Annotated in this window: 726 protein-coding genes, 10 tRNA genes, 2 rRNA genes, 26 pseudogenes, 3 riboswitches and 2 other annotated features (2 of these 769 running past the window's edge); of the genes and pseudogenes, 435 read left to right on the top strand and 329 right to left on the bottom strand. The window is 66.2% G+C overall.

What is annotated here, in order from left to right; all coding sequences use genetic code 11:
• The 3 genes from B5V46_RS16910 to B5V46_RS16900 form a co-directional block, all read left to right on the top strand.
• A 23S ribosomal RNA gene (locus tag B5V46_RS16910) occupies positions 1-2,014 on the top strand; it begins 846 nt to the left of the window's first position.
• A gap of 79 nt (positions 2,015-2,093) precedes the next feature.
• Positions 2,094-2,208: ribosomal RNA gene (gene rrf / locus B5V46_RS16905) — 5S ribosomal RNA — on the top strand.
• 96 nt (positions 2,209-2,304) lie between these two features.
• Positions 2,305-2,381: transfer RNA gene (locus B5V46_RS16900), tRNA-Met, on the top strand.
• Here B5V46_RS16900 and B5V46_RS20935 read toward each other — a convergent pair.
• A complete protein-coding gene (locus B5V46_RS20935) occupies positions 2,338-3,027 on the bottom strand; it encodes a hypothetical protein (protein ID WP_369822844.1) in 690 nt (229 codons plus the stop codon). The two genes, B5V46_RS16900 and B5V46_RS20935, sit on opposite strands and share 44 nt — an antisense overlap.
• Positions 3,028-3,268: 241 nt before the next feature.
• On the opposite strand from B5V46_RS20935, the gene B5V46_RS16890 reads away from it, so the two are divergent.
• Positions 3,269-4,315 carry an IS481 family transposase gene (locus tag B5V46_RS16890; protein WP_080617679.1) on the top strand — a complete coding sequence of 349 codons (1,047 nt, stop codon included), beginning with the start codon at positions 3,269-3,271 and terminating at the stop codon, positions 4,313-4,315.
• A 453-nt stretch (positions 4,316-4,768) separates the two neighbouring features.
• On the opposite strand, the gene B5V46_RS19995 is transcribed toward B5V46_RS16890, so the two are convergent.
• On the bottom strand, positions 4,769-4,993 hold the full coding sequence (locus B5V46_RS19995) for a hypothetical protein (protein ID WP_155774108.1): 225 nt from the start codon (positions 4,991-4,993) through the stop codon (positions 4,769-4,771).
• A gap of 589 nt (positions 4,994-5,582) precedes the next feature.
• Between B5V46_RS19995 and B5V46_RS16885 the strand changes: the two genes are divergently transcribed.
• The 4 genes and pseudogenes from B5V46_RS16885 (at position 5,583) to B5V46_RS19990 (ending at position 9,520) form a co-directional block, all read left to right on the top strand.
• A complete protein-coding gene (locus B5V46_RS16885; RefSeq protein WP_231119163.1) occupies positions 5,583-7,097 on the top strand; it encodes a type VI secretion system Vgr family protein in 1,515 nt (504 codons plus the stop codon).
• A 76-nt stretch (positions 7,098-7,173) separates the two neighbouring features.
• Positions 7,174-7,653 carry a hypothetical protein gene (locus B5V46_RS20285; RefSeq protein ID WP_196774280.1) on the top strand — a complete coding sequence of 160 codons (480 nt, stop codon included), beginning with the start codon at positions 7,174-7,176 and terminating at the stop codon, positions 7,651-7,653.
• A 29-nt stretch (positions 7,654-7,682) separates the two neighbouring features.
• A complete protein-coding gene (locus B5V46_RS16875) occupies positions 7,683-8,165 on the top strand; it encodes a hypothetical protein (protein WP_080617676.1) in 483 nt (160 codons plus the stop codon).
• A 201-nt stretch (positions 8,166-8,366) separates the two neighbouring features.
• Positions 8,367-9,520, top strand: a pseudogene (locus B5V46_RS19990) (IS3 family transposase).
• A gap of 115 nt (positions 9,521-9,635) precedes the next feature.
• On the opposite strand, the gene B5V46_RS16860 reads toward B5V46_RS19990, so the two are convergent.
• Complete coding sequence (locus B5V46_RS16860; RefSeq protein ID WP_196774279.1) at positions 9,636-11,747, bottom strand: methyl-accepting chemotaxis protein; 2,112 nt, start codon at positions 11,745-11,747, stop codon at positions 9,636-9,638.
• Between the two features lie 424 nt (positions 11,748-12,171).
• On the opposite strand from B5V46_RS16860, the pseudogene B5V46_RS20930 reads away from it, so the two are divergent.
• Positions 12,172-12,528, top strand: a pseudogene (locus B5V46_RS20930) (transposase); the annotation flags it as partial.
• Between the two features lie 123 nt (positions 12,529-12,651).
• Here the strand turns inward: B5V46_RS20930 and B5V46_RS16855 are convergent.
• Positions 12,652-13,464, bottom strand: a complete 813-nt coding sequence (locus B5V46_RS16855; protein WP_080617674.1) for a VWA domain-containing protein — start codon at positions 13,462-13,464, stop codon at positions 12,652-12,654.
• Between the two features lie 331 nt (positions 13,465-13,795).
• Between B5V46_RS16855 and B5V46_RS16850 the strand changes: the two genes are divergently transcribed.
• Positions 13,796-14,296 carry an Lrp/AsnC family transcriptional regulator gene (locus tag B5V46_RS16850; RefSeq protein ID WP_080617673.1) on the top strand — a complete coding sequence of 167 codons (501 nt, stop codon included), beginning with the start codon at positions 13,796-13,798 and terminating at the stop codon, positions 14,294-14,296.
• A gap of 24 nt (positions 14,297-14,320) precedes the next feature.
• Here B5V46_RS16850 and B5V46_RS16845 read toward each other — a convergent pair whose 3' ends face one another.
• Positions 14,321-15,085 carry a Hint domain-containing protein gene (locus B5V46_RS16845; RefSeq protein WP_080617672.1) on the bottom strand — a complete coding sequence of 255 codons (765 nt, stop codon included), beginning with the start codon at positions 15,083-15,085 and terminating at the stop codon, positions 14,321-14,323.
• A 181-nt stretch (positions 15,086-15,266) separates the two neighbouring features.
• Complete coding sequence (locus tag B5V46_RS16840) at positions 15,267-15,944, bottom strand: hypothetical protein (protein WP_080617671.1); 678 nt, start codon at positions 15,942-15,944, stop codon at positions 15,267-15,269.
• 289 nt (positions 15,945-16,233) lie between these two features.
• Here B5V46_RS16840 and parA point away from each other — a divergent pair, with 289 nt between their 5' ends.
• Together parA and B5V46_RS16830 are read left to right on the top strand one after the other, a co-directional pair.
• Positions 16,234-16,869 carry a ParA family partition ATPase gene (gene parA / locus B5V46_RS16835; protein ID WP_080617670.1) on the top strand — a complete coding sequence of 212 codons (636 nt, stop codon included), beginning with the start codon at positions 16,234-16,236 and terminating at the stop codon, positions 16,867-16,869.
• 582 nt (positions 16,870-17,451) lie between these two features.
• Positions 17,452-17,922, top strand: a complete 471-nt coding sequence (locus tag B5V46_RS16830) for a YdcF family protein (RefSeq protein ID WP_196774278.1) — start codon at positions 17,452-17,454, stop codon at positions 17,920-17,922.
• Between the two features lie 326 nt (positions 17,923-18,248).
• Here the strand turns inward: B5V46_RS16830 and B5V46_RS16825 are convergent, their stop codons facing one another.
• Complete coding sequence (locus B5V46_RS16825) at positions 18,249-18,650, bottom strand: MarR family winged helix-turn-helix transcriptional regulator (protein ID WP_231119162.1); 402 nt, start codon at positions 18,648-18,650, stop codon at positions 18,249-18,251.
• A 151-nt stretch (positions 18,651-18,801) separates the two neighbouring features.
• On the opposite strand from B5V46_RS16825, the gene B5V46_RS16820 reads away from it, so the two are divergent.
• Entirely contained in the window at positions 18,802-19,131 is a 330-nt protein-coding gene (locus B5V46_RS16820; protein WP_231119161.1) for a DnaJ family domain-containing protein, read from the top strand.
• A gap of 237 nt (positions 19,132-19,368) precedes the next feature.
• Here B5V46_RS16820 and B5V46_RS16815 read toward each other — a convergent pair whose 3' ends face one another.
• The 3 genes from B5V46_RS16815 to B5V46_RS16805 all read right to left on the bottom strand — a co-directional run bounded on the left by B5V46_RS16815 (position 19,369) and on the right by B5V46_RS16805 (position 21,177).
• Positions 19,369-19,689, bottom strand: coding sequence for an antibiotic biosynthesis monooxygenase (locus B5V46_RS16815; RefSeq protein ID WP_080617667.1), 321 nt, complete (start codon positions 19,687-19,689; stop codon positions 19,369-19,371).
• A 33-nt stretch (positions 19,690-19,722) separates the two neighbouring features.
• A complete protein-coding gene (locus B5V46_RS16810; RefSeq protein WP_080618092.1) occupies positions 19,723-20,130 on the bottom strand; it encodes a universal stress protein in 408 nt (135 codons plus the stop codon).
• A 144-nt stretch (positions 20,131-20,274) separates the two neighbouring features.
• Positions 20,275-21,177 carry a LysR family transcriptional regulator gene (locus tag B5V46_RS16805; protein WP_080617666.1) on the bottom strand — a complete coding sequence of 301 codons (903 nt, stop codon included), beginning with the start codon at positions 21,175-21,177 and terminating at the stop codon, positions 20,275-20,277.
• A gap of 135 nt (positions 21,178-21,312) precedes the next feature.
• Between B5V46_RS16805 and B5V46_RS16800 the strand changes: the two genes are divergently transcribed.
• The 19 genes from B5V46_RS16800 to B5V46_RS16710 all read left to right on the top strand — a co-directional run bounded on the left by B5V46_RS16800 (position 21,313) and on the right by B5V46_RS16710 (position 42,790).
• Complete coding sequence (locus tag B5V46_RS16800; protein ID WP_080617665.1) at positions 21,313-22,863, top strand: ABC transporter substrate-binding protein; 1,551 nt, start codon at positions 21,313-21,315, stop codon at positions 22,861-22,863.
• Positions 22,860-23,759: a dihydrodipicolinate synthase family protein gene (locus B5V46_RS16795; protein ID WP_080617664.1), complete on the top strand. Its 900-nt coding sequence runs from the start codon at positions 22,860-22,862 to the stop codon at positions 23,757-23,759. The genes B5V46_RS16800 and B5V46_RS16795 overlap by 4 nt, the downstream gene beginning before the upstream one ends.
• Positions 23,760-23,793: 34 nt before the next feature.
• The gene (locus B5V46_RS16790) at positions 23,794-24,759 is read left to right on the top strand and encodes a nucleoside hydrolase (RefSeq protein WP_080617663.1); all 966 of its coding nucleotides are present in this window, start codon (positions 23,794-23,796) and stop codon (positions 24,757-24,759) included.
• Positions 24,756-25,724 (top strand): nucleoside hydrolase, encoded by a 969-nt coding sequence (locus B5V46_RS16785; protein ID WP_080617662.1) that lies wholly within the window; start codon positions 24,756-24,758, stop codon positions 25,722-25,724. Before B5V46_RS16790 ends, B5V46_RS16785 begins: the two co-directional genes overlap by 4 nt.
• The gene (locus B5V46_RS16780; protein ID WP_080617661.1) at positions 25,721-26,692 is read left to right on the top strand and encodes an ABC transporter permease; all 972 of its coding nucleotides are present in this window, start codon (positions 25,721-25,723) and stop codon (positions 26,690-26,692) included. The genes B5V46_RS16785 and B5V46_RS16780 overlap by 4 nt, the downstream gene beginning before the upstream one ends.
• 1 nt (position 26,693) lies before the next feature.
• Positions 26,694-27,632 carry an ABC transporter permease gene (locus B5V46_RS16775; RefSeq protein ID WP_080617660.1) on the top strand — a complete coding sequence of 313 codons (939 nt, stop codon included), beginning with the start codon at positions 26,694-26,696 and terminating at the stop codon, positions 27,630-27,632.
• Positions 27,633-27,635: 3 nt separating this feature from the next.
• Entirely contained in the window at positions 27,636-29,459 is a 1,824-nt protein-coding gene (locus tag B5V46_RS16770; protein ID WP_080617659.1) for an ABC transporter ATP-binding protein, read from the top strand.
• Positions 29,456-30,346 (top strand): ribokinase, encoded by an 891-nt coding sequence (locus tag B5V46_RS16765; protein ID WP_080617658.1) that lies wholly within the window; start codon positions 29,456-29,458, stop codon positions 30,344-30,346. The genes B5V46_RS16770 and B5V46_RS16765 overlap by 4 nt, the downstream gene beginning before the upstream one ends.
• A 528-nt stretch (positions 30,347-30,874) precedes the next feature.
• Complete coding sequence (locus B5V46_RS16760) at positions 30,875-31,879, top strand: DctP family TRAP transporter solute-binding subunit (protein ID WP_080617657.1); 1,005 nt, start codon at positions 30,875-30,877, stop codon at positions 31,877-31,879.
• A gap of 83 nt (positions 31,880-31,962) precedes the next feature.
• Positions 31,963-32,457: a TRAP transporter small permease gene (locus B5V46_RS16755; protein ID WP_080617656.1), complete on the top strand. Its 495-nt coding sequence runs from the start codon at positions 31,963-31,965 to the stop codon at positions 32,455-32,457.
• Positions 32,450-33,778, top strand: coding sequence for a TRAP transporter large permease (locus B5V46_RS16750; RefSeq protein ID WP_080617655.1), 1,329 nt, complete (start codon positions 32,450-32,452; stop codon positions 33,776-33,778). The genes B5V46_RS16755 and B5V46_RS16750 overlap by 8 nt, the downstream gene beginning before the upstream one ends.
• Before the next feature lie 768 nt (positions 33,779-34,546).
• Positions 34,547-36,178, top strand: coding sequence for a sigma 54-interacting transcriptional regulator (locus tag B5V46_RS16745; protein WP_080617654.1), 1,632 nt, complete (start codon positions 34,547-34,549; stop codon positions 36,176-36,178).
• A gap of 350 nt (positions 36,179-36,528) precedes the next feature.
• Entirely contained in the window at positions 36,529-37,356 is an 828-nt protein-coding gene (gene nifH / locus B5V46_RS16740; RefSeq protein WP_080617653.1) for a nitrogenase iron protein, read from the top strand.
• A 114-nt stretch (positions 37,357-37,470) separates the two neighbouring features.
• The gene (gene anfD / locus B5V46_RS16735) at positions 37,471-39,051 is read left to right on the top strand and encodes a nitrogenase iron-iron protein, alpha chain (RefSeq protein ID WP_080617652.1); all 1,581 of its coding nucleotides are present in this window, start codon (positions 37,471-37,473) and stop codon (positions 39,049-39,051) included.
• Positions 39,052-39,062: 11 nt separating this feature from the next.
• Complete coding sequence (gene anfG, locus B5V46_RS16730) at positions 39,063-39,410, top strand: Fe-only nitrogenase subunit delta (RefSeq protein ID WP_080617651.1); 348 nt, start codon at positions 39,063-39,065, stop codon at positions 39,408-39,410.
• A gap of 13 nt (positions 39,411-39,423) precedes the next feature.
• Positions 39,424-40,809 carry a Fe-only nitrogenase subunit beta gene (anfK, locus tag B5V46_RS16725; RefSeq protein ID WP_080617650.1) on the top strand — a complete coding sequence of 462 codons (1,386 nt, stop codon included), beginning with the start codon at positions 39,424-39,426 and terminating at the stop codon, positions 40,807-40,809.
• 69 nt (positions 40,810-40,878) lie between these two features.
• On the top strand, positions 40,879-41,559 hold the full coding sequence (gene anfO, locus B5V46_RS16720) for a Fe-only nitrogenase accessory protein AnfO (protein ID WP_080617649.1): 681 nt from the start codon (positions 40,879-40,881) through the stop codon (positions 41,557-41,559).
• Positions 41,560-41,603: 44 nt separating this feature from the next.
• Complete coding sequence (locus B5V46_RS16715; RefSeq protein WP_231119159.1) at positions 41,604-42,119, top strand: gamma-glutamylcyclotransferase family protein; 516 nt, start codon at positions 41,604-41,606, stop codon at positions 42,117-42,119.
• A gap of 23 nt (positions 42,120-42,142) precedes the next feature.
• Positions 42,143-42,790 (top strand): pyridoxamine 5'-phosphate oxidase family protein, encoded by a 648-nt coding sequence (locus B5V46_RS16710; RefSeq protein WP_080617647.1) that lies wholly within the window; start codon positions 42,143-42,145, stop codon positions 42,788-42,790.
• A gap of 14 nt (positions 42,791-42,804) precedes the next feature.
• On the opposite strand, the gene B5V46_RS16705 is transcribed toward B5V46_RS16710, so the two are convergent.
• A complete protein-coding gene (locus tag B5V46_RS16705; protein ID WP_080617646.1) occupies positions 42,805-43,533 on the bottom strand; it encodes a type 1 glutamine amidotransferase in 729 nt (242 codons plus the stop codon).
• A gap of 396 nt (positions 43,534-43,929) precedes the next feature.
• Entirely contained in the window at positions 43,930-44,130 is a 201-nt protein-coding gene (locus B5V46_RS19980; protein ID WP_155774106.1) for a hypothetical protein, read from the bottom strand.
• A gap of 299 nt (positions 44,131-44,429) precedes the next feature.
• On the opposite strand from B5V46_RS19980, the gene B5V46_RS20280 reads away from it, so the two are divergent.
• Positions 44,430-44,594, top strand: a complete 165-nt coding sequence (locus B5V46_RS20280; protein WP_196774277.1) for a hypothetical protein — start codon at positions 44,430-44,432, stop codon at positions 44,592-44,594.
• 245 nt (positions 44,595-44,839) lie between these two features.
• On the opposite strand, the gene B5V46_RS16700 is transcribed toward B5V46_RS20280, so the two are convergent.
• Positions 44,840-45,676, bottom strand: coding sequence for a helix-turn-helix domain-containing protein (locus tag B5V46_RS16700; RefSeq protein WP_080617645.1), 837 nt, complete (start codon positions 45,674-45,676; stop codon positions 44,840-44,842).
• 203 nt (positions 45,677-45,879) lie between these two features.
• Between B5V46_RS16700 and B5V46_RS16695 the strand changes: the two genes are divergently transcribed.
• Genes B5V46_RS16695 through B5V46_RS16680 form a run of 4 tightly spaced genes read left to right on the top strand, consistent with a single transcriptional unit; the run spans position 45,880 to position 51,017 of the window.
• Complete coding sequence (locus tag B5V46_RS16695; RefSeq protein ID WP_196774276.1) at positions 45,880-48,006, top strand: TonB-dependent siderophore receptor; 2,127 nt, start codon at positions 45,880-45,882, stop codon at positions 48,004-48,006.
• A 22-nt stretch (positions 48,007-48,028) separates the two neighbouring features.
• Positions 48,029-49,141, top strand: a complete 1,113-nt coding sequence (locus B5V46_RS16690) for an ABC transporter substrate-binding protein (RefSeq protein ID WP_080617643.1) — start codon at positions 48,029-48,031, stop codon at positions 49,139-49,141.
• A complete protein-coding gene (locus B5V46_RS16685; protein ID WP_080617642.1) occupies positions 49,138-50,208 on the top strand; it encodes an iron ABC transporter permease in 1,071 nt (356 codons plus the stop codon). The genes B5V46_RS16690 and B5V46_RS16685 overlap by 4 nt, the downstream gene beginning before the upstream one ends.
• A complete protein-coding gene (locus B5V46_RS16680) occupies positions 50,208-51,017 on the top strand; it encodes an ABC transporter ATP-binding protein (protein WP_080617641.1) in 810 nt (269 codons plus the stop codon). The genes B5V46_RS16685 and B5V46_RS16680 overlap by 1 nt, the downstream gene beginning before the upstream one ends.
• Positions 51,018-51,915: 898 nt before the next feature.
• Here B5V46_RS16680 and putP read toward each other — a convergent pair.
• Together putP and B5V46_RS20925 are read right to left on the bottom strand one after the other, a co-directional pair.
• Positions 51,916-53,385 (bottom strand): sodium/proline symporter PutP, encoded by a 1,470-nt coding sequence (gene putP / locus B5V46_RS16675; RefSeq protein WP_080617640.1) that lies wholly within the window; start codon positions 53,383-53,385, stop codon positions 51,916-51,918.
• A gap of 101 nt (positions 53,386-53,486) precedes the next feature.
• A pseudogene (locus B5V46_RS20925) lies at positions 53,487-53,672 on the bottom strand (IS3 family transposase); the annotation flags it as partial.
• Between the two features lie 38 nt (positions 53,673-53,710).
• Here B5V46_RS20925 and B5V46_RS16670 point away from each other — a divergent pair.
• The 7 genes and pseudogenes from B5V46_RS16670 to ggpS all read left to right on the top strand — a co-directional run bounded on the left by B5V46_RS16670 (position 53,711) and on the right by ggpS (position 59,425).
• On the top strand, positions 53,711-54,046 hold the full coding sequence (locus tag B5V46_RS16670) for a hypothetical protein (protein ID WP_080617639.1): 336 nt from the start codon (positions 53,711-53,713) through the stop codon (positions 54,044-54,046).
• Positions 54,001-54,117, top strand: a sequence feature (AL1L pseudoknot). It overlaps the preceding gene by 46 nt.
• Positions 54,043-54,582, top strand: coding sequence for an IS3 family transposase (locus B5V46_RS16665; RefSeq protein WP_080617638.1), 540 nt, complete (start codon positions 54,043-54,045; stop codon positions 54,580-54,582). Its footprint overlaps the feature before it by 75 nt. The genes B5V46_RS16670 and B5V46_RS16665 overlap by 4 nt, the downstream gene beginning before the upstream one ends.
• Positions 54,510-54,680: pseudogene (locus B5V46_RS20920) on the top strand (helix-turn-helix domain-containing protein); the annotation flags it as partial. The gene B5V46_RS16665 and the pseudogene B5V46_RS20920, both read left to right, overlap by 73 nt.
• Before the next feature lie 434 nt (positions 54,681-55,114).
• On the top strand, positions 55,115-55,498 hold the full coding sequence (locus tag B5V46_RS16660; RefSeq protein WP_080617637.1) for an IS3 family transposase: 384 nt from the start codon (positions 55,115-55,117) through the stop codon (positions 55,496-55,498).
• Between the two features lie 517 nt (positions 55,499-56,015).
• Positions 56,016-57,140 carry an NAD(P)H-dependent glycerol-3-phosphate dehydrogenase gene (locus B5V46_RS16655; protein ID WP_080617636.1) on the top strand — a complete coding sequence of 375 codons (1,125 nt, stop codon included), beginning with the start codon at positions 56,016-56,018 and terminating at the stop codon, positions 57,138-57,140.
• Positions 57,137-57,919 carry an HAD-IIB family hydrolase gene (locus B5V46_RS16650; protein ID WP_080617635.1) on the top strand — a complete coding sequence of 261 codons (783 nt, stop codon included), beginning with the start codon at positions 57,137-57,139 and terminating at the stop codon, positions 57,917-57,919. The genes B5V46_RS16655 and B5V46_RS16650 overlap by 4 nt, the downstream gene beginning before the upstream one ends.
• A 3-nt stretch (positions 57,920-57,922) precedes the next feature.
• Positions 57,923-59,425: a glucosylglycerol-phosphate synthase gene (ggpS, locus tag B5V46_RS16645; protein ID WP_080617634.1), complete on the top strand. Its 1,503-nt coding sequence runs from the start codon at positions 57,923-57,925 to the stop codon at positions 59,423-59,425.
• Positions 59,426-59,656: 231 nt separating this feature from the next.
• On the opposite strand, the gene gyrB is transcribed toward ggpS, so the two are convergent.
• From gyrB to mutM, 8 genes are all read right to left on the bottom strand, one after another.
• Complete coding sequence (gene gyrB / locus B5V46_RS16640; protein ID WP_080617633.1) at positions 59,657-62,074, bottom strand: DNA topoisomerase (ATP-hydrolyzing) subunit B; 2,418 nt, start codon at positions 62,072-62,074, stop codon at positions 59,657-59,659.
• A 78-nt stretch (positions 62,075-62,152) separates the two neighbouring features.
• The gene (locus B5V46_RS19970; RefSeq protein ID WP_155774105.1) at positions 62,153-62,308 is read right to left on the bottom strand and encodes a hypothetical protein; all 156 of its coding nucleotides are present in this window, start codon (positions 62,306-62,308) and stop codon (positions 62,153-62,155) included.
• 366 nt (positions 62,309-62,674) lie between these two features.
• Positions 62,675-63,802: a DNA replication/repair protein RecF gene (gene recF / locus B5V46_RS16635; protein ID WP_080617632.1), complete on the bottom strand. Its 1,128-nt coding sequence runs from the start codon at positions 63,800-63,802 to the stop codon at positions 62,675-62,677.
• Between the two features lie 79 nt (positions 63,803-63,881).
• Positions 63,882-65,000 (bottom strand): DNA polymerase III subunit beta, encoded by a 1,119-nt coding sequence (gene dnaN / locus B5V46_RS16630; RefSeq protein WP_080617631.1) that lies wholly within the window; start codon positions 64,998-65,000, stop codon positions 63,882-63,884.
• A 123-nt stretch (positions 65,001-65,123) separates the two neighbouring features.
• On the bottom strand, positions 65,124-66,494 hold the full coding sequence (dnaA, locus tag B5V46_RS16625) for a chromosomal replication initiator protein DnaA (RefSeq protein WP_080617630.1): 1,371 nt from the start codon (positions 66,492-66,494) through the stop codon (positions 65,124-65,126).
• A 588-nt stretch (positions 66,495-67,082) separates the two neighbouring features.
• Positions 67,083-67,349, bottom strand: coding sequence for a 30S ribosomal protein S20 (gene rpsT, locus B5V46_RS16620; protein ID WP_080617629.1), 267 nt, complete (start codon positions 67,347-67,349; stop codon positions 67,083-67,085).
• Between the two features lie 185 nt (positions 67,350-67,534).
• On the bottom strand, positions 67,535-68,311 hold the full coding sequence (locus B5V46_RS16615; protein WP_042457055.1) for an enoyl-CoA hydratase: 777 nt from the start codon (positions 68,309-68,311) through the stop codon (positions 67,535-67,537).
• Positions 68,312-68,373: 62 nt separating this feature from the next.
• Complete coding sequence (gene mutM, locus B5V46_RS16610; RefSeq protein ID WP_080617628.1) at positions 68,374-69,225, bottom strand: bifunctional DNA-formamidopyrimidine glycosylase/DNA-(apurinic or apyrimidinic site) lyase; 852 nt, start codon at positions 69,223-69,225, stop codon at positions 68,374-68,376.
• A gap of 87 nt (positions 69,226-69,312) precedes the next feature.
• Here mutM and ubiE point away from each other — a divergent pair, with 87 nt between their 5' ends.
• The gene (gene ubiE, locus B5V46_RS16605) at positions 69,313-70,065 is read left to right on the top strand and encodes a bifunctional demethylmenaquinone methyltransferase/2-methoxy-6-polyprenyl-1,4-benzoquinol methylase UbiE (protein WP_080617627.1); all 753 of its coding nucleotides are present in this window, start codon (positions 69,313-69,315) and stop codon (positions 70,063-70,065) included.
• Positions 70,066-71,598: a 2-polyprenylphenol 6-hydroxylase gene (gene ubiB, locus B5V46_RS16600; RefSeq protein ID WP_080617626.1), complete on the top strand. Its 1,533-nt coding sequence runs from the start codon at positions 70,066-70,068 to the stop codon at positions 71,596-71,598. It begins immediately after the preceding gene.
• Positions 71,599-71,637: 39 nt separating this feature from the next.
• On the opposite strand, the gene B5V46_RS16595 is transcribed toward ubiB, so the two are convergent.
• Both B5V46_RS16595 and B5V46_RS19965 read right to left on the bottom strand, forming a co-directional pair.
• A complete protein-coding gene (locus B5V46_RS16595; RefSeq protein ID WP_080617625.1) occupies positions 71,638-72,300 on the bottom strand; it encodes a flagellar hook capping FlgD N-terminal domain-containing protein in 663 nt (220 codons plus the stop codon).
• A gap of 12 nt (positions 72,301-72,312) precedes the next feature.
• Entirely contained in the window at positions 72,313-74,025 is a 1,713-nt protein-coding gene (locus B5V46_RS19965; RefSeq protein ID WP_155774104.1) for a flagellar hook-length control protein FliK, read from the bottom strand.
• A gap of 117 nt (positions 74,026-74,142) precedes the next feature.
• Here B5V46_RS19965 and B5V46_RS16585 point away from each other — a divergent pair, with 117 nt between their 5' ends.
• The 6 genes from B5V46_RS16585 (at position 74,143) to B5V46_RS16560 (ending at position 78,348) form a co-directional block, all read left to right on the top strand.
• Positions 74,143-74,451, top strand: coding sequence for a rod-binding protein (locus B5V46_RS16585; RefSeq protein WP_080617623.1), 309 nt, complete (start codon positions 74,143-74,145; stop codon positions 74,449-74,451).
• Positions 74,438-74,776: a hypothetical protein gene (locus B5V46_RS16580; protein ID WP_080617622.1), complete on the top strand. Its 339-nt coding sequence runs from the start codon at positions 74,438-74,440 to the stop codon at positions 74,774-74,776. Before B5V46_RS16585 ends, B5V46_RS16580 begins: the two co-directional genes overlap by 14 nt.
• Before the next feature lie 209 nt (positions 74,777-74,985).
• On the top strand, positions 74,986-76,185 hold the full coding sequence (locus B5V46_RS16575) for a flagellin (protein WP_080617621.1): 1,200 nt from the start codon (positions 74,986-74,988) through the stop codon (positions 76,183-76,185).
• An 80-nt stretch (positions 76,186-76,265) separates the two neighbouring features.
• Positions 76,266-76,646 carry a flagellar biosynthesis regulator FlaF gene (flaF, locus tag B5V46_RS16570; RefSeq protein ID WP_080618091.1) on the top strand — a complete coding sequence of 127 codons (381 nt, stop codon included), beginning with the start codon at positions 76,266-76,268 and terminating at the stop codon, positions 76,644-76,646.
• Positions 76,643-77,053, top strand: coding sequence for a flagellar biosynthesis repressor FlbT (gene flbT / locus B5V46_RS16565; protein ID WP_080617620.1), 411 nt, complete (start codon positions 76,643-76,645; stop codon positions 77,051-77,053). The genes flaF and flbT overlap by 4 nt, the downstream gene beginning before the upstream one ends.
• A 20-nt stretch (positions 77,054-77,073) precedes the next feature.
• Entirely contained in the window at positions 77,074-78,348 is a 1,275-nt protein-coding gene (locus tag B5V46_RS16560) for a DUF1217 domain-containing protein (RefSeq protein WP_196774274.1), read from the top strand.
• Between the two features lie 43 nt (positions 78,349-78,391).
• Here B5V46_RS16560 and B5V46_RS16555 read toward each other — a convergent pair whose 3' ends face one another.
• Entirely contained in the window at positions 78,392-79,744 is a 1,353-nt protein-coding gene (locus B5V46_RS16555; RefSeq protein WP_080617618.1) for a FliI/YscN family ATPase, read from the bottom strand.
• A gap of 84 nt (positions 79,745-79,828) precedes the next feature.
• Between B5V46_RS16555 and B5V46_RS16550 the strand changes: the two genes are divergently transcribed.
• The 9 genes from B5V46_RS16550 to B5V46_RS16510 are packed head-to-tail and all read left to right on the top strand — an operon-like array spanning position 79,829 to position 84,469.
• Positions 79,829-80,218 (top strand): FlgB family protein, encoded by a 390-nt coding sequence (locus tag B5V46_RS16550; RefSeq protein WP_080617617.1) that lies wholly within the window; start codon positions 79,829-79,831, stop codon positions 80,216-80,218.
• Positions 80,219-80,239: 21 nt separating this feature from the next.
• Complete coding sequence (gene flgC / locus B5V46_RS16545) at positions 80,240-80,632, top strand: flagellar basal body rod protein FlgC (protein ID WP_080617616.1); 393 nt, start codon at positions 80,240-80,242, stop codon at positions 80,630-80,632.
• Between the two features lie 12 nt (positions 80,633-80,644).
• Positions 80,645-80,935, top strand: a complete 291-nt coding sequence (fliE, locus tag B5V46_RS16540; RefSeq protein ID WP_080617615.1) for a flagellar hook-basal body complex protein FliE — start codon at positions 80,645-80,647, stop codon at positions 80,933-80,935.
• Positions 80,936-80,939: 4 nt separating this feature from the next.
• Positions 80,940-81,206, top strand: a complete 267-nt coding sequence (locus B5V46_RS16535; RefSeq protein WP_080617614.1) for a flagellar biosynthetic protein FliQ — start codon at positions 80,940-80,942, stop codon at positions 81,204-81,206.
• Between the two features lie 3 nt (positions 81,207-81,209).
• Positions 81,210-81,932 (top strand): flagellar hook-basal body complex protein, encoded by a 723-nt coding sequence (locus tag B5V46_RS16530; RefSeq protein WP_080617613.1) that lies wholly within the window; start codon positions 81,210-81,212, stop codon positions 81,930-81,932.
• Between the two features lie 19 nt (positions 81,933-81,951).
• Positions 81,952-82,737, top strand: coding sequence for a flagellar basal-body rod protein FlgG (flgG, locus tag B5V46_RS16525; protein ID WP_080617612.1), 786 nt, complete (start codon positions 81,952-81,954; stop codon positions 82,735-82,737).
• Positions 82,737-83,174, top strand: a complete 438-nt coding sequence (flgA, locus tag B5V46_RS16520) for a flagellar basal body P-ring formation chaperone FlgA (protein WP_080617611.1) — start codon at positions 82,737-82,739, stop codon at positions 83,172-83,174. Before flgG ends, flgA begins: the two co-directional genes overlap by 1 nt.
• Before the next feature lie 15 nt (positions 83,175-83,189).
• Positions 83,190-83,927, top strand: a complete 738-nt coding sequence (gene flgH / locus B5V46_RS16515; RefSeq protein WP_080617610.1) for a flagellar basal body L-ring protein FlgH — start codon at positions 83,190-83,192, stop codon at positions 83,925-83,927.
• Positions 83,928-83,935: 8 nt separating this feature from the next.
• The gene (locus B5V46_RS16510; protein WP_080617609.1) at positions 83,936-84,469 is read left to right on the top strand and encodes a flagellar basal body-associated FliL family protein; all 534 of its coding nucleotides are present in this window, start codon (positions 83,936-83,938) and stop codon (positions 84,467-84,469) included.
• Positions 84,470-84,576: 107 nt separating this feature from the next.
• Here the strand turns inward: B5V46_RS16510 and B5V46_RS20590 are convergent.
• The 10 genes and pseudogenes from B5V46_RS20590 to fliL form a co-directional block, all read right to left on the bottom strand.
• Positions 84,577-84,714, bottom strand: a pseudogene (locus tag B5V46_RS20590) (IS481 family transposase); the annotation flags it as partial.
• A gap of 71 nt (positions 84,715-84,785) precedes the next feature.
• Entirely contained in the window at positions 84,786-85,130 is a 345-nt protein-coding gene (locus B5V46_RS16505) for a hypothetical protein (protein ID WP_080617608.1), read from the bottom strand.
• Positions 85,130-86,209, bottom strand: coding sequence for a flagellar biosynthesis protein FlhB (locus tag B5V46_RS16500; protein WP_080617607.1), 1,080 nt, complete (start codon positions 86,207-86,209; stop codon positions 85,130-85,132). The genes B5V46_RS16505 and B5V46_RS16500 overlap by 1 nt, the downstream gene beginning before the upstream one ends.
• Positions 86,206-86,976 carry a flagellar biosynthetic protein FliR gene (locus B5V46_RS16495; RefSeq protein WP_080617606.1) on the bottom strand — a complete coding sequence of 257 codons (771 nt, stop codon included), beginning with the start codon at positions 86,974-86,976 and terminating at the stop codon, positions 86,206-86,208. Before B5V46_RS16495 ends, B5V46_RS16500 begins: the two co-directional genes overlap by 4 nt.
• The gene (gene flhA / locus B5V46_RS16490; protein ID WP_080617605.1) at positions 86,973-89,060 is read right to left on the bottom strand and encodes a flagellar biosynthesis protein FlhA; all 2,088 of its coding nucleotides are present in this window, start codon (positions 89,058-89,060) and stop codon (positions 86,973-86,975) included. Before flhA ends, B5V46_RS16495 begins: the two co-directional genes overlap by 4 nt.
• 340 nt (positions 89,061-89,400) lie before the next feature.
• Positions 89,401-91,791 carry a hypothetical protein gene (locus B5V46_RS16485; protein ID WP_080617604.1) on the bottom strand — a complete coding sequence of 797 codons (2,391 nt, stop codon included), beginning with the start codon at positions 91,789-91,791 and terminating at the stop codon, positions 89,401-89,403.
• Positions 91,788-92,657 (bottom strand): flagellar motor stator protein MotA, encoded by an 870-nt coding sequence (motA, locus tag B5V46_RS16480; protein WP_080617603.1) that lies wholly within the window; start codon positions 92,655-92,657, stop codon positions 91,788-91,790. The genes B5V46_RS16485 and motA overlap by 4 nt, the downstream gene beginning before the upstream one ends.
• 64 nt (positions 92,658-92,721) lie before the next feature.
• Positions 92,722-93,201 carry a MotE family protein gene (locus tag B5V46_RS16475; RefSeq protein WP_231119158.1) on the bottom strand — a complete coding sequence of 160 codons (480 nt, stop codon included), beginning with the start codon at positions 93,199-93,201 and terminating at the stop codon, positions 92,722-92,724.
• A 128-nt stretch (positions 93,202-93,329) separates the two neighbouring features.
• A complete protein-coding gene (locus B5V46_RS16470; protein WP_080617601.1) occupies positions 93,330-93,764 on the bottom strand; it encodes a hypothetical protein in 435 nt (144 codons plus the stop codon).
• Positions 93,765-93,774: 10 nt separating this feature from the next.
• Complete coding sequence (gene fliL, locus B5V46_RS16465) at positions 93,775-94,281, bottom strand: flagellar basal body-associated protein FliL (RefSeq protein WP_231119157.1); 507 nt, start codon at positions 94,279-94,281, stop codon at positions 93,775-93,777.
• A gap of 143 nt (positions 94,282-94,424) precedes the next feature.
• On the opposite strand from fliL, the gene fliF reads away from it, so the two are divergent.
• The 4 genes from fliF to fliP are packed head-to-tail and all read left to right on the top strand — an operon-like array spanning position 94,425 to position 97,672.
• Positions 94,425-96,047, top strand: coding sequence for a flagellar basal-body MS-ring/collar protein FliF (gene fliF / locus B5V46_RS16460; RefSeq protein WP_231119320.1), 1,623 nt, complete (start codon positions 94,425-94,427; stop codon positions 96,045-96,047).
• Entirely contained in the window at positions 96,047-96,643 is a 597-nt protein-coding gene (locus B5V46_RS16455) for a hypothetical protein (protein ID WP_080617599.1), read from the top strand. Before fliF ends, B5V46_RS16455 begins: the two co-directional genes overlap by 1 nt.
• A complete protein-coding gene (locus B5V46_RS16450; RefSeq protein WP_080617598.1) occupies positions 96,636-96,929 on the top strand; it encodes a FliM/FliN family flagellar motor switch protein in 294 nt (97 codons plus the stop codon). The genes B5V46_RS16455 and B5V46_RS16450 overlap by 8 nt, the downstream gene beginning before the upstream one ends.
• Positions 96,930-96,934: 5 nt before the next feature.
• Positions 96,935-97,672: a flagellar type III secretion system pore protein FliP gene (gene fliP, locus B5V46_RS16445; RefSeq protein ID WP_080617597.1), complete on the top strand. Its 738-nt coding sequence runs from the start codon at positions 96,935-96,937 to the stop codon at positions 97,670-97,672.
• A 330-nt stretch (positions 97,673-98,002) separates the two neighbouring features.
• Here the strand turns inward: fliP and B5V46_RS19955 are convergent.
• Positions 98,003-98,134 (bottom strand): annotated as a pseudogene (locus B5V46_RS19955) (IS3 family transposase); the annotation flags it as partial.
• Positions 98,135-98,257: 123 nt separating this feature from the next.
• On the opposite strand from B5V46_RS19955, the gene B5V46_RS16440 reads away from it, so the two are divergent.
• The 8 genes from B5V46_RS16440 (at position 98,258) to B5V46_RS16395 (ending at position 106,511) form a co-directional block, all read left to right on the top strand.
• Positions 98,258-99,370: an S-(hydroxymethyl)glutathione dehydrogenase/class III alcohol dehydrogenase gene (locus B5V46_RS16440; RefSeq protein WP_080617596.1), complete on the top strand. Its 1,113-nt coding sequence runs from the start codon at positions 98,258-98,260 to the stop codon at positions 99,368-99,370.
• Positions 99,371-100,304: 934 nt separating this feature from the next.
• Positions 100,305-101,105 (top strand): S49 family peptidase, encoded by an 801-nt coding sequence (locus tag B5V46_RS16430; protein ID WP_080617594.1) that lies wholly within the window; start codon positions 100,305-100,307, stop codon positions 101,103-101,105.
• Between the two features lie 189 nt (positions 101,106-101,294).
• Positions 101,295-102,278: a calcium/sodium antiporter gene (locus B5V46_RS16420; RefSeq protein ID WP_080617592.1), complete on the top strand. Its 984-nt coding sequence runs from the start codon at positions 101,295-101,297 to the stop codon at positions 102,276-102,278.
• A complete protein-coding gene (locus B5V46_RS16415) occupies positions 102,275-103,057 on the top strand; it encodes an SDR family oxidoreductase (protein WP_080617591.1) in 783 nt (260 codons plus the stop codon). Before B5V46_RS16420 ends, B5V46_RS16415 begins: the two co-directional genes overlap by 4 nt.
• Positions 103,058-103,356: 299 nt before the next feature.
• Complete coding sequence (gene uvrC, locus B5V46_RS16410; protein WP_080617590.1) at positions 103,357-105,234, top strand: excinuclease ABC subunit UvrC; 1,878 nt, start codon at positions 103,357-103,359, stop codon at positions 105,232-105,234.
• Between the two features lie 17 nt (positions 105,235-105,251).
• Positions 105,252-105,818, top strand: a complete 567-nt coding sequence (gene pgsA / locus B5V46_RS16405) for a CDP-diacylglycerol--glycerol-3-phosphate 3-phosphatidyltransferase (protein WP_080617589.1) — start codon at positions 105,252-105,254, stop codon at positions 105,816-105,818.
• Positions 105,815-106,063, top strand: coding sequence for a molybdopterin converting factor subunit 1 (gene moaD / locus B5V46_RS16400; RefSeq protein WP_080617588.1), 249 nt, complete (start codon positions 105,815-105,817; stop codon positions 106,061-106,063). The genes pgsA and moaD overlap by 4 nt, the downstream gene beginning before the upstream one ends.
• Before the next feature lies 1 nt (position 106,064).
• The gene (locus B5V46_RS16395) at positions 106,065-106,511 is read left to right on the top strand and encodes a molybdenum cofactor biosynthesis protein MoaE (RefSeq protein WP_080617587.1); all 447 of its coding nucleotides are present in this window, start codon (positions 106,065-106,067) and stop codon (positions 106,509-106,511) included.
• A 108-nt stretch (positions 106,512-106,619) separates the two neighbouring features.
• Here B5V46_RS16395 and B5V46_RS16390 read toward each other — a convergent pair whose 3' ends face one another.
• Positions 106,620-108,218, bottom strand: a complete 1,599-nt coding sequence (locus tag B5V46_RS16390) for a phosphoenolpyruvate carboxykinase (RefSeq protein ID WP_080617586.1) — start codon at positions 108,216-108,218, stop codon at positions 106,620-106,622.
• A gap of 333 nt (positions 108,219-108,551) precedes the next feature.
• Here B5V46_RS16390 and B5V46_RS16385 point away from each other — a divergent pair, with 333 nt between their 5' ends.
• From B5V46_RS16385 to B5V46_RS16355, 7 genes are read left to right on the top strand one after another with little or no spacing between them, the layout of a single operon-like run.
• Positions 108,552-109,253 (top strand): response regulator transcription factor, encoded by a 702-nt coding sequence (locus B5V46_RS16385; RefSeq protein WP_080617585.1) that lies wholly within the window; start codon positions 108,552-108,554, stop codon positions 109,251-109,253.
• 24 nt (positions 109,254-109,277) lie between these two features.
• Complete coding sequence (locus B5V46_RS16380) at positions 109,278-110,975, top strand: sensor histidine kinase (protein ID WP_080617584.1); 1,698 nt, start codon at positions 109,278-109,280, stop codon at positions 110,973-110,975.
• A 34-nt stretch (positions 110,976-111,009) separates the two neighbouring features.
• Positions 111,010-111,438: an HPr kinase/phosphorylase gene (locus B5V46_RS16375; RefSeq protein WP_080617583.1), complete on the top strand. Its 429-nt coding sequence runs from the start codon at positions 111,010-111,012 to the stop codon at positions 111,436-111,438.
• Complete coding sequence (gene rapZ / locus B5V46_RS16370; RefSeq protein WP_080617582.1) at positions 111,438-112,364, top strand: RNase adapter RapZ; 927 nt, start codon at positions 111,438-111,440, stop codon at positions 112,362-112,364. Before B5V46_RS16375 ends, rapZ begins: the two co-directional genes overlap by 1 nt.
• Entirely contained in the window at positions 112,361-112,753 is a 393-nt protein-coding gene (locus B5V46_RS16365) for a PTS sugar transporter subunit IIA (protein WP_080617581.1), read from the top strand. The genes rapZ and B5V46_RS16365 overlap by 4 nt, the downstream gene beginning before the upstream one ends.
• A 22-nt stretch (positions 112,754-112,775) precedes the next feature.
• A complete protein-coding gene (locus tag B5V46_RS16360; RefSeq protein ID WP_369822796.1) occupies positions 112,776-113,042 on the top strand; it encodes an HPr family phosphocarrier protein in 267 nt (88 codons plus the stop codon).
• A 12-nt stretch (positions 113,043-113,054) separates the two neighbouring features.
• Positions 113,055-113,894, top strand: a complete 840-nt coding sequence (locus tag B5V46_RS16355; RefSeq protein WP_080617579.1) for a lysophospholipid acyltransferase family protein — start codon at positions 113,055-113,057, stop codon at positions 113,892-113,894.
• An 85-nt stretch (positions 113,895-113,979) separates the two neighbouring features.
• Here the strand turns inward: B5V46_RS16355 and B5V46_RS16350 are convergent, their stop codons facing one another.
• Positions 113,980-114,855: a 3-hydroxybutyryl-CoA dehydrogenase gene (locus tag B5V46_RS16350; RefSeq protein ID WP_080617578.1), complete on the bottom strand. Its 876-nt coding sequence runs from the start codon at positions 114,853-114,855 to the stop codon at positions 113,980-113,982.
• Between the two features lie 150 nt (positions 114,856-115,005).
• Here B5V46_RS16350 and B5V46_RS16345 point away from each other — a divergent pair, with 150 nt between their 5' ends.
• Positions 115,006-115,839 (top strand): DUF6473 family protein, encoded by an 834-nt coding sequence (locus B5V46_RS16345; RefSeq protein ID WP_080617577.1) that lies wholly within the window; start codon positions 115,006-115,008, stop codon positions 115,837-115,839.
• A 79-nt stretch (positions 115,840-115,918) separates the two neighbouring features.
• On the opposite strand, the gene B5V46_RS16340 is transcribed toward B5V46_RS16345, so the two are convergent.
• The 3 genes from B5V46_RS16340 to B5V46_RS16330 form a co-directional block, all read right to left on the bottom strand.
• Positions 115,919-116,845, bottom strand: coding sequence for an electron transfer flavoprotein subunit alpha/FixB family protein (locus B5V46_RS16340; protein WP_080617576.1), 927 nt, complete (start codon positions 116,843-116,845; stop codon positions 115,919-115,921).
• A gap of 1 nt (position 116,846) precedes the next feature.
• Positions 116,847-117,608, bottom strand: coding sequence for an electron transfer flavoprotein subunit beta/FixA family protein (locus B5V46_RS16335; protein ID WP_080617575.1), 762 nt, complete (start codon positions 117,606-117,608; stop codon positions 116,847-116,849).
• A 199-nt stretch (positions 117,609-117,807) separates the two neighbouring features.
• On the bottom strand, positions 117,808-118,638 hold the full coding sequence (locus B5V46_RS16330) for an SDR family NAD(P)-dependent oxidoreductase (RefSeq protein WP_080617574.1): 831 nt from the start codon (positions 118,636-118,638) through the stop codon (positions 117,808-117,810).
• Positions 118,639-118,691: 53 nt separating this feature from the next.
• Between B5V46_RS16330 and B5V46_RS16325 the strand changes: the two genes are divergently transcribed.
• The 43 genes from B5V46_RS16325 to rplQ all read left to right on the top strand — a co-directional run bounded on the left by B5V46_RS16325 (position 118,692) and on the right by rplQ (position 155,987).
• Positions 118,692-120,995, top strand: a complete 2,304-nt coding sequence (locus B5V46_RS16325; protein WP_080617573.1) for a DNA topoisomerase IV subunit A — start codon at positions 118,692-118,694, stop codon at positions 120,993-120,995.
• Positions 120,996-121,063: 68 nt separating this feature from the next.
• Positions 121,064-121,777 (top strand): hypothetical protein, encoded by a 714-nt coding sequence (locus tag B5V46_RS16320; RefSeq protein WP_231119155.1) that lies wholly within the window; start codon positions 121,064-121,066, stop codon positions 121,775-121,777.
• Positions 121,778-121,865: 88 nt separating this feature from the next.
• Positions 121,866-123,041, top strand: coding sequence for an elongation factor Tu (gene tuf / locus B5V46_RS16315; protein ID WP_080617572.1), 1,176 nt, complete (start codon positions 121,866-121,868; stop codon positions 123,039-123,041).
• A 385-nt stretch (positions 123,042-123,426) separates the two neighbouring features.
• Positions 123,427-123,502, top strand: a tRNA-Trp gene (locus tag B5V46_RS16310).
• 303 nt (positions 123,503-123,805) lie between these two features.
• Positions 123,806-123,997, top strand: a complete 192-nt coding sequence (gene secE, locus B5V46_RS16305; protein WP_080617571.1) for a preprotein translocase subunit SecE — start codon at positions 123,806-123,808, stop codon at positions 123,995-123,997.
• Between the two features lie 173 nt (positions 123,998-124,170).
• Positions 124,171-124,707, top strand: coding sequence for a transcription termination/antitermination protein NusG (gene nusG, locus B5V46_RS16300; RefSeq protein ID WP_080617570.1), 537 nt, complete (start codon positions 124,171-124,173; stop codon positions 124,705-124,707).
• A gap of 106 nt (positions 124,708-124,813) precedes the next feature.
• Positions 124,814-125,266 (top strand): 50S ribosomal protein L11, encoded by a 453-nt coding sequence (gene rplK / locus B5V46_RS16295; RefSeq protein ID WP_080617569.1) that lies wholly within the window; start codon positions 124,814-124,816, stop codon positions 125,264-125,266.
• 5 nt (positions 125,267-125,271) lie between these two features.
• Complete coding sequence (rplA, locus tag B5V46_RS16290; protein ID WP_080617568.1) at positions 125,272-125,970, top strand: 50S ribosomal protein L1; 699 nt, start codon at positions 125,272-125,274, stop codon at positions 125,968-125,970.
• A gap of 265 nt (positions 125,971-126,235) precedes the next feature.
• Positions 126,236-126,754 (top strand): 50S ribosomal protein L10, encoded by a 519-nt coding sequence (rplJ, locus tag B5V46_RS16285; protein ID WP_080617567.1) that lies wholly within the window; start codon positions 126,236-126,238, stop codon positions 126,752-126,754.
• Positions 126,755-126,825: 71 nt separating this feature from the next.
• Positions 126,826-127,206, top strand: a complete 381-nt coding sequence (gene rplL / locus B5V46_RS16280; protein ID WP_042456871.1) for a 50S ribosomal protein L7/L12 — start codon at positions 126,826-126,828, stop codon at positions 127,204-127,206.
• 249 nt (positions 127,207-127,455) lie between these two features.
• Positions 127,456-131,592 carry a DNA-directed RNA polymerase subunit beta gene (rpoB, locus tag B5V46_RS16275; protein WP_080617566.1) on the top strand — a complete coding sequence of 1,379 codons (4,137 nt, stop codon included), beginning with the start codon at positions 127,456-127,458 and terminating at the stop codon, positions 131,590-131,592.
• Positions 131,593-131,686: 94 nt separating this feature from the next.
• Positions 131,687-135,931 (top strand): DNA-directed RNA polymerase subunit beta', encoded by a 4,245-nt coding sequence (rpoC, locus tag B5V46_RS16270; protein WP_080617565.1) that lies wholly within the window; start codon positions 131,687-131,689, stop codon positions 135,929-135,931.
• A gap of 953 nt (positions 135,932-136,884) precedes the next feature.
• Positions 136,885-137,256 (top strand): 30S ribosomal protein S12, encoded by a 372-nt coding sequence (rpsL, locus tag B5V46_RS16265; protein ID WP_042456862.1) that lies wholly within the window; start codon positions 136,885-136,887, stop codon positions 137,254-137,256.
• A gap of 12 nt (positions 137,257-137,268) precedes the next feature.
• On the top strand, positions 137,269-137,739 hold the full coding sequence (rpsG, locus tag B5V46_RS16260; RefSeq protein WP_080617564.1) for a 30S ribosomal protein S7: 471 nt from the start codon (positions 137,269-137,271) through the stop codon (positions 137,737-137,739).
• Between the two features lie 27 nt (positions 137,740-137,766).
• The gene (gene fusA, locus B5V46_RS16255) at positions 137,767-139,890 is read left to right on the top strand and encodes an elongation factor G (protein WP_080617563.1); all 2,124 of its coding nucleotides are present in this window, start codon (positions 137,767-137,769) and stop codon (positions 139,888-139,890) included.
• A gap of 66 nt (positions 139,891-139,956) precedes the next feature.
• Positions 139,957-141,132, top strand: a complete 1,176-nt coding sequence (tuf, locus tag B5V46_RS16250; RefSeq protein WP_080617562.1) for an elongation factor Tu — start codon at positions 139,957-139,959, stop codon at positions 141,130-141,132.
• Between the two features lie 55 nt (positions 141,133-141,187).
• Positions 141,188-141,496: a 30S ribosomal protein S10 gene (gene rpsJ, locus B5V46_RS16245; RefSeq protein ID WP_042456850.1), complete on the top strand. Its 309-nt coding sequence runs from the start codon at positions 141,188-141,190 to the stop codon at positions 141,494-141,496.
• Positions 141,497-141,510: 14 nt separating this feature from the next.
• A complete protein-coding gene (gene rplC / locus B5V46_RS16240) occupies positions 141,511-142,236 on the top strand; it encodes a 50S ribosomal protein L3 (protein WP_080617561.1) in 726 nt (241 codons plus the stop codon).
• Positions 142,233-142,853: a 50S ribosomal protein L4 gene (gene rplD, locus B5V46_RS16235; RefSeq protein WP_080617560.1), complete on the top strand. Its 621-nt coding sequence runs from the start codon at positions 142,233-142,235 to the stop codon at positions 142,851-142,853. Before rplC ends, rplD begins: the two co-directional genes overlap by 4 nt.
• A complete protein-coding gene (locus tag B5V46_RS16230; RefSeq protein WP_080617559.1) occupies positions 142,850-143,146 on the top strand; it encodes a 50S ribosomal protein L23 in 297 nt (98 codons plus the stop codon). Before rplD ends, B5V46_RS16230 begins: the two co-directional genes overlap by 4 nt.
• 125 nt (positions 143,147-143,271) lie before the next feature.
• Positions 143,272-144,111: a 50S ribosomal protein L2 gene (gene rplB, locus B5V46_RS16225; protein ID WP_080617558.1), complete on the top strand. Its 840-nt coding sequence runs from the start codon at positions 143,272-143,274 to the stop codon at positions 144,109-144,111.
• A gap of 3 nt (positions 144,112-144,114) precedes the next feature.
• On the top strand, positions 144,115-144,393 hold the full coding sequence (gene rpsS / locus B5V46_RS16220) for a 30S ribosomal protein S19 (RefSeq protein ID WP_080617557.1): 279 nt from the start codon (positions 144,115-144,117) through the stop codon (positions 144,391-144,393).
• Positions 144,394-144,398: 5 nt separating this feature from the next.
• Positions 144,399-144,779: a 50S ribosomal protein L22 gene (rplV, locus tag B5V46_RS16215; RefSeq protein WP_080617556.1), complete on the top strand. Its 381-nt coding sequence runs from the start codon at positions 144,399-144,401 to the stop codon at positions 144,777-144,779.
• Positions 144,779-145,483, top strand: a complete 705-nt coding sequence (rpsC, locus tag B5V46_RS16210; protein ID WP_080617555.1) for a 30S ribosomal protein S3 — start codon at positions 144,779-144,781, stop codon at positions 145,481-145,483. The genes rplV and rpsC overlap by 1 nt, the downstream gene beginning before the upstream one ends.
• A 19-nt stretch (positions 145,484-145,502) precedes the next feature.
• On the top strand, positions 145,503-145,916 hold the full coding sequence (rplP, locus tag B5V46_RS16205; RefSeq protein ID WP_075784666.1) for a 50S ribosomal protein L16: 414 nt from the start codon (positions 145,503-145,505) through the stop codon (positions 145,914-145,916).
• Positions 145,917-146,139: 223 nt separating this feature from the next.
• On the top strand, positions 146,140-146,340 hold the full coding sequence (gene rpmC / locus B5V46_RS16200; protein WP_080617554.1) for a 50S ribosomal protein L29: 201 nt from the start codon (positions 146,140-146,142) through the stop codon (positions 146,338-146,340).
• Positions 146,341-146,354: 14 nt separating this feature from the next.
• The gene (gene rpsQ, locus B5V46_RS16195; protein ID WP_042456821.1) at positions 146,355-146,585 is read left to right on the top strand and encodes a 30S ribosomal protein S17; all 231 of its coding nucleotides are present in this window, start codon (positions 146,355-146,357) and stop codon (positions 146,583-146,585) included.
• A 64-nt stretch (positions 146,586-146,649) separates the two neighbouring features.
• Positions 146,650-147,018, top strand: coding sequence for a 50S ribosomal protein L14 (rplN, locus tag B5V46_RS16190; RefSeq protein WP_042456818.1), 369 nt, complete (start codon positions 146,650-146,652; stop codon positions 147,016-147,018).
• Positions 147,018-147,332 (top strand): 50S ribosomal protein L24, encoded by a 315-nt coding sequence (gene rplX / locus B5V46_RS16185; RefSeq protein WP_080617553.1) that lies wholly within the window; start codon positions 147,018-147,020, stop codon positions 147,330-147,332. The genes rplN and rplX overlap by 1 nt, the downstream gene beginning before the upstream one ends.
• On the top strand, positions 147,325-147,888 hold the full coding sequence (gene rplE / locus B5V46_RS16180; RefSeq protein ID WP_080617552.1) for a 50S ribosomal protein L5: 564 nt from the start codon (positions 147,325-147,327) through the stop codon (positions 147,886-147,888). The genes rplX and rplE overlap by 8 nt, the downstream gene beginning before the upstream one ends.
• A 21-nt stretch (positions 147,889-147,909) precedes the next feature.
• Complete coding sequence (gene rpsN, locus B5V46_RS16175; protein WP_075784671.1) at positions 147,910-148,215, top strand: 30S ribosomal protein S14; 306 nt, start codon at positions 147,910-147,912, stop codon at positions 148,213-148,215.
• A 12-nt stretch (positions 148,216-148,227) separates the two neighbouring features.
• On the top strand, positions 148,228-148,626 hold the full coding sequence (gene rpsH, locus B5V46_RS16170) for a 30S ribosomal protein S8 (RefSeq protein WP_155774103.1): 399 nt from the start codon (positions 148,228-148,230) through the stop codon (positions 148,624-148,626).
• A gap of 11 nt (positions 148,627-148,637) precedes the next feature.
• Positions 148,638-149,171, top strand: coding sequence for a 50S ribosomal protein L6 (gene rplF, locus B5V46_RS16165; RefSeq protein WP_080617551.1), 534 nt, complete (start codon positions 148,638-148,640; stop codon positions 149,169-149,171).
• Between the two features lie 11 nt (positions 149,172-149,182).
• The gene (gene rplR, locus B5V46_RS16160) at positions 149,183-149,542 is read left to right on the top strand and encodes a 50S ribosomal protein L18 (RefSeq protein ID WP_080617550.1); all 360 of its coding nucleotides are present in this window, start codon (positions 149,183-149,185) and stop codon (positions 149,540-149,542) included.
• Positions 149,543-149,553: 11 nt separating this feature from the next.
• Complete coding sequence (gene rpsE / locus B5V46_RS16155; RefSeq protein ID WP_080617549.1) at positions 149,554-150,117, top strand: 30S ribosomal protein S5; 564 nt, start codon at positions 149,554-149,556, stop codon at positions 150,115-150,117.
• A 12-nt stretch (positions 150,118-150,129) separates the two neighbouring features.
• Positions 150,130-150,318 (top strand): 50S ribosomal protein L30, encoded by a 189-nt coding sequence (gene rpmD, locus B5V46_RS16150; RefSeq protein WP_080617548.1) that lies wholly within the window; start codon positions 150,130-150,132, stop codon positions 150,316-150,318.
• 222 nt (positions 150,319-150,540) lie between these two features.
• Positions 150,541-151,017 (top strand): 50S ribosomal protein L15, encoded by a 477-nt coding sequence (gene rplO / locus B5V46_RS16145; protein ID WP_080617547.1) that lies wholly within the window; start codon positions 150,541-150,543, stop codon positions 151,015-151,017.
• A gap of 118 nt (positions 151,018-151,135) precedes the next feature.
• Positions 151,136-152,494 carry a preprotein translocase subunit SecY gene (gene secY / locus B5V46_RS16140; RefSeq protein ID WP_080617546.1) on the top strand — a complete coding sequence of 453 codons (1,359 nt, stop codon included), beginning with the start codon at positions 151,136-151,138 and terminating at the stop codon, positions 152,492-152,494.
• Positions 152,491-153,135 carry an adenylate kinase gene (locus B5V46_RS16135; protein ID WP_080617545.1) on the top strand — a complete coding sequence of 215 codons (645 nt, stop codon included), beginning with the start codon at positions 152,491-152,493 and terminating at the stop codon, positions 153,133-153,135. Before secY ends, B5V46_RS16135 begins: the two co-directional genes overlap by 4 nt.
• 404 nt (positions 153,136-153,539) lie before the next feature.
• A complete protein-coding gene (rpsM, locus tag B5V46_RS16130; protein WP_080617544.1) occupies positions 153,540-153,908 on the top strand; it encodes a 30S ribosomal protein S13 in 369 nt (122 codons plus the stop codon).
• A 15-nt stretch (positions 153,909-153,923) separates the two neighbouring features.
• A complete protein-coding gene (gene rpsK / locus B5V46_RS16125; RefSeq protein WP_042456782.1) occupies positions 153,924-154,313 on the top strand; it encodes a 30S ribosomal protein S11 in 390 nt (129 codons plus the stop codon).
• A 116-nt stretch (positions 154,314-154,429) separates the two neighbouring features.
• Positions 154,430-155,446 (top strand): DNA-directed RNA polymerase subunit alpha, encoded by a 1,017-nt coding sequence (locus tag B5V46_RS16120; RefSeq protein ID WP_080617543.1) that lies wholly within the window; start codon positions 154,430-154,432, stop codon positions 155,444-155,446.
• 121 nt (positions 155,447-155,567) lie between these two features.
• Positions 155,568-155,987: a 50S ribosomal protein L17 gene (rplQ, locus tag B5V46_RS16115; RefSeq protein ID WP_080617542.1), complete on the top strand. Its 420-nt coding sequence runs from the start codon at positions 155,568-155,570 to the stop codon at positions 155,985-155,987.
• Positions 155,988-156,086: 99 nt separating this feature from the next.
• Here rplQ and B5V46_RS19950 read toward each other — a convergent pair whose 3' ends face one another.
• Positions 156,087-156,290 (bottom strand): hypothetical protein, encoded by a 204-nt coding sequence (locus B5V46_RS19950; RefSeq protein WP_196774273.1) that lies wholly within the window; start codon positions 156,288-156,290, stop codon positions 156,087-156,089.
• 89 nt (positions 156,291-156,379) lie between these two features.
• Between B5V46_RS19950 and B5V46_RS16110 the strand changes: the two genes are divergently transcribed.
• From B5V46_RS16110 to B5V46_RS16055, 12 genes are all read left to right on the top strand, one after another.
• Entirely contained in the window at positions 156,380-156,991 is a 612-nt protein-coding gene (locus tag B5V46_RS16110; protein ID WP_080617541.1) for an autoinducer binding domain-containing protein, read from the top strand.
• Positions 156,992-157,046: 55 nt separating this feature from the next.
• On the top strand, positions 157,047-157,637 hold the full coding sequence (locus B5V46_RS16105) for an acyl-homoserine-lactone synthase (RefSeq protein WP_080617540.1): 591 nt from the start codon (positions 157,047-157,049) through the stop codon (positions 157,635-157,637).
• A gap of 136 nt (positions 157,638-157,773) precedes the next feature.
• Positions 157,774-159,162, top strand: a complete 1,389-nt coding sequence (locus B5V46_RS16100; protein ID WP_080617539.1) for a trypsin-like peptidase domain-containing protein — start codon at positions 157,774-157,776, stop codon at positions 159,160-159,162.
• 23 nt (positions 159,163-159,185) lie between these two features.
• Positions 159,186-160,502 (top strand): replication-associated recombination protein A, encoded by a 1,317-nt coding sequence (locus tag B5V46_RS16095; protein WP_080617538.1) that lies wholly within the window; start codon positions 159,186-159,188, stop codon positions 160,500-160,502.
• 31 nt (positions 160,503-160,533) lie between these two features.
• Positions 160,534-160,914 (top strand): fluoride efflux transporter CrcB, encoded by a 381-nt coding sequence (gene crcB / locus B5V46_RS16090; protein WP_080617537.1) that lies wholly within the window; start codon positions 160,534-160,536, stop codon positions 160,912-160,914.
• On the top strand, positions 160,911-161,954 hold the full coding sequence (locus B5V46_RS16085) for an RluA family pseudouridine synthase (protein WP_080617536.1): 1,044 nt from the start codon (positions 160,911-160,913) through the stop codon (positions 161,952-161,954). The genes crcB and B5V46_RS16085 overlap by 4 nt, the downstream gene beginning before the upstream one ends.
• Entirely contained in the window at positions 161,951-162,622 is a 672-nt protein-coding gene (locus B5V46_RS16080; protein WP_080617535.1) for an HAD-IA family hydrolase, read from the top strand. Before B5V46_RS16085 ends, B5V46_RS16080 begins: the two co-directional genes overlap by 4 nt.
• Entirely contained in the window at positions 162,619-163,335 is a 717-nt protein-coding gene (locus tag B5V46_RS16075) for an ATP12 family chaperone protein (protein WP_080617534.1), read from the top strand. Before B5V46_RS16080 ends, B5V46_RS16075 begins: the two co-directional genes overlap by 4 nt.
• A 222-nt stretch (positions 163,336-163,557) precedes the next feature.
• Positions 163,558-164,577, top strand: a complete 1,020-nt coding sequence (locus tag B5V46_RS16070) for an amino acid ABC transporter substrate-binding protein (protein ID WP_080617533.1) — start codon at positions 163,558-163,560, stop codon at positions 164,575-164,577.
• Between the two features lie 138 nt (positions 164,578-164,715).
• Positions 164,716-165,972 (top strand): amino acid ABC transporter permease, encoded by a 1,257-nt coding sequence (locus tag B5V46_RS16065; RefSeq protein ID WP_080617532.1) that lies wholly within the window; start codon positions 164,716-164,718, stop codon positions 165,970-165,972.
• A 1-nt stretch (position 165,973) separates the two neighbouring features.
• Positions 165,974-167,290 (top strand): amino acid ABC transporter permease, encoded by a 1,317-nt coding sequence (locus B5V46_RS16060; RefSeq protein ID WP_155774101.1) that lies wholly within the window; start codon positions 165,974-165,976, stop codon positions 167,288-167,290.
• 12 nt (positions 167,291-167,302) lie between these two features.
• Positions 167,303-168,094: an amino acid ABC transporter ATP-binding protein gene (locus B5V46_RS16055; protein WP_080617530.1), complete on the top strand. Its 792-nt coding sequence runs from the start codon at positions 167,303-167,305 to the stop codon at positions 168,092-168,094.
• 48 nt (positions 168,095-168,142) lie between these two features.
• Here the strand turns inward: B5V46_RS16055 and B5V46_RS16050 are convergent, their stop codons facing one another.
• Positions 168,143-168,592, bottom strand: a complete 450-nt coding sequence (locus B5V46_RS16050) for a GNAT family N-acetyltransferase (protein ID WP_080617529.1) — start codon at positions 168,590-168,592, stop codon at positions 168,143-168,145.
• Between the two features lie 351 nt (positions 168,593-168,943).
• Between B5V46_RS16050 and B5V46_RS16045 the strand changes: the two genes are divergently transcribed.
• Complete coding sequence (locus B5V46_RS16045; protein WP_080617528.1) at positions 168,944-169,315, top strand: 2Fe-2S iron-sulfur cluster binding domain-containing protein; 372 nt, start codon at positions 168,944-168,946, stop codon at positions 169,313-169,315.
• A 45-nt stretch (positions 169,316-169,360) separates the two neighbouring features.
• Here B5V46_RS16045 and B5V46_RS16040 read toward each other — a convergent pair whose 3' ends face one another.
• Positions 169,361-169,903: a histidine phosphatase family protein gene (locus B5V46_RS16040; protein WP_369822793.1), complete on the bottom strand. Its 543-nt coding sequence runs from the start codon at positions 169,901-169,903 to the stop codon at positions 169,361-169,363.
• A 39-nt stretch (positions 169,904-169,942) separates the two neighbouring features.
• Positions 169,943-170,815 carry an acetylglutamate kinase gene (gene argB / locus B5V46_RS16035; RefSeq protein ID WP_231119154.1) on the bottom strand — a complete coding sequence of 291 codons (873 nt, stop codon included), beginning with the start codon at positions 170,813-170,815 and terminating at the stop codon, positions 169,943-169,945.
• A gap of 115 nt (positions 170,816-170,930) precedes the next feature.
• Between argB and B5V46_RS16030 the strand changes: the two genes are divergently transcribed.
• Positions 170,931-171,662: an SDR family NAD(P)-dependent oxidoreductase gene (locus B5V46_RS16030; RefSeq protein ID WP_080617526.1), complete on the top strand. Its 732-nt coding sequence runs from the start codon at positions 170,931-170,933 to the stop codon at positions 171,660-171,662.
• 66 nt (positions 171,663-171,728) lie between these two features.
• Here B5V46_RS16030 and yihA read toward each other — a convergent pair whose 3' ends face one another.
• The 4 genes from yihA to ttcA all read right to left on the bottom strand — a co-directional run bounded on the left by yihA (position 171,729) and on the right by ttcA (position 176,104).
• Positions 171,729-172,382: a ribosome biogenesis GTP-binding protein YihA/YsxC gene (gene yihA, locus B5V46_RS16025; protein WP_080617525.1), complete on the bottom strand. Its 654-nt coding sequence runs from the start codon at positions 172,380-172,382 to the stop codon at positions 171,729-171,731.
• A complete protein-coding gene (locus B5V46_RS16020; RefSeq protein WP_080617524.1) occupies positions 172,379-173,125 on the bottom strand; it encodes an MOSC domain-containing protein in 747 nt (248 codons plus the stop codon). Before B5V46_RS16020 ends, yihA begins: the two co-directional genes overlap by 4 nt.
• Positions 173,122-174,978 (bottom strand): membrane protein insertase YidC, encoded by a 1,857-nt coding sequence (gene yidC / locus B5V46_RS16015; RefSeq protein ID WP_080617523.1) that lies wholly within the window; start codon positions 174,976-174,978, stop codon positions 173,122-173,124. The genes B5V46_RS16020 and yidC overlap by 4 nt, the downstream gene beginning before the upstream one ends.
• A gap of 256 nt (positions 174,979-175,234) precedes the next feature.
• The gene (gene ttcA / locus B5V46_RS16010; protein ID WP_080617522.1) at positions 175,235-176,104 is read right to left on the bottom strand and encodes a tRNA 2-thiocytidine(32) synthetase TtcA; all 870 of its coding nucleotides are present in this window, start codon (positions 176,102-176,104) and stop codon (positions 175,235-175,237) included.
• A 2-nt stretch (positions 176,105-176,106) separates the two neighbouring features.
• Between ttcA and B5V46_RS20915 the strand changes: the two genes are divergently transcribed.
• Entirely contained in the window at positions 176,107-176,451 is a 345-nt protein-coding gene (locus tag B5V46_RS20915; protein ID WP_080617521.1) for a leucine zipper domain-containing protein, read from the top strand.
• Between the two features lie 606 nt (positions 176,452-177,057).
• Here B5V46_RS20915 and yidD read toward each other — a convergent pair.
• From yidD to rpmH, 3 genes are read right to left on the bottom strand one after another with little or no spacing between them, the layout of a single operon-like run.
• Complete coding sequence (yidD, locus tag B5V46_RS16000; protein WP_080617520.1) at positions 177,058-177,297, bottom strand: membrane protein insertion efficiency factor YidD; 240 nt, start codon at positions 177,295-177,297, stop codon at positions 177,058-177,060.
• Positions 177,294-177,707 (bottom strand): ribonuclease P protein component, encoded by a 414-nt coding sequence (gene rnpA / locus B5V46_RS15995; RefSeq protein ID WP_231119317.1) that lies wholly within the window; start codon positions 177,705-177,707, stop codon positions 177,294-177,296. Before rnpA ends, yidD begins: the two co-directional genes overlap by 4 nt.
• 28 nt (positions 177,708-177,735) lie before the next feature.
• Positions 177,736-177,870: a 50S ribosomal protein L34 gene (rpmH, locus tag B5V46_RS15990; RefSeq protein ID WP_042456712.1), complete on the bottom strand. Its 135-nt coding sequence runs from the start codon at positions 177,868-177,870 to the stop codon at positions 177,736-177,738.
• A gap of 323 nt (positions 177,871-178,193) precedes the next feature.
• On the opposite strand from rpmH, the gene B5V46_RS15985 reads away from it, so the two are divergent.
• The 4 genes from B5V46_RS15985 (at position 178,194) to B5V46_RS15970 (ending at position 181,955) form a co-directional block, all read left to right on the top strand.
• Positions 178,194-178,925, top strand: coding sequence for a TVP38/TMEM64 family protein (locus B5V46_RS15985; protein ID WP_080618087.1), 732 nt, complete (start codon positions 178,194-178,196; stop codon positions 178,923-178,925).
• A gap of 4 nt (positions 178,926-178,929) precedes the next feature.
• Positions 178,930-180,342, top strand: coding sequence for an NAD(P)/FAD-dependent oxidoreductase (locus B5V46_RS15980; RefSeq protein ID WP_080617518.1), 1,413 nt, complete (start codon positions 178,930-178,932; stop codon positions 180,340-180,342).
• A 30-nt stretch (positions 180,343-180,372) separates the two neighbouring features.
• Complete coding sequence (locus tag B5V46_RS15975; RefSeq protein ID WP_080617517.1) at positions 180,373-181,788, top strand: sensor histidine kinase; 1,416 nt, start codon at positions 180,373-180,375, stop codon at positions 181,786-181,788.
• A 90-nt stretch (positions 181,789-181,878) separates the two neighbouring features.
• Positions 181,879-181,955: transfer RNA gene (locus tag B5V46_RS15970), tRNA-Arg, on the top strand.
• 24 nt (positions 181,956-181,979) lie between these two features.
• On the opposite strand, the gene B5V46_RS15965 is transcribed toward B5V46_RS15970, so the two are convergent.
• The 6 genes from B5V46_RS15965 to B5V46_RS15940 all read right to left on the bottom strand — a co-directional run bounded on the left by B5V46_RS15965 (position 181,980) and on the right by B5V46_RS15940 (position 186,380).
• Positions 181,980-183,062: a tyrosine-type recombinase/integrase gene (locus tag B5V46_RS15965; RefSeq protein WP_231119152.1), complete on the bottom strand. Its 1,083-nt coding sequence runs from the start codon at positions 183,060-183,062 to the stop codon at positions 181,980-181,982.
• Positions 183,059-183,250: a hypothetical protein gene (locus B5V46_RS15960; protein WP_042456697.1), complete on the bottom strand. Its 192-nt coding sequence runs from the start codon at positions 183,248-183,250 to the stop codon at positions 183,059-183,061. The genes B5V46_RS15965 and B5V46_RS15960 overlap by 4 nt, the downstream gene beginning before the upstream one ends.
• 102 nt (positions 183,251-183,352) lie before the next feature.
• Entirely contained in the window at positions 183,353-185,467 is a 2,115-nt protein-coding gene (locus B5V46_RS15955) for a DNA cytosine methyltransferase (protein WP_080617515.1), read from the bottom strand.
• 3 nt (positions 185,468-185,470) lie between these two features.
• On the bottom strand, positions 185,471-185,734 hold the full coding sequence (locus B5V46_RS15950) for a DUF2312 domain-containing protein (RefSeq protein ID WP_080617514.1): 264 nt from the start codon (positions 185,732-185,734) through the stop codon (positions 185,471-185,473).
• Positions 185,731-186,087 carry a hypothetical protein gene (locus tag B5V46_RS15945; RefSeq protein WP_080617513.1) on the bottom strand — a complete coding sequence of 119 codons (357 nt, stop codon included), beginning with the start codon at positions 186,085-186,087 and terminating at the stop codon, positions 185,731-185,733. Before B5V46_RS15945 ends, B5V46_RS15950 begins: the two co-directional genes overlap by 4 nt.
• On the bottom strand, positions 186,084-186,380 hold the full coding sequence (locus B5V46_RS15940; RefSeq protein ID WP_155774100.1) for a hypothetical protein: 297 nt from the start codon (positions 186,378-186,380) through the stop codon (positions 186,084-186,086). Before B5V46_RS15940 ends, B5V46_RS15945 begins: the two co-directional genes overlap by 4 nt.
• Here B5V46_RS15940 and B5V46_RS19945 point away from each other — a divergent pair.
• From B5V46_RS19945 to B5V46_RS15920, 5 genes are read left to right on the top strand one after another with little or no spacing between them, the layout of a single operon-like run.
• Positions 186,379-186,540 (top strand): hypothetical protein, encoded by a 162-nt coding sequence (locus B5V46_RS19945; RefSeq protein WP_155774099.1) that lies wholly within the window; start codon positions 186,379-186,381, stop codon positions 186,538-186,540. The genes B5V46_RS15940 and B5V46_RS19945 overlap by 2 nt on opposite strands.
• Positions 186,541-186,559: 19 nt before the next feature.
• The gene (locus B5V46_RS15935) at positions 186,560-187,108 is read left to right on the top strand and encodes a hypothetical protein (protein ID WP_080617511.1); all 549 of its coding nucleotides are present in this window, start codon (positions 186,560-186,562) and stop codon (positions 187,106-187,108) included.
• Positions 187,108-187,581: a single-stranded DNA-binding protein gene (gene ssb / locus B5V46_RS15930; RefSeq protein WP_080617510.1), complete on the top strand. Its 474-nt coding sequence runs from the start codon at positions 187,108-187,110 to the stop codon at positions 187,579-187,581. Before B5V46_RS15935 ends, ssb begins: the two co-directional genes overlap by 1 nt.
• A gap of 10 nt (positions 187,582-187,591) precedes the next feature.
• On the top strand, positions 187,592-188,236 hold the full coding sequence (locus B5V46_RS15925) for a hypothetical protein (RefSeq protein WP_080617509.1): 645 nt from the start codon (positions 187,592-187,594) through the stop codon (positions 188,234-188,236).
• Between the two features lie 10 nt (positions 188,237-188,246).
• Positions 188,247-188,885: a hypothetical protein gene (locus tag B5V46_RS15920; RefSeq protein WP_080617508.1), complete on the top strand. Its 639-nt coding sequence runs from the start codon at positions 188,247-188,249 to the stop codon at positions 188,883-188,885.
• Between the two features lie 12 nt (positions 188,886-188,897).
• Here B5V46_RS15920 and B5V46_RS15915 read toward each other — a convergent pair whose 3' ends face one another.
• The 4 genes from B5V46_RS15915 to B5V46_RS15900 all read right to left on the bottom strand — a co-directional run bounded on the left by B5V46_RS15915 (position 188,898) and on the right by B5V46_RS15900 (position 190,106).
• On the bottom strand, positions 188,898-189,119 hold the full coding sequence (locus tag B5V46_RS15915; RefSeq protein ID WP_155774098.1) for a BrnA antitoxin family protein: 222 nt from the start codon (positions 189,117-189,119) through the stop codon (positions 188,898-188,900).
• Positions 189,100-189,372 (bottom strand): BrnT family toxin, encoded by a 273-nt coding sequence (locus B5V46_RS15910; protein ID WP_080617506.1) that lies wholly within the window; start codon positions 189,370-189,372, stop codon positions 189,100-189,102. The genes B5V46_RS15915 and B5V46_RS15910 overlap by 20 nt, the downstream gene beginning before the upstream one ends.
• Before the next feature lie 146 nt (positions 189,373-189,518).
• Positions 189,519-189,806 (bottom strand): addiction module antidote protein, encoded by a 288-nt coding sequence (locus B5V46_RS15905; protein ID WP_080617505.1) that lies wholly within the window; start codon positions 189,804-189,806, stop codon positions 189,519-189,521.
• A 9-nt stretch (positions 189,807-189,815) separates the two neighbouring features.
• The gene (locus tag B5V46_RS15900) at positions 189,816-190,106 is read right to left on the bottom strand and encodes a type II toxin-antitoxin system RelE/ParE family toxin (RefSeq protein ID WP_080617504.1); all 291 of its coding nucleotides are present in this window, start codon (positions 190,104-190,106) and stop codon (positions 189,816-189,818) included.
• Between the two features lie 477 nt (positions 190,107-190,583).
• On the opposite strand from B5V46_RS15900, the gene B5V46_RS15895 reads away from it, so the two are divergent.
• From B5V46_RS15895 to B5V46_RS20905, 6 genes and pseudogenes are all read left to right on the top strand, one after another.
• Positions 190,584-191,093, top strand: a complete 510-nt coding sequence (locus tag B5V46_RS15895; protein WP_060836213.1) for a terminase small subunit — start codon at positions 190,584-190,586, stop codon at positions 191,091-191,093.
• Between the two features lie 95 nt (positions 191,094-191,188).
• Complete coding sequence (locus B5V46_RS15890; protein ID WP_196774272.1) at positions 191,189-192,445, top strand: phage terminase large subunit; 1,257 nt, start codon at positions 191,189-191,191, stop codon at positions 192,443-192,445.
• Complete coding sequence (locus B5V46_RS15885; protein ID WP_080617503.1) at positions 192,445-192,678, top strand: hypothetical protein; 234 nt, start codon at positions 192,445-192,447, stop codon at positions 192,676-192,678. Before B5V46_RS15890 ends, B5V46_RS15885 begins: the two co-directional genes overlap by 1 nt.
• A 4-nt stretch (positions 192,679-192,682) precedes the next feature.
• Positions 192,683-193,438 (top strand): anti-CBASS protein Acb1 family protein, encoded by a 756-nt coding sequence (locus B5V46_RS15880; RefSeq protein ID WP_196774271.1) that lies wholly within the window; start codon positions 192,683-192,685, stop codon positions 193,436-193,438.
• Positions 193,431-194,252 (top strand): annotated as a pseudogene (locus tag B5V46_RS20910) (minor capsid protein); the annotation flags it as partial. The gene B5V46_RS15880 and the pseudogene B5V46_RS20910, both read left to right, overlap by 8 nt.
• A 943-nt stretch (positions 194,253-195,195) precedes the next feature.
• Positions 195,196-195,525: a bacteriophage spanin2 family protein gene (locus B5V46_RS20905; protein WP_369822843.1), complete on the top strand. Its 330-nt coding sequence runs from the start codon at positions 195,196-195,198 to the stop codon at positions 195,523-195,525.
• A gap of 160 nt (positions 195,526-195,685) precedes the next feature.
• Here B5V46_RS20905 and B5V46_RS19940 read toward each other — a convergent pair whose 3' ends face one another.
• The gene (locus B5V46_RS19940) at positions 195,686-196,360 is read right to left on the bottom strand and encodes a hypothetical protein (RefSeq protein ID WP_155774097.1); all 675 of its coding nucleotides are present in this window, start codon (positions 196,358-196,360) and stop codon (positions 195,686-195,688) included.
• A 34-nt stretch (positions 196,361-196,394) separates the two neighbouring features.
• On the opposite strand from B5V46_RS19940, the gene B5V46_RS15870 reads away from it, so the two are divergent.
• From B5V46_RS15870 to B5V46_RS15855, 5 genes are all read left to right on the top strand, one after another.
• Positions 196,395-197,063, top strand: coding sequence for an outer membrane lipoprotein carrier protein LolA (locus B5V46_RS15870; protein ID WP_080617500.1), 669 nt, complete (start codon positions 196,395-196,397; stop codon positions 197,061-197,063).
• A gap of 599 nt (positions 197,064-197,662) precedes the next feature.
• Positions 197,663-198,073, top strand: coding sequence for an MbcA/ParS/Xre antitoxin family protein (locus B5V46_RS19935; RefSeq protein ID WP_155774095.1), 411 nt, complete (start codon positions 197,663-197,665; stop codon positions 198,071-198,073).
• Positions 198,070-198,780: an RES family NAD+ phosphorylase gene (locus B5V46_RS15865; RefSeq protein ID WP_155774094.1), complete on the top strand. Its 711-nt coding sequence runs from the start codon at positions 198,070-198,072 to the stop codon at positions 198,778-198,780. The genes B5V46_RS19935 and B5V46_RS15865 overlap by 4 nt, the downstream gene beginning before the upstream one ends.
• Before the next feature lie 719 nt (positions 198,781-199,499).
• Positions 199,500-199,733: a glycoside hydrolase family protein gene (locus B5V46_RS19930; protein WP_231119151.1), complete on the top strand. Its 234-nt coding sequence runs from the start codon at positions 199,500-199,502 to the stop codon at positions 199,731-199,733.
• Entirely contained in the window at positions 199,730-200,068 is a 339-nt protein-coding gene (locus B5V46_RS15855; RefSeq protein WP_080617498.1) for a bacteriophage spanin2 family protein, read from the top strand. Before B5V46_RS19930 ends, B5V46_RS15855 begins: the two co-directional genes overlap by 4 nt.
• A gap of 334 nt (positions 200,069-200,402) precedes the next feature.
• Here the strand turns inward: B5V46_RS15855 and B5V46_RS15850 are convergent, their stop codons facing one another.
• The 4 genes and pseudogenes from B5V46_RS15850 to B5V46_RS19920 form a co-directional block, all read right to left on the bottom strand.
• A complete protein-coding gene (locus tag B5V46_RS15850) occupies positions 200,403-201,371 on the bottom strand; it encodes an IS5 family transposase (protein ID WP_080617497.1) in 969 nt (322 codons plus the stop codon).
• A gap of 147 nt (positions 201,372-201,518) precedes the next feature.
• Positions 201,519-202,814 (bottom strand): methyl-accepting chemotaxis protein, encoded by a 1,296-nt coding sequence (locus tag B5V46_RS15845; protein ID WP_080617496.1) that lies wholly within the window; start codon positions 202,812-202,814, stop codon positions 201,519-201,521.
• 24 nt (positions 202,815-202,838) lie between these two features.
• Positions 202,839-203,992: pseudogene (locus B5V46_RS19925) on the bottom strand (IS3 family transposase).
• Between the two features lie 374 nt (positions 203,993-204,366).
• Positions 204,367-204,510, bottom strand: a pseudogene (locus B5V46_RS19920) (IS5/IS1182 family transposase); the annotation flags it as partial.
• Positions 204,511-204,842: 332 nt separating this feature from the next.
• On the opposite strand from B5V46_RS19920, the pseudogene B5V46_RS15830 reads away from it, so the two are divergent.
• Positions 204,843-205,046: pseudogene (locus tag B5V46_RS15830) on the top strand (integrase core domain-containing protein); the annotation flags it as partial.
• Positions 205,047-205,053: 7 nt separating this feature from the next.
• A pseudogene (locus B5V46_RS15825) lies at positions 205,054-205,368 on the top strand (transposase); the annotation flags it as partial.
• A 178-nt stretch (positions 205,369-205,546) separates the two neighbouring features.
• Here B5V46_RS15825 and B5V46_RS19915 read toward each other — a convergent pair.
• Positions 205,547-205,630 (bottom strand) — tRNA-Tyr (locus B5V46_RS19915).
• 109 nt (positions 205,631-205,739) lie between these two features.
• On the opposite strand from B5V46_RS19915, the gene rlmB reads away from it, so the two are divergent.
• Complete coding sequence (gene rlmB, locus B5V46_RS15820; protein WP_080617494.1) at positions 205,740-206,543, top strand: 23S rRNA (guanosine(2251)-2'-O)-methyltransferase RlmB; 804 nt, start codon at positions 205,740-205,742, stop codon at positions 206,541-206,543.
• A 229-nt stretch (positions 206,544-206,772) separates the two neighbouring features.
• On the opposite strand, the gene B5V46_RS15815 is transcribed toward rlmB, so the two are convergent.
• From B5V46_RS15815 to B5V46_RS15745, 15 genes are all read right to left on the bottom strand, one after another.
• Positions 206,773-207,987, bottom strand: a complete 1,215-nt coding sequence (locus B5V46_RS15815) for a DegT/DnrJ/EryC1/StrS aminotransferase family protein (protein ID WP_080617493.1) — start codon at positions 207,985-207,987, stop codon at positions 206,773-206,775.
• Positions 207,988-208,075: 88 nt separating this feature from the next.
• Positions 208,076-209,374, bottom strand: coding sequence for an FAD-binding oxidoreductase (locus tag B5V46_RS15810; protein ID WP_080617492.1), 1,299 nt, complete (start codon positions 209,372-209,374; stop codon positions 208,076-208,078).
• Positions 209,371-210,726, bottom strand: coding sequence for a glutamine synthetase family protein (locus B5V46_RS15805; RefSeq protein ID WP_080617491.1), 1,356 nt, complete (start codon positions 210,724-210,726; stop codon positions 209,371-209,373). Before B5V46_RS15805 ends, B5V46_RS15810 begins: the two co-directional genes overlap by 4 nt.
• Positions 210,727-210,729: 3 nt before the next feature.
• The gene (locus B5V46_RS15800) at positions 210,730-211,407 is read right to left on the bottom strand and encodes a type 1 glutamine amidotransferase (RefSeq protein WP_080617490.1); all 678 of its coding nucleotides are present in this window, start codon (positions 211,405-211,407) and stop codon (positions 210,730-210,732) included.
• An 85-nt stretch (positions 211,408-211,492) separates the two neighbouring features.
• Positions 211,493-212,824, bottom strand: coding sequence for a glutamine synthetase family protein (locus tag B5V46_RS15795; protein ID WP_080617489.1), 1,332 nt, complete (start codon positions 212,822-212,824; stop codon positions 211,493-211,495).
• Positions 212,821-213,660, bottom strand: a complete 840-nt coding sequence (locus B5V46_RS15790) for an ABC transporter permease (RefSeq protein WP_080617488.1) — start codon at positions 213,658-213,660, stop codon at positions 212,821-212,823. The genes B5V46_RS15795 and B5V46_RS15790 overlap by 4 nt, the downstream gene beginning before the upstream one ends.
• Positions 213,657-214,538 carry an ABC transporter permease gene (locus B5V46_RS15785; protein ID WP_080617487.1) on the bottom strand — a complete coding sequence of 294 codons (882 nt, stop codon included), beginning with the start codon at positions 214,536-214,538 and terminating at the stop codon, positions 213,657-213,659. Before B5V46_RS15785 ends, B5V46_RS15790 begins: the two co-directional genes overlap by 4 nt.
• Before the next feature lie 51 nt (positions 214,539-214,589).
• Positions 214,590-215,309 (bottom strand): transporter substrate-binding domain-containing protein, encoded by a 720-nt coding sequence (locus B5V46_RS15780; protein ID WP_080617486.1) that lies wholly within the window; start codon positions 215,307-215,309, stop codon positions 214,590-214,592.
• Positions 215,310-215,341: 32 nt separating this feature from the next.
• Complete coding sequence (locus B5V46_RS15775; RefSeq protein WP_080617485.1) at positions 215,342-216,118, bottom strand: ABC transporter ATP-binding protein; 777 nt, start codon at positions 216,116-216,118, stop codon at positions 215,342-215,344.
• Between the two features lie 252 nt (positions 216,119-216,370).
• The gene (locus B5V46_RS15770; protein ID WP_080617484.1) at positions 216,371-216,817 is read right to left on the bottom strand and encodes a TerB family tellurite resistance protein; all 447 of its coding nucleotides are present in this window, start codon (positions 216,815-216,817) and stop codon (positions 216,371-216,373) included.
• Between the two features lie 55 nt (positions 216,818-216,872).
• Positions 216,873-217,664: a 23S rRNA (adenine(2030)-N(6))-methyltransferase RlmJ gene (rlmJ, locus tag B5V46_RS15765; protein ID WP_080617483.1), complete on the bottom strand. Its 792-nt coding sequence runs from the start codon at positions 217,662-217,664 to the stop codon at positions 216,873-216,875.
• A gap of 25 nt (positions 217,665-217,689) precedes the next feature.
• Positions 217,690-219,333: a CTP synthase gene (locus B5V46_RS15760; RefSeq protein ID WP_080617482.1), complete on the bottom strand. Its 1,644-nt coding sequence runs from the start codon at positions 219,331-219,333 to the stop codon at positions 217,690-217,692.
• A gap of 225 nt (positions 219,334-219,558) precedes the next feature.
• Positions 219,559-219,933: a preprotein translocase subunit SecG gene (gene secG, locus B5V46_RS15755; protein ID WP_080617481.1), complete on the bottom strand. Its 375-nt coding sequence runs from the start codon at positions 219,931-219,933 to the stop codon at positions 219,559-219,561.
• A gap of 63 nt (positions 219,934-219,996) precedes the next feature.
• Positions 219,997-220,416, bottom strand: coding sequence for a DUF6524 family protein (locus B5V46_RS15750; RefSeq protein WP_080617480.1), 420 nt, complete (start codon positions 220,414-220,416; stop codon positions 219,997-219,999).
• A 153-nt stretch (positions 220,417-220,569) separates the two neighbouring features.
• On the bottom strand, positions 220,570-220,968 hold the full coding sequence (locus tag B5V46_RS15745; RefSeq protein WP_080617479.1) for a DUF6524 family protein: 399 nt from the start codon (positions 220,966-220,968) through the stop codon (positions 220,570-220,572).
• 161 nt (positions 220,969-221,129) lie between these two features.
• Here B5V46_RS15745 and B5V46_RS15740 point away from each other — a divergent pair, with 161 nt between their 5' ends.
• Together B5V46_RS15740 and B5V46_RS15735 are read left to right on the top strand one after the other, a co-directional pair.
• A complete protein-coding gene (locus B5V46_RS15740) occupies positions 221,130-222,422 on the top strand; it encodes an adenylosuccinate synthase (protein ID WP_080617478.1) in 1,293 nt (430 codons plus the stop codon).
• On the top strand, positions 222,422-222,664 hold the full coding sequence (locus B5V46_RS15735; protein WP_080617477.1) for a DUF2842 domain-containing protein: 243 nt from the start codon (positions 222,422-222,424) through the stop codon (positions 222,662-222,664). The genes B5V46_RS15740 and B5V46_RS15735 overlap by 1 nt, the downstream gene beginning before the upstream one ends.
• Positions 222,665-222,683: 19 nt before the next feature.
• On the opposite strand, the gene B5V46_RS15730 is transcribed toward B5V46_RS15735, so the two are convergent.
• A complete protein-coding gene (locus B5V46_RS15730) occupies positions 222,684-224,207 on the bottom strand; it encodes a hypothetical protein (protein ID WP_080617476.1) in 1,524 nt (507 codons plus the stop codon).
• Between the two features lie 140 nt (positions 224,208-224,347).
• Between B5V46_RS15730 and B5V46_RS15725 the strand changes: the two genes are divergently transcribed.
• The gene (locus B5V46_RS15725) at positions 224,348-225,073 is read left to right on the top strand and encodes a thiamine diphosphokinase (RefSeq protein WP_080617475.1); all 726 of its coding nucleotides are present in this window, start codon (positions 224,348-224,350) and stop codon (positions 225,071-225,073) included.
• An 849-nt stretch (positions 225,074-225,922) separates the two neighbouring features.
• Here the strand turns inward: B5V46_RS15725 and B5V46_RS15720 are convergent.
• Positions 225,923-226,465, bottom strand: coding sequence for a hypothetical protein (locus B5V46_RS15720; protein WP_080617474.1), 543 nt, complete (start codon positions 226,463-226,465; stop codon positions 225,923-225,925).
• Positions 226,466-226,625: 160 nt separating this feature from the next.
• Positions 226,626-227,483, bottom strand: a complete 858-nt coding sequence (locus B5V46_RS15715) for a PRC-barrel domain-containing protein (RefSeq protein WP_080617473.1) — start codon at positions 227,481-227,483, stop codon at positions 226,626-226,628.
• A 443-nt stretch (positions 227,484-227,926) separates the two neighbouring features.
• Here B5V46_RS15715 and B5V46_RS15710 point away from each other — a divergent pair, with 443 nt between their 5' ends.
• Positions 227,927-228,112, top strand: coding sequence for a PLDc N-terminal domain-containing protein (locus B5V46_RS15710; RefSeq protein WP_080617472.1), 186 nt, complete (start codon positions 227,927-227,929; stop codon positions 228,110-228,112).
• A 31-nt stretch (positions 228,113-228,143) separates the two neighbouring features.
• Positions 228,144-229,736: a phospholipase D family protein gene (locus B5V46_RS15705; protein WP_080617471.1), complete on the top strand. Its 1,593-nt coding sequence runs from the start codon at positions 228,144-228,146 to the stop codon at positions 229,734-229,736.
• 199 nt (positions 229,737-229,935) lie between these two features.
• Here B5V46_RS15705 and B5V46_RS15700 read toward each other — a convergent pair whose 3' ends face one another.
• Positions 229,936-231,021 (bottom strand): AI-2E family transporter, encoded by a 1,086-nt coding sequence (locus tag B5V46_RS15700; RefSeq protein ID WP_080617470.1) that lies wholly within the window; start codon positions 231,019-231,021, stop codon positions 229,936-229,938.
• A 165-nt stretch (positions 231,022-231,186) separates the two neighbouring features.
• Between B5V46_RS15700 and B5V46_RS15695 the strand changes: the two genes are divergently transcribed.
• Complete coding sequence (locus B5V46_RS15695; protein WP_080617469.1) at positions 231,187-231,387, top strand: PqqD family peptide modification chaperone; 201 nt, start codon at positions 231,187-231,189, stop codon at positions 231,385-231,387.
• A gap of 260 nt (positions 231,388-231,647) precedes the next feature.
• Positions 231,648-232,025, top strand: a complete 378-nt coding sequence (locus B5V46_RS15690) for a hypothetical protein (protein ID WP_155774092.1) — start codon at positions 231,648-231,650, stop codon at positions 232,023-232,025.
• Between the two features lie 71 nt (positions 232,026-232,096).
• On the opposite strand, the gene B5V46_RS15685 is transcribed toward B5V46_RS15690, so the two are convergent.
• A complete protein-coding gene (locus tag B5V46_RS15685; RefSeq protein ID WP_080617467.1) occupies positions 232,097-233,341 on the bottom strand; it encodes a hypothetical protein in 1,245 nt (414 codons plus the stop codon).
• Between the two features lie 124 nt (positions 233,342-233,465).
• Positions 233,466-235,865: a Tex family protein gene (locus B5V46_RS15680; RefSeq protein WP_080617466.1), complete on the bottom strand. Its 2,400-nt coding sequence runs from the start codon at positions 235,863-235,865 to the stop codon at positions 233,466-233,468.
• 155 nt (positions 235,866-236,020) lie between these two features.
• On the opposite strand from B5V46_RS15680, the gene B5V46_RS15675 reads away from it, so the two are divergent.
• Positions 236,021-238,858, top strand: a complete 2,838-nt coding sequence (locus B5V46_RS15675; RefSeq protein ID WP_231119315.1) for a DUF2339 domain-containing protein — start codon at positions 236,021-236,023, stop codon at positions 238,856-238,858.
• 309 nt (positions 238,859-239,167) lie between these two features.
• Here the strand turns inward: B5V46_RS15675 and B5V46_RS15670 are convergent, their stop codons facing one another.
• Positions 239,168-239,926, bottom strand: a complete 759-nt coding sequence (locus B5V46_RS15670) for a FadR/GntR family transcriptional regulator (protein ID WP_080617464.1) — start codon at positions 239,924-239,926, stop codon at positions 239,168-239,170.
• A gap of 582 nt (positions 239,927-240,508) precedes the next feature.
• On the bottom strand, positions 240,509-241,087 hold the full coding sequence (locus B5V46_RS15665) for a helix-turn-helix domain-containing protein (RefSeq protein WP_080618085.1): 579 nt from the start codon (positions 241,085-241,087) through the stop codon (positions 240,509-240,511).
• Positions 241,088-241,195: 108 nt separating this feature from the next.
• Here B5V46_RS15665 and B5V46_RS15660 point away from each other — a divergent pair, with 108 nt between their 5' ends.
• From B5V46_RS15660 to B5V46_RS15625, 8 genes and pseudogenes are all read left to right on the top strand, one after another.
• Positions 241,196-242,383, top strand: a complete 1,188-nt coding sequence (locus B5V46_RS15660) for a benzoate/H(+) symporter BenE family transporter (RefSeq protein WP_080617463.1) — start codon at positions 241,196-241,198, stop codon at positions 242,381-242,383.
• Between the two features lie 346 nt (positions 242,384-242,729).
• The gene (locus tag B5V46_RS15655) at positions 242,730-243,824 is read left to right on the top strand and encodes an ABC transporter ATP-binding protein (RefSeq protein ID WP_155774091.1); all 1,095 of its coding nucleotides are present in this window, start codon (positions 242,730-242,732) and stop codon (positions 243,822-243,824) included.
• 77 nt (positions 243,825-243,901) lie between these two features.
• Positions 243,902-245,029, top strand: coding sequence for an extracellular solute-binding protein (locus tag B5V46_RS15650; RefSeq protein WP_080617461.1), 1,128 nt, complete (start codon positions 243,902-243,904; stop codon positions 245,027-245,029).
• A 130-nt stretch (positions 245,030-245,159) separates the two neighbouring features.
• Positions 245,160-245,450, top strand: a complete 291-nt coding sequence (locus tag B5V46_RS15645) for a DUF1330 domain-containing protein (RefSeq protein ID WP_080617460.1) — start codon at positions 245,160-245,162, stop codon at positions 245,448-245,450.
• On the top strand, positions 245,447-247,129 hold the full coding sequence (locus B5V46_RS15640) for an ABC transporter permease (RefSeq protein ID WP_080617459.1): 1,683 nt from the start codon (positions 245,447-245,449) through the stop codon (positions 247,127-247,129). Before B5V46_RS15645 ends, B5V46_RS15640 begins: the two co-directional genes overlap by 4 nt.
• Positions 247,130-247,143: 14 nt before the next feature.
• Positions 247,144-247,995, top strand: a pseudogene (locus B5V46_RS15635) (ABC transporter permease); the annotation flags it as partial.
• Between the two features lie 103 nt (positions 247,996-248,098).
• Positions 248,099-248,533, top strand: a complete 435-nt coding sequence (locus tag B5V46_RS15630; RefSeq protein WP_080617457.1) for a host attachment protein — start codon at positions 248,099-248,101, stop codon at positions 248,531-248,533.
• Between the two features lie 51 nt (positions 248,534-248,584).
• Positions 248,585-248,887 (top strand): DUF4389 domain-containing protein, encoded by a 303-nt coding sequence (locus tag B5V46_RS15625; RefSeq protein ID WP_080617456.1) that lies wholly within the window; start codon positions 248,585-248,587, stop codon positions 248,885-248,887.
• A 64-nt stretch (positions 248,888-248,951) separates the two neighbouring features.
• On the opposite strand, the gene B5V46_RS15620 is transcribed toward B5V46_RS15625, so the two are convergent.
• The 3 genes from B5V46_RS15620 to B5V46_RS15610 are packed head-to-tail and all read right to left on the bottom strand — an operon-like array spanning position 248,952 to position 253,474.
• Positions 248,952-250,781 carry a M3 family oligoendopeptidase gene (locus tag B5V46_RS15620; RefSeq protein ID WP_080617455.1) on the bottom strand — a complete coding sequence of 610 codons (1,830 nt, stop codon included), beginning with the start codon at positions 250,779-250,781 and terminating at the stop codon, positions 248,952-248,954.
• Between the two features lie 9 nt (positions 250,782-250,790).
• A complete protein-coding gene (locus tag B5V46_RS15615; RefSeq protein ID WP_080617454.1) occupies positions 250,791-252,464 on the bottom strand; it encodes an ATP-dependent DNA ligase in 1,674 nt (557 codons plus the stop codon).
• Positions 252,461-253,474, bottom strand: a complete 1,014-nt coding sequence (locus tag B5V46_RS15610; protein ID WP_080617453.1) for a ligase-associated DNA damage response exonuclease — start codon at positions 253,472-253,474, stop codon at positions 252,461-252,463. The genes B5V46_RS15615 and B5V46_RS15610 overlap by 4 nt, the downstream gene beginning before the upstream one ends.
• 69 nt (positions 253,475-253,543) lie before the next feature.
• Here B5V46_RS15610 and B5V46_RS15605 point away from each other — a divergent pair, with 69 nt between their 5' ends.
• The 6 genes from B5V46_RS15605 (at position 253,544) to B5V46_RS15580 (ending at position 258,934) form a co-directional block, all read left to right on the top strand.
• Positions 253,544-254,440: a D-isomer specific 2-hydroxyacid dehydrogenase family protein gene (locus tag B5V46_RS15605; RefSeq protein ID WP_080617452.1), complete on the top strand. Its 897-nt coding sequence runs from the start codon at positions 253,544-253,546 to the stop codon at positions 254,438-254,440.
• 179 nt (positions 254,441-254,619) lie between these two features.
• The gene (gene rpsD / locus B5V46_RS15600; RefSeq protein WP_080617451.1) at positions 254,620-255,240 is read left to right on the top strand and encodes a 30S ribosomal protein S4; all 621 of its coding nucleotides are present in this window, start codon (positions 254,620-254,622) and stop codon (positions 255,238-255,240) included.
• A gap of 197 nt (positions 255,241-255,437) precedes the next feature.
• The gene (locus tag B5V46_RS15595; RefSeq protein ID WP_080617450.1) at positions 255,438-255,974 is read left to right on the top strand and encodes a TIGR00645 family protein; all 537 of its coding nucleotides are present in this window, start codon (positions 255,438-255,440) and stop codon (positions 255,972-255,974) included.
• Between the two features lie 103 nt (positions 255,975-256,077).
• On the top strand, positions 256,078-257,163 hold the full coding sequence (hisC, locus tag B5V46_RS15590) for a histidinol-phosphate transaminase (protein ID WP_080617449.1): 1,086 nt from the start codon (positions 256,078-256,080) through the stop codon (positions 257,161-257,163).
• Positions 257,160-258,086: a prephenate/arogenate dehydrogenase family protein gene (locus B5V46_RS15585; protein WP_080617448.1), complete on the top strand. Its 927-nt coding sequence runs from the start codon at positions 257,160-257,162 to the stop codon at positions 258,084-258,086. The genes hisC and B5V46_RS15585 overlap by 4 nt, the downstream gene beginning before the upstream one ends.
• Positions 258,086-258,934, top strand: a complete 849-nt coding sequence (locus tag B5V46_RS15580) for an extensin family protein (protein ID WP_080617447.1) — start codon at positions 258,086-258,088, stop codon at positions 258,932-258,934. Before B5V46_RS15585 ends, B5V46_RS15580 begins: the two co-directional genes overlap by 1 nt.
• Before the next feature lie 50 nt (positions 258,935-258,984).
• Here the strand turns inward: B5V46_RS15580 and B5V46_RS15575 are convergent, their stop codons facing one another.
• On the bottom strand, positions 258,985-259,986 hold the full coding sequence (locus B5V46_RS15575) for a DUF2125 domain-containing protein (protein ID WP_080617446.1): 1,002 nt from the start codon (positions 259,984-259,986) through the stop codon (positions 258,985-258,987).
• A gap of 65 nt (positions 259,987-260,051) precedes the next feature.
• Between B5V46_RS15575 and B5V46_RS15570 the strand changes: the two genes are divergently transcribed.
• The 3 genes from B5V46_RS15570 (at position 260,052) to B5V46_RS15560 (ending at position 263,530) form a co-directional block, all read left to right on the top strand.
• Complete coding sequence (locus tag B5V46_RS15570; protein ID WP_080617445.1) at positions 260,052-260,591, top strand: gamma-glutamylcyclotransferase; 540 nt, start codon at positions 260,052-260,054, stop codon at positions 260,589-260,591.
• 67 nt (positions 260,592-260,658) lie between these two features.
• Positions 260,659-261,864: a biopolymer transporter ExbB gene (locus B5V46_RS15565; protein WP_080617444.1), complete on the top strand. Its 1,206-nt coding sequence runs from the start codon at positions 260,659-260,661 to the stop codon at positions 261,862-261,864.
• 1 nt (position 261,865) lies between these two features.
• Entirely contained in the window at positions 261,866-263,530 is a 1,665-nt protein-coding gene (locus B5V46_RS15560) for a peptidoglycan -binding protein (RefSeq protein WP_080617443.1), read from the top strand.
• A 50-nt stretch (positions 263,531-263,580) separates the two neighbouring features.
• Here B5V46_RS15560 and rimK read toward each other — a convergent pair whose 3' ends face one another.
• A complete protein-coding gene (gene rimK, locus B5V46_RS15555; protein WP_080617442.1) occupies positions 263,581-264,993 on the bottom strand; it encodes a 30S ribosomal protein S6--L-glutamate ligase in 1,413 nt (470 codons plus the stop codon).
• 191 nt (positions 264,994-265,184) lie between these two features.
• Here rimK and tgt point away from each other — a divergent pair, with 191 nt between their 5' ends.
• The 4 genes and pseudogenes from tgt to B5V46_RS15535 form a co-directional block, all read left to right on the top strand.
• Positions 265,185-266,312 carry a tRNA guanosine(34) transglycosylase Tgt gene (gene tgt, locus B5V46_RS15550; protein WP_080618084.1) on the top strand — a complete coding sequence of 376 codons (1,128 nt, stop codon included), beginning with the start codon at positions 265,185-265,187 and terminating at the stop codon, positions 266,310-266,312.
• 224 nt (positions 266,313-266,536) lie between these two features.
• Positions 266,537-268,948 carry an endopeptidase La gene (gene lon / locus B5V46_RS15545; protein ID WP_080617441.1) on the top strand — a complete coding sequence of 804 codons (2,412 nt, stop codon included), beginning with the start codon at positions 266,537-266,539 and terminating at the stop codon, positions 268,946-268,948.
• A gap of 182 nt (positions 268,949-269,130) precedes the next feature.
• Positions 269,131-269,205: transfer RNA gene (locus B5V46_RS15540), tRNA-Val, on the top strand.
• 346 nt (positions 269,206-269,551) lie between these two features.
• Positions 269,552-270,195: pseudogene (locus B5V46_RS15535) on the top strand (transposase); the annotation flags it as partial.
• Between the two features lie 488 nt (positions 270,196-270,683).
• On the opposite strand, the pseudogene B5V46_RS19910 reads toward B5V46_RS15535, so the two are convergent.
• The 20 genes and pseudogenes from B5V46_RS19910 to B5V46_RS15435 form a co-directional block, all read right to left on the bottom strand.
• Positions 270,684-270,926, bottom strand: a pseudogene (locus tag B5V46_RS19910) (N-acetyltransferase); the annotation flags it as partial.
• A pseudogene (locus tag B5V46_RS15525) lies at positions 270,835-272,027 on the bottom strand (transposase); the annotation flags it as partial. The pseudogenes B5V46_RS19910 and B5V46_RS15525, both read right to left, overlap by 92 nt.
• Positions 272,028-272,142: 115 nt before the next feature.
• Positions 272,143-272,751, bottom strand: coding sequence for a cysteine hydrolase family protein (locus tag B5V46_RS15520; protein ID WP_196774269.1), 609 nt, complete (start codon positions 272,749-272,751; stop codon positions 272,143-272,145).
• Between the two features lie 69 nt (positions 272,752-272,820).
• A complete protein-coding gene (locus tag B5V46_RS15515) occupies positions 272,821-273,387 on the bottom strand; it encodes a hypothetical protein (protein WP_080617438.1) in 567 nt (188 codons plus the stop codon).
• Positions 273,384-274,004, bottom strand: a complete 621-nt coding sequence (locus B5V46_RS15510; RefSeq protein ID WP_080617437.1) for a hypothetical protein — start codon at positions 274,002-274,004, stop codon at positions 273,384-273,386. Before B5V46_RS15510 ends, B5V46_RS15515 begins: the two co-directional genes overlap by 4 nt.
• Before the next feature lie 24 nt (positions 274,005-274,028).
• Entirely contained in the window at positions 274,029-274,835 is an 807-nt protein-coding gene (locus B5V46_RS15505; protein ID WP_080617436.1) for a hypothetical protein, read from the bottom strand.
• A gap of 13 nt (positions 274,836-274,848) precedes the next feature.
• On the bottom strand, positions 274,849-275,289 hold the full coding sequence (locus B5V46_RS15500; protein WP_080617435.1) for a hypothetical protein: 441 nt from the start codon (positions 275,287-275,289) through the stop codon (positions 274,849-274,851).
• Between the two features lie 10 nt (positions 275,290-275,299).
• Complete coding sequence (locus B5V46_RS15495; RefSeq protein ID WP_080617434.1) at positions 275,300-276,841, bottom strand: hypothetical protein; 1,542 nt, start codon at positions 276,839-276,841, stop codon at positions 275,300-275,302.
• On the bottom strand, positions 276,838-278,448 hold the full coding sequence (locus B5V46_RS15490) for a pyridoxal-dependent decarboxylase (RefSeq protein WP_155774089.1): 1,611 nt from the start codon (positions 278,446-278,448) through the stop codon (positions 276,838-276,840). Before B5V46_RS15490 ends, B5V46_RS15495 begins: the two co-directional genes overlap by 4 nt.
• Before the next feature lie 725 nt (positions 278,449-279,173).
• Positions 279,174-280,352, bottom strand: coding sequence for a class II aldolase/adducin family protein (locus B5V46_RS15485; RefSeq protein WP_080617432.1), 1,179 nt, complete (start codon positions 280,350-280,352; stop codon positions 279,174-279,176).
• Positions 280,349-281,236: a 3-hydroxy-5-phosphonooxypentane-2,4-dione thiolase gene (lsrF, locus tag B5V46_RS15480; RefSeq protein ID WP_080617431.1), complete on the bottom strand. Its 888-nt coding sequence runs from the start codon at positions 281,234-281,236 to the stop codon at positions 280,349-280,351. The genes B5V46_RS15485 and lsrF overlap by 4 nt, the downstream gene beginning before the upstream one ends.
• Positions 281,229-282,767 (bottom strand): FGGY-family carbohydrate kinase, encoded by a 1,539-nt coding sequence (locus B5V46_RS15475; protein WP_080617430.1) that lies wholly within the window; start codon positions 282,765-282,767, stop codon positions 281,229-281,231. Before B5V46_RS15475 ends, lsrF begins: the two co-directional genes overlap by 8 nt.
• Positions 282,764-284,482, bottom strand: coding sequence for a glycerol-3-phosphate dehydrogenase/oxidase (locus B5V46_RS15470; RefSeq protein WP_231119149.1), 1,719 nt, complete (start codon positions 284,480-284,482; stop codon positions 282,764-282,766). The genes B5V46_RS15475 and B5V46_RS15470 overlap by 4 nt, the downstream gene beginning before the upstream one ends.
• Positions 284,479-285,450: a sugar-binding transcriptional regulator gene (locus B5V46_RS15465; RefSeq protein ID WP_080617429.1), complete on the bottom strand. Its 972-nt coding sequence runs from the start codon at positions 285,448-285,450 to the stop codon at positions 284,479-284,481. The genes B5V46_RS15470 and B5V46_RS15465 overlap by 4 nt, the downstream gene beginning before the upstream one ends.
• A gap of 2 nt (positions 285,451-285,452) precedes the next feature.
• Positions 285,453-286,457 carry an ABC transporter permease gene (locus tag B5V46_RS15460; protein ID WP_080617428.1) on the bottom strand — a complete coding sequence of 335 codons (1,005 nt, stop codon included), beginning with the start codon at positions 286,455-286,457 and terminating at the stop codon, positions 285,453-285,455.
• Positions 286,454-287,950 carry a sugar ABC transporter ATP-binding protein gene (locus B5V46_RS15455; RefSeq protein WP_080617427.1) on the bottom strand — a complete coding sequence of 499 codons (1,497 nt, stop codon included), beginning with the start codon at positions 287,948-287,950 and terminating at the stop codon, positions 286,454-286,456. Before B5V46_RS15455 ends, B5V46_RS15460 begins: the two co-directional genes overlap by 4 nt.
• Before the next feature lie 126 nt (positions 287,951-288,076).
• On the bottom strand, positions 288,077-289,120 hold the full coding sequence (locus tag B5V46_RS15450; protein ID WP_080617426.1) for a substrate-binding domain-containing protein: 1,044 nt from the start codon (positions 289,118-289,120) through the stop codon (positions 288,077-288,079).
• A gap of 548 nt (positions 289,121-289,668) precedes the next feature.
• Complete coding sequence (locus tag B5V46_RS20575) at positions 289,669-290,022, bottom strand: DUF2268 domain-containing putative Zn-dependent protease (protein WP_231119148.1); 354 nt, start codon at positions 290,020-290,022, stop codon at positions 289,669-289,671.
• Between the two features lie 246 nt (positions 290,023-290,268).
• A complete protein-coding gene (locus tag B5V46_RS15440) occupies positions 290,269-291,636 on the bottom strand; it encodes an NCS1 family transporter (RefSeq protein WP_080617424.1) in 1,368 nt (455 codons plus the stop codon).
• Between the two features lie 28 nt (positions 291,637-291,664).
• Positions 291,665-292,363 carry an aspartate/glutamate racemase family protein gene (locus B5V46_RS15435; RefSeq protein WP_080617423.1) on the bottom strand — a complete coding sequence of 233 codons (699 nt, stop codon included), beginning with the start codon at positions 292,361-292,363 and terminating at the stop codon, positions 291,665-291,667.
• 132 nt (positions 292,364-292,495) lie between these two features.
• Here B5V46_RS15435 and B5V46_RS15430 point away from each other — a divergent pair, with 132 nt between their 5' ends.
• Positions 292,496-293,182: a GntR family transcriptional regulator gene (locus tag B5V46_RS15430; RefSeq protein ID WP_080617422.1), complete on the top strand. Its 687-nt coding sequence runs from the start codon at positions 292,496-292,498 to the stop codon at positions 293,180-293,182.
• Positions 293,183-293,235: 53 nt separating this feature from the next.
• A riboswitch (TPP riboswitch) is annotated at positions 293,236-293,356 on the top strand.
• Positions 293,357-293,474: 118 nt separating this feature from the next.
• Positions 293,475-295,229, top strand: a complete 1,755-nt coding sequence (gene thiC / locus B5V46_RS15425; protein WP_080617421.1) for a phosphomethylpyrimidine synthase ThiC — start codon at positions 293,475-293,477, stop codon at positions 295,227-295,229.
• Between the two features lie 65 nt (positions 295,230-295,294).
• Here the strand turns inward: thiC and B5V46_RS15420 are convergent, their stop codons facing one another.
• Complete coding sequence (locus tag B5V46_RS15420) at positions 295,295-296,317, bottom strand: aldo/keto reductase (protein WP_080617420.1); 1,023 nt, start codon at positions 296,315-296,317, stop codon at positions 295,295-295,297.
• 182 nt (positions 296,318-296,499) lie between these two features.
• On the opposite strand from B5V46_RS15420, the gene B5V46_RS15415 reads away from it, so the two are divergent.
• Positions 296,500-297,393 (top strand): AraC family transcriptional regulator, encoded by an 894-nt coding sequence (locus B5V46_RS15415; RefSeq protein WP_080617419.1) that lies wholly within the window; start codon positions 296,500-296,502, stop codon positions 297,391-297,393.
• Positions 297,394-297,413: 20 nt separating this feature from the next.
• Here the strand turns inward: B5V46_RS15415 and B5V46_RS15410 are convergent, their stop codons facing one another.
• Complete coding sequence (locus tag B5V46_RS15410; RefSeq protein ID WP_080617418.1) at positions 297,414-297,890, bottom strand: Lrp/AsnC family transcriptional regulator; 477 nt, start codon at positions 297,888-297,890, stop codon at positions 297,414-297,416.
• Between the two features lie 160 nt (positions 297,891-298,050).
• On the opposite strand from B5V46_RS15410, the gene B5V46_RS15405 reads away from it, so the two are divergent.
• On the top strand, positions 298,051-301,647 hold the full coding sequence (locus B5V46_RS15405; protein ID WP_080618082.1) for a hydantoinase B/oxoprolinase family protein: 3,597 nt from the start codon (positions 298,051-298,053) through the stop codon (positions 301,645-301,647).
• A gap of 56 nt (positions 301,648-301,703) precedes the next feature.
• Here the strand turns inward: B5V46_RS15405 and bhcR are convergent, their stop codons facing one another.
• Positions 301,704-302,531 (bottom strand): HTH-type transcriptional regulator BhcR, encoded by an 828-nt coding sequence (bhcR, locus tag B5V46_RS15400; RefSeq protein WP_080617417.1) that lies wholly within the window; start codon positions 302,529-302,531, stop codon positions 301,704-301,706.
• Between the two features lie 178 nt (positions 302,532-302,709).
• On the opposite strand from bhcR, the gene bhcA reads away from it, so the two are divergent.
• The 4 genes from bhcA (at position 302,710) to bhcD (ending at position 307,148) form a co-directional block, all read left to right on the top strand.
• Entirely contained in the window at positions 302,710-303,888 is a 1,179-nt protein-coding gene (gene bhcA, locus B5V46_RS15395) for an L-aspartate--glyoxylate aminotransferase BhcA (RefSeq protein WP_080617416.1), read from the top strand.
• A gap of 7 nt (positions 303,889-303,895) precedes the next feature.
• Complete coding sequence (gene bhcB, locus B5V46_RS15390; RefSeq protein WP_080617415.1) at positions 303,896-304,864, top strand: beta-hydroxyaspartate dehydratase BhcB; 969 nt, start codon at positions 303,896-303,898, stop codon at positions 304,862-304,864.
• Between the two features lie 95 nt (positions 304,865-304,959).
• Entirely contained in the window at positions 304,960-306,123 is a 1,164-nt protein-coding gene (gene bhcC, locus B5V46_RS15385; RefSeq protein ID WP_080617414.1) for a 3-hydroxy-D-aspartate aldolase BhcC, read from the top strand.
• A gap of 59 nt (positions 306,124-306,182) precedes the next feature.
• Positions 306,183-307,148 carry an iminosuccinate reductase BhcD gene (bhcD, locus tag B5V46_RS15380; protein WP_080617413.1) on the top strand — a complete coding sequence of 322 codons (966 nt, stop codon included), beginning with the start codon at positions 306,183-306,185 and terminating at the stop codon, positions 307,146-307,148.
• Between the two features lie 24 nt (positions 307,149-307,172).
• Here bhcD and B5V46_RS15375 read toward each other — a convergent pair whose 3' ends face one another.
• Positions 307,173-308,156: a zinc ABC transporter substrate-binding protein gene (locus B5V46_RS15375; protein ID WP_080617412.1), complete on the bottom strand. Its 984-nt coding sequence runs from the start codon at positions 308,154-308,156 to the stop codon at positions 307,173-307,175.
• 81 nt (positions 308,157-308,237) lie between these two features.
• Here B5V46_RS15375 and B5V46_RS15370 point away from each other — a divergent pair, with 81 nt between their 5' ends.
• From B5V46_RS15370 to B5V46_RS15360, 3 genes are read left to right on the top strand one after another with little or no spacing between them, the layout of a single operon-like run.
• Complete coding sequence (locus tag B5V46_RS15370) at positions 308,238-308,726, top strand: Fur family transcriptional regulator (protein WP_080617411.1); 489 nt, start codon at positions 308,238-308,240, stop codon at positions 308,724-308,726.
• Positions 308,723-309,514 carry a metal ABC transporter ATP-binding protein gene (locus B5V46_RS15365; protein ID WP_080617410.1) on the top strand — a complete coding sequence of 264 codons (792 nt, stop codon included), beginning with the start codon at positions 308,723-308,725 and terminating at the stop codon, positions 309,512-309,514. Before B5V46_RS15370 ends, B5V46_RS15365 begins: the two co-directional genes overlap by 4 nt.
• Positions 309,507-310,292 (top strand): metal ABC transporter permease, encoded by a 786-nt coding sequence (locus B5V46_RS15360; protein WP_080617409.1) that lies wholly within the window; start codon positions 309,507-309,509, stop codon positions 310,290-310,292. The genes B5V46_RS15365 and B5V46_RS15360 overlap by 8 nt, the downstream gene beginning before the upstream one ends.
• Positions 310,293-310,320: 28 nt before the next feature.
• Here B5V46_RS15360 and B5V46_RS15355 read toward each other — a convergent pair whose 3' ends face one another.
• The 6 genes from B5V46_RS15355 to cydD form a co-directional block, all read right to left on the bottom strand.
• Entirely contained in the window at positions 310,321-311,307 is a 987-nt protein-coding gene (locus tag B5V46_RS15355; RefSeq protein ID WP_080617408.1) for an SLAC1 anion channel family protein, read from the bottom strand.
• 220 nt (positions 311,308-311,527) lie between these two features.
• Complete coding sequence (cydX, locus tag B5V46_RS15350; protein WP_080617407.1) at positions 311,528-311,653, bottom strand: cytochrome bd-I oxidase subunit CydX; 126 nt, start codon at positions 311,651-311,653, stop codon at positions 311,528-311,530.
• A gap of 15 nt (positions 311,654-311,668) precedes the next feature.
• Positions 311,669-312,820, bottom strand: a complete 1,152-nt coding sequence (cydB, locus tag B5V46_RS15345; RefSeq protein WP_080617406.1) for a cytochrome d ubiquinol oxidase subunit II — start codon at positions 312,818-312,820, stop codon at positions 311,669-311,671.
• 6 nt (positions 312,821-312,826) lie between these two features.
• Positions 312,827-314,425, bottom strand: a complete 1,599-nt coding sequence (locus tag B5V46_RS15340; protein ID WP_080617405.1) for a cytochrome ubiquinol oxidase subunit I — start codon at positions 314,423-314,425, stop codon at positions 312,827-312,829.
• Positions 314,426-314,719: 294 nt separating this feature from the next.
• On the bottom strand, positions 314,720-316,387 hold the full coding sequence (locus B5V46_RS15335; RefSeq protein ID WP_080617404.1) for an amino acid ABC transporter ATP-binding/permease protein: 1,668 nt from the start codon (positions 316,385-316,387) through the stop codon (positions 314,720-314,722).
• Positions 316,384-318,087 carry a thiol reductant ABC exporter subunit CydD gene (gene cydD / locus B5V46_RS15330; RefSeq protein WP_231119147.1) on the bottom strand — a complete coding sequence of 568 codons (1,704 nt, stop codon included), beginning with the start codon at positions 318,085-318,087 and terminating at the stop codon, positions 316,384-316,386. The genes B5V46_RS15335 and cydD overlap by 4 nt, the downstream gene beginning before the upstream one ends.
• Positions 318,088-318,230: 143 nt before the next feature.
• On the opposite strand from cydD, the gene B5V46_RS15325 reads away from it, so the two are divergent.
• The 3 genes from B5V46_RS15325 to B5V46_RS15315 all read left to right on the top strand — a co-directional run bounded on the left by B5V46_RS15325 (position 318,231) and on the right by B5V46_RS15315 (position 321,945).
• Positions 318,231-318,668 (top strand): Rrf2 family transcriptional regulator, encoded by a 438-nt coding sequence (locus B5V46_RS15325; RefSeq protein WP_080617402.1) that lies wholly within the window; start codon positions 318,231-318,233, stop codon positions 318,666-318,668.
• 76 nt (positions 318,669-318,744) lie between these two features.
• The gene (locus tag B5V46_RS15320) at positions 318,745-320,055 is read left to right on the top strand and encodes a glycerate kinase (RefSeq protein ID WP_080617401.1); all 1,311 of its coding nucleotides are present in this window, start codon (positions 318,745-318,747) and stop codon (positions 320,053-320,055) included.
• Positions 320,056-320,178: 123 nt separating this feature from the next.
• Positions 320,179-321,945, top strand: a complete 1,767-nt coding sequence (locus tag B5V46_RS15315) for a sugar phosphorylase (protein ID WP_080617400.1) — start codon at positions 320,179-320,181, stop codon at positions 321,943-321,945.
• Between the two features lie 76 nt (positions 321,946-322,021).
• Here the strand turns inward: B5V46_RS15315 and B5V46_RS15310 are convergent, their stop codons facing one another.
• Together B5V46_RS15310 and B5V46_RS15305 are read right to left on the bottom strand one after the other, a co-directional pair.
• The gene (locus tag B5V46_RS15310) at positions 322,022-323,254 is read right to left on the bottom strand and encodes a glycosyl transferase (RefSeq protein ID WP_080617399.1); all 1,233 of its coding nucleotides are present in this window, start codon (positions 323,252-323,254) and stop codon (positions 322,022-322,024) included.
• An 86-nt stretch (positions 323,255-323,340) separates the two neighbouring features.
• On the bottom strand, positions 323,341-324,120 hold the full coding sequence (locus tag B5V46_RS15305; RefSeq protein ID WP_080617398.1) for a mannosyl-3-phosphoglycerate phosphatase: 780 nt from the start codon (positions 324,118-324,120) through the stop codon (positions 323,341-323,343).
• Positions 324,121-324,336: 216 nt separating this feature from the next.
• Between B5V46_RS15305 and B5V46_RS15300 the strand changes: the two genes are divergently transcribed.
• On the top strand, positions 324,337-325,110 hold the full coding sequence (locus tag B5V46_RS15300) for a phosphoadenylyl-sulfate reductase (RefSeq protein ID WP_196774268.1): 774 nt from the start codon (positions 324,337-324,339) through the stop codon (positions 325,108-325,110).
• Positions 325,111-326,313: 1,203 nt separating this feature from the next.
• On the opposite strand, the gene B5V46_RS20570 is transcribed toward B5V46_RS15300, so the two are convergent.
• From B5V46_RS20570 to B5V46_RS15270, 7 genes and pseudogenes are all read right to left on the bottom strand, one after another.
• The gene (locus tag B5V46_RS20570) at positions 326,314-326,487 is read right to left on the bottom strand and encodes a transposase (protein WP_231119146.1); all 174 of its coding nucleotides are present in this window, start codon (positions 326,485-326,487) and stop codon (positions 326,314-326,316) included.
• Between the two features lie 337 nt (positions 326,488-326,824).
• Positions 326,825-327,262: a hypothetical protein gene (locus tag B5V46_RS20565; RefSeq protein ID WP_231119145.1), complete on the bottom strand. Its 438-nt coding sequence runs from the start codon at positions 327,260-327,262 to the stop codon at positions 326,825-326,827.
• A gap of 80 nt (positions 327,263-327,342) precedes the next feature.
• Positions 327,343-328,803: a cobyric acid synthase gene (locus B5V46_RS15290; RefSeq protein WP_080617397.1), complete on the bottom strand. Its 1,461-nt coding sequence runs from the start codon at positions 328,801-328,803 to the stop codon at positions 327,343-327,345.
• 89 nt (positions 328,804-328,892) lie between these two features.
• Positions 328,893-329,756 (bottom strand): ABC transporter substrate-binding protein, encoded by an 864-nt coding sequence (locus tag B5V46_RS15285; RefSeq protein ID WP_080617396.1) that lies wholly within the window; start codon positions 329,754-329,756, stop codon positions 328,893-328,895.
• Positions 329,731-331,539 (bottom strand): TonB-dependent siderophore receptor, encoded by a 1,809-nt coding sequence (locus B5V46_RS15280; protein WP_080617395.1) that lies wholly within the window; start codon positions 331,537-331,539, stop codon positions 329,731-329,733. The genes B5V46_RS15285 and B5V46_RS15280 overlap by 26 nt, the downstream gene beginning before the upstream one ends.
• A 130-nt stretch (positions 331,540-331,669) precedes the next feature.
• Positions 331,670-331,873: riboswitch (cobalamin riboswitch) on the bottom strand.
• Between the two features lie 803 nt (positions 331,874-332,676).
• Positions 332,677-332,898 carry a hypothetical protein gene (locus B5V46_RS19900; RefSeq protein WP_155774087.1) on the bottom strand — a complete coding sequence of 74 codons (222 nt, stop codon included), beginning with the start codon at positions 332,896-332,898 and terminating at the stop codon, positions 332,677-332,679.
• Positions 332,899-333,731: 833 nt separating this feature from the next.
• Positions 333,732-334,867 (bottom strand): annotated as a pseudogene (locus B5V46_RS15270) (IS5 family transposase).
• Between the two features lie 618 nt (positions 334,868-335,485).
• Between B5V46_RS15270 and B5V46_RS15260 the strand changes: the two are divergent.
• Positions 335,486-336,286 carry a pyridoxal kinase gene (locus B5V46_RS15260; RefSeq protein ID WP_080617392.1) on the top strand — a complete coding sequence of 267 codons (801 nt, stop codon included), beginning with the start codon at positions 335,486-335,488 and terminating at the stop codon, positions 336,284-336,286.
• A 45-nt stretch (positions 336,287-336,331) separates the two neighbouring features.
• On the opposite strand, the gene B5V46_RS15255 is transcribed toward B5V46_RS15260, so the two are convergent.
• Positions 336,332-337,825 (bottom strand): AAA family ATPase, encoded by a 1,494-nt coding sequence (locus B5V46_RS15255; RefSeq protein ID WP_080617391.1) that lies wholly within the window; start codon positions 337,823-337,825, stop codon positions 336,332-336,334.
• 184 nt (positions 337,826-338,009) lie between these two features.
• On the opposite strand from B5V46_RS15255, the gene B5V46_RS15250 reads away from it, so the two are divergent.
• On the top strand, positions 338,010-338,873 hold the full coding sequence (locus tag B5V46_RS15250; RefSeq protein ID WP_080617390.1) for a formate/nitrite transporter family protein: 864 nt from the start codon (positions 338,010-338,012) through the stop codon (positions 338,871-338,873).
• A 182-nt stretch (positions 338,874-339,055) separates the two neighbouring features.
• Positions 339,056-340,375 (top strand): acetamidase/formamidase family protein, encoded by a 1,320-nt coding sequence (locus B5V46_RS15245; RefSeq protein ID WP_080617389.1) that lies wholly within the window; start codon positions 339,056-339,058, stop codon positions 340,373-340,375.
• 649 nt (positions 340,376-341,024) lie between these two features.
• Here B5V46_RS15245 and B5V46_RS15240 read toward each other — a convergent pair.
• From B5V46_RS15240 to B5V46_RS15160, 17 genes and pseudogenes are all read right to left on the bottom strand, one after another.
• Positions 341,025-342,110 carry a response regulator gene (locus tag B5V46_RS15240; protein WP_080617388.1) on the bottom strand — a complete coding sequence of 362 codons (1,086 nt, stop codon included), beginning with the start codon at positions 342,108-342,110 and terminating at the stop codon, positions 341,025-341,027.
• A gap of 12 nt (positions 342,111-342,122) precedes the next feature.
• A complete protein-coding gene (locus tag B5V46_RS15235; protein ID WP_080617387.1) occupies positions 342,123-343,364 on the bottom strand; it encodes a PocR ligand-binding domain-containing protein in 1,242 nt (413 codons plus the stop codon).
• Positions 343,365-343,471: 107 nt separating this feature from the next.
• Complete coding sequence (gene metK / locus B5V46_RS15230; RefSeq protein ID WP_080617386.1) at positions 343,472-344,617, bottom strand: methionine adenosyltransferase; 1,146 nt, start codon at positions 344,615-344,617, stop codon at positions 343,472-343,474.
• A gap of 44 nt (positions 344,618-344,661) precedes the next feature.
• Positions 344,662-345,579: a glycyl-radical enzyme activating protein gene (locus B5V46_RS15225; protein WP_080617385.1), complete on the bottom strand. Its 918-nt coding sequence runs from the start codon at positions 345,577-345,579 to the stop codon at positions 344,662-344,664.
• Between the two features lie 46 nt (positions 345,580-345,625).
• Positions 345,626-345,889 carry a BMC domain-containing protein gene (locus tag B5V46_RS15220; RefSeq protein WP_231119143.1) on the bottom strand — a complete coding sequence of 88 codons (264 nt, stop codon included), beginning with the start codon at positions 345,887-345,889 and terminating at the stop codon, positions 345,626-345,628.
• A gap of 92 nt (positions 345,890-345,981) precedes the next feature.
• Entirely contained in the window at positions 345,982-347,667 is a 1,686-nt protein-coding gene (locus B5V46_RS15215; RefSeq protein WP_080617383.1) for an aldehyde dehydrogenase family protein, read from the bottom strand.
• Positions 347,664-348,188, bottom strand: a complete 525-nt coding sequence (locus tag B5V46_RS15210; protein ID WP_080617382.1) for a heme-binding protein — start codon at positions 348,186-348,188, stop codon at positions 347,664-347,666. Before B5V46_RS15210 ends, B5V46_RS15215 begins: the two co-directional genes overlap by 4 nt.
• A 13-nt stretch (positions 348,189-348,201) precedes the next feature.
• Positions 348,202-348,468 (bottom strand): EutN/CcmL family microcompartment protein, encoded by a 267-nt coding sequence (locus tag B5V46_RS15205; protein ID WP_080617381.1) that lies wholly within the window; start codon positions 348,466-348,468, stop codon positions 348,202-348,204.
• A 10-nt stretch (positions 348,469-348,478) separates the two neighbouring features.
• Positions 348,479-349,273: a hypothetical protein gene (locus B5V46_RS15200; protein ID WP_155774086.1), complete on the bottom strand. Its 795-nt coding sequence runs from the start codon at positions 349,271-349,273 to the stop codon at positions 348,479-348,481.
• Positions 349,270-350,109 (bottom strand): ethanolamine utilization protein EutJ, encoded by an 840-nt coding sequence (gene eutJ / locus B5V46_RS15195; RefSeq protein ID WP_080617379.1) that lies wholly within the window; start codon positions 350,107-350,109, stop codon positions 349,270-349,272. Before eutJ ends, B5V46_RS15200 begins: the two co-directional genes overlap by 4 nt.
• A gap of 49 nt (positions 350,110-350,158) precedes the next feature.
• A complete protein-coding gene (locus B5V46_RS15190; protein ID WP_080617378.1) occupies positions 350,159-350,833 on the bottom strand; it encodes a phosphate propanoyltransferase in 675 nt (224 codons plus the stop codon).
• 632 nt (positions 350,834-351,465) lie between these two features.
• A pseudogene (locus tag B5V46_RS20900) lies at positions 351,466-351,732 on the bottom strand (BMC domain-containing protein); the annotation flags it as partial.
• Positions 351,733-351,753: 21 nt separating this feature from the next.
• Positions 351,754-352,572 (bottom strand): propanediol utilization microcompartment protein PduB, encoded by an 819-nt coding sequence (gene pduB / locus B5V46_RS15180; RefSeq protein ID WP_080617377.1) that lies wholly within the window; start codon positions 352,570-352,572, stop codon positions 351,754-351,756.
• Between the two features lie 29 nt (positions 352,573-352,601).
• A complete protein-coding gene (gene pduA / locus B5V46_RS15175; RefSeq protein WP_080617376.1) occupies positions 352,602-352,892 on the bottom strand; it encodes a propanediol utilization microcompartment protein PduA in 291 nt (96 codons plus the stop codon).
• 87 nt (positions 352,893-352,979) lie between these two features.
• Positions 352,980-354,098 carry an iron-containing alcohol dehydrogenase gene (locus B5V46_RS15170; protein WP_080617375.1) on the bottom strand — a complete coding sequence of 373 codons (1,119 nt, stop codon included), beginning with the start codon at positions 354,096-354,098 and terminating at the stop codon, positions 352,980-352,982.
• A 145-nt stretch (positions 354,099-354,243) separates the two neighbouring features.
• Positions 354,244-356,742, bottom strand: a complete 2,499-nt coding sequence (locus tag B5V46_RS15165; protein ID WP_304442523.1) for a glycyl radical protein — start codon at positions 356,740-356,742, stop codon at positions 354,244-354,246.
• Positions 356,743-356,844: 102 nt separating this feature from the next.
• Entirely contained in the window at positions 356,845-357,567 is a 723-nt protein-coding gene (locus tag B5V46_RS15160; RefSeq protein WP_231119142.1) for a DJ-1/PfpI family protein, read from the bottom strand.
• 594 nt (positions 357,568-358,161) lie between these two features.
• Here B5V46_RS15160 and B5V46_RS15155 point away from each other — a divergent pair.
• Both B5V46_RS15155 and B5V46_RS15150 read left to right on the top strand, forming a co-directional pair.
• Entirely contained in the window at positions 358,162-359,073 is a 912-nt protein-coding gene (locus B5V46_RS15155; RefSeq protein WP_080617372.1) for a permease, read from the top strand.
• Between the two features lie 114 nt (positions 359,074-359,187).
• Positions 359,188-360,441, top strand: coding sequence for an acetate/propionate family kinase (locus B5V46_RS15150; RefSeq protein WP_080617371.1), 1,254 nt, complete (start codon positions 359,188-359,190; stop codon positions 360,439-360,441).
• 486 nt (positions 360,442-360,927) lie between these two features.
• Here B5V46_RS15150 and B5V46_RS15145 read toward each other — a convergent pair whose 3' ends face one another.
• From B5V46_RS15145 to B5V46_RS15135, 3 genes are read right to left on the bottom strand one after another with little or no spacing between them, the layout of a single operon-like run.
• On the bottom strand, positions 360,928-361,434 hold the full coding sequence (locus B5V46_RS15145) for an Hsp20/alpha crystallin family protein (protein WP_080617370.1): 507 nt from the start codon (positions 361,432-361,434) through the stop codon (positions 360,928-360,930).
• A gap of 30 nt (positions 361,435-361,464) precedes the next feature.
• Complete coding sequence (locus B5V46_RS15140; RefSeq protein WP_080617369.1) at positions 361,465-361,860, bottom strand: Hsp20/alpha crystallin family protein; 396 nt, start codon at positions 361,858-361,860, stop codon at positions 361,465-361,467.
• A gap of 14 nt (positions 361,861-361,874) precedes the next feature.
• Complete coding sequence (locus tag B5V46_RS15135; RefSeq protein ID WP_080617368.1) at positions 361,875-362,306, bottom strand: Hsp20/alpha crystallin family protein; 432 nt, start codon at positions 362,304-362,306, stop codon at positions 361,875-361,877.
• 647 nt (positions 362,307-362,953) lie between these two features.
• On the opposite strand from B5V46_RS15135, the gene B5V46_RS15130 reads away from it, so the two are divergent.
• Entirely contained in the window at positions 362,954-363,481 is a 528-nt protein-coding gene (locus B5V46_RS15130) for a hypothetical protein (RefSeq protein ID WP_196774267.1), read from the top strand.
• 134 nt (positions 363,482-363,615) lie between these two features.
• Here the strand turns inward: B5V46_RS15130 and B5V46_RS15125 are convergent, their stop codons facing one another.
• From B5V46_RS15125 to hutW, 4 genes are all read right to left on the bottom strand, one after another.
• Positions 363,616-364,089, bottom strand: coding sequence for a hypothetical protein (locus tag B5V46_RS15125; protein ID WP_080617367.1), 474 nt, complete (start codon positions 364,087-364,089; stop codon positions 363,616-363,618).
• Positions 364,086-364,241, bottom strand: coding sequence for a hemin uptake protein HemP (hemP, locus tag B5V46_RS15120; RefSeq protein ID WP_080617366.1), 156 nt, complete (start codon positions 364,239-364,241; stop codon positions 364,086-364,088). The genes B5V46_RS15125 and hemP overlap by 4 nt, the downstream gene beginning before the upstream one ends.
• A gap of 103 nt (positions 364,242-364,344) precedes the next feature.
• Positions 364,345-365,316: an NAD-dependent epimerase/dehydratase family protein gene (locus B5V46_RS15115; RefSeq protein WP_080617365.1), complete on the bottom strand. Its 972-nt coding sequence runs from the start codon at positions 365,314-365,316 to the stop codon at positions 364,345-364,347.
• Positions 365,313-366,722, bottom strand: a complete 1,410-nt coding sequence (gene hutW / locus B5V46_RS15110) for a heme anaerobic degradation radical SAM methyltransferase ChuW/HutW (RefSeq protein ID WP_080617364.1) — start codon at positions 366,720-366,722, stop codon at positions 365,313-365,315. Before hutW ends, B5V46_RS15115 begins: the two co-directional genes overlap by 4 nt.
• Before the next feature lie 380 nt (positions 366,723-367,102).
• Between hutW and B5V46_RS15105 the strand changes: the two genes are divergently transcribed.
• Entirely contained in the window at positions 367,103-367,294 is a 192-nt protein-coding gene (locus B5V46_RS15105) for a hypothetical protein (RefSeq protein ID WP_080617363.1), read from the top strand.
• Between the two features lie 166 nt (positions 367,295-367,460).
• On the opposite strand, the gene B5V46_RS15100 is transcribed toward B5V46_RS15105, so the two are convergent.
• Entirely contained in the window at positions 367,461-369,554 is a 2,094-nt protein-coding gene (locus B5V46_RS15100) for a bifunctional diguanylate cyclase/phosphodiesterase (RefSeq protein WP_196774266.1), read from the bottom strand.
• Between the two features lie 317 nt (positions 369,555-369,871).
• Positions 369,872-372,904 (bottom strand): CheR family methyltransferase, encoded by a 3,033-nt coding sequence (locus B5V46_RS15095; protein WP_080617361.1) that lies wholly within the window; start codon positions 372,902-372,904, stop codon positions 369,872-369,874.
• Between B5V46_RS15095 and B5V46_RS15090 the strand changes: the two genes are divergently transcribed.
• Positions 372,897-373,172 (top strand): hypothetical protein, encoded by a 276-nt coding sequence (locus B5V46_RS15090; protein ID WP_080617360.1) that lies wholly within the window; start codon positions 372,897-372,899, stop codon positions 373,170-373,172. The two genes, B5V46_RS15095 and B5V46_RS15090, sit on opposite strands and share 8 nt — an antisense overlap.
• Before the next feature lie 78 nt (positions 373,173-373,250).
• Here B5V46_RS15090 and B5V46_RS15085 read toward each other — a convergent pair whose 3' ends face one another.
• From B5V46_RS15085 to B5V46_RS15065, 5 genes are all read right to left on the bottom strand, one after another.
• Positions 373,251-373,760 (bottom strand): CarD family transcriptional regulator, encoded by a 510-nt coding sequence (locus tag B5V46_RS15085; protein WP_080617359.1) that lies wholly within the window; start codon positions 373,758-373,760, stop codon positions 373,251-373,253.
• A gap of 290 nt (positions 373,761-374,050) precedes the next feature.
• On the bottom strand, positions 374,051-374,389 hold the full coding sequence (fdxA, locus tag B5V46_RS15080; RefSeq protein ID WP_042459571.1) for a ferredoxin FdxA: 339 nt from the start codon (positions 374,387-374,389) through the stop codon (positions 374,051-374,053).
• Between the two features lie 51 nt (positions 374,390-374,440).
• Positions 374,441-374,821 carry an RNA-binding S4 domain-containing protein gene (locus B5V46_RS15075; RefSeq protein WP_080617358.1) on the bottom strand — a complete coding sequence of 127 codons (381 nt, stop codon included), beginning with the start codon at positions 374,819-374,821 and terminating at the stop codon, positions 374,441-374,443.
• A gap of 7 nt (positions 374,822-374,828) precedes the next feature.
• On the bottom strand, positions 374,829-377,816 hold the full coding sequence (locus B5V46_RS15070) for a helicase-related protein (protein WP_080617357.1): 2,988 nt from the start codon (positions 377,814-377,816) through the stop codon (positions 374,829-374,831).
• Positions 377,817-377,839: 23 nt separating this feature from the next.
• Positions 377,840-378,313 carry a tetratricopeptide repeat protein gene (locus B5V46_RS15065; RefSeq protein WP_080618079.1) on the bottom strand — a complete coding sequence of 158 codons (474 nt, stop codon included), beginning with the start codon at positions 378,311-378,313 and terminating at the stop codon, positions 377,840-377,842.
• A gap of 177 nt (positions 378,314-378,490) precedes the next feature.
• Between B5V46_RS15065 and B5V46_RS15060 the strand changes: the two genes are divergently transcribed.
• On the top strand, positions 378,491-378,778 hold the full coding sequence (locus B5V46_RS15060; protein WP_080617356.1) for an SCP2 sterol-binding domain-containing protein: 288 nt from the start codon (positions 378,491-378,493) through the stop codon (positions 378,776-378,778).
• 5 nt (positions 378,779-378,783) lie between these two features.
• Complete coding sequence (locus B5V46_RS15055) at positions 378,784-379,710, top strand: alpha/beta fold hydrolase (RefSeq protein ID WP_080617355.1); 927 nt, start codon at positions 378,784-378,786, stop codon at positions 379,708-379,710.
• 63 nt (positions 379,711-379,773) lie between these two features.
• Here the strand turns inward: B5V46_RS15055 and B5V46_RS15050 are convergent, their stop codons facing one another.
• Both B5V46_RS15050 and B5V46_RS15045 read right to left on the bottom strand, forming a co-directional pair.
• The gene (locus tag B5V46_RS15050; RefSeq protein WP_080617354.1) at positions 379,774-380,001 is read right to left on the bottom strand and encodes a DUF1150 family protein; all 228 of its coding nucleotides are present in this window, start codon (positions 379,999-380,001) and stop codon (positions 379,774-379,776) included.
• A gap of 11 nt (positions 380,002-380,012) precedes the next feature.
• Positions 380,013-380,426 carry an Hsp20 family protein gene (locus B5V46_RS15045; protein ID WP_080617353.1) on the bottom strand — a complete coding sequence of 138 codons (414 nt, stop codon included), beginning with the start codon at positions 380,424-380,426 and terminating at the stop codon, positions 380,013-380,015.
• Between the two features lie 156 nt (positions 380,427-380,582).
• Here B5V46_RS15045 and B5V46_RS15040 point away from each other — a divergent pair, with 156 nt between their 5' ends.
• The 3 genes from B5V46_RS15040 to B5V46_RS15030 are packed head-to-tail and all read left to right on the top strand — an operon-like array spanning position 380,583 to position 382,429.
• Positions 380,583-380,801, top strand: coding sequence for a YdcH family protein (locus B5V46_RS15040; protein WP_080617352.1), 219 nt, complete (start codon positions 380,583-380,585; stop codon positions 380,799-380,801).
• Positions 380,802-380,853: 52 nt separating this feature from the next.
• On the top strand, positions 380,854-381,342 hold the full coding sequence (gene purE / locus B5V46_RS15035; protein ID WP_080617351.1) for a 5-(carboxyamino)imidazole ribonucleotide mutase: 489 nt from the start codon (positions 380,854-380,856) through the stop codon (positions 381,340-381,342).
• Positions 381,335-382,429 (top strand): 5-(carboxyamino)imidazole ribonucleotide synthase, encoded by a 1,095-nt coding sequence (locus B5V46_RS15030; RefSeq protein ID WP_080617350.1) that lies wholly within the window; start codon positions 381,335-381,337, stop codon positions 382,427-382,429. Before purE ends, B5V46_RS15030 begins: the two co-directional genes overlap by 8 nt.
• 34 nt (positions 382,430-382,463) lie before the next feature.
• Here B5V46_RS15030 and B5V46_RS15025 read toward each other — a convergent pair whose 3' ends face one another.
• Positions 382,464-382,826, bottom strand: coding sequence for a hypothetical protein (locus B5V46_RS15025; protein ID WP_080617349.1), 363 nt, complete (start codon positions 382,824-382,826; stop codon positions 382,464-382,466).
• Positions 382,826-383,155: a YqjD family protein gene (locus tag B5V46_RS15020; RefSeq protein WP_080617348.1), complete on the bottom strand. Its 330-nt coding sequence runs from the start codon at positions 383,153-383,155 to the stop codon at positions 382,826-382,828. The genes B5V46_RS15025 and B5V46_RS15020 overlap by 1 nt, the downstream gene beginning before the upstream one ends.
• A gap of 201 nt (positions 383,156-383,356) precedes the next feature.
• Between B5V46_RS15020 and B5V46_RS15015 the strand changes: the two genes are divergently transcribed.
• Complete coding sequence (locus B5V46_RS15015; RefSeq protein ID WP_080617347.1) at positions 383,357-383,527, top strand: DUF1328 domain-containing protein; 171 nt, start codon at positions 383,357-383,359, stop codon at positions 383,525-383,527.
• A 128-nt stretch (positions 383,528-383,655) separates the two neighbouring features.
• On the opposite strand, the gene B5V46_RS15010 is transcribed toward B5V46_RS15015, so the two are convergent.
• Positions 383,656-384,474, bottom strand: a complete 819-nt coding sequence (locus B5V46_RS15010) for a response regulator (protein WP_080617346.1) — start codon at positions 384,472-384,474, stop codon at positions 383,656-383,658.
• Between the two features lie 119 nt (positions 384,475-384,593).
• On the opposite strand from B5V46_RS15010, the gene B5V46_RS15005 reads away from it, so the two are divergent.
• The 4 genes from B5V46_RS15005 to B5V46_RS14990 are packed head-to-tail and all read left to right on the top strand — an operon-like array spanning position 384,594 to position 387,306.
• Entirely contained in the window at positions 384,594-384,746 is a 153-nt protein-coding gene (locus B5V46_RS15005; protein ID WP_231119141.1) for a NepR family anti-sigma factor, read from the top strand.
• A 2-nt stretch (positions 384,747-384,748) separates the two neighbouring features.
• Positions 384,749-385,297 (top strand): RNA polymerase sigma factor, encoded by a 549-nt coding sequence (locus B5V46_RS15000; RefSeq protein WP_080618078.1) that lies wholly within the window; start codon positions 384,749-384,751, stop codon positions 385,295-385,297.
• Entirely contained in the window at positions 385,294-387,120 is a 1,827-nt protein-coding gene (locus B5V46_RS14995; protein ID WP_080617344.1) for a sensor histidine kinase, read from the top strand. Before B5V46_RS15000 ends, B5V46_RS14995 begins: the two co-directional genes overlap by 4 nt.
• Positions 387,121-387,165: 45 nt before the next feature.
• A complete protein-coding gene (locus B5V46_RS14990) occupies positions 387,166-387,306 on the top strand; it encodes an entericidin A/B family lipoprotein (protein ID WP_075783052.1) in 141 nt (46 codons plus the stop codon).
• A 115-nt stretch (positions 387,307-387,421) separates the two neighbouring features.
• Here B5V46_RS14990 and B5V46_RS14985 read toward each other — a convergent pair whose 3' ends face one another.
• The gene (locus B5V46_RS14985; RefSeq protein WP_231119140.1) at positions 387,422-388,045 is read right to left on the bottom strand and encodes an exopolysaccharide biosynthesis protein; all 624 of its coding nucleotides are present in this window, start codon (positions 388,043-388,045) and stop codon (positions 387,422-387,424) included.
• Between the two features lie 348 nt (positions 388,046-388,393).
• Between B5V46_RS14985 and B5V46_RS14980 the strand changes: the two genes are divergently transcribed.
• Genes B5V46_RS14980 through B5V46_RS14970 form a run of 3 tightly spaced genes read left to right on the top strand, consistent with a single transcriptional unit; the run spans position 388,394 to position 396,804 of the window.
• Positions 388,394-389,491 (top strand): TRAP transporter substrate-binding protein, encoded by a 1,098-nt coding sequence (locus B5V46_RS14980; protein ID WP_196774265.1) that lies wholly within the window; start codon positions 388,394-388,396, stop codon positions 389,489-389,491.
• Positions 389,492-392,059 carry an EAL domain-containing protein gene (locus B5V46_RS14975; RefSeq protein WP_080617342.1) on the top strand — a complete coding sequence of 856 codons (2,568 nt, stop codon included), beginning with the start codon at positions 389,492-389,494 and terminating at the stop codon, positions 392,057-392,059.
• Entirely contained in the window at positions 392,056-396,804 is a 4,749-nt protein-coding gene (locus tag B5V46_RS14970) for a PAS domain-containing protein (protein ID WP_080617341.1), read from the top strand. The genes B5V46_RS14975 and B5V46_RS14970 overlap by 4 nt, the downstream gene beginning before the upstream one ends.
• A 75-nt stretch (positions 396,805-396,879) precedes the next feature.
• Here the strand turns inward: B5V46_RS14970 and B5V46_RS14965 are convergent, their stop codons facing one another.
• Positions 396,880-398,055: a capsule biosynthesis protein gene (locus tag B5V46_RS14965; RefSeq protein WP_080617340.1), complete on the bottom strand. Its 1,176-nt coding sequence runs from the start codon at positions 398,053-398,055 to the stop codon at positions 396,880-396,882.
• Positions 398,056-398,075: 20 nt separating this feature from the next.
• Between B5V46_RS14965 and B5V46_RS14960 the strand changes: the two genes are divergently transcribed.
• Both B5V46_RS14960 and B5V46_RS14955 read left to right on the top strand, forming a co-directional pair.
• A complete protein-coding gene (locus tag B5V46_RS14960; RefSeq protein ID WP_080617339.1) occupies positions 398,076-399,395 on the top strand; it encodes a capsule biosynthesis protein in 1,320 nt (439 codons plus the stop codon).
• Complete coding sequence (locus B5V46_RS14955; protein ID WP_080617338.1) at positions 399,392-400,186, top strand: SDR family oxidoreductase; 795 nt, start codon at positions 399,392-399,394, stop codon at positions 400,184-400,186. Before B5V46_RS14960 ends, B5V46_RS14955 begins: the two co-directional genes overlap by 4 nt.
• A gap of 7 nt (positions 400,187-400,193) precedes the next feature.
• On the opposite strand, the gene B5V46_RS14950 is transcribed toward B5V46_RS14955, so the two are convergent.
• Together B5V46_RS14950 and B5V46_RS14945 are read right to left on the bottom strand one after the other, a co-directional pair.
• Positions 400,194-401,504: an aminotransferase class I/II-fold pyridoxal phosphate-dependent enzyme gene (locus B5V46_RS14950; RefSeq protein WP_080617337.1), complete on the bottom strand. Its 1,311-nt coding sequence runs from the start codon at positions 401,502-401,504 to the stop codon at positions 400,194-400,196.
• Position 401,505: 1 nt separating this feature from the next.
• Positions 401,506-408,453: a type I polyketide synthase gene (locus tag B5V46_RS14945; protein WP_196774263.1), complete on the bottom strand. Its 6,948-nt coding sequence runs from the start codon at positions 408,451-408,453 to the stop codon at positions 401,506-401,508.
• Positions 408,454-409,034: 581 nt separating this feature from the next.
• Between B5V46_RS14945 and B5V46_RS19895 the strand changes: the two genes are divergently transcribed.
• Positions 409,035-409,292 carry a hypothetical protein gene (locus B5V46_RS19895; RefSeq protein WP_155774082.1) on the top strand — a complete coding sequence of 86 codons (258 nt, stop codon included), beginning with the start codon at positions 409,035-409,037 and terminating at the stop codon, positions 409,290-409,292.
• 366 nt (positions 409,293-409,658) lie between these two features.
• On the opposite strand, the gene B5V46_RS14940 is transcribed toward B5V46_RS19895, so the two are convergent.
• The gene (locus B5V46_RS14940; RefSeq protein WP_080617335.1) at positions 409,659-410,576 is read right to left on the bottom strand and encodes a LysR family transcriptional regulator; all 918 of its coding nucleotides are present in this window, start codon (positions 410,574-410,576) and stop codon (positions 409,659-409,661) included.
• An 84-nt stretch (positions 410,577-410,660) separates the two neighbouring features.
• Here B5V46_RS14940 and B5V46_RS14935 point away from each other — a divergent pair, with 84 nt between their 5' ends.
• Both B5V46_RS14935 and catB read left to right on the top strand, forming a co-directional pair.
• On the top strand, positions 410,661-411,119 hold the full coding sequence (locus B5V46_RS14935; RefSeq protein ID WP_080617334.1) for a DMT family transporter: 459 nt from the start codon (positions 410,661-410,663) through the stop codon (positions 411,117-411,119).
• Positions 411,120-411,338: 219 nt separating this feature from the next.
• Positions 411,339-411,974: a type B chloramphenicol O-acetyltransferase gene (catB, locus tag B5V46_RS14930; protein ID WP_080617333.1), complete on the top strand. Its 636-nt coding sequence runs from the start codon at positions 411,339-411,341 to the stop codon at positions 411,972-411,974.
• 399 nt (positions 411,975-412,373) lie between these two features.
• On the opposite strand, the gene B5V46_RS14925 is transcribed toward catB, so the two are convergent.
• From B5V46_RS14925 to B5V46_RS14900, 6 genes are read right to left on the bottom strand one after another with little or no spacing between them, the layout of a single operon-like run.
• Positions 412,374-413,339, bottom strand: coding sequence for a siderophore ABC transporter substrate-binding protein (locus B5V46_RS14925; protein ID WP_196774262.1), 966 nt, complete (start codon positions 413,337-413,339; stop codon positions 412,374-412,376).
• A gap of 2 nt (positions 413,340-413,341) precedes the next feature.
• Positions 413,342-414,115: an ABC transporter ATP-binding protein gene (locus B5V46_RS14920; RefSeq protein WP_080617331.1), complete on the bottom strand. Its 774-nt coding sequence runs from the start codon at positions 414,113-414,115 to the stop codon at positions 413,342-413,344.
• The gene (locus tag B5V46_RS14915) at positions 414,112-415,053 is read right to left on the bottom strand and encodes an iron chelate uptake ABC transporter family permease subunit (RefSeq protein WP_080617330.1); all 942 of its coding nucleotides are present in this window, start codon (positions 415,051-415,053) and stop codon (positions 414,112-414,114) included. The genes B5V46_RS14920 and B5V46_RS14915 overlap by 4 nt, the downstream gene beginning before the upstream one ends.
• Positions 415,050-416,024 carry an ABC transporter permease gene (locus B5V46_RS14910; protein ID WP_080617329.1) on the bottom strand — a complete coding sequence of 325 codons (975 nt, stop codon included), beginning with the start codon at positions 416,022-416,024 and terminating at the stop codon, positions 415,050-415,052. Before B5V46_RS14910 ends, B5V46_RS14915 begins: the two co-directional genes overlap by 4 nt.
• Positions 416,024-417,775: an ABC transporter ATP-binding protein gene (locus B5V46_RS14905; protein ID WP_080617328.1), complete on the bottom strand. Its 1,752-nt coding sequence runs from the start codon at positions 417,773-417,775 to the stop codon at positions 416,024-416,026. Before B5V46_RS14905 ends, B5V46_RS14910 begins: the two co-directional genes overlap by 1 nt.
• Positions 417,772-419,568 carry an ABC transporter ATP-binding protein gene (locus tag B5V46_RS14900; protein ID WP_080617327.1) on the bottom strand — a complete coding sequence of 599 codons (1,797 nt, stop codon included), beginning with the start codon at positions 419,566-419,568 and terminating at the stop codon, positions 417,772-417,774. The genes B5V46_RS14905 and B5V46_RS14900 overlap by 4 nt, the downstream gene beginning before the upstream one ends.
• 186 nt (positions 419,569-419,754) lie before the next feature.
• On the opposite strand from B5V46_RS14900, the gene B5V46_RS14895 reads away from it, so the two are divergent.
• The 3 genes from B5V46_RS14895 (at position 419,755) to B5V46_RS20895 (ending at position 423,572) form a co-directional block, all read left to right on the top strand.
• Entirely contained in the window at positions 419,755-420,327 is a 573-nt protein-coding gene (locus tag B5V46_RS14895; RefSeq protein ID WP_080617326.1) for a TetR/AcrR family transcriptional regulator, read from the top strand.
• A 452-nt stretch (positions 420,328-420,779) separates the two neighbouring features.
• Positions 420,780-422,873 (top strand): TonB-dependent receptor, encoded by a 2,094-nt coding sequence (locus B5V46_RS14890; RefSeq protein ID WP_080617325.1) that lies wholly within the window; start codon positions 420,780-420,782, stop codon positions 422,871-422,873.
• Positions 422,874-423,152: 279 nt separating this feature from the next.
• Positions 423,153-423,572, top strand: a complete 420-nt coding sequence (locus B5V46_RS20895; protein WP_196774261.1) for an integrase core domain-containing protein — start codon at positions 423,153-423,155, stop codon at positions 423,570-423,572.
• Between the two features lie 414 nt (positions 423,573-423,986).
• Here the strand turns inward: B5V46_RS20895 and B5V46_RS14880 are convergent, their stop codons facing one another.
• The 10 genes from B5V46_RS14880 to B5V46_RS14835 form a co-directional block, all read right to left on the bottom strand.
• Entirely contained in the window at positions 423,987-424,169 is a 183-nt protein-coding gene (locus B5V46_RS14880) for a hypothetical protein (protein ID WP_080617323.1), read from the bottom strand.
• A gap of 69 nt (positions 424,170-424,238) precedes the next feature.
• The gene (locus tag B5V46_RS14875; RefSeq protein WP_080617322.1) at positions 424,239-425,741 is read right to left on the bottom strand and encodes an amidase; all 1,503 of its coding nucleotides are present in this window, start codon (positions 425,739-425,741) and stop codon (positions 424,239-424,241) included.
• A 26-nt stretch (positions 425,742-425,767) separates the two neighbouring features.
• Complete coding sequence (locus B5V46_RS14870) at positions 425,768-427,333, bottom strand: gamma-glutamyltransferase (protein ID WP_080617321.1); 1,566 nt, start codon at positions 427,331-427,333, stop codon at positions 425,768-425,770.
• Positions 427,333-428,472 (bottom strand): M20/M25/M40 family metallo-hydrolase, encoded by a 1,140-nt coding sequence (locus B5V46_RS14865; protein WP_080617320.1) that lies wholly within the window; start codon positions 428,470-428,472, stop codon positions 427,333-427,335. The genes B5V46_RS14870 and B5V46_RS14865 overlap by 1 nt, the downstream gene beginning before the upstream one ends.
• A 94-nt stretch (positions 428,473-428,566) precedes the next feature.
• A complete protein-coding gene (locus B5V46_RS14860) occupies positions 428,567-429,736 on the bottom strand; it encodes a M20 aminoacylase family protein (protein WP_080617319.1) in 1,170 nt (389 codons plus the stop codon).
• Positions 429,733-431,421 carry an ABC transporter ATP-binding protein gene (locus tag B5V46_RS14855; RefSeq protein ID WP_080617318.1) on the bottom strand — a complete coding sequence of 563 codons (1,689 nt, stop codon included), beginning with the start codon at positions 431,419-431,421 and terminating at the stop codon, positions 429,733-429,735. Before B5V46_RS14855 ends, B5V46_RS14860 begins: the two co-directional genes overlap by 4 nt.
• A 1-nt stretch (position 431,422) precedes the next feature.
• Positions 431,423-432,310, bottom strand: coding sequence for an ABC transporter permease (locus tag B5V46_RS14850; protein ID WP_080617317.1), 888 nt, complete (start codon positions 432,308-432,310; stop codon positions 431,423-431,425).
• 1 nt (position 432,311) lies between these two features.
• Positions 432,312-433,253 carry an ABC transporter permease gene (locus B5V46_RS14845; protein ID WP_080617316.1) on the bottom strand — a complete coding sequence of 314 codons (942 nt, stop codon included), beginning with the start codon at positions 433,251-433,253 and terminating at the stop codon, positions 432,312-432,314.
• 117 nt (positions 433,254-433,370) lie between these two features.
• Positions 433,371-434,972 (bottom strand): ABC transporter substrate-binding protein, encoded by a 1,602-nt coding sequence (locus B5V46_RS14840; RefSeq protein ID WP_080617315.1) that lies wholly within the window; start codon positions 434,970-434,972, stop codon positions 433,371-433,373.
• Positions 434,973-434,997: 25 nt separating this feature from the next.
• Complete coding sequence (locus B5V46_RS14835) at positions 434,998-436,557, bottom strand: M81 family metallopeptidase (RefSeq protein ID WP_080617314.1); 1,560 nt, start codon at positions 436,555-436,557, stop codon at positions 434,998-435,000.
• 165 nt (positions 436,558-436,722) lie between these two features.
• Between B5V46_RS14835 and B5V46_RS14830 the strand changes: the two genes are divergently transcribed.
• Positions 436,723-437,502 carry an IclR family transcriptional regulator gene (locus B5V46_RS14830; protein WP_231119138.1) on the top strand — a complete coding sequence of 260 codons (780 nt, stop codon included), beginning with the start codon at positions 436,723-436,725 and terminating at the stop codon, positions 437,500-437,502.
• Positions 437,503-437,716: 214 nt separating this feature from the next.
• Here the strand turns inward: B5V46_RS14830 and B5V46_RS14825 are convergent.
• The 6 genes and pseudogenes from B5V46_RS14825 to B5V46_RS14800 all read right to left on the bottom strand — a co-directional run bounded on the left by B5V46_RS14825 (position 437,717) and on the right by B5V46_RS14800 (position 444,788).
• Positions 437,717-438,877, bottom strand: a pseudogene (locus B5V46_RS14825) (integrase core domain-containing protein).
• A 52-nt stretch (positions 438,878-438,929) separates the two neighbouring features.
• Positions 438,930-439,658, bottom strand: coding sequence for a FadR/GntR family transcriptional regulator (locus B5V46_RS14820; RefSeq protein WP_080617312.1), 729 nt, complete (start codon positions 439,656-439,658; stop codon positions 438,930-438,932).
• The gene (locus B5V46_RS14815; RefSeq protein ID WP_080617311.1) at positions 439,655-440,728 is read right to left on the bottom strand and encodes a four-carbon acid sugar kinase family protein; all 1,074 of its coding nucleotides are present in this window, start codon (positions 440,726-440,728) and stop codon (positions 439,655-439,657) included. The genes B5V46_RS14820 and B5V46_RS14815 overlap by 4 nt, the downstream gene beginning before the upstream one ends.
• On the bottom strand, positions 440,725-441,837 hold the full coding sequence (locus B5V46_RS14810; protein WP_080617310.1) for an exo-alpha-sialidase: 1,113 nt from the start codon (positions 441,835-441,837) through the stop codon (positions 440,725-440,727). Before B5V46_RS14810 ends, B5V46_RS14815 begins: the two co-directional genes overlap by 4 nt.
• 11 nt (positions 441,838-441,848) lie before the next feature.
• Positions 441,849-443,726, bottom strand: coding sequence for a TRAP transporter fused permease subunit (locus B5V46_RS14805; protein ID WP_080617309.1), 1,878 nt, complete (start codon positions 443,724-443,726; stop codon positions 441,849-441,851).
• Between the two features lie 63 nt (positions 443,727-443,789).
• Complete coding sequence (locus tag B5V46_RS14800; protein ID WP_196774260.1) at positions 443,790-444,788, bottom strand: TAXI family TRAP transporter solute-binding subunit; 999 nt, start codon at positions 444,786-444,788, stop codon at positions 443,790-443,792.
• A gap of 273 nt (positions 444,789-445,061) precedes the next feature.
• Here B5V46_RS14800 and B5V46_RS14795 point away from each other — a divergent pair, with 273 nt between their 5' ends.
• The 4 genes from B5V46_RS14795 to B5V46_RS14780 are packed head-to-tail and all read left to right on the top strand — an operon-like array spanning position 445,062 to position 448,753.
• Positions 445,062-446,171: an iron-containing alcohol dehydrogenase family protein gene (locus tag B5V46_RS14795; RefSeq protein ID WP_080617307.1), complete on the top strand. Its 1,110-nt coding sequence runs from the start codon at positions 445,062-445,064 to the stop codon at positions 446,169-446,171.
• 16 nt (positions 446,172-446,187) lie between these two features.
• Positions 446,188-447,090, top strand: a complete 903-nt coding sequence (locus B5V46_RS14790) for a dihydrodipicolinate synthase family protein (protein ID WP_080617306.1) — start codon at positions 446,188-446,190, stop codon at positions 447,088-447,090.
• Positions 447,091-447,102: 12 nt separating this feature from the next.
• Entirely contained in the window at positions 447,103-448,074 is a 972-nt protein-coding gene (gene pdxA, locus B5V46_RS14785) for a 4-hydroxythreonine-4-phosphate dehydrogenase PdxA (RefSeq protein WP_080617305.1), read from the top strand.
• Entirely contained in the window at positions 448,067-448,753 is a 687-nt protein-coding gene (locus B5V46_RS14780; protein WP_080617304.1) for an SDR family NAD(P)-dependent oxidoreductase, read from the top strand. Before pdxA ends, B5V46_RS14780 begins: the two co-directional genes overlap by 8 nt.
• A gap of 8 nt (positions 448,754-448,761) precedes the next feature.
• Here the strand turns inward: B5V46_RS14780 and B5V46_RS14775 are convergent, their stop codons facing one another.
• Complete coding sequence (locus B5V46_RS14775; protein ID WP_231119137.1) at positions 448,762-449,400, bottom strand: DMT family transporter; 639 nt, start codon at positions 449,398-449,400, stop codon at positions 448,762-448,764.
• 91 nt (positions 449,401-449,491) lie between these two features.
• Between B5V46_RS14775 and B5V46_RS20690 the strand changes: the two genes are divergently transcribed.
• Genes B5V46_RS20690 through B5V46_RS14765 form a run of 3 tightly spaced genes read left to right on the top strand, consistent with a single transcriptional unit; the run spans position 449,492 to position 450,333 of the window.
• On the top strand, positions 449,492-449,623 hold the full coding sequence (locus B5V46_RS20690) for a hypothetical protein (RefSeq protein WP_255377926.1): 132 nt from the start codon (positions 449,492-449,494) through the stop codon (positions 449,621-449,623).
• Between the two features lie 9 nt (positions 449,624-449,632).
• Complete coding sequence (locus B5V46_RS14770; RefSeq protein ID WP_231119136.1) at positions 449,633-450,088, top strand: LysE family translocator; 456 nt, start codon at positions 449,633-449,635, stop codon at positions 450,086-450,088.
• Positions 450,089-450,117: 29 nt separating this feature from the next.
• Positions 450,118-450,333 (top strand): hypothetical protein, encoded by a 216-nt coding sequence (locus tag B5V46_RS14765; RefSeq protein ID WP_080617303.1) that lies wholly within the window; start codon positions 450,118-450,120, stop codon positions 450,331-450,333.
• A gap of 257 nt (positions 450,334-450,590) precedes the next feature.
• Here the strand turns inward: B5V46_RS14765 and B5V46_RS14760 are convergent, their stop codons facing one another.
• Positions 450,591-451,787, bottom strand: coding sequence for an AAA family ATPase (locus B5V46_RS14760; RefSeq protein WP_080617302.1), 1,197 nt, complete (start codon positions 451,785-451,787; stop codon positions 450,591-450,593).
• Positions 451,788-451,888: 101 nt separating this feature from the next.
• Between B5V46_RS14760 and B5V46_RS14755 the strand changes: the two genes are divergently transcribed.
• Entirely contained in the window at positions 451,889-452,476 is a 588-nt protein-coding gene (locus tag B5V46_RS14755; RefSeq protein ID WP_155774079.1) for a hypothetical protein, read from the top strand.
• A 151-nt stretch (positions 452,477-452,627) separates the two neighbouring features.
• Here B5V46_RS14755 and B5V46_RS14750 read toward each other — a convergent pair.
• A tRNA-Arg gene (locus tag B5V46_RS14750) sits at positions 452,628-452,701 on the bottom strand.
• Between the two features lie 61 nt (positions 452,702-452,762).
• Between B5V46_RS14750 and B5V46_RS19890 the strand changes: the two genes are divergently transcribed.
• Positions 452,763-453,134 (top strand): hypothetical protein, encoded by a 372-nt coding sequence (locus B5V46_RS19890; protein WP_155774078.1) that lies wholly within the window; start codon positions 452,763-452,765, stop codon positions 453,132-453,134.
• 22 nt (positions 453,135-453,156) lie between these two features.
• Here the strand turns inward: B5V46_RS19890 and B5V46_RS14745 are convergent, their stop codons facing one another.
• Entirely contained in the window at positions 453,157-453,390 is a 234-nt protein-coding gene (locus B5V46_RS14745; protein WP_080617300.1) for a hypothetical protein, read from the bottom strand.
• Between the two features lie 98 nt (positions 453,391-453,488).
• Here B5V46_RS14745 and B5V46_RS19885 point away from each other — a divergent pair.
• Positions 453,489-454,642 (top strand): annotated as a pseudogene (locus B5V46_RS19885) (IS3 family transposase).
• An 800-nt stretch (positions 454,643-455,442) separates the two neighbouring features.
• Here B5V46_RS19885 and B5V46_RS14725 read toward each other — a convergent pair.
• Positions 455,443-456,165: a hypothetical protein gene (locus B5V46_RS14725; protein WP_080617298.1), complete on the bottom strand. Its 723-nt coding sequence runs from the start codon at positions 456,163-456,165 to the stop codon at positions 455,443-455,445.
• 315 nt (positions 456,166-456,480) lie between these two features.
• Between B5V46_RS14725 and B5V46_RS14720 the strand changes: the two genes are divergently transcribed.
• The 3 genes from B5V46_RS14720 to B5V46_RS14715 all read left to right on the top strand — a co-directional run bounded on the left by B5V46_RS14720 (position 456,481) and on the right by B5V46_RS14715 (position 460,797).
• The gene (locus B5V46_RS14720; RefSeq protein ID WP_080617297.1) at positions 456,481-457,062 is read left to right on the top strand and encodes a recombinase family protein; all 582 of its coding nucleotides are present in this window, start codon (positions 456,481-456,483) and stop codon (positions 457,060-457,062) included.
• A gap of 253 nt (positions 457,063-457,315) precedes the next feature.
• Positions 457,316-459,004 carry a hypothetical protein gene (locus tag B5V46_RS19880; RefSeq protein WP_155774076.1) on the top strand — a complete coding sequence of 563 codons (1,689 nt, stop codon included), beginning with the start codon at positions 457,316-457,318 and terminating at the stop codon, positions 459,002-459,004.
• Between the two features lie 23 nt (positions 459,005-459,027).
• Positions 459,028-460,797: a hypothetical protein gene (locus tag B5V46_RS14715; protein ID WP_080617296.1), complete on the top strand. Its 1,770-nt coding sequence runs from the start codon at positions 459,028-459,030 to the stop codon at positions 460,795-460,797.
• 1,038 nt (positions 460,798-461,835) lie between these two features.
• Here the strand turns inward: B5V46_RS14715 and B5V46_RS14710 are convergent.
• The 6 genes from B5V46_RS14710 to B5V46_RS14685 form a co-directional block, all read right to left on the bottom strand.
• Positions 461,836-462,375 carry an AAA family ATPase gene (locus B5V46_RS14710; RefSeq protein ID WP_080617295.1) on the bottom strand — a complete coding sequence of 180 codons (540 nt, stop codon included), beginning with the start codon at positions 462,373-462,375 and terminating at the stop codon, positions 461,836-461,838.
• Positions 462,376-462,787: 412 nt separating this feature from the next.
• Positions 462,788-464,593: a TniQ family protein gene (locus B5V46_RS14705; protein WP_080617294.1), complete on the bottom strand. Its 1,806-nt coding sequence runs from the start codon at positions 464,591-464,593 to the stop codon at positions 462,788-462,790.
• Positions 464,590-465,543, bottom strand: coding sequence for an ATP-binding protein (locus B5V46_RS14700; RefSeq protein WP_080617293.1), 954 nt, complete (start codon positions 465,541-465,543; stop codon positions 464,590-464,592). Before B5V46_RS14700 ends, B5V46_RS14705 begins: the two co-directional genes overlap by 4 nt.
• Complete coding sequence (locus tag B5V46_RS14695) at positions 465,533-467,677, bottom strand: DDE-type integrase/transposase/recombinase (RefSeq protein WP_080617292.1); 2,145 nt, start codon at positions 467,675-467,677, stop codon at positions 465,533-465,535. Before B5V46_RS14695 ends, B5V46_RS14700 begins: the two co-directional genes overlap by 11 nt.
• Positions 467,674-468,174 (bottom strand): Tn7 transposase TnsA N-terminal domain-containing protein, encoded by a 501-nt coding sequence (locus B5V46_RS14690; RefSeq protein ID WP_231119135.1) that lies wholly within the window; start codon positions 468,172-468,174, stop codon positions 467,674-467,676. Before B5V46_RS14690 ends, B5V46_RS14695 begins: the two co-directional genes overlap by 4 nt.
• Before the next feature lie 222 nt (positions 468,175-468,396).
• Positions 468,397-468,603, bottom strand: a complete 207-nt coding sequence (locus B5V46_RS14685) for a helix-turn-helix domain-containing protein (RefSeq protein ID WP_231119134.1) — start codon at positions 468,601-468,603, stop codon at positions 468,397-468,399.
• A gap of 206 nt (positions 468,604-468,809) precedes the next feature.
• On the opposite strand from B5V46_RS14685, the gene B5V46_RS14680 reads away from it, so the two are divergent.
• Together B5V46_RS14680 and B5V46_RS14675 are read left to right on the top strand one after the other, a co-directional pair.
• Positions 468,810-469,421, top strand: coding sequence for a hypothetical protein (locus B5V46_RS14680; RefSeq protein WP_080617289.1), 612 nt, complete (start codon positions 468,810-468,812; stop codon positions 469,419-469,421).
• A 323-nt stretch (positions 469,422-469,744) separates the two neighbouring features.
• The gene (locus B5V46_RS14675; RefSeq protein WP_155774075.1) at positions 469,745-470,884 is read left to right on the top strand and encodes a hypothetical protein; all 1,140 of its coding nucleotides are present in this window, start codon (positions 469,745-469,747) and stop codon (positions 470,882-470,884) included.
• Between the two features lie 257 nt (positions 470,885-471,141).
• Here the strand turns inward: B5V46_RS14675 and B5V46_RS14670 are convergent, their stop codons facing one another.
• A complete protein-coding gene (locus tag B5V46_RS14670; RefSeq protein WP_155774074.1) occupies positions 471,142-474,285 on the bottom strand; it encodes an RNA-directed DNA polymerase in 3,144 nt (1,047 codons plus the stop codon).
• A gap of 1,154 nt (positions 474,286-475,439) precedes the next feature.
• On the opposite strand from B5V46_RS14670, the gene B5V46_RS14665 reads away from it, so the two are divergent.
• From B5V46_RS14665 to B5V46_RS14650, 4 genes are all read left to right on the top strand, one after another.
• Positions 475,440-476,027, top strand: a complete 588-nt coding sequence (locus B5V46_RS14665) for a tyrosine-type recombinase/integrase (RefSeq protein ID WP_080617286.1) — start codon at positions 475,440-475,442, stop codon at positions 476,025-476,027.
• A 271-nt stretch (positions 476,028-476,298) separates the two neighbouring features.
• Positions 476,299-476,733, top strand: coding sequence for a hypothetical protein (locus B5V46_RS14660; protein ID WP_155774073.1), 435 nt, complete (start codon positions 476,299-476,301; stop codon positions 476,731-476,733).
• A 12-nt stretch (positions 476,734-476,745) separates the two neighbouring features.
• Complete coding sequence (locus tag B5V46_RS14655; protein ID WP_080617284.1) at positions 476,746-477,321, top strand: SIR2 family protein; 576 nt, start codon at positions 476,746-476,748, stop codon at positions 477,319-477,321.
• A 9-nt stretch (positions 477,322-477,330) separates the two neighbouring features.
• On the top strand, positions 477,331-479,073 hold the full coding sequence (locus tag B5V46_RS14650; RefSeq protein ID WP_080617283.1) for an ATP-binding protein: 1,743 nt from the start codon (positions 477,331-477,333) through the stop codon (positions 479,071-479,073).
• 284 nt (positions 479,074-479,357) lie between these two features.
• Here the strand turns inward: B5V46_RS14650 and B5V46_RS14645 are convergent, their stop codons facing one another.
• On the bottom strand, positions 479,358-479,795 hold the full coding sequence (locus B5V46_RS14645; RefSeq protein WP_080617282.1) for a hypothetical protein: 438 nt from the start codon (positions 479,793-479,795) through the stop codon (positions 479,358-479,360).
• Between the two features lie 249 nt (positions 479,796-480,044).
• Here B5V46_RS14645 and B5V46_RS14640 point away from each other — a divergent pair.
• A protein-coding gene (locus B5V46_RS14640) for an IS5 family transposase (RefSeq protein ID WP_155774072.1) occupies positions 480,045-480,802 on the top strand; the annotation gives its coding sequence in 2 pieces (ribosomal slippage) (positions 480,045-480,369 and positions 480,369-480,802; 759 coding nt in all).
• Between the two features lie 272 nt (positions 480,803-481,074).
• Positions 481,075-482,228, top strand: a protein-coding gene (locus B5V46_RS14630) for an IS3 family transposase (protein WP_231119223.1) whose coding sequence is annotated in 2 segments (ribosomal slippage) — positions 481,075-481,327 and positions 481,327-482,228 — 1,155 coding nt in all. Because the reading frame shifts where the segments join, the coding sequence is not laid out codon by codon here.
• Positions 482,229-482,296: 68 nt separating this feature from the next.
• Here the strand turns inward: B5V46_RS14630 and B5V46_RS20890 are convergent.
• The 4 genes from B5V46_RS20890 to B5V46_RS14615 form a co-directional block, all read right to left on the bottom strand.
• Positions 482,297-482,551, bottom strand: a complete 255-nt coding sequence (locus tag B5V46_RS20890; RefSeq protein ID WP_369822842.1) for an AAA family ATPase — start codon at positions 482,549-482,551, stop codon at positions 482,297-482,299.
• A complete protein-coding gene (locus tag B5V46_RS14625) occupies positions 482,479-482,835 on the bottom strand; it encodes an AAA family ATPase (RefSeq protein ID WP_369822788.1) in 357 nt (118 codons plus the stop codon). Before B5V46_RS14625 ends, B5V46_RS20890 begins: the two co-directional genes overlap by 73 nt.
• A 170-nt stretch (positions 482,836-483,005) precedes the next feature.
• Positions 483,006-483,081 (bottom strand) — tRNA-Ala (locus B5V46_RS14620).
• A gap of 303 nt (positions 483,082-483,384) precedes the next feature.
• The gene (locus B5V46_RS14615; RefSeq protein ID WP_080617281.1) at positions 483,385-483,723 is read right to left on the bottom strand and encodes a TIGR02300 family protein; all 339 of its coding nucleotides are present in this window, start codon (positions 483,721-483,723) and stop codon (positions 483,385-483,387) included.
• Between the two features lie 113 nt (positions 483,724-483,836).
• On the opposite strand from B5V46_RS14615, the gene B5V46_RS14610 reads away from it, so the two are divergent.
• Both B5V46_RS14610 and B5V46_RS14605 read left to right on the top strand, forming a co-directional pair.
• Positions 483,837-484,529, top strand: a complete 693-nt coding sequence (locus tag B5V46_RS14610) for a M48 family metallopeptidase (RefSeq protein WP_080617280.1) — start codon at positions 483,837-483,839, stop codon at positions 484,527-484,529.
• Between the two features lie 33 nt (positions 484,530-484,562).
• On the top strand, positions 484,563-485,213 hold the full coding sequence (locus tag B5V46_RS14605) for a GntR family transcriptional regulator (RefSeq protein WP_080617279.1): 651 nt from the start codon (positions 484,563-484,565) through the stop codon (positions 485,211-485,213).
• A gap of 237 nt (positions 485,214-485,450) precedes the next feature.
• Here the strand turns inward: B5V46_RS14605 and lpdA are convergent, their stop codons facing one another.
• From lpdA to sucC, 9 genes are all read right to left on the bottom strand, one after another.
• On the bottom strand, positions 485,451-486,839 hold the full coding sequence (gene lpdA / locus B5V46_RS14600; protein WP_080617278.1) for a dihydrolipoyl dehydrogenase: 1,389 nt from the start codon (positions 486,837-486,839) through the stop codon (positions 485,451-485,453).
• Positions 486,840-486,953: 114 nt separating this feature from the next.
• Positions 486,954-487,349, bottom strand: a complete 396-nt coding sequence (locus B5V46_RS14595; RefSeq protein ID WP_080617277.1) for an MAPEG family protein — start codon at positions 487,347-487,349, stop codon at positions 486,954-486,956.
• 7 nt (positions 487,350-487,356) lie between these two features.
• On the bottom strand, positions 487,357-487,749 hold the full coding sequence (locus B5V46_RS14590; RefSeq protein ID WP_080617276.1) for an MAPEG family protein: 393 nt from the start codon (positions 487,747-487,749) through the stop codon (positions 487,357-487,359).
• The gene (locus B5V46_RS14585) at positions 487,749-488,150 is read right to left on the bottom strand and encodes a hypothetical protein (RefSeq protein WP_155774070.1); all 402 of its coding nucleotides are present in this window, start codon (positions 488,148-488,150) and stop codon (positions 487,749-487,751) included. The genes B5V46_RS14590 and B5V46_RS14585 overlap by 1 nt, the downstream gene beginning before the upstream one ends.
• An 11-nt stretch (positions 488,151-488,161) precedes the next feature.
• Positions 488,162-489,691, bottom strand: coding sequence for a 2-oxoglutarate dehydrogenase complex dihydrolipoyllysine-residue succinyltransferase (odhB, locus tag B5V46_RS14580; RefSeq protein ID WP_080617274.1), 1,530 nt, complete (start codon positions 489,689-489,691; stop codon positions 488,162-488,164).
• A 5-nt stretch (positions 489,692-489,696) separates the two neighbouring features.
• Positions 489,697-492,669 (bottom strand): 2-oxoglutarate dehydrogenase E1 component, encoded by a 2,973-nt coding sequence (locus B5V46_RS14575; RefSeq protein ID WP_080617273.1) that lies wholly within the window; start codon positions 492,667-492,669, stop codon positions 489,697-489,699.
• On the bottom strand, positions 492,666-493,193 hold the full coding sequence (locus B5V46_RS14570) for a DUF805 domain-containing protein (protein ID WP_080617272.1): 528 nt from the start codon (positions 493,191-493,193) through the stop codon (positions 492,666-492,668). The genes B5V46_RS14575 and B5V46_RS14570 overlap by 4 nt, the downstream gene beginning before the upstream one ends.
• A 22-nt stretch (positions 493,194-493,215) precedes the next feature.
• Entirely contained in the window at positions 493,216-494,097 is an 882-nt protein-coding gene (gene sucD, locus B5V46_RS14565) for a succinate--CoA ligase subunit alpha (RefSeq protein WP_080617271.1), read from the bottom strand.
• Between the two features lie 5 nt (positions 494,098-494,102).
• The gene (sucC, locus tag B5V46_RS14560; RefSeq protein ID WP_080617270.1) at positions 494,103-495,296 is read right to left on the bottom strand and encodes an ADP-forming succinate--CoA ligase subunit beta; all 1,194 of its coding nucleotides are present in this window, start codon (positions 495,294-495,296) and stop codon (positions 494,103-494,105) included.
• 329 nt (positions 495,297-495,625) lie between these two features.
• On the opposite strand from sucC, the gene B5V46_RS14555 reads away from it, so the two are divergent.
• On the top strand, positions 495,626-497,653 hold the full coding sequence (locus B5V46_RS14555; RefSeq protein ID WP_080617269.1) for a M3 family metallopeptidase: 2,028 nt from the start codon (positions 495,626-495,628) through the stop codon (positions 497,651-497,653).
• A 105-nt stretch (positions 497,654-497,758) separates the two neighbouring features.
• On the opposite strand, the gene B5V46_RS14550 is transcribed toward B5V46_RS14555, so the two are convergent.
• From B5V46_RS14550 to B5V46_RS14540, 3 genes are all read right to left on the bottom strand, one after another.
• Positions 497,759-499,012, bottom strand: a complete 1,254-nt coding sequence (locus B5V46_RS14550; protein WP_231119133.1) for a DEAD/DEAH box helicase — start codon at positions 499,010-499,012, stop codon at positions 497,759-497,761.
• Between the two features lie 265 nt (positions 499,013-499,277).
• On the bottom strand, positions 499,278-499,547 hold the full coding sequence (locus B5V46_RS14545) for a DksA/TraR family C4-type zinc finger protein (protein ID WP_080617267.1): 270 nt from the start codon (positions 499,545-499,547) through the stop codon (positions 499,278-499,280).
• A 60-nt stretch (positions 499,548-499,607) separates the two neighbouring features.
• Entirely contained in the window at positions 499,608-500,864 is a 1,257-nt protein-coding gene (locus B5V46_RS14540) for an MFS transporter (protein ID WP_080617266.1), read from the bottom strand.
• 251 nt (positions 500,865-501,115) lie between these two features.
• Here B5V46_RS14540 and B5V46_RS14535 point away from each other — a divergent pair, with 251 nt between their 5' ends.
• Together B5V46_RS14535 and B5V46_RS14530 are read left to right on the top strand one after the other, a co-directional pair.
• Positions 501,116-502,072: a zinc-dependent alcohol dehydrogenase family protein gene (locus B5V46_RS14535; protein ID WP_080617265.1), complete on the top strand. Its 957-nt coding sequence runs from the start codon at positions 501,116-501,118 to the stop codon at positions 502,070-502,072.
• Between the two features lie 154 nt (positions 502,073-502,226).
• The gene (locus B5V46_RS14530) at positions 502,227-502,829 is read left to right on the top strand and encodes a nitroreductase family protein (protein ID WP_080617264.1); all 603 of its coding nucleotides are present in this window, start codon (positions 502,227-502,229) and stop codon (positions 502,827-502,829) included.
• Positions 502,830-502,993: 164 nt separating this feature from the next.
• Here B5V46_RS14530 and B5V46_RS14525 read toward each other — a convergent pair whose 3' ends face one another.
• The 5 genes from B5V46_RS14525 to B5V46_RS14505 form a co-directional block, all read right to left on the bottom strand.
• Positions 502,994-504,625, bottom strand: coding sequence for an alpha-D-glucose phosphate-specific phosphoglucomutase (locus B5V46_RS14525; protein WP_080618076.1), 1,632 nt, complete (start codon positions 504,623-504,625; stop codon positions 502,994-502,996).
• Positions 504,626-504,983: 358 nt separating this feature from the next.
• A complete protein-coding gene (locus B5V46_RS14520; RefSeq protein WP_080617263.1) occupies positions 504,984-505,703 on the bottom strand; it encodes a sulfate/molybdate ABC transporter ATP-binding protein in 720 nt (239 codons plus the stop codon).
• A 12-nt stretch (positions 505,704-505,715) separates the two neighbouring features.
• Positions 505,716-506,579, bottom strand: coding sequence for a sulfate ABC transporter permease subunit CysW (cysW, locus tag B5V46_RS14515; protein ID WP_080617262.1), 864 nt, complete (start codon positions 506,577-506,579; stop codon positions 505,716-505,718).
• Entirely contained in the window at positions 506,572-507,411 is an 840-nt protein-coding gene (gene cysT, locus B5V46_RS14510; protein WP_080617261.1) for a sulfate ABC transporter permease subunit CysT, read from the bottom strand. Before cysT ends, cysW begins: the two co-directional genes overlap by 8 nt.
• 3 nt (positions 507,412-507,414) lie before the next feature.
• Positions 507,415-508,380, bottom strand: coding sequence for a sulfate ABC transporter substrate-binding protein (locus B5V46_RS14505; RefSeq protein ID WP_231119310.1), 966 nt, complete (start codon positions 508,378-508,380; stop codon positions 507,415-507,417).
• A gap of 591 nt (positions 508,381-508,971) precedes the next feature.
• On the opposite strand from B5V46_RS14505, the gene B5V46_RS14500 reads away from it, so the two are divergent.
• On the top strand, positions 508,972-509,442 hold the full coding sequence (locus B5V46_RS14500; protein WP_080617259.1) for an Lrp/AsnC family transcriptional regulator: 471 nt from the start codon (positions 508,972-508,974) through the stop codon (positions 509,440-509,442).
• 259 nt (positions 509,443-509,701) lie between these two features.
• Here the strand turns inward: B5V46_RS14500 and B5V46_RS14495 are convergent, their stop codons facing one another.
• On the bottom strand, positions 509,702-511,021 hold the full coding sequence (locus B5V46_RS14495) for an ATP-binding protein (protein WP_080617258.1): 1,320 nt from the start codon (positions 511,019-511,021) through the stop codon (positions 509,702-509,704).
• A gap of 43 nt (positions 511,022-511,064) precedes the next feature.
• Between B5V46_RS14495 and B5V46_RS14490 the strand changes: the two genes are divergently transcribed.
• Both B5V46_RS14490 and B5V46_RS14485 read left to right on the top strand, forming a co-directional pair.
• Positions 511,065-511,985, top strand: a complete 921-nt coding sequence (locus B5V46_RS14490; protein WP_080617257.1) for an MBL fold metallo-hydrolase — start codon at positions 511,065-511,067, stop codon at positions 511,983-511,985.
• Positions 511,986-512,054: 69 nt separating this feature from the next.
• Positions 512,055-512,129, top strand: a tRNA-Asn gene (locus B5V46_RS14485).
• 153 nt (positions 512,130-512,282) lie between these two features.
• Here B5V46_RS14485 and B5V46_RS14480 read toward each other — a convergent pair.
• Positions 512,283-512,600 (bottom strand): hypothetical protein, encoded by a 318-nt coding sequence (locus tag B5V46_RS14480; protein WP_080617256.1) that lies wholly within the window; start codon positions 512,598-512,600, stop codon positions 512,283-512,285.
• A 223-nt stretch (positions 512,601-512,823) separates the two neighbouring features.
• Between B5V46_RS14480 and B5V46_RS14475 the strand changes: the two genes are divergently transcribed.
• Genes B5V46_RS14475 through B5V46_RS14465 form a run of 3 tightly spaced genes read left to right on the top strand, consistent with a single transcriptional unit; the run spans position 512,824 to position 516,598 of the window.
• The gene (locus B5V46_RS14475; RefSeq protein WP_080617255.1) at positions 512,824-514,224 is read left to right on the top strand and encodes a 3'-5' exonuclease; all 1,401 of its coding nucleotides are present in this window, start codon (positions 512,824-512,826) and stop codon (positions 514,222-514,224) included.
• The gene (locus tag B5V46_RS14470; protein ID WP_080617254.1) at positions 514,221-514,898 is read left to right on the top strand and encodes a DarT ssDNA thymidine ADP-ribosyltransferase family protein; all 678 of its coding nucleotides are present in this window, start codon (positions 514,221-514,223) and stop codon (positions 514,896-514,898) included. The genes B5V46_RS14475 and B5V46_RS14470 overlap by 4 nt, the downstream gene beginning before the upstream one ends.
• Positions 514,895-516,598 (top strand): ADP-ribosylglycohydrolase family protein, encoded by a 1,704-nt coding sequence (locus B5V46_RS14465; RefSeq protein WP_080617253.1) that lies wholly within the window; start codon positions 514,895-514,897, stop codon positions 516,596-516,598. Before B5V46_RS14470 ends, B5V46_RS14465 begins: the two co-directional genes overlap by 4 nt.
• Positions 516,599-516,781: 183 nt before the next feature.
• Here the strand turns inward: B5V46_RS14465 and B5V46_RS14460 are convergent, their stop codons facing one another.
• The 6 genes and pseudogenes from B5V46_RS14460 to B5V46_RS14430 all read right to left on the bottom strand — a co-directional run bounded on the left by B5V46_RS14460 (position 516,782) and on the right by B5V46_RS14430 (position 522,287).
• Positions 516,782-517,498 (bottom strand): hypothetical protein, encoded by a 717-nt coding sequence (locus tag B5V46_RS14460; protein ID WP_080617252.1) that lies wholly within the window; start codon positions 517,496-517,498, stop codon positions 516,782-516,784.
• Positions 517,499-517,617: 119 nt separating this feature from the next.
• Positions 517,618-518,771: pseudogene (locus tag B5V46_RS19875) on the bottom strand (IS3 family transposase).
• Between the two features lie 867 nt (positions 518,772-519,638).
• Positions 519,639-519,712, bottom strand: a tRNA-Gly gene (locus B5V46_RS14445).
• Positions 519,713-519,863: 151 nt separating this feature from the next.
• Complete coding sequence (locus B5V46_RS20275) at positions 519,864-520,079, bottom strand: DUF1127 domain-containing protein (protein ID WP_196774259.1); 216 nt, start codon at positions 520,077-520,079, stop codon at positions 519,864-519,866.
• A 385-nt stretch (positions 520,080-520,464) separates the two neighbouring features.
• Positions 520,465-520,896: a glyoxalase superfamily protein gene (locus tag B5V46_RS14435; RefSeq protein WP_080617250.1), complete on the bottom strand. Its 432-nt coding sequence runs from the start codon at positions 520,894-520,896 to the stop codon at positions 520,465-520,467.
• Positions 520,893-522,287 (bottom strand): MATE family efflux transporter, encoded by a 1,395-nt coding sequence (locus B5V46_RS14430; protein WP_080617249.1) that lies wholly within the window; start codon positions 522,285-522,287, stop codon positions 520,893-520,895. The genes B5V46_RS14435 and B5V46_RS14430 overlap by 4 nt, the downstream gene beginning before the upstream one ends.
• Positions 522,288-523,131: 844 nt before the next feature.
• On the opposite strand from B5V46_RS14430, the gene B5V46_RS14425 reads away from it, so the two are divergent.
• The 26 genes from B5V46_RS14425 to B5V46_RS14300 all read left to right on the top strand — a co-directional run bounded on the left by B5V46_RS14425 (position 523,132) and on the right by B5V46_RS14300 (position 549,371).
• Positions 523,132-524,160 (top strand): BMP family protein, encoded by a 1,029-nt coding sequence (locus tag B5V46_RS14425; RefSeq protein ID WP_080617248.1) that lies wholly within the window; start codon positions 523,132-523,134, stop codon positions 524,158-524,160.
• A complete protein-coding gene (locus B5V46_RS14420; RefSeq protein WP_080617247.1) occupies positions 524,160-525,689 on the top strand; it encodes an ABC transporter ATP-binding protein in 1,530 nt (509 codons plus the stop codon). Before B5V46_RS14425 ends, B5V46_RS14420 begins: the two co-directional genes overlap by 1 nt.
• Positions 525,679-526,725 (top strand): ABC transporter permease, encoded by a 1,047-nt coding sequence (locus tag B5V46_RS14415; protein ID WP_080617246.1) that lies wholly within the window; start codon positions 525,679-525,681, stop codon positions 526,723-526,725. The genes B5V46_RS14420 and B5V46_RS14415 overlap by 11 nt, the downstream gene beginning before the upstream one ends.
• On the top strand, positions 526,725-527,669 hold the full coding sequence (locus tag B5V46_RS14410) for an ABC transporter permease (RefSeq protein ID WP_080617245.1): 945 nt from the start codon (positions 526,725-526,727) through the stop codon (positions 527,667-527,669). The genes B5V46_RS14415 and B5V46_RS14410 overlap by 1 nt, the downstream gene beginning before the upstream one ends.
• Before the next feature lies 1 nt (position 527,670).
• Positions 527,671-528,954 carry an amidohydrolase family protein gene (locus B5V46_RS14405; protein ID WP_080617244.1) on the top strand — a complete coding sequence of 428 codons (1,284 nt, stop codon included), beginning with the start codon at positions 527,671-527,673 and terminating at the stop codon, positions 528,952-528,954.
• A gap of 47 nt (positions 528,955-529,001) precedes the next feature.
• Positions 529,002-530,327, top strand: coding sequence for a sensor histidine kinase (locus B5V46_RS14400; protein ID WP_080617243.1), 1,326 nt, complete (start codon positions 529,002-529,004; stop codon positions 530,325-530,327).
• On the top strand, positions 530,324-531,316 hold the full coding sequence (locus B5V46_RS14395) for a HupU protein (protein WP_080617242.1): 993 nt from the start codon (positions 530,324-530,326) through the stop codon (positions 531,314-531,316). Before B5V46_RS14400 ends, B5V46_RS14395 begins: the two co-directional genes overlap by 4 nt.
• Positions 531,313-532,737 carry a nickel-dependent hydrogenase large subunit gene (locus B5V46_RS14390; protein ID WP_080617241.1) on the top strand — a complete coding sequence of 475 codons (1,425 nt, stop codon included), beginning with the start codon at positions 531,313-531,315 and terminating at the stop codon, positions 532,735-532,737. Before B5V46_RS14395 ends, B5V46_RS14390 begins: the two co-directional genes overlap by 4 nt.
• A gap of 1 nt (position 532,738) precedes the next feature.
• The gene (gene hypF / locus B5V46_RS14385) at positions 532,739-534,985 is read left to right on the top strand and encodes a carbamoyltransferase HypF (protein ID WP_231119132.1); all 2,247 of its coding nucleotides are present in this window, start codon (positions 532,739-532,741) and stop codon (positions 534,983-534,985) included.
• A gap of 215 nt (positions 534,986-535,200) precedes the next feature.
• Entirely contained in the window at positions 535,201-536,295 is a 1,095-nt protein-coding gene (locus B5V46_RS14380) for a hydrogenase small subunit (protein ID WP_080617240.1), read from the top strand.
• A gap of 3 nt (positions 536,296-536,298) precedes the next feature.
• Positions 536,299-538,089 (top strand): nickel-dependent hydrogenase large subunit, encoded by a 1,791-nt coding sequence (locus B5V46_RS14375; protein WP_080617239.1) that lies wholly within the window; start codon positions 536,299-536,301, stop codon positions 538,087-538,089.
• Between the two features lie 14 nt (positions 538,090-538,103).
• On the top strand, positions 538,104-538,685 hold the full coding sequence (locus tag B5V46_RS14370; protein ID WP_080617238.1) for a HupE/UreJ family protein: 582 nt from the start codon (positions 538,104-538,106) through the stop codon (positions 538,683-538,685).
• 10 nt (positions 538,686-538,695) lie between these two features.
• Entirely contained in the window at positions 538,696-539,490 is a 795-nt protein-coding gene (cybH, locus tag B5V46_RS14365) for a Ni/Fe-hydrogenase, b-type cytochrome subunit (protein ID WP_080617237.1), read from the top strand.
• Positions 539,491-539,702: 212 nt separating this feature from the next.
• Positions 539,703-540,341 (top strand): HyaD/HybD family hydrogenase maturation endopeptidase, encoded by a 639-nt coding sequence (locus B5V46_RS14360; RefSeq protein WP_080617236.1) that lies wholly within the window; start codon positions 539,703-539,705, stop codon positions 540,339-540,341.
• Complete coding sequence (locus B5V46_RS14355; RefSeq protein ID WP_080617235.1) at positions 540,341-540,652, top strand: HypC/HybG/HupF family hydrogenase formation chaperone; 312 nt, start codon at positions 540,341-540,343, stop codon at positions 540,650-540,652. Before B5V46_RS14360 ends, B5V46_RS14355 begins: the two co-directional genes overlap by 1 nt.
• A gap of 5 nt (positions 540,653-540,657) precedes the next feature.
• Positions 540,658-541,035, top strand: coding sequence for a hydrogenase accessory protein (locus B5V46_RS14350; protein WP_080618074.1), 378 nt, complete (start codon positions 540,658-540,660; stop codon positions 541,033-541,035).
• A gap of 10 nt (positions 541,036-541,045) precedes the next feature.
• Positions 541,046-541,873: a hydrogenase expression/formation protein gene (locus tag B5V46_RS14345; RefSeq protein WP_080617234.1), complete on the top strand. Its 828-nt coding sequence runs from the start codon at positions 541,046-541,048 to the stop codon at positions 541,871-541,873.
• A gap of 68 nt (positions 541,874-541,941) precedes the next feature.
• Complete coding sequence (hybE, locus tag B5V46_RS14340) at positions 541,942-542,679, top strand: [NiFe]-hydrogenase assembly chaperone HybE (protein WP_080618073.1); 738 nt, start codon at positions 541,942-541,944, stop codon at positions 542,677-542,679.
• 44 nt (positions 542,680-542,723) lie between these two features.
• Positions 542,724-543,566, top strand: a complete 843-nt coding sequence (locus B5V46_RS14335) for a hypothetical protein (protein ID WP_231119131.1) — start codon at positions 542,724-542,726, stop codon at positions 543,564-543,566.
• Positions 543,559-543,900 carry a hydrogenase maturation nickel metallochaperone HypA gene (gene hypA / locus B5V46_RS14330; protein WP_080617232.1) on the top strand — a complete coding sequence of 114 codons (342 nt, stop codon included), beginning with the start codon at positions 543,559-543,561 and terminating at the stop codon, positions 543,898-543,900. The genes B5V46_RS14335 and hypA overlap by 8 nt, the downstream gene beginning before the upstream one ends.
• Entirely contained in the window at positions 543,900-544,781 is an 882-nt protein-coding gene (hypB, locus tag B5V46_RS14325; RefSeq protein WP_080617231.1) for a hydrogenase nickel incorporation protein HypB, read from the top strand. Before hypA ends, hypB begins: the two co-directional genes overlap by 1 nt.
• Positions 544,781-546,265: a sigma-54 dependent transcriptional regulator gene (locus B5V46_RS14320; protein WP_155774067.1), complete on the top strand. Its 1,485-nt coding sequence runs from the start codon at positions 544,781-544,783 to the stop codon at positions 546,263-546,265. Before hypB ends, B5V46_RS14320 begins: the two co-directional genes overlap by 1 nt.
• 1 nt (position 546,266) lies before the next feature.
• Positions 546,267-546,557 (top strand): HypC/HybG/HupF family hydrogenase formation chaperone, encoded by a 291-nt coding sequence (gene hypC / locus B5V46_RS14315; RefSeq protein WP_080617229.1) that lies wholly within the window; start codon positions 546,267-546,269, stop codon positions 546,555-546,557.
• A complete protein-coding gene (gene hypD, locus B5V46_RS14310) occupies positions 546,554-547,696 on the top strand; it encodes a hydrogenase formation protein HypD (protein WP_080617228.1) in 1,143 nt (380 codons plus the stop codon). Before hypC ends, hypD begins: the two co-directional genes overlap by 4 nt.
• Complete coding sequence (gene hypE, locus B5V46_RS14305; protein WP_080617227.1) at positions 547,693-548,733, top strand: hydrogenase expression/formation protein HypE; 1,041 nt, start codon at positions 547,693-547,695, stop codon at positions 548,731-548,733. The genes hypD and hypE overlap by 4 nt, the downstream gene beginning before the upstream one ends.
• 62 nt (positions 548,734-548,795) lie before the next feature.
• The gene (locus B5V46_RS14300; RefSeq protein WP_080617226.1) at positions 548,796-549,371 is read left to right on the top strand and encodes a hypothetical protein; all 576 of its coding nucleotides are present in this window, start codon (positions 548,796-548,798) and stop codon (positions 549,369-549,371) included.
• 438 nt (positions 549,372-549,809) lie between these two features.
• Here B5V46_RS14300 and B5V46_RS14290 read toward each other — a convergent pair whose 3' ends face one another.
• Together B5V46_RS14290 and B5V46_RS14285 are read right to left on the bottom strand one after the other, a co-directional pair.
• A complete protein-coding gene (locus B5V46_RS14290; RefSeq protein WP_080617224.1) occupies positions 549,810-550,589 on the bottom strand; it encodes a Bax inhibitor-1/YccA family protein in 780 nt (259 codons plus the stop codon).
• A 140-nt stretch (positions 550,590-550,729) separates the two neighbouring features.
• Positions 550,730-550,945 (bottom strand): DUF1127 domain-containing protein, encoded by a 216-nt coding sequence (locus B5V46_RS14285; RefSeq protein ID WP_080617223.1) that lies wholly within the window; start codon positions 550,943-550,945, stop codon positions 550,730-550,732.
• Between the two features lie 126 nt (positions 550,946-551,071).
• Between B5V46_RS14285 and B5V46_RS14280 the strand changes: the two genes are divergently transcribed.
• Positions 551,072-551,923, top strand: coding sequence for a LysR family transcriptional regulator (locus B5V46_RS14280; protein WP_080617222.1), 852 nt, complete (start codon positions 551,072-551,074; stop codon positions 551,921-551,923).
• Positions 551,924-551,932: 9 nt separating this feature from the next.
• Here B5V46_RS14280 and B5V46_RS14275 read toward each other — a convergent pair whose 3' ends face one another.
• A complete protein-coding gene (locus B5V46_RS14275; protein WP_080617221.1) occupies positions 551,933-552,895 on the bottom strand; it encodes an NADPH:quinone oxidoreductase family protein in 963 nt (320 codons plus the stop codon).
• 334 nt (positions 552,896-553,229) lie between these two features.
• Between B5V46_RS14275 and B5V46_RS14270 the strand changes: the two genes are divergently transcribed.
• From B5V46_RS14270 to B5V46_RS14240, 7 genes are all read left to right on the top strand, one after another.
• A complete protein-coding gene (locus tag B5V46_RS14270; protein WP_080617220.1) occupies positions 553,230-553,598 on the top strand; it encodes a helix-turn-helix domain-containing protein in 369 nt (122 codons plus the stop codon).
• A gap of 86 nt (positions 553,599-553,684) precedes the next feature.
• Positions 553,685-554,482, top strand: a complete 798-nt coding sequence (hisN, locus tag B5V46_RS14265; protein ID WP_080617219.1) for a histidinol-phosphatase — start codon at positions 553,685-553,687, stop codon at positions 554,480-554,482.
• Positions 554,483-554,485: 3 nt separating this feature from the next.
• On the top strand, positions 554,486-555,826 hold the full coding sequence (locus B5V46_RS14260; protein WP_080617218.1) for an 8-oxoguanine deaminase: 1,341 nt from the start codon (positions 554,486-554,488) through the stop codon (positions 555,824-555,826).
• 98 nt (positions 555,827-555,924) lie between these two features.
• Positions 555,925-557,310, top strand: a complete 1,386-nt coding sequence (mgtE, locus tag B5V46_RS14255; RefSeq protein WP_080617217.1) for a magnesium transporter — start codon at positions 555,925-555,927, stop codon at positions 557,308-557,310.
• Entirely contained in the window at positions 557,307-557,861 is a 555-nt protein-coding gene (locus B5V46_RS14250) for a 5-formyltetrahydrofolate cyclo-ligase (RefSeq protein WP_080617216.1), read from the top strand. The genes mgtE and B5V46_RS14250 overlap by 4 nt, the downstream gene beginning before the upstream one ends.
• 42 nt (positions 557,862-557,903) lie before the next feature.
• Positions 557,904-558,716 (top strand): TIGR00282 family metallophosphoesterase, encoded by an 813-nt coding sequence (locus tag B5V46_RS14245; protein WP_080617215.1) that lies wholly within the window; start codon positions 557,904-557,906, stop codon positions 558,714-558,716.
• Between the two features lie 187 nt (positions 558,717-558,903).
• Positions 558,904-560,652 (top strand): SLC13 family permease, encoded by a 1,749-nt coding sequence (locus B5V46_RS14240; protein ID WP_369822787.1) that lies wholly within the window; start codon positions 558,904-558,906, stop codon positions 560,650-560,652.
• A gap of 16 nt (positions 560,653-560,668) precedes the next feature.
• On the opposite strand, the gene B5V46_RS19870 is transcribed toward B5V46_RS14240, so the two are convergent.
• Positions 560,669-560,839, bottom strand: a complete 171-nt coding sequence (locus B5V46_RS19870) for a hypothetical protein (protein WP_155774065.1) — start codon at positions 560,837-560,839, stop codon at positions 560,669-560,671.
• Between the two features lie 54 nt (positions 560,840-560,893).
• Positions 560,894-562,000, bottom strand: coding sequence for a pyridoxal phosphate-dependent aminotransferase (locus B5V46_RS14235; RefSeq protein ID WP_080617213.1), 1,107 nt, complete (start codon positions 561,998-562,000; stop codon positions 560,894-560,896).
• Positions 562,001-562,126: 126 nt separating this feature from the next.
• On the opposite strand from B5V46_RS14235, the gene B5V46_RS14230 reads away from it, so the two are divergent.
• On the top strand, positions 562,127-562,870 hold the full coding sequence (locus B5V46_RS14230; protein WP_080617212.1) for a carboxylesterase: 744 nt from the start codon (positions 562,127-562,129) through the stop codon (positions 562,868-562,870).
• A gap of 95 nt (positions 562,871-562,965) precedes the next feature.
• Here the strand turns inward: B5V46_RS14230 and phaZ are convergent, their stop codons facing one another.
• Positions 562,966-564,234: a polyhydroxyalkanoate depolymerase gene (phaZ, locus tag B5V46_RS14225; RefSeq protein ID WP_080617211.1), complete on the bottom strand. Its 1,269-nt coding sequence runs from the start codon at positions 564,232-564,234 to the stop codon at positions 562,966-562,968.
• Positions 564,235-564,332: 98 nt separating this feature from the next.
• On the opposite strand from phaZ, the gene B5V46_RS14220 reads away from it, so the two are divergent.
• The 3 genes from B5V46_RS14220 to phaR all read left to right on the top strand — a co-directional run bounded on the left by B5V46_RS14220 (position 564,333) and on the right by phaR (position 567,435).
• On the top strand, positions 564,333-566,132 hold the full coding sequence (locus B5V46_RS14220) for an alpha/beta hydrolase (RefSeq protein ID WP_231119130.1): 1,800 nt from the start codon (positions 564,333-564,335) through the stop codon (positions 566,130-566,132).
• A 129-nt stretch (positions 566,133-566,261) separates the two neighbouring features.
• Positions 566,262-566,720: a Phasin gene (locus tag B5V46_RS14215; protein ID WP_080617210.1), complete on the top strand. Its 459-nt coding sequence runs from the start codon at positions 566,262-566,264 to the stop codon at positions 566,718-566,720.
• A gap of 169 nt (positions 566,721-566,889) precedes the next feature.
• Positions 566,890-567,435 (top strand): polyhydroxyalkanoate synthesis repressor PhaR, encoded by a 546-nt coding sequence (gene phaR / locus B5V46_RS14210; protein ID WP_080617209.1) that lies wholly within the window; start codon positions 566,890-566,892, stop codon positions 567,433-567,435.
• A 115-nt stretch (positions 567,436-567,550) separates the two neighbouring features.
• Here phaR and B5V46_RS14205 read toward each other — a convergent pair whose 3' ends face one another.
• The gene (locus tag B5V46_RS14205; protein ID WP_080617208.1) at positions 567,551-568,927 is read right to left on the bottom strand and encodes an L-serine ammonia-lyase; all 1,377 of its coding nucleotides are present in this window, start codon (positions 568,925-568,927) and stop codon (positions 567,551-567,553) included.
• A 74-nt stretch (positions 568,928-569,001) separates the two neighbouring features.
• The gene (locus B5V46_RS14200; RefSeq protein ID WP_080617207.1) at positions 569,002-569,472 is read right to left on the bottom strand and encodes a hypothetical protein; all 471 of its coding nucleotides are present in this window, start codon (positions 569,470-569,472) and stop codon (positions 569,002-569,004) included.
• Positions 569,473-569,531: 59 nt separating this feature from the next.
• Between B5V46_RS14200 and B5V46_RS14195 the strand changes: the two genes are divergently transcribed.
• From B5V46_RS14195 to B5V46_RS14165, 7 genes are all read left to right on the top strand, one after another.
• Entirely contained in the window at positions 569,532-569,981 is a 450-nt protein-coding gene (locus B5V46_RS14195; protein WP_231119129.1) for a MarR family winged helix-turn-helix transcriptional regulator, read from the top strand.
• A 193-nt stretch (positions 569,982-570,174) separates the two neighbouring features.
• Positions 570,175-570,951, top strand: a complete 777-nt coding sequence (gene rpiA / locus B5V46_RS14190; RefSeq protein WP_080617205.1) for a ribose-5-phosphate isomerase RpiA — start codon at positions 570,175-570,177, stop codon at positions 570,949-570,951.
• Positions 570,952-570,962: 11 nt separating this feature from the next.
• Positions 570,963-572,321 (top strand): glutathione-disulfide reductase, encoded by a 1,359-nt coding sequence (gene gor, locus B5V46_RS14185; protein WP_080617204.1) that lies wholly within the window; start codon positions 570,963-570,965, stop codon positions 572,319-572,321.
• Positions 572,322-572,404: 83 nt separating this feature from the next.
• Positions 572,405-573,517, top strand: a complete 1,113-nt coding sequence (gene hflK, locus B5V46_RS14180) for an FtsH protease activity modulator HflK (protein ID WP_080617203.1) — start codon at positions 572,405-572,407, stop codon at positions 573,515-573,517.
• A gap of 3 nt (positions 573,518-573,520) precedes the next feature.
• The gene (hflC, locus tag B5V46_RS14175) at positions 573,521-574,450 is read left to right on the top strand and encodes a protease modulator HflC (protein ID WP_080617202.1); all 930 of its coding nucleotides are present in this window, start codon (positions 573,521-573,523) and stop codon (positions 574,448-574,450) included.
• Positions 574,451-574,454: 4 nt separating this feature from the next.
• On the top strand, positions 574,455-574,649 hold the full coding sequence (locus tag B5V46_RS14170; RefSeq protein ID WP_080617201.1) for a DUF2065 domain-containing protein: 195 nt from the start codon (positions 574,455-574,457) through the stop codon (positions 574,647-574,649).
• A gap of 147 nt (positions 574,650-574,796) precedes the next feature.
• Positions 574,797-576,281 carry a DegQ family serine endoprotease gene (locus B5V46_RS14165; protein WP_369822786.1) on the top strand — a complete coding sequence of 495 codons (1,485 nt, stop codon included), beginning with the start codon at positions 574,797-574,799 and terminating at the stop codon, positions 576,279-576,281.
• A gap of 252 nt (positions 576,282-576,533) precedes the next feature.
• Here B5V46_RS14165 and B5V46_RS14160 read toward each other — a convergent pair whose 3' ends face one another.
• From B5V46_RS14160 to B5V46_RS14140, 5 genes are all read right to left on the bottom strand, one after another.
• Positions 576,534-576,764: a ribbon-helix-helix domain-containing protein gene (locus tag B5V46_RS14160; protein WP_080617200.1), complete on the bottom strand. Its 231-nt coding sequence runs from the start codon at positions 576,762-576,764 to the stop codon at positions 576,534-576,536.
• Complete coding sequence (locus tag B5V46_RS14155; protein WP_080617199.1) at positions 576,761-576,952, bottom strand: DUF4169 family protein; 192 nt, start codon at positions 576,950-576,952, stop codon at positions 576,761-576,763. Before B5V46_RS14155 ends, B5V46_RS14160 begins: the two co-directional genes overlap by 4 nt.
• Entirely contained in the window at positions 576,952-578,346 is a 1,395-nt protein-coding gene (gene fumC / locus B5V46_RS14150) for a class II fumarate hydratase (protein ID WP_080617198.1), read from the bottom strand. Before fumC ends, B5V46_RS14155 begins: the two co-directional genes overlap by 1 nt.
• An 82-nt stretch (positions 578,347-578,428) precedes the next feature.
• On the bottom strand, positions 578,429-578,902 hold the full coding sequence (locus B5V46_RS14145; protein ID WP_080617197.1) for an SspB family protein: 474 nt from the start codon (positions 578,900-578,902) through the stop codon (positions 578,429-578,431).
• A 709-nt stretch (positions 578,903-579,611) separates the two neighbouring features.
• Complete coding sequence (locus tag B5V46_RS14140) at positions 579,612-579,935, bottom strand: metalloregulator ArsR/SmtB family transcription factor (RefSeq protein WP_080617196.1); 324 nt, start codon at positions 579,933-579,935, stop codon at positions 579,612-579,614.
• Between the two features lie 196 nt (positions 579,936-580,131).
• Between B5V46_RS14140 and B5V46_RS14135 the strand changes: the two genes are divergently transcribed.
• The 6 genes from B5V46_RS14135 (at position 580,132) to B5V46_RS14110 (ending at position 583,840) form a co-directional block, all read left to right on the top strand.
• Complete coding sequence (locus B5V46_RS14135) at positions 580,132-580,467, top strand: AtpZ/AtpI family protein (protein WP_080617195.1); 336 nt, start codon at positions 580,132-580,134, stop codon at positions 580,465-580,467.
• A 2-nt stretch (positions 580,468-580,469) separates the two neighbouring features.
• Positions 580,470-581,222: a F0F1 ATP synthase subunit A gene (locus tag B5V46_RS14130; protein WP_042456524.1), complete on the top strand. Its 753-nt coding sequence runs from the start codon at positions 580,470-580,472 to the stop codon at positions 581,220-581,222.
• A gap of 57 nt (positions 581,223-581,279) precedes the next feature.
• Complete coding sequence (locus B5V46_RS14125; protein ID WP_042456520.1) at positions 581,280-581,516, top strand: F0F1 ATP synthase subunit C; 237 nt, start codon at positions 581,280-581,282, stop codon at positions 581,514-581,516.
• Positions 581,517-581,601: 85 nt separating this feature from the next.
• Positions 581,602-582,141: a F0F1 ATP synthase subunit B' gene (locus tag B5V46_RS14120; RefSeq protein WP_080617194.1), complete on the top strand. Its 540-nt coding sequence runs from the start codon at positions 581,602-581,604 to the stop codon at positions 582,139-582,141.
• 5 nt (positions 582,142-582,146) lie between these two features.
• Positions 582,147-582,707, top strand: coding sequence for a F0F1 ATP synthase subunit B (locus tag B5V46_RS14115; RefSeq protein WP_080617193.1), 561 nt, complete (start codon positions 582,147-582,149; stop codon positions 582,705-582,707).
• 644 nt (positions 582,708-583,351) lie between these two features.
• On the top strand, positions 583,352-583,840 hold the full coding sequence (locus tag B5V46_RS14110; protein ID WP_080617192.1) for a hypothetical protein: 489 nt from the start codon (positions 583,352-583,354) through the stop codon (positions 583,838-583,840).
• 41 nt (positions 583,841-583,881) lie between these two features.
• On the opposite strand, the gene B5V46_RS14105 is transcribed toward B5V46_RS14110, so the two are convergent.
• From B5V46_RS14105 to B5V46_RS14095, 3 genes are all read right to left on the bottom strand, one after another.
• Positions 583,882-584,652: an FCD domain-containing protein gene (locus tag B5V46_RS14105; RefSeq protein WP_080617191.1), complete on the bottom strand. Its 771-nt coding sequence runs from the start codon at positions 584,650-584,652 to the stop codon at positions 583,882-583,884.
• Positions 584,653-584,759: 107 nt separating this feature from the next.
• Positions 584,760-585,425, bottom strand: a complete 666-nt coding sequence (locus tag B5V46_RS14100) for an OmpA family protein (RefSeq protein ID WP_080617190.1) — start codon at positions 585,423-585,425, stop codon at positions 584,760-584,762.
• 191 nt (positions 585,426-585,616) lie between these two features.
• The gene (locus B5V46_RS14095; RefSeq protein ID WP_080617189.1) at positions 585,617-586,579 is read right to left on the bottom strand and encodes a bifunctional helix-turn-helix domain-containing protein/methylated-DNA--[protein]-cysteine S-methyltransferase; all 963 of its coding nucleotides are present in this window, start codon (positions 586,577-586,579) and stop codon (positions 585,617-585,619) included.
• Positions 586,580-586,708: 129 nt separating this feature from the next.
• Here B5V46_RS14095 and nth point away from each other — a divergent pair, with 129 nt between their 5' ends.
• From nth to B5V46_RS14070, 4 genes are all read left to right on the top strand, one after another.
• Entirely contained in the window at positions 586,709-587,353 is a 645-nt protein-coding gene (nth, locus tag B5V46_RS14090) for an endonuclease III (protein ID WP_080617188.1), read from the top strand.
• Positions 587,350-588,345: an adenosine kinase gene (locus tag B5V46_RS14085; RefSeq protein WP_080617187.1), complete on the top strand. Its 996-nt coding sequence runs from the start codon at positions 587,350-587,352 to the stop codon at positions 588,343-588,345. Before nth ends, B5V46_RS14085 begins: the two co-directional genes overlap by 4 nt.
• Positions 588,346-589,218: 873 nt before the next feature.
• Complete coding sequence (locus B5V46_RS14075; RefSeq protein WP_080617185.1) at positions 589,219-590,799, top strand: DUF5928 domain-containing protein; 1,581 nt, start codon at positions 589,219-589,221, stop codon at positions 590,797-590,799.
• A gap of 57 nt (positions 590,800-590,856) precedes the next feature.
• Positions 590,857-591,225: an HIT domain-containing protein gene (locus tag B5V46_RS14070; RefSeq protein ID WP_080617184.1), complete on the top strand. Its 369-nt coding sequence runs from the start codon at positions 590,857-590,859 to the stop codon at positions 591,223-591,225.
• A gap of 448 nt (positions 591,226-591,673) precedes the next feature.
• On the opposite strand, the gene B5V46_RS14065 is transcribed toward B5V46_RS14070, so the two are convergent.
• Together B5V46_RS14065 and B5V46_RS14060 are read right to left on the bottom strand one after the other, a co-directional pair.
• On the bottom strand, positions 591,674-592,222 hold the full coding sequence (locus tag B5V46_RS14065) for a pseudouridine synthase (protein ID WP_080617183.1): 549 nt from the start codon (positions 592,220-592,222) through the stop codon (positions 591,674-591,676).
• The gene (locus B5V46_RS14060; protein ID WP_080617182.1) at positions 592,219-593,163 is read right to left on the bottom strand and encodes an ABC transporter ATP-binding protein; all 945 of its coding nucleotides are present in this window, start codon (positions 593,161-593,163) and stop codon (positions 592,219-592,221) included. Before B5V46_RS14060 ends, B5V46_RS14065 begins: the two co-directional genes overlap by 4 nt.
• Positions 593,164-593,262: 99 nt before the next feature.
• Here B5V46_RS14060 and B5V46_RS14055 point away from each other — a divergent pair, with 99 nt between their 5' ends.
• From B5V46_RS14055 to polA, 3 genes are all read left to right on the top strand, one after another.
• Positions 593,263-593,475 carry a zinc-finger domain-containing protein gene (locus tag B5V46_RS14055; RefSeq protein ID WP_080617181.1) on the top strand — a complete coding sequence of 71 codons (213 nt, stop codon included), beginning with the start codon at positions 593,263-593,265 and terminating at the stop codon, positions 593,473-593,475.
• A gap of 19 nt (positions 593,476-593,494) precedes the next feature.
• The gene (locus B5V46_RS14050; protein ID WP_080617180.1) at positions 593,495-594,292 is read left to right on the top strand and encodes a DsbA family protein; all 798 of its coding nucleotides are present in this window, start codon (positions 593,495-593,497) and stop codon (positions 594,290-594,292) included.
• A gap of 90 nt (positions 594,293-594,382) precedes the next feature.
• A complete protein-coding gene (polA, locus tag B5V46_RS14045) occupies positions 594,383-597,193 on the top strand; it encodes a DNA polymerase I (RefSeq protein ID WP_080617179.1) in 2,811 nt (936 codons plus the stop codon).
• A 151-nt stretch (positions 597,194-597,344) separates the two neighbouring features.
• Here the strand turns inward: polA and B5V46_RS14040 are convergent, their stop codons facing one another.
• Complete coding sequence (locus tag B5V46_RS14040) at positions 597,345-597,920, bottom strand: DUF1285 domain-containing protein (RefSeq protein WP_231119128.1); 576 nt, start codon at positions 597,918-597,920, stop codon at positions 597,345-597,347.
• 82 nt (positions 597,921-598,002) lie between these two features.
• Here B5V46_RS14040 and B5V46_RS14035 point away from each other — a divergent pair, with 82 nt between their 5' ends.
• The 10 genes from B5V46_RS14035 to B5V46_RS13990 all read left to right on the top strand — a co-directional run bounded on the left by B5V46_RS14035 (position 598,003) and on the right by B5V46_RS13990 (position 610,857).
• Positions 598,003-599,010, top strand: coding sequence for a MoxR family ATPase (locus B5V46_RS14035; RefSeq protein ID WP_080617177.1), 1,008 nt, complete (start codon positions 598,003-598,005; stop codon positions 599,008-599,010).
• Positions 599,007-599,882, top strand: a complete 876-nt coding sequence (locus B5V46_RS14030) for a DUF58 domain-containing protein (protein ID WP_080617176.1) — start codon at positions 599,007-599,009, stop codon at positions 599,880-599,882. The genes B5V46_RS14035 and B5V46_RS14030 overlap by 4 nt, the downstream gene beginning before the upstream one ends.
• The gene (locus B5V46_RS14025; protein ID WP_080617175.1) at positions 599,882-602,671 is read left to right on the top strand and encodes a DUF4159 domain-containing protein; all 2,790 of its coding nucleotides are present in this window, start codon (positions 599,882-599,884) and stop codon (positions 602,669-602,671) included. The genes B5V46_RS14030 and B5V46_RS14025 overlap by 1 nt, the downstream gene beginning before the upstream one ends.
• The gene (locus B5V46_RS14020) at positions 602,668-604,719 is read left to right on the top strand and encodes a glutamine amidotransferase (protein ID WP_080617174.1); all 2,052 of its coding nucleotides are present in this window, start codon (positions 602,668-602,670) and stop codon (positions 604,717-604,719) included. Before B5V46_RS14025 ends, B5V46_RS14020 begins: the two co-directional genes overlap by 4 nt.
• An 81-nt stretch (positions 604,720-604,800) precedes the next feature.
• Positions 604,801-606,234, top strand: coding sequence for an FAD-linked oxidase C-terminal domain-containing protein (locus B5V46_RS14015; RefSeq protein ID WP_080617173.1), 1,434 nt, complete (start codon positions 604,801-604,803; stop codon positions 606,232-606,234).
• 73 nt (positions 606,235-606,307) lie between these two features.
• Positions 606,308-607,399, top strand: a complete 1,092-nt coding sequence (locus tag B5V46_RS14010) for an FAD-binding protein (protein WP_080617172.1) — start codon at positions 606,308-606,310, stop codon at positions 607,397-607,399.
• Between the two features lie 4 nt (positions 607,400-607,403).
• On the top strand, positions 607,404-608,690 hold the full coding sequence (glcF, locus tag B5V46_RS14005; RefSeq protein WP_080617171.1) for a glycolate oxidase subunit GlcF: 1,287 nt from the start codon (positions 607,404-607,406) through the stop codon (positions 608,688-608,690).
• Positions 608,691-608,848: 158 nt separating this feature from the next.
• Entirely contained in the window at positions 608,849-609,676 is an 828-nt protein-coding gene (locus B5V46_RS14000) for a serine protease (RefSeq protein WP_196774258.1), read from the top strand.
• Positions 609,677-609,881: 205 nt separating this feature from the next.
• Positions 609,882-610,364 carry an Hsp20 family protein gene (locus tag B5V46_RS13995; RefSeq protein ID WP_080617170.1) on the top strand — a complete coding sequence of 161 codons (483 nt, stop codon included), beginning with the start codon at positions 609,882-609,884 and terminating at the stop codon, positions 610,362-610,364.
• A gap of 226 nt (positions 610,365-610,590) precedes the next feature.
• Positions 610,591-610,857, top strand: coding sequence for a hypothetical protein (locus B5V46_RS13990; RefSeq protein ID WP_080617169.1), 267 nt, complete (start codon positions 610,591-610,593; stop codon positions 610,855-610,857).
• A 130-nt stretch (positions 610,858-610,987) separates the two neighbouring features.
• On the opposite strand, the gene B5V46_RS13985 is transcribed toward B5V46_RS13990, so the two are convergent.
• The gene (locus tag B5V46_RS13985) at positions 610,988-612,922 is read right to left on the bottom strand and encodes an elongation factor G (RefSeq protein WP_080617168.1); all 1,935 of its coding nucleotides are present in this window, start codon (positions 612,920-612,922) and stop codon (positions 610,988-610,990) included.
• A 261-nt stretch (positions 612,923-613,183) separates the two neighbouring features.
• Positions 613,184-614,656: an NAD-dependent succinate-semialdehyde dehydrogenase gene (locus B5V46_RS13980; RefSeq protein WP_080617167.1), complete on the bottom strand. Its 1,473-nt coding sequence runs from the start codon at positions 614,654-614,656 to the stop codon at positions 613,184-613,186.
• Positions 614,657-614,712: 56 nt separating this feature from the next.
• Between B5V46_RS13980 and B5V46_RS13975 the strand changes: the two genes are divergently transcribed.
• Entirely contained in the window at positions 614,713-615,528 is an 816-nt protein-coding gene (locus B5V46_RS13975; protein WP_080618069.1) for an alpha/beta hydrolase, read from the top strand.
• Positions 615,529-616,203: 675 nt separating this feature from the next.
• Here B5V46_RS13975 and B5V46_RS13965 read toward each other — a convergent pair.
• The 6 genes from B5V46_RS13965 to B5V46_RS13940 all read right to left on the bottom strand — a co-directional run bounded on the left by B5V46_RS13965 (position 616,204) and on the right by B5V46_RS13940 (position 623,158).
• Entirely contained in the window at positions 616,204-617,193 is a 990-nt protein-coding gene (locus tag B5V46_RS13965; protein WP_080617165.1) for a P1 family peptidase, read from the bottom strand.
• A 65-nt stretch (positions 617,194-617,258) separates the two neighbouring features.
• On the bottom strand, positions 617,259-618,380 hold the full coding sequence (locus B5V46_RS13960; protein ID WP_080617164.1) for a hypothetical protein: 1,122 nt from the start codon (positions 618,378-618,380) through the stop codon (positions 617,259-617,261).
• Positions 618,373-619,821, bottom strand: coding sequence for an aldehyde dehydrogenase family protein (locus B5V46_RS13955; protein ID WP_080617163.1), 1,449 nt, complete (start codon positions 619,819-619,821; stop codon positions 618,373-618,375). The genes B5V46_RS13960 and B5V46_RS13955 overlap by 8 nt, the downstream gene beginning before the upstream one ends.
• 6 nt (positions 619,822-619,827) lie before the next feature.
• Positions 619,828-621,399, bottom strand: coding sequence for an ABC transporter ATP-binding protein (locus tag B5V46_RS13950; RefSeq protein WP_080617162.1), 1,572 nt, complete (start codon positions 621,397-621,399; stop codon positions 619,828-619,830).
• Positions 621,396-622,217: an ABC transporter permease gene (locus B5V46_RS13945; protein WP_080617161.1), complete on the bottom strand. Its 822-nt coding sequence runs from the start codon at positions 622,215-622,217 to the stop codon at positions 621,396-621,398. Before B5V46_RS13945 ends, B5V46_RS13950 begins: the two co-directional genes overlap by 4 nt.
• Positions 622,214-623,158 carry an ABC transporter permease gene (locus B5V46_RS13940; protein ID WP_080617160.1) on the bottom strand — a complete coding sequence of 315 codons (945 nt, stop codon included), beginning with the start codon at positions 623,156-623,158 and terminating at the stop codon, positions 622,214-622,216. The genes B5V46_RS13945 and B5V46_RS13940 overlap by 4 nt, the downstream gene beginning before the upstream one ends.
• A 241-nt stretch (positions 623,159-623,399) precedes the next feature.
• On the opposite strand from B5V46_RS13940, the gene B5V46_RS13935 reads away from it, so the two are divergent.
• Complete coding sequence (locus tag B5V46_RS13935) at positions 623,400-624,617, top strand: aminopeptidase P family protein (protein WP_080617159.1); 1,218 nt, start codon at positions 623,400-623,402, stop codon at positions 624,615-624,617.
• 153 nt (positions 624,618-624,770) lie between these two features.
• On the opposite strand, the gene B5V46_RS13930 is transcribed toward B5V46_RS13935, so the two are convergent.
• Positions 624,771-626,267, bottom strand: coding sequence for an ABC transporter substrate-binding protein (locus tag B5V46_RS13930; RefSeq protein ID WP_080617158.1), 1,497 nt, complete (start codon positions 626,265-626,267; stop codon positions 624,771-624,773).
• Between the two features lie 137 nt (positions 626,268-626,404).
• Between B5V46_RS13930 and panB the strand changes: the two genes are divergently transcribed.
• Entirely contained in the window at positions 626,405-627,235 is an 831-nt protein-coding gene (gene panB, locus B5V46_RS13925; RefSeq protein WP_080617157.1) for a 3-methyl-2-oxobutanoate hydroxymethyltransferase, read from the top strand.
• Positions 627,232-628,083, top strand: coding sequence for a pantoate--beta-alanine ligase (gene panC / locus B5V46_RS13920; protein WP_080617156.1), 852 nt, complete (start codon positions 627,232-627,234; stop codon positions 628,081-628,083). Before panB ends, panC begins: the two co-directional genes overlap by 4 nt.
• A 7-nt stretch (positions 628,084-628,090) precedes the next feature.
• Here panC and B5V46_RS13915 read toward each other — a convergent pair whose 3' ends face one another.
• The gene (locus B5V46_RS13915; RefSeq protein WP_080617155.1) at positions 628,091-629,377 is read right to left on the bottom strand and encodes an acetylornithine deacetylase/succinyl-diaminopimelate desuccinylase family protein; all 1,287 of its coding nucleotides are present in this window, start codon (positions 629,375-629,377) and stop codon (positions 628,091-628,093) included.
• 140 nt (positions 629,378-629,517) lie between these two features.
• Between B5V46_RS13915 and B5V46_RS13910 the strand changes: the two genes are divergently transcribed.
• Together B5V46_RS13910 and B5V46_RS13905 are read left to right on the top strand one after the other, a co-directional pair.
• Positions 629,518-629,784 (top strand): hypothetical protein, encoded by a 267-nt coding sequence (locus B5V46_RS13910; RefSeq protein WP_080617154.1) that lies wholly within the window; start codon positions 629,518-629,520, stop codon positions 629,782-629,784.
• 7 nt (positions 629,785-629,791) lie between these two features.
• Positions 629,792-630,415 carry a DUF1523 family protein gene (locus B5V46_RS13905; protein ID WP_080617153.1) on the top strand — a complete coding sequence of 208 codons (624 nt, stop codon included), beginning with the start codon at positions 629,792-629,794 and terminating at the stop codon, positions 630,413-630,415.
• A 17-nt stretch (positions 630,416-630,432) separates the two neighbouring features.
• Here B5V46_RS13905 and B5V46_RS13900 read toward each other — a convergent pair whose 3' ends face one another.
• From B5V46_RS13900 to B5V46_RS13890, 3 genes are all read right to left on the bottom strand, one after another.
• Positions 630,433-632,457, bottom strand: a complete 2,025-nt coding sequence (locus B5V46_RS13900) for an aldehyde dehydrogenase family protein (protein WP_196774257.1) — start codon at positions 632,455-632,457, stop codon at positions 630,433-630,435.
• Between the two features lie 4 nt (positions 632,458-632,461).
• Positions 632,462-633,478: a deoxyribose-phosphate aldolase gene (gene deoC / locus B5V46_RS13895; RefSeq protein ID WP_080617151.1), complete on the bottom strand. Its 1,017-nt coding sequence runs from the start codon at positions 633,476-633,478 to the stop codon at positions 632,462-632,464.
• 66 nt (positions 633,479-633,544) lie between these two features.
• On the bottom strand, positions 633,545-633,907 hold the full coding sequence (locus B5V46_RS13890; protein ID WP_155774063.1) for a hypothetical protein: 363 nt from the start codon (positions 633,905-633,907) through the stop codon (positions 633,545-633,547).
• Positions 633,908-634,438: 531 nt separating this feature from the next.
• On the opposite strand from B5V46_RS13890, the gene B5V46_RS13885 reads away from it, so the two are divergent.
• Positions 634,439-635,410, top strand: coding sequence for an efflux RND transporter periplasmic adaptor subunit (locus tag B5V46_RS13885; protein WP_080617149.1), 972 nt, complete (start codon positions 634,439-634,441; stop codon positions 635,408-635,410).
• Positions 635,403-638,630 carry an efflux RND transporter permease subunit gene (locus tag B5V46_RS13880; RefSeq protein WP_080617148.1) on the top strand — a complete coding sequence of 1,076 codons (3,228 nt, stop codon included), beginning with the start codon at positions 635,403-635,405 and terminating at the stop codon, positions 638,628-638,630. Before B5V46_RS13885 ends, B5V46_RS13880 begins: the two co-directional genes overlap by 8 nt.
• Here B5V46_RS13880 and B5V46_RS13875 read toward each other — a convergent pair.
• The gene (locus tag B5V46_RS13875) at positions 638,609-639,247 is read right to left on the bottom strand and encodes a nitrogen fixation protein NifQ (RefSeq protein WP_080617147.1); all 639 of its coding nucleotides are present in this window, start codon (positions 639,245-639,247) and stop codon (positions 638,609-638,611) included. The two genes, B5V46_RS13880 and B5V46_RS13875, sit on opposite strands and share 22 nt — an antisense overlap.
• Positions 639,248-639,393: 146 nt before the next feature.
• Positions 639,394-639,867 carry an NUDIX hydrolase gene (locus B5V46_RS13870; RefSeq protein WP_231119127.1) on the bottom strand — a complete coding sequence of 158 codons (474 nt, stop codon included), beginning with the start codon at positions 639,865-639,867 and terminating at the stop codon, positions 639,394-639,396.
• A gap of 471 nt (positions 639,868-640,338) precedes the next feature.
• Here B5V46_RS13870 and B5V46_RS13865 point away from each other — a divergent pair, with 471 nt between their 5' ends.
• Positions 640,339-641,817 carry an inorganic phosphate transporter gene (locus B5V46_RS13865; RefSeq protein ID WP_080617146.1) on the top strand — a complete coding sequence of 493 codons (1,479 nt, stop codon included), beginning with the start codon at positions 640,339-640,341 and terminating at the stop codon, positions 641,815-641,817.
• Between the two features lie 18 nt (positions 641,818-641,835).
• On the opposite strand, the gene B5V46_RS13860 is transcribed toward B5V46_RS13865, so the two are convergent.
• Both B5V46_RS13860 and B5V46_RS13855 read right to left on the bottom strand, forming a co-directional pair.
• Entirely contained in the window at positions 641,836-643,347 is a 1,512-nt protein-coding gene (locus B5V46_RS13860) for a malonyl-CoA synthase (protein ID WP_080617145.1), read from the bottom strand.
• 179 nt (positions 643,348-643,526) lie between these two features.
• On the bottom strand, positions 643,527-645,458 hold the full coding sequence (locus B5V46_RS13855; RefSeq protein ID WP_080617144.1) for a monovalent cation:proton antiporter-2 (CPA2) family protein: 1,932 nt from the start codon (positions 645,456-645,458) through the stop codon (positions 643,527-643,529).
• 1,721 nt (positions 645,459-647,179) lie between these two features.
• On the opposite strand from B5V46_RS13855, the gene B5V46_RS13850 reads away from it, so the two are divergent.
• From B5V46_RS13850 to B5V46_RS13835, 4 genes are all read left to right on the top strand, one after another.
• Positions 647,180-648,049 (top strand): GAF domain-containing protein, encoded by an 870-nt coding sequence (locus B5V46_RS13850; RefSeq protein WP_231119126.1) that lies wholly within the window; start codon positions 647,180-647,182, stop codon positions 648,047-648,049.
• Between the two features lie 94 nt (positions 648,050-648,143).
• Positions 648,144-649,664: an aldehyde dehydrogenase gene (gene adh / locus B5V46_RS13845; protein WP_080617142.1), complete on the top strand. Its 1,521-nt coding sequence runs from the start codon at positions 648,144-648,146 to the stop codon at positions 649,662-649,664.
• A 77-nt stretch (positions 649,665-649,741) separates the two neighbouring features.
• Entirely contained in the window at positions 649,742-650,773 is a 1,032-nt protein-coding gene (gene adhP / locus B5V46_RS13840) for an alcohol dehydrogenase AdhP (protein WP_080617141.1), read from the top strand.
• 355 nt (positions 650,774-651,128) lie between these two features.
• Entirely contained in the window at positions 651,129-652,046 is a 918-nt protein-coding gene (locus tag B5V46_RS13835; RefSeq protein WP_196774255.1) for a DUF4123 domain-containing protein, read from the top strand.
• A 2-nt stretch (positions 652,047-652,048) separates the two neighbouring features.
• Here B5V46_RS13835 and B5V46_RS13830 read toward each other — a convergent pair whose 3' ends face one another.
• From B5V46_RS13830 to B5V46_RS13815, 4 genes and pseudogenes are all read right to left on the bottom strand, one after another.
• Positions 652,049-653,464: a phospholipase effector Tle1 domain-containing protein gene (locus B5V46_RS13830; RefSeq protein WP_080617139.1), complete on the bottom strand. Its 1,416-nt coding sequence runs from the start codon at positions 653,462-653,464 to the stop codon at positions 652,049-652,051.
• A gap of 1 nt (position 653,465) precedes the next feature.
• Positions 653,466-654,068, bottom strand: a complete 603-nt coding sequence (locus B5V46_RS13825; protein ID WP_155774062.1) for a hypothetical protein — start codon at positions 654,066-654,068, stop codon at positions 653,466-653,468.
• A gap of 8 nt (positions 654,069-654,076) precedes the next feature.
• Positions 654,077-654,778: a GAD-like domain-containing protein gene (locus tag B5V46_RS13820; RefSeq protein ID WP_080617137.1), complete on the bottom strand. Its 702-nt coding sequence runs from the start codon at positions 654,776-654,778 to the stop codon at positions 654,077-654,079.
• Positions 654,779-655,100: 322 nt separating this feature from the next.
• Positions 655,101-655,825: pseudogene (locus tag B5V46_RS13815) on the bottom strand (IS5 family transposase); the annotation flags it as partial.
• A 449-nt stretch (positions 655,826-656,274) separates the two neighbouring features.
• Between B5V46_RS13815 and B5V46_RS20550 the strand changes: the two are divergent.
• Together B5V46_RS20550 and B5V46_RS13800 are read left to right on the top strand one after the other, a co-directional pair.
• Positions 656,275-657,019 (top strand): annotated as a pseudogene (locus tag B5V46_RS20550) (IS5/IS1182 family transposase).
• Positions 657,020-657,241: 222 nt separating this feature from the next.
• Positions 657,242-658,987, top strand: coding sequence for an OFA family MFS transporter (locus B5V46_RS13800; protein ID WP_080618067.1), 1,746 nt, complete (start codon positions 657,242-657,244; stop codon positions 658,985-658,987).
• Between the two features lie 610 nt (positions 658,988-659,597).
• Here the strand turns inward: B5V46_RS13800 and B5V46_RS20740 are convergent.
• The 3 genes and pseudogenes from B5V46_RS20740 to B5V46_RS13785 all read right to left on the bottom strand — a co-directional run bounded on the left by B5V46_RS20740 (position 659,598) and on the right by B5V46_RS13785 (position 667,797).
• Positions 659,598-661,211, bottom strand: a complete 1,614-nt coding sequence (locus tag B5V46_RS20740) for a sulfotransferase (protein WP_080617135.1) — start codon at positions 661,209-661,211, stop codon at positions 659,598-659,600.
• The gene (locus tag B5V46_RS13790) at positions 661,208-665,140 is read right to left on the bottom strand and encodes a glycosyltransferase (RefSeq protein ID WP_080617134.1); all 3,933 of its coding nucleotides are present in this window, start codon (positions 665,138-665,140) and stop codon (positions 661,208-661,210) included. The genes B5V46_RS20740 and B5V46_RS13790 overlap by 4 nt, the downstream gene beginning before the upstream one ends.
• Before the next feature lie 1,385 nt (positions 665,141-666,525).
• Positions 666,526-667,797, bottom strand: a pseudogene (locus B5V46_RS13785) (IS256 family transposase).
• On the opposite strand from B5V46_RS13785, the pseudogene B5V46_RS20885 reads away from it, so the two are divergent.
• The 3 pseudogenes from B5V46_RS20885 to B5V46_RS20265 all read left to right on the top strand — a co-directional run.
• A pseudogene (locus tag B5V46_RS20885) lies at positions 667,784-668,146 on the top strand (hypothetical protein); the annotation flags it as partial. The pseudogenes B5V46_RS13785 and B5V46_RS20885 sit on opposite strands and share 14 nt — an antisense overlap.
• An 80-nt stretch (positions 668,147-668,226) precedes the next feature.
• Positions 668,227-668,343 (top strand) — a sequence feature (AL1L pseudoknot).
• Positions 668,269-668,511 (top strand): annotated as a pseudogene (locus B5V46_RS20880) (IS3 family transposase); the annotation flags it as partial. It overlaps the preceding feature by 75 nt.
• Positions 668,512-668,727: 216 nt before the next feature.
• Positions 668,728-669,168, top strand: a pseudogene (locus B5V46_RS20265) (DDE-type integrase/transposase/recombinase); the annotation flags it as partial.
• 86 nt (positions 669,169-669,254) lie between these two features.
• On the opposite strand, the gene B5V46_RS13770 reads toward B5V46_RS20265, so the two are convergent.
• Positions 669,255-670,427: an OpgC family protein gene (locus B5V46_RS13770; RefSeq protein WP_080617131.1), complete on the bottom strand. Its 1,173-nt coding sequence runs from the start codon at positions 670,425-670,427 to the stop codon at positions 669,255-669,257.
• 141 nt (positions 670,428-670,568) lie between these two features.
• A complete protein-coding gene (ilvC, locus tag B5V46_RS13765; protein WP_080617130.1) occupies positions 670,569-671,591 on the bottom strand; it encodes a ketol-acid reductoisomerase in 1,023 nt (340 codons plus the stop codon).
• A gap of 126 nt (positions 671,592-671,717) precedes the next feature.
• Between ilvC and B5V46_RS13760 the strand changes: the two genes are divergently transcribed.
• Both B5V46_RS13760 and B5V46_RS13755 read left to right on the top strand, forming a co-directional pair.
• On the top strand, positions 671,718-672,182 hold the full coding sequence (locus B5V46_RS13760; protein WP_080617129.1) for an Lrp/AsnC family transcriptional regulator: 465 nt from the start codon (positions 671,718-671,720) through the stop codon (positions 672,180-672,182).
• Positions 672,179-672,637: an Lrp/AsnC family transcriptional regulator gene (locus B5V46_RS13755; protein WP_080617128.1), complete on the top strand. Its 459-nt coding sequence runs from the start codon at positions 672,179-672,181 to the stop codon at positions 672,635-672,637. The genes B5V46_RS13760 and B5V46_RS13755 overlap by 4 nt, the downstream gene beginning before the upstream one ends.
• 48 nt (positions 672,638-672,685) lie before the next feature.
• On the opposite strand, the gene B5V46_RS13750 is transcribed toward B5V46_RS13755, so the two are convergent.
• The 3 genes from B5V46_RS13750 to B5V46_RS13740 form a co-directional block, all read right to left on the bottom strand.
• Complete coding sequence (locus B5V46_RS13750; protein WP_080617127.1) at positions 672,686-673,888, bottom strand: UbiH/UbiF family hydroxylase; 1,203 nt, start codon at positions 673,886-673,888, stop codon at positions 672,686-672,688.
• A gap of 58 nt (positions 673,889-673,946) precedes the next feature.
• The gene (locus B5V46_RS13745; RefSeq protein ID WP_080617126.1) at positions 673,947-674,204 is read right to left on the bottom strand and encodes a hypothetical protein; all 258 of its coding nucleotides are present in this window, start codon (positions 674,202-674,204) and stop codon (positions 673,947-673,949) included.
• A gap of 94 nt (positions 674,205-674,298) precedes the next feature.
• Complete coding sequence (locus B5V46_RS13740; RefSeq protein WP_080617125.1) at positions 674,299-674,949, bottom strand: pyrimidine 5'-nucleotidase; 651 nt, start codon at positions 674,947-674,949, stop codon at positions 674,299-674,301.
• A 102-nt stretch (positions 674,950-675,051) separates the two neighbouring features.
• Here B5V46_RS13740 and B5V46_RS13735 point away from each other — a divergent pair, with 102 nt between their 5' ends.
• Positions 675,052-675,705 (top strand): GntR family transcriptional regulator, encoded by a 654-nt coding sequence (locus B5V46_RS13735; protein ID WP_080617124.1) that lies wholly within the window; start codon positions 675,052-675,054, stop codon positions 675,703-675,705.
• Here B5V46_RS13735 and B5V46_RS13730 read toward each other — a convergent pair.
• From B5V46_RS13730 to B5V46_RS13720, 3 genes are all read right to left on the bottom strand, one after another.
• Positions 675,672-677,768 (bottom strand): glycosyltransferase family 2 protein, encoded by a 2,097-nt coding sequence (locus B5V46_RS13730; RefSeq protein ID WP_080617123.1) that lies wholly within the window; start codon positions 677,766-677,768, stop codon positions 675,672-675,674. The two genes, B5V46_RS13735 and B5V46_RS13730, sit on opposite strands and share 34 nt — an antisense overlap.
• A gap of 233 nt (positions 677,769-678,001) precedes the next feature.
• Positions 678,002-679,288: a homoserine dehydrogenase gene (locus B5V46_RS13725; RefSeq protein WP_080617122.1), complete on the bottom strand. Its 1,287-nt coding sequence runs from the start codon at positions 679,286-679,288 to the stop codon at positions 678,002-678,004.
• Positions 679,289-679,456: 168 nt separating this feature from the next.
• Entirely contained in the window at positions 679,457-679,708 is a 252-nt protein-coding gene (locus B5V46_RS13720; RefSeq protein ID WP_080617121.1) for a hypothetical protein, read from the bottom strand.
• Between the two features lie 143 nt (positions 679,709-679,851).
• On the opposite strand from B5V46_RS13720, the gene B5V46_RS13715 reads away from it, so the two are divergent.
• A complete protein-coding gene (locus B5V46_RS13715) occupies positions 679,852-680,439 on the top strand; it encodes a TetR/AcrR family transcriptional regulator (protein ID WP_080618066.1) in 588 nt (195 codons plus the stop codon).
• 100 nt (positions 680,440-680,539) lie between these two features.
• Here B5V46_RS13715 and B5V46_RS13710 read toward each other — a convergent pair whose 3' ends face one another.
• Complete coding sequence (locus tag B5V46_RS13710; protein ID WP_155774061.1) at positions 680,540-680,902, bottom strand: hypothetical protein; 363 nt, start codon at positions 680,900-680,902, stop codon at positions 680,540-680,542.
• A gap of 241 nt (positions 680,903-681,143) precedes the next feature.
• On the opposite strand from B5V46_RS13710, the gene B5V46_RS13705 reads away from it, so the two are divergent.
• From B5V46_RS13705 to B5V46_RS13650, 12 genes are all read left to right on the top strand, one after another.
• Complete coding sequence (locus tag B5V46_RS13705; protein WP_080617119.1) at positions 681,144-681,623, top strand: hypothetical protein; 480 nt, start codon at positions 681,144-681,146, stop codon at positions 681,621-681,623.
• Between the two features lie 177 nt (positions 681,624-681,800).
• The gene (dnaG, locus tag B5V46_RS13700) at positions 681,801-683,759 is read left to right on the top strand and encodes a DNA primase (RefSeq protein WP_080618065.1); all 1,959 of its coding nucleotides are present in this window, start codon (positions 681,801-681,803) and stop codon (positions 683,757-683,759) included.
• Between the two features lie 130 nt (positions 683,760-683,889).
• Positions 683,890-685,884: an RNA polymerase sigma factor RpoD gene (gene rpoD, locus B5V46_RS13695; protein WP_080617118.1), complete on the top strand. Its 1,995-nt coding sequence runs from the start codon at positions 683,890-683,892 to the stop codon at positions 685,882-685,884.
• Between the two features lie 25 nt (positions 685,885-685,909).
• Complete coding sequence (locus tag B5V46_RS13690) at positions 685,910-686,410, top strand: mismatch-specific DNA-glycosylase (protein WP_155774060.1); 501 nt, start codon at positions 685,910-685,912, stop codon at positions 686,408-686,410.
• A gap of 158 nt (positions 686,411-686,568) precedes the next feature.
• Entirely contained in the window at positions 686,569-687,009 is a 441-nt protein-coding gene (locus B5V46_RS13685; protein WP_080617117.1) for a hypothetical protein, read from the top strand.
• A gap of 165 nt (positions 687,010-687,174) precedes the next feature.
• Positions 687,175-687,714, top strand: a complete 540-nt coding sequence (locus B5V46_RS13680) for an SCP2 domain-containing protein (RefSeq protein ID WP_231119124.1) — start codon at positions 687,175-687,177, stop codon at positions 687,712-687,714.
• Entirely contained in the window at positions 687,711-688,709 is a 999-nt protein-coding gene (locus B5V46_RS13675) for a peptidase U32 family protein (RefSeq protein ID WP_080617116.1), read from the top strand. Before B5V46_RS13680 ends, B5V46_RS13675 begins: the two co-directional genes overlap by 4 nt.
• 5 nt (positions 688,710-688,714) lie before the next feature.
• Positions 688,715-689,638 (top strand): U32 family peptidase, encoded by a 924-nt coding sequence (locus B5V46_RS13670; protein WP_231119123.1) that lies wholly within the window; start codon positions 688,715-688,717, stop codon positions 689,636-689,638.
• A gap of 409 nt (positions 689,639-690,047) precedes the next feature.
• Positions 690,048-691,385 (top strand): sodium:alanine symporter family protein, encoded by a 1,338-nt coding sequence (locus B5V46_RS13665; RefSeq protein ID WP_080617114.1) that lies wholly within the window; start codon positions 690,048-690,050, stop codon positions 691,383-691,385.
• A gap of 162 nt (positions 691,386-691,547) precedes the next feature.
• Positions 691,548-693,722 carry a peptidase domain-containing ABC transporter gene (locus B5V46_RS13660; RefSeq protein WP_080617113.1) on the top strand — a complete coding sequence of 725 codons (2,175 nt, stop codon included), beginning with the start codon at positions 691,548-691,550 and terminating at the stop codon, positions 693,720-693,722.
• Positions 693,723-693,732: 10 nt separating this feature from the next.
• Positions 693,733-695,031, top strand: a complete 1,299-nt coding sequence (locus tag B5V46_RS13655) for an HlyD family type I secretion periplasmic adaptor subunit (RefSeq protein ID WP_080617112.1) — start codon at positions 693,733-693,735, stop codon at positions 695,029-695,031.
• A 39-nt stretch (positions 695,032-695,070) separates the two neighbouring features.
• Positions 695,071-695,664: a methyltransferase domain-containing protein gene (locus B5V46_RS13650; protein WP_080617111.1), complete on the top strand. Its 594-nt coding sequence runs from the start codon at positions 695,071-695,073 to the stop codon at positions 695,662-695,664.
• Between the two features lie 141 nt (positions 695,665-695,805).
• On the opposite strand, the gene B5V46_RS13645 is transcribed toward B5V46_RS13650, so the two are convergent.
• Positions 695,806-697,677, bottom strand: coding sequence for an acetylglucosamine transferase (locus tag B5V46_RS13645; RefSeq protein ID WP_231119122.1), 1,872 nt, complete (start codon positions 697,675-697,677; stop codon positions 695,806-695,808).
• A gap of 239 nt (positions 697,678-697,916) precedes the next feature.
• Here B5V46_RS13645 and B5V46_RS13640 point away from each other — a divergent pair, with 239 nt between their 5' ends.
• From B5V46_RS13640 to mvaD, 8 genes are all read left to right on the top strand, one after another.
• On the top strand, positions 697,917-701,498 hold the full coding sequence (locus B5V46_RS13640) for an S-layer family protein (protein WP_080617110.1): 3,582 nt from the start codon (positions 697,917-697,919) through the stop codon (positions 701,496-701,498).
• A gap of 484 nt (positions 701,499-701,982) precedes the next feature.
• Entirely contained in the window at positions 701,983-703,287 is a 1,305-nt protein-coding gene (locus B5V46_RS13635) for a hydroxymethylglutaryl-CoA reductase, degradative (RefSeq protein WP_080618061.1), read from the top strand.
• 25 nt (positions 703,288-703,312) lie between these two features.
• Positions 703,313-704,347, top strand: coding sequence for a TRAP transporter substrate-binding protein DctP (dctP, locus tag B5V46_RS13630; RefSeq protein WP_080617109.1), 1,035 nt, complete (start codon positions 703,313-703,315; stop codon positions 704,345-704,347).
• 59 nt (positions 704,348-704,406) lie between these two features.
• The gene (locus B5V46_RS13625; RefSeq protein WP_080617108.1) at positions 704,407-704,898 is read left to right on the top strand and encodes a TRAP transporter small permease subunit; all 492 of its coding nucleotides are present in this window, start codon (positions 704,407-704,409) and stop codon (positions 704,896-704,898) included.
• On the top strand, positions 704,895-706,220 hold the full coding sequence (locus tag B5V46_RS13620; protein WP_231119121.1) for a TRAP transporter large permease subunit: 1,326 nt from the start codon (positions 704,895-704,897) through the stop codon (positions 706,218-706,220). The genes B5V46_RS13625 and B5V46_RS13620 overlap by 4 nt, the downstream gene beginning before the upstream one ends.
• 241 nt (positions 706,221-706,461) lie before the next feature.
• A complete protein-coding gene (locus tag B5V46_RS13615) occupies positions 706,462-707,568 on the top strand; it encodes a mevalonate kinase (RefSeq protein ID WP_080617107.1) in 1,107 nt (368 codons plus the stop codon).
• A complete protein-coding gene (locus B5V46_RS13610) occupies positions 707,565-708,497 on the top strand; it encodes a mevalonate kinase (RefSeq protein WP_080617106.1) in 933 nt (310 codons plus the stop codon). The genes B5V46_RS13615 and B5V46_RS13610 overlap by 4 nt, the downstream gene beginning before the upstream one ends.
• Positions 708,490-709,500, top strand: coding sequence for a diphosphomevalonate decarboxylase (gene mvaD / locus B5V46_RS13605; protein WP_080617105.1), 1,011 nt, complete (start codon positions 708,490-708,492; stop codon positions 709,498-709,500). Before B5V46_RS13610 ends, mvaD begins: the two co-directional genes overlap by 8 nt.
• Before the next feature lie 348 nt (positions 709,501-709,848).
• Here mvaD and B5V46_RS13600 read toward each other — a convergent pair whose 3' ends face one another.
• Positions 709,849-711,531: an acyl-CoA dehydrogenase family protein gene (locus tag B5V46_RS13600; protein ID WP_080617104.1), complete on the bottom strand. Its 1,683-nt coding sequence runs from the start codon at positions 711,529-711,531 to the stop codon at positions 709,849-709,851.
• Between the two features lie 160 nt (positions 711,532-711,691).
• On the opposite strand from B5V46_RS13600, the gene B5V46_RS13595 reads away from it, so the two are divergent.
• Positions 711,692-712,453, top strand: coding sequence for a sulfite exporter TauE/SafE family protein (locus tag B5V46_RS13595; protein ID WP_080617103.1), 762 nt, complete (start codon positions 711,692-711,694; stop codon positions 712,451-712,453).
• A 52-nt stretch (positions 712,454-712,505) separates the two neighbouring features.
• Here B5V46_RS13595 and B5V46_RS13590 read toward each other — a convergent pair whose 3' ends face one another.
• The 3 genes from B5V46_RS13590 to ubiA form a co-directional block, all read right to left on the bottom strand.
• Positions 712,506-712,832 carry a hypothetical protein gene (locus B5V46_RS13590; RefSeq protein WP_080617102.1) on the bottom strand — a complete coding sequence of 109 codons (327 nt, stop codon included), beginning with the start codon at positions 712,830-712,832 and terminating at the stop codon, positions 712,506-712,508.
• Entirely contained in the window at positions 712,819-714,834 is a 2,016-nt protein-coding gene (locus B5V46_RS13585; protein ID WP_080617101.1) for an OmpA family protein, read from the bottom strand. The genes B5V46_RS13590 and B5V46_RS13585 overlap by 14 nt, the downstream gene beginning before the upstream one ends.
• 63 nt (positions 714,835-714,897) lie before the next feature.
• Positions 714,898-715,887 carry a 4-hydroxybenzoate octaprenyltransferase gene (ubiA, locus tag B5V46_RS13580; RefSeq protein WP_080617100.1) on the bottom strand — a complete coding sequence of 330 codons (990 nt, stop codon included), beginning with the start codon at positions 715,885-715,887 and terminating at the stop codon, positions 714,898-714,900.
• A gap of 13 nt (positions 715,888-715,900) precedes the next feature.
• Here ubiA and B5V46_RS13575 point away from each other — a divergent pair, with 13 nt between their 5' ends.
• From B5V46_RS13575 to B5V46_RS13550, 6 genes are all read left to right on the top strand, one after another.
• A complete protein-coding gene (locus tag B5V46_RS13575) occupies positions 715,901-716,635 on the top strand; it encodes a 16S rRNA (uracil(1498)-N(3))-methyltransferase (RefSeq protein WP_080617099.1) in 735 nt (244 codons plus the stop codon).
• Positions 716,632-717,153 (top strand): hypothetical protein, encoded by a 522-nt coding sequence (locus B5V46_RS13570; protein WP_042463615.1) that lies wholly within the window; start codon positions 716,632-716,634, stop codon positions 717,151-717,153. Before B5V46_RS13575 ends, B5V46_RS13570 begins: the two co-directional genes overlap by 4 nt.
• A gap of 60 nt (positions 717,154-717,213) precedes the next feature.
• The gene (locus tag B5V46_RS13565; RefSeq protein ID WP_080617098.1) at positions 717,214-718,584 is read left to right on the top strand and encodes a glutamate--cysteine ligase; all 1,371 of its coding nucleotides are present in this window, start codon (positions 717,214-717,216) and stop codon (positions 718,582-718,584) included.
• Positions 718,585-718,755: 171 nt separating this feature from the next.
• On the top strand, positions 718,756-719,775 hold the full coding sequence (locus B5V46_RS13560) for a siderophore-interacting protein (RefSeq protein ID WP_231119120.1): 1,020 nt from the start codon (positions 718,756-718,758) through the stop codon (positions 719,773-719,775).
• Between the two features lie 122 nt (positions 719,776-719,897).
• Positions 719,898-720,599, top strand: a complete 702-nt coding sequence (locus B5V46_RS13555) for a tellurite resistance TerB family protein (RefSeq protein ID WP_080617097.1) — start codon at positions 719,898-719,900, stop codon at positions 720,597-720,599.
• 104 nt (positions 720,600-720,703) lie between these two features.
• Positions 720,704-722,017, top strand: a complete 1,314-nt coding sequence (locus B5V46_RS13550) for a short-chain fatty acid transporter (protein ID WP_231119119.1) — start codon at positions 720,704-720,706, stop codon at positions 722,015-722,017.
• Here the strand turns inward: B5V46_RS13550 and B5V46_RS13545 are convergent.
• Together B5V46_RS13545 and B5V46_RS13540 are read right to left on the bottom strand one after the other, a co-directional pair.
• The gene (locus B5V46_RS13545; protein ID WP_080617095.1) at positions 721,989-723,380 is read right to left on the bottom strand and encodes a HAMP domain-containing sensor histidine kinase; all 1,392 of its coding nucleotides are present in this window, start codon (positions 723,378-723,380) and stop codon (positions 721,989-721,991) included. The genes B5V46_RS13550 and B5V46_RS13545 overlap by 29 nt on opposite strands.
• Before the next feature lies 1 nt (position 723,381).
• On the bottom strand, positions 723,382-724,053 hold the full coding sequence (locus B5V46_RS13540; RefSeq protein WP_080617094.1) for a response regulator transcription factor: 672 nt from the start codon (positions 724,051-724,053) through the stop codon (positions 723,382-723,384).
• A 232-nt stretch (positions 724,054-724,285) separates the two neighbouring features.
• Between B5V46_RS13540 and B5V46_RS13535 the strand changes: the two genes are divergently transcribed.
• Positions 724,286-725,428, top strand: a complete 1,143-nt coding sequence (locus tag B5V46_RS13535; protein WP_080617093.1) for a Do family serine endopeptidase — start codon at positions 724,286-724,288, stop codon at positions 725,426-725,428.
• A 304-nt stretch (positions 725,429-725,732) separates the two neighbouring features.
• On the opposite strand, the gene B5V46_RS13530 is transcribed toward B5V46_RS13535, so the two are convergent.
• The 10 genes from B5V46_RS13530 to B5V46_RS13485 all read right to left on the bottom strand — a co-directional run bounded on the left by B5V46_RS13530 (position 725,733) and on the right by B5V46_RS13485 (position 739,116).
• On the bottom strand, positions 725,733-727,265 hold the full coding sequence (locus B5V46_RS13530) for an acetyl-CoA hydrolase/transferase family protein (protein WP_080617092.1): 1,533 nt from the start codon (positions 727,263-727,265) through the stop codon (positions 725,733-725,735).
• Positions 727,266-727,794: 529 nt separating this feature from the next.
• Entirely contained in the window at positions 727,795-730,854 is a 3,060-nt protein-coding gene (locus B5V46_RS13525) for an efflux RND transporter permease subunit (RefSeq protein WP_080617091.1), read from the bottom strand.
• Positions 730,851-731,921 carry an efflux RND transporter periplasmic adaptor subunit gene (locus B5V46_RS13520; RefSeq protein ID WP_080617090.1) on the bottom strand — a complete coding sequence of 357 codons (1,071 nt, stop codon included), beginning with the start codon at positions 731,919-731,921 and terminating at the stop codon, positions 730,851-730,853. Before B5V46_RS13520 ends, B5V46_RS13525 begins: the two co-directional genes overlap by 4 nt.
• The gene (locus B5V46_RS13515) at positions 731,918-732,988 is read right to left on the bottom strand and encodes an efflux RND transporter periplasmic adaptor subunit (protein ID WP_080617089.1); all 1,071 of its coding nucleotides are present in this window, start codon (positions 732,986-732,988) and stop codon (positions 731,918-731,920) included. The genes B5V46_RS13520 and B5V46_RS13515 overlap by 4 nt, the downstream gene beginning before the upstream one ends.
• Positions 732,989-733,097: 109 nt before the next feature.
• A complete protein-coding gene (locus B5V46_RS13510; protein ID WP_080617088.1) occupies positions 733,098-734,339 on the bottom strand; it encodes a TCR/Tet family MFS transporter in 1,242 nt (413 codons plus the stop codon).
• Between the two features lie 54 nt (positions 734,340-734,393).
• Positions 734,394-735,239, bottom strand: coding sequence for a 3-keto-5-aminohexanoate cleavage protein (locus B5V46_RS13505; protein ID WP_080617087.1), 846 nt, complete (start codon positions 735,237-735,239; stop codon positions 734,394-734,396).
• Positions 735,236-735,949 carry an alpha/beta fold hydrolase gene (locus B5V46_RS13500; protein WP_080617086.1) on the bottom strand — a complete coding sequence of 238 codons (714 nt, stop codon included), beginning with the start codon at positions 735,947-735,949 and terminating at the stop codon, positions 735,236-735,238. The genes B5V46_RS13505 and B5V46_RS13500 overlap by 4 nt, the downstream gene beginning before the upstream one ends.
• Positions 735,950-736,068: 119 nt before the next feature.
• Positions 736,069-736,863, bottom strand: coding sequence for a 3-oxoadipate enol-lactonase (pcaD, locus tag B5V46_RS13495; RefSeq protein WP_080617085.1), 795 nt, complete (start codon positions 736,861-736,863; stop codon positions 736,069-736,071).
• A 442-nt stretch (positions 736,864-737,305) separates the two neighbouring features.
• Positions 737,306-738,286, bottom strand: coding sequence for a threonine/serine dehydratase (locus B5V46_RS13490; RefSeq protein WP_080617084.1), 981 nt, complete (start codon positions 738,284-738,286; stop codon positions 737,306-737,308).
• Positions 738,283-739,116 (bottom strand): alpha/beta fold hydrolase, encoded by an 834-nt coding sequence (locus B5V46_RS13485; RefSeq protein WP_080617083.1) that lies wholly within the window; start codon positions 739,114-739,116, stop codon positions 738,283-738,285. Before B5V46_RS13485 ends, B5V46_RS13490 begins: the two co-directional genes overlap by 4 nt.
• A 628-nt stretch (positions 739,117-739,744) precedes the next feature.
• On the opposite strand from B5V46_RS13485, the gene B5V46_RS13480 reads away from it, so the two are divergent.
• A complete protein-coding gene (locus B5V46_RS13480; RefSeq protein ID WP_080617082.1) occupies positions 739,745-740,173 on the top strand; it encodes a peptidylprolyl isomerase in 429 nt (142 codons plus the stop codon).
• Between the two features lie 84 nt (positions 740,174-740,257).
• Here the strand turns inward: B5V46_RS13480 and B5V46_RS13475 are convergent, their stop codons facing one another.
• The 3 genes from B5V46_RS13475 to fabA are packed head-to-tail and all read right to left on the bottom strand — an operon-like array spanning position 740,258 to position 742,816.
• Positions 740,258-741,046 (bottom strand): enoyl-ACP reductase, encoded by a 789-nt coding sequence (locus B5V46_RS13475; protein WP_080617081.1) that lies wholly within the window; start codon positions 741,044-741,046, stop codon positions 740,258-740,260.
• Positions 741,047-741,052: 6 nt separating this feature from the next.
• Positions 741,053-742,282 (bottom strand): beta-ketoacyl-ACP synthase I, encoded by a 1,230-nt coding sequence (gene fabB / locus B5V46_RS13470; RefSeq protein ID WP_080617080.1) that lies wholly within the window; start codon positions 742,280-742,282, stop codon positions 741,053-741,055.
• Between the two features lie 24 nt (positions 742,283-742,306).
• The gene (fabA, locus tag B5V46_RS13465) at positions 742,307-742,816 is read right to left on the bottom strand and encodes a bifunctional 3-hydroxydecanoyl-ACP dehydratase/trans-2-decenoyl-ACP isomerase (protein WP_042463552.1); all 510 of its coding nucleotides are present in this window, start codon (positions 742,814-742,816) and stop codon (positions 742,307-742,309) included.
• 156 nt (positions 742,817-742,972) lie between these two features.
• On the opposite strand from fabA, the gene irr reads away from it, so the two are divergent.
• The gene (gene irr, locus B5V46_RS13460) at positions 742,973-743,413 is read left to right on the top strand and encodes a Fur family transcriptional regulator Irr (protein WP_080617079.1); all 441 of its coding nucleotides are present in this window, start codon (positions 742,973-742,975) and stop codon (positions 743,411-743,413) included.
• A 145-nt stretch (positions 743,414-743,558) separates the two neighbouring features.
• Here the strand turns inward: irr and B5V46_RS13455 are convergent, their stop codons facing one another.
• Positions 743,559-744,431, bottom strand: a complete 873-nt coding sequence (locus B5V46_RS13455) for a hypothetical protein (protein WP_080617078.1) — start codon at positions 744,429-744,431, stop codon at positions 743,559-743,561.
• A gap of 149 nt (positions 744,432-744,580) precedes the next feature.
• On the opposite strand from B5V46_RS13455, the gene miaB reads away from it, so the two are divergent.
• A complete protein-coding gene (miaB, locus tag B5V46_RS13450) occupies positions 744,581-745,930 on the top strand; it encodes a tRNA (N6-isopentenyl adenosine(37)-C2)-methylthiotransferase MiaB (RefSeq protein WP_080617077.1) in 1,350 nt (449 codons plus the stop codon).
• 89 nt (positions 745,931-746,019) lie between these two features.
• Here miaB and B5V46_RS13445 read toward each other — a convergent pair whose 3' ends face one another.
• Positions 746,020-746,385, bottom strand: coding sequence for a hypothetical protein (locus tag B5V46_RS13445; protein ID WP_080617076.1), 366 nt, complete (start codon positions 746,383-746,385; stop codon positions 746,020-746,022).
• Positions 746,386-746,797: 412 nt separating this feature from the next.
• Here B5V46_RS13445 and B5V46_RS13440 point away from each other — a divergent pair, with 412 nt between their 5' ends.
• The 17 genes from B5V46_RS13440 (at position 746,798) to trpB (ending at position 762,588) form a co-directional block, all read left to right on the top strand.
• Positions 746,798-747,811 (top strand): PhoH family protein, encoded by a 1,014-nt coding sequence (locus B5V46_RS13440; protein WP_196774251.1) that lies wholly within the window; start codon positions 746,798-746,800, stop codon positions 747,809-747,811.
• A 90-nt stretch (positions 747,812-747,901) separates the two neighbouring features.
• Positions 747,902-748,402 (top strand): rRNA maturation RNase YbeY, encoded by a 501-nt coding sequence (gene ybeY, locus B5V46_RS13435; RefSeq protein WP_080617075.1) that lies wholly within the window; start codon positions 747,902-747,904, stop codon positions 748,400-748,402.
• A gap of 37 nt (positions 748,403-748,439) precedes the next feature.
• Positions 748,440-749,342: a hemolysin family protein gene (locus tag B5V46_RS13430; protein ID WP_080617074.1), complete on the top strand. Its 903-nt coding sequence runs from the start codon at positions 748,440-748,442 to the stop codon at positions 749,340-749,342.
• Positions 749,343-749,347: 5 nt separating this feature from the next.
• Positions 749,348-750,856: an apolipoprotein N-acyltransferase gene (gene lnt, locus B5V46_RS13425; protein ID WP_080617073.1), complete on the top strand. Its 1,509-nt coding sequence runs from the start codon at positions 749,348-749,350 to the stop codon at positions 750,854-750,856.
• Positions 750,857-750,897: 41 nt separating this feature from the next.
• Positions 750,898-750,947: riboswitch (SAM-SAH riboswitch) on the top strand.
• 7 nt (positions 750,948-750,954) lie between these two features.
• Positions 750,955-752,121 carry a methionine adenosyltransferase gene (gene metK, locus B5V46_RS13420; RefSeq protein WP_080617072.1) on the top strand — a complete coding sequence of 389 codons (1,167 nt, stop codon included), beginning with the start codon at positions 750,955-750,957 and terminating at the stop codon, positions 752,119-752,121.
• Between the two features lie 121 nt (positions 752,122-752,242).
• Positions 752,243-752,992 (top strand): tRNA (guanosine(46)-N(7))-methyltransferase TrmB, encoded by a 750-nt coding sequence (locus B5V46_RS13415; RefSeq protein ID WP_080617071.1) that lies wholly within the window; start codon positions 752,243-752,245, stop codon positions 752,990-752,992.
• A gap of 146 nt (positions 752,993-753,138) precedes the next feature.
• The gene (locus tag B5V46_RS13410; RefSeq protein ID WP_196774250.1) at positions 753,139-754,209 is read left to right on the top strand and encodes an amidohydrolase family protein; all 1,071 of its coding nucleotides are present in this window, start codon (positions 753,139-753,141) and stop codon (positions 754,207-754,209) included.
• A 73-nt stretch (positions 754,210-754,282) separates the two neighbouring features.
• On the top strand, positions 754,283-755,635 hold the full coding sequence (gene aroA, locus B5V46_RS13405) for a 3-phosphoshikimate 1-carboxyvinyltransferase (RefSeq protein ID WP_080617069.1): 1,353 nt from the start codon (positions 754,283-754,285) through the stop codon (positions 755,633-755,635).
• The gene (locus B5V46_RS13400) at positions 755,632-756,024 is read left to right on the top strand and encodes a GFA family protein (RefSeq protein WP_080617068.1); all 393 of its coding nucleotides are present in this window, start codon (positions 755,632-755,634) and stop codon (positions 756,022-756,024) included. The genes aroA and B5V46_RS13400 overlap by 4 nt, the downstream gene beginning before the upstream one ends.
• On the top strand, positions 756,021-756,632 hold the full coding sequence (cmk, locus tag B5V46_RS13395; RefSeq protein WP_080617067.1) for a (d)CMP kinase: 612 nt from the start codon (positions 756,021-756,023) through the stop codon (positions 756,630-756,632). Before B5V46_RS13400 ends, cmk begins: the two co-directional genes overlap by 4 nt.
• 336 nt (positions 756,633-756,968) lie before the next feature.
• Positions 756,969-757,337, top strand: a complete 369-nt coding sequence (locus tag B5V46_RS19860) for a hypothetical protein (RefSeq protein WP_155774058.1) — start codon at positions 756,969-756,971, stop codon at positions 757,335-757,337.
• A 314-nt stretch (positions 757,338-757,651) separates the two neighbouring features.
• A complete protein-coding gene (gene rpsA, locus B5V46_RS13385) occupies positions 757,652-759,334 on the top strand; it encodes a 30S ribosomal protein S1 (protein ID WP_080617065.1) in 1,683 nt (560 codons plus the stop codon).
• A gap of 284 nt (positions 759,335-759,618) precedes the next feature.
• On the top strand, positions 759,619-759,900 hold the full coding sequence (gene ihfB / locus B5V46_RS13380; protein ID WP_080617064.1) for an integration host factor subunit beta: 282 nt from the start codon (positions 759,619-759,621) through the stop codon (positions 759,898-759,900).
• Between the two features lie 16 nt (positions 759,901-759,916).
• Complete coding sequence (locus tag B5V46_RS13375; protein ID WP_080617063.1) at positions 759,917-760,282, top strand: lipopolysaccharide assembly protein LapA domain-containing protein; 366 nt, start codon at positions 759,917-759,919, stop codon at positions 760,280-760,282.
• Between the two features lie 10 nt (positions 760,283-760,292).
• On the top strand, positions 760,293-760,949 hold the full coding sequence (locus tag B5V46_RS13370) for a phosphoribosylanthranilate isomerase (protein ID WP_080617062.1): 657 nt from the start codon (positions 760,293-760,295) through the stop codon (positions 760,947-760,949).
• The gene (locus B5V46_RS13365) at positions 760,946-761,296 is read left to right on the top strand and encodes a hypothetical protein (RefSeq protein ID WP_080617061.1); all 351 of its coding nucleotides are present in this window, start codon (positions 760,946-760,948) and stop codon (positions 761,294-761,296) included. Before B5V46_RS13370 ends, B5V46_RS13365 begins: the two co-directional genes overlap by 4 nt.
• A gap of 62 nt (positions 761,297-761,358) precedes the next feature.
• Complete coding sequence (gene trpB, locus B5V46_RS13360) at positions 761,359-762,588, top strand: tryptophan synthase subunit beta (protein WP_080617060.1); 1,230 nt, start codon at positions 761,359-761,361, stop codon at positions 762,586-762,588.
• 3 nt (positions 762,589-762,591) lie between these two features.
• On the opposite strand, the gene B5V46_RS13355 is transcribed toward trpB, so the two are convergent.
• Entirely contained in the window at positions 762,592-762,972 is a 381-nt protein-coding gene (locus B5V46_RS13355) for a DUF2237 family protein (RefSeq protein ID WP_080617059.1), read from the bottom strand.
• 25 nt (positions 762,973-762,997) lie between these two features.
• Positions 762,998-763,702 (bottom strand): aminoacyl-tRNA hydrolase, encoded by a 705-nt coding sequence (pth, locus tag B5V46_RS13350; RefSeq protein WP_080617058.1) that lies wholly within the window; start codon positions 763,700-763,702, stop codon positions 762,998-763,000.
• 94 nt (positions 763,703-763,796) lie between these two features.
• Between pth and B5V46_RS13345 the strand changes: the two genes are divergently transcribed.
• Positions 763,797-764,108, top strand: coding sequence for an antibiotic biosynthesis monooxygenase (locus B5V46_RS13345; protein ID WP_080617057.1), 312 nt, complete (start codon positions 763,797-763,799; stop codon positions 764,106-764,108).
• Positions 764,109-764,332: 224 nt separating this feature from the next.
• Complete coding sequence (locus B5V46_RS13340) at positions 764,333-764,872, top strand: hypothetical protein (RefSeq protein WP_080617056.1); 540 nt, start codon at positions 764,333-764,335, stop codon at positions 764,870-764,872.
• Between the two features lie 58 nt (positions 764,873-764,930).
• Here the strand turns inward: B5V46_RS13340 and B5V46_RS13335 are convergent, their stop codons facing one another.
• From B5V46_RS13335 to B5V46_RS13320, 4 genes are all read right to left on the bottom strand, one after another.
• Complete coding sequence (locus tag B5V46_RS13335) at positions 764,931-765,554, bottom strand: 50S ribosomal protein L25/general stress protein Ctc (RefSeq protein WP_080617055.1); 624 nt, start codon at positions 765,552-765,554, stop codon at positions 764,931-764,933.
• A 127-nt stretch (positions 765,555-765,681) separates the two neighbouring features.
• Positions 765,682-766,845, bottom strand: coding sequence for an alpha-hydroxy acid oxidase (locus B5V46_RS13330; RefSeq protein ID WP_080617054.1), 1,164 nt, complete (start codon positions 766,843-766,845; stop codon positions 765,682-765,684).
• A 101-nt stretch (positions 766,846-766,946) separates the two neighbouring features.
• Positions 766,947-767,651: an EI24 domain-containing protein gene (locus B5V46_RS13325; RefSeq protein WP_155774057.1), complete on the bottom strand. Its 705-nt coding sequence runs from the start codon at positions 767,649-767,651 to the stop codon at positions 766,947-766,949.
• Positions 767,648-768,238, bottom strand: coding sequence for a nitroreductase (locus B5V46_RS13320; RefSeq protein WP_080617052.1), 591 nt, complete (start codon positions 768,236-768,238; stop codon positions 767,648-767,650). The genes B5V46_RS13325 and B5V46_RS13320 overlap by 4 nt, the downstream gene beginning before the upstream one ends.
• Positions 768,239-768,346: 108 nt before the next feature.
• Between B5V46_RS13320 and B5V46_RS13315 the strand changes: the two genes are divergently transcribed.
• The 3 genes from B5V46_RS13315 to ribD all read left to right on the top strand — a co-directional run bounded on the left by B5V46_RS13315 (position 768,347) and on the right by ribD (position 770,326).
• Positions 768,347-768,595 carry a DUF167 domain-containing protein gene (locus B5V46_RS13315; protein WP_080617051.1) on the top strand — a complete coding sequence of 83 codons (249 nt, stop codon included), beginning with the start codon at positions 768,347-768,349 and terminating at the stop codon, positions 768,593-768,595.
• Between the two features lie 166 nt (positions 768,596-768,761).
• On the top strand, positions 768,762-769,229 hold the full coding sequence (nrdR, locus tag B5V46_RS13310) for a transcriptional regulator NrdR (protein WP_080617050.1): 468 nt from the start codon (positions 768,762-768,764) through the stop codon (positions 769,227-769,229).
• A 23-nt stretch (positions 769,230-769,252) separates the two neighbouring features.
• Positions 769,253-770,326 (top strand): bifunctional diaminohydroxyphosphoribosylaminopyrimidine deaminase/5-amino-6-(5-phosphoribosylamino)uracil reductase RibD, encoded by a 1,074-nt coding sequence (ribD, locus tag B5V46_RS13305; RefSeq protein WP_080618057.1) that lies wholly within the window; start codon positions 769,253-769,255, stop codon positions 770,324-770,326.
• Between the two features lie 81 nt (positions 770,327-770,407).
• Here ribD and B5V46_RS13300 read toward each other — a convergent pair whose 3' ends face one another.
• Entirely contained in the window at positions 770,408-771,538 is a 1,131-nt protein-coding gene (locus B5V46_RS13300; protein WP_231119117.1) for a polysaccharide biosynthesis/export family protein, read from the bottom strand.
• 452 nt (positions 771,539-771,990) lie between these two features.
• Between B5V46_RS13300 and B5V46_RS13295 the strand changes: the two genes are divergently transcribed.
• The 6 genes from B5V46_RS13295 (at position 771,991) to B5V46_RS13270 (ending at position 776,722) form a co-directional block, all read left to right on the top strand.
• Positions 771,991-772,596 (top strand): riboflavin synthase, encoded by a 606-nt coding sequence (locus tag B5V46_RS13295; protein ID WP_080617048.1) that lies wholly within the window; start codon positions 771,991-771,993, stop codon positions 772,594-772,596.
• A 463-nt stretch (positions 772,597-773,059) separates the two neighbouring features.
• Positions 773,060-774,169 carry a 3,4-dihydroxy-2-butanone-4-phosphate synthase gene (gene ribB, locus B5V46_RS13290; RefSeq protein WP_080617047.1) on the top strand — a complete coding sequence of 370 codons (1,110 nt, stop codon included), beginning with the start codon at positions 773,060-773,062 and terminating at the stop codon, positions 774,167-774,169.
• Between the two features lie 3 nt (positions 774,170-774,172).
• The gene (locus tag B5V46_RS13285) at positions 774,173-774,712 is read left to right on the top strand and encodes a 6,7-dimethyl-8-ribityllumazine synthase (RefSeq protein ID WP_080617046.1); all 540 of its coding nucleotides are present in this window, start codon (positions 774,173-774,175) and stop codon (positions 774,710-774,712) included.
• Positions 774,709-775,182: a transcription antitermination factor NusB gene (nusB, locus tag B5V46_RS13280; RefSeq protein WP_080617045.1), complete on the top strand. Its 474-nt coding sequence runs from the start codon at positions 774,709-774,711 to the stop codon at positions 775,180-775,182. Before B5V46_RS13285 ends, nusB begins: the two co-directional genes overlap by 4 nt.
• Positions 775,183-775,496: 314 nt before the next feature.
• Positions 775,497-775,826 carry a hypothetical protein gene (locus B5V46_RS13275; protein WP_080617044.1) on the top strand — a complete coding sequence of 110 codons (330 nt, stop codon included), beginning with the start codon at positions 775,497-775,499 and terminating at the stop codon, positions 775,824-775,826.
• A 395-nt stretch (positions 775,827-776,221) separates the two neighbouring features.
• Complete coding sequence (locus tag B5V46_RS13270; RefSeq protein ID WP_080617043.1) at positions 776,222-776,722, top strand: MmcB family DNA repair protein; 501 nt, start codon at positions 776,222-776,224, stop codon at positions 776,720-776,722.
• Here the strand turns inward: B5V46_RS13270 and B5V46_RS13265 are convergent.
• Positions 776,679-776,900, bottom strand: coding sequence for a DUF6324 family protein (locus tag B5V46_RS13265; RefSeq protein ID WP_080617042.1), 222 nt, complete (start codon positions 776,898-776,900; stop codon positions 776,679-776,681). The two genes, B5V46_RS13270 and B5V46_RS13265, sit on opposite strands and share 44 nt — an antisense overlap.
• A 168-nt stretch (positions 776,901-777,068) precedes the next feature.
• Between B5V46_RS13265 and B5V46_RS13260 the strand changes: the two genes are divergently transcribed.
• The 10 genes from B5V46_RS13260 to B5V46_RS13215 all read left to right on the top strand — a co-directional run bounded on the left by B5V46_RS13260 (position 777,069) and on the right by B5V46_RS13215 (position 784,830).
• A tRNA-His gene (locus B5V46_RS13260) sits at positions 777,069-777,145 on the top strand.
• Positions 777,146-777,744: 599 nt separating this feature from the next.
• Positions 777,745-778,500, top strand: coding sequence for an IclR family transcriptional regulator (locus tag B5V46_RS13255; RefSeq protein WP_080617041.1), 756 nt, complete (start codon positions 777,745-777,747; stop codon positions 778,498-778,500).
• On the top strand, positions 778,497-779,006 hold the full coding sequence (locus tag B5V46_RS13250; RefSeq protein ID WP_080617040.1) for a TRAP transporter small permease: 510 nt from the start codon (positions 778,497-778,499) through the stop codon (positions 779,004-779,006). The genes B5V46_RS13255 and B5V46_RS13250 overlap by 4 nt, the downstream gene beginning before the upstream one ends.
• Positions 779,003-780,289, top strand: coding sequence for a TRAP transporter large permease (locus B5V46_RS13245; protein ID WP_080617039.1), 1,287 nt, complete (start codon positions 779,003-779,005; stop codon positions 780,287-780,289). The genes B5V46_RS13250 and B5V46_RS13245 overlap by 4 nt, the downstream gene beginning before the upstream one ends.
• A gap of 18 nt (positions 780,290-780,307) precedes the next feature.
• On the top strand, positions 780,308-780,703 hold the full coding sequence (locus tag B5V46_RS13240; RefSeq protein WP_080617038.1) for a cupin domain-containing protein: 396 nt from the start codon (positions 780,308-780,310) through the stop codon (positions 780,701-780,703).
• A gap of 47 nt (positions 780,704-780,750) precedes the next feature.
• Positions 780,751-781,788: a TRAP transporter substrate-binding protein DctP gene (gene dctP / locus B5V46_RS13235; RefSeq protein ID WP_196774249.1), complete on the top strand. Its 1,038-nt coding sequence runs from the start codon at positions 780,751-780,753 to the stop codon at positions 781,786-781,788.
• 55 nt (positions 781,789-781,843) lie between these two features.
• Positions 781,844-783,055, top strand: coding sequence for a CaiB/BaiF CoA-transferase family protein (locus tag B5V46_RS13230; protein ID WP_196774248.1), 1,212 nt, complete (start codon positions 781,844-781,846; stop codon positions 783,053-783,055).
• Between the two features lies 1 nt (position 783,056).
• A complete protein-coding gene (locus tag B5V46_RS13225) occupies positions 783,057-783,521 on the top strand; it encodes a MaoC family dehydratase (RefSeq protein ID WP_080617035.1) in 465 nt (154 codons plus the stop codon).
• Entirely contained in the window at positions 783,521-784,369 is an 849-nt protein-coding gene (locus tag B5V46_RS13220; protein ID WP_080617034.1) for a CoA ester lyase, read from the top strand. The genes B5V46_RS13225 and B5V46_RS13220 overlap by 1 nt, the downstream gene beginning before the upstream one ends.
• Positions 784,366-784,830: a MaoC family dehydratase N-terminal domain-containing protein gene (locus B5V46_RS13215; RefSeq protein WP_080617033.1), complete on the top strand. Its 465-nt coding sequence runs from the start codon at positions 784,366-784,368 to the stop codon at positions 784,828-784,830. Before B5V46_RS13220 ends, B5V46_RS13215 begins: the two co-directional genes overlap by 4 nt.
• 208 nt (positions 784,831-785,038) lie before the next feature.
• Here the strand turns inward: B5V46_RS13215 and B5V46_RS13210 are convergent, their stop codons facing one another.
• Positions 785,039-786,010 carry a LysR family transcriptional regulator gene (locus tag B5V46_RS13210; RefSeq protein ID WP_080617032.1) on the bottom strand — a complete coding sequence of 324 codons (972 nt, stop codon included), beginning with the start codon at positions 786,008-786,010 and terminating at the stop codon, positions 785,039-785,041.
• A gap of 223 nt (positions 786,011-786,233) precedes the next feature.
• Here B5V46_RS13210 and B5V46_RS13205 point away from each other — a divergent pair, with 223 nt between their 5' ends.
• The 4 genes from B5V46_RS13205 to B5V46_RS13190 all read left to right on the top strand — a co-directional run bounded on the left by B5V46_RS13205 (position 786,234) and on the right by B5V46_RS13190 (position 790,821).
• On the top strand, positions 786,234-787,724 hold the full coding sequence (locus tag B5V46_RS13205) for a DASS family sodium-coupled anion symporter (RefSeq protein ID WP_080617031.1): 1,491 nt from the start codon (positions 786,234-786,236) through the stop codon (positions 787,722-787,724).
• Positions 787,725-787,771: 47 nt separating this feature from the next.
• A complete protein-coding gene (locus tag B5V46_RS13200) occupies positions 787,772-788,380 on the top strand; it encodes a histidine phosphatase family protein (protein WP_080617030.1) in 609 nt (202 codons plus the stop codon).
• 430 nt (positions 788,381-788,810) lie between these two features.
• Positions 788,811-789,479: a TrkA family potassium uptake protein gene (locus tag B5V46_RS13195; protein ID WP_369822785.1), complete on the top strand. Its 669-nt coding sequence runs from the start codon at positions 788,811-788,813 to the stop codon at positions 789,477-789,479.
• Between the two features lie 61 nt (positions 789,480-789,540).
• Complete coding sequence (locus tag B5V46_RS13190) at positions 789,541-790,821, top strand: TrkH family potassium uptake protein (protein WP_080618056.1); 1,281 nt, start codon at positions 789,541-789,543, stop codon at positions 790,819-790,821.
• A 1,173-nt stretch (positions 790,822-791,994) separates the two neighbouring features.
• Here B5V46_RS13190 and B5V46_RS13185 read toward each other — a convergent pair.
• The 3 genes from B5V46_RS13185 to truA form a co-directional block, all read right to left on the bottom strand.
• Positions 791,995-794,211, bottom strand: a complete 2,217-nt coding sequence (locus B5V46_RS13185; RefSeq protein ID WP_231119116.1) for a methyl-accepting chemotaxis protein — start codon at positions 794,209-794,211, stop codon at positions 791,995-791,997.
• 109 nt (positions 794,212-794,320) lie between these two features.
• Positions 794,321-795,505, bottom strand: coding sequence for a glycosyltransferase 87 family protein (locus B5V46_RS13180; protein ID WP_196774247.1), 1,185 nt, complete (start codon positions 795,503-795,505; stop codon positions 794,321-794,323).
• Positions 795,506-796,320: 815 nt separating this feature from the next.
• The gene (gene truA / locus B5V46_RS13175) at positions 796,321-797,091 is read right to left on the bottom strand and encodes a tRNA pseudouridine(38-40) synthase TruA (RefSeq protein WP_080617026.1); all 771 of its coding nucleotides are present in this window, start codon (positions 797,089-797,091) and stop codon (positions 796,321-796,323) included.
• A 128-nt stretch (positions 797,092-797,219) separates the two neighbouring features.
• Here truA and B5V46_RS13170 point away from each other — a divergent pair, with 128 nt between their 5' ends.
• Positions 797,220-798,650 carry a YcjX family protein gene (locus tag B5V46_RS13170; RefSeq protein ID WP_080617025.1) on the top strand — a complete coding sequence of 477 codons (1,431 nt, stop codon included), beginning with the start codon at positions 797,220-797,222 and terminating at the stop codon, positions 798,648-798,650.
• On the top strand, positions 798,647-799,717 hold the full coding sequence (locus tag B5V46_RS13165) for a YcjF family protein (protein ID WP_080617024.1): 1,071 nt from the start codon (positions 798,647-798,649) through the stop codon (positions 799,715-799,717). The genes B5V46_RS13170 and B5V46_RS13165 overlap by 4 nt, the downstream gene beginning before the upstream one ends.
• Before the next feature lie 45 nt (positions 799,718-799,762).
• Here B5V46_RS13165 and B5V46_RS13160 read toward each other — a convergent pair whose 3' ends face one another.
• On the bottom strand, positions 799,763-800,182 hold the full coding sequence (locus B5V46_RS13160; RefSeq protein WP_080617023.1) for a hypothetical protein: 420 nt from the start codon (positions 800,180-800,182) through the stop codon (positions 799,763-799,765).
• A gap of 74 nt (positions 800,183-800,256) precedes the next feature.
• Here B5V46_RS13160 and B5V46_RS13155 point away from each other — a divergent pair, with 74 nt between their 5' ends.
• Complete coding sequence (locus tag B5V46_RS13155; RefSeq protein WP_080617022.1) at positions 800,257-800,577, top strand: VPLPA-CTERM sorting domain-containing protein; 321 nt, start codon at positions 800,257-800,259, stop codon at positions 800,575-800,577.
• A 188-nt stretch (positions 800,578-800,765) separates the two neighbouring features.
• Positions 800,766-802,960 carry the 5' portion of an isoleucine--tRNA ligase gene (ileS, locus tag B5V46_RS13150; protein WP_080617021.1) on the top strand. It continues 709 nt past the right edge of the window, so only the first 2,195 of its 2,904 coding nucleotides appear in the window; the start codon lies at positions 800,766-800,768; its stop codon lies off the right edge, out of view.

The raw sequence follows: 802,960 nt of genomic DNA, 5'->3' as shown, positions 1-802,960 counted from the left end.
ATTTAGGTAGCGCGTCATCCGAATACCCCGGGGGGTAGAGCACTGGATGGGTAATGGGGCCCCACAGGCTTACTGATCCTAACCAAACTCCGAATACCCGGGAGTACTAGATGGCAGACACACGGCGGGTGCTAACGTCCGTCGTGGAGAGGGAAACAACCCTGACCTACAGCTAAGGCCCCCAATTCGTGGCTAAGTGGGAAAGCAGGTGGGACGACCAAAACAACCAGGAGGTTGGCTTAGAAGCAGCCATCCTTTAAAGATAGCGTAACAGCTCACTGGTCTAAATAAGTTGTCCTGCGGCGAAGATGTAACGGGGCTCAAGCCACGAGCCGAAGCTTAGGACTGCATATGCAGTGGTAGCGGAGCGTAGTGTGAAAAAACACCTGTCCTCTTCTATCGCATCCCTGAACGGACGCCTATGGCGTCAAGTAGCGAAGCGATAGCGCAGGATAAGGTGTTTGCTGTGAAGCCGGGCTGTGAGGCACCGGTGGAGCGATCACTAGCGAGAATGATGACATGAGTAGCGACAAGGAGGGTGAGAGACCCTCCCGCCGAAAGTCCAAGGGTTCCTGCTTAAAGCTAATCTGAGCAGGGTAAGCCGGCCCCTAAGGCGAGGCTGAAAAGCGTAGCCGATGGGAACCACGTTAATATTCGTGGGCCAGGAGGATGTGACGGATCGCAGGTGTGGTGAGACCTTATCGGATTGGTCTTGCCGCTGAGCGGTTCCTGGAAATAGCCCTCCATCAGACCGTACCCTAAACCGACACAGGTGGACTGGTAGAGAATACCAAGGCGCTTGAGAGAACGATGTTGAAGGAACTCGGCAAAATGCCTCCGTAAGTTCGCGAGAAGGAGGCCCGGTTCGTGGGCAACCATGGGCCGGGGGCACAAACTAGGGGGTGGCGACTGTTTACTAAAAACACAGGGCTCTGCGAAGTCGCAAGACGACGTATAGGGTCTGACGCCTGCCCGGTGCCGGAAGGTTAAAAGGAGGGGTGCAAGCTCCGAATTGAAGCCCCGGTAAACGGCGGCCGTAACTATAACGGTCCTAAGGTAGCGAAATTCCTTGTCGGGTAAGTTCCGACCTGCACGAATGGCGTAACGACTTCCCCGCTGTCTCCAACATCGACTCAGCGAAATTGAATTGCCTGTCAAGATGCAGGCTTCCCGCGGTTAGACGGAAAGACCCCGTGCACCTTCACTACAGCTTCACACTGGCATCAGGCATGCGATGTGCAGGATAGGTGGTAGGCTTTGAAACCAGGACGCCAGTTCTGGTGGAGCCTCCCTTGAGATACCACCCTTCTCCTGCTTGATGTCTAACCGCGGTCCGTTATCCGGATCCGGGACCCTGTGTGGCGGGTAGTTTGACTGGGGCGGTCGCCTCCCAAATAGTAACGGAGGCGCGCGAAGGTTGGCTCAGAGCGGTCGGAAATCGCTCGTTGAGTGCAATGGCAGAAGCCAGCCTGACTGCAAGACTGACAAGTCGAGCAGAGACGAAAGTCGGCCATAGTGATCCGGTGGTCCCGAGTGGAAGGGCCATCGCTCAACGGATAAAAGGTACGCCGGGGATAACAGGCTGATACTGCCCAAGAGTCCATATCGACGGCAGTGTTTGGCACCTCGATGTCGGCTCATCTCATCCTGGGGCTGGAGCAGGTCCCAAGGGTACGGCTGTTCGCCGTTTAAAGAGGTACGTGAGCTGGGTTTAGAACGTCGTGAGACAGTTCGGTCCCTATCTTCCGTGGGTGTAGGATACTTGAGAGGAGTTGCCCCTAGTACGAGAGGACCGGGGTGAACGATCCACTGGTGGACCTGTTGTCGTGCCAACGGCAGTGCAGGGTAGCTATGATCGGACAGGATAACCGCTGAAGGCATCTAAGCGGGAAGCCCCCCTCAAAACAAGGTATCCCTTGAGGACCGTGGTAGACCACCACGTCGATAGGCCGGAGATGTAAGCGCAGCAATGCGTTCAGTTGACCGGTACTAATTGTCCGATAGGCTTGATTTGATCCAGTAATAGCCAAGCTATACTGCTCAAAAGCAACACATCCCCAGTGTACGCGACTTGGAATATGGCTCTTCCTCGGTTTGGTGGTCATAGCACGAGCAAAACACCCGGCTCCATTCCGAACCCGGCCGTTAAGTGCCGTCGCGCCGATGGTACTGCGTCTCAAGACGTGGGAGAGTAGGTCGCCGCCAAACCTAGAAAGAGCCATGTAACTCTCAATACGATATCTCGTCCCAATACCGATAAACCAATGGGACGAAACCCCTGTGCACTCAAAAGCACAGTATTGGCGCGGGGTGGAGCAGCCCGGTAGCTCGTCAGGCTCATAACCTGAAGGTCGTAGGTTCAAATCCTACCCCCGCAACCATAGTCACTTGCCTCACGCCCGCGCTAACACCGCGGGCGTTGGCATTTTGACACATCCCATTGCCGCACAACGACAAAATCGACCCAAGCTCCCCATACAGCTCAATCACATGCCCGTTCGCGGCATCCGCGTCGGGGCTCAGCACGATCTTCTCGATCAGACCGCGCAGGATCTCCACCGCCTCGGGGCGGCTTTCCGGATCGTTCAGCGCAGCCGCCAGATCCGAAACCTTCGCCGCGTAAACATCCGCCAGCCCCGGGTGCAGGACCACCGGGCTCCGCGCGGGCAGGGCGGTCAGTTTTGCCTCAAGCTGACCCTTCTGAGCCTCGAGCGCATCCATTTTCGCCTTCATACTCGGATGAAACATGCCTTCCGTGATCGCCGTGACGATGTTGTCGATCTCCTTTGTTACCTTCGACAGCGCACGCTCCGCCTCGACCCGTCCGGCCTCGGCCTCGAGCCGATCCTTCTCCATCTCCCGGTGAAACTCCGCGATGAACTCCGCCACCAGGTCAGGATGCATCAGCTGTGTCTTCAGCCCGTCAAGTACACGCGCTTCCACATCGAGCCGCTTGATGGTCTTGCGATTGGTGCAGGTCCCGGAGTTCCGGGCCGCGGCACAGCCCAGGCGGCTGTCACTGATCATGATATAGCCCGAGCCGCAGCAGCCGCAGGTCAGAAGCCCCGACAGCAGATAGCGCGGGCGATGGCCGCGCTCGATTTGGGGGGCGTCGGGATCGGCGGCCCGTTCGCTCAGGATATCTTCGCGGATTGCGCCCTGACGCTGTTTGACCCGAGACCAGAGGTCGTCTGCGATGATGCGCAAGGCCGGGGGTGTGTCCACTTAACCTTCTTTCCATGCTATTTTGGGGAAGGAGGACTCCGCCATGGATGGAACACCGAAAGCGACGAAACCCAAGGCTCGTGATGCGAAGACCAAGATCGCGCAAAACCGCATGAGCGTTCTGGAACTGGCGAAAGAACTCGGCAACGTGGCCGAGGCCTGCCGCCAGCGCGGCATGGACCGCACCAGCTTCTACGAGTGGAAACGTCGGTTTCAGACCCACGGCTTCGAGGGGCTGAAGGACCTGCCGCCGATCCACAAGACCCACCCTCAAACGACCTCGCCGGAGACGGTCGAGCGGATCAAGGCGCTGGCGCTCGAACATCCGGCCTATGGCTGCAACCGCTTCGAGGCGATGCTGGCGCTCGAGGGCGTGCGGGTCTCCTCGATCACCATCCAGAAGATCCTGAACGAAAACCGCCTGGGCACGCGCTACGACCGCTGGCTGGCGCTCGAGGACGCCCATGCGGGCCAGACCATCGAGATCACTGCCGAACAGGCCGCCTTCCTCGAGAAGCAGAACCCGTGCTTTCGGGAACGACACGTGGAATCAGGCACTCCCGGCGAGCTGCTCTCGGCCGACACGTTCTTCGTCGGCACGCTGAAAGGGATCGGCAAGGTCTATCTGCACGCGGTCGTCGACACCTTCGGCAGCTACGCCTTCGGCTTCCTGCACGTTTCTAAGCAGCCCGAGGCGGCGGTCGCAGTCCTGCACAACGACGTGCTGCCCTTCTACCGCGCCCTGGACCTGCCGGTGAAGGCGGTGCTGACCGATAACGGTCGCGAATTCTGCGGCACCGAAAAGCACCCCTACGAGCTCTATCTCGACCTCAACGCCATCGAGCATCGCCGCACCAAGGTCCGCACGCCGAAAACCAACGGCTTCGTCGAGCGGTTCAACGGCACGGTGCTGGAGGAGTTCTTCCGCGTGAAGATGCGCGAGACCTTCTACGAGACCGTCGAGGCGCTCCAGGCCGATCTCGACGCCTGGCTCGTCCACTACAACACCGAGCGCCCGCATCTGGGTTACCGAAACATGGGCCGCAGCCCCATCGAAACCGTCATGTCATTCGTTAGCCAAGAAGGTTAAGTGGACAATTTTTATGGTATGGGCTGCAACAGCCTTAGCAGGCCGCTCGTGTCCGAGCCGCCAACGGCGCTAGGCGGTTCAGAGTGGCCTCGCTTGTCCGCAAATGGGCTGGCACCAAGCGCCACCTGCGCGTAGCGGAACCGACTGCTATGGGGCTGCCTGCGGCCGTCAGCCATGCCCGGGACGAACGGCGGATGACGGCAGGGAGCGCCGGAGTGGGCGGCCCCAGGCACTCAAAGGTCATGCCGCACCGCCGCAAGTCCACTCCGATTCCCGGCGTGTCGATTGCCGCATTTCGCGTGAATTTATGCGTTTTCGCAATCAGCGCGCACTTCCGCTCGTCAGATCAGATCGCAATTAAGCGCTCGCGGATTGAAGATCGCACCGGAGGCAATTCGCACGCTAATTCCCGTTGGAATCACCTGATAAAAACAGCGCCAAAGCGCATTTCGCCTAGAGCGGCGCTCGCTCCTCATCATTATCTTCAACCAAGTCGAAGAACGCCCAGAGGATTATTACTGACCCAAAAGGCGACCACATAACTGCGAGTATCCACCATGGCCACGGGCTATGACCTCGGTCTTTTGCCATATCGCCAACTAGAGCGAAAAACTGCCAAACAATGATTGCCATCAAGGCAAATACAAAAACTCCGCACAGCACTGCAAGCCAATCCATTCCAGTGGATGTCCTTTATTAACACGCGCCTCGTTCGACCACCTGCGGTGGCGACATTTCCTCAACGGCCCCGATGGTTCGCGCCCTGCGGTTGAAGCGGAGGCATTTCAGGTCAGCACAGCCAAATGCCCAGAGAAAGGCATAGTGTTGCGAACATCTCGAAAGCCGATATCGCTTTCCGAGATGCGAAAGCTCACTTTGTCCCGCAAAAAGGGGGGGCGCTCATGCCTTGGCTTCGCAACCCCGGCATGTGGCCGGTCTGATGAAGCTGCACCACTGGTTGAGAGTTGTTCCATGCGCCAAGCGGATGTCCGCTTCTGCGATTCGTCAACGGGCAACGGCAGGGGGCGTCGAACGGCCGCTATCGGCAGAAACCAGTCCTGGCAGCCGAGCTCTCCCCGACATGCAAAGAACGTTATCTTGCTGTCCTTCCAGCTCTGTGCATGGCGTCATGTGTCTGCGGCGGTGCTATGCCGCCCATCGGTACGATGCCGCCAATTACCGTGCGCTCTCGAACGCAGACGGCAGCCTGGAGTTGCCAGGGCAGGGCCCAACTCACTACCCTGGCGGGAATTCGAGAGGGTATTTCATGAGTGGCTTCTTCCGTCAGGACGCCCGCATGGGCCGGATTTCCACGGTTCTGGGGCAGGATGTCCTGGTGCTCCGCCGGTTCGAGGGCGTCGATCATCTGAACGCGCTGTTCGACTATTCGGCCGACTGCCTCGCCGCCTCGGCCGACATCGATTTCGACCGGTTGATCGGGACCCATGCCACCGTCACCCTCACCACGAAGGAAGGCGAACGCCCTTTCGACGGCATCGTCACCGAGGCGCGCTGGCTGGGCTCGGGCGACAATGGCCACCGCTACCGGCTGCGCCTGCGGCCCTGGGCCTTCCTCGCCAGCCTCCGCCGTAACCAGCGGATCTTCCACAACAAGACCGTGGTCGAGATCCTGACAGAGCTGCTCTCGGCCTATGCGGATGCGGGCGCGCTGACGGTGGAGCTCGCGAACGATTACCCCGAGCTCGAATATACCGTGCAGTACCGCGAGAGCGACCTGGCCTTCGCCTGCCGGATGATGGAGCGGCACGGGATCAGCTACCATTTCCGCCACGCGGACGGCGCCCATGAGATGGTGCTGACCGACCAGGTCGAGGCCCATGACAGCATCGGCGCGCGGCCCTTCCGGCCGGCCGAGGGCCACCACCAGGAGGAGGTCTCGCATTTCCGCGCCTGGCGGCCCGCGCGGCGGATCACGACCGGCGCCATCCGGCTGACGGACTACAACTTCAAGACCCCGGTGGCGGCGATGGAAACCGACCACCTGGGCGACGCCGCCTACGAACAGGGCCAGATCGAAAGCTTCGACTGGCCGGGCGATTACCTCGATCAGGGCCGGGGCCGGGTGGTGGCCGAGCTGCGCGCTGCGGGCGAACGCGGCCAGGACCGGCGTTACGAGGCCGAGGGCGATATCGTCGCGCTTGGCGCGGGCCTCCGGGTGACGCTGTCAGGCGATCCGGTGCCCGGGACCGGCGGCGAGTACATGTGCCTGAGCGCCCGGCACTCCTACACCGCCGACAACTATGGCTCGGGCGGGTCGGACGATGGCGACGGCCGCGCCTATGACGGGCAATATGTCCTGATGCCGGTCGAAGCTCCGCTTCTGCCCGAACAGAAGACCGCGCGGGCCGATGTGCGGGGCCCGCAGACGGCGACGGTGGTCGGCGAAGGCGAGATCGACTGCGACGAATACGGGCGGATCCTGGTGCGGTTCCACTGGGACCTGGACGAGGCCTGGTCGATGCGCTGCCGGGTGTCGCAAAGCTGGGCCGGTGCGGGCTGGGGCGGGATGGTGATCCCGCGGATCGGCATGGAGGTGGTGGTCGAGTTCCTCGACGGCGACCCCGACAAGCCGCTGGTCACGGGGTGCGTCTATAACGGCCGGAACCCGGTGCCCTATGATCTGCCCGCCAACAAGACGCGATCTACCTTCCGCACCGATAGCCATCAGAGCGGACGAGCGCGAGCGCGAAGAGATCTTCATTCACGCCCAAAAGGACCGCAACGAAAAGACCAACAACAACCACACCGAGCGCGTCGATAACAACTGGGTGCAAAGCATCGGCCAGCACAAGGCCATTGAGGTAGACGGCAACCACAGCGAGTCCGTGCATGGCTCAATGACGCTGCATGTCGGTCCGAGCGGGGTTGGGCGTGTGCTCAACGACCAGTTCTGCAAGCTGGTCGAGGGAATTTCTTCTATCGCGGTGAAGATGCCTATACCAGGCATTAACCAGCTCGGTCGCGGCGTATACTCCCTGTTCGCGGACCAGGTGATCAATGAAGCCACCGCAGGAGTGAAGGCGCAGACCATCGGCGTGACGAAGACCGTGAATGTCGGGCGGTCGATCTTCGAGAATGCGGGGCATTCGATCCAGCTCGTTGCGGGATCGCAAGCGACTATCGAGGCTGGTGACGTGGCTAGCATTGTCTCGAATGGCGAGCTTGAACTGCGTGTCGGAAAGGCGGAGTTGCGTATGACATCCGACGGTTATGTCCGGCTGCGAGGAGACACGCTGTTCATGGAATTAGAAAACGGCATTGGAATGGTCGGTGGAAGCGAAATCACAGCGAATGCGCCGAAAATCAGCCTGAACTGATCGGCCATCCCTTGCGCACGGAGAGAAAGATGAAACGCAAGATCCTGATTGCCGTCGCGCTGATCGTGACCGTGGTCGCGCTGCTACTCGCAGCCTTTTCTGTGTGGCGGATGAAGATGCTCTTGCCCGAGGGCGAGGTCACGCTAGCGGGTCATGAGGGGGGGATGGTGTGCTCGAGCGATGCCTACAACGCCTTCGTGCCGCTGATGTCGCAGGCGGGTGAGATGGGCCTGAGTCAGATGCCGTTCGAGGGAACGGCAGCCGAACAGCGGGCGATTCTTGACCGTTATGCCGCCCTTGGCCTGACTGGTCCGGAAACTGTGGTGACAAGCGTCAATCTCGATGACGGTCAGGTCTATGCCAATACCTGCGCCGCCGAGAGATGTACGATGGCAGAGATGGCCGCCGCCGAAGCTATGTGCTGGCAGGACACCCGGAATTGCACCTATCTTGCGATACGCTTCCGCGGCCAGGATCACTGCGTGCTCGCTCCCGCGAAAGATGCGCCATGAGCGATGCGGTCTTTCCCTTTGGCAATGACCCGATGCACCCCGAGGCATGGGTGGGCCGTATGGATACTAGGTGTTCAGTCCCGGCATCTGGTGGATCGGGTCAGCCATTCGTGCCGGACCGTGAGCTACCCCCCGAAATTCGGACAGTGACGTAAGCTACGATTTGCAGTCTGCTGATCTTCGACGAGAAGGAGATCAGAGATGTCGAAACGCAAGCAGCACGCGCCTGAGTTCAAGGCGAAGGTCGCGCTGGAAGCCCTGAAGGGTGAAGAGACGGCGGCCGAGCTGGCGAGCCGGTTCGGAGTGCATCCGACGATGATCCATCAATGGAAGCGCGCCCTGCTCGAAGGCGCGTCCGGCGTGTTCGAGCGCGGTGGCCGCAAGAGACCCGAGATCGACGAGGAGCAGGTGAAGGAGCTCCACGCCAAGATCGGGGAGCTGGCGGTGGCCAACTCTTTTTTGGAACGAAAGCTGAAGCCCTGGGGCGGGAAGTGAGGCGCGGTATGATCGAGCCTGACCATCCTCAGCTGTCCATCGGTCAGCAGTGCAGGCTGCTGTCGATTGCGCGCTCGTCCTATTACTACGAGCCGAAGGGAGAGACCGCACAGAACCTCGGCCTGATGCGGCAGATCGACGAGCAGTTCCTGTAGACGCCGTTCTTCGGTGTCCGCCAGATGACCTGGCACCTGCGCAATGACGGGCATCTCGTGAACGAGAAGCGAATACGCCGGCTAATGCGCCTCATGGGGCTGATGCCGATTTACCAGAAGCCCAACACGAGCAGGCCGGCGAAAGGACACAAGACCTATCCTTACCTTCTGAAAGGGCTGCACGTGGATCGTCCGAACCAGGTCTGGTGCTCGGACATCACCTACCTGCCCATGCGCCGCGGGTTCCTATACCTCATAGCGATCATGGACTGGCACACGCGCAAGGTTCTATCCTGGCGGATCTCGAACACCCTGGAGGCCGACTTCTGCGTCGAAGCACTGAGCGAGGCCATCCACAAGTTCGGCCCGCCCGAGATCATGAACACGGATCAGGGCAGCCAGTTCACGTCCTGCGCCTGGACCGACCGGCTCCGCCGATCCGGTGTGCGCATCTCGATGGATGGGAAAGGCCGATTCCTCGACAACATCTTCATCGAGCGGCTGTGGCGAACCCTGAAATACGAATGCGTCTACCTGCATGCCTGGGAGACCGGATCAGAGACGAAAGGGGCTATCCGGAAATGGATGACCTTCTACAACCACCAGCGTCCTCACTCAGCCCTCGGCGGCAAGCCACCGGCGCTGGTTTATTGGCAGAGAAATGATATCAACAAACCCGATCAGCAGGTGCAAAGAGTAGCTTAAATTACGCCAGATACTGTCCAACCGATGGGGAGTAGCTCAGGTGTGGCGAAGTGAAGGCGGCGCGGAGAACATTTCAATGGCCCAGAACGGGCGGTTGCGATCCAATCCAAGCCGATCACTCCGCAGCAAAAGGGTGCATACCGGAGCGCTCTTGGGCAGGCAGCTTGAACTTCCGCACTAACTCAACCAGAGTGTCTGCCTCAGTGGTCAATTCTTGGCCTGCCGTAGCTGTTTCATCCAGAATGGCCGCATTCTTCTGCACATCATGATCGAGGCTTCCGACCGCGGTGTTGATCTCGGTTATGCTGGTCGCCTGTTCGACTGCCGTTGCAGATATTTCGGTGACCTTGTCGTATACGTGGACAACAGCGTCTTGAATGGACGACAGGGCATCGACCGTCTCAGAGACGTGCCTCACGCCATCGACGACATGCCCTTCGCTGCTCCGGATAAGGCTGTTGATCTCTCCCGCAGCTTCGGTCGCGCGCTGTGCAAGGGCACGCACCTCGGAGGCAACGACTGCAAAGCCCCGCCCGGCCTCGCCCGCTCGGGCGGCCTCTACTCCAGCATTGAGAGCCAGAAGATTGGTCTGGAACGCCACATCTTCGATCATGTCAGTGATTCGCCCGATCGATTGCGAGGATTGCTCGATCTTGCGGATCGAATCCACAGCGCTGTCCGCAACGGAACGGGTGGCCTCGGCCCGTTCCCGTGCGGTCGTCACATGGCGTTCGGCGCTCTTAGCGTTCTCGGTTGCGCCGCGGACATTGTGTTCGAGAGTCTGCAGCGCCGCTGCGGTTTCTTCAAGCGAGGCCGCCGAATTCTGACCGCGTTGCGAAGCGTCGTCCGCACTGTCAGCAATTTTCCGGGCCGTACGATTCAGCGTTTCGCTGCTCCTCGAAAGGTGGAGTACGATACCGGCGAGATTGGAGACAACGCTCTCGAGCGCACGGGAAATATCCAAGAAAACGCCCTGATGTCCGGGCGGCATAGCGACGCTCAGGTCCCCCGACGAAAGAGTATCGAGTGCGGTCAAAACGTCGCCTAGGCCCTTCTGTGCTGAATCGCCAATGGCATTTACGCCGCGGATGATATCGGCGGAGCTGCTGTTCGCACCGGGATCCGGCAAACGCCTGGAGAAATCGCCTGCCGCGCAAGCGTCGATAACGCTTGAAATGTCGCGCGACAGCTGTTCCTTCTCGGCAAGGTCGCTGCGAAAGACCTCGACCGCGGTGGAAATCGCGTTTGCCTCCGCGATCCAAGACGGCCTGAGTGCATGGCTAAAATCGCCATCCATGATCTTGCGCAAAGCGGCACTTACTGTCCTCAAGGGTCTCGAGATCGCCATCGAGACCGAGAGGGCGAGCAGCACGAAAACAACGAGCCCCGCAGCGCTCAGAGTCAGTACGCGTTCATGCGCCGATGCCGTTGCCACGGTTGCCGCGTAAAATACCTCATTCTTCCGTTTTCGAGAGACTTCATGCAACCGGGAAACCAATGGCTCGACTTCGGAAAATGCCGCCGAGAGGTCCTGTTGCAGCCGCTGTTCTCGAAGTGTTTCCTCGACGAGGGCATTGAATGATTTCTGGTACTTTTCCAGAAGGTTATCGATTCTGAGACGCCGGGATTCGTCGGCATAGTAGTCTGCAGGGAAGGCGCGAAACTCTTCAACTCTTGCGTTGAGCCGATCCCGGTACTTTGGATCGGCACGCATTATGAAGTCCTTTTCATGGCGCCTCATCATCAGCATCTTTACCTGCATCTCAGGATTGCTGGCCTCCTTGAGGACCATCTCGATTTCATGAACCGCTGCCCTCAATGCACCCTGCAAGCCGTCGTCTTCGTTGAAACCGAGGAGGCGATGGCTTTCTACAAGAGACGCGAATCCGGTCGCATAGGCTTTGATGAGCCTGTCAACGCCATCCAGCAGCCCGGCAACCTCTCCCCCGGTATCCGGGGTCAGGATGCGAGCATGTGCCGACCGCTCGTTCAGAAGGGTCATGGCTTCGGCGTGACGAGCAATACTTCCCACGTCTTGTCTAAGCAGAAAATCCTTCTCGGCGCGCCTCGCGTTGAGAAAACTCATCTCAAGCTCGTCAAGGGTTTGCACCAGTTCCTCGAAGCGTCGAACATCTTCGTCGAAGCTGTCCCGCATGCGGTCCCCTTGCAGGAACAGAAGGATGATCCCCACCATGATCGCCGCAGCTAACAGGATGATGGTTAACATCGCCGACTGTATCGAGATCCTTAGACGCATGTAAATTCCCGCACTTGAGCCACGTGGCGGGATACTGCCGAGACAATGTGAAGTTTCCGTTTGGAGAGCTTCAGTCGCCAGAAAATTAAGTGAAGAGTTTTAGACGTTTCAGTGCAGTCAGCTTTTTGCGCATTGCGGTAGCGCTGTTGGGAAAATCAGCTGACGGCTGCACCCGCTTCTCGCCCTCGGCCTAATCCTTCGCATCCATCTCCGCTCCCTTCTTCTCAGCCTCGCCCCGCTTACCTGCCGCAAGCCCCCGTCCGGGGCCGCGCGACCGGGTTGTCTCTTTTCGTCTCTTCTCGTTTTCTCTCCTTTCAGCGGTGACGGAATGTCACGGATCGACCCTGACCGGCTCATCGGCCCATCTCCTCCGTTGAAGAACAGATTACCTCACAGCGGGAACATTTCAGGGGAGCATGTGGGCGCACGGTCGTCATGCGGCTCTCGGCGGGATGTCGACTGGCTGATAGCAGACCGGAGATAAGACCAGACCGGTTTCGGGAAGCCTTGCAGGACAAGGGGATACGCCGTTCCGGACTGATCTGATCCACCGGATCAAATCTTGGCGCCCCTCTCTCCCGGAGGGAAGTCTCGCGGCAAAATCGTCCGGTACGACAAGCGCCGCGACAAACGCCGTAACCGCATCTAGATCATGTTCGGCCACCTTAAGGACTGGCGCCGGATCGTAACCCGCAACGACCGCTGCCCGAAGATGTTCCTTTCCGCCATATCTCTCGCCGCAGCCGTCATCTGTCTGGCTTTGACCTGGAATGAGGCTGGAGCCTGTACGAAAAAGTCGGGGCCCGCGTTTCTGCGCGGCCCCTCATGTCTTTTGCATCCGCGACCGCCTCGGGGGATCCGGATGGCCTCGGTCTCAGGTCGTCGTCTGACGGCGCCGGACGAAACCGAAGACGCCCAGACCGGCCAGCAGCATCGGCATCGCCGCCGGCAGCGGAACCACCCCGGTATTGCCGCCGGTATCGTCGATCACCTGGCCGATCTTCGCCTCGATCGCCGCGCCATAGGCGTCGAAATCGGCGACCGGGATCACGAAGCCCGTCTCGGTCGCGTTCGGCAGGTTGTCGAGATCGGCCGCGATGACCCCGTCATCGGCATCGCCGCTGGTGCCGAGCCCCGCGATCCGGGCCATGTTCGACAGCGCATAGGGGCTGCTGACCCCGCTGCCGACCGCCTCGAGGCTGATCCCGTCGACCCCGGCCGTATTCGCGGCCAGCGCCGCGCTTTCGGTCAGATATTGCGAATTCGGCGAGCCGTCGGTGGTGATGTTGATGAGGGTTGTATCCCCCAGCCCCTCATCGAGGAAAAGATCGGTGATATAGGTGATGGCCCCGGCGGTGTCGGTCCCGCCGTCGTCCTTGTAGGCGGTCAGCACGGCGGACTGGATCGAGGCGATGTTGGCGGCGGTCACGACGGTTGGCGGGACCACCGTGTAGCTGGAGTAACCGTAAGAGGTCACCGCCACCCGGTATTGATTGTCGCCGCTGGTCGGGATCTGCGACAGGGCAGCCGAGAGCGCTGCTGTCGCGCTGTCGAAGTCATATGAGCTCACGCTGCCAGAGCCGTCCAGTACGAAGCCGAGATCGATGACCGCAGCACTGGCCGTTCCCGCGCCGAAAAGTATGGAAATCGCCGCCGTCGCGGCCCGCAGGGTCTTATTCCTTGTCATACTGACATTCCTTCCTGAAAAAATGGAAGGGGCAGGAAAAAATGCACTTTTCGAAAACGAGTTTGGATTCCCCCAAGCCTACCCCGGGCGAAATGTCACCGAACAACCGTTCTGCGGCAACTGATTCGAACCGCTCCTCCGGGGTTTTCGGTATTGCCGCCCGGACCGGCTGGCGCTACGGGTGCCGGTGCGTTTCCGCTGGTCCGCAGGTCGCGACTCCCGTTGCCGTCAGGTTGGTGGAAATTTAAAGATCTTGCGCGGACGAGAAATATTATTGCGTATGGGCGCGCGCAGACATATGATCCGCGAAAAAAGAACCGAAGGAGCAGCCATGCCGGGCAGCCGACTTGACGCCATCGACCGCAAGATCCTCGCCGAGTTGCAAGCCGACGGTCGCATGACCAATGTCGAACTGGCGCGCCGGGTGGGGATCTCGGCTCCGCCTTGCCTGCGCCGCGTCCGTACGCTCGAAGAGGCGGGCTTCATCCGCGGCTATCATGCCGATATCAACACCCGCGAGCTGGGCTTCGAGGTTCAGGTCTTTGCCATGGTCGGGCTGCAGAGCCAGGCCGAGGCCGACCTGTCGCGGTTCGAGGCCCGTTGCCGGGCCTGGCCGCTGGTGCGCGAATGCCATATGCTGAACGGCGAGGTCGATTTCATCCTGAAATGCGTGGCGCCCGATCTGTCGACCTTCCAGAGCTTCCTGACTGAAGAGCTGACCGCCGCCGATAACGTGGCCAGCGTCAAGACCTCTCTGGTGATCCGCGGCGCCAAGGACGAGCCCGGCGTGCCCTTCGAGGTGCTTGAGGCGCGGCTGAGCAAGAGCGCCTGATCGGGCCCGCCCGCGCGGCGCCGGTCAGGCCGCGTTCAGCTTCTCCATCTCGAAGGCGGTCAGCCTCGGCACCTGCATCGGGCCGAAGCCGCCGAAACCGCTGACATGCGGAAACAGCGACAGGAACCGCAGGCGGTTGGCCTTGTCGATGAGAAGGCTGGCATTCTCGCCCGGGTGATAGCTTTCCACCTCGACCCCGTTGGCCAGAAGCACCTGCTGTCCGTGCAGGGCCAGATGATAGACCCGGGTCGGGCGTAGCACGCGCAGCGCGATCAGCGCGGTGCCGTCGACGAAGCCGGTGGCGGGGGCGAAGGCCGTCTCGGCGCCGGTCAGGGCGCGGCAGCGGGGATGGCGCATCAGCAATCGCGCGCGCGGCCCCAGTACCAGGTCGGGCATCGGCCGGCCGAGGCCGAGGCTGTCGGCGGTGAGCCGGGTGAGCGTGACGGTCTCGCGGCCTCGTCCGGCAGGCGGCACCAGCATGGTCGAGCCGACCCAGAGCAGCGGCTGCGCTCCGGCTCCGGCGGTGTCGATCTCCATCCCGGGTAGCAGGTCCTCGACCGCCACCGGTCCTTGCGGAGTGGCGATCAGGGTTCCATGCGCGAAGGCGCAGAAGGCTTCGTCGACATGCGGATCGGCGGGCATGGCGCGGGCGACGTCATGCGGCCTGCCGTCGGGGGTCATGCCCCGGACCTCGTAGCGGCGCATCGCCGGCTGCGGCCCGGTCATCCCGGAGGCGGGCCGGGCCTGCTGCGGGAAAAAGCCCGAGGCGCCACGAAAATGGGTTGCCATGCGATCGTTCCTTCCGGTCAGGTCCGGTCACATCTGCCACGGCCCCCACCAGGACGCAGAGAGACGTCAGGACTCTGCCAGAGCCGCGGGCTTTCGTCAAAACGCCGGGCTTTCAGCACCGGCATTCCGGCTGAACTTCGAGACAATTTCGCGTCTGAAACGGCTTTGATGCCGGATCAGGTTAGAATTCGATCCGGCTGCCGATCACCAGCCCGATCGACCGGTCGTTATGGATCCCAACGATTCCCCCAATCCGCAGCCAGGTGTCCTTTCCGATCCGGCGCGAGACGGCGGGCGACAGCTTCACCGTCCGTGGTTCGGTGGCGGCCTCCTCGCCCCATATTTCCAGCGTCAGCTGGGTGCGCGGGTTGGGCATGACGCCCAGCGTGATGTCGAGCTTGTAGTCGACCATGGCGCTTTGCGGACGGCTATCGGTGCGCGCGTCCAGACTGATCCAGCCGCTGCCGTCGGGGGTCGTGAAACCGGTGCCCCAGCTCAGGCCTGCCCGGATCACCGGCTCGGTCATCCCGCCCGGCGCGCCCGCTGCCCCGGCGCCGAATTCCGTCGCCAGTCGCCCGGGCAGCCAGTCGATCTCGGATCCGAACCGCAGGAAGGCGATGGCCTTCCAGTCATCGGGGGCCTCGCCCTTGCCCGCGTCGAGCCCGAGCGTCAGCTTCGGCGTCATGCCGTATTCGCCATAGACCGAGCTGTAGCCCCAGCGGCTGCCCCAGGTCCGGTCGCGATTGGCCTCGTGCGAGAAGGCCAGAAGCCCGGATCCCTTCTCCTGCAACCAGGCCCCGGCCAGTGCCGCAGGGGCCGCGCCCAGCGTCGCAGCCAGCACCGTCAGGGTCAGGACCATAGGGCGGGCCCCAGCGCGCAGCGTTGCGACGGCATCCGGGATGCCGGGCGCGGCCGGCGCAGGGGGGGCACCTGGGCGCATGGGGCGCTCCTTTCTCCGCGAGTTTCCGTCTGACGTGGTTAACTCAACGTTAACCCCGGGGCTCGGATAGCGGGGGGCAGGGTTCTGGCGCCGGATCGGTGCGGGCGGTCATGGCGTCCGGAGGCGATGCGAGCGGCTGCGGCGGATTGGGGCTGTGCAACCACGCCGGCTGCGGTATTCTGCGCTGCGGCATGGCAGGGGGGATCACATGGCTGGCACGATCATCACCATCGCGCAGCAGAAGGGCGGCTCGGGCAAGACCACGCTTGCGGCCAATCTGGCCGTGGCCTTCCGGCGCCGCGGCATGGCTGTCGCGCTGATCGACACCGATCCGCAGGGCAGTCTCGGCCGCTGGTTCATGACCCGGATCGTGGGGCGCGAGGCGCCCGACATGGAATTCTCGACAGCCTCGGCCTGGGGGGTCGGCTACGAGACCGCCAAGCTGGCGCGCGACCATGACGTGGTGCTGATCGACACCCCGCCCAAGGCCGACAGCGATCTCAGGCCCGCTCTGCGCGCCGCCGATCTGGTGCTGGTGCCGGTTGCGGCCTCGCATGTCGATCTGTGGGCGACCGAGGGGGTGCTGGATCTTGCCCGGCGCGAGGACAAGCCGGCGATGGTGGTCCTGAACCGGCTGAAGGCCAAGACCCGGCTTGCCGCCGAGGTGGCCGAGATCGCGGGGGGGATGGAGGCGGGGCTGGCGACGGTCCGGCTTGCCAACCGCGTCAGCTATGCCGAGACGCTGGGGCGCGGGCTGGGCGTGCAGGAAGCCGGGCGCCGGGGACCGGGGGCGGATGAGATCGAGGCGCTGGCCCAGGAGGTGCTGGCCGCGCTGGCCGATTGACGGCCTTCATCTGCCGGACTGCCCTTGACGAGACCGCTTCGGGGCGGCCTCACCCGTCCGCCAAGAAAACCGCACGCTCTGGGCATCGCGACCGCCCCGCCGAGCCGGCAGGCATCGACTTGCCCGGCAGGGACGGCGAGAAGGCCCGCGAGGACAGCGGAGGCCGTTTGCGGGGCCGTGCTTCAGGTTTTCCTGGGCCCTGCGCCCTGCGCCCTGCGCCCTGCTGCCGTGAGGGCGACATGGGCGGCCATGTCTTGGCATTGGCAAGAACGCGGCCCCGTGCCCGGCGGCAGCACTCCGGGCGCCACGTCCTCGGGCCGGAAGCAACAGCTTGGGGCATGATCGGAGGCGCAGCGCAGGCCGCGCCGGGTCCGGGCCACGGAGCCGTCCGGCAAGGACGGCTTGGATCGCTGCGCCTTCGGGCCGGAGCGCGGGCGGGTGCGATGATCTTCGGGCGGCAGAGGGTCACGCGCGTCGGAGCGCCCGGCCCGCAGGCAAGCGCCGATGGCGCGTGCGATTGAGGGCGGGTGGCTTGAGGATGATGCGATTGACGGGGCGGCCCGGGCGCGGCAGGCTCGGGTGATGGACAGGGCTCTTCTCGTTCTCGGTGCGGCGATGCGGGGTGTGGGGCAGCCCGGACCCGCGCTGATCCGCCGGGCGGAACATGCGGCGCTGCTGTGGCGCGCCGCGCCCGAAATGCTGGTCGTGACCTCGGGGGCGGGCGGTGAGGCCGAGGCGGCGGCCGCGATCTGCCGGGCCGCCGGGGTCCCGCCCGAGCGTCTGATCTGCGAAAGCGCCGCGCGCAGCACCGCCGAGAACATCGCCTTCTGCCGACCGATCCTTGCCCGGGAGGGGATCGGCAGGGTGACGCTTGTCACCGATGGCTATCACGCGCCCCGGGCACTTTTCCTGGCGCGGCGGGCGGGGCTTGAGGCCGATGCGAACTGCCCGCCCCGCCCGCCGGGGGCGCAGGCTCGCCTTGCTCTTGCGCTCCTGCGAGAAGCGGCGGCGATCGCAAAGGCTCTGGCGCTTGGCCCGACACGCCGCCCGTGAACCGGATTCGTGAACCGGATTGCCGGGGCCGGTCCGGGACCCGCGCCCTCATGCGGGTATTGTCCGTCTTCACGTCGCGGACTGCGTTAGGGGCGATAGCGCGGCGGTGTCCGAAACGATGGAGCGGTCCCCGGGTCATGAACCGAAGCCCTGGCGGCGGCCCTATGGCCTTGTCTCTCCTGCGCCATTGGCCTGCCCGAAGGCGTCGGCCGAAGCTTGCCTCTGGTCCCCGACCGCTGTCGGGCGAAACCTCGTTTCAGGTTGCCGGCCCGGATCGTAGATCCTGAAAGAGAACGGCCTTTCCCGCGCGCTGGCGCGCCCTGTGCCTATCTCCGCGCGCCGTCTCTCCGTTGCGCATCGAGATTTTCCTCGGTCAGCATGTTGGCGTAGAGCGCTTCCATGATCTTGCGGAATGCCAACAGCTCGTCTTCGGTGAACTGATCCGAAAACGCGGCAAAACTCCGGATTTCCCGCTCGCGGATTGCGCCGATCAGCTCTGAACTTTCAGGAGTCAGACGATAGAGGAACGATCTTGCGCGATCCGGGTTCGGCGTCTTCTCGATCATTCCCGCTTCCAGCAGGGCCTTGAGCTCGCGGGCCACGAACTGCCGCTTCATGTCGAGCCAGTCCGTCAGCATCGGCGCTGTCGCGCTCTTCGCTTCGCTCAGCGCCTCGAGGATTGCCCTCTGGCCGACGGTAATGCCGGTTCCTTGCAAATCGCGTTCCACGCGCGCGGTTATGCGACGCAGAAGCGGGCGTATGAGGCGGACACCGCCGTAAAGAGTGTCTCCGGGGGGCAAGCGCGCGTCCTCATTCTTGTCAACTGAGTTGACGTTTTGTCGGGTCTCCAGTAGGGTGCAGATTATAGAGACGGCTCAAATGGGGCAGCAAGCAATGTCGTTCGATAAACTTGCGGAAAGGCAAATCCTCAAGGCGCAGGCCGAAGGCTCGCTGGATCATCTCGAAGGCGAAGGAAAGCCGTTATCGGTTCGTCCGCACGAAGATGCCGTTGGCATCGGCATGCGGATCATGGCGGAAGCCGGCACGCTTCCGCGCGAATTCGAGTTGAAAAAGGCCGTGGACCAGCAGCTCCTGGTCTTGCAGGCGATCACCGGCGCCTTGGAGCGAAAGGCCGAAATGAAGAAGCTGGCCGATCTCACGTTGCAGCTGGAAATCGAACGAGAGGCACGGCGCAGCTTTTTCAAATGATGGCGACCTTGCAAGACGAGGTCATGCGCCCGGAGCTGCGCCGCCACCGTCTCGCCGCCAGTAAACGTGGAACGAGTAAACGGGGAGGCGGAGGTCGTGTCACGGCGCCGGATGTCCGCATTCCTGCCTCTCTTCGGACCCGCGCCCTGCTTCGAGAGGCCGGTTCGGGGAAATGCCTGAGGACCGGGCCAGGATTGCCTGACACGGCTCAGGGCAGAATCCGGGGCGCCCGGTGCCTCAGTCGTAACTGGCGGCGACCTCGTACATCACCGGCTCGAAGCTCTTGCAGAGCTCGGCGAAGCGGCGGGTATGGCCGCGCATCTCGTCGCTGCGCAGCATCGCCTGGAAATCCTCGCGCCGCCGCCATTGCGAATAGTTCGCGATCCGGGTCTGGGCGTCGTTCACATGCAGCGCCGCACCGATGAAGCCGGGCTGCTTCGAGATGAACGCGGCGAAGGTGTTCTGCAACTCGTCGAGCAGGTCCTGGCAGGTGCCAGGGGTCACATCGAAGGTGGTGATCACGGTCTGCAGGTCGGCCTGGGGAGTGATCTGGGGCATGTCTGTCTCCGATCTTCCTGGGGTGGGTGACGCTCAGCGTACGACGTGAACGGCGCAGGGGGCGTGACGCACCACGCGGGCGGCCGTCGAGCCGAGGAAATAATCCGTCAGGTCGGGGCGGTGCGAATGCATCACGATGAGATCGACGCCGTGGCGTTCGGCATAATCGACGATGGTAATCCCGGCATGCCCGGTGACCACGCGGATCTCGATATCGGACACGCCGGCCAGCGCGCCGGCCAGTTCCTGCCGGATCGTCGCGCGGGTCGCTTCCTCCTGCCCCTCGGGCAGATACTGCGCCACATAGGGCGGGATTGCTTCGGCAACGGTCAGCACCGTGATCGTGCCGCTCTCGCTGCGCAGCCGGCGCGCGATTGTCAGCACATCGCCCAGATCGGGCGCGTGATCGACCGCCACCGGCACAAGAATATTCGCATACATGGTCTCGGACCCTCCGGTTCTGCCGCCGAGCATCGCATCGCCGCGCGGCGCGATCCTTGACGTAAATCATGCCCTTGGACCCTAGAGAGGTCGCGCGGTGCTGGGAACCGGTTTTCCGTGCGGGCAGCACCGGCACATCCGCTTTCAGACCTGTGCCGGCGCATTCAGCTGGGCCTCGAGATGCGCCACGACGGCATCGAGAATGGCGATCCGATGCGCGCCGGGGGGCCGGATCGCGTAATAGCCGACGCCGATCTCGGGCCGGAACGGGATCGCGACCAGCGCCGCCCCGGCATTCTCGCGGGCCGCGCGGATCGAGATCTCGTCGACGATGGCCACGCCCATGCCGTCGGCCGCGAAATGGCAGCAGTTCAGCATCGAACTTTCCATCAGGCTGGCCGGAGCGGCGGCGGCCTGGGCCAGCGCGCTGTCCAGCGCCAGCCGCGCCGGCGAGTTCCGTCCCGGGATCAGCAGCCGCTCGCCCGCCAGATCGTCCGGGGTGCAGACCGCGCGCGCGGCCAGCGGATGCCTGGGCGGAACCGCGGCGACTGCGGCCATCTGGCGCAGCGGCCGGGCGCGCTCGTCCATGCGCTGGCGACCATAGACGAAGCCGATATCATATTGCGCGTTCTCGACCATCTCCCAGACATGGCGGCTGTTCTCGACATCGATCACCAGGGGCACGTCGCGGCGCTCGCCGATCACATCGCGGATGGCACGCTGCAGATAGGGCCGCACCAGCGAGGTGACGGTGCCGATCCGGATCACGATATTCTTGTGGTCGCGGATGTCCTCGGCGGCCTGGGCGATCTGGTCGAGCCCGAGATAAAGCCGCTCGACCTCGCGATAAAGCAGCGACGCTTCCGGCGTCGGGTCGAGCCGGGCGCCGCGGCGCTGGAAGAGCGACAGCCCGATCGTCTCCTCCAGATCGCGGATCAGCCGGCTGACCGCCGGTTGTGTCACATGCATGGCAGCTGCGGCCGAGGTGATGCCGCCGGTCATCATCACGCTTCGGAACGCTTCGACCTGTCTTTGTCGCAACCGCATGATCTTCCAATCCTATAACATCGAGGCATGATGAGCACACCAAATACAATTTCATGCCCATTCACAAAATGGGTAATTTTCTGTCGGCCCGGAGCGAGGATGCGGGTCGCCATTGGTATACGGAGGACTATCCGGATGAAACGTTTTGCCTCGGCGGCACTACTCGCAGCCAGTGTCGCGGTCTTGCCCGCGCTCGTTTCGGCAGAGGCGCTGACCATCGGTCTCGCGGCCTCGACCACCTCGATGGATCCGCAATTCTATGTCGTCGGTCCGAACAGCGCCATGGCGCGCAACATCTTCGACGGGCTGGTCAACCAGGACGACAAGCAGCAGATCCAGCCTGCGCTGGCGGTCTCCTGGCGCGTGATCGACGACACCACCTGGGAATTCAGGCTGCGCGAGGGCGTGACCTTCCACGATGGCAGCGATTTCACCGCCGAGGATGTGGTGGCCAGCCTCAACCGGGTGCCGAAGGCCTCGAAGAACAGCCCGAGTTCCTTCATGCCCTATGTGAAGGCGATCACCTCGGTCGAGGCGGTCGACCCGATGACGGTGCGTATCACCACCGCCGCGCCGACGCCGCTTTTGCCGAACGATCTCAGCCGGATCGCGATCCTGCCCGCCGAGGATGCGGATGTGACGACCGAAGAGATGAATGCGGGCAAGGGGGTGATCGGCACCGGGCCGTTCAAATTCGTGTCCTGGGTGCCCGACAGCGAGGTCAGGGTCGCCCGCAACGATGCGTACTGGGCCGGCCCCGCCGCCTGGGAAGACGTGACCTTCAAGGTCTACAAGAACAACAGTGCCCGGGTCGCGGCGATGCTGTCGGGCGATGTCGACATGATCGAGAGCATCCCGACGGCCGATACCCGCCGCCTGAAATCCGCCGACGATCTCAAGGTCGTGTCGGTCGCGGGCAACCGGGTGATGTATCTGCACATGGATCAGGGCCGCGAGGTCTCGCCCTTCGCCAAGGGGCCCGACGGCAAGAACCCGCTGCGCGATGCGCGTGTGCGCCGGGCGCTGTCGCTGTCCCTAAACCGCGAGGCCATCGTCGACCGGATCATGGACGGCCAGGGCGTGCCCGCGGGCCAGCTCGTGCCCGAGGGCTATTTCGGCTTCGACCCCACGATCGAGGTCGATCCCTACGACCCGGCGAAGGCCAAGGCGCTGCTGGCCGAGGCCGGTTATCCCGACGGCTTCAAGCTGACCTTCCACGCCTCGAACGACCGCTATCCCAATGACAGCCGCGTGGCCCAGGCCATCGGTCAGTTCTTCAGCCGGATCGGCATCGACACCTCGGTCGAGACCCTGCCCGCCAGCGTCTACTTCTCGCGCGCCTCGAACCTCGAATTCAGCTTCATCATGGGCGGGGCCGCGGTCGAGACCGGCGAGGCCTCGGGCGTCCTGGGGCCGCTTCTGGAGACCTATGGCGACAGCGCCGGGCGCGGCAACCGGGGCCGCTATTCGAACCCCGATTTCGACGCGACGCTGCAGCTGGCGCGCCAGACCCTCGATGACGCGACCCGCCGCGAGCTGCTGCGGAAGGCGACCCGCATCGCGATGACCGATCTCGGGGTGATTCCGGTCTTCTACCTTGCCAATACCTGGGCGCTGGAGGACGGGCTGAGCTATCCGGGCCGCTCCGACGGCTACACCCTCGCCTATGAGGTCACGGCCGAATGAGCGCGCCGAGGGAGCCGGGCTTTCACGGCGTCTTCCCTTATCTGGTCTCCCCGCTCGACGCCTCGGGCGGGGTCCGCGAGGACGTTCTGGCGGCTCTGGTCGAGCGGCTGATCGGGGCAGGGGTGCACGGGCTCGCGCCGCTGGGCAGCACCGGCGAATTCGCCTATCTCTCTAACGATCAGCGCCTTGCGGTCGCCCGGGCGGTGATCGGCGCGGCCAGGGGACGGGTGCCGGTGGTGCCGGGCGTGGCCTCCACCTCGACCGCCGATGCGGTGGCGCAGACCCGCGCCCTGGTCGCGGCCGGGGCCGATGGCATCCTTGCCATTCTCGAGGCCTATTTCCCGATCGGCGAGGCGGGCGTCGAGGCGTATTTCACCGCCATCGCCGAGGCCGCCGAGGGCCTGCCGGTGGTGCTGTACACCAATCCGAATTTCCAGCGTTCCGACCTGACGCTGCCGGTGATCGACCGGCTCAGCCGGGTGCCGAACATCCGCTACATCAAGGATGCCTCCTCGAATACCGGGCGGCTGTTGTCGATCCTCAACCGCTGCGGCGGCCGGATCGAGGTCTTTGCCGCCTCGGCCCATATCCCGGCCTGCGTGATGATGATCGGCGGCGTCGGCTGGATGGCGGGCCCGGCCTGCATCGTGCCCGAGCAGAGCATCGCGCTTTACGAGGCCGCCCGGGCGGGCGACTGGGAGCGCGCTATGGACCTGCAGCGCTCGCTCTGGCGCATCAACGAGCTGTTCGCGCGCTATTCGCTGGCGGCCTGCATCAAGGCCGCGCTCGAGCTGCAGGGCTTCGAGGTCGGCAATCCCGTCGCGCCGCAGGCCCCGCTCGATGCGGCGGCGCGGGTCGAGCTGGCCGAGGCGCTGGGCGCCATCGGCGCGCTCTGAGCGGCCGGGCGGTTCTCCTGTGAAGAACGGTTCCATGACAGCACCCCTTCCCGTGATTTTCGACTGCGATCCCGGCATTGACGATGCCATCGCGCTGCTTGGGGCCTTCGCGGCGCCCGAACTCGATATCCGCGCGATCCTCGCGGTCTGCGGCAACCAGCCGCTCGAACGCACGCTGCGCAATGCGCTGCAGATCTGCGAACTGGGCGGGCGCGAGGATATTCCCGTCCATGCCGGCGCCCATCGCCCGCTTTGCCGCGAGCCGATCCATGGCAAGTTTCATGGCGAGAGCGGGCTGGGCGACACGCTGCTGCCCGACCCGCTGAAGCGGCCCGAGCCGGTCGGTGCGGTCGAGGCGCTGATCGACCATCTGGGCCGCGCGGTGCGGGGCGAGGGGCCGAAGATCACGCTGTGCTGCCTCGGGCCGCTGACCGATCTGGCGCTGGCCCTCAGGCTGGCCCCCGACATCGCCGCGGGCATCGAACGGGTGGTGATGATGGGCGGCGCCTTCCGCGAGCCGGGCAACCGCTCGCTGACCTCCGAATTCAACATGCTGGCCGATCCCCATGCCGCCGCCATCGTGTTCGCGGCCGGGCTGCCGATGACCGTGCTCGGGCTTGACGCCACCCATCAGGTGATGCTGAGGCCCGATCATGTGACCCGCTTCGCCGAGGTCAGCGGCCGGATCTCGCGCAGCGTGGCCGGGCTGATGGCGTTCTGGGACCGCAACGACCCGCAGCGCTACGGCTCGCGCGGGGGGCCGCTGCACGACCCGCTGGTGACCGCCTTCCTGCTGGCGCCCGAGCTGTTCGAGACGCGTCCGGCCCGGGTCTTCGTCGAGACCGAGAGCCCGCTCTGCCTCGGCCAGACGGTGGCCGACTGGTTCGGCAAGACCGGCGGTCCCGCCAATGCCGATATCGCGATCGGGGTCGATGCCGGTGGCGTGATCGATCTCTATCTCGGGCTGATGGCGCGTTATGGCGCCGGCGCCGCGGCATGAACCGGATACCGGTCATCATCGATACCGATCCAGGCGTCGATGACGCGGCCGCGATCCTGATGGCACTGGGCTCGCCCGAACTCGACGTGCTGGGGATCTCGGCCGTCGCTGGCAATGTGACGCTTTCGGCCGCGCTGACCAATGCCTGCCGGATCGTGGGGCTGACCGGGCGGACCGACCTGCCGGTCATGGCAGGCGCACGCGCGCCGCTGTTGCGCGATCAGGTCTTCGGCAAATATGCCGCGATCGGCGCCTTTCCCGCGCCGCTGATCGGCGCGGCTCCGGTCGCGCCCGCCACCGAGAACGCCGTGCGCTTCATCGCCCGCAAGACCCGCGCCGCCGCCAGGGCGGGCGAGCCGCTGACGATCTGTGCCATCGGGCCCCTGACCAATATCGCGCTGGCGCTCCGGATGCATCCGGAGGTGGGGCGCGGCATCCGGCGGATCGTTTGCATGGGCGGCGCCATCGCCATGCCCGGCCACCGCACCCCCTGGGCCGAGTTCAACATCCATGCCGACCCGCATGCCGCCGAGATCGTCTTCGGTTCGGGCGTGCCGCTGGTGCTGTTCCCGCTCGACGTGACGACGCAGGCGCTGTTCACCGACACGCATATCGCGGAGTTCCGTGCCCGGGGCGGGGCGGCCGGGCGGGCGCTGGCCAATCTGCTGACCCAATACGACCGCAGCGCCCCCGAGCGCTACGGCCGTCCGGGCGGGCCGCTGCATGACCCGATGACCATTGCCTGGCTGGTGCAGCCGGATCTGTTCAAGGGGCGCAGCGCCCGGATCGGGGTTCAGGTCGGCGGCGCGACCAGCGGCCATACATTTGCCGATTTCAACGCGCCCTCGCCGCATATGGCGGTGATGACCGGGGTCGACGAGGCCGCCTATATCGCGCTGGTCCTCGATCGCATCGCGGCCCATGGTGAGAGGCGTGGAACGACGCCGCAGAAGGAAACGGAATGAGCGGGTATCTCTTCAGCCGGTTGCTGCAGACCGTGGTGACGCTGTTCGTCATGTCGGTTCTGGTCTTCGGCGGGCTGCACATGGTCGGCAATCCGGTCGACGTTCTGCTGAGCCCGACCGCGACGCCCGCCGAGCGGCTGGAGGTGATCCGGTCCTTCGGGCTCGATCAGCCGGTCTGGGTGCAATACGGGATCTTCCTCAAGAACGCGCTGTCGGGCGATCTGGGCAATTCCTTCGTCTACAACCAGCCCGCGCTGCATCTGATCCTGCAGCGCATGCCCGCGACGCTGGAACTGGCCGCCGCGGCGCTGGTCATGGCGCTGGCGATCGGGCTGCCGCTCGGGGTCTATGCCGGGCTCAGGCCGAACGGGGGGCTCGCGAAGTCGATCATGGCCTTCTCGATCCTCGGTTTCTCGCTGCCGACCTTCTGGATCGGGCTGGTGATGATCATGGTCTTCGCGGTCCAGCTGGGCTGGCTGCCCTCGTCGGGACGCGGCGACACTGTCGATGTCTTCGGCGTGCCGCTGAGCCTGTTCACCCTCGACGGTCTGGCACATATCGCGCTGCCGGCCTTCAACCTCGCGCTGTTCAAGATCTCGCTGGTGATCCGCATCACCCGGGCGGGCGTGCTCGAGACCATGCAGCTCGACTTCGTGCGCTTCGCCCGCGCCAAGGGCCTGCCCGAGGGACGCATCGTCCGCATCCATGTGCTGAAGAACACGCTCATTCCGCTGATCACCGTGATCGGGCTGGAACTCGGCTCGCTGATCGCCTTCGCGGTGGTGACCGAGACGATCTTCGCCTGGCCCGGCATGGGCAAGCTGATCATCGATTCGATCGCCGTGCTCGACCGGCCGGTGATCCTGGCCTACCTGATGATCACGGTGGTCATGTTCAGCCTCATAAACCTCACCGTCGACATTCTGTATTCGCTTGTCGATCCGCGTGTCCGGCTGGAGGGCAACTGAGATGACCGCCCCGTCCGATACCCCCCGGTCCGTCCATGCCGCTGCCACGGCGGCCGTGCCGCCCGCCTCGGCCTCGCCGTTTCGCCAGACCATGGCCAGGCTTCTGCGCGACCCGCTGGCGCTGACCGGGCTCGTGATCCTCACGCTGCTGGTGATCGGGGCGGTCTTCGCGCCGCTGATCGCGCCGCAGGACCCCTATGATCTCGCCCAGCTCGACATCATGGATGGCCGCCTCGGCCCGGGCTCGCAAAGCATGACCGGCATGACCTATCTGCTCGGCACCGACGATCAGGGCCGCGATCTGTTCAGCGCGATCCTGTTCGGGCTCCGGACCAGCATTCTCGTCGGTCTGGCCAGTGCGGCCATCGCGCTGGTGATCGGCGCCTCGGTGGGGCTGTTCAGCGCCTATGCGGGCGGGCGGACCGACGCCTTCCTGATGCGGATCGTCGATATCCAGCTCAGCTTTCCGGCGATCCTGATCGCGCTGATCTTCCTCGCGATCCTCGGGCAGGGGGTCGACAAGATCATCCTCGCGCTCGTCGTCACCCAATGGGCCTATTACGCGCGCACGATCCGCGGCTCGGCCCTGGTCGAGCGCAAGCGCGCCTATGTCGATGCCGCGCGCTCGATGGCGCTGCCCGACCGGCGGATCCTGTTCCGCCACATCCTGCCGAACTGCCTGCCGCCGCTGATCGTCGTCGCCACCATGCGCGTGGCCTATGCGATCATGCTGGAAGCCACGCTGAGCTTTCTCGGCATCGGCCTGCCGGTGACCGAGCCCTCGCTGGGGCTGCTGGTCTCGAACGGCTATGAATACCTGCTGTCGGGCGATTACTGGATCAGCTTCTTCCCCGGTCTCGCGCTGTTGGTGCTGATCGTCTCGATCAACCTGATCGGCGACTCGCTGCGAGACATCCTGAACCCCCGCAGGGAGGGCTGAGCGATGGAGACCCCCGTTCTTTCCGTCGAGGCGCTGAGCGCGGCCTTCCGTGTCGAGGGCCAGTGGCGCAATGTCGTCGAGGGCGTCAGCTTCGATATCGGCCCGCAGGAGACGGTGGCCGTGGTGGGCGAGTCGGGTTCTGGCAAGAGCGTGACCGCTATGTCGATCATGCGACTGCTGTCGCCCGCCAATTCCCGCACCGAAGGCCGGATCGTCTTCGAGGGGCAGGACCTGCTGGCGATGCCGCTCGATCACATGCAGGCGATCCGGGGCAACCGGATCGGCATGATCTTCCAGGAACCGATGACCTCGCTGAACCCGGTGCTGAGGATCGGCGATCAGATCACCGAGGTACTGCGCCGGCATCGCGGGCTGGACGGCGCCGCGGCCGAGGCCGAGGCGGTGCGGCTTCTGGACCGGGTGCGCATCCCCTCGGCGGCGGCGCGGCTGGGCGAGTATCCGATGAATTTCTCGGGCGGCATGCGCCAGCGCGTGGTGATCGCCATCGCACTGGCCTGTTCGCCCCGGCTCCTGATCGCCGACGAGCCGACCACCGCGCTCGACGTCACGATCCAGGCCCAGATCCTCGAGCTGATCAAGACCCTGCAGGAGGAAGAGGGCATGTCGGTCCTCTTCATCACCCATGACATGGGCGTGGTGGCCGAGATCTCGGACCGGACCGTCGTGATGTATCGCGGCGAGGTGGTCGAGAAGGCCACGACCGAGGCGATCTTCCGCGAGGCGAAGCACCCTTATTCCCGCGCGCTCCTGTCCGCCGTGCCGCAGCTTGGCGCCATGGCGGGCCAGGACCGGCCGCTGCGCTTTCCGCGGGTCGACATGGCGACGGGCGAGATCGCGCCGCCGCCGCCCACCGCCGATACCGTGCGCGTGAATGAACCGCCGGTGCTGAAGGTCGACAATCTCGTGACCCGCTTCCCGGTCCGCAAGGGGATCCTGCGCCGGGTCGTCGGCCGGATCCACGCCGTCGAGGACATCTCGTTCGCGCTGCGTCAGGGCGAGACCCTGTCTCTGGTGGGCGAAAGCGGCTGCGGCAAGTCGACCACCGGCCGGTCGCTGATCCGGCTCGAGGACCCCTCGGGCGGCAGCATCGCGATGGACGGGCATGACGTGCGCGGGGCCGGGCATTCGGAGCTGACGAAGATCCGCCGCGACGTGCAGATGATCTTTCAGGACCCGTTCGAAAGCCTCAATCCGCGCATCCGCATCGGCGAGGCCATTGCCGAACCGATGATCGTGCACGGGCTCGTCTCGCGCCGCGAGGCGCCGGCGCGGGTGGCCGACCTGCTGGAGCGGGTCGGGCTGTCGGGCGAGATGCTGCAACGCTTCCCGCATGAATTCTCGGGCGGCCAGCGTCAGCGGATCTGCATCGCCCGGGCGCTGGCGCTGGAACCGAAACTGATCGTCGCCGATGAATCCGTCTCGGCGCTGGACGTGTCGGTGAAGGCGCAGGTCATCAACCTGATGCTCGATCTGCAGGAGCGCTACGGGCTCGGCTATCTCTTCATCAGCCATGACATGGCGGTGGTCGAGCGCATCAGCCACCGGGTCGCGGTGATGTACCTGGGCGAGATCGTCGAGATCGGCCCGCGTGCGGCTGTCTTCGAGACCCCGCAGCACCCCTATACCCGCAAGCTGATCGCCGCGGTGCCGGTGGCCGACCCGTCGCGCCGCAGCCGCCGGGTAGTGGCGGGCGACGAGATCCGGAGCCCCTATCGCCCGGCCGGTTACGTGGCGCCGAAACGGCTTTACCGCGAGGTCGGAGAGGGGCATTTCGTTCAGATCCATGAAAGCGAGGCCGTCGCATGATCGTCACCTTCGGTTCTCTGAATGCCGACCTGATCTTTGCGGTCGAGACGCTGCCGCAGCCCGGCCAGACCCTGATGGCGAAGAGCTTCACCACCGAGGCGGGCGGCAAGGGTGCCAATCAGGCGCTGGCGGCCGCGCTTGACGGCGCCGAGGTGGCGATGGCTGGGGCGGTCGGACAGGACGCGCTGGCCGAGGTCGCGCTGGAGGGGCTGAAGGGCCGGGTCGATCTGACGCGCGTGGCCCGGCTTGAGGCGCCCACCGGCTGCGCCGCGATCCACCGCGATGCCTGTGGCCGGAACGAGATCGTGGTGGCGGGCGGCGCCAATCTGGCAGCCTCTGCCGACAGCGTCGAGGACGCGCTTCTGGACCGGGCCTCGGTCCTGCTTTTGCAGATGGAGAACGACCCGGCCGAGATCGCCCGGCTGATCCGGCGCTGCCGGAGCACCGACGCACTCTGTATCCTGAACCTCGCCCCGGCCGGTCGCCTCGACGCCGAGCTGCTGGGGCTTTGCGATCTGATCGTCGTCAACGAGGACGAAGCCGAGGCGATGGCGGGCTGGCTGGGCTGCGCGCCCGATCCGCGCGCTCTGGCCGCCGCCTCGGGCGCCGGCATCCTGCGCACGCTGGGCGGCGAGGGGGCCGAACTGTGCTGGCAGGGGCAGGAGATTTCGATCCCGGCGATGCCCTGCACACCGAAGGACACGACCGCCGCCGGGGACTGTTTCGTGGGCGTCTTCGCGGCGGCTCTGGATCGCGGCGAGACGCCCGGAGCAGCGCTGCGCCGGGCGGCGGCGGCGGCGGCCATCGCCTGCACCCGGATCGGCAGCCAGTCGAGCCTTCCCGAAGCCCGCGACACCGACGCCGTGCTGGCCGCTGCGGCGGGCTGACCGGCGGGAAGGGCGGTTTCAGACCCTCGGTGCCGCCCCGAGGGCCCGGATCATCACAAGGGTGGAATTTCCGTCCGGCCGCTGGGCGGTCTCCTGTGCCCCGGCAGTTTCGTCGGCAGTCGGGGTCGGGGGCGAGTGGTGTTGCGGCGACCGGCCTCGGGCCCGATCTCCTGCCCTTCGCCGGACGCGCGCTTCCTGCCTCAGGGCCACGTTCTGCCGCTATCCGGAGGGACCGGCGGGATGCGGTCGCGGGATCTTCTGCCCTTGTGGCCTCGGCGGCGCATCGCGGCGCCGGTCGGGGCCGTGCCGCGATCACGGGGGGCGAGAGAAAGCGATCCTTGCGTCGTGAGGTTGTGGTTGCGCAGTATTGTTTCGTCGGGTGGGTGTCTTCGGGCGATCTTGTTGCCGGGCAGGGGGCTTCTCGGCTTGTGCCGGGCGCCCGGTTCTGGTCTTGATATGGCCCGCGGGCAAGACCGGTCCGCCAAGGGACACTGCCCCGGACGGGCGGGCGAAAGACGGAGGAAACGGATGAAAGCGGTTCGACTGGGAGGCGGCGCGCTGGCCGCGCTGATCGCGGGGGCGATGATGCTGGGGACGGCCTCTGCCGAGACCCTGCGGCTGTCGCATAATGTCGGCGACACCACGACCTGGCACAAGGGCGCCGAGAAATTCGGCGAACTGCTGGCCGAGGCGACCGATGGCGATCTGAAGGTCCGGGTCTTCCCCAATGCCCAGCTTGCGGGCGGCGACCAGATGAAGATGACCGAGATGGTGGGCCGCGGCGCGCTGGATCTTGTCGTCACCTCGGCGATCAACGTCACGCCACTGGTGCCCGAGATGGCGGTCTTCTCGCTGCCCTATCTCTACAGCTCCTATGACGAGGTCGATGCCACCACCCAGGGCGCGCCCGGCGAGATGATGTCGAAGATCCTCCTGGACAAGGGCATCGTGGTGCTGGCCTGGGGCGAGAACGGCTTCCGCGAGCTGACCAACAGCGTGCGCCCGGTGAAAGCCCCCGAGGACATGCAGGGCCTCAACATGCGGGTGTCGGGGCCGATGTATATCGACGTTATGAATGCGCTCGGCGCCAACCCGACCCAGATGCAATGGTCCGAGACCCTGACCGCGCTGCAACAGGGCGTGGTCGACGGCCAGGAAAACCCGATCGGCGCGGTGATCATCCCGCAGCAGGTCTACGAGATGCAGAAATACCTGACCGCCTGGCATTATTCCTATGATCCGGTCTTCCTCGGCGTCTCGCAGTCGAAATGGGACAGCCTCGATGCCGAGACCCAGGAGAAGATGCGCAAGGCTGCGGTCGAGGCGATGGCCTGGCAACGCCAGATCTCGCGCGAGGCGACCGCCGCAGGCATCGACTTCCTGCGCGAGGCGGGCATGGAGGTCTATGAGCCAACCCCCGAAGAGCTTGCGGCCTTCCGTGCCGCGACCAGGCCCGCCTTCGACAAATGGTCCGAGAAGGTCGGCCCCGAGATCGTCGAGGCCTTCCAGTCGGCCATCGCCGGCACCAACTGACCCCTGGCGCGCCGGGCCGGGCCGCCCGAGGGCAGGCTCCGGCCCGGCGCCTGCCCCCTGCAAAAGAGCCGGTAGGCCCGCCCATGCGCTTCCTTCTTCGAGAGGCCGAGAAGATCGTCTGTGCCCTGCTGTTCCTCGGCATGACCGCGATCGGCTTTGCCAATGTGGTGGTGCGCTACGGCACCAATTACTCGCTGGCCGCCAGCGAAGAGCTGCTGACCAACGGCTTTCTTCTGCTGACCGTCTTCGGCGCGGCCATCGCCGCGCGGCGGGGCGAGCATCTGGCGGTCACGCTGGTCCAGGACCTGCTGCCGCGCCCGCTGCGCAAGCCGCTTTTCGGGCTGGCAGCAGGGCTGTCGGCGCTGCTGCTGGGGCTTTCGGCCTGGGTGTCCTGGGATGTGCTGGTCACGCTTCGGGGCAACGGGATGCGCTCCTATGCGCTGGGCATCCCGGCCTGGTATTATCAGGCGGCGGTGCCCTTCGGCTTCGGTCTGATCCTGATCCGCTATCTGCAACATGTCCGCGAGGTGCTGGGCCGCGCCCCGGCCGATCCGCCGCCGGAGGCGCCCCATGCCTGATCTGATCCCCGGCCTCGGCGCGGGCACCGAAATGGTGATCCTGTTCTTCCTGCTGATGGCGCTTCGGGTGCCGGTGGCCTTCGCGCTGGGGCTCTCGGCCTTCTATGCGATGGGACAGATCGGTTTCGGCTTCGATCTCGCGGGCGATCTGATCGTGGCGGGGGTGACCAAGTTCTCGCTGCTGGCGATCCCGTTCTTCATCCTCGCGGGCACGCTGATGGGCACGCTGGGCATTGCTGAGCGGATGATCCGCTTCTTCCGGGTGCTGATCGGCTCGATGCCGGGCGGCATGGGCGTGGTGGGCACCGTGGTCTGCCTGTTCTGGGGCGCGGTCAGCGGCTCGGGCCCGGCCTCGGTCGCGGCCATCGGGCCGATGATCGTCAAGGGCATGGAGGAAGACGGCTATTCCCGCGCCTCTGCGGCGGGGCTGGTCTGCACCGGGGCCGCGCTGTCCATCGTCATTCCGCCCTCGATCGGGCTCGTGATCTATGGCGTGATCGCCGAGACCTCGATCTCGCAGCTTTTCCTCGCGGCCGTGGTGCCGGGGCTGTTCATGGGGCTGGTGATGCTGGCGACGCTGCCCTTCGCCGCGCGGCGTGGCGCCGGGCGGGCGGCGCTTGACGCGCTGAGCCCCGCACCGCATGCGGATCTGCCCTATTGGACGCGGCTGGCGGCGGCGTTCCGCGAGGCGTTCTGGGGGCTGCTGACGCCTCTGGTCATTCTGGGCGGCATCTATTCGGGGATCTTCACACCGACCGAGGCCGCCCTTGTCGCTACGGTCTATGCGCTTGGGGTGGGGGCCTTCGCCTACGGGACCCTCACGCTCCGGGGGCTGTACGAGGCGCTTTCCGATGCCGCGGCCTCCTCGGCGGTGGTGATGCTGGTCGTGGCCTATGCCGGGATCTTCGGCTGGGTGGTGACGGTCGAGGATCTGGTCGGAACCTATTCCGGCGCGCTGCTGGGGCTGAGCGACAACCAATGGGTGATCCTGCTGGCGATCATGGTGATCCTGCTGGTCGCGGGCATGTTCATGGATGCGATCACGGTGATGTTCATCTCGCTGCCGATCTTCCTGCCGGTGATGCGTGAGATGGGCTGGGACCCGGTCTGGTTCGGCGTGGTGGTGATGGTCAACCTCGCCATCGGGCTGTTTACTCCGCCGGTCGGCATCAATCTCTATGTGGCGGCCAATGTGACAAAGCTCTCGATCGAGCAGATCGCCCGCGGCGCGGCGCCCTTCCTGCTGACCAGCCTGCTGGGGCTCGCGGCGGTCGCGGCCTTTCCGGACCTGTCGCTGAAGCTGCTTGAACTGCTGCGCTGACGCGTTCCGACATTGCAACCTTATCCGGGCGCTGAAGACCCCTGTCCGATAGGTCTGACTTCCTGGCGCGGCCCCAATCCGGCGTTGGAGCCGCGCGGTAACCCCCTTCAGCGCTTTCCGGAACAAGCCCTGGCTGCGGCGCCCCTTCGGGGCGGCGGATTTCCCGTGCTGGGACTGGCGGGCCAGCCTCTCACTGGCGCAATAGGAGAAGTTTCATCGAATGGGGCATCATTATCGGCAAGATTTTTCCGTATTCATGGGTTTCGCCGAGAGGGGCAGAGAAAGCGGATGAATGCGCAAACGAAAGCACGGGTCTGCGCAAGGGCTGTCAGGAGGCAGAGGGTTCGCCTGATGCTTCTGGGCTGATCTCTGACAGACGTTGCGGACGGCAGTACGTGGATGACGGCATTCGCCTGATCTCCTCCTTGGTGAGGTCTTGGTCACGCAGCGTCTTGAACGTCCGGAACGGATCGAGGTGGTGCTGCGCGGCGCGATGGGCATTCTCGGCCAGCGCGTCCCCCTCCGCCGAGATGTCGATCCCGGCCTCGCGGACCTCCGCTGATCTGCACTGCGCGGCCGTGCTCCTGGCATGATGCCGCGCGTCGACCCTTCCCGGATGGCTTCCGCCGCGGGCGCCGCTGCGCTTTGGGTGCGTAATTCCTGTGCGGGCAGCGTCTTCTGCGGACCGATCCCGCGTTCCCGGCCGATTTCCGGCGCAAGGGAGCCCGGATATCGTTATGTGCATAATATACATAACGAGGCGCGCGGATGCCTGGCGAGGATGCGGAAAACCTGTTCGATCTGGGGGCGGTGAGCCCGGACGAGGAATTCACCCAGTGCCATTCGGGGGAATGCCGGGTCAACCTGTTGCCGACGCTCTACCGGCTCAACCACGCCATCTCGAACGCCACCGATCTTTCGGCGCCGCTGGGCATGATCCTCGACGTCATGCGGACCGGGATGCGGATGGACCGGGGCGCCGTCTCGTTGCTCGACCGCCGCCGGGGGCGGGTGTTCATCCATGACAGCTTCGGCCTGACCGATGAGGAGGAACGCCGGGGCGTCTATGCGCTGGGCGAGGGCATCACCGGCAAGGTGGTGGAAAGCGGCAAGGTCATCATTGCCCCGCGCCTGCATGAGAGCCCCGATTTCCTCGACCGGACCGGCGCTCATGCGGGCGAGACCCGGCGCAAGTCGGCCTTCGTCTGCGTGCCGATCATGCTGGGCCGCAAGGTCCTGGGCGCGATTGCGGGCGAGCGGTGCTATGTCAGCCGGCGCCTGCTGAAACAGGACGCCGAATTCCTGGCCGCCATCGCGCTGATGATCGCGCCCGCGGTCGAACTTCACCTGATTGCCAATGTCGAGCGGCTGGAGCTGGAACGTCAGAACCGCGAGCTGAAGGACGCGTTGAAAGAGCGCTTCCGGCCAACGAACATCATCGGCAATTCGAAGGCGATGATGGCCGATGTCTATGCGTTGATCGGCAAGGTCTCGAAGACGCGCGCGACCGTGCTGATCCTGGGCGAAAGCGGCGTCGGCAAGGAACTGGTCGCAAGCGCCATCCATTATTCCTCGGACCGCGCCGAAGGACCCTTCCTCCGCTTCAACTGTGCCGCGATCCCCGAGGCGCTGGCCGAGAGCCAGCTTTTCGGCCATGAGAAGGGCGCCTTCACTGGCGCCACCGCCCAGCGCAAGGGCAGTTTCGAACGTGCCGATGGCGGCACGATCTTTCTCGACGAACTGGGCGAGCTGAGTCCTGCGGTGCAGGCCAAGCTGTTGCGGGTGCTGCAGGACCGGATGGTCGAGCGCGTCGGCAGCAGCCGGGCGGTCGAGGTCGATGTCCGGATCATCGCGGCGACCAATCGCGATCTGCCGCAGATGGTGGCGGAGGGGCTCTTCCGCGAAGACCTGTTCTACCGGCTGAACGTGGTGCCCGTCACCGTGCCGCCGCTGCGCGAACGCGGCAGCGACGTGATCCTGCTGGCCGATCATTTCGTCGCCCGGGCATGTGCCGCGATGGGCAAGAGCGTCAAGCGCATCTCGACGCCCGCACTGAACATGCTGATGAGCTATCACTGGCCCGGCAATGTGCGCGAGCTGGAGAACGCGATCGAACGGGCGGTGATCCTGTCGGATGACGAGGTGATCCATGCCTGGAACCTGCCGCCCTCGCTCCAGACGCCGTCGGAAAGCGGCACCCGGCTGGGGGTAGGGCTCGATGACAGGGTGCGGACGGTCGAACACGAGATGATCGTCGAGGCGATGAAGACGACCGAAGGCAATATCGGCCGCGCCGCCGGGCTTCTGCAGATCAGTCGCCGGATGCTGGGCACGCGGATGGAGCGGCACGGCATCGACGCCAGGGCCTTCCGCCCCCGGGCCCTGCCGCCCCGCAGCTGACACCGACATCTGTCGATCCCGCGCCGCCCTCCCCGGGCGGCTTTTGCCGTTCCGGTACCCCTTCGACCCTACCGGGCGGGGCGACAGCGCGCAGCCGTTCGGCAGATGATTTACATATCGGTGCGCGTTTACCGATCGGTGCGCGGAACGGACCGCAGTCCGGGCGCTCCGAGCGCCTGCGAAGCTGCCACCGCACCTGAGAAAACCATTTTGTTACAAGGCACAAGGCAGCCGATCCCGATGAAATCCGGGGGCATTCCGGGCTTGGCACGGGACCTGCTGTAGATCCGGCAAGGGGGCACGAGACCCAGCCCCTTCCCGATCTGGACCCCGAAACGAAGGAGCATTCCATGACCCGCAAGATCGCCATCTATGGCAAGGGCGGCATCGGCAAGTCGACGACCACCCAGAACACGGCGGCCGCGCTGGCCTATTTCCACGACCAGAACGTCTTCATCCATGGCTGCGACCCCAAGGCCGACTCGACCCGGCTGATCCTCGGCGGGCTGCCGCAGCAGACGGTGATGGACACGCTGCGCATCGAGGGCGCCGAGAAGGTGACCGTCGACAAGGTGGTCAAGACCGGCTTCAAGGACATCCGCTGCGTCGAATCCGGCGGCCCCGAGCCGGGCGTCGGCTGTGCCGGGCGCGGCGTCATCACCGCAATCGACCTGATGGAAGAGAACGAGGCCTATTCCGAGGATCTGGATTTCGTCTTCTTCGACGTGCTTGGCGACGTGGTCTGCGGCGGCTTCGCCATGCCGATCCGGGACGGCAAGGCCGAAGAGGTCTATATCGTGGCCTCGGGCGAGATGATGGCGATCTATGCCGCCAACAACATCTGCAAGGGCCTGACCAAATATGCCCGCCAGTCGGGCGTGCGCCTCGGCGGCATCATCTGCAACAGTCGCAACGTGGATGGCGAGAAGGAATTCCTGGCCGAGTTCACCGAGGCCATCGGCACCAGGATGATCCATTTCGTGCCGCGCGACAACATCGTGCAGAAGGCCGAGTTCAACAAGCAGACCGTCACCGAGTTCCAGCCCGAGGCCAACCAGGCCCAGGAATACAAGACGCTCGGCGCGAAGATCCTCGAGAACGACGACTTCGTGATCCCGAAGCCGCTGGCGATGGACGAGCTCGAGGCGATGGTCGTGAAATACGGCCTCGTCGACTGAGCCGGAGCCTCCCGGAGCGCCCCGGACCCGCGCAGGCCCCGTGGCCCGCGCGGCCCGCCCCGAGCCCCCGCGCCGTCCCGCGACCGGCGCCCCCACCCCCATGGAGACCGGCCAATGCCCTATCATGAATTCGAAGTCAGCAAGTGCATCCCCGAGCGCAGGCAGCATGCCGTCGTCAAGGCCCCGGGCGAGGATCTGACCTCCTGCCTGCCCAAGGGCTATCTGAACACCATCCCCGGCACGATTTCCGAACGCGGCTGTGCCTATTGCGGCGCCAAGCACGTGATCGGCACGCCGATGAAGGACGTGATCCATCTCAGCCACGGCCCTGTCGGCTGCACCTACGATACCTGGCAGACCAAGCGCTATATCTCGGACAACGACAACTTTCAGCTGAAATACACCTTCGCCACCGATGTGAAGGAAAAGCACGTCGTCTTCGGCGCCGAGGGGCTTCTGAAGACATCGATGCACGAGGCCTTCGACGCCTTCCCGGCGATCAAGCGCATGACGATCTACCAGACCTGCGCCACCGCGCTGATCGGCGACGATATCGACGCCATCGCCAAGGAGGTGATGGACGAGCGCGGCGATGTCGACATCTTCGTCTGCAACTCGCCGGGCTTTGCCGGTCCGTCGCAATCGGGCGGTCACCACAAGATCAACATCGCCTGGCTGAACCAGAAGGTCGGCACCCTCGAGCCCGAGCATCTGGGCGAGCATGTCATCAATTATGTGGGCGAATACAACATCCAGGGCGACCAGGAAGTCATGATCGACTTCTTCAACCGGATGGGCATCCAGGTGCTGTCGACCTTCACCGGCAACGGCACCTATGACGGGCTTCGGATGATGCACCGGGCGCATCTGAACGTGCTCGAATGCGCGCGGTCGGCCGAATATATCTGCGACGAGCTGCGCGTGCGCTACGGCATCCCCCGGCTCGACATCGACGGGTTCGGCTTTGGCCCGCTGTCGGATTCGCTGCGCAAGATCGGGCTGTTCTTCGGTATCGAGGACCGCGCCGAGAAGATCATCGGGGAAGAATACGCCAGGTGGAAACCCCAGCTCGACTGGTACCGTGAGCGGTTGGCAGGCAAGAAGGTCTGCCTCTGGCCCGGCGGCTCCAAGCTCTGGCACTGGGCGCATGTGATCGAGGAGGAAATGGGCCTTCAGGTCGTCTCGGTCTACACCAAGTTCGGGCATCAGGGCGATATGGAGAAGGGCGTCTCGCGCTGTTCCGAGGGGGCGCTGGCCATCGACGATCCGAACGAGCTGGAATCGGTCGAGGCGATCCGGATGCTGCAACCCGACATCATCCTCACCGGCAAGCGGCCCGGCGAATTCGTCAAGAAACAGGGCGTGCCGTATCTGAACGCCCATGCCTATCACAACGGGCCCTGGAAAGGCTACGAGGGCTGGGTGCGCTTCGCCCGCGACATCTATAACGCGATCTATTCGCCGATGCGTCAGCTGGCCCGGCTGGATATCTCGGCCCCTGATGCCGCGATCGCCCCGGGTTTCCGCACCGCCACCATGCTGTCGGATCCGGACCTGCCGGAGGCGGTGAGACAGGACACCCGCCTGCACCAATATACCGGCAAATACGACATGATCGCCGATATCCGGGCCCGCAATCAGGCCCATGCCGCCGAGCAGGCCGCGCAGCGCGCCGCCGCGACCCCGGCCGAGTGAGGACCCCCGAAATGGAGACGCTGAACGAACGCCTCGACCCCTTGGTCGATTACATCATGAAGACCTGCCTGTGGCAGTTCAACTCGCGCGGCTGGGACCGGCTCAGGCAAAGCGCGGGCATCCTCGGCCAGACCTGCCAGATCCTCTGCGGCGAGGAGCCGGTGCACGAGACCGCGCTCGACCGCTGTTACTGGGTCGACGCGGTGATGCTGGCCCGCGCTTTCCGCACCCGCTTTCCCTGGATCGACGATCTGTCCAAGGACGAGATCCGCACCCTGATGACGGCGCTGCACGAAAAGATCGACCACCTCACCGTTCACGGCTCGCTCAACGAAGAGCTGACCGTTCCCCATTACTGAAAGGATCACTCCCATGACATGTCAGATCGTTCAGAAGGAGCGGGACGGGGTCATCAACCCGATCTTCACCTGCCAGCCCGCCGGTGCCCAGTTCGCCGCGATCGGGATCAGGGACTGCATCGGCATCGTCCATGGCGGCCAGGGCTGCGTGATGTTCGTCCGGCTGCTGATCTCGCAGCATCTCAAGGAGAGCTTCGAGATCGCGTCCTCGTCGGTCCATGAGGACGGCGCGGTCTTCGGCGCGCTCGACCGGGTGGAAACCGCGGTAGAGGTGCTGCTGACGCGCTATCCCGAGGTGAAGGTGGTGCCGATCATCACCACCTGCTCGACCGAGGTGATCGGCGACGATGTCGACGGGCTGCTTTACAAGCTCGAGGAGGAATTGCTGCCCGAGAAGTTCCCCGGCCGCGAGGTGCATCTGCTGACGATCCATTGCCCGAGCTTCGTGGGCTCGATGATCACCGGCTACGACCGCGCGGTCCACGACTTCGTCAAGCGCTTCGCCGAGAAGGGCGCGCCCTCGGACAGGATCAACCTGCTGACCGGCTGGGTGAACCCCGGCGATGTCACGGCGCTCAAGCATCTGCTGGCCGAGATGGAGGTCGAGGCCAATGTCCTGTTCGAGATCGAGAGCTTCGACAGCCCGCTGATGCCGGACCTGAGCCGCCAGTCCCATGGCAACACCACCGTCGAGACGCTGCGCGACACCGCCAATGCCAAGGCCACCCTCGCGCTTAACCGCTACGAGGGGGCGAAGGCTGCCGACTATCTGAGGAAGAAGTTCAAGGTGCCTTCGGTGATCGGCCCGACGCCCGTCGGCATTCGCAACACCGACGCCTTCCTGAAATCGGTCAGCGAGGTGACCGGCAAGCCGATCCCGCAAAGCCTGGTGGAGGAACGCGGCATCGCGCTCGATGCCATCGCCGATCTGGGACACATGTTCCTCGCCGACAAGCGGGTCGCGATCTATGCCAATCCCGATCTGGCCATCGGCCTGACCGAGTTCTGTCTCGATCTCGGGATGACGCCGCGGCTTCTGCTGCTGGGCGACGACAATTCGGGCTATGTGAAGGATCCGCGGGTGCTGGCGCTGCAGGAAAGCGCGCCCGATCTGGAAATCGTCACCAATGCCGATTTCTGGGATCTCGAGGACCGGATCAGGAACAGGGGGCTCGGGCTCGACCTGATCCTCGGCCATTCCAAGGGCCGCTTCATCTCGATCGACCATGGCATTCCAATGGTCCGCGTGGGCTTCCCCACCTATGACCGCGCCGGCATGTATCGCCATCCGGTGCTGGGCTATGCGGGCGCCACCTTCCTGGCCGAGCAGATTGCCAACACGCTCTTCGCCGACATGGAGGTGAAGAAGCGCAAGGAATGGATCCTCAACGTGTGGTGAGCAGCGACCGCACGTCCCCTGCCGGGGCGCTCCTGCGGCCCGGCGCCCCCCCCCAACAGGAGAGATCCCATGCAGATTGCCGTTCATGTCGATGACAGTGGCCGGCCCCTCGGCCTGCACGAGCCCGGGTGCCTCCGGATCTATCAGGGCACCGGCACCGGCTGGGCGCTGAGCAGCGAGTTCCCGTTCCGCCTGCCCCGCGAAGAGGGCGTGGCGGGTCTGCGCTGGGCGCTTGGCAGGCTGGCCGAGGAAATCGCGCCCTGTCGGGTGCTGCTGTCGGCCGAGGTGCGCGGCTTTGCCTATTCCTATCTCCAGGACCAGCTGGGCTTTCACGTCTGGAAGTCAGAGGGGCCGCTCGACGGCCAGCTTGCCGCGGTGGCCGAGGGCGAGGACCGGATCGCAACCGAGACCTGCGCCTGTGACAGCGTTCCGGCCGGGGGCTGCGGCAGTTGCGGCCCGGGCAGCGTCCCCGACGCGGCCCCGCCCCCTGTCCCGGTCCAGGACCGCGCCGACGGCACCCGGTTTCTCGACCTCGCCGCAGCGCTGGCCGAGGACCGGCGGCGCAACTCGATGACCGTGCTCGGACCCTTGCTGGCCGAGGCACCGTTCCGCCCGCTCGTGGTCCGGATGGATCATCTGCCGCGCTGGTTCCGGCGCAGTCTGGCCGAGCGCGACCTTGTCTGCGCCGAAGAGCCCCGCGAGGGCGCGCTTTTCGTGACCGTCACCCCCAGGGACAGCCCCGCGCCATGATCCAGCTCCCCAAACCCGCCAAACGCCCCGGACGGAGCGTTCACGTGCTGCACTTCGCCTATGGCATCGAGCTTCATCCCGATGAGATCGCCCGGATGTGCCCCGGCGCCGAGCTTGTCGCCCGCGCCAGCCTGCCCGGTTCCCGGATCGGCTTTTTCGGCCATTCCCGCGTCTGGGACGGGGCCGAGGAGGCGGCGGTGGCCGACCCCGGCGCCGCGCTGCCGGGTGTTCTTTACCGAATGTCCCCGCGCGACGCGGATGCGCTGGAGGCCGCGCGGGGTGTCAGGCTGAACGGCACCGGCATCTACTTCCACCACCCGGCCGAGGTGCTCGCCGAAGATGGCAGCCGGGTCGCGGCGGTGATGCTGATGAAGACCGAACGCCGCGCACCCCGGCCGCCCAGCCGCGAATATCTCGGCCGGATCGCCGACGGCGCCGCATTGCGCGGCCTGCCCGCCGTCCATGTGGCGGCCTTGCGCGCGGTGGCATCGGTGCCCGCGTCGTACCCGGTGCCGCGCCTGGCCGAACTGCCCTTCTCCCTGGCCTGCCAGGATTGCTGACCCTGTTTATCGAAGGATCCGACATGCCCGAAACCGCCCCCAGCGACCGCACCCGCGTCAAACGCTATCACTGGCTTGCGCGCTACGACCGCGAGACCATAGACGCCATCATCGACGCCGCCCTCGTCGCCCATGTCGGCTATCTGATCGACGGCGCGCCGGTGGTCACGCCCACCTGCCCCTGGCGCATCGGCGATCATGTCTACTGGCACGGCTCGGCCGCCAGCCGGATGCTGCGGGCTCAGGCCTCGGGCGTTCCGGTCTGCCTGACCGTGACCCATCTCGACGGCGTCGCCTTCTCGCGCGCGGCCTTCAACCACAACCTGCTCTTCCGCTCGGTGATGGCCTTCGGCAGCACCGAAGCCGTGGAGGGCGAGGACAAGCGCGTGGCGCTGAAAGCCTTCATCGACAAGCTGGCGCCCGGCCTCTGGGACCATGCCCGTCCGCCGACCGAGCAGGAATGGAAGGCTTCGAAGGTGATCCGGATGCGGCTCGACGAGGTCTCGGCCAAGGTCGCTGCCGCCCGGCCTGACGAGGATGCCGGGGATCTGGCAACCGAGCGCTGGGCCGGGCATGTGCCGCTGAGCCTGCAGGCGGGGCCCCCCGTTCCCGACCCGAAGCTGCCCGACGGGATCGCGGTGCCGGGCTTCGTCGCGAGTTTCCGGCTGTAACGGCCCTCCGCACGTCAGTCGCGCGACGTCGCGGCAAGGACCGACAGGAGGTTGTCGTTCAGCTGCCTCGCCGTGGCGCGGAAGGCCCCCAGATGGGGGGCCACCTCCGCCCCGAGGCCCCCGGCGCGCTCGGGCCCCAGCGCCGCCCGGAGGCTGGCCGCATATTCGGGGATCGCCTGCCAGTCGGCGACCGTCGTTTCGGTGATCTCGACATGGTATTGCAGGCCCCAGGCGTGCCGGCCCCAGCGGATCGCCTGGGTCGGACAGGCGGCATTCGAGGCCAGGACCACCGCGCCCTCGGGCAGGGTCCCGATCTCGGCGCCATGCCACTGAAAGCTCTGCATCCGCCGCGGAAGCCCGGCCAGCAGCGGGTCGGCAACGCCTTCGGCGGTCCGGATCACATCGGCCAGGCCGACCTCGGGGTGCGTCATCGGGACGACCTTGCCGCCCAGGGCCTCGGCCAGCAACTGATGCCCGAGGCAGATCCCGAGATACGGTCGCCCCCAATCGACGACCCAGGTGCGGATCGCGTCAAGCTCGGCCCGCATCCAGGGCAGCTCATCCTTCTGCCAGAGATCCTGCGGCCCGCCCATCGCGACCAGCAGATCGAAGGGCGCCATGTCGGGGATCGGATCGCCCGCATCGAGTTCGACGGCATGCCAGCCATGTCCCGCCTCTGTCCAGACATCCCAGAACGCGCCGGGGTGTTCGACATCGAGATGCTGAAAGACGAGGATGTTCATCGGGGCTCCTGAGGCTGACGCTCGACATGGCGGGCAGCAATGCCCGCCACTCCTGGGCGGTTCAGATCTTGGGCGGTCGGATCATCGGGCAAAACGGCGCGCCACCTTTCCGAAATGCGTTATAAAGTAGATGCATATATCTCTTGTCACCCTAGGCGTGGGTGCCGGATTTGCAACCGGCGGATACTGTTGAAAAACTCACTGGAGCATCCAAGGAGTGCCATTTCATGGGAAACGGTTCTGCTTGCGCGTGACCCTGACTTGTAAAAAGTCATTTTCGGCCCGGGTGCAGAACAACGTTCCAACCCAAGATGGCTTCTCGGGCGCAGCGGGTGTTTTTCAACAATATCGGCGGATAGCGGTCCCCGGCCCCGCATCCGCTGGAGACCGGTTTTCTCATCGGTTCGACTGGCGCGTGCCCGGATCTGCAGCGGTGAGAGCTGTCAAGCCGATCTTGACGATCGAGAGTTGACAGGCCAGCTTTCGATCAAGCGCTGAACGGCCGCTATCGGCAGGTCTTGTCGACGAAAAGCGGGCAACCAGCCGCGCGGTGCAAGCTCCGAGCCCCTTGCCGCCATGGCGATCATCGACGGTCAATTCCCGGAGACGCCCTGCTACGGGTAGTGTCGGATGGCCCTCCACATGCAGGGTGAAGGGCGCAACTGCGGGCGTCATCGCGTCAGGCGGCTGATGAAGCCGGTGGTGCAGGGGGGCGGGGCAAGACCCCTGGGCACAAGATATACTCATGTCTTTTGATAGACGTGTCCATCGCGCGGCCCAATCGGGTCTGGTCTGCCGGCATCAGTTGCATCCCGATGCGTCGTGGATTTCTCTCCCTCATGGCCGTCATGGACTGACGTGGCGGGAAACGGTCGAACTGACGGTTGTCGAACACGATGGATGCGCTGGCGAAATACGGCAGGCCGGACATATCAACGCTGATCGGGTCTCACTTCACCGGCATCGCCGTCTCCGGCATGCTGCAAAACGCGAAGGGGAAGGTCGCGATGGACGGGCCCGGCCGCCGGACGAGGCCTGGGGCAGCCGGACACCGCCCCTGAAGATCGCCGTTTGGCATGCAACGGATGGCATAGCCCGGCCCGGCCGCAAAAGGTCGAAAGACCGGACCCACCTCTGCTCGCACCGCGTGTCGGTCATGCCCGGTGCAGCACGAGGCATGGTCAAGGCGTGTAGGGCTGGCCAGCCACTCCTGCGAACAGATCGCAGCATCAAAACCCGGGATCAGACACCTGGCCAGCCAGTTCTTCCCGACACAGGACGTTGTCGGGGCGGATGCCGCCATGCCTCAGCAGCGCATCTCTTTGGGAGAAATACCGAAGCGCTTGCGAAATGCCACCGAAAGATGGGCCGGCGTGTAGCCGACATTATAGGCGACCTGTGCCACCTGCAGGTTCCCGGTCTCGAGCATCTGATAGGCGCGATCCAGTCGCAAAGCCGCGATATATTCGGAAAAGTTCTGTCCGAACATCCGTTGAAAGCCCGATGACAGCTTCCGCCGGTTGAGCCCGACACGAAGCGCCATTTCCGCCAGGCCGGGGGGTGCGGCGAGTTCCTGCTCCAGCAGCTCAGCGGCCCGCTGCACGGCCGCATCCTCGTGCCTTTGCCGGCGCGGCAGTCCCGGGGGTCCGACACGCTCTTGCAGGATGCACAGGGCGCTGGCGGCAAATTCCAGCGCCTGGCTGCACAGAAAGAGGCTTCGCTCCGGCCCTGTGAGATCGCAGTGCCGCAGACGGTTTGCCAGCGAAAGGATGCCCGGCGAGGGAGGCAGCGATTGCAGGCCCGGACCGTTGCCGGGCTGCTGCAGCTGATCCGGAATGTCCCGGCCCGAAAAGGTATCGGGCGGAAGCGCGACCTGGATGTGTCGGATCTCTGTGCCGGGCACGAAGCGTTGCAGCCCCTCATGCGGTTCCCGGTTCCAGATCAGGCACAGACAGGGCACGTCAAAGCGGAGCTGCCGCTGCGCGGGCAGCTTGCAATGAATCTCTCCGCTTTGCAGCAGGATGACCTTCAGGCCCTGGTGAAGCCGTTCGGTTTCCCAACCGGCATCGGCGGCGGGGCGCAGGGTGCCGTGGGCGAGATCGATATCGGACAGGCGGCGGAAGGTCTGGGGGCTGGCAGGCATGTCGCAACTCGGAGCCCGTGGCGGCGGCGAGGGCGGTTTCGGGGTCAGGATCGAAAGAAACAGTCACGCCAGCGAAAGTGCAGGGCGTTGTGACCGGGTCTTGCCCATGGGAGTAGCTAAACTGAGTAAAATTATCAACTAAGGTTGGGTTGGAAATGGTGCGTCCGTTCCTTGAGCGTATCCGGGGGAAATCCGGGGTATATGTGACGACGATTGCGGCGCTGTCCGCACCGGTGCTTGCCCCGGTGCTCGCCACGGCCGGGACGCCCCGAGATGGCGATGCCGTCATCCTCGATCCGATCCTGCTTTTTGCGGAACGCGAGGATGGGCCGGTCACCGGATATGTCGCCCAGAGCAGCAGCACCGGCGGCAAGACCGGGACGCCGATCCTCGAGACCGCACAGACCGTTCACGTGGCCGGACGACAGGAGACGGAGGATCGCGGGGTCGAGACGGTCACGGATGTGCTGGGCTACATGCCCGGTGTCTTCGCGTCCAACGGCGCGGCGTCGCAGCGCTTCGACTATTTCAGCCAGCGCGGGTTTGCGGTCGGACCGACCGGCACATTGCTGGATGGGCTGAGGTCCACGACCCAGCAGTCCTTTATCCGCTATCAGCCGTTCGGGCTGGAGCGGGTGGAGACGCTGCAGGGCCCCGCCTCGGTGCTTTACGGCGCCAATTCGCCCGGCGGGGTGATGAACGCGATCAGCAAGCGCCCCACCTCCGAGCTGCGGCGGGAAGTCGGCCTGTCCTTCGGAAGCTTCGACAAGACGGAGGCCCGGCTGGATGTTTCGGGGCCGCTCGATGCCGAGAACACGCTGCGGGGCCGGCTGGTTGCGCTGCGTCGCGACAGCGGCACCCAATATGATCAGGTGCCGGACGATACCACCTATCTCGCGCCGTCGCTGACATGGGCTCCGAGTGACGATACCAGCCTGACATTTCTCGGGTCCTATTCGAAGGACAAGATCGGGCCGCCGCGCACCTTCCTGCCGATCCAGGGGACGCTCCTGGACAATCCCAATGGCGATATTGCCCGGAATACCTATCTTGACGGTGTCGGGCTCGAGAACACCAACGAGCAGACCAATCTCGGCCTCGAATTCAGCCATCGCTTCACGGATGTCTGGAGCCTCGAGGCCCGCGCGCGCTACACCCGCAACGAGCTGATGACCCGGACCTTTTCCGGGATGTCGCTGGCTTCCGACATGCGCAGTCTGAACCGGACCGCCTATGAGTTCGGCATCGATGGCGATGTCTTCGCCAGCGACATCAACCTGCGCGCGGATTGGGGGCAGGGGCGCGTGACCGGCACCTCCGTCATCGGCCTGTCCTATCGCAAGACGGAGGAGGACTATTACCTCAACTATGGCAGCGCCGCAGATATCGACATCTACGATCCGGTTCATTCGGCGCCCTTCTCCGCGACGACGCCCTTTGCGAGTACCGACCAGACCGGCGAGGATATCGGGATTTATGCGCAAAGCACGATCACCCTGGATGACAGGTTGGTGCTTGATTTCGGTGCCCGGCAGGACTGGTCCGACATCGATACCGACAATCGCCTGACCGGAACCTCCACGCATCAGGAGGACGACGCCTTTACCTACCGCATCGGCGCGACCTGGCTGGCGGGTAACAGGCTGGCCCCCTATGCCAGCTACAGCACCTCGTTCCAGCCCGTGGCCGGAACGGATTTCTATGGCAATGCCTACAAGCCGACCGAAGGCAAGCAGGCCGAGATCGGCATCAAATACGCACCCGAGGGGATGGATGCGCTCTTTTCGGCCGCGCTTTATCATCTCAGGCAGACCAATGTGCAGACCGCCGATCCCGACCAGCCGCTGAACCGCATCCAGACCGGAGAGGTGACCTCGCGCGGGCTCGAGCTGTCGGCCAGTGCCAATATCTCGCCCGCGTTCCGGCTGACGGCGAGCTACAGCGCCAACGATCTCGAAGTCACCGGCAGTACGGATCCCGTTGCGCGCGGGAACCGGCCGACCGGCAGCCCGGAACATCTGGCCTCGCTCTGGGGGCATTACGAGGTCCGGCAGGGGCCGCTGCAGGGCGCGTCCGTCGGGGCGGGGCTGCGCTATGTCGGCGAGACCTATGCCGATGCGGCGAACACGATCACCGTGCCCGATTTCACCCTGGTCGACCTTGCCCTGAGCTATGATTTCGGCGCCCGCGATCCGCGGTTCGATGGCGTTGGGCTCCAGCTGCGTGTCAGCAACCTGTTCGACAAGGAATACTATTCCGGCTGTTCGGCCAGAAGCTGCACCGAAGGCTTCGAGCGCCGCGTCAGCGCCGCGCTGACCTATCAGTGGTAACTCCCCAAAGAAAGAGTGTGACATGACCCCTCTGTCCATGCCGCAAGGGCTGCGGCTTCTTCTTCTCATGCTGATCGTGGCGGTGCCCCTCGGGGCCCGGGCCGAGCCGATCACGGTCACCGACATGACCGGGCGCGAGATCACCCTTCAGGCCCCTGCGCAGCGGATCGTTCTGGCCGAAGGGCGCCATGTTCTGACCCTGGCCCTGGTCGCTCCCGATCCGGTCGGGCGGCTGGTCGGCTGGGGCAACGATCTCAAGCGGTATTCGCCCGAGACCTATGATGCGCTGCGCGACGCCGTGCCTGCCATCGAGGATGTCACCGATCTGGGCGAGCCCATGGCCGGAAACTTCCCCATGGAAACCGTCATCGCGCAGCGCCCGGATCTGGTCATCCTGACCCTTTACGGGCCGCCTCCGGAGGGGCTGGAAAAGCTCGACGCGGCCGGTGTGCCCTATGTCTTTGTCGATTTCTTCCAGAAGCCGCTGGAGCGCACGGTGCCCAGCCTGCGCATCCTCGGTGCGCTGTTGGGAGAGCAGGACCGCACCGAGCGGTTCATCCGGTTCTACGAGGCACATATGGACCGCATTTCCGAGCGGCTTGCCGGGCTTGAGACCTATCCCGAGGTCTTCTTCCATCTTAATCCCGGCGGCGGCGCCTGCTGCTATACCTCCGGCCCCGGAAACATGAGCGATTTCATCGCGGCCGCGGGCGGACGCAATATCGGCGCCGATGTGGTGCCCGGCGCGATCGGACAGATGAATCCCGAGGCCGTCATCGCCGCCGATCCCGATATCTACCTGGCCGGGGGCGGCTCGACCGTCGCGCCCGACGGTCTTCTGATCGGGCCGGGGGTGCCTGACGAGACGGCCCGCCGGACACTTGGGCATGTCTTGCAGGCGCCCGCCCTGTCGCATCTGCGATCGGTGCGGGACGGGCGTGCCTCGGGTATCTGGCTCTTCTTCTTCGACAATCCGCTCTTCGTTCTGGGGGTCGAGGAAATGGCAAAGGCATTCCATCCGGATCTGTTCGCGGATCTCGACCCCAAAGCCTCGCTGGACGAGATCAACCGGACGTTCCTGCCCTTCGATCTGAGCGGCAGCTTCGCGGTCACGCCAACGGGCCAGGGGCAATGAACACGGATGCCGTCAGCGGGTCGGTCGCGCCGCCGGGCGGTCTCTTCGCGGCCCATGACAGCGCGGTCCGGCGCCGCTGCCTGCGGCTGGTTCTGTTTGCGCTCCTGCTGGTCGCGGGGGTGCTGGCGGATGTGCTGACCGGCCCCTCGGGCCTTGCGGTGCGCGATGTGCTGGCCGCCCTGATCGGGCAGGGGCAGGCCGATGCGTCGGTCGGGGTCATCGTCTGGCAGGTGCGCCTGCCGACGGCGATCCTGGCCGTTCTGGTGGGGGCGAGCCTCAGCCTGGCGGGGGCCGAGATGCAGACGATCCTGCGCAATCCGCTGGCCAGCCCGTTCACGCTTGGCCTGTCCTCGGCCGCCTCCTTCGGCGCGGCGCTCGTGATCGTGCTCGGGGTGGCATTGCCCCATGTGCCTGATCGGTTTGCGGTGCCCGCCATGGCCTTTGCCTTCGCCTTTGGCACGGTCTTGCTGATTCAGTTCGTCGGCAACCGGCGCAGCGTGCCCCCCGGCGTCCTGATCCTTTTCGGGATCGCCATGGTCTTCGGGTTCAACGCCCTGGTCGCGGTGATCCAGTTCGTCGCCCCGGCCGATGCCTTGCAGCAACTGGTGTTCTGGACGATGGGCAGCCTCGGACGGGCCGATACGTGGAGCAATCTGCTGTTGGGCGGGGTGTTGCTGGCGGTCATGCCCTTCTCGTTTCGGGCGGCCCGCGCGCTGACGGTGCTCGAACTGGGCCGGGAGCGGGCCGAGAGCCTTGGCGTGTCCTTTGGGCTGCTGCGCTTCGGCAGCCTGCTCCGGGCCAGCCTGCTGGCTGCCACGGCCGTCGCCTTCTCCGGAACGATCGGCTTCGTCGGGCTTGTCGGTCCGCATGTCGCGCGATTGCTGGTCGGGGATCATCACCGGTTTCTGCTGCCCGCCTCGATCCTTTGCGGGGCGGCGGTCATGTCCTTTGCAAGCATCGCGGCGAAACTGATCCTGCCGGGGGTCCTGCTGCCGATCGGGATCGTCACGACACTGGTCGGGTTGCCGGTCTTCCTGCTGTTGCTGCTGCGCCAGTGGAGCCGTTGATGCACGGGCCTGTCGACGGGAAAGGTTCGCCCCTGCAACTCGAGGTTTCGGGCGTGTCGGTCAGGTTCGGCCGCCGCACCATCTTGCGCGACGTCTCGCTTCCTGCCTTGCGCGCGGCAGAGATCACGGCCTTCGTCGGGCCGAACGGTACCGGGAAATCGACCCTGCTCAAGGCAATCGCCGGCGTGGTGCCGGCCGAAGGCAATATGCGCCTGGATGGCGACGACCTGCATGCCCTGTCGCCCGCCAGGCGGATGCGTCGCGTCGGATACATGCCGCAATCGCAAGATACCCGGACGGGGCTTTCGGTCCTCGAAGCGGTTCTCGCCGGGCTCGATCTTCTGATGCCCGGGCTTTCGCGCGCTGAGCGGCGGGCGCGGGCCGCAGGGGCGCTTGTCCGGCTGGGGCTGGAGCCGCTTGCCGGGACCTCCCTGTGCGATCTTTCGGGCGGCCAGCGCCAGCTTGCCGTTCTGGCGCAATCGTTGTCCCACGATCCCGTCGCCCTGTTGCTTGACGAGCCGACCGCCGCGCTCGATATCCGGCACCAGTTCGAGGTGATGGAGGCCTTGCGCGGGATTGCGGCCGGCGGCCGGATCGTTGCGCTTGTCCTGCATGATCTGGCGCTTGCGGCGCAATGGGCCGACCGGATTGTCTTCGTGAAAGATGGCGGCGTCTATGCCAGCGGCAGGACAAGGGACTGCCTGACAGCCGAGAACATCCGCAATGTCTTCGAGGTTGAGGCGGAGGTCCTGCGCGATGCCGGTCATGGCCTTCATATAAACGTGCTCGGACGGCCCGGCGCGGCCTGACGGGGCGGCGGGCTATCATGCGCCGGTGACAGCTTTCACTGCCTGCAAAGGCCAGACTGGAGAAGCCGGACCCCGCGTCGCTCCCTCAAGCCGGCTGGACAACGACACGGGGAAGAGCTGTCGAGAGCGCTATCTTCCATGCGATGGTGACGCCATCGCGGAACACCTGAGGGATTTTCCCGGCGTTATCAGCAGGGTCGGTTTCGAGGACGGCACCATGGCCAGCACCGGTTCTTCGGCCCGCAGGCATGCGACCGTGATATCGTCTGCATGAAGGCCCGGCAGCTCGAGGCAGTGCTCTCGGCGATGCGGAGCAAGACGGATCGGAACGATGCGCGTGGCATGACACAGGTGCGAGAACCGGGCCGTGCTGTCCAGTCCGTATGAAAATCTGGCAGCGCATGGCCTGTGCGCCCTGCAGAGCGCCGGAAAAGCATGGCTTGCAAGGACCACAGACCCATCGAACGAGCTGCGCGCTCGGCTGAAGGCCTGCGGGATCCGGCTGCCGTCCAGCCTTGCCCATGGCTGCGTCGAAAAGGTTGTCAGGCCCCTTGTGATCGCGAGATGATGTCCTGACGAAAGCCCCGGTTCCCCTGCTCGATGCGCGTGCGGCTATCGGCAATATGGCCGCTGAACCCATTATCGGCATTGCGAACCTCTCGCCGCGAGCGTGACTGGATCGAAGGCTGGCAGAAGGCCTATAGCCGGTTCCCGCAAAAAACGTTTTCGACGTGATTTGACGGCGACCGTACCGGAACGGGAAAACTGTCCGACGTCGAAAAGCGAACAACCGCCTCCCTGTCCGGAAACGGCAGCACCAGCATCCAGGCGGCTTGCCGACCGCCAAAAGTCGCTGGTCCAAAGGCAGAGGCCGACTTTCGGCCTCTGCCTGCAGGTCTCATTCAGCCGGTGCAGATACCATCGACCGGAACTCTCCCCGATCCCTGGTCGCGAGACTGACGACGAAGATCGCGAGACATGCGAGCACAAAGCCGGGGATTATCTCGTATACGCCGGTGGCCTCTTTCAGACCGGTGAAGATCCAGAGCCCGACGGTTGCGGCGCCCACCACCAGGCCCGCCACGGCACCGGCACCATTCATGCGCGGCCAGGTCAGGGACAGGATGACCAACGGACCGAATGCCGCTCCGAAGCCCGCCCAGGCATTGGCGACAAGGTCCAGCACCTCGCTATCCGGATCGCCTGCAATCAGCGCGGCGACGGCGCCGACTGCAATCACGGAAATGCGTCCGATGGTCACGAGGGTCTTCTCGGAGGCGCCCCTGTTGAGCACGAGCTTGTAGAAATCCTCGGCCAGGGAAGAGGACGAGACCAGAAGCTGGCTCGAGACCGTCGACATGATCGCGGCCAGAAGGGCTGCCAGAAAGAAGCCCGTGATCAGCCCGGGAAACAGGTTGTCGGCGAGATAGATGAAAATCGTCTCGCTATCCTCGATCACCACGCCGTTGCGCTCCACATAGGCGCGACCGAAGATGCCGACGCCCACCGCACCGACGAGGGCGATGCCCATCCAAGCCATGCCGATATTGCGCGCGGTCGCGACTGCGGCGACGCTCTTCACCGCCATGAAGCGGACGATGATATGCGGCTGGCCGAAATAGCCAAGACCCCAGGCGAGCAGCGAGACGAACCCGATGAGCGTCATGTCGGGGGACCAGAGCTTCAAGGTGAACCCCTCGACCCCGGAGAGCGTCTCCCGGGCCTGGGCGAAGCCGGCGCCCTTCCCGGAATAGAGCACGATCGCGGGCATGATGATCAGCGCCAGCATCATGATCAGACCCTGGCAGAAATCCGTGAGAGACACGGCCAAAAAGCCGCCGACCACCGTGTAGGCCAGCACGACGCCGAGGGTCAGCCAGACGCCGAACTGGTAGCTGCCGTCGAAGGCGCTCTGGAAGAGCTTGCCTCCTGCGACGAGGCCCGAGGCCGTGTAGACGGCAAAGAAGACCACGATGATCACCGCTGAAACCATGCGCAGCGTGGCACCCCGCGACGGGAAGCGATTGGCCAGGAAGGCCGGGATCGTCAGCGCGTTGTCATAGCGTTCGGTCTGTTCTCTCAGGCGCGGCGCCACGACGATCCAGTTGACGAGCGCCCCCAGGAAGAGGCCGATGCCGATCCAGGCTTCGACGAGACCCGAGGCATAGAGGGCTCCGGGCAAGCCCAGCAGCAGCCAGCCGGACATGTCGGATGCCCCGGCGGAGAGTGCGGCGACGGCGGGAGGAAGATTTCGTCCGCCAAGGATATAGTCCTCGGATGTCGCTGTCGATTTTCTATAGGCGTAAATCCCGATCCCGATCATCAGGATGAAATAAGTCGCCAGACTAATGATAGCTCCTATAGACACGTGTTCTCCGATCCCTGTTTATACAATCTTGGGGCCCTATCCGATGCCGCCACGCATAAACAATACGGATCATGGCTTCCGACTGACCTGCCCCTGAACGTTCATCCAGCCGCGATTTGAGCCCGGTTGGTATTTTCGTCGATCGGCGCGGCGAGAGCAATCGCCTGAGCTGCGGCGCTTTCATCTCGTGCAGCGGGGCAGGCGATTTCGGAGATCGGGACCCGCGCGTGATCCGCGGGGGCTGGTCGTCCAAGGCGGAGGGGGCGTTCGGTATTGAACCGCGCCGCCTTGCCCGGAGGGCCAAACCCTCAAAGGATGCCGTCGCATGGACAGGAAGAAGAACACGACGAGCCCGTATCCGGCCGAGTTCCGCGAACGGGCGGTGCAGATGGTCATCGACCCTCTCGACAGCTATGCGTCTTTGACAGGCGCGGTGCGCGACATCGCCGGCAAGCTGGGTTGCTCGCCAGACAGCCTGCGGGTCTTGTACAAGCAGGCTCGGCGTGACAGCGGCAAGGAAGCGGGCCCGACCAGTGCCGAGAAGGCCCGCATCAGGGAACTCGAGCGCGGGAACCGCGAGTTGTGGCAAGCGAACGAGATCCTGAAGAAGGCCAGCGCTTGTTTTGCCCGGGCGGAGCTCGACCGCCCGTTCCGCAAATGACTGGCTTCATTGATGAATTCCGGGAGGAATTCGGGGTCGAGCCGATCTGCCGCGTGCCGCCGGTCGCCTCGTCAACATACCATGCACGGAAGGCCGCCGCACGGGACCCATCGCGGGCATCGCCACGGATGCGGCGCGATGCCGGGTTGAAGGACAAGATCCGGAAGATCTGGTCTGACAACCGCAAACTCTACGGCGTGCGGAAAGTCTGGCATGCCCTGAAGCGGGACAATGTTGCTGCGGCACGCTGCACCGTGGAGCGCCTGATGCGCGCGATGGGCCTGCAGGGCGTCATCCGTGGCAAGAAGGTGATCACCACAAACCCCGACACCACGCGCCCATGTCCGGATGGCAAGGTGAACCGGGAATTCCGTGCCGAGCGGCCGAACCAGCTCTGGGTGTCAGACTTTATCTTTCTACTTAACCTTCTTTCCATGCTATTTTGGGAAAGGAGGAGCCCGCCATGGATGGAACACCGAAAGCGACGAAACCCAAGGCTCGTGACGCGAAGACCAAGATCGCGCAAACCCGCATGAGCGTTCTGGAACTGGCGAAAGAACTCGGCAACGTGGCCGAGGCCTGTCGCCAGCGCGGCATGGACCGCACCAGCTTCTACGAGTGGAAACGTCGGTTTTGGGTTTGAGGGACCGTGGCGCCGGTGGCGCCGCTGCCCCCGAACGGGCGGCGCGCCAGACACGGCGGGACGCTCTGGCACCACGGATCCGGGAAATCTCCGATGCGAGCCACCAGCGATACGGCGCGCCACGCAGTTGCCATTGACGCGCCACTGGTCCGAGCGGCAATGGCGACGCCGAACTTCACGATCAAGGCATCCGGGTGGCCAGGAAGACGGTGGCCAGGCTCATGAAAGATCACGATATCCCTCCGCCGGGCCGCGCCGGGGCCGCCGCGTTCCGCGGACGACCGACAACCGGCACAATCTCGGCATTGCGCCAAACCTGCTGCGGCGGAATTTCCGCGCCGCGGAGCCGGACAGCATCTGCCCGCCTACATCAGCTACGTGCCCACTGACGAGGGCTGGCTTTACCTTGCGGCGGTGAGAAAGACATGGCGACCATGGAGATCGTGGGGTGGTCGATGTCGGACCGCCTGAAAAGCAGCCTCGCGGTCGACACGATGCGCATGGCGCTACAGAACCGGCGGCCGGTCCGGGACTGGTTTGTCACTCCGATCGTGGAGTTCAATACGCCAGCGGATCGAACGGTCCGGGGGGACCGTTCGAAGGCGCAGAACGCGCCGATGGAGAGCTTCTTCGGCTCGCTCAAGAACGAACCGGTCCACCGCACCAGGTTCCGGTCGCGCCAAGAGGCGAAGGCCGCGCCGTTCGAGTACATCGCGATTTTCTACAACCGCCGGCGCCGCCATTCGAGCATCGGTTCCCGCACGCCCGAACAGGCAAGGATCGACATGGCCGCCCTGATGGCCGCATAGTGAACATCACCCCCATCCCGGGATCCGGGGACAAGCTCACGTCCATGCGCGCGCAAGATATGGACTGATTTCGGCTGCCAGCCACCGTTATTCTTCGTGTAACGAACTAGATTACGTGAAACCCGATCTCGGAGGTTCGCCCCTGCTTGGCCTTGCCGCCCGGGGGCGCCTTGTTCCGAGAGGTGGCGGAGTCTGTTGGCTGGCATGCAAGCAGGCCGAGCCGGCCTTGACGGGTCGAAAACTCCGTTCCTGACATGAGATCGCACAAGAAATGCGCTTCCAGTTGATTTGATATGCAGTTCGAGAATGGGGCGCGCGGTTTTGATCCGGCTTTGGGGACGCCTTGTGACATATACTTGATTTGACGAAGTATACCTATAGGTTTGTCGGGTAACCCCGCCGGATCTGTTGCCTCGGCCCCTCCGGATCCGGTGGCGCCAGAGCTTGTTGCGCAACGGCACGTCGCTTCAGCGGCGGGGCAGGCTCTGAGATAGCGGCCAAGGAGACACGAACCGACATGAAAGACATCGCAGCCCCGGACCGGCAGTCCGCCCCCTTTGCCACGGTCGCGGTCCTTGGCGCAGGGTCCTGGGGGACGGCGCTGGCCAGGGTTCTGGTGCGCAACGGCCGCCAGGTCCGGCTTTGGGCGCGTCGCCCTGCGCTGGCCCAGGAGATCGCCGCCACCGGGCGGAATTCGCAATATCTTCCCGATATCGAGCTTGGCGAGACGCTGCGCGCGACCGCCTCGCTGACCGAGGCGCTGGAGGGGGCCGAGGCGGTGCTGATCGTGACGCCCTCGGCCACGCTGCGCGAGATGTGCCGCGCCGCCGCGCCGCACATGCCCGCCGGTATCCCTATCGCGCTTTGTGCCAAGGGGATCGAGCTTGGCTCGGGGCTTCTCTTGTCCGAAGTCGCGGCCGAGGAGCTGCCCGGCCATCCGATCGGCGCGATCTCGGGGCCGACCTTCGCCCGCGAGACCGCGCTTGGCCATCCGACCGCGGCGACCGTGGCCTTTCCCTTCACCTATGCCGACCGGCTGGCGCCCTATTCCAGCCCCGCGGCGCGGATGGCGATGTCGGTGGGCGGGCATGGCTTCCGGCCCTATGTCTCGGACGATCTCGTCGGCGTCGAGGTCGGCGGCGCGGTGAAGAACGTGATCGCCATCGCCTGCGGGATGATGTCGGGCGCGGGCTTTGCCGAGAATACCCGTGCAGCCCTGATCGCCCGCGGCGTCGACGAGATGAAGGTGCTGGCCGAGACGCTGGGCGGGCAGCGTGAGACCGTGACCGGGCTTTCGGGCGCGGGCGACCTGACGCTGACCTGTTCCTCGACCACCTCGCGCAACATGGCGCTCGGCACCCAGCTCGGCCAGGGCATCGCGCGCGCCGACTGTTTCGGCGGCCGCCCGGTCGTGGTCGAGGGCGAGGTCAATGCCCGCTCGGTCGTCGATCTGGCCCGCCGGATCGGGGTGTCGATGCCGATCTGCGAGACCGTCAATGCGGTGCTGCACGAGGGCGCCGATCTCGAACGCAGCTTCTCGGATCTCTGGACCCGGCCGATCGAGGCCGAGCCGCGTGCCCTCACGCTGTCGCTCGACCATCCCGCACCGACCGTTCCCCTGCCTTTCGGAGTGTCCTCATGAACCTTGCCACCGCCCCCCATCCGCCGCTTTCGGATCGCCGCTTCGTGCTGGCAACCGATCTCGACGGCACCTTTCTGGGGGGGAGCGAAGTCGAACGGCGGTGCCTTTACGACTGGATCGAGGCCAACCGCGCCAGCGTGGGGCTGATCTTCGTCACCGGGCGCGACCCGGATTTCATCATGGAGATGTGTGCCGAAAACGGTCTGCCCTGGCCGGAATACGTGGTCGGCGATGTCGGCACCTCGATTGCCGAGGTCCATCCCGGCGAGGCGATCCGGCCGATCCCGGCGCTGGAAGAGGATATCTCGCGGCGCTGGGGCGACAGTGGCGCGCGAGTGCGGGCGGCGCTTGACGGTCATCCGGGGCTGAAGATGCAACCCACCGAGTTCCGCTACCGCGTCAGCTTCGACATGGATGCCGGGGCCTACGACCCGTCGGCCGAGGCGAAGGTCGAGGCCATGGGGCTCGACTGGCTGATCTCGGCCGATCGCTATTTCGACGTGCTGCCGAAGGGGGTGTCCAAGGGCCCGTCATTACGCCGGCTGGTCGCTCATCTGAACATCCCCGAGGGCCGCGTGCTCGCCGCGGGCGACACGCTGAACGATTTGTCGATGCTGGAATGCGGTCTCAACGCCGTTGCCGTCGGCAATTCCGAGCCCGCCCTGATCGAGCGGGTCCGCGATCTCGACCATCTGCACATCGCCCGGGCGCATGGCGCCGCGGGCATCATGGAGGCCATCGCCGCTTTCGATCTTCATGCCATTTCAACAGGAGCCTGACACATGCCTTCGGATCTTGTCATCGTCTATCACCGCCAGCCCTATGAGGAGGTGGAGGAAGACGGAAAGATCGTCCTGCGAGAGAACAAGAGCCCGAACGGCATCGTGCCGACCCTGAAAAGCTTCTTCGGCCGGTTCGACAAGGGCGCCTGGATCGCCTGGAAACAGGCCGAGGACCCGGCCAATCCCGATTTCGAGCGGGTGATCGAGGTCGACGATGCCTTTGGTCAGTATACGGTCTCGCGGCTGCCGCTGACCGCGGAACAGGTCAGCAGCTTCTATCACGTCACCTCGAAAGAGGCGTTCTGGCCGATCCTGCATTCCTTCAAGGAACGCTACAATTACGACCCTGTCGACTGGCCGACCTTCCGCGAGGTGAACTGGATCTTTGCCGAGGCCGCCGCCGCCGAGGCCGCGCCGGGGGCCGTGGTCTGGATCCACGACTACAATCTGTGGCTGGTGCCGGGATATCTGCGCAAGTTGCGCCCCGATGTGAAGATCAGCTTCTTTCACCACACGCCCTTCCCCTCGGCCGACATGTTCAACGTCCTGCCCTGGCGCAAGGAGATCCTGCAAAGCCTGCTGGCCTGCGACGTGGTCGGGTTCCACATCCCGCGCTATGTGTCGAATTTCGTCTCGGCCGCGCGCAGTCTTCTCGATGTAGAGGTGACGGGACGCCAGAAGGTCGAGCCTGAATTCGCGGCCGAGGTGACAGCCCTGTCAGAGCGCAGCGTGCCGACGGAGCTGGAATACGAAGATCGTCGGATCACGGTGCAGGCCTCGCCGGTGGGGGTCGATGCCGATTACATCGATGCGGTCGCCCGGCGCGAGGAAACCGCCAAGCGGGCCGAAGAGATCCGAACGGAAATGGGCGGCGCCAAGCTTCTGCTGTCCGTCGGGCGGACCGATTACACCAAGGGCGGGATCGACCAGCTTCTGAGCTATGAGCGGTTGCTAGAGGCGCAGCCCGAGCTGCGCGGCCAGGTCCGGCTGATGCATGTCTCGGTGCCCGCCAATCGCAACATGACGGTCTACGAGAATATCCAGAACGATCTGGAGCAGATGGCCGGCCGCATCAACGGCCGTTTCGGCAGTCTCGACTGGCAGCCCATCGTGTTGATTTCGCGGGCGATCCCCTTCGAGGATCTGGTGGCCTATTACCGGGCCGCCGATGTCGCCTGGATCACGCCGCTCGCGGACGGCATGAACCTCGTCTGCAAGGAATTCTGCGCCGCGCGGGTCGATGGCGACGGGGTGCTGGTCTTGTCGGAATTCGCGGGCGCGGCGGTCGAGATGGGCGCGGCGCTGCTGACCAACCCGTTCTCGCACCGTTCCATGGACAGCGCCATTGCCCAGGCGCTGGAAATGCCGAAGGCGGAACGGCGCGATCGCATGGCCGCGCTTCGCGACGTTGTCCATCGCCACGACGTGCGCTTCTGGGCCAATCATCAGATGGAGGCGCTGGCCGGCTCGGCGCCCGGGGCGGCTGCCATGCCTGCGGCCTGATCTTGTCCGGGCGGGGCGTCACCCTTGCGGGGCGGCGGCCCCCCCGCCGCGCGCGGGCCGGGTTCTGTATGGAAAGTGCCGCGATAGGCCCGGGAAGGTCGTCCCTGGCCTCAGCTTCCCGATTGCGAACCGCGAGACATGATCTCGCGATAGCCAGGCCCCCGGGCGAGGCCACAAACCGATGGGGATCGCGCAGCGTCACACGCGATCCCAGGCCCGGGTCAACATCGTTCAGAAATCGAGATTGGCCACGCTCAATGCGTTTTGCTGGATGAACTCACGCCGGGGCTCGACCACGTCGCCCATCAGCTTGGTGAAGATGTTGTCGGCCTCGGCCACATCCTCGACCCGCACCTGCAGAAGCGTCCGCGCCTCGGGGTCGAGCGTGGTTTCCCAGAGCTGTTCGGGGTTCATCTCGCCCAGCCCCTTGTAGCGCTGAAGCGTCAGGCCCTTCTCGCCCTCGGACAGGATCGCCTGCAAGAGTTCGGAAGGGGCGTGGATCGGCTGATCGCGATCCTTGCGGATCAGTCTGGCCGGGTGCTGGTAGATTTCCTGCAGCTTGTCCGTGAAGGTCCCGAGCCGGGCAGCCTCGGCCGAACGCAGGACCTGGCCGTCGAGCACTCGCACCTCTTCGACGCCGCGCACCACGCGCGAAAAGCGCATGCCCTTGTCCTGGGTAGGCCGGCCGATCCAGCCGCGTTCATATTCAAGCGCGATCAGATCGAGCCGCCGGGCCACCGCATCGGCGGTGCCCTGCAGGTCGGCGTCGATCTGGCCGGGCCGGAACGCCCCGGCAATGGCGGCCTGCTCAAGGATATGGGCAGGGTAATGGGTCGGGAAAGCCTGCAGGATGCGGCGCAGATGACGCGCCTCCTCGACCACCCGGGCAAGGTCCTTGGCGACGATTTCCTCGCCATCGCCAAGCCGCAGCACCGCCCCGTCGATGCCCATCTCGACAAGGTAATCCTCCAGCGCGGCCTGGTCCTTCAGATAGACTTCGGACTTGCCGCGCGCGACCTTGTAAAGCGGCGGCTGCGCGATGTAGAGGAAGCCGCCCTCGATCACCTCGGGCATCTGCCGGAAGAAGAAGGTCAGCAGAAGCGTCCGGATATGCGCGCCGTCGACATCGGCGTCGGTCATGATGACGATCTTGTGGTAGCGCAGCTTCGAGATGTCGAACTCGTCCCGCCCGATGCCGGTGCCGAGTGCGGTGATCAGCGTTCCGATCTCCTGGCTCGACAGCATCCGGTCGAAGCGGGCACGCTCGACGTTGAGGATCTTGCCCCGAAGCGGCAGAACCGCCTGATTGGCCCGGGCCCGACCCTGCTTGGCCGAGCCGCCGGCGCTGTCGCCCTCGACGAGGAAGATCTCGGACTTGGAGGGATCGCGTTCCTGGCAATCGGCGAGCTTGCCCGGAAGCGAGGCCACATCCATCGCCGTCTTGCGCCGGGTCAGTTCGCGGGCCTTGCGCGCCGCCTCGCGGGCCAGCGCGGCCTCGACGATCTTGCCGACGATGCTGCGGGCCTCCTGCGGATGTTCCTCGAACCATTCGGCAAGCTTTTCGTTCACCAGGCTCTCGACTGCGGGCCGCACCTCGGAGCTGACAAGCTTGTCCTTGGTCTGGCTCGAGAATTTGGGGTCGGGCACCTTCACCGACAAGACGCAGGTCAGCCCCTCGCGGGCATCGTCGCCGGTGAAATTCACCTTCTCGCGCTTGGCGATGCCGCTCGACATCGCGTAATTGTTGATGGTCCGGGTCAGCGCCCCGCGGAACCCCGCCATGTGGGTGCCGCCGTCGCGCTGCGGAATGTTGTTGGTGAAGGGCAGGACGGTCTCGTGATAGCCGTCGTTCCACCACATCGCGACCTCGACACCGATCCCGTCGCGTTCACCGGTCATGAAGATCGGTTCGGCCATCACGGGCGTTTTCAGCTTGTCGATGTAGCGGACGAATTCGCGGACGCCGCCCTCGTAGCACAGCTCGACGCGCTGAGGCTCGGCCCCGCGCTCGTCCTCGAGCACGATGCGCACGCCGGAATTGAGGAAGGCCAGTTCGCGCAGCCGGTTCTCGAGCGTCTTGAAGGAATAGTCGAGATTCGAGAAGGTCTCGGTCGAGGCCATGAAGCGGACCTCGGTTCCGCTGCGCCCCCCGGACGGGCCGACCACGCTCAGATGCTCGGTGGTATCGCCATGTTCGAACCGGGCGACATGTTCATGCCCCTCGCGCCAGATCCGCAGCTCCAGCCAGTCCGACAGCGCGTTCACCACCGAAACGCCCACGCCGTGCAGGCCGCCCGAGACCTTGTACGAGTTCTGGTCGAATTTGCCCCCGGCGTGAAGCTGGGTCATGATGACCTCGGCCGCCGAGACACCCTCTCCCTCGTGGATGCCGACCGGAATGCCCCGCCCGTTATCGCTGACCGAGACGCTTGAATCGGCGTGGATTTTCACGGTGACGGCGTCGGCATGGCCCGCAAGCGCCTCGTCGATGCCGTTATCGACCACCTCGTAAACCATGTGATGCAGGCCCGAGCCGTCGTCGGTATCGCCGATATACATGCCGGGCCGTTTACGGACCGCTTCCAGGCCTTTGAGAACCTTGATGGAATCGGCGCCGTACTCTTCGGCAGCCCGTGCGTTGTCGACCATGTGCAGGATCCTTTGTTCGTCACGGGTTTTATAAGGTGTCGTGGTGGGATTGTCACGCAGCGGCCACAAGATTTGGTGTCATGCGACGGGAAACATCCGCCCGACCGCGATCGGCATCGTGCCCGCGCCGCGATTGACCCGGCGCAGCGCCCGGGCACGGGGTGAAGCGCGCAGCACGGCGATGCAAAGCGCGAGAACGAGGCTGGAAAATCGGGGCAGCAAGAGGGCCAGCACCGCGCTTGGGAAAAGCGCGCCAGATCAGCCGGGCCCTCCCGTGCTTGTGATGGGGAAGCAGGCGGGGGCGGGTGGCGCCGGGGACGCAGGCCCGGAAGGAATATCGGTCGGGGCCGGAGTTTCCTGTCGGCTGGCATGACCCGCAATCTCCTCAAGGGGCCGGTGCGCAGAGGGCCGCCCCCGCCCCCAAGGTGCGACTGCCCCGGGGCGGCTCCCTGGCCCGACAGGCGCCACTGTCGCCCCGGCGTGCGGGGCTTCGTCGGGCCGAGGTCCGGTCCCGGTCGTCGCAATGCCATGTCGATGGCCGGAAGCGGGCAGAAGCAGGCCGGGCAGGGGCAAGATCGCTGCTGCCCAGAGCGTCGGAGGTCACGCGTTGCCGGGGCCCGGGCCGTCCCGCCTCTCGATCCGACTGGTGCCGCCGGTCTCGTGCACTTCAAGATATTGCGCCCGTTCGCCCAGAGCGGCGAACAGTTCGGCTCCGGTTCCGGTCATCCAGGCCTGCGCTCCCAGCGCCGAGATCTCGTCGTAAAGCGCCGCCCGGCGGCTGGCATCGAGATGCGCCGCCACCTCGTCCAGAAGCAGTAGCGGCGGTGCCCCGAAATCCTGTGCCAGCGCCCGCGCATTGGCAAGAATCAGCGCGATCAGAAGCGCCTTCTGCTCGCCGGTCGAGCAATACCGCGCTTCGATTCCCTTGGCGTCGAAGATGGCGGCCAGATCGGCCCGGTGCGGCCCGGCCAGCGTCCGCCCCGCTGCCATGTCGCGCGCCCGTCCGGCGGCCAGCGTCCCGGCCAGCACCCCGGCATCCTCCGGATCGGACCCTTCGGGCCCTGCCATAGCCAGCGTCGCGCGCGGAAAGGCGGTCTCGGCTTCGGCCTGCGCTGTCTCGAGGCGCATCAGCGCGGCGCGCCGGTTTGCGCCCAGCGCCGCCCCGGCCTCGGCCATACGTGCCTCGAGCGCCGCGAACCAGTGCGGGTCGCGCACCTCGTCCTTCAACAGGCGGTTGCGCTCGCGCATGGCCTTTTCATAGGCCAGCGTCGCTTCGGCATGGCCGGGTTCGAAACTCAGCGCGATCCGGTCCAGAAACCTCCGCCGCCCCTCGGCGCCATCGATCCAGAGCCGGTCCATCGATGGCACCAGCCACAGCACCCGCGCGATCCGCGCCAGCGCCACCTGCGCAGCGGCCTTGCCGTCAAGCCGAACCTGCCGGTTGCCGCCCGGCAAGGCCCAGGTTTCGACCTCATGCCCGGAACCCGGCCCGCTCAGCACCGCCGCGACCTTCCAGCCCAGCTGCCCCGGCACCCGCGCCAGGTCCTCGGCTCCGGCCCGGCGCAGACCCCGGCCGGGCGAGATCAGCGACACCGCCTCCAGCAGATTGGTCTTGCCCGCTCCGTTCGGTCCGAAGACAGCGACCGGGCGCGCGTCAAGCGAAAGCCGCGCCCGGTCGTGCGACCGGAATTGCGAAAGCGTCAGTTCTGTCAGCAGAAGCCCGGGCACGGCCTGCCCTTCTTCTTGGCGAAAATACCCGCGCCGCAGGCGCCCGGCATCAGCCGGGCCCCGCAAGGCTTGCCAGGGCTCAGACCCGCATCGGCATCACGACATAGACTGCCGAGGCATCGTCGCCCTCGCGCATCAGGGTCGGATCGCCGGATGAGTTGAACAGGAAGACGGCATTCTCGCGATCGACCTGACCGGCAATCTCCAGCAGGTATTTCGCGTTGAACCCGATCTCGAGCCGCTCGTCTCCATAGGCCACGGCCAGCTCTTCCTCGGCCGCGCCGCTGTCGGGCGACGTGACGGACAGCGTCAGCCGGTCTTCCTCGAGCGCCAGCTTGACGGCGCGCGAGCGTTCCGAACTCACCGTGGCCACGCGGTCGACCGCTTTGGCGAATTCGGCGGCATCGACTTCGAGCCGCCGGGTGTTGTTCATCGGGATCACCCGCGAATAATCCGGGAAGGTGCCGTCGATGACCTTCGAGGTCAGGGTGATTTCGGGCGTGGCGAAACGCACCTTGGTCTCGCTGACCGACACTGCGATCTCGATCTCGTCATCCTCGAGCAGCTTGCGCAGCTCTCCGACCGTCTTGCGCGGCACGATCACGCCGGGCATGGTCTCGGCCCCTGCGGGCAGGGTTGCGTCGATCCGGGCCAGGCGATGACCGTCGGTCGCGACGCAGCGCAGCACCTGGCCGTCCTCGCCGGTCGCCACATGCATGTAGACGCCGTTCAGGTAATAGCGGGTCTCCTCGGTCGAAATCGCGAATTTCGACTTGTCGAAGAGCCGCCGCAGGACCGGTGCCTTGGCGATGAAGTTGGAGGTGTATTCCGATGACGCCATCACCGGGAAGTCCTCGCGCGGCAGCGTTGCCAGCGTGAAATGCGACCGCCCGGCCACGACCGTCAGCCGCCCCGAGGCGCCGTCATCCGACAGCTCGACCAGCGCGCCGTCGGGCAGCTTGCGCACGATCTCGTGCAGCGTCACCGCCGGAACCGTCGTCGCGCCAGCGCGCTCGACCGTCGCGGGTGCCTTGTCGACGACCTCGATATCGAGATCGGTCGCGCGGAAGCTTACCGTCGCGTCCTCTGCCTCGATCAGGAGGTTGGCGAGGATCGGTATGGTGTTGCGTCGCTCGACCACCGATTGCGCCTGGCCCACCGCCTTCAGGAGTGCGCCGCGTTCGATGCTGAATTTCATGCCCCTCGCTCCTCTTGCGCCCGGGAGGCGAACCCTAACGGTTTCGCTTCCCTGCTCAAGCGTTTTGTTGGACTGTCCGAGACTTTGACAAGGGCGTCAAGGGTTGCCCGGATATGCGGCCGGTCAGGCTTCGAGCATGCGGCGCAAAAGTTCCAGATCCTCGTCGATCTGGCTGTCCTTGCTGCGCAGGTCCTCGATCCGCTTGACCGCATGCATGACCGTGGTGTGATCGCGCCCGCCGAAGCGGCGGCCGATCTCTGGCAGGCTGCGCTGGGTCAGCTGCTTGGAGAGATACATCGCGATCTGGCGCGGCCGGGCGATGGTGCGGTGCCGCTTGGGCCCGATCATGTCGCTCAGGCGCATGTTGAAATGCTCGCTCACCTTGCGCTGGATCTCCTCGATCGTGACCTTGCGGTCCGAGGCGCGCAGGATGTCGGCAAGACAGTCTTGGGCCAGGTCCAGCGTGATCTCCTTGCCGACCAGAGAGGCGAAGGCAAAGAGCCGGGTCAGCGCCCCTTCGAGCACACGGACATTGGTGGTGATCCGGTAGGCGAGGAATTCCAGCACCCCGTCGGCGATCACGAGCCCCGGATACTGCATCCGGTACAGCTCGACCTTCTGTTGCAGGATGCCCAGGCGCAGTTCGTAATCCGTCGGATGCAGGTCGACCACGAGCCCGCATTGCAGGCGGCTGCGGATCCTGTCCTCGAGATCCTTGATCTCGCCCGGCGCGCGGTCGGCGGAAATCACGATCTGCTTGTTCTGATCCACGAGCGCGTTGAAGGTGTGGAAGAACTCTTCCTGGGTGCTGTCCTTGCCGGCGATGAACTGGACGTCATCGACCATCAGCACGTCGACGGAACGGAACAGCGACTTGAAGCCCATCATGTCGCGTTCGCGCAGCGCCTGCACGAAGCGGTACATGAACTGTTCGGCAGAGAGATAGACGACCTTCTTTTCCGGCGCCCGGTGCAGCAGATCCCAGGCGATGGCATGCATCAGGTGGGTCTTGCCGAGGCCGACGCCGCCATAAAGGAACAGCGGGTTGAACGCGACGGGACCGCCTTCGCCGACGCGGCGCGCGGCGGCATGGGCCAGCTCGTTCGGCTTGCCGGTGACGAAGCTGTCGAAGGTGAAGCGTGCATCGAGCGGCGCGCCCGGCATGTCGCCCTCGTCGCGCGGCTCGGCCGCGGCGCGGCGGGCCGGCGCGGCCGCAGTGTCGGCTGCGGCAACGGCAGGGGCGACCCGCTTCGGTGCGGCGACGGAGAATTCGAGCCGGTCGACCTCGACGCCGCTACGGGTGAGGTGTTCGAGAATCTTGTCGCCGAAATTGCGGTTGACCCAGTCGCCGACAAAGCTGGTGGGAACACCGAACCGCGCAACCCCGTCTTCCAGGGCGCGGAATTCCAAAGGGGCAATCCAGGTTACGAAGTTGTTCTTGCCGATCGATTTCTCCAAGTCATCTCGAATGCGTCCCCAGGTGTCGTCTGTCATCTTCTTTGCCCGCTCTTAGCCGATCCAGCAAAACCGGAATCCCTGCCCGACGCCCCGTCATGGAGCGGCCGTCAGACCCCCGGTGCGCACCGACATGGAAGAGCCGACCCTTGCGCAAAACCGACACTCCCCGGCCGGGAACCGCCATCGCGGCGCCCGGATCTGCTCCAGTCGCTTTTGCCTTTCACGGTCCTTTTGGACATGAGGTACAACCCGCGGACGAGACTAGGCCCGTCTGGCTTGCGGCAGCTTTCGGTCAGAACGGTTTCCCTGAATACACGCTCTGTCCGGCAAGCCCCTCCTCGATCTTCTCCCTTGCCGGTCTCGGCCGGCTCAAAAGCAGATCGTGGCGCGGGTTGTTCCGCGTCATGCCCCCCCAAGTCGATGTGAATCGCCTAGAGACGGTAGACCGGTGGTCGTGAGGGGTGCAACCGAACTTCGACCTTGACGACGCGCCTGTGCGGAACGAATCCGGAGTGTGTTGCCGCAGGCCCATCCGGGCCGGGGAACCTGTCTCGAAAACGAAGGGCGCGACCCTTCGGCCGCGCCCTTCCGAGCTCTTGTTTTCAGGGCGCAAACGGCCTCGGATCAGGCGTTCAGCGCCTTCACGCGCGCGGCGAGTCGCGACATTTTCCGGGATGCGGTATTCTTGTGCAGGACGCCTTTGGTGACCCCGCGCATCAACTCGGGCTGGGCCTCGCGCAGAGCGGTCGCAGCGGCCGCCTGATCGCCCGAAGCGATCGCTTCCTCGACCTTCCGGAGGAAGGTGCGGATGCGCGAACGACGCGCCTTGTTGACGGCATAGCGGCGCTCGTTCTGGCGGGCGCGCTTCTTGGCTTGGGGCGAATTGGCCATGTGGTCCTTTTCCCTTTTCCGGGTCTCGTGGTCAAAATCTCTCGCGCAACGAGGCCCCGGCCGGGTTTTCCTGCCACCGGCTGATTCCGGCCAAAGCGGGCCTCACGCGCATATAAGGCGCGGCTTATAGTGGAGCTTGTCGCGAAAGGGAAGCAGAAAAGGCGCCCCCCCCCCTGCGACGCGCCTCACTTGTCGCGGAATTGCGGCTCGCGCTTTTCGACGAAGGCCTGCATGCCCTCGGCCCGGTCCTCGGTCGCGAACATCATGTGGAACATGCGCCGCTCGAACAGCAGCCCCTCGCGCAGCGTGGTCTCGAAGCTGCGGTTGACGCATTCCTTGACCGCCATCGTGGTCAGCGCCGATTTCTCGGCGATCTTCTGCGCCGCGGCCATCGCCTCTTCGATCAGCTTCTTGGCTGGGACGACGCGGCTGACGAGCCCGGCGCGCTCGGCCTCCTCGGCATCCATGAAGCGGCCCGTGAGGTGCATGTCCATTGCCTTGGACTTGCCGACCGCGCGGGTCAGGCGCTGGGTGCCCCCGATCCCGGCGACGACGCCCAGATTGATCTCGGGCTGGCCGAATTTCGCGGTGTCGGCGGCAATGATGAAGTCGCACATCATCGCCAGTTCGCAGCCGCCGCCCAGCGCATACCCCGCCACTGCCGCGATGATCGGCTTGCGGCAGGCCAGAAGGCGTTCGGTCTCTGGCGTGAACAGATCGCCCGCGAAGACGTCGACGAAGCTCTTCTCGCTCATCTCGCGGACATCCGCCCCGGCGGCGAACGCCTTTTCCGTCCCGGTCAGGACGATGCAGCGCACCTTCTCATTGGCGTTGGCCTCGCTCACGGCCTCTGCCAGTTCGCCCATCAACTCGCCGTTCAGCGCGTTCAGCGCCTCGGGCCGGTTCAGGCGGACCAGCGCCACGTGGTCCTCTATCTCGACGATCAGCGTCTTGTAAGCCATGGACTGACGGCCTCCGTTCGGTTCGAACCCGACTCCTTAACAGTCTCGGCCCCGCGATCAAGCTATCTTTGGCATTGCGGACAGTAGAAACTCGACCGGCCGGACTGCACGACCCGCAGGATACGGCCTGTGCATCCGGGAGAGGGGCAGGGCGCGCCTTCCCGGCCATAGGTGCGGAAATTGTGCTGGAAATAGCCAAGCTCGCCATCGGCCTGGCGGAAGTCCTTCAGGCTCGAGCCGCCGGCCTCGATCGCCTCGGAGAGGACCGTGCGGATCGCCGGAACCAGGGTCGCGACGCGGGCCGCGGCAATCCGGCCCGCCTTGCGAAGTGGGGAAATCCCGGCCCGGTGCAGCGCCTCGCAGACATAGATATTGCCGAGCCCCGCGACCAGATGCTGGTCGAGCAGCGCGGCCTTGATCGGGGTCTGCCGCCCCTTCAGCCGGCCCACAAGGTAGGTCTCGTCGAAGCCGTTGCCGAGCGGCTCGGGGCCGAGCCCGGCCAGCAGGCGGTGGTTCTCGACCGTCCCGGTCGGGGTCAGGTCCATCGCACCGAAACGGCGGGGGTCGTTGAAGGTCACGCGCGCGCCGCCCTCGAGCTCGATCACCACATGGTCGTGTTTCTGCGGTGCCGGATGCGGATGCACGAACTGCCCCAGCGCCACGCCCGAGACCAGCATCCGCCCGGACATGCCCAGATGCAGGATCAGCGTCTCGCCTGTCGAAAGATCGACGAGAATGTATTTCGACCGGCGCCCCAGCCGCAGCACTTGGGCGCCGGTCAGCCGCTCGGACATCCGCTCGGGCAGGGGCCAGCGAAGGTCGGGGCGATTCACCCTGGTCGCGACGATCCTGCGGCCTTCCATCGCAGGCGTCAGCCCGCGACGCACTGTCTCTACCTCTGGCAATTCCGGCATAGGCCCCTTCCTTCCAGCGGGGAACTCGTTGTAGTCCCCGCAGAGCGCCCTATAAGAAGGGCCGTGAAAACGAACGGCAAGGCCCCCATGACCGAGAGTGCCCAGAAGACCACCCATTTCGGGTTCCAGACCGTCGCCGAAGAGGAGAAGGCCGGACTCGTCCACGGGGTATTCACCCGCGTCGCCTCGCGTTACGACCTGATGAACGACCTGATGTCGGGCGGTGTTCACCGGGTCTGGAAGGACGCGATGATGGACTGGCTCGCCCCGCAGCCGCATCAGCGTCTTCTGGACGTTGCTGGCGGTACCGGTGACATCGCCTTCCGCTTTCTGGGGCGCGCGCCGGGTGCGACGGCGGTGGTCTGCGACATGACGGAATCGATGCTGGTCGAGGGCCGCAAGCGGGCCGAGGCCGACAACCTCGCCGCCAGTCTCGACTGGGTCGTGGGTGACGGCATGGCGCTGCCCTTCGCCGATAACAGCTTCGATGTCTTCACGAATTCCTTCGGTACCCGGAATATCACCCGGATCCAGGACGCGCTGAACGAGGCCTACCGTGTGCTGAAACCCGGCGGGCGGATGATGATCCTCGAATTCAGCCAGATGCCCAACCCGCTTCTGCAATGGGCCTATGACCGCTATTCCTTCAACGTGATCCCGCCGCTGGGGCAGTTCGTCGTCAACGACCGCGACAGTTACCAGTATCTGGTGGAATCGATCCGCAAGTTCCCCGACCAGGAGACCTTCGCGGCCATGATCCGTGAGGCCGGTTTCGAACAGGTGAAGTATCGCAACCTGTCTATGGGCATCGCGGCGCTGCATTCAGGGTGGAAAATCTAGGTGCGCGGTCCTCACAACATCTGGAGGCTGGTGCAGACGCTGGCCACCATGGAGCGTACCGGCGCGAACCGTTTCGTGCTGGAACAGCTGGGCGCGCCCGCCAGCGTCCGGGCCGCGGCCCGGGTCATGGGCTGGCCGTTCAAATGGCTCGGCGAGAACGGCGACGAGGCACTGCCGCCGGCGACCCGCGCAATCACCGCGCTGGGACCAGCCTATATCAAATTCGGCCAGATCCTCTCGACCCGGCCCGACGTGGTCGGCGACGAGCTGGCAGTGCAGCTGCGGGTTCTGCAGGACAAGCTGCCGCCCTTCCCGACCGCAATTGCCAAGGAGACCGTCGCCCAGGAGCTGGGTCAGCCCGCCGACGAGCTGTTCTCGGAATTCTCCGAGCCGATCGCGGCCGCCTCCATCGCCCAGGTGCATCGCGCCCGCATCGCTCGGACCGGCGAGCTGGTCGCGGTCAAGGTGCTGCGCCCCGGGGTCGAGCGCAATTTCCGCAAGGATATCGATGCCTTCTACTTCGCCGCCTCGACCATCGAGCTGTTGGCACCGTTCTCGCGCCGGCTGCGGCCGACCGATGTCATCGCTCATTTCGACGGGGTGGTGACGGGCGAGCTGGACCTGCGGATCGAGACCGCACAGGCGGCCGAATTCGCCGCCAATACCGAGGGCGACGCAGGTTTCGTGGTTCCGCGGGTGATCTGGCCGCTATCGTCCAAGCGGGTCATGACCATGTCCTGGTGCGAGGGCGTACCGATCGGCGATAATGCGGCGCTCGATGCCGCAGGCCATGACCGCCGCGCGATCGGCGAGCGGGTGTTGTCGATGTTCCTGCGCCACGCCCTGCGCGACGGCTATTTCCACGCCGACATGCATCAGGGCAACATGAAAGTCGGCGCCAGCGGCGAAATCCAGTGTTTCGATTTCGGCATCATGGGCCGGATCGACGAATATACCCGCAGGGTCTATGCCGAGATCCTGTACGGTTTCATCCGCCGCGACTACCGCCGGGTGGCCGAGGTGCATTTCGAGGCGGGCTATGTACCGGCCGACCGCGAGATCGACGAATTCGCCCAGGCCCTGCGCTCGGTCGGCGAGCCGATCTTCGGGATGGACGCGACCCATATCTCGATGGCGAAGCTCTTGGCTTATCTCTTCGAGGTGACCGAACGCTTTGGTATGGCGACCCGGACTGAGCTGATCCTGCTGCAGCGGACCATGGTCGTGGTCGAAGGCGTGGCACGCTCGCTCAACCCGTCGATCAACATCTGGGAGGTCGCGCGGCCGATCGTTGAGGAATACATCAAGGAAAACATCGGGCCTAAGGCGGTGGTTCGCGATCTCAGCCGCACCGTGCGGGTGTTGTCGCGCTTCGGGCCTCGGCTGCCGGAGCTGGCCGAGGCTGCGCTGATTCGTCAGTCGAAGGCCGAGCCTGCGCGGCCTCTACGCCCCTGGCTGCAGCCGCTCTTGTGGATGAGCGCTGGCGCGGCGCTGACCTGGATCGGCGCCGGACTGGCCTTGCTGCTGTCCTGAAGCCGGTCAGGCGGCCCGTCGGGGCCGCCTTGGCGACGATCAGACCGGATCGCGCAGTGCCGAGACCTCTGTCGCCTTCACGATGGTGCCGCTGTCGAAGACGATGCTGATCTCACCCCCTTCGGTGCGGACTTCCGCGATCTGGGCATAGATCCGGGCCTGGGCCTCCGACAGTTTGCTGCCATCCTCGGCATAGCTTTCCACGATGAAATCGTAGAGCCCGGCCTCGTGGTCCTCGCCGCCGGACCAGAGTATGGTCTTGGTGTCGGGGGGGATGGGCTCGGACTGCACGATGGCGCCGGTGTCATCGCGCACCACAAGCTTGGCAGTCGAAGCGTCCTTGTCGACCTCCGGGAAAACCGTGACTGGCGTCACTCCGTCATAGTTCGCTGGGACAGCGGCCTGGCCTTCCATTCCGACCCAGGACCCGTATTGGGACAGGCCGCCGCCGCCCAGATTGGCCGAGAGGGCCTTGAGCAGCTCGTTGGTCTGCACCTGCTGTTCGACCCCGGAGAACGTCGCGATCTGTAGAGCATAATCCGACGATTCCATCGGGTTCAGGGGGTCCTGATTCGCGAGCTGGGTGGTCAGCATGCGCAGAAATGTTTCGAAGTCGCTGCTGATGAGCGCCTTCGAATTTCCGCTGCTCGAGGCAGAGGCGGTCTTCGTGGCGGCGGTTACGGCGGTCACGCTGTCGGTCATGGTATCTGTTCCTCAAAGCCGGAGATCGAGGCCGCCGCCCGCTGTTCCGGGCGAGGTCCTGGTCGTGGAAGAGAGGCCCATCTCGGTGCTCTCCTCGCTCGGGGCCGCCGCCCCGGCAGCAAAGCCGCGGCCCTGTCCCGATGAATCGTTCTGGCGACCGGCGAAGTCGAGAACCACCTCGCCGTAGCCGAGGTCGCGCATCGCATTCGTCAGCATGTCTCCATGGCGCCTCATCAGCTCGAGCGTATCGATGCGGTCGGCGGAGATGTTGACGGTGATGCCGTGATCGCCGGGTGTCAGAGACAGACGCACCCGACCGAGTTCTTCCGGGCTGAGGGTGAGGTGGACAGACCCGTCCGAAGCCCGGTGGAGTGATTCGGCAATCTGCCGCATGGCGGTTCGCGGTGTATCGGCAAGGGTGGGCGTCGCTGTGTGCCGGGCGTTTTCGGAGGCCCGGATCTGGTCTGAGCCGCTGCGTTCGGATGCCCCCGAATCGACTGCAGTCGTTGCATCGGCGCGTGACGCATCCAGCGAGGCCTGGTTATCGATGGCAGCTCCGGCGATGGGTTGCGCGGTCGTGATCGTATCTGGCTGCGCGGCCGTTGCATGCCAGATTGCAGGTGCAGTCGGTGTTGTCGATGTGTTTTCCCGTCGTATCGATGCATGGCCCGTACGGTCGCCTTTGTGCTCTGAATCCGGGTCGCCCGAGGTGATCGCTCGTGCCGCTGCCACGACCGTCTGGCTTTGTGCGGCTTCGCGGCCGGGTTGCATGCCGTCGCCCTGCCGGAGGGTGGTCGGCCCATTGGAAACCTCCTTCGACGCGGCGGTTTCCGTAACGTTATCGGCTATTTCCGCAACGGAGCGGTTGGTCGTCCCATCCCTTGGAACAGCCAAGCTCATCGCGGCGCGCGCCTCGGTGCCGGTCGAGAGTGGTTCGGGTTTGGTCCCCGGCAGGGGGAGGGCGGCGGTTGCCTGAGCCGCGGCGGCGGAGGGTAATGAGGCGACCGCCTTTGCATCTTTCGAGGCAGATGGGCCTCTGTCAGAGCGGAGGGCGGTGTCTTCCGCTTGCGGTGTTTCGGCAGGTTGGGCTGCCGTGCCGCCGGTCGTGATCGTCGGGCGCGTGTCAAGCGGTGTGGAGGATGCGGGCAGGGAGGCGTTGGGCACAGAGCCTGCCGGCTGTTGTCTGGGACCGGCTACCGGCGGCATAAGTGGTGTTTCGGTCATGTCGCTGTCGGCGGGCTTGGCGGTCGTGCCCGCCACCGCTGCCACAGCCTCTGTCGGAACGGTCTGCGTCACGGAAGACGCTGTTGTCCTGGGCGGCGGTGGCACAGTCGCGGGCGTGGTTGCTGTGGATAATCCCGTTATGGCCAGGAGATCCGCCTCCGTGTCGATCGCGGAGGCTGGATCGTTTTTCACCGTGTCGCCGCTGGTCTTTGTGGCGGCCGTTTCATCGACCTCCTCGACGCTGCCCTCACCGTTTTTTCCGGTGCCGCGCGAAGCGGATGAGGCAGGCTCTTCGGTGCGGTGGGGTGCGGCAGATGCCTTGGAAATGTCCCGCTGCGGGGCTTCGCGGTCTGTTTCGTTCGTGGCAGGAGGTGTTGTCTCGTCGAAGGCCGCGCGGAAATCCGAGCGTTCCGTGTCCGCCGCACCGTCGGCGGAAGGCGGCCTGTCGCGCCTTGACGACGCGGCGGCGCCGGGCGTGTCGATGGCAAAGGGAACCTGCATGCGTTTGACCAGACTTCTGTATGAGCTGGCGGCAGATTGACCCGAGATCGGTTACCGGTCCTTTACCGGAATCCCCCAATAACGAAAAAAACGACTCGCAGTTTAGGAGTTCATGCCATGCTGCCTTCATCCCCCACGCCGATCGGGTCGACATTGTCGACGGATCGCGACGCCAGGCTCGCGCGGCTGCGCGAAGCCGCCGAGGAGCTGGAGGCCAGGTTTCTCTCTGAAATGCTCGCTTCGGCGGGGCTGGGCAACGTTTCGGGCGAGCTGTCCAGCGGCGCGTTCGGCGGCGGTATCGGAGAAACCCAGTTCACGTCTTTCCTGCGCGACGCCCAGGCCACGGAAATGGCTCACGCAGGAGGTATCGGCCTTGCCGAAAGCATCTTCGAATCACTCAAGGAGCGGATGGATGACCTCGATTGACATGATCGCCGACCTGCTCGAGCGCGAATACCAGGCGCTCCGGCACAGCGACTTTGCAGTGTTGCGCGCATTGACGGACGAGAAAGAGCAACTGGTCGCGCGGCTGCAGAGACCGTCCGAAGCCGACCGCGAGGCGCTGGATCGGCTTCGCAGCAAAGCACAGCGTAACGACCGTCTGCTGGCAGCCGTCGAAAAGGGGCTCGAGTCGGCCCGGGTCTCGCTGAAGCGGCTGCGCGAACCTGCCGCTGCGCTCGATACCTATACCCAGCGTGGCGAGCGCACTCGCATCGGCGCCACGCCATCGGCTCTGACACGCCGCGCCTGAGCCCTATTTTAGCCAAATCCGACGTTTAGAGATGCCCTCGATTAGTCGTCCCTTAACCCCGGGCTGGAAAGTTCGGGGCGCGCCCTGAGACGGGTGGCACGGCACGGGGAAACTCCGCAGCCGTATGGGTCAGAAAGCCTTCAATTGCCGCTTATCCGCGGCTCAACCCCTTGGGCGTAAAGCGCCTTGTACTTGGAAGGATCATACCCATGTCCAGCATCCTGACGAACTCCAGCGCGATGGTCGCGCTCCAGACCCTCAAAGGCATCAACTCCAACCTCGAAAAGACCCAATCGGAGATTTCCACTGGCAAGTCCGTCGGCTCGGCCAAGGACAACTCGGCTGTCTGGGCCATCTCGAAGGTCATGGAAAGCGACGTGTCGGGCTTCGACGCCGTCTCCGACAGCCTCGCCACCGGCCAGGCGATGATCGGCGTGGCGCGGACCGCCACCGAAACGATCACCGACCTGCTGAAGGACATCAAGACCAAGGTCGTTGCCGCCCGTGACGCGACCGCCGACACCACCAAGTTGCAGAACGAAACCGACGAGCTGATCAGCCTGGTGGAAGCCACCATCGGTGCTGCCCAGTTCAACGGCGTCAACCTGATCGACACCGGTACCGGGACGTCGGTGGTCGGGTCGATCGACCGCAGCGGTGGCACTGTTACCGCGAACTCGATCACGATCGATGCCCAGAACCTGAACACTGCGGCTGCCGCCACCGCTGCCGGCCAGCTGGCCGCCGGCACCGCAGGTGGTAACCTTGTCGTCGCAGGCAACAACAACGACGGTGCCGTTGCAATCGGCTCCGGTGATCAGGAAGCCTTTGCCCTGTCGGCTGTGGCTCAGGGCGAAACCATAACCGTCACGCTGGGCGATCAGAACTTCAGCTATACTGTGACTGCCGATGATGTGGCTACCGGCAACGACGCGAACGAAATCGCGCTGTCCAACCTGCGCGATCTGATCAACGCGGCTGGCATCACCGGTGTCACCGCACTCTACGATCCGGTGGGCGCCGCCGGAGAACTCACCATCGACAACCAGGGCACCGACGATATCAACATGGCGGTGCGTGCGCGGGCCGATGGTGCGGGTGCTCTGGCTGGGCTGAACGGCTTCAGCATCACCGGCGGGACCGCGCTGGCGGATATCGAGACGATGATCAACTCTTCGATCGACGCGGCTGCGGCCTTTGGTGCGGCGGAATCCCGTCTGGAAACCCAGTCGAACTTCCTCTCGAAGCTGACCGATGCGCTGAAAACCGGTATCGGCGCTCTTGTCGATGCCGATATGGAGGAAGCCTCGGCCCGCCTCCAGGCGCTTCAGGTGCAGCAGCAGCTTGGCACCCAGGCTCTGGCGATTGCCAACCAGTCGCCGCAGAACCTTCTGTCGCTCTTCCGTTAAGGACGGCAGGCCGGGGCCAAAGCGCCCCGGCCTTCTCCGCCTGAGAGCTGAAAGCTATGTTAGGAATGGAAGGACAGAACGTGAACGCACTCCAGATGGCCCAATCGGCCTATTCCGCCCCGAACCAGAACAAGACCCGCAGCCCCCGTGCCACCGAATACGCTGCTTTCGTTCGTATCACGTCGCAGATCAAGCAGGCTCAAGATGCCGGGCGGCGCGCGTTTCCCGCCCTTGCCGCCGCGCTGCATAAGAACCGCAAGCTCTGGCGTACTCTGGCAATCGACGTTGCCGACAAGGACAATGTCTTGCCTGCCGAGCTGAGGGCGCGCATCTTCTACCTTTATGAATTTACCGATCACCATACCGATGAGGTTCTCGCCGGTCGCGCCAAGCCGACTGCTCTGATTGAGATCAACACCGCCATCATGCGCGGGCTCGCCGAGCGGGAGCGCGTGTCATGAGTGGGGGGTTGGTTCTAAAGCTCGGTCCCAAGGAGCGTGTTCTGGTGAATGGTGCGGTGATCGAAAATGGCGATCGCCGTACGCGGTTGTCAATCAAGACGCCGAATGCAAACATCTTGCGCTTGCGCGACGCGATCCATCCTGAAGACGTCAACACGCCGGTTCGCCGGGTCTGTTATGTGGCGCAGCTCGTCCTGTCCGGAGACACGACTCCGACCGAGGCGCGTCCGCAATTGCTGCGCGGGATCGAGCAACTCAGTCAGGCGCTGACCGACCCGGATAGCCGGGCTCAGCTTGCGGCCGCCACAGATGCGGTCCTGCAGGACCAGTATTATCAGGCACTCAAGGCGTTGCGTGGGCTCCTTCCGCGCGAAGAACGTTTGCTTACGGGGCTCCGGGACCAATGAGTTTCCAACCGGTTCTCCCTTTGACGGGCTATGCCGGTTGGCGTTTCCTCGAGCGCACGATGGAGCGTCAGCAGGAGGCCTTCAACAATAGTCCAGCGACACGGAAGGAACTGGACTATTTTGCCAGCAATATCGGGAAGGTAACATCGGCTGACGAGTTGGCCTCGGACTATCGTCTGCTGAAAGTTGCTTTGGGGGCCTTTGGCCTGCAGGACGAAATCGGCAACAAGTATTTCATAAAGAAGGTCCTCACCGAGGGCGTCGACGATAAGGGCGCGCTGGCCAACAAGCTGGCCGACAAGAGCTATTACAAGCTCGCAGAGGCCTTCAGATTCATTTCCTCAGGGGGCTCCGCTGCGGCGATCGAGAAGGATTTCGCGAGTGAGTTGAGCCTCAAAATCGAGGGGGCCGGCTACCTCGCGGTGACGACGTCGACCGGCGACGTCGCTTATACCCGTGACGCCAGCCTGAAGCGTGGCGCAGATGGTCAGATCGTCACTGCCGAGGGTTATACAGTTGCCTCTGTTACCGATGCCAGTGACGAAAAGATCGCCTTTTCAGGGGTCACCATTCCTGACTTGGCAAAGTCTGTCAGCATCAATGACAAAGGGCAGGTCTACGGCTATTTCGAAGAAGGTGGACAAGGCCTTCTGCTTGGCAGACTCGCTCTGAGCAGTTTCGCCGACGAAGAAAGCCTTGCCGTGCTCGGCGCCGACCAAACGACCGAGGAGGCGGACGCGACGCCCGTGGATCGGGAGCAGGCGTACTTCGTTGCCACCGAAGAGTCGGGCAAACCAATCGCGGGCCGCGCACTTCAGGATGGGTTCGGGAGTTTCGTGCGTGGCGAGGCCGTCGAGGCTGTCGAAGCCCAGCAGGCTTTCGATACCGAGACGATTGCCGCAGCCTTTCTGACCCGCAGCTTCGAAGTGGCTGTCGGCGAACAGGACGACAGCATGCGACTTGCGCTCAATATCGACCGGGAACTGGCGACGCTTTCCGCTGGCGACATGTCGGAGGATGCCAAGTGGTTTTCCATTATGGGATCCGAACCGATGCGCGCGGTTTTCGACACGGCCTTTGGCTTGCCCAACTCCTTCGCGTCGCTTGATCTCGACCGGCAACTCGATGTCTACAAGGCTAGGGCCAAGGCCATGTTCGGGGAAGCCAGTGTCGTGCAATTCTCCGATGATGGCATGCGCGACAAACTGATCAAGTTGTACATGGTTCGGACCGAGACCAATACCGGCGCCGGCTATAGTTCTGGTCAGATTGCTCTGAGACTTCTGGGCGGATGATCGGATGACCGATCCTCATGCCCTGTGTCGGCTCGGTATAAGCTCAACCTTTGATCGTGCGTAGTTCCGGCTTGATCGGCGCGCTGTCGAGAATCGCGGCTAGGCGCGCGAAGCTCTCGGCGACGCCGCCTGGTGCGTCTTCCGACAGGAACGCGTCGAGTCTTGGCCAGACGGCGATTGCCGCGTCGATTTCGGGGTCGGAGCCGGCCGCATAAAGCCCCGCCTGGATCATCATTTCCGCTCGGTCATAAGCTCCAAGCAAACGGCGGGCCTGGGCGATGATCGCGTTTTCCTCCCCTGTGGCCGCGCGGGGCAGGCTGCGTGAGACCGAACGTAGCAGGTCGACCGCCGGAAACCGTCCGCGTTCGGCGATGCGGCGGTCAAGGACGATATGCCCGTCGAGCACTCCGCGCAGGATGTCGGCGACCGGTTCTTCCATGTCGGAGCCAGCGACCAGCACCGAGAAAACGGCCGTGATGTCGCCGCTATCGGCCACGCCCGGACCTGCGCGTTCGGCCAGCGTCATGATCGCCTGTGCCGTCGAAGGGGGATAGCCGCGCAGTGCCGCAGGCTCGTCGGCCGCCAGGGCGAGTTCGCGATGCGCCTCGGCGAAGCGCGTTACGGAATCGGCGAGAAAGAGAACATGATTGCCCTGGTCACGGAAATGCTCGGCCACTGCCATGGCGGCCCAGGCCGCGCGGCGACGCACCATTGGCGACTGATCCGAGGTTGCGGCAATGACAACGGCGCGCGCCATGCCTTCGGGGCCAAGCACCTGGCTCACGAACTCTCCCACTTCGCGTCCGCGTTCGCCGACCAGTGCGATCACGGTCATGTCGGCCTCGACCCCGCGTGCGAATTTCGACAGGAGCGACGACTTTCCGACACCCGAGCCTGCGAATAGCCCGATTCTCTGGCCCCGCACGATCGGAAGCACCGTGTCGAAGGCGGCCAGTCCGGTGGCCAGGCGTTTGCCAAGCGGGCGCCGCGCGGTGGCGGGCGGAGGGGAGGAACGGAGCGGGCGCGACACCGCACCCGGCATCAGCGGCCGTCCGTCGAGCGGTTGTCCGAACGGGTCGACCACCCGGCCGAGCCAGGAACTATGCGGGGCAATCTCTCCCGGACCCAGCAGGACCGCCCGATCTCCGACCGACAGCCCCTCGGGCGTGCCATCGGGGAGCACCGTCACCGTGCCTTGGGCCAGGGCCAGAACCTCGCCACGCCGCCTTGTGCCACGGCTATGTCTGAACTCGACGAGATCGCCCAATCCGGCGCTTTCCGAGAGTCCCGCCACGGTGACGGTGCCGCTGCCCGCGGCCACGACCCGACCCATGGTTCGCACCGGGGTCAGGGCGGAAATTCGGGCGATAAGCGATGAAAACGGGTTTTGTGGCATCAGGATTCTCCCGAAACGATCATGACTTACGGTTTCTAAAGGAATCAAGCTTAAGCATCGTCTGAGACCGAGGGAGAAACCCCGATGTTCGATAAGCTTGAAATTTTCCGGATGGCGTCGGGGCTGGCCAAACATGCCGGCACACGCCAGGCCGTCCTTGCGCGAAACATCGCGAATTCCGACACGCCTGGCTATCGGGCGCAGGATGTCGCGGATTTTGACAGGACCTATCGCGGGTCCGACACGGGCACCCAGATGCGTGCAACACGGTCCGGCCATATGGCCGGGCGCGAGATGGCCCATGCCGCTCAGAACACCGACAGGGCCGATCCGGAAGAGCCGAATGGCAATACCGTTTCGGTCGAGGATCAGATGCTTAAGGCGGTCGAGACAAAGCGGCAGCACGACCTTGCGCTGGCCGTTTACCGAAGCTCGCTCGGGATCCTGAGGACCAGCCTCGGGCGGCAGAGATAACCAGAATGGTAGGAGCGTGAGATGAACGATCTTAGCCAGAGTTTCGGGCTGTCGGCCAGCGGCCTGAAGGCCCAAGCAACCCGGCTGCGGCTGGTGTCCGAGAATATCGCCAATACCGATACGCCCGGATATCGACGCAAGCTGACCACCTTCGAGACCGAGCTGACTTCGCATGGTGCGACCGGGGAAGTCCGGACCGGCCGGGTGTCGCTCGATCAGTCGGATCTGACCAAGGTGCACGATCCGTCACATCCGCTGGCGGATGAAACAGGCAATTACGACGGCTCCAACGTGGATCTTGTCATCGAGATCGCTGACGCGCGCGAGGCACAACGCAGCTACGAGGCAAACCTCAAGATGTTCGACCAGGCGCGGCAGATGTCGCGCGGCCTGCTCGATCTGCTGCGTCGATAAGGAGAGACGGAGATGGACCTTAAATCCAATGTCGCCGCCCTTGGATATACCACGGCGCGCCCGGCGACCCAGCCCCAACCCGGAGAGGACGGCGTCGAGAAGACTTTCGCCGCCGCTGCCCAGGGCCTGTCGGATACGATCCGGAATGCCGAGCAGACCGCGATGTCGAGCATGACCGGCGGCGCCGATCCGCATGCCTTGGTGCAGGCGCTGGCCCAGACCGAACTTGCGGTCGAGACCGCGGTCACGATCCGCGACAAGGTGGTCGAGGCCTATCAGGAAATCCTGAGGATGCCGGTCTAGCGCCATGAATGAGCTCATCTTCTACGACACTCTGCGGCAGGGCCTCTGGATTTCGGTCGTGATCTCGATGCCGATTCTGACGGCTGCGCTGGTGACCGGCGTGGCGATCGGATTGTTTCAGGCCCTGACCTCGGTACAGGAGATGACGCTCACCTTCGTACCCAAACTTGCGGCGATCCTGGTCGTGTTCTGGATCTCGATGGCGTTCATGACCGAAACGCTGGTCGGGTTCTTCACCGGACGGATCGTTCCCATGATCGCGGGGATCTGACGGATGCAAACCACCGGCTACACCACGCTCACCCGGCAATCGGGCCTGATGCGCGAGATGCAGAGCATCGCCAACAATATCGCCAACAGTTCGACCATCGGCTATCGCCGAGAAGGGCTGATCTTTTCGGAATATATCTTCGATGTCGACGGGCCGGGCGGATCCTTGTCGATGGCCGAGGCCAATGTGCGCAATACCGATTTCAGCCAGGCGCCGCTGACACAGACCAAGGGAACCTTCGATTTCGCCATCGAAGGCGAAGGATTCTTCCTGCTCAATACCCCGCAGGGCCAGCGTCTGACCCGGGCCGGCAGCTTCACGCCCGATGCGGCCGGCAATCTGGTTTCGCCCGACGGCTATCAGCTACTCGATGCCGGCGGCGCGCCGGTCTTTGCCCCGCCCGATGCCGCCTCCTTGGCGGTCTCCGCCGATGGCACGATCAGTGCCGATGGTCGGCCGCTGACCCAGATCGGGGTCTATCTTCCCGCGGATCCGAAGGCGATGACCCATGTTGCGGGCACGCTGTTCGATCCGGGCGGCGCCACCCAGCCGGTGCTTGACAGCAGTATCCTGCAGGGGTTCGTCGAGCAGTCGAATGTCGAGCCGGTGACCGAAATCTCCCGGATGATCGAGGTTCAGCATGCCTATGAACTCGGCCAGAAGTTTCTCGAACGCGAGGATGAGCGCATCCGCGATGTGATCCGGACCCTCGGGTCCAGCAGCTGATTCAGAAAGGACGAATTCCATGCGCGCTCTTCAGATCGCCGCGACCGGCATGTCGGCCCAGCAGATGCGGGTCGAAGTCATCTCGAACAACCTCGCGAACATGAGCACCACGGGCTACAATGCCCGCCGCGCCGATTTCGCCGACCTACATTATCAGCAGGTCGCACGGCCCGGAACCATCAATGCCAATGACGGCACGGTTTTGCCGACCGGTGTGCAGCTGGGGCTGGGCGTGCGACCGGCCGCGGTGTCGGTGGTGCTGGCCCAGGGGTCGCTGTCGCAGACCAATGGCGACCTCGACGTTGCCATCGACGGCCGCGGCTATCTGGAGGTGACGCTGCCCTCGGGCCAAGCCGCCTATACCCGCGACGGAGCGTTGAAACGCACCGGAGACGGGCTCATCGTCACCTCCGACGGCTATACCGTGAGTCCGGGCATCACCATTCCCGACGATGTTCGCAGCCTCTCTGTCAACTCCGAAGGCGAGGTCTATGCGTATTTCGACGGTGAGGTCCAGGCTCAGCTGCTGGGTCAATTCAACCTCACAATGTTCAGCAATGACAAGGGGCTCGAAGCGATCGGTTCGAACCTCTTCGTCGAGACCGAGGCGTCGGGCGCGGCACTTGTCGGCACGCCCGGCGTCGATGGTTTCGGCACGTTGAGGCAGGGCTATCTCGAAGACAGTTCTGTCGATGCGGTGCGCGAGATCACGGATTTGATCGAAGCGCAGCGCGGTTACGAACTGAATGCCAAGGTCATCACCGCCGCAGACCAGATGATGAGTGCGACGACACAGGTGCGTTGATGCGACTGCTTGTCCTCCTTGCCGTTCTAGGCGCTGTATTGCCGGTCGTCGCCGATGCCGACATTCTTGTTGCGACCCGGTCGGTGCGGGGACAGACGATCCTTGGCCCCGGCGATGTGGCAGTGGTTGCCGGAGAGGCGGTCGGCACCCTGACCTCCCCCGAGGAGGCCATCGGTCAGGAGGCGCGGGTCAATCTCTATGCCGGTCGTCCGATCCGGATCAGCGATGTCGGTCCGCCAGCGATCATCGAACGCAACCAGATTGTCACCCTGCGTTATCAGAGCCGCGGCCTCAGCATCGCCGCCGATGCCCGTGCGCTCGACCGGGCCGGTGTCGGCGATGCCCTGCGCGTGATGAATCTTGCCTCCCGCAACACCGTCACCGGATTTGTCGCGCCCGACGGCAGCGTGGTCGTCGGCGCCAGCCTGAAACCCTGAGGAGCCCCTCCGTCCATGAGACCCCTTGTCCTTGTTTTCTGCGCCACGGCGCTGCTCGTTCCGGCGGCCTGCGACCGGCTGAAAGAGGTCGGCCGGCCCCCGTCCTTCAAACCCGTAGAAGGGTCCAACTCCTATTACGCGATGACGGACAGCACGACATTGCCTATGGAGGTCGAGCGTCGCAGCCCGCTCGACAATTCCTCGCTCTGGGCCCATGGGCGCCAGTCGCTTCTGGGCGATCATCGAGCCGGACGCCGTGGCGACATCCTGACCGTGGTGATCGAGATCGACGAAAAGGCTGAAATCTCGAATACGACCGCGCGGAGCCGGAGCGGCGCCACTTCGATGGGCGTCCCACAGCTCTTGGGTATTCCGCAACGGATCAACAAGGCTCTGCCCGATGGAGTGACGATGGACAATGCCGTCGATGCAGATTCAAGTTCGAGCCATAGCGGTAATGGGTCGGTAAAACGCAAGGAGAAGTTGACGCTTCGGATCGCGGCCACTGTCACCGACGTCCTGAATAATGGCGTCATGAAGATTGAAGGCTCGCAAGAGGTTCGGGTCAATTATGAGATGCGCGAACTTCTGGTTAGCGGTTATGTCCGTCCCGAAGACATCTCGCGTCAGAACGAGATCACCTATGACAAGATTGCGGCAGCCCGCATCTCTTATGGCGGTCGCGGCCAAATCATGGACGTTCAACAGCCACGGATCGGCCATCAGATTGCCGATATCATCCTGCCATTCTGATAACCGAAATGGGCAAGCTCTTACCTGTCATTATTGCGCTCGTCGGCCTTGCGCTCGGCGGCGGTGCGGGGTTCCTTCTGAAACCTGCCCCGCCCCCGCCTGAGTCGATCGATCAAGGCACTCCCCAAGGTCAGGCCGAAGACGGCGGGCATGTGGCGGCCAATGGCCAGGCTGCGGGACCGCCGCCTGCCGCCGGGCATGGCGGCGACCTCTCAGGCAGTTCTGAGTATGTGAAGCTCAACAACCAGTTTGTCGTACCGGTCATCCACGCCGGTAGGGTCGTTGCCCTGGTAGTCATGTCGATCAGTCTTGAGACCCCCACAGGCAGCAGCGAATTGGTCTTCGAACGCGAACCCCGGCTGCGCGATGCCTTCCTGCAGGTCCTTTTCGACCATGCCAATGCGGGCGGCTTCGACGGAGCCTTTACCGAAAGCGGCAACCTGACGCTGCTGCGGCGAGCATTGCTGGAGGCATCGCAAAGCGTGCTGGGTCCGATTGTGTCGGACATCCTCATCACTGACCTCGTTCGGCAAGACGCATAGCAGTTTCTTGCCGAGCCTGCATCTGTCCGGATCGGAGGTCTGGAGACGCGATACACGCGCAAAGCCAGAAATTTCCGTTCTTTTCGGGACAGACCATCGACCGTCGCTCGCTTGCGCCACTTTGCAACCGTTTTGGGATTGATGCGCATCTCCCGGCTCAACGTCGCGAGCGAAGCTTGCGATCGTTGTATTGCTGCTCTGACAGCGTGCGTGGTCGTGGCGCTCCCGTGACGAACCTGGCCCATAATGCTTCCTTCCATTCCTGAGAAAGGATCACACCATCAAACCGTGGGATCAAACACCTAAGGCAGCCCGTTCAACGCTGTGTCCGGTTGAACAGTCCCCGGATCGCTTCGTCACGACCGAAAGCCCGGGCTGCGTCTCGCATCAAGAGAGCCTCTTCTGCCCGAGCCCGGGCCAGTTCGGCATTCAGCGCGGTGCGACGTTGACTGTGTCGGAGCGTTCGGCTGCGGTCAAAGACCGCGCGCATGGCGATATCGTCGTCGGCGGCCGCCCGCAGGGCCTCGTCGTCGAGTTCCGCGATGGCGGCTTCGATCCGGCGGCACTCCTGCGCCGCTCGTCGCAGACGGTTCAGCGCGGCATCTTTAAGGACCGAGCCTATGCGGACGAGGCGTTCCGGCCTGTCATCGCGGTTGTCCATCACAGCACTTTCGCCCTGGACCGCATTTCTTCTGCAAAGCGGATCGCGGCAGCCACGGCCTTGTAATGCTCTGGTTTGATTTCGTCGCCAATCTCGACGCTTCCATATATCGCCCGCGCTGTCGGTGGGTCGCTGCGCATCGGCACGCCGGCCTCGGCCGCGACCTCTCGGATCCGCGCCGCAACCTCGTCCATTCCTTTGGCCAGGCAGAACGGGGCGCCGCGGCTGGCGCGGTCCCATTTCAGCGCGACGGCATAATGCGTCGGGTTGACGATCACCACATCGGCATCGGGCACATCTCGCAACATTCGGTTGGTCGCGATATCCATGCCGCGCTGCCGTCGTTGTTGCTTGATATGAGGATCCCCTTCGGACTGCTTGAGTTCCTCCTTGAGTTCCTCGAGCGACATCCGATGGCGCCTGCGATGTTCGGCGATCTGCCACAGGTAATCGACCGCACCGATCGAGGCGGCAATAGCGACAACCACTGTCAGGAACTCGGCCGACATTCGCACCAGCTTGGCCGCAGCCATCGCGGGTGACAGATACATCGTGCCAAGCATTTCTTCGAAATGATGGCTGAGATAGAGAGCAAGCAGGATGGTGTAGAGCGCGAGCTTGACGGTACTTTTGGTGAACTCGAACAGCCCGGAACGGCCGAACTTGTTCTTCGCGGTTTCGATCGGATTGATCCGCGACAGCTTGGGCATCAGCTTTTCCGGTGCGACGACCAGACTGCGCTGCGCCAAAACCGAAGCAAGGGCGGCAAGGGCGGGAATTGCAAGCCAGGGCAGCACGACAAGGCCAAACCGCGCCATCAGGCCTCCTGTCGGGGCGCTGCCATGCCCCTCCAGAAGCAGAGGTGCCAGCCGGTCGGCCTGACCGATCATACCTGCGCCGAGCTCGCCCATCTTGATCAGGCTGCTGCCGCCGAGTGCCATCGCAGTCAGCGCGAACCCGGCATAAACTGCGGCCGTATTGATATCGGTAGATCGGGCGATTTCGCCCTTTCTCCTTGCATCATCGAGCTTTTTCTGTGTCGGCTCGAACTGCTTGTCGCCGGGATCCTCGTCGCTCATCCGCCCGCTCCGAACGGGGCCGCGAAAAGCGACAGGAGTTTGTCCTGCCAGAATGTCAGCATCGGCGGCAACGACAGAAACAGAATGATCAGTCCACCCGCCGTAATGGCCGGGGCGCCGACAAAGGCCACCATCAGCTGCGGCATCGCCTTGTTGATGACGCCAAGTGCAACATTATAAATCAATGAGGCGATCACGAAGGGCATTGCCAGGGTCGCGGCGAGGGCAAAACCTTTGGCGATGCTGCCGACTCCCCAATCGGCCAGATCGCCAGCATGGGGAAACTGGCCCGCAGGCAACAGGTCGTAGGACAGGATCATCGCCTCTGCCGCACGTACATGCAGCCCTGACATTACGGCCAGCGCCAGTCCGGCCATCAGCATGAGCCGCCCCATCGCCGGTTGCGGGTCCATCGAAGCCGCGCCGAGAATCTGAGCCAGAGAGGTGGCCTGCGCTGCGATTTCGCCCGCCATTTGCAAGGCAAGGATCATAAGCCGGAGGACCAGCCCGAGGGCGAGACCGATCACGGTTTCGGTCGCGAAGGCCAGCGTCAGTGAGGGCGGGGTCTCTATGAGGCCTGGGGACACGGCCGGAGACACGACCGCAGTGAAGGCAAGTGCGAGGCCAAGCCGAACCCTCATGGGGACCGCGCGTTCGCCGAAGGCCGGCAACATCGCCATGATCGCACCGACCCGCAGGAAGACGAGGAAAGCCGCCCAGATCAGGGGACGCCAGAACTCAAACGCCGGGGCGAGTTCGAGCGTCATGCCGCGACCATGCCCACCAAGGCGGGGCGCGTGTTGGTTCCGATCTCCTCGAAAGACAGCACCGGAGCGGCGATGCCCTTGGCCGAAAGCGCCATCTGGAGGAAACGGCGGCGTCGGCCCGATGTCGCGATCACCGGGAATATTCCATTCTCGCCGGCCTTGGCCAGCTTTTCGGACACGGCGCTGGCCAGACGATTGAATTCTTCCGGCGGCAGCGCGACGTCCGAGACACCGGCCTCGCCTCCGACCTGATAGGTCGAGAACCGCGTTTCCCACTCCGGCGACAGCTGTAATAGCGGCAGAGTGCCGTCTTCGCGGCGATGATCTGCGACGAGTTGGAAGCCGAGGCGCCGACGGACATGTTCGCAGATCGCCTCCGCACCCGCATGGCTCGGTCTGGCTTCGGCGATGGCTTCGAGAATCAGCGGCATGTTTCGAATAGAGACACGCTCCTCCAGCAGGAGCCTGAGTACGGCGAGAAGAAGGTCCGGCGGCACCTTTTCCGGGACAAGATCGTCGATCATCCGGCGATTGGCCTGGGCACGGGACTGATCCGACAGGTTCTTCAGCTCGTCGAAGATCTGCCGCAGGGCCTTGTTGGTCAGAAGTCGTGCGAAGTTTTTCTTGATAACCTCAAGCAGATGCGTCGCGAGCACTTCGGAAGCGTTGACCACGGTGACGCCCTGTAAAGCCAGTTCTTCGCGCCGGTCCGCCGAGACCCAGCGGGCGGGCGCGCCGTAGACGGGCTCGCGCACATCCTCGCCGGGGGGGAGGAGCGCGATATCGCCGGCCTGAAGGGCCAGCACCCGGTCGGGCCGAAGCCGGTCGCGTGCCTGTTCCACGCCCTGGATGCGTACGACATATGTGCCCGGCGTCAGGGCTCCATTATCGGTCAGCCGCATCTCGGGGAGGATCAGGCCGAAACTCTCTGCCACATGACGGCGCATGGACACGATGCGGGCTTCGATCCCGGTGGAAGGATCGAGCACCATCCCGACCAGGTCGGGCGCAAATTCCAGATGGATGTCGTCGAGATCGAGCAGATCGCCCATGCGGTTGGCGGGCTCGGCCTTTTCCGCGGCTTCGGGTTGGGCTGCTTGTTCGGCCTCGCGCTGAATGCTGCGCCACCGATTGAACGCCGCGATCCCCAGCACCAGGCTGCCGACGATGAAGGGCAGGAATGGCAGTCCAGGGACCAGCGCGAAAAGGCCGAGTAGAACCGATACAGTTCCAAGGGCGGCCGGATGCTTGCCGAGTTGATTGAAAACCGCGAAATCCGTTGTGCCGGTCGTGCCGCCCCGCGACAGCAGAAGTGCGGCTGCGATCGAAATGATGACGGCTGGGATCTGGCTGACAAGGCCGTCGCCGACGGTCAGGATCGCATAGGTCTCGAACGCACCTTTTAGCGGCATGCCATGCATGATCACGCCGATGGCAAGCCCCATAAGCAGGTTCAAAAGCGTTATCAGCAGACCCGCCACCGCGTCGCCCTTGACGAATTTCGAAGCCCCGTCGAGCGAACCGAAGAAGGTCGTTTCGGCTTGTTCACGTTCGCGCCGCGTCTTTGCTTCTGTATGATCGATGGCCCCGGCCGCCATGTCGCTGTCGATTGCGAGCTGTTTGCCCGGCATTCCATCAAGGGCGAAGCGCGCACCGACCTCGGCCATCCGTCCCGCGCCCTTGGTGATGACGATGAAGTTGACGATCATCAGCACGCCGAACACGACCAGACCGAGGAAGACGTTCCCCCCCATGACGAACATCGCAAAACCTTCGATAACATTGCCGGCTGCCCCCGTCCCGGTATGACCCTGGCCGATGATGAGCTTTGTCGAGGACACATTGAGCGACAGCCGGAGCATCAACGATGCCAGCAGGATGGTCGGGAAGGATGAGAAATCGAGCGGTCGTTCGATGAAGAGCGTTACCGTGAAGATAAGGATTGCGATGGCGAAAGAGGCGGCCAGACCAATGTCGAGGACCCAGGCAGGCATCGGCAGCACCATCATGACGATGATTGCCATGAGCGCGAGCGCCATCAGAATTGTGGGACGGAACAGTTCGGAAACCGAGAAGCCGGGCATGAGTCAGGTTCCTTGGAGCCGGAATGACAAGAAAAAGCAACGTTCGGTCTGGATGTTCGGACGGCTCCGTCCGGTTTGCACCTTCGGGATACTGGGACGTGCTCTTTGGTATGCGTTCGGGGGAGGGTTGCAACTAACCGATTTTCGACGCGGACGGGGAGACGGGATGGTGGCTCCGAATTCCGCGCGTCCTGCCCTGATGGAGCCGGAAAGCGTTGGTGCAAGACGGTAGGGGCGTCCATGCAGGAGAGAGGGATGTGCCATTCTGGCCCGCTCAATTCGATCTAACTTGTCGGGAGCTTAGGTCGCATGGATTGACAAAGGCTGAACGAGAGCCGGATCAGGGCTGGGTGCTGGGCTGATCGAGCAGGGCCTTCAGCCTTTCACGCATGATCTCGCTGGATCCGAGGGCGTCGCGTGCCACAGCCAGGCTGGGTTCCATCGTGAGATCAGCAGGTTCCCGGTCGCGCCTCGTCTGAACGAAGGCGCGCTGGTTCGGTTTGCCCAAGGATTCGACGTCGTTCCAGTCGCGGGCACGCCAAGCCATTGCAGATTGCGCCGCGGCATCGCCAACCGCGCCGAGATAATCGGCAGCCGACTTCAGGTCACCTTGCCTTTGGGCGATCAAGGCGCGCAGCGCGTCAGCTTCGGGGGTGTCGAGCCCAGCGATATATTGCTGGGCTTCCCCGGCACTTCCCTGTGCCAGGGCGAGCCGGGCGCGGACCAGTCGTTCGCGGGGTGTGCCCTGGGGCGCCAGTGGCTGGAGAACTTTTGCACCGCGATCCTGGAAGCCCATGGCTGTCAGCCGGTCCGCGACGGCCAGGCGCGCTTCGGCATCGAAGGATATGTCGGGAAGTGTCAGCGCGCCGAGATAAACCTCGCGCATGAATTCCTCGTCCGATCCGCGCCGCGCGAGCTCTCTCAGCAGTTCGGAGGACAACTCTGTTTGCCCTTCCAGTCCATGATGGGCCAGCATCGCGAAGGCCGTCTCGAAATCTGCACGGGCGCCGTGGCCGCGGATTGCGAGCGTAAGGAGCCGGGTGCCGCTGGCCGTTCCACGGCGTTCGAAGGCGAGCGACTCGGCAAGGGCCAGCGAATCCTCCGACGGCATCTGATCGCGACTGAGAGCCGTTTCGATCCGAAGTGCGAGTGCGTCGGCCGTGCCCGTTCCGCCAGAGGAAATTACCTCTTCGATTTTCCGGTCGGCCCGAGCGACGGAACCGCGGGCCAGTTCGATTTGTGCCTCGATGAGCGTCAGGTCTGTGGTCTGACCCTTCACGCCAGTGCGTGCGACGGCATTGCGGATTTGAAGGGCAGTTGCCTGATCGCCGGCGGCAAGGAACCGTTCGGCCAGTTTCGGACCGAGATGACGTCGCAAATGGATCGGAAGCTCGGAAAAGCTCTGCAGAAGGGCGGTGCGGTTGAAGTCTGACAGATCCCGAAGCTCGGGTCGGGCCAGTGCGGCCCAAAGCGCTGCGCGGGTCGGGCAGGATATCTGGGAATCGAACAACTCAGGATGATTGGCCTGGCCAGTGTCGACGATGGCGGCCATCTCGCGCAGCAATGGCACAACGGGCGTTTCCGTCGCGGTGGCGGCGAGAACGGCGCGCGCCTCGGCGCCGAAACCCATCGCGATATAGGCGCGAGCGAGGCCGATGACGCCGGAAGGGTCGGTGGTGTCTCGCATGTCGAGAAGTGCGCTCCGCTTCTCGGCGAGCAGGTCGCCGGGGTCACGCTCTCCTCCCCAGCCGATCACATCGAAATTGTCGTCCGAGAGGCATCGGGTCCCATCTGCCGCCAGGGCGCCATCCCCGGAAACGATGTCAAGCCCGCGATCCATGCTGGTTTCGACCCTCATGTTGCGCCAGTCAGGCGGGGTATCATCTTCCGCGACCGGCGTTTCTGCCTGGTCGCTCTCTTCCGTACGCTGGCCAGGGTCCGGTAGCGCGTCCCGGGCGGTCGGAGCCGCTTTTGCCTGGGTTGGATCGGGTTGAGCCGGCAGGTCCAGTGCTGGTTCAAGCAGGCCCTGTGCGGTGGCGCGGCCGATCTGTTTCATGAGTTCGGAGCGCATCGCCGCCACTCTCGGGTCGGTTTCTGCCGAGGAAATCTCAGGCTCCAGCATCTTTTCCACCATTGCGACCGGAGGTTTCATTCCTGCGGAAGGGGTGAGGGTGGAGGTCAGGCCTACATCGATAGGAAGACGAACCGCCGGGGTTTCAGGGATCGGGGTGGGGGGCTGGGCGGCGATATCGACGGCCCGAGGGGGAGCAGGGTCGGGGCGGACCGGTTCGGCACGCGTGGGAAGAGCCTCTTCCTCAGCGGAAATGCCTGCATCAGATTGCAGGGCAGTTTCGAAAGGAGAATTCTCCGGCGCGGGGCCGGTACGAAAATCCAGAACGAGAAGACCGGGGCGCAATTCGAAGGCTTCGACATGCGCGTTCGGGCCGATGCGCAGGGAAACCAGTCCCGGCGCCACCAGCGCGGCATCAGTCAGGCGGCGGCGCGGTATCCTGTCGAAGACATCGCCCAGATCGAGGCGAAGTGCGCGGTTGTCAAATCGGAGCAAATAGCCGTCCGGACCGCGGCCGAGCGTCCACGCCTGCGGCGTTTCGGTCTCGAAGACCAGTCGCGAATAGTCAGGATGCTCGCCCGAGCGGATCTCGACCTGTTGGGCGAGCGTCGGCTGGCCCACAAAAAGGGCCAGCGCCAGAAAGATGTGGCGCGCGTTCATGCGGCCTCCTGTTTCGACGCTTTCAGCGCCTCTTCCAGTTCGGAGAAGCTCGGCCGGCTGCCGCCAGGCGTGTTTTGCCGTCCGACTTCGATGCAGATCGCTGGCGGGTGGTTATGAAGATTGGCGACCAAGACCTCGCGGATCAGCAGGTAGAAATGCGCATCCTCCTCGACGACGACCTTCAGCTTCGAGGCGAAGGGCCCCATGAAGCCGTAGGCGAGAAACACCCCCAGAAAAGTCCCGACGAGGGCGCCGCCGATCATCTTGCCCAAAACCTCGGGCGGTTGGTCGATCGAGCCCATGGTCTTGATCACCCCCAGCACGGCAGCGACGATGCCGAGGGCCGGCAGAGCGTCGGCCACCGATTGTAACGCGTGACTCGAATGCATGGAATGGTGCAGATGCGCCTCGAGCCGCTTTTCCAGGACTTCCTCCACTTGATGGGGGTCGTCATAATTCATCCCGGCGGCGCGGAGCGTGTCGCAGATCAGATCGACGGCCTCGTGATCTGCCACGATCTTGGGGTAACGGCCGAAGATGACGGAATCGCCCGGAGCCTCGATATGGGTTTCCAGTTCCAGCGGGTTCTGGCGCGCAACGCGAATCAGCTCGAACAACAGGCAAAGCAGATCCCGGTAGTCCTCGGGCTTCCAGTGCGGGCCTTTGAAAACCTTGGCGATATCCTTGAGCGTGTGCTTGATGGCGGCCATGTCGTTGCTGATGACGAAGGCTCCGGTAGCGGCCCCGCCGATCATTGCGAATTCGAAGGGCAGCGAATGCAGGATGATCCCCATCTTGCCGCCAGCCATAACGTAGCCGCCGAACACCATCACGAAGATGAGAATGATCCCGACGATACCAATCATGGATAGTGCTCCGCTACTCTGACCTTGTCGGGGACAGTCTCAGACCCGGGTTAACAAGGTGTGTTCACTCTTTTGGAGCCCGGGCGTTTCGTCCTGCCAGGATCACGCTGATCGAATAGGCGACGTTCGGTTCGAGCCCCGACATCACCGCAGCGGCCAGATCGGGCCGCATGCGTCCGAGGAAACCGGCCGCGAACTCCGGATCCATCTGGGCAAACAGGGCAGAGGCCTCTTCGGGTTTCATGCTCTCGTAGACGGCCGTCAGCCGCGCGACATCGTTCTCGGCGGCCTGATCTGCCAGGGCCAGGGTCGATTTCAATGAATCTTCGGCCGCCTGCAGAGCTGCCATCTGCCGTGAGATCTCTTCCCCGGCGATATCGAGCGTTGCTGCCCTGTCTTCCAACGCCGCTTCGCGTGCGTCCAAATCAGCGGCGCGGGTTTTCAGTGCCTCAAGCAGATCGGCGATATCGGCGGGAGGCGGGCAGGGATCTGACGCGCTGTCATGCCCGCCGTCGGGGCCACCGTTTGAGGTGGGTGCGGTCATTTCCTGCAATTCCTGGGCCAGGGCCTGGGCAGTGCCATCGCCGAAGCGGATCAGGCCGGATGCGAGAAATAGCCCCGCGATGACCGGAAGGACGGCGCCGCTGGCCCGTTTCGAACGCGAGGGTCCTTTCATTCCGCCGCCTCCCGGGCAGTGCGGCGGAACAGAACCGTGGGTTCGCCATCCGCCGTGCCGGTCGGGGCCGGCGCGGCCGGGGTCGTTTCCGGAGCTGCGGGGGCCGCAGGTTTCTGGCTGTGGGCGGCTGCCGTCTGAACCGTGTCCTCTGGCAGATCATGCATGGCGGCCACCAGCAGTTCGAGACGTCGTGCGACATCCTCTGCGCGGCCGGTCAGGCTTTCGAGGCTGTCGGTCGAGCTTTTCGCCGAGAACTGGGCGCCCTTGAGGGCCTTTGTCATGTCGTCGACCTGGGCCGAAAGCACGGCGATCGCACCCCCCATGCCCTTTTCCAGGTCGTTGAAGCGCCGCAGTCGCCTCGCCAGAACATAGCAGTAGAGCGTGGCTCCGAGTGCTCCGGCAATGAGCAGAATGTCCGAGATCAGCGCCATGGGATTCTCCTCAGTTCAGCACGAATTCGGTAATGAGCAGATCGCGCACCCGGCCGTTTCCGGTGACGAGCTGCACCCGGCGCAGCATTTGCGCGCGGAGGGTGATGAGCGTGGTCGGGTCCTCGAGCTCGGCTATGTCGACCGCCCGCAGATAGCTGTTCAGCACGTCGAGGACGCGCGGCATCAGCAGCGTGACGTCTTCCTTGTAAGCGGGCGTCACCTCGAGCTGGGCCTCGAAACGCAGATGACGGCTCGCGGCTTCGGGACCGAGCGAGATGATCATCTTTTCGATCGGAACGAAGGCAACATCGAGCGGCCCCGATTCGGCCGCTTTTTCGTCCCCGCCGTGAGCGCCCGCTGCGGTTTCCTGTGCCGGGTCGCCGCCGAGAATCAGTCCGGAATAAAGCGCAAAAAAAGCCCCGCCGCCCAGGACAAGCGCGAGCGCCACTCCGATGATGAGGGGTTTCTTCGAGGATTTCGCGGGTTCTTCCGCGCCGGCCATATCGGTCGCAGCCATGTCCTAGGCTCCTTCTGTGTTGGCTCCTCTATAGCCGGATGAGGGCTAACCGATTGTTAAGCCGGGCCTGCGAAGGATGTGAGGCAGAAACGGGGCAGAAGTCCCCCCGGAACGGGAGAAGTCTCTTGCAGCAGCTGTTGTCCATGTGGACCGGGCTGAGCCCACGCAGAAGAGTGGTCGTGGCCGTCGCAACTGTCGCCATGTTCGCGGCTGTGCTCGCACTGTCGCGGGTGGCCACATCGCCGCGCATGGCGCTGCTTTATTCCGGTCTCGATACCGCGGCCGCAGGAGATGTGATCCGCGCGCTGGACCAGGCGGGTGTGGCCTATGAGGTGAAAGGTCCCGCAATCTATGTAGATTCCAGCCAGCGCGACTCGCTGCGGATGACACTGGCCAGCGACGGACTGCCCGCGATCGGGGCGGCGGGGTACGAATTGCTCGACGGCCTGTCGGGGTTCGGCACGACATCGCAGATGTTCGACGCGGCTTACTGGCGCGCCAAGGAAGGCGAACTGGCCCGCACGATTGCCGGCAATTCCCAGTTCCGCACTGCGCGGGTGCATATTGCCACGCCGAGTGCCCGGCCCTTTGCCCGCGACGTGCCGCCTTCTGCGGCGGTGACGGTGGCTGCTGCGGGCGGATCGGTCTCGGGCGCCCAGGCCAAGGCGCTCCGCTATCTGGTCGCGGCGAGCGTGTCGGGGATGAAGCCCGAGGATGTCTCGGTGATCGATGCCAATAGCGGTACGGTCGTGGCGGATGACTCGAGCCCCTCGGCGGCTGGTGACGACCGTGCCGAGGTCCTGAAGGGACGCCTCGAGCGACTGCTTTCGGCCCGGCTGGGGCCCGGGCGCTCGATTGTCGAGGTCAGTGTCGATACCGAGACGCAGCGCGAGTCGATCCGAGAGCGGATCATCGATCCCGAGGGCCGGGTCGCGATCAGCGAGAACAACCAGCAGCGGCAATCGAGCTCCAGCGATACCAATGGCGGTTCGGTCACGGTGGCCAGCAACCTGCCGAATGGCGACGGTGCTTCCGATCGTTCGTCGCAACACAAGGAGAGCGAGACCCAGGAAGTGGTCAATTACGAGGTTTCGCAGACAGAGCGCGAGATCCTGCGCGCGCCGGGCGCGGTCAAGCGGCTCAGCATTGCCGTTCTCGTCGAAGGCGTGACCTCGACCGCCGCGGATGGCACCGAAACCTGGCAACCGCTGCCCGATGCCGAGCTCGAGTCGCTGCGCGAACTGATCGCTTCGGCGGCTGGTTTCGATGCAGAGCGTGGCGATGCGCTGACCATCAAGTCGATGCGTTTCGAGCCGCTCGATGCGGCTGGAAGCGGACCGCAAGGCAGCCTCTTCGGCGAGTTCACGCTCGATCCGCTGACACTCATCCAACTGGCGGTTCTGTCGGTGGTCGCCTTGATCCTCGGCCTGTTCGTCGTCCGTCCGATCCTTGCCGGTCAGGGCAAGGCCGCGGTCGCGGGGCTGCCTGCGCCGGCTGGCAGCGGTCAGGACCAGACCTGGCTCAATGGCGAGATCGATCCGGCCGATGGCCCGCAGAACGGGATGGATGGCGATCTTGGCCTCCCCGCCATGACCATGGCCGCGATCGACCCCGCCGATTTCACGGATCAGCCGCTTGGCATGGATGGCTTCGGTGGCGGCAGCGACAGCCCGGTTGACCGCCTGCGCGACCTGATTGAAAGCCGCCGCGAGGAATCGATCGCGATCTTGCGCGGCTGGATGGAAGACCGGCAGGAGAAAGCCTGATGTCCCGGTTGATGCTTGAGGATTTCTCCGATCAGGGGGCCTGTCCTCAGTCCGAACCCGACCCGCCCGCAATTGATGCCCAGGAGATCCGGCTGAATGCCTATGAGGAGGGCTATCGCGCCGGCTGGGACGATGCCAGCGCGGCCGAAGCCGAGGCGCGCACAAGGATCGGCGCCGATTTCGAGAAGACCCTGCAGGAACTGTCATTCGGCTATCACGAGGCCCGGGTCCATGTTCTGGAGGCTTTGGAGCCGCTGCTTTGCGTCATGGTCGAGCGCGTTCTGCCGGAGCTCGCGCGGGGAGGGCTGGCCCGGAAGGTGGTCGAGATCACCCGCGAGATGGCTGAAACAGAGGCCAACCGACCGCTGCAGGTGCAGGTCTGTCCCGAGAATCGCGAAGCTCTCGAAGAGCTTGTCGGGGATGATCCCGGGCTGCCGCTGCGCATTGTCGATGATCCCACACTCGGACCCGGCCAGGCTGTGCTGCGCGGCAGCGCGGCAGAGCGAGAAATAGACATCGACGGCATGCTGGCGGCGATCCGCGGCGCGCTGAATGACTTCATGACCACCGAAGAGGAGGCACGCCGCCATGGCTGAAACATCTTCCGACGCGCCGGGCGAAGGTCTCGGCGCCAAGTTTCTCGATCAGGTTCCGATCGAGATCACCGTTTCGGTCGGCAAGGCCCGTCCGCTGCTGCGCGACCTGCTGCAGATCGACCGTGGCGGGGTTCTGCCTCTCGATCGCCGGATCGACGACCCCGTCGAACTCTATATCGGGGACCGTCTGATCGCGCGTGGCGAATTGCAGGAGGTCGAAGGCGCCCAGGCCGGTCAGATCGCGGTCCGCCTGACCGAGATCATCGACACCGTTTCAGGGGCCTGAACGACATGTTCCTGCGCCTTGTTCCGGCCGTCCTGTTCCTGCTTTTCCTGGCCTTGCCCGCCCAGGCGCAGGAAATCTCGATCTCGCTCGGAGAGGGCGGGTCGCTGGCCGGGCGCGGGGTCCAGATGATCCTTCTGGTGACGGTCCTCAGCCTGGCCCCCGGTCTGGCGATCATGTTGACCTGTTTTCCGTTCATCGTGACCGTCCTGTCGCTCCTGCGTCAGGCGATCGGGCTGCAGCAATCGCCACCCAACATGCTGATCGTCAGTCTGGCGCTGTTTCTGACCTATTTCGTGATGGAGCCGACCTTCACCCAGGCATGGCAGGCGGGGGTGGTGCCGATGATGAACGAGACGCTGCCGATCGGCGAGGCCCTGCCGCGCATTCTTGACCCGTTCCGCAACTTCATGGCCGGGCGCGCCGATGCCGAAACCTTCGAACGTCTGCTGTCGCTCCGCCCGCAGGCCGATCCCTCTGCCGCGATTGCCGATGCGCCGCTCTCGCTCCTGGTGCCGTCGTTCCTGCTCAGCGAAATCCAGCGTGCCTTCGAGATCGGCTTCCTGATCTTCCTGCCGTTTCTGATCATCGACCTCGTTGTGGCCGCCATTCTGATGTCGATGGGAATGATGATGGTGCCGCCCGCCGTGGTGGCGATGCCCTTCAAGCTGGCCTTCTTCGTTGTTGCCGACGGCTGGAGCCTGATTTCCGAAGCTCTCGTGCGCGGCTACTTCCCAGGGGGGTGAAGGCGGGGCGTGCATGTCGGATCGTGTCCCGCCCGATTGCGGCCCGTGCCCTCGGCTCTCTGTTGCGGAGAAGGCGGGACCGCGCCGGTGACCAAGGTCACGCGTTTTCGGATCACCGGCGTTATTTCGCTGAAACGAGGCAGCAGGCCGCGTCGGGCGATTTTGCCCCGGGGGGCCCGGGGCTATGCCGAACCACCCGATGGAACAGCCCATCCGTGCCCTGTCCTGCAACGGGTTCGCCTAACGAGATCCAGCGCATGAACCGCTGCCCGGTTCAAGGACAGGCATAAAACGACGCCATGGCGTGAGTGACCTGCCGCTGAGCCTTCTTCCGGCGGCGAGCGGAGCCCGGTTGGTGTCTAAGCTGGTCGGCGCGGGTTGAGCAATCGCTCGGCGCGCGGAGCTTTCATCTCGCGCAGTGGCGCGGGCGAATTCGGTGGTTGGGGGCGGCGCGTAGTCGGCCGTGGCGGAGCGGGCATTCTGTCGGTCGGGATGCCAGACAATGCCGCATTTGTCGGTGGCAGAGAGTGCTTTCATACTCTTAAGGTATAACATCTATAAATCTGTCTCCGGAGGGAATATTCCATGAGAACCCGTGCCGCTGTGGCGTTTCAGGCGGGTAAGCCGCTTGAGGTGACCGAGGTCGAGCTGGACGGTCCGCGCGAGGGCGAAGTCCTGGTCGAGATCAAGGCGACCGGCATCTGCCATACCGACGAATTCACCCTCTCGGGGGCCGATCCCGAGGGACTTTTCCCCGCCATTCTGGGCCATGAGGGCGCGGGCGTGGTGGTCGATGTGGGTCCTGGGGTGAAAAGCGTGAAGAAGGGCGATCACGTGATCCCGCTCTACACGCCCGAATGCCGGGAATGCGATTACTGCCTGAACCCCAAGACCAATCTCTGCCAGTCGATCCGCACCACCCAGGGCCAGGGGCTCATGCCCGACGGCACCTCGCGCTTCCACACGCTCGATGGCGACCCGATCCTGCATTACATGGGCTGTTCGACCTTCTCGAACTACACGGTCCTGCCCGAGATCGCGGTTGCCAAGATCCGCGAAGACGCGCCTTTCGACAAGGTCTGCTATATCGGCTGTGGCGTGACCACAGGGGTCGGTGCGGTCGTCAACACCGCCAAGGCGGAACCGGGCTGCCGGGCCGTGGTCTTCGGACTGGGCGGCATCGGGCTCAACGTGATCCAGGGGCTGCGGATGATCGGGGCCGACCAGATCGTGGGGGTCGATCTGAACCCGGCCAAGAAAGCCATGGCCGAACGCTTCGGGATGACCGATTTCGTCAATCCCTCCGAGATTGAGGGCGATCTGGTGCCCTATCTGGTGGATCTGACCAAGGGCGGTGCCGATTACAGCTTCGACTGCACCGGCAATGTCAATGTGATGCGTACCGCCTTGGAATGCGCCCACAAGGGCTGGGGCGAGTCGATCATAATCGGGGTAGCGCCCGCAGGCGCCGAGATTTCGACCCGGCCGTTCCAGCTGGTTACCGGGCGGACCTGGAAGGGCACGGCCTTCGGCGGCGCCCGCGGCCGGACCGACGTGCCGAAGATCGTCGAGTGGTACATGCAGGGCAAGATCGAGATCGATCCGCTGATCACCCACACCCTGAGCCTCGACGAGATCAACAAGGGCTTCGATCTGATGCATTCGGGCGAGAGCATCCGCAGCGTCGTTCTCTACTGAGGCGGCGCGGCACGGAAGCGGAGGGCCAGAACAGGGACGTCGGCGGAAGGGAAGGCGGGGCCGGTGGGCAGGTCGTCGGCGACCTTTACGGGGCGCTGCAGCCTGCCTGCCATTCCGGAGCGGCCCCTGACGGGTTCTGGTGCCGCCGCGCCTGACGGGGCTTGGCTCTCCGCATGATATCGCGATGATCGGGGGCGGGTTTCAGCAGTATGCCGTCCCCGGACTGGAGGCCGGCCTTGCCCGCTTCCTGCCAATGGCGCGTCGCAGAAAAAGGCGCCGGGCACGAGCCCTGCGGGCAGGGTATGGGGTGAAGCATGGGGCCGGTCATGGCCGACGGGGGCAGGATCGCGGGGCGGGCAGCCATGTGCACCCCAGCAGGTCTGTGGCGTCATCGGCTCCCCCCGTCCAATGATGCGCCGCGGCGCAGGATCGACGCCTCGCCGCACTGGGCGATGTCGCCGGCCGGAAGGTGCTGGGCGTCCCTATCCGTAATCTGCCCGGCGCCGATCTGATCATGCTGAAGCGGAACTATGCCCTGCGGCAGGCGCGGGCATCCCGAGGCTTTCTCCGCGTTGAGCGCCGAAGGTCGGGCCCGGGAACGGCGGACTGTCCGTGTCGCGGGGCATTGCGAGGTGGACGGCGCCCGCGAGGAGAGGGCGTTCTCCGGTCGCGGCCTTGGATTGCAGGGCGCGTCGATCGGCCACGACGCCAGTGTTTTCAGGGTGGCATGGCTCGTTTCCGTCGCGACTGCGACGTGATCCGCCGATCCTGACCCGCCCGTTTCAGAGCCTGGGTGAGGGCCGGTCTGACGGCGTGGCGAGGACAGGCGCAGCCGCTGCACGCGCAAAGGGAAGGACAGGTCGCGGTGTCGCAATCGGTATGGTTTCGCAGCGATACCTTGTTCGCCGCTTGCTGCCACTCTACATCCGGTGACATGAAACGCTGGCTTCCCTTCGTCAAATCGGACCCGCTCGTCTCTGTTGTCCGCCTTTCGGGCAGGATTGCCGCCTCGTCCCGCGGCAGCGCGCTGTCGGATGCCGGGCTCGCACCGGTGATTGAGCGCGCCTTCAAGAAGGGCAAGCCCGACGCGGTCGCGCTGATCGTCAATTCGCCGGGCGGCTCGCCGGCCCAGAGCGCGCTGATCGCGGCCCGGATCCGGCGGCTTGCGGACGAGCATCAGACGCCGGTCTACAGTTTCGTCGAGGATGTCGCCGCCTCGGGTGGCTACTGGCTTGCCTGTGCGGGCGACGAGATCTGGGCCGATGCCTCGTCGATCCTGGGCTCGATCGGGGTGATCTATGCGGGCTTCGGCTTTCAGGACCTGATCGCGCGCCATGGCGTCGAGCGCCGAGTCCATGCCGCGGGCGAAAGCAAGAGCTTTCTCGATCCGTTCAAGCCCGAGAAACCCGAGGATGTGGCGCGGCTGATGCAGCTGCAGGAGCCGATCCACGCCGCGTTCAAGGCGCATGTGCGGGAAAGACGCGGCGCCCGGCTTGCGGCCGACCGCGATCTTTTCACTGGCGATGTCTGGGTCGGCGCGCAGGCGGTCGAGGTCGGGCTGGCCGACGGGCTCGGGCATCTTGTGCCGAAGATGAAGGAACGCTTCGGCGACAAGGTCCGCTTTTCGCTGCATGCGCCGCGGCGCGGGCTCTGGTCGCGGCTCGGGGCGCCGGGGGTTGCCGGGATTGCCGACGAGCTCGAGGCGCGGCTTCTCTGGTCGCGATATGGTCTTTAGCCGATGCTGCTGAAGGTCGCGCTTCTGTTTCTCATCGGCATGGCCGCGCTCGGCATGTTCGGAAAATTGCGCCTGCCGCGCCCGCGCGGCGGCTTGCTTCCCGGGCGACGCAAGCCCGCAAAATGCCCGCATTGCGGGCGGTTCAGGATCGGCAGCGGGCCATGCCCCTGCGGCAAGGGGTAGGGCCGGATGGCAAGCGATCTGCTGCATGCGGGGCTGGGGCTGGCGCTTTTGCTGCTGGCCGGCGACAGTCTGGTCAAGGGGGCGGTCAACCTGTCGCTGCGTCTCGGGGTTCCGGCGCTGATCGTCAGCCTCACGATCGTGGCCTTCGGCACCTCGGCGCCCGAGTTGCTGATCTCGATCAAGGCGGTGCTCGACAACTCGCCCGGGATCGCGATGGGGAATGTCGTCGGGTCGAACATCGCCAATGTGCTGCTGGTGCTGGGAATCCCCGCGCTGATGACGGGCATTCGCACCGATGAATGCGACACCCGGCGCACTTACGCGCTGATGGTCGGATCGACGCTTTTCTTCCTGTTCGTCTGCATGATCGGGCCGATCACTTGGATTCACGGCATCGGGCTGATGCTGGCGCTGGGCTTCGTGCTGGTCGATGCATTCCTCTCGGCGCGCAACCATCGCCGCGAGGCCGTAGTGGCCGCAGAGGCCGCCAGATGCGCCGCTTCGGATGAGACCGAGGAAGAGGTCGAAGGCGCCGACCCTTCGCTCGGCTGGTTCAAGATCGGCATGTTTCTGGTGCTGGGTCTTCTGGGGCTGCCGCTGGGGGCCGACCTGCTGGTCGATGCGTCGATCAGCATCGCGCATGAAATCGGCGTGTCCGACACGGTGATCGGCCTGACGCTGGTCGCGGTCGGAACCTCGCTGCCCGAGCTGGCCACCACGGTGATGGCGGCATTGCGGCGTCAGGCCGATGTCGCGATGGGCAACGTGATCGGGTCGAACATGTTCAACCTGCTGGCCATCATCGGCATGGCAAGCTTTTTCGGCGATATCGCCGTGCCGCCCGAAATGCTGCGCTTCGATCTCTGGGTGATGCTTGGCGCCGCCTTGTTGCTGACGCCCTTCGTCGTCTGGCGGCTCGCGCTGGGCCGGGTCTGGGGGGCGGTGTTCTTCCTGCTCTACGCGGCCTATGCCGGGGTGCTTCTGCTGTGAGCGGGCGGGCCCTTGTCACGGGTGCCGCACAGCGGCTGGGCCGGGCGATGGCGCTGCATCTGGCCCGTCGCGGTCATGACGTGGCCGTGCATTATGCGGGCAGCGCCGATGCCGCCGCCGAGACCGTGGCCGAGATCCGGGCGCTGGGCCGGAGGGCGGTGGCGCTCCGGGCCGATCTGCTGGACGAGGACGAGACCCAGGCGCTGGTGCCGCGCGCGGCCGAGGCGCTGGGCGGACCGCTGACGGTTCTGGTCAACAACGCCTCGATCTTCGAATATGACACCCTTCGCACGGCCACCCGCGAAAGCTGGGACCGTCATCTCGGGTCGAACCTGCGGGCGCCCTTCGTGCTGATGCAGTGCTTTGCCGCCGGTGTGACCGAACCCGCGCGCGATGCGGCGGGCGAAGCGCTGGCAACCGGGCTGGTGGTGAATGTGATCGATCAGCGGGTGCTGAAGCCGACACCCGAATTCATGACCTATACGCTGGCCAAGATGGGGCTCTGGGCGCTGACCCGCACCGCCGCGCAGGCATTGGCCCCGGCGATCCGGGTCAATGCCATCGGCCCGGGACCGACCCTGAAGGGGGCGCGCCAGTCCGAGGATCACTTCGCCCGGCAGCGCGCCAGCACCGTGCTCGAACGCGGTGCGGATCCCGGGGACATCTGCGCAGCGCTCGACTATCTGCTGAGTGCGCGTGCGGTCACGGGGCAGCTGATCTGCGTCGATGGCGGCCAGCATCTGGGCTGGCGGACACCCGATGTGCTGGGCGTCGAATAGCGCACGGGGCCACTGCCGGCTCGGTTTTTCCACGGGGTCACGGGGACGTCACAGTTTGGTAATGATTTCTTAAACAATATCAAGCTTTTGTCACAGTCCGAAAAAATAATGCCGAAAATCAGCCAGTTGCGAGTGCGCCTAAAATTTGGGCGAACCAAGGAATGAGGCGGAAAACAATGGAAATTTGCAGGTGCCCGCAGGTTATGCTCAAATTTATCCACAGAAGTCGTGGATTTGTTTTCCCTTGCCTCTGCCGGGGGGCCGTTGCAGTGCACCGTCGGAATCACGGAGTCTGAGCGATGACCCCGACCGAGGATAGCGACGCCGCCCGGCGCCCCCGCGGCCATGCCTGCATCCAGTCCTATCTGGCCACGCTCGACAGCTCGCCGGGCGTCTACCGGATGCTCGATGCAGAAAGCCGGGTGCTATACGTCGGCAAGGCGCGCAATCTGCGCCGGCGGGTTTCGAACTATGCCAAGCCGTCGGGGCATAGCGCCCGGATCGCCCGGATGATCTCGGAAACCGCGTCGATGATGTTTCTCACGACGCGCACCGAGACCGAGGCGCTGCTGCTCGAGCAGAACCTGATCAAGCAGCTCAAGCCGCGCTACAACGTGCTGTTGCGCGACGACAAGAGCTTTCCGAACATTCTGGTCGCCAAGGACCATCGTTTTCCGCAGATCCGCAAGCATCGCGGTGCCAAGACCGTGAAGGGGGCCTATTTCGGCCCCTTCGCCAGCGCCGGTGCGGTGAACCGGACCCTGAACCAGCTGCAGAAGGCGTTTCTGCTGCGCAACTGTTCGGATTCGATGTTCGAAAGCCGCACCCGACCCTGCCTGCTTTACCAGATCAAGCGTTGCAGCGGGCCTTGTGTCGGGCGCATCTCCGAGGCCGGCTATGCGGCCGCGGTGCGCGATGCCGAGGATTTCCTGAAGGGCAAGTCCTCGGGGCTGCAGGAGGCGCTGGCGACCGAGATGCAGGCGGCCTCGGAGGCGATGGAATTCGAGCGCGCCGCGGGGCTGCGCGACCGGATCCGGGCGCTGACCCAGGTGCAGTCGGTGCAGGGGATCAACCCACGCGGCGTGCCCGAGGCCGATGTGGTCGCGCTGCATATGGAAGGCGGGCAGGCCTGCGTGCAGGTCTTCTTCATCCGCGCACATCAGAACTGGGGCAACCGCGACTATTATCCCAAGACGGGCAGTGGCGCCGAGGCCCCCGAATTGCTGCAGGGCTTCCTCGGTCAGTTCTACGACAACAAGGAACCGCCCCGGCTGGTCCTTCTGTCCCATGACATCGAGGATCGCGACCTTATGGCCGAGGCGCTGTCCCAGAAGGCCGGACGCAAGGTCGAACTCGCGGTGCCCCAGAGGGGCGAGAAGGCCGAGCTGATCGAGAACGCCGCCCGCAATGCGCGCGAGAGCCTCGGACGGCGGATGGCGGAAAGTGCGGCCCAGGGCAAGCTTCTGGCCGGCCTTGCCGAGGCCTTCGGGCTGGAGGCGTCGCCGAAGCGGATCGAGATCTACGACAACTCGCATATCCAGGGCACGAATGCGGTTGGCGCCATGGTCGTGGCCGGTCCCGAGGGCTTCGTCAAGGGCCAGTACCGCAAGTTCAACATCCGCGGCGACGACCTGACGCCGGGCGACGATTTCGGCATGATGAAGGAGGTCCTGACCCGCCGCTTCCAGCGCCTGTTGAAGGAAGATCCCGACCGGGCAGGCGAGACCTGGCCTGATCTGCTGCTGATCGATGGCGGCGCGGGACAGGTCGGAGCGGTGGCCGAGATCATGGGCGATCTGGGCGTGGAGGATCTGCCGGTCGTGGGCGTGGCCAAGGGCATCGACCGCGATGCCGGCAAGGAAGAGTTTCACCGTCCCGGCGAACGTCCCTTCGCACTGAGGCATAACGATCCGGTGCTTTACTTCGTGCAGCGCCTGCGCGACGAGGCGCACCGCTTTGCCATCGGCACCCATCGCGCGAAACGGGCGAAAGCCATGGGGGCGACGCCCCTCGACGAGATCCCCGGCGTCGGCGCCACCCGCAAACGCGCGCTCCTGACCCATTTCGGCAGTGCCAAGGCGGTCAGCCGGGCCGGGCTCGCCGATCTGAAGGCGGTCGAGGGAATTTCCGACAGTCTCGCCGAAACCATCTACGGCTTCTTCCATGAGCGGGGCTGACGCGCTATGACCCGGCCATGAGATGGACTCTCCCCAATATCCTGTCGGTGCTGCGACTCGCGGCGGCACCGCTGTTCCCGCTGGTCTATTTCCTCTGGGACAGCCCCGTCGCCGACTGGGTTGCGCTGGTGCTCTTCATCGGCGCCTCGATCACCGACTGGGTCGACGGCTATGTCGCCCGGCGCTGGCATCTGACCAGCCGCTTCGGTGCGATGATCGACCCGATTGCGGACAAGGCGATGGTGCTGGCCGCGCTGCTGGTCATGGTGGCTAAGTTCGGCATGCCGACCTGGCTGACGCTTGCGGCCTCGGTGATCGTCTTCCGCGAGGTGTTCGTCTCGGGCCTGCGCGAATTTCTCGGCGCCCAGGCCGGGCGGCTCAAGGTCACCAAACTCGCCAAATGGAAGACCACGGTGCAGATGGTCGCGATCTCGGTGCTGATCGCCCATGGCATCCTGCCCCATGCCGCCATCGAGGGGCTCGGCACCGCGCTGCTGCTGGCGGCGTCGGCGCTGACCCTGATCACCGGGGCCGATTATTTCGCCAAGTCCTGGCCCTATCTCAAGGAGGAGAAGGTGCCATGATCGACGTGCTCTATTTTGCCTGGGTCCGGGAACGGATCGGCCTGCCGAAAGAGCGGATCGAGACCGGGGCCCCGACCGTCGCCGCCCTGGTCGAGGAACTCGCCGCCCGCGAAGAGCGCTATGCCGCCGCCTTCGCCGATCTCTCGGCGCTGCGGGTCGCGCTCGATCAGGAGCTTGCCGATTTCGATGCGCCGCTTGCGGGCGTGCGCGAGGTTGCCTTCTTCCCGCCGATGACCGGCGGCTGAGATGCGCATCGGCGTCCAGTCCGGCCCGTTCGATTTCGGCGCCGAATGCGCTGCCTTTGCCAGCGGGTGCGGCAATGCCGGTGCGGTCGTGACCTTCGCCGGTCTGGTCCGCGACGATGGCGGGCTCGCCCGGATGGAGCTTGAACACTATCCCGGCATGACCGAGCGCGCGCTCGAGGCCATCGCTGCCGAGGCGATGACGCGTTTCCGGCTTCTCGACTGTCTCGTGATCCACCGCCATGGCAGCCTTACCCCTGGCGAGACCATCATGATGGTCGCGACTGCCGCTCCGCACCGTGCCGATGCCTTTGCCGCGGCCGAATTCCTGATGGATTACCTGAAATCCCGTGCCCCGTTCTGGAAGAAGGAATTCGGCACCGATGGCGCGGCCTGGGTTGCGGCCCGCGATGCCGATGAGGCCGCGCTCGCCCGCTGGTCGGACAGCTGACCCCTCCTTCTTCTTGGTGGAAATACCCAGTCCGGGCCGCAAGGCGGCCCTCTGAAACGAAATAGGCCCGGTCGCGAGACCGGGCCTATTCAATGCCGAGCCGACGGATCAGCCGATCGCGGCTTCCTTCACGTCGTCGTCGATGAAGGGCAGGTATTGGGCGAAGTTCTCCGAGAACATCCGGACCAGCTTCTGCGCCTGGGCGTCATATTCCGTCGGATCGGCCCAGGTGCGACGCGGGTCCAGCAATTCCTCGGAAACGCCATGCAGCGCGAGCGGCACCTCGAAGCCGAAATTGGGATCCTTGCGGAATTCGGCATCGTTCAGCGAGCCGTCGAGTGCTGCGGTCAGCAGCGCGCGGGTTGCCTTGATCGGCATCCGCGAGCCGGTGCCGTAGGCCCCGCCGGTCCAGCCGGTATTGACCAGCCAGCAGGTCGCGCCATGCTTGGCGATCTTGTCGCGCAGGAGGTTGCCATAGGCCTCGGGACGGCGCGGCATGAAGGGGGCGCCGAAGCAGGTCGAGAAGGTGGGCTCGGGCTCGGTCACGCCCTTTTCGGTCCCGGCGACCTTCGAGGTGAAGCCCGACAGGAAGTGATACATTGCCTGGGCCGGGGTCAGCCGTGCGATCGGGGGCAGCACGCCGAAGGCGTCGCAGGTCAGCATGATGATATTCTTCGGATGCCCGCCCAGAGAGGTCTCGGAGGCATTCGAGATGTAGTGCAGCGGATAGGCGCAACGCATGTTGGCCGTCAGGCTGTCATCCTCGAAATCGAGCTCCTTGGTATGCGGATCGAACACCATGTTCTCGATCACGGTCGAGAATTTCGAGGTCGTGGCATAGATCTCGGGCTCGGCTTCGGGGTTCAGGCTGATGGTCTTGGCATAGCAGCCGCCTTCGAAGTTGAAGGTGCCGTTATCCGACCAGCCATGTTCGTCATCGCCGATCAGGGTCCGCGACGGGTCCGCCGAAAGCGTGGTCTTGCCGGTGCCCGACAGGCCGAAGAAGATCGCGGTGTCGACCGGGTTGTCCTTGGCGTGGTTGGCCGAGCAGTGCATCGCCATGATGCCCTTGCCGGGCAGGATGTAGTTCATCAGGGTGAAGACCGACTTCTTGATCTCGCCGGCATATTCGGTGTCGCCGATCAGGATCAGCTTCTTGGCGAAGTTCAGCGCGACCACGGTCTTGGAGCGGCAGCCATGGCGTTCGGGATCGGCCTTGAAGCTCGGGCAGTTGATGATGGTGAATTCGGGCACGAAGCTGTCGAGCTGTTCCAGCGCGGGGCGGCGCAGCAGGTGGCGCGCGAACAGGCCATGCCAGGCCATCTCGGTGACGACCCGCACGTCGAGCCGGTTGTCGGCATCGGCACCGGCATACAGATCCTCGACGAAGACCTCGCGGCCCTTGAGATGTGCCAGCATGTCGGCATGCAGCCGGTCGAAGGCCTCGGGCTCCATCGGGCGGTTGTTCTCCCACCAGATATGCTCGACCACCTCCGGCGTGCGCACGACGTGCTTGTCCTTCGGAGACCGGCCGGTATGGACGCCCGTGGTCACGAGGAGGCTTCCCCCCTTGCCGAGGGTCCCTTCGTCGCGCTTGAGCGCTTCTTCGACCAGCGCGGGTTCAAAGAGGTTGTAATAGACCTTTCCCAGCCCTTCGATGCCCTGTGCCTCAAGGCGCTGATTGGGGTTCACGCGTCCGAATTCCATGGTCTAATGCTCCTTGCCACCGCATCTCGGTCCGCGCGGCTATAGCATGACGTTTCCATGAAACAACAGGGACCGACAGGGCGTTAGCGCAATCATAGTTTGATTTTTTCTCTGGTAGCGCAATCATTTTGCGCCTTTGGGTAAAAAAATCTGCGCAATTTGCATCGGCCCGGCGGCAGAGCGCTGTTAGCGGTTAGGTAAACGTTTTCCGGCTTCAATGTGCCTTAATGTGGTGCCGCGATTCGCATCGGGTCGGCGATTTGCGCTGTGACGTGAGTAAATGTCGCGTAAAATCATATGGTTCCGCTTGCGGACAGGATAAGGAAATCTTCCATGTCTAGGATTGCGCTCGTCGACGATGACCGGAATATCCTCACTTCCGTTTCCATGACGCTCGAGGCTGAAGGTTTCGAGGTGGAAACCTATAATGACGGTCAGGCGGCGCTGGACGCTTTCAACAAGCGCATGCCCGACATGGCCGTTTTCGACATCAAGATGCCCCGAATGGATGGCATGGATCTGCTGCAACGGGTGCGCCGCAAAAGCACGATGCCGGTGATCTTTCTCACCTCCAAGGATGATGAGATCGACGAGGTCCTGGGGCTCAGGATGGGGGCCGACGATTATGTCAAGAAGCCTTTCTCGCAACGGCTTCTGGTCGAACGCATCCGCGCCTTGCTGCGCCGGCAGGAGGTGATCGCCGCCGATGCCGGCCCGTCGCCCGAGGAAAGCAAGACCATGGTGCGCGGACAGCTCACGATGGATCCGCTGCGCCATTCGGTGACCTGGAAGGGGCTTGATGTGTCGCTGACGGTGACCGAGTTCCTGCTGCTGCAGGCGCTCGCGCAGCGCCCCGGTTTCGTGAAAAGCCGCGATCAGCTGATGGATGTGGCCTATGACGATCAGGTCTATGTCGACGATCGCACCATCGACAGTCATATCAAGCGGTTGCGCAAGAAGATGCGTCAGGTCGATACGGAATTCTCGGCGATCGAGACGCTGTACGGTATCGGCTATCGCTATAACGAGGAGTGAGGCGGATTTCCGGGGGCAGAGCCGGTGCGGGACAGCAAGCGGAGTGCCGATCAGGGGGCCGGGCCCGGGGACGCCCCCGGGCGCAGGGCGGCTGAAGCCGACCGTCGGTGCCGTGGCCCGCGGTGTGGCTTCGTTTCGCTGAAGCGCTCGCCGCTGGCGCGGCGGATCATTGCCGCCAACCTTATCGCGCAGATCCTGCTCATCTCTGGCGTGCTGTATCTCAACCCCGCGCGCGACAGCCTGCTCAGCCTGCGCGAAAGCGGCATGGTGGCCGAGACCAATCTGGTAGCTGATGTGTTCGAGACGCAGGCCCGGTTCGATGACCGGCCCGCCGCCCTTTCGGGCAACGGCCTCGATGTCGATGCTCTACTGACCGGTCTCGAACTTGCGCAGGGAGCCGAGGTCTTCGTGTTCGACAGGGAGCTGAACCTGGTCGGACGTGCCCGCGGCTCTGCCGGGACAGACTGGCCGGTCGGGGAATATGGGGATGACGGTTGGATCACCGTGATCACCGATGCGCTGTATCGTGCCTGGCTTGGCGGACTGTCGCTTTTCGGGCTGGAAAAGGGCGGCGATGCCGAGGGCGATCCTCAGCTGCGGCTGACCGATCAGGTCGCAACCACCCTGATTGACGGGCTGCAGGTCGAGACCGGGGTCGACTCTTCGGGCCGTACGACATTCACCGTCACCGCACAGATCCTTCAGGAGCGGCGGGTGATCGGGGTCGTGGCCATGGTCTCGGCCAGCGGCGAGATCGATCGCCTTGTCCGGATCGAGCGCGAGGAGGTGCTGCAGGTCTTCGTGATCGCGCTTCTGGTTTCGGTCGGCCTCGGTCTGGTTCTTGCCTCGACCATCGCCAATCCGCTTTCCGAACTCGCGGCCGCCGCCGAGATCGGGCAGAACCGCAATGCACGCTCGATGAGCCCGGGGCGGGTCCGCATCCCCGACCTGACGGCCCGGCCCGATGAAATCGGGCGGCTTTCGGGGGCGCTGCGCGGCATGGTCGCGGCGCTTTACGACCGGATCGACGCCAATGAACAGTTCGCCGCCGATGTCGCACATGAAATCAAGAATCCGCTTGCCAGCCTGCGGTCGGCGACCGGGACGCTTCGGGTGGCCCGGCGCGAGGACCAGCGCGCCAGGCTGCTCGACGTGATCGAACATGACGTACGTCGGCTCGACCGGCTGGTCAGCGATATCTCGAATGCATCCCGGCTGGACAGCGAACTGGTCAAGGAAGAGGAAACGACGGTCGATCTGGTGCGGATGCTGCGCGGTCTTGCGGATCATCTCGGGAAGCAGGCGCGCGAGCGCGGCATCGATTTCATCGCCGACCTGCCACCGGATCCGATCGAGATCCAGGGCCTCGAGGCACGCCTGGCGCAGGTCTTCGTCAACCTCATCACCAATGCCATCTCGTTTTGCGAGGCCGGCGATGCGGTCCGGATCTGGGCGCGCAAACGCGACAATCGGGTGCTGGTCGTGGTCGAGGATACCGGGCCGGGCATTCCCGGACAGGCGCTGACCAAGATCTTCGACCGCTTCTATTCCGAACGGCCGCCCGGGCAGTTCGGCAATCATTCCGGTCTTGGACTTGCGATCTCGAAACAGATCGTAGAGGCTCATCGCGGTGTGATATGGGCAGAGAACATCCGCCCGACCGAGGCCGACGTCACATCGGAGCAACTGGGCGCCCGCTTCGTTGTCGGCCTTCCGATCTGAGGCCCGACCCTTGCCGGAGAGGCCCGCGACCGCCATGCCCGACGTTCCAAGCCGCATCCTTCACGCCAGTACCGTGGCGCATCGGGGCCGGGCCGTGCTGATCAGCGGAGCCTCCGGCACCGGCAAGTCGGCGCTGGCGCTGCAGCTGATGGCCCTTGGCGCGGAGCTCGTCGCCGATGATCGCACGATCCTGACCCGGGTCGAAAACGGGCTTGTCGCCACCGCGCCCGACACGATTCGCGGGTTGATCGAGGCGCGGAGCGTCGGGCTGCTGCGCGCCGAGGCGGTCGCCTCGGCGCCGGTGGTGCTGGCGGTCGATCTCGATCATTCCGAAACCGAGCGGCTGCCGCCGGTGCGCATGACCGAGATCCTCGGGAAACCGCTGCCCTTGCTTCGCCGGGTGGATCGGCCATATTTTGCCGCAGCCATCCTGCAATACCTTATCGCCGGGCCAAGCGACTGATGTCCAATCCTCTCGAGAACGATCCGCCTGTCCGGCCCCAGCGCATCGTGCTGGTGACCGGGGCCTCCGGTGCGGGGCGCTCGACCGCGCTGGGTGTGCTCGAGGATCTGGGCTTCGAAGCAATCGACAACCTGCCGATATCGCTGATCCCGCGCCTTCTCGATGGTCCGATGCCAGGTCCGTCTCTGGCGCTCGGGGTGGATATCCGCACCCGCGATTTCTCGGCCCAGGCGCTGGCCGACCTGATCCGCGGGCTTTCTGCGGCGCCGGGGCTCGAGGCGGATGTGCTTTACCTCGATTGCCGCCCCGATGTGCTGCTGCGCCGCTTCTCCGAAACCCGGCGGCGTCACCCGATGGCGCCGGCCGAAAGCCCGGCCGAAGGGGTCGCGCGAGAGCTCGATATCCTCGGTCCGATCCGCGAACTTGCTAGCAGTCTGATCGACACGTCCGATCTGACGATCCATGAGTTCCGCGCCGAGATGACCGCGCGCTTCGCCCCGGGTGGCGCGGCGCCGCTTGCGGTCTCGCTGCACTCCTTTTCCTACAAGCGTGGCCTGCCCTTGGGCATCGACACGGCCTTCGATTGCCGCTTTCTGCGCAATCCCTACTGGGACCCGTCGCTTCGGACGCTGGACGGCCGCGATCCGGCGGTGGCGGTCTATGTCGCGGCCGACCCGCGTCATGCCGCCTTTCTCGACCGGATCTGTGACCTCGCCGCGCTTGTGCTGCCCGCGCATCGCGACGAGGGCCGCAGCCATATCTCGATCGGTTTCGGCTGTACCGGAGGGCAACACCGTTCGGTCGCCATGGCCGAGGCCGTGGCAAAACGGCTTGCGGCAACGGAATGGCAAGTGTCTATAAGGCATAGGGAACTGGAGAGGCGGGCACAGGGCGTGCCCGCAATGCGAACGGGAACGGGCGCGTGATCGGAATCGTCATCGTCGCGCATGGGGGCCTGGCCCGGGAATACCTGGCCGCGATGGAGCATGTCGTGGGCCCGCAGCCCGGGATTCGTGCCATCGCGATCGCGCCCGACGATGACCGTGCTGCCAAGCAGGACGAGATCTGCCGTGCCGCCGACGAGGTCGATGAGGGCGGCGGCGTCGTGGTGGTGACCGATATGTTCGGCGGTTCGCCCTCCAACCTCTCGATCCGAGCCTGCGCACCCGGCGATCGGAAAATCCTCTATGGCGCCAACCTGCCGATGCTGATCAAGCTGGCCAAGTCGCGCCGCATGAGTGTCAGCGATGCCACCGCTTCGGCACTGGCGGCCGCGCGCAAATATATTGACAGTTTCGACGCAGGCGGCCTGTGAGGACCCATTGACCAGCAACAGAGTGACACGAACCTTTGAAATCGTGAACGAGAAGGGGCTGCATGCCCGGGCCTCGGCCAAGTTTGTGGAATGCGTCGAGGAACATGACGCAACGGCAGAGGTGTATCGCGACGGGATGAACGCGTCCGGCGATTCCATCATGGGGCTCCTGATGCTCGCGGCTTCGAAAGGCACCGCGATCGAGGTCTCGACCCATGGGCCCGAGGCGCTGAAGCTTGCAGATGCGCTGGAACGGTTGGTCGCGGCCCGGTTCGGCGAAGACATGTAGGGCGGCGCGCGCATGCCTGCCCAGCCCGGGGCCGAGCCGCCCTATGATGCGCGCGAGCTGTCCTATGCCCGCACCTTTCCGGATCCGCTCCGTGCCCAGGCGATCCGGGCCATCGAGATCCTGACCGGCAAGCTCACGCTGCTGCGGCTGGTCCGCAAGTTCGAGGCCGGCGGTGTGCCCCGGGGCCAGGCGTTCTGGCGCCAGGCCCTCGACGTGATGGGCATCCGGGTCGCGACCCCGTCCGAGCAGGTGGCGCGGATCCCGCGCGAGGGGCCGCTGGTGGTCGTGGCGAACCACCCGCATGGGCTGGTCGACGGCATGGTGCTGGCCGAGCTCCTGGGCCGGGTGCGGAGCGATTACAAGATCCTGACCCGCTCGCTCTTGACCGATGTCGGCGAGGTGGCCGAATTCATGATCCCGGTGCCCTTTCCCCATGCCGAGGATGCGCGCGAACGCAATCTCGAGATGCGCCGGGCCGCGATGGACTATCTCGCTCAGGGCGGTGTCGTGGCGCTGTTCCCGGCCGGGGTCGTGGCCTCCTCGCCAACATTCTTCGGTCCCGCGGTCGAGGCCCTCTGGCACCCCTTCACCGCCAAGCTGATCCAGCGCTCGGGTGCACAGGTGCTGCCTGTCCGCTTCCAGGGGCAGAATTCACGCTGGTACCAGATCGCGAACCGGCTGTCGCCGACGCTTCGTCAGGGGTTGTTGCTGCACGAGGTCGTGCATGCGCTGAACAGGCCCCAGGCCCCGGCGGTCGGTGTCCCGATCGGCCGCGACGAGATCGAGCCCTGGGCCCGCGATCCGCGCGGTTTCCTGGCCTGGCTTCGGGCGCGCACCCTGGCGCTGCCCTGAAATCGGGGTTTGCGTCTTCTTCCTGGCAGAAATACCCATGCTGCCCGGGGCTTTCCCTGGCGGCCCCTCGGGGGCAGGGGCCTTCTCAGCGCGTGGGAACCGGCGTCTCACCGCGATAGTCGTAGAACCCGCGATGGGTCTTGCGCCCAAGCCAGCCCGCCTCGACATATTTGGTCAGCAGCGGGCAGGGCCGGTACTTGGTGTCGGCCAGCCCCTCATGCAGCACATTCATGATCGCGAGGCAGGTGTCGAGCCCGATGAAATCCGCCAGTTCGAGCGGCCCCATCGGATGGTTCGCCCCAAGCCGCATCGACTCGTCGATGGATTTTACCGAGCCCACGCCCTCGTAAAGTGTATAGACCGCCTCGTTGATCATCGGCATCAGGATGCGGTTGACGATGAAGGCCGGAAAATCCTCGGCCGAAGCCGCGGTCTTTCCAAGCGTCTCCACCACCTTGAGAAGGGTGTGATAGGTTTCCTCGTCGGTGGCGATGCCCCGGATCAGCTCGACCAGCTGCATCACGGGAACCGGGTTCATGAAGTGGAACCCCATGAATTTCTCTGGCCGGTCGGTGCGGCTGGCAAGGCGGGTGATCGAGATCGAGGAGGTGTTCGAGGTCAGGATGGTGGTCGGCGTCAGGTGCGGCTGAAGCTCTTCGAAAATCGCGGTCTTGACCGCCTCGCGTTCGGTCGCCGCCTCGATGATCAGGTCGGAGGAGCCCAGATCGGTCAGCGCCGTGGTGATCGCGATCCGCCCGAGCGCGTCGCGCTTCTCGGTTTCGGTGATCTTCTCGCGGCTGACCTGGCGATCGAGATTCTTGCCGATAGTGTCCAGTGCCCGGTCCAGCGCGTCGGCCGAAATGTCGTTCAGCCTGACCTCGTACCCCGCCAGCGCGAAGACATGAGCGATCCCGTTGCCCATCTGGCCCGCACCGACAATCCCGACCGTCTTCACGCCCATCAGCTTTCCTCACCCTGTTGGCGGCACCTTGGCCGATGCGGCGCTGCGGCACAAGGGCGACGTTATCCTTAAAATACGAAGCTTAGCGACTTGGAAACACGCCATGCCCAGTCTGGCAGGCGTGAGTCGCGAGGCGCGAGTGGGTGCAAGATGATCTTTGACAATCCGGGCAGCGGATCGCTTGCCTATTTCCCCTGCCGCTACGGCAATTCCAGGCTGGTGTTCCGGGGGCCGAAGCGGTCGCTGGATCAGCCCTATTGTGCCGTGGTGGGCGGCACCGAGACCTATGGCAAGTTCGTACCGAAGCCTTATCCGGCCCTGCTGGAGGAGGCGACCGGGCTGCAGATGGTCAATCTCGGCTGTAACAATGCCGGGCTCGACGTCTTCCTCAACGACGTCTCCCTGATGGATGTGGTCGCCGGGGCGCGGGTCACGATCATTCAGGCCCTCGGCGCGCATAACATGTCGAACCGGTTCTACGTCGTGCATCCGCGCCGGAACGACCGGTTCCTGCGCGCCTCGGCGATGCTGAAGGCGCTTTATCCCGGCGTCGATTTCACCGAATTCCATTTCACCCGCCACATGCTGAGCGTGCTGAGGCAGAAATCGCCCTCGTCCTTCGAGATCGTGGTAGCCGAGCTGCAGATGGCCTGGCAGGCGCGGATGCGCAAGCTGGCGGGGCGGATGCCCGGCGACAAGATATTGCTGTGGCTGCCGGGGCGGACCCCGGGAGAGGTCTCCTCCTGTGACGGTCTGGGCAAGGACCCGCTCTTCGTGACCCGGCATATGCTGGATACGGTACGGTCTTATTTCACCCGGGTCGTCGAATTCGAGCCGAGCCCGGACGCGCTGGCCCGCGGCGCCGAGGGCATGGTGCATGGCGAAGCGGATGAGGTGGCGGCTGCCTCGCTGCCGGGGCCTGCGGTGCATGAGGAACTGGCCGGGGTGCTGAGCGCGACGCTGCACGAGCTTCAGGCGATCTGATCCTGTCCCCACAGCTTCATGCGTCGAAAAAGGCCCGCCGGTGGGTGCCGGCGGGCCTCGTGATGCGTTCGGCGCTTCCTCAGAGCTTGGCGGTCAGCTCGGGCAAGGCGTCGAAGAGATCGGCGACGAGGCCGTAATCGGCGACCTGGAAGATCGGTGCTTCCTCGTCCTTGTTGATGGCGACGATGACCTTCGAATCCTTCATCCCCGCGAGGTGCTGGATCGCGCCGGAAATGCCCACCGCGATATAAAGCTCGGGGGCCACCACCTTGCCGGTCTGTCCGACCTGCCAGTCATTCGGAGCAAAACCGCTGTCGACGGCGGCACGCGAGGCCCCGACCGCTGCGCCCAGCTTGTCGGCCAGCGTTTCGATCAGCTTGAAGTTCTCTTCCGAGCCGACACCGCGCCCGCCCGAGACGATCACGCCGGCCGAGGTCAGTTCGGGGCGGTCGCTCTTGGCGGCGATGTCGGACAGCCATTCCGAAAGCGCCGGGTTGCCCGCGCTGGCCACATCCTCGACGGGCGCGCCCGCCGCCTCGCCAGCCGCATCGAAGGTCGATGTGCGGATCGTCAGCACTTTCTTGGCGTCGGCGGATTTCACCGTCTGGATCGCGTTGCCCGCATAGATCGGGCGGTCGAAAGTGTCGGCATCGACCACGCCCACGACATCCGAGATCACCATCACGTCGAGCAGCGCGGCGACGCGCGGCATGATGTTCTTGGCATCGGTGGTGGCCGGTGCAACGATGTGGTCATACTCTCCGGCCAGAGACACGATCAGATCGGCGGTGGGCTCGGCCAGACGGTGGCCGTAGATCGCATCCTCGGCGACCAGAACCCTGGCCACGCCCTCGATCTTCGCGGCGGCCTCGCCCGCGGCCTTGGCATGTTCGCCGACGCAAAGCGCGGTCACCTCGCCCAGGGTCTTCGCGGCAGTCACGGCCTTGGCGGTCGCGTCAAGCTGCAACGCGCCCCCGGTGACTTCGGCAAGCAGAAGAACGGCCATCTCAGAGCACCCCCGCTTCGTCTTTCAGTTTCGTCAGAAGCTCGTCCACCGAGGCCACCATGACGCCGGCCTTGCGTTCGCGCGGCTCGGCGGTCTTCAGCACGGTCAGGCGCGGCGCGGTGTCGACGCGGTAATCGGCGGGCGTCTTCTCGTCGAGCGGCTTCTTCTTGGCCTTCATGATGTTGGGCAGCGAGGCATAGCGCGGCTCGTTGAGGCGCAGATCGACCGAAACGATGGCCGGCAGCTTGACCTTGATGGTCTGCAGGCCCCCATCGACCTCGCGGGTGACCTCGGCGCTGTCGCCGTCGATCTCGAGCTTGGAGGCGAAGGTGCCCTGGCTCCAGCCCAGAAGCGCCGACAGCATCTGGCCGGTCGCGTTCATGTCGTTGTCGATCGCCTGCTTGCCGCAAAGCACCAGCCCGGGTTGTTCCTCGTCGACCACCGCCTTGAGGATCTTGGCCACCGCCAGCGGTTCGATATCGTCATGGATGTCCTCGGCCGCGACCACCAGGATCGCACGGTCGGCGCCCATGGCCAGAGCAGTGCGCAGGGTTTCTTGGGCCTGCTTGACCCCGATCGAGACCGCGACGATCTCGGTGACCTTGCCCTTTTCCTTCAGGCGGATCGCCTCCTCGACGGCAATCTCGTCGAAGGGGTTCATCGACATCTTGACGTTGGCGAGATCGACCCCCGTTCCGTCCGCCTTCACGCGGACCTTCACGTTGTAGTCGATCACCCGCTTAACAGGCACAATGACCTTCATCGGCGTGTGTCTCCCTTGCAGTCACGCCCCGCTCATCGGGGCAAGTCAATGGTTCCGGAGAGTGTTAGCGGGTCTGAAACCGACGGAACAGACAAAAAGCGTCGAGAAAGTATATTTCGCCGCATGGTGCTGCCGAGGGCGTTTTGTTTCTCTCGGGGGTAGGGGCGGGCGCCGGGGCGTTCGGGTTTGCCCTGGCCGCCTATCCCTTGTCGATCAGCCAGTCGAGCGCGGCAGTCGGCAGCAGGCGCCGTGCGAGATTCATCAGATGGGTGGGCGCGGTCACGAAATAGCGCGGTTTCGGGCGCGGCGATTCCAGCGCATGGATCAGCTTGCGGCTGACCGCCGAGGGCGGCAATTCGAAAAAGTCGCGGCCGCGATCCTCGTAAAGCCGTGTCAGCAGCGAATTGCGGTACTGTTCGGCCCGGGCACTGTTCTGCCAGTCGATCCAGCGTTCGAAATGCGGGATCGAGTTCACCCGGATTTTCGACGTGATCGGGCCGGGTTCGATCAGGATCACCCGGATCGGCGTGTCCCGCATCTCGAGCCGCAGCGTGTCGGTCAGCCCTTCCAGCGCGTATTTCGTCGCCGAATAGGCGCCGCGCCATTTCAGCGGGACGAGGCCCAGGACCGATGAACAGGTGACGATCCGGCCATGCCCCTGCGCCCGCATCGCGGGAATGACCCGCCGGGTGAGGTCATGGACCCCGAAGAGATTGGTCTCGAAGATCTCGCGCAATGCGGCACGGGGCAGATCCTCGACCGCGCCCGGGCAGGCGAAGGCGCCGTTATTGTATAGTGCGTCGAGCCGGCCGCCGGTGCGCGACAGAACTGCGTCGAGGGCCCCGGCGATGCTGTCCTCGCTGGCGTAATCGAGCGGAAAGCTCTCGAGCCCCTCTGCGGCGAGCCGGTCGCAATCGGCCGCCTGCCGGCAGGTGGCGAAGACCCGCCATCCGCGCGCTTTCAGGGCATGGGCGGCGTCATGGCCGATGCCCGAGGCGCATCCCGTGATCAGAACCGACTTTCCTGTCATTGCCCGCGCACTCGCCTCTGGACCCTTTTCAGGCTCCGCTTTACACAGCCGCCATGTCAGACGCCACCGAAGACCCGAAGCACGACGCCCTGTCCGAACCGCTGCGCCGCGCCATCGGCGACCGCTACCTGACCTATGCGCTGTCGACGATCATGGACCGGGCATTGCCCGACGCCCGGGACGGGATGAAGCCCGTGCACCGGCGCATCCTGTTCGCGATGCGCGAGCTCAGGCTGACCGCGACCGGGGGCTTCCGGAAATCTGCCAAGATCTCGGGTGACGTGATGGGCAACTATCACCCCCATGGCGATGCCGCGATCTACGATGCGATGGCGCGTCTGGCGCAGGATTTCAACGTCCGCTACCCGCTGGTGGACGGTCAGGGGAACTTCGGCAATATCGACGGCGACAACCCGGCCGCCAGCCGCTATACCGAGGCACGGCTGACCGCCGCCGCCGAGGCCCTGATGGAGGGGCTGTCGGAAAACGCGGTCGATTTCCGGCCCAATTATGACGGCACCCTCGAAGAGCCCGTGGTGCTGCCCGCGGCCTTCCCGAACCTTCTGGCGAATGGCTCGAGCGGCATCGCCGTCGGCATGGCGACGAATATTCCGCCGCATAATATCGACGATCTGGTCGGCGCCTGCCTGCATCTGATCAGGGCGCCCGACGCGCAGGACGACACCCTCCTGCAATATGTGCCGGGGCCCGATTTCCCGACCGGCGGCGTCATCGTCGAGCCGAAGGACAGCATCGCCCAGGCCTACCGGACCGGACGCGGCAGCTTCCGGCTGCGTGCCCGGTGGGAGGTCGAGGATCTGGGCCGCGGCCAGTGGCAGGTGGTGGTTTCTGAGATCCCCTATCAGGTGCAGAAATCCAAGCTGATCGAGCGCATTGCCGACCTGATCCAGACCAAGAAGATCCCGATCCTGGGCGATGTCCGGGACGAGAGCGCCGAAGATGTCCGGCTGGTGCTCGAGCCGAAGTCGCGCAATGTCGATCCCGAAGTGCTGATGGGCACGCTGTTCCGGAACTCGGATCTCGAGATCCGCTTCAGCCTGAACATGAACGTGCTGATCGACGGCCGTACGCCCAAGGTCTGTTCGCTCAAGGAGGTGCTGCGCGCCTTCCTCGATCACCGGCGCGAGGTGCTGCTCCGGCGTTCGCAGCACCGGCTGGACAAGATCGACCACCGGCTCGAGGTGCTGGCGGGGCTGCTGATCGCCTTCCTCAATCTCGACCGGGTGATCGACATCATCCGCTATGACGAGGAGCCCAAGGCCGCGCTGATGGCCGAGGACTGGACGCGGCCCCATGCCAAGGCGATGTCCGAACGCGACTATGTCTCGCCGCTGCCGGCGTCGGGGCCGGGCGGGCTGACCGATGTGCAGGCCGAGGCGATCCTCAACATGCGGCTGCGCTCGCTGCGCCGGCTCGAGGAGATGGAGCTGACCGCCGAGCGCGACCGGCTGACCGAGGAGCGTGCGGGGCTTCTCGACCTGCTGGGGCAGGAGGAGCTTCAGTGGAAGCGGATCGCCGAAGAGCTGCGCGAGGTGCGCAAGACCTTCGGGGCCAGGGCGCCGGGGGGCGCGCGCCGGACGGTGTTCGCCGAAGCCGCCGAGGTGGCCGATGTGCCGATCGAGGCGATGATCGAGCGCGAGCCGGTGACGGTGGTCTGCTCGAAGATGGGCTGGATCCGGGCGATGAAGGGCCATCTGGCCGACGGCTCGGCGCTGAAGTTCAAGGATGGCGACGAGGGCCGCTTCCTGATCCATGCCGAGACCACCGACAGGCTGATCCTCTTTGGCGCCAACGGACGGTTCTACACCCTGCCTGTGGTGCAGCTTCCGGGCGGGCGCGGCATGGGAGAGCCGGTCCGGCTGATGGTCGATCTGCCCAATGAAAGCGAGATCGTCGCGCTGTTCATCCACCGTCCCGGCGAAAAGCTTCTGGTGGCCTCCAGCGCGGGCGACGGCTTCCTGGTCGCCGCCGATGATGTGCTGGCCCAGACCCGGACGGGCAAGCAGGCGCTCAATGTCAGGGCCCCGGCCGTGGCGCGGGTCTGCGTACCGGTGCGCGGCGATCACGTTGCCTGCGTGGGGCAGAACCGCAAGGTGCTGGTCTTCCCGCTGGAGGAGCTGCCCGAGATGGGGCGCGGCAAGGGCGTGCGGCTGCAGAAATACAAGGATGGCGGGCTTGTGGATGCCACCACCTTCACCCTGGCCGACGGGCTCAGCTGGCATGATCCGGCCGGGCGGACCCGCACCGAGACCGACCTGACCGAATGGCTGGGTAAGCGCGCGGGCAGTGGCCGGATGGCGCCGCGCGGCTTTCCGAGAGATAACCGTTTCACCTGAGCGCGGGCGTTGCGCGACGGCCTTCACCGGGCTATCCCCTGAGGATCTGCCAAAGCTTGAGGAACCACATGCGCGGCCCGTTCACGACCCTTCGGCTCCTCCTGTTCGCCGCCGGTCTGGTGCTTATCGCCGGCTGTGCCGCGAAGGACGATATCGACGAGCCGCCAGTGCCGCTGGGCGATTTCCGGCTGGGCTATGCCATCGTCGTGGCGAAGAATGCCAAGGACATTCCGCCCTCGCGCCAGGCGACGGCGGAAGAGTGGGAGACGGTGCTGAAGGAAGAGTTGCAGCGCCGTTTCGGTCGCTATGACGGCGACAGGATCTACCATCTCGGGATTGCCGTCGACGGCTACGCACTGGCCGTTCCGGGCGTGCCGGTGATCCTGGCGCCGAAATCGATGCTGGTGGTCTCGGCCAATCTCTGGGACGACGCGGCGGGCAAGAAGCTCAATGCCGAGTCCGAGCAGCTCTCGGTCGGCGAGGGGCTGAACGGGGCCACACTGGTCGGGACCGGGTTGATCCGCAGCAGGGACGAGCAGATGCGCGCGCTGGCCCGCAACGCCGCCAAGCGGATCGAGCGCTGGCTGGTCGAGCATCGCGAGGAGTGGCTGCACTACGATCCGGAGGCCGCCCCGCCGCTCGATGCGATGGCCGGAACCGCATCGGAGGAGGCCTCCGCCCCGGCGTCCATTCCGGCTGCAGAGGTCGTTACGACCCCCCTCGATTCCGCGGCTGCGGAGGGTGCCCAGCAGCCCGGCCGGGACCCGTCCCGGGCGAACTGACGCTTGATTTCCGGCGTGCCAGAGACTAGAGAGCGCGCGATGTTGAATCGGGCCCGGAGGCGGCCCCCTAATCCATGAGGCGCCCAAGATGGGTAAGGCAAAGTTCGAACGGACGAAACCGCACGTTAACATCGGCACGATCGGCCACGTTGACCACGGCAAGACGACGCTGACGGCTGCGATCACGAAGTATTTCGGCGATTTCAAGGCCTATGACCAGATCGACGGTGCGCCCGAGGAAAAAGCGCGCGGGATCACGATCTCGACGGCGCATGTGGAATACGAGACCGAGGCGCGTCACTACGCCCACGTCGACTGCCCCGGCCACGCCGACTATGTGAAGAACATGATCACCGGTGCCGCCCAGATGGACGGCGCGATCCTGGTGGTGAACGCGGCTGACGGCCCGATGCCGCAGACCCGCGAGCACATCCTGCTGGCCCGTCAGGTCGGCGTGCCGGCTCTGGTCGTGTTCATGAACAAGGTCGACCAGGTGGACGATGCCGAGCTTCTGGAGCTCGTCGAGATGGAGATCCGCGAGCTTCTGTCGAGCTACGACTTCCCCGGCGACGACATCCCGATCATCTCGGGCTCGGCGCTTGCGGCGATGGAAGGCCGCGACCCGGAAATCGGCGAGAACAAGATCCGCGAGCTGATGGCTGCGGTCGACGAGTTCATCCCGACCCCGGAACGCCCGGTCGACCAACCCTTCCTGATGCCGATCGAGGACGTGTTCTCGATCTCGGGCCGCGGCACCGTGGTGACCGGCCGTGTCGAGCGTGGCGTGGTGAATGTGGGCGACGAGCTTGAAATCGTCGGCATCCGCGACACCAAGAAAACCACCTGCACCGGTGTCGAGATGTTCCGCAAGCTGCTGGACCGCGGCGAGGCCGGCGACAATATCGGCGCGCTGCTGCGCGGCATCGACCGCGACCAGGTCGAGCGTGGCCAGGTTCTGTGCAAGCCCGGCTCGGTGACGCCGCATACGGTGTTCGAGGCCGAGGCCTACATCCTGACCAAGGAAGAGGGTGGCCGTCACACGCCGTTCTTCGCGAACTACCGTCCGCAGTTCTACTTCCGCACGACGGACGTGACCGGGACGGTCGAGCTTCCCGAAGGCACCGAGATGGTGATGCCGGGCGACAACCTGAAGTTCAAGGTCGAGCTGATCGCCCCGATCGCGATGGAAGAGAAGCTCCGCTTCGCCATCCGTGAAGGCGGCCGCACCGTCGGCGCCGGCGTCGTCTCGAAAATCCTGAAGTGATCTGTCTCGCCTGAGCGCGAGCCGGGGCCGCCCTTCGGGGCGGCCCTTTTTCATTGGCCCGAGGCTTTGCGATATCTTCCAGCCTGAATCGGATGAGCGGATGTGTCCGGCCATGCGCGTCCGGGCGAAGGGGTGCATCTGGTCCCGGCTCGGGGCGCGGGGGGGTGGGGAATTGGTCGTTCGTCAAGCGGCTCCGGATCGCGCCAGCAGCGGCCCTGACATCGTCGCCCGCGCCTTTCCCGGACGGTCCTGGGGCGGGAGCCTCGCTGTGGCCCGGTCGCGTTTCTGCCGGGCGATTGGCTGCGGCGCTTTCGCGAAACCCGCGGCCGGTGCAAAAACCGCTCTTGATTCCCGCTGCCGCATATTTTAATCGGGCGCACGGCCTAGGGGTGTAGCTCAGTTGGTAGAGCATCGGTCTCCAAAACCGAGGGTCGGGGGTTCGAGCCCCTCCGCCCCTGCCAGGCCGCTTCCCGACAATTCGTCCAGCGGGTGTTCCCGTCGGGCCAGCTGGGCAAGTGTCACCTTCCGGTGGTCGCCCGCCTGCATCGCTGCGCCCTGCGCCTCCGGGGCTGCCCTGGACGGATGTGCGCCGTTCCGGAGTAGTTCGCGCGACTTGAGGTCAGGGCGGGGATGCGGCCGCCTGGTGAGCGTGCCGGAAGCGCCGGGCGCGGCGGTGGGGCGAACGGCCCTGTGGCGCCCTTGCAAACCGATGCCCAAGCGCGTATCTCGGCCCGGTTAACAGGCAGAACGGACCCCGCAGGCCCATGGCGAACCCTCTTCAGTTCATTCAGCAGACCCGCTCGGAAATCTCGAAGGTGGTCTGGCCGACCCGGCGCGAGGTGTTCCTGACCACGATCATGGTTTTCGCGATGGCCACGGTGATGGCCGTGTTCTTCTTTCTTGTCGACTGGTTGATCAGGATCGGTTTGCAGGCGCTGCTCGCGTTTTTCGGTTGAGGTCGGGGCCGTCGCTGCGCGCCGGGCTTGAAACCGGACGGCTGGGGCGGTAAGGCCTACGCACTTTTCCGGGCGCCGGCGTGCATCGATTCGGGTTGCGCGCTGTTTTTTGTTCCGGACAACGCAGAATTATCGCGGCCCGAACGGCCGACGGACACGAGGTAACGGTCAACATGGCGAAGCGGTGGTATTCGGTTAGCGTTCTCTCGAACTTCGAGAAGAAGGTTGCCGAACAGATCAAGCAAGCCGTGGCGGATGCCGGTCTCGAGGAAGAGATCGACGAAGTCCTGGTGCCGACCGAAGAGGTCATCGAGATCCGGCGCGGCAAGAAGGTGACGACCGAGCGGCGCTTCATGCCCGGCTATGTGCTGGTGCGCATGGAGATGACGGATCGCGGCTACCACCTCGTCACGCAGATCAACCGGGTGACCGGGTTCCTCGGGCCGCAGGGCAAGCCGATGCCGATGCGCGACGAGGAAGTGAACCAGGTTCTCAACCGGGCCGAGGAAGGCGAGGCGCAACCGCGTTCGCTGATCACCTTCGAGATCGGCGAGAACGTGACCGTGACCGACGGTCCCTTCGAGGGCTTCTCGGGCATGGTCGAGGAAGTGGATGACGACAACCAGCGCCTCAAGGTGACGGTGTCGATCTTCGGCCGGGCGACCCCGGTCGAGTTGGAATTCGCTCAGGTGTCCAAGGGGCAGCTCTGACGCGGATCCTGTGGGAGGCGAGCGGGCGCGCCCGCGGACCGCACCACTAAACCGAAGCGCCGCCCTCGCGAGGGGTCCGGCGCGGTGAATTGAAGGAGATGGCCAGATGGCCAAGAAGGTAATCGGGAAGCTCAAGCTTCAGGTGAAGGCGGGTCAGGCGAACCCGTCGCCGCCAGTCGGTCCCGCGCTCGGTCAGCGCGGCATCAACATCATGGAATTCTGCAAGGCGTTCAACGCCAAGACCCAGGACATGGAGCCCGGTGCGCCGTGCCCGACGGTCATCACCTACTACCAGGACAAGTCCTTCTCGATGGACATCAAGACGCCCCCGGCGTCTTACTACCTCAAGAAGGCGGCGGGCCTGAAGCCGGTCGGCAAGCGGAACCGTCCGAAAGGCTCGGAAAAGCCCGGTCGCGAGACTGCCGGCACCGTGACCGTCGCCCAGGTGCGCGAGATCGCCGAAGCGAAGATGAAGGATCTGAACGCCAGCGATGTCGAGGGCGCGATGCAGATCATCCTGGGGTCGGCCCGCTCGATGGGCATCGAGGTTAAGGGGTAAGCGCAATGGCGAAACATGGGAAACGTGTCCGCGCCGCGCGGGAAGCCTTTGCCGGCAAGGAAAACCTGTCGGTCGAGGAGGCGGTGAGCCTCGTCAAGGAAAACGCCTCGGCCAAGTTTGACGAGACGCTGGAAATCGCGCTGAATCTCGGCGTCGATCCGCGCCATGCCGACCAGATGGTCCGTGGCGTCGTCACCCTGCCGAACGGCACCGGCAAGACCGTGCGTGTGGCGGTCTTCGCCCGCGGCGCCAAGGCCGATGAGGCCAAGGCCGCTGGCGCCGATATCGTCGGGGCCGAGGATCTGATGGAGACCATTCAGGGCGGCGCGATCGAGTTCGATCGCTGCATCGCGACCCCGGACATGATGCCGATCGTCGGTCGTCTGGGCAAGATCTTGGGTCCCCGCAACCTGATGCCGAACCCCAAGGTCGGCACCGTCACCATGGATGTCGCCTCTGCGGTTCAGGCCGCCAAGGGCGGTGAGGTCCAGTTCCGGGTCGAGAAGGCGGGCGTGATTCATGCCGGCGTCGGCAAGGCGTCGTTCGATGCCGCCAAGCTGGCCGAGAACGTGCGCGCCTTCGTCGATGCCGTGGTCAAGGCCAAGCCGGCCGGCGCCAAGGGCACCTACATGAAGAAGGTGAGCCTCAGCTCGACCATGGGCCCGGGCGTGTCGGTCGACGTGACCTCGGCAACTGGCAATTGATCTGGGGCAGGTGAACCCCTATCCTAGAGAGAGTTTCCGGGACTCGTGCCCGGGAATGGCGGGGCGGAAACGCCCCGTCCTGTCCGAGACGGAGGGTGTGGGGGTCATCCCCGCTTAATATCCTTCCCGAGATGGGGAAACGAGACAGAATTCCGTGGGGAAACCCTCGGGCGATCCTGGCCTCGGGACCCATACGGACCCGAAAGCCGGCAAGCAGGCCGGCAAACCTAGAGCCGGGGGGAAACCCCCAAATTGGAGTGAAACTGTGGATAGAGCCCAGAAAGAGAAAGTGGTCGAGGAACTCGGCCAGATCTTCGAAAGCTCTGGCGTCGTGGTGGTTGCCCACTACGCGGGTCTCACGGTTGCCGAGATGCAGGACCTGCGCGCACGCATGCGTGAAGCGGGTGGGTCCGTCCGCGTCGCCAAGAACAGGCTCGCCAAGATCGCCCTGGAAGGAAAGCCCTGCGCAAGCTTGGCCACTCTTCTGACGGGCATGACCGTTCTGACCTATTCCGAGGACCCGGTGGCTGCTGCCAAGGTCGCGGAAGGCTTTGCCAAGGACAACTCGAAATTCGAGATCCTCGGCGGCGCCATGGGTGAGACGGCCCTGGACCGGGCCGGTGTCAAGGCAGTGTCCGAAATGCCGTCGCGCGAGGAGCTTATCGCTTCGATCGTCGGCTGCATCGGTGCACCCGCCGCGAACATCGCCGGTGCGATTGGCGCGCCCGCTTCCAATATCGCGAGCATCCTCTCGACCATCGAGGAGCGTGCGGAAGCCGCTTGAGCAACTTGTGATCCCGCGTGAAGGCAGATGCCTCGCGTTGGAACAGACAATGTGAAAGAACGGAACAGAAAATGGCTGATCTGAAAAAACTCGCCGAAGAGATCGTGAACCTCACGCTTCTCGAGGCCCAGGAACTGAAAACCATCCTGAAAGACGAATACGGCATCGAGCCCGCCGCCGGCGGCGCCGTGATGATGGCAGGCCCGGCTGCCGGTGGCGAAGCCGCAGCTGCCGAAGAGCAGACCGAATTCGACGTCATCCTGAAATCGGCTGGCGCGAACAAGATCAACGTCATCAAGGAAGTCCGCGCGATCACCGGCCTTGGCCTGAAAGAAGCTAAGGACCTGGTCGAAGCCGGCGGCAAAGCCGTCAAGGAAGGCGTCGACAAGGCCGAAGCCGAGGACATCAAAGGCAAACTCGAAGCGGCTGGCGCCGAAGTCGAGCTGAAGTGATCGGGACCGCGGGCCGCGTGCCCGTGACCTGAGGAATGTTGGCTGGGTCCGGCGGTTCGTCCGGGCCCAGCCGAACCTGTCTTGGAAAGGGCTTGATCCGTAAGCTCTTTCCAAGGTGCGGTTCTAGGTTCGGGAGCGGTCGGTGGGACGGTCCGCAGGAATTGAACCTTACCCCCCTTCATCGCGAGCGGCGCGCCACCGGGGCCCGACGGCGGATGCGCCCGCGACAGACGAAAGGTGAGACCACACATGGCTCAGAGCTACGTTGGCCAGAAACGACTCCGCAAATACTACGGCAAGATCCAGGAAGTTCTGGAGATGCCGAACCTCATCGAGGTCCAGAAATCCTCCTATGATCTGTTCCTGAACTCCGGCGACGGGGCGGCACCCGCCGATGGCGAGGGCATCCAGGGGGTGTTCCAGTCGGTCTTCCCGATCAAGGACTTCAACGAGACGGCCGTGCTCGAATTCGTTCGTTACGAGCTCGAGAAGCCGAAATACGATGTCGAGGAATGCCAGCAGCGCGACATGACCTACTCGGCGCCGCTCAAGGTGACGCTGCGTCTGATCGTGTTTGATGTCGACGAGGATACCGGCGCCAAGTCGGTGAAGGACATCAAGGAACAGGACGTGTTCATGGGCGACATGCCGCTCATGACCCAGAACGGGACCTTCATCGTGAACGGGACCGAACGGGTGATCGTGTCCCAGATGCACCGGTCCCCGGGCGTCTTCTTCGACCATGACAAGGGCAAGACCCATTCCTCGGGCAAGCTGCTCTTTGCCTGCCGGATCATTCCCTATCGCGGCTCCTGGCTCGATTTCGAATTCGACGCCAAGGACATCGTCTTCGCGCGGATCGACCGCCGCCGGAAGCTGCCGGTGACGACCCTGCTCTATGCGCTGGGGCTCGATCAGGAAGGCATCATGGATGCCTATTACGATACCGTCTCGTTCCGGCTGGAACGCAACCGCGGCTGGGTCACCAAGTTCTTCCCCGAACGCGTGCGCGGCACCCGTCCGACCTATGATCTGGTCGATGCCGATACCGGCGAGGTGATCTGCAAGGCCGGTGACAAGGTCACGCCGCGTCAGGTCAAGAAGCTGATTGAGGAAGGCCGGGTCACCGAGCTGATGGTGCCGTTCGACCATATCGTCGGCCGTTATGTCGCCAAGGACATCATCAACGAAGAGACCGGCGCGATCTATGTCGAGGCCGGCGACGAGCTGACCTGGGTCGTCGACAAGGATGGCGATGTCACCGGCGGCACTCTGAAAGAGCTGCTGGATGCGGGCATCACCGACATCCCGGTGCTGGACATCGACAATGTCACCGTCGGCCCGTACATGCGCAACACCATGGCGATGGACAAGAACATGGGCCGCGACACCGCGCTCATGGACATCTACCGCGTCATGCGCCCGGGCGAGCCGCCGACCGTCGAGGCCGCGACCAACCTGTTCAACTCGCTGTTCTTCGATTCCGAACGCTACGACCTGTCGGCCGTCGGCCGGGTCAAGATGAACATGCGCCTGAACCTCGATGCGCCCGACACCCAGCGCACGCTGCGCCATGACGACATCATCTCGTGCATCAAGGCCCTGGTCGAATTGCGCGACGGCAAGGGCGAAGTCGACGATATCGACCACCTCGGCAACCGCCGGGTCCGGTCCGTCGGCGAGCTGATGGAAAACCAGTACCGCGTCGGCCTGCTGCGGATGGAACGCGCCATCAAGGAGCGGATGTCCTCGGTCGAGATCGACACGGTGATGCCGCAGGATCTAATCAACGCCAAGCCCGCGGCTGCCGCGGTGCGCGAGTTCTTCGGGTCCTCGCAGCTGTCGCAGTTCATGGACCAGAACAACCCGCTGTCGGAAGTCACCCACAAGCGGCGCCTCTCGGCCCTCGGGCCGGGCGGTCTGACCCGTGAGCGCGCGGGCTTCGAGGTGCGCGACGTTCACCCCACCCACTATGGCCGGATGTGCCCGATCGAGACGCCCGAGGGGCCGAACATCGGTCTGATCAACTCGCTGGCCACCTTCGCGCGGGTGAACAAGTACGGCTTCATCGAGACCCCTTACCGGGTGGTCAATGAGGGCCAGGTGACCGACGAGGTCCACTACATGTCCGCGACCGAAGAGATGCGGCACGTCGTGGCTCAGGCCAACGCCACGCTCGACGAGGACGGCAAGTTTCTCAACGAGATGGTCAACACCCGGCAGGCCGGTGAATATACGCTGAACCCGGTCGACACTGTCGACCTGATCGACGTGTCTCCGAAGCAGCTGGTCTCGGTCGGGGCCTCGCTGATCCCGTTCCTCGAAAACGACGACGCCAACCGCGCGCTGATGGGCGCGAACATGCAGCGTCAGGCCGTGCCTCTGCTGCAGGCCGATGCGCCCTTCGTGGGCACCGGCATGGAAAGCAAGGTCGCCATCGACTCGGGCGCCGCGATCCAGGCCCGCCGCGGCGGGATCATCGACCAGGTCGATGCGCAGCGGATCGTGATCCGGGCGACGGAAGATCTGGAGCCGGGCGATCCGGGCGTCGACATCTACCGTCTGCGCAAGTTCCAGCGGTCGAACCAGAACACCTGCATCAACCAGAAGCCTCTGGTGAAGGTGGGCGACACGGTGCTGAAGGGCGAGGTGATCGCCGACGGCCCGTCGACCGACATGGGCGAGCTGGCCCTCGGCAAGAACGTGGCCGTCGCGTTCATGCCCTGGAACGGCTACAACTACGAGGACTCGATCCTGATCTCGGAACGGGTCGCCCGCGATGACGTCTTCACCTCGATCCATATCGAGGAATTCGAGGTCGCCGCCCGCGATACCAAGCTGGGTCCGGAAGAGATCACCCGCGACATCCCCAATGTCGGCGAGGAAGCCCTGCGCAACCTCGACGAGGCAGGCATCGTCTATATCGGCGCCGAAGTCGGCCCGGGCGATATTCTCGTGGGCAAGATCACGCCCAAGGGCGAAAGCCCGATGACTCCGGAAGAAAAGCTTCTTCGGGCGATCTTCGGCGAAAAGGCGTCTGATGTGCGGGATACCTCGCTGCGCCTGCCGCCGGGGGATTACGGCACCGTCGTCGAGGTGCGGGTCTTCAACCGGCACGGCGTCGAAAAGGACGAACGTGCCCTGCAGATCGAGCGCGAGGAAGTCGAACGTCTTGCCCGTGACCGGGACGACGAGATGGGCATCCTGGAACGCAACATCTATGCGCGTCTGAAGTCGATGATCCTTGGCAAGGTCGCCGTGAAGGGGCCGCGCGGGGTCAAGCCGAACTCGGAGATCACCGAGGAACTGCTGGAAACGCTGTCGCGCGGCCAGTGGTGGCAGCTTGCCCTGGAAGGCGAAGAGGATGCCGGACAGGTCGAGGCCCTGAACTCGCAGTTCGAGGCGCAGAAACGTGCGCTTGAGCACCGCTTCGAGGACAAGGTCGAGAAGGTGCGCCGCGGCGACGACATGCCTCCCGGCGTGATGAAGATGGTCAAGGTCTTCATCGCGGTGAAGCGCAAGCTTCAGCCCGGCGACAAGATGGCCGGCCGTCACGGCAACAAGGGCGTCGTCTCGCGCGTGGTGCCGATGGAGGACATGCCGTTCCTCGAGGACGGGACCCCGGTCGATCTGGTGATGAACCCGCTCGGCGTGCCGTCGCGTATGAACGTCGGCCAGATCCTCGAGACCCATATGGGCTGGGCCGCGCGCGGCCTGGGGCAGCAGATCCAGGAGGCGCTTCACGAGTACAAGCGCTCGGGCGATCTGACGCCGGTGCGGGATGCGATGCATCACGCCTATGGCGACGAGGTCTATGACGAGGTGATCCGCGACATGGACGAGGCGCATCTGGTCGAATCCGCGTCCTCGGTGACCCGCGGCGTGCCGATCGCGACTCCGGTCTTCGACGGCGCCAAGGAGCAGGACATCAATGATGCGCTGATCCGTGCGGGCTTCGACACCTCGGGGCAGTCGGTGCTGTTCGACGGCCAGACGGGCGAACGTTTCGCCCGGAAGGTCACCGTCGGCATGAAGTACCTGCTGAAGCTGCACCACCTTGTCGACGAGAAGATCCACGCGCGGTCGACCGGGCCCTACAGCCTCGTCACCCAGCAGCCCCTGGGCGGCAAGGCACAGTTCGGCGGCCAGCGTTTCGGGGAGATGGAGGTCTGGGCTCTGGAAGCCTATGGCGCCGCCTATACCCTGCAGGAAATGCTGACGGTGAAGTCGGACGATGTGGCGGGCCGGACCAAGGTCTATGAGTCCATCGTCAAGGGCGAAGACAATTTCGAGGCCGGCGTGCCGGAATCCTTCAACGTTCTGGTGAAGGAAGTCCGCGGCCTTGGGCTGAACATGGAACTCCTGGACGCGGAGGACGACGAGTAGGGGCGCATGAATTTTCGCGGAAAATTCGTGACGATTTTTCCGCGAAGAATCGCGCCCTTGTCCCTCCCTTTGCGCTGATTTGAAGGACTTCAAGATGAACCAGGAACTGACCACCAACCCGTTCAACCCGCTGGCCTCGCCCAAGCAGTTCGACGAGATCAAGGTCTCGCTGGCCTCGCCCGAACGGATCCTTTCGTGGTCCTATGGCGAGATCAAGAAACCCGAGACCATCAACTACCGGACGTTCAAGCCCGAGCGTGACGGTCTCTTCTGTGCGCGGATCTTCGGACCGATCAAGGACTACGAGTGCCTTTGCGGCAAGTACAAGCGCATGAAATATCGCGGCGTCGTCTGCGAGAAATGCGGTGTCGAGGTGACGCTGCAGAAGGTCCGCCGCGAGCGGATGGGCCATATCGAGCTGGCTGCGCCGGTCGCGCATATCTGGTTCCTCAAGTCGCTGCCCTCGCGCATCGGCCTGATGCTGGACATGACGCTTCGCGATCTCGAACGCGTGCTCTATTTCGAGAACTACGTGGTGATCGAACCCGGTCTGACCGATCTGAGCTACGGCCAGATGATGACCGAGGAAGAGTATCTCGACGCGCAGGACCAGTTCGGCGCCGATGCCTTCACCGCCGGGATCGGCGCCGAGGCGATCCGCGAGATGCTGTCGCAGATCGATCTCGAGGCCGAGGCAGAGCGGCTGCGCGAGGAACTGAAGGAAGCCACCGGCGAACTGAAGCCGAAAAAGATCATCAAGCGGCTGAAGGTCGTTGAGAGCTTCATCGAATCCGGCAACCGCCCGGAATGGATGGTGCTGACCGTGATCCCGGTCATCCCGCCGGAATTGCGTCCTCTGGTGCCGCTCGATGGTGGCCGCTTCGCCACGTCGGATCTCAATGACCTCTACCGCCGGGTGATCAACCGGAACAACCGTCTGAAACGGCTGATCGAGCTGCGCGCGCCCGACATCATCGTCCGCAACGAAAAGCGGATGCTGCAGGAATCGGTCGATGCGCTGTTCGATAACGGCCGCCGCGGCCGGGTCATCACCGGCGCCAACAAGCGTCCGCTGAAATCGCTGAGCGACATGCTCAAGGGCAAGCAGGGCCGGTTCCGCCAGAACCTTCTGGGCAAACGGGTCGACTTCTCGGGCCGTTCGGTGATCGTGACCGGCCCCGAGCTGAAGCTGCACCAGTGCGGGCTGCCGAAGAAGATGGCGCTCGAGCTGTTCAAGCCGTTCATCTATTCGCGGCTCGAGGCCAAGGGGCTGTCCTCGACCGTCAAGCAGGCCAAGAAGCTGGTCGAGAAGGAACGTCCCGAGGTCTGGGACATTCTCGACGAGGTGATCCGCGAACACCCGGTGATGCTGAACCGGGCGCCGACGCTTCACCGTCTGGGCATCCAGGCCTTCGAGCCGACGCTGATCGAAGGCAAGGCGATCCAGCTGCACCCGCTGGTCTGCTCGGCCTTCAACGCCGACTTCGACGGCGACCAGATGGCCGTGCACGTTCCGCTGAGCCTCGAGGCCCAGCTGGAAGCGCGGGTCCTGATGATGTCGACCAACAACGTGCTGTCGCCCGCCAACGGCGCGCCGATTATCGTTCCGTCGCAGGACATGATCCTCGGGCTCTATTACATCACGATGGAGCGCAAGGGCATGAAGGGCGAGGGCATGGCCTTTGCCGATGTCGACGAGGTGCAGCACGCGCTCGATTCCGGCGAGGTGCATCTGCATGCCGGCGTCACGGCGCGGATCAAGCAGATCGACGAGCACGGCAACGAGGTCTACAAGCGCTACGAAACCACACCCGGCCGGATCCGGCTGGGGGCGCTGCTGCCGATGAACGCCAAGGCGCCGTTCGAGCTGGTCAACCGGCTCCTGCGGAAGAAAGAGGTGCAGCAGGTCATCGACACCGTCTACCGCTATTGCGGCCAGAAGGAGTCGGTCATCTTCTGTGACCAGATCATGGGGCTCGGGTTCCGCGAGGCGTTCAAGGCCGGGATCTCCTTCGGCAAGGATGACATGGTCATCCCGAATACGAAGTGGGAAATCGTCGAGGGCGTGCGCGAGCAGGTCAAGGAATTCGAACAGCAGTACATGGACGGCCTGATCACTCAGGGCGAGAAGTACAACAAGGTTGTCGATGCCTGGTCGAAATGCTCCGACGAGGTCGCCTCGGCGATGATGGCCGAGATCTCGGCGGTCCGCGTCGACGATGCCGGTGCCGAGAAGGAACCGAACTCGGTTTACATGATGGCCCATTCGGGCGCCCGGGGCTCGCCGGCGCAGATGAAGCAGCTGGGCGGCATGCGCGGCCTGATGGCCAAGCCTTCGGGCGAGATCATCGAGACCCCGATCATCTCGAACTTCAAGGAAGGCCTGACCGTGCTCGAGTACTTCAACTCGACCCACGGCGCCCGGAAGGGTCTGGCCGATACCGCGCTGAAGACGGCGAACTCGGGGTACCTGACCCGGCGTCTGGTCGACGTCGCCCAGGACTGCATCGTGCGCAGCCACGATTGCGGCACCGAGAACGCCATCACCTGCGAGGCGGCGATCAATGACGGCGAGGTCGTGGCAACGCTTGCCGAGCGTCTGCTCGGCCGGGTCGCGGCCGATGACGTGCTGAAGCCCGGTACCGACGAGGTGCTGGTCACCCGCAACGAGCTGATCGACGAACGCAAGGCGGATGCGATCGAGAAGGCCGGTGTCGCCACCGTCCGGATCCGGTCGCCGCTGACCTGCGAGGCCGAAGAGGGCGTCTGCGCGGCCTGCTACGGCCGTGATCTGGCGCGCGGCACCAAGGTGAACATCGGCGAGGCTGTCGGTATCATCGCCGCGCAGTCGATCGGCGAGCCCGGCACCCAGCTGACGATGCGGACCTTCCACATCGGCGGTATCGCCCAGGGTGGCCAGCAGTCCTTCCAGGAGGCCAGCCAGGAGGGCCGGGTCGAGTTCCGCAACCCCAACCTGCTGACCAATGCGGCGGGCGAGCAGATCGTCATGGGCCGGAACATGCAGCTGGCCATCATCGACGATAACGATGTCGAGCGGGCGAGCTTCAAGCTGGGCTACGGCACCAAGGTCTTCGTGGCCGAGGATGCCCGGGTGGCACGGGGCGACAAGCTGTTCGAATGGGACCCTTATACCCTGCCGATCATCGCCGAGAAGGCGGGGCGCGCCAGGCTCGTGGACCTCGTGACCGGGATTTCGGTCCGCGAGGATACCGACGATGCCACCGGCATGACCCAGAAGATCGTGTCCGACTGGCGCACCGCGCCCAAGGGCAACGAACTGAAGCCCGAGATCATCATCGTCGATCCCGAAACCGGCGAGCCGGTCCGCAACGAAGCGGGCAACCCGGTCACTTATCCGATGTCGGTGGATGCGATCCTCTCGGTCGAGGATCAGCAGGAAATCCGGGCCGGTGACGTGGTGGCGCGTATCCCGCGCGAAGGGGCCAAGACCAAGGACATCACCGGCGGTCTGCCGCGGGTGGCGGAACTGTTCGAGGCCCGTCGTCCGAAGGATCACGCGATCATCGCCGAGATCGACGGCTATGTGCGCTTCGGCCGCGACTACAAGAACAAGCGGCGGATCACCATCGAGCCGGCGGACGAGACCATCCAGCCCGTCGAATACATGGTGCCCAAGGGCAAGCACATCCCGGTGCAGGAAGGCGACTTCGTGCAGAAGGGCGACTACATCATGGACGGCAACCCGGCGCCGCATGACATCCTTGCGATCATGGGTGTCGAGGCGCTGGCGAACTACATGATCGACGAGGTGCAGGACGTCTACCGGCTGCAGGGCGTGAAGATCAACGACAAGCATATCGAGGTGATCGTCCGCCAGATGCTGCAGAAATGGGAGATCTCGGATTCGGGAGACACCACGCTTCTGAAGGGCGAGCATGTCGACAAGGCCGAGTTCGACGACGCCAACGACAAGGTGCTGGCGCGCGGCGGACGCCCCGCCGAGGGCCAGCCGATCCTTCTGGGGATCACCAAGGCCTCGCTGCAGACCCGGTCCTTCATCTCGGCGGCCTCCTTCCAGGAGACGACGCGGGTGCTGACCGAAGCCTCGGTCCAGGGCAAACGCGACAAGCTGGTCGGGCTGAAGGAAAACGTCATTGTCGGCCGGCTGATCCCGGCGGGCACCGGCGGGGCCAGCCAGCGCGTGCGCCGCATCGCGGCCGAGCGCGACCAGAAGGTCATCGATGCCCGTCAGGCCGAGGCCATTTCGGCCGCGGCTCTGGCGGCCCCGATGGACACTTTCAGTTCGTCCGATGACGACGATCTGGGGCTGGTGGAAACGCCCGAGAGCCGCGAATAAGCTCGACGAAGACCCCAGGTCGCAAGATCGCCCCCGCCCGTCATGGGCGGGGGCTTTTCGTTGGGGCCGTGCCCGGCCAAGCTACGCCTCGGGCGGGCCGCGCGGTAGCGCAAGCCGCCTTGCGGCCTTGCGGGGGGGCAGGGACCTCCGCCGCATCCTGCCTGCCTTGGGCCACGGATCCTGTGGACCGGATGTCGTCGCGCGGCCCGGTTGGGCCTCCGGACGCCATCTGCTCGGCCTTCTCCGCGCGGCAAGATCGTAGCAAGGCCCACCTTGCCCGTTGGCGGCCCTGGCGCGCGGTGGCCGGGCCGCGATGCGCCTGGCGCCGTAGCGACCTGCCTCATTCGGGGCGCCGGCTTTCTGCGACGCGGCCGGAGCGGCGATCCGCAGGCCCGGTCTCTGGTCCGGGCGAGGGGCGGCAGCCCGCCTCGGTCCATGCGTGCGGATTGCATTTGGCGGCGGTATCCTGCGGGATGTCGGTAACCGGGATCTGCGGCGGCCGGCCCCCGACCATCCCTGCGGGACGGACGTTGCGCCCCTTGCCGAGGCCCTGGCAGGGCACCCGGGCGCGGCATGACCCGCGCGGGGATGCCGGTCTTGTACGACGGGCGCTGCGGCGCTCTGGTGTGATGTCCGGAGGGGCGTCGTTCGGGCGAGGATCGCGGGGCCGCTGACGGGGCAGGGCGGGGTGATCCGGGGGGTCAGGCGGCTGCGGTGTTGACACCCCCGTCGACTCGACATATACCGCGCCCACTTCGGGCTGGCGAACCAAGCTGCCGTGTCTGATACCGAAACTGATGTGGTCATGATCCGGGCGCCCTGCCCCGATCCTCTGGAGCTCCACCGCGTCGTTCCCGCGAACAGGGGAACGAATGCGGTTTTCGCGTTGCCGTAGACGAGTGACGGGCGCACCGAAGACGAGATTTGAACGGGTTGCAATACGGGGAACCGGAATGCCGACGATCCAACAGCTGATCCGCAAGCCGCGGCAGCCGAAAGTGAAACGCCAGAAGTCGCAGCACCTGCAGGCCTGCCCGCAGAAGCGTGGCGTCTGTACGCGCGTTTACACCACTACGCCCAAGAAGCCGAACTCGGCCATGCGGAAAGTCGCCAAGGTGCGCCTGACCAACGGTTTCGAGGTGATCAGCTATATCCCCGGTGAAAGCCACAACCTGCAGGAACACTCGGTTGTCCTTATCCGCGGTGGCCGGGTGAAAGACCTTCCCGGTGTCCGCTATCACATCCTCCGCGGTGTGCTGGACACCCAGGGCGTCAAAGACCGTAAGCAGCGCCGCTCGAAATACGGCGCGAAGCGTCCGAAGTAAGGAGAGACGTAGATGTCCCGACGTCACGCTGCCGAGAAGCGCGAGATTCTGCCCGATGCCAAGTTTGGCGATCGTGTGCTGACGAAGTTCATGAACAACCTGATGATCGACGGCAAGAAATCTGTCGCCGAGAGCATCGTCTACAATGCGCTCGACCGCGTCGAGGGCCGTCTCAAGCGGGCCCCGGTCGAGGTCTTCCACGAGGCGCTCGACAACGTGAAGCCCGCCGTCGAGGTGCGCTCGCGTCGTGTCGGCGGTGCCACCTATCAGGTGCCGGTCGAAGTGCGCCCCGAGCGCCGCGAGGCCCTTGCGATCCGCTGGCTGATCGATGCCAGCCGCAAGCGCAACGAGAACACCATGGAAGAGCGGCTTGCCGGCGAACTGATGGACGCCGTCCAGTCTCGCGGCACTGCCGTGAAGAAACGCGAAGACACCCACAAGATGGCCGACGCCAACAAAGCGTTCAGCCATTATCGCTGGTAACTAAACTTTAGCCTTAGGACCCTCCCAATGGCCCGCGCTTATCCTCTTCAACGCTACCGGAACTTCGGGATCATGGCCCACATCGATGCGGGCAAGACCACGACGACCGAGCGTATCCTCTTTTATACCGGCAAGTCCCACAAGCTCGGCGAAGTCCATGACGGCGCCGCGACCATGGACTGGATGGAGCAGGAGCAGGAGCGGGGGATCACCATCACCTCGGCTGCGACCACGACCTTCTGGCAGCGCCAGGAAGATCCGACTGCGGAGGGGATCTCCGACACCAAATACCGCTTCAACATCATCGACACTCCCGGCCACGTCGACTTCACCATCGAAGTCGAGCGTTCGCTGGCCGTGCTTGACGGTGCGATCTGCCTTCTCGATGCCAATGCCGGTGTCGAGCCCCAGACCGAGACCGTCTGGCGTCAGGCCGACCGCTACAAGGTTCCGCGCATCGTGTTCGTCAACAAGATGGACAAGATCGGCGCCGATTTCTTCAACTGCGTGAAGATGATCAAGGACCGCACCGGCGCGACCCCGTGCCCGATCGCGCTGCCGATCGGTGCCGAGGACAAGCTGGAAGGCATCATCGATCTCGTCTCGATGGAAGAGTGGACCTGGAAGGGCGAAGATCTCGGGGCCTCCTGGACCCGTCAGGAGATCCGTGCCGAGCTGAAGGATGTGGCTGATGAGTGGCGGTCGAACCTTGTCGAGCTTGCCGTCGAGCAGGACGACGAGGCGATGGAGGCCTATCTCGAAGGCAACGAGCCCGATGTCGACACCCTGCACAAGCTGATCCGCAAGGGCACGCTGGCGCTGGCCTTCGTTCCGGTGACCGCTGGGTCGTCCTTCAAGAACAAGGGCGTGCAGCCGCTCCTGAACGCGGTGATCGATTATCTTCCCTCGCCGCTGGACGTGCCCGCCTATATGGGCTTCGCGCCGGATGACGAATCCGAAGAGCGCAACATCGCCCGTCATGCCAATGACGACGAGCCGTTCTCGGCGCTGGCCTTCAAGATCATGAACGACCCCTTCGTCGGCTCGCTGACCTTCACCCGGATCTATTCCGGCGTGATGAAGAAGGGCGAATCGATCCTGAACGCGACCAAGGGCAAGAAAGAGCGCGTCGGTCGGATGATGATGATGCACTCGAACAACCGCGAGGAAATCGATGAGGCCTTCGCGGGCGACATCATCGCGCTGGCGGGTCTGAAGGAAACCACCACGGGCGACACGCTCTGCGATGCCTCCAAGCCGGTGGTTCTGGAAACCATGACCTTCCCCGATCCGGTGATCGAGATCGCGGTCGAACCGAAATCGAAGGCCGACCAGGAGAAGATGGCTCTGGCGCTGCAGCGTCTTGCGGCCGAGGATCCGTCTTTCCGCGTCGAGACCAACATCGAATCCGGTCAGACCATCATGAAGGGCATGGGCGAGCTTCACCTCGACATCCTGGTCGACCGCATGAAGCGGGAGTTCAAGGTCGAGGCGAATATCGGCGCCCCGCAGGTGGCCTATCGCGAGACCATCAGCCACAAGGCCGAGGTCGACTATACCCACAAGAAACAGACCGGCGGCACGGGCCAGTTCGCCCGCGTCAAGCTGGAAATCATGCCGACCGAACCGGGCGAGGGCTACTCGTTCGAAAGCCGGATCGTGGGTGGTGCAGTGCCGAAGGAATACATCCCCGGCGTCGAGAAGGGCATCAAGTCGGTCATGGATTCGGGCCCGCTGGCCGGCTTCCCGGTGATCGACCTCAAGGTGGCTCTTGTCGACGGTGCCTTCCACGACGTCGACTCGTCGGTCCTGGCCTTCGAGATCGCGACACGTGCCGGTATGCGCGAAGGCCTGAAGAAGGCCGGTGCCAAGCTGCTCGAGCCGATCATGAAGGTCGAGGTGGTGACGCCCGAGGAATATACCGGCAGCATCATCGGCGACCTGACCAGCCGTCGCGGCATGGTGCAGGGGCAGGATACCCGCGGCAATGCCAACGTGATCAACGCCATGGTGCCGCTGGCCAACATGTTCGGCTACATCAACACGCTGCGCTCGATGTCCTCGGGCCGTGCGGTGTTCACGATGCAGTTCGACCATTACGAGCCGGTTCCGCAGAACATCAGCGATGAGATCCAGGCGAAATACGCCTGAACGTGACACGGTCCGGGCGCGCGCTGCGCGGCGACGCCCGGCATCAAGGAACTAGAGGAGACGACCATGGGTAAGGCAAAGTTCGAACGGACGAAACCGCACGTTAACATCGGCACGATCGGCCACGTTGACCACGGCAAGACGACGCTGACGGCTGCGATCACGAAGTATTTCGGCGATTTCAAGGCCTATGACCAGATCGACGGTGCGCCCGAGGAAAAAGCGCGCGGGATCACGATCTCGACGGCGCATGTGGAATACGAGACCGAGGCGCGTCACTACGCCCACGTCGACTGCCCCGGCCACGCCGACTATGTGAAGAACATGATCACCGGTGCCGCCCAGATGGACGGCGCGATCCTGGTGGTGAACGCGGCTGACGGCCCGATGCCGCAGACCCGCGAGCACATCCTGCTGGCCCGTCAGGTCGGCGTGCCGGCTCTGGTCGTGTTCATGAACAAGGTCGACCAGGTGGACGATGCCGAGCTTCTGGAGCTCGTCGAGATGGAGATCCGCGAGCTTCTGTCGAGCTACGACTTCCCCGGCGACGACATCCCGATCATCTCGGGCTCGGCGCTTGCGGCGATGGAAGGCCGCGACCCGGAAATCGGCGAGAACAAGATCCGCGAGCTGATGGCTGCGGTCGACGAGTTCATCCCGACCCCGGAACGTCCGGTCGACCAGCCCTTCCTGATGCCGATCGAGGACGTGTTCTCGATCTCGGGCCGCGGCACCGTGGTGACCGGCCGTGTCGAGCGTGGCGTGGTGAATGTGGGCGACGAGCTTGAAATCGTCGGCATCCGCGACACCAAGAAAACCACCTGCACCGGTGTCGAGATGTTCCGCAAGCTGCTGGACCGCGGCGAGGCCGGTGACAATATCGGCGCGCTGCTGCGCGGCATCGACCGCGACCAGGTCGAGCGTGGCCAGGTTCTGTGCAAGCCCGGCTCGGTGACGCCGCATACGGTGTTCGAGGCCGAGGCCTACATCCTGACCAAGGAAGAGGGTGGCCGTCACACGCCGTTCTTCGCGAACTACCGTCCGCAGTTCTACTTCCGCACGACGGACGTGACCGGGACGGTCGAGCTTCCCGAAGGCACCGAGATGGTGATGCCGGGCGACAACCTGAAGTTCAAGGTCGAGCTGATCGCCCCGATCGCGATGGAAGAGAAGCTCCGCTTCGCCATCCGTGAAGGCGGCCGCACCGTCGGCGCCGGCGTCGTCGCCAAGATCATCAAGTAACGCAAAAGGCCCGGGCGGGTCACTGACCCGCCCTTCAGCCTGAGGGCAAAAAAACATGCAAAGTCAGAATATCCGCATTCGGCTGAAGGCCTTCGACTACCGCGTTCTGGATGCCAGCACGCAGGAGATCGTGAATACCGCCAAGCGGACCGGCGCCCAGGTGCGCGGGCCCATTCCGCTGCCGAACAAGATCGAGAAATTCACGGTTCTTCGTGGCCCCCACATTGACAAGAAGTCCCGTGACCAGTGGGAAATCCGCACGCACAAGCGGCTTCTCGACATCATCGACCCGACCCCCCAGACCGTGGACGCGCTCATGAAGCTCGACCTCGCTGCGGGTGTCGATGTCGAGATCAAGGTTTGAGGAGGGCACCCAGGATGCGCTCTGGTGTGATTGCAAAGAAGCTGGGCATGACCCGGCTGTTCATGGACGACGGACGTCAGGTGCCCGTCACCGTCCTGCAGCTTGACGGCTGCCAGGTGGTGGCCCAACGGACCGTCGAAACCGATGGCTACACGGCTGTTCAGCTCGGTTCGGGCTCGGCCAAGGCCAAGCGGGTCTCCGCCGCGATGCGCGGTCATTTCGCCAAGGCCAGCGTGGCGCCGAAGCGGAAGGTCGCGGAATTCCGCGTGGCTCCCGAGAACCTGATCGGCGTCGGTGAGGAAATCACCGCCGATCATTACTTCGAGGGCCAGTTCGTCGATGTCTCGGGCACGTCGATCGGTAAAGGTTTTGCCGGTGCGATGAAACGGCACAATTTCGGCGGTCTGCGCGCCTCGCACGGCGTGTCGATCAGCCACCGTTCGCACGGTTCGACCGGTCAGTGTCAGGACCCGGGCCGCGTGTTCAAAGGCAAGAAGATGGCCGGCCACATGGGCGCTGCCCGCGTGACCACTCAGAACCTGCAAGTCGTCAAGACCGATGCCGATCGTGGCCTGATCATGATCAAGGGCGCGGTTCCCGGTGCCAAGGGCGGCTGGGTCACGATCAAGGACGCGGTCAAGAAGGCGATCCCGGACAACCTCGTGCTGCCTGCGGCTCTGAAATCGGCCAAGGCCGAGGCGACCGCTGCCGAAGCGCCCGCCGAAGGAGGCGAAGAATGAAACTCGACGTGATCAAACTGGACGGCGCCAAGGCCGGCACCGTCGATCTCGGCGACGAGATCTTCGGCCTCGAGCCCCGTACCGATATCCTGCACCGCGTGGTGCGCTGGCAGCGCGCCCGTGCGCAGGCCGGCACCCACAAGGTCAAGACCCGGTCCGAGACCAGCTACTCGACCAAGAAGATCTATCGCCAGAAGGGCACCGGCGGCGCACGCCACGGTGACCGGAATGCGCCGATCTTCCGCAAGGGTGGCGTCTACAAGGGGCCGACCCCGCGCAGCCACGCCCATGACCTGCCGAAGAAATTCCGCAAGCTGGGCCTCAAGCACGCGCTCAGCGCCAAGCTGAAGGCGGGCGAACTGATCGTTCTGGAGACGGCCGATATGGCCGCGCCCAAGACCTCGGAACTGGCTAAATCGGTCAAGAACCTGGGCTGGAAGCGCGTGCTGATCATCGACGGCGCCGAAGTGAACGAGAACTTCGCCATGGCGGCGCGCAACATCGAGGGTCTCGATGTGCTGCCGTCGATGGGTGCCAACGTCTATGACATCCTCCGCCGTGATACCCTTGTGATCACCAAGGCGGGTGTCGAAGCCCTGGAGGCTCGACTGAAATGAGCGTGAAGCCCGAACATTACGACGTGATCCGCAAGCCGATCATCACCGAGAAGGCGACGATGGCCTCCGAGGCCAATGCCGTGGTCTTCGAAGTGGCGATGGATGCGAACAAGCCCGAGATCAAGGAGGCTGTCGAAGGCCTCTTCGGTGTCAAGGTGAAGGCCGTCAACACCACCATCACCAAGGGCAAGGTCAAGCGGTTCAAGGGGATCCTCGGTCGCCGCAAGAACGTCAAGAAGGCCTATGTGACCCTCGAGGAGGGGAACACTATCGACGTGACCACCGGTCTCTGATAGAAGGCTGCGAATCTTCGGCCCCGGCTTCGACCGGGGCCGGATTTTTTCCACCAAGGCGGGGTCCTCGGATCCCTGACGACAACCGGACCATTCAGGTCCGAAGCTGACGGAAGACAGAAAGCATGGCACTCAAGTCGTACAAGCCGACGACGCCGGGCCAGCGTGGGCTGGTTCTGATCGACCGTTCCGAGCTTTGGAAAGGACGCCCTGTCAAAACCCTTACCGTGGGTCTGACCAAATCGGGCGGCCGGAACAATGCCGGGCGGATCACGGCACGCCGCCGGGGCGGCGGGGCGAAACGCCTCTACCGCATCGTTGACTTCAAACGGACCAAGCTGGATGTGGCCGGTACCGTCGAACGGATCGAATACGATCCGAACCGGACCGCCTTCATCGCCCTGATCCGCTACGAGGATGGCGAGCTGGCCTATATCCTGGCGCCGCAGCGCCTGGCCGTGGGTGACAAGGTCGTGGCCTCTAAGAAAGCCGACGTGAAGCCCGGCAACGCGATGCCCTTCACCGGCCTGCCGATCGGCACGATCGTCCACAATGTCGAGCTGAAGCCCGGCAAGGGTGGTCAGATCGCGCGCGCCGCGGGCACCTATGCCCAGTTCGTCGGCCGTGACGGCGGCTATGCCCAGATCCGCCTGTCCTCGGGCGAGCTGCGCATGGTTCGTCAGGAATGCATGGCCACCGTCGGTGCCGTGTCGAACCCCGACAATTCGAACCAGAACATCGGCAAGGCCGGCCGCAACCGCCATCTCGGCAAGCGTCCCTCGGTCCGCGGTGTCGTGATGAACCCGATCGACCACCCCCATGGCGGCGGTGAAGGCCGGACTTCGGGCGGCCGTCACCCGGTGACCCCCTGGGGCAAGCCGACCAAAGGCGCCAAAACGCGCCGCAACAAGACGACCGACAAGTACATTCTCCGGTCCCGTCACGCGCGCAAGAAGGGTCGCTAAGCCATGTCTCGTTCTGTCTGGAAAGGCCCCTTCGTCGACTCTTATGTCCTCAAGAAGGCCGAGAAAGCCCGCGAATCGAGCCGCAACGAGGTCATCAAGATCTGGTCGCGCCGTTCGACGATCCTGCCTCAGTTCGTGGGGCTCACCTTTGGCGTCTATAACGGTCACAAGCACATCCCGGTGCTGGTGAGCGAAGATATGATCGGCCAGAAATTCGGTGAATACTCGCCGACCCGGACCTATTACGGTCACGCGGCCGACAAAAAAGCGAAGAAGAGGTAAGCGTCATGGGCAAGGCAAAGAACCCCCGCCGCGTGGCCGATAACGAAGCCATGGCCAAGGTGCGCATGCTTCGGACTTCGCCCCAGAAACTGAATCTGGTCGCTGCCATGATCCGTGGCAAGAAGGTCGATCGCGCCCTGGCCGATCTGACCTTCTCGAAGAAGCGGATCGCCGAAGACGTGAAGAAGTGCCTTCAGTCGGCCATCGCCAATGCCGAGTTCAATCACCGTCTCGACATCGACGAGCTGATCGTGGCCGAAGCCTATGTTGGCAAGAACCTGACGCTGAAGCGCGGTCGTCCGCGCGCCCGTGGCCGGTTCGGCAAGATCATGAAGCCGTTCTCCGAACTCACCATCAAGGTCCGCCAGGTCGAGGAGCAAGCCTAATGGGTCACAAGGTCAATCCGATCGGCATGCGCCTCCAGGTCAACCGGACCTGGGACAGCCGCTGGTACGCCGACACCAAGGATTACGGCGATCTTCTGCTGGAAGACGTCCGGATGCGCGAATTCATCCGCGCCGAGTGCAAGCAGGCCGGCGTGAGCCGCATCATCATCGAGCGTCCGCACAAGAAATGCCGGGTGACGATCCACACGGCGCGTCCGGGCGTGATCATCGGCAAGAAGGGCGCGGATATCGAGACGCTGCGTAAGAAGCTTGCCAACATGACCAAGAGCGAGCTGCATCTCAACATCGTCGAGGTCCGCAAGCCCGAGCTCGACGGCCAGCTGGTGGCGGAATCGATTGCCCAGCAGCTGGAACGCCGGGTCAGCTTCCGCCGCGCGATGAAGCGCTCGGTGCAGAACGCCATGCGCATGGGTGCGCTGGGTATCCGGGTCAACGTGTCGGGCCGCCTCGGCGGCGCCGAGATCGCCCGGACGGAATGGTATCGCGAAGGCCGGGTGCCGCTGCACACGCTGCGCGCCGACATCGACTATGCCACCGCCGAAGCCACGACGCCCTACGGCATCATCGGCATCAAGGTCTGGATCTTCAAAGGCGAGATCATGGAGCACGATCCCAGTGCCCGTGACCGTCGCCAGGCAGAGCTCCAGGAGGGCGGGAGCGGCCCGTCCCGTCCGCGCCGCTGAGCCCTGAAGGAGAACAGAGATGCTGCAACCCAAGCGCACGAAATTCCGCAAGATGCACAAGGGCCGGATTCACGGCCAGGCAAAAGGCGGATTCGAGCTCAACTTCGGCCATTTCGGCCTGAAGGCGACCGAGCCCGAGCGAGTGACCGCGCGTCAGATCGAGGCTGCCCGCCGCGCCCTGACCCGCCACATGAAACGTCAGGGCCGGGTCTGGATCCGGATCTTCCCCGACACCCCCGTCTCGTCGAAACCGACCGAGGTTCGGATGGGTAAAGGGAAAGGCTCGGTCGATTTCTGGGCCGCCAAGATCAAGCCCGGCCGGATCATGTTCGAGATCGACGGTGTCAACGAGACCATCGCCCGCGAGGCGCTGCGTCTGGCGGCGATGAAGCTGCCGATCAAGACCCGGATCGTCGAACGCGAAGACTGGTAATTCCGGTCGCCTGAACTCACGAGCGGCCCCCGCGCCAAGGCGGGGGCCTTTTCTTTCCGATGGTTCCCGACGCGACGCCCGGCCGGGCGGATGCGATCGGGGCTTGCTTTATTCGGGTTAGGGGCTTAAGGGGGCCTCTCATCCGCTAACCTCCATCGGAATCAGGGTGACCCTCGCGAGAGGCTTGGGGCCCTCCGTTGATGTTGAAAGGACGAAAAAGGCGATGAACGCCCAGGAACTGCGAGACAAGACGCCCGACCAGCTGCGCGACGCGCTGGCGAGCCTGAAGAAAGAGGCCTTCAACCTGCGCTTCCAGCAGGCCACGAATGCGCTCGAGAACACCGCCCGCATGCGCGAAGTCCGTCGTGACGTCGCCCGTGTGAAGACGGTGCTGAACGAAAAAGCCGCCAAGGCGTCGGAATAAGGGGAGCCTGACAGATGCCCAAACGTATCCTGCAAGGCACCGTGACCAGCGATCTGAACGATCAGACCGTCACCGTTCTGGTCGAGCGCCGCTTCACGCACCCCGTGCTGAAGAAGACCATTCGTAAGTCCAAGAAATACCGGGCTCACGACGAGAACAACACCTTCAAGGTGGGCGACCGCGTCCGCATTCAGGAATGCGCGCCGAAGTCGAAGACGAAACGCTGGGAGGTGGTGCAGGCCTGACCTGTACCGTCTTCCGGTTTGAGCGAAACCCTGGGACCTGGTCCCAAAGGTCGGGAGTAACCCAATGATCCAGATGCAGACCAATCTGGATGTCGCTGACAACTCCGGCGCGCGCCGGGTTCAGTGCATCAAGGTCCTCGGCGGGTCCAAGCGGAAATACGCTTCTGTCGGCGACATTATCGTCGTCTCTGTGAAGGAAGCCATTCCGCGTGGCCGCGTCAAGAAAGGCGATGTCCGCAAGGCTGTCGTCGTGCGGACCGCCAAGGAAGTCCGTCGCGAAGACGGTACTGCGATCCGTTTCGATCGCAATGCCGCCGTCATCCTCAACAACAACAACGAGCCCGTCGGAACCCGGATCTTCGGGCCTGTCGTGCGCGAGCTTCGTGCCAAGAGCTTCATGAAGATCATCTCGCTGGCTCCGGAGGTGCTCTGATGGCTGCCAAGCTGAAGAAGGGCGACAAGGTCGTCGCGCTCGCGGGCAAGGACAAGGGCCGCGAAGGGACCATCCTCTCGGTCGATCCCAAGACCGGCAAGGCCGTGGTCGAGGGGCTGAACATGGCGGTGCGTCATCAGCGCCAGACCCAGACGAGCCAGGGCGGTCGCGTGCCGAAAGCCATGCCGATGGACCTGTCGAATCTCGCCATCGTCGATCCCAAGGAAGGTGGTCCGACCCGCGTCGGCTTCCGCGTGGAAGACGGCAAGAAGGTTCGCTTTGCCAAGAAATCGGGGGAAGTGATCGATGCTTGATGCTGCCACCTATACCCCGCGCCTCAAGTCGCTTTACCGGGAAACCATCCGGGCCGCTCTGAAGGAAGAGTTCGGCTACAAGAACGACATGATGATCCCGCGGCTCGACAAGATCGTGCTCAACATCGGCTGCGGTGCCGAGGCGGTGCGCGATTCCAAGAAGTCGAAATCGGCGCAGGAAGACCTGAGCCAGATCGCCGGTCAGAAAGCCGTCATCACCAAGGCCAAGAAGTCGATCGCCGGCTTCCGGGTCCGTGAGGACATGCCGCTCGGCACCAAGGTCACGCTTCGTGGCGACCGGATGTACGAATTCTTCGACCGCCTGATCACCATCGCGATGCCGCGCATCCGGGACTTCCGGGGCGTTTCGGGCAAGGCCTTCGACGGCCGCGGCAACTACGCGATGGGCCTGAAAGAGCACATCGTGTTCCCCGAGATCGAGTACGACAAAGTCGACGAGGTCTGGGGCATGGACATCGTCATTGCCACCACCGCGCGCACCGACGCGGAAGCGAAGGCGCTGTTGAAGCATTTCAACATGCCGTTCAACAGCTGATCGCGGGAGGGAGAACACTACATGGCTAAGAAATCTATGGTTGAGCGCGAACTCAAGCGTCAGCGCCTGGTCGAAAAATATGCGGCCAAGCGCGCGAAGCTGAAAGAGATCGCCACCAACGAGGATCTTCCGATGGAAGAGCGGTTCAAGGCGCGCCTCAAGCTTGCCAAGCTGCCGCGCAACTCATCGGCCACCCGGCTGCACAACCGGTGCCAGCTGACCGGGCGTCCGCACGCCTATTACCGCAAGTTGAAAATCTCGCGGATCATGCTGCGCGATCTGGGCTCGATGGGCCAGATCCCCGGCATGGTGAAGTCGAGCTGGTAAGGAGGGGAAGAGATGTCTGTGAACGATCCTCTCGGCGATATGCTGACCCGCATCCGCAACGCGCAGATGCGGGGGAAATCGACGGTGCGTACGCCCGCCTCCAAGCTTCGTGCCTGGGTGCTCGACGTGCTGAAAAATGAAGGCTACATCCGCGGCTACGAGGCCACGACCGGCAAGACCGGCCTGCCCGAGCTCGAGGTCAGCCTGAAATACTATGAAGGCCAGCCGGTCATTCGCGAAGTCAAGCGCGTCTCGACCCCCGGCCGTCGTGTCTACATGAGCGTGAAGGACCTGCCCTCGGTGCGCCAGGGTCTGGGTGTCTCGATCGTGTCGACGTCCAAGGGCGTGATGTCGGATGCGGCTGCGCGGTCGGCGAATGTCGGCGGCGAAGTGCTCTGCACGGTGTTCTGAGGAGGAAGGCAATGTCTCGTATTGGTAAGAAACCGGTCGAGTTGCCGTCGGGTGTTTCGGCATCCGTCTCCGGCCAGACCGTCGAAGTCAAGGGGCCCAAGGGCACCCGGAACTTCACCGCGACCGACGATGTCACCATCACGGTCGAGGATAATGCCGTCAGCATCACCCCGCGGGGCACGTCCAAGCGTGCCCGGCAGCAATGGGGCATGTCCCGCAGCATGGTCGCGAACCTCGTCAAGGGGGTGAGCGAAGGGTTCAAGCGCGAGCTTGAGATCCAGGGTGTGGGCTATCGTGCTGCGATGCAGGGCAACGTACTCAAGCTGAACCTCGGCTATTCGCATGATGTCAACTTCGAGGTCCCTCAGGGCGTCACCGTGACGGCCCCGAAACCGACCGAGATCGTGGTGGAAGGCATCGACCAGCAACAGGTCGGGCAGGTTGCCGCGAACATCCGCGAATGGCGCGGTCCCGAGCCCTACAAGGGCAAGGGCATCCGCTACAAGGGCGAGTTCATCTTCCGCAAGGAAGGCAAGAAGAAGTAAGGGCGCGACAGATGGCAAACAGCAAAAGACACCTGTTCCTGAAACGCCGCCTGCGCGTTCGGAACAAGCTTCGCAAGATGAATGCCGGGCGGCTTCGCCTGTCGGTTCATCGCAGCAACAAGAACATCAGCGTGCAGCTGATCGACGACGTTCAGGGGACCACCCTGGCCGCGGCCTCCACGCTCGAGAAAGAGCTGGGCGTTATCGGCAAGAACAATGTCGAGGCGGCTGCCAAGGTGGGCTCGGTGATCGCCGAGCGTGCCAAGAAAGCCGGTGTCGAAGAGTGCTACTTCGACCGTGGTGGCTTCCTCTTTCACGGCAGTGTCAAGGCTCTGGCCGACGCTGCGCGTGAAGGCGGCCTGAAGTTCTAAGGAGACGAGATATGGCAGAACGTGAGCACCGCCGGGACCGCCGCGACCGCGACGAAACCCCGGAATTCGCCGATCGTCTCGTGGCGATCAACCGGGTGTCCAAGACCGTGAAAGGGGGCAAGCGCTTCGGCTTTGCCGCTCTCGTGGTCGTGGGCGACCAGAAGGGCCGTGTCGGCTTCGGCAAGGGCAAGGCCAAGGAAGTGCCGGAGGCGATCCGCAAGGCGACCGAGCAGGCCAAGCGCAGCCTGATGCGCGTGCCGCTGCGGGAAGGCCGCACCCTGCATCATGATATCGAGGGCCGCCATGGCGCGGGCCGCGTGGTGATGCGTACCGCCCCGCAAGGGACCGGGATCATCGCCGGTGGTCCGATGCGTGCCGTGTTCGAGATGCTGGGCGTGCAGGACGTGGTCGCCAAGTCGATCGGGTCGCAGAACCCCTACAACATGATCCGCGCGACGCTGGACGGGCTTGCCCGCGAAAGCTCGCCGCGTCAGGTTGCGCAACGCCGTGGCAAGAAGGTCGCTGAAATCCTGAAGAAGGATGATGCGCCGGTTGCCGAAGCGGCTGAAGCGTAAGGAGATCCGAGCATGGCCAAGACCATCGTCGTCAAGCAGATCGGTTCTCCGATCCGCCGCCCCGACATCCAGCGCCGGACCCTGATCGGTCTGGGGCTGAACAAGATGCACAAGACCCGGGAACTGGAAGACACCCCCGCGATCCGCGGCATGGTCGCCAAGATCCGGCACCTGGTCGAGATCATCGAAGAGCGCGGCTGAACGCCCGCTTGCAGATCAGAAAGGCGCTCCGGAGATCCGCGGCGCCTTTTTCGTTTCCGTCCTGCGGCACGAGGGCCGGGCAGGGGGGCTTGCGAATCCCTTGCTTCCAATGGGCGCGGCGTCTATACGCCACCGGTGGCCCTCTAGGGCTGCCTCAACAGTCAAGAAACGCCGTGGCCGCCCAACTCGCTTCGGGGGCGCGTCCGGCCAAGGAGAAGCGACATGAAACTTCATGAACTGCGCGACAATGACGGCGCCGCCAAGAAAGCCAAACGGGTCGGCCGTGGCCCGGGCTCGGGCAAGGGCAAGACCGCCGGTCGCGGTATCAAGGGTCAGAAATCCCGTTCGGGTGTGGCGATCAACGGGTATGAAGGCGGCCAGATGCCGCTCTACCAACGTCTGCCCAAGCGCGGCTTCAACAAGCCGAACCGCAAGGCCTATGCGGTGGTGAACCTGGGCCTGATCCAGAAATTCGTCGAAGCGGGCAAACTCGACGCCTCGGCTGCGATCACCGAAGATGCGCTGGTCGCTTCGGGCCTGGTGCGCCGCAAGCTCGACGGCGTCCGCGTGTTGGCGAAAGGCGAGGTGACCTCGAAGCTTTCGATCGAAGTCACCGGTGCGTCGAAGGCCGCGATCGAGGCGGTCGAGAAGGCTGGCGGCTCGCTCAAGGTCGCGACCGTCGCGGCCGAGGCCGCGTAAGGCTTCGAATTAAGGGATTGTGGGCGGCGTCCGCGCCGCTTAAATCTCCCATAGTTTTCCAATGCGCCGCCGGAGCCGGAAGACGGCCCGGCGGCGCTGTCCTTGAAAGAGGCTCAGCATGGCATCAGCAGCAGAGCAAATGGCGGCGAACATGAGCTGGGGGGCCTTCGGCAAGGCCTCCGAGCTGCGCCAGAGGATCCTGTTCACCCTGGGGCTTCTGATCGTCTACCGGCTTGGCACCTACATCCCCGTTCCCGGCATTGACGGGGCGGCGCTTCGCGACTTCATGGAGCGCGCCTCGACCGGTCTTGGCGGCATCCTCTCGATGTTCACCGGCGGCGCGCTGGGACGGATGGGGATCTTCGCTCTGGGGATCATGCCCTATATCTCGGCCTCGATCATCGTCCAGCTTCTGGCGGCGATGGTCCCCCAGCTCGAGGCGCTCAAGAAAGAGGGCGAACAGGGCCGCAAGAAGATCAACCAGTATACCCGCTATGGCACCGTCCTGCTTGCGGCGTTCCAGGCCTACGGTCTGGCGGTCAGCCTCGAGGCGGGCAGCCTTGCGACCGATCCGGGCTGGTTCTTCCGTGCCTCGACCGTGATCACAATTGTCGGCGGCACCATGTTCCTGATGTGGCTGGGCGAGCAGATCACTGCCCGCGGCGTCGGCAACGGCATCTCGCTGATCATCTTCGTCGGCATCATTGCCCAGGCGCCTGCGGCACTGGCCCAGTTCCTGAGCCAGGGCCGGTCGGGCGTGATCCATCCCGGCGTCATCGTCGGCGTGCTGATCATGGTGGTCGCGGTGATTGCCTTCGTGGTGTTCATGGAGCGGGCGCTGCGCAAGATCCATATCCAGTATCCGCGGCGTCAGGTCGGCATGAAGATGTATGACGGCGGGTCGAGCCACCTGCCTGTCAAGGTCAACCCGGCGGGCGTGATCCCGGCGATCTTCGCCTCGTCGCTGCTGCTCTTGCCGACGACGATCTCGACCTTCTCGGGCAGTCAGACCGGGCCGGTGATGTCGTTGATCCTGGCCTATTTCGGCCCGGGTCAGCCGCTTTACCTGTTGTTCTTCTCGGCCATGATCGTGTTCTTCACGTATTTCTACACGTTCAACGTCGCCTTCAAGACCGAGGATGTGGCAGACAACCTGAAGAACCAGAACGGCTTCATTCCGGGCATCCGGCCCGGCAAACGGACCCAGGACTATCTCGATTACGTGGTCAACCGGGTGCTTGTGCTGGGCTCGGCCTATCTGGCGCTCGTCTGTCTTCTGCCCGAGATCCTGCGCTCGCAGCTTTCCATTCCGTTCTATTTCGGCGGCACCTCCGTCCTGATCGTGGTCTCTGTCACGATGGACACGATCCAACAGGTCCAGTCCCATCTGCTGGCGCATCAGTACGAGGGGATGATCGAGAAATCGCAACTTCGGCGTAAGCGCAAGAACGCAAGAAAAGGGACAGCTCGCAGATGAATATCATCCTTCTGGGCCCCCCCGGAGCCGGTAAGGGCACGCAGGCCCGCCGGCTCGTGGAGGAACGGGGCATGACCCAGCTTTCCACCGGCGACATGCTGCGCGAGGCGCGCAGCTCCGGAACCGAGATGGGAAGGAAGGTGGCCGAGGTCATGGATCGCGGCGAACTGGTGACCGACGAGATCGTTATCGGACTGATTGCCGAGAAGCTTGCGGAAGACGCCGGCGGCGGCTTCATCTTCGACGGGTTTCCCCGGACGCTGGCCCAGGCCGACGCGCTGGGGGCTCTGCTCGAACGGATGGGGCAGAAGCTGGACGCCGTGATCGAGATGCGGGTCGATGACGAGGCCCTGGTGGCACGGATTACCGCGCGCTCGACCTGCGGCAATTGCGGCGAGGTCTATAACGACCTGACCAAGCCGATCCCGGCCGATGGCAAATGCACCAAATGCGGCGGCACCGAGTTCAAGCGTCGGGCCGATGACAATGAAGACAGCCTGCGCCAGCGGCTGATGGAATATTACAAGAAGACCTCTCCCTTGATCGGCTATTACTACGCCAAGGGCGATCTGACCGGCGTCAACGGCCTGGGCGAGATCGACGAGGTTTCAGGCGCCATCAAGTCCGTTCTCGACGCCTGACCTTCCGGCCGGACGGGATGCCGTCCGGCCCGCGCCGCTGTCGGATCCGCGCTCTCGCAGATGCCGGGCCGCCGGGCCGCTCCATCGGCCCGGAAAACGTCCCTGTCCCGCGCCTTGCCGGATCCGGACGCTCAGCGCCTCTGCCGGGCTTCTTCGGCCGGATGTTGTCGCGAATGGGCGACAACATCCGTGACGCCGATCTTGACACGGTATTAACCCCCTTGACGGAGTGCCGGAATCGCCCTACGCACGGCCTCTCGAATGAGAATCGACCAATTGCCGCAGGGGTGAAGCTGACCCGGCCCGGCGGTCATTCAAGGCGGCCCGGAGGCGACAGGCTTTCGGGCCATAGTTGTGAAAAAAGGTTCTGGAGCGACGGAACCGCAACGAAAGGAAGATAGCGCGTGGCACGTATTGCTGGCGTCAACATCCCCACCGGAAAACGGGTGCCCATCGCCCTGACCTACATCCATGGCATCGGGCAGTCCACTGCCGAGGCGATCTGCGAGGCCGTGGGCATCGAAAAGAGCCGCCGGGTCAATGAGCTTTCGGATGCCGAAGTGCTGTCGATCCGCGAGCATATCGACGCGAACCTGACTGTCGAGGGCGACCTGCGCCGCGAGATTCAGATGAACATCAAGCGCCTGATGGACCTTGGCTGCTATCGCGGCCTGCGTCACCGCCGCAACCTGCCGGTTCGTGGCCAGCGCACGCATACCAACGCCCGCACCCGCAAGGGTCCGGCGAAACCCATCGCCGGCAAGAAGAAATAAGGGAGGGCTCGATATATGGCACGCGATAAAACCCGGGTCCGCCGCAAGGAACGCAAGAACATCGCCGCTGGCGTGGCGCATGTGAACTCGTCCTTCAACAACACCAAGATCCTGATCTCGGACGTGCAGGGCAACGCCATTTCCTGGTCGTCCGCCGGCACGATGGGCTTCAAGGGGTCGCGCAAGTCGACGCCTTATGCCGCCCAGATGGCCGCCGAGGATGCCGGCCGCAAGGCTCAGGAACATGGCGTCAAGACCCTTGAAGTCGAAGTTCAGGGCCCCGGCTCCGGTCGTGAAAGCGCGCTGCGTGCGCTGGCGGCTGTCGGCTTCAACATCACGTCCATCCGCGACGTGACCCCGATCGCGCATAACGGCTGCCGTCCGCCGAAGCGCCGCCGGGTCTGATCCCGCATCTTTTGCTCGGGCTGCGCGGTTGTCGCGTGGCCCGAGCCTGTCTTCATTGACCTCGGGCGTCTGCTGCTTCTGGACATGGGCTGCGGGCAGGAATTGAGGAGACACGCATGATCCACAAGAACTGGCAGGAACTCATCAAGCCGACCCAGCTCGAGATCAAGCCCGGCAACGATCCGGCGCGGGAGGCGACGGTCGTCGCCGAGCCGCTGGAACGGGGCTTCGGTCTGACCCTCGGGAACGCCTTGCGCCGGGTGCTGATGAGCTCGCTGCAGGGCGCGGCCATCACCTCCGTGCAGATCGACAACGTGCTGCATGAGTTCTCTTCGGTGGCGGGGGTCCGCGAGGACGTGACCGACATCGTGCTGAACCTCAAGGGCGTCGCGCTGCGGATGGATGTCGAGGGCCCGAAACGGCTGTCGATCTCGGCCAAGGGGCCGGCCGTGGTCACCGCGGGCGAGATCTCGGAAAGCGCAGGCATCGAGGTTCTGAACCGCGACCATGTGATCTGCCACCTCGACGATGGCGCCGATCTGTTCATGGAACTGACCGTCAATACCGGCAAGGGCTATGTCGCCGCTGACAAGAACCGGCCCGAGGACGCCCCGATCGGTCTCATTCCGATCGATGCGATCTATTCGCCGGTCAAGAAGGTGGCCTATGACGTCCAGCCGACCCGCGAGGGCCAGGTGCTGGATTATGACAAGCTGACCCTGAAGATCGAGACCGACGGGTCGGTTGCGCCTGACGATGCCGTGGCCTTTGCCGCGCGTATTCTGCAGGATCAGCTGTCGATCTTCGTCAACTTCGACGAGCCGGAATCGGCCAGCCGTGAGGCGGATGATGACGGGCTCGAGTTCAACCCGCTTCTGCTGAAGAAGGTGGACGAGCTCGAGCTGTCGGTGCGGTCGGCCAACTGCCTGAAGAACGACAACATCGTCTATATCGGCGACCTGATCCAGAAGACCGAGGCCGAGATGCTGCGGACCCCGAACTTCGGCCGCAAGTCGCTGAACGAGATCAAGGAAGTGCTTTCCGGCATGGGTCTTCACCTCGGCATGGATGTCGAGGAATGGCCGCCGGAGAACATCGAGGAACTGGCCAAGAAATTCGAGGACCAGTTCTGAGACCACGGATCGGGGCCGGGCGGTACGCCGTCCGGTCCCTGCGACCCCGGGCAATTCCGCCCCAAGGAGAGCGGCCCATAACGCAGGGCTGCCGGACAAAGTAAAACCAAGGAGTTGAAAAATGCGTCACGCCCGCGGCTACCGCCGTCTGAACCGTACCCACGAACACCGCAAGGCGCTGTTCGCCAACATGGCCGGCTCGCTGATCGAGCATGAGCAGATCAAGACCACCCTGCCCAAGGCCAAGGAACTCAAGCGCATCGCCGACAAGCTGATCACGCTTGGCAAGCGCGGCGATCTGCATGCCCGTCGCCAGGCCGCCTCGCGCCTGAAACAGGACGCCCATGTGGAGAAACTGTTCGATGTGCTGGGCCCGCGCTACGCCGAACGTCAGGGCGGCTATGTCCGCGTGCTGAAGGCCGGCTTCCGCTATGGCGACATGGCACCGATGGCCATCGTCGAATTCGTTGACCGCGATGCCGATGCGAAAGGGGCCGCGGACCGCGCGCGTCTCGAAGCCGAAGAGGCTGCCGAAGACTGAGACGACTGCTCGGTTCGGTTAGAAATCAGGGGTCCCGCCGGCAGGCAGGACCCCTTTTTCTACTTCGCCACCCCTGGTCTTGAAGGTCTTCTGAAAGCCTCAGCCCGCGCGCAGACGCCCAAGAGGGCTGATCCGGGGCCGGGCCAGATGCTCGTTCTCTATCACATTGCATATGTCGTCGAGCAGCGACCTGATCTGGTCGTCTGCCAGACTTGCCGAACCCGCATATTCCAGCACCTCGCGTCTGAGCGAGCTGGGCAGGCGCATGACACGATTAAATAAAATCGGGTGTATCGCCTGCACTGGACACTCCGTCATACTCTTAAAACTACGTCACATTACCTTTTCCAATTTAAGGTTGACGGGGTCTCAGGCAACTTGTCTAAAAAGTCATGTTCGAAAAGTCGATCTTCGACCGGGAGTTACGGATCCTCGATGCGCTGGCGCCTCAGGGGTACAATATCGGCTTGCATATCCGCTTTACCTCGCCGCTGATCGCGTTCCAGACCTACGCCCCCGAATGGCTGGCCCATTACACCGAACACGGCTACCTCCTGCGTGACCCCTCGGTCGCCTGGGGCTTTTCCACCACGGGCGCGACACGGTGGAGCAATGACAGGATTCCCGACCCTTTCGGCATCTTCCTCAATGCTGCGCGGTTCGGTCTCAAATACGGCGTAACGATCTCCTGGGGCCCCATTACCTCCAGGACCATCGCGAGTGTGGCAAGAGCAGATCGGGAATATGAGGACGCCGAGATCGCCCAGATCGAAGCCCTCGTGCGTCGTCTTCACGACATGACCGAGCCACCCGAAGAACTGACCAAGGCTCAGATCGATGCGCTGAAATGCATTGCGGACGGCGATCGCCACGCAGCTGCTGCCTGCAAGCTGGGGATCTCGGAAAGTGCGCTCAAGGCCAGGCTCTCCTCTGCCCGTCAGAGGCTGATGGCGCGCACCACGGCCGAAGCGATTCAGCGCGCAAAGGACTACAGGCTGCTGTGACGGCAGTCGCCCTCCGCACGGTTTTTACCCACCACCAAACCTGCAGGAGGCACTTATGCAGACCACGACTCTGTCTTTCGAGAACATCCACAATCACGGCGAGCTTTTCGCCAACATGCTTCGTGCGCGCAAAGATCTTTTCATCGAGCGCAACAAATGGGACCTGCCCGAAGCGATGGGGATGGAATATGACCAGTACGACACCCCGGCCAGCCGCTGGGTGGTCGTGCATGACGAGCTGGGGCAGGTCCTCGCCGGCAACCGGCTGACCCCGACCACGGCGCGCTGCGGCATCTATTCCTACATGATCCGCGACGCCCAGAAAGGGCTTCTGGACACGATCCCCTCGGAGCTTCTCTATGACGAGGCGCCGGTGGCGGATACGGTCTGGGAAAGCTCGCGCGGCTTCGTCACCCAGAAGGTCCCGCTGCATCAGCGCCGGCCGATCTATTTCAACCTGGTCCAGGAACTGGCGCGCGCCGCACGTAGTCTGGGCGCCAGCCAGTGTCTGGCCCTGCTGAATGCCAACTGGCCGCTCTGGAACAAGCGGGTCGGGATCGACATGACCGCGATGGGGCCGGTGATGGAGATAGACGGGATCCGGAACCAGGTGATTTCCATGAACTTCGCCACGAACCTGCACTAGACTGTCAGGACCGGCGAGGGGGCGGGGCGCGCGGGGGTAACCGGCGCGCCCCGCCCGCGCTTGCATGGACCCGCCGTTGAACTCGGGCGCGTGCGGCCGCATATGATCGGCCATGCCGCCGATCCGGAGCGTTCCGATGCCACGTCCTGCCGTTCTTCTTTGCCTTCTTCTGATCGCCGGGCCGCTTGCGGCCGAAAACCGTCTTCCCGAGAGCCGGGCCGAGATCCAGCTGAGTTTTTCGCCCGTGGTGCGCGAGGCCGCGCCGGCGGTCGTCAACGTCTTCACCAGCCGGGTGGTTGCCGACCGGCCGACGCCCTTCGCGGCCGACCCGTTCTTTTCCGACCTCTTCCGCAATTTCGGCCGGGCCCAACCCAGGGTCGAGAATGCCCTGGGGTCGGGGGTGATCGTGTCTTCCGACGGGATGGTGGTGTCGAATTACCACGTCGTGGGCCGTGCCGATCAGATCCGGGTGGTGCTGGCCGACCGGCGCGAATTCGAGGCCGAGGTGCTGCTGGCCGACGAGGAGTCCGACCTGGCAGTGCTGCGTCTCGAGGGGGCCAGCGATCTGCCTTTCCTGCCGCTGCGCGATTCCGACGAGATCGCGGTCGGCGATCTGGTGCTGGCCATCGGCAACCCGTTCGGGATCGGCCAGACCGTCAGTTCGGGCATCGTGTCGGGGCTGGCGCGCTCGGGCCTGTCGATCGGGGGCGGGCGCGGCTATTTCATCCAGACCGATGCGGCGATCAATCCCGGCAATTCCGGCGGGGCACTGGTCGACATGGCCGGACGGCTCGTTGGCATCAATACCGCGATCCTGTCGCGCTCGGGCGGCTCGAACGGGATCGGCTTCGCCATTCCGGCCAATCTGGTCTCGCGTTTCATCGAGCAGGCCGAAGCCGGGGCGCGGCGGTTCCAGCGGCCCTGGGCGGGGCTTTCGGGCCAGCCGGTCGATGCGGCGCTGGCCGAGGCGCTGGGGATGGACAGTCCGCGGGGCGTGGTGCTGAGCGCGCTGCATCCCGAAAGCCCGTTCCGGGCCGCCGGGCTCGGGGTCGGCGACGTCGTCCTGGCGCTGGGGGGCGATCCGGTCAACACCCCGCAGGAAATGCTGTTCCGCCTCTCGTCCGAGGGGATCGGCCGACAGATCGAGGTCAGCTACCTTCATCGCGGCGAGGCGCGCCCGCAGGCCGCCTCGGTCGATCTGGTGGCGCCGCCGGAAACGCCGCCGCGCGATCCGTTGACGATCCGCAGCCAAAGCGTTCTGGCCGGGCTCTCGGTGGTGAACCTGAACCCGGCCGTTCTTCAGGAAAAGGGGCTTGCGGCCGGGCTGAGCGGCGTGCTTGTCACCGATCCGGGCGCGATCGGCGGTCGGGGCGGGCTTGCTTCGGGCGATATCCTGCTGCAGATCAATGAGCGTGAGATCCGCTCGACCGCGGATGTGGCGGCGGCCGCGCGCGCGGGGGGGCGCCGCTGGTATGTCGAATATCTGCGCAATGGCCGCCGCGGCGTCTTGCGCTTTCGTGTCTGAGCGCTCTGGCATAGGCTGCCCCGATGACTGACCTTTTCGACCGGACCCCGTCTGCCGCTTCCGACCGCTCCGGGCCGCGCCCGCTGGCAGACCGGCTGCGCCCGAGGCGGCTGGCCGAGGTGATCGGGCAGGAGCATGTCCTGGGCCCGGAGGGGTCCCTTGGCGTGATGCTGGCGGCCGGCACGCTCTCCTCCCTGATCTTCTGGGGCCCGCCTGGCGTCGGCAAGACCACCATCGCGCGGCTTCTGGCCGACGAGACCGATCTGGCCTTCGTGCAGATCAGCGCGATCTTCTCGGGTGTGGCCGAACTCAAGAAGGTGTTCGAGGCCGCAAGGCTGCGCCATGCCAACGGGCAGGGTACGCTTCTGTTCGTCGACGAGATCCACCGCTTCAACAAGGCCCAGCAGGACGGCTTCCTGCCGCATATGGAGGATGGCACCATCCTGCTGGTCGGCGCGACCACCGAAAACCCCAGCTTCGAGCTGAACGCGGCCCTTCTGTCGCGGTCGCAGGTGCTGGTGCTGGAACGGCTCGACCCCGCGCATCTGGAACTGCTGGCGCAGCGCGCCGAGCACGAGATCGGTCGCCCGCTGCCCCTGACCGGCGAGGCGCGGGACGATCTGATCGCCATGGCCGATGGCGACGGGCGGGCGCTTCTGAACCTGATCGAGCAGCTCATGGCCTGGAAGGTGACGGGGCCGCTGGCGCCCGCCGATCTTGCCCGGCGGCTGCAGAAGCGCGCGGCGCAATATGACAAGAGCGGCGACGGCCATTACAACCTGATCTCGGCGCTGCACAAATCGGTCCGGGGCTCGGACCCGGATGCGGCGCTGTACTGGTTGACGCGGATGCTTGAAGGCGGCGAGGACCCGCGCTTTCTGGCGCGCCGGATCGTGCGCATGAGCGTCGAGGATATCGGACTTGCCGATCCGCAGGCCCAGACCGTCTGTCTTGACGCCTGGTCGGTCTATGAACGGCTGGGGTCGCCCGAGGGCGAACTGGCGCTGGCGCAGGCGGTGATCTATCTGGCGCTCGCGCCGAAATCGAATGCGGGCTACAGCGCCTACAAGGCCGCGCGGCAGGCGGCGCAGAAGACCGGATCGGAGCCCCCGCCCAGGCATATCCTGAACGCGCCGACCCGGCTGATGAAGGAACAGGGCTTCGGCGCGGGCTATCAGTACGACCACGATGCCGAGGACGCCTTCTCGGGGCAGAACTACTTTCCCGAAAGCATGAAGCGGGGCGTCTACTACACGCCCGTCGAGCGCGGTTTCGAGCGCGAGCTGAAACGGCGGCTGGACTATTTCTCAAAGCTGCGCGAGCGGCGGCAGGACGGTTGACAAGCCCGCCCGGCGGGGCGATGGGAGGCCCATGACTGGCGCGACACTCCTGCAAGTGGCCCTCGGGGGCGCAATCGGCTCCGTGGGCCGGTATCTTTCCGGTGTGGCGGCCACGTCGCTCTTGGGGCGCGGCTTTCCCTGGGGCACGATCTTCGTCAATGTTCTGGGCTCGTTCCTGATGGGTGTGCTGATCGTGGTTCTGGCCAAGAAGGGCGGCACGCCCTTCGCGCCGTTCTTCCAGATCGGTCTTCTGGGCGGCTTCACCACCTTCTCGTCCTTCTCGCTCGATGCGATGACGCTGTTCGAACGCGGTCAGGCCGAGCTGGCGATCGCCTACGTGGCGGGCTCGCTGATCCTGTCCCTGAGCGCCATCGCGCTCGCCTTTTGGTTGATGCGGAGCCTTCTGACATGAGTGGCGTTCAAACCCTGACAGTCGCGCGCGGCGATGGCGACCAGCGGCTCGACCGCTGGTTCCGGCGGCAGTTTCCCCATGTCTCGCAGGGGCGGATCGAGAAGCTGTGCCGCAAGGGCGAGATCCGGGTCGATGGCGGCCGGGCCAAGCCCGCCACACGGTTGGAAGAGGGCCAGCAGGTGCGGGTGCCGCCGCTGCCCGAGCCGGGTCAGATAGAGGCCGCGCCCAAGCCCAAGGTCTCTGAGGCCGATGCCGAGATGATCCGCAGCTGCGTGATCTTCCGCGACGCCCATATCATCGCGCTGAACAAGCCGCCGGGGCTGCCGGTGCAGGGCGGCAGCGGCCAGGCGCGCCATGTCGACGGCATGGGCGAGGCGCTGCGCTTCGGTTATGACGAAAACCCGCGCCTGGTGCACCGGCTCGACCGCGACACGTCGGGTGTGCTGATCCTCGCGCGGACCCGTGCCGTTGCCAAGGACCTGACCTCTGCCTTCCGTGCCCGCGAGACCCGCAAGATCTACTGGGCCGTGGTGGCGGGCGTGCCGCATCCGCGGATGGGCACGATCCGCTTCGGGCTGGTCAAGGCGCCCGGCCATGGCAGCAAGGGCGAGGGCGAGAAGATGCTCTGCATCCACCCCGCCAAGGTCGATCAGACCGAGGGCGCCAAGCGCGCCACCTCGGATTACGCGGTGCTCTCGGCGCTGGGAACGCGGGCCAGCTGGTGTGCGCTGGTGCCGGTGACGGGCCGCACCCATCAGCTGCGCGCGCATATGGCCGAGATCGGGCATCCCATTGTCGGCGACGGAAAATATGGCGGTTCGGGGCAGGAGAACCTGGGCGAGGGCTGGGGCGCGCAGCTGGGCGGCGAGATCAGCCGCAAGCTGCATCTGCATGCCCGCCACCTGTCGCTGACCCATCCTGTGACCGGTGCGCATCTCAGGCTGACCGCGCCGCTGCCGCCGCATATGAAACGCACCTGGGAGATGCTCGGCTGGTCCGAGTCCGATGTCCCGCTTGACCCGTTCGAGGAGCTGGAATGACCGCCCGCCGCCTTGCGATCTTCGATGTCGACGGCACCCTTGTCGACAGTCAGGCCCATATCGCGGGCGCGATGGAAGCGGCCTTCGCGGCCGAGGGTCTGGCCGTGCCGCCTCATGCCGAGGTGCTGGGCGTCGTCGGCCTGTCTCTGCCGCTGGCGATCGAGGCGCTGGCGCCGGGGCTCGGGCCCGACCGGCGTGGCCGCATGGTCGAGGCCTACCGGCAGTCCTTCTTCTCGCTCAGGGCGGGGCAGTCGGCCTCGCCGCTCTTTCCCGGCGCGGCCGCGGCGCTCGACGCGCTTCTGGCGGTCGACGGGATGGAACTGGGCATCGCCACCGGCAAGTCGCGGCGCGGGCTCGACGCGATTCTCGCGTCGCATGGGCTGGCGGGTCATTTCGCGACCCGGCAGGTCTCGGACGACCATCCCTCGAAGCCGCATCCCTCGATGGTGCTGGCCGCTCTGGCCGAGACCGGCGTCGCGCCCGACCGGGCGGTGATGATCGGCGATACCGAATTCGACATGGAGATGGGCCGTGCCGCCGGCGTGCGCACCCTGGCCGTGGCCTGGGGGTATCACCCGGCCGACCGGCTGGGCGCGGCCGATGCGGTGGTCGAGCGCTTCGCCGATCTGCCCCGGGCGGTGCTGGCGCTGGTGGGAGAGACGGTATGAGCGAATGGGCGCTGAAACGGTTCTGGACCGAGACGGGCGTGACACCGGCCGAGGCAGGCTTTGCCATCCTGCTTGACGGGCGTCCGGTGAAAACCCCCGCCAAGCGCCCGCTTGCGGTGCCGACCCGCGCCATGGCCGAGGCCGTGGCGGCGGAATGGGATGCACAGGTCGATCAGGTCGCGCCGCTGAGCATGCCGGTCACCCGGGCGGCCAATGCCGCCATCGACAAGGTCCGGGAACAGCAGGCCGAAGTGGCCGAACTCATTGCCGCCTATGGGGAAAGCGACCTGCTTTGCCATCGCGCCGAGAGCCCTGCGGGGCTGGTCAGCCGCCAGGCCGAGAGCTGGGACCCGCTGCTGGCCTGGGCCGCCGCCACGCTGGGGGCGCCGCTGGAACCCACCCGGGGCGTGATCCCCCGGCCGCAGCCCGCCGAAAGCCTCACGCGGCTGCGGACCCGCGTCGCCGGGTTCGACGCTTTCGAGCTGACCGCGCTTCATGATCTGGTCGGGCTGTCGGGCTCGCTGGTGATCGGGCTTGCCGCGGCCGAGGGGATCGAGGCGCCCGAACGGCTCTGGGAGCTGTCGCGGATCGACGAGACCTGGCAGCAGGAGCAATGGGGCATCGATGCCGAGGCCGCCGAGGTCGCGGCGGCGCGGCGGCGCGACTTCCTGCAGGCGCGCCGTTTCCTCAATCTTGCGCGCGCATCGCTCTGATGCTCTCGCTTTGCGCCGCACCGCGTAAATCGTGAGCAGGCGGCGACGATTCTATCCCAATGGTTGTGCGATGCGCACGGCATCTCCTGTGCACTTGACCTGACGGCGGTATTTTGCCCAGACTTGAGGCGCTGAGGGGATTGGGGTCTCTCATTGCCATGCCCCTGCGTGCCGGGGGACCGATAAGCCGTATGAACGGACCGATATTCAGAAGAGGTGAAAATGAAGAAATCCGTTATTCTCGGCGCGCTGACCGTGGCCGCCTGCGCCGCGGCGGCGGCGGGCGCGGCTACGCTCGATGATGTCAAGGCGCGCGGCAAGCTCAACTGCGGGACCAATACCGGCCTTGTCGGTTTTGCGGCGCCCGATGCGAATGGCGACTGGCAGGGCTTCGACGTGGCGGTCTGTCGCGCCGTTGCTGCCGCCGTGCTGGGGGATTCCTCGGCCGTCGAATTCGTTCCCACGACCGGCAAGACCCGGTTCACCGCCCTGGCCTCGGGCGAAATCGACATATTGGCGCGCAACACCACCTGGACCTTCTCGCGCGATGTCGACCTCAAATTCACCTTCGTGGGCGTCAATTATTACGACGGCCAGGGCTTCATGGTGCCGAAGGCGCTAGGCGTCAGCTCGGCCAAGGAACTCGACGGCGCCACCGTCTGCATCCAGACCGGGACCACGACAGAGCTGAACCTCGCGGATTTCTTCCGCGTCAACAACATCTCCTACGAGCCGGTCCCTATCGAGACCAACGAACAGGCCCAGCAGCAATATCTGGCCGGGGCCTGTGACGTCTACACCACCGATGCCTCGGGTCTGGCCGCGACGCGCGCCACCTTCGAGGACCCCTCGGCGCATGTGGTCCTGCCCGAGATCATCTCGAAGGAGCCGCTGGGCCCGCTGGTGCGCCATGGCGATGATGAATGGGCGGATATCGTCCGCTGGACTCTGAACGCGCTGATCGCCGCCGAGGAATATGGCGTGACCTCGGCCAATATCGACGAACTGACCGCGACGGTCACCGCCAATCCCGAGATCAACCGTCTGCTCGGCACCGAGGGTGCCCTGGGCGAGATGCTCGGCCTGCCGGCCGACTGGGCGGTCAAGGCGATCAAGGCCGGGGGCAATTACGGCGAACTTTTCGAGAAATATATCGGCCAGAACACCCCGATTGGGCTCGCGCGGGGGCTGAACGCGCAATGGACCGATGGCGGGCTGATGTACGCGCCGCCGTTCCGGTAAGGCAGTTTCGAGGGGCGCGGGACATTCCGCGCCCTTTGCGCATCTGGGAAAGGAAAGACTGGGATCCCGGAGGGGCGCGGCCGTGTCGGTCGGCGCATGGTCCCTCTGTGCCGGGAGGGAGCGACAGGGAGCGCCCGCATGAGCAGCTATCCGGAGGTACCGCGCGAGGCGTTCCGTCTGCGCATGCTGATCTTCGATACCCGCTACAGGTCGCTGACGATCCAGATCGTCACGCTGGCTGGTTTCCTGCTGCTGGTGAGCTGGATGATCAGCAACACCGTGCAGAACCTCGCCGAGCTCGGCAAGCCGATCCGGTTCGACTTCCTCTGGAACCAGGCGCAATATGACATCAACCAGACGCTGATCGCCTATAGCAGCCGCGACACCCATCTCAGGGCCGCCATCGTCGGGCTTCTGAACACGCTGCTGGTGGCCTTTCTCGGCTGCGCGCTGGCCACCGCGATGGGGGTGGTGATCGGGGTGCTGCGGCTGTCGCGCAACTGGCTCGTGGCGCGGCTGATGACGGTCTATGTCGAGATCTTCCGCAACGTGCCGGTCCTGCTCTGGATCCTGTTCTTCATGGCGATCCTGATCGAGAGCCTGCCGCCGCCCAATGCCTTTCGCGGCGCGGATGCCACGGCCTCGATGTTGCTGGGCGACAGCGTGGCGCTGACCAATCGCGGCTTCTACATTCCCGAGCCGCTGTTCTCGCGCAGCCTGGGCGATCTGTCGGTCTTCGGGGCCTTCGGGATCAGCCTGGATCTGCTCGCGGTCCTCGCGGTCCTGGCGGCAGGGCTCTGGGTCTCGGCGCGGATCCGGGCGCGGGCCGAGCGGATCCAGAACCGGACCGGGCTGAGACCCGCGACCTGGTATCTGCGTCTTGGCGTGATCGTGCTGCCGCTTTCGGTCCTGCTGGCAGGGCTGGGCTTTCATCTGGGCTATCCCGAACTGAGAGGCTTCAACTTCCGCGGCGGGATCTACATGCGCAATTCGCTGATCGCGCTCTGGCTTGCGCTCAGCTTCTATACGGCCGCCTTCATCGCCGAGATCGTCCGGGGGGGTATCCTCGCGATCTCGAAGGGCCAGACCGAGGCCGCGGCGGCGCTGGGTCTCCGGCCGAACCGGATCATGTCGCTGGTGATCCTGCCGCAGGCGCTCAGGGTCATCATCCCGCCGCTGATCTCGCAATACCTGAACCTGACCAAGAACTCGTCGCTGGCGATCGCGGTGGGCTACATGGACATCACCGGAACGCTGGGCGGCATCACCATGGGCCAGACCGGGCGCGAGTTGGAATGCGTGCTGCTGATGATGGGGTTCTATCTGGCGATCTCGCTCGCGATCTCGACGGCAATGAACTGGTACGATGCCAGGGTCCGGCTGGTGGAGCGGTGAGGTGAGCGACACCCATTCCCACAGCGCGGCCTTCGCCCGGGGCAGCCTGCTTCCGCCGGAGCCGCCGCCCGCGCGTTCGGTGGGGGCTGTCGGATGGCTGCGCCAGAACCTGTTCTCATCCTGGTTGAATGCGGCGCTGACGCTGTTGTCGCTGGCGCTGCTGACATGGCTTCTGGCCGCGGTCCTGCCCTGGATCGTCCAGTCCAGCTGGACCGCCAGTTCGCTGTCCGAATGCCGCGCGCAGATCAGGACGGCATTCGGCCCCGAGGCCAGCGGCGCCTGCTGGGCGGTGATCCGCGAACGCTGGGCGCAACTGGTCTTCGGCTTCTACCCGTCCGAGATCTACTGGCGTCCGGTCCTGGCCTTCGGCATCGCGCTGGGCGGGATGGCGCCGGTGCTGTTTCCCGGCGTTCCGCGCAGGGCGCTGTATCTGTCAGTGGCGGCGCCCTTCCTCGTGCCCTGGTTGCTCTGGGGCGGAACGGTCTGGCTGCCGGTCGCGGTGGCGCTGGGCTTTGCCCTCGGCTATGTCGCCTACCGGATCGTCGATGCGGTGGCGGGCACGCTCCCCGGCACGATCGCGGCCGCGCTGGTGCCGGTCCTGTGGTGGCTCTGGCTGGCAGGCCCGGCCGCCGGGCAGCTGCAGGCGGTTCTGCCGCTGGGGATCGAGCCTGTCTCCAGCCGTGATTTCGGCGGCTTCATGCTGTCGATCACCATCGGCGTGACGGCGATCACGCTGTCTCTGCCTTTCGGCATCCTGCTGGCGCTGGGCCGGCAATCGCGGATGTTCATCGTCAAGTCGCTTTGCGTCGGTGTCATCGAGTTCGTCCGTGGCGTGCCGCTGATCACGCTGCTTTTCGTGGCCTGGCTTCTGCTCAACTATTTCATGCCGCCGGATACCAATTTCGACATCGTCCTGCGCGTCATCATCATGGTCACGCTGTTCGCCTCGGCCTATGTCGCCGAGGTGATCCGGGGCGGGCTCGCGGCGCTGCCACGGGGCCAGTACGAGGCGGCCGATGCGCTCGGGCTCGATTACTGGAAGGCGCAGCGGCTGATCGTCATGCCGCAGGCGCTGAAGATTTCGATTCCCGGGATCGTCTCGACCTTCATCGGCGTCTTCAAGGATACCACGCTGGTCTCGATCATCGGCCTGCTCGATCCGGTCGGCTTCTCGAACTCGATCCGGGCCGATGTCAACTGGAACGGCATCGTCTGGGAGCTTTACGGCTTCATCGCAGCGCTGTTCTTCGTCTTCTGTTTCTCCATGTCCCGCTACTCGATGTATCTGGAGCGCAGGCTCCGGACCGAGCGCCGCTGAGGAGGTCCCGCCATGTCTGACTCCATGTCCGGCCCCATCACCGACCGGTCCCGGCCGACTTCGTCGGATGAGATCGCCATCGATATCGTCGGCATGAACAAGTGGTACGGGGCCTTCCACGTGCTGCGCGACATCAACCTGACGATCTGCAAGGGCGAGCGCATCGTTGTCTGCGGCCCCTCGGGCTCGGGCAAGTCGACCCTGATCCGCTGCATCAACCGGCTCGAGGAACACCAGGCGGGCAGGATCGTGGTCGAGGGGATCGAGCTGACCAATGACCTCAAGCATATCGATCAGGTCCGCTCCGAGGTCGGGATGGTGTTTCAGCATTTCAACCTCTTCCCGCATCTGACGATCCTGGAAAACTGTACGCTGGCGCCGATCTGGGTGCGCAAGGTGCCGAAAAGGGAGGCGGTGGAGACCGCCATGTCCTATCTCGAAAAGGTCTGCATCCCCGAACAGGCCAATAAATATCCGGGCCAGTTGTCGGGCGGTCAGCAGCAGCGGGTCGCCATCGCGCGCGCGCTCTGCATGCGGCCGAACATCATGCTGTTCGACGAACCGACCTCGGCGCTCGATCCCGAGATGATCAAGGAGGTGCTCGACACCATGATCGCGCTTGCCGAAGAGGGCATGACGATGATCTGCGTCACCCATGAGATGGGCTTTGCCCGGCAGGTGGCGAACCGGGTGATCTTCATGGATCAGGGGCAGATCGTCGAGCAGAACGCGCCCGAGGCCTTCTTCAACACTCCGCAATCGGATCGCACCAGTCTGTTTCTCAGCCAGATCCTCGGTCACTGAGCCTAAGGGCCGCGACGGCGCGGGAGAATGTCCTCCCGCGCCGCCCGTTCAGGCCTCCCGCCGCAGCCGCAGCGTTTCGAAGGGCAGCCCCTCATCGTCCTGCGGCCGACGCGAAACCTCGGTAAAGCCGAGCCCGCGATAGAAGGCGCAGGCGCGGGGATTGGCGCTGTAGACCTCGAGCTCCAGCGTGCCCTTCAGCCCGGCCGCATGGGCGACGAGCCTGCGCCCTATGCCCCGGCCCTGCCGGTCGGGGGCCACGAAAAGACCGCCGATGAACGCCCCCAGAAGGCCGATGAAGCCCAGGGGACGGTCCTGCATACAGGCCAGCCAGAGCTCTGAGCCGGGCAGGTATTGCGTTTCGATCAGCCTTCGCTGGGCGCGCAGCCTGTCCTCGCCGAGAAAGCCATGAGCCTCGCGCGAGGCGGCGTACCAGATCTCCGAAAGCCGGGCATGATCGCCCGGCCGCGGCGCGCGGATGAGGATGTCGGATTGTGTCATCTGTAAGTCCGAAAGTTGGATATGCGTTTTGAGCGGGCCCGGTTGCCGGGCGCCGGGGCGAACCGCGTCCTGCGGTGTCACGACTGATCGCTGCGCATATCTCTCCTTCTTCCGTCGGGACTCAGAATGGCCCCTGCGCCGCCCGGGTGCAAGCCCTGTCCCGAGCTGTCGGCTTTGCGCGACGGACCTGTCGTCTTCCGGACATGCCACAAGGGAATGACGCGGTTTCAATGCTCTGGTCGTGGCATGGAACCTGCTTCCTGCGGAGTGGAGACGTGCGACCGGTTCGAACCGACATCCGCCCTCCGCCCGTTCGCAGGACGGAGGGCCCAAGCCAAGGACGGATACGACATGGCGATCATCACCTTTACCTCTCCGCAGATGCACAAGGACAAGAAGGTCTATGGCGTGGCGGGCGACACCCGGACGATCCTCGCGCTGGCCGAGGATAACAGAATCCCGATTCCCTTCGACTGCCGCGACGGGAATTGCGGCTCCTGCCTGATCGAGGTCAGCTATGACAATCCCGCCGACAAGAAGGCGATCATGCTGACCGACAAGGAAAAGCAGAAGCTGAAGGAGCTGGGCAAGCTGACCGGGCAGGAAATCGAGGATGCCGAGGTGCGGGACATGCCGCCGCGCTATCGTCTGGCCTGCCAGTTCATCGCTCGCGACGAGGATGTCACCGTCAGCTTCAGCGGCACGCCGGGGGGCGCCGACTGACCCTGCATGTCACGGCCGCGGCGGCGCCCTGCCGTCGCCGCGGGATCAGCCGTCAAGCTGCTTGGGCGTGATGAAATCGACCAGCCGGCCGGTTCCGAACTCGACCTCTGTCCAGTCGCCCAGCTCGAATTCCGCGACCAGCGTGGCGCAGGTGGGAAAGCTTGCAAAGCGCGGCAGCTCGGGCGGGGCATCCAGCAGGCGTGCCGCGAATTCCGCGATGCCGGGATTGTGGCCCAGCATCAGCACCGGCGAGGCCGCGCAATTGTTCAGTGTCTCCAGCATCCGCTCGGCCGGTGCCTGATAAAGCGCGGGATCGCGGCGCATGACGGTGGATTCGCCCAGCAGGGGTGCCATCCGGTCCCAGGTTTCCAGCGTGCGGCAGGAGGTGGAGCTGACCACTTCGGCCGGCACATGACCGCGCCCGGCCAGCCAGCGGCCGATCTTCGGCGCCGCCTCGCGGCCGCGCGCATTGAGCGGACGGTCATGGTCGTCCTCGCTCGGGTCGTCCCAGCTCGATTTCGCATGTCGGACGAGGATCAGGCGCAAACTCATCGGCAGGCGGCTTTGCTTGTCGCGGGTCGGGGGCATCCTGTCACAGCCTGTCGCTTCCGGCCAGCGGGTTCGGCGTCAGGGACGCGGCGCTCGGATCAGGGACCCCGCCCCGTGATCGGTGAAAAGCTCCAGAAGGCAGGCATTGGGCGCACGACCGTCGAGGATGACCACCGCGCGCACGCCCCCCTCGATCGCCGACAAAGCGGTTTCGGTCTTCGGGATCATGCCGCCCGCGATCACGCCCGAGGCGGTCATCTCGCGGATATTGTCGGGGCTCAGCTCGGTCACGACGCGGCCCGAGGCATCCTTGACGCCGGCGACATCGGTCAGCAGCAGCAGCCGGTCGGCCTTCAGCGCCGCGGCGATGGCGCCCGCGGCGGTGTCGCCGTTGATGTTGAAGGTCTCGCCCGCGCGCCCGGCGCCGAGCGGCGCCACGACCGGGATCATTCCCGCGGCAAAGAGCTGGTGCAGCACCTCGGGATTCACCTCGGCAGGCGCCCCGACAAAGCCGAGCGCCGGATCTGCCTGGTCGCAGACGATCAGCCCCGCATCCTTGCCCGAGAGCCCGACCGCCTTGCCGCCCTGATCGTTGATGGCCTGGGTGATGCGCTTGTTGACCCGTCCCGAGAGCACCATCTCGACCACCTCGACGGTGGCGGCATCGGTCACCCGCTTGCCCTTGACGAAGTCCGACACGACGCCGAGCCGCGCCAGCATCTCGTTGATCATCGGCCCGCCGCCATGGACGATCACCGGGTTCACGCCGACCTGCCGCATCAGCACCACGTCGCGGGCGAAGCTCTCCATCTCGGCATCGTTGCCCATGGCATGGCCGCCGAACTTTATGACGACGATGGCGCCGGTATAGCGCTGAAGATAGGGCAGCGCCTCGGACAATGTCCGGGCGGTGGCGATCCAGTCGCGATTCATGGCCGTCTGTCTTCTCATGCTGCGGGTCCGTTTGGTGAACTTCTGTTAGCGCCTGCGCGTCCGCAGGCCAAGGGTGATTGTCTTTTGGCATGTCGGGCTTACGTTGATCACGCCGCAGAACGGGAAAGGTGCGATGGAACAGAAGGTAATGTTGCTGACCGGGGCAAGCCGGGGCATCGGGCATGCGACGGTCAAGCGCTTTTCGGCCGAAGGCTGGCGGGTTCTGACCTGTTCGCGCCAGCCCTTCGACTCGCGCTGCCCCTGGCCCGGCGGTGCCGAGAACCATATCCAGATCGACCTGGCCGACCCGGCCATGACCAAGCGCGCCATCGAGGTCGTGCGCGGCAAGCTGACCGGGGGCAAGCTGCATGCACTGGTCAACAATGCCGGGATCTCGCCCAAGACCGAGGAGGGCGGGCGGCTCAACACGCTTGAAACCGACATGCGGACCTGGGGCATGGTCTTCAACGTGAACTTCTTCGCCTCGATCGTGCTGGCGCGCGGGCTGCAGGACGAGCTGGCCGCCGCAAAGGGGGCCATCGTCAACGTGACCTCGATAGCGGGCAGTCGCGTGCATCCTTTCGCAGGCGCGGCCTATGCGACGTCCAAGGCCGCTCTGGCGGCGCTGACCCGCGAGATGGCGCATGATTTCGGTCCCCTGGGCGTCCGGGTGAACGCCATCGCGCCCGGCGAGGTCGAAACCTCGATCCTCAGCCCCGGCACCGAGAAGATCGTCGAGGGCCTGCCGCTGCGCCGTCTGGGTCAGCCCGAGGAAGTGGCGAGCGTCATCCATTTCCTTTGTTCGGAAGAGGCCAGCTACGTCACCGGGACCGAGATCGAGGTGAATGCCGGCCAGCACGTCTGAGCCGGCCGCAAGGCGGGCATGACAAGACGGGCATAAACAGGATGGGCCATGAAACCGGCCGGGACCCTAGGCGATGCCCTCGATGATCGCGCGCAGGGTCGCGATCCCGTCGCCCTTTTCGGATGAGGTCAGCACGATCTCGGGGAAGGCGGCCGGGTGGCGCGCCAGCGCGGCCCGGACCTGGGTCAGAACCTTGTCGCGCTCGGCGGCCTTCACCTTGTCGGCCTTGGTCAGCACCGTCTGGAAGGTTACGGCCGCCCCGTCGAGCAGCTTCATGATCTCCTCGTCGACCGGTTTCACCCCGTGGCGCGCGTCGATCAGCACGAAGGCCCGGCGCAGGGTCTGCCGCCCGGCCAGATAGGCCTTGAGCAGGCGCTGCCATTTCTCGACCACCTTCAGCGGCGCCTCGGCATAGCCATAGCCCGGCAGGTCGACGAGGTAATGGCTTTCGCCCAGCGTGAAATAGTTGATCTCCTGCGTCCGGCCGGGCGTGTTCGAGGCCCGCGCCAGCCCCTTGCGTCCGGTCAGCGCGTTGATCAGGCTCGACTTGCCGACATTCGAGCGCCCGGCAAAGCACAGCTCGGGCCGGTCGGCGGGCGGCAGCCCGTCCATCGCGACCACGCCCTTGAGGAACTCGACGGGCCCTGCGAAGAGCTTGCGCCCGCGTTCGGCGGCCTCGGCATCGGGTTCGGGCGTCAGGGGGAAGGGAAGGGGGGTCATAGCGCCTCCACAGCGTCGCCAAGGGCCACGCGACCGCCCTCGATCACCTCGGCATAGACGCCGAATTGCTTGTGCCCCCAGCCGGCCTGCAGCGCGCCCAGCGTGTCGGCGTCGCGTTCGCCGGTTTCGGGGTTGGCGGTTGTCGCCATGCAGCGGGTGATGCGCTCGCGCATCTCGATTACCGCCCGGCCCAGCCGGATCTTCCGCCCGATCCAGTCGAACTCGGCGAAGGGGGCGAGCCCCTCGATCCAGAAATTGCCGCGAAAGCGCAGCGGCGACAGGCTCTGGCCGAGTTTCTCGGACAGCGCCTGGAGCGAGGCGAGCCCCAGCAGGCTGACCGAGGGAAAGGCGCTGTCGGTCATGCCGCGCCCGGGCACCCGGACGATCCGGGTCGAGGCCGCGCGGTCTGCGGGCATCAGGGGGCGGACCCAGTCGATCAGGGCCGAGCCCTCGCTGTCGGGAGAGAATGTCAGATCCGGCCGGTCGGGATGGGTCAGGGTGATCTGCCCCGCCGCCTCGTTCAGCCGCGCGCCGATGGCCATCAGCTGCGGCGCCTTCGCCCCGCGCGAGAAATTCGCGCAGGGCGCCCAGCCGGTTCCATCCGTCCGCGACGCCTCATGCGCCACGGCCCAGGTGCGGTCCCAGGGCAGGGTCCGGCCGGCCTCGAGCTCCACCGTCTCCAGCGCCTCGGCGCCGTGGCCCTTGATCGGGTGGCGATAGATCCGGGCCAGCCGTGCCGTCATTTGTGCTCCGGTTCCGGCTTCTTCTTGCGGAAGCTCGACCTGATATTGCCCAGCACGTCGGGGTGATAGCCGTGGATGCGCATGATCGCATATTGCTGGATGAAGGTGATCGTGTTGTTGCAGATCCAGTACAGCACCAGCCCGCTGGCAAAGTTGCCCAGCATGAACATGAACACCCAGGGCAGCCAGGCGAAGACCATGGCCTGCGTCGGATCGGTGGGCGTCGGGTTCAGCTTCTGCTGCAGCCACATCGAGATCCCCAGCAGGATCGGCAGCACGCCGAGCGACAGGATCGCGAAGAACGAGCCCGGTTCCGGCGGCGCGTAGGGCAGCAGGCCGAACAGGTTCAGGATCGAGGACGGATCGGGCGCCGAGAGGTCATGGATCCAGCCGATCCAGGGCGCGTGGCGCAGCTCGATGGTGACGAAGATCACCTTGTAGAGCGAGAAGAAGATCGGGATCTGCACGAAGAGCGGCAGACAGCCCGCGGCCGGGTTGACCTTCTCTTTCTTGTAGAGCGCCATCATCTCCTGCTGCAGCTTCTGGCGGTCGTCGCCGCAGCGCTCCTTCAGCTCCTCCATCTTGGGCTGAAGTTCCTTCATCTTGGCCATCGAGCTGTAGGACTTGTAGGCCAGCGGCAGCACGATCGCCTTGATGATGACGGTCAGAAGGATGATCGACCAGCCCATCGAGCCCGGCACGCCAAGGCCGGACATCGCCCCGTTCAGCCAGTGCAGCACGCGGAAGATGGGTTTCGTGAAGAAGAAGAACCAGCCCCAGTCGATCGAGTCGATGAAGCGGAAGATGCCGTCATCCTTCTGGTAATGGTGGATCGTCTCCCATTCCTTGGCGCCGGCGAACAGCATGGTCGAGGTGCCTTCGGTAGCACCGGCAGCGACGGTCACGACCGGCAGCCGCGCCTCGACCTGGTAGATGTCGGGGCCCTGGACATATTTGGCGACCGAAGTGAAGGGCTGACCGGGTTCCGGGATCAGCGTGGTCATCCAGTACTTGTCGGTAAAGCCGATCCAGCCGTTCTCCTGAACGTCGGTGACCTCGGCATTGGCCCGCTCGCGCTCGACATAATCCATGTCGGGCATCTTCTTGTACTTGATCTCTTCCAGCTCGTCGTCGGTCTGCCGGACGACACCCTCGTGCAGGATGTAGAACCGGCTGCCCTCGGGCTGGCCATGGCGGGCGACGATGCCATAGGGGGCAAGGCGCACGGCATCGCCGGTGGCGTTCTCGACGCTCTGCTCGACGGTGAACATGTAGTTCTCGTCGATGCTGATGGTGCGGTGGAAGGTCAGGCCCTTGCCATTGTCCCAGTGCATCGAGACCGGGGTTCCGACGGTCAGCGCGTCATTGCCGTCAAGCGTCCAGAGCGTGTTGGCACCGGGCACGTCCTCATAGCCGAGGCTGCCTGCGGGTGCCCAGCCGTAAAGCGCGTAATAGGGGCGCTCGGTCCCGACCGGTTCCAGCAGCGACACCAGCGGCGAGTCCGGATCGAGCGTCTCGTGATAGCCTTTCAGCGACAGCCGGTCGATGCGGCCGCCCAGCAGCGAGATCGAGCCGGTCAGGCGGGGCGTCTCGATCGAGAGCCGGGGCGCCTCGGCGGCCAGCGAGGGCGCGGCGGTTTCGGGTGTACTGGGCGCGCCGCTGCCCGGCAGCGCCGGGGGGGCGACGGCCAGGTCGGGCGTGGTCGCACCGCTGCCGGTCTGCTCCGTCGTCGTGACGGCGTCCTGTTCGGTGACCGGCGCCTGCTGTTCCGGCGGGAACAGCAGGAACCATCCGAGGATCACCAGGAAGCTGAGCGCCGTTGCGAGTATGAGATTCTTGTTCTGATCGTCCATGGCAGACCGCCACCCCGTCCTTTGAAAGGTGTGGCTGCTTCAACAGATTGAGGCCGGTGAGGTCAAGTCGTTTTGCCGACGCACGGGGTTTGGGGGCAGTGCCCGCCTCTGGCATCTGCCCGTATTCGCCCCCGCCGGTCGCCCCTTGCGGACATCCCGTGGGGGTATTTTGACCAAGAAGAAGTCATATCGCTGCTTCTTCTTGGAAAAATACCCGATTTCCCGACCTCGCCACGGGCGCGGGGTCGGGGAAAGGTCAGCCCGTTGCGGACTCGCCGGGCGCGATGTCGGAGGGCGTGCCGGTTTCCCGCACCAGACCCGCGAAGTCGAAGAGCGCCGGGTCAAGCAGATGTGAGGGGCGCACATGCATCAGCGCGCGAAACATCTTCTGGCGGCGCCCGGGATGGTTGGTCTCCCACTGGTCGAGCATCGCCTTGACCTGCATGCGCTGCAGCCCGTCCTGGCTGCCGCAGAGATCGCAGGGGATGATCGGATAATCCATGGCCCGGGCGAAGCGCGCGCAATCGGCCTCGGCGACATGGGCCAGCGGGCGGTAGACGAAGAGATCGCCCTCCTCGTTCACCAGCTTCGGCGGCATCGTCGCCAGCCGTCCGCCATGGAAGAGGTTCAGCAGGAAGGTTTCCAGGATGTCGTCGCGGTGATGGCCCAGGACCACGGCCGAACAGCCTTCTTCGCGCGCGATCCGGTAGAGATTGCCGCGCCGGAGCCGCGAGCAGAGCGCGCAATAGGTCCGGCCCTGGGGCACCTTGTCCATGACGATGGAATAGGTGTCCTGATACTCGATCCGGTGCGGCACGCCCATCTTTTCCAGAAATGCGGGCAGCACGGTCGCCGGAAATCCCGGCTGGCCCTGGTCGAGATTGCAGGCCAGAAGCTCGACCGGCAGCAACCCGCGCCATTTCAATTCGTAAAGCGCGGCCAGCAGCGTGTAGCTGTCCTTGCCGCCTGAGAGGCAGACCAGCCAGCGTGCGCCGCGCTCGATCATCCCGTATTGCTCGATGGCCTCGCGGGTGTCGCGGATGATCCGCTTGCGCAGCTTCTTGAACTCGGTGGTCGAGGGGGCGCCGTGGAACAGCGGATGGATATCGTCGGGCTCGTCGGACATGGCTGAGCCTATGCCAGATTGCCCGCCGCCGGGGAAGCGGAAAGGCGGCCTCTCTTTCGTGCTCTGGCAGTGAAATTTCGGAAGGTTGTTCCCGCGCCGCGAAGCAAGCCTGCAAGCCGCCAGACGCCAGCCCGGGCCCCGCAGCGAGGCGCAGCCTTCATCGGAATTCCCGCCTCACTGTCTATGGTCGGAAACAGATCGTCGCCCGCGTCGCCGCTGGTCGGGGCGTGACCCGATTGGCACAAGTTCTCGGCCTGTCTTTCGGCACGTGGGGCAAGTGGCTGGCCCGGTTCCGCGAGACGGAGCTCGGGCGCCTCAGGATCGGCCGCGCTCTCTGCGCCAGGTGAGCGCGCGCCTGCTGCGGTGCCTTATCGGCCCGACCCGCTTGCGGGCGATGGCTGCATCTCACCGGCGCCGCCATCCTCCGCATGCGGGGTCCGCCGCAGTCGCCGGTGGCTGACCCGGAGCGGGCTTTTTCGGCTGGCGGCGGGCGGGGGCTCTGCCCATGTCTCAGGACCCGGCTTGCCCATGCCGGGTTGCAGTCGGACACGCGCAGGGTCATTATCCCCGGCATCCTGCTGCGTGTCCTGCGCGGGGCCCGCGGGCCGGGCATGAAGGCCGAGCCTGTGATGGCGGGCAACGGCGGCGCCTGCCGCTTGCGCCGGTTCCGCAAGGCGCCGGGCTCGCCGGGTATCCGCCTCCTCTACACGCAGCCCTTCATGCCAAAGCCAAATGGCAAGGGCCGGGCGCGTCTGTCGGAAGAGCGGTCCTCCGGATTCGTGTCCTTGCCCGGCTGGCTCCGAACCCTTCTGCGCGACTGGGGCTATGGGCTTGCACATCCTTTCTCGGTGATGCGTAGTGCTCGCGCGAGCCGTTCGCCTCCCGAGGCCGCAGTCAGCCCTCAGCAGATTGCCCCCGCTAAAGGGGCTGAGCAACCGCATGGGAAGCCAGAGCTAGCGCTTCGCGCCGGGTTTCGGCGGGACCGGGTCGTAGCCGCAGCCGCCCCAGGGGTTGCAGCGCAGGATGCGCCAGAGCGCGAGTGCCCCGCCGCGAAGCGCGCCATGGGTCTCGAGCGCTTCGAGTGCATAGGCCGAGCAGGTCGGTTGATAGCGGCAGTTGAAGCCGATCCAGGGCGACAGCACCATCCGGTAGGCCTGGATGGGAAGGGCAAGCAGGCGGGCGAGAGGGCTCATGACCGATCTGCATGCAGGCGTTCGAGCGCCCGGCGCAGGTCGGCGCTCAGGGCTGCGAAATCGCGGCTTGCGGTCGTGACCGGCCGTCCGATCAGCACGTAATCCCAGCCCGGGAGGCCATGGTCGGGCAGCTCGGCTCGGGCGATCTCGCGCAGGCGACGCTTGGCGCGGTTGCGCGCGACGGCATTGCCGACCTTCTTCGAGCAGGTGAAGCCGATCCGGATGCCGCCCTCGGGCGCCTCGCTTCGGCGCCGGGCCTGCAGCGTGAAGGCAGGGGCCGATTGCCGTCTTGCCCGCGCCGCAAGCAGGAAATCGGCGCGGCGGGACAGGACTGTCAGGCATGACGACGCCGCCGGAGAAGCTTTGGTACACTCCGATGGTTCGGAGGCACCGTTCATCCCCGGCGGCATCATGTCGTCATCGCCCTCAGGCGTGCTCTCAGGCGCAAAGGCTCTTGCGGCCGCGGGCACGGCGGGCGTTCAGGATCTTGCGGCCGGCCTTGGTCGCCATGCGGGCACGGAAGCCGTGGCGCTTCTTGCGGACCAGGTTCGAAGGTTGGTAGGTGCGTTTCATCGCGCGTCGCTCCGTCGAGATGGACCCAAACCGCGTGCGGATTCGAAGGCCCCATGGTGTTCGAAGCCCGTCCTTTAGGGGCTTGACGCGGGCAAGTCAATTCTTCCCGCACGGGAAATGCTGCAATCTGGCGCCAGCATGCGACTGTGGCCCTCCGGTGGCCTTCCGTCCGACCCCGAGAGGGGGCGCTTTTCCTGTCACCGCCGATCAATGCGGCGTGAGCGGGCTGTGCAGACCGGTCGGGTCCGTCCATGTTCGCAAGGCGGATATCCACAGCGGACCCGGAGATGGCGAAGAACCTACCCGACATGAACATACCCGAGATGGCCCCGACAGGGCAGCAGAGGCCGACACGGCGCGGCCTTGCCCGCTACCTGCTTCTGGCAGCGATTGCCGCCGTCGCGCTGATTGGCGCCCTGACGCTGCATGACCGGCTGAGCTTCGAGGCGCTTGCGGCGCATCGCGAGGCGCTGATCGCGTTGCGGGACGCCAATTATGCCATGGCGGTGCTGGGCTTCATGCTGGCCTATGTGCTGATCGTCGCCTTCTCCCTGCCCGGGGCGACGGTGGCGACGCTGACTGGCGGCTTCCTGTTCGGTGTCTTTCCGGGCGTGTTCTTCAACGTCACGGCCGCCACGCTGGGTGCGCTTCTGATCTTTCTCGCGGCCCGCTGGGGGCTTGGCGACCGGCTCTCGGCCCGGCTCGATGCCGGCGAGGGACGGATCGCGGCCTTTCGCGAGGGGCTTCGCGAGAACGAGATCCCGGTATTGTTCCTGATCCGGCTGGTTCCGGCGGTGCCCTTCTTCGTGGCCAATCTGCTGCCCGCGATGGTGGGCGTGCGGGCCGGGCGCTTCGTCTTCACCACCTTTTTCGGCATCATGCCGGGCGCGCTGGTCTATACATGGGTCGGCGCGGGGCTGGGCGAGGTCTTTGCCCGGGGCGCGCGGCCCGATCTCGGCATCATCTTCGCGCCCTATTTTCTGGGGCCGCTTCTGGGGCTGGCGGCGCTGGCGGCCTTGCCGATCGCGATCCGTGTCGCGCGGCGGAAGGGGTAGGGCCATGGCGACGACGAAAACCGATCTCTGCATCATCGGTGCCGGTGCCGCCGGGCTGTCGCTGGCGGCGGGTGCGGTGCAGATGGGCGCGCGGGTCGTGCTGGTCGAGGGCCACAGGATGGGGGGCGATTGCCTGAATTACGGCTGCGTGCCCTCGAAGGCGCTGCTTGCGGCCGCGGCCCGGGCGCAGGCGATGCGCGAGGGCGGCTGCGGCATCGCCGGGATCGCGCCGCAGATCGATCATGCCGCGGTCATGGCCCATGTGCGGGGCGCGATTGCCGCCATCGCCCCGCATGACAGCGTCGAGCGGTTCGAGGGGCTCGGTGTGCGGGTGATCCGGGACTGGGGCCGATTCGTCTCTCCGCGCGAGCTTGAGGCGGGCGGCGAGACCATCCGGGCGCGCCGCTTCGTGATCGCGACGGGCTCGCGCCCGGCGGTGCCGCCGGTTCCGGGGCTCGACCGGGTGCCCTATCTCACCAACGAGACCCTGTTCGAGCTTGACGCACGGCCCGACCGGCTTCTGATCCTGGGCGGCGGCCCGATCGGAATGGAGATGGCCCAGGCCCATGCCCGGCTCGGGGTGCGGGTCGCGGTGATCGAGGCGAAGCGGGCGCTGGGCCGGGAGGATCCCGAGGCGGCGGCGCTGGTGCTCGCGCGGCTCGGGGCCGAGGGCGTCGAGCTCTTCGAGCGCACCGAGGTGCGGCGCGTGAGCGGCCGGGCGGGCGCGATCACGGTCGAGACCGGCGACGGCCTGCTCGAGGGCAGCCATCTTCTGGTCGCGACGGGCCGCCAGCCGGCGCTCGAGCGGCTCGACCTGGCTGCGGCCGGGGTCGAGGCCGATGCCGCCGGGGTGCGGGTCGATTCTGGCCTGCGCAGCACGAATCGGCGGATTTACGCCATTGGCGATGCGGCGGGGCAGGGGCAGTTCACCCATCTTGCGGGCTATCATGCCGGTCTGGTGATCCGGCCGATCCTGTTGGGCCTGCCCGCCCGGGTCCGCCGCGATCACATTCCCCGGGTGACCTATTCCGATCCCGAACTGGCGCAGATCGGTCCGACCGAGGCCGAGGCCCGCGCCGCGCATGGCGATGCAATCGAGGTCGTGCGTGCCGATTATGCGGGAAACGACCGTGCCGTGACCAGCGGGCGGACCGCAGGATTCGTCAAGGTCGTGCTGCGCCGGGGGCGTCCGGTCGGGGCAACCCTGGTGGGCGCCGAGGCCGGCGAACTGGTCGGTCCCTGGGCCCTGGCCATCGCCGGCGGTCAGCGGATGACTGCCCTGACCGGCATGATTGTGCCCTATCCGACACTGGGTGAGCTTAACAAGCGGGCGGCGGGCGCCTATTTTTCCCCCAAACTGTTCAAGAATCCCTGGGTCAAGCGGGGGGTGAGGGTGATTCAGCGCCTCTTGCCCTGAGCCAACCCCCCGGGGCCGGGGGCGACACGCATGTTCCTCAATTCCCTGTCCGGTCGGTTCCTGCTGCTGACGATCGTATTCGTCATGCTGGCGGAGGTGCTGATCTTCGTGCCCTCGGTGGCCCGGTTCCGTGTCGATTTCCTGCTGGCCCGGCTGGAACGCTCGCAGATCGCCTCGCTCGCGCTTCTGGCCAGCGATGGCATGATCGGCGACGAGCTGGAACGCGAGCTGCTGCAGAATGCCGGTGTCTACAATGTCGTTCTGCGGCGCGACCGGGCCCGCGAGCTGGTGCTGTCCTCGCCGATCCCCGAGCCGGTCTATCGCAGCTTCGATCTGCGGGATACCAACGTGCTGTCGCTGATACCCGACGCGCTGATCCGGCTCGCCGACCCGAAGACGCGCGTGATCCGAGTGATCGGCCAGCCGGTCCAGCGGGCGGGCCTCCTGATCGAGGTCACCATGAGCACGGCCGAGCTGCGCAAGGCCATGATCGATTACGGCCTGCGGATCCTTCTGCTCTCGGCAGTGATCTCGGTTCTCTCCGCGCTGCTGCTTTTCCTGTCCGCGCGGCGTCTGCTGGTGGTGCCGATCCGGCATGTGGTGCGGGCGATCAAGCTCTATGCCGAGGCCCCCGAGGATAATCGCCGGATCATCGAACCCTCGGCCCGGGTGGGCGAGCTTTACGAGGCCGAGACCGCGCTGCGGGCATTGCAGGAAGAGCTGACCGGCGCGCTGCGTCAGAAGGATCGCCTGGCCCAGCTTGGCGCGGCTGTCGCCAAGATCAGCCACGATCTTCGCAACATCCTGACGACGGCCCAGCTTTTCGCCGACCGGATGGAGGCAAGCGACGATCCGGCGGTCAGGCGTGCGGCGTCGAAAATCGTGGGCGCGATCAGCCGCGCCGTGCATCTGTGCGAATCGACTCTGGCCTTCGGCCGGGCGCAGGAACCGCCGCCGCGGCTGGAGCGGGTGGCGCTGGCGCCCATTGTCAACGAGGTCGTGGATGGCGAGAGGCTGGCGGCGGGCGAGTACGATATCAGCTTTTCCGAGGATGTGCCGGCCGGGCTGACCTTGCGTGCGGATGTCGAGCAGCTGATGCGGGTGCTGACCAATCTGGTGCGCAATGCGCGCCAGGCCATCCTGGCCTCGGGCAAGCCCGGCGAGATCGGCATCCATGCCGACGAGACCGAACAGGATTGGGTGATCCAGGTGACCGATACCGGGCCCGGTCTGCCGCCGAAGGCGCGCGAGCATCTGTTCCAGCCCTTCCATGGCGGCACGCGCAAGGACGGCACCGGCCTCGGGCTCGCGATTTCGATGGAGCTGATCCGCGGCCATGGCGGTGCGCTGGAGCTTCGCCGCAGCGATGCCGACGGCACTGCCTTCGAGATCCGTCTGCCGAAAGCCGCCGCCGTGCTTCCGGGCGAGGGCGAGGCCCCGCTCTGAGCCGGTTTCGCGGAGTGCGAAAAAACTGTGCCGAAATGCTCGGTTTGCCCCTTGCGTTGCCCTGCGGGGGGCGTTACATCCCCAACCCACGCGCTGGTAGCTCAGTTGGATAGAGTACTTGACTACGAATCAAGGGGTCGGGGGTTCGAATCCTCCCCAGCGCGCCACTTCCAAGATATCCAACTGATAACTCACGGCTTTTTCGGAAATGTTGCAACTTGCGTGGCATGCGTTTCAACGTTCTGTTCCTGTTCTTCCCTCATGACAGCCCGTCGCCGACTCGCCTGGCGGGTGTAGTGCTCGGCTTCCTTGAGGGTCTGATGGCCAAGCCAGGACATTATCTGGTGCGCCGATGCGCCTGCCTCGGCGAGGGCGACGCCGCGCGTCTTGCGAAGCCCGTGGGCGCTTTTCTCGACCCCGGCTTCCGCCGCTGCGGCCCGGATCATGTTGCCAAGGCCCTTTTCGGATCTCGGAGCGCCCGCCGCCGTCGCAAGGAAGGTCATGTGGCGTGAACCGAGCGCGGCCAGCGCGTCGTGCATCGCGGCCCGGTCCCCGGCATAGCATTCGGCATAGGTGGGCAGTCTGGCCGTCCAGGGCACGAAGGCGGGCTGCTTCACCTTGCTTTGCGTGTAGATCAGTACCCCGGCGCGATCCACATGGCCCGGGCCGATCATCACGGCATCGCCGATCCGAAATCCGGTCCAGTGCAGCAGCTCGAAGGCGGCGCGCTTGCTGGTGCCGATGGGCCACCGGGTCCGGAAGGCGTCAATATCGGCAGCAGTCCACGCCGGGTGCCCGATTGTCTTGGGGGCACGGGGCAGCGTCACGGTGAGCGACGGGTCGGTCTCCAGGAGGCCCGCATCCACTCCGAACGCACAGAGGAACCGCCAGGCCTTGCGCCTGTCGACCGGGCTCTCGGCCGTCGCGACATTCGCGCGGATATGGCGATCCCGGAGGCCCTTGGCCGGTGCCTCGCCTCCGTCTCGGCGGATGGCCTCGAAATGGCGGCGCAGGGTTGCCCGGTAGACGGCGCTGCGCGACAGGAACCGGTCAGAGTGCACCGTCGCCTCGATCAGCGCCCCCAAGGTGCCGGGCGGCAGGCGCAGGGGTCGCGTCGCGGCCTCGGCGGCCTTTCTCGCCGCGGCATAAGCGGCAAGAAAATCGGGATGGTCGTGCGGCAGGTCAGGGAGCCGAACCAGCTTCTGCCCCTTCTTTCGGAAATACCAATCGGTGCGGTTGCCGCGCCGAACCGGCATGAGGTTCGTCAGGGTCACCGTGGTCCCCCGAATGCCGCGTCGCATTGTGCCTCGTCCCCGTCGATCTCCTCGAAGGATACGGGCAGGCGGGACGGACCGGCAAGGATCCTGATCGTGCCCCGGGTGATCTCGATATCGGCCCCGGCGGCGCGCGCCACATTGACGGCCCGGCGGAGCTCGGCTTCAGTGAAACGCGGCGCACCCATTACACCGCCTTCCACAATGCGTTGGGGCCTGCGGTGTCTTCGTAGAGAGCATCGGCCGGGGTTACCTCGGCATGGAACCGGCCGAAGCTGCGGGTGAAGGTCTCAGACGGCATCATGGGCCTCCTGCTCTTGCCGGGATGCGGCTAGGTGGGGACAATTGGCGGCGATGATCGCGGCGGCGACGGGCGGGCAGACCGAGTTGCCGCAGCAGCTGATCTGCACATCCTTGGAAAACGGGCGGAAGGTGGGCTCGTCGCTGTCGAGCCCCTCCCAGGCGCCCTCGATCACGTAGTCGGGCGGGAAGCCTTGGGCATTGAACAGCTCGCGCGGGCTCAGCATCCGCATGCCGATATCGATCACGACGAAGCTCTGCCCGTCGATCTCGAGCGTGACGAAGGCGCCGCCGTCCCAGGCGCCATGGGCGCGCAGGAACTCGGCCACCTCGCGCGCCCGGGTCTCGTGTTCCGGGGCGAAGGGCGGCGCGGCCAGATCGGCCTGCATGTGCCCCATGCGGTCCTTGACCGTCACCGTGTGGCAGGGCCCGTCCATCCGGGCACCGTCGCCGGTGCCGTAGTATTTCGCGAACCATGCCGCGACCGGCGTCTGGTGGCTGCCGCTGGCGGCCACCGTCGACAGGGGCGCGCGCGGGTCATGCCCGGAATGGGCGGCCATGCGCGGCCCGCCGTTCTGCTGCGCGAGGAAGGCCGCCACCGGGTAGTGCTTCACGCCACCCGCAACCACGGTATTCAGCGGCGCGCCGATGTCGAGCGCGCGCGGCGCCTGCCCGGGCCGTTCGCCGTTGCCGACATGGATCATGGTCGCGGCCAGCAGGCTGTTCTGGTCCTTCTTCGAGGCGCAGATCGTGTGGTGCGGATCTTCGGCCGAGCGGTTGCCGCCGCCCTGCTGGGCGTAGGTCAGGACCGGCGCGATCACGGCGCTGTGGCCGCCACCGGCCAGCACGGTCGGGTGCGGCGCCGAGACGGCACCATCGCGGCGGGCCGAGCCCTTGAGGCTCAGCAGATACGGCGTGACGATGCCCAGCGGCATCGCGCCGCCCGGCCGCTTGATCCAGCTGTTCGCGGTGACGGTCGGCATCGGGTCGCGCAGATCGGCGCCCGTGGCCCCGCCATTGAAGCGGGTCAGGCTTGGCGCGAGTGTCGCCATCGTAATGCAGGCGTCCGCCTTTGCCGTGACAGTCGCGAACGGCTCGTCTCCTCCGCGAGGGCGGCTCTGCCCGGCCCGTCCGCCGCAGCCCACGACCGATGGCACCACCAGTGCCTTTTCGCCCCGGTTCGCGCCGGTGATCGTGCGCAGCGGCTGAGCCAGATCCTCGGTCCGGGCGCCGTGGGTCAGGTTCACGATGAAGGGCCGCTCGGCCTCCAGCACATAGCGGCGCATGCCCCGGGCAATCCGGGCGAGCGTGTTCTTCGCCAGCGGGCGCACCGCGCGCAGGCCGTGCCGGGCCATGATCTCGGCCGAGCTGTCGAAGATCGACGGACAGGGCAGCGACCAGTCGATGCAGTCGGCGGCGCTGCGCCACGGCAGCAGCTTGCCCTTGCGGACCGCCGGGCTGGCCGGATCGCCATGCGTCGGCGCGGGCCAGACGATGGGCCGACCGTCCCGCCGCGCGACACAGAACCAACGCTTGCGGATCGTGGGCGCGCCGTAGTCGCAGGCCCGCAGCTCGCGCCATTTGACCTTGTAGCCCGCCTTGCGCAGCCGCTTGACCCAGAGCTCATAGGTCATGCCCGCAAACTCGCGGATCGGCCGCCCGTCCTCGCCGACCGGCCCCCAGGTCACGAACTCCTTGACATTCTCCATGCAGATCACGTCGGGGCGGGCCTCCTCGGCCCATCTGACGACGACCCAGGCGAGATCGCGGATGTTGCGGTCGCAGGGCGCCGCGCCCTTGGCCTTCGAGAAATGCTTGCAGTCCGGGCTGGCCCAGAGCAGCCCGACGTGGCGCCCGCCGGTCACGCTCAGCGGGTCCGCGTCCCAGATGTTGCTGTTGAGATGCAGGGTCTCGGGGTGGTTGGCCTGATGCAGGGCCAGCGCCGGGCCGCTGTGGTTGATCGCGACGTCCGGGCTGCGGCCGAGCGCCATTTCGATCCCGGTCGAGGCCCCGCCGCCGCCCGCGAAGCTGTCGATGATCATCGGACGGGGATCGGCCGGGCGCTCGGCCGCGAAGTCGAACAGAAGAGACGAACCGTCAGCCATGGCTCAGCCCATCCCCAGCGCGTCTTTGTACATCTCGAGGACGGCTTCCTCTTCGGCGATATCGTCCTTGTCGCGCTTGCGCAGCGCGATCAGCTTGCGCATCACGCCGGTGTCGTAGCCGCGGGCCTTGGCCTCGGCCATCACCTCCTTCTGCTGGTCCGCAAGGTCCTTCTTCTCGCCCTCCAGGCGCTCGAAGCGCTCGATGAATTGGCGCAGTTCGCCTGCGGTGACGCGGTAGGTCGCGTCGGTTTCGGCTTCTTCGCTCATATCGTCTGTTCCTCTCGTTCGCGCAGGCGGTCCTCGGCCCACGAAATCCAGTCGGTGTCGTTGCCATAGAGCCGCCGCCAGCGGCTCGGGGCCTGTTGCAGGGCGAGCTTCGAGCCATCGAGCAGGCCCTGGTGGTGGCCCTCGCAGAGCGGGATCGCCATGCAGTCGGGAGCGCGGCGCGTGCTGAACCGGCCATGGATGCAGTGATGCGCCTGCGTGGGTGAAAGCTGCGGCAGGCCCCATTCGGCGCAGATGCAGCAGGGCAGTGCGCGGATGCGGGCGAGATGGGCCGGGTCATCCGGCACGCGCGGCGCCTTGAGCCCGAGCGGGCCGCGGGCGGACAGATCGGTCATGCCGCGCGTCCCATGACCCACGGATCGAAGCCCATCTGCTGGGCGAACCGCATCTGCGCGAGCCGGAAATAGGCGGCGAACTCGCTTTCGCCCATCTTGTCGAAAGCGGTCGACTGGACGCGCACTTCATCCCGCCCGGTCAGCGGGTTGTGATATACATCGACATAGCCGCAGAGGCGCTTGAGGTCGTCGTGCAGATGTCGCGTCGTCGGCCACCCCACGCCGCAAATTTCCGGGGACGCCGCCTGATGCCGCGCCCCCGGCCCCCCCAAATCCAAAGGAGACCCGAGCATGGGTTATCTGATTGCGACAGTGATCCTCGTTCAGGCTGCGCAGGCTGTAGCAGTTGTGCGTTTGGCCCGGAAGACGACCGCGCTGTCCAGAGAGCAGGACAGCGACAGTCTGGTAGCGCGGATCAATACAGCGCTCGATATGGGTTACCGTATTCGCTGACCCGCGCCTTCCGGCCGAGGTGGATCGGGGTCTGGCCTATTTGACGCGTGTGCTGCGGTCGCTGCACGCCGCGCCGGCCGAGCGTGAGGCGGCGGCGATGATCGCGGCCCAGCTTTCCCGGCCTGGCGATCCGGTGCGCACCATGGCCCGCGTCGGCGCGCTGCTGACCCCGTATTTCGACAGGGAGACGCCGCGGGCGCTGCGCGAGATCGAGATGGAGGATTGGGCCGACGCTCTGGCCGATTTTCCCGATTGGGCCATCGAGCGGGCGGCGAAATGGTGGAAGTCCGCGGACAACCCGCAGCGCCGCAAGCGGCCCCTCGAGGGTGACATCGCGGAGCGCTGCCGCATCGAAATGCGGGCCGTCCGCGCGACCAGGGTCCGGGCGCGCAGCGGGTGGGCCGGGACCGAGGCCCCCGAGGACCGCGAGCGGTGCAGCCCCGAGGCCGCGGCCCGGGCCATGCGGGCCGCCGGTTTCAGCCCGGCGGAAGCCTTCACCGGACCGAAGCGGTTCGGCGGGGCCGAAACGGGCCAATCCGCAACCGATGAGCAGAGGGGAGCCGCCTGATGGCCGGATCTGTCAACAAGGTGATCCTGATCGGCCATCTGGGGCGCGACCCCGAGGTGCGCACCTTCCAGAGCGGCGGCAAGGTCTGCAACCTGCGGATCGCCACCTCCGAGACCTGGAAGGACCGCAACACCGGCGAGCGGCGCGAGCGGACCGAATGGCACTCGGTCTCGATCTGGGCCGAGGGCTTGGTCCGGCTCGCCGAGCAATACCTGCGCAAGGGCTCCAAGGTCTATGTCGAGGGCAAGCTCGAAACCCGCAAGTGGCAGGACCAGACGGGGCAGGACCGTTACACGACCGAAATCGCCGTGCGCCCGTTCGCCGGGGAAATCGCGTTCCTGGATCGCCGGGAGAGCGGAGGAGGCGACAGGGGCGGCTCGGGGGCAGGAGGCCATGGCTACGGCCAAGGTCCGTCAGGCGGCCCCGCGGGCGGATATGGCGGCCCCGATCTCGACGACGAAATCCCCTTCTGAGAGCAGGCCGATGAGCATTCACGAGATCAAGGGCAAAGGCGTGAACCGGGCGCGGGTGGTCTGTGATGGCTGCGGGCGCGAGGAGGTCGTGACCTGCAACTACCTGCATCGGCCCGGCCGGGTCTGGGTGTCGGATGCGGGGCAGATAAACCGGAAAATGATCGGGCAAGGCTGGGCCGAGGTGAAGGGCAAGCTCCACTGCCCGGCCTGCGAAGCGAAACGAAAGGCGACAGGCATGACGAAGACGACGACGGTTCCGGCCGCGAAACCCGCCGAGGGGCTGCGCCAGCCCTCCCGGGAACAGCGCCGCGAGATCGTGGATATGCTGCGGGAGGTCTATGACCCCGAGGCGGAACGCTACCGGCAGAACGACACCGATGCGACGGTTGCCGATGTGCTGGGTGTGATGCCCGGCTGGGTAGCCGAGATCCGGGAGGCCTTCTTCGGTCCCGATGGGGGCAACGAAGGCATCGAGGCCGCGACCGAGAGGCTGGTCGCTCTCGAGCACGAGATCCGTGCGATTTCGGATCTGGCCGGAAAGCAGCAGGAGGCCGCGTCGAAAAAGCTGGCCGAGGTCTCGGCGATGCGCGCGGAGCTGGGGCGGATCAGGGACGCCGTTGGGCCCCGCGCCCTCCGGGCCGCCGGTGTGAGGTAAGGGACAGGATATGGGCAAGGGCAGCAAGACCCGCGCGCGGGCAGTGAAACTGGCGAAGAAGGCCGAGCTGGCGGGCGTGCCGGGGTTGGCGCCGGTAACGCGGCGCCGGGCGGATGGGCGCAAGGCGTCCAGCAACTATGACCAGACAGCCGCCGACCTGGCGCTGAAAACCCGGTGTCGGCAGATGGGGTGGAAACCGAACGCGGCGAACATGCGGAAGGCCCGGGGGCCGAGCCTTGAATGTGAGGCGGGCCGGGTGCTGCATATGCTCTGCACGCCTGACGAAGCGGAACGGCTGTGGTCCGTCTTCGGCGGGCTATGCCGGGCGCAGGCGGTCTATATGCGGCGGTATCTGGGGGCCAGGAGGCACGCGAAGACGGCTCGCCTCGAAACCATGTGCGAACGGTTCGAGGTCACGGGCGACGAGGACCTGGACACGCGGACAGAGGACGAGAAGGCCGACGCTGCGGTCAATAACTGGATGGCGTGGCAGGGCTGCATCGGGAACCTGGAAAGCGCGCAGCAGCGGGCGATCTGGGGCGCGCTGTGGGAGGACTTCGTGCTGTTCGACACCGCCCCGACCGTGGCCGGGCGCGCCTATGCGCAGGCGCTGCGCGAGCTGGCCGATGTGGTCGAGCGACGGCAATAGGGGCAGGTGCCCCTATAGGCCGGCCGCCTTCCTCAACGCTTCATCAATCCGAGTTTGCCAGCCGGGGCCACCGGCTTTGAAATGTTCCAAGACTTCGGGGCTGAGCCGGATAGTCGTGCTAACCTTCGTCCGGGCCGCTTTCGGGCGGCCCCGCTGCGGCTTTGCCTTGGCGAATTTGGCCCGCCATTCCGGCGTGGACAGGTCGGGCAGATCGTCATCGAAGTTCGGGGGCATAGGCTTTCTGTTCTCGGGCATTGGCTTTCCTCATGCTGATGATGCGGCGGGCGGCGCCGCGTTGCGTCCATGCGAGCAAGACCATACGGCCGGACAGGTATCCGATTGTGATATAGCGAACCTCGCCATAGTCGAAACGGTCGTCCTCAACCGTCAGGGTATCGCCCTCGAACACTTTGGCGGCATCGGCCATGTCGAGGCCTCTCTGGTCGAGGGTGATCTGGCGCTTGTTGGGGTCAAACTCGATTTCCATGAATTAACGTTACCACAAAAATATGGCCGCGCAATAGTGTAGTAACAAGAAATAACGTCATCGTATGGGCTTGACGTTCCGCGCGAAAAAAGGGACATTGGCATCATCGTCAGGGGTTTGCGGAAACGCGAGCCCCTGTTTTCGTTTCAGGCCGACGCCTCGACCTTCAAGGTCAGCCCAAGCGCCTTCGTCACGCCGAGGATAGTAGACAGCCTCGGGTTTCCCTTCTCACCCAAGGCGCGGTGCAGCGCCTCCCGGGTGATCCCGGCGGCCTCGGCCGTGTCCTTGATCCCGCGCGCCCTGGCGACGATCCCGATGGCGTGCTTGATGTAGGCGGCGTCACCCGTCTCGAAGGCGTCGGAGAGCAGCATCGCTTGCGCTTCCGGCGTGTCGAGATATTCGGCCGCGTCGAAGCGCGTGGTTTCGATAGGCATGGTTGCTTCCTAAATTTCCTTGGCCATGGTCTTGGCCTTTTCGATGTCCCTGCGCTGGGAGCCTTTGTCGCCTCCGCAGAGCAGGATGATGATCGTCTCGCCCTGCTGGACGAAGTAGACGCGGTATCCCGGGCCGTAGGTGATCCGAAGTTCACCAATGCCGTCGAAGAACTTGGCGTCGCCCATGAGGCCAGCTTCAAGCCGGGCGATCCTGATCGCGATGCGGGCTTGCGCCGTGCGGTCTTTCAGCTTGCGAAGCCATTTCGAGAACTCGGCGGACTGGTGAATTTCGTAACTCATGAGTGAAATATAAGTCACTAAGCCAGATCGATCAAGCGAAAAGTGACCTAAAGATCACGCGGGCACTCCCCTATAGCTCGCCCGTTTGTCCCCCTCATTCCGAAGGGCGAGCTGGCCAGTCCCTGCGCGGGGCTGGCCTCCGCGATCATCGGGCGGTCCGCGCCGCTGCAAACATAGGGGACCAGCCGTGTCCGATACCGTTCGCCTCTCCGTCAGGATCTCGTTGCCCCGGTGGCGGTTGGCGGTGGCCATCGTGGCCGCCCGCATCTTCGCGGCATCTCCGACGCAGATCCCGGCCCGTTGGGTCCAGGGCGTCGGGGGCTGGGTCGCGCGCGGGTTTCGGGTGGAGCGATCTCGCGGCAAACCCCGGCTGCTGGTCGGGGGCTGGCAAGCGACGGGGGATGGATCACCGCCCCAGTCACTGCCGAAAGGCGCGAAATCGGCGGTTGTGCGACCGAAGGAATGACGGAGGCGAAAATGGCGCTCACGGCGAAACAGCGGCGTTTCGTCGAGGAGTACCTCGTCGACCTGAACGCGACACAGGCAGCGATCCGGGCAGGCTACAGTGAGAAGACCGCGCGGCAGACCGGGGCGGAGAACCTGACAAAACCTGTCATTGCCGCGGCTATTGCCGAGGCGCAGGCGCAGCGGTCGGAGCGCACCCAGCTTGACGCAGATTGGATGCTACGGCGGCTGGCGGCCGAGGTGACAGCGGACCTTGCCGACATTCTGGACGAGGCCGGAGCGATCAGGCCCGTGAAGGACTGGCCCCTGATCTGGCGGCAAGGGCTTGTGTCCGGGCTCGACGTGAACGAGACGCTGGTCGAGGGCGAGAAGGTCGGCCAGACGGTCAAGATCAAGTTGTCCGAGCGGATCAAGCGGCTTGAGCTGATCGGCAAGCACGTCAGCGTGCAGGCGTTCCGCGACCAGGTGAACACGACCGGCGCGATCAGTCTGACGGTCAACCAGGAAGACGCCGAGTTGTGAGCGGCATCGGGCACAACGGCGGCCCGCCCATCGCAAAGCTCACGCCGAAGCAGCGAGAGGCGAACCGGCTGCTGGCGGGACCGGCGCGGAACATCATGCTCCGGGGCGGATCGCGTTCGGGGAAAACCTTCATCCTGGTGCGGGCCATCATCCAGCGGGCCCTCAACGCGCCCGGCTCCCGGCATGTGATCTTCCGGTTCCGGTTCAACCACGCCAAGACCTCGGTATGGTCGGACACCCTGCCGAAGGTGCTGAAGCTCTGCTTTCCGGCTCTGCTGGTCCGGTTCGACAAGACCGACTTCTACGTCGAGCTGCCGAACGGGTCGCAGGTCTGGATCGCGGGCCTGGATGACAAGGAACGGGTCGAGAAGATCCTCGGGCAGGAATATGCCACGCTCTATTTCAACGAGAGCAGCCAGATCCCATGGGGCTCGGTCGAAATGGCCATGTCCCGGCTCGCTCAGAAATGCGCGCTGGCGCCGGAGATCGCGGCGGCAACCGGCCGGGCGTTCCTGACGCTCAAGGCGTATTTCGACTGCAACCCGCCGTCCAAGCTGCATTGGAGCTACCAACTGTTCCGGGCGAAGGTGAAGCCCGGCACGAAAGAGGCCCTTCCCAAACCCGGCGACTATGCCGAAATGCGGGTCAACCCGGCCGACAATGCAGACAACCTGCCGCCCGAGTATTTCGAGGTGCTGGCCTCGATGTCGGCGGCCAAGCGGCTCCGGTTCGAGGCGGGCGAGTGGGCCAGCGACGTGAACGGGGCGCTCTGGGCGCTGGAAGACCGCAAGTCCCCGGACGGCAAGACCATGCCGGGGCTCGACAGCCTTCGGGTGGCAGCCGCCCCCGAGCTACGCCGGATCGTGATCGCGGTGGACCCTTCGGGCACGCGTGGCGACGGCGGCGGCGACAATATCGGGATCATTGCCGCCGGGGTCAGCTTCGACGGTCAAGGCTATGTTCTGCAGGACGGCACTTGCAATCTGTCGCCTGAAGGGTGGGGCCGCCGGGCCGTCGATCTCTATCACCGGCACAGGGCCGACCGGATCGTCGGAGAGCGGAATTTCGGCGGGGACATGGTGCGGTTCACCGTGTCGACCGCGGACAAGGACGCGAGCTTCAAAGAGGTTTCCGCCAGCCGGGGCAAGGTCGTCCGGGCCGAGCCGATAAGCGCGCTCTACGAACAGGGCCGCGTCCACCATGTCGGGGACTTCCCCGATCTCGAAGACCAGCTCTGCAACTTCACGGCCTCGGGCTTCATCGGTGAGGGATCGCCCGACCGGGCCGACGCGCTGGTCTGGGCGCTGACCGAGCTGATGCTGGGACCGAACCATACGAAAGTGACCTGGTAATGAGTGACCGCACGCTTCTCGGGCCGAACGGCGCGCCGCTGGCCCATGCTGTCCGTGCGAACACGGGCAGCGCGCTCGTGTCCCGCAAGATCCTCGCGGGCCGTGCGGGGCAGAGCTTCAACGGCGCGCGCGATCTCTACGAGACGCTCGGCTATCCGCTGAGCCTCACGCCAGAGGACTACGTTGACGCCTATCTGCGGCAGGACATTGCCTCCCGGATCGTGGACGCCTAGCCGCGTGATCCACATCGCGGAGCGGGCGCTCGAAGACGAGAGCATCGGCACGCCGCGCCTGGAACGGGTCTGGAACAGGCTCATGGATCTGGACAAGCTGCTGGGCGGCTCGGCCGAGATGTATTGGCAGAACGTCGCTATGCTGATGCACCTCAAGGCCGATCTGGAAGTGCAGTGGGACCCCGACGAGGCGGAAGCCCTCAAGGCGCAGGTCGAGGAAATGCAGCATGGCCTGCGCCGCTGGTTGCGGACGCGCGGGGTCGACGCGAGCAACATCGCCCCGGGCCTGCAAGGCGCCGACCCGGCCAACCACATCGACAAGCAGATCGACATGATCGCCGGGGCCACGGGCATTCCCAAGCGCATCCTGATCGGCAGCGAGGCGGGCGAGCTGGCATCCAGCCAGGACGAGAACAATTTCGTGGGCCGGGTCGAGGAGCGCCGCGAGCAGTACGCCGGGCCGAGCATCGCCATGCCATTCCTGACGCGCTGCACGGAATTGGGCATCCTGCCGCCCGGGGCGGACGGCATCGCATGGCCCGAGAACGACACGCTGGGCGAGGTCGCGCGGGCCGAAATTGCCGAGAAGAACGCGCAGGCCATCGCGACCTATGCCAACGCGCCGGGGGCGGAGCTGATCGTTTCGCCCGCCGAATTCCGCGAGACGCTGGGTTACAAGGCCGCGCAGCCCAAGGTGGCCGAGGATGACGACCTTGGGGCCGAAGGCGTGATCCAGTTCAACGCGGCGCGCCATGTGTGAGGCCTGCCTGAAGGTCAACGCCGCCCACCGATACGATCCGACGCGCACCACAACCCTGCGCCGCCAGTTCGAAGCAGCCACCGCCCGGCGGTTTCGCAAGCTCGCGGCCAAGATCCGGGAGGAAGTGGACCGGCAGGACGGGTTCGGGCTCAAGACCAACCGCGGCCGCTTCGACCAGCCCCGTTCGGACCAGAAGGTCGCGGCCTTCATGGACTGGCTGCAGCAGCAGCAGGACGCGGGGATCTTGGAGATCCGCCGTGGCGAGCGCCTGGACAGCGCGGGCAATCGTTCATGGGCGTCTCTCTACGTGCGCAACGCCTACCAGAAGGGGATCGCGCAGGCGGCATCCCGTATGCGCGCGCAGGGCGCCACGGTAGCGCCGGAATGGGTCGAGAAGGCATTCACCCGTCCGTTCCATGTGGACCGCGTGGCGCTGGCCTACACGCGCGCCTACAGCGACTTGCGCGGCATCACCGACGCGATGGATCAGCAGATCAGCCGCACGCTGGCCGAGGGACTGAGCCAGGGGCTCGGGCCGCGCGAGATCAGCCGGGCGCTGACCGACCGGGTGCACAAGATCGGGATCACCCGTGCCCGCATGATGGCACGGACGGAAGTCATCCGGGCGCATGCCGATGCCAGCCTGAACGCCTACCAGGAAGCCGGGGTCGCAGGGGTAGCGCTCGAGGCAGAGTTCGCGACGGCCAAGGACAATGCCGTCTGCCCGCAATGCGAGGCGCTGGCCCGCGGCGGCCCCTATACCCTGGACGAGGCCCGGGGCCTTATCCCGGTGCATCCGAATTGCCGGTGCGCATGGGTTCCGATTGTGCCGCGCACCCGGCACGGGGAAACCAGCGCGGCAGCGCAGGCGGCGGCTCAAGGGCGCCCGATGACGGCCGCGCAAGCCATGCAGGCCATGCCTGTCGCACGGGCGAACAGCCACAACGCATTTGACGGCGCCCCGGAACCGGCGCTGCGGGTGATCCAGAAAACCCCGGACCTGACGAGCATGGTGAGGGGAAAGCCGGGCGCCTACATGGACCACGAAGGCCGCATGTCCATGGGCAAGCATACACCGGGAACGGTGGCCTATAAGAGGGTTTTCCGGCACGAGTTCGGGCACCACATCGACCGGAACCTTGGCGACGGGCAGCGGTTTGCATCGTTCGCCGCAGTCGACGAGCTGGCCGCGGATAACAAGGCCCTGGAAACAGCCCGCAGCGGAATGTTCAGGAATGACCGCGCGGGGAGTACCGCGCTGCGAAAGGCTATCGCGAAGAACGAGACCGCTGCGGAACAAGAGTTCCGACGGGTCATCCTCGCGGCGGACGCGGGCGGATATGTGACCGATGCCAAGCGCATCCTGGATGAAATGACCCCGCTGGGGGAGGATGGCGTAAAGGCCCTTTATGGGGTCAATGAGATCCGGCCCACGGACGCGATCGCGTTTGGCGCGGCTTGGAACCGGAAGGACGTTTATCAACTGCTCCATGATCTGCCGAACCGCTTCGGGCGCCGTGTGCTGCACGATAGCCCTCTGGCGGGGATGCAGGACGTTTTCGAAGCCGGAACGGCGGGCAAGATCCGCATCGCTTTCGGCCACGGAGAGGGATATTATAAGACGAGGCTGGCCTATGATCGTTACATAGGCGCAAGGGCGTGCGCGGCCTCGCGATCCGCCGCAACAAGGCCCGCCAGCTCTGCCATGAGGGGCTCGACGGCGTGCCGGCCGGGGCGCCGTTCCGCTGGTCGGGCGCATGAGGGCGCTCCTCCTGGTGCTGCTGATGGCAGGCTGCGGCGGGCTGCCGGTCCCGCTCGGGCCGCAGGTCGCGGCCAATGTCCAGGCCGGGGCCGAGAACGTGCAAGGGCAGAAGGTCGAGAACGCGCCTTCCATCGTTCGGCCCCGCGCCCGCGAGATCCGCCAGGAGCAATCCGAGAACCGCCTCCGCGCCGACCGCGTCGACACCGTCATCGTCAATGTCATCCCGCCCTGGATCGTGCTGGTCGCGCTGATCGGCTGGATCGCGCCCTCGCCAGGCGAGATCGGGCGGCGGATCGGCGAGGCGGTCACGCGCCGCCGGGCCTGAGAGTTTCCTCCGCTTTCGGGCGGGGGCAAGGCGGTGCGCCAACACCGCCTCACCACGCAGACAGGCGCCACCAGAACCTGCGTTGAAGCTCTGGTGAACAAGTGCGAGCTATCCTGCAGTAAAAATCACAGGAGCTAGAAATGGAAAATATATCGCGTAACTACTCTTCCGGAAGCATTATCTGAGATTCAATTGACGGGGGCTCGGGGGATGTTGCGTTGCTGGAATTGCTATTCGATATTTTCTCTTCGCCGGCACCGCTGATAAGCTTCTCTGCGCCGAGATTTTCCGCCATTCGAGACGCCACGGAGGCAACGACGTCGCGCAAGAAATCTTCGTCAAAACCAGACCCTGAAACTGCAAAGAAATTAGATTCACAAATAACTTTAACAATATGCCGCGCGTTGAAAGTGTCATCTCTAGAGAGGCCGGAGATCGATCCAACGGAGATGGCGTGAGGGGATATGCCGTTCTGATTGAAGGCGCCATTAGCGGCAGTCATGCAGAAATGACGATTTCTTTCGTGATTTGCGACAAATAGTGGAAGATCTTGGTGGTCGTACTGGGCGACAACCTTCTGCAAAGTTCTTTCCATATCAAGCACAAGGCCCTGCATTGCGGAGATGCTGCCGGAAACTCTATTGCTCTCAATAACTCTGCGCGTCCAGTTTTCTACAAATTCGGACGCAAAGTAAATTATATTTAAGATTAAAAAAATTGAGGCAAGCCCGCCAACGCTGAACAGTTTTCTGATTGCTCGAAGCGCAAACCTGAAGGGTGCGAGGGCGGAATTTAGGGTCTTTTCCAGAGCTGATAATCTTTCGTCGTTTTCCATTTTTTTGTTCCGAAATTGAAAGTGCGCGTGGGACGTGGCGTCGCTTTTGGTGTTCGCTTTCTGTGTGCTGGTGTATAATCGGCGCAACGCGCCATATGTGATGTTTGGAGGGGTGAGTGTGCGACTATTAATATATTGTTTTTTTTACATCTTTATTGCTCCCTGTGTCGCTTCAGCCGATGTGGATGTTACATTGGCACACAAGTGGCTTGTGGAGAATGAAAACTTGACGGGGCGATTCGTCGAGAGGTATGAAAGCGGTGAGGTGCAGAGGGGGGTTTTCTATATTTCGCGCCCCGGGCGGATACGCCTTGAGTATGATATTCCCAAGGATGTGGTGATAGTTTGTGATGGGCGAACTTTGGCTGTATTCGACCCGAAGAACAACGAGGGGCCAACTTTTTCTGATTACGAAAGTTCACCCTTTCAGCCACTCCTCAGCGGACCTTTGGGGATTGCGGGAAACGACGCCATTTCAGGCGCATCGCGCAGGGACAGGGAGACGTATATTTTTGCAAGGCCGAGCGGCGCCTACCGAGGGAAGGTTGCATTAGTATTTAATAATCAACCCGTCTTCCTTAAGGGGTGGATTTTAACCGGTTCTGGAAGTGGGCGTGTTTCGGTGGAGATCAACTCTACAACAAGGATGGACAAAATACCTAATAGCCTCTTCCGTATAAGCTCCCCTTATCAGAAGAGATGACGTTTAATTTCTGTAGATTTAGTATGACTGCATGCGCTTTTCCGCTGTCAAGGGGGCACCTCACTGCACGAGCAGTTGGTGGCCGATCTCTCGTATCCGCATGATCTTCTGCTTGGTAGTGTTCGGGCGCCTTGATGCTGTTTTGGGGCGTGCCGCAGGTGCGGGCATCAGGGCCGTTCACGGCAGTTCCCACACATCGATCAGGACCTCGGCGCCGTCCTAGGTACGGTTCCTGTGGCAGCGGGTGGCAGGGGATGATCAGACATGGGCAGCGCCAAGGGCGCGCCGCAAAGACTGCGCAAAGAAACTGAGACACCGAAATCACATGAGACAGGATAAAATGCGGTGTAAATAGCGGCTATATCAAGAACATCGTGCATGGCACTGTCTTCGGGAATCAATGGCCTCCAGAAAGTGAGGCCGAGGACCATGCCCTCGTGACGCTGCGTGCTGCGGACGACTGTCCCATCATTGACCGGCACTTCGTCTTCATCGTGACGGGCCCGCCCGCCGACACGACAGTGTCAATCGAACGCTCCGGAAACCCTTTGTGGACTTTTGTCCTCGATGCGTTACTTTGGAGACAAAGGAGGCGCGCGATGCTGCAACCCGTGGAGTTTCAGGAAAGCCCTGCGCCAGGCGTAGGCTATTCCCCCGAAGAGACCGCCGCCCTTCAGCGTGCGGTGCTTAACCTGATGGAGCGCTGGGGCGTCCGCGATGAGGATGCAGCCACGCTGCTTGGGGGCCTGTCGGTCAAGACCTACCGGCGATGGCGCGCGGGCGATTACGGCCGCGTCGGCCGCGATCTGGCGGACCGCATGTCGAACCTTCTGGGGATCCACAAGGCGCTGCGGATCCTGTTTCAGGAGCCTGCCCGCGGATACGCTTGGGTGACCAAGCCGAACGAAGCTTTCGGCGGCCGGTCTCCGCTCGACGTGATGCGGCAAGGCGGCATGGACGACCTCCAGCGCGTCCGGGCCTATCTCGACAGCGCGCGGGGCGGGTGGTGACCTTCCCCACGGCGCGCGTCGCCTGGGCACAGACTTATCGCCTGGTCCTGTCCCATTTCCCGCCCATCGACCTTTATGACGACATCGCCGATCCGCGCGACTGGGAACTGATCTCTGCGGCGGTGCAGCGGACCAATCCGCGCCTTGCGGAAAGCCATGGCGATCTGTCGCTGGTGCCTGCGCACCGGCGCCGGGGCGGCGAGGGCATGTCCTGGGTGATGGCGCCCTTCGTGCATGTCTCGAAGGACCGGCCGACGCGGTTTTCCGACGGTTCCTATGGCGTCTATTACGCGGGCGACACGCTGGAAACGGCGCTACGCGAGCACTGCTATCACATGGCGCGCGTCTATGCCGACAGCCACGAGGCGGAGGGCTGGGTCTCCGAGGTCCGCGAGTTGGTCGGCGCGGTCGATGCCGATCTGGTTGACCTGCGCGGCGGCGGGGCAGAGGCCTATCTCGATCCGGATCCGGCAAGCTACGCCGCACCGCAAGCGCTCGCGGCGGAGTTACGCGCGCAGGCTGCGAACGGGATCGTCTATCCCAGCGTCCGCAACCCCGAGGGCGCCTGCATCGGCGCGTTCTGGCCTGATGTGGTCGAGCCGCCGCGCCAGGCCGATCATTACCGCTATCACTGGGACGGCCGACAGATCGACTATGTCCGCCGGATCAGCGGCGACCGCGCGATCTTCGATCTGACGCAAGGGTGATGGACAACGGACGGTTGGAACCTCTGGCCGGGCGGGAGCCGGGTTCGGGGGTCGTCTGAAAAGCGTCAGCAAGCACGAGACCGGGCATCGGACGTTCGTGCTGGGCGGAGCAACCGCCTGGATGGGGCCTGCCGCATGGTCTTTGATGCTCCGGACCTGCGTTGCATCCGCCACCTCAACCGATTGATTTCATTGGTCGCCGGTTTCGGGGGCGTTGCAACGCAAGGCGCTGAGGAGGCGCGGAAAATACGACCCTCCCCAGCGCGCCACTTCCAAGATGTAAGATGCCAAGCAAAACCGACTTTCGTGTCACATTGCTGACCCAGCAGGCGGAACTTACAGAACACGGAGTGGCGTTGCCCAGTTGAGCTCGCGATCGTAAGGTAAGGGCATTCCTGCCTTTGCCTGATCCCGGAAGTCTCGTTTGGCCAAGAGCCTCCCTGCCATCCCCGGAACTACCTTTCCTAAGTTGCCGCTGACTGTGCGGCATGATGCGTTCGAGCGGGCATCGTCCTTATTGTCCCGACTCGCGGCGAGGGGCGGCGCAAGCTCCATGCAAAGATTCTGCGGCGACATCGCCTTTCCGATCGATCCCCTGTTCCGCGGGGAGAAGGTCGCGATAGGGCAATTGGCGCAGCTGGCTGGATGCGACGTGGTTGCGTTGGAGCGGGTGTCTGTCCGCCACCTCGGAAAAGGGCATTTCCGACTGCGAGACGAATTTGCCTCCCTCCAGAGCTTTCAACGCTTGCGGGTCCGGGTCTGACCGTGACCGCATCCGCAAGCTGAATGCGGGCGACCTGCGCGGCGCCTGCGACGAGCTTCCGCGCTGGCGCTTTGCGGGCGGCAAGGGCGTGCGCGGCCTCGCGATCCGCCGCAACAAGGCCCGCCAGCTCTGCCATGAGGGGCTCGACGGCGTGCCGGCCGGGGCGCCGTTCCGCTGGTCGGGCGCATGAGGGCGCTCCTCCTCGTGCTGCTGCTGCTGCTGCTGGCAGGCTGCGGCGGGCTGCCGGTGCCGCTCGGGCCGCAGGTCGCCGCCAATGTCCAGGCCGGGGCCGAGAACGTCCAGGGCCAGAAGGTCGAGAATGCCCCTTCCATCGTGCGGCCGCGCGCCCGCGAGATCCGCCAGGAGCAATCCGAGAACCGCCTCCGCGCCGAGCGCGTCGAGACAGTCATCGTCAACGTCATCCCGCCCTGGATCGTCCTGGTCGCCCTGATCGGATGGATCGCCCCCTCGCCAGGCGAGATCGGGCGGCGGATCGGCGAGGCGGTCACACGCCGCCGGGCCTGAGAGTTCCGCTGTCAGTATGTCCTGCGGTTTCGACGGATCGCCGCGAACTACGGGCTTGTGCAGTCCGCAGCCGAGAAGCGGGATCTGGTGGCGCTGACCGGGCGCCTGTGTGGGGCGTAGGGCGGGAAGCCGACATCCGGAGTCGTTGCTGGAACCGCCTGAGCTTCTCCAGAGCGGACCTTCGTCGCGTCTCGACGCAGAGTCAGCTGGATCTCGGAAGTCTGGGCGGAATCCGACCATTTGCTGCACGAGTGACAAATTCACTACCACTCGCTGAAAGCGGCTCTGTTGCACAAAGCCGCTGACGACGGAGCTACCCCTTTCCCGGACACACTTATGCCACGGCCTCGGTCACGGGTATGCCGAGCGCGGTGAAGCCGTTCATGACGGCGACACGAACCTGAAGCTCGGCAACCTGCCGGTCAGGCTCCCGCGCCATCAGGCGTTGGCCCAACAGCTTCATGCAGTGCATCTTGGTTTCGGCCCGACTTCTGCGATGGTAGCCACTCCACTTCCGCCAGATCTTCCGGCCCAGGCGTTTCGATGCGCGCAGCGCCTCGTTGCGGGCAATCGCGCCTGCGCTGCCAGGCTTCCAGGGTTTGGCATTTTTTCGCGGAGGAATGACGGCGTGGGCGCCCCGGTCGGCAATGGTGTCGTGACACTTGCGCGTGTCGTAGGCACCATCTGCGGTGACACTGTCGATCTCCTGATCGAGCGGGATCTGGTCGAGCAGTTCCGGCAGCATGGGGGCATCGCCAATATCGCTGCTGGTGAACTCCACCGCCCGGATTTCCAGTGTTTTCTCATCGATCCCGAGGTGAACCTTGCGCCAGATGCGGCGTTTGGCGCCGCCATGCTTGCGCGCATTCCACTCGCCTTCACCCTCGACCTTGATGCCGGTGCTGTCGATCAGCAGGTGCAGCGGTCCCTCCGATCCCCGATACGGAATGTTCACGTTCAGGGTCTTCTGGCGGCGTGACAGCGTGCTGAAATCCGGCACCGACCAGTCCAGCCCGCTCAACTGCAGAAGGCTCTCGACGAAGCCTGTCGTCTGCCGGGTCGACATTTTCGCTCGGACCAATGGCGCTCCAATGTCGACCATGCCAAACAGGACTTTCATCGTCAGGCAGGTCTGGATGGCGGCGTCACTGTAGGTGGGCTGCCGGCCGCGCTTGCCGATCGGCCCGGCCTCCCACGTCATCTCGGGATCGAACCAGATCGTCAGCGAGCCCCGGCGCTTGAGCGCTTCGTTATAGGACCGCCAGTTCTTGATCTTGTAGGTCGGGGTGGATGGGCTGCTCATCCCCTCCAGCTATCACGCTGGATTCACGAGGTGAATCGCCCACGAGCTTTGTGCAACAGAGCCCTTGCGGAGCCTGAATCATGCCAAATGCCTGAAATCAATGGGTCTGCAGCCTAATCAGGAGATTATGACCCAACAGGCAGATCTTTAGCGCAAAGCCATGTGTGTTGGTGCGACCGTGAAAATCGAAATCGCATCAGACAAGAATGAGCTGTTTTTCGATAGCTCCAATGTCACACCGGCGGCTTCATTGACCATGGCTGCGTTTTTCTGCGTTACCGTATCCATATGCGAGACTGCGGTATTGATTTCCGCGAGCGATGTTGTCTGCTCCTGCAGGCCGCTCACGACCTCTCGAATGCGTTCGCTTATCAGGTCGACGCTACTGAAAATTCCGCCAAGTTCGCCGCTGGCCTTGCCCACCAAGTTCGCTCCATCATGTACGTATTCGCTGCTCTGATTTATCAGGGATTTAATTTCCTTCGCGGATTCCGCAGACCGCTGCGCCAGCTGCCGAACCTCGGATGCAACCACCGCAAAGCCGCGCCCTGCTTCCCCTGCACGCGCCGCCTCGACCCCGGCGTTCAACGCAAGTAGGTTCGTCTGAAACGCGATGTCGTCGATCACCGATACGATTTGGGAAATCGACTTTGAAGATTCTTCTATCCGTTGCATGGCTGCGGTTACGTCATTGACAACCTTGCTGCTGTCCCCCGCTGCTTTCTTGGTGTCCTCGGCCTCGCGGGCGACTTCGGACGCATAGTTCGCGGCTGTTTTGGCGGCGTGGTTTAGTTGATCGACCGCCGCAGCCGTCTGTTCCAGGGTGGCAGCCTGCGTTTCGGTACGGCGGGACAGTTCATCGGCATTCCCGGAAACTATTTTTGACATTCCGTCGATGGTCTCAGACACGCTTTTGACCTGCCTGATCAAGTTCGCCATCTTCTCCGAAGCGGCGTTGAAGCTGTCCGCCAACTCCTTCATTCGGTCCTGAGAAGATAGATCAATGCGATACGTCAAGTCGCCACTGCTGAGCGCCTCGAGGCCTTTCGAAATCGTGCGGAGCGTTTCGTGCTGTCGGGTTATCTCTGTCGCGATCTTCGTAATCTGGGCCACTTTGCCGTCTTCGTCAAAAACGGGGGCATAGGTTGCGGAAATCCAAATGACTTTGTTGTTCTTGGTGATCCTCGGAAACTCGTCCGAGAAAAAGTCTCCGGCGCGCAGGCGGTCCCAAAACTGCCGGTACGCCTGAGAGTGGCGATACTCCTCCTGTACAAACATGCTGTGGTGCCGGCCAACGACTTCGGCCGCGGTATAACCTAGAACACGCAGGAAGGTGTTATTTGCATCCAGAATCATGCCGTCGGGCGTGAAGTGGATCACTGCCTGGGTGCGCTCTACAATCTGAATGATCGCATCCGCTTTGTTGACTGAGCTACTCCCCATCGGTTGGACAGTATCTGGCGTAATTTAAGCTACTCTTTGCACCTGCTGATCGGGTTTGTTGATATCATTTCTCTGCCAATAAACCAGCGCCGGTGGCTTGCCGCCGAGGGCTGAGTGAGGACGCTGGTGGTTGTAGAAGGTCATCCATTTCCGGATAGCCCCTTTCGTCTCTGATCCGGTCTCCCAGGCATGCAGGTAGACGCATTCGTATTTCAGGGTTCGCCACAGCCGCTCGATGAAGATGTTGTCGAGGAATCGGCCTTTCCCATCCATCGAGATGCGCACACCGGATCGGCGGAGCCGGTCGGTCCAGGCGCAGGACGTGAACTGGCTGCCCTGATCCGTGTTCATGATCTCGGGCGGGCCGAACTTGTGGATGGCCTCGCTCAGTGCTTCGACGCAGAAGTCGGCCTCCAGGGTGTTCGAGATCCGCCAGGATAGAACCTTGCGCGTGTGCCAGTCCATGATCGCTATGAGGTATAGGAACCCGCGGCGCATGGGCAGGTAGGTGATGTCCGAGCACCAGACCTGGTTCGGACGATCCACGTGCAGCCCTTTCAGAAGGTAAGGATAGGTCTTGTGTCCTTTCGCCGGCCTGCTCGTGTTGGGCTTCTGGTAAATCGGCATCAGCCCCATGAGGCGCATTAGCCGGCGTATTCGCTTCTCGTTCACGAGATGCCCGTCATTGCGCAGGTGCCAGGTCATCTGGCGGACACCGAAGAACGGCGTCTACAGGAACTGCTCGTCGATCTGCCGCATCAGGCCGAGGTTCTGTGCGGTCTCTCCCTTCGGCTCGTAGTAATAGGACGAGCGCGCAATCGACAGCAGCCTGCACTGCTGACCGATGGACAGCTGAGGATGGTCAGGCTCGATCATACCGCGCCTCACTTCCCGCCCCAGGGCTTCAGCTTTCGTTCCAAAAAAGAGTTGGCCACCGCCAGCTCCCCGATCTTGGCGTGGAGCTCCTTCACCTGCTCCTCGTCGATCTCGGGTCTCTTGCGGCCACCGCGCTCGAACACGCCGGACGCGCCTTCGAGCAGGGCGCGCTTCCATTGATGGATCATCGTCGGATGCACTCCGAACCGGCTCGCCAGCTCGGCCGCCGTCTCTTCACCCTTCAGGGCTTCCAGCGCGACCTTCGCCTTGAACTCAGGCGCGTGCTGCTTGCGTTTCGACATCTCTGATCTCCTTCTCGTCGAAGATCAGCAGACTGCAAATCGTAGCTTACGTCACTGTCCGAATTTCGGGGGGTAGCTCAGACAGTCTTTGAACCATGAGAATTTGAGCGTTGCCTGAACCACATCATCGCCTCCGTGGCAGTGTCCGCAAGATGCATAAGGGTGATGCGTTGAAGCACTCTTAATTTCTTGATCGCGCCGGCCTGTCATTTCGGCGTTGTTGCGCTATTGCGTGACAAAAGGAGACCTTCCCTTACCCTCGCGGTTTCATGCGACAGCTTCGATCTCGGCGGCACCGAGTGCGTTGAAGCGGTTCATGATGGTGATGCGTGCCCGTTGCGGCGTCTGGGGATGAACGCATCGGCAGCGCGTTAGGTGATCGCGGCCTGGCATCGCCTTGTGTCACAGGCGCCATCCGCGGTGACAGTGGAGAGCTCTTTGCCCGCGGGGATTTGCATCAGCAATTCGGGCAGCAGAGGGCTGTCCACCTGGCGGCTCGAGGTAACCTCCACGCCCCGGCGGGCCTATGGGACAAGTTCGTCACGGCTGCGCCCTGGGGGCGGCCGTTTTGGGGTTGCTTGCGGTCCTTCGCCTCGCCCGGGACGAACGGCGGTGAGCGTGCGCGCAGCGGACCAAGGTGTTCGGAGTTCGGCTCATCTTGAAGGGAAGTGGCGCAGCCGTTTTTCATCGACGGCTTCAAGCGATGGATATCCAATGGCACGTTTCGCACGTGTTTTCCACCACACATCATTGATCAGGATGGAGAATTTTAGTTCTCCCCAGCGCGCCACTTCCAATATTGTAAGATGCCAAGCAAAACCGACTTTCGTGTCACATTGCTGAGCGCCTCGTCGAGCGGTTCAATGGCACGGTGCTGGAGGAGTTCTTCCGCGTGAAGATGCGCGAGACCTTCTACGAGACTGTCGAGGCCCTCCAGGCCGATCTCAACGCCTGGCTCGTCCACTACAACACCGAGCGCCCGCATCTGGGTTACCGAAACATGGGGCGACGACCCATCGAAACCGTCATGTCATTCGATAGCCAAGAAGATTAAGTGGACAAACGATTATACCGGCGCGGCGGCGCTGCTGGCCAGTCTGCCGAAGGCAGGCTGGCTTCTGGCCGATCGGGGCTATGATGCCGATTGGTTCAGAGAAGCGTTGAAAGACAAGGAGATAAAGGTTTGCATCCCCGGCCGGAAATCCCGCAAGAAGGCGGTGAAATACGACAAGAGGCGGTACAAACGGCGCAACCGCATCGAGATCATGTTCAGGCGGTTGAAGGATTGGAGGCGTGTCGCCACCCGATACGACCGGTGCCCGGAAACCTTCTTCTCTGCGATCATGCTCGCCGCAAACGTCTTGTTCTGGCTGTGAAACTCAATGAGTCTGGACCCTAACAGTCAATGACCGTGCGAGCCGCGACGGCTTTGATGCTGCGACATGCGGCCACGAATTCGTGAGTATACGCTGTTCCCATGCCCGAAACAGTCCTGCCAGGCGATGACTGGGAGTATCGGAATGTCACCATTTTCCCCTGTAAATAAAGGGTAAATGGTGGGCGACCCTGGAATCGAACCAGGCGTGGGTCTCCCCGGCGGATTTACAGTCCGCTGCCGCACCTTGCAGCGCGTCGCCCTGAGTGAGGCGCTGGATACGCAAGGCGCGCGGGCGCGTCAACAGGAAAATCCCTTGCGGCGGCGTCGCCGAGGCGCCATGGTCGCCGCCTGTCGGAAAGGGGCAATGACGTGGCCAAGAAACCCACCTGGGTCATCGAGAAGGAACGTGCGCGGAGGGCCGCGGCGGCTGAAACCGTCTGGCTGTTCGGGCTGCACGCTGTGCGCGATGCGCTGGAGAATCCCCGGCGCGAAAAGCTGCGGCTGGTGGTGACGCGGAACGCGGCCGACCGGCTTGCTCCGGCCATCGCCGCCGCCGGGATCGCGCCCGAGATCAGCGACCCGCGCCGCTTTGCCGCGCCGCTCGATCCGGACTCGGTGCATCAGGGCGCGGCACTCGAGGTGAAGCCGCTGGACTGGGGCACGCTCGGCGCGGTCTGCGAGCCGGGGCAGGGTCCGGCCCTGACTGTGCTGCTGGACCGGGTGACCGACCCGCATAATGTCGGCGCGATCCTGCGCTCGGCCGAGGTGTTCGGCGCCCGTGCGGTGATCGCGCCTCATCGCCATTCCGCGCCCGAGACCGGGGCGCTGGCCAAGACCGCCTCGGGGGCGCTGGAACGCCAGCCCTATCTGCGCGTGCCGAATCTGGCCCGGGCGATGGAGGAGCTGAAGGAGATGGGCTACAGGCTGCTTGGGCTGGACGGCGAGGCCGGGCAGACGCTGGCCGAGGGGCTTGGCGGGCCTTGCGCCGCGCCGGTCGGGCTGGTGCTGGGCGCCGAGGGGCCGGGCCTGCGCGAACTGACGCGCAAGACCTGCGACGGGCTGGTGCGGATCCCGGCCGCGGGCGGGTTCGGCTCGCTCAATGTCTCGAATGCGGCGGCGGTGGCGCTTTATGCGGCGGCAGAGGCGCAGGCTGCCGGTCCGGAGGAGGGCTGAGGGCCGGCATCGGCCCATGCAGGCAGGCGAGGCCCGCTCAGATCACACTTGCATGATCGAACTGGACAAGCCGCAGCAGAGTCACCATCTCACAGAAGAAGGACGGAGCCCCGGAACGGTTTCGTCCTGCTTCACTGTCCCTCGTTCCGCGACTGGCGCCCGGTTTTTTTTTCCGGGCGCTTTTTTTACTGTCACCTTGTCGCCGCAGGGCCCTGCCGTGTCAACCGGGTCAAGTGCCGTAGGCGCGCGCATCGGCGCCTTTCACCGCCTCGGCAGCGGCCACGAGCATCGTGGCGATGCGGTCGAGCTCGGCGCGCGGCAGATGCGCGGGCAGGCGCGCGTCGCAGGCCCGCATAAGCATCGCCCGGGTCTTCGGAAGATCGCGTTGCCGCCCGCCCGGCAGCCCCTCGAGAAAGCCCCAGTTCCAGAATGCCCGGGCATTGTCGGTGGCAAGTCCGAAGACCTGCACCTGCACCCCACGCGCGGCGGCTTCGGCCTGGAAGGCGCGAGCCTCGTCATCCTCGCTGAAGCCGACCAGGTTGAACTGGATCGAATCCGGGGCGCGGGTTTCGGGCGGCAGCGGCGGCGGCACCGAAAGCCAGGGCGAGCGGTTCAGAGCCGCCGCCACGTGGTCGTGCCCCGCCCGCCCGTCGCGGACCCGGCGCGGAATCTCGGGCAGTTGCGGACGGATCACCGCGGCCGAGAGGTTCTGCATGCGCATGTTGTAAAGCGGCAGTCGGTTCTGCCAGCGGGCAAAGCTGGCCGCCAGTCCGTCATGCTTTTTCCAGTTATGCTCGTAGGCGCCCGACATGATCACGGCGCGGGCGATCAGATCGGGATCGTCGGTGACCAGCATCCCGCCCTCGCCGCCATTGACCAGCTTGTAGGACTGGAAGGAAAAGCAGCCGATCCGGCCCAGCGTCCCGATCTTGCGGCCATGCCAGAGCGTGCCCAGAGAATGCGCCGCATCCTCGATCAGCGGCAGCCCGCGCGCCGCGCAGGCGGCGGCGATGGCGTCCATGTCAGAGGTGTGCCCGCGCATGTGGCTGATCAGGACGGCGGCGATGTCCTCGTCGATCCGGGTTGCGAAATCATCGAGGTCGATCCGGAAATCCTGTCCGACCTCGACCAGGACCGGTACGCAATCGGCATGCAAGACCGCCGAGGGCACGGCGGCGAAGGTGAAGGCCGGGACCAGGACCCGCGCGCCGCGCGGCAGGTCCAGCGCCTTGAGCGCAAGGAACAGGGCCGCCGAGCAGGATGAGACCGCCAGCGCATAGGGCAGGCCGATCATGGCGGCGAAATCGCGTTCGAGCAGCGTCACCGGCGCATTGGATGCGGCGGTATAGCGGAACAAATCGCCGCTTTGCAGCAGGCGTTCGATCTCGGCGCCGGCGCTCTCGGGGATCGGCTCGGCGTCATAGACATTGCGGGAACAGGTCATTCGGCGCCATCTCCTCATGTCGTTTTCCTGTGGGACGATATGCGCGCGGATCTGCCCGACAGATGTGACAGGATGGCGAAGGCAGCGATCAGATGCCCGTTGTGTCCCTCAGAGCATACCAGGCCATGGCCAGCGCCAGAAGCGGTGTACGGAAGGCGCCGCCTCCCGGGAAGGGGCGGCAGGGGATGCGGGCGAAGGTCTCGAAAGCCGCGCTGTCGCCCTGTGCGGCTTCGGCCAGAACCCGGCCGGCCAGCGTTGCCATCGCCACGCCATGGCCCGAAAAGCCCGAGGCAGAGAAGATCCCCGGCGCCGGTGTGGCAAGGCAGGGCAGCCGCGAGCGGGTGATCGCGAGCGTGCCGCCCCAGGCATGGGTCAGCGCGACATCCGCAAGCTGCGGAAAGACCTTCAGCATCGGTTTGCGCACCAGCGCGCGGATGTCGTCGGGAAAGCGGTAGCCATAGCTCTCGCCGCCGCCGAACAGCAGACGTCCATCGGGCGAGAGCCGGAAATAGTTGACGACGAAGCGGCTGTCGGCGACCGCCACGTCGCGGGCCAGCACCAAGGCCGCGCGTTCGCCCAGGGGCTCGGTTGCGACCATGTAATTGTTGATCGGCATCACCCGGGCCGCGACATGCCGCTCGAGCCCGCCGAGATAGCCGTTGGCGGCAAGGATCACCCGGTCGGCGATGATGCGGCCGCGATCCGTCACCACGACCGACCCTGCATCGACCCGCTCGACCAGCGTGGCCTCGTGGATGGTGGCGCCTGCCCGCCCGGCCGCCCGGGCCAGCCCCAGCGCATAGGCCAGCGGGTTCAGATGGCTGCTGCCCCAGTCGAGCACCCCGCCGCGATAGCAGGGCGCGCCGACGATGGACTGCAGCGCGTCGCGGCTCAGCGGTTCGAGCAGGTCGTAATCGTAGTCGCGTCGCAGCTTTTCGGCATAGGCATGGGCGTCGCGGGTGCCGCGCGCGGTGCATTCGGCATAGACGATGCCGGGGCGCAGGTCGCAGGCGATGTCATGGCGGGCGATCAGATCGGAGACCAGCGTCCGGGCGTCCTCGGCCAGATGCCAGAGCCGGGTCGCGGGCCCGTCGCCCAGCATCCGTTCCAGCGCGTCCTGGTGCAGCCGCTGCCCCGACCCGACCTGTCCGCCATTGCGCCCCGAGGCACCGAAGCCGACCCGGTGCGCCTCGACCAGCACCACGTCGCGCCCGGCCTGGGCCAGATGCAGCGCGGCCGAAAGGCCCGTGTAGCCGCCGCCGACGATGCAGATATCGGCGCGCCGGTCGCCATCGAGCGGCGCGAAGGGCGGCAGCGGCGGCGTGGTCTCGGCATACCAGCTGGCCGGATAGACCCCGCGGCGGTCATTGGCGAAGAGAAGGTTCATACGTTCAAGAGCAGATGTTCGCGTTCCCAGGGGCTGATGACTTGCAGGAACTGCTTGTATTCCAGCTCCTTGACTGCCGAGTAGACGGTGCAGAATTCCTCGCCCAGCACCTCGCGCATCGGCGAGGCCCCCTCGAAGAGATCAAGCGCCTCGGCCACGTTGCGGGGGATGTCCTCGTCGCCCGAATAGGCGTCGCCGGTGAATTCCGGGCGCGGCTCCTGGCCTTCGATCAGCCCGAGATAGCCGCAGGCGAGCGAGGCGGCGATGCCGAGATAGGGGTTGCAGTCCATCCCCGCGAGCCGGTTCTCGACCCGCCGTGCCTCGGGTTCCGAGACCGGCACCCGCAGCCCGGTGGTGCGGTTGTCGCGCCCCCAGAGCAGGTTGATGGGCGCTGCGAAATCGGGAACGTAGCGGCGGTAGCTGTTCACATAGGGCGCGAGCAGCGCGATCACCGAGGGCATGTGGGTCTGCAGCCCGGCGATGAAATGCAGGAAGGCGGAGCTTTCGCTGCCATCGGCATTCGAGAAGATGTTCAGCCCGGTTTTCGCATCGACCACCGAATGGTGGATATGCATCGCCGAGCCCGGCTCGTGCTCGATGGGCTTGGCCATGAAGGTGGCGTAGCAGTCGTGCCGCATCGCCGCCTCGCGGATCAGCCGCTTGAAGTAGAAGATCTCGTCTGCAAGCTTGACCGGATCGCCATGGCGCAGGTTGAGTTCCACCTGGCCCGCGCCGCCTTCCTGCAGGATGCCGTCGATCTCCAGCCCCTGGGCCTCGGCGAAATCGTAGATGTCGTCGATCACCGGACCGTATTCGTCGACCGCGCTCAGCGAATAGGCCTGACGGCCCGCAGCGCGCCGGCCGGACCGGCCCATCGGCGGCTGCACCGGTTCCGAGGGGTTGGTATTGCGCGCGACGAGGAAGAATTCCATCTCGGGCGCGACGATCGGGATCCAGCCCCGGTCATTGTACAGGCTGATGATGCGCTTGAGCACATTGCGCGGCGCGGTCGTCACCATCTCGCCCTCTTGGTCGAAGACGTCATGGATGACCTGAAGCGAGCAGTCGCTGGCCCAGGGCGCGGCCGAGGCTGTGCTGAAATCGGGGGTCAGGATCATGTCGGGCTCGGTGAAGGCCCGGCCCTCGATATCGGCCCAGTCGCCGGTGATGGTCTGCTGGAAGATCGAGTTCGGCAGGTAGAACCGGGTCTGGGTGGCGAATTTGGCCGCGGGCATCGCCTTGCCACGGGCCACGCCCGCGAGATCGGCCACGATGCACTCGACCTCGTCGAGGCGGCGCCCTTCGAGATAGGTGAGGGCGGCCTCGGGAAGCTGGTCGCGCCAGTCTTGCATGGCTCAGCGCCTTTCGGTGAAGAAACGGGCGATCCGCGCGGCCATCGCGGCCGAGTCGGTGGGCTGGTCGAGCCGGGCCCGGGCCTCGGCCAGCCTGTCATCGGGCACCACGCCAGGGCCGCGCTGCTCGATCAGCCCCCGCTCGAAGGCGGGGTCGAATTCCGGATGCGGCTGCACGGTATAGGCACGGTCGTCATAGATCAGCGCGGCATGGGCGCAGCCGGGCGTGCTGCCGACGGTCTCGGCGCCCGAGGGCGGCACGACCACCTGATCCTGATGCCAGGCGTTCAGCCGGTAGTCGCGATCCTCGATCCGGTAGTCGCGCGCTCCGACCGACCAGCCGCCCGCGAATTTCTCGACCCGGCCGCCCAGGGCCTGGGCGATGATCTGATGCCCGAAGCAGATCCCGACCAGCGGCACGCCTTCGGCATGGGCCTGGCGGATGAAATCTTCCAGCGGGTGGATGAAGGCGTGATCCTCATAGGTGCCGAAACGCGATCCGGTGATCAGCCAGCCTTCGGCGGCATGGACCGAGGGCGGAAATGCCATGTCGAGCACGGGCCAGGTCCGGAACTCGAAGCCGTGGCCCGCGAGCAGCCGGACGAACATGTCGGGATAGTCGCCATGCGCCGCGCGAAGCGCGTCGGGCGCGTGGCCTGTCTGCAGGATACCGATCTGCATGGGAGTCTCTTGATTAGGTGCGCCCAACCTAATCCTGGGGCGGCAGTCGGGCAAGCCCCCGCGCAGCGCCTCCGGGGACGGCGCCTCAGACCGTGTCGAGATACAGCGCCATCTGCGCCTCCTCGTCGAGATCCGCGATGCGGCGCGCTTCCTGCCGCTTGGTCATCGTGAGGTTGCGGATCAGGCCGCGCCGGAAGATCCGGGCCATGCGCGGGCTCTGCTCGAAGGAGTCGATGGCGCTTTGCCAGCAGGTCGGGATTTGCGGCAGGTCGAGCTCATAGGCATTGCCGGTGATGGGCGGCGGCGGCACCAGTTGTTCCTCGACCCCTTGCAGCGCCGCACCGAGGATCGCCGCGATCATCAGATAGGGGTTGATGTCGCCGCCCGCGACGCGGTGCTCGATCCGGCGGGCGCGGGGGCTGCCGCCGGGAATGCGGATGGCGGCGGTGCGGTTCTCATGCGCCCAGCAGATGCCGGTGGGGGCATGGTTGCCGGGCACCAGCCGGGTATAGCTGTTGGCATGGGGTGCGAGCACCAGCGTCATGTCGGGCAGGGCGGCCAGACAGCCCGCCACCGCCTGGCGCAGGAAGCCCGAGCCCTCGGGGCTGGCATCGTCGAAGATGTTGTGGCCCTGCGCATCCAGCACCGAGAAATGGGTGTGCATTCCGTTGCCGACATCGTCGGCATAGGGCTTGGCCATGAAGCTGGCGGCGAAGCCGTGGCGCCGCGCCATGCCGCGCACCAGAAGCTTGAACAGCCAGGCATCGTCGGCGGCCTTCATCGCGGGGCCGTGCATCATGTTGATCTCGAACTGCCCGGTCCCGGCCTCCGAGATCGCGGCATCGGCGGGAATGTCCATCGCCTCGCAGGCGTCGTAGAGATCGGTGAAGAAGGCGTCGAAGGCGTCGAGCGTGCGCAGGCTCAGGATCTCGCCCGCCTCGCGGCGCTTGCCCGAGCGCGGCGAGCGCGGCGGGTGCAGCACCGCGGCGCTGTCGTCGATCAGGTAGAATTCAAGCTCGGTCGCGACCTGCGGCGCCCAGCCGCGCTTGTCATATTCCTCGAGCACCACCGCCAGAGCATGGCGCGGGCAGCCCTCGAAGGGGCGGCCCCGTTCGTCGAACATCCACAGGGGCAGAAGTGCGGTCGGCGCATCGAGCCAGGGCATCGGCACGAAGCCGCGCCCGGTCGGGCGCAGCACGCCGTCGGCATCGCCGGTCTCGAAGACGAGCGGGCTGCCCTCGATATCCTCGCCCCAGATGTCGAGATTCAGCACCGAGAGCGGAAACCGGGTGCCCTCTTCCTCGATCTTGCCGGCAAAGCGCGAGGGCACGCGCTTGCCGCGCGCCTGTCCGTTCAGGTCGCAGGCGGCCATCCGGATGGTCCGGATCTCGGGATTGTCGCGAAGCCAGGCGCTCATCTTATGACCTGCGGGCGGATCCTCAGGCGCGGCCGGGTTTCGGGCGGCATGTGGCGGTTCAAATGGCGGTTGATCAGCCCGAACAGGCCGATGATCGCAAGGGTCACGAGGATGAAATAGAAGGCCACGATGGGATAGGGGATGAAGGGGTTGAAGGTCTTGTCGGCGAAGTAATTGGCATAGTAAAGCGCGTCGCCCTTCTGCTGCCAGGCCGGAAAGCCGGAAAAGTAAACCAGCGTCGTGGCGTGGAAGAGAAAGATCGCCTCGTTGGTATAGGCGGGCCAGGCCAGCCGCAACATCGTGGGCCAGACGATCCGCCGGAATCTTTTCCAGCCCGCCATGCCATAGGCGTCGGCGGCTTCGAGATCGCCCTTCGGCACCGAGCGGAGCGCGCCGTAGAAGATCTCGCCGGAATAGGCGGCGGTGTTCAGGAACAGCACGATCAGCGCCCCCGCCCAGGCCCGTGTCAGCCAGCCCGTCTCGGCGGTGATCTCGGTGAAGATCAGGTTCAGCTCGATCCCGTTTCTGGGCAGCAGCACGAAGGCCTGGTAGGCGAGGAAGAACTGGATGAAGAGCGGCGAGCCGCGAAACACGAAGATGAACCATTCGGCAGGCTTGCGGACGGCCAGAAAGCGACTGTCGCGCGCCACCGCGACCGCGGTCGCGAGGAAGAAGCCGAAGAACAGCGCGAGCGCCCCGAAATAGATGTTCCAGACCAGCCCCGAGCCGATCAGGGTGAATTGCTCGCACAGCGTGAAATCCGAGCGCGGCAGCAGCCGCTCGCCATAGCCGAGCGAGCGGAAGGCGTAATCATGGAATGTCTGCACGCAGCTCATTGCGCGGCCTTTCGCTGGGCTTCGCCCGCCAGCGTCGCCTGGCCATGCGAAAGCCGTGCCGTCAGCCGGGTCAGCACCGCCTCGGAGACCCGCGTCAGCAACAGATAGAAAATGAGCAGGCCGAGGAAGTAGTAGAGCCGCCAGTCGGGATGCGGATAGGCGAAGATCGAGGTCTTGGTGCCGCCCAGCTCGCGCGCCCAGTAGACGATGTCCTGCACGCCCAGCAGGAACAGAAGCGGCGTGGCCTTGATCAGGATCATCCACAGGTTCGACAGGCCCGGCAGCGCATAGATCCACATCTGCGGCACCAGCACCCGCCAGAAGGACTGGCGGCTTGTCATGCCATAGGCCTCGGCGGTCTCGATCTGGGCGCGCGGCACCGCGCGCATCGCGCCGTAAAGCACATTGGCCGCGAAGGCGCCGAAGACCACGGCGAAGGCCAGCACCGCCAGCGCGAAGCCGTAGGTTTCATGTACCCATTGCGGGCTGGTCGACAGCGGCAGCTTGGCCACCGGGCAGACCACGAAATCGCTGCCCTGCCGGACCGGCTCGGTCCAGTCGGGGCACTTGACCTTGTGCCGGAGCCATTCGAAGCCCTGATCCATCGCGACCGGCACGAACAGGAAGAAGACGATATCGGGGACGCCGCGGACCATCGCCGTATAGATGCGGCCCAGGATCCGCAGCGGCCAGATCCGCGAGCGCGCCGCCATGGCGCCGCCGAAGCCGAACAGAAGCGCTGCCGGGGCGGTCACCGCCAGCAAGGCAAGCACGACCAGGAAGGACTGGTAGAACGCCATGTGCTTGCCGCTGGTCAGGTAGCAGGCAAGCCAGTTCAGACCTTCGAGGGTGGAGGGATCGGCGCAGGATGCGAACATGGGGGAAAAACCGGGCAGGGCGAACCGGTCGCCCCGCCCGCACCTGTCTTGTTACCAGCGGGGCGAATCTTCGCCCATCCATTTGATGATGAGCTCATTCAGGGTGCCGTCGTCCTTCATCGACTGGACCGCGGTGTCGAACTTGTCCTTCAGCGCGGGATCGGACTTGCGGAAGGCCATGCCGATGCCGTTGCTCAGCGCGGTGTCCTTGCCAACGAACATCAGCTCGCCCTCATTCACGATCGGCACCAGGACGTCCTTGTCGGCCAGCACCGCATCGGCCTCGCCATTGCGCACGGCGTCGACGCATTCGTCGGCGGTCGGATATTCCAGCAGCGTGGCACCGGTATCGACCACATGATTGGCCTGGATCGTGCCGGTCTGGGCCGAGATCACGCTGTTTTCCAGGTCGACGTCATCGCTCAGCGCGGCATAGGCGGACAGCGAGGGGGGCGTGTAGGGCTGGGTGAAGGCGACGACTTCCTGGCGTTCGGGGCTGATGCTCATGGCGGCGAGGATGGCGTCGTAATTGCCCGAGACGAGGTTCGGGATGATCGAATCCCAGTCATTGGTGACCCAGGTGCAGTTCAGCTCGGCGCGCTTGCAGAGCTCGTCGCCAAGCTCGCGCTCGAACCCGTCGACCTCGCCTGCGTCATTGATGAAGTTGTAGGGCGGGTAGGCGCCCTCGGTGGCCAGACGCACCACGTCCTGCGCCAGCGCCATGCCGGCCGAAAGCGCGAGGGCGGCGGCGCCAAGGATCAGCTTTTTCATCGGAATTCTCCCATGTTGTCTTTTATGGCCGTTTACGCGGCCGTTGCGCTGAGAAACTGTTGCAGGCGCTCGGAGGCGGGCGCGCCGAAGACCTGCCCGGGCGGGCCCTGCTCTTCGATCAGCCCCTGATGCAGGAACACGACATGGTCCGAGACATCGGCGGCCAGCCGCATGTCATGGGTCACCAGCATCATCGTCCGGCCTTCCTCGGCCAGCACCTTGATGACCTTGACCACCTCCTGCTGCAATTCGGGATCGAGCGCCGAGGTCGGCTCGTCGAACAGCAGCGCGCGCGGCTGCATCGCCAGCGCCCGGGCGATGGCGGCGCGCTGCTGCTGGCCGCCCGAAAGCTGGGCCGGATAGGCGCTGCATTTGTCGCCGATGCCGACCTTGTCGAGCAGCGCCCGGGCGCGGTCCTCGACCACGGTCCGGTCCTCGCCCAGCACGGTGACGGGCGCCTCCATCACGTTTTGCAGGATCGTCATATGGGCCCAGAGATTGAACTGCTGGAACACCATCGACAGGTTGGTGCGGATGCGGATCACCTGACGGCGGTCGGAGGGATGGCGACCGCGGCCCTGGCCGCGCCATTTGACCGGTTCGCCCTCGAACAGGATCTCGCCCTGCTGGCTGTCCTCGAGCAGGTTGGCACAGCGTAGCAGGGTGGATTTGCCCGATCCGGACGAGCCGATCAGCGACACGACATGGCCTTTCGGCGCAGAAATCGAGACGCCCTTCAACACCTCAAGGTCGCCATAGCTCTTGTGCAGGTTGCGAATGTCGAGAACGGGCGGTGTTGGGTCTGTCACGCGAAAACCGGGGCAAGTTATTGTTCGGGCCCGAAGTAGGACGCAATTCGCGCCTGAATGCAACGGGGAACCGGTGTCCTGATAGGCGGACGCCCAGGATTTGAGCGTGGCCCGAGGTCGCGCATCCCCGAGCGCGGCACCCCCGATCCGCTGCGGGCAGAGCCCGGGGGCGCCGATCCGCCTATGCGGCGAGAAATGGGATCTGTTCTTATGAAGGTTCCGGTTCCCGGGCGGTTTCCGGAAGGGGCGGCCTCAGCCGGCCAGCCGTGCCTCTGCCCGCTGCCGGGCCAGCGCGCTGTCGCGGTCGTTGACGCCGAGCAGGTTTGCGACAAGTCGAAGCAGCCCGTCCTCTTCCTCGTCGCGGATGCCGTCGACCAGCACCACCTCCCACAACGCCTCGACCACCCCCTCGCGATCCTCATAGGGCACGGCATCCTTGATCGCGCGGGTGAAGCGCACGGTATCGGGCGCCTGCGCCTCCAGCGTCTCGGCCCGGTCGCGCAGCTCGAGCGCCTGTGCCGGGCTGAGGCCGTAACGGGCGGAGAGGATGCGCGAGATCCGCTGGGCTTCCTCGCTGGCATAATCGCCATCGGTCCGGGCGACCCGGACCAGCAGCGCCGCAAGCGCCAGCCGCGCATCGGGATTATCCAGCTGTTCTGGGTCGGGGCCGATCAGGCGATTGAGGAACTCTGCGAACATGGGCGCTGATATAGTCCGCCCCCGGGCGCCGGAAAAGCCCGTTTGCGCGCCATCCTTACCCGGCGCGACCGGGGGCGGTGCCGAAAAGCCGCCCGAGGGCGGCCGCTTCGGCCTCGAGCCCCCAGGGCGGGTTGACGATGAAAAGCCCCGAGCCGATCAGCCCGTGACCCTCGCGCGCGGGCGGGAACCGGACCTCGTGGCAAAGCGCCCCGGGAAAGGCCGCGCGCAACGCCGCGAGCATCGGCCGATGCGGGGCGGCGGGCAGAAGCGGATACCACAGAACCAGCGTGCCCACATTCCATTTGCGGTGCAGCGCAGCCATGTGCCGGGGGATGGCGGCGTAATCGGCCTTCACCTCATAGCTCGGATCGATCAGCATCAGCCCGCGCCGGGGCATGGGCGGGGTCAGGGCCTGTGCTGCCTGAAACCCGTCCTCGGCCATCACATGCGCGCCGAAGGGGGCCATCGCCGTTTCCAGCGCGGCGCGCTCCTGCGGGTGCAGCTCGGCCAGATGGAGCGCGTCGCCGGGCCGGAGCGACAGCGCCGCCAGCAGTGGCGAGCCGGGATAGGCCCCGGCGCCGAAGCGGGCGCGCGCCTCGGCCAGCCGCCGCCGGTAGGGATGATCCCCGGCCAGCCGCTCTTCCATCGTCCCGATCCCCGCCGCCGCCTCGCCGGTCCGGACCGCCTCGGGCGCGGCCAGATCGTAGAGGCCCCGGCCCGCATGGGTCTCGATATAGCTCAGCGGCTTGTCCTTGCGGGTCAGGTAGTCGAGCATCGCGCAAAGCAGCGCATGCTTGTGCACGTCGGCGAGATTTCCCGCATGGTAAATGTGCTGATAGGAGAGCATGGCGTGACGGTCCCGCGCGCGGTCCTCAGACCAGCCGCGAGACCTCGACCGCCGCGCGCACGAAATCGGCAAACAGAGGATGCGGCGCGAAGGGCTTCGATTTCAGCTCGGGGTGGAACTGCACGCCGATGAACCAGGGATGGTCCTTCCACTCGACGATCTCGGGCAGGCGGCCGTCGGGGGACATGCCCGAAAACACCATGCCGCAGGTCTCGAGCTGCTTGCGGTACTTGATGTCGACCTCGTAGCGGTGTCGGTGACGTTCCTCGATCACGGTCGAGCCGTAGATCCGGGCCACTTTCGAGTCCTTCAGCAGATGCGCGGTATAGCTGCCCAGACGCATGGTGCCACCCTTGTCGTCGCCGATCTTGCGCTTGACCATCGCATTGCCCTGCACCCATTCCTTGAGGTGATAGACGACGGGGGTGAAGCGCTTCTTGCCGGCCTCGTGGTCGAATTCCTCGGACCCGGCATCGGACAGCTCGGCGACGTTGCGCGCCGCCTCGATCACCGCCATCTGCATCCCGAGGCAGATCCCCAGATAGGGCACGCCGCGGGTGCGGGCGAACTGGGCGGCCTTCATCTTGCCCTCGGTGCCGCGCTCGCCGAAGCCGCCGGGCACCAGGATCGCATGGAAACCTTCCAGCCAGGGCGCCGGGTCCTCGCGTTCGAAGATCTCGGCATCGATCCATTCGGCCTTGACCCTGACCCGGTTCGCCATGCCGCCATGGGTCAGCGCCTCGGCGATGGATTTGTAGGCGTCCTCGAGCTGGGTATACTTGCCGACGATGGCCACGCGCACCTCGCCCTCGGCATTGAAGACCCGGTCGGACACGTCTTCCCATTTGGACAGGTCGGGCTTCGGCGCCGGGTTGATCTGGAACGCGTCCAGCACCGCCTGGTCGAGCCCCTCGCGGTGATAGGCCAGCGGCGCCTCGTAGATCGACTTCAGGTCCTGCGCCGCGATCACGCTGTCGGGGCGGACATTGCAGAACAGCGCCAGCTTTTCGCGTTCCTTGGCCGGGATCGGCCCTTCCGAGCGGCAGACCAGCACGTCGGGGGCGATGCCGATCGAGCGCAGCTCCTTGACCGAGTGCTGGGTGGGCTTGGTCTTCAGCTCGCCCGATGCCTTGATATAGGGCAGAAGCGTCAGATGCATGAAGATGCACTGGCCGCGCGGCTTGTCCTGGCTGAACTGGCGGATCGCCTCGAAGAAGGGCAGCCCCTCGATATCGCCGACCGTGCCGCCGATCTCGCAGAGCATGAAATCGACCTCGTCCTCGCCGGTGGCGATGAAATCCTTGATCTCGTTGGTCACGTGCGGAATGACCTGGATGGTCTTGCCGAGATAGTCGCCGCGGCGCTCGCGTTCGAGCACGTTGGAATAGATCCGCCCCGAGGAAATCGAATCCGTCGCCCGCGCGGCCACGCCGGTGAAGCGCTCGTAATGGCCGAGGTCCAGATCGGTCTCGGCGCCGTCATCGGTGACGAAGACCTCGCCATGCTCGAACGGGCTCATCGTGCCCGGATCGACGTTCAGATAGGGGTCGAGCTTGCGCAGGCGGACGGTGAAGCCGCGGGCCTGCAGAAGCGCGCCGAGCGCGGCCGAAGCCAGGCCCTTGCCCAGCGACGACACAACCCCGCCAGTGATGAAAATGAAGCGTGCCATGTGCTGGAGTCTCCCGTGACTAGTGCTCGATGCCTGCTGGATTCGGTGCGGCTTGTCCGCAGCATCACGGGACTTGGACTATAGCGGATTCGCGACGGAACCGCAACCGGACCGCAAGATGCTGGGGGGTGTCTGGCACCCGAATCAATTTGTTGTGGTGGTATTGTCAAAAGCCGCAGCAGCCCGACCGGGCGGGCCCTGCGGCGGATTAGGCGGGGCAGTGGATCAGTCGGCGCGCGGCGGGGCGGCGGGCGTGTCGCCGGGAACGACCGGGGCGGGCGGCAGCAGGTCCGGCTCGGCCGCGGGGGCCTCGTCAGGGGTGGCCTCCTGCCCGGCCGCGGGCGTGGTGCCTCCCAGCCGGTCGATGACCGAGGTTCCGGCGGCATTCTCCGCGGCGATGATGGTCAGCGCGATGGAACTGCCGATGAAGCAGATCGCGAAAAACCAGGTCAGCTTGCCCAGCGGCGTGGTCGGGGCGCGTCCGGTGATGGTGCCGCCCCCACCCATGCCGAGCCCGCCGCCTTCATTGCGCTGCAGCAGGACAATCCCGATGAGGCAGACGGCGAGGATCAGGTGAACGATGAGGATGACGTTTTCCATATGGAGCGGCCCCGGCTTGAACTTGGCGCGTACCTATGCCGAACGGGCCGCTCCCGCAACCCCTCAGGCGTTGGCGGGCTTGGCGGCCGAACGGGTCTTCTGCGCCTTCTTGGCCTGCGCCCTGATCTTGCTGGGCGAGCGCCAGCTCATGGTCGCGCCGAGGATCAGCGACAGCAGGATCGCGCCGCCCCAGATGTTGAAGCTGTTCAGCTCCGGTTTCAGTGTTTCGTTTCCGACCAGGATGTAGCCCAGCAGCCCCAGGATGACGACCAGAAGGAAGAGCCCGAGCAGGCCCAAGGTGCGCACCGCGGCGACGACATAGACCAGCAGCGCCAGCGCCAGCATCACGCCGAGACCGATGACCAGAGGCTTGCCGGTGGCGAAATTGGCCTGGGCCCAGGCGATGTAGTTATAGTCGGTCGGATTGTAGGTGGCGGCGAGCAGCAGGAAGGCGACCAGCCAGCGAAGCAGGAATCCGGACATTCATGTTCCTCCGTGATTATTTGATATGCCGACTCGACGGGAGTGTAACGCGGCCACCGGTGGTTGGGACGACTTTCGGGCGGCCTCATCGTCGCAGGGTTAGGGCGTCCCGGTGGTCGTCAAGCCAGTGCGACGCCGGGTCGCGCAGCGGCGTCATTCGTCGACATCGTCGATATCGGCCTGCCCCGACAGCCGCCGGCGCAGGATGCTCCAGGCCAGTCCGACCCCGAGGATGAAGGACAGCGCCAGCAGTGCGATCCAGGTGTTCAGACCCGGATTGTCGAGCCGGAGCACCTTCCAGTCGACCAGCACCCAGATCAGCGCCCCGACCAGCGCCGTCACCAGGACCATGCCGAACGGCCCGATCGAGCGCAGCGTGGCGCGCAGGTAGATCACGTAGCCGGTGAACAGCACCAGGCCCGCCAGCAACACCATCGGCGTCTGCGTGTCCCAGCCCGCCATCGCCCAGCGGACATAATTCCAGGAGGTGGGGTTATAGGTCAGGGCCAGCAGCAGGAAGGCGACCAGCCAGCGAAGAAACAATGCGGCCATTTCGGGCTCTCCGTTCAGTCATCTTTCAAGCGTCTTCGCCCGAGTCTAGCGGCTTGCGCGGCGCTGTCGTCCGGAATTTGCCCAGATTTCGCCTTGCCTCGTCGTCTGAGGGGTTTATACCTGCGCGGGTTTGCATTGCAGCAGCTTGAAAGGAATTGGCCGTGGCCAATGTCGTTGTCGTTGGCGCCCAGTGGGGCGACGAGGGAAAAGGCAAGATCGTGGACTGGCTGTCCGAGCGTGCCGATGTGGTCGCGCGCTTCCAGGGCGGGCACAATGCGGGCCATACCCTGGTCATTGACGGCACCATCTACAAGCTGAACGCGCTGCCTTCGGGTGTGGTCCGGGGCGGCAAGCTCAGCGTGATCGGCAACGGTGTCGTGCTCGACCCGTGGCATCTGGTGAAGGAAATCGAGACCATCCGCGGCCAGGGGGTCGAGGTGACGCCCGAGACGCTGATGATCGCCGAGAACACGCCGCTGATCCTGCCCTTCCATGGCGAGCTCGACCGGGCCCGCGAGGGCCAGAACTCGATGGCCAAGATCGGCACCACCGGTCGCGGCATCGGCCCCTGCTACGAGGACAAGGTCGGCCGCCGGGTGATCCGGGTCGCCGATCTGGCCGATGATGCGACGCTCGAGCTTCGCGTCGACCGGGCGCTGGTGCATCACAACGCGCTGCGCAGCGGGCTGGGCCTGCCCGAGATCGACCGCGACGCGCTGCTGGCGAGCCTGCGCGAGATCGCGCCCGAGATCCTGAAATACGCGGCGCCGGTCTGGAAGGTGCTGAACGAGAAGCGCCGGGCCGGTAACCGGATCCTGTTCGAGGGGGCGCAGGGTGCGCTTCTGGACATCGATTTCGGCACCTATCCCTTCGTCACCTCGTCGAACACCATCGCCGGTCAGGCCGCGACCGGCACCGGCATCGGCCCGGGATCGATCGATTTCGTGCTGGGCATCGTCAAGGCCTATACCACCCGTGTGGGCGAGGGGCCGTTCCCGACCGAGCTGGACGATGATGATGGCGAACGTCTGGGCACCCGGGGCCGCGAATTCGGCACCGTCACCGGGCGCAAGCGCCGCTGCGGCTGGTTCGACGCGGTGCTGGTGCGCCAGACCTGCGCCACCTCTGGCATGAACGGCATCGCGCTGACGAAGCTTGACGTTCTGGACGGGTTCGAGACCCTGAAGGTCTGCGTCGGCTACGAGCTTGACGGCGATCGGCTCGACCATCTGCCCACCGCCGCCGATCAGCAGGCACGCTGCACGCCGGTCTACGAGGAACTGCCGGGCTGGCAGGAATCGACCGAAGGCGCGCGCAGCTGGGCCGATCTGCCCGCCAACGCCATCAAGTATGTGCGCCGGGTCGAAGAGCTGATCGACTGTCCGGTGGCGCTTCTGTCGACCTCGCCCGAGCGCGACGACACCATCCTCGTCACCGACCCCTTCGCTGACTGATGGCGCTGTCCTGGAAAGCCCGCCGCCGCTGGTCGCTGGTGATCCTGCTGATCGGGTTGCCGGCCTATATCGTGGTGGCCGTGAGCGTGATGAACGCTCTTGGCCGCCCGTCCTTCCTGGTCGAGCTTCTGGTCTATGTGGCGCTCGGCATCGTCTGGGCGCTGCCCTTCCGCTTTGTCTTCCGCGGGATAGGCCAGCCCGATCCCGAGGCGAAAGAAGACGACCGGGCCGAACGCGACTGATCTCGCGGGGGCCGACCGCTCAGGCGATGCGGTCGGCCCCCGCCGCCTGCGGTGGGACCGCGGTCTCGTCCAGCCCGAACTGGCCGCGCCGGATCCGCCGGAACCGCCCCTCGCGAAGATGCCGCCCGAAGGCGCGCAGCATGTCCTCACGCTCGAAATCGTCACCGGCAACGCTCCGCGCCAGTTCGATGACCTGGGGTCGGGTGAACAGCATCGCACCTTCCTGCCCGGTCAGATAGGCGGCGGCCTGGGCCAGGAGCCCCGTCAGATCGGCGGGGTCGTGACCGGCGGTGGCGGCGGCAAAGCCCCTGAGCCGGGCCTCTGTCAGGGGCAGGATCGGCGCATCGAGCCGCAGAGCCTCGGGCCCTGTCCCGTCCTTCTCGCCCGCGGGGCCGGTCCTCTGCCCGGTCGGGGCGTTGGCTTCGGCGTCCGGTGTGGCCCGGTCGATCCGCTGTTCGGTGACCAGGATCAGCGGCGCCAGTCGGTTGCCATCGCCCGCCTGTGGCGTCTTGCGGGCGCCGCGCACGACCTCGGCCAGAGCCTGGCGATAGGGGCGCATATGGCTGTCATCGTCGCCGCGGTGCCGTGTGTCGAGCCGGCGTTCGGCGACGGTGGCCGCGACGGCTGCCTTCAGATGCGCGATAGAGGCCTGACGCCGCCGTTGTTCGGCGCCGGCCAGCTTGGAGTTGGTCTCGTCCAGAAGCCGCTGCAAGGCGAGCTCGTGATCGGCAAGATCGGCCGAGCGACGGCGGTCCGCCGCCCGCGCCGGGGCCGGTGCGGGATCGTGGGCCGGCGCCCGGACCTGGTCGATGTCGGAAGGTCGCGGCGCGGCGCCGGATGCAGGCGTCGGGCCCGCATCCTCGTCGGGAGGCCAGGTCTGGCTCAGATCGTCGCGACGGAGCTTCAGGACCCGGGCGCGGGCCATCCCGGGGGGAGGGGCGGGCGTCGGCTCGGCTTCGGCCGCCGGATCCGGGCTGTCCCGGTCGTCGGAAGAAGGTGTTGCGGCCGTTTCAGGGGCCGGGGGGCCGGTCATGGCTATCCGCCGCTCCGGCGGGCTGCCCGGAGGGCGCGGTTCGCGCGCCATGCCACCAGGAGGGGCGTTGTCGGTCTCGTCCTCGAAGCCGGTATCGGCAAGCTCGGCATCGGCGGCATGGGCGGTTTCGACGGCGGCTCGGATGCGGGCCAGCTTGGCGGCCACGGATTCGGGTTCATCGCTGCGGGGGACCTTGGCGGTCGGGGGCTGCGTTCCCGGAGCCGGAGAAGGGGCGGAAGAGATCCTGCCCTCCAACCCGCCCGAGCGCAGCAGCACGCCGTCAAGCTCGACCCGGGCCTCGACCCGGCGGCGGGCCTCGCCTTCGGCGATCCGCTGCAGCGTTTCGGCATCGGGCGGGGGCGGCTCGGCTCCGAAATACCTGTCCCCGGCTGCGAGGTCGCGGAAATATTCGGTGATCTTCTTCATCATGCCGAAGGAATCCTCGAACCCCTCCAGCTTGCAGGAGAAAGTTCCATAGGACACCGTCAGGACCTTTGGCGGGCCAGCCATCCGAAACTCGCTTTCTCCTCGAACAGGACGCGCTTATGTTTACATAGTGCGGTTCCAGAGGATGAACAAAAAGCGGAATTTTCAAGATTTTTCCGCCATCCACAGGACTGTCACCAGATTTCCGCCGCAAGGTTGCCTCAATGCCAACACATTTCGTCCATCATTCCGACAAAATCACCCTGCTCGGCGGGGCCAGGGTCGATCCGGCACAGTTGCGGCGGGCGCTGGAGATCGCCCCGGCGCTGGTGGCCGCCGATGGCGGGGCGGATGCGGCGCTGGCGGCGGGCTGTCTGCCCGAGGCGGTGATCGGCGATTTCGACTCGATCTCGGCCGCGGCGCAGGCGGCGATCCCGGCCGAGTGCCAGCATCGCGTGACCGAACAGGACAGCACCGATTTCGAGAAATGCCTGCGCCATGTCGCGGCGCGGCTGGTTCTCGGGCTCGGCTTTCTCGGCGACCGGTTCGATCACGGCCTGGCGGCGCTGAACGCGCTGGTCCGCAATCCCGAGCGGCGCTGTCTGCTGATCGGCGACGACGATATCTGCTTTCACTGTCCGCCGGATCTGGCGCTCGACCTGCCTGAGGGGATGCGCTTCTCGCTGTTTCCGATGCGGCCGGTGCGGGGCGTCAGCGAGGGGCTGCACTGGCCCATCGACGGGCTCGATTTCGCGCCCGGCGGCCGGATCGGCACCTCGAACCGGGTGTCGGGTCCGGTAAGGCTGAGGATGGAGGCGCCGGGCATGGCGGTGATCCTGCCTGTCGAGGCCTTCGACGCCGCGGTGGCCGCGCTCATGCCGCCGGCGGCGGTGGCCGCATCAGGTTCGGGCGGGGCTCGCACGGGAAAACGTGAAGCCCTGCGCCCGTGATGATGGCGCTCCCGGTCGGGGCCTCGGGAGCGGGCAGGGTGTCGGGGATCCGATAGCCGGGCGCGATGGCGGCAACGATCTCGAGGTCCTGCAAGGGCGCAATGACCGCGGCCGGCGCCGGTCAGACGAGGCAAGGCGGTCGTCGCCGGGCCGACGACCCCGGTGAGCCAGAATCGGAACGGTCCTCGCGTGGCCAGACCGGGGCAAGCGGGGCACCCTGATCCTTTGCAGAGCGCCAGCTCTGGCTGCATGACGGCGCTGGCGGCCTTCTCTGCGCGATCCGTCGCGTCAGGATCAGACAGGTGGCATGGCAGAAGGCCGACGCCACCGGCAGCCGGGCTGAAGGCTGCGAAGCTCGGCCGGATCGGCGGCATCGCCCGAAAAGACACGATGGCAGAAGCGCGTATCCGGCGCCCGCCGAGGGGTTTTCCTGAGGGAAACGCGTCAGGCATGATCAGGGTGACTGGGTCGATGGGGATGATCGCGATCGCCTCAGTGAGCGGCGTCTTGTGGAAAAGGCGGCAGTTGCGCAGAGGATCGGGCCGGCCCTGCTCAGATCCAACGCTGCCTCGTCCGGGCAGGGCGATCTGGCCCATCGTCAGGGCGGGCGACGGGAGGAACAGGAGCTGAAGGCCGAAACGGGCGGCGACGATCCGGTCAACCGGACGTCTCTGACGATTCTGCTCGTCGAAGCTGTCCAACGGCGCAACTGTGACGTTGGAGCCGGTCATCAGGAGGATCGCCGGATGGGATACGGTCGACGCCTCGGTTCCTGCGGCCGATCTTGCGGCGCCGAGCGGTTTTCCGAGAGCGCCCTGTTGGCGTGCCGCCGGACTTTGATGCGGCGGATCAGCTGGCCCGGGCGAGAACGAGGCTTTCGGCGGTCGAGAGCCCTGTCGGGGCGGGATGCGCCGTGGCCTGGAACGCCTCGAGCCTGGCAAGAAAGGCCTCGCGCCATTCGGTCGGGTCGCCCGAGCGGCGCGCATAGGCAAGCTGGTCGCGGTTGACCTCGATCAGGTCCATCGGCTGGGTATAGTCCGGGTGGCGGGCCTCGATCCCCGCCGATTGAATGGTCTCGACCAGATGCGACTGGAATTTCTCGCCATAGATCTCGAGCCCCAGCAGAAAGTCGATATCCTCGAAGCCGGCATCGCGAAGCTCCTGCGCCATGCTGTCGACCTCACGTGGCGAGATGCGGGTCATGTCGTGGCGGGCGAAGATATCGGCGATGGCCGCGGGACCTTGCGGAGCGGTCGTGGGGGCCTTGGGATCCATGTTTCCTGTTCCGGCGACTTCCTTCTCGAAATCGGGTGAGTCGACGCCTGCCAGGCCCGCCTCTCGGGAATAGGTAGCGATCCGTTGGGCGATGGCATTGGTGCCATGAATATTCATCGCAGCAGCCTCCTCAAATAGGGTCTGCGGGAGCATGACAGCGCCGGGTAAACAGAAAGCTAACCTGCCTCGCCCGGCCCCCGGGCCGATAAGCCGACCCAAGGAAAAGGGGCCGCGCGATGGCGGCCCCCGGTAGGTCTGTCTTGGGTGTGGCGCAGGATCAGCCCGTCCACTCGGGCAGGCTCTTCAGCGTGTCCTTGGTCTGGACGGTCGAGACCTTCAGCGCGCCATCCTCGTCACGCGAGAGGTTGAGTTCGCCATAGGCCAGCTGGACCTGCTTCGACCCGATGCCGAGGAAACCGCCCACATCGACGATCACCTTGTCGATGCGACCGTCATCGGTCAGCACCAGCTCGCCGATCTTGCCGATCCGCTCGCCATTGGCGCCGACCAGGGTATGGCCCTGCAGGTCTTCGGCAGTCAGTTCGGCGCGTTCGGTCTCGGAAAGCGGGGTGCCCGATGTCATGCCGTCATCCATGCCCCCGCCGGCGGCCATGTCGGTGCCTTCGGCGCCCGGTTCGATCCGGCCCTCGCTCGAGGCATGCTGGTTGCCCGATCCGAGGAAGTCGCCCTCGGTATCCATCGCGGTGCGGTCATAGGCTTCCTTGCCCTCGAGCGTCGACGGATCGCCCTGGAACACGACGAAATATTCGCCCGCGTCATCGGCATCCGGCGCGAATTGCAGGCTGTCCATCTGCAGCGCGACCTCGCGTTCGCCGATGCCGAGGAAGCCGCCGATATCGGCAATCACGGCATTCACCGTCCCGGTACCGTCGATATAGACATCGCCGATCTCGCCCACGTCTTCCCAGCTGTCGGGCGCATCGGTCAGATCGGTCATCGACAGACCGTCGCTCTCGCCGGTCGCGACATAGATACGCTTGCCGATCAGGGTGTCGGCGCTCATCGACTGGCCGGCCACCTCGACATCAGGGGCGGACGCGGCACCCTGGCTCTGGGCGAGAACGGGCATGGCCACGAGAGTGGCAAGGGCGGTGGTCGCAAGAATACGTTTCATCTCTGAACCTCCTTGATGTGGCGGTGCCGGGCCGGCTCCGCTTCCATGGACATCCAACGTGGCCGGCTGCAGGAAGTTTCGTTTCGTGATCAAAAAAACATCGCATTTCGGCGGGAACCTGCCTGTTCTCTGTGCGTTCCCGTGCGCTGGTTCCGATTGATGCGATTTTATACGGCCGTCCTGCCGCTGGTCTGCTACCGGCTTGCTGCTACCGGCTTGCTGCTGCCCGGTTGCCGCCCAGTTGCTGTCCTGAGCCGGCTGCGGGCATATGCCTTCCGGCAGCGTCCGGGGGGCCTGGCCGTGGCCGGTGTCGGAACAAGCCGGCGTCACAGCAGGACTGCGGAACCGCGGCGACCCGCAGAGCGTTGTCCGTCAACATCGCCTCGACCAATGCAGCTTCGGGCAACCGCAGCGTCAGACCAGAACAGAAAGGAACAACCGTCATGGAAGTCACAGGGATCGGCGGTCTCATCGTCCTCGTCCTCGATATCTGGGCCATCGTGTCGGTCCTGAATTCGGGAACGGCGACAGGCAACAAGGTGCTCTGGATCCTGCTTGTCCTGTTCCTGCCGCTGGTCGGGTTCATCATCTGGCTGATCGCGGGGCCGCGCTCTGCCACCGCGCGCTGAGCTCGGGACGAGGCCACGCGAAACCGACACAATGCATGGGTTCCCCGAAAACGATGCGGCCCGCGCCGCCGCGACAGGCCCGGTCGAGGAGCTTGAGCTTCTGCTGACCGCGGCCGAGGCCTATCCGGCGCTCGAACGGGCGTTTCTCGACGCGCGTCACAGCATTTCCGCTAGCTTCCGCATCTTCGATCTTGCGACCCGGCTGCGCTCGCCCGAGGCGCGCGCGATCGGGGATGACTGGTTCGATCTGATGGTCCATACGCTGGAGCGGGGGGTCTCTGTCCGCCTCGTGCTGGCCGATTTCGATCCGATCGGTGCTGCCGATCTGCACCGGCTGTGCTGGAACGCGCGACGCAGGCTGATCGCGGCCAGCGAAGTCGCACGGGGCGGCCGGCTGGAGGTGCTGAGCGCGCTTCACAGCGCGCAGGCCGGCCTCGGCGCGCGTCTGGCGCTTTGGCCGGGCGCGCATGCCAAGCTGCGCAGCGTGCTCGACGATCTCAATGCCCGCTCCGAGGCCGAGCGTCGCCGGTTCCTCGAAGAGGCGCCGGGCATCGCGCGGATCACCCGCGAGCGGCCCGACGGCCGGATCGTGGCGGTGCCGGGCCTGCCCGACCTGACGCCCGCGACCCATCACCAGAAGATGGCGGTCTTCGACGGGCGACAGCTTTACGTCGGCGGGCTTGATCTCAACGAACGCCGCTATGACACCGCGCGCCACTGCCGCGCTCCGGAACGCACCTGGCATGACGTGCATGCGATGGTGCGGGGGCCGGTGGTGCGTGCGGCCGAACAGCATCTCGACGGCTTCCTCGACATCGTGGCCGGACGGCAGGCCCCGGGACCGGCCGCGCCCGGCTTTCTGCGGACCCTGTCGCGCCCGGCGCGGCGCGCGCCGTTCCGGTTCTCGCCGCGGCCCCTGGTGACCGAGATCGAGCGGGCCCATCTGTCCCGGATCAGGGCGGCCGAACGGCTGATCTATCTCGAAACCCAGTTCTTCCGGCATCTGCCTCTGGCCCGGGCCATGGCCCGCCGCGCCGAGGCCTGCCCCGATCTGTGCGCCATTCTGGTGCTGCCCGCCGCGCCCGAGGATGTGGCCTTCGAGAACAGCAGTGGGCTGGACGTGCGCTATGGCGAGCATCTGCAAAGCCGCTGCCTGAGCCTGCTTTACGACGCCTTCGGTCCCGACCGGGTCCTGGTGCTCTCGCCGGTTCAGCCGCGGCGGCTGGCGGTCGAAGGCCGTGCCGAGCTTGAAGACGCGCCGATCATCTATGTCCATTCCAAGGTGTCGATCTTTGACGGCCAGGCGGCGATCCTGTCTTCGGCCAATCTGAACGGGCGGTCGATGCGCTGGGATACCGAGGCGGGGCTGGAGCTGACCGCGCCCGCCCATGTCGCGCTGATCCGCCGCCGGGTGATGGGGCATTGGCTGCCGCGCGAGGGCGACGGCCAGCCGGATCCGGCGGCGCTCGATCCCGGGACCGCCTTCGAGGCCTGGCGGGTGCTGGCCGATCTCAACAGCCGCCGCAAGCCCGACCGGCGCGAGGGCTTTCTGGTGCATTACGATTCCGATCCCGCGCGCAAGCTGGGCCTGCCGGTGCCGGGCGCGCCGCCCGAGATCGTCTGACCGAGGGCGCGCGACCGAGATCGTCTGACTGGGCGCACCGCCCGAGATCATCTGACCGAAATCGTCCGGGGCAAATTGTCTGGGGCGGTGCGCCGCGATCGTGATCGGAGGCGTGATCGGAACCAGCTTTCCCGCCTGCCGTCGCGCTGCGACCCGGACCTGCCGGGGCCGGGGCCGGAGCCGGAGCCTGAGCCGGGACTCAGCCGGGTTCGGCCGGTTTCTGCGGGAGGGGCGGCTCGTCCGCCGGGACGGCCGGGTCGTCGAAGACGTCGAGCATCGCCAGCACGATCACCAGAACCGGGATTGCGATCACCCCGCCGAGCGGTCCCCAGAACCACAGCCAGAAGACCAGCGAGACGAAGATCGCAAGCGGGTTCACCGCGATCCTGCGGCCGACGAAGGTGGGGGTGACGACCTGGGATTCGATCCCGTTCAGCACGAGATAGATCAGGGCGGGAAAGACCGAACTCCAGCCATCGAAGACGATCAGCCCGCCCAGAAGAAGCCCTGCCACCATCGTCGCGGGGCCGATATAGAGCACGAAATTCAGCAATGCCGCCCCCACCCCCCAGGCGAGGGCGCCGGGCATGCCGAGCACACCCAATGCGATGGCAAGAGCGATGCCGAGCCCGGCATTGATCAGCGAAATGGTCATGAAATAATGCGCGACCAGGCGTTCGGCAGTCCGGATGCGGTTCAGGATCGTCTCGCGTCCCAGCCACTGACCGGCATGTTCGGCCACCCAGGCATAGATGTCGGCCCGGGTCAGGAGGAAGAAGAACAGGGCCGCGATGAAGATCAGGAGCTGCGCCGCGACCCGGGGCGCCACGAAGAGCGCATCGGTCAGGCTCGGGATCGAGGGGGCGGCGGCCTCGGCGTCATTGCCATTGCCGGTGCCGCCCAATGCGCGCTGAACCTCGTCGCCGACCTGTCCGATATTCTGCACGAAGCCACGGAAGTCGTTGACCACGCCGCGCAGTTCCCAGCGGATCGAGGGCCACTGGTCGACCAGCCGCCCGACCACCGGTTCGACCGCGAAGGCCAGCGCGCCGACCGCAAGGATGCCCAGCGTCGGCAGCGCCGCCGCGACCGACATCGGCGGCAGACGCAGCCGCCGCTCGAGCATGTCGGCCAGAGGCGACAGGATGATCCCCGTGACCAGGGCGAGGCAGAGCGGGGCGAAGATGTCCTCGGCAAGCTTGAGAGCGGTGAAACCTGCGACCCCGGCCAGAACCAGCAAGGCGACGCGCGACATCGGGTCGAGGCGGATCGTGGGGTCGGTCATTGGCTCACAACGCCTGTGAAGGCGCGGGGTTCCGCCCGTTCGCCCGCCGCCGATGCCCCGACGCCGATGCCCGCGCCGGAATATCGGGCCGAGGGGACGAGGCATGGGAACATAATCCGGGTACCGGACGTTGACCGGGCATTGCAGAGAGGAAAGGAGGTTCAAATGAATACCGATATCTTCCAAGGCAAATGGAAACAGATCAAGGGCCGGGCCCGCGAGGCCTGGGGCGCGCTCACCGACGACGATCTTGACCGGACCGAAGGGGACCGGGAACAGCTGGTGGGCCTGATCCAGGAGCGTTACGGCAAGGCTCGCGAGGATGCCGAGCGGGAAGTCGACGAGTTTCTGGCGAAGTTCCGCTGATGCGGCATCCCGACAGACCGAACGAAACGCCCCGCCCGGCTTCGGGCGGGGCGCGTTTTTGTGCGAAATTCTTCCCTTCCGGTGATGCCGGGGAATATTTTTTCTGATTCCAATGGGGTGATGAAATTTTCCGTTGAGTAACGGGGCGGCGCTCCGCAGGCGCGGGGGCGGCGTGGGTAGTGTTATCTTTAATGCACTTGCCGCCTTGTTCCTGTTATGATGATCTGTGGATCATCTTGCGGAAAGGAGACCCCCCCGACATGTCGCACGCGGCTATGCCTGTCGCGAAAGCGCACCCGACCTATGTTGTGCTCGAACGGGATGCTCTCATCTCGGCCGACCTGATCCAGGCGATCGAGACTTTGGGGCCGTGCCGGGTGATGCACTTCTCTTCGGTCGATGAAATGGCCTCCGGCCTCGAAGGTGTCGGATCGGTCGATGCAGCCTTTCTGGAGCTTCGCCTCGACGAGGCCCTGGCAAGCGGTCTGGCCACCAATCTCGGCAAACTCGGGGCGCGTCTGGTGTTGACCCTCGGAGAGGATGTCGAACGGGTGATGAGCGCGGGCTGCCGCCTGTTGCTGCGCCCGTTCACCGAGCGCATGGTCCTTGACGTCCTGACCGAGCCGGCTACGGCCTGAAAGGCCCGAACTCACGAAAAGACCCCGGTCGCAGATCGCACCGGGGTCTTTTCGTTTCGGCTTCCTTCGGCTCAGCTTTCCTCGGCGGGCCGCAGATCCTCGGGCAGCAATGCCGGCGGGGTCAGTCCGCCGACCGGATCGTGCAGCAGCTCTTCGGCCAGCCGCAGCCGGTCGGGGCTGTCGCCGACCAGCGTCCAGAGCCGGCGCATGTCCTCTTCCAGCCGGTCGCCGTCGATTTCGCCCGCATCGCGAAGCCGCTCGAATTCCGCGATCACGTCGACCGCGTAATCGGTGAGGCCCAGCGCCTGCAGTTGCTCGCCCTCGCGCGCATCTTCGGCCACCGCATGGGCGAAGGCGAACAGCACGACCTGCGACAGCGCCTCGCCGATCGAGGCGCCCCGGTCCATGCGGTCGGCGATCAGCGCCTCGCCGGCGAAGGTCATCTCGATCCCGATCACCGCCAGCGCCTCGCGCAGGTTCTCCATCATCGCCGGATCGGCATTGTGGCGCAGCGGAACCGTCTTCACCGCGACCGGGCTGCCGCCAAGCTCTTCGGTATATCCGCGCGGGTTGCGCGGGGCGGCCCGGCGGGGCATCGGCAGCGGCGCATCGGTCCCGGCCGGGGGGGCGGCGGGGGTGCTCGGTTCGGCCCGGGGGGCGGCCGTGGCCTTGGGGGCCGACACAGGCGGTTCCGCCGGGGATGCCCTGTGGGGCGCCGGGTGCGGAGCCTGGGGCGCGGGCGGTTCTACCCGGGGCGCGGGGGGCGGTTCAGGCGTGGACGGGGCGGGCGCCGGGGACTGTGCCGGGGCGGGGGCCGGAGACGGCGTGCGCGCGGCCGGTTTCTTGTCCGGGTCCGGGACAGCTGTCGGGCGCTGGGTCGTCTCGGGCGCAGTTGCGGTTTCGCGCCCGGTGCCTGCACCAGTTCCGGTCTGGGGCCCAACCTCGGGTCCGGCCTTGGGACTGGTCTCGGATGCGGGGTCAGGGCCCGTATCCGGGCCAATATCAGGACCAGCCTCGGCCGCCGCTGTGGTTTCGGAAGCCGTGGCCTCGCTGCCAAGCGCGAGGCCCGAGGCGGTCGGGCGCAGGAGGGCCTCGGGCCTGGCGCCGAACAGGCGGCGCAGCAGGATGGGCTTGCGCTCGATCTCCTCGACCAGCCCGAGCTCCTTCAGCCGGCCCAGCGGGCGCGAGACTTCCAGCCCGCGCCCGCGCGCCCGCACCAGCAGCAGGTCGCGCCCGAACGGGCCCTCTTCAGCATGGATCTGACGGATCACCGCCAACAGGTCCAGTTCGACGGATTCGAGCGGTTTTTCGTGCATGTTGCCCTCTCAGCCAAGCGTTGGCGGCATGGCAGATCGGCCTTGCCGCGTCAATCGAGCCGGCGTCGCGGCGGGCGGTGACCCGCCGGTGGCACGCCGGTGACACGCCGTTGGGCCGACCCGCTCAGCGCCGCTTCATCGCCTCGAGCAGGGCCGCGCCCAGCGCCCCGGTCTCTGCCCCCGAGCCGCCGCCCTTGCCGCGCGGGCCCGTCCGGTCCGACCCCTGCCCGGGTCCCCGCCCGCCGCTCTTGCCGGGGCTCTTGGCTTTGTCGGGGCCCTTGCCTTGGGCGCCCTTGCCGCCCGGCCCGCCACGGCCCGGGCCCTTGCCCGTCGCGCCGTCGCGCGAGGCCGCCTCGGCCCCGCCATCCTTGCGCATCGACAACCCGATCCGCTTGCGGGCCACATCCACCTCGACCACGCGGACCTTCACGACATCGCCTGCCTTCACGACCTCATGCGGGTCCTGCACGAAGCGGTCGGCCAGTTGCGAGACATGGACGAGCCCGTCCTGATGCACGCCGATATCGACGAAGGCGCCGAAAGCCGCGACATTGGTCACCGTGCCTTCCAGCAGCATTCCGGGGCGCAGGTCGGTGATTTCCTCGATCCCGTCGGCAAAGCTGGCCGTGACGAATTCGGGCCGGGGGTCGCGTCCCGGTTTCGCCAGTTCCGACAGGATGTCCCTGACGGTCGGCAGCCCGAAGCGGTCATCGACGAAGTCCCTCGGGTCGAGCCGGCCCAGCTGCGCCTCGTCGCCCATCAGCGTGCGCAGGTCGCGTCCGCAGGCAGCCACGATCCGGCGCGCCACGTCATAGGCCTCGGGGTGGACGGCCGAGGCGTCGAGCGGCTCGTCGCCGCCGGTGATGCGCAGGAAGCCCGCACATTGCTCGAAGGCGCGCGGCCCGAGACGCGCGACCTTCAGCAGGTCCTTGCGCTTCGCGAAGGCACCATTGGCGTCGCGATGGGCGACGATGGCCTCGGCCAGAGAACCTCCGAGCCCCGAGACCCGGGCCAGCAGCGAGGCCGAGGCCATGTTCAGATCGACGCCGACCGCGTTCACCGCATCCTCGACCACGCCATCGAGCGCCCGGGCCAGCCGGTGCTGGTCGACGTCGTGCTGGTACTGGCCGACGCCGATGGCCTTGGGCTCGATCTTGACAAGCTCGGCCAGCGGGTCCTGCAGCCGCCGCGCGATCGACACGGCCCCGCGCAGCGACACGTCGAGCCCGGGGAATTCCTTGGCGGCAAGCTCGGAGGCCGAATAGACCGACGCGCCGGCCTCGCTGACCACCACCTTGGTGGGCTTCGGCGCGGGCAGATCGCCCAGAAGCTCGGCCACCATGCGCTCGCTCTCGCGGCTTGCGGTGCCGTTGCCGATGGCGATGAGCCCCACGCCATGCCTGCGGATCAGCGCGGCCAGCGTCTCCTGCGCGCCCCTCAGGTCGTTCCTGGGCTGGAACGGATATATCGTGGCGGTGTCGAGAAGCTTGCCGGTGGCATCGACGACGGCCACCTTGCAGCCGGTGCGGATGCCCGGATCGATCCCCATCGTCACCCTGGCGCCCGCCGGGGCGGCCAGCAGCAGATCCTTGAGATTGCGGGCAAAGACCCGGATCGCCTCGTCCTGCGCGCGGGTCCTGAGATCGCCCATCAGATCGAGCATCATCGACAGGCTCAGCTTGGTCCGCCAGGTCCAGCCCGCAGCCTCGCGCAGCCAGCGGTCGCCGGGGCCCTCGCCCCGCGCCTCGAGCGCGCCCGCCACCATGGTCTGCACCCGGGCCAGGCCCTCGTCGGGATCGGGGCCGATATCGAGCGTCAGCACGCCCTCCTTCGCGCCGCGCATCATCGCCAGCGCCCGGTGGCTGGGAACCCTGGCCCAGGGCTCGCGATGGTCGAAATAGTCCGAGAACTTGGCGCCCGCCTGTTCCTGCCCCTCGACCAGCTTCGCCGTCACCAGCGCATTGTCCTGCAGGAAGGCCCGAAGCCGCCCGATCAGATCGGCATTCTCGGCCAGCCCCTCGGCCAGGATGTCGCGCGCGCCTGCAAGCGCCGATTTCACGTCCGGCACCGCCTCGGTCACGAAGCCCTCGGCCAACGTCTCGGGGGCGGCATCGCGATCTGCCAGGATCGCCTCGGCCAGCGGCCCCAGCCCGTTCTCGCGGGCGATCATCGCCCGGGTCCGGCGCTTGGGCTTGTAGGGCAGGTAGAGGTCTTCCAGCGCGGCCTTGGTTTCGGCCTTCAGGATATCGGCCTCGAGCGCCTCGGTCAGCTTGCCCTGCGCGCGCACCGTATCTAGGATCGTCGCCCGCCGCGCCTCGAGCTCGCGCAGATAGGCCAGCCGTTCGGCCAGATCGCGCAGCTGGGTGTCGTCGAGCCCGCCGGTCGCCTCCTTCCGGTAGCGTGCGACGAAGGGAACGGTCGCGCCCCCGTCGAGCAACCCGACCGCGGCGGTGACCTGCTGCGGCTGGGCGCCGATCTCGGCGGCGATGGTGCGGGCGATGCGGGGGGCAAGATCGGCGGTCATGGCGGTCCGAAGTCAGGGTCAGGGGGCGCCACCCTATCCCGGCCGGCGGCCGCCGCCAAGCGGCGGAATCCCGCTGGTCCGGGGCCTTGCGCAGGACGATGCCGATCGCGAGACTGCGGACCGGACGACGAGGGGAAAAGAGTATCGTGGAAACCATGTTGATCGTGTTCGGGAGCGTCTATGGCCTTCTCGTGCTGGTCGGGCTGCCGGCGCTGATATTTGCCCATTTCGGGCTGCGCTCCGAGAATGCCGATCTGCGCGTCCGGCTGGAGCGGCTGGTCAAGGAATTCGAGGCCCTGGCGCGGGAGGTCGCGGCGCTGCGGCAGGACGCGCCGCCTCAGACGTCGCCTCAGACCTCGCCACAGGCATCGCCAGAGACGCCGGCCGAGCAGGCTGCGGACGCGGCCGCCCTTTCCCCAGACTCCGGTCCGCAGGTCGCACCGACCGATGCCGCGCCCGATCCCTTGCCCGTGACGGTGCCAGAGACCGTTGCTGCGCCCGAGACCCGGCGCGAGGAGCGGCAGGCAGAGCAGGCCCCGCCGGTCGCGGCCGCGGCGAAGGTGCCGCAGTCCGAACCGCCCTCCGAACTGGCCTCTGCATCGCAGGGTCCCGGATTGGCCGACCGCCTGGCGGTCTGGCTGCGGGAGAACTGGACGCTGGCCCTGGCCGCGCTCTCGCTGATCCTCGGCGGGCTTTTCATGGTGCAATACGGGGTCGAGCAGGGGCTTCTGACGCCGCCGCTCCGGGTGCTGGGCGCGCTGGTGCTGGGGGCTGCGTTGATCGCGGGGGGCGAGGTGATCCGGCGGCGGCATGGCGACAGCGCCACGCCCAATCTGCGCCATCTGCCCTCGACCTTCTCGGGCGCAGGCACGGTGGTCCTGTTCATCGCGATCCTGTCGGCCCATGCGCTTTACGGGCTGATCGGGTCGGTTCCGGCGCTCGCGGGCATGGCCGCGGTCTCGGTGGTGGCGATGCTGCTGGGCTGGCTTTACGGGCCGGTGCTGTCGGCCATCGGTCTTCTGGGCGCCACGGCCGCGCCCTTCTTCGTCGGTGGTTCCTCCGACAAGGCGGTGCTGCTTTACCCCTATTTCGCGATGGTGGGGCTTGCGGGGCTGGGCATTGACACCTTTCGGCGCTGGGCCTGGGTGTCGGGGCTGGCGCTGGCGCTGCCGGTCGGGGCGCTGGGGCTCTTGTGGATGCATGCGCCCGATGCGCCGGGGCTGGCCCTGGCCGCCCTGGCGCTGGGCGTGGGCGCGGTGCTGATCCCGGCGCGGAGTCTTCGGCCGGTCGAGAGCGGGGCGATGGCCAGCCAGGGGGCGTCGGGGACCGGCAGGCCCGCCTTTCCGACCTGGCTTGCGGCCGCAGGGGTCGCGCAGGTTTCCGGGGCGGGGCTTTTGCTGATGCTCGACGCGGCGAGCCCGGCGGGCAACGGGCTTGGCTATGCGCTGCTGCTTCTGGTCTTCGCGGCTGTGGCGCTGGGGCTTGCCCGGGCCCCGGCCTTCGAGGATCTGGCGGTCTTCCCGGCGGCGGCGGCGCTGGTCGGGCTCGGTCTGCATGCGGCTCAGGGCGGACCGCTTTATCGTGCCTTCCGGGCCGGGATCGACCGGCTGCCCGAAAGCCCGGCGCCGGCGACGGTCTGGTGGCTGGCGGCAGGGGGCGCCGCGCTGTCGGTCATCGCCTTCCTCCGGCTGGCCCGGAAGGCCCGGCCCGATCATCGCGGGCTTTGGGCGCTGGGCGCGGCGGTGCTGCTTCCCGCGACGATCCTGGTGCTCGAATTCCTCTGGGCGCCCGGCGAGGTGACGGGCGCCTACCCCTGGGCGCTGGCGGTGATGGCGGGGGCGGGGCTGATGGTGGCCCTTGCCGAGCGCCGGGCCGCGCTGGGCGGCGAGACCCGCGGCTTCGAGACCGGGCTCTTCGCGGCCTCGGCGCTGATCCTGATCGGGCTGGCGCTGTTCCTCGTGCTGACCAAGACCGCGCTGACGCTGGCGCTGTCGGCAATGATGGTGGCGGCGGTCATCATCGACCGGCAGCGGCCGATGCGTCCGCTGGGCTGGCTGGCCCAGCTTGGCGCGGCGGTGATCGGCTACCGGCTTCTGGTCGATCCGGGCATCGACTGGGCCATCCACGGGGCCGGGACGCCCGACGTGCTGCTGGCCCATCTCGGGCCGCTTGTCGCTTTTGCGGCGATGCTGGTGCTGGCAAGGCCCGAACGGGTGGCGCTGCGGGCGCTGGCCTCGTCCTCGCTGGTGACGGTGACGGCACTTGCGGTGACGGTGGCGCTTCGGCGCGGGCTCGGGTCCGAGGGGTTCGAGACCCATTGGGCGCAGGGGCTGACGGCGACGGTCTGGATCCTGGCCGCCTTTGCCCAGATCTGGCGGCTGCCGCATGACCCGGCGCTTCTGCGTCCGCTCCGGATCGGCTTTGCCGTGCTGATGGGGCTGGCGGCCTGCGGCGCCGTGGCGGTGATGGCCGACGATCTCGGCAGGACGCTGGTCGCCGGGGTGGGCCGGGTCGCGGGGCCGCCGGTTCTCGACAGTCTGGCGCTTGCGCTCCTGCCGTTGGCGGTCGTGCTCGGGGCGGGGGCGGTGCTGCTGGGGGCGCCGGGTCGGCCCGGGGCGCGGTGGCTGCGGCCCGGGCTGGGCGGGCTCTCGGTGCTGGGGCTGGGTGTCTGGGGCTGGCTCGAGATCCGGCGGCTTTGGCGCGGCCCGGATCTGTCGCTGCCGGGGCCGAGCGATGGTGAGCTTTACAGCTATACGCTGGCGCTTCTGCTCGCCTCGGGGCTGGGACTGGTTCTGGCGGTGCTGACCCGCTCGCATGCGCTGCGGCGGCTGGCGATGGCGGGGGTCGGGCTGACCGTGGCCAAGGTCTTCCTGATCGACATGTCGGGGCTCTCGGGGCTGGTCCGGGTCGCCTCCTTCGTCGGGCTCGGTCTTGCGCTGGCCGGGCTGGCCTGGCTCGACCGCGCGGTCAGCCGGATCTGGGAGCGGGGCTGAGGCGGATCGTGCCGGTTGCTCCCCTGATGTGGGGCTGAAGTCGGACCCGCGCCCGCCCGGCAGGCCCTGGCCCGGATTGGAGGCGCGCCGGGATTGACGCTGGCCAGGGCGTCCCCGGCGTGCGCGCCATTGGACGGAACCGGGGCAGGCCCCCTGTCCCCGCATCGGCCGGGTCGGGGGGCTCTGAGCGGCGCATCCCGAGGGCTCGCCCGATCCGCGGGGCACCTCCCGGCGCCTGTCCCGCGCTCCGGAAATGTCGGTCCGGGCCCCGCCGGCAGCTCGGGCCCGGGGCGGGGCAGCACCGGCAGGTTACGGGTCGAAATTGCCGACGCTTGCCTGCAGATGGCTGCGCATCCGGTACTGGTAGGCCAGCCGGTCGCGGGCCTCGAGCGCCTCGAGAATGCCCAGATGATCGGCATGGGTCTCGATCGCCTGGACAGCGCCGTTCCTGCCCCTCGACATGATCCTCAGGATCACCGGCTTCATGATCTTGTAGATATCGAGGATCGCCTTGTTGCCCATCACCGCGATCAGGCGGGTATGGAAGCCGAAGTCGATTTCGGCAGCCTCATCAAGGCTTTCGGTCCGGCGCAGCCCGTCATTGATCTCGCGCATCTCGGCAATGTCGGCCCGGGCGATGCGGTCGAGGATCAGGTCGATCCCGGCCACTTCCAGAAGCCCTCGAAACCCTTGGATGTCGGAAAACGCCTCGCGCGAGACGTCGAGCGTGTTGAAGGAGAACAGGTCGAGCGCGCGTTCCATGCGGTCGTCGACGATGGTCGCGCCGACCTTGGGGCGGACGGTGACGACGCCATAGGCCTTGAGGATGCGCATCGCCTCGCGCACCGTGTTGCGGCTGGCCCGGAACCTGTCGCAAAGCTCGCGCTCGGTCGGCAGGCTGTCGCCGACCCGAAGCCCTTCCGAGGAAATCATCGCCCGGAGCTTGGCGACCAGATCGTCGACCGCCGAGAGCCCGGGACCGCCCGCGCGCGGCAGGACCGGTCTCGGCCGGGCGGCCATCCCGGCCTCGCGACCGATGTCCGGTGACCGTCCGTCCTCCTCCCGCATCGCGAAGTCTCTCCCCCAGGACCTGTTTGTCGGACAAATCTAGATGCCCGAATTGACATCTGTCAATTAGTCTTAAAAATTAAGGCCTTTGAGGGAATTTTTTAAATTATTGAGACCGGGCGCGCAGAGGGTGAATTGCATTCGTTCTGGAGATTGGCTCTGGAAGCACATCATGCGTTTTCAGGCGGAAAAATTCCCTGTTTCGGGGATCGCGGCCGGTCTTGTGTTTCGGTTCAGCGGTTCAGCGGTTCAGCCGGAAAAGGATCATGTCGCTGCGTGAAAGCTGTGGCCTTGAAAGCAGTGCTCGGGGTCAATTTTCTCTTGCCATTCGTCGCTGGCCAAAAACTGCAAAAGACATTGAAATTGAATGGGGACTCGGCGAGTCGGAGGATATGCGAAGCCCGCTTTCCCTGCGGACCGGAAGACGGAAATGCACAGGGTTTTCGGGCGGAGACCGGATTTTTTACCGGCCGGTTTTCAGGGGGGCTCTCTCGAATATCACGGGGCCCTTGCCATCTGGCGTCGAGTTGAGCCGGATTGCGGAAGTGTTTTCCTGTTGCCCGTGCAGATGGCGGCGGCGGGTCAACCTGTTCCGGGGCCGTCCTCGAGCAGTGCGGTGCGGGGATAATGCAGCGTGTTGTGAAAGCGGGCCGGGGCGCCGGTCCGGTTGCGGTAGCCATGTGGCCGGTCGGCCGGAAACCGCAACCCGTCGCCCGCATGGAAGGTCTGCCACTGGCCGTCCAGCAGGATCCCGATCTCGCCCTCGGTCACGAAGACATCCTCGACCACGCCGGTATCATGCGGGTTCGACAGGTGGACCTGGTCCGGGGCGAGCGTCAGCAGGAAGGTCTCCGAGCCGAAGACCGGATCGAAGGGAAACACCGTGCGCACGCGGATGTCGCCCTCGAACCGCACCGGCGCGCGTTCGGCGGGCGCAAAGCTGCCGGTGGTCTGCACCAGATCCTCGATCAGGGCGGTCAGCGGCAGCCGGAACCCTTTGGCAAGCTTCCACATCGTCGCCAGCGTCGGGCTCGACTCGCCGCGTTCGATCTGGCCGAGCATGGCCTTGCTGACCCCGGTGAGCTCGGCGGCCTGGGCGAGGCTCAGCCCGGCGCGGTTGCGGGCGGCCCTGAGATTGATCCGGATCTTGCTGTCTGTCATCGGCATGAGAGGGCTTGTGCGTTATAGCGTTCGGGCGTTATAGCGTCCGCCGCCGGGTGGGCGGCTCCTGCCTCCTAGCCCGGACTGGCAGGAAAGGCACGGATCGAAATGGGCTCGGGGCTGAAACTTTCGCATCTTGTGGCAGGCTTCATCGCGGTTCTGCTGGGCTATACCAGCAGCGTCGCGATCATCTTCCAGGCGCTCGAGGTGCTGGGCGCAAGTCAGGCCGAGGCCAATAGCTGGATGCTGGCGCTGGGCGTCGGGATGGGGGCGAGCGGGCTGATCCTGTCGCTGCGCTACCGGATGCCGATCCTGACCGCCTGGTCCACGCCCGGCGCGGCGCTGCTGGTCGTCGGGCTCGACGGCGTGTCGATGCCCGAGGCCATCGGCGCCTTCCTGTTCTGCGGCCTGCTGCTGACCCTGACCGGGCTGAGCGGCTGGTTCGAGAAGCTCTCGCATCTCATTCCCGACGCCATCGGCAATGCGCTGCTGGCGGGCATCCTGTTCAAGTTCGGCCTGGGGATCTTCGTCTCGATGGAGGAGAACCTGTCGCTGGTTGCGGTCATGTGCGCGGTCTATCTGGCCGGGCGGATCTGGTTCGCGCGCTTCGCCATCCCGGCGGTGTTGCTGGCGGGATGCCTTTTCTGTGCCGCGACCGGCGCCTTCGAGCAGGGCGCGCTCGATCTGTCGCTGGCCCGACCGGTGGCAGTGCTGCCGGAATTCTCGCTGCCGGTGCTGATCGGGGTCGGTCTGCCCCTGTTCATCGTCACCATGGCCTCGCAGAACACCCCCGGCGTGGTCACGCTGAGGGCTGCGGGCTATGCGCCGCCGGTCTCGGCCTGCCTGACCGTGACCGGGCTCACGACGCTGGTGCTGGCGCCGTTCGGCGGCTACGCCTTCAACCTTGCCGCCATCACCGCCGCGATCTGCGCCGGGCCCGAGGCCGACGAAAATCCCGACACGCGCTACCGGGCGGTGGTGGTCGCGGGCCTGCTTTACATGCTGGTGGGCATTCTCGGCGCCGCCGTGGTCGGGCTGTTCACCATCGCGCCGAAAGCCCTGGTCGTGACCGTGGCAGGGCTCGCGCTGCTCGGTACCATCGGCACCAGCCTGCAGGCTGCCCTGGCCGCGCCCGAGCGCCGCGAGGCGGCCCTCGTTACCTTCATGACCACGGTTTCGGGCATCGGCTTTCTCGGTATCGGCGCGCCGCTCTGGGCGATGTTGCTTGGCATGGGAACCGGCGCCGCGCTGTCGCTTTCCTCCCGCGCGCGCAGGTTGGCAGCCGCCCGCCCCTAAGGTCTTGCGCCGGACCCCCCGGACCGCCTTTCCCGGACCGAAGGCTGCCCGAAACCGGGCAGGGCAAGGCAAAATTGCCCGATATTGCGGCAGATGCCCGACCTGTTTGCATTTTCGGGCGGCGCGGATGTGGTGCGCCTGCGAGGCCTGGCTAGCACGGAAGGGGTGATCGGCCCCGGTCGGGCGGCGATCTCTTCGAGAACGGGGAATGGCCGGGGCGTATCGCGCCGTATTAAAGTTCTGCGTTGCGCTTAGAGGTTCTGATGTTACCTTTTCCAGAAGCGGCAGCAGAGCCGATAAAAAGAGCGGTCCCAAAAAGGGAGCGCCAGACAACAGGGGATGCCGGTTGACCGGAACAAACGACGGTTTCGTGGTCTTTGACCGCGTGCAAAAAAGCTATGACGGGGAAACTCTCGTCGTCAAAGATCTCAATCTTTCGATCGGCAAGGGGGAATTCCTGACGATGCTCGGGCCCTCGGGGTCGGGCAAGACCACCTGCCTGATGATGCTGGCCGGGTTCGAGACGGCCACCCATGGCGACATTCTTCTCGACGGCAATCCGATCAATAACATCCCGCCGCACAAGCGTGGAATTGGCATGGTATTTCAGAACTATGCGCTGTTCCCGCACATGACCGTGGCCGAGAATCTCGCCTTCCCGCTCGAGGTGCGCAAGATCGGCCGTTCCGAGCGCGAAGAGAAGGTGCAGCGCGCGCTCGACATGGTGCAGATGGGGGCTTTCGGCGGCCGCCGCCCGGCCCAGCTTTCGGGCGGCCAGCAGCAGCGGATCGCGCTGGCCCGCGCGCTGGTCTTCGAGCCCGAGCTGGTGCTGATGGACGAACCGCTCGGCGCGCTCGACAAGCAGCTGCGCGAGCATATGCAGTTCGAGATCACCCGGCTGGCCCATAATCTGGGGATCACCACGGTCTATGTCACCCATGACCAGACCGAGGCGCTGACCATGTCCGACCGGGTCGCGGTGTTCAACGATGGCCGGATCCAGCAACTGGCCCGACCCGACGAGCTTTACGAGAAGCCCGTGAACAGCTTCGTCGCCCAGTTCATCGGCGAGAACAACACGCTGCTCGGCCGGATCAAGCAGATCGACGGCAATGCGCTGATCGAGCTCGACGATGGCGAGGTGATCGATGCGGTCCCGGTCAATGTCTCGCGGCCCGGCGAACGCACGCTGGTCTCGATCCGGCCCGAGCGGGTCGAGATCGACCCCAAGCGGCTTACGCCCGGGGCGCATCTGATCCATGCCGAGGTGCTGGAATTCATCTACATGGGCGACATCTACCGCACCCGGCTGCGGGTGGCGGGCAATGACGATTTTGTCATCAAGACCCGCAACGCCCCCGACCAGCGCCGCCTGAAGCCGGGCGAGCATATCGAGATCGGCTGGTTGCCGGAGGACTGCCGCGCGCTTGATGCGCCCTGACGGTTTCCGGGCCCGCCTCGCCCGGGGGCGGTGGCCGGAGCAACACTGATCCGGGCCAAGTCAGCAGGGAGATCGCAATGACGATCAGACATCTTCTTTCCGCAACCGCACTGGCGGCGCTGCCCGCCGGATTTGCCTTTGCCGAGGACCTGCCGCCCTGCGAGGGCTGCGCCGACAGCTTGACCGTCGTGTCCTGGGGAGGGGCCTACCAGACCAGTCAGCAGAAGGCCTATTCCGAGCCCTATGCCGAGATGACCGGCACCGGCTTCACCTGGGACGAAAGCTCGAACGAGGCGGTGGCCAAGCTGCGCGCCATGAACGAGGCGGGCAACATCACCTGGGATCTGGTCGATGTCGAGGGCCCCGACAGCCAGCGGCTCTGCGATGAGGGCCTGGCGATGGAAGTGGATCTTGACGAGATGCTGGCGGCCGCGCCCGACGGCACCCCGGCGACCAAGGATTTCGGCGACAGCGTCATCAATGACTGTTTCGTGCCGCAGATCGTGTTCTCGACCACCTTCGGCTACCGTACCGATGTCGCGGCCTGGAACGGCAAGGAGCCCGAGAATCTCTGCGCGCTGTTCGATACCGAGACCTTCCCCGGCAAGCGCAGCCTCGAGAAGCGCCCGAAGAAGAATCTCGAATGGGCGCTGCTCTGCGACGGCGTCGAGAAGGACGAGCTTTACGACGTGCTCGACACGCCCGAGGGTGTCGACCGCGCGCTGGCCAAGCTCGACACCATCAAGGACGACGTGATCTGGTGGTCGGCGGGCGCCGAGACGCCGCAGCGCCTGGCCGATGGCGAGGTGGTCATCGGCTCGACCTATAACGGCCGTCTGTTCAGCCTGATCGTCGAGCAGAACCAGCCGGTGAAGATGCTCTGGGACTGGCAGGTCTTCGACTATGACGGCTGGATCGTTCCCGCCGATCTGCCCGAGGACCGGCTGAAGCGCGTCGAGCATTTCCTGCATTTCGCGACCGACACCCAGCGCCTGGCCGATCAGGCCAAGTACATCTCCTATGGCCCGTCGCGGGCATCGTCGCAGCCGCTGGTTTCGACCCATGCCGATCTCGGCATCGAGATGGCGCCCTTCATGCCCACCAACCCGGCGAACCAGAAGAACTATCTGGTGAACAACATCGAATGGTGGGCTGACAACCAGGACGATGTCGAGGCCAAATTCCAGGCCTGGCTCGCCAGGTAAGCGGCCCGAAAGCGGCCCGGGTCGGCGCCCCCAGGCGGAGCGCGCCGACCCGATCATCCGACCGAACGGCCCGGGCGGCGCCGCATGCGTGCGCCCCGGTCCCAGCATAAAAAGCAGGGGGACGTGCGAGATGCCGAAAGGCTATATCATCGCCCATATCACCGTGATCGACCCGGAGGCCTACCAGGAGTATGTCGAGCGCGACACGCCGATCCTTGAAAGCTTCGGCGGCAGATTCCTGGTGCGGGGCGGCGCCTCGGAGGCGCCCGAAGGGCCGATGAAGGATCGCCATGTGGTGATCGAGTTCCCCGATTTCGAGGCCGCGAAACGCGCCTTCCATTCGCCGCAATATCAGGACGTGGCCGCGATCCGTCACGCCACCGCGACAAGCGACGTGGTTCTGGTCGAGGGCGTGGCATGACCGGACCCGCCACCGATACCGCCGCCCCGGGCCCTGTCCTCGCCGCCGATGGCGCGCCGCTCAAGCGCAGCCTGCGCCGCGCGCTCCGGGCCCAGAAGCTGCGCGCGCTGATGCTGATCGCACCGCTTCTGGTCTTCGTGCTGGTGACCTTCATCGCCCCCATCGCCGACATGCTGTTCCGCTCGGTCGAGAACCAGATCGTCTCGGACACGCTGCCGCGCACCGCCCGCGCGATCCGGGACTACGACCCCGACAGCGGGCAGATGCCCTCGGACCGCGTGCTGGCGGCCTTCACCTATGATCTGGTCGCCGCCGCCGAGCGCAAGCAGCATACCCGGCTCGGCTCGCGGCTGAATTACGAATATTCCGGCATTTCCTCGCTGTTCCGCAAGACCGGCCGGCGGGTCGACGATTTCGGCGAGAGCTATCGCGACCAGTTCGTCGCGGTCGATCCGGTCTGGGAAGACCCCGCGACCTGGGTCGCGCTGATGGCCGATCCGGACTGGACCGCGACCTATCGCGCTTGGGCCGCCGCCCGCGATGCCGCGAAGACCGCGGGCGAGCCCTTCACCCAGAGCCAGCCGCTCTTTGTGCTTGGGGACGGGGTCGGCGAGGTGCTGCCCGAAACCGCCAGCGCCTATGCCCAATTCGCCCGCATCGTTCAGCTCGAGGATGGCGACGATCCGGCTGCCGAAGCGCCCTGGGCGCCGGTCTATCTGGCGCTTTACCGCGATCTTCTGCATATCGGGCCGGGCGCGGTGGCCCGGCTCGGTCCCGAGGCCGGGGCGATGCTCGATGCCGCCCATGACGCGGTCGAGGGCTTCGCCCCGGTCGATCTGTCCGGGCTCTATCTGAAAGCCGACAAGGACTGGGCAGATCCCGGGGTCTGGGGCACGATCAAGGCCTTCTCGCCCGACTACACGCCGGGCTATTTCCTGAATGCGGTCGATCTGCAACTGACCGCCGACGGGATTGCCGCCCAGCCCGAGGACCGGCAGATCTACATCATGCTGTTCGAACGGACGCTGTTCATGAGCCTGATGATCATGGGCTCCTGCGTGCTGCTGGGCTATCCGATTGCCTATCTGCTGTCGAACCTGCCGCTCCGGACCTCGAACCTGTTGATGATCCTGGTGCTCTTGCCGTTCTGGACCTCGCTTCTGGTTCGGACCTCGGCCTGGAAGGTGCTCTTGCAGCAACAGGGGGTGATCAACGACATCCTGGTCTGGCTCGGGATCGTGTCGAACAGCGGTCGGCTGATCCTGATCAACAACCAGACCGGCACCATCATCGCGATGACGCATATCCTGCTGCCCTTTATGATATTGCCGCTTTATTCGGTGATGAAGACCATCCCGCCCTCTTACCTGCGGGCCGCGAAAAGCCTCGGCGCCACCAACTGGACGGCGTTCTGGCGGGTCTATTTCCCGCAATCGGTGCCCGGCATCGGCGCGGGCTGCATCCTCGTCTTCATCCTGGCCATCGGCTATTACATCACGCCCGAACTGGTCGGCGGGACCAACGGCACCTTCATCTCGAACCGGATCGCCTATCACATTTCCAGCTCGCTCAACTGGGGCCTCGCGGCCGCGCTGGGCTCGATCCTGCTGGGCGTCGTGCTGATCCTTTACTGGGCCTATGACAAGCTCGTGGGCATCGACAATGTGAGCCTGGGATAACGCGCATGTCACAGATGGACCTTCCCCCCTATGCCACGACCGGTCAGCGGATCTGGCATTATGCCTTCTACGTGATCTGCGGGCTGATCTTCTTCTTCCTGATCGCGCCGATCCTCGTGATCATCCCGCTCAGCTTCAACGCCGAGAATTTCTTCACCTTCACGCCGAAGATGCTGGCGCTCGACCCCGAGGGCTATTCGCTCAAGCATTACCGCGAGTTCTTCACCAGCAATTCCTGGCAGCATGCGCTCTGGAACTCGGTCAAGATCGCGCCTGCCGCGACCTTCCTTGCGGTTTCGCTCGGCACCCTGGCCGCGGTGGGGCTCAGCCAGGAGCATGTGCCCTTCCGGCGCACGATCATGGCGATCCTGATCTCGCCGATGATCGTGCCGCTGATCATCTCGGCGGCGGGGATGTATTTCTTCTATTCCCGGATCGGGCTGCAGGGCACCTATATCGGCGTGGTGCTGGCCCATGCGGCGCTGGGCATTCCCTTCGTCATCATCACGGTGACAGCGACGCTGGTGGGCTTCGACACCTCGCTGACCCGGGCCTCGGCCAGTCTCGGCGCGAACCCGGTCACGACCTTCTTCAAGGTGCAGATGCCGCTGATCCTGCCCGGCGTCGTCTCGGGGGGGCTGTTTGCCTTCATCACCTCCTTCGACGAGGTGGTGGTGGTGCTGTTCGTGGGCTCGGCCAACCAGCAGACGCTGCCCTGGCAGATGTTCACCGGGCTGCGCGAGCAGATCAGCCCGACCATCCTTGCGGTCGCGACGATCCTCGTGGTGGTCTCGATCGGGCTTCTGACCGCGGTCGAGATCCTGCGGCGGCGCTCGGAGAAGATGCGCGGGCTGAGCCCCGGCTGAAGCGCGGCCGCGCCTCGTTTCCTCCGGGCTGCGGGCCGGGCCCGGAGGAACCTCTGGCGTGCGGGCCGTGTTGAGAGGGTGTCAACCGACAGGAGGGGAGGCCATGATACCGTTCAAGACACTGGTTCTCGTCGCCAACGAGCGCGACGCGCGTCTGCTGGTCAATCGCGGGACCGGCAAGGGGCTTGCCGAAGTGACCCGGTTCTCGAAGGCACGCGAGATCGAATATGCCGACGGGCGCGGCCGCGACCAGGGCGGCGCGACGGCCGGACATCACGCGATGGAGCCGCCGACAAGCCTGCGGGTCCAGAACCGCGAAAGCTTCGCGGCCGATGTGCTGGAGATCGCCGCCGAGGTCTGGGCCGAAGGCGATTACGACCGTTTCGTGATGGCGGCGCCGCCGAAGATGCTTGGCGAGTTGCGCAACCGGATCGAGGGCTCGCTGGAACGCGCGCTTGCGGTCGATCTCAACAAGGACATCGTGGGGGTTGCAGCCGAGGACCTGCCTCGCCATTTCGAGGAGGTGATCGTGTTCTGAGGCAGGGGCGAGGGGCGTCCCGGGGATGCGGTCATATCGGAGGCTGGACCCATGACCGATACCAACTCGACGCTGAGCGATGGCGCCCGGGCATCGGATGCCCAGGACAAGGGCTACCGTCCTGCGCTGATCCGGGGGGGCTGGATGCTGTTGATGCTGGCCCTCTTCTATGCCGCGCAGCTGATCCTGATCATCGCGGCGGTGCTGCAATTCGGCTGGCTGCTCTTCGCCAAGGAAGAGAACGAGCGGATTGCAGAATTCGGCGACAAGCTCGCCAACTGGATGGCGATTGCCGCGCGCTACCTGACGGTGGCGGGCGAAGCGAAGCCCTTCCCCTGGACCGACTGGAAATAAGCCGGTCCCGGGCCCGATCGGGCCGGGTGGCGCAGGACGCGCCGCCCGGCAATGAGGCGCGGGGTCAGTCCTCCATCGCCTCCAGCTCGTCGATCATGCCCGAGATCATCGACAGCCCCTTGTCCCAGAAGGCCGGGTCCGAGGCATCGAGCCCGAACGGCGCCAGCAGCTCCTTGTGGTGCTTGGAACCGCCCGCCTTCAGCATCTCGAAATACTTCTCCTGGAAGCCCGCGCCGCTTTCCTCGTAGACCGCGTAAAGCGCGTTCACCAGCCCGTCGCCGAAGGCATAGGCATAGACGTAGAAGGGCGAATGGACGAAATGCGGCACGTAGGACCAGAAGGTCTCGTAGCCCGGCATGAATTCGAAGACCGGCCCGAGGCTCTCGCCCTGCACGCTCATCCAGATCTCGTTGATGTCCTCGGGCGTCAGCTCGCCGCCGCGCCGCGCCTCGTGCAGTTTGCATTCGAAATCGTAGAAGGCGATCTGGCGCACGACCGTGTTGATCATGTCCTCGACCTTGCCCGCCAGCAGCGTCTTCTTCTGCGCCGTGGCCGTGGCGCCCGCCAGCAGCTTGCGGAAGGTCAGCATCTCGCCGAAGACCGATGCCGTCTCGGCCAGCGTCAGCGGCGTCGAGGCCAGAAGCTCGCCCTGACCGGCGGCCAGCACCTGATGCACGCCGTGCCCCAGCTCATGTGCCAGCGTCATCACGTCGCGCGGCTTGCCCAGGTAGTTCAGCATCACATAGGGGTGGACGTCGGTCACCGTCGGATGGGCGAAGGCGCCGGGGGCCTTGCCGGTCTTCACGCCCGCGTCGATCCAGCCCTTGTCGAAGAAGGGCTGCGCGATCTCGGCCATCTTCGGCGAGAATTCGGCATAGGCCTCCATCACCGTGGCCTTGGCAGCGTCCCAGCCGACCGTCTTCGGTTCCTCGATCGGCAGCGGCGCGTTGCGGTCCCAGACCTGCAGCTTGTCGAGCCCCAGCCATTTCGCCTTCAGCGCGTAATAGCGATGCGAGAGCTTGGGATAGGCCGCGACCACGGCATTGCGCAGCGCCTCGACCACCTCGGGTTCGACATGGTTCGACAGGTGCCGCCCGGTCTGCGGCGTCGGCATCTTGCGCCAGCGGTCCTCGATCTCCTTCTCCTTGGCCAGCGTGTTGTGGACGCGGGCGAAGGTCTTGATATGGGCGCCGAAGACCTCGGCCAGCGCGCGGGCCCCGGCCTCGCGCCTGTCGCGCGCGGGATCGGTCAGAAGGTTCAGCGTGCCCTCGATCCCCAGCGGCGCGTCCTCGCCCTCGACCTCGAATTCCAGCCCGGCGATGGTCTCGTCGAACAGCTTGTTCCAGGCGCTCGCACCGACCACCGACTGGTCGTGCAGGAATTTCTCTAGCTCGTCCGACAGCTGGTAGGGCCGCATTGCCCGCATCCGGTCGAAGACCGGCTTGTAGCGCGTCAGCGCGGCATCGGCGGCAAAGAGCGCCTCATAGGCGTCCTCCGGGATCCTGTTGAATTCCAGCGAGAAGAACACGAGCGGCGTGGTATAGCCGGTGATCCGGTCCTGACAGTCCGACAGGAACTTGGCGCGGCCGGCATCCATGGTGTTCTGGTAGTAGCGCAGCCCGGCATAGGACATGATCCGCCCGGCCACACGGTCGATGGCCTCGTAGCGGGTGATGCAGTTCAGCATCCCGGCAGCATCGAGCCCGGCCAGCCTGCCCTCGTAATCGGCCGCGAAGGCCGCGCATTCCTGCTCGAGCCAGTCCATGTCGCGGGCGATCTCGGGCGCGTCGGGCGCGGCATAGAGATCGGACAGATCCCATTCGGGCAGGTCTCCCAGCGCGCCGCCGGCGCTGGCATTGGCGTCGAAGACGGGGGCGGGCGGGGTGATGCGCATCGGCGATCCTCATTCGTTGTCTTGATCCAGAGATAGAGTACCGGGGGGCGGAGGTTCAAGCGCGGGGCTGTTTTTCGGCTCGCGCGCGCCCCGCTCGCGCGTCGCCAGCAGGGTCTTCAGATCGTCGAGCGTATTGGCTTCTGACGCGGGCTTGTCGCGCCGCCAGCGCGCCATCCGAGGAAAGCGCAGGGCAAGGCCCGACTTGTGGCGCGGGCTGGCGCGGATGCCCTCGAAGGCGATCTCGAAGACCAGTTCGGGCGCCACCTGCCGCACCGGGCCGAAGCGCTGAAGCGTGTTCTTGCGCACCCAGGCGGTGATATCGCGGAATTCCGCGTCGGTGAGGCCGGAATAGGCCTTGGTTACCGGCACCAGCGCATCGCCGTCCCGGACCGCGAAGGTGAAATCGGTGTAAAGCGTCGCGCGCCGCCCGTGGCCTGCCTGGGCATAGATCATCACCGCGTCGACGGTCAGCGGGTCGAGCTTCCATTTCCACCAGTCGCCTTTCCTGCGTCCGGCCAGATAGGGGGCGCCCGCGCGTTTCAGCATCACGCCCTCTGCCTCGGCCTTGCGCGCGGTTTCGCGGATCCGGGCCAGATCTTCCCAGGTCCCGAAGGACAGCCTGGGCGACAGGCGCAGCGGCCCGCCGGGCGGCCCCCCTGCGATGATCTCTTCGAGCCGGGCGCGGCGCTCGGCCAGCGGGCGGGGGCGGAGGTCGGTGCCACCGTCTTCCAGCAGATCATAGGCGATGAATGCGGCCGGGGTCTCGGCCAGCAGCCGTTTCGACACGGTCTTCCGCCCGATCCGGGTCTGGAGCGCGGCGAAGGGCAGGGGACGGCCATCCTTCCAGGCCAGGATCTCGCCGTCGAGCACGGTGCCTGCGGGCAGGAAATCGCGGGCGACGGCCAGTTCGGGGAAGCGCCCGGTGATCAGATCCTCGCCGCGCGACCAGAGGAAATGCGTTCCGCCGCGTGCGATCAGCTGGCCGCGGATGCCGTCCCACTTGTATTCGGCGATCCAGTCGGCGGGCACGCCCAACGCCTCGGGCGGGCCCTCGATCTGATAGGCCAGATAGAAGGGATAGGGGCGCGACAGCGCCGCCGCCGGGTCGGGCGCCTCGATCAGCGTCTGCCAGCTTGTCGTCGCGGGGGTCCAGTCGCCCATCAGCCGGTGCGCCAGCTCGGCCTCGTCCTGCCCGGTGGCGCGGGCCAGCGCGCGGGTCATCAGGGTCTGGCTGACGCCGACGCGAAACCCGCCGGTCAGCAGCTTGGTGAACAGAAACCGCTCAGGCCCGCCGAGATTGTCCCAGGCGTCAAGGATCGCGGCCTTTCGGGCAGGCTCGTCCATCGCGGCCATGGCGAGGATGTCGGTCATCCGTGCCGACAGGCTCCGGTCGCTGCCCGTGCCGGGCGGAGGCAGGACCAGCGCGATGGTCTCGGCCAGATCGCCCACCACCGGATAGCATTCCTCGAACAGCCAGAGCGGCAGGCCCGCCCGCTCGGCCGCCCATTCCCGCAGCCGCGTCGCGGTCACCGCCCGGCGCGGTCGCCGTCCCGACAGAAGCGCCACGGTCCAGAGCCGGTCGGGCTCGGGCGCCTCGGTGAGATAGGCGGCCAGCGCCGCGACCTTGGCGGTGGTGCGGGGGGTGCGGTCGAGCGCGGTATAGAGAGCGGCGAAGCGCTTCATTCGACGTCACCTTCGGTCGTTTCGCCCTCCCAGGCGGTGGCGACGATGCCCGCGTCATAGCCCTGCTCTGCCAGCCAGCGCCGGAACGGGCCGGTATAGCCATGGGTGACCAGAACCCGCTCGGCGCCGGTGGCGCGGATCGCGGCGTTGAGCCCGTCCCAGTCGGCATGATCGGACAGAACGAAGCCGCGTTCGGCCGCGCGTCGCCGCCGCACGCCGCGCAGCGCCATCCAGCCCGAGGCAAGCCCGGTCGAGGCCCGCCCGAAGCGCCGCGCCCAGGCGCTGCCGAGGGCCGAGGGCGGGGCCAGCACCAGCGCGCCGGGATGGGCGCGCGGATCGGTCTCGGGCGTGACCGGCACCGTGTCGGGCAGGGCGAGCCCCTGCGCGCGCATCACCCGGCAGGTGGCCTCGATGGCGCCATGGGTCAGGATCGGGCCCGCCCCCGGTTCTGCGCCGTCGCCAAGCCCCACCAGCAGCCGCTGCGCTTTGCCAAGCGCATAGGCCCCCAGAAGGCTGGCCCGACCAAGGGCCGCGTTCTCTGTCCACCAGTCGCGGATCTCGGCCATCACCTCGGGTTGCGGGCGCCAGCGGAAGACCGGCAGCCCGAAGGTGCATTCGCTGATGAAGGTGTGGCAGGGCACCGGCGCGAAGGGTTCGGACAGCCCGTCAGGTTCGGGCTTGTAATCGCCCGAGACGACCCAGACCTCGCCCTTGTGCTCGACCCGGATCTGGGCCGAGCCCGGCACATGGCCCGCCGGGTGGAACGAGACCGTTGCCGCGCCGATCCGGCGGGTCTCGCCATAGCGGATGGTGTCAAGCGAGATGGCGCCCAGCCGGTGGCGGATCACCGGGGCGGCGGTGTCGGTCGCCAGATAGCGGCGGTGGCCGGGACGGGCATGGTCGGCATGGCCATGGGTGATCAGCGCCCGGTCGACCGGCGCCCAGGGGTCGATGTGGAAATCGCCCGCGGGGCAGTAAAGCCCTTGCCCGGTGACGCTCAGAACGCTCATGACCCGACTATAGCGCGTCCCGGGGCCGGGGCGATTGCATTCGGCGCGCGGGCGACGCATAGGGCGATCATGGCTGATGTGCATGTGACCGAACCGATCCATCCCGACGCGCTGGCGCTGCTGGCTTCGGCGGGGCTGAGCGTCTCTTGCGGCTGGCGGGACGATGATCCCGCAGCCGGGTTGGCCGCGGCGCGGGCCTGGATCCTGCGCACCTTCGTGGTGAGCCCCGGGATGATCGCCGGGGCGCCCCAGCTAAGGGCGATCTGCAAGCACGGGGTCGGGACCGACAACATTCCCCTGGCCGAGGCCGAGCGGCGGGGCATTCCGGTCTTCAACACGCCCGGGGCCAATGCCAATGCGGTGGCCGAGCATGCGATGATGCTGCTTTTGGCGCTGGCGCGGCGGGCGGTGGCGATGGACAGGGTCGCGCGGACGGGGTTCGAGAACATCGAGCGGCTGGCGCCGGTCGAGCTGTCGGGCCAGCGGATGCTGATTCTGGGCTTCGGGCCGATCGGCCAGCGGGTCGCGCAACTGGCGCGGGCCTTCGACATCGAGGTCACGCTCTGGCACCGGCGGCTGAGCGCTGACGAGGCGGGCCTGCCGGTGGTGCGCGATCTTGCGGCGGCGCTGCCCGCGGCGCAGATCCTCAGCCTGCATCTGCCGCTGAACGAGGGCACGCGCGGGCTGATCGGTGCGGCCGAACTGGCCGCGCTGCCCGAGGGCGCGATCCTCATCAATACCGGGCGGGGCGGCATCGTCGACGAGGCGGCGCTGGTCGCGGCGGCGCCCCGGCTGGGCGGCATCGGGCTCGACGTGTTCGAAACCGAACCGTTGCCGCCCTCCGACCCGCTTCTCGCGCTGCCGAATGCGCTTCTGTCGCCCCATGCCGCGGCGCTGGGCGAGCGCAGTGTCCGCCGGATGGGGATGATGGCCGCCGAGGCCGCGATCCGGGCGCTCGGCGCTTGACAGTGGAAGGCACCCCTGTATAAGCGCGCCATTCCGGCCCCTGCGGCCGGGATTTCCATTGGTGTTGGTGGCCCCCGCAAGGGGATGCCTGTCAGGGTCCGGGCCGTTCCGGAACGGGTCCAGAGGACAACGCCCTTCATTGCCGCCCAAGGGCGGCGCCCTTTTGAAGGAGATCAGCCGTGACCAAACGCACGTCTGCCAAGTACAAGATCGACCGCCGTATGGGCGAAAACATCTGGGGCCGTGCCAAGTCCCCGGTCAACCGCCGCGAATACGGCCCCGGCCAGCACGGTCAGCGCCGCAAGGGCAAGCTGTCCGACTTCGGTATCCAGCTGCGCGCCAAGCAGAAGCTGAAAGGCTACTATGGCGACATGACCGAGAAACAGTTCCGCCGCATCTTCGCCGAGGCCGAGCGTCAGCGCGGCGATACCGGCGAGCTGCTGGTCGGCCTGCTGGAACGCCGCCTCGACACCGTGGTTTACCGCGCCAAGTTCGTGCCGACCATCTTCGCCGCCCGTCAGTTCGTGAACCACGGCCATGTCACCGTGAACGGCCAGCGCGTCAACATCCCGTCCTACCGGGTCAAGGAAGGCGACGTGATCGAGGTCCGCGAGAAGTCCAAGCAACTGGCCGTGCTTCTCGAAGCGGTGCAGCTGTCCGAACGTGACGTGCCCGATTACATCGAGGCCGACCATTCCAAGATGACCGCCACCTTCGTGCGCATCCCGGGTCTCGGCGACGTGCCCTACCCGGTCATCATGGAACCGAACCTCGTCATCGAATTCTACGCGCAGAACTAAGGTTCCGCGCCCTATCCCGAGCTTCGGACCCGTCCTGCCACGCGCAGGGCGGGTCCTTTGCGTTGCGCCTGGCCCTTCCGGCGCCTGCGGCACCGGGGCGCGGTCCGGTGCCGGGGGCGAGGGGGCGCTGCGGCTTGTCCGAATCCGGGCGGCGCGCTATGGGCCGCGCGACGGGGTGCTTTGCGGGAGGCGCGATCATGGCCGACAAACCCACTGCCGAACAGGTCTTCGAGCGCGGCCTATTCGCCTCGCGCTGGCTGATGGCGCCGATGTATCTGGGGCTCGTGGTGTCGCTGGCGATGCTGGTCGTCGTGTTCCTGCGCGAGATCGCCTATTACGCGCCGCAGGTGCTGACGATGTCGAGCGAGACCGCGATCCTGGCGGTGCTGACGCTGATCGATCTCACGCTGGCGGCCAACCTGCTTCTGATCGTGCTGTTCTCGGGCTACGAGAACTTCGTCTCGAAGCTTGATATCGGCGATCACAGCGACCGTCCCGACTGGATGGGCACGGTCGATTTCTCGGGTCTCAAGATGAAGCTGATCGCCTCGATCGTGGCGATTTCGGGGATTCACCTGCTCAAGCGCTTCATGGAGATCGGGCAGGCCAAGGCCGATGCGGTCTATGGCAATACCGAGCTGTTCTGGCTGGTTCTGATTCACATGGTCTTCGTGCTGTCGGGCGTGCTGCTGGCGGCGATGGATTGGCTCTCGGCCCGCGCCAGGAAGAGCTGAGCGCGCCGCGGCCGTGCCGGCCCGACGGTGCCGGGCCGGGGGTATTTGGGACTGGCTTTGGCCTTTGCCGTCGGCTAGGGATGCGCGCCAAGGAGACACCGCCATGACCAAGATCCCCCCCCAACCCGGAATTCTTGAAATCGCCCTCTACCAGGGCGGGCAGTCGAAGATCGAGGGGATGACCGACGTCGTCAAGCTCTCGTCGAACGAGAACCCCTTCGGTGCGTCCGAGAAGACCAGGGCGGCCTTCTCGCGCTGCGTGCACAGCCTGCATCGCTATCCCTCGACCGACCATGCCGAGCTGCGCGCCGCCATCGGCGAAACGCACGATCTCGACCCCGAGCGGGTGATCTGCGGCGTCGGTTCGGACGAGATCATCGCCTTTCTCTGCCAGGCCTATGCCGGTCCCGGCGACGAGGTGATCCATACCCGGCACGGCTTTGCCATGTACCGGATCTCGGCGCTGGCGGCGGGGGCGACCCCGGTCGAGGTCGACGAGGTCGAGCGTACCGTCGATGTCGACGCGATCCTTGCCGGGGTCACCGAGCGGACCCGGATCGTGTTTCTGGCCAATCCCGGCAACCCCACCGGCACCATGATCCCCGAGGCCGAGACCCGGCGGCTGGCCGAAAACCTGCCCGAAAGCGTGGTCCTCGTGCTCGACGCGGCCTATGCCGAATATGTCGAGGGCTTCGATGGCGGCCGCGCCCTGGTCGATCGCCACCATAACGTGGTGATGACCCGGACCTTCTCGAAGATCTATGGTCTCGGCGGGTTGCGGGTCGGCTGGGCCTATGCCGCCTCCGAGGTGATCGGCGTGCTGAACCGGGTCCGGAGCCCCTTCAACCTCGGTCAGGCCCAGCTCGAGGCCGGCGAGGCGGCGGTGCGCGACCAGGCCTTCGTGACCCGCTGTCGGGCCGAGAATACGCGGCTCGCGGCCTGGCTGGCCGAGGCGCTGACAGAGGCCGGTGTGCCGACCGATCCGACCTTTACCAATTTCGTGCTGCCGCGCTTTGCCGATGCCGCCGAGGCCGAGGCCTGCGATGCCTATCTCAAGTCGCAGGGGCTGATCGTGCGCCGTGTCGGTGGCTACAAGTTGCCCCATGCGTTGCGCATCACCGTCGGCGACGAGGCCGCCTGCCGCCGGGTGGCCCATGCGGTGCGGGCCTTCAAAGAGGGGGCGCGGTGACCAGCCCGCTCTACGACCGGGTCGCGCTGATCGGGCTGGGCCTGATCGCGGGCTCGATGTCGCTGGCGATGCGCCGGGCGGGGCTCGCGGGCGAGATCGTCGGCACCGCGCGTTCGGCCGAGACCCGCGCCGTCGCGGCTGATATCGGGCTGGTCGACCATGTGGTCGAGACCGCAGCCGAGGCCGCGGAGGGCGCCGATCTGGTGGTGCTGGCGGTGCCGGTCGGGGCGATGGGCGCGGTCGCGGCCGAGATCGGCCCGCATCTGGCGCCGGGCGCCACAGTCACCGATGTCGGCTCGGTCAAGCGGGCGGTGATCGAGACGGTTGCGCCGCATGTGCCCGAGGGCGTTCATTTCATCCCCGCCCACCCGCTGGCCGGGACCGAGCATTCGGGGCCGCGCTCGGGCTTTGCCGAGCTCTTCGATAACCGCTGGAGCCTGATCGTACCGGTGCCGGGCACCGATCCGGCCGCGACTGGGCGCCTCCGGCAGCTCTGGGAAGGCATGGGCGCCAATGTCGAGGAGATGGATCCCGACCACCACGATCTGGTGCTGGCGGTGACCTCGCATGTGCCGCACCTCATCGCCTATACCATGGTCGGCGTCGCCGACGACCTGCGCCGGGTGACCGACAGCGAGGTCATCAAGTATTCGGCCGCGGGCTTTCGCGACTTCACCCGGATCGCGGCCTCTGACCCGACCATGTGGCGCGACGTGTTCCTGACCAACAAGGAAGCGACGCTGGAAATCCTCGGCCGCTTCACCGAAGAGCTGTTCGCGCTTCAGCGGGCGATCCGGACCGGGCAGGGCGAGGAGCTTTTCGATTACTTCACCCGGACCCGCGCCATTCGCCGTGGCATCATCGAGGCAGGCCAGGATACCGAAGCCCCCGATTTCGGCCGCGGTGCCAGGACCCGGACCTGATGCGGTGGCCCGGCCTCGCTCTTGCGCTGGTCCTGATCGCCGGAGCGGGGAGTGCTGTCAGTTCCGATAGTGTCTCGCGCCCCAAGCCGCGCGCGGCGGCTGTCCGGGTCGTGCTTCCGGTTGAGGCCGTGCCGACAAGGCCGAATGCCCGTCCCGGAGAGATCTTTGCCAGGCTGGCAGAGACCTCCCCGGGCGTTCCTGCGCAGGCGACAGGTTCCGGCCTCGAGCGTTCGCTGCGGCCCGCGCCGCGCCCCTCCGGTCGGCTGGTCACGCTTGCGTCCGCGGGCCCGCGCAGCCAGCCCTCCGGGGTTCTGACACCCCGCCGGGGCGCGGTCTGCGGCGACCCGGCGATCGCGGGCGAGATGATCGCCCCGATCGCGGGCCGGATCGCGGGCTGCGGGGTCGACCGGCCGGTGCGGGTGCGTGCGGTCGACGGCGTTGCGCTGAGCCAGCCCGTCACCGTCGATTGCGAAACCGCACGGGCGCTTAGGTCCTGGGTCAGCAACGGCATCAAGCCTGCGGTGGGCCGGCTGGGCGGCGGGGTCGCGTCGCTGAGGGTCTTCGCCCATTACGTCTGCCGCCCGCGCAACAACCAGAAGGGCGCGAAGATCTCCGAGCATGGCCGGGGCCATGCGGTCGATATCGGCGCGGTGACGCTGCGCAATGGCAGATCGCTGAGCGTGCTTGACGGCTGGAAGGATCCGTCTCAGGGCGGGGTGCTGAAACAGATCCACCACGCCGCCTGCGGACCCTTCGGCACCGTGCTGGGGCCGGGCGCGGACCGGTTCCATCAGGACCATATCCATGTCGACACGGCGCGCTATCGCAGCGGCGCCTATTGCCGCTGAGCCTGTTTACGCCGGGCATTTTTGGCCCGGCCCGGTCCGGGGCACGGCCTCTAGCGCAGCCTGAAATTCGGCGCGGGCCCCAGCGGAACCGGGCCGAGCCAAGTCTGCCCCAGCGCAAAGCGCAGCGGCACGTCCAGCATGTCGGGGCGTCCCGAAAGCCCGGCCAGCAGACCCAGCGCGTCCTCGAGCCGGTCGGCAAGTGCCGCGGGCAGCTGGCCCGAGTTGCGGGCGATGGCGATCATCTCGCGCCAGTTGGTGGCGCGGAGCGTGAGGCTGCCCGAGGGCTGGCCCTCGGCATCGACATCGAAGCTGCCCGCCGCCTGCAGCGCCAGATCGCCCCATTGTGCGTCGAGCCGCCCGATCTCGACCCGCCGGAGCTGCGGCCGCCGCTCTTCGAGCGCGCGCCGGTCCCAGGGCGCGTCGAAGACCGCCACCGCCTCGACCGAGACCCGCTGGAAGACCGGCGGCAGAAGACCCGCCGGGTCGAGCGTCGCGACCAGCCCTGCGGGCGGGCGCATCCCGCTGGCCGAAAACCGCAGATGCTGGGCCCCGGGCCGGTCCTCGACCGCGGCCATCGCGAACCCGGCGCCATCCATCGAGGCCCGCCAGCCGGCATCCGAGACCATCCCGAAGGCGCCCACCGAAAATGTCGCCGAGGCCAGCTCGAAGGTCAGTCCCGGCCGGAAGGCAAGGGCGCCGGTCATCGCCTCGGCGGTGACCGCGATCCGCTCGAACGGGGTGGCGATCTGCTGGGTCTCGGGCCAGTGCGCGATGAGGCGCTGCGGGCGGTGGCTCTGCGCGGAAAAGCCGAATTCCGGCATAGACCAGGCCAGCCCGCTATCCGGATCGGCGAGCTCGAGCGGGGCAAGGCGGGTATCGAAGCGGGTGGGAAATCCGGTCACGGCGATCCGGCCCGCATCGGCGGCCCAGCCCTCGGCACGGCGGCTGTCGAGCCAGCCCGCCAGCCCGCGCTCGATCCCGCGCGCGGCCAGCGCCCAGTAGCCCGACCAGGCCAGCGCGGCCAGCAGCGCCAGAGACAGCAAAAACCGCATCGCGGGCCCCCTTTCGTCCCATGCCCCGATGAGGGTAACAGGGGGGAACGGGAAAGGACCAGATGATGCAGGACGGCTTGTGGGTTTTCGGCTATGGATCGCTTCTGTGGAAGCCCGGCTTCGAGGTGGCCGAGCGGCGGCTGGCCCGGCTCGACGGCTGGCATCGCAGCTTCTGCATGCGCTCGATCCACCATCGCGGCAGCGAGACCGAGCCGGGGCTGGTGCTGGCGCTCGATGCCGCGCCCGGGGGCAGTTGCCAGGGGGTGGCGTTGCGCGCCGCGCCGGGGACCGAGGCCGGGACGCTGGCGGCGCTGCGCGAACGCGAACTGATCTCGGCCGCCTATTTCGAGGTCGAGCTCGATCTGGTTCCGGCCGAAGGCGGCAGGCTGCGGGCGCTGGCCTATGTGATCGACCCCGATCATGTGCAGTATTGCGGCGGGCTGCCGCTCGAGGAGCAGGCGCAGATCATCGCCCGGGCCCGGGGCGGGATGGGGCCGAATGACGAATACCTGTTCAACACCGTGGCGCATCTGGCCGGGATGGGCCTGTCCGACCCCGATCTCGACTGGCTCGCCGACAGGGTCAGAGCGCTGAAACCGGATTGATTGTTGTGGGATGACCCTGCTTGGCCTAGTCTCTGCCCAGAAAATGACCGGGCCAGAACCCAATCCCATGGACAAGACCCCTCGCGAGGCAGAGCCGCAGTTTTCCCGACCGAGGCGGCAGGCCGTCCTGATGACGAGTGCCTGCCTGTTTTTCGCAGTCGGGGCCTATCTGGCCTATCCGCAGGTGGCGCCTGTCTTTCTGGCCAGCCCCTATCTGAACGGGGCCATCGTCGTCGTCTTTCTGATCGGTGTCGCGACCTGCTTTCTGCAGGTGGTCCAGCTGGGGGCCTCGGTGCGCTGGATCGAGGATTTCGCGGGCGGTGTTCCGGGCCATGGCCTGACCCGGGCGCCGAAGCTTCTGGCGCCGCTCGCGGCATTGCTGCGCAAGCGCAGCGACAAGCGGATGCAGATCAACACCGCCTCGGCCCGCACCATCCTCGATTCCGTCGCGACCCGGATCGAGGAACAGCGCGACATCACCCGCTATCTGTCCAGCCTGCTGATCTTTCTGGGGCTTCTCGGCACCTTCTACGGGCTGGCGACGGTGGTGCCCGCGGTGGTGGACACCATCCGTTCGCTCGCGCCGCGCGATGGCGAGGGCGGGGTCGAGGTGTTCGGGCGGCTTATGGTCGGGCTCGAAAGCCAGCTTGGCGGCATGGGCACGGCCTTCGCCTCGTCGCTTCTGGGGTTGGCGGGCTCGCTGGTGGTGGGGCTGCTCGAGCTCTTCGCCGGGCATGGCCAGAACCGCTTCTATCAGGAGCTCGAGGAATGGCTGTCCTCGATTACCCGGCTCGGCTTCTCGACCGGCGAGAGCGAGGGCGAGGGCGGCGGCGCCGAGGTCGGGCTGCTCGCTGCCACGCTCGACCGGCTGGCCGATCAGATGGAAGGGCTGCATACGCTCTTTGCCGAATCCGAGGGCGAGCGCGTGGCGCTGGAAAGCCGGGTCGGCACGCTGGTCGAGGCGGTCAACACGCTGGGCGCGGCGATGGAGCGCCAGCTTGACGATACCCGCGCGGTGACGGACGCGCTGTCGCGGGTGGCCGAGGGGCAGGCCCGCGCGACCGCCGCCATCGAGGCGCGGATGGGCGAGGAGGGCGCGCTGGCCGATGCCGAGGCGCGGATGCGGCTGCGCTCGATCGACGTGCAGCTTCTGCGGATCCTCGAGGAGATTTCCGCCGGGCGTCAGGAAACCGTGACCGATCTTCGGGGCGATCTGGCGGCGCTGGGCCGGGCGTTGTCGCGGCTTGCGCCCGAGGGCGAGCGGTGGGGCTGAGATGGCCCTGACGCGGCGCAGCGGCGGACGGTTCCAGGCCATGATCTGGCCGGGTTTCGTCGATGCGATGACGGCGCTGCTGCTTGTCCTGATGTTCGTGCTGTCGATCTTCATGCTGGTGCAGGAGATGCTGCGCGAGACCATCACCGGGCAGGAAAGCGAGCTGACCGAGCTGAATGCCGAGCTGTCGGCCCTGGCCGATGCGCTGGGCATGGAGCGCCGCCGCGCCTCGGGTCTGCAAGAGCAGGTGGGCGAGCTGGACGCGGCGCTGACGACGGCGCGGTCGGATGCCGAGGCGCAGGCGGCGCTGATCGCGTCCCTTACCGACCGGCTTTCGACGCGCGAGGCGGATCTGGCGGCGGCCGAGACCCGGATCGGCGATATCGAGGACCGCCTGGCTCGGCTTGTGACCGAGCGCGACGCGGCGCAGGCGCGCGGCGAGGCCCTCGAAGGCGACGTGGCCGAGCTCGAGGGCACCCGCGACCGGCTGGAGGCGGCGCTGGCCGCGACCCGCCAGGAGGTCGATGCCCGGACCGAGGCCGCCCGGCTGGCCGCGGCCCGGCGCGAGGCGCTGGAGGCGCTGGTGGCCGATCTGCGGGCCCGGAACGCCGAGACCGAGACCGCGCGTGCGGCGCTGCAGGGCCAGGTCGAGCGCGCGGAGGCGGCGCTGTCGCAGGCCGAGAAGGATCGTCTGGCCGAGGCGGCGGCCGCGGCCGCGCTGCGCGACAAGCTCGCGGGTTCCGAGGACGAGCTGAGTGCGATGAGCCTGGCGCTGGAACAGGCGCGGCAGCGGGCCGAGGAGACACTGACCCTGCTGGCGGCGGCCGACAAGGCGCGCGAGAAGGCCGAGACCGAGGCCGGGGAGGCATTGTCCGAGGCCGACCGGCGCGCGGCGCTGCTGGCGGTGGCGAACGAGACGCTCGGGCAGGAAGAGGCGAAATCGGCCGAGAGCCAGCGCAAGGTGGCGCTTCTGAACCGGCAGATGGCGGCGCTGCGTGGTCAGCTGGGCAAGCTGCAGGGCCTGCTGGACGATGCCCAGGAGCGTGACGCGGCCGCGCGGGTGCAGATCGAGACGCTGGGCAGCAAGTTGAATGCGGCGCTGGCGCGGGTGGCCTCGGAACAGCGCGAACGCGCGAAGCTGGAAGAGGCGGCGCGGCGCAAGGCCGAGGAAGAGGCGGCGCGGCTTGCGGCCGAGAAGAAGACGCTGGAAGGCTACCGCTCCGAATTCTTCGGGCGGATGCGGGCCTTGCTGGCCGGGCGCGAGGGCGTGCGGGTCGTCGGCGACCGCTTCGTCTTTTCCTCCGAGGTGCTGTTCGAGACCGGCAAGGCCGATCTCTCGACCGATGGCGCCGCGCAGATCTCCAATGTGGTGGCGATCCTGCGCGGGGTCGCGGACGAGATCCCGCCCGATATCGACTGGATCCTGCGCGTCGATGGCCATACCGACGACGTGCCGCTGATCCGGGGTGCCGATTTCGCCGATAACTGGGAGCTGAGCCAGGCCCGCGCGCTGTCGGTGGTGCGCTACATGATCGACGATCTGGGCTTCCCGCCCGACCGGCTGGCGGCGGCGGGTTTCGGGCAGTATCAGCCCGTCGCCCCGGGCAAGAGCCCCGAGGCCCGGGCCCAGAACCGCCGGATCGAGCTGAAACTGACCGAACGCTGAGCGGACGCGGCCCGAATTCTGGCCTAACTCTGACCGGGGCCCGGGCGGGCCTAGCGCCGGCGGCGGCCCTTCGGCACCGGCAGCGGGCGCACCCGCTTCTCGATCTCGTCGTAAAGCAGCCCGACGATGTTCTTGCCCGAGGATTTCTCGATCCCCTCGAGCCCGGGCGAGGAATTGACCTCGAGCACCCTGGGCCCGTCATGGGCGCGCAGCAGGTCGACCCCGGCGAGGTTGAGCTTGAAGGCGCGGGCCGCGCGCACCGCGGTCTCGCGTTCCTGCGGGGTGATCTTCACCGTGACCGCATGGCCGCCCTGATGCAGGTTCGAGCGGAAATCGCCCTCGGCCCCGGTCCGCTTCATCGCCGCCACGACCTTCGAGCCGACGACGAGGCAGCGGATATCCTCGCCGGCCGCCTCCTTGATGAAGCGCTGCACCAGAAACGAGGCCTTGAGCCCGCGAAAGGCCGAGATCACCGATGAGGCCGCGTTGTTGGTTTCGGCCAGCACCACGCCCTTTCCCTGCGTCGATTCCAGCAGCTTGACGATCAGCGGCGCGCCGCCCACCAGCGAGATCAGGTTTCCGGTATCCTTGGGCGAGGCGGCAAAGGCGGTCGTGGGCATGCCGATCCGGTGACGGGCGAGGATCTGATGGGCATGCAGCTTGTCACGGCTTGCCGTGATGCCTTCCGAGCCGTTGACGCAATAGGTGCCGATGGTCTCGAACTGGCGGATCACGGCGGTACCATAGGCGGTGACCGAGGCGCCGATCCGCGGGATGATCGCGTCATAGCGGGGCAGGCGGGTGCCGTCGTAATGCACGTCGGGCGCCAGCGCATCGAGCGCCATGTAGCAGCGCGCGGTATCGATCACCTCGACCACATGGCCGCGCGCCTCGCCCTCGGATACCAGCCGCGCGGTCGAGTAGTTGTGCGGCTCGCGGCTGAGCACGGCGATCCTGAGCACCCGCGCGGGCGCCACCTCGCGCACCCGCTGGCTGTGATAGACGTCATAGGACAGGACCGGCTGGCAGAAGCTGTCGCCCGGGCTGACGATCACGTCCTCGCCCAGAGCCTGCCGGCCCAGCAGCATGCGGTAGGCCATGCCGCCCCTGTGGGTCAGGGTCAGGTCGATCGGCCAGCGCCGTCCGCCCACCACGATCTCGGCGGCGATGACATAGCGCCATTCGGAATCGCCGTTCGACGAGGTCACCTCGCGGCGGTCGACGATGGCGGCCGAGCAGGGGATCGACAGATCCTCGCGCCCGGGGATCGGATGCACGGCAAAGCGGACCTTGGGCCGCGAGGCGGGGCCGAAGGGCTCGATGTCGAAGGCATGCAGCGCCGAGGTCTTGGCGCCGGTATCGACCTTGGCCTTCATTGCGGGCAGCCCGAGATCGGGCAGCGAAACCCATTCCTCCCAGCCAAGGCGAAAGCCCGGCAGCGCGGGGTCTGTGTGCTCGGTCATGCGGATCGTCCTGTGCGGTGGTGGGGCGACCGGCCCCCCGTCCTGCGGGGAGGCTGGAATCGTCGGCCCCTGTTATCGAAGCCCGCCCCGGGGGCACAAGCGGTCGAACGTCCCGGGGCCGGTGATTTCCGTATCGGGTGGCGCGCCGGAGCCTCTGTCCTTGGCCGCGCCGGGCTGCTATGGCAACGCCCATGACGACATTCGGTTTCACTCTTCATGCCACTGACGGGGCCGCGCGCAGCGGCGCGATCTCGACCCCGCGCGGCACGATCCGCACCCCCGCCTTCATGCCGGTGGGCACTGCCGCCACGGTCAAGGCGATGCTGCCCGAAAGCGTGGCCGCGACCGGCGCCGACATCCTTCTGGGCAATACCTATCACCTGATGCTGCGGCCCGGGGCCGAGCGGGTGGCCCGTCTCGGAGGGTTGCACGGCTTCATGCACTGGGACAAGCCCATCCTCACCGATTCCGGCGGCTTCCAGGTCATGAGCCTGGCCGGGCTCCGGAAGATGTCGGAGGAGGGGGTGCGCTTCAAGTCGCATATCGACGGTTCGACCCATGTCCTGAGCCCCGAGCGCAGCATGGAGATCCAGCGCCTGCTGGGCTCGGATATCGTGATGTGCTTCGACGAATGCCCGGCGCTGCCCGCCTCGGAGGCCGAGGTCGCGCGCGCGATGCGGCTGTCGATGCGCTGGGCCGAACGCTCGAAACAGGCCTTCGGCGAGCGCCCGGGCCATGCGCTGTTCGGGATCATGCAGGGCGGCGTCACCCGCGAGCTGCGCGAGGAATCGGCCGCGGCGCTGACCGCGATCGGCTTCGACGGCTATGCGCTTGGCGGGCTTGCCGTGGGCGAGGGTCAGGAGGCGATGTTCGGCGTGCTCGACTATGCCACGGACTTCCTGCCCGAGGGCCGGCCGCGCTATCTGATGGGCGTGGGCAAGCCCGACGACATCGTCGGCGCGGTCGCGCGCGGTGTCGACATGATGGATTGCGTGCTGCCCTCGCGCTCGGGGCGGACCGGGCAGGTCTTCACCCGGCGCGGCGTCGTCAACATCAAGAACGCCCGCCATGCCGACGATCCGCGCCCGCTGGACGAGGCCTGTTCCTGCCCGGCCTGCCGCAATTATTCGCGCGCCTATCTGCACCATGTGTTCCGGGCGCAGGAGATCATCTCGTCGATGCTCCTGACCTGGCACAACCTGCATTATTTCCAGGAGTTGATGGCAGAGATGCGCGCGGCCATCGCTGCGGGCCGGTTCTCGGACTGGCAGGCAGGGTTCCATGCGGTGCGCGCCGAGGGCGATATCGAACCGCTCTGATCGTGGGGCTGCACGGGTCCCTGTTTACCCTGGCCCGGTTTTGCCTTGCCCCGGCCTGTCTGCACGCTTGCGTGCGGCGCGCGGGCCGGGCATTCTCGGCGCCGGTTGAAGGCCGGCATGTTGAATCGGTCAGGAAATGCCCCAAATAAAGTGACCATACCGGGGACGGCCGAGCGCTGCCGATGATCGGGGCCGGTAGCCGTCCAGCGAAACAAGGATACCCCATGCCCGAGCATCTGAGCCCCTCCTATCCCGTCCTGCCGCTGCGCGACATCGTGGTCTTCCCGCACATGATCGTGCCGCTCTTCGTCGGCCGCGAGAAGTCCGTTCGCGCCCTCGAGGAGGTGATGCAGGACGACAAGCAGATCCTGCTTTCCGCGCAGATCGACCCGGCGATGGACGAGCCTGCGACCGAGGGCATCTACCCGACCGGCGTGCTGGCCAATGTGCTGCAATTGCTGAAACTGCCTGACGGCACCGTCAAGGTGCTGGTCGAGGGCAAGACCCGGGTCCGGATCACCGACTATATCGACAACCCCTCCTTCTTCGAGGCGAGCTGCGCGCCGCTGGCCGAGGAACTGGGCGACGAGGAAGTGGTCGAGGCGCTCTTGCGCTCGGTCGGCACCGAGTTCGAGCGCTATGCCAAGGTCAAGAAGAACATCCCCGAAGAGGCGCTTTCGGCGGTCGCGGATACCCGCGAACCGGCCAGGCTCGCCGATCTGGTGGCAGGCCATCTGGGCGTCGAGGTCGCCCAGAAGCAGGACCTGCTGGAAACGCTGGTCGTGGCCCAGCGGCTTGAGAAGGTCTATGGCCTGATGCAGGGCGAGATGTCGGTCCTGCAGGTCGAGAAGAAGATCAAGACCCGCGTCAAGTCGCAGATGGAGCGGACCCAGCGCGAATATTACCTCAACGAACAGATGAAGGCGATCCAGCGCGAGCTTGGCGATGGCGACGAGGGCCAGAACGAGATTGCCGAGCTCGAAGAGCGGATCGCGGGCACCAAGCTGTCGAAGGAGGCCTCCGAGAAGGTCGCGGCCGAGGTCAAGAAGCTGAAGTCGATGTCGCCGATGTCGGCCGAGGCGACGGTGGTGCGCAACTACCTCGACTGGATCCTGACGCTGCCCTGGGGCGTCAAATCACGGGTCAAGAAGAACCTTGGCGCGGCCGAGAAGGTGCTGGACAACGACCATTACGGCCTTGAGAAGGTCAAGGAGCGGATCGTCGAATATCTGGCGGTGCAGCAGCGCAGCCAGAAGCTCAAGGGCCCGATCCTCTGCCTCGTGGGTCCGCCCGGCGTCGGCAAGACCTCTCTGGGCAAGTCGGTGGCGCGGGCGACGGGACGCGAATTCATCCGCATCAGCCTTGGCGGCGTGCGCGACGAATCCGAGATCCGCGGTCACCGCCGGACCTATATCGGCTCGATGCCCGGCAAGATCATCCAGGCGATGAAGAAGGCCAAGACCACCAACCCGCTGATCCTGCTCGACGAGATCGACAAGATGGGGCAGGATTTCCGGGGCGATCCGGCCTCGGCCATGCTCGAGGTGCTGGATCCGGAACAGAATGCGACCTTCGTCGATCACTATCTCGAGGTCGAATATGACCTCTCCAACGTGATGTTCCTGACCACGGCCAATAGCTACAACATGCCGGGCCCGCTTCTGGACCGGATGGAGATCATCAGCCTCGCAGGCTATACCGAGGACGAGAAACGCGAGATCGCCGAACGTCACCTCGTGCCCAAGCAGATGAAGAACCACGGGTTGAAGCCGAAGGAATTCGCGCTGACGCCCGAGGCGCTGACCGAGATCATCCGCCGTTATACCCGCGAGGCGGGGGTGCGGAACCTCGAGCGCGAGATCGCCAAGCTGGGCCGGAAGGCCGTGACCAAGCTGATCAAGAAGGAGACCGAGACGGTCACCATCACGCCGGACGTCCTCGAGGACTATCTGGGCGTCAAGAAGTTCCGCTACGGTCTGGCCGAGAAGGAAGATCAGATCGGCGTCGTGACCGGGCTGGCCTGGACCTCGGTCGGGGGCGATCTTCTGTCCATCGAGGCGCTCAAGCTGCCCGGCAAGGGCCGGATGAAGACCACCGGCAAGCTGGGCGACGTGATGAAGGAATCGATCGACGCCGCCTCGAGCTATGTCCGCTCGATCGCGCCCGAGATCGGCTTCAAGCCGCCGCGCTTCGACAAGATCGACATCCACGTCCACGTCCCCGAGGGCGCGACGCCCAAGGATGGTCCCTCGGCCGGGGTGGCGATGGTGACCTCCATCGTCTCGGTGCTGACCCAGATCCCGGTCCGCAAGGATATCGCGATGACCGGCGAGGTGACGCTGCGTGGCAATGTGCTGGCCATCGGCGGGCTCAAGGAGAAACTGCTGGCCGCACTCCGGGGCGGGATCAAGACGGTGCTCATTCCCGAAGAGAACGAGAAGGACCTGCGCGAGATCCCCGACAATGTGAAGGAGGGGCTGACGATCATCCCCGTCGCCCATGTCCGCGAAGTGCTGACGCACGCTCTGGTGCGCGCGCCCGAGCCCATCGAATGGGACGAGGCCGCCGAGGAGGCTGCCGCTGCGGCGGCCGCCAAGGCTTCGGGGGGCGAAACCGCGGGGCAGGTCGCGCATTGACGCGGTCCCGCCCGGCATCGGCCATGTGACCCGGGACGCGCCCTTGCGGGCGCGTCTTTTTCGTTTCGGGCGGAGCGCCCGTCGATGGGAGGCAGCGCCCTGCAAGGCGCCCGGAAAAAGCTGCGGGCAATTCCCCCGACCCTCTTGCAAAGCCCGGCGTGTCCGGATAACAAGCGCGCCACGGGTGATTAGCTCAGTGGTAGAGCGCTTCGTTCACATCGAAGATGTCAGGAGTTCGAATCTCTTATCACCCACCATCTTTCCAGTGGTTTGCGTTGATTTTGCGAAGTGTGCCTAGGTTCCGTGAACCTTGCGGAGCTTCGTGAAGTCCAGAACATCGGCTGCGCGGCGCAGGTGGTTCGGCGAGTAGCGCGTGTAAACCATCGCTCAGCCAGCATGTCGGGGGGTGTAGGGGCGCTGTGGTTCAGCCATCGGCCAAGCCCTCCCGCTTGACGGCAGCAACCAGCGTGCGGGCCTCGATGATCCAGTCCTCGGCCTCGCTCTCCCGCGCCTCCTGGAAATCCCGAGTGATGCCACCTCCCGGGTCCGCCCCGGCCGGGGTCCCCTCTTCGCACGGTTCGTTCCAGATAGGCGCCACCGCGATGGCAGGCCCGCAAGCATGGCGTTCAGGGCCGCCGCCAATGGCGCAAGGTGCATCTGGCCATGGAGACCGTCACTCCGGACATCCGCGCCGTCGAGGTCACACCCGGCCGGGAAGGCGACAGTCCCGTCCTGCCGGACTTGCCCGACCGGATCCCTCCGGACGAGGACATCGGCACCGTGACCGCGGACGGCTCGACGCTGTCACAGCGCCATTGTCGTGCGCGGCGCCACGGCGATCATCCCGGTCCGAAGAAACGGCCGGCCATGGAAAGAGGACTGCCCTGCCGCGCTCGCCTCTGCCTTCGGACCAATGGCGATCATCGGCTCGCCCCGCAACGAAACCCTGCGCGCCACGCGTCACTATGGCAGGGCGCTCTGGAAGCGGTGGACAGGATACCACGCTCGAAGTCGCGCCGAGGCAAAGATGCCCTCGCCGGTTCGCTCGAACCGGTGGCGCTGAACCGGCTCGGCCTCAAGTCCTTCGGAGAGCGCCTCGCCGCGAGAGACCCAGACCGCCAAACCGCCGAAATCCACATCCGCGTCATTCGCCATTGTCGCTCGGACCAATGGCGCGACATGGCTCATTCATCAACCGCTTCAACGCTCTCGCCACCGCCGAGAGCGTCCGCGTGGCTTTAACCTGAAAGGGAAAGGGGAAGTCACGCCTCAAGCCGCCTTTCTGCAACAATGCCGGTCGAATAGGCCAATGTTCTTAGTTGTCGGAGAGTTGAACTACGGCCGACAGATCGGGCGACGGTTGTTGTCGTCCATCAGGATGGCGCAGTAGCTCTTGGCGTCCCTGATGGTGATCCGCTCAATCGGCGCGATCCTGGCCGTAATGGTGTTTCGCAGTTGCGGCGGCTGATGCGTTGGGACGAGTGGAGGCGGCCTACCTTGAGAGGGGAAGAAGCGTTCAGGGCCGAGGATGACCATCGTGGGCGCAGGATCCGATGACCGACCGCTTTGACCGTCGACAACGCGCTCGATGTGGGCGGTGCGAGAGGCCAAGTGTGGGTGGCGCCAGGCGTTCAAGCGCCATGCTGCGCCGCCGCAGGTCCGCACCGAGCCCTCATCGCACGGTTATCGACAAAACAAAAATGCCCGGACCGCACAGTCGCGGTCCGGTCTTGGGTTACCCCTGTTGCTCCAACCCGAAGGCGGAATGATGGATCAGCTCGCCTTTGGGGTCTCGGGCATCGAACGGCAGGGCCTGAACGAACCGGGGTAGGCAGCTCCCCACCCGCAATTGCGGAAAGGACCTGAAAACGAACCGGCCATAATACCCGGGATCCCCGACCAGGGCCGCTCCTTTGCAGGTCGCCCGCAACCGAAGGATCGTCTCGGCCATGAGCGCGCTGCCGATGCCCTGGCCCTGTCGCGGCGGCCGAACGGCAAGGGGACCGATCAGCCCCCAGCCGGACGCGGCGCCGAAGCATGCCATCCTCATCAGGTTTCTTCTCCCGGGGTTTCGTGAAGGACCGCCGGCTTTGCTTCAACTCCTTGCCGCCCGGGCAGGTGTAGACATCCCTCTCGACGTCATAGGCGAAGTCGGCGTGCTCGAATGTCCCGTTCCTACGGCCTGACTTGTCGATTACCGGGATATGGGGTGCGATGCCGCGCTGCCGATCCAGCCAGTCCAGCATGACGCCGGTGCCATAGGCGGTATCTGCGATCAGCCGTTCCGGTGCGATGTCGAAGGTATCGTTCACCCGGTCGATCATGGTCCGCACCGACCCAACCTCGGCCTGGCGGATCGACCGGGTGGCCTCCACATCGAGGATCACGCCGTTGTCGGTGTCGATCAGGTAGTTGGTGGAATAGGCAAAGTAGGCCGGACCTCCCCGAGCCCCGGTCCATTGCGAAGCCGGATCGGAATGCGAGGTGAACTTCGGCTCGACCGGGCTCGCTGCACCGAAGGCGGCGTCATCGAGCGTTTCCAGGTATTCCCTGACAGCCCGGGGCGCCTCTTCAGGGTCGATGCTGCCCGGCTGCCAGTCTGACTTCGGCGTCGAGTTCTGCCGGTTCGCGTCGGCCGCGATGATACTGGCATCCGCGGCGAGGCGCTGACCGCCGGCCAGGCCCTCCGCGAGGCAACGCGCCACCACGGTCTCGAACAGATGGCGCAACAGGTCGCTGTCACGGAAGCGGCCATGACGGTCCTTGAAGAAGGTCGAGTGATCCGGCACCGGGACGGTCAGGTCGAGGCGACAGAACCAGCGGTAGGCGAGGTTGAGATGTACCTCCTCGCAGAGGCGGCGCTCGGACCGGATACCCATAATGTAACCGAGCAGTAGCATACGGATCATCAGTTCCGGATCGACCGATGGCCGTCCGGTGGAACTGTAGAATGGCGCCAGGTGCGGGCCAGATCGACAAACTGGTCAACCGGTCGGAGCATTTGGTCGGGCGGAACGTGCGCTTCGATCGAGAACTCGTAGAACAGAGCGCCTTGCGCTTCCTGCCGGACCCCCATCATCGCCGCTCACCTCAAGCTGCCGCAACCAGATTGAATCAGCGGTCAGCCCTTCAGGCAAGGCGGGCTTTTCAAGGGAATAGGCCCAGGTCTGGCCGAATGAGAACTGGGCGTCGGGTCAACCTCCCCATGGGACATGATCGGCGGCATATTGGCGCTCTTGCTCGATCTGCGCGATCACCTCTGTCGTCGGTCGCACATCTGCGACATTGCTCAGGGCTGCGAGGACGACATCATGTGCCGTCGCGGCCTCGATGATCTGCCCGTCCTTGAGGGTGACGGGCGCCGCAGCGCAGGCGTCACTGGCGACCGTGACCTTGAAGCCGAAGTCATCGGCGGCGCGTACCGTTGCGTCGATGCAGTTTTGCACCATCGCCCCGGCCACCACCACTTCGGTCACCCCGGAGCCCTGAAGCGCCGCGGCCAGCCAGGTCATGCGAAAGCCGTTGGTGTAATATTTCGGAATGACGATTTCTGGCGGCTGCATCCCCAGCCGGGGCTTCACCCGGTCATGCAGTTCGGCACCTGGCGAGCCGAGACTGAATGGCCCGCCTTCGGTTAACCCGAAATGCTGAATATGGAATATCGGCAGCCGGCTCGAACGGAAACACGTCAGGAGCGCCTCGATATGCGTCAGCGCTTCGTCCATGTCCGGAAGCGGTAATTTGCCATCGGCGAAGTATTCGTTCTGCACGTCGACCAGGATTAGTGCCTTGCTCATCATCATATCCCTCCATCTAGGTGCCTCCGGCCGAAGCGGGTGCCGGAGCGGCATCGGAAAACGAATAAGGATCGGCTAGCCCAGAATGTATTGCGCCTTTCCGCGCTCACCCGACGCCTTCTCTGGTGCCGGAATGGTCGAAATTGTCACTGCGGGGGTCGAGATCCCCATGCGCTGAGCACCGATTTGAAACTCGATGCGATAGCCGTAGGTATTCGGCTCGACCTCGGGCCGGACCATGCCGGCCCAATAGTCATAGCTCGGGGTCACGCCCGGAATGACATCGGGAGAATGCGCCGTCACAATCGCCCCGTAGCTTTGCAGCTTGAGGCAGATCGGCTCATCGAAGGTGATATCGGCGATCGAAACTGGCGCCGGCACGCCATAGGGACCGACGGGATAGACGATCCAGTTGATCACCATCCCCTCAAGACATTGCGTCTTAAGGGCGGTGGTTCCGCGACCGGGGCTGGGTTTTCCTTCCGGGGTCACGCTGTTATCGACGAAGATCACGGCATCGTCGAGCGTCTCGCTGTAAATTGCGCGCGCCACATCAACGATGGCGATCACATTCACCTGGAGCGAGTTGCGTACGATTTGCCGCGGCCGCGAATTCGTTCTGAGCGAGTTGCCCCTTTTCATTTCCTGGCTCCTTTCGAGCTGTCGCCGTCGTCGGCCTCCGATGTCGCAGACGGTTTCTTCGGCGCGGAAGCTTTGGGAGCTGGCGCGGGCTTTGCGTCGGGGGCCGCGTCGGCGATTTCCGTCCCGGGCTCGGGCGCCAGCTCGGCCCGCTCGGCCGGCGGACTGACGAGGAAGGAGCTGGCTTCGGCGATCAGCGGCTCGGGGCGGCTTCCCACCCGGAATGCCAGCCGGTAGGGAACCCCCTCGGGGGGCAACGGCTTGAGGATGCGCGCGGCCCAATACACCACACTGGTGGGGGCATAGACGCCGCTTTCCAGGTCGATATAGGGGGCGTATTGTTCATCGATCAGAACGTCGTCGATCCGTGCGAAGGCTTCGCATTCCAATGGCATGACCTCCCACACCACCAGATCCTCCGCATCGGCGCATGTCTTCAGACATGACGTCCCATGTCCGCTCGAGCCCGCGGCCCCGTTGTTGTCGAACAGGTAGAGGTCGCTGTCCAGGGCGTCCTCCGAGAGAGCGCCGACCACGTCGAGCAGCCCCATAACGGTAATGACCCGCTTCGTATCGGCATCCGGTCCGGATCGCGCGGTCGCGCTGTCCACTTCGCTCATGGCATTCTCCTTCGCGCCGCCGGCTCATGCCGGGATGATATCGAGAGTGGAATTCGAAAATCCGCTGCGGATGGCACCGGTGGACACGCTGATCCAGGCGTCGTGCGGCAGGGTGACCGAATGATCGGTGACCTCACCATCCTTGTCGCGACGCGCATAATAGAGGGTTATCCACATGGTGTAGCAATACACCCCCAGCATTGTCGGGTTGACCGAGGCGCTCCAGTAAAGTCCGTCGGAGAACAGCTGCGGCGAGCCATATTGCGCCGGGAATATCACCTTCTTCTCGACCGCCTCGCCGTCGATCCGCGCGATGACGGGAGCGGGATAGTGGATCAGATCCTGATCGTCGGTTCTGGTGACACGGCTCTTGCGGGTCCTCCGGAAGCGCGCCCGGCCGGGTTCGAGAAAACCCTGACCGGCATGGGGCAGCGCGCGGGTCGACTCTGTCGACGCTGCCATCTCGCGAGGCGACTTCCTGATATTGATTTCTTCGCCCAGAATGTTGCGGAGCCGCAGCGGGAACCGGCCGCCATGCTTTGCCAATAGCGGCGTTTGCGCCAATGCTTTCCGATCCTCATCATGCAGGAAGAAAGTCTGTGACACCGTCACCGGAATCGAGCCGACACCCACCTGAAGCCAGTTGAGGATGGGAGCGCCCGCCAGCGCCGCGTCGGTGACATCCAGAGCCGTGGCAAGATTGCCGGTTCCTTCCCCGGTCGAACCGGCCCAACGCCCGTTATCCACCAGCCATAGATGCCCACGCAGATCGTTGGCCTCGATTGCCGCGGCAATGTCGACTATTACGAGGATCCCAAGTTGTTGCCCCATGGTTTTCTCCCTGTCAGGCCGTCAGCTGAAGCGCCGGGCTGGTGGTGAACATGACCGACTTCGGTCCGGCGCCGATCTGAAAGGCGAGGTGGTAGTGATACAGCCCGGGCTGAAGGTTGCAGGGAATGATGCCGCTCCAGGTCTGCCAGAACGGGCGTATATAACGCGACGTGTCCGGATCGATTGCCGTATCGGCGGGCGTACCGATGCTGTTCTCCAGCGTTGCCGCCTCATCAAGAAACCGGATGTCGGCAATGACCGCCGGGCTCTGGACGTCCACCGCGAGCACCCGCCAATTCACTGTCTGGCCGCGTCGGCAGGCGGTTTTCAGGGCTTCCGTCCCCTTGCCCTGGCTGCACCAGGCGTCGTCCGTCAGGTAGAGGTTGCCCGTCAGGGTGCCGAGCGACAGGGCGGTGATCGAGTCCACCGTCATCAGGATATTGACCGGCTGCATGCGTCCTTCCTCACTGTTGCTTGTCGCAAAGCAGCGGCGTCTTGCCGACTGCGGTACGGGTGATGTCCGGAGCCCCCGGCGGCACGAAGCGCAATTCGAGGCGGTAGCCCGTCTTGGCGAGATAGTGGAAGTTCGCCTCGCCTTGATTGAACAGGGACAGCGAGCGGATCAACGCATCGCCGAACATCTGATAGGTGCCATGGGGACCGATCAGACCGAGCTGCCGGTTGACGGCCTCGGGCTCATCGACGGCCACAAGCAGCGTAAGCCGCCGGTTTCGGCGATCGTTGACGAACTGCATGTCCTGCGCGGCACGGTTCAGGTCGATCCCGATGGCGGCCAGGCCGTGACCCAGCCCGTCCAGCACGCGCTTGGCGGAAAACTGTGTGTCGCCCAGATGGATGACGTCGCCGCTGCGGCCGACATATTCGAACTGCATCGTGTTCAGTCCGGCTCCCGTCAAGCCCGGCCGCCGGATCACCCGATCGCCGATCAGCAGGCGCGGCAGCGGCGTTTCATGGGCATGAAGACGGGTCACGACCAGCTCGCCCTCTTCGCCTTCCTTCACCCAGCGCCCGTCAGGACCGACGATTTCCACCAGATGCAGCCCCGGCACCGTCGCCAGCCAGGGCGAAGCCGGATCAAGCTGCAGGGCGATGGTTTCGGCCTGAGTGGCCGCAAAATAGCTCAATATGCTGACATTCGGATAGGCCGCCTTCAACTCGTCGCGGTGGCGGGCGTTCAGAACGCCGCTGCCATAGAGCGCAACCCGCAGCGAGCGGCGCGCGTCCTCGGACAGCTCCGCGCCCAGTTCGGGCAATGCCGCGACGCTGGCGGTGATGCTCATGAAGGCTTTCGGGCCGACGTAACGCATCAGATGTCCGAAGACATCCTTGGTGACCGGGCCGATCCCCAGGTAGTTGGTGCCGGGGATCCTCTGGAGCACCCCGCCCACCATGGTGCCGCTGCTCCACAGATTGTAGTCGGCCAGAGTCGTCATGACCCATTTGGGCGCGTCCTCGTCGAAAAACGGCGCAAGCTGGTAGCGGCCCATGAACTCGCCGGCGAATTCGTAGGTATCCTGCAATTCGCGCAGCGAATAGACGGTCTCGACCGGTTGGCCGCTGCTGGTGCCGCCGCTGGCGACGATCTCGAAACCGCCGAATGACAGTGGCACGGCCAGCCCCCGGCGCTCTCCCATGTATAAGTCCCGCATCACCGTCTTGTCGGCGAGAGGAACCGACTGCCAATGGTCGAAATCCCGCACCGTGCCCGTGATTCCGGCCGCTGCCAGTCTCGCCGCCCAGCTCGGATTGCCCTGCAGGGTCCCGATCATCTGCTGCAACCGGCGCAGGATCAAAGCATCCTGCAATTCGGGAGAGAACTCGGCAAAGCGCCGTCCGGCCAGCTGCTCGGCCCGGCGGATTTTCGACAGGAACGTTTCGAGGCCGCGAATGGCTGCCGGGCTGCCGGGGCGCAACTCATCAGCGGCGATAAGCCCGGCGATGGTATTTGCATCGGCGACCGGGCGGAGTGCGGTGTCGGTGCTCAAGGTCGTATCTCCTCGGGTTGCGGAAATTCTTCCCTGATGGTCAGGGCAACCGTGCGGACTTCGTCCAGCATTTGCCGGATGTGATCGGCGGTAATACGGTGGTTCATAAGAACCAGCCTCAAGGCGGGCATGCCGTCGATATCGACCTTGGAAATGAAGAAGCGGCCGCGCTCCCGGACGCGTGCCCGAATTTCGGTCTGCAACGCGCCCAGGGCCTTTGGGTCGAGCTGCTCCTCCGGCACATAACGAAAGCACAGAATGTTGGTATCAGGAAAATGCAGGGGGACAAAATCCGGGGCGTCCGCCAAGATCCCATGCGCCCTGCGGGTCATGTCGCAAAGCACTTCGAGTTTTTCGGCAATGGGCGCGCGGCCATACATCGCCCAGAGGACCCACAGCGACATGATCATCGGCCGCTTGGTGCATTCGAAATTCCGTTCGGCAGAGTCGTATTCGGAATAAACGTCTGCAGTCTTTTCGAAAACGTAGCTCGCCTCCTGCCGAAAGGCTGCCGTCGCCTGGTCCCGGTCGCGGTAGAACAAAAGCGTGCAGGCCGCCGGCACGAACATCGTCTTGTGAGCGTCCAGTGTCAGGGAATCCGCGCGGCTCAGCCCGGCCAAACGCGGCCGCAGCCGGTCTGACACGATCAAGCTGCCACCGTGAGACCCGTCGACATGCAGCCAGATCCCGCGTTCCGCGGCGATGTCTGCCAGCTCATCCAGGGGATCGATCGCGCCGAACGAGGTGGAGCCGGCATTGGCGACAATGCAAAAGACATCGAGCCCGCGTGCTGCAGCTGCGTCCAGCGCCTCTCTCGCACCGGTAGGGGTGATCCGCCGCGCAGGGTCGAGCGGAAGCCGCACCAGTTGATTTTCACCGATCCCCAGTATTCCGGCGGCGCGGGTAATGCTGTAATGAACATCGCCACTTACGGCTATCGCCGGGCGACGGTCGGTTCCGCCCAGTCCTTCGCCCCAGGCTTGGGGATAGCGGCGACCACGCGCGGCGAGCAGTGCGGTGAGGTTTGCAAGCGACCCCCCCGACGTGGTGAACATCGTGAAGCGATCGCTCGGAAAGCCCAGGAAACTGTTGAGTTCCTCGCCCATGACACGCTCGACGACGCAGGGCAAAGCCCCTGCTTCGTAAAACGAGGCCGGCTGCGTGGCAATTGCACTGACCATGTCGACCACCGCGGTCACCGGGAACGGTCCGGAGAATTGCCGCCCCATGTAGCCGGGCGAGTAGACCTGGATGCCGGTCCGCAGATAAAGCTCGACGATTTCCGCCAATTTACGGTCATGTTCCGTGATGTCGGTCGTCTGCCCGCCACGGGTCAGGCGGGTTGCCGCGGCGCGGATACCTGCCGGGTCGGTCAAGGCCAAGCCGCGGATTGACCCGTCCCGCAAATGCATTGCCAACTGATCAACAGCCTGTGATGCGTGCCGAGAAAAATGTCTGGAATCGAACAATTCATCAAGATTTTCAATTCCGGCACTCTCTACAGGCAGAAAGATATTTGGAATATTGGGCGTGTCGCGGTCGGGGAGCAATCTGCTTAGCATATTTCCCTCCAGGCGATTAATAATTTTATTTGAATTCGTGAGCATAGCGTCCTCAGAGACATGCTAAGGGAGGCTATAGATTCCAATTTTAATTTACGCTACATCAACCAAAATTTTCAATCAAGGCGAATCATGATTGTATTCATTTTACGGACAAGGAGGCGGTTTCTGCGGTGGTGCATCTGTTTCAATTATTGGAAAAAATTCCGGGCCGATGTCCGTAATTGTCCGCCGTTTCAAAGTTTCACGATGGAGTAGGGTCTGACCCAATTGATTTGGTTGCAGAGACCTACCCCCCCCCCCAGGAAACCGGGCGATTACGAACCTGAATTTTCCGCCTTCGACTGGACGACGAAGGAGGAAGGCACATGAAACGGAAGCGGCTCATCAGCGAGTTGGGATGGGACCGTGGCCCCAGTGGGGCCGTGTAAGTCCTTGGATACGAGATCATCAGCATACTGAAGGAAGGCGCGGCCGGGGCGAGAGCGATGATTGAGGGGAAGACCTGGTGGCAGCGGTCGTACCGGGGCGCTGCGCGGCGCCAATCCTTAAGTCTGCCGCACATGAACTCGAGCCGGTTTCACCGCTTGTAACTGCGCGTGTCGTACTTGACGGATGCCCGGCGCCCCGAGCTGCGAGAGCGTCTTATCATGGCCCGAGCCGGTCTTCTTGCGATGGCGGGGGAGAGCGGGCCTCGGCAGGTCTCCGGGCCGGGCCTCAGGTGTTCCGAAGCGACTCCCGCTCTCCCCTTTGGGTAATGACGCCCCCCGCTACTTGCGCAGCTTGGCCTGCTCGAGTTCCCAGTATTCGATCAGGAACTGTTCGGGACGCGGCAGCGGCTGGTAGCCGCCCAGTGCCTCGGCCGACGCCGCGACGCGCAGGTTTTGCTCGGCGAGATCGGCGTTGATGTGGGCCTCGGAGGCAGAGCGTCCCAGACCGATCACGCCCGCGCCCGGCACGAAGACCACCCGTGGCAATGTGTCGAGCATGATCTGCGTGCCGTCCGAATGCTCGTGGAAATAGCGCTCGTAGGCCGCGCCGAAACCGGCGACCGCCGTGCGGATACCGGCGGCATCTACCCCTTCCGCAAGGATCAGCGGCCAGGGCTTGATGCGGATGACGTGATCGGGCGTGACCGTGCCCCGGCTGACGACCTCGGCCATGCCCTCCCGCCCGGAAAGCGCGGCCAGCGGGGCCGCACCGCGCGGGTCGGTGAAGGCAAGGTCGGGCAGCGCGGCCTGCAGTTGGGGAATGAGCGTCTCGAGTACCCCATTGCCCCTGCGCGGGGTCGGCGGCATCAGGGCTGCGCCACGCGCGGCAAGATGGGCCTCGCAGACGGCCACCGCATCGCGAAAGCGGGTCAGGCTTTCCCCGGCCGTATCGCCCCAGGTGAAGAGCCCGTGCTGCGCCAGCCACATCCCCCAGGCCTGCGGCCGGGCTTCGGCGGCACGGGCGCCCTCGATGGACAGATCGAAGCCGGGGAAGACGTAGGGCAGGAAGACCAGCCCGTCGCCGAAGAGCGCGCGCAAAGTCTCGCGCTGCTCGGCTTCGGGGCGGCTGGCCAGCGCCAGCACCGCCGAGGCATGGCCGTGATCGACGAAGCGCGCGGGCAGGTAGGCATGGAGCAATGTCTCGACCGAGGGATTGGGCGCGGACGTGTCCAGCAGATGCGAGCGCAGGAAACGCACCATCTCGGTATCGCTGAGCCGCGCGCCGTCCTTCACCGCGAACAGCGGGTCGAGCCAGAGCCCCGGCATCCCCTGCGGCTCCATCGTCGCCAGATCCCAGCCCGATCCCTTGACATGCAGCACCCGTCTGCCCTCGCGCATCACCTTGACCGAGGTGTTGCCGCCGCCATGCATCGCCAGCTCGGGGTTTCCCCCGAGCTGTCTGGAGCTTTCGACCCGCTGCGCCAGCAGCGTATCGGCCTCGTCAGTCATCGACGTCATGCCGCCTTGCGGGTGGCGAGATCGTTGTACATCTCGAAGGCCTGCGCCGCCGGAAGCAGCTCATGCACCACCGCGCTCACCGCCTGGATCATCGCCACCGGGTCGCCGGCGCGGAAGATGTTGCGGCCCATGTCGACGCCTGCCGCGCCCTGGTCGATCGCCTTGTAGGCCACCTCGAGCGCCTCGGCCTCGGGGATCTTCTTGCCGCCGGCGATGACGATGGGCACCGGGCAGCCCGCGCAGACCCTCTCGAAGCCCTCGTCGACATAGTAGCTTTTCACGTATTGCGCACCGATCTCGGCGGCGATGCGGGTGGCAAGGCCGAAATAGCGCGCGTCGCGGGCCATGTCCTTGCCGACGCCGGTCACCGCGAGGGTCGGCATGCCGACGCGGTTGCCCCGGTCGATCAGGTTGATGATGTTGGTGATCGATTTATGCTCGAATTCCGCGCCGATATAGACCTGCGCCGCCATTGCCGCGACGTTCATCCGCAGCGCGTCCTCCATGTCGACGGCGATGGTCTCGTTCGACAGCTCGGACATGATCGAGTTGCCGCCCGACGCGCGCATCACGATGGGCTTGCGGGTCGATGCGGGCACGGTGGTGCGCAGCATGCCCCGCGTGCACATCAGCACATCGGCATGCTCGAACAGCGGCGCGATGTTCAGATCGACCCGTTCGAGCCCGGTGGTCGGCCCCTGGAAATAGCCGTGGTCGAAGGCCAGCATGACCGTGCGCCCGGTATCGGGGCGGAAGATCCGCGCCAGCCGGTTCTGCATGCCCCAGTCATAGGCGCCCGCGCCCTTGAGGAAGAAGGGCTCGTTCTTCGGAGGCGTGGTCAGCCCGAAATCCTTGCCGTCGATGATGTCGTCGAGATCAGCCATGTGATGTCCTTTCCTGTGTCTGTCTGGCGTCGAAGCCAAGCACCTTGGGCGGCGCCCAGGCCGCCCCGAGTGCATCGCGGTAGGCGCACCAGCGCCGGTATCTTGCGTCCAGCTGCGCCTGGGCGGCCGGGCAGGGGGTGATTTCCTCGACATGCCGGGCCATCGCCTGCGTCGCGTCATTGAAATCCGCGAAGAGCCCGGCGCCGATGGCCGCGGCGATGGCAGCCCCCCGCGCGCCGGTCTCGGCGCAGTCGGACAGGCGCAGCGTCATGCCCAGCGCATCGGCGAAGATCTGCGCCCAGAGCTCGGATTTGGCCGCGCCGCCGGACAGCGTGGCGCAGCGGAAGCGGCGGTCGGGGTCGAGGATCTCGAAATGCGCGCGGTGGCCGAAGGCGACGCCTTCATAAAGCGCGCGCACCATGTCGCCGCGGCTGTGCCAAGCGCCCATGGCGCTGAAGCCGCCGCGCGCCCCGGGCACGGGCCCGGCATAGAGGAAGGGATGAAAGACCGGCAGGTCCTTTTCGGGATCGGATCCCACCGCAAGCCGGTTGCAGAGCGCGAAGGGATCCTCTCCGGTGGCCTTCGCCTCATCCGCGAGGAAGGTCTGCACGAACCATTCGAGATTGGCTGCCGAGGTCGGCGAGCATTCGCAGCTGACCCAGGTGTCACGCCCCAGCACGCTGGCAAGCAGGGCCCGCGGCTCTGCCGGCAGATGCTCGGCGAAGACCTGGTTGATAGACCAGCTGCCCGCGACGATCGAGGCCTCGCCGGCATGCGAGGTGCCCGCGCCCAGTGTCGAGGCCAGCACGTCGAAGAGCCCGCCCACCACCGGGGTGCCTTCGGCAAGGCCCGAGGCCCGGGCGGCAGCGGCGGTGACATGGCCGACCACCGCATCGCTTTGCGCGGGTTCGGGCAGGATGTGCTTCAGCCCCTCGATGCCATAGAGCCGCAGCAGCGCGTCGTCATAATCCAGCGCCGGCAGCGCCAGCAGCCCGGCCCCGGCAAGATCCGACACCTCCGAGCCCATGCGTCCGGTCAGCCCGTGCACGATCACGTCCTTGCACAGCAGCGCCTTGTGGGCACGGGCCATGATCTCGGGGCGGTTCTCGGCGATCCAGCGCAAGAGCACCGGGGTCATCGCGGGCCAAGGCCGCGACTGTGCACGCGACAGGATCTCGTCGCCATGTTCGGCCGCGATCTGTGAGGCCAGCGTCTCGGCGCGGTTGTCCATCGACTGGATGCCGATCAGCCCGAACCCTTCGGCATCGAGCAGATAGAGCCCGTTGCCATGCCCCGCAGCCCCCACGGCCAGCACCTCGGCGCCGCCGATCCCGGCCTTCGCAAGGCAGTCGCGGATCGCGCCGCTGGCGGCCTGCCACAGCCCCTCGGGATCGCGTTCCACGAAGCCCGGTGCCGGTTGCAGCGTCTCGGACCCGCGCGAGGCGACGGCAAGCGTATTGCCCTCGGCATCGAACAGCGCCGCCTTAACCATCGTGTTCCCGGCATCCACGCCGATGAGATATCCCGTCATTGCGCCGCAACCTCCCCTTTGCGATGCAGGCCGATCCGCTCGGGGTCGGCCCCGTGATCCGTTGCCAGCCTCACCCGGAAACGGTGCAACTCCTCCTCGCGGCGGGTCGGGGTCCAGCCCCTGGCCGCGGCCAGCCGGTCCGCCAGCGCCTCGAGCGCCGCCGCATCCAGCCCGCCCGCCAGCGCGACCACCATGCGGCGGAGCGCAAGATCGGCCAGCGTCTCGACCTGTTCATGGGCGATCAGGTAGTCGATCTCGGCATCCGAATAGCCCGGCAGGCCGGTCAGCTCCCGTTCCCCGGCGAAGCTCTGTGCCAGCGGACCCGCCAGCGTGCCGTAGCGCGTCAGTAGCGTCGCGACGCGCGCCTGCGAAAGCCCCGAGGCCGCCGCCGCCTCTTTGCACCAGGCCTCCGGATCGGCCGGGAAGCCGGCGCCACCGCCGATCGGCAGATCCCCGGTGCCGGTGCGGCGCGTCAGACCCAGACGGGCCATCACCTCATCCGCCGCCAGCTCGCCGAAGGCGCGGAAGGTGGTCCATTTGCCGCCGATCATGCTGAGCATCGGGAGCCCGGCCTGGGTCCAGCGGTTGAAATGGCCGCGCGGGATCTGCCCGGTGGTGCCCGCGCCGCTGACAGGGAGCGGCCGCACCCCGGCGAAGACATGCCGCACCTGATCGGCCCGCACGGTCATGCCCGGAAAGACCCAGGACAGACCCTCGAGGATATAGGCCTGCTCATCGGCCTCGCAGCGGACCTTGTCGGGATCGGGCACCTTGATGTCGGTCGAGCCGATCAGCACCATCCCGTGCAGGCAGAACATGATGCAGATGCGCCCGTCGACATTCTCGTAATAGACCATGTCATCGCCGAGCATGTCGCGAAGCTCGGGATGGTCGAGCACGAGATGCGCGCCCTTGGTGCCCTGCACCATGTCCTCCGTCGCCCCGGCGCGGGCATTGGTGCGGTCGATCCAGGCGCCGGTGGCATTGACCACGATCTCGGGGCGAAGGGTTATCTCGCGCCCGCCGATACGGTCGGCCAGCGTGACCTCGGGGCCGATCTTCGTCACCTCGAGATGATTGAGCGCCACGGCGTCGCAACCGGCGCGCGCGACATCCTCGAAGATCTCGGTGACCACGCGCTCGGGATGGCTGACCTGCCCGTCGTAATAGGTGGCCGCACAGCGCAGCCCGGGGCGGAAGGGAAAGCGCGCCGTCGCCGTCTTCGCGGACCAGAATTCATGGGGCGGCAGCCCGCCCTTGCCGCGGGTGTAGATGTCATAGAAGGACAGTCCCAGCTTGACCGGCAGCGCGCCGCGCCGCGACGGCGCCTTGCTGAGGCCGAGGAACCGCAAGGGAGCATTGAGCGCGCCCGAGACCCAGCTGTCGATCGGCACGATGGTGCGCAGCGGGCCGACCAGATGCGGCGCGTTCTTCAACAGGCGGTTGCGCTCGTCGAGCGCCTCGCGCACCAGGTCGAACTCGCCGTTCTCGAGATAGCGCAGCCCGCCATGGACCATGCGGCTCAGCGCCGAGGAGGCCCCCGCGCAGAAATCCGATTTCTCGGCCAGCATCACCGGCACGCCGTTCAGGGCCAGTTCGCGGTAGACCGAGGCGCCGTTGATGCCGCCGCCGATCACCAGCACCTTCGGCGCGGCGCCGTCCATGGCATCGAGCCGCGCAGCCCGCGACAGGGGGGGGACGATGGAAAGGGTCATGCAGCCTCCTTCAGGCGCGCCAGCACGCAGCGGGCGGTGGCCTCGTCGGTGACGAGCGTGTTGATGTAACCGCCGCGCACCACGGCGCAGATGGCTTCGGCCTTCTCCTGGCCCGCCGCGACGCCGATGCTGACCGGCACCCTGGCCAGATCCGAGGGCGAGATCGCCACGACCAGCCTGTTGCGGACGTAATCGGTGACGCGGCCCTGCGCATCGAGCACATGCGCCAGAAGCTCGGCCACCGCGCCCGAGGCATAAAGCGCCTCTTCTTCGGCGGGCACGTCGCGGTGCAGGTCGAAATAGGATGTCGCCTTCTCGCGCAGCCCGCCGATGCCCACGACGGCCACGTCGGCGGCCCGGGCGGCCTCCATCACGCGCGAGACCGTCTTCATGTCGCAGATCATCCGGTGCTGCTCTTCGGTCTCGGCGAACATCGGCGAGAGCATTTGCACCGCCTCGCCGCCGAAGGCGCGCGCCAGCGTGGCGGCGGCGTGGTTCACATCGGTATAGTGCTTGCCCTGCACGAGGCCCGTCGCGGGCACCGCCGTCATGCCGCGCAGCGGCACCACCTGGCGCAGCCCGGCGACGCAGGCGCTGACGCCCTTGCCGCCCGTGAGGCAGACGGTCATCCCGGGCTTGAGCTTCGAGACCAGCAGCTCGGCGGCGGTGATGCCGACCCGGGCCAGCACGGCCTCGGGATTGCCTGCGGCGGTGGTCTCGATCACCACCTCGCGCAGGCCCGACAGCTCGGCCAGTTCGCGTTCGAGCGCGAGATGGTCCTGGAAGGGCGAGCGGATCGAGATCTCCACCATGCCCATGTCATGGCCGGCCTTGATCATCCGGTTGACGGTGGAATGGCTCTGTCCCATCCGTTCCGCCACCTGGGCCTGGGTCAGCCCGTCGAGGTAATGCAGGGTCAGCGCGGTATAGATCCGGCGTATCTGCGCGATGTCCTGGAGCTGGTCCATGATCAGCCCCGCTTGCCGCGCTTGTTCATCAGGTGGTCGAAGCTGACCGCCGCGAGCAGGATGCAGCCCTTGATCATGTCCTGCATGTAGACGCTGACATCGAGCAGGATCAGCGAGGAGGTCACCAGCGACAGGAGCGCCACCCCCAGCACCGCGCCGAAGATCGAGCCCTGCCCGCCCTTCAGCGAGGCGCCCCCGATCACCGCGGCCGCGATGACGTTCAGCTCCATGCCGACGCCGAATTGCGGCGTGGCCGAGCCGAAGCGCGCCATGAAGATCACGCCCGCAAGGCCGGTGAGGGTCGAGCACAGCACCGTCACCCAGAAGATCACGCGCTTGGTGCGGATGCCCGAATATTCGGCGGCCTGCTCGTTGGAGCCGGTATAGATGATGGTCCGGAACCGTGCCGAGCGGCGCAGCAGGAAGTCGAAGACGACCGCCAGCAGAACGAAGATCACCACCACGACCGGCAGCCCGCCCAGGCTGCCCTGCCCGACGAACTTGAAATCGGGCGGCAGTGAGAACAGCGACAGCGGCGTGCCCTTGGTGATCAGCAGGCACAGGCCCCGCACGATCACCATGGCCGCGAGCGACGCTATGAAATGCGACAGCCCGACCCGCACCACGAACAGCCCCATCGCCGCGCCGACAGCCGCCGCCGCCGCGACGCCCGCGGCCGAGGCAAGCCAGGGGTCGAGTCCCATCAGGAACAGCTTGCCCGCGACGACCATCGCAAGGCAGACCACCGAGCCGACCGACAGGTCGAGCCCGCCGACGATCAGCAGCAAGGTCATGCCGATGACCACGATCCCCTCGATCGAGAAGCTCAGGAAGATGGTCCGGAAGTTCGACCAGGTCAGGAAATACGGGCTGGCAAAGCTCATCACCACGCAGAGCGCGAGAATGATGCACAGCAATCCCATCTCGCGCATGCCCGCCAGCCTGCGCAGGGCCCCCGGGCTGCGGCGGGTCTCGGTCATGCCGACGGAAAGGCTGGTCTCGCTCATGCTGCGTCTCCCTGAATATGCAGGCCCGAGGCAAGATGGATGATCGCCTCTTCGGTCATCTCGTCAGAGCCTAGCTCGCCGGTCATCTCGCCCTCGTGCAGGACGACGATGCGGTCGCTGAGCCCGATCAGCTCGGGCAATTCGGACGAGATCACCACGACGCCGACCCCCTGGTCGCACAGCTCGCGCAGGATGGCGTGGATCTCGGATTTGGCGCCGACATCGACGCCGCGCGTCGGCTCGTCGAGGAAGACCACCTTCGGGTTCACCGACAGCATCCGCGCCAGCGCCACCTTCTGCTGGTTGCCGCCCGACAGCGTGCTCGGCGGGTCCTCGGGCCTGCCGGCCTTGAGCCGGAGCCTGCGGCCCAGTCTCGTCGCCTGCTCGAGTTCCGCCGCGCGGTCGACAAGGCCCGCCCGCGTCACCTGCGACAGGCGCAGCGAGGACACGTTTTGCGAGATCGGCAGATCGAGGAACAAACCCTCGCCCTTGCGGTCCTCGGACACGTAGACCATGCCCCGCTCCAGCGCGGCGGAGAAATCGGGGATCTCGACCGGCTCGCCCTTCAGCCGCACGGTCTTGGTGCAGCGGCGCAACCCGCAGATCGCCTTGGCCAGCTCGGACCGGCCCGAGCCGATCAGCCCGCCGATGCCGAGGATCTCGCCCTCGCGCAGGGTCAGCGACACATCATGAAGCACGTCGCAGCTGACGCCCTCGACCTCGAGCAGCGCCCGTCCCGGCGGTGCGCTGGCCTTGTCGGGGTAAAGATGGGAAATCTCGCGTCCGACCATGTTGTTGACCACCTCCTGGGGTGTGGTCTGCGGAATGTCGAGGCAGGTTACATAGGCCCCGTCCCGGAACACGGTGACGCGGTCGCAATGCTCGAATATCTCGGCCATGCGGTGCGAGATATGGATGATGCCAAGCCCCCGCTCGCGCAGCCGGTGCACGATGCGGAACAGCTTTTCCGTCTCGGTCTCGGTCAGGGCCGAGGTCGGCTCGTCGAGAATGAGGATGCGCGCGTCCAGCGTCAGCGCCTTGGCGATCTCGACCAGCTGCTGGTCCGAGATGCTCAGATCGCCCACCTTGGCGGCTGGATCCACGTCGCAAAGCTCTGCCAGCACCGTCCGTGCCTTGCGCTCCAGCGCGGCGAAATCCATCAGGCCCCGCCGCGTGGCGGTCGCGCTCATGAAGATGTTCTCGGCCACGCTCACATCCGGGCAAAGCGCAATCTCCTGATGCACGAAGCCGATGCCCAAGGCCTGTGCCTCCAGCGGCGAGCGGATGCGCTGCCGCACCCCGTCGATACGGATCTCGCCCGCATCCGGTTGCAGGATGCCGTCGACGATCTTCATCGTGGTGGACTTGCCGGCACCGTTCTCGCCGGCCAGCGCGTGGATCTCGCCGGCGCGCAGCTCGAAGAAGACATTGCGCAGCGCCCTCACCGGGCCGAAGCTCTTGGCGATGTTGGAGAGTTGCAGAAGGGGCGGCATGGTGGCCTCCGGATCATGCGGGGGAGATGCGGCGGATCGGACGAAACCGATCCGCCGACGAGGAACCGCGCCGCCAAAAGGGGGGGGAGTTGCGGGCGCGGTCCTGACGCGGTTCTTGTCCGGGCCTCAGCCCTCGATGCCGCGGGTACCGCGCTTCTTGAGGTACTTGTCCCAGTAGAAGCTGTCGGCATTTTTCTGCGTCACGACCGAATAGCCATTGTCGAGCATCGGGATGCCCATCGGGTTGAACCCGGCCTCGGCATGGTCGTTCATCGGGTCGATCAGCTCGGGATGCTTGGCCAGCCACAGCAGCAGGAAGCCGTAATAGCCCTGGGCGCCCTGGTTGGGGTTGATCGCCCCGAACATGTCGCCCGCCTTGATCATGTCGAGCACACTTGCATTCACATCCACCGACATCACGCGAATGGTGCCGCCCGCCTCCTTGGCCGCCTGCGCCGCGCCCATGGCCGAGGACGCCTCGGGCATGAACACCGCGCCCAGTTCCGGATGGGCCTGCGCAAGGCTCAGCACCGCCTGATAGGCCTTGTTCGGGTCCTGCCCGGTCGAGGCGCGGCCGACCAGTTCCATGTCGGGATAGTTGTCCTCCATCTCCTTGATGAAGGCGGCGACGCGGCGGTCGTGATTGTCCTGCCCGGGATTTTCCAGCACGGCGTACTGGCCCTTGCCGCCCATGGCCTCGGCGATCTGCTGCGCCGCGACGCGGCCCTCGCGGAAATTGTCCGAGGTCACATAGGAGACGCGCTTGGAATTGGGGCTGTCGGCGGCAAAGGTCACGACGGCGGTGCCCTGCGAGATGGCGCGGTCGATCGGCTCGACGAAGGGATCGGGGCTCATCGGATGCAGCAGAATGCCCGCGGGCTGCTTGGCCAGCGCCTGCTCGAAGGTGGCGATCTGCTTGTTGACGTCATATTCCGGCGTGCCGGTGTAATCGGTCTCGCAGCCGAACTGGTGCGCCGCCTGCTTGAACATCTCGTAGACCGGGAACCAGTATTCCACCCCAGAAACCATGACGTTCATCACATAGGTCTCGCCCGGTTCGCAGTGGAACGGGCTCTGCTCCCACGGCGCATCTGCGTCCTGAGCCAGGCCACCGCATGCGCTGGCCACGACGATAGAGGCGGCTGCCGCCGCAACAAAACTGGTCTTCATCGGATGTCCTCCCTGGACCGGACCCGCATTCTCCTCAGGCGGGGCCAGCTTCATGGCGGCAGGATGCGGGGCGGCTCGTAAGCTGTCAATAAATCCTAAGGCGTGAAATATATTGCATCGCGCTGCTGCGCGGCACCGGAAACCCGATGCAACCTGGATGTGAACCGCAGGCTTGATGTTCTTGCCGAGGCGTTCGGGTTCCACTGCCGGAGGATCGTTCCCTCCCCGCACCGTCCGGGCGGGATACGGCGTCGGGAACTTCGAAAAGTCTCGCGAAATCGGCATGATACATCGACGGCGGGCGTTCTGCCCTCGAAGGGAAGAGATTTCGTCCGAGAACAGTGCACCGCCATCGCATCGCGACGCAGGGATTGCCTTCCTTGCCGGATATGTCCACCGCCGATCGGCCGCGCCTCGCCCGGCAATGCCCGCAGCGGCCCTTGAAGGCCCGCCGCGGCGCAGCCCGGCCAAGAGCCCCGCATGCTGGAATCAGTGTAAGGAGGCTTTGGTGGATCGCATTGCGCGCGCCCCATTCTGCTCGATCGCTGTCAATCGGTCATCGCCTCGAGAGCGTAGCGAAACCTTTCGGTCCCTGCGTGAACCAGCGTGGCCGGCGTCTCTGCCGGATGCTCGGCAAGGTATCGTCCGACCAACGCATATCCGAACGCATAGCCGCGCCATGCCGGATCCGTCCCGAAGAACCATGCGGCATGGTCGTAATTTCGGTCATCCCAGGTCGCTGCCGCATCCCGCGCGGCGTGAAGAAGCTCGTCCATGCGCGAAGCCGGATGCTGGTTCCTGCCGCCTTCCAGCCCCGAGCTGAACCCTATCGAGATCGCATTCTCCAAATTCAAGCACAGCTGCGCAGGATGGGCGCACGAAACGTCACTGAGATGTTTCAAGAACTTACAGAAATCTGTGACCTCTTCTCACCGCAAGAGTGCGGGAACGACTTCAAGGCTGCCGGATATGTCTCAGGTTAAAGGGCGGGGGCTTTGGGTGCTGCTGACCCGCCTTGCTCGGGGCATCCGGTTGCCTCGGTTAACATGGCCGGTGGTCAGCAAAACGGACGGCCGGGAACGGGCACGACCGGGATGGCGTGAACGGGCCCGCGAAAGGGGCCCGTTCCCAGAAATGTTCCGCAGCGATCAGGTGTCGAGGAAGCGGCGGGCAGAGGGCAGCCAGCGCATCAGCAGGTAGTAGGACAGGCCGGCGGGAACGAGGCTCGCATACCAGGACACATTGGAAAAGGCGAAGGCGACGACCACGCCGATGGCCGTGGCGATCAGCGCCGCCGGGTTGATGCCGCGATAGGGGCCTTCCGCGTCATAGAGCTTTTCGAGATTCAGCTGCTGGCGGCGCAGGATGTAGTAATCGACGACCAGGATCGCGAAGATCGGGCCGAGGAAGGCGCTGTAGGTCTGGATGAAGATATTGAGCCCGGCGGCCGACTCGTCCTGCACCAGCTTCCAGGGGAAGGTCGCGAAGGCGAGCAGCCCGACCAGCACCGCCGATGTCCTGAACTTCAGCTTGAACACATCCATCAGCGCATAGGCAGGCGGCACCACGTTGTTGAGAATGTTGGTGGTGACCTGGGCGAAGGCGATGAAAAGCAGGGTGGTGACCAGCAGAAGCTTGTTGTCGACCGCGCTCGAGAACACCTTGATCGGATCGACCTGTCCGGTCGCCCCCGAGACCATCAGCCCGATCATCCCCATGAAAAGCGTCGCGGGCAGGATCGAATTGGCATAGATCGTGACCTGGCGCATCGGTCCGACGCCATGGCGCAGCTCGCGCGAATAGTCCGAGACGTTCAGCATCATCGTCGAGTAGATCCCGAGAAACAGCATCGTCGCGCCCCAGAACGGCGCGCCCCAGGTGCCCTCGACATTGACCAGATTGGCCATGATCGCGTCGCCGTATTTGCCGATCACGCTGAAGAACATGTAGATCAGCGAGCCGATGATGAAGACCGAGCCTATATTCTCGAGCCATTTGATGCCGTGGAAGCCAAGCACCGACAGCAGGATCTGCAGGAACTGGAAGCCGATGAAGAAGACCCAGAGGTTGGAATAGCCGAACAGGGTCTCCGAGACGAGGTTGAGCGCGCCCGCCCCGATCCAGCTCTGGAAGCCGAACCAGACGATCGCGGGCACCGAGCGCACCAGTGCGGGCAGGCGGGTGCCGGAAAACCCGAAGGCCGACCGCGCCTGTACCATGAAGGGGATGCCGTATTTGTGGCCGGCGCGGCCGTTGATCATCAGGGCGATGCCGATCACCGTGCAGCCGATGGCAATGGCCAGGAAGGTCTGGAGCAGGTTGAGCGTGCCCACCAGCCCCGAGCCGATGGTGAAGGTGCCGATCGACACGCAGCCCCCAAGCCAGGCGAAGAGATAGGACCAGGGGTCCATGATCCGCGTCTCCTGGGGCGCGAGCGATTCCTCGCCCAGCCCCTTTTCCTCGATCACATGCGGGACATGGCCTGGTGCCGCGGCTGCGGTCTCGGGCATTGTCATCGGTGTCTCTCCCCGTGTGTTTTCGTTTCTAATGCGTTTCCGGCTGCGCATAGGCGCCGGATTTGCTGGTCTTCAGCCCGGCCCCGACAAGCGCCTCGGCGAATTTCGTGGCGACGGCAACCCCGTCGATGACCGGGATGCCGGTTTCCGCGCTCAGCCACGCCACCAGATCCGCCATGCCGGCACATCCCAGCACGACCGCCTCGCAGCCATCCTCCTCGATGGCGCGGAGGATCTCGTCGCGGACCCTGAGCCGGGCATCCGATCCCGGTTCCTCGAGGGCCAGCACCGGGATCGCGGCCGAGCGTACCCGGCGGCAGCGATGTTCGAGCCCGTAGCCCCGGACCAGATCCTCGATCACCGGGACCGAGCGCGGAAGGGTCGTGACCACCGAGAAGGAAGTGGCGATCATGCTGGCGGCCTTCACCCCGGCCTCGCAGATCCCGATCACCGGCCCGGTCGCGATCTCGCGGCAGGCGCCGAGCGCGGGATCGTCGAAACAAGCCAGAACGATGGCATCGGCCCCGGCCTCTTCTGCCTCGCGGACCTCGCGCAGCAGATGCGGCGCGCACATCGCCTCGTCATGATGGCCCTGAATGCTGGCCGGGGCGCCGGTTGCGGTCCGCCCTTCGATCTCGACACCGGGCGCGGCGACGGCACGCGCGGCCTCGACGATCTTTTCCGTCATCGAGACGGTGGAGTTCGGGTTGATGACAACGAGTTTCATGATGGCAATCCCTGGCTGTTCGGCATGATGCTATCAAAAATTGTTCACAATCCATAGTATCAATATTGCGCAACAAGTCCTGTGGGGAAATTTTGTTGCCGGGTCATGGTGCCGCAGCATAGAGAGGAAACGATGGAGACCCCGAAGGAAACCCGGATCGTCGAGCAGATCCTCGACGCCATTGCCGATCAGCGCCTGCCGGCCGGTACACGCCTGGGCGAACAGGCGTTGAGCGACCATTTCTCCTGCAATCGCACACAGGTACGCCGGGCCCTGGCGGCCCTGACCGCCTATCAGGTGGTCGAGCATCTGCCCAATCGCGGCGCCTCGGTCGCGACGCCGACGGCCGAGGATGCCCGCGACGTCTTTCAGGCCCGGCGCGCGGTCGAGACCGCGATCTGCCGCAATGCCCTGCGCCGGGCGACAGCGGAGGATCTGGCCGCCCTGCGCGCCCATCTGGCCGAGGAGGAGAGGGCGAAGGATGACGGCGACCGGTCCGAGGCGATTCGCCTGTCGCGGGGCTTTCACAACCTGCTGGCGCGGATCGGCGGCAATGCCGTGCTCGCGCGCTATGTGCAGGAACTCACCATGCGGTCCTCACTCATCATCGGGCTTTATGGCACCCAGGCGCGGACGCTCTGTGCCAAGGACGAGCATCTGCGCCTCGTCGAGGCCATCGCCGCGCGTGACGAGGCCGGCGCGCTCTGCCTGATGGATGCGCATCTGCGCCATATCGAGGCGGGGATTTCCTTCAGCGAAAGCCGGGCGCCCGCGGGCACGCTGTCCTCGATGCTGGGCGGAGGGCCCGCGCGGGGCTGACCGGCCCGGCGCTGCGGCGGGTTTGACAGTCCGCGCCGGCTTTGCGATACCTCGTCGCACGTCAGGGGAGTCCCGCCAAGGGGACTGAGAGGCTGACAGGGGGAAACCCCGGTGACGCGACCCTTCGAACCTGACCCAGTTGAGACTGGCGTAGGAAGACCGAGGGGCATGCCACAAGATCCCGCCCCCCGGGCCGCAAGGCCCCCAGACCGTCAAGGTCGTTCGGGCCAACGGCCCCGCTTTCTGCCTCATCATCCGTCTGGGTCTCGTCAGGTCAACTGAGGAGACGAAGATGAACAGACCCGACACCGTTCCGCAGATCACGCTGGGGCCGCTGCCCGCCTCGGAAAAGCTCTACCTGTCCGGCGAGATCCACCCGATCCGGGTGCCGCTGCGCCGGATCGCGACCGGCGAGGGGGCGGTGACGGTCTATGACAGCTCGGGCCCCTATACCGACCCCGGGGCGCGGATCGACATCGCCGCAGGGCTTGCGCCGGTGCGGATCCCCTTCGCGCGCGACCGCGGCGAGGCCGAGACCTATCCGGCCCGCGACGTGACCGCCGCCGACAATGGCTTTGCCGAAGGCGCGCGCCTCGTGCCGGCCTTTCCGCGGCGGCCCGAGCCGCTTCGGGCGACGACTGGGCGGGCGATCACCCAGCTGGCCTATGCAAGGGCCGGGATCGTCACCCCCGAGATGGAATTCGCCGCGATCCGCGAGAACGAGGGCCGCACCGCTGCCCATACCCGCGACGGCGAGCCCTTCGGCGCCGAGATCCCCGATCTGGTGACGCCCGAATTCGTCCGCGCCGAGATCGCTGCGGGCCGGGCGATCATCCCGGCCAATATCAACCATCCCGAACTTGAACCCATGGTGATCGGCCGCGCCTTCAAGGTGAAGGTCAATGCCAATATCGGCAATTCGGCCATCACCTCCTCGATGGAGGAAGAGGTCGAGAAGATGGTCTGGGCGATCCGCTGGGGCGCCGATACGGTGATGGACCTCTCGACCGGCCGCAACATCCACAACATCCGCGACTGGATCCTCCGGAACGCGCCCGTGCCCATCGGCACCGTGCCGCTTTACCAGGCGCTGGAGAAGGTCGGCGGCGTGGCCGAGGATCTCAGCTGGGAGGTCTACCGCGACACCCTGATCGAGCAGGCCGAGCAGGGGGTCGATTACTTCACCATCCATGCCGGGCTGAGACGCGGGATGATCGGGCTGACGGCCCGGCGCGTGACCGGCATCGTCAGCCGGGGCGGCTCGATCATGGCCAAGTGGTGCCTGCATCACGGCCGCGAGTCCTTCCTCTACGAGCGTTTCGAGGAGATCTGCGACATCTGCCGCGCCTATGACGTCTCGTTCAGCCTGGGCGACGGGCTCAGGCCCGGCTCGATCGCCGATGCCAATGACGAGGCGCAATTCGCCGAGCTGCGGACCTTGGGCGAGCTGGCGCAGGTCGCCTGGGCCAGGGACTGTCAGGTGATGATCGAGGGGCCGGGCCATGTGCCGATGCACAAGATCAAGGCCAATATGGACGAGCAGCTGAAGCATTGCCACGAGGCGCCGTTCTACACGCTCGGGCCGCTCACGACCGATATCGCGCCGGGCTATGACCATATCACCTCGGCCATAGGGGCGGCGATGATCGGTTGGTTCGGCACCGCGATGCTGTGTTACGTCACGCCCAAGGAGCATCTGGGTCTGCCCGACCGCGACGACGTCAAGACCGGGGTCGTGACCTACAAGCTCGCCGCCCATGCCGCCGATCTGTCCAAGGGGCATCCGGGCGCGCAGGCGCGGGACGATGCGCTCAGCCGGGCGCGCTTTGCCTTCCGCTGGGAGGATCAGTTCAATCTGGGGCTCGACCCGGATACGGCACGCGCCTTCCATGACGAGACCATGCCCAAGGCCGCCCATAAGGAGGCGCAGTTCTGCTCGATGTGCGGGCCGAAATTCTGCTCGATGAAGATCAGCCAGGATATCCGCGACGCGGCCGCGGCCGAGGCCGGGGCCTGTCCGAACGGGCTGACCCCCGCCGCCGAATAGCGCGGGCGGACGGATCGAAAGCGGGGGCCGGGTCATGCCGGCCCCCGCCTGCTGACCCTTGGGGGTTAGCTCTGGCTGCGGTATTCGCCCTGCCGTTCCAGCATCCAGCCGGGATATTCAGCGGGCAGGCGGGTCGCCGCATCGAGGCGGGCCAGCTCGGCGGCGCTCAGCTCGATCCCGGTCGCGCCGATATTGTCGGTCAGCTGGTCCGCGCGCTTGGCGCCGATGATGACCGAGGTCACCACCTCCTGATGCAGAAGCCAGGCCAGCGCGATCTGCGCGACACTGGCGCCCCGCGCCTCGGCCATGCCGCGCATCAGGTCGATGGCGTCATGGGCGCGGTCCTTGTCGATGGGCGGGAAGTCGAAGCTGGCGCGCCGCCCGTCGGCGGCCTTGCCGTCGCGGTCGTACTTGCCCGACAGGAACCCGCCTGCAAGCGGGCTCCAGACCATCAGCCCGATGCCGGTCTCCTTCAGCATCGGCACGATCTCGCGTTCCAGATCGCGCCCGGCCAGGGTGTAATAGGCCTGCAGCGACAGGATCGGGGCGAGCCGCCGTGCCTCGGCGATGCCGACCGCGCGCATGATCTGCCAGGCGGCCCAGTTCGACAGGCCCAGATAGCGCACATGGCCCTGCCGGACGAGCGTATCGAGCGCCTCCAGCGTCTCGACGATGGGCGTCGCCGGATCGAAGCCATGGATCTGGTAGAGGTCGATATGATCGAGCCCGAGCCGGGTGAGGCTGGCCTTGCACTGCTCCATGATGTGATGGCGCGAGGCGCCGCGCGCGTTCACGCCCGCGCCCATCGGACCCAGGACCTTGGTCGCGATCACCACATCCTCGCGCGGCACGGCGAGGTTCTTCAGCGATTGACCCAGGAGCCGCTCGCTTTCGCCCTTCGCATAGACATTGGCGGTGTCGATGAAGTTGATCCCGGCCTCGAGCGCGCTGCCCAGGAGCCCGTCCACCTCGGCCTGACCCAGCTGCCCGATCTGGCCCCACATGCCCTCGGAGCCGCCGAAGGTCATGGTCCCGAGGCAGAGTTCCGACACGAACAGGCCGCTCTGGCCAAGACGACGATAGCGCATGATGCTTTCCTTTCCTGACTGGGGGCCGGAGCGCCGCGGGGGGCGTCCGCTCTGGCCTCTGTCCGGAAATGGGCCGGGGCCCGCCCCGTCGCCACGCCGATCCTCTCGCAGTCTTGCACGATTCTCTCATCCCGCGGCCGATTGGCTTTGGGCGCCGCCGCCGGACGGGCTAGGATCGGGGCATGACCGACCGATTGTCCGGCCTCAGGGCCAAGCTCGTTTCATTGTGGCAGGCGCATGGGCGCGAAACCCCGGTTCCGGGGTTGAGGCTGTCCCATGCCGACAGGCCCTCGGGCCTTTTCCACGGGGTGTACAGACCCTCGCTTTGCGCCGTCTTGCAGGGCGCCAAGATCAGCCATCTGGGCGAGAGGGCGTTCCGCTACGATGCCGGGAAATGCCTGATTGCCGCGCTCGACGTGCCGATCCGGGCCGAGATCGTCGGCGCGGCGCCCGAGACCCCCTATCTGGCGCTGGCGCTCGAGATCGACCCGGTCGTGGTGGCCGAGCTGATGCTGGGCCAGCGGCCGGCGGATGACCCGCCGATAGGGGCTGCCATCGAGGTGCATGATCTGGGCGAGGCCCTGATCGACCCGCTCGACCGGCTTCTGTCGGTTGCGGCCCGGCCGCAGGACATTCCGGTTCTCGCGCCGATGATCCGGCGCGAGATCGTCTGGCAGTTGCTGAACGGGCCGCAGGGCGCGCGGCTGCGCCAGATCGGGATGGCCGACAGCCGTCTGGCCCGGATCGGCCGCGCCATCGGCTGGATCCGCGAACATTATGCCGAGACGTTGCGGGTCGGGCATCTGGCGGCGCTGGCCGGGATGAGCCCGGCCACCTTCCACCGCCATTTCAAGGAGGCGACGGCGATGACGCCGGTGCAGTTCCAGAAGAGCCTGCGGCTGCAGGAAGCGCGGCGGCTGTTGCTGACCCGGTCCGGCGATGTGGCGGGTATCGGCTTCCGGCTCGGCTATGACAGCCCGTCCCAGTTCAGCCGCGAATACCGCCGCCTGTTCGGTGCGCCGCCGGGGCGCGACGGGGCCGAGCTGCGCCGGGGCCTGGCCGAAGCCGGTCCCTGACAGCCGCCCGGAGCGCCGCTTCAGACCGGCAGCACCGTCGTCGCCTTGATTTCCTCCATCGACAGCAGGGCCGTGACATTGAAGATGCGCACATCCGAGATCAGTGCCTGATAGAAGACGTCATAGGCCGCGGCATCCGCCACCCTGACCTTGAGGATATAGTCGATCTCGCCGGCCAGCCGGTGCGCCTCCAGCACTTCGGGGCGCTTCATCAGCGCGTCGAGAAACCGCCGCTGCCAGTCCGCCTCGTGTTCCGAGGTCCGGATCAGCACGAAGAAGCAGGTGCCCCGGTCAAGCGCCTTCGGGTCGACGATCACCGTCTGCTGGCGGATCACCCCGGCCTCGCGCATCTTGCGGATGCGGTTCCATACCGGGGTCTTCGACGAGCCGACCTTGCGCGCGATCTCGTCGAGGGACTGGCCGGAATCGGCCTGAAGCTCGCCCAGGATACGCCGGTCGAGCGCGTCGAGCTTGAGTTGGGAGTGGTCATTTGGCATCGGGGTCTCCGGGGTTCCAATTGCCTAGGATCGGAACAACGTTCCGGAAACGCAAGGTGGAAACCGCTTTTCGCAGGAAAGCCGTTTCGCTTTCGCGGTGGGCTTGACCTCGGGCAGGGGCCGCGGACAAGGTGCCGCGACCGAGATCGCGGGGGATGGCATGGCGGCGGGCAAGTGGGATTTCTGGATCGACCGGGGCGGCACCTTCACCGATCTGGTGGCGCGCAGGCCCGACGGGCGGCTCTTGACCCACAAGCTGTTGTCGGAAAACCCCGAACGTTATGACGACGCGGCGGTGCAGGGGATCCGCGAGATGCTGGACCTCGGCCCGGACGAGCCGCTGCCGCGTGGCGTCATCGGATCGGTCCGGATGGGCACCACGGTGGCCACCAATGCGCTTCTGGAACGCAAGGGCGAACGGGTGCTTCTGCTGATCACCGAGGGCTTCGGCGATCTCCTGCGGATCGGCTATCAGACGCGGCCGCGGCTTTTCGATCTCGAGATCCACCGCCCCGAACTGCTTTACGAGGAGGTGGCCGAGATCCGCGAGCGGCTCGATGCCGAGGGCGAGGTTCTTGTCCCGCTCGACGAGGATGCCGCCCGGGCGGCACTGGCGGCGGCCCATGCCAAGGGCATCCGCGCCGTCGCCATCGCGCTGATGCATGGCTATCTGAACCCGGTCCACGAGGACCGGCTGGCCGAGCTTGCCCGCGAGACGGGCTTTGCCCAGGTTTCCGTCAGCCATCGCGCCTCGCGGCTGATCAAGCTGGTCGGGCGGGGCGACACGACGGTGGTCGATGCCTATCTCTCGCCGATCCTGCGCCGTTATGTCGACCGGGTGGCGGATGCGCTCGAGCTGGGGCAGGGCGGCTGCGAGCGGCTTCTGTTCATGCAGTCGAATGGCGGGCTGACCGATGCCGCGCTGTTCCAGGGCAAGGACGCGATCCTGTCGGGGCCTGCGGGCGGCATCGTCGGCATGGTCGGGACGGCCGAGGCCGCGGGGGTCGACCGGCTGATCGGCTTCGACATGGGCGGCACCTCGACCGATGTCAGCCATTATGCGGGCGCCTTCGAGCGCAGCTTCGAGACCGAGGTGGCGGGGGTGCGGATGCGCGCGCCGATGATGGACATTCACTCCGTCGCGGCGGGGGGCGGCTCGATCTGCAAGTTCGAGGATGGCCGGTTCCAGGTCGGCCCCGAAAGCGCGGGCGCCGATCCCGGCCCGGCCTGTTACCGCCGGGGCGGGCCGCTGACCGTGACCGATTGCAACGTGATGCTGGGCAAGCTGACGCCCGCGCATTTCCCGGCCGTCTTCGGCCCCGGGGGCGATCAGCCGCTCGATCCCGAGGCGGTGCGCGAGAAATTCGCGGCACTGGCCCGCGAGGTCGCGGCCGAGACCGGCACGCCCGAGCGCAGCCCCGAGGACATGGCCGAGGGCTTCCTGCGCATCGCCGTCGACAACATGGCCAATGCCATCCGCAAGATCAGCGTCCAGCGCGGCCATGACGTGACCGGCTACACGCTGCAATGCTTTGGCGGCGCGGGCGGGCAGCATGCCTGTCTGGTGGCCGATGCGCTGGGCATGCGCCGGGTCTTCCTGCATCCCTTCGCCGGGGTGCTGTCGGCCTATGGCATGGGGCTGGCCGAGATCCGCGCGATGGAGGAAGGCCAGCTCGACCTGCCGCTGTCCGATACGGCCGGGGCCGAGGCGGCGCTGGCCGGTCTGACCGCCCGGGCCGAGGAGGCCGTCGCGCGTCAGGGCGTGGCCCGGCAAGCAATCCGCACGCTCGCCCGCGCACATCTGCGCTATGAGGGCTCGCACCAGACGCTGGAGGTGCCTTTCGGGCCCGCCGCCGCGATGCAGGCCGATTTCGAAGAGCTCCACCGGGCGCGGTTCGGCTTTGCCTCGCCCGAACGCGCGCTGATCGTCGACATGCTCGATGTCGAGGCGGTTGCCGAGACCGGGGCCGCGCCCGCTGCCATGGCGCCCGAGGCCCGTGCCGAAATCGCCGACCGGGTGGCGGTGCATCTGGGCGGCGAAACCGTCGAGGTGCCGCTTTATGACCGCGCCACGCTGGGGGCGGGCACGCGCATCGAGGGCCCTGCCATCATCTCGGAACCCACCGGCACCGACATGGTCGAGCCGGGCTGGGCGGCCGAGGTCGACGCGATGGGCAACCTGATCCTGACCCGCAATGCCGCGGCCCGGCGCGCGCCCGCCATGGGGACCGAGGCCGATCCGGTGCTGCTCGAGGTGATGTCGAACCTCTTCATGTCGGTGGCCGAGCAGATGGGAGCCACGCTCGCCAACACCTCCTGGTCGGTCAACATCAAGGAGCGTCTCGATTTTTCCTGCGCGATCTTCGATGCGCGGGGCGATCTGGTCGCCAATGCGCCGCATGTGCCGGTGCATCTGGGCTCGATGTCGGACTCGATCCGCACGGTGATGCGGGGCCATGCGGGGGCGATCCGGCCGGGCGATGCGTTCATGCTGAATTCGCCCTATAATGGCGGCACCCACCTGCCCGACGTGACCGTGGTGACGCCGGTCTTTCTCGGGGGCGAGATCCTGTTCTGGCTGGGGTCGCGCGGGCATCATGCCGATATCGGCGGGCGTACCCCGGGCTCTTCGCCGCCCGACTCGCGACGGATCGAGGAGGAAGGCGTGCTGATCGACAATGTGCGCCTGGTCGATCGCGGGCGGCTTCTGGAGGCCGAGGCCGAGGCGGTGCTGCGCTCGGGGCCCTGGCCCTGCCGCAATGTCTCGCAGAACATGGCCGATCTGAAGGCCCAGATCGCCGCCAACGAAACCGGGCGGCGGGCGCTTCTGGAGGTGGTCGAGCGCTACGGCCGGGACGTGGTGGCGGCCTATATGGGCCATGTCCAGGACAATGCCGAGGAAAGCGTGCGCCGGGTGATCGGCACGCTGAAGGACGGGCGGTTCCGCTATCCGATGGACCATGGCGCCGTGATCGAGGTTGCGCTGCGGGTCGACCGCGCGGTGCGCGAGGCGGTGATCGATTTCACCGGGACGAGCCCGCAGCACGAGGGCAATTACAACGCGCCCTTCGCGGTCTGTCGCGCGGTGGTGCTTTACGTCTTCCGGACGATGGTGGGGGCCGACATCCCGCTGAACGAAGGCTGCCTCAAGCCCCTGCGCATCGTCGCACCCGAAGGTTGCCTGCTGAACCCGACCTATCCGGCGGCGGTGATCGCGGGCAATACCGAGGTCAGCCAGGCCGCCTGCAATGCGCTTTACGGCGCGCTGGGCGTCGTTGCGGGCAGCCAGGCGACGATGAACAATTTCGTCTGGGGCAACGAACGGTTCCAGAACTACGAGACCATCGCGGGCGGGACCGGGGCGGGGCCGGGCTTTGCCGGTTGCGACGCGGTCCAGAGCCACATGACGAATACCCGGATGACCGACCCCGAAGTGCTGGAACGGCGGTTCCCGGTACGGCTCGAAGCCTTTTCGATTCGCAACGGCTCGGGCGGCGCCGGCCGCTGGGCGGGCGGCGAAGGCGCGATCCGGCGGTTGAGATTTCTCGAGCCGGTGACGGTGACGACGCTCTGTTCCCACCGGCGCATTCCGCCATTTGGCGCGGCCGGGGGCGGCGATGGCGCTATCGGCGAGAACTGGGTCGAATGGACCGATGGAAGGCGCGAGCGGCGGGCGGGCAATGACGAGGTTGCGCTCGAGGCCGGGGCGCTCTTCGAGATCCGCACACCCGGCGGCGGAGGCTGGGGCAGATCCTGACCTTCGGGGCGCGATTTTTCGGCGAAAAATCGTTTGCTCAGTTCCGGAAAAATCCGCTATGCCGATTTTTCAGTCGGCGCGATGCCGCCTGTGGCGGCAGTGACCCGATCCGCCGCAGCCCGGACCTCGGCGCCGATCTCGTCGGCCGCGTCCAGCGGAATCCGGAAAGCGGGCCCCGAGACCGACAGGCCGGCGACAGGTTCGCCATGGGCGTTGAAGATCGGCGCCGCAATGCAGCGCATGCCTTCGGCCCGTTCCTGATCGTCGATCGCATAGCCGCGGGACCGGGTACGCTCGAGATCGGCATGCAGGACCGTTTCAGAGGTGATCGAATGCGGCGTGAAGCCCGGCAGGCCTTGTGTCTTCAAGATGGCCGCGACCCGCGCCGCGGGCAGAAAGGACAGCAGCGCCTTGCCGATCCCCGAACAGTGCATCGGCCCCCGGGTGCCCGGCGAAAAGAAGGCCCGGATCGTCTCATGGGTTTCGACCTGGGTCAGGAACAGGACCTCATCGCGATCCTCGACCCCCAGATTGGCGGTCTCGCCGGTGGCCCGCATCAGTGCCTGCATCGCCCCCCGCGACCGTTCCGCGACATTGGTGCGCCGCAGAAAGCCCGATCCGATCCGGAACGCGCCCGGTCCCACATGCCAGCGCTGCGCCTCTTCCTCCAGTTCGACGATGTCATGGCCCTGCAACGTGATCAGGACCCGGTAGACAGTGGCGGGACTCTGATTGCCCAGGGCGGCCAGTTCCGAGAGCGTCAGCCCCCTGGTTTCGCTCAGGGCGGTCAGGAGTCCCATCGCCCGGTCGAGGGCGCGCACCGTGTTCTGCCCGGTCTTGTCGTGAAAGGCGCGCGGGCGGCCGCGCGGGCGGGACTGTGTCATCCGAGTCGGTCCTTCATGCTTGAAGTGAAATGTTTTTTCACATTTTTCGAGATACGGAGGCCCATGATAATAAATGACTTTATCAATTTTTTCGCTTGATGGAAAATGCTTTCAGAAAAAATTGCGCCGCGGCGCAACCGGGCGGTATCCATAGGTAAGCCAGATGAAGGACCGCCCGATGCACGCCTCGAACCCGATCTTCCTGCCCGGCCCGACCAACCTGCCCGAGCCCTTGCGCCGCGCCTGCGACATTCCCACCATGGACCACCGCTCGGCCGCTTTCGGCCCGATCCTCGCCGCTGCCAAGGAGGGGGTCGCGGGTGTGCTCGGCCTGTCCGGGGGCGAGGTGGCCATTTTCCCGGCGACCGGAACCGGCGGCTGGGAGGCGGCAGTGACCAACACGCTCCGGCCCGGCGACAGGGTTCTGGCTGCGCGTCACGGCATGTTCTCGCGCAAGTGGATCGATCTCTGCCAGCGCCACGGGCTCGGGGTCGATATCATTGAGCGGCCCTGGGGCGAGGGTGTCCCGGTCGAGGCCTTCGCCGCGGCGCTGGCCGCCGACAGGGGCCACGAGATCCGGGCCGTGCTGGTCACCCATAACGAGACCGCGACCGGCGTGACCTCGGATGTCGCTGCCGTGCGTGCGGCGATGGATGCGGCCGGGCATCCGGCGCTTCTGATGGTCGACGGGGTCAGCTCGATCGGCTCCATCGAGTTCCGGATGGATGACTGGGGCGTCGATCTGGCGGTTGCCGGTTCGCAGAAGGGCTTCATGCTGCCTGCGGGCCTGGCCATCATCGGCATCAGCGCGAAGGCGCGGAAGGCGATGGAGACCGCCGGGCTGCCGCGCTGTTTCTTCGATATCCGCGACATGGCGGATGGCAACTACCCCTATACGCCGCCGGTCGGGCTCATCAACGGGCTTGCGGTCTCGACCGGTCTCCTGCTCGAGGAAGGCATGGAGAATGTCCGCGCGCGCCATCACCGGATCGCCGAGGGCGTGCGGAGCGCGGTCGCCGCCTGGGGCATGACGATCTGCGCGGCCCGCCTCGATCTTTCGTCGGATACGGTGACGGCCATCGTCACGCCCGAAGGTTTCGATGCGGGCCGGATCGTGCGCCATGCGGCCGAAGCCTATGGCGTGGCCTTCGGCGGGGGCTTGGGCGAGGTCGCGGGCAAGGTGTTCCGGATCGGCCATCTGGGGCTGATGAGCGACGTGATGGCACTGTCAGGCATTGCAACCGCCGAGATGGCCATGGCCGATCTCGGCCTGCCCGTCCGGCTTGGCAGCGGCGTTGCCGCCGCGCAGGAACATTATCGCAACAGCAGGACCGCGCCCGTGCGGGCGGCGGCGTGAGGACGTCATGAAGGATCACGCATCCCTCTACATTCCGACCTATGACGACGTCATCCGCGCCCATGAGCGGATCGCCCCCCATATCCACCGCACGCCGGTCCTGACCTCGTCCTTCATCGACGGCATGGCGGGGGCCTCGCTCTTCTTCAAATGCGAGAATTTCCAGAAGGCGGGCGCCTTCAAGGTGCGCGGCGCCTGCAACGCGGTCTTCGGGCTCGATGACGAGAAGGCCGCGACGGGCGTGGCAACCCATTCCTCGGGCAATCATGCGCTGTCGCTGTCCTATGCGGCGGGCCGCCGGGGCATTCCCTGCCATGTGGTGATGCCGCGCACGGCGCCGCAGGCCAAGAAGGATGCGGTCCGCGGCTATGGCGGCGAGATCACCGAATGCGAGCCCTCGACCAGTTCGCGCGAGGCGGTCTTTGCCGAGGTCGAGGCTCGGACCGGGGCCGAATTCGTCCATCCCTACAATGACTGGCGGGTGATCGCCGGGCAGGGCACCTGCGCGCGCGAGCTGAACGACCAGATCCGCGATCTCGACGCGGTGATCGCGCCCATCGGCGGCGGCGGGATGGTCTCGGGCACCTGCCTGACCCTGTCGAGCCTCGCGCCGCATGTCGAGATCTACGCCGCCGAACCCGAGCAGGCCGATGATGCGTATCGCAGCTTCAGGGCGGGCCATATCATCGCCGACGATGCACCCGAGACGGTGGCCGACGGGCTGAAGGTGCCGCTGAAGGATCTGACCTGGCATTTCGTCTCGTCGAACGTGACCGACATCCTGACCGTGTCGGAGGCCGAGATCGTCGAGGCGATGAAGCTGATCTGGAAGCGGATGAAGATCGTGATGGAGCCGAGCTCGGCCGTGCCTTTGGCGGCGGTCCTGAAGAACCGCGAGGTCTTCGCGGGCAAGCGCGTGGGCGTGATCGTGACCGGCGGCAATGTCGATCTCGACCGCCTGCCCTGGACGGTCTGAGCCGCGCCGCAGGGCGGGATGCTACGACGCGCTTTCGGGCGCGGAACGGGAAACATGGCGCGCGTGGTGCGCACAAGGATGCTGGGAGACAGGCAATGAAGGACGTGACCGAGTTCGACGGGCTTGAAGTGGGCTATGACATCCCGGCCCTGCCGGGGATGGATGAGGCCGGGATCCAGACCCCCTGCCTGGTGCTGGATCTCGACGCGCTCGAGCGCAACATCAGGAAGATGGGGGACTGGGCCAGGGCCCATGGGATGCGTCACCGGGTGCATGGCAAAATGCACAAATCGGTCGATGTGGCCAGGCTGCAGGAGCGGCTGGGCGGGGCCTGCGGGGTCTGCTGCCAGAAGGTGTCGGAGGCCGAGGTCTTCGCGCGGGGCGGCATCAAGGACGTTCTGGTCTCGAACCAGGTGCGCGATCTGGCCAAGATCGACCGGCTGGCGCGGCTGCCGAAGCTGGGGGCGCGGACGCTGGTCTGCGTCGACGACCCGGCGAACGTGGCCGAGCTGTCCGAGGCGGCTGTGCGGCACGGCACCGGGATCGAATGCCTGGTCGAGATCGACTGCGGCGCCGGGCGCTGCGGGGTGACGGAAACTGCGGATGTCGTCGCCATCGCCAAGGCCATCGACGCCGCGCCGGGCCTGCGCTTTGCCGGGCTGCAGGCCTATCAGGGCGCGATGCAGCATCTCGATTCCTATGAGGACCGGAAGGCCAAGATCGAGATTGCCGTGGCCATGGTGCGCGAGGCGGTCGAGGCCTTGAAGGCCGAGGGGCTTGCCTGCGATATCGTCGGTGGCGGCGGTACCGGCTCCTATTATTTCGAGGGCAGCTCGGGCGTCTATAACGAACTGCAATGCGGCTCCTACGCCTTCATGGATGCCGATTACGGGCGCATTCTGGATGCCGAGGGCAAGCGGATCGACCGCGGGGAATGGGAGAACGCGCTGTTCCTGCTGACATCGGTGATGAGCCATGCAAAGGCCGACAAGGCGATCTGCGATGCCGGGCTCAAGGCGCAATCGGTCGATAGCGGACTGCCCTTCGTCTTCGGGCGCGAGGATGTGAGCTATGTGAAATGCTCGGACGAACACGGGGTGATTGCCGATCCCGAGGGCGTGCTGAAGGTCGGCGACAAGCTGAAGCTGGTGCCGGGCCATTGCGATCCGACCTGCAATGTCCATGACTGGTATGTCGGCGTGCGCAACGGCAAGGTGGAATGCCTCTGGCCGGTCTCGGCGCGTGGCAAGGCCTACTGATCCGGCTGTCGGGGCCTCCGGGTCCCGATTTTTCGACGAAAAATCGTGCGGGAGGGCCGATGTACATCGTTCCTGAAAGCGAAATCGCCGGGCTGGTCTCGGCCGGGCAGTGTTTCGAGGCGGTCGAGGCCGTCTTTGCCGCGATGGCGCGCGGCGATGCCTATAACTTTCCGGTGATCCGCGAGGCGATCGGCCATGCCGATGCGCTTTATGGTTTCAAGTCGGGCTTCGACCGGGCCGGCGCCGCTCTCGGGCTCAAGTCGGGCGGGTACTGGCCGGGCAATGCCGCGAAGGGGCTGACAAATCACCAGTCGACCGTGGTGCTGTTCGATCCCGACAGCGGCCGGCCCGCGGCTCTGGTCGGGGGCAATCTGCTGACGGCGCTGCGCACGGCTGCGGCTTCGGCCGTCTCGATCCGCTATCTGTCCCGCGCCGATGCGCGCGTGCTGGGCGTTCTTGGGGCAGGCCACCAATCGGCCTTCCAGATCCGCGCCGCGGTCGCCCAGCGCCGCTTCGAGAAGATCGTGGGCTGGAACTACCACCCCGAGATGCTGCCCCGTCTGGCCGGGACCGCGGCCGAGCTCGGCCTGCCTTTCGAGGCGGTCTCGCTGGAAGAGCTCGGTGCGCAGGCCGATGTCATCGTCACGATCTCGTCCTCCTTCTCGGCCCAGCTCATGGACGCCCATATTCGGCCCGGTACGCATCTGGCCTGCATGGGAACCGATACCAAGGGCAAGCAGGAGATCGACCGGGAGATCTTCGCCCGGGCCCGCGTCTTCGCCGACGAGATCGCGCAATCGGTCGAGATCGGCGAGGCCCAGCACGCCGTGGCCGCAGGGACCATCGCGGCCGAAGACATCGTCGAGATCGGTGCGGTCATCAACGGTACGGCGCCGGGGCGTCAGTCCGATGACGAGATCACGCTGTTCGACGGCACCGGCGTCGGCTTGCAGGATCTGGCGGTGGCGGCCCGGGCGGTTGCGGCGGCCCGGGCCAAAGGCGTGGGGGGCGAGGTCGAGCTCTGAGCCGCGTCCTCGCCCGATCTCGGCTCAGCCCTCCGGGCCGGTGACGCAGTCGGCGATGGTCCGGGCCAGCCCGGTCAGCAGCGCCGGGTAGAGATCGGGACCGTAGGCGAGCGTGCTGCCCGACGGATCGAGCGGCGCGCCGAGGCGCACATCGGTGCCCTCGGCAATTGCCTTGGCATAGGCCGGGTCATGCTGAGCCTCTGGGAAGAGGCAGGCGACGCCTTCGTGATGCAACTCGTCCCGCAGCCCGGCCAGCCGGGCCGCACCGGGCTCGGCGGCATCGCCCATGGCGATGGACCCGGCCACGCTCAGGCCGAAATGCTCGGCGAAATAGCCATAGGCGTCGTGGAAGACCATGACCGGCCGGTCGCCTACGGGTGCCAGCAGTTGCCGGGCCTCGCTCTCGGCCGCCGCGATCCGGTCGAGCGCCGCATGCGCATTGGCCTCGTAGATGGCGCTGTTTTCCGGATCGGCCTCGGCCAGGGCGCCGCTGATCCGCAAAACCCAGACCCGGGCATTCTCGGGATCGAGCCAGGCATGGGGATCGGTGCCCTCGTGATGGTGATGCGCCTCCTCGCCCGCGTGGGCGTCATGGTCATGATCATCATCCGGCGCGACGGCGCCGTGGTCATGGTCGTGATCATGCTCGTCGTCATGATCGTGGTCCTCGCCGTCATAGCTGCGGCGGTAGGTGCCCGGCGCCTCGATCAGCGCGACGGCCTGCGCATCGGGGCCGAGCTTCCTGAGCGCCTGGTCGAGCCAGGGCGTGAGCTGCGGCCCGACCCAGAACACCAGGCCGGCCTCGCTGATCGCGCGGGCCTGCGAGGGTTTCAGCTGGAAGTGATGCGGGTCACCGCCCTGATCCAGCAGGATCCCGGGGCTGCCGAGATCGCCCATCACCTCGGCCACCAGCGACTGCACCGGCGGAATGTCGGTCACCACACGCGGCGGCTCGGCGGCTGCGGGCGCGGCGAGAGCAAGAAAAACGGGAAGAAACAGGGGGCGCATGGGCCGACTCCTTGGAAATGACGCTTGCGGAAGCTGCGCTGAAATGAATATGTTATAAAATAACAAGTCAAGAGGGTCCCGATGAGAATCGATGCCGAGCGGGTGTTTTCAGCCCATGACCATGCCGCCTGCCGCCGGGCGACGCTGGCGCGGGCCGAGGAGATCGTTGCGGCCGGGGGGCTGCGGCTGACGCCTGTGCGCCGTCGCACGCTCGAGATTCTGCTGGACTCGCATCAGGCGCTGGGAGCCTATGAGGTGCTCGACCGGCTGGTCGCGTCGGGCTTTGCCCGCCAGCCGCCGGTCGCCTACAGGGCGCTGGATTTCCTTGTCGATCACGGGCTTGCGCATCGGATCCGGCGGCTCAATGCCTTTGCCGCCTGCATGCGACCGGGCGAGCCGCATCGCCCGGCCTTCCTGATCTGCGATACCTGCCAGGCCGTGGCCGAGGCGCCGGGCACGGCGGTTGCCGACGCGATGCTGGCTGCGGCCGGGGCGGTCGGGTTCAAGATCGAGCGGATGAGCCTCGAGGCGGTCGGCCGTTGTCCTGCCTGCCGCGAGGCGCAGGCATGACACTGGTTGCCACGCGCGGGCTTACGGTGCGCTATGGCGGGGTCGCCGCGCTGACCGGGGTCGATTTCGGGATCGAGGGGGGCGAGATCGTCACCCTGGTCGGTCCGAACGGGTCGGGCAAGTCGACGCTGGTGCGGGCGGTGCTGGGCGCGGTCCGGCCGAGTGCTGGCACCGTCACGAGGCGCCCGGGGCTCCGGATCGGCTATGTGCCGCAGAAGCTTGCCGTCGACGACCGGATGCCGCTGACGGTGCGCCGCTTTCTGTCCCTGCCCGAGCGGCGCGGCGCGGCCGAGGTGGCGGCGATGCTCGAGAGGGTCGGCGCGTCCGGGCTCGAGACCCGGCAGATGACCGCGCTGTCGGGCGGGCAGTTCCAGCGCGTGCTGCTGGCCCGTGCGCTTCTGGGCGGGCCCGAGCTGCTGATCCTCGACGAGGCGACGCAGGGGCTGGATCAGCCCGGCACCGCCGGCTTCTATCAGCTGATCGCCGATCTTCGGCGCGAGACCGGCACGGCGGTGCTGATGGTCAGCCACGATCTGCATGTGGTGATGAGCGCCACCGACCGGGTGCTTTGCCTCAACGGCCATGTCTGCTGTCAGGGCCAGCCGCATGTGGTGACCGCCGCGCCTGAATACCGGGCGCTGTTCGGTCACGGCACCCATGGCACGATGGCGCTGTATCAGCACGAGCATGACCATGCCCATGACGGGTGTCACGGGCATGGCGAAGGGCCAGCGCCGGACGAGGGCGGAACTGCGCACAGGACGGAACCGGAGGCGGCCGATGCTTGACGATTTTCTGGTGCGGGCGGCCTTGGCCGGGGTGGCGGTCGCGCTGGCGGCCGGGCCGCTTGGCGCCTTCGTGGTCTGGCGGCGGATGGCCTATTTCGGCGAGGCCACGGCCCATGCCGCGATCCTGGGCGTGGCGATTGCGCTGGGGTTCTCGATCTCGATCTTCGCGGGCACGCTGGGAGCCGCGCTTGCCATGGCGCTGTCGGTCACCTCGCTGTCGGGGCGGGGGCTCGCGATGGATACCGCGCTGGGCGTTGCTGCCCATGCGGCGCTGGCGGTCGGTCTGGTCTCGGTCTCGTTTCTCAGCGGCGTCCGGGTCGATCTGTCGGCCTATCTCTTCGGCGACATCCTCGCGGTCGGCCGCACCGATCTGGCGGTGATCTGGGCAGGCGCGCTGGCGGTGCTGGCGCTGATCGTGTGGCGCTGGACGGCGCTTTTGACGGTGACGGTCAGCGAGGAGCTGGCGACCGCCTCGGGGCTCGATCCGGGGCGTGAGCGGCTGGTGCTGACGGTGGCGCTGGCGCTGGTCGTCGCGGTGGCGATCCAGGTAGTGGGGGCGCTTCTGATCGTGGCGATGCTGATCGTTCCGGCCGCCGCCGCCCGGCCCTGGGCGCGCACGCCCGAGGCGATGGCGCTGATCGCCTCGGGCATCGGCGCGCTCTCGGCGCTGGCGGGGCTTTGGGGCTCGTACCATTTCGACACCCCCGCCGGACCCAGCATCGTGGTCGCGGCGAGCTGCGCCTTCGCGCTGAGCCTCGCGGTGCCGCGGCGGGCCTGACGGCCCGGCGCGTGCTCCGAGTCCGCTGTCATTCGGGCTGGCAGATCTCGTTCCGGGCGATGGCCAGCAGCGTGCGCCCGACGAGCCCCGCGATTACCATGCTCAGAAAGGCCAGCAACGCTCCGCCCAGCCACAGATGGACGGTCGAGCCGGTGGTGGTGGCGTAAAGGAAGGTCGCGATGGTCAGCGCGGCCAGCGGAAACGACAGTGCCCAGAAGGACAGCGCGAAGGGCAGGCGCAGGATGCGCGGCAGCTGGGTCGCCACGATCAGCGCAAAGACATAGGCGGCGTTGAGAAAGAACATCGCCAGCGGGTCGAGCCCGCCCTGCAGCCGCATCCACGAGAGGAAGCCGACGGCGGGCGGTGCGATAAGGATCACCAGCGTCGGCTGCAACCGGCCGGGCAGCGGGTCGTGGAAGGTCAGCCGGTTCATCACCAGCGTCAGCAGCACCACCCAGAACAGCGCACCGCCCGAGAAGAACAGCCAGGAAATGTCGGGATGGCCCAGCGGCACGCCCGCCACCGGCACCAGGATGTTGCCGACCGGCGGGATGAACCAGGCGGCATTCAGGTGGATCGGCTGGAAGGGCCGCTGCCCGATCCAGTCGGCGATCACCAGAAGCGACAGAAGCCCCTGCAATGCGGTCCCCGCGATCCAGACCGGCCGGGCGAGCGCGGGATAGTCGCTAAGGAGCGCGACCGACAGCAGGATCAGCGAGATCGAGGCGGTGGGAAAGAAGGCCAGCCGCACCGGGTGCTGCCATTCGGCCGCGGCCATCGGGAAATGTGTCGCCAGTTTCAGCGCATAGAAGGTCGCGACCGCGACCAGCAGCGCGCAGGAGGCAAACAGCAGGATATGCGAGACGACTGGAAGGGGCAGCCCCAGCGCCTGTTCTCCGGCGCGCCAGGCGAGTGTCAGCCCCATCATCCCCATGACCGTGGCGAAGAAGGTGACGGGAAAATGCGCAAGCCGGCTGTCTCGGGGGCCGGGTTCGGTCTCTGCGGTGGTGCTCATGTCGGTCGCTGCTCCTGTGCGGCTCGGGCTGAAACATGCGGAAAAGCGCATGTGACCCGAGCCCTATAGGGCAGGTTAAAATCAGATGTCAAAGAGTCATCTTTTTGCGGGAACGGTCCCGCCGACCCGGCCGGGGTCGTGAAAAGGCCCGCGCCGGTGGCGCGGGCCCAGAGGTGCCGGGGCCTCGGCGGACGGACCCCGTTTCAGGACGGCGACCGGCTCAGCGGTCGTCGCGCGGCTTGCCGTCCATCATCGTGCGGTCGGCGTTCAGCTCCAGCCACATCGCGTTGACGACCGCGAAAAGCGCGGCCAGCGGCAGGCCGAGAATCCAGGCGAAATACCACATCTTCGGGCTCCTTTCTCAGTAGACCGAGTCGCTTTTGTCGACCACGTCCGAGGCCGTGACCTTGCCCCAGAGCACCTTGTAGACCCAGGCGGTGTAGGCCAGGATCAGCGGCACGAAGATCGCCGACGAGACCAGCATCACGAACAGCGTCAGATGCGAGGACGAGCTGTCCCAGACCGTCAGCGAAGAGCTGGGGTCGAGGCTCGAGGGCAGGATGAACGGGAACATGGTCAGCCCGACCGAGGCGATGATGCCGAAGATCGAGAGCTTCGAGGCCAGCATGGTCCAGCCTTCCTTGCCGGTCTTGAAGCCGAGGAAGGCCAGCGCTGCGCCGAGGATCCCCAGCGCCGGGGCGATGGCGATCCAGGGCCGCGTCTCGTAGGCCGCCATCCAGGATCCGCCCCGGGCAACCTCGTTCAGCAGCGGGTTCGAGGGCCCGTCCGTCGCGACCGTCCCCGTGAAGCTGTAGGCCTCGATCCCGCCGGCGAGCCAGAGCCCGGCCAGCGCATAGGTGAGAATGGTGGCCAGCGCCGCCCAGGCGCCGAAGCTGCGCGCGCGCTCGGCCACCATGCCCTCGGTCTTGAGCTGCAGCCAGGCCGCGCCATGCATCACCAGCATCGAGACCGATACCAGCCCCGCCAGGATCGCATAGGGGTTCAGAAGCCCGAAGAACGAGCCCTCATAGATCGACAGAAGATCGTCGGTCAGCCGGAACGGCACCCCTTGCAGGACGTTGCCCACGGCGACGCCGAAGACCAGCGCGGGCACGAAGCCGCCCACGAACAGCGCCCAGTCCCAGGCCGCGCGCCAGCGTTCATCCTCGCGCTTCGAGCGGTACTTGAAGCCCACGGGGCGCAGGATCAGCGCCGCGAGGATCAGGAACATCGCCAGGTAGAAGCCCGAGAAGCTGACCGCGTAAAGCGGCGGCCAGGCGGCGAAGATGGCGCCGCCACCGAGGATGAACCAGACCTGGTTGCCTTCCCAGACCGGGCCGACGGTGTTGATCGCCACCCGCCGCTCGATATCGGTCCTGGCGACGAAGGGAAGCAGCGTGCCGACGCCCAGATCGAAGCCGTCGGTCAGGGCAAAGCCGATCAGAAGGACGCCCAGAAGCCCCCACCAGATCACCCGAAGGGTATCGAAATCCACGTATTCATGCAGGATCATGGGTCTTTACTCCGCCGGTTCGTAGCCGCGGCCGCCGGTCAGGCGGTCGGTATGGCGCCGGGTCCAGTCGTCGGTTTCGGCGACGTCCATGTAGGGACCCTTGAGGATGTATTTCCGCATCAGCCCGATCTCGATCACGAAGAGGACCGAATAGAAGGTGACGAAGCCCGCCAGCGTCAGCGCGACCTGGGTCACGCTCAGATGGCTGACCGAGAGCGCGGTCGGCAGCACACCGTCGACGGTCCAGGGCTGACGGCCGAACTCGGCCACGAACCAGCCCATCTCGGCCGCGATCCAGGGCGTCGGAATGGCCACCACCGCGGCGCGCAGCGCCCAGCGCGGGAAGCGCATGCCGTAGAAATTGGCCCGGATGAAGAAGTAGAGCATCATCGCGATGAAACCGAAGCCGAGGATGACCATCACCCGGAACGCCCAGAACAGCGGCAGCACCCCGGGCACCGTGTCCTGCGCGGCCTGGGCGATCTGCGCGTCGGTCGCCTGGCGCGGATCTTCGAGATAACGCTTGAGCAGCAAGGCAAAGCCCAGATCGCCGCTGTGCTCTTCGAACTGCGCGGCCAGCTCGGGCGTGGCATTGCCCCGCTCGGCCCGGATCTGCATCAGTGCGTCATAGGCGATCAGCCCGTTGCGGATGCGGGCATCGGCTTCCTCGACCAGCTGGTTGATGCCGGGCAGCTCCTGGGTCAGCGAGCGCGCGCCGATCAGCCCCATCACCGCCGGGATCTCGATTGCGTATTTGGTCTCGCGATCGGCCTGGTCGGGAATGCCGAAAAGGTTGAAGGGGGCAGGGGCCGAATAGGTCTCCCACATGCCTTCGATCGCGGCGAGCTTCATCTTCTGGGTATGGGTGGCGTTATAGCCCGACTCGTCGCCCAGCACGACCGCCGAAAGGGCGCCCGCAAGCCCGAAACTGGCCGCGACCGCGATCGAGCGGCGTGCCAGCTCGACATGGCGGCCCTTCAGCAGGTACCAGGCCGACACGCCCAGGACGAAGATCGCCGCCGTGACATAGCCTGCCGAGACGGTGTGCACGAATTTGGCCTGCGCCACCTCGTTGAACATCACCTCGAAGAACGAGGTCATTTCCATCCGCATGGTCATCGGGTTGAACTCGGCCCCGATGGGATTCTGCATCCAGCCATTGGCGATCAGGATCCAGAGCGCCGAGAAGTTGGACCCGATCGCCACCAGCCAGGTCACCACGCAATGGCCCACCTTGGACAGCTTGTCCCAGCCGAAGAACATGAGACCGACGAAGGTCGCCTCGAGGAAGAAGGCCATCAGCCCTTCCATTGCCAGCGGAGCGCCGAAGATATCGCCGACGTAATGGCTGTAATAGCTCCAGTTCATCCCGAACTGGAACTCCATGGTGATGCCCGTCGCGACCCCCAGCACGAAGTTGATGCCGAACAGTGTGGCCCAGAATTTCGTCATCTGGCGCCAGACGGGGCGGTTGGTCATCACATAGACCGTCTCCATGATCGCCACGATGACCGACAGGCCAAGCGTGAGCGGCACGAAGAGGAAGTGATACATGGCTGTCATGGCAAACTGCAGCCTAGACAGCTCGACGATGTCGAGTTCCATTACTGGCCTCCTTTGGCCCTTCCCTCTCAATTACGCAATATGTCCGGATTCCATGGCTTTGCAGCCAAGACACGAGTCCGGAATATTAGACGTGTTCCAGATATACCTTTGTATGCAACGCTGTGCCATGCCAATGCGGCATAACGGCAATGCGTGCCCGAAGGGGGTCAACGGTGCGGGTCGGACCGGACCCGCGCGCATGTCGGAAAAGCGTCCGGAGCAGGCTCCGGAGGTGCCGCTGCGAAAGGGGGCCTGCGCGGGGCCGGCCGCACCGGGCGGCCCGCCGCGACAGGGTCAGGTCATCACGATCAGCCGGTCGGCCCAGTCGCGTTCGGCCTTGCGATGCGAGGCGGTCAGGATTGCCGCCCCGGGCAGGATCTCGCGGATCGCGCCCAGCACCCGGGTCGCGGTCGGCCGGTCGAGCCCCTCGGTCGGCTCGTCCAGCAAAAGCAGGCGCGGGCGACGCAGCAGCGCCCGGGCCAGGGCCAGACGGCGCTGCTCGCCGCCCGAAAGCCCGGCCCCGTTCTCCTTGAGGGGGGCATGCAGCCCGCCCCGCGCCGCGACCGTCGAGGACAGCCCCACCGCCTCGATCAACTCGAGCGCCTCGCCTTCGCCGAGATCGGGATCGGCCAGCGCCAGCATGTCGAAGAAGCTTTGGCCCAGAAGCATGCTGCGCTGGGGCAGATAGGCCATGCCGGCCCGCAGCCGGGTTTCGGACAGCGTCTCGATGGGGCAGCCCGCCAGCCGGATGCTGCCCGCCTCGGGCTGGATGAGGCCGGCGGCCAGCGCCAGGACGGTGCTCTTGCCGCTGCCCGAGGCGCCGGTCAGCGCGATGCAGGCGCCGGGGTCGAGCCGGAGCGAGAAGTCCTTCAGCACAGGCGCCTCGGCGCCCGGATGGCGATAGGCGATGCCGGTCATCTCGAGGGCGGGGGCGCTGTCTGCGGCGGGGACCTGCGGGGCCGGTTCGGCCACTTGGGCGGCCACTGGGGCTGCCTCGGGCAGAAGCCGGGTCACGCGCCGGGCGGCGTCAAGCATGCGGCCAAGCTCGGCCAGCGCGCGGCGCAGCGGCTGGACGGTCTCCGACAGCGCCAGCGCCACGAAGAAGCCCAGCGCCGCCTGCGCGGGCGTGATCGCGCCCCGGGCCGCCAGAACCCCGCCCAGCGCCAGCGCGGTGCCCGTGGCCAGTGTCGTGGTCAAAGACAGCGCGAGTCCCGCCCGCCGTTCCAGCCGGTCGATGGCGCCCAGATTGTCGCGCATCCGGGCTTCGGCCAGTTGCACCGCCTCGGTCTGTTCGGGCAGGCGGCCATAGACCACCAGATCGTCGCGGGCGCGCAACAGGTCGATCAGCCGGATGCGGAAGGCCTGCAGCGCCTTCTCGGCCCGGCGCGAGGGGGCAAGCGCATGGCGCCCCGCCCCGATCAGCACCAGCCCGCAGCCCAGCGTGAAACTCGCGAAAATCCAGGCCGCCAGCGTGAAATCGGTCATCCACCACAATAGCGGGAACGCGACGACATAAAGGATCACCCCGGTCACCGCCGGAATGAACAGCCGCAGCACCACCCCGTCGAGCGCGTCGACATCGGCCACAAGCCGGTTCATGGTCTCGGCGCCGCGAAGCCGCGACAGGGTCTGGAACGGCAGGGCCAGCACGCCGCGCAGAAGCGCCACGCGGATATCGGTCAGGGCCTTGAGGGTAGCGTCATGGGTCAGCAGCCGCTCGCCATAGCGCGCGGCGGTCCTGCCAAGCGCCAGAAAGCGCACGGCGGCCGAAGGCTGGAACACGTTGAAGGCGATGCCGATCCCCGCAAGTCCGGCCGCCGCGGCGGCGGTGATGAACCAGCCCGCCAGCCCCAGCAGCGACACCCCCATCGCCACCACGATCACGGCCAGCGCCGTGCCCCGGATCAGGGGGCCGCGCTGGGCCTGCCAGGTCAGGCGCAGGATCTGCAGGATGTCCTTCATGCCACATGCTCCGGTCTGATGGCGATCTGGCGGTCCATCCGGGCCGCGAGCGCCGGGTCATGGGTGGCCACGATCAGCGCGACGCCGCCCGAGGCAAGCCCCAGGAGCCCCTCGGTGACAAGCGTCGCGGTCTCTTCGTCGAGATCGGCGGTCGGCTCGTCGGCCAGCAGCAGGTCGGGATGGGCATGGGCCGCGCGGGCCACGATCAGCCGCCTTGCCTCGCCGCCCGAGACGCCGACCCCGGTCTCGCCCAGACGGGTGTTCAGCCCGCGCGGCAGCTGCGCCACCACGCCATCGGCGGCGGCAAGCTCCAGCGCGCGGTCGAGCGGAAGCTCGCGCCCCGGCCGCAGCGCCAGGGTCAGGTTTTTCCGAAGCGAGCCCGAAACGAAGCGCGGCTGCTGCGGCAGCCAGCCCAGCCGGGCGCGCCAGGCATCGGCGGTCTCGGGCGAAAGCACGGTCTCGCCGATCCGGATCTCGCCCTCGGCCGGAACCGCCATGCCCGCGATCAGCCGCAAAAGCGAAGATTTCCCGCTGCCCGACGGCCCGGTGATCGCCAGAGTCTCGCCGGGGTGAAGGTCGAAATCGGGAAAGCGGATCAGCCGCCCGCCCGGCGGGCGGTAGGCAAGTCCCCGGACCGACAGCGCGTCGGCGGCCGCAAGCGGTGCGGCGGCGGCGCCCAGCCCGAGGAAGTTGGTCTCTTCCTGCGCCTCCAGCTCGGCCAGCTCGCGCGCCACGGCATTGGCATCGGCCTTGTCATGCCAGGCGGCGGCCAGATCGCGCAGCGGCTGGAAATAGTCTGGCGCGAGCAGCAGCAGGAAGATCCCCTCGGTTGCGGTCAGAGGTGTGCCCCAGGTGCCGAAATCCAGCTCGCCCAGGAGCGAGAAACCGACATAGACCGCGACCATGGCGATGCCGATGGCCGAGAACAGCTCAAGCACCGTCGAGGACAGGAAGGCCACGCGCAGCACCTCCATGGTGCGCCCGCGCAGCCGGTCCGCCGCCGAGCGGAAGCTTTCCACCGTGCGCTCGGTCGCATCGAGCAGGCGGATGTCGACCAGCGCCGTCAGCCGCTCGAGCAGCAGGACGTTCATGTTCGACAGTTCTTCCATCTGGCGCTCGCTGGCCTTCTTGGCGGCGATGCCCACCAGCGCCATGAAGACCGGGATCAGCGGCCCCGCGAACAGAAGCACGAGCCCGACCGCCCAGGAGACGTAGAAGGCGACGCCCAGGATCACCAGCGGCACGAAGGTCGAGCGGCGCTTGGCCGGGGCATAGCGGGTGAGGAAAGGCGTCAGCGCGGCAAGCTTCTCGGCGGCCAGCGTCGCGGTCACCGCCGCCGCCGGGCGGGCCGGGTCGTCGGTCGCGCGCCGCGATTCCCGCGTCACCAGACGCGCGCGCTCCAGCGCCAGAACGATATCCGCGGCCCGGAAGGACAGCGCGCCGGCCCGGTGATCGAGCAGCGCGCGGCCCACGCCCACGGCAACGAAGACCAGCGCGAAGGCCCAGGTGGGCCCCCAGGCGGTATCGGGCTGAAGCATCTGGCCAAGCGCCAGCGCCACCGCCGCGGCCTGGATCAGCCATAGCAGCGAGGCTGCCGTCGCCATCGCCCCGGCCCGCTCCAGCAGGCTCATGACCGGCGCCGTCATCTGGGAAAGCCGCCTGGCGGCCGGATCGTCCTTCTTCGCGCGTTTACGGCTCAAGTCCTGCCCCGTCACCCGTTTCTGAACCCGCCCCGCGTCCGGGATCGGCGAAGGGCTTGCGTGATCTTTAACAGGCTCTATTCTGGTTAGAACCCGTATGTGAGATAGATCATTATCCGTCACGACTGGAAAAGAGAACCCCGATGCGGCTGACCACCCGGACGAACATCGCGATGCGGGCGCTTATGTACTGTGCTGTCAATGGTGGCCGGACGGTCCGCAAGGCGGATATCGCGGGCGCCTGCAACACCTCGGAAAACCACATGGCCCAGGTCATCAACACATTGGCGCATCACGGGCTGGTGAAGACGACCCGGGGCCGGAATGGCGGTCTGACCCTCAAGCGCATGCCCGAGGACATCACCGTGGGCGAGGTTTTCCGGCATCTCGAATCGGGTGTGCCCTTCGCCGAATGTTTCGATCCGGCCACCAATACCTGTCCGATCTCGTGCTGTTGCCTTCTCAAGGGCGCGTTGCAGCGGGCGCTGGCCGAATTCTATGCCACGCTCGACGGCATCACCCTGGCCGATCTGGTCGTGGGCAACCGCGATCTCGAGGAGGCGCTGGCGCTCGCCTCCTGAGAGGGCGCCACATGCCGTTGGGTCACAGCGCAACCAACCTCTTGCCAAGGGCGGTGGTTGCCCCATCCTTTTCGGCATGACCCTGCAAGCGCCCGCCCCGCCGCCCGCCGCCCTTGCCGCCTCTCCGGCGGAACCCCCGGCCTTCCTCCGCGCTCTGTTCGAGACCGCGGTCGCGGCCGCCGATCCGATGCGGACGGTGGCGCCGGCATTGCCGCCCCGGCCCTCCGGACGGGTGGTCGTGATCGGTGCCGGCAAGGCCTCGGCGCGGATGGCCGAGGCACTCGAGGCGGCCTGGGGTCCATGCGAGGGGCTGGTGATCACCCGTTACGGCCATGCCCGGCCCTGCGCCGGCATCGAGATCGTCGAGGCCGCGCATCCGGTGCCCGATGCCGCGGGCGAGGTCGCGACGCGCCGCGTGATGCGGCTGCTCGAGGGGCTCGGCAAGGAGGATCTGGTGCTGGCGCTGATCTCGGGCGGTGGCTCGTCGCTGCTGGTGCAGCCCGCCGGGCAGATCACGCTGGAGGAAAAGCGGCTGGTGACCTCCGGGCTGCTGGCCTCGGGCGCGCCCATCGGCGAGATGAACGGCATCCGCAAGGAGCTGTCGGCGGTCAAGGGCGGGCGGCTTGCCGCCGCGGCCTTTCCGGCGCGGGTGCTGGCGCTGCTGATCTCGGATGTGCCGGGCGACGACCCCGCCGATATCGCGAGCGGCCCGACCGTCGGGCATCGGGGCGACGCGGCCCGGGCGCTGGCGGCACTGGCGCGCTGGGGGGTGGTGCCGCCGCCTTCGGTCCAGAGCTTTCTCGAGGCGGGCGGCGATCCCGTCCGCCCCGACGATCCGCGCCTTGCCCGGGTCGAGAATGTGGTGATCGCGGCCCCCGCCCTCTCGCTCGAGGCTGCGGCCGAGGCCGCGCGGGGCGCAGGCTGTGCGGTCGAGATCCTGGGCGACGCGCTGGAAGGCGAGGCGCGCGAACTGGCCGCCGCCCATGCCGATCTGGCGCGGGCGCGGCAGGCCGCGATGGCGCCGGGCGATCCGCCGCTGCTTCTGCTCTCGGGCGGCGAATGCACGGTGACCCGGCGGGGCGACGGGATCGGCGGGCCCAATGCCGAATATGCGCTGTCCCTGGCGGTCGCGCTGGACGGCGCCGGGGGGATCGATGCCATCGCCTGCGACACGGACGGGGTCGATGGCGCGGCCGAGGTCGCGGGCGCGGTTATCGGGCCGTCCACGCTGGCCGAGGCCGAGCGGCTGGGCTGCGATCCGGGCAGGGCGCTGGCCACCAATGACAGCCATGGCTTCTTCGCGGCGCTGGGCGCGCAGGTGGTGCCAGGCCCGACCCTGACCAATGTGAACGACTTTCGTGCCATCCTGATCCGGCCGCTGCCGTGATCTGCGCCCAAATTCCGGGCACAGACAGGGCGCGGGGCTGGCGCGCCTCGGGATTTCAGGCTTTGCGCCTTGCCAGCCCGGCCCCGGCGGGCAAGAAATGAGGTCGGGAAACGCCTGGGCACAATGACAGACACGACGCAGACCCTGCGCATCAAACTGGCCGGACTGGTCGGGCGGATCTATCCCGATCACGACCGCGAGCACCTGATCGACCGGATCGTCGAGGCGTTCTGGCCTGACGGAACGCATCCCCGCCGTCGCGCCCGGATGCCGTCGAACCGGCTCTGGTCCTGCGAGGACTCGATGGTCATCACCTATGGCAACAGCTTCACCGACGGCCAGCACAAGCCGCTCGACCTGCTGAACGATTTCCTGCACCGCCATCTCGAGGGCACGGTCGGGGGCGTGCATATCCTGCCCTTCTTTCCCTTCACCTCGGATGACGGTTTCGCGGTCACCGATTACCGGATGGTCAATTCCAACCTGGGCGACTGGGAGGATATCCGGCGCATCGCGGGCAGCTTCCGGGTGATGTCGGACCTCGTCCTGAACCATGTCTCGAGCCAGTCGCACTGGTTCAGCGAATACCGGCAGGGTCATCCGCCCTATGACCGCTTCTTCTTCGAGGCCTCGCCCGAGGACGATCTGGCCCCTGTGGTGCGCCCGCGCACCAGCCCGCTTCTGCGCGAGGTCGAGACCGCGAACGGCACTCGCCATGTCTGGTGCACCTTCAGCCACGATCAGGTCGATCTCGATTTCCGCAACCCCGAGGTGCTGCTGGAATTCCTGCGGATCATGCGGCTGCATGTCGAGAACGGGGTGCGTATCGTCCGGCTCGATGCGGTGGCCTTCCTCTGGAAGGAGCCCGGCACCCCCTCGATCCACATGCCCGAGACCCATGCCATCGTCCAGCTGATGCGGGTCTTGTGCGATTTCGCGGTCGAGCCGATCGTGCTGCTGACCGAGACCAACGTGCCCAACCACGAGAATCTCAGCTATTTCGGCAACCGGAACGAGGCCCATGCGGTCTACAATTTCTCGCTGCCGCCGCTGGTCCTGCATGCGCTTCTGTCGGGCACCGCCGAATACCTGCATCGCTGGCAGGCGACGATGCCGCCCGCCCAGCTGGGCTGTGCCTATCTCAACTTCACCGCCTCGCATGACGGCATCGGCATGCGCCCGGTCGAGGGGCTGCTGCCCGAAGAGCAGATCGGCGACATCATCGGCGCGATCCGGTCCTTCGGCGGCGAGGTCTCGATGCGCTCGACCGTCGGCGGCGGCGAAACGGCCTATGAGCTGAACATCACCTGGTTCGACGCGATGAAGGGCACCTTTTCGGGCGAGGATGGCTGGCAGGTCGAGCGCTTTCTCTGTTCGCAAAGCATCGTCATGGCGCTGGAGGGCTTCCCGGCCTTCTATGTGCATTCGTTACTGGCGACGCCCAACGATCATGCCGGGGTCGAGAAGACCGGCATCAAGCGGGCGATCAACCGCCATCGCTGGGACTATCCCGCGCTGCTGGCGCTTCTGGAAAACCCCGAAAGCCCGCAGTCGCTGGTGCTGCGGCAGATGAAGCGGCGGATCGGCATCCGCCGTCGTCAGCCCGCCTTCCATCCGAACGCCACCCAGTTCACGCTGCATCTCGACTGCCGCCTGTTCGGGCTCTGGCGCCAGAGCCTCGACCGCGACCAGTCGGTCTTCGCGCTGCACAATGTCAGCGCCGAGGAGCTGTCGGTCTCGCCGATGGCGATCAACCTGATCGGCGGCGAGGACTGGGTCGACCTGCTCTCGGGCGAGCGGATCTCGCCCCATGGCACCGACATTCCCTTCGCGCCCTATCAATGCCGCTGGATCTCGAACCGCGACGGGGCCAGTCGGGACAGGGGCTAGCCGGGGCGGTTGCCTCTGCCAGGCCGGCCGCCCGTGCCTGGCTTGTTCCACCTGGCTTGTGCCGATGCCCGCGCGCCTATCCGGCCGAAGACCGGTAATCGGTCCCGTCCGCCGTCACCGCCGCCATCATGTCGTCCATCAGCGTCGGGTCGGCCGAATGCACCCGGTTCCAGGTCGGGATGAAGGGGGTCTCGGCCGGGTGGTCCAGAAAGACCTGCCCGGCCTCGGTGATGTTCCGGGCGAAAAGCTCGATGATGTTCTCCTCGGCATGCCGGTCGAGGCTCAGCCCGTTCATCCTTGCGTCATTGTAATAGCAGTCCAGAAGGTCCAGCGCCTCGCGGTAATAGGTGGCCTTCAGCGTGCGGAAGATCTCTTCGGAGAACACCGTGCCATCGGCCGCCAGCTTGCGGAAGATCGACTTGCAGATATCCACCGACATCCGCGACAGGCCGCGTGTGGCATCCTCGGGCGAGACCGGCTGGTGCTTGTGGTCATAGGCATCCGAGATCTCGACCTGACAGACCGAGCGCGGCGCGAGATTGCGCCAGGCTTCGGACAGCACCCCGATTTCCAGCCCCCAGTCCGAGGGGATGCGCAGATTGGGCAGGGTCGCGGTCCGGAGCGCGAATTCGCCCGACAGCGGATAGCGGAAGGATCTGAGGTAATCGAGGTAGTCCCGGTCGCCGATGGTCTTCTTCAGCGCCAGCAGGATCGGGCTGACCAGCAGCCGGCTGACCCGGCCATTGAGCTTGTCCCCGCCGATCCGCGGATAGAAGCCCTTGGCCAGCTGATAGGGGAAATTGGGATTCGCCACGGGGTAGACCAGCCGCGCCAGCATCTCGCGCGAATAGGTGACGATGTCGCAATCATGCAGCGCCATCACCGCGCTGTCCTTGCAGGCCATGAGATAGCCCATGCAGAACCAGACATTGCGGCCCTTGCCGGGGTCGCCCGGTTGCAGGTTATGCGCCTCCAGCCGGGCATGGATCGCCTGCATCCGCGGACTGTCCTGCCAGATCACCACATGGGTCTGCGGCAGCCGGTCGAAGAACTGCAGCGCATGGGCGAACTGCGCCTCGTCGGCCTGGTCGAGCCCGATCACGATCCGGTGCAGGAACGGCACCTCGGCCAGCTCGTCGAGGATCTTCGGCAGCGCGTCGCCTTCCAGCTCGGAAAACAGCGAGGGCAGGATCAGGCTGATCTTGCGGCTCTGGGCGAAGGTCGTCAGTTCATGAACCAGAAGCTCGGTCGGGGCCGACCTCAGGTTGTGCAGGGTGGCGACATTGCCGTTCTGGTGGAAATCGGCCATTTGCGCGTCTCCTTGCCGGAGCGTGTCGCCCCGAAAATGGACAGGTGGTCCGGAAAAGGCCCGGGCCCGGAAAAAATGCGGGACCGTCAGATCCCGAAATCAGAGATAACCTGCCTCAGGGCCAGGTTCCAACCTTTCGGACCGGCAGCGGCGATCCGCTGGATCCGTCCGGTCTCCTCGCCCGCGAGCGGCGGCATCGGCGCGCGGTGCGGATTGGCGATGATGAAGCCCTGATCGGCCTGTTCCAGCATCTCGCGGTCGTTCGGCGCATCGCCCAGCGCCACGACGAAAGGCGTGGTATAGCGCGCCGCGATCTCGGCCATCTGCCCGGCCTTGCTGGCTCCGAAAGAAAGCGTCAGGAACCGTCCGCCCTCGCGGCCGCTGACCCCCTGCGCCTGCAACGCGGCCAGGAACGCCGACTTCTCGGTCTCGCTGCCCGACCAGATCCCGGGTTCGGAATAAAGCCTCCGGGCGGCCAGCGCGGCGGCCTCGGGTGCAAGCCCCGTCACCTCGGCGATCCATTCCGTGCCACCGTCTCCGAACCCCTTGAAGCGGCTCCGCAGCGGGGCGGGCACCTGGCTCAGCGCGCTGCGAAGCGCGCGGTAGCGACCGCCGGTCCGGGGCGCTTCGGCGTCCGGTTCGAGACGGCCCGCGCCGTTCTCGACAATCGCCGGATAGGCCGAGAGCCCCAGCTCTGTCCGGAGCGGGGCGATTTCGGCGGCGGTCTTCGACGAGGCGAGGATCACCGGCACCCCGGCTGCGCGCAGGGCTCTCAGGGCCGGGGCGGCCTCTGCGTGGGAATAGGTCTCGTGATCCAGAAGCGTGCCGTCGAGGTCGGTGAAGATCAGCAGGGCAGGGCGGGTCATCGGCATTCTCTGTCGGCGGGTCGGGATCGGGATACGCTGCGGGGCGGGACTTGGCCAGTACGGGGACCCTGTCCCCGTTAATGTGACAGGCGCATGTCAGAGCGTTGCGGAAAGTCCCGCCATGGCGGCAACGGACCGCCGGTCGTCCGCATCCGGGTTTTCCCGGCGGGTCTGCAATGTTACGTCGGAAGGGATGCCGCAGGAGGAAACGTTCCGATGTCCGATCCCGTTTCCGACATGTCTTCCGGGTCCGGCAGCTCCTGGCCTCCGGGCGGCAGGGACCGCCTCCTCGAGGCGCTGCAGGCCGACCACATGCCCGATCTCGGTCATGTCGACATGGCGGGGCTTCTGCAGGATCCGCGGCTCGGAACGCGCGCGCTGGTCTCGTCCTTCGGCACCGAAAGCGCGGTCTTGCTGCATTATGTCACCCGGATCCTGCCGCAGATCCCGGTGCTCTTCATCGAGACCGGACGGCATTTCGACGAGACGCTGACCTATCGCGACCGGCTGGTCCGGCTGTTCGATCTCAATCTCGTCGAGGTCCGTCCAGATCCCGCCATCATCGCCGCCGAAGATCCCGATCGCCGGCTGGCGGAGGAGGACCCGAACATGTGCTGCCTGCTGCGCAAGACCTTTCCGCTGGCGGATGCGCTCGCGGGGGTCGACACCTGGATCTCGGGGCGCAAGCGCTACCAGGGCGCGACCCGCGCGGCCCTGCCCGCGATCGAGCGCGACGGGACGCATCTCAAGGTCAATCCGCTGGCCTTCTGGCACCGCGCGGATCTCGACGCCTATTTCGTCGCCCATGATCTGCCGCGCCATCCGCTGGAGGCCAGGGGGTTCCGCTCGGTCGGCTGCGCGCCCTGCACTCGGGCGGTCCGGGCGGGCGAGGATGCGCGAGCCGGGCGCTGGGCCGACAATCCCGACAAGACCGAATGCGGCATCCATCTCGGCCCCGACGGGCGCTTCGTGCGGCGCCGTCCGGCCTGAGCCGGGGCTGAGCCGCGCGAAGTGGCGGGGCTGCGGCGGCCTGACCGGTCTCGGCTGCCTTTGCCTGCATCCGGGGCGGGATCTCGACGGGAATGTCTCGGTCGCGGCCCCGCGTCCAGACGGGCATGCTGACCCGGTCGGCGCGCCGGAGGACGGCCTCCATGTCATGCCTGACCATGAGGATCTGAGCCCCGCGTTTCAGATGCCCGAGCCACCCGGTCCTCTCACGGATGCCCTCGGGGCCGTCGCGGCCGTGGGTCCGACCGGGGCGAAGGCGCGGGGCGCGCAAACCGGCGTCATCGCCGGATCGCGCCGCCGCCAGAGGGTCGGTCGGCCACCCGGTCTCGTCACGCAAGCCCGGCCCGGGCAATCGGGGCCGGGCCCGGAGGCGCGGGCGGCCGAGGGCGGCAGGCAATGGCCCGCGCTTCCGCGACGGCCTGCGTCATGTTCTTCGGTGCCCCGCCATTCGCAGATCGGGCGATGTGCCGACCGCGGCTGGCCAGCCCGGGCAGGGGCGCCGCGGTCCGTTGGACGGGTTCAGCCGGATCTGATCCCTGTCGGGGCAAGGCCTGCCCTCGATCAGGCCCCTGAGGGGCGACCTGCGGGGCAGGTCTGTGCACGGCTCACACCGCAGCCTGATCGAGGCCAGGTTGAGGGCCGTCAGCACGCCCAAGGCAAGCTGCAGTTTTCGGGCGTTCGGCGCCGGCTCTGTCATGAGGCGCGGCCCCTCCTGCCAGCGGCCCGGTGAGGCCGTCTCCCATGGAAAGGACAACGCCTCGAACGGCCTGTGGGGATGGCTCCTGCATGGCAAGCGGGAAATGACGGTAATGCACCCGTTCGGAAGCGATCCTGTGCCCGGTCTGGTTGCGCGGCCTTGCAACCGCTGGCCCTGATGGTTTCCGCGTCCCGGGGCCCTGTCAGCTTTGCGGGTCATAGCGCCCCCGAAGTTCGGCGGGTTCCCCCGGTTTCGCGGCTGAGGGGGCTCCATCACCTCGTCGGTCATGCGCTCTTCAAGGCCGGGCGTCCCGGATCAGGCAGCCTGCGGCGAGCAGGGCCAGCCGCGTGTCAGGACAACCCGGATGACCCCGGCCGTCCTGTTGGCCATCGCGATCGTCGCCAGCCGGAACCGCTTTCGCTCCGGCAATTTTAGCGGCCACGGATCGCCCTTGTCCGGCCGAACCTTCAGCCGGACCACAGGGGGCGTTATGCCCACGACGCGCAATTCCCGGAGATACCGGCCCCATCTTCGTGATCCTGCCGAGCCTTTCCTTCGCCGGAGTCGTTTCCGGGCGTCAGTCCGAACGAGCCCGCAAACTGCCGTCCGTTGCGGAACTGCCCTCCGTTGCCGATGCTCGCCACGATGGCAGAAGCCGTCATCGGTTTCCCCCCCGGAATGGTCCCGCAGCAATTTCATCTGCCGGTCTGCACGCGTGATGGTCTCCAGCCGCATGTCAGGCCGGCGCATGAGAGGACCGGTCGACAGGAGTTGCACGGAGAGGAGGCGCAGGACATCCGGCCCGATCCCGGGACTATCCGGGGCCGAACCGTCGACGACAGCCTTCGCGAAGCCCGTCACCTTCGCCAGACCCTGAGGCAGGACTATCCCGAATTCCGCCAGCCGTCCGCGCAGCATGTTCACCTGCTGCGGTCCCTGCCGCCCCACGCGTTCCCGCCGTCCGGTGCAAGCCTGGCAGGGCCTGCCGGTCTTCCGGCTTCACCTGCACGACGCGCATGGTCGGCCGCGCCACGGCCTCGCGAGGCTCGCTTCCGCATCTTGCGCGGCCCCACTGGGGCCACGTTCCGGGTCACCGTCTGATTTGCCCCGCTTCACGTCGGGTTTGACGTGGATCAGCGGGATCGGCCGCACTTCCTGTCCCTGCTTCGAGAGTTCCCGCGCCCGATACTGGCCCGACGCACCGGCCTCCTGCCCGATCAGGTAAGGGGCGGGGCGCTCGAAGAACGCGGGCCGCTCTGCCCGGCGCAGCGGCTTGTTGAAGACGACCTCGCCCGCTGGGGTGATCCCGTGAACCTGGAAGAGCTTCTCGGCCGGATCCGGACCGACTGTCGTAACCGTCAGATGCTTGGCTTCTCCCGCAGCAGGCAAGGACATCTGCACGAGGGCGCATTGCGATGCCGGGCGAGCAGGGGCCATCCACCCCACCCGCTTTGGAAAGACGTCCCGTGGCCGCTGAGCGCGCCCCGGGGGGGGGATCGGTATAAGATTGCCCGGGCCTACCGACTGGCGAGAGCCCCGGCGAGGCCGAGAAGCGCGTCGATGTCGAGATGGGTTTCAAGATGGGCGGCCAGCCTGTCAAGCGTGTCCTCGACCGTGGCGTCATAGCCTTTTCTGCCGGTTTCGAGCCCCAGCCCTGCGAGCCAGGCGCGGCGGAAGCCGTCCTCGGAGAAAAGCCCGTGCAGATAGCTGCCCGCGACCCGCCCATCGGCCGAGATCGCCCCTTCGGGTCGGTCGCCGATATGGACGAAGGGGCGCGCGCGGTCGGGCCCTTCGGTCGCGCCGATATGGATCTCGTAGCCCGAGACGGTGGCGCCGGTTGCGGCATGGGTGGCCGCGATCCGGGTCAGGGTCTTGTCGGCATGCATCACCGTCTCGACATCGAGAAGGCCAAGGCCCTCGGTCACGCCCGGCGGACCTTCGAGCCCCTCCGGATCGGCGATGCGGCGGCCGAGCATCTGATAGCCACCGCAGAGCCCCAGCACCTGCCCGCCCCGGCGCAGATGTGCGGCAAGGTCGATATCCCAGCCCTGGGCGCGCAGGAAAGCCAGATCGCCCCGGGTCGATTTGGTGCCGGGCAGGATCACCAGATCGGCATCGCCGGGCAGGGCGCGGCCCGGTGGCACCATGCTCAGCCGGATGCCGGGTTCGAGCTTGAGCGGGTCGAGATCGTCGAAATTGGCGATCCGCGACAGCATCGGGCAGACGACGTGAAAGTTGCCCCGGCCCGCGCCGCCCAGATCGACGGCATCCTCGGCAGGCAGGCGGCAGGCCTCGGGAAACCACGGGATCACGCCGAAGCCGGGCCAGCCGGTGCGGGCCCCGATCAGCCGGTAGCCATCGTCGAAAAGCCGCGGATCGCCGCGGAACTTGTTGATGGCAAAGCCCCGGACCATGGCCAGATCACCGGGATCGAGCACCGCCTGCGTGCCGACGATCTGGGCGATCACGCCGCCCCGGTCGATATCGCCGATCAGCACCACCGGAACGTTCGCGGCCCGGGCAAAGCCCATATTCGCGATGTCGCCCGAGCGCAGGTTGACCTCGGCCGGGCTTCCGGCGCCCTCGACGATGATCAGGTCACGCCCGGCGGCCAGCCGGTGGAAGCTGTCCAGCACCGGCGCCATCAGTTTCGGTTTCTCGGCGGCGAAGGCGCGGGCGCGCAGCGCGCCCCGGGCCCGGCCCTGCACCACCAGTTGCGCGCCGGTATCGGTTTCGGGTTTCAGAAGGACCGGGTTCATGTCGGTCAGCGGCTCAAGCCCCGCGGCCCGGGCCTGCAGTGCCTGCGCCCGGCCGATCTCGCCGCCATCGGCGGTGACGGCGGCATTGTTCGACATGTTCTGCGGCTTGAAAGGCGCAACCGACAGCCCGCGCCGAAGCGCTGCGCGGCAGAGCCCGGCCACCAGAAGCGACTTGCCGACATTCGAGCCGGTGCCCTGCAGCATGAGTGCGCGTGTCATCGGTGGGGCTCCTGTCGCGACCGGACGCCGGTTGCGGGCGTCGCGTCATGGGTATTTGGCCCAAGAAGAAGCTGCAAGCGTATCGGGGCTCAGTCGGGCGCGGTGGCGGCGTCCGAGTCCCGGCGGCGGGTCATCTCGGCCAGGGCGCGGAGCGCATAGGGGGTGCCGCAGACCCAGTCGGGGCCGGAAAAGGCGGGGGCCGCCGCCGCGGGCAGGGCGCGGAGCGCTGGATGGGCCAGGATCTCTTCGGCGCGCGAGGTTTTCGGATAGGGGCGCGAGAGGATCAGCAGCTCGGGATCGGCCATCACCAGTTCCTCGAGCGCGAGATCGAAGCCGCCATGGCGACCCTGGGCGGCCTGGTCGGTGCGGGCGAGATTGGCAAAGCCCGCACGGGTGAGGATGTCGTCCGCAAGCGTGCCCTCGCCCTGGGTGTAGCCGTTGGCATAGAAGAAGGCGGCCAGCGGCCGGGGCGGGCCGCTCTGCGACAGCCGGGCGAGGTCCTGTTCGAAGGCGCGGGCCAGGGTCTCGGCATGTGCCTCGCGGCCCAAAAGCCCTCCGGTCTGGCGCAGCCGGTCGGCCACCTCGTCGAGCCGTGTCGTCAGGCCGATCTGCGCCACCCGGATGCCGAGGCGCTCGAGCATGGCGAGGGTCGCCGGGTTCGAATAGGTGCCGGCCAGCACCAGATCGGGGCGCATCAGGAAGATCTCCTCGGCGCCGCCGGTATTGGCGGGATAGGCGCGGGCGGCCTCGGCCATGGCCGAGTTCATCGGGTTGGCGGCCAGGTCGCTGACCGAGACCAGCTGGCCCGGGCCCGCGACCAGCATGGCAAGCTGGTCGGTGCAGAGATTCATCGACACCACCCGCCCGGGCGGGTCGGCCAGCGCCGCGGTCCCGGCAAGGGCCAGGACCGCGGCGAGGCGGATCGCGCTAGAAGGAGGCACGCAGGCCCACATAAAGCGCGCGGCCGGAGGTGTTGTAGCCGCGGAAGGTCTGGTAATCGTCGTTGAACAGGTTTTCCACGCGCAGATAGGCCTCGGAGCTGTCGGTGAGGGCATAGCTGACCATCGCCCCCGCCAGGGTATAATCGTCCAGCGCGCCCTCGCTGTCGACGCTGTCCGTGCTGCGCTGCAGGGTCAGGCGGGCGTTGGCCCTGTCTCCGAGGGCGGTGTCGATCCCGAGCATGAGATCGTGGCGGGGCACATGGATGCTGCGCCCTTCCGAGCCCCGGGAATCGGTATAGGTGTAGTTTCCGAAGATATGGGCGGTCTGCGACAGGGCATGGCGGGCCGAAAGCTCGATGCCTTTCGAGGTCGTGGTGCCGGAGACCTGTTTCGTCACATAGGTGACGTCGTCATAGCCGATGAGATCGTCGATTTCGGTATGGAACAGGGTGGCCTTGACGAAGCCATTCGTTCCGAAGCGTTTCTCGAGGCCGAGTTCTGCGCTGCGGCTGCTTTCGGGCTTGAGGTCCGGATTGCCGTAAAGTGTGTCGAAAAGCTGGTAGAGCGGCGGCGTACGATAGCCGGTGCCGAAGACCGCGCGCAGGATCAGGTCGTCTTCGAGCCGCCATGCCAGCGCCAGGCGACCCGTGGTCTGGTTGTCGAAATCGGAATAGTCGTCATGGCGGAGCGAGAGGGACAGGTCGGCCGCGTCGCTGAGGGCATATTGCAGCTCGCCGAAAACGGCGGTGCTCTCGGTATTGAAGTTCCCGGACGAGATGTCTGCTTCTTGTTCCGACCAGTCCGCGCCGAAGGACAGTCTTGCGGCCTCGGTCAGGTCGGCCGAGCCGAGATAGGACAGCGTGCGGCGTTTGCCGGTGAGAGAGTTTGGGCTCCAGCCCGGAGAATTGTAGCCCCGCTCGGTCTGGGTCCAGGCAAAGGCCAGTTCGTTTTCCACCTTGCCGATGTAGAAACCGGCGAAGGCCCGGACCCCCTTCAGGGTTTCGGATGATTTAGTTACCGGCGAGGTATCCGTGGCGCCTATGTCATAATCGGTCTTGTTGTCGGAATAGAGGGCGGAAAAGCCCAGGGTCAGCTGCTCGGTCATATCGAATTCTGCCGAAAGCAGGATCAGGTCCTGATCGAAGCCGTCGGATTCCCTATTGCCGTCCCGGGCCGAGAAACTATGGGTTTCGACATGCGACATGGTCAGGGCGATCTGGCCGCGATCGGTCATATTGCCAAAGCTCAGCGTGCCGGAATAGGTGCCGTAGGTCCCCGCCTCGACCTCGGCCCGTCCCGACAGGCCCGGGCGATCGGGACGCCAGCTGGTCATGTCGATGACGCCGCCGATCGCGTTGGCGCCGTAAAGCGCCGATTGCGAGCCCTTGAGAACCTCGATGCGGGACGCGAGGCCGGGGGTGAGGATGCCGAACTGCAGCGAGGGCGGAATGCCGGATGGATCGGAGAAATCCATGCCGTCGATTCGCGTGGCGATATAGCCGTTGGACAATCCGCGGATGCGCAATGTGGCGGTCTGGCCAAGCCCGCCATTCTGCGCGATCGTGACGCCCGGCAGGGTGGCGAGGGTCTCGCCCAGATTCTGCCCGCCCGCCGCGATCTGATCCCGGTCGAGGGTCTCGACCGTGGCGCCGGTCCGGTTGGTGGCGACGGGGGTGAGGCTGGCGCTGGCGGTGATCTCGTCGAGAAGGAGGCTGTCGTCGAGATCCTCGGCGAGGGCATGGAGGGGCGCGAGGGCGGCGAGGCCGAGCCCGAGGCAGAAGCTGGATCTGGTCATGTCCGTTCCGGTCTGTCGAACCGCGATGCGGCCCGTATTGTCGAGAGGCCCTTGGAAAGACACGCTTTCCGCAGACGGTGAAAGCGTCACCACTGCGGATTTGCCGCCGCCCGTCGCGCGCCCCGCGGACCGGCTGGGTGATCGTCCTGGCAGGTCTCCTGGCTTGCGGGTCGTCGCTTGGCTGGCCTTCCCGGGGAACATCCCCAGTGGCACGATCAGCCGCGCTCGCCGCTTACAGTTGCGGGGGCAGCCGCGGCATGAGCCCCTTGCGAGGCCGCACCGCGTTCCCTTTTCATCGCCCGTCGCCGGGCGAACCAAGACAGTTTTCGGTTAATCCGGGCCTCCGGACCTGTCAAGCGGGACGCCGGGGCGGCAGGCTGCGACGATTGCGGCCGGTTCGGTGCCGGGCGTCAGCAGTAGTGCGGCCTCGCTGCCATGGGCGACCCGGACCGGCAGCAGAGCCAGGGACGGCGGCGCACGCAGGATCGCACAGGCGATCTCCGGTTGGGCGGCGGCGGGCAGGGCGGGCTGCCCCGGCGTGGTGAAGCCGGTCAGTCTGTGGCTGAGGTCCGGATTGCCGATCGCGTCGACGATGCGTCAGGCGCGCAGCCGGAGCCCGGCGGTGGCGTGCTCCCAGCGGGTCGTCGTCGGCGGGGGCTGCCCCGTCCGTCCTGCCGCGGTCGGACGGGGTGGCGGGTCCGGGAGAGCTCCGGTCACGCCGGGCGGCCGCGCGGATCGCCCCGACCGGACAGAAAGTCCCGGTCGGGGCGATCAGGAAGGCCGGTGGTGTCGTGGCGACCGGCGGATGGGCGGCGACAAGGCTGCGGACCGGGTCCTGAAAGGCGGCGAGAGGCGGCGCGTCGCGGTCGCCCTGCGCATCGGGCGGTTCGGCCAGAAGCGGCGTCGCGGTTCGGGCGGCCGGGCCGGGTCGGGTCGGCCGATGCGCGGCATATGACGGCGCACGACCAGCCGCCGGTTCTTCTGGCCGTTGCCAGCGGCGCGCGTCACCTCGCGTGGCGGGATCGTCCCGGAGATTTCGGTCAGCGGGGCATCGGGCTGGCTTTTGACGCCGCCGGATCCGGAGCTGTCGCAGAAGGTCTTCGCGCCTTCAGGGGAATGGGACCGGAGATGTCAGCCTTATTCGCTGCGCCGCGTCTGGTGCCGGGCGGCTGCGGTCGCGATCTCGGCGATGGCCTTGCGCCTCTGAGACAGCGCGGCTTCGACCCCGGTATCCGGTCCGACCAGGGCGCAGAGCGCTTCGTCGGGATCGCGGGACGCCCGCACGAAAATCTCGATTTCGCCATAGCGCATCGGCGTGGCATCGCGGGGCGGTTGCCCGGTGCCGGAGACCTCGGTCAAGGCGGTGGCTTGATCGTCCAGACGCAGGGCGCCGCGGAGATAAACTGCATAGAAATATGCGCGCGGCTGGGGCTTTTCGGCCCGAGGCCTCGGCCCCAGCCGCGTCGGAAGGTCGACGAATGCGATGGCGCGGCAACCGGGAATTGGGGTCTTCATGGCCTGAATGGGAACGGTGAAGGGCATCTGTGGAGGGCGTCTCCGAAATTGCGGGGGCCGCCGGGGCCATGGGGCCGACCGTTCAGGTCGGGTGCGGCGCGTGGCCCGAGCCCTCGTTGCGGCCCGGATGCGGGCGGCGGGTGCGGCTTGCATCGACCTGGTCCGGGCGCGGGCGGCACCGTGCCGGGGCGCAAACCGATCGGCAGGAAACGGGGGCAGCGGTGGAGCGACCAGCGACACGCCAGGCCGGGTCTAGCCGCATCGGTCCCGCCTCCTGACGGGGCCCGCCGCCGATCCCGCGCGGGATCTGCCTCAGGGCGGGGCCAAGCGCCTCTGCCCCGCTTGCCGCCCAGCCGGACGAGGCGCCGCGCGCCGCGGTCGGCGCGATCGGCAGGACCTCCGCGACCGGCCCGGCGGTTCTGCGATGGACCGGGTGCAATACCCGCTTGCGGTCGTTGCGGAGGCGAGCCTGTCGAACCGGGTCAGCAGCAGCAGGCTCGATCTGCCCGGATGGGGGGCGACGAGCTCCCAGATCGCGGCTTCGGACCAAGGGCGCGAGGCCTAACAGGGTGCTGAAATAGTCGATTGGTCGGAACGGCTTCCTCCGTTCCTGCCATTGCGCTGCTCCTATCCGCCTTCTTCCCGCCACGCGGCATGCTGGTCGGGGGTCTCCGCCCTCAAATCGCCAGTATTCGCGGCAGCCAGGCAAGATTTGCCGCCGCCAGGGCGAGGATGAAGCGGGACCGCACCCGCTCCACGCCGCGACAGGCCGTCTGCGCCGCGCCTCCCACCGTCTTGGACCAGCCGAAGAGTTCCTCGATCCGCTTCCGGTGCTTCTGCGACAGCGCATAGCCATTGTGCCGGGTGGTCCGTCCGTCGATGGCGGAGGACCGCGCCTTCTGCGCGACATGCGGCGTGATGCAGGCCTGCCTGCAATCGGCCACGAACCCGGCGGCGTCATGCGCCTTGTCGGCCCCCGGGGTCAGCCGCCTGGTCGACCCCGGCGACTGCCGGTGCATCATGTCGAGCGCCGCCTTGCGTTCGGCACGGCCATCCGCGCGGGTCAGGTCGCCCTGGACGGCCAGCCCGCTGCGGTTCTCCATAAGTGCGCCCGATGAAGCATAGCATCGCGCCGGTGCCCGGAGATTTACGGTAGAGCCGTGCATCCGCATCTGTCGTCGAGGCATGCGTCGCGTTCGTGCGCTTCTGACCCCGGAAATCGACTTCGGCATTGCGGCTGGCGGGAAGGGGCATCTGGCGGGTTTCCGGATCGGGCCGCGGGGAGGGGCTTTGCGGGGCGGCGTCCCCTGCCGGAGGATCGCCGGGATCGCCATCCTCTTTCGGCCGGACGCTCTTCATCGAGGCCAAGGCTTTCACCAGCGTGCCGTCGACCGAGAAGTGGTCGTCCGAAAGCAGCGGCGCGACCTCACGGTGGGCCAGGATGGCAGCCATCACCTTGCGTGACATGTCCGTGGTCAAAAGGCGGTCGCGGTTCTTGCTGAACACGGTCGGGACCCAGACCTGGTCGTCGATGCCAAGCCCCACGAACCAGCGGAACAACAGGTTGTAGTCCAGCTGCTCCATCAGCTGCCGCTCGGAGCGGACGGAGTAGGGATCTGCAACAGGCTCGCGCGGATCAGGCGCTCCGGCGCGATCGAGGGACGGCCGAAGTCAGTGTAGAGCACCTCGAATTCTGCATCGAGGCTGGCGAGCGCGTCATTCACCTCTTCCGCAGCGGATGCCGGGCGGGGATGCGCGCCTCGAGATCGACATAGCTGAACAGCGATCCGCTCGGCTCGTCTGCACCGCGCATGCCTGTATCCGCCGTTGATCCCCGGCGGATGAATCATGTTCTGCAACCGGCGTCGAGGTACGACTATTTCAGCACCCTGCTAAGGCGCGAAGCAGCACCATGTCATGCCATCGGCGGCGAGGCCGCGTATTCCCAGAGGTCCCGGCCGATCTCCGGGTCAGGCATGTCGATCAGCTCGCAATGCCTCGGGATCTCGGCCTCAGTCTGTATCTGGATCGGCCGGGTATCGGCGTCCGAGAGGCCGGACAGGCCGACAAGATCGGCCGGCGCCGGTCGGTCGCGGTCAGGGGGCTGGTTGCTCCGGTGCCCCGGTCCGGTTGCGCAAAACCCGAACGGGACGGGCCAGTTCCCCGCCCGATCGGTGATTGCGGGGCCAGGGGCCTGCTTTTCCGGACCGCCGGGCGGTGCGGGCGCGGCGGACAGGGCGCAAACGATGTCATGGACGATGCCGGTCGGGTTCGGGCCTGAAAAAACCGGCCGGCCCGTCCGTCCCGGGGCCGTCAGCTCGCCGCCGCTCCGGGTCTGTCCCGCGCCGGGCGACAGGGGTTTCGACATGCTCCGCTCGCCGGTCTATAGAGGGGCACTCGCCACGGGGGCGGGCAAGGCGAGAGGTTGGCGATGGCGCGGATCCTGATCGTTTCCAGCTATGTGGCTTCGGGCCATGTCGGGCTGTCGGCCGCGACCGCGGTGCTGCAGGCGCTTGGCCATGAGGTGACCGGGCTGCCCAGCGTGGTGCTGTCGAACCATCTCGGCTGGCCGCATGCGGCGGGCGGGCCGCTGCCCGCAGGCGAACTCTGCGAGATGACGGCGGCGCTGCGGGCGAACGGGCTGCTGGCGGGTCATGACGCGGTGCTGATCGGCTATCTGCCCAGCCCCGAGCATGTCGCTTTCGCCGCCGATCTGGTGGCCGAACTGCGTGCCGCAGGGCCTGCGCCCCGGATCGTCATCGACCCGATCCTCGGGGATGCGCCGGGCGGGCTTTACGTGCCTGTGGCGGTGGCCGAGGCGGTCCGCGCGCGGCTGGTGCCGCTTGCCGACACGATGACGCCCAACCATTTCGAACTGAGCTGGCTTGCCGGGCGCGCATTGTCCGATCTCGAGGCCACGGCCGGGGCGGCGGCGGCGCTGGCGCCGGAGGTGCTGGTCACCTCGCCGCCGCTCGGTCCCGAGGCCACCGGCGTTCTGGCGGTGCGGGGCGCGCGGAGGGAGCTGTTCCGAACCCTTCGGCGGGGCTCTGTGCCGCATGGGGTGGGCGACGCCTTCGCGGCGATGATCGCCGCCGGGCTCGCGCCGGGCGAGGCGCTGGGCCGGCTGGACGCCCTTGTCCTGTGCAGCATCGGCGCGCCCTGCCTGGCGATCGCAAGCGCCGCGCCGCGCTGGATCTCTGCCCCCGCGATCGGACCCGAGCCGCATCCCTGACCGGGCGGGCGGATCTCGAACGCCGGGGCGCAGGCCTGCCTTGTGTCAGCTCAGCGCGGCACGAAGCCGGACCAGCGTCGTCTCGAGCCCGCCATTGGTATCGATCCGCGGCCAGGAGATCCCTTCTGTGCCATGGACAAGCTGGGTTTCAAGCACGTCCAGCGTGGCATCCGAGGCGCTTTCGCCACGGGTCGCGATCCGCTCGCGCAACCGCTCGGGCGCGGCCTCGAGCCAGAGCGTGTCGACCCGAAGCCCGGCAAGCCTGCCTTCGATCTGGGCCCGGTGCGCGGCGGTGTCGAAGACCGCGCCGAGGATGACCGTGGCGCCGCCCTCTGCCAGCGCCCGGCTCCGTGCCGCGATCCGGGCATAGACCTCGTCCGAGACGCCCGGGGCATAGGCCTCCCGCGGCAGATGCTCGGTCGCCTCGACGCCGAACAGCGCCTTGCGGGCACGGTCGCTTTCCACGATGCGCGCGCCCGGGGCGCGGCCCAGATGCGGGGCGAGCCGTTCGGCGAGCGTTGTCTTGCCGCTGCCCGACAGCCCGCCCAGCACCACCACCCGGCCCGGCGCGGGCGTCAGCAACTCGCGGGCGAGATCGAAATAGACCCGCGCCTGTGTCGCCCGGGCCGGATCGTCGCTGGCGGCGGTGGCGGTGACATGGGCCCGGACCTCGGCCCGGACCGCCATCAGGAAGGGCAGAAGGCCATGGGCATCCTCGGCGCCCGCGGCGTCGAAATAGCGGTTGGCCACGCGATTGGCGATCTCGGGCAGGCCGCGATGCCACAGATCCATCAGCAGGAAGGCAAGGTCATAGGCGACATCGACGGTGGCCAGCGCGTCGTTGAAATCGATCGCGTCGAACAGCTCGGGGTGGCCGTCATGGCGCACGATATTGGCCAGATGCAGATCGCCATGGCACAGCCGGACCAGCCCGCGCGCGCCGCGCCGGTCAAGCTGCCCGCGATGGCGGCGGAAGGTACGGCGGAAGCTCTCATCCAGCGCCGCGACCTCGGCGGGGGCGAAGACCCGGCTTGTGGCAAAGCCCGCCCGGTTGATGTCGAGCACGGCCGCCATCCGCGCGGCGCCGCCGGGATGGCGGCGGATCGGGGCCCGGGCATGCATCGCGGCCACCGTCCGGGCCAGATGTTCGGCATCGGCCCCGGTCAGGTCGCCGGCCTCGGCCACCCGGTCGAGAATGTCGTCCTGCGAGAAGCGCACCATCTCGACCACGGCATCGACCAGCGGCCCGTCGCCATCGAAGGCAAGCCCGTCCGCCTGTCGGGTGATCCGCCGCACCCCCAGATAGATGCCGGGCGCGGTCGGCCGGTTCAGGGCGAATTCCTTCTCGCAGGTCCGAAGCCGTATCCCGGGCGTCGAGAAATCGGCATAGGGCAGGCGTACCGCGCGCTTCAGCTTCCAGGCGCGGTCTCCGGTCAGGAAGATGCGCGAGATATGGGTTTCGATCTCGCGCGGCGGTTCCGGTCCGCGCGTCTGTGCGCGCAGGAAGGCCGTGACCTCGGTCTGGTCGTCCAGGATCATGGGGCAGTCTCCTCGGTGTCGAGCCTAGACCCGGTGCGTGAGGCCGAACAGGGGGCGAATCCGCCCGGTCGGGGGGGCCCTTCTGCGCGTCCCGGCCGCGCGGCCCCCTTGGCCCGGGCGCGCTTTCCGCTAATTGCTGACGGAAGGGTCCGGTTCGGGCGCCGTGAACGCGAGGGGAGGGCCGATGGCCGCCAGCACGCAAAAGAAATACGAGGACCGCATCGCCGAGCACGAGCTCGAGGCGATCGATGCCAAGGCGCCGATCCGGGCGCTGGCGCTGTTCGAGTCGATCCGCCGGGAGGGCGCGCATGAGCTTAACCGCCCGGCCTCGGCCCTGGCGCTGTCGGGACTTACGGCGGGGCTTGCGATCGGGTTCTCGGTCTTGTCCGAGGCGCTGCTGCGGACCCATCTGCCCGACGCCCCCTGGCGGCCGCTGATCGAGAATCTCGGCTATTCCGTCGGCTTCGTGCTGGTCATCCTCGGTCAGCTTCAGCTGTTCACCGAGAATACCATCACGGCGGTCTGTCCGGTTCTGGACGATCCGCGGCCCCGGGTTTTCGCCAGCCTCGCCCGGCTCTGGTCGCTGGTGCTGGTCACCAACCTGATCGGGGCTGCGGCCTTCGGCTGGGTGCTGCATGCCGGCACGGTCTACGAGCCCGAATTGCGGGCCGCCGTGGTTGCGCTGTCCGATCACGCCACCGGCTATGGCTGGTGGGAGACCGCGGTCCGGGGCATCGGTGCGGGCTGGCTGATCGCGGCGCTGGTCTGGGTCAAGCCGAATGCGCGCAACTCCGAACTGCTCCTGATCGTGCTGGTGACCTATCTGATCGCGCTGGCAGATTTCTCGCATGTGATCGCGGGCACGACCGAGGCGGCGGTGATGGTCTATTCCGGCGGCATGGGCGCGTTCGAGGCCCTGGGTGGCTTCGTTCTGCCCGCGCTTGTGGGGAACATTCTCGGCGGAACGGTATTCTTCACCTTGCTGACCTATGCCCAGATCCGCAGCGAACTTGTGGGCGATCCGGATGCCGGGAGAACGCGATACTGACGCCCATGAATTCGGAGCTGTCTTCGGGCCGGTCTTCGGGCGTGTCCCGCGCGGCGGATGGCCGGGGCTGGGGGTGGGGCCGGTTCCGATCCCGGCCCTTTCGGGCGGCGTGTCCAGGGCGGGCTAGACACCCTCGCCACGGCTGCTAACTATCGGCAGACGAACAGTAAGGAGACGCCGAAATGGCCGATGGAAGCAGAACGGGCGGCGCGTGCCGCAGTGTGGTCATCAACGGGTTCACGAACAGTGTGCTCGACCCCGATGCGCCGATGCTGGGGCCGGTCGAGAATGGCGGGACGATCATCGCCAACACCGCGCCCGGGTGCTGGGGGCCGATGATCACGCCCAGCCTGCGCGGCGGCCATGAGGTCACCCGTCCGGTCGCGGTCGAGGGCGCCGAGCCGGGCGATGCCCTCGCGGTCCGCATCCGCGACGTCACCGTGACCTCGCTGGCGACCGCCTCGGGCCATGACAGCTCGCCCGAGGGGTTCTGCCTCGGCGATCCCTATGTTGCCGCGCGCTGCCCGACTTGCGATGCGCTCTGGCCCGAGACCCATCTCGAGGGCATCGGCGGGGAAGCGGTGCGCTGCAATGTCTGCGGCAATCCGGTGACCCCGTTCTCGATCGTGCATGGCTATACCGTCGCTTTCGACGACACCCGCAGTGTCGGCGTCACCCTGCCGAGCGACGCGGCCGAGACCATCGCCCATGACGCGCCCCATTACGCGGCGCTGCCCGATGCCAGCCGTCAGCATTCGATCCTGGTCTATGCGCCCTCGGACATGCCGGGCGCGCTGGTCCGGATGCGGCCTTTCCTCGGCCAGCTTGGCACCTGCCCCTCGAAGGCGATGCCCGACAGCCACAACGCGGGCGATTTCGGCGCCTTCCTGGTCGGCGCGCCGCATCCCTATGCGCTGACCCCCGAGGAACTCGCCCAGCACAAGACCGACGGCCATATGGATATCGACGCGGTTCGTCCCGGCGCGATCCTGGTCTGCCCGGTCAAGGTCAAGGGCGGCGGGCTTTACATGGGCGACATGCATGCCGGTCAGGGCGATGGCGAGATCGCGGGCCATACCATGGATGTGGCGGGCAGCGTCACGCTGCAGGTCGAGGTGGTCAAGGACTATCCCATCGATGGCCCGGTGCTGTTCCCGCTGGCCGAGGACCTGCCGCCGATGGCGCGTCCGTTCAGCGATATCGAGAAGGCCCGGGGCGCGCGGCTGGCGCGGCGCTGGCATGTCAATGCTCTGGAAGAGGTCGCGCCGGTTTCGGTGATCGGCACCGGTGCCAACCTGAACATCGCCATCGAGAACGGGCTGGAGCGCGCGGCGAAACTTCTCGACCTCTCCGTGGCCGAGATCCGCAACCGTGCCACGATCAACGGTGCCATCGAGATCGGACGGGCGCCGGGGGTGATCCAGGTCACCTTCCTCGCGCCGCTCGATCGGCTCGATGCGGTCGGGCTTGGCGGCTATGCGCGCGAGCAGTACGGGATCTGACCCCTGACATCCCGGAGCGCGGCCCTTCATCGCGCGCTCCGGGGCCCGGCACCTTGCCGCGGCCGGCCTGTCCGGCCCGGCCTCGCCCGCGCCGCATCCGGCATCTTTGCCGGGGCGAGGTTCCCTGTGGGGAAGCACCGACGCTGTCTCGGCCCGGCCCCGGGTTTCAACACCCTCCTGTCCAATGGAAGCGCGTGTCTTTCGACGCGATGCCGCGGTTGCCGTTCCGGGCGCGGCGCCATACCCGCTTTCGACAAAAGTCCCGATCTCGTTTCTTTATCCGTTCCGGCCAGCATGCTGCAGGACGTGTCCCCGGCTGCCATGCGACCTGTCAGGGGTCATGCTTTCCGCGTGGCACCGAGCCCCGATCCCGACCGCGAGCTTCGCGGCCCCGCAAGGCGGCTTGGGCTTCCGGTGAGCGTATCGGTGGTGCTATCGCGAAGCCTGGCTGTCAGCGCGTCGTCAGAGCTTCGTTCCGACATCGGGAGGAGAGACAGGAAGCATTTTCAGGCACCCGGGGGCGGTTGCGGTTGAACCGCGCGGATTGCAGGCCTGACAGCTCTGATCCGTGCATGGGGCTCGGCTGCTGTCCCTGGCCGGACGGTGCAGGACGGTGCCGAGGCGCGGGCCGGCCTGCACAGCCTGCATCCTAGCGGAAACGGCGCCGATATTCGGAGGGGGACAGGCCGACTTCTTTCTTGAACGCCTTGCCGAAATAGTTGGCATCCTGGAAGGACAGGTCGAGAGAGACGTTCGTGATCGGCAGGTCGCTGTCCTGGAGCAACTGCTTGGCGCGCTCGATGCGCTGGGTCTTGAGGTAGGAGATGAAGGTCACGTCCATCTCCTTGCGGAACAGACGGCTGAGATAGCAGGGGCTGATCTGCGCGAAATCAGCCGCATCCTCCAGCGTCACGCCCTTGTGCAGATTTCGTTCGATGTAGTTCAGCACATCCTGGATCCGGCCCGAGGCATGGGCGCCGCCGGATTCGTTGGCCTCGAACAGCACATCGGTGATCTGGCAGAGGATCTCCTGCACCTGGAAATGGCTGTGCATGTCGAGCCGCTGTGTTTCGAGCGTGTCGACTTGACGGGCGAGGGGGGCGGGCAGATCAAGCCCGCGCCGCTCGACCATCTGCAGCATGATGCGCAGGAATTCCAGCACGGCGCGGCGCGGCGAGGCCTCGCGCTGGGCGTATATCGCTTCGAGATGGCGGCGCACCAGCGCCAGGCATTCGCGATAGGCGCTCTGGTCGACGAGGGCGGCGATGCGGTCGGCGACAGGCGGCTCGGGGGCACGGATCGAGTCGGGCGCGGGCGCGGGGGCCGTCACGGTCCAGGCGTCGGCGGCGCGCGCGGCCACCGGTTCATGCTCGGTGAGGCATTCGCGCACGGCCTTGATGAGATCTGCGGTACGGACCGGCTTGAGCAGGAAATTGTCGGCCTTGAGGTGGATCGCGCTCTGCATGAGCTCGAAATAGTCATAGGCCGTCAGAATGATGACCTTGGTCTGCAGGCCGCGATCGCGCAGGGTCTGGATGATCTCGAGCCCGTCCGGACGCGGGATCTTGATGTCGACCAGAACCAGGTCGATATGCTGGGCCTCGATCAGGGCCATCGCCTCGGTGCCGTTGCGAGCCTCGCCCACGATCCGGCCATTCTCGAGGTTCTTCTCGAGGATGCTGCGCAGCGCGCGGCGCTCCAGCTCCTCGTCTTCGATGATCGCGATATCGAACATGGGATCGGTTCCTTACTCCTGCCGCGCCCGGGCCGTAGCCTCGTCGAAGCCGGTCGGCAGCCGCAGCCGCACCAGGGTGCCGCGCCCGTCGCGGAACGGGCTGACGATTTCCAGGCCGTGGCCATCGCCGAAATAATGCCGGAGGCGGCTGTCGACATTGTGCAGGCCGATGCTCTTGCGGCCGCCCCTGTCGGCTGTCCCGGCCAGCACCGCGATCCGGCGTTCGGCCGTGATGCCCTCGCCATTGTCGATGATGTCGACGATCACGTCCTGACCGTCGCGATAGGCGCTGATTTCCACCAGACCGCCGCTTTCGCGCGGTTCGATGGCATAGTTGATGCAATTCTCGACGATGGGTTGCAGCACCATGAACGGGCAGGACACTTCGGCCAGCTGCTCGGGGAGGTCGATCGTGAAGCTGAAGCGGTCGCCCAGGCGCAGGCGCAGCAGGAACAGATAGTTCCTAACATGGTCCATCTCGGAGGCGAGCGGCAGGAACTGGGTCCCGCTTTTCTTAAGAATGTAGCGCATCATGTCGGCGAAGGCATGCACCGTGCTTTCGGTCTGCTCGGCATCCTCGATCAGCGCGAGCCGGCCGATGGTATTGAGGACGTTGAACAGGAAATGCGGGTTCACCTGATAGGACAGGGCCTGCAGTTCCGCCTCGCGGAGCAGGCGTTCCAGTTCGGCGCCGCGCTTGGATTCCTCCATCAGCCGCAGGTTCTTGGCGTAAAGCTCCTGGGTGACGCTGTTGGAATAGCTTTGCTCGACGATATGCGAGGCGATGTAGAACAGCGAATAGGCCGCCGAGCGCAGCCGCCCGTAGGAAATCTCGCCGATGTCATGATACAGCGCCATCAGGCGCGGATCCTCGCGCCAGGACGCCTCGACCGGGAACAGCCCCGAGAGATCGATGAGATCGGGCGCCATCTCGCCGGGCCGCATCTTGACCTGTCCGCAGATGACTGCGCCCAGATACTCGCCCCGCATGATGATCGGCGCAGCGAAGTCGACAAGGCCCGCATGGCATTTGTAGATCGAGGGATCGCCGGTCGAGAGCGCGGTGCGGCCACCCACCGCGTCGCAGTGATAGCAGCGCTCGCGCCATTTCGGATGGTGCCGGATTGTGTCGCAGAAGGAACTGAAGCCGCTTGGCTTCGTGACCGGCTCGCCATCGGGATCGACGATCACCATGGCGACGCCCACCGCCGCGCTGAAATTGTCCTGCACCTTTTGCAGAGTGTCGATGTTCATCAGATCGACAAGGCGCTGGTGGCGGGCGGCTTTCTCCTCGGCGGTCCTGGAACCGCCGAGAGGGAAAGAGGCATTTTTAATGTATGATTTCTGATCGACTTCGGACGTCAGTTGAAAGCCTTCTGCAAGGCGTCCGCACGATCCGTCTGCTCCCATGGGAACCCCTCTGTGTCCCGCCCGAAATGCCCGTATGCCGCCGTCTTCTCGAAGATCGGCCGACGAAGCTGCAAGATGTCGATCATGCCCGCCACGGAAAGCGGAAAGACCGACCGGACCGCTTCTTCAAGCTTTCCGGTATCCACCTCGCACCCAGAAGGTAAGGTAATCCCGACCATCTCGGGAAGTAACTGACCTATCGCAAATGCGAGCGAGACTTCACAACTTTGTGCGATTTCTGCAGCAACGATATTTTTCGCGATGTAGCGGCACATATAGGCAGCCGTGCGGTCGACCTTTGTCGAATCCTTGCCCGAGAAGGCGCCGCCGCCATGGCGGCCGATGCCGCCATAGGTGTCGACCATCAGCTTGCGGCCGGTCAGCCCGGTATCGGCGGCGGGGCCGCCCAGCACGAAGCGCCCGGTCGGGTTGATCAGCACCCGTGTATCGGCGCGCAGCCAATGACCCATCACCGGTGCGATCACCTCTCCGATCAGGCCGCGCAGCATCTCCTCGCGGTCGATCTCGGGGTCGTGCTGGGCCGAAAGGACGAGACTGCGCAGCACGGCGGGCCGGCCGTCGGCGCCGGTCTCGAAGGTGACCTGCGCCTTGCCGTCGGGGCGCAGCCAGGGCAGCCTTCCGGAATGGCGCACCGCTGCCAGCCTTTCGGTCAGCCGGTGGGCGTAATGGATCGTGGCGGGCATCAGCGTCGGCGTCTCGTTGCAGGCAAAGCCGTAGAAGATGCCCTGATCGCCAGCGCCGATCTCGGCATCGCGCGACACGCCCATGGCGATGTCGGGCGATTGTTCATGCAGGTCGGTCAGGATGAAGCAGCCCTCGGCATCGAAACCCAGCGCGGGATCGGTATAGCCGATCCGGCGCAGCACGCCGCGGGCCAGGGCGGGCACGTCGACATGCGCGGTCGAGGTGATCTCGCCCGCGATATGCAGCGTGTTGCCCGAGGCCAGGACCTCGGCGGCGACACGCGCCATCGGGTCCTTCGCGACATAGGCATCGAGGATGGCGTCCGAGATCTGGTCGCAGACCTTGTCCGGATGGCCTTCGGTGACCGATTCAGAGCTTGTGCAGGTTGTCATGGCCTTCGCCTCCTTCCAATGCGGGGTGTCCGGTGCGGTCGGGGTCAGCCCCCGACCACGCAGGTCAGTCCGAAGGATTGGATTGCCTCGACCAGCGGCGTGACCGTTTCGGGTTTCATGTTCGGGGTGTCGCCCATCGGATAGGAGCGGCCGAGCAGCGAATACTTGTTCTCGCCATAGGTGTGGTAGGGCAGCAGGTGGACGGTATCGACGCCCGGCATCAGCTTGGCGAAGCGGGCGACCGCCTCGGCGGCCTCGATGCTGTCATTGACGCCGGGCACCACCGGGATCCGCACCACGGTATGGGTCAGCGACGAGATGCAGAGCGCGTTTTCCAGGATGATGCGGTTGTCGACACCGGTATTGGCGACATGCGTGTCGGGGTCGATCGACTTCATGTCGAGCAGCACATGGTCGACATGGGGGATCACGTCGCGCACGATCTCGCGCGTGGTGTAGCCCGTCGTCTCCATCGCGGTGTTCCAGCCCTGTTCATGGCAGGCCATCAGCAGTTGCTTGGCGAATTCATGCTGGAACAGCGGCTCGCCGCCGGACAGCGTCACGCCGCCGCCCGAGCGCCGGTAATGGATCGCGTCCTTGCGCAGTTCCTGCATCACCTGGGTCACGCTCATCTTCTTGCCGGACATGCTGAGGGCCTGGGTCGGGCAGACGGTCGTGCAGGTGCCGCATTCGATGCATTTCGAGCGGTCGACAAAGCCCGGATTGGTCGGCGCCAGCGCCTGGGTCGGGCAGACCGGCACGCATTGGCCGCATTTGATGCAGCTCGAGGCACGGAAGAAGAGTTCGGGTTCGGGATTCTGGCTTTCGGGGTTCGAGCACCAGCGGCAGCGCAGCGGGCACCCTTTCAGAAAGACGATGGTGCGGAGCCCCGGGCCGTCATGGATCGAATAGCGTTGAATGTCGAAGACCGTGCCTTCGCAGGAATAGTCGATGTCGGTCATCTGGTGGTTCCTTCCGTGTATCTTGAGACCTGTTCATCGGTGCAGGTCAGAAGGCGGGGCTTTGTGCCGCCTCGATTGCCGCCATCGCCATCCGCACGGCCGAGGTCTCGCCCAGCACCGCCAGAGTGGTGGTGGTCTGCGGGCAGGAGCCGAACAGCTCGACCGTGTAGACATTGGCCGTCTTTCCGGCCAGGTCGGCGTAGTAGAAGAGATCAGGGACGGAGGTCTGGACAAAGCCGATCGCCGAGATCGGATTGGCCTCGATCCACTTGCGGGTATGCGGAGCAATGCGCCTCGTGAGCATATCCATGATATTCTCTTGCGGCGCGTTGATGATCCTCATCATGTGCATGGTCCCGTTTCCCCTGATCTCTTCTTTTCACCTGGTGCCGAACTCCGCGCTCAGCGGACGTTCAGCGCCTCGACCATCACGCATTTGCGCTTGCGTGCGAACGACTTGGGCGAGGTCAGCCCTTCGCCGGTCGGGCCTGCGATGGTGAAGGTCGTGTAGCCTTCGCCGCCGACGGCCAGCCCCGCATAGGACGGGCCGTTCTTGACGAAGATCGTGGTCTGGATGAGCTTGGCCATCTTGGTCAGCTTGCGCACGTTGGTCGAGTGCATCATCGCCGTGTGCCGGTTTCCGTGTTCCAGCTCGACCGCCAGATCGATAGCATCGTCGACGCTGGGTGCACGCACCAGCGGCAGGATCGGCATCATCAGCTCTTCCTGGACGAAGACATGATCCTTGTCGGCTTCGGTCAGGATGATCTTGACGTCGTCGCCCACGGTGATGCCGATCAGGCCCAGCAGGTGCGCCGCGCTCTTGCCGACGCAGGAGGTTTTCGGCCCGCCCTTTTCGTTGATGACAACGCCCTCAAGCTGCTTGACGACCGCCGGGTCCTTGATCAGGTAGGCACCGCATTTCTGCATTTCCGAGATCAGGAAATCGGCGATCTGGTTGACCGCGATCACTTCCTTCTCGGCGATGCAGGGCAGGTTGTTGTCGAAGCTGCAGCCGTTGACGATGTCGCGGGCGGCCTTCTCGATATCGGCGGTCTCGTCGACCACCACCGGCGGGTTGCCCGCGCCCGCGCCGATCGCCTTCTTGCCGGTCGACATCACGGTCTTGACGATGCCCGGGCCGCCGGTCGCGACCAGCATCCGCACCTTGGGATGGGCCATCATCGCGTTGGTGTTGTCGATCGAGGGCGTCTGCACCGTCACCACCAGGTTCGCGGGCGCGCCCAGCGTCGCGAGCTTGCGGTTGATCAGCTTGATCGTCAGCAGCGAGACCTTGGTCGCGCGCGGGTGGACGCTGAACACCGCCGAGTTGCCGGCCGCCAGCATGCCGATCGAGTTGCAGATGATGGTCTCGGTCGGGTTGGTGGTGGGGGTGATCGCACCGACCACGCCATAGGGCGAGTATTCGACCAGCGTCAGGCCGTCATCGCCGCTGACCGCATCGGTGGTCAGATCCTCGATGCCCGGGGTCTTCTCGCAGGCCAGCCGGTTCTTGATGATCTTGTGGGCGGCATTGCCCATCCCGGTTTCCTCGGCGGCCATATGCGAGATCCGCTCGAGCGTGCCGTTCGACAGGATCACCTCGCGGATGCCGTCGGTGAAGCGCTTGCGGGCGGCCATCGAGCAGAACAGGAACTGGCGCTGCGCCAGCTCGGCGGCCTCGATCGCCTCGTCCATGGTCGCGAAGACGCCGTCGCCCAGCGTGGTCGCCTCTTCATCCGAGACCGCGACATCGGCCGAGCTGCCCGAATGCGGGCAGACACCGCAGGGTTGCTTGTCGCCGAGCGCCTTAACGACGAGATCGTTGACGATGTCGTCGATGGGGTCGTCGACGGGCGACTTCGACCAGCAGCAGCGTTTCGAGCCCGGCACGTAACCGGCGCCATCGGTCGTCGCGGCTGCCGGAGACGATCCCAGATCGGTCAGGATCTGAGCCACGAGGTCGGACATGGGCTGACCGCTTTTCGGCTTGGCCGGCGGCGGAGCGTCCGCAGCGCTGTCGGCCGCCGTGCTGCCATAGCCGCTCAGGACCTGGGCCACGGCGTTGCTGATATCCTTGTCGTTCATCTTTCCGCTCCTTCTTCGGGGCTCTGCCCCAATTCGTCCGAAATTCCGGTCAGGGACTGGCGTGCGATGGCCATGTCCTCGTCGACGGTGCCGCCGCTGATGCCGACCGCGCCGACGACCCTGTCGCCGCGCCGGACCGGCATCCCGCCGCCGAAGGTCACGACGCGGCCGTCATGGGTGCTTTCGACGCCGAACAGCATGCCGCCCGGTTGCGCCATCCGGCCAAGCTCGTCGGTGCCCATGCGGAAGGCCGCGGCCGTCCAGGCCTTGCCGGGGGCCAGCGCGGCGCTGGCGGGCAGGCTGCCCTCCATCCGGTGAAACAGGATCTGGGCCCCGCTTGCATCGGCCACCGAGATCACCACCGGCACGCCCATCGCCACCGACGCGGCCCGGGCCCGGGCCGCAATGGCCTCGGCTTCGGCCAGGGTCAGATCCGCCGCCGGGGCAGGGGAGACCCCGCGCCGTTCCAGCGCAGCCGTCACCAGCCGCTCGATCAGTTGGGTTTCGTTCGGGCTCATCATCGCATGCGCCTCCTCAATGGGTCTCGACGGTGTCGACAATGCCGACGATCGAGGCATCCGAGACCGACTTGCCCAGCGAACCCGCCATCCGCGCGCCGCTGCCCTTGGCGACGATCACCGTCTCGCCCCAGCCCGCGCCGACCGTGTCGACGGCGATCTCGGTGAAACCGGTCGGTTCCAGTTGCGGGGTCAGCCGCGCCACGATCAGAAGCTTGGAGCCGGTGAGGCTCGGATCCTTGCTGGTCGAGACCACGGTCCCGATAACGCGTCCCAGATGCATCGGCCTTCTCCTACACTCTCACGACGCGGACCTGCCGGGCCCGCAACTCTTCCGCCGCCAGCGGCGTGATCAGGACATCGGCGTCGAGCGTCAGTTCGGCGCTGTCGAACGTCTTGGCCTCGCTCCAGCCGAAGACCCGCGACCCGGGCACGGAGGGTGTCGCGGTCCTCCGGCCCGGGCCCGGCCCCCGGTCGCCCGGCCGCGGGGACGCGATGGCATCGCCCAGCTTCGCGGCCCAGGCAAACTCGACCCCATAGCTCTGCAGGCGGACCAGATGTCCGGCCAGCATTTCGCGATAGGCGGCATTTCCGGTCAGACCGCGCGCCTTGCGGTCGCGGCTGGCGGGGCAGACGCCGTCACGGGCCGCCACCACGCGGCGGCCGCGTTCGAGCGCGCCGGTCAGAAGCGCCGAGACCTCGTCCTCGGCCATGCCGAGCGAGGCCCGCGCGGCCAGCGCCACGCTGAGCGCGGGCACCACCACGAGGCCATGGCGTCCCAGGACGCCGTCGATATCGGTTTCGCCGGGCGCCGCCATCGGCGGGATCGCCTGCGCGCCGCCCAGCAGGCGCAGCCGTTCCGGGGTCAGAAGCCCGGCGGCGTCGGGGCTGCGGCGGATCTCGAAGGACCAGCCCGCGGCATTCAGCGGCGACAGCGACCGGATCGCCGCGTCGAGGCCCAGATCGGTGCCCGAGACCAGCAGCAGCGCCGAGCGCTCGCGGGCCTTCAGACGGGCCACGATGCGGTCCGACAGCAGGTCCAGCAGGGCCCGGTCGAGCAGGGTATCGAGCGCGGCGCGGTCCATCATTTCTCTCCTGTCGCTTGCGGGAACATCGCGATCCCCAGCGGGGTCACCAGGAGCGGCTCAGCCGGCTTGACGATCCGGCGGCCGGTCTCCTTGGCGAAGACCTGCTCGAACTCGCTGAAGGTGCAGGCGCCGCCGACGACATGGACGGCGTCCAGATCGGGATAGGCCTCGAGGAAGCGGGCGACGATGCTGGCCATCTTGTCGGCCACGGGGCGGATGACGGCGAAGACATCGCGTTCGGCGGCGGGGTCCAGTTTCTCGGCCTCGGCCTCCTCGAAACTGACGCCGCGCGCCCCGGCCAGGACCAGCGTCATATGGGTGCCGCCGGTCGCCTCGTCGAAGGAGGCCAGGACCTCGCCATCCTTCAGCACGCTGATGCCGGTGGTGCCGCCGCCGACATCGACAACGGCGCCGTCGGCGATGCCGAGGAACCGGGCCGCGGCGGCGGGTTCGTCGACGATCTCGGCCAGCTCGAAATCGGCCGCCTCGACGACATTGCCGATGGCCTTGGTGCTGCCCGGATGGATGCCGGGCGGGATCGCGGCGGCGGCCCGGATCAGGGGCTCGCCAAGGCGCGCTTCAAGCTCGGCCTTCATCTGGCGGACGGCACGGACCGCGCCGATATAGTCGACGACGATTCCGTCGCGAACCACCGTCGAGCGGAAGGTGGTCCCGGCGACGGGGCGGTTGGCCGCGTCGAGCACGGCCAGCACCAGATTGGCGGTGCCGAGATCGACGCCGATCTTCAGCGGGCCCGGTGCGCGGCGATCCGCGGGCAGCACGTCGCCCGAGCGGATCAGCTCGGCAAAATCGCGCAATGTCCTGTCGGTGCTCATCGTTCTGATCCCGTTTCCTCGCGTCGTCGTCCCTGCGGTGTGCCTGCGGTCAGTCCCGGAGGATCCGCACGATATCGTCGTTCTTCAGCCCGAAGGCGTTCGCTTCCTCGACGTCGATATGCATCTCGGTCGCCGAGGCCTCGGCCGCGCGGATCGCGACGTGATGCATGATCCCGCCGCGCGGTCCCTCGACCAGCACGCTGACCTCGTCGCCATTGGCGAGGCCCAGCCGGGCGGCAGTTTCGGGCAGCATGTGGATGTGGCGCATCGCGACGATCACGCCCGCGCTCTTGCGCACCGAGCCATGCGGGCCGACGATCTCGAGGCCGGGGGTGTCGTTGAGCTTGCCCGACATCCGGAGCGGCGGGCGGACGCCCAGCGCGAAGCCGTCGGCGGTCGAGACCTCGACCTGGGTGTCCTTGCGCAGCGGCCCGAGAACCCGGACCTTGCCGATCTCGCCCTTGGGCCCGCGCAGGATCACGGTTTCCTCGGCGGCATACTGGCCGGGCTGCTTCATCGCCTTCTTGCGGGTCAGCATGACGCCGGGGCCGAACAGCGCATCCATGTCCTGGCGCGACAGGTGGATATGCCGGTTCGAGACGCCGACCGGAACCAGCGCGGGGTCGGATCCCGCGTCGGTTCCGGTCGTGCCCCGCGCTGCCGCACGCCCTTGCGCCAGCACCTCGGAGACGATCCGATCAATCATGTTACCAGTTTCCAGCATCGTCCTGTCCTGTTCCTCTCGACCCGCCCCCTTGCCGCGTCTCTCCGCGGTGGCCTCGGGGGCTTCGGTCCCGGCCGCATCGGGCGTCCGGCTCCTGGTCGCTTCCGGTTCTTGCCCCGCGCGCTGCGCCGGGGCGGTTCACATCACTTCCCGGAGCGTCCGGGTTTCCTGGCCGGGCTGGAACGCCGGCGGTTTCGCCGCCCGGCATTCGCCGTCCCGCCGGCCGCCGCCGCCTCGTCGGAGGTGTCAGCGGCTGTCTCCGAGGGCGTGGCTTCGGGCCCGGCTTCGGGAGCGGGCTCGGAGCTTGTCTCGGTCGGTGTGTCCGTCCCGGCCTCCGGAGCCGCCTGGTCCTCGGCAGCGGGTGCTGCCTCGGCCGGGGTCTCCGCCGGGGGGGTGTCGGGGGTGGGGGTGTCGTCGGACGCCAGAGTCCCAGTGGCGTCCGACGCGGCCGCCGCATCCGTTTCCGCGTCTTGTTCGGCCTCGGCCGTGTCGACCTCCGCCGGAGCGGGCGGAGCCGCTTCGGCAGGGGACGGTCCGGCTTCGGTCGCGGGCTCGGAAGCTGCAGCCAGGCCGCCTTTCGGATCCGGGTCCGGATCCGTCGGCGGCAGCGCACCCACCGTTGCAGGACTGTCCACCAGCAAGGACACGTCCCGCGCCGGGCGCGCGATAACCTGGGTCGACACGACGCGGTTGACCCGCTCGGCCGCCACGGCGCCGGCCGCAACCGCGGCCTTGATGGCGCCCACTTCTCCGCGAAGTTTGACGACCGTCATGCCATCGCCATTGGTCAGCTCGTAGCCCACCAGCTGGACATTTGCCGATTTCACCGCAGCGTCGGCGGCTTCCACGGCAGCAGCCAGGCCGATGGTTTCGATCAATCCAAGGCTTTTCTCGGTCATGACGGTCATCCTCTTTCAGGCTCAGATGTACGGCGTGGTGGTCGACTCGAGCGGAGCCGGGTCCATGGCGCCCAGAAGCTGCTTGCCGACATCGCGGGCAGCATGGATCGCCTGGCGCACCGCACCGGAATCGCCGCTGAACATGTAGATGGCCTCGTTCGAGTAGCTGGTCCCGCCATTGCCGGGCGAGGCATAGCCGACGGTCTCGACCGTGGCCGCCTTGGCGGCGGTATCGGCCATCAGCACGCCGATGGCGGCAGGCGCCCCCACGGTGATGCCGAAAGCCTGGCCGACCGGCGCGCCGAAGGCCTTGTTCAGGGCGTAGCTGGCACGGGCGGTGTACTGGAACTCCAGGTGGCCCGCGTCGTTGCCGTAGACATCGCCGAAGGTCCGGTCCAGTTCGCCCAGCATGACCTCGACCGCCCGACGGGCGTCCGAGACATCCGCGGCGCCGAAGATGACCAGCGAGCCGTGGCCGCCGCCGCCCTTGGTGTCGCGCGGCAGTTCGATCACCAGCACTTCGCTGTTGGTCGCCTTCACCGCCTCATCGGCCGCGAAGATATGGGGACCGGCTCCGGTCCGTGCGCCAACGATGCCGATCGAGCGGTATTTCTTGTCGATCTTCATCGCTTCGTGCAGGGCCGGATCGACATTGGCGATGACCACGCCGATGGTGTCGCCGATCGCGGTGCCGACGAATTCGGTCAGCTGGCAGGCCTTGGGCGCCTTTGCCGGGGCTGCCTTCGCTTCGGGTTGGGGGGCGGAGGAGGAGGAGCTGTCGCTCCCCCCCATTTTCCGGATCACTTCCCCCATGAGTTGTTCGACGAGATCGTCTTTCATGACCGATCCTCCTAGTCTTCAGTCAGGGGTTACTCGGCGACCGGGGCGGGATGGGGCAGAATGCGTTCCACCTCGGTATGCGGCCGCGGGATGACGTGGACAGAGGCCACGGTGCCGACCTTGCCAGCCGCCACGGCGCCCGCATCGGTAGCGGCCTTGACCGCGCCGACATCGCCACGCACCATCACGGTGACGAGGCCCGAGCCGATTTTCTCGTAGCCGATCATCGTCACGTTGGCCGATTTGACCATGGCATCCGCCGCCTCGATGGCGCCGACCAGACCTTTGGTTTCGACCATTCCCAGTGCTTCCTGTTGCATCGCTCTCTCCTTGCTCACGATCTTGCGTTGATGAAGTTAGACTTGGGGTCTTCGCGCTTCTTGCTCTGCTGCATCCTCCCTCGTCCTCTAACCGCCGACCTGCGCCAGCAGATCTTCCAGATCTGCCTGGGACGGTTTGCGTGGGTTGCTGGTCGTGCAGGCATCGGCCAGCGCAGCCGCCGCGACGTCAGAGCTGACGCGACGGTATTCCTCCTTGTCGGCACCGATCTCGGGGATCGTTGCGGGGATGCCGAACAGGGTGTTGAACTCACGGATCCTGGCGATCAGCGCGGCCACTCCGGCAGGGGTGTCGGGGGCATCGAGGCCGATCAGCCGGGCGATCCGGGCATAGGCGGCGGCGGCCTTCGGCTCTGCCGCGTTCCACGGGATGACCACCGGCAGGAGCACCGAGTTGGTGCGGCCATGGACCACGTGCAGCTTGCCGCCCAGCGCATGGGCGAGGCTGTGGTTGACGCCAAGTCCCGCCGCGGCGAAGGCGAAGCCCGCCAGGCAGGACGCCTGGTGCATCGCGTCGCGCGCTTCCATGTCATTGCCATCGGCATAGGCGCGGGGCAGGTAGGCGAAGGCGAGGCTCAGCGCCTTGTCGGCGAAGGCGTCGGTAAAGTAGTTGGCGCCTCGGGCGACCACGGCCTCGAGCGCGTGGGTGATGACGTCCATGCCGGTATCGGCGGTCACCTTGGGCGGCGCGGTGCGCACGAATTCGGGGTCGAGCAGCGCCACGTCGGGCACCAGTTCTTCCGAGATCAGCGGGAATTTGCGTCCGTTGGCCGGATCCGAGATCACGGCGAAGGTCGTCACTTCGGACCCGGTGCCGCTGGTCGTCGGGATTGCGACGAAGGGGATGTAGCGGTCGGGATGCATCTCGCGGACGATGGCGAGGATGGCTTTCGCGCCGTCGATCGGCGAGCCGCCGCCGAGCGCGATGATGACTTCGGGGCCGAAATTGCCCAGATGGCGGGCTCCGGCGGAAACAGCGTCGATGGGGGTGTCGGGGACAACCTCGTCAAAGACCCTGATCTGGCAGTCGGGCAGCGCCTTGCGGACCCGGTCGAGGGCGCCGGACTGCGCCAGGAAAGCGTCGGTCACGATGCCGACCTTCCGGCCGCGATAGGCGTGCAGGCGGTCCAGCAGTCCGGGGCCGAAGACGATCTCGGTCCTGGTTTGGAAACTCGTGTAGCGGGTCATTCGGGTCACCTGTTCTTCGCGGGTCGTCGGGTCGTCAGATCGTGGGGGCGGCGGACACGGGCGGTTGGATGTCAGGGGAGCCCGCCCGTGTCTCTGCCCGGCCGGCCCCCGCGTGCTGCGCTGCGGGGACCGACCTGTCTCTGGATCAGAACGTTTGTTCCGTCCGGCTGATGATGTCGTCCTGCACCTCTTTCGCGAGGACGACGAACTGGGCGCTGTACCCGGCCACGCGGACCACGAGGTCGTTGTGGGCTTCCGGATGTTTCTGCGCGTCCAGCAGGGTTGCACGGTCGATCACGTTGAACTGCACATGCATGCCCTTGTGATCGAAGTACGACCGCACCAGCGAAGCGAAGTTCTGCAGACCCTGGTCACCGGCCAGCGCCGAAGGCAGGAACTTCTGGTTGTAGAGGGTGCCGTTCGACGCGATGAAGTGGTCCAGCTTGGCCACCGAGTTGGCAGCGGCGGTCGGGCCCTTCGAGTCCTTGCCCTGCCGCGGCGACACACCGTCCGAAAGCGGCTGCTTGGCGAGACGGCCGTCGGGCAGGGCGCCCACGTCCTTGCCGAAGAGCACGTTCGCGGACACCGGGTAGATCCCGGCCTGGAACTGGCCGCCACGCGGGTTGGTGTATTTCTCCACCTCGAGGCAGTAGATCCGGGCGCATTTCCGGGCGATCAGGTCGACATCGTCGATGTCGTTGCCGAAGCACTCGGCCGAGTCCATCAGGCGCCGGATGCTTTCATACTTCGACGAGTCCGACGTCGGAGCGCTGTTGGTGGCGAGGGTCCGGTAGACCTCGTCCTTCAGCGTGGCCACATCGACCGAGCTGTTGGTCGAGAGGACCTTGCGCACCGCGGCGTAGACTTCTTCCTCGGACGGACCCTTGCCGGTGGCCGACGGAGCGGTCGAGCCGAGCGCGACACCGAAGTTCGCATCCATGGCTTGCTTGAGGTCGGCCATCGACACTTTCTTCTCGTCGAAGACGAACTTCTTCATCGCGTAGACCGAGTCGCCGCTATCCGCGACGCCGAAGGCCTGCGGGCCGGTGAAGTTGTAGATCGCGCCACCTTCCTGGACCGACTTGCCGCGGCCGAGGCAGTCATCGACCATGGCCGAGAGGAAGGGCAGCGGAGCCCGTTCGGCATGGGCGATGTCGACGCAGTTGTCGGCTTCGGCAAGGTGTTTGACGAAGAAGGCCATCTGCGTCTTGAACGCGACGTAGAAGTCGTCGAGCGATTTCCACTCGGTCATCTCGCCGGTTTTCGGACCCAGCTGCGTGTCGCCCGCGCGGCCGTTGTTCATGGTGATTTCCAGAACCTTGGCCACGTTGAAGAACGCCGCGTCGTGCCAGCCTTCGGTGCGGTGGATCGCCTGCGGTTCGACGCAGCCGACGATGCCGTAGTCGCGGGCATGGGCCAGCGAGACACCGCGGTTCTGCAGCGCGGGGATGATCACCTCGTCGTTGTAGACGGCCGGAACCCCGAGCCCGAGACGCACGACCTCTGCCGCACGGAACAGGAACTCGTCAGGAGTACCCTGCCAGACGCGGATCGAGAAGGACGGCTGCGGCAGCTTCACATGCGCGGTGGCTTCCATGCACATGTAGGACATCTCGTTGGTGGCATCGAGACCGTCTTCGGTCTGACCACCGACGCAGAGGTTCTGGAACACGGCGTAACCGGCAAAGGCCTGGGCCGATACTTCGTCGCGGGTCTTGTTGACGTCGTTCAGCTTGATCCAGATGCAGTCGACCAGTTCCTGGGCGAACTCCTTGCTGATCGACTTGTCGGCCAGGAAGTAGGGGTTCATGTACTGGTCGAACCGGCCGGGCGAAATCGAGTGGCCCGAGGATTCGATCTGCAGCATGCACTGGATGAACCACATCGTCTGGCAGGCTTCCCAGAAGGTCGAGGCCGGGTTTTCAGGCACGCGACGGCAGTTCTTGGCGATCTGTTCCAGTTCCGCCTTGCGGGCCGGGTTCGATTCCTTCGCCGCCAGTTCCTCGGCCTTCGCGGCATAGCGATGGGCGAAGTTGATCGCGGCGTTGTAGGCGATCACGGTCGCGTTGTAGAACTGTTTCTTCTTGATGAATTCCGGATCTTTCTCGTCGAGCGCCTCGATCGACTTGATCGCCTGCTCGATGACACCGCGGAAGCCGATCTTGAGGATCTTGCCATAGTCCACGCAGACGTGGCCGACGCCGCCGAAGTAGTAGTTGCCGACGGTGAAGACCCCATTGTTCATGCAGTCATGGGTCTTCTTCGACATGTACGAGGCCGCAAGCGCCTGGGTGGTCTTGCCCGGCCAGTACTTGAAGGCCTCATGCAGCTCGGCTGCGGTTTCCTTCGGGATCTCGAAGGGGTCGGCCATCCGGGTGGCCATTGTGTCGAACTCGGCTTCCACCCATTCGAACGAGAATTCGGGGCAGATTTCGGTCGAACGCGGGTTCTTGGTGATCGCGCCGACGATCAGTTCGTCTTCGCGGATGGTGACCGGAAGCTCGTTGAAGATCTTCTCGGCAACCTTGGCGCGCCGCAGGATCGCCGGCAGCCCTTCGGTTGCCTTGTAGGCTTCGGTCGCAAGAACAGCACGCTCGGACTCGACGTAAGGCTTCGCGTTGATGATCTGCTTCTTCAGCCGCAATACGCGGTCCGTCGGTTTCGTAAAGCCCTTCTCAATCATGGTATCCTCCAGGCTGTTATGCCCCGCCGAGCCATTGCGGCCCGCCGGCGCCGATAGGTTCGTTCAGTTCACGACATCGGGTGCGATGCGACGCAGGAAGGCGCGCATGAGCCCCGGGTGACCGGGCCAGGCCGGAGATGTCGCGAGATTTCCGTCGGTTACGGTGTCTTCCGGCGCAACGGCGACATAAGTGCCACCGACAGCGCGGATCTCGGGGGCGACGGCCGGGTAGGCCGTCAGGGTGCGGCCGGCGAGCACGCCCGCGGCTGCAAGGATCTGTGGCCCGTGGCAGATCGCGGCGACGGGCCGGTCGTTCTTCATGAAGCTGCGGACCAAGGTCAGCACTTCGTCGTCGAGCCGCAGATATTCGCAGGCGCGGCCGCCGGGGAGATAGAGCCCGTGATAGCTATCCGGGTCGATCAGTCCGAAGGCGGCGGTCAGACGAAACAGGTGACCGGGCTTCTCGCTATAGGTCTGGTCACCCTCGAAATCGTGGATCGCGGTCCGGATGGTGTCGCCCTTGCATTTGCTGGGGCAGACCGCGTCGACCGCGATGCCGGCCATCTCCAGCGCCTGGAAGGGAACCATCACTTCATAATCTTCGGAATAATCGCCGACGATCATGAGGACTTTGTATTTCGAGGAACCGAACATTCCATTTCCTTCGCGATGAGCCGCGTCGTTGAATGGAGAATAGGTGTTGGTCGGGGTCCGGGACAACGCGAAGGGTTTGACAATGACGGGTAATAACTTGCCGGAGAGTGAAAAATCCGGCGTATCGGCCATGAAAACAAGGGGTTTGGCGCAGGAGGGCGGTGCGCGGCGCAAATCGGAGCGATGACAGGAAATTACCCGGGCGGGTAAAATCTTGTCATGGGGAGGTCAAGATAACCCCGGTAAAGCCCTCAAGGGCCGTGTGGCGTGGGGCTCCTGCGGTTTCGGAAGCGAATCGATCTCTCCTTTCAAGTATCTGAAAAAAATATACAAAATAAGGATTTGTGGGGCGGTTCCGGACGATTTTGGCTCCTTCGAGGGGCAGGTTTTCCGGCCTTTCCCGACTCTGGCAAGAAATCACCTGCGGAGGCCAAGTTCCCCGCGTTGACCGTTTGGGTAAATTCGCTCACCATTATTTACGACGACGCGCCCAAATTCGGGTTTCGTTTCGATATTCCGATATCGAGGGATGAAAATTTCCGACCCGGGAAGCTAATCTTTTTCCGGATATGGTTATTTTTGTTTTTGAAATCCGGCAGCGGTTGCGGAGCGAATGGAAACCGAAAGAATCGACATGAGATCTTGAAAGCGGAATCGAAGTGAGCGCGCAAATCCACGTCCTGGATTTCGGGTGAGCGATGTCGGTTGCGTTGCAAGGAGGAACAAATGACTGCACTCGGTTTACTGGTCGCCTTCGGGGGCGGCATTTTCGGGGCGGCGATCGGCGCATTGCCGGCCTTCGCCTTCGTGGGCATCCTGACGATCGCGGGCGTTGCGATCCAGTTGGCCGTCGCGCCTGCGGCCACCGACTTCTTCGGGATCCCGTTCGGCGTCTTCGGTCCGCATGTGGGCGGCTTCGCCTCGGGCGTCGCCGCCGCGGCCTATGCGGCCTCGAAGGGCAAGCTTGACAGCGGCCGCAACATCGTGACGGCGGGCATGGGGCTGAACAGTCCCGACGTGCTGCTGGTCGGCGGCATCTTCGGGATCGTCGGCTACGTGATCTGCTGGGGCGTCGCGATGGTGCCCGATGTGGGCCCGGGCCTGCCCTGGACCGACTATCCCGGCATGAGCGTCGTGATCTCGGCCTTCATCGTGCGCTTCATCTGGGGCACCTGCGGGCTGTGCGGCAAGACGCCGGAAGGCGAGCGCTTCTTCCATCCGACCGATGCCACCAAATGGCTGGTGTTCCAGAGCTCCTTCGGCCAGATCGCCATGATCGGCGTCGGCGTCGGGCTTCTGGGCGGCTGGCTGGGCATCACCTACGGCATGGCGGGTGCGCTTCTGGCCTTCGGTATCGCGGCGGCGAGCCTGCTGTTCCTGACCGTGGGCGTGCTGACCCCCGTCACCCACCACATCGCGCTGCCGGCCGCCATCGTCGGTGTCGCGTCGGGCAGCATCATCTGGGCCGGTATCGCGGGTCTGGTCTGCGCCTTCGTCGGCGAGTTCTTCGCCCGGATCTTCCTCGATCGCGGCGATACCCATATCGACCCGCCGGCCTGCACGATCGCAGCCATGACGCTTGTCTTCAACGTACTGACATCCATCGGTTTCTGGGCTCTCCTCCCAATGCCGGTGTGATCCGGGGGCAGGCCGACACCCTGCACCCCGAACGGGCGGCGCGACATCCCTCCTCCCAAACTCCCCCCTCGTCGCGCCGCCCGTCCTCGCTGTTTTAAAAGAAAGGACGGCCAGATGATCCTGACCATCAACTGCGGCAGCTCCAGCCTGAAGTATCAGCTTTACTCGACAGATCTGTCCGAAGTCGTCGCGAAGGGTCTGATTGCCCGGATCGGCGAGGACTGCTCCACATCCGACCACCACGCCCGCGGCCGACGGGAGTCTGTCGTGCAGCCGATTCCCGACCACCAGGCAGGCTTCCGGCTCATGGTCGAGAACCTGATGAACCCCGAATTCGGCGTCATCGACAGCCCTGCCGCGATCACGGCCATCGGCCACCGCGCGGTGCATGGCGGCGACGTCTTCGTCGACTCGGTCGTGGTCGATGACAACGTGATGGCGCAACTGCGCGCCTGCATCGGCTTCGCGCCGCTGCACAACCCCTGCAACATCGCCGGGATCGAAGAGGCCCGGCGTCTGTTCCCGGGCGTTCCCAATATCGTCGTCTTCGACACCGCCTTCCACCAGACCGTGCCTCCCGAGGCCCATGTCTTCGCGCTGCCCTACGATCTTTACGCCAAGCACGGTGTCCGCCGGTACGGTTTTCACGGCACGTCCTGCCGCTATGTCAGCCAGGCCGCGGCCGACCTGCTGAACTGGCCGATCAAGGACATGAAGATGGTGGTCTGCCATCTCGGCAACGGCGTCACGCTGAACGCGGTCAAGGGCGGCAAGTCGGTCGATACCTCGATCGGTTTCGGCACCTTTTGCGGTGTACCGATGGGGACCCGCGCGGGCGATTTCGACCCGGCCGTGGTCTTCCACCTGGTCAAGCAGCTCGGCATGTCGATCGATGAGGTCGAGAAGCTCTGCTATCACAAGAGCGGCCTGCTCGGCGTCTCGGGTGTCAGCAACGACATGCGCGAGGTCAGCCGCCGCGCCGCCGAGGGCGACGAGCGCTGCGCGCTGGCGGTCGATATCTTCGTCTATCAGATCAAGAAGACCATCGGCGCCTATGCCGCCGCGATGGACGGGCTCGACGCCCTGGTCTTCACCGCGGGCATTGGCGAGAACAGTGCCGAGATCCGGTCGCGGATCTGTTCCGGTCTCGGCTTCCTCGGGGTTCGGATCGACGAGGCCTCGAATGAGGTGGCGCGCGACGGGTATCCGAATATCAGCGCCCCCGACGCGTCGGTGGCGACGCTGGTCGTGCCCACCGACGAGGAACGGATGATCGCGATGGACACGCTGCGCCTGACGCCCGATCACCTGCTGACAACGCCGCGCGGCGTCTCTGCGCGCGGCTATGAACAGGCGCGGCCGCTCTAGGCCGTCCCTGCCGTCGTCCGGCGGCCTGTCGGGGAGCAGCGGGGGATGCGTCTTCCGCGGGCCCGGCAGGTCGTCGGCGGCTCTCTGCGGCCGCGCCTTCGGCCGCCTTTCTGCTGTTTCTGGGGCAGAGGATGGAACCTCGGGTACAGAGGATGCCGGCCGCCCCGACTGCAGCGAAAAACGGCACCGGGTGCAGCCCTGGCAGGCCGCGTCACACCGCCTGACGGCGCGCGCCCGCATTCCGGTGCGATCGTGCCGGTGGAGACCCTCCTCTCCGAACTTAGCTGGAAAGCGCCCCGGTCGCGCGCCTCGCAGCAGCCCCCAGGACATGACAAGGAGGAAGGCCGCTTCGATCCCGGTTCGGATCGGGCGGCGGCCGCACGGAACCTTTGCGTGACGACGGGGTGAACCGCGCGGTGCCGCCGGTGGAGAAGGCGACAGGGTCCGGCCGCCGGGATGGCGGCCGGTTCGTCTTTCGGGCAGGGCTCAGGCGCCCTGCACCTCGATCTTCCTGACTCGCGACTGCGCCTGGGCCGTCTGCGGCAGGCGGATCGTCAGCACCCCGTTCCGGAACGAGGCCTCGGCCTTGCTGCCATCGACGCCGGGCGGCAGCGGCAGGCTGCGATAGATCGCGCCATAGCTGCGTTCGGACAGGTAATAGCCGGTCTTCTCTTCCTGGCGCTCGACCCTCTTCTCGCCCTTGACGGTCAGGGTGTCGTCGGTGACGGAGACCTCTATGTCCTTCATCTCCATGCCGGGCAGCTCGATCGACACCTCGATGGCATCGGCGGTCTCGACGACATCTGATTTCGCATCGCCTCCCAGCGGCCAGTCGCGCGCGCCGAGGCGGTTCCAGAACCCCTCGAAGACGCGGTTCATGTCGCGTTGCAATGCCGCGATCGGGTTGTCCTCGCCAGTTCCGTTTCCGTTTACGGTTTTGGGCTCGGGGTTGTGCTCCTTCCGCGCCCAGGGGATGAGATCCCTGATCTGCATGATACGTCCTCCTTTCCATGCGCGATCCGCTCAGGCGGACCTGACGGCGATCTTCTTCGGTTGCGCGGCTTCGGCGCGTGGCAGGGTCACGCGCAGCAGCCCGTCCTTCATCTCGGCCGCGATCCGGTCGGGGTCGACATCCTGCGACAGGGTGAAGGCGCGTTCGTAATCGCCCTCGCCATATTCGGCATGAACCAGTTGCAGCCGTTCGGGCCGGGCGGTTTCGGCGCGGCCGCTGATCGTCAACACCCGGTTTTCCAGCGCGATCTCGACATCGGACGCGGCGACGCCGGGCATCTCCAGCAGCAGCGTCACGGTGTCGTCGCATTCGACGATATCGGCCAGCGGGCGGTAGATGCGGCCGCCACGGGCGGTTTCCGGCGCGTCGGCGGGGCTTTTGTCGGGTGCAGTCATGTCGGTGGTCATCTGGCGTCCTCCTCTCACAAGGCCTTGATCTCGATCCGGCGCGGCTTGTCTTCCTCGGGACGCGCCACGACCACGCGCAGCACGCCATTGACGAAGCGCGCCTCGACCTGGTCGTCGCGGGCGGGGAAGGGCAGGCGGATCGCGCGGCTGAAACGCCCATAGGTGCGGTCGCGCCGGTGCCAGATGGCGCTGTCGCCGAACTCCGGCGCGCGGCGCTCGCCCGACAGCGTCAGGACATTGTCCTTGATCGTGATGTCGATATCCGACGGGGCGATGCCCGGCAGCTCGGCGGTGATCGCCACGGCCTCGTCATTCTGCCAGACATTGACCGCCGGAAAGGCGGCTGTCCGAGCGCCGAGCCTTGCGCCGAGGGTCCGGTCGAGGTCGCGGCCCATCTGGCGCATCAGCGCGAACGGGTCCGCAGCGAATGTGGACGGATAGAGCATGACACGTCTCCTTGCTTGCGTCGATCGCAATACCGGGGCGCTGATGCGCACCGGCGGAGACGCCCCTGGGGGCGAACATGCTTCAGGTCCCGCCGTGCGGCGGCGGTTGATGTCCTGACGACCCCGGCGGCTTTCCTTGCGGACAAACCCCGGCGGTCCGCTCGTCGAGCCGGACCTGTCGCGTGTTCCCGAAAACCCCGAACGGGCGTTTCCGATGCTCATAAAGGAAGACCCGGCCGCGCCGTCAAGATCTTCGAAAACGGAAAATCATCCCTATCTCGAAGGGGCAGAGACGGGTGGAAGGCAAGGGCCTGCCGGTCGTTCTCAGCAGGGCGGGGAAGGGGGCTTGCCTTATCCGACTGATTTTGTCAGATTAGGCACAAGCTCACGCCAGCGGCGGTTTGCGCCCAGCCGAGACCGGAACATCAGGCTTTCGGGGAGGCCTGCGGGCTGCTGGCCGTTGCGGTCGGCCTGCCTGCCGCCTCCCCGGAAACGAAACTGGAGGATCTGCCCATGATGTCGTCCGAAGGCTCTGCCGGTTTCCGCGCCGGCCGTCGCCATGCATGGAAACCGGCCTTTGCCGGGGCATGGGGGCCGCGCCATCCGGGACCTTCCGGCAAGGCTGCCGGCCGGCTGGAGCGCATTGCATGAGGGGCTCCGGCTGCGAGCGCCGTCTCGGGCCACAGGACCGGCCGCTGGCCGAGGCGGGCTACGATCCGTCCGAGCAGGGCGTTCTGACCGTTGCGCGTCACTATTTCCAGAGTTTCGCCTTTCCGAACAGCCAGGCCTGGATCAACGCCTTCGCCAAGGCCGAGGCGATGTTCCCGCCGGGGATGGCCCGGGCGCGGGCCTCCGAGATCGCGGTGGCGGTGCTGGCGGCGGTGCAGCAGATGCGTGCCGCGCGGGGCTCGGGGTTCCGTTTCTCGAACCCGGACTGCCCGGGCTGTGCCCGGATCCTCAGCCCGCATGAGCGCCAGTTCATGGAGGTGCTGGTGGCCTTGCGCCGCGGCCGACGCAGCCGGGCCCATACCGCGGCGATGCTGATCTGCGAGGGCAATGCCTCCGAGACCTTTCTCGTGGCGATGTCCGACCTGGCGGCCCTGACCGGTGCCCTGCCTTCGGGGCAGGGACAACCGGCCAGGGCGCAATGCGATCGGGGACCGGCGGTTTCCTGACGCATCCCCCCTGTCGACGTGCCGCGGCGGGCAGGCCATCGCGCGCGCCCTGCGGCACATCGGGGTCGGCAGGGGGGCAATTTCCTCCGAGACGGTCAGGACGGCCGGGCCCCGGCAAGGGCCCGGCCCCCGTATCAGTGCAGCAGCTGGCCGTGACTGGCGGGGCCATCATTGGCCGGATGCGCCCGCACCAACCCCAGCAGCGCCATTCCAAGCTCTTGCGCGACCGCGACCGCCTGCGCGGCGGCCTGCGGCTCCATCAGGGCCAGCGCGAAGAGGAAGGCATCCTCGCGCTCGCCGACAAGGGCGGCCGCCACCATCTGGGCGAAGGCGTTCTCATCGCCGCCGACCTCGCGATGGGCGGGGCGGTGGCCGGCCATCGGGCGCCGCCCGGCACCCCGGACAAGCTCTGTCACGGCGTCGAGCAGCTCTTCCTGCGCTTCGGCGCGCGGGCCGAGGATCTGTCCGAAATTGCGACGCATGCGAGCCCGGGTCGCGGGGCCGTCGGACCAGCCGCGCAGGCAACGGATCGCGGCCCGCTCGAGCGGCGGCAGCTCGTCGAGCGTGGCGACGGGGGCGGCCCCCCGTGAACCGCGATCCGGGGTCATTTCGTCAGGATCAGCTTGCCCGCGCGGGTGATGCGCAGGGTGTAGGCGACGCCGTCCAGCAGGATCCGGGTGGTGATCTCACCATCGGTCAGGACCCGGGCGTCATGCACCGGGGTGGCGCCGGTGCGGAAGCTGTGTTCGGCGCGGCTCATGGGCGGCCTCGCGGGGTTTTCGGCATTGCGGGGGGCATCATGTCATGTCTCCTTCTTGCGGGTGCTCCGGCGGGCAGAGCCTGGGGGGTGAGAGGTGCTGCGGCTATTCTGCGGCGGTTGTGGCGATACCTGCGCGCTCTTCGGCGAGAATTGCGGCAAGTCCCTCGCGATAGGTGGGATAGCGCAGCGCGAACCCGGGCAGGGCCTTCAGCCGGTCGTTGCGGATGCGCCGGTTCTCGGCCCAGAACGCCGCCGCGACGGGCGGCAGCCCGGCCTCCCCGAGCGGCACGCGCGGCGCGGGCGGGCGGCCCAGAAGCCGCGCGGCATGATCCAGAAGCGCATGAGCGGGGGCGGGCAGGTCGTCGGCGACGTTCACGAGACGCTGGCCCGCGGGGGCGGACATGGCGGCCAGGATCGCGCCTGCCGCATCTTCGACATGGATGCGGTTGAACACCTGCCCGTGGCGCAGCACGGCCCGGATGCCGGGGCTTCGCATCCGGTCCAGTGCGTTGCGGCGCCCGGGACCGTAAAGGCCGGACAGGCGCAGGATGTCGAGCGCGGCGCCGCCATCGGCAGCCAGTGCGGCCCAGTCGCCTTCGGCGATCAGCCGGGCGCGGGCATCGGCGGTTCGCGGCGCCGGGGCGCGGGTCTCGTCGATCCAGGCGCCGCCGCAATCGCCGTAAACCCCGGTCGAGGACAGATAGCCGATCCATCCCGGTCCGGAACGCAGCGCCCCGGCGGAGACGAGCGCGGCGCGGACCGGACAGCCCCCGGCGCCGGGCGGGACCGAGATCAGCAGATCGGTGACGCCCTCCAGCATGTCGGCCAGACCGGCCCGACGCTCGCTGGCGGCGGTGTCGAAAAGATGCATCCCGATGCCTTGCTCGGCCAGTTCGGCCGCGCGCAGCGGGTCGCGGGTAGTGGCCGAGACCCGGGCGCCCGCGTCGCGGGCGCGAAGCGCCGCGAGGCCTGCGCAGAAGCCCGCGCCGAACACGAAGAGATGGCGTCCCGAAAGCGGTCCTGCGGTTCGGATCGTCCTGTTGCGGGAAAGACGGACGGATGCGCGCGGGGTCATGCTGTCGTCTCCTCTGGGCTGCATGCCTCACGGGTGGCCTCACGGACGGAGCGATCGGTCCAGGCGATGAGCCTCGCGGTCATCGCCACCTGCCAGAACCGCCCGGCAAGCGTCAGAGGCAGGGCTCCGGTCCCGGCCGTCATCAACCCCGCTTCCTGCCACTGCGTCAGAAGCGGCGCGGCCAGATCCTCGAAGCGGAGCGCGAGGCCGCATTCCGCAAGCGCCCGCTCGACGGGGGCGGGGTCGAGCCGCCCGCGCTCCATCCCCGCCTTTATCGCGTTATGCACCGGTGCCAGGGCCGAGGGGCGCATCAGCCCCGCCAGCGGCGCCCGGCCGCCCTGCCGGGTGGCCTCGGCATAGGCGTCGAGATCGGGCTGCAGCCGGTAGCCATGGCCGTGCATATTGCCGCCCGCGCCCGCGCCGAAGGCAAGGCAGGCGGCGCCGGACTTGATATCGGCATTGTAGAGGTTGCGTTCGCGCAGGCCGCGCCGCCAATGGGTGGTCGAGATCGCGTCCCATCCGGCCCGCTCCATCTCCTCGCAACCATCGGCGTAATAATGGCCAAGGCTGTGGGGCGCGGCCGGAAGCAGCTTGCCCTTCTCCTGAGCCAGCAGGAGCGGCGTGCCGGGGATCGTCTTCAGCGCATAGAGATCGAGCCCGTCGATCCCCAGCGCGGTGGCCATCCGCAGATCGTCGCGGAAGGTGGCGCGGTCCTGGCCCGGCAGGCCGTAGATCAGGTCGATCACCACTGCTCCGCAATCGGCCGCGACGAGGCCTTCGAGAAAGCGCAGCGTCTCGCTTCGGGTGGATTTGCGGCCGAGACGGCGGCGCACGCGGTCGTCAAAGCTCTGCACGCCGAGCGAGATGCGGTTGACGCCGGCGTCGAAGGCCGCCCGTGCCTTCTCGAGCCCGAAACTGACGATCCGTCCCTCCAGCGTGATCTCGCAATCCGGGCTCAGCGGCAGGGTCTCGCGAAGACTGCCGACCAGCCGGGCGAGATCGCGGGCGGACAGGGCAGAGGGGGTACCGCCGCCGAGATAGAGGGCGCGGATCGGGTGACCCTGCTGCGCCGCCGTTGCCGCCCCGGCGCGCATTTGCGCCAGCACCGCCTCGACATAGGGGGCGCCTGCCTCGCGCCGCCACGGATTCTGGTAGAAGCCGCAGAACAGGCAGTGGTTCTCGCAGAAGGGCACATGCACATAAGCCACCGTGGGGCCATGGCGCGGTGTGGCGCAAAGCCGGTCCCAGAGCGCGTGCATGTCCTCGGCCGGCACCGCGCTGGCCTGGCCATGGGCATGCGCCCGCATCCCGCCCGGGAAGGCGCCCGCGAGCGGGTCGTCCGAGATGCGGGCGAAGAACGGGTCGGGGGCCCTTTGCCCGGAGGCTGTCACGCTTTGCACTGTCATCCATGTCCTCCGGAGAGCGGACAGGGGGCCGGGCAAAGAGCTGGGGCCTGTCTTGACGCGTGGCGATATCTGCGCTGGGGCCGGGATGGCTCCCATGTACCCGACTCTTTTTATCAGGTTATAGCTGCGAGGGGAAGGGGCTTGCCTCCGCCCCGCGCGGGGATGGGCGGCCTGCCGCAGGCCCTGGCCGGTCGATGACAAAGGGACAGAGGCTGCGGCAGATCGAATTCCGACTGAAAAAGTCATGGATCGATGCCTGACAATATCTATCAACCATTTGATTTATAAAGATAAAATCTTGCAATCTCCGGGTCGGATGCTTATATGGCATTCAGGGCGCCGCGGCTGGGCGACGCCTCTGAACCAAAAGGAGACATTGGATGTCCGCCCAAGCTTGCAGCAGCTGCACCTTCTTCCAGGATCATGCCCTCAACAGCGGCAAGACCGCCGAGGCCGCCGGTCTGTGCCGGTACAATCCGCCGATCACGCAGCCCGAAGCCGATGCCCGCGGCCTGTGGCCGGTGGTGAAAACCGACGACTGGTGCGGTCACTTCGAACAAGAAAACGCCTGATCGGTCCGCGCCAGCCAGGTCCGTTCGCCGCCAGCCACATGCCGAGCCAGCGACGCGGACCCCCAGCCAGCCATGACGTGACAGATCTTGCGATGCGGGGCGGTGCGATGCGCCGCCCCCTGGCTTTTCCGGCTCTGCCCCGAACGATCGCCCGGGCAGGGCGGTCCTATTCGGACAGAAGGGCTTCGAAGGCCGGGATCTCAAGCCCCGGGCTGACCAGAAAGCCCTGACCGAATTCGCAGCCGTTTTCGACCAGCCAGGCCAGTTGGTCCTCGGTCTCGATCCCTTCCGCCACGGTCGAGAGCTGCAGGCTCTCGGCGAGCGCCAGCATCGCCCGGACGATACGCTCGGAGGCCTCGTCCCGGGCATCGAGCTGAGCGATGAAGCTGCGGTCGATCTTCAGTTCGCTCGGGCGCAGCTTTTGCAGATAGGCAAGCGAGGAATAGCCGGTCCCGAAATCGTCGATCGAGATCCGCACCCCGGCATCGGCCAGCCTGGCCAGGTTCCGGGGCGCCTCGCTGGCACAGGTCATCAGGCCGGTCTCGGTGATCTCGAGCAGCAGCAATTCGGGCGGAATGTCGTGATAGTCGAGCAGTGCCAGGACCGAGGGCACCAGCTCGGTGCTTTGCAGCGAACGGGCCGAGAGGTTCACCGAGACCGGCAGCCGCAGCCCGCGCCGTACCCATTCGCCCTGCTGCCGGGCGAACAGCTTGAGCACCCGCAGGTCGAGTGCGTTGTGAAGGCCGTTGGCCTCGGCCAGAGGGACGAATTCGGCCGGAGAGACCTCGCCAAGCTGCGGGTCGCGCCAGCGCAGCAGCGCCTCGGCGCCGACGATCCTGCGCCGGTCGGAAATGTCGAATTTGGGCTGGAAGACCAGCCGGAAGCTGTCCTCGCAAAGCGCCTTGCGCAAGGCGCTGAACACCTGCAACCGCCGCTCGCTGGTGAAGCGCAGGCTTTCCCTGAAATGCGAGATCCGGTCGCGGCCGTTCGACTTGGCGGAATAAAGCGCCATGTCGGCGGCGCGCAGCAGGTCCTCGGCGCGGGTGGCATCGCGCGGGGCGTGGCTGAGCCCGGCGCTGCAGGTCAGCAGCACCTTGGTTCCCGCCACCTCATAGGGCGAGCGGATATCGCCGAGCGTCCTTTGCAGCAGACGTTCGGCCTCTTCGGGGGTGCTGTCGGCGATGAAGAACAGGAATTCGTCGCCGCCGAACCGGCCGAGGCAGGCCCGCTCGCCCATGGTGTCTTCCAGCCGCCGGGCGAAGGCCGACAGGATCGCGTCGCCGATCTCGTGGCCCATGCCGTCATTGATGTCCTTGAAGGCGTCGATGTCGAGAAATCCCAGCGCCAGCCCCTTGCCCGCCGGGTCGAGCCCCGCCAGCGCGCCGCGCAGCCTTTCCACGAAGCCCGGACGGTTGGCGAGTCCGGTCAGGGAGTCGCGATTGGCGAGGTCCTTGGCGAGGCTGAAGGCAGCATAGAGATCGGACTGGCCGGCCATCAGCGTGCTGACATCGGTCGAGGTCCCGCCGACGGCGAAGATCTTGCCGCTATCGTCGCGAAGCGGGAATTTCTGGATCAGGAAGCTGCGCCGGTCCTCGGGGGCGGCGGCATAGCTGCCCTGATTGCTGATCGGCTTTCCCGCGATCAGCACCTCGATATCGAGCGCGCGCGAGCCCAGCAGCCCGTCGAAGGCGCGGCGCTGCTCGACGCTCAGTGTCTCGGCGCCCTCCAGATAGGCGCTGGCGGCCCGGTTGGCGAAGATCAGGTTGCCGGTCAGGTCGAAGGCATGGATCAGGGTCGAGGTCGAGTCGCTCAGCATCTGCCGACAGCGGCCTTCGCGTTCCTGCCGGTCGTCGGAATGGCGGTCGACCAGAAGCATATGCACCCGGCCGTCCTCTTCGGAACAGGCCGGAAGCCGGGCCAGGTGGGCGCTATAGGACAGATATGCCCCGTCATGGGGCCTGCCGACATGGAGCGGGATCTCGGTGGCGGAGCCCTCTTCGGTGACGGAGGGCGGTGCGGCCAGATAGGCATGCACGCGGCTTCGGGCTTCCGCGTCGAGCATGCGGTAGACGGAGCGGTTGCAGAGCTGCTCGGTCGCGGAACAGCCGAACACGGCGGCCGCGGCCTCATTGGCCTCGCGCACCACCCCGCTCCGGTCAAGAACAACCGCAGGCAGCGGAAGGCGTTCGAAGAGGGTCAGGTATTTGCGCCGCTCCCTTTCCGAGACGGCCTGCGCCTCGACCAGTTCCCGGTTCTGCATTTCCAGCTCGAGCTGGATCAGCTCGAGCCGGTCGGAATGGTTTGCAGGGGTCTCGGGGCCGCAGGCCGACGCCTGACGGGGGAAGGCCTGGAGCTCGAACTCGAACGATTGCCCGGAAGGCCGGCGGGAAGCTTTCCCGATGTCACTCGTCCTGTCGTCTTCTGCGGCCGGCAGGGGAGCCGGCGCATTGTATCGTCCCATTTCCGGCACAGTCCTCGGCGAAGTCACGCTAACCGTCCGGACTGTCCTCCGACAAAGCTAACGATCTATTGAACAACTTTAGCGAGACTGCTGATTCAGACTGGTTTTTTTAAGACTTAGCCGCCGTGACGTTGCGTCTTTTCACGCTGGTCGGGGCTGGCGCCCGTTCCCTTCCGGAGCCATGGGTCGATTTCGACGTGCCGGATCACCGCCCCGACCGCGCTTCCGGGGACCGGGGTAGCCGTCATGCAGACCCGGCGCCCTTCGGTCGGTCCGTGACAGGGATATTCCACCGAGAACTTGGGCTGGCGGCCCTCGAGAACCGATTTCAGCCCCTCACGCGCCCGCAGGGCGAGGCCCGGATCCTCGGGGTCGAACGGTACCGGCAGACCTTGTGGCGGCATCAGGCAGGCCGCGAGGTAATTCCCGCCGGGGCTGCAATGATCCGGCGCGGCATCGCCGCCTGAATGGGCGCAGCGCTTCCAGGCCTTGTTGACCAGCGTGATGGTGCCGTCGGCATCCAGGGCCGCGACAGGTTCGGGCATTGCGTCGATCACGCCCCGTAACCGCGCGAGATCGCGATGGGCGGTGACATCCCTGAGCGTCACCAGGGCGCCGCGATGACCCGAGGCCTGTATCGCATAGGGCGTGATCCGCACCCGATACAGCGCGCCATCCTCGGCCGTGGTCTCGCGCTCGAAACCGGCTTCGCTGCGGATCGTGTCGCGGATGTCTTCCAGCAGGTCGGGATAGTGCAGCTTGTGGGCGATGTCGCAGAGCGGTTGCCCGATATCGCTGTCGCGCAGCTTGAAGACCGAACAGGCCTCCGGCGAGAAGCGGGTGATGAGCAGCGCCTCGTCGAGGAACACCGTCGCCACGCCCGCCGACTGGACCATACTGCCCAGATCGGCATTCAGCCGGTTCATCAGGGCCATCTTTTCCTGATAATCGGCATTGAGCGCGTTGATCTCTTCGTTGACCCATTGCAGCTCTGCGTTGGCGCCCTGCAAGTCGTCGTTCGAGGCGAGCAGCTCCTCATTGACCGATAGCAGTTCCTCATTCGAGGTTTCGAGTTCCTGGATCGTGGCCTCGAGATCGGCCCGGGTCCTGTCGAGTTTGCGTCCGAGACCGTCGATCCGGGCCTGGGCCTCGGCCGGCAGCTCGACTGGCTTGCCGCCTTCCGGGCTGTTCTGCGATGCCTGACCGAGCCTCTCGAAGCTCAGCAATGCGCCAGAGCCGAGCGCTGCGGCTGGCAAGGGCACCGCATGCAGCCGCAACAGGCCGTCCGTCCCGGCAAGCGGCATCTCGACCGGATCCGAGCTCCGGGCCGTGTTGCTGGCCATCGCCAGATCGAGCAGGCGGCGTGCCGTGGCGACCAGCGCTTCGGGCAGGATCCGGGCCAGTTCTGGACCGGCCACGCCGGGGCGGGACGGGAGGAACGGCCGCAGGTCGCCGAAGAGATGGATCGCCTCGTGCCTGTCATTGACCATGATGCAGGGCAGGGCGCAGTAGCCGGGCGAGGCTGTGGCTGGCCTGTCGGAGAGCGGGGCGCGGCTGCGGGGGGAGGGTGGCTCTGCGCTCATTGCGGGGCGGATCTCCGGATCATCGTCGTCGCCGGCCTGAAGCGGGGTCGGTCTCCGATCATGGCGGGACGAGGTTTTCAGCGAGGACAGGGCGAATTGGCCCGATGGCCGTGACGAGACCCGGACAAAGACCTTGTGCCGGGCATCGACCGGCTGAAACCCGTTCTGAAGGCTGGACAGGGTCTCGCTGCTGCCGAGGAACAGGTGACCGGATTTGCGGATCGCATATTGCAGCCGCAGCAGCGCGTCCTTCTGTGCGGCCGGACGGAAATAGATCAGCGTATTGCGACAACTGACCAGATCCATCCGGCTGAACGGCGGGTCCGAGAGCAGGTCGTGACGGGCGAAGACCAGCGACCGGCGCAGCGCGTGTCTCACCTGCAGCCTGTCGCCATCGGTCCGGAAATAGCGCTCCATCCGCTCGGGGCTGATTTCTGCGCCGGCCGAGGCCGGGTAGCTGCCCGCCGAGGCGACTTGCAGGCTGTCCGGGTTGATGTCGGTGGCAAAGACCTTGATCCTCGGCTGTCGCCCGGCCTTGTCAAACGCCTCATGCAGCAGCATCGCGAGGGAATAGGCTTCCTCACCGGTCGCGCATCCCGCCACCCAGACCCGCGCGGTCTGGCCGGGCGGAAGCGTCTCGACGATCCCGGGGATCACGCGGTCCCCGATCACCCGGAACGCCTCTTCGTCGCGGAAGAAGCGGGTGACCGAAATCAGCAACTCGCGGTTCAGCGCCGTGACCTCGCCGGGCAGGCTCTGCAGCAGCGCGGCATAGCTTTTAAGATCCGGCTGGCCGAGGACCTGCATCCGCCGGCCGATCCGGCGCAGGACCGTCGAGCTCTTGTAAAGCCTGAAATCGGTGCCCGTGGCGTCCTCGAGCGCCTGCAAGATCGCCTCGCTCTCTTCCGGGAACGGTTGTTCGCGGGCCGCGGGCTCTGGCCCGAGGGGGATCTGCGGCGGCCATTGCCGACGGTCGAGCGCGCGCCGGGCGAGCTCGGTCGCCGGCAATCCGGCATCGACGATCCCGGCGCGGCGCAGGCCGGCCGGCATGGCGTTGCCTCCCGCTTCCCCGCTGTCCTGGCTCAGGACCAGCCCGCCGGCGGCGTTGATCGCGATGGCGCCGCGGCTGCCGTCCGGGCCGGTGCCCGACAGAACGATGCCGCAGGCCCGGGCGCCGCATTCCCCGGCCAGGGACGTGAAGAAGATGTCGATGGGGAGGGCCGGACCGTCACCGCGCGGGGCAAGCCGCAGCAGGCCCTTCTCGATCCGTACCAGCTTGCCGGGCGGGAGCAGGTAGACATGGTCGGGGGCGATCCGGGTGTCGGTCTTCATCATCTCGACCGGCATCGGGCTGTACCGCGCCAGACGCTCGGCCAGCCGACTTTCCTGCCCCGGTGCGAGGTCCTGGATCACCACGAAGGCGGCCCCGGACCCGGCCGGACAAGTCGCGAAGAAGCTCTCGAGCGCCGAGGATCCGTCTGCCGGAGCTCCGATCCCGATCACCGCTGCGACATCTTCTGGAGGGAAACCGGAGAGGCGCGGACGAGGATCGGCTTCGATGTCCATCAGGAACGCGTGCCCCGCTTTCTTCAAGCCCGCGCCTGCGGCCGATCACGTCAATCAAGCCTCGCGCTCGATCCTCGCGACCGTTCTCGCATACGACCGGGGGTTGATCAACTGCTTTCAGGAACAAGCTTTTTTGCATCGCGGCATGGTTGCTGCGGGGGCACAGGTCATGCCTGTCATGCCGTCGCGGGCCCGGTTTTCCGGTGCGGCAGCGATGTCCTCTGGCATGGCTGCGAAGCGGGGCCGGGGCAGGACAGAGGACATCTGAAAAAGCAAGGACACCTGCCGCAGAGCGGTCGGTGTCCTGCTGAGATCGGATGGGGCGGACGAGGATCCGTCGCCGGGATCAGGCGGCCCGCGAGACCAGAACCTCGTCGACTTGCTTTTGCGCGCCGGCCTCGTCCATGCCCGCAACCGCGGCCACTTCGCGGGTCAGCCGTTCGAGCGCCGCCTCGTAGAGCTGCCGTTCGGAATAGCTCTGCTCGCGCTGGTCGTCGGCGCGGTGAAGATCGCGCACCACTTCGGCGATCGAGATCAGGTCGCCCGAATTGATCTTCTGTTCGTATTCCTGGGCGCGACGCGACCACATCGCGCGCTTGACCTTGGCCTTGCCCTTCAGCGTCGCCATCGCCTTCGACACCACATCGGGGGTCGAGAGCGAGCGCATGCCCACCTCGGTCGCCTTGTTGGTCGGCACCCGCAGGGTCATCTTGTCCTTCTCGAAGGAGATGACGAAGAGCTCGAGCGGGATGCCTGCGATTTCCTGCTCCTCGATCGACACGATCTGACCCACGCCATGGGCGGGATAGACCACGTAATCGTTGGGGCGGAACTCGGATTTCTTGGTCTTTGTCATTCAGCACTTCCTCGCATAGACCGCAGGGGCAGCGACAAGAGAAAGGCCCGTGCCGGTCGGCATCCGGCTCATCCAGTCTTTCGGCGCTGAAAAACCACACCGCAGAAGGTTGATTCTGCGTGTGGTTTAAGGGTTCGGTCTGCCACTTTGTAAAGGAACCATAACACAAAAAACGCCTTACGGAAAGCGTTACGCTCTTTCCGTAGGGGCAAGCACATGAATGTGCGCGCTATTCCCCGCTCAGGGCCGCAAGCGGCAATCGTTGACTGCCGGGCGTCGACTGCCGGGGCTCAGCCGCCGGCGCCGGGGGTTTCCGAGAAATACTTGGCGCGTTTCCCTTCTTCGCCGTCCCGTTCCTCCGCTTCGGGCAGCGGATCCTTGCGGGTGATGATGCAGGGCCAGGTTTCGGCATATTTCCGGTTGAATTCGACCCACTCGTCCATGTCCGGCTCGGTGTCGGGCCGGATCGCGTCGGCCGGGCATTCGGGTTCGCAGACGCCGCAGTCGATGCACTCGTCGGGATGGATCACCAGCATGTTCTCGCCCTCGTAGAAACAATCCACGGGGCAGACCTCGACACAGTCGGTATATTTGCAGGCAATGCAGTTGTCGGTGACGACGTAAGTCATGGGCGAACTCTCGATTTTCCGATCTGGCTGGACCTAAACCACGACCGCCGATCATTCAAGCGGCGGTTTGCGGCTTCGGTCAAGGTCGCGGCGCTCCTTTTTTGTCGGGCGACCTCCGCCATCGTATCTAGGGCTTGCGGGCGCGGGCGCCTTGATCGGGGTCAAGTCCTCGTAAAGGGTGCGCGCCTCGGTCGCGGGGCCGCGGCGTTCTGTCAGGGCGAGAACGCGCACCACGCGGATGTCCTGGCCCTGCGGAAAGGTCAGGGTGTCGCCCGGGCCGATCCGTTGGGCGGGCTTGTCGGTCTTGGTGCCGTTCACGCGCACATGCGCGCCGGCCACCAGTTTGGTGGCCAGCGTGCGCGTCTTGAAGAAGCGGGCCTGCCAGAGCCACTTGTCCAGCCTGGCAGTCCGGCGCGGGGCCGCGTCGCTCACCCGCGAGCTACTTCTTGGTCTTCAGCCCCATCAGCGCGGCGGCGAAGGGGTTGTCGGGGTCGATGGGCTTTTCCTTGCGGGGCGGACGGGCCTCGAAGGTCTTGGGCCCGTCATGGCGCGGTCCGCCCTTGCCGCCCTTGCCGCCGGGCTTCCCGCCATGCTTGCCCTTGCCCCCGCCGCCGGGCTTGCCGCCGCGACCGCGCGCGCCGTCGCCTGCCTGCTGTTGCGGGCGGTCGCCGCGCGGGCGGCCGGCGGGCCGCCGCCGGGGCGCCCAGGTGAAGGTGTAAAAGACCTCGACCTCGGCCGGTGCGGTGCTGCCGGAGGCGTCCTTGTCCGCCTCCTGTTCAGCCGCCGCCTCTGAAGGCGTCTCTGTCCCGGTCTCTGCCGGGGGGGCGGTCTCCGCATCTGTTCCCGTATCCGCGGGCGTGTCTGCGGATTGGGCATCTGCGGCTTCGGGTGCCGGGTCCGCGACTTCTGCAGGATGCTCGACCGGCGTTTCGGCCGTGGTGCTGTCGCTTGCCGTGTCGGGCGCGCTTTCCCCGGCGCTCGGGGTCTCCGCTCCAGCGGCGATGTCCGCTGCGGTTTCGTCGGGCTGCGCCGCAGGGGCGGGCGCCGCCTTGACCTTGGGCCGCTCGCCTTTCTCGGCGCGATAGCCCAGTCCCTGCATCAGGTCGGCGAACTGCTCGAGCGTGGTGCCGGTGATCGACAGCATGTCGGCCTTGGCCTCGAAGCCTGCCCGGGTGTCTTCCGAGCGGATCTGGTCGGCCAGCCGTTCCAGCATGTCGATCCGGATCGCGCGGGTTCCCGCGGGGCGGTATCCGGCCAGCCGGTGGACATCTTCGGAGACGCCCGGCATCACCGGGATCGTCACCAGCCCGGGCGGCGGGCTTTCGGGGAATTCGTCCAGATTGTGCGCCAGCGACCACAGCACCAGCCGCAGACGGGTCGGCGCGGGCTTCAGCAGGAGCGGCATGAAGATCGTGAACTGCCCGAAGCGGATGCCATGCTTGCGCAGCGCCGAGCGGGCCTCCTGGTCGAGTTCCTTGACCTCCTGTGCGACGCCGTCGCGCGACAGCACGCCCATCGCCTCGACCATGCGGAAGGCAAAGCCCCGGGTCAGTCCGGTCAGGGTCTCGTCGCGCTGCAGGTTCAGCAGCGGCTCGAACAGCGTCGCCACCCGGCGGTCGATGAAATGCTGCAACCGCCGGCGGACCTTCTCGATCACGTCGGGGCCGGCCTCGTCGTCGACGAAGGCGTCGATGCCGGGTTTCAGCGGGTCGGCGCCCGCCACCAGCTTGCCCACCGCGTGCTCGCCCCACATCAGCCCGCCCTGCTCGGTGAAATCGAGCTCGGTATCGGGCGCGTTGTAGAAGCGGTCGGCGCGCAGATGGAATTCGGGGGCTAGCGCCACCAGCGCCGCCTGGCGCAGGGTCTTGGCTTCATCGGGGCTGGCAGACGCGTCCTGCCGGAAGCGGAAGCCCTCCAGGCGGCCGACGAACTGTCCCTCGACCGTCACCTCACCCTTGTCGTTCACCTCGGCCACAAGGCTCTCCTTCTGTTTCAACCGGCGGAGCAGAACGGAGGTCCGCCGGTCTACGAATCTTTGCGTCAATGCGCCATGCAGCGCGTCCGACAGGCGGTCCTCTACCGCACGGGTCTGGGCGCGCCAATGCGGTTCGTCCGCGACCCACCCCGTGCGCTGGGCGACATACGTCCAGGTGCGGATATAGGCCAGACGTTTCGACAGCGTGTCAATGTCGCCGTCTGTCCGGTCTATCCGCCGGACCTGGCGGGCCATCCAGTCGTCGGGCACCCGCCCGGCATTGTGCAGGAAGCCGAAGATGCGTTCCAGCAATCCAGCATGCTCGGCCGCGGAAATCCCGCGAAAATCGGGTATTCGGCAGACATCCCAGAGAAGTTTGACATCGCGCGAGTCGCGGATCCGGGCGCGCAGGTCCGGCAGGCCCGACAGCGACTTGAGCGCGTGCAGGTCGTCGGATTCGCGCACGCGGGTCAGCCATTCGCCCTCTGCGTGTGTCTCAAGCGCGGCAATCAGCCGCTCCGGCGTTCCGAAGTCGAGCCTGGAATTGCGCCACTGCAGGCGCGCGACCGGGTCAAAACGGTTCTCGACGATGGCCTCGGCCACCTCGTCGGGCAGCGGGCGGGCCTCGCCGGTGACGCCGAAGCTGCCATTCTGGGTATGGCGCCCGGCGCGGCCCGCGATCTGGGCCAGCTCGTTCGGCCAGAGCGGGCGCATCCGGCGCCCATCGAATTTCGACAGTGCCGAGAAGGCCACATGCTTGATGTCGAGATTGAGCCCCATGCCGATGGCGTCGGTCGCGACCAGATAATCGACATCGCCATTCTGGTAGAGCGCGACCTGGGCGTTGCGGGTCCGGGGCGAGAGCGCGCCCATCACCACCGCACAGCCGCCCTTCTGGCGCCGGATCAGCTCGGCGATGGCATAGACGTTCTCGACCGAGAAGCCGACGATGGCCGAGCGGGGCGGGATCCGGCTGATCTTCTTCGAGCCGACATGGATCAGCTCGGAGAATCGCTCGCGGCGCAGGAACTGGGCCTTCGGCACCAGCGCAGCGATCGCATTGCGCATCGTGTCGGCCCCCAGAAACAGGGTCTCGTGCTGGCCGCGGGCATGCAGCAGGCGATCGGTGAAGACATGGCCGCGCTCGGGATCGGCGCAAAGCTGGATCTCGTCGATGGCCAGAAAATCGGCGCCGGTACCCTCGGGCATCGCCTCGACCGTGGCCACCCAGTATTGCGCACGCTCGGGCACGATCCGTTCCTCGCCGGTCACGAGTGCCACCACCGAGGGCCCGCGAAGCGCGACGATCCGGTCATAGACCTCGCGCGCGAGCAGGCGCAGCGGCAGGCCGATGACACCGGTACGGTGGGCCAGCATCCGCTCGATCGCGTAATGGGTCTTGCCGGTATTGGTGGGCCCGAGGACCGCGGTGATCCTCGATTGCGCTGTCATCCTTCAGCCCCTTCGCCCGTCTTTCAGAGGGTCCGGCCTGAGGTGACGATCTCGAGCCGGTGCACGGCGTCTTCTAGGTCAGGATCGTGGGGATGTATAGCGCGGGCCGCACGATAGGCGCCGAGCGCGCGATCTTCCTGTCCGATTTCCTCGAGGATGGTGCCAAGCCCGGTCAGGGCGCCGAAATGCCTCGGGTTCAGTGCGAGCGTATGGGCCAGATCGCCCAGGGCCGGGCCGTAAAGCCCCGAGCGGTAATAGGCCAGGGCCCGCGAATTGTAGGCTTCGGCGAAATCGGGGGCATGGTCGACCAGCGCGGTCAGATGCCCGATGGCGGCGTCGTACTCCTCGGCCTCGATGGCGTCCCGCCCGCGCCTGAGCAGCAGGTCCATCGCCGCAGAGCCCGATTTCGACCATTCGCTCCAGAGCGCATCCTCGACCCGCTGCCAGTTCGGCAGCTCGGGGCGCTGCAACTCCTCGAGCAGCTCCTCGGCACGCATGGAGCCGGCGATGCCCCGCTCTGCGATCAGCGCGGAGCCGGAAAAAACCGCCGAGGCAAGAAATACCGCGAAGGCAAGATTGAGAATGCGCGAGGTATTGGCCATAACGGGGCACAAGATAGCGTAACAGGCGGAGAAAGGCGACATGCCCCGCATTCACAAATCGGAGGTACTCGAATGAGCGATACGCTGGACAAGGCCGTCGAGGCCCTCAATGCCAAACTGTCGGGCGGTTTCAACGGCGTTGCCAAATTTGCCATCGAGGATACGGGCGACATCATCGTCGATTCCGAGGGCGCCCATGCAGGCGATGCCGAGGCGGATGTGACGCTTTCGGCCAGCCTCGAGACGTTCCGGGCGATGATGGAGGGCGAGCTCAATCCGACCACGGCCTTCATGACCGGCAAGCTCAAGATCGAGGGCGACATGGGCAAGGCGATGCAGCTGGCCCAGATCTTCACCTGATCCGGATGGACTGGGCGCCGCTTTACGCAGATGTCGCCGACGGCCCCGCGGATGGCAGCGCCTGGTGGCTGCGCACGGAGGACGGTGTGCGGATCAGGGTCGGCCTCTGGGGCCGCGAGGCGACCGGGGGCACTGTGCTCCTGTTCTGTGGCCGAACCGAATATGTCGAGAAATACGGCAATGCTGCGGCCGCGCTCCGCGCGCGGGGCTTTGCGACGCTGGTCGTCGACTGGCGCGGGCAGGGGCTGGCCGACCGGGCGCTGGAGGATGCTTCGCTTGGTCATGTCGCGCGCTTTGCCGATTTCCAGGCCGATGTCCGGGCGGTGCGGCGCGCGGCCGGGGCGCTGGACCTGCCGCGGCCCTATCACCTTCTGGCCCATTCGATGGGCGGCGCGATCGCGCTGCGCGCGCTGAGCGAGGGGCTCGACGTGGCGAGTGCGGTGTTCTCGGCGCCGATGTGGGGGATCCGGCTCGGCCCCGTCGCGGCGCCCGTGGTCCGGGCGCTGAGCGGCATCGGCCGCGGCGCGGCGCGGGTGCCCGTGACCGGTGCCCGGGCCTATGTGCTGACCACGGCCTTCGAAGGCAACGACCTGACCGGAGACCGCGAGATGTACGAGAGGCTGTGCCGTCAGGTGACGGTACATCCCGATCTCGGCATCGCCGGACCGACCGTGACCTGGCTGCGCGAGGCGCTGTCCGAGGCAAGGCGACTGGCGCGGCTGCCCGCGCCGGCGGTTCCGGCGCTGACCTTCCTCGGCGGGCGCGAGCGGGTCGTCAGCGCCGCCGCGATCCGGCGGCGTATGGCGAACTGGCCGGGCGGCCGGCTCGAGATTGTCGAGGACGGGCGCCACGAGATCCTGATGGACCGGCCGGAGATCCGCACGCGCGCCTGGGATGCCGCCGCGGCGCATTTCCGCGCCCATGGTGGCTGAGGCGCTGCGCGGTCGGCGGCGGGCGCGCCCTGCCGGATCCGGGAAGGTCGTCAGTGTGCCTTGTCAGTGCACATTGACCGGGGCCATGTCGTTCTGGCGCGCCAGGATGAAGGCCAGCTTGCGGTCGCGCACCAGCGCCAGCCGGTCGCCGTTCGCGTCGTGGACGGCGTAAAGCTTGTCCAGATCGGGGGCCTGGCGCTGCAGTTCCTCGGGCAGCTCGGCCACCTTGACAGCCCGGACATAGACGATGCGCTCGTCCGTATCGGGCAGGGGGTCGTGGTTCACATTCATGACCGTTTACCTCACGCTCTGGAAATCCGGATCGTCTGTACGACGCTTTCGGGCACCGCCCGGTTCAGATCGACATGCAGCAGGCCGTTTTCCATGGTTGCGCCGCTGACTTCGACACCGTCGGCCAGCACGAAGCTGCGCTGGAACTGCCGTGCCGCGATCCCGCGATGCAGGAAGATCCGCTCGGCGCCCTCCTCGGCCTGACGGCCGCGGATCACCAACTGCCGGTCCTCGACCGTGATCGCAAGATCGCCTTCGCGAAAGCCCGCCACGGCCAGGGTGATCCGGTAGCCCGTTTCGGATGTCTGTTCGATATTGAAGGGCGGATAGCCTTCGTTTCCGGTTTTGGCGGTTCGCTCGACAAGGCGTTCGAGCTGTTCGAAGCCCAGAAGGAACGGGTGGGAGCCAAGGGTGAGTTTCGTCATGGGCAAGTCCTTGAACAAGCGACCTGGAATTTCCGGGACCCCGCATCCGCGGCGGTCCGACCCAGGATATGGGAGCCGGAGCGGCTTCCCGCAAGGCCATTCGCCCGCTATGTTAACACTTGAAGCAACTGCAGCGACTCAGTCCCCGGGAACCAGATGAACATCGCCAGCGAGATGAAATCCGAAGAGGTCCTGCGCGTCAAACTGGAGGTTCTGCGGCGCGAGCACCGCGATCTCGACGACGCTATCCATGCCCTGCAGGAAAAGGGAACCGGCGACAGCTTCACGATCAAGCGCCTGAAGAAGCAGAAATTGTCGCTGAAGGACCGGATCGCGCTGATCGAGGATCAGCTGACCCCCGACATCATTGCGTAGCGGCCGCACACGTCTATAGTGCCCGCTCGCAAAAACGAGGGGGTCGAACCGCATGGGCGACGTGAAAGTGGGCATCATCATGGGCAGCCAGTCGGACTGGTCCACGATGAGGCAGGCAGCCGACATCCTGGACGCACTGGAGGTCCCCTACGAGGCGCGGATCGTCTCGGCCCACCGTACCCCGGACCGGCTGTGGGACTATGGCAAGTCCGCGGTCGGGCGCGGCCTTCAGGTGATCATTGCGGGCGCGGGCGGGGCCGCGCATCTGCCCGGCATGATGGCCTCGAAGACCCGGGTGCCGGTGATCGGCGTGCCGGTCCAGACCCGGGCGCTTTCGGGCGTCGACAGCCTGTATTCGATCCTGCAGATGCCCAAGGGCTTTCCGGTCGCGACCATGGCGATCGGGGCGGCGGGGGCTGCCAATGCCGGGCTGATGGCAGCGGGCATCCTCGCGCTGAACGATCCGGCGCTGGCCGAGCGGCTCGAGCGCTGGCGCGCCGATCTCTCGGCCTCGATCCCCGAGGTGCCCGCCGATGAGTGAGCCGCGCGTTTCCGCCCGCCTCGCCCCTGGCGCCACCATCGGCATTCTCGGCGGCGGCCAGCTTGGCCGGATGCTGTCGGTCGCGGCCTCGCGGCTGGGGTTTCGCTGTCACGTCTTCGACCCCGCGCCCGCACCGCCCGCCGGTCAGGTCGCCGCGCTCGTGACGACCGCGCCCTACGAGGATACCGGGGCGCTGGCGCGTTTCGCCGCCTCGGTCGATGTCGTCACCTATGAATTCGAGAACATCCCCACCGCCGCGCTCGATGCGATCGAGGCCGTGGTGCCGATCCGTCCGGGCCGGAAGGCGCTGGCCGTCAGCCAGGACAGGCTGGTCGAGAAATCCTTCCTGAACGGTCTGGGGCTCGCGACTGCGCCCTTCGCCGCGGTCGATGACGAGGTTGATCTGGCCGAGGCGCTGGCCGAGATCGGGGCGCCCGCGATCCTCAAGACCCGGCGCTTCGGCTATGACGGCAAGGGCCAGGCCCGCATCATGGCGCCCGAGGACGGCCCCGAGGCGCTGGTCGGGATGACCGGCGCCCCCGCGATCCTCGAGGGGTTCGTGGAGTTTTCGTCCGAGATTTCGGTGATTGCGGCGCGCGGCGTCTCGGGCGAGGTCGCCTGTTTCGACCCGGGGGCCAATATCCATAGCGATGGCATCCTGCGGACGACGACCGTGCCCGCGCCGCTGAGCGTGGCACAACGCACCGATGCGGTGTTGCTGGCAGGGCGGATCCTGAACGCGCTCGATTATGTCGGGGTGATGGGGGTCGAGCTTTTCGTGACGAAGGCCGGTCTGATCGTCAACGAGATCGCGCCCCGGGTGCATAATTCCGGTCACTGGACCCAGAACGGCTGTGTCATCGACCAGTTCGAGCAGCATATCCGTGCCGTGGCGGGTTGGCCCCTTGGCGACGGGGCGCGCCATTCCGATATCGTGATGGAGAACCTGATCGGCGAGGACATGGACCGTGTGCCCGATCTGGCTGCCGATCCGAAGGTGGCGCTGCATCTCTACGGCAAGTCCGAGACGCGCGCGGGCCGCAAGATGGGCCATGCGAACCGCCGGACCGGCCCGGCCGGCGCGTGACCGCCTGACCGGGTTCGGGGCCGGGGGCAGGAGGTCAGTCGCGCGCCCGGTCCTTTCTGCCGGGGCTGCGGGCGGCGCGCCCGGCCTCGAGCCCCGCGGCGAAGCCCTCGGCCATGTGGATGAAGGGACCATAGGGATCGGCCGGCGCCTCGACCCGTCTGGGCTGGCGGGGGCGCAGGCTCAGGCCCCAGAGGATCAGTCCCGCCCCGAGATAGACCGCGCCGATCACGGTGGCGGCAAAGACCGCCCCGTGACCGGCGCTGAGCACGAGCCAGGCCGCCACCGTGAGGAAGGCGCATCCGACGCCCGCGCACAAGCTGCCTGCGGTGCCGAGCGCCAGCCGGTGCGAGAAGGCCCGCGCCCGGCGTTCGGCCTCGTCGAGCGGCAGCGAGAACATCAGCGGCGGCCCGTCATCAGCCCGACCAGAAAGCCCAGCCCGACGGCGATGCCCATCGCGGCGGCGGGCTGACGGCGCACCGCATCGGCCGCCTGTTCACCCAGCTCGGCGCCGCGGTCCTGGACCCCGGCGACCGTCGCTTCCCCGCGTTCGCGCAGCTCGGCGGCCCGGCGCTGCACCGTATCGCGCATGTCGTTCTTCTTGGCCTCGCTCAGATCGCCCAGGGTACGGGCGATCTGGGCGATGTCATCCTTCAGGGCCTCGATCTGGACCTCGAGATCCTGAACGCTGGCGTTGCTGTCGTTCCGTTTCTCCGCTGATTGTGCCATCACTGGCCTCCTTATTGCTGATGCGTCTGCTGCATCTCAGCGCAGGAAACGTCCGGCTGCGGGGCGGGGTTCCCTCCGCACCGGAGCGATCGTGCCGCTCTCGGAACGATCACGGTTGCGAGAGGCCCCCTGCATCGGTCGGGAACCACTCTGCCCGTTCGACGTTGGGTCAACACAACCGGACATGAAAGGAACCAAGAGATGCTTTACTGGGCACTGGTATTTCTCGTCGTCGCGCTGATCGCCGCCGCCTTCGGGTTCGGGGGCATCGCCTCGGCCTCGGCCGGCATCGCGCAGATCCTGTTCTTCGTCTTCCTCGTCCTCTTCGTCGTCGCGCTGGTCGCGCGGGCACTCAGGGGCCGTACGCCGTAACATGAGAAGGACGAAGGCTGCACGCCGTCCGCAGGCTCGCGCGGACGGCACCAAAGACCCCGCCGGGGAACCCGGCGGGGTCGACTGTTTCAGAGCTGTCCGCTGACGCCCGCCCCAGGGGACGGCGTTCAGGCGCCGAGCGTCTCGGTACTCGAGAAGAACATCGCCTGGCTCACCGCCGAGCGCACCTGGTCCTCTGTATAGGGTTTCGAGATCAGGAAGGCGGGTTCCGGCCGTTCGCCGGTCAGCAGGCGTTCGGGGAAGGCGGTGATGAAGACCACCGGCCGGTCGCCGAGTTCGGCCAGAATGTCGTTGACCGCGTCGATCCCGGAGGATTTGTCGGCCAGCTGGATGTCGGCAAGGATCAGATCCGGCGGGGTCTTCTTCGCCAGATCGACGGCACCGCGCCGGGTGCGGCCGATCCCGGTCACTTCATGGCCCAGACCCTGGACGATGGCCGAGATGTCGATGGCGATGATCGCCTCGTCCTCGATGATCAGCACCCGCCCGGAAATGCTGCGGGCCATTTCGTCGCGGGCGATCCGGATCAGCTGTTCGGCCTCGCTGCCCGGCAGGCCCATGATCGCGCCGACCTCCTCGGTCGTGAACGCCTCGATCGAATGCAGGAGCAGGGCCTCGCGGGTGTTGCGGGTCAGGCCTGCAAGCCGGGACTGCGCCTGCGCCTCGATGCCCGAAGCGGGCTGCGACTCGCTCAGGGGCGCGCCCGAGGACCCCCAGATGCGGTTGAACGCCTTGAACAGCGCGACCTTTGGCGGCAGCCCCTGTTCGAAGACCTCCCGATCTGAAAGGATCGCCTCGAGTGTTGCGATCGCATAGGCGTCGCCGCTGGTCTGGCTGCCGGTCAGCGCCCGCGCGTAGCGTCTGAGATAGGGCAGTTCCGACCCGATCACCCGGGAAAGATCGTCAGAATGTGGTGCATGCGTCATGCGCGACCTCGAAAAAACAATGTCTCATGGGAACCGAACGCAATCACCCGCGTTTGGTTCCGCAGTCTGAAAGTTAGGGCGGGCCGACCGGAATGGAACACAAGGACCGTAGGGGTCGCATGGAAGAGCAAATCGACGACAATTTGCGGCGCGTCTACGCGCAAGCCGTGGAGGAACAGGTCCCGGACCGCTTCCTCAAGCTGCTCGAGCAGCTGCGGGGCACTGGCAGCGAGGCGTCCAATGGCAGCAATGGCAAGGGTGGCGATACGTGAGCGTGGCTTCGGACCCCCGGGAAGACTTGGTGACGCATCTTCCGGCGATGCGGGCCTTTGCTCTCAGCCTGACGCGCAATTCGGCGACGGCCGATGACCTGGTGCAGGATGCGATCGTCAAGGCCTGGAGCAATTTCGACAAGTTCGAGCCCGGTACGAACCTGAGGGCCTGGCTGTTCACGATCCTGCGCAACACCTATTATTCGATGCATCGCAAGCGGCGTCGCGAGGTCGAAGACCCGGATGGCGCGCTTGCCGCGCATCTGTCGGAAAAACCGCATCACGACGGCCGGCTTGCGCTGGAGGACTTCAAGGTCGCCTTCGTCAAGCTGCCCGACGAGCAGCGCGAGGCGCTGATCCTGGTCGGCGCCGAAGGCTTCTCCTACGAGGAGGCCGCCGCGACCTGTGGCTGTGCCGTGGGCACCATCAAGAGCCGGGTCAACAGGGCCCGGGTGCGGCTGGCCGAGCTGATGCATCTGAACGATGACGATGATCTGGCGATGACCGATGCGGTGACGCTGGCCGGTCTTTCCTCCAAGCGACCTGCATGACCGATACTCTCAAGGCGCGCATTTCGACGCGCCGTCTGACCAAGAGCCTGGCGCTCTGGCTGATCGGTGCCCTGACCGTCGCCATGCTGCCGCTGGGGCTGATCTCGGTGTCGCAGACCTCGAAGGTCCTGCACGAGACAGAACGGCTTTCGGGCGTGGCGCTCATGGACCGGACCCAGCGCGCCGCGGTGCGGACCCAGGCGCTGATCCAGGAGGCCTTCGGCGCGGCCCGCTCGGTTGCCGCGGCCAATGTGGTGTTCGAGGGCGGCGGCATTTCCTGCGACGCGGTGATGGCGCGGCTGGTCAAGGACAACCCTACCTATCTGTTCGCCGGTTTCGTCGAGCCCGATGGCAGCATCACCTGCTCGTCGAGCGGCGAACGTCTCAGCATCGTCGATCAGGCCTATTTCCTCAATCTGCTGCGCGATCCGGAGCCCCGGGTCGATACCCGGTTCAGCGTCCCGCTGCAGGGCGCCCGGGTCGTGCGGGTGAGCGTGCCGGTCTACGAGGAGACGGTCCTGCAGGGCTTCGTGGTGATCTCGATGCCCTATGCCGCGGCCTATTACACGCTCGATGACGGCGGGGCCGAGGTCGATCTTCTGGTGTTCGACCGCGATGGCGAATTCCTCACCGCCGAGGCGGCCACGCGGGACGAGGGCGCGCCGCCCGACAATTTCGAAGAGGTGCTGCCGCGCCAGCATAGCCTCGAGGCGCTCGCCGAGGCGGGACGGCAGTCCTTCCGCGGCACCAACCGGCTTGGCGAGACCCGCGATTTCGCCGTGGTTCCGGTCATCGACGACCGCATTTTCGTGATGGGAAGCTGGGCGCCCGACCGCAACAACTCGATGCCGATGACAGGTCGGGCATTGGCGCTCTATTTTCCGATCCTGATGTGGGTGGCGGGTATCGTCGTTGCCTATTTCGCCGTGCACCGGCTGGTGATCCGTCACATCCAGCGGCTGCAGAGCTGGATGCGGCTCTATGCCAGCGGACATACCGATTTCGGCCAGGCCCGGCTCGATCACGCCCCGCATGAGCTCGAAGTCGTCGCCGAGGCCTTCCGCAGCATGACCCGGCGCCTGGCCGAACAGGACCGCGCGCTCGAGGAGGATCTGGCCGAGAAGACGATCCTGCTGAAAGAGGTTCATCACCGGGTCAAGAACAACCTCCAGCTCATCACCTCGCTGATGAACATGCAGATCCGCAATGCCCGCAGCGCCGAGGCGCGGCGCCTTCTGAAGCGGGTGCAGGACCGGGTGATGGCGCTTGCCGCGATCCACCGCTATCTCTACATGGCCCGCAAGCTGTCGATGGTTCGCGCCGACAGGCTGCTCGACGACATCATCCGCCAGCTGGTCGTGGTCAGCGATATCGGTGGCGCCGAGAAGAGCGTCAAGATCGCCACCCAGTTCAGCCCCGTCGAGGTCAATCCCGATCAGTCGGTCCCGCTGTCGCTTCTTGCGACCGAGGCCGCGATCAATGCCGTCAAGTATTGCGGGACGCCGCCCGACGGCGAGCCGGCATGGATCACCATGGCGCTGCAGACGCTCGAGGACGGGCGGATCTGCCTCAGCGTGGTCAATTCCCGCAGCGAGGAGCCCGATCCGGGCCCGGTGAATGGCAGCGTCGCGGACAGTTCGGGCATGGGCCGGCAGCTCATCTCCTCCTTCGCGGCTCAGCTCGATGCCGAATTCGAGGTGCATTCCGAACCCGATCGCTACGAGCTTCATGTGACCTTTGCCCCGATGGGGGCCTCGCCCGAGGAGGACGACGCCGAGGCGGAGGAAGAAGCCGCATCCGGCGGCGTTTCCGAGGGAACCTGAACGCGGCCGGGGCGTTGAGCTGCCATGATTGACACAGGAGGTTCCATGACCCGTATCGTTGTTTTCTGCCTGTCCGCCGCCGCCCTTCTCGGTGTTGCTGCCTGCGAGACCGTCGAGGGCGCAGGCAAGGATATCCAATCGGCCGGTGGCGCGATTTCGCAAGAGGCGCGCGAGGCTCAGAACTGACCGACGAAAGGCGGGCCCAGGCCCGCCTTTCGTTTCTGCCAGAGGCGTCCGGTCTGCTCCGGACGCCTTTTTGCTGCGGGCAGGGCAGCCATCCCCGGTTCGGGGCGTCCGGTCCTCATCCCCATTCCAGCACCCCGACGATCACGGCGAGCGCGCCTGCGAACGGCGCCATGCCGATCAGGGCCAGAAGCCCGTCGCGTGCCAGCATCGCCACCGACAGGATGACCACGGCCATGCCCAGCAGCGACGAGCTGAACGGCACCAGTTCCAGAAACGGCATCGCCAGGCCGGCGAAGAGGCAAAGTAGCTGGAGCAGGACCACCAGCGGCGGCGTGACCAGAAATTTCAGCCGCGGCCGCGCCGCCCATTCCAGCCAGCCCACCGGGCGGCGCAGCCAGCCGACGGCCGAACGGGCGCGGTCGGCACGGATCTCGCGCCGCATCAGCCAGCCGGGCGCCCAGAGATGGCGGCGCCGGACAAGCATCTGTCCGGCGATCAGCGCGATGCTGATCCCGCAGAGGCTCGAAAACCCGGGAATGCCGCTCAGCGGCGAGACCACGGCAAGCGCCGGGGCCAGCAGCAGCGGCAGGAACGAGACCGATCCCAGCGCTTCGAACATGCGCCTGACGGACAGCCGGTCGCCCTGCGCCGCCTGATCGACGGCGTCGAGAACCGCCGAAACCGGCGTCTCCTGCATCGCGCCTGCACTGTCTTGCGAAAACTCTTCGGGTTGGGCCATGGGGTCCTCTTGGCTGCCGCGGTGAAGGGGCGGTTTCCGGCCCGCGCCGCGCGCCCGGTCTTCCCCCGCCCTCAACGTGCGAGCCGCGGTTTCGTTCGCGCTCGCCGAAGCGGGGTGAGCCTGCCCGTCGCGGCGCAACAGATGTTTTCGATTCGTTCACGGTCACTCGATAGCTCTCTTTTGAACGAAAACCGCAATATTGGCCGGGCTTGGCCACAGGCAGGACACCGTTTCCCTTAAGGACGCTTTCAGTCCTGATGCCCAAATTCGAGCCGTTGTTGACCCTGCGTCAGGAAAGGGACGACATGTCTGGAGAGAGCGATGCCCAACCCCCTTCCGCCAGTCCCGATGCCCTTGCGACCGGTGCTGTCAGCCCTGTGCGCTCTGGGTCTGCTGCTCGGGGCGGTGCTGGCGCCCGGTCCGGCCGGGGCGCAGCCGACCGGCGCGGTGTCGGGCGACCTGCAAGGCGGCATGCCCGGGCCGGTGCATCTCCGGATCGGCTCGTTCTTTCCCGTCAACATGCCGGTGCTCGGCCGCACGGCGCTGGATCTGGCCGAACATGTCGAGAGGATGTCGGGGGATACATTGCTGCTGTCGATCACCTCGCCGAGTGCGGCCGCTCCGGCGCTCGATACCATCGCCGCGATGAACCGTGGTGCCCTGGACGGCGCCCTCGCGGCCGCCGAATGGTATACGGAACGCGACAGTGCCTTCGGTCTGCTTGCAAGCATGCCCTTCGGTCCCACGATCGACGAGTATCTGGCCTGGTATCTCTACGGTGGTGGGCGCGAAATCGCGCGCGAATTGTACCGTGCCTATGACGTTCACAATATCCTCTGCGGCGTCATTCCGTCCGAAGCATCGGGATGGTTCCCGCACGAGATGACGTCGGTGGACGATCTCGCCGGAATGCGGATGCGGTTCTTCGGTCTCGGGGCCAAGGTGATGCAGCGCTTCGGCGCCGAGGTTGTCGCTGTCGGACCCGAGCAGCTTTTCGAGGCGCTCGAAACCGGCAGGATAGATGCGGCGGAATTCTCGCTTCCGGCGATAGATGCGCGGCTCGGATTGCATAAACTTCTGAAATATTATTATTTTCCCGGCTGGCATCAGCCTCTGGCCACGGTCAATCTCTATATCCCGCAATCGGTCTGGTCCGAGCTTCCGGACCATCACAAGGCAATCCTTGAGGCGGGCTGCGGCGATATGGTCATGCAAAGCCTCGCCGAGGGGGAGGCGTTGCAGGCGCAGGCATTGCGGGCAATCGCGGCCGAAGGGGTCGAGCTGCGTCGCTGGCCGGCCGCGATGCTGGTGGCCTTCGAATCCGCCTGGTGGGCGGTCGTGGCCGAGGAATCCCGGCTCAATCCGAATTTTGCCCGGGTCTACGCGTCGCTCGCGAAGTTTCGCGCCGACCGCCGGACGTGGCGCCATCTGAGCTTCCTGCAATAGATGGAGAACGACCTGGAACAGTCCGCGACGCAGCGGTCACGCGACAGCGACGCAGGAGGCGGCCGGCCGGCATCGGCCCTGCGCGGCGGTGAAAGCAGCATCCTGAACGGGCTCGGGCTTGCTGCGGCCGCCTTCCTGACGCTGATCCTCGCGCTCGGGGCCCTCAGCCTCGGCCAGATCGGGGCGGTGACCGCGGTCTCGCTCAAGATGCGCGATGTGGCCCTTCCAGAACTGCTGGCGGTCAACGAGATAGAGATCGCGCTCGACGCCCATGCGCTTCTGGCGCGTCGTCGGGTGCAGGTCACGGATTTCAGGCAGGCCGCAGAGATCGACCGTGAAATGCGCCGCGCCGCCGCGCGGTTTCTGGCCGGCATCGAAGGGCTCGACCGGCTCCGGATCGGGCCGCGCGCCCAGGCGATCGAACAATCGCTGAAGGCGGCCTGGCTGGAATATCTGGCCGCACTCGACGGGGTCGGTCTGCTTTACGAACGCGGCGCCCTGGCCGAGGCCGAGGCCGCGATGCAGACCGGTGTCCGCGTGGCCGAGGCCGATGCCCGGCGCAGTGTGAACGACCTGATCGAGGTCGTCCGGGCGGAAGCGGCCGAGATCTCGGCCGCGGTCGAGCGCGGCTGGCAACGCGCCCGTGCCCTGACCCTCGGGGCGCTTCTGGCCGGGCTCGGGGCGGCGCTTATGGCGATGCGCTGGGTGACGTGCAGGGTCAGTCGGCCACTCCTCGCGATCAGCGCGGCGATGCGGCGGCTGACCCGGGGAGAAGACACCGCCATTCTGCCGGTTCTGCCGGGCCGGACCGATGAAATCGGCATTCTCGCCGAGGCTGCTGCGGCGTTTCACGACAGTGTGCTGGCGACCCGCGCCCTTGCCGCCGATCTGGAATTGCAGCGTGAGATCCTCGCGGCATCGGTGCGCAACATGCCGCTCGGTCTGTGCATGATCGACAAGCTGGGCCGGGTCGCCGTCTCGAACCGGGCCCTGGCCGAGATCTTCGACCTCTCCCCCGGCGATTGCGTCCCCGGCATTGCCCAGCGCGATCTGCTCGACCGGCTGGCCGCACGGGTCGATACGGGGCGGCAGGGGGCCGGCGCGTTCGCCGCCGGCATCGCCGCCAAGGTGGCCCGGGGCGATCAGACGACCGGCACCTGGCAATTGCGGGCGGGCGGGAGCGTCTCGGTCATCATCCAGCCCACGCCCGATGGCTGGATGATGATCGCCGAGGACATCACCGAACGGGTCAGCCACGAAGCCAATATCCGTCACCTGGCGCGCCATGACCCGTTGACCGGCTTGCCCAACCGGCGCGCCTTCAGCGAAGAGATCGATCGCGCGATCGCCGAGGCCGGGGCCGAGTGTCCGGCTGCGGTCCTGTTCATCGACCTCGACCGGTTCAAGAATGTCAACGACACGCTGGGCCACAGCATCGGTGACGCTTTGCTGCGGCAGGTGGCGGCGCGGCTCAGCTGGGCCGTGCGCGATGCCGATACCGTGGCCCGTTTCGGCGGCGACGAATTCGCGGTGATCCAGCGTGGCTGTGTGCAGCCGGAGGGCGCGCGCGGGCTTGGCGAGCGGATCATCGCGCTGCTGTCCTCGCCCTTCGAGATCGAGGGAAACACCGTGCGCATCGGTGGCAGCGTCGGCATCGCGCTTGCTCCGGGCGATGGCGCCTGCACTGCCGATGTCCTGAAAAGTGCCGATCTCGCGCTTTACGCGGTGAAGGCGGCGGGCCGGGGCCGGTGCCAGTTCTTCGATCCCGACATGAGCGAGCGGCAGCGCGCCTTGCACAAGCTCGAACAGGACCTGCGAAAGGCCGTGCTGAGCGACGCGTTCGTGATGGAATACCAGCCGCTCTTCGACATCGCCTCGGGCGAGCTGGTCGGGGCCGAGGCGCTGATGCGCTGGATCGATCCGGTGCGTGGCCGGGTGCCGCCCGCCGAATTCGTGCCGATGGCCGAAGAACTGGGCCTGATCGTTCCGCTCGGGGCCCGCGCGCTGGAAATGGCCTGCGCCGATGCCGCGACCTGGCCTTCCCATCTGAGGGTCGCGGTCAACCTTTCGCCGGTCCAGGTCCATCGTGTCGGGGTGATCGAGGATGTGCGTGCCGCGCTGGCGGCGTCGGGGCTCGACCCGCGCAGGCTCGAGGTCGAGATCACCGAGGGCGTGTTGCTCAATCAGGGGCCAGAGACGCTCGGGACCCTCGACGCGCTGCACAAGATGGGGGTGCGGATCGCGCTCGACGATTTCGGGACCGGCTATTCCTCGTTGCGCTACCTGCGGGTGCTGCCGCTGGACAAGGTCAAGATCGATGCCTCCTTCGTGCGCGAACTGGAGAACGATCCAAGCGCCGCGGCCATTGTGCGCGCGGTCTGTTCGCTTTGTGCGAGCCTCGATATCGCCGTCACGGCCGAGGGGATCGAAACGGCCGAACAGCTGGCTTCGGTCACGGCGGAGGGCTGCGTTGAGGCGCAGGGCTTCTATCTCGGCCGTCCGGGGCAGGCCGAGGTCATCGCCGGGCTGGCGAAAGCCAGTCTGCGACGCGGGCGGGGGGTGGCATGAGCCGACGCGCCCGGGGCAAGCCGAAGGAGGCGTCTGCGCCTTTCTCCGGTGATCTGGCCGATCTGGTCGCGCTGATGGCAGCCCCCGCCTGGGCAACCGCGCGCGACGGCACCGTGCTGGCGGCGAACGCTGCCGCTGCCGCGCTGCTCGAGCGCCCGGTCGGGGACTGGGCCGGGCTTGGCGACACGGCCTTGCTGGCCGCGCGCCAGGTCGGGCGGCTTCGTCGCGCCCGCGCCGGGATCGGGCGCGACGGCGCGGCCCGGCTCCGCTTCCGCGGCTGTTTCGTGACCGGAGGCGGAGCGCTGCGCCTGCTCGATTGCAGTCTCACCGCGCTGGCAGGAAAGCAGGGCGAGGCGGTGCTGGTGCAGGTCGACCCGGTTATATCCTCGAAGCCCGGCGCCGCCTGGTCGGCTGACCTCGCAGGGCAGCGGCCCTGTCTGTCGCGCCACCGGGCGGTGTTGCAGCGCGCGGCCGAGGCTGCCGGCCTGGCCGAATGGTCTTTCGACCCGGATTGCGGCCGGTTCTGGGTCGCCGACGGCCTGCTGGCGATGCTGGGGCATCCCCCTGATGGGGGCGAGATCTCTTCGGCCTGGCTTCGGGCGCGGGTTCATCCCGAGGACCGTCCGGCCATGCGCGCCGTGGTCACGCAGCTGATCCGGGGCCAGGAAGCGAGTATCCGGATCGACTGCCGTCTGCGGCACCGCGATGGCCGCTATCTCTGGGTGGAGGCGACCAGCAGCCGGATCGAGCCGGGGCCTGGGCTGCGGCCGGTCTTCTGCGGCGTGCTCTCGGATGTGACCCATCACAAGGCCCATGAGGCGCAACTGCAGCACGCGCTTTTCGAGGCGCGGCTTGTCCGCACGGAGGCGGCGAAGACCGAAGGCATCATACGGATCGCCGCCGAAGGTGCGGGGTTCGGGCACTGGACTTTCGATCCGGTCGTCGGGACCTACTGGCTGGACGAGGCCTGCCTGAGGACGCTGGGATACGCGCACGGCGCCCTCGATACCAGTCGCAGCGGGTTTCGCGATCTGGTCCATCCCGAGGATGCCGAGGCGGCCCGCCTTGCGATGGATGCGCTGGTCTCAGGCGCGTCCGAGCTGATGCATATCGATTGCCGCCTGCGCGCCGCAGACGGGACCTGGCGCTGGTTCGAGACCACCGCCCGGATGGTATCGATGACCGAGGTCGGCCTGCCGCCGCTGATCTGCGGCATCAGCCGCGACATCACCCCCCGCAAGACCTATGAACAGGATCTTGCCCATGCCCTGGAGGTCGCGCGCCAGGCCCGCGACGAGGCCGAGGCGGCGCGGGTCAAGCAGCAGTTGCAGGCCACGATCCTCCGGGTGTCGACCGAATACAGCAATGTCGTTCCTTGGCACGCGGTTCCCTCGCACGGGCTGTTTCGGGCCGACGATCACCTGGCCGCGATGCTGGGCTATCCCCCCGGCCGCCGCTTCACCGCCGCCGAGTTCCGTGAGCTGATCCATTCCGAGGACGCCCCCGAGGCGCTGGGCCGGGTCGATGCGCTTTACCGGCACCAGCTCGAGTCGATCTCGGTCGAGTTCAGGGTTCGGCGCGGCGATGGCGGGTGGTGCTGGGTCTCCTCGAAGGCGCGCTGGCTCGACCGGGACGCTTCGGGGCTGCCCGACATGATCTGCGGCACGCTGACCGAGGTTACCGCGCTCAAGGCGAACGAGGCGCGGCTGGCCGAGGCTCTGGCCGCCGCCGAAACGGCGCGGAACGAGGCGCGGGCGAGCGAGCAGATGCTGCGCACGGCCGCGATTTGCGGCGAGATGGGCGCCTGGTCGATCTGCGCCGCGCGGGGCGAGGCCTGGATGACGGATGAGGGGTTTCAGCTTCTCGGCTATGCGCCGGGCGAATTCGTGCCCGACGATGCCGGCTGGCGTGCGCTCTGTCATCCCGACGACCTTCCGGCGGCGACTGCGGCCATGCGGGCGGTGACGGAAGGCCGGGCCGAGGTCTATGACCGCGATCAGCGGCTTCGCCACAAGGACGGGTCGTATCACTGGTATCGCACCGTCGCCCGGATGATCGACCGGTCCGGCGAGGGATTGCCGCTGCTGGTCGCGGGCGCCCATACCTGCATCGACCGGCAGAAGCAGAACGAGACGCGGCTTTCCGAGGCGCTGGTTGCCGCCGAAACCGCCCGGATCGAGTCCCAGACCCGCGAGGAGATGCTGCGCACATCGGCGCTGTGCAGCGGGATTGCGCATTGGGTGGTCTGTCCGGCCACCGGCGAGGGCTGGATCCCCGATGGCACCTATGGCCTTCTGGGCTATGCGCCGGGGGCCTTTCCGCACCGGAACGGCTGCTGGCGCGGCCTCATCCACGCCGAGGACTGCGCCGAGGCGGTGGCCCTGATGCACGACCTGCTGGACGGGCGCTCCGAGACCTATGCCCATGAACACCGGCTGTTGCATGCGGATGGCTCGTATCACTGGTACCGCGCGGTTGCGCGGCGGGTCCGCCGGTCGGCTGCGGGGCAACCCGACCTGATCGCCGGCGCGCTGGTCAGCATCGACCACGTCAAGGAGAACGAACGCCGCCTGGCCGAGGCGGCCGAGGTCGCCCGGCTTGCCAGCGAGCGGCTGAACACCCTGGCCGACAACGCCCCCGGCGCCCTTTTCGTCTTTCGCATTTCGTCGGGCGGCCAGTTCGACCTGCCTTACTTCAGCGCCAAGCTGCCCGGCCTGATGGGGCTGAGCCGGGCGGACATCGAGACCGATGCCCGCGCGCTCATGACCCGGGTCGATCCCGAGCACATCCATGCCCTGCGTCAGGCGATCTCGACCTCGCGACGCGGGCTGACGCCCTTCGAGATGCGGCTGCGGGTCTGCCGGCCCGAGGGCGGCTTCCGCTGGCTGCTGGTCGCGTCTCTGCCCTTCTCGCGCGAGGACGGGGCCGTGGTCTGGTATGGCAATGTCTTCGACATCACCGACCGTCTGGAGGCCGAGCGCCGCGCCTCTGACGCGGCCGAGGAGGTGCGTCGTGCCCATGAGCGGCTGAGTTCGGTGGCAATGATCGCGCCGGTCGGGCTTTACGAATTCCGACGCCAGCCCGATGGCAGCATCGATTTCCCCTATACCACGCCCAAATTCGAGGACATCATGGGCCTCACCCGCGAAGAGTTAGACAGGCGCGGCGGCGATGTCCTGCTGCGGGTCGATCCCGAGGATCTGCCGGGTGTGCTCGACAGTATCGAGGACAGCGCCCGCGATCTCACGCTCTGGAGCCAGCGGTTCCGGATCCGCCATCCGGAGCGCGGGCTGATCTGGCTGTCGGGGGCCTCGGCGCCGCGTCGTCAGGAGGACGGCACCATCCTCTGGGCCGGAGCGCTGCATGACGTCACCGGCGATGTCCAGCGCGAGGCCGAGCTTCGTCAGGCCCATCAGCTGGCCGAGGAGATGCGGGCCGAGAACGAGCGGCAGGCGCTGCATGACGGTCTGACCGGATTGCCCAACCGGCGGTTTTACGACCGGGTGCTGAACGCCCGGATCGAGGCGGCGCGGGCGGGGCAGGGGCCGCGCGACTGCGTGCTGATCCGGATCGACCTCGACCATTTCAAATATGTCAACGACACGCTGGGCCATGAGGCCGGGGACCGGGTGCTGATCCGGGTGGCCGAGGTGCTGCGCCGGGTGCTGCGCTCGGTCGATTTCGTCGCCCGCATCGGGGGCGACGAGTTCTCGATCCTGCTCGGTGCGGGGATGGATCAGGACAATGCGCGCGAGGTGGTCGAACGGGTTCAGAAGGTGCTGAGCCGGCCGCTGACCTATGAGGGGCGGCTTTGCCGGTTCGGCGCGAGCTTCGGCATCGCCCATACCGGGGATGTCAGCGAGATGGGGGCCGAGCTGCAGCTTTTCGCCGATGCCGCGCTGTACCGGGCCAAGGCCGGCGGGCGCAACCGGATGGAGTTTTTTACCGCCGATCTGCATCGGAACATCCTCAACGACCGCCGCATCGCCGTGGAACTGCACGAGGCGCTGGAGCGGGACGAATTCGTGCCCTTCTTCCAGCCCCAGATCGCGGCCGAGGACGGGCATCTGGTCGGGGCCGAGACGCTTCTGCGCTGGCGTCATCCCGAAAAGGGCCTGCTCTGCCCGAACGACTTCATGCATGTCGCCGAGCAGCTTCGGATCGTGCCCGAGATCGACCGGATCATGATGCGCAAGGCGCGTTCCGCGCTGGAGCGCTGGCAGAGCCAGGGGCTGGTTCTGCCCAAGATCAGCTTCAATGTCAGTTCGGGCCGGATGCATGATCCCGACGTGGTCTCGCTGGCGCGCTCGATGGGCGGCGGCGGCACCAGGGTCACCTTCGAATTGCTGGAATCGATCCTTGTCGAGGAGGAAAGCGATGCCTTCCGGTTCCATCTCGATCAGATCCGCGAGGCCGGGATCGACATCGAGATCGACGATTTCGGCTCGGGTCATGCCTCGATCATCGGAGTGATGGAGATCGCGCCCCAGGCGCTGAAGATCGATCGCCGGATCGTGCGCCCGGTGGCCTGCGACATGCGCTCACGCAATCTGGTGCGGGCCATCATCGAGATCGCCGAGACGCTGGGCATCGCCACCGTGGCCGAGGGGGTGGAAACCGAGGAACAGGCCAGGATCCTGCGCAGCATCGGCTGCAACGTCTTTCAGGGATATCTTTTCTCCTACCCGCTCTCGGAGGATGACTTCCTCGCTTTTGCGCGGGCCGATCTGAAGAAGCGCGCCTGAGCGGGCGACCGCAGGCCTGCCCTGGGGGCCGGTCCGTTCTGCGGTGGCACTTCCCTTCCCGGCGGCTGGGCAGGGTCAGAGGATGAAGCGGCGGCGCATTTGCTCGATCGCGGCGGCGCGGCCATCGGCATTGTAGAACGAGCCCTTGATCTGGATCGTCGACAGCGCCCGTTCGAAGCTGTGGAAATAGTCCGCATCGACCGGCTCGGGCGCGGTCCAGAAGCGGTCGATGCCCTGGTGATGGGTCAGGCCCGGCAGGCCATAGACCGCCTGGCCCATGGCGCAGACCGGAATGCCCATCCGCAGCGCATGGATGCCGACCGTCGAATTGACCAGCGCCACCCCCTTCGACCCCTTGAGCAACGCCCCGAGATCGCCGCCGCGGATCACATGGACCCGTCCGTCAAGGCGATGGCGACAGGCCAGCTTCGGGATCCGCGAGAACCAGCGGCCGAGCCCGCTGTCGAGCGGATGGATCTTGACCACCAGATGCCGGTCGGCCGGGGCATGGGCGGCGAAGGAGGCCAGCGTCTCGTCGAGAAAGGAGATCAGGTCGGGATAAGGCGACGAGGCGCGGATCTGGTAATCGACCTCGAGCTGCATCGCGATCAGGTTGAAGGGCGTGGCATCTCTGGCGAGCCTCGCTGTCAGCGTCCGGGCCGCCCGCTCGCGGCGACGCCGGCGCATCAGCTCGGGCAGCCAGCTCAGATATTCGATTGCGGGCCAGTTGGGGCGATCCGACACATGCAGCGGATAGAATGGCCGTCCGAAGCTTTGCAACAGCGCGAAGCTGACCTCGTTGAACGCCTCGACCCCGAAGCCGAAGGGATAGAGGTTGCGCATGTCGGGGGCCTCGACGCCCTCGGCCAGGGCCTCGATCTCGGGTCTGGTCCGGGGAAAGGTCGACAGCGCGCCCATGCCCTCGGGTTCGAGCGTCAGCCAGTCGGGGCGCAGATAGCCGAATTCGATCGCCCAGCAGCGGCGGCGCAGCCTGCGGCCTTCCTCCAGCGCGATGGCGTGATAGGGCAGGCGGTCGGCATAGTAGAGGATGTCGGTGACGCCCTCGCGTTCGATCAGACGGAACACGAAGCGGCGCCAGCGTTTCAGCCCGCCCTGGAAGTCGATGGCCGGGCGGAGGCCCCAGAAGATGCGGTCGGCAAGACCGAAATTGACCTTGATCACGCGGTGGCCGTCAGCCTCGAGCCCGGCGGCGAGATCGCGCCAGAACCCGGAGGGATGGCCCTGCAGCATCAGGAACACGCGACCCTTGCATGCGGGGGGATCGAATGCCACAACCCGCGCGTGCTTTTGCGGCGTCAGGCTTCTGGGTGCGACGAACTGGCTTGGGAAATGCGTCAATGTCTCGGTCCCGTTTTCCGCTGACTGGCCGGAGGATCCTCTTCCTTCAGGGACCCTCGTCGTCGTTTTTCGGTAAGCTTGCACTGGCCTGCCGCGCGCTTGGCGCCGAGGTCCTGCGTGTCGGGGTGGCGCCCGGCGACCGGCTGTACTGGCCGTCCGGATGCGGTCGCTACATTGCCTGCCGCGGGGCGGCAGACCGCTTCGCCGAGGCCTTCGCCGCCATTGTCGCAGAGGAAAGGCCGACGGACCTCGTGATGCTTGGGGACGGACGTAAATATCATGTTAACGCTGTTTCGGTGGCAAAGGCTGTCGGCGGAATCACGCCATGGGTGATCGAGCAGGGCTATCTGCGCCCCGGACTGATCTCGGTCGAAGCCTGGGGCACCGGCGGCCGCTCGGCGATCCCGGCCGCCTTTGCCGCTACCACAGACACGCGACGCGACCTGCCCGCGTCCGACCCCGCGCCGGGCTCGTTCCTGCGCTATGCCGCCTATGACGTCGCCTATCACCTGGCCAATGTGCTGCTCTGCCCGGTCTTCTATCCCCGCTACCGGCATTATGCGCTCGACAGCCCCTGGGCCGAATGGCGCGGTTGGACCCTCAAGGCGCTGCGGGCGCGGTCCCGGGCCCGGCAGACCGGAGCGGCGCTGGCGCGGATCGGCGCCCATTCCGGGTCGGTCTTCCTGGTGCCGCTGCAGCTCGATACCGATTTCCAGCTCCGCGACCACGGCACCGGCCGCAGCCAGGAGGAGGAGCTGGCGGCGGTCATGGCCTCTTTCGCCGCCCATGCCCCGGCCGGGGCGCTGCTGGCGGTCAAGGAACATCCGCTCGATAACGGGCTCCGGCGCTGGGACCGTCGTGCCGAGCGGCTGGCCCGGGTGGCGGGGATCGGCGACCGCGTCGCGGTCTTTACGGGAGGGCGGGTCGAGGCGCTTTACCCGAAGCTTGCGGGCATCGTCACCATCAACAGCACGGTGGGGCTGTCGGCGCTGCTTGCCGGGGTGCCGGTCAAGGTGCTGGGCCGCGCCATCTATGACCTGCCGGGGCTGACCGATCCGGACGGGCTCGATGCGTTCTGGGCAGCGCCCCTGCGCCCGGATCCGGCCGAGGCCGCGCGGTTCCGCCGCTTTCTGCGCTACGACTACCATGTGCCGGGCGCCTTCGACGGGCCCGACGCGCAGCGGGGCGCCCAGGCGCTGGCCCGCTTCATCGCCGGGGAGAGACCGCAATGACCGATCCGATCCGTTCCGTGGTGCTGACCGGCGCGAGCGGCGGGCTTGGCCGGGCGCTGGCGGCCGAACTGGCCGCCCCTGGCCGCCGGATGCTGCTGATGGGGCGCGACGCGGGGCGGCTGGCGGTGGCCGCCGAGGCCGCCCGCGCGCGTGGCGCCGAGGTTCAGATCGCCGCCGTGCCGCTGACCGGGACCGCCGCACTGACCCGCTGTCTGCAGGAGTTCGATGCGGCGCATCCGGTCGATCTGCTGATCGCCAATGCCGGGGTGAAGACCGGCAATCGCGGCGGCATCGAGCCCGCGGCCCAGGCCGAGCGGGTGATTGCCGTCAACCTGACCGCGACGATCCATGCGGTGCAGGCGCTGCTGCCCGCGATGCGCGCGCGGCGCCGGGGCCGGATCGCCATCGTCGGCTCGCTGGCCGCGCTCGCGCCGCATGGCGATCTCTTGTCCTACAGCGCCACCAAGGCGGGGTTGCAGGCCTATGCCACCGCCCTGAGGCGCAGCCTTGCGGGCAGCGGCGTCGGGGTCACGACCGTCATTCCGGGCTTCATGGACACGCCGATGACCGATCGCCAGAAGGGCCCCGCGCCTATGCTTATGTCGCCTGACCGCGCGGCGCGGATCGTCGCGCGCGGGCTCGGGCGCGGGCGAAGTACCATCGCCTTTCCGCTGCCGCTGATTATCGGCGCCTGGCTCGGCGAACGGTTGCCCGCACCGCTGGCCGACCGGATCATGGCCCGTTACCGGGCCGAGATCCTGCCCGATCCGGACGAGGCGGCGGACCGCTAGGGCGGGCTCAGAACCGGACACCGCCGACCTCCCGGATCCGGGCCGCGGCCGAGGCCACGGCGGCGTCGATTGCCTCTTCGGAATGGTCCGCATTGATGAAGAAGCGCAGCCGCGCCTTCTGGTTCGGCACCGCGGGCGCGATGATCGGAAAGGCCTGGAACCCGTCCTCGAAGACCTTGTTCGAGGCCAGCGTCGCCTTCAGGCTGTCGCCCACGATCAGCGGCACCACGGCAAAGCCCCGTCCGAGCCCGCAATCAAGCCCCGCCGCTTCGGCCGCCGCCTGAAACCTCTCCGAACGCGCCTTCAGCCGGGCCACCCGTTCGGGTTCGGCCTCGAGGATCTCGAGCGCGCTCAGCGCCGCGGCGGTGTTGGGCACGGACAGCCCCACCGAATAGACGAAACCCGGCGCGGTATGGCGCAGGATCTCGATCACCGCTTCCGATCCGGCAAGGAAGCCGCCGCAGGAACAGAAGGTCTTCGACAGCGTGCCCATCAGCAGGTCGACCCGGCCGGGCGCGATCCCGGCCTCTTCGCAGAGGCCGCGGCCGGTCTCGCCCAGCACGCCCACCGAATGCGCTTCATCGACCATCAGCCAGGCTTCGAAGCGGTCCTTGATCCGGACCAGCGCGGCCAGATCGGGAATGTCGCCATCCATCGAGTAGAGCCCCTCGATCACGATCAGCACGCGGTCATAGCGCTCGCGGTTGCGCGACAGCCAGTCCTCAAGCCAGGCGCTGTCGTTATGGGGCAGCGAGACATGATCGGCGCCAGAGGCGCGCAGCCCCTCGAAGACCGAGTTATGGGCAAAGCTGTCGACCAGAACCACATCGCCCGGGCCGGTCAGGGTGCGGATCGCGGCCAGGTTGGTGGCATGGCCCGAGACGGTGGCGACCGCCGCCTCGGTCCCGAGAAAGCGGGCCAGCCCGGTTTCCAGTCGCCGGTGCAGGCTGAGATCGCCGCCGACCAGTCGCGAGGCCCGCGCCGAGACCCCGAATTCGGCCACCGCCGTGCCAACGGCCGCGGCAAGCCGCGGATCGTCATTGATCGAAAGATAGTCATAGCCCGAGAAATTCTCGACCCAGCGCGCGCCGATTCGGACCCGCGTCCCCTCGAAGGCTTCCGTTTCGCGGAAGAACGGGTTCTCGATCTCGAGCGCGCGCGCCGCGCTTTGTGCCACGGCGACCTGGCGATAGGCCGGAAGGGTGGTGAAATCGGCCCGGCCCGATCCGGGTCCGGCCGGTTTCGGGGCCGTCACATTGCGCGGCGGGCCGACATGAAGGGCGCGCAGACGGTCGAGCGTGTCGCGTGTACCGGGCATCTCAGCGGCCTCCTGTGCCGTGCTGGGCGAGGGTGCGGATCTGCTCAAGGTGTTCTTCTCCCAGTGTGCCCTCGGCCAGGTGGCGACGGGCCATCTCTTCGACCACGGTGTCCCCGGCCGCAGTTCCGGGGGCAGTTCCGGGCGCGCCGCCCGTCTCGATGATCCGGTTGACAAGCCCGGCCAGCGTCAGCCCCTCGTCGATCGACATCACCGGCACCTGTGCGCCCAGCCGCTCCTCGATGGCCATGCGCAGATTGATCGCCATCAGGCTGTCGAAGCCCATCAGCTCCAGCGGCTGGCGCGGATCGATATCGCCCGGCGCCGCGCGCATCAGTTGTGCGGCCTCTTCGACCAGAAGCCGGGTCAAGACCTTGCGCGCCTCCTTCGGCCCCTTGCTGCGCAAGAGCTCGTCGAGGTCGAAGAGACCGGGGCCGGTGGCGCTGGCGCGGATGTCGATCAGCTCGAAGAGCGGCGTGTCCAGCACCGGCAGCGTACCCGCCATCCGCGACCACTCCATCGGCGCGACGGTCAGGGTCGGTCCACAGGCCCCGACCGCCAGCGCCCGGCCCAGCCGGTCCAGCGCGGCCGCGGTGGTCATCGGCGGCAGGCGCCGGGCCAGGGCCTCGCGCAGCGCCGTTTCGCGCGCCAGATAGCCCGCATCGGCAATCGGTCCCCAGGCGATTGCAAGCCCCGGCAGCCCGGCCTCGCGCCGGGTCCGGGCAAGGCCTTCAAGTGCCCGGTTGGCGGCCACATAGGGTGCCTGTGCCGGGTTGCCGAAGCGTGCAGCGATGGAACTGAAGACCCAGAAATGATCGAGCGCATCGTCGCGCGTCAGCTGGTCGAGTCTTTGCCCGCCTATGAGCTTCGGCATCAGCACCGCCGAGAGCCGCGCCTCGTCGAGATCGGCCATGAGCGCGTCATCGAAGATCGCGGCGGCATGGACCACGCCGCGCAGGGGCTGCTCGGCCGCGCGGATCTGCGCCAGCGCCTCTTCGAGCGCGTCGGCATCGGTCACGTCGCAGGCCAGCGCCCCGGCCGGTACGCCGAGCCCGTCAAGCGTGCCGGGCGCGACCGTGCCGCTCTTGCTCATCAGCCACAGATGCTCGGCCCCCTGCGTCGCGAGCCAGCGCGCGGTTTCAAGCCCGAAGCCGCGGGTGCCGCCCACCACCAGCCAGCCGCCCCGGATCGGGGCGGCCGCCGGACGGGCTGCGCCATGCTCTTGCGGCGCGCGCAGCACGATCTTGCCGACATGGGCCGCGCGCTGCATCGAGCGGATCGCCTCGGCCACGTCCTCGGCCGGGTAGACGGTCACCGGCAGCGGCTGATAGACGCCCTCGGCAAACGCGTCGCGCAGCCGCGCCAGGGTGCGCCGCGCCGCATCGGGCCGGTGCAGCAGCAACTGGTCGGCATCGACGGCGTGAAAGGCGATATTGTTGCGCATGGCGTGCAGCGCGATGGTGTTGTTCTCGTAAAGATCGCGCTTGCCCAGCTCGATGAAACGGCCGAAGGGCGCCAGACAGGCCAGCGAGCGCTCCATCGCCTCGCCGGCCAGCGAGTTCAGGACCACATCGACCCCGCGCCCGCCGGTTGCGGCCATCACCGCATCCTCGAAGCCGAGGCTGCGGCTGTCGAACACGGCCTCGGCGCCCATCGCCGCGACCAGCCGTCGCTTGGCCGGGCTGCCTGCGGTTGCGAAGACCCGCGCGCCCAGCCGCCGGGCGACCTGCAGCGCGGCAAGCCCGACGCCGCCTGCGCCGCCATGCACCAGAACCGTTTCGCCGGGCGCGAGCCGTGCCACCTCGGTCAACGCGTAATCGGCGGTGACGAAGACCACAGGCAGCCCGGCCGCGGCCTCGGGATCGACCGTTTCGGGCAGGGGCATGGCCGCCTCGGCCCGGGTGATGACCCGGCTGGCCATCGCATGCGGTGCCATCGCGATCACCCGGTCGCCGGGCTTCAGCCCGGCCTGGACGCCCGCGCGCAGCACCGTGCCCGCGCATTCCATGCCGAGGCAGGGACCGGAGAACCCGGCCTCGAGCGCCTCGGGCGGCAGCAGGCCCTGGGCCCACATCACGTCGCGGAAATTGAGCCCCGAGGCCACTGCCTCGATCTCGATCTCGGTCGGCTGCAGGGCGCGCGCGGGCGGGGTCTGCCAGGTCAGCCCGTCAAGCGCCACGCCGCGGCGCCCGGCCACCAGCCGGCGCGGACCGGTCTCGGAAGAGAGCGGCCGCAGCGGCACCACCCGGGGGGCTGCGGCGCCGGTCGCGGTGAGCCGGATCTCGGTCTCGGGCGAGGTCGCGGCCAGGGCTGCGATGCGGTCGGCCCCGACGCCGGGGGCGGCGCAGATCAGGCGGATGTCGCGGCCGGTCTCGTTCGCCACCACCCGGCGCCAGCCGGTCAGCTCTTCCCAGCGCCCGGTGCCCGCGACCGCAAGCCAGAGCGTGCCGTCGGTCTCGGGAAGCGCGCGAAAGAGCCGTGCCGCGGCCAGCGGATCGTCCTCATCGGGGGCCGCACAGTGAAGGGCGACCACCGCTTCGCTGCCCTGAGGCAGCGCGCGCAGCGCCTCGGCCAGAGGGCCGCTGCCGCTGATCCGAAGCTCGGGCCTGGGCGCGGCGCGGCGCGCGGGGCGGGTGGCACGGATCAGCCTCAGCGCCTCGGAGCCCTGGGCAGGGGCGCTGGCGGTATCGAGCCCCGCGGCATGCAGGGCATGTTCGAGCCTGCCAAGCGCGTCGGCATCGCGGTGGCGCCGCGTCATCAGCGCGAAGATGTCGGGTGTCTCCTCTGCCGCGATCAGCGCGCCGCCCGGTGCCACCAGCGCCGCGAGCCGCCCGGCGCTTTCGCGTTGCGCGAAGCCCTGCGACAGGCAGCAGCCCAGCACCAGATCGGCGGCATCGGCCTCGCCGGTTTCCGTAAGGGCCCGGAACCGGAGCGGCAGTCTCGTATCGAGCCGCGCCCGCAGCCGGTCGAGTGCCTGGCCGTCCTCGGCCAGGACGGTGACATGACCGCCCGCCCGCAGCGCCGCAGCGACGAGGCCGAGATCCAACGCGCCCGTCAGCGCGATCCGGCCGAGCGGCGCGGCATCCTCCAGCAGGGTTTCCAGTGTCCGCGCGGCCTGCGGCAGCGGGTCGGCCGGACGATCCTCTCCGGCCGCGGCGGCGAGCGCCGATTTCAGCTCGGCCGAGGCGGTGGGCGCCACTTCGGGCCACATCGTCAGCAGCTCATCGGCGGCGGGCCAGGGGCAATCGGTCGGCAGGTAGGGCGGGCGGCCATCGCGGTTCTGGCCATGTCCGGCCGCGACCATCCATTGGCGGGCGGCCTTCTCGCGCGGGTCGGATGGGGCGGTGCCCCCGGCCAGCAGATTCCAGGCCAGGCGGCTGCCCAGAGCGGCGCGCAGCACATCGGCATCGCTGGCGCTCCCGGCCGTGCCGCACAGCGCCTTGGCGGCCTGCAGGGCGGTTGCGGCGCCGTCGCCCGGCAGCGGGACCAGCCGTTCGTCCCAGAAGTCATGCGGGGCCGCGGCCCCGGCCGGCAGCGGCCGCAGCCGAATGCCCTCGAAAGACAGAAGCGCGGTGCCGGTCGCGTCGGCCAGAACGGTGTCGAAGGCGAGGCTCTCGTCCCAGCCGCCCGCCGCCGTCAGCCGGGCACAGACGATCCGGCCACGACCGCAGAGGCGCACCTTGGCGATCCGGGCGGGCACCCTCAGCCGGCCGCCGCCATCCCGGTCGCCAAAAAGCAGCACGGCGCCATGCAGCCCGGCATCGGCCAGCGCCGGGTCGAAGCGGAACCCGTCGCTCCCGTCGCGCGGGGCCAGTGCCGTCCGTACCGCCGTGCCGTCGCGGTCGAGGACCGTCACACGCGCGAAATCGGGACCGTAATCGAGCCCGGTTGCCCGCAGCCCGGCATAAAGCGGCTCGGCCTCGCCCATCGCCTCGGGCGCGGTCACGGGCGCGGGCCGGGTGGCGGTCGCGCTGAACAGCCGGGCGACCGCCACCGGCGTCCAGTTGCGCGCGCCGCCCGCCTCGATCCGCATCCGGCGGGAGGTGGGTTCATGCACCAGCCGGATCGGCACGACACCTTTCTCGGGCAGCTCTAGCGGGCGCAGGAACTCGACATCGCGAAGCTCGATCTCCCCGGCCTTCAGGATCTCGCAGCCGGCATGGGCGAACATCTCGACCATCGCTGTGGCGGGCAGCAGTACGCGTCCGCCGACCCGGTGATCGCCCAGCCAGGGGCTGCGCGTCAGCGCGATTTCGCCCTGCCATTCGCTGCTGTCCGGCCGGAGCCGCGCGCCGAGAAACGGGTGTTGCGGGCGGCGGTGGAAGATGTCGGTCGCGACGGGGCTGTCGAGCCGGTAGGTCTGGCGGTCGAAGGGGTAGTCGGGCAGTCCGTCGGCCACCGGCTGCTCGGGGCCGAGGATGCGGGCGCGATCGCCGGCGCCGCCTGCCGCCAGAACCGCGCGGGCGATTGTCCCGGCGTCGCGCGCCTCGGCGCGGGCGCTGTCGAGGCTTTCCAGAACCCGGGTCTCGCAATCGAGTTCGGCCAGCGTGTCGCGCAGATAGTTGCGCAGCACCGTGCGCGGCGAGATTTCCAGGAACACGCGGATGCCGTCATCGGCCATCGCCTGCACGCCGGCGCGGAAGGCGACCGGCAGGCGGGCATTGCGCCACCAGTAGACCCCGTCGAGCGGGGCGTCATAGCGGGTGCCGTCCCAGCCCGAATAGAACGGCACGTCGCCATCGCGGGGCGCGATCCGGGCCAGGCCCCGGGTCAGCGCGGGCCGCAGCGTCTCGACCGCGGCCGAATGATAGGGGTAGGAAATCGGCAGGATCCGGCCGGCGATGCGCTGCTTGCGGGCGATGCGGATCAGTGCCTTCAGCGCGTCGTCGCCGGCGCTGACGGTGACGCTGTCGGGGGCGTTCTCGGCCGAGATCTCGGCGGCCAGCTCCTCGGCCTTGATCAGCGCCTCGATCTGCTCGCGGGAGGCGGCGAAAGCGGCCATGCCCCCCTTGCCGCGCAGGGGCTCGAAGGCGCGCGAACGTTGCGCGATGATGCGGATGCCGTCTTGGCGGTCGATCCGTCCGGCCGCGATCGCCGCCGCGACCTCTCCCATCGAATGGCCCAGCACCGCGCCGGGCCTGAGCCCGGCACAGGCCAGCGCCTCGGTCAGGGCGACCTGGATCGCGAAGGTCAGCGGCTGCGCCACCTCGGCCTCGCCGAGCCGGGCCTCGAGCCCGGGATCGCTCAGCGCCTCGGTCAGTCCCGCAATCCCCTCTTCGGCAAAGGCGTCGGCGATGTCGCCGAAGGCGGCCCGGAAGGTGGAGTCCCGTTCGATCAGGACCCGGGCGGCCCCGGCCCACATGGCGCCGTTTCCGGCATAGACGAAGGCCACGGGGGCGTCGCGCAGGGCGGTCTCTGCCACCGCCCCGGGCGGCGCCTGCCGGGGCTCTTCAAGCCAGTCGGCCAGCCCCTGGGCCAGCTCCTCCGCATGCCCCGCCGCGAGGCAGAGCCGGTGGCGGTGGCGGGCGCGGCGCCAGTTCGCGGTGGCGATGCGCGCGCCCAGATCGGCCGGCGCCGCCTCGGCCAGCGTCCGCCAGGATCGGGCAAGCTCGGCCAGCGCGTTCTCGCTGGCCGCCGAGAGCAGCAGCGCGGACGGCAGTTCGCCCGTGGCGGCAGGCACATTCTCGTCGGGCCGGGGCTGGCGGATCACCGCATGGGCATTCGCGCCGCCGAAGCCGAAGGAGTTGATCGCCGCCAGCCAGGGCCTGTCGGCGGCGGGCAGCGCCCGGGCCGAGCGCGCCACATCGAGGTTGAGCCCGGCGAAGTCGATCTCCGGGTTCGGCTCGTCGCAATGCAGCGTGGCGGGGATCATCTGCCGTTCCAGCGCGAGCTGTGCCTTCAGCAGGCCGACAAGTCCCGAGGCCGGTTCGAGATGGCCGAAATTGCTCTTGGCCGAGCCGATCGGCAGCGGCAGGGCGCGACGGCGCCCATAGACCCGGCCGATGGCGTCGGCCTCGCGCGGGTCGCCGACGGCGGTGCCGGTGCCATGCGCCTCGACGAAGGCCAGCGTCTCTGGGTCGTATCCGCCCTCGGTCAGCGCCGCCTCGATCAGCGCCGCCTGCCGGTCTGCCGAGGGGAGCGCGATGCCGGGGGTGCGCCCGGCGGAATTGACGGCGGTCGAGACCAGGACCGAGCGCACCCGGCGCCCGGCCGCCTGCGCGCTGTCCAGCCGCTCGAGCACGAAAGCGACCGCGCCTTCGCTGCGGACATAGCCGTCGGCGCCTTTGGCGAAGGCCCGGCAGAGCCCCTGCGGCGACAACATGCCCGCCTGCGAGAAGCCGACGAAGGGCATCGGCGACAGAAGCAGGTTGACGGCCCCGACGATGGCCATGTCGATCTGGCCCGAAGCGATGGCGCGGCGGGCGTGATCCAGCGCGAACAGCCCCGAGGAACAGGCGGTGTCGACGATGTAGCTGGGGCCTTGCAGGTTCCACAGATGCGCGATCCGGTTGGCGAGGATCGAGCCGGTATTGCCCAGCATGTATTGCGGGCCGGCCATTTCCGGGTCCTGCAGCATCACCGTGGAATGGTCGAGCGACGAGGCCCCGACAAAGACGCCCACGCGGTCGGGCGCGACCGTGGCCGGGTCGATGCCGGCGTGATCGAAGGCCCGCGCCGTCACCTCGATCAGCAGCCGCTGCTGCGGGTCCATCTGCTCGGCCTCGCGGGGCGTGATGCCGAAGCAGCCCGCGTCGAAATCGAAGGCGCCGGCGACGATACCGGCGCGGCGGGTATAGCTGTGCCCGGCCAGCCCCGGTTCCGGCGACAGCCAGCGCAACGCGTTCCAGCGATCTTCGGGCATCTCCGAGATCGTGCAGCGGCCGTCGCGCAGGATCTCCCAGACCGCGTCGAGCCCGTCGGCCCCGGGCAGGATCGCCGAATAGCCGGTCACGCAGGGTCCGGAGTCGACGACGATTTCAGATCCGGAAGCTTGACGGCTGATCATTGGGCACTGGTCCGGCGCAGGAGGGGATTGGGATAGCTGGTGGATTTTTCGGATAGCTTATTGCTATCCCGATGATATCGTTAATTCACAGTTGTGAGGTATCTTCAAGATTGCAAAGCCCCGTATGTAGCAATCTGGCGGGTATCTGCCGACGCGCCGCAATCGGCCGGCAGGAACGGGCCAACGGGGCCAGATCTGCAGGAAAAATGCGAAAATACAGCTGCCTGCCATATGGGCAAGCTTTGAGGTCTGGGGCATTTGGTCCCAGCGTTTCAACTATACGTGCGATGGGGTTGAGTGGAGTTGTATCCGTCCTGCTCTTTCGCTCGGATTTTACAGGTGAATTCGAATCGCTCGAGGCCCGTCAGCCGTCAGCGTCGTTGCGGGCGATGATCCGCGAATCGACGCGAGGTTGCAGGTCTGCGCGCGTGATATAAGGGGATTCAGGGGCGCGGCTGCTGTGGCCCCAGGGGGCAAGCTCTCGACGGGGGCATCGGTCGCGAAGCCGCCTTGAACTTTGTTTTTAAATGAAATATTTTGACCTCTCTGCATTTGCCGCCGCCCGATACGGGGGCTCTGCAGGCTTTGCCGAAAATATGGGCCAGTGCCTGTCGGTCCTGCTGACGGCGCGTGCGCCGTTGACGGGCCTTGCCGCAGTCGTCCGGACCGATGGCGTGCCGATTGTCTGGTCAGTAAGGCCGGTATTGGCGCAGTACGGAGCCTCGCGGCGAGATTTCGGAGCAATTGCCCGTTGGATGTCTTTTCGGCCTTCCGGTGACGCTTGACGAAAGTGCATTGCCAGCTTCGACAATCGCCAGGAACATATAGCTTTCCTTCTGCCGGGTGGCTTCCCGTGCCGACGATCTGAAAAAAGCCGATCGGCAGGCCTTGAAGTTTCGCCTGGGCTTTTTGCCTTCAAGCGGGCAGGCCTGCTGCCTTTCTCAAACCCTGCCAGCGTTCAATGCCGGTGGTGCCTACGGGCGTCCGACCATTCTTGCCGAGACCGAGGCGAGAGGGGCAGGGCCCAGGGGGATAATCCACGATCTCTGAGCCGGTGCGGAGGGCATTCTGCCCGGCCCCTCGCTGCGAAGGCCCCGGACGGCTCGGCCATGGCCACCGGCGCCGCGAGAGAGGGGACGCGCCTCGCCCATCTACCGGGAAAGGGGCCTGTCTCTTGCGCTCAGCACCTGTTTCGTTTTGCTCATGAGCCAGCGCAATGCGGGATCGGAGCGGCGGCGCCTGGCATGGATCGCGGCGAAGCGGATGGTGGGCAGATCGACGGGCGTCGCGGCGACTTCGAGCCCGGGTGCCACCTCCGCCAGGCACCGGCGGGCGACGGTGAGGATCAGGTCGGTGCCGCGAATGACCTGCGGCGCCACGCTCCAATGCGGAAGCACCAGGGCGATCCGCCGGGCCTTGCGGTACGAACGCAGGTGGAGATCGAGCTCTGTCGCCGCCTCGCCATGGACCGCGGCAAGGACATGGGGCGCGGACCAATAAAGCGTTTCGGTCAGGCCAGGATAGGGCCGAGGCTGGGCAGAGGGATCGAGCAGGCAGGCATAGTCGTCCTCGAACAGCAGTTCCGCGACGCAGCGCGATGGCAGCTCGGGAAACACTCCGAAGGCCATGTCGATTTCACCATCTGCGACCGCACTAATCATGCTTTCGCGGCTTTGCTGGGTGACGACCAGATCGACGCCCGGCGCTTCCCTGCGCAAAGCCTCCATCAGCCCCGGAAGCACCAGCCCCGCGCCGAAATCCGACATTGCCAGCCGGAAGACATGACGTCCGGTCGGGTCGAATCCGTCCGGCGTGAGGACGGTCCGGATCTGGGCCAGCGCCTCTGCCAGCGGCCCCGACAGCTCGAGAGCGCGAAGCGTGGGCTCCATCTCGCGCCTGCGCCGATGAAACAGGGGGTCTTCCAGCAGGATCCGCAGCCGGGCCAGCGCATGGCTGACGGCGGGCTGGCTCATGTTCAGGCGTTCTGCCGCGCGCGACAGGTGGCGCTCGGCCAGAAGCGCGTCGAGCACGACAAGAAGGTTCAGATCCACGTTGCGCAAGTTATTCATAGGCTGCATATCAGCCCATCCTGATCGAATTTCAAATGCCTCGCGTGATGCGGCAGAGGAAGGGAAAATCAGAAAGGTGACCTCATGCCGTTATTCCTCCTCATCCTCCTCGCCGCTTTCGCCGGGGCTGCCGTTCCCTTTCAGGGCGGCGCCAATGCCGCGCTCGGTCGCGCGCTCGGCCATCCGCTCTGGGCGACACTGGCCTCGCTTGCGGTCAGTGTGCTTTGCATCCTGCCGATCCTGATGGCCTCGCGCGTGCCGCTGCCGACCCTGGGCGGGCTGGCCGGGCAACCGAAATGGATCTGGATCGGCGGCATTGCCGGCGCGGCCTATGTGACCGCCGCGATCCTTCTGATGCCGAAGCTGGGGGCGGCGAGTTTCATGATCGCCGTGATCGCCGGTCAGGTCGTCGCGGCTCTGGTGATCGACTGGGTCGGCGGCGTCGGACTGGCCTCGCGCCCCATCGATGTCTCGCGCCTGGCCGGAACGGCGCTGGTGCTGCTCGGAGCGGTTGTCGTGCAATGGCCCGCCTTGTCACGATGAGCGCCGGGGCAGGCCGCTGCGTCCCAATCCCTGTTTACTTTCGCGCAGGGATCCCCGATCTAAGCTGGCAGGACCTGTATCCTGAAGGGGATCCACGTGAAGTCTGCGGACCGAACCATCTGAATAGGGTCCCGAGCCTTGTCTCGGGACTTCAGCGCAGCGCCTCTCGCGACTGCGCTGCTTCTGCGTAAGCTTCATATCCCTTTCAGAGAACCGCAAATGCAAAACTTTTTCGAAAGCCCCTTTCGCGGGGTGACGCTCGACAAACAGGTCAGCAATCCGAACATCCTGGTCGGTCGCTACAGCTACTATTCGGGCTACTATCATGGCCACAGCTTCGATGACTGCGCCCGCTACCTTCTGCCCGACGAGGGCGTCGATCGCCTCGTGATCGGCAGCTTCTGCTCGATCGGATCGGGCGCGGCCTTCGTCATGGCGGGCAATCAGGGCCACAGATACGACTGGATCAGCAGCTTTCCCTTCTACTGGATGTCGGAGGTTCCGGCATTCGAGGGGGCCGAGAACGGATACCGGCCTGCGGGCGATACGGTCATCGGCAATGACGTCTGGATCGGGTCCGAGGCGATCATCATGCCCGGGGTGACGATCGGCGACGGGGCGGTGATCGGCACCCGCGCCGTGGTGACGCGCGATGTCGAGCCCTATGCCATTGTCGGTGGAAACCCGGCCCGGATCATCCGGAAGAGGTTCGACGAGGACAGCATCGCGCGACTGCTAGAGCTGCGCTGGTGGGCGTGGTCGGACGATCAGCTGCGGGGCGCGATGCCGATCTTGACAAGCGGCAATGTCGAAAGGCTTCACGAGCACTGGGAAACCCATATCCGGTCCCGCTGAAGTGAAAGGCGCTCGCCACGGATAGTGGCGAGCCCGGTCATGATCCATAATTTGCTGGAAAAGAATGATTTTATGCCCGCCAGCGGTCTTCCGTTGGCGGGGGGAGGCAGCCGCGACCGCTTTCTCGCCGCGTCTGTCGGCAGGCAGAGTATGTGGCCAGCCCCCACCCCATCCATGTGGAACCGGAGCCCGCCGGGCGGGCCATCCTGCCGCTGGAACTCACCGCCGATCCGCGGGGAAGGCCCGGATCGCGCGACCTGAAACCTTAGGCGAAGATGGGGATGGCCGGGGACGGAGGCGCGTCGATGGCGCCGGCCGGAAGGGGGCGGCCCCCACGGCGTGCCGAAGCGCCCGGTTCTCCTATTTCGGGTAACGGGTCAGGCTGTGGCCCGACACGGTCTAGCGGCGCCGATAGCCCTTGCGCAGATCGTCGATGATGATCGAGAGCGAGGTCGGACCGGCGGCGGTGACATACCAGGCTTCGGGATCGACGAAGATCACCCGGTCATTTGCCCAGGCGGGGGTGCTTTCGAGCAGCGGGTTGGCGATCTGGTCGCGGCTCAGCACCGGCCGGTGTTCCATCACCGCGGTGCGGTCGATGATGAACAGGATGTCGGGATCGGCCGCCTCGATGAATTCGCTGGTGACGGGCCGGCCATGCAGTTCGGTTTCCGATACCTCTCCGGCCGGTGTCACGCCGAGATCGGAGAACACGAAGCCGTAGCGCGAGCGCTGGCCGAAGGACCTGAAGGCCCCGTTATTGTAAAGCAGGATCAGCGCCTTCTCGGGGCGCGCGGAGATCTCGTCGCGCAGCTCGGCGACCTGACGGTCCAGTGCGGCAACGCCTTCGCGGGCGGCCTCCTCCTTGCCGAAGATCTTGCCCAGCGTCAGGAAATGATCTTTCACCGCCTCGAGATGTCCGGTGGCGCTGTCGCGGTAGTCCACGTCGAAATAGAGCACGGGGGCGAAGCTCGAGATCTCCCGGTAATGCTCGGCCTGCAGCGGCGACATCAGCACCAGGTCGGGTTGCAGCGCGTAGATCTGTTCGACATCGGGCTTCACGATGAAGCCGAGATCGCGGATCTTCGGGTCTTGGCCATAGGCGGACAGGAAATGCGGCACGAAATCCTTCGGGATCCCCGCGACCGGCACGCCCAGCCTGTCCAGGAAATCCAGATCGTTCATGCCCAGCGCCGCCACGCGTTCGGGCCGGTGGTCGAGCACGGTCTCGCCCAGATCATGCGCAAGCGTCATCGGCGCGAAGGCGGTGGCCGTGTCGGCCTGCGCCGAAAGGGCGGCCCCGAAGACAAGCGCGGCAAGGGCGGAGGGCAGGCCGAGCCTGCGGGCAAGCGACGGGAGGGGCATGATCATCTCCTGATGGGGGGGGTGAAGTAGTTGCACAGCACGCTGTCGCCGTTGCGCAGCACCTGAAACTCGAGATCGTAAAGTGCGCGCAGGCGCTCCTCGGTCACGATCTCGGCGACCGGGCCGCAGCCCGCCAGCCGGCCATTCTTCAGGGCCAGGATATGGTCCGAATAATTGGCGGCGAAGTTGATGTCGTGAATGACCAGCACGACGGTGCGGCCAAGATCGTCGCAGAGCTGGCGCAGCGCGCGCATGATCTCGACCGCGTGATGCATGTCGAGATTGTTCAGGGGCTCGTCGAGCAGCAGGCATTCGGTTTCCTGTGCGATGGTCATCGCGAGATAGGCCAGTTGCCGCTGCCCGCCGCTGAGCTCGTCGATGTTCCGGTGCCGCAACTCGTCGAGCGACAGGAAGGCCAGCGCCCGGTCGATCGCCGCGCGATCCTCCCGGCTCAGCCGGCCCCGGCTGTAGGGAAACCGCCCGAAGGCCACCAGCTCCTCGACGCTGAGCCTGAGGTCGAGCCCGGGTGCCTGGCGGAGTGTCGCGACCTTGCGGGCATAGATGTGGGGGGCGATCCCGCCGACCGGGGTTCCGGCAAGCGCAATTTCTCCGCCGCTCGGGCGCAGAAGCCGGGCCATCAGCATCAGCAGCGTGCTCTTGCCGGCGGCGTTCGGCCCGATCAGCGAGGTCAGCCGACCGCGCGGGATTCCAGCGGTGACGCCGCTCAGGACGGGCTTGTCGCCATAGGCTTTCGACAGGTCGGTCACGGTGATCATGCGGGTCTCCCGGCGCGTCGCAGGATGAGGAACAGGAAATATCCGCCGCAGATCAGGTTGATCAGGATGCCGATCGTGGTGCCGAAGCGGAACAGATGCTGCACCGTCAGCTCGGCGATCAGCAGCATGGCGACCGCGACGAGGCAGCCCGCGGGCAGGGTCCGGCGATGGCGAAAGCCGCCGGTCAGCGCATAGGCGATATTGGCGATGAAGATGCCCATGAAGGCGGAGGGACCGATCAGGCTTGTGGTCGCGGCGGCGAAGACGGCGATCAGCGCCAGGCAGAGCCGGACCTCGCGCGGGTGATCGAGGCCGAGCGACAGCGCCTGATCCCGCCCCAGCGCCATGACATCCCAGATCGCGGCGCGGCGCAGGGCGATGGCCCCGGCCGCGACGACCGCGACGGCGGAGATGGCAAGCCGGTTCGGGGAAATCCCGTCGAGCGAGATCAGCGCGAAGCTTTGCAGCACCGCGAATTCGCCGGGACTGATCTGCAGCTGGACGAACTGGGTGATGCTGCTCAGCGTGAGCGTGAGTACCAGCCCGATCAGAAGCATCCGGTGCATGCTGTTGCGCTCGTCCCGGAACAGCAGGCCATGCAGCGCCAGCGACCAGCCCATCATGAGCGCCAGCGACAGGGCCATGTTGCCGAGATCGCCCAGGAGCCGCAGGCTGGCCGTGCCGAGCACCAGGATCAGCAGCGCCTGGAGCAGCAGATAGGCCGCCTCGTAGCCCATGATGGCGGGCGTCAGGATGCGGTTGCGGGCGACGGTCTGGAACAGGATCGAGGCCAGTGCGATGCCGGTGCCGCCGACCGCCATCGCGCCTAGCCGGATCAGGCGCCGGCTCAGCAGGAAGCCCGGGGCAAAGCCCGTGCCCCAGCCGAGATAGAGCAGCGCCAGGGCGGCCAGCGCCCCGAGGACAAGGCCCTGCCTCATGCTGGCCGTCGCAGGATCAGGATCAGGAAGATGGCGCCCCCGATGGCGCCGACGGTCAGCCCGAGCGGCACCTCATAGGGGTAGATCACGATCCGGCCCAGGATATCGCAGAGCAGCAGCAGGCAGCCGCCGGTCAGGGCCACCGTGGGCAGCGTCTGCCGGAGATTGTCGCCGCGCCAGAGCGTGACCAGATTGGGCACGACCAGCCCGACGAAGGGCACGGCGCCGACGGTGACCACCGTGGCTGCGACCGTGGCGGAAACCAGCGTCAGGCCCAGGGCGACCATGCCGCGATAGCCCAGCCCGAGGCTCTCGGCCATGTCCTGCCCCATGGCCAGCACGGTGAAGCGGCGGGCAAAGACATAGGTCAGCGCGACCACCGGCAGGATCAGGTAGATCATCTCGTAATGGCCCTGCACGACGCGCGAGAAATCCCCCAGCATCCAGCCCTGCATGCTTTGCAGGATATTGCGGCTGAAGGCGTAGAACTCGGCCAGAGCGCCCAGCACAGCGCCGAACATCAGCCCGATCACCGGCACCAGCACGGCATCGCGAAAGCGGATGCGTTGCAGGATCGCGACGAAGATCAGGTTGGCGGCGAGGCAAAACAGCATCGCGACCCCCATGCGCAGAAGCGGTGCTGCGGCCGGAAGCAGCGTCAGCGCCACCAGGATGCCAAGCTTGGCCGCCTCCAGGCCGCCGGTGGTGGCGGGTTCGGCAAAGCGGTTGCGCAGGATCTGCTGCAGGATCACGCCGCTGACCGCCAGTCCCATGCCGGTCAGCACAAGCGCGATCAGCCGGGGCAGGCGGCTGGCGGTCAGGACCAGCAGGGCCTCGGGCGACGGATCGAAAATCCAGCCGATCCCGATATCCTTCGCCCCGATCAGCAGCGAGACGATGCTGAGCGCGGCGAAGGCGGCAGGCAGGGCCGCGCGCAGGGCCAAAGACGGTTTGGCAGGGGAAAGGCGCATCACGGCGTGCGCTTATCCGGGGTTGGCATGCGCCAGGCTTGCGCGGCCTCGCGCAGCCGGAGAAGCCGGGCATAGGGCCCGCCGCGCTGCGCCAGCGCCTCGGGCGGTCCCTGTTCGACGATCCGCCCGGCCTCCAGCACGGCGATCTGATCGGCCATGCGGATCGTGGAAAGCTGATGCGCGATCACGATCAGCGTCCGCTTGCCGCGCAGCCGGGCAAGCGTCCCGGTCACGAGCGCGCGGTTCTCCGCATCGAGCGCCGCGGTCGCCTCGTCGACCAGCAGGATCGGGGCGTCCTTGAGCAGGGCGCGCGCGATGGCGATGCGCTGGCGTTCTCCGCCCGAGAGCCGCACGCCGCCCTCGCCGGTCGCGCTGTCGAGCCCTTGCGGCAGGCGCCGGGCGATCTCGTCGACCCCGGCGAGCCGTGCCGCCTCGGCGATCTCTTCCGCGCGGGCGTCGGGCCGGCCCATGCGGATGTTCTCTGCGATCGTGCCCTCGAGCAGATAGGTGTCCTGGAAGATTTGGCTGATCTGCGCGGACAGGACCTCTTCGGACATGTCGCGCACATCGATACCGCCGATCAAGACGCGGCCGCGCTCGACGTCGAAGAAGCGGGCAACCAGCCGGACCACGGTGCTCTTGCCCGATCCGGAGGCTCCGACGAGCGCGGTCATGCTGCCTGGCGCGACCCGGAGCGACAGGCCCTCCAGCACCGGCGCGGTGTCGGGCGCATAGCGAAAGGTCACATCCTCCAGCGAGACCGAACTGTCGCGGGGGGGCTGGGGATGATCTGCTTGGGGCAGGGGACGGGCCTCGGCGATCTCGGTCAGTGCGGCAAGGTGGTTGCGCGCGCCGCGCAGCGCCTCGCCATATCCTGCCAGCTCGGTCATCGGTTCGATGAAGCGTTGCGCAAGGATCAGCGCCACGACCAGCGTCAGTCCCTGCGCGGGCGGCAGATCGGCGTCGAGCAGGCGAAGCGCGACGAGGAGCATGGCCGCGAAGACCGCCTGCAGCGCCCAGCCGTTCAGCACGACCGAGGCGGTCGACAGGCGGATCAGCCGCCGGACGGCCTGCCTCTGCCCGGCGAAGGCGTCCATGAGAAACCGCGCGCTGGCGCCGTCGCCGCTGAAGGCGCGCAGCACGGCCTGGGTGCGGGCGAATTCCACCGCGCGGGCGCCGGTGCGGGCGGCGGCCGCGTGATAGCCGCGATCGGCCTCGCGCCCCAGCCGCGCGGCAAGCGCCGAGATGGCGACCATGACGGGAAGCGCCGCCAGCGCGACCAGACCGATTTGCGGCTCGAGCCACAATAGCACCAGCGCAAGGCCCGGGGGCAGCACCAGCCCGGTCAGGACCGGTGTGAAGACATGGGCGGGCAGCTGCGCCACCTCCATCACCCCCTGGGTCAGCGCGTGGTTCAGCCGGCCGGTCGCTGCGCTGTCGAACCAGCCCATGGGCAGCCGCGCGACGTGGTTGCCAAGCCGCAGGCGGACGCCTTCGAGCACCGCGATCCCGACCTTGATGCCTGCCTGTTCGACCCGCCGGCGCAGGACCAGGCAGGCCAGTGCGCCCGCCAGCAGCGCGGCCAGCCAGGGAAGCGCGGCCGCCACATCGCCGCGCAGCAGATGCAGCAGAACCGGAACGGTCAGCGCGATGGCAAGTGCGTTCAGCGCGCCCGAGACCAGCGCCATCGCGGCGTAGCGGCGAAAGATCCTCACATCGTCGCCCAGCAAATTCAGGAACATGCGCATCATCGGGCGATCTCCGGAGCTTGGGTCGGGGCCGGCAGTTGGGATCCGCTTTGCGCCCAGAGCGCGGCATAGCGCCCGTTTCGCGCCAGAAGCGCCTCATGGGTCCCGGTTTCCGCGATGCGGCCATCCTGCAGCAGCACGATGCGGTCGGCTCCGGTGACGGTGTCCAGCCGGTGCGCGATGACCAGCAGCGTGCGCCCCTGCGCCAGTTCTGCCAGCGCCTTCTGAAGCGCCAGCTCGCCTTCGGCATCCATCGCCGAGGTCACCTCGTCGAGCACCAGAAGCGGCGGGTCGAGCAGCAGTGCGCGGGCGATGCTGACACGTTGTGCCTCGCCGCCCGAAAGCACGATGTCGCGCCCGACGATGCTGTCATAGCCCTGCGGCAGCGCCAGGATGCGGTCATGGATCTGGGCCGCCCTTGCCGCGGCCGTCACCTCTTCGCGGGTCGCATCGGGGCGGCCCAGGGCGATGTTGTCATGCAGGCTGGCATGGACCAGCTGCACATCCTGCAACACGAAGCCCACGCGCCGGTACAGCTCTGCCGGGGCGATGTCGCGCAGATCGGCCCCGCCCAGGGTGATCCGCCCCTCGGTGGGATCGAAGAACCGCAGCGCCAGCCGGGCGATGGTGGATTTTCCCGCGCCCGAGGCGCCGACAATGGCGGTCATCGTGCCGGGCTCCAGCGCGAGATCTATGCCCGAAAGGGTCTCGGTCCCGTCCTCATAGGCATATCCGACCGCCTCGAAGCGCAGCCGGTTTCCCTCGGGCGTGACGCCCTCGCCAGGGGCCCGAACGGGCAGGGTCGGGGTGTTCAGGACCGCGTCGATCCGGTCGGCGGCGGAGGTGGCATGGGCCAGCCCATGCGCCATGAAGCCCAGCAGCAGAAGCGGCGCCGAGACCCCCGGCGCGATCAGCAGGAAGGGAAGAAGATCGGTAGGGGCCATCCATCCGGCACCGATGAAGAGCGCGCCGGCGGCGAGCACGATGGCGACCACGGTGACCGGCGTGATCAGCGCGTTGGCGGTCGCAAGCGGGGCGACCAGCGGTTTCGTGAAGCGCAGGAACGCGTCCAGGAACCGGTGCACGGCATCCGAATAGGCCTCATGCGCCTCGCCGGTCTTGCCGAAGGTGCGCAGGACCGGCATCGCCCGGCCGAATTCGCCCACCGCGTCGCCGATCGCGGTCAGCGCCGAGACATAGCTTTCCATGCGGTCCGGACCGATGGATCTGCGGGTGGCGCCGAAGATGAGGTAATAGAGCGGAAAGGGCGCGAGGCTGATGATCGCCATGCGCCAGTCGACAAGGGCAAGGAACAGGGCGGCGGCGGCGATGGCGGCGAAGCAGCGCGCCCGCGTGGTGAAATAATGCGCCGTCAGCTCGTGCAGCGTGTTCATGTCGTCCTGCAGCGCCCGCTTGACGCTGCCCGAGCTGCGCGAGGTGAACCAGCCCAGCGGAACCTGCGTGAGGCGCCCGGTCAGGCGGGTGCGCAGCGTGTCGGTCAGGGAATTGTCCGCGAGATGGGCCAGGTATTCCGCCAGTGTGAGCAGCGACAATCCGGCCACGAGCGCTGCGACGCAGATCGTCGCGACGCTCAGCACCGGCAGCGTTTCCGCAGCGTCGGGCAGGCCAAGCGTCTGGCGCCCGATCAGGGCGATCCCGGCCAGCGGCACGAGCGTCAGGATCTGTCCCGCGCCAGCCAGTGCGGCGGCCAGGTGCAGCCTCGTGCGAATCGGCGCCAGGAGGCGGGTGATCGGCGGGGCGGAGGGCTCGGCGGGGCCATTGGATTGTGTTTTCATGTCACCAGGCAGTCATTCGATGGGCGCGCCGGGCAGGGGGCGTGCAGATTTTCTATAGGTCTGCTAAACTAAATGCGCAAGAAAGACCAAGCGAAACGCTCGGATATGGGCGCGCTGTTTGTCAGCCGGCCGCTCAGGCGTTAGCGTCCGGGTGATCGCGCCTGGCTGCTGAATGGAGGTGCCGCGATGACCGAGCCCAAACCCAGATCCGGCCGGGGCCGCCCGCGGACCATTACCCGCGAGCGGGTTGCAGATGCCGGCATCGCCCTGGGGCTGGCGCAGCTCTCCGTGGTCGGCGTTGCAGCGGCTCTGGGGGTCACGCAGATGGCGCTCTACAAGCGTGTCGGCGGCCTCGAGGAGCTGCGCAGCCTAGTTGCCGAGGAGGCCTTTCTGCGCTGGCCCCTGCCGGACCCCGAAGAGGACGTCGATCTCGGGGCCTATCTGCACCGCTTCAGCCTCAGCCTATGGCGGCTGGTGCACCGGCATGCGGGGATTGCGCCCTATCTTCTGCGCCGCGACCTGATCACAGATACGATGCTGCAGCACACGCAGGAGCATCAGGCGCAGGTGGCGCGGCGCTTCGGTCTGACGGTGGCGCAGTCCAGCCAGCTGGTCTTTACCGTTGCCTATCATTGCTGCGCCATTGCCGATACGTCCCGCTCGGAGGCGCCGGAGGGCGAGAGTATCGAGCCGTTGCACGAGTTCGGACTGAAGGCACTGATTGCCGGAGCGATTGCGCTGACCGGCGAGGACGGCTGAGCCCGCTCGGCAGATCTTTTTAGTTTATATAGACAAACTAATTGACAGGCCGGATGTCACGCGGCATCTAGGGCGCATCTGACGTGTGTGGATCAGTGCCGCAGGGCATCCATGCCGGCAGGTTGACGAAGGTCGCGTGTCAGACTGCAATACCCGAGAGCCATGGGCGCCGCGCCCGCCACCGATGCGTTGACGCCTCCCTTCGTCCGATAGCCAGCTTCCGATAGCCAGCTTCTGGTTGCCAAAGGGTGTGAACGGGGTTCTCGACAGGCCGGAAATCCAGCGAATATCGCATGATGCCGCGCGGCGCCGGAGCGGGTTTGCCCCGGTCGTGCCGGACATCGTGATCTGGCGGAAGGTGTCGCGCGGCGCATCCGGCCGCGCGCCAGGCTGGCTTTGTGTGTCCCGGAGAGACCCGAAATCCCAAAGAACAGTCAACATTCGGAACGAACATGATGCAAATACGCCTTTCCAGCCGCGCGGCGCTCATGGCCAGCGCGCTTGTCGCTCCGGTCTGCATTGGCCCGAGGGCGGCGCTTGCCCAGGAGGGCCTTGAGACCGGCTATTACCTCGGGGACATCATCATCCGCGGGACTATCGCCGAGCGGTCTCTGAAGGATACCGCCAGCTCGGTCACCGTTCTGGGCGAGGAAGAGATCGAGGAGAAGGCCGCCGCGGGAACGGTCAACGAGGTCATCGCCGACACGCCGAACGTGTTCATTCCCGGCACCACCAGCGCGCCCATCATCCGGGGCGTCGACAGCGACGGCCCGCTGGTCGGCGGCAATGCCTATCTGGCCAAGCCGCTGCCCCGCGCGACGATGAGCATCGACGGGCGCTATGTCTCGTCGGTCGAGCTGGGCGCCGGCGGCGGCACGACCTGGGATGTCGAATCGATCGAGGTGTTCCGCGGGCCGCAGACGACCTCTCAAGGCGCGAACGCGATCGCCGGCGCGGTGGTGGTGACCACCAGGGACCCGACCTTCGAGCCGGAATATTCCGCTCAGGCGGTCTATGGCAGCCGGAACAAGCGCAGGCTGTCCTTCGCGGCCTCCGGTCCGCTCAGCCCGGATTTCGCGGCGCGGCTTGCGCTGGATTACACCGGTCGCGACACCTTCGTCGATTACACCAACCCGGATTTCACCGAACCGGATTTCGACTATGATTTCGCCTCGCTGAACGGCCGCCTGAAGCTTTTGTGGGAACCGGCGGATATGCCGGGGCTGCGGGTCAAGCTGACCTATTCGCATACCGATCTGCACCGTCCCAGCAACGAGCGGGTGACCAGGCCTTATCATGAGCTCGAGAATGCGGGCGATTACCAGGATTACATGGATGTGATCTCGGACGGGGTGGTTCTGGATACCCAGTACGACTTCGACAACGGGATCCGGCTGTCGAACCAGCTTCAGTATTCCGAAGCCGACTATGATTTTACCTTTGCCGCCCCCTATTCCGGCACCGCCGCGCGCGATTCCGCAACACTCAGCAACGAGCTGAAGCTGACCCTGGGCCAGGGCGAGGATATCTGGAGCGGTGTTCTGGGGGTCTATTTCTCCGATGAGGATGCCGATGCGGATTTCGCCAACAGCTATGAGGGGGTCCCGTTGGGCAGCGCCGATCTGTCCTACCGGACCCGCAGCCTTGCGCTGTTCGGCGAGGCGACCTGGCGCTTTGCCTCCGACTGGGCGCTGACCGGCGGGCTGCGCCTGCAACAGGACAGGATCGAGATCGCGGGCACCACGAGCTATGTCACAGACAGGCTCGATTATGACGAGACCTTTACCGAAATCCTGCCGGCGCTGACGCTTTCGCATGATCTCAATTCCGACTGGACGCTGGGCGCCACGGTCAGCAAGGGCTATCTGCCCGGCGGTTCGGGTACCAATTTCCGCGGTGGAGACTATTACGAGTTCGATCCCGAGACGGCCTGGAATTCCGAGCTCTTCCTGCGGGGCACCGCGCTGGACGGTGCGCTCGATCTGTCGGCCAACCTGTTTTACACCAGATACAAGGATATCCAGCGCTCGGTGACCAACTGCCTGAATGCCGATTGCAGCGTGACGCAGGGCTCTATGATCGTGAATGGCGAGCGCGCCCATGCCTATGGCTTCGAGCTGAGCGCCGATTATCAGGCGACTCCGACGCTGCGGCTGTCGGGCGATATCGGGGCGTTGCAGACCGAGGTGACCGAGTTCACCGATCATGACGGCACCAAATACGAAGGCAATGAATTCGCGCGCGCACCGGGCTATTCGGTCGGTCTTGGCGCGGCCTGGGACATCACGCGGGATGTGACGCTTCAGGGCGACATGCGCTATGTCGACGGCTATTACAGCAGCGATACCAATGAGCCCGATACCGAGGTCGACGGCTTTGCGCTGGCCAATATGCGCCTGAGCTACCGCCCGCGCGACGGGGTCGAGTATTTCGCCTATGTCAATAACGTCTTCGACAACCGCGCCGAGCTGTCGGTCAGCACGAACGACGCGGCGGAAATCGCCGAGCCGCGCGAATTCGGCATCGGTCTGCGGATGGCGTTCTGAGCCCCCGCGCGCAGGCCCTGTATCCTTTTCCGCGCGCTGAATTCGCTTTCCATCGCGGCGTCCGGTCCGGGCGTCGCGATGTTCATGTCGGCCAATCCGGGCCGCGATGTCCGGGTCGCCCTCGGGCCAGAGCCCGTAAGCAGGCCTTCGCTGCGCGTTTCATATGCCCGAACAATGGGGCATGAGGGGCGGGGCTTCCTGCCTGACCGAGGTCGGGATGACGCGGTCGCGGCCGGTCTTCGGGAAAACGGTCTTCCGGACTGGTGTCCGATCCTCCAGATGCGTGGCAGCGATGAGCGAAAGGTGCCTGGCGAACTGATGGAAATCAAGAATAACGGGTTATGGTCCAAGGGCGTGCCCGTCATGTATGCGTCGCCGCAGAGGCCTTGCAATCGGTTCGCCCGCTGCTCCCGCATATGCCTGCAGGGGGATCAGCGAGTTGCCGGTGGATACGTCGCCGCTTCGAGCACCATTGGCGATGGTACGGACCTGGCATCGACTGCCATCCTGCGCCGACAGGAAGACCGCAAGGTGGAATGGCACGACATCGCCTCGGGCAGGCCCATGCGGTACGGCTTTGTCGAGAACTTCAACAGCCGCCTGCGCGATGAGTGCATGAATGAGCACCTGTTCGCCAACCGTCGTCCACTGGGCTCGAACCGATGGCACCTTCACGGGACGACCATGCCCGAGGGCTGATCGCGGCCTGGCGCTACGGCTGCACCCCTCATCATTGCCTCCACACCAGCCGCGATGGGCTCACCCCCTTGGGAATATCGCCAGCGGTCAGCAGAGGGCAAAACCCTGAACAGAGCGAACCATGGAATGCGGTCTCCAGGGGGGCGCTCGCCGGGGCTCTCCTTTCCCGAATTGGCACGGAAGGAAACGCAACTGGACAGGTCAGGAACTCGTGCCATGATGCCTTCGCCGAAGACCTTGAGGCACCGCATGTCGGCCTCGCTCGGGCTGGGGGCGCGGCCTTCCGTCCATTGCCTGGAGCGTTCGGGCAAAGTGTCGGGGGGCGTGCAGGGGCGCGTCTCTGGCCCCGGGTGGCAGGGCCTGCGTTCTTCCATGGCCGGCCGTTCTTGCGGATCGGGGCGAGGAGGATCGCCTTCATCTGGCCGTGAGGCTCGCGTCCATGCCGTCCTTCGCCCGGCACATGCACAGCATGGCGCCTGGCATGCCATCTTCGCGGCACTGATCGGCAGCAGGACCGCTGCTTTCCACCTGGTGCAGCAGCCCCATGATCCGGGCCTCGGCGAAACAGGTCTTCGTGATCGGAACCCCCGCGGTCATCCTGCCGGGGAAATTCTCCTTCCCTCTCGACGCTTCCCTCCCCGATATCGGGGTGTTCCCCCGCCAGACCTAAGGCACGTCGAGAAAACCCGGCGCCGTGCGAAGGGGCGGGGCGGCCGACAGGGCCGCGAGATCGGGCCCGCGTGGCGCGAGATCGGGCGTGCCCGCGATCACCGCCTCGAGTTCCGCGGCCATCGCAAGCAAGCCCAGATCGCCATGCCGCCGCCCGACCAGCTGTACCCCGAAAGGCAGTCCATCCTCGTCCCGCCCGCAGGGCAGGATGATCGCCGGATGTCCCGGAATGGTGGCCGCATAGGCCAGAGCGAGCCAGTGATAGTAGCTCTGCATCGGCTGAGCGTCGATCTCGGCCGGATAGGCCTCGTGCCAATCGCGCGGCTGCACCGTCACCGCGGGCGAAATCAGGATGTCGACATCGTCGAAGAAGCTCTGCCATCGGCGCGCATAGGCGCCCTGGCTCACCAGAGCCTGTGCCACGTCCGCCGCGCTGTAGCCGCGGCCCTCGCGCACATTCTCGGCCACCAGCGCGCCCACGAGATCGGGCGTCTCGTCCACGAACCGCGCATGCGTGGCCTGGAACATGACCGCCCGCAGGACCGAGAAGATGCGGTCGGCGCCGGTGCAATCGGGCGTTGCCTCCTCGCAGGTCCCGAGGAAGGGCAGAAGCGGGGCCAGAACGCGGCGGAATGTCTGCCGGGTGGCTGCCGAAACCGGGGCGAAGCCGAAATCCTCGGTCACGGCGACGCGCAGCGAGGACAGGTCGCGGCGGGGCAGGCGCGCGAAATCGGCTGCCTCCCAGGGCGTGCGTCCCGCAATCACCGTCGTGAACAGATCGCGGGCATCGGGACGCGCGAGGGCCGACAGCATCAGGGCGCAATCGGCGACGCTGCGCGCCATCGGCCCGGCGGTCGGTTGCGGCAGCAGTGCCGTGGCCCGGTCGGGGCCGGGAACGACGCCAAAGCCCGGGCGGAAACCCACGACACCGCAATAGGCTGCGGGGGTGCGCAGCGATCCGCCCAGATCCGAGCCCGAGGCCAGCGGCGCAAACCCGCAGGCCAGCGCCACCGCCGAGCCGCCCGAGGATCCCCCGCAATTGCGCGTCAGATCATGCGGGTTCGCGGTGGTGCCGTAGACACGGTTGCGCGTATTGGCGCCCGCGCTCCATTCCGGCACGTTGGTCTTGCAGAAGGGCAGTGCGCCTGCGCCGCGCAGCCCGGCGACCAGCGCATCATCCGCGGCCGGATTGTTGTCGCGGAAGATCTGGGAACCGTAGGTCGTGGGCAGGCCCGCGACATCGTTCATGTCCTTGATCGCCACCGGCAGCCCGTGCAGCGCGCCCAGCGGCCGTCCGCCCGCGCGCTCGGCATCGGCCTGCCGGGCACCCGCGAGCAGCCCGTCGAAATCGCGGGCGACGACCGCGTTCACCGCCGGATCGAGGGCCTCGATCCGGGCGATGCAGGCCTGCGCCAGCTCTTCTGCGGACAGCTTGCCGCGACCGATCAGGCGGCGGGCCTCGATGGCGCCCAGATCGGCGGGGTCGGTGGCATCGGACATGTCAGTCTCCCTTTATTGAGGGCCGTTCAGCCCGGCTCGGCAACGGCATCGCCCCAGGCGTTCGTGGGGTCGGTCATTCCCGACCGCATCGCGCCTTCCTGCAGGACGCCGGAGGGGCAGGCGAAGGGGTAGGGCAGGATCGATTTGCGGGTGACGGTGACGGGCGCGACTGCCCCGAGCGCATCGCAGGTCGGGCCCGGAAGGCGGTCATCGGCGACGATCTGGTCGGGTCCGGAGACGTCGATCCGGGGCCGGGCGAAGGCGGTCTCGAGATCCATCCCGAAATCGGTGAGGAAGGAGGCAAGCTGGGTCACCGCGCCGACGATCTTGCGCCCGCCCGCCGCGCCCAGCGCGAAGCGGCGGCCGCCCGCATGGCCGAGCGCGGGGCAGACATTCATCAGGCAGGGTCTGTCCGGGCCCAGCGAGTTCGGGCGCCCCTGCACCGGGTCGAACCACATGATGCCGTTGTTCAGCAGGAAGCCGGTCGCGGGCGAGACCACGCGCGCGCCGAACAGCGACAGCAGCGTCTGTGTATGCGCCACCATGTTGCCCGCGCGGTCGACGACGGAAAAATGCGTCGTCGAGCCGGGGGCGGCCGAGATCTCGCCATCGGCCCCCATCCCGCTCAGCCGGTCGCGATAGGCGGCGATCAGTGCCCGGGCATAGGCGGGACAGGCCTCGTCGGGGTCGGGCAGGGTCTCGCCTGCCAGACCCTCCATCGCGCGGGCGAAGGTCGGGCCCGCGGTCAGCCCCGGCATGACATGGAAGAGCGCGTCGCGATAGCGCACCGCCAGCGGGGTCTCGAACCGGGCGCGGTTGCGGGCCAGATCGTCCAGGCCGAGATAGCCGCCCTTGTCCTGCACGTCCCGCGCCAGTGCCGCGCCGAGATCGCCGCCATGCAGGGCCTTCGCCCCTTCCCGCGCGAGAATGTCGAGGCTGTCGGCCATGCGCGACTGATCCAGCCGGTCGTCAGAGCCTGCGGCCCAGGAAAAGCTCCTGGGCCACTGGCCGTCGGTCAGGAACAGCGCCGCCGCGTCCGGGTCGCGGGCCAGATCGCGGGTGGCGCTGGCGATGATGAGGGCGGCGTACCAGTCGATGGCCAGACCGCGCCGCGCCTCTGCAATGGCCGGGGCGACAAGCTCGGCCCAGGGCAGCCGGCCCCAGCGGCCATGCGCGGCCTCGAGCCCGTCGACAAGGGCCGGAACCGCGACCGCCCTGGCGCCCAGCACGTTGCGATCCTCGACCACCCGGTCCCAGGGAAAGAGATCGCCCGCGATGCCCTCGCCCGAAAGCGGGAAATCCTCGATGCGCAGGGCGGCAGGTGCGCGCATGCCGAAATTCAGCGCATGCGCACGGCCGGTATCGGCGCGCCAGTGCAGCGCCGCGCCGCCCCCGGCGGGGCCGGACATCCAGGGCTCCAGCACCCCCAGCACGAAGCTGCAGGCGACGGCGGCATCCACCGCGTCGCCGCCCGCGCGCAGCGCCTCGGCGCCCGCCTCGGCCGCCTGGCGGTGCTGTGCCGCGACCACGCCGCGGTCGGTTTCGACCACATGCTTGCGGATCTCCATCGTCCGCGACAGGGCCTCTGACATCAGGCGCCGAGCCGGCAGTAGAGGGCTGCGGCAAGCTTCGCCCGCTCGACAAGGCTGTCGAGCAGGATGTGCTCGTTCAGCGTATGCAGATCCTTGCCGCAGACCCCGATGGAATCGAGCGTCGGAATGCCGAGCGCGCCGGTGAAGTTGCCGTCCGAGCCGCCGCCCGCCGAGGCCCCGGTGATCTCGAACCCGATCTCGCCCGCGATCTCCTGCGCCAGCGCCAGCATCGCCATGGTGCCGGGCTGGTCGGCCTCCCAGACCGGCCGCGTCACGCCGCGTCGGACCTCCATCACCACCTCGCCCGTGTCGGAGTTGAGCGCCATCATCCTGGCCACGCCCTCGTCCAGCAGCTCCTGGGTCTTGGCCATGGTCAGCACCTCGGCATCGCAGACCGAGGAGACGCAGTTGACCCACTGGCCGGCGCGGAAGACCCCCAGCGAGAAGGTGCAGTCATCGGTCGTCATGTTCTCGATCTCGGCCACCTTCCGCGCCATCGCGGCAATCGCCGAGCGGCCTTCGGACAGCTGCCAGCCCGCATGGCTGGGCTTGCCGCGGGTCTGAAGGTTGAAGCGCGCGATGGCATAGCGGCCGATCACCGCGCCGCCATCGGGACGCGCGGGTTCGGGCACGAGGATGAACTTGTGGCGCCGGGCCTCGGCCTCGATCAGCTCGCGGGTCGAGGGGGTGCCGATTTCCTCGTCGGGGGTGAACAGGACCGTGACCGGCAGCGGCGTCTCGACGCCCGCGGCCAGCAGCTTGCGCAGCGCGTCCAGATAGACGTAGTTGCCGCCCTTCATGTCCATCAGCCCGGGGCCGTAGCAGACGTCTCCCTCGACCCGGAACGGAAGCTTTTCGAGCGTGCCGATGGGGTGGACGGTGTCCATGTGGCCCAGGAGCAGGATCCCGCCCTCGCCCGCGCGCGGGTGGGGCATCGTCGCGCGCACGCTGTCGCCAAGCCCCATCCGTCCCGGGATGCGCTCGACCCGCGCGCCCAGCGCCGCAAGCTCGTGCTGGACCAGATCCATCATCCGGTTGACCGCCGCCGCGTCGAAGGTCGGGCTTTCGGTCTCGATCCAGGGCTTCAGGCCGGCCAGCATCTCGCCGGTATCGAAGGGCAGGGAGAGCGGATTGGTCATTGGGCAATACCTCTTTGTTCGGCGCCCGGAGCAGGGGCCGTTGGGAAGGCGGCAGGGGGTGTGGCCCCGCCGGGAAGGGAAACGGGCCTTGTGTCTAGCCTGCGGGCGCCATCCGGGTTTCGACGATGCGCGCATAGACCGAGGCCCCCACGGGCAGGATCGCATCGTCCAGCACGAAGGCCGGATTGTGCAGCGGAACCGACCCCGCATGGCCGACCCGGCAATAGGCGCCGGGCACGACTTTCAGCATGTCGGCGAAATCCTCCGAGCCGGTCATCTGGTCATCCGTCAGGGTCGCCATGCCCGCGCCCACGACATCTGCTGCCGCGGCGACATAGGCGTCGGACAGATCGGGATCGTTCATCAGCACGTCGAAGACATTGCGCAGCTCGACGCCGATCTCGACACCATAGGCCGCGCCGAGCCCGGCGCAGAGCGCACGGATCCGCTCATGCGCCATCTCGGCCACCTCGTCGTGGAAGTAGCGGATGGTGCCGGTGATCACGGCGGTGTCGGGCACGACGTTATAGGCCGATCCGGCATTGAAGGTGGTGACCGAGATCACCACCGGCTTCGTCGGCGGGGTGTTGCGGCTGACCACGCTCTGCAGCTGCTGGACCAGGGCGGTGCCGATCACGATCGGATCCTTCGACTGGTGCGGCATGGCGGCATGGCTGCCGGTGCCCCTGACCGTGATGTCGAAGAAGCTGGCCCCGGCCATCGCGGGGCCGGGCGTGACGGTGACCGTGCCCGGCTCGGCGTTCGGGTCATTGTGCATGCCGTAGATCTCGTCGCAGGGAAAGCGCTCGAACAGTCCCTCGGCGATCATCCGGCGCGCGCCCCCCAGACCCTCCTCGGCGGGCTGGAAGATCAGAACGACGGTGCCGTCGAAATCGCGGGTCTCGGCCAGATAGCGCGCCGCCCCCAGCAGCATCGTCGTATGGCCGTCATGGCCGCAGGCATGCATCCGCCCGGCATTCCGCGAGGCATAGGGCAGCCCCGAGGCCTCGACGATGGGCAGCGCGTCCATGTCGGCGCGCAGCCCCACCCGGCGGTTGCCGCCGCCCTTGCCCTTGATCAGCCCGACGACGCCGGTGCCGCCGATGCCCTCATGCACCTCGTCGACGCCGACGCTGCGCAGCTTGTCGGCGACGATGCCCGCGGTGCGGGTCTCCTCGAAGCCAAGCTCGGGATGGGTGTGGAAATCCTGGAAGATCGCCGTCAGCTCGGCGGCGAAATCCTGGATCTTCGGCAGGACGGTCATGCGGTCTCTCCTTTCGTGCCGGGGGCGGTCTCGAGCGCCCGGAAATTGGCAAAATCCCAATGCCGCCCTGGCGCTGCCTCGATCAGGCTGCGGGTATAGGCGTGGTGCGGATCGGACAGGACATTGGCTGCGGGCCCGTGTTCGACCACGCGGCCCTTCTGCATCACCAGCACCTCGTCGCAGATCTGCGCGGCGACCCGAAGATCGTGGGTGATGAACAGCATGGCGATGCCGAAGCGTTGCTGGACATCGTCCAGAAGCTCCAGCACCTGCGCCTGCACGCTGACATCGAGCGCCGAGACGGCCTCGTCGGCGACCAGCAGATCGGGTTTCATCGCCACCGCGCGGGCAATGGCGATGCGCTGGCGCTGCCCGCCCGAGAACTGGTGCGGATAGCGGTCGAGCGCGTCGCGCGGCAGTCCGACCAGCTCCATCAGCTCGGCGGCCTGCTTCAGCGCCTCGGTACGGGGCGTGCCGTAATTGACCGGGCCCTCGCAGAGGCTCCGGGCCACGCTCCAGCGCGGGTTCAGCGACCGGTAGGGGTCCTGGAAGACGATCTGCAGATGCTTGCGGTGGGGGCGCAGCGCGCGGCGGCTCAGCCGCGAGATCTCGGACCCCGCGACATGGACCTGACCGCCCGTCGGGTCTATCAGGCGCATGATGCAGCGCGCGACGGTCGACTTGCCCGACCCGCTTTCGCCGACGATGCCCAGCGTCCGGCCCGGGCCGATGCCGAAACTGACATCGGTCGCCGCCTTGACGCCGGCCGCGCCGCGAAAGAGCTTGCCGCCCCCGCCATAGGTCATCTCCAGCGCCTCGACCTTCAGCACGTCGGGTTCGGCACTGGCGGGCCGGGCCGGGCGCGGAGCGAGGTTCGGTACCGCGTTCAGAAGCTTGCGGGTGTAGTCTTCCCGTGGGTTGGTCAGCAGCTCGCGGATGGGCGCGCGTTCGACGATGCGGCCGTTCTGCATGACGCTGACGGTATCGGCGATCTCGGCCACGACGCCCATGTCATGGGTGATGAACAGAAGCGCCGTGCCCTTGCGCTCCTGCAACTCGGCGATCAGCTTGAGGATCTGCTGCTGGGTCGTGACGTCAAGCGCCGTGGTCGGTTCGTCCGCGATCAGCAGATGCGGGTCCAGCACCAGCGCCATGGCGATCATGATCCGCTGCCGCTGCCCGCCCGAGAGCTGATGCGGGAAGGACTGATAGATCCGCTCGACATCGGGCAGATGCACCTGATCCATGATGTCGAGCGTGCGCTGCCTGGCCTCGGCCGCCGACAGATCGGTGTGCATGTTCAGCACTTCCTCGATCTGCGCGCCGACCCGCAGCACCGGATTCAGGGCCGTCATCGGCTCCTGAAAGATCATCGAAAGCCGCATCGCCCGCAGCTCGCGCATCTGCGAGGCCGAGGCCTGGGTGATCTCGAACCCCTCGAGATCGATCGAGCCGCCTTGCAGCTCCAGCGCGCCCTTGGGCAGCAGTCCCATGGTCGCGAGCGAGGTGACCGACTTGCCCGACCCGCTTTCGCCCACAAGGCAATGGGTCTCGCCAGCGCGGATGTCGAGATCGATGCCGTTCAGCACGGGCCTGGCGTCGGGGCGCCCGGTCAGGCCGACCTTGAGGCCGCGGATCTTCAGCACCCGCGGGGCCTCCGAGAAATCCCTGGACTTGAATTCCATCTCAGCCCTCCCGTTTTTTCAGGCGCGGATCGAGAAGATCGCGCGCGGTGTCGCCCAGAAGGTTGATCGCGAGGATGCACATGGACAGCAGCAGGCCGGGCCAGAAGATCATGCCGGGCTTGATCTGGAAGAAGGTGCGCCCCTCGGCCATGATGTTGCCCCAGGTCGGGATCTCGGTCGAGACGCCCGCGCCGAGGAAGCTGAGGATCGCCTCGATCAGGATCGCCGAGGCGCAGATATAGGTGCCCTGCACGATCAGGGGCGCCAGCGTGTTGGGCATCAGGTGCTGTATCAGGATCCTGGGCATCGACGAGCCCAGCGCGATCGCGGCCTCGACATAGGGCTCCTCGCGGGCGCCGAGCACGACCGAGCGCACCAGCCGCACCACGCGTGGCACTTCGGGGACGGTGATCGCTATGATGACGGACCCGAGGCTCGGGCCGTTCAGCGCCACCAGCGCGATGGCCAGAAGGATCGCGGGGATCGCCATCAGGCTGTCCATGATCCGCATGATGATGCCGTCGGCAGAGCGGAAGAAGCCCGCGACAAGCCCGATCAGAAGGCCGGTCAGCACGCTGACGCAGGCCGCGCCGACCCCGATCAGAAGCGACACCCGCCCGCCGGTCATCACCCGGCTGAAGATGTCGCGGCCATACTGGTCGGTGCCCAGGAGATGCGCATCCGAAGGAGGTTTCAGCCGGGCCAGCGAATTCATGTCGAGCGGGTCGTAGGGGACGTAGAGCGGCGCGCAGATCGAGGCCAGCACGATGGCCAGCAGGAGCGCCGCGGCGATCATCGGGCCGGGACCGATGCGGGCGCCCGCGGGCAGCGAGAAAAGGCCCGTCAGCACATGGAAGGCGCTTGGGCGGGAGGAGATGTCCTTGGCCATGTCAGTACCGGATCCTGGGGTCGAAGAGGGAATAGGAAATGTCGACGAGCAGGTTCACGAAGACATAGATCCCGGCGGTCAGCAGGATCATGGCCTGGATCACCGGATAGTCGCGCGCGAGGATCGCATCGACGGTCAGCCGCCCGATGCCGGGGATGTTGAACACGCTCTCGGTCACCACCACGCCCGAGATCAGAAGCGCAAAGCCGGTCCCGATGATCGTCAAGATCGGGACAGCGGCGTTTCTCAGGGCATGGCGGAACAGCACGACATTCTCGCGCACGCCCTTGGCGCGGGCGGTGCGGATATAGTCCTCGCCCAGCACTTCCAGCATCGAGGCGCGGGTCATCCGCGCGATCAGCGCCACATAGATCGTGGCCAGGGTCAGCGAGGGCAGGATCGCGCGTACGAAGAAGGGGCCGAGCCCGTCCGAGAGCGGCTTGTAGCCCTGCACCGGCACCCAGCGCAGGTCGATCGCGAAGATATGGATCAGGATATAGCCGATCACGAAGACCGGCACCGAAAAGCCCAGAACCGAAAAGGACATCACAAGGAAATCGACCCAGGTCCGGTGGCGCCAGGCGGCGATCACGCCCATCGGCACGGCCAGCAGGACCGAGATCACGATGGTCATCACCGCGATGTTGATGGTGGGGCCGAGCCGGCTTGCGATCATGCCCGAAACAGGGGTGTTCGAGATCAGCGAGGTTCCGAAATCGCCGCGCAGGGTCTGGCCCGCCCAGGTGAGGAACTGGACATAGAGAGGGTCGTTCAGACCGAGCCGGTCGCGGATGCGTTCAAGCTGGGCCGGGGTGGCGGCATCTCCCGCGAGGATCGCGGCCGGGTCGCCCGGGGTCAGCCGAAGCAGGAGAAAGACGAAGATCGCGACGATGATCATCACGGGGATCGTGGCAAGCACGCGTCGCAGGATATAGCCGAACATGGCCAGCACTCCTTGCGGGAGGTTGGGTCGGCTCCGGCGCGGGAAAAAGCGCGCAGGAGAGGGCGAGTGGCGGGGAGGGGGGCCGGAGGCGCGGCAGATGCGCCCCCGGCACCGGGATTACTCGCCGTCCTTGGTGACGTTCCAGAACACCGGCACCGGCGACTGGATCATGTTGTCGACGACATCGCGGCGGGCCTGGGGCATCGCGTATTCGCCGAGGTGGATGTAGTTGACGTTCTCCATGACATGGGCCTGGATCTTCGAGGCTGCGGCCTTGCGCGCGGCATCGTCGGGCGCCTGGGCATAATCGTTGCGCAGGGTCTCGATCTCGGGATCGTCGGGCCAGCCGAACCAGGCATCGTCGCCGCGGCCATTGACCATGACGTTGATCAGCGGGTCCGAGATCTCGGGGATCATCCAGTTGGTGAAGAACAGGTTCCAGCCGCCCTCATCGGGCGCATTCTGCTGGGCGCGGCGCTGCACCACGGATTGCCAGTCCATCGCCTGCATGTCGACGTTGAAGCCCGCATTGCGCAGTGCCTGGGCCGCCACGACCGGCTGGTTGGTCAGGCTCACCACGTCGGTGGGCTGCATCAGGACGACCGGTGTGCCGTCATAGCCCGCCTCTTCCAGCAGCGCGCGCGCCTCTTCGGGATGGGCGCCCGAGGTGATCGGTTCGGCGCCCGTCTCGTCGGCCAGCGGGGTGCCGCAGCCGAAGATCGCGCCGCAGACCGTGTAATAGTCCGGCGAACCCATCATCGTGGCCAGCACGTCCTCCTGGCTCAGCGCCAGCAGCGCGGCCTGGCGCACCTTCTTGTTGTCGAAGGGAGGGTGCAGGAAGTTCGGCCGGCCGATGGTCACATATCCCAGCGGGTCCCGCATCTCGACGGTGACGCCGGGCGAGGCGTCGAGGATCGGTTTGAGGTCGATCTGGATCTGCTCGATATAGTCGATCTCGCCATTGGCCAGCGCGTTGATGGCGGTCAGGTTGTCGGGCATCGTGGTCCAGACCACATGATCGACATTGACGACCTTGCCGCCCGCCATCCACGAGGGCGGCTCGTCGCGCGGCACGTAATCCTCGAACTTGTCATAGGTGGCCGAGACGCCGGGCTCGTAGGCGTCGGTGTTGAAGACGAAGGGGCCCGAGCCGACATATTCGGTGATCGTCTCGTCGGGCGAGGTGGCGGCGATGCGCGCGGGCATGATGAAGGGCGGCAGCGCCGATTGCTTGGAGATGACGTTCAGAAGCGGCGGGAAGGGCGAGGCCAGCGTCCAGACGATGGTCTTGTCGTCGGCGGCCGTCAGGCTGGCAGTGACGTCGAAGATCATCTGCCCGCCGGAATCGCGCTTGCCCCAGCGTTCCAGCGAGGCCACTACATCGTCGGCGGTGACGGGCGCGCCGTCATGGAATTTCAGCCCGTCGCGCAGCGTGAATGTATAGGTCAGCTTGTCGTCCGACACGGTCCAGTCGGCCATCTGCGGCTGCGGCTGGAAATTCTCGTCCACCGCGGTCAGCACGTCATAGATCATGTAGGCGTGGTCGCGGGTGATATGCGCGGTGGTGATCACCGGATCGAGCACGCGCAGCGACGAATGCATGACGGCGGTCACCGTGGTGTCGGCGAAGGAGGCTGCGGGGGCCAGCAGCGCCCCCCCGGCCAGAAGCGCGGTCGCAAGGCGGCGCGTTCCGGGGATAGTGGGTCTCAGGGTCAGCATGGGATCCTCTCTGTTGGTCTTCGCGTTATTGGCGGGCGGTGGCGGTGGCCGGTTCTGCGTGGCCTTGAGCCGCCCCAGCGCTTTTGCCTTCCGGGTCGAAGGCAGGGCCGTTGGGGGAAAGTCTCAGTCCCTTCCGCAGCCGCGTAAAGGGCAGATCGGCAGGGTTGAAGGGCATCGGGCCTGGCGCGCAGGCGACAAGGATATGAGCGGCAATGGGCGCGAAGTCGGCCCGGAAATGGGTCGAGCTCTTGACCACCAGGATGGATTGCTCCTCGGGCACGATGCCGACGAAACGGAACATCTCGCGATCGGCCATCTGCGCGATATGGCTTGTCACGGCGACACGAACGCCGCCGATGCGCAGGCAGGCCGAGGGCCCCAGATCCAGCCGGGTGCCGCCGTAATAGGGGCCGGTGGCCTGAAGGGCGCCGTCGGAAAGCGCTTCAACCACGGCCTCGACCTCGACGGGCCGGTCGTCGGGCAGACCGGGATGGCCGCCGATCCGGAACCGCGCCGTCGCGCCGAGACCTGCCGCATGGGCCGCCGCCGCCGCGGCCGGGTCCACCATCAGCCCGATGGCGGCGTTCTGCGCGTCCGCCGCGATCAGCGCCTGCAAGAGCCCGGTGGTCGCGGACACGCCCCCGGCCCCCGGGTTGTCCTGGGTATCGGCGATCACCACCGGGCCGGTGGCCTGTGCCGCCAGCCGCGCCGCCTCGGCGACGGCGGCCCCGGCCGGGAAGGTGCGGTTGTCGAAGCGCGCTTCTGCCGCCTCGTAGGCGGCGGCGATACGGTCTGCGGCCTGGTCGGCCTCGGCCTGGGTCGCGGCATAGGCAATCGCGCTCGGCCCGCAATCGGGGATGTCGGCTGCCGGAAAACCCATGAAAAGCGAGGCGGACCAGATGCCCGCGGCATCCTCTGCGTCGAGCCCGGCATAAAGCGCATCGGCAGGCGCCATCATGGTCGTCTGGAACGGGATCGGCACCAGATAGGACATCTGCCGGAACGCCTTTGCGGGCCGCGTGCCGGTGCGCATCATCCTGTCGAGCAGACGCGCCGCCGCCGCTCCGGTCGCCGCCATGTCCACATGCGGATAGGTGCGGAAGCCGACGCAGGCGTCGAGGGTGTCCACGAAGGGGGCCGAGATATTGCCATGCAGGTCGAGCGCCGCCACGACCGGCACATCCGGCCCGACCAGATCGCGCACCCGGCGCGCGATTTCTGCTTCGCCGTCCTCCAGATGCTCGGCCACCATCGCGCCGTGCAGGTCGAGGAACACGCCATCGAGCGCGCCCGCCCCGGCGATGCCCGCAATGATCTCGTCGGCGATGCTCTCGAAGGCCTCGCGCGTGACATGGGCCGAGGGGATTGCGGCCGTCCAGAGGATGGGCAGGGCGACCCAGCCAAGCTCTTCGGCGACGGCAAGCGCCCCCGATATCCCGAGATTCACGCCACGCGCTGCCTTCGCCATATCAGCCCCCCTCGACATGGGGATATATCCGCCTCCCTGCCGAAAGGCCGCAAGATCTGCCGGGCTCGGCGCGAAGGTGTTGGTCTCGTGAAGAAAGCCGGCCAGGGCAACCCGCATCTTGTCTCTCCGCTGTTGGCAGGCCTCGCCGGTCTTGGCGCCGGCCTTGGCTTGTGTATCGTCTGTCGATACGTTAGTATTGTAATGCGAGCCTAGTGGCCCGTTTTTGGATTCGTCAAGCCGGTGATTTCAATGGCGAGCATTCTTCGCGCCGAACCGGCGCAAATGACTGATTTTGAGGCGGCAGAGGAAGACAAGCTCTTCGTGCGCGCGGTCGGCCGGACGATGCGGGTCCTGAGCGCGTTTCATCATGCCAGCGGGCCTCTCAGCCTGTCGGAGATCGCGGCCCGGTCGAAGCTCGATCGCTCGGCGGTCCAGCGGATGGTCCATACGCTCGTCACGCTGGGCTACATGCGGCGCAGCCACGACGACCGGGGCTATCTGCCGGGGATCCGGCTGCTGGATCACACGCTCGACGTGCTTCGGCTCGATCCGGTGGTGCAGAAGGCGACGCCGGTCCTGCTGGAGTTGCGCAAGACGGTGCGCGAGCGCGTCGATTTCAGCCTCTATGACGAAACCCGGTTGGTCTATGCGCTGCGCATGCAGAGCAAGCGCGAGACCTTCTATGCGACCCTCGTGGGCCACAGCGTGCCGACATTTTGCACCGCCGGGGGGCGTGCGGTGCTGTCGGCCTTGTCCGATGACGCCGCCCGCGCGGTCGTGATGCGTTCGCAGCTGCTCAAGTTCACCTCGAAGACCGTCAATGATCCTGACAGCATCCTCGCGCTGATCGCCCAGGCCCGATCCGAGGGTTATGCAGTCGTGGTCGACGAGTTCGTTCAGGGCGAGGTTGCCATAGGTGTCGCCATCGCGGATCGCGACGGGGTGCCGCTTGGCGCGATCCATGTCGCCGGGTCGCTTTCGGAATGGACACGGGATGCATTCGTGCGCCATGCCGCACCGGTAGCGACAGAGGCCGCCCGGGCCGTCAATGCCAGTCTCTAGGCTCCAGACCCATTGATTTCAGGCATTTGGCATGATTCAGGCTCCGCAAGGAGACCTGACCGATGAGCAATCTTTACTGGCTGAGCGATGCACAATCTCGGTGATCAGGCTGGTCTTGCCCGCACCGGGGCCGCTCGTCACGACGAAGAAATGGGCGCCCATGGGCCATCCTCGGGTTTGACAGGGGGGGAGGGCTGCGAAACGATCTGTCCACTTAACCTTCTTGACTAACGAATGACATGACGGTTTCGATGGGACGTCGCCCCATGTTTCGGTAACCCAGATGCGGGCGCTCGGTGTTGTAGTGGACGAGCCAGGCGTTGAGATCGGCCTGGAGGGCCGCGACAGTCTCGTAGAAGGTCTCGCGCATCTTCACGCGGAAGAACTCCTCCAGCACCGTGCCATTGAACCGCTCGACGAAGCCGTTGGTCTTCGGCGTGCGGACCTTGGTGCGGCGATGCTCTATTGCGTTGAGGTCGAGATAGAGCTCGTAGGGGTGACGCTCGGTGCCGCAGAATTCGCGGCCGCTCGCCATTGGGCTCGAACCAATGGCGCCTTCAATGGCTCGCTCGGTCAGCACCGCTTTCACCGGCAGGTCCAGGGCGCGGTAGAAGGGCAGGACGTCGTTGTGCAGGACCGCGACCGCCGCCTCGGGCTGCTTGGAAACGTGCAGGAAGCCGAAGGCGTAGCTGCCGAAGGTGTCGACGACCGCGTGCAGATAGACCTTGCCGATCCCCTTCAGCATGCCGACGAAGAACGTGTCGGCCGAGAGCAGCTCGCCGGGAGTGCCTGATTCCACGTGTCGTTCCCGGAAGCACGGGTTCTGCTTCTCGAGGAAGGCGGCCTGTTCGGCAGTGATCTCGATGGTCTGGCCCGCATGGGCGTCCTCGAGCGCCAGCCAGCGGTCGTAGCGCGTGCCCAGGCCGTCGCCAGCGGGCTCGAACCGGTGGCGCCACGCTGGCGATCGTTCAGGATCTTCTGGATGGTGATCGAGGAGACCCGCACGCCCTCGAGCGCCAGCATCGCCTCGAAGCGGTTGCAGCCATAGGCCGGATGTTCGAGCGCCAGCGCCTTGATCCGCTCGACCGTCTCGGGCGGGGTCGTTTGAGGGTGGGTCTTGTGGATCGGCGGCAGGTCCTTGAGCCCCTCGAAGCCCGTTCTCGGGCTTACGCGGCGCCACCGGCGCCACGGTCCCTCAAACCCAAAACCGACGTTTCCACTCGTAGAAGCTGGTGCGGTCCATGCCGCGCTGGCGACAGGCCTCGGCCACGTTGCCGAGTTCTTTCGCCAGTTCCAGAACGCTCATGCGGTTTTGCGCGATCTTGGTCTTCGCGTCACGAGTCTTGGGTTTCGTCGCTTTCGGTGTTCCATCCATGGCGGGGTCCTCCTTTCCCAAAACAGCATGGGAAGAAGGTTAAGTGGGCGTATTATTTCTTCACCGGCATTCTCAAATCAATGCTCGCGCCTCCGAAAAGCCGTTCCTGAGAGTGGCGGACATGTGCCGTCATGCGGTTGGCGGCGACCTCGCCGTCTGACGCCAGGATAGCATCGAATATGCTTTGATGTTCGTGCAGCACCCGCTCCAGGCCCGCCCCACCCTCACGCAAGAGCGACTGTCCGTGCATTTTCATCCCTGCCGAGATTTGCTCGTGCAGCGCTCGCAGGGTCGCCTCGAAGAAGGTGTTGTTTGCGGCGTGAGCGACGGCGATGTGGAAAGTGAAGTCCGCATCCTCACGGTGCAGCATCGAGCCGGTCGCCGCCCGCATCAGGTCCAGTGCGTTCGACAAGTTCGCCAGCGCCTCGTCATTGCGCCGTTCGGCCGCGAAGCGCGCGGCTTGCGGCTCGATCGTCAGGCGAAATTCGTAGCAGCGCTGGATGTCGGCGATCGTCTCGATCCGGCCGTAGCCCAGGGTCCGTGACTGATGCGCGCGGACGAAGTTGCCGGCTCCTTGCCGCGACACGATCAGCCCCTCGGCACGCAGCCGCTCGAGCGCGTCCCGCAGAACGGGGCGGGACACGCCGATCTCGGCCGCCAGCGTCGTCTCGGAAGGCAGCTTCTCATCCGGCGGATAATCTCCGTTGCTGATCCGTCCATAGAGCGTGTTGTAGACATGATCGGCGAAGGAAGGCCGTGATTTCTGCCGAGTGGCTTTCACTCTCTGGTCCTATATTTTCTGACTTCGGTGGGCGTCGGTCGATTATCGACCAGATTGACGAGTTGCGCCAGCATGTCAGCCGCGCCAAATCCCCCCGACTTCGTCACGATCGTCAAAACGCGTGATCCGGGCAGCGCAGCTCGGACGACGGCAATCCCCGGCAGGGCCAAGCCAAAGACCTCCGCTTGATCGACGCCGAGCCGGGCAAGGATGGCTGCGGCCGTTTCCCCGCCGCACGCGATCAGCGTGCCTACCGGGTCCCGCATGATCATCTTGGTCAGCCCTTCCGCAAAATCGGCCCCTGCTTCTGCCGCAGAGCGGTCCATGCCGCCAGAAACCATCTGCATCACGCAAGGGGCCCGCGGTGGATCAAGCGGAAGTCGGCCATCTGGGGCCAGGTACAGCGGCAGGTCGAGGCGCTCCACCTGCGCGAGCGTAATGGGATCGCGCGAGCCGATCGCAAGAACGGCCGGGCCGGGCAGAGGCGGTGTCCCTTGACGTGTCGCGTCGGGCCATAGCTGGGCAACCAATGCCGCAGCCAACGACCGGGCGCCCACGGGCAGGCCATCAAGTTCTGCCGCTTCTTTCATCTGTGCGGCGTCGGTAATGTCGGGCACATGGGGGGAAAGGCCCGAGAACCGCGCTGCGATGTCTAGAGGAGTTTCGATCCCCGCACCGGTCAGCCGGCCATGCCGTTGCACCCGGCCCATGTCCGGCAAAGCCGGCGCGGCGATGATTTGCCTCCGATGCAAAGCGTCGGCCAGAATCGCGCATTCGACCGCAACATGCCCCTTGAGCCTGGAATCAACCTTCTTCATGACCCGCTCTGGTCTCAGCCATGACAGGCACGCGCAAACGTTATGCATCGCCGCAGCGGCTGCTGCCGCGGTCCCATCCCGGCTGCCGGTAGTGACAGCGACGACCGGGGGAAGAGTGCATTCCCTTGCCGCCGCCAGCGCGGCCGGTGACAGGAAGACGCGGGTGCCGATGCCGAGGCTGGCAGCTTCGCCTGCGCTGTCCAAGGCTCCCGTGAGGTCATCGGCGACGATCAGCAGCCGCGGCGGGGTCATCCGTGTTGCTCGTCCAGCGGGACGATCATGTGTCGGATCGACTGGCGAAAATGGGTCCAAGTCACATGCACACGGCCGTTCCGATCCTGCAGGATCGATGGGTAGGATAGCTCGCGGTTCACCTGATCGGCCGAGTTGTTCGACAAGCAATAGCCGTCGCTGAAGGCCAGATCGATCCGGTCCGGCCAGCTCTGCCCGCCATCGGCGGACAGCGCCAGCGACAGCGGCGCACGGGGCGCGCCCCAGAAGGCGCGACCGGGCCGGGCTGCGGGCGCGGCCCCGTCCTCCTCGATCTCGTCATAGAGCGAGACGCGACGTCCCTCGGCATCCTCGCGGCTGGAGTGGTTATAGACCATCGCGATACGCCCGTCGTCCAGCCGCACCGCCTGGATCGACGAGTTGTTGTTGGGTAGGCCCGCAGGCTCGGGAGCGCTCCACCGGACGCCATCGGCAGAGTGCGAGCGCCAGATATGATCGGCCCAACGGCTGCGATAGAAGGCCGCCATGCCGCCATCCGCCAGCGGCACGATGTTCATGTGCACGCAGCCGAGGCTACCCGGCACTTCATAAACCTTCCAGCTGACCCCCTCATCATGCGAGACCATGACGACGCTGTCATCGTTCTCTCCGGTCCAAGCCACACCCTCCTCGACGCGGCAGCGGAACCCCGGCAGTAGCCAAGCCCCGTCATCGGCGACGATGACCGGCTGGCGCACGAAGATTCCCTTTTGCGACCACAGCGCACACGGCTCGGTCCAGCTCTGCCCGCCATCGTCCGAAATGCGGAACCGCACTTCGGCCTCGTTCTGCCGCCCACCGGGCTGGGCAGTATAGATCAGCCACAGCCGCCCGTCGGGTGCGGTGAACAGGACCGGGTTCTGTTCCGAGCGGGCCGGGTCGTCGGAAAGCTGGACCGGATTGCTCCAGTTCCTGCCGTCGAAGCGCGACATCAGGATCGAGATGTCGGACTTGCCCTCAATCGTGCCGCCGAACCAAGCGCAGAGGATCGTGCCGTCGGGCAGTTCGTGCAGGAAGGATGCGTGATTCTGGACGCGCGGCGTCGGCAGGTCGGTTGCGGGAAAGGCGGTGTCAGCCATGACTTCGGTCATTTCGGCCTCCTTCAGGCGGTGACGAGGCGGGGACGCAGCGCAAAGCGCCACACAAGTAGCAGGCAGGTCAGCGTGACCGAGATCACCCAGCCCGCAGTCAGTGTCGGCGTGACGACCAGAGCAAGACTGGCCAGCGCGAACCCGCCGCGTTCGGGGAGGGACAGGTTGCCGCGTAGCCAGCCGATCAGGAAGACGGCCCAGCAGAAGGTCGCCAGCAGCATGCCTGCGGCGCCGGTCGCGATCTGGAACGCGCTGCCCTGCCACAGCACGGCCGGGTCTTTGATGAAGCCGAACGGCACGAGGAAAATCACCAGCGAATAACCGAAGGCCACAAGCCCGGTCCGGTTCGCATCCGATTTCGCGATCCCCGCCGCGGCATAGGAGCAGAGCGCAACCGGCGGCGTCACCATGGACAGCACGCAGTAATACAGAACGAAAAGGTTCGCAGCCAGCCTGTCGACGCCCAGATCCATCAGTGCCGGCACGAAGACCAGCGATCCGATGATGTAGGCCGCGACGGTGGGCAGGCCCATCCCCATGATGATGCAGCCGAAGATCGCCAGCAGCAGCGACAGATAGAGGTTGTCCGTGCCCATGTCCGACAGCAGACGGACGAATTTGAGTGCCAGGTTCGATTGCGTGGCAACCACCATGACGACCCCCACCGCAGCCAGAGGGGCCGAGATCCAGGCCATCTGGCGGGCGGTGTCCAGCACCGTCTCGAACAGCTGGGACAGGTTATAGCGGGTCGATCTGCGCAGGACCGGCGCCACCAGTGCGATGGCCGTGCCGACCAGCGCCGCATAGGGGGCCGAATAGCCTGCGATCAGCGTCGCGATCATCGCCACCGGCGCGGCCAGCAGGTGCAGGCGCGGGATCACCGGCGGTATCTCCAGCAGTTCCGGCGCGACATCGCCGACGCCCGATTTGCGCGCCCGCAGGTCCACGATGATATAGAGCGCGAAGTAGAAGGCGGCGGCCGGGATCAGGGCCGCGGCGGCGATGGTGATGTAGGGAATGCCCAGCATGTCGGCCATCACGAAGGCCGCGACCCCCATGATCGGCGGCATCAGTTGCCCGCCGGTCGAGGCGATGGCCTCGGTCGCGGCGGCCTGTTCTTTCGAATATCCCGAACGAGTCATGATCGGGATCGTGAGCACGCCGGTCGAAGTGGTGTTGGCAATAGCCGAACCCGATACCATCCCGAACAGTGCCGAACCCACCAGCGACATCTTCGCCGCCCCGCCCTTCAGCCGCGCAGTGGCGCGCATCGCAAGATCGATGAAAAGTTGACCGCCGCCGGTGATCGTGAAGACCGATCCGAACAGCACGAAATAGAAGACGAAGTTGATGGCCGCGCTGGCTGTCACTCCGAAGATGCCGTCAGTCTTCATGCCGATCAGTTCTGCTTGGGTCGGCAGGGAGAAACCCGGAAACTGCATCAGACCGGGGAACCATGGTCCCAGATAGGCGTAGGCCAGGAAAATCAGCACAACTGCCAGCAAGGACCAGCCGACCGAACGGCGCACCGCCTCGAAGATCAGCGCAAGACCAAGCACATGCAAAAGGATGTCGACCGGTAGGACTGGGTCAATCATCTCGAACCGCCGCTCGAGCCGGAATATCTCGCCCGCATATAGCGCGACGACCATCAGTGACAGCGCAACGCCCGCGATGTCGATGATGCGGGCCGCGTACCTGGCGCGACCTTCCCACGCCAGCGGCGTCCAGGCAAAGACCAGCGCGGTCGCCATGAAGACATGAAAGCTCGCTGCCGCAAGGGGCGAGGCTGGATAAAAGAACTGGGCCACCAAGAAGGCGACATAGACGACCGACAGCACGGCCTGCAAAGCGCGCCACCATGTGTCGAAATTTGAGATTTTGTGCATCGCGGGCCTCCTCCCCGGATATGGATGTGCCGTCGCCCGATTAAGGGCGGCGGCCTGCGGCGATCACTCGATCCAGCCGCGCTCCCGATAATAACGGGCCGCACCCGGATGCAGCTCGATCACGGCCTGATCTGGCTGAGCGCCCTTCTCGGGGTCCCATCCGGCCAGCGCCGGAAAGGCCTCGGCGATCTTCTCGCGCTGTTCGACCAGGGCGCGGGTCAGCTGATAGGCGACCTCCTCGTCCATATCGGCATTGGCAATGAGGATCGTGGGCGTCATCGAGGTGCGATAGACGCCCTCCTGCCCCGGATAGCTGCCTTCGGGCATGTTCGCAGCAGGAGCGCCCAGTTCGGACATGTGGTCCAGCACGGTATCGCTGGCGGGCACGAAAACCATGGGGGTGGTCAGCGTCACCTCGGACATGGTGGCCTGACCGACCGGGGCGTTCTCGATATAGACGTCGGCAGTTCCGTCACGCAGCATCTGTGCGATCTGGGCCGTACTGATCTGGGTGATCGCGCCGCGGCCTCGCATGTCCTCGAGGCTACTGCCCAAGGCTTCGAACATGTAGTTTGCGAGGATCGGCACCTGCGAACCTGCGGGTTTCAGCACGAAGCGGGGCGGATTGTCCGAGGCGACCATCTCGTCAAAGGTGGTCAGACCGCTTTTTTTGACATAGTCGCGCCGCGCGGCGATGGTGGTGTAGGCGAGTTGCAGACCGCCGACGATCGCGCGGGCGTTGTTCGCCTCGCGGCCCTCGAACTCCTCACCGATGCCGTCGCGCGCCCAGACCGCTGCACTGGCCGAGACGAAGCCCAGATCGGCGGCGCCCTGACTGACGGCGACAGGGTTCGTCATCCCGCCCCCGCGCGGCAGCACCTCGACGTTCAGCTCGTTCTCGCCTTCGGAGCCCTGAATGATCTCGCTAAAGGTCGAGCCGTAGGAATACCATGAGCCGCCCGGCTCCATGGTGATCAGGCGCAGGTCGACCGGCGCGGCAAACGCGGCCAAGGGCAGTACGGCTAGGGTCGTGGCGGTGGCGAAAGTCCGAATATGTCTCATCTGGTCCTCCCTTGGCGCCGGAGCGCCGGTTTTGCGTGACCCCATTCGCGGGGGCCGACGGACGTTCCGCTCTCCTCACGGAACGGGGCGAAGATGGCGGGGCGGTCGCAACTTGTCAATTGATTATATGAAGCGAGCAAGTATCAGGCTCTGGTCGCGGGTCAATACAGGAAAGTAAGGATTATTCTGAGGTTAGAATGGATTTTCCGCTTTTCTTTATTTGACAACTTGTAAATATGTGATACCTCGTTTTTGCCATCAAGGGAGGATGCCATGCTCGACCAACCCCTGGAAATCCTGCAGCCCGGCTGCGTGCGGAACGGCGCGGGTCAGGCGGTGCGGGCCGCATCCTGGCTGCGCGATCGCGGCCTGACGCGGCCCGTCGTCATTGCCGATGCTTTCAATGCGACCCGACTGAATGCCCTCGGCTTGGACGGCGCGGCCTGCGTGTCGGTCCGGCCCGAGCCCGACCTCTCCGACCTCAATCAGGCGGTGACGGCGGCGCGCGCGGCACGGCCGGATGTGGTCATCGGTTTTGGCGGCGGCAGCGCCATGGACGTGGCCAAGCTGGTGGCTGTCCTGCAAGATCCTGTGACGACATTCGACGACATCTCGGGGCCGGGTCGCGCCGGGCCGCGGCGCGCGGCGCTAATGCAGATCCCCACAACCGCCGGCACCGGCAGCGAGGCCGGCACGCGCGCGCTGATCACCGAACCCGGAACATTGCGCAAGATTGCCACCGAAAGCCTTCACATGCTGGCCGATATGGTGATCCTCGACCCCGGCCTGACGGTATCGCTGCCCGGTCCAGTGACAGCCGCGACCGGCGTCGACGCACTGGCCCATTGTGTTGAGGCTTTCACCAGTCGCCGCGCTCATCCGATCATCGATCATTATGCGCTGGAAGGCATCCGGCTGATTGGCCGGTTCCTGCCTCGCGCGCTGGCCGACGGCGACGATCTCGAGGCGCGGGCGGCACTGCTTCTGGCCTCGTTCTATGGCGGGGTCTGTCTGGGACCGGTGAACACGACCGCCGGACATGCGGTGGCCTATCCGCTCGGGACGCGCCACCACCTGCCGCACGGGCTGGCCAATGCGCTGATCTTCCCGCATGTCCTGGCGGCCAATCAGGGGGCCTGTCCCGACAAGACCGCGCTGGTCGCGGCCGCGCTGGATCTGGAACAGGGCCGCCCGCTACTTCAGGCTGCGCATGATTTCTGCGCCGGGCTTGGCCTGCAGATGCGCCTGCGCGACCATGGCGTCCCCGAGGATGACCTGCCCGAGATGGCGGCTGAAGCCCATGCTATTCGTCGCCTGTTGGACTGGAACCCCCGCGACCTGAGCCGTGAGGACATTCTTGCGCTTTATCGCGCGGCCTATTGATACTGAAGGATCTGCCATGACCTCCGCCGAACCCCGCCGCGCTTATGTGGCCACGGTTACCTGCTTCAACGACGACGAGACGCTGAACCTCGATCAGTCCCGCGCACAGGTCCGCCGCCAAGTCGAAGCTGGCAACGACATCCTTTGCGCCGGTACGAACGGCGATTTCACCGCACTTTTGTTCGACGAGAAGCTGTCCCTGATCGAGGCCGTGCTTGCTGAGGCCGCAGGCCGCGCACGCGTCATGGTGAATGTCGGCGCCCCCTCGACCTTCGAAACGGTCCGGCTGGCCCGCGCCGCTGCCGATCTGGGGGTCGATTGCGTGTCGGTCATCACCCCGTATTTCATCGCCTGCACGCAAGAGGGGCTGCGTCGCCATTTCGAGATGGTGGCCGATGCGGTAGATGTGCCCGTCTATCTTTATGACATCCCTGCGCGGACCCAGAACCATATTGAACCCGACACCGCGCTGATATTGGCCCGGCACGGCAACATCTGCGGCATCAAGGATAGCGGCGGCAGCCAGAAGACGCTTGAGGAGTATCTTGAGGTCTCGCGCCAAGTCGAAGGCTTCGGCGTTTGGTCCGGTCCCGATCACCTTGTGTTATGGGCACTGAAGAACGGCGCGGCGGGCGCGATCTCCGGGCTTGGCAATGTTGCCCCGCATCTTTTGGCGGGGATCGTGCGCGCTTTCAACGCGGGCGACATGGAGGCCGCCGAAGCCGCGCAGGCGCGTTTCGGCGCGCTGCGGACCGACCTTTATGCCTTGGGTTATCCGCCCGCCGTCGCCAAGCGCGCACTCTATCTGACCGATCCGGGCGTGGGTGCCTCGCGACAGCCCGCACTGATGCCGGATGCCGCGCAGGATGCCGCAATCCGCGACATTCTTGATCGGCATGACCTTGCCGCAACCGTCTGACCGGAGGTTTCCATGACCAATCCCTTAATCGCCATCACTATGGGCGACCCTTCGGGCGTCGGCGCCGAAGTCACCCTTCGGGCGGCAGCCGACCTGCCTGCCGACCAGCGCGCCGGACTGATCGTGATCGGCGATAGGGCCGTGCTGGAGCGCGCCCGTGATGCGCTCGGCCTGGCGCTGGAACTGGGCGACGGCCCCGGGGGCCTGCGCCTGCGCCATGTCCCCGTTGAGGGCCTGCCCGACCGCTTCGGCGTATTGTCCCCCTCCTGCGGCGAGGCGTCCTTCCAGTATATCCGTACCGCCGTCGAGATGGCGCAGGCAGGCGAGGTCTCATGTATCGTCACAGCCCCCATCAACAAGGAGGCTCTGAACGCTGCCGGTCACCATTACGATGGCCATACGGGTTTGCTGGCTCATTTGACCGAAAGTCGTGGCAGTTGGATGCTGTTGGCGTCGGAACGTTTGAATGTGATCCACGTCTCGACCCATGTGGCACTGAAGGACGCAATCACCCGCGCCACGCCCGAGCGCATCTTGGAGACGATCCGAACAGGCCATTCCCACCTGAAGCGCATGGGCATAGAAGCTCCACGCATCGCCGTGGCGGGAATCAACCCACATTGCGGAGAATCCGGCCTTTTCGGCACCGAGGATGACGCGCAGGTCGCCCCCGCCGTCGCGGCAGCGCAGGCCGAGGGGATTGATGTCCAAGGTCCGATCTCGGCCGATACGGTATATCACCGCGCCTACCAGGGAGCGTTCGATCTGGTCGTCGCGCAGTATCATGATCAGGGCCACATCCCGATCAAGCTCGTGGCCTTCGATACGGCGGTGAATGTCTCGCTTGGCCTGCCGATTGATCGCGCCTCGGTCGACCACGGCACGGCCTTCGACATCGCCGGAACCGGCAAAGCAAACCATGTGAACATGCTGAGCGCCCTATCCTATGCTCGCAACCTCGCGCAGGCGAAGCGCCATGCCTGAGCCGCGCCACGCCATCGTCACCGGCGCCAGCTCGGGCATCGGGCTGGCCATCTGCAACCGCCTTCTGGCCGATGGCCGGAAAGTGACGGGTCTTAGTCGCCGGGCACCGGAAGCGACTTTGGGGTCGGCCTTTACCCATCGGCCCGTCGATCTGCTGGACGAGGACGCCGTTGCCGCTGCTCTGCCGGATCTGCCTGCACCTGATGCGCTGATCCATGCCGCAGGCGTGTTGCGAGTGGGCGATCACGCTTCGATGTCACGTGCCGAGGGTTCCCAGATGTGGCGGCTGCACGTCGACTGCGCGGCGCAGCTGATCCAGCATTTTGCGCCCCGAATGCCCCAAAACGGGCGGATCGTCCTGATCGGCAGCCGCGTCGCGACCGGGGCGAAGGGCAAGGCGCTCTACGCCGCCTCCAAGGCTGCCGTCACGGGCCTCGCCCGCTCGATTGCGGCCGAGCTGGCGCCCAAGGGGATCACGGTGAACATCGTGGCCCCCGCTGCGACGGACACACCAATGCTGCGCGATCCTGCGCGCCAGGGCGTCGGACCGGCCTATCCCCCCATCGGGCGCTTCGTTCTGCCCGAAGAGGTCGCTGGCACGGCGGCATTTCTTCTGTCGGATGCGGCGGCCAGCATTACCGGGCAGACGCTTGTCATCTGCGGCGGAGCTTCGCTTTAGCGTGTCATTTACCGGTCTCCGAGGCGCCCGCAGTCGTCTTGCGCATCGCGTTCAGCTTGCGCTCGCTCCAGATGATCAGCACGCCGGCCAGGATCCCGAGCCGCACTGCTTAGAACGGTGCGGCTCGGGATCTCGCCGAAAAAGCTCCACCCGATGGCGGTCGTGAAGATCATAGAGCTGTATTCGAACGGCGCCACCTCGGACGCATCCGCATGGCTATAGGCGGCGGTCAAGCAGATCTGCCCCAGTCCGCCGATCACACCGATCCCGATCAGCAGGGCGAGGGTCACCGGGGCCGGCAGAACCCAGCCATAGGGAATTATCAGCAGGCTGAGCAGTGCCGACGTGATGATGAACCAGAACACGATCGCCGTTGTCGGCTCGGTCTGCGACAGCTTCCTGATGAAGATATGCGCAAGCGCCGACATGAGGGCGCTTCCAAGCGCCACCACCGCCCCAAGAGCGCGCAGCGGGCCCGACGCGGTGCCCATGTCGGTCAGCTGCGGAGACATGACGACCATCACGCCTGCAAGCCCTAGGCCGACCATCGACAGCCGGAACAAACGCACGTCTTCGCCCAGGAACATGCCCGCGAAGATCACGATCAGCAGCGGTGCGGCAAAGAAGATCGCAGTCGCTTCGGCCAAGGGGCCATTTGAATGAGGCGTCGAATCTCGGTGTTTGGCCCGAAGGTTAGGGGCTTCTGTCAGATTTCCTGGACGAGATCGGAGAGTAGCCATGGACGTTGCAACTGCATTGCTGAGCTTTTCCATTGCCGCGGCTTTGCTGACGATCACACCGGGGCTCGATACAGCCCTCGTTCTGCGGACGGCGGCGGTCGAGGGGCCGCGCCGCGCGATGCTGGCGTGAGCAGGGGTGGTGACCGGGGTGCTGGCATGGGGATTGATTGCGGCTTTGGGGCTCGGTGCTGTGCTGGCCGTGTCGGAACTGGCTTACCGTTGTCTTCAGCTTGCCGGCGCGGCCTACCTGATCTGGCTGGGGATCGGGATGTTGCGGGGGGCGTTGCGTGCGCGAGAGCCGGGCCTGCCCAGGGTCATGGCGCCTTCCGCACCGAATTGGTTCCTGCGCGGGGTGATGACCAACCTTCTTAACCCCAAGGTCGGAGTCTTCTATATTAGCTTCCTGCCGCAGTTTCTGCCCGTGGGCGTTTCGGTGGTGCCGTTCAGCGTCATGCTCGCGGGGATACACGCGTCGATGGGGCTGATTTTCTTTGCAGCGCTGACTGCCGCGACAGTGCCGTTTCAGAATGCCCTGAACGGCCCCCGCCTGCCTCGGCTCCTCGACGGGGTTACACGCCTGCGATGTTGGTTTTGAATCCTACGACCAGGCGTCGGGAATGGCGCATGAGCCGCGACGACATCGCTGCGTTTGAGGCCAGCTACACGACCCCATCGATGTTGTCGGCCGAAACCGGTGCGCATTTGAACACGATTCGGGCCGTTCTGCAGAGCGAGCGGGTCCAGCCGTTCCGACCCAACGGCTTGGATGTCGGACCGGTCTATCTTCGCAACGCTGTTGAGCCGGTTGCTGCACTCCTGAAATCTCAGGGAGGAAAGTGACCGCTAGCCACGGGTTACGCTGAAATACCGTTCTATCCAAGTGTGCTAGAAGAAACCTTCGACACGGCGCCCCAAGCCTCTTGACAGGGGGGGTGCATGCAAATCGCCCAAACGTGCAAGCTTATGCTTCATTGGCAACTGCTGTGACACATGGCGAGCCGTGGAGGACTCGAACCCCCGACCTGAGAATTAGAAGGTCGCTGTTCTACGTCCCCAACCGCTTGAAAACCAAGCAATTCTACTCGCCTATTTTGCTACTATGCAATTGCGATGCAATTGATGCCAATGCACCATAAGTTTGCACACCCAGTTGATTCGGAAGCTGTGCCGTGGATAAATATCTTATGTATTTCAGATGCTTGCCGTAGGGCGCTCTTCACCGCAAGGCATAAGCATGCACAGTTGACACATAAGCATGCAGGGCGGTGGCCAAAAAAAGGGCCCGCAATGCGAGCCCTGAAACCTCCATCCCAGCATTGGCCAGCCGCTATACGTCCAGCACCATCTCCATGAGTTTGTCGCTGTCGATCATGTCGCGATACCCGGGGGCCGTGAAGGGACACAGGCCTTGAGGCAGGCGGGAGTTCTGGGCATAGGCCGCGCAGGCTATTGGAGGTGAAGACCCAGTTGATGAACGACATATCGAACTGGTTCTGGAAATAGGGGCAGGTCCACCGGCTTGCCGTCACGTCTTCGAGCAGCGGCAGGAGCGCATTCGGAAGGCTGAAGGCGCGCCCCTTGTCGGACACGGGCGTACCGGATTTCTCAATTTCGTCGATAATGACGAGCGGATTTGCAATCTGACGCATCAGCATCAGGCTCACGAGCCGACCGGGGCCGGCATTCGACCAGCCGCGTTGACTTCCTATTAGCCCGAAACTGGCATTCTCGCCGGTGGCATCCAGGGTCATATCCGGCGTTTCCAGCAGCTGCGCAAGACGACGTGCCCATGCGCTTTTGCCAATGCCCGGCGGGCCATCGAGAAGAATTGGCGCGAATTTGGCGCCGGGCATGCCACCTGCCAGGTTGCGATGAAGGCTGCGCCAGACATGTGTTGTCGCTTCCGCGATCCAGGGAAACTCCGCATGAAGTGCCGCTGCGATCTCGTCGATGTCATGCGCCGAGCGCAGGTCGAAGATTTCGGCGCCATCGCGACAGCCCTCGAGCATGGCACGGTCTTCTCGCGACAGGCGCGTTGGCTCGACCTCCTTCAGATGGTGGCGGTGGATCTTCTGCGCCCACCGCCTGATCCGGATCTCGAGCGCTTTCGGGAGCTCATTCTGTGGGTAACGCCATAATTCATTGTGCGCCGCGCGCTCTTCCTGGGGGATGCCTTCGGAAATCTGCCGCTTGTCCTGCAAGGCGGTGTAGAATTCCTTGAGACGCTTGATGATTGCGGCCTCGTCGAGTGCCGGATCGGGCTGTTTGCTCAGGATGAAGCGGATTTTGGGCATGGATGGGGGCTTTCGTCATAGCTCCGCCAGCCGCCATGATGGCGGACATGCGGGCAGAGCCTCGGATTGGAAGGAAGGCTGGCCAAGCTCTTCTTGAAGAGTTGGAGGCCTATGCGCAGCCGGTTGCCCCAGAGGAGCCAGGGTGGGAGACGATCCAACGCGTTCACAAGCGGCTGGACTTTCCTGTGGGCGAGATCATTGCGGCCATCCGGACGGGAGCTTTGCGCCTTGGTCAGTGTCCTGATGTGTTCGGTTACCACGGGCTTGTGGTGGAAATCGCCGAGGTTGCTGCGTTCAAGGCGAAGGCCGCGCCGAAGCGCAAGCCATCGATCAACCAGGGAGAGGTGACAGCAGCGGCCTTCGCTCGGTCGGCGGGCATTCGGGGGAAAGGTCAGTTCCTGGCTCTGATCGAAGGGGGTTACACGCCTGCGATGTTGGTTTTGAATCCCACGACCAGGCGTCGGGAATGGCGCATGAGCCGCGACGACATCGCTGCGTTTGAGGCCAGCTACACGACCCCATCGATGTTGTCGGCCGAAACCGGTGCGCATTTGAACACGATTCGGGCCGTTCTGCAGAGCGAGCGGGTCCAGCCGTTCCGACCAAACGGCCTGGATGTCGGACCGGTCTATCTTCGCAACGCTGTTGAGCCGGTTGTGGCACTCCTGAAATCTCAGAGAGGTAAGTGACCGATAGCCACGGGTTGTGCTGAAATACCGTTCTATCCCAGTGTGCTAGAAGTAAACCTCGATACCGCACCCCAAGCCTCTTGACAGGGGGTGTGCATGGAAACCGCCAAAACGTGCAAGCTTATGCTTCATTGGCAATTGACGCACAGCGCGACCCCTGAAGGACTCGAACCCTCAACCTGTCGATTAGAAGTCGACTGCTCTATCCAGTTGAGCTAAGGGGCCTGCGGCGCGCCCCGACGTTTAAACGATTGGCGAGGTTGGCACAATCGGTCATAACTGACTTATGGCGAAGCAACCCCACATCGAACAACGGCCCTGGTGGCCTGACGCGCTGCGCCGCTTCGAGCAGTTGGCTGCTGCGGGCGAACCGAGAAGCCGCGCGACGACGATTTTGGCGGAAGAGTTCGACGCGAGCCACTCCACCTTTCGTAACGCCATCGAACGCGGGACGGTTCCTGCCTACGACCCCATATCGCCTGAACGTGCTGCCGCTTGGGCCGCGGGCAACGAGCGATACGAGGGTGCGCCGTGCAAGAAACACGAAACCCGAACGCGCTACACAAATGACGGCTACTGCGTCACCTGCATGGCAGAACACTTGCGGAGATCGAGAGAAAAACGACGAGACAAGATCGCGTCTCGCGGTGCTGAGTGACGCTGCCCCTGGGATTGCCCCTTCAACTCGACGAGAGACGCGCAGAGTGCGCCGCTAAGGCGGTATTCTGCATCGCGCCCCTGGGCATGGCTTCGAGAGCCAGGAAAGCATCGCAGACCGCTTTCCGCCAAATCACCAGTCTGCCGATCTGCTCCGGCAATTCACTGATAACTTCAACTGGCTTGTTTAGCCGCATCTCCTGCGTAGCCCGGTCGAAGTAGCCGGCAAAATACGTTGTGTCCGGCCGACGCATCATCTCCACGAGCTCATGGTGTGAGCTACCCCCCGAAATTCGGACAGTGACGTAAGCTACGATTTGCAGTCTGCTGATCTTCGACGAGAAGGAGATCAGAGATGTCGAAACGCAAGCAGCACGCGCCTGAGTTCAAGGCGAAGGTCGCGCTGGAAGCCCTGAAGGGTGAAGAGACGGCGGCCGAGCTGGCGAGCCGGTTCGGAGTGCATCCGACGATGATCCATCAATGGAAGCGCGCCCTGCTCGAAGGCGCGTCCGGCGTGTTCGAGCGCGGTGGCCGCAAGAGACCCGAGATCGACGAGGAGCAGGTGAAGGAGCTCCACGCCAAGATCGGGGAGCTGGCGGTGGCCAACTCTTTTTTGGAACGAAAGCTGAAGCCCTGGGGCGGGAAGTGAGGCGCGGTATGATCGAGCCTGACCATCCTCAGCTGTCCATCGGTCAGCAGTGCAGGCTGCTGTCGATTGCGCGCTCGTCCTATTACTACGAGCCGAAGGGAGAGACCGCACAGAACCTCGGCCTGATGCGGCAGATCGACGAGCAGTTCCTGTAGACGCCGTTCTTCGGTGTCCGCCAGATGACCTGGCACCTGCGCAATGACGGGCATCTCGTGAACGAGAAGCGAATACGCCGGCTAATGCGCCTCATGGGGCTGATGCCGATTTACCAGAAGCCCAACACGAGCAGGCCGGCGAAAGGACACAAGACCTATCCTTACCTTCTGAAAGGGCTGCACGTGGATCGTCCGAACCAGGTCTGGTGCTCGGACATCACCTACCTGCCCATGCGCCGCGGGTTCCTATACCTCATAGCGATCATGGACTGGCACACGCGCAAGGTTCTATCCTGGCGGATCTCGAACACCCTGGAGGCCGACTTCTGCGTCGAAGCACTGAGCGAGGCCATCCACAAGTTCGGCCCGCCCGAGATCATGAACACGGATCAGGGCAGCCAGTTCACGTCCTGCGCCTGGACCGACCGGCTCCGCCGATCCGGTGTGCGCATCTCGATGGATGGGAAAGGCCGATTCCTCGACAACATCTTCATCGAGCGGCTGTGGCGAACCCTGAAATACGAATGCGTCTACCTGCATGCCTGGGAGACCGGATCAGAGACGAAAGGGGCTATCCGGAAATGGATGACCTTCTACAACCACCAGCGTCCTCACTCAGCCCTCGGCGGCAAGCCACCGGCGCTGGTTTATTGGCAGAGAAATGATATCAACAAACCCGATCAGCAGGTGCAAAGAGTAGCTTAAATTACGCCAGATACTGTCCAACCGATGGGGAGTAGCTCATGGATCGCTCGCAAGCGGGAGGCACTGGGCTTCTCGAACGTGCCGGGGCGATCACGTGTGGAGTTCTCATCTGAACAAGTGCGAATAGCATACGATGCCGCTGGCAGCCTTGCTGGTGCCGCAAGGTTGATGGGCATCAACCGGCAGACGTTCAGAAGGTTGTACGCCCAAGTGCCAGACCAAAAGGAGCCGACGCACCGTGACAACTCAGACCAGTCCCTCGGGACAGACCGTCTCGCAAAGGGGCGCGCGGCAGCTGGCCGCGTCGGCCCCAGGGTCTCCTATTCGGAGGAAGAGCTGAAGAAGTTCTTCGATGACGAGTGGGGGGAAAGTTGATCGCTGCACGCAGAGCTCAGAAGAACGCGACCTTGGCAAACAAAACGATCAGAATCCGACAGCCGCTTGTGCTATCTAAAGGTAGGATAACGCGTATGCCTCACGGCTATCCGCTCGGTTCATTTCTTGAAAGCTGCAATTCTGGCGGAGCGCGGCGATCGGCATCATCGAGCCCTTTTCTACCAATACTTCCACCGAGACGAGTGTCCGCTTTGGTTTTCGACGCTGGTTTTGCATCGGATCCAGGCCCGCATCCGGTGACGTTCCGAATGCCTTGGTCCGACCTGCATGCAACGGCCAAAGCGTGTCGCCCTTCGTTCCGATCGGGTGCACGTGGCACGGACCCTACTCGGCGTGCTAAGATGCCACTCAGACCACAGAACTTTGTCAGCGTTCCAAGACGTGCCTGCCATCGCCATCGGGCATTATCGCCTGAACAGTCCTAAGAGTTTCGTGATTACATCGTAAGGTCGCCACGCTTGGTTCGCTGCCTCGGCATAAGCCAACGCTTCATCGGGTAGATAGGTATTGCCGTCATGACCACGGACGCGGTGGAGCTGGAACAGGATCCTCCACTCTTGCTTCTCGGGCATCTGGGGGCCGATCGGTTCGCGTAAAACCTTAAAGTCTTGGCCTGGAAGGAGGATTTGAGAAAGTCTATCCGCTGTGTGCCGCGCCGCATGGTCCACCTTGAAGCGCTCAAGACGCGGAATTCGCTGCCCCGTCATGCCATCTTCGTGGGCGCGGAATTTAGCGATGGCGCTGCGATGGTGCCCCTCGTCGACACTATAGTGCCCGTCGATTTCGATCAGCGTCCACCCTGGCGTCGAATAGATGGAAGTTCCAGCCAATTGGTCGGCCAGCGGATCGTCGTAGTATTGCGCCTCATAGGTGAGCACATACAGGGCGTTATCGATGTTCCCGCCTTCCGTCAGAAACGCCCGCCAAGTCATGCCCTGCGTGTACCGCACGTTGGACATGTATGAGATGCGTCGTGGGTCGATCGGCACGTTTTCGAGAATTTCCCGGGTAATTAGGAACTGCTCAGCGTCAGCACGGGTAAAGCGGCGGATCGGTTCGTCCGCCCAAGGGCCGGCCGTCCTGATCCACCGCTCACGAATGGGAAAATTCTCCCGGATTGGTCTCATTCTTGCTCCAAAGTGGATTGCTCGGCATCTGCGAGCAGAGTGCTGCACGGTATGCAACCGCTATCGGTGCAAGGTCGCAAGACACTATGCCTGCCTAAAACGGACGTTTGGGCGAGTGTGTTGAACTTGCACTTTGTCCGCCCGCCGTCATTCGTGAGCGGTGCAGCAAATGACTGTGGGCTGTCCGTAAGAGGATCGTTCAACGGACGTTTCTAATTTCGCCTCGCGCTCCTTCTGTTGTTGGGAAAACTATGTCTCGATAGCGTGGTACGATTTTTTTATCGCTGAAGGGGCTGCTTGCGTTACGCTTACGCCATGGCAAATCTACGTATTGGCTATGCCCGCTGCTCCACCGATGCACAGGATCTCTCCGCGCAGCGCGCGGCGCTGGAAATGCTTGGCGTCGCCTCCGAGCGAATCTACACAGACCATGGGCTGACCGGTCGCAACCGCGACCGGCCCGGGCTTGCCCAGGCGCTGGCCGCCGTGCGGGAGGGCGACACACTTGTGGTGCCCAAGCTTGATCGGCTGGCCCGCTCGGTGCCGGACGCGCGCGACATCGCCGACGGACTAGCTGAGCGCGGGGTACGGCTCGCGCTAGGAAGTACGGTCTACGACCCAGCCGATCCGATGGGGAGGATGTTCTTCAACGTGCTGGCGACCTTCGCCGAGTTCGAAGCCGACCTAATCCGGCTTCGAACCCGCGAGGGCATGGCGGTGGCCCGCGCCAAAGGGAAGCTGAGGGGCAAGAAGCCAAAGCTTTCCGACCGGCAGGCGGCGGAGTTAACACGGATGCACGCAACTGGGGAGTATTCAGTGTCGGACTTGGCCGAGCTCTTCTCTGTGTCGCGGCCAACCGTCTATCGCACGCTGGCGCGGCGGGGGCCGAAACGTTGATGGTCGACGGTCCTTTACAACCCTTTACAGCCAACCCTTCCAGCGACGGCACGAAGTCTAATGTGGGCAGGGTGGGCGGGGAGCCGATCTTCGCTGCTACAGATCACAGGCTTCGGCCGTAAATAAAAAGCTGACATTGAACTTCATACATAGCAGAGTTACGCTTTAGAGAAATTGACGCTATTGCACGCCATAGACCGGCCGGAAAATTGCGCTTCATCCTCCAGCGAGGAACTGGATGCCCAAAAGTACATTGGACAAGCTTTTACCAATCGCAAGAATTCCAAACGAAAATCGCGGCGAATGGCTAGAAAGTGCTGAACAGAGCGTCGGAATTCTTAAAGATACCCTGAAAGCCGACGAGATCGTGATCTACGCATCCGGTCCGCACATGTTGATCCATTCGGTATTGACACCCAATGAGCTGCTAGACCCACCCGACCATGCTGATCTTGACCGGGCCTACATCATGCCAGCCGACTCTTGGATCATTCAGCGAGCATATGGCGGCGGTGAGGGGCATCGCGTTTATCTGCAGCCACCTCTAGACCACCCAGGCTGCAAGACTCTTATTGGCAGCGAAAAGCTGATATTTGTACGCTCGTTTGAAGGCGTTAAAGACTACGAGCCTAAGATTGAGATCAGCCAGAAGCTTGTGCACGCGCTTGGACTGCACTTCATGGATGAGAGAAATGCCTATTGCAGACTGAATGATCGAGGAGACATTGAGCCGATTATTTCTGTGTATCTGGATGTGACCCATGATCCTTGGCAGCAAGTACGCGCAGTGACGATACGCTCGCACGATCTGGCAAGCTACATGGCACTTACTGGGACCAGTTTAGTCAGTCTATTTGATTTCACGCGGTTTTCTATGGGTGGGTTCGCGGGTTGGCCCGAAGGTGCTGAAGGTATTTTCGAGACTAGGGACCTATTTTACAGGCAGCGCAAGGTTCCTCAGCATGCCAGCTATGTTAACGGGCAGATAATTCTTCGCACCAGCCTTACTCCAGAGGCTCTGGCAGAAGAATGGAAGGCAGAAGAGGACAAGAGTGGCCTAAAGTACGCGTCCTTTCTGATCATTGATCGTAAGAATGGGCATGAGTTGGTAGAAACCTCATGCTCGCCCGACCACGTCGTCAATTACTTCACCGAATCGAGTTTACCTTGGGAGATTTCGCCAGCCTTTTTCAGACCCGAGGTGCTTCAAAAGTACAAATCGGATCCGGAGAAATATACGTTTGGCGACCGAAGCATAAGTTGTCGAGGCGCATGGCATCTGAAAACCTACGACATCAATGAGGCAGGGCAAGTACATACCTATATCGGCTATCTGGCAAACCTACCCTATGACGAGCAGTTATATTGGCAGTCTTTCAACGAAGAGCCAAAGGCTGGAATTTCTGAACGGGCCTATCAAACCGACATTCTTGGAGAATTCGCCACAACAGATGATTTCTTGGAGGATGTAAAACGTATCATTGCCGAGCTGGATCAAGAGCCGCCGTCTTGGTGGAAAGCGCGTGGTTCGGAAATGCGCGATGCTGTCCACTGTCCCGTGACGGATTCGCCCTCGGAGTGGGGCGATGAAATTCTGGCATTAGATCACCTCACAGTAGAAGGCTTTCTCGTCAAAGGATTGCGGGTCATCATTGACGCCAACACGGGAGTCTACGAAAAGGATTGGGGCTCACTCAAGGTGCTTGAGGTCGCCCTTGCGTCAACGGGAAGAACCAAAGATCAGGCCAAGGATGCAGTTGCTCCGCTTCGCGAGTTACATGCCTTACGCAATCCTGCAAAGGCGCATGGTGATCCAAAGGGTCGACGCCTCGCAATAGCCTCCGCGCGAAAACACCATGGAACTTTGAGGAACCATTTCAGCGAACTGTCACAACGGGTGGCCGCAGCTCTGAACGTTATCAAGGCTACGCTTCCAAGATAGAAACACGAAGAAAAATTTGATAAATGACAGCGATTAGATATCTGAACGAACTGAACTTGCCGGACATCTGCATTTCGCCAAAACTACGGGCGCTACTTACCCCAGTTGGGTTGGACCCATTTGAGCGCCCTGAAGTTACCGCCCGGTATGAATATGACCAATACGGACCTAATTACGGGTACGTTCATATGATCATGGCCTTGACCGATGAAGCGGAAACGCTCTCGGTTGACGATTTTAGCGAAGCTTCAGATGGCGTTGTCAGCTTTTCGACTCCGGCAGTTGATGATTATGGCGGATTGGCTGGTCACCAGCCTAGCGTATCGGGTCACGAATACGTCGTCGCGTCTCATGGTGATGGATCATTTTACAGTTATCATCTGGCCGAGAAACTATGGATGGCGCTAGGCTTGTCGCCCCGTTGTGTCGGTGGTGACGACCAGAGACTGATTTATGATGACTTATCGCTACCCGAGTTTGGCGTTGCTGAAGGCGAAGTCTCTAGCTCGTACTACTTCCAGGCTAGTCGGAACATCAGTTGGCGAATGTCGAACGAGTACCTGAGAAAATACCTTTGGATGCAAGGGAAGCACGGTACACGAGTATTTTTCTACGAGGCATATATTCAAGAAACGCAAGACATATCAGATCTTTTGCGTGATGGCGGTCACTATCACACGAAGCCAGAAGATGGTTGGTACGAGCTAGACATTCGACGTATCAATGAAAAGACTCTGATGCAAATTTGGGCTGTAGTGTGCGCGGTCACTCCGGAGCTGTGCGCAGTGCAAACTGCCGCGGGTTTGACTTGGCCTGGCATTGCTGGGGCGGTAGATCATCAGCGTGCGAACGCTCTCGTAGAACCAACACCAATATTTCTCGATGATCGATTCCTTGAGAGGTACGAACAGAATAGCTTCTACCAAACCACCCCTTTCCAGACCCATGGTGGCTGGACGTGCAATCCTTCTTACTCCGGGCAATGGTCATTCACTGATTGCAGACGGGTCGGGCGGAATCTGATCCAAGTTAGGTTGAGAGAACTATACAAGCCGAAGCCTGATAGGGAAATTGTCTGGGCACATGCTCACGTTGTTCCTCAAGAAATCGTAGATCAAACCGACTTAAGCGAAGAGCACATTGTTGCTAAGGTTCAAAGGCTTCTGGAAGCGCTTCTGAACTTGGCGGATGGCCTTGCTTGGCTAACAACTGACCTCGGTCTTGGGATCCCGACGTGCGAAGAGTTGATCGGGTTCTCTAGGGAAGAGCTAAAGGCCGAACATTGGTTGCCCTACCCTAACCTAAGCCGATTGGCTCAAGTCGCCCCTATAAGTATTTCGGAGCAGAAGTTTCTTTCTCGATGCAAAGAGATTCACGAGCTATGGCAGAAGATACCCAACGGAATTTTGAGACGGATTGTTGATCAAGGGGGGCATGACCCTAAAAGATACAAGAGCTTTGGGAGCCTTAAGCTCTTGCAGATTCTGACCAATACTCTCGAACGACTTAATGTCAATCAAGAAACGACTGCGAATTTCGGCGGCGACAGCCGAGAATCAGAAGTCATTAATCGTAATGCTAATCTCGCACCTCTTTTTCTTACGGCTGACTTAAGGAATGCTGATGCTCACTCGGGCGGGTCAGTTTCAGAAACATTGACCCAACTGGGGTTCGACATGTCACAAACCAATCTAGGCTACGGCAGGGCATTGGATTTTGTTTTCGATCGAAACATCGATGCATTTATTTACATAGGCACTGAAATTAAGGCGCTTCAAGTTCGAAGTTCTTAGAACAGGCGGCAGAGCGTTTCCGTTGTAAAATTTGGATACAGGTTCTTTGGTCGCGCCGCAGCATGTCGCCGGCGGAATGAACGTCGGCTCCGGGCTGAGAGCGCCCGCGGCCCCGTCGTGGAGACTGACCTCGGCTGCCGGCACCGCCGCATGAATGTTCCGAGCGCAGATTACCGCATCCAAGCTTCACAGTCACGATAGGCGCTTCGTATGCTCTCAGCCCAAAGCTACTGTCCATGCGCTCTGCCATGATCGGCCTTCTCTGAGCTGGTCTCAGGGTGCTCTACATTAGAAAGGGCTGCGCTATCACGCAGCCCTTTCATGTAGGATGAGGCAGGCGGAACCAGCCGCCATCACACTAACGCTCATCGACACGGTGATCTCAATAAATTGAGCGATGTATCGTTGGTAGAATCGTACGTGCTTTGTTGCTTTCACAAGTCTCTGTCTTCTCTTTACGGACTTTTTTACTGCTTTCGTTCATAGCTACTTCTCCTTCAATTGATTTCCCGAGTAGGCTCAGGAATGTTAAGAAGTTTATGACGATGAGCAGTGTGACAGCAGAAATTGGAATCGAACCCGCAACTCCTCCGAAGGGGAATAAGACCTTTAGTCAACATCAGGGCTATGCCAGAGTCAAGGGCGGAGAAGGTCTTTTCTATTTAGAGACTTCATTGCTGTGCCAGTCACCGCGACATGAATATGGCGTATGATTTCTACGTTGGATGCAGGAGCCGAAGTTCCAAATTTTTGCGCTGCTCGCGATCCCTTGTATCAACCCATCGAAATTTGCTCAGATTAAGCTGCTAATCTGAATGCCTCGACAGGCGTGCGCATGGCAAGGGCTGTGCTGCCGACTTTGGGTTACTGGTAATGCTAGGCCCTGGCTCGAACAGCCGCTTCGGTGAAGCAACGTAGTAGCTCCCGCTGGGTCACTGAGTGTCCGTATCGGGCCATGAGTATCAAGCAGCGGGAGGCCGGAGGGACCATGCGGTTTGTCTGCTTCCGCAGTTTCACCACGGAATCTCGCGATCACGGTCAGTTGACCCGCCGCGCACTGACAAAGTCGGCGCGTGTTGCAATGCCGGCGCGCGGCAGCTCCGTGATTTGGTATCCGAGGGCGGTGTAGGTCTCGCGCATCACGATGCAGGTTGCTTCGGCCTCGGCGCGGGTCTGCGTACGCTCGGTATCCTCCGTGAAGATCTCGTCCCAGTAGGGTGTCAGGAAGACGCGGGCGTTGTAACGGGCTGCCTTGGCCGTAGCGGCGACGTGGGGCGGCACGGGGAGGCCGCAGAGGGTCAGGCAGCCCATGATGTCGGGAATGCCCCGGTCGAAGATCACGGGGCCTGAGAGAGCCTGAGCGTCCTCGTAGGCGCGGAGGTCGCGCTCAAGCATCCGTTCGGCATAGGCCATGCGGTCCACCCAGGGGAGGGCGTCTCCGCCGCTCTGCATTTCCTCGCGAATGACCGCGCGGCCGGATTCGGGGATCGTATGAAAGCCGCGGCGGGAGAGCTCGGTGATCAGGCTGGTCTTGCCCGCACCAGGGCCGCCCGTCACGACGAAGAAATGGTCGCTCATGGGCCATCCTCGGGTTTGACAGGGGAAGGGCTGCGCAGCGATCGACGCGCCGAAAGGCGCGGATCAAGGCAGCATGGATTTTCGGAGGGAAAACAGCACCGGTCTGCGCGGCAGAGGCAAATCCTCTGACGAAAAAGGCAGAACTATCTGATGCTTTTCAACGTGTGGGAAGGGGCACATAGTTTTGCCTCTGAGCGTCAAAATTTCCTTTTGAATTCAGTGCCCCGAAATCTCGATGCTTAACTGAAGCTGCCTTTTTCGTCAGATAAGGTTGCCTCTCGGAAGATATGAAAAAAGCCGACACGGTGGTCGGCTTTCTCAAGGCTCGTCGTGTCAGAAGGTCTTGAGGATGGAATGCACGGGCTGCGGCCCTATCAGGCAGCAAGACCCAGCGGCGTTCCTGACCTTATATCTAGCTCACATCGCGACGGCGAAAGATGATCCGGTTTTCGCCGTTGAAGATGAGTGGTTCGACGCCGTTTTTGTAAAGCTCGCGGCAGAGATTGGCGGTATCGCGTCGCAGCTCGTGAGCAAGATCGGCAGCCGAGATGAAGTGTTCGCCGAACGCTGCGACGGAGGCCTCATCGACCACCCGCCAGCGTTCGGAGGACCTTTTGGCCTTCGGAGCAGCACTCAAGTAGCCTGCGTTCACCAGGTTGCGGATTGTTGCGGTATCGACCCTTAGCTTACCGGCAGCTTCCGACATGCTGATCGCACCAGCTGAGCGCTGGCCTATGGCCGTTTTCGCCCGCTCGACAGATATCAGGAAATCGTTGAACCTTGGGTCTGCGCCCGTAGCACAGCGTAGCGGAATGTCGTGTTCGAAAATCAGGTTCAGGAGTTCGAGGGTCGAGCATTGGCACGCGGGCGTGGCCGCAATGAGGGAAGCCTCATCATTGGCCGGTTCCAAATCAGGGCGTGTTTGGCGGTGTAGGCGACCGATAAAGGCGTCGAGATCCTCCCTTCGGAAATACGGCGCGTTTCGGGCCATCTCTCCTGCTTTCTTGATGAGCCCTTCCACGACGAATGTGCGCAGCAGGTGGATGTCCAGCCCGAGGTAGTCTGCCGCGTCGAACCCGCGTAGCACGCTGTTGGTTTCATTGGCGAGCTTTTGCAGCGTCTCCCGTGACGGGTAGCGATGATAGGTGATGGCATCGGATTTGCCCGATTTCGAGATGTCGCCACGCTCCAAGAGCTTATGGCGCAGCATCCGTTCGTCGATGGCGTAGGCCTTCGCGCCTTTTCGAAGGGAGTACACCTGTTGCCTGTCGCAACGTATCCGCAGGACTGTGCTACCGACGAGCACGGGATAGGTCCGCAGGATGTAGTCGAAGACCATCTGACGGATGTCATCGAAGGCGGCATCATCCTCACGCTGGGATAGCCAGGTCAGGAATGAACCTGCAATCGCACCGTAGGTGTGACAGCCAGGGCCCGCCTTTAAACGAAGCTCTTCAAGCACTGCGACCATCTGATCAGGCCCGTTGCATAGGACGTCGTATCCGGCTGCACCGGCCTCAAGCCATTGTCGTTCGGTCGTTTCCGATCGGCTGGCTTTGGGGCCTTGTGTCAGCAAAAGGCCGAAGTTCTCGCAAAGCTGTGCCGCGACATGGAACTCCAGCGTGTCGAGCCAACGGCCCGCGAATATGCCATTCAATCGGCCAAGGAGGTAGCGTTCCAGAGATCGCGCTTCTTCGGCAACGATCTGGATGTCGTCTATGTCCATGTTGTCGACCATCCGCGCGAAATCATAGCTGTGCTTGTGATGCGAGGGAGGCGGGACCTCGATCAACATGCAAGAATGCCGGGCGCAGGTTCGGATTGAAGTGAGTTGCCATGCCCCGAGATGAAACGGGCCATGGGCACCATGCTCTGAAAGAGCTTCAGCGGCACATTTCGGGCATCCTCTGATCGTGCTTCGGCTGTAGGCCGTGAACCTCGGCGCCTCTGCCCCTAGCTGATAATTCGTCTTCGACGGGGCGTGGGGTGTCCAAGTGCGGAGTTTGGTGGGAGCACACCCTGCGAGTGCGGCTACCCGCTCAATCTCCACCGGGTCGCCGACCTTCAGGGCGCGATAGGAAATGCTCATGTCGGCGCAGAAAGACTGAAGGCTGGCAGTCCCGTTCTTCCGCGCGATGCGGGACGCAAGCGACGTCGCGCTTTCACCGGGTACCGCGGTGACGGTGAGGGGAAGCGGCTTGAGGGGTGACAACATCATGTGCGGCTCTCCCGAGAAAACACCTGGCGGGCGTCGATGCGCATGAAGTCCGGCACGACAAACGGGTTGAACTCGGCATCGCAGGAGGTCCGCCGATGGTAGGCCCTGATGAAATTGCGCTGGTTCAGCGTCTTCTGGCCTTGCAAGTAGGCATCCTCGATGGCGTCGAGGATCAGGACAATGGCGATGCCGAACTGGTTTGCCGCAGCATGGACCACGCGTTCGCCGTGGGATAATTCCAGAACGTCATCCTCTGGTTCGAGCTGCGCCAGTTCACAGTAGTTCTCGAGCAGGTCGAGAATATCATCACCATATGCAGCAGCGGATAGGCTCTCGAACCGAACGGTCCGCATGCGCCGAGCGAGCTGATGGTCGTGGTTGAGGATGTCTTCCAGCTCGTTTGTGCCCGACAGAATGATCCCAACTGGCCATTCCGGGTCCGTCATCAGAGTCTTCAGCATGGAGGTCACTGAATCCAACTCGTGCTTGGTGCCCCGCGACGCCAGGTCCTGCGCCTCGTCGAGATGCACGAACAAAACGCGCCGCTCCTTCAGGTGATGTTGGACCAGGTCCCAGATGTACCAGGCATGGCGATCGGCACCGATAGGGTAGCCGAGCGCCCGAAGGAGCATCTGCCCGACGAATTTCAGCGTTGCGGGCGATGGTACCCGCAAGCTGATGATGGTTGAATCTCCGTATCCCTGATCGGCCAGCCTCTTCCTTTCTTGGGCAAGAAGATGTGTGATTGCCGCGCTTTTTCCGGCCCCGGAGTGCCCGGACAGGGCAAGTCCTTGCGCCTCGCTGATACGGTCGGTCTGGATGTCTACGAGCCTTTTCTCGGCGAGGATGGAGAACCCTTCTGCCAGTGGAACGAAGCGCTCGTGATCGACGAAATATGCCTTCAATTCAGCGACCCGTTGTGCCGCTTGGGTGATCAGATCATTTCCCATCGTTGAACCCCCAGCGTCTGCGGTTCTTGCGTTTCGTTCGGCGCTCGGAGACCGGCCTGTTATCGTCGCTGTCCGGCTTCCGTGATGTGTCCGTTAGCGGGGTAATGGAGATTGCGTCATTGAGCAGGTCTTTGCTCGGCGGCAAGTATCCCAATCGCTGCTCATCAGAGCGGAGCGGATAGTGCAGTGCAGCATCTGCGCGGGCGACGTCCACGTCGGTCACATGGAAAGGTGTCAGGGCGCGCAGCGCGAATGCGCGGCGGTTCGCGTCCGATATCCGCGCGATAGCCCGCTGGACCTTGGGCGCGTCCAACTTCGCAGCACGCGCATGTGCGTGACGAACGGCCCGAACGCCTTCACGCAGCTCGTCGAAACTCACGCCCTCAAAGCCGGGTTGATTGGCGAGTGCCGGATACCAAGTTGCACCGACCTTGACAGCTATCCACCCGATGTCCTGCAGATCGACCCTGATTTCCACCTCCCGTATGGGGGAGTGCAGATAGGCTTCCCGCAGCGCCTCGCAGCTATAGCTGAGCCCCGAGAACAGCACGCCCTCGTCATTGAGCTTCCGGGGCATCGGCCTACCGAATGCCTTCCTGAGGGTTAAGCCATCCGGAACTGGAGGCGTCCCGTGTTCTGCCACCAGCCGCTTCCAAGCTGCATTCGGGGTCTCTCCTTTCAACGAGCCGTGTGGCTGGTTGTGATAGATATCAACGATATAGGTCAGCAGGACCTTGATCAGGTCGTCATCACACAGACAGGCGAGCATTTCTGAAGGGTAGTCGCCGCGATCAACAGTGTCGAAGAAGGTCCGGCCTGCCAAGAGCGGCATGAGCTGATGTCCGAGTGTGCGGAAGAAGGACTCGATGTGCCCCCGCATCCAGGGGATGCCAGCGGGCGGCAAGTGCGACGTGACTCCAAGTGACGCTACCGTTGCCTGGAAGGCGTCCGAGACGAAGGCAGGCCCCATGTCGGTCACAAGTGTTCCGATCCCGCCATGATGGTGCCACGTGCTTTCGCATTCGGCCGCTTGGGCCAGCGGGGTCTTGTCCTCGAAAATCTGCCGCAGCGCACGGATCGCATCATCCGAGTTCGGATTGTCGGCCAGTCGCATCGACACGACGCATTTTGTGGCGCAGTCGATTGCAATGTAGAGCCAGCGCCGTCCGGTCTCGAATTTCTTCTGCCGGTCCGGCGGCAGGTGCTCCCAGATGCCAGTCAGCGTCAGCAACGACATGACGTCTAGTTTGTTTTCATCCATCTCGACCCGCTCCATGGGTCGCACGACATCGGGACCATTGCTGCTCATGGCAAAATGTCTAGCGGCAGCTGCAGCACCATTCCGCTTGGCGTAGAGGTAGAACGGATCAGCCATGTCTAGGCGACGTCGAATACTTGCGGCCGATGGAACGACCAAAATAGGTACCCCGGCGTCGGCACGTTTTCGGTTCTCCTCATCGAAAAGCGCCTGGGTTTGCTTAATAGCTTGGACCTTGGTCGGGCGCTGCGTGTCGGCGTAGATCTCGATGACCTGATTCATCAGAGCTTCAGATCGCGGGCACCAAATCCGCGTCCGGTTCCCGGAACGATAAGTCTCGGGGATCAGGGCAAGTGGTGAGCAACTCGCAGATTGATAAGCACGCACCCATTGAAACGCAGTTCGGCTACCCGGAAGGTTGCGTACGGTGACGTCTTTGCCTGGTCTAGCCTTCTTGGCTGCTGCGGCGCCTTCGCCGACAAGCTGCTGCGTTTCTGCGGCTAGTCGTGGGCGCGCGCTGTCATAGCTGTCTTGGGTGCGCTTGATTTGATCTTTTGCCTCTAAAGTCAGGAAGGCATCGCAGACCGCTTTCCGCCAAATCACCAGTCTGCCGATCTGTTCCGGCAGTTCACTGATCACTTCGACTGGCTTGTTTAGCCGCATCTCCTGCGTAGCCCGGTCGAAGTAGCCGGCAAAATACGTTGTATCCGGTCGTCGCATCATCTCGGCGAGCTCTTGGTGGGAAAAAGCCTCCGTTATCCCCGGCTGACCAACACGCTCGAAGGTACCTCCGATGTCATTGATCTCAACGGGACGCATGGCGACCCCTGCCGTGGTGATCATGTCAGAGGTTGAGAAGCGAAAACGCAAGGTCATGCTGCCACCTCCGTCAGAGAGGAGCGCGACCACGCGAGCGTCCGGGCCGCTTCAGCGGCAGCCTCTCGGTCAATGTGCTGGTCGGTGACCAGCAGCACGCGGTCTGCAAAGGATTTGGAAACCGCGGCCGCAACAGCTTCGAGCTCGGATGCAAAGTTCAGCTTCAGCACACGCGGCATGGGTTTGACGGCCACAGCTATGCGCTCCCCGTCCGTTTTCGTGACCAAGAAATCGAAGACATGTCGCGCGGGGCGGCCGTCAGTGCCAACATAGGATATGGCCGGGGGCTGATCTCGGATGTGGTGCACGTCGTCGCGCACCAACATCAGGCAGAGAAAAGCGTATTCGAGCGCACTTTCGAAGTAGATTATACGAGGGCGCTCGAAGCCGGGCAGCAGCGCGACCATGGAGCCGCGAAGGCTTTCCCTGGCGCGGCGCGCAGGAAATCGGGTCGCGTGGCTCGGCTCCGGCCCGCGGTAGAACAAGGTGTTGTACATGATGATTGGAGCGCACCTCACCTGGGCGCCGACCCATGTGGATCGGAGCAGGCGCGGGGCGACATCCCCCTATGTTTGAGATGAGTTTGACTGCCCTGCCGAGAGACGCCTCGGCAGGTTGACTTTTCTTGAGACTCAGGGGATGAATAAGGTGTCGCGACCAACGACACTTATTCAAAAGGCCTTCCTGTTAGCGCAGGAGGGTCTTTTTATTTCCCGATGTCAGGTTTTGTTTGCCGCGCTGTCCTCCTCTGCTGGGTAACGGTCGGGGAAGAGCTCGGCCGGGGTCTTCTCGACAGCATCGGCAAGGGCCCTCTCGATTTTCAAAGACCTGCGCAGACCTTGGCTGACCAGCGTGACCGTCGAACGCAGAACCTCCAGCTCGCGGGCGACTGAGGCGATGGATTTGCCACGTAGACGTAGCTCCATTTTCAGGCGTTCATGAGCTGGATTCACTGTGTGTGACATAGGCGCTGTAACCATGATTGCTGGGACTTCGTGATCTGGAGGGAATCAGCTATCAACGAATCAGTCAAGGACAACTGTTTAGAATCAGGTGGTTAAAAGCTGTGGTGAAATCCTTGCGATATATGTCGGTGGAATTTCACCGGAGTTTTTAGTCAGAGGAAGGGTCTATGGCCGAAGCAAAACGTCATCTGGAGGTTTGTGGTGACTTCGTCGTCGTCTTTACAGATGGCGAAGGTCATGGTGTCCATCACTCTGAATTAATTGACTTGATGGCACACAGCCGGTCGTTGGCTAAGGTTCGGGAGCGTTTCGCCGCCAGCCGGTCCAATCTGATCGAGACGTTAAAGCATTTCGGCTATGATTTCGACGCGCTGCTCCAATCCCAGTTTCGGGAGGGGTTTCGCGACACGGCCTTGGCGAAGCTACATCGCGTTGATCCGAAATGGATCGCTCGCAAGCGGGAAGCACTGGGCTTCTCGAACGTGCCGGGGCGATCACGTGTGGAGTTCTCATCTGAACAAGTGCGAATAGCATACGATGCCGCTGGCAGCCTTGCTGGTGCCGCGAGGTTGATGGGCATCAACCGGCAGACATTCAAGAAGCTATACGCCCAAGCGTTAAAGAAAGTGGAGCCTAGGCAGGATGACAACCCAGACCAGTCGCTGGGGAATGAAGGTCTCGCAAAGGTTAGCGCGGCAACTCAACGCGTCGGCTCCAAGGTTTTCTACTCGGAGGATGAGCTGAAGAAGTTCTTCGACGACGAGTGGGAGGATAGCTGAACTGCTGCATGCAGTGGTCAGTGAAGAGCGACCTTGGCAATAAAAATGAGCAGAAGTGGCTAGTCGGGCGTGCGATGCTAAGGCTGCAATGCGCAGGAAGCGAACATTGCCGCTGACGCTGGCGATCCCGCACCAGACACTATCGGCCCATAAGAGACATTCATCCCAGTCACTGGTGCCGCACTGCGGCTTCGGAGAAGCGGACATCCGTTTAGCGCAGGTGGCCTGCGCTTGGACGGGATCAGTCGGCCGAGCGAGTGTCTGCACTGGCGATCAGAGAATGTAGGGAGTAGCATTTGTCCTCTGCTTTCGCGAGGTGATCGATGATTATTGCACTGCTATTCAATTGGCGCGCCTACTCCGAAGCCGGAAATTATTGGCATGAAATCCGCGATGCGGTTTTCTCAACAGGGATCATTCAACGATCCGACCGTCACATGAAACTGTCCATTGGCGATGTCTTGGTCGGGCTCGAACGCGGACAGGATCCCGAAGCTCTCTTCAAGGCAGCTTTCGCTAACAGTGAATGGGGTTACGTCTATGAGAAACGCTTGTTCGATGGCTTTCCGACGGTCTTCGGGATGGTATTTGAGAATATGCCGACAGCGCTTGCGGAAGAGTTGAGTGAGGCTCTTTTCGAACATGACGGCTTCATAGGCGCTATCTCCATCCATTTGGAATTTCCACCGCATCTCGCGCTCTACAGGTTGAGCCTACCGCCACATTACCGACTCGAGGGCATGAAGCTCAGATGCTTTTACTCAATGGGCAACCAAGACGGTTGCGATCCATCGGATCTCGAAGACATGCAGGGACTCGGCTACGACGATACCGGGTTCGAGGACACAGGTGCTAGCCGCACAATCCTAGATGATTTCGACACGCCACGGCATTTCGAGCGAGTGGCTGCATTCCGAAACCTTCTAACCCATTGGCTGCCGGGTGGTGAAGATGATTCATACCAGCTTACCATGATGTTGGAGGATCTGAGTCCGAAACTGTTCAATGCGTTAGGTGCTGCGGCAGAACGTCTCGCAAGCGCAGAGAATGAAGAGGAGTTGGCTCAAGTGGCGGTCTCGGGCCGCCGCTATCTGGAGCAGCTCGCAGACGCACTGTTCCCACCGACGGACGCGCTGAGGGGCAAGCGGAAGTTGAACAAACAAGCTTACCGAAATCGGTTATGGGCTTTTGCCGAGGACCACCTTCACGATGATCCAAAACGGCTTTCCAGTATTGGGAAGGAGGTTGATCGCGTCGTTGAAGAGTTGAATGCAGGCCTTCACGCAGATCAGCCGAAGGATCGCGTGGCGCGGTCGATTGCAGACGCGGCGCTCTTGACCGCAACTCTGCTCGCATTGGATCCAAACACGATCCGAAATGGATATCTAGCATATATGGACAGCCTTCGTACCTTCGTCGGTGAGCTTGCCGCTCAGAGTAGAGCAGCAAACCAGTCAGTTTAAGTCAGACCTGCCAATGACGCCGCAAAATTCAGGTACACTAGCCGCCACTAGCGCTAAACGCCACATCCGTCAAAGTGGGCTCTCTGCCGCCGCCAGATGGTTCGCAACATATTATTGGTTAAACGGCACCGCCCCTTCAGGGACGGCCCAGAGCCGACCTTGACTGGTCCGCGGGCGGATGTTCGCTTCGCGCCTCCGATGTCTAAAGCAGTTCCATCTTTGTGAGAGGCAACAAGAAGCATCCTGAATGTATAAATCTAGGGTAAAAACCCCGCGGGTGGATACTTCCATCCATCTGATTTAGTCGTGCCCAACTGGTGCCGGTGCTTTATGTCTGCGATATCGTCAATTTCGAAAAAAGATACTGTAGCTTGAGGCTGACCATGGGTGTGGAAAACTTGACGCTGATAAGCCTCTCCCTTTGGCATGTGCGCATTGCTGCCGCCGTATGCTCCATTGTTCGCGATCAGAACTAGCTGATACATGTGATAGTGCAACGCTTGGGCCATCTGATCGAAGGTGCCGACATCCAGGTTCAGCGCGGGAATCGCAAATACATCTGAGCGCTCTCGGAGATCGCTCGCCAACTTCAAATCCGTTGCATCGTAGCAAATGGAAGCGGTGAGCCACAGCGGATGGTCGGTGGGATTGCTTGACCATTCATAACCTATCAGCCATTGGCACGGGCGGAATCCTTCAACCAATTTAACAGGCTTGACATATTTCTGCTCCATCGGAGAAAGGTGTTTTTTTCCCTGCCTCCTGATCGCGATCTCCAACCCCATGCCCGGCACCATTCTTGGGATGATCCACAGGGCGGAATTGACCAAAGGCTGCCCGGGAGCCACTTGCTCGTAGGCCATACCTGCCAAAATCGCGGTCTTGTATGCCCGTGCGAATGGCACAAGATGGGTAGCAACGTCGTCTGGATGTACTGACAGTTCCGGCAGGATGAGCCAATCCAGACGTTTGTTTGCCGGCTTATGCGTCTCGCGGAGATCCAGCATCTTCTCAACTGCAGCCAAGGCGGTCGACAGATGCCTGCGGTGTTTTCGTCGCAGATTCGAGGAACGCATCTCGAGATCGGTAGCTGAGAAATCTTTGGCCTCAGGCATGATCGATTGGACTACGCAGGCCCGGAGCGGTCGCCCTGTCAACGCGGAGCCAGGAATTGGAGCTTCGATCGGCAACATCAGGGTTCCAGTTGCCGAGCCAATAGCTAAATGGGCTTCATTTAAGGCAGCACGTACCCGGACAGCCATCTCCTCCAACGAAAATTGGTCGGCCTCCTTGTCGCCTTTGCGGCAGCCTGGCCAGATGAGGAGATCAAAGAGTAGATCCTGAGTGAACTGTGAGATGGGCAGCCAATCGTCACCGAAGGCCTCGTGCCCGTTGTAGAACCCGTACTGCCGCTGAAACCAGTGAGCTCTAGTTGGGCGGTAGATGTGCTCAGCTTCCTTCCATGAAGCCGACTTGACCGGAAGACTAAAGTCGATTCTGGCCGTCAGTATGAAGCGTAGGAGAAAACCAAGCTGAAAGCGCCAAGATTGATTTTCCGGAACCCAAGAAGGTGGGACGTAGATCGAGCGGTAAGAAGATGAGACCTGCGCCGATCGGAAAACCACATTCTCAACATGAGCGTAATCGCCAACTGGCCGTACACTTATCTGAGTAGTCGACGGTGTAATGACCTCCGGCACACTTCCCTGTTCGAGGTGTTCGATGAATTTGGCGGCAAAGCTGAGGACGCCTATTTCGTTCCGAAGTGGATTTAGTGGTCCCTTGTCCTGAACAAAGGATTGCAGAGAGTGCATCTCGCCGTTGAAAGTCCATTCTGCGACTCCCAAGTCCTCGGCGATGCCCGCCGGAATGTGTGGCTGCAGATCGACGGAGCGCAAGAGATCGCGGGAGAATTCGATGTCGCGTGCCGCAACCTCGGCAAATCTCGCCGTCGTGAGCTTCGGGCCGACGAGCTCTACCGCTCGGTTCCTCGACAGGAAAGACCTTCGGCTCACTACTGCGGATATAGCAAAATCCCTGTTCGATATGTGGTTCAGGTGATCTCCCTGTAGGAAGGATAACATTTTCCAGTAGGAGCGATTGGTCCGAGGAGCTTTTGGCGACTGAATGGCTTGGGGATCGTGCGCCGCGATGAAGAGGAGTGCTTGCTGCTCTAGATACCAAGGGGCGCGTTCGGCCTTGCCTTGGACCACTCGGATCGCCAACTGGAGGAGCAGCGACCGATATTCGGCGAGGTCGACCGACGATGGAAGACTCTCGGTATCGCTGACGAAGCCAGTCTCAGTCGCACCGGCTCGAAGTATCTCTGCAAGGCAATAGTAGGCCACCTGTCGGTCGCGGACCACTTTGATCTGACCTGATAGATACGGCTCAAAGAGTTTCAGTACTTCTTCTAACAGCTGGCGAGACGGCCAGAGATCTAGCGCGACGCGGAGTGGTCGCACATTTGAAGGGTCAAGTATCCATCGTTCGATGAGCACTAGTGCGAAGGCATGCGCATCATCGTCCAACTCAGATTGAAAGAGTCGGGAGCGCCGGTAGGTTTCTTCACCGAAGTCAGTTGGCTCGACCAACGGTCGATCATCAAGGAGTGGTCTTAGTGAGCGGTAGGTCTTTCGAAACCGACCTGCAGCAAAGCGACCGATTGTCTCATCCTTTACATCTGGCACCGCTTTCATGCCCGGTGGAGTTACCGTTTCTCCGGCACCGTTGATGGTCAGCTGTGAACGGACGAGCGCTTCAATCGCCTGGATAACCTCCTCTCCACCACGTGCATCGAACCCGCCAGAGATCGCGGTTTGGATTCGCTCCATTTTTCGGGATTGACGAATGAGAGGAACCTGCTCGCCACCGACCGATGCTGCTGAAGTCTTTTCCGGGGAGAATTCCAAGCCAGGACAGGCCTCGGCCAGCGTCTCTGAAAGCCAGCCCATTGCCCGCATTTGAGCTTCAACATGATCAATCCCCGGGGCGATTGTGATCGTCAGCCGAATGTCGTCAACGTAGCGACATGCGTCCCGTAGCCACACACCGTTGGCCACCTCATGACCAATTTGTCCAAGGACCGCCCGATCAAAATCAAGCAGCACCACATTTGAAAAGAACCCAGACGATACAAGCCCTTGCGGAAGGGATACTCCGTGAAAATTGGGGATCTCCGCGCCGCGCTTGTATTCGTCGAACTGACATTCGTCACGTTCTGTCCAAGACCAGTTGAAGACATTAGCTGCTAGGTCAAAGAACGCATCATCATCATCAGGAGTTCGCAGAGCCTGTACCTTCGTATTGAGCAGCTCTGGGGTTACACGATCGTAGAACTGCTTGAGGTCGCTCTGGATGATCAGTGCCTTATCATCACTTCCAAGCGATGCTGCAACCATTTCCGGCCGTTGAAGAAATGCGCGGTAATCTTGGAAGTAGGCTCGGTATAGCTTGGATGAGCCCCAGCGGTGAATGAGGCCACTTCGTTCGTCATCTCGATCACAAAATAGACGGTTACCATATGACATGACCGAAGAGCGCACTGTGGAGGAACTGATATTGGCCGTGGGGTCTCCTTGCGCCGTCTCGACCCTGTCGCCTAGGCAAAGAAGTAAAGCCGTCGCAGTGACCTGATCTGAGAGAGAGACGTGGGCTAGTGGGCGGATTTTCGTCGATCCCCGCTTGACGGGCTTCCAATGCCCTTTGGCGTCAAGATGCCATTGCTGGTTCTTCGGAGCGGGGACAAGCCTTATCTCATCTGTCTCGTATCTGCCGCTGCGTAGTCGCTCGGAGAGGTTGGATATGAACCTTGGAAGGTCGGCAGCAGCTCGATCAAGCTCCAAAGTATCAGAGAACCAATTGTGATATCGAATGTAAGACGAAGCCTTCTTCCAAGCTTGAACCAAAACATACTCTTGAGATACCAACTCAAGACTCGGAAATAGTCGCTTCACGTCTTCACCTTTTCAAAACTCTTCGCGTTCGACCAAAGCGGGCTGAATGTTCGAACACGAAATTTCATTCTTAGCCCGGCGACACCTTCAAAGATGAACTTTAGCCTCAGACGTCGACGGGAGCATGTTTCTACCAAATTTGACCCTCAGTTTTACCGGGTTGGCTGGAGAAAGCCAGCGTCTGGAGGTCAATGCTGGGATGCTTGTGGTGATCTTGACTGATCGCAAATATCAGCCGTCGCACTGCAGCGACCGAAGTGGACATTCGCCAAATCCGCAGCGAATGTCCACTTTCCGCCCTTCGGCTCCTCAGCGCGCATGTGCGGCGAACGACCGCTTTCCGCCCTTTGTGTCGGCGCTTGGCATCTTGGATGGACGTCGCAGCGGGGCCCCCAAAGAACTTAGCCGAGCCTCGCCGCGAATGGGTCGTGGCATCGCGAGTCTGAAGATCACTTCCAAAAAAGTAGGCTTACCTCGTGGCGACGAACATGCGCGTGCTTCCTCGACGCTCAAGCGACTCTTTACACTTGGTGTGTTTTGTTAAGAGTTGATCTCGGCCAAGCCTTGCCAGGCAGAGACTTGTGAGAGGCGACATAACCATGCCCAATCGGCGAAGTGTCAAGAGTGGGGATGACCGGGCGACCGACGCCCATGTGCGGAGCCGTGACTACCTTGGTCAGCCGGATATCGACCGGCTTCTCGCTTCCGCCAAAAAGGGCCGCCACGGGGTTCGCGACCACCTATTGATCCTGATGATGTTTCGGCATGGACTGCGCGTCTCCGAAGTGATCGCGCTTCGTCGGCAAGACGTGGATCTTGCGCAGTCGCGGATCTGGGTCGCACGGCTGAAGAACGGGCTCAGCGTCGAGCAGCCAGTCGCTGGCGAAGAGCTGCGGGCTATCAAGCGCTGGCTCGCGCGCAGGGAGGATGCGCTGCCTTGGCTCTTCGTCTCCGAGCGCAAGCAGCCGCTCACGAGGCAGGCCGTAAGCTACATCCTCGGATCCGCCGGCACCCGTGCCGGGCTCGAGCGCGTCCACCCACATATGCTTCGCCATTCCTGCGGTTTCGCCTTGGCGAACAAGGGGCACGACTTGCGAGTCATTCAGGACTACCTCGGACACCGTGATCCCCGGCACACAGCGCATTACACGCGGACGGCTGCGCACCGGTTCAACGATCTGTGGTAGCCGGAAACTGCAGCGGCTGAGAAGAGGAAGAATGGGCGGGAAGCTGACCTTCGCTGCATCAGCGTGAAAACCAATGCCGCGACAAGAAGCGGCCGTTTAGTTCGGTGATACTAATTGCTTATGGTCGTTCTTTCTGGCTGCAACGCCAGGATTTTTTCCTGTTGGCGATTCCATATTAAGGTTGATTTCAAATGGGGTCTGTTTAGCCTCTGACGACGGGCCTTTTCATTCAGATCATTGATACCAACCCAAGCGGAGCGTCCCAAACTAAATGAAGACAGAAGACATCGCCAAGTTTGCGCTAACCTGTTTCCAAGGATCCCCGACAATTGTCCTTGGAAGTGGCGCCTCTATGCCACATGGATTGCCAAGTATGGGAGCACTGAGCGGCTACCTGTGTGACAAGCTGGAAACAGTGGGCCAAGCCGAAGAGGACGCTTGGTTGTTGGTCCGGACAGCCTTAGCAAACGGTGATCATCTTGAAGCTGCGTTGGAGGGCAAGGCTTTGCCGGATACCCTGCTCGCGAAGATTGTCAGCCTGACTTGGCAATGTGTCAATGAGAAGGATACAGCGCTATTAGGCCTTGCAGCGTCAAATGGCGGGGAGTTCGCTCTTGGGCGTTTGCTGTCCAGGATGTTCAACAGCAACTTGCGCGAAATCCATGTCGTCACCACCAACTATGATCGCGTCGCAGAGTTTGCCTGAAATTCCAAAGGAGTGCTTTTTCAAACCGGGTTTGCTCCAGGCTATATCCAGAAGTGGGAGAGCACCGGCGGAGTCAAATTCCGGCATGGCTCCAAGGCTTCGCGGGTCGTCAAGATCTGGAAGGTCCATGGCTCGCTGGACTGGTTCCGCACCGCAGATGAGCGAACAGTGGGATTGCCGGTCTTTGAATTGCCACCCGCCGAGTACACCCCCCTAATCGTTACTCCTGGATTCAACAAATACGAGACAACGTCCCAAGATCCTTTCCGAACAATAATTAATGGCGCAGATGACGCGCTGAAGACCGCCTCCGCGTTTCTTTGTATCGGATTTGGCTTCCGCGATCTGCATATCCATCCAAAAATCATCGAGCGATGTCGGGAAAGAAACGTGCCCATCGTTGTGCTGGCCAGAACCCTGACCGACGAGGCCAAAGACTTCCTCAAGACCAAAGCCGGTACAAACTACATGGGTGTCGAGATGTCTGGAACCGGGAGCAAGGTCTACCGCCCCGAGGCCCCAGATGGTGTCGAGGTGGACACTGCTGATTTATGGTCGCTTCCAGGTTTCAACAATTTGGTCCTTTAGGTAATGCACATGTCCATTTTCGATTTCGCAGACAATGAAGCCCTCGGCAGCGTGATATCAGTAGATACCGCTGCAGCAACGATCCGCGTCGACGACCTCGAGAGGCTCAAGCGGCTGCAGGTAAACCGTTTGGTGGTTCTCCAGAGCAGCAAGCCCGGGCAACACTTGATTGGTGTGGTGGTGCGGATCACCAGGAAACCCGACAACCGCGATTTGGAAGAGGCGGAATTGACCGACCTGGAGTTGATCCCGAACGAGAACAACCTCGTCAAGATCACACTTATCGGCACCTTGCTCGACAAGGTTGGACTCGAACAGAACGTTTTTCGCCGAACCTTAGAAACCGTGCCGGAAATCGACGCCAATTGCTTCTCTCTGGAGGGTGAACGCCTCACCAATTTCATGCAGGTCATTTCCAATGTGAAAACGGACGGCCCAAAGCTGTCTTTGGGAAACTTCACGTTGGATGACGAAGCTGTAGCTTATCTGAATGGCAACAAGCTCTTCCAACGACATGCCGTGATCGTCGGGAGTACTGGATCGGGCAAGTCCTGGACTACGGCTCGATTGCTGGATCAGATCGCGGAATTGCCACAGGCGAATGTGGTCTTGTTCGATATCCATGGTGAGTATCGACCGCTGAAAGGCGAGGCGTTCAAGCACCTGAGGATTGCGGGGCCTTCAGACATCGAGCACAAGCGCGGCTTGGATGACGGGGTATTGCATCTGCCATACTGGTTGTTGGGCTATGAGGCGCTGGTGTCCATGTTCGTGGACCGCAGTGACCAGAACGCACCAAACCAATCGATGATTATGACGCGCACTATCGTCGACGCGAAAAAGGGCACCCTAGATCCGGTCAAGCATGAAGAAATATTGGAGAATTTCACAATCGACAGCCCGGTGCCTTTCGACATCAATTCAGTGCTGCAGAACCTCAAAGACCTAGATGAAGAAATGGTGCCAGGCGCGAGGGGCGAAAAGCAGGGTCCCTATCATGGCAAGCTGAGCAGGTTGATCGGTCGCCTAGAAGCAAAAAGGCATGATCGTCGTCTGGCATTCCTGTTTCAGCCTCCCAACGAATGCATGGACATGGAGTGGCTGGAACGAATGGTTCATGCCATTTCAACCGGTCGCGGGGCTCAGGATGGCAATGAAGGCGGCATCAAGATTATAGACTTTTCAGAAGTGCCATCTGACGTACTGCCCTTGATGGTGAGCCTCTTGGCTCAAATTGTTTTCTCTACGAGCCTCTGGACGAAATCTGACCAGCGGCATCCTATCGCAATCATGTGTGATGAGGCTCATCTGTACATACCAGAACGGCTGAATGCCGACAGTTCTGACGCGGTCGCTGTTGAGATTTTTGAGCGGATCGCAAAAGAAGGCAGGAAATATGGCATAGGGCTTGTGGTTATCAGCCAGCGACCATCCGAAGTAAATCGAACTGTTCTGAGCCAGTGCAACAATGTTGTTGCCATGCGTTTGACCAACAGCGACGATCAGAGCGTGATAAAACGCCTCCTTCCTGACAGTCTTGGAAGTTTTGGTGACCTATTGCCTGTCTTGGACATCGGAGAAGCGCTGGTCGTCGGCGACGCGAGCCTTCTGCCGACACGCGTGCGCATAGCCGAACCCAAGATGAAGCCTGACAGCCAAACTGTTGCCTTCTGGGATCGTTGGAATGAGGTCGAGCCTAAATCCGACACGTCCAACGCGATCCGCTCATGGCGACGCCAAAGCATGAACTGAGAATACTGGCAAGAAAGAAGAAACCAGTAGAAATGCTACTTTTGCAAATCACAAATGGTTTGCCGGACCGCAAAGCGACAGTAGGTTCTGCTCGAGGACATGACAGTTTTGTCTTGCACTGCAGATCTCCAAAAGCCATCGGGTTTCGCACTCGCGGCGAATGATGGCAGTGCGTGCTGCTGCCGCCGCATTAATTATTGGTTGGCGAATGTCGGGAATGGGCCGATTGGAAAGCGCACCGTACCCAGCAGAGGAATTGCCGGGTACGGAATCGGTTTCGTGATTTATGCGCTCTTCTTGTCGGCTTGCACCGCAAGGTCGACTACGTGATGCACAAGGAACGCCTCGATCAAAGACAGGGCATAATCTCGGTCGATGGGCAGCATACCCTCGTCCAGCCATCTGTTATCAACATAGTCTTCCGCATCCCACAAAGCCCGCGTCGCGGTGGGATTGTCCGGCTCGATCCGGTCGAAGACTTTCTCGAAGGTAAAATTGGCGATCTCGATAGCTTCCGCTCGATCAGCAGGCGAGACAGGAAGCGACGTGATCTTGGTATCGACTGACGCCGCCGTCGGGCGAGAGACAAGCAAGCTCCAACTCGCGAAGCCCTCCTGTTTGGCGATCTGCTTTTGCGCCTCATGGAGCGGGATGCCGCGTTCGCGGGATAGCTCCTTGGCACGGCGCTTTAGAACATAGATAGGCGTAGTTGGTCGGTTCATTCGAAACCCTCCTGGTCGAGCGAATTACACAACCCCTCCTCATGTGTGCTCGAACGGATGGTTCGATGATCAGAGTGCTCTGCATGAAGTGTGCTTTCCCAACGGAGGGGGGAGGCGCGAGCAGCGCCTGTCAAAGAAGATACGTCAGTTTCGCTGAATGACAAGAGAAAGGTGCTGACCTATTAGGCTCAGGACCCATTGATCAGCACGGCTTCGCGTGATTCAGCCTCCGCTCGAAGGAGGCTGACGATGAGCGATCTTTTCTGGCTGACCGAGGCGCAGATGGAGCGGCTGCGCCCCTACTTTCCGAAGCCCCATGGGCGCCCTCGCGTGGACGACAAACGCGTCCTCAGCGGAATTATCTTCATCAATCGCAACGGGTTGCGCTGGCGGGACGCGCCCCGCGAATACGGTCCGCACGAGACGCTCTATAATCGCTGGATCAGGTGGAGCCGCATGGGCGTGTTCGCGCGGATCATGGAGGGGCTTGCCGCCGAGCAGGCCGATTGCCGGACGATCATGATCGACGCGACCTATCTGAAGGCGCACCGTACGGCCTCGAGCCTGCGGGCTCAAAAGGGGGGCGTGGCCGCCTGATCGGCCGCACGAAGGGCGGCATGAACACAAAACTGCATGCCGTCACCGACCGCGAGGGCCGCCCTGTCCGCCTCTTCGTCACCGCCGGCCAGGTCAGCGACTACAAGGGCGCACTCGCGCTACAGAGCCAGCTGCCTCAGGCGGACTGGCTGATCGCCGACCGCGGATACGATGCCGACTGGTTCCGTAACGCGTTGTCGGACAGCAAAATTCGCGCCTGCATTCCGCCGCGCAAGTCGCGTACGGCCCCGGTCAAGTACGACAAGCGCCGATACCGGCGCCGCCACCGCATCGAGATCATGTTCGGACGCATCAAGGACTGGCGCCGAGTTGCCACCCGCTATGATCGATGTCCGAAAGTCTTCCTCTCGGCCATCGCGCTCGCTGCGACCGTCATCTACTGGTTATGAGTCCTGACCCTAGCTCGGGGCAGAGCGGTCCGTTTGAAGGCGATTCAGAGTTTCGATGCGCTGCGCCAGCATCAATGTCCGGTTCAGTGAAGCAGCGTTGTAGGTGGATGACACGACGAACGGCAGGAATGGGCCGTGAGTGTCAGGCAGCGGGAGGCTGGAGGGGACATGCGGTTTGTCTGCTTCAGCAGTTGAGCTACCCCCCGAAATTCGGACAGTGACGTAAGCTACGATTTGCAGTCTGCTGATCTTCGACGAGAAGGAGATCAGAGATGTCGAAACGCAAGCAGCACGCGCCTGAGTTCAAGGCGAAGGTCGCGCTGGAAGCCCTGAAGGGTGAAGAGACGGCGGCCGAGCTGGCGAGCCGGTTCGGAGTGCATCCGACGATGATCCATCAATGGAAGCGCGCCCTGCTCGAAGGCGCGTCCGGCGTGTTCGAGCGCGGTGGCCGCAAGAGACCCGAGATCGACGAGGAGCAGGTGAAGGAGCTCCACGCCAAGATCGGGGAGCTGGCGGTGGCCAACTCTTTTTTGGAACGAAAGCTGAAGCCCTGGGGCGGGAAGTGAGGCGCGGTATGATCGAGCCTGACCATCCTCAGCTGTCCATCGGTCAGCAGTGCAGGCTGCTGTCGATTGCGCGCTCGTCCTATTACTACGAGCCGAAGGGAGAGACCGCACAGAACCTCGGCCTGATGCGGCAGATCGACGAGCAGTTCCTGGAGACGCCGTTCTTCGGTGTCCGCCAGATGACCTGGCACCTGCGCAATGACGGGCATCTCGTGAACGAGAAGCGAATACGCCGGCTAATGCGCCTCATGGGGCTGATGCCGATTTACCAGAAGCCCAACACGAGCAGGCCGGCGAAAGGACACAAGACCTATCCTTACCTTCTGAAAGGGCTGCACGTGGATCGTCCGAACCAGGTCTGGTGCTCGGACATCACCTACCTGCCCATGCGCCGCGGGTTCCTATACCTCATAGCGATCATGGACTGGCACACGCGCAAGGTTCTATCCTGGCGGATCTCGAACACCCTGGAGGCCGACTTCTGCGTCGAAGCACTGAGCGAGGCCATCCACAAGTTCGGCCCGCCCGAGATCATGAACACGGATCAGGGCAGCCAGTTCACGTCCTGCGCCTGGACCGACCGGCTCCGCCGATCCGGTGTGCGCATCTCGATGGATGGGAAAGGCCGATTCCTCGACAACATCTTCATCGAGCGGCTGTGGCGAACCCTGAAATACGAATGCGTCTACCTGCATGCCTGGGAGACCGGATCAGAGACGAAAGGGGCTATCCGGAAATGGATGACCTTCTACAACCACCAGCGTCCTCACTCAGCCCTCGGCGGCAAGCCACCGGCGCTGGTTTATTGGCAGAGAAATGATATCAACAAACCCGATCAGCAGGTGCAAAGAGTAGCTTAAATTACGCCAGATACTGTCCAACCGATGGGGAGTAGCTCAAGTTTCGCCACTGCCTCTAGAGATGACGGTCAATTTGCCAGTTGCTTACAGACAAAGCCGGCACGTGTTGCAATGTCGGCGCGCGGCAGTTCTGTGATTTGGTATCCGAGCGCGGTGTAGGTCTCCCGCATGACGGCGCAGGTCGCTTCGGCTTCGGCGCGGGTCTGCTTGCGTTCGGTGTCTTGCGTGAAGATCTCATCCCAAAATGGCGCTAGGAAGACGCGCGCGTTGTAGCGGGCGGCCTTGGCTGCTGCGGCGACGGGGGCGGCATGGGAAAGCTGCAGAGGGTCAGGTAACCCATGATGTCGGGAATGCCCCGGTCGAAGATTACGGGGCCTGAGATGGCCTGAGCGTCCTCGTAGGCGCGGAGGTCGCGTTCAAGCATCCGTTCGGCATAGGCCATGCGGTCCGCCCAGGGGAGGGCGTCTCCGCCGCTCTGGATCTCCTCGCGGATGATCGCGCGGCCGGATTCGGGGATCGTGTGAAAGCCGCAGCGGGAGAGCTCGGTGATCAGGCTGGTCTTGCCCGCACCGGGGCCGCCCGTCACGATGAAGAAATGGTCGCTCATGGGCCATCCTCAATTGTGAAGGGGGGAAGGGCTGCGACGGGATCAACACGCCCAAAGGCGCGGATCAAAGCAGCATGGATTTCCGTAGGGAAAACAGCACCCGTCTGCACGACAGAGGCAAATCCTCTGACAAGAAAGGCAGACCTATCTGGTGCTTTTCAACGTGTTTTTGGTGGAGCCAAGGGGGGTCGAACCCCTGACCTCTTGCATGCCATGCAAGCGCTCTCCCAACTGAGCTATGGCCCCATCTGTTTGCGGCCCTTCCGGCCCGCCCGCGCTTATTATGGAAGCGGGGAAGGGAGATCAAGCAGAAAAATGCAGAAGGGATGGGGCATAGCGATTTTTTTGGTCGATGTCCGGTGCCGCAAAAGCTCACCCCCCCGCATTGGTAAAAACCTTACCGAAGCAAGGAGTTAAGGTCTGCCTGCGGTACATGCAAAAAAACCGCTCCGAGAGGAACGGTGCCGGTAGGGTGGAAAAGGGACCCAGGCGTGGATCCCTGGCCCGGGACGGGGCCGGGCGGGACATCAGGGCCGCCCGGCCGAAAAGTCAGGTCTCGTCGTCATCCTCGGAGGACATGTCGGCGATGTCGTCAAGCGAGACGTTGTCGTCGTCATCGTCCTCCAGCACGTCGTCGCCGAGATCGACATCATTGCCGTCATCGTCATCGTCGATGATGGCGTCATCGTTGTCCAGATCCTCATCGTTCCGCGCCTTGGCGGGGGCCGTCTTCTCGGCGATGAGCGGCCGGTGCTTGCCCTGGGTGAGGCTGTCCAGCGAGAAGCTGTGGCCGCAGGACGGGCAGGTCATCGGGTCGCGCTGAAGATCGTAAAATCGGGTCGAGCAGTGCGGGCAAACGCGCTTAACGCCCCATTCTTCTTTGGGCATGGGTATCCTCTCGCAGGGGTCACGGCTTTGCGGTTGCAGCCACGTGCCACAAGTCCCCCTACGTGTCAAAGCCCTTTTCGGCTGTTATGCTCCGGGCAAAACACGAGGCAGAGATGAGCATCATCCGCATTCCCGGCGATCCGCCGCTCGAGGTCACGCTGCGCCGCTCGGCACGCGCGCGGCGCTATTCGCTGCGGGTGTCGCAGCTTGACGGGCGCGTGACGCTGACATTGCCCCAGCGCGCCCCCGAAGCCGAGGGGCTGGCCTTCGTTCGCGAGAAGGAGGCCTGGATCCGGCGCCACCTTTCGGCGCGACCCGAAGGTCATGTGGTCCGGGCCGGCGGTACGGTGCCCTATGAGGGCCGCGCTCTGCCGCTCGTGCCGGGGACCGGACGGATTCCGCAGATGCGCGAGGGCGAACTGGCGGTGCCCGGATCTGCCGAAGAAGTGCCGCCCCGGGTGCTGGCCTTTCTCAAGATCCGGGCGCGGGCGCGGCTGGCGGCGGCGGCCGACGGCCATGCGGCCGCGCTGGGGATCAGCTACCGCCGGCTCACGGTCAGGGAGGCGCGGTCGCGCTGGGGGTCCTGTTCGTCGCGCGGCGACCTGATGTTCGCCTGGCGCCTGATCATGGCCCCGCCCGAGGTGCTGGACTATGTCGCGGCCCATGAAGTCGCGCATCTGGTCGAGATGAACCATTCCAGCAGGTTCTGGTCGGTGGTCGGGGGGCTGATGCCGGGCTACGAGGCGCCGCGGGCCTGGCTGAGGGCTAATGGTGCTGCCCTGCACCGTGTGCGTTTCGGTGATTGACGGCCGCCCCCGTGCGGTCGCACTATCCGCGCCATGCTGATCCAGACCCGATCCGGTGAGACCGTATCTGCGACACATGAGCGGCTTTACCGGACGCTGCGGACGCAGATCATGCATGGCGAGCTGGCCCCGGGCGCCGCGCTGACGCTGCGCGGGATCGGCAAGAGCTTTGGCGTGTCGATGACGCCCGCGCGGGAGGCGGTGCGGCGGCTCGTGGCAGAGGGCGCGCTGACGCTGTCCTCCTCGGGGCGGGTCTCGACGCCGGAACTTTCGAACGAGCGTCTGGAGGAACTGGCCTCGCTGCGTGGCCTGCTCGAGCCCGAACTGGCAAGTCGGGCCCTGCCGCGGGCCCATTTCGCCCTGATCGAGCGGATGCAGAAGATCAATGCCGAGATCGGCGAGGTGGTCATGCGCGGGGATGCGGTGGCCTATATCCAGAAGAACCTCGAATTCCACCGCGCGCTTTACCTGCGGGCCCAGGCCCCCGCGATGCTGGCCATTGCCGAGACGGTCTGGTTGCAGCTCGGTCCGACGATGCGGTCCTTCTATGGCCGGCTGGGCCGGACCGAGCCGCCGCAGCATCACCGGATGATTCTGGCCGCTCTCCGGGCGGGCGACGAGCCCTCGCTGCGGCTGGCGGTGCGCACTGACGTCACCCAGGGCCTCAGGTTCCTCGCGACCTGACCTGACCGGGCGTCTTGCCAATTTTGTCGGGACAGTGGTTCCGAGCGCAACCGACGCCCCTGCGCCCGGGGCTCTTGCCGTCTTTGTGCTGACGCCCGGCACGACTGAGCGACCCGACCGGAATTTTCTCGATCCCCCGGCGGTGCGTGCGGCGAAAGCCGTGCGGAGTGCGGGACATGAAAAGGGGCGGGGCCATCCGGCCGCCGCCCCTTTCCAGGAAGGATGAAGCCTGCCCTGTCAGCTGTGGATCGGACCGTCGCCGCAGGCCAGGGCCGCTTCGCGCACCGCCTCGGAATAGGTCGGATGGGCGTGGCAGGTGCGGGCGATATCCTCGGCCGCGGCGCCGAATTCCATCGCGACGCAGATCTCGTGGATCAGATCGCCCGCCGAGGGCCCCAGGATATGGGCGCCGAGGATGCGGTCGGTTTCCGCATCCACGATCAGCTTGACGAAGCCGTCGGCGGCGAAATTGGCCTTGGCGCGGCCGTTGCCCATGAAGGAGAACTTGCCGATCTTGTAGGCCCGGCCCGCTTCCTTCAGCTGGTCCTCGGTCTTGCCGACCGCGGCCACCTCGGGATGGGTGTAGATCACGCCCGGGATCACGTCGTAATTCACATGACCGGCCTGGCCCGCGAGGATCTCGGCGACCGCCATGCCCTCATCCTCGGCCTTGTGGGCGAGCATCGGGCCCTCGATCACGTCGCCGATGGCATAGACCCCGTCCACGGAGGTCTTGTAATGGGCATCGGTCGCGATCTGGCCGCGCTTGGTCAGCTCGAGACCCAGCGCGTCGAGCCCGAGGCCCTGGGTGAAGGGCTTGCGGCCGGTCGCGACCAGCACCACATCGGCATCGAGCTGATGCTCGCTGTCGTCCTTGCGGAGCTTGTAGGTGACCTTGGCCTTGGTCTTGAGCGCCTCGGCGGATTGCACGGCGGCGCCGGTGACGATGGTCAGGCCCTGTTTCTTGAGGAGCGCGCGGAAGCTGCGCGCCACCTCGGTGTCGATGCCCGGGGTGATCTGGTCGAGATATTCCAGCACGGTCACCTCGGCCCCGAGGCGCGCATAGACCGAGCCCAGCTCCAGCCCGATCACGCCGGCGCCGATCACGATCATCTTCTTCGGGACCTTGGACAGCGCCAGCGCGCCGGTCGAGCTGACGATCACCTTCTCGTCGATCTCGAGCCCCGGCAGGGTGGAGGCTTCGGAGCCGCTGGCGATGACGATGTGTTTCGCCTTGTGGGTCTCGTCGCCCACCTTCACGAGCCCCGCCTCGGGGATCGAGGCCCAGCCCTTGAGCCAGTCGATCTTGTTCTTCTTGAACAGGAATTCGATGCCCTTGGTGTTCTGGCCGATGACCTCGTCCTTGTAGGACTGCATCTGCGTCCAGTCGACCGAGGGCGGCTTGCCCTTCAGCCCCATCTTCTCGAAATTATGCTGGGCCTCGTGGAGCTGGTGCGAGGCATGCAGCAGCGCCTTCGAGGGGATGCAGCCGACATTGAGACAGGTGCCGCCCAGCGTGTCGCGGCCTTCGACACAGGCGGTTTTCAGGCCAAGCTGCGCGCAGCGGATGGCGCAGACATAGCCGCCTGGGCCGGAACCGATCACGATCACATCATAGCTTGCCATTCGGGGCCTCCTTTGCGGGCGAGTGTTGGGATGGCGGCGGGGGTGTGGGGGGCATCCGCCCCCCGCCGCCCGTGCCGGGCGGCTCCCCCCGGGGTATTTCCGCCAGGAAGAAGATCATATCAGGGCGGCGAGCGTCATCAGGACGGTCGCGCCGAAGCCCGCGGCCCAGATCATCGAGCGCCCCGGCACCCAGCCCCGGACATAGGCCGGCACATAGGCGATGCGGGCGATCAGGTAGATCCAGGCGCAGAGCGCGGTGAACCAGCTCGACTGGTCCGAGACGGTGACGAGGACGACCGCCGCGGTGAACAGGATCAGCCCCTCGAAATGGTTGTTGAGCGCGCGCTGCATCCGTCCGGTCCGGCGCGAGAGCTGCTGGTCGGGGGCCGTGTCGCGGGGGCTTGTGGTATATGCCGTGCCGAGTTCCATATTGGCGGGGATCGCCATGAGGACGAATTGCACGGCCTGAACGAGGATGGCGAGGGCGAGGGCGGTAAGCTCGGGGGTCATGCGGGCCTCAGAAGATGCTGGCGAGGATCATGGCGAAACAGGCGACAAGGCCTGCCATGAAGATGACCGAGCGCCAGGGCACCCAGCCGAAGGCATAGGCGGGCAGGTAAAGCGCGCGGGCGGCGACGAAGATCCAGGCGGCAAGCCCGGTGACCCAGCCATTCGAGCCGGTGAACTGCACCAGAACGACGGCGATCACGAAGAGGCCGGTATTCTCGACATGGTTGGCCAGCGCCCGGCGCAGGCGGAGGGTATGGGGCGACAGCCGGTCCGCGATATCGTCGCGGGGCCCGGTATTGCCTTCGCGCCCCACATCGGCCTCGAGCGCGCGCTGGGACCAGAGCACCGCGGCGAGGTGGATGACGGCGGTGGCGGCGAGGGCGGCGAGTTCGGGGGTCATTAGGAACCTATGGATTTTGTGAAGCCGCCCAGAAGGTCGCCGACGAAATCGCCGAATTGGGCATAAGAACGGGAGCCGGCGCTCACTTTCTTAACGGCATCGCTTAGCTTTTCTTCCGTTTCGCCGAGTTGAATGCGCGTTCCGAGAACATTCAAGCCGTACGAAGTCAAAACGGGGTTCATTACGGATCCGCATCCGGTTCCGCCTAGCTCTCCGTGGATCTCTCCGGTCCGAATGACCCCTTCGTCTGTCAGCCACTCGATACAAGGAAAGAAGAAAAAGCGAAATTCATCATCGAGCTCCAGTTCTTCGAACTCAAGCTCACATTCCCTGATTCCCCACTCCATCAGGAGGCTGAGGATTTTGGATATGACGATTTCGCTTTTTTCCAGGTTCTCCACGGCAAAGAGCCTCACAGATCCATCAGCAGGCGGCGCGGGTCTTCCAGCGCTTCCTTGACGCGGACGAGGAAGGTGACCGCGCCCTTGCCGTCGACGATGCGGTGATCGTAGCTGAGCGCCAGATACATCATCGGGCGGATCACGATCTGGCCGCCCTCGACCATCGGACGCTCCTGGATCTTGTGCATGCCGAGGATGCCCGATTGCGGCGGGTTCAGGATCGGCGAGGACATGAGCGAGCCGTAGACGCCGCCATTCGAGATGGTGAAGGTACCGCCCTGCATCTCGGCCATCGACAGCTTGCCGTCACGGGCGCGGGTGCCCATCTCGGCGATCCGCTTCTCGATTTCGGCGAAGCTCATCGAATCCGCGTTCCGCAGCACCGGCACCACCAGCCCCGAGGGCGTGCCGACCGCGATGCCCATATGGACGAAGCGCTTGTAGACGATGTCGGTGCCGTCGATTTCCGCGTTGACCTCGGGCACTTCGGACAGCGCATGGCAGCAGGCCTTGGTGAAGAAGGACATGAAGCCCAGTTTCACCCCGTGCTTCTTCTCGAAGAGGTCCTTGTATTCCTTCCGGAGCGCCATGACGCCCGACATGTCCACCTCGTTATAGGTGGTCAGCATCGCGGCGCTGTTCTGGGCATCCTTCAGGCGGCGGGCGATGGTCTGGCGCAGCCGGGTCATCTTGACCCGTTCCTCGCGCTCGGCATCCTCGGCCGGAATCGGCGCCCGCGCCGCGTCGGGGACAGCGGTGGGTTTCGGCGCCTCGGGCGCGCGCGCGGCGGCTTTCGGCGCCTCGGCGGCCTTCAGCACGTCTTCCTTCATGATCCGGCCATCGCGGCCCGTGCCGGTGATCTCGGCAGCCGAGAGGCCCTTTTCGGCCATCAGCTTCTTGGCCGAGGGCGCATCCTCGACATCCTTGCCCGATCCGCCGCCCGATCCGTCGCCCGTGCCGGCAGTGGTCTTCGGAGCGGCGGCTGCCGCGCCTTCGCCCGCCAGAAGGACCGCGAGCTGGCCGCCGGCCTCGACGGTGGAACCTTCGGCGGCGAGGATCTCCTTGAGAACGCCCGCAGCAGGAGCGGGCACCTCGACCGAGACCTTGTCGGTCTCGAGCTCGCAGAGCATCTCGTCGCGCTCGACCTTGTCGCCGGCCTGCTTGAACCAGGTCGAGACCGTGGCCTCGGTCACGCTCTCGCCCAGCGTCGGCACCATCACGGGCACGTCTTCGGCGCCGGCATCGTCGTCGGCCGCAGCCGGGGCGGACGCGCCGCCATCGGCCTTCGGAGCAGGCGCGGACGCGCCTTCGGCAATGGTGGCCAGAAGCGCGTCGACCCCGACCGTCTCGCCTTCGGCCGCGACGATTTCGGAGAGCGTGCCTGCGGCGGGCGAGGGGACCTCGACCGTCACCTTGTCGGTTTCCAGCTCGCAGAGCATCTCGTCGGCCTCGATCGCGTCGCCGGGCTTCTTGAACCAGGTGGCGACGGTGGCTTCGGTGACGCTTTCGCCGAGCGTCGGGACACGGACTTCTGTGGACATGGCGGTTACCCTTCGATGGTCAGCGCGTCGTTCACGAGCGCGGCTTGTTGTGCCTTATGCGTGCTGGCAAGACCCGTGGCCGGCGAGGCGGCGGCGGGGCGGCCCGCATAGCGGGGCCGGCCGTGCTTGGCATTGATGCGGGTCAGGACCCATTCCAGATTGGGCTCGATGAAGGTCCAGCCACCCTGGTTCTTGGGCTCTTCCTGACACCAGACGATTTCGGCGTCGCTGAAGCGTTCCAGTTCCTTGACGAGGCTGAGCGCGGGGAACGGATAGAACTGTTCGAGCCGCATCAGGTAGATGTCGTCGATGCCGCGGGCATCGCGTTCCTCCAGCAGGTCGTAATAGACCTTGCCCGAGCACAGGACGACCCGCCTGATCTCGGCATCGGGCCTGAGCTTGGTTTCCGACATGTGGCCGGTCTCGGCATCGTCCCAGAGCACCCGGTGGAAGGAGGAGCCGGTGACGAAATCGCTGGCTTCCGACATCGCCAGCCGGTGGCGCAGCAGCGATTTGGGCGTCATCAGGATCAGCGGCTTGCGGAAGCTGCGATGCAGCTGGCGGCGCAGGATGTGGAAGTAGTTGGCCGGCGTCGAGCAGTTGGCGACGATCCAGTTGTCTTCGGCCGACATCTGCAGGAAGCGTTCGAGCCGGGCCGAGCTGTGCTCGGGGCCCTGGCCCTCATAGCCATGCGGCAGCAGCACGACGAGACCCGACATCCGCAGCCATTTGCGTTCGCCCGAACTGATGAACTGGTCGAACATGATCTGCGCGCCATTGGCGAAATCGCCGAACTGGCCTTCCCACATCACCAGCGCGTTGGGTTCGGCCAGGCTGTAGCCGTATTCGAAGCCCAGGACCGCATATTCCGAGAGCATCGAGTCGATGACCTCGTATTTCGCCTGCCCCTTGCGGATGTGGTTGAGCGGATAGTAACGCTCTTCGGTATCCTGGTTGATCAGCGCGGAATGGCGCTGGCTGAAGGTGCCGCGCGCACTGTCCTGGCCGGAGAGCCGCACCGGATATCCCTCGGTCAGCAGACTGCCGAAGGCCATCGCCTCGGCGGTCGCCCAGTCGAAGCCCTTGCCGGTCGCGAACATCTCCTTCTTGGCGTCGAGCAGGCGCCCCACCGTCTTGTGAAGCTCGAAGCCCTCGGGCGGGGTGGTCAGCGCCTGGCCCAGCTCCTGCAGGGTTTCCTCGCCGATCGCGGTATCGCCGCGCTGATAGTCGTCGCCGCCGCCGCGCTGGATATGCGACCAGCGCCCGTCGAGCCAGTCGGCCTTGTTCGGCTTGAACTCCTTGGAGGCGTCGAATTCCTCGTTGAGATGGGACTGGAAGGCGGCCTTCATGTCCTCGATCTCGCCCTCGGGGATCAGCCCGTCCTCGACCAGCCGTTCGGTGTAAAGCTGCAGCGTGGTCTTATGCTTCTTGATCTTCTGATACATGAGGGGATTGGTGAACATCGGTTCATCCCCCTCGTTATGGCCGAAGCGGCGATAGCAGAAGATGTCGAGCACCGCGTCCTTGCCGAATTTCTGGCGGAACTCGGTGGCGACCTTGGCGGCATGCACCACCGCCTCGGGGTCGTCGCCATTGACATGGAAGATCGGCGCCTCGACCATCAGCGCGATGTCGGTCGGGTAGGGCGAGGACCGCGAGAAATGCGGCGCCGTGGTGAAGCCGATCTGGTTGTTCACGACGATATGGATGGTGCCGCCGGTGCGATGACCGGTCAGGCCCGACAGGCCGAAGCATTCGGCCACCACGCCCTGGCCCGCGAAGGCCGCGTCGCCATGCAGAAGCACCGACAGCACCTGCTTGCGCTCGTGGTCATTCATCTGCGCCTGCTTGGCGCGGGTCTTGCCCAGCACGACCGGGTTGACCGCCTCGAGATGCGAGGGGTTCGCGGTCAGCGACAGGTGCACGGTGTTGCCGTCGAATTCGCGGTCCGACGAGGCGCCGAGGTGGTATTTCACGTCGCCCGAGCCGTCCACGTCCTCGGGCTTGAAGCTGCCGCCCTGGAATTCGTTGAAGATCGCGCGGTAGGGTTTGCCCATCACGTTGGCCAGCACCGACAGGCGGCCACGGTGGGGCATGCCGATGGCGATTTCCTTCAGACCCAGCGCGCCGCCGCGCTTGATGATCTGTTCCATCGCCGGGATCAGCGCCTCGCCGCCATCGAGGCCGAAGCGCTTGGTGCCCATGTATTTGACATGCAGGAACTTCTCGAAACCCTCGGCCTCGACCAGCTTGTTCAGGATCGCGCGGCGCCCCTCGCGGGTGAACTTGATCTCCTTGCCGAAGCCCTCGATCCGTTCCTTCAGCCAGGACGATTGTTCGGGGTCCGAGATATGCATGTATTGCAGCGCGAAGGTGCCGCAATAGGTCCGCTGCACGATGGCGAGGATCTCGCGCATCGAGGCGACCTGCAGCCCCAGCACGTTGTCGATGAAGATCGGCCGCTCCATGTCGGCATCGGTGAAGCCGTAGGATTTCGGATCGAGCTCGGGATGCGGGGTCGGGTTGCGCAGCCCCAGCGGGTCGAGATCGGCGACCAGATGGCCCCGGATCCGGTAGGCCCGGATCAGCATCAGCGCCCGGATCGAGTCGAGCACCGCGCGCTTGACCTCGTCATCGGTTACCTCGACGCCCTTTTCCCTGGCCTTCTCGCGGATCTTCTCTTCGGCGGCCCTGGTCTCGCGGGCGGCAGGCGGCGTCGGCCACTGCCCGTCAAGTGCCGCGGTCAGGTCGTCATTCGGCGCGGGCGGCCAGTCGCGCCGCGCCCAGGACGGCCCCGCCGCCTCGCGCTTGACCGAGACCTCGTCATCGCCCAGCTCGGCGAAGAACTTCTGCCATGCCTCGTCGACCGCGTTCGGGTCATTGGCATAGCGGGCGTAAAGCTGTTCCACATATTCGGCATTGTGGCCCTGAAGGAAGGACGAGCTGTGAAAGATGTCGTTCGCGCTTTGCTCGGTCATGGAGTTACCTCATGGGGGTTTGGACCGTATTTGTTGAGGCCGGGTTGGGAGGGGCGGGTCAGCCACCAGATCACCAGAAGGGGCGAGATCATCAGAACCAGGACCGAGAGGACGAGCACGAGGCCCGCGATGCCGGTAAAGGCCTCTGCCGGACCGCCCGAAGCGGCGAGGCCGAAGGCGCCGACGAATTGGGCAAAGCCCAGGATGCCGGCCAGCACGATCAGCGGATAGACGTAGAAAAGCCCGCTTCGGCCGCTGTCATGCATCCGGCGCCAGCCTGCGGAAACCGAAGGCAGGAAGATGGCAAGCGTGAAGAGCATGGTCAGGGGGCCGTCGCTGTCGGCCTCTATGCTGCCCGGTCCGGTGCGGATCTCGCCCGGGAACAGCAGCAGGTCGAGCAGCCCGGTGGCGATGCTGCCCAATAACGTGAACAGAACGAACCACCAGTATTCGGGGCGGGACGCCCGCCCCGAAAAGGTGAAGTACTTTCTGAAACAGACCTTTACGGCAGCCGCAAAGCCCATTTTGCCTCCCTCGGCGACCGGCTTATCCGATCGCCTTCAGCACCGCTTCGCCCAGATGCGCCGGGCTGTCCGCCACGACGATCCCGGCCGATTTCATCGCCTCGATCTTGTCTTCGGCACCGCCCTTGCCGCCGGCGACGATGGCGCCCGCATGGCCCATGCGACGGCCCGGAGGGGCCGTACGGCCGGCAATGAAGCCCGCGATGGGCTTGCTGCGGCCCTTCTTGGCCTCGTCCTTGATGAACTGGGCCGCTTCCTCTTCGGCCGAGCCGCCGATCTCGCCGATCATGATGATCGACTGGGTCTCGTCATCGGCCAGGAACCATTCCAGCACGTCGATATGCTCGGTGCCCTTGATCGGGTCGCCGCCGATGCCGACGCAGGTCGACTGGCCAAGGCCCACATCGGTGGTCTGCTTGACGGCCTCATAGGTCAGCGTGCCCGAGCGCGAGACGACGCCGACCGAGCCGCGCTTGTGGATATGGCCGGGCATGATGCCGATCTTGCAGGCGTCGGGCGTGATGACACCGGGGCAGTTCGGCCCGATCAGGGTCGAGTTCGAGCCTTCCAGCGCGCGCTTGACGGTCATCATGTCCATCACCGGGATGCCCTCGGTGATGCAGACGATCAGCGGGATCTGGGCGTCGATGGCCTCGAGGATCGAGTCGGCCGCAAACGGCGGCGGCACGTAGATCACGGATGCATTGGCGCCGGTCCTGGCCACCGCCTCGTGGCACGAGTTGAAGACGGGCAGGTCCAGATGGCTCTGGCCGCCCTTTCCGGGGGTGACGCCGCCGACCATCTTGGTGCCGTAGGCGATGGCCTGCTCCGAATGGAAGGTGCCCTGGCTGCCGGTGAAGCCCTGACAGATGACCTTGGTGTTTTCGTCGACAAGAACCGCCATGGATCTTACCCCTTCACCGCTTTGACAATTTTCTGGGCTGCATCGGACAGGTCGTCCGCCGCGATCACGTCGAGGCCGGAATTGTTGATGATGGCCTTGCCCTTCTCGACATTGGTGCCTTCGAGGCGCACGACCAGCGGCACCTTCAGCCCGACTTCCTTCACCGCGGCGACCACGCCCTCGGCGATCACGTCGCAGCGCATGATGCCGCCGAAGATGTTCACCAGGATCCCCTTCACGTTCGGGTCCGAGGTGATGATCTTGAAGGCTTCGGTCACCTTCTCCTTGGTGGCGCCGCCGCCCACGTCGAGGAAGTTGGCGGGCTCCGAGCCGTAAAGCTTGATGATGTCCATCGTCGCCATCGCGAGGCCCGCGCCGTTCACCATGCAGCCGATCTGGCCGTCGAGCGCGATGTAGTTCAGGTCGTATTTGGAGGCCTGATGTTCCTTCGGATCTTCCTCGGTCTCGTCGCGCAGCGCCAGGATGTCCTCCTGCCGGTAGAGCGCGTTCGAATCGAAGCTCATCTTGGCGTCGAGGCAGCGCAGGTCGCCCTGATCGGTGACGATCAGCGGGTTGATCTCCAGCAGCTCGCAATCCTTCTCGGTGAACAGCTTGTAAAGCTGGCCCATCAGCCGGACGCATTGCTTGATCTGGTTGCCGGTCAGTCCCAGCGCAAAGGCGATGCGGCGGCCGTGATAGCCCTGATAGCCGGTCACCGGATCGACCGAGAAGCTGAGGATGCGATCGGGGGTCTTGGCGGCGACCTCCTCGATATCCATGCCGCCCTCGGTCGAGCAGACGAAGGCCACCCGGCTGGTCTGGCGGTCGACCAGCAGGGCCAGGTACAGTTCGCGCTCGATGCCGGCGCCTTCCTCGATATAGACCCGGCCGACCTGCTTGCCCGCGGGGCCGGTCTGATGGGTGACGAGGGTGCGGCCCAGCATCTTCCTGGCTTCCTCGGCGGCCTCGCCGACCGATTTGGTCAGCCGCACGCCGCCCTTCTCGCCCGCCTCTTCCTCGACGAAGTGGCCCTTGCCGCGACCGCCTGCGTGGATCTGCGCCTTGACGACCCAGACCGGCCCGTCGATATCGGCCGCGATCGACTTCGCTTCCTCCGCCTTGGTGACGACATGCCCTTTCGAGACCGGCGCGCCGTAGCTGCGCAGCAACGCCTTTGCCTGGTATTCGTGGATGTTCATCAAACTGTCCCGTGCTGGTACGAATTCCAGATGTCTAAGCACGGAACGGTGGTGCGGCGAAACGGCCTTTTCCTTAAATTCCCGTGATCATGCTATGTTTTTCCATTTTGTGATCACGCTCATGAATGCTGTGATCACGAAGTTGGGCAAAACCCGGAGCCGCATGGGGCAGGGCTGTGGCGGTCCTGTGCCGAGAGACTCTGGCCGCGCGGCCTGGCGGGGGGCTTGCCGGGCTGCTTGCCGGGCGGGGTCCGGCCCCGTCGCCACGCGGTCCCGGGCTTGAACCCGGCCTCGATCCGGCTATGCCTTTTCGAGAAATGGAGAGCCTCATGACCAATCCCCTGCTGGCGCCGCGCATCGCGCCCTTCGAGCTTCCCGGCTTTGCCGCCCTCTCGGATGAAGATTTCGCGCCGGCCTTCGAGCGGGCGCTGTCCGGTGCCCGGGCCGAGATCGCGGCCATTGCCGAGGCGCCCGAGGCGCCCGATTTCGCCAATGCCATCGAGGCGCTGGAACGGTCGGGGCAGGCGCTGTCCGACGTGCTGTCGGTCTTCGATCTGCTGGCCTCGACCTCCTCGACCCCGGCGCGCGAGGCGCTGCAGCGCGCCTTCTCGCCGAAGCTGGCGGAGTTTTCCTCGGATGTGGTGCTGAACCGCGCGCTGTTCGAGCGGATCGACGCGATCTGGCAGGCACGCGAGACGCTGGATCTGACGGCCGAACAGGCCCGTCTGCTGGATCGGAAGCATCGCGACTTCGTCCGCGCCGGGGCGGCCTTGCCCGAAGAGGGGCGCGGCCGGCTCCGTGAGATCAACACAAGGCTGGCCGAGCTTTCGACCGCCTTCGGCCAGAACCTTCTGGCTGATGAGCGCGACTGGACGATGCCGCTGGCCGAGGCCGATCTTGCGGGCCTGCCCGGCTTCGTCATCGAGGCGGTCCGGGCGGCGGGCGCCGAACGCGGCGCGGACGGCCCGGTGGTGACGCTGTCGCGCTCGGTGATCGTGCCCTTCCTGCAATTCTCACCCCGGCGCGATCTGCGCAAGGCGGCCTATGAGGCCTGGACCTCGCGCGGCGCGCGCGGCGGCACCACCGACAACCGTGGCATCGTGGCCGAAACGCTGAAGCTCCGGGCCGAACGTGCGGCGCTTCTGGGCTATGGCAGCTATTCCGCCTATGCGCTGGAAACCCAGATGGCCAGGACCCCCGGCAATGTGCGCGATCTGCTGATGCAGGTCTGGGTCCCGGCCCGGGCGCGTGCCGAGGCCGATGCCGCGATCCTCGAAGAGATGCTGGTCGCGGACGGGGGCTCGGCGCCGCTCGAGCCCTGGGACTGGCATTACTATTCCGAGAAGCGGCGCCGCGCGCTCCACGATCTCGACGAGGCCGAGCTGAAGCCCTATCTGCAACTCGACCGCATGATCGAGGCCGCTTTCGACTGCGCCAACCGTCTGTTCGGGCTGGATTTCTCGCCGCTCGATGTGACCCTGCACCATGCGGATGCCCGGGCCTGGGAGGTCACCCGCGATGGCCGCCATATGGGCGTTTTCATCGGCGATTATTTTGCCCGGGCGGGCAAGGAATCGGGTGCCTGGTGTACGGCGCTGCGCAGTCAGCAGAAGCTGGCGGGGGAGATCCGGCCGCATGTCGTGAATGTCTGCAACTTCTCGAAACCGGCCGAGGGGCGGCCCGCGCTCTTGTCCTATGACGATGCGCGGACGCTGTTCCATGAATTCGGCCATGCGCTGCACCAGATGCTGTCGGATGTGACCTATGAAAGCCTGTCCGGCACCTCGGTGCCGCGCGATTTCGTCGAGCTGCCGAGCCAGCTTTACGAACACTGGCTGGAAGTGCCCGAGGTGCTGGAGCGTTTCGCCACCCATGCCGAAACCGGGCAGCCGATGCCCGAGGCGATGCGGGACCGGGTTCTGGCGGCCGCGACCTATGACATGGGGTTCCAGACCGTCGAATTCATCGCCTCGGCGCTGGTCGATCTTGAATTCCATGACGGCCCCGCCCCCGCCGACCCGATGCAGAAACAGGCAGAGGTGCTGGAAGAGATCGGCATGCCGCGCGCGATCCGGATGCGGCATGCGACACCGCATTTCGCCCATGTCTTCGCGGGTGGCTATGCTTCGGCCTATTATTCCTACATGTGGTCCGAGGTGATGGATGCCGACGCCTTCGCGGCCTTCGAGGAGGCGGGCGATGCCTTCGATCCGGCGACCGCGCGGGCTCTGGAAGACAACGTGCTGTCGACCGGCGGCACGCAGGAGCCGGACCTGCTCTATACCGCCTTCCGCGGCCGCCTGCCCGGGGTCGAGGCGTTGCTGAAGGGCCGCGGGCTGGAACCCGAGCCGGCCTGAGGCTGCCAGAACGGCCCCGGAGATGCAAAAAACGCCCGCCCGGGGACCCGGGCGGGCGTTTGCGTTTTCCGTCAGTGGCGCGGGCGACAGCGCCCCCACCCGACCTCAGGCCGCTGCGCGGTTCTTGTTGCGCGGACGACGGCGCGCCCGAGGCTTGGCTGCGGCCGGCTTGCCTGCACCCTTGCCTGCGCCGCGCGGGCCGCCCCGCGACTGCTTCGGTTCGAGCCCTTCCCAGGGCGTCCCCGAGGCGACCGGGATCGCCGTTCCCATCACCTTATGGATCGCCCGCAGTTCCGAGATCTCCTCGGGTGCGCAGAAGGCGATTGCCGCGCCATCGGCCCCGGCGCGCGCGGTGCGGCCGATCCGGTGGACATAGTTGTCGGGCACGTTCGGCAGGTCGAAATTGTAGACATGGCGTACCTCGGGAATGTCGATGCCCCGCGCCGCCACATCGGTCGCCACCAGCACCCGCACATCGCCCGCGCGGAACGCCTTGATGGCGCGGTCACGCTGGCCCTGGCTCTTGTTGCCATGGATCGAGGCGGTGGCGAACCCGGCCCGTTCCAGCTGTTTCGACAGCCGCTCGGCACCGTGCTTGGTGCGTCCGAAGACGATGGCGCGGTCGTCGCGATGCCCGTCCAGAAGCTCGATCAGGCGCCCGGTCTTCTCGGCCTTCTCGAGGAAATGCACCGATTGCGTGATCTTGTCGACGGCGGTGCCGGGGGGGCTTACCTCGACCCGGACCGGGTTGCTCAGGTAGCTTGCGGCGATCTCGTCCATCTGCTTGGGCATGGTGGCCGAGAACAGCATGGTCTGGCGCTCTTTCGGCAGCTTGGCCGCGATCCGGCGCAGGGCATGGATGAAGCCCATGTCCAGCATCTGGTCGGCCTCGTCCAGCACCAGGAACCGGGTTTCGGCCAGCACCACGGCGCCGCGGCCCATCAGGTCGATCAGCCGCCCGGGCGTCGCCACCAGCAGATCGGCGCCGCGCGCCATCCGCTTTTCCTGGGCCGACAGCGAGGCGCCGCCGACCACGGTCTCGACGCTGACGGGCGTGCCCGCGACCAGCGGACGGAGGCTCTCGGCGATCTGCTTGACCAGCTCACGGGTCGGGGCCAGCACCAGGGCGCGGGCGGTCTTGGGCGTGGGCTTTCCTCGGTTCTCGGCCAGCGCGGTCAGCAGCGGCAGGCCGAAGGCTGCGGTCTTGCCGGTGCCGGTCTGCGCCAGCCCGATCACGTCGCGGCCTTCCAGCGCCGGAGGAATGGCGCGGGCCTGGATCGGGGTGGGCTCGGTGATGCCGGCCTCGGCCAGTCGCGTCACGAGCCGCTTGGGCAGCCCCATCTTGTCGAATGTAATCACAGTGTCCTTTCGGGCGCCCGTCGCGGACGCCTCGTCAAATTGCGTTCGCCGCTGCGAACGGGTGAGCGGGTCCGCGACGCCCCGACCCGACTGGTCGGTGGGCGGCGGTCCCAGTACCCCTCGCGTGATGATGGGAACGGATTTGCCCGACACCTTGCGCCGCGATCCGGTCATTCCGGGCAGGCGGCCTCTGTTCACGCGACAGAAGGTGCGGATTGGTGATACGTACAGGAAGGTGACCTTCCGGTCAATCCCGCAACCGCCGTCACTTGAGTTGACTGTCCTTCGATCCGCGGCGGTTGATCCCTCCGCGCAGTACCGGCCGACTGTCGCGCGCGCCCTGACATGCGACGCACAGCTTGACCCCCGGCAGGGCCTGCCGCCGCGCCTCGGGGATGGGCTCGCCGCATTCGGCACAATCCGTCAGGCTGTCCCCGACCGGGGCACGCCTGGCCTTCATCCGGTTCAGCTCATCCTCGATTGTGGCGTCGATCTGGTCGTTCACCGCGCCGTCGCGCGCCCAGCCTCCGGCCATGGTCAACTCTCCCTTGCAGGGTATCAGGATAGGGCAGGCCGTGGCCCCGCGTCAAAGCCTTCAGGCCGCGACGCGGGCCGGGGCAGGCGCCTCGCGTATCGGCAGATGCACCAGCGCCGAGAAGGCGCCGACGCCCACGCCGACCCACCACACGAGATCGTAATTGCCGTACAGGTCGTAAAGCCTGCCGCCCAGCCAGACGCCGAGGAAGCCGCCGAGCTGGTGCGACAGGAAGACGAAACCGTAGAGCGTGCCCATGTAGCGCAGCCCGTAGATATGGGCGACGAGTCCGCTGGTCAGTGGCACCGTGGCCAGCCAGAGCGCGCCCATCACCATCGAGAAGACCAGAACCGAGCCCGGGGTGATCGGCATCAGGATGAAGGCGGCCGCGGCGATGGTGCGCGCCGTGTAGATCCCCGCCAGCAGGTATTTCCGGCTGTAGCGGTTGCCGAGCCAGCCTGCGGTCACCGTGCCGACGATGTTGAAAAAGCCGATCACCGAGATCGCCACCGCCCCCAGCGCCGAGGTGGTCGTGATCCCGATCGCCGACAGTGTGCTGCCGGGCACGATGGGCCCGCAAAGCTCGGCCACGAAGGGCGGGAAATGTGCGGTGATGAAGGCAAGCTGATAGCCGCAGGAGAAGAAGCCCATGAAGATCATGAAGAAGGACGGGTCGCGGAAGGCCCGGCCCAGCACCTGGCCGAGGCTCTCCTCGAGTTCGGCGCGGCTGGCGATCTGGGGCGAGCGGATGAAGGGCAGCGCCAGCAGCGAGGCCAGAACCACGCCGGCGAAGACCAGGAACACGCCCTGCCATGGCATGAGTTGCAGCAGCAGTTCGGCCGAGGGCGGCCCCACGATCTGCCCCGCCGATCCGGCGGCGGTCGCGACCCCCAGCGCCATCGAGCGATGTTCGGGGGCTGCCGCGCGGCCGACAATGGCGAGGATCACGCCGAAGCCCGTGCCCGCGATGCCGAAACCCACCAGCACCTCGAGCCATTGATGCTGCCAGGGCTGGATCGCGAAGGACGAGAGCACCAGCCCCAGCGCATAAAGCACCGCGCCGGCGATGATGGCCTTGCGGTCGCCGATCTTCTCGGCCACGGCGCCGAACAGCGGCTGGCCGATCCCCCAGGCCAGGTTCTGGATCGCGATGGCCAGCGAGAATTCGGTGCGTGCCCAGCCGAATTCCTCGGCAATCGGGATCTGGAACACCCCGAACGAGGCGCGGATGGCAAAACCGATCAGCAGGATCAGCGATCCCGCGATCAGGACCGGGGTCACAAGCGGCGCCTGCGCGGCGCGTTGGGCCTGGGGCATCTCAGATTTCCCTTCGGTCGTCCTCGCCGGATGGCGCATCGCGGCCGGTGATCCGAAGGACTCCCGGCCACAGGCCCCGGAGGGATGCGGCGCGGCCGGAACTCGGAGGAAAGGCGCGCGGTTTCCTTTCGCAATTCTATGTCCGCTGATGCCGGATCCGGCAAGAGGGCGATTGCGAAGCCGCCTGCGATGACCCGGCCGGGGCGCGTCTAGGGGCTGTCACTGCCGGGCGCGGGGCGTTACCCAAGGGTATGCAGGTCTCTTCGCTCGTCTGTCATGCCTTCGGGCCCCCCCGCGATGCGCTTTCGCTCGAGACCCGGCCGCTCGGGCCCCGGCCCGAACCGATGCTTCGGGTCGCGATGCTGCGGGCGCCGGTCAATCCCTCCGATCTTGTCCCCGTCACAGGCGCCTATGCGCACCGGATCGTGCTGCCCTTCATCGCCGGATATGAGGGGGTCGGCCGGGTGCTGGAGGCGCCGCCCGGCCATGCCGGTCTGATCGGCCGCCGGGTCTTGCCCCTGCGCGGGCCGGGGACCTGGCAGACAGTCCTCGATTGCGACCCGGCGCTGGCGATCCCGGTTCCCGAGGATATCGGCGACGATCTTGCAGCGCGGGCCTATATCAATCCTCTCGCGGCCAGGGGCATGCTGTCGCGCTGGCCGGTCGCGGGGCGGCGGGTGCTGCTCAGCGGGGCGGGCTCGCATTGCGCGGATCTTCTGGGGCAATGGGCGCTGGGGCAGGGCGCGGCCGTAGTCACAGGCGTTCACCGCTCGCCCAGCCGTGCAGCGCGCCTGCGCACCCTCGGGATCGACCCCGTTCCGGCCGCCGAAGAGGCCCAGGTCCTGGACCATGCGCGGCGGGCCGACATCGTCTTCGATGCACTCGGCGGGCTGCTTGCCTCGCGCATTCTCGATGTCCTGCCCGAGGGCGCCCATTTCGTGGGATATGGCCTTCTGACGGGTCGCCCGGTCCGGCCCGCGAGCCCGCCGCGCGCCCGGTTCGAGCGGTTTCACCTCCGCGACTGTCTGGCCTCTATGTCGGCGGCGGACTGGCGGGCGGCCTTCGAAGGGCTCTGGCCAGGGCTCGCGACGGCCGATCTTCCGGGCATTCGCCCCTTCGCGCTGACCGACTGGAGACAGGCGCTCGACGCGGCCGGACGGCCCGGCGCAGAGAAGCCGATGCTGTGTTTCGGGGCTCCGGGCGTGTGAGGGCGCGCATGGCGCCCGGCGGTCCTGCAGGAGGGCCCGCCGGAGGACGAAAGCACGCAGGCTGTGCGCCTTCGCGCAGTGCCTGCCATTGAAGCCCCTGCCCGATCGCGAAATATAGCCTTCCGACACACAGATCACTCAGGAGACTTTCCAGATGTCGAACAAGACGCTCGAGCTGTTGCAGAAGCGCCGGACGCAATATGCCCTCGGCAAGGATCTTCCGCTCTCGGCCGACATGGTGGAAGACCTGATCAAGGCCGCGATCCGCCATGCTCCTTCCTCGTTCAATTCGCAAAGCTCGCGGGCCGTCATCCTGTTCGGGGCCGAAAGCGAGAAGGCCTGGGCGCTGATCGGGGCCGAGCTTCGCAAGATCGTTCCGGCCGAGAATTTCGGCCCGACCGAAGCCAAGATGAAGGGCTTTGCCGCCGGGGCGGGCACGGTGCTCTTCTACGAGGATGAGGACACGATCAAGGGGCTGCAGGAGCAGTTCCCGCTCTATGCCGACGCCTTCCCGCGTTTTGCCCAGCATTCGGCGGGGATGGCGCAACTGGCGGTCTGGACGGCGCTGGCCGAGGAAGGCATCGGCGCGAGCCTTCAGCATTACAACCCGGTTGCGGATGCGGCCCTGGCCGAGGCCTTCGGTGTGCCCGCCAGCTGGACGCTGGTCGCACAGATGCCCTTCGGCGGCCATGCGGACGACATCGGTGACAAGACCTTCATCGATGACGAAACGCGCTTCCGCACCCACGGCAAGTAACCCCGCGGGCGGGCGCTCTGGCGCCCGTCGCACCCGCCTTCGCTGCGCGACAGGGTCCGGCCTCGCATGGCCTCACCGCGTCGCAGACCCGCGCGCGCCAGCGGGCCGGGCCCAAGGCGGGACAAGCAAGGCGGCAGCCTTGTGATGGCCCGGGGCGGGAGGGCTCAGGTCCGGACGTCCGGCGCGGTCCTGCCGGTATGGTTGCGAATGCCCGCGATCTCGTCGGCTGCGGCGATGACATCGGCCAGCACCTCCTCGACCGGCAGCTCCAGCCGCGCCGGATCGTCGGTATACTCCTCCAGATAGACCCGAAGCGTCGCCCCGACAGTACCCGTTCCCGACAGCCGGTAGACGATCCGAGCGCCGCCCTCGAAATGGATGCGCAGCCCCTGGCCCGTGCTTTTCGAGCCGTCGACCGGATCGTCATAGGAAAATTCGTCGCCCATCTCGACCCTCCGCCCGGCAAAGCTCTGCCCGGCCAGATCGCCGAGCCGCCCGCGCAGGGCGTCGAGCATCGCTTCGGCACGGTCCTTGTCGACCGCTTCATAATCGTGCCGCGTGTAGTAGTTGCGGCCGTAGTCGGCCCAATGCGCGCGCATGGTCTTGGCCACGGACAGGCCGGTCTCGGCGAGGATGTTCAGCCACAGAAGCACCGCCCAGAGCCCGTCCTTCTCGCGCACATGGTCCGATCCGGTCCCGGCGCTTTCCTCGCCGCAGAGCGTCGCGCGCCCGGCATCGAGCAGGTTGCCGAAGAATTTCCAGCCGGTGGGCGTCTCGTAACAGTCGAGCCCCGCCGCCGCCGCCACCCGGTCGACTGCGCGCGAGGTCGGCATCGAGCGTGCCACTCCCTTCAGCCCGGCCGCATAGCCCGGCGCCCGGGTCGCATTCGCCGCCAGCACCGCGAGGCTGTCCGAGGGCGTCACCACGATGCCGCGCCCGAGGATCATGTTGCGGTCGCCGTCGCCATCAGAGGCGGCCGCGAAATCGGGCGCCTCGGGCCCCATCGCCAGATCGACGAGCGGCTTGGCCCAGATCGGGTTCGGGTCGGGATGGCCGCCGCCGAAATCGGGCTGCGGCACCGCGTTGATCACGCTGCCCGCGGGCGCGCCCAGACGCTCCTCGAGGATCGTACTGGCATAGGGCCCCGTCACCGCATGCATCGCGTCGAAGCGCAGGGTGAAACCGCCCGCGATCAGCCGCCGGATGGCGTCGAAATCGAACAGGCTCTCCATCAGCTCGGCATAATCGGCGACCGGGTCGACGATCTCGACCACCATGTCGCCAAGCGCGGCCTCACCCGGGGCGGACAGGTCCAGATCCCGGGTCTCGAGGATCTCGTAGGAGGTGATGGTCGTCGTCGCTTCGAAGATCCGGTTGGTCACCTCCTCGGGGGCCGGGCCGCCATTGGGGGTGTTGAACTTGACCCCGAAATCCTCGTCCGGCCCGCCCGGGTTGTGGCTGGCCGAGAGGATGATCCCGCCATCGGTGCGGCGCTTGCGGATCAGGTTCGAGGCGGCGGGCGTCGACAGCAGCGCATTCTGCCCGACGATGACCCGTGCCGCGCCACCGGCTGCCGCCATCCGCAGGATGACCTGGGCCGCGCGGTCGTTGAAATAGCGTCCGTCGCCGCCCAGAACCAGCGACTTGCCGGCGACCCCGCCGATGGCGTTGAAGATCGACTGGACGAAATTCTCCAGATAATGCGGGCTCATGAAAACCGGCGTCTTTTTTCTCAGCCCCGAGGTACCGGGCTTCTGGCCTTCGATGGGCCGGGTTTCGACGGTGATCTTCTGCATGAGGATGGGCTCTCCCGTGGCCTTGATGTCCGCGGGCCGGAGCATAGCGGCCTCGCGCACGGCCACAAGCGGCTCCGGCGTCTCCGTGGCGCCGTGAGCGGCGCGCCGCGGGGAGGGCAGGGGCCATTGCACAGGGAATAAGGTCGGGCCGATTGCCCGCGGCAGATGGCGCCCGGCCGCGCGGAACATGGATGACATGCCGAGGGGCGGGCGCCGGGCCGTTCGTTCCGTCGCGACCGCAGCTCGGCGGCTCGCCACAGGGATGGCGCTGCTGACGGGATGGCGGAAGCTCGGTGCGCCCGCCCGGTCTGAGGCCGGTCCCGGCCCGGTTTCGGCCCGGTCCCGGCTCTGTCTCGGCTCAGGCGGCCACGAAATCGCGCACGAAGGCGCAGGCCGGGCGCGCGCGGATCTCGGCGGGCTTGCCGATCTGTTCGATCCGGCCCATCGACATCACCACGACGAGATCGGCCAGATCCATCGCCTCGTCCTGGTCATGGGTGACGAAAAGCGTGGTCAGCCCGGTCGCATCGTGGATCTCGCGCAGGCCCTGGCGCAATTCCTTGCGGACCTTGGCGTCGAGCGCGCCGAACGGCTCGTCAAGCAGCAGCATGCGCGGCTCGATGGCCAGCGCCCGCGCCAGCGCCACGCGCTGACGCTGCCCGCCCGAAAGCTGACCGGGATAGCGCGCGCCGATATCGGGCAGCTGGATCAGCGCCAGCAGCCGGTTTACCCGGCGGTCGATTTCGGCTGCGGTCGGACGGTCGCGGCGCTTGCGGGCGCGCAGCCCGTAGGCGATGTTCTCGAACACGGTCATGTGCCTGAACAGCGCGTAATGCTGGAAGACGAAGCCCGCCCGGCGGTCCTGCACGCTCAGCCCGGTGGTATCCTGCCCGTCGAAGAAGATCCGTCCCGAACTGGGATATTCGAGCCCGCCCAGAATGCGCAGCAGCGTGGTCTTGCCCGAGCCCGACGGCCCCAGCAGCGCCACCAGCGCTCCGTTCGGGATCGAGAGCGAGACCGGATGCAGCGCCCGCGCGGTGCCGAAGTCCTTCGCGATTTCGTCGATTTCGATATGCATGGGATACGCCTTTCAATGCCGGCGGGTGGCGGAGAGCTGCTCCGCGTAGCGCCATTCCAGAAGGGTTTTCAGGGTCAGGGTCAGAAGCGCGAGCAGCGCGAGCAGTGCCGCGAGGGTGAAGGCCGCGACCGAGAGATATTCGTTGTAGAGCATCTCGATCATGATCGGCATGGTGGTGGTTTCGCCCCGGATCTTGCCCGAGACCACGGCGACCGCGCCGAATTCGCCCATCGCCCGGGCATTGCACAGAAGCAGCCCGTAAAGCAGCGCCCAGCGGATATTGGGTAGCGTCACCGTCAGGAAGGTCCGCCATCCCGAGGCCCCCAGCGTCAGTGCCACCTCTTCCTCGCTCCGGCCCTGTTCGATCATCACCGGAATGAGTTCGCGGGCGACGAAGGGAAAGGTCACGAACAGCGTGGCCAGGACGATGCCGGGCAGGGCGAAGACGATCTTGAGGTCATGGGCGATAAGCCAGGCGCCCAGCGGCCCGTTGACCCCGAACAGAAGCACCAGCGCCAGTCCCGCCACCACCGGAGAGACCGAGAAGGGCAGGTCGATCAGGGTGACGAGCAGCGCCTTGCCACGAAACTCGAACCTGGCGATGGCCCAGGCGGCGGCGATGCCGATTCCCGCGTTCAGCGGCACCGAGAGGACGGCGACGGTCAGCGTCAGCCCGATCGCCGCGCGGGCATCGGGCGAGCCGAGCGCGGCCAGCGCCGCCGCGCCGCCCCCGGCCAGCGCCTCGGCGAAGACAGTGACGAGCGGCGCGAAGAGCAGGATGCCGACCAGTGCCAGTACCGCCGCGATCAGCGTCCAGCGGGCCAGCCGCGGCTCGGTGGTCACGGCCTCCTGCCTCGGATATGCGATCTCAGCCAAGGCCGATCCTCCGTCTGCTCCAGAACTGGATGGTGTTGAGGGCCAGCAGCACCGCGAAGGAGATCATGAGCATTGCGATCCCGATCGCCGCGGCGGCGTCGTGATTGTATTCCTCAAGCCGGATCACGATCAGCAGGGGCGCGATCTCTGTCCGGAACGGCAGGTTGCCGGCGATGAAGATGACCGAGCCGTATTCGCCGACAGAGCGCGCCAGCGCCAGCGCGAAGCCGGTCATAAGCGCCGGGCTCAGCGTCGGCAGTACGACCCGGCGCAGGGTGTAAAGGCGGCTGGCGCCGAGCGTGGCGCTGACCTCTTCCGCCTCGCGGTCGATTTCCTCGATCACCGGCTGCACGCTGCGCACCACGAAGGGCAGGCCGATGAAGATCAGCGCCAGCCAGATCCCGGCCTTGGTATAGGCGATCTCAATCCCGAGCGGCGCGAGCGCGCGGCCGAAGGGGCCGCTCGGTGCGTAAAGCGCGGTCAGTGCGATCCCCGCCACCGCCGTCGGCAGCGCGAAGGGCAGATCGACCGCGGCGTCGATCAGCCGCCGTCCCCAGAACCGGTACCGCACCAGCACCCAGGCCAGCATCAGCCCGAAGGCCAGATTGAAGAGCGACGCGACCAGAGCGGCCCGGAAGGACAGGCCGAGCGCTTCCCGGACGCGGCGCGAATTGACCATGTCCAGCAGTTCGACCGGGCCGATGGCAAGCCCGCGTCCCAGAAGCGCGCCGAGCGGCAGCAGAACCACGATGGACAGCCCCGCCATCGCGATCCCGAAGCTCAGCCCAAACCCCGGCAGGGGAGAGGGCGAGCGGAAGGGGCCCGCTCGCATCGTTCAGTTCTCGTAGATCTTGTCGAACAGCCCGCCATCGCCGAAGAAGACCGGCTGCGCCTTGGCCCAGCCGCCGAAATCCTCGATGCTCACGAGCCGCAGCTTCGGAAAGCGCGCGACATCCTCGGGCGCAGCGGCAGAGCTGTCCCAGGCGCGATAGAAATGGCGCAGCGCCAAGGCCTGGGCCTCGGGGCTGTAGAGGTGCTCGAGATAGGCCCGGGCGACCGCGCGTTGCGCATCCGAACCGATATTGCCGTCGACAAGCGTGACCGGCGGCTCGGCCAGGATCGAGATCGAGGGCACGACGATGTCGAACTTCTGGGCGCCCAGCTCGTCGAGCGCCAGGAATGCTTCGTTTTCCCAGGCCAGCAGCACGTCGCCGATGCCCCGTTGCGCGAAGGTCGTGGTGGCGCCGCGGGCCCCGGTATCGAGCACCGGCACATTGCCGTAAAGCCGCGTCATGAAGTCCTGCGCCCGGGCCTCGTCGCCGCCGAACCGGTCGAGCGCATAGCCATAGGCTGCAAGGAAGTTCCAGCGCGCGCCGCCCGAGGTTTTCGGGTTCGGGGTCACCACCTGCACGTCGTCCCGGATCAGGTCGTCCCAGTTCTCGATCGCCTTGGGATTTCCCTTGCGGACGAGAAAGACGATGGTCGAGGTATAGGGCGCCGAGTTATGCGGCAGGCGGCTCTGCCAGTCGGCCGGGATCTTTCCGGTGCGTTCGGCGATGGCGTCGATATCGGCCGAAAGCGCCAGCGTGACCACCGTCGCCGGCAGGCCGTCGATCACGGCCCGCGCCTGTGCCCCGGCGCCGCCATGCGATTGCTGGACGGTGACCGGCGCATGACCTTCGGCATCCCACCAGGCTTCGAACAGCTCATTGTAATCGAGGTAGAATTCGCGGGTCGGATCATAGGAGACATTGAGGATTTGCAGCGCCTCGCTTTCGGTGGCGAAAGCGTCCGACGGCATGCCGAGCGCAAGCCCGACGGCGGCCAGCGCACCGAGAATGCCGTTCCGCCAGCGAAAGGCGCTCAGCGCATGTCGCAGAGGTGTTGCCGCGCGCATCGGCGCGATGGGCACGGCGGTCCCCGTGAGGCGCCGACCGCCGATGTCGATCTCGATCTGTCCGTCGCCGAAGGTGCGGATGACCTGGCCCTGAGCGAGCGCATGGGCGCCAAGCTGGATGGTGCGGATCATGGGCGTATTCCTTTGCTACCCCTGTCGAGTGTGTCGTGTCAGGCGGACGGGACGGGACCCGGCCGGTGGCCGTTCTGGCGGGGGCCGGGCGAGGGCCGGGCGTCGTCTGCGCCGCCTGACCCTTAAATAACGACAGATGTGATCGACTTTTTCAAAGGAAGAATGTCGGCTTTTTCGGTCGTGATTTTGGAAAATCCTTCTCCGGCGGCAACCCCCCGGCCGAAGTCTCATGAAGAGAGCCAGGGAGGGGGGCCTGGCTGGTGGATATTTTTACACGATCATAAAGGTCGACATTTTGTTGAATTGTGGCATCCTGAGTGCCGACTCGCCTTCCATGGGCGCGGTCAATGTCAGGGAGGCAGCATGAAACTCGATCGCATAGACCTGAAGATTCTCGATCTCCTTCAACGGGATGCGACCATTCCACTGGCGCGGATCGCAGACCGGGTGGGATTGTCGCAAACGCCCTGCTGGAAGCGTATCCAGAAGCATGAAGAGGCGGGCGTGATCCGCGAACGCGTCGCCATTCTCGATCCGGAAGCGCTGGGCCTGTCATTGACTGCCTTCGTCATGATCGAGGCGCTCGATCACACATCCGAATGGCGCGAGAACTTTCTCGGGATTGCCGAGCGGTTCGAGGAGGTGCGCGACCTCTATCGGCTGGCCGGGCGTTATGATTTCCTGCTGCGGGTCGTGGTCCGCGACATGGCCGAGTTCGACCGGTTCTATGCCGACCTGACCTCGGTGGTACGTCTGCGCAGCGTCGACAGCTTCTTCGCGCTCGAACGGCTGAAGGTATCGACCGCATTGCCGCTTGCGGGAATGCTGGCCTGAGCGACCCTGCGGGGCCGCATCCCGCGGAAGGCGAGGATCTCAGCAAGCTCGACGCATGCGGATTTCTCGTCGCGGGGGCGGTCTTTCAAAGGGGCCGGCGCAGCATCGATCACCCGAACAGCCCGCAAGGGGGCGCCGCGGTTGCGACGGTCGGGCTGTGCCGATCGGCTCGCCTGTGGCCATCCCGTCGGCAGGGAGACAGGCCCCACCAATGGCCCCACCAATGGCGCGCCCCGTCAGCCCCGGGATGCAGAGGCGGTCAGCGCGCCAGCACCAGATCTGCCCGCAGCCCGCCCAGTCGGTCGCTGATGCCCAGATGCAGCGCGCCGCCATGGCCGCGCGCGATATCGGCGGCAATGGCCAACCCAAGACCCACGCCGGTGCTCCGGTTCTGGTTGCGCGCCGCGTCGAGCCGTTGAAACGGTTGCATCGCCAGTTCGCGCTGGGCTTCGGGGATGCCAGGACCGTCATCCTCGACGGTGAAGACCAGCGCGCCCGGCCGCATATAGAGCGACAGCGCCACCCGGTTGCCATGGCGCAGGCCGTTGTCGATCAGGTTCTGCAGTGCACGTTCGACCGCCATCGGTCGCAGCGAGGCATGCTCTCCGGAGGGCAGGGCCCCGATTTCGACGGTGCCACCGCCGACGCGCGCGCGCTCTGCCGCGCGCATTAGCAGGGTGGCCGGATCGAGCTCCTCGGGGTCGTCCAGCGCATCGGCGCGCGAGAAATCGAGGAAGGTGTCGATCATCCGACCCATGTCGTTGATGTCGCGCAGCATCGCCCGGGTCTCGGGGCTGTCCTCTGCCATCGACAATTCCAGCTTGAGTCGGGTCAGCGGCGTGCGCAGGTCATGGCTGACCCCCGACAGCATCAGCGTGCGCTGTTCGATCTGGCGCTCCATCCGGGCCCGCATGTCGAGAAAGGCGCGGCCCGCGGCGCGGACCTCGGTCGCCCCCGAGGGGCGGTAGGGAATCGGCCGGCCCTTGCCGAAGGCATCTGCGGCGCGGGCAAGGCGCCGGATCGGGCGCAGCTGGTTGCGCAGGAACAGGAAGGCGATCAGCGTCATCAGCGCGCTGGTGGACGCCATCAGGACAAGCAACTGATGCGGGTTGGTCGCCGAGACCCGGCGGCGGTTGAACGACACCTCCATCGGCCCCTTGCCGGTCGCGATCCCGACCCAGACGCGGGCGGTATCGGTCGCGAGGTCGATCCCGGTGAAGCCCGGCAGACCCTGGCGCAATGTGGCGGTCACGGTCTTGCCGGACAGATCGTAGAACCGGCGGCTGATGTCCTGCGGCGCGTCGCCTGGCAGCACCAGCGCCAGGTCCAGCGGCCTTGCCACGGCTTCGGCCTCGGATCGTGCGGTGGCCAGATCTGGCGCGGCCTCCACCATCCGGGTCAGGTAAGCCAGTTCCAGCACGAGGGCCCGGGTCATCTGCTGGGTGACATCGGCGAAATGGCGCTGAATGAAGACCACGGACACGACCAGCTGGATCGTGACGATCGGCACGATCAGAATCAGCGCGGCCCGGCCATAGAGCCCCCGCGGCAGCACCCGTTTGATCCAGCGCTCCACCATGCTAAAGCCATATCGGCGCCGCCGCTGCGACGAAAGGGGAATGATGGACGACCCCACCGCCTTTGCCCCCATGCCCGGCCGGGTCGACCGGCTGGCGCCGGGGCTGCGACGTGTCCTCGCCCCCAACCCCTCGCCGATGACCTTCCGCGGCACCAACAGCTACCTCCTTGGCGAGGGAGAGGTGGCGGTCATCGATCCCGGCCCGGCGCTCAGGCCGCATCTCGAGGCTGTGCTGGCGGCGCTCGAACCCGGCGAGAAGATCACGCGCATCCTCGTCACGCATTCCCATCTGGACCATTCCGCGCTGGCCCGGCCGCTGGCCGAGGCGACGGGCGCGCCGGTTTTCGCCTTCGGAGACAGCAGCGCTGGTCGGAGGGCCGATCTGGCCGGGCTCGCGGGGCTCGGAGGCGGCGAGGGGGTCGATGCCGGGTTCCGCCCGGACGAGCGGCTGGCCGACGGGACAACCCTCGTGACCCCGGACTGGCATCTGACCGCGCTGCATACGCCGGGCCATATGGGCAATCATCTTTGCCTGGCCTGGAGCGGCCTCGACCCGGAGGGCGCGGCGCTCTTCACCGGCGATCATGTGATGGGCTGGGCAAGCTCGATGGTCTCGCCCCCCGACGGCGATCTCGGTGCCTTCATGTCCTCTCTCGAGCGGCTGGCCGCGCGGCCCGAGCGGTGTCTGTTTCCCGCCCATGGCCCCCCTGTCGCCGATGGCCCGGCACGGATCGCGGCGCTCGCCGCCCATCGCCGTGCTCGCGGCGCGCGGCTTCTCGAACTTCTCTCCGAAGCTCCGGGGACGCCCGCGGCCCTGGCCCGGGCGATCTACACTGACACGCCGCCCGCGCTCCTGCCCGCCGCCACCCGCAACGTGCTGGCGCATCTTATTGAACTAAGGGATAAATCTCTTGCCAGCTCCGAAGGCGGCGCGGTGACGGAGGCCGTCTGGCGGCTGGTTTGACGCCCTCTGCATTTTTTCGTCAGACCCCTCTGGACGCGCCTGAAACGACTTGCTATATGCCCCCCACGTTCCGGCGTAGCTCAGCGGTAGAGCAGTTGACTGTTAATCAATTGGTCGTAGGTTCGATCCCTACCGCCGGAGCCAATCAACCACTTGGTTGTAAAGCAAAAATGGCGATCCTTCGGGATCGCCTTTTTTCGTTTTTGCAACGATTTTGCAACGCGGGCACAGTCAAAACGGAATGTCGTCGTCACTGTCGCCAGCTTCCACCGCCCGCTCCTTGTCGCCACCAACAAGTCACTCTGTCTCGAAGAAGTCCGACTTGTTGCGGTTCACCTGCATAGGCACGACGCGCAAATTCCAGTAGACATGCAAGCCGCAAACATTGCGCTCAAGCGTGTCCGGGCACCTACCGTTCAAAGGGACGATGTGGTCGACCTCAAACGGAATGCCCGTCCACACCGACCGTTGCTCCGCCTCCGCGAAGATGCGCTCAATGACCAACTTGTGCTCGTCGTCGAGCCAAGGCGGCGCTGCTGGGCCTGCACGACGCAAAGCCTCCTTGGCTGAGAGAGTCAACCTGTTCTTGAAACGGTATCGCGCCTTTGGGTCCATGCCAAAAGTTGGCGCACCGGAGACGTTCCAGTCAACATTGCACTTGACCAAGAGGCCAAGCAAGATGCCGACGAAACGGTTGTAGGAAGAATGGGCTACAACAGGCCGCGGGAGCGCAGCAAACCAACATGCTTGATCGAACCGGCGATCTCGAGCGGAATCAACGTTTCAACCTCACGCTCCGAGTGCTAGTACTAACGCGGCACAGGATATGGTTAGTGGCATGAAACATTTAAAAAATATTGTTCCTTCGTCTGAGCAGCTCAAACTAATAAGCGGTAACCAAACGGGCGCGGAATTAATTCGTGGGTCTGCTGGCAGCGGCAAAACGACTACGGCGCTCCTGCGCCTCAAATCTCTAAAGGGCATGATGCGTGCGCGAAAAGATCGCATTGGAGATGACACCCCAGTCAAAGTGCTTTTGCTTACTTTCAACAGAACTCTCGCGGGCTACGTTCGCGCACTTGCAGAATCACAAGTCAACGAAGTCGGCGTAGAAATCGAAATTCGGACCTTCGCAAAGTGGTCGATGACCAAACTAGGCGTAGGTAGCGTGAGTGCGGACGCAGCGCGAAATTCACTTCATAGGCTTGCAAACCGGTTTGAGGGCCTAGAGCCTTCTTATGTGGTTCAAGAATCTGAATACCTCATGGGTCGATTTGAGCCGAATGATTTGGAAAGCTATATCTCAGCCGAACGCACAGGGCGCGGTGCGCTACCTAGAGTGGAAGCGAGCTTAAGGCGACGTCTTCTAGACGAAGTCATTTATCCGTATTACCGCCACCTTGCCGACAATAACTGGCTAGACTGGAACTCTCTTGCGATAAGAATGCGCACGGACATTCCGTCTCTAGGTTATGATGTTATTATTGTAGACGAGAGTCAGGATTTTTCGGCGAATGAAATTCGCGCAATAAAGCACCACCTAGCTGACGAGCATGCGGTCACCTTTGTTATCGACACCGCGCAACGCATCTATGCAAGAGGATTTACATGGGCAGAAGCTGGTATTGACGTTACCGGGAATCGGTCGCACCGCCTTAGAGAAAACCACAGGAACACAAAAGAAATAGCCGCCTTTGCATCGAGCATTCTCGCTGGAATTACCGTAGACACTGATGGCGTCTTGCCGAATCTTGACAATGCTAAGTCCAGCGGACCGTTACCAAAGGTAATTTCAGGAAAGTACTCTCAACAGATTAGATGGGCGCTAGAATATATCCGCAACTCTGTCGACCTCGATGAGGAAACTGTGGCATTTCTAAAACCTGAAGGCGGGCGTTGGTTCGATACCGTCAGGTGCGAACTATCCAGAACCGGGCTGGACTATGTAGAGATGCAACGCAATGGCGAATGGCCCGCAGGTGATGAGAATATTGCTTTGTGCACATTCCATTCCGCCAAAGGCCTTGAGTTTGATCACGTCATTATCATTGGCTTCAATCAAGAGAACACTTACTTTGGAGATGAAGAGCGAACTGATCAAATTCAGGTTTTGCGACGCCTTCTTGCAGTAGCGGTTGCCCGAGCTAGGAAACAGGTCATTGTCGGTTACAAGCCGGGCGAGGAATCTCGTCTAACCGATTACTTCGACGATCAGACATACGAAGCGGTACCTTTATGACCATAGAAACGTCGATACAAGAACGGGGAATCACGGAAGTACTGCACTTCACGACAAATCGCGGATTGGTTGGTTCACTCGCGAGCAAAAGTCTATTGTCGCGCCCGCTTGTAGGCGAAGACGCCTACCTGCGTCATGTCCTGCAATTGAATTCCGAGAATAGGCCGGAAAAGTCCGCTTTTTTCGACAAGTCGGAAGACTGGATACGCTTCGTGAACCTGTCCGTTTCTGAAATCAATCGCAGATTTTTTGAGTTCTCGCTGCGTTGGCATACCAACGACGATGTTTGGTGGTGCATCCTTGCTTTTTCACCTGAGATCATGACTCATGAAGGTGTCTGGTTTGCCACTACAAATAATGGATACGACGAATGCGAACGGGACCGGGGTGAAGAAGGGTTTGACGCTCTGTTTGCAGAGTGCATTCGGCGTAAAGCTCATGGCGCCGGTGGGCGCCCTTGGGACGTGCGCCGACATGGCCGAAGCGACAACTTGCCAACCTGCGAACAGGCTGAGGTTCTATATCCAGAACGACTTAGCTTAAGCTACCTAAACCATGTATATGTACAGAAAGCGGAGCACCACGATACAGCTGTCGGCTGGCTGGATGAGTTCGAGTACTCGGGCGTCACGGTCTCGGTTTCACCTCAGAAGTTCTTGGGGAAGAAGAATTGAATACCCGCAACGAAAAAGCACCCGCGACGTCATACAGCGCACCTGACTATCAGCGTGCGGTCGTCAACTCTGCCTTGTGGGCCGCCGCCGGCGACGCTCTTGGATGGATAACGGAACTCTCACATGGGGCAAGTGGCGTGGAGCGCCGGACTGGCAGCCGAAAAGTGTCGGAACCTGTCCCATGGAAACGTCTCATCGGAGGGCGTTCAGGAGTGACAGTCGACCTACCTGCGGGCACGTACTCCGATGACACACAACTACGGTTATGCGTTTCGAGGGCAATCAGCGCCAACGGCACCTTCGACGTCGAGGCCTTTGCAAAGATCGAGGTGACTTCATGGCAAGGCTACTGTTTGGGCGCTGGTATTGGCTCTAAAGCCGCAGCGGCTAACCTGTCCAAACGGGGTGTAAACTGGTTTTCGAACTTTTTCTCATCAGATCGGCAAAAATACGTGACGGCGGGCGGCAACGGTGCAGCCATGCGAATACAACCTCACATATGGAGCGCCCGTGGCACACTCGACGATCTGGTTTTGCGCGTAATGCGTGATGCGGTGGTGACCCATGGTCATCCCCATGGATTCTGCGGCGCGGTTTTCCATGCTCTATGCCTGTGGGACACGCTTATTAGGAAAGAAGTCCCTTCAATTGATTGCGCAATAGAGTACGTATCTGTCTGTGGAAGACTTCCTGAAATAATTGAAAAGGATAACGAACTCTCTTCTTTCTGGAAACCCACATGGGAACGCGAAGCCAGCCAGAGTTTTGATACCGCAATCCGAAATTTTCAAGAGGAGGCTATCCGCGACATCTCTATCGTGCAGGGGCTAGTCGAAAAGAATTCTACCCCGAACTACCACGAGGTGCTGGAAGGATTGGGCTGCCTAACTGATCAATTTCGGGGTTCAGGTTTTAAGACCGCTCTTGCGGCCTTGTTCCTTTCTGAACTTCATACTCCGTCAGAGATAGAAGATGCCCTTATTGAATCCGCTAACGAACTAGAAAGCGACACCGACACAATTGCCTCGATGGCGGGAGCAATACTCGGCGCACTTTCCACGCGTGAGCCGAATTGGAGCATTCAGGACGCGAGCTATTTGCGCGCTGAGGCTCTTCGCATGGCGAGCGTCGCAAGAAATGAGGAGGCCAGCAGCTTTACTTATCCGGATGTTTCTGCGTGGGAGCCTCCAACCAATCAGTCCGATGCCGTCGTCTATTGGAAGAACACCTTGGCACTTTCCGGGATCGGCGAACTCAAACCAAAGGGTCCGGAATACAACGCAGGTTCGGCAATATGGCAATGGTTCGAACTGCCTTTTGGACAAAGTGTCCTTGCAAAGCGACGAGCGAAGATCACAAACTCAGTAGATGATAAGCAAATGCCACGCCCATCTGTGCCTCAAAGGCCTGATCCGAAGCAAGAAATAGGCAAGGAACAGCCTGATATATTTGAACACGCTGAGAGGCAGGCTCATACTATCGAAGATAGGCAACGTTCGAACGTTAGACAACAGCATAGGCCTGAACGGTATCCTGGGTTGGATAGGGCCTCGGATATAATTATCAACTCTGGGTTTGACGAAGTCATAATTGGGCGTCTTCTCAAGCTTGCGATTGATGAAACTGGAGGAATTGAAGCCGCAGTAGCACTCTCCGCGATTGTCGCGAAGGCTCGCCTCGCTCGCATGCGCCGTAGGTAGGCGCAATGGCCGCCCAGCAGCGCGCGTCTAAGGCGGGGTTCGCGTTCGTGGGCATGACGATGCCCAAAACATGGAGACGCCCATCAGCGCGCGATTTTTCGGGGGTCGCTGGGCGTGTCTCGTCGAACTCGTCGGGCAACGGCAGGCGCGACGGGCACGAGCGCGACGAGAGCGCCCGGAATTTCAGTACCATCCCCGCAGATGACTGACCTTGATGCTCTGCGGCGTAAGGTATTGGGAAGCGAAGGCGGCGCAGATCAAACCGATGCCCAAGTCACCGTGACCCGACGCGTTGCGACTCTGGCTGATGACCATGTTGCCAGCCGCCGTTGTCTGGGTCGTGAACGATCCGAGGTCTTCCTCGATCTCCTGCCTGAGCGGCAGGTCGTGAGCGAACTTCAATTCGCCCGCCGCGAACAGCACGGCAAGATTCTCGATCATGAGCGTCTTCGAGGCGTTCACATACCGCCCCTTGCGATTCCAGTCCTGCCCGCCGGTCATGGTGATAGCCGTGTGATCGACGCCTTGGTCAGTCAGAACGTCTGACACGACACGGCCAATGCTCGTGCCGTCGATCACGAGTTCCGATTTGCCACCGAACGGCGGCGCGTTGCGCAGGCGGATCAGGTAGTCGCAGACATCAACGTAGGACACGCCCCGGAATTTGTCCGCGAAGACGACCGTGCGTTCCCGCGCCCCGAGCGTAACCCGGTTGCCGTCGAAGATGGGCAACTGCTGATCCTTCACGACGACAGCCGAGGAATAGTCGTTCGACTGCCCAAGGTCTGCGCCGACAAAGTATCTGACAAATCCGGTCACTCTTGGAATGGCCGGGTCAGCACCCGTCTCGTTGACGACGCGGCCATCCGGCAGGTGGACGAGGTTCAGAACTTCGGACAAATCGCGTCCTCCTGTGATGTGGCGTTCTCGATGGTCGCGAGGTCAAAGTAAGACAGGCCGTCGCTCAGAAATTCGCACATTGAGCTACTCCCCATCGGTTGGACAGTATCTGGCGTAATTTAAGCTACTCTTTGCACCTGCTGATCGGGTTTGTTGATATCATTTCTCTGCCAATAAACCAGCGCCGGTGGCTTGCCGCCGAGGGCTGAGTGAGGACGCTGGTGGTTGTAGAAGGTCATCCATTTCCGGATAGCCCCTTTCGTCTCTGATCCGGTCTCCCAGGCATGCAGGTAGACGCATTCGTATTTCAGGGTTCGCCACAGCCGCTCGATGAAGATGTTGTCGAGGAATCGGCCTTTCCCATCCATCGAGATGCGCACACCGGATCGGCGGAGCCGGTCGGTCCAGGCGCAGGACGTGAACTGGCTGCCCTGATCCGTGTTCATGATCTCGGGCGGGCCGAACTTGTGGATGGCCTCGCTCAGTGCTTCGACGCAGAAGTCGGCCTCCAGGGTGTTCGAGATCCGCCAGGATAGAACCTTGCGCGTGTGCCAGTCCATGATCGCTATGAGGTATAGGAACCCGCGGCGCATGGGCAGGTAGGTGATGTCCGAGCACCAGACCTGGTTCGGACGATCCACGTGCAGCCCTTTCAGAAGGTAAGGATAGGTCTTGTGTCCTTTCGCCGGCCTGCTCGTGTTGGGCTTCTGGTAAATCGGCATCAGCCCCATGAGGCGCATTAGCCGGCGTATTCGCTTCTCGTTCACGAGATGCCCGTCATTGCGCAGGTGCCAGGTCATCTGGCGGACACCGAAGAACGGCGTCTACAGGAACTGCTCGTCGATCTGCCGCATCAGGCCGAGGTTCTGTGCGGTCTCTCCCTTCGGCTCGTAGTAATAGGACGAGCGCGCAATCGACAGCAGCCTGCACTGCTGACCGATGGACAGCTGAGGATGGTCAGGCTCGATCATACCGCGCCTCACTTCCCGCCCCAGGGCTTCAGCTTTCGTTCCAAAAAAGAGTTGGCCACCGCCAGCTCCCCGATCTTGGCGTGGAGCTCCTTCACCTGCTCCTCGTCGATCTCGGGTCTCTTGCGGCCACCGCGCTCGAACACGCCGGACGCGCCTTCGAGCAGGGCGCGCTTCCATTGATGGATCATCGTCGGATGCACTCCGAACCGGCTCGCCAGCTCGGCCGCCGTCTCTTCACCCTTCAGGGCTTCCAGCGCGACCTTCGCCTTGAACTCAGGCGCGTGCTGCTTGCGTTTCGACATCTCTGATCTCCTTCTCGTCGAAGATCAGCAGACTGCAAATCGTAGCTTACGTCACTGTCCGAATTTCGGGGGGTAGCTCACGGGATATAGTCGAGCGGCTTAATAGATACACATACTATAAAGTGTCCACTTAACCTTCTTTCCATGCTATTTTGGGAAAGGAGGTTAAGTGGACAGATAATCGCACGCAGACTGAACCACGAGTGCGACCGGATTCTGGATGCGATCATTGATGGGAAGCTGACCTATGCCAAGGCCTGACGGACATCCGTCGGGCTCAGCGAACTCGACTGCATCGGGCGGCAGGGGAGGATCAGCCGCATGGACCCAGTTGGTTCACAGGATGAAGACCGCCGTCACGATTGGACGACGGCGCGCGCCTGGTCTCACTTGGCCAGCACGGGACTACATTCGGAGCTTTCAGATCGCGACCGCCGCACCGTACTCGGAGAAGGTGTGAACGAGGCAGACAACCCTTGAGCCGGACAGGCTGGTGGGCGACGGCACGCGCCTGGTCCCACCCAGCCAGCTCGGGCCTGCACCATGGCCAGTCGGAACGCGCGCGCCGGAACGCCCTCGAAGATGGCGTGGCCAAGCGGATATCTCGGCGCTGGAGGCCATGGTCTCGCTCCGGTGGCGCGACGTGCTGTCCTGCTGTCTTGGGCGGGCGTCACCGAGGATGCCGAATTCCAGGATGAACCGCGCCGATAACACGCGTCTCATGACGTCTTGTGACGGGGCGCAGGTCAGGGGAGATGGGGCAGAGGGGACGGCTCGGGCAAGGCCGCAGATGCGTGCGGCCGCTTGCGCGGAAGTTACCCGAGGGCGACATTCCGGGGGGGGGCAATGTCCGACTGTCTGAGAGAGTGGAGCGGGTAGCGGGAATCGAACCCGCACCAAGAGCTTGGAAGGCTCGTGTGATACCATTTCACCATACCCGCGAAAGGCCCAACGTAGGTATGTCACGTCTCCGCTCGGGTCAAGCCACTTGTTGGGAAGGCGCGGCCGGGGCCGGATCGGGGAGAGGTGAGGTTCGCTCGGCGGGGCGGGCTCCGGCGCAAGGCGCGGCCCCGGTCCCCGTCGGAGCGTCGCTCAGGCCTTGCGGGAGGCTTCGGTGGCGATCGCGCCGATCTCGCAACGGTAGATGCCCAGATCCTTGAGGTCGCGGTCCGAGAGGGCCGACAGTTCGCGGATGGTCTGACGCCGGATGCTGTAGCGGCGGCCGGCCTGACGGATGTCTTCGGCGAGGACGCTCAGCCGGGCGATGAAGGCCGCATTCGGCGCGGCGGCATGGGTCAGCGTGGTCATGGTCTTGTCCTTTGTTCTATGGCGTCCGACATGTAAGGATTTGTACCATGGGCACAATCGCCGACCCGGTATTGCCGCCATGCACCTCCTGCAAGGGACGCAGGCCCCTGCCGACATTGACCTCGGGACCGCTTCATTGTGGCCATTCGGTCACTCTGCGCGGCCGATTGCACGAGGGGCGCGAGGCCGGACCCGCAGGGCGGGGGGCGTGAACCGCAGCGGATCGTTCTGCCTCTCTTTCAAGGCAGTTGCCCCCGACCCGAGGATCGGACATCTCAGCCGCCTTGCCCGAGCTTCGCCATGCAGGAGGGAAGCCGGCCTCCGCCGGGAAGGCCGGGCTTTCTGAGGGCGGCTCCGGCGAAATGATTCTGCCGGGAGCGTGCGCTCAGTTTGGCGCAATCTCCACGGTAAGATGCGGAGAGCCATCCGATGTCTTGCGGGCGCTGCGGCCATCTTCGCCGATCGTGCCGCGAATGCGGTGGCGCCAGTTCGAAAAGCTGTCGAACCGAACGGTGTCGATCGGCTGATCCAGCGCGATCTCGACGTGGCGATGCTCTGCAGGCCCCGACAGGGCGACAATTTTACCGCTATAGGCCTGGCCCAGATAGTGGCCCGTCACCGTGCTGCCCAGGGCGAGCTCAGGCGGGGCGTTGCGCTGGCTGAGCCGGGCATGCAGCGTGTTCCAGTCCCGCGCCCCGTGCTGACGGGCGACAAGCTCGAGGGACTGGGCATGGCTGATCGCCGTGCCTCGGTCTTGCAAGGTCTGCCGGAGCGCCTTGGCCTGGGTTTTGACGGTCTCGAGAGATGGTTGTTTCATGCTGTTTCCTTGACAGGCAGGGGCGCCGGGACAGGGGCGAGAAGGTGGCCGCGAAGGACCAGCGTCAGGGCGAGGACAAGAAGCAGGGCATCCGCAACCGGAAAGGCAAGCCACAGGCCATCGATCCCCGACAGGAGATTGAGGACGACAAGAAGGACCGGTGTCAGCAGCCAGGGTTTGATCAGGGTCAGCGCCGCGGTCCGGAGCGGATGGCCCATCGCCTGGAAATGCAGGGCGACGACGAGAACCGGCCCGGTGATGGCGTAAAGCGCCGTCATCGGTCGCAGGATCGCGGCAACCGCCTCGACGACGCGTCGGTCCTCCGAGAACAGAGCGCCCAGCGGTTCCCCCGCGAAGGCTCCTGCCAGTGTCACGCCGAGGCACCAGAGGAACGCGCAGCCCATGGCCAGCCGCAGGGCCGCGCCGGCACGATCCATGCGACCGGCCCCGGCATTGTTGCCGGTGATGCTCTGGGTGGCCAGCGCGATCGCCATCTGCGGCAGGAAGGCCAGCCCGAGAAGGCGCGTCACCACGCCATAGGCGGCGATATGGACAGCATGATCCGCGGCTGTGGTGCCGATGAGCAGGATGACCATGCCGGCCACCAGGGCCATTCCGATGAAGTTCAGGCAAAGCGGTAGGCCGAGCGAGAGGATCTGCCCCCATCCCGACAGCCAGCCGTGACGCCAAAGGGTGCCAAGGGGCAAAAGATCCCGGTCGCGCGCCCGCAGAAGCAGCAGCATCGCCAGGCCGAGGCTCTGTGCCGCGACGGTGCCGAGGGCCGAGCCCGCGACGCCCAGCCCGAGAAGCACGATCGCGACATAGTTCGCGCCGATATTCAGCAGGTTCACGATCACCGAAAGCAGGGCGATCTGCCCGGCCCGGCCTTCATTGCGCATGGCATCGGCCTGAAGCCCCAGGCCGAACTGGATCGGGGCGCCGAGGATCAGGATCAGCAGATAGCTCTGCGCCGGACCCGCCACCTCTGTATGTCCGGCGGCGAGCGCCGAGACCGTGGCTGGCCCGACTGCAAGAGCCAGGGCGATCAGGGCCGCGCAGATGGCGAGGGCCAGGCCATGCGCGCCTGCAAAGACCGCGCCTGCCTCGGCGCGGTCGCCGGCCCCGAGATGACGGGCGAGCAGGCTCGACATGCCGCCGCCCGCCAGGCTGGTCAGGGCCGTCAGCAGCATGACGATAGGAAAGGCCAGGCTGACCGCGGCCAGAGCCTGGGGGCCGATGACGCGTCCGACGAAGATCCCGTCGGCGACGTTCAGCAGGCCCCCCATCGACATGACCACCGCCATTGGAAGGGCATTCGACAGGAACAACCCCCCGATCGGACGGGTCAGGAATGGGTTTTCACGTGTTTCAGGGACGGGTCCGACGGACATCGCTCACTCCTCCGGAGAGGCATTTCGGATCGGGAGGGAGCCTGCATTGCCCACCTGCGAAATGCTTCGAGGGTGAGATGTCGTCTTTCGCTCCGGGCTTCACCGTGACTTGCGTCCGCAGGCGGCAGGTGCCCGGCACCTTGCGCGCTGCATTACTGGAAACACCCTGCGAAGGCAATATGAGAAACCGGAAGCCCGGGTTCGCTCCTGGCTTCGTGATACCCGCGAGCTGCAGAACGGCCCTCGGCTGGCAGCTTCGGGCCGATGGCGTCGAAGGATGCCGCGCGTTCCTGCCGCCGAAGCCTCTGATCCCTCTGGTCTGCGCAAGCGGGAGGGATCGTAATGCCCGGACCCTGACGCGCGCTTGCGCGGCTGGCCCTGTCGGGCTGTCCCACGGCCGTCTTCGGGGCAGGGGAATAGGCTGCGGCCGGGCATGGGCGTCGTCGGTTCCGTCGCCAGGTCCGGGCCGAAAGCCGGGTGTAGATGCCGGGGCCGCGGGCTCTGGCCACGGTCCATGCGGCCGATCCTGGGGGCGGGATCATGGCCAGATGCCGGAGGCGTCTGTGCCTGTCCGGCCGGAGCCGCCCTTCCCCGGCGACGCTCAGATGGTCGTTTCCGGCAATAGACGATCCGCCCTGCGCGCCGCGGGCCGATAGAGCCGGGGCGGGAACATCCCGACTGGACGGCAGGGGGCCCATTTCCCTGTCAGGTGCTTTGCCCCGGCCCGGGAAACGAGCGGGCTTTTCTTCGCCGGGCACCCGTGGCACTGTCCGGCCATTCCAAAATCCCGGCCGATGGCGCCGAATGCCGTCATCCACGGGGACATGTTACAGGGGATGAAGGTATGGCGACAACGCGGGACGGGTTCGCGATGGGGCGGCGTGGGCTCTTGCTGGGCGGGGCCGGTGCGGCGGCCGGGCTGGGGCTTGGGCTCTGGCCGCGGCGCGGGCTGGCGGCCGAGCCGGTCAGCGTGGCGGGCATCTACACGGTGCCGGTCGAGCAGCAATGGGTGAGCCGGCTGCACAAGGCCGCCGATGCGGCACGGGCGGCGGGCGAGATCACCTATGCCTTCTCGGAAAACACCACCAATACCGACTATCCCCGCGTCATGCGCGAATATGCCGAACAGGGGGTCAAGCTCATCATGGGCGAGATCTTCGGCGTCGAACAGGAGGCGCGCGAAGTGGTTCTCGACTATCCCGAGACCGCCTTCCTGATGGGCTCGTCCTTCAAGCCCGACCCGGATTATCCCAACCTCGCCGTCTTCGACAACTATATCCAGGACGCCTCCTACCTGTCGGGCATCGTCGCGGGTGCGATGAGCAAGACCGGCAATATCGGCATGATCGGCGGCTTCCCGATCCCCGAGGTGAACCGGCTGATGCATGCCTTCATGGCGGGCGTGCGCGAGGTCAAACCCGACGCCACTTTCCAGGTCAGCTTCATCGGCTCCTGGTTCGATCCGCCCAAGGCCAAGGAAACCGCCTTCGCGATGATCGAGAACGGGGCCGACCTGCTTTATGCCGAACGCTTCGGCGTCTCGGATGCGGCGCAGGAAAAGGGCGTGCTGGCCATCGGCAATGTCATCGACACCCAGCCCGACTATCCCGATACCGTCGTCGCCTCGGCGATCTGGGACTTCGCGCCGACGCTCGCTGCCGCGCTGGGGAACGTCTCGGCGGGCAGCTTCAAGGCGGATGATTACGGCGTCTATTCCTTCATGAAGGAAGGCGGTTGTTCGCTGGCGCCGCTTGGCACTTTCGAGGGCAAGGTTCCGCAATCGGCGATGGAGCTGATCGCGCAGAAAGAGGCGGCTATCAAGGCAGGCGATTTCACCGTCGAGATCAACGACAAAGAGCCCAAGTCCTCCTGATGTCCGGCACCCGACCGGTTGTCCTGAAGCTCGAGGGGATCACCAAGAGCTTCGGGACGCTGAGAGCCAATGACAATATCGGCTTCGCCCTGCACAGGGGCGAGGTCCTCGCGCTTCTGGGCGAGAACGGCGCGGGCAAGACCACGCTGATGAACATCCTCTTCGGCCATTACACCGCCGATGCGGGCAGTGTCGAGGTGATGGGCAGGCCGCTGCCGCCCGGCCAGCCCGGGGCGGCTCTGGCTGCGGGCGTCGGCATGGTCCACCAGCATTTCACCCTCGCGGGCAATCTCACCGTGGCCGAGAATATCCTCCTGGGCACCCGGCCGCTCTGGCGGGCCGGGCTGGGGCGGTCTGCCGCGCGGGCGCGGATCGCGGCGCTGTCGCGCGATTTCGGCCTTGCGGTCCGTCCCGATGCGAAGGTGCGCGATCTTTCCGTGGGCGAGCGCCAGCGCGTCGAGATCCTGAAGGCGCTTTACCGCGAGGCGCGGGTGCTGATCCTCGACGAACCGACCGCCGTGCTGACCCCGCAGGAGACCGACGCGCTTCTGGCCACGCTCAGGAAGGCGGTGGCCCGGGGGCTGTCGGTGATCTTCATCTCGCACAAGCTGCACGAGGTGATGGCCGCGGCCGACCGGGTGATCGTGCTGCGCCATGGCCGTGTCGCGGGCGAGGTCGCCACCGCCGAGACCGACCGCCACCGCCTGGCCGAGATGATGGTGGGCGAAGAGGTGCGCCTGCCGCATCCCTCGACCGCCACCCCCGGGCCTGCGCTGATGTCGCTGAGGGACGTCACCTGCCATCCCGAGGGCAGCCGCTCGGGGCTGAACCGCGTCACGCTCGATCTTCGGGCGGGGCAGATCACCGGGCTTGCCGGCGTGTCGGGCAACGGGCAGGGGGCGCTGGCCGATCTGGTCTCGGGCATGACCGCGCCCGATCAGGGACGGCTCGAGGTCCATGGCGCCGAGGTCAGCGTCTGGTCGCCCCGCGCGGCGCTGGCCGCCGGGGTCGGCCGCATCCCCGAGGATCGCCACGCGACGGGTTCGATCGCCGATTTCTCCCTGACCGAGAATGCCGTTCTCGAGGATTACGCGCGCGCGCCTTACAGCCGGTATGGCTGGATGAACTGGCGCGCCGCGCGGACCCATGCCGAGAAGATCATCGCCGACTATGACGTGCGCTGTCCCGGGCCCGAGGCCCGGATCCGGCTGCTCTCGGGTGGCAACATGCAAAAGCTGATCCTGGGGCGCGCGCTGGAGGCGGGGCCAAGGATCATTCTGGCCAACCAGCCCGTGCGCGGGCTCGATATCGGGGCTCTGACCTACGTGCAGGAATGCCTGATCGCGGCGCGGGATGCGGGCGCCGCCATATTGCTGATTTCCGAGGATCTCGACGAGATCCTGGCGCTGTCCGACGTGATCCATGTCATGTCCGAGGGGCGGCTGTCGCCGGGCTTTGCGCGCGGCTCGAAGACACCCGCGGAACTGGGCGCCTGGATGGCGGGGCAGGGGTTCGACCATGCGGCTTGACCCGGTCCACAATCCGACGCTGGCCCGCCGTCTGGGGCTGCCCTTGGCGGCGCTGGCCTTCACCGTCGCGGTGGCCTCGGGGCTTGCGAAACTCGCAGGCGCCGACCCCTTCGCCACGCTGGGGCTGATCGTGAAGGGGGCTGCGGGCTCGAAATTCGCGCTGCTCGAGACCCTGAACCGGGCGACGCCGCTGATCTTCACCGGGCTGGCCGTCGCCGTGGCCTTCCGTGCCCGGCTCTGGAATATCGGGGCCGAGGCGCAGCTTTACGCGGGCGCGCTCATGACCGTGCTGGTCGGCACCCAGCTCGGCCTGCCGGGCGCGGTCGCGATCCCCATGATGGCGCTGGCCGCGATCCTTGCGGGCGCGCTGGTCCTGCTGGGGCCCGCGGTGCTGAAGCTCAGGCTCGGCGTCGACGAGGTGGTCACGACGCTTCTGCTGAATTTCATCATGCTGCTGGTCATCTCGATGCTGCTCGAAGGCCCGCTGAAGGACCCGATGGGGATGGGCTGGCCGAAATCGCCGCCCATTCCGCGCGATGCCCGCCTGCCGCGGCTGATCGAGGGGCTCAGGCTGCATTGGGGGTTCGGGCTGGCGCTGATCGCGGCGGTCTCGGTCTGGCTGATCCAGATCCGCACGACGCTGGGCTACGAGATCCGCGCGGTGGGGCTGAACCCGCAGGCCGCGCGCTTTGCGGGCATCCCGGTCAACCGGGTGATCGTCAAGACAGCGCTTCTGTCGGGCGGGCTGGCGGCGCTGGCTGGCTTCTCCGAGGTCGCGGGGCTCAAGGGCAACCTGACCCTGGATCTGAGCCCGGGCTTTGGCTACACGGGCATCGTCGTCGCCATGCTGGCGCTTCTGCACCCGCTGGGCGTCGTCGCCTCGGCGATCTTCGTGGCGGGCGTCTTCGTCGGCGCCAACAGCATGAGCCGCGCGGCCGACGTGCCCACCTATATCGCCGACATCTCGGTCGCGGTGGCGCTTCTGTCGATGGTGCTGGCGATCCTTCTGACGAAATTCCGCGTGGTGAGGGGCTGATGGAGATCCTCGACATCCTTCTGTCGGCCAGCTTCTGGGCGGCGGTGCTGCGCATCGCCTCGCCGCTGATCTTCGCCACTATGGGCGAGCTCATCTGCGAACGCGCGGGCGTTCTGAACCTCGGGATCGAGGGGATCATGGTCGCGGGCGCCTTCGCGGGCTGGATGGCGGTCTATGCGGGCCTCGGGCTCTGGCCGGGAATGCTGGTCGCGCTTCTGACCGGCATGGCCTTCGGCGCGTTGCACGGGCTTCTGACCGTGCCCTTCGGGCTGTCTCAGCACGTCGTGGGCCTCGGCATCACCATGCTGGCGACCTCCAGCGCCTATTATGCCTACCGCCTGTCGCTGCCCGAGGTCACCAGCCCGCCCCGGATCGAGCCGTTCCAGCCCCTGCATATCCCTGGCCTTTCCGATCTTCCTTTCTTCGGCGAAGCGCTCTTTTCCCAGACCGCGCTGACCTATCTGGCCTTCGCCACCGTCATCGTCGTGGCGCTGGTTCTGTACCGCACGCCGCTGGGCCTTGCCCTGCGCGCGGCGGGCGAGAATCCCTCGGCGGTCGAGGCGCAGGGCCTGTCGGTCGCCGCGATCCGCATCGGCGCGGTGATGGCCGGGTCGGGGCTGATGGCGGTGGGCGGGGCCTTCCTGACCATGTCGGCCTTTTCCTCCTTCTTCTTCGAGATGGTGAACGGGCGCGGCTGGATCTGCATCGCGCTTGTCGTCTTCGGCGCCTGGCGTCCGGGCAAGGCCTTGATCGGAGCGCTCTTGTTTGCGGCTTTCGACGCGCTACAGATCCGATTGCAGCAGACGCCGCTCGGCGCCGACATCCCCTACCAGGTCTTCCTGATGGTGCCCTATGCGCTGTCGATCCTGGCGCTGGTCCTGATGTCGCGCCGGGCCGAGGTGCCCGCCGCCCTGATGACGCCCTTTAACCGCGGAGAACGCTGACATGGCCGAGTTCGACCTTCTGATCACCGATGGAAACCTGCCCGACGGAGAGGTCGGCGATATCGGGATTTCGAAGGGCCGGATCGCGGCCATCGGCGATCTGTCGGGCTCGACCGCCGGGCGGGTGATCGACGCGGCGGGCGATCTGGTCTGCCCGCCCTTCGTCGATCCGCATTTCCACATGGACGCGACGCTGTCCTACGGCACGCCCCGGATCAACGCCTCGGGCACGCTGCTGGAGGGCATCGCGCTCTGGGGCGAGCTGAAAGAGATCGCGACCGTCGATCAGATGGTCGAGCGCGCGCTGGCCTATTGCGACTGGGCGGTAAGTCAGGGGCTGCTGGCGATCCGCAGCCATGTCGATACCTGCGATGACAGCCTCAAGGGCGTCGAGGCGATGCTGCATGTGCGCGAGGTCGTGAAACCCTATCTCGATCTGCAACTGGTGGCCTTCCCGCAGGATGGTTTCCTGCGCGATCCGACCGCCCGGGCCAACACCCTGCGCGCGCTCGACATGGGGGTCGATGTCGTCGGCGGCATCCCGCATTTCGAGCGCACGATGGAAGACGGCCGTGCCTCGGTCCGCGAGCTCTGCGAGATCGCCGCCGAGCGCGGGCTTCTGGTCGACCTGCATTGCGACGAGACCGACGATCCCCTCAGCCGCCATGTCGAGACGCTGGCCTATGAGGCCCGGAGGCTGGGGCTTCAGGGCCGGGTCAATGGCAGCCACCTGACCTCGATGCATTCGATGGACAATTACTATGTCTCGAAGCTTCTGCCGCTGATGGCCGAGGCCGGGCTTTCGGCTGTGCCGAACCCGCTGATCAACATCGTGATCCAGGGCCGCCATGACAGCTTCCCGAAACGGCGCGGCCTGACCCGGGTGAAGGAGCTGCAGGCCCATGGCATCACCGTCGGCTGGGGTCAGGACTGCGTGCGCGACCCGTGGTATCCCCTGGGCACCGCCGACATGCTGGACGTGGCCTTCATGGGGCTGCATGTGGCGCAGATGACCTCGCCCGCCGAGATGCGGCGCTGCTTCGACATGGTGACGACCGAAAGTGCGAAGATCCTGCATCTCGAGGGCTACGGGCTTCATGAAGGGGCCCAGGCCTCGCTGGTGATCCTCGATGCGGGCGATGCGATCGAGGCGATCCGGCTGCGGCCCGCCCGGCTGGCGGTGATCTCTAGGGGCAGGGTGGTGTCCGAGACGCCGCGGGCCGATGCGAGGCTCGACCTGCCCGGACGCCCGGCGGGCGTGCGCCGCCGCCACCACGCGAATTGATTTGCGCCGCGGCAGGAGGAAGCTATCCTCCGGCCGAAGGAGGACAGATGGCGCGGGACATCACCAGGGGCCTCGTCTCCGGCGAGGGCGAATTCTCGGATGCGGTCTGGGCCGATGTGCTGTCGGCGGTCGACCGGACCTATGTCGATCTCGTCGATTATCAGGAACAGCTCGAGGCCAAGAATGCCGAGCTCGAGACGATGCGCTCGTTTCTCGGCTCGATCCTCGCCTCGGTTTCGGATGTGCTGATCGTGGTGGCCCGTGGCGGCCGGGTCGAGGATGTATCGGTCTCGACTGCGCTTCGCACCGGGGCCCCGCGCGAGGCGTTTGCCGGACGCCAGGTCACCGAGCTGTTTTCCGAAGCCGATCGCCCAGCGCTCGAGGCGGCGATGGCGCGGGCCGGGCAGGGCCGCTGTCCGGTGATGATCGAGGCCGGGCTGATCGCGGCCGATGGCGCGACGCCGCTCGAACTGTCGCTGTCGCCCCGGATGGACGAGCGCGGCCGGGTCACCGGCCATGTACTGACCGGCCGCCCGCTGGGCGAGCTGCGTCAGGCCTATGCCGAGCTGGCCGCCAGCCATGACGAGCTGAAGGCGGCGCAGGCGCTTCTGGTGCGCAACGAAAAGCTGGCCTCGCTGGGGCGGCTGCTGGCGGGCGTCGCGCATGAGCTGAACAACCCGATCAGCTTCGTCTATGCCAATGCCCATGCGCTGGAACGCTATGCCGGCAAGTTCGAGACCTATTTCGAGCAGGTGCAGGCGGGCGCGGACCGTGCCGAACTGGTGCGGCTGCGCGAGGAGCTGCGTCTGGACCGCGAGATCCGCAATCTGCGCGATGCGGTCGCGGGCGCGCGGGACGGGGCCGAGCGGGTGCGCGACATCGTCGAGGATCTGCGCCGGCTCTCTTCCGAGGGCTCCGGCGAGCGGGTGGCCTTCGATCTGGTCGAAACCGCGCGGGTCGCGGCAAGCTGGGTGATGCGCGGCTCGCGGGGCGATGTCGAGATCGCCTTTGAGGGCGCGGACAGGGTGATGGCGCTGGGGCGGCCCGGCCATGTCCAGCAGGTGGTGATGAACCTGGTGCAGAACGCGCGGGACGCCGCCGGGCCGGGCGGCCGGATGGAGCTCTGGTTCGGTGCCGAGGCCGAGGCGGCGGTCATGAAGGTCAGCGATGACGGGCCCGGCGTGCCCGATGCGGTCAGAACGCTGATCTTCGATCCGTTCTTCACGACCAAAGAGGTCGGGCAGGGAACCGGGCTCGGCCTTGCGATCAGCGCCAAGATCGCGGCCGAGCATGGTGGCCAGCTCCGGCTGTGCGCGGCCGAGAGAGGGGCCTGCTTCCGGCTCGACCTGCCGCTGGCCGGAGAGGGGGCATGAACGTGCTCTGGCTTCAGGCCGCCGGTTGCGGCGGTTGCACCATGTCGCTGCTCTGTGCCGAGGCGCCGACGCTGTTCGAGCTTTTCGAGGGCGCGGGTATCCGGTTCCTGTGGCACCCGTCGCTGTCCGAGGCGACCGGCGCCGAGGCGCGCGGGCTGCTCGAGGCTGCCGCCGCCGGGGATGTCCCGCTCGATGTGCTCTGCGTCGAGGGCGCCATCGCCCGCGGGCCCAAGGGGACCGGGCGGTTCCAGATGCTGTCGGGGACGGGGCGCTCGATGCTCGACTGGGTCGGGCGGCTGGTGCCGCAGGCGCGGCACGTGGTGGCGGTGGGGTCCTGCGCGGCCTTCGGCGGCGTCACCAGCGCGGGCGGGAACCCTTCGGATGCGGCCGGGCTGCAATATGAGGGCACCCATCCGGGCGGTATCCTTCCGGCCGGGTTCCGCGACCCGACCGGACTGCCGGTGATCAACGTGGCGGGCTGCCCGACGCATCCCGACTGGGTCACCGAAACGCTGATGCTGCTCGCCGCGGGCGCGATGGGGCCCGACGATCTCGACGCGCTGGCCCGGCCGCGCTTCTATGCCGAGCACCTGGTCCATCACGGCTGCCCGAAGAACGAGTTCTACGAATACAAGGCCTCGGCCACCGCGCTTTGCGAAATGGGCTGCATGATGGAACATCTGGGCTGCGTCGGCACCCAGGCGGTGGGCGATTGCAACATCCGCCCCTGGAACGGGCAGGGAAGCTGCACCCGTGCGGGCTATCCCTGCATCTCCTGCACCGCGCCCGAATTCGAGGAACCGCGCCACGCCTTCACCGAGACCCCCAAGGTCGCGGGGATCCCGGTCGGTTTGCCTGCCGACATGCCCAAGGCCTGGTTCATGGCGCTGGCCTCGCTGTCGAAGGCCGCGACGCCCGAGCGGCTGGCGAAGAATGCCACCGCTGACCGGATCGAGGTGCTGCCGCGCCCGGGCAAGCCGCGCGGATGACCGGAACGCGCCTGATCGTCGGCCCCTTCAACCGTGTCGAGGGCGATCTCGAGGTTCATCTCGACATCGCCGAAGGACGGGTTCGCAGCGCCCGGGTCAATGCCCCGCTCTATCGCGGTTTCGAGCGGATGATGACCGGCCGTCCAGCCTCGGACGCGCTGACCATCACGCCCCGGATCTGCGGCATCTGTTCGATCAGCCAGTCGGCGGCGGCGGCGCGGGCGCTGGCCGATGCGGGCGGACATGAGCCCGCGCCCGCAGGCGCGGCGATGGCCGCTCTGATCCACGCGATCGAGAATGTCTCGGACCATCTGGTCCATTTCAACCTGTTCTTCATGCCCGATTTCGCCCGCCCCGCCTATGCCGGGCGGTCCTGGCATGCGCGCGCCGTCGCGCGCTTCACCGCCGAACGCGGCTCGGCGGCGCGGGCGGCCATCGCGGCGCGGGCCGAGCTCATGCATGTTCTCGGGCTGATGGCAGGGAAATGGCCGCATACTCTAGCGATCCAGCCCGGCGGCGTCACCCGCGCCCCGGGGCCGCGCGACAAGGTGCGGATCGTGGCGAGCCTCGCCGCCTTTCGCCGCTATCTCGAGGCAGAGCTGTTCGGGGCCCCGCTCGAGGATTTCGTGGCGCTGGGCGCGCGTGAGGGTCTGATGGGCTGGGACCGGGGCGATGCGGGCCTGTTTCTGGAAATTGCCGCCGATCTCGATCTCGACGCGCTGGGCCGGGGCTCGGGGCGCTATCTCAGCTTCGGGGCCTATCCGCTGGCCGGGGGGCATGGCTTTGCACCGGGGCTCTGGAAGGACGGGCCCCTGCCGCTCGATCTGAGGGGGATGACCGAGGATCTCTCTCATGCCTGGATGCTGGGCGAGGCCGTGCATCCATCCGAGGGGCAGACCCTGCCCGACGAAGAGATGCGCGAGGCTGCCTATAGCTGGTGCAAGGCACCGCGCCTCGACGGGCTGGGCTACGAGACCGGCGCGCTCGCGCGGCAGGTGGTCGCCGGGCATCCGCTGGCGGTGGCGCTGGCAGGGGGCGGGGTGATGGCCCGCGTCATCGGGCGGCTGCTCGATCTTGCGCGCACGCAGATTTTCATGGAGGAACTCGCGCGCAAGATCGATCCTGCGGCGACGTTCATGACCCCTGCGCCCCGGCTCCGCGAGGGCTCGGGGGTCGGGCTGGTCGAGGCGGCGCGCGGCGCGCTGGGCCATTGGCTGCGGGTCGAGAACGGCCGGATCGCCTCTTATCAGATCGTGGCGCCCACGACCTGGAATTTCAGCCCGCGCGATGCCTCGGGCACGCCCGGCCCGCTGGAAGCCGCGCTTGAGGGGGTGCCGGTCGCGGAGGGCGAGACGACGCCGCTTGCCGTCCAGCATGTGGTACGCAGCTTCGATCCCTGCATGGTCTGCACGGTGCATTGAGATGGTGCCGGGCCGCGAGATCCGGGTGCGCGGCCAGGTGCAGGGCGTTGGCTTCCGGCCCTTCGTCTGGCAACTGGCGCAGGAATTCGGCCTGGTGGGCGAGGTCTTCAACGATGCCGAGGGAGTGCTGATCCGCGCGGCTGGGGGCGATCTCGTGGGCTTTCAGGCCGCGTTATCCGCCCGGGCGCCGGGCCTGTCGCGGATCGACGCGATCGAGGCGCGGGATCGCTGCTTTGATGCCCTCCCCGACGGCTTTGCCATCGCCGCCAGCCGGGGCGGGGGCGCCCAGACCCGCGTCACCCCCGATGCCGCCACCTGCCCGGACTGTCTGGCCGAGATCGCGGGCGGTGGCCGCAGGCAGGGCTATGCCTTCACCAACTGCACCCGTTGCGGGCCGCGTTTCACCATCCTGCGCGGGCTGCCCTACGACCGGGCGCAGACCACAATGGCGGCCTTCCCGATCTGCGCGTCCTGCCGCGCCGAATACGACGACCCGGCCGACCGCCGCTTTCATGCCCAGCCCATCGCCTGCCCCGATTGCGGCCCCCGGCTCTGGCTGGAACGGACGGCAGGCGTGGTTGTCGCGGGCGATCCTGTGGCTCTGGCGGCGGACCTGTTGCGGCAGGGGGGCATCCTTGCGGTGAAGGGGCTCGGCGGCTTTCATCTGGCCTGCGATGCGGGCAACCCGGCGACGCTCGACCGGCTGCGCCGCGCCAAGCGCCGTCCGGCCAAGCCCTTCGCGCTGATGCTGCGCGAGGCCGATCTGGCGGCAGTCTGCAGCCCGTCGGCCGCCGATCTGGCGCGGCTGCGCGATCCGGCCGCCCCCATCGTTCTTGTGCCCGGCATCAGCACCGGCACCGGCGCCCTGCCCGGGGCGGTCGCGCCGGGAATGTCGCGGTTGGGCGTGATGCTGCCCTATACGCCGCTGCACCACCTGCTGCTTGCGGCCGTGGCGCGGCCTCTGGTGATGACCTCGGGCAATCTGTCGGGGGCGCCGCAGGCGGTGGACAATGACGAGGCCCGCGCGATGCTGGGCGGCCTTGCCGATGCCGTGCTGCTGCATGACCGCGAGATCGCCCGCAGGCTCGATGACAGCGTCGAGCGGGCCGAGCCGCCGATGGTCCTGCGCCGGGCGCGGGGGCGGGTGCCCGGAACCATGCCGCTGCCCGAGGGGTTCGAGCATGCGCCGCAGGTGCTGGCGCTGGGCGGGCAGATGAAATCGGCGATCTGCCTCGTGAAGGGTGGGCAGGCGCTGCTGTCGCATCATCTGGGCGATCTCGACGCGGCGGACAGCTGGGACGCCTTCACGCGTGCCATCGCCGATTACCGCGCGCTGTTCGATCACCGTCCGGCGCTGGTCGCCTGCGATGCCCATCCGGGCTATCGCACGACGCAGCATGCCCGGAGCCTTGGCCTGCCTGTCATCGAGGTCCAGCATCACCACGCCCATCTGGCGGCCTGCCTGGCCGAGAATGGCTGGCCGCGCGCGGGCGGGCCGGTGGCTGGCATCGTGCTGGACGGCACCGGTTACGGCCCCGACGGGACGGTCTGGGGCGGAGAGCTCCTGCTGGGGGAGTATCGCGGCGTCGAGCGGGTCGGGCATCTGGCACCGGTGCCGCTGGTCGGGGGCGATGCCGCCGCGCGAGAGCCATGGCGCAATCTGCTGGTCCGGCTCGATGCGGCGGGGCTGGCCGGACACGCCGACCGGTGGCTCGCCGACCGGCCGCGTGCCGCGCTGCGGGCGGCGGCGCGGGCGGGGCTGAACGCGCCCTTGTCCTCCTCGGCCGGCCGGCTCTTCGATGCGGTCGCCGCGGCGCTCGGGCTTTGCAGCGGGCGGCAAAGCTATGAGGGCGAGGCCGCGATGCGGCTGGAGGCCCTGGCTGAGGGCTGTCCGGCGGACCGGCCCTACCGCTTTGCCGGCCTCGATCCGGCTCCGGCGATCCGGGCCATGACAGGCGATATCGAGGCCGGACTGGCCCATTGTCTCATTTCGGCCCGGTTCCATGCCGGGCTTGCGCGCGCCTTCGCCGATCCTGCCCGCGCCCTGGTCGAGACCGGCCGCGCAAGGGCGGTTGCCCTGTCGGGAGGCTGTTTCCAGAACGCGCGGCTTCTGGCCGAGATGCTTGCGGCCTTGCAGGGGGTCAAGGTGCTGATCCATCGGGAAACTCCGGCGAATGACGGCGGGTTGGCGCTGGGGCAGGCCGTTATTGCCGCAGCCGGCGAATTGCCGCAGGTGGAAGATTTTTGACCGGAATTCTGAAAAATCGAAAAGAAACTATTCGCTAAATCCTCGGCAGAGGATAGGGCTAAGCTTATTAAGTAGCTGAAATAAAAAGAAATTATCTCGATTTTAAGGATGCTGAGGAAAACCTTGCTCCGATAGGCGGAGATTTGCTCGCATGCACTGGCATACTGAGCCGCCGCTTCCGCCGGCGCCCGGGGTCATGGGATGGGAGGACCGACTTGGCTGAAATCGAAACCTTCTACGAGGTCATGCGTCGCCAGGGGATCACCCGGCGCAGCTTCATGAAATACTGTTCGCTGACAGCGGCGGCGCTTGGCCTCGGGCCCGCCTTCGTGCCGAAGATCGCCCATGCGATGGAAACCAAGCCGAGAACGCCCGTGATCTGGGTCCATGGCCTGGAATGCACCTGCTGCTCGGAAAGCTTCATCCGCTCGGCCCATCCGCTGGCCAAGGATGTCGTGCTGTCGATGATCTCGCTCGATTATGACGACACGCTGATGGCGGCGGCGGGCCATGCGGCCGAGGCTGCGCTGGAAGACACGATCGAGAAATACAAGGGCAACTACATCCTCGCGGTCGAGGGGAACCCGCCGCTGAACGAAGACGGGATGTATTGCATCATCGGCGGCAAGCCCTTCGTCGAGCAGCTGCGCCACGCGGCCGAACATGCCAAGGCGATCATCTCCTGGGGGGCCTGTGCCTCCTATGGCTGCGTGCAGGCGGCGGCGCCGAACCCGACCCGCGCGACCCCGGTGCACAAGGTCATCACCGACAAGCCGATCATCAAGGTGCCGGGCTGCCCGCCCATCGCCGAGGTCATGACCGGCGTCATCACCTACATGCTGACCTTCGACCGCATGCCCGATCTCGACCGCCAGGGGCGGCCGAAGATGTTCTATTCCCAGCGCATCCACGACAAGTGCTACCGTCGCCCGCATTTCGACGCGGGCCAGTTCGTCGAGACCTGGGACGACGAATATGCGCGCAAGGGCTATTGCCTCTACAAGATGGGCTGCAAGGGCCCGACCACCTACAATGCCTGCTCCACCGTGCGCTGGAACGAGGGTGTGAGCTTCCCGATCCAGTCGGGCCATGGCTGCATCGGGTGTTCCGAGGACGGGTTCTGGGACCAGGGCTCATTCTACGACCGGCTCACCACGATCAAGCAGTTCGGGATCGAGGCCACGGCCGACCAGATCGGCTTTGCCGCAGCCGGCGCGGTCGGCGCGGGCATCGCCGCCCATATCGCCGCCTCGGCCCTGAAGCGGGCCCAGAAGAAGTCCCAGGACAGTACCCAGAAAGAAGAGGTGTAAGCCATGGTCGCCACTCCGAACGGCTTCGACCTCGACACGACCGGCCGCCGCATCGTCGTCGACCCGGTGACCCGGATCGAGGGCCACATGCGCTGCGAGGTGAATGTGGATGACGAGGGCATCATCCGCAACGCGGTCTCGACCGGGACCATGTGGCGCGGGCTCGAGGTGATCCTCAAGGGCCGCGATCCGCGCGATGCCTGGGCCTTCACCGAGCGCATCTGCGGCGTCTGCACCGGGACGCATGCGCTGACCAGCGTCCGCGCGGTCGAGGACGCGCTGGGGATCTCGATCCCGCAGAATGCCAACTCGATCCGCAACATCATGCAGCTGAACCTGCAGATCCACGACCATATCGTCCATTTCTACCACCTGCATGCGCTGGACTGGGTGAACCCCGTGAACGCATTGCGGGCCGACCCGAAGGCCACATCCGAGCTGCAGCAGGCGGTCTCGCCCAGCCACCCGCTGTCTTCCCCGGGCTATTTCCGCGACGTGCAGAACCGGCTGAAGAAATTCGTCGAAAGCGGGCAGCTGGGGCTGTTCAAGAACGGCTATTGGGACAATCCGGCCTATCTGCTGCCGCCCGAGGCCGATCTGATGGCCACCACCCATTACCTCGAGGCGCTGGACCTGCAGAAGGAGGTGGTGAAGATCCACACCATCTTCGGCGGCAAGAACCCGCATCCGAACTGGCTGGTCGGCGGCGTGCCCTGTCCGATCAATATCGACGGCACCGGCGCGGTCGGCGCGATCAACATGGAGCGGCTGAACATGGTCAGCTCCATCATCGACCAGTGCATGACCTTCTTGAAGAACGTCTATATCCCGGATGTCGTCGCCATCGGCGGTTTCTACAAGAACTGGCTCTATGGCGGCGGGCTGTCGCGGCAGGCGGTGCTGGCCTATGGCGACATTCCCGAGAACCCCAACGATTTCTCGGCCGAGCAGCTGCACCTGCCGCGCGGGGCCATCGTCAACGGCAACATGAACGAGGTGCTCGATGTCGATCCGCGCGACCCCGAGCAGGTGCAGGAATTCGTCGACCATTCCTGGTATACCTACGGCACCCCCGGCAAGGGCCTGCATCCCTGGGATGGCGTGACCGAGCCGAAATTCGAGCTTGGGCCCAATGCCAAGGGGACCAGGACCAATATCCAGGAGCTCGACGAGGCCGCCAAGTACTCCTGGATCAAGGCGCCGCGCTGGAAGGGCCATGCGATGGAGGTGGGGCCGCTGGCGCGCTATGTCGTCGGCTATGCCCAGGGCCATGAGGAAATCAAGGGCCAGGTCGACGGGCTTCTGCGCACGATGGATCTGCCGGTCGATGCGCTGTTCTCGACGCTGGGGCGCACCGCGGCCCGCGCGCTCGAGGCAGATTATTGCGCGCGGCTGCAGAAGCATTTCTTCGACAAGCTGATCACGACCTGCCGCAACGGCGATACCGCGACCGCCAATGTCGAGAAATGGGAGCCGAAGACCTGGCCGAAGGAGGCCAAGGGCGTCGGCATGACCGAGGCGCCGCGCGGCGCGCTGGGCCACTGGATCAAGATCAAGGACGGGCGGATCGAGAATTATCAATGCGTCGTGCCCACCACCTGGAACGGCAGCCCGCGCGACACCGCCGGCAATATCGGCGCCTTCGAGGCCGCGCTGATGAACACCAGGATGGAGCGTCCGGACGAGCCGGTCGAGATTCTGCGCACGCTGCACAGCTTCGATCCGTGCCTGGCCTGCTCGACCCATGTGATGGCGCCGGACGGGCAGGAACTGACCCGGGTCAAGGTTCGCTGAGGGAGGAGACGAAGATGAGGAAATATCTGCTTGCCGGGGCCCTGGCCGCCCTGGCCGGGCCCGCGCTGGCCCATACCGGGCAGGGGGCCGCCTCGGGGCTGATGCACGGGATGCTGCATCCCGTGACCGGGGCCGACCATCTGCTGGCGATGCTGGCGGTGGGGCTCTGGTCCGGCCTTGCGCTGCGACGTCGGGTCTGGGCCGGGGCGGCTGCCTTCATGGGGGCGATGATCGCGGGGGCCGCCCTGTCCTGGGCGGGGATGCCGCTGCCGGGTGTCGAGGGCATGATCGCGGCCTCGGTCGCGGTGTTCGGCCTGCTCGCGCTTCTTGCCCGTCAGGACCAGCCGCGCTGGCTCACGGGTGGCGCCCTTGCGGCGATCGCGCTTTTCGGCATCTGCCACGGCCATGCCCATGCCTCCGAGGCGAGCGGGGCGGCGCTGGCCTATCTGGCTGGTTTCCTGCTGTCGACCGCGGCCCTGCACCTGATTGGCATCGCGCTTGCCCGCGGCCTGTCCGATCTGCGTGCGGCCCGGATGCTGCGCGGTGCGGCGGGCGGCACGCTGGTCGCCTCGGGCGCCTGGCTTCTGGCAGGGTGAGGGACCGGCCATGAGCACCAAGGACAGGACCGACATTCCGATCCATATCCCGAACCCCGAGGCGCCGACCCCGCTGGAGGCCGCGCGGCTGACAGGCGGCGCCCGTCCCGAGGATATCGAGAGCCTGCAACTGCGCACCGCCATCTATGTCTACGAGATGCCGGTCAGGATCTGGCACTGGGTCAACGCGCTGGCGATCACCGTTCTGATCGTGACGGGCTACCTGATCGGCTCGCCGCCGCCGACGATGGAGATTTCCGAGGCCACGAACCAGTTCGTCTTCGGCTATATCCGCTTTGCCCATTTCGCCGCCGGCATGATCCTGACGGTCGCCTTCCTGGGCCGGATCTACTTCGCCTTCGTCGGCAACCGGCATGCGCGCCAGCTGTTCTACATCCCGGTCTGGCGCAAGCGCTGGTGGAAGGAGATGATCTTCGAGGCGCGCTGGTATGCCTTTCTCGAGAAAGAGCCGAAGAAGTATATCGGCCACAACCCGCTGGCCCATTTCGCGATGTTCACCTTCATCACGCTGGGCATGACCTTCATGATCGTCACCGGCTTCGCGCTGTATGCCGAAGGGGCGGGGCAGGGCTCGTTCTTCGACGGCATGTTCGGCTGGGTGCTGGGGCTGGTCGGGAACTCCCAGCGGCTGCACACGCTGCACCATCTGGGCATGTGGGCGATCACGCTCTTCGCGATCTTCCACATCTATGCGGCGATCCGCGAAGATATCATGTCGCGTCAGTCGATGATCACCACCATGATTTCCGGCTGGCGGACCTTCAAGGACAACCGGGTGGAGTGAGGGGCCGCAAGATCCCGGGGCTGCGGGCGCTGCTGCGCCCGCGGCTTCGGGGAAAGGACGGGCGGGTGCGCCAGGTGGCAGGGCCCTGTCCCGCGACGGACCGGAGAGGCACGGACCCGTCAGGGCCTTTCCGCCGCATTTGAGAAACCTGTTTTCGCCGGAGCCGGGGCGCAGAACCGCCCCGCTGCCGGCGCCGGCCGAAGGAGGACCCAATGCCAGCCGCGACTGACCGCCTCACGCTGATCCTCGGGATCGGAAATGTCCTCTGGGCGGATGAGGGCTTCGGACCCCGCTGCCTCGAGGCGCTGGCCGAGAGCCATGCCTTCGAGGCCGGGGTGCGGCTGCTCGATGGCGGCACCCAGGGGCTTTATCTGCTGCCCTTCCTCGAGGAGGCCGAGGATCTCCTGATCTTCGATGCGGTCGATTACGGATTGCTGCCGGGCACGCTCAAGGTCGTCCGTGATGCCGATGTGCCTGCCTTCATGGGCGCCAAGAAGATGAGCCTGCACCAGACCGGCTTTCAGGATGTGCTGGCCACGGCTGCGCTGGTCGGCTGCCTGCCGTCGCGGATGACCCTGATCGGGTGCCAGCCCGCCGAGCTGGAGGATTACGGCGGCGGACTGACCCCGACGGTCGCCGCGCGTCTGCCCGAGGCCCTTTCCGAGGCGCTGGCCGAGCTGGCCCGCTGGGGTGTCGCGGCACGGCCGGGCCGCACCGCCTCGGCCGATCTGGCCGATCCCTCGATCCGGCGCGATGCCTATGAGGCCGGTCGCCCTGCGGCCGAGCTTGCCTGCCGCTCGGGTGACGAGCGCTTCTTTCCGGGTGCGGACGACACGGGGCGGGCCGGCTGATGTGCGTGGGCGAGCCGATGCGGCTGAGCGCGGTCGAGGGCATTTTCGGGCGGACCGAGGACGGGACGCTGATCGATGTGTCGCTGACCCCTGAAATCCGGCCCGGCGACTGGGTGCTGACCTTTCTCGGCGCCGCGCGCGAGCGGCTCGATCCCGACGAGGCGCGGAAGATCCTTGCCGCGCTCGAAGGGCTGCGCGCGGTGATGGCGGGCGGTTCGGCGGGCGATGCCTTTGCCGATCTCGAGACCCGCGAGCCGACCCTTCCCTCCCATCTGCAGGCCGCGCTGGCGGCAGGCGCTGCCCAGGGATGACCGTCATGACCCACCCGCTGATCGCCCGTCTCGAAACCGACCTCGGCTGGCCGCGGCTGTCCTCGATGGCCGAGCTCGAGGCCTTCACCGGCGCGCCGGGCGCCCATTGCCTGTTCGTGCCGGGCGATCCGGTGCGTAATCTCGAGACCGCCGATGCGGCCGTGATCCTGCCCGAGCTGCGACAGGCCTTTCAGGACGCCTTCGACTGCGCCATCGTCGATGATGCGATCGAGGCGGGGCTGCGCGAGGCGACCCGGGCGCTGAAGACGCCGGGGTTCGTCTTCTACCGCGAGGGGCGGCTGCTGGGCGATATCCAGAAGATCCGCGACTGGGACGATTACCTGACCCGCACCGCGCATATCCTGTCGCTGACCGAGGCCTGAGGAGGACCGCATGGTTTCGAATTTCCACCTGCCCCCGACCGGCTTCGGCCCGGGTTCGCAACCCGCCGACGACGACCTGGGCTACATGCAGATGCCTTCTGGCATGCGGACCTATGCCCCGCATCTGCCCGAGATCTCCGATGCCGATGCGGCGGGCCCCGCGCTGGCCCTGCTTGCGCAGCTCGCCGTCGCCTGCGACCGCGCCGCCGCGACGGGCGAGGGCGAAGCGTTCGAGCTGACCGGCCTGCCGCCGGAGGCCCGTCGCCTGCTGACCGAGACGCTGGGCCAGGGCGAGGTCTCGGTTCGCATTGGCGGCATCTCCCCGGTCGCGGCGCAGGAAAGCGTCTTTGCCGGGGTCTGGCGGGTGATGGGCGCGGGCGTCGACCGGATCGAGGTCGGTGCGGTGCCCGCCTGTGCCCGCCTCATTGCCGCGCCCGAAGCCGCGGCGCTGGGGCAGAACGCGCCGAAGGGGCCCGATGTCGTCAATGCCCCGGCGCTTCTGGTCGAGCTTCTCGATCACGCGCAGGCCTGGCGCAAGGGCGCGTCGCCGCATGTGGTCAATCTCACGCTGCTGCCGCATACCGAGGGCGATCTGCTCTGGCTCGACGCGGCGCTGGGCACGGGGGCGGTCACGATCCTGTCGCGCGGCTATGGCAATTGCCGGGTCTCGGCCACCGCCACGCCGAATGTCTGGCGGGTGCAGTTCTTCAACTCGATGGACAGCCTGATCCTCGACACCTTCGAGGTGACCGACATGCCCGAGGTGGTGCTGGCGGCCTCCGAGGATCTGACGGACAGTGCCGCGCGCCTCCGCGAAGTGCTGGAGGCGATCCGGTGAGCGCGGGTTTCGGAGGTTTCGAGGGCAGCTATGGCGGCCGTGCCGACCGGATCAGCCCGGCCGCGGTGATGGAATGCAAGATCTGCTGGACGGTCTACGACCCGGCCTTGGGTGACGAGTTCCGCCAGATCCTGCCCGGGACCCCCTTTGCCGCGCTGCCCGGGGACTGGACCTGCCCGACCTGCGACGCGCCGGCGGCGCAGTTCATGGTCCGGGACGATCCCGGCGCCGCGGATCGGGCCGCCTGGCTGGCCGGGCGCGTCGCCGCGCTCGAGGCCGAGTTCCGCGAGATCTGGCATGGCAAGATGCGCGACGTGCCGCTGGTCAACGGCTCGCTGCATGTCGAGGCGGTCGGGTTCGCGCTTTACAGGGGGCGCCCGCTGGGGGTGCTGGTGGCGCCCTGGTTCATGAACCTGTTCCTCCTGCCCGCCGAGGGCGAGGACTGGTCTGAGCTGACGCCCGGGGCAAAGGAGGTGCTGGACTTCCCCTCCGGCAGCTACGAATTCATTCATAATGTCCGGCCCATGGTGGGCGGCTACAAGGCCTGTTCTTTGTTCTCGCCGATGACGGATTTTGCCAGCCAGCTTCAGGCCGTCGATGTCGCCCGTGCGGTGACGGTCGAGCTGTTCAAGGCCGAGAACCGCGAGGAGACCGACCGTGCCGCCGATATCCGCAGCACCCGCGAGGCCGAGCTTGCGGCGGCCGAACCGGCCTGCGGGGACGCGGCTGCGGATGAGGCGCCCGTCGCGCCGACCCGTCGCGCGGTGATTTCGGGCGGGCTGGCCCCGGAAGCGCCGGGGGAGTGACGGCGGCGCTTCATATCGCCCTGGGGGCAGCCGGTCCCCGGATCGTGTCGCCGGCCCCGGTCCCGGTCGAGGCGTTGCTTCTGAACCGAAGGCCCGAGGAGGCCGCAGCGCTTTTGCCGCGCCTCTTCGGTCTCTGCCGCGCCGCGCAATCGCTCGGGGCGCGCGCGGCGCTGGGCTTGCCGGTCCGGCCCGGCGACCGGGCCGCGCTGGCCGACGAGATCCTGCGCGAGCATCTGATGCGCTTCTTCGTGTTCTGGCCGCGGCGCCTGGGGCTTCCGCCCGCGCCGCTGCCGGCACAGGGGCGGATGGCCGAGGCCGTCTTCGGCCCGGCCGGCGGCTGCCCCGGGCCCGGGGCGCTGAGCGACTGGCTTGCTTCGGGGCTGGGGGTGGCCCCGGTTCTGGCCGGGATCGCCGCGCGCTTCGGGCCGGGCGAGGCGGTGGCCGATCTGCCGGAGTCGACCGCAGAGAGCCTCGCGGGCGGCGCTGCGCAGGAAAATTCGCCCTGGCTGCGCCACCGCGACAATCCGCTTCTGGCCGGGATCGAGGCACGGCTCGGGCGCGGTCCGCTCTGGCGCGCGGCGGCGCGGCTCGTCGATCTCGAGGCCTGTCTGACCGGCGCTCTGGCGCCCGGGGCCGAACTTCGGCCCGGCGGTACGGTCCTGGTGCCGACGGCCCGGGGCCTCTGCGCGCTCTCGGCCAGGGTCTGCGAGGGGCGGGTCTCATCCTTCCGCCGCTGGACGCCGACCGATCATCTCTTGGCCCCGGGGGGCGTGCTCGAGCGGTCGCTGGCCAGCCTGCCGCGGGCGCGGGGCGCGCTGGCGCCGCTTGTCGTCGACATTCTCGATCCCTGCATGCCCGTTCAGTTCGAGGAAACCGCCGATGCATGAGATGTCGCTTTGCGAGGGTATTCGCGGGATCGTCGAGGATCAGGCCCGGGCGCATGGCTTTGCGACCGTTCGTGTACTCAGGCTGGAGATCGGACGCTTTGCCGGTGTCGAGAAACCGGCCCTGGAATTCGCCTTCGATGTGGTGATGCGGGGCAGCCCGGCCGAAGGCGCGCGGCTCGAGATGATCGACCTGCCGGGCCGGGCGATGTGTTACGATTGCGCGGTCGAGGTCGAGATCGACAACCGGCTCGACCCCTGTCCGCGCTGCGGCGGCGGCAAGCTGATGCCGGTCGCGGGCGACGAAATGCGGATCAAGGATATGGAGGTGGTGTGATGTGTACGGTTTGCGGCTGCGGCGACGCAACGGTGGAAGGGCAGGCAGAGGGGCATGCCCATACCCATGCCCATGGGCATGGGGGCCACCATCATCCCCACGATCACGCCCATGATCACCACCACCACCACTCTCACCACCATCATGGCGAGCATGGCGATTTGCATTACGGCGAGGGCGCGGCCGGGGTCTCGGTGCCGGGCCTGTCGCAATCCCGGCTGATCGAGATCGAGACGGACATCCTGTCCAAGAACGACGCCATCGCCAGCGGCAATCGCCGCGTGCTGAGGGCGCTGGGGGCGATTGCGATCAATATGGTCTCTTCGCCCGGCTCGGGCAAGACGACGCTTCTGTGCCGCACCATCGAGATGCTGGGCCAACGGCCGCTGGCGGTGATCGAAGGCGATCAGCAGACCTCGAACGATGCCGACCGCATCCGCGCCAGCGGTGCGCGGGCGATCCAGGTCAATACCGGCAAGGGCTGTCATCTCGATGCCCATATGGTCGGCCATGCGATGGACCATCTCGAGCTGGCCCGCGGCGCGCTGCTCTTCATCGAGAATGTGGGCAATCTGGTCTGTCCGGCGGGGTTCGATCTGGGCGAGGATGCCAAGGTGGCGATCCTCTCGGTCACGGAAGGCGAGGACAAGCCGCTGAAATACCCCGACATGTTCACGGTTGCCCGGCTTGCGATCCTGAACAAGACCGATCTGGCGCCGCATTGCGATGTCGATCTCGATCTCTACGAGGCCAATCTCAGGCGGGTCAATCCGGGCATCGATATCCTGCGGGTCTCGGCCCGCACCGGCGAGGGCATGCAGGCCTGGCTCGACTGGCTCGATGCGTTATGCACCGGAAAGGCGGCCGGGGCCGCGGTCTGATGGCGCCTGCCAGCCCCCGCCCGGCGGTGCTGCTCGTCGATGACGAGCCGCATTCGCTGGCGGCGATGCGGATGGCGCTGGAGGACGAGTTCGAGGTGCTGACCGCAGCCGATGCCGCGGAGGCGCTGGCGATCCTCGAGGATGAATGGGTGCAGGTGATCTTCTGCGACCAGCGCATGCCCGGCCGCAGCGGCGTCGAATTCCTGACCGAGGTGCGCGAGCGCTGGCCCGAGACGCTTCGGCTGATCGTGACCGGCTATACCGACAGCGCGGCGATGGTGGCGGCGATCAACGAGGCGGGCATCCACCAGATCCTGACCAAGCCCTGGCATCCCGACCAGCTTCTGATCGCGGCCCGGAACGCGGCGCGGCTGTTCCGGCTGTCGCGCGAGAACGCGCGGATGGCGCTCGAAATGCGGCTTCTGGCCACCACGGCCGAATCGCGCGTCGAGAAGCGGCGAAAGGCGCTGCGCGAGGGCATGGGCTTCGAGACCGTGCTGCGCGCGGCGAATTCGCCGATGGGCGCGGTGGTGCAGATGGCGGGCCGCTTTGCCGGCTTCGATCTGCCGGTGGTGCTGACGGGCGAGCCCGGCACCGGCAAGGCGCAGCTGGCGCGCGCCATGCATTATGCCTCGCTCCGCTCGGACAAGCCGTTCTACGATCTCAACCTCGCCGGTCTGCCCGAGGATCTTGCCGCGATCGAGCTGATGGGCGCGAAGCGCGGCGTGCTGGCGGGGGGCGTCGCCCGGATTGGGCTGATGCAGAAGGCCGATCGCGGCACGCTCTATCTCGGCGGGATCGAGACCGCGCCGCCAGGGCTGCAGCTGACGCTTTTGCGGGTCCTGACCGAGGGCGCCTTCACGCCGGTCGGCGGGCAGGAGACCGTCGCGACCAATCTCAGGCTCATCTGCGGTGCGGGCGCCGATCTGAAGGCGCTGGTGGCCGAGGGACGGTTCCGGGGCGATCTGTATTATGCGCTGGCGGCGGGCGAGATCGCGGTGCCGCCGCTCCGCGCCCGGCGCGGCGACATCGCGCTTCTGGCCCAGGCCAAGCTGGCCGAGCTGTCTCAGGCCCATGGCAAGCCGGTGCATGGGCTCGACGAGGCGGCGCTGGAATTCCTGGAAACCTACGACTGGCCCGGCAATCTGCGCGAGCTGAAGAACGAGGTCGCGCGGATGCTGGTGATGGCCCGCGACGGCGTGCTGGGCGCCGACCTGATCTCGCGCCACATCCTGCAGGCGCCGCCCGGGGAGGAGGGCGCCGACCGCTCGGCCGAGGCCGTGCTGAGCGCAGAGGGCACGTTGAAGGACCGGGTCGAACTGATGGAGATGCGGATATTGCGCGAGACGCTGACCCGCCATCGCTGGAACAAGAGCCGCGCGGCCGCCGAACTGGGCCTGTCGCGGGTGGGGTTGCGGGCCAAGCTCGAGCGCTACGGGATCGCCGGTCCCGCAGGCCGGGTCGCCCGGGAAGAGGAGAACTGACATGTGTCTGGGAATTCCGGGCCGCATCGTGGCGGTGACCGATGAGCACCGCATGATGGCGCTGGCCGAGGTGTCGGGGGTGCGCCGCGAGGTGAATGTGGCCTGCATCCTCGAGGGGCCGATCGAGGATCTCCTGGGCGAATGGGCGCTCATCCATGTGGGCTTTGCCATGGCCCGGATCGACGCCGATGAGGCCGCGAAGACCCTTCAGGCGCTGCAGGATCTGGGCGAGGCGCAGGAGGCGGCCGAGGCCATGGCCGAGGGCGCGAAGGCGCTGGAGGGGCAGGGATGAAATACGCGACCGAATTCCGCGACCCGAAGGCCGCCCGTGCCGTTCTGGCCCGCATCGCCGGGCTGGCCGATCAGATCGGCGCGACGAAGGCAAGGCCCGTCCACATCATGGAGATCTGCGGCGGCCATACCCATGCGATCTTCCGCTACGGGCTCGACAAGCTGGTGCATGAGGGCATCGAGTTCATCCATGGCCCCGGCTGTCCGGTCTGCGTGCTGCCGATGTCGCGCGTCGACGAATGCGTCGAGATCGCCCGCCGCCCGGGTGTCATCTTCACCACTTTCGGCGATGCGATGCGGGTGCCGGGCACGAAGATGTCGCTGATGCAGGCCAAGGCCGCGGGGGCCGATATCCGCATGGTCTATTCGCCCCTCGATGCGCTGGAACTGGCGCGCCGCAACCCGGAGCGCAAGGTCGTCTTCTTCGGCCTCGGCTTCGAGACGACGACGCCCTCGACCGCGCTGTCGATCCAGCAGGCCGCGCGCGAGGGGCTGGAGAATTTCAGCGTCTTCTGCAACCACATCACCGTGCCCGAGCCGATCAGGGCACTGCTGGACGATCCCCATATGGTGCTCGACGGTTTCGTCGGACCGGGCCATGTCTCGATGGTGATCGGGATCCATCCTTACGATTTCATCGCGCGGGATTACGGCAAGCCCATCGTCGTCGCGGGCTTCGAGCCCCTGGATCTGCTGCAATCGGTGCTGATGGTGCTGATCCAGATCCGCGATGGCCGGGCCGAGGTGGAAAACCAGTATGCCCGCGTGGTGCCCGAGCATGGCAACCCGGTCAGCCTTGCTGCCATCGACGATGTCTATGAAAAGCGGCCCTCCTTCGAATGGCGGGGGCTGGGCGAGATCGACCGCTCCGGGTTGCGGATCCGGGCGAAATACCGCGCCTATGACGCCGAGGAGACATTCGGTATCGGCTATGCCGCGGGCCCGCGGGTCGTGGCCGAGCCCGAGGGCTGTGCCTGCGGACAGGTGATGACCGGCCGGATCAAGCCCACTGGCTGCGCGCAATTCGGAAGCGGCTGCACGCCCGAGATGCCGCTGGGCGCCTTGATGGTCAGCTCCGAAGGGGCCTGCGCGGCCTATTGGCAATATGGCGGCGCCCGCATCTCGGAGGCCGTGGAATGAATGTGCCGAACCGGGCGCGGCTGCGCGACACCCATGTGACGCTGTCCCATGGCGGCGGCGGGCGCGCGATGCGCGATCTGATCGACGAGGTCTTCGCCTCTGCCTTCCGGCCCGACGCGATGGAGGATCAGGCGCGGCTGTCCGATGCCGCGCTGGCCGAGCCGGGCGCGCGGCTCGCGATGACCACTGACGGTTTCGTGGTGACGCCGCTGGAGTTTCCCGGCGGCGATATCGGCAAGCTCGCGATCTGCGGCACGGTCAACGATCTGGCGGTGGGGGGCGCGCGGCCCTTGTGGCTGTCGGCGGCCTTCATCATCGAGGAGGGCACCGAGATTGCCCTGTTGCGCCGGATCGCGGCGACGATGGCGGCCGAGGCCGACGCTGCGGGGGTGCGGATCGTGACCGGCGACACCAAGGTCGTGGGGCGGGGCGCCGCCGACGGGGTGTTCGTCACGACGACCGGTGTGGGCGTGATCCCGCCCGGCCGCGATCTGGCGGCGACGCATATCCGTCCCGGGGACGTGGCCATCGTCAACGGTGTTCTCGGCGATCACGGTGCCACGATCCTGGCCGCGCGGGGCGATCTGGCGCTGTCGACCGATATCCGGTCTGATTGTCAGGCGCTGGGCCATCTGATGGAGGCGGTGATCGCGGCCGCCCCGGGGACCCGTGCCGCGCGCGATGCGACGCGGGGCGGGCTGGCCTCGGCGCTGAACGAGATGGCCGAGGCGGCGGGCGTGGGCGTCGGGATCGAGGAGGAGGCGCTGCCTTTGCGCGACGAGGTCAAGGGCATGTGCGAGATCCTGGGGCTCGATCCGCTTTACCTTGCGAATGAGGGGACGCTTGTCCTGTTCGTGCCCGAGGCCGAGGCCGAGGCGGCCCTTGCCGCGATGCGGGACCGGCCCGAGGGCCGGGGCGCCGTCATTGTCGGCCGGGCGACCGGCGACCATCCCGGCCAGGTCCGGATGCGCACCGCCTTCGGCGGGGCGCGCATCGTCGACATGCTGGTGGGCGAGCAGCTGCCGCGCATCTGCTGACCGGAGGGATTGGTTTGAGCGGTACATGGACTTCATTGGGGCCAAGCGTCGCTGCTGACGTGATGTCGACGCTTGGGGTCCCGGGCGGCAATTCATTCTCGGCTCTTTGCGAAAAGGCATTGCAGAGGCGAAGGGAGGAGGCGAGCAGGATTCTTCTTGATGAGATCAAAAGAGGAAATGTCCACTTCGTCCCACAGGATGTGGACCCCGTCGTTGAGATGATCTTGAGATACGGAAGGGCTGTCGAGCAAGGGACGGCCCGGCGCAATCTGCGGGCCTTGGCGGCGCTTATCGTCGACCTGAAGCAGCGCGATGCGCTTCATGCGGAAGAGTTCCATCGCTGGGCCGGTGTATTGTCGGACCTGACTCGCGACGAGCTCTTTGCGGTGGCTCTGGGCTACAGGATTTCCATTGAGGAGCCGCAACACGACCCTAATGAAAAATTCTGGCCGCGTTTCGAGGCAGAGATGAAGGCGCAGGGCATTGTAGCTGGCGAAATAGCGGCGGTATCGTCGGCGCTGGCGCGGTTCGGACTTTTGCTTCCCAAGTCGGCATGGGGCGGGATAGTTTACGTACCAAGCCCGAGGTTGAGAGAGCTTGGATTCCTTGCGCAGATGGAGCCGATGGGCGTGTCCTAAACCTCTGCCGCGATGTGGTCGGCTGTAGGCCTTGCATCGCTGCAACCCGCCGACCTAGACACGCCGCGCCCGTGCTTTCGGAGGCAGGGCCTTACGGCCCCGACCTGAGACCCGCTCCGGAAGACGTCGAACAGCACCCCTTCGGCTGTTTCGGCAAAGGCGGTATCCCAATCCCTGGCAAAGACCCTGAGCGTCGCGAGACAGGCACTGGTCCTCTCTGCGAGGGCTCTGCGCGCGCGCCCGGCGCGTCGGTCGAACAGGGGTCGCATCGGTCGTCCTCCCTTCTTCGAGACTCAATCCTTACTATTTTTATCAACTAATATTGCCCGCCGCGCAATCCCCTTTGGTTTTGCCGCGCGCAGTGGCTGCGGCGCATGAAAAAACCCGCCGGACGCTGGGTCCGGCGGGTCTGGAAAGATCGGGTCCTGATGCGGCAGGTTACTCGCGGTTGCCGAGGAACTGCAGCAGGAACATGAACAGGTTGATGAAGTCGAGATAGAGGCTCAGCGCGCCCATGATCGCCGACTTGCCCAGCCACTCGCTGTCCATCGCCTGGGCATGCTGAAGATAGTCGGTCTTGATCCGCTGGGTGTCATAGGCGGTCAGACCGGCGAAGATCAGGATGCCGAGGGCCGACACCGCGAACATGATCGCGGGCGAGGCCAGGAAGATGTTGACGATCGAGGCCACCACGAGGCCGATCACGCCCATGATCAGGAACGAGCCCCAGCCCGAGATGTCCTTCTTGGTGGTGTAGCCCCAGAGCGACAGCCCCGCGAAGGCGATCGCGGTCACGAGGAAGGTCTGGACGATCGAGATGCCGGTAAAGACCAGGAAGATCGAGCTGATCGACAGGCCCATCACCGCGGCGAAGGCATAGAACACCACCTGCGCGGTCGCGGCCGACATCCGGTTGATGCCCGCCGAGAAGCCGAAGACGAACAGCAGCGGCGCGAACATGATCAGCCATTTCAGCGGCGAGGCATAAAGCGCCTGGCCGAGCCCGGTCAGGTACTTGTCGGCGCCGATCTGCGCGACGGCGCCGGACGGATCGCTGGTCACCGCCAGCCCGGAAATCGCCCAGGCGGCAAGAGCGGTGATCAGCATGCCCACGGACATGGTGCCGTAGACCTTGTTCATATGGGCGCGAAGACCCTCGTCGATCTGCGCGGTGCGAACGCCCGCCGCTCCGGCGCGGATCGTGTTGTAGTCAGCCATTGGCAGCCTCCTCATTGGTCCAATACCAGCGGTCAAGCGCGAAAGCCCCGCCATTGCCGGGGTATATCGGCAGGGACGGGGCCCATTTCAAGCCTCCAAGAGGCAAAGGCGGGCCATTGATCGGCGGTTTCGCGCGAGTTTCAGCGCAGCCAGCTTTGCGGCACGTCCCAGGCCGAACGGCGGGCCTCGGCGCGCGCCTGTTCGGCGGTCAGGCCGATGTCGCGCAGCTGCCTGTCGTCGAGTTCGATCAATTGACGGCGCTGGCGCATGACGCTGAGCCCAAGGAAAATTCTCTTCGCGAGGCCGACCCGGCCGACGTCGCGGGCCGCGCGGATATTCGTGCTGACTTGCGTCATGGGGAAACCCTTCAGTAACGCTGATGAGAAAACATCCTCTCATCATCCTGCTTGATGTTTGTGCCTCACTGTGTTCCATTCTTCAAACGAATGATTGTTATGTCTTTAATCAAGGATTGTGATGGGATGCGTAATCTCGACATGACCGCGCTGCGTTCCTTCGTTGCGGTCTCGGATGCCGGAGGCGTGACGCGGGCCGCGGGGTTTCTCAACCTCACGCAATCGGCGGTGTCGATGCAGATCAAGCGGCTTGAGGAGGCGCTCGATCAGCAATTGCTCGACCGCAGCGAGCGCAAGGTCAAGCTGACCGGCGCCGGCGAACAATTGCTGAGCTATGCCCGGCGCATCCTCAGTCTCAACGACGACGTCTATGCCCGGCTGACGGCGCAGGAATACGAGGGCGAGGTGGTGGTGGGGGTGCCCCATGACATCGTCTATCCGGCGATCCCGGTGGTGCTGAATCGCTTTGCCCGCGACTTTCCGAGGGTCAAGGTGCAGCTGATCTCGTCCTACACGATGCGGCTGCGCGAAATGTTCCGGCGCGGCGATGTCGACATCATCCTGACCACCGAGGACCGCTGCGGCAAGACCGGCGAGACGCTGACCGAACTGCCGCTGGTCTGGGTCGGCGCCATCGGCGGCAGCGCCTGGAAACAGCGCCCGCTGCGGCTGGCCTATGAACATACCTGCATCTTCCGCAAGGGCGTGCAGGCGGCGCTCGACCAGGCGGGCATTCCCTGGGTGATGACCGTCGACAGCGATTCGAGCCGGACGGTCGAGGCCAGCGTCAGTGCCGATCTCGCGGTCTATACCTCGGTCGACGGCGCGCTGCCGCCCTATGTCGAATGCATCCAGCATGGCGGCGCATTGCCGGATCTGATGACCACGCAGATCAACCTTTACGTCTCCGACCTTGCCGACGGGCCGGTGATCGGGGCGCTGGCCGAGTTGATCCGTCAGGCCTATCGCGCGCCCTGAGGAGGTCCGTCAGTCCATCGCGATCACGACCTTGCCGGTTGCCTTGCGCTGGCGCAGCAGCTCCAGCCCCTCGGCCGCGCGATCGAGCGGAAGCACATGGCTGACATGGGGGTGAAGCCGGCCTTCGGCATGCCAGCGGAACAGCGTTGCCAGGCTGTCGGTCAGGATCCCGGGGCGGAAGCTGAGATAGCCGCCCCAGTAAAGCCCGATCACCGAGAGGTTCTTGACCAGCAGGTGGTTGGCCTTGATCTGCGGCACCTCGCCCGAGGCGAAGCCGATGGACAGCAGGCGTCCGTCGGGGTTGCAGGCGCGCATCGCTGCGGCGAAAAGCGGGCCCCCGACCGGGTCATAGACGACATCGGCGCCGCCGAGCGCCAGGACCGCCGCGCGCAGATCGTCCCGGTCGCTGTCGATCAGGTGGTCGGCGCCCGCGGCGCGCGCGACCTCCAGCCGGTCGGCTCCGCGCGCGCAGGCGATCACGGTCGCGCCCATTGCCTTGCCGATCTCGACCGCGGTCAGCCCGACCCCGCCTGCGGCGCCGGTGACCAGCAGCGTCTCACCCGGCGCGAGCCGCGCCTTGTGCGAGAGGGCCACATGCGATGTGCCATAGGCGATCTGAAAGCCCGCGGCCTCGACGAAGCTCATGCCCTCGGGCAAAGGCAGGCAGCGTGCGGCGGGAAAGCAGCCGGCCTCGGCCAGTCCGCCCGCCCCGGCGAAGACCGCAATCCGTGTTCCGGCAAGCCCCGGGTCGACGCCCTCGCCCAGCGCCTCGACGGTTCCGGCCAGTTCCATGCCCAGCGTTGCGGGCAGGGCCGGGCGTTCCTGGTAGCGGCCCTCGATGGTGAGCAGATCGGCGAAGTTGAGCCCGCAGGCGGCGATCCGCACCCGCACCTCGCCGGCGGCCGGGGCCGGGCAGGGCGCTTCGGTCAGGCGCGGCGGCTCGCCGATCCGCTCGAGTTGGAAAAGGCGCATCGACCCCTCGTGAAATGATGTAGACTGACAGGATCGGCAGCTTAACGGGAGGACGATGCCGAGACCAGAGATCCGAGGCTTCGCAAATTGCGAAGTCTACCTGTCCAAAGGTTATGTGCAAAATGCAAAGTAACCCTTCCAGATTCGCGACATGCAACCAATAGGCGAGCGTGAGTCGCGGCACTTAACCAATTTCGTGCGTTGGTCGACCAAGTGGACAAATTTTAATTTCTTTACTTCTTATGTATTTGTTAGGTATGCGGTCGCCCCTTTGGGGAAGCTTGGCGGTTTGGCACAGAACTTGCTATATGTTCTGCGGTAGAGGAGTTCACCGATGAAACACCCCGTAGATGTCCATGTGGGCAAACGTATCCGCCACCGCCGCTGGATGGTGGGCATGACCCAGCAACAGCTTGCCGAGCGCGTGGGGATCAAGTTCCAGCAGATCCAGAAATACGAAACCGGCATGAACCGGGTCAGCGCCTCCCGCCTTTGGGATATCGCCGATGCGCTCGAAGTCCCGGTGAGCTTCTTCTTCGAAGGGCTCGATGGTCGCAGCGCCGAACAGTCGACGAGCGGCATGCCCGACGATCTGCTGTCGGACAAGGAGGCGCTGGAACTGGTGCGCTCCTACTATGCCATTCCCGAGAACCAGCGGCGGCGGCTCTTCGAACTGGCGCGCGTGTTGAGCGACGTGGCCTGAACCCGGTGCTTGACGGACGAGCTTTGCGAGGCTAGCGCCCGAGGCAGGCGCAGCCGCGCCCCGTCCGCAAGTTTACCGGAGGCCGGATGACCGATTCCGACGCCCAAATTCTGATCGAGACCGCCCATGCGCTGGCCGATGCCGCGCGTGATGCAACCTTGGCGTATTTCCGCAGTGCGACCCTCGGGGTCGAGAACAAGGCCGGGCAGGGGTTCGACCCGGTCACCCGTGGCGACCGGGCCTGCGAGGCCGCGATGCGCGCCATTCTCGCCGAGCGCCGTCCCGAGGACGGTATCCTTGGCGAGGAGATGGACAATGTTCCGTCCCGGAGCGGGTTGACCTGGGTGCTCGACCCGATTGACGGGACCCGTGCCTTCATGTGCGGCGCACCCACCTGGGGGGTTCTGATCGCGCTTGCCGATGCGACCGGCCCGATCCTGGGCGTCATCGACCAGCCCTATATCGGAGAACGTTTCCTCGGCGGTTTCGGCCGGGCCGAGTTCACCGGCCCGCATGGTGGTCGCGCGCTTGCCACAGCCGCGCCGCGGCCATTGTCCGAGGCCTCGGTCTTTTCGACTTTCCCCGAAGTCGGCAGCCCCGAGGAGGGCCGCGCCTTCGCCGCTCTGGCCGGTCAGGCACGGCTGGTGCGCTACGGGATGGATTGTTATGCCTATGCCCTGGTAGCGATGGGGCATGTCGATCTCGTGGTCGAGGCCGGGTTGCATCCCTATGATATCCAGGCTCCGATCGCGGTGATCGAGGCGGCGGGCGGCATCGTGACTGACTGGCAGGGCGGTCCGGCCCATGGCGGCGGCCGGGTGATCGCGGCCGCCAATCCCCGCATTCATGCCGAGGCGCTGGCGATCCTGTCGGCGGCGGCCTGACCCATGGGGCATGCGCTGATCCGGGGCGCCGAGCTGATCGTTACAATGGATGAGGACCGGCGCGAGCTGGCCGGGGCCGACCTGCGGTTGCGGGATGGCTGCGTGGCCGAGATCGGCCACGGCCTCGCGCCCGAGGGGGCCGAGATCGTTCTGGCCGAGGGCTGCCTGGTCACGCCGGGGCTCGTCAATACCCATCATCACCTGTCGCAATGCCTGACCCGGGCGGTGCCGGGGGCGCAGGACGCGTTGCTGTTCGGCTGGCTGAGAACGCTTTACCCGATCTGGTCGCGCTTCGGTCCCGAGGAGTTCCGGGTTTCGGCGCTGGTCGGCCTGTCCGAACTGGCGCTGTCGGGCTGCACCATGAGTTCCGATCATCAGTATCTCTACCCGAACGGTGCACGGCTCGACGATACCATCGCCGCGGCGCGCGAGGTGGGGCTGCGCTTTCATGCCACCCGCGGTGCCATGAGCATCGGCGAGTCGAAGGGGGGCTTGCCGCCCGACGGGCTGGTCGAGGCCGAGCCGATGATCCTCGAGGATTGCATCCGGGTGATCGACGCCTTTCACGATCCCGATCCGGGCGCCATGATCCGGGTTGGCATCGCCCCCTGCTCGCCTTTCACGGTCAGCCCCGAGCTGATGCGCGACGCGGCGCTTCTGGCGCGGGACAAGGGGGTGCGCCTTCACACGCATCTCGCTGAAAACGATGAGGATATCGCTTATTCGCTGGAGCGGTTCGGCTGCCGCCCGGGGCAATATGCCGAGGATCTGGGATGGACCGGCGACGATGTCTGGCACGCGCATTGCGTGAAGCTCGATGCGCGGGAGATTTCACTTTTCGCACAATCGGGGACCGGGGTTGCGCATTGCCCCTGTTCCAATTGCCGGCTCGGCTCCGGTATCGCCCCGGTGCGGGCGATGCGCGATGCCGGGGTGCGGGTGGGGCTTGGTGTCGACGGCTCGGCCAGCAATGACGGCGGCAGCCTGATCGGTGAGGCGCGCCAGGCGATGCTGTTGCAGCGGGTGGTGCAGGGCGCCGATGCGATGAGCGCGCGCGAGGCGCTCGAGATCGCAACCCGGGGGGGCGCCGATGTGCTGGGGCGTCCCGATTGCGGCCGACTGGCCGTGGGCAAGCGTGCGGATCTGGCGATCTGGGACATGTCGGGGATCGAGGCGGCCGGGCTCTGGGACCGGGCCGCGATCCTGCTGGCGGGGCCGAGCCGGGTGCGCGATCTCTTCGTCGAGGGGCGGCAGGTGGTGCGCGACGGCTGCATAATCACCCATGATCTCGGCAGGGCGGTTGCAGCACAGACCCGGATCGCGCGGCGTCTGGCCGGGCTTTAGCCCGCGCGGACCGCATCCGGTCTTCGCGGGCCGCATCCGCGCTTGTTGGCTGCGACAGGCAATGGTTATGCTGCCGGGGAGGCAGCGGGAAGGGGTGCATGGAAGACGAGGTCATCGACAGGACGGAGCCCGAGGAAGAGGGTTACGGTCTCGACAACCGGACGGTGGCCGCGATCCGCCTGGCCGTGGCTGCGGGCGACCGGGCGCGTCTCGGCGAATTGCTCGAGCCGCTGCACCCGGCCGACATCGCCGACCTTCTTGAACAGGTCGACAGCGGGCACCGGCGCGAGATCCTGCTGCTGGGCTCGGGCTTCTTCGATGGCGAGGTCCTGTCCGAACTCGATGAAAGCCTGCGCGAGGAGGTCATCGCCTTCCTCCCGCGGGAGGTTCTGTCCGAGGCCGTCCGCGAGCTCGAATCCGACGACGTGGTCGATCTTCTCGAGGATCTCGATGCGCCGCAGCAGGCGGTCATCCTGAATGCGCTGGAGGATGCCGACCGGCTGGCCGTCGAGCAGGCGCTGACCTATCCGGAATATTCGGCCGGTCGTCTGATGCAGCGCAAGGTGGTGCGCGCGCCCGAACACTGGACCGTGGGCGAGACCATCGACCACCTGCGTGCCCAGAAGGATGTGCTGCCCGACCAGTTCTACCATGTGATCGTGGTCGATCCGGGCATCCGGCCGGTGGGCTATGTCACGCTCGGCAAGCTTCTGGCCTCGCGTCGCTCGGTCCGGCTGAGCGAGCTTTACGAGGAAAGCTTCCGGCCCATTCCCGCGACCCAGGAGGAATCCGAGGTCGCCTATGCCTTCAACCAGTATCACTTGATCTCGGCGCCGGTGGTCGACGATGCCGGGCGCCTGGTCGGGATCATCACCATCGACGATGCCATGGCGGTGCTCGACGAGGAACATGAGGAAGACATCCTGCGGCTGGCCGGGGTCGGCGACAGCAGCCTCAACGACCGGGTGATCGAGACCAGTCGCCAGCGTGTGCCCTGGCTGCTGGTCAATCTCTGCACCGCGATGGTGTCGGCGCTGGTGATCTCGCAATTCGAGGCCGCGATCACGCAGATTGTCGCGCTGGCCGTGCTGATGCCCGTGGTCGCCTCGATGGGCGGCAATGCCGGAACCCAGGCGCTGACCGTGGCGGTCCGCGCGCTGGCCACGAAGGACCTCACCGTCTCGAACGTCTGGCGCGTGGTCCGGCGCGAGGCGGCGGTGGGGGTCATCAACGGTTTGCTCTTCGCCCTGCTGATGGGGATCGTGGGGGTTGTCTGGTTCGGTTCGGGTGCGCTGGCGCTGGTGATCGCGGCGGCGATGATCATCAATCTCGGGGTTGCGGCGCTGGCAGGCATTCTGGTGCCGGTGATGCTCGACCGTTTCGGGATCGACCCGGCGCTGGCCTCGGGGACCTTCGTGACAACGGTGACCGATGTCGTGGGCTTTTTCGCCTTTCTCGGCCTCGCCTCGATGGTGCTTTTGTGATCGCCGAGGCGAAGGCCACGCTGCGGAGCGAGGCACAGGCGCGGCGGGCCGCGGCGCATGATCCCGACCGCGGCGCGGCGGCGCTTTCGCGGCTCGACACGCTTCTGGCGCCGCATCGGGGCCGTCCGGCCGCGGGCTATCTGCCGATCCGGACCGAGCTCGATCCGCGCTCGGCAATGGCCGGTCTGGCTGCTGCGGGGCCGGTCGGCGTGCCGGTGATCGAGAGCAGGGGCCGGCCGCTCGGCTTTCGGCTCTGGGCACCTGACTGCGTCCTGGAGGCGGGGCCCTTCGGCGTGGCGGTTCCGGCCGGGGCGCGACCGATGGTCCCGGAGGTGCTGATCGTGCCGCTTCTGGCCTTCGACCGGCGCGGCATCCGGCTGGGCTATGGCGGCGGTTTCTACGACCGGACGCTTGCGATGCTGCGCGCCCGTGGGCCCGTTCTTGCGGTCGGTCTGGCCTATGCGGCACAGGAAATGTCCGATCTGCCGGCCGAGCCGACCGATCTGCCGCTGGATGCGATCGTTACCGAGACGGAAGTCATCCTGCCCTAAGAGGCTTGCGCGCGCCGCCGCTCCGTCCTAGGCGTGACGGTCATGAAATTGCTGTTTCTCGGAGATGTGATGGGCCGCTCTGGCCGGTCGGCCGTGGCCGACCGCCTTCCGGCTCTGCGCGAGGCCTGGGGCCTCGATTTCGTGGTGGTCAATGGCGAGAACGCCTCTTCGGGCGCGGGGCTCACACCCGCCCATGCCAGAGGTCTGCTCGAGGCCGGGGCCGATTGCGTGACGCTCGGCGATCATGCCTTCGACCAGAAGGACATGCTGGGCTTCATCGAGCAAGAGCCGCGTGTCCTGCGGCCGCTGAACTTCGCAAAGGGCGCGCCGGGCAAGGGCGCGCGGCTGTTCAATGCCAGGGGCGGGCGCAAGGTGCTGGTGGCTCAGATCCTGGGCCAGGTCTTCATGAAGCGGCCCTTCGACGACCCGTTCTCGGCCATCGAGACCGTTCTGAAGGCGCATCCTCTGGGCGGGCTTGCCCAGGCTGCGGTGGTCGATGTGCATTGCGAGGCGACCTCCGAGAAGATGGCGCTGGGCCATTATTGCGACGGCCGCGCCAGCCTTGTCGTCGGCACCCATACCCATGTGCCGACGGGCGACGCCCAGATCCTGCCCGACGGCACCGCCTATCTGACCGATGCCGGCATGTGCGGCGATTACAATTCGGTCATCGGCATGGACCGGGCCGAGCCGATGCGCCGTTTCGTTACCGGCATGTCCAAGGGCCGCTTCACCCCCGCCATGGGCGAGGCGACGCTGTCGGGCGTCTATGTCGAGACCGACGACCGCACCGGCCGTGCCACGCGCGTGCGCATGATCCGCCAGGGCGGACGGCTGGAGCAGGCCGCGCCGTGACCGCGGCCCCCCCCGGGGGCCGGTCTTTCCAATGACGGCGCGCGGCCGGGAGGTGTGATCCGCCCCGGCCAGCCAGACCATTTTCGACCCGGCCGGGAGGCTTGCCGCGGCCCGGCCGGGCACAGATATTTGTCTCGAAGCCAGTGAAGGGCCGTCGATGATTCCGATTTCGCTCCCCCCCACCGGCATGGCGCTGCTGGCGCTGGCGGTCGTGGTCGCGATGTTCGTGGCCTTCGTGCGCGAGCGTTATCCGGCCGAGGTGATCGCGATCTGCGGCGCCGCGGTGATGCTGGTGCTGGGCATCCTGCCCTATGAGGACGCGTTGCGGGTCTTGTCGAACCCCGCGCCCTGGACCATCGCCGCGATGTTCCTGGTGATGGGGGCTCTGGTCAGGACCGGCGCGCTTGACTGGGTGATCCATGCCGCCGAGCGCGGCGGCAGGCAAAAGCCCAGGCGGGCCATTGCCACGCTGATGGCCTTCGTGGTGATTTCATCCGCCTTCGTCTCGAATACGCCGGTCGTGGTGGTGATGCTGCCGGTCTTCGTGCAGCTCGCGCGCAGCCTCGGGGTCTCGGCCTCGAAGCTTCTGATCCCGCTCAGCTATGCCGCGATCCTCGGCGGCACGCTGACGCTGATCGGCACCTCGACCAACCTGCTGGTCGACGGTGTCGCCCGGACCCAGGGGCTCGAGCCCTTCTCGATTTTCGAGGTCACGCCGCTGGCGGTGGTGCTGATCCTCTGGGGCATGATCTATCTGCGTCTCTTCGGGCCGCGGCTTCTGCCCGCCCGCGACAGCATGGCCGACCTGCTGTCGGACAAGTCGAAGATGAAGTTCTTCACCGAGGCGGTGATCCCGCCCGACAGCAACATGATCGGCCGCGAGGTCACGGGGGTACAGCTTTTCAAGCGCGAGGGCGTCCGGCTGATCGACGTGATCCGGGGCGACGTCTCGCTCCGGCGCGATCTCAAGGGGGTGACGCTGCAGGTCGGCGACCGGGTGGTGCTGCGGACCCAGGTGACCGAACTCCTGTCGCTCCAGCGCAACAAGTCGCTCAGGAGGGTCGACCAGTTGTCGGCGGTCGAGACCTCGACGGTCGAGGTGCTGATCTCGCCCGGTTGCAAGATGATCGGGCAGACACTTGGCTCGCTCCGGCTCCGGCGAAAATACGGGCTCTATGTGCTGGCTGCGCATCGCCGGAACCAGAATATCGGGCGCCAGCTCGACGATCTGGTGGTGCGTGTCGGCGACACGCTGCTGCTGGAGGGCGCGCCCGGCGACATCAAGCGGCTGGCCGCCGATATGGGGCTGGTCGATATCACCCATCCCTCGGGCCGCGCCTATCGCCGGACCCAGGCACCCATCGCCATAGGTGCGCTGGTGGCCATCGTGGCGCTGGCAGGGCTGGGCGTCGCACCGATCCTGTTGCTGGCGGTGGCGGCGGTGGCGCTGGTTCTGGCGACCCGCTGCATCGATGCCGAAGAGGCCTTCACCTTCGTCGAGGGGCGGCTGCTGGCGCTCATCTTCGCGATGCTGGCGGTCGGTGCGGCACTCGAGGCCTCGGGCGCGGTCAAGCTGATCGTCGACGGGCTCGCGCCCTATCTTGGCCAGCTTCCGCCCTTCTTCGTGGTCTGGGCGATGTATCTTCTGACCTCGGTTCTGACCGAACTGGTCTCGAACAATGCGGTCGCGGTCGTGGTGACCCCGATCGCGGTGGGGCTGGGCCATGCGCTGGGCGTCGATCCGCGGCCGCTGGTGGTTGCGGTGATGATCGCGGCCTCGGCCAGCTTCGCGACGCCGATCGGCTATCAGACCAACATGATGGTCTATGGCCCGGGCGGGTATCGCTTTACCGATTTCCTGCGGGTGGGCATTCCGCTGAATCTGACCATGGGGCTGCTGTCCTCGGCGCTGATCCCGCTTCTCTGGCCGCTATAGCCGGGGTGCGATCGGATCAGGGTGCGCCGAGGTGCAGTGCCAGCCAGATCGTGCCGCCAAGCCCCAGGGCCCAGCCATAGCCCGCCGTGACCCAGACCAGGATCAGGAGCACGAAGAAGGCGAGGAAACCCGACACCAGGAAGGCGCGGATATAGGGCTCGGCAGGGCGTATGGGACGGTCTGACATGGTCCCAGACTGCCACGAATCGGGCCGCGATGGGTAAACGCGGCTCAGCCCCGCTCAGCCCCGCGCGGCTGCCAGCGCCTTCGGCAACTCGTCGGCCAGAACCGCCAGCTGATCTTCCGGTCCCGAGGCGATCCGGATGCAGCGGTCGAGCGGCGCGACGCCCGGCATCCGCACGAAGACGTCGCGCTCGGTCAGCCCGGCCAGCACCCTCCGGGCGAAATCGCCGTCGCCGCCGCAATCGACCGTCACGAAATTGGTGGCGGAGGGCAGGGCGCTCAGCCCGTTGGCCTCGGCGATCCGTGCGATCATGGCGCGGCCCTCGGCGACCTGGGCCTTGACCTCGGTCAGCCAGGCGGTGTCGGCCAGCGAGGCCAGCGCCCCGGCCTGACTGATCCGGCACATGCCGAAATGGTTGCGGACCTTTTCGAAGGCCGCGATCAGCGGCGCCGCGGCGATGGCATAGCCCACCCGCGCCCCGGCCAGACCATGCGCCTTCGAGAAGGTCCGGAACCGGATCACCCGGGGATCTTCGGGGTCGATGGCGGGCGCGGTGCCCTCGGGGGCGAATTCGATATAGGCCTCGTCCAGCACCATCAGCGTGCCCTCGGGCACCGCCTCGATCATCTCCTGCACCTGCCCCGCTGGAAGCCAGGTGCCCATCGGGTTGTCGGGATTGGACAGATAGACCAGCTTGGCCTTCAGTTCGGCGGCCTTGCCGATCAGCGCCTCCGGGTCTTCGTGGTCGTCGCGATAGGGCACCTTGTGCAGCGCGCCGCCGAACCCCGCGACGTGGTAATTGAAGGTCGGATAGGCCCCCTCCGAGGTCACGACCGGATCGCCGGGCGCAATCAGCAGCCGCACCAGGTAGCCCAGAAGCCCGTCGATGCCCTCGCCGACCATGATGCAGTCTGGCGAGACCCCATGCGTCTCGGCCAGCGCCAGGCGCAGCTCGTGGTTCTGGGCGTCGCCGTATTTCCAGGCCTCGCGCACCGCAGCCTGCATCGCGGCGACCGCCTTCGGCGAGGGGCCGAAGAGGCTTTCATTGGCGCCGAGCCGGGCCCGGAACGGGCGGCCACGGCTGCGCTCCAGCGTTTCGGGTCCGATAAAGGGCACGGTCGCGGGCAGGTTGTCGACGAGCGGGGTGAAACGGGGTCCTGTCATGGCCGGAGCAAACCCCAATTCGGCGCCGCCCGCAAGAGCCGCCGACGCGGCGGGGCTTGCCTCGACCTCGGTGCGCGCCTAGCGTCCGGCGGCAATCGACGACATCCGAGAAGGAGACCGGGGCCGATGACCGAACCGCAGATGCTGAGCACGCCCGAAGGCCGCCACCTGGCCTATCATCGGACCGAGGGGGCAGGGCCCGGCATCGTCTTTCTCGGCGGGTTCATGTCGGACATGGAAGGCACCAAGGCCACCCATCTCGAAGCCTGGGCCCGGGCGCAGGGGCGCGCCTTCCTGCGGTTCGACTATTCCGGCCATGGCCAGAGTTCGGGCCGCTTTGACGAGGGCGCCATCGGCGACTGGGCCGCCGATGCCCGTGCCGCGCTCGGGGCACTCACCGAGGGACGCCAGGTGCTGGTGGGCTCGTCCATGGGCGGCTGGATCGCGCTTCTGCTGGCCCGCGCGCTGCCCGAGCGCGTGGCGGGCCTTGTCGGCATCGCCGCCGCGCCCGATTTCACCGAGGACAGCATGTGGGCCGGGTTCTCGGAGGCCCAGCGCGCCGAATTGACTGAAACCGGCCGGGTCGAGCTCCCTTCGGCCTATGCCGACAGCCCCTATGTCATCACCCGCCATCTGATCGAGGATGGCCGGCGGAACCTCGTGCTGCGCGCGCCGCTTGCCTTCGGCTTCCCGGTGCGGCTTCTGCAGGGCACGGCCGACGAGGATGTCGAGACTCGCGTCGCGCTCCGGCTGCTGGAGCGGATCGAGGCCCCGGATCTTCGGCTGACCCTCGTCAAGGGCGCCGATCACCGCTTCTCGAGCCCCGAGGCCCTTGCCCTGATCGAGCAGGCCATCCTCGAGATCGGCTGACGCTTCGGGCCCGAGAATCCGGCGTCGGGTCTTCTTCTTGGTTCAAATACCCATGCGCCGCAGGCGCCCGCGCCCTGTCGGGGCGCGGCTTCCGGTCAGACCGTTTTCAGATGGGCCCGCGCCGGTTGCGGATCGCCGGAATTGGCGTCGATGAAGTGCAGCACCAGCGGGCGGATGTTGTTGCGCCAGCTCTTGCCCGCGAAGATGCCGTAGTGGCCCGCACCGGGTTCCAGATGGCTGGCCTTCTTGTTTTCAGGCAGCCCGGTCAGCAGATCGAGCGCGGCGATGCACTGGCCGGGCGCCGAGATATCGTCATTGGCGCCCTCGACGGTCTTGACCGCAACCTCGGTGATCGCGGCGATGTCGACCTTGCGACCGTTGACCGAAAACGCGTTCCGGGCGATCTCGCGCCGCTTGAAGACCCGGTCGACCGTCGTCAGGTAGAATTCCGAGGTCATGTCCATCACGGCGAGATATTCGTCATAGAAGCGGTTATGCTTGTCATGATCGCCCGCATCGCCCTTGGCCGCGCGCAGGATCTGTTCCGAAAAGGCGCGGCTGTGCCTGTCCGAGTTCATCGACATGAACGAGGCCAGCTGTAGCATGCCCGGATAGACCAGCCGTCCGACGCCCGCATATTTGAACCCGACGCGCTGGATCACCAGCTGCTCGAGCTGGCCCATGGTCACCCGCCGGCCGAAATCGGTGACGTCGGTGGCGGCGGCATCGGGATCGATCGGCCCGCCGATCAGGGTCAGCGTGCGCGGCTGGGCGGCGGGGTCCTCCTCGGCCAGATAGGCGGTCGCGGCCAGCGCCAGCGGCGCGGGCTGGCAGACCGCGATGACATGGGTGTCGGGGCCCAGATGCTTGAGGAAGTCGACCAGATAGAGGGTGTAATCCTCGATGTCGAACTTGCCCTCCGAAACCGGGATGTCGCGGGCATTGTGCCAGTCGGTGATATAGACGTCGCAATCGGGCAGAAGGCTGGCCACGGTCGAGCGCAGCAGCGTGGCATAATGTCCCGACATCGGGGCCACCAGCATCACCCGGCGCCGCATCTGCGGCCGGCCATGTACCTTGAAATGGATGAGATCGCCGAAGGGCCGGGTCACGCATTTCTCGACCGAGACGATATGGTCGCGCCCGTCCGCGCCCACCACGGTGTTGATGTTCCAGTCGGGCTTTGCCACCATGCGGGCGAAGGTGCGTTCAGTGACTTCGCCCCAGGCGGCGATCATCTGGAAGAGGGGGGAGGGAACCATGGCGACAGCCGGATAGGACCCCAATGCGCGTGCGGTGGCGCCGAACCACTGGTTCGTGTTGCGCGCGGTCTCCATCAGGTCATAGGTCGTCATGAAATTCATTCGCCACTCCATCTGTGATGGTATATCGGGGGCCGGCCGCAACGGCCGGCTGCGCGCGTCTATGCTGCATCTGCGAAGGTTAAGGGGGAAACAACGTCGTGACAATAAAAGATGATGCGCCGGCCACCAATCTGGAGCGGCTGAACGAGAATCTGGTTAAGCTGGAAGAGCTGACGGAACGACTGGTTTCGGCGATGTCGAAGAAGCGGCGCATCGACCCGAACCTGCAGACGCCGGGGCATGATCTCTACATGAAGGCGGCGGCCGCCTACATGGCCGAGATGATGCAGAACCCCTCCAAGCTGATCGAGCATCAGGTGTCCTACTGGGGCAAGGCGCTCAAGCATTTCGTCGAGGCCCAAGAGGCGCTGGCCCGCGGCAAGCTGCAGGCGCCGACCGACAAGACGCCGAAGGATCCGCGCTTTTCCAATCCGCTCTGGCAGACCCATCCCTATTTCAACTACATAAAGCAGCAATACCTGATGAGCGCCGAGGCGATCTCGAGCGCGGTCAGGGATATCGACGGGCTCAATCCACGCGATGCAAGGCGGCTGGAATATTTCACCCAGCAGATCGTCGACCTGATGTCGCCCGCGAATTTCCTCGGCACCAATCCCGAGGCGCTCGAGCGTGCGGCCGCGACCGATGGCCAGTCGCTGGTCGACGGGCTCGAGAACCTGGTGCGCGACATCGAGGCCAATGACGGCGAGATCCTGGTCACGCTTGCCGATCGCGAGGCCTTTGCCGTCGGCCGCAACCTGGCCACCGCGCCGGGCAAGGTGGTGTTCCGCAACCGCATGCTCGAACTGATACAGTACGCGCCCGCGACCGAGACTGTTCACGCCACGCCCATCCTGATCTTCCCGCCCTGGATCAACAAGTTCTACATTCTCGACCTGACGCCGCAGAAATCCCTGATCCGCTGGCTCGTCGGGCAGGGCTACACGGTCTTCGTCGTGTCCTGGGTCAATCCCGATGCCAGCTATGCCGATGTCGGCCTCGGGCAATATGTCGAGGAAGGCTATCTGACCGCCATTGCCGAGGTGAAGGCGATCACCGGCGAAGACAAGATCAACGCGGTCGGCTACTGCATCGCGGGCACCACGCTGGCGCTGACGCTTGCGCTGATGCAGAAACGTGGCGACAGCTCGATCCGCTCTGCCACGTTCTTCACCACGCTGACCGACTTTTCCGATCAGGGGGAGGTCGGGGTCTTCCTCGACAATGATTTCGTCGACGGGATCGAGCGCGAGGTGATGCGGAAGGGTGTTCTCGACAGTTTCTTCATGTCGCGGACCTTCTCCTTCCTGCGCTCGAACGACCTGATCTACCGTCCGGCGATCCGCAATTACATGATGGGCGAAACCCCGCCCGCCTTCGATCTGCTCTACTGGAACGGAGATTCGACCAACCTCCCGGCGCGGATGGCGGTCGAATATCTGCGCGGGCTCTGCCAGGGGGACCGGTTCGCGACCGAGGGGTTCGAGATCTGCGGCGAGCGGGTGCATATCTCGGAGGTCCGCCTGCCGCTTTGCGCCGTGGCCTGCGAGACCGACCATATCGCGGCCTGGAGGTCGAGTTACGAAGGGGTGCGCAAGATGGGCTCGACCAGCAAGACCTTCATCCTGTCGCAATCGGGGCATATCGCGGGCATCGTCAATCCGCCCGAGCGCAGGAAATACGGCCATTACGTGAATGACGCGCCGATGAAGGACCTCGCCGCCGACGCCTGGCGCGAGGATGCCGCCTTCACCGAGGGATCTTGGTGGCCGCGCTGGGATGCCTGGCTAAAGCGTCGCTCGGGTCGGCAGGTTCCCGCCCGCGAGCCGGGGGCGGACGGCCATCCGCTGCTTGGAGATGCCCCCGGAACCTATGTCATGGGAAGTAAAGAGGACTGATATCAGGGGCTTGCCGTCAATGCTGCGCTGCAGCAAAATAATCTTGAAATGCTGCGCTGCAGCGTGTATATTCAGTCTCGGATCACAGCAGAGTTCGGGTGCAGTTTACCCGTAAGAGGAGAGAGACCCATGGCTGACGCACAAGACTTTACCAAGATGATGCAGGACATGATGTCGGCGTTCTCGATGGACCCGACCGCGATGCAGGACGCCTTCAGGACCCAGGCCGCCCTTGCCGAGAAGATGTCCAAGGTGGCGCTGGAAGCCGCCGAGAAATCGACCGAGATTTCCGCCAAATGGACCAAGGACACCCTGTCCAAGGTCGGCGAGGTGACCACGCTCAAGGACGAGCCCACCGATTACACCAAGGCCATGACCGACTTCGCGTCGACCTCGGCCGAGATGGCGGCCGAGAACATGGCGGCCTTCGCGGAAGTGGCGAAGAAGGTCCAGATGGAGACCGTCGAGCTGATGCTGGCTGCGGGCAAGGACTTCTCCGAGGATGCGACCTCGGCGATGAAAAAAGCCACCGCGACCGCGACCAAGACCGCCAAGAAGGCCACCACCGTCGCGTCGGAAAAGGCCTGACCGGATATTTTGTCCGGCAATCCTGAAGTCCTGTTGCCGGACCGGTTCGGGAAGGGCGGGTGCATTTGCACCCGCCCTTTCTTTTTGTTGCCGCTGCGCCTAAGCTTCCTGCCCTAAGCTTTCTGCGCTGCAATATCGGCGGCGAACCCAGCGGGGAGGAGTACAGTCCGTGACTGACGCGAAAGAGCCGCTTCTTATCAAGCGCTATGCCAGCCGGCGTCTCTACAATACGGAGACCAGCGATTACGTGACGCTGGAGGATATCGCCAAGGTGATCCGGACCGGCCGCGACGTGAAGATCGTCGATCTCAAAAGCGGTGACGACCTGACGCGCCAGTATCTGCTTCAGATCATCGCCGAGCACGAGAGCAAGGGCGAGAGCGTGCTGCCGATCAACGTGCTCACCGATCTCGTGCGCAGTTACACCACCTCGGCCCAGAGTGTCGTGCCGCAATTCCTTGCCGCAAGCTTCGAGATGCTGCGCGACAGCCAGTCGAAGATGATGGAGAATTTCGGCCGCATCAACCCGATGGCGATGCCGGGGCTGGGTGCGATGCAGGCACAGCAGGAAGCCTTCCTGAAAGCGATGACGGCCGGCTGGAGTGGCGGTGCGGCGCCCGGCACGGAAGGGGAGGGGGGCGAAGAGCGCGAACTGGAGCAGATCAAGCGCCAGCTCGCGGAACTGCAGCAGAAGCTCTCGAAGATGAACGGATAGGCCGCGGGCCGGGGCGCGCAGATACGGGGGGGGCGTGGCGGGACGGCCGAGCGTGTCGCAGCGCCGGACCCTTCGGCAAGTCGGCCCCCAGCAAGTTGGCCTCAGCAATTCGGCCTCAGCAATTCGGAATGTTGACGGCCAGCCCTCCCAGCGCGGTTTCCTTGTATTTCTCGTTCATGTCGCGACCGGTCTGGCGCATGGTCTCGATGCAGGCGTCCAGCGGCACGAAATGGCGCCCGTCTCCGCGCAGGGCCAGCGAGGCGGCCGAGACCGCCTTGATCGCGCCCAGGCCGTTGCGTTCGATGCAGGGCACCTGAACCAGCCCCTTCACCGGGTCGCAGGTCATGCCCAGATGGTGCTCCAGCGCGATCTCGGCCGCATTCTCGACCTGTTCGGGGCTGCCCCCCATCACCGCCGCCAAACCTGCCGCCGCCATCGCCGAGGCCGAGCCCACCTCGGCCTGACAGCCGCATTCCGCCCCCGAGATCGAGGCATTCTTCTTGATCAGCCCGCCGATCGCCGCGGCGGTCAGCAGGAAATCCCCGACCTTCGACGGCTGCGCGGCGGGCACATGGCTCAGCCAGTAGCGGATCGTGGCGGGGACCACCCCGGCCGCGCCGTTGGTCGGGGCCGTCACCACCTGCCCGCCGGCCGCGTTCTCTTCGTTCACGGCCATCGCATAGACGCTCATCCAGTCGTTGATCGTGTGCGGCGGCGTCAGGTTCATGCCGCGTTCGGCCTGCAGCGCGTTATGGATCGCATGGGCCCGCCTGCGGATGCCGAGGCCGCCGGGCAGCAGACCGTCGGTCGCGAGCCCCCGCTCGATGCAGTCCGACATCGCCGACCAGATCCGCGCCAGTCCGGTCTCGAGCGCCTCGGGCCCCATCCGCGCGATCTCATTGGCACGTTTCATGGCGGCGATCGACTTGCCCGAGGTCTCGGCCAGGGCCAGCAGCTCGGCCGCGCTGGCAAAGGGATAGGGCAGGGATGGCGCTGCGCCCCTGTCGGTATCGCCCGCGGAAAGCTCGGCCTCGGTCCGCACGAAGCCGCCGCCGATCGAGTAATAGGTCTCGCGGGTCAGGATGTCGCCTTCCGCGTCGATGGCCGAGAGGGTCATGCCATTGGCATGGCCGGGCAGGGCGCGGTCGTGATCGAAGACGAGATCGCAGGCCGGATCGAAACGCAGCGGCGGCAGGCCTTTGGGGCGGACCTCGGCCTCGGCCCGGATCCGCGCCAGCGCATCCTCGGCGGCGTCGCGATCATAGCTTTCGGGGGTGAAACCGTCGAGCCCGAGGATCACCGCCCGATCGGTGGCGTGCCCGATCCCGGTGAAGGCCAGAGAACCGTGCAGCGAGGCGCGCAGACCCACCGGATGGAAAGGCGAGCCCCGCAGCAGGTCGAGAAACCGCGCGGCCGCCAGCATCGGCCCCATCGTATGCGACGAGGAGGGGCCGATGCCGATCTTGAAGATGTCGAAAACGGACAGGTCCATGCGTGCCTCCCTTTCCAGCCAAGGTGGCCCGTGGCACCGACAAGTCCATTCCGAAAGCGACATTCGGCCGCCGCTCAGCGCAGGGCGGGGCGTCCCTGGCGCATTCTCAGGCCGTCGCGCAGATTAGCGCCGAGAAGCGTGAGATTGATCGCCCCCGCCGCCAGTTCGCTCAGTTGCACCACGACAAAGGCGGCGTCGAAATCCTGTGCCGCAGCCTTTTGGGCCAGGAATAGGGCCGAGGGCACGAGGATCAGCAGCCCGTTCAGCGCGACGAGCCGCATCCGCTGTGCCTTGCGGGCAACAAGGGGGCCGTGGCGGTCGCGCGCCAGCCGGGCCCCGCCCGCCCCGGCAACGATCAGCGCAGGCACCAGCAGGACAAGCCCGTAGGGGATCGCGGTCTTGACCGCCACGATCTGGGGCGTCGTTCCGAAAAGCTCGGCGCCAAGCGTCGACAGCCAGAACGAGGCGATCAGGGCAAGGCCAAGCGCGCCGGCTGCGGCATGCAGTCCGGGAAGGCGGGAGGTCTCGGTCGGGATCGGTGTCATGACGATTCTCCAAATGGATAGCCTGCTATTCAAAATGCCATTGTATAGCGAGCTATGCAATGGCAGAACAGCGCATGGGCTTTAACAAGGATGACTCGGCGGGGTATCTCGCCAACCACATGGCGCGGCTCTTCGCGGTGGCGCTGACCCGGCGGATCGCGCCTCTGGGGCTGATGCCGGGGCAGTTCATGGTGCTGCTCGAGCTGTGGCGCGAAGACGGGCTGACCCAGCGCGATCTGGTCGAGCGGCTGGATGTGGAACAGGCGACCATCGCCAATACCCTGAACCGGATGGAGCGCGACGGGCTGATCCTGCGCGAGCCTGACGCGGCCGACAGGCGGGCGCGCCGGGTGCGGCTGACCGAGCGGGCCCGCGCCCTGGAGGCGCCGGCCACCGAAGCCGCGACCGAGGTCAATGGCATCGCGCTGGCGCGGCTTGCGCCCGCGGATCGCGCCCGCTTCGCCGATCTGTTGCACGCGGTGATCGCGGCGCTCCGGGAGGGGCGGTAACCGACCGTCAAGGCTGTTGTGACAGATTTCTCTCCGGGGTCCGGTCGGCGCCGGAATGGACGGTCGTGGCCCCGACGATCCCTCTCTCGCTTTCCGGTCTTGCCTCCCTGTCGATGCCCGCTCCGGGCAATTCGGTCTCGCGGCTCTGACGCTTGGCGTCTATAACGGCCGGGACCGCACAAGGAGAGGCATCATGGCCGCAGAGCTTTCCCCCATCGAACTGGCCAAATATGTCGCCGGACGCCGCGCCGCCGATCTGATCGAGGACGGCATGCGCGTGGGCCTCGGCACCGGCTCGACCGCGGCCTGGCTGGTGAAAAGCCTGGGCGCGCGGGTGCGCAACGAGGGGCTCTCGATCACCGCCGTTCCGACCTCGGCCCGGACCGCGGCGCTGGCCCGCGAGGTCGGCATCGACGTGGTCAGCCTCGAGGATGCGCGCTGGCTCGATCTGACCATCGACGGCGCCGACGAATTCGACCCGGCCTTCAACCTGATCAAGGGTGGCGGCGGCGCGCATCTGCAGGAAAAGATCGTGGCGACGGCCTCGGACCGGATGGTGGTGATCGCCGACCCGGCCAAGGCCGTGGCCCAGCTCGGCGCGTTTCCGCTGCCGGTCGAGGTGATCGGTTTCGGCTGGTCGGCCAGCCGCAAGCTGATCGCCGAGGCGCTGGAGGGGCTCGATGTCCTCGGCCGCGAGATCACGCTCCGGATGGCGGGCGAGCTGCCGTTCCGCACCGATGAGGGCAATCTGGTGCTCGACCTGCATCTGGGCCGGATCGGCAATCCGCGCCAGCTGGGGCTGATCCTGAACCAGATCCCGGGCGTGGTCGAGAACGGGCTGTTCATCGACATCTGCGACGCCGTGGTGATCGGCCATCCCGACGGCCGGGCCGAGCTGCGCGATGCCGGGGGCAGCGAGGAGGCCCGGGTCGATCTGCCCGAAAGCGACAATCTCTTCGCCGATCTCTGAGGGGAGGGGACATGAGCTTCGATTACGATCTCTTCGTCATCGGCGGCGGCTCTGGCGGGGTGCGCGCGGCGCGTCTCGCGGCGGCCGAGGCCGGCGCCCGGGTCGGGCTGGCCGAGGAATACCGCATGGGCGGCACCTGCGTGATCCGGGGCTGCGTGCCGAAAAAGCTGATGGTCTATGCCTCGGCCTTTCCGCAATCGGTCGAGGATGCGCGGGCCTATGGCTGGCAGGTTCATGGCGGCGAGTTCGACTGGTCGCTGTTCAAGGCGCGGCTCGATGACGAGCTGACCCGGCTCGAGGGCATCTATCGCGGCAATCTCGAACGCGCGGGCGTCGAGATCTTCGACAGCCGCACGGTGCTGGCCGATCCGCACAGGGTGCGGCTGGCCGATGGCACCGAGAAGACCGCGCGCCATATCCTGGTCGCGACCGGCGGGCGGCCCTTCGTGCCCGAGTTTCCGGGCTCGGATCTGGCGATCACCTCGAATGACGTGTTCCTGTTCGAGCGCCTTCCGAAACGCATCCTGATCGTCGGCGGTGGCTATATCGCCTGCGAATTCGCCTGCATCCTCAACGGGCTCGGGGTCGAGGTCACGCAGTTCTACCGCGGCGCCCAGATCCTGCGGGGTTTCGATGACGAGGCGCGGGGCCATATTGCGGGGGCGATGTGCGCGCAGGGGGTCGATCTGCGCGTCGGCTGCAACGTGCAGCGCATCGACCGGGTCGAGGACGGGCTCTGGGTCAAGGCCACCGATGGCGGGGATGCGGTCTTCGATGCGGTGCTGTTTGCCACCGGGCGGCGGCCCAATACCGACGGGATGGGGCTCGAGCAGGCGGGCGTCGCGCTGAACCCCAATGGCGCGGTCTCGGTCGACGAATGGTCGCAAAGCTCGGTGCCCTCGGTCTATGCGGTGGGCGATGTCACCGACCGGATCGCGCTGACGCCTGTCGCGATCCGCGAGGGCGCGGCCTTCGTCGAGACCGTGTTCAAGGGCAATCCGACCCGTGCCGATCACGAGCTGGTGCCGGGCGCGGTCTTCACCCGCCCCGAATACGGCTCGGTCGGCATGACCGAGGAGGAGGCGCGCAGCCGCGGCCCGGTCGAGATCTATTCGACCGCCTTCCGGCCGATGCAGTCGGGCTTTGCCGGGCGGCCCGACCGGGTGATGATGAAGCTCGTCGTCGCGGCCGACAGCCGCAAGGTGCTGGGCTGCCATATCGTGGCCGATCAGGCGGGCGAAATGATCCAGCTGGCGGCGGTGGCGATCAAGATGGGCGCGACCAAGGAGGATTTCGACCGGACCGTGGCGGTACATCCGACCATGGCCGAAGAGCTGGTGACGATGAAGGTCCCGGTTCGCACGGGTTGAATTCGGGCGCGCGGTGACCAGTTACAAAGCAGTCATCGCGAAAATGAGAACGAGATTGAGCAAGACAAGAGGTAAGACCCCATATGGCTGGAAATAGTGGCGGTCCCTGGGGGAGCGGAGGCTCTGGACAGGGTGGCGGAGGCAACCGGGGCGGCGGCGGTGGACGCGGCCCGGGCGACGAGCCGCCCCAGATTCCGGAAATCGACGAGCTGATGCGTCGCGGGCAAGAGCAGCTGCGCGTGCTGATGGGCGGGCGCGGCGGTCGTGGCGGCGGCCCGAAATTCACCCGGACCGGCGTGGCGCTGGCGGTGCTGGCGGCCGGCGTGGCCTGGGCCTGGGCCTCGTTTTACACGGTCAAGCCCGAGGAGCAGTCGGTCGAGCTTTTCCTGGGCCGCTATCTCGATACCGGCAATCCGGGCCTGAACTTCGCGCCCTGGCCGCTGGTCAGCGCCGAGGTGATCCCGGTCACCCGCGAGCAGACCGAGGACATGGGCGTGGGCCGGGCCGGCGTCGATGCCGGGCTGATGCTGACCGGCGACGAGAACATCGTCGATGTCGACTTCCAGGTGGTCTGGAACATCAACGATCCGGCCAAGTTCCTGTTCAACCTGCGCGATCCGCGTCAGACCATCCGCGCCGTGTCCGAATCGGCCATGCGCGAGATCATTGCCCAGTCGGAACTGGCGCCGATCCTGAACCGTGACCGCGGGCTGATCGCCTCGCGCCTCACGGATCTGATCCAGCAGACGCTCGACAGCTACGATTCCGGCATGAACGTGGTCCGGGTCAACTTTGACAAGGCCGACCCGCCCAAGGAGGTCATCGACAGCTTCCGCGAGGTGCAGGCCGCCGAACAGGAACGCGACCGGCTCGAGAAACAGGCCGATGCCTATGCCAACCGCGTCGTCGCCGGTGCGCGCGGCGAGGCGGCGCAGATCCTCGAAGAGGCCGAGGGCTACCGTGCCCGCGTCGTCAACGAGGCCGAGGGTGAAGCCAGTCGCTTCAGTGCGGTGCTGGACGAATATGCCAAGGCACCCGAGGTGACGCGCAAGCGGCTCTATCTGGAAACCATGGAAGAGGTGCTGGGCAAGGTCGACATGATCATGCTCGACAAGGACCTGACCGGGCCGGGCGGCGTGGTGCCCTACCTGCCGCTGAACGAATTGCGGCGCACCGATACCGGAGGGAGGAACTGATCCATGAAGAAGAGTGCACTCCTCATCCCTCTCGCCATTCTCGTCGGGGCCACGGCCCTGTCGTCGATGTTCATCGTCGACGAACGCGAACGCGCGCTCGTGCTGCAGTTCGGCCAGGTCAAGGCGGTGAAGTCCGAGCCGGGGCTGGCCTTCAAGATCCCGCTGATCCAGGAAGTCGTGAAATATGACGACCGTATCCTCAGCCGCGATATCGATCCGCTGGAGGTGACGCCGTCCGACGACCGCCGTCTGGTGGTCGACGCCTTCGCCCGCTACCGCATCGCCGATGTGGTCCAGTTCCGCCAGGCGGTCGGCGTGGGCGGCATACGCGCCGCCGAGGACAGGCTCGACAGCGTGCTGCGCGCCAATACCCGCGAAGTGCTGGGCTCGGTCTCGTCCAACGACATTCTCAGCTCGGACCGGGCCGCGCTGATGATGCGGATCCGCAATGCCGCCGCCACAGAGGCAAGGGGGATCGGGCTCGAGATCGTCGATGTGCGGCTCAAGCGCACCGACCTGCCGGAGCAGAACCTCGAGGCCACCTTCGCGCGGATGCGGGCCGAACGCGAACGCGAGGCGGCCGACGAGATCGCGCGCGGGGACGAGGCGGCGCAGCGGATCCGGGCGCAATCCGACCGGACCGTGGTCGAGCTGGTCTCGGACGCGCGGCGTGAAGCCGAGATCATTCGCGGTCAGGCCGACGCCCAGCGCAACAGTGTGTTCGCGGAAGCCTTCGGTGCCGACAAGGAATTCTTCGAGTTCTACCGCTCGCTCAATGCCTACAAGGCGGCATTCGGCAAGGGGAATGCCTCGATGGTTCTCTCGCCCGACAGCGAGTTCTTCGAATATCTCGAACGTGCCGACCGTCCTCTGGCGCCCGCGCCGTCGGCGCCGACCGGCCCCGCTGCGGCATCTGGCGCGGCTGCGGAGTGACGAGATGGAAAAGATCGTCCTGGGCCTTGGCATGGTCCTGGTGATCGAGGGGCTGGTGTTCGCACTGGCCCCTTCGCGTCTGGAGGAGGCGCTGGAGATCCTCCGCCGTATTCCGGCCGACACCCGGCGGCTGCTCGGTCTGGCCGCGATCGGCCTTGGCACGGCTCTCGTTTGGCTTGCCCAATCGCTTTGGGGCTGAAACAGTTGCGAACAGAGCCATTCACGTCCTGTTGAGGCGACCGGGCCCGTCCCCGTGTTGCACGGAGGGGCGGGCTGGCACCATAACTCACGGGAACCGGTCCCTTGCGCAAAGGGATGACGGCACAGCTTTCAGGAGGATATATCGGTGACATCGCAGGCCATCTCTCTTTCGGTCAGGGGCGCGTCGTCCTCGGAACGGTTGCGTCCGCTCTGGGCGCTGATGCTGGGCCTGGCGCTTCTCATGGCGCAGGCGAGCCTTGCCCTGGCCCGTGCCGCGCCCGAAAGCTTTGCCGATCTCGCCGAGAAGGTCAGCCCGGCCGTGGTCAACATCACCACCTCGACCACGGTCGAAGGCCGGACCGGTCCAAATCCGCTGCTGCCCGAAGGGTCGCCCTTCGAGGAATTCTTCCGCGATTTCATGAATCCCGACGGCAATCCGAACATGCCGCCGCGGCGCAGCCAGGCGCTGGGCTCGGGCTTCGTGATCTCGGAAGACGGCTATATCGTCACCAACAATCACGTCATCGAGAAGGCCGACGAGATCCAGGTCGAGCTGTTTGAGGGCGAGACGCTCGAGGCCGAGGTGGTCGGCACCGACCCCAATACCGACATCGCGCTTCTGAAAGTGAAAAGCGACAGGCCGCTGCCCTTCGTGCCCTTCGGAAAGAGCGAGATGATGCGGGTCGGCGACTGGGTGATGGCGATGGGCAACCCGCTGGGGCAGGGCTTTTCCGTCTCGGCCGGGATCATCTCGGCCCGCGGCCGGGCGCTCAGCGGCACCTATGACGACTTTCTTCAGACCGATGCCGCGATCAACAAGGGCAATTCGGGCGGGCCGCTCTTCAACATGGAGGGCGAGGTGGTCGGCGTGAATACCGCGATCCTGTCGCCCACCGGCGGCTCGATCGGCATCGGGTTCGCGATGTCCTCCGAAGTGGTGGCCAATGTCGTCTCGCAACTCAAGGAATTCGGCGAGACCCGGCGCGGCTGGCTTGGCGTGCGGATCCAGGACGTGACGCCCGACATGGCCGAGGCGCTGGGGCTCGGGCAGGCGCGCGGCGCGCTGGTGACCGATGTGCCCGAGGGCCCGGCGGCCGAGGCCGGCATGCAGTCGGGCGACGTGATCCTCTCCTTCGACGGCATCGATGTGGAGGACACCCACGGGCTGGTGCGGCAGGTCGGCAATGCCCCGGTCGGGAAGGCCGTGCGCGTGGTCGTGTTCCGCGAGGGCAAGACACAGACATTGCTGGTGACGCTCGGTCGTCGCGAGACGGCGGAAGGCGCTGGTTCGGGCGGCTCCTCCGACGGCTCCTCTGCCCCCGAGCCCGAGGCGGCCGAGATCCTCGGCATGACCCTGGTGCCGCTGACCGACGAGCTGCGCGATCAGCTTGGCGCCGGGAACCTGGCCGACGGGCTGGCGGTCAGCGATATCGACGAGGCCGGCGAGGCCTATTCCAAGGGCCTGCGGGCGGGCGATGTCATCACCGAGGCCGGACAGCGTCCGGTCGCCACCGCCGCCGATCTGCAGGAGCGGATCGAGGAAGCCCGCGATGCCGGCCGCAAGTCGCTTCTGCTTCTGGTCCGCCGTCAGGGCGAGCCCCGCTTCGTAGCGCTGTCGGTCGGGGAGTAGGCGGCTAGACCCGACCCTCGGGTACCACGCCCGGCTAAGGGCGAGAAATACGGCCGGAGCGGTGGCAAGCCGCGGCTCCGGCCTTATGCTTTTGAAAACGCGCTATGTCTCCGCAGGGCACTCTCCCAGGGAGAGCGGCCTGCTTTCTGGCGGTCCCGCCTTGCGGAATGCCATCTGCCGCCTGGGCGCAGGAGCTACAGCCTTCGCGATCAACAGGCCGATGTTTCAGCGGCATTGCCGGAAAGCGGGCGCTCAGCGATCGTCCCGGCGCTGCCGGAAATGCGTCAGGACATGCACCCGCAGCGCCGAGGCGAGCCCGACATCCATTCCGCGGCTGTCGTCGATCTCGGCGGCCAGCGCGTTGACGGCCATGCCCCGCTCGGCCGCGATGTCGCGGAGCGCGCGCCAGAATTCGTCTTCCAGCGAGACCGAGGTCCGGTGCCCCCGGAGCGTCAGCGAGCGCTTGACCGGCCGTCCGCTCATGCCTCGTCGTCCGGGGCCCGCCTGTGCCCGTCAAGGGCGTCTCGGGCGCGGGTGGCGTCAAGCTCCTCCCGCGCCTTCTGGCCCTTGCTCCGGCCGAAGCGGGCGGCATTCCCGTCGCCCTGCACCTTCTTCGTCGCCCGCTCGCGGGCCTTGCGTGCCTGACGCAGGTTGACGACGCCGCCCGTCATCAGTCTTTGGGGCCGATCATGTCTTCGGGCCGCACCACGCGGTCGAAGGTCTCGGCATCGACGAAGCCAAGCGCGATGGCCTCTTCGCGCAGCGTCGTGCCGTTCTTGTGCGCGGTCTTGGCGACCTTGGTGGCATTGTCATAGCCGATGGTCGGCGCCAGTGCCGTCACCAGCATCAGGCTTTCCTTCATCAGCTTCTCGATCCGCGCGGTGTTGGCCTTGGTGCCCGCCACCATGTTATCGGTGAAGCTCGACGCCGCGTCGCCCAGAAGCTGCATGGATTGCAGCACGTTATAGGACATCATCGGATTGTAGACATTCAGCTCGAAATGGCCCTGGCTGCCGGCAAAGCCCACGGCCGCGTCATTGCCCATGACATGGGCGCAGACCATGGTCAGGGCCTCGGCCTGGGTCGGGTTGACCTTGCCGGGCATGATCGACGAGCCGGGCTCGTTCTCGGGCAGGATCAGCTCGCCCAGCCCCGAGCGGGGGCCCGAGCCCAGCAGCCGCATGTCATTGGCGATCTTGAACAGCGAGGCCGCCACCGTCTTCAGCGCGCCCGAGAACATCACCATCGCATCATGCGCGGCCAGCGCCTCGAACTTGTTCTCGGCGGTGACGAAGGGCAGGCCGGTGATCTCGGCTATGCGGGCGGCGACCCGGCCGTCCCAGCCCTTCTTGGTGTTCAACCCGGTGCCGACGGCGGTGCCGCCCTGGGCGAGCTCGTAGATGTCGGGCAGGGCGGACTTGACGCGGGCGATGCCCTTTTCCACCTGCTTGGCATAGCCCGAGAATTCCTGGCCCAGCGTCAGCGGCGTCGCGTCCTGGGTATGGGTCCGTCCGATCTTGATGATATCGGCGAATTCGTCCGATTTGGCGGTCAGCGCCTCATGCAGCTTTTCCAGCCCCGGCAGCAGCACGTCGCGCGCCATCATGCCGATGGCCACATGCATCGCGGTGGGGAAGGTGTCGTTCGAGGACTGGCCCATGTTGCAGTGATCGTTCGGATGCACCGGGTCCTTCGAACCCTTCTCGCCGCCCAGCATCTCGATGGCGCGGTTCGAGATCACCTCATTGGCGTTCATGTTCGACTGGGTGCCCGAGCCGGTCTGCCACACGACCAGCGGGAAGTTGTCGTCGAACCGGCCGTCGATGACTTCCTGCGCCGCCGCAGCGATGGCCTCGCCCAGTTTCGGGTCCAGCCCGCCCTGGTCGATATTGACCAGCGCGCAGGCCTTCTTGATGACGCCGAGCGCGCGGATGATGGCTACCGGCTGGCGTTCCCAGCCGATCGGGAAATTCTGGATCGAGCGCTGGGTCTGGGCGCCCCAGTACTTGTCGGCGGGCACATCCAGCGGGCCGAAGCTGTCGGTCTCGGTGCGGGTCTCGGTCATCGCAATCCTCCGGTCGGGTTCGGCCCAGCTAATAGGCCGGGCCGTGCCTCGGAGCAATGCCCGTGCGAGCGGTCCGGGCGGACTACTTGCGGAACTTGTCGAGGCTCACGACCTGGGCGTCGCCGTTCCCGGCGCCGTCGTCATGCGGCTCGGCCTCGGGCTGGTCGGAGGCTTCGTCCTCCTCGTCTTCGTCCTCGTCGCTGTCCTGGGTTTCGAAGCGGAGCCCGAATTCGACAGACGGGTCGACGAAGGTGCGGATTGCGTCGAAGGGAATGAACAGCGGCTCGGGGCTTTCGCCGAAATTGAGCGTGACCGAAAAGCCGTCCTCGCCGACCGAGAGGTGATCGTACCAGTGCTGCAGCACCACGGTCATTTCCGAAGGATAGCGCTGGCGCAGCCAGTCCGCCAGCTGCGCCTCGGGATGGGTCGTGTCGAAGGTGATGAAGAAGTGATGCTCGCCCGGCAATCCGTCGGCGGCAACATCCGACAGAACCGTGCGGATCAGACTCCGCATCGCGGCATGCATCAGATTGCCATACTCGATCCGGTCGGACATCGCGCTGATACCTCTGGGTTGTGTTGCGCCCAGCATAGGGGATTCGACGGTCAGGGAAAGGGGGCGATGCAACTGCATCGGTCGTCCGGCCCCAATTCCGGCCCCATCCTGCCGGGTTCCCTGTGCGGCACGGACCGAAAGAGGCGCGGGTCACCCGATCTTCCGGTCGTCGTGCCCGGGCGCGGTTGCATCCTTGGAAAGATGTCTGAAATGCCGGAAAAGACCAGCGAAATCTGACCTCAGGATCTGTTGATATCAGGCTTCCGGGATGTTTCAGGCCCCGCAGGGGGGGATCTGATCCATGGGCAACCTATACCGGCTTTCCGAGGCGTAGATGGGGGGCTTGACGCCGTTCCTGCCCAAGAGCCACGGCCTCTCTTCGGGTCGATGACCGGCATGTGTGGCGAGGCATAATGTCATTCAATCGCAATGATTTGCGGTGTGCGACGTGCCTGGAGAGCAGGGCCCCCTCAGGACATTTTGCAACCGGTGAACGCTCTGGAGCGAGAACGGTGTCCTTGTCCAGATCATGGCAGGGCCGGGGGCCGGGGGCGCCGAATACAAGACGATCATGATCGATGTGAGCAGGCCAATGCCCTGCATTCAGGCGCGCAAGTATCTGACAGCACATCCTGCGGCCCCGAGCGCGTCCGCCTTTCCAGGAATGGCATGGAAAGAAGGTTAAGTGGGCAAATTGGCGTGCCTGGTCTTACCCGTTCAGCTCGGCTGCGAGGAAGCGTTCGAAGGCGTCGAGATTGACCGCCTCGAACTGGCCGAAGCCCTGCATCCAGATCGAGGCATCCCTCAGCGCGTCGGGTTCGAGCTTGCACCATTTCACCCGGCCGCGCTTTTCCTGGCTGATCAACCCGGCCCGGGTCAGGATCGCCAGATGCTTCGAGATCGCCGCCAGCGACATCTCGAAGGGCTCGGCCACGTCGGTCACGGCCATGTCATCCTCGAGCAACATCGCGAGGATCGCCCGACGGGTCGGGTCGGCCAGGGCGGAAAAGACGATGTCGAGCCGGTCATCCATCGCCGCAGGATGCGCCTTTCCCGAAGCGATCGTCAACCGTCCGGTTGAATATGGCAAAGCTGTGCCGGAGCCGGGTTCTGCGCGGCAGCATCCGGCAAAAACACGTTTTTTCAATGACTTGAGCAAGGCGCAATCCGCTTGACTCATTTCCCCCCTCTGACTAGCTTCGCCGCGACTGTCCGAGGGGGACGTTCGCATGGTTGACCCGGCCGAAAAGGAACGGCTCGCCCGGCTGGAAGCCCGGCTTGCCGAACTCAGGAAGGCCAAGGCCGCGCCCGCGCCCTCTCACATGGACTCGCATTACACCCAGGCACAGCTGGCCTGGCGCATGGTGATCGAACTGGTCTCCGGTCTGGGGATCGGCTTCGGCATCGGGTACGGGCTGGACTCCTGGTTGGAGACCACGCCGATTTTCCTGGTGCTGTTCATATTGTTGGGCCTCGCGGCCGGCATCCGGGTGATGCTGCGCACCGCGCAGGAGGTCCAGGGCCAACAGGCGGCGGCGGCCGCTGAGGACGAGAAGAGGGATTGAACGTGGCGAGCGAAGACGCGACCGGCGGAGTGAATATCGATACCATGCACCAGTTCATGGTGACGCCTCTCTTCGGCGATGGCGCCGTGCACTGGTATACGCCCACCAATGTGACGCTCTGGATGGGCATCGCCGTTCTCTGCACCGTGCTGCTTCTGGTGATGGGGACCCGGGGCCGCGCCATCGTGCCCTCGCGCATCCAGTCGGTGGCCGAGCTGGCCTATGGCTTCGTCTACAAGATGGTCGAGGACGTGTCGGGGCGCGAGGGGCTGAAATACTTCCCCTACATCATGTCGCTCTTCATCTTCATCGTCTTCGCCAACTTCCTCGGCCTGATCCCGGGCGCCTTCACCACCACCTCGCATCTCGCGGTCACCGCGACCATGGCGCTGGCGGTGTTCTTCGGCGTCACCATCCTCGGCTTCGTCAAGCATGGCGCGAGCTTCCTCAGCCTGTTCTGGATCACCGCCGCGCCGCTGGCGCTGCGCCCGATCCTGGCCATGATCGAGGTGATTTCCTACTTCGTGCGCCCCGTCAGCCACTCGATCCGGCTTATGGGCAACATGATGGCCGGCCACGCCGTGATGAAGGTGTTCGCGGGCTTCGCCGGTGTGCTCGGCGTCGGGGCCGTGTTCCCGGTCGTGGCGATCGGCGCCATCTATGCGCTCGAATTTCTGGTGGCCTTCATCCAGGCCTATGTCTTCGCGATCCTGACCTGCGTTTACCTGCGCGATGCGCTGCATCCGCATCACTGACGCCCGGTCCCGGATCACATCCTGAATCTGCCAATTCCAACGTAAGGAGAAATCGACATGGAAGGCGATATCGTTCAAATGGGTGCCTATATCGGTGCTGGTCTGGCCTGTACCGGCATGGGCGGCGCCTCCGTCGGCATCGGCCACGTCGTCGGCAACTACATCTCCGGCGCGCTGCGCAACCCCTCGGCGGCTGCCTCGCAAACCGCCACCATGTTCATCGGTATCGCGTTCGCCGAAGCGCTGGGGATCTTCTCGTTCCTCGTCGCGCTTCTGCTGATGTTCGCCGTCTGATCTCCGACTGAACCGATCCTTACGGCCGGGTGGGGCCTGACCACAGGCACCCACCCGGTGTGATCCGGGGTTCCAGGGGGACGACATGGCAACAGAACTAGAGGCCGCAGAATCTGCCGGGCACGCTGCCGACGCCGTCGGCATGCCTCAGCTCGACTTCTCGACCTATCCGAACCAGATCTTCTGGCTCGTCGTCACGCTGTTCGCGATCTATTTCGTGCTGTCGCGCATCGCGCTGCCGCGGATCGGTGCCGTTCTGGCCGAGCGCCAGGGCACGATCTCGAACGACATCGCCGTCGCCGAAGAACTGAAGCTGCAGGCCCAGGAGGCCGAGCGCGCCTATGAGAAGGCGCTGGCCGATGCGCGGGCCGAGGCGCAGCGGATCGTCGCCGAGGCCAAGGCCGAGATCAAGGCCGATCTCGACGCCGCCACCGCCAAGGCGGATGCGGAAATCGCGGCACGCTCGGCCGAGGCCGAGGCGCAGATCGCCGAGATCCGCGCCGGTGCGCTGGAAAGCGTGACCGAGGTCGCCAAGTCGACCGCTGTCGATGTGGTGGCCGCGATGGGCTTCAGGGCCGATGCGGGCACGATCGATGCCGCCGTCGACAGCAAGCTGAAAGGGTGAGACCGATGAAGAAACTCGCAGTCGCCCTGACCTTCGTGGCGTCTCCGGCGCTGGCGGCGGAAGGCCCGTTCTTCTCGCTGAACAACGCCGAATTCGTCGTCACGATCAGCTTCATCGCCTTCCTCGCACTGCTCGTCTACCTGCGGGTGCCGGGCAAGCTGATGGCGATGCTCGACAAGCGTGCGGCCGGCATCAAGGCCGATCTCGACGAGGCGCGGGCGCTGCGCGAAGAGGCGCAGACCGTTCTGGCCTCCTACGAGCGCAAGCAGAAGGAAGTCCAGGTCCAGGCAGAGCGGATCGTCGAGACCGCCAAGGCCGAGGCCGAGATGGCTGCCGCGAAGGCCAAGGAAGATCTCAAGGTCGCGATCGCGCGCCGTCTGGCCGCCGCCGACGATCAGATCGAATCGGCCAAGGCCGGCGCGGTCAAGGAAGTGCGCGACCGGGCGGTTGCCGTGGCTGTTTCCGCCGCGCGCGACGTGATCGTCAGCCAGATGAACGAGAAGACCAGCGACAAGCTCGTCCAGGACGCCATCGGCGAGGTTCGCGGCAAGCTTCACCTGCACTGATCCGGAAGGCTGTCGGCGTCCCGCCGCAGCGCCTTTCCTAAGCCAGGACCCCGGCCCCGCGGCCGGGGTCCTGCTTTTTTCGGCGACGGCCCGACAGGCCGAGGCCCGCCCGCTGTGCCGCAGCGGGGACCGGGCGTGATCCGCGCCCGATCTTCTGTTTTCCCGCGTTTCCCCGCGTCCCGGGCATCTCCTCGCCATAATTTCAGGGTCTGATGGGTCTGCGTCGGGACGGTTCCCGATGCCGTCTCGCGATGGTGTTTCGCACCGCCGTTTCGCAGGGAGCCCCGTGATGATCGCCGCCCTCGTTCTTGCCCCGATGTGTCTTGCCTCGCTTGCCGGGATACTTGCCCTGACCTGTCTCGCTGCTGCGGCAGAGAGGGCGCGCCGGTCCGGTCGGGTCCTGCTTCCTGTCCCACTTGCCGTTCCGGTTCGGGTCCCGGCTTCCCACCGGGCGCCGGGCTCGTGGCGGCCGGTGAGCGGAGGGCGCAGAGCGGGGTAGGGCAGCGGCGCCCTGTCCGCGCGCCCGTTCCGACCCGCTGCCGCAAGCAAAGATGCCTGCTCCGCCCCGGAAATTCCCCTATCCTGATCGGCGTCCCGAGCCTGGCGACAGGTCCGCCCGCTGGACGGTCTCTGCGCGGCGGCAGATGCCGGGAGAGGGCGGAAACGCCTCGTCCGTCAGCCGGGCGCTGTTTCGACCGCGCACCTTCTCGGCGCTGCTGCTGGTGGGCGGGCTGGTTGCCTTGCTGGCGCTGACCGGGGTCGGCCCGGCCCGCCGTCTGCTGGAAAATCACAGTGCGGGCATACGTGCCGCGCAGCACCAAGCCGCCATCGAGGCGGTGATGGCCGAGGATCCGCTGCGGCAGCGCCGTCAGGATCTGACCGAGCGGGCGCGGCGCTATGCGGGCAATGCGGTCGAGGCGGGGTTCTTCCTGCGCACGCCCACTGCCGAGAAGTTGGCCTGCATCACCTTCCGGGGCGGCGACATGCATGCGCCCGAACCCTATCTGGTACGCATCGATCTCGACACCCTGGGCCGGATGCTGGCGGTGCGGGACGAGCTGGATTTCACCACCTACTGGGCGCTCTACAAGCGCTGTCGGACCCATGCCAACCTGGCCAACAGCGTGAACTGAGCGCGGTCGGCGCCTGTTTGGCCCGCGCTTCAGCCCCCGGTTCAGCCCTTGTTCAGCGCCTGCTCCAGCCGCTGGCGGGCGACGGCCTCGTTGCGCTCGACATCCTGATCGGCCCGGAGCGCCTCGACCACATAATCGAGATGGCGTTCGATCGCGGCGCGGGCGGCGGCGCCGTCGCGGGCCTGCAGGGCGGCATTGATGGCGCGGTGCTGGTCCAGCAGCATGCGTCGCGTGGTGCGCTGGCGGAACATGATCTGGCGATTGTAGAACACCCCCTCGCGCAGCAGCTCGAACATTGCCCGCATCACATGGGTCATCACCACATTATGGCTGGCCTCGATGATCGAGAGGTGGAATTCGGCGTCGAGCCGCGCCTCTTCGGCCGGGCTGCGCCGGGCATGGGCGGCCTCCATCCGGGTGAAGAGCGTGTCGACGACGGCAAGGTCGGTATCCGAGCCGCTGCGCGCGGCGCGGTCGGCGGCCAGCCCCTCGAGATCGCGGCGGAAGGCGATATAGTCGAACAGCGCCTCGTCATGGGTGGCGAACAGCCGGACCAGCGCATCCGAGAAGGCCGCGCCCAGCATCTCGGCCACGAAGACGCCCGCGCCCGCGCGCCGGACCAGCAGGCCGCGCGCCTCGAGCGCCTCGATCGCCTCGCGCAGCGAGGGCCGCGACACGCCCAGCCGCTCGGACAGGTCGCGCTCGGCTGGCAGGCGCTCGCCGGGGCGCAGCACGCCGCGCAGGATCAGAAGCTCGATCTGGCGTATGACGGTGGCCGAGAGCTTCTCGGGCTGGACTTTCTGGAAGGGCATGGCGCGGCGCGGGTCTCCGTTGAACCGGGCGCAGGATATGGCGCGCCGAGCCGGGCGGCAATGGGCGCGCGCAGCGGATCGCCACGCGCGCCCGGGGCCGTGTCCCGTTACGACATCGGGCGGATGACGATCTCGACCCGGCGGTTCTGGGCCCGGCCCTCGGGCGAGAGGTTCGAGGCGATGGGCTGTTCCTCGCCGCGGCCATAGGCGCGGATCCGGCTCGAATTGACGCCGGCGCCGGTCAGCACCGAGGCCACCGCGCTGGCGCGGCGGGTCGAGAGCTCCTGGTTGTAGCTGGCCGAGCCGGTATTGTCGGTATGCCCGATGACATCGACGGTGGTGCCGGGATAGTCGTTCAGGCTGTAGGCCAGGGTCTGCAGATCGGCCCGGAGCCCGGACTGGATCGAGGCGCTGTCGGTGGCGAACAGGATGTCCTGGGGCATGGTCACGACCAGCGCATTGCCGGTATTGACCACGCCGATCCGGTTGCTGTCGAAGCTTTGCCGCAGCTCGGCGGCCTGCTTGTCGAGATTGTTGCCGATGGCGGCCCCGGCGGCGGCGCCGACCGCAGCGCCGATCAGCGCGCTCTTGGCATCGTTGCCGCCCCGGTTCGAGGCGATCAGCCCGGTCACCGCACCGAGGCCCGCGCCGATTGCCGCGCCCTCCTTGGTACGCTGCCGCGCGTCGCCGGTCTGGACGGAGGGATCTGTACAGGCGCCGAGCGCCAGCACGGCCGCGATGGTCAGAAGAAGGGGGTTGCTCGGTCGGATCATGACTGCCTCTTTGCTTGCGCCACGTTCGGGGGTGTTGCCCGTTGAGCCCCGTTCGGGGGGCTTTGCGACGAATATAGTCGCATGGCGGCCGTCTTCGAGGGGGATCGTGAGCTGTCGGCAGCCTGCGGGCGGTAAAAGGCCGATCTGGCCGTGGCGCGGGAACGCCTGGGGCGGTGCTGGCCGCGAGCCGCTCAACCGGTCCGGGTGCCGGGCCCCAATTCGGCCTCGGTCCGGGCCGCCTCCCAGGCCAGAATCGCGCGCTTGACCGGGAGACCCCAGTGATAGCCGCCCAGCGCGCCGGTCTTGCGCAGCGCCCGGTGGCAGGGGATCAGATAGCCGATCGGGTTGCGCCCGACCGCGGTGCCGACGGCGCGCACCGCGCGCGGATGGCCGATGGCGCGGGCGATTTCCGAATAGGTCGTGACCTGGCCCGGCGGCACGCTCAGCAGCGCTTCCCAGACCTTGATCTGGAACGGGGCCCCGATCAGGTGAAGCCGCGCCTCGCCGCCCTGCCGCCTGAAGGCGGTTTCGCCATCCCGCCGCCCGGAGACGGCGTTGCCGTCTTTCCGTCCGGAGGAGGTCTTGTCATCTTGTCGCCCGAAGGCGGCTTCGGCCCAAGGGGCAAGCGCTGCCGGATCCTCGACGAAACTGGCCTGCGGCCAGCGCGAGGTCAGGTCGGCCAAGGCGGCGTCCGATCCGGTCTCGGCGGCGAAGCCGATGCCGCAGATCCCGCGCGCCGTGGCCATCACCAGGGCCGGGCCGAACGGGCTGTCGACCCAGCCCCAGCGGATCTCGAGCCCGGCGCCGCCCCTGGCATAGTCGCCCGGGCTCATCGCCTCCCAGCGCAGGAACATGTCATGCAGCCGTCCCGCGCCCGAAAGCCCCAGCGCATCGGCGGTCTCGAGCGTGGTGAAGCGCTCGCGCATCAGCGCCCTCGCATGGCCGAGCGTCAGATATTGCTGATAGCGCTTGGGCGAGACCCCGGCCCAGCGCGAGAAGACGCGCTGGAAATGCGCCGGGCTCATGTTCATCTCGGCCGCGAGGGTTTCCAGCGGCAGGCTCTCGCCGCCCGCGGCGTCGATCCGGTCGATGGCCCGGCGGATCACCGAGAAATGATAGGCCTGGTTCTGGTCCCGGTCGGTGTCCTTTGGCATCGCGCATCCTTTCCCGTCGCTCGGCCCAGAATAGGCGCGGCCGGGGACCGGCGCGACCCGGAACCTGCGCCAAAAGGCGGCCCCGCTCCGGCCTTGCCTCTGCCCCGTCGCGCGGGCATAGGAAGGCCGATGGCCCAGGCATTGCCCTATCATACGATCCACGAGATCTTTTCGCGCTTCCAGGCGGCCGAACCCGAGCCGAAGGGCGAGCTCGAACATGTCAACGCCTATACCCTGCTGGTCGCGGTGGCGCTGTCGGCGCAGGCGACCGATGCCGGCGTGAACCGGGCGACGCGGGCGCTGTTCGCCGAAGCCGACACGCCCGGGAAGATGCTGGCTTTGGGCGAGGAAGGGCTGATCGGGCATATCCGGACGATCGGGCTTTTTCGCAACAAGGCGAAGAACGTCATCAAACTGAGCCGGATCCTCGTCGAGGAGTATGGCGGCGAGGTGCCGTCCTCGCGCGCGGCGCTGCAGGCGCTGCCGGGGGTCGGGCGCAAGACCGCGAACGTGGTTCTGAACATGTGGTGGGGGCTGCCCGCCCAGGCGGTCGACACCCATATCTTCCGGGTCGGCAACCGCACCCTGATCGCGCCCGGCAAGACCGTCGAGGCGGTCGAGCGCGCCGTCGAGGACAATGTGCCTGCCGAGTTCCAGCGCCATGCGCATCACTGGCTGATCCTGCATGGCCGTTACCTGTGCAAGGCACGCAAGCCGATGTGCGGGACCTGCCCGATCCGGGATCTCTGCCCATACGAGGACAAGACCTTATGACCAAGACCTATCACGTCGTCGGCATCGGCAATGCGCTGGTCGACGTTCTGGCCCATGCCGGAGACGATTTCCTGGCCGCGCAGGGCGTCGAGAAGGGCATCATGCAGCTCATCGACACCGACCGCGCGGTCGAGCTTTACGGCCGGATCGGTCCGGCGCAGGAGATCTCGGGCGGCTCTGCCGCGAACACGATCGCGGGGATCGCGCATCTGGGCGGGCGCACCGCCTATGTCGGCAAGGTCAAGGACGACCAGCTGGGCGCGATCTTCGCCCATGACCTGCGTGCCCAGGGCGCCGATTTCGCCACACCGATGGCGCCAAGATCGGAGGCGGGCGAGACCGGGCGGTGCATCATTCTGGTCACGCCCGATGGCGAGCGGTCGATGAACACCTATCTGGGCCTGTCCGAGCGGCTGTCCGCGGCCGATATCGACGCGGCGCAGATCGCCGATGCCGAATGGATCTATCTCGAGGGCTACCGCTTCGACGGCGCCGAGAGCCATGCTGCCTTCGCCAAGGCCATCTCGGTCGCCAAGGCCGCGGGCGGCAGGGTGGCGCTGACCCTGTCGGATCCGTTCTGCGTGGAGCGCCATCGCGATGCCTTCCGCCGGATGATCCGCGAGGATGTGGATCTTCTGTTCGCGAACCGGGCCGAGATCCTGTCGATGTACCAGACCGATGTCTTTGACGAGGCGCTGGCCCGGGCCGCGGCCGAGATCGGGATGGTGGCCTGCACCGACAGCGCCGATGGCGCGCATATCCTCTCGGGCGAGGGGCGCTGGCATGTGCCTGCCGTGGCCACCCGGGTGGTCGATGCGACCGGGGCGGGCGATCTTTTTGCCGGGGCATTTCTCTGGGGGCTGACCCAGGGCCACGATCTGGAAAGCTGCGGCCGGATGGGCTGCGTGGCGGCAAGCGAGGTCATCAGCCATATCGGTGCGCGTGCCGAGACCGATCTGAGCGCGCTTTTCCGCAGCCACGGGTTGATCTGAGGGGCAGGGCTCTCCCGCCCCCGGCCCGCACGGGGCGCGCTGCGCGTGCTCCGCTTGTCCGGCCTTGGGCCGGGCCGCGCGCAGGCGCGCGGCGACGCCTCCGGCGGGGGTATTTCGACCAAGAAGAGTGGGCGCGGAGTGGGCGGCGTCGGGCAGGGGATCATGCCGGTGGCAATCCGGTCCGGGGCGTCGCAACAGGGCGTGCTTGGCGGGCAGGCGCTTTCGGTCTGGTGGCGGAGGGACCGAAATGCGCTGGTGCATGCGGGCGCGTGCCCCGCGCTACGTAGAGCCTGGCGATCCGGAGCGAGGCCGCCCGACGGTGCCGGTCCGGCCGGGGCGGGAGGACGGGGTGGCCTCGGGCGACGAGTGCGGATCGTCTTTGGGGCGAGGTGCCTGGCGCGACGGAGCAGGCCATCCTGTCGGCCGGGTTGTGCTCCATTACCTCCCTGCTGCCTTTTGCCGGTACCGGGACCACCAAGGCGTCTGGCCTGTCGAGCGGCCTGGAGACGAGCGCCGATCTGGGGCCGGCCGGAATGCGGGATGATTCGGCCAAGTGGCGCAGGGCCGTGCCGGTGTGAGACTTCGCCAATCCGGAAGGGCCTGCGCGCCTTTGTCAGACCGCTGAAAGATGTCTCGCGGCGCTCGTTGCCGCCAGATGCTTCGGCCCCCCTGTCGCGATGAACTTCCTGCAAGGCAACGAGAGAAGCTGGGAACGGGGTTCTGGCATCGTCTTCGTCTCATGACTTTATCAGCGGCCTGTCGTTTCGGCCCCGCAAGGCGTCAGGCGAGGCCCCGTGTTCGGTGACTTATCTTTCGAGAGAGGGTAGTGTCTGGAAAACGCGCTGAAGGCGAAAGCTGCGGTTGCGGGACCGCATGGTTGGGGGAACCGGGATGGCGACGATCGCCTATCTGTTGCTCTGTCGCGGGCGCTCTGCCAGCGCTCTCGCCCTTGCCGGGCGGCTGAGCGCGGCGGGCGATCTGGTGGCCCTGCATGTGGACCGGTGCGCGCGGTCAGCCGAGACCGCCGCGATCCGGAAGGCTTTCGCGGGCAATCCCTCGGTCGTCCTCGCGCGCTCTGTCCGCTGCGATCCGGGGGGCTGGTCCGCGATGCAGGCCGTCCTGAATGCCGCCCGGGCCGCGCTGGCCGCCTTTCCGCAGGCCACGCATCTTTACCTGCTCTCGGAGGATTGCCTGCCGATCAAGCCCGCCGCGCGGCTGCGCGCAGCACTTGAGGCCGAGGATTGCGATCATATCGAAAGCCTCGATGTCCAGGAAGCGGATGCGGGCGGGGGGGCGAAGCCGCCGGGGCCGATCCGCCGGCAGGAGGACGCCGCGCCCCGGCGCAGGGCAGGCCTTCGGGCGCTGGTCCGGAGGCCGGAGGCCGGGCGCGCGCCGCCCCGCGATCTGCGGATCATGACCGGAAGCCGGTGGTGGTGTCTGCGCAGGGCCACCGTCGAGGCGGTTCTGTCCCTCGTCGCCGCGCGGTCGGATCTGCGGCGCTTTTTCCGGGCCGGCGAATCGCCCGAAGCGACCTTGTTTCAGACCCTCGTCCGCCATCTGGTGCCCGGCGACGAGATCCGGTCGCGGGCGCCCACCTTTCAGATCGTTGCCGAGGATGGGCGGCCGGTGAGCTTCTACAACGATCACTTCGAGCTGTTGACGGTGCAGGAGGGGTTCTTTGCCCACAGGATCTCGGCCGGGGCGGCACAGCTTCGGGCGCGGTTGCTGGCGCTGCATGCGGCGCCGGGGCCGGGGCCCTCGGTCTCGGGCGGCGGTGCCGGGATATACCGCTTCCTGAGCGGACGCGGCCGGATCGGGCAGCGCTTCGGCGGCCGGGCCTGGGAGCGCGGGGTGTCCCTCGGGCCAGACCATGATCTGATGCTGGTTATCTGCGGGAAGCGGGCCGTCGCGCGACGTCTGGCCGGGCGGGTGCGCCGGATCCTCGGCATGCCCACGGTTGAATTCCCCTTCGACGACGCGGGTGCCGAGCTGCCCGATCTGGGGGGAATAGAGCGTGGCCTGGCCAAGCGCGGCCGTCATCGGGGCGCCTTTCTGCGGCTGGTCTTCGAGAGTTACGGCACCGACCGGCTGCTGCTTTTCCTCGACCCCTCCGATCTGGATGTCATGATCGATCTGCAGGGCGATGGCGCGCGCCTGCGGATGCTGGAAATCACCTGTCCCTTCAGCCAGGCCGATCTTCTGGGCCATGCCCGCGAGATGGGGCTTTTGTCGCAGGGCAGCCCGCCGGGGCTGGCGGCGCTGGTGCTGCCGGTGCTTGGACAGCAGATCAAGGGGGATAGCGCGCGGCTGCGGGCTGCGGGTTTTCCTGCCCTTTACAGGCTGGAGCCGGGGCTGGCGCTGAGCGAGGCGGCGCTGGTGCTGGCGAAATTCCTCGAGATCCCCTATGACACGGCCCGCGGGATCGCCGATACGGCGACCTTCTTCGACGATTGAGGCCGGAACGGTCCCGGGAACCGGGGGCCGGAGCGCGGCTGGTGAGTGAGGACCGACATGACCTACGCCTATGACGACCAGAATGTCTTTGCCCGGATCCTGCGCGGCGAAATTCCCAATGCCACGGTGCTGGAAACCGAGCACAGCCTTGCCTTCAACGACATCGCGCCGCAGGCGCCGGTCCATGTGCTGGTGATCCCGAAGGGGCCCTATGTCTGCTACGGCCATTTCGCGGCCGAGGCCCCGGATGCCGAGATCGTCGATTTCACCCGCACCATCGCGAAGGTCTGCGAGATGAAGGAGCTGGCGGCCGATGGCTTCCGGATGATCTCGAATGCGGGTGCGCATGGCGTGCAGGAAGTGCCGCATCTGCATGTGCACATCCTCGGCGGGCGCGTGTTGGGCCGGATGCTGGAGAAGGCCTGAGGCAAGGCCCGGCCGTTTCGGACGATCCGGGGCGCCAGCTTTGACGGGGCGCCGGTCTCGGCATGCCGGAAGGCGTGGGCCTCGGCGGGCCAGGCGGGACGGCAGGTCCCCGAACGCAGGGGCATCGGTCGTGTGGCGCCCAGAGCCCGTGGCCTCGATGACCTCGATGGCTGGCGGTGTCGGGCGTCAGCATGTGATGCAGGCGCGGGGCTTTGGCCCGCCACGACGAGCGTGCGCGGAGCCGGGGGCGGGGCACTGGCGAAAGCGCGCCGCTCTTGCGCCGTAAGCCGCTGCCGGAACATCTGGAAGGGCCGTGCAGGCCATGGTCTCGGACGTGAGGGCGATCCGGTCCCGGGCTCTTCGGGAAAGGCAGGGATCCCGTGCGAGTCGGGAAAGGCGTGGCATGGCGGCAGGTCCCGGGCCTCGGCTGGCCCCGGTCGCCGGCGGCTCAGGCGGCGCGCCAGGTCCCGGGCGCGATCCCGTACAGCGTCCAGTCGCCGACCCGACAGCGGATCAGCCGCAGGGTGGGGTGGCCCACGGCGGCCGTCATGCGGCGGACCTGGCGGTTGCGGCCCTCGGAAATCGTCAGCTCGATCCAGCAATCGGGCACCGATTTGCGGTATCTGACCGGCGGCTCGCGCGGCCAGAGCCCCGGGGGCGCGTCGATCCGGCGGACGCGCGCGGGCCGCGTCGGGCCATCCTTGAGGGTGACGCCGCGGGCCAGCGCCTCGAGCGCGGTCTCCGGGGGAATGCCCTCGACCTGCGCCCAGTAGGTCTTTTCGGTCTTTGCCTTCGGGCTCGCGATGCGGGCCTGCAACCGCCCGTCATCGGTCAGGACCAGCAAGCCCTCGCTGTCGCGGTCGAGCCGCCCGGCCGGATAGACCCCGGGCAGGTCGATGAATTCGGCCAGCGTCCGGCGGTCGGGACGCGGTGCGCCCTCGTCGGTGAATTGCGACAGCACCCCCCAGGGCTTGTTGAACAGGATGACCCGGCTCACGCGGCGGTCTTGCTGGAGGTGAGCGCGACGAAGACGTCCTCGAGATTGGGTTCCTCGGTCGCGATGTCGCGGATCGAGATGCCCGCGCTCCGGACCGCCTCGATCACCGCGCCGGTGCCGATCTCGCTGCGGCGATAGGTGAAGCAGAGCGCGCCGTCGGGACGGCGGCAGCTTTCGACCGGGCCGGGCATCTCGGGCAGGGTCGCGACCTCGCCCTCGGGCTGGATCACCAGCGTCTTGGCATCCATCCGCCCGATCAGGGCCGAGGTCGAATCGCGCGCGATCAGTTCGCCATGGTTGATGATGGCGATCTCGCCGCACATCTCCTGCGCCTCTTCCAGATAATGCGTGGTCAGGATGATGGTGGTGCCCATTTCCTCGTTCAGCCGCCGGATATTGGCCCAGAGCATCTGGCGCAGCTCGATATCGACGCCCGCGGTGGGTTCGTCCAGAACCAGCACCTGCGGCCGGTGGACCAGCGCCTTGCCCAGCAGAAGCCGCCGCCGCATGCCGCCCGAGAGGTTCCGGGCATAGGCATCGGCCTTGTCCTCGAGCCCGATGGCCTTCAGCACCCGGTCGGTGATGCGCTGCGATTTCGGCACGCCGTAAAGCCCCGCCTGCACCTCGAGTGCCGCGCGCGGCGTGAAGAACGGGTCGATGTTCAGCTCCTGCGGCATCACCCCGATCGAGGCGCGCGACTGGCGCGGGTTCACGTCCTGATCGAAGCCCCAGATGCTGACCCTGCCGCCGGTCTTCAACACCAGCCCCGCGAGGATGTTGATCAGCGTCGACTTGCCCGCGCCGTTCGGCCCCAGCAGCCCGAAGATCGAGCCCGCGGGGATATCGAGGTCGATGCCCTTCAGCGCTTCCTTGGGCGGCTGGCTGCCGCTGGCAGCATAGGTCTTGGTCAGACCCTCGATCTCGATCGCATTCCCTGTCATTTCCTTGCCTCTGCCGCTTGCCCGTGCCGGTTCAATCGCTATCATGCCGTCCGACATAAGGCGACCCGGTCGCCCCGGCAACGAGCGGAGCGCAAACGCATGGCCCCTGACGCCCCCGGACAGGAAAAAGACACCACCCCTCCCGAAACCACGATCACTGCCGAGTGGCGGGTCTGCTGCGATGGCAGCGGACCGGGGCTCGGCCATCCGCGGGTCTGGCTCTCGATCCCGCGTGATCGGGGCTTCGTCGAATGCGGCTATTGCGACCGCAAGTTCGTGCATGAAAGCTTTGCCGACAAGCTGAAGACCTGACCGGCCGGTCGCGGCGCAGATGACCGTCACCCGCCGCGGGCTGGGCTGGCTGATCGGCGCAGCGGGCGTGACAGCGGCGGTTTCGGCCGGGCCCGGGCTCTGGCGCCGGGCCTTCCCGCCCGAGATCCGGACTGAACCGGTACCGGGCCTGCCCGGCTTTCGTCGCGTGCCAAGGCCTGGCCCCGCACTGTCGCCGCTGGTCGGGCTGGCCACCGGGGCCCCGGCGCCGCTGCCCGATGACCTCTGCGCCGCGCTTTTCGGCCCCGCCTCCGAGGGGCCGGATCCCGACTTTTCTGGGTCCGACTTTCCAGGAACAGTTCCGGTCGCCTGTTTCACCGATATCCGCTGTCCCTGGTGCCGCCAGCTGACGCCCCTGCTGATCGCGCGCGCGGTACGCAGACCGGCCGCGATCCGCATCGCCTGGCAGCCGCTGCCTTTGTTGGGCGAGGAGGCGGTGCTGGCCGCGCGGGCGGCACTGGCAGCCGAGGCGCAGGGCGCCGCGCTCGACTGGCAGGCGCGGATGATGCGCGGTGCGCTGGTGCCGACCCTGCGCGGGATGCGCGAGATCGCGGCCGGGATGGGGCTCGACATGGCTGCCTTCGAGCGGGACATGGACCATCCGCGCACCGAGGCACGGCTGGCTGCGGCACGGGCGTTGGCCGCGGCTTTCGGCTTTGTCGGCACGCCGGGTCTTGTCGTCGGTCGCGTGGCGATCCTTGGAGGGGTCGACGGGCCGATGCTGGACCGGCTGATCGCCGAGGCCCAAACCGCGCCGGCCCCCGCGTCTGGCCCCTCATCCGGCCCCGCCTGCGGCTGAGGGCGGGGCGTCCGGCACTGGCGAAGCCCTGCGCTTCATGGCAAGACCGCAGACAGGTCCGGCAGGCGGGCCAGCGACGGGGAGAACGACATGACTGAAGGTTTCGGCAAGGGCTGCCATCTGCATCTGATCGACGGCTCGGCCTTCATCTTCCGCGCCTTTCACGCGCTGCCGCCCCTGACGCGGAAATCCGACGGGCTGCCGATCGGGGCTGTCGCGGGCTTCTGCAACATGATCCACAAATATGTGCAGGACAATCGCGGCCCCGATGCGCCGACCCATGTCGCGGTGATCTTCGACAAGGGCAGCCACACCTTCCGCAACGATCTCTACGATCTCTACAAGGCCAACCGGGACGAGATGCCGGCCGATCTGCGCCCGCAGATCCCGCTGACCCGCGAGGCCACGCGCGCCTTCAACATCGCCTGCATCGAGAAGGAGAATTACGAGGCCGACGATATCATCGCGACCTTTGCGCGGCAGGCGGTCGAAAAGGGCGGGCGGGTGACCATCGTCAGTTCCGACAAGGACCTGATGCAGCTGGTCGGCAACGGGGTCGAGATGCTCGATGCGATGAAGAACAGGCGGATCGGCGTCGAGGAGGTCGAGGCCAAGTTCGGCGTCGGGCCCGACCGTGTCGTCGACGTGCAGGCGCTGGCGGGCGATTCCGTCGACAACATTCCCGGCGCGCCGGGGATCGGGATCAAGACCGCCGCCCAGCTGATCCAGGACTATGGCGATCTGGAAACGCTGCTGGACCGGGCCGAGGAGATCAAGCAGCCCAAGCGCCGCCAGACCCTGATCGAGAACCGCGCCCAGATCGAGCTGTCGAAGAAGCTGGTGACGCTCGATGCCGCGACGCCGCTCGACGAGACCCTGGATGATCTCGAGGTGAAGGCGCCCGATGCCGGGGCCCTGCTCGGGTTCCTGTCGCAGATGGAGTTCCGCACCCTGCTGAAGCGGGTCGCGGATGCGCTGGGCGCCGAGCCGCCCGCGCTACCCGAGACAAGCCCCACCGCCGCCGATCCCGCCGCGCCCGAGGCGCCGGCCGCGTTGCCTTTCGAGCCCGGGGCTTATGACTGCGTGCGCGACGCCGCCGCGCTTGAGGTCTGGATCGCGCGCGCCCATGCCCGGGGCTGGGTCGCGGTCGATACCGAGACCACCGGGCTTGATGAGATGCGGGTGGATCTCGTGGGCATCTCGCTGGCGGTCGAGCCGGGGCAGGCCTGCTACATCCCGCTGGGCCATCGCGAGGGGGAGGGCGATCTCTTCGGCTCGGCGGCGCTGGCCGGGGGGCAGATGCCGATGGACGAGGCGCTGGCCCTGCTCAAGCCGCTGCTGGAAGACCCGGCGGTGATGAAGATCGGGCAGAACATGAAATACGATGCCAAGATCCTTGCCCGCCATGGCATCGCGGTCGCGCCCATCGACGACACCATGCTGATGTCATACGCGATGCATGCCGGGCTGCATGGCCATTCGATGGATGCGCTGTCGGAACGCTATCTCGGGCACGAGCCGATCCCGATCAAGTCGCTGCTGGGCTCGGGCAAGTCGCAGATCACCTTCGACAAGGTGCCGGTCGCCGAGGCGGTGAAATACGCGGCCGAGGATGCCGATGTCACGCTGAGGCTCGCCCGGCTCTTCAAGCCGCAGCTGCACCGGGCCAGGGTCGCGACGGTCTACGAGACGCTCGAACGTCCGCTGGTGCCGGTGCTGGCCCAGATGGAGATGCATGGCATCAAGGTCGACCGCGACACGCTGTCGAGGATGTCGAATGCCTTCGCCCAGAAGATGGCCGCGCTCGAGGCCGAGATCCACGAGCTGGCGGGCGAGAGCTTCAATGTGGGCAGCCCCAAGCAGCTGGGCGAGATCCTGTTCGACAAGATGAGCCTCTCGGGCGGCAAGAAGGGCAAGACCGGCGCCTATGGCACCGGCGCCGACGTGCTGGAGGATCTCGCGGCCGAGGGGCACGACCTGCCCGCACGGGTACTGGACTGGCGCCAGCTCTCGAAGCTGAAATCGACCTATACCGACGCGCTGCAGGACCATATCAACCCCGAGACGGGGCGCGTGCATACCTCTTACGTGATCACCGGGGCGGTGACGGGGCGCCTTGCCTCGACCGATCCGAACCTGCAGAACATTCCCGTGCGCTCCGAAGAGGGGCGCCGCATCCGCGAGGCTTTCGTGGCCGAGGAGGGCAAGGTTCTGCTGAGCCTCGACTATTCGCAGATCGAGCTTCGCATCCTGGCCCATGTGGCCGGGATCGAGGCCCTGAAACAGGCCTTCCGCGACGGTCAGGACATCCATGCCATGACCGCCTCCGAGATGTTCGATGTGCCGATGGCCGAGATGACGCCCGAGATCCGCCGCCGCGCCAAGGCAATCAATTTCGGGGTGATCTACGGGATTTCGGGCTTTGGCCTCGCGCGAAACCTGCGCATTCCGCGCAGCGAGGCGCAGGGCTTCATCGACCGCTATTTCGAGCGCTTCCCGGGCATCCGCGACTACATGGATGCGACCGTGGCTTTCGCGAAGGATCACGGCTACGTGCAGACCCTGTTCGGGCGGCGCATCCATACGCCTGAGATCGGTGCCAAGGGCCCGCAGGCGGGCTTTGCCAAGCGGGCCGCGATCAACGCGCCGATCCAGGGCACCGCGGCCGACATCATCCGCCGCGCGATGATCCGGATGCCCGAGGCGATTTCAAGGATGCCGGCGAAGATGCTGCTGCAGGTCCATGACGAACTGATCTTCGAGGTCGAGGCGGGCGCGGCGGACGAGGTGATCGCGCGCGTGCGCGAGGTGATGGAGGGGGCAGCGCTTCCCGTGGTCGCGCTCGACGTGCCGCTGGTCGTCGATGCCGGGCAGGGGCCGAACTGGGCCGCGGCGCATTGAACGCAATTCTTCTGCGAAGAATTGGAGCCCGGCCGGACCGGAGCGCGAGCAGGGCACCGCGCTGGGCGATATGAACCGGGAAGACGCGGTCTGCTCTTCTTCTTGGCCTAAATACCCATGGCGCGACGCCGGCCGGGGGGCCGCGGCCGGGTCAGCTCAGCTCGGCGGCAGGGATCGCGGGAAAGAATGCGCCCTGCGAGCGGAAGCCGAACCAGTCCTGCCCCTCATGGCGCCGGGTCTCGCCGATCTCGGCCAGACGGTAGAAGCTTTTCCGGTCGATCAGCGCCTCGAGACCGGCACGGACATGGAGATATGGCGTGGGCTCGCCGGTCTCGGGGTCGCGGCTGACGCGGATCTCGTGGTCCGGTCCGGCTGCGACGCGGTCGCCGACATTGGTGGTGAAGGTCAGGACGGGCTCGTCCGCGTCTTCGCCACGCTCGAAATCGACGGCGACGAAGGGCGCGTCATCGACTGTGATGCCGACCTTCTCGACAGGGGTCACCAGATAGAACTTCCCGCCCTCGCGCTTGAGGATGGTCGAGAACAGCCGCACCAGCGGGGCACGGCCGATCGGCGTGCCGAGATAGAACCAGGTGCCGTCGCGGGCGATCCGCATGTCGATATCGCCGCAGAAGGGCGGGTCCCACAGATGGACCGGCGGCAGCCCCTTGCCCGAGGCGGCGCGGGCGGCCTCGGCGAGGCTTTCGGTAACGGGTTTCACGATCATTTGTCCGGACCGGTTTTTTGCCATTTGTGGTAGGGGGGATATCTGCCGATAATACTCCATATAGGCGAACAGGAGAAAAGTCATGTCCGACGAGACCGAACTGGTGGCCGCGATCGAGACGCTGGGCGAGAAGCTCGCACAGGCCAAGGCCTCGATCACCCGGCGCTTCATCGGTCAGGAGCGGGTCGTCGATCTGACGCTTTCGGCACTGCTCTGCGGCGGGCATGCCCTGCTGATCGGGCTGCCGGGGCTTGGAAAGACCCGGCTGGTCGGCACGCTCTCGACGGTGATGGGGCTGAACGGCGCGCGGATCCAGTTCACGCCTGACCTGATGCCCGCCGACATTCTGGGCTCGGAGGTGCTGGAGACCGCGCCTGACGGCTCGCGCGCCTTCCGCTTCATCGAGGGGCCGATCTTCTGCCAGCTGCTGATGGCCGACGAGATCAACCGCGCCAGCCCGCGGACCCAGTCGGCGCTGTTGCAGGCGATGCAGGAGAAATCTGTGACCATCGCGGGCGAGGCGCATCCGCTGTCGCCGCCCTTCCATGTGCTCGCGACCCAGAACCCCATCGAGCAGGAGGGCACCTATCCGCTGCCCGAGGCCCAGCTCGACCGCTTTCTGGTGCGCATCGACGTGCCCTATCCCGACCGCAAGACCGAGCATGACATCCTTCTGGCCACCACCGGGGTCGCCGAGGACGAGGCCCATGCCGTCTTCACCGCCGACGAACTGATCGCCGCGCAGAAGATCGTGCGGCGGATGCCGGTCGGCGAGGGCGTGGTCGAGCTGATCCTCGATCTGGTGCGCGCCTGCCGCCCGGCCGAGCCCGAGGCGCCGAAGATCGTGCGCGAGGCCGTGGCCTGGGGGCCGGGGCCGCGTGCCGCGCAGGCGCTGATGCTGACGGTCCGGGCGCAGGCCCTGCTGGAAGGCCGGCTCGCGCCCTCGGCCGAGGATGTGCTGAAGATGGCCGGGCCGGTGCTGATCCACCGCATGGCGCTGAGCTTTGCCGCTCGTGCCCGGGGCGAGGATCTGCCCCGGATCATCGAGGCCGTGGCGCGAGAGACCGTGCAGGTCGAGGCCGCGGCGTGATTGCCGCCGCCGCCCTCCGCGCCCGCGCCGAGGGGCTGGCCGGGGCATTGCCGCCACTTCTGGCCGAGGCCGAGCATCTGGCCCAGGCCGTGCTGCTCGGCGAGCATGGACGGCGGCGGGCGGGGTTCGGCGATGAATTCTGGCAATACCGCCCGACCCATTCCGGCGACGAGGCGCGGATGATCGACTGGCGCCGCTCGGCCCGCTCGGATGCGCATTTCGTGCGCGAGAAGGAATGGCAGGCGGCGCAAAGCGTGCTGCTCTGGGTCGATGACGCGGCCTCGATGGGGTTTTCCGGCGCGAATGACCATCCGCCCAAGGTCGAGCGCGCCCGGGTGCTGGCGCTGGCGCTTGCGGTGCTTCTGACCCGCGGCGGCGAGCGGGTGGGGCTTCTTGGCTCCGACCTGCCGCCCCGGCGCGGTCCGCACCAGATCCTCCGGCTGACCGAGGCGCTGGGGCGGGCGCTGTCGACAAGCGATTACGGGTTGCCCGCGACCGGGGGCATGCCGCCCCATTCGCGCGCGGTTTTTCTGTCGGATTTCCTCGGCGATCTCGCCCCGATCGAGACCGCGCTGACCGAGGCCGCCGACCGGGGTGTCAAGGGCGCGCTGTTGCAGGTACTCGACCCGGCCGAGGAGGCCTTCCCCTTCGACGGGCGCACCATCTTCGAGAGCATGGGCGGCGGCCTGCGCCATGAGACGCTGAAGGCGGGCGATCTGCGCGACCGCTATCTGGCGCGGCTGGCCGAGCGCAAGGCGCGGCTGGCCGATCTGGCGCGGGTGACGGGCTGGCATTATTCGGCGCATCACACCGGCGAGGGTGCGCAGGGCGCGCTGCTGTGGATCTACCGCGCGCTGGAGCGCAGGCGCTGATGGCGGGTCTCAGTGCCTTCGGCTTCACCGCGCCGCTCCTGCTCTGGGGACTGGTCCTGCTGCCGGCACTGTGGTTTCTGCTGCGCGCGGTGCCGCCCGCGCCGATCCGGCGGCGCTTTCCGGGCGTCGCCCTGCTGCTGGGGCTTGCCGATGACGAGGCCCAGACCGACCGCACGCCCTGGTGGCTTCTGCTCCTGCGCATGCTGGCGGCGGCGGCGCTGATCCTCGGCTTCGCCGGGCCGGTCCTGAACCCGCAGGAGCGCACGCCCGGGCAGGGCCCGCTGCTGGTCCTGCTGGATGGAAGCTGGGCCGATGCCCGCGACTGGCCACGCCGGATCGACCGGCTGGAGGCGGTTCTGGACGAGGCCGGGCGCGACGGGCGTCCGGTGGCGGTGGTGCTGGCGACCGATCTGCCGGGCGAGGGGGGCGGGGGGCTGCCGTTCCAGGTCGCCGAGCTCTGGTCCGCGCGGCTGGCCGGGGTGCAACCGGCCGCCTGGCTGCCCGATCCTGAGGCGGTTGCGGCCTGGGCCGAAGGGCTCGAGGGGCGGTTCGACACTGTCTGGCTGTCGGGCGGGCTCGACTGGCCGGGGCGCACGGCGCTGCTCTCGGCGCTCGAAGACCACGGCCGGGTCTCGGTGCTGGAAAGCCCGCGCGCGCTGATGGCGCTGCGCCCGGCCGTTTTCAGCGACGGGGCCATCGCGCTGACCGCGCTGCGGTCCCGGCCCGGCCCCGGCACCGAGGCGGTGCTGACCGCGACCGGGCGCGATCCGGCCGGGGTCGAGCGGGTGCTGGCGCGCCTGCCGGTCGGTTTCGTCCCGGGCGAGACCGAGGTCAGGGCCGAGCTTGTGCTGCCGCCCGAATTGCGCAACCGGATCTCGCGCTTTGCCATCGAGGGGGTGCGCTCGGCCGGGGCGGTCAGCCTGAGCGATGACAGCCTGAGGCGCCGCGAGGTGGCGCTGATCGCGGGGCACGAGAACCGCGAGGGGCTGCAACTCCTGTCGCCGCTCCATTACCTGCAACAGGCGCTTGCCCCAACCGCCGATCTGATCGAGGGCACGCTGGGCGATGTAGTGCTGGCGCATCCCGATGTGATCGTGCTGGCGGATGTCGCGACGCTGTCGCCGGCCGAATCCGAGGCCCTGCAGGGATGGGTCGAGGCGGGTGGCATGCTGCTGCGCTTTGCCGGGCCGCGGCTTGCGGCCTCGGATGTCAGCCGCGCCGAGGAAGACCCCTTGATGCCGGTCCGGCTGCGGGCCGGCGGGCGCACCGTCGGCGGGGCGATGAGCTGGGGCGAGCCGAAGACGCTGCGCCCCTTCGGCGAGGCCTCGCCCTTCTTCGGGCTGCCTGTGCCGGACGATGTGCGGGTCAATGCGCAGGTGATGGCGCAACCCGACCCTTCGCTGGCCGGGCGTTCCATCGCGGCGCTGAGCGATGGCACGCCGCTTGTGACGCGCAAGAAGCTGGGGCAGGGCGAGGTGGTGCTGTTCCATGTCACCGCCAATGCCGAATGGTCGACCCTGCCGCTGTCGGGGCTGTTCGTGCAGATGCTCGAGCGGCTTGCCGTCTCGACCCGACCAGCCCGTCCCGATGCGCTCGAACTGGCGGGCACGACCTGGGTCCCGGAAACCGTTCTCGACGCCTTCGGTGCGCTGGGCGAGGCCGGAGCCCTGCCCGGCGTGGCGGGCGAGGCGCTGGCCGAGGCCCGGCCCGGACCCGGTCTGCCGCCCGGGCTTTACGCCGGCGAGGACCGGCGGCTTGCGGTGAACGTGATCGGCGCCGGGACCGTCCTGAGCCCCGCTGCCTGGCCCGCCCGGATTGCGGTCGAGGGCTTTGCCGTGGCGCGCGAGACGGTTCTGAAGGGCTGGGTTCTGGCGCTGGCCCTGGCGCTGCTGGCCGTCGATATCCTGGCCTCGCTCTGGCTGTCGGGGCGGCTGCGCGGTGCACGGGTGGCATCCCGGGCGGGCGGGGCGATGGTGCTGGCGCTGGCGCTGATGCTGCCGGGCGGGCTGCGCGCCGAGGAGGCGGTGCCGGATGACGCGCTGGCGCTGAAGGCCACGACGGAGGTGGTTCTGGCCCATGTCCGGACCGGCGACGCACAGGTCGACCGGATCGCCGATGCCGGGCTCAGGGGGCTTTCGAGAAAGCTTGAAGAGCGGACCTCGATCGAGCCTGCCGCGCCCATTGCCGTCGATCTGGAAACCGATGAGCTGTCTTTCTTTCCCTTCCTCTACTGGCCGGTGACGGTAAATCAGCCGATGCCTTCGCCCGATGCCTATGCCCGGCTCAACCGCTATCTGAGGACCGGCGGCATGATCCTGTTCGACACCCGCGATGCCGATGTGGCGGCCTATGGCGGCGGCTCGTCCGAGGGGCGGCGGCTGCAGCAACTGGCGCGCCCGCTCGACATTCCGCCGCTGGAACCGATACCCCCGGACCATGTGCTGACCCGCACCTTCTACCTGTTGCAGGACTTTCCCGGACGCAATGCCGGCCGTGAGGTCTGGGTCGAGGCCGCCCCCGCCGATGCCGAGCGGGTCGAGGGCATGCCGTTCCGAGATCTCAATGACGGGGTGACGCCGGTGGTGATCGGCGGCAATGACTGGGCCTCGGCCTGGGCCGTCGACGCGCAGGGCGTGGCGATGTTCCCGGTCGGGCGCGGCTATGCCGGAGACCGTCAGCGCGAGATCGCCTTCCGCTTCGGGATCAACCTCATCATGCATGTGCTGACCGGCAACTACAAATCCGACCAGGTCCATGTGCCCGCGCTGCTCGACAGGCTCGGCCAGTGACGGGCGAGGTGATCTTCGACCCGCTCCTGCCGCTGCCGCTGATCTGGGCGCTGGCGGTTCTGGCCGCGGGGATCGTGGCCTTCGCGCTCTGGCGCGGTCTGGCAGGCTGGTGGCTGAGGGGGCTTGCCGCGCTGGCGATCCTGGCGGCGCTGGCCAATCCCTCGCTGCAGACCGAGCTGCGCACGCCCCTGTCCGATATCGTGGTGCTGGTGGTCGATGAAAGCGCCTCGCAGCGGTTGTCGGACCGGCCCGAGCAGACCGCCCGCGCGGTCGAGCGGGTCCGGGCCGAGGTCGCGGCGCTCGGCGACACCGAGCTGCGCATCGTCCGGCTTGGCGATGGCGCGGGCGACGAGGGCACGCTGCTGATGACGGCGCTGTCCGAGGCGCTGGCAGAGGTGCCGCGGGCGCGGCTGGCGGGCGCGATCCTGCTGACCGACGGCCAGCTCCACGATCTCGACCGCGCGCCTGCGCTGCCCGCGCCGCTCCATGCGCTGCTGACCGGGCGGGAAGAGGACTGGGACCGGCGGCTTCTGGTCGAGAACGCGCCCGCCTTCGCGATCCTCGGCGAAGAGGTCACCCTGACCCTGAAGATCGAGGATCAGGGCGCGGTGCCCAAGCCGATGGGCGACACGACCTCTGTCACGGTCTCGGTCGATGGCGGCACACCGCAAAGCTACCAGGTGCCAGTCGGGCAGGTACTCGACGTGCCGGTGGTGCTCGATCATGCCGGGCAGAATGTCATCCAGTTCTCGGTCGCGGCCGAGGAGGGCGAGCTGACCGACCGCAACAATGCCGCCATCGTCCAGATCAACGGCGTGCGCGACCGGCTGCGGGTGCTGCTGGTCTCGGGCGAGCCGCATCCGGGCGAGCGCACCTGGCGCAACCTGCTGAAATCGGACAGTTCCGTCGATCTGGTGCATTTCACCATCCTGCGTCCGCCGGACAAGCATGACGGGGTGCCGGTCTCGGAACTGTCGCTGATCGCCTTTCCGACCCGCGAGCTGTTTCTCGACAAGATCGACGAGTTCGACCTGATCATCTTCGATCGCTACAAGCGGCGCGGCATCCTGCCCTCGATCTATTTCGACAATGTGCGCGATTACGTCGAGAAGGGCGGGGCGCTGCTGATCGCGGCCGGGCCCGATTTCGCCGGGGCCGAGTCGATCTACCGCTCGCCGCTGGCCGATATCCTGCCCGCCGAGCCGAGCGCGCGGGTGATCGAGCAGGGCTACCGCCCCGAGATCACCGGGCTTGGCCGGCGCCACCCGGTGACCGAGGGGCTGAAGGCCGAAGCGGGTGGCGCCTGGGGGCGCTGGTTCCGTCTGATCGACCTGCTGCCGAAGCGGGGCGAGGTCGTGATGAGCGGCATTGACGAGCGCCCGCTGCTGGTGCTCGACCGCGTCGGCGAGGGGCGCGTCGCGCTTCTGGCCTCCGACCATGCCTGGCTCTGGAGCCGGGGCTTCGAGGGCGGCGGGCCGCAGCTCGAGCTGCTTCGGCGGCTGGCGCATTGGATGATGAAGGAGCCCGAGCTGGAAGAGGAGGCGCTGAGCGCCACCGCCGAGGGCCAGGTGATGACGATCACCCGCCGCTCGCTGTCGGAAGAGCCCCGAAGCGTCGAGATCGCGCGGCCCGATGGCGGCACCGACCGGCTCGATCTGGTCGAGACCGCGCCGGGCCGGTTCGCGGCAACCTATGAAGGGCCCGAGATGGGGCTTTACCGGCTGACGGACGGCACGCTGGGGACGGTGATCGCGCTGGGCCCCGCGGCCCCGCGCGAATTCGAGCAGACCATCGCCGATGGCGCCCGGCTTGAGGCGCCGGTCTCGGCCACGCGCGGCGGGATCGTGGCGCTGTCGGAGGGGATGCCGGATCTGCGCCGGGTGCGCGAGGGGCGGACCGCCCATGGCCGGGGCTGGCTCGGGATCACCCCGCGCGAGGCCTATCTGACCAGCGACGTGACGATCAGGCCGCTGGCCCCTGCCTGGGCCTTCCTGTTGCTGGCGGGGCTGTTGAGCCTTGTTGCCTGGCTCCGCGAGGGACGGCGCTGATCCAGGCCTCGGGCAGTCTCCTCTTGCCAATGGCGCGCTCCGGTCATATTTTTTGACCAATTCGAGGGAGGAGAGCCGGACATGCAGATGCCCGTCCCCGACGCCCGGGTGATGGCGAAGAAGGATCATGTGCTGCGTCGCCTGATGGCGGTGCTGCCCGAGGGGGCGGTCATTCACGATCCGACCGAGACCCGTGCCTATGAATGCGATGCGCTGACCGCCTATCGCTGCCCGCCTCTGGCCGCCGTGCTGCCGGCCTCGACCGCCGAGGTCTCGGCCGTGCTGCGGATCTGCCATGAGGAAGGCGTGCCGGTGGTGCCGCGCGGTTCGGGCACGTCGCTTGCGGGGGGCGCACTGCCCACCGCAGATTGCGTGATCCTGGGCGTGGCGAAGCTCAATGAGGTGCTCGAGGTCGATTACCCCAACCGCATGATCCGGGTGCAGGCGGGGCGCACCAACCTGTCGGTCAGTGCCGCGGTCGAGGGCGATGGCTGGTTCTATGCGCCCGATCCGTCCTCGCAGCTGGCCTGTGCCATCGCGGGCAATATCGCGATGAACTCGGGCGGCGCGCATTGCCTGAAATACGGGGTGACGACCAACAACCTGCTGGGCGTGACCATGGTCCTGATGGACGGCACCGTGGTCGAGATCGGCGGCGCCCATCTCGATGCGGCGGGCTATGACTGGCTGGGCGTGATCTGCGGCTCGGAGGGCCAGTTGGGCGTCGTGACCGAGGCCAGCCTCAGGATCCTGCCCAGGCCAGAGGGCGCGCGGCCGGTGCTGATGGGCTTCGGCTCGTCCGAGGTGGCGGGGGCCTGCGTCGCCGACATCATCCGGGCGGGCGTGCTGCCGGTCGCCATCGAGTTCATGGACCGGCCCTGCATCGAGGCGACCGAGGCCTTCGCGCAGGCGGGCTATCCCGATTGCGAGGCGCTTTTGATCGTCGAGGTCGAGGGCAGCCCGGCCGAGATCGACGAGCAGCTGGCGCTGATCCTGCGGATCGCGCGGGCGCATGACCCGGTCGAGCTGCGCGAAAGCGGTTCGGCCGAGGAAAGCGCGCGGATCTGGCTGGGGCGCAAGTCGGCCTTCGGGGCGATGGGGCAGCTGGGCGATTACATGTGTCTCGACGGCACCATCCCGGTTTCGGCCCTGCCCGAAGTGCTGCGCCGGATCGGCGAGCTGTCGGCCGAGGTCGGGCTGAGCGTCGCCAATGTCTTTCATGCCGGCGACGGCAACATGCATCCGCTGATCCTGTTCGATGCCAATGCCCCGGGCGATCTGGAGCGCTGCGAGGCGCTGGGCGCCGAGATCCTGAAGCTTTGCGTCGAGGCGGGCGGCTGTCTGACCGGCGAGCATGGCGTCGGCGTCGAGAAGCGCGACCTGATGGGGGTGCAATATGCGCCCGCGGATCTCGAGGCGCAGATGCGGGTGAAGGACGTGTTCGATCCGGGCTGGCTTCTGAACCCGGCCAAGGTGTTTCCGCTGCAGGCCAGTGCCGGGCGGCGCGCGGGGTGAAGGGGGCTGTCCGCCCCCCTCTTGTCCTGACGGACAATTCACCCCCCCGAGGGTATTTGGACCAGGAAGAATGATGAGACCTGAGACAGAGGCCGAGCTGGCCGGAATGGTAGCGGCGGCAGAGGCGCCGTTTCGGATCGAAGGCGGCGGCACGCGCGGCCCTGGTGGCGCGGGGGCGGGGCTGAGCCTTTCGGCGCTGTCGGGCGTCGTGCTCTACGAGCCGGGCGCGCTGACCCTGGTGGTGAAGGCGGGCACGGCTCTGGCCGATGTCGAGGCGGTGCTGGCGGCCGAGGGGCAGCGGCTGGCCTTCGAGCCGATGGATCATCGCAGGCTTCTGGGCCGCGCGGGCGTGCCGACCATCGGCGGGGTGGCGGCGGCGAATGTCTCGGGGCCGCGCCGGGTGCAGGCCGGGGCCTGCCGGGATGCCATGCTGGGGGTGCGCTTCGTCGACGGTCGCGGCGCGGTGATCCGGAATGGCGGGCGGGTGATGAAGAACGTCACTGGTTATGATCTGGTCAGGCTGATGGCGGGCAGCCGGGGCACGCTGGGGGTTCTGACCGAGATCGCCTTCAAGGTTCTGCCGGTGCCCGAGGCTGCGGCGACGCTGGTTCTGGAGGGGCTGTCCGAGGAGGCGGCTGTCGCGGCGATGGCGGCTGCGCTGGGGGCGCCTTTCGACGTGTCGGGCGCGGCGCATCTGCCAGAGACGGGCGAGACGCTGATCCGCATCGAGGGTTTCGCAGCCTCGGTCGGGTATCGCGCCGGGCGGTTTTCGGAACTGCTGGGCCGGTTCGGGGCGGCGCGGATCGAGCGCGATCCGGAGGCCGGGGCGGCGCTCTGGCGCCGGGTGCGCGATGTCGAGGATTTCGCGGACCGGCCGGGCGATGTCTGGCGGATCTCGGTCCGGCCCTCGGACGGGCCGCGGGCGGCCCGCGCCGCCGGGGCCGGGGCTGCGGTCTATGACTGGGGCGGCGGGCTGGTCTGGGTTCTGGTGGAGGCGGGGCGCGACATCCGCCCGGATCTGGCCGGGATTGCGGGCCATGCGACGCGGGTCCGGGGTGCGGGGCCGCTCACCACTGCCGAGCCTGCGCCGCTGGCCGCGATGGCGGCGCGGCTCAAGGCGGCCTTCGACCCGAAGAACATTCTCAATCCGGGGGCGATGGGCTGAACCGATGCAGACGAATTTCACCGAGGCGCAGCTGCAGGACCCGGCGCTTGCCCGGGCCAACGAGATCCTCAGGGCCTGCGTTCATTGCGGCTTCTGTACCGCGACCTGCCCGACCTATCAGATCCTCGGCGACGAGCTCGACAGTCCGCGCGGACGGATCTACCTGATCAAGGACATGCTCGAGAGCGGCCGGCCCGCCGATGAGAAGACCGTGCGTCATGTCGACCGCTGCCTGTCCTGCCTTGCCTGCATGACGACCTGCCCCTCGGGCGTGCATTACATGCATCTGGTCGATCAGGCCCGCGCCCATATCGAGGCGACCTACCGGCGGCCCTGGCGCGACCGGGCTTTGCGCTGGCTGGTGGCGAAGACGCTGCCCTTTCCGGGGCGGTTCCGGGTCGCGCTGCGGTTGGCGCGGCTGGGGCGGCCGTTCGCGCGGCTGATGCCCGATCCGCGGCTTCGGGCCATGCTGGAGATGGCGCCGCCTGATCTTCGCCCGCCGGGCGAGAGCGACCGGCCGCAGGTGTTTCCGGCCCGGGGCGCGCGACGGATGCGGGTCGCGCTTCTGACCGGTTGCGCGCAGAAGGCGCTCGATCCCGATATCAACGATGCGACCATCCGGGTGCTGACCCGGCACGGGGTCGAGGTGGTGGTGGCGCGCGGCATGGGCTGCTGCGGGGCGCTGACCCATCATATGGGCCGCGCCGGGGAGGCTCATGCCCAGGCGGCACAGGCGATCCGGGCCTGGTCGGCCGAGATCGCGGGCGAGGGGCTTGACGCCATCGTCGTCAATACCAGCGGCTGCGGCACCACGGTGAAGGATTACGGCCACATGTTCCGCAACGATCCGCTGGCCGGGCAGGCGGCGGCGGTGGCCGAACGCGCGGTGGACATTTCCGAACTGCTCGAGCGGCTGGATCTGCCGCCCGGCCGGGGCGGGCTGCGCGTGGCCTATCATGCGGCCTGCTCGCTGCAGCACGGGCAGAAGGTGAAGGACGCGCCGAAGACGGTGCTGCGCCGGGCGGGCTTCGAGGTGGTCGAGCCGGTCGATGCGCATCTGTGCTGCGGGTCGGCCGGCACCTACAATCTGCTTCAGCCCGGGATCGCGGGGCAGCTGAAGGCGCGCAAGGTCCGGACATTGGAAGCGAAGGCGCCGGATGTGATCGCGGCGGGCAATATCGGCTGCATCGCGCAGATCGGCTCGGGCACGGGTGTGCCGGTCCTGCATACGGTCGAGCTGGTCGACTGGGCGACCGGCGGGCCGCGGCCGCGGGCGCTGGGGGCGGGCTGAGCGTCATTCCCTGTCGGTGACGGCCCGGATGCCGTATCCCGCCCGGCGCATGCCGCAATATCGCCGTGCGCGGGTGCCAGGGCGGCGGGATGCATCCATGCCGCCTTTTCTTTCCGCGTCCTGATGCGCTTTGCCGCCGGAGCCTGCGTCTCCGGGGGGTGGTGCTGGCCGGGATGATCGCGGGTGCCGCCGCGTCCGAGGCCGCGCTTGGGGGAACGGCCGGGACGGGCGCCGACCGGCCGCTGCAACCGCTTGTTACCGGCCAGGAGTCGCGGGGCTGGGAGGCGGTCGGGCGGCTCGAACTGGGCGGGGGCGGCTTCTGCACGGCCGCGCTGGTCGCGCCCGATCAGGTGCTGACCGCCGCGCATTGCCTCTTTGACGGGACAACCGGCCATCGGCTGCCGCTGGCGGGGCTGGAATTCCGCGCGGGCTGGCGCAACGGCCGGGCCGAAGCCTTGCGCCGCATCCGGCGCGGCGCGGTGCATCCCGGTTACATCCATGGCAAGGCGGCCTCGGTCGGCCGGGTGCGGCACGATCTGGCATTGCTGGAGCTTGACCGGGCGATCCGCCTGCCGGGGCTCGTGCCCTTCGGCATCGTACCCGGGCCGCGGCAGGGCGAGGCAGTGGCGGTGGTGTCCCATGCGCGCGAGCGCCCGGACATGGCCTCGCTGCAGGAGGGCTGCCATGTGCTGGCCGGGATCGATGGCGTGGTGATGCTGTCCTGCGCGGTCGGTTTCGGAGCCTCCGGCGCGCCGGTCTTCCGGATCGGGGACGGCCTGCCGCGCATCCTGTCGGTGGTCTCGGCCAGGGCCGCGTTCGGAACAGATGAGGTGGCGCTGGCTGCGGTCCCTCATGACGGGCTGAAGGGGCTGCGCGCAGGGCTGGCGGCGGATCGCCTCGTCGCGGCGCGCCGGGGGCGCCATGGCATGTCCCGGTTCGGCACGGGATTGGTGCCCGGCGCTGACGTCAGGCCTCTGCGGCCCTGATCCCGGCGCGACAGCGCAAGGGCAGGGGCAGGGGGCTTTCCGGCAGGGTGTTCCGGACGGCCACAGGCGCCGCCGTGAAGGTCTTGACACCGGCCCCGCCCGTTCCCAGCTAGAGATTGCGGACGCCTTCTGGGTCCGCGAAACCGGCCTGTCCCCTGTCGGGAGGGCCAGCAGACAGACGACATCGCTCAATGGAGGATGCACCATGCGTCACTATGATTTTGCCCCGCTTTACCGCGCCACCGTCGGCTTCGACCGGGTCGCGGACCTGATGGACCGGGTGATGGCCAGCGACATGGCCCAGCCGACCTATCCGCCTTACAATATCGAGAAGACCTCGGAGCAGGGCTACCGGATCTCGGTCGCCGTGGCCGGCTTTGCCGCCGATGAACTGGCGGTCGAGGTCAAGGACGGCGCGCTGGTGATCGCCGCGCGCAAGGCGCCCGAGGAGACCGAGCGGACCTTCCTGCATCGCGGCATCGCGACCCGCGCCTTCGAGCGCCGCTTTGCCTTGGCCGATCATGTCCGCGTGACCGGCGCGACCCATGCCGACGGCATGCTGCATGTCGATCTGATGCGCGAGGTGCCCGAGGCGCTGAAGCCCCGCCGGATCGAGATCTCGAGCGATGTGGCGCGCAGCATCGAGGCCCGCGAGACTGCCGCGCAGCCCGAGGGCGCGGCGGTCTGAGCGACCGAATTCGGAGCAGGCGATCATGGGCGCGCGGGACATCCCGCGCGCCCTTTCGTGCCAACCCCGCGCGCAGAGGCCGGGCCTTCCGGCAGGACGATGGCCCGCAAGCCCGATTGGCGCAGGTCATCTTTCATTCGAAGCATCTTCCGGTTTCCCGGCCCGTGCCGGCCGTGGCACGATGCCTGAGCGACGAAAATACGGGCATCACGCGGAGGATTTGCGAATGGACCCCCTGCCTCGTTTCAAGAAGGCCCTGCACGCGACCTGGGCCTGGTATCTGGCGCAGTCGGCTTTCGTCAGGGCAATTCTTCTCGTTCCGATCGTCTGCGGCCTTCTGATGACATTCCTGATCGGAAATATGGGCCTTGCCCTGATGGGAACGGCAGTTGCCATAAATGCCTTTCTGGCGGGCTGGATCGGCGGCGCGATTGCCGTTGTGGTGAGCAAGGCGCTTCAGATCATCGCCAGGGATGGTCGTCACTCCCGTTGATCACCGGCTGATCATCGGCCGGGACGCGGGGGGCAGGGCGTCTCCTGCGCCCCTCCTCGTTGCTGGCCTCCCGAGGGGCGGGCCGCGCCGGTGTCTGCGGCAGCCCGTCCCGTCAGGCAAGGCGCGCCGGTCAGGCCAGCTCGGCGGCACGAGCCTCGCGGATGCGGTCGGCATCCTTGCCGTGAAGCTCCTCGTAATGGTCGAAATGGCTCTCGAACCAGGCGGTGCCCTGGCTGAGACCGCCCAGCGCCTGGAACAGCTCTTCCCGGGCCGCGGCCGGAAGCAGCGCCCGGAACAGGTCCCAGCCGCGGGCGCGGCCATGGGTCTCGAAGCCCAGGACCTGGCCCTTGAGGCTGCTGACCAGCGCCACCAGCGAGCCCGAATGGATCGTCGGCACATGGATCTCGACCCGCTCGATCGGCTGCAGCACGACCGTGCCGGCCTGCTCCAGCGCCTCGCGTATCCCGGCCTTGGCCGCGGTGCGGAAGGCATGGTCCGAGCTGTCGACCGCATGGGCCTTGCCGTCGAGCAGCGTCACCGCGACATCGACCACCGGAAAGCCGAGCGGCCCGCGCTCCATCGCCTCGCGCGCCCCGGCCTCGACCGCGGGAATGTAGTTGCGGGGCACGGTGCCGCCCTTGATGGTCTCGTCGAAGGCAAAGCCCGCGCCGCGCCCCTGCGGCAGGACCGCCAGCACCACATCGGCGAACTGCCCGGCACCGCCCGATTGCTTGCGGTGGCGGTAATGGGTCTCGACCGGCTTCGTCACGGTCTCGCGGTAGATCCCCGAGACCGGCTGCTCGACCGCCTCGATGCCGAAATCCTCGGCCAGCCTGGCCAGCACCCGGCGCAGATGGATCGGGCCCTGCAGATGCACAACCGCATGACCGGTCTCGCCATCCTGCGCGGTCTCCATCCCCGGATCGGTCGCCGCCATCCGGCCCAGGGCGGCCGAGAGGCGCGCATCGTCGCGTTCGTTCGCGGGCAGGAGCAGGCGCGGATAGCTCGGCGGCCGGCCGCGGGTCCAGCGCGGCAGCGGCAGGCTGGTTTCGGCGCCATAGGCCATGCCCGGGTCGAGATGGTCGGACTTGACCGCCACCGCCAGCGTGCCGGGGTCGAGCGGTTCGGCCACCGCCTTGCCGTCGATCCCGGTCAGGGTGCCGAGCGCGGCCCCGGCCAGCGGCTCGCCATGGCGGATGCCCCGGCCCAGCGCCCGGATCAGGGTCGATTTGCCGACATGCTTGCGGGTGTCGGAGGCGACGCCCAGGGCCAGCGGCGCCTCGATCCCGAGCCGGCGCCCGATCGCCTCGCGCCCCGGTGCCTCGTGGCGCAGCGCCTTCATCAGCCGGCTCAGCCCGTTGCCATGGCTTGCGGCGCCCAGATAGGCGGCCATGATCGCATTGTCGCGATGGGCCCCGGCTAGGATGGAGTATACCTCCTCCGAGGCGGGTGCGCGGTCCTCGATGAGCTGTTCCATCAGCCCGTCATCGAAATCGGCCAGGTGCTCGAGCAACTCGCCCCGGGCCTCCTGCTCGCGGTCCTGGATCGCGGAGGGGATCTCGATCAGCTTCGAGCTTTGCCCCTCGCGATACTGGAAGGCGCGTTCCGAGACCAGATCGACCGAGCCCGTCACATGGCCCTCGGCATCCCGCATCGGCACCTGGCGCAGGACGATATGGTGGTTGGCATAGGCCTGCAGCGCGCCGACGATGTCGCGGATCCGGGCCTCGTCCTGGTCCATCTTGTTGATGAAGATGAAGCAGGGCACCTGGGACTGTTCGATCAGCCGCAGATAGGGCGCGGCCAGCACCGCCATGTCGGGGTCGGGGCCCACGCAGAGAATGGCGGCATCCGAGGCGGCCAGCGCCTCGCCGGCCTGGCCCAGATGGTCGGGCCCGCCCTCGATGTCGAACCCGGCCCAGGCCTCGCCCAGATAGGAGAACTGGCTGACGGTCAGGGCGTCGGTGAAGGCGGCCGTGACCGGTCGGCCCTCGAGCTCGCCCAGCGCCCCGAGCAACGTCGTCTTGCCGGATTGCGTCGGGCCCAGGATGGTGAAGCAGCGCATGCGATGAAATCCTCCTGTCGGTGGCGTCGAACGGGTCGATCCGCCGCCCCGAGGAGGTCCTGCGCCCGGGTCCGGCATCGGCGGGGGCCGGTCCCGGAGGTCGGGTGCGGCCGCCTGTGGCGTCGGGCCGCCGTCCCGTCTGGGTCCGATGTTCCGCCGACAGGCGCTTCGGGGTCAAGGCGGAAATGACCGCAGGCGGGCCGGTTGTCCCGGTCCGCCTGCGCCGTTCTCTCATCTTTCGTCGGGGCTGCCGGTCCCGGGTCAGACCGACATGCAGATGTATTTCATCTCGAGATAGTCCTCGATGCCGTGCCGGCTGCCCTCGCGGCCGAGCCCCGATTGCTTGACGCCCCCGAAGGGCGCGACCTCGGTCGAGATCACACCGGTATTGACGCCGACGATGCCATATTCCAGCGCCTCGGCCACCTTGTAGACCCGCGACAGGTCGCGGGCGTAGAAATACGAGGCCAGCCCGAAGATGGTGTCATTGGCCATGGCGATGACGTCATCCTCGGTCTCGAAGCGGAACAGCGGCGCCAGCGGGCCGAAGGTCTCGTCGGTGGCGAACTGCATCTCGCGGGTGGCGCCGGTGACGATGGTGGGCTCGAAGAAGGTGCCGCCGCGCTGATGCGGCTTGCCGCCGAGGATGACCTTCGCGCCCTTGGCGGTGGCGTCGGCCAGATGGGTCTCGACCTTCTCGCGCGCGGCCTCCGAGATCAGCGGGCCGAGATCGGTGCCCTCCTCCATGCCGTCGCCGACCCTGAGCTTGCCGACCGCCTCGACCAGCTTGGCGGCGAAGGCGTCATAGACGCCCGCCTGCACGTAGATCCGGTTGGCGCAGACGCAGGTCTGGCCGTTATTGCGGAACTTGCAGGCGATGGCGCCCAGCACGGCGGCGTCGAGATCGGCATCGTCGAACACGATGAAGGGGGCATTGCCGCCCAGCTCCATCGAGCATTTCTTGACCTGATCGGCGGCCTGGCGCAGCAGGATGCGGCCGACCCCGGTCGAGCCGGTGAAGGTGATCTTGCGCACCAGCGGATTCTCGCTGAATTCGAGGCCGATATCGGGCGATTTCGTCGAGGTGACAACCGAGAAAAGCCCCTTGGGCAGGCCCGCGCGCTCGGCCAGAACGGCCATGGCCAGCGCCGAAAGCGGGGTCTCGGCGGCGGGCTTGATGACGATGGCGCAGCCCGCGGCCAGCGCCGGCGCGGCCTTGCGGGTGATCATCGCATTGGGAAAGTTCCAGGGCGTGATCGCGGCCACGACGCCCACCGGCTGGCGGATCACGGTCAGGCGCTTGTCGGGCTGGTGGCCGGGAATGGTCTCGCCATAGATCCGCTTGGCCTCTTCGGCGAACCATTCGACGAAGGAGGCGCCATAGGCGATCTCGCCCCGGGCCTCGGCCAGCGGCTTGCCCATCTCGGCGGTCAGGATCATGGCCAGATCGTCCTGCGCGGCCATCAATAGATCGTACCATTTGCGCATGGTGTTGGCGCGCTCTTTCGCGGTCTTCGCGGCCCAGCGTTTCTGTGCGGCGGCCGCGGCCTCGATGGCGCGCGCGGTCTCGGCGCGGCCCATCTCGGGCACCTCGCAGAGGGTCTCGCCATCGGCCGGGTTGGTCACCGCGAAGGTCGCGCCGTCATCGGCACCGGCCCAGTCGCCGGCCAGATAGGCCCGGGTTTCCAGCAGGTCCGGGTCCTTGAGCAGGCTCTTGAGGTCGCGTGCAGGCATCGATACGTCTCCCTTGGATGGTCTGTGACCCGTATTTGGAGGCGCGACAAATGGTCATGCAAGCGGAAACTGTCGACTGGGACGATGCCTATGCAAACACTCCCCACATTCCCGACTCGGAAACCTATCCGGCGCGGCTCACGGCGGCGGCCGAAGCGTTCCGGAAAGGCGTCCGGGCCGAGCTCGACCGCCCGTATGGCGATCATCCCCGCCAGCGTTTCGATCTGTTCTTCCCGGAGACGGAGCCGAGGGGGCTGATGGTCTTCGTCCATGGCGGCTACTGGATGCGGTTCGACAAGTCCTTCTGGTCGCATATGGCCGAAGCGGCGCTGGCGCGGGGCTTTGCAGCGGCGCTGCCCTCCTACCGGCTGGCGCCCGAGGTCACGATCCCCGAGATCACCGCGGATATCCGCGCCGCGGTCGCGGCGGCCGCCGGCTGCGTGGAGACGGGGCCGCTGGTGCTGGCCGGGCATTCGGCGGGGGGCCATCTGGTGGCGCGGATGCTCTGCCCCGATGCCGCGCTGCCCGGGAGGGTTGCCGACCGGATCGCCCGGGCGATGCCGATCTCGCTGCTTTCCGACCTGCGCCCGCTGCTCAGGACCAGGATGGCCGGCCCGCTCGGGCTCGATGCAGAGATCGCTGCGGCCGAAAGCCCGGCGCTGATGACGCCCTTGGCCGATGTGCCGGTCCATGTCTGGGTCGGCGGCGACGAGCGTCCGGTCTTTATCGATCAGGCGCGCTGGCTGGCCGAGGCCTGGACTGGCGCGGCGCTGACCGTGGATCCGGGGCATCATCATTTCAACGTGATCGACGGGCTTGCGCGGGCCGACAGCCCGCTTGCCACGGCGCTGTTCGACGGGCTTGAGATCTAGCATCCCCGCAAGGCTGTTCCTCCGCTGCGGGCGGGCAGCACCGGGCGCAGCGGTCCCGGCAATCGGGCATTTGCCGCGGCGGCGTTCCGGCCGGTGGGGCGGGCCGCGCCGTGGCGCGGGCTTCCGCCGGAATTGGGCAAATGGGTCTGGGGTCTTCACGCTTTCGGAGCGCGGAAATCTCCGCGGTCCGGGAGCGCCTTGTCAATGAGGGGAGGGCGCGGCCCGCGGTGAGACGACTGGCAGAAGGCAGGGCCTCGGTCTCGGGGGACAGGGCGTTCGCGCGGGGGCCGATCACGAGAATTCCTGCCGGCATCGATGTGTCTCGGGCGCCTGTCCGGTTGCGTTTCCGGCCGGCCCTCGCGGCGATGGTCTGATCGCGGCCTGATCGGGGGCGCGCCGGGCGGTGCCCATCCCATCGCCGAGACCGCCAGGGGCGCCGGATATCTGCGCGCATTCCGGTCCGGCCTGCGCGGCGCCGAGGCCCCAATCCGGGCCTGCGCTCTCTGCATTCACCGTGCCGGGCGGCAGCAGATCGGGAATTCCTCTCGGCGGAGCAAACGGTTCGGGTTTCCCTGCGCAGCGAGAAAACCCGCCTCGGGGTCATGGGGGCGATTGCCTCGTTTCGGCCCTCGGCGGACCCAAGGGGAATGCAGGCGGCCCCCCACCCGGGGCGTCTCAGGCGCCGAACCGGTCCTGCCAGCAGGGCTGCGGGTCGCCGGGAGCCGGGCGTGCCAGATAGACGCCGCGGGCGATGGCCCGGGCCAGGCAGATGGCGGCGGCATGGCCCAGCCTGAGCGCCTCGAACCCGCCCCCGGGCAGCGGCTTTGCCCCGGTCGCGGCGGCAAAGACCAGATCGCCGTCGAAGGGCGTATGGCTCGGCACCAGCGCGCGGGCCATGCCGTCATGGGCGGCAATGGCCATCCGCGTGGCCTGGGCCTGTGTCAGCGCCGCATCGGTCGCGACGATGGCGATGGTGGTCGACTGGCCGAGCTTGGCCTCGGGCCGCGGCTCGGCATAGGGGTCGTGGCGCCCCGGCCCAAGCCCGCCGAACTCGGCCCCGATCTCGAAGGGGGCGGCCCAGAATTCCGGCCCGCCCCCCATCACCGCCGAGCCCAGCGCATTGACCGCGACCAGCGCACCGACGGTGATGCCGCTCTCCAGCACCAGCGAGGCCGAGCCCAGCCCGCCCTTCAGATCGGCCGTGGTGGCGCCGAGCCCCGCGCCCGCGCTGCCCAGCTCGATCTCGTCCGAGACGGCCGCCAGCGCCGCCCGGCCAAGCGCGCGATACGGGGCCTCGTCCCAGCTCTTGTCGCCGCCATTGGCCAGATCGAACAGGATCGCCCCCGGCACGATCGGTACCCGCTGCCCCGCGACCTCAAAGCCGCGTCCCATGGCGCGCAGCCCCTCGGTCACGCCGGCCGCGGCATCGAGCCCGAAGGCCGAGCCACCCGACAGAACCAGCGCATCGACCTCCTGCACCAGCCGGTCGGGCGCCAGCAGATCGGTCTCGCGGGTGCCGGGCGCGCCGCCCATCACATGCACCCCGGCCACGAAGGGCGCCTCGCCCAGCAGAACCGTCACGCCGGTCTTCACCCGCGCATCCCCGGCCTGGCCGACCGTCAGCCCCGCCACATCGGTCACAAGGTTCCGTGGTCCCGGCCGCATCGCGCCCCTTTCGTCTTCTTCTTGGTAAAAATACCCATGACACGCGGCCCGAAGAAAGCCCGGCGTCAGGACGAAGCCTCTCCGTCGCCAAGGACGCGCCGAAGCAGCGCCCTGAGCGCTTCATCGACCCTGCCGCTGCCGGGCATTGTCAGCCGCCCGCTGGATTTCCACCCGGTCGAGACCGCCGCGCAGTGCCAGTAACCGGCCTCCTGTCGCACGAAGCGGTGTTTGAAGGGCAGCCGTTCGAGCCTGTGCACATCCCAGTTGAACCGGCCCGCAAGCCGTCCCGGCGCGACCGCATATTTGATCGGGCAGGCATGTTCTTCCTCGGGCAGGACAAAATGGTCGACATGGTGCAGCGGCGGCTGCGCCTCGGGGGCCGGCACCCGCCAGCGGCCCCGGAAAGGCGCAAAACCGATGGGATGGGCCACGGCCATGTCGAAGACGCTGCGGCCTTCGGACCAGACCAGCTCGTCGATATCGGAATTCAGAACGGCCCGCGCGCCATAGAGATAGCGCAGCCGGGCAAGGTTCATCATGGCCGGACGGAAGAACTTGGCCCGGTGCGGGTTCGACACGCCCCGGATCACCGGTCCGTAGGGCACGGGCGCCGAGACCACATGCGCGGCAAGCCCGGTCTCCTCGATGACGCGCGCGATATCGCCGGGCGCATAGGCATCCGATCCGTTGTCGATGAACAGAAAGGCCTCGGCCCCCTGCGTCTTGCGGTGAAACAGGGCATGGTCGCGGACCCACTGCAGGTCGTTGTTGCGCGAAATCGTCAGCAGAACATTGCGTCCGGCGAAGGGCTCGGGCCGGGCCCGTCCGACGGCCGCTTCCACCGCCCAGCCCTCGCCCTCGACGCGCATACGCTCTGGCCTCGCGGGCGCGGGCAGCCGCCATATCTCGTGGCGCTGGAACCGGCGGCGGCGCAGCCGTGCGGGGCGACCGTCCAGCAGGACCCTGGCCTGCGACAGCGGCCGGGCCAGATTGAGCAGGAGCGGCGCGATCACCGTCACCTCGCCGCGATCCTCGCGCCAGAACGCATCGTACCACAAGGTGGTGCGGTCATAATTGGCCTCGTAGCGCGCATCGCGGGCCTCCGGCGGGGCCATGTCGTCGCGCCGGAGCGGCGTTGCCGACAGCCCGGCCGGGTTCAGTTCCGTCACGGGGGCAGTTTCATCCATGGCGGGCAGCCACCGTCTTCAGAACCGAAAAACCGTACAAAGCCTGAAATCCTTTCTCGCGGCCGTGCCCCGACAGGCCGGTGCCGCCGAAGGGCAGCTCGACGCCGCCGCCGGCACCGTAATTGTTGAGATAGACCTGGCCCGCGCGCAGCTTGCGGGCCATCCGCATCTGCCGTGCGCCATCGCGGGTCCAGACCGCGGCGACCAGTCCGTAACCGGTGCCATTGGCAATGGCCACCGCCTCCTCCTCGTCGCCGAACGGTATCACCACCTGCACCGGGCCGAGGATCTCGGCCTGGGCCAGACGGTGCCCGGGCGGCACCCGGGTCAGCAGCCGCGGCGCCACGTAATAGCCGCCCGCGGGCGCATTGCCGATGATCCGGCCCTCGGCCGCGGTCTCGAGATCCTCGCCCTTCTTGAGGTAATCCAGCACGATCTCCTTCTGCCGGGACGAGATCAGCGGCCCGAGATTGAGATCCTCGAGTGCGGGCCCGACCCAGAGCCCGCGATAGGCTTCGGCCATGCGCCCGACCAGCTCGTCGTAAAGCCGCCGCTCGACCAGGATGCGCGACGCGGCCGAGCAGCTCTGGCCCGCATTCTGCAACCCGCCATTGACCAGGAAGGGCAGCGCCGCTTCGAGATCGGCATCGGCAAAGACGATCTGGGGCGACTTGCCGCCGAGCTCGAGCGTCACCGGCGCGACATGGCGCGCGGCCTCGGCCTGAACCTTGCGCCCGACCGAAAGCGAGCCCGTGAACGAGATGTGATCGACCCCGGGATGCGAGGCCAGCGCCGCGCCCGCCTCCTCGCCAAGGCCCGGTACCACGTTCAGCGCGCCATCGGGCAGGCCCGCCTCCTCGGCCAGCTTGGCGAAGGCCAGCGCGGTCAGGCAGGCCTCTTCGGCGGGTTTCAGCACGCAGGCATTGCCCATCGCCAGCGCCGCGCCGACCGAGCGCCCGATGATCTGCATCGGGTAGTTCCAGGGAATGATATGGCCCGTCACCCCATGCGGCTCGCGCAGGGTGTAGACGGTATAGCCCTCCATGTAGGGGATGGTCTCGCCCGTCACCTTGTCGGCGGCGCCGCCGTAGAATTCGAGATAGCGCGCCAGCGTCATAGCATCGGCGCGGGCCTGGGTCAGCGGCTTGCCGACATCGGTCGCCTCGATCCGCGCCAGCGTCTCGGCCCGGCCGCGCACGAACTGGCCGATCCGGGTCAGCACGCGCCCGCGCTCGGTCGCGGTCATCCGGCCCCAGGGGCCCTGGCGCGCCTCGTCGGCCGCGGTGACCGCAGCGTCGATATCGGCCACCTTGCCGCGCGCGATCGAGCCGATCGGCGCCCCGGTCGAGGGATTCTCGACGGCGAGGAAATCGCGGCTGGCAGGGGGCTGCCAGACCCCGCCGATGAAGCAGCGGTCGGTTTCGAACCAAAGCTCGCGCATATGTGTCTAATCCGGTTCCTTCAGCTTCGGAGCGGCGGCCAACAACGCCTTGGTATAGGCATGCGCCGGTTCATGCAGTACCTTTTCTGTCGCCCCTTCCTCTACGATCCTGCCGGCCTTCATCACAAGCACCCGTTCGGTGATCGACCTGACCACCGAGAGGTCGTGACTGATGAAAAGATAGGACAGGCCGAAACGCGCCCTGAGATCCGCCAGAAGGTCGAGGATCTGTGCCCTGACCCGAACGTCAAGCGCCGAGACCGCCTCGTCAAGCACGATCAGATCGGGCCGGGCGATCAGGGCCCGGGCGATGGCGATCCGTTGCCGCTGGCCGCCCGAGAATTCGTGGATGAAGCGCGTGCGGTCCGCCGGCTCGAGCCCCACGGCGGTCAGCGCCTCGTCGATCCGGGCCGTGGCATCGGCGGGGCGGCCGGTCAGGTGGAACGGCTCGGCGATCAGCCGGGCGACGCTATGGCGCGGATTGAAGCTGCCATAGGTGTCCTGGAAGACCGCGTTCATCCTGCGCCGGATCTGCCTGGGCATCGGTGTCCCGGCCCGGATCGCGGTGCCGCCAAGCCGGATCTCGCCGCCCTGAAGCGGCTCGAGCCCCAGAACGGCGCGCGCGAGGGTTGATTTGCCGCATCCCGATTCGCCCACGAGGCCGAGGCTTTCCCCGCGCGCGATGGCGAAGCTGACGCCGTCGACCGCGCGCTGCGGCGGCGGTCGGCGCCACAGCCCGCGATGCGGGCCGGGATAGGTGCGGACCGCGCCCCTGACCTCGAGAAGCGGCGGACCGGGCAGTGGCGGGGCGCTCGAAGGTCTGTGCGTCGAGGCGGCGACAAGGGCGCGGGTATAGGGGTGGCTTGGGGCGGCAAGCACGGCTCCGGCCGGGCCCTCCTCGACGATCTCGCCCGCGCGCATCACCGCCAGACGGTCGGCAAATCCCGAGATCACCGCCAGATCATGGGTGATCAGCAAAAGCCCCATACCGGTCTCGGCCACCAGCGCCTTCAGCAGATCGAGGATCCGTGCCTGGGTGGTGACATCGAGCGCGGTGGTCGGCTCGTCGGCGATCAGCAGTTGCGGGCGCAGGGCGATGGCCATGGCGATGCAGACCCGCTGGCGCTGCCCGCCCGAGAGCTCATGCGGAAAGCGGCCGGGGGAAAACCGCTCGGGCGGCAGCCCGACCCGGTGCAGGAGCCGCGCAGCCGCGCGCCGCGCTTCGGCCCGGCTTGCCTCGCCATGCACGATCAGCGTCTCGGCGACCTGATCCCCGATCGTCTTGACCGGGTTCAGCGCGGTCATCGGCTCCTGGAAGATCATCCCCAGATCGCGGCCGCGTATCCGGCACATCTGCCGTTCGGACAGATCCATCAGGTCGCGCCCGTCGAGACGGATCCGGCCCCCGGCCCGCGCGCCCTCGGGCAGAAGCCGCATCAGCGCAAGCGCGGTCATCGACTTGCCCGAGCCGCTTTCGCCCGCAAGCCCCAGGATCTCGCCCCGGCCGATCCCGAGCGAAACCTGCCGGAGCACCGGCAGCTCGTTGATGCGGAGGCTTAGCCCCTCGATCGCGATCACCGGGCGGCTCTCCTCAGCCGGGGATCGAGCGCGTCGCGGAGCCCGTCGCCCAGAAGGTTCAGCCCGAGCACGGTCAGCACGATGGCCAGGCCGGGCAGGATCGCCAGCCGGGGCGCGCTGTAGATCATGGTCTGCGCCTCGGCCAGCATCCGGCCCCAGCTGGGCGTCGGCGGCTGCGCCCCGAGCCCGACATAGGACAGCCCCGCCTCGGCGAGGATGCCGAGGCTGAACTGGATCGTGGCCTGCACGATCAGCAGATTGGCGATATTGGGCAGGACATGTTCGGTGCTGATGCGGGCCCGGCCCTTGCCCGACAGTTCGGCCGCGCGGATATAATCGAGCGTCCAGAGGCCGAGTGCGGCGCCGCGCGTGACCCGGGCGAAGACCGGGATGTTGAAGATGCCGATGGCAAGGATCGCGTTCAGCGCCGAGGGGCCGAGAATGGCGGTGATCAGGATCGCGATCACCAGCGCCGGGAAGGCGAAGATCAGGTCGTTCATGCGCATGACGATCTCGTCGAGCCAACCGCCGCGGGTTGCTGCCGCCATCAGCCCCAGCGGCACGCCCGCGCCCATGCCGATGCCGACCGCGACCAGCGCCACCGCGATCGAGCTGCGCGCGCCCACCATCAGCATCGACAGCATGTCCCGGCCCAGATGGTCGGTTCCCAGCGGATGGGCGTCACCGGGCGGGCGCAGCCGCTCGGCGATGTTCAGCGCGGCGACGTCATGGGGCACCCAGACAAGCGACAGCGCCGCCAGCGCCAGCACGCTGCCGCTGAGCAGGCCGCCCGCGATCAGGGCCGGACGCGCGCTCATCGGCGCCTCAGCCGCGGATCGACCGCAGCATAGGCCAGATCGACGAGGAAGGTGACGAGGATCACCGCGAAGACCAGCAGCATCACCACGCTTTCGACCACGATCAGGTCGCGCTGGGTGATGGCCTGGAAGATCAGCCGCCCGAGCCCGGGCAGGAAGAACACGTTCTCGATGATGATGGCCCCCGCCAGCAGAAAGGAGAATTGCAGCCCGAGGATGGTCAGGACCGGGATCAGCGCGTTGCGGAAGGCATGGCGGCGGAGCGCCTGGGCCCGGCTCAGGCCCTTGGCGCGGGCGCTGCGGATATAGTCCTGCCCCAGCGTCTCGATCAGCGCCGAGCGCATCACCCGCGCGAGGATCGCGGCCTGGGGCAGGGCCAGCGCCACGGCCGGAAGCGTCAGCGCCTTGATGCCGGGGCCAAGCCCCGCCTCCCAGCCCGGAAAGCCGCCCGCCGAGACCCAGCGCAGCTTGACCGCGAAGACCAGCACCAGAAGCATCGCGAACCAGAAATTCGGCACCGCGATGCCCAGCTGCGTCGCCGCCATGATCCCCAGATCTGCCGGTCGCCCGCGCCGTGCCGCGGCCCAGAGCCCCACCGGCAGCGCGATCGCCGTCGACAGCGCCAGCGCATAGGCCGCGAGCGGCAGCGAGACCGCGAGCCGCTCGGTCACCAGATCGGCGACCGGCACGCGATAGGTGTAGGACAGCCCCATGTCGCCGGTCGCGAGCCCCGAGACCCAGTCGAGATAGCGCGCCCAGAGCGTGCCCGAGAGCCCCAGCTCGTCGCGCAGCGCCGCCACCGTCTCGGGCGCGGCGTTCAGCCCCAGCATGTAGGCGGCCGGATCGCCCGGGATCACCTCGATGGCCGCAAAGATCGCGAGACTGGCGGCGACCAGGCTCAGCGACAGCGACAGGAGGCGGGTCAGGGCATATCGCAGCATGGCGCCGAAACTAGGCCAAGGGGCGGGGGGCGCGCCAGTGCAATCGCCGTCGCGATGGCCGGCGTGCCAGCTTGCCAGACCGGGCGGCGGCTGTATCCTCGCAACCGGGCGTCGCGCCGATGGCGTCGCGCGCGGGGGGCGTTTGGCGCCCCGTTGCCCGGCGCTTGCCGCCTGTTCTCCTGTACGCCGGGAAGATCCGATGCCCCGGCCGCGTGCCGGGACACCTGCCGAGGGAGCTTTCATGACCCGATCCGATCCCCGCCCCGCCTTCTGCCGTTTCCCCGGAGACGAGAAGGCGCCACTGCCATTTTCGGCCGAGGAATACGACACCCGCCTGATGGGGCTTCGGGCCGCGATGGACGCCACCGGCGCCGAGGTCGCGGTCCTGACCTCGATGCAGAACGTGGCCTATTATTCTGGCTTTCTCTATTGCAGCTTCGGCCGGCCCTATGCGCTGGTGGTGACCGCCTCGCAGTCGGTCCTGATCGGTGCGGGCATCGACGGGGGCCAGCCCTGGCGGCGTTGCCATGGCGAGGCGCTGAGCTATACCGACTGGGCGCGCGACAATTTCTGGCGTGCGGTCGCGCATGTCGCGGGGCAGGGGCGTCGCGTCGGGATCGAGGCCGATCACCTGACGCTGGCCCGGCGGGACGAGCTTGACACCTTCCTTGCGCCCGCGGGCACGGTCGATCTGGCGCCCGCGACCATGGAGCAGCGGATGCGCAAGAGCCCGGCCGAGCTCGACCTAATCCGGGCCGGGGCGGCGGTGGCCGATCTTGGCGGCCACGCGATCCGCGCGGCGGTGCGCGAGGGCGCGCGCGAGATCGATGTGGCGATGGCCGGGCGCGACGCGATGGAGCTGGAGATCGCGCGGCGTTTCCCCGAGGCCGAATATCGCGACACCTGGGTCTGGCTCCAGTCCGGGCCGAATACCGACGGCGCCCATACCCCTCTGACCGGCCGCGTCCTGCAGCGCGGCGACCTGCTGTCGCTGAACGCCTTTCCGATGATTTCGGGCTATTATACCGCGCTCGAGCGGACCATGGTTCTGGGTGCGCCCGATCCGGCGATGCTGGCGCTGTGGGAGGCCAATCTGGCGGCCCATGAATATGGCATGTCGCTGCTGAAACCGGGCATCTCCTGTGCCGAGATCACCCATCGCCTCAATGATTTCCTCGCCGAGCGCGATCTGCTGGACTATCGCAGCTTCGGCTATGGCCACAGTTTCGGGATCCTGTCGCATTACTATGGCCGCGAGGCCGGGCTGGAACTGCGCGAGGATATCGACACCGTGCTGGAACCCGGCATGGTGATCTCGATGGAGCCGATGCTGACCATTCCCCGGGGCCGTCCCGGCGCCGGTGGCTACCGCGAACACGACATCCTGATCGTCACCGGGGAGGGCGCGGAAAACATCACCGGCTATCCCTACGGGCCCGGGTTCAACGTGATCGACTGAGGGGCGGGCTCTCTGCGCGGTCGCTGCTGTCGCGACATGGGATTTGGACCAAGAAGAAGCCAGCTGCGGTTTCTTCTTGGATCAAATACCCGAAAGCCCGCCTGCCCCGTCAGGGGCAGGCCAGAAGGCTTGCGCCGCAGGCGCTCCTCCGGATCAGTCGCTCCAGCGCACGGCGGTCAGGTCATTGGCCTGGGTCGGTGCGTTTTCCCAGAGCCCTTCGAGCTTCGCATTGGCGACGCCGGTCTTGGCGAGCTGGAAGAGATAGATGTTGACGTGATCCTCGGCGATCATCCGTTGCGCCGCCTGCAGGATCTCCGAGCGCTCCTCGGGGGCGGTCGCGCCCGCAAGCCGGTCCATCAGGGCCACGAAATCCGGTTTGCCATAGCCGAAATAGTAGTCGGGCCGGGCATAGATGCCGATATCCATCGGCTCGGTATGGCTGACGATGGTCAGGTCGAAATCGTGCCGCTTGAATACCTGGTCGAGCCATTGCGCCCATTCCAGGTTGGCGATCTCGGTCTCGATCCCGGCGGCGCGCAGTTCGGCGGCCACGATCTCGCCGCCGCGCCGGGCATAGCTGGGCGGCGGCAGTGCGAGGCGCAGGGTGAGGTCGGTCTGCCCGGCCTGGGCCAGCAGCGACCGGGCCATTTTCGGATCATGCCCCGACAGCGCGGTGAGGTCGACATAATCGGGATGATGCGGCGCGAAATGGGTGCCGATGGGCGTGCCATAGCCGAACATCGCGCCGTCGATGATGTCCTGCCGGTCGATGGCATGGGCAATTGCCTCGCGCACCCGGATGTCGTCAAGCGGCGCGCGGCGGTTGTTGAGCGCGAGGATGGTTTCGCCCTCGGTGGTGCCTACGATCACCCGGAACCGCGGATCGGCCTCGAATTGCGGCAGCGTCTCGGGGGCGGGGAAATTCGGGAAGGCGTCGACATCGCCCGCCATCATCGCCGCATAGGCCGCGTTCGGATCGGGGATGAACTTGAAGATGGCGCGGGCCAGCGCCGGGGCCGGGCCCCAGTAATCGGGGTTGCGCACCAGCTCGACCCGGTCGCCATGGACCCAGCGCTCGAGCCGGAACGGGCCGGTGCCGACCGGGGCGGTGGCCTCGGTCCCGGCGGTTTCGGGGGCGAGGATCACCGCATCGCCCCAGGCCATCTTGAAGGGAAACGCGCCGTCGGGCCGGGCAAGCGTGACCGTGACCGTCAGCGGATCGGTCGCCGCGACGCTTTCGATCCCGTCGAACAGGGCCTTCTGGGCATTGGTGCTATCCGGGGCCCGGGCGCGGTCCAGGGTGAAGACCACGTCCTCGGCCTCCATCGCCGTGCCGTCGTGAAAGCGCACACCCTCCCGCAGATGGAAGGTGTAGACGGTGGCGGCCTCGTTCGCTTCCCAGCTGGCGGCGAGGCCTGGCACCACGGTGCCGTCGGGGGCGAAGCGGGTGAGGCCCTCGAAGAGATTGGCATAGACCACCTCGTCGATGGCGGCGGCCGCGCCCGAGGTCGGGTCGAGATTGGGCGGCTCGAGCACCATGCCGATGGTGATCGTCTCCGGCGGCGCGGCCTGTGCCGGCCCGGCGATCAGATGCAGCGCGACGGGCAGCGCGAGGGCGAGGTTCAGGGCGGTCGTCCGAATGGGGCGCATCCTGCGGTCTCCTTTCCGTTCCGCCCCCATCTGAGGCCGTGCGGGGGGTCAAGGCAAGGCCCGGGCCGCGCCGCCGCGCTGGATTCTGCGCTGCAGCGCGCTATAAGGCCCGCCAAGGAAGGGTGAGGGAGGACAGGATGAGTGCAAGTGCGGAAAGCCGCCAGATGACGGTGGCCGGGGTCCGGGCAAGGAAAGGGGGCACGCCGCTGGTCTGCCTGACCGCCTATACCACGCCGATGGCCGAGGCGGTCGATGCCGCCTGCGATGTCGTTCTGGTGGGCGACAGTGTGGGCATGGTGCTGCATGGCCTGCCCTCGACGCTGGGCGTCACCATGGAGATGATGCTGATGCATGGCCGGGCGGTGGCGCGCGGGCTCTCACAGGCGCTGATGGTCGTCGACATGCCCTTCGGGAGCTATGAGGAAAGCCCCGAACAGGCCTTCCGCAACGCCGCGCGGCTGATGGCCGAGACCGGCTGCGGCGCGGTAAAGCTGGAAGGCGGGGCGGCGATGGCCGAGACGATAAGGTTCCTGACCGCGCGCGGCATTCCGGTGATGGCCCATGTCGGGCTGACGCCGCAGGGCGTGATGGGCTTCGGCGGCTACAAGGTGCAGGGCCGGGGCGCGGACGGCGCGCGGGTGCTGGCCGATGCGCAAGCGGTGGCCGAGGCGGGCGCCTTCGCGGTGGTGCTGGAAAAGGTGCCCGAGGCGCTGGCCGACCGGATCACGGAGGCCGTTCCGATCCCGACCATCGGCATCGGCGCCTCGGCGCGCTGCGACGGGCAGATCCTTGTCGTCGATGACATGCTGGGCGTCTTCACCGGCTTCCGGCCGAAATTCGTCAAGCGCTATGCCGAGCTGGGCGCGGCCGCCCGCGCGGCGGCCGAGGCCTATGCCGGGGAGGTCCGCGCCCGGCGTTTCCCGGGTCCCGAACATGTCTTTGCCGACAAGACCGGAGGTGCCGCATGAGCGCGCCGATCCTGCGCAGCCTTGAGACGCTGCGCGCAATTCGGGCCGAGTGGCGGGCCGGGGGCGCCCGCGTCGCGGTGGTGCCGACCATGGGCGCGCTGCATGACGGGCATCTGAGCCTCGCTGCCGCCGCGAAGGCTGCGGCCGACCGGGTGATCGTGACGATCTTCGTCAACCCGAGACAATTCAACGATCCGGGCGATCTGGCGCGCTATCCGCGTACCGAGGCGCGCGATGCCGAGAAGCTGGCGCCGCTCGGGGTCGATGCGATCTATGTGCCCGCGCCCGATCAGATCTATCCGCCGGGCTTTTCCAGCGCGGTTTCGGTCACGGGCGTCAGCGAGGGGCTTTGCGGCGCGCATCGGCCGGGCCATTTCGACGGCGTGGCGACGGTCGTGACCAAGCTGTTGCTGCAGACCGGTGCCGATTGCGCCTTTTTCGGCGAGAAGGATTATCAGCAGCTGATGGTGGTGCGGCGGCTGGTGCGCGATCTCGACATTCCGGTCGAGATCGTGGGCTGCCCCACGGTGCGCGAGCCCGACGGGCTGGCGCTGTCCTCGCGCAATGCGCTTCTGCCCGGGGATGTGCGGGCCACGGCGCCGGCGCTTTATCATGCGCTTGTCGAGGCGCGGCGGGCGCTCGAGGCCGGGACCGGGGCGGGGGCGGCGCTGGCAACGGCGCGGGGCGCGATCCTGGCGGCAGGCTTTGCCGAGGTCGAATATCTCGAATTGCGCGCGGCTGCCGATCTGGCGCCGCTCGAGGCCCCGGACGTGCCGGCCCGGCTGCTGGTGGCGGCACATCTGGGCGGGGTGCGGCTGATCGACAATATCCCCGTGGCGGCGCGCTGAGGCGCGCTCATCTGCCCAGCAGGTCGTGGAGCGTCAGCGCCATGACCTGCGCGGCCTCGACCATGTCGTCGATGCCGACCCATTCGTCGGGCTGATGCGCCAGATCGAGAATGCCCGGCCCATAGGCGATGCAGTTCCTGAGCCGCCCGATCCGGTCGATATGCTTCTGGTCATAGGTGCCGGGCGAGACCACGAAATCGGGCGCGCTGCCCAGCACCCGGCCGATAGCGCGCTCGACCGAGCGCACCACCGGGGCGTCGCGGTCGGTCATGCTGGGGCGGACCTCGAACAGCTCGCGGATCTCGTAGTCGAAGCCCGGACGGCGCGCCCGGACCCGCTCCATCAGCGCGCGGATCTCGCGCTTGACCTCCTCGGGATCCTCCTCGATCAGCACCCGCCGGTCGAGGGTGATGCGGCAGCGGTCGGGCACGCAGGGCGCGGGCAATCCGTCATAACCTTCCGCCTGCTCGGGCTCGCCGCCATGGACCGCGTTGATGTTGAGCGTGGCGGACCGGGCGCCCTCGGGCACGACCGGCATCGCCGTCTGCCGCCCGGCCAGCAGCGGAAACAGCGTGGCCTCCATCTCGGCCAGCACCGCGCCCATGTGGCGGACCGCGCAATCGCCCAGAAACGGCATCGAGCCATGGGCGATCCGGCCCTTGGTCTCGATCTCGGCCCACCAGACGCCGCGATGGCCAAGACAGATCCGGTTCTTGTTCAGCGGCTCGGGGATGATGACATGCTGGACCCGCTCGGGCGCGAACCAGCCGCGCTCGGCCAGCCAGGCGACGCCGCCGAAGCCGCCCGATTCCTCGTCGGCGGTGGCGCTGATCTCGACCGCGCCGCGATAGGCGGGGCAGGTGGCGACGAAGGTCTCGGCAGCCAGCACCGCCGAGGCGATGCCGCCCTTCATGTCGCAGGCGCCCCGGCCCCAGACCCGGCCGTCGCGGATCTCGCCGCCGAAGGGATCGACGGTCCAGCCATGGCCGACCTCGACCACGTCGTGATGGCCGTTGAAATGCACGCAGTCGCCCCCGCCCGCGCCCTCATGCCGCGCGATCATGTTCCAGCGCGGATGGGCATCGCTGTCGGCCGGTGCGCCGCGGGCCCGGACATAGCTGACCTCGAAGCCCTTCGCGGCCAGCCGCTCGCCGAGGAATTCGCAGATTTCGAGATAGTTGCGCCCGGGCGGGTTCAGCGTGGGGATGCGGATGAGATCGCGCGCCAGCGCCGCCACCTCGTCGCGCCCCGCCGCGACCGCCTGTTCAAGCCCATGTTCCACAGATCTGTCCATGACCCGAACCTAGCGCCATGCCCGGGCTGCGGCAATCGCGCCCGGAGGGCACGCGCGCTGCGCGGCTGTCGTGCAAATCGTATCGGGGGGTCCTATATTCATCCCCGGAACGGGGCGCGCCTGTCCCGCTGGAGGGAACAATGTTCGCATTCCTGCGTTTCGCACTTGCGGGGTTCGTGATCCTCACGGTGATCTATGTCGCCGTGTCGCTCTATTCCCGTGCGGTCAGACGCGGCAAGCTCGGACGGGAATGGGACGAGGAGGTCCGCATCGGCGACCGCCAGGCTTATGTCGAGGAGGGGTTGAGGCAATATGACCGCTCGCTCCGGCGCAAGCTGATCCTCGGGGTCTATGTCGTGCCGGCCATCGTCGTCGGCACGATCATCTATATCACGAATTACATGTGAGGCTCGAATGGCTTACGTCAAATGGACCATCGTCACCATCGTCGTCCTGGTGATCGCGGGCTTCCTGCACTACACGCTGCCCCAGCATGACGTGGTGCGGATCACCGCGACCAAGGAACGTCAGATCACTTTCGGCGAGAACCGGATCTTCTTCGCCAATAACGGCGCCGGGAACAGCGAAGGCGACAAAAGCCGCTTCGTCAATTTCATCGAGACGTTCAACCGCGACGGCAAGCCCGTCGTCTTCCGCAACGAGGATACCGGCTGGGGCTGGCCGCCCTATTTCAAGTTCGACACCTCGAACCTGCAGGCCAAGGCCAGCGACTTGATCTCGGACAAGGAAAACCCCGACTGGGTGGTCGTGACCCATTACGGCTGGCGCAACGAATATCTCTCGATCTATCCGAACGCGGTCGAACTGCGTCCGGTGGGCAGCCCGGATGAAAGCCCCATCCCGTGGTTCAACATCCTCTTCCTCGGCGCCCTGGCCGCGCTGGTGATCTGGATCTGGCAGCTGCTGGCCCGGTTCAAGGAAGACCGGATCGAGCCGATGCTGGACGAGATGGGCGAATCGCTCGAGTCGGTCGGCGACCGTGCCGAGGGCTTCTGGCGCCGGGTGTTCTCGCGCTGAGTGGCCGGGGGGCGCGGTCAGGCGCCCCAGCTCAGCCGGAGGGTCCGGAACCGTCCGGCGGCAATCCTGAACAGATCGCCCGCGCCTCCGGGACCGCTCCAGGTTTCGGGGGTGCCGGTCTCTGAAAGCCAGAGTGCCTTTCCGCTCGCGGCCGCCCGTGCCGGCAGGTCTTCCGGCAGATCCGAGGCGCCGAAACACCAGAGCGCATCCAGATCGACCCTCGCGGCAAGCCCGGAGGCGAGGTCTGCGCGCGGCCCCGACACGATCCCCACCAGTCCCTTCGGCATCCCGGAGGCTTCGAGGGCTCCGATCAGAGCCCGGGCCTCGGTCCCGGTGCCCGCGCCGGGATGCACCAGCGCGCCATTGCCCGTTGCCAGAACCGGTCCCAGGATCGAGGCCAGCGGCAGCGCGGCCTCGGTTAAAGGTGCCGGGCAAGGCGCGGGGCAAGGCGCTGGGCAAAGCTCGGGGCAAAGCAGGGCGATCACGCCAAGCGGCCTGTGCCGGGTCAGGGTGGCGCTGCCCTGCGCTTCGGCCCAGGGGGCGTGGGCGGTCGCGGCCGTTCCGGCCGCGCGGGCCAGCCGCTCGGCCGGGCCTGCGGCGCGTTCCGCGATAAATTTGGCGGCGCGGGTCAGGATCGCGGCCCGTTCGGCGGCGCTGCGCCCGGCCCAGCCGGGCTGCATTTTGCGGGCTGCTGTCAATGCGGCCGATGGTGCAGGCGCGGGGCCTGTGGCGGCGGCTTCGGGCCGGGCCGGGGCAAGGCCCGCAGGCCTTTGCCACAGCTCCAGCGGATCGGGGGCGGGGTCGAGATCGGCGCCGTTGACAGAGACCGTCCCGGCCTCGAGTGCGGTTGCCATATCGAGCGCGGTTGCCAGCGTTTCGCTCCAGAGGCTCGCGGCCGGGGCAGGCGGGATGGCATTGGCCAGCCGGATGGCCTCGGCCGGGGTCCGGAAGCTCATCGACAGGAGCACCGGGCCGGGCAGGCCGGTCGTGACCTCGGGCATCGCGGGCGCGAGTCCGGTGATCAGGGCCGGGGCCATGAAGGCGCCGCTCTCGGGCAGGCGCGGCAGGGGCTGGATCGTGACGCCGCCGGTCTCGGCCAGCGCGGTGCTCAGCCGGTCGCGGAGCGCCGCATCGGGCAGCGGCCCCAGATCGGTGGCCGGATCGAGCGGGTCGCCGACGATCAGCCGGGCCATCCGTCCGGCCAGCCGGGCATGGAGCCGTTCGGCGACGGAGTCCTGCACCAGCAGCCAGTGACCGGCGGTTCCGGGCGGCGGATCGCCCAGCAGGCCCGCGATGGCGTCGGCGGCGGCATCGAGATCGGCATCCTCCAGCACCAGATGCAGGCAGGGTCCGCGCAATGTCGCGATGGGAGGCCGCGCCAGGTCGGACAAGGCCTCTGCGGCGCCAGGAAGAACGGAAAGCAGCCCGGCAGGCAGCCCGGCCGTTCCGGCGACGTCGGCGAGGCAAAGCATGGCCAGTCGTCCATCGGCTGGCCCGGGCGCAAGGATCGCGGCATTTCCCGCGGCCAGCGCCGGGGCGATCCGTCCGAGCGAGGGGCCTGGCTCCAGCTCTGGCGCGACAAGCCCGAGCGGGGCAGAACCGGGCCGGTCGGCGGCGCCCGCCAGAAGGCTGTCGGCGGTTTGCCGGAGGGCTGCGAGGTCTCTGCTCAGCCAGCGACGACAGGCCCGGACCGGGCGCCCGGTCTCGAGCGCCAGAAGCTGTGCCAGACATCCCTCCCGCGCGGCGATTTCCCCGGCCCAGTCCTGCAGATGCCGCGCCCGCACGGTGCCGGGCAGCGCGGCCCAGAGCGGCTGGGCCGCCGCCGCTGCCGCGCGCGCCTCGGCGAGATCGGCGGAGCTTGCATCGGCCAGACGGGCAAGCTCGGCGCCGCTCGCCGGAGAGCAGATCGTGGCGGTATCCGCGCCGGGGCGGAGCGATCCGGCGATCCAGGGCCCGAAACGGCCGTCATGCCGGCCGATCCAGGCGCGGGCCTCAGCATCGGTAGCGCGGCCCGGGCCGCGGTCGAGGGCGGTCGGCGCCATCGCCCTAACCCGCCGCATGGCGGCGCGGAGTGCTGCCCGCCCCGAAGGCAATCTCGTCCAGCCGCCGCTCGATCGCGCCCAGAAGCGAGGAGGCGCCGAAGCGGAAGAGCGCGGGTTCCTGCCAGCGCGGCCCGAGTTCCTCGCCCACCAGCCCCAGCCAGTCGAGCGCATCGCTGGCGGCCGAGATCCCGCCCGCAGGCTTGAGGCCCACGCTGACCCCCGTCGCCTCGCGATAGGCGCGGATCATCCGGCACATGGTCAGCCCGACCGGCAGGGTCGCGTTCACCGGCTCCTTGCCGGTCGAGGTCTTGATGAAATCGGCCCCCGCCATCATCGCCACCAGACTGGCGCGGGCGACATTGGTCAGCGTGCCCAGCTCGCCCGTCGCAAGGATCGCCTTCATATGGGCGCACCCGCAGGCGGCGCGAAAGGCCGCGATCTCGTCATAAAGCGCCTGCCAGTCGCCCAGAAGGACGTGGCGGCGCGAGATCACGATGTCGATCTCCGAGGCGCCGGCCGCCACGCTGGCCTCGATCTCGGCCAGCCGGGTGGAAAAGGGCGACAGCCCGGCGGGAAAGCCGGTCGAGACCGCCGCGACCGGCAGCCCCGAGCCCTCGAGCGCGACGAGGGCAGGGGCGATCATCTCGTGATAGACGCAGATCGCGGCCGTCGTGACCGGCCCCGCGCCGAGCGCCGCGCGCAGATCGGCCCGAAGCGGGTTCCGGGCCTTGGCGCAGAGCTGGCGCACCCGGCCCGGCGTGTCGTCGCCCGACAGCGTCGTGAGGTCGATCAGCCCGACCGCGCGCAGAAGCCAGGCGGCCTCGGTGGCCGGATCGGCCGGCCGTCGCGCTGCCAGACCCGCGACATGGCGTTCGGCCGCCGGGCGGTTCACCCGGGTCGATGCGATCCAGCCGGTGTCGAGCGGCAGGCCGCCATTGCGGGCAGGCGCCAGCTGCGGCAGCGCAGGGCTGGCGGCCACGTCCGGTGTCCTGGCCGGTGTCTTGTCCTCGTTGCGGGTCATGCGCGCGCTCCCTGCGGATCTCTGCTGCCCTTGGTGACATGCCGGAGGCCGGGGGTTCAAGCGCGCTCAGAGGGTCAGGAAATAGGGGTCGGAACTGTGCCAGTAATCCGAGAAGTCGGCGGCGCGGGCATGCGGCAGGCCGAGGCTCTGCATGGCGTAGAGATCGGCCGAGAGCAGCCCCGCCAGCCGGAACCCGGTCTGTGCGGCGCTGCGTGCCGGGCTGCCTTCCGAGAAGATCGCCTCGATCTGTGCCGAGGCATTGACGAGCGCGAAGATCAGCGCCAGCGGCGGCACATCGGGCCAGTCGAAGACGCTGTCGCGCGCGAAGGACCGCCAGCCTTCGGGCGATGCCAGAAGCGATTCGAGTGCGAACTCGGTCAGACTCTCGGAGGGATTTGCCTTCGATACGATAGGGCTGGGCTCTGGCATGTTGTGAAACATCGAAATCATCCGGGTCACAAGGCTGGGCGAAGGGCCGGGTGCCCGCCAGCCCGGCTTACTGGTCAATTCAATCTGACTGGCTTCAATGCGGTGCGCGTCGGTGCCGCCTCCTACGGCCCTCCGGAAGGTCTTCAGGATAGGCGGGGGGGCAAAAGCGAACAAGCTTTTCGGGTGTGTTTTAGGCGGATCGCCGCGCGCCTCCTGGCCGGTTTCAGGCAGGATTCCGGCGGTGGGCGGCCGGGGCGCGATGTCGCAGCGGAGGCCGTCCGGCAATGGCGCCTTTGCTGCGATTTCGGGTATCCGGCGGAAAAGCCTGGCCTTCTCCGGATGGATCGGGGCGGCGCCGGGACATCCGGGGCGCGGGGCCTTGCAAATCCGGGCAATCCGCTTCATGTATTCAATAAATTGCATCTGTTTTGCCGTGACAGGTCCATCGCGGGGGTCGCCCGGGCCAAACGTCCGGGCCCAGTGTCCGGACCTCGTGCCCAGGGAAGACGGTGCCTGAAAGGAGATATGGCGATGTGCCGACGACTCGCTTTGATTCTCGTGCTTCTGGCGGCCCTGCCCGCCGCCGCGGCCGAAACAGTTCTGGCGCCGGTGACGATCACCGAATGGAAGCCGGTCTATGGCGAGGTCGAGGCCCGCAACCGGGTGCCCGCGCGCAGCCGGATCGGCGGTACGGTGGTCTCGTTGACCGTGACCGAGGGCGATCCGGTCGAGGCCGGGCAGGAAATCGCGCGGATCGAGGATGACAAGCTCGTCTTCCAGATGCGCGCGCTCGACGCGACGCTGACGGCGCTGACCAAACAGCTCGAGACCGCAAGACGCGATCTCGACCGGGGCAGGGCGCTCAGCGAACGCGGCGTCGTCACCCGGCAGCGGCTCGACCAGCTTGCGACCGAGGTGGCCGAGCTCGAGGGCCAGATCGACAGCACGGCCGCCCAGCGCCGGGTGATCGAGGAGCAGGTCGCCGAGGGGGCGGTGCTGTCGCCCGGCAGCGGGCTGGTGCTCTCGGTGCCCGTTTCGCCCGGCTCGGTGCTGGTGGCGGGCGACAGCCTGGCCGAGATCGGCGGCGGCGGGCTGTTCCTGCGCCTCGCGATCCCCGAACGCCATGCGCTGGCGTTGCGCCCGGGCGACCGGATCGCCGTCGGCAGCGGACGCGACCGCCAGAGCGGGCGGCTGGTCAAGATCTATCCGCAGATCGAGGGCGGCCGGGTGCTGGCCGATGTCGAGGTCGAGGGGCTCGACGGCCGCTTCGTCGGGCGCCGGGTGCCGGTCCGGCTGCCTGTCGGCACGCGGCAGGCGCTGCTGGTGCCGCCGGGGGCGGTGACGCATCGCGGCGGGCTTGATTTCGTCGCGGTGAGGGGACCCGATGGTCCGGTAGAACGCGTGGTCGTGCCGGGCGAGCGCCTCACCCATGACGGCCGCGACCGGGTCGAGATCCTGACCGGGCTTGAAGCCGGCGACCGCGTGGTGAGCCCCGATGAATGACGCGCCGCGCACCGCCGCCCGCCGCCTCGGCCTGGCCGGATATCTTACCAGGGGCTTCATCCGCTCGCCTCTGACGCCGCTTCTGCTGCTGGCGGCACTGGCGCTGGGGCTGATCGCGCTGATCGCGCTGCCGCGCGAGGAAGAGCCGCAGATCTCGGTGCCGCTGGTCGATATCCATGTTCGGGCCGACGGGCTTCGGGCCGTCGACGCGGTCAAGCTGGTGACAGAGCCGCTCGAGACCATCGTCAAGGGCATCGACGAGGTCGAGCATGTCTATTCGCAGACCTATGACGACCGGGCGATGGTGACCGTGCGCTTCAGGGTGGGGCTGAGCCAGGATACCGCGATCTTGCGCGTGCGCGACAAGATCCTGGCCAATATGGACCGCATCCCGGTCGGTATCCCCGAACCCCTGGTCGTGGGGCGCGGCATCAACGACGTGGCCATCGTCACGCTGACCTTCACGCCCACCTTCGGTCAGAGCGCGGTGACCGCGGCCGATCTGACCCGGATCGCCCGCGAGGCCGAGACCGAGCTGGTCCGGATCGAGGATGTCGGGCTGACCTATCTTGTCGGCGAAACCGAAGAGGCACTGCGCGTCGCCCCCGACCCGCAGAAGCTGGCGCTTTACGGGATCACGCTGCAGGAGCTGTCGCAGAAGGTGGCGGGGGCCAATGCCGCCGCCCCGGCCGGGCTGGTGCGCGATGGCGGCCAGCAGGTCGGGCTGGTGCTGGGCCGGACGCTGGCGAGCCCGGCCGAGATCGGCAATCTGGAACTGACCGCGCGCGACGGCCGCACCGTCTATCTGCGCGATCTGGCCGAGATCGGTTTTGTCTCGGATCTGGACGAACACCATGTGGCAAGCCTCGCCCGCGGCCCGGATGGCGAGATCGTGCGTCGGCCCGCGGTCACGCTGGCGCTGGCCAAGCGGGCGGGCGCCAATGCCGTGGTGGTCGGCGAACAGGTGCTGGCCCGGCTTGAGCAGATGAAGGGCGGGCTCATCCCCGATACGGTCGCGGTCGAGGTCACGCGCGATTACGGGCACACCGCGTCCGAGAAGGCCAACGAGCTTCTGTTCCATCTGGGGCTGGCGACGGTCTCGATCGTGGCTTTGGTGCTGTTTGCCATCGGTTGGCGCGAGGCGCTGGTGGTGGCCATCGTCATTCCGGTGACGATCCTGCTGACGCTCTTTGCCGCCCATGCCATGGGCTACACGCTGAACCGGGTGTCGCTGTTCGCGCTGATCTTCTCCATCGGCATCCTGGTCGATGACGCCATCGTGGTGATCGAGAACATCGCCCGGCACTGGGGCATGATGAAACCGGGCGACAGCCGGGTGCGGGCGGCGGTCGAGGCCGTGGCCGAGGTCGGCAACCCGACCATCGTCGCGACCCTGACGGTGGTCGTGGCGCTTTTGCCGATGCTGTTCGTCTCGGGGATGATGGGGCCCTACATGAGCCCGATCCCCGCCAATGCCTCGGCCGCGATGATCTTTTCCTTCTTCGTCGCGGTGACGATCACGCCCTGGCTGATGCTGAAGATCGCGGGCCGGGCGCCCGTCCCCGCCGAGGGCGCAGGCCACGGCCATCCGGGCGGGCGGCTGGGGCGGCTTTACGCCCATGTCGTGCGGCCGATCCTGTCGCGCAAATGGATCAGCCTCGTTTTCCTGTTGGGCGTGGCGACCGTGTCCTTTGGGTCGATGGCCGCGCTTTATACCCGCGATGTGACGGTCAAGCTTCTGCCCTTCGACAACAAGTCGGAACTGGCCATCGTCATCAACCTGCCGGAGGGCGCCTCGGTCGAGGCGACCGACGCGGTGGCGCAGGCAGCCGCCAGGGTGGCGCTGGCCATGCCCGAGGCGGTCTCGGCCCAGACCCATGCCGGCACCGCCGCGCCCTTCAACTTCAACGGGCTCGTCCGGCATTACTTCCTGCGTGAAAGCCCCGAACAGGGCGATGTGCAGGTGAACCTCTCGCCCAAGGAGGCGCGCGACCGGACAAGCCATGCCATCGCGCTTGACCTGCGCCAACGGCTGGGGACGCTCGAGCTGCCCGCGGGCACCGTGCTGAAGGTGGTCGAGCCGCCGCCCGGCCCGCCCGTCATCGCCACGCTGCTGGCCGAGATCTACGGCCCCGATGGCGACACCCGCCGCGCGGTTGCGGCCCGGGTCCGGCAGGCCTTCGAGGACACGCCCTTCATCGTCGATGTCGATGACAGCTTCGGCACCCGCGCCCGTCGCATCCGGGCCGAGGCCGATCCGTCCGATCTGGCCTTCTTCGATGTCGCCGAGGCCGATGCGCTCGATACGCTCAGGATGCTGAACGGCGCCACCACGGTCGGCTATTCGCATCGCGGCGCGGGGCGGGCGCCGATCCCCATCGTGGTCGCGCGCGACAAGGCCGACCGGGTGCTGGACGAGCGCGCGCTGGCGACGCCGGTTCCGGCCAACGTGCTGCCCGGCGGGCGCGGCGTGGTCGAGTTGGGCGATGTGGTGCATCTGACCGGGGAAGCGGCCTCGTTCCCGATCTTCCGCCATAACGGGCGCTATGCCGAGATGGTGCAGGCCGATCTGGCGGGCGATTTCGAGGCACCGCTTTACGGCATGTTGGCGGTCGGGGACCGGCTTGCCCGGGTCGACTGGGCGGCGCTGGGCCTGCCTGCGCCCGAGATCCGCCTGCATGGCCAGCCGTTGTCGGAGGACAAGCCGGTCCTCCTGTGGGACGGCGAATGGGAGGTGACCTGGGTCACCTTCCGCGACATGGGCGCGGCCTTCGGGGTGGCGCTGGTCGGGATCTACATCCTCGTCGTGGCGCAGTTCGGGTCGTTCCGGCTGCCCTTGGTGGTGCTGACGCCGGTGCCGCTGACCTTTCCGGGCATCATGTTGGGGCACTGGCTGTTCCATGCGCCCTTCACCGCGACCTCGATGATCGGCTTCATCGCGCTGGCGGGGATCATCGTGCGGAACTCTATCCTGCTGGTCGATTTCATCCGCCATGCGGACCCCGAGGGCCGGATCACGGTCGAGACGCTGATCGAGGCCGGGGCGACACGGGTCAAGCCGATCCTGCTGACCGCGCTTGCGGCGATGATCGGGGCGGCGGTGATCCTGGCGGACCCGATCTTTCAGGGGCTCGCGCTGTCGCTTTTGTTCGGGCTGGCCTCGTCGACCATGCTGACGGTGCTGGTGATCCCGGCGATCTACCGCATCTTCAGGACCTGAGCGGGGGGCTGTCCCGAGGGGGCGGCCCGACCCGCGCGGGCCAGCCTCGCCTCGCCGCTTTCCTCGCCGAAGCACATGTCGAAATCGGCGCAGTCGGTGCAGACCGGCACCGCGCAGAGAACGAAGCCCTCATCTTCGCAGATCAGCCGGTAGAAGAACCGCTTCCATTTCATGTTGGCGGTGTTCTTCGCGGCAAGCTGGCCGAAATGCCGGGTCAGCAGCGCCGAGAGTTCCTTCCGGTTCCGCAGCCCCAGGTCCTGCCAGAGATGGTCCGGCTCCATCGCGCGGCGGGCGATCATCGCGGCGAGCGGCCGGGCCAGCGGGGTCGAAGAGGAATGGGCCAGAAGCAGGCTCCGCACCGAGTCTTCCTCGACGCTGCGGGGGGCGGAGCTTCTGCCACTGCGAAATTCCGGCGGCGCGGCGGGAAAGAGGGAGCCGAGCAGCTCGGCCAGCGCCTGGGCCTCCAGTCCGCAATGCGCGGGCAGATCCCCGGGCGATGCCGCTTCGGACAGGGCCAGCGCGAGGATCGAGGCGACGGCATGAAGATCGGCCGCGTCCGGACCGCGGCTGCGGGCCGTGCCGGCCATCAATCCTTCATAGGCGTCATCTGCTGTCATCGCGGGGCTCCTTGCGGAAGCCTCCGCCCGGGGCGTGCGCCGCGTCAACAGGTAGTCGCGGTTGCGCTCCGGTCCGTGCGCCTTTGCCGCTTTTCCGGGCAGGACTGCCGCCCGGGGCATCGCTGCGCGGATCGGGGCAGGGTGGGTTAGTCCGGCCCGAGCAGGTCGCGGATCACCGGCAGCTTTTCGGGCTTGCGCGAGAGCCCCCTGAGCAGTGCTGCCAGTTCGGGTTCGTCGACGCGCCGGGCCGCGGCCTTGGGCGCGAACCAGCGCCGCGTGCGCTGGTGGCGTTCTTTCCAGTTGCGTCTGAGCTTGCAGACCAGCATCGGGAACACCTCGACCCGGCAGCGCAGTACGCTGCCATCCTCGAGCCGCTTGTCATATTCGTAGCTGCCGATGCTGTGAGAGGAGATACGGCCCTCGGCGCCGGCCTCCTCCAGCGCCTCGATCCCGGCCGCGACCCAGGGCGGGCAGCCCTCCATCGTCCAGCCCTTGGGTACGACCCAGCGCCCGGTCCCGCGCGAGGTGACCATCAGCACGTCCGGACGGCCTTTCTTGTCGAGCCGCAATGGCAGGGCCGCGATCTGGCGGCCGAGCGGAAGCTGTCTTTCGATCGCCAAATCTGCGTCCAGTCCCTTTCCCGCGCCCGTCCGAACCGCGCCCATCTGAACCGCGTCTGTCCGAACCCGGCGATGCGGTCGCGTCCCTGATTGCTGCGGCCTGCACGGGCGCTGTCCCGGGCCTGTCCAGTGCTTGTCCGGGGCCGCTGCCCGCCGGTGACATGCCTGCCGGTGACAGGCTTGCCGGGGGTGCCCGGCCGTTTCGCGACATAGATGTGATCTTGGCCCATGAGTGCAACAGGAAAGCGTCATGCGTCGCAGGACGGTCACCCCAAGGGCGGTCTTTGGCCGGATTGTCATGCAAAAGACTCGCGCCGCTGCAGCGGCAGGGGTTGTGAATGGGCCGTTTCGGTGACATTCAGCCGCCCGGGACAGACCGTCCGCGGGTGCCGCTCTCCTGCCAGACCTGCTGGTGGGCGGGCCTTCGGGAAACTGCCCGCTAAAGGATGGCCGAGCAAGGAAAGGCTTCCCTTGTCAGAGACCTACAAGGACCGCCAGTGGAAGACACTGGACAAGGACCTCAAGCGCCTGTCGCGGGTCGAAATCGCCGCGCAGACCGTGTCGCGCCCGCTTCTGGGCGTCGGGGTCTCGCTGGCTTTCATCGTGATCGCGGCGCTGGGCGCGGCGCTGGTGACCGGAAACACGCCCGGCATGCTGTTCGTCGTGGCTGCCGCCGCCTTCGGCGCCTACATGGCGCTGAATATCGGTGCCAATGATGTCGCGAACAACATGGGCCCGGCTGTGGGGGCCAATGCGCTGTCGATGGCGGGTGCCATCGCCATCGCGGCGATCTGCGAAAGCGCGGGGGCGCTCATCGCGGGCGGCGACGTGGTCTCGACCATCTCGAAAGGCATCATCGCGCCCGAGAGCGTGGCCGATTCCGGTACTTTCACCTGGGCGATGATGGCCGCTTTGCTGGCGGCCGCGGTCTGGGTCAATATCGCCACCTGGATCGGGGCCCCGGTCTCGACCACCCATTCGGTGGTGGGCGGCGTCCTGGGCGCGGGCGTGGCCGCGGTGGGTATCGCCGCGGTCAACTGGCCGACCATGGGCGCCATCGCCCTGAGCTGGGTGATCTCGCCGGTCCTGGGCGGGGTGATCGCAGCGGGCATGCTGGCCTTCATCAAGTGGCGGGTGATCTATCGCGACGACAAGATCGCCGCGGCAAGGACCTGGGTGCCGGTGCTGATCGGGGTGATGGCAGCCACCTTCGCCACCTATCTGGCGCTGAAGGGGCTCAAGCATCTTTTCGATGTCACCATCGGCCATGCCGTCGTGATCGGTCTTGTCGTCGGCATCGCCTCGGGGCTGGGCGCGGTGCCGCTGATCCGGCGCCAGTCGCGCGGGCTTGAAAACCGCAACCGTTCGCTCAAGCTGCTGTTCGCGGCGCCGCTGGTGATCTCGGCCGGGCTTCTGTCCTTTGCCCATGGCGCCAATGACGTGGCCAATGCGGTCGGGCCGCTGGCCGCCATCGTCCATGCCCAGCAGGCCGGAGAGATCTCGGGCGAGGTGGCGATCCCGGTCTGGGTCATGGTGATCGGCGCCTTCGGCATCTCGTTCGGACTGGTGCTGTTCGGACCCAAGCTCATTCGCATGGTCGGCAGCCAGATCACCAAGCTGAACCCGATGCGCGCCTATTGCGTGGCGCTGTCGGCGGCCATGACGGTGATCGTCGCCTCCTGGCTGGGCCTGCCGGTCAGCTCGACCCATATCGCGGTGGGCGGCGTGTTCGGCGTGGGCTTCTTCCGCGAATGGCATGCCGAGCGGCGCCTGCGCAAGGCGAACCTGACCAAGCCCGGCGCCAAGCGGCTCGGCCCCGAGGAGCGTCGCCGCCGCAAGCTGGTGCGCCGGTCGCATTTCATGACCGTCATCGCCGCCTGGGGGGTGACCGTTCCGGCGACGGCCGTGCTGTCGGGCGGGATGTTCCTGGCGATCTCGGCCCTGCAATAGGCAGGGCCGTCCGGCCTCTCAGGCGAAGCTGTCGCGATAGGTTTGGCGCAGCGCGGCCTTCTGAACCTTGCCCATGGCGTTGCGGGGCAGTGCCCCGATCAGCTCGAGCCGCTTCGGCCGCTTGAAGCCCGCAAGCCGCGTGGCAAGCGCCCCGGCGATGGCCGGGAGGTCGGGCGTTTCGCCCGGCGCAGGGACCAGCACTGCCAGCACCGCCTCGCCCAGATCGGGATGGGGCACCCCGATCACCGCGCTTTCCAGCACGCCGGGCTGGGCGTCGAGCTCCTCCTCGATCTCTTTCGGGTAGACGTTGAGCCCGCCCGAGATGATCAGGTCCTTGGCCCGGCCGACGATCCGGACATAGCCCCTGGCATCCACCGTCCCGAGATCGCCGGTCAGGAAGAAGCCGTCCTCGCACAGCTCTTCGCGGGTCTTCTCGGGCATCTGCCAGTAGCCCTGAAAGACATTGGGTCCCCGCACCTCGATCTGGCCGATCTCGCCCTGCGGCAGCTCGGCCCGGGTGTCGGGATCGGCGATCCGAAGCTCGACGCCCGGCAGCGGCAGGCCGACGGTGCCCGCGATCCGCTCTCCGTCATAGGGGTTCGAGGTCGACATGTTGGTTTCCGTCATGCCGTAGCGTTCGAGGATGCGCTGTCCGGTGCGGGCCTCGAAGGCGCGGTGGGTCTCGGCCAGAAGCGGCGCGCTGCCCGAGACGAACAGCCGGATATGGGCGCAGAGCGCGCGGTCGAACCGCGGATCGCCCAGCAGCCGGGTATAGAAGGTCGGGACCCCCATCATGGCGGTGGCGCGCGGCAGGGCGGCGATCACCGCTTCGGTGTCGAATTTCGGCAGCAGGATCATCGCGCCGCCCGCCAGCAGCATGATGTTGGTCGCCACGAACAGGCCATGGGTGTGGAAGATCGGCAGCGCATGCAGGAGCACATCGGCCTCGGTAAAGCGCCAGGCCTCGGTCAGCACCTCGGCATTCGACAGCAGGTTTTGCTGGCTCAGCATCGCCCCTTTCGAACGCCCGGTGGTGCCCGAGGTGTAAAGCAGCGCGGCCAGATCGTCGGGCGCGCGCGCCACGGTGGGAAAGGTTTCGGATTTCGTCGCCGCGATCACCGCGAAGCTGCCGCTGCCATCGGCATTCAGCGCGGCGACGCGGGCGCCCGCGGCCTCGGCCCCCGGCACAAGTTCGCCCATCCGGCGGCCATCGCAGATGACCAGCCGGGCGCCGCTGTCGCCGATGAAATAGGCAAGCTCGGCCGGGGTATAAGCGGTGTTGAGCGGCAGGAAGATTACCCCCGCCTGCAGGCAGGCGGCATAAAGCGCCAGCGCCTCTGCCGATTTCTCGACCTGCACCGCCAGCCGGTCGCCGGGGCCGAGCCCGAAGGCGTTCAGGGCATGGGCATGGCGCGCGGCCAGCGCCAGAAAGGTCGCATGGGTCAGGCTGCGCCCGTCGGGCAGATGCAGGAAGGGCGTCTCGCGCCCGGCATGGCGGCCGAAGAGCCGGTCGTAAAGCGGGTTGATCAAGGTCTGCCTCCGCAGGTCTGGGTATTGCCCGGGCGCGCGCGCCACGCCGGAACCTGTTTCGATCCTGCGCGCGTCGGGGGGCCTGCGTAAACCCCGGCAAGCGGGACACCCTGCGTCACGGTGCCCGGCGACCGCTGCGATGCGGGGTCAGCTCTGGGGCCCGGCATGGGGCATGGCCTTCAGGTCCCGCTGCCGCCGGTCTGGCGTTCGGGATTGCCATCGGCCTCGGCCAGGATGTCGGCGGGAGAGGTCGGTTCGGTCTGGCTCCGGGGCGGCGGCGCCTCGTGCAGCAGGGTCTCGGCGAAGGCATGTTCCAGATCGGCCTGCAGCCGCCGGTTCAGCTCGATGTAATCGGCATTATCCTCGAGCGGCACGCCGGGGCGCCAGACCTTGGCCAGGTCGCGCAGCGCGGTGCGGTCGAAGGTGACCAGCGTGCGTTCGGCATTCTCGGCCTCATAGGCGGACAGTCCCGAGCGTTCGAGCACCTGCCGCCCGCAGCGCAGTGCGCTGTCATAGACCTCGCGCACGGTCTCGTCGGCGCCGGCACGGTAAAGCTCGAAGACATGTTCGCGGTCGCGGGCGCGGGCGATGATGAACAGATCGGGCCGGATCCGCCGGGCATAGCGCACCAGCGTGGTCGCTGCCTGGGCATCGCCGATGCACACGACCAGCACCTCGGCGGTGTCGATGCCGGCCGAGGCCAGCAGAGCGGGCCGGGTCGCGTCGCCGTAATAGGCCTTGAAGCCCAGCTTGCGCACCCGCCGCACCGCCCGCAGATCGTCGTCGATGGCGGTGGTCTTGCCGCCGGTCAGCGCGATCATCCGGTTCACCGTCAGTCCGAACCGGTCGATCCCGGCGATGATGACGGGATGGATCTCGTCGATCTGATCCGCCGCGGGCCGGGCGCCGCCGCGTCTCTGCAGCACCTTCGCGATCACGTCATGCAGGATGAAGAGCGCGGGCGTGATCAGCATCGACAGCGCGATGACCAGGCTCGACATGGTGACGATCTCGGGCGGCATGATCCGCTGGGTCGAGGCAAAGCCCACCAGCACGAAGCCGAACTCGCCCGCCTGCGCGAGCCCCAACGTGAACAGCCAGCGGTTCGACCGATCGAGCCGGAATGCCATGGCAAGCCCGTAAAGCACGGCCACCTTGATCATCACGAGGCCCGTCACATAGACCGGCAACAGGATCGGCGCGGCCCAGAATACCGAGAAATCCATGCCCGCGCCGACGGTGATGAAGAACAGCCCCAGCAGCAGGCCCTTGAACGGCTCGATCGAGCTTTCCAGCTCGTGGCGGAATTCCGAATTGGCCAGCACCACGCCGGCAAGGAAGGTGCCCAGCGCGGGCGAGAGCCCCACCATCAGCATCAGCGAGGCGATGCCCGCCACGATCACCAGCGCCATTGCCGTGTTCAGCTCGCGCAGCCGCGCCGCCTGCACATAGCGGTAGAGCGGGCGCACCAGGTAATGGCCGGCCAGCACCGTGCCCGCGACCGCACCCAGCGTGACCAGCGTCACCCCCCAGGCCGGCAGGCTCCCGATCAGATGCATCGCGCCATGGCCGCCCTCGGCACCGGCCGCGCGGGTCTCGGGCGAGGCGAGGAAGGGCATGATCGCCAGCATCGGGATGACCGCGATGTCCTGCATCAGAAGCACCGAGAAGGCGCTGCGCCCGCCGGGGGTGTTCATCAGCTTCTTCTCGGTCAGGGTCTGCAGCACGATGGCGGTCGAGGACAGCGAGAAGATCATCCCCATCGCCAGCGCCGATTGCCAGGTCTGGCCGAAGGCCGTGGCGGCGGCGGTGACCAGCGCCACGGTGACCAGCACCTGCAACCCGCCCATGCCGATCAGCTTGTCGCGCATCGCCCAGAGCGCGCGCGGATCGAGCTCGAGCCCGATCAGGAACAGCATCATCACCACGCCGATTTCCGAGACATGGCGGAGCGTCTCCATCTCGGCGCCGACAAGGCCCAGCACCGGGCCCAGCATCAGCCCGATCAGCAGATAGCCCAGCACCGAGCCAAGTCCCAGCCGCGTGGCCAGAGGCACCGCAAGCACGATGCACAGCAGGTAGAGCGTGGCGTTTAGCAGAAAGCCTTCCATGACCTGTCCTGGCGGGGGCGGCGCTGCCGCGTGGCCCTCGGGCCGGAGCGCGGCGGCGGTTGCGCGTCTTGGCGCAGCCTAACGATTGAGGCGAGTGCTGCAAGCACCCGTGGGCCCGCACCCCGAGGGGGCGTTGTCGCAGAAGCGGTTTTTTCCGGCCGCCCCGCCGCCGGGATCAGGGCGAGATCCGGGGCCCTCTCTCGGACAGGACCGGAGGGCATCCGGGCCGCGCCTTGCCCTTGCAAATCCGGTCGGAGGGATCTGATCTTCCGCGCCCCGCCAGGATCCTGTCGCCGGATGCGGGACGTTTCCTTCTGTCTTGCGCTGGCGGGTGCGGGCGCCCGCAGGAGACGGCCTGGCGATGGGGCCTTGCCAGCGATCGCGGCCACGCCGGGTCTCGAGGCGAGCTTTCCCCCGATCTGAGGCCTCGGGCAAAGCCCCGATTCCGATCCCGGTCTGGCCGAGGGCCTGAAACCATTCATGAGCAAGACGCGGAGGCGCATTTCGGCGCGCGGCATGGGCGGGGGCGGGAGGTCCGGTCTCGTGCCGCCCTGACCGATCCCGCTGCAGGATCGTGCATCGCCGGTCTTTCGAGCGCGCAGGGCCGATGCCGGCCGGCCGCCTTCGTGCCGGTCAATGCCGATGGCATGCGACCCTCCCGATCCCCGTCCGATCCCCATCGGATGCTCGTGGGCGGCCTCGCTGCGCTCGGCGTCCTGCTGCTATATTCCGGGGCGGGGGGGGGGCTGGGCCGTGCCGCCGCGAGGCCGTCATAGCGCTCGACGATGCCGCCCGGCTCCGGGCGATGTGCCAGAGGCTCGTCATGCGTTTCGGCGAAGACGCTCCCTCGCGCAGCTCGAACGGTCGGCTGCGCGGGAGCGAAGGCCTGCGGGTCTGCGAAGCCCATGCGCTTCGGACGTGTCGATACGGGGGCGGCTTGAGCTGCCACCTCCATGGGCCGGGGATTGGGGGGCGCGATGTGCCGAACCTGCGTCTCTCTGCGGCAACCGCCTGCCTGCACGGGCTGACCGAGGCGGCGGGGGTGGCGGCCGAAGACGCCCGGGCATCGGTTTTCTGCTTAGCGGCAGGCCGCTTTTTCGTTTGAGGCATCGCCGATCTCTCTATCCGCCCGAGACGGTGCAGCCCGAGGCGTTCCGGATCGCCGGACAGGTGGCCAGGGGCGGGTTCGACATGGCGCGCGATCAAACCGGTCGCCTGGCCAGCCGCGGCTCGTTCCGCTGCCTGACCTGCCCCGCCGCACGAACAAGGGGCGGCGAGAGGTGTGCGCCTTCGTTTCTCAGCCGGCGATGTCACCGATGCGGACAGGCGCAGAGTGGCAGCTCTTGCGCTGAAAAGCACATTCAGCGGATACTTCAGCTCAGGCAAGCACCAGAAGGCGCGTCAATCGCCCGGGGGCCCCTTCGCAGAGGGCCCGCTTCGTGCCCCGCAGAACCAAGGAGCAAGCAGGAAGTCTAAATCGGACGATGTGTCAGAAAAGCCAGACATAACAAACAAGGCGATGCGCATCGAACACCCATGGGAGGAAATTCGGGATGTCCGAGACTTGTGCCCACGTCGATGTTGTTCATTCCGCAATTGCGGCGGGCAACGCGGCCCGGTCGCCGATGGTGGCGTCCTGGAGCCGGTCTGCGCGCCTTTACGGGCTTGATCCCGCCAACAGGAAACCGCCGCATCGGCTGACCGAAGCCGAATTCGCCAATGTGCGCGAGCGGATGGAACCATGGATTCGCGCGGCCGGAGCCAGTCTCGATCAGCTTTTCAGCGCCGTCCGCGCCGCGGGCTGCTGCGTGCTTCTCGCCGACAGCGACGGCGTGCCGGTCGAGCGTCGTGGCGAGGCCGGCGACGATGCGACCTTCGAGGAATGGGGATTGTGGCCGGGTGCATTGTGGAGCGAAGCCACCGAAGGCACCAACGGCATCGGCACCTGCGCCATCGAGCGCCGCCCCGTCACCGTGCACCGCAACCAGCATTTCTTTGCCCGCAACGGAGCCCTCGGCTGCATGGCGGCGCCGATCCATGACCATAATGGCGAGCTTGCCGGCGTTCTCGACGTCTCGTCCTGTCGCACCGATCTTACCGAGACCTTCGGCGGGCTCATCGCCCTGAGCGTGCGCGAGGCGGCCCGGCGGATCGAGGCCGAAGCCTTCCGCCGCAGCTTTGCCCATGCGCGGATCCTGGCCCTCCCGGGGCTGGAGCACAATCCGGGGGCGCTCGTCGCCGTGGATGCCGACGACCTTGCCATCGGCGCCTCCCACAGCGCGCGGGTGACATTGGGCCTCAAGGGCGACCTCGCCAGGGCGCCGGTGCCGGCCTCCGATCTTCTGAGCATCCCCGGTGTCGAGAGCCTGGAGGACGCAGAGCGCGCCGTGCTGGCCCGCGCTCTCGCCCGTACCGGCGGCAATGTCTCGGCGGCGGCGCGCATCCTGGGCATCTCGCGGGCGACTTTTCATCGGAAACTCGGCCATCGCAAACCCGCTGCGAAACGGCCGGAGGCGGTGACACGAGATCCCGCGGCGTCCTGTCGCATTTCTGCGACAGATGCCCTCTCTCTCCGGCCGGACGGGGGCTGACAGATCTCCGGGCGCCATCGATCCTGTTGTCCGGGATGCGCCCGGGAGGAAACGCTTTTGCGTTGTCAGGGGCGCCCGCAAAGGGAGAACAGCCATGAATAAACTGGAACGGTCCTTCGACCAGACAAGGCCGCCTTTCGCCGCGCGTTACGACAATTACATCGGCGGCAAATGGGTGGCGCCGAAGTCGGGGCGCTATTTCGACAATGTCACCCCGATTACCGGCAAGACGCTGTGCGAGGTCGCGCGCTCCGAGGCGGCAGACATCGAGGCGGCCCTTGATGCGGCCCATGCGGCAAAGGACGCCTGGGGCAAGACCAATGTCGCCCAGAGGGCCTATATCCTCAATCGCATTGCCGACCGGATGGAGGAGAATCTCGATCTGCTCGCTACGGCCGAGACCTGGGATAATGGCAAGCCGATCCGGGAAACCAAGGCCGCGGACCTGCCGCTTGCGATCGATCACTTCCGCTATTTCGCCGGCTGCGTGCGGGCGCAGGAAGGCACGCTTTCCGAAATCGATCACGAAACGATCGCCTACCATTTCCACGAGCCGCTGGGGGTTGTCGGCCAGATCATCCCGTGGAATTTCCCGATCCTCATGGCGGTCTGGAAGCTCGCTCCGGCCCTCGCCGCGGGCAATTGCGTGGTGCTGAAGCCGGCCGAGCAGACGCCCGCCTCGATCATGGTGCTGATGGACATCATCGGCGACCTTCTGCCCGAGGGCGTCCTGAACGTGGTCAACGGCTTCGGGCTCGAGGCCGGCAAGCCCCTCGCGTCCTCGAAGCGCATCGCGAAGATCGCCTTCACCGGCGAGACCTCGACCGGTCGGCTGATCATGCAATATGCCAGCCAGAACCTCATTCCGGTGACGCTCGAGCTTGGCGGCAAGTCGCCGAACATCTTCTTCGACGACGTCTGCGCGGAAGATGACGATTTCTTCGACAAGGCCGTCGAAGGCTTCGTGATGTTCGCCCTCAACAATGGCGAGGTCTGCACCTGCCCGTCGCGCGCGCTGATCCAGGAGTCGATCTACGACCGCTTCATGGAGCGGGCCCTGGAGCGCGTGAAGGCGATCAAGCAGGGCCATCCGCTCGATCCGGAGACGATGATCGGGGCGCAGGCCTCGAGCGAACAGCTCGAGAAGATCCTCTCCTATATCGATATCGGCCAGGAGGAAGGCGCCGAAATGCTGGTTGGCGGCGCGCGCAGCCATCTCGGCGGCGAGCTGGAAGGGGGCTATTTCGTCCAGCCGACCGTTTTCCACGGCAATAACAGGATGCGCATCTTCCAGGAGGAGATCTTCGGCCCCGTCGTGTCGGTGACGACCTTCAAGGACGAGGAAGAAGCGCTGCATATCGCCAATGACACGCTTTACGGCCTGGGCTCGGGCGTGTGGAGCCGCGACATGAACCGCTGCTACCATTTCGGCCGCAACATCCAGGCCGGACGCGTCTGGACCAATTGCTACCACGCCTATCCGGCCCATGCCGCGTTCGGGGGCTACAAGCAGTCCGGGATCGGGCGCGAGACCCATTCGATGATGCTCGACCACTACCAGCAGACGAAGAATCTGCTGGTCAGCTACAATCCCAAGAAGCTCGGCTTTTTCTGACCGGGACACCGACGCGGGCCCGGCCGGCCGGCCGGTCGGCGGGCCCCTTTTCCAGATAGATCCAAGGGAGGAAGACAATGGCGAAGACCATGAAGGCCGCCGTCGTGCGTGAATTCGGCAAACCTCTGAGCCTGGATGAGGTGCCTGTTCCCGAGCCGGGGCCGGGACAGATCCAGGTCGCGATCCGGGCCTCGGGCATCTGCCATACCGATCTTCACGCGGCCGAGGGGGACTGGCCCGTCAAGCCGAAGCCGCCTTTCATTCCGGGTCATGAAGGCGTCGGCTATGTCTCCGCCGTCGGCGCGGGCGTCACCCGGGTCAAGGAGGGCGATCGGGTCGGCATCCCGTGGCTCTACACGGCCTGCGGGCATTGCGAGCATTGCGTGGGCGGCTGGGAGACCCTGTGCGAGTCGCAGCAGAATACCGGCTATTCGGTGAATGGCGGTTTCGCCGAATATGTCGTGGCCGATCCCAATTATGTCGGACATCTGCCGGACAATGTCGGCTTCACCGAAATCGCCCCGATCCTCTGTGCCGGGGTGACGGTCTACAAGGGCCTCAAGGTGACCGGTGCCCGGCCCGGCAACTGGGTCGTCATCTCGGGGATCGGCGGCCTCGGCCACCTGGCCGTGCAATATGCCAAGGCGATGGGCTTCAACGTCGCTGCCGTCGATGTCGACGATCACAAGCTGGAACTGGCCCGAAATCTCGGCGCCACGCTGACGGCCAATGCCGCCACGGAAGACCCGGCCGCCAAGATCAAGAAGGAGACCGATGGCGGTGCACATGGCGTTCTTGTCACGGCCGTCAGTCTCAAGGCCTTCGAGCAGGCCGAGAACATGGTCCGCCGCGGCGGCACGATCGCGATGAACGGCTTGCCGCCGGGCTCTTTCCCGATCTCGGTCTTCGACATGGTGCTGGCGGGGATCACCGTGCGGGGCTCGATCGTGGGAACCCGCCTCGATCTTCAGGAGGCACTGGATTTTGCCGGGCATGGCAAGGTCAAGTCGATCATCAACCCGGTGAAGCTGGAAGACGTCAACAGCGTCTTCGAGAAGATGCACAAGGGTCAGATCGACGGGCGGGCCGTGATCGAGATCGCCGGCTGAATTCGGCGAATGGCGGGGAGGGGCAAGACCGCCCCTCCTCTCTTCGGATCGTTTCCCCTCGGGGCAAAGCCGCCTTTGCGGCCTGTGGCCGCTCTTTTCCGGGCGCGTCAATGGGAGCTGATTTTCCCCGCCCCGGATGTCCGGAGCTCATTGGCGCGCTCGCATCGGTGGCTGGCCCTGATCGACTGCCGGAGCGCCGGCTGGCATCGCGGCCGATCTTCTAACTGCGCACATGGTCTGGCTTCACGATCCGCATCCCCTCCTGAAGTGTCATGAGGCTTTCCACTTTCGTCGGATCCGCGCATGCTCCGGGGACAGTTTGATGATCTTTGCGGCAAAGGGGAGATCGCGCTCAATGTCTCGGACGAGCTTCATTTCAAGGGGCGATCTGCAAAGGCACCTCGCGGCGTCGGGGTCCACCTTCGCGCTTCTGGATGCGGCCCGTCTGCCCGGCCTGGTCGACCGGCTCGAGGGGCGCGGATACGAGCCGCTTTGCCTGTTCCAGGGGGCGGCGGCGGAAACTCTTGCCGATGCGGCCCCCTATCTGGTGCGGCTCGAAGGCGACAGCGATCTGCTGCGGCATTTTCTCGACGATGGCGACCTGCACTGGGCGATGTGGCGCAAGCGGCCCGGGATCCTGATCGAAACCGGAATGACGGCCGGGGCGCTCCGCAAGCATCTGCGCAGGTTCCTGCGTGTGAGCATCGACGGCACCGCCTTCTTCTTCCGGTTCTGGGAGCCCGCCGCCGCCGCCAGCTACTTTCAGGCGCTGACATCGCCCGCCCGGCGCGCGCCCTGGTTCTTTCCGCGCGAGACCGGACAGATCGAGGCCTTCCTGATCCCCGATCCGCGACGGGACGGTCTTAAGGTCGAGGATATGGGACCTGTATCGCGTGCGGACGTGCCAAGCCCGCGCCCGGCCTTCACCCTCGATGCCGCGGAGCTGGCGGCGATCCGCGGGGCCCGCGTCGAGGACGATCTGATCGAGATGGAACGGCTCATGGCCGAGACCTTTCCGGCCGAGACCGGCGCGCTGGCAATCGAGGACCTGCGGCGCGGCCTGCGCAGGTCGGTGGGGCGGGCACGGGAATTCGGGATCCGCCAGAAGCGGAATGCCTTTCGGCTTGCCGCCTGGGACCTTCACTGCGCCGGTCCCTTCGAGCGCACGGACCCGACCGGCGAGCTGCGGCGCATTCTGGAGATGCCCCATCCCGAAGCCGACAAGATGCGGCGCCTGACGGACCAGATCGGCCTGATTGAAGGCAAGGCCTGAGATCAGACGGCCAGCCCCGGGCGGTTCGGATACTCGATACGGACGTGATCCTCTTCGGGGGCATGGCCTAGCCGTTCCCCGCTCAGGGAAGCCCCTCCCTTCATCGAGACATGGCCGAAGTTTCGCAGCACGAAGGCCCGCTCCTGGCCGGTCAGGCTGCCGCTCCGGATCCTTGCCTCATAGGGTCCCAGGGCTTCGGGAATGCGGTAATCCTCGTTCTCGGTCGGCAGATCCAGGAGGGCGCCCTCGACATGATCTGCCGCGGCTTCGTGCATCATGTGAAGCGCGATGCGCGACAGGCCAAGCTGCACCCATGGGCGGTCGAGAAAGATCCTCTCGTCATAGGAAAACAGGTGGCGCCTGAAGGTCTCGAGCCCGTACCGCACGACCACGACGCTTTCCTCGATGGGCGAGAGGTCACGGACAACACCGCCTTCGGTTTCATCCGGGGAAATCCAGCCTTCGCGGACGAAGATCTGTCGCAGCTCGGCGAAATCGTCGGGCAATTCGGCACTGCGCGCCGCCTCGGCCTCTTCGCGTGAGGAGAACATTCTGCGCCGGGTGCTTTCCAGCGGGGCCAGATCACCCGGATCCCGGTAGCCGCCGCCCACGTCAGAATGGGCGCCGGGCAATTCGAAACTGTCCCCGCCGCCGGGCAGGTTCCGGTTCAGGCGGAAGTTCCTGCGATATTCGTCCCCTGCGGTGAGGTGATAGATGCGGTGGGTGACCTGATCGCTGCGAAGGTGGATGTTCAGCGGATCGTTGTCGTCATCCGTCGCCGTGCCGATCGCGGCCACCGTATCGAAGATGCCGACGAAACGCAGCTCGACCGTCAGCCCCCTGGGCAGCGTTTCCTCGTAATCCCCGATCCCCCATGGGTCATAGACCGCGCGACCGGCGCGAATGCTGTTGACGAAGTGCCGCGCGGCGGCGGCACCCCGGCTGAAGCCGAAGACGTCGATCACCACCTTCTCCAGCGCCGGCGGGCCGCCCATCAGGCCAATTTGTTGCCGGACTTGCTTGAATCCCCACAGGACCCGTGTCTCGACGCCACTTTTCCGACCCTGTCCAAATGCGTATCCGGTCATGTCGTCTTCTTCGCCGCGGGTCGATCCCGGCCCCTCCACATAAATCGCCCGAAACGACCGCGCATTCCCGCTCTCAGACTTTGGCTCGTCGTGGACAGGACCGTTCTTGTAGCGATCATATAACAGTGCTGGATTGGAAAGCGCGTTCTGATAACTTGCGTCTTCGCGGCTTTGTGCGATCACGTTGTAGCGGTTGTTGAGTGTCCCGTCGAAGAAGACGCCAAGTTCCAGGATCACTTTGGGACAGGACTGAGAAATATTACCCACGCCGCCAGAGCTGATTGTGCTGGCGACTGCGTCCGCCAACTTTCCTATGACAGAGAGGTCCATTTCAGTGGTCCCCGGGAGGTGGGCATGCCGTCGTTACACTGGCCTTGCCGATGTTCTCCTGCCGGTATGTCATCACGCGCGGAAGCTCGGGGAAATAGCCTGTCCTGCTTTTCCAGTCCCGGTCCGCTTCGGGAACACGAATTCCGCAGGTGCGGGCGACATCGACCCGGTCGGAGGGGTCCCGACTGATTTTATCTGAGCCGACAAGCAGTTCTCCGTTCGGGCCGAAAATGACGAGGAGGGTGTATAGGGAATAGCTTTGGTCCAGCGCTTTAACCGGGACATCGACGCTGGCGCGCCACGCCTTTTCGGAAATCAGATCTACCCATTGCGCAGAGATTCTCCACTTGCCATCGCGATTGACATCGTTTGGCGTGCTCAGCACGGCGGCCCCAGTCAAGCGCGGAAAGACGATATCGGCGCTTCCCGAAACGATCTGGGCAGGGACGGGAGCGAGCGGCTGTTCGATCGAAAAATGCGTAAGTACTGCTGGAGAAGCGACATATGCATTGAATGAGAGGCTGAGAGCCTGACCCGTACCGGCTTGGCCTGACAAGGGAAAAAACAGCCACGCGCAGTTGGCAATGGCAAGGAGCAGGGACATGGGCACTGTCATTTCGAACCGTTTCCTTTCGGCTGTCCGGGGAGGCCGTCCCCGATGAACCTGATCTGAGGGGATGTGCGCGACCAGTCGACAAGGCTGACCCGCATCTCGGTGTAGACCGCCTCCAGCCAGTCCTCGACCTCGGCCACCACGTAATGCTCGACCGGCGTTCCCCCGGCCGGGGGCGGCACAGGCGTCGTGCCGTAGATCATGCCCAGAGGCAACGGGCCGAGCCTTTCGACGAGGCGAGCGTGGACCATCTGCTGTTCGGGGTCGAAGGCCTCGATGAGCTCTGGCGGCAACCGGAGGACGTATTCGATGAATTGCTGATCCGGCGGCATGGTCTCCGACCCCGTCAGGTTCGGCATCTCGAGTGCGGCCAGTGTCGGCATGAGAAAACCGTAACCATGGCGTTCCGACCAGAGCACAAGCTCGCCGAGATCTCCGTAAGCGATGGCATGGGTGCTGCCACCCAGGTCGGGATCGGTCTCGAAGATGTGGGACATGAGCCCCGCGAGACGCGCCGGGTCTGCCAGATGCAGCCGCCCTCCGGCCAGAGACGCGAAACCGCGTGTGGTCCAGATCCGGATCAGGGCATTCGGCAGTCGGCCGGTCCATCGCCGTATCACGGCGTCCGGAACCGGTATGAAATCGTCGGGTGCAGGACCGAGAACCGCGTCTATCTCGGCATCAAAATCGGTTCCCGTCATGAAACACCCCTGAACCCATCAATGGCATTCGCTTAACATGGACATGAGCAGCGCTCAAAGCTCGGTTTGTGCTCGACTGAATTCAAAGGGGAAACAGGCGGAACGTCGCCATCCGCACCCCGCAAAGCGCAATCGCATTCGCAATTTCCGGCAGAAGGTCAATCTGAACAATGCGTTGTGAAATTTGGTATCTGCTTTGCTTTCCCATTTCGAGAAATCTGCTGCCGGAACAGTATTCAACCTCGGGACAGGATTCCGGACCAATAGATGACGGTGGTGATCCGAGCGAGGGCTGAGGGTAGGGGGGGCTCCTTCTTGATCCTATCCAGAAGATGACGACTGCGGCGAGCCGGATGGCAGAGAAGAAGGCCTCCGGGCAGCGGTCGTATCGCGTGGTGAGGCGGCGCCAGTCCTTGAGGCGACCGAACATGATTTTGATGCGGTTGCGCCGTTTGTAACGACGCCTGTCATATCAGACGATCTTCATTCGTCTCTTTCGATCCGGGATGCAGGTTCGTATGTCTTTGTCTTTCAAGGCTTCCTCGAACCAATCAGCCTTCGGCAGCTGCGCCGGAGGCGCCGCCGCGCCCTTGTCATCGCTCACCTGTCCGGCCGTCATGAAAAGCTGGACCGGCTGGCGTTTTTTGTATCGCTGGCGGCGTGCACTCTGGTGGTCATGCTGCCTGTCCGGTGTCCCATCTGACGCTCTCGCCCCCATTTTTGACCCGTAGGCCCGAGGTCGCAGGATTGGCTTTCAGAGACCTGCGCAGGCGTGTTTGAATGCAGGGCGTTCGCCTGCTGACGTCGATCATGATCGTCTTGTGTTCGGCTTCTTCGGAGCCCGCGTCGTCATGATCCGGGCAAAGACACCATTGTCGCTCCAATGCTCCTAAGGGTTGTATAGGGTTTTCGCATGGCCGTATTCTCCGGGCGCGCTGCACCACCGCAAGCCATTGAGATCGATTAATATTGTTGCGCTCGGTAGATGCAGGTCATCGACGCGAGGGGGGCATGGCTCTTGGGCAGGAGCGGCGTCAGGCGTTCCATCTGGGCTTCGGAAAGCCAGGATAGGTTCGATCCCGCTCCCGCGGGGCCTGATTCTCCCAAGAGATTGAAATCAATAGCTCCTGCGCCTTCTGTATCCGGGAACTTCTTGTCTGGGCCTTGTGGCATGAGCACGCTTCCTTGCCCGTCGGCACCGCCTTCCTTTCGTTTTCTGGAACAGTTCTCGCCGCCCCCTCAGGCCCGCGTACCCGAAGGAGGTGAGCATGGACAATGTATCGCATGGCCAGATCATCGGGATAGACAAGAGCCGCGACGGGCTGGATATCCATTGCCGCCGTCGGCTGGTCTTGCGGTATTCCTGTTTCTCTCGGCCTGCGCTCTGGCCGCGACCGTCATGTATGTGTTGCGAGGCCTGACTCTGGGCGCTGTCTGCATTCAGGGGATTCCCATCTGCCGTGAGGTCTTGTTCAAGATCGAAAACGGAAGCGCTCTTGAGCAGACGGAGGCCGACCGACTCGCAATGGGCGCGGATCAAGGGGGATCTGCCCGGACGAGATGGGCTGCCCGAGCGGCGCTGATAATCGCTTGTTTGTGGATGCATGGCTGTGGCTGGCGTGGACGGCCGCGTCTTGGCGCGATCTGTCATCCGCGTTCGGCAAGTTTAGGGCCGCACAGGCGCGGGTCGGCAGACCGGCGATGGTGGGGGGAGTGCCTTTTCAATGAGAGGGGAGCGGAACCCGACCTCGAATACATCCTCATCGACAGCACCATTTGGCAAGGCCCATGCGGGTATGACAGTCAGAAGGGGGGCTTCTGCTCACGGGAGCGGGTGTTCACGTGGCGGTCTGACGACCAGGTCCCATGCCGGAGCCGATCTGCCGGGGCTCCCGCCGCGGCTGATCCCGGCCGCCGGGCAGCGCGACGACTGCCTGCAGGCCATGGTGCTGATCTGCGGGGACGAGGGCGTTTGCCGCGTCATCGCCGATCCGGCCTGCGACGCAGGGGCTTTGGGCGGGAAGATCGAAGACGACCTTGGGGGCAAGGCCCAGATCCAGACCAGCCCGGCCCGCGCGATCGAGCCTCTCGTTGATGCTGACCTCCATGCTGAACGCCACAAAGCCGGGAACCCTTCTCGGTGGATCAAGCGCTTCCGCCGAACCGCCTTGCGATGCACTCCCCCTCTCAAGCTTCATGAGGTTCGTCTTCGTCGTCTCCGCACTCGATTGGCTCAGGTGAAAGCGGACCGGACCTGGGGGATATTTGCGGCCGGCCCGAAATGGCGGGCTTTTACGCCGCGGCTTTTCCATCCGACAACTCGTCCGAGTTGACAGCGTCCACCGCGCTTCGCAGGCTCCTTCGGCATGGTCTGACATGCCGGCCGGATTTCCGACGAGCGCGGGGAGGGCGTTCCCGGTCAGTCCGGCCCATATAAAGGGAGGAGCAAAAATGACGAAGGATATGGCGGGCGGGGGCCAGGGCTCCGGCGCGTATAGGTGGCTGCGTGGCATCCTGCACAAGGATAACATCGTCGCGCCTGCGGGCTTCAACAGGTGGCTGGTGCCGCCGGCATCCATCGCGATTCACCTCTGTATCGGCTCGGTCTACGCGTGGTCGGTCTTCAATCCGGCGCTGTCGCGGCAGCTGGGCGTGGTGGCGCCGGCGGCCGAGGACTGGTCGCTGGGCGCGGTGGTCTGGATCTTCTCGGTGGCCATCGTGTTCCTCGGGCTCTCGGCGGCTTTTGCGGGCAAGTGGCTTGAACAGGTGGGCCCGCGCATGGTGGGCGTGGTCGCGGCGCTTCTGTGGGGCGGCGGTTTCATCGTCGGCTCGCTGGGGATCGCGACACATCAGCTCTGGCTGCTCTATCTAGGCTATGGCGTGCTCGGCGGCTGCGGGCTGGGGCTGGGCTATGTCTCGCCGGTCTCGACGCTGATCCGCTGGTTCCCGGACCGGCGCGGCATGGCCACGGGCATGGCGATCATGGGTTTCGGCGGCGGCGCGATGATCGCGGCTCCGCTGAAGGGCTGGCTGCTCGATCTCTTCGAGCGGGCGCCCGCCTATCTGGGGCCGCGCGAGGCAGTGACGACAGTGACCGAAGGCGGCCGCCTCTTCGCGGAAACGGCCAGCGGCAGGCTAGAGGTCGTGATCGCCTCGGCGGCGCAGGCTGCGGAGCTGCCCGGCGGCGGCGAGGCCGGGGTCTATGTCGTCGGCACCGGCGATACCGGCGCGGCCGCGACCTTCCTCGTGCTGGGGCTGGCCTACCTTGTCGTGATGATCATCGCGGCCTTCAGCTACCGCGTCCCGCGCGAGGGCTGGAAGCCTGCCGGATGGCAGCCGAAGCCCGCGGGCTCGGGCATGATCACCCAGAAGAACGTGCATATCGACCAGGCGCTGAAGACCCCGCAATTCTGGAAGCTCTGGGTGATGCTCTGCTTCAACGTGACGGCCGGGATCGGGGTGATCGGGGTCGCCAAGACGATGATGTCGGACATTTACGGCACCACGATGCCCTGGATCGTGACCGGCGCCTTCGCCTCGACCTACGTGCTGATGATCTCGGTCTTCAACATGCTGGGAAGGTTCTTCTGGGCCTCGGCCTCGGACTATATCGGGCGCAAGCTCACCTATGCGACCTTCTTCCTGCTGGGCACGCTGCTGTACCTGTCGATCCCGTTCTTCGCGACGGCAGGGTCGGCGAACCCGTCGATCCTGTATCTTGCCGGGTTCTACATCGCCACGATGATCATCTTCTCGATGTATGGCGGAGGCTTTGCGACGATCCCCGCCTATCTGGCCGACATGTTCGGCACGATGCATGTGGGCGGCATCCACGGCCGGCTGCTGACGGCCTGGTCGACGGCGGGGGTGCTGGGACCGCTGGCGATCACCTCGCTCAGGCAGATGTCGGTGGGCAATGCCATCGAGGATCTGGCGGCGAAGGTCGACGCGGAGGCCTTCCTCGCGGCCTTCGGCGCGCCCATCGCGCAGTTGCAGGAGCTGGTGGAGGCCAAGACCGTGACCATCGCCAAGCTGATGGAGATCGCGCCGCCTGGCACCGTCGACCCGACGCCGGGGCTTTACAACACGACGATGTACTGCATGGCGGCGCTGCTGGTCGTGGCCTTCTTCGCCAATCTCGCGATCCGGCCGGTGCGCGCGCGCCATCACCACAACGAACCTGAACTGGCCGCAGTGCCCGTCGAGTAAATCCGTTCCTCCGGGGCGTGCTTACGCAGGCCCCGGAGCCCCCGCGCATACAACGCAAAAGCGGGAGATCGGCACCGCATCGAGCAGACGATCCTGCACGGGGTTGTCTTTGCCGCGGGCGGTCGTTGCAATCCGTTCTGAAATGTCGGTCGGGGCCGAGCATCGCGCCCTATCGGCGCCCAAGAATGGCCCCTCGTCTGGTATGGCTTGCCGGGGACGGCGTGGCTTCCAGGCCGCGCCGCGGCCCGGGCAAGTTGAGCCGGCGCGAGACATTAAGCTCCGGCGCTCGTTACGGGTTGTGATGATGTCGCAGTGATGGCTGCAGGCGCAAGGTTGACTGGATGGCGCTCCGGCGCGGCCGGAACAAGCCTTCAGCCTTCACCGGTATGCTGGGCTTCAGTCGGCTGTCCTTTGTGTGGTTCGCCGACAACGAGCAGTGGGTGGCAACAGTCCGCCGGACTGTCGCCTGCTCCCTCCTGACCGACGACTTCGCACGCAGGCCAGAGACTCTCAGCGGTCTGACACCCTAAGAATGGCCCTGCAAAGTCCGGACTTCAGAGCCGGGCAAATTCAGCGTCACCCCGATCCGCCAGGTGACGTGACTGAACATCTAGATTTCAGGCACGGCTTTGATGCCCGGCGCATAGACGGGAACGTCCTGCCGCCGCATTTCCTCGATCCCGTCGAGGGCAGCGTCTATGTCCGTGAAATCAAGATGCCGCAGCTGCCAGGGGGCAAAATCCCACCACCGGGCCTTCAGCAGGCGCGCCACCGTGCCCTCGTCGAACCGCGTTCCGATCGGGCGTGCGGGTACTCCGCCGACGATGCTGTAGGGGGCGACATCGCGGGTGACAACGGCTCCGGCCCCGATGACCGCGCCATGGCCGATGGTGACACCGGCGATGATGGTGACACCGTGCCCTATCCAGACATCGTTCCCGATGGTGGTTTTCCGGATCACCGCCTTGCGAACGGCCTGCTCGGCCTGCCGGGTCGGCGCATCGGCGTCGTATTCCTCCTTCCAGGGGAAATCGCTGCCGCTGTTGATGCGGAACCCGCGCTCGTACTGGAACGGGCTCGTCGACAGCCAATGCGTCGGATGGTTGAACTGGCCGATATTTGCACCCCGGGCGATGGAACAGTAGCGGCCGATCTTCGTCTGATAGACATGCCCGTCAACGGCATATGAAAAGGCGCCCAGAATTGACCGGCCATGGAACGAGGCGCCACTGGCCCGCGCGGGCGGCTCGAAAGACAGATTGCCCGGTGCAAGACGGAAGGCATTGGCGCCGATATCCAAGCCCGCGGACCCCATCCGCTTGTGCAGAATGTCCAAGGCCGCGGGCGCTGAAATTGTTGCGGGAGCAGGGACGGCGGCAAGATGGACATGCTTGCGGGCGAATTCTTCGAAAGCCGCGGTTTCCCGGTCCCAGGCGTCCAGGCGTGGCCCGAAACGGTCCTTCAGGGCGGCAAGGGTGGGGCGGTAGAGTTCCAGCAGGTGCTCGACATCACCCGGGCGCACCGGTTGCAACCCGTCTACGCCGGTATCGATCCGGTCTTCCAGATACTGGCGGTCTTTACCTTTATTCGACGGCTTAAGCGACAGATCCTGAAATCCGTCGGGATCGATATCAAGCGATTTACACAGCGCATGGAGACCGGCCTCGGGATGCGCGGCGATCTCTTCCTCGAAAATGAGGGTGGCGATCGCGGCCGGATCGAACTCTTCTTCCCAGGCTTCCAGGTGCTTGTCGTAAAAACCGATATCCCCGATGCCCAGGCGCCCGACGGTGTCGCGCAGGTATTCATGGCCCTTGATCCGCCCCCGGGCCCCGTGGTGGCCATAGGCCGAAATCGCACGGGAAACCGGGTGGCGCAGCGACACGATCAGGCGCAGATCTCGCCCAAGAACGCGGGCAACGGATTTGGGGATCTCGGGGTTGTGGCCCAACGGAGGCTGGTTCTTGTAGTGCAGCGCCCTGGAGCTCCAGAAATACCCCGCGGTCTCCTCGCCGACCCAAATATGGCGCTCCGTCGCGTCCCGGAAATTTTCAAGATACGCCGCCATACGCGACGGTGACTGGTAGCCAACCTTGTTGAAAAACAGAAGTTCGATACGCTTGGGCAGGAAAACCTTCTGGTGTTTCCGGAGGACGTCGTAAATCCAGGAGGAGCCCGCCTTCTGCGCGCCGATGATCAGGAAATTCGGTTTGCGAATGCTCATGCGATGCTTTTCAGATGTTCGATATTGTCATCGACCGGCTCCGGGCGGGCGGCGAGGCGGTCCATATCGCCCGGCCGGGCGATCGAGAGCAGCAGGTCATCGAATTCCTCAAGGGTAGAGGCCATTCCGTAACCGGCCATCGTGGCCGCGCGAATGCCCGCGCGGTCGATCGCGTCGGCCCTGACCTCGGCAACCATTTCGGTCAGCGCACGCGTCCATGACTCCGGCCTGGACCTGACCAGCCGCAATCCCGGTATCTGGCCACGGACCGATCGGTAGACCGGGATGTCCGAGGCCAGGACCGGCAATCCGAGGGCGCCGTAGTCGAGTGCCTTGAGATTCGATTTGAAGAGGTTGAACGGATGATCGGTCAGCGGCGCAAGGCCGAAATCGAACCTGCCCGAGATGCTCTTCAGCCAGGGCACGAAGCGGGCATAGCTCTTTTCGCTGTCCGGCACGGCGATCCGTTCGGCCCATGGGGGAAGCGCATCGCCCTGGATGCCGATGATCGAGACGCGAAAGCCGGGATCGGCCTCGACCAAGGCCTCCAGCGCCGGGGCGATCAGATTGAAATCCTCGCGATGCGTCGCCGTTCCCATGTAGAGCGCGCGCACGGTGTCGTCTTGTTCCCGGGGCGGAATGCTGCCGCGCCATAGTTGCTCGCTGATCCGGTTCGGCATCAGCAATGTCTGAGGGGTCCGTGCCATCAGCTTGCGCCGCAACGGTTCCGTGGATGTCGTGACCATGGCCGCAGAGTCGATCAGGGCCTCGAGTGCCGGCCGATAGGCGGCATACTTCCCCGTGGGATCCTTGTCGGAGGGAACCGCCAGCAGATCGTCGTCAATGTCAAGGATATGAGAGATGCCGGATCTGCGCATCTCGTTCAGGAGGGGCGCGACCATCGTCGCCGGAATGACGTCCCTTTGCAGGATGACGCCGTCAACGATCCCGTCGCGCAGATTGGCCAGAAGGCTATCCGGCGTCATCCGCACGAACACGCATTTGCGCCCGGCGCCGTTGGTCGTGCGCTGCCAGATACGGATTTCCGTGGATGCGTTGGCCCGGTCCTGTTCCGGCGTGGCGGGGCAGACGACGGCGATCACGGGACGGTCGAGATGTTGCCCCGACGCGTTGCGATAGACTTCCCGATAGGCCGCCGACATGACCTTGGTCGTACGCCCGACGCCATGTCCTTTTTGCCAGCGCATGATCGCCATATCCGCGCGACGCTGCTCTTCCTCGTCAAAGCTGATCTCCAGAAGGCGTTCGTAAAGCCTGGGAATGTCACCATGGGGAACAACCCATCCCGCCCCGCTGTTGCGCGTGCGCGTGGCGACCGTCGGAAAATCGAAGACGATCGCCGGCACCCCTGCCGACCAGAGCTCGGTCAGTGTATGGCAGTATGTCTCGTCCCAGATGGACAGCACCGCCCCGATATGGGGTCTGATGCTGGCGACGCGCCGCGAGAATTCGTTGCGCTTATAGGTTCCGTGCATGATCAGCCGCTGGTGATGGGCGAGTTCCTCCGGGTCGGAAATCTTGCCGAGGATATGGAACTCCAGAAGCCCGGCACTGTCATGCTCCAGCAGGGCCTTGATGACGTCTCTGCCCTTGGCGGTGCTGATATTGCCGGGGACCAGGATGCGGACCGGTTTGCCATGCCTAGGATGGTCCCTCAACTGCTCCATCTCGGTGAAGTTGCGGCCATGGGGGATGACGAAGAAGCGGTGAGGATCCAGCGGCAGGTGCCGCAATATGAGATCGCGCGCGCTCTCGGACGTGGTGACATAAGCATCGCAGTCCCGAAGGGCTTCGGCAAAGCGCTGTCGCCAGACATGGACCCATATTCCCTTGAGCCGCGGCATGCAGTCCGGGCCCCACAGCTCGATTGCACAATCCCCGGAGGTTTTCGTGCAGGTGCCGCCGCAGAACACGTTGCGCTCGTCCAGCAGCTTGACGCTTGGGCAGAGCGTGTAGAAGTCGTGGAAGGAGAAGACCACACGGCTGCCCCGCGCCCTGGCCAGCGCAGGCAGGGACAGGCTGTGCCAGGCCAGGTGGCGGATATGGACGACACGCGGATTGGCGATGTCCAGCCAGTCGTGCAAGACGGCGTCATATTCACCGGAACGATGGGTGAGCGGGTCGACCGGCTCTGCCAGCTCGTGCGACCGGACCACCGTCATCCTGGAACCGTCCAGTCGGCTGAGCGTCATCTTCCGGCTGTCACAATGCAACAGCCAGGGCGCCATCTCGTCCGAGACCTCTGCCATGAGGTCCATATTCGTCTGCGGCGTGCCGCCCGTTTGGGTGGCCACGACATACAGGATGACCGGAAGCCCGGCATCCGGGCGGCTGCAATCCGCGAGGGCCTGGGCGGCACGGTATCGCGCCATCATCAGGTCCGAACTGGCGCTGAAGACGCGAATGGCAAGCTTGTATTCAGGATAACGCTCGTCGACGATGCGTCGTCCGGCGGTCAGCAGATCGGTCTTCGTCTCGCCGAAACTTTTCGAACGATCGTGGAAAACATAGGTCCTGTCATCGATCAGATGCGTCCATCCCGCACGTCCGGCGCGCATGCAGAAATCATTCTCTTCCCCGTACCCACGCGGGAAAGCCTCGGCATCCAGCGGACCGATCTCGTCGATGCACGCGCGGTTGACGAACATGCAAAAGCCGTTGCCCGTGGGCACGGCCGGATAGATGCCAAGCGAGCGACGACGGAAGGCCCGGGCATAGGTGATTTCATCGACCCCGTCAGGCAGCTTGTTGTCATTGCCGATATTCGGTGCGGAAAAGGCCCCGGCTCTGTCGGACATGGCCGTGACGGTCGCAACGCGCGGTCGCGACCCCGCCGCGCGCAGCATGCCCTGAGCCCAGCCGGGAGTGACCCGCGCGTCACTGTTCAGCAGGATCGCATGCTTCTTGCCGATCTCTTCGAGGCCACGGTTTATCGTCCGGGTAAAGCCCAGGTTGGTCGCATTGTGCAGAACGCGGAAGCCGGGCAGGCCGGCGGCATCGGCAAGGATGTCGGCGATACGCGGATCGGGGGAGGCGTCGTCGATCAGCACCACTTCCAATTCCGGCGGGGTGTGCTCCACTAGCCGTCGGATGCAGGTTTCGACGTCCTCCGCGGCGTTGTAGATCGGCACGATGATCGCCGTTTCGGAGATTGAGACCTGTGTCGCCCCGACATTCAGCGGATAGCGTCTCGTGCTTCCCGTGGAGGTGACAGTCTTTGTCAATTCCTGTCCGTCCGGCAGAACGACCGTCACGCTGTGCGGGCCCGGTTCCAGTTCGGACAGGAACAGCTTCAGCTCGAAACCGCCCAGCCCCCTGGACTTGCCATGTCTTGCAAGGTCGCTCCGCGGACGGTTGTTCCGAATGCGGGTCAGGAACACTCCGTCGACAAGCACCTCCACCTCGAAGAGCCGGCCCCGATTTAGCGTATCGGAGGCCCATCCCCGCAGGCGGTCTTCCGTGAGGCTCTCCAGCCGACCCTCGCACTTTGCCACCGGGGCCGGTTTCGGATGGTCTGTCGGGGAAACCTCCCGGATGGTGGCGGGCTCGATCTGGAGCATCTGCGGCGTCACGAGCTTTTCCAGAAGGACCTTCCGCGTGGCGGCCAGCCTGACCTCCAGGCGCGCGCCTTCAACAGGCCGGTCCGCGGGCACAGGGCAAATGAAACCGAAACGGCCGCTGCCGATACCGGCGTCCTCGACATCCTGCCGATGCCTGTCGGCCGTTACTTCCGTGGCAATCGGCGTGCCATCCAGCATGACATCGATGCGGACCGGACTATCGCTGCCGGTGTTCTTGATCCAGCCTTCGAGTGTGCCGTCGAATATTCTGTCAATATTGCCGATCCATTTCTTGCCTCGCTCGCGCGAGTTCGACAGATGGCGTAGCTTTGAAATTGAGGCACTCATTATATCGCGAAATTCTGACACTGTAACCTGAGGTCCCTTATGGCATTCGGGGTTAAGCGGATACGAGGCTGCCTCTGGTGGCGGAAATCCTAGCTCCCTTGGGGCCAGTCTCGTCGCATATTCGGAATGTATCTCTGTACACAAATTTATTCCTTGCACTCAAGACGTTGCGTCATTGAGACGCCATCCCCGGCCGTGTCGGCGCTGGCGGTATGGGCCTTGGCTGACCTGCTTCGATCCAGCTTGTGCCTGAGGCGATCTCCCCTGAGAGACCGATTTTCGGCCCCCGACGATTTTCATCCGGGCGCACGATGCCGGACAGCTTCGGCAGGTGCGCATCGGACGGGCAGCCAACGTGGCAAGGCTCTGCCCATGTTTTCGCGGTCCGAAGGGGGCGGGCCAGGCATAGAGCCAGCCGCAATACGAGCCCTCGTCAAATCATGGTCCGCGGATGGGGTCCGAGCCCTTTTGTTATCTCGCGGACTTGCATGGCCGTAACTGTCCCCCAATAGGCAATTATCCGCCATGGACGACGTGATAAGCCATCTGCATGGGGCAGATGCCATGACACCGGCTGCGCGCTTGCTCTGAGTGACGATTTATAAGCCTACGGGGGATTCGGGACTGACATACCGGCGCTGCAGACCTGAAGGTCGGTGACCTGGCGGTGGAAGCCCCGTGCCATGAAAAGCTGGTCGGGCAGTTTCATGCAGTGCATCTTGGTTTCGACGCGGCTTCGGTGGTGGAAGCCGGGCTTGTTGTCCTTATCTGCGAGAGGGCTTCATTCATTCTTGGAACCCCGCTGGTTAGATGGGGCGCATGCCGAAGCCTGCCTCCCCCATGACCGCAGGATGAACTGGTCGGACGACAACGCCTTGCTGAACCGCTCAGGCCTGTCCGCCGCAACGCCTGAGCATGGAAACCCGACCGCCCCGCTGCGATCTCGCGTAACGAGATCCTGCAGGTGACGCGATGTCCGGGCCGAGCGCTCCGGGAGGAATGGGCCGGATCTCACATTCTAGGTCGCCTCGAAGCGCAGATGACCGGCCTCAGGCTCTTTGCTGAGCGCATCATGTCACGCGCCCCCGTCCGTCAGACTGCGGAAATCCAGATCCGTATCATTTGCCGTTGTCGCTCGGACCAATGGCGCGACATGGCTCATTCATGAACCGCTGTTCGGCCCTGGGAAAGGCCCGAGAGCGAAACTGTCGCCTGAAGCAGGCGGGGAAATGGCGCCTCACCCTGTGCTTCGATGAACTCAGCAAGGCCGATGGGCAGCATCCTGAAAAGTCAGAACCTCGCGGCCTGAACCGGGCCGCCTGATGATGTCCCGAGAGATGGTGTAGCTCACCGCGGGCCTCGCGCTTTCAAGCGGGCGGAGCTGGTCAGTCGCTCTGCGCCGCAGGCAGGCTGCCACCGAGATCATCGCAGACGGGCGCGAGCGTTTCCAGCGTCATGTATCTGGCGCGCTGGACCGTCCATTCCTCGGTCTGCTCCATGAGGATCGCGCCGACGAGGCGCCGGATCGATGCCTCGTTCGGAAAGATACCGACGACGTCCGTGCGTCGCTTGATCTCGCCGTTCAGCCGCTCGATCGGATTGGTGCTGTGCAGCTTGGTGCGATGCTGGGCCGGGAAGGTCATATAGGCCAGGACGTCCTCCTCGGCCGTGTCCATGAGCGTGGCCAGCTTGGGGAGCTTGCCGCGCATCTGGTCCGCCACGAGACGCCACTGGGCCTTCGCCGCCGCGTGGTCGGGCTGGGCAAAGGCCGTGGCGATGAATGCCGAGACCACCCGGCGGCTGTTCTTGCCGGCATGGGCGAGCGCATTGCGCTGGAAGTGGAGTGAGGCATGGTCGCCATTGGTTCGAGACCAATGCCGAACGCAGCGCTGCCAGGTCGTGGACAGGACCCGGGCGGTGGCGGCCTTGATGCCCTCATGCGCATCGCTGATCACAAGCTTCACGCCGCCGAGGCCACGGCGGACGAGGTCACGCAGGAACTCGGTCCAAAAGGGCTCGGCCTCGGAGGCCCTGATCGCCATGCCCAGCACTTCGCGCCTGCCGTCGGTGTTGACGCCCACCGCGAGCGTGACCGCAACCGATACGATCCGCCCGCCCTGGCGCACCTTGAGATAGGTGGCATCGATCCAGAGGTAGGGCCATTCGCCCTCGATCGGCCGTGTCAGAAAGGCGTCCACACGCTCGTCGATCTCCTCGCACAGTCGGCTGGCCTGGCTCTTCGACACCCCACACCCATGGCCTGCACCAGGTCGTCCATCGATCGCGTTGAGACGCCGTGGACATAGGCCTCCTGGATCACGGCCGTCAGGGCCTTCTCAACAGAGCGCCGCTGCTCGAGGAACGAGGGGAAATAGGAGCCGGTGCGCAGGCGCGGGATGCGCAGCTCGACGCAGCCGGCCCGGGTTTGCCAGTCCCGATCGCGATACCCGTTGCGCTGCGCCAGGCGCTCGCTGCTCTTCTCGCCATAGTCAGCACCGGTCTTGGCGCCGACCTCCAGCTCCATAAGCCGCTCGGCAGCAAAGCCGATCATCTCGCGAAGAAGGTCGGCATCGGCGTTCGGGGCGGCGCTCGGACCGATGGCGCGCCTGCCCCTCACTCTCTACCAGCGCACGCAGGTCCATCATGGGTTTGGTCATCGGGGGCAGCCCACGGTTCAGGTTGGCTCAGCAACCCGACCCTACCGAGAAACCCGATGGCCGCCGAAAGCTACACCACGCCCTGGGACGTCACCGGCCGCCTTGCCCGGAGGGCCAAACCCTCAAAGGATGCCGTCGCATGGACAGGAAGAAGAACACGACGAGCCCGTATCCGGCCGAGTTCCGCGAACGGGCGGTGCAGATGGTCGTCGACCATCTCGACAGCTATGCGTCTTTGACAGGCGCGGTGCGCGACATCGCCGGCAAGCTGGGTTGCTCGCCAGACAGCCTGCGGGTCTGGTACAAGCAGGCTCGGCGTGACAGCGGCAAGGAAGCGGGCCCGACCAGTGCCGATAAGGCCCGCATCAGGGAACTCGAGCGCGGGAACCGCGAGTTGCGGCAGGCGAACGAGATCCTGAACAAGGCCAGCGCTTGTTTCGCCCGGGCGGAGCTCGACCGCCCGTTCCGCAAATGACTGGCTTCGTTGATGAATTCCGGGAGGAATTCGGGGTCGAGCCGATCTGCCGCGTGCTGCCGATCGCCTCGTCAACATTCCATGCACGGAAGGCCGCCGCACGGGATCCATCGCGGGCATCGCCACGGATGCGGCGCGATGCCGGGTTGAAGGACAAGATCCGGAAGATCTGGTCTGACAACCGCAAACTCTACGGTGCGCGGAAAGTCTGGCATACCCTGAAGCGGGACAATGTCGCTGCGGCACGCTGCTCGGGCCCTGGAAGACGATGCAGGACGTCGAGCGGGAGGCAATGCACTGTGTGGATTGGTACAATAACGAGCGCCTCCTCGGATCGATCGGATACATCTCGCCGGTCGAGGCCGAACGGCGGTATCTTGATCGGATGCAGCCGATGGCTAAGGTCGCATGACGCCTTGAATGAAATGCCCTCCGGGCAAGTCGGCGCGGTTCACTATTACTACCAGCCGAAGGGTGAGACCGAGCAGAACCTCGGCCTGATGCGGCAGATTGACGGGCAGTTCCTGGAAACCCCGTTCTTCGGTGTCCGCCAGATGACCTGGCACCTGCGCAATGACGGGCACTTCGTGAACGAGATGCGGATACGCCGGCTGATGCGCCTCATGGGGTTGATGCCGATTTACCAGAAGCCCAACACAAGCAGGCCGGCGAAGGGGCACAAGACCTATCCCCATCTGCTGAGAGGCCTGCGCGTGGATCGCCCGAACCAGGTCTGGTGCTCGGACATCACCTATCTGCCGATGCGCCGCGGGTTCCTTTACCTCGTGGCGATCATGGACCGGCACACCCGCAAGGTTCTGTCCTGGCGGATCTCTAACACGCTGGAGGCTGACTTCGGCGTCGAAGCGTTGAAAGAGGCCATCCACAAGTTCGGCCCGATGGCCGCGGCGCGCGCTGAGGCCCGCGCCCTGAGGTCAGCGCCCGGCGGCGGAGCCGCCCGCCGGGCGGTTGGGGGGTACGACTACGCTCCGGAAATGCGCAGGCGCCGGCCTTTGTCGCGGTGACGCGCATGCAGGTAGGCGGGCAGCAGCAGGCATGCCGGCGAGACCAGCACCATGATTTCGCGCAGCAATCGCGGGGCTTCCGAAAGCGAGAAGAATATCGCAGCATAGGCCAGCAGAACGTGAAAGGCAAAGACCTGCAGTGAATGCTGGCCAATGAAAACGAGCGGCCGGAACGATGCCAGCGCGTGCAGGGCCCGGGCCGCGGCCTGCAAAAACGGGTTCCGGTCGGTTTTCCCCGCGATCAGCAGCCAGCTGACGACATAGAGATCGGCTAAGAAATTGAGCAGCCGCAACGCGGAGAAATGGTTGCGGTTATAGGAGAGTTCACCAAAGAATCCGGTTTGAGGGAGGGCGTTGAAATAGCGCAGGCGAATGGCCGTAATGGCAAAGGTCGCGCTCAGGGCCAAGCAGATAAAAAAAATCGTTCGCGCGTCGTCGTGATGCAGAAAATCCGGCGACAGCCTTTCCTGTGCTAGAAGCATTCCGGCGACAAGGCCGCCGACATATAGGATCTGCCAGGCAAATCGATTGAAATAAAGCCCCAGATGGATGTTCCTTGCGTCAAGTCCCGTTGCCTCGCCGATGGCCTGAAGCAGATGCGTCGGCAGCCCGGTCTGGGCCAGCGCCCAGAGGGCGACGGATGTGGTCATGATCAGCGCATATCGTCCCTTCTGAAGCTGGATCAGGACGATCGGTGTCAGCGCGACAAAGATCGCATACATCGGCAGGATATCGAGATAGCGCGGCGCGGATATCAGCAGGAAACCGAAGGCGCTGAAAAGCAGCGGCGCCTCGCTCCAGCCCGGATCGAGATCTGATGGCCTGGTATAAAACAGGAGCACCCCTAGCGTGATCGCGGCCATCAGAAGTGCATGATAGATATAAATGGTTCTTGTCCGGGTTATGAGGCCCTGGAGCATGGACGCGCGCGATTGCCGGATCAGCCGCTTGCCGTAGACGATGCCGATGACGAGCCCCGAGAGGAAGACGAAGCCCTGCGCGTCCTCGACCCAGCCCAGCCGGTGATGGTTCAGGGTTCCGACAAGGGTGTGACCGTCTCGCGAGAGATGCGCCATTGTCATCATTGCGAGAAAGAAACCTCTCAAGCCATCTATTTCTGAAATCCGCATGCGCAAATTCCCGATTTGGAAAGAACGGTTTATGGAAAGGAATCGTTAAATGTGCAGAGATTGTATCTTTGTGCGTGAAAAAGAAAAGGCGCCCGCTGGGGCGCCTTTTCCTGTCCGACTGGCGGCAGATTTGCCGGGTCGTCAGTTCTTCGACTTGTCGACCATCTTGCCCGCGGTGATCCAGGGCATCATGTCGCGCAGTTTCTCGCCGACCTGTTCGATCTGGTGGGCGTCGTTGTTGCGGCGGGTGGCCTTGAAGGAGGGCTGGCCGACGGCGCATTCCTGCATCCAGTTCCGCACGAAGACGCCGGACTGGATGTCGTTCAGAACCGCCTTCATCCGCGCCTTGGTCTCTTCATAAGGCAGAACCCGCGGACCCGACACGTATTCGCCGTATTCGGCGGTGTTCGAGATCGAGTAGTTCATGTTGGCGATGCCACCTTCATAGATCAGGTCGACGATCAGCTTCACTTCGTGCAGGCATTCGAAATAGGCCATCTCGGGGGCGTAGCCCGCCTCGACCAGGGTTTCGAAGCCCATCCGGATCAGCTCGACCAGACCGCCGCACAGAACCGCCTGTTCGCCGAAGAGATCAGTTTCGCATTCTTCCTTGAAGCTGGTCTCGATGATGCCCGAGCGGCCGCCGCCGATGGCCGAGCAGTAGCTCAGGCCCAGTTCCAGCGCCTTGCCGGTGGCGTCATTGGCGACCGCCACGAGGCAGGGCACGCCGCCGCCCTTGACATATTCGCCGCGCACGGTGTGGCCGGGGCCTTTCGGTGCCATCATGATGACGTCGACACCGGGCTTCGGCTCGATCAGGCCGAAATGCACGTTCAGGCCGTGGGCGAAGGCGATGGCGGCGCCTTCCTTCAGGTTGTCATGGACGTATTTCTTGTAGGTTTCGGCCTGCAGCTCGTCGGGCATGGTGAACATGATCAGGTCGCACCAGGCGGCGGCTTCGGCGATGCCCATGACCTGAAGGCCTTCGGCTTCGGCTTTCTTCGCCGAGGCCGAGCCCTCGCGCAGCGCGACGACGATGTTCTTGGCGCCCGAGTCGCGCAGGTTCAGCGCATGGGCATGGCCCTGGCTGCCATAGCCCAGGATCGCCACCTTCTTGTCCTTGATCAGGTTGATGTCGCAGTCACGGTCGTAATACACGCGCATCGCGGTGCTCCTTCTTGAGGGTCGGTTGATGCGAATTTAGGCGCATCCCGAACGGAATGGGTTTCATTTCTTTGATGGATCGGAGATATATGTGAAAATTCATTCGTCGTAGTGGCGTTATGTGAAATGACCATTCCCTTGGACGATGCCGACCGCCGTCTGTTGCGCTACCTTCAGGCCGAGCCCTCCCTCTCGACTGCGGATCTGGCCGAGCGGGCCGGGCTGACGGCGGCGACCTGCTGGCGGCGGCTGGAAAAGCTGCGCGCGAAGGGTGTGCTGCGGGGGATCCGGGCGGTGATCGACTGGCGCGCGCTGGGCTATTCGGTCGAGGTGAGCCTGCGCTTCTCGCTCGACAAGACCGACCCGCGTGCCTTCGACGAATTCATCGCCGCGGCGCGCGGGGTGCCCGAGGTGCGCGAGATCCAGAGTTTTCTGGGCCGGGTCGATGTCCGGCTGAACATCCTGGCCCGTGACATGGCCCATTATCAGGAGCTGTACCGCACCCGGATCCTGACCCTGCCGCATATCGCGGATATCGAGGCGCTGATGCATGTGGCCGATATCAAGCGCGCCGAGGCGCTGCCGCTGTGATCGAGCTGGACGAGAGCGACCGGAAGATCCTGCGCGCGCTGGCCGAGGATGCGACGCAAAGCGCGGGGGCGCTCGGGCGGCGCTTCGGGCTGAGCCAGCCCGCCTGCTGGCGGCGGATCCGGCGGCTGGAAGAGGCGGGCGTCATTGCCGGGCGGCGCGTCGATCTCGATGCCGAGGCGCTGGGCTTCTCGGTCAGCGTGTTTCTGGGGGTGAAGCTTGCCACCAAGGGCAGGGTCGGGCTCGAGCAGTTCGAGCGCGCGGTGACCGCGATCCCCGAGGTGCAGACGGTGCAGCATGTGCTGGGGCTGTTCGATTACCGGCTGAAGGTGGTCGCCCGCGACCTGCCCGATTTCGAGCGTGTGTTGCGGCGCCGGATCATGACCCTGCCCGGGGTCGGCAATGTCGAGGCCAATGTGATTCTCAGCGAGGAACGCCTGCCCGGGCCGCTGGGATAGGGCGCAGGCGCCGGATGGCCCTCCGACGCCCGGGCCTCTGGTGGGGGCTCAGCCCCGGACGCCCATCCCCAGCCGCATCAGCGTCTTGCGGATTGGTTTCAGGGCGTAAAGGCTGGCGACGCCCGCCGCGCGCAGGTCGCGGAGCGGTTGCGCCGATTGCATCGAGGCGCGGTTTAGCAGGTCGATGCCGGTGACGCGGGCCAGCACCTCGGCGTGGCGACGGCGGTGATAGAGATCGAGCATGGCCTTTTCGCCGATCCGGTTCGGCGCGGCGCGGCACAGATCGAGCAGGACGCGCAGATCCGCGAGGCTCATGTTCAGCCCCTGCGCGCCTATGGGGGGCACCACATGGGCGGCCTCGGCGATCAGCGCGCTGCGCTCGCCCGACATGCGATGCGCGATCTGGCTGATGATCGGCCAGACGCTGCGGCGGGTTTCCAGCCTGAGGGGACCATAGATCGCGCCAGACCGCGCGGTCATCTCGGCATTGAACTCGGCCTCGGGCAGGGCGGCCAGGCGCAGCGCCTCGGGGCCGCGCTCCATCCAGACGATGGCCGAACAGGGCCGGCCGTCGCGGTCGGGCAGCGGCACCAGCGTGAACGGCCCGCCCGAGCGGTGGATCTCGGTCGAGACATTGCCATGGGGCTCGGGATGGGTGACGGCGAAGGCCAGCGCCTTCTGGCCATAGCGCATGGTGCGCACGCCGATCCCCAGCGCCTCGCGGACGGGCGAATTGCGGCCATCGGCGCCGATCAGCAGCCGGGCCGAGACCTTGGTGCCGTCGCTGAGATCGACCAGCGCCTCAGCGTCACGGGTCAGCACGGCGGCGGTGCCGGTGCCGGGGCGGAAGGTGACATTGGGCAGGTCTTCGAGCCGCTGCACCATCTCGCGCCGCAAGAGCCAGTTGGGCAGGTTCCAGCCGAAGGGCAGCTCGGAGACGTCCTTCGCGTTGAAGTTGCGGGTGACGCGGGGAGAGGGGATCTTGCCGCCGGCATCGACGATTCGCATCACCTGCAGGTCGGTGGCAAAGGGCGCGAGCCGGTCCCAGAGCCCGGCGGTCTTGAGCATCTGAAGCGAAGGCTGCAGGAAGGCGGTGGTGCGCAGGTCGGCACCCTCGGCGGTTTCTTCGGTGACCGGAGCCGCGGGGTCGACGCAGAGGACGGAATAGCCCTCGGAGCCGAACAATGCCGCAGCGGTCAGTCCGGCGACGCCGCCGCCGGAAATCAGGATATCGGTGGAAATGCGGGTCATGTCGGTGCCTCCTGACCCTCAGATAGCCCGGCGGCTTCCGGGGGCCAAGGGGCGGGGATCAGCCGCGGCTGATCCAGATCAGCATGCCGAGGCAGACCCAGGAGGCGACGACCGCGGGCAGGTAGAGCCCAAGCACGCCCCATTGCAGGATCGAGACGATCCAGAGGCAGCCGAACCCGCCCAGGAGATACCAGATATTGTCGGCATCGCCCTCGTTCACGTCCTTCAGGATCCAGCCGATCAACGGCACGGCATAGACGATGCGCAGCCAGCGCGGCGTTTCGGCGGCGGGCGCCTCTGACGTTTCCAAGGTCATGCTATTCTCCCTTTGCTGATCCCGATATGGGGGGTGAGGCATGGAACCCCACGCGGCATCCCGTCGCACACAACGGTGTCCGGGGCAAGGCCGACTAAAGGCGCCCGAGCTGTCCGAGAAAGGCCGTGAGGTCGCTCGTGTGATGGTGGATATGGGCCGCCGTCTCGGGCGTGGGGGCGACATGGATGGTGCGCATGCCCATCTCATGCGGCGCGGCGAGGTTGCGCGCATCGTCCTCGAAGATCGCGGCCTCGCCGGGGGTGATGCCGCCAAGCGCTGCGATGGTCTCGAAGGCCTCGCGCCGGGGCTTCGGGACATAGCCCGCATCCTCGACCCCGAAGACCGCATCGAAGATGCCGTCGAGCCCGCGTGCGGCCAGGACCCGTTCGGCATAAGGCGCCGAGCCGTTGGTATGGACGATCTTGCGGCCGGGCAGGGCCGCGATCCGGGCCCGCAGCTCGGGATCGGGCGAGAGCCGGTCAAGCGCGATGTCATGGACATGGGTCATGTAGGGGCCGGGCTCGACCCCGTGCAGGTCCATCAGTCCGGCCAGCGTGGTGCCGAAACGCGCCCAGTAGCTTTTCCGCAGCCGGTTGGCCTCGTCCTCGGGCACGCCGAGCGCCGACATCACATAGTCGGTCATGCGCCGCTCGATCAGCTCGAACAGCCGGGCTTCGGGCGGATAAAGCGTGTTGTCGAGGTCGAAGACCCAGCCGCCGAGGTTCGATAAATCTTTAACCATCATGCGCCCTTGGTAGGCTGCTGCGGCAATCGGCACAAGCGCCGGGGCTTGATTTGGCCCGCTTCGGAGTCCTATTGTCTACCATCGTATGCAGGAGCCAGCGACATGAAGGACGTGAGACCCGCGCAGAAGGATGCCTACGAGCTGATTCTCGAGGCCATTGACGTGGGGGTTTATCGTCCCGGGGACCGGCTTGTCGAGAGCGAGCTTGCCGAGCGTTTCGGCGTCTCGCGGACGCCGATCCGCGAGGCGCTGCAGCGCCTCGAGACGCAATCACTGTTGTCGCGCGACGGCCGCAGCCTGATCGTGGCCTCGCTGACCCATGACCAGATGGCCGAGCTTTACGTCGTGCGCGCCGAGCTCGAGGGGCTCGCGGCGCGGCTTGCGTCGCGGCATGCCACCGCCGAGGAGATCCGGGTGCTGCGCAGCATGGTCGAGGACGATTTCAAGCTACTGACCGACCCGGCGGCGCTGGCGCGGGCCAATCGGCGGTTCCACAAGCAGATCCATCTGGCGTCGCATAACCGCTATCTGGTGCAGCAGCTCGATCTGGTGCACCGCACCATGGCGCTGATGGCCACCACCTCGCTGGCCGTCGACGGGCGCGGCCGCGATGCCTTGTCGGAACATGACGCGCTTGTCTGCGCGATCGAGGCCGGCGATGGTGACGCCGCCTATGACGCGCTGAAACGCCATATCTCGATTGCCTTCGAGACCCGGTTGCGTCACGACGCCGACGCGATGCTGGCCGAGGGCTGATCGCCCGGCTCGGCGCGCCGGGCCGTGGCGACGGCTTTGCCTGTGGGACTTCTGTCGAACCGGAACCCGGCGGTTAGGTCTGGGCGCGCCAAAATCCCATCTGCTCCGGTCCTGTCTGATCCAGCCCTGTCTGGCCCGATCCTGCCCGTCCCGGTCCTGGAGGCGGGCAGCGCCGCGTCCCGCTCTCCCAGGCCATGACGGGTCTTGTCCCAGTAGAACGGCCGCGTGGCCATTTCCCAGAGCGCCTTGTAAGAGCCGAGCGAGGCCAGCGGGAAATAGACATGCAGGCTTGGCAGCAGCGCGATGAGGCCCGGCTTTCCGGCGCGCCAGAGCCCGACCGCGCCCACCGCCAGATTGATTGCCTCACAGGCCAGGAACAGCTTGAAGGCCAGCCACAGACCGGCCGGGCCGAGGCTCGCGGCCAGCGGATGCGGCAGGCCCAGCGGCAGCAGCCAGAACGACCACAGCAGCGGGGCGAAGACGAACTGGGTCAGGCTGCCCAGAAACAGCACCTGCATGCCGAGACTGGCCCAGGGGCCGAGCTGGCGCAGAAGCAGGCCCGGGCGGCGGCTGTGGGTGGTCCAGGTCATGGCGTAGCCCTTGAGCCAGCGCGAGCGTTGCCGCACCCAGGGCCAGGCGCTGCAATTGGCCTCTTCCTCGGTGACGCTGTCGAGGAATTCGGTGCGGTAGCCGTGACGCGCGAGGCGGATGCCGAGATCGGCATCCTCGGTCACGTTATGCGCGTCCCAGCCCCCGAGCGCCTCGAGCGCGGGGCGACGGAAGAACAGCGTCGTGCCGCCCAGGGGCACTGGCAGGCCGATCCGCGCGAGCCCGGGCAGGACCACGCGGAACCAGGCCGCATATTCGGCGGAAAAGCAGCGGGCCAGCCAGTTGGCGCGGGCATTGTAGAAGTCGAGCACGCCCTGCAGGCAGGCGACCTCGGGGCCGCAGCTGTGGAAATGCGCGACCATGCGGCGCAGCTGGTCGGGGGCGGGGGCGTCCTCGGCATCGTAGATCCCGATGATCGAGCCGCGACAGAATTCCAGCGCATAGTTCAGGGCCCTTGGCTTGGTCTTGATCTGGCCCGGGGGCACGGTGAGGGCGCGCATCCAGGGCGGCAGCCGGGCGGCGTCGAGCATGGCACGGGTGTCCAGATCGTCGGCCTCGGTGACGAGGCAGATGTCGAGCAGCGCACGCGGATAGTCGAGCCGGGCAAGCCGGGCGATCAGTCGCGGTGCCAGTTCGGTTTCGCGGTGCAGCGGCACCAGTATCGAGACCGCGGGCAGCCGGGCGATGGTGGGGACCGGATCGGACGGCCTGTGCCGGGCGCGGTGCCGCGCCCGGATCTGCGCCGCCGCGGCCGCAAGCTTGAGCCCCGATCCCAGCGCCAACCAGAGCATGGTCCAGAGCGTCAGCAGCAGGAGGACGGCCAGCGGCGCCGCCAGCAGGGCGAGGCCGAGGCCCGAGAGACCCAGCACCAGCGCCGCGCGCGGGCCGGCATGATACCAGAACCGGCAGCTGTCCCAGTCATTGACCCGGGTTTCGGCGGCGCGCGCCAATGCCGGGCCGCGGCAGGCCGCCAGCGCCTCCTGCAGTTCGGCCTCGCGGCAGATCACCATCACCGCAGGCTGCAACCCGGCCGGCAGGTCGGCCCGCAGCTCCTCGAACCGCTCGGGCCGTGCCGAGGCGATCAGCGTGGCGCCCCCGACCCGGCGCCAGGGCAGCAGGCCGTCGCGCAGGCATCGGGCCGGACCGAGCAGGTCGATCAGCCGGGGATCGGGAGGATACGAGTCGAAATCGGCGCGGCCGGTCTCATGCAGCCGGCAGAGCGTGGCATCGATCTCGTCGGGCGGCACCAGCCCCTCGGCGATCAGCAGATCCGCCAGGCGGATTTCCATCCTCGCCCGTTCGCTCAGCGCCCGGCTCAGGGTCTCGGGCGAGAGCGCCCCCGAGGCCAGCAGCAACTCGCCCAGCCGCAGGTCGCTTGGGCGGCGGGGCGTGGCAAAGTCGGAGACATTGGCGCGACGGCTGCGTGCCGATGCGAGGGAAATGACCTGCGGCATGGGGCTCCCGTTTGACGAGAAACCCGGCCTTAATGACCCGTTAAGGTTAACCCAAGGTAAAGTGACGCTGGGCCAGGGGCATTTTTGCGCGTTTGGAAACAATTCGTGACCCGGTCGGGAGCGGTCAGGGCCGGGACGGGTCAAGGCAGGGACGGGCTAAGGCCGGGTCGTCCTGTTCCCGGACGATCCGGCCCCCCGGATTTGGCCCCGGAATACGGATCCGGGGCGCGCGGTCAGACGTCCTCGATCCGGATCGCGACCGGGTCGCCCACCACCACGCCGGTGGCGGCGAAGCCCTTCAGCGCCTGATCCAGGGCGTCGCGGGTGGTCTTGTGGGTCAGGAACAGCACCGGCGCGGTGGTCTCGCTGTGTCGGGTCTGGCGCATGCGATCGATCGAGACCCCGGCCTCGCCCAGCACCGCCGCCACCTTGGCCATGGCGCCGGGCTTGTCCTGCAGCTCGATCCTCAGATAGTAGGGCGCCGCGACCGTGGCCCGGGCCGGGCGCGCCGCTTCGAGCCCAGCCGCGGGCTGCCCGAAGGTCGGCACCCGGAAGCCGCGGGCGATGTCGACGACATCCGACATCACCGCGCTGGCGGTCGGGCCTTCGCCCGCCCCCGCGCCGCGCAGCACGATCTGGCCCACGGCGTCGCCTTCGAGCACGACCATGTTGGTCGCCCCCTCGAGCTGGCCGAGCGGCGAATTCGCCGGCACCAGGCAGGGCGACATCCGCTGTTCGAGCCCGCGCCCGGTGGTTTGCGCCACCCCCAGAAGCTTGATGCGAAAGCCCATATCGGCGGCGTTGCGGATATCGACGATCGAGATCCGCTCGATCCCCTCCAGCTCGACCGCGTCGAAATCGACCCGCGAGCCGAAGGCGATCGAGGTCAGAAGCGCCAGCTTGTGGCCGGCGTCGATACCGCCGACATCGAGCGTCGGATCGGCCTCGAGATAGCCCAGAGCCTGGGCCTCCTCGAAGACCGTTTCATAGGGCAGGCCCTCGCGTTCCATCCGGGTCAGGATATAGTTGCAGGTGCCGTTCATGACGCCCATGATCCGGTCGATCCGGTTGCCGGCAAGCCCCTCGGTCAGGGCCTTGACCACCGGGATGCCGCCCGCGACCGCGGCCTCGAAGCGGATCACCCGGCCGGCCGCCTCTGCGGTCTCGGCCAGCGCCTGGCCATGGATCGCCAGCATCGCCTTGTTCGCCGTCACCACATCCTTGCCCGCGGCCAGCGCGGTCTCGGTCGCGGCCTTGGCGGGGCCGTCCGAGCCGCCCATCAGTTCGACCAGGACATCGACATCGTCGCGGCGGGCCAACGCCACCGGATCGTCTTCCCAGGCATAGCCCGACAGATCGACGCCGCGATCCTTGCCGCGGCTGCGCGCGGAGACTGCCGTGACCACCACCGGCCGCCCGCTGCGCTGGGCCAGCAGATTGGCGCGCGACTGCACGATCTTGACGACGCCGACGCCGACGGTGCCGAGCCCGGCAATGCCGAGGCGCAAGGGGGTGGTCATGTGGCAACTCCCGGGTCACTGTATCTTGGTTCGCCGGTTGTTAGCGCGAAGGCGCCGGGCTTGCAACGCGACTACGGTGCCGTCCCATGCCACGGAAGGCACAGGCCGTGACGACGACGGGGACGATTGCGGGGACGACAGCGGGAACCTGCGTTCGGAAATCGCGGATCAGATATCGCGGTCGCGGAGCCGTGCTGCGCGGGCCCGGAGCCGCGCGGCACGGCTTTCCAGGCTGTCGGGCGACACGGAGCTGCCGCGCAGGGTGCGGGCGCTGGCCAGAAGCGGGTCGATCGGCGCGATTTCGGGCACGAGCGTCGGGCCCGCCGCAGCGCGTTCGGCGGCGTCGATCTCGGGAAAGTCGGCGCAGGCAGCCAGCATCGGAAGAACCGCTGCGGCAATGCAAAGGGGCAAGCGTGCCATCGGTTCCTCCGTTGACCCCGCGCAACATAAACGCGGCGGCCGGGCAACGGCAAGACGGTGTGGCAGGGCAAGGCGGCGTTGTGCGGGGGGGCGAAGGGGGACGCAGGGATTGAACTGAACGCATGTTCAGATATTCTGGCGCGATGGCACGTACATCCGGTTCGCATTCCGAGATCACCGGCCCGCGGCTTCGGGCGGCGGCGCAGGCCTTGTTCGCGCGGCACGGCTATGCTGCGGTCTCGATGCGCCGGATCGCGGCCGAGGTCGGGGTACAGGCCGGTGCACTCTACAACTACATCCCCGACAAGCAGGGGCTCTTGTTCGAGCTGATGAAAAGCCATCTCGACGAGTTGCTTGCCGCCTGGGAGGCGCTGCCCAAGGGGCGTGGCCCGCGCGACGCGCTGGAGGCCTTCACCCGCTTTCACATCCGTTTCCATCTCGACCGGCCCGATGCGGTCTTCATCGCCTATATGGAGCTGCGCAATCTCGAGCCCGGGAATTTCCGCATCATCGAGGCGCTGCGGCGGCGCTACGAGACCGTGCTCGAGGATATCCTGCGCGAAGGCGGGGCGCGGGGCGTCTTCGAGGTGGCCGACAGCAAACATGCCGCCTTCGCGGTCATCGCCATGCTGACCGGCGTCACCACCTGGTATCGCGACGAGGGGCGGCTGAGCCGCGCCGAGGTCGAGGATCTTTACTGGAGCATGGTGAAAAAGGCGGTCTCGGCCTGACGGCAATGGGGCGCTCAACCGGAATGCAGGCCTTGAACACACGAATCCCGCCGAGGGGTCCCGGCGGGGTCCGCGCCAAAAACGGCCTGTGACGGTCCGCTTACTTCTGCGGTTCGCCGGTCACGATGCCGCGGATGAACTTGCTGACCGGGCTGTCGCCGGTGGATTTGCTGTTGCCGCCCTTGGCCGAGGGAAGCTCGGTGTCGAACATGGTCGACTTGTTGCTCAGCAGCGGCCATTTCATCATGTCGGAGATCGGAGTCGAGCCGGTGGTCAGTTCGACCTGCGACTTGCGGCCCGACAGCAGCGGCCACCGGAGCTGGCTCGAAAGCGGGGTCGGGTCGTCGGTCTTCAGCTCTGTTTTCGATTTGGACGAACTCAGGAGCGGCCAGTTCATCCGATTCGAGAACGGAGTCGGGTCGTCCAGGAGTTGCGCGGGCTTTTCCGAAGATTTGTCAGTCATGATCCACCTGTGTTGATCCTGTCCACCAAAATGAATTGGCTTCCCTACAAAGATGGCGACTTCGTCGCGTCGGACAAGGTGCTTTTTCGCCGCGTCTGGCGCGCCAAGGCTTGACGGGCCGTCCGGCGCCCAACATGTCCGCAGCCTACGCGCCCTTCCGCCGGATACAAGGGCGACCCGTGTTGGCCCCGAAGGCGGGGCGTCAGGCGGTTCGGGGCAAGAACAGGAGAAGGACGCAGGCATGTCGGACGAACTCGCCACGCTCAGGGTTTCGCAGATCCGCCGGGTCATCGGGCTGGGCGTGCTTGTCGCGCTGGCGGGGCTTCTGATCCAGATCGGGATGGTGCACCCGCCCGAGGGGATCGGCTACCGCGTCCTGCTGCTGGGGATGGGGGCGGGCGCACTGGCGCTGGCCGAGCTGATGCGGCGCGCGACCGCGCGGCGGCTGATCCTGACCGGGGCGGGTCTGTTCGACGATACCGGTCGCGAGATCGCCCGGATCGAACGGATCACCGGGCTCGATCGCGGCATGCTGGCCTTCAAGCCCTCGAACGGGTTCTCGCTGAGCCTGACAGAGCCGCTGCCCCGGGCCTGGGCGCCCGGGGTCTGGTGGCGCTTCGGGCGCCGGGTCGGCGTCGGCGGCGTGACCTCGGCGGGCGAGGCCAAGGCGATGGCAGAGATCCTGACCGCGCTGCTGCAGAGCCGCAGCGAACAGCGCTGAGGCGGCCATGACGGGACATCGGGCAAGGATCGGGTGCTGCCGGCGGTGGCGCTGCGGGGCGCGGAGGGCGGGGCCCGGCGCCGGCCCTCTGCGGCGGTCGTCGGGGCTGCGGGGCGGGGCGGCGGTGCAGGTCCGGACCATATGGACAGCGGCCCCGCGCGGCCGATATTGTTCGGCATGAGCTTGCCCCCCGGATTCCTCGACGAGTTGCGCACACGGACCTCCATCGCCCAGGTGGTGGGGCGCAAGGTCATGTGGGATGCGCGGAAGTCGAACCAGGGCAAGGGCGATCTCTGGGCGCCATGTCCGTTTCACCAGGAAAAGACCGCCAGCTTCCACGTCGACGACCGGCAGGGCTTTTATTACTGCTTCGGCTGCCACGCCAAGGGCGATGCCATCAAGTTCGTGCAGGACACCGAGAATGTCGGCTTCATGGAGGCGGTCGAGATCCTGGCCCGCGAAGCCGGGATGCCGATGCCCGCGCGCGATCCTGCCGACAAGGTCAGGGCCGACCGGCAGACCCGTCTGCTCGAAGTCATGGAGGTGGCGCAGCGCCATTACCGGATGCAGATGCAGACCGGGGCTGCGGCCGAGGCCCGGGCCTATCTGGCGCGGCGCGGGCTGTCGCCCGAGGCCCAGGCGCGCTGGGAAATCGGTTTCGCGGCGCCCGGCTGGCAGGGGCTCTGGGACCATCTGACCGGGTGCGGGCTGGATCCCGACCTGATTCTCGCCGCGGGGCTGGCGCGGGCCTCCGACAAGGGCCGCAAGCCCTATGACGTCTTTCGCAACCGGATCCTGTTTCCGATCCGCGACGGGCGCGGCCGGGTCATCGCCTTCGGCGGCCGGGCGATGGACCCGAACGACAATTCGAAATACCTGAACTCGCCCCAGACCGAGCTTTTCGACAAGGGCCATACCCTGTTCAACCTCGCCCGGGCGCGCGAGGCGGCGGGCAAGGGGCAGCCGCTGATCGTGGCCGAGGGTTACATGGATGTGATCGCGCTGTCCGAGGCGGGATTCGGCGCGGCGGTCGCGCCCCTGGGGACCGCCGTCACCGAACACCAGCTGCGGCTCTTGTGGCGCGTCCATCCCGAGCCGGTGATCGCGTTGGATGGCGACAGGGCCGGGATCGGGGCGGCGCGGCGGGTGATGGATCTGGCGCTGCCGCTGCTCGAGGCCGGGCAGGCGCTGCGCTTTGCGATCATGCCGCCCGGTCAGGACCCCGACGAAGTGATCCGCGCGGGCGGTGCGGGGGCGATGCGCAAGATCCTCGACGAGGCCCGGCCGATGGTCGCGATCCTGTGGGAACGCGCGATCGAGGACCGGGTCTTCGACAGCCCCGAGCGCCGCGCCGCGCTGGAGCGCGACCTGGCCGCCGCGGTCGAGAAGATCCGCGATCCGACATTGCGTCATCACTATGACGAAGAGCTCAAACGCCTGCGCTGGGAGTTGTTCCGTCCGGCCCGCGGCGGTGGCGGCGGCGGGGCCGGGCGCAAGGGAGGCTGGACGCGCGAGCCGCGCCGCCGTCCGGTCTCCAGCACCAAAAGCTCGGAACTGGTGCAGGCGCTGCCGCGTTTTGAGGAAGAGTTGCGCGAGGCGGTCATTCTGGCCACGCTCATCATCCATCCGGGGCTGATCGCGCGCTTTGCGGGCGAGCTAGAGGCGCTGGTCTGCGCCACGCCCGACCATGCCGCGTTGCAGCAGGCATTGCTGGTTCTGCCGCCGCCGGAGGAGGGAATGCCTTTTCGTGAGGCGCTCGAGGCACGAGTTGGCCCCGGGCCTCTTGAAAAGCTGTTCTCGCTCAGCCATGTGCGCATAGCGCCGCCGGTTCATGATCCGGAGGATCACGAAAAGGCCGCTCTGTGCATCGCGCATGAAGTCGACCGCCTGATGCGCCTGCGCGGCGCGGAACGGGATATCGAGGAAGGCATGCGTGATCTCGAGGGGTTTGCCGACGAGGGGGTTACCTGGCGACTGAGCCAGGCCGCCAGGGCGCGACATGGCGCCGGACCGTCCCAGGAAGAGGACGCCGCCGACTTCGAGCTTGCCCCGAACGGGGCGCATGTGGACCGGGACGAACGCGATGCCTTTGCCGACCTTCTGGGCCGAATCGAATATGGCAAGGGCAGAACGTAACGCCGCAATGTGCCAGAAAGTTGAGATTTGATCAACGAATCAGGGGTACATAGGTGTTCTTTCCGCTGATTCGAGCTATTGAGTCGGTTCGACCCGGTGGACGAATCAGCCATCCTGCAAGGAGACCTCCATGGCCGCCAAGGACACGGACGACAGCAAAACTGACGAGCAGGACGCGGACCTCGCGCTCGACATGAGCCAGGCCGCAGTCAAGAAGATGATCGCCGAGGCCAAGGAGCGCGGCTACATCACCTATGACCAGCTCAATCAGGTGCTGCCGCCCGAACAGGTGTCCTCCGAGCAGATCGAGGACGTGATGTCGATGCTCTCCGAGATGGGCATCAACATCATCGAGGCCGAGGAAGGCGCCGAGGAAGGCGAAGAGAAATCCACCGAGGTGGTCACCACCTCGACCTCGCGCGAGGTGGCGGTCGCCACCACCACCACCGAGACGCTCGACCGCACCGATGACCCGGTGCGGATGTATCTGCGCGAGATGGGGTCGGTCGAACTTCTGTCGCGCGAGGGCGAGATCGCCATCGCCAAGCGCATCGAGGCCGGTCGCAACACGATGATTGCCGGGCTCTGCGAAAGCCCGCTGACCTTCCAGGCGATCACCATCTGGCGCGACGAGCTTCTGAACGAAGACATCCTGCTGCGCGACGTGATCGACCTCGACGCCACCTTCGGGCGCTCGCTCGAGGAGGATGACGGCGACGAGCCGGTCGTCGACGGGATCGGGGTCGAGGCCTCGAATGCCACCGGCAGCCGCAAGGAGGATGACGGCCCCGAACTCGACGCCGACGGCAACCCGATCCGCCGCGACGATGACGACGACGAGGAAGAGCAGGCCAATATGAGCCTCGCCGCCATGGAGGCGGCGCTGAAACCGCGCGTGCTGGAGAAGCTCGACCAGATCGCCGAGGACTATTCCAAGCTGTCCGAGATCCAGGACAAGCGGATCCAGGCCACGCTGAGCAAGACCCAGCGCTTTTCCGACCGTGACGAGGCCGAATACCAGAAGCTGCGGACCGAGATCGTGCTGCTGGTCAACGAGCTGCATCTGCACAACAACCGGATCGAGGCGCTGATCGACCAGCTTTACGGGATCAACCGCAAGATCATGGCGATCGACGGGGCGATCGTGAAGCTGGCCGACCAGGCCCGCATCAACCGGCGCGAATTCATCGACGAATATCGCGGTCACGAGCTCGACCCGAACTGGATGGAGCAAATGGCCCGCAAGGGCGGGCGCGGCTGGTCGGCCTTCACCGAACGCTCGGCCGCCAAGGTGGCCGAGCTGCGCGCCGAGATGGCGCAGGTGGGCCAGTATGTCGGCGTCGACATCCAGGAATTCCGCCGCATCGTGAGCCAGGTGCAGAAGGGCGAGAAGGAGGCCCGCCAGGCCAAGAAGGAAATGGTCGAGGCCAACCTGCGCCTGGTGATCTCGATCGCCAAGAAATACACCAACCGCGGGCTGCAGTTCCTCGACCTGATCCAGGAAGGCAATATCGGCCTGATGAAGGCGGTCGACAAGTTCGAGTACCGCCGGGGCTACAAGTTCTCGACCTATGCCACCTGGTGGATCCGGCAGGCGATCACCCGTTCGATCGCCGACCAGGCCCGCACCATCCGGATCCCGGTCCACATGATCGAGACCATAAACAAGCTGGTCCGGACCGGGCGCCAGATGCTGCATGAGATCGGCCGCGAGCCGACGCCCGAGGAGCTGGCCGAAAAGCTGCAGATGCCGCTCGAGAAGGTCCGCAAGGTGATGAAGATCGCCAAGGAGCCGATCTCGCTCGAGACGCCCATCGGCGACGAGGAAGACAGCCAGCTTGGCGATTTCATCGAGGACAAGAACGCGGTCCTGCCGCTCGATTCGGCCATTCAGGAGAACCTGAAGGAAACCACGACACGGGTGCTGGCCTCGCTGACCCCGCGCGAGGAGCGCGTTCTCAGGATGCGCTTCGGCATCGGCATGAACACCGACCACACCCTCGAAGAGGTGGGTCAGCAGTTCAGCGTGACCCGCGAACGGATCCGCCAGATCGAGGCCAAGGCGCTGAGAAAGCTCAAGCATCCCAGCCGCTCGCGCAAATTGCGCAGCTTCCTCGACCAGTAGCGGAAGCCTCCGGGCGGGCGCGGCGATGGAATCGGAGGACATCCTTCCCGATTATGTCGCGCCCGGTCTGCGCACCGTCTTTTGCGGCATGGCCGCAGGGCCCCGCTCGGCAGAGCTGGGCCTTTACTATGCGGGGCATGGCAACAGGTTCTGGCCGGTCCTGTTTCGCGCCGGGCTGGTCCAGGAGCCGCTGACGGTCGGCTCCGAGGCGCGGCTGCTGGCGCTGGGGATCGGGCTGACCGATCTGGCCAAGGGCGCCTGGGGCGTGGATGCGGCGGTTCCGGCCGTCGCGCATGACCCCGACCGGCTGGCCCGTTTCGTCGAGACCTGGCGGCCGCGCAGCCTTGCCTTCAACGGCAAGCGCGCGGCGCAGGTCTTTCTGGGGCGCAAGCGGGTCGGGTACGGCGCGCAGGAGGTCCGGGGCCTGCCGGTCTGGGTGTTGCCGTCGACCTCGGGGGCGGCGGCGCGCTATTGGGACGAAACCGTCTGGCGGGCCTTCGGGACTGCCCTGCGCCTCAGCGGCTGAGCGCCCGCCTGCCTTCTGTCCGCCCGCCTGCCGCCCGGCAGTGAGGCGCCGACGAGGAGGGGCCTCTGTCAGGGGCCTTGCCGCGCGCTGGGTGGCGTTCTATCGAAAGGAGAACCGGGCGCATTCCTGTCCCGCGGCCCGGACGGAGACCGAGACCCATGCGCCTTTCGATTTGCCTTGCCGCCCTCGCCGCCACCGCCAGCCTTGCAGCCTGCGTTCCGGGCGATACCCGCCCGCATCCGATCCTGACCGACCGTGGCAACCGGGTCCAGCCGACCGGGAAGCCGGGCGAGTTCGAGGTGTTGTCGCAGCCGGGCGATGCCGGGCCGCAACTGTGGTGCGCGGCGGGCGAATATGCCGAAAGCCAGACCGATGCCCGCCCGTCCGACCGGATCTATCTGGTGCATCCGCGCGGCCCCAGTGCCAGCCATCCCGGCCGCAAGAGCGCGATCTTCACGGTCCGGCCCGATGCCGAGCTGCTGGCCCAGGCCCGCGATCTGCCCGATCAGATCGTGCTCGGCGTCAGCAAGCCCGGCTCGAACTGGGCGCGGATCCATGCCCAGCAGGTGTGCCGTCCGCTTTTCAGCCTGCCCGACTGACCCTTTTCACGGCCTTGTGAAGTCGGGCCGATTCCAGCGGCCAATGCGGATTTCCGGTTGTTCGCGCCGCGCCTTCTGAGCGCTGTGACAATTGGTGCCCCGGACAGTGCGACAGGTTTGACCTAAGTCAATCCGGATTGTCCCACATCCGGGTATCGACCAGCCATGACAACCGCACCCCAATCCCCACGCCTGCCCGGCGGCTCCGGAGGGTTTTCCCTCCTGCCGCCGCTGCCGCTGTTTCTTCTGCAGCCGGTCCTCAAGCGCATCGTCACCAAGATCGCTGCCGACAATCCCGACATGTTCGACCGGCTGGGCCATCACCGCCACGCCTATTTCCTGGTCGACCCTGTCGACATGCCGTTCATGCTGTATCTGCGGCCCGATCCCGAGGCGCTCGACTTCAAGGCGCTCAACCGGCGCCGTGTCCTGCCGCCGCATTGCGCGCGGATCTCGGGTAAGTTCCTCGATCTGCTGACGCTGATGGATACCGAGCAGGACGGCGACGCGCTGTTCTTCTCGCGCGATCTGATCGTGACCGGGGATACCGAGGCCGTGGTCTGCCTCAGGAACGCGCTCGACGACGTGGAAGAACCGATTGCCGAAAGCGTGGCCGACATGTTCGGCGCGCCGGGCCGGGGGGCGCTGAACATGCTGCGCCGGGCGGCTGAGAATGCCCAGAAACGGAAAGGGTCGCACTCATGATCAAACCCGAACTAGTTTGCCCGGCGGGGACGCCCGCCGCCTTGCGCTCGGCCGTCGATGCCGGTGCCGATTCGGTCTATTGCGGCTATCAGAACGCCACGAATGCGCGGAACTTCGTGGGGCTGAACTTCACCCCCGAAGAGATGGAGAAATCCATCAAATACGCCCATGACGGCGGCACCAAGGTGCTGATCACGCTGAACACCTTCCCGCCCGCGGGCAATGTGCAGCTGTGGAAGGATGCGGCCGACCTGTCGGCCAAGCTGGGGGCCGATGCCTGCATCGTGGCCGATATCGCGGTCGCGGATTACATCAAGAAAAACCACCCGCAGCTGCGCATCCACCTGTCGGTGCAGGCGGCGGCCTCGTCCCCCGAGGCGATCCGGTATTACGTGCAGGAACTGGGCGTGAAGCGGATCGTGCTGCCCCGGATCATGACCGTGTCCGAGATCAAGGGCCTGGTCGAGGAGATCCCCTGCGAGGTCGAGACCTTCATCTTCGGCAACCATGGCCTGATGGTCGAGGGCCGCTGCTCGCTGACCAATTACGTCACCGGCCAGTCGACCAACATGGACGGCGCCTGCTCGCCCGCCTCCTGCGTGAAATACGAACGCGCCGAGGATGGCAGCATGTCGACGATCCTGGGCGATTACATGATCGACCGCTTCAAGCCGGACGAGACTGCGGGCTATCCGACGATCTGCAAGGGCCGCTACAAATGCGACGTCCGCGATGACGGCTATTATGCCTTCGAGGAACCGGTCAGCCTGAACGCCTCGACCATGCTGCCCGATCTGATCAATGCGGGCGTGCATGCCTTCAAGATCGAGGGGCGCCAACGGAGCCGCGCCTATGTCAAGAAGGTGGTCGCCGCCTTCCGCGAGGCCGTCGATTCGATCATGGCCGGGCAGGAGCCCAAGCTGGCCGACCTGGTGGCGCTGACCGAGGGTCAGAAACACACCGAGGGCGCGCTCAAGACCAAGAAATGGAGGTAAGCCCGATGGCTGCCGAACTGACGCTGGGTCCGAACCTGTTCCACTGGCCCGCCGAGATGAAACTCGATTTCTACAACCGGATCGCCGATGAAAGCCCGGTCTCGACCGTCTATCTGGGCGAGGTGATCTGCTCCAAGCGGACGCCCTTCTTCGACGACCACCACATGGACAAGGTTGCCGAGCGGCTGGAACGCGCGGGCAAGAAGGTGGTGTTCTCCTCGTTCTCGGAAGTGGTGATCAAGCGCGAACGCAACCTGCTGCGGCAATGGGCCGAGCAGGAGGGCCGCGATCTCGAGGTCAACAACACTGCGGCGCTGCTGTATCTCAAGAACAAGCCGCACCGGATCGGGGCGCTGCTGAACGTCTATAACGAAGACACGATGGCCTATCTGCACGAGCAGGGCGCCAACCATTTCGCGCTTCTGCCCGAGCTGCCGCGCAAGGCGGTTGCCGAGCTGGGCAAGAAGGCGGGCGAACTGGGCGTCGGGGTCGAGGTGCAGGTTTTCGGCCGGGCCTCGCTGGCGCTCTCGGCCCGCTGCTATCATGCCCGCGCGCATGCCCGCACCAAGGACAACTGCCAGTTCGTCTGCGGCGAGGATTGCGACGGCATGATCCTGAACACCATGGACGAGAAACCGTTCCTGGTGGTCAACGGGATCCAGACACTGAGCTACGGCTATCTCGATCTCCTGCCCGATATCGCCGACATGAAGGCGCTGGGCGTGACCCATTTCCGGGTAATGCCGCATTCCTGCGACATGATCGCGGTCACGCGGCTGTTCGACGACGTGCTGGCCGAGCGGATCGGGGTCGAGGAAGGCGAGGCGAAGCTGCGCGAACTGGGCATCGAGGCGCCCTTCGTGAACGGCTTCTACCATGGCAAGGCCGGGCATGACTGGACGGCCCGCGTGGCGGCCGAACTGGCCTGATCCGGTGTGCCGGGGCAGGGCGTCGACCGCGCGTCCCGACCCCTTTGGCTTCCGCGCCCCCTTCGGGGCGCGGTCGCGGCCCTTCCCCATTCCTCAGCTCCGCAATGCCCGCGCGCGCCAGGTTCCGCCGGGCGTGTCCCGGATGGTGCCCGTTTCCGCGTGCCCTTGCCCAGGGACCGGCGAGGCAAGGCCGGATCTGCTCCGGGCGGTCGGCCCCGGGCTGGCTGCCAAACGCGCACCCGGGCCGAGGCGGCTGCCGGAATGCGGGGCGCAGGCAGGTCTTTCACACCTTTTGACGCTGCGTCAGGCGCTGCCTTCCGGACCCGGTTATGCGACCGATCACCTTATGCCCCCCTGCCCGGCGAAGCGGGCAGGCGGGAAAACGAGAAACTAGCAGGGAAAGAAGTATATGACAGATTTTCTCACCGCCGTCAGCTCATTCGTCTGGGGGCCGCCGGTTCTGGTGCTGCTGCTGGGCACCGGGCTTTACCTCTGCATCGGGTTGCGCTTCCTGCCGCAGCGCAAGCTGGGCCACGGCATCCGGATGATGCTGGAAGGCCGCAAGAAGGGCGAGGGCCATGAAGGCGAGATCACGCCGTTCCAGGCGCTGACCACGGCGCTGTCGGCGACCATCGGCACCGGCAACATCGCGGGCGTTGCCACTGCGATCTTCCTCGGCGGGCCGGGCGCGGTGTTCTGGATGTGGCTGACTGCCCTGGTCGGCATGGCCACCAAATATGCCGAGGCCGTGCTGGCGGTGCATTACCGCGAGGTCGACGCCAAGGGCCGCTATGTCGGCGGGCCGATGTATTACATCAAGAACGGGCTCGGCCCGCGCTTCGCCTGGCTGGCCTGGCTGTTCGCGCTGTTCGCCACCATCGCCGCCTTCGGGATCGGCAACACGGTGCAGGCCAACTCTGTCGCCGATGCGGTCGAGACCACCTTCGGGGTGCCCCATCTGTGGACCGGGATCGCGCTGGCCGCGCTGACCTTTGTCGTGATCGTGGGCGGGGTCAAGCGGATCGGCGCCGTCGCCGAATGGCTGGTCCCGCTGATGGCGGTGCTTTACATCCTCGGTGCGCTGACGATCCTTGCGATCAACTACCAGCAGGTCCCCGGCGCCATCGCGCTGATCTTCGACAGCGCCTTCAACGGGGCTGCGGCGACCGGCGGCTTCGCGGGCGCGGCGGTGATGGCGGCGATCCGCTTCGGCGTGGCGCGCGGCATCTTCTCGAACGAGGCCGGTCTGGGTTCGGCGCCGATCGCGCATGCCGCGGCGCTGACCGACGATCCGGTGCGCCAGGGCAATGTGGCGATGCTGGGCACCTTCATCGACACCATCCTGGTCTGCTCGATGACCGCGCTGGTGATCATCACCACCGGGGTCTGGAGCAGCGGCCAGACCGGGGCGGCACTTTCGGCGCTCGCCTTCAATACCGGCATGCCGGGCGGCGATCTGATCGTCAGCTTCGGGCTGATCGTCTTCGCTTTCACCACGATCCTGGGCTGGAGCTATTACGGTGAACGCTCGGCCGAATACCTGTTCGGCCCCAGGGTGATCCTGCCGTTCCGGCTGCTTTGGGTGGCGGGCATCCTCATCGGGGCTGTCGCCAATCTGGGCGTGATCTGGATCGTGGCCGACATCATGAACGCGCTGATGGCGATCCCCAACCTGATCGCGCTGATCGCGCTCAGCGGCACCGTCTTCGCGGTGTCCCGTGCCTATTGGCGCAAACAGGCCGAGTGATCCTCGGTCTCTCGTGGCAGGGCGAAATCCTGCCACGAGATCCTTTCCGAGACCCTTCCGGGCCCGGTTCCAGATCCGGTTCCAGATCCGCTTCCAGATACGGAGGGGGGCGGCGGATCGCCGACAACCGCCCGTTAAGGTGCCCTGACGTAAACAGGGCCCATGTCGGTCCAGGATTCCCAGCTTTCCGAAACGCTCGCGCTCGACACGCCGCAGCTGTCGACCCTGCGCGGCGCCTTCCTGATCGCTGCCCATAACGGTATCGTCCTCAGCCCCGACGAACTGCCCGATCTCGGGACCGGCGATCTCGCCCCCGGGCTGATGGCGCTGTTTGCGGCCAAGGGGCTGCGCTGCCGGCTGATCGACAGGGCCGGATGGCGGCTCGCCTCGCGGCTGGGGCAGGGGTTTCCGGTGCTGGCCGAGGTCGAACAGGGCCGCTGGATCGTGCTGGTCCATGCCGGACTTGTCGAAAAGGTCCGCAGCGCGGCGGTGCTCGACCCGCGACACGAGGCCGAGGGGGTGCACAGCCTGCCCTGGGAGGACTTCGCCCGGCGCTGGACCGGACGGCTGATCCTGATCGGGCGCACCAGCGCCACCGCCGCCGAGAGCCGGGCCTTCGGGCTGCGCTGGTTCCTGCCCGCGCTCCGGCGCGAACGCGGACTTTTCGCGGGGGTCGCGGTGGCGGTTGTCACCGGCAATCTGATCGCCTTCTCGCTGCCCTTGCTGCTGCAGGTGATGATCGACCGGGTGATCGCGCATCAGGCCTGGTACACGCTGATGTCGGTGACCGCGGTCTATGTCGTTCTGGTGCTGTTCTATGCGGGCTTCGGCTATATCCGCCAGCGCCTCAGCCAGATCGCGGGCGGCCGCATCGATGCCGATATCGGGTCGCAAAGCGTGGCCCATCTGCTGCGCCTGCCGATGACCGTGTTCGAGACCACGCCTGCGGGCGTTCTGACCCGCAACATCCAGCAGACCGACAAGATCCGCCACTTCCTGACCGGGCGGCTCCTGCAGACCCTGCTCGACGCCGCGCTTCTGCCGCTTCTGCTGACCACGCTGGCGCTTCTTTCGGGCACGCTGACGCTGATCATCACGCTTTACGCCATCGTCATCGCGGGCTGCATCGGGCTGATGCTGCCGATCCTGCAGGCGCGGCTGAATGCGCTTTACGGGGTCGAGGCCGAGCGTCAGGCGCTTCTGGTCGAGACGCTGCACAACATGCGCGCGGTCAAGTCGCTGGCGGTCGAACCCGCGCGCCAGCGCCTGTGGGAAGACAGCCTGGCCCAGTCGGTGCGCAAGCAATGGGATCTGGGCCGTGTCTCGGCCTTGACCGGCACGCTGACCGGGCTTCTCGAGCGGATGATGCAGGTCACCGTGGTCGCGGTCGGCGTCGGGCTCGCGCTCCAGGGCACGCTCACGGTCGGCACGCTGGTTGCGATCCTGCTGCTGTCGGGCCGGGTCTCGGGGCCTTTGGTGCAGATCGTCGGGCTCATCAACGAATGGCAGGAGGCCGCCTTGTCGGTGAGGATGCTGCGCAAGATCATGGATCATCCGCCCGAGCGGCAGGATGACGGCAAGCTGGCACAGCCGATGCTGTCGGGCATGCTCGAGTTGCGCGAGGTCGGCTTTGCCTATCCCGGCGCCGCGACCCCGGCGCTCGACCGGGTCAGCTTCGCGGTCGCGCCGGGGCAGGTGGTGGGCATCGTCGGGCGCTCGGGCTCGGGCAAGACCACGCTGACCCGGCTGATTCAGGGGATCGAGACGCCCCAGCAGGGGCTGATCCTGTTCGACGGCATCGATATCCGCAACATCGCGCTGGCCGCGCTGCGTCGTCAGGTCGGCATCGTGCTTCAGGACAACCTGCTGTTTCGGGGGACTGTCCGCGACAATATCGCGGTCGCGGTCCCGGGCGCCCCGCTAGAGGCGGTGCTGCGTGCGGCGACGATGGCGGGCGCCGACGAGTTCATCCGCCGCCTGCCCAAGGGCTTCGACACCATGGTCGAGGAAGGCGGCGCCAACCTCTCGGGCGGTCAGCGCCAGCGCATCGCCATTGCCCGTGCTCTCCTGGCCGATCCGCGGATCCTCATCCTCGACGAGGCGACCTCGGCGCTCGACCCCGAATCCGAGGCTCTGGTCAACCGCAACCTCGCCGCCATCGCCCATGGGCGCACCATGATCGTGGTCTCGCACCGGCTGTCCTCGCTGGTCCGGGCCGACCAGATCCTGGTGCTCGATCAGGGCCGGCTGCTCGACATGGCCCCGCATGAGACGCTGCTGACGCGCTGCGAGACCTATGCGGCGCTCTGGCGCCAGCAGACCGAGCATATCGCATGATGGCCCGCCGATGAACCCTGTCGCGCGGGACGCGCTGCCCTTCCAGCCGCCGCTGGTGCAGGTGCGAAACGCGCCCTTGCCCTGGCTCCTGCGGCTCTGGCCGTTCGGCTCGGCCGCCCTTCTGGCCGCCCTGGTGACGCTCGCGGCCTTCGTGCCGATCGATGTCGTGGTCACCGCCGAAGGACGCATCGTGACCGACGACCCGCCGGTGGTGCTGAAGCCGCTGGGCTCGGCGGTGCTCGACCGGCTGCTGGTTCGTCCGGGCGACGCGGTCGAGGCAGGCCAGTTGGTGGCCCGGCTCGATGCACGCGATCCCGAGACCGATGTTGCCGTGCTGGCGGCCGAACGCGCGGCGCTCGAGGCTGAAATCGCCCGGATCGAGGCCGAGCTTGGCAATCGTGCGGTGACGGGCGAGGGCGAGGAATTCGCCCTTCAGGCCCGCATCCAGCGCGAGCGCGCCGTCGCCGAGGCCGCTAGGCGCGATCAGCTGGTCTCGGCGCTTGCCCAGATCGACAGCGGGATCGAGACCGCGCTGGAAAGCGTGTCCGCGCTGGCCGAGGCGGTCGCGACCGCGCGCGAGATCGAGACCATGCACGAGACCCTTCTGGCCCGCCAGAGCGGCACCCGTCTTGCCGTCAACCAGGCCCGGCTTCTCCGGCTCGACGCCGAGACCGACAGCCGCGAGAACATGGCCCGGCTGATGTCGCTGCGTCAGGAGCGCGAGACCGCCGCCGCCCGGCTGGCCGCCTTCGACAGCGACCTGCGCCAGAGCCGTCTTGAGGATCTGGCGGGGCTGCGCCCGCGGCTGTCGGTGATCGAGCGGCAGCTGTCGCAGGCGACCGACCGCACCCGGCTATACGATCTGCGGGCGCCGCAGGCCGGGGTGGTGCTGTCGGTGGCCGGGGGCGGGCCGGGCTCGCTGATGACCATCGCCGATCCGGTGGTGGTGATCGCGCCCACCGGTGGCGCGATGCATGCCGAGATCGGTCTGCTGTCGCGCGATGTGGGGCTGGTGCATCCCGGCGATCCGGCGCGGATCAAGGTCGATGCCTTTCCCTGGCGCCGCCACGGCCTGATCGCCGGCCGACTGAGCGATGTGGCGCCGAGTTCCAGCCTGCCGACCGAGGGCGGCCCGGCGCGCCATGTCGCGCGCCTGGCCTTCGATGACGATGCGGCGCTGCCCGAGGGGCTGATGCCGGGGATGACGCTGACCAGCGACATCGCCACCGGTCACCGCACCCTTCTGACCTATTTCCTCGATCCGGTTCTCAACGGATTGAGCGAAAGCCTGCGAGAACCCCGATCCTGATCCCCGACTCACCCCCGATCCTGAAACCGGAGCCCGTTCATGGAAAGCCTGACCCTCGCCACAGATGACGCGACAGCCTCTCTCAAGACCGTTCTGCATGTGGGCTGCGGCATGGCCGATCCCGGCAAGCTGCCGGCTGATGCCTTTCCGGCCGCGGGCTGGCGCGAACTGCGGCTCGATATCGACCCCACGGTGATGCCGGATATCGTGGCCAGCATCACCGATATGCAGGTGCTCTCGGAGGGCGCGGTCGATGCCGTCTGGTCGTCGCACAATCTCGAGCATCTCAGGGCCCATGAAGTGCCGCTGGCGCTGTCCGAGTTCTTCCGCGTGCTGCGCCCCGGCGGGTTCGTGCTGCTGACGATGCCCGATCTGCAGCGGGTGGCGGCGTTGGTGGCGCAGGGGCTCCTGGAGGAGCCGGCCTATATCTCGGCGGCCGGCCCGATCGCGCCGATCGACATCCTTTACGGCTACCGGCCCTCGATCGAGGGCGGCAATGATTTCATGGCGCACCGGACCGGCTTTACCGTCGGCTCGCTCAGCGCCCATCTGGAACGGACCGGCTTCGTCGATGTGCAGGTCGAGTCGGATGGCCGTTTCGCGCTCTGGGCCCGGGCCGTCCGTCCGGCCTGAGCCAGCCTGTCCCGACCGGAGGCTTCGGTCGGGCAGCACCCCGGGCGGTCCGCCGCGCAGGGGCGCTTCGTGCCAGGTTGTTTGGGGCCAGTGTGTTTGATGCCGGGCGCCGCCAGGGCCGCAAGTGTCAGCCGGGACAGATCAGGGCCGTTTTAGCACCGAGACGATGGCAGCTTCGAAACGGCGGGCGAAGGCGGCACCATCCCCGAGCGTCGCGCGCCAGCGCGCGGCGAGGGCCGGGCCCCGCAGGTCGGGACGACGGTCGGGATCGGTGGCCATCGCCACGGCACGGCGGACGTAGTCCTCGGGATCGGCGGCGATGCAGTCGGTCAGCCCGACTGCCGTGAGCAGGCTTGCCCCCATCCGTGCCGAAAAGCTGCGCCCGGCCAGGGTCAGCACGGGCAGGCCCATCCGCAGCGCGTCGGATGCGATGGTGCCGGCATTATAGGGCGTGGTGTCGAGGAAGAGATCGCCGAGCGCCAGCCGCGCCCGGTAGCGTCCCGGGTCGACCCGGGGCGCGAAGATCAGCCGGTCGGGGGCTAGGCCCGCCGCCTGCCAGCGCTCTGACAGCGCGGCCACGCTCTCGGGCGTGTCCTCGATCAGCCAGAACAGCGCCTCGGGTGCGGCGGCTGCGATCCGGCACCAGGCGGCGAAGACCGGCGCGGTGATCTTGTAGTGATGCGAGACGCAGACGAAGACGAAACGGTCTTCGGGCAGGCCCTCGCTGGCGCGACTAACCTCGGGCAGGTCTGGCGCGCGGCCGTCATTGGCCTGATAGCAGCCCTCGATCCGCAGCGGCGCGGGCGCATAGCTGGCGGCCTCGGCTTCGGGTACGGTGATCGCGTCGCAAAGCAGCCAGTCAAGCTCGGGCAGCGGTACCGAGCCGATATAGCCCAGATAGGTCGCCTGCACCGGCGCCGGCTTCCAGCGCAGGATCCCGGGGCGGCCGCCGCTGGTCAGCCCGTTGAGGTCGATCAGGATGTCGATCTCGTCGGTGCGGATGCGCCGTGCGGCCTCTTCGTCGCCGAGCGCCCCGATCGGAACGTGGCGGTCCAGCGCGGCGAGGATGCGGGCGCGCACGTCGCTGCCGTCTTCGGGCGAGTCGCAATACCCGAAGATCTCGAACCGGTCGCGGTCATGGCATTCGAGCAGTTCGGCGATCAGGTAGCTCATGGCATGGCGGCAGAAATCGGAGGAGAGATAGCCAAGCCGCACCCGATCATGGCGATAGCCAGCGGCGGGCGCAAGGCGCTCTCCCGGATCGGGAACGTTCCGCGCGATCCAGTCGGCGGCGACGCGGCGCTGCATCCCGGGATCGTCATGAAGCGCGAGCGTGGCCAGCGGGCCGCACCAGAGCTCGGCCTCGGCGGTGCAGAGCCCGGGCACCCGAAGGTCTGTCACCGGCCAGGCCGCCATTTTCTGCCGCGTATGCACCAGATGCTGGATCACGTCGGGCTGATGCGGGTCGATCAGCAGCGAGGCGCGCAGTTCTTCTGCCGAAGCGTCGAGCCGCTTGTCGAGTTCCAGCATCCGCCCGAGTTGCTTGTGCAGTGCCACCCGGCCCTCGGCGGGCGGCAGCGCCTGGCGCAGGAAGGCGATGGCGGCGGCGCGGTCGCCAAGCGCCTCGGCGGCCTGGCCCGCGGCCAGCGCGGCCTGCCAGAGGTCGGGCTTGATCCGGTGGGCCCGGGCGGCGGCCTCATAGGCTCCGGCCAGATCGCCGGTGGCGTTGAGCAGGACCGAGAGGTTGAACCAGGCGGCCCAGGCGTCCGGACGGGCGCCGTTGAACTCGAGCCAGATCCGGTAGAGCGCAACTGACGTGTCGGGGGTACGGGCGGCGAGATCGACAATGGCCGCGGCATCGCCGCAGGCCGCAGCCCGGCGGGTCAGGGCGTCGAGATCCGGCGGCAGGTCTCTGGTGGCCCGGCTGCCGGAAAGGAACCCGGCGGGCGGGGTCGGGCCGCCAGTGGAGGGGAGGACGGCGGACGGGAAGACGGACTGGGACATCTCGGTCATCGGGATTCTCCTCGGTTCAAGGAAAACTCGCGCCTGCCGGTTAAGACGGGATTGCCGGGCCCAATGAAAAATCGCTGCGATGTTTAGGAAGAGTTCCGAGGCCATCGGCCTGCGTTTAGCCGCTTGTTTACCGATCATGGGTCAGGGTGTCGCAGAAGCGAAGTCAGCACGACTTCGACTGTCTGGCAGATGCGCGCGAGAAGGCGCGACGTCTCCCCCCGAATCGGACCCGGAGCCAAATGTCGACCCTAAGCAACCTGTCTACCGCGCAGATCGCGGCGTTGACCACTGCCACCATTGCGTCCCTGACCAGCAGCGATATCGCCAGTATCAGTTCGGCACAGATGGGGGCGATGAGCACGGCACAGATCGGCGCGCTGACCACGGGCGCGATCCGCGGCATCGGTTCGGTGCAGGCCTCGGGGCTGAGCACGGCGCAAATGGCCAATTTCTCGACGGACCAGATCAGGCAGCTCTCGTCCCTGGCGATCAGGGGGCTTACGACCGACAATATCGTCGCGCTGACCACCGCCCAGGCGGCCGAGCTGTCGTCGCGCCAGGTCTCTGCGCTCAGTTCGACGCAGGTTGCGGCGATGCAGACGGCCGATCTGGTCACGCTCTCGACGGTGGCGATGCGTGGGCTCGGCAGGACCCAGGTGGCGGGCCTGTCCACCGCCCAGGTGGCGGCCCTGACCACGGCGCAGACCGCGGTGATGAGCAGTGTGACGCTGTCCGGCCTGTCCTCGACCCAGGTTGCGGCGCTGAGCACGGCACAGGTCGGCGCGCTGAGCTCGCTGGCGATCAGGGGGCTCAGCTCGACCCAGACCGCGGGGCTGACCACGGCGCAGATGGCCGGGCTCTCGACCGATCAGATCCGGGCTTTGGGCAGTTCGGCCATGGCCGGGCTCTCGACCGCGAATATCGTGGCGCTCTCGACCGCGCAGGCGGCCGAGATATCCTCGACGCAGGTCGCCTCGCTGAGTTCGACCCAGATCGCGGCGATGCAGACGGCTGATCTGGTCACGCTTTCGACGGTGGCGATTCGCGGGCTCGGCAGCACCCAGGTGGCGGGCCTGTCCACCGCCCAGGTGGCGGCCCTGACCACGGCGCAGGCCGCGGTGATGAGCAGTCAGACGCTGTCGGGCCTGTCCTCGACCCAGATGGCGGCGCTGACCACGGCGCAGGTCGACGCGCTCGGCTCGATCGCGATCCGGGGGCTGACCTCGACCCAGACCGCGGGGCTGACCACGGCGCAGCTTGCCCGGCTCTCGACCGATCAGATCCGGTCGCTGGGCAGTTCGGCCATGGCCGGGCTCTCGACCGCCAATATCGTGGCCTTCTCGACGGCGCAGGCGGCCGAGCTGTCCTCGACACAGATCGCGGCACTGAGTTCGGCCCAGGTCGCGGCGCTGCAGACGGCCGATCTGGTAACGGTCTCGACCGCCAGCATGCGCGGTTTCGGCGGTGACCAGATCGAGGGGCTGTCGACCGCGCAGGTCGCGGCCTTCACCACCGCCCAGACCGCGGCGATGAGCAGCACCCTTCTGGGCGAGCTGTCCTCGACCCAGATGGCGGCGCTGACCACGGCGCAGGTCGACGCGCTTGGCTCGATCGCGATCCGGGGGCTGACCTCGACCCAGACCGCGGGGCTGACCACGGCGCAGCTTGCCCGGCTCTCGACCGATCAGATCCGGGCTTTGGGCAGTTCGGCGATGGCGGGTCTCGGGACCGCGAATATCGTGGCCTTCTCGACCGCGCAGGCCGCCCAGCTGTCCTCGACCCAGATCGCGGCGCTGAGTTCGACCCAGTTCGCGGCGATGCAGACCGCCGATCTGGTGCAGCTCTCGACACTTGCGGTCAAGGGGTTGGGGGCTGAACAGGTCGGCGGACTGACCACGGCGCAGGTTGCGGCGCTGACCACGGCGCAGGCTGCCGTGCTGAGCGATACGGCGCTGGGCGGGCTCTCCTCGACCCAGATGGCCGCGATGACGACGGCGCAGATCGGCGCGCTGAGCTCGCGCGCGATCCGCGGGCTCGGCGCGACTCAGACTGCGGGGCTGACCACGGCGCAGCTGGCCAAGCTATCGACCGACCAGATCAAGGGGCTCGGCGTCTCGGCCATCGAGGGGCTCGGCACGGCGAATATCGTCGCGATCTCGACGGCGCAGGCAGCCGAACTCTCATCCTTGCAGATCCGGGCGCTGAGCTCGACCCAGATGGCGGCGATGGAAACCGCCGATCTCGTTCGGCTGTCCACGGCCGCGATCCGCGGGTTCAGCGGCGACCAGATCGATGGGCTGACCACGGCCCAGGTGGCGGCGATCACCACGGCCCAGACCGCGGTTCTGAGCAGCGCGATGCTGGGCGAGCTGTCCTCGAGCCAGATGGCGGCGCTGACCACGGCGCAGGTCGGTGCGCTGAGCACCCTGGCGATGAAGGGGTTGGGCGCGACCCAGACTGCGGGGCTGACCACGGCGCAGCTGGCCAAGCTCTCGACCGACCAGATCCGGGTGCTGGGCAGTTCTGCGATCTCGGGTCTCGGGACGGCCAATATTGTCGCGATCTCGACCGCGCAGGCGGCCGAGCTGTCCTCGACCCAAGTCGGCGTGCTGAGTTCGACCCAGGTCGCGGCCATGGAAACCGCCGATCTGGTCCGGCTCGGCACCTCGGCGATGCGCGGCCTCGGGGTCGATCAGGTGGCCGGGCTCACCACCGCACAGGTCGCGGCCCTGACCACGACACAGGCTTCGGTGATGTCCGACATCACCCTGTCGGGTCTCTCTTCGGCTCAGATGGGGGCGATGACCACGGCGCAGGTCGCAGCGCTGAGCACCCGGTCGCTGCGTGGGTTGACCGCGACCCAGACCGCGGGGCTGACCACGGCGCAGATGGCCGGGCTCTCGACCGACCAGATCAGGTCGCTGGGCGGTTCGGCCATGTCCGGGTTGGCGACGGCCAGCATTGTCGCGCTCACCACGGCGCAGGCGGGCGAACTCTCTTCGATCCAGATCGCCGGGCTGGGCTCGGCCCAGATCGCGGCAATGGAGACTGCCGATCTGGTTCGGCTCGACACCTCGGCGCTTCGCGGTTTCGGGGCCGATCAGGTGGCCGGGCTGACGACCGCGCAGATGGCGGCGATCACGACGACGCAGACCGCGGCTCTTGGCAGCACGGTTCTGGGCAACCTCTCTTCGACGCAGCTGGCGGCGATGACCACGGCCCAGATCGGCGCCCTGGGCACGCGGGCGATCCAGGGACTCGGCGCGACCCAGACCGCGGGGCTGACCACGGCGCAGTTGGCCAAGCTCTCGACCGACCAGATCAAGGGGCTCGGCGCGTCCGCCATCGAAGGGCTGGGGACGGCCAATATCGTGGCCTTGTCGACGGCGCAGGCGGCCGAGCTTTCTTCGGTGCAGGTCCGGGCGCTGAGCTCGACACAGATGGCGGCGATGGAGACGGCCGATCTGGTCCGGCTCGACACCTCGGCGATCCGCGGGCTGACCTCCGAAGGCGTCTCGGGCCTCACCTCGGCGCAGGCGGCGGCGCTGACCACCGCACAGGTTACCACGCTCAGCACGCTGCAGATCGGCAATATCTCGACCTCCAGCATCAGCGGCTTCGGCACCGCCTCGATCCAGGCCTTCACGACCCGGCAGATGGGCGGGTTCAACTCGCAGCAGATCGCGGCGCTGACAACCACCCAGGTCGCGGCCATGCAGACCGAGGATATCGCCGCGCTGTCCGATGCCCAGACCGAGGCCTTTACCTCGACCCAGCTCGCGGCGATGTCGACGGCGCAGCTGAACGCGCTGTTCCTCTAGCGCGCCGGTCCGCGATCCGCGCAAGGACCGGCTTAGATCCGCCCCGTTCCGACCGATGCCCCTTCAGGGGCATCGGCTTTTAGGCCCGGTCCTCTTGAGGCGGCTCCGCCCCGATACCGGCCAACAGAAACCTCTCTTCTGCGGCTTGCGACCATGCCGGGCCGTTCGGAGGCCGCGACGGCCGGACGGCCTTGCCCGCCTTCGGAGCCCGCTCGCCCCTGATATTGCGGGCCTGCAATCCATGCAAAGCGCTTTCTTCCGGCCGTACCGGTGCGGCAAGATGCGGGCCTGTCTTTCGAGCTCAAGGCGCCTATCGGAGGCGCGCGGTTCGAGCGCCGCAGCCTCGTCCCGCCGTCCTTCCTCAGACGTCTGCGCGGGCATGTCCGCAACATAATGGGCGCAGTCCGGTGGAAATTGCCCAAATCTCAGGATAATCCCGACTCGGGGCGGTGGGATGCCGCACAAGGATCGGGAGGAGACACAGATGACGGACAGCGCATCTGAGCCGGAAGCGAGCGTCCTGTCGCGGATCGAGGGGATGCGCGACAAATCCCCTGCAGCGCGGCACAGGGCGGTTGCCGAGGCGGCCGGACTTGCACCGGACGCGCTCGAGGCGCTGTCGGATCGTCCTGCGCTTTCGGTGTCGCGGGCCGACGGGATGATCGAGAATGTCATCGGCACGTTCGAGCTGCCGCTGGGCGTCGCCACCAATTTCGTTGTCAACGGGCGCGACTATCTGGTGCCGATGGCGGTCGAGGAACCCTCGGTCGTGGCGGCTGCGTCCTACATGGCCAAGCTTGCCCGCGCGGGCGGCGGTTTCACGGCCAGTTCGACCGCGCCGATCATGCGTGCCCAGATCCAGATCCTGGGGATCGGCGATCCCTGCGGGGCGCGTGCCCGGCTTCTGGCGCATCGGGACGAGCTGATCGCGCTGGCCAATCGTCGCGACAGCATGCTGGTCGCGCTGGGCGGTGGCTGCAAGGATATCGAGGTCGAGGTCTTCGCGAACTCGCCGATCGGGCCGATGACGGTGCTGCATCTACTGGTGGATGTGCGCGACTCGATGGGGGCCAATGCGGTCAATTCGATGGCCGAGCGGCTGGCGCCCCGGGTCGAGGAGATCTCGGGCGGGCAGGTGCGGCTGCGCATCCTGTCGAACCTGGCCGACCGGCGGGTGGTCACGGCCAGCGTCCGGGTGCCGGCCGAGGCGCTGACCACGACGACCCATGACGGGGCCGAGGTCGCGCGGCGGATCGTCGAGGCCTGCGCGCTGGCGCTAATCGACCCTTACCGCGCCGCGACCCATAACAAGGGCATCATGAACGGGATCGACCCGGTCGTCGTGGCCACCGGCAATGACTGGCGCGCGATCGAGGCGGGGGCGCATGCCTATGCCGCGCGCTCGGGGCGCTACACCTCGCTGAGCACCTGGGAAATCGGCACCGGTGATGCGCTGGTCGGCACGCTGGAAATCCCGATGGCGCTGGGCATTGTCGGGGGCGCCACGCGCACCCATCCGGCGGCGCAGGCGGCGCTGAAACTGATGGGGATTGCTTCGGCCCGGGAACTGGCCGAGGTCACGGCCGCGGTCGGGCTGGCGCAGAACATGGCGGCGTTGCGGGCGCTGGCGACCGAGGGTATCCAGCGCGGTCACATGGCGCTTCATGCCCGAAATATCGCGATCACCGCCGGGGCGACGGGCGGTGAGGTCGACCGGGTGGCGAAAGCCATGGTCGCTGCGGGCAATGTCAGTGTCGCCCATGCCAGGCTGGTGCTTAAAGGTGCCTGAACTGTTGAAAACCGGAGACAGATCCATGACGAACACGACCCGACGCAGGATGGTGCAGCTCGGCGCCGCGGCCCTGGCCGCCCCCGCCTTCCTCCGGACCGGTGCGGCCCGGGCCGATGGCGTCACCAGATGGCGGATGCAGGCGCTCTGGGGCGGCGGCACCACGCCAATGCGCTATGAAGAGAAATTCTGCGCCCGGATCGCCGAACTGACCGGCGGCGCCTTCGAGATCACCCCCTTCTCGGGCGGCCAGATCGTGCCCTCGGCCCAGGCCTTCGATGCGGTCCGGGGCGGCGCCTTCGAGCTGATGAAGACCTTCGACGGCTATACCGCGGGCAGGATCCCGGCGCATGGCTTCTCGTCGACCGTGCCCTTCGGTTTCCCCGAGGCCGACCAGTACGAGGCCTGGTTCTACGAACGCGGCGGGCTGGAGCTGGCGCGCGAAAGCTATGCCCCTGCGGGCCTGACCTATATCGCGCCGACCGTCTATGGCGAGGAGCCGATCCATTCGCGGGTCGAGATCCGCCGGATCGACGACATGAACGGGCTCAAGGGCCGTTTCGTCGGGCTGGCCTCGGCGGTGATGGCGCGCTTCGGCGTCTCGGTCTCGCCGCTGCCGACCTCCGAGGTCTATTCGGCGCTCGACAAGGGGCTGATCGACATCGCCGATCGCGGCGACATCAAGGCCAATTACGAAGAGGGCCTGCATGAGGTCGCGCCCTTCCTGATCCTGCCCGGAGTGCATCAGCCCACGACCGCAACCTCCTATGTCGCCAATACCCGCGCCTATGAGGCGCTCGACGACCAGAAGAAGGCGGCGCTGGCGGTGGCCGCGCGCGAGATCTCGGGCATGCTGCGCCAGAACATCATCGTCTCGAACGGCGAATACCTGGCCAGGTTCGAGGAGGCGGGCGTCGAGATCCTGACCCTCGATCCCGGGGATGTCCTCGAGGCGCGCGGGCGCGCCATCGAATACTGGGCCGAGGCCGCGACCGACGATCTGTCGCGGCGGATGATGGACTCGCAGATCGCGCTGATGAAAGAGCTGCGCCTGCTCTAGACCCGACCCGGCGCGCGGGGCCTCATGCGGGGCCCGGCGCCGCCCTTGCGGAGCCTCCGATGACGACACTGGCCCGGTTCATCACCGCCCTCAACCGGGGCCTTTTCGGCCTTGCGAAATGGCTGGTCTACGCCATCGTGGCTCTGATGCTCTGGGAGGTGGTGCAGCGCTATTTCCTGTCGCATCCGACCTCCTGGGCGCCCGAGCTTGCGACGCTGGTCTTCGGGCCGTTCTTCCTGCTGGGCGGGCCCTACATGCTGCATACCGGCGGCCATGTCGCGGTCGATCTGCTGTCGTCGCGGGCGACAGGCCGGCTGGCGCGGGGGCTGCATCTCGCGGGGCTGGCGCTGGCGGCGGCCTTCGGGCTGATCCTTCTGTGGTTCAGCCTGCCGCTGGTGCTGCAATCCATCAGCTATGGCGAAACCAGCTATTCGGCCTGGAACCCGGTGGTGTGGCCCGCCAAGGCCTTCCTGCCGCTTGGCGCGGGGCTGCTGGTCCTGCAGGCGCTGGCCGATGCCATCCTGGCCTTCGCCGCGGAGGATGACGCGTGATCGAAAGCTCGCTTGTCCTCGTCTTCATGTTCACCGCGCTCGTGGCCTTCATGCTGAGCGGCGCGGGGCTGGCCTTCGTTCTGGGCGCCATCGCCTTCATCTCGACCATCCTTCTATGGGGGCCCTCGGCGCTGATCGTCGCGGTGCTGAACACCTTCGAGACGATGACCTCGGAGGCGCTGATGGCGATCCCGCTTTACGTGCTGATGGCCTCGATCCTCGAGAAATCGGGTATCATCGAGGCGCTGTACGAGGCGATGGAAACCTGGTTCTCGCGGCTCAATGGCGGGCTTGCGGTCGGCACCATCGCGATCTGCACCATCCTGGCCGCGATGACCGGCGTGGTCGGCGCGGCGGTGGCGGCAATGGGGATCCTGGCGCTGCCCTCGATGCTGGCGCGGGGCTATCACCCGCCGCTGGCCTTGGGCGCGATCTGCGCGGGCGGTACGCTGGGCATCCTGATCCCGCCCTCGGTGGTGACGATCGTCTTTGCCATCACCGCCCAGATGTCGATCGGCCAGATGTTCGCCGCGGGCATCGTGCCGGGGCTGATCCTGGCTGCCAGCTATTCGGCCTATGTGCTGATCCGGACCTGGCTCAATCCCGCGCTGGCGCCGAGGCCCGCCGACGCGCCGCATCTGCCGCTGGGCAGGAAGCTGGCCAAGCTGAAAAGCCTCGTTCTGCCCGGCTTCGTGGTGCTGGGGGTCCTGGGCTCGATCTATGCCGGGCTCGCGACCCCTACCGAGGCCGCGGCGGTGGGGGTGCTCGGTGCCGCCCTGTCGGCGCTGGTCACGCGCAGGCTCAGCCTGCCGATGCTGTCGGAGGCGGCCGGAGACACGCTTCGGGTGACCGCGATGATCCTCTGGATCACCATCGGTGCCCGGGCCTTCGTGTCGGTCTTTGCCGCCACCGGCGGGGCAGACTCGCTTCTGGGCTTCGTCGAGGGGCTCGAGACCTCGCGCTGGGTCGTGCTGGGCGCGATGGTGCTGGTCCTGATCTTCCTCGGGCTGTTTCTCGACGAGATCGGTACCATCCTTCTCTGCGTTCCGGTCTTCCTGCCCATCGTCAAGGCGCTGGGCTTCGATCCGCTCTGGTTCGGCGTGCTGTTCATGATCACGGCGCAGATGGCCTATATCACGCCGCCCTTCGGCTATACGCTCTTCTACCTCAAGGGGGTGCTGCCGCCGGGGCTGGGCATCGGTCAGGTCTATCGCGGCATCGTGCCCTTCTTCCTGATCCAGCTTGGCGTGCTGCTCCTGTTTGTCGTGTTCCCGGATCTGGTGACCTGGCTGCCCGAAACCCTGCTGCCGAGCCTCAAATGAGCCCGGCTGCGCCCGCGCCTGCCGCCCCGGATCCGGGTGCGACCCGACGTCCGCAACAGGCGGTTTTCGCTTGGCTTTGGGCGGTCTGCGGCGTTAAAGGGCGGCGACGCCGCGACGACCGCCCCGGCCGTTCCGGACCGGGCAGGCTTGATGCCGGTGTCGCGGAGTTTCGCTTGGCACACGGATATCCCATGCATCTCTGTCGGGCGCGCCCGCCCCGGACCGGCAAGGGCGCGGCCCGATGAGCGCCGAGCCTGTGCCCGCGACGCTGCCCGAGGATGCCTCGCGCGCCCATGCGCCGGGCAAGATCATCCTGTCGGGCGAGCATGCCGTCGTCTATGGCGCGCCTGCGCTGGCCGTTGCGGTCGCGATCTATACCGAGGTCTGGTTCCGTCCGATCCATCCCAGCGACGGGCTGAAGACCGTGTTCGCCCAGGTCTCGCAGGGCGCGTTCTATCCGCTTTCCGCGCTCGGTCATTTCAAGCAATCGCTCGATCACCGCTTCGAGGCCTTCCTGCGCGGCGAGATGAAGGTGCAGCAGATCCTGCAGCGGCCCGACGATCTGATCGTCTACACGCTGATGTCGCTGGCGCAGCGGCTGCCGATGCCCGGCAAGAGCCCGGGCCATTGCCTGCCGGTGCCGGGCCAGCTCGGCGGCACCAGCGCGCTGCCGCTGGGCGCGGGCATGGGCTCGTCGGCCTCGATCATCGCGGCGACGATGGTGCTGTACGAAACCCTGCTCGACCGGCTCCACAGCACCGAGGAGCGCTTCGAATGGGTCCGCTTCTGCGAGCGGCTCCAGCATGGCAAGGGCGGGGCCATCGACGCGGCCGCCGTGACCCAGGGCGGCGCGGTCCGGGTGCAGGGCGACAATCGCTTCACCCCCGCCATCCCGTCCGGTCACGGGCTCTGGCATGGCGATGGCTGGTACTGGGTGCTGCATGGCAAGCCCGCCAGCTCGACCGGCGAATGCGTGGCCGCCGTGCGCGAGGCCCATGGCGGCGATCAGGCGCTGTGGCAGGGCTTCGAGGCCTGTACCGACGCTTTCCAGGCCGCGCTCGAGGCCGACAGCTCGCCGCTTTACAGTCTGCGCGAGAATCACCGCCTGCTGAGCCGTATCGGCGTCGTGCCCGAGGCCGCGGCGCGTTTCATAAGCGAGGTCGAGCTTGCGGGGGGCGCGGCCAAGATCTGCGGCGCGGGCTCGATCCGGGGCGAACATGGCGGCGTGATCCTCGTCCATCAGCCCGAAGCGCCGAAGATGGAGCGTCTGATGGAAGGCCATCCCGAGCTGCGCTGGGCTCCCCTGCAGGTCGCGCCCACCGGGGCTGCCTTCGGAGCGCCGCAATGAAGGTGTCCGCCCCCGGCTCGATCATGATCACCGGCGAACATGCGGTGGTCTATGGCCATCCCGCCATCGTCGCCGCCATCGAGCAGCGTATCGAGATCGAGGTGAGCCCGCTGCCGCAACGCCGGCTCGAGATCGTCTCGGAAATCGCCGAGCCGGCCACGGTCGATCTCGACCGGATCGCGGTCGAGGGGCCCTATCGCTTCGTGCTGGCCGCGGCCGCGCGCTTTGCCGGGCGTCTGTCCTCTGGCGCGCGGCTCGAGATCCGCTCCGAGATCGACCCGACGCTTGGGCTCGGGTCTTCGGCCGCCGTGACGGTGGCGGCCCTTGGCGCCTTCGCCCGGCTGAGCGGCGCGCCCACAGAGGGGCTTCATACCGGCGCGCTGGCGATCGTGCGGCAGATCCAGGGACGGGGCAGCGGGGCCGATCTGGCGGCAAGCCTCAGGGGCGGCATGAATGCCTATCGGCTTGGGGCCGACATGCTGACCGGCGCGCCGCCCGAGACCGCCCGCGCATGGATCGACCGGCTGCCTTTGCCGCCCGCGCTCGGCCTGCGCTATGCGGGCTACAAGACGCCCACGGCCGAGGTGCTGGCCCGGATCGCCGGAGCGATGGCGGGCCGCGAGGCCGAGTTCGCCGCGCTTTACGACCGGATGGGGGCCTGTGCCGCGGCGGCGATTGCAGCGGCACAGGCGCAGGACTGGACGGCATTCGGCGCAGCGCTGACCCGCTATCAGGGACAGATGACCAAGCTTGGGGTCTCTGACGGGACGCTGTCGCGGATCATCGCCGACGCAGAGACGACGCCGGGCCTGCTGGCGGCCAAGATCTCGGGCTCGGGGCTGGGCGATTGCGTGCTGGCGCTGGGCGCGCGGCCCGAGGGCTTCACGCCGGTCGCGGTGGCAGAAGAGGGACTTGTGATAGATGACTGACCGCGCCCGCGCGATCTTCGACGCCGTTCTTCCGGCGCGCCTGCCCGAGCCCGTGGCATTCTCGGCCGCGGCCCCCAGCAATATCGCGCTGTCGAAATACTGGGGCAAGCGCGATGCCGGGCTGAACCTGCCGCTGAACAGCTCGCTGTCGATCTCGCTGGCCGAGTGGGGCACGACGACCCGGGTCGGCCCGGCCGATGACGGTACTGACGCGGTCTGGCTGAATGGCGCGCGGCTTGGCCCCGAGACCGGCTTTGCCCGCAAGGTCGTGGCCTTTGCCGACCGGTTCCGGCGCGGCCAGACCCTGCCGCTGCATGTCGTGACCGAGAACACCATTCCGACCGCGGCGGGGCTGGCCTCGTCGGCCTCGGGCTTTGCCGCGCTGACCCGGGCGCTTGCGGGCAGCTTCGGGCTGGATCTGGCCGAGGACAGGCTCAGCATGCTGGCGCGGTTCGGCTCGGGCTCGGCCACGCGCTCGCTCTGGCACGGCTTCGTGCGGTGGGAGCGCGGCACGCGCGAGGACGGGACCGACAGTTTCGCCCGCCCGCTGCCCGAGGTCTGGCCCGAGTTCCGCATTGCCATCGTCCGGGTCGATACCGGCCCAAAAAGCCGCTCCTCTCGCGACGGCATGGGCCATACGGTCGCGACGAGCCCGCTTTTCGGGCAATGGCCCGCGCAGGCCGAGGCCGATTGCACCGCCATCGAGGCCGCGATCCGCGACCGCGACTTCCCCCGGCTCGGTGCGCTGGCCGAGGCCAATGCGCTGGCCATGCATGCCACCATGATCGCCGCGCGCCCGGCGCTGTGCTATCTCAAGCCGGAAAGCTGGCAGGTTCTGGGTCGGCTCCGGGCCGCCCGCCAGGACGGGCTCGAGGCCTATGCCACGATGGATGCGGGGGCCAATGTCAAGCTGATCTTCCTTGAGGACAGCGCGCCCCGCATCGCCGAGCTTTTCCCCGAGGCGGTCATCGTCGAGCCCTTCGGCGCGGCCGCGACTGTCTGACGGCCGCTTCCCGAGCCCGAAGAGCCTGCAAATCCGCCCCCATCGCCTGTGCATCGCAGCCATGTCGCGCGCGAGCGCGGGTAGCTCCGGTCGGAGCCTCGCGATGGCTTCGGCGAGGTCGTGGCGATGGTATCGTCGCCCTATGGCTGCGTACGGAATACAGGTCTGACCGAGCTAATCATGGCTCGCCGCGCCGGGGTCGGGCGGGGCAGGGAGGCGTTTTCTTCATCGCTCCAGTTGCTGCCCCGGCTTCGGCGCGGCTTGTGGCGCCCAGGGGGAAGCAAGACCAGGCTCTCCGGACAGCCCCGGCCCTGAGGCCGGAGCGCCCGGAGAGACGACTGTTGGCGCTCAGCCCAGGACGCGGCGCGCGATGACCTGCGCCTGGATCTCGGCGGCGCCCTCGAAGATGTTCAGGATGCGCGCGTCGCAAAGGATGCGGCTGATCGTGTATTCCAGCGCGAAGCCATTACCGCCATGGATCTGCAACCCGTTATCGGCCGCCGCCCAGGCAACGCGGGCGCCCAGCAGCTTGGCCATGCCGGCCTCGAGATCGCAGCGCCGGTCATGGTCCTTCTCGCCGGCCGCGAAATAGGTGAGCTGGCGCGCCACCATGATCTCGACCGCCATCATGGCGAGCTTGTCGGCGACCCGCGGGAAGGCGATCAGCGGCTTGCCGAACTGCTTGCGGTCCTCGGCATAGCGCATCGAGACATCGAGTGCCGATTGCGCCACGCCGATGGCGCGCGCCGCGGTCTGGATCCGGGCCGATTCGAAGGTCTGCATCAGCTGCTTGAAGCCCTGGCCCTCGACCCCGCCCAGAAGGTTCTCGGCCGGAACCTCGAAGCGGTCGAAGCCAAGCTCGTATTCCTTCATGCCGCGATAGCCCAGAACCTCGATCTCGCCGCCGGTCATGCCGGGGGTGGGGAAGGGATCGTCCTCGGTGCCGGGCGTCTTCTCGGCCAGGAACATCGAGAGGCCCTTGTAATTGGTGGTCTCGGGATCGGTCCGCGCCAGCAACGTCATCACATGGGCGCGGGCGGCATGGGTGATCCAGGTCTTGTTGCCGGTCACCTCATAGGTCTCGCCAGCCCTGACCGCACGCGTCCGGAGCGCGCCGAGATCGGACCCGGTATTGGGTTCGGTGAAGACCGCCGTGGGAAGGATCTCGCCAGAGGCGATCCTGGGCAGCCAATGCGCCTTCTGCGCGTCGGTGCCGCCGCAGAGGATCAGCTCGGCCGCGATCTCGGAGCGGGTGCCAAGCGAGCCCACGCCGATATAGCCGCGCGACAGCTCCTCGGAAACGACGCACATCGAGGCCTTGGACAGGCCGAAACCGCCGAACTCCTCGGGGATGGTCAGCCCGAACACGCCCAGCTCGGCCATCTCCTCGATGATCTCCATCGGGATCAGCGTGTCGTTCAGGTGCCAGTCATGGGCATTGGGCTCGACCCGGTCGAGGGCAAAGCGGCGGAACTGCTCGCGGATCATCTCGAGCTCGTCATCGAGCCCGGTCGCCCCCAGCGTGACATTGGCGATCTGCTCGCGCATCAGCGCCACCAGGCGGGCGCGGGCGGCGGGTGTGTTGCCGCCCCGGATCAGCGCGCTGACCGCGTCGGAATAGAAGGCGTGATGGGCCTCGGACGAGACGCCAAGCTCGGGCAGGCGGACGATCTCGCCCTGGCTCATCGGGATGCCGCCCGCGATCTGGGCCAGGTATTCGCCGAAGGCGATCTGCAGGATCAGCTGTTCGATCTCGCCGAATTTGCCCTGTTCGGTCAGCCGGTCGGCCCAGCCCCGCATCTGGCGCAGTGCCCGGGCATAGGTCGCCAGCCAGGCCAGCCCGTGGGCGGCATGCTGTTCGGCCTCGACAAGGCGGCCCGAGACACGGCCCTCTTCGGTCACGCGGGCGGCGAGCGCGGTGCGCGCGGCCTCGGTCACCGCGTCGACGGGGCCGAGCGCGGCCTCGGTCAGCGTCAGAAGATCGGCGAGCAGCGCCTGTTCGGCGGGCCTGTCCTGACCGTCATGGGGCATGAATCGTCTCCTTCCTTCGGGCTTGCCGTGACATAGGGCTTTCGCAGCTGCAGCGCAACAAAAATTCAATTGAGGCGATGATATTGAAGGATAATGATCGCGCTGTTTTTGCGGCTGCGGCAAGAGCCGGTGCGGTATATAGCCGGAGCGGGAGGCGGAGATGATATTTGGTATAGATATATATCTGTTTGTCGCGGCCGTCGGGGTTGCGCTTGTCGCAGGGGTCGTCAAGGGCGCTGTCGGCTTCGCCCTGCCGATGATCCTGATTTCGGGCCTGTCGAGCTTTCTGCCGGCCGAGCTGGCGCTGGCCGGGCTGGTGCTGGCGACGCTGCTGACCAATCTGGCCCAGGCGTTCCGGCAGGGGGCGGCGGCGGCCTGGGAATCGATCACGCGCTACCGGTTGCTGATCGGCTGCGTGGTGCTGGCGATCTGTCTCAGCGCGCCGCTGGTTCCGGTCCTCTCGGACCGCGTGCTCTATCTGCTGATCGGGGGGCCGATCACGATCTTCACCCTCTCGCAGCTGGCGGGGCGGCAGCTGATCCTGCCCGCCCGCCACCGGGGCAGGGCCGAGATCGCGATGGGGCTGACCGGCGGATTCTTCGGCGGGATCTCTGGGGTCTGGGGGCCGCCGGTGATCGCCTATCTGCTGTCCTTCAACACCGAGAAGACAGAGATGATCCGGGTGCAGGGGGTGGTGTTCCTGATCGGCTCGGCGATGCTTTTGTTCGCGCATCTGGGCTCGGGCGTGCTGAACGCGCAAAGCCTGCCCTTCTCGGCCGCGCTGGTGCTGCCTGCCGCGCTCGGCATGTGGGCCGGGCTGCGGCTGCAGGACCGGCTCGACCCGACCCGGTTCCGCCGCGCCACGCTTCTGGTGCTGGCGGTGGCCGGGCTGAACCTGATCCGGAAGGCCGTGATGGGCTGAGGCCCGAACCCGGGGCCGGGGCGGCTCGGGCCAGCCCGGGGCGGCTCGGGGTTCAGCGGGCGTTGATCCGCTCGATATAGGCGCGCAGTTCCTCGGCCTCCTGGCGGGAATGCTGAAGCCCGTCCATCGCCGCGTTCAGTTCGGCCTCGGTCTGGTTCAGCTGGTTGGTCAGCTCGGCCTCGCGCTGTTCGAGATAGCCCACAGCCTGATCGCGCGCCTCCTCGGCCTCGTGCAGGGCATGGGCCATGCGGTCGAGTTCGCCCATGTCGGCGGTGGTCGTGCGGCCGAGCCGCTGCACCAGCCAGCAGGCGACCCAGCCCAGGGCGAAGGCCACGAACAGCATGACGCTGGTGACCAGAATGAATTCAGTCCTGTCCATCGGTCGTGTCCTCTTCGCCGGCTTCGGCCGGTGTGTCCTCGTCTGTGGCGGCCGGGGTGGCTTCGCCGCTCTCGTCATCCGCTTCGACGTCATCCTCTGCGGCAGCCTCCTGCACGGCATCGCCGGCCCCGGCACCGCTTGCCTCGCTCTCCTCCGCCTCTTCGGTGGCGTCTTCCGTCGAGGCGCCGTCGTCGATCAGGTGGAACTCGATCCGCCGGTTGGCCTCGCGCCCCTCTTCGGTATCGTTGGTGGCGACAGGGTCGACCTCGCCATAGCCCCTGGCGGTCAGGTTGCCGACCAGCACGCGCCGGGCCATCAGCGCATCGACCACGGCATCGGCGCGGGACTGGCTGAGCCGCAGGTTCATCTCGTCGCGGCCCTGGCTGTCGGTATAGCCCGCGATCTCCATCTTCGCGCGCGGACAGCCGCGCAGGATGTCGGCGATTTCATCGACCACCCGCAGAGAGGTGCCGTCGATGGTGGCCGAGCCGGGGTCGAAGGTGATCTTTCGCTTGGCAAGCGCCGCGTCGATCCGTGCCACGCAGACAGCCGGGTCGGTCTGGCCGGCGCCCTCGGTCTCGGCCGGGGCGCGATAGGTGATGTTGATGTCGAAATTCTGTGCATTGCCCAGGCGGTCGGAGAGGATCTGCGCAATCCGCGCCCGGGCGGTCTTGTCCTCGGTCAGACCGCTGATCTGCACGAAATCGGGCTGGACGATGGCCGATCCGTTGCGCAGCTGCGCCAGCGCCTCGAGCCCGGCCAGCATCCTGACCGGCCAGCCCTCGGGCAAGGCGGGGTCGAGCCGCAGCGCGGAATGCACCTGCCGGCTGCCGAAGCGCGACCGCGCATAGCTTTCGGTCGCATCGCGCACCATGCCGTTGGTGGCGCGGCCGCGAAGCTGCACCAGGCCCTCGGGGCTCAGCGTGGCGATGAATTCGGCGGGCCCGGCCGTGGCCTCGGCCTTGAGCGGTGCCGGCAGGACCGCATGCAGCTTGAACGCCTCGGGCAGGTCGTCCTTCAGCGTGGCGCTCACCCGGTCGAAGAGCGCAGGCGTGGTGCCTGCGGCGGCGACCAGGGTCACGTCGGTATCCGAGAAGGTGAGACTGCCCCCGCCGAGCTCCGCGAGCGCCGAGATCCCGCGGGCGGCGGCCTGCCCCCAATCGGCCGAGGGGGCGCCGAGCCCGAGGGTGCAGCTGGTGTCCTCGGGCGCGCCGGCTTCGCGTGCGGCGGCCATGATCAGCGCCGCGGCGGCTTCGGTATCGGCGGCGCAGGCATCGAAGCGGGCGCCCTCGTCGTCCATCAGGAAGCGCAGGGTGAAGGGGGCGATGATCGGGCGGGGGGCCGAGATCTCGAGCACGAGCTCGAGCCCCTTCGGCGCGGTGCGGCGCAGCTCGCCTTCGAGCCTGGCCTTGTCCTCGGCGCTGTTCGAGATCGCGGTGACGGCCACGCGCGTGGCGGTGATCGAGACCTTTGAGCGTTTCAGCCGCTCGAGCGCGGTCAGCCCGAACCCGAGCGCGCCATTCCAGCCATCGGGCGCCGGGTCCTCGGCGACATCCATCATGTCGGTCACTGGCAGTCGCCCGGCGATCCGCGACAGCTCGTTGGCCAGCGCCTCGGTGCGCGAGCTTTGCGGGATCAGCCCGATCACCGAGATGCCGGTATCGTTGCGCAGCAATTCGATCGAGAAGCGCGGGCCGTCCACCGGGTTCGGGGCGGCAATCTCGATCTCGTCGATCAGATGGGTGCTGTCGACCACGCTGCCGGCGGCCGCGAGCGCATGGAACCGTGCGGCCTCGTCGGGAGCGGTTCCCGAGAGGCGCATCAGCATGCCGTCGGTGCGGGCGCTGGCCCAGTCGATGCCGCGCGCCTGCAGGGCCTCCCGGGTCGCCTGCCGGGCCTGGCTTTCGATGCTCTCCACCGCAAGCAGCGCGGCGCCGAGGCAGACGAGTGCTGCCAGCGCGAAGACGCCGGGAACGATCAGCTTGTGAAGAAGGCGTCGCATCGGCCGGTCCTGGCTTGGTGTGTCATCGGGGCCCTTTCGTGATCGTCATTGGGGCGGTGGGGCTCAGGCCAGGATCGCGAGGCCGAAGCAAAGCACCGGGATCAGCCCGGCATCGCGGTTGCTGCGGAACAGGGACAGGCAGCGGTCATTGTCGTCGGTATCGAGTTGCGAGAGCTGCCAGGCCATGTGGAAGGCAAAGCCCAGCGCGCCGGCAAGCCCCAGGAAGGCGGCCGCACCGCCCGCGGGGCGCAGCAGCGCCAGCAGAGCCGCCAGCACCATCAGAGCGGTCGCGCCCAGAAGCAGCTGCCGCAGGCGGTAAGGCGTGTCTTCGCCAAAGAGACGCGCGGTCGACTTGATCCCGATCAGCGCGTCGTCCTCCTTGTCCTGGTGGGCATAGATGGTGTCGTAGAACACGGTCCAGGCGATGCCCGCGAGATACATCAGGACCGGGGCGAGGGTCAGGCTGCCGGTATGGGCGACCCAGGCCAGCATCGCGCCCCAGTTGAAGGCGAGGCCAAGGAAGATCTGCGGCCACCACGTGAAGCGCTTGGCAAAGGGATAGATCGCGACCAGCGCCAGCGAGCCCACGCCCATCAGGATCGCGTTCATGTTGAAGGTGATCAGGATCAGGAAGGCGGCCAGCGACTGCACCACCATCCAGAACACCGCCTGCGCGACCGTGACCTGCCCCGAGGGGATCGGCCGCGAGCGGGTGCGCGCGACCTCGCCGTCGAAGTTGCGGTCGGTGATGTCGTTCCAGGTGCAGCCCGCGCCGCGCATCAGGAAGGCGCCGATGCCGCAGCCCAGCACGATCCACAGATCGAACCAGCGGAACCCGGTCGAGGCCGCGGCCAGGGTCACGCCCCAGAGGCAGGGCAGATAGAGAAGCCAGGTGCCGACCGGCCGGTCGGCGCGGGACAGACGCAGATAGGGGCGGGTCCAGGCCGGGGCGAGGCGGTCGACCCAGTTGCCCTGAACGGCATCGGCGACCTGGCCGACGGTCTGGCGGTGGGCCGTGCTGCGGGCCTCTGGCGTTTCGGCGATGTCGGACATAACAATGACCCCCATGAGCGATGTTCGGTCTGCAAGAATCCGGCTCTATGTAGAGCAGCCCTTGGGGGAAGGGCAAACCGTTCCTCTGACCGGCGACCAGGCGCATTACCTGTTTGCCGTGATGCGACTGGTTCCGGGCGATCCGGTGCTGGTTTTCGACGGTAAATCAGGGGAATGGCTGGCCGATGTGGCCGAGGCGAAGAAGCGTGCGGGGGTGCTGATCTGTCGCAGCCGGACCCGTCCGCTGCAGCTTCCGCCCGATCTCTGGCTGTACTTCGCGCCGATCAAGAAAACGCGAACGGATTTCATCGTCGAGAAGGCGGCCGAGCTGGGCGCGGCCCGGATCTGCCCGGTGCAGACCGATTTCACCAATTCCGAGCGCATCCGCCGCGACCGGCTGCAGGCCCATGCGATCGAGGCTGCCGAGCAATGCGGCGGCACCTTCGTGCCCGAGGTGGCCGAGTTGCAGAAGCTCTCGGCGCTGCTCGATGGCTGGGATGACAGCCGCCACCTGATGTTCTGCGACGAGGCGCTGGTGGGGGCTGGGCAGGTGCTGGGCGCGGCGGCGAAGGGCCCCTGGGCGATCCTGATCGGGCCCGAAGGCGGGTTCTCCGATGCCGAACGCGCCCGGCTTCGGGCGTTGCCCTTCGCCCATCCGGTCAGTCTGGGGCCGCGGGTGCTGCGCGCCGATACCGCGGCCGTGGCCGCGCTGACGGTCTGGCAGCAGGCGCTGGGGGACTGGGGGTGAGCTTCCTGCGGCCCGAGGCGGTCGCGGCGCTGTCGCGCTGGCGCGAGCTGATCGCTTCGGGCGCGGTGGCGCTGGGCGGGCTCTGGCTCTTCGGGCTGGGCGGGTATTTCTTCCAGGCGCTGGGCCTGCTGGCGCTGGGGCTTGGCCTTGCGCTGGGCTTCGTGGCGATCCGCCGCGCCCGGTTCCGCATCGCGGGCGACGGCCCCGGCCTCGTGCGGGTCGACGAGGGCCAGATCACCTATCTGGCGCCCCAGGGCGGCGGCTTTGTCGCGCTGAGCGAGATCCGCGCCATCGAGATGGTCTTCGACGAGACTGGCGCGCGGGGCTGGCGGCTGACCCAGACCCGCTTTCCGGCGGTCACGATCCCGGCATCGGCCCGGGGCGCCGAGGCGCTGTTCGATGTGTTCATGGCGCTGCCCTGCGCCAATCCGCGCACCATCCTTTCGGCGCTCGACCGCTCTCCCGAAGACGGGCCGGTGACGGTCTGGTCGAGGATCGTTCGCCCGGCCTTGACTTGAGCCCGCCCGCATCGCAGGTCTTGGCCGGAAAACGAGCGAACAAATGGAGGCCGCTGGCCCATGTCCATTCCCCAGTCCGGCGGCGGCCCGATCGAATCCCATGAGCAACTGGTCGAATACCTGGCCTCGGGCTGCAAGCCCAAGCCCGACTGGCGGATCGGCACCGAGCACGAGAAGTTCGGCTATTGCAAGGATGCGCTGAAGCCCATTCCCTATGACGGGCCGCGCTCGGTCAAGGCGGTGATGGAGGGGCTGCGCGACCGCCATGGCTGGGCGCCGGTGATGGAGGGCGAGAACCTCATCGGGCTGCAGAAGGACGGCGCCAATGTCAGCCTCGAGCCGGGCGGCCAGCTGGAACTGTCGGGCGCGCCGCTCGAGACCATCCACCAGACCTGCGACGAGGTCACCGAGCATCTGCGCGAGGTGAAGGGCGTGGCCGACGAGATCGGCGTCGGCTTCATCGGCCTCGGCGCCGCCCCGATCTGGAGCCATGAGGACATGCCGATGATGCCCAAGGGGCGTTACCGGCTGATGACCGATTACATGGACCGGGTCGGGACCATGGGCAAGACGATGATGTACCGGACCTGCACGGTCCAGGTGAATCTCGATTTCGGCTCCGAGGTCGACATGGTGCAGAAGCTGCGGGTGGCGCTGGCGCTGCAACCCGTCGCGACCGCGCTGTTCGCCAATTCGCCCTTCCTCGACGGCAAGCCCAATGGCATGAAATCCTGGCGCAGCCGGGTCTGGCGCGATCTCGACGCGGCGCGTACCGGCATGCTGCCCTTCGTCTTCGAGGACGGGTTCGGCTTCGAGCGCTATGTCGACTATGCCCTCGATGTGCCGATGTATTTCGTCTATCGCGACGGCCGCTATATCGACGCTCTGGGCCAGTCCTTCCGTGATTTCATGGCCGGCCGTCTGCCCGCGCTGCCGGGCGAGGTGCCGACGCTGTCGGACTGGGCCGATCACCTGACGACGATCTTCCCCGAGGCGCGGATGAAGAAATTCATCGAGATGCGCGGCGCCGATGGCGGGCCGTGGCGCAGGCTTTGCGCGCTTCCCGCGCTCTGGGTCGGGCTGACCTACGATCAGGGCGCGCTCGATGCCGCCTGGGATCTGGTCAAGGACTGGGATGCCGAGACCCGCGAGGCCTGGCGCGTCGCCGCCGCCACCGACGGGCTCGATGCCGAGGTGAATGGCGTGAAGATGCTGGGCCTTGCCCGGCAGGTGATCGATATCGCCCGCGGCGGGCTCAAGGCCCGCGCCCGGCCCGGGCTGGGCGGCATGGTCCAGGACGAACGCCATTTCCTGCATGCGCTGGAGGACAGCGTCGAGACCGGCAAGACCCCGGCCGACGAGCTGCTCGACCATTACAATGGCGACTGGAACGGCGATCTGAGCCGGATCTACGCGGATTTCAGCTACTGACAGGGACCGGCATCGCGGCCCGCTCCTGCGCCTCTCCGCCCCTCTGACCGGGGCGGAACATCCGTCTTGTGTCAGCCCGCCCCCGGCCGGGTTGCAAGAAGGGCTTTGCATTTCGATTTCCGGTAGTTGATAAAAACACTCGGAAATGAGCTGCAACAGGAGGGGGCCGCCTTGGGGATCGAAGCAACGCAGCGCACGCGCGGGCATGTGGCCGGAAATGCCGAAGACGCCATGGCGGCGCTGCGCGCGCGGGCCATGGAATGGGAGCTGGCGGTGTCCGAAACCGCCCAGGGCGTGATCCTAGATCTTCGGGGCTCTCGGGTGGTTATGCGGCCGATCGGGCCGGAGACAGAGACCGGGACAGAGACTAAGGCAGAGACTGGGGCGAGGACGGGGCTCGGCATCGAGATCACCGCGCCTGACGACCGCTATCTGCGTGCGGCGCAGGACAGCGTGACCGAAGCGCTGGCCGAATGCGGTCTCGAGATCGGCTGGGACGATGTGGCGGCGGGGGCCCTGGCCCCGGGCCTTTCCATCGGTGTGGCGATATCCTGCCGCCAGAGCGCGCCGGGCTTTCTGAGGCTGCGGGTCGGGCTGGCCGATGCGAGCCGCTTCGCTTCGACCGGTCTGCATTTCCGGCTTCTGATCCCGCCCCGGGACCGGGAGCCGCTCTGGCCGCGGATCGGCGCGACGGCGCGGGTCGACTGGCCCAGGGGGGCCGATGCGCTGCACCGGGCCGTCTATACCGTTGCCGATCTGGGGGCGGACTGGATCGATATCGACATCTTCGACCATCCCGGCAGTCCGACCTGCGACTGGGCGCGCGGCATCGTTCCGGGCGCGCCGGTCGGGATCATGGGGCCGGGCGGCGGCTGGTTGCCCGAGGGCGATCCGCTGCTGCTTTTCGGCGACGAGACCGCGTTGCCTGCGATCCTGCGGATCCTGAGGCTGTCCGAAGCCCCCGCGCGGGCCTGGGTCACGGCTTCGCCCGGGGATCTGGCGGCGCTGGGGGCCGACCGGCGGGTGACGCGCAGCGGCGATCTTCTGGAGGCGCTCGATGCGGCCGATCCGGGGCCGGGCGGCTTCGTCTGGTTTGCCGCCCGCGACGAGATCGCACGCGAGGCGCGGCGCCGGCTGACCGCACGCGGACTGCCGCGCGAGCGGTTCCTGGCCGTTGCCTATTGGCGCTGAGTAGTCGGCGCTTCGGCAGACCTTCCGCTCGCGGGAAGTTCAGATCGCGTGGGGCCGGTTGCCTTGAAGGGCGGCGGGCCGGTCCATAGCTCTGCCTGGATCACGCGAAAGGGAGAGGCGCCATGAATATCGAACGGCTGCTGCAGGAGGCGCTGGGCTCGGGGCAGGCCCCGAGACAGGATCGGGGGCAGGGCGGCTCGACGCTGCCGGGCGGGCTTGCGGGCGGTGCGGCCGCAGGCGGGCTGGTGGCCCTGCTTCTGGGCAGCAAGAAGGCCCGCAAGCTGGGCGGCAAGGCCCTGACCTATGGCGGCATGGCCGCGGTCGGCGGGCTCGCTTACAAGGCCTGGCGCGACTGGCAGCAGAACCGCCCCTCGGGCACCGAGGCCGATCCGCTGCATCTGCCGCCGCCGCCCGCCGAGAGCGGCTTCGACATGGCTCAGGAGCGCGACAGCGCCGGGCAGGATTTCCGGCTGGCGGTGCTGCGCGCGATGATCCTCGCGGCGAAATCCGACGGCCATATCGACGGCGAGGAACATCGCCGCATCCGCGACCGGATCGAGGTGCTGGGCCTCGGGGCCGAGGAAAAGGCCGCGCTGTTCGACAGTTTCGCCGCCCCCGCCGATCCGGCAGACGCCGCGCGCCCGGCGCGGACCGATGCCCAGCGGGCCGAGCTGTACCTGGCCTCGGCCCTGGCGGTCGATCCCGACACGCCCGACGAGCGGCGCTATCTCGACGATCTGGCCCGCCATCTGGCGCTGCCCGAGGGCCTGCGCGGGCATCTCGACCTCGAGGCCGGAGCGGCGCGCCGTCAGGCCGGGGAGTGATCGCCCGTCCGGGCGCCATCGCGACGTTGTCGGGGAGGGACAAAAGACCGCAGGTTTAACTTTTCCTTCCGCAGGCTAGGTCTGGCCAAAGCCATTTGGGAGGAATGGATATGCTTTCGGTTGTGGCAAGGCCGCTGGTGCGCGTGTTCGAGCGCTACCTGCCGGACCCCTATGTTTTCGTGATCATCCTGACCATCGTCGTGATGGCGGCCGCGGTGCTGTTCGAGGGGCGCTCGCCGGTTGCGGTGATCGAGATGTGGGGCGACGGCTTCTGGACGTTGCTGTCCTTCTCGATGCAGATGCTGCTGGTGCTGGTGACGGGCTACATGATGGCCTCGACGCCTGCGGTGCGGGGCATTCTGAACCGGATCGCCGACACCGCCCGCGCCCCGGCCCGCGCGATCCTCTTGGTGACGCTGGTCTCGCTGCTGGCCAGCTGGATCAACTGGGGCTTCGGTCTGGTGGTGGGGGCGCTGCTGGCCAAGGCCGTCGCCCGCCGCGTCGCGGTCGATTACCGGCTGCTGGTCGCCTCGGCCTATTCGGGCTTTCTGGTCTGGCATGGCGGGCTTGCGGGCTCGATCCCGCTGGCGATCGCGACGCCCGGCCACACCTTCGAGGACCAGATCGGGATCATCGGCACCTCCGAGACCATTTTCGCGGGGTTCAACCTGATCATCGTCGCGGCGCTTTTCATTGCCGTGCCGCTGGTCAACTGGCTGATGCTGCCCAAACCCGGCCATGAGATGGTCGTCGATCCGGCAAAGCTCGAAGAGCCCGAATTCGGCGGCGGGCCGACCCACCGGCCCTCGGACCGGATCGAGAATTCGCCGATCCTGTCCTGGATCATCGGCGGCGCGGGGCTGGCCTGGCTGGTGATCGACTTTCTCGGCGGCGGCGGGCTGACGCTGAACTCGATCAACTTCCTGTTCCTCTTCGTTGCGATCATTCTGCACGGCACGCCGCGGCGGCTGCTCGATGCGCTGGCCGAAGGGGTCAAGAGCGGCGCGGGCATCGTGATCCAGTTCCCGTTCTATTCCGGCATCATGGCGATCATGGCGGGGTCGGGGCTGGCGGTCTCGATCTCGGACGGGCTGACCTCGTTTGCCAGCGCCGAGAGCCTGCCCTTCTGGGGCTTCATCAGCGCGGGCATCGTCAATTTCTTCGTGCCCTCGGGCGGCGGACAATGGGTGGTGCAGGCGCCGGTGATGTTGCCCGCGGCCGAGGCGCTGGGCGTCGATCAGGCGCGCATTGCGATGGCGGTGGCCTGGGGCGATGCCTGGACCAACATGGTGCAGCCGTTCTGGGCCCTGCCGATCCTCGCCATCGCCGGGCTGAACGCCAAGGACATCATGGGCTTCTGCGTGGTTCAGCTGGTCGTGAGCGGGGTCATCATCGCGCTGGGTCTGAGCTTCCTGTAGCAGGCAGGCCGCCGGCATCGGGCGGGAAGACAAGGCGGACCCGCAGGCCCGGGGCGTTGTCCTCGAGCGTCAGCTCGGCGCCATGCAGGCCCGCAATGGCCGCGACCAGAGACAGGCCCAGCCCGTGGCCCGGCGTGGTGCGGCTGCGCTCCAGCCGGTAGAGGCGGCGCAGGACCTTGCCGCGCTCGGCCTCTGGCACGCCGGGGCCGTCATCGGCCACGATCAGTCCGGGCGGATCGGCGCTGACGGCAATGTCGATCCGGCTGCCCTGGGGCGTGTGGCGCAGCGCGTTCTCGATCAGATTGGCCAGCGCCTGGGCGATGAGGCTGGGCTCGCCCCGCACGGTCGGGCCGGTCCCGGGGCAGGCGAGGCTCAGGCAGTGGCCCGCATCCTCGACCGAGGGCTGGTACAGCTCGACCACCTGCCGGACGGTGAGCCCGAGATCGAAGGGCTGGACCCGGGCCGAGGCCTGGCCGCCCTCGATCTGGGCGATCTCCAGCATCGCGCGGAAGACCGAGACCGCGCGGTCGACCTCGGCGCTGGCGCGGTCGGCCAGCTCGGCGGGCTCGCTCTCGTCGGGCAGCCTTGCGCGCAGATCCTGGATCAGCACCGAGATCCGCTGCAGCGGCGTGCGCAGGTCATGGGCGATGTCGGCGGTGACCTGGCGCAGCGCCTCGGTCGCGGCCTCCTGGCGCGCGGCCAGCCGGTTCACCCCGGTGCCGATCCGTGACAGGTCGTCCGCCGGGGCCGGATCGGGCGGCAGCCGGGCGCTGAGATCGCCCGCCGAAAGCCGGTCGAGCGTGTCCTCGATGCCATCCACGCGGCGCGCGGTGCGCCGGGCGATCAGCACGCCGACGCCCAGCGAGATCAGGACGGTGGGCCCGAGGCTGAAGGCCAGCAGCGACAGGAAGGTGCGGCGCAGCTCGGCGATCGGGGCGAGGCTCTCGGCCACGATCAGCAGTCCCCCGGCCAGCGGCCGGACCTCGTGCAGATAGCCCGCAGCCCCCAGCGGCTGCTCGTCCGGCACGAGCCGGATGTCGTCGCCCTCGCGCATGGCCCGGGCATTGCCGACCTGCCGCCCGCCGGCTGCCAGAAACACCGTGACCTTCTTGGCCGGGTCGGTCGCCCGCGCCCGCGCCTGGACGATGGCCGACAGCGCGGCCGGGGTGGCGCTGATCTCGAAGCTGGCCAGATCCCCGGCCAGATCTGCCCGGATCGCGCGCACCAGATCGGCGCGCAGCGTCAGATAGGCGCCGCCCAGCGACAGCAGGTTCGCCAGTGCCACCACCGCGACCAGCGCCAGCGCCTGCCGGACCGGGGTCGAGCGCAGCAGATGCGTGAGCGAGACCGCGATGCCGGCCATCTCAGTCGCCGATCCGGTAGCCCGCGCCGCGCACGGTGGCGATCAGTTCCCTGTCGAAGGGCTTGTCGACCTTGGCGCGGAGCCGACTGATATGGGTCTCGACCACATTGGTCTGCGGGTCGAAATTGATGTCCCAGACCGATTCCAGCAGCATGGTGCGGGTCTGCACCCGGCCCTTGTGGCGCAGCAGATGCTCCAGAAGCGCGAATTCGCGCGGCAAAAGCTCGATCTTCCGGCCCGCGCGCGTGACGCTGCGGCGCACCAGATCCATCTCGAGATCGGCCGCTTTCAGCACGGTCTCGGTCTCCTGCATCGGCGGGCGGCGGCCCAGCGCCTCGATCCGGGCCGAGAGCTCGCCGAAGACGAAGGGCTTGACCAGATAGTCGTCGCCGCCCGCCCGGAGCCCGTCGATGCGGTCGTCGACCCCGCTCATCGAGGTCAGGAAGATCGCGGGCGTGGTGACATGGGCAGCACGCAGCGCGCGCACCAGCGACAGCCCGTCCAGCTCGGGCAGCATCCGGTCGACCACCATCACGTCATAGGCCGTGGCCAGCGCCCGGGTCAGCGCGTCGCGGCCATTGTCGAGACAATCGACCGAATGGCCTTCCTCGCCGAGCCCCCGGGCGATGAACTGGGCAGTGGTTGGATCGTCCTCGACGACGAGCAGTTTCATGGCGAACGGCCTCCGGACCCCGATCCTTGACGCGACTGTGCTTCACTATGGCGCCGCGCGGGGGGCGTTCAACCGTCCCTAGGCCCGGGTTTCGGCGCTGTCACCGGCACGTGAGAGCGATTGCAGGAATGTAATCCTTGCGGGGATGCGGCCGCAATCCGGGGCCGCCATCTTGGTCCCGTAGCCGGCGTGAGGGCCGGGAAAGATGCCCCCAGTTCAGGAGACCAGGGAAATGTCGAACAAAGCCAAGCGCAATGCCGTCTCGGCCGTGGCGCTCGCCGCGCTCCTCGGGGCGACGGCGGGGATCGGCCTCGATCATGCGGTGCCGGCGGCCAATGCCGCCGCGGCGCCTGCGGGCGGATATGTCGATCTGGTGTCGCGGGTCGCGCCCGCCGTCGTGACGATCGAGGTCGAGAAGGCCGCACCCCAGGCGCAGATGCAGAACTTCCAGTTCCCCGACGACTTCCCCTTCGAGGAATTCGCCCGCCGCTTCGGCATGCCGATGCCGGGCTATCCGCAGGGGCCGCATGGCCAGGCGCCGCGGCTGAAGGGCGTCGGCACCGGCTTCATCATCTCGCAGGATGGCAAGGTGGTGACCAATGCCCATGTGGTCGACGGCGCCGACAGCGTGACCGTGACGCTGGCCGACGGCCGCAGCTTCGGCGGCAAGGTGCTGGGCGCCGACACGGCGACCGACATCGCGCTGATCGAGATCGACGGCCAGAACCTGCCCCATGTCGATTTCGGCGCCTCGGACGCGCTGAAGGTCGGCCAGCCGGTGGTGGCGATGGGCAATCCCTTCGGGCTTGGCCAGACCGTCACCAGCGGCATCGTCTCGGCTCTGGGCCGCGACATCAATTCGGGGCCCTTCGACAATTTCATCCAGACCGATGCGGCCATCAACAAGGGCAATTCGGGCGGGCCGCTCTTCAATGAGGAGGGCGATGTCGTCGGCATCAATACCGCGATCCTGTCGCCCACCGGCGGCTCGGTCGGGATCGGCTTCGCCGTGCCCTCGGACATGGCCAAATCGGTCGTGGCCGATCTCGAGAAGGGCGGCCAGGTCGATCGCGGTTTCCTCGGCGTGCAGATCGGCGGGGTCAGCGAGGAAGTCGCCGCGGCGCTGGGCTTCGACAGCCCGCGCGGCACCATGATCGTCGATGTGACCGCCGACAGCCCGGCTGCCAGGGCGGGGCTGAAGAAGGGCGATATCGTGCTGGCGGTGGATGGCCAGAAGGTGAGCGGGCCGCGCGATCTGACCCGCTTCATCGCCTCCGACGCGCCCGGCACCGAGGTGTCGCTGAACCTGTTGCGCGCGGGCAAGTCGATGGATGTCTCCGTCACCCTCGGCAACCGCGCGGATCGGCCGGCCTGAGGGCCGACCGCGACAGGCGGCCGGGCGCCAGACCCTCCGGTGCCCGGCTGCCTGAGGCCGAAGCTCTCCCCGTCCGGGCAAGTCCCGCGCCCGGGCCGGGGAGGGCCCAGGGCCCTGACAACTGGCGTTCCGGCCTTCGGGCCGGTGCGACAGGGCCGGACCCGGTCCTTGCCCCCGGGGCCGGCAGGATACTCCCAAGCCCCGGCCGGACACCGGGGCCGACCTTGCCCCGCCCTCAAACCCCCGGGGGCGGGGCCTTTTCATGTCCGGTTGCGGCCCGGGGCAGGCCCGCCTCTTGCGAGGCTCACTCTTCCTTCATCGAGCCGGTCCTGACGAAGCGCGCATGCCAGGACAGCGCCTCGTCCATGAGATGCGGCGCATGCTTGCCGAAGGAGCCCTCCATCGCGCGTTTGTAATAGTCTCGCAGCGCGGGGCGGTAGTCGGGATGGGCGCAGTTCTCGATGATCTGGGCGGCGCGCTGCCGGGGCGCGAGGCCGCGCAGATCGGCCAGCCCCTGTTCGGTGACGATGATCTGCACGTCCTGGGCGATGTGGTCGACATGGGCGGCCTTGGGCACGATGGCCGAGATCTTGCCATTCTTCGCGGTCGACGGCGTCATGAAGATCGAGACATAGGCATTGCGGGCGAAATCGCCCGAGCCCCCGATGCCGTTCTGGATCCGCGAGCCCATGATATGGGTCGAGTTCACCGCGCCGTAGATATCAGCCTCGATCAGCCCGTTCATCGCGATGCAGCCCAGCCGGCGCACCAGCTCGGGGTGGTTCGAGATTTCCTGCGGCCGCAGGATCAGCTTGTCGCGGAAGCGGTAGGCGCGGTCGTTGAACCATTCGGCGGCGCTCGGGCTCAGCGACAGCGCGGTGGCCGAGGCGCTGCGCAGCTTGCCCGCGTCAAGCAGTTCCAGCATGCCGTCCTGGATCACCTCGGTATAGGCAGTCATCTGCTCGAAGGGCGAGTTCATCAGCCCGGTCAGCACCGCGTTCGCGACATTGCCGACGCCCGATTGCAGCGGCAGCAGATGTTGCGGCAGGCGGCCCTTGGCGACCTCGTGCAGGAAGAAGTCCAGCAGGTGCCCGGCAATGGCCTGGGCCACCTCGTCGGGCGCCTTGAAGGGGGCGTTGCGGTCCGGCGCGTCGGTCTCGACGATGGCCGCGATCTTCTTCGGGTCGCAGCGGAAATAGGGCTGGCCGATGCGGTCGTTCGGGCTCGAGAGCGGGATCGGACGGCGATGGGGCGGCAGGGCGGTGCCGTAATAGATGTCATGCATGCCCCGCAGCGCCTCGCTTTGCCAGCGATTGACTTCGAGGATCACCTGATCGGCCTGGTCGAGCCAGGTCTTGTTGTTGCCGATCGAAGAGGACGGGATCAGCTGGCCGTCGGAGGTGATGCCCGAGATCTCGACGATAGCGGTGTCGAGCTTGCCCAGGAACCCCTGCCAGGCCATCGGCGCGACCTGGCTCAGATGCATGTCGAAATAGTTCATCTCGCCCGCGTTGATCTTCTCGCGCGCGATCGGGTCCGAGTTGTAGGGCAGGCGGAATTCGATGCCGCCGGCCTTGGCCAGCGCGCCGTCGAGCTCGGGGCCCGTCGAGGCGCCGGTCCAGACCTTGACCTGGAACGGATTGCCCGCGGCATGTTCTGCCTCGATCCGGGCGGCCAGCGCCATCGGCACCGACTTGGGATAGCCCGACCCGGTGAAGCCGCTCATCCCGATGGTCGAGCCGGGCGCGATCAGGGCCGCGGCGTCCTCGGCGCTCATCACGCGGCTGCGCAGCGTCGGATCGGCTATTCGGGACGCAATGGGTTGGGCGACGGTCATGGGATCCTCCTCCTCGTGCTTCCCATGCGGACCATCCGGTCCGGAGCGGGGAAGTGCCGGTGTCTCGGTGGGTATTCCGGCCCTGGGCGGTCGGGAAGATCCCACGGTTCCGATCTTCTTGGACAGACTGCCGCGCCGGACAGCAAGGGGCAACGAAGGCATGGCTGCCATGCGCCCAGCGCAAATGGGTCATTTCAGATATGTGATTTGCGGCATTTGCCCGGCTTCCCTGCCCGGATGTCTTCGGGTGCGATTGTTAGCCTTTCAGGTGAATGTGCTTTCCAGAGATTCCGTCGGACGCGGATTGAGCGGCGTTTTGATGCGCATCGGCTGGCGCCTTTTGCCGCAGGCCAGTCGCCCGGCCCGGCCCGCCGCTGCCGCGAGACCGGGCCCCGGGAGGCGGCCGGATGCCGGGGCGAGGCGATCTCCGACGCGTCATTTCCCGGTTTCGGAAAGATGATTCGGGGCGATTCAGGCAGGCAAGGAGTGGGGCAGAGAGCCGTCCTGGGCGCCATCCCGGCTCTGGGGGTCAGGCCCCGGGCCGGGCGTCCGGCGCGGGCGGGCGGATGCGGAACACGACACAATAAAGCGCGGGGGCGAAAAGCAGCGTGATGCCGGTTCCGGCGATGATCCCGCCCATCATGGCAAAGGCCATCGGGCCCCAGAACACCTCGCGCGCGATCGGGATCAGCGCGAGGCTTGCCGCGGCCGCGGTCAGCAGGATCGGCCGCGCGCGGCTGTCGGAGGCCTCGTAGACCGCGTCCCAGGGGCTGCGCCCGGCGCGGCTCAGGACGCTGACCTCGTGGATCAGGATCACCGAGTTGCGGATCAGGATGCCGACCAGCGCCAGCACCCCCAGCAAGGCGACGAAGCCGAGCGGCGCGCCCGAGGGCAGCAGCGCCGCGACCACGCCGATCAGACCCAGCGGAGCCACCGCCAGAACGATGAACAGCAGCCGGAAGCTCTGCATCTGGATCATCACCAGCGTCAGGATGCAGAGCACCATCACCGGCACGACCTGCAGGATCGGAGCCTGGCTCTCGGCGCTCGATTCGGCCGAGCCGCCAAGCGCGATCCGGTAATCGGCGGGCAGTCCGGAGGCGAACTCGGCGATGACCGGGGCGAGATCCGCCGCCACGGTCGCGGGCTGCTCGCTTCCCCGGATCGCGGCGCCCACGGTGATGGTGGGCACCCGGTCGCGCTGGTGGATCTCGGGCTGTTCGGTGGTCCATTCGAGCCGCGCGATGGACAGAAGCGGGATCGGTGTGCCGGCGGCGTTCCCGAATTGCAGCGTCTCCAGCGCGGCCACGGTCGATCGGTCGGCGGCCACCCCCCGCGCCAGCACGTTGACCAGCTTCCGGCCGTCGCGGAACTCGGTCACGCCGGAGCCGTCGAACAGCCCGTAAAGCGTCTGCGCCACGTCGGACTGGGTCAGGCCAAGTTGCCGCAGCCGCGCCTGGTCCAGCACGACGCGGACCACGCGGGCGGGCTCGGACCAGTCGAGGCTGATCGAGGTCAGGCGCGGGTCGCGGTCGAGCAGGGTGGCAAGATCGCGGGCGCGGTCGCGCAGTGGCGCGATCTCGGGGCCCGACAGCCGGTATTGCACGGGTTTGCCGACCGGCGGGCCGAGCTCGATCAGCCGGGTATAGAAGACGGCCTCGGGATGGGCGCGGTCATAGGCGGCGATCTTCTCGCGCAGCCGGTCGCGGGCGGCGAGGTCGGGGGTCATGATCGCGAGCTGGCCGATATTCTCGCTGGGCGTGGGCTGGTCCAGCGTCAGCACGAAGCGCGGCACGCCGCGGCCGATATAGGCGGTGATGAAGCTGGCTTCGGGCTGCTTGCCGAGCCAGTCCTCGAAGGCTGCGATCGCGGCATCGGTCGCGGCGAAGGCCCCGTTCTGGCGCAAGCTCACCTCGACCACGATCTCGGGCCGCTCCGATGTGGGAAAGAACTGCCGCTCGACATGGCCGAGGCCGAAGACCGCGCCCGCGAACAGAAGGGCCGTGAGCCCGAGGGTGAGCCAGCGCAAGTGCATCGCCCGAAGCAGCAGCCGGCGGAAGCCCCGCCGGAGCGGCCCCGGCCCCTTATGGGCATGGCGCAGCTTCTTGGGCAGGAAGGTGGTGCCCAGGATCGGGGCGAACAGCACGGCCACGACCCAGCTCAGAAGCAGCGATATCGCGATCACGTAGAACAGCGAGCGGGTATATTCGCCCGCCTGGCTGGAATTGAAGGCAATCGGGATGAAGCCCGCGGCGGTGACGAGCGTGCCTGTCAGCATCGGAAAGGCGATTGAGGTCCAGGCATAGGAGGCCGCCTTGTGCAGGCTTTCGCCGATCTCGAGCCGCGAGATCATGGTCTCGATGGCGATCATCGCGTCGTCGACCAGAAGCCCGAGCGCGATGATGAGCGCGCCGAGCGATACCCTTTGCAGCGTGATCCCCATCACGTCGAGCAGCACGAAGGTCATGGCCAGCACCAGCGGGATCGACAGCGTCACCACCATCCCCGCCCTGAACCCCAGCGAGATGAAGCTGACCGCCAGCACGATCAGCACGGCCTCGGCAAGCGCCCGGGTGAAATGGCCGACCGACTCCTCGACCACCTTCGGCTGATCGGCGACCCTGTGCAGCTCGATGCCGACTGGCAGGCGCTGGGCCACCCGGTCCATCAGCGCCTCAAGCTCGGCGCCGAATTTCAGGATGTTGCCGCCCTCGCGCATGCCGACCAGAAGCGCGATGCCCTCATGCCCGTTATAGCGGAACAGCTCGGCCGGCGGATCCTCGTAGCCCGGGGTCACATCGGCGACATCCGAGAGCGAATAGAACACGTCGCCGGTCCGCAGCGGCGTGGCGGCCAGGTCCTCGGCCGAGGCATATTGCCCGGTCACCCGGATCAGGATGCGCTCGCCCGCGGTGCGGATCGTGCCCGAGGGGACGATGGCATTTTCCTGGGCGAGCGTTTCCAGCACCGCCTCGCGGTCTAGCCCCAGCGCGGCGAGCCGGCGGTTGGAGAACTCGATATGGATCTCGGGGGCGCGGACCCCCACCAGCTCGACCTTTCCGGCCTGATCGAGCCGCAGGATCTCGGCCTTGACGTCCTCGACCCGGTCCTCGATCTCGCGCGGCGTGAAGCCGTCGCCGACGAAGGCGTAGATGCTGCCGAACACGTCGCCGAAATCGTCATCGAAGGAGAAACCCGCGAATTCCGAGGGAAACTCGCTCCGGATGTCCGACATCATGTTGCGGACCCGAAGCCAGGTGGCGTCGACCGCCTCGGCCCGGGTATCGTCGCGCAGCTCGACATAGACGACCGAGCGGCCCGGATAGGTGACCGAGCGGGTGAACTTGAGCTGGTCGATCTCCTGCAGCTTCTTCTCGATGCGGTCGGTGACCTGGGTCACGGTCTCTTCGGCGGTGGCGCCGGGCAGGGCGGCCGAGACCACCATGACCTTGATCGCGAAGGAGGGATCCTCCTCGCGGCCCATCGACAGATAGGCGAGCAGGCCCGCGACGAGCGAGACGATCATCAGGAACCAGACCAGCGAACGATGCCCGAGCGCCCAGTCCGAGAGGTTGAAGCGCCGGGTCATGGCGTCACCATCGGGCCGACGGCCTGCCCCTCGCCGAGGCAGGCCGCGCCCTTGACCACGATCTCGTCCCCGACCGAAAGCCCGCGGGTGATCTCGATCCGGTCGGCCAGCCGGCGGCCGGTCTCCACCGGCACCCGCACGACGCGGCGGTCCTCCGGCAGGATGCGCCAGACGGCGGGCGCCTCGGCGGTTCCTGCCAGCGCGGTGAGCGGCAGCGTCATCACCGGCAGATCGAGCCGGGCGAGGGTTGCCGAGACGAGGCTGCCGATGCGGAAATCCTCGGCCCCTTCGGTGATGGTGAGGCGCAGGCGGCGGGTGCGGATGTTGTCCCCGAGCACCGGCTCGACCAGGCGCAGGCGGGCAGGGCGTTTGGTGGCGTCCTCGGCATGGATCACGACATCGAACCGGGCGTCGGGCGGCAGGACCTGCAGGAATTCGCCCGGCACATCGATCACCGCCTCGCGGCCCCTGAGATCGGCCAGCGTCAGGATCGGGGTCCCGGCGGCGACCACCGTTCCCGCCTCGACGGCGGTCGACAGCACGATACCATCATTCGGGGCGCGCAGCGTGCCATGTCCCAGTGCCTCGCGGGCGCGGGCCAGATCGGCCTTCGCGGCCTCGGCCCGGGCCTCGGCGCTTTCCCGGGAGGCCTGCGCCTTCTCGAGCTGGGCCATCGGAGCGATGCCGCGTTCGGCAAGGATGCGCACACGCTCGTGGCTTTGCCTTGCATAGGCGGCCTCGGCCTCGGCCGAGCTCAGCGCCGCGCGGGCGGAGGCAACGTCTTCCTGCAGGTCGACCCGGTCCAGGCTGGCCAGGATATCCCCTTCGGAGACGCGGTCGCCGGGATCGACCGCAACCCGGGCGACCCGGCCGATGGTCTGGAAGGCCAGATCGGCGCTGTGGGCTGCGGCCACGATGCCGGCAAAAGCGCGCTGGCGGGTGGGATCTGCGCTGACCGTTTCCGAGACGACGGGACGGATCTCGGCCGCGCGCCCGTTGCAGGCGTGGCTGTCGGCGGAGGCTGTCAGCGGCAGAAGCGCGAGCACAAGTGCGAGAAGGCGGCTCATTTCGTGACCTCCAGCGGCTGGACCTCTCGTCCGGGGAAGAGGTATTGCGAGCCTGCGCCCACGACCGCCGCGCCCTCGGACAAGCCCCCGGCGATGCGGATGCCGCTGTCCGAATAGCCGTCGATCTTGACCGGAGCCAGCCGGACCCGGTTGTCCTCTGCATCGACCGTCCAGACGGCGGGGCCGTCCGCAGTGGCGGTCAGGGCGGTCCATGGCACAACCAGCGCGGTCGGGCGGCCGAGTGTCACGACGCCCACGACCGGCTGGCCGATCGAAAAGCGCCCGGCCGCCTCGCCCTCGATCCGGACCTTGGCCTGGACGGTGCCATTTCCGCTGACTACCGGCGCCAGTTCCGTCACGGTGGCATCGCAGCCCCGACCGCCATCCAGCGGCGACAGGCGCACGTCGCTGCCGAGAAAGGCGTCGAGTTCGGGAATGTCGGGAACCTGGAAGACCGCGTCGCGCGGGCCGCGATTGGCCAGCGTCACCACCGCCTGGCCCGCCGGCACGACCTGGCCCGGCTCGGCCGAGCGGCGGATGACGATAGCGGGCTCGATCGCCCGCAGCACGGTATCCTCGGCCGCGCGCCGGGCCACCGCGCGCCGAGCCGTGGCCTGGTCGCGCTCGGAGCGCGCCGACAGGAAGGCCTGCACCGCGGCATCGAGATCGGATTGCGTGCCGTTGCCCTCGTCAAGCAGGTTTGCTGCGCGGTCGCGGGCCTGGCGTGCCTGCACGAGGGCGGCCTCGGCCGCCTGCAGCGCCGCTTCGGCTGATCTCAGCCGCGCCCCGGCCTCGGTGGCGTCGACCCGCGCAATCACGTCGTCGCGTTCAAGCGCATCGCCGGTTTCGACCGCGACCTCGATGATGCGGCCGCCGTCCCGGAACGAGGCCGGGTAGTCGTCGACCGCCTCGATGGTCCCGGTCAGGGTATAGGTGATCTCGGAGGGCCGGGGATCGATCCGAAGAATTTCGACAGAAAGCGGCTCGTCCGCCCCGGCCGGGGCCGAGGCAAACAGCAGGGGCAGTACGCCCAGGATGCGGAACCCTCGCAGGCTGGCGATCAACATGCACTCCGATGCTCAAGGGGCGGATCGTGCCTCCCGATCAGAGGCATACCTTTCCCATGGTTGCGAATCTGTCAATACGCGCCTGTCCCGGCCGCGCCGGGGCATCGGATCAGGCGCCGCTCCGGATCCTGGCATCGCCGGTCGCGGCGCGTCTGAGCGCGAAGACCACGGCGCAGACCACCATCACGCCTGCGGCCAGCAGGAAGGGCGCGCCTGGCAGGTGCAGCGGCGCGTCGGGGCGGCTGAACAGGAAGAAGGTCTGGGTCATCACCAGCGGCGAGGCGATCATCGCCACCGAACGCAGCGAACTGACCATGCCCTGCAACTCGCCCTGCTGGTTGTCCTCGGCGGCCTTCGACATCATGCCCAGAAGCGCGGGCGTCACCACCGCGCCCAGCGCGATCATCGGTGTCAGCACCAGAACGGCGGTGCCGTTGCCGATCAGACCGATGGCGATGAAGGCCACGAAATTGTAGCAAAGCCCGTACCAGACCGCGATCCGCTCGCCCATCACCCGCAGCACGACGCGGATCAGTCCGCCCTGCACGATGGCGACCCCGATCCCGAACATCGCCAGCGAAATGCCGACGGTGCCCGTGCTCCAGCCAAAGCGGTACTGGGTGAAATAGGCCCAGATCGCCGGATAGATGAACATCGCGAATTCATAGAGGAAGAACAGCAGCAGAAGCGGCCGGATGCCGGGCAGACGGCCGATGGCGCGGAACGCGCCCAAGGGGTTCGCGCGGCGCCACTCGAACGGGCGGCGGATGCGGTCGGTGACGGTCTCGGGCAGAACGAGCGCGCCGAAGATCAGGTTCAGCGTGGCAAGGCCCGCGGCAGCCCAGAACGGTGCGCGCGGGCCCAGCTCGCCCAGGAACCCGCCGATGAGCGGCCCGATCACGAAGCCGATCCCGAAAGAGGCGCCGACCATGCCGAAGCGGGCGGCCTTCTCCTCGGGTTTCGAGATATCGGCCAGAAAGGCGCTGGCGGTGGCCTGGGTCGAGGCGGTGACGCCGCCGACGACGCGTGCGGCCAGCAACAGCCAGATCGAGCCCGCCAGCGCCATGACCACATAGTCGAGCGCCATCGTCGCCAGCGAGATCAGCAGAACCGGGCGGCGGCCGAACCGGTCCGAGAGGCTGCCGACGGTCGGACCACAGAGAAACTGCATGACCGCGAAGACGGTGGACAGGACCCCGCCCCAGACCGCCGCCTGGCCGAGGCCCGTGCCGCCGTCGATGTCGCGGATCAGATCCGGCATCACCGGCAGGATCAGCCCGATCCCGATGGCGTCGAGCACCAGCGTCACCAGGATGAAGACGATCGGAAGACGGGTCGGGGGCTGGGGCATGGCGGGCTTCCGCAGGAAAGAACGCCCTTCGCATAGACCGGTCGCGGATCCGGTTCAAACCCCCTTCGCGGGGGCAGGAGGCAGGCCGAGGATCGCGCGGGCCTCAATGGGGCTTGCCACCGGGCGCTCGTGGCGCGCGCAAATCTCGGCCGCGCGCCGCACCAGTGCGGCATTCGAGGGCGCCAATCTGTCGCGGTCGAGCCGGACATTGTCCTCGAGCCCGGTGCGGGTATGGCCGCCCAGCGCGATCGACCACTCATTGACCTCGATCTGATGGCGCCCGATCCCCGCGCCGCACCATTCGGCATCGGGGGCGATCCGCTTCAGCGTCTCGACATAGAATTCGAAGCTCGGCCGGTCGGCGGGCATCGCGTTCTTCACGCCCATGACGAACTGAACGTAAAGCGGCGCCTTCAGGCGGCCGTCCCGGCTCATCGTCACCGCCTGGAAGATATGGCTCAGATCGAAGGCCTCGATTTCGGGCTTCACATCGTATTTCTGCATTTCCGAGGCCAGCCAATCGATCAGATCGGGCGGATTCCCGTAGACCCGGGTCGGAAAATTGTTCGATCCGACCGCAAGCGAGGCCATCTCGGGGCGCAGCGGCAGCATTCCGCCCCGGGCCGCGCCCGCGCCCGAGCGGCCGCCGGTCGAGAATTGCACGATCATGCCGGGGCAATGGCGACGGATCCCCTCCATCAGGCGGGCGAATGCCTCGGGGTCCGAGCTTGGGCTCTGGTCGTCGTTCCTGACATGACAATGCGCAATGGCGGCGCCCGCCTCGAAGCAGTCCTGCAGGCTCTCGATCTGCTCGGCAACGCTGATCGGCACTGCCGGATTGTCTTCCTTGCGGGCGACAGAGCCGGTGATGGCGGCGCAGATGATGCAGGGCTTGGTCATGGTGTGTCGGCGCCTTTGAGCAGAAGCGCGGCCAGCGCCTCGGGCTGGGCAAGAAACGGCGAATGCGAGCAGTCGAGCGTGTCGACGCGATCGGCGGGCCAGTCCGCTGTCATCGTGGCCTGGTATTCGGGCGGAATGGCGCGGTCCTGCAGACAGCGGATATAGCGTTTTGGGACAGAGGCATAACGCGCGCTCAGGGCAATCGGCGTGGCTTGGGGCAGGATCGGCTGAGGCCCGAGCCTGGCCTTGGCATCGGCCACAGCCTCGTCGGAGCAATCGTGAAAGAGCGTCTCGCGAACCTTCTCGGGATCGAAGCTGAAGGAAACCCCGTCCTCGGATTTGACTATGGTGTCGAGCAGCGGCTGACGCGGCGCGGCGCGGCGCATGTCGACGAGCGACAGGCCCGTAACCGGAGCATAGGCGCAGACATAGACCAGAGACCGGATCTTCCCGGGCGCCTTCTCGGCCGCGGCCGAGATCGGGAAACCCGCCATCGAATGGCCGACGAGGATGACCGGCGCGTCGATCGCGTCGAGGATCGCGTCGGCGTAGAGATCGAGCGTGACATCGGCAAGCGGCGTCCGGTCGGCCCCGTGCGAGGGCAGGTCGATGGCCCGCGCCTCGGCCCCGGCCCGGTGGAGCGCCGTCAGCACGTCGCGCCAGCACCAGGCGCCATGGCAGGACCCATGGATCAGCAGAAAGCGGGGCATGCGGGGACCTCGGAGATCGGAAAGGTTCGAATATGAAAATTCATTGTCTCTATTAGCTGCCTTATAACGGTCTTGTCCAAGGGGGTGGGTTCGAAAAAGGAATGTCTGCTCCCTCCGGGTCAGCCGTCGAGATGGCCGATATCGCGCAAGAAGGTGGTCAGAACCGCAGCATAGTCCTCGGGCCGGTCGATGCAGGGAAGATGGCCCGCGCCGCGGATCAGGTGGAACCGCGCGCCCTTGATCAGATCGGCGGTCTCGCGCACCAGATCGGGCGGGGTCGAGCCGTCCTCGCTGCCGGCAAGGACAAGGGTCGGCAGGGTGAGGCTGGCGGTGGGCGTGTAGAAATCGGTGCCCGAGATCGCAGCGCAGCAGCCCAGATAGCCCTCGACCGGCTGCCGGTTCAGCATGTTCTGCCAGAACGCGCAGTCAGGGTTTTGACGATAGCGGCGTGAGAACCAGCGCGTCAGCGTGGCCTCGGACAGGGCCGCGATGCCGCCCTTGCGCACCGTCTCGATGCGGTCCTGCCAGGTCGCAGGGGTGCCGATCTTGGCGGCGGTGTTCGACAGCACCATGGCCCGGACCAGATCGAGGCGCTTGACCGCCAGCCCCTGCGCGACCATCCCGCCGATGGACAGGCCGACGAAGACGCAGTCGCGCACCGCCAGAGCCTCGAGCAACCGTTCGGCATCGCGGATCAGCGCGCCCATGGAATAGGGGCCGGGCGGGCAGGAGGACAAGCCATGGCCGCGCATGTCGTAGCGGATGGCGCGCAGCCCCGGGGGCAGGCGCTCGATCACGCCTTCCCAGATCCGCAGATCGCAGCCAAGCGCATTGGCAAAGACGACGGGCGCGCCGTCCGGCGGGCCATCCTCGCGATAATGCAGGGCCACATCGTCCAGCTCGGCGATCTTCATGCGGTGCCTCCTCATCGGGACCGGGGCGCAGGATGGCCGACCGGCTCGGGAGCGTCAATCGGTGCGACGCGGGAGAAGGCCATCCCCGGGACCATGGTCCGAACCGATCCGGGCGGAGGGCGTTTCGGGCCGGGCGTGGCCGACGATGTGGCTGCAACAGATGTCGAAATGGCTCGTGACACCGATCCGCCTGGAGCCGTCGGGGTCGAAATAACGCGTCGACGCCCGGTCGCGTTCGGAGCCGCGCGCCGGCCTGTTGCAGAGCTGCGGGGGGCGAAGACCCGCTGAAGGCCCGGGATGTCGGAAAACGTCCGGTCCAGTTGGCCTTCCGGCCCGCCCTGTTTTGCAGCAGTCTCGGCCAAAATCTCTGTTAAAAAAGAAAAATAGGCCAGTTTCTGGATGATCGACGGCTGGATCCAGAATGTTGCAATGGTGCAAGGCGTCAGGTCTCGTTCCCATGGCGGTCAAGGGCCATGCGGAAGGTCTCGTCCGAGACATTGCCGCCTGAGGCAATGGCGATGACGGCCTCGCCCGCGACCGCACCGGGATGGTACAGCGCGGCCGCCAGCGCCACCGCGCCGCCGGGTTCGAGCACGATCTTCAGCCAGTGGAAGGCGGCGGCCATGGCGCGCAGCGCCTCGTCCTCGGTCACAGCGACCCCCGGGCCGCAAAGCCGGGCCATGACCGGGAAGGTCAGCGCACCGGGAGAGGGGGTCTGGATTGCGTCGCAAAGCGAGCCCGCGCGGCGGGTATTGGTCTCGATCCGGCCCGAGACCAGCGAACGGGCGACATCGTCGAAGCCCTCGGGTTCGACCGGGCGGACCCGGAACCCCGGTGCCCGCGCCTCAAGCGCGAGCGCCACGCCCGAGGTCAGCCCGCCACCACCGCAGGGCACCAGCACCTCGGCCGCCGCGATCCCCTCATCGGCGGCCTGCGCCGCGATCTCGAGCCCGCAGGTGCCCTGGCCCGCGATCACCTGCGGCTCGTCGAAGGGGCGCACCAGCGTCAGGCCGCGGGCCTCGGCCAGTTCGGCGCCGATGGCATCGCGGTCGCCGGTGGCGCGGTCATAGGTCACGACCGCGGCGCCGAGCGCGCGGGTATTGGCGATCTTGGGGGCGGGGGCGTCCGAGGGCATGACGATCACCGCGGGCGCGCCCGTCATCCGCGCGGCCAGTGCCACGCCCTGGGCATGGTTGCCCGAGGAATAGGCGATCACGCCGCGGGCACGGGCCTCGGGCGTCAGCGCGGACAGGGCCGACCAGCCGCCGCGGAACTTGAAGCTGCCGGTATGCTGAAGGCATTCGGCCTTCACCAGAACGCGCCGGCCGGCGATCTCGTCGAGAAAGGGCGAGGACAGCAGCGGCGTCATCCGCGCCTTGCCGGCGAGGCGGGCGGCGGCGGCCTCGATGAGGTCCATGGTCATGCGATACGCTCCAGCAGGGTCGCGATGGCCGCCACCGCGGCGGGTTCGTCGAGAAAGGGTGTATGCCCGCGATCTGGGATTTCCGCAAATATCATGTCGGGGCGCCGGCGGCGCATCTCGGCCGCTGTTTCGGGCGAGAGAATGTCGGAATGCACGCCGCGGATCAGCGCCAGCGGCAGCCCTTCGAGGGCATCGAACAGCGGCCAGAGATCGGGCAGGGCATCGGCTGCCGACTGTTCCATCACCGCATGACGCAGCGCCGGATCGTAGCGCAGGGCGAGCCCCTCGGGGGTGGCGTCCCAGAGCCTGCGCGCATGGGCGCGCCACTGGTCGCGGCCGACGCCGGGGAAGCGGTCGTTCATCTTCAGGGCCAGCTGCGCGGCGGCCTCGTCGTAATCGGCATAGCCGGGCGGCAGGCCTAGATAGGACATGATATGGGCCATGCCGCGGGGCTCGACCAGCGGGCCGATATCGTTCAGGCAGACCCCGGCCAGCCGCTCCTTGTGGCTGGCGGCCAGCATCATCGCGATCAGCCCGCCGCGCGAGGTGCCGAGGATCGCCACGCGGTCCAGCCCGAGATGATCGAGAAGGTTCAGCGCGTCGCGGCTTTCGCGGATCAGGTTGTAATTCATGAAGTCGGGGTCGTGGTCCGAGCCGCCACGGCCGCGGGTGTCGAGCCGGATCACCCGGGCGCGAGCGACGAAGGCGTCGAGCACCGGCTCGAAATCGTCCATGTTGCGGGTGAGCCCGGCCAGACAGAGAAGCGGCGTCCCCTGGCCCTGGTCGTCATAGGCGAGCATCCGTCCGTCATCGGCGGCAAAGCGGGTCATGACAGGGCCTCCGCAAGGGGCGGGATCGCGGCGCATCCGGCAAGACGGGCATGGCCGGGCCCGGCGGCGGCCGGGACCTCGGAACGCATGGCAGGGGCATCGAAGATACAGGTGGTGATCGGCATGGCATCCTCCCTCGAGAAGCGAGATTGGCACAAGGGCGGGAAGGGGGGAAGGCTACGCCATGCCGCTGCCGCGCGACGGCGCTGCGACGGAAATGCGGCTGTGGCGGGAGGTTGAGCGTGCTGGCTCAACGGCCTTTTCTGCTGCGCTTCGGCGGGGTGGGGGCGCGACCGAGGCGCCGAAAACGGCGACGGGCGGGGACCGGACGCGGGAGGGGGCAGCGTGATCGGGAAGCCCCATGCGGGACCCGGAGCGGGCCGGATCGACGGGGCCTTCGGGGTGGCCTTGGCGGCGATGCGGCGGGTACGGTATTTACGGTGCGGTCTTGACGGGGCGCGGCCGGACGATGCGGAAGCGATCCGAAAAAAAGGAAATGAGAGCAAAACCCTGCCTGGCTCAGGGTTTACATCGCTGAGCTGTCGATTACCCTTGTTACACGTCCGGAGTACCCGCGCGCGGCGCGCGGCCTCCGCAAACTCACCCGCCTCAGCGAAAGGAACCGCGCATGACCCAGGTCAAACCGGGCGACAAGGTTCGTATTCATTACACCGGCACGTTGGCCGACGGCTCGACCTTCGACAGCTCGCAAGGTCGCGATCCGCTTGAATTCACCGTGGGGTCCGGGCAGATCATCCCCGGCCTCGACGCCGCCCTGCCGGGCATGTCCGAAGGCGACACCAAGACCGTCGAGGTCCCCTGCGCCGATGCCTATGGCACGCATAATCCCGACGCGACCCAGGCGATCCCGCGCGATCAGGTGCCCGACAATGTTCCGCTGGAAGTGGGCACGCGGCTCAACGTGCAGACCTCCGAGGGCCAGGTGCTGCCGGTCACGGTGTCCGATGTCACCGAAGAGGTCGTGCTGCTCGATGGCAATCACCCGCTGGCGGGCAAGGACCTGACCTTCGAGATCGAGCTGGTCTCGATCGGCTGAGCGGCGCAGCCGGGCCGCCGGTCCCCAGAAAACACCGACCCGGGTCATGGCCCGGGTCGGTGAAGCCAAGCCCTGGATGCAGGCTCAGATATTCTCGAAGCGCGGCATGCCGAGGACGTGATAGCCGCCATCGACGGTGATGATCTCGCCGGTGGTGCAGGCCCCCATGTCCGAGGCCAGATAGACCGCGGTGCCGCCGATCGCCTCGAGCGTGGCGTTGTGGCCAAGCGGGGCGTTTATCTCGGTATGGCGGAAGGTCTTGCGCCCGCCCGCGATGGCCGCGCCTGCCAGCGTCTTCATCGGCCCGGGCGAGATCGCGTTGACCCGGATGCCCTCGGGGCCGAGATCGGAGGCCAGATAGCGCACTGTCGATTCCAGCGCCGCCTTGGCCACGCCCATGACGTTGTAGAAGGGCGTCACCCGGTTCGAGCCCTGATAGGTCAGGGTCAGGATGGTGCCGCCACCGGGCATCAGCGGCTGCGCCCGGCGCGCCACCTCGATCAGCGAATAACACGAGATCGTCAGCGAGTTGCGGAAGTTCTCGCGCGAGGTGTTGATGAAACGCCCGGTCAGCTCGGTCTTGTCGGAATAGGCGATGGCATGGACGAGGAAGTCGAGCCCGCCCCATTCCTGCTCGATCCGGCCGAAGGCCGCGTCGAGAGAGTCGTCGTCGGTCACGTCGACATCGACCATGAGGCTCGACCCCACGCTTTCGGCCAGCGGCTGGACGCGGCGGCCGAAATTCTCGCCCTGATACGAGAATGCAAGCTCTGCTCCCTCGGCGGCCATCGCCTTCGCGATGCCCCAGGCTATCGACCGGTCATTGGCGACGCCCATGACGAGGCCCCGCTTTCCTTTCATCAACTCAGGCATCGCTGGTCATCCGTGATATTTGCTCATCAGCAGGGTGGCGTTGGTTCCGCCGAACCCGAAACTGTTCGACAGCACGCTGTCGATCTCGACGCCCTCGCGCAGCTCGGTCACGATCTCGCCCGGCCGGATCTCGGGATCGAGCTCGGTGACATTGGCCGAGGCGGCGATGAAACCCTTCCGCATCATGATCAGCGCGTAGATCGCCTCATGCACGCCGGTCGCGCCGAGGCTGTGGCCGGTCAGCGACTTGGTCGAGGCGATCGGCGGCATGGCCTCCTCGCCGAAGACATTGCGCACGCCCTTCACCTCGATCACGTCGCCCGCCACCGTCGATGTGCCATGGGCGTTGATGTAATCGACCCTGCGGCCCTCGGGCAGCGTCGCGAGCGCGAGCTTCATCGAGCGCTCGCCGCCCTCGCCCGAGGGGGCGACCATGTCATAGCCGTCGGAGGTGGCGCCATAGCCGGTCACCTCGGCATAGATCGTGGCGCCGCGGGCCCTGGCATGTTCCAGTTCCTCGAGCACCACGACCCCGCCGCCGCCGGCGATCACGAAGCCGTCGCGGGTCGCGTCGAAGGGGCGCGAGGCGGTTTCGGGGCTGTCGTTGTATTTCGAGGACATCGCGTTCATCGCGTCGAACAGGCAGGACAGCGTCCAGTCGACCTCCTCGCCGCCGCCGGCGAAGATCACGTCCTGCTTGCCCATCTGGATCAGTTCCGCCGCGTTGCCGATGCAATGCGCCGAGGTCGAGCAGGCCGAGGTGATCGAGTAGTTCACGCCCTTGATCCGGAACGGTGTCGCGAGACAGGCCGAGTTGGTCGAGGACATGCAGCGCGTGACCATGAACGGGCCCATCCGCTTGGGGCTGCCCTTTTCCTTGACGGTCTTGTGCGCGACGAAGAAATTCGCGGTCGATGGCCCGCCCGAGCCCATGATCAGCCCGGTGCGCGGGTTCGATACCTCGTCCGGCTCGAGCCCGGCATCGGCGATGGCCTGTTCCATGGCGAGGAAGTTATAGGCTGCGCCCGCGCCCATGAAGCGCAGCTGACGCTTGTCGATCGAGGCTTCCAGATCGATCTGGGGAATGCCCGCAACCTGGCTGCGGAAGCCGTTCTCGGCATAGACGGGTTCGAACCGGATGCCGGAGCGGCCGGCGCGCAGGGATGCCTCGACTTCGGCCGTGGAATTGCCGATGGGCGAGATGATGCCCATGCCCGTGACGACGACGCGGCGCATGGCGGTCTCCTTTCCTGGGATGGATCAGCTTTCAGAGAGAGCGACCTTCATGTCTTTCACATGATAGATCGTTTCGCCATCGGCCTCGACCCTGCCATCGGCCACACCCATGGTCAGGCGGCGGGTCTGCACGGCCTTGGTGAAATCGACGAAGTAGCGGATCATCTTGCGGTCGGGGCGGACCATGCCGGTCAGCTTGACCTCGCCCACGCCCAGCGCATAGCCGCGGCCCTTCCAGCCGCGCCAGCCGAGGTTGAAGCCGGTCAGCTGCCACAGACCGTCGAGGCCGAGGCAGCCGGGCATGATCGGGTTGCCCGGGAAATGGCAGGCGAAGAACCATTGATCCGGGTGGATGTCGAACTCGGCCACGACATGCCCCTTGCCATTGGGGCCGCCATCGGCGCTGATCTCGGTGATGCGATCCATCATCAGCATGGGCGGTTCCGGCAGCTGCGCATTGCCGGGGCCGAACAGTTCGCCCCGCGCGCATTTCAGGAGCTCGTCCTTGCCGAAGCTCGTCGGAAAATCGGTCATACGGGACCCGTCCCCCCTTGGGTTGTCCTGTTTCGCGTTGCGCCCCCTCTAGCACCGCGCCTCGCAAAGTGGCAATAGCGCCCCTATGCCGCGCCAAAGCGTCGCTGCAGATCAGAATCATTTGAATTACAGGCTCTGACTTCCCATATATCGTCCATGGCACAGTTGAACGAGAACCCCAACCATCCCGACGCGATCGAGCGGAGCGGCCGCTGGCTTTCCAAGGCCGGTCTGCGCCCCACGCGTCAGCGGGTGAGCCTCGCCGCCCTGTTGATCGGCGATGGCAACAACCGCCATGTGACAGCGGAAACGCTTTATGCCGCGTCCTGCGCGACGGGCGAGAAAGTGTCGCTGGCGACGGTCTATAACACGCTTCGGGCCTTCTGCGATGCAGGCCTGATGCAGGAAGTCATGGTCGACGGCACGAAAAGCTATTTCGATACCCGGGTCGACGACCATCCGCATTTCTTCTGGGAAGACGAGCACCGGCTGAGCGATGCGCCTTCGGGTTCGCTCGAGATCGCCCGGCTTCCCGAGGCGCCCGAGGGGGCCGAGATTTCGAAGATCGACGTCGTGATCCGGTTGCGCCGGGTCTGACGGCTGCCGAAGGCGGCAGGAGCGAAAGAATGACAGCGGGCCCGGGAAGCTGCCTTCCCCGGGCCCGCTGTGCTTGTGGCTCCATCCCCGGCCTTGTGCTCGCGGGGCCGAGGCGGCCCATGCGGAAGGGGTCTCTGGGCGCGCGCTAGAACCAGCCTCCGGGTTCCATCAGGCCCAGATCCATCAGTTGCTGCGACTCCCAGCGGAACTCTTCGGACATCGGCCAGCGGAAATCGGCGATCTGCAGACGCGAGGCGGGGTTGGTGCGGAGGGCCTTGGCCGCGCGGAACGAACAAATCGCGGCGGTCAGCGTGTGGTGCCGGTCGCTGGCAGAGGTGTTCATCTCGGGATCGGACATGAGATACCGGTCATCCAGCGCGAGCCCCCGCCGCGCCCGGAACAGCCCGATCCGGTCGATTCGTCGTCGGTGCGCGGGGATATGTTCCTCGAAACGCCAGCGCAGCCCGCCGAAGATATCGTATTGCCGCTCCAGCGGTCGCCCGGTCGCGGGGTCGGTGCGGGGCTGGGCGAAATAGCCGGCCCGGTCGAGTAGCGCGCTGTCGCGCGAGACGCCGCCGGGATGGCGCCCGAGATCGTCTGCGTAGAGATCGACCACATGGGTCGGCATCGCCGCGCGCCCCTCGCCGGCGTGGAAGTCCAGCATCTCGCCGATGCTGCGGTTCTCGCAGAACGGAAAGAACAGGTATTCGGCATTGTAGCAGTAATGCAGCCAGATCCCGGGCGCCGCGGCCGATACGGCGCTGACCGCGCGGGGCAGGGCGCCCTCGGCCCTGGTGTCAAAAGGAACGCGGTGCACCCTTTCCTCCGAGGCGGACGAGAGCCTCAGCCCCGGAGGCGTGAAGAGGACGAGCGCGCCGAATCCCAGCGCGTCGAGGTGGTCGATCGTGCTTTCGACCTCGACCTCGTCCTCGACGAAGATCAGCCCGACCGGCTGCGGGCCGAGCAGCTTGCCCGCGCGCGCCAGAAAATCGGCCAGCCCCGTATAGTGCCCTGCCATGCCGGACCTCCTGTCCTTCCAGCCGAAGGGTCGGGCAGGGCGCGCTCATATGCAAGCGGGATGCAGGCGTTGCGGCCCGGGGCCGGTTTCGTGTAGGACAGCGCGCAACCGACCTCGCTGACCGGCCCGCTGACCGGAAGGACGCGCGCATGACCTCCTCCACTGCCCCGACCCGCAAGCTCTTCATCAAGACCTATGGCTGTCAGATGAACGTCTATGACAGCGAACGCATGGCCGAGGCGCTGACCCCGTCGGGCTACGAGATCTCCGACAGCGCCGAGGGTGCCGACCTGATCCTGCTCAATACCTGCCATATCCGCGAGAAGGCGGCCGAGAAGGTCTATTCCGAGCTCGGGCGCCTGAAGGCGCTGAAGGCGGAGAACCCGGATCTGAGGATCGGGGTTGCCGGCTGCGTCGCGCAGGCCGAGGGCGAGGAGATCCTGCGCCGTCAGCCGCTGGTCGATCTGGTGGTGGGGCCGCAAAGCTATCACCGCCTGCCCGAGCTCGAGGCGCGGGCGCGGCAGGGGGCGAAGGCGCTCGATACCGATTTCCCCGAAGAGGACAAGTTCGACCGGCTGGGCGGGCGCCCGAGGGCGCAGCGTGGCCCGACCGCCTTTCTGACTGTGCAGGAAGGCTGCGACAAGTTCTGCGCCTTCTGCGTGGTGCCATATACCCGTGGCGCCGAGGTCTCGCGCCCGGCGGAAAAGGTGCTGGCAGAGGCCCGCGATCTGGTCGAGCGCGGCGTGCGCGAGATCACGCTTCTGGGCCAGAACGTCAATGCCTATCACGGGACCTGCGCCGGGGCGGGGACGGGCGGCGACTGGGGGCTGGCGCGGCTGATCCGCGAGCTGGCCGCGATCGACGGGCTCGAGCGGATCCGCTACACCACCTCGCATCCCAATGACATGGAGGACGACCTGATCGCCGCCCATGGCGAGGTGCCCGAACTGATGCCCTATCTGCATCTGCCGGTGCAGTCGGGCTCGGACCGGGTGCTGAAGGCGATGAACCGCAAGCATACCGCCGAGAGCTATCTGCGTCTGGTCGAACGCATCCGCGCGGCCCGGCCCGATATCCTGATGTCGGGCGATTTCATCGTCGGCTTCCCGGGCGAGACCGAGGCCGATTTCGAGGACACGCTGGCGCTGGTGCGCGAGGTCGGCTACGGCCAGTGCTATTCCTTCAAGTACTCGCCCCGTCCCGGCACGCCCGCAGCCGAGCGCGCCCATGTCGCGGAAGAGGTCAAGGCCGAGCGTCTGGCGCGGTTGCAGGCGCTTCTGGCCGCGCAGCAGGACGCCGCGCTGCAGGCGATGGTCGGCAGAAGCGTCGGTGTGCTGTTCGAGAAGGCGGGACGGATGCCGGGCCAGATCGTCGGCAAGTCCGACCATCTTCAGGCGGTCCATGTCGAGGCGCCGGAAACGCTGCTGGGCCGCATCGCCCGGGTCGACATCACCTCTGTCGCGCCGAATTCGCTGGCCGGGCGCCTGTCGGCCGGGTGAACCTTTCGCGCTGGCGGGACACCGGCCGCGCGGGGCCGGTGCCGCTGTCTTCTGTTTCCAATGCCCAGAAGGCTGTCTCCGGTGCGGGTTCAGACCAGCCAGGTGGTCGGATTGTCGATCGGACGGCGGCTGTTGAACCGCAAAAGGCCCTTGATCGAACGCACCAGATACCAGATCCCGCAGGCGATCAGCACGATGAGGCCGATGCCGACGATGGTCAGGATGAGGCCGACGAACGAAAGCAGCAGGCCGATCCAGAAAGTCCGGATCAGATAGGTGTAGTGACCCTTGTGCCAGTCCGGGGCCTCGCCGCGCTTGAGATAGGAGAGGATGAGCCCCGCCAGCGTCAGAACCGGGAAGATCACGCCGAAGATGTAAAGCGCATAGGCAATCAGCGGCATCTTGTCTTCGGACAGGATTTCGGCAGGCTGTTGGGGATCGGGATTGGGTGTCATGCGGATCTTGTCCTTTGCTGGGCTCGAGACGAAAGAGGCGCGGCGCCGGGGGCCGGGGGCTGCCTTCGCCTCCCGCGGGTGCGGGACGGCGGCGGTCACCCAGGCCGGAGCCGCACGGGTATCGGGTGGACGCGGCGGTCTGCCGCGTCCGTCCCCGTCCTAGCAGTCCGGTTTCGGGGCCGAAACGCGACGGGAGGCATGACGGCGGATGCCCGCCGAAATCCCGTGCCGGCGGAGACGGGCCCGGTTCTCGGGATGCCTCCTGGCTGGGCGGAAGGGCCGCGGGGCTGTGCTCTGCGATCACGATATCCGGGGTTTATGTATCAACTGGGTGAAACATGGCAGCTATCGCTTGCGCTGCGACCGGGGCATTGGCACCATATCTGCGCAACCTAGACCGACGGAGTCTTTATTGGGCATCAGCGCTCTGACCCCCCCGCCGCAGACCGAGGACCTCCATGAGACGTTTCTCGAGTTTCCGGACAATCGCCTTCTGATCGACCTGTGCGGCGAGTTCGACCGCAATCTGGCCCAGATAGAGCATAAGCTTGGCGTACATATCCTGAGGCGTGGCAATCGTCTGGCGGTTGTCGGCGAGGCCGGGTCGCGCGGACGGGCGGCGGAGGTTCTGCAACAGCTTTATGCCCGGCTCGAAACCGGTCAGACGGTCGAGGCGGGCGATATCGAGGGCGCAATCCGGCTTGGCGACACGACCGGCGCCGATACGGGGGCGCGGGCGGGCGATCAGCTCGAGATGTTCAAGGGCGGACGCATCGAGATCCATACCCGCAAGAAGGTGGTCGAACCGCGCACCGAGGCCCAGAAGGCCTATGTCCGGGCGTTGCAGGAGAACGAACTCTGCTTCGGGATCGGTCCGGCCGGGACCGGCAAGACCTATATCGCGGTGGCGATGGCGGTGAACATGTTCATCGGCGGCCATGTCGACCGCATCATCCTCAGTCGTCCCGCCGTCGAGGCGGGCGAGCGGCTGGGCTTTCTGCCCGGCGACATGAAGGAGAAGGTCGATCCCTACATGCAGCCGCTTTACGACGCGTTGCACGATTTCCTGCCGGGGCGGCAGCTGGCCAAGCTGATCGAGGAGAAGCGGATCGAGATCGCGCCCCTGGCCTTCATGCGCGGCCGGACGCTGGCCAATGCCTTCGTGGTGCTCGACGAGGCGCAGAACGCCACCACCATGCAGATGAAGATGTTCCTGACCCGTCTGGGCGAGCGCAGCCGCATGGTGATCACCGGCGACCGGTCCCAGGTCGATCTGCCGCGCGGGGTCTCGAGCGGACTGGCCGATGCCGAGCGCCTGCTGAAGCCGATCGAGAACATCTCGTTCAGCTATTTCACCGCCAGGGATGTGGTGCGTCATCCGCTGGTGGCCCGGATCATCGAGGCCTATGACGCCGACGACGCCTGAGCTGCGCTGCCGGGGCCCGGGCCGCGGGCGTGGCTGGGGCCGTCGGAAGGCTCTGTCGCGCGGCGCGGTTTCGCGCTAGATCCCGCGGCCATGGATATCGAGATTCTCTTCGAGGACGACCGCTGGGCCGAGGCCGGGCTGGAGAGGCTGGCCGAGACCGCCTGTCGCGAGACGCTGACCCATCTGGGGCTCGATCCCGACGCGCATGAGATCAGCCTTCTGGCCTGCGACGATATGCGCATCGCCGGGCTCAATGAGACCTTCCGCGGCAAGGCCGCGCCGACCAATGTGCTGTCCTGGCCGACCGAGGATCTGGCCGCCGGGGAGGATGGCGACGCGCCCTTGCCGCCCGAGCCCGAAATCGAGGGCGCGCCTGTGGAATTGGGCGATATCGCCATCGCCTGGGAGACCTGCCTGCGAGAGGCCAGCGCGCAGGGCAAACCGTTTAATGATCACGTAACCCACCTGATGGTACATGGATGCCTGCATCTGTTGGGATATGACCATATCCGTCCGCGGGATGCTGCCCGGATGGAAGGGATCGAGGTGGAAATACTTGCCAAGCTCGGTCTTGCTGACCCATATGAATGAGACGGGTCCAAATGCCCGGGAATTTCGGTAAGGATTGATGGGCGACGAGACGGACGGGTCGTCTAGGGCCGCGCAGGGCGCGCTAGACACCGACAATCTGGACAGCCGGGGCCTTCTGGGCCGGCTGGTAGCGGCGATCCTGCCTGCAGGCGCCGAGCATTCCGAAGAGGGCGGGGACCACGCTTTGGGCAACGGGATCGCGCGGCCGGCGCTGACGCATGGCATCGGCAATCTCGCGAAGATGCGGGTCGAGGATGTTGCGGTTCCGAAGGCCGAGATCGACGCGGTGCCGCTCGACATCTCGATGGATGATCTGGTGCAGGTCTTCCGCGAATCCGGGCTGACCCGGCTGCCGGTCTATGACGGTACGCTGGATTCGCCCGTGGGCATGGTCCATCTCAAGGATTTCGCGCTGCGCCACGGCTTCAACGGCAAGGACACCCCCTTCGTGCTGAAGGACATGATCCGCCCGCTGCTTTACGCGCCGCCCTCGATGCCGATCGGCGTGCTGTTGCAGAAGATGCAGAGCCAGCGGATGCACATGGCGCTGGTGATCGACGAATATGGCGGGGTCGACGGTCTGGTGACCATCGAGGATCTGATCGAGCAGGTCGTCGGCGAGATCGAGGACGAGCATGACATCGACGAGGGCACGCTCTGGACCGTCGAGAAGCCCGGGGTCTATCTGGTGCAGGCCCGCGCGCCGCTCGACGCCTTCGAGGACGAGATCGGCATGCGCCTGCTCGATGCCGAGGAAGAGGAAGAGGTCGATTCGCTCGGCGGGCTGATCTTCATGATGATCGGCCGGGTGCCCGCGCGCGGCGAGGTGATCCGCCATGCCTCGGGCGCCGAGTTCGAGGTGGTCGATGCCGATCCTCGCCGGATCAAGCGGCTGCGGGTGCGTCTGCCTGCGGCGACCGCCGCCGCAGCCTCTGCCTGATCCGAATGCGATCCGTTCCGTTCCGCCGGGGGCTGGCCCGGCCCGTCTGGGTGGCTTTCGGGCTGGGGCTGGGGGGCGCGCTGGGCCAGGCGCCCTGGTCGCTCTGGCCGCTGGCGCTTTGCGCGCTGGCCGCACTGATCTGGCTGGTGGCTCGGGCGGAAACGCCCGGCCGTGCGGCGCGGATTGCCTGGGCAGGCGGCGCGGGTCATTTCGCGCTGGCACTGTCCTGGATCGTCGATCCCTTCCTTGTCGATATCCGCCATGACGGCTGGATGGCGCCCTTTGCGCTGATCTTGATGGCCGGGGGGCTCGCGCTGTTCTGGGGCGCGGCCGGGGCCTTTGCCGGATGGGCGGGGCGGGGGCCGCGGGGCCGGGCGCTGGCCTTCGTTCTGGCGCTGTCCGCGGCAGAACTGGCGCGCGGCTATGTGCTGACCGGCTTTCCCTGGGCGCTGCCCGGACATGTCTGGATCGGGGCGCCGCAGATGCAGCTGGCCGCGCTGACCGGGCAATACGGGCTGACCCTTGTCACGCTTTTCATCGCGGCCCTGCCGGTCCTGCTGCCGGTCGGGCCGGGCCGGAGCTTCGGCGCAGGGCTTGCCGTCGCGGCGGTGACGGGGCTCGGGCTCTGGGGCGCGGCGCGCGAGGCGGCGCCGGTGCCGGCCGAAACCGATCCGCCGCAGGTGCGGCTCATCCAGCCCAATGCGGCGCAGCATCTGAAATGGCGGCGCGACATGATCCCAGTCTTCTGGGAGCGCCAGCTTGCCTATACCGCCGAGCCGGGCGACCCGCCGCCCGATCTGATCGTCTGGCCCGAAACCTCGGTGCCCTACTGGCTCGAGACAGCCGGGGACGCCCTGAGAGATATCGCGCGGGCTTCGGATGGCGTTCCGGTTGCGGCCGGTATCCAGCGCAGCGATGGGCCGCTGGCCCATAACAGCCTGGCGGTGATCGGCGCGGGCGGGCGGCTTCGGGGGCTTTACGACAAGCATCACCTGGTGCCGTTCGGCGAATATATCCCCGGGGCGGCGCTGCTCGGCCGGTTCGGGATCCGGGGGCTCGCGGCGACAGATGTCTATGGCTATGCGCCGGGGCCGGGGCCGCGGTTGCTCGATCTCGGGCCGCGTCTCGGACAGGCCTTGCCGCTGATCTGCTACGAGGCGGTGTTTCCGCAGGATCTGCGGGGAACCGCGCGGCCGCGCTGGATCCTGCAGGTCACGAACGATGCATGGTTCGGCACCCGGACCGGCCCCTATCAGCATCTGGCGCTGGCGCGGCTGAGGGCGGTCGAGACCGGGCTGCCCTTCCTGCGCGCGGCCAATACCGGGGTCTCGGCGGTGATCGATGCCCGCGGCCGGGTGCTGGCCAGCCTGCCGCTGGGCCGGCAGGGCCAGATCACCGCGCCGCTGCCCCCGGCGCTGGCCGGAACGCCTTATGCGCGCACCGGCGACTGGCCGGTCTTTCTGTTGCTTTGTCTGGGTGTGGCCGCTTTCGTCGCAACCCGCGCCCTGAAATAGACATTGATTCCTGACAGGTGGCGGCGTAAGCCCGACCGGTCGAACCGTCACAACGGCTTCCTGGCGTGGCGGGGATAGCATCAACGGAGCGCCTTTCCATGACACGTCAAAACTACGTCTTCACCTCCGAATCCGTTTCGGAAGGACACCCCGACAAGGTCTGCGACCGCATTTCCGACGCGGTTCTGGATGCCTTCCTCGCCGAGGAACCCAATGCCCGCGTCGCCTGCGAAACCTTCGCGACCTCGTCGCTGGTGGTGATCGGCGGTGAGGTCGGTCTTACGAACAAGGACCGCCTGAAGCAGCTGATGGGCTCGATCGGCGAAATCGCCCGCGAATGCATTCGCGATATCGGCTATGAGCAGGACAAGTTCCACTGGAACACCTGCCATGTGATGAACTTCCTGCACGAGCAATCCGCCCATATCGCCCAGGGCGTGGACAAGGATGGCGCCGGCGATCAGGGCATCATGTTCGGCTATGCGACCGACGAGACGCCCGAGCTGATGCCTGCCCCGATCCAGTACGCCCATGCGATCCTGCGCCGTCTGACCGAGGCGCGGAAATCGGGTGCCGAGCCGACGCTGAGGCCCGATGCCAAGTCGCAGCTGAGCGTGCGCTACGAGCATGGCCGCCCGGTCGCGGTCGACTCGATCGTGCTCTCGACCCAGCATGCGAGCGCGGACCAGACCTCGGACGATATCCGTGCCATCGTCGAGCCCTATATCCGCGAGGTCCTGCCCGAGGGCTGGCTGCATGAGGGGACCGAATGGTGGGTCAACCCCACCGGCACCTTCGTGATCGGCGGTCCCGACGGCGATGCCGGGCTGACCGGCCGCAAGATCATCGTCGACACCTATGGCGGTGCGGCGCCCCATGGCGGCGGCGCCTTCTCGGGCAAGGACCCGACCAAGGTCGACCGCTCGGCCGCCTATGCCGCGCGCTATCTGGCCAAGAACGTGGTGGCGGCGGGGCTGGCCTCGAAATGCACGCTGCAGCTGTCCTATGCCATCGGCGTTGCCAAGCCGCTGTCGATCTATGTCGATGCCCATGGCACCGGCAAGGTGCCGGAGGCCGAGATCGAGAAGGCCGTGGGGCAGGCGATGGATCTGACCCCGCGCGGCATCCGCGAGCATCTGGGGCTGAACCGTCCGATCTATGCCCGGACGGCGGCCTATGGCCATTTCGGCAGGCCGCCCGAGGAGGATGGTGGTTTCTCGTGGGAACGCACCGATCTGGCCGAGGCGCTGAAGAAGGCGTTCTGAGACGGGCATTGCGGTGCCGGGTTGTGTGGGGGCGTGCGCCGAAAGGTGCGCGCCCTTTTTCCGTTGCCGGGGATGCGCTCGGCGCTTGACCGCGGAGCGGACGCGGCCTAAGGCGCGGCCGATGAGCGACGAGACCTGCAAGAGCCCCGACAAGTCCTCCCTGCCCGAAGGCGGGGCGCCTGCGCGCGCCTGGCGGAATTTCTATGGCCGCCGCCATGGCAAGACGCTCCGGCCGAGCCAGAAGGACTATCTCGACAGCGACCTGGCGGCGCTGGCGCCGGGGGCGGTGGGCTGGGACGAAAACCCGGACCGCGCGCCGCTGGATCTTGAGGCGCGCTTCGGCGGTCGCGAGGTCTGGCTGGAGGTGGGCTTTGGCGGCGGCGAGCACATGGTGCATCAGGCCGCGACCCATCCCGGGGCCGCGATCATCGGCTGCGAGCCCTTCATCAACGGCGTTGCCATGCTGCTGGGCAGGATCCGCGCGGCCGGGGTCGACAATCTGGCAGTGCATCCGGGCGATGTGCGCGATCTCTTCGACGTGCTGCCCGAGGCCAGCATCTCGCGCGCCTTCCTGCTGTATCCCGATCCCTGGCCGAAGGCGCGCCATCACCGGCGGCGCTTCGTCACGCCGGAATTCCTCGCGCCGCTGGCGCGGGTGCTCAAGCCCGGCAGCCCGTTCCGGGTGGCGACGGATATTCCCGATTATGTGCGCCAGACCCTGATCGAGGTGCCGAAAGCCGGGTTCGACTGGCTGGCCGAGCGGCCCGCGGACTGGCGGACGCCCTGGGATGACTGGATCTCGACTCGTTACGAGCAGAAGGCCCTGCGCGAGGGGCGGGTGCCGCATTATCTGACCTTCCGCCGGCGCTGAGCCGTTGCGCATCTGCCCCGGGCACCGTGCGCGAGGGCAAGGGCGTATCAGGGTATTTGGACCAGGAAGAAGCCCGCATGCGATCCGCGCGGGCGCGGCCGGCAGGGGCCGGTGCACCTGTCCGCCGGGCGCGGAAAGGGGGCGCCATGACCGGGATCCGGATCACCAATTGCCACATCCACACTTTCACCGCTGCCCATGCGCCGCTTTACTATCCGGCGCCGCCGGTCGCCGCGCTCCGGGCCTTTCCCGGGCTCTTGCGCGGCTTGCGCGGGGCGGCGCGGCTGTTGCCCTGGGAAGCGGCCTATGAGGTGCTGCTGCGGCTCGAGCATTTCCGCGAAACGGGCTGCCGCGACAGCCAGCGCGCGGTGTTCCTGGAGGCGGTGCGGCACTATCCCGCCAGCGCGCGTTTCGTGGTCTTGCCGATGGATCTGGCCTGTAGCGGCTACGGGCCGGTGCCGGTCGGGATCGAGGCGCAGCATCGCGAGCTTTACGAGCTGAGCCGCGACCCGGAGCTCGGCCATCGCGTCATCCCCTTCGCCACCCTCGATCCCGACCGGCCGGGGGCGGTGGCCGAGCTTCGGCGCTGTCTCGACGATTACGGCTTTCGCGGCGTCAAGATCTATCCCCGGCTCGGCTACGCGCCGAGCCACGAGATCCTGATGCGCGAGGTCTATCCGCTTTGTGTCGAGCGCGGGCTGCCTGTGGTTTCGCATTGCTCGCGCGGCGGGGTCCGGAACAGGCGCTGGAGCCGGGCGCGGGCCGATGCGGTGACCGATCCGGCGGCGCATGTGCCGGTGTTGCGGGCCTTTCCCGGGCTCCGGCTGTGTCTTGCGCATTTCGGCGGCGACCGCGACTGGCTGTCCTATCTGAGCGACGGCCTCGACCCGCTCGATCCAGAGGCGCGGCGGCGGAACTGGGCGCTCTCGATTGCCGACATGATCGAGAGCGGGGCCTATCCCAATCTCTTCACCGACATTTCCTATACGCTGTTCCGGTTCGGCGACTGCATGCCGCTGCTGAAGCTGTTTCTGGAACGCGAGCGGCTGGCCTCGCGCATCCTGTTCGGCTCGGATTTCTACATGACCCGGCAGGAGGATCTGTCGGAGAAGGCGGTCGCGATCCGGTTGCGGGCGGCTTTGGGCGAGGCGGCCTTCCGCCGGATCGCCGAGACCAATCCCGCGATCTGGCTGGGCGAGACGCAAGGCAGGGCGTAAGCCGGGTCCGAGACTGGACGGCTCCGTCGCCATTGGGTAAGCCCCGGGGGACCAGTCCGAGGAGCTTCCCCGCATGTCCGCTCATGGCGACCCGATCCCGATGACCGCCCGCCGTTCCGGCCCGCTGACGGGCGAGGCCGTCGTCCCAGGCGACAAGTCAATCAGCCATCGCGCGCTGATCCTCGGCGCGCTGGCCGTGGGCGAGACACGGATCTCGGGGCTGCTCGAAGGCCAGGACGTGCTGGATACCGCCAGGGCGATGCGGGCCTTCGGGGCAGAGGTCACCCATGACGGGCCCGGGGCCTGGACCGTGCAGGGGGTGGGCGTCGGCGGCTTTGCCGAGCCCGCCGACGTGATCGATTGCGGCAATTCCGGCACCGGGGTGCGGCTGATCATGGGGGCGATGGCGACCTCGCCCGTGACCGCGACCTTCACCGGCGACGCCTCGCTTCGGAAGCGTCCGATGGGGCGGGTGACCGAGCCCCTGGCGCTGTTCGGCGCGCGCGCCTTCGGGCGGCAGGGCGGGCGGCTGCCGATGACGCTGATCGGCGCGGCCGAGCCGATGCCGGTGCGCTATGTCGTGCCGGTGCCGTCTGCGCAGGTCAAGTCGGCGGTGCTGCTGGCCGGGCTGAATGCGCCGGGCGAGACCGTCGTGATCGAGCGCGAGGAGACGCGCGATCATACCGAGCGGATGCTGGCGGGTTTCGGCGCGACGCTCAGGCTCGAGCAGGTGTCGGAGGGCCGGGCCATCGTTCTGACCGGCCAGCCCGAGCTTCGCCCCCAGACCATCGCGGTGCCGCGCGACCCGAGTTCGGCGGCCTTCCCGGTGGCGGCGGGGCTGATCGTCGAGGGCTCGGACGTTCTGGTGCCGGGGATCGGGCTGAACCCGACCCGGGCGGGGCTTTTCACCACGCTGCGCGAGATGGGCGCCGATCTGACCTACGAGAACGAACGCGAGGAGGGCGGCGAGCCGGTGGCCGATCTGCGCGCCCGGTTCTCGCCCGCGATGACCGGGATCGAGGTGCCGCCCGGCCGCGCGCCCTCGATGATCGACGAATACCCGATCCTTGCCGTGGTCGCGGCCTTTGCCGAGGGCGCGACGGTGATGCGCGGCATCGGCGAGTTGCGGGTCAAGGAATGCGACCGGATCGCGGCCATGGTGGCGGGCCTCCGGGCCTGCGGCGCCGAGGTCGAAGAGGGCGAGGACTGGATGATCGTGCATGGCCGCGGCCCGGGCAGCCTGCCGGGGGGCGCGACCTGCGCCACCCATCTCGACCACCGGATCGCGATGTCCTTCCTTTGCGCGGGGCTTGCGGCCGAAAAACCGGTCTCGGTCGACGATGCCGGGCCGATCGCGACCTCCTTTCCGAGCTTCGAGGGCCTCATGGCGGCTCTCGGCGCCGGGTTCGCGCGGGGACCCGAATGAGCGTCACGGGAAGTTGCCTTTGCGGCAGGGTCCGCTACCGGATCGACGGGCCGCTCAGCCCGGTTGTCGCCTGCCATTGCAGTCAGTGCCGCAAGGCCAGCGGCCATCATGTCGCCGCCACCACTGTTCTGCGCGACGATCTCGTCATCGAGGGAGAGCAGTGCTGGTTCGCCTCTTCGACCGGGACGCGGCGGGGCTTCTGCCCGGTCTGCGGGTCGAATATGTTCTGGGACGGCGGACAAGACTATCTGGCGGTGTTCGCGGGCACGCTTGACGGCGATCCGGGGATCCGGATGGCGGCGCATATCTTCTGTGCCGAAAAGGGTGCCTATTACGAGATCACGGACGGGCTGCCGCAGGCGCCGGGGCTGCCGGAGGATGTTGCATGAGCTTTACGGTCGCCATTGACGGGCCCGCGGCGGCGGGCAAGGGCACGATCAGCCGCGCGGTTGCGGCGCATTTCGGCTTTGCCCATCTGGATACCGGACTTCTGTACCGGGCGGTGGGCGCGCGGATGCTGGACGGGCTCGATCCTGTCGAGGCGGCGCGGACGCTCAGGCGCGAGGTTCTCGAGCGCGGCGATCTGCGCGCGCCCGAGGTGGCCCAGGCCGCCAGCAAGGTCGCGGCGATCCCCGAGGTCCGTGCGGCGCTGGTCGATTTCCAGCGTGCCTTCGCGGCGCGGGCGGGCGGCGCGGTGCTGGACGGGCGCGACATCGGCACGGTGATCTGCCCCGACGCGCCCGCGAAGCTTTTCGTCACCGCCTCGGACGAGGTGCGGGCCGAGCGGCGGTTCCTCGAGCTGCGCCAGAAGGGCGTCGAGACCAGCCTCGAGGAGGTGCTGGCCGAGATGCGCGAGCGCGATGCGCGTGACAGCGCCCGGGCCACGGCACCGCTGCGCCCGGCCGAGGATGCCGTCATTCTCGACACCTCGCGGCTCGGTATAGACGAGGCGGTCGGCGCTGCCATCGAGACGATCCGGACCCGCCATCCGGCCTGAACGACGCCGGGCCCTGGCGATGACGGGCTCTGGCGATGCCGGACCGATGTGACCCAAAGGCCTCAGATCCGCCGGGGGACCGTCTCGGGGGCTTGCCGATTCGTGGGGGCGCTGGCATGCATGCCGCGTTCGAAACACGCAGGATCGGGGAGGCGTGACATGACCATCAGCTATCGCGCATCCGATTGGCGTTTCGGCAGCTATCGGGCCGGCATCCATCCTCTCGGTTCGGACGTATCCAGGCCGCCCGCATCGTGGCGATGATCCGGCTGGCCTGATCGCTCCGACCTTATCCTCGGGCCCGATCGCTCGAGTCTGACAGGCCGGGCCGTTGCCATGGCGGCCAAAACCAGACCAGTCACAGTCCTGACCCTGGCCGCGCGCGCCGCCCGCGGCCTCCGGGACGTTCCTTATCTCAGCATCAGGGCATGGACGCTCCCGCATGGCGGGCGCGCCATGAAGCAAAGCATGACCATCCTTATTGACCGGCGGGCGGGCCGGATCGAACCGCCAATATCCCTCGCGGTCGTCATCGAGCAGCATGGCGCCTGGCGCGTGCTGTTCGCGGCGATCGCCGCCATGTTCAGTGGGCGCGGACGGCCGGCGGGCGTGGCCCGGCTGGGCGAGCTCGACAACCATCTCCGGCGCGATATCGGCCTGCCGCCGCTGCCCGAGCCGTGGTCCGGGCTCCCGCCCTGGATGTGAGCGTCGCATTCCGGGCGCCGGGCACGCGCCACCGGCACCGACCCGCCCGGAATGCGACGCCCGGAATGCCCCCGCCCGGAACGACCTTGCAGGAATGCCGGGGGCAGGGTCTGCCCCCCCTTGCGGGGCGGCCCGAAACACTATAATTAGCGCGGGTCGAAAAGGCGAAAATGCCGGTGACGAAGGCGAGCAGGGGTCGGATATGTTCTCCGGCCCTCTTTGTTATACGGAATGGCGCCCGCACTGACCAATCCAAGACCGGCGGAGACAACCGCCCGGCCAGAAAACAGTTCGTAAAGGAAACCTGAGACCACATGGCTCAAAGCGCATCCATGGAGGACTTCGAAGCCCTCCTCAACGAAAGCTTCGAAATCGACACGCCGTCCGAAGGCAGCGTTGTCCGCGGCAAGATCATCGCCATCGAGGCGGGTCAGGCCATCATCGATGTCGGCTACAAGATGGAAGGCCGCGTCGATCTGAAGGAATTCTCCAATCCGGGCGAGGCCCCCGAAGTCACCGTCGGTGACGAGGTCGAGGTCTACCTGGATCGTGTCGAAAACGCCCGGGGCGAAGCCGTCATCAGCCGTGACAAGGCCCGCCGCGAAGAGGCCTGGGACCGTCTGGAAAAAGCCTATGCCGAAGACCAGCGCGTCGAAGGCGCCATCTTCGGTCGCGTCAAGGGCGGCTTCACCGTCGATCTGGGCGGTGCCGTCGCGTTCCTGCCCGGCAGCCAGGTCGATGTGCGCCCGGTGCGCGATGCCGGCCCGCTGATGGGCCTGAAACAGCCCTTCCAGATCCTCAAGATGGATCGTCGCCGCGGCAATATCGTAGTCTCGCGCCGCGCCATCCTCGAAGAGTCCCGTGCCGAACAGCGCGCCGAGATCATCGGCAAGCTCAACGAGGGCGATGCGGTCGACGGTGTGGTCAAGAACATCACCGAATACGGCGCCTTCGTGGATCTGGGCGGTGTCGACGGCCTGCTGCACGTCACCGACATGGCCTGGCGCCGTGTCAACCATCCGTCGGAAATCCTGTCGATCGGCGAGACCGTCAAGGTTCAGGTCATCAAGATCAACAAGGAAACCCATCGTATCAGCCTCGGCATGAAACAGCTGCAGGCCGACCCGTGGGATACCGTCGAAGCCAAGTTCCCGCTGGGCACCGTCCACAAGGGCCGCGTGACCAACATCACCGATTACGGCGCCTTCGTCGAGCTGGAGCCGGGTGTCGAGGGGCTGGTTCACGTCTCGGAAATGTCCTGGACCAAGAAGAACGTGCATCCCGGCAAGATCGTCTCGACCAGCCAGGAAGTCGACATCATGGTGCTGGAGATCGACACCGCCAAGCGCCGCGTGTCGCTGGGCCTGAAACAGACCATGCGCAACCCGTGGGAAGTCTTCTCGGAAACCCATCCGGTCGGCACCGAGGTCGAAGGCGAAGTCAAGAACATCACCGAATTCGGTCTGTTCATCGGCCTCGACAACGACATCGACGGCATGGTGCACCTCTCCGACCTCAGCTGGGACCAGCGTGGCGAAGAGGCGATCCAGGACTACCGCAAGGGCGATGTGGTCAAGGCCGTCGTCACCGAGGTCGACACCGACAAGGAGCGGATCTCGCTCTCGGTCAAGGCGCTCGAAGGCGACCCCTTTGCCGAAGCCGTGGGCGGCGTGAAACGCGGCTCGATCATCACCGTCGCGGTCACCGCGATCGAGGATGGCGGCATCGAGGTGGAATACGAAGGCATGAAATCCTTCATCCGCCGCTCGGATCTGTCGCGTGACCGCTCCGAACAGCGCCCCGAGCGCTTCCAGGTGGGCGACCATGTCGACGTCCGCGTGACCAATATCGACACCAAGACCCGCCGTCTGGGCCTGTCGATCAAGGCGCGCGAGATCGCCGAAGAGAAGGAAGCCGTGGAACAGTATGGCAGCTCGGATTCGGGTGCCTCGCTGGGCGACATCCTGGGCGCCGCGCTGAAAGGCGACGACCGCTAAGCCGGTCTCTCCAACCGATCGGGACCGGCCCTGCAGGCTTTGCGGGGCCGGTTCTTTTTTGCGAATCGACACGGGTGAGTCGCGCGCCTGCCCGGCCGGCACATCCCTTTCCCCAAAGTCAATTCAGGAATGCTCGTCCCACGGTTGCGGCTCTGGGGCGATTCAAGCGCTTTCACGCGTCTTTTCAATGGGTTTCTGTTTCGCAGGCACCGGTTTCACGGCTATAGTCCCAAAGCCTCAGCCGGGCATAATCGGCGATGGCCTAGAACAGGGACAGATATCAGATGATCCGTTCGGAATTGATCCAGAAAATTGCAGAAGAGAACCCGCATCTTTACCAGCGGGACGTCGAGCGAATTGTGAATACCATCTTTGAAGAGGTCATCTCGGCCATGGCGCGGGGAGACAGGGTGGAGCTTCGCGGTTTCGGTGCGTTCTCGGTCAAGAAGCGTGACTCGCGGACCGGGCGAAATCCGCGCACCGGCGAGTCTGTGCAGGTTGACGAGAAATGCGTGCCTTTCTTCAAGACCGGCAAGCTGCTACGTGATCGGCTTAACGACAAATAACAATCGAGTCTCCGCGATGCGCCTGATACGCTATCTGTTTCTCGCCCTGCTCGCCATCTGCCTCGTGGTCGTGGCAACCGCCAATCTCGATCCGGTCTCGGTGAGACTGCTGCCAGAGGACATGGCGACCTATTCCGGTTTCCAGGTCACGGCCGAGGTTCCGCTTTACGCGGTCGGCTTCGGCGGCATGCTGCTGGGCCTGCTGGTCGGGTTCTTCTGGGAATGGCTGCGCGAAAGCAAGCATCGCTCCGTGGCCTCGCGCCAGCGGCGCGAAGCGGCACGGATGCAGCGCGAGCTTGACCGGCTGAAGGCCGACAAGCGGCGCAAGGATGGCCATGACGAGGTTCTGGCCCTGATCGAACAGGACGGGAGCGCCCGGTAGGGGCGGGCCGATGTCGGACGCGATCCGGGTCAAGATCTGCGGGCTCACCGCGCCTGCCGCGGTGGCGGCGGCGGCCCGTCTTGGTGCGTCCTATCTGGGCTTCGTCTTCTTCCCGGGCTCTCCGCGCAACATCGACCCCGAGACGGCGCGCGGACTTGCCCTGGCGGTACCTCCCGGTCTTGCCAAGGTGGCCTTGACGGTCGATGCCGACGATGCCGCGCTCGAGACACTGCTTGATCGCGTCCCGATCGACATGCTGCAATTGCACGGGCGGGAAAGCCCCGCCCGAGTGGCCGAGATCCGCGCCCGGTTCGGGCTGCCGGTGATGAAGGCGGTCGGTGTCGCGACCGAGGCCGATCTGCCTGCCCTGACCGATTACGCACGGGTCGCCGACCAGATCCTTGTCGATGCCAGGCCGCCGAAGGGGGCGGCGCTTCCGGGCGGCAACGGGCTGGCCTTCGACTGGCGGCTGATCGCCGGGCGGCGCTGGCCGGTTCCGTGGATGCTGGCGGGCGGGCTCACGCCTGCCAATCTGGCCGAGGCCATCGCGCTGACCGGCGCGCGCCAGGTCGATGTGTCCTCGGGCGTCGAGACGTCGCCCGGGGTCAAGGACGAGGCCCTGATGGGCCGGTTCATCGCCGCTGCGGGCGGCACGGAGGGACCATGAGAGGATTTCTGGGACTGATCGCGCTTCTGGCCATTGCCGGGCTGGCGCTGGCCTTCACCAAACCGACCGAGGCAGACTTCGAGGCGGCCCTGCAACAGCGTCTGCTCGACCGGATCGACAGCGCCGATCCCGAGGCCGAGGGCAACCCGGCGAGCGCCGTGCTCTTGGCGACCTGCAAGCTCGGCCGGGCCCAGTGCGCCGAGCTTATCGGCTCGATGATCTCGCTCGACTATGCCGACAAGGTGGTTTTCTCGCAGGCCGATGTGTCGCTGGGCGGGCGCAGCTACGGGGTCTGTTACGGGGTCGCGACGCAGATCTTCTGCCGCGAAACCGCAAACCCGCGCTGACCCCTTGCCGCGGGCCTTCCGCGCCAGTAGGCAAGAGCGACTGACCCGCGCGGGAGGCTTCCATGCCCGATGACATCCTGAATTCCTTCAAGACCGGCCCTGACGAGAATGGCCGGTTCGGCATCTTCGGCGGCCGCTTCGTCTCCGAGACGCTGATGCCGCTGATCCTCGAACTCGAGGCGCAATACGAGCACGCCAAGACCGATGACAGCTTCTGGGCCGAGATGGACTTCCTGTGGAAGCATTATGTCGGCCGCCCCTCGCCCTTGTACCTGGCCGAACGCCTGACCGAGCGGCTGGGCGGGGCCAGGGTCTATTTCAAGCGCGACGAGCTGAACCATACCGGCGCGCACAAGATCAACAACGTGCTGGGCCAGATCATCCTGGCGCGCCGCATGGGCAAGACACGGATCATCGCCGAGACGGGGGCGGGCCAGCATGGCGTCGCGACCGCCACGGTCTGCGCCAAGTTCGGTCTGAAATGCGTGGTCTACATGGGCGCCACCGATGTCGAGCGGCAAAAGCCCAACGTCTTCCGCATGCGCCTGCTGGGCGCCGAGGTGGTGCCCGTCACCTCGGGCCGGGGCACGCTGAAGGACGCGATGAACGACGCGCTGCGCGACTGGGTGACCAATGTGCGCGACACCTTCTACTGCATCGGTACGGTCGCCGGGCCGCATCCCTATCCGGCCATGGTGCGCGACTTCCAGTCGATCATCGGCACCGAGGCCAAGGCCCAGATGCTCGAGGCCGAGGGCCGTCTGCCCGACACGCTGGTCGCGGCCATCGGCGGCGGCTCGAATGCGATGGGGCTGTTCTACCCCTTCCTCGACGACAAGGAGGTGCGCCTCATCGGGGTCGAGGCCGGCGGCCATGGCGTCGACGAGAAGATGGAGCATTGCGCCTCTCTGACCGGCGGGCGTCCGGGCGTGCTGCATGGCAACCGCACCTATCTTCTGCAGGACGGGGACGGGCAGATCCTCGAGGGCCATTCGATCTCGGCCGGGCTCGACTATCCCGGCATCGGGCCGGAACATGCCTGGCTGCATGATACGGGCCGGGCCGACTATGTCTCGATCACCGACCGCGAGGCGCTGGCCGCGTTCCAGCTCTGCTGCGAGACCGAGGGCATCATCCCCGCGCTCGAGCCTAGTCATGCGCTGGCCCATGTGGTGAAGATCGCGCCCGATCTTCCGGCCGATCACCTGATCTGCATGAACATGTGCGGCCGGGGCGACAAGGACATCTTTGCCGTGGCCCGGCATCTCGGCTTCGATATGGGCGAGGGCTGAGCCTCAGTCCTCGTCGGAATGGAGCCGCAGGACCTCCAGCGGCACCACCTCCAGCGCATCGAGATGCGTGGCCTGAAGCCTGACCCTGGGCGCGCAGCCTTCGTCATGGGCCTGCAGGAACCGCTCGGCACAGAGGCACCAGCTGTCGCCCGGTTTCAGCCCGACGAAACCGAACTCGGGGCGCGGGGTCGTCAGGTCGTTGCCGACATATTTGGAATAGGCCAGGAATTCGGCCGTCATCACCGCGCAGACCGTATGGCGCCCGGTATCTTCGGGGCAGGTGTCGCAGTGACCGTTGCGGAAAAAGCCGGTCATGGGCGCCGTGGAACAGGGGGCTAGCGGCCCGCTGAATACGTTCACCGAAGGCGTCTTTGCGTCGGTCATGGTCCCTCTCTTCTGCCGATGCGTCCTAGCGGAACCGGTCGGCGAGCCTTTGCAGCGGCGTGCGGTCATCCTCCGCTGCCGCCTCGGCCTTGTCCGGGCGCGGCGCGGCAGGGGTTTTCTGGGCTGCCTGTGCGGCCCCGGGGGGCATCGTCCCGTTCCGGGACGGAGCCACCCGGCGCGCCACCGCGTTCAGAAACCGCGCGCCCTCGCCCTGTGCCAGATCGGCGGCGCCCTCCGAGAGGCCGCGCAGCAGATCGTCCAGCCAGTCGCGGTCGGCCTTGGCGAAATCCGACAGCACATAGCCCGACACCCGGTCCTTGTGGCCCGGATGGCCGATGCCCAGCCGCACCCTCTCGTAATCCGGCCCCAGATGCTGGTGGATCGAGCGCAGCCCGTTATGGCCCGCATGCCCGCCGCCCGATTTCAGCCGACACTTGCCCGGGGCGAGGTCCAGCTCGTCATGAAAGACCGTCACATCGGCGGGGGTGAGCTTGTAGAACTGCACTGCCGCCTGAACCGCGTCGCCCGACAGGTTCATGTAGGTTTCTGGCTTCAGCAGGATCACCTTCTCCGGGCCCAGCCGCCCCTCGGCGGTCTGCCCCTTGAACTTGGCCCGCCAGGGCGGGAAGTGATGGTCTTCGGCGATCCGCTCGACCGCCATGAAGCCGATATTGTGCCGGTTGCCCGCATATTGCGCGCCCGGATTCCCGAGGCCCACGAAGAGACGCATTCGTGATCTCCTGCCGCTTGCTCTTTGCCCCTTGATGCCCTGAACTGCGGCAAAAGGCCAGAACCGGCCTGATCCGGACCAGAGGAGGCGACCCATGTATCTGACGATGAACCGTTTCAAGGTGAAACCTGGCGCCGAGGAGGCGTTCGAGGCGGTCTGGAAGACCCGCGACAGCCATCTGACATCGGTGCCGGGGTTCGTCGGTTTTCATCTTCTGAAGGGGCCCGCAACCGAGACCAGCCGGCTTTATGCCTCGCATACCTTCTGGGAGAGCGAGGCGGCCTTCACCGCCTGGACCCGCTCCGAGGCGTTCCGCGCCGCGCATAAGGGGGCGAAGGGGCCCTCCGACATGTATCTGGAGCCGCCCGAGCTGGAGGTTTTCGAATCGGTCCAGTCGCTGGGCTGAGCCGCCGTAGCGGCCCGGAACAATGCCGGAACGGCAGGACCCGTCCCGGCGCTCTTTCGTGAATAGCCCATGGCCAGCAATGGCTTGACCTTGCGTTGCCGCGGGCCGGGCCCGACCGTGCGTTGCGTTGTCCGGGGGATGGAAACCCTTTGGAAAGGCCCGGCTGCCACCCTCTCCGGCATGTCTCCGAAGCGGGACAGATCCAAACGGCGAGGCATGGCCCCATGCGTATTCCGCTCCTGTCTTCATTTCCGACGCCACTCGGGCTGGCGGTCCTGCTGATTTTGGGGCTCGCTCTTTCGAACGGTCCGGCCCGGGCCGGCTCGGCGGCGCCTGCGGTCGATCCGCGACTGGCCGAGGCGGTGGCAGGCGAATGGGAGGACGCGCCCGCCGATCTGTCCGACGAGGTTGCGACGGCGCGGCTGAAGGTCGGCATTCTCTGCACGTCCTGGGCACGCGATCTGATCGCGCAGCACTGGCGCAGGCTCGATCGCCTGGTGGGGCCGGGCACCTGGTCGTCCGACCGGCAGACGCTCTGGCTGCAACTCGGCTGGGTCGAGGCCTTCGAACGGCGCTATCTGCGTCCGCGGATCGATGCCGACAGCCAGGAGGCCCTGGCGGCGGCCTGGTGGCCCGACGGGGTCTCGACGCCCGCTGGCAGCGCCGGGGCGACCGAGATGCGCCGGCTCTGCATGCGGCTGCCGGGGGTCTTCGGGTCGATCGACCCCGATCTGCTGGGGCGTGAGGATGCGAGGATGCGCTGAGCGCGCATGAAAACGGGGCCCGCCGGGCCCCGTTCGGATCTGTCGAAAGGCAGAGCGATTATTCTTCGCCCGCTTCCGCTTCGTCTTCTTCGTTGTCCGCCGAGCGCAGGCCGGACGGCGCCGAGATGTTGGCGATCACGAAGTCGCGGCTGGTGATGGTCGGCGTGGTGCCTTCGGGCAGCGCGATGTCCGAGATGTGGACGATGTCGCCGATGTTCAGCGCCGAGACGTCGACCGTCAGTTTTTCCGGGATGTCGCCGGCGGTGACCACCAGTTCGACCTCGGGACGGACGACCGTAAGGACGCCGCCGCGCTTGAGGCCCGGGGATTTCTCTTCGCCCACGAACTCGACCGGGATGAAGAGATTGATCCGCGAGGTGCGGCGCAGCCGCATCAGGTCGACATGGGTCGGCAGGTCCTTGACCACGTCGCGCTGCACGCTGCGGCAGATCACCCGCACGTCTTCCTGGCCGTCGACCTTCAGGTTGAACAGCGTCGAGAGGAAACGGCCCGCCTTCAGGCGCTTCAGCAGCTCGTTGTACTTGAGGTTGATCGGAAGCGGCTCGGCGCCGCCGCCATAGACGATACCGGGGACGAGGTTCTCACGGCGTGCTTGACGAGCGGCCCCCTTGCCTGTCCCCGTCCGTACCGTGGCGTTAAGATCAGGGATCTCACCAGCCATTGGTCTGTTCTCCTAAGGTTATGGGCATCCTCCAAGGGTGTATGCCCGATGAAGCCGTGCCCATAGCCGAGCGGCGGCCGGTTGGGAAGGGCAAAAATGAGCCGCTCAGGCCCAGTTCAGACCCAGCTCAGGCCCACTCGCCCTCGAAATCCTTCGGGACCAGCAGGATGTCGCGGTCGAGACCGTCGATGCTCTTGCGCCCGCAAAGCGCCATGGTGGTGTCGAGCTCCTTGTGGATCACCTCGAGCGCCCGGGTCACGCCCGTCTCGCCCATCGCCCCGAGGCCATAGATGAAGGCGCGCCCGATATAGGTGCCCTTGGCCCCCAGCGCGACCGCCTTCAGCACGTCCTGCCCCGAGCGGATGCCGCCATCGACATGCACCTCGATCTGGTCGCCGACCGCGCGCAGGATCGAGGGCAGGGCGCGGATCGAGCTCAGCGCGCCGTCGAGCTGGCGCCCGCCATGGTTCGACACGATGATCGCATCGGCCCCGACATCGAGCGCGCGGCGCGCATCCTCGGCATCGAGAATGCCCTTCAGGATCAGCTTGCCGCCCCAGTCCTCCTTCAGCTTCTTCACCTGCGACCAGTCTAGCCGCGGATCGAAATTGCCGGCGGTCCATTCGACCAGCGACGAGGCGTCGGTCACGCCCTTGGCGTGCCCGATGATGTTGCCGAAGAAGCGGCGTTTCGTCTGCAGCATCTCGAGCCCCCAGCCCCATTTGGTGGCCAGGTTGGCCATGGTCGGGATCGTCATCTTGGGCGGGGCGGACAGGCCGTTCTTGAGGTCCTTGTGGCGCTGCCCTAGGATCTGCAGATCGAGCGTCAGCACCAGGGCCGAGCAGTTGGCATCCTTCGCGCGCTGGATCAGGCTCGCGAGATAGTCCTGGTCGCGCATCACGTAAAGCTGGAACCAGAACGGCTGTCGGGTATGGGCCGCGACATCCTCGATGGAACAGATCGACATGGTCGAGAGCGTGAAGGGCACGCCGAATTTCTCGGCGGCGCGGGCGGCCTTGATCTCGCCATCGGCCGCCTGCATGCCGGTCATGCCGACCGGCGCCAGCGCCACCGGCATCGCCACGTCCTGTCCGATCATCTGCGTCGCGGTCGAGCGGCCCTCCATGTCGACCGCGACCCGCTGCCGGAGCCGGATCTTGCCGAAATCCGAGCAATTGTCGTGGAAGGTCTGTTCGGTCCAGCTGCCCGTCTCGCAATAGTCATAGAACATCTTGGGCACGCGGCGCCGGTAGATCCGGTGCAGGTCTTCGATCGAGGTGATGACGGGCATGGTTTTCTCTCGCTTTGGTAAGACGGCATTACCAATCGCCGGAGCGCGTCGCAACGGCCATTGCCGGGGCCGCGGCGGCGGCGCCCGCCATCCGCCGCCGGTCAGGCCGGGGCGCGGCGGGCGTCGATCAGGCGGTTGACCAGATGGGTGAAGACCGCCGCGCCGAGGATCGGGATCACCAGGTTCACCAGCGGCAGGCTCAGCGGCACTGCCATCAGCAGACCGGCGAGGAAGATCGTGGCGCCATGGCGGCGGCGCAGATCGCGCGCCCCCTGACGCCCGAGCCGGCGCGTCGCCGCCATCTGGAAATATTCCCGCCCGAGCAGGAAGCCGTTCACCGCCCAGAACAGGAAGGGCGCGAACGGTCCGACGAAGAAATACAGGACCAGCGCCACCAGGTTGACCCCAAGCAGAACGCCGAGAAAGCCCAGGCTGTCGCGGATCTGGTCGAGAACCGGGATCGGGGTCGCGGGCGGCAAGTCGGGATAATGGCGCATCTCGACCGCCTCGGCGACGTCGTCGAGGAAGATGCCGGTAAAGGCCGAGGCCACCGGCACCATCAGAAAGACCGACATCACGATCATCAGCAGGAAGGACGCGCCCGACAGGATGTTGTCGACCCAGGTGATCTCGCCGATCCAGGGCAGGGTCAGGCTGTCGGGCACGAGCCAGCCGATCAGGAAGAAGATCACGGCATAGATCGCGGCCAGCAGCAGGACCGACAGCCCGATGCCAAGCAGCAGCACCCGGCGGAAGGCCCGGTCGCCGATCTGGCCCAGCGTCTTGAGAAAGGCGGTGAGGATCATTCCGACACCCATTCGGTGATCGCGGCGATATCGGGGCGCGGCCGGTCGGGCGGCGCCACGGTCTGGGTGCCGACATGGATGATGCCCGCGATGGTCTCGGCCGCGCCGAGCCCCAGCGCCTCGGGCAGCACGGTGCGCTCATGCGCAGGCCAGCCGGTCAGCCAGTTGGCGCCCCAGCCCGCGGCTTCGGCGGCGTTCAGAAGCCCGAGGCAGACCGCGCCCGCCGACAGCAGCTGTTCGATTTCGGGCACCTTGGGCGAGGCTTTCGGCGAGGCCACCACCACGACGGCAAGCGGGCTCTGGGCATAGGCCGAGGCCGCCTTCTCAATCGCCTCGGGCGGCAGGCCGAGCGCCTGTCCGAGCCCCTGACCTCGCGCGCGGACAAGCGTAGCCAGTCGCCTCAGAGCGGGCGTTTCCAGAACGATGAAGCGCCAGGGCTCCAGCTTGCCGTGATCGGGGCTGCGGGCGGCGGCGGTCAGGATCCGGGTCAGCATCTCGCGATCCGGTGCCGGTCCGGCCAGCGTCTTGGCGGGCCGCGAGCGGCGGGTCAGCAGGAAATCGAGCACCTCGGGGCGGGGGTCGGGCATGGGCCAGCTCCTTCTTTGGCGGTCTTTATGTCGGCGGTGCGGGCAGGTGGGTCAAGTGGGGAGCAAGTCCGGCTTGACGGGCGCGGGAGGTCGCGGCAGCAAGGCGGCATGACCGATCTCAGCCATCTTGCGGTGCCCGGCACCGAAATCGCGGTGCGGGTGACGCCCAAGGCCTCGCGCGCCCGCATCGTCGCCGAGGAGGGCCAGATCCGGGTCTATGTCACCGTGGTGCCCGAGGACGGCAAGGCCAATGCGGCGGTGACGAAGCTCTTGTCGAAGGCGGTGGGCGTGCCGAAATCGCGGCTCGAGCTGGTGCGCGGACAGACCGCGCGCGACAAGCTGTTCCGCGTTCTCTAGCCTGGTTCTCCAGCCTGCCCCGGGCCGTGAGCGGGCTCTGGCGAGACCCGGCGTTGCCGGGAACCCGGCACTCAAGATGTAGTGCGCAAATTGGCCCCTACCCAAATCCTAGAGGCTCCCCTATAGTGCCTGTGGATAAGTTTACGTTGTGCCCGAGAGAGAGCTCATGCGCTGCCCGTTCTGCGGAAACATCGACACCCAGGTGAAGGATTCCCGGCCCGCCGAGGATCATGTCGCGATCCGGCGCCGCCGTTTCTGCCCGGCCTGTAGCGGGCGCTTCACCACCTATGAGCGCGTGCAGCTGCGCGATCTCGTGGTCATCAAGTCCAGCGGCCGCCGCGAGGATTTCGACCGAGACAAGCTGGAACGCTCGATCCGCATCGCGCTGCAGAAACGCCCGGTCGACCCGGATCGTGTCGATCAGATGGTGTCGGGCATCGTCCGGCGGCTTGAAAGCATGGGCGAGACCGACATCGTCTCGAAGGTGATCGGCGAGATCGTGATGGAGGCGCTGGCCCGGATCGACACCGTGGCCTATGTGCGCTTCGCCAGCGTCTACAAGAATTTCCAGGAAGCGGGCGATTTCGACAAGTTCGTGAGCGAACTGAGGCCATCGGCCGCACCGGACGCGTGAGCGCCGGGGCCGACGCCCGGTTCATGGCGCTTGCGCTCGCGCTTGGCGCGCGCGGCAAGGGGCGGACATGGCCGAACCCGGCGGTCGGTTGCGTGCTGGTGCGCGAGGGACGGATCGTCGGACGCGGCTGGACCGCGCCGGGCGGACGGCCCCATGCCGAGCCGCAGGCGCTGGCCCAGGCCGGCGCCCGGGCCCGGGGTGCCACCGCCTATGTCACGCTCGAGCCCTGTTCCCATCACGGCAAGACCCCGCCCTGCGCCGAGGCGCTGATCGCGGCGGGCGTCGGGCGGGTCGTGACCGCGCTCGAGGATCCCGATCTGCGGGTCGCGGGGCGCGGCCATGCGCTGCTGCGCGCGGCGGGCATCGCGGTCGAGACCGGGGTTCTGGCCGAGGCCGCGACGCGAGATCACCGCGGCTTCCTGCTCAGCCGCAATGCCGGGCGGCCGATGGTCACGCTCAAGCTTGCCACCTCCTTCGATGGCCGGATCGCCACCGCCTCGGGCGAAAGCCGCTGGATCACCGGGCCCGAGGCGCGCCGCCATGTCCATGCGCTGCGCGCGTCCCATGATGCGGTGATGGTGGGCGGTGGCACGGCGCGGGCCGACGACCCGGTGCTGACCGTGCGCGGGCTCGGCATCGCGCATCGCCCGGTCCGGGTGATCTGCGCCTCGGGGCTCGATCTGCCCGAAACCGGCGCGCTGGCCGCCAGCGTCGCCGAGGCCCCGCTCTGGCTGTGTCACGGGGCGGGGGCCGATCCGGCGCGCCGCTCTGCCTGGCAGGGGCGGGGCGCCCGGCTGATCGAGGTCGCGACCGGTGCCGGAGGGCGGCTCGATCCGGCCGCGCTGCTGGCCGCACTTGGTGCGGCAGGGCTGACCCGGGTGTTCTGCGAGGGCGGTGGCAGTCTCGCCGCGGCGCTGCTCGGGGCCGGGCTCGTCGACGAGCTGATCGGGTTTACCGCCGGGCTTGCGCTGGGCGCCGAGGGGCGGGCGGCGATCGGTCCGCTGGAGCTTGCGCATCTGGCCGAGGCACCGCGTTTTGCGCTGGCCGGGACCCGCCCGCTCGGCCCCGATCTTCTTCATGTCTGGACCCGGGACTGAGCGCGGCCCGTTGCGGCCGTGAACCGCCCCGGAAGACGCGCAGGCCCCGTGTTGGGCACCGTGTCGGCCCCTTCAGCGGCCTCAGTTGACCGAGGCCGAAACGTTGCGGGCGGCGCCTGCGGTTCCGGTGATGACGCTCAGCAGCTTGACCCAGCGGACATAGGGCGCTTCGGTGACATAGACGGTGTCGCCGTCGCGGATCGCGAAATCGCGGGCGAGAAACAGTCCCGTTGGTTCGGTCAGGTTCAGCACATAGGCGATGCGCTGTTCCCCGGTCAGGTCGTCGCGTCCCAGCACCTGGCGCGCGATCTCCTCGGGTTCGTTGCGCAGAACGAAGATCCCTGTCGGGTCGGCCAGGGCCGAACTGAGGCCGCCGACCTGTGCCAGCGCCTCGACCGCCGACATGCTCTGGGTGATGAAACGCACGTTGCTCTGCCGCCCCGTCGCGCCCAGGGCGGTAAAGTCGCGGGTGTCCTCCTCGACGAGGATGCGGTCGCCATTGCGCAGCGCGATGTCGAGTTTCGGATCGGCATAGAGGTCCTCGAACCAGATCTGGCCGCGTGACTTGCCCCGGATCACGGTGATCTGGGCGATCTCGGGCGGGATCACGAGGCCGCCGGCGGTGGCCAGCATGCCCGAGAGCGTCCGGCTCGGCCGTTCGATCGGGAAGACGCCCTGCTTGCCGACGCCGCCCGACACCGAGACCGTGGCGCCATCGCCTGCCAGACGCGTCACCATCACCTGCGGGTCCGGGGTCTGGACATCGAGCTTTTCGGTGATCTTCTTGCGCAGCCCCTCGGGCGTGCTGCCCGCGGCCAGGATGCGCCCGGCATAGGGGATGAAGATATGGCCGGTGCTGTCGACCTGCAGCTGGGTCAGCGTCGCGGCATTGCTTTCACTTGGCGCCAGCAGCCCGTCATCGACATTCTCGAACACGGTCAGGCCCAGCGTGTCGCCCGCGCGGATCGTGTCCGATCCGATCGGGGCGGCATTCAGGAAGGCGGGAGGAAATCCGCTGGCGGGCACCACGGCGGTCGCCCGGGTCACCCGGTCATTGACCGCGACGACGAAGGCATCGCCGTCGCGCAGGCTCGATCCGTCGAAGATTTCGGGCTTGCTCGGCCCCGGGCGGGGCAGGCCGCAGGCAGCGGTGGCGGCGAGCAATCCGAAGAGAACGAGGATCCGTGCCCCGCGGGCGAGTAGCGTCGTCACGTAGCTGTCCCTTGTCCCTGCATGCGGCGATTCACTCGCGCTTTCCGGCGCAGGCTAGACAAAGCCGCCAGGAAAGACCAGACGGGCGAGCCTCTTGCGCGGCGGATCGCCTGCAAGGTGTTGTCGCAGTGCCGCGGCCGTGGCCTGCCGCCGTTGCGCGCCCTTCTTCGCCGACGAGGGGGCAGGCTGGCGGGCGCGGGCCGGGTTCGGCGGTCATCGGGGCCCCGGGACATCCGGCAAGCCGCGGCCGACATCGCCCGGGCGGGCCGCTGTCGCTTCGGAGGCCGGGTGCCGGATCCGGGGCCTGCCGTCCGGGCGTGTCCGGGGCGGAAGGCTGGCTGCTCGTGCATGGGGCCGGGCGCTGCCGCGCCGCCTCCACGCCGCGTGCCGCTTGCTCCGCGTGGCCGCAGGCGATAGGTCGGAACCGAACCCGTGCTGCAAGGAGCCCGACCATGTTCACCGGCATCATCACCGATATCGGAACCGTTCGCGCGCTGACCATGAAGGGCGATCTGACCGCCCGTATCGACTGCGCCTATGCCGCCGACAGCATCGATATCGGCGCCTCGATCGCCTGCAATGGCGTCTGCCTGACCGTGACCGATCGCGGCCCTGCAGGGGAGGGCGCCTGGTTTGCGGTCTCGATCTCGGCCGAGACCGTTTCGAAGACCAATATCGGCGGTTGGGCCGAGGGGACGCGGATCAATCTCGAACGCGCGCTCAGGGTGGGCGACGAGCTTGGCGGCCATATCGTCTCGGGCCATGTCGACGGGGTGGCCGAGCTGGTGGCCATGGCCGGGGAGGGCGACAGCACCCGGATGAGCTTCGAGGCGCCCGAGGCGCTGGCGCGGTTCATCGCGCCCAAGGGGTCTGTCGCGCTGAACGGGATCTCGCTGACGGTGAACGAGGTCGAGGGCCTTCGCTTCGGGATAAACGTCATCCCGCATACCAGCGAGGCCACCACGCTGGGGCTGGCGCAGGTCGGTGACCGGATCAATCTCGAGATCGATACCATGGCGCGCTATGTCGCGCGGCTCAGGGAATATGACGCGGCCTGAACCCGGCGCGGCTGTCGGCTGGCCCTCGGGCCCGGGCCGGGGGCGGGCATCGCCGGGCGCGGGGGGCTGAACAGAGGCGCTCGCGAACCGTGGCGTGCCGCCGGATCCGTTTCTCATCGACAGATGCGCGGCCCGGGACGGTGTTCGAGACGGTGTTCGAACTGGCCCCGAGGCGGTCGCCGCATGGGCCCCACCGGCGCGCCCCGGGAAGGGACCGGGCGACAACCGACGGCGCCGCGTTCCACTGGCCCGGTCGTCTGGCCCGGTCGTCTGGCCCGGTCTTCTGTCGCGGCTTTCTGGCCGGGTTCGGCGGTGGGGCGGGGCCCCTGCAGGTTATCTCCGGGGCATTCGGGACGCTCGGGGTGTCCGGGACGCGCTGCGTTTTCGGGCGAACCGGCACTGCGGGTTCTTTCCAATCTGTCCCGACCGCGCTAATAGGCGGGCTTCGGAACAGGTGGACGACATGCACGATATCGGCGAGCCAAATTATCAGGACGCGATCTCCTCGATCGAGGAGATCATCGAGGATGCGCGTAACGGGCGCATGTTCATCCTTGTCGACCACGAGGATCGCGAGAACGAGGGCGATCTGGTGATCCCGGCCCAGATGGCCACGCCGGAGGCGATCAATTTCATGGCCACCCATGGCCGGGGCCTGATCTGTCTGACGCTGACAGGCGAGCGGGTCGATGCGCTGGGCCTGCCGCTGATGGCCTCGCAGAACTCCTCGCGCCACGAGACCGCCTTCACCACCTCGATCGAGGCGCGCGAGGGCGTGACCACCGGCATTTCCGCCCATGACCGGGCCCGGACCGTGGCTGTCGCCATCGACGCGGGCAAGGGCGCGGCCGATATCGCGACGCCGGGCCATGTCTTTCCGCTGCGCGCCCGCGATGGCGGCGTGCTGGTCCGCGCGGGCCATACCGAGGCCGCCGTCGATGTGTCGCGCCTGGCCGGTCTGAATCCCGCGGGCGTGATCTGCGAGATCATGAACGAGGACGGCACCATGGCGCGACTGCCCGATCTGGTGGCCTTCGCCCAGCGTCACAACCTGAAAATCGGCACCATCTCGGACCTGATCGCCTATCGCCGCCGCCACGACAATCTGGTGAACGAGCGCGAGGTGCGCCATGTCACCTCGGCCTATGGCGGCGACTGGGAGATGCGGGTCTTCACCGACGAGACCCAGGGCGCCGAACATGTGGTGCTGGTCAAGGGCGACATCACCACCGAGGCGCCGGTGCTGGTGCGGATGCATGCGCTCGATCCGCTGCAGGACGTGCTGGGGCTCGGACCGCATCCCGCGGGCGAGCTTGCCACCGCGATGGAGATGATCGCCGCCGAGGGTCGGGGCGTCGTCGTGCTGTTGCGCGACACCACGATGAAGCTCGTGCTCGATGGCGCGGCCTCGCCGCAGACCCTGCGCCAATACGGGCTGGGCGCCCAGATCCTGGCCGCGCTCGGCCTGCACCGACTGGTGCTTCTGACCAATTCGCCGCTGCCCCGCGTGGTGGGGCTCGAGGCTTACGGGCTCTCGATCGAGGGGACCCGCAGCATTGCCAGGGAGGGCTGAGCCATGGCCGAACAGGATCCGCATCACGCGCTGGCGCTGCCCGCCTTCGACCGGCCGACGAAACTGCTGGTCGTGGTCGCGCCGTTCTACCGCGACATTGCCGACATGCTGATCGCCGGGGCGGTCGCGACGCTCGAGGCCGCGGGGGCCGCGCATGAGCTGGTCGAGATGCCCGGCGCGCTCGAGATCCCCAGCGCCATCGCGCTGGCGCACCGGCTGTCGAATTATGACGGCTATGTCGCGCTGGGCTGCGTGATCCGGGGCGAGACCACCCATTACGAGACCGTCTGCAATGACAGCTCGCGCGGGCTGACGCTGCTGGGGCTGCAGGGCGCGCTGATCGGCAATGGCATCCTGACGGTCGAGAACCGCGAACAGGCGCTGCGCCGCGCCGATCCGGCGGATATGGACAAGGGCGGCGGCGCGGCCGCTGCGGCGCTGCATCTGATCGCGCTGGCCCGGCGCTGGAGCGGCGAGACCAAGGGCGTCGGCTTCCGTCCCTCGGGCGGGATCCAGATCGCCGAGGGGAGCGACCGCGCATGACCGGGGCCCGCAAACCCAACCGCAACCAGATGCGGTCCGCTGCCCGGCTTTACGCGGTGCAGGCGCTGTTCCAGATGGAGCAGTCCAGCCAGAATGTCGACACCGTGCGGCGCGAATTCGAGACCTGGCGCTTCGGGGTCGGCTATGAAGAGGGCGAAGAGCTTGCCGAGGGCGATGTCGATCTCTTTCGCGCGACGCTGGAGGGCGCAGTGAACTGGCAGGCGAAGATCGACCAGATGACCGACCGCGCGCTGGTGGCGAAATGGCCGATCGCCCGGATCGACCCGACGCTCCGGGCGCTGTTCCGGGCTGCCGGGGCCGAGCTTGTCGCGGCGAAGGCGCCGCCGAAGGTGGTGATCACCGAATATGTCGATGTCGCCAAGGCCTTCTTTCCCGAGGGGCGCGAGCCCAAATTCGTGAACGCTGTGCTCGACCACATGGCCCGCGAGGCGCGGCCCGAGGCGTTCTGAGCCCGGGTCCGGCCCGGCCCTTTCTCCCCGGGGCCCTTTGCCTGAGGCGGGCCCCGTTGCGTCGTTTCCGGCTTCAGCCTTGTGTTCTGTCTATCTTTCGATTGTTCAGGCGCGCCCTCGGAAGAGACGCGGGGACGTTTCGTCCGGAGCAGGGTTTCGGTAACGCTCTCTTAACCCTTCCAGCCCCATGATGACGTTACGGAAGCCAGCGGCTGGACGCTGCGCCGGGGCGGGATGACCGACGACGCTTCAAGTTTCCTCTTGGAATCCTTCCGGGAATGGCTACCTATTTGGAGCAAGGAACGGAGACAGCGATGCCAAAGCTCGTGACCCTATACATCCGTCAGGCCGCCACAGGGTTCGCCTTGTCGGGGGTGTTCGTCGGCCTTCTCATGTATTTCGACGTCGCCAATCTGTGGCACCTCGTGACCAGTGTCTCGGGGGGCTGGCTCGCGGCTCTGCTGCTTTTCCTGTTCAATGGCGTGGTCTTCGCCGGCGTGCAGTTCGGCATCGCGGTGATGGCGATGGCCCGGGACGACGGTCCCGACAGCGGCCGTCGCCGGTCCGGGCCGGTGCACGGCCTCGCCGATGTTCTGGTGCCGATCCCGGTGCCGGTCAAGGATGAACGCCGGATGCGGCGCTGACGCGCCGCTCCTTTCGTTTCTGATGCATTTTCCCTGGCGGTCCTTCGGGCCGCCATTTTTCATGCCATGTCGCCGGCCCCTGCCTGCCCGGAGGCAGGCCGTCAACGACCCTGGCCTGCCCTGGGGGCAGGCCATCTATGGGCCGGGCGGAAGGGGAACGGGCGGGACCACCGCAAACGTGGAGGCATTTTAATTCCCGAGGACCTGTTACTACAGGTGGGCGCCAGGTAACCGGACCAGGATCCGGACAGAGCCAGCTCCCTCGGATTTGCTTAAGGCCACCGGAATTCGGCCTCTGCACGGGAAGGGCAGACCCCGCCTCGGCCAGAGATAGGATGCCGGGAGGCCGACGGCAAGCCTTGTCGAGAGACGGCGGCTCGATCATTGTCACGCCCATGCCCGATCCGGTTTCCCAACCGCTTTCCGCGCCGCTCGCTCCGGGCCAGCTTCTGGCCCGCGGCGTCTGCCGCCATCTGCGCGATCTCGGTCTTGCCTGCGTCGAGGAATTCGTGCCCGCACCGGGACTTCGGGTCGATGTGATGGCTCTGGGGCCGAAGGGCGAGATCTGGGTGGTCGAGTGCAAGTCGAGCCGTGCGGATTTCACCTCGGACCATAAATGGAGCGGATATCTCGACTGGTGCGACCGTTTCTTCTGGGCGGTCGGGCCGGATTTTCCCGTCGACCTTCTGCCGTCCGATACCGGGCTGATCGTCGCGGATGGCTATGGCGCCGAGGTCCTGCGCGAGGCGCCCGAGCGGCGTCTGGCGCCGTCGCGCCGAAAGGTGCTGACGTGCAGCTTTGCCCGCCACGCCGCCTTGCGTCTGCAGGCGCTGCGCGATCCGGGGCCGGGACTCAGCCCTTCGGCTTGGCGCCCTTGCCCTTCTTCTTCTCGGTGATCATCCGGGCCTGGGCCGCGGCGGCGCGCAGCTCCTCGGCGATGTCCTCGGCTTCTTCGGGGTCGAAATCCATCGGGATCTCGAGCCCCTCGCCCTCGATATAGATCCGCACCATGCCAAGGCTGGTCGGCCCGATCTGCAGATTGGCGGCGAAGTCGCTTTGCTTGTCGATGCCCATGGCACTTTTCCCTCGGGATGTTCAGGGGGTCGGGGTAGCGCTTTGCCCCGGCTCTGGCAAGAGCGGGGCGGGGGCGGACCGGTACGGATCTCTGCGGCGCGATGGTCGGTTTCGGTCGAGAACGGGTCTTGCAATCGTGGCGAGGGGGCGCTAAATCGCCCGAACAGTGCCGCCTTAGCTCAGTTGGTTAGAGCACCAGATTGTGGATCTGGGGGTCCCCCGTTCGAGCCGGGGAGGCGGTACCATTCTCCCCCTTTCACATGATATCCCTGACCGCCCCGATGGAGCCCAGCCGCAGCGCCAGCGGCATGGGGCCTGCTGCCATGCGTTTCCCGGATCTGGCCGGGAGGCGCGCTGATCGCTGCCGGGAAGGCCGTATGCCGGGGCGGATCCTCTGGCGGCAATCGCGGCCCCCGGGGGGCTGCAGGCCCGCGAGGCCGGGCCCATGGGCAATGAGCCGCTCCGAATCAGGGGGGATCTGCGCCACGGGCGGTCCGCCGTCCCCATCCCGGGGACAGGGCAGGGGACGGCATGCGTGGTTCTCCATGCCAGAGGCGCTGGCGGTGCGTGACTTGGGCGCCGCAGCCGCAGGCTGCTTTCGACATGCCTTCCGATACCGCAGGTTGCGACGGCCGCCGCGCAGGCGTCGATCCCCAACAGACTGAATTTAAATATCCAAATCTCCGGTTTCGCGGCGGAGGGCAGGCATGCTGCAGGGCAGCGGCGATTTTTCTTGACCCGTAAAATGCGGGCGACATACTTCGCACATAAGAAGAAAACTTCCTGCACAGGAAGTTAGGGTGCGGACTTCCGGAGGTTGGTCTGCGCGTCGGGGAGGAAATGCATGGCCGTACGCCAGGCTGACAATGTTCTGCGCTTTTTCGAATATTTCGCGGCCTCGCAGAGGCCGACCACGCTGACCGAACTGTCCGAGACGCTGAAACTGCCGCTGTCGAGCACCAGCAACCTCGTCTCGACCCTGCGGGAGCGCGGGTTCCTGTTCGAGGTCCGCAAGCGCGGCGGGTTCTATCCGACCCGCCGCATGTACGATCTGACCCAGTCGATCCTCGAGGGCGATCCGGTCCTCGGCCTCGTGCGCGAGCACATGGAAGCGCTGCGCGAAGAGACCGGCGAGACGATCCTTCTGGCCGCGCGCGAAGGCGACCGCGTGATCTATCTCGAGGCGCTCGAATCCCGAAAGGGCGTCCGCTACTCGGCGCGGGCCGGGGAAACCCGGCCGATCTATGCCATCTCGTCGGGCAAGGCGATTCTCGGCTCTCTCGATGACGCGGCACTGCGGCGCGAGCTCGACGGCCTCGACTATTCCGAGGCTGCCGAGGCCTCGATCACCGACCGGGAGGCGCTGTTCGGCGATATCGTCGCGGGGCGCGCGCGCGGCTGGTTCCTGAACGCAAGCGAGTTCACGCCCGAGGTGTCGGCCGTGGGCATGCTGCTCGATATCGCCGATCAGAAATACGGGCTGTCGGTCGCGGGGCCGAATTACCGGATGCAGGACCGCCATGAGGAGATCGCGGCGGCCCTCGGGCGCGTCGTTGCGGCCATCAGGAGCCAGATCAACGAGACCGGAGCCGGCCGATGATCCGCAAGGCCATGTCCTTCGTCGATCACGCCTTCACCGCCGTCGCGGCCTTTGCGCTGGCGGGCATGACGCTTCTGATCGTCGCCGATGTCGCGCTGCGCTACGGCGCCGGGATGCCGATCTTCTTCGCGCATGATCTGGTCGTGCTCTACCTGACGCCCGCGGTGTTCTTCTTCGGTTTCGGGCCGACCTACTGGCGCGCCGAGCATCTGGCCGTCGATCTTCTGACCCTCAGGCTGCCGTCCCGGCTGCGGGAACTGACCCATGTCCTGTCCAGCGCGATCGGGCTCTGGCTCTTCGGCCTGCTGACCTGGGCCTCCTGGGAGCGCGCGGCGGGGAGTTTCGCCAATGACGAGGTCATCGCCAGCATCGTGCCCTGGCCGGCATGGGCGAGCTATGCGCTTGTGCCGCTGGGCTCGGCCGCGATGGTCCTGGTCTGCGCGGCGCGCATTCTAATCTCGCTTGGCAATGCCTTCGGCCGCGTCAGCGGGGAGGCGGCGCAATGACCTCGCTTCTTGTCGTGATCGGCCTGCTCGGCCTGCTGCTCCTGGGCGTCCCGGTCGGCTTTGCGCTGGCCTTCACCGGCCTCGTGGGGCTGATGACCATCGTCGGATTCGACAGCGCGCTGTCGGTCCTGTCGACAACGCCGCTTTCGACCACGAACGGGTTCGAGCTGATCGCGGTGCCGCTTTTCATCCTGATGGCCGAATTCGTGATCGTCAGCGGCATCGCCGACCGGATGTTCAAGGCGATCACCATCTGGGTCGGCCGCCTGCCGGGCGGGCTGGCCGTGGCCACGGCCCTTGCCGGGGCCGGGTTCGGGGCGATTTCGGGCTCGTCCACCGCGGCGGCGGCGGCGCTGTCCTCGACCTCGATCCCGGCGATGCGCCGGGCCGGATATGACGTGAAATTCGCCTCTGGCGTGGTCGCGGTCTCGGGCACGCTGGCCATGCTGATCCCGCCATCGATCGCGCTGGTTCTCTACGGCATCATCGTCGAGGTGAATATCGCGTCGCTGCTGATCGGAGGGGTGATCCCGGGCATCATCGTGACGCTGGCGATCATCGCGACGATCTATGTGCTGATGGCGCGCGATCCCTCGATCGCCCCGGTCGCGCGGTCCTGGCCGATGCGCGAGAAGGTCCGGGCGCTGCGCGCCATCGGACCGATGCTTCTGCTTCTGCTCTGCGTGACGGGCTCGATCTATCTCGGCATCGCGACGCCGACCGAAGCCGCCGGGCTCGGGGCCTTCGGCGCCTTCCTGATCGCCGCGGCCTTCCGCACCCTCACCCTGAAGACGACCTGGGGCGCCCTGGCCCGTGCCGTCCGCGCGACCTGCATGATCTTCATGATCATCATCGGGGCGCATATCTTCGGCTATGTCCTCACGCTGGGCCAGATCACGCCCCAGTTCGTGGACTGGATCACCGGCCTCGATGTGTCGCCCTATGTGGTGATGGCCGGGATCATCGCCTTCTACCTGGTCATGGGATGTTTCATGGACCAGATGGCGATCCTGATCCTGACCGTTCCGGTGATGGTCCCCGCCATCACCAGCCTCGGCTTCGACCCGGTCTGGTTCGGCGTGCTGGTCGTGGTCGCGGCCGAGGTCGGCATGATCACCCCGCCGCTGGGCATGAACATCTTCGTGGTGTCCCGCTATGCCGAGCGCCCGCTCTCCGAGATCTTTCGCGGCGTCGCGCCGCATGTGGTCTCGCATATCATCGTTCTGGCGTTGCTTGTCGCGTTTCCGCAGCTGGTCCTGTGGCTGCCCGGCACGACGCAGTAATCCAAGGGAGGAGCCCCCATGTCGACCGCGAAGAACGCCATCGACCCCAGCAGGTATTTCATGACCGAGGCCAGGGCCGCGTCCTATGCGCCGCGCGGCCATAGCGGGACGGTGAACCGGCGCCTTGTCTCGCCCGAAACCGGCGCGACACAGATCGAGGTCCTGATCGGCCGGATCGAGCCGGGCGAGGGCGCGAGCCCACATTTCCATCCCGGCATCGACCAGTTCTGCTGGATGCTGGAGGGCCGGGCACGGGTCGAGATCGGAGGCCTCACCCGCGAGATCGGTCCCGAGGAAAGCTGCTTTTTCCCCGCCGACATGCCGCACAGCTTCACCGCGATCGGCGAGACGCCGGTCAAGGTCCTGATCTGCTACGGCCCGCCTTACGGAGAAGGCGCCCGCGTCGAGTGCTGAGCGCCCGCCGCCCCCCCAAACCAATGGTCCATCGGAGGAGAACGACCATGAAATCCACCATCAGCATCCTGTCGGTCTGCGCCGCGCTGGCATCCGCCGCGCCGCTCGCCGCGCAGGAGGTCACGCTCAAGATCGCCGACAGCCTGCCGGCCGATCACATCATCACCAGGAACACCACCGACGTGTTCACGGCGCGGCTCAAGGAAGAGTTCGGCGACCGGATCGAGATCGAGCATTACCCTGCGCAGCAGCTGGCCAAGGCCAAGGACATCCTGTCGATCACCCAGGCCGGCATTGCCGATATCGGCTATATCGTGCCGTCCTACGTGTCCGAGAAGATGCCGCTTGGCGGGGTGGTGGAGCTGCCCGGCGAGATCGCCTCCTCCTGCGAGGGAACGCTGGCCTTCGCCGAGCTGATCCAGCCCGGAGGCAAGCTCGACACGCTCGAATTTCAGCCCAACGGGGTGCGCGTGCTCTACAATGTGGCACTCTCGCCCTATCAGGCGATCTTCTCGAAACGGGCGGATGTGACCTCGCTCGAAGGGTTCAAGGGCATGAAGATGCGCTCGAATCCCGGCGCGATGGAGCTGTCGCTTCAGTCCGCGGGCGCGACCGCCGTGCGCATGACCCCGCCCGAGATCTTCGATGCGATGACCAAGGGAACGGTGGACGGGGCGCTGCTGCCCTTCACCTCGACCTTCTCCTATGGGCTCGACCAGATCGTCGGTTCGGCGACGCAGAACGCGAATTTCGGGTCGGTCGGCATCACCTATGCGATCTCGCAGCGCAAATGGGACAGCCTGCCCGCCGACATCCAGGAGGCCATGACACGGATCGGCCGGGAAGTGACCGAGAGCGCCTGCAAGGCCTTCGACACCGCCGAGGCAGAGCTCAAGGACAAGCTGTCCGAAGAGGGCGTGACGGTCTTCGCGCTCGACGAGGAGGAGGCGGCCAGGCTGCGCGCCGATTTCGCCAGCGTCGCCGATGACTGGGCCGCGGCCCTCGACAGGCGCGGCAAGAAGGGAAGCGAGATCCTCGCCGATTTCCGGGCCGAGGTCGACGCCCTCCGCAATAGCGGCAACTGAAGCCAGACACGGGGCGGCCGCCGCGAAGGCCGCCCCGCAACGAAAGGAGAGGCGGGTGCTTGATCTGTTGAAGGATGTACGGGTCGTCGAGCTGACGACGATCGTGCTCGGGCCGATGGCGGGCCAGATGCTGGGCGATTTCGGCGCGGATGTCGTCAAGGTCGAGGCGCCGAACGGAGATCTTGCGCGCTATGTCGATCCGCGCTCGCCGGTCGGCGTCAGCTCGATGTTCGCCAACAACAACCGCAACAAGAAGAGCATCGCCCTGGACCTGAAGACCGGGGAAGGCCGCGAGATCCTGCTGAAGCTGATCGACGGGGCGGATGTCTTCCTGCACAACATGCGGCTGCAGGCGGTCGAGCGTCTGGGCCTTGGGCCGGCAGAGCTGATGGCGCGCAATCCGCGGCTGATCTACTGCTCTGCCATCGGGTTCGGCAGCGAAGGCCCCTATGCGGCCCGGCCCGCCTATGACGATGTGATCCAGGCCGCCTCGGGCATTGCCAGCCTGCCGACCTATACCGGCAACGATCCTTCCTATGTGCCGGGCGTGATCGCCGACAAGATCGCGGCGCTCTATGCGGCCAGCGCGATTTCCGCCGCGCTGGTCGGGCGCGCCCGGACGGGCAGGGGCTGCGAGATCGAGGTGCCGATGTTCGAGGTCATGACCTCCTTCGTGATGGCCGAGCATATGGCCGCTGCAAGTTTCGACGAGGCCGCGCCCGCCGGGTATCAGCGGCTTCTGAACCGCCACCGTCGCCCCTTTCCCACCAGCGACGGCTGGATCGCCGTGCTGCCCTATACCGAACGGCATTGGCGCCGCACCTTCGAGGAGCTTGGCCGCCGCGATGTCGTGGTCCGGCCCTGGTTCGCCGATGCCACCGAGCGTTCGCAGCATGTCGGCGAGATGTACGAGATCCTGGGCCAGGAGATGCCGAAGCGCCCGACCGAGGCCTGGATCGCGACCTTCGAGCGTCTCGATGTGCCGCATTCGCGCGTCAGCGGGCTCGACGATCTGCTGAAGGACCCGCATTTGCAGGCGGTCGGTTTCTTCGCGCCGACCGACGATCTGGACAGTCGGGTGCGCTCGGTGCCGCAACCGGTGCGTTTCCGCGCGCAGCCCTCGGCGCCGGACCGCCGCGCCCCCGAGCTTGGCGAGGACGGGCCGGCGCTGCTGTCAGAGCTTGGCTTCGGGGCCGAGGCCATCCGGGCGCTCGAGGAACGCGGCGTGCTCGGACGACGGGCAGGATCGGACAGGGAGGAGGCGTGACATGGCCGGACGCTGGCTGGAAGAGTTTCGGGCGGGAGAGGTCATTCATCATGCCATCACGCGCACGGTGACCGAGGCCGACAATGTGGGGTTCTCGGTCCAGACGATGAACCCGCAGCCCTTGCATATCGACCGTCATTTCGCCGAGGCGTCGGAATGGGGGCAGCCGCTGGTGAATTCGCTCCTGACGCTCGGCATCATGATCGGGATCTCCGTCCACGAGACCACGCTTGGCACGACGCTGGGCAATCTCGGCATGACCGATGTGATCTTCCCGGCGCCGGTCTTTCATGGCGACACGCTGCGGGTCGAGACCGAGGTGATCTCGGCGCGCCCGTCGCGCTCGCGGCCCGGGCAGGGGGTGGTGGTCTTCGAGCACCGCGCCCGCAAGCAGGACGGAACGCTGGTCGCGCAATGCCGCCGCTCGGCGCTGATGATGTCCGGTCTCGACAGGGAGGCGGTGTGATGCGGTCCTGGCTTTTCGTTCCCGGAAACCGGCCCGACAGGATCGTCAAGGCGCGCGGCCTGTCGGCGGATGTGCTGATCCTCGATCTCGAAGATTCGGTCGCCGCCCCCGAGAAGGCCGCCGCGCGCGCCTGCGTGCTCGAGGCGCTTTGCGCGCCGCGCGGGCCGAACCGGCTCTGGGTGCGGGTGAACCCGCTGCATTCGTCCGATTTCGACGCGGATCTCGATACCGCGCTTAAGGGCGGTGCGGACGGGATCGTGCTGCCGAAGGCCGAAAGCGGCGAGTCGGTCCGGGCGCTGGGCGCGGCCTGCGCGACGCGGGGGCGGACCTGCCTGCCGGTGCTGGCCATCGCGACCGAGACGGCACGGGCGATCTTCGGGCTCGGCAGCTATGCCGGTCTCTCTCCGGACCTCGCCGGGCTGACCTGGGGCGCCGAGGATCTGTCGGCGGCGCTGGGAAGCGCCAGATCGCGCGGGGGGGACGGGGCGCTGACAGGCCCCTATGCCCTGGCGCGGAACCTGACCCTGTTCGGCGCGGTGGCCGCAGAGGTTCAGCCCATCGACACGGTCTGGACCGATATTCGCGATCTGGCGGGGCTTGAACAGGAGTGTCTGGCGGCCGTTCGTGACGGGTTTACCGGGAAGATGGCGATCCATCCGGCGCAGGTTGCCATCATCAACCGTTGTTTCCGGCCCTCCGATGAAGAGATCGCGGTGGCGCGCCGGATCGTTGAGGCCTTCGCGGCCGATCCGGCGGCCGGTGTGGTGGCCATTGACGGCGAGATGATCGACATGCCGCATCTCAAGAGATCGCGGCTGATCTTGCAACGCGCGGGAGAGCAGGCATGACCAAAGCGGCGATACGTCTCGGGCGGGGGTTCTACTGGCAGGACATGACGGTCGGCGACCGGTATCAGACCTATGGCAGGACGGTGACGCCGTCCGACATCTCGGCCTTCGTCAATCTGGCTGGCATGATCGAGGTGCTTTTCACCAATGCCGAATATCGCCGCAGCGAGGCCGCGATCAAGGGCAACCCGTCGCCGGGCGCGCTGGTCTTCGCGCTGGCCGAGGGGCTGGCGTTGAATGCGACAGCACAGGAAACCGGGCTGGCCTTTCTCGGCACGACCATGACCATCAAGGGCCCGGTTCTCGAAGGCGACACGATCGATGTCGAGATCGAGGTTCTCGAGGCCCGTCAGGAAAGCAAGGGCACCCGCGGGCTGGTGAAGACCAGGAATACCGTGCGGAACCAGCGCGGTGAGACCGTCATGATCTACGAACCCCTGCGGCTGATGCAGGGGCGCTAAGCCGCTCCGCGCCGGGTGCCGGGCGCCTCGGGCCTCCGGCGGAATGCCCCCCGTAGGCCGGATGGGGCCATCGTCGCACGCCTGTCCTGCTTTGCCCCAGAGGCCCGCGCCGCTCTGGTCTTTCTCTGTAGCAAGGACGCGTTTCATGGCGGGCAGAGTCCCGCTCTGTCAGGCGCAAGGCCGGCCCGGCCTTTGCCCAGTCGCCGCGTCATGTCTGGCGGGACGCTCTGCCTGAACGCGGATGCGACGGGCCTTGCGCGCCCCCGGCGTTCTGGGGCAAGGCCTCCGCCCGTCCGGTGCTCTCGACCAGGCATTTGATGAATTCGCTGGCCGCCGGGGTCAGCAGCTTGTCGCGCAGGTTGATCACCCGGATCCCGCGTCGGAACGGGCGCAGCGCCATGGGAACCTCCTTCAGGCGGCCATCGGCCAGCTCCTGCGCCACCACGAAGCGCGACAGGACCGATATCCCGAGCCCGTGCAGCACGCCCTGCTTGATCGCCTCGGTCGAGGAGATATGCATGACCCGCCCCAGGCTGCTCTCGTCGCCCTGGAGCCGGTCGAGCAGGAAGCTGCGCGAGGCGGATGGCGGCGGCTTCATCAGGAACACGTCCTGCGCCAGGTCGGCGCTGGTGGCGGCCCTGACCGTCGCGAGCGGATGCGCGGGTGGGACGACCAGAACCATCTCGTCATTGCAGACATGGCGACATTGATAGCGCCGTTCGTCGAGCGCGATATGGTCCGAGAGGATCAGGAATTCGAGCTTGGCGGTATCGAGATCGGCCAGCAGCTGCGTCGAGCTTGCAATCTCGAGTTCGAATTCCAGCTCGGGCGCGCCCTGACGATAGCGTCCGAGAAAGGCCGGCATCAGGTAGATCCCGGTGAAATTCGATGCCCCGAAGCGGATCGTGCCGACAAGCGGGTCGTCCATCTGGCGCAGGTGCTCGCTGGCATCCTGAAGTGCCGCCACGGCCTTGCGCGCATAGCCGAGAAACAGGATGCCGTTCGCGGTCAGATGCATGCGCTTGCCGATCCGGTCGAACAGGGTCGTATCGAGGCTTTGCTCGAGCCCGCGGATGCGGGCGCTGACGGCGGGCTGGGTGCAGTTCATCCGCGCGGCGGTCTCGGTCACGTTCAGGCAGTCCGAAAGCTCCAGAAAGGTCTCGAGCTGGGCGATGTTCATCGCGATCCTCCCGCATGGAATATAAAGATTTTCTATAAATATCCGAAAAACTATAAATTAGACAGATCTCTCATTCGCGAAGAAACTGCACGGACCGTTTCCGGCCCCGATTTGCCCTTTCCGGTATTCACCAAGGGGGCGGCGGCGTCGGAAGCCCCGGACGAACGGGCCGCGCGCAGTCGTTTCCGAACTGCGCCGACCCGGCAAATGAGGAGGACCCCCCTTGCCCGAGACCCGAACCGAGACTGCCGCCGGCCCTTCCCAAAGGGGGCCGGGTAAGGACAGGAAGGACACGCTGCTGCGCCGCTACGGCATCTTTCTGGCCGCAACCGTCTTTCTGCTGCTGTATCTGATGCCGAACCCGGCGGGGCTTGCGCCCGAGGGACAAAAGGCGCTTGCGGTCTTCTGCGGAGCGCTGACGCTCTGGGTCGCGGGCACGATCCCGATCTACCTGACCTCGATGATCGCCATCATCGCCCTCGCGCTGACCGGCACCGTCGGAGAGAAGACCGCTTTCGGCACGCTCGGCTTCAACGTCATTTGGCTGATGGTCGCGGCCTTCGTCCTGACCTCGGCCATGGTTAAGTCGGACCTCGCCCGCCGCTTCGCGCTCTGGATGGTCACCCGCTTCGGCGGCACGCCGACGCGGACGCTGGCGATCCTCGTGCTGATTAACTTCGTGATCGTCTTCTTCATCCCCTCGACCACCGCGCGCGCCAGCCTGATGGTGCCGATCTGCATCATCCTGCTCGAGATCTACCGGGCGGTTCCGGGCAAGAGCAATTTCGGCAGGCTGATGATGCTGCTGGGGGTTCAGGCCGATGCGCTCGCGACCTCTGGCGTGATGACCGGTACCGCCGCCAACATGATCGCGGTGCAGTTCATCTACGATCAGGCCGGCGGCGAGATCGGCTACATGGACTGGCTGCTGGCCGGCATGCCGATGGCGATGATGTCGATGTTTCTCACCTTCCTCGTCGGGCTGCGCCTGTTTCGCTTCAGCGACGAGATCGATTTCGGCCATGGCATGTCGAAGCTCGAGGAACAGCATCGCAGCCTCGGCCCGATCTCGCTGGCCGAGAAGAAGGCCATGGCGATCTTCGCCCTCACCGTGACGCTCTGGGCGACGGCGGATTACCAGGAGCTCTGGTTCAACGGCTTTTCCATCTCGATCTACGTGACCGCGGTAATCGCGGCCGTGCTGTGCCTGATGCCGCGGATCGGCCTGCTGGAATGGAAGGAGGCCAATATCAAATGGGACCTGATGATCTTCGCCGCGGGCGCCTATGCGGCGGGGAACGCGCTGGAATCGACCGGCGGGGCGGAATGGATGATCGGCGGTCTGGTGCGCGGTCTCGGGATCGAGAACATGAGCACGGCCGCGGTCTATGTCGTGGTGATCTTCCTCAGCATGTTCAGCCACATGGTCTTCACCTCGAAGACGGTCCGCACGACCATCCTGATCCCCTCGATCATCGCGCTGGCCCAGACCCTCGGGCTGAACCCGGTGACGCTCGCGCTGGCGGCCTCGTTCACCCTGACCTACACGATCACCCTGCCGCCGCATTCCAAGGTCAACACGCTCTATTTCGCGACCGGGTATTTCAGCGTTCTCGACCAGCTGAAATACGGGATCGTCACCTGCCTGATCGGCGGCACGGTGATCTCTGTCTCGGTGTTCACCTGGTTCAAGCTGCTCGGCTACGGCCTGTGACGGCCTGCCGATGCGCGATCTGACCTGACAGCAAGAAAGACACCATCATGAGACTGATCCTCCTGCGCCACGGGGAAACCCTCTGGAACACCGAGAAGCGCCTGCAGGGGCACGACAATTCGCCCCTCTCGCCGCGCGGCATCGAGCAGGCCCGCGCCATCGTCCCGCGACTGCGCTCGCTGGCGCCGGCGCGGGTCGTGACCTCGGATCTCGGGCGGGTGCGGCAGACGGCCGAGATCGTCGGCCATGCCGATGCCCCCTCCGACGAACGGCTGCGCGAGCTAGACATGGGCGAGTGGACGGGGCTGCGCAAGGACGCGCTGATCGCGGAGAAGCCCGATCTCTACAGGGCCTGGCGCGCGGGCAGCTACACCCCCGCCGGGGGCGAGGCCTGGGACGATTTCGTCGCGCGGATCACCTCGGCCCTGACCCACTGGCTCTATGCCGGTCAGGGCGATCTGCTGGCGATCGTCCATAGCGGTGTCGTGCGCGTCGCCTGTTTCGGGTTTCTCGGGCTCAAGCCGGCACATTTGCTGCCGGTGACGCCGGGGAATCTGGCGATCTTCGATTTCGAGGATGTCCGGGGGGCGGCGCCGCCGCGCCTCGAGGCCTACAACCTTGGCGAATTCGCACCCGATACCGACGTCGCCGATTAGGTCCCGGGCACGATCGCCCCGCCGGATGATGCTTGCGACATGCCCGGCGGGCGGACACCGTCTCCGGGCCTGTTGCCCGGCCGCCAGCACCTGCCGTCGTCCGGTCTTTCCCGGTCGCGATGCAAATCACATGTCTGATCGAGCCTGACGCCGGTATCGGCTTGCGCATGCCTGCCCGTCGCTTTCCCGTCAGAAGATCCGGTCGGGCAGGGGCGGGCGCGGAGCCTTCCCGCAGTGTCGGGTGCCGCCGACGGCGCGAAGGGGCGCGGCCCCATCCCGTCGGCGCAATGGATCCGGACCCCGCGCGGGGGTGACGCGGGGCCGCCGGGCAGGGGGGCATGCGCCGGGCCACTTGCGCGGGGGCTTGCCATCGGGGGGCCAGGACATGCTAGGCTCGGCGCCGGATATCCGAATGACAGAAGGCCGGCCCGTGAAAAGACGTACCTTTGCCGTGATCGGTCTTGGCACTTTCGGCAGTACCGTGGCGAGCGAGCTTGCGCGGTTCGGCAACCCGGTGATGGGCATTGATCTCGACGAGAAGATCGTCGGCCGCTATGCAGACGTGCTGTCCGAGGCGGTGATCGCCGACGGCCGAGACGAGCTTGCCCTGCGCGAGGCCGGGGTCGGCAATTACGATGTCGCGCTGGTGGCCATCGGCGAGGATCTCGAGGCCAATATCCTCTGCTCGATGAACGTCAAGATGCTGGGCGTGAAGACGATCTGGGTGAAGGCATTGTCCAAGACCCATCACCGGATCCTGTCGAAGATCGGCGCCGACCGGATCGTGCTGCCCGAACACGAGGTCGGCCAGCATATCGCGCAGATGCTGCACAACCCGCTGGTGCGCGACTATGTCAGCCTCGGCAACGGGTTCCACGTGGTCGATCTGACCGTGCCGGAGCCGCTGGAGGGGCGGGCGGTCGGCGATGTCAAGCTGCTCTCGGGCTACGATCTGCGGGCGCTGGGGGCGATGCGCGAGGGCGAGTTCCTGCCCTGCGAAGGCGGCGAGCTGCGGCTCAAGACCGGCGACAAGCTTCTGGTTCTGGGTCGCCGTGCTGATCTGCGCCGCTTCGGCGACGACCTGCTGGACGAGGCCTGAGCTGGTGGCGCCGCTCGCCGCGCTGCGCAGCGGCCGTTTCCTGCCGCCGCCCTTGGCATTGATGCTGACCTATGCCGCGCTGATCGCGGCGGGCACGGTCCTGCTGAAACTGCCACTGGCCCGGACCGTGGCGATGAGCTGGTCGGACCTGGCCTTCACCGCGACCTCGGCCGTGACCGTGACCGGGCTTGCGGTCCGCGATACCGGATCGGACTTCACCCTGTTCGGCCAGGCCGTGATTCTGGTGCTGATCCAGCTGGGCGGGCTCGGGCTCATGACCTTCGCGGTCCTGATCCTGACCATGCTGGGCCTGCCGGTCGGCATCACCCATCGGCAATATCTGCGCGAGGACCTGAACCAGACCTCGATGAGCGGTCTGATCCGGCTGACGAAGACGATCCTGCGTTTCGTTCTGGTCTGCGAGGCGGTCGGCGCGGCTTTGCTGGCCGTGGTCTTCGTGCCCGAATTCGGCTGGGGGGCGGGGCTCTGGGCGAGTGTCTTTCACGCGGTCTCGGCCTTCAACAATGCGGGTTTCGCGCTTTACCCCGACAGCCTGTCGGCCTGGGTCGGGCATCCGGTGGTCAACCTGACGGTGCCCGCGCTGCTGATCCTCGGCGGGCTCGGCTTCACCGTGATTGCCGATATGCAGCGCCGGACCGGCTGGCGCGGCTACACCGTCCATACCAAGCTGATGCTGGTCGGCACGCTCGCGCTTCTGGTCTGGTCGACCGTGACCTTCGCCGTGCTCGAATGGCACAATCCCGCGACGCTGGGCCAGTTCGACCGGGTTTCGATCCGGCTCTGGGCCAGCTGGTTCCAGGCCGCAACCACCCGGACCGCGGGCTTCAACACCGTCGATATCGGCGGTCTGACCCAGGCCACGACCCTGATCTTCATGACCCTGATGCTGGTCGGCGCCGGGTCGACCTCGACCGGCGGCGGCATCAAGGTCACGACCTTCATCGTGCTGCTGCTCGCGACCTACAGCTTCTTCCGCCGCCATACCGCGATCGACGTCTTCGGACGGCGTCTCGGGGCCGAGCAGATCATGAAGGTGCTGGCCTTGTCGATGGTCAGCATGCTGACCGTTCTGGTCGCGCTTTTCTTGCTGATGCTGTTTCACGAGGGCGACTTCCTCGACATCGCCTTCGAGACGGTCTCGGCTTTCGGGACGGTGGGGCTGAGCCGCGGCATCACCGGCGATCTCGACACGGGCGGCCGCGCGGTTCTGATGCTGGTGATGTTTCTTGGCAGGGTCGGTCCGCTGACGCTGGGTTTCCTGCTGGCGGTTCGTCGTCCGCGCCGCGTCTCCTACCCGGCCGGAACGGTCTATCTGGGCTAGCGGCGAGCGCGAACAAACGCCAAAGGCCGTGGTGCCCGTCATGCCCGGCCTCTCGCCCTGACGTCATCGAGCCGATGGGATTGGTGCCGGTATTCCGGTCGCGACATGCCAGGAAGGTCGTGAGACGAAATCCCGTTCCCTGCGCTCCGCCGGGGCATCCCGACAAAGGACATGGTCCGCCCTCCTGTTGTCGGGCAGGATCCGGCCGGCGACGACCGATGCGTCGGCGCGCCGCGGCGGGGGTCTCCGAGGCGCCTGCCGATTTGCCGGTCCTTCCTCTGCCGCGCCCGATCAGCCTATCCCGCCCGTGAAACCGCGCCTGCTTGCGGCAGGTCCTGGCCTCGGTTCGATACGGCCGCCGACGGGCGCCACTCCGCTATGATCGGTGCGCCAGGAAGGGGGGCGAGAGGGCCAGGCCCCGGGGCGGAGGATGGAGGCCTTCACGAAGAACCGGGGCCGGGGTCGCGCAGGATGATGTCTGGCCACGTCCTCTGTTGTCATCCAGGGGCCGTGACGAGGTCTTGCCGTCGCTCTCCGGCCGCCTTTCGGTCGGGAGGCGCCGCTGCAGGTCTGGGCTGCGCGCAAGATCTACAGGTGAAGCAAGGGGCTTCGGCAGCTGAAAACGAAGATCCGGGCGAGCCTCCGTCGCTCGGCAAGTCTGACCGTTCCGCCCAAGCAAGCCCGGTCTGGCGAGGGGCGGCCGCAATGCCGCCTGATCCTGACTCGGGCCGCAGCAGCGCCCCCGGCCCCTGTCACGAGTCGTCCCGCTCGCGCCGTGGCGCTGTCCCGACGCTCTCGGTCCAAAGCCGGGCCGGGAGGTCAGGCGATCTCCGGTCCGGGCATGTCCGAAAGGGGATGAGGCCCCGATACCGCAAATAGCGGTGGTGAACACGGGGCCTGTCGTGCCATGGGCGGACGCGGGATGCGCGCAGGCCCGGTCACGGCATCTGCCCGATGATAAGGCCAGCTCCCGAGCGGCTCATCTCCGCGCCGTGCCCCCATTCACCGGGACAGGAGGCCTAGCAGGCCGCTGAAAAAGTCTCAGCCTGAGCAGCTCGGTAACTGAATGCCGCGCTTTCGGATTCTCACGTCGCGCTGAAGGATCTTCATTGTGTTGGAGGGGGCAACGAAGTCGACGAGGATCGCGGCTTCAAAATGTTTTTCGGCAGCCTGCTAGAAATCCTGCCATCCCGCGTCGTTGACGGCGCGTTTCGGCGGCTCGAACTCTGCGGCGGCGGGCGGTGCTGCCGCCGGGGTGGCGGTTGCCGTGCGGGGACGGACGGAGACGGCGGCAGCGGGCCCTTTCAGGCGGAACCGGGCGACCAGGGTCTGCAGATTGCCCGCCTCCTGCTTCATGGTCACCGCGGCGGCATTCGCCTCCTCGACCATGGCCGCGTTCTGCTGGGTCACCTTGTCGAGCTCGTTCACCCCCACATTGATCTCGCCCAACCCGACCGATTGCTCCTGCGCGCCGGTCGCGATGTCGGCGATCAGCGCGGCGATATTGCCCACCCGTTCGACGATGTCGGTCAGTGCCTCGCCGGTGCGGTTGACCAGCCCGACGCCGGTCTCGACCTGATCGGAACTGGTCGAGATCAGGGTCTTGATCTCCTTGGCGGCCTCGGAGGAGCGCTGGGCGAGGGCCCGGACCTCGGAGGCCACGACGGCAAAGCCGCGCCCGGCCTCGCCGGCGCGGGCCGCCTCGACGCCCGCATTCAACGCCAGCAGGTTGGTCTGGAACGCGATATCGTCGATCACGCCGATGATCTGGTTGATCCCGTCCGAGGATTTCTTGATTTCGGCCATCGCCCCGATGGCCTCCTTGACCACGAGGCCAGACTGCTCGGCATTACCGCGCGCCTCGCGCACGACATCCTCGACCTTCGCCGCGCCATCGGCCGCCGCGCGGACGCTGGCCGTCATCTCGTCCATCGCGGCCGCGGTCTGCTCCAGCGTCGCGGCCTGGTTCTCGGTGCGGCGCGACAAGTCGTCCGAGGCACCCGAGATTTCCTCGGCGCGGGTGGTGATCTCTGTCGCGTTCTCGACGATCTCGCCCATCAGCGCGTTCAGCGTCTCGACCGTCGCGTTGAAATCCTGGCGGAGCTGTTCGTAGTCCTCGGCAAACCTGGTATCGATGGTGCTGGTCAGATCGCCCTCCGACAAGGACCGCAGCCCCGAGGCCAGATCGGCGACCACCCGCTCCTGTTCGCGACGAAGCTGCTCCTGCCCCTTCTCCAGTCCGGTCTTCTCGAGCAGTCCCGCGCGCAGGGACTCGACCGCGCCCGCCATGGCGCCGATCTCGTCGCGGCGTTCGCGACCGGGCACGGGTTTGGCATAATTTCCTGCGGCCAGCTCATCGACCGACACCAGCATCCGGGCCAGCGGGCGCCGGACCATCGCCATCGAGGCGAGATAGAGCGCGCCCAGCGCCATTGCCAGGATCAGGGCGCCGCCGGTCATCGTCCGGATGAATTCCGCCCGGACCGGCGCCGAGAAGACCTCGGCGGGGACGTCGACGAGCACGGCCCAGGTGGTGTTCATCCCCGGTGCCTCGAACGGATAGACGAGGCGGGTGGCGCCGTCGGGAAGGTCGGAAATCACGCGCATCCGGCCATCCGAGAGCGTGGCCGAGATCAGCTCGGCCCCGGTTTCGTCATAGGGCTGGTTCAGGTCGGCCGGATCGGGACTGGCCAGCCAGTTGCCGCTGTGGCTCACCAGCATGGCCCGGCCGCCTTCGAAGGTGGTGATGCCGTTCAGCCTGGCGACCAGATCGCCCAGACCGATATCGACGCCCGCGATGCCGACGATCTGTCCCTTGACGCGGATCGGCTGGGCGACGCTGGTCATCAGGAAGCCGCCCTCGCTCATATAGGGTTCGGTGATGCTGGGCTTGCCGGTCGATATGGGCCGCGAATACCACTCGTCGCCGGTGCTGACGGTGAATGTGTCATAGCTCAGCCCGGCCGTGTCGGATTTGTGCCACCAGGGGGCGAAGATGCCCTCGGGGTTCAGGCCGCCTTCGCCCGAAAGCAGCGCGTTGGTGGGGCCGCCCGGAATGCCGGCCATCCAGGCCCCGAAGATGTTGTCATACTGGCCGGGCACGCCCCCAATCATCGCGATGATGTCGGATCGCGTTGCATGGCCGGTATCGATATAGCTTGCGAGCGTGCCGCTCAGGGCGCTGCCGGCCGAGGTTGCCTCTGTGATCTGGCCGGCGACCTTCTCGACGACCAGACTTGCCTTTTGGGAGGCCAGTTCCATCACGTCGCGGTTCACCCGCTGAGAGGATTGCCAGCCGCTATAGACCGAATGCCCCAGAATGATCGCCGAGACAGCCACGCCCGTGACAAACAGGAGCTTGCCCGAAACCGTCCCAAACAGATGTGCCACCTTGCCGCCTCCGTACTGCATCCCGTGGGTCTTTGCGCTGTTTGTCTGAACAAGCGGTGAAAGGCGGCGGCGCGACTGCCTAAAACTGGAAGAAACCCGGGGTGCGGGGCTAGACTGGCGGCCCGACTTGGGCGGTGGCCTGGTCCTCTTGTCCGGTGCGGGCGCGCTGGCCGAGGCCGTAGAGCAGCAGAAAGCCCGCGCTGCAGGCCAGCGCCGCGTCGAGAAGGACGACATGGTTCGCCGGGCCGGCAAGGGGCAGCGGATCGAGCAGGGCCGGGCGCCAGATCAGCAGGGCCGGCCCCAGCAGCAAGGCCTGGACGGTCCGGGGCAGACGGGCGACCAGCGCCAGGGCAAGGGCATAGACGGCGAAATCATAGCCCTTGTGGGCCGAAACGAAGGCGCCGGCGAGGCAGACTCCGGCCAGCAGCGGGATGCTTCGGTCGCATTGCGCCGGCAGCTGCCGCGCCAGCGCCGCTCCCGCCGCAGCCGAGAGGACAAGCGCTGCCGCCAGTAACGCAGCCCTGCGCGGATGATCCCGGCCCCAGTCGAGCAGCCCGGGCAGGCCATAAAGCAGTTCGGCCCTCGAAAGCTTGCTGGCCGCGCTTTGGGCATGCACCTCCAGCGCCTGCAGATAGTCCGAAAAGATCTGCGGATCGGCGAGGATCAGCGCGGCCGCGCCGAGCAGGGCGAGACCGGCCAGAAGCCTCTTGGCGGCGGCCAGCCGACCCGGTGGCATCAGAATCGCGACAGCGAACCAGATCAGCGAAAGATGCGGTTTCAGCGAGCAGAGCAGCGCCCCCGGCAGGAAGAGCGCGGCGCGGCTGTCGCGCAGGCCGAGATGGACAAGGCAGATCCCCAGCGCGACCAGCACGCTGGGCTGGCCCACATAAAGCGCCCCGGTGGTCCCGCCGATCGAGACGCCCAGCGTCACCCAGCCTGCGCGCAGAAGCCGGGCCGGGCCCTCCACCTCGGTGACCCGCGCGACCTGCCACAGGGCCAGCGCAAAAAGCGGAACGCTCGCGGCCCCCAGGATGCTCCAGTACAGCTTGGCACTGGCCTCGGGCAGCAGTCCCATCGGAAAGGAAACCAGGAAGATGGTGGGTGGAAAGACGAAGGGCGCCATATAGGCCCGATCCAGGCTGTCGGCCCAGCAGGCGGTGAAACTGCCGATGTCATAGGGCGACATCCCCCTGAAAAGGCACTCGGTTCCCGCGATCAGCCAGGCCGTGTCCAGTTGCCGCGACGGCCCGTCCGCGCCGGCGGCCTTCCAGATCGTGACGCCGCAGCCGAGCATCACCAGGAAAATGGGAAGATACGTGAAAAGGACCCGCCGGTAGCGGGACGGAAAGGCGTTTTCTGGCGACATAATATGTCCGGAAAGAGCTGATCTGAAGAGAATGGTGAAAACGCTGCAAGGATGCACAATGCGGCATGCGCGATCAAGTTGCGAAAGCAACGGGGGCTGGCGCGTGACGGTTTGTCTCCAGGGCCGGCCGCCGTTCCGTTTCGGCGCCTGGGTTGCATGGAGCTGAAGGCAATATGTGTCAGGCGCGCCTCGGCGACGTGGCACTCGGGTCTCATCGGTTCCGCTTGGGGGCACGAGGTCTTCCGGCGAAACGACGCCCCGGTATCCCATGCCGAGAAAGCGACAGCTTGGAGCGTCCCGCGATGCCGGGCCCTGTTGTCTTGCGAAACAGGCCGGCGCCTTGCCCCTGCATGTCGATATGGCCGCGGGTTCGGGCGCTGAAAAGACAGGGGCAATGCCGGTTTCCCTCGGGCCGGAATGGCCTTCCGCTGGCGCCGGCATCCGTCACGTCCGGTCAGGCGATCTCGGATCCGGTTTCCGGAAGGCGATGCGCGGGGGCGCGGCTGGCGATGCGGCGCGCGTTGAAAGCGGGCATAGATGCGGCCGGGCGCATTGCGTGTATGGGGACCGCCGTTGCCGGCATATGGGTTCGGGACGCGCGGGCATCTCGCCGGTTGAAAGGGGCTGATCGAGGGTGTCCGGCCGTTTGACGCAGGCTTTCGCATCCGGCGGCGAGCCGCCGGGCGGTGACACTGTGGGATACGATCTGTGAGGCGGTGGCCCGCAGGGGCAGCTTGCGGGGATCAGCTGTCGAAAGGCGACGGGTCGTAGCGGGCTGCGGCGAGGTATAGCCCGTCGGGCGGACAGACCGGGCCGCAGGCGGCGCGGTCTCGGGCCTCGAGGGCGGCCTTGACGTCCTCCGGCGCCCAGGCACCGGCGCCGACCCGTTCCAGCGTGCCGACGAAGCTGCGCACCTGATTGTGCAGGAAGCTGCGGGCGCGGACATGGAAGCGGAACTCGCGCCCGCCGGGATAATCGACTTCCTCGATCTCGAGCGCGTCGAGCGTCTTGAGCGGCGAGGCAGCCTGACACAGCGAGGCGCGGAAGGTGGTGAAATCGTGCCGGCCCAGAAGATGCCGGGCGGCCTCCTGCATCGGGGCAAGCGCCAGCGGATGGTTCACCCGCCAGAGGCGGCCCCGGTCATGCACCAAAGGCGCCCGGCGCGAGACCAGCCGGAACAGATAGCGCCTTTCCTGCGCCGAGAACCGGGCATGGAACCCGTCGGGCACGGCGGCGCAGGCGACCACCGCGACCGGATGCGGTTTCAGATGGTGGTTCAGCGCTTCTGACAGGCGGAACGGGTCCCAGTCCTTCGCCAGGTCGCAATGCGCGACCTGACCCAGCGCATGCACGCCCGCATCGGTGCGCCCGGCCGCCGAGATCGAGGGCACATCCCGTTCCAGCCGCGCCAGCGCCGCCTCGACCGCTCCCTGCACCGAGGGGCGGTCGGCCTGGCGTTGCCAGCCGGAAAACGGCCTGCCGTCATATTCGAGTTTCAACGCATAGCGGGGCATGGCGCCCCGGTTACCGCGACAATCCTTCCTTGGCAATCGGGCCGCTTGGGGGCTGGCAGTGGCGGCGCGGCGTGATTAACTGTCACCCGGACTTCGACAGGAGCGTCCGGACCTCGAAAGGAGCGATCTTGCGCATCGGCGATCTGGCGGATGGAGTGACACGCGGCGTCGAAGGCATCGCCGCCTCGGTCTCCGAGACCTTCATGGAACCCGTGCTGCGGCTGGGCGTGACCGGCCTTTCGCGTGCGGGCAAGACCGTGTTCATCACCTCGCTGGTGGCGAACCTGCTCGACCGGGGGCGGATGCCGCAGCTGCGCGCCGCCGCTTCGGGGGCGATTGTCTCGGCCTATCTCAGGCCGCAGCCCGACAATACCGTGCCGCGTTTCGACTACGAGACGCATCTGGCGGCGATGACCGGCTCGGAGCCGCGCTGGCCCGATTCGACCCGCGCCGTCTCGGAATTGCGGCTGTCCTTGAAGGTGCGGCCCGGCGGGTTTGGCAGCATCTTCGGGGCGGTGACCGGCCCGCGCACGATCCATGTCGATATCGTCGATTATCCCGGCGAATGGCTGCTCGATCTGGCGTTGATGGACAAGGATTATGCCGAATGGGCGGCCGAGACGCTGGGTAGGCTCGACCAGCGACCGGGCTCGGAGGGTTTTCTGGCGGCGCTGGCCGGGATCGATTCGGGCGCGCCCTTCGAGGAGGCGACGGCACAGATGCTGGCCGCGCGCTTCACCGAGGCGCTGAACATCGCGCGCGAGGCGGGCTTTTCCGACTGCACCCCGGGACGGTTCCTGTTGCCGGGCGAGATGGCGGGCTCGCCCGTCCTGACCTTCGCGCCCCTGCCGGTACCGGGCGGCAGCACGCCCCGCGGCAGTCTCTGGCGCGAGATGGAGCGCCGCTACGAGGCCTACAAGCGCGAGGTGGTCAAACCCTTCTTCCGCGATCATTTCTCGAGGATCGACCGGCAGGTGGTGCTGGTCGATGCGCTGGGCGCCATCCATGCCGGGCCGCGCGCGGTCGAGGATCTGCGCCGCGCGATGACCGAGATCCTCGGCGCGTTCCGGCCCGGCCGCAATGCCTGGCTCACGCGCTTCCTGACCGGCCGGCGGGTCGAGAAGATCCTGTTTGCCGCGACCAAGGCCGACCATCTGCACCATTCCCAGCATGCGCGGCTGACCTCGGTCATGCAGGCCCTGATGAAGGAGGCGCGGCGGCGGGCCGATTTCGCGGGCGCCGAGACCGCCGCGATGGCCATTGCCGCGCTTCGGGCGACGGTCGAGGAAACCCGCGAGCAGCGCGGCGAAAGCTATGACTGCGTGCGCGGCACGCTGATGTCGACGGGGCGGCAGGCCGCGCTTTACCCGGGCGAGCTGCCCGAGGATCCGGCGCTGTTGCTGGCACCGGCGCGCGAGGGGGTCGAGGACTGGCTCGACGGCGATTACCAGGTCATGCATTTCGCCCCGGCCCGGCTGACGATGAAACCGGGCGAGGGGCCGCCGCATATCCGGCTCGACAAGGCCGCCGAATTCCTGCTGGGAGATCGCCTGAGATGACCCGCCGTCCCGTCGTGTTCGACCTCGAGGACGAGGAAAGGGCCTTTGCGCGGCCTGCCCGCAAATCCGCACCCGATCCGTTTTCCGATCCGCAGGAGGAGGCGCCGCCGCGCGGCCCGGCCGATGCACCGCCGGTGCCGGATGACGAGGACGAGCTGCCGCCCGAGGGCCGGGCGATGAAGACCGTGGCGATGCTGGCATCGCGGCGTCCGTCGCGGCTGGCCCGGTTCTTCTGGACCTCCTTCGTGACGCTTCTTGGCTTCGTGATCTCTGTCGCGGCCTGGAATTTCGTGATCGGGCTGTTTCAGCGCAACGAGATCCTCGGCACGGTGGCGCTGGCGCTGGTCGGGCTGGTGGTGCTGGCGGTGCTGTTGATTTCGCTGCGCGAGATGGCGGCCTTTGCCCGGCTTCGGCGGCTCGACACGCTGCATCGCGAGGCCGAGGCCGCGATCGGGGCCAATGACATCAGGGCGGCGCGGGCGCTGGTCGACAGGCTGAGCGCGTTCTACCGGTCGCGCGAGGATACCCGCTGGGGCCGGGCCCGTCTGGCCGAGAAGCGCGACGAGATCTTCGATGCCGACGGGTTGATGGGGCTGGCCGAGCGCGAGCTTCTGGCGCCGCTCGATGCCGTGGCGACCCGCGAGGTCGAGGCGGCGGCGCGGCAGGTGGCGGCGATCACCGCCATCGTGCCGCTGGCGCTGGCCGATCTGCTGACCGCGCTGACCGCGAATCTCCGGATGATCCGCCGCATCGCCGAGATCTATGGCGGGCGCGGCGGGCTTTTGGGCTCGATCCGGCTGGCGCGCGCGGTGATGACCCATCTCGTGGCCACGGGCGCGGTCGCGGTGGGCGATGACATGATCGGCTCGATCGCCGGCGGGGGCATGCTGGCCAAGGTCTCGCGCCGTTTCGGCGAGGGCGTGGTCAATGGCGCGCTGACCGCCCGGGTCGGCGTCGCCGCGATGGAGGTCTGCCGCCCGCTGCCCTTCCGCGAGGCCCGGCGGCCCTCGGTCGGTGCGCTGGTCAAGCGGGCGCTGACAGGCGTCTTCTCGCGCGCCGATGGCTGAGCGGCCGGGGCGGGCTAACCCTTGTTTGTCTGAGGGGAAATCAACTTAAGGCAGAGTTATGGCGGACCCGGCGGCTGGCAGGGCGATCCGCGAGAGCCTGCCATGACCCATGCCGTTCCGGCCGTCCTGCTGGGGGCTGTCCTTTTTCTGGCCGCAGAGGGCGCGGCTGCCTCCACCGTCTACGGGGTCGATTTCCCTGGCGGAGAAATGTCCTTTGCCGACAGGGTGGTCCGCTTCACGCCGGGTTTCGGCTTCGGGGGCGGCGTGGCGCCCTGCACCGAGGCCTCGCTCGCCCTTGGCGTGGCGCAGGCGGCGCCCGACCGTTATCTCGGCGAATGCAACGGCTATGTCTCGCTGGGCGAGGGCGGCGAGCTGGTCCTGGGCTTTGCCGACAATGTCCTCATGCCCTCGGGCGATGCCGCACCCGATCCGCAGATCTTCGCGGGCGGCGATCATGACGAGCATTTCATGGCCTGGATCGGGACCGGAACCGTGGAAAGCGGCGCGAGCTGGCTTCCGCTGACCGGGCCAGGGGCGCCGTGCTGTTCGGCGGCCCGCTCGGCTTCGACATCGACAGCCTGGATGGGGGCGCGTCCGAGATGCGCTTCTCGCTGGTCGCGATCTACGACATGCCGCGCTATTGCAACCGCAGGACGGGGCTCATGGAATACAGCGTCGGCGAAGCCTGCCGGACGGATAGCCGGCATCTGCCCTATGACGGCCCCTGGGCCGGGGTCGACACCTACGGGCTGGGCGCGATCAGCACGGTTCCGGCGCCGGTGCCCTTGCCCGCGGCAGGCCTGCTGCCGGCCGCGGCCCTGGGCGGGCTGGCTGCGCTCCGGCGCCGCAACAAAGGGTAACGGCGCTTTACCTCGGCCCGGGGCCTGTCTATAGAACCGGCATGCCTTGTCCTGTCTGGCCGATCCGTCGAATTACGGGCCCGGCGCTCTGATCCAGAGCGACCGGGCAAAGGCGCTTGACCCGTCGCGCCGAACTTTCCAGACATCATCAAGACCGTAATCCGGATCGCATTCCGAGGATTCCTGCCATGTGTGCCGATACACCCGACTATAAAGACACCCTTTTCCTGCCCGAAACCGACTTCCCGATGCGCGCGGGCCTGCCCGCCCGCGAGCCCGACTGGCTGGAGCGGTGGGCCCGGATCGGCATCTATGACCGGCTGCGCGAGAAGGAGGGCCGGGCGCCCTTCACGCTTCACGACGGCCCGCCCTATGCCAACGGGCATCTGCATATCGGCCACGCGCTGAACAAGATCCTCAAGGACTTCATCGTCCGCAGCCAGCAGATGATGGGCCGGGATGCCCGCTATGTGCCGGGCTGGGACTGCCACGGCCTGCCCATCGAGTGGAAGATCGAGGAACAGTACCGCGCCAAGGGGCTCGACAAGGACAAGGTCGATGTCGTCGATTTCCGCCAGGAATGCCGCCGCTTCGCCGAGGGCTGGGTCGAGGTCCAGCGCGAGGAGTTCAAGCGCCTCGGCGTCACCGGCAACTGGGCCGATCCCTATCTGACCATGGATTTCCATGCCGAGGCGGTGATCGCCGAGGAATTCATGAAATTCCTGATGAACGGCACGCTTTACCAGGGCTCGAAACCCGTCATGTGGTCGCCGGTCGAGAAGACCGCTCTGGCCGAGGCCGAGGTCGAATATCGCGACCATCAAAGCCACACGATCTGGGTGAAGTTCCCCATCGTCTCGGGCGCCTCCGCCGCGCTTGCAGGCGCCCGGGTGGTGATCTGGACCACCACGCCCTGGACCATCCCGCAGAACCGCGCGGTCTGCTTCGGCCCCGGTATCGGCTATGGCCTTTACGAGGTCACCGGCACGCCCGAGGAATGCTGGGCGACGGTTGGCGACCGCTACATCCTCGCCGATGCGCTGGCCGAAAGCGTGCTGGGCGCGGCCCGGCTGACCTCGGACATGTGGACGCGGGTGGGCGATGTCTCGGCCGACGCGCTGGGCGCGCTGACGCTCGCGCATCCCTTCCGCGGCGTCGAGGGCGGTGCGGGCGAATGGGATTACGACGTGCCCATGCTGCCCGGCGATCACGTCACCGAGGATGCGGGCACGGGCTTTGTCCATACCGCGCCCAGCCATGGCGATGACGACTACCAGATCGGCCTGAAATTCGGCCTGCCGATGACCTATAACGTGCTGGAGGACGGCTCCTACCGCGCCGATCTGCCGCTTTTCGGCAGCGCGGTCATCATCCGGCCCGACGGCAAGGAGGGCGACGCGAACCGCCGCGTCATCGACAAGCTGGTCGAGGCGGGCGCGCTGATCGCGCGCGGGCGGCTCAAGCACAGCTATCCGCATAGCTGGCGCTCGAAGGCGCCGCTGATCTACCGCAACACGCCGCAATGGTTCGCCTCCATCGATCACAAGCTCGACGACGGCATGGACACCTATGGCGACACGATCCGGGGCCGCGCGCTGGCCTCGATCGACCAGCTGGTGAAATGGACGCCGCAATCGGGCCGCAACCGCATCCATTCGATGATCGAGTCGCGCCCCGACTGGGTGCTGTCGCGCCAGCGCGCCTGGGGCGTGCCGCTGACCTGCTTCGTCAGGACCGGGGCGAAACCGGACGACCCCGATTTCCTCTTGAGGGACCCGGCCGTCAACGCGCGCATCACCGCCGCCTTCGAGGCCGACGGGGCCGATGCCTGGTACATGCCGGGCGCCAAGGAACGCTTCCTCGGCAAGGATCACGACCCCGAGGCCTATAGCCAGGTCTTCGACGTGCTCGACGTGTGGTTCGATTCTGGCTCGACCCATGCCTTCGTGCTGCGCGACCGCGCCGACGGCACCGAGGACGGCATCGCCGATCTCTATCTCGAAGGCACCGACCAGCACCGGGGCTGGTTCCATTCCTCGATGCTGCAGGCCTGCGGCACGCTGGGCCGCGCACCCTATCGCGGCGTGCTGACCCATGGCTTCACGCTGGACGAGAAGGGCAACAAGATGTCCAAGTCGCTCGGCAACACCATCCTGCCCGAGGAGGTCGTCAGGCAATATGGCGCCGATATCCTCAGGCTCTGGGTGGCGCAGACCGACTATACCAATGACCAGCGGATCGGCCCCGAGATCCTGAAGGGCGTGGCCGACAGCTACCGGCGGCTCCGGAACACCATGCGCTTCATGCTGGGCAACCTGGCGGGCTTCTCCGAGGCCGAGACGGTCGCGCCCGCCGAGATGCCGGAGCTGGAGCGCTGGGTGCT

Source organism: Rhodovulum sp. MB263 (assembly GCF_002073975.1).
Taxonomy (GTDB): Bacteria; Pseudomonadota; Alphaproteobacteria; order Rhodobacterales; family Rhodobacteraceae; genus Rhodovulum.
The sequence above is the reverse complement of the archived record's forward strand: the minus strand, read 5'-3'. Positions and strand labels throughout refer to the sequence as shown.

Coding starts and splice junctions, on each gene's coding strand:
- B5V46_RS20935 (WP_369822844.1), bottom strand. CDS start 3,027: ATGATCAGTGACAGCCGCCTGGGCTGTGCCGCGGCCCGGAACTCCGGG.
- B5V46_RS16890 (WP_080617679.1), top strand. CDS start 3,269: ATGGATGGAACACCGAAAGCGACGAAACCCAAGGCTCGTGATGCGAAG.
- B5V46_RS19995 (WP_155774108.1), bottom strand. CDS start 4,993: ATGGATTGGCTTGCAGTGCTGTGCGGAGTTTTTGTATTTGCCTTGATG.
- B5V46_RS16885 (WP_231119163.1), top strand. CDS start 5,583: ATGAGTGGCTTCTTCCGTCAGGACGCCCGCATGGGCCGGATTTCCACG.
- B5V46_RS20285 (WP_196774280.1), top strand. CDS start 7,174: ATGACGCTGCATGTCGGTCCGAGCGGGGTTGGGCGTGTGCTCAACGAC.
- B5V46_RS16875 (WP_080617676.1), top strand. CDS start 7,683: ATGAAACGCAAGATCCTGATTGCCGTCGCGCTGATCGTGACCGTGGTC.
- B5V46_RS16860 (WP_196774279.1), bottom strand. CDS start 11,747: ATGTTAACCATCATCCTGTTAGCTGCGGCGATCATGGTGGGGATCATC.
- B5V46_RS16855 (WP_080617674.1), bottom strand. CDS start 13,464: ATGACAAGGAATAAGACCCTGCGGGCCGCGACGGCGGCGATTTCCATA.
- B5V46_RS16850 (WP_080617673.1), top strand. CDS start 13,796: ATGCCGGGCAGCCGACTTGACGCCATCGACCGCAAGATCCTCGCCGAG.
- B5V46_RS16845 (WP_080617672.1), bottom strand. CDS start 15,085: ATGGCAACCCATTTTCGTGGCGCCTCGGGCTTTTTCCCGCAGCAGGCC.
- B5V46_RS16840 (WP_080617671.1), bottom strand. CDS start 15,944: ATGGTCCTGACCCTGACGGTGCTGGCTGCGACGCTGGGCGCGGCCCCT.
- parA (WP_080617670.1), top strand. CDS start 16,234: ATGGCTGGCACGATCATCACCATCGCGCAGCAGAAGGGCGGCTCGGGC.
- B5V46_RS16830 (WP_196774278.1), top strand. CDS start 17,452: ATGGACAGGGCTCTTCTCGTTCTCGGTGCGGCGATGCGGGGTGTGGGG.
- B5V46_RS16820 (WP_231119161.1), top strand. CDS start 18,802: ATGGGGCAGCAAGCAATGTCGTTCGATAAACTTGCGGAAAGGCAAATC.
- B5V46_RS16815 (WP_080617667.1), bottom strand. CDS start 19,689: ATGCCCCAGATCACTCCCCAGGCCGACCTGCAGACCGTGATCACCACC.
- B5V46_RS16810 (WP_080618092.1), bottom strand. CDS start 20,130: ATGTATGCGAATATTCTTGTGCCGGTGGCGGTCGATCACGCGCCCGAT.
- B5V46_RS16805 (WP_080617666.1), bottom strand. CDS start 21,177: ATGCGGTTGCGACAAAGACAGGTCGAAGCGTTCCGAAGCGTGATGATG.
- B5V46_RS16800 (WP_080617665.1), top strand. CDS start 21,313: ATGAAACGTTTTGCCTCGGCGGCACTACTCGCAGCCAGTGTCGCGGTC.
- B5V46_RS16795 (WP_080617664.1), top strand. CDS start 22,860: ATGAGCGCGCCGAGGGAGCCGGGCTTTCACGGCGTCTTCCCTTATCTG.
- B5V46_RS16790 (WP_080617663.1), top strand. CDS start 23,794: ATGACAGCACCCCTTCCCGTGATTTTCGACTGCGATCCCGGCATTGAC.
- B5V46_RS16785 (WP_080617662.1), top strand. CDS start 24,756: ATGAACCGGATACCGGTCATCATCGATACCGATCCAGGCGTCGATGAC.
- B5V46_RS16780 (WP_080617661.1), top strand. CDS start 25,721: ATGAGCGGGTATCTCTTCAGCCGGTTGCTGCAGACCGTGGTGACGCTG.
- B5V46_RS16775 (WP_080617660.1), top strand. CDS start 26,694: ATGACCGCCCCGTCCGATACCCCCCGGTCCGTCCATGCCGCTGCCACG.
- B5V46_RS16770 (WP_080617659.1), top strand. CDS start 27,636: ATGGAGACCCCCGTTCTTTCCGTCGAGGCGCTGAGCGCGGCCTTCCGT.
- B5V46_RS16765 (WP_080617658.1), top strand. CDS start 29,456: ATGATCGTCACCTTCGGTTCTCTGAATGCCGACCTGATCTTTGCGGTC.
- B5V46_RS16760 (WP_080617657.1), top strand. CDS start 30,875: ATGAAAGCGGTTCGACTGGGAGGCGGCGCGCTGGCCGCGCTGATCGCG.
- B5V46_RS16755 (WP_080617656.1), top strand. CDS start 31,963: ATGCGCTTCCTTCTTCGAGAGGCCGAGAAGATCGTCTGTGCCCTGCTG.
- B5V46_RS16750 (WP_080617655.1), top strand. CDS start 32,450: ATGCCTGATCTGATCCCCGGCCTCGGCGCGGGCACCGAAATGGTGATC.
- B5V46_RS16745 (WP_080617654.1), top strand. CDS start 34,547: ATGCCTGGCGAGGATGCGGAAAACCTGTTCGATCTGGGGGCGGTGAGC.
- nifH (WP_080617653.1), top strand. CDS start 36,529: ATGACCCGCAAGATCGCCATCTATGGCAAGGGCGGCATCGGCAAGTCG.
- anfD (WP_080617652.1), top strand. CDS start 37,471: ATGCCCTATCATGAATTCGAAGTCAGCAAGTGCATCCCCGAGCGCAGG.
- anfG (WP_080617651.1), top strand. CDS start 39,063: ATGGAGACGCTGAACGAACGCCTCGACCCCTTGGTCGATTACATCATG.
- anfK (WP_080617650.1), top strand. CDS start 39,424: ATGACATGTCAGATCGTTCAGAAGGAGCGGGACGGGGTCATCAACCCG.
- anfO (WP_080617649.1), top strand. CDS start 40,879: ATGCAGATTGCCGTTCATGTCGATGACAGTGGCCGGCCCCTCGGCCTG.
- B5V46_RS16710 (WP_080617647.1), top strand. CDS start 42,143: ATGCCCGAAACCGCCCCCAGCGACCGCACCCGCGTCAAACGCTATCAC.
- B5V46_RS16705 (WP_080617646.1), bottom strand. CDS start 43,533: ATGAACATCCTCGTCTTTCAGCATCTCGATGTCGAACACCCCGGCGCG.
- B5V46_RS20280 (WP_196774277.1), top strand. CDS start 44,430: ATGGATGCGCTGGCGAAATACGGCAGGCCGGACATATCAACGCTGATC.
- B5V46_RS16700 (WP_080617645.1), bottom strand. CDS start 45,676: ATGCCTGCCAGCCCCCAGACCTTCCGCCGCCTGTCCGATATCGATCTC.
- B5V46_RS16690 (WP_080617643.1), top strand. CDS start 48,029: ATGACCCCTCTGTCCATGCCGCAAGGGCTGCGGCTTCTTCTTCTCATG.
- B5V46_RS16685 (WP_080617642.1), top strand. CDS start 49,138: ATGAACACGGATGCCGTCAGCGGGTCGGTCGCGCCGCCGGGCGGTCTC.
- B5V46_RS16680 (WP_080617641.1), top strand. CDS start 50,208: ATGCACGGGCCTGTCGACGGGAAAGGTTCGCCCCTGCAACTCGAGGTT.
- B5V46_RS16670 (WP_080617639.1), top strand. CDS start 53,711: ATGGACAGGAAGAAGAACACGACGAGCCCGTATCCGGCCGAGTTCCGC.
- B5V46_RS16665 (WP_080617638.1), top strand. CDS start 54,043: ATGACTGGCTTCATTGATGAATTCCGGGAGGAATTCGGGGTCGAGCCG.
- B5V46_RS16660 (WP_080617637.1), top strand. CDS start 55,115: ATGGCGACCATGGAGATCGTGGGGTGGTCGATGTCGGACCGCCTGAAA.
- B5V46_RS16655 (WP_080617636.1), top strand. CDS start 56,016: ATGAAAGACATCGCAGCCCCGGACCGGCAGTCCGCCCCCTTTGCCACG.
- B5V46_RS16650 (WP_080617635.1), top strand. CDS start 57,137: ATGAACCTTGCCACCGCCCCCCATCCGCCGCTTTCGGATCGCCGCTTC.
- ggpS (WP_080617634.1), top strand. CDS start 57,923: ATGCCTTCGGATCTTGTCATCGTCTATCACCGCCAGCCCTATGAGGAG.
- gyrB (WP_080617633.1), bottom strand. CDS start 62,074: ATGGTCGACAACGCACGGGCTGCCGAAGAGTACGGCGCCGATTCCATC.
- dnaN (WP_080617631.1), bottom strand. CDS start 65,000: ATGAAATTCAGCATCGAACGCGGCGCACTCCTGAAGGCGGTGGGCCAG.
- dnaA (WP_080617630.1), bottom strand. CDS start 66,494: ATGACAGACGACACCTGGGGACGCATTCGAGATGACTTGGAGAAATCG.
- rpsT (WP_080617629.1), bottom strand. CDS start 67,349: ATGGCCAATTCGCCCCAAGCCAAGAAGCGCGCCCGCCAGAACGAGCGC.
- B5V46_RS16615 (WP_042457055.1), bottom strand. CDS start 68,311: ATGGCTTACAAGACGCTGATCGTCGAGATAGAGGACCACGTGGCGCTG.
- mutM (WP_080617628.1), bottom strand. CDS start 69,225: ATGCCGGAATTGCCAGAGGTAGAGACAGTGCGTCGCGGGCTGACGCCT.
- ubiE (WP_080617627.1), top strand. CDS start 69,313: ATGACCGAGAGTGCCCAGAAGACCACCCATTTCGGGTTCCAGACCGTC.
- B5V46_RS16595 (WP_080617625.1), bottom strand. CDS start 72,300: ATGACCGACAGCGTGACCGCCGTAACCGCCGCCACGAAGACCGCCTCT.
- B5V46_RS19965 (WP_155774104.1), bottom strand. CDS start 74,025: ATGCAGGTTCCCTTTGCCATCGACACGCCCGGCGCCGCCGCGTCGTCA.
- B5V46_RS16585 (WP_080617623.1), top strand. CDS start 74,143: ATGCTGCCTTCATCCCCCACGCCGATCGGGTCGACATTGTCGACGGAT.
- B5V46_RS16580 (WP_080617622.1), top strand. CDS start 74,438: ATGACCTCGATTGACATGATCGCCGACCTGCTCGAGCGCGAATACCAG.
- B5V46_RS16575 (WP_080617621.1), top strand. CDS start 74,986: ATGTCCAGCATCCTGACGAACTCCAGCGCGATGGTCGCGCTCCAGACC.
- flbT (WP_080617620.1), top strand. CDS start 76,643: ATGAGTGGGGGGTTGGTTCTAAAGCTCGGTCCCAAGGAGCGTGTTCTG.
- B5V46_RS16555 (WP_080617618.1), bottom strand. CDS start 79,744: ATGCCACAAAACCCGTTTTCATCGCTTATCGCCCGAATTTCCGCCCTG.
- B5V46_RS16550 (WP_080617617.1), top strand. CDS start 79,829: ATGTTCGATAAGCTTGAAATTTTCCGGATGGCGTCGGGGCTGGCCAAA.
- flgC (WP_080617616.1), top strand. CDS start 80,240: ATGAACGATCTTAGCCAGAGTTTCGGGCTGTCGGCCAGCGGCCTGAAG.
- fliE (WP_080617615.1), top strand. CDS start 80,645: ATGGACCTTAAATCCAATGTCGCCGCCCTTGGATATACCACGGCGCGC.
- B5V46_RS16535 (WP_080617614.1), top strand. CDS start 80,940: ATGAATGAGCTCATCTTCTACGACACTCTGCGGCAGGGCCTCTGGATT.
- B5V46_RS16530 (WP_080617613.1), top strand. CDS start 81,210: ATGCAAACCACCGGCTACACCACGCTCACCCGGCAATCGGGCCTGATG.
- flgG (WP_080617612.1), top strand. CDS start 81,952: ATGCGCGCTCTTCAGATCGCCGCGACCGGCATGTCGGCCCAGCAGATG.
- flgA (WP_080617611.1), top strand. CDS start 82,737: ATGCGACTGCTTGTCCTCCTTGCCGTTCTAGGCGCTGTATTGCCGGTC.
- flgH (WP_080617610.1), top strand. CDS start 83,190: ATGAGACCCCTTGTCCTTGTTTTCTGCGCCACGGCGCTGCTCGTTCCG.
- B5V46_RS16510 (WP_080617609.1), top strand. CDS start 83,936: ATGGGCAAGCTCTTACCTGTCATTATTGCGCTCGTCGGCCTTGCGCTC.
- B5V46_RS16505 (WP_080617608.1), bottom strand. CDS start 85,130: ATGGACAACCGCGATGACAGGCCGGAACGCCTCGTCCGCATAGGCTCG.
- B5V46_RS16500 (WP_080617607.1), bottom strand. CDS start 86,209: ATGAGCGACGAGGATCCCGGCGACAAGCAGTTCGAGCCGACACAGAAA.
- B5V46_RS16495 (WP_080617606.1), bottom strand. CDS start 86,976: ATGACGCTCGAACTCGCCCCGGCGTTTGAGTTCTGGCGTCCCCTGATC.
- flhA (WP_080617605.1), bottom strand. CDS start 89,060: ATGCCCGGCTTCTCGGTTTCCGAACTGTTCCGTCCCACAATTCTGATG.
- B5V46_RS16485 (WP_080617604.1), bottom strand. CDS start 91,791: ATGAACGCGCGCCACATCTTTCTGGCGCTGGCCCTTTTTGTGGGCCAG.
- motA (WP_080617603.1), bottom strand. CDS start 92,657: ATGATTGGTATCGTCGGGATCATTCTCATCTTCGTGATGGTGTTCGGC.
- B5V46_RS16475 (WP_231119158.1), bottom strand. CDS start 93,201: ATGACCGCACCCACCTCAAACGGTGGCCCCGACGGCGGGCATGACAGC.
- B5V46_RS16470 (WP_080617601.1), bottom strand. CDS start 93,764: ATGGCGCTGATCTCGGACATTCTGCTCATTGCCGGAGCACTCGGAGCC.
- fliL (WP_231119157.1), bottom strand. CDS start 94,281: ATGGCTGCGACCGATATGGCCGGCGCGGAAGAACCCGCGAAATCCTCG.
- fliF (WP_231119320.1), top strand. CDS start 94,425: ATGTGGACCGGGCTGAGCCCACGCAGAAGAGTGGTCGTGGCCGTCGCA.
- B5V46_RS16455 (WP_080617599.1), top strand. CDS start 96,047: ATGTCCCGGTTGATGCTTGAGGATTTCTCCGATCAGGGGGCCTGTCCT.
- B5V46_RS16450 (WP_080617598.1), top strand. CDS start 96,636: ATGGCTGAAACATCTTCCGACGCGCCGGGCGAAGGTCTCGGCGCCAAG.
- fliP (WP_080617597.1), top strand. CDS start 96,935: ATGTTCCTGCGCCTTGTTCCGGCCGTCCTGTTCCTGCTTTTCCTGGCC.
- B5V46_RS16440 (WP_080617596.1), top strand. CDS start 98,258: ATGAGAACCCGTGCCGCTGTGGCGTTTCAGGCGGGTAAGCCGCTTGAG.
- B5V46_RS16430 (WP_080617594.1), top strand. CDS start 100,305: ATGAAACGCTGGCTTCCCTTCGTCAAATCGGACCCGCTCGTCTCTGTT.
- B5V46_RS16420 (WP_080617592.1), top strand. CDS start 101,295: ATGGCAAGCGATCTGCTGCATGCGGGGCTGGGGCTGGCGCTTTTGCTG.
- uvrC (WP_080617590.1), top strand. CDS start 103,357: ATGACCCCGACCGAGGATAGCGACGCCGCCCGGCGCCCCCGCGGCCAT.
- pgsA (WP_080617589.1), top strand. CDS start 105,252: ATGAGATGGACTCTCCCCAATATCCTGTCGGTGCTGCGACTCGCGGCG.
- moaD (WP_080617588.1), top strand. CDS start 105,815: ATGATCGACGTGCTCTATTTTGCCTGGGTCCGGGAACGGATCGGCCTG.
- B5V46_RS16395 (WP_080617587.1), top strand. CDS start 106,065: ATGCGCATCGGCGTCCAGTCCGGCCCGTTCGATTTCGGCGCCGAATGC.
- B5V46_RS16390 (WP_080617586.1), bottom strand. CDS start 108,218: ATGGAATTCGGACGCGTGAACCCCAATCAGCGCCTTGAGGCACAGGGC.
- B5V46_RS16385 (WP_080617585.1), top strand. CDS start 108,552: ATGTCTAGGATTGCGCTCGTCGACGATGACCGGAATATCCTCACTTCC.
- B5V46_RS16375 (WP_080617583.1), top strand. CDS start 111,010: ATGCCCGACGTTCCAAGCCGCATCCTTCACGCCAGTACCGTGGCGCAT.
- rapZ (WP_080617582.1), top strand. CDS start 111,438: ATGTCCAATCCTCTCGAGAACGATCCGCCTGTCCGGCCCCAGCGCATC.
- B5V46_RS16355 (WP_080617579.1), top strand. CDS start 113,055: ATGCCTGCCCAGCCCGGGGCCGAGCCGCCCTATGATGCGCGCGAGCTG.
- B5V46_RS16350 (WP_080617578.1), bottom strand. CDS start 114,855: ATGGGCGTGAAGACGGTCGGGATTGTCGGTGCGGGCCAGATGGGCAAC.
- B5V46_RS16345 (WP_080617577.1), top strand. CDS start 115,006: ATGATCTTTGACAATCCGGGCAGCGGATCGCTTGCCTATTTCCCCTGC.
- B5V46_RS16340 (WP_080617576.1), bottom strand. CDS start 116,845: ATGGCCGTTCTTCTGCTTGCCGAAGTCACCGGGGGCGCGTTGCAGCTT.
- B5V46_RS16335 (WP_080617575.1), bottom strand. CDS start 117,608: ATGAAGGTCATTGTGCCTGTTAAGCGGGTGATCGACTACAACGTGAAG.
- B5V46_RS16330 (WP_080617574.1), bottom strand. CDS start 118,638: ATGACAGGAAAGTCGGTTCTGATCACGGGATGCGCCTCGGGCATCGGC.
- B5V46_RS16325 (WP_080617573.1), top strand. CDS start 118,692: ATGTCAGACGCCACCGAAGACCCGAAGCACGACGCCCTGTCCGAACCG.
- B5V46_RS16320 (WP_231119155.1), top strand. CDS start 121,064: ATGCGCGGCCCGTTCACGACCCTTCGGCTCCTCCTGTTCGCCGCCGGT.
- tuf (WP_080617572.1), top strand. CDS start 121,866: ATGGGTAAGGCAAAGTTCGAACGGACGAAACCGCACGTTAACATCGGC.
- secE (WP_080617571.1), top strand. CDS start 123,806: ATGGCGAACCCTCTTCAGTTCATTCAGCAGACCCGCTCGGAAATCTCG.
- nusG (WP_080617570.1), top strand. CDS start 124,171: ATGGCGAAGCGGTGGTATTCGGTTAGCGTTCTCTCGAACTTCGAGAAG.
- rplK (WP_080617569.1), top strand. CDS start 124,814: ATGGCCAAGAAGGTAATCGGGAAGCTCAAGCTTCAGGTGAAGGCGGGT.
- rplA (WP_080617568.1), top strand. CDS start 125,272: ATGGCGAAACATGGGAAACGTGTCCGCGCCGCGCGGGAAGCCTTTGCC.
- rplL (WP_042456871.1), top strand. CDS start 126,826: ATGGCTGATCTGAAAAAACTCGCCGAAGAGATCGTGAACCTCACGCTT.
- rpoB (WP_080617566.1), top strand. CDS start 127,456: ATGGCTCAGAGCTACGTTGGCCAGAAACGACTCCGCAAATACTACGGC.
- rpoC (WP_080617565.1), top strand. CDS start 131,687: ATGAACCAGGAACTGACCACCAACCCGTTCAACCCGCTGGCCTCGCCC.
- rpsL (WP_042456862.1), top strand. CDS start 136,885: ATGCCGACGATCCAACAGCTGATCCGCAAGCCGCGGCAGCCGAAAGTG.
- rpsG (WP_080617564.1), top strand. CDS start 137,269: ATGTCCCGACGTCACGCTGCCGAGAAGCGCGAGATTCTGCCCGATGCC.
- fusA (WP_080617563.1), top strand. CDS start 137,767: ATGGCCCGCGCTTATCCTCTTCAACGCTACCGGAACTTCGGGATCATG.
- tuf (WP_080617562.1), top strand. CDS start 139,957: ATGGGTAAGGCAAAGTTCGAACGGACGAAACCGCACGTTAACATCGGC.
- rpsJ (WP_042456850.1), top strand. CDS start 141,188: ATGCAAAGTCAGAATATCCGCATTCGGCTGAAGGCCTTCGACTACCGC.
- rplC (WP_080617561.1), top strand. CDS start 141,511: ATGCGCTCTGGTGTGATTGCAAAGAAGCTGGGCATGACCCGGCTGTTC.
- rplD (WP_080617560.1), top strand. CDS start 142,233: ATGAAACTCGACGTGATCAAACTGGACGGCGCCAAGGCCGGCACCGTC.
- B5V46_RS16230 (WP_080617559.1), top strand. CDS start 142,850: ATGAGCGTGAAGCCCGAACATTACGACGTGATCCGCAAGCCGATCATC.
- rplB (WP_080617558.1), top strand. CDS start 143,272: ATGGCACTCAAGTCGTACAAGCCGACGACGCCGGGCCAGCGTGGGCTG.
- rpsS (WP_080617557.1), top strand. CDS start 144,115: ATGTCTCGTTCTGTCTGGAAAGGCCCCTTCGTCGACTCTTATGTCCTC.
- rplV (WP_080617556.1), top strand. CDS start 144,399: ATGGGCAAGGCAAAGAACCCCCGCCGCGTGGCCGATAACGAAGCCATG.
- rpsC (WP_080617555.1), top strand. CDS start 144,779: ATGGGTCACAAGGTCAATCCGATCGGCATGCGCCTCCAGGTCAACCGG.
- rplP (WP_075784666.1), top strand. CDS start 145,503: ATGCTGCAACCCAAGCGCACGAAATTCCGCAAGATGCACAAGGGCCGG.
- rpmC (WP_080617554.1), top strand. CDS start 146,140: ATGAACGCCCAGGAACTGCGAGACAAGACGCCCGACCAGCTGCGCGAC.
- rpsQ (WP_042456821.1), top strand. CDS start 146,355: ATGCCCAAACGTATCCTGCAAGGCACCGTGACCAGCGATCTGAACGAT.
- rplN (WP_042456818.1), top strand. CDS start 146,650: ATGATCCAGATGCAGACCAATCTGGATGTCGCTGACAACTCCGGCGCG.
- rplX (WP_080617553.1), top strand. CDS start 147,018: ATGGCTGCCAAGCTGAAGAAGGGCGACAAGGTCGTCGCGCTCGCGGGC.
- rplE (WP_080617552.1), top strand. CDS start 147,325: ATGCTTGATGCTGCCACCTATACCCCGCGCCTCAAGTCGCTTTACCGG.
- rpsN (WP_075784671.1), top strand. CDS start 147,910: ATGGCTAAGAAATCTATGGTTGAGCGCGAACTCAAGCGTCAGCGCCTG.
- rpsH (WP_155774103.1), top strand. CDS start 148,228: ATGTCTGTGAACGATCCTCTCGGCGATATGCTGACCCGCATCCGCAAC.
- rplF (WP_080617551.1), top strand. CDS start 148,638: ATGTCTCGTATTGGTAAGAAACCGGTCGAGTTGCCGTCGGGTGTTTCG.
- rplR (WP_080617550.1), top strand. CDS start 149,183: ATGGCAAACAGCAAAAGACACCTGTTCCTGAAACGCCGCCTGCGCGTT.
- rpsE (WP_080617549.1), top strand. CDS start 149,554: ATGGCAGAACGTGAGCACCGCCGGGACCGCCGCGACCGCGACGAAACC.
- rpmD (WP_080617548.1), top strand. CDS start 150,130: ATGGCCAAGACCATCGTCGTCAAGCAGATCGGTTCTCCGATCCGCCGC.
- rplO (WP_080617547.1), top strand. CDS start 150,541: ATGAAACTTCATGAACTGCGCGACAATGACGGCGCCGCCAAGAAAGCC.
- secY (WP_080617546.1), top strand. CDS start 151,136: ATGGCATCAGCAGCAGAGCAAATGGCGGCGAACATGAGCTGGGGGGCC.
- B5V46_RS16135 (WP_080617545.1), top strand. CDS start 152,491: ATGAATATCATCCTTCTGGGCCCCCCCGGAGCCGGTAAGGGCACGCAG.
- rpsK (WP_042456782.1), top strand. CDS start 153,924: ATGGCACGCGATAAAACCCGGGTCCGCCGCAAGGAACGCAAGAACATC.
- B5V46_RS16120 (WP_080617543.1), top strand. CDS start 154,430: ATGATCCACAAGAACTGGCAGGAACTCATCAAGCCGACCCAGCTCGAG.
- rplQ (WP_080617542.1), top strand. CDS start 155,568: ATGCGTCACGCCCGCGGCTACCGCCGTCTGAACCGTACCCACGAACAC.
- B5V46_RS16110 (WP_080617541.1), top strand. CDS start 156,380: ATGTTCGAAAAGTCGATCTTCGACCGGGAGTTACGGATCCTCGATGCG.
- B5V46_RS16105 (WP_080617540.1), top strand. CDS start 157,047: ATGCAGACCACGACTCTGTCTTTCGAGAACATCCACAATCACGGCGAG.
- B5V46_RS16100 (WP_080617539.1), top strand. CDS start 157,774: ATGCCACGTCCTGCCGTTCTTCTTTGCCTTCTTCTGATCGCCGGGCCG.
- B5V46_RS16095 (WP_080617538.1), top strand. CDS start 159,186: ATGACTGACCTTTTCGACCGGACCCCGTCTGCCGCTTCCGACCGCTCC.
- crcB (WP_080617537.1), top strand. CDS start 160,534: ATGACTGGCGCGACACTCCTGCAAGTGGCCCTCGGGGGCGCAATCGGC.
- B5V46_RS16085 (WP_080617536.1), top strand. CDS start 160,911: ATGAGTGGCGTTCAAACCCTGACAGTCGCGCGCGGCGATGGCGACCAG.
- B5V46_RS16080 (WP_080617535.1), top strand. CDS start 161,951: ATGACCGCCCGCCGCCTTGCGATCTTCGATGTCGACGGCACCCTTGTC.
- B5V46_RS16075 (WP_080617534.1), top strand. CDS start 162,619: ATGAGCGAATGGGCGCTGAAACGGTTCTGGACCGAGACGGGCGTGACA.
- B5V46_RS16070 (WP_080617533.1), top strand. CDS start 163,558: ATGAAGAAATCCGTTATTCTCGGCGCGCTGACCGTGGCCGCCTGCGCC.
- B5V46_RS16065 (WP_080617532.1), top strand. CDS start 164,716: ATGAGCAGCTATCCGGAGGTACCGCGCGAGGCGTTCCGTCTGCGCATG.
- B5V46_RS16055 (WP_080617530.1), top strand. CDS start 167,303: ATGTCTGACTCCATGTCCGGCCCCATCACCGACCGGTCCCGGCCGACT.
- B5V46_RS16050 (WP_080617529.1), bottom strand. CDS start 168,592: ATGACACAATCCGACATCCTCATCCGCGCGCCGCGGCCGGGCGATCAT.
- B5V46_RS16045 (WP_080617528.1), top strand. CDS start 168,944: ATGGCGATCATCACCTTTACCTCTCCGCAGATGCACAAGGACAAGAAG.
- B5V46_RS16040 (WP_369822793.1), bottom strand. CDS start 169,903: ATGCCCCCGACCCGCGACAAGCAAAGCCGCCTGCCGATGAGTTTGCGC.
- argB (WP_231119154.1), bottom strand. CDS start 170,815: ATGAGAAGACAGACGGCCATGAATCGCGACTGGATCGCCACCGCCCGG.
- B5V46_RS16030 (WP_080617526.1), top strand. CDS start 170,931: ATGGAACAGAAGGTAATGTTGCTGACCGGGGCAAGCCGGGGCATCGGG.
- yihA (WP_080617525.1), bottom strand. CDS start 172,382: ATGACCCCCCTTCCCTTCCCCCTGACGCCCGAACCCGATGCCGAGGCC.
- B5V46_RS16020 (WP_080617524.1), bottom strand. CDS start 173,125: ATGACGGCACGGCTGGCCCGGATCTATCGCCACCCGATCAAGGGCCAC.
- yidC (WP_080617523.1), bottom strand. CDS start 174,978: ATGGACGATCAGAACAAGAATCTCATACTCGCAACGGCGCTCAGCTTC.
- ttcA (WP_080617522.1), bottom strand. CDS start 176,104: ATGTCCGACGAGCCCGACGATATCCATCCGCTGTTCCACGGCGCCCCC.
- yidD (WP_080617520.1), bottom strand. CDS start 177,297: ATGAGCCCTCTCGCCCGCCTGCTTGCCCTTCCCATCCAGGCCTACCGG.
- rnpA (WP_231119317.1), bottom strand. CDS start 177,707: ATGCCGCCGGGGATGAACGGTGCCTCCGAACCATCGGAGTGTACCAAA.
- rpmH (WP_042456712.1), bottom strand. CDS start 177,870: ATGAAACGCACCTACCAACCTTCGAACCTGGTCCGCAAGAAGCGCCAC.
- B5V46_RS15985 (WP_080618087.1), top strand. CDS start 178,194: ATGGCCCCGACAGGGCAGCAGAGGCCGACACGGCGCGGCCTTGCCCGC.
- B5V46_RS15980 (WP_080617518.1), top strand. CDS start 178,930: ATGGCGACGACGAAAACCGATCTCTGCATCATCGGTGCCGGTGCCGCC.
- B5V46_RS15975 (WP_080617517.1), top strand. CDS start 180,373: ATGTTCCTCAATTCCCTGTCCGGTCGGTTCCTGCTGCTGACGATCGTA.
- B5V46_RS15960 (WP_042456697.1), bottom strand. CDS start 183,250: ATGGGTGCGCCGCGTTTCACTGAAGCCGAGCTCCGCCGGGCCGTCAAT.
- B5V46_RS15955 (WP_080617515.1), bottom strand. CDS start 185,467: ATGGCTGACGGTTCGTCTCTTCTGTTCGACTTCGCGGCCGAGCGCCCG.
- B5V46_RS15950 (WP_080617514.1), bottom strand. CDS start 185,734: ATGAGCGAAGAAGCCGAAACCGACGCGACCTACCGCGTCACCGCAGGC.
- B5V46_RS15945 (WP_080617513.1), bottom strand. CDS start 186,087: ATGACCGATCTGTCCGCCCGCGGCCCGCTCGGGCTCAAGGCGCCGCGC.
- B5V46_RS19945 (WP_155774099.1), top strand. CDS start 186,379: ATGGGTTATCTGATTGCGACAGTGATCCTCGTTCAGGCTGCGCAGGCT.
- B5V46_RS15940 (WP_155774100.1), bottom strand. CDS start 186,380: ATGCTCGGGTCTCCTTTGGATTTGGGGGGGCCGGGGGCGCGGCATCAG.
- ssb (WP_080617510.1), top strand. CDS start 187,108: ATGGCCGGATCTGTCAACAAGGTGATCCTGATCGGCCATCTGGGGCGC.
- B5V46_RS15925 (WP_080617509.1), top strand. CDS start 187,592: ATGAGCATTCACGAGATCAAGGGCAAAGGCGTGAACCGGGCGCGGGTG.
- B5V46_RS15920 (WP_080617508.1), top strand. CDS start 188,247: ATGGGCAAGGGCAGCAAGACCCGCGCGCGGGCAGTGAAACTGGCGAAG.
- B5V46_RS15915 (WP_155774098.1), bottom strand. CDS start 189,119: ATGCCCCCGAACTTCGATGACGATCTGCCCGACCTGTCCACGCCGGAA.
- B5V46_RS15910 (WP_080617506.1), bottom strand. CDS start 189,372: ATGGAAATCGAGTTTGACCCCAACAAGCGCCAGATCACCCTCGACCAG.
- B5V46_RS15905 (WP_080617505.1), bottom strand. CDS start 189,806: ATGCCTATCGAAACCACGCGCTTCGACGCGGCCGAATATCTCGACACG.
- B5V46_RS15900 (WP_080617504.1), bottom strand. CDS start 190,106: ATGAGTTACGAAATTCACCAGTCCGCCGAGTTCTCGAAATGGCTTCGC.
- B5V46_RS15895 (WP_060836213.1), top strand. CDS start 190,584: ATGGCGCTCACGGCGAAACAGCGGCGTTTCGTCGAGGAGTACCTCGTC.
- B5V46_RS15890 (WP_196774272.1), top strand. CDS start 191,189: ATGCTCCGGGGCGGATCGCGTTCGGGGAAAACCTTCATCCTGGTGCGG.
- B5V46_RS15885 (WP_080617503.1), top strand. CDS start 192,445: ATGAGTGACCGCACGCTTCTCGGGCCGAACGGCGCGCCGCTGGCCCAT.
- B5V46_RS20905 (WP_369822843.1), top strand. CDS start 195,196: ATGAGGGCGCTCCTCCTGGTGCTGCTGATGGCAGGCTGCGGCGGGCTG.
- B5V46_RS19940 (WP_155774097.1), bottom strand. CDS start 196,360: ATGGAAAACGACGAAAGATTATCAGCTCTGGAAAAGACCCTAAATTCC.
- B5V46_RS19935 (WP_155774095.1), top strand. CDS start 197,663: ATGCTGCAACCCGTGGAGTTTCAGGAAAGCCCTGCGCCAGGCGTAGGC.
- B5V46_RS15855 (WP_080617498.1), top strand. CDS start 199,730: ATGAGGGCGCTCCTCCTCGTGCTGCTGCTGCTGCTGCTGGCAGGCTGC.
- B5V46_RS15850 (WP_080617497.1), bottom strand. CDS start 201,371: ATGAGCAGCCCATCCACCCCGACCTACAAGATCAAGAACTGGCGGTCC.
- B5V46_RS15845 (WP_080617496.1), bottom strand. CDS start 202,814: ATGGGGAGTAGCTCAGTCAACAAAGCGGATGCGATCATTCAGATTGTA.
- B5V46_RS15815 (WP_080617493.1), bottom strand. CDS start 207,987: ATGACCTGTTCCCGCAATGTCTATGACGCCGAGCCGATCCCCGAGAGC.
- B5V46_RS15810 (WP_080617492.1), bottom strand. CDS start 209,374: ATGAACCTTCTCTTCGCCAATGACCGCCGCGGGGTCTATCCGGCCAGC.
- B5V46_RS15805 (WP_080617491.1), bottom strand. CDS start 210,726: ATGCAAGACTGGCGCGACCAGCTTCCCGAGGCCGCCCTCACCTATCTC.
- B5V46_RS15800 (WP_080617490.1), bottom strand. CDS start 211,407: ATGCAGATCGGTATCCTGCAGACAGGCCACGCGCCCGACGCGCTTCGC.
- B5V46_RS15795 (WP_080617489.1), bottom strand. CDS start 212,824: ATGAGCGCCTGGCTTCGCGACAATCCCGAGATCCGGACCATCCGGATG.
- B5V46_RS15790 (WP_080617488.1), bottom strand. CDS start 213,660: ATGAGCTGCGTGCAGACATTCCATGATTACGCCTTCCGCTCGCTCGGC.
- B5V46_RS15785 (WP_080617487.1), bottom strand. CDS start 214,538: ATGTTCGCATCCTGCGCCGATCCCTCCACCCTCGAAGGTCTGAACTGG.
- B5V46_RS15780 (WP_080617486.1), bottom strand. CDS start 215,309: ATGAAAAAGCTGATCCTTGGCGCCGCCGCCCTCGCGCTTTCGGCCGGC.
- B5V46_RS15770 (WP_080617484.1), bottom strand. CDS start 216,817: ATGTTCGCAGAGTTCCTCAATCGCCTGATCGGCCCCGACCCAGAACAG.
- rlmJ (WP_080617483.1), bottom strand. CDS start 217,664: ATGCTCTCCTATCAGCACATTTACCATGCGGGAAATCTCGCCGACGTG.
- B5V46_RS15760 (WP_080617482.1), bottom strand. CDS start 219,333: ATGGCACGCTTCATTTTCATCACTGGCGGGGTTGTGTCGTCGCTGGGC.
- secG (WP_080617481.1), bottom strand. CDS start 219,933: ATGGAAAACGTCATCCTCATCGTTCACCTGATCCTCGCCGTCTGCCTC.
- B5V46_RS15750 (WP_080617480.1), bottom strand. CDS start 220,416: ATGTCCGGATTCCTGCTTCGCTGGCTGGTCGCCTTCCTGCTGCTCGCC.
- B5V46_RS15745 (WP_080617479.1), bottom strand. CDS start 220,968: ATGGCCGCATTGTTTCTTCGCTGGCTGGTCGCCTTCCTGCTGCTGGCC.
- B5V46_RS15735 (WP_080617477.1), top strand. CDS start 222,422: ATGGCGCTGTCCTGGAAAGCCCGCCGCCGCTGGTCGCTGGTGATCCTG.
- B5V46_RS15730 (WP_080617476.1), bottom strand. CDS start 224,207: ATGGCTGGCCCGCCAAAGGTCCTGACGGTGTCCTATGGAACTTTCTCC.
- B5V46_RS15725 (WP_080617475.1), top strand. CDS start 224,348: ATGCCAACACATTTCGTCCATCATTCCGACAAAATCACCCTGCTCGGC.
- B5V46_RS15720 (WP_080617474.1), bottom strand. CDS start 226,465: ATGAATATTCATGGCACCAATGCCATCGCCCAACGGATCGCTACCTAT.
- B5V46_RS15715 (WP_080617473.1), bottom strand. CDS start 227,483: ATGAAACGTATTCTTGCGACCACCGCCCTTGCCACTCTCGTGGCCATG.
- B5V46_RS15710 (WP_080617472.1), top strand. CDS start 227,927: ATGGAAGTCACAGGGATCGGCGGTCTCATCGTCCTCGTCCTCGATATC.
- B5V46_RS15705 (WP_080617471.1), top strand. CDS start 228,144: ATGCATGGGTTCCCCGAAAACGATGCGGCCCGCGCCGCCGCGACAGGC.
- B5V46_RS15700 (WP_080617470.1), bottom strand. CDS start 231,021: ATGACCGACCCCACGATCCGCCTCGACCCGATGTCGCGCGTCGCCTTG.
- B5V46_RS15695 (WP_080617469.1), top strand. CDS start 231,187: ATGAATACCGATATCTTCCAAGGCAAATGGAAACAGATCAAGGGCCGG.
- B5V46_RS15690 (WP_155774092.1), top strand. CDS start 231,648: ATGTCGCACGCGGCTATGCCTGTCGCGAAAGCGCACCCGACCTATGTT.
- B5V46_RS15685 (WP_080617467.1), bottom strand. CDS start 233,341: ATGCACGAAAAACCGCTCGAATCCGTCGAACTGGACCTGTTGGCGGTG.
- B5V46_RS15680 (WP_080617466.1), bottom strand. CDS start 235,865: ATGACCGCCGATCTTGCCCCCCGCATCGCCCGCACCATCGCCGCCGAG.
- B5V46_RS15675 (WP_231119315.1), top strand. CDS start 236,021: ATGTTGATCGTGTTCGGGAGCGTCTATGGCCTTCTCGTGCTGGTCGGG.
- B5V46_RS15670 (WP_080617464.1), bottom strand. CDS start 239,926: ATGCGGGAGGAGGACGGACGGTCACCGGACATCGGTCGCGAGGCCGGG.
- B5V46_RS15665 (WP_080618085.1), bottom strand. CDS start 241,087: ATGACAGACAGCAAGATCCGGATCAATCTCAGGGCCGCCCGCAACCGC.
- B5V46_RS15660 (WP_080617463.1), top strand. CDS start 241,196: ATGGGCTCGGGGCTGAAACTTTCGCATCTTGTGGCAGGCTTCATCGCG.
- B5V46_RS15650 (WP_080617461.1), top strand. CDS start 243,902: ATGACGATCAGACATCTTCTTTCCGCAACCGCACTGGCGGCGCTGCCC.
- B5V46_RS15645 (WP_080617460.1), top strand. CDS start 245,160: ATGCCGAAAGGCTATATCATCGCCCATATCACCGTGATCGACCCGGAG.
- B5V46_RS15640 (WP_080617459.1), top strand. CDS start 245,447: ATGACCGGACCCGCCACCGATACCGCCGCCCCGGGCCCTGTCCTCGCC.
- B5V46_RS15630 (WP_080617457.1), top strand. CDS start 248,099: ATGATACCGTTCAAGACACTGGTTCTCGTCGCCAACGAGCGCGACGCG.
- B5V46_RS15625 (WP_080617456.1), top strand. CDS start 248,585: ATGACCGATACCAACTCGACGCTGAGCGATGGCGCCCGGGCATCGGAT.
- B5V46_RS15620 (WP_080617455.1), bottom strand. CDS start 250,781: ATGCGCATCACCCCGCCCGCCCCCGTCTTCGACGCCAATGCCAGCGCC.
- B5V46_RS15615 (WP_080617454.1), bottom strand. CDS start 252,464: ATGAAGCGCTTCGCCGCTCTCTATACCGCGCTCGACCGCACCCCCCGC.
- B5V46_RS15610 (WP_080617453.1), bottom strand. CDS start 253,474: ATGAGCGTTCTGAGCGTCACCGGGCAAGGGCTTTACTGCCCCGCGGGC.
- B5V46_RS15605 (WP_080617452.1), top strand. CDS start 253,544: ATGGCTGATGTGCATGTGACCGAACCGATCCATCCCGACGCGCTGGCG.
- B5V46_RS15595 (WP_080617450.1), top strand. CDS start 255,438: ATGGCCGACAAACCCACTGCCGAACAGGTCTTCGAGCGCGGCCTATTC.
- hisC (WP_080617449.1), top strand. CDS start 256,078: ATGACCAAGATCCCCCCCCAACCCGGAATTCTTGAAATCGCCCTCTAC.
- B5V46_RS15580 (WP_080617447.1), top strand. CDS start 258,086: ATGCGGTGGCCCGGCCTCGCTCTTGCGCTGGTCCTGATCGCCGGAGCG.
- B5V46_RS15575 (WP_080617446.1), bottom strand. CDS start 259,986: ATGCGGTTTTTGCTGTCTCTGGCGCTGCTGGCCGCGCTGGCCTGGTCG.
- B5V46_RS15570 (WP_080617445.1), top strand. CDS start 260,052: ATGCAGGACGGCTTGTGGGTTTTCGGCTATGGATCGCTTCTGTGGAAG.
- B5V46_RS15565 (WP_080617444.1), top strand. CDS start 260,659: ATGGACAAGACCCCTCGCGAGGCAGAGCCGCAGTTTTCCCGACCGAGG.
- B5V46_RS15560 (WP_080617443.1), top strand. CDS start 261,866: ATGGCCCTGACGCGGCGCAGCGGCGGACGGTTCCAGGCCATGATCTGG.
- rimK (WP_080617442.1), bottom strand. CDS start 264,993: ATGACCGAGCACACAGACCCCGCGCTGCCGGGCTTTCGCCTTGGCTGG.
- tgt (WP_080618084.1), top strand. CDS start 265,185: ATGACGACATTCGGTTTCACTCTTCATGCCACTGACGGGGCCGCGCGC.
- lon (WP_080617441.1), top strand. CDS start 266,537: ATGCCCGAGCATCTGAGCCCCTCCTATCCCGTCCTGCCGCTGCGCGAC.
- B5V46_RS15520 (WP_196774269.1), bottom strand. CDS start 272,751: ATGATGATGAGCAAGGCACTAATCCTGGTCGACGTGCAGAACGAATAC.
- B5V46_RS15515 (WP_080617438.1), bottom strand. CDS start 273,387: ATGAAAAGGGGCAACTCGCTCAGAACGAATTCGCGGCCGCGGCAAATC.
- B5V46_RS15510 (WP_080617437.1), bottom strand. CDS start 274,004: ATGAGCGAAGTGGACAGCGCGACCGCGCGATCCGGACCGGATGCCGAT.
- B5V46_RS15505 (WP_080617436.1), bottom strand. CDS start 274,835: ATGGGGCAACAACTTGGGATCCTCGTAATAGTCGACATTGCCGCGGCA.
- B5V46_RS15500 (WP_080617435.1), bottom strand. CDS start 275,289: ATGCAGCCGGTCAATATCCTGATGACGGTGGACTCGATCACCGCCCTG.
- B5V46_RS15490 (WP_155774089.1), bottom strand. CDS start 278,448: ATGCTCACGAATTCAAATAAAATTATTAATCGCCTGGAGGGAAATATG.
- B5V46_RS15485 (WP_080617432.1), bottom strand. CDS start 280,352: ATGACGTCGATGACTGACGAGGCCGATACGCTGCTGGCGCAGCGGGTC.
- lsrF (WP_080617431.1), bottom strand. CDS start 281,236: ATGGCTGATCTCGACGACATCATCGACGGCAAGGATTTCGGGCTGACC.
- B5V46_RS15475 (WP_080617430.1), bottom strand. CDS start 282,767: ATGACGGGATATCTCATCGGCGTGGATGCCGGGAACACGATGGTTAAG.
- B5V46_RS15470 (WP_231119149.1), bottom strand. CDS start 284,482: ATGACCCTTTCCATCGTCCCCCCCCTGTCGCGGGCTGCGCGGCTCGAT.
- B5V46_RS15465 (WP_080617429.1), bottom strand. CDS start 285,450: ATGGACCAGCTCCAGGACATCGCGCAGATACGCCGGATCTATACCGCG.
- B5V46_RS15460 (WP_080617428.1), bottom strand. CDS start 286,457: ATGAGCGAGACCAGCCTTTCCGTCGGCATGACCGAGACCCGCCGCAGC.
- B5V46_RS15455 (WP_080617427.1), bottom strand. CDS start 287,950: ATGCCGCCCCTTCTGCAACTCTCCAACATCGCCAAGAGCTTCGGCCCG.
- B5V46_RS15450 (WP_080617426.1), bottom strand. CDS start 289,120: ATGAAGACCAGTTTTGTTGCGGCGGCAGCCGCCTCTATCGTCGTGGCC.
- B5V46_RS15440 (WP_080617424.1), bottom strand. CDS start 291,636: ATGACAATGCCCGAGACCGCAGCCGCGGCACCAGGCCATGTCCCGCAT.
- B5V46_RS15435 (WP_080617423.1), bottom strand. CDS start 292,363: ATGAAACTCGTTGTCATCAACCCGAACTCCACCGTCTCGATGACGGAA.
- B5V46_RS15430 (WP_080617422.1), top strand. CDS start 292,496: ATGGAGACCCCGAAGGAAACCCGGATCGTCGAGCAGATCCTCGACGCC.
- thiC (WP_080617421.1), top strand. CDS start 293,475: ATGAACAGACCCGACACCGTTCCGCAGATCACGCTGGGGCCGCTGCCC.
- B5V46_RS15420 (WP_080617420.1), bottom strand. CDS start 296,317: ATGCGCTATCGTCGTCTTGGCCAGAGCGGCCTGTTCGTGTCGGAACTC.
- B5V46_RS15415 (WP_080617419.1), top strand. CDS start 296,500: ATGACCGACCGATTGTCCGGCCTCAGGGCCAAGCTCGTTTCATTGTGG.
- B5V46_RS15410 (WP_080617418.1), bottom strand. CDS start 297,890: ATGCCAAATGACCACTCCCAACTCAAGCTCGACGCGCTCGACCGGCGT.
- B5V46_RS15405 (WP_080618082.1), top strand. CDS start 298,051: ATGGCGGCGGGCAAGTGGGATTTCTGGATCGACCGGGGCGGCACCTTC.
- bhcR (WP_080617417.1), bottom strand. CDS start 302,531: ATGACACAGTCCCGCCCGCGCGGCCGCCCGCGCGCCTTTCACGACAAG.
- bhcA (WP_080617416.1), top strand. CDS start 302,710: ATGCACGCCTCGAACCCGATCTTCCTGCCCGGCCCGACCAACCTGCCC.
- bhcB (WP_080617415.1), top strand. CDS start 303,896: ATGAAGGATCACGCATCCCTCTACATTCCGACCTATGACGACGTCATC.
- bhcC (WP_080617414.1), top strand. CDS start 304,960: ATGAAGGACGTGACCGAGTTCGACGGGCTTGAAGTGGGCTATGACATC.
- bhcD (WP_080617413.1), top strand. CDS start 306,183: ATGTACATCGTTCCTGAAAGCGAAATCGCCGGGCTGGTCTCGGCCGGG.
- B5V46_RS15375 (WP_080617412.1), bottom strand. CDS start 308,156: ATGCGCCCCCTGTTTCTTCCCGTTTTTCTTGCTCTCGCCGCGCCCGCA.
- B5V46_RS15370 (WP_080617411.1), top strand. CDS start 308,238: ATGAGAATCGATGCCGAGCGGGTGTTTTCAGCCCATGACCATGCCGCC.
- B5V46_RS15365 (WP_080617410.1), top strand. CDS start 308,723: ATGACACTGGTTGCCACGCGCGGGCTTACGGTGCGCTATGGCGGGGTC.
- B5V46_RS15360 (WP_080617409.1), top strand. CDS start 309,507: ATGCTTGACGATTTTCTGGTGCGGGCGGCCTTGGCCGGGGTGGCGGTC.
- B5V46_RS15355 (WP_080617408.1), bottom strand. CDS start 311,307: ATGAGCACCACCGCAGAGACCGAACCCGGCCCCCGAGACAGCCGGCTT.
- cydX (WP_080617407.1), bottom strand. CDS start 311,653: ATGTGGTATTTCGCCTGGATTCTCGGCCTGCCGCTGGCCGCGCTTTTC.
- cydB (WP_080617406.1), bottom strand. CDS start 312,820: ATGATCCTGCATGAATACGTGGATTTCGATACCCTTCGGGTGATCTGG.
- B5V46_RS15340 (WP_080617405.1), bottom strand. CDS start 314,425: ATGGAACTCGACATCGTCGAGCTGTCTAGGCTGCAGTTTGCCATGACA.
- B5V46_RS15335 (WP_080617404.1), bottom strand. CDS start 316,387: ATGAAGGACATCCTGCAGATCCTGCGCCTGACCTGGCAGGCCCAGCGC.
- B5V46_RS15325 (WP_080617402.1), top strand. CDS start 318,231: ATGCGGCTGACCACCCGGACGAACATCGCGATGCGGGCGCTTATGTAC.
- B5V46_RS15320 (WP_080617401.1), top strand. CDS start 318,745: ATGACCCTGCAAGCGCCCGCCCCGCCGCCCGCCGCCCTTGCCGCCTCT.
- B5V46_RS15315 (WP_080617400.1), top strand. CDS start 320,179: ATGACAGACACGACGCAGACCCTGCGCATCAAACTGGCCGGACTGGTC.
- B5V46_RS15310 (WP_080617399.1), bottom strand. CDS start 323,254: ATGGCCGATTTCCACCAGAACGGCAATGTCGCCACCCTGCACAACCTG.
- B5V46_RS15305 (WP_080617398.1), bottom strand. CDS start 324,120: ATGACCCGCCCTGCCCTGCTGATCTTCACCGACCTCGACGGCACGCTT.
- B5V46_RS15300 (WP_196774268.1), top strand. CDS start 324,337: ATGTCCGATCCCGTTTCCGACATGTCTTCCGGGTCCGGCAGCTCCTGG.
- B5V46_RS20570 (WP_231119146.1), bottom strand. CDS start 326,487: ATGACGGCTTCTGCCATCGTGGCGAGCATCGGCAACGGAGGGCAGTTC.
- B5V46_RS20565 (WP_231119145.1), bottom strand. CDS start 327,262: ATGGCCCCTGCTCGCCCGGCATCGCAATGCGCCCTCGTGCAGATGTCC.
- B5V46_RS15290 (WP_080617397.1), bottom strand. CDS start 328,803: ATGACACGCGCACTCATGCTGCAGGGCACCGGCTCGAATGTCGGCAAG.
- B5V46_RS15285 (WP_080617396.1), bottom strand. CDS start 329,756: ATGTGGGCCTGCGTGCCTCCTTCTAGCGCGATCCGCCTCGCCGCGGTC.
- B5V46_RS15280 (WP_080617395.1), bottom strand. CDS start 331,539: ATGACCAGATCCAGCTTCTGCCTCGGGCTCGGCCTCGCCGCCCTCGCG.
- B5V46_RS15260 (WP_080617392.1), top strand. CDS start 335,486: ATGGCGCGGATCCTGATCGTTTCCAGCTATGTGGCTTCGGGCCATGTC.
- B5V46_RS15255 (WP_080617391.1), bottom strand. CDS start 337,825: ATGATCCTGGACGACCAGACCGAGGTCACGGCCTTCCTGCGCGCACAG.
- B5V46_RS15250 (WP_080617390.1), top strand. CDS start 338,010: ATGGCCGCCAGCACGCAAAAGAAATACGAGGACCGCATCGCCGAGCAC.
- B5V46_RS15245 (WP_080617389.1), top strand. CDS start 339,056: ATGGCCGATGGAAGCAGAACGGGCGGCGCGTGCCGCAGTGTGGTCATC.
- B5V46_RS15240 (WP_080617388.1), bottom strand. CDS start 342,110: ATGTTCGATATCGCGATCATCGAAGACGAGGAGCTGGAGCGCCGCGCG.
- B5V46_RS15235 (WP_080617387.1), bottom strand. CDS start 343,364: ATGAACATCGACACTCTGCAAAAGGTGCAGGACAATTTCAGCGCGGCG.
- metK (WP_080617386.1), bottom strand. CDS start 344,617: ATGACAACCTGCACAAGCTCTGAATCGGTCACCGAAGGCCATCCGGAC.
- B5V46_RS15225 (WP_080617385.1), bottom strand. CDS start 345,579: ATGACCGACATCGACTATTCCTGCGAAGGCACGGTCTTCGACATTCAA.
- B5V46_RS15220 (WP_231119143.1), bottom strand. CDS start 345,889: ATGGATATGCTCACGAGGCGCATTGCTCCGCATACCCGCAAGTGGATC.
- B5V46_RS15215 (WP_080617383.1), bottom strand. CDS start 347,667: ATGAACGACAAGGATATCAGCAACGCCGTGGCCCAGGTCCTGAGCGGC.
- B5V46_RS15210 (WP_080617382.1), bottom strand. CDS start 348,188: ATGATGAGCCCGAACGAAACCCAACTGATCGAGCGGCTGGTGACGGCT.
- B5V46_RS15205 (WP_080617381.1), bottom strand. CDS start 348,468: ATGCATCTGGGACGCGTTATCGGGACCGTGGTCTCGACCAGCAAGGAT.
- B5V46_RS15200 (WP_155774086.1), bottom strand. CDS start 349,273: ATGATGGACCGCGCCGCGCTCGATACCCTGCTCGACCGGGCCCTGCTG.
- eutJ (WP_080617379.1), bottom strand. CDS start 350,109: ATGAGCACCGACAGGACATTGCGCGATTTTGCCGAGCTGATCCGCTCG.
- B5V46_RS15190 (WP_080617378.1), bottom strand. CDS start 350,833: ATGCTGGAAACTGGTAACATGATTGATCGGATCGTCTCCGAGGTGCTG.
- pduB (WP_080617377.1), bottom strand. CDS start 352,572: ATGAAAGACGATCTCGTCGAACAACTCATGGGGGAAGTGATCCGGAAA.
- pduA (WP_080617376.1), bottom strand. CDS start 352,892: ATGCAACAGGAAGCACTGGGAATGGTCGAAACCAAAGGTCTGGTCGGC.
- B5V46_RS15170 (WP_080617375.1), bottom strand. CDS start 354,098: ATGACCCGCTACACGAGTTTCCAAACCAGGACCGAGATCGTCTTCGGC.
- B5V46_RS15160 (WP_231119142.1), bottom strand. CDS start 357,567: ATGGCCGATACGCCGGATTTTTCACTCTCCGGCAAGTTATTACCCGTC.
- B5V46_RS15155 (WP_080617372.1), top strand. CDS start 358,162: ATGACTGCACTCGGTTTACTGGTCGCCTTCGGGGGCGGCATTTTCGGG.
- B5V46_RS15150 (WP_080617371.1), top strand. CDS start 359,188: ATGATCCTGACCATCAACTGCGGCAGCTCCAGCCTGAAGTATCAGCTT.
- B5V46_RS15145 (WP_080617370.1), bottom strand. CDS start 361,434: ATGCAGATCAGGGATCTCATCCCCTGGGCGCGGAAGGAGCACAACCCC.
- B5V46_RS15140 (WP_080617369.1), bottom strand. CDS start 361,860: ATGACCACCGACATGACTGCACCCGACAAAAGCCCCGCCGACGCGCCG.
- B5V46_RS15135 (WP_080617368.1), bottom strand. CDS start 362,306: ATGCTCTATCCGTCCACATTCGCTGCGGACCCGTTCGCGCTGATGCGC.
- B5V46_RS15130 (WP_196774267.1), top strand. CDS start 362,954: ATGAGGGGCTCCGGCTGCGAGCGCCGTCTCGGGCCACAGGACCGGCCG.
- B5V46_RS15125 (WP_080617367.1), bottom strand. CDS start 364,089: ATGACCCCGGATCGCGGTTCACGGGGGGCCGCCCCCGTCGCCACGCTC.
- hemP (WP_080617366.1), bottom strand. CDS start 364,241: ATGAGCCGCGCCGAACACAGCTTCCGCACCGGCGCCACCCCGGTGCAT.
- B5V46_RS15115 (WP_080617365.1), bottom strand. CDS start 365,316: ATGACCCCGCGCGCATCCGTCCGTCTTTCCCGCAACAGGACGATCCGA.
- hutW (WP_080617364.1), bottom strand. CDS start 366,722: ATGACAGTGCAAAGCGTGACAGCCTCCGGGCAAAGGGCCCCCGACCCG.
- B5V46_RS15105 (WP_080617363.1), top strand. CDS start 367,103: ATGTCCGCCCAAGCTTGCAGCAGCTGCACCTTCTTCCAGGATCATGCC.
- B5V46_RS15100 (WP_196774266.1), bottom strand. CDS start 369,554: ATGCAGAACCGGGAACTGGTCGAGGCGCAGGCCGTCTCGGAAAGGGAG.
- B5V46_RS15090 (WP_080617360.1), top strand. CDS start 372,897: ATGTCCATCAGGAACGCGTGCCCCGCTTTCTTCAAGCCCGCGCCTGCG.
- B5V46_RS15095 (WP_080617361.1), bottom strand. CDS start 372,904: ATGGACATCGAAGCCGATCCTCGTCCGCGCCTCTCCGGTTTCCCTCCA.
- B5V46_RS15085 (WP_080617359.1), bottom strand. CDS start 373,760: ATGACAAAGACCAAGAAATCCGAGTTCCGCCCCAACGATTACGTGGTC.
- fdxA (WP_042459571.1), bottom strand. CDS start 374,389: ATGACTTACGTCGTCACCGACAACTGCATTGCCTGCAAATATACCGAC.
- B5V46_RS15070 (WP_080617357.1), bottom strand. CDS start 377,816: ATGACAGCGCAATCGAGGATCACCGCGGTCCTCGGGCCCACCAATACC.
- B5V46_RS15065 (WP_080618079.1), bottom strand. CDS start 378,313: ATGCGTGCCGAGGAGCTGCTCGAGGAGTTGCAGCGCCCCGAGCTGCCG.
- B5V46_RS15060 (WP_080617356.1), top strand. CDS start 378,491: ATGAGCGATACGCTGGACAAGGCCGTCGAGGCCCTCAATGCCAAACTG.
- B5V46_RS15055 (WP_080617355.1), top strand. CDS start 378,784: ATGGACTGGGCGCCGCTTTACGCAGATGTCGCCGACGGCCCCGCGGAT.
- B5V46_RS15050 (WP_080617354.1), bottom strand. CDS start 380,001: ATGAATGTGAACCACGACCCCCTGCCCGATACGGACGAGCGCATCGTC.
- B5V46_RS15045 (WP_080617353.1), bottom strand. CDS start 380,426: ATGACGAAACTCACCCTTGGCTCCCACCCGTTCCTTCTGGGCTTCGAA.
- B5V46_RS15040 (WP_080617352.1), top strand. CDS start 380,583: ATGAACATCGCCAGCGAGATGAAATCCGAAGAGGTCCTGCGCGTCAAA.
- purE (WP_080617351.1), top strand. CDS start 380,854: ATGGGCGACGTGAAAGTGGGCATCATCATGGGCAGCCAGTCGGACTGG.
- B5V46_RS15030 (WP_080617350.1), top strand. CDS start 381,335: ATGAGTGAGCCGCGCGTTTCCGCCCGCCTCGCCCCTGGCGCCACCATC.
- B5V46_RS15025 (WP_080617349.1), bottom strand. CDS start 382,826: ATGTTCTCGCTGCCGCTCGACGAGGCCGAACGCCGGGCGCGGGCCTTC.
- B5V46_RS15020 (WP_080617348.1), bottom strand. CDS start 383,155: ATGGCACAATCAGCGGAGAAACGGAACGACAGCAACGCCAGCGTTCAG.
- B5V46_RS15015 (WP_080617347.1), top strand. CDS start 383,357: ATGCTTTACTGGGCACTGGTATTTCTCGTCGTCGCGCTGATCGCCGCC.
- B5V46_RS15010 (WP_080617346.1), bottom strand. CDS start 384,474: ATGACGCATGCACCACATTCTGACGATCTTTCCCGGGTGATCGGGTCG.
- B5V46_RS15005 (WP_231119141.1), top strand. CDS start 384,594: ATGGAAGAGCAAATCGACGACAATTTGCGGCGCGTCTACGCGCAAGCC.
- B5V46_RS14995 (WP_080617344.1), top strand. CDS start 385,294: ATGACCGATACTCTCAAGGCGCGCATTTCGACGCGCCGTCTGACCAAG.
- B5V46_RS14990 (WP_075783052.1), top strand. CDS start 387,166: ATGACCCGTATCGTTGTTTTCTGCCTGTCCGCCGCCGCCCTTCTCGGT.
- B5V46_RS14985 (WP_231119140.1), bottom strand. CDS start 388,045: ATGGCCCAACCCGAAGAGTTTTCGCAAGACAGTGCAGGCGCGATGCAG.
- B5V46_RS14980 (WP_196774265.1), top strand. CDS start 388,394: ATGCCCTTGCGACCGGTGCTGTCAGCCCTGTGCGCTCTGGGTCTGCTG.
- B5V46_RS14975 (WP_080617342.1), top strand. CDS start 389,492: ATGGAGAACGACCTGGAACAGTCCGCGACGCAGCGGTCACGCGACAGC.
- B5V46_RS14970 (WP_080617341.1), top strand. CDS start 392,056: ATGAGCCGACGCGCCCGGGGCAAGCCGAAGGAGGCGTCTGCGCCTTTC.
- B5V46_RS14965 (WP_080617340.1), bottom strand. CDS start 398,055: ATGCTGCAGGGCCATCCCTCCGGGTTCTGGCGCGATCTCGCCGCCGGG.
- B5V46_RS14960 (WP_080617339.1), top strand. CDS start 398,076: ATGCGGGGGGATCGAATGCCACAACCCGCGCGTGCTTTTGCGGCGTCA.
- B5V46_RS14955 (WP_080617338.1), top strand. CDS start 399,392: ATGACCGATCCGATCCGTTCCGTGGTGCTGACCGGCGCGAGCGGCGGG.
- B5V46_RS14950 (WP_080617337.1), bottom strand. CDS start 401,504: ATGCCCGGTACACGCGACACGCTCGACCGTCTGCGCGCCCTTCATGTC.
- B5V46_RS19895 (WP_155774082.1), top strand. CDS start 409,035: ATGAAATATTTTGACCTCTCTGCATTTGCCGCCGCCCGATACGGGGGC.
- B5V46_RS14940 (WP_080617335.1), bottom strand. CDS start 410,576: ATGAATAACTTGCGCAACGTGGATCTGAACCTTCTTGTCGTGCTCGAC.
- B5V46_RS14935 (WP_080617334.1), top strand. CDS start 410,661: ATGCCGTTATTCCTCCTCATCCTCCTCGCCGCTTTCGCCGGGGCTGCC.
- catB (WP_080617333.1), top strand. CDS start 411,339: ATGCAAAACTTTTTCGAAAGCCCCTTTCGCGGGGTGACGCTCGACAAA.
- B5V46_RS14925 (WP_196774262.1), bottom strand. CDS start 413,339: ATGCCCCTCCCGTCGCTTGCCCGCAGGCTCGGCCTGCCCTCCGCCCTT.
- B5V46_RS14920 (WP_080617331.1), bottom strand. CDS start 414,115: ATGATCACCGTGACCGACCTGTCGAAAGCCTATGGCGACAAGCCCGTC.
- B5V46_RS14915 (WP_080617330.1), bottom strand. CDS start 415,053: ATGAGGCAGGGCCTTGTCCTCGGGGCGCTGGCCGCCCTGGCGCTGCTC.
- B5V46_RS14910 (WP_080617329.1), bottom strand. CDS start 416,024: ATGCGCCTTTCCCCTGCCAAACCGTCTTTGGCCCTGCGCGCGGCCCTG.
- B5V46_RS14905 (WP_080617328.1), bottom strand. CDS start 417,775: ATGATGCGCATGTTCCTGAATTTGCTGGGCGACGATGTGAGGATCTTT.
- B5V46_RS14900 (WP_080617327.1), bottom strand. CDS start 419,568: ATGAAAACACAATCCAATGGCCCCGCCGAGCCCTCCGCCCCGCCGATC.
- B5V46_RS14895 (WP_080617326.1), top strand. CDS start 419,755: ATGACCGAGCCCAAACCCAGATCCGGCCGGGGCCGCCCGCGGACCATT.
- B5V46_RS14890 (WP_080617325.1), top strand. CDS start 420,780: ATGATGCAAATACGCCTTTCCAGCCGCGCGGCGCTCATGGCCAGCGCG.
- B5V46_RS20895 (WP_196774261.1), top strand. CDS start 423,153: ATGCGTGGCAGCGATGAGCGAAAGGTGCCTGGCGAACTGATGGAAATC.
- B5V46_RS14880 (WP_080617323.1), bottom strand. CDS start 424,169: ATGACCGCGGGGGTTCCGATCACGAAGACCTGTTTCGCCGAGGCCCGG.
- B5V46_RS14875 (WP_080617322.1), bottom strand. CDS start 425,741: ATGTCCGATGCCACCGACCCCGCCGATCTGGGCGCCATCGAGGCCCGC.
- B5V46_RS14870 (WP_080617321.1), bottom strand. CDS start 427,333: ATGTCAGAGGCCCTGTCGCGGACGATGGAGATCCGCAAGCATGTGGTC.
- B5V46_RS14865 (WP_080617320.1), bottom strand. CDS start 428,472: ATGACCAATCCGCTCTCCCTGCCCTTCGATACCGGCGAGATGCTGGCC.
- B5V46_RS14860 (WP_080617319.1), bottom strand. CDS start 429,736: ATGACCGTCCTGCCGAAGATCCAGGATTTCGCCGCCGAGCTGACGGCG.
- B5V46_RS14855 (WP_080617318.1), bottom strand. CDS start 431,421: ATGGAATTCAAGTCCAGGGATTTCTCGGAGGCCCCGCGGGTGCTGAAG.
- B5V46_RS14850 (WP_080617317.1), bottom strand. CDS start 432,310: ATGGCCAAGGACATCTCCTCCCGCCCAAGCGCCTTCCATGTGCTGACG.
- B5V46_RS14845 (WP_080617316.1), bottom strand. CDS start 433,253: ATGTTCGGCTATATCCTGCGACGCGTGCTTGCCACGATCCCCGTGATG.
- B5V46_RS14840 (WP_080617315.1), bottom strand. CDS start 434,972: ATGCTGACCCTGAGACCCACTATCCCCGGAACGCGCCGCCTTGCGACC.
- B5V46_RS14835 (WP_080617314.1), bottom strand. CDS start 436,557: ATGCGGGTTGCCCTGGCCGGCTTTCTTCACGAGACCAACACCTTCGCG.
- B5V46_RS14830 (WP_231119138.1), top strand. CDS start 436,723: ATGACTGATTTTGAGGCGGCAGAGGAAGACAAGCTCTTCGTGCGCGCG.
- B5V46_RS14815 (WP_080617311.1), bottom strand. CDS start 440,728: ATGACCCCGCCGCGGCTGCTGATCGTCGCCGATGACCTCACGGGAGCC.
- B5V46_RS14810 (WP_080617310.1), bottom strand. CDS start 441,837: ATGACCGAAGTCATGGCTGACACCGCCTTTCCCGCAACCGACCTGCCG.
- B5V46_RS14805 (WP_080617309.1), bottom strand. CDS start 443,726: ATGCACAAAATCTCAAATTTCGACACATGGTGGCGCGCTTTGCAGGCC.
- B5V46_RS14800 (WP_196774260.1), bottom strand. CDS start 444,788: ATGAGACATATTCGGACTTTCGCCACCGCCACGACCCTAGCCGTACTG.
- B5V46_RS14795 (WP_080617307.1), top strand. CDS start 445,062: ATGCTCGACCAACCCCTGGAAATCCTGCAGCCCGGCTGCGTGCGGAAC.
- B5V46_RS14790 (WP_080617306.1), top strand. CDS start 446,188: ATGACCTCCGCCGAACCCCGCCGCGCTTATGTGGCCACGGTTACCTGC.
- pdxA (WP_080617305.1), top strand. CDS start 447,103: ATGACCAATCCCTTAATCGCCATCACTATGGGCGACCCTTCGGGCGTC.
- B5V46_RS14780 (WP_080617304.1), top strand. CDS start 448,067: ATGCCTGAGCCGCGCCACGCCATCGTCACCGGCGCCAGCTCGGGCATC.
- B5V46_RS20690 (WP_255377926.1), top strand. CDS start 449,492: ATGGACGTTGCAACTGCATTGCTGAGCTTTTCCATTGCCGCGGCTTTG.
- B5V46_RS14765 (WP_080617303.1), top strand. CDS start 450,118: ATGAGCCGCGACGACATCGCTGCGTTTGAGGCCAGCTACACGACCCCA.
- B5V46_RS14760 (WP_080617302.1), bottom strand. CDS start 451,787: ATGCCCAAAATCCGCTTCATCCTGAGCAAACAGCCCGATCCGGCACTC.
- B5V46_RS19890 (WP_155774078.1), top strand. CDS start 452,763: ATGGCGAAGCAACCCCACATCGAACAACGGCCCTGGTGGCCTGACGCG.
- B5V46_RS14745 (WP_080617300.1), bottom strand. CDS start 453,390: ATGATGCGTCGGCCGGACACAACGTATTTTGCCGGCTACTTCGACCGG.
- B5V46_RS14725 (WP_080617298.1), bottom strand. CDS start 456,165: ATGAGACCAATCCGGGAGAATTTTCCCATTCGTGAGCGGTGGATCAGG.
- B5V46_RS14720 (WP_080617297.1), top strand. CDS start 456,481: ATGGCAAATCTACGTATTGGCTATGCCCGCTGCTCCACCGATGCACAG.
- B5V46_RS14715 (WP_080617296.1), top strand. CDS start 459,028: ATGACAGCGATTAGATATCTGAACGAACTGAACTTGCCGGACATCTGC.
- B5V46_RS14710 (WP_080617295.1), bottom strand. CDS start 462,375: ATGAGCGACCATTTCTTCGTCGTGACGGGCGGCCCTGGTGCGGGCAAG.
- B5V46_RS14705 (WP_080617294.1), bottom strand. CDS start 464,593: ATGATGTTGTCACCCCTCAAGCCGCTTCCCCTCACCGTCACCGCGGTA.
- B5V46_RS14700 (WP_080617293.1), bottom strand. CDS start 465,543: ATGGGAAATGATCTGATCACCCAAGCGGCACAACGGGTCGCTGAATTG.
- B5V46_RS14695 (WP_080617292.1), bottom strand. CDS start 467,677: ATGACCTTGCGTTTTCGCTTCTCAACCTCTGACATGATCACCACGGCA.
- B5V46_RS14690 (WP_231119135.1), bottom strand. CDS start 468,174: ATGTACAACACCTTGTTCTACCGCGGGCCGGAGCCGAGCCACGCGACC.
- B5V46_RS14685 (WP_231119134.1), bottom strand. CDS start 468,603: ATGGAGCTACGTCTACGTGGCAAATCCATCGCCTCAGTCGCCCGCGAG.
- B5V46_RS14680 (WP_080617289.1), top strand. CDS start 468,810: ATGGCCGAAGCAAAACGTCATCTGGAGGTTTGTGGTGACTTCGTCGTC.
- B5V46_RS14675 (WP_155774075.1), top strand. CDS start 469,745: ATGATTATTGCACTGCTATTCAATTGGCGCGCCTACTCCGAAGCCGGA.
- B5V46_RS14670 (WP_155774074.1), bottom strand. CDS start 474,285: ATGGTTGCAGCATCGCTTGGAAGTGATGATAAGGCACTGATCATCCAG.
- B5V46_RS14665 (WP_080617286.1), top strand. CDS start 475,440: ATGCCCAATCGGCGAAGTGTCAAGAGTGGGGATGACCGGGCGACCGAC.
- B5V46_RS14660 (WP_155774073.1), top strand. CDS start 476,299: ATGAAGACAGAAGACATCGCCAAGTTTGCGCTAACCTGTTTCCAAGGA.
- B5V46_RS14650 (WP_080617283.1), top strand. CDS start 477,331: ATGTCCATTTTCGATTTCGCAGACAATGAAGCCCTCGGCAGCGTGATA.
- B5V46_RS14645 (WP_080617282.1), bottom strand. CDS start 479,795: ATGAACCGACCAACTACGCCTATCTATGTTCTAAAGCGCCGTGCCAAG.
- B5V46_RS14625 (WP_369822788.1), bottom strand. CDS start 482,835: ATGAGCGACCATTTCTTCATCGTGACGGGCGGCCCCGGTGCGGGCAAG.
- B5V46_RS14615 (WP_080617281.1), bottom strand. CDS start 483,723: ATGCCCAAAGAAGAATGGGGCGTTAAGCGCGTTTGCCCGCACTGCTCG.
- B5V46_RS14610 (WP_080617280.1), top strand. CDS start 483,837: ATGAGCATCATCCGCATTCCCGGCGATCCGCCGCTCGAGGTCACGCTG.
- B5V46_RS14605 (WP_080617279.1), top strand. CDS start 484,563: ATGCTGATCCAGACCCGATCCGGTGAGACCGTATCTGCGACACATGAG.
- lpdA (WP_080617278.1), bottom strand. CDS start 486,839: ATGGCAAGCTATGATGTGATCGTGATCGGTTCCGGCCCAGGCGGCTAT.
- B5V46_RS14595 (WP_080617277.1), bottom strand. CDS start 487,349: ATGACCCCCGAGCTTACCGCCCTCGCCCTCGCCATCCTCGTTCAGGCC.
- B5V46_RS14590 (WP_080617276.1), bottom strand. CDS start 487,749: ATGACCCCCGAACTCGCCGCCCTCGCCGCCACCGCCGTCATCCACCTC.
- odhB (WP_080617274.1), bottom strand. CDS start 489,691: ATGTCCACAGAAGTCCGTGTCCCGACGCTCGGCGAAAGCGTCACCGAA.
- B5V46_RS14575 (WP_080617273.1), bottom strand. CDS start 492,669: ATGACCGAGCAAAGCGCGAACGACATCTTTCACAGCTCGTCCTTCCTT.
- B5V46_RS14570 (WP_080617272.1), bottom strand. CDS start 493,193: ATGGGCTTTGCGGCTGCCGTAAAGGTCTGTTTCAGAAAGTACTTCACC.
- sucD (WP_080617271.1), bottom strand. CDS start 494,097: ATGGCGGTTCTTGTCGACGAAAACACCAAGGTCATCTGTCAGGGCTTC.
- sucC (WP_080617270.1), bottom strand. CDS start 495,296: ATGAACATCCACGAATACCAGGCAAAGGCGTTGCTGCGCAGCTACGGC.
- B5V46_RS14555 (WP_080617269.1), top strand. CDS start 495,626: ATGACCAATCCCCTGCTGGCGCCGCGCATCGCGCCCTTCGAGCTTCCC.
- B5V46_RS14545 (WP_080617267.1), bottom strand. CDS start 499,547: ATGGCCGGAGGCTGGGCGCGCGACGGCGCGGTGAACGACCAGATCGAC.
- B5V46_RS14540 (WP_080617266.1), bottom strand. CDS start 500,864: ATGCCCCAGGCCCAACGCGCCGCGCAGGCGCCGCTTGTGACCCCGGTC.
- B5V46_RS14535 (WP_080617265.1), top strand. CDS start 501,116: ATGCAGGTCTCTTCGCTCGTCTGTCATGCCTTCGGGCCCCCCCGCGAT.
- B5V46_RS14530 (WP_080617264.1), top strand. CDS start 502,227: ATGTCGAACAAGACGCTCGAGCTGTTGCAGAAGCGCCGGACGCAATAT.
- B5V46_RS14525 (WP_080618076.1), bottom strand. CDS start 504,625: ATGCAGAAGATCACCGTCGAAACCCGGCCCATCGAAGGCCAGAAGCCC.
- B5V46_RS14520 (WP_080617263.1), bottom strand. CDS start 505,703: ATGCATATCGAAATCGACGAAATCGCGAAGGACTTCGGCACCGCGCGG.
- cysT (WP_080617261.1), bottom strand. CDS start 507,411: ATGCGAGCGGGCCCCTTCCGCTCGCCCTCTCCCCTGCCGGGGTTTGGG.
- B5V46_RS14505 (WP_231119310.1), bottom strand. CDS start 508,380: ATGCCGTCGGACGCTTTCGCCACCGAAAGCGAGGCGCTGCAAATCCTC.
- B5V46_RS14500 (WP_080617259.1), top strand. CDS start 508,972: ATGAAACTCGATCGCATAGACCTGAAGATTCTCGATCTCCTTCAACGG.
- B5V46_RS14495 (WP_080617258.1), bottom strand. CDS start 511,021: ATGGTGGAGCGCTGGATCAAACGGGTGCTGCCGCGGGGGCTCTATGGC.
- B5V46_RS14490 (WP_080617257.1), top strand. CDS start 511,065: ATGGACGACCCCACCGCCTTTGCCCCCATGCCCGGCCGGGTCGACCGG.
- B5V46_RS14480 (WP_080617256.1), bottom strand. CDS start 512,600: ATGGACCCAAAGGCGCGATACCGTTTCAAGAACAGGTTGACTCTCTCA.
- B5V46_RS14475 (WP_080617255.1), top strand. CDS start 512,824: ATGAAACATTTAAAAAATATTGTTCCTTCGTCTGAGCAGCTCAAACTA.
- B5V46_RS14470 (WP_080617254.1), top strand. CDS start 514,221: ATGACCATAGAAACGTCGATACAAGAACGGGGAATCACGGAAGTACTG.
- B5V46_RS20275 (WP_196774259.1), bottom strand. CDS start 520,079: ATGACCACGCTGACCCATGCCGCCGCGCCGAATGCGGCCTTCATCGCC.
- B5V46_RS14435 (WP_080617250.1), bottom strand. CDS start 520,896: ATGAAACAACCATCTCTCGAGACCGTCAAAACCCAGGCCAAGGCGCTC.
- B5V46_RS14430 (WP_080617249.1), bottom strand. CDS start 522,287: ATGTCCGTCGGACCCGTCCCTGAAACACGTGAAAACCCATTCCTGACC.
- B5V46_RS14425 (WP_080617248.1), top strand. CDS start 523,132: ATGGCGACAACGCGGGACGGGTTCGCGATGGGGCGGCGTGGGCTCTTG.
- B5V46_RS14420 (WP_080617247.1), top strand. CDS start 524,160: ATGTCCGGCACCCGACCGGTTGTCCTGAAGCTCGAGGGGATCACCAAG.
- B5V46_RS14415 (WP_080617246.1), top strand. CDS start 525,679: ATGCGGCTTGACCCGGTCCACAATCCGACGCTGGCCCGCCGTCTGGGG.
- B5V46_RS14410 (WP_080617245.1), top strand. CDS start 526,725: ATGGAGATCCTCGACATCCTTCTGTCGGCCAGCTTCTGGGCGGCGGTG.
- B5V46_RS14405 (WP_080617244.1), top strand. CDS start 527,671: ATGGCCGAGTTCGACCTTCTGATCACCGATGGAAACCTGCCCGACGGA.
- B5V46_RS14400 (WP_080617243.1), top strand. CDS start 529,002: ATGGCGCGGGACATCACCAGGGGCCTCGTCTCCGGCGAGGGCGAATTC.
- B5V46_RS14395 (WP_080617242.1), top strand. CDS start 530,324: ATGAACGTGCTCTGGCTTCAGGCCGCCGGTTGCGGCGGTTGCACCATG.
- B5V46_RS14390 (WP_080617241.1), top strand. CDS start 531,313: ATGACCGGAACGCGCCTGATCGTCGGCCCCTTCAACCGTGTCGAGGGC.
- hypF (WP_231119132.1), top strand. CDS start 532,739: ATGGTGCCGGGCCGCGAGATCCGGGTGCGCGGCCAGGTGCAGGGCGTT.
- B5V46_RS14375 (WP_080617239.1), top strand. CDS start 536,299: ATGGTCGCCACTCCGAACGGCTTCGACCTCGACACGACCGGCCGCCGC.
- B5V46_RS14370 (WP_080617238.1), top strand. CDS start 538,104: ATGAGGAAATATCTGCTTGCCGGGGCCCTGGCCGCCCTGGCCGGGCCC.
- cybH (WP_080617237.1), top strand. CDS start 538,696: ATGAGCACCAAGGACAGGACCGACATTCCGATCCATATCCCGAACCCC.
- B5V46_RS14360 (WP_080617236.1), top strand. CDS start 539,703: ATGCCAGCCGCGACTGACCGCCTCACGCTGATCCTCGGGATCGGAAAT.
- B5V46_RS14355 (WP_080617235.1), top strand. CDS start 540,341: ATGTGCGTGGGCGAGCCGATGCGGCTGAGCGCGGTCGAGGGCATTTTC.
- B5V46_RS14350 (WP_080618074.1), top strand. CDS start 540,658: ATGACCCACCCGCTGATCGCCCGTCTCGAAACCGACCTCGGCTGGCCG.
- B5V46_RS14345 (WP_080617234.1), top strand. CDS start 541,046: ATGGTTTCGAATTTCCACCTGCCCCCGACCGGCTTCGGCCCGGGTTCG.
- hybE (WP_080618073.1), top strand. CDS start 541,942: ATGGAATGCAAGATCTGCTGGACGGTCTACGACCCGGCCTTGGGTGAC.
- hypA (WP_080617232.1), top strand. CDS start 543,559: ATGCATGAGATGTCGCTTTGCGAGGGTATTCGCGGGATCGTCGAGGAT.
- hypB (WP_080617231.1), top strand. CDS start 543,900: ATGTGTACGGTTTGCGGCTGCGGCGACGCAACGGTGGAAGGGCAGGCA.
- B5V46_RS14320 (WP_155774067.1), top strand. CDS start 544,781: ATGGCGCCTGCCAGCCCCCGCCCGGCGGTGCTGCTCGTCGATGACGAG.
- hypC (WP_080617229.1), top strand. CDS start 546,267: ATGTGTCTGGGAATTCCGGGCCGCATCGTGGCGGTGACCGATGAGCAC.
- hypD (WP_080617228.1), top strand. CDS start 546,554: ATGAAATACGCGACCGAATTCCGCGACCCGAAGGCCGCCCGTGCCGTT.
- hypE (WP_080617227.1), top strand. CDS start 547,693: ATGAATGTGCCGAACCGGGCGCGGCTGCGCGACACCCATGTGACGCTG.
- B5V46_RS14300 (WP_080617226.1), top strand. CDS start 548,796: ATGTCGACGCTTGGGGTCCCGGGCGGCAATTCATTCTCGGCTCTTTGC.
- B5V46_RS14290 (WP_080617224.1), bottom strand. CDS start 550,589: ATGGCTGACTACAACACGATCCGCGCCGGAGCGGCGGGCGTTCGCACC.
- B5V46_RS14285 (WP_080617223.1), bottom strand. CDS start 550,945: ATGACGCAAGTCAGCACGAATATCCGCGCGGCCCGCGACGTCGGCCGG.
- B5V46_RS14280 (WP_080617222.1), top strand. CDS start 551,072: ATGCGTAATCTCGACATGACCGCGCTGCGTTCCTTCGTTGCGGTCTCG.
- B5V46_RS14275 (WP_080617221.1), bottom strand. CDS start 552,895: ATGCGCCTTTTCCAACTCGAGCGGATCGGCGAGCCGCCGCGCCTGACC.
- B5V46_RS14270 (WP_080617220.1), top strand. CDS start 553,230: ATGAAACACCCCGTAGATGTCCATGTGGGCAAACGTATCCGCCACCGC.
- hisN (WP_080617219.1), top strand. CDS start 553,685: ATGACCGATTCCGACGCCCAAATTCTGATCGAGACCGCCCATGCGCTG.
- B5V46_RS14260 (WP_080617218.1), top strand. CDS start 554,486: ATGGGGCATGCGCTGATCCGGGGCGCCGAGCTGATCGTTACAATGGAT.
- mgtE (WP_080617217.1), top strand. CDS start 555,925: ATGGAAGACGAGGTCATCGACAGGACGGAGCCCGAGGAAGAGGGTTAC.
- B5V46_RS14245 (WP_080617215.1), top strand. CDS start 557,904: ATGAAATTGCTGTTTCTCGGAGATGTGATGGGCCGCTCTGGCCGGTCG.
- B5V46_RS14240 (WP_369822787.1), top strand. CDS start 558,904: ATGGCGCTGCTGGCGCTGGCGGTCGTGGTCGCGATGTTCGTGGCCTTC.
- B5V46_RS19870 (WP_155774065.1), bottom strand. CDS start 560,839: ATGTCAGACCGTCCCATACGCCCTGCCGAGCCCTATATCCGCGCCTTC.
- B5V46_RS14235 (WP_080617213.1), bottom strand. CDS start 562,000: ATGACAGGACCCCGTTTCACCCCGCTCGTCGACAACCTGCCCGCGACC.
- B5V46_RS14230 (WP_080617212.1), top strand. CDS start 562,127: ATGACCGAACCGCAGATGCTGAGCACGCCCGAAGGCCGCCACCTGGCC.
- phaZ (WP_080617211.1), bottom strand. CDS start 564,234: ATGAATTTCATGACGACCTATGACCTGATGGAGACCGCGCGCAACACG.
- B5V46_RS14215 (WP_080617210.1), top strand. CDS start 566,262: ATGGCTGACGCACAAGACTTTACCAAGATGATGCAGGACATGATGTCG.
- B5V46_RS14205 (WP_080617208.1), bottom strand. CDS start 568,927: ATGGACCTGTCCGTTTTCGACATCTTCAAGATCGGCATCGGCCCCTCC.
- B5V46_RS14200 (WP_080617207.1), bottom strand. CDS start 569,472: ATGACACCGATCCCGACCGAGACCTCCCGCCTTCCCGGACTGCATGCC.
- B5V46_RS14195 (WP_231119129.1), top strand. CDS start 569,532: ATGGCAGAACAGCGCATGGGCTTTAACAAGGATGACTCGGCGGGGTAT.
- rpiA (WP_080617205.1), top strand. CDS start 570,175: ATGGCCGCAGAGCTTTCCCCCATCGAACTGGCCAAATATGTCGCCGGA.
- gor (WP_080617204.1), top strand. CDS start 570,963: ATGAGCTTCGATTACGATCTCTTCGTCATCGGCGGCGGCTCTGGCGGG.
- hflK (WP_080617203.1), top strand. CDS start 572,405: ATGGCTGGAAATAGTGGCGGTCCCTGGGGGAGCGGAGGCTCTGGACAG.
- hflC (WP_080617202.1), top strand. CDS start 573,521: ATGAAGAAGAGTGCACTCCTCATCCCTCTCGCCATTCTCGTCGGGGCC.
- B5V46_RS14170 (WP_080617201.1), top strand. CDS start 574,455: ATGGAAAAGATCGTCCTGGGCCTTGGCATGGTCCTGGTGATCGAGGGG.
- B5V46_RS14160 (WP_080617200.1), bottom strand. CDS start 576,764: ATGAGCGGACGGCCGGTCAAGCGCTCGCTGACGCTCCGGGGGCACCGG.
- B5V46_RS14155 (WP_080617199.1), bottom strand. CDS start 576,952: ATGACGGGCGGCGTCGTCAACCTGCGTCAGGCACGCAAGGCCCGCGAG.
- fumC (WP_080617198.1), bottom strand. CDS start 578,346: ATGACCGAGACCCGCACCGAGACCGACAGCTTCGGCCCGCTGGATGTG.
- B5V46_RS14145 (WP_080617197.1), bottom strand. CDS start 578,902: ATGTCCGACCGGATCGAGTATGGCAATCTGATGCATGCCGCGATGCGG.
- B5V46_RS14140 (WP_080617196.1), bottom strand. CDS start 579,935: ATGGATGACCGGCTCGACATCGTCTTTTCCGCCCTGGCCGACCCGACC.
- B5V46_RS14135 (WP_080617195.1), top strand. CDS start 580,132: ATGGTTGACCCGGCCGAAAAGGAACGGCTCGCCCGGCTGGAAGCCCGG.
- B5V46_RS14125 (WP_042456520.1), top strand. CDS start 581,280: ATGGAAGGCGATATCGTTCAAATGGGTGCCTATATCGGTGCTGGTCTG.
- B5V46_RS14120 (WP_080617194.1), top strand. CDS start 581,602: ATGGCAACAGAACTAGAGGCCGCAGAATCTGCCGGGCACGCTGCCGAC.
- B5V46_RS14115 (WP_080617193.1), top strand. CDS start 582,147: ATGAAGAAACTCGCAGTCGCCCTGACCTTCGTGGCGTCTCCGGCGCTG.
- B5V46_RS14110 (WP_080617192.1), top strand. CDS start 583,352: ATGCCGGGAGAGGGCGGAAACGCCTCGTCCGTCAGCCGGGCGCTGTTT.
- B5V46_RS14105 (WP_080617191.1), bottom strand. CDS start 584,652: ATGCCCTTCCAGAAAGTCCAGCCCGAGAAGCTCTCGGCCACCGTCATA.
- B5V46_RS14100 (WP_080617190.1), bottom strand. CDS start 585,425: ATGATCCGACCGAGCAACCCCCTTCTTCTGACCATCGCGGCCGTGCTG.
- B5V46_RS14095 (WP_080617189.1), bottom strand. CDS start 586,579: ATGCCAAAGGACACCGACCGGGACCAGAACCAGGCCTATCATTTCTCG.
- nth (WP_080617188.1), top strand. CDS start 586,709: ATGGCCCAGGCATTGCCCTATCATACGATCCACGAGATCTTTTCGCGC.
- B5V46_RS14085 (WP_080617187.1), top strand. CDS start 587,350: ATGACCAAGACCTATCACGTCGTCGGCATCGGCAATGCGCTGGTCGAC.
- B5V46_RS14075 (WP_080617185.1), top strand. CDS start 589,219: ATGGTTGGGGGAACCGGGATGGCGACGATCGCCTATCTGTTGCTCTGT.
- B5V46_RS14070 (WP_080617184.1), top strand. CDS start 590,857: ATGACCTACGCCTATGACGACCAGAATGTCTTTGCCCGGATCCTGCGC.
- B5V46_RS14060 (WP_080617182.1), bottom strand. CDS start 593,163: ATGACAGGGAATGCGATCGAGATCGAGGGTCTGACCAAGACCTATGCT.
- B5V46_RS14055 (WP_080617181.1), top strand. CDS start 593,263: ATGGCCCCTGACGCCCCCGGACAGGAAAAAGACACCACCCCTCCCGAA.
- B5V46_RS14050 (WP_080617180.1), top strand. CDS start 593,495: ATGACCGTCACCCGCCGCGGGCTGGGCTGGCTGATCGGCGCAGCGGGC.
- polA (WP_080617179.1), top strand. CDS start 594,383: ATGACTGAAGGTTTCGGCAAGGGCTGCCATCTGCATCTGATCGACGGC.
- B5V46_RS14040 (WP_231119128.1), bottom strand. CDS start 597,920: ATGATCGTGAAACCCGTTACCGAAAGCCTCGCCGAGGCCGCCCGCGCC.
- B5V46_RS14035 (WP_080617177.1), top strand. CDS start 598,003: ATGTCCGACGAGACCGAACTGGTGGCCGCGATCGAGACGCTGGGCGAG.
- B5V46_RS14025 (WP_080617175.1), top strand. CDS start 599,882: ATGGCGGGTCTCAGTGCCTTCGGCTTCACCGCGCCGCTCCTGCTCTGG.
- B5V46_RS14015 (WP_080617173.1), top strand. CDS start 604,801: ATGCAGATGCCCGTCCCCGACGCCCGGGTGATGGCGAAGAAGGATCAT.
- B5V46_RS14010 (WP_080617172.1), top strand. CDS start 606,308: ATGAGACCTGAGACAGAGGCCGAGCTGGCCGGAATGGTAGCGGCGGCA.
- glcF (WP_080617171.1), top strand. CDS start 607,404: ATGCAGACGAATTTCACCGAGGCGCAGCTGCAGGACCCGGCGCTTGCC.
- B5V46_RS13995 (WP_080617170.1), top strand. CDS start 609,882: ATGCGTCACTATGATTTTGCCCCGCTTTACCGCGCCACCGTCGGCTTC.
- B5V46_RS13990 (WP_080617169.1), top strand. CDS start 610,591: ATGGACCCCCTGCCTCGTTTCAAGAAGGCCCTGCACGCGACCTGGGCC.
- B5V46_RS13985 (WP_080617168.1), bottom strand. CDS start 612,922: ATGCGCTGCTTCACCATCCTGGGCCCGACGCAATCCGGCAAGACGACG.
- B5V46_RS13980 (WP_080617167.1), bottom strand. CDS start 614,656: ATGCCTGCACGCGACCTCAAGAGCCTGCTCAAGGACCCGGACCTGCTG.
- B5V46_RS13975 (WP_080618069.1), top strand. CDS start 614,713: ATGCAAGCGGAAACTGTCGACTGGGACGATGCCTATGCAAACACTCCC.
- B5V46_RS13965 (WP_080617165.1), bottom strand. CDS start 617,193: ATGCGGCCGGGACCACGGAACCTTGTGACCGATGTGGCGGGGCTGACG.
- B5V46_RS13960 (WP_080617164.1), bottom strand. CDS start 618,380: ATGGATGAAACTGCCCCCGTGACGGAACTGAACCCGGCCGGGCTGTCG.
- B5V46_RS13955 (WP_080617163.1), bottom strand. CDS start 619,821: ATGCGCGAGCTTTGGTTCGAAACCGACCGCTGCTTCATCGGCGGGGTC.
- B5V46_RS13945 (WP_080617161.1), bottom strand. CDS start 622,217: ATGAGCGCGCGTCCGGCCCTGATCGCGGGCGGCCTGCTCAGCGGCAGC.
- B5V46_RS13940 (WP_080617160.1), bottom strand. CDS start 623,158: ATGCTGCGATATGCCCTGACCCGCCTCCTGTCGCTGTCGCTGAGCCTG.
- B5V46_RS13935 (WP_080617159.1), top strand. CDS start 623,400: ATGACCCGATCCGATCCCCGCCCCGCCTTCTGCCGTTTCCCCGGAGAC.
- B5V46_RS13930 (WP_080617158.1), bottom strand. CDS start 626,267: ATGCGCCCCATTCGGACGACCGCCCTGAACCTCGCCCTCGCGCTGCCC.
- panB (WP_080617157.1), top strand. CDS start 626,405: ATGAGTGCAAGTGCGGAAAGCCGCCAGATGACGGTGGCCGGGGTCCGG.
- panC (WP_080617156.1), top strand. CDS start 627,232: ATGAGCGCGCCGATCCTGCGCAGCCTTGAGACGCTGCGCGCAATTCGG.
- B5V46_RS13915 (WP_080617155.1), bottom strand. CDS start 629,377: ATGGACAGATCTGTGGAACATGGGCTTGAACAGGCGGTCGCGGCGGGG.
- B5V46_RS13910 (WP_080617154.1), top strand. CDS start 629,518: ATGTTCGCATTCCTGCGTTTCGCACTTGCGGGGTTCGTGATCCTCACG.
- B5V46_RS13905 (WP_080617153.1), top strand. CDS start 629,792: ATGGCTTACGTCAAATGGACCATCGTCACCATCGTCGTCCTGGTGATC.
- B5V46_RS13900 (WP_196774257.1), bottom strand. CDS start 632,457: ATGGCGCCGACCGCCCTCGACCGCGGCCCGGGCCGCGCTACCGATGCT.
- deoC (WP_080617151.1), bottom strand. CDS start 633,478: ATGACCCGCAACGAGGACAAGACACCGGCCAGGACACCGGACGTGGCC.
- B5V46_RS13890 (WP_155774063.1), bottom strand. CDS start 633,907: ATGCCAGAGCCCAGCCCTATCGTATCGAAGGCAAATCCCTCCGAGAGT.
- B5V46_RS13885 (WP_080617149.1), top strand. CDS start 634,439: ATGTGCCGACGACTCGCTTTGATTCTCGTGCTTCTGGCGGCCCTGCCC.
- B5V46_RS13880 (WP_080617148.1), top strand. CDS start 635,403: ATGAATGACGCGCCGCGCACCGCCGCCCGCCGCCTCGGCCTGGCCGGA.
- B5V46_RS13875 (WP_080617147.1), bottom strand. CDS start 639,247: ATGACAGCAGATGACGCCTATGAAGGATTGATGGCCGGCACGGCCCGC.
- B5V46_RS13855 (WP_080617144.1), bottom strand. CDS start 645,458: ATGGAAGGCTTTCTGCTAAACGCCACGCTCTACCTGCTGTGCATCGTG.
- adh (WP_080617142.1), top strand. CDS start 648,144: ATGAATAAACTGGAACGGTCCTTCGACCAGACAAGGCCGCCTTTCGCC.
- adhP (WP_080617141.1), top strand. CDS start 649,742: ATGGCGAAGACCATGAAGGCCGCCGTCGTGCGTGAATTCGGCAAACCT.
- B5V46_RS13835 (WP_196774255.1), top strand. CDS start 651,129: ATGTCTCGGACGAGCTTCATTTCAAGGGGCGATCTGCAAAGGCACCTC.
- B5V46_RS13830 (WP_080617139.1), bottom strand. CDS start 653,464: ATGGACCTCTCTGTCATAGGAAAGTTGGCGGACGCAGTCGCCAGCACA.
- B5V46_RS13825 (WP_155774062.1), bottom strand. CDS start 654,068: ATGTCCCTGCTCCTTGCCATTGCCAACTGCGCGTGGCTGTTTTTTCCC.
- B5V46_RS13820 (WP_080617137.1), bottom strand. CDS start 654,778: ATGACGGGAACCGATTTTGATGCCGAGATAGACGCGGTTCTCGGTCCT.
- B5V46_RS13800 (WP_080618067.1), top strand. CDS start 657,242: ATGGCGGGCGGGGGCCAGGGCTCCGGCGCGTATAGGTGGCTGCGTGGC.
- B5V46_RS20740 (WP_080617135.1), bottom strand. CDS start 661,211: ATGAGCATTCGCAAACCGAATTTCCTGATCATCGGCGCGCAGAAGGCG.
- B5V46_RS13790 (WP_080617134.1), bottom strand. CDS start 665,140: ATGAGTGCCTCAATTTCAAAGCTACGCCATCTGTCGAACTCGCGCGAG.
- B5V46_RS13770 (WP_080617131.1), bottom strand. CDS start 670,427: ATGCGGATTTCAGAAATAGATGGCTTGAGAGGTTTCTTTCTCGCAATG.
- ilvC (WP_080617130.1), bottom strand. CDS start 671,591: ATGCGCGTGTATTACGACCGTGACTGCGACATCAACCTGATCAAGGAC.
- B5V46_RS13760 (WP_080617129.1), top strand. CDS start 671,718: ATGACCATTCCCTTGGACGATGCCGACCGCCGTCTGTTGCGCTACCTT.
- B5V46_RS13750 (WP_080617127.1), bottom strand. CDS start 673,888: ATGACCCGCATTTCCACCGATATCCTGATTTCCGGCGGCGGCGTCGCC.
- B5V46_RS13745 (WP_080617126.1), bottom strand. CDS start 674,204: ATGACCTTGGAAACGTCAGAGGCGCCCGCCGCCGAAACGCCGCGCTGG.
- B5V46_RS13740 (WP_080617125.1), bottom strand. CDS start 674,949: ATGATGGTTAAAGATTTATCGAACCTCGGCGGCTGGGTCTTCGACCTC.
- B5V46_RS13735 (WP_080617124.1), top strand. CDS start 675,052: ATGAAGGACGTGAGACCCGCGCAGAAGGATGCCTACGAGCTGATTCTC.
- B5V46_RS13730 (WP_080617123.1), bottom strand. CDS start 677,768: ATGCCGCAGGTCATTTCCCTCGCATCGGCACGCAGCCGTCGCGCCAAT.
- B5V46_RS13725 (WP_080617122.1), bottom strand. CDS start 679,288: ATGACCACCCCCTTGCGCCTCGGCATTGCCGGGCTCGGCACCGTCGGC.
- B5V46_RS13720 (WP_080617121.1), bottom strand. CDS start 679,708: ATGGCACGCTTGCCCCTTTGCATTGCCGCAGCGGTTCTTCCGATGCTG.
- B5V46_RS13715 (WP_080618066.1), top strand. CDS start 679,852: ATGGCACGTACATCCGGTTCGCATTCCGAGATCACCGGCCCGCGGCTT.
- B5V46_RS13710 (WP_155774061.1), bottom strand. CDS start 680,902: ATGACTGACAAATCTTCGGAAAAGCCCGCGCAACTCCTGGACGACCCG.
- B5V46_RS13705 (WP_080617119.1), top strand. CDS start 681,144: ATGTCGGACGAACTCGCCACGCTCAGGGTTTCGCAGATCCGCCGGGTC.
- dnaG (WP_080618065.1), top strand. CDS start 681,801: ATGAGCTTGCCCCCCGGATTCCTCGACGAGTTGCGCACACGGACCTCC.
- rpoD (WP_080617118.1), top strand. CDS start 683,890: ATGGCCGCCAAGGACACGGACGACAGCAAAACTGACGAGCAGGACGCG.
- B5V46_RS13690 (WP_155774060.1), top strand. CDS start 685,910: ATGGAATCGGAGGACATCCTTCCCGATTATGTCGCGCCCGGTCTGCGC.
- B5V46_RS13685 (WP_080617117.1), top strand. CDS start 686,569: ATGCGCCTTTCGATTTGCCTTGCCGCCCTCGCCGCCACCGCCAGCCTT.
- B5V46_RS13680 (WP_231119124.1), top strand. CDS start 687,175: ATGACAACCGCACCCCAATCCCCACGCCTGCCCGGCGGCTCCGGAGGG.
- B5V46_RS13675 (WP_080617116.1), top strand. CDS start 687,711: ATGATCAAACCCGAACTAGTTTGCCCGGCGGGGACGCCCGCCGCCTTG.
- B5V46_RS13670 (WP_231119123.1), top strand. CDS start 688,715: ATGGCTGCCGAACTGACGCTGGGTCCGAACCTGTTCCACTGGCCCGCC.
- B5V46_RS13665 (WP_080617114.1), top strand. CDS start 690,048: ATGACAGATTTTCTCACCGCCGTCAGCTCATTCGTCTGGGGGCCGCCG.
- B5V46_RS13660 (WP_080617113.1), top strand. CDS start 691,548: ATGTCGGTCCAGGATTCCCAGCTTTCCGAAACGCTCGCGCTCGACACG.
- B5V46_RS13655 (WP_080617112.1), top strand. CDS start 693,733: ATGAACCCTGTCGCGCGGGACGCGCTGCCCTTCCAGCCGCCGCTGGTG.
- B5V46_RS13650 (WP_080617111.1), top strand. CDS start 695,071: ATGGAAAGCCTGACCCTCGCCACAGATGACGCGACAGCCTCTCTCAAG.
- B5V46_RS13645 (WP_231119122.1), bottom strand. CDS start 697,677: ATGACCGAGATGTCCCAGTCCGTCTTCCCGTCCGCCGTCCTCCCCTCC.
- B5V46_RS13640 (WP_080617110.1), top strand. CDS start 697,917: ATGTCGACCCTAAGCAACCTGTCTACCGCGCAGATCGCGGCGTTGACC.
- B5V46_RS13635 (WP_080618061.1), top strand. CDS start 701,983: ATGACGGACAGCGCATCTGAGCCGGAAGCGAGCGTCCTGTCGCGGATC.
- dctP (WP_080617109.1), top strand. CDS start 703,313: ATGACGAACACGACCCGACGCAGGATGGTGCAGCTCGGCGCCGCGGCC.
- B5V46_RS13625 (WP_080617108.1), top strand. CDS start 704,407: ATGACGACACTGGCCCGGTTCATCACCGCCCTCAACCGGGGCCTTTTC.
- B5V46_RS13615 (WP_080617107.1), top strand. CDS start 706,462: ATGAGCGCCGAGCCTGTGCCCGCGACGCTGCCCGAGGATGCCTCGCGC.
- B5V46_RS13610 (WP_080617106.1), top strand. CDS start 707,565: ATGAAGGTGTCCGCCCCCGGCTCGATCATGATCACCGGCGAACATGCG.
- mvaD (WP_080617105.1), top strand. CDS start 708,490: ATGACTGACCGCGCCCGCGCGATCTTCGACGCCGTTCTTCCGGCGCGC.
- B5V46_RS13600 (WP_080617104.1), bottom strand. CDS start 711,531: ATGCCCCATGACGGTCAGGACAGGCCCGCCGAACAGGCGCTGCTCGCC.
- B5V46_RS13595 (WP_080617103.1), top strand. CDS start 711,692: ATGATATTTGGTATAGATATATATCTGTTTGTCGCGGCCGTCGGGGTT.
- B5V46_RS13590 (WP_080617102.1), bottom strand. CDS start 712,832: ATGGACAGGACTGAATTCATTCTGGTCACCAGCGTCATGCTGTTCGTG.
- B5V46_RS13585 (WP_080617101.1), bottom strand. CDS start 714,834: ATGCGACGCCTTCTTCACAAGCTGATCGTTCCCGGCGTCTTCGCGCTG.
- ubiA (WP_080617100.1), bottom strand. CDS start 715,887: ATGTCCGACATCGCCGAAACGCCAGAGGCCCGCAGCACGGCCCACCGC.
- B5V46_RS13575 (WP_080617099.1), top strand. CDS start 715,901: ATGAGCGATGTTCGGTCTGCAAGAATCCGGCTCTATGTAGAGCAGCCC.
- B5V46_RS13565 (WP_080617098.1), top strand. CDS start 717,214: ATGTCCATTCCCCAGTCCGGCGGCGGCCCGATCGAATCCCATGAGCAA.
- B5V46_RS13555 (WP_080617097.1), top strand. CDS start 719,898: ATGAATATCGAACGGCTGCTGCAGGAGGCGCTGGGCTCGGGGCAGGCC.
- B5V46_RS13550 (WP_231119119.1), top strand. CDS start 720,704: ATGGATATGCTTTCGGTTGTGGCAAGGCCGCTGGTGCGCGTGTTCGAG.
- B5V46_RS13545 (WP_080617095.1), bottom strand. CDS start 723,380: ATGGCCGGCATCGCGGTCTCGCTCACGCATCTGCTGCGCTCGACCCCG.
- B5V46_RS13540 (WP_080617094.1), bottom strand. CDS start 724,053: ATGAAACTGCTCGTCGTCGAGGACGATCCAACCACTGCCCAGTTCATC.
- B5V46_RS13535 (WP_080617093.1), top strand. CDS start 724,286: ATGTCGAACAAAGCCAAGCGCAATGCCGTCTCGGCCGTGGCGCTCGCC.
- B5V46_RS13530 (WP_080617092.1), bottom strand. CDS start 727,265: ATGACCGTCGCCCAACCCATTGCGTCCCGAATAGCCGATCCGACGCTG.
- B5V46_RS13525 (WP_080617091.1), bottom strand. CDS start 730,854: ATGACCCGGCGCTTCAACCTCTCGGACTGGGCGCTCGGGCATCGTTCG.
- B5V46_RS13520 (WP_080617090.1), bottom strand. CDS start 731,921: ATGAGCCGCCTTCTCGCACTTGTGCTCGCGCTTCTGCCGCTGACAGCC.
- B5V46_RS13515 (WP_080617089.1), bottom strand. CDS start 732,988: ATGTTGATCGCCAGCCTGCGAGGGTTCCGCATCCTGGGCGTACTGCCC.
- B5V46_RS13510 (WP_080617088.1), bottom strand. CDS start 734,339: ATGCCCCAGCCCCCGACCCGTCTTCCGATCGTCTTCATCCTGGTGACG.
- B5V46_RS13505 (WP_080617087.1), bottom strand. CDS start 735,239: ATGACCAAGCCCTGCATCATCTGCGCCGCCATCACCGGCTCTGTCGCC.
- B5V46_RS13500 (WP_080617086.1), bottom strand. CDS start 735,949: ATGCCCCGCTTTCTGCTGATCCATGGGTCCTGCCATGGCGCCTGGTGC.
- pcaD (WP_080617085.1), bottom strand. CDS start 736,863: ATGAAGATCGCCGAGCTGGACGATGTGGCCCTGCATTATCGCGAGGAT.
- B5V46_RS13490 (WP_080617084.1), bottom strand. CDS start 738,286: ATGACCATGGACCTCATCGAGGCCGCCGCCGCCCGCCTCGCCGGCAAG.
- B5V46_RS13485 (WP_080617083.1), bottom strand. CDS start 739,116: ATGACCCGCTTTGCCGCCGATGACGGACGGATGCTCGCCTATGACGAC.
- B5V46_RS13480 (WP_080617082.1), top strand. CDS start 739,745: ATGACCCAGGTCAAACCGGGCGACAAGGTTCGTATTCATTACACCGGC.
- B5V46_RS13475 (WP_080617081.1), bottom strand. CDS start 741,046: ATGCCTGAGTTGATGAAAGGAAAGCGGGGCCTCGTCATGGGCGTCGCC.
- fabB (WP_080617080.1), bottom strand. CDS start 742,282: ATGCGCCGCGTCGTCGTCACGGGCATGGGCATCATCTCGCCCATCGGC.
- fabA (WP_042463552.1), bottom strand. CDS start 742,816: ATGACCGATTTTCCGACGAGCTTCGGCAAGGACGAGCTCCTGAAATGC.
- irr (WP_080617079.1), top strand. CDS start 742,973: ATGGCACAGTTGAACGAGAACCCCAACCATCCCGACGCGATCGAGCGG.
- B5V46_RS13455 (WP_080617078.1), bottom strand. CDS start 744,431: ATGGCAGGGCACTATACGGGGCTGGCCGATTTTCTGGCGCGCGCGGGC.
- miaB (WP_080617077.1), top strand. CDS start 744,581: ATGACCTCCTCCACTGCCCCGACCCGCAAGCTCTTCATCAAGACCTAT.
- B5V46_RS13445 (WP_080617076.1), bottom strand. CDS start 746,385: ATGACACCCAATCCCGATCCCCAACAGCCTGCCGAAATCCTGTCCGAA.
- ybeY (WP_080617075.1), top strand. CDS start 747,902: ATGGATATCGAGATTCTCTTCGAGGACGACCGCTGGGCCGAGGCCGGG.
- B5V46_RS13430 (WP_080617074.1), top strand. CDS start 748,440: ATGGGCGACGAGACGGACGGGTCGTCTAGGGCCGCGCAGGGCGCGCTA.
- lnt (WP_080617073.1), top strand. CDS start 749,348: ATGCGATCCGTTCCGTTCCGCCGGGGGCTGGCCCGGCCCGTCTGGGTG.
- metK (WP_080617072.1), top strand. CDS start 750,955: ATGACACGTCAAAACTACGTCTTCACCTCCGAATCCGTTTCGGAAGGA.
- B5V46_RS13415 (WP_080617071.1), top strand. CDS start 752,243: ATGAGCGACGAGACCTGCAAGAGCCCCGACAAGTCCTCCCTGCCCGAA.
- B5V46_RS13410 (WP_196774250.1), top strand. CDS start 753,139: ATGACCGGGATCCGGATCACCAATTGCCACATCCACACTTTCACCGCT.
- aroA (WP_080617069.1), top strand. CDS start 754,283: ATGTCCGCTCATGGCGACCCGATCCCGATGACCGCCCGCCGTTCCGGC.
- B5V46_RS13400 (WP_080617068.1), top strand. CDS start 755,632: ATGAGCGTCACGGGAAGTTGCCTTTGCGGCAGGGTCCGCTACCGGATC.
- cmk (WP_080617067.1), top strand. CDS start 756,021: ATGAGCTTTACGGTCGCCATTGACGGGCCCGCGGCGGCGGGCAAGGGC.
- B5V46_RS19860 (WP_155774058.1), top strand. CDS start 756,969: ATGGCGGCCAAAACCAGACCAGTCACAGTCCTGACCCTGGCCGCGCGC.
- rpsA (WP_080617065.1), top strand. CDS start 757,652: ATGGCTCAAAGCGCATCCATGGAGGACTTCGAAGCCCTCCTCAACGAA.
- ihfB (WP_080617064.1), top strand. CDS start 759,619: ATGATCCGTTCGGAATTGATCCAGAAAATTGCAGAAGAGAACCCGCAT.
- B5V46_RS13375 (WP_080617063.1), top strand. CDS start 759,917: ATGCGCCTGATACGCTATCTGTTTCTCGCCCTGCTCGCCATCTGCCTC.
- B5V46_RS13370 (WP_080617062.1), top strand. CDS start 760,293: ATGTCGGACGCGATCCGGGTCAAGATCTGCGGGCTCACCGCGCCTGCC.
- B5V46_RS13365 (WP_080617061.1), top strand. CDS start 760,946: ATGAGAGGATTTCTGGGACTGATCGCGCTTCTGGCCATTGCCGGGCTG.
- trpB (WP_080617060.1), top strand. CDS start 761,359: ATGCCCGATGACATCCTGAATTCCTTCAAGACCGGCCCTGACGAGAAT.
- B5V46_RS13355 (WP_080617059.1), bottom strand. CDS start 762,972: ATGACCGACGCAAAGACGCCTTCGGTGAACGTATTCAGCGGGCCGCTA.
- pth (WP_080617058.1), bottom strand. CDS start 763,702: ATGCGTCTCTTCGTGGGCCTCGGGAATCCGGGCGCGCAATATGCGGGC.
- B5V46_RS13345 (WP_080617057.1), top strand. CDS start 763,797: ATGTATCTGACGATGAACCGTTTCAAGGTGAAACCTGGCGCCGAGGAG.
- B5V46_RS13340 (WP_080617056.1), top strand. CDS start 764,333: ATGCGTATTCCGCTCCTGTCTTCATTTCCGACGCCACTCGGGCTGGCG.
- B5V46_RS13335 (WP_080617055.1), bottom strand. CDS start 765,554: ATGGCTGGTGAGATCCCTGATCTTAACGCCACGGTACGGACGGGGACA.
- B5V46_RS13330 (WP_080617054.1), bottom strand. CDS start 766,845: ATGCCCGTCATCACCTCGATCGAAGACCTGCACCGGATCTACCGGCGC.
- B5V46_RS13325 (WP_155774057.1), bottom strand. CDS start 767,651: ATGATCCTCACCGCCTTTCTCAAGACGCTGGGCCAGATCGGCGACCGG.
- B5V46_RS13320 (WP_080617052.1), bottom strand. CDS start 768,238: ATGCCCGACCCCCGCCCCGAGGTGCTCGATTTCCTGCTGACCCGCCGC.
- B5V46_RS13315 (WP_080617051.1), top strand. CDS start 768,347: ATGACCGATCTCAGCCATCTTGCGGTGCCCGGCACCGAAATCGCGGTG.
- nrdR (WP_080617050.1), top strand. CDS start 768,762: ATGCGCTGCCCGTTCTGCGGAAACATCGACACCCAGGTGAAGGATTCC.
- ribD (WP_080618057.1), top strand. CDS start 769,253: ATGGCGCTTGCGCTCGCGCTTGGCGCGCGCGGCAAGGGGCGGACATGG.
- B5V46_RS13295 (WP_080617048.1), top strand. CDS start 771,991: ATGTTCACCGGCATCATCACCGATATCGGAACCGTTCGCGCGCTGACC.
- ribB (WP_080617047.1), top strand. CDS start 773,060: ATGCACGATATCGGCGAGCCAAATTATCAGGACGCGATCTCCTCGATC.
- B5V46_RS13285 (WP_080617046.1), top strand. CDS start 774,173: ATGGCCGAACAGGATCCGCATCACGCGCTGGCGCTGCCCGCCTTCGAC.
- nusB (WP_080617045.1), top strand. CDS start 774,709: ATGACCGGGGCCCGCAAACCCAACCGCAACCAGATGCGGTCCGCTGCC.
- B5V46_RS13275 (WP_080617044.1), top strand. CDS start 775,497: ATGCCAAAGCTCGTGACCCTATACATCCGTCAGGCCGCCACAGGGTTC.
- B5V46_RS13270 (WP_080617043.1), top strand. CDS start 776,222: ATGCCCGATCCGGTTTCCCAACCGCTTTCCGCGCCGCTCGCTCCGGGC.
- B5V46_RS13265 (WP_080617042.1), bottom strand. CDS start 776,900: ATGGGCATCGACAAGCAAAGCGACTTCGCCGCCAATCTGCAGATCGGG.
- B5V46_RS13255 (WP_080617041.1), top strand. CDS start 777,745: ATGGCCGTACGCCAGGCTGACAATGTTCTGCGCTTTTTCGAATATTTC.
- B5V46_RS13250 (WP_080617040.1), top strand. CDS start 778,497: ATGATCCGCAAGGCCATGTCCTTCGTCGATCACGCCTTCACCGCCGTC.
- B5V46_RS13245 (WP_080617039.1), top strand. CDS start 779,003: ATGACCTCGCTTCTTGTCGTGATCGGCCTGCTCGGCCTGCTGCTCCTG.
- B5V46_RS13240 (WP_080617038.1), top strand. CDS start 780,308: ATGTCGACCGCGAAGAACGCCATCGACCCCAGCAGGTATTTCATGACC.
- dctP (WP_196774249.1), top strand. CDS start 780,751: ATGAAATCCACCATCAGCATCCTGTCGGTCTGCGCCGCGCTGGCATCC.
- B5V46_RS13225 (WP_080617035.1), top strand. CDS start 783,057: ATGGCCGGACGCTGGCTGGAAGAGTTTCGGGCGGGAGAGGTCATTCAT.
- B5V46_RS13220 (WP_080617034.1), top strand. CDS start 783,521: ATGCGGTCCTGGCTTTTCGTTCCCGGAAACCGGCCCGACAGGATCGTC.
- B5V46_RS13215 (WP_080617033.1), top strand. CDS start 784,366: ATGACCAAAGCGGCGATACGTCTCGGGCGGGGGTTCTACTGGCAGGAC.
- B5V46_RS13210 (WP_080617032.1), bottom strand. CDS start 786,010: ATGAACATCGCCCAGCTCGAGACCTTTCTGGAGCTTTCGGACTGCCTG.
- B5V46_RS13200 (WP_080617030.1), top strand. CDS start 787,772: ATGAGACTGATCCTCCTGCGCCACGGGGAAACCCTCTGGAACACCGAG.
- B5V46_RS13190 (WP_080618056.1), top strand. CDS start 789,541: ATGCTGACCTATGCCGCGCTGATCGCGGCGGGCACGGTCCTGCTGAAA.
- B5V46_RS13180 (WP_196774247.1), bottom strand. CDS start 795,505: ATGCTCGGCTGCGGCGTCACGATCTGGAAGGCCGCCGGCGCGGACGGG.
- truA (WP_080617026.1), bottom strand. CDS start 797,091: ATGCCCCGCTATGCGTTGAAACTCGAATATGACGGCAGGCCGTTTTCC.
- B5V46_RS13165 (WP_080617024.1), top strand. CDS start 798,647: ATGACCCGCCGTCCCGTCGTGTTCGACCTCGAGGACGAGGAAAGGGCC.
- B5V46_RS13160 (WP_080617023.1), bottom strand. CDS start 800,182: ATGCTCGTCATGATCGCCGCCCGCGAAGATCTGCGGATCGGGTGCGGC.